Origin of the sequence: Janthinobacterium sp. 1_2014MBL_MicDiv, assembly GCF_001865675.1 — a bacterium.
Lineage (GTDB): Bacteria > Pseudomonadota > Gammaproteobacteria > Burkholderiales > Burkholderiaceae_D > Janthinobacterium.
Genome location: NZ_CP011319.1, coordinates 629087 through 1540471 on the forward strand (window position 1 = coordinate 629087; position 911385 = coordinate 1540471).

821 protein-coding genes, 11 tRNA genes, 1 other RNA gene and 2 pseudogenes (2 of these 835 only partly in view) are annotated in these 911385 nt (G+C 63.6%); 437 read left to right on the top strand and 398 right to left on the bottom strand.

Annotated elements, in window-relative coordinates; genetic code table 11:
* The 7 genes from glyQ to miaB form a co-directional block, all read right to left on the bottom strand.
* A protein-coding gene (glyQ, locus tag YQ44_RS02720; RefSeq protein ID WP_071322065.1) for a glycine--tRNA ligase subunit alpha crosses the window boundary here: on the bottom strand, positions 1-69 show its beginning. 846 nt of this gene lie to the left of the window's left edge; the window shows 69 of its 915 coding nt (coding positions 1-69); it begins with the start codon at positions 67-69; its stop codon lies off the left edge, out of view.
* Between the two features lie 150 nt (positions 70-219).
* Positions 220-1737 carry an apolipoprotein N-acyltransferase gene (gene lnt / locus YQ44_RS02725; protein ID WP_083412094.1) on the bottom strand — a complete coding sequence of 506 codons (1518 nt, stop codon included), beginning with the start codon at positions 1735-1737 and terminating at the stop codon, positions 220-222.
* 79 nt (positions 1738-1816) lie between these two features.
* Complete coding sequence (locus YQ44_RS02730; protein WP_071075558.1) at positions 1817-2695, bottom strand: HlyC/CorC family transporter; 879 nt, start codon at positions 2693-2695, stop codon at positions 1817-1819.
* A gap of 116 nt (positions 2696-2811) precedes the next feature.
* Entirely contained in the window at positions 2812-3231 is a 420-nt protein-coding gene (locus tag YQ44_RS02735; RefSeq protein ID WP_071322067.1) for a DUF4259 domain-containing protein, read from the bottom strand.
* 4 nt (positions 3232-3235) lie between these two features.
* Positions 3236-3700 carry an rRNA maturation RNase YbeY gene (gene ybeY, locus YQ44_RS02740; RefSeq protein WP_071322068.1) on the bottom strand — a complete coding sequence of 155 codons (465 nt, stop codon included), beginning with the start codon at positions 3698-3700 and terminating at the stop codon, positions 3236-3238.
* Positions 3684-4748, bottom strand: coding sequence for a PhoH family protein (locus YQ44_RS02745; protein ID WP_071322069.1), 1065 nt, complete (start codon positions 4746-4748; stop codon positions 3684-3686). Before YQ44_RS02745 ends, ybeY begins: the two co-directional genes overlap by 17 nt.
* Complete coding sequence (miaB, locus tag YQ44_RS02750; RefSeq protein ID WP_071322070.1) at positions 4745-6112, bottom strand: tRNA (N6-isopentenyl adenosine(37)-C2)-methylthiotransferase MiaB; 1368 nt, start codon at positions 6110-6112, stop codon at positions 4745-4747. Before miaB ends, YQ44_RS02745 begins: the two co-directional genes overlap by 4 nt.
* Positions 6113-6750: 638 nt before the next feature.
* Between miaB and YQ44_RS02755 the strand changes: the two genes are divergently transcribed.
* Positions 6751-7077, top strand: coding sequence for a hypothetical protein (locus tag YQ44_RS02755; protein ID WP_071322071.1), 327 nt, complete (start codon positions 6751-6753; stop codon positions 7075-7077).
* Positions 7078-7240: 163 nt separating this feature from the next.
* On the opposite strand, the gene YQ44_RS02760 is transcribed toward YQ44_RS02755, so the two are convergent.
* On the bottom strand, positions 7241-8086 hold the full coding sequence (locus YQ44_RS02760; protein ID WP_071322072.1) for an HDOD domain-containing protein: 846 nt from the start codon (positions 8084-8086) through the stop codon (positions 7241-7243).
* A complete protein-coding gene (locus YQ44_RS02765; RefSeq protein ID WP_071322073.1) occupies positions 8083-8421 on the bottom strand; it encodes a hypothetical protein in 339 nt (112 codons plus the stop codon). Before YQ44_RS02765 ends, YQ44_RS02760 begins: the two co-directional genes overlap by 4 nt.
* A 209-nt stretch (positions 8422-8630) precedes the next feature.
* Here YQ44_RS02765 and YQ44_RS02770 point away from each other — a divergent pair, with 209 nt between their 5' ends.
* Genes YQ44_RS02770 through YQ44_RS02785 form a run of 4 tightly spaced genes read left to right on the top strand, consistent with a single transcriptional unit; the run spans position 8631 to position 11387 of the window.
* Entirely contained in the window at positions 8631-10208 is a 1578-nt protein-coding gene (locus YQ44_RS02770) for a sensor histidine kinase (protein ID WP_071322074.1), read from the top strand.
* A 14-nt stretch (positions 10209-10222) separates the two neighbouring features.
* Complete coding sequence (locus YQ44_RS02775) at positions 10223-10810, top strand: DUF1697 domain-containing protein (protein ID WP_071322075.1); 588 nt, start codon at positions 10223-10225, stop codon at positions 10808-10810.
* Positions 10807-11211 (top strand): DUF3224 domain-containing protein, encoded by a 405-nt coding sequence (locus YQ44_RS02780; protein WP_071322076.1) that lies wholly within the window; start codon positions 10807-10809, stop codon positions 11209-11211. Before YQ44_RS02775 ends, YQ44_RS02780 begins: the two co-directional genes overlap by 4 nt.
* Positions 11208-11387: a hypothetical protein gene (locus YQ44_RS02785; protein ID WP_071322077.1), complete on the top strand. Its 180-nt coding sequence runs from the start codon at positions 11208-11210 to the stop codon at positions 11385-11387. The genes YQ44_RS02780 and YQ44_RS02785 overlap by 4 nt, the downstream gene beginning before the upstream one ends.
* Positions 11388-11448: 61 nt before the next feature.
* Here the strand turns inward: YQ44_RS02785 and YQ44_RS02790 are convergent, their stop codons facing one another.
* Positions 11449-11853, bottom strand: a complete 405-nt coding sequence (locus tag YQ44_RS02790) for a PEP-CTERM sorting domain-containing protein (RefSeq protein WP_156894670.1) — start codon at positions 11851-11853, stop codon at positions 11449-11451.
* 345 nt (positions 11854-12198) lie between these two features.
* Here YQ44_RS02790 and YQ44_RS02795 point away from each other — a divergent pair, with 345 nt between their 5' ends.
* Genes YQ44_RS02795 through YQ44_RS02810 form a run of 4 tightly spaced genes read left to right on the top strand, consistent with a single transcriptional unit; the run spans position 12199 to position 14318 of the window.
* The gene (locus tag YQ44_RS02795; protein ID WP_071326218.1) at positions 12199-12552 is read left to right on the top strand and encodes an ArsR/SmtB family transcription factor; all 354 of its coding nucleotides are present in this window, start codon (positions 12199-12201) and stop codon (positions 12550-12552) included.
* Positions 12553-12560: 8 nt separating this feature from the next.
* Positions 12561-12977: a YeeE/YedE family protein gene (locus YQ44_RS02800; RefSeq protein ID WP_071322079.1), complete on the top strand. Its 417-nt coding sequence runs from the start codon at positions 12561-12563 to the stop codon at positions 12975-12977.
* Positions 12974-13417: a YeeE/YedE family protein gene (locus YQ44_RS02805; protein WP_071322080.1), complete on the top strand. Its 444-nt coding sequence runs from the start codon at positions 12974-12976 to the stop codon at positions 13415-13417. Before YQ44_RS02800 ends, YQ44_RS02805 begins: the two co-directional genes overlap by 4 nt.
* Before the next feature lie 43 nt (positions 13418-13460).
* Positions 13461-14318 carry a ChaN family lipoprotein gene (locus YQ44_RS02810; RefSeq protein ID WP_071322081.1) on the top strand — a complete coding sequence of 286 codons (858 nt, stop codon included), beginning with the start codon at positions 13461-13463 and terminating at the stop codon, positions 14316-14318.
* On the opposite strand, the gene YQ44_RS02815 is transcribed toward YQ44_RS02810, so the two are convergent.
* The gene (locus tag YQ44_RS02815; RefSeq protein ID WP_083411609.1) at positions 14319-15146 is read right to left on the bottom strand and encodes an IclR family transcriptional regulator domain-containing protein; all 828 of its coding nucleotides are present in this window, start codon (positions 15144-15146) and stop codon (positions 14319-14321) included.
* 166 nt (positions 15147-15312) lie between these two features.
* On the opposite strand from YQ44_RS02815, the gene YQ44_RS02820 reads away from it, so the two are divergent.
* The 7 genes from YQ44_RS02820 (at position 15313) to YQ44_RS02850 (ending at position 22697) form a co-directional block, all read left to right on the top strand.
* Complete coding sequence (locus tag YQ44_RS02820) at positions 15313-16014, top strand: 3-oxoacid CoA-transferase subunit A (RefSeq protein ID WP_071322082.1); 702 nt, start codon at positions 15313-15315, stop codon at positions 16012-16014.
* A 12-nt stretch (positions 16015-16026) separates the two neighbouring features.
* Positions 16027-16674 (top strand): 3-oxoacid CoA-transferase subunit B, encoded by a 648-nt coding sequence (locus YQ44_RS02825; protein ID WP_071322083.1) that lies wholly within the window; start codon positions 16027-16029, stop codon positions 16672-16674.
* A 33-nt stretch (positions 16675-16707) separates the two neighbouring features.
* On the top strand, positions 16708-17910 hold the full coding sequence (gene pcaF / locus YQ44_RS02830; protein ID WP_071322084.1) for a 3-oxoadipyl-CoA thiolase: 1203 nt from the start codon (positions 16708-16710) through the stop codon (positions 17908-17910).
* 473 nt (positions 17911-18383) lie between these two features.
* The gene (locus YQ44_RS02835; protein ID WP_071322085.1) at positions 18384-19679 is read left to right on the top strand and encodes an MFS family transporter; all 1296 of its coding nucleotides are present in this window, start codon (positions 18384-18386) and stop codon (positions 19677-19679) included.
* 81 nt (positions 19680-19760) lie between these two features.
* Positions 19761-20456 carry a fumarylacetoacetate hydrolase family protein gene (locus YQ44_RS02840; RefSeq protein WP_071322086.1) on the top strand — a complete coding sequence of 232 codons (696 nt, stop codon included), beginning with the start codon at positions 19761-19763 and terminating at the stop codon, positions 20454-20456.
* 81 nt (positions 20457-20537) lie between these two features.
* Positions 20538-20861: a thioredoxin family protein gene (locus YQ44_RS02845; protein WP_071322087.1), complete on the top strand. Its 324-nt coding sequence runs from the start codon at positions 20538-20540 to the stop codon at positions 20859-20861.
* A gap of 549 nt (positions 20862-21410) precedes the next feature.
* Positions 21411-22697 (top strand): MFS transporter, encoded by a 1287-nt coding sequence (locus YQ44_RS02850; RefSeq protein WP_071322088.1) that lies wholly within the window; start codon positions 21411-21413, stop codon positions 22695-22697.
* Positions 22698-22755: 58 nt separating this feature from the next.
* On the opposite strand, the gene YQ44_RS02855 is transcribed toward YQ44_RS02850, so the two are convergent.
* The 9 genes from YQ44_RS02855 to YQ44_RS02895 all read right to left on the bottom strand — a co-directional run bounded on the left by YQ44_RS02855 (position 22756) and on the right by YQ44_RS02895 (position 33013).
* Entirely contained in the window at positions 22756-24321 is a 1566-nt protein-coding gene (locus YQ44_RS02855; protein ID WP_442905927.1) for a histidine-type phosphatase, read from the bottom strand.
* 133 nt (positions 24322-24454) lie between these two features.
* Positions 24455-26929 carry a TonB-dependent siderophore receptor gene (locus YQ44_RS02860; RefSeq protein ID WP_071322089.1) on the bottom strand — a complete coding sequence of 825 codons (2475 nt, stop codon included), beginning with the start codon at positions 26927-26929 and terminating at the stop codon, positions 24455-24457.
* An 81-nt stretch (positions 26930-27010) separates the two neighbouring features.
* Positions 27011-28045 carry a FecR family protein gene (locus YQ44_RS02865; RefSeq protein WP_232251037.1) on the bottom strand — a complete coding sequence of 345 codons (1035 nt, stop codon included), beginning with the start codon at positions 28043-28045 and terminating at the stop codon, positions 27011-27013.
* Entirely contained in the window at positions 28012-28539 is a 528-nt protein-coding gene (locus YQ44_RS02870) for a sigma-70 family RNA polymerase sigma factor (protein ID WP_071322091.1), read from the bottom strand. Before YQ44_RS02870 ends, YQ44_RS02865 begins: the two co-directional genes overlap by 34 nt.
* 185 nt (positions 28540-28724) lie before the next feature.
* A tRNA-Met gene (locus tag YQ44_RS02875) sits at positions 28725-28801 on the bottom strand.
* Positions 28802-28882: 81 nt separating this feature from the next.
* Positions 28883-28959, bottom strand: a tRNA-Met gene (locus tag YQ44_RS02880).
* Between the two features lie 91 nt (positions 28960-29050).
* On the bottom strand, positions 29051-29998 hold the full coding sequence (gene miaA / locus YQ44_RS02885) for a tRNA (adenosine(37)-N6)-dimethylallyltransferase MiaA (protein ID WP_071322092.1): 948 nt from the start codon (positions 29996-29998) through the stop codon (positions 29051-29053).
* Between the two features lie 105 nt (positions 29999-30103).
* Positions 30104-32002, bottom strand: coding sequence for a DNA mismatch repair endonuclease MutL (gene mutL, locus YQ44_RS02890; RefSeq protein ID WP_071322093.1), 1899 nt, complete (start codon positions 32000-32002; stop codon positions 30104-30106).
* Positions 32003-32074: 72 nt separating this feature from the next.
* Complete coding sequence (locus tag YQ44_RS02895) at positions 32075-33013, bottom strand: peptidylprolyl isomerase (protein ID WP_071322094.1); 939 nt, start codon at positions 33011-33013, stop codon at positions 32075-32077.
* Positions 33014-33284: 271 nt separating this feature from the next.
* Between YQ44_RS02895 and YQ44_RS02900 the strand changes: the two genes are divergently transcribed.
* Both YQ44_RS02900 and YQ44_RS02905 read left to right on the top strand, forming a co-directional pair.
* The gene (locus tag YQ44_RS02900) at positions 33285-33935 is read left to right on the top strand and encodes a VTT domain-containing protein (protein WP_071322095.1); all 651 of its coding nucleotides are present in this window, start codon (positions 33285-33287) and stop codon (positions 33933-33935) included.
* A 157-nt stretch (positions 33936-34092) separates the two neighbouring features.
* Positions 34093-35136 carry a carbonic anhydrase gene (locus tag YQ44_RS02905; RefSeq protein ID WP_071322096.1) on the top strand — a complete coding sequence of 348 codons (1044 nt, stop codon included), beginning with the start codon at positions 34093-34095 and terminating at the stop codon, positions 35134-35136.
* Positions 35137-35234: 98 nt separating this feature from the next.
* Here the strand turns inward: YQ44_RS02905 and YQ44_RS02910 are convergent, their stop codons facing one another.
* From YQ44_RS02910 to tsaE, 3 genes are read right to left on the bottom strand one after another with little or no spacing between them, the layout of a single operon-like run.
* On the bottom strand, positions 35235-36071 hold the full coding sequence (locus YQ44_RS02910; protein ID WP_071322097.1) for a D-hexose-6-phosphate mutarotase: 837 nt from the start codon (positions 36069-36071) through the stop codon (positions 35235-35237).
* Positions 36072-36085: 14 nt separating this feature from the next.
* On the bottom strand, positions 36086-37480 hold the full coding sequence (locus tag YQ44_RS02915; protein WP_071322098.1) for an N-acetylmuramoyl-L-alanine amidase: 1395 nt from the start codon (positions 37478-37480) through the stop codon (positions 36086-36088).
* A complete protein-coding gene (gene tsaE, locus YQ44_RS02920) occupies positions 37444-37932 on the bottom strand; it encodes a tRNA (adenosine(37)-N6)-threonylcarbamoyltransferase complex ATPase subunit type 1 TsaE (RefSeq protein ID WP_071322099.1) in 489 nt (162 codons plus the stop codon). The genes YQ44_RS02915 and tsaE overlap by 37 nt, the downstream gene beginning before the upstream one ends.
* 78 nt (positions 37933-38010) lie before the next feature.
* On the opposite strand from tsaE, the gene queG reads away from it, so the two are divergent.
* The gene (gene queG / locus YQ44_RS02925; RefSeq protein ID WP_071322100.1) at positions 38011-39102 is read left to right on the top strand and encodes a tRNA epoxyqueuosine(34) reductase QueG; all 1092 of its coding nucleotides are present in this window, start codon (positions 38011-38013) and stop codon (positions 39100-39102) included.
* Between the two features lie 116 nt (positions 39103-39218).
* Here queG and YQ44_RS02930 read toward each other — a convergent pair whose 3' ends face one another.
* The gene (locus tag YQ44_RS02930) at positions 39219-39596 is read right to left on the bottom strand and encodes a DUF3052 family protein (RefSeq protein WP_071322101.1); all 378 of its coding nucleotides are present in this window, start codon (positions 39594-39596) and stop codon (positions 39219-39221) included.
* Positions 39597-39732: 136 nt separating this feature from the next.
* Here YQ44_RS02930 and YQ44_RS02935 point away from each other — a divergent pair, with 136 nt between their 5' ends.
* Positions 39733-40413, top strand: a complete 681-nt coding sequence (locus tag YQ44_RS02935; RefSeq protein ID WP_083411611.1) for a PadR family transcriptional regulator — start codon at positions 39733-39735, stop codon at positions 40411-40413.
* Positions 40414-40437: 24 nt separating this feature from the next.
* A complete protein-coding gene (locus tag YQ44_RS02940) occupies positions 40438-41274 on the top strand; it encodes a siderophore-interacting protein (RefSeq protein WP_071322102.1) in 837 nt (278 codons plus the stop codon).
* A 126-nt stretch (positions 41275-41400) separates the two neighbouring features.
* Here the strand turns inward: YQ44_RS02940 and YQ44_RS02945 are convergent, their stop codons facing one another.
* Both YQ44_RS02945 and YQ44_RS02950 read right to left on the bottom strand, forming a co-directional pair.
* Positions 41401-41985: a response regulator transcription factor gene (locus tag YQ44_RS02945; RefSeq protein WP_071322103.1), complete on the bottom strand. Its 585-nt coding sequence runs from the start codon at positions 41983-41985 to the stop codon at positions 41401-41403.
* Between the two features lie 34 nt (positions 41986-42019).
* Entirely contained in the window at positions 42020-44032 is a 2013-nt protein-coding gene (locus YQ44_RS02950) for a PAS domain S-box protein (RefSeq protein WP_071322104.1), read from the bottom strand.
* A 136-nt stretch (positions 44033-44168) separates the two neighbouring features.
* On the opposite strand from YQ44_RS02950, the gene YQ44_RS02955 reads away from it, so the two are divergent.
* From YQ44_RS02955 to YQ44_RS02980, 6 genes are all read left to right on the top strand, one after another.
* Complete coding sequence (locus tag YQ44_RS02955) at positions 44169-45161, top strand: TRAP transporter substrate-binding protein (protein ID WP_442905928.1); 993 nt, start codon at positions 44169-44171, stop codon at positions 45159-45161.
* A gap of 125 nt (positions 45162-45286) precedes the next feature.
* The gene (locus YQ44_RS02960) at positions 45287-45859 is read left to right on the top strand and encodes a TRAP transporter small permease (protein ID WP_071322106.1); all 573 of its coding nucleotides are present in this window, start codon (positions 45287-45289) and stop codon (positions 45857-45859) included.
* Positions 45856-47136: a TRAP transporter large permease gene (locus YQ44_RS02965; RefSeq protein ID WP_071322107.1), complete on the top strand. Its 1281-nt coding sequence runs from the start codon at positions 45856-45858 to the stop codon at positions 47134-47136. The genes YQ44_RS02960 and YQ44_RS02965 overlap by 4 nt, the downstream gene beginning before the upstream one ends.
* A gap of 425 nt (positions 47137-47561) precedes the next feature.
* Positions 47562-48062 (top strand): methylated-DNA--[protein]-cysteine S-methyltransferase, encoded by a 501-nt coding sequence (locus YQ44_RS02970; RefSeq protein WP_071322108.1) that lies wholly within the window; start codon positions 47562-47564, stop codon positions 48060-48062.
* Complete coding sequence (xerD, locus tag YQ44_RS02975) at positions 48059-48976, top strand: site-specific tyrosine recombinase XerD (protein WP_442905891.1); 918 nt, start codon at positions 48059-48061, stop codon at positions 48974-48976. The genes YQ44_RS02970 and xerD overlap by 4 nt, the downstream gene beginning before the upstream one ends.
* Before the next feature lie 80 nt (positions 48977-49056).
* Complete coding sequence (locus tag YQ44_RS02980; protein ID WP_071322109.1) at positions 49057-49263, top strand: hypothetical protein; 207 nt, start codon at positions 49057-49059, stop codon at positions 49261-49263.
* A gap of 69 nt (positions 49264-49332) precedes the next feature.
* Here YQ44_RS02980 and YQ44_RS02985 read toward each other — a convergent pair whose 3' ends face one another.
* Genes YQ44_RS02985 through YQ44_RS02995 form a run of 3 tightly spaced genes read right to left on the bottom strand, consistent with a single transcriptional unit; the run spans position 49333 to position 54824 of the window.
* Positions 49333-50610, bottom strand: coding sequence for a TolC family protein (locus YQ44_RS02985; protein ID WP_071322110.1), 1278 nt, complete (start codon positions 50608-50610; stop codon positions 49333-49335).
* A complete protein-coding gene (locus YQ44_RS02990; RefSeq protein ID WP_071322111.1) occupies positions 50597-53701 on the bottom strand; it encodes an efflux RND transporter permease subunit in 3105 nt (1034 codons plus the stop codon). Before YQ44_RS02990 ends, YQ44_RS02985 begins: the two co-directional genes overlap by 14 nt.
* Complete coding sequence (locus YQ44_RS02995; protein ID WP_071322112.1) at positions 53694-54824, bottom strand: efflux RND transporter periplasmic adaptor subunit; 1131 nt, start codon at positions 54822-54824, stop codon at positions 53694-53696. Before YQ44_RS02995 ends, YQ44_RS02990 begins: the two co-directional genes overlap by 8 nt.
* Before the next feature lie 285 nt (positions 54825-55109).
* Here YQ44_RS02995 and YQ44_RS03000 point away from each other — a divergent pair, with 285 nt between their 5' ends.
* Entirely contained in the window at positions 55110-55790 is a 681-nt protein-coding gene (locus YQ44_RS03000) for a response regulator transcription factor (RefSeq protein ID WP_071326223.1), read from the top strand.
* A complete protein-coding gene (locus YQ44_RS03005; protein ID WP_071322113.1) occupies positions 55783-57180 on the top strand; it encodes a sensor histidine kinase in 1398 nt (465 codons plus the stop codon). Before YQ44_RS03000 ends, YQ44_RS03005 begins: the two co-directional genes overlap by 8 nt.
* Here YQ44_RS03005 and YQ44_RS03010 read toward each other — a convergent pair.
* From YQ44_RS03010 to YQ44_RS03025, 4 genes are all read right to left on the bottom strand, one after another.
* Positions 57172-57483 (bottom strand): hypothetical protein, encoded by a 312-nt coding sequence (locus YQ44_RS03010; RefSeq protein WP_071322114.1) that lies wholly within the window; start codon positions 57481-57483, stop codon positions 57172-57174. The genes YQ44_RS03005 and YQ44_RS03010 overlap by 9 nt on opposite strands.
* Positions 57483-58205 (bottom strand): MgtC/SapB family protein, encoded by a 723-nt coding sequence (locus tag YQ44_RS03015; RefSeq protein WP_071322115.1) that lies wholly within the window; start codon positions 58203-58205, stop codon positions 57483-57485. The genes YQ44_RS03010 and YQ44_RS03015 overlap by 1 nt, the downstream gene beginning before the upstream one ends.
* A 364-nt stretch (positions 58206-58569) precedes the next feature.
* Complete coding sequence (locus YQ44_RS03020) at positions 58570-61704, bottom strand: efflux RND transporter permease subunit (protein ID WP_071322116.1); 3135 nt, start codon at positions 61702-61704, stop codon at positions 58570-58572.
* A gap of 3 nt (positions 61705-61707) precedes the next feature.
* The gene (locus YQ44_RS03025; RefSeq protein ID WP_071326224.1) at positions 61708-62940 is read right to left on the bottom strand and encodes an efflux RND transporter periplasmic adaptor subunit; all 1233 of its coding nucleotides are present in this window, start codon (positions 62938-62940) and stop codon (positions 61708-61710) included.
* Positions 62941-63340: 400 nt separating this feature from the next.
* On the opposite strand from YQ44_RS03025, the gene YQ44_RS03030 reads away from it, so the two are divergent.
* Positions 63341-65872 (top strand): sensor domain-containing protein, encoded by a 2532-nt coding sequence (locus YQ44_RS03030; RefSeq protein ID WP_071322117.1) that lies wholly within the window; start codon positions 63341-63343, stop codon positions 65870-65872.
* Positions 65873-65880: 8 nt separating this feature from the next.
* Here the strand turns inward: YQ44_RS03030 and YQ44_RS03035 are convergent, their stop codons facing one another.
* Positions 65881-66867, bottom strand: a complete 987-nt coding sequence (locus YQ44_RS03035; protein WP_071322118.1) for an endonuclease/exonuclease/phosphatase family protein — start codon at positions 66865-66867, stop codon at positions 65881-65883.
* 37 nt (positions 66868-66904) lie between these two features.
* Between YQ44_RS03035 and ybaK the strand changes: the two genes are divergently transcribed.
* The 21 genes from ybaK to eutC all read left to right on the top strand — a co-directional run bounded on the left by ybaK (position 66905) and on the right by eutC (position 88201).
* Complete coding sequence (ybaK, locus tag YQ44_RS03040; RefSeq protein ID WP_071322119.1) at positions 66905-67396, top strand: Cys-tRNA(Pro) deacylase; 492 nt, start codon at positions 66905-66907, stop codon at positions 67394-67396.
* A 258-nt stretch (positions 67397-67654) separates the two neighbouring features.
* Positions 67655-68299, top strand: coding sequence for a glycerol-3-phosphate 1-O-acyltransferase PlsY (plsY, locus tag YQ44_RS03045; protein WP_232251038.1), 645 nt, complete (start codon positions 67655-67657; stop codon positions 68297-68299).
* Between the two features lie 90 nt (positions 68300-68389).
* Positions 68390-69055: a DsbA family oxidoreductase gene (locus YQ44_RS03050; RefSeq protein WP_071322121.1), complete on the top strand. Its 666-nt coding sequence runs from the start codon at positions 68390-68392 to the stop codon at positions 69053-69055.
* Between the two features lie 70 nt (positions 69056-69125).
* Entirely contained in the window at positions 69126-69416 is a 291-nt protein-coding gene (locus tag YQ44_RS03055; protein ID WP_071322122.1) for a DUF427 domain-containing protein, read from the top strand.
* Positions 69417-69457: 41 nt separating this feature from the next.
* Positions 69458-70417 carry a DUF2157 domain-containing protein gene (locus YQ44_RS03060; RefSeq protein ID WP_071322123.1) on the top strand — a complete coding sequence of 320 codons (960 nt, stop codon included), beginning with the start codon at positions 69458-69460 and terminating at the stop codon, positions 70415-70417.
* Positions 70414-72075 carry a GDYXXLXY domain-containing protein gene (locus YQ44_RS03065; RefSeq protein WP_071326225.1) on the top strand — a complete coding sequence of 554 codons (1662 nt, stop codon included), beginning with the start codon at positions 70414-70416 and terminating at the stop codon, positions 72073-72075. Before YQ44_RS03060 ends, YQ44_RS03065 begins: the two co-directional genes overlap by 4 nt.
* Before the next feature lie 41 nt (positions 72076-72116).
* Positions 72117-73361, top strand: coding sequence for a metal-dependent hydrolase (locus tag YQ44_RS03070; RefSeq protein WP_071322124.1), 1245 nt, complete (start codon positions 72117-72119; stop codon positions 73359-73361).
* Between the two features lie 108 nt (positions 73362-73469).
* Positions 73470-75221: a cation:proton antiporter domain-containing protein gene (locus tag YQ44_RS03075; protein ID WP_071322125.1), complete on the top strand. Its 1752-nt coding sequence runs from the start codon at positions 73470-73472 to the stop codon at positions 75219-75221.
* A gap of 81 nt (positions 75222-75302) precedes the next feature.
* Positions 75303-76211 (top strand): ion transporter, encoded by a 909-nt coding sequence (locus YQ44_RS03080; RefSeq protein WP_071322126.1) that lies wholly within the window; start codon positions 75303-75305, stop codon positions 76209-76211.
* 39 nt (positions 76212-76250) lie between these two features.
* On the top strand, positions 76251-77231 hold the full coding sequence (locus YQ44_RS03085) for a 3-oxoacyl-[acyl-carrier-protein] synthase III C-terminal domain-containing protein (protein WP_071322127.1): 981 nt from the start codon (positions 76251-76253) through the stop codon (positions 77229-77231).
* Between the two features lie 10 nt (positions 77232-77241).
* On the top strand, positions 77242-78279 hold the full coding sequence (locus YQ44_RS03090) for an NAD-dependent epimerase/dehydratase family protein (protein ID WP_071322128.1): 1038 nt from the start codon (positions 77242-77244) through the stop codon (positions 78277-78279).
* On the top strand, positions 78272-79102 hold the full coding sequence (locus YQ44_RS03095) for an MBL fold metallo-hydrolase (RefSeq protein WP_071322129.1): 831 nt from the start codon (positions 78272-78274) through the stop codon (positions 79100-79102). The genes YQ44_RS03090 and YQ44_RS03095 overlap by 8 nt, the downstream gene beginning before the upstream one ends.
* Positions 79099-80406, top strand: a complete 1308-nt coding sequence (locus YQ44_RS03100; protein ID WP_071322130.1) for a F390 synthetase-related protein — start codon at positions 79099-79101, stop codon at positions 80404-80406. The genes YQ44_RS03095 and YQ44_RS03100 overlap by 4 nt, the downstream gene beginning before the upstream one ends.
* A gap of 11 nt (positions 80407-80417) precedes the next feature.
* Complete coding sequence (locus tag YQ44_RS03105) at positions 80418-81041, top strand: phosphatase PAP2 family protein (RefSeq protein WP_071326226.1); 624 nt, start codon at positions 80418-80420, stop codon at positions 81039-81041.
* Positions 81038-82153, top strand: a complete 1116-nt coding sequence (locus YQ44_RS03110) for a sterol desaturase family protein (RefSeq protein WP_083411615.1) — start codon at positions 81038-81040, stop codon at positions 82151-82153. The genes YQ44_RS03105 and YQ44_RS03110 overlap by 4 nt, the downstream gene beginning before the upstream one ends.
* Positions 82150-83265 carry a fatty acid desaturase family protein gene (locus tag YQ44_RS03115; protein ID WP_071326227.1) on the top strand — a complete coding sequence of 372 codons (1116 nt, stop codon included), beginning with the start codon at positions 82150-82152 and terminating at the stop codon, positions 83263-83265. Before YQ44_RS03110 ends, YQ44_RS03115 begins: the two co-directional genes overlap by 4 nt.
* 67 nt (positions 83266-83332) lie before the next feature.
* The gene (locus tag YQ44_RS03120; protein ID WP_071322131.1) at positions 83333-83887 is read left to right on the top strand and encodes a GbsR/MarR family transcriptional regulator; all 555 of its coding nucleotides are present in this window, start codon (positions 83333-83335) and stop codon (positions 83885-83887) included.
* A complete protein-coding gene (locus YQ44_RS03125) occupies positions 83884-84528 on the top strand; it encodes a DUF4166 domain-containing protein (RefSeq protein WP_071322132.1) in 645 nt (214 codons plus the stop codon). Before YQ44_RS03120 ends, YQ44_RS03125 begins: the two co-directional genes overlap by 4 nt.
* Positions 84525-85988, top strand: coding sequence for a TIGR01777 family oxidoreductase (locus YQ44_RS03130; RefSeq protein WP_071322133.1), 1464 nt, complete (start codon positions 84525-84527; stop codon positions 85986-85988). The genes YQ44_RS03125 and YQ44_RS03130 overlap by 4 nt, the downstream gene beginning before the upstream one ends.
* A 42-nt stretch (positions 85989-86030) precedes the next feature.
* Positions 86031-87419, top strand: a complete 1389-nt coding sequence (locus tag YQ44_RS03135) for an ethanolamine ammonia-lyase subunit EutB (protein WP_071322134.1) — start codon at positions 86031-86033, stop codon at positions 87417-87419.
* Between the two features lie 8 nt (positions 87420-87427).
* Positions 87428-88201: an ethanolamine ammonia-lyase subunit EutC gene (gene eutC / locus YQ44_RS03140; protein ID WP_071322135.1), complete on the top strand. Its 774-nt coding sequence runs from the start codon at positions 87428-87430 to the stop codon at positions 88199-88201.
* A gap of 9 nt (positions 88202-88210) precedes the next feature.
* On the opposite strand, the gene tsaD is transcribed toward eutC, so the two are convergent.
* Positions 88211-89251, bottom strand: coding sequence for a tRNA (adenosine(37)-N6)-threonylcarbamoyltransferase complex transferase subunit TsaD (gene tsaD / locus YQ44_RS03145; protein ID WP_071322136.1), 1041 nt, complete (start codon positions 89249-89251; stop codon positions 88211-88213).
* 209 nt (positions 89252-89460) lie between these two features.
* Here tsaD and YQ44_RS03150 point away from each other — a divergent pair, with 209 nt between their 5' ends.
* The gene (locus tag YQ44_RS03150; protein ID WP_071322137.1) at positions 89461-89868 is read left to right on the top strand and encodes a nitrite reductase (NAD(P)H) small subunit; all 408 of its coding nucleotides are present in this window, start codon (positions 89461-89463) and stop codon (positions 89866-89868) included.
* Positions 89869-89970: 102 nt separating this feature from the next.
* On the opposite strand, the gene YQ44_RS03155 is transcribed toward YQ44_RS03150, so the two are convergent.
* Together YQ44_RS03155 and YQ44_RS03160 are read right to left on the bottom strand one after the other, a co-directional pair.
* Complete coding sequence (locus YQ44_RS03155; RefSeq protein WP_070254320.1) at positions 89971-91032, bottom strand: 3-deoxy-7-phosphoheptulonate synthase; 1062 nt, start codon at positions 91030-91032, stop codon at positions 89971-89973.
* Positions 91033-91183: 151 nt separating this feature from the next.
* Entirely contained in the window at positions 91184-91861 is a 678-nt protein-coding gene (locus tag YQ44_RS03160) for a hypothetical protein (protein WP_071322138.1), read from the bottom strand.
* 160 nt (positions 91862-92021) lie between these two features.
* On the opposite strand from YQ44_RS03160, the gene ybiB reads away from it, so the two are divergent.
* The 9 genes from ybiB (at position 92022) to YQ44_RS03205 (ending at position 101326) form a co-directional block, all read left to right on the top strand.
* Positions 92022-93014, top strand: a complete 993-nt coding sequence (gene ybiB, locus YQ44_RS03165) for a DNA-binding protein YbiB (protein WP_071322139.1) — start codon at positions 92022-92024, stop codon at positions 93012-93014.
* Positions 93015-93070: 56 nt separating this feature from the next.
* On the top strand, positions 93071-94285 hold the full coding sequence (locus YQ44_RS03170) for an NAD(P)/FAD-dependent oxidoreductase (RefSeq protein ID WP_071322140.1): 1215 nt from the start codon (positions 93071-93073) through the stop codon (positions 94283-94285).
* Positions 94286-94443: 158 nt separating this feature from the next.
* A complete protein-coding gene (locus YQ44_RS03175) occupies positions 94444-95049 on the top strand; it encodes an FxDxF family PEP-CTERM protein (RefSeq protein WP_071322141.1) in 606 nt (201 codons plus the stop codon).
* A gap of 155 nt (positions 95050-95204) precedes the next feature.
* A complete protein-coding gene (gene rpsU / locus YQ44_RS03180) occupies positions 95205-95417 on the top strand; it encodes a 30S ribosomal protein S21 (RefSeq protein ID WP_008451879.1) in 213 nt (70 codons plus the stop codon).
* A 186-nt stretch (positions 95418-95603) separates the two neighbouring features.
* Positions 95604-96056, top strand: a complete 453-nt coding sequence (locus YQ44_RS03185; RefSeq protein ID WP_034746974.1) for a GatB/YqeY domain-containing protein — start codon at positions 95604-95606, stop codon at positions 96054-96056.
* 141 nt (positions 96057-96197) lie between these two features.
* Positions 96198-97994 carry a DNA primase gene (gene dnaG / locus YQ44_RS03190; RefSeq protein ID WP_071322142.1) on the top strand — a complete coding sequence of 599 codons (1797 nt, stop codon included), beginning with the start codon at positions 96198-96200 and terminating at the stop codon, positions 97992-97994.
* A gap of 466 nt (positions 97995-98460) precedes the next feature.
* On the top strand, positions 98461-100701 hold the full coding sequence (gene rpoD, locus YQ44_RS03195; RefSeq protein WP_071322143.1) for an RNA polymerase sigma factor RpoD: 2241 nt from the start codon (positions 98461-98463) through the stop codon (positions 100699-100701).
* Between the two features lie 108 nt (positions 100702-100809).
* Positions 100810-100888, top strand: a tRNA-Ile gene (locus YQ44_RS03200).
* 102 nt (positions 100889-100990) lie between these two features.
* Positions 100991-101326 (top strand): FKBP-type peptidyl-prolyl cis-trans isomerase, encoded by a 336-nt coding sequence (locus YQ44_RS03205; RefSeq protein ID WP_071322144.1) that lies wholly within the window; start codon positions 100991-100993, stop codon positions 101324-101326.
* A gap of 15 nt (positions 101327-101341) precedes the next feature.
* Here YQ44_RS03205 and YQ44_RS03210 read toward each other — a convergent pair whose 3' ends face one another.
* Together YQ44_RS03210 and YQ44_RS03215 are read right to left on the bottom strand one after the other, a co-directional pair.
* A complete protein-coding gene (locus YQ44_RS03210) occupies positions 101342-101830 on the bottom strand; it encodes a DUF2726 domain-containing protein (RefSeq protein WP_071322145.1) in 489 nt (162 codons plus the stop codon).
* A gap of 95 nt (positions 101831-101925) precedes the next feature.
* Positions 101926-102639, bottom strand: coding sequence for a YjjG family noncanonical pyrimidine nucleotidase (locus YQ44_RS03215; protein ID WP_071322146.1), 714 nt, complete (start codon positions 102637-102639; stop codon positions 101926-101928).
* Positions 102640-102783: 144 nt separating this feature from the next.
* Between YQ44_RS03215 and YQ44_RS03220 the strand changes: the two genes are divergently transcribed.
* Positions 102784-103302, top strand: a complete 519-nt coding sequence (locus YQ44_RS03220; RefSeq protein WP_071322147.1) for a DUF2947 family protein — start codon at positions 102784-102786, stop codon at positions 103300-103302.
* 61 nt (positions 103303-103363) lie between these two features.
* Here the strand turns inward: YQ44_RS03220 and YQ44_RS03225 are convergent, their stop codons facing one another.
* Positions 103364-103849, bottom strand: coding sequence for a BPSL0067 family protein (locus tag YQ44_RS03225; RefSeq protein ID WP_232251039.1), 486 nt, complete (start codon positions 103847-103849; stop codon positions 103364-103366).
* Positions 103850-103859: 10 nt separating this feature from the next.
* Positions 103860-104351, bottom strand: a complete 492-nt coding sequence (locus tag YQ44_RS03230; RefSeq protein WP_156894673.1) for a DUF4265 domain-containing protein — start codon at positions 104349-104351, stop codon at positions 103860-103862.
* 96 nt (positions 104352-104447) lie between these two features.
* Between YQ44_RS03230 and YQ44_RS03235 the strand changes: the two genes are divergently transcribed.
* Positions 104448-104837: a GFA family protein gene (locus YQ44_RS03235; RefSeq protein WP_071322150.1), complete on the top strand. Its 390-nt coding sequence runs from the start codon at positions 104448-104450 to the stop codon at positions 104835-104837.
* On the opposite strand, the gene YQ44_RS03240 is transcribed toward YQ44_RS03235, so the two are convergent.
* From YQ44_RS03240 to YQ44_RS03250, 3 genes are all read right to left on the bottom strand, one after another.
* Positions 104834-105301 carry a lipocalin-like domain-containing protein gene (locus YQ44_RS03240; RefSeq protein WP_071326229.1) on the bottom strand — a complete coding sequence of 156 codons (468 nt, stop codon included), beginning with the start codon at positions 105299-105301 and terminating at the stop codon, positions 104834-104836. The genes YQ44_RS03235 and YQ44_RS03240 overlap by 4 nt on opposite strands.
* A gap of 153 nt (positions 105302-105454) precedes the next feature.
* The gene (locus tag YQ44_RS03245; RefSeq protein ID WP_232251040.1) at positions 105455-106117 is read right to left on the bottom strand and encodes a hypothetical protein; all 663 of its coding nucleotides are present in this window, start codon (positions 106115-106117) and stop codon (positions 105455-105457) included.
* A gap of 188 nt (positions 106118-106305) precedes the next feature.
* Positions 106306-107025, bottom strand: a complete 720-nt coding sequence (locus YQ44_RS03250) for a Crp/Fnr family transcriptional regulator (protein ID WP_071326231.1) — start codon at positions 107023-107025, stop codon at positions 106306-106308.
* 624 nt (positions 107026-107649) lie between these two features.
* Here YQ44_RS03250 and YQ44_RS03255 point away from each other — a divergent pair.
* Positions 107650-109335, top strand: coding sequence for a methyl-accepting chemotaxis protein (locus YQ44_RS03255; protein ID WP_071322151.1), 1686 nt, complete (start codon positions 107650-107652; stop codon positions 109333-109335).
* On the opposite strand, the gene YQ44_RS28020 is transcribed toward YQ44_RS03255, so the two are convergent.
* On the bottom strand, positions 109332-109580 hold the full coding sequence (locus YQ44_RS28020; RefSeq protein ID WP_232251041.1) for an oxidoreductase-like domain-containing protein: 249 nt from the start codon (positions 109578-109580) through the stop codon (positions 109332-109334). The genes YQ44_RS03255 and YQ44_RS28020 overlap by 4 nt on opposite strands.
* A gap of 339 nt (positions 109581-109919) precedes the next feature.
* Between YQ44_RS28020 and YQ44_RS03260 the strand changes: the two genes are divergently transcribed.
* The 9 genes from YQ44_RS03260 (at position 109920) to pseI (ending at position 120540) form a co-directional block, all read left to right on the top strand.
* Positions 109920-111473: a DEAD/DEAH box helicase gene (locus tag YQ44_RS03260; RefSeq protein WP_071322152.1), complete on the top strand. Its 1554-nt coding sequence runs from the start codon at positions 109920-109922 to the stop codon at positions 111471-111473.
* Between the two features lie 1227 nt (positions 111474-112700).
* Positions 112701-113711: a UDP-N-acetylglucosamine 4,6-dehydratase (inverting) gene (gene pseB / locus YQ44_RS03265; protein ID WP_071322153.1), complete on the top strand. Its 1011-nt coding sequence runs from the start codon at positions 112701-112703 to the stop codon at positions 113709-113711.
* A 9-nt stretch (positions 113712-113720) separates the two neighbouring features.
* Positions 113721-114878, top strand: coding sequence for a UDP-4-amino-4,6-dideoxy-N-acetyl-beta-L-altrosamine transaminase (gene pseC, locus YQ44_RS03270; RefSeq protein WP_071322154.1), 1158 nt, complete (start codon positions 113721-113723; stop codon positions 114876-114878).
* Positions 114875-115777, top strand: coding sequence for an aldo/keto reductase (locus YQ44_RS03275; protein ID WP_071322155.1), 903 nt, complete (start codon positions 114875-114877; stop codon positions 115775-115777). The genes pseC and YQ44_RS03275 overlap by 4 nt, the downstream gene beginning before the upstream one ends.
* Positions 115774-116544 (top strand): cytidylyltransferase domain-containing protein, encoded by a 771-nt coding sequence (locus tag YQ44_RS03280; protein ID WP_071322156.1) that lies wholly within the window; start codon positions 115774-115776, stop codon positions 116542-116544. Before YQ44_RS03275 ends, YQ44_RS03280 begins: the two co-directional genes overlap by 4 nt.
* Before the next feature lie 9 nt (positions 116545-116553).
* Positions 116554-117843: an aminotransferase class III-fold pyridoxal phosphate-dependent enzyme gene (locus tag YQ44_RS03285; protein WP_071322157.1), complete on the top strand. Its 1290-nt coding sequence runs from the start codon at positions 116554-116556 to the stop codon at positions 117841-117843.
* Positions 117840-118937, top strand: a complete 1098-nt coding sequence (gene pseG / locus YQ44_RS03290) for a UDP-2,4-diacetamido-2,4,6-trideoxy-beta-L-altropyranose hydrolase (RefSeq protein WP_071322158.1) — start codon at positions 117840-117842, stop codon at positions 118935-118937. The genes YQ44_RS03285 and pseG overlap by 4 nt, the downstream gene beginning before the upstream one ends.
* Before the next feature lie 5 nt (positions 118938-118942).
* Positions 118943-119491: a UDP-4-amino-4,6-dideoxy-N-acetyl-beta-L-altrosamine N-acetyltransferase gene (pseH, locus tag YQ44_RS28025; protein ID WP_083411620.1), complete on the top strand. Its 549-nt coding sequence runs from the start codon at positions 118943-118945 to the stop codon at positions 119489-119491.
* Positions 119492-119496: 5 nt separating this feature from the next.
* Entirely contained in the window at positions 119497-120540 is a 1044-nt protein-coding gene (gene pseI / locus YQ44_RS03300; RefSeq protein WP_083411621.1) for a pseudaminic acid synthase, read from the top strand.
* Between the two features lie 871 nt (positions 120541-121411).
* Here pseI and YQ44_RS03305 read toward each other — a convergent pair.
* The 16 genes from YQ44_RS03305 to YQ44_RS28615 all read right to left on the bottom strand — a co-directional run bounded on the left by YQ44_RS03305 (position 121412) and on the right by YQ44_RS28615 (position 139137).
* Complete coding sequence (locus YQ44_RS03305) at positions 121412-122647, bottom strand: lipopolysaccharide biosynthesis protein (RefSeq protein WP_071322161.1); 1236 nt, start codon at positions 122645-122647, stop codon at positions 121412-121414.
* 101 nt (positions 122648-122748) lie between these two features.
* Positions 122749-124656 carry a polysaccharide biosynthesis protein gene (locus YQ44_RS03310; protein WP_071322162.1) on the bottom strand — a complete coding sequence of 636 codons (1908 nt, stop codon included), beginning with the start codon at positions 124654-124656 and terminating at the stop codon, positions 122749-122751.
* A gap of 101 nt (positions 124657-124757) precedes the next feature.
* A complete protein-coding gene (locus tag YQ44_RS03315) occupies positions 124758-125318 on the bottom strand; it encodes a sugar transferase (protein WP_071322163.1) in 561 nt (186 codons plus the stop codon).
* Between the two features lie 10 nt (positions 125319-125328).
* On the bottom strand, positions 125329-126267 hold the full coding sequence (locus YQ44_RS03320) for a UDP-glucose 4-epimerase family protein (RefSeq protein ID WP_071322164.1): 939 nt from the start codon (positions 126265-126267) through the stop codon (positions 125329-125331).
* 378 nt (positions 126268-126645) lie between these two features.
* A complete protein-coding gene (locus YQ44_RS03325) occupies positions 126646-128310 on the bottom strand; it encodes a heparinase II/III family protein (protein ID WP_071322165.1) in 1665 nt (554 codons plus the stop codon).
* A 52-nt stretch (positions 128311-128362) separates the two neighbouring features.
* Positions 128363-130486 carry a bi-domain-containing oxidoreductase gene (locus tag YQ44_RS03330; protein ID WP_071322166.1) on the bottom strand — a complete coding sequence of 708 codons (2124 nt, stop codon included), beginning with the start codon at positions 130484-130486 and terminating at the stop codon, positions 128363-128365.
* Between the two features lie 25 nt (positions 130487-130511).
* The gene (locus YQ44_RS03335; RefSeq protein WP_071322167.1) at positions 130512-131306 is read right to left on the bottom strand and encodes an AglZ/HisF2 family acetamidino modification protein; all 795 of its coding nucleotides are present in this window, start codon (positions 131304-131306) and stop codon (positions 130512-130514) included.
* Between the two features lies 1 nt (position 131307).
* Positions 131308-131922, bottom strand: coding sequence for an imidazole glycerol phosphate synthase subunit HisH (hisH, locus tag YQ44_RS03340; protein ID WP_071322168.1), 615 nt, complete (start codon positions 131920-131922; stop codon positions 131308-131310).
* Complete coding sequence (locus YQ44_RS03345) at positions 131919-133067, bottom strand: N-acetyl sugar amidotransferase (RefSeq protein ID WP_083411622.1); 1149 nt, start codon at positions 133065-133067, stop codon at positions 131919-131921. Before YQ44_RS03345 ends, hisH begins: the two co-directional genes overlap by 4 nt.
* Before the next feature lie 43 nt (positions 133068-133110).
* Complete coding sequence (locus YQ44_RS03350; RefSeq protein WP_083411623.1) at positions 133111-134145, bottom strand: acyltransferase family protein; 1035 nt, start codon at positions 134143-134145, stop codon at positions 133111-133113.
* Complete coding sequence (locus tag YQ44_RS03355) at positions 134142-135332, bottom strand: hypothetical protein (protein ID WP_156894674.1); 1191 nt, start codon at positions 135330-135332, stop codon at positions 134142-134144. The genes YQ44_RS03350 and YQ44_RS03355 overlap by 4 nt, the downstream gene beginning before the upstream one ends.
* Entirely contained in the window at positions 135283-136527 is a 1245-nt protein-coding gene (locus tag YQ44_RS03360) for a hypothetical protein (protein WP_071322172.1), read from the bottom strand. Before YQ44_RS03360 ends, YQ44_RS03355 begins: the two co-directional genes overlap by 50 nt.
* A 25-nt stretch (positions 136528-136552) precedes the next feature.
* Positions 136553-137944 carry a lipopolysaccharide biosynthesis protein gene (locus tag YQ44_RS03365; protein WP_083411624.1) on the bottom strand — a complete coding sequence of 464 codons (1392 nt, stop codon included), beginning with the start codon at positions 137942-137944 and terminating at the stop codon, positions 136553-136555.
* Positions 137945-138058: 114 nt separating this feature from the next.
* Entirely contained in the window at positions 138059-138370 is a 312-nt protein-coding gene (locus YQ44_RS28610; RefSeq protein WP_156894675.1) for a hypothetical protein, read from the bottom strand.
* Complete coding sequence (locus tag YQ44_RS03370) at positions 138357-138689, bottom strand: hypothetical protein (protein WP_156894676.1); 333 nt, start codon at positions 138687-138689, stop codon at positions 138357-138359. Before YQ44_RS03370 ends, YQ44_RS28610 begins: the two co-directional genes overlap by 14 nt.
* Positions 138690-138963: 274 nt before the next feature.
* Positions 138964-139137 (bottom strand): polysaccharide biosynthesis protein, encoded by a 174-nt coding sequence (locus YQ44_RS28615; protein ID WP_156894677.1) that lies wholly within the window; start codon positions 139135-139137, stop codon positions 138964-138966.
* A 1327-nt stretch (positions 139138-140464) separates the two neighbouring features.
* On the opposite strand from YQ44_RS28615, the gene wecB reads away from it, so the two are divergent.
* From wecB to YQ44_RS03385, 3 genes are all read left to right on the top strand, one after another.
* Positions 140465-141628: a non-hydrolyzing UDP-N-acetylglucosamine 2-epimerase gene (gene wecB / locus YQ44_RS03375; RefSeq protein WP_071322175.1), complete on the top strand. Its 1164-nt coding sequence runs from the start codon at positions 140465-140467 to the stop codon at positions 141626-141628.
* 88 nt (positions 141629-141716) lie between these two features.
* Positions 141717-142919, top strand: a complete 1203-nt coding sequence (wecC, locus tag YQ44_RS03380; protein WP_071326232.1) for a UDP-N-acetyl-D-mannosamine dehydrogenase — start codon at positions 141717-141719, stop codon at positions 142917-142919.
* A gap of 58 nt (positions 142920-142977) precedes the next feature.
* Positions 142978-144162 (top strand): glycosyltransferase family 4 protein, encoded by a 1185-nt coding sequence (locus YQ44_RS03385; protein WP_071322176.1) that lies wholly within the window; start codon positions 142978-142980, stop codon positions 144160-144162.
* A gap of 62 nt (positions 144163-144224) precedes the next feature.
* Here the strand turns inward: YQ44_RS03385 and YQ44_RS03390 are convergent, their stop codons facing one another.
* Complete coding sequence (locus YQ44_RS03390; RefSeq protein WP_071322177.1) at positions 144225-145121, bottom strand: sulfurtransferase; 897 nt, start codon at positions 145119-145121, stop codon at positions 144225-144227.
* A 201-nt stretch (positions 145122-145322) separates the two neighbouring features.
* Between YQ44_RS03390 and dnaE the strand changes: the two genes are divergently transcribed.
* Positions 145323-148871 carry a DNA polymerase III subunit alpha gene (gene dnaE / locus YQ44_RS03395; protein ID WP_071322178.1) on the top strand — a complete coding sequence of 1183 codons (3549 nt, stop codon included), beginning with the start codon at positions 145323-145325 and terminating at the stop codon, positions 148869-148871.
* Between the two features lie 66 nt (positions 148872-148937).
* On the opposite strand, the gene YQ44_RS03400 is transcribed toward dnaE, so the two are convergent.
* From YQ44_RS03400 to YQ44_RS03410, 3 genes are all read right to left on the bottom strand, one after another.
* Positions 148938-149168 carry a DUF6139 family protein gene (locus YQ44_RS03400; RefSeq protein ID WP_071322179.1) on the bottom strand — a complete coding sequence of 77 codons (231 nt, stop codon included), beginning with the start codon at positions 149166-149168 and terminating at the stop codon, positions 148938-148940.
* A 182-nt stretch (positions 149169-149350) separates the two neighbouring features.
* The gene (locus tag YQ44_RS03405) at positions 149351-150346 is read right to left on the bottom strand and encodes a VirK/YbjX family protein (RefSeq protein WP_198043864.1); all 996 of its coding nucleotides are present in this window, start codon (positions 150344-150346) and stop codon (positions 149351-149353) included.
* Between the two features lie 224 nt (positions 150347-150570).
* On the bottom strand, positions 150571-151392 hold the full coding sequence (locus YQ44_RS03410; protein WP_071322181.1) for a MipA/OmpV family protein: 822 nt from the start codon (positions 151390-151392) through the stop codon (positions 150571-150573).
* Between the two features lie 157 nt (positions 151393-151549).
* Here YQ44_RS03410 and YQ44_RS03415 point away from each other — a divergent pair, with 157 nt between their 5' ends.
* On the top strand, positions 151550-152236 hold the full coding sequence (locus YQ44_RS03415; protein ID WP_071322182.1) for a response regulator: 687 nt from the start codon (positions 151550-151552) through the stop codon (positions 152234-152236).
* The gene (locus YQ44_RS03420) at positions 152233-153624 is read left to right on the top strand and encodes a sensor histidine kinase (protein ID WP_083411628.1); all 1392 of its coding nucleotides are present in this window, start codon (positions 152233-152235) and stop codon (positions 153622-153624) included. Before YQ44_RS03415 ends, YQ44_RS03420 begins: the two co-directional genes overlap by 4 nt.
* 135 nt (positions 153625-153759) lie before the next feature.
* Here YQ44_RS03420 and YQ44_RS03425 read toward each other — a convergent pair whose 3' ends face one another.
* From YQ44_RS03425 to YQ44_RS03440, 4 genes and pseudogenes are all read right to left on the bottom strand, one after another.
* Positions 153760-154860, bottom strand: a complete 1101-nt coding sequence (locus tag YQ44_RS03425) for a glycosyltransferase family 9 protein (protein ID WP_071322183.1) — start codon at positions 154858-154860, stop codon at positions 153760-153762.
* 35 nt (positions 154861-154895) lie between these two features.
* The gene (gene msbA / locus YQ44_RS03430) at positions 154896-156629 is read right to left on the bottom strand and encodes a lipid A export permease/ATP-binding protein MsbA (protein ID WP_071322184.1); all 1734 of its coding nucleotides are present in this window, start codon (positions 156627-156629) and stop codon (positions 154896-154898) included.
* Positions 156630-156679: 50 nt separating this feature from the next.
* Positions 156680-157891: an O-antigen ligase family protein gene (locus YQ44_RS03435; RefSeq protein ID WP_071322185.1), complete on the bottom strand. Its 1212-nt coding sequence runs from the start codon at positions 157889-157891 to the stop codon at positions 156680-156682.
* Positions 157892-158144: 253 nt separating this feature from the next.
* Positions 158145-159383, bottom strand: a pseudogene (locus YQ44_RS03440) (malic enzyme-like NAD(P)-binding protein); the annotation flags it as partial.
* 207 nt (positions 159384-159590) lie between these two features.
* On the opposite strand from YQ44_RS03440, the gene YQ44_RS03445 reads away from it, so the two are divergent.
* From YQ44_RS03445 to YQ44_RS03455, 3 genes are all read left to right on the top strand, one after another.
* Positions 159591-160616, top strand: a complete 1026-nt coding sequence (locus YQ44_RS03445) for a LacI family DNA-binding transcriptional regulator (RefSeq protein WP_071322187.1) — start codon at positions 159591-159593, stop codon at positions 160614-160616.
* A gap of 126 nt (positions 160617-160742) precedes the next feature.
* Positions 160743-161213 (top strand): hypothetical protein, encoded by a 471-nt coding sequence (locus YQ44_RS03450; RefSeq protein ID WP_071322188.1) that lies wholly within the window; start codon positions 160743-160745, stop codon positions 161211-161213.
* Positions 161214-161290: 77 nt separating this feature from the next.
* A complete protein-coding gene (locus YQ44_RS03455) occupies positions 161291-161830 on the top strand; it encodes a hypothetical protein (RefSeq protein WP_232251042.1) in 540 nt (179 codons plus the stop codon).
* Positions 161831-161834: 4 nt separating this feature from the next.
* On the opposite strand, the gene YQ44_RS03460 is transcribed toward YQ44_RS03455, so the two are convergent.
* The 11 genes from YQ44_RS03460 to YQ44_RS03510 all read right to left on the bottom strand — a co-directional run bounded on the left by YQ44_RS03460 (position 161835) and on the right by YQ44_RS03510 (position 171300).
* Entirely contained in the window at positions 161835-162464 is a 630-nt protein-coding gene (locus tag YQ44_RS03460) for a LysE family translocator (RefSeq protein WP_071322190.1), read from the bottom strand.
* A 79-nt stretch (positions 162465-162543) separates the two neighbouring features.
* Positions 162544-163326 carry an AraC family transcriptional regulator gene (locus YQ44_RS03465; RefSeq protein ID WP_071322191.1) on the bottom strand — a complete coding sequence of 261 codons (783 nt, stop codon included), beginning with the start codon at positions 163324-163326 and terminating at the stop codon, positions 162544-162546.
* A gap of 2 nt (positions 163327-163328) precedes the next feature.
* On the bottom strand, positions 163329-164792 hold the full coding sequence (gene rng / locus YQ44_RS03470; protein WP_071322192.1) for a ribonuclease G: 1464 nt from the start codon (positions 164790-164792) through the stop codon (positions 163329-163331).
* Positions 164793-164835: 43 nt separating this feature from the next.
* Positions 164836-165456, bottom strand: a complete 621-nt coding sequence (locus YQ44_RS03475; RefSeq protein WP_071322193.1) for a Maf family protein — start codon at positions 165454-165456, stop codon at positions 164836-164838.
* Between the two features lie 7 nt (positions 165457-165463).
* Positions 165464-165934 (bottom strand): 23S rRNA (pseudouridine(1915)-N(3))-methyltransferase RlmH, encoded by a 471-nt coding sequence (gene rlmH / locus YQ44_RS03480; RefSeq protein ID WP_034747108.1) that lies wholly within the window; start codon positions 165932-165934, stop codon positions 165464-165466.
* Positions 165935-165940: 6 nt separating this feature from the next.
* The gene (gene rsfS, locus YQ44_RS03485; RefSeq protein WP_071322194.1) at positions 165941-166630 is read right to left on the bottom strand and encodes a ribosome silencing factor; all 690 of its coding nucleotides are present in this window, start codon (positions 166628-166630) and stop codon (positions 165941-165943) included.
* Positions 166631-167326 carry a nicotinate (nicotinamide) nucleotide adenylyltransferase gene (gene nadD, locus YQ44_RS03490; protein ID WP_071322195.1) on the bottom strand — a complete coding sequence of 232 codons (696 nt, stop codon included), beginning with the start codon at positions 167324-167326 and terminating at the stop codon, positions 166631-166633.
* Positions 167323-168237, bottom strand: coding sequence for an oxygen-dependent coproporphyrinogen oxidase (gene hemF / locus YQ44_RS03495; RefSeq protein WP_071322196.1), 915 nt, complete (start codon positions 168235-168237; stop codon positions 167323-167325). Before hemF ends, nadD begins: the two co-directional genes overlap by 4 nt.
* A 90-nt stretch (positions 168238-168327) precedes the next feature.
* Positions 168328-169122 (bottom strand): hypothetical protein, encoded by a 795-nt coding sequence (locus tag YQ44_RS03500; protein WP_071322197.1) that lies wholly within the window; start codon positions 169120-169122, stop codon positions 168328-168330.
* Between the two features lie 125 nt (positions 169123-169247).
* Positions 169248-170516, bottom strand: a complete 1269-nt coding sequence (gene purD, locus YQ44_RS03505; RefSeq protein ID WP_071322198.1) for a phosphoribosylamine--glycine ligase — start codon at positions 170514-170516, stop codon at positions 169248-169250.
* 58 nt (positions 170517-170574) lie between these two features.
* Positions 170575-171300 carry a YebC/PmpR family DNA-binding transcriptional regulator gene (locus YQ44_RS03510; protein WP_071322199.1) on the bottom strand — a complete coding sequence of 242 codons (726 nt, stop codon included), beginning with the start codon at positions 171298-171300 and terminating at the stop codon, positions 170575-170577.
* Positions 171301-171444: 144 nt separating this feature from the next.
* On the opposite strand from YQ44_RS03510, the gene YQ44_RS03515 reads away from it, so the two are divergent.
* From YQ44_RS03515 to YQ44_RS03530, 4 genes are all read left to right on the top strand, one after another.
* Positions 171445-173928: an alkaline phosphatase D family protein gene (locus YQ44_RS03515; RefSeq protein WP_232251043.1), complete on the top strand. Its 2484-nt coding sequence runs from the start codon at positions 171445-171447 to the stop codon at positions 173926-173928.
* A gap of 117 nt (positions 173929-174045) precedes the next feature.
* Complete coding sequence (locus YQ44_RS03520; RefSeq protein WP_071322201.1) at positions 174046-174966, top strand: DMT family transporter; 921 nt, start codon at positions 174046-174048, stop codon at positions 174964-174966.
* 29 nt (positions 174967-174995) lie between these two features.
* Positions 174996-175385: a methylglyoxal synthase gene (locus YQ44_RS03525; RefSeq protein ID WP_034786684.1), complete on the top strand. Its 390-nt coding sequence runs from the start codon at positions 174996-174998 to the stop codon at positions 175383-175385.
* A 94-nt stretch (positions 175386-175479) separates the two neighbouring features.
* A complete protein-coding gene (locus tag YQ44_RS03530; protein ID WP_071326234.1) occupies positions 175480-176409 on the top strand; it encodes a quinone oxidoreductase family protein in 930 nt (309 codons plus the stop codon).
* 189 nt (positions 176410-176598) lie between these two features.
* Here the strand turns inward: YQ44_RS03530 and YQ44_RS03535 are convergent, their stop codons facing one another.
* Complete coding sequence (locus YQ44_RS03535; RefSeq protein WP_071322202.1) at positions 176599-177228, bottom strand: DUF4136 domain-containing protein; 630 nt, start codon at positions 177226-177228, stop codon at positions 176599-176601.
* Positions 177229-177478: 250 nt separating this feature from the next.
* Between YQ44_RS03535 and pepN the strand changes: the two genes are divergently transcribed.
* The 3 genes from pepN (at position 177479) to YQ44_RS03550 (ending at position 181424) form a co-directional block, all read left to right on the top strand.
* Complete coding sequence (gene pepN, locus YQ44_RS03540) at positions 177479-180133, top strand: aminopeptidase N (RefSeq protein WP_071322203.1); 2655 nt, start codon at positions 177479-177481, stop codon at positions 180131-180133.
* A gap of 98 nt (positions 180134-180231) precedes the next feature.
* Positions 180232-181233, top strand: a complete 1002-nt coding sequence (locus YQ44_RS03545; protein ID WP_071322204.1) for a class 1 fructose-bisphosphatase — start codon at positions 180232-180234, stop codon at positions 181231-181233.
* Between the two features lie 115 nt (positions 181234-181348).
* A tRNA-Thr gene (locus YQ44_RS03550) sits at positions 181349-181424 on the top strand.
* A gap of 95 nt (positions 181425-181519) precedes the next feature.
* Here the strand turns inward: YQ44_RS03550 and YQ44_RS03555 are convergent.
* Positions 181520-182920 carry an aminotransferase-like domain-containing protein gene (locus YQ44_RS03555; RefSeq protein WP_071322205.1) on the bottom strand — a complete coding sequence of 467 codons (1401 nt, stop codon included), beginning with the start codon at positions 182918-182920 and terminating at the stop codon, positions 181520-181522.
* A 578-nt stretch (positions 182921-183498) separates the two neighbouring features.
* Between YQ44_RS03555 and YQ44_RS03560 the strand changes: the two genes are divergently transcribed.
* The 6 genes from YQ44_RS03560 to YQ44_RS03585 all read left to right on the top strand — a co-directional run bounded on the left by YQ44_RS03560 (position 183499) and on the right by YQ44_RS03585 (position 191859).
* Positions 183499-183852, top strand: coding sequence for a hypothetical protein (locus tag YQ44_RS03560; protein WP_071322206.1), 354 nt, complete (start codon positions 183499-183501; stop codon positions 183850-183852).
* A gap of 240 nt (positions 183853-184092) precedes the next feature.
* Positions 184093-186504 carry a catalase gene (locus tag YQ44_RS03565; RefSeq protein ID WP_071322207.1) on the top strand — a complete coding sequence of 804 codons (2412 nt, stop codon included), beginning with the start codon at positions 184093-184095 and terminating at the stop codon, positions 186502-186504.
* A gap of 219 nt (positions 186505-186723) precedes the next feature.
* Positions 186724-188418, top strand: a complete 1695-nt coding sequence (locus YQ44_RS03570; protein ID WP_198043865.1) for an MFS transporter — start codon at positions 186724-186726, stop codon at positions 188416-188418.
* Positions 188405-189610, top strand: a complete 1206-nt coding sequence (locus tag YQ44_RS03575; RefSeq protein WP_071322209.1) for an HlyD family secretion protein — start codon at positions 188405-188407, stop codon at positions 189608-189610. The genes YQ44_RS03570 and YQ44_RS03575 overlap by 14 nt, the downstream gene beginning before the upstream one ends.
* Positions 189607-191013, top strand: coding sequence for an efflux transporter outer membrane subunit (locus YQ44_RS03580; protein ID WP_071322210.1), 1407 nt, complete (start codon positions 189607-189609; stop codon positions 191011-191013). The genes YQ44_RS03575 and YQ44_RS03580 overlap by 4 nt, the downstream gene beginning before the upstream one ends.
* A 207-nt stretch (positions 191014-191220) precedes the next feature.
* Positions 191221-191859: a hypothetical protein gene (locus tag YQ44_RS03585; protein ID WP_335589258.1), complete on the top strand. Its 639-nt coding sequence runs from the start codon at positions 191221-191223 to the stop codon at positions 191857-191859.
* A 30-nt stretch (positions 191860-191889) separates the two neighbouring features.
* On the opposite strand, the gene YQ44_RS03590 is transcribed toward YQ44_RS03585, so the two are convergent.
* The 13 genes from YQ44_RS03590 to YQ44_RS03650 all read right to left on the bottom strand — a co-directional run bounded on the left by YQ44_RS03590 (position 191890) and on the right by YQ44_RS03650 (position 209393).
* Complete coding sequence (locus tag YQ44_RS03590) at positions 191890-192873, bottom strand: hypothetical protein (protein ID WP_071322212.1); 984 nt, start codon at positions 192871-192873, stop codon at positions 191890-191892.
* Positions 192874-193004: 131 nt separating this feature from the next.
* The gene (locus YQ44_RS03595; protein WP_071322213.1) at positions 193005-196121 is read right to left on the bottom strand and encodes an efflux RND transporter permease subunit; all 3117 of its coding nucleotides are present in this window, start codon (positions 196119-196121) and stop codon (positions 193005-193007) included.
* A gap of 8 nt (positions 196122-196129) precedes the next feature.
* Positions 196130-197290 (bottom strand): efflux RND transporter periplasmic adaptor subunit, encoded by a 1161-nt coding sequence (locus tag YQ44_RS03600; RefSeq protein WP_071322214.1) that lies wholly within the window; start codon positions 197288-197290, stop codon positions 196130-196132.
* Between the two features lie 13 nt (positions 197291-197303).
* A complete protein-coding gene (locus tag YQ44_RS03605) occupies positions 197304-198719 on the bottom strand; it encodes an efflux transporter outer membrane subunit (RefSeq protein WP_083411630.1) in 1416 nt (471 codons plus the stop codon).
* Positions 198716-199444, bottom strand: coding sequence for a CerR family C-terminal domain-containing protein (locus YQ44_RS03610; RefSeq protein WP_071322215.1), 729 nt, complete (start codon positions 199442-199444; stop codon positions 198716-198718). Before YQ44_RS03610 ends, YQ44_RS03605 begins: the two co-directional genes overlap by 4 nt.
* A gap of 287 nt (positions 199445-199731) precedes the next feature.
* Positions 199732-201093 carry a hybrid sensor histidine kinase/response regulator gene (locus YQ44_RS03615; RefSeq protein WP_071322216.1) on the bottom strand — a complete coding sequence of 454 codons (1362 nt, stop codon included), beginning with the start codon at positions 201091-201093 and terminating at the stop codon, positions 199732-199734.
* Between the two features lie 142 nt (positions 201094-201235).
* Positions 201236-201970 (bottom strand): 2OG-Fe dioxygenase family protein, encoded by a 735-nt coding sequence (locus YQ44_RS03620; RefSeq protein WP_071322217.1) that lies wholly within the window; start codon positions 201968-201970, stop codon positions 201236-201238.
* 105 nt (positions 201971-202075) lie between these two features.
* Positions 202076-204112, bottom strand: a complete 2037-nt coding sequence (locus YQ44_RS03625) for a TonB-dependent receptor (protein ID WP_071322218.1) — start codon at positions 204110-204112, stop codon at positions 202076-202078.
* A gap of 37 nt (positions 204113-204149) precedes the next feature.
* Positions 204150-204638, bottom strand: coding sequence for a DUF6702 family protein (locus tag YQ44_RS03630; RefSeq protein WP_083411631.1), 489 nt, complete (start codon positions 204636-204638; stop codon positions 204150-204152).
* Complete coding sequence (locus YQ44_RS03635; RefSeq protein WP_071322219.1) at positions 204635-207007, bottom strand: M1 family metallopeptidase; 2373 nt, start codon at positions 207005-207007, stop codon at positions 204635-204637. The genes YQ44_RS03630 and YQ44_RS03635 overlap by 4 nt, the downstream gene beginning before the upstream one ends.
* A 165-nt stretch (positions 207008-207172) precedes the next feature.
* Positions 207173-207634 carry a MarR family winged helix-turn-helix transcriptional regulator gene (locus YQ44_RS03640; protein WP_071322220.1) on the bottom strand — a complete coding sequence of 154 codons (462 nt, stop codon included), beginning with the start codon at positions 207632-207634 and terminating at the stop codon, positions 207173-207175.
* A 101-nt stretch (positions 207635-207735) separates the two neighbouring features.
* Positions 207736-208554: a sugar phosphate isomerase/epimerase family protein gene (locus YQ44_RS03645; protein WP_071322221.1), complete on the bottom strand. Its 819-nt coding sequence runs from the start codon at positions 208552-208554 to the stop codon at positions 207736-207738.
* Positions 208554-209393, bottom strand: coding sequence for a phytanoyl-CoA dioxygenase family protein (locus YQ44_RS03650; RefSeq protein WP_071322222.1), 840 nt, complete (start codon positions 209391-209393; stop codon positions 208554-208556). Before YQ44_RS03650 ends, YQ44_RS03645 begins: the two co-directional genes overlap by 1 nt.
* A gap of 109 nt (positions 209394-209502) precedes the next feature.
* Between YQ44_RS03650 and YQ44_RS03655 the strand changes: the two genes are divergently transcribed.
* The gene (locus tag YQ44_RS03655) at positions 209503-210456 is read left to right on the top strand and encodes a LysR family transcriptional regulator (RefSeq protein WP_232251044.1); all 954 of its coding nucleotides are present in this window, start codon (positions 209503-209505) and stop codon (positions 210454-210456) included.
* 3 nt (positions 210457-210459) lie between these two features.
* Here the strand turns inward: YQ44_RS03655 and YQ44_RS03660 are convergent, their stop codons facing one another.
* Positions 210460-211530: a hypothetical protein gene (locus YQ44_RS03660; RefSeq protein WP_071322224.1), complete on the bottom strand. Its 1071-nt coding sequence runs from the start codon at positions 211528-211530 to the stop codon at positions 210460-210462.
* A 292-nt stretch (positions 211531-211822) separates the two neighbouring features.
* On the opposite strand from YQ44_RS03660, the gene YQ44_RS03665 reads away from it, so the two are divergent.
* The gene (locus YQ44_RS03665; RefSeq protein ID WP_083411632.1) at positions 211823-212242 is read left to right on the top strand and encodes a hypothetical protein; all 420 of its coding nucleotides are present in this window, start codon (positions 211823-211825) and stop codon (positions 212240-212242) included.
* A 237-nt stretch (positions 212243-212479) separates the two neighbouring features.
* Here YQ44_RS03665 and YQ44_RS03670 read toward each other — a convergent pair whose 3' ends face one another.
* The gene (locus YQ44_RS03670) at positions 212480-213982 is read right to left on the bottom strand and encodes a hypothetical protein (RefSeq protein WP_071322225.1); all 1503 of its coding nucleotides are present in this window, start codon (positions 213980-213982) and stop codon (positions 212480-212482) included.
* Complete coding sequence (locus tag YQ44_RS03675) at positions 213979-214857, bottom strand: hypothetical protein (protein ID WP_071322226.1); 879 nt, start codon at positions 214855-214857, stop codon at positions 213979-213981. The genes YQ44_RS03670 and YQ44_RS03675 overlap by 4 nt, the downstream gene beginning before the upstream one ends.
* Positions 214858-215166: 309 nt before the next feature.
* Between YQ44_RS03675 and YQ44_RS28620 the strand changes: the two genes are divergently transcribed.
* The 3 genes from YQ44_RS28620 (at position 215167) to YQ44_RS03690 (ending at position 217826) form a co-directional block, all read left to right on the top strand.
* Complete coding sequence (locus tag YQ44_RS28620) at positions 215167-215823, top strand: hypothetical protein (RefSeq protein WP_198043866.1); 657 nt, start codon at positions 215167-215169, stop codon at positions 215821-215823.
* 72 nt (positions 215824-215895) lie between these two features.
* Positions 215896-216786 carry a hypothetical protein gene (locus YQ44_RS28625; protein ID WP_156894680.1) on the top strand — a complete coding sequence of 297 codons (891 nt, stop codon included), beginning with the start codon at positions 215896-215898 and terminating at the stop codon, positions 216784-216786.
* 311 nt (positions 216787-217097) lie between these two features.
* The gene (locus tag YQ44_RS03690) at positions 217098-217826 is read left to right on the top strand and encodes a hypothetical protein (RefSeq protein WP_198043867.1); all 729 of its coding nucleotides are present in this window, start codon (positions 217098-217100) and stop codon (positions 217824-217826) included.
* 76 nt (positions 217827-217902) lie between these two features.
* On the opposite strand, the gene acpA is transcribed toward YQ44_RS03690, so the two are convergent.
* Positions 217903-220035 carry an acid phosphatase gene (acpA, locus tag YQ44_RS03695; RefSeq protein WP_156894682.1) on the bottom strand — a complete coding sequence of 711 codons (2133 nt, stop codon included), beginning with the start codon at positions 220033-220035 and terminating at the stop codon, positions 217903-217905.
* Between the two features lie 139 nt (positions 220036-220174).
* On the opposite strand from acpA, the gene YQ44_RS03700 reads away from it, so the two are divergent.
* Together YQ44_RS03700 and YQ44_RS03705 are read left to right on the top strand one after the other, a co-directional pair.
* Positions 220175-221476: a cytochrome-c peroxidase gene (locus YQ44_RS03700; RefSeq protein ID WP_071322230.1), complete on the top strand. Its 1302-nt coding sequence runs from the start codon at positions 220175-220177 to the stop codon at positions 221474-221476.
* A gap of 149 nt (positions 221477-221625) precedes the next feature.
* Positions 221626-221955, top strand: coding sequence for a hypothetical protein (locus tag YQ44_RS03705; protein ID WP_071322231.1), 330 nt, complete (start codon positions 221626-221628; stop codon positions 221953-221955).
* A 69-nt stretch (positions 221956-222024) separates the two neighbouring features.
* On the opposite strand, the gene YQ44_RS03710 is transcribed toward YQ44_RS03705, so the two are convergent.
* From YQ44_RS03710 to YQ44_RS03725, 4 genes are all read right to left on the bottom strand, one after another.
* Entirely contained in the window at positions 222025-224136 is a 2112-nt protein-coding gene (locus YQ44_RS03710) for a sensor domain-containing diguanylate cyclase (protein ID WP_335589259.1), read from the bottom strand.
* Between the two features lie 120 nt (positions 224137-224256).
* Positions 224257-226065, bottom strand: coding sequence for an ABC transporter ATP-binding protein (locus YQ44_RS03715; protein ID WP_071322232.1), 1809 nt, complete (start codon positions 226063-226065; stop codon positions 224257-224259).
* A complete protein-coding gene (locus tag YQ44_RS03720; protein WP_071322233.1) occupies positions 226055-227806 on the bottom strand; it encodes an ABC transporter ATP-binding protein in 1752 nt (583 codons plus the stop codon). Before YQ44_RS03720 ends, YQ44_RS03715 begins: the two co-directional genes overlap by 11 nt.
* A gap of 165 nt (positions 227807-227971) precedes the next feature.
* Positions 227972-228823: a phasin family protein gene (locus tag YQ44_RS03725; protein ID WP_071322234.1), complete on the bottom strand. Its 852-nt coding sequence runs from the start codon at positions 228821-228823 to the stop codon at positions 227972-227974.
* Between the two features lie 379 nt (positions 228824-229202).
* Between YQ44_RS03725 and YQ44_RS03730 the strand changes: the two genes are divergently transcribed.
* The 12 genes and pseudogenes from YQ44_RS03730 to YQ44_RS03785 all read left to right on the top strand — a co-directional run bounded on the left by YQ44_RS03730 (position 229203) and on the right by YQ44_RS03785 (position 243385).
* Positions 229203-230477, top strand: coding sequence for an amidohydrolase family protein (locus YQ44_RS03730; protein ID WP_071322235.1), 1275 nt, complete (start codon positions 229203-229205; stop codon positions 230475-230477).
* Positions 230478-230557: 80 nt separating this feature from the next.
* Positions 230558-231076: a GNAT family N-acetyltransferase gene (locus YQ44_RS03735; RefSeq protein ID WP_071322236.1), complete on the top strand. Its 519-nt coding sequence runs from the start codon at positions 230558-230560 to the stop codon at positions 231074-231076.
* 8 nt (positions 231077-231084) lie between these two features.
* Positions 231085-231621, top strand: coding sequence for a GNAT family N-acetyltransferase (locus YQ44_RS03740; RefSeq protein ID WP_232251045.1), 537 nt, complete (start codon positions 231085-231087; stop codon positions 231619-231621).
* A gap of 145 nt (positions 231622-231766) precedes the next feature.
* Entirely contained in the window at positions 231767-233011 is a 1245-nt protein-coding gene (locus tag YQ44_RS03745) for an ABC transporter substrate-binding protein (RefSeq protein WP_156895002.1), read from the top strand.
* 81 nt (positions 233012-233092) lie between these two features.
* A complete protein-coding gene (locus tag YQ44_RS03750) occupies positions 233093-233983 on the top strand; it encodes a carbohydrate ABC transporter permease (protein ID WP_071322238.1) in 891 nt (296 codons plus the stop codon).
* Positions 233984-234033: 50 nt separating this feature from the next.
* Positions 234034-234936 (top strand): carbohydrate ABC transporter permease, encoded by a 903-nt coding sequence (locus YQ44_RS03755; protein ID WP_083411634.1) that lies wholly within the window; start codon positions 234034-234036, stop codon positions 234934-234936.
* 11 nt (positions 234937-234947) lie between these two features.
* A complete protein-coding gene (locus tag YQ44_RS03760) occupies positions 234948-235982 on the top strand; it encodes an NAD(P)-dependent alcohol dehydrogenase (protein WP_071322239.1) in 1035 nt (344 codons plus the stop codon).
* A gap of 30 nt (positions 235983-236012) precedes the next feature.
* Positions 236013-237113: pseudogene (locus tag YQ44_RS03765) on the top strand (ABC transporter ATP-binding protein); the annotation flags it as partial.
* 72 nt (positions 237114-237185) lie between these two features.
* Positions 237186-238064, top strand: coding sequence for an AraC family transcriptional regulator (locus YQ44_RS03770; protein WP_071322240.1), 879 nt, complete (start codon positions 237186-237188; stop codon positions 238062-238064).
* Positions 238065-238097: 33 nt separating this feature from the next.
* The gene (gene xylB, locus YQ44_RS03775; protein ID WP_071322241.1) at positions 238098-239573 is read left to right on the top strand and encodes a xylulokinase; all 1476 of its coding nucleotides are present in this window, start codon (positions 238098-238100) and stop codon (positions 239571-239573) included.
* A gap of 200 nt (positions 239574-239773) precedes the next feature.
* Positions 239774-241411, top strand: coding sequence for a methyl-accepting chemotaxis protein (locus YQ44_RS03780; RefSeq protein ID WP_071322242.1), 1638 nt, complete (start codon positions 239774-239776; stop codon positions 241409-241411).
* A 168-nt stretch (positions 241412-241579) separates the two neighbouring features.
* Positions 241580-243385 (top strand): putative bifunctional diguanylate cyclase/phosphodiesterase, encoded by a 1806-nt coding sequence (locus tag YQ44_RS03785; RefSeq protein ID WP_083411636.1) that lies wholly within the window; start codon positions 241580-241582, stop codon positions 243383-243385.
* On the opposite strand, the gene YQ44_RS03790 is transcribed toward YQ44_RS03785, so the two are convergent.
* The 11 genes from YQ44_RS03790 to YQ44_RS03840 all read right to left on the bottom strand — a co-directional run bounded on the left by YQ44_RS03790 (position 243373) and on the right by YQ44_RS03840 (position 257352).
* The gene (locus YQ44_RS03790) at positions 243373-245820 is read right to left on the bottom strand and encodes a TonB-dependent siderophore receptor (RefSeq protein WP_071322243.1); all 2448 of its coding nucleotides are present in this window, start codon (positions 245818-245820) and stop codon (positions 243373-243375) included. The genes YQ44_RS03785 and YQ44_RS03790 overlap by 13 nt on opposite strands.
* Before the next feature lie 92 nt (positions 245821-245912).
* Positions 245913-246866 carry a FecR domain-containing protein gene (locus YQ44_RS03795; protein WP_071322244.1) on the bottom strand — a complete coding sequence of 318 codons (954 nt, stop codon included), beginning with the start codon at positions 246864-246866 and terminating at the stop codon, positions 245913-245915.
* On the bottom strand, positions 246863-247405 hold the full coding sequence (locus YQ44_RS03800; protein WP_071322245.1) for a sigma-70 family RNA polymerase sigma factor: 543 nt from the start codon (positions 247403-247405) through the stop codon (positions 246863-246865). The genes YQ44_RS03795 and YQ44_RS03800 overlap by 4 nt, the downstream gene beginning before the upstream one ends.
* A 109-nt stretch (positions 247406-247514) precedes the next feature.
* Entirely contained in the window at positions 247515-247871 is a 357-nt protein-coding gene (locus YQ44_RS03805; RefSeq protein WP_232251046.1) for a DUF3325 domain-containing protein, read from the bottom strand.
* The gene (locus tag YQ44_RS03810) at positions 247868-249499 is read right to left on the bottom strand and encodes a PepSY-associated TM helix domain-containing protein (RefSeq protein WP_071322246.1); all 1632 of its coding nucleotides are present in this window, start codon (positions 249497-249499) and stop codon (positions 247868-247870) included. Before YQ44_RS03810 ends, YQ44_RS03805 begins: the two co-directional genes overlap by 4 nt.
* Positions 249496-249849: a DUF3649 domain-containing protein gene (locus YQ44_RS03815; protein ID WP_071322247.1), complete on the bottom strand. Its 354-nt coding sequence runs from the start codon at positions 249847-249849 to the stop codon at positions 249496-249498. Before YQ44_RS03815 ends, YQ44_RS03810 begins: the two co-directional genes overlap by 4 nt.
* A 2-nt stretch (positions 249850-249851) precedes the next feature.
* Positions 249852-250598 (bottom strand): DUF4198 domain-containing protein, encoded by a 747-nt coding sequence (locus YQ44_RS03820; RefSeq protein ID WP_071322248.1) that lies wholly within the window; start codon positions 250596-250598, stop codon positions 249852-249854.
* A gap of 74 nt (positions 250599-250672) precedes the next feature.
* Complete coding sequence (locus YQ44_RS03825) at positions 250673-252934, bottom strand: TonB-dependent siderophore receptor (protein ID WP_198043868.1); 2262 nt, start codon at positions 252932-252934, stop codon at positions 250673-250675.
* 276 nt (positions 252935-253210) lie between these two features.
* A complete protein-coding gene (locus YQ44_RS03830; protein ID WP_083411638.1) occupies positions 253211-255607 on the bottom strand; it encodes a TonB-dependent siderophore receptor in 2397 nt (798 codons plus the stop codon).
* Positions 255608-255688: 81 nt separating this feature from the next.
* Positions 255689-256789, bottom strand: a complete 1101-nt coding sequence (locus tag YQ44_RS03835) for a FecR family protein (protein ID WP_198043869.1) — start codon at positions 256787-256789, stop codon at positions 255689-255691.
* 8 nt (positions 256790-256797) lie between these two features.
* Entirely contained in the window at positions 256798-257352 is a 555-nt protein-coding gene (locus YQ44_RS03840; protein ID WP_071322251.1) for a sigma-70 family RNA polymerase sigma factor, read from the bottom strand.
* Positions 257353-257498: 146 nt separating this feature from the next.
* On the opposite strand from YQ44_RS03840, the gene YQ44_RS03845 reads away from it, so the two are divergent.
* Positions 257499-259130 carry an alpha-D-glucose phosphate-specific phosphoglucomutase gene (locus tag YQ44_RS03845; protein WP_071322252.1) on the top strand — a complete coding sequence of 544 codons (1632 nt, stop codon included), beginning with the start codon at positions 257499-257501 and terminating at the stop codon, positions 259128-259130.
* A gap of 52 nt (positions 259131-259182) precedes the next feature.
* Here the strand turns inward: YQ44_RS03845 and YQ44_RS03850 are convergent, their stop codons facing one another.
* Together YQ44_RS03850 and YQ44_RS03855 are read right to left on the bottom strand one after the other, a co-directional pair.
* Positions 259183-260721 (bottom strand): POT-type proton-dependent oligopeptide transporter, encoded by a 1539-nt coding sequence (locus YQ44_RS03850; protein WP_198043870.1) that lies wholly within the window; start codon positions 260719-260721, stop codon positions 259183-259185.
* A 117-nt stretch (positions 260722-260838) separates the two neighbouring features.
* Positions 260839-261396, bottom strand: a complete 558-nt coding sequence (locus YQ44_RS03855) for a GNAT family N-acetyltransferase (RefSeq protein ID WP_071322254.1) — start codon at positions 261394-261396, stop codon at positions 260839-260841.
* Between the two features lie 100 nt (positions 261397-261496).
* Between YQ44_RS03855 and YQ44_RS03860 the strand changes: the two genes are divergently transcribed.
* Entirely contained in the window at positions 261497-262042 is a 546-nt protein-coding gene (locus tag YQ44_RS03860) for a PadR family transcriptional regulator (protein ID WP_071322255.1), read from the top strand.
* On the top strand, positions 262039-263289 hold the full coding sequence (locus YQ44_RS03865) for an MFS transporter (RefSeq protein WP_071322256.1): 1251 nt from the start codon (positions 262039-262041) through the stop codon (positions 263287-263289). Before YQ44_RS03860 ends, YQ44_RS03865 begins: the two co-directional genes overlap by 4 nt.
* A gap of 6 nt (positions 263290-263295) precedes the next feature.
* Here the strand turns inward: YQ44_RS03865 and YQ44_RS03870 are convergent, their stop codons facing one another.
* The 3 genes from YQ44_RS03870 to groES form a co-directional block, all read right to left on the bottom strand.
* On the bottom strand, positions 263296-263811 hold the full coding sequence (locus YQ44_RS03870) for a hypothetical protein (RefSeq protein WP_232251047.1): 516 nt from the start codon (positions 263809-263811) through the stop codon (positions 263296-263298).
* Positions 263812-264011: 200 nt separating this feature from the next.
* Positions 264012-265661, bottom strand: a complete 1650-nt coding sequence (groL, locus tag YQ44_RS03875) for a chaperonin GroEL (RefSeq protein ID WP_071322257.1) — start codon at positions 265659-265661, stop codon at positions 264012-264014.
* 50 nt (positions 265662-265711) lie between these two features.
* The gene (gene groES / locus YQ44_RS03880; protein WP_010400979.1) at positions 265712-266002 is read right to left on the bottom strand and encodes a co-chaperone GroES; all 291 of its coding nucleotides are present in this window, start codon (positions 266000-266002) and stop codon (positions 265712-265714) included.
* 523 nt (positions 266003-266525) lie between these two features.
* Here groES and YQ44_RS03885 point away from each other — a divergent pair.
* The 5 genes from YQ44_RS03885 to YQ44_RS03905 all read left to right on the top strand — a co-directional run bounded on the left by YQ44_RS03885 (position 266526) and on the right by YQ44_RS03905 (position 268807).
* The gene (locus tag YQ44_RS03885) at positions 266526-267299 is read left to right on the top strand and encodes a hypothetical protein (protein ID WP_071322258.1); all 774 of its coding nucleotides are present in this window, start codon (positions 266526-266528) and stop codon (positions 267297-267299) included.
* Positions 267300-267441: 142 nt separating this feature from the next.
* The gene (locus YQ44_RS03890; RefSeq protein ID WP_071322259.1) at positions 267442-267717 is read left to right on the top strand and encodes a DUF904 domain-containing protein; all 276 of its coding nucleotides are present in this window, start codon (positions 267442-267444) and stop codon (positions 267715-267717) included.
* Positions 267717-268028 (top strand): cell division protein ZapA, encoded by a 312-nt coding sequence (locus YQ44_RS03895; RefSeq protein WP_071322260.1) that lies wholly within the window; start codon positions 267717-267719, stop codon positions 268026-268028. Before YQ44_RS03890 ends, YQ44_RS03895 begins: the two co-directional genes overlap by 1 nt.
* 54 nt (positions 268029-268082) lie before the next feature.
* Positions 268083-268260, top strand: a non-coding RNA gene (gene ssrS / locus YQ44_RS03900) — 6S RNA.
* 82 nt (positions 268261-268342) lie between these two features.
* Positions 268343-268807, top strand: a complete 465-nt coding sequence (locus YQ44_RS03905; protein WP_071322261.1) for an EVE domain-containing protein — start codon at positions 268343-268345, stop codon at positions 268805-268807.
* On the opposite strand, the gene YQ44_RS03910 is transcribed toward YQ44_RS03905, so the two are convergent.
* The 3 genes from YQ44_RS03910 to YQ44_RS03920 form a co-directional block, all read right to left on the bottom strand.
* Positions 268785-270311 (bottom strand): GGDEF domain-containing protein, encoded by a 1527-nt coding sequence (locus YQ44_RS03910; RefSeq protein WP_083411639.1) that lies wholly within the window; start codon positions 270309-270311, stop codon positions 268785-268787. The two genes, YQ44_RS03905 and YQ44_RS03910, sit on opposite strands and share 23 nt — an antisense overlap.
* A 209-nt stretch (positions 270312-270520) precedes the next feature.
* A complete protein-coding gene (gene lgt / locus YQ44_RS03915; protein WP_071322263.1) occupies positions 270521-271351 on the bottom strand; it encodes a prolipoprotein diacylglyceryl transferase in 831 nt (276 codons plus the stop codon).
* A 79-nt stretch (positions 271352-271430) separates the two neighbouring features.
* Positions 271431-272342 (bottom strand): LysR family transcriptional regulator, encoded by a 912-nt coding sequence (locus tag YQ44_RS03920; protein WP_071326246.1) that lies wholly within the window; start codon positions 272340-272342, stop codon positions 271431-271433.
* 180 nt (positions 272343-272522) lie between these two features.
* Here YQ44_RS03920 and ilvD point away from each other — a divergent pair, with 180 nt between their 5' ends.
* Entirely contained in the window at positions 272523-274388 is a 1866-nt protein-coding gene (gene ilvD / locus YQ44_RS03925) for a dihydroxy-acid dehydratase (RefSeq protein ID WP_071322264.1), read from the top strand.
* A gap of 220 nt (positions 274389-274608) precedes the next feature.
* Positions 274609-274920, top strand: a complete 312-nt coding sequence (locus YQ44_RS03930; RefSeq protein ID WP_071322265.1) for a c-type cytochrome — start codon at positions 274609-274611, stop codon at positions 274918-274920.
* Between the two features lie 21 nt (positions 274921-274941).
* Here YQ44_RS03930 and YQ44_RS03935 read toward each other — a convergent pair whose 3' ends face one another.
* A complete protein-coding gene (locus tag YQ44_RS03935) occupies positions 274942-275952 on the bottom strand; it encodes an NAD-dependent epimerase/dehydratase family protein (protein ID WP_071322266.1) in 1011 nt (336 codons plus the stop codon).
* 108 nt (positions 275953-276060) lie between these two features.
* Here YQ44_RS03935 and YQ44_RS03940 point away from each other — a divergent pair, with 108 nt between their 5' ends.
* Positions 276061-276963, top strand: coding sequence for a LysR family transcriptional regulator (locus tag YQ44_RS03940; protein ID WP_071322267.1), 903 nt, complete (start codon positions 276061-276063; stop codon positions 276961-276963).
* On the opposite strand, the gene YQ44_RS03945 is transcribed toward YQ44_RS03940, so the two are convergent.
* On the bottom strand, positions 276956-278098 hold the full coding sequence (locus tag YQ44_RS03945; RefSeq protein ID WP_071322268.1) for a branched-chain amino acid ABC transporter substrate-binding protein: 1143 nt from the start codon (positions 278096-278098) through the stop codon (positions 276956-276958). The two genes, YQ44_RS03940 and YQ44_RS03945, sit on opposite strands and share 8 nt — an antisense overlap.
* Positions 278099-278110: 12 nt before the next feature.
* On the opposite strand from YQ44_RS03945, the gene YQ44_RS28630 reads away from it, so the two are divergent.
* Complete coding sequence (locus tag YQ44_RS28630; RefSeq protein ID WP_156894683.1) at positions 278111-278314, top strand: hypothetical protein; 204 nt, start codon at positions 278111-278113, stop codon at positions 278312-278314.
* A gap of 129 nt (positions 278315-278443) precedes the next feature.
* Here YQ44_RS28630 and YQ44_RS03950 read toward each other — a convergent pair whose 3' ends face one another.
* From YQ44_RS03950 to folD, 4 genes are all read right to left on the bottom strand, one after another.
* On the bottom strand, positions 278444-278830 hold the full coding sequence (locus YQ44_RS03950; RefSeq protein ID WP_071322269.1) for a hypothetical protein: 387 nt from the start codon (positions 278828-278830) through the stop codon (positions 278444-278446).
* A complete protein-coding gene (locus YQ44_RS03955) occupies positions 278827-279252 on the bottom strand; it encodes a DNA polymerase III subunit chi (RefSeq protein ID WP_071322270.1) in 426 nt (141 codons plus the stop codon). Before YQ44_RS03955 ends, YQ44_RS03950 begins: the two co-directional genes overlap by 4 nt.
* Positions 279253-279260: 8 nt before the next feature.
* Positions 279261-281336 carry a M3 family metallopeptidase gene (locus YQ44_RS03960; protein ID WP_071322271.1) on the bottom strand — a complete coding sequence of 692 codons (2076 nt, stop codon included), beginning with the start codon at positions 281334-281336 and terminating at the stop codon, positions 279261-279263.
* Between the two features lie 154 nt (positions 281337-281490).
* Positions 281491-282336: a bifunctional methylenetetrahydrofolate dehydrogenase/methenyltetrahydrofolate cyclohydrolase FolD gene (gene folD / locus YQ44_RS03965; protein ID WP_071322272.1), complete on the bottom strand. Its 846-nt coding sequence runs from the start codon at positions 282334-282336 to the stop codon at positions 281491-281493.
* A 318-nt stretch (positions 282337-282654) separates the two neighbouring features.
* On the opposite strand from folD, the gene aceE reads away from it, so the two are divergent.
* The 4 genes from aceE (at position 282655) to YQ44_RS03985 (ending at position 290453) form a co-directional block, all read left to right on the top strand.
* Positions 282655-285351: a pyruvate dehydrogenase (acetyl-transferring), homodimeric type gene (gene aceE, locus YQ44_RS03970; RefSeq protein WP_071322273.1), complete on the top strand. Its 2697-nt coding sequence runs from the start codon at positions 282655-282657 to the stop codon at positions 285349-285351.
* Positions 285352-285445: 94 nt separating this feature from the next.
* Positions 285446-287095 (top strand): dihydrolipoyllysine-residue acetyltransferase, encoded by a 1650-nt coding sequence (aceF, locus tag YQ44_RS03975; protein WP_071322274.1) that lies wholly within the window; start codon positions 285446-285448, stop codon positions 287093-287095.
* Between the two features lie 10 nt (positions 287096-287105).
* Complete coding sequence (lpdA, locus tag YQ44_RS03980; RefSeq protein ID WP_071322275.1) at positions 287106-288884, top strand: dihydrolipoyl dehydrogenase; 1779 nt, start codon at positions 287106-287108, stop codon at positions 288882-288884.
* A 384-nt stretch (positions 288885-289268) separates the two neighbouring features.
* The gene (locus YQ44_RS03985; RefSeq protein ID WP_071322276.1) at positions 289269-290453 is read left to right on the top strand and encodes a hypothetical protein; all 1185 of its coding nucleotides are present in this window, start codon (positions 289269-289271) and stop codon (positions 290451-290453) included.
* Positions 290454-290474: 21 nt separating this feature from the next.
* Here YQ44_RS03985 and YQ44_RS03990 read toward each other — a convergent pair whose 3' ends face one another.
* Entirely contained in the window at positions 290475-291191 is a 717-nt protein-coding gene (locus tag YQ44_RS03990) for a TetR/AcrR family transcriptional regulator (RefSeq protein WP_071322277.1), read from the bottom strand.
* 147 nt (positions 291192-291338) lie between these two features.
* Between YQ44_RS03990 and YQ44_RS03995 the strand changes: the two genes are divergently transcribed.
* Genes YQ44_RS03995 through YQ44_RS04005 form a run of 3 tightly spaced genes read left to right on the top strand, consistent with a single transcriptional unit; the run spans position 291339 to position 295620 of the window.
* Complete coding sequence (locus YQ44_RS03995) at positions 291339-292544, top strand: HlyD family secretion protein (protein ID WP_071322278.1); 1206 nt, start codon at positions 291339-291341, stop codon at positions 292542-292544.
* A 6-nt stretch (positions 292545-292550) separates the two neighbouring features.
* A complete protein-coding gene (locus tag YQ44_RS04000) occupies positions 292551-294149 on the top strand; it encodes a DHA2 family efflux MFS transporter permease subunit (RefSeq protein WP_071322279.1) in 1599 nt (532 codons plus the stop codon).
* A 31-nt stretch (positions 294150-294180) separates the two neighbouring features.
* A complete protein-coding gene (locus YQ44_RS04005; RefSeq protein WP_071326247.1) occupies positions 294181-295620 on the top strand; it encodes an efflux transporter outer membrane subunit in 1440 nt (479 codons plus the stop codon).
* 127 nt (positions 295621-295747) lie between these two features.
* Here YQ44_RS04005 and YQ44_RS04010 read toward each other — a convergent pair whose 3' ends face one another.
* Positions 295748-296665, bottom strand: a complete 918-nt coding sequence (locus YQ44_RS04010; protein ID WP_071322280.1) for a LysR family transcriptional regulator — start codon at positions 296663-296665, stop codon at positions 295748-295750.
* 114 nt (positions 296666-296779) lie between these two features.
* Between YQ44_RS04010 and YQ44_RS04015 the strand changes: the two genes are divergently transcribed.
* From YQ44_RS04015 to YQ44_RS04035, 5 genes are all read left to right on the top strand, one after another.
* Complete coding sequence (locus YQ44_RS04015; protein ID WP_071322281.1) at positions 296780-297379, top strand: short chain dehydrogenase; 600 nt, start codon at positions 296780-296782, stop codon at positions 297377-297379.
* 143 nt (positions 297380-297522) lie between these two features.
* Positions 297523-299262, top strand: coding sequence for a dipeptidyl-peptidase 3 family protein (locus YQ44_RS04020; protein ID WP_071322282.1), 1740 nt, complete (start codon positions 297523-297525; stop codon positions 299260-299262).
* A gap of 206 nt (positions 299263-299468) precedes the next feature.
* Positions 299469-300140 (top strand): hypothetical protein, encoded by a 672-nt coding sequence (locus YQ44_RS04025; protein WP_232251048.1) that lies wholly within the window; start codon positions 299469-299471, stop codon positions 300138-300140.
* A gap of 100 nt (positions 300141-300240) precedes the next feature.
* A complete protein-coding gene (locus YQ44_RS04030; protein ID WP_071322284.1) occupies positions 300241-300972 on the top strand; it encodes a BON domain-containing protein in 732 nt (243 codons plus the stop codon).
* 277 nt (positions 300973-301249) lie between these two features.
* Positions 301250-302542 carry an MFS transporter gene (locus YQ44_RS04035; RefSeq protein WP_071322285.1) on the top strand — a complete coding sequence of 431 codons (1293 nt, stop codon included), beginning with the start codon at positions 301250-301252 and terminating at the stop codon, positions 302540-302542.
* A 55-nt stretch (positions 302543-302597) separates the two neighbouring features.
* Here YQ44_RS04035 and YQ44_RS04040 read toward each other — a convergent pair whose 3' ends face one another.
* On the bottom strand, positions 302598-304745 hold the full coding sequence (locus tag YQ44_RS04040) for an alpha/beta hydrolase family protein (RefSeq protein WP_071322286.1): 2148 nt from the start codon (positions 304743-304745) through the stop codon (positions 302598-302600).
* Between the two features lie 206 nt (positions 304746-304951).
* Between YQ44_RS04040 and YQ44_RS29255 the strand changes: the two genes are divergently transcribed.
* Positions 304952-305965 (top strand): lysozyme inhibitor LprI family protein, encoded by a 1014-nt coding sequence (locus tag YQ44_RS29255; RefSeq protein WP_071322287.1) that lies wholly within the window; start codon positions 304952-304954, stop codon positions 305963-305965.
* 39 nt (positions 305966-306004) lie between these two features.
* On the top strand, positions 306005-306472 hold the full coding sequence (locus YQ44_RS04050) for a hypothetical protein (RefSeq protein WP_156894684.1): 468 nt from the start codon (positions 306005-306007) through the stop codon (positions 306470-306472).
* Here the strand turns inward: YQ44_RS04050 and YQ44_RS04055 are convergent, their stop codons facing one another.
* The 5 genes from YQ44_RS04055 to YQ44_RS04075 all read right to left on the bottom strand — a co-directional run bounded on the left by YQ44_RS04055 (position 306473) and on the right by YQ44_RS04075 (position 310486).
* Complete coding sequence (locus tag YQ44_RS04055; RefSeq protein ID WP_071322289.1) at positions 306473-306871, bottom strand: hypothetical protein; 399 nt, start codon at positions 306869-306871, stop codon at positions 306473-306475.
* A gap of 102 nt (positions 306872-306973) precedes the next feature.
* Positions 306974-307049: transfer RNA gene (locus YQ44_RS04060), tRNA-Lys, on the bottom strand.
* A 68-nt stretch (positions 307050-307117) separates the two neighbouring features.
* Positions 307118-308899 (bottom strand): GspE/PulE family protein, encoded by a 1782-nt coding sequence (locus tag YQ44_RS04065; RefSeq protein WP_071322290.1) that lies wholly within the window; start codon positions 308897-308899, stop codon positions 307118-307120.
* A 47-nt stretch (positions 308900-308946) separates the two neighbouring features.
* Positions 308947-309735 (bottom strand): spermidine synthase, encoded by a 789-nt coding sequence (locus YQ44_RS04070; RefSeq protein ID WP_071322291.1) that lies wholly within the window; start codon positions 309733-309735, stop codon positions 308947-308949.
* Between the two features lie 238 nt (positions 309736-309973).
* Positions 309974-310486: a glycine zipper 2TM domain-containing protein gene (locus YQ44_RS04075; RefSeq protein ID WP_034747447.1), complete on the bottom strand. Its 513-nt coding sequence runs from the start codon at positions 310484-310486 to the stop codon at positions 309974-309976.
* Positions 310487-310887: 401 nt separating this feature from the next.
* On the opposite strand from YQ44_RS04075, the gene YQ44_RS04080 reads away from it, so the two are divergent.
* The 5 genes from YQ44_RS04080 (at position 310888) to YQ44_RS04100 (ending at position 316215) form a co-directional block, all read left to right on the top strand.
* Positions 310888-311286, top strand: coding sequence for a barstar family protein (locus tag YQ44_RS04080; protein ID WP_071322292.1), 399 nt, complete (start codon positions 310888-310890; stop codon positions 311284-311286).
* A gap of 156 nt (positions 311287-311442) precedes the next feature.
* Entirely contained in the window at positions 311443-312051 is a 609-nt protein-coding gene (gene purN, locus YQ44_RS04085; RefSeq protein WP_071322293.1) for a phosphoribosylglycinamide formyltransferase, read from the top strand.
* 21 nt (positions 312052-312072) lie between these two features.
* Positions 312073-313392, top strand: coding sequence for an RsmB/NOP family class I SAM-dependent RNA methyltransferase (locus YQ44_RS04090; protein ID WP_071322294.1), 1320 nt, complete (start codon positions 312073-312075; stop codon positions 313390-313392).
* Between the two features lie 122 nt (positions 313393-313514).
* A complete protein-coding gene (locus YQ44_RS04095) occupies positions 313515-314873 on the top strand; it encodes a mechanosensitive ion channel family protein (RefSeq protein ID WP_071322295.1) in 1359 nt (452 codons plus the stop codon).
* A gap of 172 nt (positions 314874-315045) precedes the next feature.
* Positions 315046-316215, top strand: a complete 1170-nt coding sequence (locus tag YQ44_RS04100; protein ID WP_442905893.1) for a DesA family fatty acid desaturase — start codon at positions 315046-315048, stop codon at positions 316213-316215.
* 141 nt (positions 316216-316356) lie between these two features.
* Here the strand turns inward: YQ44_RS04100 and rpmG are convergent, their stop codons facing one another.
* The 3 genes from rpmG to radC all read right to left on the bottom strand — a co-directional run bounded on the left by rpmG (position 316357) and on the right by radC (position 317704).
* Positions 316357-316524: a 50S ribosomal protein L33 gene (rpmG, locus tag YQ44_RS04105; protein ID WP_010400929.1), complete on the bottom strand. Its 168-nt coding sequence runs from the start codon at positions 316522-316524 to the stop codon at positions 316357-316359.
* Between the two features lie 22 nt (positions 316525-316546).
* Positions 316547-316783 carry a 50S ribosomal protein L28 gene (gene rpmB, locus YQ44_RS04110; protein ID WP_010400928.1) on the bottom strand — a complete coding sequence of 79 codons (237 nt, stop codon included), beginning with the start codon at positions 316781-316783 and terminating at the stop codon, positions 316547-316549.
* A 246-nt stretch (positions 316784-317029) separates the two neighbouring features.
* The gene (gene radC / locus YQ44_RS04115) at positions 317030-317704 is read right to left on the bottom strand and encodes a RadC family protein (RefSeq protein WP_071326248.1); all 675 of its coding nucleotides are present in this window, start codon (positions 317702-317704) and stop codon (positions 317030-317032) included.
* A gap of 277 nt (positions 317705-317981) precedes the next feature.
* On the opposite strand from radC, the gene YQ44_RS04120 reads away from it, so the two are divergent.
* The 7 genes from YQ44_RS04120 (at position 317982) to YQ44_RS04155 (ending at position 325338) form a co-directional block, all read left to right on the top strand.
* Positions 317982-319811 carry a hypothetical protein gene (locus YQ44_RS04120; protein ID WP_156894685.1) on the top strand — a complete coding sequence of 610 codons (1830 nt, stop codon included), beginning with the start codon at positions 317982-317984 and terminating at the stop codon, positions 319809-319811.
* Positions 319812-319931: 120 nt separating this feature from the next.
* The gene (locus YQ44_RS04125; RefSeq protein ID WP_034747468.1) at positions 319932-320387 is read left to right on the top strand and encodes an FKBP-type peptidyl-prolyl cis-trans isomerase; all 456 of its coding nucleotides are present in this window, start codon (positions 319932-319934) and stop codon (positions 320385-320387) included.
* A 13-nt stretch (positions 320388-320400) separates the two neighbouring features.
* The gene (gene ispH, locus YQ44_RS04130) at positions 320401-321348 is read left to right on the top strand and encodes a 4-hydroxy-3-methylbut-2-enyl diphosphate reductase (RefSeq protein ID WP_071322298.1); all 948 of its coding nucleotides are present in this window, start codon (positions 320401-320403) and stop codon (positions 321346-321348) included.
* A gap of 298 nt (positions 321349-321646) precedes the next feature.
* Positions 321647-322576: a branched-chain amino acid ABC transporter permease gene (locus YQ44_RS04140; protein ID WP_071322300.1), complete on the top strand. Its 930-nt coding sequence runs from the start codon at positions 321647-321649 to the stop codon at positions 322574-322576.
* 22 nt (positions 322577-322598) lie between these two features.
* Complete coding sequence (locus YQ44_RS04145) at positions 322599-323816, top strand: ABC transporter permease subunit (protein ID WP_071322301.1); 1218 nt, start codon at positions 322599-322601, stop codon at positions 323814-323816.
* A gap of 14 nt (positions 323817-323830) precedes the next feature.
* Positions 323831-324604 (top strand): ABC transporter ATP-binding protein, encoded by a 774-nt coding sequence (locus YQ44_RS04150; protein ID WP_071322302.1) that lies wholly within the window; start codon positions 323831-323833, stop codon positions 324602-324604.
* Complete coding sequence (locus YQ44_RS04155) at positions 324601-325338, top strand: ABC transporter ATP-binding protein (protein WP_071322303.1); 738 nt, start codon at positions 324601-324603, stop codon at positions 325336-325338. The genes YQ44_RS04150 and YQ44_RS04155 overlap by 4 nt, the downstream gene beginning before the upstream one ends.
* A 126-nt stretch (positions 325339-325464) precedes the next feature.
* On the opposite strand, the gene YQ44_RS04160 is transcribed toward YQ44_RS04155, so the two are convergent.
* Positions 325465-326031 (bottom strand): phasin family protein, encoded by a 567-nt coding sequence (locus YQ44_RS04160; RefSeq protein WP_071322304.1) that lies wholly within the window; start codon positions 326029-326031, stop codon positions 325465-325467.
* A gap of 349 nt (positions 326032-326380) precedes the next feature.
* Here YQ44_RS04160 and YQ44_RS04165 point away from each other — a divergent pair, with 349 nt between their 5' ends.
* The 3 genes from YQ44_RS04165 (at position 326381) to pbpG (ending at position 329302) form a co-directional block, all read left to right on the top strand.
* Positions 326381-327307, top strand: coding sequence for a DMT family transporter (locus YQ44_RS04165; protein ID WP_071322305.1), 927 nt, complete (start codon positions 326381-326383; stop codon positions 327305-327307).
* 42 nt (positions 327308-327349) lie between these two features.
* On the top strand, positions 327350-328051 hold the full coding sequence (locus tag YQ44_RS04170) for a nitroreductase (protein WP_071322306.1): 702 nt from the start codon (positions 327350-327352) through the stop codon (positions 328049-328051).
* Between the two features lie 177 nt (positions 328052-328228).
* The gene (gene pbpG / locus YQ44_RS04175) at positions 328229-329302 is read left to right on the top strand and encodes a D-alanyl-D-alanine endopeptidase (protein WP_071322307.1); all 1074 of its coding nucleotides are present in this window, start codon (positions 328229-328231) and stop codon (positions 329300-329302) included.
* Between the two features lie 51 nt (positions 329303-329353).
* Here pbpG and YQ44_RS04180 read toward each other — a convergent pair whose 3' ends face one another.
* Entirely contained in the window at positions 329354-330133 is a 780-nt protein-coding gene (locus YQ44_RS04180) for an IclR family transcriptional regulator (RefSeq protein ID WP_046685991.1), read from the bottom strand.
* Positions 330134-330287: 154 nt separating this feature from the next.
* On the opposite strand from YQ44_RS04180, the gene YQ44_RS04185 reads away from it, so the two are divergent.
* From YQ44_RS04185 to YQ44_RS04220, 8 genes are all read left to right on the top strand, one after another.
* Positions 330288-330671, top strand: a complete 384-nt coding sequence (locus tag YQ44_RS04185; RefSeq protein ID WP_071322308.1) for a diacylglycerol kinase — start codon at positions 330288-330290, stop codon at positions 330669-330671.
* Between the two features lie 272 nt (positions 330672-330943).
* Positions 330944-331948, top strand: coding sequence for a sulfate ABC transporter substrate-binding protein (locus YQ44_RS04190; RefSeq protein WP_071322309.1), 1005 nt, complete (start codon positions 330944-330946; stop codon positions 331946-331948).
* Positions 331949-331999: 51 nt separating this feature from the next.
* The gene (locus YQ44_RS04195; protein ID WP_071322310.1) at positions 332000-332566 is read left to right on the top strand and encodes an RBBP9/YdeN family alpha/beta hydrolase; all 567 of its coding nucleotides are present in this window, start codon (positions 332000-332002) and stop codon (positions 332564-332566) included.
* A gap of 42 nt (positions 332567-332608) precedes the next feature.
* Positions 332609-333247 (top strand): peroxiredoxin, encoded by a 639-nt coding sequence (locus tag YQ44_RS04200; RefSeq protein WP_071322311.1) that lies wholly within the window; start codon positions 332609-332611, stop codon positions 333245-333247.
* 322 nt (positions 333248-333569) lie between these two features.
* The gene (gene cysT / locus YQ44_RS04205; protein ID WP_156895004.1) at positions 333570-334379 is read left to right on the top strand and encodes a sulfate ABC transporter permease subunit CysT; all 810 of its coding nucleotides are present in this window, start codon (positions 333570-333572) and stop codon (positions 334377-334379) included.
* Positions 334376-335302, top strand: a complete 927-nt coding sequence (gene cysW, locus YQ44_RS04210; RefSeq protein WP_156894686.1) for a sulfate ABC transporter permease subunit CysW — start codon at positions 334376-334378, stop codon at positions 335300-335302. Before cysT ends, cysW begins: the two co-directional genes overlap by 4 nt.
* 1 nt (position 335303) lies before the next feature.
* Entirely contained in the window at positions 335304-336374 is a 1071-nt protein-coding gene (locus tag YQ44_RS04215; RefSeq protein ID WP_035821525.1) for a sulfate/molybdate ABC transporter ATP-binding protein, read from the top strand.
* A gap of 13 nt (positions 336375-336387) precedes the next feature.
* Positions 336388-337320, top strand: a complete 933-nt coding sequence (locus tag YQ44_RS04220) for a CysB family HTH-type transcriptional regulator (protein WP_071322313.1) — start codon at positions 336388-336390, stop codon at positions 337318-337320.
* On the opposite strand, the gene YQ44_RS04225 is transcribed toward YQ44_RS04220, so the two are convergent.
* Both YQ44_RS04225 and YQ44_RS29460 read right to left on the bottom strand, forming a co-directional pair.
* On the bottom strand, positions 337317-337670 hold the full coding sequence (locus tag YQ44_RS04225; RefSeq protein ID WP_071322314.1) for an MmcQ/YjbR family DNA-binding protein: 354 nt from the start codon (positions 337668-337670) through the stop codon (positions 337317-337319). The two genes, YQ44_RS04220 and YQ44_RS04225, sit on opposite strands and share 4 nt — an antisense overlap.
* Positions 337667-338278, bottom strand: coding sequence for an immunity protein Imm33 domain-containing protein (locus tag YQ44_RS29460; RefSeq protein WP_071322315.1), 612 nt, complete (start codon positions 338276-338278; stop codon positions 337667-337669). Before YQ44_RS29460 ends, YQ44_RS04225 begins: the two co-directional genes overlap by 4 nt.
* 113 nt (positions 338279-338391) lie before the next feature.
* Between YQ44_RS29460 and YQ44_RS04235 the strand changes: the two genes are divergently transcribed.
* Both YQ44_RS04235 and YQ44_RS29465 read left to right on the top strand, forming a co-directional pair.
* Positions 338392-339228, top strand: a complete 837-nt coding sequence (locus YQ44_RS04235) for an aldo/keto reductase (RefSeq protein WP_071322316.1) — start codon at positions 338392-338394, stop codon at positions 339226-339228.
* A 236-nt stretch (positions 339229-339464) separates the two neighbouring features.
* The gene (locus YQ44_RS29465) at positions 339465-340022 is read left to right on the top strand and encodes a PEP-CTERM sorting domain-containing protein (protein WP_071322317.1); all 558 of its coding nucleotides are present in this window, start codon (positions 339465-339467) and stop codon (positions 340020-340022) included.
* Positions 340023-340111: 89 nt separating this feature from the next.
* Here YQ44_RS29465 and YQ44_RS04245 read toward each other — a convergent pair whose 3' ends face one another.
* From YQ44_RS04245 to YQ44_RS04255, 3 genes are all read right to left on the bottom strand, one after another.
* Entirely contained in the window at positions 340112-342556 is a 2445-nt protein-coding gene (locus tag YQ44_RS04245) for a TonB-dependent receptor plug domain-containing protein (RefSeq protein ID WP_071322318.1), read from the bottom strand.
* A 302-nt stretch (positions 342557-342858) separates the two neighbouring features.
* Positions 342859-343905, bottom strand: a complete 1047-nt coding sequence (locus YQ44_RS04250) for an aldo/keto reductase (protein WP_071322319.1) — start codon at positions 343903-343905, stop codon at positions 342859-342861.
* Positions 343906-343914: 9 nt separating this feature from the next.
* Entirely contained in the window at positions 343915-344964 is a 1050-nt protein-coding gene (locus YQ44_RS04255) for a quinone-dependent dihydroorotate dehydrogenase (RefSeq protein WP_071322320.1), read from the bottom strand.
* Positions 344965-345169: 205 nt separating this feature from the next.
* Here YQ44_RS04255 and YQ44_RS04260 point away from each other — a divergent pair, with 205 nt between their 5' ends.
* Positions 345170-348481, top strand: a complete 3312-nt coding sequence (locus YQ44_RS04260) for a S41 family peptidase (protein ID WP_071322321.1) — start codon at positions 345170-345172, stop codon at positions 348479-348481.
* Positions 348482-348584: 103 nt separating this feature from the next.
* Here the strand turns inward: YQ44_RS04260 and YQ44_RS04265 are convergent, their stop codons facing one another.
* From YQ44_RS04265 to YQ44_RS04275, 3 genes are read right to left on the bottom strand one after another with little or no spacing between them, the layout of a single operon-like run.
* The gene (locus YQ44_RS04265; protein ID WP_071322322.1) at positions 348585-349307 is read right to left on the bottom strand and encodes an arginyltransferase; all 723 of its coding nucleotides are present in this window, start codon (positions 349305-349307) and stop codon (positions 348585-348587) included.
* Positions 349308-349367: 60 nt separating this feature from the next.
* Positions 349368-350084 carry a leucyl/phenylalanyl-tRNA--protein transferase gene (aat, locus tag YQ44_RS04270; RefSeq protein ID WP_071322323.1) on the bottom strand — a complete coding sequence of 239 codons (717 nt, stop codon included), beginning with the start codon at positions 350082-350084 and terminating at the stop codon, positions 349368-349370.
* A 30-nt stretch (positions 350085-350114) separates the two neighbouring features.
* Positions 350115-350693, bottom strand: a complete 579-nt coding sequence (locus YQ44_RS04275) for an NUDIX hydrolase (protein ID WP_071322324.1) — start codon at positions 350691-350693, stop codon at positions 350115-350117.
* Positions 350694-350881: 188 nt separating this feature from the next.
* Between YQ44_RS04275 and YQ44_RS04280 the strand changes: the two genes are divergently transcribed.
* Both YQ44_RS04280 and YQ44_RS04285 read left to right on the top strand, forming a co-directional pair.
* A tRNA-Met gene (locus tag YQ44_RS04280) sits at positions 350882-350958 on the top strand.
* Positions 350959-351100: 142 nt separating this feature from the next.
* A tRNA-Met gene (locus YQ44_RS04285) sits at positions 351101-351177 on the top strand.
* 59 nt (positions 351178-351236) lie between these two features.
* Here YQ44_RS04285 and YQ44_RS04290 read toward each other — a convergent pair.
* On the bottom strand, positions 351237-352025 hold the full coding sequence (locus tag YQ44_RS04290) for a helix-turn-helix transcriptional regulator (RefSeq protein WP_071322325.1): 789 nt from the start codon (positions 352023-352025) through the stop codon (positions 351237-351239).
* Between the two features lie 110 nt (positions 352026-352135).
* Here YQ44_RS04290 and YQ44_RS04295 point away from each other — a divergent pair, with 110 nt between their 5' ends.
* Complete coding sequence (locus YQ44_RS04295) at positions 352136-353338, top strand: MFS transporter (protein WP_083411641.1); 1203 nt, start codon at positions 352136-352138, stop codon at positions 353336-353338.
* Here the strand turns inward: YQ44_RS04295 and YQ44_RS04300 are convergent.
* Together YQ44_RS04300 and YQ44_RS04305 are read right to left on the bottom strand one after the other, a co-directional pair.
* A complete protein-coding gene (locus YQ44_RS04300; protein WP_071322326.1) occupies positions 353335-355641 on the bottom strand; it encodes a xanthine dehydrogenase family protein molybdopterin-binding subunit in 2307 nt (768 codons plus the stop codon). The two genes, YQ44_RS04295 and YQ44_RS04300, sit on opposite strands and share 4 nt — an antisense overlap.
* The gene (locus YQ44_RS04305; protein ID WP_071322327.1) at positions 355638-356114 is read right to left on the bottom strand and encodes a (2Fe-2S)-binding protein; all 477 of its coding nucleotides are present in this window, start codon (positions 356112-356114) and stop codon (positions 355638-355640) included. The genes YQ44_RS04300 and YQ44_RS04305 overlap by 4 nt, the downstream gene beginning before the upstream one ends.
* A 151-nt stretch (positions 356115-356265) precedes the next feature.
* Between YQ44_RS04305 and mug the strand changes: the two genes are divergently transcribed.
* Positions 356266-356796, top strand: coding sequence for a G/U mismatch-specific DNA glycosylase (gene mug / locus YQ44_RS04310; protein ID WP_232251049.1), 531 nt, complete (start codon positions 356266-356268; stop codon positions 356794-356796).
* 105 nt (positions 356797-356901) lie between these two features.
* Here the strand turns inward: mug and YQ44_RS04315 are convergent, their stop codons facing one another.
* The 5 genes from YQ44_RS04315 to YQ44_RS04335 form a co-directional block, all read right to left on the bottom strand.
* Positions 356902-357699 carry an anti-sigma factor family protein gene (locus tag YQ44_RS04315; RefSeq protein WP_071322328.1) on the bottom strand — a complete coding sequence of 266 codons (798 nt, stop codon included), beginning with the start codon at positions 357697-357699 and terminating at the stop codon, positions 356902-356904.
* Positions 357696-358214 (bottom strand): RNA polymerase sigma factor, encoded by a 519-nt coding sequence (locus YQ44_RS04320; protein ID WP_071322329.1) that lies wholly within the window; start codon positions 358212-358214, stop codon positions 357696-357698. The genes YQ44_RS04315 and YQ44_RS04320 overlap by 4 nt, the downstream gene beginning before the upstream one ends.
* A 21-nt stretch (positions 358215-358235) precedes the next feature.
* Entirely contained in the window at positions 358236-358607 is a 372-nt protein-coding gene (locus tag YQ44_RS04325; protein WP_071322330.1) for a COG4315 family predicted lipoprotein, read from the bottom strand.
* A gap of 58 nt (positions 358608-358665) precedes the next feature.
* On the bottom strand, positions 358666-359583 hold the full coding sequence (locus tag YQ44_RS04330) for a DNA-3-methyladenine glycosylase family protein (RefSeq protein ID WP_071322331.1): 918 nt from the start codon (positions 359581-359583) through the stop codon (positions 358666-358668).
* 70 nt (positions 359584-359653) lie between these two features.
* Positions 359654-360661: an XdhC family protein gene (locus YQ44_RS04335; protein WP_071322332.1), complete on the bottom strand. Its 1008-nt coding sequence runs from the start codon at positions 360659-360661 to the stop codon at positions 359654-359656.
* 81 nt (positions 360662-360742) lie between these two features.
* Between YQ44_RS04335 and YQ44_RS29265 the strand changes: the two genes are divergently transcribed.
* Positions 360743-360883 (top strand): hypothetical protein, encoded by a 141-nt coding sequence (locus tag YQ44_RS29265; RefSeq protein ID WP_198043872.1) that lies wholly within the window; start codon positions 360743-360745, stop codon positions 360881-360883.
* A 32-nt stretch (positions 360884-360915) separates the two neighbouring features.
* Here the strand turns inward: YQ44_RS29265 and YQ44_RS04345 are convergent, their stop codons facing one another.
* The 15 genes from YQ44_RS04345 to YQ44_RS28645 all read right to left on the bottom strand — a co-directional run bounded on the left by YQ44_RS04345 (position 360916) and on the right by YQ44_RS28645 (position 378782).
* A complete protein-coding gene (locus YQ44_RS04345; protein ID WP_071322334.1) occupies positions 360916-362019 on the bottom strand; it encodes a M48 family metallopeptidase in 1104 nt (367 codons plus the stop codon).
* A gap of 137 nt (positions 362020-362156) precedes the next feature.
* Complete coding sequence (gene dut, locus YQ44_RS04350) at positions 362157-362606, bottom strand: dUTP diphosphatase (RefSeq protein ID WP_071322335.1); 450 nt, start codon at positions 362604-362606, stop codon at positions 362157-362159.
* 29 nt (positions 362607-362635) lie between these two features.
* Complete coding sequence (gene coaBC, locus YQ44_RS04355; RefSeq protein WP_071322336.1) at positions 362636-363856, bottom strand: bifunctional phosphopantothenoylcysteine decarboxylase/phosphopantothenate--cysteine ligase CoaBC; 1221 nt, start codon at positions 363854-363856, stop codon at positions 362636-362638.
* A 34-nt stretch (positions 363857-363890) separates the two neighbouring features.
* On the bottom strand, positions 363891-364400 hold the full coding sequence (gene lspA, locus YQ44_RS04360) for a signal peptidase II (protein ID WP_071322337.1): 510 nt from the start codon (positions 364398-364400) through the stop codon (positions 363891-363893).
* 210 nt (positions 364401-364610) lie between these two features.
* Positions 364611-367511: an isoleucine--tRNA ligase gene (gene ileS, locus YQ44_RS04365; protein WP_071322338.1), complete on the bottom strand. Its 2901-nt coding sequence runs from the start codon at positions 367509-367511 to the stop codon at positions 364611-364613.
* A gap of 70 nt (positions 367512-367581) precedes the next feature.
* The gene (locus YQ44_RS04370) at positions 367582-368553 is read right to left on the bottom strand and encodes a bifunctional riboflavin kinase/FAD synthetase (protein WP_071322339.1); all 972 of its coding nucleotides are present in this window, start codon (positions 368551-368553) and stop codon (positions 367582-367584) included.
* Between the two features lie 298 nt (positions 368554-368851).
* A complete protein-coding gene (locus YQ44_RS04375) occupies positions 368852-370063 on the bottom strand; it encodes a tetratricopeptide repeat protein (RefSeq protein ID WP_071322340.1) in 1212 nt (403 codons plus the stop codon).
* A 77-nt stretch (positions 370064-370140) separates the two neighbouring features.
* Positions 370141-370572, bottom strand: a complete 432-nt coding sequence (locus tag YQ44_RS04380) for an ExbD/TolR family protein (RefSeq protein ID WP_198043873.1) — start codon at positions 370570-370572, stop codon at positions 370141-370143.
* A 105-nt stretch (positions 370573-370677) separates the two neighbouring features.
* Positions 370678-371106: an ExbD/TolR family protein gene (locus tag YQ44_RS04385; RefSeq protein ID WP_071322342.1), complete on the bottom strand. Its 429-nt coding sequence runs from the start codon at positions 371104-371106 to the stop codon at positions 370678-370680.
* A gap of 5 nt (positions 371107-371111) precedes the next feature.
* Positions 371112-372041, bottom strand: coding sequence for a MotA/TolQ/ExbB proton channel family protein (locus tag YQ44_RS04390; RefSeq protein ID WP_232251050.1), 930 nt, complete (start codon positions 372039-372041; stop codon positions 371112-371114).
* An 86-nt stretch (positions 372042-372127) separates the two neighbouring features.
* Entirely contained in the window at positions 372128-372784 is a 657-nt protein-coding gene (locus YQ44_RS04400; protein ID WP_034754161.1) for an energy transducer TonB, read from the bottom strand.
* A gap of 539 nt (positions 372785-373323) precedes the next feature.
* Complete coding sequence (locus YQ44_RS04405; RefSeq protein WP_071322344.1) at positions 373324-374925, bottom strand: SpoVR family protein; 1602 nt, start codon at positions 374923-374925, stop codon at positions 373324-373326.
* The gene (locus YQ44_RS04410) at positions 374925-376193 is read right to left on the bottom strand and encodes a YeaH/YhbH family protein (RefSeq protein ID WP_071322345.1); all 1269 of its coding nucleotides are present in this window, start codon (positions 376191-376193) and stop codon (positions 374925-374927) included. The genes YQ44_RS04405 and YQ44_RS04410 overlap by 1 nt, the downstream gene beginning before the upstream one ends.
* 70 nt (positions 376194-376263) lie before the next feature.
* Positions 376264-378186 (bottom strand): PrkA family serine protein kinase, encoded by a 1923-nt coding sequence (locus YQ44_RS04415; RefSeq protein ID WP_034754154.1) that lies wholly within the window; start codon positions 378184-378186, stop codon positions 376264-376266.
* Between the two features lie 329 nt (positions 378187-378515).
* Entirely contained in the window at positions 378516-378782 is a 267-nt protein-coding gene (locus YQ44_RS28645; RefSeq protein WP_156894687.1) for a hypothetical protein, read from the bottom strand.
* Here YQ44_RS28645 and YQ44_RS04420 point away from each other — a divergent pair.
* Together YQ44_RS04420 and YQ44_RS04425 are read left to right on the top strand one after the other, a co-directional pair.
* Positions 378781-379812: an adenosine deaminase gene (locus YQ44_RS04420; RefSeq protein ID WP_071322346.1), complete on the top strand. Its 1032-nt coding sequence runs from the start codon at positions 378781-378783 to the stop codon at positions 379810-379812. The two genes, YQ44_RS28645 and YQ44_RS04420, sit on opposite strands and share 2 nt — an antisense overlap.
* Positions 379813-379834: 22 nt before the next feature.
* Positions 379835-382366, top strand: a complete 2532-nt coding sequence (locus YQ44_RS04425) for an ABC transporter permease (RefSeq protein ID WP_071322347.1) — start codon at positions 379835-379837, stop codon at positions 382364-382366.
* 8 nt (positions 382367-382374) lie between these two features.
* Here the strand turns inward: YQ44_RS04425 and YQ44_RS04430 are convergent, their stop codons facing one another.
* Both YQ44_RS04430 and YQ44_RS04435 read right to left on the bottom strand, forming a co-directional pair.
* Positions 382375-383382 carry a response regulator gene (locus tag YQ44_RS04430; protein ID WP_071322348.1) on the bottom strand — a complete coding sequence of 336 codons (1008 nt, stop codon included), beginning with the start codon at positions 383380-383382 and terminating at the stop codon, positions 382375-382377.
* Positions 383383-383385: 3 nt separating this feature from the next.
* Positions 383386-384711: a sensor histidine kinase gene (locus YQ44_RS04435; RefSeq protein WP_071322349.1), complete on the bottom strand. Its 1326-nt coding sequence runs from the start codon at positions 384709-384711 to the stop codon at positions 383386-383388.
* 165 nt (positions 384712-384876) lie between these two features.
* Here YQ44_RS04435 and cqsA point away from each other — a divergent pair, with 165 nt between their 5' ends.
* Positions 384877-386121, top strand: a complete 1245-nt coding sequence (gene cqsA, locus YQ44_RS04440) for an alpha-hydroxyketone-type quorum-sensing autoinducer synthase (RefSeq protein WP_071322350.1) — start codon at positions 384877-384879, stop codon at positions 386119-386121.
* Between the two features lie 10 nt (positions 386122-386131).
* Here the strand turns inward: cqsA and YQ44_RS04445 are convergent, their stop codons facing one another.
* From YQ44_RS04445 to YQ44_RS04455, 3 genes are all read right to left on the bottom strand, one after another.
* Entirely contained in the window at positions 386132-386599 is a 468-nt protein-coding gene (locus YQ44_RS04445) for a MarR family winged helix-turn-helix transcriptional regulator (protein WP_071322351.1), read from the bottom strand.
* 219 nt (positions 386600-386818) lie between these two features.
* On the bottom strand, positions 386819-387166 hold the full coding sequence (locus YQ44_RS04450) for a GIY-YIG nuclease family protein (protein ID WP_071322352.1): 348 nt from the start codon (positions 387164-387166) through the stop codon (positions 386819-386821).
* Positions 387167-387178: 12 nt separating this feature from the next.
* A complete protein-coding gene (locus tag YQ44_RS04455) occupies positions 387179-388447 on the bottom strand; it encodes an MFS transporter (RefSeq protein ID WP_071322353.1) in 1269 nt (422 codons plus the stop codon).
* A gap of 153 nt (positions 388448-388600) precedes the next feature.
* Here YQ44_RS04455 and YQ44_RS04460 point away from each other — a divergent pair, with 153 nt between their 5' ends.
* Complete coding sequence (locus YQ44_RS04460; protein WP_010400839.1) at positions 388601-388996, top strand: group II truncated hemoglobin; 396 nt, start codon at positions 388601-388603, stop codon at positions 388994-388996.
* A 4-nt stretch (positions 388997-389000) separates the two neighbouring features.
* Entirely contained in the window at positions 389001-390653 is a 1653-nt protein-coding gene (rmuC, locus tag YQ44_RS04465; protein ID WP_083411642.1) for a DNA recombination protein RmuC, read from the top strand.
* 9 nt (positions 390654-390662) lie between these two features.
* On the opposite strand, the gene YQ44_RS04470 is transcribed toward rmuC, so the two are convergent.
* From YQ44_RS04470 to YQ44_RS04490, 5 genes are all read right to left on the bottom strand, one after another.
* Complete coding sequence (locus YQ44_RS04470) at positions 390663-391550, bottom strand: MHFG family PEP-CTERM protein (protein ID WP_156894689.1); 888 nt, start codon at positions 391548-391550, stop codon at positions 390663-390665.
* A gap of 361 nt (positions 391551-391911) precedes the next feature.
* The gene (gene moeA, locus YQ44_RS04475; RefSeq protein WP_071322355.1) at positions 391912-393759 is read right to left on the bottom strand and encodes a molybdopterin molybdotransferase MoeA; all 1848 of its coding nucleotides are present in this window, start codon (positions 393757-393759) and stop codon (positions 391912-391914) included.
* 62 nt (positions 393760-393821) lie between these two features.
* Entirely contained in the window at positions 393822-394943 is a 1122-nt protein-coding gene (gene moaA / locus YQ44_RS04480) for a GTP 3',8-cyclase MoaA (protein WP_071322356.1), read from the bottom strand.
* A gap of 29 nt (positions 394944-394972) precedes the next feature.
* Positions 394973-396319 (bottom strand): chromate efflux transporter, encoded by a 1347-nt coding sequence (gene chrA / locus YQ44_RS04485; RefSeq protein ID WP_071322357.1) that lies wholly within the window; start codon positions 396317-396319, stop codon positions 394973-394975.
* Between the two features lie 107 nt (positions 396320-396426).
* A complete protein-coding gene (locus tag YQ44_RS04490) occupies positions 396427-399612 on the bottom strand; it encodes an Rne/Rng family ribonuclease (protein ID WP_071322358.1) in 3186 nt (1061 codons plus the stop codon).
* Between the two features lie 688 nt (positions 399613-400300).
* Between YQ44_RS04490 and YQ44_RS04500 the strand changes: the two genes are divergently transcribed.
* The 4 genes from YQ44_RS04500 to YQ44_RS04515 all read left to right on the top strand — a co-directional run bounded on the left by YQ44_RS04500 (position 400301) and on the right by YQ44_RS04515 (position 403449).
* On the top strand, positions 400301-401296 hold the full coding sequence (locus YQ44_RS04500) for an RluA family pseudouridine synthase (RefSeq protein ID WP_071322360.1): 996 nt from the start codon (positions 400301-400303) through the stop codon (positions 401294-401296).
* 77 nt (positions 401297-401373) lie between these two features.
* On the top strand, positions 401374-402033 hold the full coding sequence (locus YQ44_RS04505) for an HAD-IIIA family hydrolase (protein ID WP_071326253.1): 660 nt from the start codon (positions 401374-401376) through the stop codon (positions 402031-402033).
* Entirely contained in the window at positions 402030-402407 is a 378-nt protein-coding gene (locus tag YQ44_RS04510; protein ID WP_071322361.1) for a Rieske (2Fe-2S) protein, read from the top strand. Before YQ44_RS04505 ends, YQ44_RS04510 begins: the two co-directional genes overlap by 4 nt.
* A gap of 40 nt (positions 402408-402447) precedes the next feature.
* Complete coding sequence (locus YQ44_RS04515) at positions 402448-403449, top strand: S49 family peptidase (RefSeq protein ID WP_071322362.1); 1002 nt, start codon at positions 402448-402450, stop codon at positions 403447-403449.
* 394 nt (positions 403450-403843) lie between these two features.
* Here the strand turns inward: YQ44_RS04515 and YQ44_RS04520 are convergent, their stop codons facing one another.
* Positions 403844-404230, bottom strand: a complete 387-nt coding sequence (locus YQ44_RS04520) for a hypothetical protein (protein ID WP_071322363.1) — start codon at positions 404228-404230, stop codon at positions 403844-403846.
* Positions 404231-405063: 833 nt separating this feature from the next.
* Here YQ44_RS04520 and YQ44_RS28650 point away from each other — a divergent pair.
* The 14 genes from YQ44_RS28650 (at position 405064) to YQ44_RS29270 (ending at position 419486) form a co-directional block, all read left to right on the top strand.
* Positions 405064-405414, top strand: coding sequence for a hypothetical protein (locus YQ44_RS28650; protein ID WP_156894690.1), 351 nt, complete (start codon positions 405064-405066; stop codon positions 405412-405414).
* A gap of 46 nt (positions 405415-405460) precedes the next feature.
* Positions 405461-405778 (top strand): hypothetical protein, encoded by a 318-nt coding sequence (locus tag YQ44_RS04525; RefSeq protein WP_071322364.1) that lies wholly within the window; start codon positions 405461-405463, stop codon positions 405776-405778.
* A gap of 265 nt (positions 405779-406043) precedes the next feature.
* On the top strand, positions 406044-406754 hold the full coding sequence (locus YQ44_RS04530; protein ID WP_071322365.1) for a pseudouridine synthase: 711 nt from the start codon (positions 406044-406046) through the stop codon (positions 406752-406754).
* 214 nt (positions 406755-406968) lie between these two features.
* On the top strand, positions 406969-407967 hold the full coding sequence (locus YQ44_RS04535; protein ID WP_071322366.1) for a fumarylacetoacetate hydrolase family protein: 999 nt from the start codon (positions 406969-406971) through the stop codon (positions 407965-407967).
* 260 nt (positions 407968-408227) lie between these two features.
* The gene (gene flhB / locus YQ44_RS04540) at positions 408228-409421 is read left to right on the top strand and encodes a flagellar biosynthesis protein FlhB (RefSeq protein ID WP_071322367.1); all 1194 of its coding nucleotides are present in this window, start codon (positions 408228-408230) and stop codon (positions 409419-409421) included.
* Positions 409418-411514, top strand: coding sequence for a flagellar biosynthesis protein FlhA (gene flhA, locus YQ44_RS04545; protein WP_071322368.1), 2097 nt, complete (start codon positions 409418-409420; stop codon positions 411512-411514). Before flhB ends, flhA begins: the two co-directional genes overlap by 4 nt.
* Before the next feature lie 260 nt (positions 411515-411774).
* Complete coding sequence (flhF, locus tag YQ44_RS04550) at positions 411775-413088, top strand: flagellar biosynthesis protein FlhF (RefSeq protein ID WP_071322369.1); 1314 nt, start codon at positions 411775-411777, stop codon at positions 413086-413088.
* Positions 413081-413944, top strand: coding sequence for a MinD/ParA family ATP-binding protein (locus YQ44_RS04555; RefSeq protein ID WP_071322370.1), 864 nt, complete (start codon positions 413081-413083; stop codon positions 413942-413944). The genes flhF and YQ44_RS04555 overlap by 8 nt, the downstream gene beginning before the upstream one ends.
* Positions 413945-413989: 45 nt before the next feature.
* Complete coding sequence (locus tag YQ44_RS04560) at positions 413990-414721, top strand: RNA polymerase sigma factor FliA (RefSeq protein ID WP_071322371.1); 732 nt, start codon at positions 413990-413992, stop codon at positions 414719-414721.
* Positions 414703-415449, top strand: coding sequence for a flagellar motor protein (locus YQ44_RS04565; RefSeq protein WP_071322372.1), 747 nt, complete (start codon positions 414703-414705; stop codon positions 415447-415449). The genes YQ44_RS04560 and YQ44_RS04565 overlap by 19 nt, the downstream gene beginning before the upstream one ends.
* A gap of 5 nt (positions 415450-415454) precedes the next feature.
* The gene (motD, locus tag YQ44_RS04570; protein WP_071326254.1) at positions 415455-416225 is read left to right on the top strand and encodes a flagellar motor protein MotD; all 771 of its coding nucleotides are present in this window, start codon (positions 415455-415457) and stop codon (positions 416223-416225) included.
* 271 nt (positions 416226-416496) lie between these two features.
* The gene (locus YQ44_RS04575; RefSeq protein WP_071322373.1) at positions 416497-418107 is read left to right on the top strand and encodes an S-layer protein; all 1611 of its coding nucleotides are present in this window, start codon (positions 416497-416499) and stop codon (positions 418105-418107) included.
* 94 nt (positions 418108-418201) lie between these two features.
* Entirely contained in the window at positions 418202-418564 is a 363-nt protein-coding gene (locus YQ44_RS04580) for a translation initiation factor Sui1 (RefSeq protein ID WP_071322374.1), read from the top strand.
* A gap of 61 nt (positions 418565-418625) precedes the next feature.
* Positions 418626-419486, top strand: a complete 861-nt coding sequence (locus YQ44_RS29270) for a hypothetical protein (protein ID WP_071322375.1) — start codon at positions 418626-418628, stop codon at positions 419484-419486.
* Between the two features lie 52 nt (positions 419487-419538).
* Here the strand turns inward: YQ44_RS29270 and YQ44_RS04590 are convergent, their stop codons facing one another.
* The 3 genes from YQ44_RS04590 to flgA form a co-directional block, all read right to left on the bottom strand.
* On the bottom strand, positions 419539-420006 hold the full coding sequence (locus tag YQ44_RS04590; protein WP_071322376.1) for a flagella synthesis protein FlgN: 468 nt from the start codon (positions 420004-420006) through the stop codon (positions 419539-419541).
* Positions 420007-420015: 9 nt separating this feature from the next.
* Positions 420016-420324 carry a flagellar biosynthesis anti-sigma factor FlgM gene (gene flgM, locus YQ44_RS04595; RefSeq protein ID WP_034754089.1) on the bottom strand — a complete coding sequence of 103 codons (309 nt, stop codon included), beginning with the start codon at positions 420322-420324 and terminating at the stop codon, positions 420016-420018.
* 111 nt (positions 420325-420435) lie between these two features.
* Positions 420436-421143, bottom strand: a complete 708-nt coding sequence (gene flgA / locus YQ44_RS04600) for a flagellar basal body P-ring formation chaperone FlgA (protein ID WP_071322377.1) — start codon at positions 421141-421143, stop codon at positions 420436-420438.
* Positions 421144-421334: 191 nt separating this feature from the next.
* Here flgA and flgB point away from each other — a divergent pair, with 191 nt between their 5' ends.
* The 13 genes from flgB (at position 421335) to YQ44_RS04665 (ending at position 434339) form a co-directional block, all read left to right on the top strand.
* Positions 421335-421787: a flagellar basal body rod protein FlgB gene (flgB, locus tag YQ44_RS04605; RefSeq protein ID WP_071322378.1), complete on the top strand. Its 453-nt coding sequence runs from the start codon at positions 421335-421337 to the stop codon at positions 421785-421787.
* A 2-nt stretch (positions 421788-421789) separates the two neighbouring features.
* A complete protein-coding gene (gene flgC / locus YQ44_RS04610) occupies positions 421790-422191 on the top strand; it encodes a flagellar basal body rod protein FlgC (RefSeq protein ID WP_071322379.1) in 402 nt (133 codons plus the stop codon).
* 15 nt (positions 422192-422206) lie between these two features.
* Positions 422207-422902 (top strand): flagellar hook assembly protein FlgD, encoded by a 696-nt coding sequence (locus YQ44_RS04615; RefSeq protein WP_071322380.1) that lies wholly within the window; start codon positions 422207-422209, stop codon positions 422900-422902.
* A gap of 53 nt (positions 422903-422955) precedes the next feature.
* Positions 422956-424503: a flagellar hook protein FlgE gene (locus YQ44_RS04620; RefSeq protein WP_071322381.1), complete on the top strand. Its 1548-nt coding sequence runs from the start codon at positions 422956-422958 to the stop codon at positions 424501-424503.
* Positions 424504-424685: 182 nt separating this feature from the next.
* A complete protein-coding gene (locus YQ44_RS04625) occupies positions 424686-425429 on the top strand; it encodes a flagellar basal body rod protein FlgF (protein WP_071322382.1) in 744 nt (247 codons plus the stop codon).
* Positions 425430-425501: 72 nt separating this feature from the next.
* The gene (gene flgG, locus YQ44_RS04630; RefSeq protein ID WP_071322383.1) at positions 425502-426284 is read left to right on the top strand and encodes a flagellar basal-body rod protein FlgG; all 783 of its coding nucleotides are present in this window, start codon (positions 425502-425504) and stop codon (positions 426282-426284) included.
* 51 nt (positions 426285-426335) lie between these two features.
* The gene (locus YQ44_RS04635) at positions 426336-426986 is read left to right on the top strand and encodes a flagellar basal body L-ring protein FlgH (RefSeq protein WP_071322384.1); all 651 of its coding nucleotides are present in this window, start codon (positions 426336-426338) and stop codon (positions 426984-426986) included.
* 2 nt (positions 426987-426988) lie between these two features.
* Positions 426989-428104: a flagellar basal body P-ring protein FlgI gene (locus YQ44_RS04640; protein ID WP_071322385.1), complete on the top strand. Its 1116-nt coding sequence runs from the start codon at positions 426989-426991 to the stop codon at positions 428102-428104.
* Between the two features lie 10 nt (positions 428105-428114).
* The gene (flgJ, locus tag YQ44_RS04645) at positions 428115-429038 is read left to right on the top strand and encodes a flagellar assembly peptidoglycan hydrolase FlgJ (protein WP_071322386.1); all 924 of its coding nucleotides are present in this window, start codon (positions 428115-428117) and stop codon (positions 429036-429038) included.
* An 87-nt stretch (positions 429039-429125) separates the two neighbouring features.
* Positions 429126-431093 (top strand): flagellar hook-associated protein FlgK, encoded by a 1968-nt coding sequence (gene flgK, locus YQ44_RS04650; protein WP_071322387.1) that lies wholly within the window; start codon positions 429126-429128, stop codon positions 431091-431093.
* A 71-nt stretch (positions 431094-431164) separates the two neighbouring features.
* Positions 431165-432406: a flagellar hook-associated protein FlgL gene (gene flgL, locus YQ44_RS04655; RefSeq protein WP_071322388.1), complete on the top strand. Its 1242-nt coding sequence runs from the start codon at positions 431165-431167 to the stop codon at positions 432404-432406.
* Positions 432407-432587: 181 nt separating this feature from the next.
* Positions 432588-433031, top strand: a complete 444-nt coding sequence (locus tag YQ44_RS04660) for a MarR family winged helix-turn-helix transcriptional regulator (protein WP_071322389.1) — start codon at positions 432588-432590, stop codon at positions 433029-433031.
* 48 nt (positions 433032-433079) lie between these two features.
* The gene (locus YQ44_RS04665; RefSeq protein WP_071322390.1) at positions 433080-434339 is read left to right on the top strand and encodes an MFS transporter; all 1260 of its coding nucleotides are present in this window, start codon (positions 433080-433082) and stop codon (positions 434337-434339) included.
* A gap of 9 nt (positions 434340-434348) precedes the next feature.
* On the opposite strand, the gene fliR is transcribed toward YQ44_RS04665, so the two are convergent.
* The 13 genes from fliR to fliF form a co-directional block, all read right to left on the bottom strand.
* Entirely contained in the window at positions 434349-435215 is an 867-nt protein-coding gene (fliR, locus tag YQ44_RS04670) for a flagellar biosynthetic protein FliR (RefSeq protein ID WP_071322391.1), read from the bottom strand.
* A 16-nt stretch (positions 435216-435231) separates the two neighbouring features.
* Positions 435232-435501, bottom strand: coding sequence for a flagellar biosynthesis protein FliQ (gene fliQ / locus YQ44_RS04675; RefSeq protein ID WP_071322392.1), 270 nt, complete (start codon positions 435499-435501; stop codon positions 435232-435234).
* A 12-nt stretch (positions 435502-435513) separates the two neighbouring features.
* Positions 435514-436293, bottom strand: coding sequence for a flagellar type III secretion system pore protein FliP (gene fliP, locus YQ44_RS04680; protein ID WP_442905929.1), 780 nt, complete (start codon positions 436291-436293; stop codon positions 435514-435516).
* Positions 436294-436300: 7 nt separating this feature from the next.
* Positions 436301-436903 (bottom strand): flagellar biosynthetic protein FliO, encoded by a 603-nt coding sequence (gene fliO, locus YQ44_RS04685; RefSeq protein WP_071322394.1) that lies wholly within the window; start codon positions 436901-436903, stop codon positions 436301-436303.
* Positions 436900-437334 (bottom strand): flagellar motor switch protein FliN, encoded by a 435-nt coding sequence (gene fliN, locus YQ44_RS04690; protein WP_034754038.1) that lies wholly within the window; start codon positions 437332-437334, stop codon positions 436900-436902. Before fliN ends, fliO begins: the two co-directional genes overlap by 4 nt.
* A gap of 64 nt (positions 437335-437398) precedes the next feature.
* Positions 437399-438385, bottom strand: a complete 987-nt coding sequence (gene fliM / locus YQ44_RS04695) for a flagellar motor switch protein FliM (RefSeq protein WP_034754035.1) — start codon at positions 438383-438385, stop codon at positions 437399-437401.
* A 6-nt stretch (positions 438386-438391) separates the two neighbouring features.
* Positions 438392-438901: a flagellar basal body-associated protein FliL gene (gene fliL / locus YQ44_RS04700; protein ID WP_071322395.1), complete on the bottom strand. Its 510-nt coding sequence runs from the start codon at positions 438899-438901 to the stop codon at positions 438392-438394.
* 186 nt (positions 438902-439087) lie between these two features.
* Positions 439088-440392 carry a flagellar hook-length control protein FliK gene (locus tag YQ44_RS29275; RefSeq protein ID WP_071322396.1) on the bottom strand — a complete coding sequence of 435 codons (1305 nt, stop codon included), beginning with the start codon at positions 440390-440392 and terminating at the stop codon, positions 439088-439090.
* Positions 440393-440411: 19 nt separating this feature from the next.
* Positions 440412-440852: a flagellar export protein FliJ gene (fliJ, locus tag YQ44_RS04710; RefSeq protein WP_071322397.1), complete on the bottom strand. Its 441-nt coding sequence runs from the start codon at positions 440850-440852 to the stop codon at positions 440412-440414.
* A gap of 32 nt (positions 440853-440884) precedes the next feature.
* Positions 440885-442201, bottom strand: a complete 1317-nt coding sequence (gene fliI, locus YQ44_RS04715; protein WP_232251296.1) for a flagellar protein export ATPase FliI — start codon at positions 442199-442201, stop codon at positions 440885-440887.
* Between the two features lie 89 nt (positions 442202-442290).
* On the bottom strand, positions 442291-442992 hold the full coding sequence (locus tag YQ44_RS04720; RefSeq protein ID WP_071322399.1) for a flagellar assembly protein FliH: 702 nt from the start codon (positions 442990-442992) through the stop codon (positions 442291-442293).
* 43 nt (positions 442993-443035) lie between these two features.
* Entirely contained in the window at positions 443036-444034 is a 999-nt protein-coding gene (fliG, locus tag YQ44_RS04725; protein WP_034787109.1) for a flagellar motor switch protein FliG, read from the bottom strand.
* On the bottom strand, positions 444027-445742 hold the full coding sequence (gene fliF / locus YQ44_RS04730; protein WP_071322400.1) for a flagellar basal-body MS-ring/collar protein FliF: 1716 nt from the start codon (positions 445740-445742) through the stop codon (positions 444027-444029). The genes fliG and fliF overlap by 8 nt, the downstream gene beginning before the upstream one ends.
* A gap of 325 nt (positions 445743-446067) precedes the next feature.
* Between fliF and fliE the strand changes: the two genes are divergently transcribed.
* Positions 446068-446370, top strand: a complete 303-nt coding sequence (gene fliE, locus YQ44_RS04735) for a flagellar hook-basal body complex protein FliE (protein WP_232251297.1) — start codon at positions 446068-446070, stop codon at positions 446368-446370.
* An 84-nt stretch (positions 446371-446454) separates the two neighbouring features.
* Here fliE and YQ44_RS04740 read toward each other — a convergent pair whose 3' ends face one another.
* From YQ44_RS04740 to YQ44_RS04775, 8 genes are all read right to left on the bottom strand, one after another.
* On the bottom strand, positions 446455-447201 hold the full coding sequence (locus YQ44_RS04740; RefSeq protein WP_083411645.1) for a flagellar brake protein: 747 nt from the start codon (positions 447199-447201) through the stop codon (positions 446455-446457).
* Between the two features lie 25 nt (positions 447202-447226).
* The gene (locus YQ44_RS04745) at positions 447227-447553 is read right to left on the bottom strand and encodes an EscU/YscU/HrcU family type III secretion system export apparatus switch protein (RefSeq protein WP_071322403.1); all 327 of its coding nucleotides are present in this window, start codon (positions 447551-447553) and stop codon (positions 447227-447229) included.
* The gene (fliK, locus tag YQ44_RS04750) at positions 447546-448745 is read right to left on the bottom strand and encodes a flagellar hook-length control protein FliK (RefSeq protein ID WP_071322404.1); all 1200 of its coding nucleotides are present in this window, start codon (positions 448743-448745) and stop codon (positions 447546-447548) included. The genes YQ44_RS04745 and fliK overlap by 8 nt, the downstream gene beginning before the upstream one ends.
* A gap of 17 nt (positions 448746-448762) precedes the next feature.
* Positions 448763-449089 (bottom strand): flagellar protein FliT, encoded by a 327-nt coding sequence (locus tag YQ44_RS04755; RefSeq protein WP_071322405.1) that lies wholly within the window; start codon positions 449087-449089, stop codon positions 448763-448765.
* A 3-nt stretch (positions 449090-449092) separates the two neighbouring features.
* Positions 449093-449539, bottom strand: a complete 447-nt coding sequence (gene fliS / locus YQ44_RS04760) for a flagellar export chaperone FliS (RefSeq protein WP_071322406.1) — start codon at positions 449537-449539, stop codon at positions 449093-449095.
* A gap of 21 nt (positions 449540-449560) precedes the next feature.
* On the bottom strand, positions 449561-452239 hold the full coding sequence (gene fliD, locus YQ44_RS04765; RefSeq protein WP_289885296.1) for a flagellar filament capping protein FliD: 2679 nt from the start codon (positions 452237-452239) through the stop codon (positions 449561-449563).
* A gap of 230 nt (positions 452240-452469) precedes the next feature.
* Positions 452470-452835 (bottom strand): flagellar protein FlaG, encoded by a 366-nt coding sequence (locus tag YQ44_RS04770; protein ID WP_071322407.1) that lies wholly within the window; start codon positions 452833-452835, stop codon positions 452470-452472.
* Between the two features lie 84 nt (positions 452836-452919).
* Positions 452920-454407: a flagellin N-terminal helical domain-containing protein gene (locus YQ44_RS04775; RefSeq protein WP_071322408.1), complete on the bottom strand. Its 1488-nt coding sequence runs from the start codon at positions 454405-454407 to the stop codon at positions 452920-452922.
* Positions 454408-454832: 425 nt separating this feature from the next.
* Between YQ44_RS04775 and YQ44_RS04780 the strand changes: the two genes are divergently transcribed.
* From YQ44_RS04780 to YQ44_RS04790, 3 genes are read left to right on the top strand one after another with little or no spacing between them, the layout of a single operon-like run.
* Positions 454833-456881 carry a tetratricopeptide repeat protein gene (locus YQ44_RS04780; RefSeq protein WP_083411646.1) on the top strand — a complete coding sequence of 683 codons (2049 nt, stop codon included), beginning with the start codon at positions 454833-454835 and terminating at the stop codon, positions 456879-456881.
* The gene (locus YQ44_RS04785; RefSeq protein ID WP_071322410.1) at positions 456881-457819 is read left to right on the top strand and encodes a UDP-glucuronic acid decarboxylase family protein; all 939 of its coding nucleotides are present in this window, start codon (positions 456881-456883) and stop codon (positions 457817-457819) included. The genes YQ44_RS04780 and YQ44_RS04785 overlap by 1 nt, the downstream gene beginning before the upstream one ends.
* On the top strand, positions 457816-459027 hold the full coding sequence (locus YQ44_RS04790; protein ID WP_071322411.1) for a class I SAM-dependent methyltransferase: 1212 nt from the start codon (positions 457816-457818) through the stop codon (positions 459025-459027). Before YQ44_RS04785 ends, YQ44_RS04790 begins: the two co-directional genes overlap by 4 nt.
* A gap of 87 nt (positions 459028-459114) precedes the next feature.
* On the opposite strand, the gene YQ44_RS04795 is transcribed toward YQ44_RS04790, so the two are convergent.
* The 4 genes from YQ44_RS04795 to YQ44_RS04810 form a co-directional block, all read right to left on the bottom strand.
* The gene (locus YQ44_RS04795; RefSeq protein ID WP_071322412.1) at positions 459115-460686 is read right to left on the bottom strand and encodes a GGDEF domain-containing protein; all 1572 of its coding nucleotides are present in this window, start codon (positions 460684-460686) and stop codon (positions 459115-459117) included.
* 223 nt (positions 460687-460909) lie between these two features.
* The gene (locus tag YQ44_RS04800) at positions 460910-461557 is read right to left on the bottom strand and encodes a response regulator (protein WP_071322413.1); all 648 of its coding nucleotides are present in this window, start codon (positions 461555-461557) and stop codon (positions 460910-460912) included.
* A 33-nt stretch (positions 461558-461590) separates the two neighbouring features.
* Entirely contained in the window at positions 461591-463099 is a 1509-nt protein-coding gene (locus YQ44_RS04805) for a sensor histidine kinase (RefSeq protein WP_232251051.1), read from the bottom strand.
* Complete coding sequence (locus tag YQ44_RS04810) at positions 463099-463686, bottom strand: hypothetical protein (protein WP_071322414.1); 588 nt, start codon at positions 463684-463686, stop codon at positions 463099-463101. The genes YQ44_RS04805 and YQ44_RS04810 overlap by 1 nt, the downstream gene beginning before the upstream one ends.
* 115 nt (positions 463687-463801) lie before the next feature.
* Here YQ44_RS04810 and greB point away from each other — a divergent pair, with 115 nt between their 5' ends.
* A complete protein-coding gene (greB, locus tag YQ44_RS04815; protein ID WP_071322415.1) occupies positions 463802-464368 on the top strand; it encodes a transcription elongation factor GreB in 567 nt (188 codons plus the stop codon).
* 56 nt (positions 464369-464424) lie between these two features.
* Here the strand turns inward: greB and YQ44_RS04820 are convergent, their stop codons facing one another.
* The 3 genes from YQ44_RS04820 to gmk all read right to left on the bottom strand — a co-directional run bounded on the left by YQ44_RS04820 (position 464425) and on the right by gmk (position 467675).
* Entirely contained in the window at positions 464425-466584 is a 2160-nt protein-coding gene (locus YQ44_RS04820) for a RelA/SpoT family protein (RefSeq protein WP_442905930.1), read from the bottom strand.
* 196 nt (positions 466585-466780) lie between these two features.
* A complete protein-coding gene (rpoZ, locus tag YQ44_RS04825; protein WP_010400723.1) occupies positions 466781-466984 on the bottom strand; it encodes a DNA-directed RNA polymerase subunit omega in 204 nt (67 codons plus the stop codon).
* A gap of 52 nt (positions 466985-467036) precedes the next feature.
* Complete coding sequence (gene gmk, locus YQ44_RS04830; protein WP_198043874.1) at positions 467037-467675, bottom strand: guanylate kinase; 639 nt, start codon at positions 467673-467675, stop codon at positions 467037-467039.
* A 221-nt stretch (positions 467676-467896) separates the two neighbouring features.
* On the opposite strand from gmk, the gene YQ44_RS04835 reads away from it, so the two are divergent.
* The gene (locus YQ44_RS04835) at positions 467897-468307 is read left to right on the top strand and encodes a DoxX family protein (RefSeq protein WP_083411647.1); all 411 of its coding nucleotides are present in this window, start codon (positions 467897-467899) and stop codon (positions 468305-468307) included.
* Positions 468308-468336: 29 nt separating this feature from the next.
* Here the strand turns inward: YQ44_RS04835 and YQ44_RS04840 are convergent, their stop codons facing one another.
* Positions 468337-468660 carry a hypothetical protein gene (locus YQ44_RS04840; RefSeq protein ID WP_156894691.1) on the bottom strand — a complete coding sequence of 108 codons (324 nt, stop codon included), beginning with the start codon at positions 468658-468660 and terminating at the stop codon, positions 468337-468339.
* A gap of 3 nt (positions 468661-468663) precedes the next feature.
* Positions 468664-469554 carry a YicC/YloC family endoribonuclease gene (locus YQ44_RS04845; RefSeq protein ID WP_071322418.1) on the bottom strand — a complete coding sequence of 297 codons (891 nt, stop codon included), beginning with the start codon at positions 469552-469554 and terminating at the stop codon, positions 468664-468666.
* Between the two features lie 303 nt (positions 469555-469857).
* On the opposite strand from YQ44_RS04845, the gene rph reads away from it, so the two are divergent.
* The 3 genes from rph to hemW all read left to right on the top strand — a co-directional run bounded on the left by rph (position 469858) and on the right by hemW (position 472631).
* Complete coding sequence (gene rph, locus YQ44_RS04850; protein WP_071322419.1) at positions 469858-470586, top strand: ribonuclease PH; 729 nt, start codon at positions 469858-469860, stop codon at positions 470584-470586.
* A 189-nt stretch (positions 470587-470775) separates the two neighbouring features.
* Positions 470776-471360 (top strand): RdgB/HAM1 family non-canonical purine NTP pyrophosphatase, encoded by a 585-nt coding sequence (gene rdgB, locus YQ44_RS04855; protein WP_071322420.1) that lies wholly within the window; start codon positions 470776-470778, stop codon positions 471358-471360.
* On the top strand, positions 471357-472631 hold the full coding sequence (gene hemW / locus YQ44_RS04860; RefSeq protein WP_071322421.1) for a radical SAM family heme chaperone HemW: 1275 nt from the start codon (positions 471357-471359) through the stop codon (positions 472629-472631). The genes rdgB and hemW overlap by 4 nt, the downstream gene beginning before the upstream one ends.
* A gap of 6 nt (positions 472632-472637) precedes the next feature.
* On the opposite strand, the gene YQ44_RS04865 is transcribed toward hemW, so the two are convergent.
* The 6 genes from YQ44_RS04865 to zwf form a co-directional block, all read right to left on the bottom strand.
* Entirely contained in the window at positions 472638-473822 is a 1185-nt protein-coding gene (locus YQ44_RS04865; protein WP_083411648.1) for a tetratricopeptide repeat protein, read from the bottom strand.
* A gap of 144 nt (positions 473823-473966) precedes the next feature.
* The gene (locus tag YQ44_RS04870; RefSeq protein ID WP_071322422.1) at positions 473967-475715 is read right to left on the bottom strand and encodes a methyl-accepting chemotaxis protein; all 1749 of its coding nucleotides are present in this window, start codon (positions 475713-475715) and stop codon (positions 473967-473969) included.
* 120 nt (positions 475716-475835) lie between these two features.
* The gene (locus tag YQ44_RS04875) at positions 475836-476918 is read right to left on the bottom strand and encodes a patatin-like phospholipase family protein (RefSeq protein ID WP_071322423.1); all 1083 of its coding nucleotides are present in this window, start codon (positions 476916-476918) and stop codon (positions 475836-475838) included.
* Positions 476919-477037: 119 nt separating this feature from the next.
* Positions 477038-477973: a transaldolase gene (gene tal / locus YQ44_RS04880; protein WP_071322424.1), complete on the bottom strand. Its 936-nt coding sequence runs from the start codon at positions 477971-477973 to the stop codon at positions 477038-477040.
* Positions 477974-478153: 180 nt separating this feature from the next.
* The gene (locus YQ44_RS04885; RefSeq protein ID WP_071075885.1) at positions 478154-479008 is read right to left on the bottom strand and encodes an SIS domain-containing protein; all 855 of its coding nucleotides are present in this window, start codon (positions 479006-479008) and stop codon (positions 478154-478156) included.
* A 131-nt stretch (positions 479009-479139) separates the two neighbouring features.
* Positions 479140-480612 (bottom strand): glucose-6-phosphate dehydrogenase, encoded by a 1473-nt coding sequence (gene zwf, locus YQ44_RS04890; protein ID WP_071322425.1) that lies wholly within the window; start codon positions 480610-480612, stop codon positions 479140-479142.
* Positions 480613-481170: 558 nt separating this feature from the next.
* Here zwf and YQ44_RS04895 point away from each other — a divergent pair.
* Positions 481171-482124 (top strand): chemotaxis protein, encoded by a 954-nt coding sequence (locus YQ44_RS04895; protein ID WP_071322426.1) that lies wholly within the window; start codon positions 481171-481173, stop codon positions 482122-482124.
* Positions 482125-483792: 1668 nt separating this feature from the next.
* Here YQ44_RS04895 and YQ44_RS04900 read toward each other — a convergent pair.
* The gene (locus YQ44_RS04900; RefSeq protein ID WP_071322427.1) at positions 483793-484689 is read right to left on the bottom strand and encodes an SMP-30/gluconolactonase/LRE family protein; all 897 of its coding nucleotides are present in this window, start codon (positions 484687-484689) and stop codon (positions 483793-483795) included.
* Positions 484690-484831: 142 nt separating this feature from the next.
* A complete protein-coding gene (gene pgi / locus YQ44_RS04905) occupies positions 484832-486496 on the bottom strand; it encodes a glucose-6-phosphate isomerase (protein ID WP_071322428.1) in 1665 nt (554 codons plus the stop codon).
* A gap of 333 nt (positions 486497-486829) precedes the next feature.
* Here pgi and edd point away from each other — a divergent pair, with 333 nt between their 5' ends.
* Genes edd through YQ44_RS04920 form a run of 3 tightly spaced genes read left to right on the top strand, consistent with a single transcriptional unit; the run spans position 486830 to position 489952 of the window.
* A complete protein-coding gene (gene edd, locus YQ44_RS04910; protein WP_071322429.1) occupies positions 486830-488743 on the top strand; it encodes a phosphogluconate dehydratase in 1914 nt (637 codons plus the stop codon).
* A gap of 3 nt (positions 488744-488746) precedes the next feature.
* A complete protein-coding gene (eda, locus tag YQ44_RS04915) occupies positions 488747-489376 on the top strand; it encodes a bifunctional 4-hydroxy-2-oxoglutarate aldolase/2-dehydro-3-deoxy-phosphogluconate aldolase (protein WP_071322430.1) in 630 nt (209 codons plus the stop codon).
* 54 nt (positions 489377-489430) lie between these two features.
* Entirely contained in the window at positions 489431-489952 is a 522-nt protein-coding gene (locus tag YQ44_RS04920) for a hypothetical protein (RefSeq protein ID WP_071322431.1), read from the top strand.
* Positions 489953-489959: 7 nt separating this feature from the next.
* Here YQ44_RS04920 and YQ44_RS04925 read toward each other — a convergent pair whose 3' ends face one another.
* From YQ44_RS04925 to YQ44_RS05030, 23 genes are all read right to left on the bottom strand, one after another.
* Positions 489960-490985, bottom strand: coding sequence for a LytR C-terminal domain-containing protein (locus tag YQ44_RS04925; protein ID WP_071322432.1), 1026 nt, complete (start codon positions 490983-490985; stop codon positions 489960-489962).
* 13 nt (positions 490986-490998) lie between these two features.
* The gene (locus YQ44_RS04930; RefSeq protein ID WP_071322433.1) at positions 490999-491946 is read right to left on the bottom strand and encodes a type II secretion system F family protein; all 948 of its coding nucleotides are present in this window, start codon (positions 491944-491946) and stop codon (positions 490999-491001) included.
* Positions 491947-491964: 18 nt separating this feature from the next.
* Complete coding sequence (locus tag YQ44_RS04935) at positions 491965-492939, bottom strand: type II secretion system F family protein (RefSeq protein WP_071322434.1); 975 nt, start codon at positions 492937-492939, stop codon at positions 491965-491967.
* A gap of 10 nt (positions 492940-492949) precedes the next feature.
* Positions 492950-494317, bottom strand: coding sequence for a CpaF family protein (locus tag YQ44_RS04940; protein WP_071322435.1), 1368 nt, complete (start codon positions 494315-494317; stop codon positions 492950-492952).
* Positions 494318-494341: 24 nt separating this feature from the next.
* Positions 494342-495493 carry an AAA family ATPase gene (locus YQ44_RS04945; protein WP_071322436.1) on the bottom strand — a complete coding sequence of 384 codons (1152 nt, stop codon included), beginning with the start codon at positions 495491-495493 and terminating at the stop codon, positions 494342-494344.
* A gap of 22 nt (positions 495494-495515) precedes the next feature.
* The gene (locus YQ44_RS04950; RefSeq protein WP_071322437.1) at positions 495516-496034 is read right to left on the bottom strand and encodes a TadE/TadG family type IV pilus assembly protein; all 519 of its coding nucleotides are present in this window, start codon (positions 496032-496034) and stop codon (positions 495516-495518) included.
* 10 nt (positions 496035-496044) lie between these two features.
* Positions 496045-496512, bottom strand: coding sequence for a TadE/TadG family type IV pilus assembly protein (locus tag YQ44_RS04955; RefSeq protein WP_071322438.1), 468 nt, complete (start codon positions 496510-496512; stop codon positions 496045-496047).
* A gap of 7 nt (positions 496513-496519) precedes the next feature.
* Positions 496520-498070, bottom strand: coding sequence for a TadE/TadG family type IV pilus assembly protein (locus tag YQ44_RS04960; RefSeq protein ID WP_071322439.1), 1551 nt, complete (start codon positions 498068-498070; stop codon positions 496520-496522).
* A gap of 62 nt (positions 498071-498132) precedes the next feature.
* Positions 498133-498408 carry a hypothetical protein gene (locus YQ44_RS04965; protein WP_071322440.1) on the bottom strand — a complete coding sequence of 92 codons (276 nt, stop codon included), beginning with the start codon at positions 498406-498408 and terminating at the stop codon, positions 498133-498135.
* Positions 498409-498417: 9 nt separating this feature from the next.
* Positions 498418-500007 carry a type II and III secretion system protein family protein gene (locus YQ44_RS04970; protein ID WP_071322441.1) on the bottom strand — a complete coding sequence of 530 codons (1590 nt, stop codon included), beginning with the start codon at positions 500005-500007 and terminating at the stop codon, positions 498418-498420.
* Between the two features lie 21 nt (positions 500008-500028).
* Complete coding sequence (cpaB, locus tag YQ44_RS04975; RefSeq protein ID WP_071322442.1) at positions 500029-500874, bottom strand: Flp pilus assembly protein CpaB; 846 nt, start codon at positions 500872-500874, stop codon at positions 500029-500031.
* Complete coding sequence (locus YQ44_RS04980) at positions 500871-502217, bottom strand: ATPase (RefSeq protein ID WP_071322443.1); 1347 nt, start codon at positions 502215-502217, stop codon at positions 500871-500873. The genes cpaB and YQ44_RS04980 overlap by 4 nt, the downstream gene beginning before the upstream one ends.
* Before the next feature lie 33 nt (positions 502218-502250).
* Positions 502251-502871, bottom strand: a complete 621-nt coding sequence (locus YQ44_RS04985; protein ID WP_071326260.1) for a methyltransferase family protein — start codon at positions 502869-502871, stop codon at positions 502251-502253.
* Between the two features lie 40 nt (positions 502872-502911).
* Positions 502912-503499, bottom strand: coding sequence for a prepilin peptidase (locus YQ44_RS04990; RefSeq protein WP_083411651.1), 588 nt, complete (start codon positions 503497-503499; stop codon positions 502912-502914).
* Complete coding sequence (locus YQ44_RS04995) at positions 503496-504566, bottom strand: phosphatase PAP2 family protein (protein WP_071322444.1); 1071 nt, start codon at positions 504564-504566, stop codon at positions 503496-503498. Before YQ44_RS04995 ends, YQ44_RS04990 begins: the two co-directional genes overlap by 4 nt.
* Entirely contained in the window at positions 504563-504736 is a 174-nt protein-coding gene (locus YQ44_RS28030) for a Flp family type IVb pilin (RefSeq protein ID WP_232251052.1), read from the bottom strand. The genes YQ44_RS04995 and YQ44_RS28030 overlap by 4 nt, the downstream gene beginning before the upstream one ends.
* Before the next feature lie 92 nt (positions 504737-504828).
* The gene (locus tag YQ44_RS05000; RefSeq protein WP_071322445.1) at positions 504829-505002 is read right to left on the bottom strand and encodes a Flp family type IVb pilin; all 174 of its coding nucleotides are present in this window, start codon (positions 505000-505002) and stop codon (positions 504829-504831) included.
* Between the two features lie 81 nt (positions 505003-505083).
* The gene (locus YQ44_RS05005) at positions 505084-505230 is read right to left on the bottom strand and encodes a hypothetical protein (RefSeq protein ID WP_156894692.1); all 147 of its coding nucleotides are present in this window, start codon (positions 505228-505230) and stop codon (positions 505084-505086) included.
* 255 nt (positions 505231-505485) lie between these two features.
* Complete coding sequence (locus tag YQ44_RS05010) at positions 505486-506187, bottom strand: response regulator (protein ID WP_071322447.1); 702 nt, start codon at positions 506185-506187, stop codon at positions 505486-505488.
* Entirely contained in the window at positions 506184-507851 is a 1668-nt protein-coding gene (locus YQ44_RS05015; RefSeq protein ID WP_156894693.1) for a sensor histidine kinase, read from the bottom strand. The genes YQ44_RS05010 and YQ44_RS05015 overlap by 4 nt, the downstream gene beginning before the upstream one ends.
* 181 nt (positions 507852-508032) lie before the next feature.
* Entirely contained in the window at positions 508033-509004 is a 972-nt protein-coding gene (locus YQ44_RS05020) for a diguanylate cyclase domain-containing protein (protein ID WP_071326263.1), read from the bottom strand.
* Positions 509005-509009: 5 nt separating this feature from the next.
* Entirely contained in the window at positions 509010-509636 is a 627-nt protein-coding gene (locus tag YQ44_RS05025) for a chemotaxis protein CheC (RefSeq protein WP_071322448.1), read from the bottom strand.
* A gap of 2 nt (positions 509637-509638) precedes the next feature.
* Entirely contained in the window at positions 509639-510007 is a 369-nt protein-coding gene (locus YQ44_RS05030; protein WP_071322449.1) for a response regulator, read from the bottom strand.
* Between the two features lie 205 nt (positions 510008-510212).
* Between YQ44_RS05030 and rpiA the strand changes: the two genes are divergently transcribed.
* Positions 510213-510890: a ribose-5-phosphate isomerase RpiA gene (gene rpiA, locus YQ44_RS05035; protein WP_071322450.1), complete on the top strand. Its 678-nt coding sequence runs from the start codon at positions 510213-510215 to the stop codon at positions 510888-510890.
* Positions 510891-510926: 36 nt separating this feature from the next.
* On the opposite strand, the gene YQ44_RS05040 is transcribed toward rpiA, so the two are convergent.
* Entirely contained in the window at positions 510927-511451 is a 525-nt protein-coding gene (locus tag YQ44_RS05040) for a DUF6622 family protein (protein ID WP_071322451.1), read from the bottom strand.
* A 275-nt stretch (positions 511452-511726) separates the two neighbouring features.
* The gene (locus tag YQ44_RS05045; protein WP_034750797.1) at positions 511727-511999 is read right to left on the bottom strand and encodes an oxidative damage protection protein; all 273 of its coding nucleotides are present in this window, start codon (positions 511997-511999) and stop codon (positions 511727-511729) included.
* Between the two features lie 220 nt (positions 512000-512219).
* On the opposite strand from YQ44_RS05045, the gene kdsA reads away from it, so the two are divergent.
* Entirely contained in the window at positions 512220-513065 is an 846-nt protein-coding gene (gene kdsA / locus YQ44_RS05050) for a 3-deoxy-8-phosphooctulonate synthase (protein WP_071322452.1), read from the top strand.
* Positions 513066-513207: 142 nt separating this feature from the next.
* Here the strand turns inward: kdsA and argA are convergent, their stop codons facing one another.
* Entirely contained in the window at positions 513208-514518 is a 1311-nt protein-coding gene (argA, locus tag YQ44_RS05055; RefSeq protein WP_046685875.1) for an amino-acid N-acetyltransferase, read from the bottom strand.
* 56 nt (positions 514519-514574) lie between these two features.
* Between argA and hrpA the strand changes: the two genes are divergently transcribed.
* Positions 514575-518873 carry an ATP-dependent RNA helicase HrpA gene (hrpA, locus tag YQ44_RS05060; RefSeq protein ID WP_442905895.1) on the top strand — a complete coding sequence of 1433 codons (4299 nt, stop codon included), beginning with the start codon at positions 514575-514577 and terminating at the stop codon, positions 518871-518873.
* A gap of 185 nt (positions 518874-519058) precedes the next feature.
* Here the strand turns inward: hrpA and YQ44_RS05065 are convergent, their stop codons facing one another.
* Positions 519059-519646, bottom strand: a complete 588-nt coding sequence (locus YQ44_RS05065; protein WP_071322453.1) for a PRC-barrel domain-containing protein — start codon at positions 519644-519646, stop codon at positions 519059-519061.
* A 238-nt stretch (positions 519647-519884) separates the two neighbouring features.
* On the opposite strand from YQ44_RS05065, the gene YQ44_RS05070 reads away from it, so the two are divergent.
* The 3 genes from YQ44_RS05070 (at position 519885) to YQ44_RS05080 (ending at position 524801) form a co-directional block, all read left to right on the top strand.
* Positions 519885-521114: an extracellular catalytic domain type 1 short-chain-length polyhydroxyalkanoate depolymerase gene (locus YQ44_RS05070; RefSeq protein ID WP_071322454.1), complete on the top strand. Its 1230-nt coding sequence runs from the start codon at positions 519885-519887 to the stop codon at positions 521112-521114.
* A gap of 439 nt (positions 521115-521553) precedes the next feature.
* The gene (locus tag YQ44_RS05075) at positions 521554-522681 is read left to right on the top strand and encodes an MFS transporter (protein WP_232251053.1); all 1128 of its coding nucleotides are present in this window, start codon (positions 521554-521556) and stop codon (positions 522679-522681) included.
* A gap of 83 nt (positions 522682-522764) precedes the next feature.
* Positions 522765-524801, top strand: a complete 2037-nt coding sequence (locus tag YQ44_RS05080; RefSeq protein WP_071322456.1) for a GNAT family N-acetyltransferase — start codon at positions 522765-522767, stop codon at positions 524799-524801.
* Positions 524802-524879: 78 nt separating this feature from the next.
* Here the strand turns inward: YQ44_RS05080 and YQ44_RS05085 are convergent, their stop codons facing one another.
* Positions 524880-526145 (bottom strand): putative Na+/H+ antiporter, encoded by a 1266-nt coding sequence (locus YQ44_RS05085; RefSeq protein WP_071322457.1) that lies wholly within the window; start codon positions 526143-526145, stop codon positions 524880-524882.
* A gap of 216 nt (positions 526146-526361) precedes the next feature.
* Here YQ44_RS05085 and imuA point away from each other — a divergent pair, with 216 nt between their 5' ends.
* The 4 genes from imuA to YQ44_RS05105 all read left to right on the top strand — a co-directional run bounded on the left by imuA (position 526362) and on the right by YQ44_RS05105 (position 530155).
* Entirely contained in the window at positions 526362-527072 is a 711-nt protein-coding gene (gene imuA / locus YQ44_RS05090) for a translesion DNA synthesis-associated protein ImuA (protein ID WP_071322458.1), read from the top strand.
* Entirely contained in the window at positions 527002-528489 is a 1488-nt protein-coding gene (locus YQ44_RS05095; RefSeq protein WP_083411654.1) for a Y-family DNA polymerase, read from the top strand. The genes imuA and YQ44_RS05095 overlap by 71 nt, the downstream gene beginning before the upstream one ends.
* Before the next feature lie 116 nt (positions 528490-528605).
* Complete coding sequence (locus YQ44_RS05100) at positions 528606-529310, top strand: glutathione S-transferase N-terminal domain-containing protein (RefSeq protein WP_071322459.1); 705 nt, start codon at positions 528606-528608, stop codon at positions 529308-529310.
* Between the two features lie 80 nt (positions 529311-529390).
* Positions 529391-530155 carry an alpha/beta hydrolase family protein gene (locus tag YQ44_RS05105; RefSeq protein WP_071322460.1) on the top strand — a complete coding sequence of 255 codons (765 nt, stop codon included), beginning with the start codon at positions 529391-529393 and terminating at the stop codon, positions 530153-530155.
* Here the strand turns inward: YQ44_RS05105 and YQ44_RS05110 are convergent, their stop codons facing one another.
* The 3 genes from YQ44_RS05110 to YQ44_RS05120 all read right to left on the bottom strand — a co-directional run bounded on the left by YQ44_RS05110 (position 530156) and on the right by YQ44_RS05120 (position 532849).
* Positions 530156-530422, bottom strand: a complete 267-nt coding sequence (locus tag YQ44_RS05110; RefSeq protein WP_071322461.1) for a hypothetical protein — start codon at positions 530420-530422, stop codon at positions 530156-530158.
* 133 nt (positions 530423-530555) lie between these two features.
* Positions 530556-530906, bottom strand: coding sequence for a hypothetical protein (locus YQ44_RS05115; RefSeq protein ID WP_071326266.1), 351 nt, complete (start codon positions 530904-530906; stop codon positions 530556-530558).
* A gap of 71 nt (positions 530907-530977) precedes the next feature.
* Positions 530978-532849, bottom strand: coding sequence for a M61 family metallopeptidase (locus YQ44_RS05120; RefSeq protein WP_071322462.1), 1872 nt, complete (start codon positions 532847-532849; stop codon positions 530978-530980).
* 353 nt (positions 532850-533202) lie between these two features.
* On the opposite strand from YQ44_RS05120, the gene YQ44_RS05125 reads away from it, so the two are divergent.
* The 4 genes from YQ44_RS05125 to YQ44_RS05140 all read left to right on the top strand — a co-directional run bounded on the left by YQ44_RS05125 (position 533203) and on the right by YQ44_RS05140 (position 537509).
* Positions 533203-533664, top strand: coding sequence for an Hsp20 family protein (locus YQ44_RS05125; RefSeq protein WP_071322463.1), 462 nt, complete (start codon positions 533203-533205; stop codon positions 533662-533664).
* Positions 533665-533949: 285 nt separating this feature from the next.
* Entirely contained in the window at positions 533950-535458 is a 1509-nt protein-coding gene (locus YQ44_RS05130; protein WP_071326267.1) for a Do family serine endopeptidase, read from the top strand.
* A gap of 51 nt (positions 535459-535509) precedes the next feature.
* Positions 535510-536169: a response regulator gene (locus YQ44_RS05135; protein WP_071322464.1), complete on the top strand. Its 660-nt coding sequence runs from the start codon at positions 535510-535512 to the stop codon at positions 536167-536169.
* A gap of 2 nt (positions 536170-536171) precedes the next feature.
* Positions 536172-537509, top strand: coding sequence for an ATP-binding protein (locus tag YQ44_RS05140; RefSeq protein WP_071322465.1), 1338 nt, complete (start codon positions 536172-536174; stop codon positions 537507-537509).
* 137 nt (positions 537510-537646) lie between these two features.
* Here YQ44_RS05140 and YQ44_RS05145 read toward each other — a convergent pair whose 3' ends face one another.
* On the bottom strand, positions 537647-537976 hold the full coding sequence (locus YQ44_RS05145; protein ID WP_071322466.1) for a hypothetical protein: 330 nt from the start codon (positions 537974-537976) through the stop codon (positions 537647-537649).
* A 230-nt stretch (positions 537977-538206) separates the two neighbouring features.
* Here YQ44_RS05145 and coaD point away from each other — a divergent pair, with 230 nt between their 5' ends.
* Positions 538207-539355 (top strand): pantetheine-phosphate adenylyltransferase, encoded by a 1149-nt coding sequence (coaD, locus tag YQ44_RS05150; protein ID WP_071322467.1) that lies wholly within the window; start codon positions 538207-538209, stop codon positions 539353-539355.
* 2 nt (positions 539356-539357) lie between these two features.
* On the opposite strand, the gene YQ44_RS05155 is transcribed toward coaD, so the two are convergent.
* From YQ44_RS05155 to YQ44_RS05170, 5 genes are all read right to left on the bottom strand, one after another.
* Positions 539358-539963, bottom strand: coding sequence for a 2-hydroxychromene-2-carboxylate isomerase (locus YQ44_RS05155; RefSeq protein WP_071322468.1), 606 nt, complete (start codon positions 539961-539963; stop codon positions 539358-539360).
* A 66-nt stretch (positions 539964-540029) separates the two neighbouring features.
* On the bottom strand, positions 540030-540620 hold the full coding sequence (locus YQ44_RS05160; RefSeq protein ID WP_083411655.1) for a phospholipase D family nuclease: 591 nt from the start codon (positions 540618-540620) through the stop codon (positions 540030-540032).
* A 2-nt stretch (positions 540621-540622) separates the two neighbouring features.
* Positions 540623-540787 carry a hypothetical protein gene (locus YQ44_RS28665; protein ID WP_156894694.1) on the bottom strand — a complete coding sequence of 55 codons (165 nt, stop codon included), beginning with the start codon at positions 540785-540787 and terminating at the stop codon, positions 540623-540625.
* Between the two features lie 82 nt (positions 540788-540869).
* On the bottom strand, positions 540870-543272 hold the full coding sequence (locus YQ44_RS05165) for a TonB-dependent receptor plug domain-containing protein (RefSeq protein WP_071322469.1): 2403 nt from the start codon (positions 543270-543272) through the stop codon (positions 540870-540872).
* A 177-nt stretch (positions 543273-543449) separates the two neighbouring features.
* Positions 543450-544235 (bottom strand): PhzF family phenazine biosynthesis protein, encoded by a 786-nt coding sequence (locus YQ44_RS05170; RefSeq protein WP_071322470.1) that lies wholly within the window; start codon positions 544233-544235, stop codon positions 543450-543452.
* 98 nt (positions 544236-544333) lie between these two features.
* On the opposite strand from YQ44_RS05170, the gene YQ44_RS05175 reads away from it, so the two are divergent.
* Complete coding sequence (locus YQ44_RS05175; protein WP_071322471.1) at positions 544334-547480, top strand: error-prone DNA polymerase; 3147 nt, start codon at positions 544334-544336, stop codon at positions 547478-547480.
* Positions 547481-547519: 39 nt separating this feature from the next.
* A complete protein-coding gene (locus YQ44_RS05180) occupies positions 547520-547996 on the top strand; it encodes a GNAT family N-acetyltransferase (RefSeq protein WP_232251054.1) in 477 nt (158 codons plus the stop codon).
* Between the two features lie 230 nt (positions 547997-548226).
* Here YQ44_RS05180 and YQ44_RS05185 read toward each other — a convergent pair whose 3' ends face one another.
* The gene (locus YQ44_RS05185; protein WP_156894695.1) at positions 548227-548484 is read right to left on the bottom strand and encodes a hypothetical protein; all 258 of its coding nucleotides are present in this window, start codon (positions 548482-548484) and stop codon (positions 548227-548229) included.
* A gap of 134 nt (positions 548485-548618) precedes the next feature.
* Positions 548619-550028, bottom strand: a complete 1410-nt coding sequence (locus YQ44_RS05190; protein WP_071322473.1) for an FAD-binding oxidoreductase — start codon at positions 550026-550028, stop codon at positions 548619-548621.
* A 200-nt stretch (positions 550029-550228) separates the two neighbouring features.
* On the opposite strand from YQ44_RS05190, the gene YQ44_RS05195 reads away from it, so the two are divergent.
* The 5 genes from YQ44_RS05195 to YQ44_RS05215 all read left to right on the top strand — a co-directional run bounded on the left by YQ44_RS05195 (position 550229) and on the right by YQ44_RS05215 (position 555585).
* Entirely contained in the window at positions 550229-551152 is a 924-nt protein-coding gene (locus tag YQ44_RS05195; RefSeq protein ID WP_071326269.1) for a ChaN family lipoprotein, read from the top strand.
* Between the two features lie 154 nt (positions 551153-551306).
* Positions 551307-552059, top strand: coding sequence for a tonB-system energizer ExbB (gene exbB, locus YQ44_RS05200; RefSeq protein WP_083411656.1), 753 nt, complete (start codon positions 551307-551309; stop codon positions 552057-552059).
* A gap of 3 nt (positions 552060-552062) precedes the next feature.
* The gene (exbD, locus tag YQ44_RS05205) at positions 552063-552488 is read left to right on the top strand and encodes a TonB system transport protein ExbD (protein WP_071322474.1); all 426 of its coding nucleotides are present in this window, start codon (positions 552063-552065) and stop codon (positions 552486-552488) included.
* Positions 552485-553276 (top strand): energy transducer TonB family protein, encoded by a 792-nt coding sequence (locus YQ44_RS05210; RefSeq protein ID WP_083411657.1) that lies wholly within the window; start codon positions 552485-552487, stop codon positions 553274-553276. Before exbD ends, YQ44_RS05210 begins: the two co-directional genes overlap by 4 nt.
* A 53-nt stretch (positions 553277-553329) precedes the next feature.
* The gene (locus YQ44_RS05215; RefSeq protein ID WP_071322475.1) at positions 553330-555585 is read left to right on the top strand and encodes a TonB-dependent receptor domain-containing protein; all 2256 of its coding nucleotides are present in this window, start codon (positions 553330-553332) and stop codon (positions 555583-555585) included.
* Between the two features lie 51 nt (positions 555586-555636).
* Here the strand turns inward: YQ44_RS05215 and YQ44_RS05220 are convergent, their stop codons facing one another.
* Entirely contained in the window at positions 555637-556044 is a 408-nt protein-coding gene (locus tag YQ44_RS05220) for a PRC-barrel domain-containing protein (RefSeq protein ID WP_071322476.1), read from the bottom strand.
* A 246-nt stretch (positions 556045-556290) separates the two neighbouring features.
* Between YQ44_RS05220 and YQ44_RS05225 the strand changes: the two genes are divergently transcribed.
* The 3 genes from YQ44_RS05225 to ftsB all read left to right on the top strand — a co-directional run bounded on the left by YQ44_RS05225 (position 556291) and on the right by ftsB (position 559754).
* On the top strand, positions 556291-557943 hold the full coding sequence (locus YQ44_RS05225) for a CTP synthase (RefSeq protein ID WP_071322477.1): 1653 nt from the start codon (positions 556291-556293) through the stop codon (positions 557941-557943).
* Positions 557944-558084: 141 nt separating this feature from the next.
* Complete coding sequence (eno, locus tag YQ44_RS05230) at positions 558085-559368, top strand: phosphopyruvate hydratase (RefSeq protein WP_071322478.1); 1284 nt, start codon at positions 558085-558087, stop codon at positions 559366-559368.
* A 62-nt stretch (positions 559369-559430) separates the two neighbouring features.
* A complete protein-coding gene (gene ftsB / locus YQ44_RS05235) occupies positions 559431-559754 on the top strand; it encodes a cell division protein FtsB (protein ID WP_035821182.1) in 324 nt (107 codons plus the stop codon).
* A 334-nt stretch (positions 559755-560088) separates the two neighbouring features.
* Here the strand turns inward: ftsB and YQ44_RS05240 are convergent, their stop codons facing one another.
* The 5 genes from YQ44_RS05240 to YQ44_RS05260 all read right to left on the bottom strand — a co-directional run bounded on the left by YQ44_RS05240 (position 560089) and on the right by YQ44_RS05260 (position 565742).
* Positions 560089-560373: a hypothetical protein gene (locus tag YQ44_RS05240; protein WP_071322479.1), complete on the bottom strand. Its 285-nt coding sequence runs from the start codon at positions 560371-560373 to the stop codon at positions 560089-560091.
* Positions 560374-560525: 152 nt separating this feature from the next.
* Positions 560526-561668 (bottom strand): glycerophosphodiester phosphodiesterase, encoded by a 1143-nt coding sequence (locus YQ44_RS05245; protein ID WP_071322480.1) that lies wholly within the window; start codon positions 561666-561668, stop codon positions 560526-560528.
* Entirely contained in the window at positions 561668-564079 is a 2412-nt protein-coding gene (locus YQ44_RS05250) for a TonB-dependent receptor (RefSeq protein WP_232251055.1), read from the bottom strand. Before YQ44_RS05250 ends, YQ44_RS05245 begins: the two co-directional genes overlap by 1 nt.
* Before the next feature lie 153 nt (positions 564080-564232).
* Complete coding sequence (gene hslO / locus YQ44_RS05255; protein ID WP_071322481.1) at positions 564233-565213, bottom strand: Hsp33 family molecular chaperone HslO; 981 nt, start codon at positions 565211-565213, stop codon at positions 564233-564235.
* 4 nt (positions 565214-565217) lie between these two features.
* Positions 565218-565742, bottom strand: a complete 525-nt coding sequence (locus YQ44_RS05260) for a gamma carbonic anhydrase family protein (RefSeq protein ID WP_071322482.1) — start codon at positions 565740-565742, stop codon at positions 565218-565220.
* Positions 565743-565971: 229 nt separating this feature from the next.
* On the opposite strand from YQ44_RS05260, the gene YQ44_RS05265 reads away from it, so the two are divergent.
* From YQ44_RS05265 to bamC, 8 genes are all read left to right on the top strand, one after another.
* Positions 565972-566847: an alpha/beta fold hydrolase gene (locus YQ44_RS05265; protein ID WP_071322483.1), complete on the top strand. Its 876-nt coding sequence runs from the start codon at positions 565972-565974 to the stop codon at positions 566845-566847.
* An 88-nt stretch (positions 566848-566935) separates the two neighbouring features.
* Complete coding sequence (locus tag YQ44_RS05270; RefSeq protein WP_071322484.1) at positions 566936-567769, top strand: 3',5'-nucleoside bisphosphate phosphatase; 834 nt, start codon at positions 566936-566938, stop codon at positions 567767-567769.
* 218 nt (positions 567770-567987) lie between these two features.
* On the top strand, positions 567988-568872 hold the full coding sequence (gene htpX, locus YQ44_RS05275) for a protease HtpX (RefSeq protein ID WP_070303511.1): 885 nt from the start codon (positions 567988-567990) through the stop codon (positions 568870-568872).
* Positions 568873-568908: 36 nt separating this feature from the next.
* Complete coding sequence (locus YQ44_RS05280) at positions 568909-569532, top strand: L-threonylcarbamoyladenylate synthase (protein ID WP_046685844.1); 624 nt, start codon at positions 568909-568911, stop codon at positions 569530-569532.
* Positions 569533-569740: 208 nt separating this feature from the next.
* Complete coding sequence (locus tag YQ44_RS05285; RefSeq protein WP_071322485.1) at positions 569741-570418, top strand: site-2 protease family protein; 678 nt, start codon at positions 569741-569743, stop codon at positions 570416-570418.
* 87 nt (positions 570419-570505) lie between these two features.
* Positions 570506-571051 carry a class I SAM-dependent methyltransferase gene (locus YQ44_RS05290; RefSeq protein WP_232251056.1) on the top strand — a complete coding sequence of 182 codons (546 nt, stop codon included), beginning with the start codon at positions 570506-570508 and terminating at the stop codon, positions 571049-571051.
* A gap of 84 nt (positions 571052-571135) precedes the next feature.
* A complete protein-coding gene (gene dapA / locus YQ44_RS05295; protein ID WP_071322487.1) occupies positions 571136-572014 on the top strand; it encodes a 4-hydroxy-tetrahydrodipicolinate synthase in 879 nt (292 codons plus the stop codon).
* 80 nt (positions 572015-572094) lie between these two features.
* The gene (gene bamC / locus YQ44_RS05300; RefSeq protein WP_071322488.1) at positions 572095-573288 is read left to right on the top strand and encodes an outer membrane protein assembly factor BamC; all 1194 of its coding nucleotides are present in this window, start codon (positions 572095-572097) and stop codon (positions 573286-573288) included.
* Between the two features lie 175 nt (positions 573289-573463).
* Here the strand turns inward: bamC and YQ44_RS28035 are convergent, their stop codons facing one another.
* Positions 573464-573718 (bottom strand): hypothetical protein, encoded by a 255-nt coding sequence (locus YQ44_RS28035; protein WP_034783358.1) that lies wholly within the window; start codon positions 573716-573718, stop codon positions 573464-573466.
* A 354-nt stretch (positions 573719-574072) separates the two neighbouring features.
* Entirely contained in the window at positions 574073-575194 is a 1122-nt protein-coding gene (locus tag YQ44_RS05305) for a cupin domain-containing protein (protein WP_071322489.1), read from the bottom strand.
* A 93-nt stretch (positions 575195-575287) separates the two neighbouring features.
* Here YQ44_RS05305 and YQ44_RS05310 point away from each other — a divergent pair, with 93 nt between their 5' ends.
* On the top strand, positions 575288-575833 hold the full coding sequence (locus YQ44_RS05310; RefSeq protein ID WP_071322490.1) for an FKBP-type peptidyl-prolyl cis-trans isomerase: 546 nt from the start codon (positions 575288-575290) through the stop codon (positions 575831-575833).
* 143 nt (positions 575834-575976) lie between these two features.
* Here YQ44_RS05310 and YQ44_RS05315 read toward each other — a convergent pair whose 3' ends face one another.
* The 10 genes from YQ44_RS05315 to YQ44_RS05360 all read right to left on the bottom strand — a co-directional run bounded on the left by YQ44_RS05315 (position 575977) and on the right by YQ44_RS05360 (position 593895).
* Entirely contained in the window at positions 575977-577023 is a 1047-nt protein-coding gene (locus tag YQ44_RS05315) for a hypothetical protein (protein ID WP_071322491.1), read from the bottom strand.
* Positions 577020-579710, bottom strand: a complete 2691-nt coding sequence (gene mutS, locus YQ44_RS05320) for a DNA mismatch repair protein MutS (RefSeq protein ID WP_071322492.1) — start codon at positions 579708-579710, stop codon at positions 577020-577022. The genes YQ44_RS05315 and mutS overlap by 4 nt, the downstream gene beginning before the upstream one ends.
* A gap of 245 nt (positions 579711-579955) precedes the next feature.
* Entirely contained in the window at positions 579956-580492 is a 537-nt protein-coding gene (locus YQ44_RS05325) for a hypothetical protein (protein WP_156894696.1), read from the bottom strand.
* Positions 580493-580509: 17 nt separating this feature from the next.
* Positions 580510-582762, bottom strand: coding sequence for a serine/threonine-protein kinase (locus YQ44_RS05330; protein ID WP_071322494.1), 2253 nt, complete (start codon positions 582760-582762; stop codon positions 580510-580512).
* Positions 582763-582976: 214 nt separating this feature from the next.
* Positions 582977-584302, bottom strand: coding sequence for an aspartate aminotransferase family protein (locus YQ44_RS05335; RefSeq protein WP_071322495.1), 1326 nt, complete (start codon positions 584300-584302; stop codon positions 582977-582979).
* An 82-nt stretch (positions 584303-584384) separates the two neighbouring features.
* Positions 584385-585281 carry a MurR/RpiR family transcriptional regulator gene (locus YQ44_RS05340; protein ID WP_071322496.1) on the bottom strand — a complete coding sequence of 299 codons (897 nt, stop codon included), beginning with the start codon at positions 585279-585281 and terminating at the stop codon, positions 584385-584387.
* A gap of 45 nt (positions 585282-585326) precedes the next feature.
* Entirely contained in the window at positions 585327-585611 is a 285-nt protein-coding gene (locus tag YQ44_RS05345; protein WP_156894697.1) for a hypothetical protein, read from the bottom strand.
* 301 nt (positions 585612-585912) lie between these two features.
* Positions 585913-588591, bottom strand: a complete 2679-nt coding sequence (locus tag YQ44_RS05350) for a TonB-dependent receptor (RefSeq protein WP_071322498.1) — start codon at positions 588589-588591, stop codon at positions 585913-585915.
* 374 nt (positions 588592-588965) lie between these two features.
* The gene (gene cphA / locus YQ44_RS05355; RefSeq protein ID WP_071322499.1) at positions 588966-591536 is read right to left on the bottom strand and encodes a cyanophycin synthetase; all 2571 of its coding nucleotides are present in this window, start codon (positions 591534-591536) and stop codon (positions 588966-588968) included.
* 181 nt (positions 591537-591717) lie between these two features.
* A complete protein-coding gene (locus YQ44_RS05360; protein ID WP_071322500.1) occupies positions 591718-593895 on the bottom strand; it encodes a cyanophycin synthetase in 2178 nt (725 codons plus the stop codon).
* Between the two features lie 513 nt (positions 593896-594408).
* Between YQ44_RS05360 and YQ44_RS05365 the strand changes: the two genes are divergently transcribed.
* Together YQ44_RS05365 and YQ44_RS05370 are read left to right on the top strand one after the other, a co-directional pair.
* Positions 594409-596679, top strand: a complete 2271-nt coding sequence (locus tag YQ44_RS05365; RefSeq protein WP_083411659.1) for a cyanophycin metabolism-associated ABC transporter — start codon at positions 594409-594411, stop codon at positions 596677-596679.
* A 2-nt stretch (positions 596680-596681) separates the two neighbouring features.
* Positions 596682-597152 carry a cyanophycin metabolism-associated DUF1854 family protein gene (locus YQ44_RS05370; RefSeq protein WP_071322501.1) on the top strand — a complete coding sequence of 157 codons (471 nt, stop codon included), beginning with the start codon at positions 596682-596684 and terminating at the stop codon, positions 597150-597152.
* A gap of 51 nt (positions 597153-597203) precedes the next feature.
* On the opposite strand, the gene YQ44_RS05375 is transcribed toward YQ44_RS05370, so the two are convergent.
* The gene (locus tag YQ44_RS05375; protein ID WP_232251057.1) at positions 597204-598718 is read right to left on the bottom strand and encodes an AMP nucleosidase; all 1515 of its coding nucleotides are present in this window, start codon (positions 598716-598718) and stop codon (positions 597204-597206) included.
* 122 nt (positions 598719-598840) lie between these two features.
* On the opposite strand from YQ44_RS05375, the gene YQ44_RS05380 reads away from it, so the two are divergent.
* From YQ44_RS05380 to YQ44_RS05395, 4 genes are all read left to right on the top strand, one after another.
* Positions 598841-599440, top strand: coding sequence for a TetR/AcrR family transcriptional regulator (locus YQ44_RS05380; RefSeq protein WP_071322503.1), 600 nt, complete (start codon positions 598841-598843; stop codon positions 599438-599440).
* 15 nt (positions 599441-599455) lie between these two features.
* Positions 599456-600259 carry a type I methionyl aminopeptidase gene (map, locus tag YQ44_RS05385; protein ID WP_071322504.1) on the top strand — a complete coding sequence of 268 codons (804 nt, stop codon included), beginning with the start codon at positions 599456-599458 and terminating at the stop codon, positions 600257-600259.
* Between the two features lies 1 nt (position 600260).
* On the top strand, positions 600261-600785 hold the full coding sequence (locus YQ44_RS05390; RefSeq protein WP_071322505.1) for a hypothetical protein: 525 nt from the start codon (positions 600261-600263) through the stop codon (positions 600783-600785).
* 77 nt (positions 600786-600862) lie between these two features.
* Positions 600863-601513 carry an FABP family protein gene (locus YQ44_RS05395; protein WP_071322506.1) on the top strand — a complete coding sequence of 217 codons (651 nt, stop codon included), beginning with the start codon at positions 600863-600865 and terminating at the stop codon, positions 601511-601513.
* A gap of 156 nt (positions 601514-601669) precedes the next feature.
* On the opposite strand, the gene YQ44_RS05400 is transcribed toward YQ44_RS05395, so the two are convergent.
* Together YQ44_RS05400 and YQ44_RS05405 are read right to left on the bottom strand one after the other, a co-directional pair.
* Positions 601670-604129, bottom strand: a complete 2460-nt coding sequence (locus YQ44_RS05400; RefSeq protein WP_071322507.1) for a tetratricopeptide repeat protein — start codon at positions 604127-604129, stop codon at positions 601670-601672.
* 82 nt (positions 604130-604211) lie between these two features.
* Entirely contained in the window at positions 604212-604991 is a 780-nt protein-coding gene (locus YQ44_RS05405) for an AraC family transcriptional regulator (RefSeq protein WP_071322508.1), read from the bottom strand.
* Positions 604992-605087: 96 nt separating this feature from the next.
* Here YQ44_RS05405 and YQ44_RS05410 point away from each other — a divergent pair, with 96 nt between their 5' ends.
* Positions 605088-605978, top strand: coding sequence for a DMT family transporter (locus tag YQ44_RS05410; protein WP_071322509.1), 891 nt, complete (start codon positions 605088-605090; stop codon positions 605976-605978).
* A 37-nt stretch (positions 605979-606015) separates the two neighbouring features.
* Complete coding sequence (locus tag YQ44_RS05415) at positions 606016-606612, top strand: O-methyltransferase (RefSeq protein WP_071322510.1); 597 nt, start codon at positions 606016-606018, stop codon at positions 606610-606612.
* Positions 606613-606624: 12 nt separating this feature from the next.
* Here the strand turns inward: YQ44_RS05415 and YQ44_RS05420 are convergent, their stop codons facing one another.
* Both YQ44_RS05420 and YQ44_RS05425 read right to left on the bottom strand, forming a co-directional pair.
* Positions 606625-607134, bottom strand: coding sequence for a GAF domain-containing protein (locus tag YQ44_RS05420; RefSeq protein WP_071326273.1), 510 nt, complete (start codon positions 607132-607134; stop codon positions 606625-606627).
* 66 nt (positions 607135-607200) lie between these two features.
* Positions 607201-608091: a LysR family transcriptional regulator gene (locus YQ44_RS05425; protein WP_071322511.1), complete on the bottom strand. Its 891-nt coding sequence runs from the start codon at positions 608089-608091 to the stop codon at positions 607201-607203.
* A gap of 83 nt (positions 608092-608174) precedes the next feature.
* Between YQ44_RS05425 and YQ44_RS05430 the strand changes: the two genes are divergently transcribed.
* The 13 genes from YQ44_RS05430 (at position 608175) to YQ44_RS05490 (ending at position 624613) form a co-directional block, all read left to right on the top strand.
* A complete protein-coding gene (locus YQ44_RS05430) occupies positions 608175-609167 on the top strand; it encodes an aldo/keto reductase (RefSeq protein WP_156895009.1) in 993 nt (330 codons plus the stop codon).
* Between the two features lie 129 nt (positions 609168-609296).
* The gene (locus tag YQ44_RS05435; RefSeq protein WP_198043875.1) at positions 609297-610142 is read left to right on the top strand and encodes a CheR family methyltransferase; all 846 of its coding nucleotides are present in this window, start codon (positions 609297-609299) and stop codon (positions 610140-610142) included.
* On the top strand, positions 610135-610755 hold the full coding sequence (locus YQ44_RS05440; protein ID WP_232251058.1) for a chemotaxis protein CheB: 621 nt from the start codon (positions 610135-610137) through the stop codon (positions 610753-610755). The genes YQ44_RS05435 and YQ44_RS05440 overlap by 8 nt, the downstream gene beginning before the upstream one ends.
* Positions 610756-610861: 106 nt before the next feature.
* Positions 610862-611989, top strand: coding sequence for a hybrid sensor histidine kinase/response regulator (locus YQ44_RS05445; protein WP_071322513.1), 1128 nt, complete (start codon positions 610862-610864; stop codon positions 611987-611989).
* Positions 611986-615375 carry a hybrid sensor histidine kinase/response regulator gene (locus YQ44_RS05450; RefSeq protein WP_071322514.1) on the top strand — a complete coding sequence of 1130 codons (3390 nt, stop codon included), beginning with the start codon at positions 611986-611988 and terminating at the stop codon, positions 615373-615375. Before YQ44_RS05445 ends, YQ44_RS05450 begins: the two co-directional genes overlap by 4 nt.
* A 48-nt stretch (positions 615376-615423) precedes the next feature.
* The gene (locus tag YQ44_RS05455; RefSeq protein ID WP_071322515.1) at positions 615424-615822 is read left to right on the top strand and encodes an MAPEG family protein; all 399 of its coding nucleotides are present in this window, start codon (positions 615424-615426) and stop codon (positions 615820-615822) included.
* Positions 615823-615928: 106 nt separating this feature from the next.
* The gene (locus YQ44_RS05460) at positions 615929-617644 is read left to right on the top strand and encodes a RecQ family ATP-dependent DNA helicase (RefSeq protein ID WP_071322516.1); all 1716 of its coding nucleotides are present in this window, start codon (positions 615929-615931) and stop codon (positions 617642-617644) included.
* Positions 617645-617734: 90 nt separating this feature from the next.
* Entirely contained in the window at positions 617735-618778 is a 1044-nt protein-coding gene (locus tag YQ44_RS05465; RefSeq protein ID WP_071322517.1) for a ligase-associated DNA damage response exonuclease, read from the top strand.
* Positions 618771-620402 carry an ATP-dependent DNA ligase gene (locus YQ44_RS05470; RefSeq protein ID WP_156894699.1) on the top strand — a complete coding sequence of 544 codons (1632 nt, stop codon included), beginning with the start codon at positions 618771-618773 and terminating at the stop codon, positions 620400-620402. Before YQ44_RS05465 ends, YQ44_RS05470 begins: the two co-directional genes overlap by 8 nt.
* A 10-nt stretch (positions 620403-620412) precedes the next feature.
* A complete protein-coding gene (locus tag YQ44_RS05475; protein ID WP_071322519.1) occupies positions 620413-622890 on the top strand; it encodes a ligase-associated DNA damage response DEXH box helicase in 2478 nt (825 codons plus the stop codon).
* A complete protein-coding gene (gene pdeM, locus YQ44_RS05480) occupies positions 622887-623555 on the top strand; it encodes a ligase-associated DNA damage response endonuclease PdeM (protein WP_071322520.1) in 669 nt (222 codons plus the stop codon). The genes YQ44_RS05475 and pdeM overlap by 4 nt, the downstream gene beginning before the upstream one ends.
* A gap of 200 nt (positions 623556-623755) precedes the next feature.
* Entirely contained in the window at positions 623756-624121 is a 366-nt protein-coding gene (locus tag YQ44_RS05485; RefSeq protein ID WP_071322521.1) for a KGG domain-containing protein, read from the top strand.
* A 222-nt stretch (positions 624122-624343) separates the two neighbouring features.
* The gene (locus YQ44_RS05490) at positions 624344-624613 is read left to right on the top strand and encodes a hypothetical protein (RefSeq protein ID WP_071322522.1); all 270 of its coding nucleotides are present in this window, start codon (positions 624344-624346) and stop codon (positions 624611-624613) included.
* Between the two features lie 16 nt (positions 624614-624629).
* Here the strand turns inward: YQ44_RS05490 and YQ44_RS05495 are convergent, their stop codons facing one another.
* Positions 624630-625229: a DUF2239 family protein gene (locus tag YQ44_RS05495; RefSeq protein ID WP_071322523.1), complete on the bottom strand. Its 600-nt coding sequence runs from the start codon at positions 625227-625229 to the stop codon at positions 624630-624632.
* 91 nt (positions 625230-625320) lie between these two features.
* Positions 625321-625818 (bottom strand): pyridoxamine 5'-phosphate oxidase family protein, encoded by a 498-nt coding sequence (locus YQ44_RS05500; RefSeq protein ID WP_071322524.1) that lies wholly within the window; start codon positions 625816-625818, stop codon positions 625321-625323.
* Positions 625819-626081: 263 nt separating this feature from the next.
* Between YQ44_RS05500 and YQ44_RS05505 the strand changes: the two genes are divergently transcribed.
* The 6 genes from YQ44_RS05505 to YQ44_RS05530 all read left to right on the top strand — a co-directional run bounded on the left by YQ44_RS05505 (position 626082) and on the right by YQ44_RS05530 (position 631178).
* The gene (locus YQ44_RS05505) at positions 626082-626735 is read left to right on the top strand and encodes a PepSY-associated TM helix domain-containing protein (RefSeq protein WP_071322525.1); all 654 of its coding nucleotides are present in this window, start codon (positions 626082-626084) and stop codon (positions 626733-626735) included.
* 32 nt (positions 626736-626767) lie between these two features.
* A complete protein-coding gene (locus YQ44_RS05510) occupies positions 626768-627283 on the top strand; it encodes a DUF2271 domain-containing protein (RefSeq protein WP_071322526.1) in 516 nt (171 codons plus the stop codon).
* Positions 627284-627295: 12 nt separating this feature from the next.
* Positions 627296-628120, top strand: a complete 825-nt coding sequence (locus YQ44_RS05515) for a DUF4198 domain-containing protein (RefSeq protein ID WP_071322527.1) — start codon at positions 627296-627298, stop codon at positions 628118-628120.
* A 30-nt stretch (positions 628121-628150) separates the two neighbouring features.
* Complete coding sequence (locus YQ44_RS05520; protein WP_071322528.1) at positions 628151-629179, top strand: FAD:protein FMN transferase; 1029 nt, start codon at positions 628151-628153, stop codon at positions 629177-629179.
* 13 nt (positions 629180-629192) lie between these two features.
* Positions 629193-630557: a sulfite reductase subunit alpha gene (locus YQ44_RS05525; RefSeq protein ID WP_071322529.1), complete on the top strand. Its 1365-nt coding sequence runs from the start codon at positions 629193-629195 to the stop codon at positions 630555-630557.
* 69 nt (positions 630558-630626) lie between these two features.
* The gene (locus tag YQ44_RS05530; protein ID WP_071322530.1) at positions 630627-631178 is read left to right on the top strand and encodes a glutathione peroxidase; all 552 of its coding nucleotides are present in this window, start codon (positions 630627-630629) and stop codon (positions 631176-631178) included.
* Positions 631179-631215: 37 nt separating this feature from the next.
* Here the strand turns inward: YQ44_RS05530 and YQ44_RS05535 are convergent, their stop codons facing one another.
* The 6 genes from YQ44_RS05535 to YQ44_RS05560 form a co-directional block, all read right to left on the bottom strand.
* Positions 631216-632442 (bottom strand): DUF2325 domain-containing protein, encoded by a 1227-nt coding sequence (locus tag YQ44_RS05535; protein ID WP_083411660.1) that lies wholly within the window; start codon positions 632440-632442, stop codon positions 631216-631218.
* Between the two features lie 32 nt (positions 632443-632474).
* Positions 632475-632813, bottom strand: coding sequence for a hypothetical protein (locus YQ44_RS05540; RefSeq protein WP_071322531.1), 339 nt, complete (start codon positions 632811-632813; stop codon positions 632475-632477).
* An 88-nt stretch (positions 632814-632901) separates the two neighbouring features.
* Positions 632902-633099: a hemin uptake protein HemP gene (hemP, locus tag YQ44_RS05545; RefSeq protein ID WP_071322532.1), complete on the bottom strand. Its 198-nt coding sequence runs from the start codon at positions 633097-633099 to the stop codon at positions 632902-632904.
* Positions 633100-633376: 277 nt separating this feature from the next.
* Positions 633377-634183: a Crp/Fnr family transcriptional regulator gene (locus tag YQ44_RS05550; protein ID WP_071326277.1), complete on the bottom strand. Its 807-nt coding sequence runs from the start codon at positions 634181-634183 to the stop codon at positions 633377-633379.
* Between the two features lie 354 nt (positions 634184-634537).
* Positions 634538-635182, bottom strand: coding sequence for a response regulator (locus tag YQ44_RS05555; RefSeq protein ID WP_034750556.1), 645 nt, complete (start codon positions 635180-635182; stop codon positions 634538-634540).
* 155 nt (positions 635183-635337) lie between these two features.
* Positions 635338-635805, bottom strand: coding sequence for a universal stress protein (locus YQ44_RS05560; RefSeq protein ID WP_071322533.1), 468 nt, complete (start codon positions 635803-635805; stop codon positions 635338-635340).
* A gap of 457 nt (positions 635806-636262) precedes the next feature.
* On the opposite strand from YQ44_RS05560, the gene YQ44_RS05565 reads away from it, so the two are divergent.
* Positions 636263-637132, top strand: a complete 870-nt coding sequence (locus YQ44_RS05565) for a protein phosphatase CheZ (RefSeq protein ID WP_071322534.1) — start codon at positions 636263-636265, stop codon at positions 637130-637132.
* The gene (locus tag YQ44_RS05570; protein WP_071322535.1) at positions 637132-639006 is read left to right on the top strand and encodes a chemotaxis protein CheA; all 1875 of its coding nucleotides are present in this window, start codon (positions 637132-637134) and stop codon (positions 639004-639006) included. The genes YQ44_RS05565 and YQ44_RS05570 overlap by 1 nt, the downstream gene beginning before the upstream one ends.
* 76 nt (positions 639007-639082) lie before the next feature.
* Here YQ44_RS05570 and YQ44_RS05575 read toward each other — a convergent pair whose 3' ends face one another.
* On the bottom strand, positions 639083-640213 hold the full coding sequence (locus tag YQ44_RS05575) for a S41 family peptidase (protein ID WP_071322536.1): 1131 nt from the start codon (positions 640211-640213) through the stop codon (positions 639083-639085).
* 338 nt (positions 640214-640551) lie between these two features.
* Between YQ44_RS05575 and leuC the strand changes: the two genes are divergently transcribed.
* From leuC to YQ44_RS05650, 16 genes are all read left to right on the top strand, one after another.
* Positions 640552-641955: a 3-isopropylmalate dehydratase large subunit gene (leuC, locus tag YQ44_RS05580; RefSeq protein WP_071322537.1), complete on the top strand. Its 1404-nt coding sequence runs from the start codon at positions 640552-640554 to the stop codon at positions 641953-641955.
* A gap of 68 nt (positions 641956-642023) precedes the next feature.
* The gene (locus YQ44_RS28040) at positions 642024-642146 is read left to right on the top strand and encodes a lipoprotein (RefSeq protein ID WP_010400408.1); all 123 of its coding nucleotides are present in this window, start codon (positions 642024-642026) and stop codon (positions 642144-642146) included.
* Between the two features lie 51 nt (positions 642147-642197).
* The gene (leuD, locus tag YQ44_RS05585; protein WP_071322538.1) at positions 642198-642845 is read left to right on the top strand and encodes a 3-isopropylmalate dehydratase small subunit; all 648 of its coding nucleotides are present in this window, start codon (positions 642198-642200) and stop codon (positions 642843-642845) included.
* Positions 642846-642856: 11 nt separating this feature from the next.
* Complete coding sequence (gene leuB / locus YQ44_RS05590; RefSeq protein WP_071322539.1) at positions 642857-643927, top strand: 3-isopropylmalate dehydrogenase; 1071 nt, start codon at positions 642857-642859, stop codon at positions 643925-643927.
* 78 nt (positions 643928-644005) lie between these two features.
* Positions 644006-645100 carry an aspartate-semialdehyde dehydrogenase gene (gene asd, locus YQ44_RS05595; protein WP_070221126.1) on the top strand — a complete coding sequence of 365 codons (1095 nt, stop codon included), beginning with the start codon at positions 644006-644008 and terminating at the stop codon, positions 645098-645100.
* A gap of 244 nt (positions 645101-645344) precedes the next feature.
* On the top strand, positions 645345-647810 hold the full coding sequence (locus tag YQ44_RS05600; protein ID WP_335589261.1) for a FimV/HubP family polar landmark protein: 2466 nt from the start codon (positions 645345-645347) through the stop codon (positions 647808-647810).
* Positions 647811-647856: 46 nt separating this feature from the next.
* Positions 647857-648687: a tRNA pseudouridine(38-40) synthase TruA gene (gene truA, locus YQ44_RS05605; RefSeq protein ID WP_198043876.1), complete on the top strand. Its 831-nt coding sequence runs from the start codon at positions 647857-647859 to the stop codon at positions 648685-648687.
* A gap of 28 nt (positions 648688-648715) precedes the next feature.
* Entirely contained in the window at positions 648716-649399 is a 684-nt protein-coding gene (locus YQ44_RS05610) for a phosphoribosylanthranilate isomerase (RefSeq protein WP_071322542.1), read from the top strand.
* Positions 649392-650642, top strand: a complete 1251-nt coding sequence (gene trpB, locus YQ44_RS05615) for a tryptophan synthase subunit beta (RefSeq protein ID WP_156894700.1) — start codon at positions 649392-649394, stop codon at positions 650640-650642. Before YQ44_RS05610 ends, trpB begins: the two co-directional genes overlap by 8 nt.
* A gap of 81 nt (positions 650643-650723) precedes the next feature.
* Positions 650724-651521, top strand: coding sequence for a tryptophan synthase subunit alpha (gene trpA / locus YQ44_RS05620; protein WP_071322543.1), 798 nt, complete (start codon positions 650724-650726; stop codon positions 651519-651521).
* A gap of 196 nt (positions 651522-651717) precedes the next feature.
* The gene (accD, locus tag YQ44_RS05625; RefSeq protein WP_071322544.1) at positions 651718-652590 is read left to right on the top strand and encodes an acetyl-CoA carboxylase, carboxyltransferase subunit beta; all 873 of its coding nucleotides are present in this window, start codon (positions 651718-651720) and stop codon (positions 652588-652590) included.
* Between the two features lie 102 nt (positions 652591-652692).
* On the top strand, positions 652693-653991 hold the full coding sequence (gene folC, locus YQ44_RS05630) for a bifunctional tetrahydrofolate synthase/dihydrofolate synthase (protein ID WP_071322545.1): 1299 nt from the start codon (positions 652693-652695) through the stop codon (positions 653989-653991).
* Positions 653992-654015: 24 nt separating this feature from the next.
* Positions 654016-654990, top strand: a complete 975-nt coding sequence (locus YQ44_RS05635; RefSeq protein ID WP_071322546.1) for an SPOR domain-containing protein — start codon at positions 654016-654018, stop codon at positions 654988-654990.
* A 20-nt stretch (positions 654991-655010) separates the two neighbouring features.
* Entirely contained in the window at positions 655011-655499 is a 489-nt protein-coding gene (locus YQ44_RS05640) for a CvpA family protein (protein WP_071322547.1), read from the top strand.
* Positions 655500-655538: 39 nt separating this feature from the next.
* Positions 655539-657062 carry an amidophosphoribosyltransferase gene (purF, locus tag YQ44_RS05645; RefSeq protein ID WP_071322548.1) on the top strand — a complete coding sequence of 508 codons (1524 nt, stop codon included), beginning with the start codon at positions 655539-655541 and terminating at the stop codon, positions 657060-657062.
* Between the two features lie 69 nt (positions 657063-657131).
* Complete coding sequence (locus YQ44_RS05650; protein ID WP_071322549.1) at positions 657132-658373, top strand: cystathionine gamma-synthase family protein; 1242 nt, start codon at positions 657132-657134, stop codon at positions 658371-658373.
* A gap of 85 nt (positions 658374-658458) precedes the next feature.
* On the opposite strand, the gene lexA is transcribed toward YQ44_RS05650, so the two are convergent.
* Entirely contained in the window at positions 658459-659094 is a 636-nt protein-coding gene (lexA, locus tag YQ44_RS05655) for a transcriptional repressor LexA (protein ID WP_071322550.1), read from the bottom strand.
* Positions 659095-659344: 250 nt separating this feature from the next.
* Here lexA and YQ44_RS05660 point away from each other — a divergent pair, with 250 nt between their 5' ends.
* The 8 genes from YQ44_RS05660 (at position 659345) to YQ44_RS05695 (ending at position 666600) form a co-directional block, all read left to right on the top strand.
* The gene (locus tag YQ44_RS05660) at positions 659345-661666 is read left to right on the top strand and encodes a zinc dependent phospholipase C family protein (RefSeq protein WP_156894701.1); all 2322 of its coding nucleotides are present in this window, start codon (positions 659345-659347) and stop codon (positions 661664-661666) included.
* Between the two features lie 134 nt (positions 661667-661800).
* Positions 661801-662187 carry a 30S ribosomal protein S6 gene (gene rpsF, locus YQ44_RS05665; protein WP_010400028.1) on the top strand — a complete coding sequence of 129 codons (387 nt, stop codon included), beginning with the start codon at positions 661801-661803 and terminating at the stop codon, positions 662185-662187.
* A 20-nt stretch (positions 662188-662207) separates the two neighbouring features.
* Positions 662208-662516 carry a primosomal replication protein N gene (gene priB, locus YQ44_RS05670; protein ID WP_071322552.1) on the top strand — a complete coding sequence of 103 codons (309 nt, stop codon included), beginning with the start codon at positions 662208-662210 and terminating at the stop codon, positions 662514-662516.
* Between the two features lie 15 nt (positions 662517-662531).
* The gene (rpsR, locus tag YQ44_RS05675) at positions 662532-662822 is read left to right on the top strand and encodes a 30S ribosomal protein S18 (RefSeq protein WP_010400024.1); all 291 of its coding nucleotides are present in this window, start codon (positions 662532-662534) and stop codon (positions 662820-662822) included.
* Positions 662823-662849: 27 nt separating this feature from the next.
* Positions 662850-663305 (top strand): 50S ribosomal protein L9, encoded by a 456-nt coding sequence (gene rplI, locus YQ44_RS05680; protein WP_034783456.1) that lies wholly within the window; start codon positions 662850-662852, stop codon positions 663303-663305.
* 135 nt (positions 663306-663440) lie between these two features.
* Entirely contained in the window at positions 663441-664826 is a 1386-nt protein-coding gene (locus tag YQ44_RS05685) for a replicative DNA helicase (protein WP_071322553.1), read from the top strand.
* A gap of 94 nt (positions 664827-664920) precedes the next feature.
* Positions 664921-665547 (top strand): DUF47 domain-containing protein, encoded by a 627-nt coding sequence (locus tag YQ44_RS05690; RefSeq protein ID WP_010400015.1) that lies wholly within the window; start codon positions 664921-664923, stop codon positions 665545-665547.
* Between the two features lie 39 nt (positions 665548-665586).
* Entirely contained in the window at positions 665587-666600 is a 1014-nt protein-coding gene (locus tag YQ44_RS05695; protein WP_071322554.1) for an inorganic phosphate transporter, read from the top strand.
* A gap of 46 nt (positions 666601-666646) precedes the next feature.
* Here YQ44_RS05695 and YQ44_RS05700 read toward each other — a convergent pair whose 3' ends face one another.
* Positions 666647-667543, bottom strand: coding sequence for an MBL fold metallo-hydrolase (locus YQ44_RS05700; protein WP_071322555.1), 897 nt, complete (start codon positions 667541-667543; stop codon positions 666647-666649).
* A gap of 189 nt (positions 667544-667732) precedes the next feature.
* On the opposite strand from YQ44_RS05700, the gene YQ44_RS05705 reads away from it, so the two are divergent.
* From YQ44_RS05705 to YQ44_RS05740, 8 genes are all read left to right on the top strand, one after another.
* Complete coding sequence (locus YQ44_RS05705; RefSeq protein ID WP_071322556.1) at positions 667733-669355, top strand: GAF and HD-GYP domain-containing protein; 1623 nt, start codon at positions 667733-667735, stop codon at positions 669353-669355.
* Positions 669356-669471: 116 nt separating this feature from the next.
* Positions 669472-671607: a CHASE2 domain-containing protein gene (locus YQ44_RS05710; protein WP_442905931.1), complete on the top strand. Its 2136-nt coding sequence runs from the start codon at positions 669472-669474 to the stop codon at positions 671605-671607.
* Positions 671608-671826: 219 nt separating this feature from the next.
* Positions 671827-673437, top strand: coding sequence for a ShlB/FhaC/HecB family hemolysin secretion/activation protein (locus YQ44_RS05715; protein WP_071322558.1), 1611 nt, complete (start codon positions 671827-671829; stop codon positions 673435-673437).
* A 16-nt stretch (positions 673438-673453) separates the two neighbouring features.
* Positions 673454-679075: a YDG domain-containing protein gene (locus tag YQ44_RS29280; protein WP_083412104.1), complete on the top strand. Its 5622-nt coding sequence runs from the start codon at positions 673454-673456 to the stop codon at positions 679073-679075.
* Positions 679044-679802: a FecR family protein gene (locus tag YQ44_RS05725; protein ID WP_071322560.1), complete on the top strand. Its 759-nt coding sequence runs from the start codon at positions 679044-679046 to the stop codon at positions 679800-679802. Before YQ44_RS29280 ends, YQ44_RS05725 begins: the two co-directional genes overlap by 32 nt.
* Positions 679803-679907: 105 nt before the next feature.
* Positions 679908-682340, top strand: coding sequence for a heavy metal translocating P-type ATPase (locus YQ44_RS05730; RefSeq protein ID WP_071322561.1), 2433 nt, complete (start codon positions 679908-679910; stop codon positions 682338-682340).
* Positions 682337-682762 (top strand): Cu(I)-responsive transcriptional regulator, encoded by a 426-nt coding sequence (gene cueR / locus YQ44_RS05735; RefSeq protein WP_071322562.1) that lies wholly within the window; start codon positions 682337-682339, stop codon positions 682760-682762. The genes YQ44_RS05730 and cueR overlap by 4 nt, the downstream gene beginning before the upstream one ends.
* A 24-nt stretch (positions 682763-682786) precedes the next feature.
* Positions 682787-683515: a glutathione S-transferase gene (locus YQ44_RS05740; RefSeq protein ID WP_071322563.1), complete on the top strand. Its 729-nt coding sequence runs from the start codon at positions 682787-682789 to the stop codon at positions 683513-683515.
* A 48-nt stretch (positions 683516-683563) separates the two neighbouring features.
* Here the strand turns inward: YQ44_RS05740 and YQ44_RS05745 are convergent, their stop codons facing one another.
* From YQ44_RS05745 to yidD, 3 genes are all read right to left on the bottom strand, one after another.
* Positions 683564-683764, bottom strand: coding sequence for a heavy-metal-associated domain-containing protein (locus YQ44_RS05745; protein ID WP_071322564.1), 201 nt, complete (start codon positions 683762-683764; stop codon positions 683564-683566).
* Between the two features lie 84 nt (positions 683765-683848).
* On the bottom strand, positions 683849-684790 hold the full coding sequence (locus tag YQ44_RS05750) for a bestrophin family protein (RefSeq protein ID WP_071322565.1): 942 nt from the start codon (positions 684788-684790) through the stop codon (positions 683849-683851).
* A 268-nt stretch (positions 684791-685058) separates the two neighbouring features.
* Positions 685059-685580, bottom strand: a complete 522-nt coding sequence (gene yidD / locus YQ44_RS05755; RefSeq protein WP_071322566.1) for a membrane protein insertion efficiency factor YidD — start codon at positions 685578-685580, stop codon at positions 685059-685061.
* Between the two features lie 196 nt (positions 685581-685776).
* Between yidD and YQ44_RS05760 the strand changes: the two genes are divergently transcribed.
* Entirely contained in the window at positions 685777-687459 is a 1683-nt protein-coding gene (locus YQ44_RS05760) for a serine hydrolase (RefSeq protein WP_071322567.1), read from the top strand.
* Between the two features lie 63 nt (positions 687460-687522).
* Here the strand turns inward: YQ44_RS05760 and YQ44_RS05765 are convergent, their stop codons facing one another.
* Positions 687523-688155, bottom strand: coding sequence for a site-2 protease family protein (locus YQ44_RS05765; protein ID WP_071322568.1), 633 nt, complete (start codon positions 688153-688155; stop codon positions 687523-687525).
* 295 nt (positions 688156-688450) lie between these two features.
* Between YQ44_RS05765 and YQ44_RS05770 the strand changes: the two genes are divergently transcribed.
* Positions 688451-694036, top strand: coding sequence for a DUF3320 domain-containing protein (locus YQ44_RS05770; protein ID WP_156894702.1), 5586 nt, complete (start codon positions 688451-688453; stop codon positions 694034-694036).
* 86 nt (positions 694037-694122) lie between these two features.
* Here YQ44_RS05770 and YQ44_RS05775 read toward each other — a convergent pair whose 3' ends face one another.
* The 9 genes from YQ44_RS05775 to YQ44_RS05815 all read right to left on the bottom strand — a co-directional run bounded on the left by YQ44_RS05775 (position 694123) and on the right by YQ44_RS05815 (position 704144).
* On the bottom strand, positions 694123-695940 hold the full coding sequence (locus YQ44_RS05775; protein ID WP_071322570.1) for a PhoH family protein: 1818 nt from the start codon (positions 695938-695940) through the stop codon (positions 694123-694125).
* 290 nt (positions 695941-696230) lie between these two features.
* A complete protein-coding gene (locus YQ44_RS05780) occupies positions 696231-696674 on the bottom strand; it encodes a peroxiredoxin (RefSeq protein WP_198043953.1) in 444 nt (147 codons plus the stop codon).
* 101 nt (positions 696675-696775) lie between these two features.
* A complete protein-coding gene (locus tag YQ44_RS05785) occupies positions 696776-697735 on the bottom strand; it encodes a polysaccharide deacetylase family protein (RefSeq protein ID WP_071322572.1) in 960 nt (319 codons plus the stop codon).
* Positions 697735-698787 (bottom strand): bifunctional UDP-4-keto-pentose/UDP-xylose synthase, encoded by a 1053-nt coding sequence (locus tag YQ44_RS05790; protein WP_071322573.1) that lies wholly within the window; start codon positions 698785-698787, stop codon positions 697735-697737. Before YQ44_RS05790 ends, YQ44_RS05785 begins: the two co-directional genes overlap by 1 nt.
* A gap of 22 nt (positions 698788-698809) precedes the next feature.
* The gene (locus tag YQ44_RS05795; protein ID WP_071322574.1) at positions 698810-699727 is read right to left on the bottom strand and encodes a formyltransferase; all 918 of its coding nucleotides are present in this window, start codon (positions 699725-699727) and stop codon (positions 698810-698812) included.
* Positions 699727-700722 (bottom strand): glycosyltransferase, encoded by a 996-nt coding sequence (locus tag YQ44_RS05800; protein ID WP_071322575.1) that lies wholly within the window; start codon positions 700720-700722, stop codon positions 699727-699729. The genes YQ44_RS05795 and YQ44_RS05800 overlap by 1 nt, the downstream gene beginning before the upstream one ends.
* An 11-nt stretch (positions 700723-700733) precedes the next feature.
* Positions 700734-701870 carry a DegT/DnrJ/EryC1/StrS family aminotransferase gene (locus YQ44_RS05805; protein ID WP_071322576.1) on the bottom strand — a complete coding sequence of 379 codons (1137 nt, stop codon included), beginning with the start codon at positions 701868-701870 and terminating at the stop codon, positions 700734-700736.
* A gap of 211 nt (positions 701871-702081) precedes the next feature.
* Positions 702082-703755 (bottom strand): glycosyltransferase family 39 protein, encoded by a 1674-nt coding sequence (locus tag YQ44_RS05810; protein WP_071322577.1) that lies wholly within the window; start codon positions 703753-703755, stop codon positions 702082-702084.
* On the bottom strand, positions 703752-704144 hold the full coding sequence (locus YQ44_RS05815) for an Mth938-like domain-containing protein (RefSeq protein ID WP_071322578.1): 393 nt from the start codon (positions 704142-704144) through the stop codon (positions 703752-703754). Before YQ44_RS05815 ends, YQ44_RS05810 begins: the two co-directional genes overlap by 4 nt.
* A 422-nt stretch (positions 704145-704566) precedes the next feature.
* On the opposite strand from YQ44_RS05815, the gene YQ44_RS05820 reads away from it, so the two are divergent.
* Both YQ44_RS05820 and YQ44_RS05825 read left to right on the top strand, forming a co-directional pair.
* The gene (locus YQ44_RS05820; RefSeq protein ID WP_071322579.1) at positions 704567-705796 is read left to right on the top strand and encodes a pyridoxal phosphate-dependent aminotransferase; all 1230 of its coding nucleotides are present in this window, start codon (positions 704567-704569) and stop codon (positions 705794-705796) included.
* A gap of 74 nt (positions 705797-705870) precedes the next feature.
* Positions 705871-707193 (top strand): homoserine dehydrogenase, encoded by a 1323-nt coding sequence (locus YQ44_RS05825; RefSeq protein WP_071322580.1) that lies wholly within the window; start codon positions 705871-705873, stop codon positions 707191-707193.
* 63 nt (positions 707194-707256) lie between these two features.
* Here the strand turns inward: YQ44_RS05825 and YQ44_RS05830 are convergent, their stop codons facing one another.
* From YQ44_RS05830 to YQ44_RS05845, 4 genes are all read right to left on the bottom strand, one after another.
* The gene (locus YQ44_RS05830; protein WP_083411661.1) at positions 707257-707622 is read right to left on the bottom strand and encodes a ribonuclease E inhibitor RraB; all 366 of its coding nucleotides are present in this window, start codon (positions 707620-707622) and stop codon (positions 707257-707259) included.
* Positions 707623-707768: 146 nt separating this feature from the next.
* Entirely contained in the window at positions 707769-708332 is a 564-nt protein-coding gene (locus tag YQ44_RS05835) for an outer membrane beta-barrel protein (RefSeq protein WP_071322581.1), read from the bottom strand.
* 168 nt (positions 708333-708500) lie between these two features.
* On the bottom strand, positions 708501-709997 hold the full coding sequence (locus tag YQ44_RS05840) for a sensor histidine kinase (protein WP_232251059.1): 1497 nt from the start codon (positions 709995-709997) through the stop codon (positions 708501-708503).
* A gap of 8 nt (positions 709998-710005) precedes the next feature.
* Complete coding sequence (locus YQ44_RS05845; protein WP_071326280.1) at positions 710006-710740, bottom strand: response regulator; 735 nt, start codon at positions 710738-710740, stop codon at positions 710006-710008.
* A gap of 214 nt (positions 710741-710954) precedes the next feature.
* On the opposite strand from YQ44_RS05845, the gene YQ44_RS05850 reads away from it, so the two are divergent.
* From YQ44_RS05850 to YQ44_RS05975, 27 genes are all read left to right on the top strand, one after another.
* On the top strand, positions 710955-712016 hold the full coding sequence (locus YQ44_RS05850) for a porin (RefSeq protein ID WP_071322583.1): 1062 nt from the start codon (positions 710955-710957) through the stop codon (positions 712014-712016).
* Between the two features lie 3 nt (positions 712017-712019).
* Positions 712020-713012, top strand: a complete 993-nt coding sequence (locus YQ44_RS05855; RefSeq protein ID WP_071322584.1) for a Bug family tripartite tricarboxylate transporter substrate binding protein — start codon at positions 712020-712022, stop codon at positions 713010-713012.
* Between the two features lie 47 nt (positions 713013-713059).
* Complete coding sequence (locus tag YQ44_RS05860) at positions 713060-714157, top strand: ABC transporter substrate-binding protein (RefSeq protein WP_071322585.1); 1098 nt, start codon at positions 713060-713062, stop codon at positions 714155-714157.
* A gap of 203 nt (positions 714158-714360) precedes the next feature.
* Entirely contained in the window at positions 714361-716151 is a 1791-nt protein-coding gene (locus tag YQ44_RS05865; protein WP_071322586.1) for an ABC transporter permease, read from the top strand.
* A gap of 20 nt (positions 716152-716171) precedes the next feature.
* Entirely contained in the window at positions 716172-717245 is a 1074-nt protein-coding gene (locus YQ44_RS05870; protein WP_071322587.1) for an ABC transporter ATP-binding protein, read from the top strand.
* 97 nt (positions 717246-717342) lie between these two features.
* Positions 717343-717657 carry a hypothetical protein gene (locus YQ44_RS05875; RefSeq protein ID WP_071322588.1) on the top strand — a complete coding sequence of 105 codons (315 nt, stop codon included), beginning with the start codon at positions 717343-717345 and terminating at the stop codon, positions 717655-717657.
* Positions 717658-717681: 24 nt separating this feature from the next.
* Positions 717682-717936, top strand: a complete 255-nt coding sequence (locus YQ44_RS28675) for a hypothetical protein (protein ID WP_156894703.1) — start codon at positions 717682-717684, stop codon at positions 717934-717936.
* Positions 717937-718138: 202 nt separating this feature from the next.
* Positions 718139-718900 carry a beta-ketoacyl synthase chain length factor gene (locus tag YQ44_RS05880; protein ID WP_071322589.1) on the top strand — a complete coding sequence of 254 codons (762 nt, stop codon included), beginning with the start codon at positions 718139-718141 and terminating at the stop codon, positions 718898-718900.
* On the top strand, positions 718893-719684 hold the full coding sequence (locus YQ44_RS05885) for a lysophospholipid acyltransferase family protein (RefSeq protein WP_071322590.1): 792 nt from the start codon (positions 718893-718895) through the stop codon (positions 719682-719684). Before YQ44_RS05880 ends, YQ44_RS05885 begins: the two co-directional genes overlap by 8 nt.
* Positions 719677-719931, top strand: a complete 255-nt coding sequence (locus YQ44_RS05890; RefSeq protein WP_071322591.1) for a phosphopantetheine-binding protein — start codon at positions 719677-719679, stop codon at positions 719929-719931. Before YQ44_RS05885 ends, YQ44_RS05890 begins: the two co-directional genes overlap by 8 nt.
* 20 nt (positions 719932-719951) lie before the next feature.
* The gene (locus YQ44_RS05895; RefSeq protein WP_442905932.1) at positions 719952-720218 is read left to right on the top strand and encodes an acyl carrier protein; all 267 of its coding nucleotides are present in this window, start codon (positions 719952-719954) and stop codon (positions 720216-720218) included.
* 3 nt (positions 720219-720221) lie between these two features.
* A complete protein-coding gene (locus YQ44_RS05900; protein WP_071322593.1) occupies positions 720222-720767 on the top strand; it encodes a hypothetical protein in 546 nt (181 codons plus the stop codon).
* Positions 720760-722604 carry an AMP-binding protein gene (locus YQ44_RS05905; RefSeq protein WP_083411662.1) on the top strand — a complete coding sequence of 615 codons (1845 nt, stop codon included), beginning with the start codon at positions 720760-720762 and terminating at the stop codon, positions 722602-722604. The genes YQ44_RS05900 and YQ44_RS05905 overlap by 8 nt, the downstream gene beginning before the upstream one ends.
* Positions 722598-723686, top strand: coding sequence for a class I SAM-dependent methyltransferase (locus YQ44_RS05910; RefSeq protein WP_071322595.1), 1089 nt, complete (start codon positions 722598-722600; stop codon positions 723684-723686). The genes YQ44_RS05905 and YQ44_RS05910 overlap by 7 nt, the downstream gene beginning before the upstream one ends.
* Positions 723679-724434 (top strand): glycosyltransferase family 2 protein, encoded by a 756-nt coding sequence (locus YQ44_RS05915; RefSeq protein WP_071326281.1) that lies wholly within the window; start codon positions 723679-723681, stop codon positions 724432-724434. The genes YQ44_RS05910 and YQ44_RS05915 overlap by 8 nt, the downstream gene beginning before the upstream one ends.
* Positions 724431-725402 carry an LpxL/LpxP family acyltransferase gene (locus YQ44_RS05920; protein WP_071326282.1) on the top strand — a complete coding sequence of 324 codons (972 nt, stop codon included), beginning with the start codon at positions 724431-724433 and terminating at the stop codon, positions 725400-725402. Before YQ44_RS05915 ends, YQ44_RS05920 begins: the two co-directional genes overlap by 4 nt.
* Positions 725389-726957 (top strand): HAL/PAL/TAL family ammonia-lyase, encoded by a 1569-nt coding sequence (locus YQ44_RS05925; RefSeq protein WP_071322596.1) that lies wholly within the window; start codon positions 725389-725391, stop codon positions 726955-726957. The genes YQ44_RS05920 and YQ44_RS05925 overlap by 14 nt, the downstream gene beginning before the upstream one ends.
* On the top strand, positions 726950-727405 hold the full coding sequence (locus tag YQ44_RS05930) for an acyl-CoA thioesterase (RefSeq protein WP_071322597.1): 456 nt from the start codon (positions 726950-726952) through the stop codon (positions 727403-727405). Before YQ44_RS05925 ends, YQ44_RS05930 begins: the two co-directional genes overlap by 8 nt.
* A complete protein-coding gene (locus tag YQ44_RS05935; protein WP_071322598.1) occupies positions 727402-728013 on the top strand; it encodes a LolA family protein in 612 nt (203 codons plus the stop codon). The genes YQ44_RS05930 and YQ44_RS05935 overlap by 4 nt, the downstream gene beginning before the upstream one ends.
* A gap of 5 nt (positions 728014-728018) precedes the next feature.
* Positions 728019-730403 (top strand): MMPL family transporter, encoded by a 2385-nt coding sequence (locus YQ44_RS05940; RefSeq protein WP_071326283.1) that lies wholly within the window; start codon positions 728019-728021, stop codon positions 730401-730403.
* Positions 730403-730957, top strand: coding sequence for a DUF3261 domain-containing protein (locus tag YQ44_RS05945; RefSeq protein ID WP_071322599.1), 555 nt, complete (start codon positions 730403-730405; stop codon positions 730955-730957). The genes YQ44_RS05940 and YQ44_RS05945 overlap by 1 nt, the downstream gene beginning before the upstream one ends.
* Entirely contained in the window at positions 730958-732148 is a 1191-nt protein-coding gene (locus YQ44_RS05950; protein WP_198043878.1) for a beta-ketoacyl-ACP synthase, read from the top strand.
* Complete coding sequence (locus tag YQ44_RS05955; protein WP_071326285.1) at positions 732145-732618, top strand: hotdog family protein; 474 nt, start codon at positions 732145-732147, stop codon at positions 732616-732618. Before YQ44_RS05950 ends, YQ44_RS05955 begins: the two co-directional genes overlap by 4 nt.
* The gene (fabG, locus tag YQ44_RS05960; RefSeq protein WP_232251060.1) at positions 732611-733336 is read left to right on the top strand and encodes a 3-oxoacyl-ACP reductase FabG; all 726 of its coding nucleotides are present in this window, start codon (positions 732611-732613) and stop codon (positions 733334-733336) included. Before YQ44_RS05955 ends, fabG begins: the two co-directional genes overlap by 8 nt.
* Complete coding sequence (locus tag YQ44_RS05965; protein ID WP_071322601.1) at positions 733333-734565, top strand: beta-ketoacyl-ACP synthase; 1233 nt, start codon at positions 733333-733335, stop codon at positions 734563-734565. Before fabG ends, YQ44_RS05965 begins: the two co-directional genes overlap by 4 nt.
* 74 nt (positions 734566-734639) lie before the next feature.
* Positions 734640-735089, top strand: a complete 450-nt coding sequence (locus tag YQ44_RS05970; protein ID WP_071322602.1) for an excinuclease ATPase subunit — start codon at positions 734640-734642, stop codon at positions 735087-735089.
* A gap of 144 nt (positions 735090-735233) precedes the next feature.
* On the top strand, positions 735234-735845 hold the full coding sequence (locus YQ44_RS05975; RefSeq protein ID WP_071322603.1) for a 4'-phosphopantetheinyl transferase family protein: 612 nt from the start codon (positions 735234-735236) through the stop codon (positions 735843-735845).
* On the opposite strand, the gene YQ44_RS05980 is transcribed toward YQ44_RS05975, so the two are convergent.
* From YQ44_RS05980 to YQ44_RS05990, 3 genes are read right to left on the bottom strand one after another with little or no spacing between them, the layout of a single operon-like run.
* On the bottom strand, positions 735842-736627 hold the full coding sequence (locus tag YQ44_RS05980; RefSeq protein ID WP_071322604.1) for a DUF2145 domain-containing protein: 786 nt from the start codon (positions 736625-736627) through the stop codon (positions 735842-735844). The genes YQ44_RS05975 and YQ44_RS05980 overlap by 4 nt on opposite strands.
* Positions 736628-736630: 3 nt before the next feature.
* Positions 736631-737047, bottom strand: a complete 417-nt coding sequence (locus YQ44_RS05985; protein ID WP_071322605.1) for a hypothetical protein — start codon at positions 737045-737047, stop codon at positions 736631-736633.
* 24 nt (positions 737048-737071) lie between these two features.
* Positions 737072-737494, bottom strand: coding sequence for a hypothetical protein (locus tag YQ44_RS05990; protein ID WP_071322606.1), 423 nt, complete (start codon positions 737492-737494; stop codon positions 737072-737074).
* 160 nt (positions 737495-737654) lie between these two features.
* On the opposite strand from YQ44_RS05990, the gene YQ44_RS05995 reads away from it, so the two are divergent.
* The gene (locus tag YQ44_RS05995) at positions 737655-738398 is read left to right on the top strand and encodes a helix-turn-helix domain-containing protein (RefSeq protein WP_071322607.1); all 744 of its coding nucleotides are present in this window, start codon (positions 737655-737657) and stop codon (positions 738396-738398) included.
* A gap of 24 nt (positions 738399-738422) precedes the next feature.
* On the opposite strand, the gene YQ44_RS06000 is transcribed toward YQ44_RS05995, so the two are convergent.
* Together YQ44_RS06000 and YQ44_RS06005 are read right to left on the bottom strand one after the other, a co-directional pair.
* Positions 738423-739880, bottom strand: a complete 1458-nt coding sequence (locus YQ44_RS06000) for a DUF3999 family protein (protein ID WP_071322608.1) — start codon at positions 739878-739880, stop codon at positions 738423-738425.
* Positions 739877-743116 carry a DUF2339 domain-containing protein gene (locus YQ44_RS06005; protein ID WP_071322609.1) on the bottom strand — a complete coding sequence of 1080 codons (3240 nt, stop codon included), beginning with the start codon at positions 743114-743116 and terminating at the stop codon, positions 739877-739879. The genes YQ44_RS06000 and YQ44_RS06005 overlap by 4 nt, the downstream gene beginning before the upstream one ends.
* A gap of 231 nt (positions 743117-743347) precedes the next feature.
* Between YQ44_RS06005 and YQ44_RS06010 the strand changes: the two genes are divergently transcribed.
* The gene (locus YQ44_RS06010) at positions 743348-745234 is read left to right on the top strand and encodes an MFS transporter (RefSeq protein ID WP_071322610.1); all 1887 of its coding nucleotides are present in this window, start codon (positions 743348-743350) and stop codon (positions 745232-745234) included.
* Positions 745235-745237: 3 nt separating this feature from the next.
* Here YQ44_RS06010 and YQ44_RS06015 read toward each other — a convergent pair whose 3' ends face one another.
* Both YQ44_RS06015 and YQ44_RS06020 read right to left on the bottom strand, forming a co-directional pair.
* A complete protein-coding gene (locus YQ44_RS06015) occupies positions 745238-746779 on the bottom strand; it encodes a hybrid sensor histidine kinase/response regulator (RefSeq protein ID WP_071322611.1) in 1542 nt (513 codons plus the stop codon).
* Between the two features lie 8 nt (positions 746780-746787).
* Entirely contained in the window at positions 746788-748275 is a 1488-nt protein-coding gene (locus YQ44_RS06020; protein ID WP_071322612.1) for an ATPase domain-containing protein, read from the bottom strand.
* A 450-nt stretch (positions 748276-748725) separates the two neighbouring features.
* On the opposite strand from YQ44_RS06020, the gene YQ44_RS06025 reads away from it, so the two are divergent.
* The 6 genes from YQ44_RS06025 to YQ44_RS28045 all read left to right on the top strand — a co-directional run bounded on the left by YQ44_RS06025 (position 748726) and on the right by YQ44_RS28045 (position 756080).
* Positions 748726-749934 carry an efflux RND transporter periplasmic adaptor subunit gene (locus YQ44_RS06025; protein ID WP_071322613.1) on the top strand — a complete coding sequence of 403 codons (1209 nt, stop codon included), beginning with the start codon at positions 748726-748728 and terminating at the stop codon, positions 749932-749934.
* Positions 749935-749949: 15 nt separating this feature from the next.
* Positions 749950-753114, top strand: coding sequence for an efflux RND transporter permease subunit (locus tag YQ44_RS06030; RefSeq protein WP_071322614.1), 3165 nt, complete (start codon positions 749950-749952; stop codon positions 753112-753114).
* Position 753115: 1 nt separating this feature from the next.
* The gene (gene adeC, locus YQ44_RS06035) at positions 753116-754564 is read left to right on the top strand and encodes an AdeC/AdeK/OprM family multidrug efflux complex outer membrane factor (protein WP_071322615.1); all 1449 of its coding nucleotides are present in this window, start codon (positions 753116-753118) and stop codon (positions 754562-754564) included.
* A 62-nt stretch (positions 754565-754626) separates the two neighbouring features.
* On the top strand, positions 754627-755241 hold the full coding sequence (locus YQ44_RS06040) for a TetR/AcrR family transcriptional regulator (RefSeq protein WP_071322616.1): 615 nt from the start codon (positions 754627-754629) through the stop codon (positions 755239-755241).
* A 102-nt stretch (positions 755242-755343) separates the two neighbouring features.
* Positions 755344-755420 (top strand) — tRNA-Pro (locus YQ44_RS06045).
* Positions 755421-755741: 321 nt separating this feature from the next.
* A complete protein-coding gene (locus YQ44_RS28045) occupies positions 755742-756080 on the top strand; it encodes a YegP family protein (protein ID WP_083411663.1) in 339 nt (112 codons plus the stop codon).
* 73 nt (positions 756081-756153) lie between these two features.
* Here YQ44_RS28045 and YQ44_RS06050 read toward each other — a convergent pair whose 3' ends face one another.
* The 12 genes from YQ44_RS06050 to YQ44_RS06090 form a co-directional block, all read right to left on the bottom strand.
* Positions 756154-757293 (bottom strand): tyrosine-type recombinase/integrase, encoded by a 1140-nt coding sequence (locus YQ44_RS06050; protein ID WP_083411664.1) that lies wholly within the window; start codon positions 757291-757293, stop codon positions 756154-756156.
* Complete coding sequence (locus YQ44_RS06055) at positions 757290-757496, bottom strand: DUF4224 domain-containing protein (RefSeq protein ID WP_035820921.1); 207 nt, start codon at positions 757494-757496, stop codon at positions 757290-757292. Before YQ44_RS06055 ends, YQ44_RS06050 begins: the two co-directional genes overlap by 4 nt.
* Before the next feature lie 22 nt (positions 757497-757518).
* Positions 757519-757794 carry a hypothetical protein gene (locus tag YQ44_RS28680; protein ID WP_156894706.1) on the bottom strand — a complete coding sequence of 92 codons (276 nt, stop codon included), beginning with the start codon at positions 757792-757794 and terminating at the stop codon, positions 757519-757521.
* Positions 757791-758012, bottom strand: coding sequence for a hypothetical protein (locus YQ44_RS06060; RefSeq protein WP_071322618.1), 222 nt, complete (start codon positions 758010-758012; stop codon positions 757791-757793). Before YQ44_RS06060 ends, YQ44_RS28680 begins: the two co-directional genes overlap by 4 nt.
* Positions 758006-758158 carry a hypothetical protein gene (locus YQ44_RS29285; protein WP_172404661.1) on the bottom strand — a complete coding sequence of 51 codons (153 nt, stop codon included), beginning with the start codon at positions 758156-758158 and terminating at the stop codon, positions 758006-758008. The genes YQ44_RS06060 and YQ44_RS29285 overlap by 7 nt, the downstream gene beginning before the upstream one ends.
* Entirely contained in the window at positions 758155-759993 is a 1839-nt protein-coding gene (locus YQ44_RS06065; RefSeq protein ID WP_083411665.1) for a replication endonuclease, read from the bottom strand. The genes YQ44_RS29285 and YQ44_RS06065 overlap by 4 nt, the downstream gene beginning before the upstream one ends.
* On the bottom strand, positions 759983-760336 hold the full coding sequence (locus YQ44_RS06070) for a hypothetical protein (RefSeq protein ID WP_071322619.1): 354 nt from the start codon (positions 760334-760336) through the stop codon (positions 759983-759985). Before YQ44_RS06070 ends, YQ44_RS06065 begins: the two co-directional genes overlap by 11 nt.
* Before the next feature lie 101 nt (positions 760337-760437).
* Positions 760438-760833, bottom strand: coding sequence for a hypothetical protein (locus YQ44_RS06075; protein ID WP_071322620.1), 396 nt, complete (start codon positions 760831-760833; stop codon positions 760438-760440).
* A gap of 120 nt (positions 760834-760953) precedes the next feature.
* A complete protein-coding gene (locus YQ44_RS06080; RefSeq protein WP_071322621.1) occupies positions 760954-761217 on the bottom strand; it encodes an ogr/Delta-like zinc finger family protein in 264 nt (87 codons plus the stop codon).
* The gene (locus YQ44_RS28050) at positions 761214-761402 is read right to left on the bottom strand and encodes a hypothetical protein (RefSeq protein ID WP_083411666.1); all 189 of its coding nucleotides are present in this window, start codon (positions 761400-761402) and stop codon (positions 761214-761216) included. Before YQ44_RS28050 ends, YQ44_RS06080 begins: the two co-directional genes overlap by 4 nt.
* A 48-nt stretch (positions 761403-761450) precedes the next feature.
* Entirely contained in the window at positions 761451-761648 is a 198-nt protein-coding gene (locus YQ44_RS06085; protein ID WP_071322622.1) for a hypothetical protein, read from the bottom strand.
* Positions 761649-761658: 10 nt separating this feature from the next.
* Positions 761659-761862: a hypothetical protein gene (locus YQ44_RS06090; RefSeq protein WP_071322623.1), complete on the bottom strand. Its 204-nt coding sequence runs from the start codon at positions 761860-761862 to the stop codon at positions 761659-761661.
* 80 nt (positions 761863-761942) lie between these two features.
* Here YQ44_RS06090 and YQ44_RS28055 point away from each other — a divergent pair, with 80 nt between their 5' ends.
* The 3 genes from YQ44_RS28055 to YQ44_RS28690 are packed head-to-tail and all read left to right on the top strand — an operon-like array spanning position 761943 to position 763455.
* Positions 761943-762392: a helix-turn-helix domain-containing protein gene (locus tag YQ44_RS28055; protein ID WP_083411667.1), complete on the top strand. Its 450-nt coding sequence runs from the start codon at positions 761943-761945 to the stop codon at positions 762390-762392.
* A complete protein-coding gene (locus YQ44_RS28685; RefSeq protein ID WP_156894708.1) occupies positions 762389-762739 on the top strand; it encodes a hypothetical protein in 351 nt (116 codons plus the stop codon). The genes YQ44_RS28055 and YQ44_RS28685 overlap by 4 nt, the downstream gene beginning before the upstream one ends.
* 50 nt (positions 762740-762789) lie before the next feature.
* Positions 762790-763455 (top strand): hypothetical protein, encoded by a 666-nt coding sequence (locus tag YQ44_RS28690; RefSeq protein ID WP_156894709.1) that lies wholly within the window; start codon positions 762790-762792, stop codon positions 763453-763455.
* 31 nt (positions 763456-763486) lie between these two features.
* On the opposite strand, the gene YQ44_RS06095 is transcribed toward YQ44_RS28690, so the two are convergent.
* From YQ44_RS06095 to YQ44_RS06200, 24 genes are all read right to left on the bottom strand, one after another.
* Positions 763487-764731: a phage late control D family protein gene (locus tag YQ44_RS06095; RefSeq protein ID WP_071322624.1), complete on the bottom strand. Its 1245-nt coding sequence runs from the start codon at positions 764729-764731 to the stop codon at positions 763487-763489.
* The gene (locus YQ44_RS06100) at positions 764728-765336 is read right to left on the bottom strand and encodes a phage tail protein (RefSeq protein WP_071322625.1); all 609 of its coding nucleotides are present in this window, start codon (positions 765334-765336) and stop codon (positions 764728-764730) included. The genes YQ44_RS06095 and YQ44_RS06100 overlap by 4 nt, the downstream gene beginning before the upstream one ends.
* A gap of 15 nt (positions 765337-765351) precedes the next feature.
* Positions 765352-768222 (bottom strand): phage tail protein, encoded by a 2871-nt coding sequence (locus YQ44_RS06105; protein ID WP_071322626.1) that lies wholly within the window; start codon positions 768220-768222, stop codon positions 765352-765354.
* Entirely contained in the window at positions 768223-768336 is a 114-nt protein-coding gene (locus YQ44_RS28060; protein WP_071650284.1) for a GpE family phage tail protein, read from the bottom strand.
* A gap of 8 nt (positions 768337-768344) precedes the next feature.
* Positions 768345-768653: a phage tail assembly protein gene (locus YQ44_RS06110; protein ID WP_071322627.1), complete on the bottom strand. Its 309-nt coding sequence runs from the start codon at positions 768651-768653 to the stop codon at positions 768345-768347.
* A 37-nt stretch (positions 768654-768690) separates the two neighbouring features.
* A complete protein-coding gene (locus YQ44_RS06115) occupies positions 768691-769200 on the bottom strand; it encodes a phage major tail tube protein (RefSeq protein WP_071322628.1) in 510 nt (169 codons plus the stop codon).
* 57 nt (positions 769201-769257) lie between these two features.
* A complete protein-coding gene (locus tag YQ44_RS06120; protein WP_071322629.1) occupies positions 769258-770433 on the bottom strand; it encodes a phage tail sheath protein in 1176 nt (391 codons plus the stop codon).
* A 5-nt stretch (positions 770434-770438) separates the two neighbouring features.
* Positions 770439-770672, bottom strand: a complete 234-nt coding sequence (locus YQ44_RS06125; RefSeq protein ID WP_071322630.1) for a hypothetical protein — start codon at positions 770670-770672, stop codon at positions 770439-770441.
* Complete coding sequence (locus tag YQ44_RS29470; protein ID WP_071322631.1) at positions 770673-772202, bottom strand: phage tail protein; 1530 nt, start codon at positions 772200-772202, stop codon at positions 770673-770675.
* Positions 772199-772819: a phage tail protein I gene (locus tag YQ44_RS06135; protein ID WP_198043879.1), complete on the bottom strand. Its 621-nt coding sequence runs from the start codon at positions 772817-772819 to the stop codon at positions 772199-772201. Before YQ44_RS06135 ends, YQ44_RS29470 begins: the two co-directional genes overlap by 4 nt.
* Positions 772812-773723 carry a baseplate assembly protein gene (locus YQ44_RS06140; RefSeq protein WP_071322632.1) on the bottom strand — a complete coding sequence of 304 codons (912 nt, stop codon included), beginning with the start codon at positions 773721-773723 and terminating at the stop codon, positions 772812-772814. Before YQ44_RS06140 ends, YQ44_RS06135 begins: the two co-directional genes overlap by 8 nt.
* Positions 773720-774064, bottom strand: coding sequence for a GPW/gp25 family protein (locus tag YQ44_RS06145; RefSeq protein WP_071322633.1), 345 nt, complete (start codon positions 774062-774064; stop codon positions 773720-773722). Before YQ44_RS06145 ends, YQ44_RS06140 begins: the two co-directional genes overlap by 4 nt.
* The gene (locus YQ44_RS06150; RefSeq protein ID WP_232251061.1) at positions 774061-774732 is read right to left on the bottom strand and encodes a phage baseplate assembly protein V; all 672 of its coding nucleotides are present in this window, start codon (positions 774730-774732) and stop codon (positions 774061-774063) included. The genes YQ44_RS06145 and YQ44_RS06150 overlap by 4 nt, the downstream gene beginning before the upstream one ends.
* Before the next feature lie 86 nt (positions 774733-774818).
* Positions 774819-775730, bottom strand: coding sequence for an AbiTii domain-containing protein (locus tag YQ44_RS28695; RefSeq protein ID WP_156894710.1), 912 nt, complete (start codon positions 775728-775730; stop codon positions 774819-774821).
* 138 nt (positions 775731-775868) lie between these two features.
* Complete coding sequence (locus YQ44_RS06155) at positions 775869-776336, bottom strand: phage virion morphogenesis protein (protein WP_071322635.1); 468 nt, start codon at positions 776334-776336, stop codon at positions 775869-775871.
* Positions 776333-776821, bottom strand: a complete 489-nt coding sequence (locus YQ44_RS06160; RefSeq protein WP_071322636.1) for a phage tail protein — start codon at positions 776819-776821, stop codon at positions 776333-776335. The genes YQ44_RS06155 and YQ44_RS06160 overlap by 4 nt, the downstream gene beginning before the upstream one ends.
* Positions 776805-777317: a lysis system i-spanin subunit Rz gene (locus YQ44_RS06165; protein ID WP_071322637.1), complete on the bottom strand. Its 513-nt coding sequence runs from the start codon at positions 777315-777317 to the stop codon at positions 776805-776807. Before YQ44_RS06165 ends, YQ44_RS06160 begins: the two co-directional genes overlap by 17 nt.
* The gene (locus tag YQ44_RS06170) at positions 777314-777874 is read right to left on the bottom strand and encodes a glycoside hydrolase family 108 protein (protein WP_071322638.1); all 561 of its coding nucleotides are present in this window, start codon (positions 777872-777874) and stop codon (positions 777314-777316) included. The genes YQ44_RS06165 and YQ44_RS06170 overlap by 4 nt, the downstream gene beginning before the upstream one ends.
* Entirely contained in the window at positions 777874-778245 is a 372-nt protein-coding gene (locus YQ44_RS06175; RefSeq protein ID WP_035820867.1) for a hypothetical protein, read from the bottom strand. Before YQ44_RS06175 ends, YQ44_RS06170 begins: the two co-directional genes overlap by 1 nt.
* A 64-nt stretch (positions 778246-778309) precedes the next feature.
* Positions 778310-778525 (bottom strand): tail protein X, encoded by a 216-nt coding sequence (locus tag YQ44_RS06180; protein WP_034778648.1) that lies wholly within the window; start codon positions 778523-778525, stop codon positions 778310-778312.
* Positions 778525-779028, bottom strand: coding sequence for a head completion/stabilization protein (locus YQ44_RS06185; RefSeq protein WP_071322639.1), 504 nt, complete (start codon positions 779026-779028; stop codon positions 778525-778527). The genes YQ44_RS06180 and YQ44_RS06185 overlap by 1 nt, the downstream gene beginning before the upstream one ends.
* A 107-nt stretch (positions 779029-779135) precedes the next feature.
* Positions 779136-779852: a phage terminase small subunit gene (gene gpM / locus YQ44_RS06190; protein ID WP_071322640.1), complete on the bottom strand. Its 717-nt coding sequence runs from the start codon at positions 779850-779852 to the stop codon at positions 779136-779138.
* Positions 779852-780871 (bottom strand): phage major capsid protein, P2 family, encoded by a 1020-nt coding sequence (locus tag YQ44_RS06195; RefSeq protein ID WP_071322641.1) that lies wholly within the window; start codon positions 780869-780871, stop codon positions 779852-779854. Before YQ44_RS06195 ends, gpM begins: the two co-directional genes overlap by 1 nt.
* 49 nt (positions 780872-780920) lie before the next feature.
* The gene (locus YQ44_RS06200) at positions 780921-781709 is read right to left on the bottom strand and encodes a GPO family capsid scaffolding protein (RefSeq protein WP_083411669.1); all 789 of its coding nucleotides are present in this window, start codon (positions 781707-781709) and stop codon (positions 780921-780923) included.
* 136 nt (positions 781710-781845) lie between these two features.
* On the opposite strand from YQ44_RS06200, the gene YQ44_RS06205 reads away from it, so the two are divergent.
* From YQ44_RS06205 to YQ44_RS06225, 5 genes are all read left to right on the top strand, one after another.
* Positions 781846-783657: a terminase ATPase subunit family protein gene (locus tag YQ44_RS06205; protein WP_071326287.1), complete on the top strand. Its 1812-nt coding sequence runs from the start codon at positions 781846-781848 to the stop codon at positions 783655-783657.
* Positions 783654-784718, top strand: a complete 1065-nt coding sequence (locus YQ44_RS06210) for a phage portal protein (RefSeq protein WP_232251062.1) — start codon at positions 783654-783656, stop codon at positions 784716-784718. The genes YQ44_RS06205 and YQ44_RS06210 overlap by 4 nt, the downstream gene beginning before the upstream one ends.
* Complete coding sequence (locus tag YQ44_RS06215; RefSeq protein WP_071322643.1) at positions 784715-784930, top strand: hypothetical protein; 216 nt, start codon at positions 784715-784717, stop codon at positions 784928-784930. The genes YQ44_RS06210 and YQ44_RS06215 overlap by 4 nt, the downstream gene beginning before the upstream one ends.
* A gap of 396 nt (positions 784931-785326) precedes the next feature.
* Positions 785327-785773: a hypothetical protein gene (locus YQ44_RS06220; RefSeq protein ID WP_156894711.1), complete on the top strand. Its 447-nt coding sequence runs from the start codon at positions 785327-785329 to the stop codon at positions 785771-785773.
* 10 nt (positions 785774-785783) lie between these two features.
* Positions 785784-786422 carry an SOS response-associated peptidase gene (locus tag YQ44_RS06225; RefSeq protein ID WP_071322645.1) on the top strand — a complete coding sequence of 213 codons (639 nt, stop codon included), beginning with the start codon at positions 785784-785786 and terminating at the stop codon, positions 786420-786422.
* Between the two features lie 156 nt (positions 786423-786578).
* On the opposite strand, the gene YQ44_RS28700 is transcribed toward YQ44_RS06225, so the two are convergent.
* From YQ44_RS28700 to YQ44_RS06235, 3 genes are all read right to left on the bottom strand, one after another.
* A complete protein-coding gene (locus tag YQ44_RS28700) occupies positions 786579-787916 on the bottom strand; it encodes a hypothetical protein (RefSeq protein WP_156894712.1) in 1338 nt (445 codons plus the stop codon).
* A 101-nt stretch (positions 787917-788017) separates the two neighbouring features.
* Positions 788018-788680, bottom strand: coding sequence for a DUF4145 domain-containing protein (locus YQ44_RS28065; protein ID WP_232251063.1), 663 nt, complete (start codon positions 788678-788680; stop codon positions 788018-788020).
* Positions 788681-789554: 874 nt separating this feature from the next.
* Positions 789555-789800 (bottom strand): hypothetical protein, encoded by a 246-nt coding sequence (locus YQ44_RS06235; protein ID WP_071322647.1) that lies wholly within the window; start codon positions 789798-789800, stop codon positions 789555-789557.
* A gap of 291 nt (positions 789801-790091) precedes the next feature.
* Here YQ44_RS06235 and YQ44_RS06240 point away from each other — a divergent pair, with 291 nt between their 5' ends.
* Positions 790092-791474, top strand: a complete 1383-nt coding sequence (locus YQ44_RS06240) for an aminotransferase-like domain-containing protein (RefSeq protein ID WP_071326289.1) — start codon at positions 790092-790094, stop codon at positions 791472-791474.
* Between the two features lie 315 nt (positions 791475-791789).
* Here YQ44_RS06240 and YQ44_RS29660 read toward each other — a convergent pair whose 3' ends face one another.
* On the bottom strand, positions 791790-791912 hold the full coding sequence (locus YQ44_RS29660; protein ID WP_257786877.1) for a hypothetical protein: 123 nt from the start codon (positions 791910-791912) through the stop codon (positions 791790-791792).
* A 170-nt stretch (positions 791913-792082) separates the two neighbouring features.
* Here YQ44_RS29660 and YQ44_RS06245 point away from each other — a divergent pair, with 170 nt between their 5' ends.
* Positions 792083-794095 carry a S9 family peptidase gene (locus YQ44_RS06245; protein ID WP_071322648.1) on the top strand — a complete coding sequence of 671 codons (2013 nt, stop codon included), beginning with the start codon at positions 792083-792085 and terminating at the stop codon, positions 794093-794095.
* A gap of 118 nt (positions 794096-794213) precedes the next feature.
* Positions 794214-794504 carry a DUF6916 family protein gene (locus tag YQ44_RS06250; protein ID WP_071322649.1) on the top strand — a complete coding sequence of 97 codons (291 nt, stop codon included), beginning with the start codon at positions 794214-794216 and terminating at the stop codon, positions 794502-794504.
* 77 nt (positions 794505-794581) lie between these two features.
* On the opposite strand, the gene YQ44_RS06255 is transcribed toward YQ44_RS06250, so the two are convergent.
* From YQ44_RS06255 to YQ44_RS06265, 3 genes are all read right to left on the bottom strand, one after another.
* Positions 794582-795115, bottom strand: coding sequence for a phage tail protein (locus YQ44_RS06255; protein WP_071322650.1), 534 nt, complete (start codon positions 795113-795115; stop codon positions 794582-794584).
* 36 nt (positions 795116-795151) lie between these two features.
* On the bottom strand, positions 795152-795685 hold the full coding sequence (locus YQ44_RS06260; RefSeq protein ID WP_071322651.1) for a phage tail protein: 534 nt from the start codon (positions 795683-795685) through the stop codon (positions 795152-795154).
* 106 nt (positions 795686-795791) lie between these two features.
* Positions 795792-796325, bottom strand: coding sequence for a phage tail protein (locus YQ44_RS06265; protein WP_071322652.1), 534 nt, complete (start codon positions 796323-796325; stop codon positions 795792-795794).
* Between the two features lie 278 nt (positions 796326-796603).
* Here YQ44_RS06265 and YQ44_RS06270 point away from each other — a divergent pair, with 278 nt between their 5' ends.
* The gene (locus YQ44_RS06270) at positions 796604-802081 is read left to right on the top strand and encodes a putative Ig domain-containing protein (protein WP_232251064.1); all 5478 of its coding nucleotides are present in this window, start codon (positions 796604-796606) and stop codon (positions 802079-802081) included.
* A gap of 79 nt (positions 802082-802160) precedes the next feature.
* Here the strand turns inward: YQ44_RS06270 and YQ44_RS06275 are convergent, their stop codons facing one another.
* From YQ44_RS06275 to YQ44_RS06320, 11 genes are all read right to left on the bottom strand, one after another.
* A complete protein-coding gene (locus YQ44_RS06275) occupies positions 802161-803129 on the bottom strand; it encodes an IS1595 family transposase (RefSeq protein WP_071322654.1) in 969 nt (322 codons plus the stop codon).
* A gap of 105 nt (positions 803130-803234) precedes the next feature.
* The gene (locus YQ44_RS06280; RefSeq protein WP_071322655.1) at positions 803235-803948 is read right to left on the bottom strand and encodes a glycosyltransferase; all 714 of its coding nucleotides are present in this window, start codon (positions 803946-803948) and stop codon (positions 803235-803237) included.
* The gene (locus YQ44_RS06285; protein WP_071322656.1) at positions 803945-804589 is read right to left on the bottom strand and encodes a class I SAM-dependent methyltransferase; all 645 of its coding nucleotides are present in this window, start codon (positions 804587-804589) and stop codon (positions 803945-803947) included. The genes YQ44_RS06280 and YQ44_RS06285 overlap by 4 nt, the downstream gene beginning before the upstream one ends.
* Entirely contained in the window at positions 804586-805356 is a 771-nt protein-coding gene (locus YQ44_RS06290) for a PIG-L deacetylase family protein (RefSeq protein WP_071322657.1), read from the bottom strand. The genes YQ44_RS06285 and YQ44_RS06290 overlap by 4 nt, the downstream gene beginning before the upstream one ends.
* Position 805357: 1 nt before the next feature.
* Positions 805358-806401, bottom strand: a complete 1044-nt coding sequence (locus YQ44_RS06295) for an acyl-CoA dehydrogenase (protein WP_071322658.1) — start codon at positions 806399-806401, stop codon at positions 805358-805360.
* Positions 806402-806526: 125 nt separating this feature from the next.
* The gene (locus YQ44_RS06300; RefSeq protein WP_156894713.1) at positions 806527-807132 is read right to left on the bottom strand and encodes a hypothetical protein; all 606 of its coding nucleotides are present in this window, start codon (positions 807130-807132) and stop codon (positions 806527-806529) included.
* 686 nt (positions 807133-807818) lie between these two features.
* On the bottom strand, positions 807819-809906 hold the full coding sequence (locus tag YQ44_RS06305; RefSeq protein WP_071322660.1) for a methyl-accepting chemotaxis protein: 2088 nt from the start codon (positions 809904-809906) through the stop codon (positions 807819-807821).
* 58 nt (positions 809907-809964) lie between these two features.
* On the bottom strand, positions 809965-810780 hold the full coding sequence (locus YQ44_RS06310) for a TorF family putative porin (RefSeq protein ID WP_156894714.1): 816 nt from the start codon (positions 810778-810780) through the stop codon (positions 809965-809967).
* Positions 810781-811052: 272 nt separating this feature from the next.
* A complete protein-coding gene (locus YQ44_RS06315) occupies positions 811053-811466 on the bottom strand; it encodes a hypothetical protein (protein ID WP_071322662.1) in 414 nt (137 codons plus the stop codon).
* Positions 811467-811631: 165 nt separating this feature from the next.
* A complete protein-coding gene (locus YQ44_RS28705; RefSeq protein ID WP_156894715.1) occupies positions 811632-811790 on the bottom strand; it encodes a hypothetical protein in 159 nt (52 codons plus the stop codon).
* Positions 811791-811897: 107 nt separating this feature from the next.
* On the bottom strand, positions 811898-812131 hold the full coding sequence (locus tag YQ44_RS06320) for a DUF3563 family protein (protein WP_083411673.1): 234 nt from the start codon (positions 812129-812131) through the stop codon (positions 811898-811900).
* Positions 812132-812579: 448 nt separating this feature from the next.
* Here YQ44_RS06320 and fucP point away from each other — a divergent pair, with 448 nt between their 5' ends.
* Positions 812580-813887: an L-fucose:H+ symporter permease gene (gene fucP, locus YQ44_RS06325; protein ID WP_071322663.1), complete on the top strand. Its 1308-nt coding sequence runs from the start codon at positions 812580-812582 to the stop codon at positions 813885-813887.
* A gap of 50 nt (positions 813888-813937) precedes the next feature.
* Here the strand turns inward: fucP and YQ44_RS06330 are convergent, their stop codons facing one another.
* Positions 813938-814831, bottom strand: coding sequence for a LysR substrate-binding domain-containing protein (locus tag YQ44_RS06330; protein WP_071322664.1), 894 nt, complete (start codon positions 814829-814831; stop codon positions 813938-813940).
* Positions 814832-814991: 160 nt separating this feature from the next.
* On the opposite strand from YQ44_RS06330, the gene YQ44_RS06335 reads away from it, so the two are divergent.
* Entirely contained in the window at positions 814992-816488 is a 1497-nt protein-coding gene (locus tag YQ44_RS06335; RefSeq protein ID WP_071322665.1) for a succinate CoA transferase, read from the top strand.
* 117 nt (positions 816489-816605) lie between these two features.
* On the opposite strand, the gene YQ44_RS06340 is transcribed toward YQ44_RS06335, so the two are convergent.
* Positions 816606-817262, bottom strand: coding sequence for a TetR/AcrR family transcriptional regulator (locus tag YQ44_RS06340; RefSeq protein ID WP_071322666.1), 657 nt, complete (start codon positions 817260-817262; stop codon positions 816606-816608).
* Between the two features lie 298 nt (positions 817263-817560).
* Between YQ44_RS06340 and YQ44_RS06345 the strand changes: the two genes are divergently transcribed.
* Positions 817561-818682 (top strand): M14 family metallopeptidase, encoded by a 1122-nt coding sequence (locus tag YQ44_RS06345; protein ID WP_071322667.1) that lies wholly within the window; start codon positions 817561-817563, stop codon positions 818680-818682.
* 12 nt (positions 818683-818694) lie between these two features.
* A complete protein-coding gene (locus tag YQ44_RS06350; RefSeq protein WP_071326291.1) occupies positions 818695-819159 on the top strand; it encodes a CYTH domain-containing protein in 465 nt (154 codons plus the stop codon).
* 196 nt (positions 819160-819355) lie between these two features.
* Here the strand turns inward: YQ44_RS06350 and YQ44_RS06355 are convergent, their stop codons facing one another.
* The 5 genes from YQ44_RS06355 to YQ44_RS06375 all read right to left on the bottom strand — a co-directional run bounded on the left by YQ44_RS06355 (position 819356) and on the right by YQ44_RS06375 (position 826299).
* Entirely contained in the window at positions 819356-820609 is a 1254-nt protein-coding gene (locus YQ44_RS06355; RefSeq protein WP_071322668.1) for a DUF2863 family protein, read from the bottom strand.
* A 213-nt stretch (positions 820610-820822) separates the two neighbouring features.
* On the bottom strand, positions 820823-823543 hold the full coding sequence (acnA, locus tag YQ44_RS06360; RefSeq protein ID WP_071322669.1) for an aconitate hydratase AcnA: 2721 nt from the start codon (positions 823541-823543) through the stop codon (positions 820823-820825).
* Positions 823544-823631: 88 nt separating this feature from the next.
* Positions 823632-824183, bottom strand: a complete 552-nt coding sequence (locus tag YQ44_RS06365; protein ID WP_071322670.1) for a hypothetical protein — start codon at positions 824181-824183, stop codon at positions 823632-823634.
* 13 nt (positions 824184-824196) lie between these two features.
* A complete protein-coding gene (locus YQ44_RS06370; RefSeq protein WP_071322671.1) occupies positions 824197-825195 on the bottom strand; it encodes an HpcH/HpaI aldolase/citrate lyase family protein in 999 nt (332 codons plus the stop codon).
* 114 nt (positions 825196-825309) lie between these two features.
* Positions 825310-826299, bottom strand: coding sequence for a malate dehydrogenase (locus tag YQ44_RS06375; protein WP_034789110.1), 990 nt, complete (start codon positions 826297-826299; stop codon positions 825310-825312).
* 305 nt (positions 826300-826604) lie between these two features.
* Between YQ44_RS06375 and YQ44_RS06380 the strand changes: the two genes are divergently transcribed.
* The 9 genes from YQ44_RS06380 to YQ44_RS06420 all read left to right on the top strand — a co-directional run bounded on the left by YQ44_RS06380 (position 826605) and on the right by YQ44_RS06420 (position 834184).
* Positions 826605-827489, top strand: coding sequence for a GntR family transcriptional regulator (locus YQ44_RS06380; RefSeq protein ID WP_156894716.1), 885 nt, complete (start codon positions 826605-826607; stop codon positions 827487-827489).
* Positions 827490-827795: 306 nt separating this feature from the next.
* Positions 827796-828218 carry a succinate dehydrogenase, cytochrome b556 subunit gene (gene sdhC / locus YQ44_RS06385; protein WP_071322672.1) on the top strand — a complete coding sequence of 141 codons (423 nt, stop codon included), beginning with the start codon at positions 827796-827798 and terminating at the stop codon, positions 828216-828218.
* Positions 828218-828583, top strand: coding sequence for a succinate dehydrogenase, hydrophobic membrane anchor protein (gene sdhD, locus YQ44_RS06390; protein ID WP_071322673.1), 366 nt, complete (start codon positions 828218-828220; stop codon positions 828581-828583). Before sdhC ends, sdhD begins: the two co-directional genes overlap by 1 nt.
* A gap of 2 nt (positions 828584-828585) precedes the next feature.
* On the top strand, positions 828586-830367 hold the full coding sequence (sdhA, locus tag YQ44_RS06395) for a succinate dehydrogenase flavoprotein subunit (RefSeq protein ID WP_071322674.1): 1782 nt from the start codon (positions 828586-828588) through the stop codon (positions 830365-830367).
* 9 nt (positions 830368-830376) lie between these two features.
* Positions 830377-831087, top strand: a complete 711-nt coding sequence (locus YQ44_RS06400) for a succinate dehydrogenase iron-sulfur subunit (RefSeq protein ID WP_071322675.1) — start codon at positions 830377-830379, stop codon at positions 831085-831087.
* Positions 831088-831204: 117 nt separating this feature from the next.
* Positions 831205-831486 (top strand): FAD assembly factor SdhE, encoded by a 282-nt coding sequence (locus tag YQ44_RS06405; protein ID WP_071322676.1) that lies wholly within the window; start codon positions 831205-831207, stop codon positions 831484-831486.
* Positions 831487-831608: 122 nt separating this feature from the next.
* On the top strand, positions 831609-832913 hold the full coding sequence (gltA, locus tag YQ44_RS06410) for a citrate synthase (protein WP_071322677.1): 1305 nt from the start codon (positions 831609-831611) through the stop codon (positions 832911-832913).
* 160 nt (positions 832914-833073) lie between these two features.
* The gene (locus YQ44_RS06415) at positions 833074-833415 is read left to right on the top strand and encodes a winged helix-turn-helix transcriptional regulator (RefSeq protein WP_071322678.1); all 342 of its coding nucleotides are present in this window, start codon (positions 833074-833076) and stop codon (positions 833413-833415) included.
* Positions 833416-833644: 229 nt separating this feature from the next.
* Entirely contained in the window at positions 833645-834184 is a 540-nt protein-coding gene (locus YQ44_RS06420) for an NAD(P)H-dependent oxidoreductase (protein ID WP_071322679.1), read from the top strand.
* A gap of 15 nt (positions 834185-834199) precedes the next feature.
* On the opposite strand, the gene YQ44_RS06425 is transcribed toward YQ44_RS06420, so the two are convergent.
* A complete protein-coding gene (locus YQ44_RS06425) occupies positions 834200-834700 on the bottom strand; it encodes a hypothetical protein (RefSeq protein ID WP_071322680.1) in 501 nt (166 codons plus the stop codon).
* A 117-nt stretch (positions 834701-834817) separates the two neighbouring features.
* On the opposite strand from YQ44_RS06425, the gene YQ44_RS06430 reads away from it, so the two are divergent.
* The 20 genes from YQ44_RS06430 to YQ44_RS06530 all read left to right on the top strand — a co-directional run bounded on the left by YQ44_RS06430 (position 834818) and on the right by YQ44_RS06530 (position 861052).
* On the top strand, positions 834818-835792 hold the full coding sequence (locus YQ44_RS06430) for a LysR family transcriptional regulator (RefSeq protein WP_071322681.1): 975 nt from the start codon (positions 834818-834820) through the stop codon (positions 835790-835792).
* Positions 835793-836047: 255 nt separating this feature from the next.
* Positions 836048-838900 (top strand): 2-oxoglutarate dehydrogenase E1 component, encoded by a 2853-nt coding sequence (locus YQ44_RS06435; protein ID WP_071322682.1) that lies wholly within the window; start codon positions 836048-836050, stop codon positions 838898-838900.
* Positions 838901-839017: 117 nt separating this feature from the next.
* Positions 839018-840274 carry a 2-oxoglutarate dehydrogenase complex dihydrolipoyllysine-residue succinyltransferase gene (gene odhB / locus YQ44_RS06440; RefSeq protein ID WP_071322683.1) on the top strand — a complete coding sequence of 419 codons (1257 nt, stop codon included), beginning with the start codon at positions 839018-839020 and terminating at the stop codon, positions 840272-840274.
* 94 nt (positions 840275-840368) lie between these two features.
* Entirely contained in the window at positions 840369-840758 is a 390-nt protein-coding gene (locus YQ44_RS06445; RefSeq protein WP_071322684.1) for a PspC domain-containing protein, read from the top strand.
* Complete coding sequence (gene lpdA / locus YQ44_RS06450) at positions 840748-842178, top strand: dihydrolipoyl dehydrogenase (RefSeq protein WP_071322685.1); 1431 nt, start codon at positions 840748-840750, stop codon at positions 842176-842178. The genes YQ44_RS06445 and lpdA (YQ44_RS06450) overlap by 11 nt, the downstream gene beginning before the upstream one ends.
* Before the next feature lie 92 nt (positions 842179-842270).
* On the top strand, positions 842271-843368 hold the full coding sequence (zapE, locus tag YQ44_RS06455; RefSeq protein WP_071322686.1) for a cell division protein ZapE: 1098 nt from the start codon (positions 842271-842273) through the stop codon (positions 843366-843368).
* Positions 843369-843384: 16 nt separating this feature from the next.
* On the top strand, positions 843385-844095 hold the full coding sequence (locus tag YQ44_RS28710; RefSeq protein ID WP_071326293.1) for a hypothetical protein: 711 nt from the start codon (positions 843385-843387) through the stop codon (positions 844093-844095).
* Positions 844096-844240: 145 nt separating this feature from the next.
* Positions 844241-844441: a YdcH family protein gene (locus YQ44_RS06465; RefSeq protein WP_071322687.1), complete on the top strand. Its 201-nt coding sequence runs from the start codon at positions 844241-844243 to the stop codon at positions 844439-844441.
* 37 nt (positions 844442-844478) lie between these two features.
* A complete protein-coding gene (locus YQ44_RS06470) occupies positions 844479-846533 on the top strand; it encodes an ATP-dependent DNA helicase (RefSeq protein ID WP_083411675.1) in 2055 nt (684 codons plus the stop codon).
* Between the two features lie 281 nt (positions 846534-846814).
* Entirely contained in the window at positions 846815-847420 is a 606-nt protein-coding gene (locus YQ44_RS06475) for a toll/interleukin-1 receptor domain-containing protein (protein WP_071322688.1), read from the top strand.
* A gap of 21 nt (positions 847421-847441) precedes the next feature.
* Entirely contained in the window at positions 847442-849910 is a 2469-nt protein-coding gene (locus tag YQ44_RS06480; protein WP_198043880.1) for a tetratricopeptide repeat protein, read from the top strand.
* Between the two features lie 94 nt (positions 849911-850004).
* Positions 850005-850742, top strand: coding sequence for a 5'/3'-nucleotidase SurE (surE, locus tag YQ44_RS06485; RefSeq protein ID WP_071322689.1), 738 nt, complete (start codon positions 850005-850007; stop codon positions 850740-850742).
* Between the two features lie 9 nt (positions 850743-850751).
* A complete protein-coding gene (locus tag YQ44_RS06490) occupies positions 850752-851642 on the top strand; it encodes a protein-L-isoaspartate(D-aspartate) O-methyltransferase (RefSeq protein WP_071322690.1) in 891 nt (296 codons plus the stop codon).
* Positions 851643-851684: 42 nt separating this feature from the next.
* Entirely contained in the window at positions 851685-852605 is a 921-nt protein-coding gene (locus YQ44_RS06495) for a peptidoglycan DD-metalloendopeptidase family protein (RefSeq protein ID WP_083411676.1), read from the top strand.
* An 8-nt stretch (positions 852606-852613) separates the two neighbouring features.
* Entirely contained in the window at positions 852614-853648 is a 1035-nt protein-coding gene (gene rpoS / locus YQ44_RS06500) for an RNA polymerase sigma factor RpoS (protein ID WP_071322691.1), read from the top strand.
* A gap of 240 nt (positions 853649-853888) precedes the next feature.
* On the top strand, positions 853889-855232 hold the full coding sequence (gene rlmD, locus YQ44_RS06505; protein WP_071322692.1) for a 23S rRNA (uracil(1939)-C(5))-methyltransferase RlmD: 1344 nt from the start codon (positions 853889-853891) through the stop codon (positions 855230-855232).
* A gap of 410 nt (positions 855233-855642) precedes the next feature.
* A complete protein-coding gene (locus tag YQ44_RS28075; RefSeq protein ID WP_232251065.1) occupies positions 855643-857595 on the top strand; it encodes a glycosyl hydrolase family 18 protein in 1953 nt (650 codons plus the stop codon).
* Between the two features lie 82 nt (positions 857596-857677).
* Positions 857678-858724, top strand: a complete 1047-nt coding sequence (locus YQ44_RS06520; protein ID WP_083411677.1) for a cupin-like domain-containing protein — start codon at positions 857678-857680, stop codon at positions 858722-858724.
* Positions 858725-859020: 296 nt separating this feature from the next.
* A complete protein-coding gene (gene cfa / locus YQ44_RS06525) occupies positions 859021-860178 on the top strand; it encodes a cyclopropane fatty acyl phospholipid synthase (protein WP_071322694.1) in 1158 nt (385 codons plus the stop codon).
* 28 nt (positions 860179-860206) lie between these two features.
* Entirely contained in the window at positions 860207-861052 is an 846-nt protein-coding gene (locus tag YQ44_RS06530) for a LysR family transcriptional regulator (RefSeq protein ID WP_071322695.1), read from the top strand.
* A gap of 63 nt (positions 861053-861115) precedes the next feature.
* On the opposite strand, the gene YQ44_RS06535 is transcribed toward YQ44_RS06530, so the two are convergent.
* Positions 861116-861802 carry a Bax inhibitor-1/YccA family protein gene (locus YQ44_RS06535; protein ID WP_071322696.1) on the bottom strand — a complete coding sequence of 229 codons (687 nt, stop codon included), beginning with the start codon at positions 861800-861802 and terminating at the stop codon, positions 861116-861118.
* Positions 861803-862023: 221 nt separating this feature from the next.
* On the opposite strand from YQ44_RS06535, the gene ndk reads away from it, so the two are divergent.
* The 19 genes from ndk to YQ44_RS06630 all read left to right on the top strand — a co-directional run bounded on the left by ndk (position 862024) and on the right by YQ44_RS06630 (position 880708).
* Positions 862024-862440 carry a nucleoside-diphosphate kinase gene (ndk, locus tag YQ44_RS06540; RefSeq protein WP_070223377.1) on the top strand — a complete coding sequence of 139 codons (417 nt, stop codon included), beginning with the start codon at positions 862024-862026 and terminating at the stop codon, positions 862438-862440.
* Between the two features lie 126 nt (positions 862441-862566).
* The gene (gene rlmN, locus YQ44_RS06545) at positions 862567-863742 is read left to right on the top strand and encodes a 23S rRNA (adenine(2503)-C(2))-methyltransferase RlmN (RefSeq protein ID WP_071326298.1); all 1176 of its coding nucleotides are present in this window, start codon (positions 862567-862569) and stop codon (positions 863740-863742) included.
* Positions 863743-863753: 11 nt separating this feature from the next.
* A complete protein-coding gene (gene pilW / locus YQ44_RS06550) occupies positions 863754-864542 on the top strand; it encodes a type IV pilus biogenesis/stability protein PilW (protein WP_071326299.1) in 789 nt (262 codons plus the stop codon).
* Between the two features lie 82 nt (positions 864543-864624).
* Positions 864625-865536, top strand: a complete 912-nt coding sequence (locus tag YQ44_RS06555) for a RodZ domain-containing protein (protein WP_232251066.1) — start codon at positions 864625-864627, stop codon at positions 865534-865536.
* A gap of 45 nt (positions 865537-865581) precedes the next feature.
* A complete protein-coding gene (gene ispG, locus YQ44_RS06560) occupies positions 865582-866850 on the top strand; it encodes a flavodoxin-dependent (E)-4-hydroxy-3-methylbut-2-enyl-diphosphate synthase (RefSeq protein WP_071322698.1) in 1269 nt (422 codons plus the stop codon).
* Between the two features lie 32 nt (positions 866851-866882).
* Entirely contained in the window at positions 866883-868244 is a 1362-nt protein-coding gene (gene hisS, locus YQ44_RS06565; protein ID WP_071322699.1) for a histidine--tRNA ligase, read from the top strand.
* Positions 868245-868298: 54 nt separating this feature from the next.
* A complete protein-coding gene (locus YQ44_RS06570) occupies positions 868299-868967 on the top strand; it encodes a YfgM family protein (RefSeq protein WP_071322700.1) in 669 nt (222 codons plus the stop codon).
* A 79-nt stretch (positions 868968-869046) separates the two neighbouring features.
* Positions 869047-870192 (top strand): outer membrane protein assembly factor BamB, encoded by a 1146-nt coding sequence (gene bamB / locus YQ44_RS06575; protein WP_071322701.1) that lies wholly within the window; start codon positions 869047-869049, stop codon positions 870190-870192.
* Between the two features lie 4 nt (positions 870193-870196).
* Positions 870197-871543, top strand: coding sequence for a ribosome biogenesis GTPase Der (der, locus tag YQ44_RS06580; protein WP_070221915.1), 1347 nt, complete (start codon positions 870197-870199; stop codon positions 871541-871543).
* Between the two features lie 239 nt (positions 871544-871782).
* Entirely contained in the window at positions 871783-872019 is a 237-nt protein-coding gene (gene hfq, locus YQ44_RS06585) for an RNA chaperone Hfq (protein ID WP_008450615.1), read from the top strand.
* Between the two features lie 114 nt (positions 872020-872133).
* Positions 872134-873360: a GTPase HflX gene (gene hflX / locus YQ44_RS06590; protein WP_071322702.1), complete on the top strand. Its 1227-nt coding sequence runs from the start codon at positions 872134-872136 to the stop codon at positions 873358-873360.
* A 2-nt stretch (positions 873361-873362) separates the two neighbouring features.
* Positions 873363-874661 (top strand): FtsH protease activity modulator HflK, encoded by a 1299-nt coding sequence (gene hflK / locus YQ44_RS06595; protein WP_071322703.1) that lies wholly within the window; start codon positions 873363-873365, stop codon positions 874659-874661.
* Positions 874661-875548, top strand: coding sequence for a protease modulator HflC (gene hflC, locus YQ44_RS06600; protein WP_071322704.1), 888 nt, complete (start codon positions 874661-874663; stop codon positions 875546-875548). Before hflK ends, hflC begins: the two co-directional genes overlap by 1 nt.
* A 270-nt stretch (positions 875549-875818) precedes the next feature.
* Positions 875819-876979 carry an ATP phosphoribosyltransferase regulatory subunit gene (locus tag YQ44_RS06605; protein ID WP_071322705.1) on the top strand — a complete coding sequence of 387 codons (1161 nt, stop codon included), beginning with the start codon at positions 875819-875821 and terminating at the stop codon, positions 876977-876979.
* A 3-nt stretch (positions 876980-876982) separates the two neighbouring features.
* The gene (locus YQ44_RS06610) at positions 876983-878296 is read left to right on the top strand and encodes an adenylosuccinate synthase (RefSeq protein WP_071322706.1); all 1314 of its coding nucleotides are present in this window, start codon (positions 876983-876985) and stop codon (positions 878294-878296) included.
* Between the two features lie 66 nt (positions 878297-878362).
* Positions 878363-878908: a phosphoribosyltransferase gene (locus tag YQ44_RS06615; RefSeq protein ID WP_034752020.1), complete on the top strand. Its 546-nt coding sequence runs from the start codon at positions 878363-878365 to the stop codon at positions 878906-878908.
* Positions 878909-878973: 65 nt separating this feature from the next.
* Positions 878974-879483 (top strand): GNAT family N-acetyltransferase, encoded by a 510-nt coding sequence (locus YQ44_RS06620; RefSeq protein ID WP_071322707.1) that lies wholly within the window; start codon positions 878974-878976, stop codon positions 879481-879483.
* Positions 879480-880406, top strand: a complete 927-nt coding sequence (locus YQ44_RS06625) for a WD40 repeat domain-containing protein (protein WP_071322708.1) — start codon at positions 879480-879482, stop codon at positions 880404-880406. The genes YQ44_RS06620 and YQ44_RS06625 overlap by 4 nt, the downstream gene beginning before the upstream one ends.
* Positions 880403-880708, top strand: a complete 306-nt coding sequence (locus YQ44_RS06630; protein WP_071322709.1) for an NIPSNAP family protein — start codon at positions 880403-880405, stop codon at positions 880706-880708. Before YQ44_RS06625 ends, YQ44_RS06630 begins: the two co-directional genes overlap by 4 nt.
* Before the next feature lie 6 nt (positions 880709-880714).
* Here the strand turns inward: YQ44_RS06630 and YQ44_RS06635 are convergent, their stop codons facing one another.
* From YQ44_RS06635 to YQ44_RS06650, 4 genes are all read right to left on the bottom strand, one after another.
* The gene (locus YQ44_RS06635; RefSeq protein WP_071322710.1) at positions 880715-881374 is read right to left on the bottom strand and encodes a glutathione S-transferase family protein; all 660 of its coding nucleotides are present in this window, start codon (positions 881372-881374) and stop codon (positions 880715-880717) included.
* A 136-nt stretch (positions 881375-881510) separates the two neighbouring features.
* Positions 881511-882947 carry a Dyp-type peroxidase gene (locus tag YQ44_RS06640; RefSeq protein ID WP_071322711.1) on the bottom strand — a complete coding sequence of 479 codons (1437 nt, stop codon included), beginning with the start codon at positions 882945-882947 and terminating at the stop codon, positions 881511-881513.
* 73 nt (positions 882948-883020) lie between these two features.
* A complete protein-coding gene (locus YQ44_RS06645) occupies positions 883021-883485 on the bottom strand; it encodes a hypothetical protein (protein ID WP_156894717.1) in 465 nt (154 codons plus the stop codon).
* A gap of 373 nt (positions 883486-883858) precedes the next feature.
* A complete protein-coding gene (locus YQ44_RS06650; RefSeq protein ID WP_071322713.1) occupies positions 883859-884917 on the bottom strand; it encodes an AI-2E family transporter in 1059 nt (352 codons plus the stop codon).
* 180 nt (positions 884918-885097) lie between these two features.
* On the opposite strand from YQ44_RS06650, the gene YQ44_RS06655 reads away from it, so the two are divergent.
* The gene (locus YQ44_RS06655) at positions 885098-885712 is read left to right on the top strand and encodes a flavin reductase family protein (RefSeq protein WP_198043955.1); all 615 of its coding nucleotides are present in this window, start codon (positions 885098-885100) and stop codon (positions 885710-885712) included.
* Positions 885713-885721: 9 nt separating this feature from the next.
* On the opposite strand, the gene YQ44_RS06660 is transcribed toward YQ44_RS06655, so the two are convergent.
* Complete coding sequence (locus YQ44_RS06660; RefSeq protein WP_071322715.1) at positions 885722-886534, bottom strand: FadR/GntR family transcriptional regulator; 813 nt, start codon at positions 886532-886534, stop codon at positions 885722-885724.
* A gap of 193 nt (positions 886535-886727) precedes the next feature.
* On the opposite strand from YQ44_RS06660, the gene YQ44_RS06665 reads away from it, so the two are divergent.
* The 6 genes from YQ44_RS06665 to denD are packed head-to-tail and all read left to right on the top strand — an operon-like array spanning position 886728 to position 892760.
* Entirely contained in the window at positions 886728-888056 is a 1329-nt protein-coding gene (locus YQ44_RS06665; RefSeq protein ID WP_071322716.1) for an MFS transporter, read from the top strand.
* A gap of 14 nt (positions 888057-888070) precedes the next feature.
* Positions 888071-888970 (top strand): L-threonate dehydrogenase, encoded by a 900-nt coding sequence (ltnD, locus tag YQ44_RS06670; RefSeq protein ID WP_071322717.1) that lies wholly within the window; start codon positions 888071-888073, stop codon positions 888968-888970.
* A 21-nt stretch (positions 888971-888991) separates the two neighbouring features.
* On the top strand, positions 888992-890293 hold the full coding sequence (gene otnK / locus YQ44_RS06675) for a 3-oxo-tetronate kinase (protein WP_071322718.1): 1302 nt from the start codon (positions 888992-888994) through the stop codon (positions 890291-890293).
* A complete protein-coding gene (otnC, locus tag YQ44_RS06680; protein WP_232251067.1) occupies positions 890290-890961 on the top strand; it encodes a 3-oxo-tetronate 4-phosphate decarboxylase in 672 nt (223 codons plus the stop codon). Before otnK ends, otnC begins: the two co-directional genes overlap by 4 nt.
* 18 nt (positions 890962-890979) lie before the next feature.
* Positions 890980-891771 carry a 2-oxo-tetronate isomerase gene (gene otnI, locus YQ44_RS06685; RefSeq protein WP_071322719.1) on the top strand — a complete coding sequence of 264 codons (792 nt, stop codon included), beginning with the start codon at positions 890980-890982 and terminating at the stop codon, positions 891769-891771.
* An 11-nt stretch (positions 891772-891782) separates the two neighbouring features.
* Positions 891783-892760 (top strand): D-erythronate dehydrogenase, encoded by a 978-nt coding sequence (gene denD / locus YQ44_RS06690; protein WP_071322720.1) that lies wholly within the window; start codon positions 891783-891785, stop codon positions 892758-892760.
* Here the strand turns inward: denD and YQ44_RS06695 are convergent.
* The 3 genes from YQ44_RS06695 to YQ44_RS06705 form a co-directional block, all read right to left on the bottom strand.
* A complete protein-coding gene (locus tag YQ44_RS06695; protein ID WP_071322721.1) occupies positions 892757-893857 on the bottom strand; it encodes a S41 family peptidase in 1101 nt (366 codons plus the stop codon). The two genes, denD and YQ44_RS06695, sit on opposite strands and share 4 nt — an antisense overlap.
* 41 nt (positions 893858-893898) lie before the next feature.
* Positions 893899-894390, bottom strand: a complete 492-nt coding sequence (locus YQ44_RS06700) for a MarR family transcriptional regulator (RefSeq protein ID WP_071322722.1) — start codon at positions 894388-894390, stop codon at positions 893899-893901.
* 94 nt (positions 894391-894484) lie between these two features.
* The gene (locus YQ44_RS06705) at positions 894485-895327 is read right to left on the bottom strand and encodes a helix-turn-helix domain-containing protein (protein ID WP_232251070.1); all 843 of its coding nucleotides are present in this window, start codon (positions 895325-895327) and stop codon (positions 894485-894487) included.
* 56 nt (positions 895328-895383) lie between these two features.
* Between YQ44_RS06705 and YQ44_RS06710 the strand changes: the two genes are divergently transcribed.
* Positions 895384-895878, top strand: a complete 495-nt coding sequence (locus YQ44_RS06710) for a DUF3224 domain-containing protein (RefSeq protein WP_232251072.1) — start codon at positions 895384-895386, stop codon at positions 895876-895878.
* 51 nt (positions 895879-895929) lie between these two features.
* On the opposite strand, the gene uvrB is transcribed toward YQ44_RS06710, so the two are convergent.
* Positions 895930-898017, bottom strand: a complete 2088-nt coding sequence (uvrB, locus tag YQ44_RS06715) for an excinuclease ABC subunit UvrB (RefSeq protein WP_071322724.1) — start codon at positions 898015-898017, stop codon at positions 895930-895932.
* Between the two features lie 111 nt (positions 898018-898128).
* On the opposite strand from uvrB, the gene YQ44_RS06720 reads away from it, so the two are divergent.
* The 6 genes from YQ44_RS06720 (at position 898129) to YQ44_RS06745 (ending at position 901289) form a co-directional block, all read left to right on the top strand.
* Positions 898129-899343: an amino acid aminotransferase gene (locus YQ44_RS06720; RefSeq protein WP_198043881.1), complete on the top strand. Its 1215-nt coding sequence runs from the start codon at positions 898129-898131 to the stop codon at positions 899341-899343.
* Positions 899344-899474: 131 nt separating this feature from the next.
* Positions 899475-899550 (top strand) — tRNA-Asn (locus tag YQ44_RS06725).
* A gap of 134 nt (positions 899551-899684) precedes the next feature.
* Positions 899685-899760: transfer RNA gene (locus tag YQ44_RS06730), tRNA-Asn, on the top strand.
* 122 nt (positions 899761-899882) lie between these two features.
* Positions 899883-900209, top strand: coding sequence for a Dabb family protein (locus YQ44_RS06735; RefSeq protein ID WP_071322725.1), 327 nt, complete (start codon positions 899883-899885; stop codon positions 900207-900209).
* A gap of 93 nt (positions 900210-900302) precedes the next feature.
* Positions 900303-900378: transfer RNA gene (locus tag YQ44_RS06740), tRNA-Asn, on the top strand.
* Positions 900379-900578: 200 nt separating this feature from the next.
* On the top strand, positions 900579-901289 hold the full coding sequence (locus YQ44_RS06745) for an alpha/beta fold hydrolase (RefSeq protein WP_232251089.1): 711 nt from the start codon (positions 900579-900581) through the stop codon (positions 901287-901289).
* A gap of 80 nt (positions 901290-901369) precedes the next feature.
* Here YQ44_RS06745 and YQ44_RS06750 read toward each other — a convergent pair whose 3' ends face one another.
* From YQ44_RS06750 to YQ44_RS06765, 4 genes are all read right to left on the bottom strand, one after another.
* Positions 901370-902341: an alpha/beta fold hydrolase gene (locus tag YQ44_RS06750; protein ID WP_083411680.1), complete on the bottom strand. Its 972-nt coding sequence runs from the start codon at positions 902339-902341 to the stop codon at positions 901370-901372.
* A gap of 162 nt (positions 902342-902503) precedes the next feature.
* Positions 902504-903538, bottom strand: coding sequence for a hypothetical protein (locus tag YQ44_RS06755; protein ID WP_071322727.1), 1035 nt, complete (start codon positions 903536-903538; stop codon positions 902504-902506).
* On the bottom strand, positions 903535-904278 hold the full coding sequence (locus tag YQ44_RS06760) for an aspartyl/asparaginyl beta-hydroxylase domain-containing protein (RefSeq protein ID WP_071322728.1): 744 nt from the start codon (positions 904276-904278) through the stop codon (positions 903535-903537). Before YQ44_RS06760 ends, YQ44_RS06755 begins: the two co-directional genes overlap by 4 nt.
* Positions 904263-904769 (bottom strand): GNAT family N-acetyltransferase, encoded by a 507-nt coding sequence (locus YQ44_RS06765; RefSeq protein WP_083411681.1) that lies wholly within the window; start codon positions 904767-904769, stop codon positions 904263-904265. Before YQ44_RS06765 ends, YQ44_RS06760 begins: the two co-directional genes overlap by 16 nt.
* A 341-nt stretch (positions 904770-905110) precedes the next feature.
* Between YQ44_RS06765 and YQ44_RS06770 the strand changes: the two genes are divergently transcribed.
* The 5 genes from YQ44_RS06770 (at position 905111) to YQ44_RS06790 (ending at position 910857) form a co-directional block, all read left to right on the top strand.
* A complete protein-coding gene (locus tag YQ44_RS06770) occupies positions 905111-905773 on the top strand; it encodes a sugar dehydrogenase complex small subunit (RefSeq protein ID WP_071322729.1) in 663 nt (220 codons plus the stop codon).
* The gene (locus tag YQ44_RS06775) at positions 905770-907428 is read left to right on the top strand and encodes a GMC family oxidoreductase (protein ID WP_071322730.1); all 1659 of its coding nucleotides are present in this window, start codon (positions 905770-905772) and stop codon (positions 907426-907428) included. The genes YQ44_RS06770 and YQ44_RS06775 overlap by 4 nt, the downstream gene beginning before the upstream one ends.
* Entirely contained in the window at positions 907425-908921 is a 1497-nt protein-coding gene (locus tag YQ44_RS06780) for a c-type cytochrome (protein ID WP_232251096.1), read from the top strand. The genes YQ44_RS06775 and YQ44_RS06780 overlap by 4 nt, the downstream gene beginning before the upstream one ends.
* A gap of 151 nt (positions 908922-909072) precedes the next feature.
* Positions 909073-909474 carry a GtrA family protein gene (locus YQ44_RS06785; protein WP_071322731.1) on the top strand — a complete coding sequence of 134 codons (402 nt, stop codon included), beginning with the start codon at positions 909073-909075 and terminating at the stop codon, positions 909472-909474.
* Between the two features lie 84 nt (positions 909475-909558).
* Entirely contained in the window at positions 909559-910857 is a 1299-nt protein-coding gene (locus tag YQ44_RS06790; RefSeq protein ID WP_071322732.1) for an NCS2 family permease, read from the top strand.
* A gap of 86 nt (positions 910858-910943) precedes the next feature.
* On the opposite strand, the gene YQ44_RS06795 is transcribed toward YQ44_RS06790, so the two are convergent.
* Positions 910944-911385, bottom strand: partial view of a GntR family transcriptional regulator gene (locus YQ44_RS06795; RefSeq protein ID WP_071322733.1) — the 3' portion only. It continues 242 nt past the right edge of the window; 442 of the gene's 684 nt are visible here — the last part of the coding sequence; its start codon lies off the right edge, out of view — the gene reads right to left on this strand; its stop codon occupies positions 910944-910946.

A 911385-nucleotide genomic window follows, 5' to 3' on the forward strand; every position in this document is an offset into this window, starting at 1 on the left:
GAGCAGGGCGCAACCTTGCTTGTCCCAATAGGTTTGCAAGGTCAGGATAATTTGTTGAAATGTGAGCATCGTATGAGTTCGCCGCGCGGACAGGCTGCGCGCTGTAAGGGGTTTGCTTGAAGCCCGGGCGCCTGCTTGGAAAGCGCGTCCGGGCCGGGGTTTTGCTAATTTTAGCGGTTTTTACGGGCCCACTGTGACTCTTCGGGCAATATCGGCCGCTTATTCCTGCCTGGCGGCGCCACGGCGGGCGGCGCGCGACAGCAGGAAGGCCGTCAGCAGGGCCAGCGCGGCCAGGGCCAGCACCAGTTTGTTGCCGTACAGGATGTATGGCGTCATGCCGCCCATGCCCTGCACCTTGGCCGCCAGCGTGGCTTGCTGTTCCGGCGGCAGCAGGCTTTGCACCACGCCCTTGCCGTCGATGACGGCCGTGGCGCCCGTGTTCGTCGAGCGCAGCATCGGGCGGCCCGTTTCCAGGCTGCGCATCTGCGAAATCTGCAGATGCTGCGGGATGGCGATCGAGTCGCCGAACCACGCCAGGTTCGAGATATTCAGCAGCACCGACGCCGATTGCTTGCCGCTGCGGTGGGCGCTGGCCAGCTGGCCGGCGATTTCCTCGCCAAACAGGTCTTCATAGCAGATATTCGGCAGCACCAGCTGGTCGCGCACGGGCAAAGGCGCTTGCACTTCGGCGCCGCGGCCCATGTCGCCCAGCGGGATGGCCATCATGGCGACAAACCAGTGCAGGCCAGGCGGCACGAATTCGCCGAACGGCACCAGGTGGTGCTTGCGGTACTGGTAGTACGGGCCCGGCGTGCTGTTGGGCGTGATCCCCAGCGCCGCATTGTAGAAGCGCTGCTGCTCGTCGAGCACGGGCATGCCGACCAGGATCGTGCTGCCCGTCTGCTGCGCGTACGTGGCCAGGTTGTCGAGATAGCCGGCCGGCAGCTGGTGCGGCAACACGGTGACGGCCGTCTCCGGCGTGGCGATCAGGTCGGCCGGGGCGCTGGTGATGGCGTTCTGGTACATCTGCAGGGCGCCGAGCACGAAGCCGGGGTCGAATTTCTGCTGCTGCGGCACATTGCCCTGCAACAGGCGCACCGTGATCGGACGTCCCACCGGGTGGGTCCAGTTCACGTATTGCAGGCCGATACCGGCCGCGTACAGCGCCACCAGGCCGCCCAGCGCGTTCCAGCGCGTGCGGTGCGTCAGCAAGAGCAGGGCGCCGGCGGACAGGGCTGCCAGCCAGCCCAGGCCATACGCGCCGACGATGGGGGCAAAGCCGCTCAGCGGGCCGGTATTGTGGGCGTAGCCCGTGGCCAGCCACGGGAAGCCTGTAAACAGCCAGCCGCGCGTCCATTCGAACAGGGTCCACAGGGATGGCAAGATCAACAGCGTCATTGCCGGCAGCGACAGCACCCAGCGGCGGCGCAGCCAGGCGGCCGCGCCCATGGCCAGCGCCACGTAGATGGCCATCAGCAGCGCGAGCAGGGCCACGGCGATGACGGCGATCGGCGCGGCCATGTCGCCATAGCGGTGCATGGAGATATACAGCCAGTGCGTGCCGGCCGCGCACCAGCCGAAGCCATAGGCCCAGCCGATCAGCGCACCGCTTTTCACGCTCGCGGCGCGCAGCACCTGGTAGAACAGCACGCCCAGGCTGAGGATTTGCAGCGGCCAGTAGCCGAAAGGGGCGAACGCCAGCACGGCGACGGCGCCGGCGATGGCGGCAGTCAGCATGCGCGCCCACGTGCTGCGGGGCGGTTTGGCGGGGGCGTTGGGGTCGGCGCGTCTGAAACGCATTTACAGCACGCGCATGTCAGAGTTCCAGTTCCGGCACGTTGGGCAGGCGCTCGACGAGCAGCACGTGCACCTGGCGCGCATCGGCGCGCAGCACCTCGAAGCGCAGGTTGCCCAGGTCGAAGATATCGCCCTTGTGCGCCATGCGGCCCAGGTACTTCGAGACCAGGCCGCCGATGGTGTCGACGTCGTCGTCCACCAGGTGGCTGCCCACTTCCTCGTTGAATTGTTCGATTTCCGTCAGCGCCTTGACGCGCCAGCGGGGGCCGAACTGGCCTTCCTTCAGCGACAGGATATTGTCCTCGGCTTCGTCGAAGTCGTATTCGTCCTCGATATCGCCGACGATCTGTTCCAGCACGTCTTCGATGGTGATCAGGCCGGCGACGCCGCTGTATTCATCGACGACGATGGCCATGTGATTGTGGTTGGCGCGGAAATCGCGCAGCAGCACATTCAGGCGTTTCGATTCGGGGATGAAGATGGCGGGGCGCAGCATGTCGCGGACGTCGAAAGTTTCTTCCGCGTAATAACGCAGCAAGTCTTTCGCCAGCAGGATGCCGATAACCTTGTCGCGCTCGCCTTCGATCGCGGGGAAGCGCGAGTGGGCGGTGGACAGGACTTCGGGCATCCATTCCTCGATCGGCTTGCTGATGTCGATGACATCCATTTGCGAGCGGGGAATCATGATGTCGCGCGCGCAGAGATCCGATACCTGGAACACGCCTTCGATCATCGACAGGGCGTCGGCGTCGATCAGCTTGCGTTCATGCGCATCGTGTAGAACATCGAGCAATTCTGCACGGTTCTCTGGCTCGGGGGAAATGAGTGCGGTCAGGCGTTCAAACAGTGACCGGTGGGGCTTGACGTCAGTTCTGACGCCACTAGGGTGCTCGGGCATAGGAGGCGTGAGCCGTTGTTGCGAAGGGATATAGGATACACCAAAAGTGGGGCGTTACCGGATTTCCCCGCTTTTGATGCAAATTTAATACGCATAATGCGCCGTAGCGCGACGTTTCAAGCCTCCGGGCCCAGCACGCGGGCGCGCAAGTCCGCCACGTCCGCCTGCCAGTCGGCGTAATGCTCGCTGTCCTGCCACAGCTGGCGCAGTTCCGACGCATCGGCCGTGATGCGCTCGAAGGCCAGGCGCGCCTTGTCCAGCAACGGCGGCGCGACTTTCTTCTTGCAGGCCGCCACCCATTCGTCCACTTCGGCGGTGGCCGGGTCATCCTCGCCCGGATTTCCCAGCAGGCGGGCGATCACTTCCAGCGCGGCCAGCGCCTCGGCGGCGAACGGCGCCTCGAGTTCGGCTTGCGGGCTGTCGATGACGTTGTCGAGCGTCGTCTCGACCAGTTCCAGGGTTTTATATTCGTGCAAGTCCTGCGCCCAATCCATGGCGTAGTCGTTGCCGAAGGCGTCGGTGGCCCAGGTTCCCATGCGCTTACTCCTTGTACGGGTCGGTAATGCCGAGCTTGGCCAGGATCTCCGTTTCCAGCCCTTCCATCTCGCTTGCTTCCTCGTCATCCATGTGGTCGTAGCCTTGCGCATGCAGCACGCCATGCACGATCAGGTGGGCCGTGTGTTCTTCCACGCCCTTCTTTTGCTCCTGCGCTTCCTTTTCCAGCACGTCCGTGCACAGGATGATGTCGGCGCGCGTCGGCTCGTCGTCGCCCAGCTCTTCGCCTTCGTTGTAGGCAAAGGTCAGCACGTTGGTGGCGTAGTCCTTTTCGCGGTAGTCGCGGTTCAGGCTACGGCCTTCCTCTGCGTCGACGAAGCGGATCGTGAATTCGGCCGGGGCGAACAGGGCCGCCTTGACCCAGCGGCGCACTTTCGGCCGCGTGATCAGGGTTTCCAGGCGGGCATCCGGATATTGCACGGACAGGGACAGTTTATTTTTTTCGGACATTTTTGGCGCTGGCTGGTTTCAATAGGGGGAGCAACTGGGCGGCGTCGGCACTGGCTGCCTGCGCTGTTTCATAGGCGTCGACGATGCGGGCGACGAGCGGATGGCGCACCACGTCGGTGCTGTTAAATTGCGTGAAGCCGATGCCGCGCACGTCTTTCAGCACGTGCACGGCGTCGATCAGGCCGCTCGTCTGGCTCTTGTGCAGGTCGACCTGCGTGACGTCGCCCGTCACCACGGCCTTGCTGCCAAAGCCGATGCGTGTCAGGAACATCTTCATCTGTTCGACGGTGGTGTTTTGCGCCTCGTCGAGGATGACGAAGGCGTGGTTCAGGGTGCGCCCGCGCATGTAGGCCAGCGGGGCGATCTCGATCACCTGTTTTTCAAACAGTTTTTGCGTGCGGTCAAAGCCCAGCAAATCATACAGCGCATCGTACAGGGGACGCAGGTAGGGATCGACCTTTTGCGCCAGGTCGCCCGGCAGGAAGCCCAGGCGCTCGCCCGCTTCGACGGCGGGGCGCGTCAGGATGATGCGCTTGACGGCGTCGCGTTCGAGCGCGTCGACGGCGCAGGCGACGGCCAGGTAGGTCTTGCCCGTGCCGGCCGGGCCCACGCCGAAGCTGATGTCGTGCTCGAGGATGTCGCGCAGGTAGGCGATCTGGTGCGGCGTGCGCCCGCGCAGGTCGCTGCGCCGCGTCTTCAGCACGGGGCTGGCGATGTCCGGCTCGACGAAGGTGCTGACGGGCGCGTTGGCATGGTGTTCCGAGGCGGCGGACAGGCCCGCGCGCTGCTCCACCAGGGCCAGCTGGACTTCTTCCAGCGGCACGACCTTGTTGGCGATGGCGTAGAACTGCTCGAGGATTTCCACGGCGCGCGCGGCATTGCTGCCGCCGACGATGAATTTCTCGCCGCGGCGGAAGATCGTCACGTCGAGGGCGGCGGAAATCTGGCGCAGGTTTTCATCGAGCGGTCCGCACAGGTGCGCCAGGCGCGTGTTGTCGAGCGGTTCGGGGATGAAATAATGCGGCTGTATCGGGGCTTTGGTTTTCAACTGGCTCTTTTCAATGCTTGGGCGCCGGCGACGAGTTCGCCGCGCAGGGTGTAGGAATGGCTTTCGGTGATGCGCACGTCGACCAGCTGGCCGATCAGTTGCAAACCGTCGGGGCCGGCGTCGAAATTGACCACGCGGTTGTTTTCCGTGCGGCCTTGCAGTTCGCGATCAATCGTATCCTTCTTCGAGCGGCCTTCGACGAGGATGGTTTGCACCGTGCCGACCATGGCCAGGCTGTACTTGCGCGTGTTGGCGTCGATGGCTGCCTGCAGTTGTTGTAAGCGAGCAAGTTTTACGTCGTGCGGCGTGTCGTCTTCCAGGTTGGCGGCCGGCGTGCCGGGGCGCTTGCTGAAGATGAAACTGTAGCTGTTGTCGAAGCCCACGTCGGCGATCAGTTTCATCATGGCGTCGAAGTCGGCCTGGGTTTCACCGGGGAAACCGACGATGAAATCCGAGGAAATGGCCATGTTCGGGCGCACGGCGCGGATGCGGCGGATGATGGACTTGTATTCGAGGCCCGTGTAGCCGCGCTTCATGGCGCCCAGCACCTTGTCGGAGCCGTGCTGCGCCGGCAGGTACAGGTGGTCGACCAGCTGCGGGATCTTCGCGTAGGCGTCGATCAGGCGCTGCGTGAATTCCTTCGGATGGCTGGTGACGAAGCGCATGCGTTCGATGCCGGGAATGTCGGCCACGTATTCGAGCAGCAGGGCGAAGTCGGCGATGTCGCCGCCTTCCATCGCGCCGCGGTAGGCATTCACGTTCTGTCCCAGCAGGGTGATTTCCTTGACGCCCTGGGCGGCCAGCCCGGCCACTTCCGTCAGCACGTCCTCGAAGCGGCGCGACACTTCCTCGCCGCGCGTGTAGGGCACCACGCAATAGCTGCAGTACTTGCTGCAACCTTCCATGATGGAGACGAAGGCCGAGGCGCCCTCCACCTTGGCCGGCGGCATGTGGTCGAACTTTTCGATTTCGGGGAAGCTGATGTCGACTTGCGAGGCGCCGCTGGCGCGGCGCAGCTCGATCATCTGCGGCAGGCGGTGCAGCGTCTGCGGGCCGAACACCATGTCGACATACGGCGCGCGCTTGACGATGGCATCGCCTTCCTGCGAGGCCACGCAGCCGCCCACGCCGATCAACAGGTGTGGCTTGGCCAGCTTCAGTTCGCGCAGGCGGCCCAGGTCGGAAAACACTTTTTCCTGCGCCTTTTCGCGCACGGAGCAGGTATTGAGCAAGATGACGTCGGCGTCTTCCGGGTGCTCGGTGCGCACCAGGCCATCGGAGGCGCCCAGCACATCGGCCATCTTGTCCGAGTCGTACTCGTTCATCTGGCAGCCGAAGGTTTTGATGAATACTTTTTTCTGCATGGAGTCTGGCGCTTATCGGTAAATGTGGCGGCAAATAAGATGGCTGGGCAGGATGCTGTCGGGCAGGGGAGCGCTCAGGGCGGGGCGCGGTGGATGACCGGCCGGGCGTCTCTGGCTGCCCGGTGGCAGGCTCGCTGCAAGTTCAGTCCATAGTTTAGCGTAAATCGCCGGGACGGGCCATGTCGTGCTTACCTTGCCGACAAGATTTCGAGATGGAAACGTTGACGATGATGGCGATGCTGCAAAGCATTTATTGCCCTGCGTCACCATTGATTTGTAACAAGTTGCTGCAAGGCCTTGTGTGCGCCCGCAGGCATCCTAATGTGTTGAAAAGGCATCGTTGTTAAGCCAACCAGCACCTTGATTGATCTTTAACAATCAAGAAGGTTGCGCGAGGCGCGGATGCTGCCTGTTTGGGCTAGTATATTGTCTTATATGCAATTCATTTCATCGGATTGCAGTGCTATTTACTCACGCGGCAAGCTGCGCACGTTGGCTGGACGTGGCTGTGCGAGTCCTGTGCAGGCAGTGCGATAGGAGGGGAGGGGCTGACGGTTTTGAAATACTTTTAAACACTCTAAGCCAGCCTTAAGTTCGTATCGGCATTATTTTCAACATTCACTAGACGAGGAAAAATCATGGCACATCATGCATTAGCATCGCAAGAGACGTACAACCCTAACCACCTGCTCGATATTCTGCTGAGCAAGATGCAGCTGAAAAACGACGCAGCCCTGTCGCGCCTGCTCGAAGTGGCGCCACCGGTCATCAGCAAGATTCGCCACCACCGCTTGCCGGTCGGCGCGTCGTTGCTGATCCGCATGCACGAAGTGACGGGCATGAGCATCCGCGACCTGCGTGACTTGATGGGCGACCGCCGCACCAAGTACCGTTTGTCCGACGCCCAGGGCCGTCCAAAAGCGGAAGACCGCGGCGATGCGCAAGAATCGAATTACGCGCACTGATGTGGCGGTCGCGCGCTGACTGTTCCGCTTGCGTAGCTGCTGGCGGCAACAGGCTGGCGTGGACCGGGCAGGATGGATGTGTTGCAGTACCCATAACGGCTTTCGCCTCCAGGCGAGGGCCGTTTGCGTTTGCGGCTTTGTCTGCCGAGCCAGCTTGATGGCGTCAGCTTAGCAAGGCCGTGGTGATTTCGTCGTAGCGCAATTCCGTTTCGCGGAACAGCTGCAGATACGTTTCCTCGCCCAGGCCCAGCGCATCCCAGGCCACCGGCGACACGCGCGGCACCATGTCGTCGCCCGCCTGCGCCAGGTCGAGCGCGCAGACGATGGCATTGGCCACGTGGATCAGTGCGGCCAGGAAACCTGCCCCCGGCGCTTCCGGCTGCAGGTAGTTGCCGATCGCCAGGCGCATGGTGTCGGAGAAATTCCAGTGTTCGGCCAGCGCCACGCCCGCCTGCACGTGGTCGACGCCGAGCACGGCTTGCTCCGCCTCGAGCAGGCTGCAATCGTGCGCCGCCTGGTGGGCGATGACTTGCGCGTACTGCGTGGGGAAACTGCTGACCAGCACGAGGCGGCCGATGTTGTGCAGCAAGCCGGCCGTAAACGCGTAATCCTGGTTGAAGCGGATCTGCCGCGCCAGCACCTTGGCGCAGCCGGCCGTGGCCACCGAGTGGCGCCAGAACGCCTTGTCGTCGAAGCCGGGACAGCGGCCCTCGGGGAAGCAGCCCGTGATGGCGGCCGAGGTGATCAGGCTGCGCGTGGTCTGGAAGCCCAGATAGGTAATCGCTTGCTGGATGGTGGTGGCCTTCACCTGCAAGCCGTATTGCGAGGAGTTGGCCAGGCGCAAGGTCTTCGCCGTCAGGGCCTGGTCGTACGACACTTTCTTGGCCAGCACGGAAATATCCACGTCGTCCTGGTCGATGCTGTTCAACAGCTCCATGACCACGGCGGGCAGCGAAGGCAGGTCATCGAGGTGGGCGACGATATCGTCGAGCGTCAGCTGGGTGCTCATGCCGCACCTCCCGTGCCGAGGCGATAATTGCTGACATAGCTGCGCAGCAAGGTGGTGGCCGCCTCGGCGGGATCGTCGGGGTCATGCTTGCGGAACAGGTAAGCGAGCCGTTCGCGGTCGGCGGCCTGCTGCGCGGCGATGGCTTCCGGCGAGGGCGGCGGCGCCTGGATCGGCAGCATGTCGATGCCGTGGCGTGGCATCAGGGCCAGCATGTTTTCCGTCAGCACGGCGCCTTGCGGCAACAGCACGTGTCCATGCGCATCGAGCAAGACGTCCGACAGGATCATGCCAGGACGAACTTGTTCCAAAGGTAAGTGTTGATGCGTGACCGGCATGACGACTCCTTATGATGATTGCGGGATATTACCATTGCCATGTCGCAATGTCTCAACCTGGATCAATGCCCCTGCTGGCGGCAGGGTGCTGTAAATCTTGCCAATAAGCATGTCATACCGTACATTTCAAGTTGTGCTGACGTGTTGCTGACGTATCTGTGCCCGCGCCGCGGGCCAGCGACCGGCCAGGCGCGGGGGAGTGTTGATTGATGGTGAGTATCCAAGTCCGGCTGACTCTGCTTTTCGTCGTGATCGTCACCCTGGTGCTGGGCATTTCCGGCAGCTATACCCAATATACCCTGAGCAAGGAACTGGAATCGGGCAGCGCGCGCCTGCGCAGCGGCGTGCTCACGCGCTTGCAGACGAGCCTGCCATCGGCCCTGTGGGATCTCGACAAATCCAAGGTCGACAGCATCGTGGCGGCGGAAATGTTGCCGCCCGAACTGGTCGGCATCCGCGTCTACGATGCCTCCGTAGGCCTGTTCGCCGGTGAGGTGCGCGACGCCTCGGGCACCCTGGTGCCGCTGGAAACGGATGTCGCCATCGGCGGCACGCCCGTCGAGGCGCCGCTCGTGTTCCGCGACGCCGTGGCCGCGGCCAGCGGCGGCAAGCCCGTCATCGTGGGCAAGGTCATCGTCAATTTCAGCCGCGAGCAGATCGACGCGGCGCTGCGCAGCGAAGTGCGGCGCAAGGTGGTGGAAGTGTTGCTGCTTGACATCATTCTCGTCGGTGCGCTGGTGCTGAGCCTGCGCATCGTCTTCGGCCCCCTGAAACAGTTGCGCGACGGCTTGTTCGACCTGGCCACGCGCGGCAGCGATGAAGTCGAAGAGTTGCCGGAAAGCCGGCGCGACGAACTGGGCGACGTGATCCGCGGCTTCAATGCCGTGCAGCGCAAGCTCAAGTCCATCATCGAGGGCAGCCGCCAGGCCGAGGACGTGGCGCGCCGCTCGCAGCAGGAGACGGCGCAGGCCATGGACGAGCTGCGCCGCGCGCAGGAGTCGCTGCTGCAGTCGGAGCGGCTGGCTTCGCTGGGCAGCCTGGTGGCCGGCGTGGCCCATGAAATCAATACCCCGGTCGGCATCGCGCTGACCAGCGCCTCCGTGCTGAAGGAAGCCACCGACGCCATCAGCGAGGCCGTGGCCGGCGGCAGCGTGAAAAAGACCGATATCGTGCGCTATCTGGAGACGGCCGGCGAGAGCGCGCGTCTGATCATGAACAATGCCTACCGCGCTGCGCACCTGATCCACAGTTTCAAGCAGATCGCCGTCGATCAGGTCAGCGAGGCGCGCCGTTTGTTCGAATTGCGCGATTATATCGGCGAGGTGATCTCCAGCCTGCAGCCGACCCTGAAGAAGACGCGCATCGATATCGTCATCGATTGTCCGCCAGACATCATGTTCGACAGTTATCCTGGCGCGCTGGCGCAGGTGCTGACCAACCTGGTCTTGAACTGCGTCGAGCATGCGTTCGATGCGGACACGGATGGCAGCATCCGCATCGGCGTGCGCTGCGACCGCGACTGGATTGAAATGCAGGTGCGCGACAATGGCCGCGGCATCGCGCCGGACATGCTCGACCGCGTGTTCGACCCGTTTGTCACCACGCGGCGCGGGCAGGGCGGCACGGGACTGGGACTGAACATCGTGTTCAACTTGATCGCCAAGCAATTTGGCGGCACCATCACGGTCAGCAGCACCCTGGGACAGGGCGCCACGTTCCTGTTGCGACTGCCCCGCGTGACGCCGTTGCCGGAAGGCGCCGCCAGCGCCGCTGCCGGCCAGGCATAGGCAAGGAGAACGACATGACAGAGGTATACAGCGGACAGCAAGTGGCGTTCTTGCGTGGCATCAATGTCGGCCGCGCCAAGCGCGTGGCCATGGCCGACTTGCGCAAGCTGCTGGGCGATCTGGGCTTCACGAATGTGCGCACCGTGCTCAACAGCGGTAACGTCGTGTTCGAGGCGGGCAGGGTGGCGCCGGCGGACGCGGCGGCCGGCATCGAGGAAGCGCTGGTATTGAAGCTGGGCGTGGCGGCGCGCGTGACGGTGTTGTCGGCCGGCCAATTTGCCGAGCTGATCGAACAAAACACGCTGGCGCCGGCGGCCGATGCGGCGCGCCTGCTGGCGCTGGTGCTGAACAGGCCATCCGATGCCCAGCGCCTGGCGCCGTTGCTGCAGCAGTCGTGGCAGCCGGAAGCGCTGGCGCTGGGCCAGTGGGCCGCATATGCCTGGTGTCCCGATGGCGTGCTGGCCAGCAAGGTGGTGGCGGCGCTGGGCGTCTTGCTTGGTGACGGCGTCACCTCGCGCAACTGGGCCACCATGCAAAAATTGAAACTGTTGCTGGACGGGCCGGACGCGGCAGCCACATCCTCACTAGCCAAGGAGCCATGATGCCGCAGATTACAGGCGAATTCGACGTCACGATCACCCCGGAAAACTTGTCGGACACGGCGGCGCAGTCGGGGCTGGGGCGTTTGTCGCTGGACAAGCGCTACCATGGCGCCCTCGATGCCCGCGCGCAGGGCGAGATGCTCAGCGCGCGCGCCGGTGTGGCCGGCTCGGCCGGCTATGTGGCGCTGGAGCGCGTCGAGGGCACGCTTGATGGCCGCCAAGGCAGCTTTTACCTGCAGCACAGCGGCAGCATGGCGCGCGGCACGCCCAGCCTGTCGGTGACGGTGGTGCCCGATACGGGCACGGGCCAGTTGCAAGGCTTGCATGGCAGCCTGGCCATCCGCATCGCGGACGGCAAGCATTATTACGATTTCACGTACGACATTTCTGAGGCGCCATGAACTGGGATATCGTGAAAGGCGTATTGATCGTGCTCGTCGCCATCAGCGTGGTGGTGACGGCTTTCGTGCTGATTTCCGCCTCCGGACCGGACAAGGCGGGCTGCATCGCGCGCGCCCTGAAATCGGGTATTCCCGTAGGCAACATCGAACGGGTCTGCCGTTTGCTGGAGAAGTAAAAAAAATTCCGCGCAAGGCGGAATTTTTCTGCTGCAGCGGCATCAAGTCGCTGGCATGGACTCACGTATCGAATTTTTCCTGTTTTTCGCCATGCACGCTCAAGGCCAGCAAGCCCAATCCCACCAGCAGCATCGAGTACATGCTCGCTTCCGGCACGGGCGCCGGCATGCTGGCTTGCTGGGCGGGCGCCGCCGTGGCGGGTTTCGCTGGCGCCAGGGCGCCATGGCGGATGCCGGCGTTGCTCCAGTGCGGCGCCGCAGTCGCGCTGCTGGCCAGCAGGCGGGCATACGGCAAGTCCGGCGTTTCCCAGCCGGGATTATTATTCAGACTGATGCTTTCATCGATCGTGACGCGCTCGCCGGCGTCGTGCAGCTTGTCGCTCGTGGCGTCGCTGTCTGCCGCCGCACTCCATGCACTGGCCGACAAGGCCAGCATGGCCACGCATAGCGGCTGAAATATCCCCATCTCGATCTCCCTGTGTTCACCGCGCGGCGCAGCTGAAACCAGCTGGCGCCTGGGCGGACAATCCACCTGTACGGGGGTGGATCCTGGTTTTTCTGACGACTCTTCATTACAGCACAGATCGTGGCAATTTTGGTATGTATATTTCCTCTTTATTACGAATTTTTGTCATTTTGATAGCGCTGCCGCTATCGTCTTCGCGCACCTTGCATGAGCACGCTATCGGCTACAAAACAGGACAAAAAACACTGTTGTTTTTTTGTGCGAATCGCCAGCAGGAAAACAGTATATTGATTAGTATATTGTTTATCGGAGGATGTGCACACTTACCGCCTGTGGGAGGGCATGATGGATACGGTCGCAACGCAACAGACAGAATACAACCTCGACGCCATGCGCGGCTCGGCCTATAAAGCCAGTTCGCTGCTCAAGGCCATGGGCAACGCGGACCGCCTGATGCTGCTGTGCCAGCTGTCGCAGGGCGAGCACTGCGTCAGCGACCTCGAGCAAAAAGTGGGCATAGTCCAGCCGACCCTGTCGCAGCAGCTGGGCGTGTTGCGCGAGGAAATGCTGGTGGCCACGCGACGCGACGGCAAGCAGATTTATTACCGCGTCGCCAGCCCGCCCGTGTTGGCCGTGCTGCAAGTGCTGTATGCGCAATTTTGCGCGCCGCGCCCGCCGTTCAACGACGAAGCAGACTAAGCGTTGTCATGACGATAGACTGGCAGCATTTCACGCCGTGGACGTCGCTGGCCGGCGGCATGCTGATCGGCCTGGCCGCGGCCCTGCTGATCCTCTTCAATGGCCGCATCGCCGGCATCAGCGGCATCGTCGCTGGCCTGCTGCGTCCGCGCCGGGGCGACCTGGGCTGGCGCATCGCCTTCCTCGCCGGCCTCGTCGGCACGCCCCTGTTGTGGCAGCTGTGGCAAGCCTTGCCGCCCGTGCGCATCGAGGCGGACACGCCGGCCCTGGTCGTCGCCGGCCTGTTGGTCGGCGTGGGCGTGCGCTTTGGCGCCGGCTGCACCAGCGGTCACGGCGTGTGCGGCCTGTCGCCGCGCTCGCTGGCGGCCACTTGTGCCTTCATGGCGGCCGGTTTTCTCACCGTCTACCTGCTGCGCCACCTATGAACACACTGCTGTTTTCCCTGTTGAGCGGCCTCGTCTTTGGACTGGGCCTGATCGTGTCCGGCATGAGCAATCCCGCCAAGGTGCTCGGTTTCCTCGACCTGGCCGGCGCCTGGGACCCGTCGCTGGCGCTGGTGATGGGCGGCGCCATCGGCGTGGCCCTGCCCGCCTTCTGGCTGGCACGGCGGCGCACGACTGCCATCCTGGGCGAGCCCATGCAATTGCCGGCGGCGCGGCGTATCGACCGGCGCCTGCTGCTGGGCAGCCTGGCCTTTGGCGCAGGCTGGGGCATCGCCGGTTTCTGTCCCGGCCCCGCGCTCGTGTCCTTGCTGGCGGGGCAGCCCAAGGCGTGGATTTTCGTGGCCGCCATGCTGGCCGGCATGGCCATCTTCGAACTACTGGCGTGGCGCAAGGGCCGCCGCGAGGCCGTGCCCGCTGCCTGAGGCGGTACAATCTGGCGCATCGCCACTCTGGATACCCGCTTACATGAAGAACGTGATTTTCCGCACCGGCGCGCGCGCCGCCCTGTTGTGCAGCGTGCTGGCGCTGACCGCCTGCGGCAGCTTGCTGAAGAAAGACGCGCCGCCCGCGCCCGCGCCTGTCGCCGACGCCTTGCCCAATCCGCAAGTGCTGCTGCTGGGCGAAGTCCAGGACAATGCGCAAGGCCACCGTTTGCGCGTCGCGGAGTTGCAGCGCCGGCTGGCGGCCGGCTGGCGTCCCGTCATTGTCATGGAGCAGTTTGACCGCAATAACCAGGACTTGCTGACGCGCGCTGCGCGCGAATGCGCGGATCCCGACTGCATCATCCGCGTGATGGAACAGCCGCGCTGGGACTGGAGCTTGTACCGGCCCGTGCTGGACCTCGTCATCAGCTACCAGCTGCCTCTGGTGGCCGGCAACCTGTCGCCGGCCGATGCCTCGCGCATCGTGCGCGACGGCATCCAATGGTCGATGCAGCCGGCCATGGTCGCCACTTACCTGGCCGCACCGGTGCCGGCCGATATTCTGGAAGGGCAGCAGAAGGACATCCAGGCGGCCCGCTGCAACATGCTGCCGGAGATGATGGTGGCCGGGGTCGTCAACGCCCAGGTGGCGCGCGACATCTGGATGGCCAAGCTGATACGCGACCAGGCGCCGCGCGATGTGGTGCTGATCGCTGGCAATGACCACGTGCGCAAGGATATCGGCGTGCCGCGCTGGCTGAAGCTGGCCGACCCGCAACTGAACGTGCGCAGCATCGGCTACATGGAACAGGGTAGCAGCGGCTACAAGGGCGCGTTTGACCTGACGCAAACGATGCCGGCGCAGCTGCGTCCCGACCCGTGCGCGAAGTTTAAACAATAATCACTGCTGCACCCGCACCAGGGCGCTGACCCGGCTTGCCGTATCGAGCAGTTTCGGCAAGCTGTGTTCGAGCAGCTGCGCCACGGACGGCCCCGCCGTCTGGCCGCTGACGTTGATTGCCGCCACCACCTTGCCGCTGCGGTCGAACACGGGCGCGGCCAGCGCCACCAGGCCCTGTTCCAGTTCTTCCTGCACCAGGCTCCAGCCCTGGCGGCGCACTTGCGCAATCTCTGCCATCAGGGCGTCGATATCGACCAGCGTGGCTGGCGTCAGTTTCAATAGCGCCATCTTCGACAGCCGCGCGCGCAGCACGTCCGGCGCCAGGTCCGACAGCAAGACCCTGCCCATCGACGTGCAATACGCGGGCAGGCGGCTGCCGATGCCCAGGTTGATCGACATGGTGCGGTGCGCGGACAGGCGCACCACGTAGACGATGTCGTCGCCGTCGAGCACGGTGGCCGAGCACGACTGGCGCAACGATGCCATCAATTCTTCCAGCAGCGGCTGCGCCTGCGTCCATACGGGCAGCGATGACAGATATGCGTAGCCCAGGTCGAGCACCTTCGGCGTCAGGCGGAACAGCCTTCCGTCCGCTTCCACATAACCGAGATGCAGCAGGGTGTGCAGGATGCGCCGCGCGCCGGCGCGCGTCAGCTGCGCCCGTTCCGCCACTTCACTGAGGGTTTGCCGCGGCGCCTCGGCGCCAAAGCTGCGCAGCACGGCCAGGCCGCGCGCGAACGATTGCACATAGCTATCGCCAGGACGCGGCGCGCCGTCGGCGTCAAGGCTTGCTTCGGTGGAAAGGGGCGTGCTGCTGCGTTCGGTCATGGCGATTCCAATTGGTCAAGGTGGCAATTATAGCCATGCAGACGGCGGCAACGGCAAATTGACAAGCGCGTCGATCAGGCATATTCTCACGAATAAGTTCTAAATACGAATATTTGTTCGCAATAAGAACAAATAACCGATGGGTTTGATTTGTAGGAGGCAGGCAATGATCGACAAACTGCGTTCCAGCGTCTTTGACGCGCTGGCCGATATCCACGATGGCGCCACCGTCATGATTGGCGGCTTTGGCGGCGCCGGCCAGCCGGCCGAGCTGATCGACGGCTTGATCGCCCATGGCGCGCGCGACCTCGTCATCGTCAACAACAACGCGGGCAATGGCGACACGGGCCTGGCCGCCCTGCTGAACAACGGGCAGGTGCGCAAGATCATCTGCTCGTTTCCGCGCCAGGCCGATTCCCATGTGTTCGACGCCCTGTACCGCGCGGGCAAGCTGGAACTGGAACTGGTGCCGCAGGGCAATCTGGCCGAGCGCATCCGCGCCGCCGGCGCCGGCATCGGCGGCTTCTTCACCCCCACCGGCTATGGCACGGATTTGGCCAAGGGCAAGGAAACGCGCGAGATCGACGGCCGCATGTATGTGTTCGAGTCGCCCATCCATGCCGACTTCGCGCTGATCAAGGCGGAGCAGGGCGACCGCTGGGGCAACCTGACCTACCGCAAGACGGCGCGCAACTTCGGCCCGATCATGGCCATGGCCGCGAAAGTGAGCATTGCTTCCGTGCATGAAGTTGCCGAGCTGGGCAGCATCGACCCGGAACACGTCATCACGCCGGGCCTGTTCGTGCAGCGCATCGTGCAAGTGCCGCGCACGGCCACCGGCCCCGCCGGCTTCAAAGCAGCCGCTTGAGAAAGAAACAACATGAATAAATGGAATCGAGACCAGATGGCGGCCCGCGTGGCGGCCGACATCCATGAAGGCAGTGTCGTCAACCTGGGCATCGGCTTGCCGACGCTGGTGGCCAACCACTTGCCGGCCGGCGCCGACATCATCCTGCACAGCGAAAACGGCGTGATCGGCATGGGCCCGGCGCCCGTGCCCGGCGAGGAAGACTATGACCTGATCAACGCGGGCAAGCAGCCCGTCACCCTGCTGGCCGGCGGCAGTTACTTCCACCACGCCGACAGCTTTGCCATGATGCGCGGCGGCCACCTGGACATCTGCGTGCTGGGCGCCTTCCAGGTGTCCGCCACGGGCGACCTGGCCAACTGGCACACGGGCGCGCCGGACGCCATCCCCGCCGTGGGCGGGGCCATGGACCTGGCCATCGGCGCGAAAAAGACCTGGGTCATGATGGAATTGCTGACCAAGACGGGTGAAAGCAAGCTGGTGCAGGCCTGCACCTATCCGCTGACGGGCATCGCCTGCGTCAGCCGCATCTACAGCGACCTGGCCGTGCTCGACCTGGGACCGGCTGGCGCCACGGTCGTCGAACTGGTCGATGGCTTGAGTTTTGCACAGTTGCAAGCACTGACGGCCGTGCCGCTGGCGGACGGCCGCGCCCCTTAAGCCTCTCTCTTTAACTTTCTTGGAGGAAAGAACATGACCCACGCATATATTTGCGACGCCCAGCGCACGCCATTCGGCCGCTACGGCGGCGGACTGGCCGGCGTGCGCGCCGACGACCTGGGCGCCGTGCCCATCCGTGCCTTGATGGCGCGCAACCCGGACGTGGACTGGACCGCCGTCACCGACGTGCTGTACGGCTGCGCCAACCAGGCGGGCGAGGACAACCGCAACGTGGCGCGCATGGCCGCCTTGCTGGCCGGCCTGCCCGACAGCGTGCCGGGCGCCACCCTGAACCGTTTGTGCGGCTCGGGGCTGGACGCCATCGGCAGCGCCGCGCGCTTCATCAAGAGCGGCGAAGCGGGCTTGCTGATCGCAGGCGGCGTGGAAAGCATGAGCCGCGCGCCGTTCGTCATGGGCAAGGCCGACAGCGCCTTTGCGCGCGGCATGAAAATGGAAGACACGACCATCGGCTGGCGTTTCATCAACCCCTTGATGAAGGCGCAATACGGCGTCGATTCGATGCCGGAAACGGCGGAAAACGTGGCGCTGGACTTTGGCATCAGCCGCGCGGACCAGGACGCGTTCGCCCTGGCCAGCCAGGTCAAGGCGCTGGCGGCGCAGCAGGCGGGCGTGTTCGACAGCGAGATCTGCCCCGTCAGCATCGTCCAGAAGAAGGGCGAACCGATCCACGTGGCCCGCGACGAGCACCCGCGCGCCACCACCCTGGAAACCTTGACGAAACTCAAGCCCGTCGTGCGCGCCGATGGCACGGTCACGGCCGGCAACGCGTCCGGCGTCAACGATGGCGCGGCGGCCCTGCTGCTGGCCGATGAAGTCAATGCGGCGCGCTTCGGCCTGACGCCGCGCGCGCGCGTGGTAGCCATGGCGACGGCCGGCGTCGCGCCGCGCATCATGGGCATCGGCCCCGCGCCCGCCACCCTGAAAGTGCTGGCCATGACGGGCTTGACCCTGGCCGACTTCGACGTCATCGAACTCAATGAAGCGTTTGCCGCGCAGGGGCTGGCCGTGCTGCGCCAGTTGGGCTTGCAGGACGACGACCCCCGCGTCAACCCGAACGGCGGCGCCATCGCCCTCGGCCATCCGCTGGGCGCCTCGGGCGCGCGCCTGGCCATGACGGCCGTCAACCAGCTGCACCGCACGGGCGGGCGCTATGCCTTATGCACCATGTGCATCGGCGTGGGCCAGGGCATCGCGCTGGTGCTGGAACGGGTGTGAGCTGCAGCGCACCCGGGCAGGCGCCATGCACTGTGCACTGACACAAGATGCGGCATCGGCATCGGCCAGGGCATCGCGCTGGTGCTGGAACGGGTGTGAGCTGCAGCGCACCCGGGCAGGCGCCATGCACTGTGCACTGACACAAGATGCGGCATCGGCATCGGCCAGGGCATCGCGCTGGTGCTGGAACGGGTGTGAGCTGCAGCGCACCCGGGCAGGCGCCATGCACTGTGCACTGACACAAGATGCGGCATCGGCCTCGGCCAGGGCATCGCGCTGGTGCTGGAACGGGTGTGATTCCGCGCGTCCGACGGCGAAAAAAAAGTTGCCGGCGATACGTATTAACGCGTATGCCGACCGGCTTTTTGACCTCGATCAAGGGCGTATGATGCAAAACCAGGCTGGCCGATGTTCTGCATCGGGCCGCCTGGCACTGGCTTCCGGGCCGTTTTTTTGAATACAAGAAGACTGATATGACATCCCACGATACTCCGCATGACGTTGCGCAGCTGACTTCCCAGCAGCGCATCAAGGCCATCATTGGCGCTTCCTCCGGTAACCTGGTCGAGTGGTTCGACTTCTATATTTATTCCTTTTGCGCGCTGTATTTCTCGCACGCCTTCTTCCCTTCCGGCAATCCCACCACGCAGCTGCTGCAGACGGCCGGCATCTTTGCCGCCGGCTTCCTCATGCGCCCCGTGGGCGGCTGGCTGTTCGGCCGCATCGCCGACAAGTACGGCCGCCGCCAGTCGATGATGATTTCCGTGCTGATGATGTGCGGCGGCTCGCTGATGATCGCCGTCATGCCCACCTATGACACGATCGGCGCCTTCGCCCCGTTCCTGCTGCTGGTGGCGCGCCTGTTCCAGGGACTGTCCGTGGGCGGCGAGTACGGCACCAGCGCCACCTACATGAGCGAAGTGTCGGAATCGGGCAAGCGCGGTTTCTTTGCCTCGTTCCAGTACGTGACCCTGATCGGCGGCCAGCTGCTGGCGCTGCTGGTGCTGGTGGTCTTGCAGCAATTGCTGACCCTGGAAGAATTGCGCGCCTGGGGCTGGCGCATCCCGTTCGTCTTCGGCGCGCTGGCGGCCCTAGTGTCGCTGAACCTGCGTAAATCCCTGACGGAAACGACCACCGCCAGCGAGCGCAAGGACAAGGATGCGGGCAGCCTGCGCGGCTTGCTCAAGCACAAACGCGCCTTCATCACGGTGCTGGGCTTTACGGCCGGCGGTTCGCTCGTGTTCTACACCTTCACCACGTATATGCAGAAATACCTGGTCAATACGGCCGGCATGGATACCAAGACGGCCAGCGCCGTCATGACCTGCGCCCTGCTCGTGTACATGGTGCTGCAGCCCGTGTTCGGTGCCCTGTCCGACCGCATCGGCCGCCGCACCTCGATGCTGTTCTTCGGCGGCCTGGCCACCCTGTGCGTGTTGCCGATCATGCATGCCCTGAAGGATATTTCCAGCCCGTACGCGGCGTTTGGCCTGATCATCATCGCCCTGGCCATCATCAGTTTCTACACCTCGATCAGTGGCTTGATCAAGGCGGAAATGTTCCCCGTCGAAGTGCGCGCGCTGGGCGTGGGCCTGTCGTACGCGGTCGCCAACGCCATGTTCGGCGGTTCGGCCGAATACGTGGCGCTGCAGTTCAAGGCCTGGCACGTGGAAGAGTATTTCTATTGGTACGTGACCATCATGTGCCTGATCTCCTTCATCGTCGCCATCCGCATGCCGGACCCGAGCCGCTCGGGTCTGCTGAAATAAAGTTGCCGTAAAATATGGGCGGCACCGCGGTGCCGCCTTTTTTCTATTGTCGCCGTTCCCCCCTGCCGATCAGGAGTTTCCATGCCGTATGTCATTCCCGCAGCCATCCAGCCCAGCGTTCCCGTCGCCGGCAGCGCCGATAGCTTTCCCGTCCACCGCATCTATTGCGTGGGCCGCAACTATGTCGAGCATGCCAAGGAAATGGGCCACACGGGCCGCGAGGCGCCGTTTTTCTTCATGAAACCCAACGACGCCGTGTTGCCCGTGCCTGCCGGCACGACGGGCGCATTGCCGTATCCGGCGCAGACGCAGGATTTTCAGCATGAGATGGAGCTGGTGGTGGCCATCGGCAAGGGCGGCAGCGATATCGGCGTCGACGAGGCCATGGCGCACGTGTGGGGCTACGCCGTGGGCCTGGACATGACGCGCCGCGACGTGCAGGGCGCGGCGAAAAAGCTGGGCCGTCCATGGGAGACGGGCAAGGCCTTCGAATGCTCGGCGCCCATCGGCCCCATCACGCCGGCCGCGCAGGCGGGCGACGTCGGGCAGGCCGCCATCACCCTGCACGTGAATGGCGAGCTGCGCCAGGGCAGCAACATCGCCATGCTGATCTGGAACGTGGCCGAAACCATCGCCGACCTGTCGACCTACTTTACCCTGCAACCGGGCGACCTGATCTATACGGGCACGCCGGCCGGCGTGGCGGCCGTGCAGCGCGGCGACGAGCTGGTGGGCGCCATCGATGGCCTCGGCGAATTGCGCGTCAAAGTGGTGTAAAGCGCGCTGGCGCACAACACGACGAGCCCGCATGGCGCACAATCGCCTTGCGGGCTTTTACATGGCATCAAGGAGATATGCATGCTGAGCGAGACCTATTCTGTAGCGCAACCGACGCGCGCCGAGATCGACGCCCTGGCGGGGCCGGCCCTGCTGGAATTCGGCACGGGCTGGTGTGGCCATTGCCGCGCCACCCAGGCGCCGCTGGCCGCCGCGTTTGCAGCGCACCCCGGGGTGCCGCATGTGCGCGTGGAAGACGGCCCCGGCCGCGCCCTGGGCCGTTCATTCAAGGTGAAACTGTGGCCGACCCTGATCTTCCTCAAGGATGGCCAGGAAGTGGCGCGCCTCGTGCGCCCGCTCGACAGCGCCGAGATTGAGCAGGCTTTCGCATTGATTGATGCGTAGGTCGGCTTAGCGCAGCGTAAGCCGACACCACCGCACTACATGCTCTAACACAACTTCTTGCCGCACCGCAGCACTGCGCGTATCATAGGCCGCTTACAGCAAGATCAACCGCATCCTTGACCGGATGCAGGCGCGATCATCGCCGGCCCGCTCCATCCGGAGGGGCCGCAGGCAAGGATTCACCACAAATGACCGATGCCGCGATGCCGACGCGCGGGTCTGGTACGGAATGCCTGGCGATACGCCGGGCCTGATACACGTCGCCCATCCCCTGACGCCTTTCCTGCCGTGCCCCGGGCAACCGGATGGCGCACGACCGTTGTTTCTCTAAATCAGCACTGATCACGGCGCGATAGCGCGCGTTGCCGGCAGTTCGCTACGGCAACAAAAACCGTTGTTTTTTGTTTGCAAATTTAATAGCAAATGCGCGGCAAATGCCCGCATGCAAGGCTATGATATGCGAACGACACGGAGACAACGTGCTGTGCTGCTGCCTGAAAAAACATCCAGAGAATGGCCTTTAGACACCCTCCCCAAGGAGCGCAGTAAATGAGCACCCCCCCCAAGAAAAATTCCCCCGGCACGGTGCTGTTCGCCAGCCTGATCGGCACCACCATCGAGTTCTTTGACTTTTATATCTACGCCACCGCCGCCGTGCTGGTGTTCCCGAAACTGTTCTTCCCCGCCGGCGACCCGTCGGCCGCCGTGCTGCAATCGCTGGCCACGTTCGCCATCGCCTTCTTTGCCCGCCCCATCGGCTCGGCCGTGTTCGGCCACTTCGGCGACCGCATCGGCCGCAAGGCGACCCTGGTGGCCGCCTTGCTGACCATGGGTATTTCCACCGTCATCATCGGCTTGCTGCCGACCTATGCGGCCATCGGCACCCTGGCGCCATTGCTGCTGGCGCTGTGCCGTTTCGGCCAGGGCCTGGGCCTGGGCGGCGAATGGGGCGGCGCGGTGCTGCTGGCCACGGAAAACGCGCCACCGGGCAAGCGCGCCTGGTACGGCATGTTCCCGCAGCTCGGTGCGCCGATCGGTTTCTTCCTGTCGGGCGGCATCTTCCTGCTGCTCAGCGAAACCATGACCGATGAGCAGTTCTTCAGCTATGGCTGGCGCATCCCGTTCCTGGCCAGCGCGCTGCTGGTCATCGTCGGCCTGTACGTGCGCCTGAAGATCACGGAAACGCCGGACTTCCAGAAAGTCATCGACAAGAACGAGGTCGTGAAACTGCCGGTGGCCACCGTGTTCCGCCAGCACGGCCGCATGCTGTTCCTGGGTACCATCATCGCCCTGGCCACCTTCGTGCTGTTCTACCTGATGACGGTGTTCGCGCTGAGCTGGGGCACGACCAAGCTGGGCTTCACGCGCAAGGAATTCCTCATCGTGCAGCTGTTTGCCGTGCTGTTCTTCGCCCTGACGATTCCATTTTCGGCCGTGCTGGCAGACCGCCGCGGCCGCCGTGCGACCATGATCTGGGTCTCCGTCGCCATCGCCATCTTCGGCCTGGTGCTGGCACCGATGTTCGGCTCGGGCGTGACGTGGGAAGTGACCGTCTTCATGGCCGTCGGCCTCGGCTTGATGGGCATGACCTACGGCCCGCTGGGCACCATGCTGTCCGAGCTGTTCCCGCCCGAAGTGCGCTACACGGGCGCGTCGCTGACGTTCAACCTGGCCGGCATCCTGGGCGCTTCGCTGGCGCCGTATATCGCCACCTGGCTGGCCACAAATTATGGCTTGCATTACGTCGGCTATTACCTGTCGCTGGCCGCGGTGCTGACCCTGGGTGCCTTGCTGATGGTGGGCAAGCCACAGGCGGGCAAGGAAGCCTGGCAGTAAACGCGCACGCCGTGTGAGCACCGCGCAAGCCGCCAGCCTTCCAGCTGGCGGCTTTTTTTCACCGTGACGGCGCCGCCACGTGGCCGTAGCAGGCCTTCAGTCCCGTGTAGTCGTAGAACACGCTGCCCGGCGCGATGCGGGCGCCGTCGCAGGACGCCTGGAACGGCGTTTCCTTTTCGTTGTACAGCAGGCGCACGATCAGCTGGCCTGCCGCATTGCGGTACACGTCCCACTGCAGGTTGGCCGCCAGCGGCGACACCTGCGCGCCGCGCCATCGGTTGTTGGCATAGCTGTAGGGTGTGGCCTCCGGCAGGGGCGCCAGCGCCTGCTGCAAACCCATGGCCGAGGCCAGCGGAATGATCATCTCGGCATGCGTGAAGCGCAGCTTGGCCGCATGGCGCCCGTCGCCGCTGGCCAGCGCATCGACCTCCCTGAAGAAATCCTCGCGCAGCGCCAGGGCGAAGCGCCACGTCACGCCGGCGCTGTCCGTGGTGGACGGCCCCTTCTGGTAAAAATCCTCGTGGTCGGCCACCGCAGCGTAGTAGCGCGCGTCGTCGGCCGGCATGTAGCGGCTGAAATCGGCCGCCACCTCGTGGCGCATGCCGGCGGCGATGGCGTACAGCTCATACAGTTTCGTGGCGGCCGCATTGACGCTGCGGATGGCCGTCTTGCCGCTGCCTGTCAGGGTGCGCGTGAATTTGCCATCCGCGCTGGTAAACGTGTAGCTGCCCGTGTCCGCATAGCTGGTGCGGCCGCCGTCAAACTGCGCCAGGAAGGCTGGCGTAAACAGCCGTTCGAGCACCTGGCGCGCATGCCTGGCTGCCGCCGGCTGCCTGGCGGGGGCCGCCGTCAGGGTGTCGAGCCGCTTGGTCCTGATGTAGTGCTGGTAGGCCTGGCTGGCCTCATAGGTGGCGAAATACGGGCTGGCGCGATCGGTGACGCGGTCCGTCTGTGGCGCCAGCTTGTGCGCGTACAGCAGGAAGCGGTTGACGCCATCGGGCTGTAATGTCGGCTGCACCCCGGAGGCGCGTCCCTGTGGATACGGCGCCGGCGCGGGCGGCAGATACAGCAGCGGCGCGAGCGCCGGCGCATGCTCGAGTAGCGACTGCGTGAAGAAGCGCGCGCTGTCGCGGGCGCGGTCCACGCCCGAGTGGATGGTGACGAGCTGGCGCGGCGCCGTGGCCGCATCCTGTTCCAGCTGCGCAAACAAGGCGGGCAGGCGCGCCAGCAGGCGCACGGCCAGCTGCCGGTGTTCGGCTATGCCCGTCTGCGACAGATTGCCATAGCCGGGCTGCTCGATGCCGGCCACGCCATAGCCGAGCAGGGCGTTGGCCTGCATCAGGGCCAGGATGTCCGGCCCCAGTTCGCGTCCCAGCGGTGTCAGGGCATCCTGCGCGGCCGCCTGCCGCCACATCGCGTACAGGGCCGCGTCGCCCTTCATGCCGGTCAGGCCGCGCGCGCCATGGCGCGCCACCAGCTGCGTGAAGACGGGCTGGAAGCCGGCCGGCGGCGCGGCATACGTGGCCGGGTCCTGTTGCGGCGCGTAGGGCGTCTTGGTCTGGTAATAGCCATCCTGGGCCAGGGCGGGACTGGCGTACAGGGCGAAGGCCAGGGCCAGCGGCATGCTGGACGGGGGAAGCGAGAGGGGCATGGTTTTTGTGCGGATGGTTTCTTGAATGCAAGCCTAGCACCGAACGAAAAAAAAGCGGGCACGGCTGAATGCCGGCCCGCCTGTGCTGTCATTGCAGGGCGTCAGCCTACCACTTCGGCGTGTACTTCAGGGTGAACTGCACATTGCGCGGGTCGCCATAGTAGTTATTCGAACCCGTGTTGTTGTAGGCCGGGATGATGTAGCTCTTGTCGAAGACGTTGTTGACATTGAGCGACAGGGCTACTTGCGGCGTGGCTTGCCAGGCCATGCGTGCATTCCAGATCGAGAAGCCGGCAACCTTGAACGTGTACCCGGTATCGACCGTATGGCTTTGCGTATTGACGCCGGCGCCCACGCTGAACTTGTCCCAGGCGCCGGGCAGGGTGTAGCTGGACCACACGCGCAGCATGTGCTTCGGCGTCCAGGTGGAAAAGGCCTTGCCCTGATTGTCCGGGTCGCTCAGGTAGGTCGTCGTCGTATAGGCGTAGCCGGCCGACAGTTGCAGGCCGCGCGCCACTTCGCCCGACACTTCCGCTTCCAGGCCCTGGCTGCGCACCTTGCCCGAGGCGCGCGAGCAGTACTGCCCATCGCACGCGAGGTCGGCGGCATAGTCGGTGACGGCGCGGTTCTTGTGGTCGTAACGGAACACGGCCAGCGAGGTGTTGACCTTGCCATCCAGCAGTTCCCCCTTGATGCCTGCCTCGTAGTTGGTGCCCGTGATGGGCTTGAGGACCTTGCCTTGTATATCGCGGTTGCTTTGTGGCGTGAAAATGTCGGCATAGCTGGCGTAGGCCGACCATTGCGGATCGAGCGCGTAGATCAGTGCCGCCGACGGCGTGAACTTGGCGGTGGTGTTGATTTGTTCGCCGGGACCTTCGGGCGTCGCGTACAGGAAGTCATACCAGCTGAAGCGGCCGCCCAGCACGGTTTTCAGCTTGTTCGTCAACTGGCCGTTCCAGCTGCCATACAGGCCTTTCTGGCGTATTTCGTAGGTGCTGACGGGACGCACGCCGCGTGCGGCGATGCTGTCGAGGTCTTGCCATGGACGGTTGTGCCTGATGTTGAAGACGTCCGCACCGGATTCCCAGGCGCGGGCATAGACGTCGTCCGACGCCATCGTGACATAGCTGGCGCCCACGAGGATTTCCTGCGCGATGCCCAGGCCGTCGACTTTGCCGCGTACGTAGCTATCGATGCCGCGCTTGCGGTTGTCGAAATCCATGCCAAAGTCGCCATAGCGTGCGCCGCTGCCGTCGGGATTGATGGGCATGGCCACGCGCTGGTGCACTGAGCTGGTGTTTTCCTTCATGTTCACGGCGGATGCCTTCAGGCTCCACTGGCTGTTGAAGTGGTGTTCCAGGTCGAGGTAGACATTGGTTTGCCTGGCCTCGCTGCGGTTCCAGTCGGCGCCCGTGAAGGTGGAGCGAGGCAAGTTCAACGCACTGCCGTCCGTATAGCGGGGCAGGCCGATGAAGGTGGGGCGGCCGTGGTCGTTGACGTTGCTGATGGCCAGGCCGAGGGTGGTGGCGGGTCCCAGGTCATAGTCGAGCGCCGCGTACAGGGTGCGGTTCTTGCTCCACACCTGATCGATGAAGGAGTGGGTATCGTCTTCATCGACGATGGCCCGTCCGCGCAGGCTGCCTTCCGCATTCAGCGGGCTGCTGATGTCGACTTGGGCGCCATAGTGGTCCCAGGAGCCGGCGCGCCCTGTCAGCGTGACCGCGCGCGTGGCCAGCGGGCGCTTGCGCGCTAGGCTGACGGAGCCGCCCGGGCTGCCCGTGCCGACCAGCATGCCCGAGGCGCCGCGCAGCACTTCCAGGCGGTCGTAGATGACCATGTTTTCCTGGCCCCAGTTACCCAGCGCGTAGGTGTTGCGGTCGATCGGCACGCCATCGTACTGCCACTGGTCGATCTGGAAGCCGCGCGCCGTGATCACCACGCCCGGTCCCACGCCATGCACGCCGACCACGCCGGTGACGTTGTTGACGGCTTCGCGCAAGTCCGTGATGCCCTGGTCGTCCAGGCGCTGGCGCGTCAGCACGCTCACCGATTGCGGGATGTCCTTCATCGACTGTTCGCCCTTGCCGATGGTGAGCTTGCGCGCCGTGTAGGAGCCGCTGCCTTCGGTGGTGGCGCCCTGTTCGGCCTGGCCGACGATGGTAATCGATGGCATGGTGCGCTCGGCAGCCGAGGCGGAGGTGGCCGCCGCCGTGGGCGCGGTTGCCGGCGCGGCCACCAGCACATAGCCGGTCGGCGTCTTGCCGATGACGTAGCCGCTGCCGCGCAGCAGCGCGGCGAAACCGTCATCGATGGCGTAATTGCCCTGCAGGCCGGCCGTGCTCAAGCCTTGCACCTTGGCTGCATCGATGACGATGGACACGCCCGCCTGCTGCGCATAGCGGTTCAGGGCGCCAGCCAGCGGGCCGGCGGGAATGCTGTAGCTGGCGGTGGCAGCCGCCGTTTGCGCAACTGCTTGCGCGTGCATGCCGGCACTTGCCAGCAGCAGGGCGGCCAGGGCCAGCGGGCGCAAACGCGTGCGCAAGGGGTTCTGGGACGAAACGGGAACGGCAGGAAGGTACATGGTGACAGCCTTTTTTGAATGATCTCAGCTGCCTTGACGCACGAGATGCGCAAAGTGGAACCGTGCATGCAAAGTTTTTATTTATTTTTTGGCGGCGCCGCCGGCGGGCGCGTCCACCATCACCAGGTAGCGCGTCAGCATGCGGATGCGCAGCTGCGGGAAATTGTCGATCAGCAACTGCAGCGCCTTGTCGGTGTCGTCCAGCGGCAGCACGGCCGCCACGCGGATGCCGGCGATCTGCGTGCGGTCGTAATGCAGCTGGCCGGGGCGGTGGCGCGCCAGTTCGTCCAGCACCTCGGCCAGCGGCTGGTCGTCGACCACCAGCTGGTGCGCGCGCCACGCGTCCTGCACGCTGGCCGCATCGATGGCGGTCAGTGGCCCCACGCCATCGGACGTGATGCGCGCGCGCTGGCCTGCCTGCACCACGGTGGCCGGATGCTGCGCTACCTGCGCCGACACTTTCGATTCCAGCATGCTCAATATCGTGGCGCCGTCGTCCCTGCGCACCGTGAAGCGCGTGCCGAGCGCGCGGATCGCCGCCTGGCCACTGTCGACGATGAAGGGGCGCTGCGCATCCTTGGCGACGTCGACGAGGATGTCGCCACGCACCAGTTCCACATGCCGTTCGCCCGCGCTGAAATGCACGTTGACGGCGCTGTGGCTGCCCAGGGTCAGGCGGCTGCCGTCGGCCAGGGTGTGCGTGCGCCATTGACCGGTGGGGCTGCGCAGGTCGGCCAGCAGGTAGGCGGGGCGTTCGCTGGCGAGCATGGCGGTTGTCAGCACCAGCACGGCCACGGCGCCGGCGGCGGCCAGCTGGCGCAGGCGCTGGCGGGGACGCTTGGGCGCGATGGCGGCCAGCGCGGCGCGCGCGGGGCGGTGGTCGCCGCCGGCCGGTGCGCGCACGGCGCTCAACTGGCCCAGCAGGTTTTCCATGCCGGCCGCCGCCGTCGCATGCAGCGGATCGGCTGCCTTCCACGCCGCGTAGCCGGCCCGCGCCTGTTCGCGCTCGGCCGGGTCGTCCGCGCTCAGCTGCACGATCCAGTGTGCGGCCTGTTCGGCGGCGACATCCGTGCGCGCGCTGCTCATGCCGCCATACCGGGACAGGCGTGGCGGCATGCCAGCAAGGCTTGCACCAGGTATTTTTGCACCATGCGCGTGGAGACGTTCAGCTGCGCCGCCACCGCCGCCTGCGGCTGCTCTTCCAGGTAGTGCAGCAAGAAGGCGTCGCGCGCCTTGGCATTCACGCCGGCCAGCGCGCCGGCGATCTGCTCGAGCGCCTGCATGGCCATCAGGATCTCGTCCGGCGACGGCGCGCCGGGCAGGCTGTCGGCCAGCGCGGCCAGTTCCGCCAGGTAGGCGCGCTCGAGCAGCTGCCGGCGCGCGCGGTCGAGCAGCAGGCGCTTCGCCGTCGTCGACAGGTAGGCGCGCGGTTCGCGCATGCCGAACAGCGCATCGCGCGAGGCGATGATGCGCAAAAACGTGTCTTGCGCCACGTCGGCCGCGCCGTGCGGGCAACTGAGCTTGCGGCGCAGCCAGCCCACCAGCCAGCCGTGATGCTCGCTGTAGAGCGACTGCACTTGCTGTTGCAGGCTGGACGGGATGGTGGACATGGCGGGCGGGCAAAAACTATAAATGAGAATTATTCTCATTGTAATCGCTGGCGCCGTCCCGCGACAATCCCTAATGGATGCGGAGGGCGCAGGTGTTGCGTGCAGGCCGCAATGTGGCACGCGCTGAAATGAAAAAACCCGCCGCTGCACGAGGCAGGGGCGGGTTGATCAATACTGCAAATTCTTGGTGGTGATAGGTGGACTTGAACCACCGACCCCAGCATTATGAATGCTGTGCTCTAACCAACTGAGCTATATCACCAAACAGACCGGTTCGCACCGGATGCTGGTTATACAACAATGGCCCAGTTTGACTGCCGCTGGGCCATTGCCGATTGTTCTTTGGTGGTGATAGGTGGACTTGAACCACCGACCCCAGCATTATGAATGCTGTGCTCTAACCAACTGAGCTATATCACCCAACAGCCGAGCATTATCCAGTCTTCTGTTTTCCTTGTCAATGCCGGCGCAAAAAAATGTGCGGATTTTTCTGCGTGCGCATCGGCGGTGGTTACTTTAGCAAGGGCTGGATCTGCGCTAGCATGGACGAGGCCGGATCGGCGCCCAGGCAGTCGATGACGATGCGTTCCGGCATGGAGCGCAGCCAGGTCAGCTGGCGTTTGGCCAGCTGGCGCGTGGCGATGATGCCCGTCTCGCGCAAGGCGGCGCGGTCGATGCGGCCATCGAGGTATTCCCAGGCCTGGCGGTAGCCCACGCAGCGCATCGACGGCAGGCCCGGATGCAGGTCGCCGCGGCGGCGCAGCTGCTCCACTTCATCGAGCAAGGCGTCGTCTTTCAGCATGAGGTCGAAGCGCGTGGCGATGCGCGCGTGCAGCACGGCGCGGTCCGACGGTTCCAGCGCGAACGACTGCAGCTGGAACGGCAGCACGGTCTTTTCGCGGCGGTCCAGCAGGGCCGACATGGGCTGGCCGGACAGGGCGATGATTTCCAGCGCGCGGCCGATGCGCTGCGCATCGGCCGGCGCCAGACGCGCGGCCGTGACGGGATCCTGCTCTGCCAGGCGCGCATGCATGGCGGGCCAGCCGATGGCGGCGGCGTCCTCTTCCAGCTGGGCGCGCAGCGCGGGATCGGCGCCGGGCAAATCGTCGAGGCCATCGGCCAGGCCCTTGAAGTACAGCATGGTGCCGCCGACGAGCAGCGGCAGCTTGCCGCGCGCCGTGATCTCCGTCACCAGGCGCAGGGTGTCGTTGCGGAACTGCGCCACCGAATACGCATCGAGCGGGTCGATGATGTCGATCAGGTGATGGGGGACGGCCGCCAGTTCTTCCGCCGTCGGCTTGGCCGTGCCGATATCCATGCCCCGGTAGACGAGGGCGGAATCGACGGAAATGATCTCGGACGGGATGGCCTGCGCGATGGCCAGCGCGCTGGCCGTCTTGCCGCTGGCCGTGGGGCCCATGATGGCGACGGCCAGGGGGAGGTGTGGAGTGTTTTGCATGTTGACTCTTGTAAGGTGGTGCGTAGGTGGGCTTGGCGCAAGCGCAAGCCGACGTGATGCCGCCGCTGCAGTCTCGGATGACGCTGCGCTAATCCGACCTGCTGTTTACTGGCCGCGCAGGAACAGCTTGTCCAGCGCGTTGATCTCGACCTGCACCCACGTCGGCCGACCGTGGTTGCACTGGTCGGCGCGTTCCGTGCTCTCCATCTGGCGCAGGAGGGCGTTCATTTCCTGTACCGACAGGATGCGGTTGGCGCGCACGGCCGTGTGGCAGGCCAGGGTGCCCAGCAATTCGTTCTGGCGCTCGATCAGCACGCGCGAGCCGCCGTATTCGCGCACGTCGCGCAGCACGTCGCGCGCCAGGGTCTGTGCGTCGGCGTTCTTCAGCAGGGTCGGCACGGAACGCACGGCCAGGGTGGTGGGCGAGAGGGCGGCGATGTCGAAGCCCAGCGCTTTCAGCGTGTCCTGGTTTTCATTCGCCGTCGACACCTCGATGGCGTCCGCGTAGAACGTCACGGGAATCAGCAGCGACTGCACCTGCATGTCCTGGCCCGACACCTGCGCCTGCAGCGCGTTTTTCAGCTGTTCGTACAGGATGCGCTCGTGCGCGGCGTGCATGTCGACCAGCACCAGTCCCTTGGTGTTCTGCGCCAGGATATAGATGCCGTGCAGCTGGGCCAGGGCGAAGCCCAGCGGATATTCTTCGCGCGCCATCGCTTCGGGCGAGGCGATGTAGGGCTCCACCTGCGTGACCGGCGAGGATGCGCTGCCGCCACCGAACAGGGCGCCATACGCGGATGTGTCCTGCGCCACGCCCGGCGCATCGGCAAAGAAGGGGCGGGCCGCGCCGGGCGTGGCCGGCGCAAAGGTGTTCGTAAACTGCGCGCCGAACGAGGTTTGCGTCTGTTCGCGGCGCCAGATGCCGGGGCCGCCCGCGCCGCTGTCGCCACTCAGGGTGGAGGCGGCAGGCAGGGGCGCCGGCACGCTGCCGAAGGCCGTGGCCGACGTCTGCGCCAGCGCGCGCTGCACCGCGTGGAAGACGAACTGGTGCACGGAACGGCTGTCGCGGAAGCGTACTTCGATCTTCGACGGGTGCACGTTGACGTCCACCAGGGCCGGGTCGAGGTCGAGCGCCAGCACATAGGACGGGAAGCGGTCGCCGTGCAGCACATCCTGGTACGCCATGCGCACGGCGTGCACCAGCAGCTTGTCGCGCACGAAGCGCCCGTTGACATAAAAGAACTGGCCATCGGCGCGCGCCTTGGACGCCGTCGGCAGGCCGGCGAAGCCGTGCAGGCGCAAGGTGCCGGCCGATTCGTCCAGCGCCAGGCGCGCCTCGGCAAAATCGTTGCCGAGGATGTGGGCGCTGCGCTTGGCCAGCTCGCTGATATTCCACTGGTCGATGGTGCGCCCGTTGTGCGACAGCGAGAACGAGACGTCGGGCCGCGCCAGCGCGATGCGGCGCACGACTTCGGCGCAGTGGCCGTATTCCGTCTGTTCCGACTTCAAAAACTTGCGCCGCGCGGGCGTATTGAAATACAGGTCTTGCACGTCCACCGTGGTGCCGTGCGCGCCCGACGACGGCGAAACGCTGCCATTGTGCGAGCCGACGATTTCCCACGCGTGGGCCGCATCGGCCGTGCGCGAAGTCAGGGTGACGGCGGCCACGGAGGCAATGGACGCCAGCGCCTCGCCGCGAAAACCCAGCGTGCCCACGTTTTCCAGGTCGCTCAGCGAGGCGATTTTCGAGGTGGCGTGGCGCGCCAGGGCCAGCGGCAACTGCTCCTTGTCGATGCCGCGCCCGTTGTCGGTGATGGCGATGCGTTTCACGCCGCCTTCTTCCAGGCGCACGGTAATTTGCGTGGCGCCCGAGTCGAGCGCGTTTTCCAGCAGCTCCTTGACCACGGCCGATGGCCGCTCGACCACCTCGCCGGCGGCGATTTGCGAAATCAACTGGTCAGGCAAGGCCTGGATCGGGCGGTGGGGCGTGATGGGAGCGTTCATGCTGCGATTATAGCGGGTTCGCATCGGGAGGTCGGGCCGGGCCCGATGCTGCCGGCCCGCCTCCCTATGGATTTACTTCGCCATTTCCCGCACCGGTATCGGCGCATTGCACAGGTCGATGTGGCCGGCGGCGACCTTGCTCCATGGGCCGCCACGGTTGCGCTGGGCTTCCAGCACGGCCTGGTAGGCGGCGCTATCGGTGCGCATCACTTCCAGGTTGCTGCGCTGTGCCAACGGCACGTCGGCGGCCAGGCGGATCGCCTTGATCGGCACGTTTTTTTCGGGGCTGTCATAAAAGCCCATCGGGCCGGCGCCGCGCGGCAGCGTCGACAGCAGGGGCATGCCGGCGACGACGCGGCCGACGACGGTGATGTCGCGGTCCAGGTGGCGCGGCGACTGGCCGATGACGGCATACAGCTCCGTGCCGCCGCCGCTGTCGCTGCCCGTGTCGCGCCCCACGCCCACGGTGGCATAGCAATGCGTGAGCCAGGCCGTGCCGCTTTTCGGGTCGCGCGCGGACGGGAAGCCGTTCGAATGCCCCACTTGCGGCGCATAGCCATCAGAGTCCGGCAGGCGCGTGAAGCTCTTGATGTTTTTCAGGGGCGCCGTGAATTCGCCGGGCAGGGTGCGCTGGGCGTGCTGGATCGGCTTGGGATTCTTTTCGTTCGGATCGCCCCACTGCGCCACCCAGTTGTCCTGCGCGCGTGTGATGGCCAGGCCGTCGTAGTACTGCTCGGCCACCAGGGCCTTGATATTGGCCACGTGTTTCGGCGCGAAGTCGGGTGCCAGCTCCATCACCACGCGGCCTGCGGGAATTTCCAGGTACAGGGTATTGTTCGGGTCCAGCGGGCGCCAGTCGGACGGCTTCGAGGCCTTGATGGCGTCGGCAAGCGTCGCCTTGGCGGGCAGCTCGGCGGGCGCCTTGATCTGCACAGGCGCTGCGTGGGCGGACAGCTGGGCAAGGCCCAGCACGGTGGCCATGGTCAGGCCGTTCAGTGGATGCAGACGCATGTTGTACTCTCCTGGTCGGCGCGGATTGCGCCGGTCAGAAAGTGTATACCGGAATGGCAATATTTCGTTGGAAAAACATTGCAGGGCGCGTGCCTGGCATGCCGGGAGCACAGCCGGCCTGGGCACTTTGGCAGGCTCGTTCCTTAACCTTTACTTAAATTGCCGCGCGCGCAAGGGCGCCGCATAATTAATCAACAAATATCGGGCCGGGGACTGCCGTTGCGCCGGCCGGGTGGTGTATGATTCCGCCGCTACCTTTAGGGAAAAATATATGGATTTTGTGCAATTCCTCGACATGATCGTGCATGTCGACAAGACGTTGGGTATCTTGATCGAGCAGTACGGCACCCTCGTGTATGCGGTGCTGTTCGCCATTATTTTTTGCGAAACAGGCCTCGTCGTGCTGTTTTTCTTCCCTGGGGACACCTTATTGTTTATCGCCGGCGCATTTTGCGCGACGGGACAGATGCACCTGGGCTTGTTGATCTTCCTGCTCGTCACGGCCGCCATCACGGGCAACACGCTCAATTACTGGATAGGCGAGGCCATCGGGCAGAGGGTATTTACCCACGATTACCGCTGGATCAACAAGGATGCCATGCGCCGTACGCATGAATTCTTTGAAAAGCACGGCGGCAAGACCATCATCCTGGCCCGTTTCGTGCCGGTGGTGCGCACCTTTGCGCCGTTCGTCGCCGGTATTTCCGACATGACGCATGCGCGCTTCCAGATGTACAACGTGACGGGCGCCCTGCTGTGGGTGGTGGGCCTGGTGACGGCCGGTTACTTCTTCGGCAATATCCCGTGGATCCGCGACCACCTGACCCTGATCGTCCTGATCGGCGTGGGCGCCGCTGTCGTGCCGGTGGTGCTGGGCGGCATGTGGAAGCTCTACAAGCGCATGGTCGGCAAGTCGGCGTAATTGCCGCAAGGATCCAGGGCAAGCACGCTGCGGCGCCGTCCGCAGCTGGCCCTGGATCCTGTTTTCTCTTCGGTACTTCCGTATTGCTCCTGCCCTGATTCAAGTTTTGTTGCTTTCCAGCCGTAAACCAGAGGGTATTCTTACTTTCTGGATTTCCATGCGACATTTGAGCGCCCTGTTAGCTTGCAGCCTTGCCGTGATGACGGCCATGGCAAGCGCCAAAGATGCCCCCGCCCCGGCGACCGCCGCCGCATCCACGCCAGCCAGCGCGCCGGTGTCGGCGTCGGCGCGCGCGGCCGCCATGAAAACCCTGACCGAATCGGTGAAGGGCAAGGAGGCCAAGGCGCCCGTCACCGTCGCGCCGACGGCGCGCGAGAAGGAAGAAGCGGCCGAAGTCGACCTGTCCGAACGCATCGCGGCGCGCCTGGCGGAAATGCGCGCCACCCAGGCGGCCCGCGCCGCCGCGCGCGCCAAGCGCGCGGCCGTCGTGAAGGCGGCGCCGCCGCCACCGCCGCCCGTGCCGCGTGGCACGCACTGGTCGTACGAGGGCGAGAGCGGTCCGGCCAACTGGAGCAAGATCAATGTCGACTGGGCCAAGTGCGGCAATGGCAGCCGCCAGTCGCCGATCGATATCCGCGACGGCATGAAGGTCGAACTCGAGCAGATCAGTTTTGATTACCACCCGTCGTCGTTCAATGTGGTCGACAACGGCCACACGGTGCAGGTGGGTGTCAGCGGCGGCAATTACATCACGGTGCAGAACCGCATGTTCGAGCTGCAGCAATTCCACTTCCACCGCCCGTCGGAAGAGCGCATCAACGGCAAGGCGTTCGAGATGGTGGTGCACCTGGTGCACCGCGATGCGGAAGGGCGGCAGGCCGTGCTGGCCTTGCTGCTGGAGCGGGGCGCGCCGCAAGCGACCATCCAGACCGTGTGGAACAATCTGCCGCTGGAAAAATTCGAGACCATGCACCCGTCCATCCTGCTTGATCCGGCCGAGATGCTGCCGACGCGGCGCGATTACTACACCTACATGGGATCGATGACGGAGCCGCCCTGCAGCGAGGGCGTGCTGTGGATGGTGATGAAGCAGCCGGTGCAGGCGTCGCCGGCGCAGATGGCGCTGTTCAGCCGCCTGTATCCCTTGAATGCGCGGCCGATTCAGCCTGCCAATGGCCGCATCATCAAGGAATCGAATTAAGAGCGCTTGAGAAAAGCCCATGGCGTTGTTACCCCGCCTCGTCGTACATGCGTACTGCCTTCGGCGAGGCGCCTAGCCCTGGACTTTTTCAGTCACCCTTATGTAAATTCAAGGCGCTGGCGCCCGGTCCATCCGGCGCCGGCGGCCAGCGTGTCGGGCTGGATCAGGGCCGGCTCGATGCAGATGAAGCGCCGGTATTCGTCGTCGGCCAGGTCGGGCAGGGCGGCCGCGTCCTGCGCGCCCGGGTTCCACACGACGGCGTCCGTAAAGCCCTGCTGCTCCAGGCGCAGGGTGGCGGCACCCGCCTGCAGGGTCAGGGCGCCCGGCAGCTGGTAATAGATGCGGTCCAGCTTGTCGGCAAGCTGCAGCAGCTCTTCCGCCTGCAGGGCGTCCTGCGGCGTCTCGTCCGAGTAGCGCACGCGCTGCAGGCCGGCGATGCGCGCCGCATCCAGCTGTTCAATCGCAAAATAGGTATGCAGGGCGGCCGAGAACGGGAACGCCTGCTCGTCCGTGTTCTGCACGGACAGGCTCAAGTCCAGCGCTTGCCCCTTGACGGCCACGCGCAGGCGCAGGGTGAAGGCGAACGGCCAGGCGGCGGCGATCGCTTCGGGCAGATCGGACTGGGTCAAGGTAAATTCCGCATACGCGGCGCCATCGGCTTCGCCGCTGGCTGCCAGCTGCCAGGTCGCCACGCGCGCAAAGCCGTGGCGCATGCCCGTGCCGCGCGCGCCGAACTGGGGGAAGATCACCGGTACGCCGCCACGGATGGCGCGGCTGCCGTCAAGGGCGGAATCGCGGCTGCAAAACAAACGCTCCTGGCCATCGCTGGTACGCCATGAGACCAGGTGGCCGCCGTACAGGGTGACGGTCGCCTGCGCGCCGTCGGCCGCGCGGATGGTCACGGCCGGCAACTGGCCAAAGGTACTCTTGCTCATGCTAGGCTTTCATGTCAGGTCAGGCGGCTTTTCGCCAGCGGCGGATTCTTCGCAAAGTAATTCTTGATGCCCGTGACGATGGCGTCGGCCATCTGGTCCTGGTAGCCGTTGTCGGTCAGCTTGGCTTCCTCTTCCGGATTCGAGATGAAGGCCGTCTCGATCAGGATGGAGGGAATGTCGGGCGCCTTCAGCACGGCGAAGCCGGCCTGTTCGACGGAGCCCTTGTGCAGGCGGTTGATGCCGCCGATCTCGCGCAGCACGGCCTTGCCCAGCTTCATGCTGTCGTTGATCTGCGCCGTCGTCGACAGGTCGAGCAGCACGCTGGCCAGCTGCTTGTCGTGGTTCTTCACGTTGACGCCGCCGATCAAATCGGCCTGGTTTTCCTTGTTGGCCAGCCAGCGCGCCGCCGTCGAGGTGGCGCCTTTTTCCGACAGCACGAAGACGGACGAACCGCGCGCCGTCGGCTGGATGAACGCATCGGCGTGGATCGAGACGAACAGGTCGGCCTGCACCTTGCGCGCCTTTTCCACGCGCATGCCCAGCGGGACGAAGAAATCGGCGTCGCGCGTAAGCATGACGCGCATGTTCGGCTGCAGCTCCAGCTTGGTTTTCAGGCGCTTGGCGATGGCCAGCACGACATCCTTTTCGCGGCTGCCCTTGCTGCCCATGGCGCCAGGATCCTCGCCGCCGTGGCCGGGGTCGAGCGCGATGGTAATCATGCGCACCACTTTCTGGCCCGGCAAGGGGCGCGCTTCGGGGCGCTGTTCGGGACGGATATCGGGGAGCGGCGGCACGATGGGGGCCACGGGCGCGACGGCGACGGGCGGCTTGCCGCTGTCGGGCAGCGGCAATGCGGGCGGCGGCGTGTGCGTGCCGGCCATCGGCGGCTTGGCCGGATCGCTGGACCAGTCGCCTTTTTCGATCATCTGCGCGATCAGGTCCGGCTCGTGCACGGGGTACAGGTCGAAGATCAGGCGGTGATTGTACGAACCTGCCGGTGGCAGGGTAAACAGCTGCGGCGTGACTTCCTCTTTCAGGTCGAACACCAGGCGCACCACGTTGGGCCGGTTCTGGCCCACGCGCACCTGCTTGATATACGGATCGTTCGACTGGATCTTCGCCACCAGGCCCTTCAGCGTGGGATTGAGCTCCAGGCCTTCGATGTCGACCACCAGGCGTTCCGGGTCCTTGACGATGAAGTGGGTCGCTTTCAGGATGCTGTCGTTTTCCAGCGTGACGCGGGTGTAATCCTCGGCAGGCCAGACGCGCACGGCGAGAATTTGCGCCGCCATCGCCGACATCGGCGCGAAGACGGATAACAGCAGGGTGCCGCCGGCCTTGAGCACCGTACGCCGGGTGATGGGCGAGGATATCAAAGGTTCGGGGCGAATTTGAGACGGTGAAGGCATGACAGACCCAATTCAGAAGACGCTTGCAATTCTACATCACGTCCTGTACCCGCAACGCTCAAATAAACATTCAGGTCCGCCGGCGGCAGGACCGGTTCGGCTTTCTCCGGCCATTCGACGATGCAGATATTGTGGCCATTGAAGTCTTCGCGAAAGCCCGCGTCGAGGAATTCCTCGGCGCTGCCCATGCGGTACAGGTCGAAATGAATGACGTTGACGGCCTGGCCGTCGAGTTGCACCGTGTACGGTTCGGACAGGGTATACGTGGGGCTTTTCACGTGGCCCGCGTGGCCGGCCGCGTGCAGCAGCGCGCGCGTGAGGGCCGTCTTGCCGGCGCCCAGGTCGCCGTGCAGGTAGATCGCCAGGCCTGGCGCCAGCGCGCGCGCCAGCGCGGCGCCCAGAGCGGCGGTGCCGGCTTCGTCGTGGAGGTGGGCTTTGAAGTGTTCGGTCATTATCTTCGGTATCGCATAAAATGGAGGCTGCTCCCATTGTAACCGCCCGCGCCGCCGCTGTTTTCCGTAAAGTCCCCTATGTCCGCCACCGTCACCGATCTCGCCGCCCTGGCGCGCACCATCAAGCAATGGGGGCGCGAGCTGGGTTTTGCCGAGGTGCGCATCGCCGATGTGGACCTGTCGCACATGGAAGCGGGGCTGCAGGCCTGGCTTGATGCAGGGTATCACGGCGAAATGGAATACATGGCCAGCCACGGCATGAAGCGTGCGCGCCCGGCCGAACTGGTGCCGGGCACGGTGCGCGCCATCAGCGCCCGCATGAACTACCTGCCGCCGGCGTTGGGAGCCGACTGGCGCGAGCGCGAGGCGGCGCGGGACGCCGATCCCGCGGCGGCCGTGATCTCCGTGTATGCACGCGGCCGCGATTATCACAAGGTGATGCGCTCGCGTCTGCAGCAGCTGGCCGAACGCATCAAGGGCGAAATCGGCGACTTCGGCTACCGCGTCTTCAGCGACTCGGCCCCCGTGATGGAAGTGGAACTGGCGCAAAAGGGCGGGTTGGGCTGGCGCGGCAAGCACACCTTGCTGATCAACCGCCAGGGCGGTTCCTTTTTTTTCCTCGGCGAGATCCTCATCGACGTGCCGCTGCCGGTGGATGCGCCCGAGACGCCGCACTGCGGCCAGTGCTCGGCGTGCATCACGGTGTGCCCGACGCAAGCGATCCTGGGGCCGCACCAGCTCGACGCGCGCCGCTGCATCTCGTACCTGACCATCGAATTGAAGGGCGCCATTCCCGTCGAAATGCGGCCCCTGATCGGCAACAAGGTATATGGCTGCGACGATTGCCAGACCGTCTGCCCGTGGAACAAGTTCGCCCAGCGCGCCGTGGTGCCCGATTTCGACGAGCGCCATAGCCTGGGCAGCGCCGGCATGGTGGAGCTGTTCGCCTGGACGGAAGAAGAATTCAACCGCCGCATGGAAGGCAGCGCCATCCGTCGCATCGGCCACGAGCGCTGGCTGCGCAACCTGGCCGTCGGCATGGGCAATGCGGCCGCCAAGGTGCGGGGACAGGCCGACATCGTCGCGGCCCTGCTGTCGCGCCGCGAGCACCCGTCGGCCATCGTGCGCGAACACGTCGAATGGGCGCTGGTGCTGCACGGCGTCGCCTGAGCTGCGTTCAAGAACGCCTGACAAAACCGTAGCGGGCGGCAGTGATCTGTGGCTGGGAGGCGCAGCGGGCATCGCAGGCCGCAAGGGGCGACGCGCAGCAGGTTTGCTGAGGTGTGCTAAACCTGCTTCAGGCGCAGCGCCGACCAGTCGGCGTCGATGGCGATCATGGCCACGCTGTCGAGTCCCAGTGCCTGTGCGTAGGCGCGGATGTCGTCGCGCTGGATATCGCTGCCCGCCTTGCTTCCCCCTTTGCGGTACGCCAGCCACAGCGCGCCGCCGGGCGCCAGGCGCGCCTGCGCCGCCGGCAGGTGGCGTTCCAGTTCCGCGCGGCTGCGCGCAAACAGCAAGATCCAGTCGGCGCTTTCAGCCGCCTTGGCCATGCGCTCGGGCGGCAGCTGCGCCAGCAGCGCCGCCTGTTCGCCGCCATCATTGAGCACGGCCAGCGCCTGCGCATTCTTCACATACATCTTTTCCGGGACGGTTTTTTCAGGCATGGCGATGGCTTGTTGGTGGCGGAGAGCTCAGCATAGCAAACGCCGGCACGCCCGCGCCATGAATTTTTCCTTGACTTATCGATATATCGTTATAAAATGACGATACCTACTAACGATATATCTTTAAAGAGAAAACATGAGAAACTCACACCACGCAGAACATGGCCACGGCGGCCATCACCATCAGCATGCCCATTGCGGCCAGCACCACCATGGCGAACACCATCGCGGCGAGCATCGCCACGAACACCGCCACGAATACTACCTGCATGGCCGCGGCCCGCGCGGCTTCGACGAGCGCGGCGATGGCATGGGCCATGGCGGCCCCGGTGGCCGGGGCGGGCGCGGCGAACGGGCCGAGCGCGTCTTCGGCCGCGGCGACCTGCCGCTGATCGTGCTGGCGCTGATCGAGATCAGCCCGCGCCACGGCTATGAAATCATCAAGGCCATCGAAGAGCGTTGCGGCGGCGCCTATGCGCCCAGCCCGGGCGCCATCTACCCGACCCTGACCCTGCTCGAAGAACAGGACCACGTCACGTCCAGTGAAAGCGCCAGCGGCAAGAAGCTCTACACCATCACGGACCTGGGCCGCGCCTATATTGAGGAAAACCGCGCCCAGGTGGACGGCATCCTGGCCCGCCTCGACATGTTCGCCCGCATTCAGGCGAAACACGCCTTGCCCGAGCGCGTGCGCCAGGGCATGCACACCCTCAAGCATGCGCTGCTGCTGAACAAGACCAACTGGACGGACGCGGAAGCCGAACGCGTGGCCGCCGTGCTGGAGCAGGCGGCGAATGCCATCGTCGACGGTCAATGAATCCACTTTGACAAGGAACCGAACATGACGAATACCTCATCGGCAACACCCGCACCGCAACGCCTGCGGACCACCGAACGCGTGCGGCACGACTTGAAACTGCGCGTGCTCACCGTCGTGCGCACCGAGCAGCTGACGCCGCACATGCGCCGCATCACCCTGGCCGGCGACGATCTTGACGGCTTTGTCTCGCCCGCGCACGACGACCACGTGAAACTGTTCTTCCCCGCCCCGGGCGAAGCTGCGCCCGTCTTTCCCGTGCTGGGCAATGGCCCGAATCCCGTCCAGTACGCGGAAGGGGCGCGTCCCATCGCCCGCAACTACACGCCGCGCCGCTATGACGCCGCGCGGCGCGAGCTGGAGATCGACTTCGTGCTGCATGGCGACGGTCCCGCAGCCACCTGGGCGGCACAAGCCGTGCCCGGACAGACCCTGGGTGTGGGCGGACCGCGCGGCTCGATGCTGGTGCCGCTCGATTTCGACTGGTATGTGCTGGTGGGCGACCAGACGGCCTTGCCGGCCATCGCCCGCCGCCTCGAGCAGTTGCCAGCCACGGCACGCGCGATTGCCGTGATCGAAATCGTCGAGGACGGCGAGCAGATCGCGCTCGACAGCGCCGCGCAGCTGGACGTGCGCTGGGTAGCGCGCAATGGCCGCAGCGGTGCCTTGCTGCTGGCGGAACTGGCGAAAGTGGTCTTGCCGCAGGACGGCGACGGCTACGTGTGGGTGGCGTGCGAGCATGCACAGGTACAGGGCTTGCGCGGGCATTTCATTGAAGCCGGCGTGCCGAAGCAGCATCTGCATGCGGCCAGCTACTGGAAGCATGGGGCGGCGGAGCACCATGAGCGTCACGATGCGTGATGGCGGTGGCGGTGGTGTCGGGTTACGCGCTGCGCGCTAACCCGACCTACCCGACCTACCCGACCTACATTGCAATGTAGGTTGGATTGGCGGCGCGCCAGCGCCGCGTAATCCAACATTGCTGCATTACTTCAACAACCCCGCCAGCTCCACCGCCGTCTTGACCTGCATCTTGTCGAAGATATGCGCGCGGTGGACTTCCACGGTGCGCATGCTGATGCCCAGCTTGTCGGCCACCACCTTGTTCATCTTGCCCGCCAAAATCAGGTCCAGCACTTCGCGTTCGCGCGTCGACAGGGTGGCCAGGCGCGCGTGCACGGCGGCCAGTTCGCCGGCCTGGCGCGAGTTGGCCAGGCCTTGCTGCACGCGGTCCATCAGGTCGTTGTCGTTGAACGGCTTTTCAAAGAAATCGAAGGCGCCGCGTTTCAGGCTGTCGACGGCCATCGGCACGTCGCCGTGGCCGGTGAGGAAAATCACGGGCAGGCGCGCCGTCAGGTCGCGCTTGACCAGCTGGTCGAACAGGGCGATGCCGTTCATGTCGGGCATGCGCACGTCGAGCAGCACGCAGTCGCCGCCGGCGTCGAAGCTGCCATCGAGGCTGTCGAGGAATTGCTGCGCGCTGGCGTAGCTGCGCGCCTCGATGCTGCGCGAGGCGGCCAGCCAGGACAGGGAGTCGCGTACGACTTCTTCGTCATCAATGATATGCAGCATGGTGTCTCCGGCTTTCTGTTATCGTCGTTATCGGTTAGTGCGGCGCGCGCGGCACTGCCGGCACGCTGAATGTAAAGATGGTACCGCCAGCGGGGTTGGCGCTGAAGGTCAGCGCGCCGCCATGAAATTCGATGGCGGTGCGGCAGATGTTCAGCCCCATGCCCATGCCCTCGGCCTTGGTCGAGAAGAAGGGCGAAAACAGCCGCTCGGCCACGTCCTGCGGGATGCCGTGGCCGTGGTCGATGACGTCCACCGTCACCATGTCCTGCTGCGCGTCGTGGCTGGCCCGCAGGCGCATGATACGCCGTCCCGGCGCCGCATCCTGCATCGCCTCGATGGCGTTGCGTGTCAGGTTCAGCAGTACTTGCTCGATCATCACGGGATCGGCGCGCAGCAGCGGCAGGTCGGCAGGTATCTCTTCCTGGATGGTCACATAGTATTTGCGCGCCTGCAGGTCGATCAGCGCGCGGATGCCGTCGATCAGGGTGCGGATGGCGATATCCTGGCGCTGCGGCTCGCTCTTGCGCACGAAATCGTGCACGCTGCGGATGATCTGGCCGGCCCGCTGCGCCTGCGCGCCCGCGTGTTCCAGCGCCGGCTTCAGGGTGGCCGGGTCGACGGGCGCGCCGCTGTCGATGGCGCGCCGTATCAGGTTCAGCGCGCCCGTGGTGTAGCTGGAGATGGCCGCCAGCGGCTGGTTCAGCTCATGCGCCAGCATCGATGCCAGCTCGCCCATGGTGGCCAGGCGCGAGCTCGTCTGCAGTTTTTCCTGCTGCTGGCGGTTCAGTTCCTCGACGCGCTTGCGGTCCGAGATGTCGAGCACGGAACCCATCCAGCCCGTCTGCTGGCCGTGCTTGTCCACCAGCGGCGCCTCGAAGATCAGCACCGCCACGCGGGTGCCGTCGGGACGCTGGAAATAGGTTTCGAACTGCGGCGTGGGATTGCCGGCCAGCGCCTTGACGAAGCGCTGCTGGTATTCTTCCAGCGCCTCGGGCACCCAGTAGGGCATGGGCGGCAAGCGCCCCAGGATTTCCTCGGGCGGATAGCCGACGATCTGGCAGAACGCGGGATTGACATAGGTGACGCGTCCTTCCAGGTCGCGCGCGCGCATGCCCGTCACCAGCGAGTTTTCCATCGCCGTGCGAAACAGCATCTGCTGGCGCAGCGCGCCTTCGGCCATCAGGCGGCGCGAGATATGCCGCCACAGGGCCAGCAAGCTCCATATCAGACCCAGCGAGAGGGCGATGACGGAACCGACCAGCAAATTGGGCAGCAGCTTGGGCTGGCTTTTCACGCTGTCGGTAAACAGCGTGATGGTGGCGCCCGGCACGTCGAGCGCGCGCTTGTGCGTGTACACGCCGTGGCCGGGGCCGGCGGCGGCGCGCCGCGCCAGCACCTTGTCGTCGCGGTCGATCAGGGAAATCTGGTTATCCTGGGCGAACCACCATGGCACCATTTCATCGAGCAGGCTGCCGATCTGGTAGGTGGCCACCAGGCTGCCCACGTAGCGCTGCCCATCGAACAGGGGCTGGTGGTAATCCATCAGCATGGCGCCGGGCGGCGCGTCGGGGAAGCCGCTCTGCTGCGAGGGCTGGGCATATTGGCCCCGGTGCAGGCGGCGCGCATTGTCGCCTGCCGTCAGCGAGGCGGGCGAAAAGGCCAGCTCGTGCGGCAGGCTGTTGTCGCTGGTGGCCAGCACCTTGCCGCTGGTGTCGAGCCACAGCACGCGCTGCAGTTCGCGCCCGTTGCGCAGCATCTGCTGCAGCCGTTCATGGACTTTTTCCGCGCCGAGGGCGCCGCTGGCGATGTCGGTGCCCAGGTTGAACAGGCTTTCCTCGTTGCGCGCCAGCTGGAAGCGGATGGTCTGCTCGACCCACAGCGTGTCGGCGATCAGCTGTTCCTGGCGTTCGTTGCTCTCCATCTGGCGTGCCTGCCATGGCAGCCAGAACAGGATGGAGAGGAACAGCAGCAGCAGGATGACGGGCAGCAGCCAGCGCATCGGGCTCGATAGCTTGAAGCGGCGCGCAAGGGTGGGGGGAGTCGGCATGGCTGGCAGGGTAGCGGCTTATCGGGCGCGGGCTATTGTGGTTAACCACAATAGCCGAGGCAGTTTCTTTGGCACAATATCCAAGTAGACAAATAATAAAGTTTTTCAAAAAACCATTCAGGAGACAGAAATGCAGATGAAAACCATGTTCGTCGCGCTGTGCGCGGCCATCGGCGCCACCGCCGGCGTGCACGCCTACGCCCAGGCGCCCATCGTCATCAAGTTCAGCCACGTCGTGGCGACCGATACGCCGAAAGGCCAGGCCGCCGAACGCTTCAAGCAGTTGGCCGAGAAAGCCACGAATGGCAAGGTCAAGGTCGAACTGTACCCGAACAGCCAGCTGTACAAGGACAAGGAAGAACTCGAAGCCCTGCAGCTGGGCGCCGTGCAGATGCTGGCGCCCTCGCTGGCCAAGTTCGGCCCGCTGGGCGTGAAGGAATTCGAGGCGTTCGACCTGCCATATATCTTCCCCACCAAGACCGCGCTGTATAACGTCACCGAAGGCGAAATCGGCAAGAGCCTGCTGAAAAAGCTGGAACCCAAGGGTATCACGGGCCTGGCCTACTGGGACAACGGCTTCAAGGTGATGTCGGCCAACAAGCCGCTGCACCACCCGGCCGACTTCAAGGGCCTGAAGATGCGCATCCAGTCGTCGAAGGTGCTCGACGCGCAGATGCGCGCGCTGGGCGCCAATCCGCAGGTGCTGGCCTTCTCGGAAGTGTATCAGGCGCTGCAGACGGGCGTCGTCGACGGCACGGAAAATCCGCCATCGAATATGTACACGCAAAAGATGCATGAAGTGCAAAAGCACGTGACCGTGTCCAACCACGGCTACCTGGGCTATGCCGTCATCGTCAACAAGAAATTCTGGGACGGCTTGCCCCCGGAAATTCGCAGCCAGCTGGAAAAAGCCATGCGCGAGGCGACCACGTTTGAAAAGGCCATCGCCCAGCGCGACAATGACCAGGCCCTCGAGGCCATCAAGAAGGCGGGCAGGACGCAGATCTACACGCTGACGGTGCAGGAGCAGGCCGAGTGGCGCAAGGCGCTGGCGCCCGTGCAAAAAACCATGGAAGCGCGCATCGGCAAGGACTTGATCACGGCCATCAACAAGGAAAGCGCGAAGTAAGCCGCTGGTTTTAGCGTTCTGCGCCGCCTGGCGCAGATGGCAGGGCATCGCCTGCCGATCCGTCTCACCGGCCCCGGCGCGTCCTGCGCGGGGGCCAGCGCACCCGCACTCTTTGAAAGTCCACCATGAAATTTCTGGATCATCTGGAAGAGTGGCTGATCGCGACCCTGATGGGCGCGGCCACCTTCATCATTTTCGTCGCCGTCGTGCACCGCTACCTGGCGGGCTTGCCCATTCCGGGCGTGCAGGACTTCCTGATTCAAATCAATACCAGCTGGGCCCAGGAGCTGTGCATCTACATGTTCGTCTGGATGGCCAAGTTCGGCGCCGCGTATGGCGTGCGCACGGGCATCCACGTGGGCGTCGACGTGCTGATCAACCGCATGAACCCGCGCTGGCGCGACCGCTTCATCGTCTTCGGCCTGGCCGCCGGCGCCCTGTTTACGGGCGTCGTGGGTACCCTGGGTGCCAGCTTCGTGTGGTCGATCGGCCACACGGACCAGACCTCGGCCGACATGGAGGTGCCGATGTGGCTGGTCTACCTGGCCGTGCCGCTCGGTTCCTACCTGATGTGCTTCCGCTTCCTGCAGGTGATGGTGCATTTCATCAAGACGGGCGCCTTGCCAAAACACGACCACTCGCATGTCGAGGGGCTGGACGAGGAATTGACGGCGGAAGAAAAAGGAGCCAAGGCATGAACGCGCTGATCATTTTTGTATTGCTGCTGGCGCTGATGCTGACCGGCATGCCGATTTCCATCTCGCTGGGCCTGACGGTGCTGACCTTCCTGTTCACCATGACCAGCGTGCCCATCGAATCGGTGGCCCTGAAGATCTTTACCGGCATCGAGAAATTCGAGATCATGGCCATCCCGTTCTTCATTTTGGCGGGCAACTTCCTCACGCATGGCGGGGTGGCGCGGCGCATGATCAACTTCGCCAGCTCCATGGTGGGCCACTGGCATGGCGGCTTGGCGCTGGCCGGCGTGATGGCGTGCGCGCTGTTTGCCGCCGTTTCCGGCTCCAGCCCCGCCACCGTGGTGGCGATCGGCTCCATCATCCTGCCCGCCATGGTCAGGCAGGGTTATCCGCGCGGTTTCGGCGCCGGCGTCATCACCACCTCGGGCGCGCTGGGCATCTTGATACCGCCATCGATCGTGATGGTGATGTATTCCGTCAGCACCAACACGTCCGTGGGCAAGCTGTTCATGGCCGGCGTGATTCCCGGCCTGATGCTGGCCATGCTGCTGGGCCTGACCACCTGGTTCCTGGCGCGCAAGCATAACTATCCGCGCATGCAGAAAGCCAGCTGGAAAGAGCGCTTCGTCACCTTCAAGAAGAGCGCCTGGGGCCTGCTGCTGATCGTCATCGTCATGGGCGGCATCTATTCGGGCGCCTTCACGCCGACGGAAGCGGCGGCCATGGCTGCCGTGTACGCCTTCATCATCGCCGTCTTCGTCTACAAGGACTTGAAGCTCAAGCAGGTGGGCAAGGTCTTGCTCGATTCGGCCGCCATGTCGGCGATGCTGCTCTACATCATCACCAACGCCGTGCTGTTCTCGTTCCTGATGACCAGCGAAAACATTCCGCAGGCGATGGCCGAATGGATCACGGGCAAGGGCCTGGGCGTGATCAGCTTCCTGCTGGTGGTCAACGTGCTGCTGTTGTTGGCCGGCAACGTCATGGAACCGTCGTCGATCGTGCTGATCATGGCGCCGATTCTGTTCCCTGTCGCCATGAAGCTGGGCATCGACCCCGTGCACTTCGGCATCTTGATCGTGGTCAACATGGAGGTGGGCATGTGCCATCCGCCCGTGGGCCTGAACCTGTACGTGGCGTCCGGCATCACGAAGATGGGCATTTCCGAACTGACCGTGGCCGTGATGCCGTGGCTGCTGACGATGCTGGGCTTCCTCGTGCTGATTACCTACGTACCACAAATTTCGCTGTGGCTGCCGAATTTAATTTACAACTAAAATAACTGTCCCCGCCATGGTGCAAAAAAAGTCGATCCGGCCGAATAAATGCGCTATGATGGGCGGCCTTACGGGGAAACACGTATAAGCATATGCGCCCTGGTAGCAAGGCTGCGGTACAGAATTGGTTACAAGGTTGGTGGGGGAGTGGTCTATAAAAACGGTATTGATACCGGGGATATATTGAGGAGACACACGTTTCACAGAAGTTGTTGAGTCATAGCTGTCTGCGGCCACAAGCCGGCACCGGCGGACCCAAACGACCGGGAACGTGAAGCAATATTTGAAGCGCACCGACTGGTGCGCTTTTTTTTCGTGCCGTGGAAACGTCCGCCGGCACGCCTAAAGTCGGTGCATAATCCCCGTGGCGCTGTCTCCGGCGCCGGCAGGTTGCATATATGCCACACTTGAATAATGATCAGCAGATGAAAAAACAACAGGGCAGTGAGCGCTTCAGCGCCATCGTGGCCGCGCCGTTCGGCGCCATGGGCGTGCGCGCGGAGGGCGGCCAGCTGCGCGAACTGGTTTACCTGCCGCCGCACTTCGACGAGAAAGCGCCGCAGGATGCCGTCTCCGAACTGGCTTGCGCGCAGCTGGCGCGCTATTTCCGTGATCCCGATGCGCCGTTCGACTTGCCACTGGCCGAGCTGGGCAGTGCTTTCCAACAACGAGTCTGGGCGGCGATTGCCGCCATCCCGCGCGGCCAGGTGCGCACCTATGGCGACGTGGCACGCCTGATCGGCTCGGCGCCGCGCGCCGTCGGCCAGGCTTGCGGCGCCAACTGGTATCCCGTGCTCATCCCCTGCCACCGGGTCACGGCCGCGGGCGGCCTGGGCGGCTTTGCCCACCACGACGACGCCACGGGATTCCACCTGGGCGTGAAGCGCTGGCTGCTGGCGCACGAAGGCGTGGAAGCCTACCGATGATGAACAGCCTGCTGGCGCCCGACAACGCCACCCTGATCGATGAATTCTGTGACAGCCTGTGGCTGGAAGACGGCCTGTCGAAAAATTCGCTGGACGCCTACCGGCGTGACATGCGATTGTTCGCGCGCTGGCTGGAGGTGGCGCGGCCCGGACGCGACGGCCTGTACGACGTGTCCACGACCGATATCGAAGCGTATTTCGCCGCCCGCCACGACGAGAGCAAGGCGACGTCGTCGAACCGGCGCCTGTCCGTGCTCAAGCGCTTTTACCAGCTGGCCCTGCGGCACAGGCATATCGCGGCCGACCCGTGCCTGAAGATGGTGTCGGCCAAGCAGCCCGCGCGTTTCGTGCACACGCTGAGCGAAGCGCAGGTCGAGGCCTTGCTGGCGGCGCCCGACGTCAGCACGCCGCTGGGCCTGCGCGAGCGCACCATGCTCGAGCTCATGTATGCGAGCGGCTTGCGCGTGTCGGAGCTGGTGGACTTGAAATCGGTGGAGCTGAGCCTGAACGACGGCGTGCTGCGCATCACGGGCAAGGGCAGCAAGACGCGGCTGGTGCCGTTCGGCGAGCAGGCGCGCTTGTGGATAGAGCGCTACCTGAAGGAGGCGCGCGGCGTGATTCTCGATGGCCAGATGGACGATGCGCTGTTCGTCACACGGCGCGGCGGCGCCATGACGCGGCAAATGTTCTGGGTGGTGATCAAGAAACATGCGCTGAGCGCGGGCATCACGGCGCCGCTGTCGCCGCATACCCTGCGCCATGCGTTCGCCACGCACTTGCTGAACCATGGCGCGGACTTGCGCGTCGTGCAATTGCTGCTCGGACACTCCGATATTTCCACCACGCAGATCTACACGCATGTGGCGCGCGAGCGCCTGAAACTGCTGCATGCGCAGCATCATCCCCGTGGCTAAAAACTTGGTGTTTCGCTCAACTGCGTCATAATGTGCCTTATGCGGTTATCTGTAACATCTAAAAACTAAAGAGGTAGTAAATGGCCAAGACAAATTTCCAATACGAAAAACGGCAAAAAGAGCTGGAAAAGAAGAAGAAAGCCGAGGAAAAAGCCAGGCGCAAGCTGGAAGCGAAAAACAATCCGAAGCCGGCCGATGGCACCGAGGGCGATGAGCCGGAAGCGGACGACGCCGAGGTTGACGCAGATGCGGCCGCCGACGGCGACGCGCCTTCCCAGCCGCAGTAATTCCCCGTCCCCGATGACCGGCGCGGCATCATCGCCGCGCCGGCATCCACGCGTTTTACCTTCCCCTTGCTATAACGCCGGCCGCTGGCCGATGGCCAGTTGCAGCTGCGTGCTGGCGATGGCGGCATCGGCGCGCGCCTGCAGGTAGCCCTGCCAGGCATCGTCGGCCGAGCGTTGCGCCGCCAGCCATTCCAGCAGCGAGGCATTGCCGCTGAAGTAGGACAGGCGCATGCCGTCCACCACCTTTTGCGCGTCCTGCAGCACGCCGTCGCGGTAGCGCGCCAGCCGTTCCTGCGCCGAACGCCACTGCAGCTGCGCCGTGCGCACTTGCGTCTCCGCTGTCAGTTCCGCCTGGCGCAAGGCCAGCATCGCTTGCGTCACGCCCGCTTCCGCCTGCACCACGTCGCCCTTGTCGCGCCGCGACAGCGGGATCGGGATGGCCAGCGAGATGGAGAGCGCGCGCGAGCGGGGCGCGCCGTCGACGGCATCGCCATTGCCGTCGATGCCATCGCGGTAGCCGCGCGCGGCCGAGAGGCCCAGCGTCACCGTCGGGTCGACGGCACGGTTGGCGCGCACCAGCGCCGCGCCATCGCGCAGATTGTCCAGCGTGGCGCGGGCGATGCGCACGTCGCTGCGGGCGTTGAGCGCCTGCGGCACCAGCGCAGTGGCGTCGCCGCCGGCATACGCGGCAAAGTCGCAGGCCAGTTGCGCTTGCGGGAACAGGCTGCCGAACTGGCGCCCCAGCGGCGGCGACAGGTTCAGCATGGCGCTTTGCGCCTCGCTGCGCGCCAGTTCCAGCTCGGCCTGGAACTGGTCGCGTTCCACGCGCGACTGCAGCAGCTCGATGCCGCCCACGTCGCCCGACTTCAGCCTGACGTCATTCGCTGCCACCACCTTCGACAGCGCCGCCATGGTCTGCTCCTTGCGCAGCAGGACGTCGCGCGTGCGGCACGCTTCCGTGAACGCCGTCGCCGCTGTCGCATACAGGGCGTTTCTGAAGCCGGCCACCGTTTCCTCGGCCAGCACGACATTGCTGTGCGCGGCTTTCAAGCGCGCGGCGCGCTTGCCGCCCGTCTCGATGGCCATGCTGATGGCTGGCGTCCAGGTGACGGGACGGTGCGGCAGCGCGCGCACGGTCTCGCGCGCGGCGCCCAGCGTGAATTCGGGATCGGGACGCAGGCCGGCAATGCCGATGCCGGCTTTGGCCGAACCGATGCTCTCCTGCTGCGCCTGCAGTTCCAGGCTGCTACTCTCCACGGCAGACAGGTAGGTCTCGAAGGTCAGGGGCGCGGCGCCCAGCGCGGGCGAGATCAGCAAGCCCGCGAATATCCAGTTAATGCGTGTCATGGGTCTTTCCTTCCGTTTGCGTCCGGCGCTTTGTTACATACGCCTCGATCAGGTAATACAGGGCCGGCAACAGCAGCAGGGTCAGGGCCGTGGCCGTCACCAGGCCGCCCACCACCACGGTGGCCAGCGGGCGCTGCACGTCGCTGCCCAGGCCCGTGGCCAGCATGGCCGGCGTCAGGCCCAGGGCCGCCACGGTTGCCGTCATCAGCACGGGGCGCATGCGGTCGCGCGCGCCTTCGAGCACGGCCTCGCGCAGGCTTTTTCCTTCCTCGGCGCGCAGGCGGTTGATCTGCGCCAGCATCAGCACGGCATTGAGCACGGCCACGCCGAACAGGGCGATGAAGCCGACGGCGCTCGATACATTCAGCGTCATGCCGCGCAGGTGCAGCGCGGCCAGGCCGCCCAGCATGGCCAGCGGCACGGCCAGCAGCACCAGCGCCGGCTGGCGCAGGTTGCGGAACTGGCCAAACAGCAGCAGGAACATGGCGCCCAGGGTCATCGGCAGGATCAGCGCCAGGCGGCTTTGCGCGCGCTGCAGGTTTTCGAACTGGCCGCCCCACTCGACGCCGATGCGCTGGTGCTCGCCGGCCACGGCCTGCGCCACCAGCGGGCGCGCCTCGGCCAGGAAACCGGCCAGGTCGCGTCCGCGGGCATTCAGGCGCACGATGATGTGGCGCCGTCCCATTTCGCGCACGATCACGCTTTCGCCCGAGGTGGTGCTGATGCTGGCCACCTGCGCCAGCGGCACCCTGGCGCCGTTCGCGGCCGTCAGCATCAGACTGGCGATGGCGTCCGGGCTGGAGCGCACGGCGGGCGGGAAGCGCACGGCGATGTCGTAGCTTTTTTCACCCACGTAGACTTGGCCGATGGGCGCGCCGCCGATGCCGGTGGAAATCAGGTCGGCCACGTCGGCCGCGTTGATGCCGTAGCGGGCCGCCTTCGCCCTGTCCAGCTCCACCTTCAGGTTGGGCAGCGGCGGCTCCACATCCACCGCCACGTCGGAAGCGCCAGGGACGCCTTTCAATACGTGCGCCACCTTGCCGGCGATGCGGCGCACCTCATCGAGGTCGTTGCCGAAGATTTTCACCGTCAGGTCGCTGTGCGCGCCCGACAATTTATCCTGCACGCCGTCGATCATCGGCTGCATGAAGGCCACCGTGTAGCCGGGCATGCGCGCGAAGCGTTCGTTCATTCTGGCGATCAGCTGCTGCTTGCTCATGCCCGATTTCCAGCTTTTATACGGATGCAGGCCCACGCTCGCTTCGATGTGCGACGGCGTCCAGTAGTCGGTGCCGTCGTCGTTGCGCCCCGTCTGCGTGACGATGGTCGACACTTCCGGGAACTCCAGCGCGGCGCGGCGCAGTTCGCTGGCCATCTCGGAGGCCTTCTCCAGCGTGATGCCGGGCGGCATCTGCACCTGCAGCCATAACGATCCTTCGTCGAGATAGGGCAGGAAATCGCGTCCGATGCTGCCGCCCAGGATGGCCAGGGCCGCCAGCGACCCCGCGCAGACGGCCGCCACCCAGCGCTTCCTGCCCACCATGCGCTCGAGGAAGCGCGCATACAGCGCCGCCAGCGCTTCCAGCGCGCGGTTGTGGAACATGCGGCGCGGCTTGCGGAAGGCCAGCCAGGCCAGGCCCGGTATCAGCACCAGCGCCACCACCAGCGCGCCCACGAGCGCCGCGCCGACCGCATACGCCATCGGCGAGAACAGCTTGTATTCGATGCGCTGGAAGGCGAACAGGGGCAAATACGCGGCGATGATGACGGCCATGCCGAACAGGATGGGGCGCGCCACCTGCAGGGTGGCTTCGATGGCGTCCTGCAGCGCGAGGGGGCGCTGCTGCTCGCGTTCGCGGCGGCGCAGTATGTTTTCCAGCACCACCACCGAACCGTCGACGAGGATGCCGAAGTCGATGGCGCCCAGCGATAGCAGGTTGGCGGGAATTTTAAAGTGGTGCATGAAGATGAAGGCCATCAGCAGCGCCAGCGGGATCGTCAGCGCGACGATGGAGGCCGCGCGCGGGCTGCCCAGGAACAGCAGCAGCACCAGGGCGACGAGCAGCATGCCCTCGCCCAGCGTGAACCCGACCGTGTGCAGGGTGGCGTCGATCAGCGAGCTGCGGTCCAGGTAGGGCACGACCTTCACGTCCTGCGGCAGCAGATTGCCGTTCAAGTCGTCCACGGCCGCATGGATGCCGGCCAGCGCCTCGGACGGGTTGAAATCCTTCAGCAGCAGGGTGATGCCCTCGATGGTGTCGGGGTTGCCGTCCTTGCCGAGGACGCCGCGCCGCTCCACGTTGCCGTAGGCGAGCTTGCCGAGGTCTTTCACCAGCACGGGCACGCCGTTCTTGCTGCTGACGACGACGTTGCCCATGTCGTCGAGCGAGTGCAGCAGGCCCACGCCGCGCACCACGTACGATTGCTGGCCGCGGTCGATGACGCTGCCGCCGCCGCTGATGTTGTTGGCGTTGATGGCATCCTTGACCTGCGCCAGCGAGAAACCGTAGCTGTCGAGTTTTGCGGGATCGAGCTCCAGCATGAATTGCGTGGTCAGTCCGCCGAAATTGCTGACGTCGGCCACGCCGCGCACCTGCTGCAGGCGCGGTATCACGGTCCAGAACTGCAGTTCGGACAGTTCGCGCAGGCTGCGGCTTTTCGATTCAAGCGTGTAGCGGTAGATTTCGCCCGTCGGCGAGGTGTAGGGATCGAGCCCCGGCTTGGCGTCGTACGGCAGGTTGACGCTGGCGAGCCGCTCCTGCAGCCGCTCGCGCGTGAAGTAGCCGTCGCTGCCATCCTCGAACACCACGGTGATCAGCGACAGCGCGAACAGGCTGCGCGTGCGCAGCACATGCATGCCGGGCGTGCCGAGCAGGGCGCGCTCGAGCGGTATCGTGATCTGCTGCTCGATTTCCTCCGCGCCCAGGCCCGGCACCTGCGTGACGATCTGCGAGGTGACGTCGGCGATGTCGGGGTAGGCCTCGATGGGCAGCTGTTTCCAGCTGTAGATGCCGTAGGCGGTGACGAACAGCAGCACGAGCCAGACGATGCCGCGCCGCTGGCAGCAGGTGGCGATGAAACGGTCAATCATTGAGCAGCACTCCTTCCTTGACGACGATGCGTTCGCCCGCCTTGAGTCCCGAGACGATTTCCACCTGCTCGCCATGGCTGGCGCCGACCTGCACCACGCGTGGCTCGAAGCGCAGCGGGCCGCGTTCGACCATCACCCGCGTCGACAGCCCGCTTTGCAGCACGGCGGCCGCCGGCACGACGATGGCGCGGCGCGAAGCGCCGGCAAACCCCGCGTGGGCGAACATGCCCGGCTTGAAGGCGCCGCTGCGGTTGTCGATGGAAACGCGCACCTTCACCGTGCGCGTTTCCGCATCGAGCACGGCACCCACATAGGCGACCTTGCCCTCGAAGTGTTTGCCGGGCCAGGCGTCGAGCGTGATGCGGGCCTGCTGTCCCACGGCCACCTGCGCCAGGTCCTTCTCGCTCACGTTGGCCGACAGCCACACGGTGGACAGGTCGGCCACCGTCATGACGGGCGCGTTGATATCGTTCCAGTAGCCGCCCTGGGCGCCGTCCATGGCGATCACGGTGCCGGCAATGGGCGAGCGCAGCACGTAGTCGCGGCGCGAACCGCGCGCGCCGGCGCCGTACTGCGCCAGCTTGTCGGCGCTCGCTTGCGCATCGCTGCCGGCCTGCTCATAGCTGGCCTGGGCCGATTCGTATTCCTTGCGCGCGGCGATCTGCGCCTCGAACAGCGTTTTCTGGCGCTCCAGTTCCTGGCGCGCCTGCAGCAGGGCGGACCTGGCCTTGCTGTCGTCCGCATAGGCGGCGCTCAGTTCCGCCGAATCGAGCGTGAACAGCGGGTCGCCCGCCTTTACGCTGTCGCCCAGCGCGCGCTGCAGGCGCGTGATGCGCCCGGCCAGGGGCGGCGTGATTTTCACCAGCTTTTCCGGCATCGCTTCGATGCTGCCCGGCGCGTCCGTCTGCGTGGCGATATCCTGTTCCTGCGCGGGGGCGATCTGCAGGCGCTGGCGCAGCGGCGACAGTTTGCCGACTTCGATGCTGCCATCATCGAGGTGGCGCGATGGGACAGGCGGCGAGGCCGCTGGCGTCGGCCTTGCGCAGCCGGCGAGGGCCGAGCAGCTGAGGGCCACGGCGAGCGCGCAGCAGGCGCCCAGGGCGTTGTGGGTGGTCGTGTTCATCCCGTGTTTCCTTGTTGTTGGTGGTGGTAGCGGCATGCGTGGATGCCATGCCCAGGCGGGCGATCAGAGGGGGCGCAGGTGGCGCGGACAGCGTCAAGACGGCAGCGTCACAACAGCGCCGGAAAAGCATAGCAAGGGCGTCCTGAAGAAGCGCCCAAGAATGCCTGAATCATTCTTCAGGTTCGGTGCGCGCAGGCGACGGCGCGGTAAAATGCAGCGATGGAAACCCCGGAACATGCGGGGGAATGCGGGAAAATGCGGCGCGACGCGACGGGAAAGGCAGGCATGAGGATTCTCTTGGTGGAAGACGACCGCAAGGCGGCGCGCCTGCTGGCGCGCGGCTTGCAGGAGGAAGGCTTCGTCGTCGACGTGGCGCACAGCGCGGAAGAGGGCGAGGAGGAAAGCTACGCCGTCGATTACGACGTGATCGTGCTGGACTGGATGTTGCCGGGCAAGCAGGGCATCGATTTCTGCCGCGACTTGCGCGCGCGTGGCATCCAGACGCCGGTGCTGATGCTCACGGCGCGCGACGCCACGGCCGACCGCGTGGCGGGTCTGAACACGGGCGCCGACGATTACCTGACCAAGCCCTTCGAATTCGAGGAACTGCTGGCGCGCATCCGCGCGCTGCTGCGCCGCTCCGACATCAGCCGGCCGCTGGTGCTGGCGCTGGCCGACCTGACGCTCGACCCCGTCAGCCACCAGGCGACGCGGGGCGGCGCGCCGCTGGTACTGACGCCCAAGGAATACGCGATTTTATTGATCCTGCTGCGCCAGGCGGGCGAAGTGGTCAGCCGCGCGCGCCTGGCCGAGCAGATCTGGCAGGCGGACCTGATCGGCATCGATAACCTGATCGACGTCCACGTGCGCAACCTGCGGGGCAAGGTCGATGCGCCGGGCCTGCCGCAATTGATCCACACGGTGCGCGGACGCGGTTTCCGCCTGGCGGAAAACAGCGGTGGCTAGCTTTCGCAAGCGCCTGCTGCTGGTGCACCTGGCCGTCATCCTCGCCATCGTCGCCTGCACCGCGCTGGCCGGCTACTGGGGCCTGTCGCGCGCCGTGCACGGCCAGCTAGACGCGGCCCTGCTGGCGCTGGGCGAGACGGAGATGGCGATGCTGCCGGCCGCGCCGCGCCAGCCCGTCAGCGTGCACGAGGTGGCGCCGGGCCTGGCGCCGCCGTCCTTGATGCGGCTCGACCGCCTGGTGCAGATCATCGATGGCGAAGGCCGCGTGCTGGCGCGCAGCCGCAACCTGGAAGCGGCGCGGCTGCCGGCGCCGCCCGCCCTGCTGGCGCGCCTGGCGGCCGGCGAGACCGTTTTTGAAACCTTGCCCAAGTTCGGTGAGGAGCCGCTGCGCATGGTCTCGATGCCCGTGCCTTCGTCCGGCGCGCGCCTGTCGGTGCAGGTGGCCGGTTCGCTCGACGACGCCAATCACGTGCTGGCCTCGGCCACCTTGCTGTTTGGCGCGATGGCGCTGGCGCTGCTGGCCGCCGTGGGACTGGCCGGCGAGATGCTTACGCGCCGCGTGCTGGGTGCCATCGACGACGTGGTGCTGCAGGCGCGCTCCATCGGCGAGGCCAGCCTGCACCAGCGCCTGCCGCATCCGGGCACGCCGGATGAAATCGGCCGCCTGGTCGATACCCTGAACGCCATGCTGGACCGCCTGGAACACGGCTACGATGCACAACGGCGCTTCACGGCCGACGCCTCGCACGAGTTGCGTTCGCCCCTGTCGCGCCTGCGCACGGAAATCGAAATCACCTTGCGCCGTCCGCGCGAGTCGCCCGAGTATGTCGACGCGCTGGCGTCCTGCCTCGACGAAGTGCAGCGCCTGACGACCCTGGTGGAAGAATTGCTGATGCTCACGCGCCTCGATGCGGGGCAGGAACGCAATGCGGTGGAATCGGTACACCTCAATCCGCTGCTGCGCGCGGCGGCGCAACGGCTGGAAAAGGCGGCAGCGCAGCGCGGCATCCGCCTCGCGCTCGACGATGGCGCGCCCGTGCACGCGCGCGTGGCGGCCGGCCCCGTCGACCTGGTGCTGGCCAATCTGCTCGACAACGCCGTGAAGTTTTCGCCACCCGACAGCGTCATTACCCTGCAGGTGTCGCGCGACGGTGGCGACGTGCTGGTCAGCGTGGCCGATGCGGGACCGGGCATCGGCGTGGAAGACTTGCCGCATCTGTTCGAACGCTTTTACCGTGGCGCGCAGGCGCGCGCGGGCGAGGCGCCCGGTTTCGGCCTCGGCCTGGCCCTGTCGCAAGCCATCGTGCATGCGTATGGCGGACGCATCGAGGCGCAGAACCGCGCCGGCGGCGGCGCCCTGTTTACCATGCGCTTGCCCGCCTCAGGCTGAGGCCGGCACGCCTTCCCAGCGCACTTGCCGCACCTGCGGCCAGGCGCCCGCGCGGTTGACGAAGCGTACCAGCACGGCGCGCTGCACGGCCTGGCACAGCACCATGGCGATCAGCCGCACCATCTGCCTGCCCGCGTCCCAGCTGCGCAGCACCTGCGACGGCGCCAGGCCCGCGCCTTTCAGTTCGGCCAGCAGCAGGCGCACCACGTGGTCGGCCTGCGCCGCGGGGCAGGTGACGGTCAGGCGGTAGGTGGCCACGACAGGTGTGCGCCTGGCAAACCAATGGAAGAATTTTTTCATCATCACACTCCCCGTTCGGCGACAAATTCCGCGTTGTTGACCAGCGCCCAGCGCACGGCCGAGACGCTGCCTTCCAGGCTGACCTGGCTGACGATCTGCTCCAGCAGTCCCAGGCTGGACAGGGGCGTGAGCAGGTCGGCGCGCACTTCGATGCGCCCGGCCTGCGGCGCATCCTCGCTGTGCAAGGATTGCAGCATCAGCGCCGGCATGCCGCTGATCATGCGCAGCATCAGGTTGCGCACCTGGACTTCCTGCTCCGCCTCGCACACGGCCGTGACGCGGTAGATGCTTTCCGTCTCGATGCCGGCCGCGCTGCCGTGCGCGTTGATGCGCTGGGCCAGGTGGCGCAGCACCAGGTTGGCGATCAGCACAAACGCCGTGCCGATGGCCGCTTCGAGGGCAAACCCCAGGCCGCACAGGATGCCGATGGCGGCCGAGCACCACAGCGTGGCGGCCGTGTTCAGGCCGCGCACCGTCATGCCCTCGCGCATGATGACGCCGGCACCCAGGAAACCGATGCCCGACACCACCTGCGCGGCGATGCGCATGTGGCCAGAGGCATCGCCTTCGAGCACGGAAACCATCACGAACAGCGAGGCGCCGACGGACACCAGCGCATTCGTGCGCAGGCCCGCCATGCGCTGGCGCAGCTGGCGTTCGGCGCCGATCATGGCGCCCAGGGTCAATGCCGCGGCAACGCGCAGCGCAAAGTCAAATACCACCATCAGTTTCTCCCGGCTGGGGAGGAACAGGCGAGTGCACAGGCGAAGTCAATCCGCCCGAAAAGGGGGCAGCAGGCGATAACGGTGGAACGATGAGGAGGGAAGTGGCGGCGAGTCTGTACTGCCGCTGGTAGAACCGCACCTTGCCGAGGGCAGGGCGGGCGGAATGCGCGCGTCTTGCCTAAGGCCGATCGCCGATGGTCAATCGACTACTGTCACTGGAACAAGCACCCACGAGTCACTCCATACAATTGATAACGGGGACAGTCTAGCCAGTGGGGGCGTTTTGGTCAACTGAAGCTCTCTTCAGGAAACCGCCGCGTCGTCCCCGCCAATGCGGGGACGGTGAAGGCGACCGGCAGGAAGGTCAGTGGGCGGCGCCGGCGGGCGCCTTGGCGTCGTCGGCATGCGCATCCGTGTGCGCATGCGCGTCGCCGCCGCCGAAGAAGCGCGCGGCGCGCTTGCCCAGGCTGTCGAGGTAGGTGTAGGCGACGGGCACCACCACCAGCGTCAATAGCGTCGAGGTGATGACGCCGCCGATGACGGCGCGCCCCATCGGCGCCTGCGATTCGCCGCCGTCGCCCATGCCGATGGCCATCGGCAGCATGCCGAAGACCATCGCCAGGGTCGTCATCAGGATGGGGCGCAGGCGTACCTGGCCCGCTTCCATCAGCGCGGCGAACTGGCCCAGGCCTTCGCGCTGGCGCTGGTTGGTGAAGTCCACCAGCAGGATCGCATTCTTGGTGACCAGGCCCATCAGCATGATGAAGCCGATCACGGAGAAGATGTTCAGGGTGCTGCCCGTGATCAGGAGGGCCAGCAGCACGCCGATCAGGGAGAGCGGCAGCGACACCATGATGGCGACCGGCTGCAGGAAGCTGCCGAACTGCGACGCCAGCACCAGGTAGATGAAGATCACGGCGATACCCAGCGCCATCATCGCGCCGCCCATGGTTTCGGCCATCTGCTGCGCATTGCCGGCCACGTCGAAACGCACGCCGGGCGGCAGGTCGATCGACTTGATGGCTTTCTGCACGTCGGCGTCGACGTCGCCGGCAGGACGGCCCTGCACGCCGGCATAGATGGCCACGCGGCGCTGCAAGGCCTGGCGCTTCAGCACTTGCGGGCTGGACGACGGCACGAATTCCACCACCTGGCGCAGCGGGATCATCACCGGCTTGCCGTTCGCATCGAGCTTGCTGGACGCCAGCGACAGGTCGGCCAGGTCGGCCACCTTCTGCCGGCCCGACTTGGGCAGCTGCACGTTGACGTCGTAGTTCTGCCCGTCGGACGCCAGCCAGTGGCTGACCGTGTCGCCCGCCACGAACGGGCGCAGGGCGGCGCCGATCTGCTGCACCGACAATCCCAGGTCGCTGGCCAGTTCGTTATTGATCTTCACCGTGGTCGACGGATTGGCGCCTTCCTGGCTGTATTCCATGTCGGCCAGGCCCTTGATGGTGCGCATCTTGTCCATCAGGCGGTGCGCCACTTCATCGAGCTTGCCCTCGTCCGTGCCGAGGATGGCGATGAAGATGGGGCGGTTGCCGACGGACAGGGTAATGCCGGCGATCGGCGCCAGGCGTTCGCGGATCAGCCTTTCCAGTTCCTGCTGCGAGCGGCGCTTGTGCGTCTTGATGTCCGTCAGCTTCAGGTTGACTTCAGCCGCATTGCGTCCATCGGGCGTGCCGATATTGGCCACCAGGCTGTCGATTTCGGGAAATTCCTTCAGGGCCGCTTCCACCTGGCGCACCTTGGAATCCGTGTATTCGAGGCTGGAGCCGACGGGCGTCTTGAAGCGCAGGTTGACCCAGCCCTGGTCCGTCTCGGGGAACATCTCGCCGCCTATCATCGGCACGAGCATCAGGCTGCCCGCGAACAGGGCCACGGCCGTGGCCAGCGTGGTCTTGCGCCAGCGCAGGGCGATGCCGAGCACCTTGCCATACCAGACGTGCAGGCGGTCGATGCCGGTCTCGATCCAGGCCATGAAGCGGCCCAGCCATGGCGCATACTTGAAGCGGTCCTTGACGGGGTCGCGCCAGACGGACGACAGCATCGGGTCGAGCGTGAAGCTGACGAACAGCGACACCAGCACGGCGACGGCCACGGTGATGCCGAACTGCAGGAAGAAGCGGCCGATGATGCCGTCCATGAAAGCCACCGGCACGAACACGGCGACGATGGCAAACGTGGTGGCCATCACTGCCAGGCCGATTTCATTGGTGCCGTCGTTGGCCGCCTTGTAGTGGCTCTTGCCCATGCCCAGGTGGCGCACGATGTTTTCGCGCACGACGATGGCGTCGTCGATCAGCAGGCCGATGCACAGCGACAGCGCCATCAGCGTCAGGAAGTTCAGGGTGAAGCCGAAGGCCTTCATGGCGATGAAGCTGGCCAGCACGGAGATCGGCAGGGTCAATCCGGTGATGATGGTCGAGCGCCACGAGTGCAGGAACAGGAAGACGATCACCATGGTCAGCACGGCGCCTTCGATGATGGTGCGCTTGACGTTATTGAGCTGGCTTTGCACGCGTTCCGATTCGTCGTCCAGCACGCGCAGGGTGATATCGGGCGGCAGCGTCTTTTGCAGGTCGGCCGCCACTTTCAGGATGCCGGTGCCCACTTCCACCACGTTGGCGTCCTGCACCTTGGTGATTTCCATGGTCACGGCCTGCTGGCCGTTCATGCGCGAGATCGACAGCTCTTCCTGCTCGCCGTCGACGACGCTGGCCACCTGGTCCAGGTAGACGGGACCGCTGGCGCGGCGCGCCACGATGATCTTGCCGAATTCGCGCGCATCCTTGATCTTGCCTTCCACGCGCACCAGCTGTTCGGCCGCGCCATGGCTGATGGAGCCGGCCGGCAAATTGGTATTCGTGGCCTGGATGGCGCGGATCACTTCATCGACGCCGATGCCCTGGGCATTGAGTTCGATCGGCTTCATGCTGATGAGGATCTGGCGCGCGCGCAGGCCGCGCAGCTTGACTTGCCCCACGCCGGCCACGCCCTGGAAGCGCTTGCTGATGATCTGCTCCGTCATGGTCGACAGCGAACGCAGGTCATGCCCGGTGGAGGTCAGCACGATGGTGGCGATGGGGCGCTCGTTGTCGCCCTCGGCGCGCGCGATGAACGGGTCCTTGGCTTCCTTCGGGAAGCGCGGGCGCACCAGCGCCACCTTGTCGCGCAAGTCCTGCATGGCCTTGTCCATATTCGTCGACAGCTCGAATTCCAGGTAGACGCCGGCGCGTCCTTCCCATGAGTTGGCGCGGATGGTCTTGATGCCGCTGACGGTGTTGACGGCGTCCTCGATGGGGCGCGTGATGTCGTTTTCCACGGCTTCGGGCGAGGCGCCCGGGTAGTTCACTTCAATGGCGGCGAACGGGAACTGCACGCTGGGCATGCTTTCCACGCCTAGGCCGCGGTAGGAAAACACGCCCAGCACCACCAGCGCCACCATGACCATGGTGGCGAAGACAGGGTTCTGTATGCTGACTTTGGTCATCCACATGGCTTAATCCTTCCGCGCCAGCACGGCCGGCTGTGCGGCGGGCGCGGCGGGCGCCCCGGCAAAGGTCACGCCGTGGCCCGGTTTCACGCCATCGAGCCTGGCGACGATGACTTTCGCGCCCGGCACCAGGCCCGACGTCACTTCCGCATAGCCTTCATCCTCGTTGCGCAGGCCCAGGGTGACGGGTTGGGCGACCACCTTGTTGTTGACCAGCGCATACACGACCGGGCCCTGCTTTTCATTGCGTACGGCCGCCAGCGGCACCAGCGGCGCCACGGATGAGCGTTCGGTGACGATGCTGCCCTTGGCGAACATGCCGCCGCGCAGCGCGCCATCGCCATTGTCGACGGCGATGTAGACGACAATGGCGCGCGAGCCGCTCTCGGTGGTGGGGTTGATGCGCGTGACCTTGCCGGCGAAGTCGCGCGCGCCGAAGCCGTCGACCTTGAAGTGCACGTCCTGGCCCAGCTTGATGCGCGGGATTTCCGCGCTGGGCACGGGCGCTTCCAGGGTCAGCTGCGCCAGGTTGACGATGGTGTAGACGGGCATGTCGGGCGAGACCTTTTCGCCGGCCTGTACGTGGCGCTTGCTGACGATGCCGGCCATGGGCGCGCGGATCACCGTGTCGGCCAGCGCGATGCGGGCGATGTCGACCATGGCGGCGTTGGATTTGACGCCGGCGCGCGCCAGGTCGACGGAATTCTGCGTCGTGTCGTAAGCCGTCTGCGAAATGTATTTCTGCTTGAGCAGGGCCTGGCTATTGTTTTCGTTCTTGGCTGCCATCGACAGGCGCGCCTGCGCTTCGTCGAGCATGGCTTGCTGTTGCGTCAGGCGGGCGCGCTGGTCGGCCGCGTCCAGGCGCACGAGAATTTGCCCGGCGGCCACGCTCTGGCCCTCCTGCAATGTGGTTTCGTGGATCACGCCGGAAACCTTGGCCTTGATGGTGGCTTGCGTCAGCGGCGCCAGCGAACCCGACAGGGGCAAGCTCACGGCGAGCGCGCGCGCATCGATGGCGGCCACGTCGCCCTGCGCCAGTTCGTGCACGGGCGTCTTGTCCTGTTGTTTTTTCTTGCTCGCCTGCAACTCGGCCGCCTTGGCCGCTTGTTGTCTCGTTTGCATTACGGTCCAGCCGCCGCCGGCCAGGCCCAGCACGACCAGGATCAGCACGGGGGCGCGCCAGCGGCGACGACGCGGGGCTGCAAGGGGGGAGGCCGGTGGCAAAGTCTCGTTTTTCATGGTGTTTTCGTATGGAGGCGGCGCAAGGGTCGGGCGCCAGGTCTCGTTGCGGCCGGCCTGCGGCGGGCCGGGGGAATTCGGGTAGCGTATCGCCGTGGCGGCCGCAGGCAGCACGCCTGCCGCTGCGGTCGTTCACGGCGATACGCATGTTGCTACTTTATGAAGATACAAGTGCGCCCGCCATCGCCGTGCGACAGATTGCACAAAAACGGGGATGAAATGCAGAAAACGGGCGCCAGAGGCATCGGGCGCGGCGGCGGCGCCGGCAGCGGCATGCCACGATGCTTGAGCATCCTCAATGAGCCGATTCGCCGGCGCGCAAGAATGGCCATGATGGTTGTGCCACCGGACAGGCCAGGGTGCCCGCCGGTTGCGGCACGGCCGCGCAACGGGGGGCCTGATGTCTGAACGGATTGTCGGAGCCGTCCCGTCGCCGGGCCGTTTGCTGGCCGCTGCCGCACCGGACACGGGAGCGGCCGGCATGGCGCTGGACTTGCTGTCCATCGCCGTTGCCGCCGTCGAGCAGGCGCCCGGCATGGCCGTGCGCGGCATCGACCGCGATGGCATCGTGCGCTACTGGAGCGCGGGCGCGGCGCGCCTGTATGGGGTGCCGGCCGCGCTGGCCCTGGGCCAGCCGTGGAGCAGCGTGGCCACGGCCATGCCGGAAGGCGCCGGCCAGGATGCCGATGGCCATGCCGAACTGGACGCCGTCTGGCATAGCGGCAAGGCGCGCACGGCCCGCCTGTGGCGTCTCGGTAGCAACGGGGTGGCGCCGCGCTGCATCTGTTCCACCGCGTTTCCCGTCATCGTGGCCGGGCGTGTGCGGCAAGTGGTGTGCATCGATGTCGACATCACGGCCAGCGGCCAGGATGGCGCGGGGCAGGGCGCGCTGTTGCTGATGGGGGATAATTTCCGCCAGTTGTACGACAAGTCGGCCGACGCCATCGTGCTGCTGCGCGACGAGCATATCGCCGAAGCCAACCCGGCCGCCATCGCCCTGTTTCAATGCGAGGAGCGGCCACGCCTGCTGGGACGGCGTCTCAGCGATTTCTCGCCCTTGCGCCAGCCCGATGGCGCCTTGTCGTCCCTGCGCGGCACGCAACTGGCGGCGCAGGCCCATGCCCACGGCAACTGGCGCTATGACTGGCAGTATCAAACTTGCCTGGGGGAATTGTTCTGGGGCGAAGTGCTGCTCACTTCCGTCACGCTCGACCATACCTATCTGTTCTATGCCGTGATCCGCGATATTTCTTCCCGCAAACTGGCCGAGCGGGCCCTGTACCTGTCGGCGCAGGTGGTCGAGCACGCACGGGAAGCGATCGTCGTGATGGACCCGCAGCAACGCGTTGTCAGCATGAATCCCGCGTACAGCGAGATCAGCGGCTTCAGCCTGGACGACATGCTGGGCAAGCCGTTTGCCATGCACCGCGCCGAACCGGATGAACTGGCGTTCTTTGCCCACGTGTGGGAAGAGGTCGATACGAATGGCTATTGGCAGGGCGACATCCTGGCCCAGCGCAAGGAGGGGCAGCGCTACCCGGCCTGGCTGTCGCTGACGGCCATCCGCGATACGCAGGGGCAGCTCAGCAACTACATGGCCATCCTCAGCGACATCAGCGAGCGCAAGAAAACCGAGGAGCACACGCGCCACCTGGCCGAACACGATTTCCTCACCGACCTGCCGAACCGGGTGCTGCTGCTGGACCGGCTGTCGCTGGCGCTGGCGGCCGCGCGGCGCAAGCTGAGCATGCTGGCCATCCTGTACCTGGACCTCGATCACTTCAAGCACATCAACGACAGCATGGGCCATCACGTGGGCGACCTGCTGCTCAAGGAGGTGGCGCGGCGCCTCGTGCGCTGCGTGCGCGGCGTCGACACGGTCAGCCGCCATGGCGGCGACGAATTTGTCATCATCCTGGCCGAGGTGGGCGGCATCGACCAGGCGGCGCACGTGGCGGCCAGCCTGCTGCAAGCCGTGACCCAGGTCTACCAGTTGGGCGAGTATGAGTTGCAGGTGTCGGTGTCGATCGGCGTGGCCATCTTTCCCAGCGATGGCGACAGCATCGACACGCTGGTGCACAACGCCGACATCGCCATGTACCACGCCAAGGAAAGCGGACGCAATAATTTCCAGTTTTTTAATGCGGAAATGAATGCGCAAATCCTCGAGCGGGCCAGCCTCGAACAGGGCTTGCGCGCGGCGCTGGGCAGCGACGAGTTTGCGCTGGAATTCCAGCCCGCCCTCGATGTTGCCAGCGGCCAGATCGTGGGGGCGGAAGCCCTGTTGCGCTGGCGCCATCCGCAGCTGGGCGTGCTGCCGCCCGAGCGCTTCCTCGCCGTGGCCGAGGAATGCGGATTGATGGTGTCGATCGGCAACTGGGTGCTGCGCCACGCCTGCCTGCGCGCGCGCGCCTGGCACGACGCGGGCCAGGCGTGGCGCGTCTCCGTGAATCTGTCGGCGGCGCAATGCCTGCACAATAATTTAGTGCACAGCGTACAGGAAGCGCTGGCGGCGTCGGGCTTGCCCGCTGCCTGGCTGGAGCTGGAAGTGACGGAGTCGCTGCTGATGAAGGGCGGCGCGCGCCTGGCCGGCGTGCTGGCGCAGCTGCGCGCGCTGGGCGTGCGGCTGGCCATCGACGACTTCGGCACCGGCTATTCGCGCCTGGCCAATCTGCGCCATTACCCGGTGGACAAGCTGAAGATCGATCCCTCGTTCCTGCCCGGCGCGGACGGCGCGGCTGGCGAGTCCGATACCGCCGTGGCCGCCACCATCATCGCCATGGCGCGCGAACTGCAGCTGACGGTGATCGCGGAAGGCGTGGAAACGGCGCAGCAGCTGGCCTACCTGCAGGCGCAGGGCTGCCAGCAGTACCAGGGACGCTATGCCGGCGCGCAAGTCGAGGGCAGCGCACTGGCGGCGCTGTTGCATTAGTTATGGCATCAGTGAATGTTTCCCAGCAGCTTGATGCGCGCCACGACCTGGCCATGGTCGGACGCGGGCGGCAAGCCCAGCAGCAAATGGTCGTTCAGGTAGATCACGTCGAGCACGGCGCCGATGGCGCGCGGCGAGGCGGGGTGGAAGTGTTCGGAGACGAGGATGTGGTCGATCGTCATGTAGGCGCTGTCGTGGATATTCGTGTAGCCCACGTGGCGCAGGTAATCCTGGCGCAGCTGGATGGCGTTGCAGTCATACAGGCGCGCGCGCATCTCGGGCAGGTGGCCGGCCGCTTCGCACGGTGCGCCGGCGCCCATGACGATGGCCGTGGTGACGGCATTGGCGATGTCGTTGAAGTCGCCCAGCACGATGCGCGGACGGCCGCTTTGGCCCAGTTCGCTCACCAGCACGCGCAGGGCCACGGCTTCCGCGCCGCGCCGCCGCAGCGAACGCAGGTTGGCCAGCGCATACGCCAGCGCGTCGCCGGCGTCGTCGGGGCGGTAGTCGGGCCGGCGCGATTTCAGATGCACGACGACCACGTCGGTCAGTTGTCCGCCAGGCAAGACGAGCTGCACATGCAGGGGCGCGCGGGCAAAGCGGCACGGATCGGCATCCGCGCCCTGGCCATCGGCCGGCAAGGTGACGCCGGCGGGAAAGTTCGCATAGGCAACACCGGGGCCGGCCAGCGGCAGCCGCGAGACGAGCGCCACCGTGGGCAGCATGCGGCCGCTGGCGTCCACCGCATCGTAGCCGGCCAGCACCGCTTCGCGGTAGTGGCGCGTGCGCGACAGCACGTCGCGCAGGGCCGCCTGCGAGAAGATTTCCTGGAAACCGATCACGTCGGCATCGAGCAGGTCGATCTGCCGCGCCGTCCACTGCGCCTTGGCCTCGTATTGGGCCGGGCTCAACGGTTCCAGGTTGTCATACAATTTCTCCCCGGCAGGGGCAAGGTTGCAGACATTGAATGTGGCAAAGCGGATTTCTTCCTGCATAATTAGCACTCCTCACTGAACGATCAGCGTATCACGCATGGCTAAAAAAGAGCATATTTCCGAAACCCAGGCGACGCAGATGCTGCGCAAGCATCAAGTTTCCTTCGATGAACACCCGTATCCGTACGAAGAGCACGGCGGCACCAGCGTCTCGGCGCGCGAGCTGAACGTGCCCGAGCATGCGGTGATCAAGACCCTCGTGATGCAGGACGAGGCGGCGCGGCCGATGATCGTGCTCATGCATGGGGATTGCAAGGTGTCGACCAAGAACCTGGCGCGTGGCATCGGCTGCAAGTCCGTCGAGCCGTGCAAGCCCGAAGTGGCGCAGCGCCATTCCGGCTACCTGATCGGCGGCACTTCGCCGTTCGGCACCAAAAAGGCCATGCCCGTGTACGTGGAGCAATCCATCCTGGCGCTCGAGCGTATCTATATCAATGGCGGGCGGCGCGGTTTCCTCGTCTCGCTGGCGCCGCAGGTATTGCTCGACTTGCTCCAGGCCAAGCCGGTGCAGTGCGCGCTGGCAGACTAAGAGAGCTTATCCCCGTAGATGAATACCTCCCCTGCTGCCGCCCCTCAGAAGCGGGGACTGCGTTGATCGTCGTCGCGTGGCTCGCCACGCGTCCTCCTCACGCCTGGTCCGCGCTCCTGATACGCTGCCAGCAGAAGACGCTCGCTACGGGATAGACTCCAAGAAAACCGGGCGCCGCCCTGTCCTTGGGCTGGGCGCTGGTGTATATTCTGCTGCGCCAGCCTTATGCTGCTGTGAAAAATACAACAAAGGGAAGAAATGAATCCAGTAATCACAACCGTGGCAATGACAGTGGCCGCTTACTTGCTCGGCTCGATATCGTTTGCCGTGGTGATGAGCAAGGTCTACGGCATTGCCGATCCGCGCACCTATGGCTCGAAGAATCCGGGCGCCACCAACGTGCTGCGCAGCGGCAACAAGGGCGCCGCCGTCATGACCTTGCTGGGCGATGGCGCCAAGGGCTGGCTGGCCGTCTTCCTGGCCGACCATTTTGCCGGTGCGCTGGGCGTGGGCGACACGGCCGTGGCGCTGGTGGCCATCGCCGTCTTCCTCGGCCACCTGTGGCCCGTCTTCTTCCGTTTCGTCGGCGGCAAGGGCGTGGCCACGGCCCTCGGCGTGTTGCTGGGCATTCATCCATGGCTGGGCCTGGCCACCTTGGCCACCTGGCTGATCATCGCCTATGCCTTCCGCTATTCCTCGCTGGCGGCGCTGGTGGCGGCCCTGTTCGCGCCGTTCTACTACGGCTTGCTGTTCGGCGTCGATCCCATCCTGCTGGCCGTCGTCATCATGAGCGTGCTGCTGGCCTACCGCCACAGCCAGAATATTGCCAACTTGCTCGCTGGCAAGGAAAGCAAGATCGGCGGCAAGAAGGACGCGGCCAAGGCCGCTGGCAAGAAGAAGTAAGCGCTTGATTTCCGGCGGCCCGCACGCATATGCTGTGCTTGCGGCGCCGCGCGGTGCGGCCGCCACCGACTCGCGCAAAGGCTGCCCACCATGAGTTCCACCTCCGCCACACCCACTCCCGTCCGTATCGACTTCGTCTCCGACGTCTCCTGTCCCTGGTGCGTGATCGGCCTGAAATCGCTGGAGCAAGCCTTGGGCAATCTGCAGGACAGCGTCCAGGCCGAGATCCATTTCCAGCCCTTCGAGCTGAATGCCAGCATGCCGGCCGAAGGCGAGGATATCGGCGAACACATCGCCCGCAAATACGGTTCCACCGAAGAACAGATGGCGCAATCGCGCGAAGCGATCCGCGCGCGCGGCGAGCAACTGGGCTTTACCTTTGCCATGGACAAGCGCGGCCGCATCTACAACACCTTCGATGCGCACCGCCTGCTGCACTGGGCCGCACTGCAAGGGCGCCAGAAGGAACTCAAGATGGCGCTGTTCGATGCATATTTCACGCAGGGCCAGAATCCGTCCTCGCACGCGGTGCTGCTGACAGTGGCCGGCGACGCGGGACTGGACACGGCGAAAGCGGCCGAGGTGCTGGCATCGAACGCCTACGCGGACGAGGTACGCGCGCAGGAACAGTTCTATCAGCAAAACGGCATCAACTCCGTGCCGGCCGTCATCATCAACGAGCGCCACCTGATTTCCGGCGGCCAGCCGCCCGAAGTGTTCGAGCAAGCCTTGCGCCAGATCATCGCCAGCGCCTGATCCGGAGGCCAATGGCGCGCGCCATGGCGGTCAATTTCGGCTACACTCCGCTGAGAAGGGGGATAGTCAAATGCCAACAGCCAGCTGGAATGGCGCCGTCATCGCGCAAACTGCCGATGCGCAGGTGCAAGTCGTTGAAAACAATGTGTATTTTCCCTTGTCGTCGGTGAGGCAGGACTACCTGCGCCCGAGCAGCCACACGACGGTCTGCCCGTGGAAGGGCACGGCCAGCTATTACGACGTCGTCGTCGATGGTGCCGTCAATGCCAACGCGGCCTGGTACTACCCCCAGCCCAAGGACGCCGCCCGGCAGATTGCCGGCCACGTGGCCTTCTGGCGCGGCATAAGCGTCGAGCGCTGACCCTTCCCTCCCCATACTGAACCCCCACCAGAAAGCAGACGATGGATTTACGCCTCGCCGTGTACCAGCTCGCCTCGGGCCATGCGCTCGATGCCCAACAAACCCGGCAGTTGCAGGACGTGGCCGGTTTCCAGCGCGAACCCGCGCGCCTGGCGTACTGGCTGCCGCGCGGCGTGGCCGTGCTGGGCGCCGCGCTGCTGGGCATGGGCCTGATCTTCTGGGTCGCCGCCAACTGGGAAGAGCTGGGCAGGACGGGCCGCTTTGCCCTGCTGCAAGGCGTGTTTGCCGCCGCCTGCGTGGCCGCGTTTGCCGTGCCGAAGGCGCGCGTGCCGCTGCTGCTGGTGGCCATGCTGGCCATCGGCGGCCTGTTCGCCTACTTTGGCCAGACCTACCAGACGGGCGCCGATCCGTGGCAACTGTTTGCCGTGTGGGCCGCGCTGGCGCTGCCGCTGTGCCTGGTGGCGCGCAGCGACGTGCTGTGGACGCCGTGGATGCTGATCGTGTCGACGGGGGCGACCCTGTGGATACAGGCGCATACGCGCCACAGCTGGAGCGTCGAGTCGGCCGACCTGCCTGTCTTTGTCGGCGGCTGGCTGGCCGTGCTGCTGGCCTGCGCCTTCGTTTCGCCCCTGCTGGCGCGCTGGACGGGCGCCGCTTCCTGGGCCCTGCGCCTGGGCCTGGTGCTGCTCACCATCCTCATCACGGGCTCGGCCGTCACTGCCCTGTTCGGCAACACCATCGAGTCGCCGTACTGGGCAGGGCTGGGCTTGCTGGCCGTCGCCGCCATCCTGTTGTCGATGAGTAAATTTTCCGACGTGTTCGGCCTCAGCGCCGTCACGCTCGGCATCAACACCCTGCTGGTGGGCGGCCTCGCGCACTGGCTGTTCAACGGCAATGGCGGCGAAGTGGGCAGCCTGGTCATCCTGGGCCTGGTAGCCGCCGTCATGCTGGCGCTGAGCGTGCAAGGCATCCTGTGGCGCGCGCGCAAGGAGGCGGCATGAGCAGCCTGAACAGCAAGAGCGCCGATGCGCTCGATACCCTGATCGCCGACGCCACGCGCGCCGGCCTGTTGCCGCCCGGCGCTACGCGGCCCGTGCAGGACGTGCGGCCGTGGCCGCTGGTGCTGATGACGGCGTTCGGCGCCTGGCTGGCCGCCATCCCCCTGATCGCGGCGCTCGGCGTGGGCCTGGAAAGCGTGGTGCGCCACGGTCCCGGCGCGTATGTCGTGGCCGCCATCGTGCTGGTGGTGGCCGTGCTGCTGATCCGCACGCGCGGCGTGGCCCTGTTTGTCGAGCAGCTGGCCGTGCCGTGCCTGCTGGTGGGCGGCGGCTTGCTCGGCTATGCGCTGTTCCGCGACTATTCGACGCAGACGGCGTCCTTGCTGCTGTGTCTGGCTTGCCTGCTGGTGGCCGCCGCCCTGCCGCGCGACTGGCTGCGCGTGCTGCTGGGCGTGGTCGCCTGCGGCTTGCTGGGGCTGGGCGTCGTCGACAGTCAGCGCGACTGGATTTTCGAGAATGACCCGACGCAGCTGTATCTGGCCTGGATGCTGGCCCTGGCACTATGGCTGGGCGTGCACTGGCTGCAGAAACAGGCGTTCAACGATGGCCGCGGCGCGCCCATCGCCGCTTTCCTGGAGTCGCTGTCGACGGGCTGGGTATTGGCAATCTTGCTGGGCCTGGTCTTCTGGTCCGGCATGACCTTCATGCTGGGCGGTGCCTTGGGCAGCGGCTTTGCCAGCGACGTGGCGCGCGAAGTGGGCAGCCACCAGGCCGGCGCCTGGTATGCGCGGGCCTTGAACGGCGTCTCGCTCGTGCTGGCCATGGCGGCGGCCGCGTGGATGGGCTGGCGCTGGCCGGCGCTGCGCCAGTTGCCGGCCATCGGCGTGGCGCTGGTGCTGATCGTGCTGGCGTGGTTCATGCCGGCCCTGGGCCCCGTCTTGCTGATCCTCGCGTATTGCCTGGCCAGCGGGCGCACGCGCGTGGCCGTGGCGGCGGGCTTGGCGGCCGCGTGGGTCATCGGCAGTTTTTATTACCAGCTGGCCTGGCCGCTGGCCAGCAAGGCGGCGCTGCTGGCCATGGCCGGCGCCATCCTGTGCGCGTTGTCGTGGCTGGCCACGCGCGGCAAGGTACTGCACCTGGTGGAAAGCAAGCCGGCGGCCGTCGTCGCCAAAGGCCGTGCCGTGCGCCTGGGTACCTTGGCGGGCCTGCTGCTGGTGCTGCTGGTGGTCAATGGCGGCATCTGGCAAAAAGAGCAGCTGATTGCCAAGGGGGACGCCATTTTCGTGGCGCTGGAACCGGTCGACCCCCGCTCGCTGATGCAGGGCGACTACATGCGCCTCAATTTCGTCAACCTCGGTGTCCTTTCCACGCTGGCCAGCGTGGAAAGGGCGCCGGGGCGACCGCTCGTGGTGGCCCGGCGCGATGCACGCGGCGTGGCCGAACTGCTGCGTCCCTACACCCAGGAGGCGCTGGCGCCCGATGAATTCCTGCTCGAGCTGACGCCGAAGGGCGGGCGCTGGGTGCTGGTCAGCGATGCCTGGTTTTTCAAGGAAGGCGAGGCGGCGCGCTGGGAAAAGGCCCGTTTTGGCGAGTTCCGCGTCATGCCCGATGGCCGTGCCTTGCTGGTCGGCATGCGCGGGCCGGAGCTGGAAAAGCTGTAGCGCAAGCGCACGCCGGGGCGGGCGTCCTGTAAAATTGCCCGATGGATAATATTACGCATTCGGTCATCGGCCTCGGGGTCGGCGAACTGGTACACCGCAGCCTGCCGCCCGAGCCGCAGGCCCCCGCACAGCGCACCCGGCGCGCGCTGTTTCTCTTTACGGCCTGGTTTGCCAGCAATGCGCCGGACCTGGACCTGGTGCTCACCAGATTGCTGCCGCGCCCGTTCGGCTACATGTTGCACCACCGGGGGCATACGCATACCTTGCTGCTGGCCTTGCCGCAGGCGCTGTTGCTGCTTGCCCTGCTGTGGCTGCTGTGGCCCGGCGCGCGCCGCCTGCTGAAGGACAGCGTGCCCGCCCGCGTGGGCCTGGCCGCCTGCCTGTTGCTGGGCTTTTGCCTGCACATGGGCATGGACTTCCTCAATTCCTACGGCTTGCACCCGTTTTACCCGTTCGACAGCCGCTGGCTGTATGGCGACATGGTCTTCATTGTCGAGCCCATGTTCTGGGTCTTGCTGGGCGTGCCCGTGATCATGTCCTTGCACTACGGCATCGTCAAAAGCGTGCTGCTGGCGGGGCTGACGGCGGCCCTGTGCTTCTTCACCCATAAAACCTATCTGGCACCCGCCTCGCTGGCCGTCTTGCTGGGGCTGGGCGTGATCCTGGCCGTGCTGCAGGCGCGCGCCGGCGAGCGGGGGCGCGGCCCTCTGCTGCTGGCGTTCGCGCTGGCCGCCACCTTCATCGGCACGCAGGGCGTGGCCTCGGCCATCGGCCGCGCCCGCGTCGAGGCGGCCGTGCAGCGGCTGGACCCGGGCACGCGCGTGTGGGATGTGGCGATGACGGCGTTTCCCAGCAACCCGCTGTGCTGGATCTATGTTTCACTCGACAGCAAGACGGACGTGTACACCTTGCGGCGCGGCACGTTGAGCCTGCTGCCCGCCTCGCTGGCGCCCGCCGCCTGCCCGGCCGGCCTGGTGGAGACGGGCAAACGGGGCCAGCAGCTGGCGCCCGGCATCGCCGTGGCGGCGCAGGCGACGGGCAGCCTGGCCGCCTTGCGCGCCTTGCAGGAGGAAAATTGCTATGTCGATGCCTGGTTCCGCTTTGCCCGCATGCCCAGGTTGAATGCGGACAAGCTGACGGACGTGCGCTTCAATCCCGGCATGCTGCCCAATTTCACCACGGTCGAGCTGCAGCAGTTCCGTGGCCGGCCATGTCCCGCCTACGTGCCGGGCTGGGACCGCCCGCGCGCCGACATGCTGGAGACGCCGAAAGCGGCGCGCCGATAGTGGATATGTTGCCTTATGGCAAAAAATATCGCGTGCATGCATTCCCTGCCGTGGCGGTGCATGCGACAATTATCAATTCAGCATGCATGTCATTGAGTTAGGATTATTTTGGAAGAGCAGCACGCACTACCGTATTTACGAGAAACCCTGCTGTTTCTCGCCCTGGCCGGGATTTTTATTCCGTTATTGCAACGCCTGAAAGTCAACCAGGTGCTCGGTTTCCTGGCCGTCGGCGCCCTGTTCGGCCCGTTCGGCTTCGGCCTGTGGGCGGGCGAGTTCACGTGGCTGACGTATTTTTCGTTCGTCCGCGCCGAACAGGTGAGCGGCCTGGCCGAGCTGGGCGTGATGTTCCTGATGTTCATGATCGGCCTCGAGCTGTCGACAGAACGGCTGTGGGCGCTGCGGCGCTGGGTGTTTGGCGCGGGCGTGGGGCAGGTGGCCGTCAGCGCCTGCCTGATCGGCGGCGTCGCGTATTATTTCGGCCTGTCGCTGGAAGCGTCCATCGTGCTGGGCCTGGTGCTGTCGCTGTCGTCGACGGCCGTCGTGATGCAGTTGCTCACGGACCAGCGCTCCCTGCAGACGCCGGCCGGCCAGGCGGGTTTTTCCATCCTGATGTTCCAGGATTTGATGGTGGTGCCGCTGTTCATCCTCATCGACGTGTTCGCCAGCGGGCGCAGCGACGACCTGGCGTACCTGCTCAGCTTTGCGGCCGTGAAATCGGCCGGCGCCATCCTGTTGATCTACCTGCTCGGACGCCGGGTGATCCGCCCGCTGTTCCAGTTTTTCGTCAAGAAACGCCAGCCCGACGTCTTCATGGCCTTGACCTTGCTCAGTACGCTGGGCATCGCGGGCCTGACCTACCTGGCGGGCCTGTCGATGGCGCTGGGCGCCCTGCTGGCCGGTCTGCTGCTGGCGGAAACGGAATTCCGCCATGAGGTGGAAGTGACGATCGAGCCGTTCAAGGGCTTGTTGATGGGCCTGTTCTTCATGTCGGTGGGCATGCAGATCGACGTGCGCGAAATCCTCAAGTCGCCGATCTTGATTCCCTTGGCCGTGCTCAGCCTGTTTTTCCTGAAGACCCTCGTCATCGGCGTGATTTTCCGCCTGGGCGGTTTTCACTGGGGGCGCGCCGTGGAAACGGGCGTGCTGCTGGGGCAGGGCGGCGAGTTCGCCTTCATCGTCGTCGCGTATGCGCTCGGTACCAAGCTGATCGGACCGCAGGTGGCGCAGTTCGTCATGCTGGTGGTGGGCCTGAGCCTGTTCGCCACGCCGGCCCTGGCGAAGGCGGCGCGCGCGTTCGGCAACTGGTGGGAAAAGCGCCACCACCACCAGCTGGCCGACCTGGCGCAAGGGGCGCTGCCGCCGCAGGGCAGCACCGTCATCATCGCCGGTTTCGGCAGGGTGGGGCAGCTGCTGGCCAAGGTGCTGACGGAGCAGGATATCGCCTATGTCGCCATCGAAAACGATGCGCGGCTGGTGACGACCCTGCATCCGCGCGGCTTTCCCGTGTATTTCGGCGATGCGTCGCGCGCGGAATTGCTGCAAAAGGTGAATGCGGACCGGGCCGCGGCCGTCGTGCTGACCATGGACCATGCGGCGTCCGTGCTGCATGCCGTCAAGTCGATCCGCCGCGAGTATCCGCTGCTGCCCGTGTATGCGCGCGCCCGCGACGAAGCCCATGCGGTGGCCCTGATGCATGCGGGCGCCACGCTCGTCGTGCCCGAGGCGCTGGAAGCGGCGCTGCAGCTGACGGCCACCGTGCTGCACACGGCGGGCTTGAGCGAAGCGCGCGCGGCGGACATCGTGCAGGCCGAGCGCGAGCGGCGCAATGCCGTGTTGCTGGCGAAGAAGCTGTCGTAATGAAACCTGTAGCGCAAGCGTGCGTGTCGCCGTGCTTTGTAAATTATCTATACAATAATAGTATATGAGCATACTACCGACATGAAAGCCGCGCCCAGGAGCGGAGCGGCACCGTTGACGCCGCAGCAAGTTGCCGCGCAGGAAACGCAGCAGAAATACGGCAAGCCCGAGCGGGGCTGGCGCGAGAAGGTGTACACCGTCATCTTCGAGGCGGAAACGCGCACGGGCCGCGCCTTCGACCTGCTGCTGATCGGCGCCATCCTGATGAGCGTGACGGTGGTCGTGCTCAGCAGTGTCGCTTCCGTGGCCGAGCGCTACGGCACCTGGCTGACGGCGCTCGAATGGTTTTTCACCTTTTTATTTACGGCCGAATATTTCGCCCGCCTGTCGTGCCTGCAGCATCCGGTGCGCTATGCCAAGAGTTTCTTCGGCATTATCGACTTGCTGGCCATCGTGCCGACCTACATCGGCTTGCTGCTGCCGGGCGCGCACGTGCTGATCGACGTGCGCATCCTGCGCCTGCTGCGCATGTTCCGTATCCTCAAGCTCACTTCCTATGTGCATGAATATACGGTGCTGGGGCGCGCCCTGCTGGCCAGCCGGCGCAAGATCCTCATCTTCCTGTCGTTCGTGATGATGGTGGTATTTCTGCTGGGCACTGTGATGTATGTCGTGGAAGGGCCAGATAACGGTTTCAGCAGTATCCCGACGTCGATATACTGGGCCATCAGCACCATGACCACCGTGGGCTTCGGCGATATCACGCCGAAGACCGACATCGGGCGCACCATCGCCTCGTTGATGATGCTGCTGGGCTGGGGCATCCTGGCAGTGCCTACCGGCATTATCAGCGCCGAAATGACGGTACAGCGCAGCTCCAAGCTGGTCACCACGCGTACCTGCCCCACGTGCCTGAAGGAAGGACTCGATGACGACGCCAATTTCTGCAAGAACTGCGGCGTCGATTTGCCGCCATTGATACTCGATTAAGCTCGCTAACCCTATTCACTTTACTTTTTTAAGGCTGACATGATTCCAGTTCGCCTGATCGCGACGGGCAAAGCCGTCCCGTCGCATAGCGTGACTTCCGATAGCCTGGACTTGAAACTGGGCCACCCGCCCGGCTATACCCTGCGCAAGAGCGGCGTGCTGTCGCGCTTTGTGGCCGCGCCCGATGAATCGCAAAGCCAGCTGGGCGCCGCCGCCCTGCTCGACGCGCTGAAGAACGCCAGCCTGCGCCCGGCCGACATCGACTTGCTGATCTGCGCCTGCGGCGTGCCCGAGCAGGCATTGCCGAACACGGCCTGCTTCATCGCGGAACATGCCGGCTTGCCGCCAGGCACGCAAAGCTTCGACGTCAACGCCAGCTGCCTCAGTTTCATGGCCGCCTTCCGCGTGGCCGCGTCCATGCTGGCCGGCGGCGCCTACCGGCGCATCGCCATCGTCTCGTCCGACCTGGCGTCGCGCGGCGTCGACTGGAGCGAGCCGGAAGCGTCGATGATCTTTGGCGACGGCGCGGCGGCCGTCATCGTCGAACGGGGCGACGGCAGCGCCGGCATCCGCGCCTACAAGATGGGCACGTATCCGGAAGGGCGGCGCTACTGCGAAATCCGCGGCGGCGGTACCGAGCGCAATCCGCGCAACGGCTGCGAGCCGGGCGACTACCTGTTCCGCATGGATGGCAAGGCCGTGTTCCGCCTGGCCGTCAAGGTGATGCCGGATTTCCTGACGGCATTAATGGCCGAGTCGGGCGCGGGACTGGAACGGGTCGACGTGGTCGTGCCGCACCAGGCCAGCCCGCTGGGACTCGCGCATGCGGCGCGCATCCTCGACGTTCCCGATGCTAAAATCATCAAGATCTTTGAAACGCATGGCAACCAGGTTGCCGCATCGCTGCCCACGGCCCTGCACGAGGCGGTGATGACGGGGCGGGCCGTGGCAGGCCAGCGTTTGCTGATGATGGGCACGGCCGCCGGCCTGACCATTGGCGGCATGATCGTCGATTTATAAGGGTGGCGCGATGAGGCGGATTCTGGTCACGGGGGCGACGGGCGGCTTGGGGCGCAATGCCGTGCGCACCTTGCTGGCGCAGGGCGTGGAAGTGCGCGCCACCGGCCGCAACGTGGCCGTGGGGCGCGAACTCGAACGCATGGGCGCGCAATTCGTGGCGCTGGACCTGGCGCAGGCCACGCCGCGCCAGGTCGATGAACTGGTGCGCGGCATGGACACCGTCTGGCACTGCGCCGCGCTGTCCTCGCCGTGGGGTGCCGAGCGCGATTTCATCGCCGCCAACGTGACGGCCACGGGCCAGCTGCTGCGCGCGGCCGCCAGCCTGCACGTGGCGCGCTTCGTGCACATCTCCACGCCGGCCATCTATTTCGATTACCGCAACCGCTACGAGGTGCCGGAAACCTTCCGTCCCGATGCCTTTGTCAACGCCTATGCGCGCAGCAAGGCGATGGCGGAAAAGCTGGTGCAGGATTGCGTCGACCGCCACCGCGGCATGACGTGCGTGATCCTGCGCCCACGCGCCATCTTCGGCCCGCACGACCAGGTGCTGATCCCGCGCCTGGCGCGCGTGCTGCGGGAGCGCGGCGGCAAGCTGCCGCTGCCCAACGGCGGCGCGGCCACCATCGACGTCACCTATGTCGACAATGTCGTCCATGCGATGTGGCTGGCCACCGTGCACAAGACCATCGCGTCGGGCGCCGCCTTCAACATCACGAATGGCGAGCCGGCGCGCCTGTGCGACATCCTGCACAGCCTGTTCCGCGATCAACTGCAGCAGCCGTTCCAGATCGTCAGCATGCCGTACCGCGTGCTGGCACTGCTGGCTCGCCTGATGCAGTTCGCCTCGCGTTTTACGCGCCGCGAACCGGCCCTCACGCCCTACAGCATCGGCGCGCTCAGCTTCGACATGACGCTCGATAACGCCAAGGCGCGCAAGGTGCTCGGTTACCGTCCCATCGTCAGCCTGCAGGAAGGCATCGCCCTGACGGCGCAGTGGATGCGCCAGGAAGCGGCGGCGCACAAGGTGGGCAAGGAGCGCAATGGCTAGCATCACCGCGTTTCGCGTCGGCCACTGCACGCACCCCTCGTGCATGGTCTTGAAAGGCAGCGGGCTGGCCAGCCGCTGCTTCCCTTCGCGCGCCTACCTGATAGCGACACGCGCGGGCCTGTACCTGTGGGACACGGGCTATGCCGAACACTTCCGCGCCGCCACCTCGAAAGGCGTGTACCGGCTGTACGCGTGGGTGACGCCGATTTCCTTCGACGCGCACGAATCCCTGCAAGGCCAGCTGCGCGCGCATGGCGTGTCGCCTGGCGACATCCACACCTTGCTGCTGTCGCACTTCCACGCCGACCATATCGCCGGCCTGCGCGACTTTCCCGGCGCGCGGCTGATGGCCTCCAAAACAGGCTGGGACGCCGTGCGCGGCCTGTCCGGCGTGGCCGCCGTGCGCCAGGCCTTCGTGCCCGAGCTGCTGCCAGACGATATTGCCGACCGCCTGGATTTCGTCGAAAGCGTGCCCGAGACGGCCTTGCCGGCCGCCCTGCTGCCATTCACGCACGGGCGCGACGTCAGCGGCACGGGCGAGATCTACGTCGTCGACCTGCCCGGCCACGCCATCGGCCATCTCGGCGCCTTCGTGCTGCAGGATGGGGGCTGGACCCTGCTGGCGTCGGACGCGGCCTGGGTGCCGGAAAGCTTCCAGCAGCTGCGCGGGCCGTCCGAACTGTCGTTCCTCATCCAGCACAAGCGCGCGCCGTACTACGCCACCCTGAACCGCCTGCACCAGCTGCACCAGTCGGGCCAGGCGCAGATCCGCATCACGCACGAAGACACGGTCGACTATATCGCTGTGGCGGGCCGCCCGTGAAGCGTATTGTCTGGCTGCTGCTGTCGTACTGGCGCACGCGCCGCCTGCGTTTCGCCGGCCGCGCGCAGCTCGACGCCTACCAGCAGCGGCAACTGGCGCGTTTCATCGACGTGCTGTGCGCGCGCAGCCGCTACTTTGCGCCGTATCGCCACCTGCCGCTGGCGCAGTGGCCGACGATGAACAAGGCGCTGATGCTCGAGCATTTCGATGCGATGAACACAGAAGGCATCACCCTGGCGCAGGCGATGGAAGCCGCCATGGCGGCCGAGCATAGCCGCGACTTCACGCCGGCCGTGGGCGACATCACCGTGGGCCTGTCGTCCGGCACATCGTCGCGGCGCGCCGTGTTTACCGTCAGTCCCCGCGAAAAGGCGCAATGGGCGGGCGTGATGCTGGCCAAGGCACTGCCCGACGGCCTGTTTTCCGGCGAACGGGTGGCGCTGTTCCTGCGCGCGAACAGCAATCTGTACACGGCCGTGCGCTCGCCGTGGCTGACCTTTGCCTTCTACGATTTGTTCGAACCGTTCGACAGCTTGTGCGCGCGGCTTGCGCAATATCAACCTTCCGTCATCGTCGCGCCGGCCCAGGTGCTGCGCCAGCTGGCCCTGCGCGTCATCGACGGCAGCCTGGCGCTGGCGCCGAAAAAAGTCATCTCGGTCGCCGAGGTGCTCGAAGCGCAGGACCGCGCGCTGATCGTGCAGGCGTTTGGCGCCGTGCATGAAATCTACCAGGCCACCGAAGGTTTCCTCGCCAGCAGCTGCGAGCACGGCGTGCTGCACCTGAACGAGGAATACGTGCACATCGAGCCGCAGTGGCTCGATGCCGAAGCAGGCGAACAGCAGCGCCGCTTCGTACCCGTGATCACGGACTTTACGCGCATGACGCAGCCCATCGTGCGCTACTGCCTGGACGACATCCTGATCGCGCGCGCGACGCCATGCCCGTGCGGCAGGGCCACGCGCGCCATCGATGGCATCGAGGGGCGCTGCGACGACTTGCTGGCGCTGCCATCGGCGCGCGGCGGCGCACCCGTCGCCGTCTTTGCCGATGTATTGACGCGGGCCTTTGCGCAAGCCTTGCCGCCCGATGCCGATTACCGCCTGGTGCAGCACGGCGAAGCGGCCCTGCAACTGCATGCGGCACTGGACGCCGCTGGCCTGGCCGCGCTGCGCGCGCACCTGGCGGCGGTGCTGCGCGGCCTGGGCGTGGCCACCGACCGCCTGGCCTGGACGGTGAGCGGTGAACTGCCTCCCTTTGACCCCACCATGAAACGGCGCCGCATCCGGCGCCTTGCCACCGCATGAACCATTCTTCCATGACCTTGACTTCCCGCCTGCTGCATTTGCTGGCCGGCTGGGGCAGCGTCGGCCTCGTGTATTTTTCCAGCGACCTGCTGCAGGGGCAGGGGATGCTGCTGCCCGAAACGGCCATCGACCGCGCCATTGCCTACAACGACTCCGCCATCTGGCTGTACCTGTCCTTCTTCATCCTGATCCCCTACGCCTACCTGGCGGCCGAAGCGGCCCGCGTGCGCTGGCTGGCGCGCGCCATGGCGCTTTCCGCCATCATGTGCGGCGCGGTGTTCCTGCTGTATCCGACCACGCTCGCATACCCGCCCGTGGGCGAGGGCAGCGCGTGGAGCACGCAGGCGCTGCGCCTGCTGCAGTCGTTTGACTCCGCGCAAAACTGCCTGCCGTCGCTGCATGGCGCCCTGACCCTGCTGTGCGTGTGGGCCTTGTGCGACCGGAGCCACCTGCTTCGTTCCGCGCTGGCCGTGGTGCTGGGCGTGGCCATCTGCTACGCCATCATCGCACTGCGCCGGCACGTCAGCATCGACCTGGCCGCCGGCCTGGCCGTGGGCATCGCCGGCGGCATGCTGGCCAAAATGCAGGTATCCTTGGCTGCTCGCCGCGCCGTTTCCATCAAAACCGCACCATGATGAATCCCTTTGCCCTCTCCTTTCTTGTCATGCTGGCCTTCGTGCTGGCCGAACTGCTGATACTCAAATGGGTGCGCAAGACTCCCGTGCCGTGGAAGGACGTGATCTTCAACCTCAATTCCGGTCACATTTTGATGTGGGTGTTCCGCGGCGTGGAAGTGGCGGCGTTCGCCCTGCTGCTGCGCCATGCGAACCTGCACATCGTCGACCAGTGGCCCGTGGCGGCGCAATGGATCTTCGCTTTTTTTGCCTGGGACCTGTGCTTTTACTGGATGCACCGCCTGCACCATAAAATCCCGCTGCTGTGGGCCGTGCACGTGGTGCACCACCAGGGCGAGCATTTCAACCTGTCGCTGGGGGTGCGCAATTCCTGGTATTCGTCGCTGACGAATTTCCCCTTCATCGCCATCCTGGCCGTGCTGGGCGTGCCGCTGGAAATCTTCCTCGTCGTCTCGTCCCTGCATTACACGGTGCAGTTCTACAACCACAATGCGCTGGTGAACAAGTCCGGCATCCTGGACAAATTCATGGTCACGCCCTCGCACCACCGCGTGCACCACGGCACGGACAAGCGCTACATCAACCGCAATTTCGGCGGCACCCTGCTGCTGTGGGACAGGCTGTTCGGCAGCTTCCAGCCGGAACTCGAGGGCGTGGAGATGCGCTATGGCGTGAAGGGCATGACGCCCACGCACAACCCGCTGCTGGCCAGCAATGGCAAGCTGTTTTCCTGGCTGCGCGCGCGCTTTCCCCACTGGCAGTCGCGCGGCGCCTTCCACGTGCCCGAGCTGTTCATCGGCGTCGGCGGCGTGATCCTGTTTGGCCTGGTGATCTATTACGTCAACCACGAGGCGGCGCTGGCCGGCGCGCAGCAGGCCATCCTGTTCGCGCTGATCTTCGGCGGCACGCTGGCCCTGGGCGGCCTGTCGGACGCGCGCCGCTGGGGCGCCATCGCCTGGGTGGCCATCGCCGTGGCCATGCCGCTGCTGTTCCTCGGCTGGTATGGCGCGCGCGATGTGTGGGGCATGGTGTTCCTGGCCGCGCTGCTGGCGCATGGCCTCGACGGCGCGCGCCGCCTGTGGTGGCCGGCAGCGGCGGAGACGCGCGCGTGACGGCTACCTTGCCGCCGCTGCGCTTCAAGCCCGCGCGCGACTCCGCCTTCCGCCGCGAACTGCGCGCCCGCGCCGACGCCTACCTTGCCAGCGAGGGGCGGCACCGCTTCGGCGACCTGCGCATGCACGCGAAAGCCATCTTCCTGGCCGCGTTGACGGTGAGTTTGTATGTGCTGGCGCTGAACGCCGGCAGCACAGGGCCGTTTGTCGCCAGCTATGTGGCATGCCTGGTGGCGGCCATGGCACTGGCCATGAATACCCTGCACGATGCGGCCCACAGCGCCGTCTTCCGCCGGGGATTCCTGAACCGCGTACTGATCCGCCTGGTGGGCTTGCCCGTGGGCGTGGACACGGATTTCTGGACCATCCGCCACGTGCACTTCCATCACACGTATGCCAACGTGGAAGGCTATGACCTCGACACGGAACCGAACCCCTTCCTGCGCCAGACGCCGTACCAGCGCTGGTCGCCGCAGTACCGTTATCAATACCTGTACTGGCCCATGGTGGCGGCCCTGTCGCTGCCATATTTGAACTGGTATGGCGACTGGCTGGACCGCTTCGGCAAGACGCCCGTGGCCGCGCACAGCCGCCTGCAGGGCTGGCGCGGCTGGCTCTCCTTCCTGGGCTGGAAGCTGGGCCACGTGGCGCTGGTGCTGGCGCTGCCCATGTGGCTGCTGCAGCCGCACGGCATCGGCTGGGGCGTGGTGCTGGGCGCGTACCTGCTGGGGCAGATGATCGCTTCGTGCGCGCTGGTGGCGCTGATCCTCGGCACGCACTGGGCCGAAGTGGAATTCTTCCAGCCGGGCCCCGACGGCACCCTGCCGCACGACTGGTACCAGCACACGTTTTATACGGCGTGCGACTGGACGCCCCGGCCGCGCGCGCTGCGCTGGCTCGGCGACTGGCTCGGCGGCCTGAATTTGCACCTGACGCATCATCTGTTCCCCACCTGGCACCACCGCCACTACCCGGCGCTGGCGCGCATCCTCGCGGAACTGGCGCCGCGTCACGGCCTCGCGTACCGCGAGCTCGGCTACCGCCAGCTGCACGCCTCGCAGCAGGCGTTCCTGCGCGCCATGGGCCGGCCGCCCGCCAGCCGGGACGTGTAACGAATCGCCCTTGACTCGGTTTCCGTTCCGTCTTACATTTCTGTAACGACAGAAATAAGAGAAAATTATGGAACTAAGTCCAACCACGCAAAAGTATATTTTGCACTGGGGCGAGATGGGCACGCGCTGGGGCGTCAACCGCACGGTGGCGCAAATCCACGCGCTGCTGTTCCTGGCGAATGAGCCGCTGACGGCGGAAGACATCGCGGCCAGCCTGAACGTGGCCCGTTCGAACGTCAGCAACAGCCTGAAGGAATTGCAAAGCTGGGGCCTGGTCCGCATCGCGCACGTGATGGGGGACCGGCGCGACCATTTTCTCGCCCTGCAGGATGTGTGGGAAATCTTCAGGGTCATCATGGAAGAGCGCAAGCGGCGCGAGATCGACCCTACCCTGACGGTGCTGCGCGAATGCGCGATCGAGGGCGAGCACGATGCGGCGATACCGCCGGCGACGCTCGAACGCATGGGCGAAGTGCTGGCCTTCCTGGAAATGCTCAGCAGCACCTACAGCGAGTATAAAAACCTGCCGCCGGCGACCCTGCAGCGCATGCTGTCGATGGGCGGCAAGGTGGCCAAGTTCCTCAGCCCGGAAGACAAACCGGGCAGGCGTGGAAAATCATGAGCGGCCCGTCCGAAGGAGAGCTGTTCCGGAAGGTGATGGGCGCGCAGTGGCTCACGCTGCACCCGGACATCCGCCGCCGCTTCGAGAAAAATCCCGCGCCGGGCCAGCCCTTGTACTACCGCGGCGAACTCAGCGAGCTCACCAGCTCGCGCCTGGGCAAGCTTCTGGGATGGCTGACGCGGCCCTTCATCGACGGCGCCCTGATCCCGTATGACGATCACGACTTCCCCGTCGATATCGAAGTCTATTCGCGCCCCGGCTGCCCGTTCATCTTCAAGCAGCGCACCTACCGCCTGCACGGCCGCGCGCCGATCCGCTTCACATCCTATATGGCTGAAAGCGCCAAAGGCGACGTGCTCGAATACGTGGGCATGGGCCTGGGCATGAAGCTGCTGCTCCACGTCGAGGACGGCAACCTGCATTTCACCAGCGACGGCTATTTCTGGGACATTTTCGGCTGGCGCCTGCCGCTGCCCGGCGTGCTCACGCCCGGCAAGACCTATCTGTGCCACCGCAACGACACGCCGCAGCAATTCAATATCCGCATCGAGATCCGCCACGCGCTGTTCGGCACCACGTTTACCCAGGCGGGCGTGTTCCGCGAATCCAGCGCGCCCGCCCTACACAAGGAGACACCATGAATACGCATCTGCTGGCCCTGCAACTGATGGCGGCGCAAGGCTGCCTGGGGGCCTTCGACACCATCTACCACCATGAAATCACGGAGGCGCTGCCGCAAAAGGCGTCCGCAAGGCTGGAACTGACCATCCATGCGACGCGCGCCCTGATCTACAGCCTGCTGTTCGTGGGCCTGGCGGCCTGGGAATGGCATGGCGCCTGGGCCTGGGTGCTGGTCATCGTGTTTGGCGTGGAAATCGTGCTGACCCTGTGGGATTTCGTCGTCGAAGACCAGACCCGCCTCTTGCCCGCCACGGAGCGGGTCACGCACACGGTGCTGGCGATTAACGCGGGCGCCTTCATCGCGCTGCTGGCCCTGAACAGCAGCGCGTGGGCCAGCTTGCCCACGGCCCTCGTGTGGCAACCGTACGGCTGGCTCAGCGCCTTCCTCGCCCTGTGCGGCGTCGGCGTGGGCCTGTCCGGCCTGCGCGACGCTTACGCCGTCTGGCAGCTGGGCCGGCGCAAGGCGCAGGAGACGGCGGAACAGGAGGAGCCCCTGAGCTTTGCCGCCGCGCCGCAGTCCGTGCTGGTGACGGGCGCCACGGGATTCATCGGCCAGCAGCTGGTGGCCGCCCTGCTGGCCGATGGCCAGGCCGTGACGGTGCTGACGCGCCAGCCGAAGCAGGCTGCGTGGGCCTTCGATGGCCGGGTGCGCTGCATCCGCACGCTGGACGAGCTGCCGGACGCGCAGCGCATCGACATGGTGGTCAACCTGGCCGGCGCGCGCATCGTCGGGCGGCGCTGGACGGAGGCGCGCAAGGCGGTGCTGCGCCGCAGCCGCGTGGCGCTGACGCAGGAGCTGGTGGCGTGGATCGCCCGCGCGCAGCACAAGCCGCGCGTGCTGCTGTCGGCGTCGGCCATCGGCTATTACGGCGTGCAGCCGCAGGGTGATGGTGCCGAGCTCGATGAAGGCAGCGCGCCGCAAGCGATCTTCATGTCGCAGCTGTGTCAGGAGTGGGAAGCGGCCGCGCGCCAGGCGGAGAAATTTGGCGTGCAGGTAGGCTGCATGCGCTTTGGCCTCGTCTTCGGCCACCAGGGTTCGCTGCCGCAGATGCTGCTGCCGATCCGCTTCGGCGTGGGCGGCCCGCTCGGCAGCGGCAGGCAGTGGATCTCGTGGGTGCATGTGCGCGACGTGGTGCGCGCCATCGCCCACCTGTCGCGCCGCAGCGAACAAGGCGCGGTGAGCGGCGCCTACAACGTTTGCGCGCCCGAGACCATCGAGCAGCGCCGTTTCGCCGCAGTGGCGGGCGCCGTGCTGCACCGCCCCAGCGTCATGCCGACGCCGGCGTGGCTGATGCGCGCGTTGCTGGGCGAGCAGGCCGACTTGCTGGTCGAAGGCCAAAGGGTCGCCCCGCGCCGCCTGGCGGAGGACGGCTTTGCCTTCCGCTACCCCACCGTGGAAGGCGCGCTGCGCAGCCTGTAGCGGCGCAATCAGTTGGCGTAAAATCGGGGCATTGGAGGAACTATGCCCCGCTTCAGCCATACGATAGACAGCCATGCCTATGCCTTCGCCAGCCTGAAGGAGTTGCTGGCGAAGGCCACGCCGCCGCGTTCGGGCGATGTGCTGGCGGGCGTGGCGGCCGCCAGCGCGCGCGAACGGGTGGCGGCGCAGCTGGCGCTGGCGGACGTGCCCTTATTGACCTTCCTCAATGAAGCGCTGGTGCCGTATGAAGACGATGAAGTCACGCGCCTGATCATCGACAGCCATGACCGTGCCGCCTTTGCGCCGATTGCCCATTTGTGCGTGGGCGACTTCCGCGACTGGCTGCTGGACGACGCGACGGATACGGCGCTGCTGTCGCAGGTAGCCGCCGGCATCACGCCCGAGATGGCGGCCGCCGTCTCAAAAATCATGCGCCTGCAGGACCTGGTGCTGGTGGCCCGCAAGTGCCGGGTTGTCACCGCCTTTCGCAATACCCTGGGCCTGGCGGGCCGCCTGTCCACGCGGCTGCAGCCCAACCACCCGACGGACGATGCCACGGGCATCGCCGCGTCGATGCTCGATGGCCTGCTGCTTGGCAGCGGCGACGCCGTGATCGGCATCAATCCCGCCACCGACAATGTGGCGCAAGTGGTGTCGCTGCTGCAGCTGCTCGACGCCGTCATCGACCAGTACCAGATCCCCACGCAGTCGTGCGTGCTCACGCATGTCACCAACACCCTCGAGGCGATACGCCGCGGCGCGCCCATCGACCTGGTATTCCAGTCGGTGGCGGGCACGCAGGCGGCCAACCGCAGTTTCGGCATCGACCTGGCGCTGCTGGCCGAGGGCAGGGCGGCGGCCCTGTCGCTGGGACGCGGCACCGTGGGCCAGCACGTCATGTATTTCGAGACGGGGCAGGGCAGCGCCCTGTCGGCCGGCGCCCACCATGGCATGGACCAGCAGACCTGCGAGGCGCGCGCGTATGCGGTGGCGCGCGCGTTCCAGCCGCTGCTGGTCAATTCCGTGGTGGGCTTCATCGGCCCCGAATACCTGTACGACGGCAAGCAGATCCTGCGCGCGGGGCTGGAAGACCATTTCTGCGCCAAGCTGCTGGGACTGCCCATGGGCTGCGACGTGTGCTATACCAACCACGCGCAAGCGGACCAGGACGACATGGACGCCTTGCTGACCATGCTGGGCGTGGCCGGCTGCAATTTCATCATGGGCGTGCCGGGCGCGGACGACATCATGCTCGGCTACCAGAGCACCTCGTTCCACGACGCCCTGTATGCGCGCCGCGTGCTGGGCCTGCGGCCTGCACCCGAATTCGAGGCCTGGCTGGCGCGCATGCGGATCACGGATGCGCGGGGAAATCTGAGCGCGGCGCTGCCGTCCGCTTTCCAGGCGGCCCTGCTGCGCCTGGACGACTAGGAGGAAGCATGGATGAAACCAAGCCTTGGCAAGCGCTGCGCGCGCATACGGCGGCGCGCATCGCACTGGGGCGCCGCGGCGTGAGCGTGCCGACCGGCGCGCAGCTGGCGTTTCAGCTGGCCCACGCGCAGGCGCGCGACGCCGTGCACCTGGAACTCGATGGCGATGCGCTGGCGCGCGCGCTGCTGGAGCAGGGCCTGTCCAGCGTGCAGCTGCACAGCGCGGCCGCCACGCGCGCCGTCTACCTGCAACGTCCCGACCTGGGACGCCGGCTCGACGACGTTTCGCGTGCGCGGCTGGCCACCTGTGCCACGGGAGTCGACCTGGCGCTGGTGGCGGCCGATGGCCTGTCGGCGCTGGCCGTGCAGCGCCACGCGGCGCCGTTCCTGGCCGCCTTGTGCGAACGGCTGGCGCTGGAGGCGTGGACGCTGTCGCCGCTGCACATCGTGGCGCAGGGGCGGGTGGCCGTCGGCGACGAAATAGGGGAGTTGCTGCAGGCGCGCGCCGTGCTGGTGCTGATCGGCGAACGGCCTGGCCTCAGTTCTCCGGACAGCCTGGGCCTGTACCTGACGTGGGCGCCGAAGGTGGGCTTGCTGGACGAGCGCCGCAACTGCATCTCGAACGTGCGGCCGCAAGGGCTGGCGTATGCGCAGGCCGCGTACCGCTTGCATTATTTGCTGTCGCAGGCATTTGCCAGGCAGCTGTCGGGCGTGGCATTGAAGGATGAAACGGTGGCGGAGGGCGCGGCCCTGGCGGACACGCGCAATTTCCTGCTGAAGTGAGCGGCGGGGTCAGATCTCGCGGATCTCGTCCAGTGGCCAGCGCGGGCGCACATTGAACGAGTAATCGTGCTTGGCGGCGTCGGGATTGATCTGCAGGCGCATGGCGCCGGCAAAGGCGATCATGGCGCCGTTATCGGTACAGAATTCCAGCTCCGGGTAATACACCTTGAAGCGCTTCTTGGCGGCGGCTGCGTTGAGCGAGGCGCGCAGCTGCGCGTTGGCGCCCACGCCGCCGGCGATCACCAGGCGCTTCAAGCCCGTGTGCTTGAGGGCCGACACGCATTTGGCCGTCAGCACCTCGACGATTGCATCGACGAAGCCGCGCGCGATATTCGCCTTGTCCTGTTCGCAGATGTTGGCGATGACCTTTTCTTCATGGTTCTTGACCACGGTCAGTACGGCCGTTTTCAGGCCGGAGAAGCTGAAATTGAAATCCTTCGAGTGCATCATCGGGCGCGGCAGCTTGTAGGCCAGCGGGTCGCCGAATTCGGCCAGGCGCGAAATGGCGGGACCGCCCGGATAACCGAGGCCCAGCAGCTTGGCCGACTTGTCGAACGCCTCGCCGGCCGCATCGTCGAGCGTTTCGCCCAGCATCGTGTACTGACCCACGCCATCGACGCGCATCAGCTGCGTGTGGCCGCCCGAGACCAGCAGTGCGATGAACGGGAATTGCGGCGGTTCCGACGCCAGCAGCGGCGACAGCAGATGGCCTTCCAGGTGGTGGATGCCGAGCACCGGCTTGTTGATGGCCAGGCCCAGGCTGCAGGCGACGGACGAGCCGACCAGCAGCGCGCCGGCCAGGCCCGGGCCCTGCGTGTAGGCGATGGCGTCGATCTCGGGCAGGGTGACGCCGGCCTTGGTCAGCGTCTCTTCCAGCAGCGGGATGGCGCGGCGGATATGGTCGCGCGATGCCAGTTCCGGCACCACGCCGCCATACTGCTCGTGCATGGCTACTTGCGAGTAGAGGGCGTGCGACAGCAGGCCGCGTTGCGTGTCGTACAAGGCCAGGCCGGTTTCGTCACAGGAGGATTCGACGCCAAGAACAATCATGAAGGTGCTAAATAGGGGGAGTAATCCGCCATTGTAAAGGAAAGCCGGGCATTCCACCGTGCGGCCGGCGCACCATTTCGGCGGCAGTGTGCACTTGCGCAGTGCGGCGCGCGCCGGTTTTGACGGGGATATCGGCCACCCTGCGCCCTGGCCGGCACTGGCACCGCTCTTGCTTAGGCAAGCTGGTACATTTTTCGCGGGAGCTGACAATGCCAGAACAATGGAAAATGATTTGCCGCCTGAAGGACTTGCCTTTGGCGGGCGCGCGCATGGTGCAGCGGGGGCTGGCGTGGCAGGATTTGCCGGGCGTGGCGCTGTTCCGCGCGGCTGACGACACGGTGTATGCCTTGCTCGACATGGTGCCTGGCCTGGGCGGGCCGCTGGCGCACGGGGTGCTGATGGAGAAAAACCTGCTTGGACCGAAAAACAGCTGGATCATCGAGCTCGATTCGGGCCGCCTGGTGGCGCCCGTGCAGGGCATGGCGCGCCTGTACGCCGTGCGCATCATGGACGGGCGCATCTACCTGGACCTCAGTGAACTGAATATCCCGGCCAGCAAGGCCGAACAGGCGCTGGCGGGTTCGTTCGCCGTGCTGCCGCATGTGCAGATGGCTTGATATGCCTCTTGGCGGTGTCGGCTTACGCATTGACGCGCCCGTCGGGTAGGTCGGATTAGGCCCACAGGGCCGTAATCCGACAACATTGTTGGCCGTAATATTTTATGCCGGGCGATTGACGAGGTGCGCATGCGCGTCGCGCAGCATGGTGGCCGTCGTGTCCCAGTCGATGCAGCCGTCGGTGACGGAGCAGCCGTAGGTCAGTTGCGACAGGTCTTGCGGGATCTTCTGGTTGCCGCCGACGATGTTCGATTCGATCATCACGCCCACCAGCGAGCGGTTGCCCTGGCGGATCTGGTTGACCACGTCGGCCATCACCAGCGGTTGCAGTTCCGGCTTTTTATAGCTGTTCGCGTGCGAGCAGTCGACCACCAGGTTGGCCGGCAGCTTGGCCTTGGCCAAGGCCTGCTCGGCGATGGCGATCGACACCGAATCGTAGTTCGGGCGGCCGTCGCCGCCGCGCAGCACCACGTGGCCATACGCGTTGCCGCGCGTGCGCACGATGGCCACATTGCCTTCGCCGTTAATGCCGAGGAAGGAGTGCGGGTGCGCCGACGACAGGATGGCGTTGACGGCGATGCTGATGTCGCCATCGGTGCCGTTCTTGAAACCGACGGGTGTCGACAGGCCGGACGACATTTCGCGGTGCGTCTGCGATTCCGTGGTGCGCGCGCCGATGGCGGTCCAGGCGATCAGGTCGCCCAGGTATTGCGGCGAGATCGGGTCCAGCGCTTCGGTGGCGGTGGGCAGGCCCAGTTCGCACACGTCGAGCAGGAACTGGCGCGCCTTTTCCATGCCTTCGTTGACCTTGAACGAGTCGTCCATGTACGGGTCGTTGATATAGCCCTTCCAGCCCGTGGTGGTACGCGGCTTTTCGAAATACACGCGCATCACCAGCAGCATCGTGTCCTTGACTTCCTCTTGCAGCGCCTTCAGACGGCGCGCGTAATCGAGGCCGGCGACCGGGTCGTGGATGGAGCAGGGACCGACGACGACGAACAGGCGCTGGTCCTTGCGGTCGATGATGTTGCGCAGCGCTTCGCGGCCGCGGCTGACGGTGTCGAAGGCGCTTTCCGACAGCGGCAGCTTGGCGTGCAGTTCGGCCGGTGTCGGCATGGGCGCGAAGGAGGTGACGTTGATATTTTCGATGTCTGGCGTATTCATGATTCTGGCTAGGCTTTCGCTATTGCGTTCTTTAAGAGGCAATAGTGTAGCGGAAATGCGGCCTGGCGGCGGGGATGGGGCTAAAACGGGAATGGCTCAGTTGTTTTTATGATAGGGCCGGCACGTCGTCGGCCCTGCCTGGCCCGGACGTTTACTGGCCGCCGGTCTGGCTGGCGGCAAAGGTGTAGCGGGCGATGCGCTGGTAATTGCCGGCCAGCTCGGGCGGCTTGGGCAGACCGGGATGGCGCCGCACATGGGCGAGGATGGCGCTTTCATGCTGGCGTATCTGCGCGTCCAGGCAGGCGATCTGCTGGCGCACGAGGGCGTGCAGCGCATGCTGGCCGGCTTGCAGGTGCGCATCGAGGCGCGCCGATTCCTGCTTGCGCACGGCGACGATGGCATGCAGGCGGCGCAGCCACAGGCGCAGTTCCACGTAGGCGGGCGAAGGCGGCGTCCACAGCGCCGGGCGCGTATCGGCGCAATAGCGGGCCAGCACGGCGGCGCCGCCCGCCGCATTGCCGGGCAAGCCATGGCCGCGCACATATGCTTCCAGCTGGGCAGGCTGGGCATCGCAGACCAGCATGCCCATGCCTGCCAGCACGCGGGCCGGGACCTCGCTGTACGGCGCATCGAGGCGCATGCAGACGCGCAAGCCCATGGCGTTCACGTCGTTCTTTTGCAGCCAGCTGCGCAGCCAGCGGTAGCCGGCCAGGTCGTTTTCCAGCACCTTGCACAGCGTTTCACCGCCCGAGATCAGCACGGCCTTGAGCAGCAGCTTGCTCGTTTCGATGCCGGCAAAGGCCGTTTCCTGTTTGATCGCGTGTTCCATGATGATTCCTCCCGTGCATGCTTATACGCAGCGCGCGCGCGGGCGGATTCATTGCCGATGAAAATTCTTGGGGGAAATATTTATCGCTGGACTGTTGCATCTGCGCATAGTTGGCCGCGCAGGCTGGCAGCATGGCGAGCAATCCGTGTAAGCTGGCGCCATGACTACTGTTTCCATACCCCATACCGACGTGGCCGGCGAGCCATTTCCCGCTGCACGTTTCATCAAGGAAATAGGGCGCGGCAAGAACGGCGCGCGCAGCATGACGCGCATGGATGCCCGCGCCCTGTACCGCGCCATGCTCGAGGGCCGGGTCTCGGACCTGGAGCTGGGCGGCATTTTGTTGTCGATGCGCATCAAGGGCGAGTCCGTGGACGAGATCGCCGGTTTCCTCGATGCGGGCGAAGCTTCGTTCGCGCCGCTGGCCGCGCCGACCGGCGAGTTCGCCCCGATCGTCATTCCCAGCTATAACGGCGCGCGCAAGATGGCCAACCTGACGGCCCTGCTGGCGCTGCTGCTGGCGCGCGCCGGGGCACCCGTGCTCGTGCACGGCGTCACCAGCGACCCGGGCCGCATCACGACGGCCGAGGTGCTGGCCGACCTGGGCGTGCCGGCCTCGGCCGACCATGCGCAAGCCGAGGCCGCTATGGCGCGCGGCGAGGTGGCCTTCCTGCCCATCGCGGCCCTGGCGCCGCGCATGGCGTATCTGCTGTCGCTGCGGCGCGTGCTGGGCGTGCGCAATTCCACGCACACGCTCGTGAAAATCATGCAGCCGTTTGCCGGGCCGGCCTTGCGCCTGGTGTCGTACACGCATCCGGAATACCTGGAAATGCTAGGCGAATATTTCCTCACGGCCTCTCCGCCCGGGCGCGGCGACGCTTTTCTGATGCGCGGCACGGAAGGCGAGACGGTGGCCAACGCCAACAAGGCGCAGCAGATCGACTGGTTCCACGACGGCGAGCGCACGGTGCTGGTGGAAAAACAGTTGCTGGTAGAGCAATTGCCGCATTTGCCGGCCGAGCGCGATGCAGCCACGACCGCCGAGTGGATCGCCGCCGTGCTGCGCGGCGACGTGCCCGTGCCGCCATCGATTGCCGAGCAGGTCGCGCAATGCCTGATGGCATCGCGGCAGATTGCAGCACGGCCGCGCTAGCCGCGTCGCCGCAGTTTACAATGGCGTCTTTGTAATCAGCGGTGACCGGAATTCTTATGGCAAAACAATTTGATGTGGCAGTGATCGGCGCGGGCGCGGCCGGCATGATGTGTGCGGCCGTGGCCGCCCAGCAGGGCAAGCGCGTGGTGTTGATCGATCATGCGGCCAAGCTGGCCGAAAAGATCCGCATTTCGGGTGGTGGACGTTGTAACTTCACCAATATCAATGCGACGCCGCAGAACTTCCTTTCGGAAAATCCGCATTTCTGCAAGAGCGCGCTGTCGCGCTACATGCCGCAGGATTTCCTCGCGCTGGTGAAAAAATACCGCATCGGCTACCACGAGAAGCACAAGGGCCAGCTGTTTTGCAATGACTCGGCCGAGCAGATCATCGACATGCTCAAGGACGAGTGCGCCGCTGGCGGCGTGCATTGGCGCATGCCGTGCAAGATCGACGATGTTGTTCAGCAAGATGACGGCGGCTTTGTGCTGCAGACGGACAGCGGCGACATCGAGACGGCCAGCATCGTCATCGCCACGGGCGGCCTGTCGATCCCGAAGATCGGTGCCACCGACTTCGCCTACCGCATCGCCAGCCAGTTCAAGCTGCAGATGGTCGAACCGCGTCCAGCGCTGGTGCCGCTGACGTTCGACCCGGCCAGCTGGGCGCCGTTCGCGGAACTGTCCGGCATCGCGCTGGAAGTGGACGTGGAGACGGGCAGCCTGAAGGGCCGCAAGGCGACGGGCGCGCGTTTCCGCGAAGACTTGCTGTTTACGCATCGCGGCCTGTCGGGGCCGGCGATCCTGCAAATTTCCAGCTACTGGCTGCCGGGCACGCCCATCGTCATCAATTTGCTGCCGGAAGTGGACGTGGCGCAGACCTTGATCGAAGGCAAGGGCACCCTGAAGAAGCAGCTGGGCAATATCGTCGCGCAATGGCTGCCGCAACGCCTGGCCGACTGCTTGCTGGCCGTCAACGGCCTGGCGCCCGATGCGCGCATCGCCGACATGCCGGACGCGCAGCTGCGCAAGCTGGGGCAGGCCATCAATGCCTGGTCCATCGTGCCGAACGGTTCCGAAGGCTACCGCAAGGCCGAAGTGACGCGCGGCGGCATCGACACGCGCGAACTGTCGCAACAAACCATGATGGCGAACAAGGTGCCGGGCCTGTACTTCATCGGCGAATCGGTCGATGTGACGGGCTGGCTGGGCGGCTACAACTTCCAGTGGGCCTGGGCTTCGGGCGTGGCGGCAGGAATTGCCTTGCAGTAACAATCAGTTGTTATTTCACGGCGGCAGGTGATTATTGGTGACAATGTTCTTGACTTCGATCAAGTGATATTGAATACTTGGCATGTAAATTGATTTTTAAACATTTTTCATGCCTGAGTGTAATGTCAGGCATCCCTGACCATCGCCCTGGAGTCGCCATGAAACACCTGATCGCCGCCGTCGCAGCAACCCTGCTCAGTAGCGCCGCCCTTGCCAGCACCCCCGTGCTGAGCAATGGTGGTTTTGAAAACAATACCGTCGGTGGCGGCTACGTGTATGGCAATGTGGCGCCGGGCTGGAGCTTCACGGGCGGCGCCGGCGTGTCGGCCAGCTACACGGCGTGGAATGGCGTGGCGCAGGAGGGCAATGCCTTTGCCTTCCTGCAAAATACGGCATCGATCTCGCAAAGCTTCGTCAGCTCGGGCGCGGCCGACTACACGTTCGCCTTCAACCTGGCGCTGCGGCCCGGCTACGACCAGGGCCAGGCCGTGACGGTCAGCCTCGATGGCAGCCTGCTGGGCCAGTATGCGGTAACGAACACGGGCTGGACCAGCTTCAATGTGAACGCGCTCAACATCGGCGCCGGCAGCCATACCCTGAGCTTTGCCGGCATCAACCCGAACAATGCCTACGATACCTCGGCCTTCCTCGATGGCGTCAGCATGAACGTCAGCGCCGTGCCGGAACCGGGCACCTACGCCATGCTGCTGGCGGGCCTGGGATTGCTGGGCTTCATGGCGCGCCGCCGCAAGACGTCCGTTTGAGGTAAACTGCTGCCCGTATGCGTGGTTTACACCACAGCCGGGCAGCAATCTCAGGCTGCATGCCGCACGCAAGTGGGGGAGGGGCTTCCCTTTCCGAATAAAAGCTGCTACTATCTATCTCTTCCTATACACCACCTCAACGGTTTGAATTTTACATGACCACTATTCGCCTTAAAGAAAACGAGCCGTTCGAAGTCGCAATGCGTCGCTTCAAACGCACCATCGAAAAAACTGGTCTGCTGACCGAATTGCGCGCTCGCGAATTCTACGAAAAGCCAACAGCTGAGCGCAAGCGCAAGCTGGCAGCTGCTGTCAAGCGTCATTACAAACGCATCCGCAGCCAACAACTGCCGAAAAAATTATTCTAAGACTGTTCAGTCAGAACCAACCCGGGTAGCACGGCGCATTGTTCGCCACGGGTTTTGTTTTGATTCGCCTGGGGTTATACTTCAGATGAGTCGCATACCCGCTCCGGTTCGCCGCAGCGGGTTTTCGCTTTTCTGGCCCCGTCGCGCGCACGAGCATCGCCCCCACACTGACCAACGAGGATTGCCATGAGCTTGAAAGAACAAATTACCGAAGACATGAAAAACGCCATGCGCGCCAAGGAAGCGGGCAAGCTGGGCACGATTCGCCTGTTGCTGGCGGAAATCAAGCGCAAGGAAGTCGACGAACGCATCGAACTGACGGATGCGCACGTGACGGCCATCGTGGAAAAGATGATCAAGCAGCGCAAGGACTCGATCACCCAGTTCGAAGCGGGTGGCCGCGCCGACCTGGCCGATATCGAGAAAGCCGAACTGGTGCACCTGACCGGCTACATGCCTGCCGGCCTGTCGGACGAGGAAGTGGCGGCCGAAGTGGCTGCCGCTGTGGCCGCCTCGGGCGCCGCCGGTCCGCAGGACATGGGCAAGGTGATGGCCATCGTCAAGCCGAAGCTCGCTGGCCGCGCCGACATGACCGTCGTCTCGGCGCTGGTCAAGAAGGCCCTGACGCCAGCCGCCTAAGCGTCATATAGCAGCAAGCGTAGTATCAAGGCTGCCAGCGCCCACGCTGGCAGCCGTTCAACAGCCCACACGTTGACCTGGCTCAACCTCCGGCCACGTGCGGTAGTATAGTCTGACCTATAACAAGACCCGCCCTAGCCAGTGATACCTCAATCCTTCATTTCCGATTTGCTCAACCGCGTCGATATCGTCGATGTCGTGGGGCGCTATGTGCAACTGAAAAAAGGTGGCGCCAATTTCATGGGCCTGTGCCCGTTCCACAGTGAAAAGTCGCCCAGCTTTACCGTCAGTCCCACCAAGCAGTTCTATCATTGCTTCGGCTGTGGCGCGCATGGCACCTCGATCGGCTTCCTGATCGAGTACTCGGGCATGGGTTTCGTCGACGCCGTCAAGGACCTGGCGCAGAACGTGGGCATGGTGGTGCCGGAGGCAGACGACAAGATTCCGCCGGCCCAGCGCGCGCAGATCCAGGCGCAGAGCCTGGCCCTGTCCGACGCCATGACGCAGGCGTGCGATTACTACCGCGGGCAATTGCGCCATGCGCCGGAAGCCATCGCCTACCTGAAGAACCGGGGCTTGACGGGCGAAGTGGCCGCTCGCTTCGGCATGGGCTTTGCGCCGGGCGGCTGGGACAACCTGCGTTCCGTCTTCCCCGACTACGACGTGGTGGCCCTGGCCGAAGCGGGCCTGGTGATCGACAAGGTCGATGAAGAGGGGAATAACCGCAAGCGCTATGACCGTTTCCGCGAACGCATCATGTTTCCGATCCGCAATACCAAGGGGCAAGTCATCGCCTTTGGCGGCCGCGTGCTCGACCATGGTGAACCGAAATACCTGAACTCGCCGGAAACCCCCTTGTTTTCCAAGGGATTCGAACTCTATGGACTGTTCGAGGCGCGCCAGGCCATCCGCGATGCCGGCTATGTGCTGGTGACGGAAGGCTATATGGACGTGGTGGCACTGGCGCAAATGGGTTTCCCGCAAGCGGTGGCGACGCTGGGCACGGCGTGCACGCCCACCCACGTGCAAAAACTGCTGCGCCAGACCGACAGCGTGATCTTCAGTTTCGATGGCGACAAGGCCGGTCGCCGCGCCGCGCGCCGCGCGCTGGAAGCGAGCCTGGCCCACGTGTCGGACAACAAGACGATCAAGTTCCTGTTCTTGCCGTCCGAACATGATCCGGACAGCTACATCCGCGAATTTGGCACCGAAGGCTTCGAGCAGCAGGTGCATGAAGCCATGCCGCTGTCGCAATTCCTGCTCAAGGAAGTGTCGGGCGAGCATGACCTGTCGGAGCCGGAAGGGCGCGCGCGCGTGCAGTTCGACGCCAAGCCGCTGCTGCAGCTGATGGCGCCGTCATCGTTGCGGCTGCAGATCGTGCGCGGCCTGGCGCAGCTGACGCAGTCCACGCCGGCCGAAATCGAAGGCTTGTTCGAGCTGGCGAAACCTGTTGCCCTGGCGCATCGCGCGCCGCCGAAATCGGGCCGTCCCGTGCCGGTCGGGCTGGAATTGAAGATCATGCGCATGCTGGTGGCGCATCCGCCGCTGACCCTGCGCGTCGATGAGGCGGCGCTGGCCGCCTTCCAGCACCTGGGGCCCGATGCGGCGCACAGCCTGGGGCAGCTGGTGGCCGTGGGCCAGGCGCTCGGCGAGCACGGCAGTTTTGCCGCGCTGGCGCAGCAGTTGAAGGAGCTGGGCAGCGAATACGACGAGATCATCGGCGAGATCGCGGCCGGCACGGAATCCGATTACGACAGCGAATTGTCGTGGCTGGTCAGCACCATACGCGAGATCAAATTGAATGCCTTGAAGGCGGAATTGCAGCAATTGTTTGCCTCGGGTTTGCCATCCGAGAAAATTGGTGTACGCTACCGCGAAATCATGCAGGAGCAGGGGGCGCTGGAGCGCGAACGCGATGCCGAGTTGGTGAATCGCTAATCTTGCCCTGAGGGTATGGCGCGCACTGGAAAAACATTTTTCGCGTGCTATAATTAAATGCTAAGTATTGTGTGCTTTGGCAAGCTAGTTCTGTTTCGTAAATAGTATTTGTTTTCAGTAAGTTAGGCTCTTGATCGGCGCGGAAGATCGTGTCGGCAGCCAGGGCCAACTGGCGTTTTCGGCGTTGCAGGCAAGGCTTGCAGACGCTGGCAAGCCGCGCCAGGCTCTCGCTCCCAACGCGGTCGGATGCAGAATTTTCTGCCGAACACGGCTGGCGACAGTCGGTGGACAGGAAGTGCTGCGTATCCCGCGGATCGTGGCCGATGAGGTGTAAGTAACGTAACAGTGTCGAATTTGCGTAGTCGGCAGGTTCGAAGATGGTGGTTCCCGCAGGTAGACAGGGAACTGGCAGCAAACTTTATCCTAATCCACCGTAAAGCAAGTCGTTGTGTAATCGAAAGCGCCTGTGCCAATCAAGAAACCCGAATCCAAAGCGGCTGTAAAGCCCACTAAAGTTACCACGAAAGCCGAAAAGGCGCTCGACCGGCCAGAAGCGCGCGTGACCAGCGCGCCCGTGGTCAGCCAGACGACCGACGCCGCCACGCTGGCCGCGATCGATACGTCCGGATATGTCTTGCCGTCGGTAAAAGTGCCAGGCCGCCGCGGCCGCAAGCCTAAAGAATTCCAGCCAGAAAATGATGAAGTCGCCGCGCTGAATGCCGTCGAGCGGGCCGAACTGAAGGCTGTCGACAAGGCCAAGGCCAAGGATCGCAAGGCGAAGGAGCGCGCGCTGCTGAAGGACGCCTTCTCGTCCGACACGGAAGCGAGCGAGGAAGAACTCGAGCGCCGGCGCCAGAAACTCAAGACCCTGATCAAGTTCGGCAAGGAACGCGGTTTCCTCACCTACGCCGAAATCAACGATCACTTGCCCGAAAATATCGTCGATCCGGAAGCCATCGAAGGCATCATCGGCACCTTCAACGACATGGGCATCGCCGTCTACGAGCACGCGCCCGATGCGGAAACGTTGTTGCTGTCGGATAACGTTGCCGTTGTCACCAGCGACGACGAGGCGGAAGCTGCCGCCGAGGCCGCATTGTCGACCGTCGATTCCGATTTCGGCCGCACCACCGATCCCGTGCGCATGTATATGCGCGAGATGGGCTCGGTCGAGCTGCTGACGCGCGAAGGCGAGATCGAGATCGCCAAGCGCATCGAAGATGGCTTGAAGGACATGATCCAGGCCATCTCGGCTTGCCCCGTGACGATCGCCGAAATCATCGCCGCCGCCGACCGCATCGCCAACGAAGAGATCAAGATCGACGAAATCGTCGATGGCCTCGTCGATGAAAACGAGCCGGTCGCCGCTGCCCCTGTCGTGTCCGCTCCCGTCGAGGAAGACGAGGAAGAGGGCGAGGCGGAAGAAGAGGAAGGGGAAGAAGAGGAAGAAGCGAGCGCGTCAGGCGCCGCCGGCTTCTCCGCCGAACAGCTGGAAACGCTGAAACGCACGGCACTGGAGAAATTCGCCGTCATTTCTCAGCAATTCGACAAGATGCGCCGCGCCTTCGAAAAAGAAGGCTACAACTCGAAACCGTACGCCAAGGCGCAGGAAGCCATTTCGCAAGAGTTGCTGGGCATCCGCTTCACGGCCAAGGTGGTGGAAAAGCTGTGCGACACCCTGCGTGGCCAGGTCGACGAAGTGCGCCATATCGAGAAGCAGATCCTCGACGTGGCCGTGAACCGCTGCGGCATGCCGCGCGCCCACTTCATCAAGGTCTTCCCCGGCAATGAAACCAATCTCGACTGGGTCGATGGCGAAGTCAACGCCGGACATGCGTACAGCGCCATCCTGGGCCGCAACATTCCGACCGTCAAGGAACTGCAGCAGCGCTTGATCGACCTGCAAGCGCGCGTCGTGCTGCCGCTGCCGGACTTGCGCAACATCAACCGCCAGATGGCGGCCGGTGAAATGAAGGCGCGCAAGGCCAAGCGCGAAATGACGGAGGCCAACTTGCGCCTGGTCATCTCGATCGCCAAGAAATACACGAACCGCGGCCTGCAATTCCTCGATCTGATCCAGGAAGGCAATATCGGCCTGATGAAGGCCGTCGACAAGTTCGAGTACCGCCGCGGCTACAAGTTCTCGACCTATGCGACCTGGTGGATCCGCCAGGCCATCACGCGCTCGATCGCCGACCAGGCGCGCACGATCCGCATTCCCGTGCACATGATCGAGACGATCAACAAGATGAACCGGATTTCCCGCCAGATCCTGCAGGAAACAGGCGCGGAACCCGATCCGGCCACCCTGGCGATCAAGATGGAGATGCCCGAGGACAAGATCCGCAAGATCATGAAAATCGCCAAGGAACCGATCTCGATGGAAACGCCGATCGGCGACGACGACGATTCCCACCTGGGCGACTTCATCGAGGACAACAACACGCTGGCGCCGGCCGACGCGGCCCTGCATGCCTCGATGCGCGGCGTGGTCAAGGACGTGCTCGATTCCCTGACGCCGCGCGAAGCGAAAGTGCTGCGCATGCGTTTCGGCATCGAGATGTCCACCGACCATACGCTGGAAGAAGTGGGCAAGCAATTTGACGTGACGCGCGAGCGCATCCGCCAGATCGAAGCGAAGGCGCTGCGCAAGCTGCGCCACCCATCGCGCTCCGACAAGCTGAAAAGCTTCTTGGAAGGCAACTAGACGCCAATAGGGCTTGACGTGCGCCCCTGATACCCCTATCCTCGCGTGTCCGTTTCCAAAACGGCCGCGCGAGGCGGGCATCAAGAGCGCCGCCCCGCCGCAGTCCCCGGGCCTCTAGCTCATGCTTGGTTAGAGCAGCGGACTCATAATCCGTTGGTGCCGTGTTCGACTCACGGGAGGCCCACCAGAATTTAGCAGGAATAGAACGAGCCCCGGCGGGCAACTGCCGGGGCTTTTTTCATGCTGTCGTACAATCGCGGCATGGCGATTTGATGAAAGATGAAACGAGATGACGGCTGAAGTGACGATTGAAGATGTCGTGGTGGGCGATGGCAAGGCGGCGGCACGCGGCGCGCTGATCACGGCGCATTACCGGGGCTGGCTGGAAGATGGCACGGAGTTTGATTCGTCGCACCGGCGCGGCGAGCCTTTCCGCTGCGTGTTGAGCAATAACAAGGTGATCCAGGGCTGGATACTGGGTTTGCAAGGCATGCAGGTCGGTGGCACGCGCAAGCTGTGGGTGCCGGCGCAGCTGGCATATGGCGAGCGGCAGGTGGGATTGATTCCGCCGAATGCCAATTTGATGTTCGAGATTGCATTGCTGGAAGTGCTGACGCGCGACTGATGTGTAGGCGCGCAGTCAGGCGGGCAGCACATCGGCTTTCATGCCGGTTTTCTGCATGAGCAGCCGCTCGATATCGGTGCGCAGCGCCTGTTGCGTGGGGAAATTTGCATAGCGCAAGGTGACATAGCCCGCCTGCCTCAGCATGGCGTCGCGCTCCCGATCCTGGCGCGCGCGGCCGGCGTGGCTGCGGTCGTCGAGCTCGATTACGGCGATGACGTGCAGTTGCTGGCTGCACAGGACAAAATCGGCGACCTTGCGGTCGAAACGGTTTCTGTTGGCCCAGCCTTTTGCCGTCACCAGCGCGGAAAACGCCACTTGCGCCAGTACCGTGCATTCCGGCAAGGCCGCCTGCAGCAGGCGGTACATCCGCTGCTCGCGCGCCGTCATGACGGGTTTTCTTTGCAGCCGCAGCAGCATACGGGACTTACTGTTCCCGCGCATGGCCAGCATGGCAAGGAGCAGGAGCAGTGCCGCGATGGCGATCAGGACGGTGTAGGGCGGCATGGGCTGGCACCAGGATGGAAAATCCTGATAGTACGCGAGAAGCGGCGTGTTTTCGTGCCGCGCCAGCGTATTTCAGGCGGTGCGCTTGTCGCCGATCAAGCCCGTTTCAGCTTGACCGGCAGCGCGTCGAGCACCGGCACGATGTCATGCAGGCTGGCTACTTCATAGGTCGGCGTGGCGGCCGAGGTATTGGCCATGCGGTCCGGGTTGAACCAGCAGCTGTCGATGCCATAGCGGTTGGCGCCGAGGATGTCGGCGTCGAGCCGGTCGCCGATGATGATGGCCGCGTCCTTGCTGAACGGGCGCGCCATGTTGGCGGCATAGTCGAAAAAGCGTACATCGGGCTTGGCATGCCCGCACGCTTCGGAGGTGGCGACGAAGGAAATGTAGTCGCTCAGGCCGGATGCGGCGATGCGCCGGTTCTGGATGGCTTCGACGCCGTTGGTGATGATGCCCACTTCGCCGATGGCTGACAGGGCTTCGCAGACTTGTCTGGCGCCATCGATGAGCACGACCGTGTCGGGCAGGGAGTCCAGATACAGGCGGCTGGCCAGTTCCGGGTCCAGGTCGATGGCGTTTTCCTGGAAGGACTTGCGGAAGCGTTCCACTTTCAGGAAGTCCTTGGTCACGGTGCCGGTTTCGAAACGTTTCCACAGATCGACATTGATTTCCTGGTAGCGCGTAAACAGGGCATCGATGCCGTCGCGCAAGCCCAGGGTCTGCATGGTGTGCAGGAACGAGCGTTTTTCGGACGCCCTGAAATCGAGTAGGGTATCGTCTAGGTCAAACAGGAATAAGCTGTACTTCATGGCGTGTCTTGAAAGCGGTGGATCCATCTTGCATGGTAGCACGTACTGATGAGTCCGGATGGCTGTCCCACGCACGGGACGCCTGTCTGCGGGGCCGTGCGATCGGCTACAATCGCCGCCACCCGTGTGCCTTGTTTATTTCCCATGATCCTGACCACCGACGCTTGCCGGCCGCTCCAGCTTGAGCCGGACTGGCCATTTTTCGATGCCGATTTTCATGTCACGGCACAGATGCGGGCACAGGTGCGCGCGCTCACGCCAGACGCCGCGGCGCGGCTGTGGACGCGCCATGTCTCTGCGCATCCGGACGAGACCCATCCGATGCATTTATCCAGCGGACATCGCCTGGGCCCGACGGTTTGCGGACCGGATTGGCAAGCGGAGTTCGATGCCGTGTCCTTCGAGCATCCTGCGTCACAGGGCAGCGTGGCCGCATTTCTCATCGGCCATTTCCATGGCGTCGTCGCAGACCCCCTCTTTTTCATCGCCAGCCGGTCGCTCGCCTATGTGCTGACGCGAGCCGCGCTTGCCGCATGCTGGCCTTGCCTGTTGACCCTGTCCGATGAAGGGCCATTGCTGTACCAGCCGGTCACGGGAAAGTTCGTCTGGTTTCGGCCGCACGGGGCGTTGGCGGCTGGCGGCGACAAACTGGCGGCCGTTTAGGCGCTGCAGCAGCTGCTTGCCGTGTCATGGCCGTCATGGGAAACCGGCAGCGCGAACGGCTTCATTCGACCACCGCATAGCGCTCCGGGCGATTCGACGGTCCCGCCGCCGAACGGCCAAAGTGAATCACGCGGGCGCCGGGTTTGTGGTTGCGCCGCTGGTCGAAAATTTCGATGCCGCCGGGTACCTGGCGGATAAACAGCGCGGCATGGTTGCCATGCCGCAGATGTTGATAGCGACCGTTGACGAAGGTGGCAATCACCGTGCCTTTCACAATGCCCCCTTTTTTCAGCAGGTCGGGCACGCTGGCACCTTCGCGCCATAGTGAGGAGGCCCGGGCGCCAGCGAGATGCTGGACCAGGGTGTCGCACTGTCCATTTTCCACGACTTCTTTTTGCCTGGCGTAATCGGCGCGCGCAATGTACGGCATGCAATTGCTCCCCGTGGTGGACGATGGCGCAAGCATGCGCCAGATGCGTGCGCGCGTCTTGATACGTACACGGAGAAATGCGCGGTATTGATGTGCATCATGGCAGCGTTTCAGCATGCCAGCCGTCTTACATCCCCACCCACCAGTTGAGCAGGGTTTCATCATCGTCGTCATCGAGGTTGACGTAGATGTTGGCGAAGTACCATTCCACGCCCGTCGTTTCGCGGAAGGCGTCGAAGGGGGCGTTGACGTTGTAGATGCCGTGGTGTCCCGGCACGCTGAAGGTCAGGTTGCCCTTGTACTGGCCATCCATGGTGCCGCCCAGCTGGCTTTGCACGTCGCGTTCGAGCTGCTCGACGGCGGCCTGGTCGACGGCATCGGCGTAGATCTGGATGCAGAAGTTGCCGCCGCGCTTCAAGACTTCGGCGCGGGCGAGCGGGTCGGCGATGCTGACGATGTCGCCGCGCGCCAGGTTCAGGGTCAGGCCTGGCGAGGCCAGCAGTTCGTAGACGTGCTCGTCGATCTGGCGCGCCGGCAGGGTTTCATACACGGGCCCGTCTTTATTTTCACCTGCCAGCACGCGGATGTGCGGCAGTCCTTCGCAATTGATCTCTTCCATTCCTGCTTTCATGATGCCTGGGCCAACCCCAGTACTGTGGTGTGTGGCAATATTGTACCGGGTACCTGTCGTTGGGCTAACGCAGAAGGGAATACGATGGAAAACGTGGTACAGGCGGGCGGCTGCTTGTGTGGCGCCGTGCGCTTCGAGGTGACGGGCGTGGGCGCCAATCCGCATGGCTGCGCCTGCCGTAATTGCCAGCGGCACACGGGGGCGCTGACGGCCGCGTGGGTGGAGTTTGCACGCGATCAAGTGCGCTGGACGGGCACGGCCGGCGCGCCGGCGAGGTACCGTTCTTCCGCTTATTCCAGCCGCGCCTTTTGCGTCACTTGCGGCAGCTCCATCGGCGCCATCGATGATGCGCCGACGGTGGCCTTGCTGGTGGGCAGTTTCGACGATCCCGGCCAGGCGGCGTTCGCGCCAGCGTATCACTCGTTCGAGGATGGCGTACCCGGCTGGTGGCCGAACGGCGTCGTCGCGGATTAAGCGTATTCGGCGGGTGCCACGGCGCGTTTCCAGCGCAGGTGGGCGATCACTTCGCGTCCGCGTGCCAGCATCGGTGTGTAGGTGCTCAGGTGCAAGATATCACCATCGAGGCGGGCTACGCGCTGTTGCACCTGGCCTATCCAGTTGGGGAACAGCGACAGCTCCACGCAGTGGCTGAGCAAGCCTAGTTGTTCATCGACGTGGTAGGGGCCGGAATAGCTGAGGTAAGCGCTCGCTGCATCGCGGAACTCGTCGGCGCTGGCCTGGTAGAGATCGCCACCCGGAAATGGCTTGCGGCCCCGGCGCATCAGCTGCGCGGCCATGTAGCCGTCCGGTGCATACAAGATGGTGCCTTGCGCATCCTCGCCCATCGGGTAGGAGGCGTGCGATTCTCCCACCGCAGTTTCCGTGTAGGACTGCAGTTGCCAGGTGCCGATCAATTGCGCGCGTAATGTGCCGCCCATCGCATACTCCTTGAGGTTGGTCAAAGTATGTTGCAGTGCACATTGAATCACAGGGATTATTTCCGTGCCGCACGTTTTAAATGGCTGGCGGACATGAAAAAAGCACGCCGCAGCGTGCTTGGGGGGGCATGGCCTGGCGCGTTCGCGCCGGGCTTAGAAGCGGTAGGTGGCGCTGATGCGCAGCACCGGGTAAGCCTTGAAATCCTTGACCTTGTCGGCCAGTTTTTCGTTTTCAGCGGCAACGTCCGTTTTCAGGGCGGCGCATACGAGCGGGTCGCAGCCGGTATTGCGCAGCGAGGTGCTTGGTGAACCCTGGAACAGCACGCCTATATCGCTGGAAATGCCCCAGCCGGCTTCTTTTACCGGGTTGCCCCAGCCGATGCCGATGTAGGGAGCGACCTTGCGGAAGTCGATGGTGCCGTCCAGCTGGCCTGCGCTGGCTGCCGTGTAGGTGTTGCCATTGAGCGTGTAGCTGCCGGTTTTGTTCGGCTTGCCTTTGGCATCGATCTTATTGCCGTTGTACACGACACCAGCGCTCACGCGGAAGGCGCCGTCCATGGGGAAGTAATCGAGCAGGGCGTCGAAGGTGCGCAGCTTGAGCTTCAGCTTGTAGTCGACGTCGTCGGTGCTGGAGTCGTAGGAGTAGTTCAGGAAGCCGACGCCGAAACGGGCATTCAGGTTCGATTGCAGTGGCACGCTCAGGTGTGCGCCCACGCCCGTGGTGCCCACGTCGGCCGAGATGGCCATTTCTGCCTGGGCTTGGCTTGCGCAGAACATGCCAGCCAGCAAGGTGGCGATCAGGTGTTGCTGTTTCATGCTTACGGACTCCAGTCGTTAATCTAACTACGCGATAAATATTCCATGTGGGAACTAAAGTTTCCACAGGGAAATTTCTTCGAGGATGATAGAGCCTGGAATGACGTATGGCAAGATGAAGCGGAGGCTGGCAGGGCAAGGTGTTGCTTTCCTGCCGCAACACGGCTCCGCCAGCTTGTGATCGCTGTTTAATTGTGGGCACTGATGCCGCTGCGGAACTGTTCGAAGCCGGCACGTGCTGCCTTGTAGCAATTGCCCGCTGCCGCTTCCAGGCCTTCACGGTCCAGTACTTCCACCGTGCCGCGGCGGTACTGGATCAAGCCTTCGTCCTGCAACTTGCGCGCCGTGACGGTGACGCTTTCGCGGCGCACGCCCAGCATGTTGGCCATGGTGTCCTGGGTCACTTTCAGCTCGTTCGACAGCGAACGGTCGAGGCGGTCCAGCAGCCAGCGGCACAGCTTTTGTTCGATGCTGCAATGGCGGCCGCCGACCACGTTCTGTGCCATTTGCGCAAACATGGCGCTGGTGTAGCGCATCAGCAATTGCGCCAGCGCACCGCCTTCGTTGAACACTTCGCGCAGGAAGGCCGTTTTCAGGCGATAGCCGTAGCCGGCGCTTTGCACGATGGCCGTGCAGGTGGCGCGCTCGGCTTCGTACAGCACCACGCCAGCGACGCCTTCGCGGCCGATGACGGCGATCTCGGTGGTGGCGCCGTCTTCCATCACATACAGCAGGGAAACGATGGCGTTGGTGGGGAAGTAGGTGTACTCGATCTTGCCGCCGCAATCGAACAGGTGTTTCCCGGCAGGCAGGGCGACCAGTTCAAGCTGGCAAAACAGGCGCTCCAGATCGGCGCGCGACAAGGCGCGCAGCAATTCGTTCTGTTGCGCACCGGTGATGCTGATCATCGGCGCGGCGGGCGTTTTTGCCGGGGCTGCTTGCCAGTCATGCTGGGTGGCGGCGTGGTGATTCGTGGCTGGGGTCAGGTTGCTATAAGCTTTGTACATGATATGGCCTCGTCTTCTGATTTTGTTGGATGGCGCTGCGCTTCCGGCTTGCTAGCGTTGTGCTGAATGTTGTATCCACTATAAGACGAGGGGGCGTTCGCTGGCATCGGATGAGCCGACGCGCTTATGTAGGCTAGGAACATTGCCTCGTGTCATCCGACTCCTACGCCGGCTTTTTCTTATCCCCGCCGGTAAATAACAGTGGTTTGGCAAAAATGCGACATGAAGCCGGCATAAAGCGAACTTTGCCTGCGTGAAGCGGTCAAACCATCCTGCGCCCCTGAGCCGCGGTGATAAAATGTTGCGTTGCGGAAATTTGACTTGTGTCTCGGTATGAACTGCTCTTGTGTGCCGGGGATGTTGCGGTGTGCGCTGTTGCTTCGCGCTGCCTGCCCTGCCACCATCCTGCGATGCCTGTCTTGCTTCGCGCCCTGTGGCCGCATCGTGTCCTTACCGTGCTTTCGTCGCGCCGTTGATCGCGCGCGCCGGCCTCGCCCCTGTTTGACTTAATGAAGGAAGCAACGCATGAAATGGTTTCTTGATCTGAAAATTGCCACCAAGTTGATCTTGTCGTTTGGCGCCGTGCTGTTATTGACGGCGGCACTGGGCGTGTCGGCGATTTTTTCCATGGCGCGCATCAATACCGCATCGACCGACCTGTCCGCCAACTGGATGCCCAGCGTGCTGGCGGCCATGTCCATGCGCAGCGATGTCAGCGATTTCCGCCGCTGGGAACTGGCGCACATGCTGGCCGCGCAAGACGCCGACATGGCGCAGAATGAAACGCGCATGACGGAAACGCAAGCCAAGCTGAAGGCGGACGGCGACAAGTACCGCGCACTGATTTCCGAACCGGGCGAGCTGGAAGTCTTCGAGCGCTTCCTGGCGCTTAACGATGAATTCATGCGCCTGCATGCGACCATGCTGAGCCTGTCGCGCGAGATGAAAAAGGAAGAGGCGCGCGCCTTGGCCGTGGGGCCATCGGCCAAGGTCATGACCGACATGATGGTGGTCCTGGATAAGCTGGTGAGCATCAATTCCGACGGCGGCGTGCGCTCGAGCGCCAGCGCCGATGCAACCTATGCGGCCTCGCGCGCCAGCCTGATCGGCCTGGTGGTGGGCATTGTGGCCGTCGGCATGCTGCTGGCGCTGTGGGTGGCGCGCAGCGTGTCGCGTCCGCTGATCGCGGCGGTCGGCGTGGCGCGCCAGGTGGCGGCCGGTGACTTGACGGCGCACATTGTTGTGCAATCGTTAGATGAAACGGGGCAGCTGATGCTGGCCCTGAAAGAGATGAATGCCAGCCTGCAAAACCTGGTGGGGCAGGTGCGCAGCGGCACGGACACCATCGCCACGGCGTCGAGCCAGATCGCGGCCGGCAACCAGGACCTGTCGTCGCGCACGGAAGAGCAGGCCAGCTCGCTGGAAGAGACGGCTTCGTCGATGGAAGAACTGACCTCGACCGTAAAGCAGAACGCGGACAATGCGCGCCAGGCCAACACCATGGCGCTGACGTCGTCGAGCATCGCCATCGAGGGCGGCAAGGTAGTGGGCGAAGTGGTGGGCACGATGGCGTCGATCAATGCGTCCTCGCGCAAGATCGTCGACATCATCGCCGTCATCGACGGCATCGCCTTCCAGACCAATATCCTGGCGCTGAATGCGGCTGTCGAGGCGGCACGCGCGGGCGAGCAAGGGCGCGGCTTTGCCGTGGTGGCGACGGAAGTGCGCAACCTGGCGCAGCGTTCGGCCGCGGCGGCCAAGGATATCAAGGTCCTCATCGGCGATTCCGTCGAGAAGGTCGAGGCGGGTTCGAAACTGGTGGATCAGGCGGGCCGCACGATGGACGACATCGTCGCCAGCATCACGCGCGTGACGGACATCATGAGCGAGATCACGGCCGCCAGCAACGAGCAGAGCGCCGGTATCGAGCAAGTGAATCAGGCGATCGCCCAGATGGACCAGGTCACGCAGCAAAATGCGGCGCTGGTGGAAGAGGCGGCCGCGGCGGCCGAGTCGATGCAGGAGCAGGCCGCCAGCTTGAGCGAGGTGGTCAGCATCTTCAAGCTCGATGCCGCCAGCGCCGTCGTACACGCGCCACGGCCAGCCTCGAAGCCGGCCGTCGTGGCAGTGCCGGCGCGGACGACAGCGGCGCCACGACAACTGGCTGCCGCGACGCGCAGCGCGCCGGCCGATGAGTGGGAAGCCTTTTAAGGCAGGGCCGGCTTGCGGCGCTTGCTGACGGCTTTGGCGGGCGCTGCGGCAGCGGCGTTGGCCTGGCGCTGTTGCCATGCACGCAGCGCGTCTTCGTAGGCGGCCAGGTCTTCCTGGTACATCTCCAGCACGCAAAAGGTGCAGCCGCTATGGCAGCACTCGTCATTGCCTGGCTTGATGGGCGGTTGCGGCTGGGGATCGTGGGGAGGGGGAGCGGTGGACATGGTGGTGGAAGTGGGCTGCAAGGGGCGTCAGGGCCACATGATACGGTATTCAGGCGGGTGGTTGCTGGAACGTTTTTTGCTCAAAAATCACGGTTTCCGTGTACAGTTGCGCTGAATTAGGGTATCGTTTACAGCACTGATATTGTATCTTCTGCGCGCGATGTTCCGCCGGCGCAACCTCCGCCGCCATCGCAGCACACTTCCCCGACGCTCCCGCACTCGCCCTACAGCATGTCCCGGAGCATGGAGGTGCCGCAAGTACAATGATCCATGGCTTGCAAGACGGAGCTGCCCGTGCCCCGAAATGTTGTTTATTGAGAAAGCATGGCTTCCGCAGTGCGGAGGCACACCAGAAAATTTATGTCTGAAACCGAATCGACTCCTACGCCCAGCCCGGCGATCGCCAATGACGCGGCGCCTGCCGCCACGACGGCACCTGTAGCACCTCCTGCCCCCATTGCTGCCCCTACCGTGAGTTTTGCCGATTTTGGCCTGGCCCCGGAGATCCTGCGCGCGCTGACCGAGCAGGGCTACACCCATCCGACACCGATCCAGGAACAGGCGATCCCCGTGGTCCTGCAGGGCCGCGACGTGATGGGCGCCGCGCAGACGGGTACGGGCAAGACGGCCGGCTTTTCGCTGCCGATCATCCAGCTGCTGCTGGCCCATGCCAGCAGCAGCATGTCGCCCGCGCGTCATCCGGTGCGCGCGCTGATCCTGACGCCGACCCGCGAACTGGCGGTGCAGGTGGCGGAAAACGTCAAGGCTTACGCCAAGCACACGCCGCTGCGCTCGACCGTCGTCTTCGGCGGCATGGACATGAAGCCGCAAACCGTCATCCTGCGCGGTGGCGTGGAAATCGTCATCGCCACGCCGGGTCGCCTGCTTGACCATATCGAGCAAAAGAACATCAGCCTGAGCCAGGTGCAGATGCTGGTCATGGATGAGGCAGACCGCATGCTGGACATGGGTTTCTTGCCTGACTTGCAACGCATCATCAACTTGCTGCCAAAACAACGCCAGAACCTGATGTTCTCGGCCACGTTCTCGCCGGAAATCAAGAAGCTGGCCGCGACCTTCCTCAACGATCCGCTGACGATCGAAGTGGCGCGCAGCAACCAGACGGCCGACAAGGTCACGCAAGTGGTCTACAAGGTGCCGGAAGACCAGAAGCATGCGCTGGTGGCCCATCTGTTGCGCCAGCGCGACTTGAAGCAGGTCATCGTGTTTTCGAACACCAAGATCGGCGCCTCGCGCCTGGCCCGCGTGCTGGAGCAGGAAGGCATGAGCGCCACGGCGATTCACGGTGACAAGAGCCAGCAGGAGCGCATGGCGGCGCTGGAAGCGTTCAAGAAGGGCGAAATCGACGTGCTGGTCGCTACCGATGTGGCCGCGCGCGGCCTCGATATTTCCGATCTGCCTTGTGTCATCAACTTCGACTTGCCTTACAACGCTGAAGATTATGTGCACCGCATCGGCCGTACGGGACGTGCTGGCGCCTCGGGCGACGCCATTTCGATCTATTCGGACAAGGATGAGCGCCTGCTGACGGATATCGAAAAACTGATCAAGCAAAGCATCAAGCGCGGTGAGCTGGCCGGTTTCTCGCCCGCCCCTGCGCGCGGCAGCGATGGCGAACGCCGTCCGCCGCGCCGCAGCGAAGGCGGCGAGGGACGCCTTGCGCGTCCGGCCGATAGCCGTCATGGCAGTGAGAGCCGCGACAGCCGGCCGGCCGAACGGAGTGCCCGTCCTGCCTTTGGCCCCGGCGCCCGCCGCGAAAAGACCGATCCGTGGTTCCTCAAGCCGTATGAGCCTGCCAAGGCTGCGGCGCCGGCTGCCAGCAGCATGGCGCCGGTGGCGGCCAAGCCAAAGCAGAAGGTGGCGGCTTTGCTGGGTGGGTTGCTGAAGCAGTAACGTTTACCAGCATCTGATGCCTGGGGCGGTGCCGTGCCGGGGAGCCGCCGCCGGCTTTTCCCCCGCAGCGTCTTGCTGGCTGAACGGGGGGGCAATCGTATGCTATTGGTGTGGCGGGGCGTAGCCGTGATGATTGCGTTGCCGGGCAATGACGGGATCGCAGGCCGGCGAGCGCGGGCGTGTCGACATTGTTGTGTGGTAACGCACGGAAATTATTAATTTCATAATCGGCCTCCGCATAACCGGGCGTATGCAGGGGCTGCTGGAGTCGCGTAGGGAATTCTCTTCTGGAGCGCAGTGCATTGCGACCCTGCTTGTCTGCCTGGCTGTCGGTGCGGCGGTTTGGACGGCCAGGCTTGTCGACGGCAATATGCGACAAATTGGCAGCCAGGGTCAGTATTATAGATACTGATATCGTCCACACTTATGCGCAATTGTGACAAGGTGTAAAACCATAAAATATGCTTCGGTAAGAGGCGCTGCACATATATCATGCAGGCATTAGAAGTCGCTGCTTGACGTGTCGGAGTATTTTGTGTTGTCGAGGATGTGCAGCCTTGCGGCACGGTTTGATGGACTAGCCTGGCTGCTATGCCGCCTGTGGTGCGGGCATGCAGGGCCCGGGTAATGGGCATGTTGCGTTTGCTTAATGTGCAACATCGTGGCGTGCATCGCGGGAGTGTCCGCACATCGCAGGGAATGCTGGGATGATTTTTGGATGTGTTGCTTGCAAAGAAATGCGGCCATGCTTGGCGCGTGAGGTGGGTGTTTTTTTGAAGAGTATTTCGTATTTTTAGCAAGCTAATAATGTTAAAATAGGGTGACTTTTTAAAAAGCAAACAAAAATATTTTTCATTGACATCATTCTGCGCATTTCAACTCCCCCTTGATTTTTCGCCATCATTGATCGCGCAATAATATGCTGGCTAGTTGATTGTCAGAAGTGACTGGCTGTTCTGATGGGGTTCTGAATTACCTTGAACTTGTACGGTTAACATCTTTGAGGCATGCCACCTAGGCATGTTAAATTGTTGCCCTAACCAGGCTAGGGTGGTTGCATGTCCGGCTGAGTCTCGGCCCATCTTTACCCTCTCTTCCTCTTGGTGAGCACAATGTGCTATCGGGTCGCTCTGGTGGATATGGTGCCGGCTTATTAAAGTATTGGCACCTGTCGAAGCATGTTGCGTTTACTTAACTCGTTATTTTCATTTAATTAACAATATAAAAATGCTCTCAGATAAGTCTATTCTCATTACCGGCGGAACGGGTTCGTTCGGCAAGGCCTTTGTAAAAACCGTATTGGAGCGCTATCCGACCATCAAGCGCCTCGTGGTATTTTCTCGCGATGAATTGAAGCAGTTCGAAATGGCGCATGAGTTTTCGGATGAGAAGTACGCTGGCATCCGCTATTTCATTGGCGACATCCGCGACGAAGCCCGTTTGCGCCGTGCACTCGAAGGCATTGATATCGTGATTCATGCCGCTGCGCTGAAGCAAGTTCCAGCCGCAGAATACAATCCCTTCGAATGCATCAAGACCAATGTGCTGGGTGCGCAAAATCTGATCGAGGCTTGCCTCGATACCAAGGTGCAGCGTGTGGTGGCCCTGTCTACCGACAAAGCTGCAGCGCCGATCAATCTGTACGGCGCCACCAAGCTGTGCTCGGACAAATTGTTCGTGGCCGCCAACAATATCGTTGGCCATCGCGACCTGCGTTTCAGCGTGGTCCGTTACGGTAACGTCATGGGCAGCCGCGGCTCCGTGATCCCCTTCTTCCTTGAGCGTCGCGCGACGGGCGTCTTGCCGATTACCGATACGGCCATGACCCGTTTCAACATCAGCTTGCAAGAGGGCGTGGACATGGTTCTGTGGTCGCTGGAAAATGCATGGGGGGGCGAAGTGCTGGTGCCTAAGATCCCTTCCTACCGCATCACCGATGTGGCAGAAGCAATCGGTCCGGAATGCAGCTTCCCTGTCGTTGGCGTACGTCCAGGCGAAAAGATTCACGAAGAAATGATTACCTCCAGCGATAGTTTCAATACCGTTGACATGGGTCGCTACTACGCTATCTTGCCGATGGGCGCCAAGTATTCGACGCAAGAGTATTGCGATAAGATGGGGGCCAAACTGGTGCCGCCGGGTTTCTGTTACGACAGCGGCAGCAACACCGATTTCCTGACCAAAGAACAATTGCGCGAGTTAATCCAAGCTCACGTCGATCCTACTCACACTGCGTAAAACATGACAATGATTCCTTACGGCCGACAAGATATCTCCGAGGCCGACATTCAGGCTGTAGTCGATGTCTTGCGCTCCGACTTCCTGACGCAGGGGCCGGCAGTGCCGGCGTTTGAACAAGCGGTAGCGGCGTATTGCGATGTGTCCTACGCGGTGGCGGTCAACAGTGCGACCAGTGCCTTGCATATCGCGTGCATGGCACTGGGTGTCGGCCCGGGGGATCTGGTATGGACTAGTCCGAACACCTTCGTTGCCAGTGCCAATTGCGCCTTGTATTGTGGCGCCGATATCGACTTTGTCGACATCGATGCGCGTACCTACAATATGAGTGTCGAAGCGCTGGCGCACAAGTTGGCGCAGGCGAAGCTGGCTGGGCGCTTGCCGAAGGTGGTCATCCCCGTGCATTTGACGGGACAGCCTTGCGATATGGTGGCCATCCACGCCTTGGGCCAGGAATATGGCTTCAAGATTATCGAAGATGCTTCGCATGCCATCGGCGGCAAGTACCGCGGTGAGCCTATCGGCAATTGCCGCTACAGCGATATTGCTGTCTTCAGCTTCCACCCTGTAAAAATCATCACCAGCGCCGAAGGCGGCATGGCCACGACTCAAAGCGCGCAACTGGCGACCAGTATGCAGCAGCTGCGCAGCCATGGCATTACGCGCGATCCTGAGCAGATGACGCATGCGCCTGATGGTGCCTGGTATTACCAGCAGGTCACGCTCGGCTACAACTATCGCATGACGGATATGCAGGCGGCACTTGGCTTGAGCCAGATGGTGCGCCTCGATGATTTCGTGGCATATCGCCATGTCATGGCACGTCGCTATGATGCCTTGCTGGCTGAGTTGCCTGTCATTACGCCTTGGCAGCATCCGGATGGCTATTCTGGCTTGCACCTGTATGTCATTCGCCTGCGGACGGAGTGCTTGACGCAGACACACCGCGCCATCTTTGACACCCTGCGCGCACAATCGATCGGGGTCAATCTGCATTACATTCCCGTGCATACCCAGCCTTACTATCAGGCAAAAGGCTTCAAGCCTGGGGATTTCCCGGAATCGGAGCTTTATTATGCGCAAGCCATCAGCCTGCCCATGTATGCCACCCTCACGGAAGAGCAGCAAGACCTCGTTATCGAGGCCTTGCGGAAAGCTCTGAAATGAAAATAGGATTGGGCGCGGTACAGTTTGGGCTCGATTATGGTATCGCCAATACGGCGGGCAAGGTAAGCGAAGCGCAAGTGGCGGCCATTCTGGCTGCTGCGACCCAGCTGCAATTGAGGCTGATCGACACAGCGGCATTGTATGGCGACAGCGAGGCCGTACTCGGACGCACGATGTTGCCTGCGGCGCCTTTCGATATCGTCACCAAGACGCCGCAGTTTGCCGGTGCGGACATGGGGGCGGCGCAGGCGCAGCAACTGGAAGACAGCTTGCACGCCTCGTTGTGCAAGCTGCAAGTCCCCGCCGTATATGGCCTGCTGATCCATCGTGTCGACGATTTATTGTTGCCGGGTGGCGAAATGCTGATGGCGCGCATGGCGCTGTTGAAGCAGCGCGGTCTTGTCAGCAAGATTGGCGTTTCCGTGTACACCGGACAGCAAATCGATGCCGTCCTGGAGCGTTTCCCGATCGATCTCATTCAACTGCCCGTCAATGTGCTGGACCAGCGCCTGCTGCACAGTGGCCATTTGCGCAAATTGAAACAGGCTGGTGTCGAAATACATGCCCGTTCCGTTTTCTTGCAAGGCTTGCTGTTGATGGCTCCCAAGGACTTGCCGGCCCATTTTGATGGCGTGCGAGAACACCTGGCCAGCTATCACCGCTTTATTGCCGGACAAGGTTTGACGCCGCTGCAAGCTGCGCTGGGCTTTGTGACGGGCCTGGAAGAAATCGACCGAGTGGTTTGTGGCGTTAATTCCAGCGCGCAATTGCAAGAAATATGCGCGGCAGCCGGACATGTGGCCGCAGGTGCGGCGCTTGCGGGCTATGACGTTTTTGCAATCAACGATGAAATGATCGTCAATCCTGCCTTGTGGCAGCAGGCAAAGGGGAAATCATGATATTGGCAATATTGCAAGCTCGTGTTTCCTCGTCACGGTTGCCAGGCAAGGTACTGAAGCCATTGCTGGGTGAGCCGATGCTGCTGCGTCAGATCGAACGCTTGCGTGATGTACGCCAGATCGATCAACTGCTGGTCGCAACCAGCCGTGAAACCTCGGATGATGCCATTGAGGCGTTGTGCCTGGCCAACGGCATTCCCTGCTTCAGGGGAGAGTTGAATGATGTGCTCGAGCGTTTTCATCAAGCGGCGCAAATGTTTGCTCCTGAGCATATCGTGCGCCTGACGGCCGATTGTCCGCTGACCGACCCGGCGCTGATCGATGATGTTATCGCGTTTTATCTGGCCGGTGATTACGACTACGTCAGCAATAGCGTCGTGGCCACGTATCCGGATGGACTCGATGTGGAAATTTTCCGTGCTGCTTGCCTGGAGGAGGCGTGGCGCGAGGCACGTCTGCCATCGCAGCGCGAGCATGTCACGCCATTTATTCACCAGCAAACTGAGCGTTACAAGGTAGGCGTGTACCGGAACGCCACGGATTTGTCGCACTTGCGCTGGACGGTGGATGAACCAAAAGATTTTGAACTGGTCTCCATGATTTATGAGGCACTGTACAGGGAAAATCAACGCTTTTCCATGCAGGACGTCCTGTCGCTTCTGGAGCAGCGCCCTGAACTAGCAAATTGGAACACCATGCATGTCCGTAACGAGGGATATCAGAAATCTCTCGATGCCGATATCGTACCGACTTCCCCCACACCATAGAGAACTAATATGTCTACACGCTATCAACGCTCTGAAGAGTTATTGGAACGCGCCCTTAAAACGATACCGCTGGGCTCGCAGACTTTCAGCAAGAGCAAAACCCAGTTTCCACTGGGTGTTTCGCCGTATTTCATTCAGCGTGGCAAGGGGAGCCATGTGTGGGATGTGGATGGCAATGAATATATTGACTTCATCAGTAGCTTGGCGTCGATCACGCTCGGTTACAACGACGAAGACGTAACCAACGCGGTAAAGGCGCAACTGGATGAGGGCGTGATCTTCAGCCTGCCACATCAGATTGAAATGCAGGTTGCGGAAAAAATCTGCGAAATCGTTCCTTGCGCCGAGATGGTCCGTTTCGGCAAGAATGGTTCCGATGCCACTGCCGGTGCGATCCGCCTGGCGCGTGCGTATACCAACCGCGAACATGTCGCCGTATGCGGCTACCACGGCTGGCAGGACTGGTACATTGGTTCGACCGCGCGTAACCGCGGCGTTCCAGTAGCGACGCGCGAACTGACGCACTCTTTTGTCTATAACGACCTGGCGTCGCTGGAAAAGTTGTTTGCCGACTTCCCTGAGCAGATTTCGGCCGTGATCCTCGAGCCGATGAACGTGTATGAGCCGAAGGAAGGCTTCCTGGCTTCCGTCAAGGAGCTGGCCCACAAACATGGTGCCTTGCTCATTTTCGATGAAACCATCACCGGCTTCCGTTATGCCAATGGTGGCGCGCAAGAGCTGTTTGGCGTCACTCCCGATCTGGCAACGTTCGGCAAGGGCTTGGCGAACGGCTACCCAGTATCGGCCGTTGCAGGCCGTGCAGACGTGATGAAGCTGATGGAAGAAGTCTTCTTCTCATTCACCTTCGGCGGCGAAACGCTGTCCCTGGCGGCCGCCCTGGCCACACTGGAAAAACTGCAGCGTGAACCAGTCGTGGCGACGATCCAGAAGCAGGGGCAGAAGATTATTGATCGCCTCAATGCCATCATCATTGCCAATGAAGCGCAGCATATCATGAGCGTTGCAGGGCATCCGACCTGGAGTTTCGTGCTGATCAAGGATGCGGCCCCTTATACGCAATGGCACATCAAGACCTTGTTCATGCAAGAAATGTTGGCGCGTGGAATATTGACATTTGGTTCACACAATGTCAACTATAGCCACAGCGACAGCGATCTGCAGCAACTTTTCACTGCATATGAAGAGGTCGTTCCTATGCTGGTTCGCGCAGTAAAGGATGGCACGCTGGAAGGAATGTTGCGTTGCAAGCCACTTGAGCCGCTGTTCAAGGTACGATGAACAAATCTATCGTCATTCGCACAGATGCTTCTGTGCAAATGGGGAGTGGGCATGTCATGCGGTGCGCCACGCTTGCTGATGAACTCAGGGCTAATGGCGCCACCGTAACTTTTGTTTGCCGAGATCTCCCTGGTAATTATATTGACTGGTTGCTGTCAAAAAAACATGATGTAATTCGATTGGCCTCTCCCGTCGTTAGCAATGGCGAAGGTGGCGATTATCCCCATCATTTACATTGGCTGGGTGTGTCATTGGAACAGGAGATTGCCGAGGTCAATGGCGTGTTGTCGCAATACCCTGTATTCGACTGCATGATTGTTGATCATTACGCTCTTGAGTCGCAATGGGAGCGGCAGATTTCCAGATTTGCCAGAAAAATGATGGTGGTGGATGATCTTGCTGACCGCCAGCATGAGTGTGATATATTGCTGGACCAAAATTATTATCGCGATATGCAATCACGCTATGATGATCTGGTACCCGCATCATCTATGAAACTGCTGGGTCCTGGCTATGCTTTATTGCGTCCTGAATTTATACGGGCGCGTAATCATTTCAGGCTGCGTGATGGCACTGTACGGCGAATTCTTGTTTTTTTGGGCGGGGCAGATCCTGCCAATGAAACAAGCAAGGTCATTCACGCCCTGCGTATGCTGAAACGTACGTACCTCAAGGTGGACGTGGTCGTTGGTGCCAGTAATCCACATCGTTCCGGAATTCAGGCACTGTGTGAAGAAGATGAAAACTATCAATATCACTGCCAGATAGATAATATTGCAGAATTGATGCTTGCTGCTGATCTGGCGATCGGTGCCGGCGGTTCCACTTTGTGGGAGCGCGGTTACCTGGCTTTACCGAGCCTGATTATTATTCTGGCAAAAAACCAAGAAATTGCCGCTCGAGATCTGGAAAACATCGGTGCGTTGAAAATAATTGGAGAATCTGGAAAAATATCCAGCCATCAAATTCATGAAGCCTTGAACGAATGCATTGATGAAAAAGATATACTCTTGAGTATGTCGGAAATCAGCAATTCCTTGGTCGGTCACGGCGCCAAAAGAATTCAGGAAACCATCTTTACCACTCTTTGTTAAAAAATATGCCATCTTTTTCCGACTATAATTTAAGAAAAATCAGGGCCGCTGATTGTGAATTATTGCGCACATGGCGCAATAAGGATAATATCCGGGAAAATATGTATACGGACCATATTATTGGTGAACTGGAACACAATAAATGGTTTGAAAAGGCATTGCTTGATACTGTTAATCATTACTTTGTTTTTGAGTATAAAGCAAGGCCAGTTGGTTTTGTTTCTTTTACCAAGGTGAATATTTCCGATCGTCGATCTGATTGGGCATTTTATCTTGGCGAGACAGATGTTCCCAAGGGTTCTGGTTCTGCAATGGAATATTTTGCATTAGTGCAAGCTTTTGACGTTTTAAAGTTCAGGAAGCTGTGTTGCGAGGTATTTTCCTTCAATGAATCGGTAATCAATTTACATAAAAAATTTAGCTTCCAGCAAGAAGGTTTTTTCAAGCAGCATACGAAAAAATCTGAATCATTTCAGGATGTCGTGGCGCTTGCCCTGTTCGATACGGAATGGGCTGCTAGTAAAGATGCTCTCTTCAACCGCTGTTTTCGGTGATAACTATGAAAATTAAAGATAGAAATATTGGCTTAGGTCACCCTCCATTCGTTATTGCCGAAATGTCGGGTAACCATAATCAGTCGCTGGAACGTGCACTCGAAATCGTCGAAGCTGCTGCCAGAACCGGTGCCCATGGTTTGAAGATACAGACTTATACGCCCGATACCATGACCTTGGATATCAACGAGCGGGAATTCCACATCAGCGATCCGAATAGTTTGTGGGCCGGCACGTCGTTGTACAAGCTGTATGGCGAAGCGTACACGCCCTGGGAATGGCACGCGCCTATCTTCAAGCGCGCGCGGGAACTGGGCATGATTCCGTTCAGCACACCGTTTGATGATACCGCGGTCGATTTCCTGGAAAGCCTGGAAATGGATTGCTACAAGATTGCATCGTTTGAAAACACTGATTTGCCGTTGATACGCCGTGTGGCGGCCACTGGCAAGCCGGTGATTATTTCCACCGGCATGGCGACGGTCGCTGAGCTCGACGAAACTGTGCGCGCGGCGCGCGAGGCCGGCTGCCGCGACTTGATCCTGCTCAAGTGTACCAGTACTTATCCGGCCACTGCCGCCAATACAAATATCCTGACGATTCCCCACCTGCGTGAACTGTTTGGCTGTGAAGTGGGTCTCTCCGATCACACCATGGGTGTGGGTGTCTCGGTAGCTAGCGTGGCGCTGGGCGCCAGCGTAGTGGAAAAACACTTTACGCTGAGCCGTGCTGATGGCGGCGTCGACAGCACGTTCTCGATGGAACCTGCTGAAATGGCGCAGCTGGTGGTGGAAACCGAGCGTGCCTGGCAAGCGCTGGGAAATGTCGCTTATGGTCCGACCGCGGCAGAGATGAAGTCCCTGCAGTATCGCCGCTCCCTGTATGTTTCGCAGGATGTTAAGGCAGGTGAGGTGTTGACGCGAGAAAACTTGCGCGCAATCCGTCCCGGCCTTGGCCTGCCGACCAAATTCATGGACGTTTTCTTGGGCAAGTGTGTGACCAGCGATGTGCCACGCGGCACGCCATTGTCCTGGGATCTGATAGGCTAGGTGGTCAACTTCATTTGATCATAACCCCGTTTTCCAGGTAACAGCGACGTCCACGGTTTCCATCGCCTGATTGCTTGAGCCTGCGCTTTCACATCATTATCCATCCGTGGAAATGCTGCTTGTACGGCGTCAGGTAGCTGTATTGCGTGGGCGCCAGCCCGGCGCTGCTGGCGGAGCGGGTTTGCCGGATCAATTCACCGACGCAGCCTTTGAACCGCTGACCATACCGTTGGGTGATGGACGGTGTGGCGGCGACAAGCTGTGCTCGATGGCCGTGTTAACGCCACCTATCTCGCGAGGATGCTGCCGCTCGGTTTCTAGTCCTCGACCGTTAGTGTGCATGTTTGAGCGGCCGCCAGCAGGCAGGCCGGAATCGTCCTGCGGCGTTTTATCGCTGGGCCCTGCGTCCGTGCCTTCAATCCGCATGCGCGGCGCGGCCGACCTACAGCACATCAATATGTATCGCTGTCGCCTGCGCCGCTCGCCACACCGCTTTCATGGCGTGGCCGCACGCTAGCTGCCCAATTGCCGGGATGGCGCTGGGTACTCGACGCCGGGCGCATGCGCCCGCCAGAACCGTCTTGAGTGCAACGCTGGGAGGGTTCCCACCCTGGCGGTGGCATAGCCCTAAATTTACTATGGATTTCCCTGGTGACTGCACCGACTTGCGCGCCATCGCACCGGCCATGCTGATGCCGATGCGATGCTGCGTTTTTAGATTTTTTGCGTACCAAGGCTGCTGAATGGCGGAGGGGGAAATGGGCAGGCAGAACGCCGTCAGAGGATCATTGACGGCGTTTGTTGACCAGTCCGGCATTCCGGACTGGGCGGTTTCTCAGTCAATGAATACAATCCCGCTGAAGACGTATTCCTAGTCCGAAAATCGCGCGCGATTCACCGACCACCATTGCAGCGACAGCGCAATCAGGCAGGCGAGGAAGAAGCCAAGCAAGGCACTTGCCACCACTGCTGTGGACAGGCGGGTGGTACGGTTTTCCGGCAAGCTCGGGCCGGCGATGAAGCGGCTTTTTTCCAGGTACAGATTGATCGAGTTCTGATTGTCGACGGTAATCTTGTTGTACACCTCTTTGACGAGTTCGTCATTCAGGTCCTTGCTCTTGAATGCGCGTTCCTTGCTGGCTTCCAGTGCGCGTAGCACAGCTTCGCCGGATTTGTTGGCATCGAGTTGTGCCTTGGCGAGGTCGTAATAGTCACGCAATAGCAGATATTGTTGCTGTTCCCGTTTCGCCTGGTAAATGGCTTCTTCCGTTGTACTGGCTTCGATTTCGGTGGTCATCAATTGCGTCACGGGCGACAGATAACGTGAGTTTTCATCCGTCACCGTGACAACTTGAGATGCCGCCTGCGCATCGGCTTTCGGGTAGCGGGCGACTATGTGTCTGAGGTCGTTGATGCGCCGGCCGTATTCGGCCAGTTTCTGTTTACTGGCGATGATGTCATTGTCCAGTTTGGTGATTTTTGCGGTAATTTCCAAATGCTTGAAGCGCAGCGCATCGGTATAAATCAGGTAAACAATCGTATCCACGGTGTAGCGGCCCAGTAGGGCGACCGTACGTTGCGCTTCTTCCGGCGTACTGGCGTCGTAGTCGATGCGCAATCCGATCACATTGTTGCTATTCTCTTTCGGCTGCTCCATCAATTCTTTTGCATCGAGCTTTGTGAAAGGGAAAATTGGCTCGATGATGGAGTTCAATCCTTTTTCGCTGGTGATGGTGCCGCGCAACTTGCTGATGCCCGGGCTGTCGTTGAGCTTGGCTGCGTTCACAAAATCATCGAAGCGACCACGGCTGCCAAATGCTGCCGAGTAGCGCTTGTAGTCGCTCAGAACGATGCCGGGAGGGCCTTCCTTGCCGTCTTTGGCCCTTTTCTCTGTTTGCAAGGGGATAGGGCCACCAAATTGCAGAACTCCCTCACTCTTGTATTTGGCTAAATACAGTGTGCTACCCACACCCAGCGCAATGCTGGCCACAGTCACGCCGATAATAAGGCGGCGGGCACGCCATAGCGTGCTCAGCAGGTCGGTCAGGGAAATCAGATTTTCATCGTGTTCTGCATTTTGTTGGGTGAACTCTTCCTGCTTTTTCATGTGGTTTCTCAAATTATGTATAGATGGATGTATGTTCAAAGGAAGGCATGCCGGCTCTTACCCTTGGGCGGCGGGATGCCCTTCCATGGCTTTCGGCGCAATTAGGGCAATGCCGGCGCCTTGTTCTTTTCGGACCAGATCAAATCTTCAATTCCGCACTGCGGCGTGTATTCCTTCACCGCCTTCAGCAGCACCGTCCGCACCTCTTCATAGGCGAAGCGCTTGCAGGCATTATCGAGTTCGTGCAACAGTAGTTGCAATTCCGCGTGCGGTATTTCGGATTCCTGCGCGCGCATGATCAGCGGATGCTCGGTCCCTTCGACATTGTCGCCGATGAGCAGTTCTTCGTATAGTTTCTCGCCTGGACGCAGACCGACATGTTCAATTTCGATGCCGTCCGGGGCCGACTTGCTCTTTACTTCCAGCCCGCTCAGATGCACCATGCGTTCGGCCAGATCCATGATTTTTACGGGGGCGCCCATATCGAGCACAAAGACGTCGCCGCCTTCGCCCATGGCGCCGGCCTGCAGCACCAGTTGCGCCGCCTCGGGAATCGTCATGAAATAGCGCGTGATTTCCGGGTGGGTCAGGGTGATGGGGCCTCCCGCCATGATTTGCTTGCGGAACAGCGGTACGACCGAGCCGGAAGAGCCCAGCACATTGCCAAAGCGCACCATGCAAAAGCGCGTCTTGCCGCGTTCTTGTGCAAAAGCCTGCAAAATCAGTTCAGCCAGGCGTTTCGTCGAGCCCATTACATTTGTCGGACGCACTGCCTTGTCGGTAGAAATCAGGACAAAGCATTTGACCCCCGTATCCATCGCCGCCTGCGCGATGCTCATCGTACCAAAAACGTTGTTGCGCACGCCTTCAATCGGGTTATATTCCACCAGTGGCACGTGCTTGTAGGCAGCGGCGTGGTAAACCGTTTCCACCGTAAAGGTGCGCATGATCATCGTGCATTTTTCCGTGTCCAGCACGGAGCCAAGGAAGGGCAGAAGTTCGAGATCCAGGCCATGCGTATGCTTGAGTCCCTTCAGTTCCTGCTTGATCGAATACAGCGCAAATTCAGACATTTCCAGCAGAATGAGCCTGGAGGGTTGCAGGCGGATGATCTGGCGGCACAGTTCGGAACCGATCGAGCCCCCAGCACCAGTCACCATCACCGACTTGCCGGTAATGCAGCTGGCAACCAGGTGCAGGTCCGGCGCCACCTGATCGCGGCCCAGCAAGTCCTCGATTTCAATGTCGCGGACATCCTGCAGGCGCTGCTCGCCACTGACAAGGCTTTCGACTGGCGGGGTTACCTTGATCTTCACCTTGAATACTTCGAGTTTGTCGAGAATGCGTTTTTTCTGGCTTTGCGTCAGGGACGGCATGGCGAGCAGGACTTCACTGATATTGCGCTTGGCGATCAGTTCGGCCAAGTCGGACGGCGCGTATACCTTGATCCCCGCCATGGTCGTGCCCCTGAGTTCTTTCATATCGTCGATAAAGGCCAACGGCTGATACTCATGTCCGGCGCGTAAGGCAGTTGCCAGCTGTGTGCCTGCCTTGCCTGCGCCATAGATGGCAACCCGGACGGCCTTGTGCTCTGCATTGGCCTGCAGCAGGAAGCCGCGTGCCAGGAACCTGCTTGCGACTACATAGGTGATGGCACTCACCCAGTAAATGCCGAAAACACCGCGGGAAAGGCCTTGCATATGCGTCAGGAATGCTCCCATGGCGACCAACAGCGCCACTGAAATCGTCACGCCCAATAAGATGACGTAAACGATTTTTTGATCAATGAAGCGTATGACGGCGCGATACAAACCAAGGCGGATAAAAATGGGGATCGAAATCAGCGGTGTCGCCAAGATAAGCCATAAATATTGGCGAAATAGATTGTAATCGACGACGTCATAGCGCAAAAGAATGGCAAGGGAGAATGTCAGCGGCAAAAGAAATAAATCCGCTGTTGCCGCTATCATTTGCTTGTGGAAACGCGATATATCAAGAAAGGATTTCATTTCACTATTGTATCGTGATGGTGTTGTTAAGCAGGGGTATTGTCATGCTGCCCCGCTCAGTAATATGGCAGCAAGGCGCACATCCAGGTGAGGCAAGTACCTTAGTGCGTTACGCCGTCTCTGCGCACGACCTTCAGGAAGGTCAGGAGAATAATCTTTATGTCGAAGAAAAGAGACTGCCGCTGCATATATTCGGCGTCAAGCTTTACTTTGTCCGGTATTGCCAATTCATCACGTCCACTGACCTGGGCCAAGCCTGTCAAGCCTGGCAGGATGGTGCTGACGCCATGCTGTGTGCGTAGTTCAATGAGGTCTTGCTGGTTAAACAGGGCTGGGCGGGGCCCCACGAAACTCATGTCGCCGCAGAGAATGCTCCACAATTGAGGCAATTCGTCGAGACTCGATTTGCGCAGGAATGGACCTGCCGGGGTCAGGAACTGTTTTGGGTCGGCTAGCAAATGCGTCGCCACGGCCGGGGTACCTGTGCGCATTGTACGGAATTTGGGCATACGGAAGATGCGATTATGCCGTCCGACCCGGTCGGACCAGTACAGCACCGGCCCCGGTGACGTCACTTTGACCAGTACCGCGACCAGGATAATCGGTGGCAGCAGTACGATGAGCGCGATCAGGGACAGAGTGAAATCGAAGAACTTTTTCATGTTGGAGCCGTTAATGGAGGGATAGAAAAGCGGAGGCAGTCTTGTGCACCGCTTCAGGCAGACTCACCGCCGGCAACCAGCCCAGGGTTTGCTTGGTGTGTGAAATGTCCACCTGCAGTGATTCCAGCAAGCGGCGTGCCTGCATCGATTGGCCCAGCAATGTGGCGGCGAATGTCAGGCATGACACCGGCACAGGAAGCAGCCAGGAGCGCTTGCCCATCGCCGTCGATAGCATCTTGAGCAATTGTCCGATGCTGACATCGCAGTCATCCGAAACCAGGAAGGTCTCACCCGCCGCCCTGGGGTGGGAACTGCAGAGTATGAGCAGGTCAACGAGATTGTCCAGGGCCACCATGCTGCGGCGGTTATGTACGGCTCCCAATGGCAGCGGCAAACCGGTCTTGGCCAGCCGCATCAGGCGATGAAAATTGGCGCGTACGCCAGGCCCGTACACCAGCGGCGGCCTGACGATGACGACTTCCATGCCACTTTGTCGGGAAAATTCTCTCAGCGCACATTCGGCTTCATGCTTGGACTGGCCATAAGGGTCTTGCGGCGCGGCGGTGTCTGACGCAGTGAAGGGCTTTGCCCCGGTTGACTCACCGTTCACTTTTACGCTGCTGACGAAGACAAATCGCTTGACGCCCTGTTGCGCGGCCTGTCGCGCGAGGTTCATTGTTGCTGCAACATTGATTTCCCGGTAAGCAGCTAATGCATCCGTGGCGCTTTCCTGCATGACGTGCACCCGGGCTGCCAAATGAATGACAACGGAACAAGATTCCAGTGCTTCCGCCCATTTCGTTGTCGCGCTCAAATCACCGATTGGGAATGTGGATGGTGTCAGTTTTGTCCGCGCGGCCGCGGAAAACGGGAGTTGGCGCCGCGCCAGTTCTGCGCACAGCGCGGCACCGACAAAACCATTGGCGCCAGTAATCAGTATTTTTTGCATTGTTATAATATAAAATTCTTGCGGTATTCTATGACGGCAATATGATTTATTCTGTTAAACCAACGTAAGTTTTGTATCTATTTGCAATAGCATCTCATCAGTACTGGCCATGCCGGGAGATCTATTGCATGCCGATGCGGCGGCAGAGCGGTACTTATGATGCGCATCGTGCATGTCTGTTTGACCGCTGCTGTTGAAAAATACGATGAACGCAAGCCATATATGTGGCATATGTGGCCAATGGCGTGCTTGCGTCAGAAAAGGACTCGCAGCATACCATGCAACGATGGCCGCCACTTCTGTTTCCCCTGGCGTGCCACCTTTTTTCTGATATCGTTTTGCTACCGATGCAACGCCGCCTGGGCCGGGGGGAGCTGCCTACGTTTCTGTCGCAGGGTGCCAGCGGATTGCGCTTGTCAGTGTTGCTCCAGTTAATCGCAACACCAGGCAGCTTGTCGGCCTGGATTGTCCGAAACGCGGGTGCCAGGTGCTTTCCACGATCTTGAGCGTCCCTCCCGTGAGTCCAAAGTCGACCAGTTGGCCTTCCGGTAACTGCAACTGGCATTGCTGCTGCGAGTTCCCATCCATGACGCGGACATCGGGATGCAAGTGGAAGTATGCTTCCGCCTGGCCGAAGGTGCCGCTTACCGTGTCGCTCAGTTCGAGCGAACCAGGCGAGATGCGCCAGCTGCGGGTATGCAGGTTTTTTCCGGGAAGACGATGATAGCCGTCATGCGCGCAAGAGACCGAGGTCGTGTCCTGGCCTGGCTTGATCTGCAAGGCTGTGGGGCGGGCACGGCGCGCCACGCGAAAGCCGCTCCACACTTCGGACGAATCCTGCCGGTCGACGCAGACCGTGTTGTGGGCGCTGGTGCCGCGCTGGCGCAGGCGCTCAGCCTCAAGGCCATATTCCGACGTGCCGGAATTGACGAAGACGCGCTGCCCAAATAAGGACAGTTCGAATGACAGGGTATCGGCGTGGGCATGGCCGGGCAGGTAATCCGGTCCAATTGGCCCTATATCGAGCAAGGCGACTGCCTTGTCTTGCTGGATGCGCAGGTAGCCGCTGTCGGCCAGGTGATGTACGCCGTCGGGTAGGGTAGAAATACAGGCGTGGCCAAGCCGTGACGCGTACTTTTCCAGTTCCGGGGTCGGCACGGCAATATCGAAGGCGGCGTCATTGAAGAAGCTGATCTGCCGGTCAGGATGGCTCATTGCCAGCAGCCAGACGTGCATGGGACCAGCCAGGGCGCGCCAGCCACCAGCCAGCGCGCGTGCACGTGCGTCGAGAGCCGCGCCGAACGCCTGCGTCACATTGTCCAGGTCGAGGATGTCTTCGAGCGCGAGCGCATGGTACATCGTACTGCGTTCGAACTGGCCCCCATCGGGCAGGATCTGCTCGGGAATTTCGCTGGCAAGTATGCGCATTCCCGTTGCCAGCCATTGCGCTGCCTCGGGTCCCGAAAAAAAGAGCCCGGCAAAAATCAATGCCTTTGCGTTTGCAAACAGGTGGTTGCCTAATAGGTGGATCTCCAGGCGCTTCGATAACCAGCGCACCTGGGTCGCCAGGCTGTCAAGCTCGGCTTGCGACAGAGGCGTGCCGTTCAATGCCCATTTGATCCAGTTGATGACCCGCAGCGAGGTAGGGTAAGGCTCCCAGCCACTACCCTGCCCAGGCGGATTTTCGCGCATCCAGCGCACCAGCAAGCGGTGATGTTGCGCCGCGCGCGTGGCTGCATCACCGCTGTGCAGCGTGTCGAAATAGTGCAGGTTGTAGCGCCACAGCTTGCCCACCGCGGCATCGTCCCAGCCCTGCAGCGTATCCAGGTCATGTGTTTCATTCAGGAAGCAAAAGACCGCTTCCCCCGACAGGCTGGAGGCGCGCGCCGCCGGCAGCACCCATGTGCCTGACAGTGAGCGCAGTGGTGGTGCCGGACGCAGGTCGGCACTGACTGGCCTGTACTTGAACCAGATCCGGCCATAGAACTGAATGGGTTTCAGGTATCGTAAGGTGTGCCAGTACTTGAGCGCCACGCCGTTCATCGGGGCACCCGCACGCAGGCGGCGAATCCTTCGCCTGTTCCGCAGCGCTGGATCAGCATTGCGCAGCGGCGGCAAGCGCGATTGTCACCCGGCTCACTTCCATGACTTCGTCGTAGGGAATGGGGGATTTGCCGCTGTCTTGCATTGCCGAGACGAACGCCGCCGCGCACTGCTTTTGTCCCTTGTCCTGTCGCCAAAGGTTCATTTTGGAAAAACCAGGCCATCCGAATGCCGTCAGTTTGCGGAAGTTATCCAACTGCAATACTCGGCCGCTGGCGAAAATCTCGAGCCGTTCTTTCGGGAAGGCCTTGCTGCCATTGGCCAGGTAGTGAATGGTACCGATCGAACCGTCCGCGAAACCGAGCTGTATGGCGACCGTGTCAGCGGTGGCTGCCTGCATCTTGTGTACACGGTATTCGGTAATCGGTGACCCGGTCAGAAAACGTAGCAGATCGATGAAATGGCATCCTTCGCCAACGATACGGCCTCCGCCCACCTCGTTGTCCTGGGTCCAATGCTGTGCCGGAATGGCGCCTGCATTGACGGTCATGACGAACGTCTTCGGCTCGTGCATGCTGTTCAGCAAGGATTTGATCTTTTGAACATGTGGCGCGAAACGGCGGTTGAAACCGACCATGATCATGGCAGGATGGCCGGCCAGGGCCGTGGCGCGATAGGCCACATCGATCTGCTCCAGTTCTTCCGCGTGCAAGGCCAGGGGTTTTTCCACAAATACATGCTTGCCGGCAGCGAGTGCCTGGCAAACGAGCTTGGCATGGCTATCATGGCGGGTACTGATGACGACGCCGTGCACCTGCGGATCGACGAAGACAGAATCGGTATCGGTCGTGGTGGCATGGAAGCCGAATTTTCGCCCCGCGTGGACACCCGAGACGCCATTGTTCGACACGACCGTCTTCAGCGTTGCCGCAGCGCTCTTGAAGGCGGGAATCAGGACCGCGGTAGCATAGTTGCCCGATCCGATGAAGGCCAGGCCTGCCCCGCGAGCCCCTCCGTCTGCCAGTTCGACCGTACGCTGGCGCAGTACCGTGTCGGGAACGGCCTCGTCGGATGGATATTCGAGCAAGATGCCGAGCGCCGGAGCCGTGCCTGACAACAGGGCATATGCACTTTCCGCCTGGTCGATCGTGAAGCGATGCGAGATCAGCGCGTCAACGTTGAGCCTGCCATCGGCCAGCATGTCGAGCACGGCCTCGAAATTGCGTTGTTCTGTCCAGCGTACCAGGCCTACCGGATAGTCCTGGCCCTTTTCCTCGTAGTTCGGGTCATAGCGCCCCGGCCCATAGGAGCAGGAGACCTGGAAACTGAGTTCCTTTTCGTAGAAATCGGCGCGCGACAGTTCCAGTCCCGCGACACCGACCAGCACGATGCGTCCGCGCTTGCGCGACATCAGTGCCGCTTGATGTACCGGTTCGTTGCTGGTCGTCGAGGCAGTAATGAGTACGGCGTCGACGCCGCGTCCGCGCGAAAACGTATTGGCCGCGGCCAGGGGGTCCTCGCCGGCGCTCAGATCGACGACCTCGGCACCATATTGTTTGGCTAACTGCAGCTTGGCGGGATCGTAATCTATGCCCAGTACGCGGCAGCCATGTGCGCGCAGCAACTGCACTGTCATCAGACCGATCAAACCCAGGCCTGTCACTACGACCGCCTCACCGAGAGTTGGTTGTGTGAGGCGGATACCTTGCAGGCCGATCGACGCGAGCACGGTGAATGCGGCCTGTTCGTCGGAAACGCCTGGCGGAATCGTCGCGCACAGATTCATCGGTACGCTGACGACAGCTGCGTGCTTGCCGTTCGAGACGACCCGGTCGCCCAGCGAGATGCTTGTGACGCCCTGTCCGGTTTGCATCACGGTGCCGACATTGCAATAACCCAGCGGCAACGGCTGATCGAGCTTGTTGAATACGGCTTCGAGGGTCGGTGCCAGGCCGTCCGTTTTGATCTTGTCAAGTACCATGCGCACCTTGTCGGGCTGCTGGCGGGCCTTCTCGATCCAGCCCGCCTTGCCGAATTCGACCAGCATGCGTTCTGTGCCGACCGATACCAGCGTGCGCGATGAGCGTATCAAGACTGCGCCTTTGCCCACAGCAGGGCAGGGTACCTCGGCCACGGTAGTTGCGCCTGTTTTCAGGCTTTGCAAAATTTGTTTCACTTGTTACTCCATACCTCTGAGAGGGTTAAATAGCGCTATCGTTCCGTTGGCCCGCTTTCAGGACCAGCGCGTCCTTGTCTTGACGGTTGGGATAGTTGATCAGGACGGCGCGATACGTACCCTTGAAAACAAACAGGCTGCCGGCGGCGGCGCCGATAATATCGAAGCGGCGAATCAGCTCGCTCACGTCCTGCAGGCTGCCCGCGCCGCCCAGGGCGGTCATGGGCAGCGTGATCGCGGCCCGCACGGTGTCGATCAGGTCGACATCGTAGCCCTTCATCTGGCCATCGCGCTCGATCGAGTTGATGACGATTTCGCCGGCGCCAAGTGCCTGCATTTTCTTTGCCAGTTCGGCCGGGCCGAGGCCGCTGCCTCGGCTGCCATTGTGGGTGAATACCTCGTATTTGCGGAATAGGCCGCTCTTCTTGACGTCCAGCACGACTACAACGCTCTGGCTGCCAACCTTCTCGGCGGCACGGGAAACGAGCTCCGGGTCGGTCAACGCTGCCGAGCTCAATGCGACCTTCTCGACGCCAAGACCGATGATCGTCTGTATCTGCTCGACCGTCTTGACGCCGCCGCCATAGCACAGGGGCATGCGGCATTCCGCCGCCAGCGACTTGATCAGTGCATAGTCGGGTTCGCGCTTGTGCACGGTGGCATCGATATCGATGACGATCAGCTCGTCAACTTCCTTCTCGTTGAAAATGCGCACGGCGTTAAGCGGGTCGCCGACATACTTTGGGCTGCCGAAGTTGACGGTCTTGACCAACCCGCCATTCTGGATCAGCAGGCAGGGAATAATTCGTGGTCGTAACATCTTACAGCTCCGCAAAATTCTGTAACAACTGGATGCCCCATTGGTGACTCTTTTCGGGGTGGAATTGCACGCCAAAGACGTTGCCGGAGTTGACGCTGCACGTGAAGGGGCCGTTATAGTCGGCCACCGCCAGCACGTCTTCTTGCTTGTGTGGGGAGAAATAATACGAATGCAAGAAATAGAAGCGTGCGTCCGTTTCGAGGTTCTTGAACAGGCTGTGGGGGCGCTGCGGCACGACGTCATTCCAGCCCATGTGCGGCAAATGGGTCTGGTGCACCATGTGCGTGTCGTCGAAGCGCTTGACATCGGCATCAATCCAGCCGAGGCCGGGCAAGCTGCCCTCGTCGCTGCGCGTGGCCAGCATCTGCATGCCGACGCAGATGCCGATGACATGGCTGTATTCGCCCTGCACCAGTTGGTCCAGGCACTCGCGCATGCCCGATTCCTGCAGGCGCGTCATCGCCCAATCGAAGGCGCCCACGCCGGGCAGGACGATTTTTTTCGCACCGCGCAGCTCGGCTGCGTTGGTGGCAATGGTAACCGGAATGCCGAGACGTTTGTAGATGTTGGCGACGGCCAGTACGTTACCCAGGCCATAGTCGACGATGGTGATCATCGCTTGCCGCCCAGCTCCAGGCCAAGGAATTTCATGACCTTGGCGCCAAACAGGTAAAAACTTTCCTGTGACTTATAGTCTTTATAGCTTTTATTGGGGGCATCCATGTAGCTTTGCAGTTCGGCAACGGTAATCCCCAGCTTGGTGGCCACGTATTCGAATTCCTGGCGCGCCACGTCCTCGCTCAAGGCGGGCTGTTTCAGGTTTTCCAGCGCCTGGGCGCGGGTCATCTGATTGGTCACGATCAGGCTTGCATACTGAACGCGGCGGGTATCGTAGCCGAATTTCTTTGGCAGCCAATAGCCCTCATAGAAGCGCGTGAAGCGCGATTCGAAATGCTTTTGGGGGTACGGTTGCCAGTCGAATTTCTGCTTGAGCAATTCGACAGCCTCTTCCTTGATATACGGACCGAAGTTGAGCGGACGAACGATTTTGATCCCTTTGATGTAAGGCAGGTAAATCTTGTGGCGCAAAATGGAAGTTGTGGGGAAATTTTTCAGCGCTTTCTTGCCGAAGCGGCGGTGAATATCGTGCAGCTGGATGGAATCGGATTGGTAATACATCCATTCGATGGGATTGCGGATGCACTCGGTCGACAGGTTGGCCCCGGTCAGAATGTACTTGATGCCATGTTTTTCGGCGAACTTGTACATGGTCGCGAAGAAGGCGTAGTCCTGCGGGGTATCAATGTGCGAAACGCCCGATTTGAAGAAGGCGAGCTGCAGATCGCGCATTTCTTGCCAGTCGATTACTTCGGTGTACAGGTCGAGTTTCAGGCAGTCGACAATGCGTTCGATATTATTGACAGCTTCTTGCGAGTTCCAACCTGCATCGACGTGAAATACCAGTGGACGCAGGCCCAGCTTCTCTTTCGCGATATATGTCAGGTAGGAACTGTCGATACCACCGCTCATGCCAATGATGCAATCGAAATCCTTGCCTTTGCCGGCAACCTTGATGGCGGCGGCGAGCTTGTCCAGTTCTTGCTGACCACGGGCATCGGTGTGCCAGTTCGGGGCGATTTTTTCCTTGAAAGTGGTACAGTGGTCACAGACACCGTTCGCGTCAAAGGTAATCTTTGAGTCGGACGTGTCCATCACGCAATTGGTGCAAATTTGATAATTTAACGTGGCAGCGGACGACATAATCGTTCTTATTCCTAGAAGTTGATGTTGCAATTATATTGGCTTAGTACTTGTGTTTCAAAGCGGGGCGCTCGACGACATACCAGGAAAACATCGCGGCCACGATACTGAAGACGACCGTGGCGAAGACGTTGACACCAGCGGAAAACGCCCCGGTAAACAACAGCACATTAATGATCGGCATGTGGTAGAGATAGAGCCCGTAGGAAAAGTCCGTGTTGCGGATGACGGCAGTTATTTTAGCAGGCAGTGCCAGTTGTGCCGTGCCAAACTTGAGTAGCAGCGCGATGAGCAGCAGGACGGCAACCGGATTGATGCTGTTTTCGGCATTCCGTTCATAAGTGCCGATGAAGTTCATCGCCAGCAAGTAGGCGGGAAGCAGATACTTGTACTCAAGGCGTTTGATCCTGGCAATCCACTCCTCGTTGAGTGCGATAAAGCAGCCAAGCAGGAAGATATATAGCCAAGGGGCGAATGACACGTACAGCAATTTCATGTACATGACGTTCCAGTCCAGATGTTGCCGGAAGTAAACGTTGAGCGCCAGCGATAGCAGGAATACCAGTATCAGGAAGGCCTTGGCGCGCTGGGCGAGATAGTAGATCACGGGCATCAGCAGGTAAAACTGCAATTCAATGGAAACGGTCCACAGAGCGCCATTCAGGACTCCGACTCCGAAGCCGCGCATGAATTCAGGATTGTAAAACTGCAGTATCGTCATCTGGCCGACCAGCCACATGAAGAACGATGACAGGTTCAGCCCCGGGGTAGGCAGGTAGCCAAGAATAAACACGGTAGCGGTCGAAAGCAGGATGCACACCCATAGTGCGGGGTAGATGCGCAGCACGCGGTTCTTGAAGAACGCCAGCAGTCCTTTTCCTGTCGTGCGCTGATAGGAGGAACAAATCAGATAGCCGCTGAGGAAGAAGAATGTCGGGACGCCGGGGAATACCTTCAGAACCTCGACGGCATACCCGCTGATACCGAAATGATTCAACGCGTGCACGATCATGACCTGCATTGCGGCAAGCAAGCGGATCAGATTGAAATTATTGTGATGACGTGGCGGCGTATTCATGGACTGACGACCCTGTTCTTGAGCGGATATGGCAGAAATTTTCCGCTAAGCGCGAAAAAGAAGGCGAAAAAATAGAAATCAAAAATCGTCGGGAACAGTACGGGTTCCGTCGCGCAGCGAAACAGCACGATACACAGCATGCTTCCAGCAAACGCCTTCACCGAGGGCGGGAGGCGCTTGCGCACAAGGGCCAGCGGAAAGGCCGCCAGCGCAAGCAGGTAAAGCGCACCGAAAATATGATGGGCGCGCACAAAGGAATTATGCGGATTGCCATTGAAGTCGGACTCGATACTGGTGCCATCGTAGTCGGCGCCCGTCAATGCGCTTGCCCAGTCGATCTTGTTCATGTAATCGGTCAGGATGCGCTGGCGCGGTTCGTCGATCAGCCCCGAACCAATTTTTGTATTGGCTTCGACGAAGTCGACGATATGATCGGCAAAGTAAATCGAGACCAGGAATACGGCACCCAGGCCCAGCGCGATGCTACGCAGACCGCGCAGGTCGCGTCGCCAGGAGACATACGACAATAAATTGATTGCCACGATGGCCGCCGAAGCGAGGATGGAGCCGCGACCGTAACCGATGATACAAATAAATAAGGTGAGCGAGGCGGTTATCAGGCTAGCCTGGCGGTGGCGCAGGAATTTTAGTGCGGAATAGGTCGCCTGCATCACGATGAGGTAGGAAGTAATGCCGTTGCTGCTGGAGTCGGGAATCAGATTTTCCAGTGGGAAATCACCGAGTCCTGTGACCGAGAGCGTGGCAAGCAGCACGGTTAACGCTATCACTAGCGAGTACTTGCATGCTGCCAGCAGCGCTTCCATATTCCTGCTCAGCACGAAGGCGGCAGCCATGGACAGCAGGGAGACGCCGTAGTGCATCGGGGCCGTCCAACTGCGCATCGTGCTTAACGGTAACATCAGCGTGAGAGTGCAGAGGAGCAGAAGCATCACCCAACGCTCGAGGTTGTTGGCCGTTCGAAACATATTGGCGTTGCGCAGCACGACGCACAGTGCAACGCCGATGTAGAGCCCAACCAGCCACTCGATGCGCAAGGCAAAGGCGGCGACCAGCAGTGTCAGGAAGGTGGTGTACGCGAAGTTTTTCGCGTGCGCGGTGGTGAAGATCATCGCTGCCTTATTTCGCCAGAAAATCCAGTAATTGCAGGTATCGCTCGTCGAAGGCATCAAAGGACTCTGCCGGTCGCTTGCTATCGATATTGCGCGCGAGCCAGGCGGTCAGGCTGGCTTCCGACTCCGAGATGAGTTCGACCAGACCGGTCTGTTTATAGTACGAGTAATAGTCACCATTGAATTCATCCCTCCGCAAATTCGGGTCGAGCAGTGCCGATTTGATGCCCACTTGCGCTGCCTCGATGCAGACAGAACTGTTCCATGACACGTGCAAGTCGATATCGCGCAAAACGACGGGCAGTGGCGCCTGCGTTGCCAGCTCCCATTCCGCGTAGCCGCGCAGCGACTGGTTGAAATATTTGATGAAGTTGGGGCCTTCGTGCGTGGCGAAGCCCTGAATCTGATTCGGGTGCAGGCGCAGCAACCAGCGATAGGTCGACGCGGTCTTGCGGATGACCTGTTCCAGTTCCTCGCCGATGAAGCCGTTCGGTATATTGGTGCAACCCCATGAAAGGCTCACCATCACAGTCTTGCGTTCATCCCGCACGGTGCGCAGCTGGTAGTCGGCCGAGAGTTCCTGCACCAGGGCGTCGTCGACGGCCGGACGTGTAAAGCGCGCCAGCCAGCGATTGCCGATGACATTGGTGGTGACACCCTTCGGCGTGGCCCATTCGCGGATGACGTCGGCGCTTCCTTCGTCCCAGCACAGGAAGGCATTCGGCAGGTATTCGATCGGATCGGTGGCACGGAACGAGGCGCCATACCATGGATGGGTTTTCGCAATGACGCCGTGCTGGACGTCGGCCACCCACACGCCGCGCTTGTGGCAGGCCACGCACAGTTCCCGCGACGGCTGGATGCCAAAGACTTTTTTTGCCTTGGTCTGGTCGAGAATATCGCCCCAGATCCGTTCTTCCATCGCCGAATACGGGTAGGCTGCGCGCGTCAGCCGCGACATCAGGCGTTTGAGCACCAGGGCGCGGGCAAAGGCACCGTCCGGCGAATATACGCGTGCATAGCTCAACTCGCCTTTCACGGAGGAAATGATGCGTGCCACGCTGATGCAGGCGATCCCGCGCCGGTCCAGGTCGTCCTCCATGGTATCGATCAATGGCGAATAGTATTTGCCCTTGTACAGGAGGCTGCGGTCGTTATCGTGCGCGATGGTCAGTACCGGCACTTCGTCATAGCGAATTTTTTCTATCTTGAAACAATCAAGAATTATTTTTTTGATAATTGCGTAGTCCATGCTTAATCAATCTAAAGTAACTGGTTCAAGGAGCGTGGCCGAGCTGGCTGGCAATTAGCGTACAGCAGCCGAGCATCAATGTCGCCAACGCCGGTCCTTGCCATAACAGGCGAACCTGCCATAACTGGCGGGCATGGAGAAATACGCCGATCGAGCGCAGCAGCATCATCGCGAAAAATCCGGCGTAGACGCCAAGCACGCCGAGCGTTGCCATCAGTCCAGCCCAGGCGATCAGGCCAGCGACGCTGGTTGCCAATGTTATATTCATCAGTTGATGGCCCTTGCCGTGCACCAGATAATAGTTCTGGATGTGCCACCACGGGATCGACACGGCGTAGGCGGCGAAGAGGAAAAACATTTCCAGTTCAAGATGCTGGTAGGGGCGCAGGGAGGGCCCGACGGCCTGCATCAGCAGCGGCAGAATGACCAGCACGGCACCGCCGAACAGGCCGAGCGCCAGACCTTGCAAACGGTAAAAATGCTGGTTCCTGGCTTCGACTTCGCTAATCGTCAATTCATGCACCAACTGGAAGAAGCGCGGACTCCAGACTTGATTGAGCGAGGTTGCCACCAATTGCATGATCGACGAGATGGAGTAGGCGAAGGTGAACCGGGCCACGTCATTGGGGTTGAAAAAGTATTGTACGAGGTAGGTATTGCCATAGCCGCTCAGCCATCCGAGCAGGACAATCAGGATGAAGGGGGCGATGCGCGCCAGGATCAGTCTGACGTCGCCGCTCCGGCGTGCAAAACCATAGGATGGTACTTTTTTCCACGCCAGCGCAAGCAGCGACAATAGCAGTCCCAGCGCGGTACCTGCAAAAAAAGCGGGTACTGTGCGCATTGCCGCGAAAGCGAGAAAACCGGCCAGCAGGCCGGCCAGTGCCGGTAGCGAATTCAGGCACAGGGATGCCAGATGTTTTTCTTCTAGGCGCGTGAGCAAGGCTTGCAGGGTAAAAAATGCGGTGATGATGCCCGTTGCGGCGACCAGCAGCAGTTCCGTCCATGACGCTGGCGTGCTGGATACGATGAGGCGGTAGCCGAGCACGGTCAATGCGGTCGAGAGTACCGCCAGTAGCACGAATACCGTGTTGGCGGCGCTGAACAGGCTGGTTCGTGCTTCCCCGCTGGGGCGGTCCTTCAGCATACCGACGACGGACTCGATGATCCCTGCGATGGCGAATGCCGTAATACCCGTTTGCAGCGCATAAAACAGGCCAAATTGTGCGTAGGCGTCTACCGGCAGCGAGTGGGCCAGCCACAGGAATAGAAGCAATCCCAGCCCTTTTTGCACGCCAGCACTGCCGGCGTAGGCGATGGCAAAGACAGCGCGCGAATTGAGGGCGGGCAGGCGAAGGAGTGCAGTGCGTGCACGCTCCTTCAATGGGGCTTGCGAACCAGTGCGTGGGTCACTCATGTCGGGACTGTGCACCGATGGCAGGCAGTTCTGTCGCGGCAATGGGCGCGGACAATTGCAGATTTGTGTTCAAGGCGGGGGCAAGACGCAGCTGGGCGTCGGTGTCGAAAGTGATCATGAATTTGCAACCGAGATGCGCGGGTTCGACAAAGCCACTGGCAATGACAGGGGCATCGCTACACTTGATCCCATGGCGCACGACAGCAGCGCCGATCTGCTGCGCCAGCGTGACCCGGAAACGGTATCGGTGGCGACTTGCTGGAATTTGGCCGCGTCGGTACCGGCCCGGACGGCAGGGTAGGCAAGGTTCATTGCCCATTTCAAGTTGCGCCCATGGCTTGCGGCGATACTGGCGATGAAATACGTCGGATCGCCCATGCCGATGGTCTTGTTATTGGTTTTCAATTCCGAATTAAGGCGCAGCATTTTCGTATTCCTTACAAACGCTATAAATCTTTGTTGGTAAAACAGGCATCGGCATGCCCATGGTTGCTTCGAACTTTGCTACGTCAATCCCGCATGTCTTCTGGGCAGCAGCCAGCGGGCGCCTATTGACGCTGCGGCGGCACATGTTGGCTCCAGGCAGGTTCAATTGCGGTGCCAACGTGACGGTGGCATCGGCTTTTGACAAGCGATTTCTGCTGTCAATGTTGAATACGCCGTGTAATGGGCGCGCGAGCACCTGTTCGATGAGCGCAAGCAACGTCCCGAGGGGCAGGGAGCCCGACAGGAGGTCATCGAACACGGCGATGGATTCGCCTTGGCGCAGGGGAAGCACGAGCCAGTTGCTAAAGCAGCGGCGGTCCGGGCCCTGGCTGGCATCGAGGATTTTCGTGCGAAAATCGCATGCGGCACGTTTGCAGCGGCCAGTTCGCCTGCGTATTTTGAACTGCCGTAGTGCAGCGACAGCACCCTTCGATCTTCCCGGTACGGACCGGAAGCATTGTACACTTTATCGCTGCAAATATGGATGGGACGGACGTGCCGATTCGTGTCGCGCATCCCTGCGGCGGCAGGCATCAGTTGCATTGCACCAAATTTTGCGTCGCGGCGCGCAGGAGGGCGGCCTGGCACCCTGCGCCAGCAAGATTCAGCGGATGGCTTGCCGTGTCTGTTGATGCGGCGACGCTGCGCACCTTTCTGTCGGTGCGGGTATCGATCATCTTCATCACGCCATTGACATTCGTTTTCATGCAAGCGATTTATATGCATTTTTTGAAACAATTGCGATGGCGCATTGCATGCGCCGCATAATCGACGCCATACAAAATCCGGTACAGGTCTTCATGGGCGCGCACAGCGTTGATGGAGAAGTGCATGCCTGGATTGTCTTGAAAATGTTTTCCCATTTGTCATTGTTTCATTTCAGCACAGAATTAAATAATGATTTTCTTTGGATTATATTTGGCGAATGTCATTACATAAATTCATTGTCAAAGAGGCTAGTCTTGCTCGTCACTGAAGTGGTGAATTTATAAACATATTTGCTATGCCATTAAGTTATTCAAGTCCAGCAATATTGCAGGCAATGTTTCCGGTGCGAAGATTGCAGGGGGAATATTGGCTTGCGGTCATCGCGTTCGCATCGGAAAGTCATTTCACATGCTTAAAAAAAGGTGCTCAGATTGCCAGGTTGCGCGGCCGCCTTGTCGCTGTCCTTTGCAGGCAGCAGTCACGGGAAATGGCATGTCGTGAATGGGGCTGATATCAAGATGGCTTGGCTGAAACAGCAGTACGGCTGGCAACTGCGATGCGCACCGTGGCAAGAACATCGCACACTTGATATGGTCCGCACATAGACCCAGGTGGCGTGCACAATCTTATTGCATTAACTGTAATAATTTCACGTTGGCAATTTTCCTTTGCTGGTGGTGTCGGGATATAGCGCGGGTAGTGCCAACTTCAGGTCGAATATGCTGGAGAAATGTGTACCGCAATACTATTGCACACAGGAATGGCGCCTATCTTTTCCTGATATGTTACGCGAAATTATAGCAAGAATGAAGCACTTTCCCGGTTTCCATTTGGCGTAAAGTCAACCTTTTCTTGATATTATTTTCGCCATGCAATTTATTGCCTTTAATGCATTGCATCGGAAGGGTGAAGTCCGATTACCTTCTGCCGCGGCGGTATGTGCCGGCAAGTTGGCTGTTCGCGGCAGGAAATCGGCTACCAAGTTTCAAATCTCAATTGATTATTCGCGAAGTAAACGGGTATCATCCCAGACTCATGATTGTGAGAGTGCCAATTGGTCCGTCTCGCATGTATGTGATTCGGGCGAAAACGCTTGCCCGCCGCAGACCGGCAACATGGCCGGGAGAGTATGTATATGGCATGCGGTGTCCCGTCCTTGCAGGGCGTGGACAGGAGAGGTCGCCCAGGTGCGGCGGCGTCGGTAGTTCATTTTCCTGTATCGTATCGTTCCATCCTCCGGTATACGGGATACCGGCGGTTGTTGACGCTGCATTTTTTAGACGGTTTGACAAGGCTGAGGCTGACATGCTCCAGTCGGGAGATGCAATGAAGAAACAATTGAAAGTACTGACTGTATTCGGCACCCGTCCCGAAGCGATAAAAATGTCGCCTTTGGTGCGCCAGCTGGCCCTGCACGCGGATATCGACAGCAAAGTGTGCGTCACGGCGCAGCATCGGCAAATGCTCGATCAGGTACTTGATCTGTTCGATATCACGCCCGATTTTGACCTTGATATCATGCGCCCGGACCAGAATCTGTATACGGTCACGACCGATATTTTGCAGAATATCGCCGAGGTATTTGCCGAATTCCGTCCTGACTATGTGCTGGTGCACGGCGATACATCAACGACATTCTGCGCCTCGCTGGCGGCGTTTTACCAGCGCATCCCAGTCGGTCACGTCGAGGCTGGGTTGCGTACGGGTAACCTGTATTCGCCCTGGCCCGAGGAGGCCAACCGACGCCTGACCAGCGTGCTCGCCGAGTTGCATTTTGCCCCGACCAAGGAAGCGAGCGCCAACCTGCTGAAGGAAAACGTCGATGCCGCCCGCATTGTCGTTACCGGCAACACGGTCATCGACGCCCTTGTCATGGTGCGCGACAAGTTGCGTGCTTCGCCGCAGCTGTACCAAGAGCAGGCTGAACGATTCCCTTTCCTGCGCGAGGGCGCGCGCGTCGTACTCGTGACCGGCCATCGCCGGGAGAATTTCGGCGGCGGTTTCGAACGTATCTGCGTTGCGTTGCAACGCCTGGCACAGCAATTCCCGGAAGTCGATTTCGTCTACCCCGTGCATTTGAATCCGCATGTCCAGGAACCCGTCAAGCGATTATTGAGCGGCGTCTCGAATGTGCATTTGATTGCTCCACAGGAGTACCTGCCCTTCGTCTTCCTGATGATACGTTCCTACCTGATATTGACCGATTCCGGCGGTATTCAGGAAGAGGCGCCGTCGCTGGGCAAGCCTGTGCTGGTCATGCGCGACACCACCGAGCGGCCCGAAGCGCTGGCGGCGGGCACGGTGCGCCTGGTCGGCACCGATGTGGAGCGCATCATCGCCAACGTCACCGAGCTGCTCAGCGATGAAGATGCATACCGGGCGATGAGTTTTGCCCATAATCCATACGGCGATGGCATGGCGAGCGTGCACATCATTGACGCGCTTCTGGCCCACCACACGCAGCAGGCGGCCAAGCCGGCGGTACTTTAAATTCAACAGGAACTATCAAGTGAATCAAAAAAAAATCAATACTATTTCAGTGGTCGGCTTGGGTTACATCGGTCTGCCGACGGCAGCCATGTTTGCGTCGCGAGGTGTCAAGGTAATCGGCGTCGACATCAGCCAGCACGCAGTGGATACCATCAATGCCGGCAAGATTCATATTGTTGAGCCTGAACTGGATATGCTGGTGCACGCCGCCGTCACCGAGGGGTACTTGCGTGCAACTACCCGCCCGGAAGCCGCCGATGCCTTCCTCATCGCGGTACCTACGCCGTTCAAGGGTGTGCATGAGCCAGACCTGAGTTATGTGCGGGCCGCAGCCGAATCGATCGCGCCGGTGCTGAAAAAGGGCAACATCATTATTCTCGAGTCGACCTCTCCGGTTGGTACGACCGAACAAATGCTGCAATGGATGCAGCTTGCGCGTCCCGACCTGCGCTTCCCGCTCAGTGCGGCGGACCATGACGTCGATGTGCACGTGGCATATTGCCCAGAGCGCGTACTTCCCGGTAATGTGGTGCATGAGCTGGTGGACAATGACCGTATCATCGGCGGCATGACAGAGCGTTGCGCCGCAATGGCTGCCGATGTGTATCGCGTCTTCGTGCGGGGCGAGTTGCTGCATACCAATGTCCGCACTGCCGAAATGAGCAAGTTGGCTGAAAATGCCTTCCGCGACGTGAATATTGCTTTCGCCAATGAGCTTTCTCTGATCAGCGATAAGCTCGACATTAATGTCTGGGAACTGATATCCCTGGCCAATCGCCATCCGCGCGTCAATATTCTGCAACCGGGCTGCGGTGTGGGAGGGCATTGTATTGCCGTCGATCCATGGTTCATCGTCGACAAGACACCGGAGCAGGCACGTTTGATCCGTAGCGCCCGCGAGGTCAACGATCATAAGCCGGAATGGGTGCTGGCGCAGGTACAGCAGGCGGTTGACGCGCTGGTGGCGACGGGACGGCCTGAATCGACACTGACGGTCGCCATGCTTGGCTTGGCATTCAAGCCAAACATCGATGACTTGCGTGAAAGTCCAGCGTTGAGCATCGCGGAAAAATTCGGTGCGTCAACCGGCGCCCGCTTGTTGTTGGTGGAGCCGAATATCGAGGCCCTGGGTGGTCCGCTTGCACAGCACGCGCTCGTCTCCGTCGAAGACGCGCTTGCCCAGGCCGATATCCTGGTGTTGTTGGTGCGCCACAGCGACTTCAAGGGAATTAACGACAAGCTGGCGCCTGGCGCGACGCTGCTGGACATCGTCGGCAACTCCTACGCCTAAGCATAGTGCGGATGGAGTCGCTACCAGGCTCCATTGGCGTAGAACAGAGGGAAGAGGAATGAGAGTTTTGCTGTTGAGTTTTTATTACACGCCCGATCTGTGTCCAGGTTCGTTTCGTGCCGCGTCCCTGGCGGATGCCCTGCTGGCAACCTTGCCGGCAGGTTCGCATGTCGATGTGATTACGACCATGCCCAATCGCTACAGCAAATTTTCGGCCGTGGCGCCGGAAGTTGAAGAGCACGCCGGCTTGACGATTCGGCGCATTGGCCTGCCTGCACACCAAAGCGGCATGCTGGACCAGTCGAAAGCTTTCCTTGCCTTTGCCCGCAGCGCAATCAAGCTGGCCAAATCAGCCGAGTATGATCTGGTCTGCGCGACTTCGTCGCGCCTGATGACGGCCGTGCTGGGAGCCTGGATCGCGAGGAATCGTTGCGCTGCGCTGTACCTTGATATTCGCGACATCTTCGTCGACACCATCAAGGATGTGTTGCCCAAGCGTCTGGCAGGGATCGCCAAGCCGGTATTTTCCCTGTTGGAGAAGTGGACGATCCGTCGTGCGGACAAGGTCAATCTGATTTCCGCAGGGTTCGCCGACTATTTCTCAAGCCGTTATCCCGATCAGAAATTCTCGTATTTTACCAACGGGATTGACGATGAATTCCTGTATATCGGAATGGGCGACAGAGCCGTTTCCACTCCGGTGGCGCCACTTATTTCGATTGTTTACGCTGGCAATGTCGGCGAAGGGCAGGGCTTGCATCTGATCTTGCCCGCGCTGGCCAGGCGCTTGCGCGGACGCGCGCGGTTTACCGTGATCGGCGATGGCGGGCGGCGGGCGGCGCTGGAGAGTGCATTGAGCGAGGCTGGCAGCGACAACGTTTCCTTCCTGCCGCCGATGAAGCGGCAGGAATTGATCGCGGCATACCAGGCCGCGGATGTCCTGTTTGTGCATTTGAACGATTACGATGCGTTCAAGAAGGTATTGCCATCGAAATTGTTCGAGTACGGGGCCAGCGGGAAGCCGGTATTGGCGGGGGTGGATGGCTATGCAGCGAAATTTGTTGCTGAGGAAATACCGAATGCAGCGGTTTTTTATCCCTGCGATGCAGATGCCGCGGTCGCGGCCTTTGATCGTCTCGTGATCCAGGATACGCGCCGTGAACAATTCGTGGCCAAGTTTTCTCGCATGAACATTGCCAGGGAGATGGCCGGCGATATCATCGCCTCCTGCCGGCAGCCCTGAGTCCAGGCAGTGGTTGCCGCGCGCGAGGTGCTTCCTGCCCCGCGCGTGGCAGCCCTGAAGATTTAATGGTTGTTGTTGTCAAAGCAATGCGGGCATGACACTTCATACACATATTCCGGCGCCAGCTGCTGGCGCGGCGTGACGACGGCGCGGCAGACAAAACACTGCACTGTTTCCGTCGGTTCCAGTTTCGGGTTCAGGGCCGTGCGGTAGTCGAAGACGAAGCAGTCGCCCGTGTAGTGCTCGCCGCCCACTTCCTCGAAATATTTCAAGATGCCACCGTCGAGCTGGTACACGCTGTCGTAGCCGATTTCCTTCATGTGGATGGCGGCTTTTTCGCAGCGGATGCCGCCCGTGCAGAAGGTGACGACGGTCTTGCCTTCCAGCTCATCCTTGTGCGCGGCGGCCACGGCCGGGAATTCCGTAAACTTGTCGATGCGATAATCAAGCGTATTGTTGAAGGTGCCCACGTCCACTTCAAACGCGTTGCGCGTTTCCATCATGACCACGGGTTTGCCCGCATCGTCGACGCCGGCGTCGAGCCAGCGCTTGAGCGTGTGCGCGTCGACGGACGGCGCACGGCCCAGTTCCGGCTTGATCAGCGGCATGCGCATGGTGATGATTTCTTTTTTCAGCTTGACCAGCATGCGTTTGTGCGATTGCTCGTTCGACAGGCTTTCCTTCCATTCCAGGTCCGCCAGGCGGGCGTCGCTGCGCACCCAGGCCAGGAAGGCGTCGATATGCTCGCGCGTGCCCGACAGGAACATGTTGATGCCTTCCGGCGTCAGCAGGATCGTGCCCTTCAGTTCCAGCGCCAGGCATTGCGCCTGATACAGCGGGCGCATGGCTTCCGTATCGTCCAGCGTAATGAATTTATACGCGGCAATATTGACAAAAGTGATGGCGGGCGTAGCGGCCAGCGGACTGGCGGCGGTGGAAACAGCGGTAGAGGCTTGCATGATGGCGATCGGGTTAGACTGAACAGCCGATATTATAAGCCCGGCGGGCCGGGCGGGATACCCGGCATGTGGCGTTGTGCCATGGCAGCCGGCCGTGCATGGCCGGAATTTCTTGTCCGCGGCCCGGGCCAGCATCGCCGGTCGGAGGCCGCGACGCGGTAGAATAGACCCCATTGAATTTTGCACGAAACGGTACACAGGATGGAAATGGTAATGCAAGAGGCCGGCGCTCCGGCCGTGACACCGCAAGCTGCGCAAGGGCCCGCATTTGTCCACTTGCGCGTGCACTCGGAGTATTCGATCGTCGACGGCCTGGTGCGCATCGACGATGTGGTGAAGGCGGCCGCGAAGGACAAGCAGGTGGCGCTGGCCGTCACCGACCTGTCCAACCTGTTTGGCATGGTCAAGTTCTACAAGGAGGCGCGCGGCAAGGGCATCAAGCCCATCGTTGGTGTCGACGTGTGGATCACGAATGACGACAACCGCGAAAAACCGTCGCGCCTGTTGTTGCTGGCGAAGAACCGCATGGGCTATCTGCAGCTGTGCGAACTGCTGTCGACGGCCTGGCTGACGAACCAGTACAAGGGTCGCGCCGAGCTGCGCATCGAATGGCTGCAGGCGCTGGCGACGAATACCTATGAGCTGTACCCGGGCGAAAGCGCGGCGAATGGCTTGATCGCGCTGTCGGGCGCGCATTTCGGCGACGTCGGCATCGCCATCGAGAATGGCAACCTGGCCCTGGCCGAGCGCAATGCGCAGCGCTGGGCCGAGATTTTCCCTGGCCACTTCTATGTCGAGATCCAGCGCGGCGGCCAGGCCAACCAGGAGGCGCAGGTGCGCCATGCGGTGGCGCTGGCGGCCAAGCTGGGCTTGCCCGTGGTCGCCACGCATCCCGTGCAATTTATTTCCCCAGAGGAATTTATTGCCCACGAAGCCAGGACCTGTATCGCCGAAGGCGAGATGCTGGCCAACGCCAAGCGCGTCAAGCGTTTTAACGACAGCCAGCGCTTCCTGTCGCAGGCGGACATGGCGGAACTGTTCGCCGACCTGCCTGCCGCGCTGGCCAATTCCGTGGAAATCGCCAAGCGCTGCAACCTGACCTTGACCCTGGGCAAGCCGCAACTGCCGAATTTCCCTACGCCGGACGGCATGACGATCGACCAGTTCCTCGTCGCCGAATCGCAGGCGGGCCTGGAAAAGCGCCTGATCCAGCTGTATCCGGACCCGGAAAAGCGCGAAAAGGAGCGCCCGCGCTACGAATCGCGGCTGAAATTCGAGACGGACACGATTTGCAACATGAAGTTCCCTGGCTACTTCCTGATCGTGGCCGAGTTTATCCAGTGGGCCAAGGAAAACGGCGTGCCCGTCGGCCCGGGCCGCGGTTCGGGTGCCGGTTCGCTGGTGGCGTATTCGCTGCTGATTACCGATCTCGACCCATTGCAATACAACCTGCTGTTCGAGCGCTTCCTGAATCCCGAACGCGTCTCGATGCCCGACTTCGATATTGACTTTTGCCAGGAAGGGCGCGACCGCGTCATTCAGCACGTCAAGGATTTGTACGGCAAGGAAGCCGTCTCGCAGATCGCCACCTTCGGTACCATGGCGGCCAAGGGCGCGATCCGCGACGTGGGTCGCGTGATGGACTTCGGCTACAACTTCTGCGACGGCATTTCCAAGCTGATTCCGTTCAAGCCGGGCAAGCCCGTGTCGATCGCCGACGCCATCGAGGAAGAGCCGCTGCTCAAGGAGCGCCTGGAAAACGAGGAAGAGGTCAAGCAGTTGCTGGACCTGGCGCAGCAGGTCGAAGGCATCACGCGCAATATCGGCATGCACGCGGGGGGCGTCTTGATCGCCCCGGGCAAGCTGACGGATTTCTGCCCGCTGTACACGCAGGGCGGCGACTCGGGCGTCGTGTCGCAGTACGACAAGGATGACGTGGAAGCCGTCGGCCTCGTGAAGTTCGACTTCCTGGGTCTGACGACCCTCACCATTCTCGACCGCGCCGTACGCTACATCAAGCAGCTCGATCCGGCGCAGGCGAACTTCGACCTGGCGACCTTGCCGCTGAACGACAAGCCGTCCTACGACTTGCTGACCAAGGCCAAGACCGTGGCCGTGTTCCAGCTGGAGTCGCGCGGCATGCAGGGCATGCTGAAAGACGCGCGTCCCGACCGCTTCGAAGACATTATCGCGCTGGTGGCGCTGTACCGTCCTGGCCCGATGGACCTGATTCCCGACTTCTGCAAGCGCAAGCACGGCGAACGCTTCGATTATCCCGACCCGCGTACGGAATCGATTCTGTCCGAAACCTACGGCATCATGGTGTATCAGGAGCAGGTGATGCAGATGGCGCAGATCGTCGGCGGCTACTCGCTGGGCGGCGCCGACATGCTGCGCCGCGCCATGGGCAAGAAGAAGGCCGAAGAGATGGCCGAGCACCGCGAAATCTTCCGCGCGGGGGCGGCCAAGGACGGTTTGACGGCGGAAAAGGCCGACGAGATTTTCGACTTGATGGAAAAGTTCGCCGGCTACGGTTTCAACAAATCGCACGCCGCCGCCTACGCCCTGCTGTCCTACCACACGGCGTACCTGAAAGCGCACCACACGGCCGCCTTCATGGCAGCCAACTTGTCGCTGGCCATGGATGACACGGACAAGATCAAGATCCTGGTGGAAGATGCGCTGGAAATCTGCAAGCTGACCTTGTTGCCGCCAGACATCAACGAATCCGATTACCGCTTCACGCCGAGCGGCGCGGCGCCGTCCGTCAGCGGCAAGAAGGTCACGCAGATCCGCTACGGCCTGGGTGCCGTCAAGGGCTCGGGCCAGAACGCCATCGAAGCCATCATCGCCGCACGCGAAGCGGGCGGGCCGTTCACCAGCCTGTTCGACTTCTGCAAGCGCGTGGACAAGAAGCAGATCAACCGCCGCACCATCGAATCCCTGATCCGCAGCGGCGCCTTCGACTGCCTGAAGGTCGACCGCGCCATCCTGCTGGCGTCCGTGGCCTTCGCCATGGAATGCGCCGACCAGGCGGCCAAGGCAGCCAACCAGGTGAGCCTGTTTGGCGGCGACGACAGCGACATGGTGGCGCCGCCCGAGTACGTCAAGGTGCCCGTGTGGACGGACAAGCAGCGCCTGACGGAAGAAAAGATCGCCCTCGGTTTCTACCTGTCCGGCCATCTGTTCGATTCATATGCGCCCGAGGCGCGCCGTTTTGCCCGCACGAAATTGTCGGAGCTGTCGCCGTCGCGCGAGCCGCGCATGATGGCCGGCGTCATCACGGGCTTGCGCACGCAGATGACGCAGCGCGGCAAGATCCTCATCGTCACGCTCGACGACAAGAGCGGCACGGTGGAAGTGACCGTGTATGGCGAATTGTTCGATGCCAACCGGAAAATCTTCAAGGAAGATGAATTCCTCGCCGTCGTCGGCAAGGTGTCGGAAGACCGTTTCTCGGGCGGCTTGCGCATTACGGCCGAGAGCGCCTTCGACATCATCGCCGCGCGCGTGCAGTATGGCCGTCAGCTGGGTCTGGTATTGCCGGCCACGCTGGATGCCAAGCGCATCCGCGACGTGATCATGCCGCACCGCGCCGAGACGGGCCTGCCGATCGCCGCACGGGTCAGCCCGCAAGGCGTCAGCTGCGTGCTGCAGTTTGGCGAGGAGTGGAAGGTGGCGCCCTCGGACGAGTTGCAGACGGCGCTCGAGCAGATGCTCGGCGCGCAAGAGGTAGCGGTCGAATACTGACCGGTAGCAGCGCAAGGCAACGACCAAAGCCAAACCGGATGCGAATCGGGTTTGGCTTTTTTACATTTACATGTCTTTCAGGCCAGTGATCGCATAGCCCTTGGCGGCGATTTGCTGGTGCGGCTGTTCGATATGGTAGTTGGGCAAGGCCTGGGCATCGTCGTCCACTTCGCTGGCGCGCACTTCCAGTTGCCAGTCGGTATTGGTCACTTCTTCCGGAATGATCTTTCCTTCTGGCACCGCGAGGTAGGAAAAAATGCCGTCGTGTTCGGCCCGGCGGTAGATGTCTACGCGCATGACTTGCCTCCTTGTAAGCGTTGGGGGGACCGGCGCACCGGATGTGCATACCGATAGTGCTAGCGTAACAGGATTGTGGCGCAGACGGGTTGTCGGCGTGTGCCGCAGGGGATGGCGTCGGGTAGCACCGGCGATGCAGTGACGCGGGGGCGGGGCGTCTTGCGATGGGGCGGAGCGTGGAATCAGGTGATGCTGGAAACGTAGTCGTCGTCGAAATCGGCAAGCTGCCGCGTGTCGTTGGCTGTTGCCGGCAGGCGGGCCATGGCGGCCTGAGCCGGGCAGCGATGGGTGTCGAGGCCGCTGCGCAGGCTGGCGATCATGGCCAGTGTCAGGGCGTGGCGCTTGCGTGCTTCCGAGCGCTTCTTCGAAGGAAGGTCTTCCATGACGGGCATGGGCAGGTTTTCGCATGGCAACTCGAAATCGCCGTCGCTGCGGGCTTGCGCACCCAGTTCTTGCCAAAGGGCGTTGTAGTCGGCGAACAAACGTCCTTTCTTGGCGGAATGGTGCACGGCGCGGTTGTTGTTGCCTACGAGAATCATGTTGCGGCAGCCATGTTCGTGTCCCAGCTGGCGCACCAGGCGCACCATCAGGGCCTTGGGGCGCATGCCGTGCAGGTCGCGCGTGGCTTCGCGTACGCGGTGCAAGCCTTCCGCGCCGCGCGGACCCTGGAGGCAGCCGATACCCACTGCCATGCTGCCACGCGCGCGCGCGCCGAAGAAGGTAAACGCGACCGAGTAGATTACGTCATCGCCATGCGCCAGTTGCAAGACCATTTCGCCTTCGCGGTCCATCGGTTGCAGCGCACACAGTTGCAGATGATAGGGGGCGCCGGATTTTCCCTGCACCGTTCCCAGCCGTACCGGCGCGCGCGCCGCCAGCGCCATCAGCTTGCCCCAGCCTTGCTGCAGGATGAAGTGATAGTGTTCGACCAGCAAGGCGACGCGCTGGCGGCAGGACAGGTTCTTGCTCAGGTAGTGGCGGTAGACCTTGTGCATCAGGCGCGGATAGGCTTGCAGCAACTCGCCGAAGACAGGGTGGGAGTTGAGCAGTTGCAGCCAGAGGCGTGTCTGGCGCTGCTGCAAGCGCGCGCGCAGTTGCAGCTTGAGCATCTCGCGTACGCGGGAGATACCGGGGGGCATGTTGGAGAGACCAGCATGCAGGGTAATGGCTTGTGTCATCAGGCACTTTCCATGGTGAATGATGTGGACGGTGCTGGCGCTAAAGGCGCTATGCGAACGATTTAGATGTTGCGCGCGCGGATGATGCAACTGGTGCGCGTGGGCATGGAAGAGATGGCTACAGGAAAGAATCCGTGCCACCGTCCCCATGCCCGGGTCCGTGTGGATGGGCGAAACGGTGCGCCAGCCTTTCTTCTGGCAGCCGTTTTCGGGTAGCGCCAAGTCTAGTAGCGGTACGTGACATACACGGCGCCGATCGGCGCCGTCTTGCGTTTCACGATGGGGCTCTTGGCCGCGTCGCCCAGGCGGTGTTCGACACCGACCAAGGTATTGATGCCCCAGCGCGCATCGAAGCGGTGTTCCCAGTTCACGGTGGCCTGCGCTTCATAGAAGCCGCCTTTTGGGGTGTATTGCTTGAACGAGGTATTGGCCGCCTGGGCCGCCGTCACGCCATACATGGTCTGCACGTACTTGCGCTCGCCCCAGCCCAGCTGTCCGCCGACGCTCACGCTGTCTTGCTGCACGCCCTTGGCGTCGGCGCGGCCGTAAATCTGGCCCGTGGCGCCGAAATGCACATTCGCGCCGTTCTCGCGGTTCGACAGGGGAACATCGCTCGTAACGCTCAGCGACAGGCCCGGCAGGGGGGAGTAGCCGGCGCTCAGCAAGGCGCTGGCGTTGCCTTTGACTTCGCCCATGCCTTTCAGGTAATCGCTGCCGCCCCAGCCGTTGACGCCCTTGCGCTTGTGGTCTTCGCGGTTGCCGCGGTAGCCGAGCGCGGCGCTGTAGCTGAAGGGGCCGGCCTGGCCGCCATAGCCGATGCCGCGCGAGGTGCTGATGAAAAGGCCATTGGCCATGGCGTAGTCGAGAATGATCAGCGGCGAGGCCGACAGCTTGTCGGAGCCGGAGTAGCTGGAAACGGCGGCAACCCCGCCACCGATGGTGAAGACATTTTGGGAAGCCGGTTCGGCGGCCGAGGCGGCCAGTGGGTTCAAGCTCAGGCCGCAGGCCAGGGCCAGCGAAGTCAACAGGGTAGTAGGAGCGTGCATGGAGTTTTCCGTCAGGTGGAGAACCGAGTCCGGAGTGGCTCGATTGACAGCGAGTAGTATCGGTCTGTGCCATGAAGGAAAAATGAGCCCCATATGAAGATTGGATGAAGATTTGTTCTTTAACCATTCTTCAGCTTGCGGTGGTCTAATAGCGCTTATGAAAATACTGCTGATAGAAGACGACATGGACCTGGGCAACGGCGTGCGCATCGCCCTGCGCGACCAGGGCATGCAGGTGGTCTGGGTGCGCAGCCTGGAAGACGCGGCGCGCAGCATCGAACACGACAGCTGCGAGCTGGTGCTGCTGGACCTGGGCCTGCCGGACGGCGATGGCCTCGATTTGCTGGCCCGCTTGCGCGCGGCGCGCCTGCCGGTGCTGATCCTCAGTGCCCGCGATACGCTGGAACAGCGCCTGCGGGGCCTGGACGGCGGCGCCGACGATTACCTGGTCAAGCCGTTCGTGCTGGCCGAGCTGCTGTCGCGCGTGCGCGCGCTGGCGCGCCGCAGCTATGGCTTCGACGGCGACACCATCGAATTGCGCGGCCTGCTGCTGCAAGTGCCCACGCGCCGCGTCAGCGTGCATGGCCGGCCCGTGGAGCTGACGGCCAGCGAGTATGCCTTGCTGAAAACCTTGCTGATGCGCGCCAACCGCGTCATCACGCGCCGCGTGCTGGAAGAGCATATCCTGCCGGGCGGCCTGGCCAATGCCAGCAATACCCTGGATGTGCATATGGGCAACTTGCGCCGCAAGATAGGCGAAGGTTATATCCGTACCGTGCGCGGCGTCGGCTATGTCATCGACCAGCAGGGCGAGTCGCCCGCGCAGCCGGGCACCGGTGCATGATGGGCCGTTTCTGGGCCATGCTGCGCCGGCCCACGCTGGTGCGCCGCCTGATGGTCGCGCAAATGCTGATGCTGAGCGTGCTGTGGAGCCTGGCCGTGGCCTATGTGCTGTTCGAGGGCGCCGGCGAGGCCAGCAATGTGAGCCGCGGGGTCTTGCACGCCATTATCAGCGTGGCCGACAACCTGGCCGAGCAGCCCGCGCGCCAGCAGCAAAGCTTGCGCGCGATCGACGAGGCGCTGCGCGAGGAGTTTGAGATGGGGCAAGTGCCGGAAGTGGCGCCGCGCATCCTGGTCTGGCGCAATGGCGAACTGGTCTATAAATCGCCCGATGCGCCCAGCGGCATCCGCAGCGCCGGTCCCGAGCAGATGGAGGTGGTGTACATCAAGGGCCAGGCCTGGCGCAGCCGCAGCCTGGTCGAGGGGACGACGCGCGTGACCGTGCTGGAAGTGGGCGGAGCCTGGCAGTTTTTTATCACGATCAATTCGCACGGCTATTATCTGTTGCCGCTGTTAATCAGCCTGCCTTTCCTGCTGCTGCCGGCCTGGCTGTCGATCCGGCTGGCCATGCGGCCATGGCGCAAGGTGGCGCAGGAGGTGGCGGCGCGCGGGCCGCAGGATTTGCGTCCGCTGACCTTCAAGCCGCCGCATGGCGAACTGGCCGCGCTGGTCGACAATATCAATGCGCTGTTGCAGCGCGTGGGCACCAGCGCCGCGCGTGAACGCAGCTTCATCGCCGATGCCACGCATGAGCTGCGCACGCCGCTGGCTGCCATGCGCGTGAATGTCGAGGCCTTGCAGGGACAGGCCAGCGACCCGCGCCAGCAGGAGTTGCTCGATGGTATCTTGAACAGCGGTAACCGGGCTGCGCGCCTGGTGGGACAGTTGCTGCAACTGACGCGCAGCGAGGTGCAGGCGGAAGCGGGAGAGCAGCGTCGGCCCCAGGCGCTCGACGTCCTGCTGCAGGACCGCCTGGCGGCCCTGTCCGGCCTGGCGCAGGCGGGCGGAATCGAACTGGAGCTGCAGGCCAGCGTGTCGCTGCGCGTGCCCGGCCAGCGCGAGAGCCTCGTCTCGCTGATCGACAACCTGGTGGAAAACGCCATCAAGTACAGTCCGCGCGGTACCAGCGTGACCGTGTCGCTGCATGCCGAGCGGGGCCAGGCCGTGCTGCACGTGGCCGACCAGGGGCCCGGCATCGCGCCGGCCCTGTACGAGCGCGTCTTCGACCGTTTCTTCCGCGCGCCGCAGCAGGCGCAGCCAGGCAGCGGCCTGGGCTTGTCCATCGTCGCCTCGGTGGTGCAGCAGCATGGCGGCACGATCCAGCTGCACCGCGCCAGCGGCGGCCAGGGCTTGCTGGTGGAAGTGCGCTTGCCGCTGGCGTCCGACGCTTAGTGCCGGGACTCGCGCCAGCCATGACAGGAAGGGGCGTTTGCGCCTCTTTGCGTGTGTGGCGCGGGGATGCTCAGGATCCGGCCAAAGCCGGTCTGGTGCGTATCAGTAAATTGCCCACCGCATAGCGTTGCCTACTCAGGCGATCGCTTTCAAGACCTGATCGACTGAAATTGCCTTGACCCAGTCGCTGCGCCGCGCCACCGTCAGCACGGTGCTGTTGGCGCTGTCGAATGGCGCCCATTCCGGATTCTTCTTGCGCATCAGCGCCACCACGGGCACATGCACGGCATTCGCCAGGTGCATGATGGACGTTTCCACTGAAATAATCAGGTCGCATTGCGCCAGCATCGCCGGCAGCTGGAAGAAGTTGTCGACGGCGCTGAAGGCCTGCGTGCGCGCCAGTTCGCGCGCCTGCACGACGGCATGTACCTTGGCCAGATCCTGCGGCATGGCATTGATCAGGAAACAGGCATTGGCCCATTTCGGCTGCTGTTGCATGCGGGTAATGAGTTCGGCAATGCGTTCCAGCGGCCAGCCGCGCTTGTGCGACTTGGCAAACGGGTTCAGCAGCACAAGCGGCCCCTGGCGCGGGGCAAAGCCCCAATCGCCAAGCTGGGCTTGCGCCTGCTGCAAGGCGATGTCGGGGATGTGCACGAAGGGATAGCGCTCCGCCACGGGAATGTCGAGTCCCGTCAGTTGGTGGAACCAGTCCGCATACACGCTGCTGATATGGTGTTCGCCCGCGTCCTGGCCCGCATAGGATGACAGCACGGCGTCGATCTTGCGGTAGGCCAGGTAATGCCAGAGGCGCAGCGGGCTGAACGGTTTGCGCGTACCGATGACCAGGCCATCCGTGGTAATCATGCGTGCCAGGTCCGCATACAGCTGCGGACGGATGTGCGCCAGCGAGACGACAATCGGATAGTGCTCCGCCTGTGCCTCGCGCAGCGATTCGTCGTAGAGTGCCGGGCTGTAGGTCTTGCGGTAAACCTTGGTGAAGAAGCCGGACTGTTCGACCCAGTCGTACAGCGAGTAGGTGCGCAGGCTTTCCCATTGTTTGGCATCGGCCGTGCGCCGCACTTCATCGACCCACAGATGGATCTGGATGTGCGGATAGGCCGCGGCAAAGGCGCGAAAGCCATTTTGCAGATAGGTGAAGTCCCCCAGCGCCAGGTGGGCGATGAAGAGAATTTTGTCCGACTTTTGTAGAAGTTCGGCGGGAATCAAGGGCGTCATGTATCAGTACGATTTCAGGTATTCATTCGATGGTGTCAAACCACTTGCTGGGAAAATTGCAGGCGATGCAGATTGGCATACGCACCGTTGGCATCCAATAATTGCTGGTGACTGCCGGTTTCCATTATTTTCCCATGCGACAATACCACGATACGGTCCGCACGTTCAATTGTTGATAAACGATGAGCAATAACCAGGGTGGTTCTGCCCTGCATCAGGTGCTCCAGCGCCGCCTGCACGGCGCGCTCCGCTTCCGTATCCAGGGCCGAGGTGGCCTCGTCGAGGATCAGGATGGGCGCATCCTTGTAGATGGCGCGGGCGATGGCCACGCGCTGGCGCTGGCCGCCGGACAGGCGCGAGCCATTGTCGCCCAGGCGCGTTTCCAGGCCCTCGGGCAAACCGTCGATGACATCCGACAGGAAGGCTGCCGCTGCCGCCGCTTCGACGCGCTGCCGGTCCGGCGCCGCGTCGCCATAGGCGATATTGGCGGCCAGCGTATCGTCGAACAGCACCACGTTCTGGCTGACCATGGCGATCTGGCTGCGCAGGCTGGTCAAGGCGATGTCATCGATATTCTGACCATCGAGCAAGATCTGCCCGCTGCTGGCCGAGTAAAAGCCTGGTAACAGACTCACCAGCGTCGATTTGCCGCCGCCGGACATGCCGACAAAGGCCACCGTCTGTCCCGGAGCGATGTTCAAATTGATGTGCTGCAAGGCCAGTTCCCGATGGCCTGGATAGGCAAAGCTGACATCGTTGAAATCGATGCGCCCGCTGCAGCGGCCAGCCAGCGGCTTGCCGCCCGTGCGTTCCGGCGTCTTGTCGATCAGCAGGAAGACTTCTTCCGCGGCGGCCATGCCGCGCTGCAGGGGACCATTGACTTCGGCCAGTTGTTTCAAGGGCGTCAGCAGCATCAGCATGGCCGTGATGAAGGAAACAAAGCCGCCCACCGTGATCTGCCCCTGTTCCGACTGGAACAAGGCCATCACGATCACGAGGGCCACGGCGGCGGCCGTGATGACCTGGGTGATGGGCACGGTGGCGGAAAAAGTGGTGGTCATGCGCATGCTGTAGCGGCGCAATTGCTCGGCGCGTTCCTCAAAGCGCGCCTTCTCGTAGTTCTGGCCGCCGAAAATCTTGATGACTTGCTGCGCGCGCGTAGTCTCTTCGATGACCTGGGTCAGTTCGGCGTTGACCGCCAGCGTATCGCGGTTGAGTTTTTTCAGCCGCTTGCCCGTGGTGCGCACGACGATGGTCAGGAGGGGCAGCAGCACCAGGGTGACCAGGGTCAGTACCCAGTTCAGGTAGAGCAGCCATGCCAGCAGGCCCAGCACGGTCAGCGAGGAACGCACGATCGACGTAAACACCTTGGTCACCATTTCGATGATCTGCTGTACCTCGAACATGATGGAATTGATGACTTTGCCGACCGTATGCGTGTTGTAAAAGTCGATGGGCAGGTTGAGCATGCTGGCAAACATCCTGCGCCGCAATTCATTGAGGATGCGCGTGGAGACATAGCTCATCAGGTAGCTGCTGGCAAAGGTGGACACGCCACGAATGAAAAAGATGCCGATCACGATCAGCGGCACCAGCCAGTAGGAAAACTCGACCTTGCCGCCGAAGCCATTGTCGAGTAACAGCTTGAGCGCATACGGCAACAGCGGCTCGGTGGCTGCCGTGACGACCATCGCCAGCAGGGCCAGGGCCAGGTGTTTTTTATAAGGCGCGTGTAGCGCAGTGAGGCGCTTCAGGTCGGGCGTGAGCATCGGTGTGATTCCTGGCAGGCAAGGCAAAAATAGTCAAGTGGAATACGAACTCAGGCAGTGCGCTCTTGATGGCGCAGCATGGACCACAGTATCACCATCGGGAAGACGAGCATGATGATGCCAATGTTCAAGGTTAGCGAGCTCGTCGTCAGGCCAAAAATCATGTAGCAGGTAAACAGTATCACGCCTGCCAGCGCATATGGCTGGGCTGGAGCGGCACCGTGGCGCAGGGGGCGGGCAAACAGGGCCAGCGGCACGAGGAATAGCATCAGCAGGGCTAGCACGCCAATGATGCCGCGTTTGACCAGGGTATCCAGATATTCGTTGTGGGCATTGGTGTAGTTTTTGATGCCCTTATCCATTTTACCCTCGTCTGCCAGTTGTTGCTTCGCCGCCAGATAGCCGCTGCGCCCCATGCCGAGCCAGATATTGTTGCCTGACAAGGCCCATGCCGTGCGCCACATTTCCATGCGCTGGCCGACAGACGTGGTCACATTGTCGCTGTCCTGAAACTGTTTTATTTCGTTAACCGCCAGCGCTACGCGTTCCGGTACGCGGGATTTCGGCAGGGTGTAGGCGATTGTGGAGACCATCAGGAGTGCCGCCATCAGGGCGGCCAGGTAGCGTGCGCCCCGGCCCTTCGAGTAATAGTACAAAAAAAGACAACCGCAGACTGGCAACACCAGCCAGCCTCCGCGGCTGACGCTGATGATGGAGCCGACGATGCCAGCCAGGCCGCCGGCCAGCAGCAATATGCTCCACGCCAGGTGGCGACGCTGGGCGCGGGCCCAGCCAAGGCCGCATAGGGATAGCATGCCAAGCAGTATGCTGACATTGCCATAGTGAATGGCGTTGCTGGTTGCCGCTTGCGGGCGATACATCTCGAGCACGAGGATTTGCCAGGAAGCCAGAACGGCACCGCTGATGGCGCCGATGGCAATGCCACTCCACCACGCTGCGGGACGGGGAGGGTAGGCGAGCAGTAACAGTAGCACCGGGGCGGCCAGCAGCGCGCGCAGCGGCATGTCGAGTTCGCGTGTCGGATCGGCGTGGTACAGCATATTGGCTGTAAAAATGAAGAAGTACAGCAGCAAGGTGCCCAGCATCAGATAATCCCGGCGTTGCAGATTCAGGCGAGGACGTTTCCAGAGCAGGTAGGTGCTGGCAAGCAGGAGAACCAAGGCGCCGAGTGAATATCCACTGGTGACAGCCAGCGCCAATGCCGAAAAAAGAAATACACAAACAGAAGTCAGGCCGAGCATGAATATCCTTGTTAACGCACGTCGTCGCCAATGTGGCAACTGTAGCAACATAAAGTAGACGTCATTGTAATCGAAGGTTCATGCAAAAATGCCCTGTAGTAATTTGCTTGTTGATAACTGTTTGGGCGGTGCCAAGGGGGAAACGAGAAAAACCATGGTTTTCAGCCATGGTTTTTTTGTAAGCAATGGTAACTTGCTGTTATTTTGACAAGGCAGCAAGGCCCTGCCTCGCGGATCAGGCGCCCGCAGGTACGCGGGTGGCCACGCCGGTGGCGATCGCCGCTTGCGACACGGCTGGTGCTACCCAGCTGCGCAGGCGTTCGTCGAATGGCGATGGGATCAGCTGCAGCGGCGTCAGGGCGCTGGTGGTGTGGCCCGGCAGCGGTTCCTTCGCCAGCGCGGCGATGGCGCGCACGCAGGCCAGCTTCATCTCTTCGTTGATGGTGGTGGCGCCGACGTCGAGCGCACCGCGGAAGATGTAGGGGAAGCACAGCACGTTGTTGATCTGGTTCGGATAATCCGAGCGGCCGGTGGCGACGATGGCGTCGTCGCGCACGGCATGCACTTTTTCCGGGGCGATTTCCGGATGCGGATTGGCCAGGGCGAAGATCAACGGCTTGGCGGCCATCGATTCGACCATCTGCGCGCTGACGACGCCGCCTTTCGAGACGCCGATGAAGATGTCGGCGCCGACCATGGCGTCGGCCAGGTCGCGGTCGCTGGTGTCATTCGCGTAGCGCGCCTTGTTCTCTTCCATGCTGGCATCGCGGCCCGGGTAGATCACGCCCTGGCTGTCGCACACTTTCAGCAGCGACTTGTTCAGGCCCAGCGAGACGAGCAGGTCCAGGCAGGCGATCGAGGCGGCGCCCGCGCCCGAGACGGCCACTTTCACGTTGCCGATATCCTTGCCGACCAGTTCCAGGCCGTTCAGGATGCCGGCCGCGACGATGATGGCCGTACCGTGCTGGTCGTCGTGGAAGACGGGGATGTTCATGCGCTTGCGCAATTGCTGCTCGATGTAGAAGCAGTCGGGCGCCTTGATGTCTTCCAGGTTGATGCCGCCGAAGGTCGGTTCCATGCGCACCACGGTGTCGATGAACAGGTCGGGATCGTTCTCGGCCAGCTCGATGTCGAACACGTCGACGTCGGCGAACTGCTTGAACAGGCAGGCCTTGCCTTCCATCACGGGCTTGCTGGCCAGCGGGCCGATATCGCCCAGGCCCAGCACGGCCGTGCCATTGGTGATCACGGCCACCAGGTTGCTGCGCGAGGTGTAGGTGCCGGCCGTGCGCGGATCTTCCACGATGGCTTCGCAGGCAAAGGCCACGCCCGGCGAGTACGCCAGGGTCAGGGCGCGGGCGTCGCCCAGCGGTTTTGTTGGCGTCACGGAAATCTTGCCTGCGCGCGGTTGTGCGTGATAGGCGAGGGCGGCTTCTTTCAGGTTGAAGGTTTCGCCGTTCTGCTCGGCGTGCTTGCTGTGGGAAGTAGACATAAGAATTCTGGGAGGGGCATCGGTGGCCCGAGTGGTAAGTCCGAGCCATGGTATGCAAGCGTTTGCACGCTGTCAAGGCTCTATTTGTGACAAACGCATGAAAAGCGCTTTGGCAGCAGCTTCATTTTTAATGCAAGCGTTTGCTCGGTTTTTGACGTCATGGGGGATTTCTGCGATAAAATCACCGTATTGCGATCCGGGAAGCCCATGACAAACAAGAACCCCACCTTAAGCGACGTAGCGCGGGCCAGCGGCGTGCATTTCTCCACCGTCTCGCGCGTGATGAACCCGGAAACGCGGCAAATGGTCAGCGCGGAGGTGGCCGCGCGCGTGCTGGCCGAAGCGGGGCGGCTCGGCTACCGGCCGAACCGGGCCGCCTCGACCCTCGTCACGCGCAAATCGCGCATCATCGGCGTGGTCTTGCCCGACATTACCAATGCTGTTTTTCCACCGATTTTGCTGGGCATCGAGGAAGGCTTGCGCAAGCACGGCTACCTGGCCATCGTCGCCAACGTGGGGGCCGACGAGGAAGAGCAATTGTTCGTCATCAACCGCCTGCTGGGGCAGCAGGTTGACGGCCTGATCCTCGCCACGGCGCGCCGCCACGATCCCGTCATCAAGATGTGCATCGACCAGAACGTGCCCGTCGTCACCGTCAACCGCAGCGACGAAACGGGCGTCGCTTCGTGCGTCGTCAGCGACGACGTGGTCGGCATGCGCCTTGCCGTCGAGCACTTGCTGGCGCTGGGCCACCGCCATATCGCGCATATTGCCGGTCCGGAAAACCTGTCCACGGGCCACGTGCGCCGCCTGGGCTTCCTGGCCGCCATCCAGGCCAGCGAACTCGATCCATCGCAGGCGTTTGTCTTCGAGAGCAGCGGCTATTCGCGCGAATGCGGCAAGGCGGCCCTGCTGGAGCTGCTGCGCCAGTCACCGCAAACGACGGCCGTGGTGGCCGGCAGCGACCTGGTGGCCATCGGCTGCTACGATGCCATCATGGAGCTCGGTTTAAGTTGTCCTGAAGACATTTCCGTGGTGGGGCATAACGACATGCCCTACATGGACATGATCCGCCCGCCCTTGACCACCATCCGCATCCGCCACCACGGCATCGGCACGGAGGCGGCCCGCCTGATCCTGCAGACCATCGACTCGCCCGACGCTTCCGTGCTCGACGTGCGCCTGAAGCCGGAACTGGTGGTGCGCGAGTCGACGGCGCCGCCGCGCGCCTGAGCTTGCCGCTTGTTGCCCTTCTTTTGCCGGAGTATGTTTAAATCTTGATATTGATAATGATCAAGACAAGGCCATGCAGACGACATACAGGCGACCACGGCGGCAAGCACGGCAGGGGCGCCGCTGATGCCGAAGAATTTCGGCATGCCCGGCAACGCCTGGCGCTATGCGCTGGGCAGCGACTATGGCTATTGCTCGCCCTTGCTTGAAGGCATAGAGTTTGAAAACGAGTGGGTGACGATACGCGAATCGGCGATCCGCATCCGCGCCGGCTACGCCTGGGATGGCTGTTCGCCCTGCATCAGCGTGCTTGGCCTGTTTTATGTGGGCACGCCCGATGGTGCGCAGCACCTGGGCTTGCCGGCGACCTATCATGCCAGCCTCGTGCATGACGTGCTGTGCCAGTGGCGCGCCGACATCGCCGTCACCCGCGCGCAGTCGATCGCCATTTTCCACCAGTTGCTCAAGGAGGTGCGCTTCCCCCTGGCGGGACTGTATGCGGGCGCCGTCTTCCTGTTCGGGCCGCGGCGTGACTTCATGCCGCCCGGTGCGCGCGCCGCCGCCGCGCCGTCCCGCACCCGCCAGGCGCAACATTAAAGCGGCGCTGACGCCGCCGTCGGCGCGCCATGATGTTAAACTGGCGCCCCTCATCGTTTCTCTTGCCCTCTACCGCCATGACCAAAACCACCACGCCTTCCCCCAAACGCCGCGAAGAGGGCGTCGCCAAGCTGACCGTCAATCCCTTCCTCGACGCCGAGTTTTACGCGCGCATGCGCGACTACACGGAACGCGACGCGGCCATCATCAAGGAACTCAAGGCGATCGCCGAGATCCGCGCCGGCAACAAGCAGCCCGATCCCCGCCTGGCGCCGTCGCTGGCCGCCTTGCGCGACACCGTCAAGAAAGGCCTGACCTTCGGCGAAATGCTCGAGCGCATGGCGGCCGGCAAGGAAAAAGGCTTGTGGGAGCCGTGGATGACGACCTTCGGCATCGAGATCCGCGCCGTCAACTACGGCGCCGGCCCGCGCAACGCCTGCCTGGTGCTGGACCTGGCCGCCAACGCTCCCGCGCACGCCATGTTCGCCAAGGCCGGCATCCAGAACTGGCGCAGCCTGGCCGCCGACGACTGCTCCGTCGTGCGCTCGGAAAAAGCCACGGAAACCACGCCGTTGAAAGTGTACGCCGTGTTTTACCTGGATCCGCTGCCGGCCTGATCCGTCAGACACTGCTGCTGGCGACATTCACCAGCAGCAGCACCGCCAGCACGATCAGCACGGCGCCCGATAGGCGCTCCAGGCTCGGCAGGGCGCGCGCAAAGCGCTGCCGCAGCGCGCCATGGCCGATGGCCAGCGCCACCGCCATGTCCCACGCCAGCACCGCACACACCATCCACACGCCATACAGCACGACCGAGCCGCTGCCCGTTTGCCGGCTGGCGACGACGGACGCCAGGCTCGCGTAGAACAGCGCATTCTTCGGATTCAGGATGGCAGACAGGAAACCCATGCCCAGGCCGTTGCGCCAGTGCGCCTTGCCGGGCGTGGCAGCCGGCGCTGCCGTCAGCGTCGTGGCGCCCGCATGGCGCAGGAATAGCCCGCCGAGGTACAGCAGATAAGCGCAGCCCGCCAATTGCACGGCGATAAACAGGGGACTGCCCGGATGCAGCACGGCGACGCCGCCAAACGCCGCCACGATGAACACGCCATTGGCCAGTGCGATGCCGATGCACGCTGGCATGGCGCCGCGCCAGCCGTGCGCCAGCGCGCTGCGGGCGACGAGGAAAAAATCGGGCCCCGGCGACAGCAGCGCGAGGAAGTGGGCGGCGGCGATAAGGAGAAAATCCTGCATGAAACGCGACTCCGGCAATGGCGATGCGCGAGTATGCGGGGGTGCGCTCCGGTGTGTATTGAAGAAAATTGCAGGCGCTTCAGCCGCGATAGCGTCCCGGCGTGATGCCAGCATGCGCCTTGAAGACGCGCTGCAGGTGGCTCTGGTCGGCAAACCCCAGCTCGCAGGCGATGTCGGCCAGGGCGCTGCCCGCCTGCAAGCCGCTGCGCGCGCGGTTGACGCCCAGGTTCAGCTGGTACGCATGCGGCGTCATGCCGGTGGCGGCGCGGAAGGCGCGGATCAGCTGGTAGCGGCTCATGCCGGCTAGTTCGGCCAGTTGCGCCAGGCTGGCCAGCGGTTGAGACTGCAGCTGCTGCACTACCGGGCGTAGTTGCATCGGGATGCGGGCAGCGTGCGAGGGGAGGGGGCTTGCCCCGCTGGCGTCGGCACAGGCGTGTAGCAAGGCCAGCAGGGCCTCTTGCTTGGCGGCCGGGGATGCGGGCGAGAACAACAGCGCATTCATGGCGCAGAACTGTGCATACAGGACCGGTTCGTGCAGCACGCTGGCGCTGCTTGCATCGAGCCGCGGCACGTGGGTATGCAGCCACTGCGCGTCGAGGTGCAGCATCTGGTAGCTCCAGTGGGCGTCAGGCAGGGGATTGCAGGCGTGCACGCAGCCGGCCGGCACCAGCACCAGGCTGCCATTGCCAAGCGCGACCTTGCCATCCTTGCTGCCCGTAAAGATGCTGCCGCCCGCGTCGACGGCGCCGATGGAGTACGTGGGATGGCTGTGCGGCTTGTAGCACGCGCGGCTGCGGCAGGCGCGCCGGCTTTCCACATGGGGCAGGACCGGGTCGCGCCAGAAGGAGGTGTTGCCTGGCATGCCTACATCAAAATCACGTCGTATTGCTCCTGGTGGTAGGCGTTTTCCACCTGCAGCGAGATTTTCTTGCCGATGAAGTCGCCGAGCATGGCCAGGTGCTGCGATTCTTCTTCCAAAAACAGATCGACGACCTCCTGCGAGGCGAGGATGCGGAATTCGCGCGGGTTGAACTGTTTTGCCTCGCGCAGCAGTTCGCGCAGGATTTCATAGCAGATCGTGCGCGAGGTTTTGACTTGTCCCTTGCCGGCGCAGGCCGGGCATGGCTCGCACAGGATGTGCGCCAGCGACTCGCGCGTGCGCTTGCGCGTCATTTCCACCAGGCCCAGCGGCGAGAAATTGCTCACCGAGACTTTGGTGCGGTCGCGCGACAGGGTGCGTTTCAGCTCGGCCAGCACGGCGTTGCGGTGCTCGGCATTGTCCATGTCGATGAAGTCGAGGATGATGATGCCGCCCAGGTTACGCAGGCGCAGCTGGCGCGCGATGGCGTGCGCCGCTTCCAGGTTGGTCTTGAAAATCGTGTCCGCGAAATTGCGCCCGCCGACGAAGCCGCCCGTGTTGACGTCGATGGTGGTCATCGCTTCCGTCTGGTCGACGATCAGGTAGCCGCCCGATTTCAGGTCGACGCGGCGGCCCAGCGCGCGCAGGATTTCCTCCTCCACGCCGTACAGGTCGAACAGGGGGCGTTCGCCCGTGTAGTGCTGCAATCGCGTCAGTTCGCTGGGCGTGTAGATTTCCGCGAATTCGCGCAACTTCACGTAGTTTTCGCGCGAATCGACCTGGATGGTGGCCGTTTCGTCGCCGACGAAGTCGCGCAGCACGCGCTGCGCCAGGTTCAAGTCCTGGTGCAGCAGGCTGGTGGCCGGGCGCGTACGGGCGCCGTGCGTGATCGTGGCCCAGGTTTTTCTCAGGTAGTCGACGTCCGCCTTCAGGTCGGCGTCGGAGGCGTCTTCGGCCATGGTGCGCACGATGTAGCCGCCTTTTTCGTCGGGCGGGAGCAGGCTTTGCAGGCGCACGCGCAGCTGTTCGCGCTCCGCTTCCTTTTCGATTTTCTGCGAAATGCCGATGTGCTTGTCTTGCGGCAGGTACACCAGCATGCGCCCGGCGATGGAAATCTGCGTCGACAGGCGCGCGCCCTTGGTGCCGATCGGATCCTTGATCACCTGCACCGTCAGCACCTGGCCGTCAAAGAGGATTTTTTCGATGGGCGCGGGCGTGGCGTTCTGGCCGTCGTGGCCGCGCGCTTCCCAGATGTCGGCCACGTGCAGAAACGCCGCGCGTTCCAGGCCGATGTCGATGAAGGCCGACTGCATGCCCGGCAACACCCGCACCACTTTGCCGGAATACACATTGCCGGCCAGGCCGCGCGTGAGCGTGCGCTCGATGTGCAATTCCTGCACGGCGCCCTGGAGGATGAGGGCGACGCGGGTTTCTTGCGGCGTGATATTGATCAGGATGTCTTCGTTCATGTAGGCGCGGGAGTGGAGGCAACGAATGACATCATACCTGTCTTCAGGGCAGGGGCAAACCTGCTAGTCTCAGCAACTGTGCGGTTTCGTACAGGGGCAGGCCCATGATGCCGGAATGGCTGCCTTCGATATGCTCGACGAACAGCGCGGCGCTGCCCTGGATGCCGTAGGCACCGGCCTTGTCGTACGGTTCCGGCGTGGCGCAATAGGCGGCGATCGAGGCGGGCGAGAGCACGCCGAAGCGCACCTGCGACACTTGCGTGCGCTGCTCGGCGAAATCCTTGTAGTGGACGGCGATCGAGGTCAGCACCTGATGCGTGCGGCCCGACAGCTGCTCCAGCATGGCCACGGCCTCAAGGCGGTCGGCCGGCTTGCCGAGGATGACGCCGTCGATGGTGACGGTGGTGTCGGCGGCCAGCACGGGGCGCGCGATCAGGTGGCGGCGGCGCACGAGGTCCCACGCGAAGGCGGCTTTTTCATTCGCCACGCGCGCCACGTAATCGAGCGCCGACTCGCCGGCGAGGACTTCCTCGGTGACGTCGGCGCCGCGCGGGCCATCGCTGCGCAGCAGCAGCAATTCGAAATCGATGCCGATCTGGCGCAGCAATTCGCGCCGGCGCGGACTTTTGGACGCCAGATAGATCTTGTTGTCAGCCGGTTTCATGGAGTGGTCAGACGCGGTGATAGGGATGGTTTTGCGTGATCGACCAGGCGCGGTACAGCTGTTCGGCGAGGATGACGCGCACCACGCCATGCGGCAGAGTCATGCTGGAGATGCGCAGCATGCCTTCTGCACGTGCCTTGAGTTGCGGATCGAGGCCGTCGGCACCGCCGATCAAAAAGGCGGTGTCGCGGCCATCCTGCTGCCAGGCCATCAATTGCTGCGACAGGCCGACGCTGGTCAGGTCCTTGCCGCGTTCGTCGAGGGCGATGATGCGCACGCCCTTGGGCAGGACGGCTTCGATGCGTTCGCGTTCCAGCGCCATCGCCGTGGCGGCGGTCTTGCTGCCGGAACGTTCCACCGGCTTGATTTCCTTCAGCACGATGCGCAGTTCCGGCGGCATGCGCTTCGCGTATTCCGCGAAGCCCGTCTCTATCCAGGCCGGCATTTTATGGCCGACCGCAGCGATGATGAGCTGCATCGAGGCTTACGCTTCGACTTTTTTGATACGCTTGATCACGGTTTTTGCCGGTGCCGCATCGGCTGCCGGTTTGGCCGCGCGTGGCGCACGTACTTTTTTCTCCGGCAGCGCTTTCAATGCCTTGACTGCAGCCGCTTCGGTCTTGGTTGGCGCGACTTTCACGGTCTTGCCGACGGCCTTGGAGGTGGTGGCTTTCTTCGCCGGGGCTTTCTTGGCGGCGGTGGTGGCCGCGGCTTTCTTGGCAGGCGCCTTTTTCTCGATCACGGGCGTCGCTTCCACATTGGCCTTGCTTGCCGCCAGATGGCCGCTGACCTTCTTCGGTTCGTCGCTGGCGGCTTTTTTCGGCGCGCGCTTGGCGGCGCCGAGCTTGACCGGCGTGTCGCCCCAGATTTCTTCCAGGCGGTAGTAGGCGCGGATAGGCGCTTGCATGATGTGGACGATCATGTCGCCCAGGTCGACCAGTACCCATTCACCGGTGTCCTCGCCTTCCATGCCGATGATGTCGCCGCCGGCGTCCTTGACCTTGTTGCGTACCGAGGCGGCCAGCGCCTTGGTTTGACGGTTCGAGGTACCGGAGACGATCGCGATGCGGTCGAACAGGCTGGTCAGGTGACTCGTTTCGAAGACGGCGATGTCTTGGCCTTTGACGTCTTCAAGGGCGTCAACGACGAGGGTTTGCAGTTTTTTGATGTCCATTTAGCTTTTGTATAAATTATGTTGTTCAATATAGTCTAGCACTAGCGGAGAAACAAGCGAGTTTGCCCGGTTCCCCCGTTGTAATGCCGCACGTATTTCGGTGGCGGAGATATCCACCGCGAAGTCCTGTGCCAGATAAGTCAGACCGTGCGGCGTGTTGCGGATGCTTTCCAGGGTGCCCAGGCGGCGCGAAAATTCGTCGGCGACCACCTGCGGCACTGCTGTGTCATTCAGCGCGAAGCCGGGGCGGGCCGCGACGCAGATATGCGCGTATTCAAATAATTGCTGCCATTCGCGCCATGTCGCGAGCCGCTGCAGCTGGTCGGCGCCCATCAGGAAAACGATGGAAGCGCGCGGCCCCAGCTCGGCGCGTACCTGGCGCAAGGTATCGATGGTGTAGCTGGCCTTGCCATGCTCGCTACGCTCGATTTCCTGGCGGTCGATCACCACCGGCAAGGGCAGGCCGCTGAAGGCCAGGCCCGCCATTTCGGCCCGCTGCTGCCCGCTGGCGCCCAGCCTGCCCTTTTGCCAGGGCGCGCCGGCCGGAATCACGCGCAGTTCATCGGCGTGCAGCAGGCTGGAAAAATGCGTGCCCAGCGCGACGTGGCCGATATGTACCGGATCGTAGCTGCCACCGAGTAGCGCCACGCATGGGGTATTGCGCGCCGTACTGCTTACCGTGCCATTTTCCGTCACGCCTGCAGCCAGTCGCGGTGCACGAGGAAGTCAGTATACAGCGCCGCTTCGGGACTGCCTGCTTCCGGGTGCCAGTCGTAGCGCCACTTGACCACGGGCGGCATCGACATCAGGATCGCCTCGGTACGTCCGCCCGATTGCAGCCCGAACAGGGTGCCGCGGTCGAAGACCAGGTTGAACTCCACATAGCGTCCGCGCCGGTAGCACTGGAAATCGCGTTCGCGCTCGCCGTAGGGCGTGTCCTTGCGGCGCGCGAGGATAGGCACATAGGCGTTGACGAAGGCGTCGCCGGCGCTGCGCATCATCGCAAAGCTGTCGTCAAAGCCCAGGGCGTTGAAGTCGTCGAAGAAGATACCGCCGGCGCCGCGCGCTTCGCGCCGGTGCTTCAGGTAGAAATAATCGTCGCACCACTGCTTGAACTTCGGATGCAGCTCCGCGCCGAACGGCGCCAGCGCATCATGGCACACCTGGTGGAAGTGCTTTACGTCGCCCGCGTCGCCATAATACGGCGTCAGGTCCATGCCGCCGCCGAACCACCATACGGGTTCGCCATCGGCGTTGACGGTGCTGAAAAACCGCACATTCATGTGCACCGTGGGCGCATACGGGTTACGCGGATGCAGTACCAGCGACACGCCCATCGCTTCCCACGCCTTGCCGCCCAGTTCAGGACGCGCGGCCGCTGCCGATGGCGGCAGTGCGGCACCGGTGACGTGCGAAAAATTCACGCCGCCCCGCTCGAACACATTGCCTTCCTCGATCAGCCGCGAAATGCCGCCGCCGCCCTCGGGGCGCTGCCAGGCATCGGTCAGGAACGGCTTGCCGTCCTGCGCTTCAAGCGCCTGCACGATACGGTTTTGCAAATCGAGCAAATAGGCTTTGACGGCCGAAGGGGAGGGAGTTGACGACATCGCGTGGGCCGACGAGGCCGAAATAAAAAATTAAGGACGGATTGTACCCTGTTACGCGTTTTTGTGATAGGCCGGCGCTTGCGCTGTGGTTTAGGGAGCCGGCGGCGCCGCGTCGTCCTGCACCACCGTGATGGACAACTGCGCTTCGGCGCCGGGCATGCGGGCGCTCTCCACGGCCTGCGCGGCGCGCGGCTGCAAGTCGCCGCGTTCGACGGCGCTCCCTGCACTGCCAGGGCCGGGATGCGTGGCGGCCCGGCCGGCGACGATGCTCCGGCCGGCAAACGCGAGCACCAGCAGCAACAGCGCGGCCAGCAGCCAGGTCCCCGGGCGCGCGTGGGCGGGACGCTCGCGGCGCGCCTGGCGCACGGCGCCATCGACGATGATGCGCGCCAGTTCCGAACCGTGCCGGCGCGTGCGCAGGGCCTCGAATTGTGGCTGCGTCAAGGTGCCTTGGCCGAGCATCTCGCGCAGGGCGGCGATCGGCGAGGCGAGCAGGCGGTCGGCTGGCAAGCTGGCGTGGGCGGCATCGCGCTGCCACTGGTCGATCAGATTTTCGTCATACAGGGTGTCGACGGCATGGCGGTTGAGCAGCTGCAACGCGGCGGCGGCCAGCTGCTGGCGTTCCTGCAGGGCCGCGCCGCCATGCTGGCGCGGCAAATCGCGCACGCGCGGCAGGAAGGCGTCCTGCGGCAGCAGATCCGTGTGCAGCAGCCATGCCAGGGTGTCGGCAAGACCCGCATCGGGTGCCAGCCGCGGCATGTCGACATCGTCTTCCTCGTCCAGCGCGAGGATCTCCAGTTCGGCCATGGCCTCGTCGAACTCGGTGGCGGTGATCAGGCCGAGCTGGCGCAGTGCGGCAAGGGAGGGATGGGCGTGGGCTGTCATGGGCGGCAAACTTGTCAGGGAGGCAGCATGGTAGCGCAATGCCCATTTTTCCGACGCGCGAAAAACAACAGGGCCGGGGCGGAGAAGTTCCGCGCCGGCCCTGCCGTGTGCCACAACGGGGTGGATCAGTGTTTCAGGCCGCGCCAGCCGATGTCGCGGCGGTACTGCGCGCCGTCGAAGTGGATTTTTTCCACGGTTTCATACGCCTGCTTCTGCGCCATCTTGATGCTGTCGCCGAGGCCCACCACGCACAGCACGCGGCCGCCGTTGGTGACCAGGCGCTCGCCCTCGATGCGGGTGCCCGCATGGAAGGTGACGGAGTCGGGCGTTTCAGCCGGGATGTCGCCGATCGGCGTGCCTTTGACGGGATCGTCCGGATAGCCGGCAGCGGCCATGACGACGCCGACGGCCGTGCGGCGGTCCCATTCCAGTTCCACGGCGTCGAGCGTGCCGTTGACGGCGTGTTCCATGACGGTGACCAGGTCGGTCTTCAGGCGCGCCATGATGGGCTGCGTTTCCGGGTCGCCCATGCGGCAGTTGAATTCCAGCGTCTTTGGCGTGCCCTTGTCGTCGATCATCAGGCCGGCGTACAAAAAGCCCGTGAACGTGATGCCGTCCTTGGCCATGCCCTGGATGGTCGGATTGATGATTTCGCGCATGACGCGCGCATGCATGGCCGGCGTGACGATGGGCGCCGGCGAATATGCGCCCATGCCGCCCGTGTTCGGGCCCTGGTCGTTATCCTTCAGGCGCTTGTGGTCCTGGCTGGTGGCCAGCGGCAGGATGTTCTTGCCGTCGCACATGACGATGAAGCTCGCTTCCTCGCCGGCGAGGAATTCCTCGATGACGATGCGCGCGCCGGCGTCGCCGAACTGGTTGTCTGCCAGCATCATGTCAACCGCCTGGTGCGCCTCTTCCAGGGTCATGGCAACAACCACGCCCTTGCCGGCGGCCAGGCCGTCGGCCTTGATGACGATCGGTGCGCCCATGGCGTCGATGTAGGCATGCGCGGGGGCGACGTCGGAGAAGGTCTGGTAGGCGGCCGTCGGGATGCCGTGGCGCTGCATGAAGGCCTTGGCGAAGTCCTTCGACGATTCTAGCTGCGCCGCTTCTTTCGTGGGGCCGAAGATTTTCAGGCCGCGCGAGCGGAACAGGTTGACGATGCCCGCCGCCAGCGGCACTTCCGGGCCGACGACGGTCAGGCCGATGTGTTCCTGTTGAACGAAGTCGGCCAGCAATTGCGGGTCGCTGATGTCGAGATTGACCAGGCGCGCATCGCGCGCGGTGCCGCCATTGCCCGGCGCGACATACACCATCTGTATGCGTTCGGACTGGGCCAGTTTCCAGGCCAGGGCGTGTTCGCGGCCGCCAGAGCCGACTACCAGAATTTTCATAGGGACCGTTCGTTCAGTGTGGGTTGCAGGGCGGCGGTACCGCCCTTCAGGTTGTTGCTTAGTTTTCGATCAGGGCGTTGGTGAAGACTTCCTGCACGTCGTCCAGCAGTTCCAGCGCATCGATCAGCTTTTGCATCTTGACGGCGTCGTCGCCCGTGTAGACGGTTTCCGTCGCCGGCTTCATGATGACTTCGGCCACTTCCGCCTTGAAGCCGGCCGCTTCCAGCGCTTCCTTGACGGTGGCGAAATCGTGCACGGGGGTCAGCACTTCGAAGCCGCCTTCCTCGTCGGCGATGACGTCTTCGGCGCCCGCTTCCAGGGCCGCTTCCATCAGCTTGTCTTCATCGGTGCCCGGCGCGAACAGCAGCTGGCCGCAGTGCTGGAACATGAAGGCGACCGAGCCTTCGTTGCCCATGTTGCCGCCATTCTTGTTGAAGGCGTTGCGTACCTCGGCCACCGTGCGCACGCGGTTGTCCGTCATGCATTCGACGATGACGGCCGCGCCGCCCACGCCATAGCCTTCGTAGCGCACTTCTTCGTAATTGGCGCCGTCGACGCCGCCGCTGCCGCGGTTGATCGCGCGCTGGACGTTGTCTTTCGGCATATTCGCGTCGGCCGCCTTGTCGACGGCCAGGCGCAGGCGCGGATTGGCCGCGATATCGGCGCCGCCCATGCGGGCCGCGACCGTGATTTCCTTGATCAGGCGGGTCCAGATTTTGCCGCGCTTGGCATCCGTGGCAGCCTTTTTATGCTTGATGTTGGCCCATTTGCTATGTCCTGCCATGTCGAATCTTCCTTAGACGGGTGTTCAATTGTGGCCGACATTTTAGCATATCGGCCCCCTGCGAAGCGGCATGGCCCCGTCATCAAGCGGACATAATCTGTTGCTAAAGTGACGCGCTTTCACCATAGCTGAGGGCGCGACATCATGGCAAATCAAATGGACAGGCGGCAATTTCTGAAATTGGGTGGCTTTATCACCGTGTCGGTGGCCACCGTCGGCCTCGCCGCCTGCGGCAGCAGCGATTACAGCGACCCTGGCGTGCCGCTGGCTTCGGGCAGCGACTGGAAATTCCCGCAAAGCGTGGCTTCCGGCGATCCGCGCCCGGACAGCGCCATGCTGTGGACGCGCGTCGTGCCAGCCAGTTTCGACGCCGTCGCGCCCGCCGTGGCCGGCAAGTCCGACGTCGCCGTGCGCCTGATCGTCAGCGCGGCCGACAATACGGCCGCGCTGGGCGGCAACACGGCCCTGGCGGGCACGCCCATCGTCGACGCCAAGTTGCCGTTGAAGGCCGATTTCGACAATACCCTGCGCCACAAGGTGACGGGCTTGCAGCCGGGGCAGGTGTACTTTTACCAGTTCATCGCCGGCGACGTGCGCTCGAACGTGGGCCGCTTCAAGACGGCGCCCGCCGCCACGGCTGACGTCAGCCAGCTGCAGTTCGCCTACCTGACGTGCCAGGACTGGAGCATCAACCACTGGGGCGCGCTGTCGCACATCGCCGCCAACGAAACGCTCGACTTCATCGTCCACCTGGGCGACTACATCTATGAAACGGTGGGCGAGGCGTTCCAGAGCGGCGCCGTGGAAAACCGCCACGACCAGCTGAAATTGCCGGACGGCACCTTCAAGAGCGGCAACGCGGGCGCGAAATACGCGACCACGGTGGCCGATTACCGCTACCTGTACAAGAAATACCGCACCGATGCGCGCCTGCAAGCCGTGCACGAGCGCTTCGCCTTCATCGCCATCTGGGACGACCACGAATTCACGGACGACGCCTGGCAGGATGCCGCCACCTACGAGGGCATCGTGGCGGCGGATGGCAGCGACCTGCACCAGCCGGCCCGCCGCCGCAGCGCCAACCAGGCGTGGTTCGAATACATGCCGGCGGACGTCACGTTCGACGCCGCCGCCACGACGTTCCAGAATATCCAGATCTACCGCGATTTCCAGTTCGGCAAACTGATGCAGTTGGTGATGACGGACGAGCGCCTGTACCGCGCCGACCACGCGATTGCGGAATCGACCGTCAATCCCGCCACGGGCAAGCCGTTGGGCAGCATCGGCAGCCGCTATCTGGTGCCGCAAGCGCTGTTCGACAGCGTGGAAGGGCAGAAGATGGCCGCCGCCACGAAAGCCGGCGCCGACCCGCTGGCGGCCGTCGGCATGCTGGGCAGCACCCAGCGCGACTGGTGGAAGGGCAAGATGAAGGCGGCCACGTCCACCTGGAAGCTGTGGGGCAATGAGGTGTCCTTGCTGCGCATGGGCTTGAATGGCACGGATGCCATCGCCACCCTGGTGGCGCTGAGCGCCATGTCGACGGTGGGCAAGGCCATCGCCAGTACCTTGCCGCTGGTGGGCGGCAGCGTCCCGCTGGCGTCCGCCATCGTGGCGGCCTCGACGGCGGGCGCCTCGCAAACCGTGGCCCAGGCCGCGGCCATGGCGATCGCCGGCGCGGCTGCCAACGCCAGCGCGCAGGGCGCGGCAGCCGTGGGCGCCGGCTTGAGCGCGGCCCAGGCCGGCATCACGGTGGCGGCCTACAACAGCGCCACGCCGGCCGCCGCCGCGCAAGTGATCGCCTTCGGCTGGATCAAGCCCGACGTGCTGGCCAACAAGGCCGCGTCGAGCTTTGTCGTCGCCTCGGGCCAGCAGGCGGCGCTGGCGCCGTTCTTCACGCGCTTTTTGCTCAATTGCGACCAGTGGGATGGCTACAACAGCGAGCGCAAGAACCTGATGGCCCACCTGAAGACGAATGCCATCGGCAACGTGGTGGCGATTACGGGCGACATCCACTCCTTCTTTGCCGGCACGGTCAGCGACGATTTCGACGCGGCCGGCGGCGGCACGCCCGTGATGGTGGACCTGGTGTCGGCCGGCGTCAGCTCCGATTCCTTCTTCAGCTACCTGAAGTCGGCGGCCGGCACGATGGGCGATGTCGGCACCCTCGTCAGCTATCCGCTGGCCATCCCCGTCACGGGCCTGGGCACGGTCAATCTCGACATCAACCTGCTCGACTACACCATGGGCAAGGCGGCGCCCACCGTCGACAGCCTGCTGGAACAGTTGCGCGTGCAGTTGCGCGGCGCCCTGGCCGCCAAGGGCGTGCCGGAAGCCCAACTGGACGGCACGGTCGCCGCCGTGCAGGCTGGCTTGAAAGCGAGCGCTGACTTCAACACGACTTTGCTGGGCCTGGCGCAACAATTGTCCGGCCTGGGCAACAATCCATGGATGAAGCACCTGAACACGGATGCGCAGGGCTACACGGTGGTGACCCTGACGCCGGGCAAGCTGGTAGCGCAGTTCAAGCAAGTCAACAAGCTCGTCGGCGGCAGCGCGCCGTCGAACGTGATTGCGCGCGTGACGACGGCCAGCGTGACGGCGGGGGCGGCGGCGGTGGTGGTGTCGTAAAGGCCGGCCTGCGCTTCCACCCAGAAGGCAAGGGCCGGGGCGGCCCCTCAGGGGCCGGCCCCGGTTTTTGCCGCTGGGCTTATCAGCCGCCTTTGGCTTTTGCCTTACAATCTGGAGATGAGCTCCAGTTCCCCGCAAGCATCCCCCGCATCGCTTCCCCGTTCCGTCTACCTCGGTGGCCTGGCCATCGCCGTGGGCGGGGCGGTGCTGTTTTCCACCAAGGCCATCGTCGCCAAGCTGCTGTACCGCTACCAGATCGACGCCGTCACCCTGATCGCCTTCAGGATGATCTTTTCGCTGCCCGTGTTCGCCGTCATCGCGTACTGGAAGATGCGCACGGAGCCGCCGCTGTCGGGCAGCGACCGCTGGCGCCTCGTCGGGCTGGGTCTCGTCGGTTACTATCTGTCCAGCTATCTCGATTTCCTGGGGCTGCAATACATTTCCGTCGGCCTGGAGCGGCTGATCCTGTTCCTCACGCCGACTTTCGTGCTGCTGATTACCACCGTGTATTTCAAGCAGACCATCAGCCGCGTGCAGTGGCTGGCCCTGCTCACCTCGTATTGCGGCATCGTGCTGGTGTTCGTGCATGACTTGCAGGGCGGCGCCAGCAACGTGGCGCTCGGTTCGACACTGGTGCTGGGTTCGGCCTGTTCGTATGCCGTGTACCTGCTCGGTTCCGGCGAGCTGGTCAAGCGCATCGGCTCGATGCGGCTCGTTTCCTACGCGATGTGCGTGGCCAGCTTTGCCTGCATCGTTCAATTCTTCATCCTGCGGCCCGTCGAGCTGCTGATCCAGCCGATGCCCGTGTATGGCTTGTCCCTGTTGAACGGTATCTTTTGCACGGTGATGCCCGTCTTCATGACGATGATCGCCGTCGAGCGCATCGGCGCACCCGTCGCCTCGCAGGCCGGCATGATCGGTCCCGTGTCGACCCTGTTCCTGGGCGCCATGATCCTCGATGAACCGATCACCAACTGGCAACTGGCCGGCACCAGCCTGGTCTTGGCCGGTATTTACTTGCTGTCGAAAAAGAAATAATTCCTCCACCCACTGAAAACGTCCCCACCATGAAAACACGCATCGCCCTGATTGCCCACGACAAGAAAAAAGATGACATGATTACCCTGGCGGGCGAATACCTGGACTTTTTGAAAGGCTGCGAACTGTCGGCCACGGGCACCACGGGCGGCCGCCTGATCAACGAGCTGGGCCTGGCGGTCGAGCGCAAGCACTCGGGGCCGTTCGGCGGCGACTTGCAGATCGGCTCGCTGCTGGTGGAAGGCTTGATCGATTGCGTGATCTTCCTGCGCGACCCGATGACGCCGCAGCCGCACGAGCCGGACATCAACGCCCTGGTGCGCGCCTGCGACGTGCACAACGTGGCGTGCGCGACGAATCTGTCGTCGGCGCACCTGGTGCTGTCGCAGCTGCAGGCGCGGGCCAGCGCGGCAGCCTGACGTTTTCCCCATTCTTCTTTCCAAGGAGCATATTGTGAGCGCAACGATTACCACCAAGGCCATCCGCGTACAGCGCGTGGGCGGTCCGGAAGTGATGGAGTATGTGGATGTGGAGCTGCCGCCGCCCGGTCCGGGTGAGGCGCGCGTCAAGCACGAGGCCATCGGCCTCAATTTCATCGATGTGTATTTCCGCACGGGCCTGTACCCGCAGCCGCTGCCCAATGGCCTGGGCGTCGAGGGCGCGGGCATCGTCGAGGCGGTGGGCGAGGGTGTCACGGAAGTGAAAATCGGCGACCGCGTGGCGTATGCGGCGCGCATCAATGGCGCCTATGCGCAGCAGCGCAACCTGCCGGCGGCTTTGCTGCTGGTGCTGCCCGAGCGCATTGCCTTCGATACGGCGGCGGCCATGATGCTGCAGGGCTTGACGGTGCAATACCTGTTCCACCGCACGGTGGCCCTGAAGGCGGGCGACACGGTGCTGTTCCACGCGGCCGCCGGCGGCGTGGGCCTGATCGCCTGCCAGTGGGCGAAGGTGCTGGGCGTGAACCTGATCGGCACGGCCGGTTCCGATGACAAGGCGGCCCTGGCCAAGGCCCATGGTGCGGCCCACGTCATCAACTACAACACGGAAAACTTCGTCGAGCGCGTGCGCGAGATCACGGGCGGCAAGGGCGTCTCCGTGGTCTACGATTCCATCGGCAAGGACACGTTTACGGGCTCGCTCGACTGCCTGGCGCCGCTGGGCATGATGGTCAGCTTCGGCAATGCTTCCGGTCCCGTGCCAGCGTTTACCCTGTCCGAACTGGCGTCGCGCGGATCGCTGTTCATCACGCGCCCAGCCCTGTTCAGCTATGCCTCGAACCGCACGAACCTGGAAGAGATGGCCGCTTCGCTGTTCGGCGTCGTCAGCAGCGGCGAAGTGAAGATCGAGATCAACCAGCGCTACAGCCTGGCCCATATCGCCCAGGCGCATGCGGACCTGGAAGGGCGCAAGACGACCGGTTCGACCATCATCGTGCCATGAGCGGCGACAGCGGAAACGACGGCGCGCCGAAGTTCGGCCGCCTGCTGATCGTGCTGGTGCTGGCCGTGGCCCTGATCGGCGCCATTACCCTGTCGGCCGAAGCCTACTATTCGTAGGCATGAAAAAACCGGCTTGCGCATTGCTGCACAAGCCGGTTTTTTTGGCGCATCGGATACTGGCCGCGCGCCGTTATTCAACCTTGACTTCGACCTTGCGCGGCACGCCGCTCTGGCCGGGGAAATCGGCAAAGGCGCTGGCCACCATGGCGGGCATCACTTGCGACGTGGCGCGCTTGTTGCTGGTCGATTGCACGGTCACGTCATACAGTTTCTTGCCGGTGCGGTCATTGATCGTCACGCGCAATTCGCGTTCGTATTTATGGCGCACGCTTTCTTCCACTTCCATCGGGCCATACCAGTAGGGGTTATAGCCAAAGCGGCCATAACCTGGCCATGCGCCGTAGCGGTAGCCGTAGCGGCCGGGCCAGTAGCCGGGGCCATACCAGAATGGGTCGGACGCCTGCAGCACGCGCTCAGGGTAGTCGACCGTCGAAAAATCCATCGACACGCGCAAGTTGGCCGCCGCAGGTCCGGAGGCCTCGCCGAAGCCGTGTTTGGCCAGTTCCGCGCGCACGAGGTTCTGGTAGCTGCGGTATTCCAGCGTGTCGCTTTCCGCCGCTGGCGCCTCGAAGACATACGATTTGTCCTGCAGCTGCGCGGGCCATTCGTGGAAGGCCGTGACGTCGCTGCGTATGGTGGTGGCGCATCCGGTGAGCAACACGGTCAATGCGGCCATCATGATGGTGAGATATCGTTTCATTGCATGATCTCCTTAGTGTTCTTAATGATTAGCTGCAACTCATTGTTGGCAGGCGCAATTCATCGCTTAGTATTATAAGAATAGTTCCATTTGTTTCCATGCATTATTACAGAATGTTACCGAGCATGTCGGCGTGTAAGGGAATCCCACATTCCCTGATATGAATCGCTGCAAATGGCCGGTGAATCGGTCCGTTCCGGGCCTGGTGTTGGTAAAATAGGCTTTTGCCTCCGCTCCCACCCAAATCCCTATGCGCACAGACAGCCCTCAGACGATTTACCGCAAAGATTACACGCCGCCCAGCTTCCTGGTCGACAGCGTCGAACTTGGTTTCGATCTCGATCCCGCCCGCACAGTGGTGGCGAGCCGGATCCGCATGCGCCACAATCCGGCCAGCAGCAGCCGCAGCATCGAATTGCACGGTGAACACATCGAACTGGTGATGGTGCGCCTGAATGGCAAGGTTTTGAAGCCGTCGCAGTACAAATTGACGGCCAGCATGCTGACCATCCCGAAGGCGCCGGACGAGGTGCTGCTCGATATCGAAACGCTGCTGGCGCCGCAAGACAATACGTCGCTCTCCGGCCTGTATGTATCGAACCATAATTTCTTCACGCAGTGCGAAGCGGAAGGCTTCCGCCGCATTACCTTCTTCCCGGACCGTCCCGACGTGATGGCCAAGTACACGGTCATGCTGCGCGCCGACAAGGAAAAATATCCGGTGTTGTTGTCGAACGGCAACCTGATCGAAGAGGGCGACCTCGGCGATGGCCGCCATTACGCCAAGTGGGAAGACCCGTTCAAGAAGCCGTCCTACCTGTTCGCGCTGGTGGCGGCGCGCCTGGTGTGCCAGGAGGAGCGTTACACCTTGCAGTCCGGCCGCGAAGTGCTGCTGCAGGTGTGGGTGGAAGACGGCAACCTCGACAAGACCGATTACGCCATGCAGTCGCTGAAGAATTCCATTCGCTGGGACGAGGAACGCTTCGGCCTGGAGCTGGACCTGGACCGCTTCATGATCGTTGCCGTGGGCGACTTCAACATGGGCGCCATGGAAAACAAGGGTCTGAACATCTTCAATACCAAATATGTGCTGGCCAATCCGCGCGTGGCGACGGACGTCGACTACGCGGGCATCGAGGCGGTGGTCGGCCATGAATACTTCCATAACTGGACCGGCAACCGCGTTACGTGCCGCGACTGGTTCCAGCTGTCGCTGAAGGAAGGCCTGACGGTGTTCCGCGACCAGGAATTTTCGGCCGACATGATCGGCACGGACACGGGCCGCGCCGTCACGCGCATCGACCAGGTGCGTACCCTGCGCCAGGCGCAGTTCCCTGAAGACGCGGGTCCGATGGCGCATCCCGTGCGTCCCGATTCCTTTGTCGAGATCAATAACTTTTATACGGTCACGATCTACGAAAAGGGCGCCGAAGTGGTGCGCATGTACCAGACCCTCGTGGGCCGCGAGGCTTTTCGCAAGGGCATGGACCTGTACTTCGAGCGCCACGATGGCCAGGCCGTGCAGTGCGACGACTTCCGCGCCGCCATGGCGGACGCGAATGGCCGCGATTTCACGCAATTCGAGCGCTGGTACAGCCAGGCCGGCACGCCGGTGCTGAAAGCGTCCACGCGCTACGACGCCGCCAGCCAGACGTTCGAGCTGACCCTGGCGCAAAGCTGCCCCGCCACGCCGGGCCAGCCGAAAAAGCTGCCTTTCCATATTCCCGTCAGCGTCGGCTTGCTGGGCGCGGATGGCCGCGACCTGCCGCTGCATGTGGACGGCGTGGCGTCGGACGGCGCCACCAGCGTCGTGCTGGAACTGACCGAGGCGTCGCAAACCTTCCGCTTCACGAACGTGAAGGAAGTCCCCGTGCCGTCGCTGCTGCGCGATTTTTCCGCGCCCGTGGTGCTGGAGTACGGCTATACCGATGCCGAACTGCTGCACCTGTTCCGCCACGACAGCGACGCCGTCAACCGCTGGGAGGCGGGCCAGCGCCTGGCCATGGAGCGCCTGCTGAAACTCACCGAGGCCGTGGCCGCCGGCGAAACGCTGGCGCTGGACGACACCTTCATCGAAGCGCAGCGCGCCTTGCTGGCCGATGGTTCGCTCGATGCCGCCTTCCGCGAACTGGCCCTGATCCTGCCGTCGGAAACCATCATCGCCGAGCGCATGGCGCAAGTCGATCCGCAGGCGATCCACGCGGCGCGCCAGTTCATGCGCCGCACCATCGCCGCGGCCCTGAAGCCCGAATTGCTGGCGCAGTATCACGCCAACCAGACGCCGGGCGAATACAGTCCCGACGCCCTGTCGGCCGGCAAGCGCGCGCTGAAGAACCTGGCCCTGTCCTATCTGCTGATCGCCCCGGGCGAAGCGGAACTGGCCCTGGCGCAGCAGCAGTTCGACAGCGCCGGCAACATGACGGACCGCGCCGCCGCCCTGGGTGCCCTGATTCATTCCGGTTCGCCCTCGCATGCGCAGGCGGCGCTGGCCAGTTTCTATAGCGACTTCGAGAGCGAGGCGCTGGTGGTCGACAAATGGTTCGCCATGCAGGCGGCCGCACCATCGACCGACGTGCAGGCCGTGCGCCAGCTGATGACGCATCCGGCTTTCACCTTGAAGAACCCGAACCGCGCGCGCAGCCTGATTTTCAATTTCACCAACGCCAATCCATCGCAGTTCCATGTGGCTGACGGCAGCGGCTACGCCTTCTGGGCCGAGCAGGTCATCGCGCTCGACGCCCTGAATCCGCAGGTGGCCGCGCGCCTGGCGCGCTCGATGGACCGCTGGCGCCGTTACGTGCCGGCCCTGCAAAGCCACATGCGCGACGCGCTGGAAAAGGTGGCGGGCCAGGCCAGTCTGTCGAACGACGTGATGGAAGTCGTTTCCAAGGCATTGGCGAATTAATTTTGGGGGACAGGCCCGCCGGGACCCGACGTCCCCGTCTGCCCCCGGCTGTTATCCTGGCTTAAGCAAAGAAATACCATTAAAACAAAAGGGAATTCATGAAACGCATCAGTCTTACGCAATACCTGGTTGAAGAGCAACGCTCGAACAACAGCATTCCGGCCGAACTGCGCCTGCTGATCGAAGTCGTCGCGCGCGCCTGTAAAACCATCAGCCACGCCGTCAGCAAGGGCGCGCTGGGCGAGGTGCTGGGCACGGCCGATACGGAAAACGTGCAGGGCGAAGTGCAGAAAAAGCTCGACATCATCTCCAACGAGATTTTGCTTGAAGCGAATGAGTGGGGCGGCCACCTGGCGGCCATGGCGTCGGAAGAGATGGAATCGATCCATCCGATTCCGAACCGCTATCCGAAAGGCGAATACATGCTGCTGTTCGACCCATTGGACGGTTCGTCGAACATCGACGTCAACGTCTCGATCGGCACCATCTTCTCCGTGCTGAAGGCGCCGGACGGCATGGGCGAGCCGACGGAGCAGGATTTCATGCAGGCGGGCGCCAAGCAAGTGGCGGCCGGCTACGCCGTGTACGGCCCGCAAACCATGCTGGTGCTGACCTTCGGCAATGGCGTGAACTGCTTCACCCTGGACCGCGAGATGGGTTCGTGGGTGCTCACGCAAAGCAATATGCAGATTCCGCCGACGACCAAGGAATTCGCCATCAACATGTCGAACGCGCGCCACTGGCATCCACCCGTGAAGCGTTATGTCGACGAACTGCTGGCCGGCGACACGGGCCCGCGCGGCACCAATTTCAACATGCGCTGGATCGCCTCGATGGTGGCCGACGTGCACCGCATCCTGAACCGCGGCGGCATCTTCATGTACCCGGCCGACCTGCGCGACACCTCGATGCCGGGCAAGCTGCGCCTGATGTATGAAGCGAACCCGATGGCTTTCATCGTCGAACAGGCCGGCGGCGCCGCCACCGACGGCCAGCAGCGCATCATGGACATCGCCCCGCACAAGCTGCACCAGCGCGTGCCCGTCTTCCTCGGCTCGAAAGACGAAGTGGCCCGCGTGACGGCTTACCACGCGGAGTAAAAGCCGCACTTTTCCCCGTTTTTTGGCGCCCCGCGGCAGGGCCGCTAAAAAAAATGAAAAAAGATCGCATTGACACTAGCAAATTTTGTGCATTGTTTGTAGAATGTGGGTCTTCGCCGTTGTAGCTCAGTTGGTAGAGCAGCACATTCGTAATGTGAAGGTCGCCAGTTCGATTCCGGCCAACGGCACCAAGTATTCGCAGTAGAAAAAAACCCACCGTGCAAACGGTGGGTTTTTTTTCGCCCGCGTTTCTGTCGCCCGCCTGCGCCGACGGTGCCTTGGTGGGCTAAATCACGAATTCGTGCCGCATGGCCGGCTTGTGCGCCAGCAGCAGCGACAGTTTTTTGAGGGCGTTGGCCAGCCGCGCGCGGTCGCGGATGCTGCCCAGCGAGATGCGGATGGCGTTCGGCGGGCCGTTGTCGTAGAAGGCGTCGGAGGCCGTGACGGCCACACCCTGGGCGCGGGCCGTGGCGGCCAGTTCGCGCGAGGTCCAGTAGCTGGGCAGCGAAAACCATACGTGGATGCCGTCGCTGCGTGCGTGGCTGCTGCCCGTCAGGATGGTGCGGATCACGTCCTGGCGCGCATCGGCTTCGCTGCGCACGCCGGCCAGCAGGTTGCGCGCAGAGCCGTCGTGTATCCATTGCGTCGCCAGCGCCGTCGTCAATGGCGTGGCCATCAAGCTGAATGAGCGCAGCGCCTGCAGGAAGCGTTCGCGCAGCTGCGCGTCGGGCAGCAGTGCATAGGCCATGCGCAAGCCCGGCGCCAGGCACTTCGACAGGGTGGCGATGTAGGACACGTGGCCCGGCGCGTAAAGGGCCAGCGGCGGCGGCGCGTCGGAGGCCAGCAGCCAGTAGGGGTCGTCCTCGATGATGTGCATGCCGCAGCGCTGCGCCACTTGCGTGATGGCCAGGCGGCGCGCGGCCGGCATGGTGCGTGCCGTGGGGTTTTGCAGGGTGGGGTTCAGGTACACGAGGCGCGCGCGGTGCTTGCGGCAGGCTTTTTCCAGCGCTTCGGGCAGCATGCCGTCCGCATCCGTGTCCACGACGATCACCTTGCGGTTCAGCTGTCCCGCGGCCGAGCGCAGGCCGGGGTACACGGCCGGCTCCGTCAATATCGCGTCGCCGGGACGGCTCAGCGCCAGGATCAGCGCGGCCAGCGCCGCCTGCGCGCCGGGGCACGCCACCACGTGTTCCGCATCGACCTGGCCGAACATGGGGGCCAGCCAGACGGCGCCCGCCGCGCGGTCGGCCTTGCCGCCGCCGCCCAGGTGATAACTCATCAGCAGATCGCTGTCCGTGCGCATCAGCACCTGCGCCACGCCCTGTTTCAGCAGGTCGTCGAAATCCACGCCGACGGGCGGCGGCGGGATGTTCATGCTCAGGTCCAGCATCTGCGTCAATTCCACTTTCGGCGCGGCCACGTAGGTGCCGCGCGCGCCCCGTCCCTCCAGCAGATTCCTGCGCTTGGCCTCGTCGTAGGCGCGCGTCACCGTCGTCAGGTCGACCTGGAACAGCGCTGCCAGGCGGCGCTGCGGCGGCAGGCGGTCGCCGGGGCGCAGGCTGCCGTCGGACAGCGCGCGTTCGAGCATGTCGGCGATCTGCAGGTAGCGCGGGCCGCCATGCTGCACGAACGGCGTGGTCCACGCGCTGGTCTGACTATCTTCTTGTATGGATTTCGACTGGGACATTTTTCTGTATGCATGGATTTTGCCTGTCGATATTATGCGTAAAAGCCTGGCAAAAATCCATACATTTGTGCGGGATTGGCGTTGTCTGCAGATAAGGACCATGCATAGGCCATCGCCGTTGCCCAACGACACCTGGCCGCTGCCGGGCGTTTTCCATGCCATATGGCGGCAGGCGTCAGCCGCAGCTGCAGGAAGAAATCGCGCGGCTGCGCCGGCAAGTCAGCAAATTGCGTCTCGATGACGCCATCCGGCAAGACGTGGCATGCCTGCTGGCAAAGCAGGGCGGCCGATGCGCATGCACGGCAGCGTCTATCCCATCTCCAGCGGCCTCGCGAGGCCGCTGGAGATGGTTATTTCTGACAGGAATTTAAGTCTGCGCTTCAAGGTGTGGCAGCGCACGGTGGCGCGTGGCAGGCGCGGTTAAGGTGGTGGCAACAGCGTGCCGCTGATGCCGTATTTGATATGGCTCAGTCCGGCAGCGTTTAATCGCTTCTTTTTCCCCGGAAGCGAGGAGAATCATGATTCGGTCACGGCATCGAGCATGGTTGGATTTTATTCATACTTAAAAGGAAACCATCATGAACGCGATTGAAAAAGCCAGCTCCGACCTGAACGGTAACGCCCAGGATACCCGCCAGGATTTGCACCGCAGCATCGACAAGGTGGCAGACCAGGCCCAGCCGTTGATCGACAAGGTGGCCACGCGCGCGCACGACAGCGTGGACCAGGTGGGCGATCGCATCGAGCAGGTCAGCGCCACCGTTGGCAAGGCATCCGAGCGCCTGAAGGCGCGCGGCAAGCAGCTGGGCGCCGCCTGCCAGCGCGCCGGTGAAACGGGCCGCGGCTATGTGCGCGAACGCCCGGCCGTATCCCTGCTGGTGGCGATGGCGGCCGGTTATGGCCTGTCGAAGCTGCTGGGCTCGCGTAAATAGCGCTTGCCGTTGTTTGACGCATTCTTGCTGAGTATTTGTCGTGGGCGCTGGCCCGGTTCGCCACTGTGGCGGACTGGGCCAGCGCCCACGCGCACAAGGTTGTACGGAGCGTGGACAGGCGCTCCAGGTGCTTGTTCGGTGTCCCTTTTTCACCATTGCCCCTGTACGCGCGCTGGCTCGTGCCTTCCTTGACTGCCTTGCAGCGTGATGTTCGTGGGCAAGATACTCACAGGAGATGTCATGGCTAGCAATAAGAAATCGCCATCCACGGATGGCGCCGGTTCCGTATTGAGCAGCATGTCGGGGCCGTCCGAAATCGATCCACCACTGAGCCTGGGCAGCAGCAACCCCATCGCGCAGGCATTGCTGAACAAGGCTGGCGCCGGGCAGGCCCTGTCCGCCGCCATGCCCGACAATCCCAACGTGCTGGGCCAGTACGGCGCGGCGGCGCATGCGCCGGAAGAGGGCGTGCACGTCGCGGTTGAGGAGCCGCTGGCCACGGCCAGCACCACGGGCGAGACGACGCCGTCGCCGAAGGTGGGCGACGGCTTGCCGGAACTGGGCGCGAATGCGCAGAATGCGGCGCTGGACCGCGCCCGCGCCGACGACAGCGGCTGCGTGCTGACGACCAACCAGGGCGTGCCCGTGGGCGACAACCAGAATTCGCTGAAGGCGGGCTTGCGCGGCCCCACCCTGATGGAAGACTTCATCCTGCGCGAAAAGCTCACGCATTTCGACCATGAGCGCATCCCCGAGCGCGTCGTGCATGCGCGCGGTTCGGCCGCCCATGGCTACTTCGAATGCTACAAGGAACAAAGCAAGCTGACGCGCGCCACGCCGTTCGCCAAGGCGGGCAAGCGCACGCCCGTTTTCGTGCGGTTTTCCACGGTGGCCGGCGAGCGCGGTTCGACCGACACGGCGCGCGACGTGCGCGGCTTCGCCGTGAAGTTTTATACGGACGAGGGCAACTGGGATTTGGTCGGCAACAACATTCCCGTCTTCTTCATCCAGGATGCGATGAAATTCCCCGACCTCGTGCACGCCGTCAAGCCCGAGCCGCACAACGGCATTCCGCAGGCGGCCAGCGCGCACGACACGTTCTGGGATTTCGCCTCGCTGTCGCCGGAAATCACGCACATGCTGATGTGGGTCATGTCCGACCGCGCCATCCCGCGCAGCTTCCGCATGATGCAGGGTTTTGGCGTGCATACGTTTCGCCTGGTCAATGCCAAGGGCCAGTCCGTCTTCTGTAAATTCCACTGGTCGCCCATGGCCGGCACGCATTCGCTCGTGTGGGATGAGGCCGTCAAGCTGAGCGGCGCCGATTCGGACTTTCACCGGCGCGACCTGTGGGAAGCCATCGAGTGCGGCGAATACCCCGAATATGAACTGTCCTTCCAGGTCTTCACGGAAGCGCAGGCCGAAGCGTTTCCCTTCGACGTGCTCGACCCGACCAAGCTGATCCCGGAAGAGCTGGTGCCGTTGATCCCGGTGGGAAAAATGGTCTTGAACCGCAACCCCGACAATTTCTTTGCCGAGACGGAGCAGGTGGCCTTCTGCACGGCGCACATCGTGCCCGGCATCGATTTTTCCAACGACCCGCTGCTGCAGGGGCGCATCCATTCGTACGTCGATACGCAGCTGACGCGCCTGGGCGGCGCCAACTTCCATGAGCTCCCCATCAATGCGCCGCTGGCGCCCGTGCACAACAACCAGCGCGACGGCATCCACCGCCAGGCCATCAACCGCGGGCGGGTGGCGTACGAGCCCAATTCGCTGGCCGGCGGCTGTCCGTTCCAGGCCGGCAGCAAGGGCTTCAACAGCTTTCCCGCCGATACCGAGGGCGACAAGGTGCGGGGCAAGCCCGAGAAATTCGCCGAGCATTACGCGCAGGGACGGCTGTTCTGGATCAGCCAGACGGCCGTCGAGCAAGACCATATCGTGCACGCGTTCCGCTTCGAACTGAGCAAGGTGCAGACGGTGGCCATCCGCCAGCGCGTGGTGAGCATGCTGCGCAATGTCGACGAGACCCTGGCGCAGCGCCTGGCCGATGCGCTGGGCCTGGCGCTGCCGCCGGTCATGCCGCGCGCCTCGATGCAGCCGATGCCCTCGTATCCGCCGTCGCCGGCGCTGTCGCTGACGTTCCGCCCCGGAAAAACCGGCATCCATACCCTGCGCGTGGCCATCCTGGTCGGGCCGGGCAGCGATGGCGCGCAGGTGCGCAGCATCTATGCCGCGCTGCTGGCCGACGGCGCCGTGCCGCGCCTCGTGGGCAGCCAGCTGGGCCGTGTCGACACGAGCAGCGCCGCGCCGCTGGGCGTCGAGATTTCGCTCGAAGCGGGACCGTCCGTGCTCTTTGACGCCGTCGTGGTGCCTGACGGCCAGGGCGCCGTGCAGCAGCTGGGCGGCGATGCCAACGCGCTCGACTTCCTGCGCCTGCAATACCGCCACTGCAAGCCGCTCCTGGCTATCGGCGCAGGCAGGGGCTTGCTGGACAAGGCCGGCGTGCCGACCACCTTGCCCGATGGCAAGCCCGACCCGGCCATCATCGTCGTGCCTTCGGGCGACGTGGTGAAAGCCGTGGCGGCCTTCAAGAAGGCGCTGGCAGCGCACCGGGCGTTTGCGCGCGAGACGGACCCGCCGCAGGTGTAAGCGCGGGCCAGGTCGGGCGCAGGGCGGGGTGGACCAGCCAGGTCGCCCCTGCCGGTGCACCGCATCGTAGCCTGATTTTTCTTCTTGGCAACACCCGCGATCAATTTAACCAGGCAAAACGGCCTGCGGTGATATGCTGCTGACTGGAACTGCTCATTTGCAACTGTTTGCATAACAACAGCATTGAGTCGTTCCCGCAAACCTGATCGCGATGACCGCATGGACAAGTACACACCTCGGACCTGGGGGCCGGGCGAACGCCCGACCTTGCCCGGGTCGCCATCGATGCCCGAACACCCGACGCCCAAGCGCGTCGCGTATTTCATCGTCGGCCTGATCGTCGCGCTGACGGGAGGACTCGGCAACGGCCTCGTGACGGCCAACCTGCTCAACCTGCAGGGTTCGCTGGGCGCCTATGCCTACCAGATGCAGTGGCTGCCGGCCGCCTACGTGATGACCATCGTCTCCATGAATCTGCTGCTGGTGAAATTCCGCCAGCAATTCGGCCTGCGCCTGTTCACCGAATTCTTCCTCGTGCTGTATGCGCTCGTCACCTTCGCCCACCTGTATGCGAACAGCCTGTCGTCGGCCATCGCCGTGCGGGCCGCGCATGGCATGGTGGGCGGCGCCCTGGGAGTGCTGGGCCTGTACTACACCTTGCAGGCGTTTCCCGCCAGGCACCGGCTGAAGGGCGTCGTGCTGGGCCTGGGCTTTGCGCAGCTGGCGCTGCCGCTGGCGCGCATCTTTACTTCCGAGCTGCTGCAGATCGGCGAGTGGCATGGCCTGTACCTGTTCGAGCTGGGGCTGGCCCTGCTGGCGCTGGGCTGCGTGCTGGCCCTCAAATTGCCGCCCGGCGACCGCATGCAGACCTTCGAACCGCTCGACTTCCTCACCTTCATCCTGTTCGCGCCCGGCATGGCCCTGCTGTGCGCCGTGCTGGCGCAGGGACGCACGGCCTGGTGGATGGAGGCCGAGTGGGTAGGCGTGTGTTTGGCGTGCTCCATCGTGCTGATCGCCGCGTCGCTGGCCATCGAGCATAACCGCGCGCGCCCGCTGCTCAATACGCGCTGGCTCACCACGGGCAAGATCGCCAAGCTGTTTTTATCGGTGCTGCTGTTTCGCATCGTGCTGTCCGAATCGACGGGCGCCGTCGGCTTCCTGCAGGCGCTGGGCTTGAACACGGACCAGATGCAGAACCTGTTCGTCGTCGTGCTGCTGGGCAGCGTGGCGGGCCTGGTGGTCAGCGCGCTGACGATCAATCCGGCGACCCTGAACCGCTCGCTGATGTTCGCGCTGCTGCTGATCGCCGCCGGCGCCCTGATCGACGCGCATGCGACCAGCCAGACGCGGCCCGTCAACATGTACCTGAGCCAGTTCCTGCTGGCCTTTGGCGGCACGTATTTCCTCGGTCCGACCATGGTGGCCGGCATGGGGGCCGTGATCGCCGAACCGCGCAACCTGGTGAGTTTTTCCGTGATGTTTACCATGACGCAGAACCTGGGCGGCTTGCTCGGTTCGGCCATCGTCGGCACCATCCAGACGGCGCGCGAAAAATACCATTCCAGCTACCTGGTCGAACACCTGACCATGCTCGATCCGCAGGTGGCCGCGCGCGTGCAGTCGGGCGCGGCCAGCTACGGCGGCGTATTGGCCGATCCCGCCCTGCGCAGCGCCCAGGGCGTGGCGCGGCTCGGCGCCATCGCCACGCGCGAAGCCAATGTGCTGGCCTATAACGATGTTTTTTTGATGATCGCCGGCGTCGCCATCGCCACCCTGATCTGGATGCTGGTCAGCCAGTTCTGGACCCGCATCACCATCGGCGCGCGGCGCCTGGTGGGGCCGGTGCGCGACGCGCAAACGGCCATGGCCATCGTCCCCATTACCAATTCGGAACCGAGCAATGACAGAAAATAAGAATCCGCCGCCCGCCGCCACACCCACGTCGCCCGCCGCCACGCCCGCGCCTGCGGCCAGCGCCCCTTCCGCGGCGCAGCCGGACCGGCGCCACCAGTGGCTGTCCGCGCTGGCCTTTGCCGCCGTGGCCCTGGTGGGCGTGTTGATCGTGCTGTATGCGTGGCGCCTGCCGCCGTTTACCAGTCCCATCGTGACGACGGAAAACGCCACCGTGCGCGGGCAGGTGACGATCATCGGCACGCAGCTGTCCGGCTACGTGGTGGACGTGACGGTGCAGGATTTCATGGATGTGAAGGAAGGCCAGCTGCTGGTGCGCATCGATGACCGCATCTACCAGCAGCGCTACGAGCAGGCGCAGGCCCAACTGGCCGCGCAGCAGGCGGCGCTGTCGAACTGGGCGCAGCAGAAGGCCAGCGCGCAGGCGGGCATTGCCGTCAGCCAGGCGGCGCTGGCGAATGCGGAAGCGCAGGCGCGCAAGGCCAGCGCCGACCTGGGCCGCATCGAGCAGCTGGTGGCGGACGGTTCGCTGTCGCAGCGCGAGCACGACCAGTCGCGCGCCGCGCAGGCGCAGATGGCGGCCGCGCTGGCGCAGGCCAGGGCCAATCTCGACATCGCCCAGCAAAGCGTGCATAGCGTGGTGGTCAACAAGCAGGCGCTGGAAGCGGCCGTGGCGAATGCGCAGGCGGCCGTCAAGGCGGCGAAGATCGACCTCGATAACACGCGCATCGTGGCGCCATCCGATGGCCAGCTGGGCCAGGTGACGGTGCGCCAGGGCGCGTACGTGAATTCGGGGGCGCAGCTGATGGCGCTGGTGCCGCGCCAGATGTGGGTGATCGCCAATTTCAAGGAAACGCAGATGAACGGCGTGCAGGAAGGGCAGAGCGCCACTTTCCACGTCGATGCCCTCGATGGCGCCGTGCTGACGGGACAGGTGGAGCGCATCTCGCCGGCCACGGGCTCGGAGTTTTCCGTGCTGCCGGCCGATAACGCGACGGGCAATTACCTCAAGATTGCCCAGCGCATCCCCGTGCGCATCCGCATCGATCCGGGCCAGGCGAATGCGCGCCGCCTGGTGCCCGGCATGTCGGTGGTGGTCAGCGTCGATACTTCCGCCGTGCTGAACGACTCGGCGGAAAACCCGGCGCCGCCGCCAGCAGCGCCGAAAAAGGCGCCGGCGAAAGCCAAGCCATGAAACACCGCCATGCAATCGTGGCCGGCGTGCTGGCGCTGGCCGGCTGCGCCGCCAAGGCGCCGCCGCAGCCCCCATCGACCCTGCAGCTGCCGTCCGGCTGGCGCGCGCAGGCCGCCGGTGCGCCGGTGCCCATTGCCGCCTCTGATGGTGCGCATGTCGAGCTGCTGTGGTGGCACGCCTTTGGCGACCCGGTGCTGAGCAACCTGGTCGGCGAGGCGCTGGCGCGCAACGGCGACTTGCGCGTGGCGCGGGCCCGCGTGCAGGAGTACCGCGCGCGCCTGGCGCAGGCCGATGCGAACCGCGCGCCCAGCCTGGCCTTCGACGGCTCGCCCACGCGCACGCGCACGCTGGCCTACAACGGCGTGCCCTACGTGACGAATGTCTTCCAGGCCGAGCTGCAGGCCAGCTATGAAATCGATGTGTGGGGTCGCCTGGGCAATCTGAGCGACGCGGCCGCCGAGAGCTACCGCGCCGAGCAGGCCAGCCTCGATGCGGCGGCCCTGTCGATCGCCGCCAGCGTGGCCACCGCCTACCTGAATTTGCGGGGACTCGACGCGCAGCTGGCGCTGACGCAATCGACCCTGCAGCTGCGCGAACAGTCGCGCGAACTGGCGCGCAAGCAGTTCGAGGTGGGCTACAGCTCGCGCCTAGAATGGCTGCAGGCGCAATCGGAATACCACGCGGCGGCCGAGCAGGTGCCGCAGCTGCAGCGGCAGATCTTCGAGCAGGAAAACGCGCTGGCCATCCTCGTCGGCGGCAATCCCGGCGCCATCGCGCGCGGCCTGCCGCTGGCGCAGCTGAGCGCGCCCATCGTGCCGGCCGGCCTGCCGTCGGAACTGCTGCGCCGGCGCCCCGACATCGCGCGCGCGGAACACAATCTGGCGGCCGCCAATGCCAGCCTGGCCGCCACGCGCGACCAGCTGCTGCCGTCGTTCAAGCTGACGGCGGCAGGCGGCGGGCAAGCCACCACGCTGACCGATTTCCTGCATGCGCCGAAAGCCTTGTGGCGCCTGACGGCGCTGGCGGCCGGCCCACTGTTCGACGGCGGCCGCGTGCAGGCGCAGACGGATGCGGCGGGCGCCCAGCGCGACCAGCTGGCGTATGCGTATGAAAACGCGGTGAGGAATGCCTTCGCCGAGACGGAGAACAGCCTGGGCGCCATCCACCGCCTGCGGCAGCAAGCCGTGGAAAACGACGCGCGCCGCGCCACGGCGGCTGACACCCTGCGCATCGCGCACAACCGCTACCGCAACGGCTATGCATCGTACCTGGAAGAACTCGACGCCCAGCGTACCCTGTACAGCGCCGACGTCGGGCTGCTGCAGCTGAAGACGCGCATCCTCGTCGCTTCCGTCGACCTGTACCGCGCCATGGGCGGCGGCTGGTCGGCGGGAGAGCCATAACGACGGCGTATCCGGCGCGGAGCATGCCGGCGGCCGGTGTACTATTCTCACCAGGGAAAGCGACGGCATGGTGCCAGCCGCTCCCGTCACGAACGAGGTTGCAGCATGACGATTTTTGGCATAGGCATTCACATATTGATCGCATTGTTTTTTGCGATTCACGTGGTACGCAACGGGCAGCAGCTGTACTGGCTGCTGATTCTTTTCATGTTTCCGCTATTGGGCAGCGTGGTGTATTTCTTCGCCATCTACCTGCCCAATTCGCGCCTGCCGCAAGGCGCGCGCAAGGTCGCCTCGGTGGCCGTCCAGGTACTCGACCCGAACCGCGAACTGCGCGAGGCGCGCGCCGCCTTCGAGTACACGCCGACGGCGCAGAACCAGATGCGCCTGGCCAGCGCGCTGCTGGAAGCGGGCGATGCGCAAGAGGCGGCATCGACTTATGAAGCCTGCCTGCAGGGCGCATTTTCATCGGACCTGGAAATTCGCCTGGGCGCGGCGCGCGCCTATCTGGAATGCGCGCGCGGTGCCGAGGCATTGACGCACCTGGAATTCATCCGTCGCAGCGATATTCATTTCCGTCCCGAGATGGTGGCCCTGCTGACGGCGCGCGCGCTGGCGCAAAGCGGACGTCAGCCGGAAGCCAGGGCGGAATTCGACGATGCGCTGACCCGCTACGGCAGCTTCGAATGCCGCGCCGAGTATGCGATCTGGGCGCTGCAGCAGGGCGACCAGGTGCTGGCCGAGCGCCTGCTGCTCGATATCGACAGTGCCATGGCCCGCTGGAGCAGCCATACGCGCTCGATGTATGCGCCGCTGCTGGCGCGCCTGGAGGCGGCACGCAAGTAGCGGAAGGTCGGTTGCCTGCTGCGTATTCGCTTACACGCCGGGCACCGTGTTCTTGCCTTCAACCAGCTTGTATCCCTTGCCATCGAAGGCGTAGCGCGCGTGGCCGTTCAGCGGCGTGGCGATGCGCGGCGGGTCCTGGTCTGGCTTGAGCGTGACGCCGGGCTTGATCTTTTCCGACGCACCCGTAAAGTCGATCAGCAAGTCATCGTAGGCGCCGCCGTTGCGCGCGGCGGCGAAGCGCCAGCTGCCTTCGACCATCCAGCACACATCCATGTCCGGCGTGCAGGCGCCCATATTGTCCGAGTACAGGTCGATGCCGCCGTCGAGCGCGGCGACCTTGCCGTCGCCGATTTCAAACAGGGCCAGCTGCGTGATCGTGTAGCCCTGGCCCGTATAGCCGTGGCGGATCGCCAGTCCCGGCTTGTGCGCGCCCAGCATGACCCAGTGCACTTCGCCCAGCTGCCCGGATGAACCGAGGGCGGCGATGTTTTCCAGGCGCTTGACGACCCGCCATTGGCCGTCGCCGGCCTGGCCCTTGGGCGCGAGGAAAAAGACATTCAGCAGGCCCGACGAGGCATGCGCCGATTCGGCCGTGCCTTCCGTGTTCGCCGTTTCCGCATTCGCCACCAGGATGGCCGTGCCATCGGGCAGCAGCTTGTGGCTGACGGCGCTGACCACATAACTGAGCTTGTCGACATGGTTGTCCGGATCGGACAGGTCGGCCAGCGCATCGTCGCTGTCGTCGCGGTAGTCCTTGCCGAAGACGGCGCGCATCATGCCCGCTTCGCGCTCGCGTGCCTGCGGCGTGTTCATGTCTTCCGTCCTGGGCGCGGTAGCCGATGGCGGCCGCACGGCCTCGGTGGGGGCGGCTTCGTCGACGGCAGCGGCAGGGGCGCTTGCCGTGACGTCGGCCGCCGTGTCGGCCACGGTGGCGCTGGCGGGAGCGGTTTTTTCCGAGCAGGCGCCGAGCAGGGAGCAGATCAATAGCAGGGCCAGCGGGGTGGGGTAATTCATAGGCAGGGCAGATTGCGTTCATTGAGAATGGGCGCAGTATGCCAGATAGATGAAAGCGAGGGAGCGCGGCCTGCCGGCCGGTCCCTCGCTTCCTTGCCCGCAGGGGGCGATTTGGCAAACAATGGTAGTGCTTATTTTTCCAGCGCCACCCTGTCATCGCGCCGCAGCGGCGCCTTGTGGCGGCGCAGTTTGGCCATGCCGCGCTTGAGCAGGTGCTCGAGGTCGTCGATGTAGGTGAACACGGCCGGCACCACCAGCAGGCTGAGTAAGGTCGACGTGATCAGGCCGCCGATGACGGTGATGGCCATCGGCGAACGGAAGCTTGGGTCGGCGCCCCAGCCTAGTGCCAGCGGCATCATGCCGGCGCCCATGGCAATCGTCGTCATCAGGATGGGCCGGCTGCGCTTGTGGCAGGCGTCGACCAGCGCATCGAAGCGGTTCATGCCCGCCTGGCGCGCGAGGATCGCATAGTCGACCAGCAGGATCGAGTTCTTGGTGACGATCCCCATCAGCATGATCAGGCCGATCATCGATGGCATCGACAGCGCGCTGCCCGTGATCAGCAGCGCCACGAAGGCGCCGCCGATGGACAGCGGCAGCGCCGCCAGGATGGTCACCGGCTGCATGAAGTCCTTGAACAGCAGCACCAGCACGCAGTAGATGCACAGCACGCCGATCAGCATGGCCAGGCCGAAGCTGGCGAACAGCGACGCCATCTCCTGCGCGTCGCCCAGTTCCGCGATCTTCACGGATGGCGGCAGGTTCTTCATCGACGGCAGCGCGCGCGCCTCCTCGTTCAATTCGCCGAGCGTGCGCGAACCGAGTTCCACGTCCAGCGTGACGTTGCGGCTGCGGTTCAGGCGGTCGATCTGCGCCGGGCCGCTTTCCATGCTCACCGTGGCCACGTTCGCCAGGCGCACGGGGCCATTCTTGCCGGGCACCGTCAGACGTTCGATGGCGGCCAGGTCGGCGCGCACGCTGTTGGGCAGCTTGACGCGGATCGGCACTTGCCGTTCCGGCAGATTCATCTTCGTCAGGTCCGTATCGTAGTCGCCGGCCGTGGCCACGCGCACGGTTTCGCCGATGGCCGCCGCCGTCACGCCCAGGTCGGCCGCCTTGGCGAAATCGGGACGCACGATGATTTCCGGACGCACCAGCGAGGCGCTGGAATTGACGTTGCCGATGCCTTTCAAGCCGCGCAGTTCGCGCTCGACCTTGCGTGCCGCCTCCATCAGCGCCACCGGGTCTTCCGAGCGCAGCACCAGCTGCATTTTCACGCCCGTGTCGGGCGGGCCCACCGTGAAGCGGGCACCGGGAATCGTGTCGAGCTTGTGGCGCAGCTGCGTCTCCAGGCCGGCCATCGACTCCTTGCGCTCCGTCCGGTGCACGGTGGTCAGGGTCAGCACGGCGCGCCGCGCCTCGGCTGCCGCGCCGGGAGCGAAGGCGTCGCCGCTGGAGCCGCCGCCGATCGAGCTGAAGACGCCCTTGATGCCCGGTGTCTGCATCGCCGCGTCGCGCGCCATTGCCGCCACGGCCTGCGTTTCGCCCAGGGTGGAACCGGGCGGCAGTTCCAGGTTGATCTGCGTCTGCGCGCGGTCGGCGGCCGGCACGAAGCCCGTTGGCAGCAGTGGCACGAGCATGATGGAGCCGACGAAGAACAGGGCAGAGGCGATGGCCGTGATGCCGCGGTGATGCAGGCACCAGCGCATCACGCGCAGGTAGCGCGTCATCAGCCAGCCATCCTGCTCTTCCTTGTGCGGCAGCGGTTTCAGGATGTACGCGGCCATCATCGGCGTGAGCAGGCGCGCCACCACCAGCGAGGCCAGCACGGCCAGCACGGCGGTCCAGCCGAACTGCTTGAAGAACAGGCCGGGGATGCCGCTCATGAAGGCTGTCGGCAGGAACACGGCCACCAGCGCGAACGTGGTGGCGATCACCGCCATGCCGATTTCATCGGCCGCTTCCATGGCCGCTTCCATGGGCGACTTGCCCATGCGCAGATGGCGTTCGATGTTTTCGATTTCCACGATGGCGTCGTCGACCAGCACGCCGACCACCAGCGCCAGCGACAGCAGGGTGACGGTGTTGAGCGTGTAGCCGAACCAGTAGATGCCGAGAAAGGCGGGCATCACGGACAGGGGCAGGGCGGCCGCGGCCACCAGCGTGGCGCGCCAGTCGCGCAGGAACCACCACACCACCAGCACGGCCAGCAGCGCGCCTTCGTACAGCAACTCCATCGAACCGTCGAAGTTTTCCTCGACGGGGAAGGCGTTGTCGATCGACTGCTGCAGCACCACGTTCGGGTTTTCCTTTTGCAGTTCGGCGATGGCGGCGCGCGCGCCATTGGCCACGGCCACCTCGCTGGCGCCCTTGGTGCGGAATACCTCGAAGGCGACCACGGTCTTGCCATCCTGCTCGGCCAGCGCGCGCGGCTCGGCCACCGTGTCGCGCACCGTGGCGACCTGATCGAGGCGCACATGGCGCCCATCCGGCAGCGGCACTTCGACGCGCGCCAGTTCATCGGCCGTTTTCACGGTGGCGATGGTGCGCACCGACTGTTCGGCGCCGCTGACGTCGCCGCGTCCGCCGGGTGCTTCACGCTGCACCAGGCGCAGCTGGCGCGACACGTCCAGCGCCGACACCTTCAGCGCCGCCATGCGCGCTTCATCGAGTTCGACCTGGATTTCGCGGTAGACGCCGCCCACGCGCGTGACGGCGCCCACGCCGGGCACCGTCAAGAGGCGCTTGGCCACCGTATTGTCGACAAACCAGGACAGGTCGGGCGCATCGAGCGGATTGTCGACGCCGGGTTTCGCCGTGGCGATAAAGGTCAGTACCACGCGGCCGGCCGTCGACGCCTTGGTGACGGTGGGGTCGCGCAGTTCGGCTGGCATGTCCGCTTTCACGCGGGCGACGGCGTCGCGCACGTCGTTGACGGCTTCGGCGATCTGCTTTTCCAGGATGAATTCGACGGTCACCGTGACGGTGCCGTCGAGCACCTTGGTGTAGATGTTCTTGATGCCTTGCAGGGTGGCGACGGAATCCTCGATCTTGCGCGCCACTTCCGTTTCCAGCTGGGCCGGTGCGGCGCCTGGCAGCACCGCGTTGACGGTGACGATAGGCAGTTCGATATCGGGGAAATCCTGCACCGGATTGGCCTTGTAGGCCAGCAGCCCGGCCAGGGTCAGCAGCGCGAACAGCATGATGGCCGGGATCGGGTTCTTGATCGACAGGGAGGAAAAGTTCATGGCTTGCCTTACTTTTTCGCCGTGGCCGGCTTGGCCGCTGCCGCGACCGGGGTTTGCACATTGCGTACCAGGTCGCCGTCGTTGAGGAAGCCTGCGCCGCTGACGACGATGGTGGTGTCGGCCGTGATGCCGCCCAAAATTTCGATGCGGTCGCTCAGGCGCCGTCCGGCCTGCACCTTGATCTGGCTGACCCGTTGGTCGGGATTGAGGCGGAACACATAGCTGAAGCCATCGCGCACGGCGATGGCCTGCTGCGGCACGGTCAGCGCGCCCGAGGTGCCCAGTTCAAATGCGCCGCTGGCGTACATGCCGGCCTTGAACGGCGCGTTCGTGCCGGTGCTGGCCGGCAGGTCGACATACACGAGGGCGGAGCGGGTTTGCGGATCGACCGTGGGCGCGATCATGCGCACCTTGCCCGTCAGGATGCTGCCGTTGGCTGCCTTCACCTGCGCCAGCGTGCCCTGTTTCAGATTCAGCAGTTCGGTGGCCGTCACTTCGGCGCGCCACTCGAGGCGCCCCTGGCGGATCAGGCGGAACAGTTCCGTGCCGGCGCCGACCACCGAGCCAACGGTGGCCGAGCGCGAGGAGATGATGCCGCTGTCGGGCGCCACCACCTGCGTGTATTTCAGGCGCAGCTGCTGTTGCGCCAACTGCGCCTTGCCTGACGCGATGCGGGCGTTGGCCGTCTGTTCGGCCGTCAGGTATTGGCTGATCTGCTGCGCGCTGATGGCGCCCGTGCTTTGCAGCGAGCGGGCGCGCTGCGCGTTGGCCGCCGCCTCGGCCGCATTCGCTTCGGCCTCCAGCACGGCCGCTTTTGCCTGCGCCACGTCGGCGTTCACCGTGTCGTTCGAGAAGACGGCCAGCACCTGGCCTGCGCGCACGACGTCGCCGACATTCACGCGCACTTCCGTCAGGCGCAAGCCGTTCGACTCGCTGCCGATGACGGCTTCCTGCCACGCGGCCACGTTGCCGTTGGCGCTCAGCTTGATGGGCAGGCTGGCCGTCTGCGGCCTTGCCGTGGTGACGGTCAGGGCCGGCTTGGCGGCCGCCTTGTCCTTCGCTTCGTCGGCCGCCGTGGAGGCGGGCGGGTACAGGGCGATGCCGGCGCCCAGCGCGGCAAGGACGGCGGCGAGGGCAAGTGCCATGGGTTTCAAGGTGATTTTTTTCATGTTGTCGTATCCGTCAAGGGGCATTGTTGGCGATGGAGGCAGTGCTGTCCCAGCCGCCGCCGGCGGCGCGGTACAGCGCTACCCAGGCGGCGCTGCGTTCGCGCTCCAGATTGACCACGGTGTTTTCGGCGGCCAGGCGCGTGCGGCGCGATTCTTCCAGTTCGATCAGGCTGGCCAGGCCATTTTTGTAACGGTCTTCGGTGGCGACAAACGAGATGCGGTAGCCTTCCATGGCTGCCCGGGCATACCCGCTGCGTTCATCCGTGCTGGCCAGATTGACCAGTGCTTCTTCCACTTCGCGCACGGCCTGGCGCACGCCGGCGCGGTATTTCACTACCGCTTCGTCGTAGCGGGCCGTGGCCGCGTCGACTTCGGCGCGGCGGCGTCCGGCGTCGAAGATGGGCAGGCTGACGGCCAGCGGGCCGATGCTCCAGGTGCTGGCCGTGATGCTGCTGCCGCCGGAGCGGATATTGCCCTTGCCGATGGAGCCGGCAAGGCTCAGTCGCGGATAGCGCTGCGCCTGCGCACCGCGCACTTCAAAGCTGGCGGCCGCCACTTCGCGTTCGGCGCTGTAGATGTCGGGGCGCTGGCCCAGCGTCTGTGCCGGCAGCGCGGCAATTGCCACGGGCGAGGGCAGGACGGCGGGGCTGGCCGCCAGTTTCTGGCGCAGCGTCGCTTCCGGCATGGCCGACAGCGCCACCAGCGCCTTCACGTCGACGTCGCAGGCGGCACGCTGTTCGATGGCGCGGCTGGCGCCTTCGGCCGCGCTGGCGCGCGCCAGCGCCGCATTCGCGGGAGGCTGGAAGCCGGCGCCGGCGCTCAGTTCCGTCAGGCGCGACGAGTCGCGGCGCGAGACGGCATCCTGTTCGGCCACGGCTTGCAATTGCTGGCAGGTGCGCAAGGCGTAGTACTGGTTGGCCACTTCGGCCGCCACCGAGACGCGGGCCTCGTGCCAGCCCGCGCGCGCGCTGTCGTAGCGCTCCTGCGCCGCATCGCGCGTGGCGCGGTTGGCGCCGAACACGTCGATTTCCCAGGACGCCTGCAGCGCCGCCTGCGAGGTGGTGCCGCCGGGCTGCAGCGACTGCTGGCTGGTGCGCACCACGCTGCCCGTGGCGTCCAAGGCGGGCGCCAGCGCGGCGCCGCTGGCGACCCTGTCGGCGCGCGCCCGCACGATGCGCGTGCGGGCGGCGGCGATGCTGGGGCTCACTTGCTGGGCATCGGCGATCAATTCCACCAGCAGGGCGTCGCCCTGGCGCTGCCACCAGGTGGACAAGTCGGCCAGGCTGCCGTTATGTGGCAGCGGCGCCTGCCACTGCGCGGGCGCGCTGGCGGCTACGGCGGCGGGCGGCCCCTGCAGGGCGCAGCCGCCCAGGGCCAGCACGATGCCGGCGGCCAGGGTGCGTTGAACGGCTTTGTGACGTATCGTCATGCTGGTCCTTCTGCTTGTCGTTGAACGGTATGGTTTGAGGGTGGGCTGGCGAGGCGCTGGCGTTCCAGGTCGGCCATGGCCAGCGCATAGTCGGTCATGCGCGCCAGCCAGGTGTCGATGGCCTGCGGCGTTGCCAGCAGCTGCGGGCGCAGGGTTTGCAGCACCTCGGTGCCGACCATGTGCTGCAGGGCCAGCGAGGCGATGGAAAACGCCAGCCGGTGCATGTCGTCGCTGTCGTCGGGGGCGCCCAGGTGGCGCGCCAGCACGCCGGTCAGCGCTTCGTGTTCGGGGCGGATGTTCTGGTCGATCTCGCGCGCCCACAGGCCAGTCGGTTCCAGCATTTCGCGGCACCACAGGCGCATGCAGTCGCGCGCGATGTCGCCCTGCTGCATGGGGGCGAGCAGCTGCGCATAAAAGCCTTCCAGGCTCTGGCGCAGGGTGAAATGCGGCTGGTCGAACAGGGCGATATTGTCTTGCGGATTCGACGACTGCTGGGCGAAGGCGGCGCGGTACAGGCCCGCCTTGTCGCCGAAATAATAGCTGATGGCGGCCGCGTTCGTGCCGGCCGCCAGCGCCAGTTCGCGCGTCGACGTCTTGGCGTAACCGTGTTCGGCAAACAGTCGGATGGCGCTATGCAGCAAGCGTTCGCGCGACTGCTCGCCATCGGAACGCGGCTTGCGCCCGTCGTCGGCCGGGGCGATGGGGGTGGAAGTTTTTTCAATCATGCCGGAGATTTAATCACATATCTCAAGCGATTGATATAACTAAATCATTTGATTTAGTTATTGCCGGCAGGGCAGCAGGTTTGCCCGGACGCCGCCGCGCAAAAAAAAAAGCCCGCGTACCTTGCGGCGCGGGCTGAATCCAATGTTCGGAGAACGAATTGGAGGAGACAGTTCTACTATAGCGCCAAAAATGGTGCGGTGCAATACCGTAGAACTACTGTATTCGTGCATTTGATATTGGTAAAATTATCAAGAAAGCAAATTTTCATGTTGCGGCGCACAGAAGGTCAGGCCTTGCTGCGCAGGGCCAGGGTAAACGTGCTGCCGGAACCGTAGTCGCTGTTGAAGAACAGGGCGCCGCCGATGGCGTTGGCCAGGTTCTGGCACAGGTACAGGCCCAGTCCCGCGCCTTCCACGTGGCGCGTGGAGGTGGAATCGAGCTGCGAGAAGGCCTGGAACAGCTTGGCCTGGTCCTCTTCCTTGATGCCGGCGCCGCTGTCGGCGATGCTCATTTCCGTCACCAGCACGCCGTCTTCCTCGCGCTGGGCCAGGCTGATGCGCACCGTGCCCTGCTCCGTGAACTTGATGGCGTTGTTGAGCAGGTTGATGAGGATTTGCGTCAGCGCGCGGCGGTCCGTGTCGATGATGGCGGGCGGCTGATCCGCCTCGCCCAGTTCGATTCCCAGCGCCAGGCCTTTTTGCTGCGCCAGCGGGCGCAGGGTGTCGGCCACTTCGGCCATCAGTTCCTGGCAGTGTACGGGCTCGATCGACAGGGTCAGCTTGCCGGCCTCGATCTTCGCCACGTCGAGGATGTCGTTGATCAGCGAGAGCAGATGGCGCGCACTGGCGCGGATGGTGTTCAGTTGCTTGTCCTGGTCGGCCGTCAGCGGGCCGGGCAGTTTCATCAGCAGCGCGCCCGTAAACCCGATGATGGCGTTCAGCGGCGTGCGCAGTTCGTGCGACATATTCGCGATGAAGGCCGACTTCATGCGGCTCGCTTCGGCCAGCTCGAGGTTTTTCAGCGCGATTTCGCGGTTGATGGTTTCCAGTTCGGCCGCGTGGTGCGCCAGGCGCATGTTCAATTCGATCACCTGGCGTTCGCGCGCCTGCAGCTCGCCGTTGACCTGCACCGCCTGCTCATAGGTGGAAATGAGCAGGTCGAGGATTTGCTGGCGTTCCGCATTGATGAAGTGCTTCTGGTCGCCCAGGTACAGTGCGATGCCGATTTCGACGTTCTGGTTCTTGCGCAGCTTCTGGTTCATCAGCATGTGGCTGATGCGGTTGAGCAGGTAGTCTTCCGCGTACGGCTTGCGGATGAAATTGTCGGCGCCGCACTCGATGCCGCGGATGATGTCCTTCGGGTCGTTGAGCGAGGTGACGAGGATGACGGGAATGTCGCGCAGGGTCGGGTCGGACTTGATGGCGCGGCACAGGTCGTAGCCATTCATTTCCGGCATGACGATATCGGACAGCACCAGATGCGGCTTGCGTTCGCGGATGGCGGCCAGGGCCAGCTGGCCGTTGGCGGCCACGCGCGCGTTATAGTGCAGGGACTGGATCAGGCGTCGCAAGCGCTCCGCCTGGGTCGGACTATCCTCGACGATCAGGATCTCGATTTCGTCAGGCTTGATTTGGTTGTTGGAGTCCACAGACCTCTCCTAGAATTCAGTATATTGGATGCTGGACGCAGTGGGCGCGCAATATCGACATCATGTGACTATATCGGATTTAGGTCTGTAAAAGTAACTTCCAAGTAACTATTTTGGCCACAGGGAATGCTGTGGCCGCTTGTTAATTCTCGCCCTGGAATTGACCGGCGCGATACGTCAGCACGAGCGTATCGCGGTGGCCATGTTCGCCCACGGGCTGGATCGGCGTCGACTCGTGGATGACGGCCGCATCGTCGAGCAGCAGCAGCGACCATGGCTCGGTGAGGGTGAAACGCTTGCCGTTGGGGCCTTCCGCCTCGAAGATGCGCGTTTCGCCGCCCTTGATCTGTTCACGCCCGATCAGCAGCACGGCGACGAAGTCGACGCCGTCGCGGTGCGCGCCTTCCGGCGTCGGGCGGCCGATGCCGTCGGTGGTGTCGATGCGGAACTGGTGCGCCTCGATGAACCACGGCTGGCGGCCCTTGACCTGGGAGCAGGCATCGCCCAGGGCGCGGATCAGCTGCTGCCAGGCCGGCTGCGCGACGATGGCCGGATCGACCGGCTCGAACAGGCGGTGCATGCCGCCGTGCAGGGCGTTGTACTCGACCGGCTGCCAGTGCGGACGGTGCGCCGTTTGCGTCAGGCGATCGCCATCCTGCACGAAGCACGAATGGCGCCGGCGCCGATAGCGGCCGCCATCCTTCAGGTAGTTGTCCAGCGCCAGGGTGTCCCAGCTGCCTTCGAGTTCACGCAGCGCCGCCAAGGGGCAGCCGGCCAGCGCGGCCACGTCCTGCGGGCGCAGCACGGCATAGCCGTCGTCGCGCAAGGCGTCCTTGAGACGGGACGGGTCGGTAAAGATCGGTGCGGAAGTGCTCATGGCGGTGCTGGCCGGGATGCGGCCTGTATCAGTTTATCCAGCCTGGCATTCTACGACTTCGCGGCGTTTCCTGTGCAGCGTCCGATAGGAATTATTCCTGTTCACTTAAAAATTCTTTACCAGGGTCAGGCGCAGCGAACGCGACTCCACCGGATGGAAGTGGATATCGTCGACGGGCTGCGCCTCGCCGGGCAGGCGCGAGGCATAGTAGTAGTCGATGGCCGAGTCGCGCCGGTTGGCCAGGTTGAAGCCTTCGAGCTCCACGCGCAAGGTTTTGTCGATCTGGTAGGCGAGGCGCCCGTTCACGCCCACGCTGGCCGAGGAGCGCACGCTGTTGTCCTCGATCAGGGGACGCGGGCCGAAGTAGCGCAGGCGCAGGGAGCCGGACCAGGGCCCTTGCGGCGTCAGCGTCAGCGCCAGCTGGGCCACGCCTTCGATGGCGCCCGGGATGAAGTTGCCGGCCGGGTCGCTGCCGCGCGAGCGGGCGCGCGCATACGCGAGGTCCAGGTCCAGCGACAGCCAGCTGGCCGCCTTGTAGTAACTGGAAAACTCCACGCCATAGCGGCGGCTGGGGCGGCCCGCCTCGGTGGCGCCGGCGTCGCCGATGAACAGCAGCTCGGAATCGAAGTCCAGGCGGTACAGCGACAGCGACGTTTGCAGGCCGGCGATGGCGGCGCTGCGCAAGCCCAGTTCCAATCCGCGCGAGCGCGCCAGCGGCGTGACCTTGTCGGCCGCCTCGCCCGTTTTCGGGTCGACGGCGATCGTCGTGCCGCGCGCGTCGTTGCTGTGAAAACCATTGCCAATGTTGATATACGCTTCCGTATCGCGCCACGGGCCGGCGATCACGCTCAGGCTGGGACTGAACAAATGGTCGCTGGCCTTGCCCGAATTGTCTGCGCGGTCGCTGCGCACGTCGAAGCGGTAGGCGTCCGCGCGCAGACCGGCCACGGTGCGCAGCCAGGGCGACCAGCGCGTGCTGTTTTCGGCATACACGCCAAGGCTCGATTCGACGATGTGGTCTTGCCGCGTGGTCGACAGGATCTGGCGCTGCCGCGTGTTGTACAGGCCATTGTGGATATTGTCGTTTTGTAGCTGCAGGCCGATGGTCGTGTCGCTGCTGCCCCTGTCCGTATGGCGGTGCCAGGTGTGGCTGGCATTGACGCCGGAGGTCACGCGCCGGTCCGGCTGGGCGAACTGGTCGCCATTGTCGGGGTCATCCATCGCATACGTAAAGTTCGAGAACAGGGCCAGGCGGTTGGCAATGACATAGGCGCTGACCTTCGACGACATGTCGTCCAGGGTCTGGCGCCAGGCGCCCGACAGGCTGTAGCGCTGCGCCTTGCCGCCATCGCTGGGGTCGACGGCGTCGAAGCGGCCCAGCGTGCCATCCTGCACGGCGCGCAGGGGAATCTGGTCGGTGGCGTTCCAGCTGGCGTCATACGCCATGGCCGTCACATTGAAACCGTTGTTGGCATAGCCTTCGCTGTAGCGCAATACGCCATTGCGCTTGCGGTAGCGGTCCGGCTGCGTGAACGGGCCATCGTTATGCTGCGCCTCGAGCGCGTACAGCAGGCTGCCGCGGCCCGCATCGAACGAGTCGGCCAGCAGCGCGCGGCGAAAGCCGTTCTGTCCGACGCCGACGCTGGCGATGCCTTGCGTCAGGCGGTTCGCATACACGATGGCGGCCGCGCCGGCCGAGGAAAAGTCGCCCTCCGCCGCCGAATACGGTCCCTTCTTGTAATCGAGGCGCATGGCCAGTTCGGGGATCAGGAAGTTCAGGTCCGTCCAGCCCTGGCCGTGGCCGTGGCTGCGCTGGTTGACGGGCATCTCGTCGACGGTGGTGCGCAGGTCGGTGCCGTGGTCAAGGTTGAAGCCGCGCAGGTAAAACTGGTTGGCCTTGCCCTCGCCGCTATGCTGGCTGACGATCAGCCCCGGCACGGCTTCGAGCAATTCGCCGGGTCGGTAGCTGGTGCGCGCTTCAAGCTGTTTTTGCGTGACGCTGCCGGCGTTGGCCGAGTCGGCCACGCCTAGCTGGTTCATGCGCGAACCATCGACCAGCACGCGCTGGAAGATGTCGTCGGCCCGGGCGGCGGTTGCTGAAAACAGGGCGGCGAGGAAGAGGGGCAGGTGGCGTGGCGTCATGGGTCCATGGGTGCGGCGGGGCGTGGCCCCTGCCGGTTTATTTGATCGGCAGCTCGGTGTGCTGGTGGTCGAAGAACAGCGTCTGGATGGCGCCGCCGTCCTGCACGTTGAGGGTGTTGCGCTGGCTGGGCAGGAAGTCGATCAGCAGCTGGTTGTGGATGCGCGTGGCGGGCGCCAGGCGCGTGTGCTCGATCTCCTGGAAGATCACCACGTTGTCAGCATTGACCTTCATGCCGACCCAGTTCAGGCGCAGGCGCTTGCCATCCGCGCCGGTGATATGGAACTGCCTGTCCACGTAGCGGCGCAGCGCCGCCTCGCTGTCTTCCTGGCCCAGGTCGAACTGGCGCTGGTACAGATTCGTCAGCAGCGCTTCCACGTCGTGGCCCGTGTAGGTATGCACCACTTCCGTGCTGCCGCTGGCCGCGTTGTAGCTGATGTCGGCGATGCCCATGTGGAAGTTGTGGGCGCCGGCCGCCATGCTGGCGCAGGCCAGCATGGCGGCGGCCAGCACGCGCCAGCGCTTCACGCCTCGTCGTCCTTGGCCGAGCCGCCGTTCTTGCCTTTCAACGGCGTATTAAAATCCTGCATCAGGTTATCCCTGGGCGCCTTCTCGCTCTTGAACAGCTCCAGGCGCGATGGCGTGATCTTGCGCGGCCAGGCATTGTTGCTGGTGTCGATATCGGCCGTTTCCCAGTACGGGTCTTGCACCAGGCCCACCATCGGTTCGTCCGTGATGACGACCTTGGTGATTTTCTTCGGCGAGTAGCGCCACACTTCGGCCGGCACGCGCTCGACGTATTTCTTGCCGCTCTTGAGTTCAATTTCCAGTATCAGCGGCATCACCATGCCGCCCAGGTTCGACAGGTCCACCAGGTACAGGTGTTTGCCCTGTTTCAGCAAGTCCTTTTCCCATGGCTCCAGCTTGTCCAGCGCTTCGGCGTAGGCGTTGCGGTCCTTGTTGGTCACCGTGAAATCGTCGTGCTGGTTGTAGAAATCCTTCAGCTCAGGATGCGCGTCGACGCGGCGCGGCATGCCCTTGTTGGCGCGGTCCGTGACGGATTCCGGCTGGGCGCCTTTCTGCGCTTTTTTCCAGGCCTTTTCCGTTTCCGGATTTTTTGAACTCACGCCATATTCGGTGATGCCGTCGATGCTGATGTCGACCGGGTCGGTCGTGTAAAACCAGCCGCGCCAGAACCAGTCCAGGTCCGTGCCGGAAGCGTCTTCCATGGTGCGGAAGAAGTCGGCCGGCGTGGGGCGCTTGAACTTCCAGCGCTGCGCATATTCCTTGAACGCATAGTCGAACAGCTCGCGCCCGAGGATGGTTTCGCGCAGGATGTTCAGGCCCGCCGCCGGCTTGGCGTAGGCGTTGTTGCCGAACTGCAGCAAGGACTCGGAATTGGTCATGATGGGCACCTGATCGCGGCTACGCATGTAGTCGACGATTTCGCGCGGCTCGCCGCGCGAGGCCGGATAATGCTCTTCCCATGCCTGCTGCGCCAGGTATTGCACGAAGGTGTTCAGGCCCTCGTCCATCCACGTCCACTGGCGCTCGTCCGAGTTGATGACCATCGGGTAGTAGTTGTGCCCGACTTCATGGATGATGACGCCGATCAGGCCGTACTTGGTGCGCTTGGAATATGTCAGCGCGCCCGTTTTCTTGTCTTTCACCGGGCGCGGGCCGTTGAAGGAGATCATCGGATACTCCATGCCGCCCACCGGGCCGTTGACGGAGATCGCCGTCGGGTACGGGTAGTCGATGCTGTACTTGTTGTACTGCTCGATGGTGTGCACGATGGCTTGCGTGCTGTATTTTTCCCACAGCGGATTGCCTTCCTTCGGATAGTAGGACATGGCCATCAGCTTGCTGCCGCCCTTGTCGTAGCCCTGCGCATCCCAGATGAACTTGCGGCTCGAGGCCCAGGCGAAGTCGCGCACGTTGGACGCCTTGAAGTGCCACGTCTTTTGCGCGCGGCTGACGGATTTCTCGGCCGCTTCCGCTTCCTTCTGCGTGACGATGATGACGGGCTTATCGCTGGTGCGGGCTTTCTCCAGGCGCTCGCGCTGTGCGCTGGAGAGCACGTCCTGCGGATTTTGCAGTTCGCCCGTGGAGGCGACGATATGGTCGGCCGGCACCGTCAGCTGCACGTCATAGTCGCCGAACTCCAGCGTGAATTCGCCCGAGCCGAGGAACTGCTTGTGCTGCCAGCCGGCCGCGTCGTAGTAGGCCGCCATGCGGGGGAACCACTGCGCCACTTCGAACAGGGCGTTCTTGTCGTCGAAGACTTCATAGCCGGCGCGCCCGCCCAGCACCTTCTGCTCGTTGATGCGGTAATCCCAGTCGATCTGGAAGCTGAAGTCCTGGCCCGGCTTCAACGGCTGCGGCAGGTCGATGCGCATCATGGTGCGGTTCACTACATATTTCAAAGGCTGGCCATCGGCGCCTTTCAGGGCGCGGATATTGAAGCCGCCCTGGAAGTCGCCGCGCGCCAGCATGCCGCGCAAGCCTTCGAACTTCATGCTGTCCTCGCCCGTCTTGGCCCACGCCTGGCGCGACGGCGCCGTGGTCATGCGGCGGGCGTCGGAATCGGGTTTGTAGATATTCTGGTCCAGCTGCACCCACAGGTAGCCCAGGGTATCGGGCGACTGGTTATGGTAGGTGATGGTGCCGCTGCCGGCGATCTCGCGTTTGGCCTCGTCCAGGGTGGCGCGGATGGTGTAGTCGGCGCGCTGCTGCCAGTAGGCGTGGCCCGGCGCGCCGGAGGCGGTGCGGTAGGTATTCGGGGTGGGCAGCAATTCCTCGAGCTGGCGGAACTTGTCGTCGAATGGCTCGGCGGCGAAGGCCGAGACGGTAAAGCAGAGAGCCAACGAGGCAACGGAGCCGAAAGGTATGCGCATATTCACCCTGATGTTGTTGTAAGGAAATAGTGGCAACTATTCTATACGCAGGGTGATGGCCGCCTTGTATCGTTTTGTAATAAAGAAAGGCGGATTTTGCGCCAGCTTTTGCCTGGCGCCGTCAGGCTCATGCTTTGCCTGATTTTGCTTGGAAAAACAGCCTGTTTACTCACTTTTCATCAGGCTGTCGCGCAACTGGTTCAGTTGTTGTTTCATGTCCACAACTTGCTCCACGCTGCAGTGGCTGGCCGTCAGGATGGCCTCGGGCAGCAGGGCCGCCTCGTGGCGCAGCTGGTCGCCCTGTTCGGTGAGGGAAATGATGACCTGGCGCTCGTCGCTGGCGGCGCGCGCGCGTGTCAACAGGCCCGATTGCTCCATGCGCTTGAGCAGGGGCGTCAGGGTGGCCGAATCGAGGAACAGGCGCTCGCCCACTTCCGATACCGTCAAGCCGTCGCGCTCCCACAGTACCATCATCACCAGGTATTGCGAATACGTGAGGCCCAGCTTGCGCAGGAGCTTGCGGTACAGCTTGTTCATGGCGAGCGAGGTCGAGTACAGCGCAAAGCACAGCTGGCTGTCCAGGCGCGGCACCTGGTGCAGCGGGTTGGGGGAGGTGGTGGTATCCATGGAGACAGTATATATAGCGCACTACTTAATGACAAGCGTGGCTGGCCTGCACCCACGCACCGGACCCGTGTGGCCCGGCGCGTGGGTGCGGCCGTGGCGAACTAGCGCGCGTAGCGGGCGCGCAGCAGATGCAGCATGGCGACGTTCTGCTGCCAGGCGTCGGCCACGGGCTGCTGCGTCCAGGGCAGGGTTTGCGTGTACGGGGCGGGACCGAATTCCGGCGTAAACGTCATGCGCTCGGCGCCGGCGGCGCGGCGCAGGACGACGATGGCGTCCCACCACGCCAGGTGGGCGTCGAGGGCTGGCTTGGCTTCCGGCGCGCGGAAGTCGGCCACCTGCGGGCCCTGGGCATGGCCGACGCGCGCGTGCACGTGGCGCACCAGCGGCAGCACTTGCGCCAGGGTCTGCGGCTGGTCTTCCAGCAGGGATTCGCAGGCGCAGCACCAGTGCGACAGGTCCGCCGTCAGCGGCAAGTCGGGATACTGGTCCAGGTAGGGCAGCAGCAGCATCGGGTGGCCGCTGAAGCGGCTGCGGTGGATTTCATGCACGATGGGCACGCCGTGCTTTGCCGAGATGGCGGCGGCCAGCTCGATCAGCTGCGCGTTCTGCGCCGGCGTATAAAAATCCTTGCCCGTGTGCGTGTTGACCAGCACGGGGCGCGCCAGGCAGGCGTTCTCCAGCAGCTCGGCCAGGGCCGCGCGGTGCAGGGCGAAATCGCTGTGGAACACGGTTTCCCATTGCGCGGCGATCAGTTCCAGTCCGGCCCTGGCGATGCGGTCCGTCCACTCCTCGCGCAGGGCCGCGTCCAGCGGCAGCGACATCTCGATGCCGTCGAAGCCGGCCGCCAGCACCTTGTCGATGAAGACGTCGGGTGGCAGGTCGTTATTGCCCCAGTGGGCGGCGAAAACCTGGATGCGCATCAGACGAAGCCCCGCACGGGGAACGATGCATCGCGCTGTATCCAGTTGTGGGCCGCGTATTCGGTCTGGCCATCGGTGGCGTGCAGGGTGTAGGCGTGGCGCGAGACGGGCGAGCGGTTCGGCGCGCTGTAGTGGGGCAGCAAGCCATGGAAGCAGACGAGGGCGCCGGCCTTGACTTCGAGCGGCACGGCCGTGCTGTCGTCGGGCCAGGGCATGGCGTCGAGTTTTTCCACGCGCACCTGGTCGCCGTTGCGGATGAAGCGTTCGCGCAGCGGGCCGCGGTGGCCGCCCGGTTCCGCCCACAGGCAGCCGTTTTCCAGGGTGGCGTCTTCCAGCGCGAACCAGAAGGTGGTCACGCTGACCGGCGTGGTCTCGAAATACGTGGCGTCCTGGTGCCAGCGCACTTCGCCGCCGATGCCGGGCTGCTTGAAGATGTACATCGATTGCCATACCTGCGCGTCCGCCAGGCCCAGGTCGCGCGCCACTTCGGCCAGCTTCGGGTCGGCCGAAAAGGCGCGGAAGACGGGGTCCAGGTCATGCATGGCGTGGCCGATCTTGTTGATCGACAGCGACTTGGCTTGCTTCAGCTGGCCGTCCGCGCCGAATGCCTCTTCCTCGAAGAAGCAGCGGATGGTGTTGTCGGAAGCGAGGAAATAATCGTTGGTATTCTTCGCCTGGTCGCGCGTGGTGAAGATGGACTGGCTGACGTTGGGATCGAATTCGTTGACAATCTGCTCGGCGCGCGCGCGCAGGGCGGCGATTGCGTCCGCGCCCTTGAAATCGGGCAGGATGAGGTAGCCGTCGCGTTGGTACTGTTCTTGTTGTTCGATCGTTAGCATGGCGGCGGCTCCGGAGGTGTATGGAAAACGCCATTGTAGGTGGCTGCAGGCGGGCAAACAATCGGCCAACGGTTGACAGATTGTCGCTCAAACGATGACAATCTTTGATATGGATCAATTAAAAGCGATGGAAATCTTTGTCGAAGTGGCGCGCCAGCGCAGCTTCACCGTGGCTGGCCAGCGCCTGGGTCTGACGCGCGCCATGGTCAGCAAGACCATCATGCAGCTCGAGGAACGCCTGCACGCGCGCCTGCTGCACCGCTCCACGCGTGAAGTGAGCCTGACGGACGCGGGGCGCGCCTACCTGGCGCCGTGCATGGCCACCGTCAGCCAGGCGCAGGAGGCGGCGCGCATGGTGGCACACGTGGCGCAAGCGGGCGCTGGATTGGCCGGGCCGCTGCGCATCCAGGCGCCGTCGAGTTTTGGCAGTGCCTGGCTGGCCGACGCCGTCGCGCGTTTCAGCCTGCTGCACCCGCAGGTGCAGGCCGAACTGTTTGTCGACGACGCGCTGCTCGACCCGATACGCCACGGCTTTGATCTGACCATCCGCGTGGGCGGCATCCCCGACAGCAGCGCGCTGGCCATGCGCCCGCTGGCGCCGTGCCGCGCCGTGCTGTGCGCCAGCCCCGCCTATCTGGCGCAATGGGGCGTGCCGCAGGCGCCGCAGGATTTATTGAACCATCAGTGCCTGCATTTCAGCCACCTGACCGATGGCACGAACTGGCATTTCCAGAAGGGAGAAGGGGAGCGGCGCGAGGCGGTGAGCGTGCGCGTGCAGGCGGGTTTCACGGCAAATAACGGCCTGGTGCTGCACCAGGCGGCGCAGCGCGGGCTCGGCATCGTCTACAGCACCACCTTCCTCGCCTGGCGCAACCTGCTCGACGGCAGCCTGCTGCCCGTGCTATCGGGCTGGGACCTGCCGCTCAATCACCTGAGCGCCCTGTATCCGGCCAGCCGCCAGCCATCGCCCAAGGTGCGCGCGCTGATCGATTTCCTGGTAGCCGAATACCAGCCCGTGCCGCCGTGGGACCGCGAGCTGGCAGCGGCCGGATTTTTCAGTTGAGGCTCAGTTGAAGGCGACCGGCTGCACCGTCCACGCGCCATCTGCGTACACGCGCTCGTCGTCGAGATAGACGGCTTCGGTGACGGCGAAGATGTCGACGTGGTAGCGCGCATCCTTGCGCTTGAACTGCGGTTTCGCATATACGCCGTGCTTGGCGCCCAGCGACAGATGGATGCCGCACATGCGTTCATACGTGCCGATGTCGTTGACCAGCTGCTCGCGCGAAAAGGCGCGGTTCATGCCGAAGCCCAGTTCGCGCACCCACACTTCGCCCTCATGCGCGCGGATGATTTCCAGCATGGCGGTAAATTCTGGCGTGGCGTGTTCGGTGCCCGTGACGCGGCCCTTTTCGATGATCAGGGTGATCGGCGTGTCAGGGCGGTTGACCATGAAGTGCGTGTCGCCAAAGACGAAGATGCGCACGCGCCCGTTGACCGCTTCCAGGTCCTGCGCTTCCGTGAATACTTCGCCCAGCGGGAACTGGCCGCCGATATTGTTCATGCCGCTGTAGTCGCCGATATTGAGCTTGGCCGATTCGAACGGCGAGGAGAAGACCAGCTGCTCGCCGCCGCTGTCGACCATGCCGTGGCGGGCGCCGTCGATGCGCGCCTTGAGCGCATGGCCCACGCCGCGATAGTAGGCGGGGTCGTAAGCCAGCGAGGCGATGTAGTGCAAGCCCTGCACGCCTGGCATGCGCGACAGATGCACGTGCTCGATCACCTTCAAGCCGCGCTTGAACAGTTCGATGCGGATGCGGAACGCTTCCAGACGGAAGCTGGTCGACTGGATCAGCACGACGAGGCTGCCGGCCGGCAGTTCGGCAAACGCGGCCAGCACGGCGTCCGGCGTGACGTCGTCGAAATCGATGAGGGTGGCGTCCGGCAAGGCCAGGCAATAGGCTTCCGTCAGCACCACGTTGAGCCAGCTGCGCTTGTCGCAGACGATCAGGGCCGGTTCATCGGGACGGTGGCAGATGGCCATGGCCAGCAGGTCGGCCACGTTGCGGGCCGCGACTTCGGTGGCGGCGGCACTGATGGCGTCGAGCCGGCTGGTATCATTTTCGGGAAGCGTCATGGTGAGGGGAGCGTCTTGCATGTGGGGAGGTAAGCGCAGCATTATAAGGCGAGTGCCGCCGGCGCCGCCATTCGGCCCTGAACGCGACGCTTGAGCGCACCGGGGCCGGGGCGCTGATTATCTTGTGTAGTGCTCTACGGCAATGTATTATTTGATAAACAGTATGGAACCGGCCAGCTGGGGCGGCAGCGTCCGCGCGCGGCACGGTTCCAGCGATAGCCATAAATACAACAGGCCAACCGGCGATGACAAAGAGCGTGATGCAATGAGCATAATTGGACAAGATATTCCCATGGAGCGGCCCGACACGGATGGGCGTGCCGCCGTGTTCGTTCCCGTGACGGGCGTCAAGGAAGATGTCCTGTTGACCATACGCAAAGGCGCGGCCATCGTCGGCTTTGCCAACCACGACCGCACCATCACCGTGTATTTTGAAAGCAACCGTTTCGACGACCCCGTGCTGGCCAAGTGGGAGCACAAGGCGCGCAAGGCGTATGACCGCCTGGTCGACAACGCGCCGACCGTCTCGAAGCTGACCACCAGCTCCGCCAATTTCGAACAGATCGGCTATATCAACGGCAAGGGCATCACCATCCGCCGCATGGAAAGCCTGCAGCGCTGGCTCGCGTATTCGGATGCGATGGCGTCGTGCCCGGAGAACGACATCATTCCGCGCACGGTGATCGCGAAACCCGACAGCGTCAAGGTGTAAGAGTAGCCGATAAAACGCCCAGGGCGTTGTTGCCTGTCCCGTTTTCCTTGCCGTACTGACGTACCGCCTTCGGGGCGGCGCCTGGCCCTGAACGCTATCTCGGCCGCTTTGGGCGCGCATAGGGCATTAACCCTATTGTCGGTTTGCGCGCGGCGTGGCTGCATCCCGGCGGCCCCATCTTGGCAGCGCCACCCCGGCGGCGCCGCTCAGCCGACCTGCGCCTGAGTTTGTCCACCATCACACGACCACGATATTCGCCTGCGCCTTGAGCGGGCAGGGCAGGCTGTCGTCGAAGGTGATCTCGATGGCGCTGGCGACGAACATGCCGCCGATGTGCTGGGCGGCGATTTCCGGCGGCGTGCCCGGCTTGGTCAGGTTGACGTCTTGCGCGAAGACAAACACGCGCCAGGTGCCAAAGACCTTCTGTCCATACTGCAGCAAGGTGCGGTAAGCGCGTTTCAAGTCCAGGCTGCCGGCATAGACGCCATCGTTGGCGCCAGGATCGAAGCTCAGGCCGTCATCGGTCAGCGACTCGACGAAATACAAGCCCTGCGGCGCCTGGAATAGCACGAACGCATACAGTTCCGTGCCGCGGAAGACATTGCCATTGTCGCGCTTGAAGCTGGCGCGTACCCACAACGGTTCATAGGCCTGCACGACGGCGGGCGTATCCGTTTCCACGGGGCCCGCCACATGGATGTTGACTTGCGTTTCAGTGACTGCATGCTGGTAGGTGGCGCCCGTGGTGAAGCGTTCGTACTGCCAGCTGATGTCGGCCGTGTAGGGCAAGCCCGCGTTCGGCGCCTCCGGCAGGACCCACTTCGCCACCACGCGTTCGGCCAGGGTCAGTTCGCCGGCGGCCGGGGGTGTTGCTTCCTGGCCACGCCAGAACGGGTCGGCGATATCGGAACAGGCGACGGCGATGGCGCCCGAGGCGATGGCCGAAGCCACGCCCGCCACCGTGAATTCGGGCTGGCCCGAACCGGCCCCTTCGAGCGAGCAGCAGTCGACGCTGGGGTCGGTCTCCTCGAAGGTGCCGCCCACGCTGAAGCTGGCCTTGCCGGAACCGAGCGCGGCTGAAATGATGGCGACCAGCGCGGCGATAATGGCGATGATGATGGCGAGAATCTTCCACCACGGATCGGAAAACGGCAAGTCCCCGTGCGTGCCCGCGTAGGCGGGGTTCGGCGTCCAGACGAGGGTCATGCCGGTCGGCACGATGGGACCGAGGCCGGGCGGACAGCGGCAGTCCTTGTTGTCGCCGCCCGTGCTGCCCCAGCGCTTGCCGGGCAGATGGCCTTGCGGCTTGGACAGTTCCAGGGTGCCTTCCTCGACCGTGCACGTGTAGGTATTGGTGGCGCTGTCGAAGCGCGTCTGCGAGACGAAGATTTGCTGGATCGAGCGGCGCGGCGCGTAGCCGTCGGCCTTGGCGACAAAGCTGACGAGGCGCTTGCCGGGCGCCGCATGCTGGAAGTCGGCATCCCACGTCACCAGCATGGCCGCGCCGGCCGGGACGCTGGCAAAGAAGAAGGTGCGCGCCACGGGCGCGATGCCGGGATCGCCCACGCTTTCCAGGTACACGGTGACGTTGTTGAGCGCGCTGCTCGACATGTTCGTCACGTGGGCCGCGATGCGCAAGCCGTAGATGGCATTGTCGAAGATGCCGTCCGGCAGCATGATATTGGTGACGGGTTCGATCGCGAATGGCCGCGTTAACACTTGCATGGGCGTGTCGCTCATGATGCTTGCTCCTCGGGGCTGTGCTGCTGGTCCTCGCCTTGCTCCTGATCCAGATCAACGACGATGTACGTGATGCCGCCCAGTACCTTGCCATCGCGCGTTTCCAGCACGCGCAGCAGCGCATATTGGCCACGGGGCAGCGCTTCGGCGCGCAAGCTCAGGTACACGGGCACGGCCTGGCCGCGCGGCACCTCGACCTCCAGCTTCTGTTCGCCGGGGCCATCGCCATTGCAGTGCGGCGTGCGCGCCAGGCCCGCCGCCAGGCGCGCCTCTTTTGCCGGCTGCCATTTGTCGAGGCCCAGGGTGGCCAGCAGGCGCTCCGGCAGTTCGCCGCCTTGATCGATATGCAGTTCCACTCTCTTTGCCTCGCGCGGCAGGGCCGCCACCGCGATGGTCAGCAGCTGCGCGCGCCTGGCCGCCAGCACCACCGTCACATTGCGCTGGGCGATCTGCTCGTGCAGCGTGGGCTGGAACGGGAAGCCGTTCGGCAGCGGATCGGGCAGCGGGTTGACGTCGCCGGCGCCGTGCGCCACGGCCAGCAGGCATTCGTGGCCGCCATTGACGATGACGGGCACCCAGGGCACCAGGCACAGCACTTCCTGCGTGGCGCCAGGCGCCAGGTCGGCAAACGCGGAACCGATCGGCGTGGCGGCGCCGACGGCGATCTGGCCCGAAGGATCGGCCCAGTAGAAATCCACGCGCACGCCGTTCGAGGCACTGTTGCCCGTGTTGTGCACGCGGCCCCACAGGTAGTTGCTGACGCCGGCAATGGGCGCGCCGGGCGGACCGTTCGGATCATTACCCGGCACGACCCAGATATCGGCGCTGTCCCACCACCAGGGCTGGCCGTCTTCGATGATCAGGTGGGCTGGCATGGCAATCTCCTTGTGCGTGGCCTGTGCTGGTAGCTTAGGCCGTGGCGGGCGATGCTCGTTGATCGGTATCAAGCCCTCTGAATTGTGGCGGCACGTGTTTATGTAGAGCCTTGCGAAAGGACTTTTATAAAGATTGACTAAGGCATCTTTGCTGTTATGCCGGAAATAGGTGGTATTGCTGGTCAAGGATGCGTTATTATTTGAAAGATAATTTAAGGTGTTTTTTGTAATTTATGGGTATCGGTTTTATCGTCATGCCAGGGAATATTCTCCCTGTAATAGATGAGTGACGTAGGAAGAGGTATTTTTGTGAATAAGGAAATTGAATACCAATGTCAAGAATTGAGCTGCCAGTCGACATACCACTCGACTGTGAATTTTTGTCCTTTTTGTGGAGTGAAGCAAACGGCCATCAAGGTAAAAATAATTTCACCTGTATTAACTGTTCCACACGTAGACAGGACTATGTCGTTGCCTATGAGTGAACAGGTCTGGACCAGCGCCTCTGAAGTTAAGGAAGATAACGCGCCGAAGGAACTGTTATTTTCAAACCCTGTTTTTTGGGAGGAGGCGCAGAAACAGTTCAATAAGAATATTGCCGATAGTGTTTCAAACGCATACTGCGATTGCGTCACTTTTGGTGTTCTAGTGCGAAATGGAAGGAAGGCTTTAGGCGTGGATTTGAGGCGAGTGGAGTCAATTGTGTCGTTGGCTTTGCAACGTTTAAATGTCGTCAATGAAAAAGGGTTGTTGGATGAACTTGATGCGCTACTACACACTTTTACAGATATTGAAAAAAGGTTAGATAAAAAGAGTCGTGTCGACGCTTTGCAAAGCGTCTGTAAGCCGCGCTTTGGTGCGATGAAGGGGGTCGATTTTGAGGTGGCAGAGCGATTTATCAACGATTTTTGTCGGAAAAATAGCGTGATGCAGCGGTCAGGTATTTGGGGGTGGAAAATTTTGTAGTGTAGGTAAGATGGCGAAGATTTTATTTGGTTTGATCATTTAGATAGAAACTTTTAGAAAACTGAGGGAAATATGAATCAATCTGATTTGGACTGGCTGAAGAACCGAGTAGCTGCGGCTGTAGACGATGATTTTTATCTGGATCGAGGTGAAGAGCGACGCATTAAAGAAGAAGCAGCCGCACGCGGTATCGTCAGTAGGGAAATAGAGTTGGTAATTCGTGAGCAGTTAGATGAGTATTCCGCAGTGTCGGAGCGTGCACTCGTGGAAGAGCTCGATAGGTTGTTGCATCAGTTTACAGACAATGACAAGAAGTTGGATCAAAAGGAGGAGCGTCTGGCGCTGAGTAAAGTAGTGAACGCGGCGTCTGGAAAACGTGTTGGACTTGATCCTCGTGTGGCAGAGGAATATGTGACAAGTTTCTGCAAAGCAAACGGTGCATCGCGTTCGACGGATACAAAAAAATGGCTTGGTTCCCAGATGGGACTGGTACTTGTCGCTATTGCAGTTGTAGGTGCTGCTATCTTCTTTGCTACTCGGCCATCGAAGGACGCGAAGGATGCGAATCCTGGTGCAGCGGCACAGGTCAATGAGAGTCGACCTGTGGGGACGAACGCAATTAAGCTCAATGAAAATGACCGTTCTGAAATCGACGATCAGTTGCGTCGTGCTTCTCTTTACATCGAGAAAGCTCAATACACTGATCCGCCGGAGAGTTCGGCTAAAGCTTCACTGGATCAAATTCGGCAGATTGACCCTGAGGGCCAATATCGTGGCGAAGAGGTCAAGGGGCTTGCCAGCAAGATAGTTGATCATTACATCAAACTAGCAGAGAAAAGTGCGGCATCGAATGATCTAGGCGCCGCTGCCAAGTGGTTGGCACGTGCGAAACTGCTGAATCGTGATCGTGAGGTAATATTGGAAAAGGAACGAGCATTAGGGCTGGTGAAGGCGGAGCGTTGAATCTGCGCTATCTCCGCCAGCAGATATAAGTAGAGTTCGTGCAATGAACAGGGCATTCGATATGATCGTAAGCCTTCCATTGTTGCATGAGCAGTAAAGGTTGGAACGTGCCTGAAAAAGTGAATGAAATGTGCATCAACGCCGCTTGCGGCCGCTACTTGCCGCTGTGCGTGGCGCATTGTCCGTTTTGCGGCGCGCGCCAGGCCGCTGAATCTATTGTTTTACAGAAAGTATCGCCGTCCCCGGTGACGCCGCCACCGTTGCCGCCGCCGGTGCCGCGCATGCCGCCGCCTGTCCCCGTAGCTGCACCCATGTCCGTGCCGCAGCCGGCGACTGCCCCCGCGCCGCCCGCTCCGCAGCCGAGTACGGCACCTGCTGCTCCGCCGCCCAAGGCGCCGCCCGTCAAGCCTGCCGCCAGGGGCTCGGTGCCGCCGCCGCGTCCGCCCGTGCGCCTGCGCACGTGGATCGCGGCCGGGGTGCTGCTGGCTGGCATCTGGTTCATCAACAAGCCAGCCGACAAGCCGGCCAGCGTGACCGAGCAGGTAGAGGCGGCCACGGCGCTGGCGGCGCAGTGCGACCTGGACGGGGCACGCAGCGCGCTGGCCGTGCTGAAAAGCGCCAAGGCGCCGGCCGCGCAATTGAAACGCTTGCAGGCGAGCATCACGACGGCCACCGCCGCGTGCGAGAAGACACAGCGGCGCGAACAGGCATGGAGCACGGCGCAGGCATCCGTCAACCAGGCGCTCGACGGGGGCAAGCCGGATCTGGCCGCCACGCGGCTGGCCGCGCACGTGAAGCGCTGGGGCGACGATCCGGACACGCTGGAACTCGATGCCAAGGTGAAAGTGGCGCAGGCCAGCGCCCAGCTCGACGCGGCCGACGCCTGCCTGGCCAAGGGGGACCGCGTCTGCCTGGAACGCAGCCTGATCGCCGCCGAGCGCTACAAGCGGCCGGAACTGGCGGCGCGCACGCAGGCGCTGCGCGCGTCGCTGTCGCAATTGCTCGAGCATTCCCTGCTCGATGCGGCCCCGGGCCAGTAGCGCCGGATAGCACGGAATGAAAAACGCCCGCCGCGGCCAGGCCGGGCGGGCGTCGCGATGCCGTCCCTGTCGACGGCTATTCTTGCGGCACCAGGGCCAGCGCCGCGCTGAAGTCGCCCATGGCCTTGCCGCCATTGGCCACCAGCGCCTTGTCGCGCGTGGTCAGGCCGTCGAGTACGGGCAGCGCAAAGCGGTGCGTGATGGCGCGCAGGATGGACGCCGAATCGTATTGCGTATGATCAACCAATCCCTTTTTCACGTACGGCGAGACGAGGATGGCCGGCACGCGCGTGCCCGGACCCCAGCGGTCGCCCTTCGGCGGCGCGGCGTGGTCGTAGAAGCCGCCATTTTCATCGTAGGTGACGATGACCAGCATGTTCTTCCATTGCGGACTCTTTTTCAGCTGGGCGATGACGCCGGCGATATGCGCGTCGCCATCGGCCACGCTGGCATAGCCCGCGTGCTGGTTCAAGTTGCCCTGCGGCTTGTAGAAGGTCACGGCCGGCAGCTTGCCGGCGCCCGCGTCGCTGAGGAACTGGCTGTCGAAGTCGCGCAGGTGGGCGGCGCGGTAGGCGGGCGCTTTCACCGGGTCCATGCTGGCGAAGTAATTGAACGGCTGGTGGTGGAACTGGAAGTTCGGCGGGCTGGGGAAGCTGCCGGCGCGCGCGCTGGCCGTGGCCAGGGCCGTCGTATCCTTCCAGGCGCCCGCATACCAGGCCCAGTCGATATTCTTGGCTGACAGCAGGTCGCCGATATTCGTCTGCGTCTGCTGCGGCAGGGTGGTGGCCTTGCCGGTGTCCGCATACAGCTTGCTGCTGTCGCCCGAGGCCGGGGCGTTGCTGCTGGGCTGGAAGGGCGGCTGCATGGTGTTGACGGCGTAAAACATGCCGTTGCTGTCGGCCGGCGTCAGCGCGCCGTCATTGGCGTAGGCGGGCGCGCCATTCAAGACCGTGGCGGGCGCCGTGGCGGACGGCGTCAGGCGCAGGAAGTTGCCCTTGGCGTCGACGTCGATCTTCGCGATCGACCCTTTCGCCACCGAGGTGTCGGCATTCGGATAGGTGGGCGCGCAGGCGCAGATCAGGTACTGGTGGGTGAGGAAGGAGCCGCCGAACGCGCCGATGAACAGGTTGTCGGCCAGCGCATATTGCCTGGCGATGTCCCACAGCTGCATCTTGCTGCCGTCGTAATAGCCCATGGCCAGGCCGCCGGCGTCGGAATAGGCCGCGAACTTGTCGTTGGCGCCGCCGTTGATCTGCATCTGGTTGTTGTAGAAGCGGTGCACGAGGTCGCGCGTGATCACCGATTGCGGCAGGTACAGGGGGCTGCCGGCGGCGTCGATCTGGAACGGCTTGTTTGGCAGGTTGGCCGACTGCGCCTGCGTGATGACGGTGCTCTGGCCGGCCGCCGTCATGCCGCCCCAGGTGGGCGGCAGCACGGGCAGGGTGCTGCCATCGATATCCTTTTGCGGCACGTAGGCGGAGGTCGACGTGGGGTTGACGCCCGGCACGCCATTGGCGCCCGGGAACAGGCCGTACAGATTGTCGAAGCCGCGGTTTTCCGCGTAGATGACGACGATGGTCTGGATATTGTTCAGCGCCAGCGCGCCGTTCAGCGCGGCCAGTGCATCGGCGGGCGCCGCCTGCGCGCTGGCGCCGGCGATCAGCGCCGTGACGCTGGCGTTTTCCGCCTTCAGTTTCGCCAGCTCGTCGCCGCTGGCCTTGTTGAAGTCGGACGCCAGTCCCGCTTCCGACACGCCGAGGCGCGCCGCCAGCTTGCTGCTGGCGGCCGCAAAGTCGCCGCCATTGCCTTCCATGACTTGCGCCAGTTCCGTCGACAGGGCGCTGACGAACGCGCCGTGGCCAGCGGGGGCGCGCAGCAGCAGTTTTTGCGTGACCTTGCTGCCGCTGTCGCCGATGGCCTCGTGGCGGATGGCGTCCGTGCCCACCGTCACCAGCACGGCGCCCTGGCCTTCCAGGCTGTAGCTGCCGTCGGCCGCCGTCCTGACGGGGGTCGAGGCGCTGTCGCACGTCAGTTTGGTCGTGCTGCTTTCCACGCAGACCTGGGCGTTTTCATAGTAGCTGCCGATGACCTGGCCCGTGATGTGCGGCGTGACGGCGTAGTCGCTGCCGCAGGCCGCCAGGCTCAGCGACAGCAATAATGGCAGGGGACGTAGGACGGGAGCTAAGGTGATTCTGGCGTGCGGTTTCATGTTCATGCCTCGTGGGGGGAAAACGTCGCATGCTAGGCAGGCAATATGTCAGCTGCGTGACATGTCAGGCGCTGTTACATGACGTAATGTACGGACTTGATACATTACTTTTCGCAGGGTCTTGTCACGCAGCTGTCACATGCCGTTGCTACGCTGCCACCCCATGTTGAAACCGAATCCTTCCCTGCTGCTGGCGGCGGCCAGCGCCATCTGCCTGCTGGCCGCCTGCCAGCCCGCGCCGCCGACAGAAACCCAGGCCGCTGCTGCACCTGCCTACCTGGCGGGCGCCTACGCGCCGACGCTGAAACGCCAGCCTTCGGTACAGGAAATGACGGCCATGGGGCGCGCCATGTTCTTTGAGCCCAGCCTGTCCGTCTCGGGCAAGCTGGCCTGCGCCAGCTGTCACAGTCCCGAACACGCCTACGGCCCGCCGAACGGCCTGGCCGTGCAGCTCGGCGGCCCGGAGCTCAAGGATGCAGGCACGCGCGCGGCGCCATCCTTGCGCTATATCCAGAACGCGCCGGCCTTTACCGAGCATTTCCACGACGATGACGGCGACGACAGCGTCGACGCTGGGCCGACTGGAGGGCGCAACTGGGATGGCCGCGCCCAGTCCGGCCATGAACAGGCGCTGGCGCCCCTGCTGTCGCCGCGCGAGATGGGCAACCGCGATGCGGCGGCCGTGGTGGCCAGGTTACGGGCCGGTCCCCTGGCCGCGCAATTTCGCCGCACGTATGGCGACGATATCTTCGCGCAGCCGGGTCAGGCGCTGCGCTGGGCGCTGATGTCGCTGGAAGTGTTCCAGGAAAGTCCGGCCGACTTCTATCCGTACACGAGCAAGTACGACGCCGTGCTGCGCAAGCAAGCCGTTTTGAGCCCGCAGGAGGCGCGCGGCCTGGCCCTGTTCAATGCTGAAAACAAGGGCAATTGCGCCTCGTGCCACATCAGCCAGGTCAGCCCCGGCGGCGTCTTTCCGCAATTTACCGACTACGGCTTGATCAATCTCGGCGTGCCGCGCAACGGCCGGTTGCCGGCCAATACGGACCCGGCGTTCTTCGACCTGGGGTTGTGCGGCCCGGACCGCACCGATTTGACGCAGCACAAGGAATATTGCGGCAGCTTCAAGACGCCGTCGCTGCGCAACGTGGCGCTGCGCCAGGTGTTCTTCCATAACGGCAGTTTTGCCAGCCTCGAGCAGGTGCTGCGCTTTTACGTGCAGCGCGACACGGCGCCGCAGAAATGGTATCCGCAAGACAGGAACGGCAAGGTGCACAAATACGACGATCTGCCGCCGGGCCTGGAAGCGAACGTGAATGGGGAAGCGCCGTTCGACCGCCAGCCGGGCCAGGCGCCGGCCCTGAATGAACGCGAGATCGCCGACGTGATCGCCTTCCTGCACACCCTGACCGATAGCGACCAGCTGGCCCACGCCAGACACTGACAGGATGGCGAAAAGATATCAAGATACCATTGCTTACAAATACGCTACAAATCCGTGTTTTTATGTGCGTTAGCGAACGCTCGAAAATTTTATCCAGGTGTATATTGCGGACTGATCTGTGTCTTTTGATAACAATGAAAGGGAATATCATGAAAGTAAGCAAAAATTGGATGACCCTGTGCGCCGCCGGGATGATGGTCGTTGCGCTGGCCGCCTGCCAGAAGAAGGAAGATGTCGCAGCCGGTCCTGCAGAGCAAGCGGGCCAGAAGATCGATGCCGCCGCAGCCAAGGCTGAAGCCGACATCAAGGCTGCCGCCGCCAAGGCCGATGCCGCCGTGAGCCAGGCCGCTTCCGACACGGGCGCGAAGATCGACCAGGTCGCCGCTGACGCCGACAAGAAAATGACCGAAGCGGCCGATGCCGTCGGCCAGAAGGTGGAAAAAGCCGGCGAAAAGATCCAGGACGCCGCACACAAGTAATCGCTGCTCATCTGGCACAGGCCGCTTACGCCGGCCTGGCCGCTTGCAGCCAGTGACCGTGGCGGCCGCTCAGCCGGCCGCCGCCGTACCGCAGGCACCCGGGGCGTCGTCCGCAGCCGGGGCCGCCGCCATGGCGCTGCCCTTCTCCTCCTTTGTACCCAATACCACGCTCAGGTCGACATAGCCGTCGCGCCACGCCCGTTCCAGGTCTTGTTCCACCGCCTCGAGCGTCGTGCGTTCCACGTGCCGGAAGCCGCGCAAGCCATACGCCCGGTTGCGTCCGTGCGCCTTGGCCAGGTACAGCGCCATGTCGATCAGATTGACGCTGCGCTCCCAGCTCAGGGGCTGGCCCAGCGGCGACAGCGGATACGGCGCGAAACCGACGGAAACGTGCACGCCGATCGCCTGTCCCTGGTATTCGATCCTTTGCGCGGCCACGCCATTGAGGATGCGCCGCGCGATATCGTCGAGTCCATCGCGCGCGACGGCGGGCAGGAAGGCAAGGAATTCCTCGCCGCCCCAGCGCACGATCATGTCCGTTTCGCGCAACACCTCGTGCAGGGTTTCGGCGATGCTGGTCAGCACCAGGTCGCCTGCCGCATGGCCGTAGCGGTCATTGATATGCTTGAAATGGTCGACGTCGAGCAGGAACAGCGCACCGACCACGTCGCTTCCCGCGTACGTTTGCAGCGGCTTGCCCGCGTGGTTGCGCATGAATTCCTGGAAATGCCGGCGGTTGTACAGGGCCGTCAGCGGGTCGCGCGAACTTTGCCGCTTGAGTTCCTGGTTCTTCACCTTCAGCTGCACGTTCGCATGGCGTACCTTGCGGTACAGCATGCCGACGATGACGGAAGCCATGGCCAGCACCAGTGCCAGCAGCCACCACACGCGCTGCTGCAGGCGGCGGTTGTCGAGTTCGGCGCTCTTGATCTGGTTTTCGCGGCTCAGCAGCTCGATCTGGCGCTGCTTCTTTTCCATCTCATATTTTTCCTGCAGCTCGTACACGGCCTTTTGCCGCTGTTTCTCGAACAGCTGGTTGGAAATGCCCCGTTCGCGGTGGTAGGCCGTGACGGCGCCGCGCATGTCGCCCGCCTTTTCCAGCGCCTGGCCGTATTCGAGCAGCACGGCCTGCATGTCCGGCTGGTTGGCCGTGCGCTCGTAGTATTCGAGGCCCGTGGCCACGCTTTGCTTGCCTTCCTGTAAACGCCCCTGGCCGATCAGCGCTTGGCCGATGTTCAGGCGCGCCGTCGCCTCCACCTGTTCATTGTTGATCAGGCGGGCCGCCGTGATGGCCTCGTTCGCGTAGCGCAGGGTTTGCGGATAGTCGCCTTCCTTCAGATAGCTGTCCGACAGGTTGACGAGGGTGGTCGCCACCATGCCGCGGGCGCCCAGCTTGCGTTCGAGGGCCAGCGCCGCCAGCAGCGCGCGCTGGCCCCGCTGCGGCTGCTGCGCATCGAGTGCCAGGCCGTATTCCGTGTTCTTCGCCTGCGCCATGCGGCCCGGCGATTCCAGCGTGCCGGAGACGGCCAGCAATTCGTCGAGCACCTGGAAACCCTTGTCGTATTCGCGCATCTGCGTGTACAGCAGGGTGAGGGCGTTCAGGGCGGCGGCCAGGCTGGACGGCGAATCGCTCTGGCGCGCCAGGTCGACGGCGGCCTGCAGCTTGGCCAGCGCGGACGGGAAATTGCCTTCCTCGGCCCACGACTGGCCCGCGCTGATGGTCGCCTGCACGCGCACGGGCAAGTCGTCCGTGCGGTTGGCGATCTTTTCTGCCTCGAAGGCCAGCAGGTGCGAGGCGCGGCGCTCGTTCATGGCGAACGTGATGTAGGCCTTGCACAGCATGCCTTTGGCCAGCGCCACGTCGTTATTGTGCTGGCGGGCGTAGGCGATCAATTCCTCGGCCAGCTGCATGGCGATATCGTTCTGCCCCAGGCGCATGCGCACGGTGCTCAGCTGGGTGAGGAATTCGGCGCGCACCGCCAGGGGCGCGCTGCGCGCCTGCGTTTCCACTTCCTCCAGGCGCAGCAGGGCGCGGTCCGGCACGAAGCGGCCATCCTCGCGCACGGCGTCGATGCGCTGCAGCAGCTCGTCCTGGGCGCCGGCGGCGGGCGGCAGCAGGCATGCCAGTGCCAGCAGCCAATGCGCCTTCCGCCATGATGCCCGTTTCTCTCTGCCTGCCAACTTCCCGCCCCCGCAATGACACTCTTGTCTGCAAAGATTATATTCTGTTGCAATCAAGAAATATCACGCGGCTTGCAGAAATTTGCGAAAGTGCACACTCCCGGCATTGACAAAACAGCATTACTGCGCCAGCTGCTGCAGCAGGTACAGGCGCTGGTACAGGCCGCCTTCGATCTGCATCAGGCTGTCGTGCGGCCCCGACTCCGTGATGCGGCCATGATTGAGCACGATGATGGTGTCGGCGTCGCGGATGGTCGACAGGCGGTGGGCGATGGCGATGATGGTCACCTTGCCGCGCAATTCGTTGAGGGCCAGTTGCACGATCTGCTCCGTCTGGCTATCGATGCGCGACGTCGCTTCGTCGAGCAGCAGGATGCGCGGCTGGCCGGCCAGCGCGCGGGCGATGGCGATCAGCTGCTTCTGTCCCGACGACAGGCGCGAGCCGCCTTCGCCCAGCGGCGTGTCGTAGCCGTGCTCCAGCGCCGCGATGAAGTCGTGCGCATGCGCGGCGCGCGCGGCCGTCTCGATCTGCGCCTGCGTGTAGCCGCGGCCCATGTCGATGTTTTCGCGCGCCGAGGCGGCCAGCAGGAACGGGTCTTGCGGCACCAGGCCCACGTCGGCGCGGAAGTGCTCGTTGTCGATGCTGTCGAGGGCGGCGCCGTTGATGGCGATGCTGCCCTGCGTGACGGGATAAAAGCGCAGCAGCAAGGACAGCAGGGTCGACTTGCCGCTGCCCGTGTGGCCGACGATGCCGAAGAAGGCGCCGTGCGGAATTTGCAGCGACAGGTCGTGCAGCACGGGCTGGTTTTCCACGTAGGCGAACGTCAGGTGCGCGATGTCGACGGCGGGCGTGTCGATGCCGGCCGCCGCATGCCGCAGGGCCGGTGTTGCCTGCTTCGGCGCGTGTTCGAGCGCCTGCGTTTCGTCGAGCAGGGCCGAGACGCGCGCCGTCGCCACCACCGACTGCTGCAGCTGGCTGAACTGCATGGTGATCTGGATCAGCGGCTCGATCACGCGCGCGATGTAGCTGATGAACGCATACAGCACGCCCACTTCCACGGCGCCCATTTCGCGGCGGCCGAAGCTGAAGATGACGACGGCCAGCAGCACTATATTGAGCATGTCGAGCGCGGGGCGCAGCAGCCAGGCGTTGGCGCGCAATTCCTGCATGCGCGCCGTGTAGTGGTCCTGGTTGATGCCCGTGAAGCGCGCGCCGAAGCGCTTTTCCGCGTTATTCGCCTGCAGCACGCTCATGCCGCCGATCGATTCGGCGATCTGCCCGTTGATTTCGCTGCGCAGGGCGCGCGCGCGCGTGACGGCCGGCGCGCTCCAGCGCTGGTACAGGAAGACGATGACCAGCACGGCCGGCAGCAGGGCCAGCACGATCAGCATCAAGCGCCAGTCGAGGAAGGCCATGGCGGCCATGGTGCCGACCAGGACGATGGTGCTGTCGAGGATGACGAATAGCACTTGCACGTACAGCGATTTCACCGCTTCCGTGTCGTTGGTGACGCGGCTCACCAGCTGGCCCGTGATGGCGCGGTCGAAGAAGGCCATGGGCAGGCGCAGCACGTGCTGGTAGACGGTTTCGCGCAGGCGCTGCACGGAACGCATGGCCAGGCCGGACAGGCGCACCAGCTGCAGATAGCGCAGGCCGGAAGCGACCCAGCCCGTCAGCAGGCAGCCGCCCAGCAGCAATGCCATGCGCGTCCAGTCCAGGTGGCGCGGCAGCAGGTGCTGGTCGATCAGGGCCTTGCCCAAAATGGGGCCCGTCACTTCGAGGGCGGCGGCGATGATCAGCCAGAACGTGGCCCAGTTCAAGTGGCCGATGTCGGGCGCGGCGGCGCGGCGCAGCAGGCCGATCGCCTGCATGGCCTGGCGGCGCACGGATTGCGTGGCGGTGCTGGCTTGGTCGGTCTTAGATGGCATCGAGGCTGGCCTCCAGTTGTTGATAGCGCCACTGGCTGGCATACCAGCCATCGCGCTGCATCAGCGCGTCGTGGTTGCCCGTTTCCGTGACGTGGCCATCGCGCAGGACGAGGATCAGGTCCGCGTTGACGACGGCGCTCAGGCGGTGGCTGGCGATGATGGCGCTGCGCTCGGGGCGCTTGCGGCGCAGTTCTTCCAGGTGCTGCAGGATGCGCGTTTCCGTGCCCGTGTCGACGGCGGAGAGGGCATCGTCGAGCAGCAGCAGGCCATTGTCGGCCAGCAGGGCGCGGGCAATCGCCACGCGCTGGCGCTGGCCGCCGGACAGGGTGATGCCCTTTTCTCCCACGTGGGTGGCATAGCCATCGGGGAATTGCAAAATATCGGCATGGATGTCGGCCAGCTGCGCCGCCCGCTCCACTTCCTCGCGCGTGGCGCCGGGGCGGGCCAGCGCGATGTTGTCGGCGATGGTGGCGGAGAACAGGAACGATTCCTGCGGCACCCAGCTGATGGCCGCGCGCAGCGCATGCAGGGTGTAGGCGTCGAGCGCCTGGCCGTTCCACGTGGCCGTGCCCGATTGCGGCGTGACCTGGCGCAGCAGCACGCGCAGCAGCGTCGACTTGCCGCTGCCCGTCGGACCCACCAAACCCAGGGTCTGGCCCGGCAGCAGGCGCAGCGAGATGCCGGACAGCGCCGGCGCCGTCTGGCCCGCATACGCAAAGCCGATGTCCTGCAATTGCAGGGGACCGGGCGTCAGCGTATCAATCGTGCCATGGTCGTCGATGGCCAGCGGCGCGTCCAGCATCGGCTGCAGCCGCTGCCAGGCGGCACGGCCCCGTTCGATCAGGGAGAGCACCCAGCCGGCGGCGAACATGGGCCAGATCAGCTGTCCCAGGTACATGGAAAAGCTCGTCAGCGCGCCGATGGTCAGCTGGTCTTGCCATACCAGATAGCCGCCCAGGCCCAGGGTCAGCGCCGTGGCGGCCGTCAGGGTCAGGCCGACGGCCGGTTCATATGCCGCTTCCCAGCGCTGCGCCGTCAGGCTGGCGTTCGCCGCGTGGCCGGCCAGGGTGGAGAACTGCTTGCTGCTGCGCTCTTCCAGGCCCAGCGCGCGCAGGGTGCGCACGCCCGACAGCGATTCCTGCACGTGGTCGTTCAGCGCGGAAAAGCGTTTCAGCGAATCCGTCGACGCCGTGTGGATATGGCTGGAGATGCGCCAGAAGGCCAGTCCCATCAGCGGGAACGGCAAGAGGGCGATGCAGGCCAGGCGCCAGTCCACGCCCAGCAGCATGATGCCGAGCACCATCAGCAGGGTCAGGGTGCCGTCGAAGCCGGCCAGCATGGCTTCGCCGGCGGCCATTTCGATGGCGTCGATATCGTTGGTCGCCAGCGCCATCAGGTCGCCCGTGCGCTGGTTCTGGTAAAACGACGCGCCCTGCTGCGACATGCGCGTGTAGAAGCGCGTGCGCAGCATCACGCCCAGCTGGTAGGCGGCCTTGAACAGGGTGATGCGCCAGCCCACGCGCAGGAAGTAGATGACGACGCCGACGGCGAGCAGGGTCAGCAGCTCCAGCCACAGTTCGGCAGCCGTCATGCGGTGCGCGGCCAGCGCGTCGATGATGGCGCCCACGCGGCGCGGTATCCAGACGGTTAGTGTTGCCACGCCCGTCAGCATGACGGCGGCGGCGGCATACGCCGGCCAATGCTGACGCACGAAGCCGGCGATGAGCCTCGATAAACTCATGGTTACCTTTTGTTTTGCAGTAATGGGGTGTCGCGGGGCGGAAGGACGGGCACGCGGACGGAAAGTACGCGTAGGATACAACACGGCGGAAAAATGCGCTGCGGACGGGCACGCAAAAAACGGGCCGTAGCCCGTTGTGGTGTTGCCTGCCGTCCTGCGCGATGCTTACTTGCGGCCGCTGCCTTTGCCGCCGCCGAGCATGTCGAGCTGTTTCGACGGCGTGCCCTTGGCGGCAGGCTTGGCTGCCGGCGCGTGGGCGGGCTTCACGGCCGCCTTGGTCACGGTCTTGCTGGCGGCGCTGGCCGGCTTGGCGGCCGGTTTGCTGGGTGGAAGCGGCTTGGCTGCCGGCTTGGCCACTGCGGGCGCAGCGGCGGCTTTTGCGGGCGTAGCTGCTGGGGCCGGGGCTGGCTTGACGGCTTCAGGCTTGGCGACCGGTTTCGCTTCCACGGCCTTTGCGGCAGGCTTGTCGGCGGCCTTGGCTGCCGGTGCCGGTGCCGGTGCTGCAGCGGGGGCGGCCTTGGCGACCGGCTTGGTCACTTCGACGGGCTGGGCCGGTGCAGGCTGGGCGACGACGGGCGCCGCGGCCGCTGCTGGCGCTGGCACAGGTGCAGGCACGGCAGCCGGCTTGGACGCGGGCGCGACGACGGCCAGCGTTGGCTTGGCCGCCACGGGAGCAGGGGCGGCTTCATCGAGGCGGGCCTTGGCCGAAGCCAGCAATTCCGCCTGCGTGCTCGAGGCGATGCCGAACAGCTGGCGGCTGTAGGCCAGCACGCTTTCGATATTCGGCTGCGCCTGGCTGCTGCTGTAGCTGAAGAAATCGCGCGGATCCTGCGTTTCCAGCAGGTGCTGCGCCGTTTCGGCCGTGTGCGACAGGGCGGCCTTGCCCGCGTTCAGGTTCAGCGCGATGATTTTCTCGGCGCTTTCAAAGACTTTGCTGGTGATGGTGCTGAAAATCTGCAACTGGCTTTCCAGTTGCGATTTGGCGGCGTTGGAAAATTGTTCAGGAATTGGAAACATATTTACTCCTTTATACGGATTAAAATGCTGGCAAAACGCTCTGCAAAATCCCGAAAACCAGAGTTGGCCGCGTTTTGTAAAGTATGTAGCGTGCTGAATAGCTGATCATAGGCTGATTTTGATGCAACGCAATATGAATATTCTAGCGGTGATTCGAGTTGGTTGAAAGTTATTTTTATCTTACCGGTTGCCATGGGCGTGCAGGATTCATCAGCCTGTCACTGTATGCTGCACATTTGCGCTTGCGCAAGGTGCCCACCGCGATTCTATGGCTATGTTTTTGCCAGTCGCTATATTTTTGCACTGCAGCATCCGCGCCAAAGTAGATGCAATGGCAATGATGCCCTTGTTCCAAGTCGCCTACCAAAGGAGTGTCCGCATGGACCTAGTAATCCGCAATGCCAGCCTGCCCGACGGGCGCCGTGCCATCGATATCGCCATCGAGGACGGGCGCATCGCCGCCGTCGGCCCTGCCTTGCCCGTGCAAGGGGCGCAGGAAATCGACGCCGAAGGCGACCTGGTCACGCCGCCATTCGTCGACGCCCACTTTCACATGGACGCCACGCTCAGCTACGGCTTGCCGCGCGTCAACGCGTCCGGCACCCTGCTCGAAGGCATCGCCGTCTGGGGCGAGCTGAAACCGCAGCTGACGCAGGACGCACTGGTCGAACGCGCCCTCCAGTATTGCGACTGGGCCGTGGCGCGCGGCTTGCTGGCCATCCGCTCGCACGTGGATATCTGCGACCCGCGCCTGCTGGCCGTGGAAGCGCTGCTCGACGTCAGGCGCCAGGTGGCGCCCTACCTGGACTTGCAGCTGGTGGCCTTCCCGCAGGACGGCATCCTGCGCAGCGCGGGCGCCTTCGACAACCTGAAACGCGCGATCGCCATGGGCGTCGACGTGGTGGGCGGCATCCCGCATTTCGAGCGCACGATGGCCGATGGCGCGGAATCCGTGCGGTTGCTGTGCGAATTTGCCTGCGAACGGGGGCTGATGGTGGACATGCATTGCGACGAGTCGGACGACCCGCTGTCGCGGCATATCGAGACCCTGGCCTTCCACAGCCAGCGCCTCGGCATGCAGGGCAGGGTGACGGGCTCGCACCTGACGTCCATGCACTCGATGGACAATTATTATGTGAGCAAACTCCTGCCGCTGATCCGCGAGGCGGGCGTGGCGGCCATTGCCAATCCCCTCATCAACATCACCCTGCAGGCGCGCCACGACACCTATCCGAAGCGGCGCGGCATGACGCGCGTGCCCGAGATGCTGGCCGCCGGCATCCCCGTCGCCTTTGGCCACGACTGCGTGATGGACCCGTGGTACAGCCTCGGTTCGGGCGACATGCTGGAAGTGGCGCACATGGGGCTGCACGTGGCGCAGATGACGGGCCAGCAAGCCATGCACGACTGCTTCCTGGCCGTCACCGAGACGCCGGCCGCCATCCTCGGCCTGGACGGCTACGGCATCGCGCCCGGCTGCCATGCGGACCTGGTGATCCTCGACTGCGGCTCCACGGTGGAAGCGTTGCGCCTGCGCGCGGCGCGGCGCCTGGTGCTACGCCGCGGCAAGGTGCTCAGCGAAGCGCCGCGCGCGGCGTCGCGCCTGCACCTGCCGGGCCGCCCGGACAGCGTGAACTTCCGCCTGGGGCGCTGACCCATGGATGCGCGTGCCACTGGACGGCCCAGCGCAAATCCCCGACAATCGTTGCACACTTTTGCTGCTGGAGCCGCACCTTGAAAGAAATTGACATCCGTCCCGCCCGGGAATCCGACTTCGACGCCATGTGGCCGATCTTCCAGACGCTGGTGGCCGGCGGCGACACTTATTCCTTCCCCGCCGACACCTCGCGCGAAGAGTGCCACGCCTACTGGTTCGGCCCCGGCGTGCAAAGCTTCGTCGCCGTGATGGGCAGCGAGCGCCTGCTGGGCATGTACAAGCTGGTGGCGAACCAGCCGGGCCATGGCGCGCACGTGGCCAATGCCTCGTTCATGGTCGATCCGGCCGCGCAGGGCGTGGGCGTGGGCCGCATGCTGGGCGTGCACTGCATGGAGGAAGCGCGCCGCGCCGGCTACCTGGCGATGCAGTTCAACTTCGTCGTCAGCACCAACCTGGCCGCCGTCACCCTGTGGAAAAAGCTGGGCTTTACCGTGGTCGCCACCCTGCCGCTGGCCTACCGCCACGCGCAGCTCGGCTATGTCGACGCCTACGTGATGTACCAGCTGCTGACCGACCCGATGCAGTGGCCGGCATGAGCGGCGCCATGACAGAGTCGATGACGGTCATCGAGACGCCCCGTCTGCGCCTGCGCACCGCCACCCTGGACGATGCGGCCTTTTACATGGAGCTGGTCAACGATCCGTCGTGGATCGCCAATATCGGCCAGCGTAACATCCACACGCTGGAGGCGGCCCGCGCGGCGCTGGAAACGGGCCCGATGGCGCAACAGCGTGAGCTGGGCTATTCCTTTTACATCATTGAACTGCGCAGCGAGGGCTTGGCCATCGGCATGTGCGGATTGATCAAGCGCGCCACCATGCCCGGGCCTGACATCGGCTACGCGCTGCTGCCGGCGCATTGCGGCCAGGGCCTGGCCTGGGAGGCGTCAGCCGGCGTGCTGCGCCACACCCGCGACGTGCTGCGCGTGCCCACCCTGTATGGCCTGACTTCGCCCAGCAACCAGCCCTCGATCAATCTGCTCAACAAGCTTGGTTTGCGCTTCGAGCGCTTTTCGCGCCAGCCGCTGGGCGGCAAGGATTCGAATATTTACCGTCGCGATTTTTTGCGTACAGATGCGTGAAAAATAGTATTTGAAAACTGGCCGCTTTTGCAGTGGTGGCAGGCCGTCTTTGTTTTTATAGTGGACTCACCGGTGGAAGACCGCCGGACTATAAAAATGGAGACTCGTGATGAAAATCGTTACTGCTATTGCATGGGGCGGCGTCATGTCCGCCGCCTGCGTGTCGATGTCGGCGGCATCGGCGCAAAGCTGCTCGGTGCCGGTGCTCAAGGTGCTGGCGCAAAAAAGCCTGGGCCTGACCGTGATGGAAAAGACCCTCGCCGAGTATGAAAAGAAAAACGGCACCAAGGTGCAGATCAGCTATTTCGGCGAAAACGACCGCCGCTCCAAGGCCCGCCTCGACGCCTCCACCAAGGCCGGCTCCTACCAGATCTACTACATCGATGAAGCCAACGTGGCCGAATTCGCCACGGCCGGCTGGGTCGTGCCCCTGCTCAAATACCTGCCCAAGGATGCCGATTACGACGACTTCCTGCCTGGCCGCCGCGCCGTCGCCTCGTACAAGGGCGTGGCGTATTTCGCCCCCCTGATCGGCGGCAGCGACTTCCTGTTCTACCGCCGCGACCTGCTGGAAAAGGCCGGCATCGCCGTGCCGAAGACGCTCGACGAGCTGGTCGCCGCCGTGAAAAAACTGAATAGCCCGCCGAATGTCTACGGCTGGGCGGCGCGGGGCCAGCGCGGCTCGGGCATGAATGTCTGGCGCTGGGCGCCGTTCATGCTGGCCGCCGGCGGCAAGTGGGAAAGCAATGGCGTGCCGACCTTCAATTCGCCGCAGGCCGTGAAGGCCACCACCCTGTACCGCGACCTGTTCAAGTATTCGCCGCCGGGCGGCGCCACCTACGACTGGAGCAATGCGCTCGAAGCGTTCAGGTCGGGCAAGGTGGCCTTCATGATCGAGTCGACGCCGTTCGCCGACTGGATGGAAGACCCGAAAAAATCCTCGGTGGTCGACAAGGTCGGCTATGTGCGCCCGCCCGCGCCGCTGGCGTCGGCCGCCTACGGCCACGGCCTGGCCATTTCCGCCACGGGCGCGAAGGATGAATGCACGCGCCAGGCGGCCGGCAAGTTCATCGCCTGGGCCACGGGCAAGGAACAGGAGCAGGCGCGCCTGAAGGACAACGTCTTCAGCGATTACAACCGCAGCAGCACCATCGCCAGCGACTACTTCCGCAAGCACGTCAAGCCGCAGATCCAGGCCGGCCTGACGGACACCACGCCCGTCTCGCGCGTCACCATCTGGCCCAGCCCCGAGTGGCCGGACATCGGCGACAACCTCGGCGTCGTGCTGGAGGAGGTGTTTACGGGCACGCGCGGCGACGTGCAGAGCGCGCTCGACGAAGCCAACGAGTACGCCACGGACGTGATGCAGCGGGCGCAAAAAAGAAAGTAATCCCCATGCCGTGTAGCCGCCGCCCGCCAAGGTGGCGGCACAGTTTTCTGTGCCTGACAGTCCGTTGCGAGAGTCTCTCCTATGCCGCACTCCATCCGTAAACAACGCCATACCTGGCTGCCGGCCGTGTTCCTCACGCTGCCGCTGCTGGTCCTGCTGGTACTGGGCCTGGTGCCCAGCATCGCCGCCATCAACCTGGCCCTGCAAAACCGCGTGCTGCGCTACAGCGACAGCGACTACGTGGGCTTTGCCAATTTTCTCCGCCTGTTCGGCGACCGCCGCTTCGTCAATGCCGTGCAGGTGTCGGCCATCTGGGAAGTGGTCACCGTGGCCGGCTCGCTGATCGTCGGCGTGCTGCTGGCCGTGTTCCTGTTCGAGAGAATCAAGGGCCGCACGCGGGACGTCATCGCGCTGCTCCTGATCGTGCCGGTGCTGCTGCCGCGCGTGTCGGCTGCCTTCATCTGGAAGTTCATGTATTCGCCGCTGATGGGCATCCTCAACTGGCTGCTCGAATGCGTGGGACTGGGCGGCAGCGCCTTGCTGTCCGACCCCGCCACGGCCCTGTATGCGGTGGCGCTGGTCGACATCTGGCAGTGGGGCCTGTTCTTCGGTGCCGTCATCCTGAAACTGCTGGAAACCCTGCCGGCCGAACCGCTGGAAGCGGCACGCCTCGACTACGCCAGCACCGTGCAGGTGTATGCGTACATCGCGCTGCCGATGCTGAAGGTGCCCATCATGAGCCTCGTCTTCATCAAGATGGTCGAGTCGCTGCGCTCGTTCGACCTGATCTACGTGATGACCAAGGGCGGCCCCGGCATCTCCACCGAAACCCTGGACATGTATGCGTATGCGCAGGGCATCGGCCTGATGGGCAAGGTGTCGTACGCGTCCAGCATGGCCGTGCTGATGATGCTGGCCACGACTGTCATCTTCACCTTACTCTGGAAGCGGGTCGCCAAATGGGAAAACTGACCAAGAACACCCTAAGCAAACCTACCGCGCAGCGCGATTTGCGGCCTTCGATGCTCACTGTGCATGCGCACAGCTCCGCTTCTCGGCCACAACTCACACCTGCTCGCAACGGTTTTGTCAGGTGTCTTAGGGGGCTGCGCACCCTGGGCGGCGTTGGCGCCGTCACCACCACCGCCATCACCACGGTGATCGTGCTGGTGGCGCTGTTCCCCATCCTGTGGGCCGTGCTCAATTCCTTCAAGGAGCTGATGGACATCGTCACGCCCGTGCCGCGCTTTTTCTTCAGCCCGACCCTGGCCAACTACAAACAGGTGCTGGCCAGCCCGGAAGTGCTGACGGGATTGGGCAACAGCGTGGCCATCGTCGGCGTGGCCGTGCTGCTGGGCGCCGTGCTGGGCGTGCCGGCCGCGTATGCGATCGCCCGCTATCCGATCCCGGCCAAGAAGGATATCCAGTTCTTCCTGCTGTCCCTGCGCTTCCTGCCGCCGGTGGCCGTCGCCATTCCGCTGATCTCGATCTGGATCGACCTGGGCCTGTACGACTCGCGCCTGTCGATGGTGGTGACGTATCTGCTGGTGACCCTGTCGACCATCATCTGGCTGTCGATTCCCGCGTTTGCCCGCATCCCGAAGGAGATCGAGGAAGCGGCCGCGCTCGACGGCTACGGTCCGTACCAGGTGTTCTGGCACGTGGCCCTGCCGGTGGCATCGAAAACCCTGATGGGCGGCATCGTCTTCAGCTTCGTGCTGGTCTGGAATGAACTGATGATCGCGCTGGCGCTCACCTCGTCGAAGAGCATGACCCTGCCCGTGGTGGCGTCGGCGTTTACCTCGATGGGCCAGGAAGTGCCGTGGGGCGTGGTGAACGCCTCCACCGTGCTGCTGGCGCTGCCGCCGCTGCTGTTCGTCGGCATCCTGGGACGGCTGCTCAACTCCATGCTCAAACATAAATAAGGAAGGCTATCATGCAAGCACTCGTACTGGAACAGGCGGAAAAAATCACCTTGCGCGACATCGACGTGCCGCTCCTCGTCGGCCCGCGCGACGTGAAGATCAAGGTGCACACGGTGGGCATCTGCGGCAGCGACGTCCACTATTTCAAGCATGGCAGGATCGGCCCCTTCGCGGTCGAGGCACCCATGGTGCTCGGCCACGAAGCTTCCGGCGTGGTGGCCGAGGTGGGCGAGGAAGTGACGCACCTGAAAGTGGGCGACCGCGTCTGCATGGAGCCGGGCGTGCCGCAGTTCGACTCGCCCGCCACCATGCGCGGCCTGTACAACCTCGACCCCGCCGTGCGCTTCTGGGCCACGCCGCCCATCCACGGCTGCCTCACGCCGTATGTCGTGCATCCTGCCGCGTTCACCTTCAAGCTGCCCGATAGCGTCAGCTTCGGCGAAGGCGCCATCGTCGAGCCGCTGGCCATCGGCCTGCAGGCGGCAAAAAAGGCGGCCATCAAGCCCGGCGACGTGGCCGTGGTGATCGGCGCCGGCACCATCGGCGCCATGAACGCGCTGGCCGCGCTGGCGGGCGGCTGCTCGCGCGTGATCCTGGCCGACCTGGTGCCGGAAAAGCTGGCCCTGTTTGCCGGCAATCCGGCCGTGACCACGGTCGATGTGCGCCACGCCAGCCTGGCGGACACCGTGCGCGAGGCCACCGATGGCTGGGGCGCCGACATCGTCTTCGAAGCCAGCGGCAGCATGCGCGCCTATGACAACATCACCGACCTGCTGTGCCCGAACGGCTGCCTGGTGCTGGTCGGCATGCCGCCGGATACGGTGCCCTTCGATATCGTCGCCATCCAGGCCAAGGAAGTGCGCATCGAATCCGTGTTCCGCTACGCGAACATCTTCCCCCGCGCCATCGCGCTGCTGGCCTCGGGCAAGATCGACGTGAAGCCCTTCATTTCGCGCACCTTCGGCTTTGCCGATGGCGTGCAGGCGTTCGAGGAGGCGGCCAAGGGCCACCCGCACGACGTCAAGATCCAGATCGAGCTGGCCTGAACCAGCCCCCAAGAAAGCGGAGACAAGACCATGGCAAATATCACCTGCAGGCAGCTGCACAAGACTTATGACGAGAAGACGGCCGTGCTGCAGCCGTTCGACCTGGAGATAGACGACGGCGAATTCATCGTCCTGCTGGGGCCATCGGGCTGCGGCAAGTCGACCCTGCTGCGCATGATCGCGGGGCTGGAAGACATCAGCGGCGGCGAGCTGCTGATCGGCGGCGCCGTCGTCAACGACTTGCCGCCGCGCGCGCGCAACGTGGCGATGGTGTTCCAGAACTATGCGCTGTACCCGCACATGACGGTGTACGACAATATCGCCTTCGGCCTGCGCCGCCTGAAGGTGCCGAACGACGAAATCGAGCGCCGCGTGCGCGAAGTGGCGGCCATCCTCAGCCTGGACAGCCTGCTTGACCGCAAGCCGCGCGCCATGTCGGGCGGCCAGCAGCAGCGCACGGCCATCGCGCGCGCCATGATCAAGACGCCGCAGGTATTCCTGTTCGACGAACCGCTGTCGAACCTCGACGCCAAGCTGCGCGCCCAGCTGCGCGCCGACATCAAGCGCCTGCACCGCCGCCTGCGCACCACCACCCTGTACGTCACGCACGACCAGCTCGAGGCGATGACCCTGGCCGACAGGGTGGTGCTGATGAAGGGCGGGCATATCGAGCAGATCGGCACGCCGGCCGAGCTGTACAACCACCCGCGCACGCTGTTCGCGGCCGGCTTCATCGGCACGCCGGCCATGAATTTCATCGATGGCGTCATCGAAAAAGAGAACGGGCAAACGGTGCTCGTGTGCGCCGGCTACCGCTGGCCCTTGATTTCGCCCCGCTTTGCCGCGCTGCCAGCGGGGGGACGCGTGGTTTTCGGCCTGCGCCCGAACCATTTGCGCGCGGCCACGCAGCTGGAGCAGCGGCAGCCGCAGGCGGGCAGCCATGGCCTGGCGTACGCGGTCGACCTGGTCGAGCTGCTGGGGGCGGAGGCGCTGATCAGTTTTCAGTGCGGCGCCCTGACCCTGTCGGCCCTGCTGCCGGCGAATGCGGCCAACAGCGCGGCGCAGGTGGGGCAGAGCCTGGCGCTGGCCTTCGACGAGGAGCACATGCACCTGTTCGACGCCGACAGCGGGCTGGCAGTGGCCGCCGGCTGACGTCGCGAGGACGTTAGAATAGGGTGACCGAGACCGTGCAAGGGAACTGCCGTGACGCCTGACCTGGAACTGATCCACAAACCGATCCACGAATCGTTTCGCGCGTGGGCGCACGGCTATCCGCACGCGGTGGCGAAATGGCATTTCCATCCCGAGTACGAGCTGCACATCATCACCACGTCGACGGGGAAATTCTTTGTCGGCGACCATATCGGCAGTTACGCGCCGGGCAACCTGGTGCTGACGGGGCCGAATTTGCCGCACAACTGGGTCAGCGAGCTGGCCGAAGGCGTGACCTTGCCCGCGCGCGACCTGGTGCTGCAGTTTTCCAGCGATTTTATCGAGCGCTGCGCGCTGCTGTTTCCGGAAATGGCGCCGCTGAAAACCCTGCTGGGCGAGGCGGGCAGGGGCTTGCAGTTTCCCGATGCGCTGGGCCTGCGCCTGGCGCCGCTGATGGCGGAACTGACGACGGCGCAGGGCCCGCGCCGGGTGGAACTGTTCGCGCGCCTGTTCGGCGACCTGTGCGACTGCCGCGAACGCAGGCCCCTGGCCAGCGTCACCTACCTGGCGCAGGCGGGGCGCTACATGTCCTCCACCATCAACCTGGTGCTGGCCTATATCAAGCAAAACATCACGCTCGATTTCTGCGAACAGGACGTGGCCGACGTGGCGGAGATGAATACGCTGAAATTCACGCGCTTCTTCCGCAAGCACACGGGCACCTCGTTCATCCATTACGTCAACCAGGAGCGCATCGCGCTGGCCTGCGAGCTGCTGATGAACACGGACATGAAGGTCACCGATATCTGCTACCGCACGGGCTTCAACAACCTGTCCAATTTCAACCGCCAGTTCCTCGCCCACAAGCAGATGTCGCCGTCGAAATTCCGCTCCTGCCTGCACATGAACATGCCCGAGTCGTTTTCCTGACGGCCGGCTTTTTACTTTTTTTATGGAACCATCGTGACTTATCTCGGTATCGATATCGGCACTTCCGAAGTCAAGGCCATCCTCACCGATGACGCGCAAACCATCCTCGCCAGCAGCGGCGTGACCCTGCGCGTGTCCAGCCCCCATCCGGGCTGGTCGGAGCAGAATCCCGAGGACTGGTGGCACGCCACGCTGGACGTGATCGCGGCCATCCGCAGCGCCCAGCCGGTGGCGTTTTCCGGCTTGCGCGGCATCGCGCTGTCGGGCCAGATGCATGGCGCCACCCTGCTCGACAAGCAGCAGCACGTGCTGCGCGCGGCCATCCTGTGGAACGACACGCGCGCCTTTGCCGAGTGCGTGGAACTCGAGGCGCTGGTGCCCGAGTCGCGCGCCATCACGGGCAACCAGGCCATGCCCGGCTTCACGGCGCCCAAGCTGCTGTGGCTGCAAAAGTACGAGCCGTCGCTGTTTCGCGCCATCAGCAAAGTACTGCTGCCGAAGGATTACGTGGCCCTGCGCCTGACGGGCGAGTGCGTCTCCGACATGTCCGACGCGTCCGGCACCTTGTGGCTGGACGTGGCCAGGCGCGACTGGTCCGAACGCATGCTGGCGGCGACAGGACTGACGCGCGAGCACATGCCGCGCCTGGTCGAAGGCAGCGCCGTCGCCGCGCAGGTACGCCCGGCCCTGTGCCAGGAATGGGGCATCGCGCACGCGGTCGTGCTGGCCGGCGGCGCGGGCGACAACGCGGCCGCCGCCGTCGGCCTGGGCGTGGTGGAACCGGGCGCCGGCCTGCTGTCGCTGGGCACGTCCGGCGTGCTGTTCGCGGGCAGCGATGGCTTTGCGCCGAATCCGGGCCAGGGCGTGCATGCGTTCTGCCACTGCCTGCCCGGGCGCTGGCACCAGATGAGCGTGATCCTCAGCGCCGCATCGAGCCTGGCCTGGGTGGCGCAGCTGACGCAGTCGCACGACATCGGCGCCCTGGTGGCGCTGGCCGAAGGCGTCGAGGCGCGCAAGGCGCCGCTGTTCCTGCCTTACCTGAGCGGCGAGCGCACGCCGCACAACGACGCCACGGCGCGCGGCGTGTTCTTCGGCCTGGCCACGGAGCACGGCCGCGCGGAACTGGCCTACAGCGTGATGGAAGGCGTGGCCTTTGCCATGGCCGACGGCAATGCGGCCCTGCGCAGCGCCGGCACGCAGCTGAGCGAGGCTTCGTTCGTCGGCGGCGGCTCGCGCAGCCGCTTCTGGGCCCAGTTGTGTGCAAATGCGTCCGGCCTGAACGTGCTGCGCCACGACCATGGCGCGGCGGGCGGCACCATGGGCGCGGCGCGCCTGGCGCAGATGGCCGTGACGGGCTTGCCGCCCGCGCAGGTGTGCACGCGCCCGCCCGTGCAGGAGACGGTCGCGCCGCAGGCGTCCGGCGTGCTCGATGAGCGCCTGGCCCGCTACCGGCGCCTGTACCCGCTGCTGCGCGAGGAATTCGCGGCGGCGGCCGCGGCGGCGCGCTAGGCGCAACGGTGATCCATGGAATGGTCATCCAGTTAACATTGACTTGTAATTTGTTGTTTCTATGTTGAAAGTGTTTCGCTAGCGCAAGCGCCGCTTGGTTTTTCACGGGGGGCGCGGCATGATTTGCGCATGCGGTGAGAATTGGATAGTTTTGGCGACTATTTTTGTTGCCATCCTGTTCTTGCCGCCGGGAGAAATACATGCAACTCGCGAATCTGAAAATCTCCGTCCGCCTGGGTCTGTTAGGCGCCTTTTTCTTTCTTGCCCTGGTCTTCGTCGGCGTGCGCGGCTGGAGTGCCCTCGACGCTGCCAGCGCACGCGGCAGCGAGGCCATGCAGCGTTCCGTCGCCCTGACGGAAGCGGTCGACGCGGCGCGCAGCGCCCAGGTCGAATTCAAGATCCAGGTGCAGGAGTGGAAGAACATCCTGCTGCGCGGCGGCGATGCGGCCGCCTTCCAGCGCTACCGCGAAGCATTCGTCGCCAGCGGTGCGCAGACGCGCAAGGAGCTGGCCAGCCTGCAAGCCATGATGGCGGCACTCAAGCTCGATACGGCGCCCGTGGCGCAAGCCATGCAGGCGCACGATGCGCTGGGCGTGAGCTACCTGGCGGCCCTGCAAAAGTATGACGGCGCGCGCGCCGACAGCGCGCAGGCCGTCGATGCGCTGGTGAAGGGCATGGACCGCGAACCGACGCGCCAGATCGACGCCATCGTCGCCACTATCGGCAAGCAGTCGCACAGCCTGATGGCGCAGATGAAGGAAGCGGATGCGGCCGCGCACCGCAGCGCCAGCATCGCCATGCTGGCCACCGTGCTGGTGACCCTGATCATCGGCAGCATCACCGTCTGGTGGCTGATCCGCAGCATCACGCGTCCCCTGAGCGCGGCCGTCGGCATCGCCCAGCAAGTGGCGGCCGGCGACTTGCGCGCCGTGGTGGCGGACGGCAGCCGCGATGAAATCGGCGACCTGCTGCGGGCTTTGAAGGCGATGAGCGGCAACCTGGCCGCCATCGTCGGGCGCGTGCGCACCGGCACGGACGCCATCGCCACGGCCTCGGCCGAAATCGCCAGCGGCAATATGGACTTGTCCTCGCGCACGGAGGAGCAAGCCAGTTCGCTGGAAGAGACGGCCGCCTCGATGATCGAACTGACCTCCACCGTGCGGCAGAATAACGACAATGCGGACCAGGCGCGCCAGCTGGCCGGCGGCGCATCCGACGTGGCGCAGCGCGGCGGCGAGGCCGTGGCGCAGGTGGTGCGCACCATGAGCGATATCAATGCCTCGTCCAAGCGCATCGTCGACATCATCGGCGTCATCGACGGCATCGCCTTCCAGACGAATATCCTGGCGCTGAACGCGGCCGTGGAAGCGGCGCGCGCGGGCGAGCAGGGGCGCGGCTTCGCCGTCGTGGCCAGCGAGGTGCGCAACCTGGCGCAGCGCTCAAGCGATGCGGCGCGCGAGATCAAGGCGCTGATCGGCGAATCCGTGCGCACGGTGGAAGAAGGCAGCGTGCTGGCCGGCCAGGCGGGGCGCACGATGGAGGAGGTGGTGGGCAGCGTGCAGCGCGTCAACGCCATCATCGGCGAGATCGCCGTGGCCAGCGTCGAGCAGCGCGACGGCATCGAACAGATCAGCATCGCCATCAGCCAGATGGATGGCGTGACGCAGCAGAACGCGGCCCTGGTGGAACAGGCCGCGGCCGCGGCGGACGCCTTGCAGCAGCAGGCGGCCAGCCTGGCCGACGCCGTCAGCATCTTCAAGCTGCAGCCGGCATCGGGCACGCACGCGCCCATGGCCGGCCCCCGCGTGGCGCAGTCCCGGGTCCTGTCGCTGAGCTGAGGCGCGCAGCCGCCGCGCCGCTTGACGCCAGTCAAGCGGCGTCCGATCAGGCAAATATTGCGCCGGAATTCTTATACTATTTCCTTTCCGCATGTATCTGCGCCCGGCCAGACGGCGCGCGTTGCAAAGGAAAGCCATGTCCTCCATCTCCTGCCTGCCGGGTGACGCATGACGACGCTGCTGCTGGCGCTGTGCCTGTGCCTGGCCGTGGTGCTCAGCGTGTTGCTCGCTTGCCAGTGGCATGCGGCGCGCGCCTGGCGCATGCGTCATGCCACGGGCGTCGTGCTGCAGGCGGCGCAGGCGCGCACGCTGGCGCTGCTGCATGCGCTGCCGGCGGCCGTCGTCGGCACCGACCATGAGGGCATCGTGGAATACCTGAATCCGCGCGCCAGCGCCATGGGCGGCAGGCTGCCCGACGACGGCCTGGGAATGCCGGTGACGCAGCTGCTGCCGCTGTTCCATGACGGCACGCCCATCGATGCGGCGCGTCAGGTGCGCGATTGCGTGGCGCGGCAGGAAGTGCTGGAAGTAGCGCGCGGCGCGGTACTGCTGCGCCATCTGGACGGCAAGCGCATCGACGTGCAATACAGCTGCGCGCCGCTGGCGAAGGGCGGGGCCGTGCTGCTGCTGCACGATGTGTCGGCGCGCCGACGCGCCGAGCAGCAGCTGGAATTCATCGCCCACCACGACGGCTTGACGGGGCTGCCGAACCGCCTGCATTTCCAGATCCGCTTCGAGCACGGCATCGCCTATGCGCGCCGCCACCAGGGCTTGCTGGCCGTGCTGTTCGTCGACATCGACCGCTTCAAATCCATCAATGACAGCCTGGGACACGACGTGGGCGACCAGGTGCTGACGGAATTCGCGCGCCGCGTGCAGCAGTGCGTGCGCAAGGTCGATACGGTGGCGCGCCAGGGCGGCGATGAATTCATCATCCTGCTGACGGAGCTGCGCACGGCGCAGGATGCCGAGCGGGTGGCCGAGAAAATCGTCGGCGCCATTGCCGCCCCCTTCGTCATCGGCGAATACAGCCTGGCGGTGGCGGCCAGCGTGGGCGTGGCTCTGTATCCGGACGACGACGACGACGTCAATGCGCTGATCGAAAAGGCCGACCTGGCCATGTACGCGGCCAAGCGCCACGCGCCCGGCACCTGCCTGCGCTATGCGGCGCGCATGCAGACGCAGTCGTATTCGCGCACCATCCTCGAGACGGCGCTGCGCCATGCGCTCGAGCGCGACGAATTCGTGCTGTATTACCAGCCCAGGATGAACCTGCGCACGCGCAGCATCACGGGCGTGAAGGCGCTGCTGCGCTGGAAGCATCCGGAGCTGGGCCTGATGATGCCGCTCGATTTCCTGCACGTGCTCGAGGAAAGCGCGCTGATCCTGCCGGTGGGCGCCTGGGTGCTGGCCACGGCCGTCGGGCAGGCGCGCAGCTGGATCGCGCAGGGGCAGCCGCTGACGGTGTCAGTGAGCCTGTCGGCGCGGCAGTTCTACCAGCGCGACATCGCGCGCAATTTCGCCGCCGCGCTGGAGGCGGCCGGCGTGCCCGGTCACTGCATCGAACTGGAAATCGCGGCCGCCATCCTGATCGACCGCAGCCAGAACTGCGAACTGATACTGCGCCAGTTCCGCCAGCTGGGCATGGCGATTGCCATCAGCGATTTCGGCACGGGCGACGCTTCGCTGAACTACCTGAAGCGCTTCCCCACGGACGCCGTGAAGATCGAAAAGTGCTTCATCGACGACCTGGGCAAGCCGGGCGGCGACGGCGCCATGGTGCGCGCCATCGTGGCGATGGCGCGCACGCTGGAATTGCGCACCATCGCCGGCGGCGTGGAGAACGGCGAGCAGCTCGAGCTGCTCGCCGAGATGGGCTGCGACGAGGCGTTCGGCTATTTCCTGGGCCGCGCCATGGCGCCCGAAGGCATCGAGGCGCTGCTCAAAAGTGGCGAAGCCATTCAGAACTTGTAGCGCAGCGACAGCATGGCGTTGCGCGGATCGCCGTAGTAGCCGCCCAGGCCCGTCGAGTAGTATTTCTTGTCGAAGACGTTGTTGACGTTCAGGGTCGCCAGCAGCTGCGGCGTGACCTGGTATTGCGCCATCAGTCCCGCCACCGCATACGCTTTCTGCGTGAAACGTTCGCCATGCGGCCCGCGGTCGTCCATGTAGATATCGCTTTGCCAGTTCACGCCGCCGCCCAGCACCAGGCCAGGCAGGCCCTGCGCCAGGCGCCAGGTGGTCCACAGCTTGGCCATGTTCTGCGGCTGGTTGGTCTGGATGCGCTCGCCGGAGGCATTGCGGATGCGGCTATAGGCATAGCTGGCCGTCAGCTGCCAGTCGGGGCGCAGCTGGCCCGATACTTCCGCCTCGAAGCCGCGCGTGGTGGCGCCTTTCACCGTGTGATAGGCGTAGGAGCCGCCGCCCGTGCCGATGATCCAGACATTGCCCGGATCGGCTTCGGCCAGGTTTTCCTGGCGCAGCTGGAACAGGGCCGCGCTGGTGGTGAGTTTGCCGCCGAAGAATTCGCCCTTGGCACCCACTTCGTAGTTCTTGCCCTCGAGCGGCGCCAGGAAGCGGCTGTTGACGTCGCGCTGGCTTTGCGGCGTGAAGATGCTGGTGTAGCTGGCGTAGGCCGACCAGTGCTGGCCCAGGTCGTAGACGAGGCCCGCATACGGCGTGATCTTGCCGTTTTCGCGCATGGCGTCGTACAGGTCCGTGTCGTTGAAATAATCGCTGCGGATGTCGCGCTTCCAGTATGACAGGCGCGCGCCGAGGATCACCGACAGCGCATCCGTCGGGCGCAGGCGCAGGGTCGAATACACGCCGCTTTCCCGTTCCTTGTCGTACGAGCTGCCCAGGCGCGTGCCGCTGTAGTCGGGCACCGGCATGGCGCCATTCCAGTGATGGATATCCGGCACCGTGTAGGTGTAGCCGTCCAGACGCCAGCCCGGATAGATGGGGCCATTCGTCTTGAGTTCAGAGGCGCTCACGCCCAGCACCAGTTCATGCTTGCGGCCGAAAGCCTGGAACGGGCCGCTGACATAGGCGTCGAGCGAGGTTTGCTGCGGCTTGCTGTGCCAGTTGGCCAGCCACAATCCCATGCCGCCGCCCGTCACGCGGTCCGGGTAGCCATTGCCGGAAAAGCCCTGCAGGGCGTCGTACCGGTTGCTGCTGCGGCTGACGGCCATCTTGGCGATCCAGTCGTTGTCGAAATAATGCTCGAGCGTGGCGAACAGCATGCTCTGCTCGCGGTCATACGTGCTCCAGGCGGCCGTGCCGTTCATGGCGCGGGGAAAATGGGTCTGCGTGCCGTCGCTGTAGAAGATGGGGAAGTCGCGTCCCGCGCCTTTCAGCTTTTCCTTCTGGTAGTTGATGCCGGCGCTGAGCACCGTCGATGGCGTCAGGTCCGCTTCGACGATGGCGTACAGCACGTCCTTTTTCTGCCGGTAGCGGTCGATGAACGAGCGCTGCTCTTCGTGCGCGGCGACGATGCGCGCGCGCACCTTGCCGTCGGCCGTCAATGGCGTCGAGACATCGCCCTCGATGCGGTAGCGGTCCCACGAGCCCAGCTGCGCGCCGGCCGTGGCGGCAAAGCTGCGGCCCGGGCGCTTGCGCACCAGGTTGACGGCCGCCGACGGGCTGCCCGTGCCGCTGATCAGGCCCGTGGCGCCGCGGATGATCTCGACGCGGTCGTAGATGGCCATGTCGTAGGTGCGCGCTTCCAGGTTCTTGCTGGTCGGGATGCCGTCGAACATGTACGAGGTCACTTCGAAGCCGCGTGAAAACACCTGGTCGTATTCGCGCGTGCTCGAGGAATGGTCGACCGTGATGCCGGGCGCCTGCACCAGTACGTCCTGCAGGGTATGCAGGCCCTGGTCTTCGATCTGCTGGCGCGTGATGACGCTGACGGCTTGCGGCGTTTCGCGCAGCGACAGGTTCAGGCGCGTGGCGCTGGTCAGGCCCGCGTAGCCGCGCTTGCCTTCCGTGGTGCCGTCGCGCAGGGCGCTGGAACTGACGGCCACTTCATCCAAGGTGGCGGCGATCGGCGCGCCGGTGGACGCGCTGCCCGCCTTGCGCAGCACGTAGCTGCGTTCGCCGCTGGGCAGCGCTTCCAGGCCCGTGCCGGCCAGCAGGCGGGCCAGCGCCTGCGGCACCGTGTAGCTGCCGCTCAGGCCCGGCGTGCGCAAGCCTTGCAGCAGTTCGGCCGCCGCGCCCACGCTCACTTTCGCCTCGATGGCAAAGCTGGCGATGGCGGCCGACAGCGCGCCGGGCGGCACGCTGAAACTGACCTGGGTGGCCGCTGGCGCGGCGGCATCGGCCGCCATGGCCGGCGCCTGGGCCAGCGACAGCAGGAACAGGGCGCCGCCGACGGCGCGCGCGAGGGGAGTCAAACGAGCTTGGTGCATGGTATTGCCTTTCCGGTGGAATGTCGTTGCAAGATGTCGTTGCAATACCCACAGGACAGGCCGGGGCGAAAAAAGGGGCCAGCTTTTCGCGATTATTTTTTGCGGGCCGCGATGGTGACCCAGTACGGCGTGCGGTACAGCACGTCGACGGGCAGGATGCGCGTGAGGCTCTCCAGCACGGCGTCGGTGTCGTCGAGCTGGAAGGCGCCCGACAGGCGCAGGCCCGCCGCCTGCGGCTCCACGCGCAGCAGGCCGGGACGGTAGCGTGATAATTCGGCAGCGAAGGCATCGAGGCGCATGTCCTGTGCCGCCAGCATGCCGCGCGCCCACGCGTCGGCCTGCAGCGGCGCGGGCGCAGGCAGGCTGGCGTGGCTGGCGTCGAAACGGCTTTGCTGGCCCGCCATGACCGTGCGCACGGTGGCAGAGGGCGCGCGCGGGGTGATTTCCACCGCATGTTCGAGCACCGTCACGCGGCTGCCGTCGTCATCGACGCGCACGGTGAAGCGCGTGCCCAGCGCGCGGATGCTGCCATGGCGGGTGGCGACGATGAAAGGGCGGCTGCCCGCGTGGTCGGGGCGCGTCTGCACCAGCAGTTCGCCGCGGCGCAGGGTCAGCAGGCGTTCGTCGGCGCCATACGCCACATCGACGGCGCTGTCCGTATTGAGCACCAGCGTGCCGCCATCGGGCAAGGACAGCTCGCGCCGTTCGCCCACGCCGCTGCGGTAATCGGCCAGCAGTTCGTGGCGCACCAGCAGCCAGGCGGCCGGCGCCGCCATCAGCGCCAGCAGCACCTGCATGGCGACGCGGCGCCGCGGCCGGCGCAGCAGGGGCGCGGCCAGGTCCGGCGGCAGCAGGCCGGCCGTCTGGCTCACCTGCTGTACCCTGTTCCAGGCGCGCGCATGTTCCGGGTCGCGCGCGCGCCATTGGGCTGATGCCGCCAGGTCGTCCGATGTGGCCTGGCCCGATTGCTCGAGCAAATACCATTCGACGGCCTGGCGCGCCACCTTGCGCGACAGCGGGGGACATGGTGGAGCGACGCTGTTCATGCCAGCAAGTCCGGCGCCAGCAGCACGCATTCGGTCAGCGCCTCGGCCATGTAGCGCTTCACGGAGCGCTCGCCGATGCCCAGCTGCGTGGCGATTTCCGCATACGCATGGCCTTCGATCTGCGCCATGATGAAGACGGCGCGCACCTTCGGTTTCAGGCCGTCGAGCATGGCGTCGACCGCTTGCAGCGCCTGCAGGATTGCCGCGCGCTGTTCGGTCGATGGCACATGGTGTTCGGGCAGGGCCGCGAGCGCGTCCAGCCACGCGCGTTCCAGCGACTGGCGGCGCAAGTGGTTGATCAGCAGGTGTTTGGCGACAGTGGCCAGGTAAGCCTTCGGCGCGCGCAGGGCCGGCGTTTGCGGCTGCGATGGCGCGCCGGCCAGCAGGCGCGCAAAGGTATCGTGCATCAGGTCGGCGGCCTCGGCAGCATTGCCCAGGCGCCGCTGCAGCCAGTGCGCCAGCCAGCCGTGGTGCGCGCGGTAGTGGCTTTCCAGCTGCGTCGGCAGCAGGGGAGTGGGCGCGAACGGACTGCCTGGCATGGTGGAGAGAACCTTAATGCAAATAAGAATTATTCTCATTTTAGCTCGGTGGGCGTGCCGGCGCAATGCGCTGTTGCTGTGCCGCCACGCGGGCGGCACAGGACTAGCGTTACAACAAGGCCAGCGCGATGGCGGCCAGCACGGCCGCGCCGCCGATGAGGCGCGCCAGGCGCATGGCCTGGTGCGGGGCGTAGGGCAGCAGCCAGATCAGCAGCAAGCCGCAGCCCGTCAGGCTGCCGACCCAGTAGACGAAGCCATAGCCGCCGCCGGCGATATGCATGGCCCAGGCCAGGCCGGCCGCCAGCGCCAGCGACCCCGTCCACTGCAGGCGACGGCGCAGCGGCGCGGGCGGTTCGGCGCCGCGGCCGTGCAGGTCCGCGTAATGGCGGTCCATGGCCAGGCACAGCGAGGACAGGCCCGCATAGCACAGGGCGAAGACGAGGAAATTGGCCAGCAGTTCCATCATGCGGCCTCCATCGTCGTTACCGGCTTGGCCGCATCCGCTGCTTTTTGCGCCTTGGCCGCCTTCGCGGGCAGGGGCTTGAGCTTGTATGCCGCATACGCGAGGCCGAGGCCCAGCACCAGCACCACCAGGTCGAAGGCGGCCACCGCCACGGGGCCGCGCCCCAGGAACAGGCTCGCGCCCAGGTGCGAGCCGCTGGTGAAGACGTTCAGTACGGGCAGGGCGCAGAACAGGAAGGCGCCCACGGCCAGCTGCATGCGCCACATGGCGCGCGAAGGCCGCAGTTGGGCGACGATGGCGGCCAGGGCCCAGGCGCCGAAGAAGCAGGCGATTTCCTCCTTCGGCCGGTCTTCCATCGTCACCGACAGCAGGCGGTTGGCCCAGAAGTAGGCGCCGAAGGCGATCGGGATGCCGGCGATGGCGCCGATATTGAGCGCTTCCACCAGGCGCAGGCCGAAGCTGGGGCGCTTGCCGGCGGCCAGCGCCTTGGCCTGCTTCTGGCGCGTCTTGACGGCCCACAGCAGCGCGCCCGTGGCCACCATGGCGCAACCGGCCAGGCCGGACAGGAAGAACAGCGCGCGCAGCAGCGGTCCGCCGAAGCGGGCGATGTGCAGGCCGTACATCACGCCATGCGTGGCGGCCGCGCCGGGCAGGGCGTCGCCGTCGGACGACAGCAGCTTGCCCGTGACGCCATCGAATTCCATCGACGGCTGCTTCGACGAGATGTCGCGTCCGGCCGCGCGCGACAGCGAAATGGTGGCGTTGGCGTCGCCCGGGTTGTTCACGGAGATGCGCTCGACCTTGCCGCCCCATTGCTGCTCGGCCTGGCGCACGAGCGGCGCCAGCGGCGTCAGGGGCGCGGCCACGCCGGCCGCCTTGCGCTCGTCCGAGCGGCCCGGGAACGCTTCGGCGAAGAAGGCGTCCTGGTCGCCCTTGTAGGCGGCCGTGGCGCCGGACGGCATGTACAGGAACATCAGGGTCACCAGGCCCGTGTAGGTGATCATCAGGTGGTAGGGCAGGGCCAGCACGGCCGTCACATTGTGCGCATCGAGCCACGAACGCTGGCCCTTCTTCGGCCGGAAGGTAAACAGGTCCTTGAAGATGCGCTTGTGCGTGACGATGCCGCTGATGATGGAAACCAGCATGAACATGGCGCAGAAGCCGACGATCCAGCGGCCCCAGATAGCCGACATGTAGTGCAGGTCGAAATGCAGGCGGTAGAGGAATTCGCCGCCGCGCGTCTCGCGCGGCTTGGACAGCACTTCGCCCGTGGCCGGGTTGGCCATTTCGCTATGGAAGTTGCCGCGCCGTCCACGCTTCTTTTCGCCCGGTTGCGACGGCTTGCTCCAGCCCAGCTGCGTGGCGGGGTTGCGTTCGCCGGGCAGGCTGATGAACCAGCGCGTGGCGCCCGTGGCGCGCTCCTGCATGGCCTGTTGCGCGACGCTGGCCGCTTCCTCCGTCGTCACCTTGCTGGCGGCGGCGCCGTGCAGCTCGGGCTGCATCCACAGCGTGATTTCATTGCGGTAGTAGCTGGCCGTGCCGGCGCAAAACACCAGCAGCAAAATCCAGCAGACGAGCAGGCCGGACCAGGTGTGCAGCCATGCCATCGACTGGCGGAAACCTTCTTTCATGCGAGACTCCAGGATAGTGCGTCCATCCAGTGCAGGATGGCGGCGATGACGGCGGCGGGAATCGCCAGGCCCAGCCAGGCGCGCAGCGCGCTGGCCGTGGCGAAGACCCACATCACGGCGCAGGTGTAGATGGCAAACGACAGCAGCGTGGCCGTCATGACGGCTTCCGAGCGGGCCATGGGCAGGCTCACCGACAGCAGCATGGTGACCAGCGCCGCCAGCAGGTAGCCGCCGGCGATGGCGGCCACGCTGCGCGAGGCCACGCCGAGGCGGTACAGCGCCGCGGCGGACAGGCGCCGGCGCGCAGCTTTTTCAGTCGTTTCAGTTTCGGTAGTGGCAGGCGCTTGCATGGTCAGCCGTGATCCTTGCTAGGGGGCAAGGCCGCAGGGGCCGGCAGCGGCGCCGCGCCTTGCGGCTGCACCAGGCTCAGGGTGGTGACGTACATGGCCTTGTCATAGTGCTCGTCGCCACGCTGGCCGGCCGTCTTGTCCGTGTGCTGCACTTCCAGCACATACGTGCCTTTCCAGGGCAGCGGGAAGCTGACCAGGCCCTGCGCATCGCTGTACGCTTCCTTCGCCCAGCCCGACTGCACCACGGCGTTGACCTTGGCTTCTGCCAGCGGCTTGCCTTTGTAGCTGACCTGGAACTGGCCAGCTTTGCCGGTCGGCACCAGGTCCAGCGTCAGCGCGGCGGCCTGGGCTTTGCTGTCGGCGACGAGGCGCGCGGCGGGAATCCACACGGTGCGCGTGGCCTTGCCATCCTTTTTCTCTTCCCACGACGGGTAGTTGCGTTCCTCGACGATGATGCTTTCGCCGGGCGCCACCTTGCCGTTCAGCGCGAAGGCGCCCGCCTGCTTGCTCGCCTGCAGCGGCTTGCTGCCCCTGGCCGAGATCCACGTGACCTGGCCGATGCTGAACTTGTCCAGCTGGCCGGGCGACGCCTCGCGCAGGTTGTCGCCGAATTCGCCGAAGTACACGTGGGCCGCCTGGCCGTTCTGTTCCAGCCAGATCTGGTGGGCACTGGCGCTGCCGGAGACGATGGCAGCGCCCAGCAGGGCGGCGGCAAGGGCGCCGCGGCGCGCGATGGAAGTGATGTGCATGGTGTATCCCTTATCTTGTTATATGAAACGGAAAATCGGCCGCGCTCCTGTGGGAAGGCGGCCGGCTGGGTGCATCAGTACTGGTAACGCAGGTTCAGCGCCACGCTGCGCGGTTCGCCGTAATAGCCGCCGTTATAGAAGCCCACGCGGCGGAAATAGGTCTTGTCGAACAGGTTGTTGACATTCAGGGTGGCCGCCAGCTTGGGACTGATCTGGTAGCGCGCCATCAGGTTGGCCAGCACGTAGCTGCCCTGGCTGACCCGCGTCTTTGTCCTGTTCGGCAGGGTGGCCGTCGTGTAGATCTCGTTCTGCCAGTTCAAGCCGCCGCCGATGGTCAGATTCTGCAGCTGGCCCGGCAGGCGGTAGGTGGTCGAGACGCGCAGCATGTTGGTCGGCTGGATGGTATTGGTCAGCACGCCCTTGCCCGTCTTCGACTTGCTGTGCGTGTAGCCGGCGAACAGCTGCCAGCCCGCCAGCGGACTGCCCGATACTTCCGCCTCGTAGCCCTTGCTCTTCGTGCCCTTGCCCGTCGAGACATACGGCCGGCTGCCGTCCGGCAGCACGAAGCTCAGCGGCACGGACGCATCCTCTTCGCCCAGGTTGTCCTGCTTGGCCTGGTACACGGCGAACGAGCCATTCAGGGCGCCGTCGAAAAATTCGCTCTTCACGCCCGCTTCCACGTTGCTGCCCGTGATCGGGTCGAGGAAGGCGTTGTTCTTGTCCTTCAGGTTCTGCGGCTTGAACAGGTCCGTGTAGCTGGCGTACAGCGAGGTGCTCTGGCTGACGTCGAGCACCACGCCCGCGTACGGCGTGACGACATCGTCCGTCTTGTAGGCGGAGCTGCGCTTCACGAAGGCGCCTTTAGTATCGTAGCGGTCGTTATACGTTTCCCACTTCGAGATGCGCGCGCCGGCCAGCACCTTCAGATTGTCCATGACGTTGATGCGCGTGGCGATGAAGGCACCCGACTGCTTGGTGGTGGCGACGTCGCGCGCGCCCGTGCGCAGCATGGCTGGTTCCGGCACGTCGCCCGTCCAGTGGCGGAAGTCGGGGATGGTGGTGGCGAAGGGCAGCGGGTCCTCGAACTGCGTCTCGTTCGTCGTGCCGACGCGCTTCCAGCCGTTCACGCCCAGTACCAGGTCGTGTTGGCGGCCGAACAGGGGGAAGGTGCCGTTGGCCGACAGGTCGAAATTGTCCTGTTTTTCATCGTAGGGGAAGGCGCTGCTCCACACGGCCAGGCCCGAGCCGTCGCGGTTCGGATAACCGCTGCCGCCGTAGAACAGCTTGCCGTTCGAGGAGCTGTCCAGGCGGCCATAGGCGGCCTTGACTTTCCAGTCGTTGGCGAAGCGGTGCTCGAGGTAGACGTATTTGTTTTCGAATGCGCGTTCCCAGCTGCTCCACTTGGCCGCCATGTTGAACGAGCGCGGCATGTTGGCCGGCGTGCCGTCCGAGAAGAACAGGGGCGTGGTGCCCCAGCTCGTGCCTTTCGGCGTGTTCTTTTGATAGTCGATGCCAGCCGTCAGCAGGGTGTCCGGCGTCAGGTCCGCTTCGACGATGACGGCGCCCACCAGCTTGCGTTCCTTGTACAGGTCGAGGTGGGAATGGCGGTTCTGGCCAGCCACGACGACGCGCCCGCGGATGCTGCCGTCCGCATTCAGCGGCGCGCTGACGTCGCCTTCGAGCCGGACCTTGCTCCAGGAGCCGACGGTCAGGCCGGCCGAGGCGGCGAACTCCTTGCCCGGGCGCTTGTGCAGCATGTTGATGGTGGCCGACGGGTCGCCATTGCCGCTGACCAGGCCCGTGGCGCCGCGCACGATTTCGATGCGGTCATAGATGGCCGTGTCGAACAGCGCATTGGCGCCCGAATTGACGGCCACGCCGTCGATCTGGTAGTTGCCGATGGAAAAACCGCGCGCCGAGAAATTGGTGCGTTCGCTATCGTTTTCCTGCACCGTCACGCCCGTCGACTGCACCAGCACCTCGGCCAGGCTGTTCAAGCCCATGTCGTCCATGCGCTGGCGCGTCACCACCGAGATCGATTGCGGCGTTTCGCGGATGGACAGGCCCATGCGCGTGGCCGTGGCCATCTGTTTGGTGGTGTAGGAACCCGTGTTCTCGGTCGACGCCTTGTCCTGCTGGCCCAGCACCTTGATTTCGCTCAAGGTGGCTTCATCGGGCCTGGCTGGGGCTTCCGCAGCCAGCGCCGTGCCGGCGCCCAGCGCCGCCGCCAGCAGGGCCGAATGCACGGCGGCGGCCAGCGGGCGGAGGTGCAATGCCGGGATTGCGGGAGTCATCGTGGCGGCAACGGTGCCGGCCAGCGAACGTGTTCGTGCCATGAAGCATCCTTCTTTTCGTGCGCCCGCCGTCGTGCGGCAAGGCGTGTAGTGGTATGGGGGGAGCTTGCTTGGCGGTGATGCCTGGCTGGCGCAGCGTGTCATTCAGCCGCGCACCAGCCAGGCGACCGGGTGCGGACTCTCGCGAGAGTCCAAATGTGAATGAGAACTATTCTTATTATAGTGCGGGGTTGCGAGACATGCAAGAGTGCGATGTTGTAAACGAGAACGGCCACCGCATTGTTGCGGTGGCCGTGCGTCGGCCCGGCTGGCGGGAGCTTACAGCTGGCCGCGCAGGGTCAGCATGGCGTTGCGCGGTTCGCCATAGAAGTTGGAGCCATAGGCGGCCCACACGCGCGTGTAGTATTTCTTGTCGAACAGGTTGTTCACCGTCAGCGACAGCTCCAGTTTGGGACTGAGGCGGTAGCCGGCCTGCAAGCCCACCGTCGTGACGGGACCCTGCTCGAATTTCACGGGGCCGTTCAGGCGGTACATGCTGCTGACGCTGCGCAGGCCGCCGCCCACGCTGATCTTGTCCAGCGCGCCGGCCAGCCGGTAGGTGGTCCACACATTGAAATTGTGGCGCGGCGCGATGAAGGTGTACAGCTGCGCCTTCTGGTCGTCGCTGCCTTCGAGGGTGCGCGTGCTGGTGTAGGAATAGCCGCTCGTGATGTTCCAGCCCGGCAGGGGACTGCCCCTCAGCTCGGCTTCCATGCCCTGGCTGCGCATCTTGCCGGCGCCGATGGAAAACAGCGGGTTGGCCGGGTCGGGCATGACGCGGTTTTCATCTTCCATGCGGAACAGGGCCGCATGCGCGTTGACGTTCTTGTCGAACAGCTCGGCCTTCAGCCCCAGCTCGAACTGCTGGCCCGTGCGCGGCTTCAGGGTTTGACCGGCCGCGTCCGTGGTGCTCTGGGGCGAGAAGATGCGCGTGTAGCTGCCGTAGGCCGACAGCTGCCTGTCGAGCTCGTAGACGAGGCCCGCGTACGGCGTGAATTTCGCCTTGATGGTGTTGCTGACGTCGGTGAACTGGTTGAAATACGCGTTGCGGTTGACGGTATGGTTGTCCCAATGCGTCAGGCGCCCGCCCAGGTTGACGGCCAGCCGGTCCGTCGCCTGCAGGCGGGTGCGCGCGTACAGGCCGAACTGTTTGGTGCGGTTGTCATTGCCGTTGGAGAAAGTATAGCTGGGCTGCGGCACATTGTTATCCGGGTGGAAGACGTTGATCGGCGCATTGTTTCCGCCGCCATACCGGAAATTCTTGTGCACCTGGCGGTAGTCGGCGCCCACGATCAGGTCGTGGCTGCGGCCGAAGGCCTGGAACGGCGTGGCCAGGTAAGCGTCGAGTCCCTGCGTCTTCCAGTGGCTGCGGTAGTTCCAGCTGATCAGGCAGCTGTCGCCCGTGACGGGATCGGCCGAGCAGTCGGACCAGCCGAAGTTGCGCGACGGTTCATCCTGCTCGCGGTACAGGGCGGTGACCTTGAACTGGCCGCCGTTGTCCAGCTTGTGATCGAGTTCGGCAAAGTATTCGGTGACCTTTTCCGTGATGTGGTTCCAGGCCGGGTCCAGGTAGGTCGAGCGCGGCACGTCGAGCAGGCGCCCGTCTTCATGGGCGGGCAGGCCGAAGGCGGGGCGGCCCCTGTACTGCTGATGGGTGATGCCGCCCGTCAGCACGGTGCCCGGCGCCACGTCGACGGCGACGGTGCCGTACAGCAGCGGTTTTTCCGCATACACATGGTCGACGAAGGAGCGCCGGTGTTCATAGGCGGCCACCAGGCGGCCGCGCACCCTGCCATCCGCGCTCAGGGGGCCTGTCACGTCCGCTTCCGCGTAGTAGCGGTCCCAGGAGCCTGCGCTGAGCACGCCGCTGGCGGCAAAGGTGTCGCGCGCGCGCTTGCGCACCAGGTTGATGGTGCCGCCCGGGTCGCCCGCGCCCTGGAACAGGCCGGCGGGGCCGCGCAGCACTTCCACCCTGTCGTAGATGGCCAGGCCGAAGCCGGCCGACAGGTCGTTGCCCGTGCTGGCCGGTGTCATCACGCCATCGACCTGTACCGAGTCGAGCGCATAGCCGCGCGAATAAAAGTTGCCATGGTTGCCGCCCGTGCTGCTCGCTTCGACGGTGATGCCTGTCACGCCGCGCATGGCGTCGTCCAGGCTCAGCAGGTTCTGGTCGTTCAGCTGCTGGCGCGTCAGCACGGAGACGGACTGGGGAATTTCGCGCAGGCTTTGCTGGCCCTTGCCGATGCTTACCGCCTGCGCCGCATACGATTTCGTCAGTTCAGTCTCCGCATTGGCGTCCTGGCGGGCGCTGACGGTGATTTCCGCCAGGGTCGCCACCTTGCCCGTGGCGGCGGGCGCCGGGCGGATGATGACGCTGTTGCCGTCGATGCTGGCGGCCAGGCCGCTGCCGGCCAGCAGGCGCTCGAGGCTGTCGGCCACGCTCAGGGTGCCGCTGACGGCGGGCGCCGTCTTGCCGGCCACGAGTTCGGGGGCGAACAGCAGTTGCAGATTGGCTTGCCGCGCCAGTTCATTCAGGGCCTGGCCCAGCGGCTGGGCGGCGATGGTCAGTTTAACGGTGGGCCAGGTTTGCGCCTGCGCCAGGGGAAGAGTGCCCAGGGCCAGCATGGCGGCCAGGGCGAGGGGGGCGGGTGTCAGATTGCAGCGGTGGGACCACATGTTGCATTTCTCCAGGTTAATTTGTTGTCGATTAACGAGGTAGACGCAGCAGCGGCGGAAATCCTCACCTGCGAATGCGAATTATTTGTATTTATTTTGCGGCAGTTGCATCGATGGCGCTTGCGCGGACGCTTTCGGCGCCATGCCGATCGTGCTGGTGGTGCCGCTGCGCACGATCTGCACGGGCAGCAGTTGCGGCAGGGCGGCGGCGAAGCGGTCGAGCTGGGTCAGGCTGAAGCTGCCGCCGATGCGCAGGCGCGCCACGGCCGGATCGCGCACGACGAAGCCCGTGTCGCCATAGCGCTCGAATTCGGCCAGCGCCACGCTCAGCGGCACGTTCTCGAAAGTGACGCGGCCTTCGCGCCACGGCGCCACGCTGCCGGGCGCCAGGCTGGCGATGGCCGACAGGCGGCCGGCCGCATCGGCCGTCACGCCCTGGCCCGCCAGCAGGTCGATGGCGTCCGGCTGCGCGCCCGCCACGCGCACATGGCCGTGCTGCACGGCCACGCGCAGGCTGTCGTCGTGATCGAGGGTATTCCGCACGGAAAATTGCGTGCCCACCACCGTCACGCGCAGCGGGCCGGCCGCGACCTCGAATGGCTGGCCCTGCCTGGATTGCACCTGGAACAGCGCTTCGCCCTGCGCCAGGCGCACTGCGCGCCGCTGGCGGTACAGGGTGACGTGCAGCCGCGTGGCCGTGTCGAGCTGCACCGTGCTGCCATCGGGCAGGGCAACGGTCAGGCGCTGGCCGCGCGCGGTGGCATAGGACTGGCTGAACGTGGGTTGTTGCCACCACTGGTAGCCGCCCGCGCCCACGCCGAGCAGCAGCATGGCCGCCGCCGCATACGGCAATGCGCGCAGCCAGTGGCGGCGGGGCGCGGAGGCTGGGGCGGGGGCAGCCGGGGGCACCGTCCAGCGCGCGGCGACCTGTGCGGGAATCCGGCGCACCGCCTGCTGCGTGTGCTGCAGCTGCGCATACGCGTGGGCGTGCCGCGCATCGGCCGCCAGCCAGGCGGCAAACGCGGCCTGGCCCGGGGCATCAAGATTGCCGCGCCGGCTGAACCAGGTGGCCGCCGCCAGCGCCACGGGATCTTGCGTTGCCGCAAAGCGCGCATGCGCGCGCGCGTCCGCCTCGTCCTGGGCGGAAGGGCCGAAATCGTGGCGGGGTGGAAGTGCGGTCATGGGCGCCATTATGTGGCTTCCCGCAAAGAATGCAACTGTGCCTGGCAACTGAGCATGCCGCGCGCGATATGTTTTTCCACCATGCTCACGGAAATGCCCATGCGCGCGGCAATTTGCGCGTGCGGCAATTCCTCGAAGATGTGCAGCACGAAGGCGTCGCGGCAGCGGGGCGGCAGGGCGTCGATGGCGGCCACGCATGCTTGCCAGTCCTGGCTGCCCTGCAGCGCCTGTTCCGGCTGCAGGTGCGATGGCGCGGCCGGATGCGCCGCTTCCGGCATGGCGTCGAGTGCATCGTGCTGGCGCAGCGCGGCGCGGCGGTGATTGTCGATCAGCAGGTTGCGCGCCGTGTGGTACAGCAGCGCGCGCGGTTCGCGGATGGCGTGCTCTTCCCGGCTGGCGCCGTCCGGCACGCTTTGCGCGCCCAGCACGCGCACATAGCTTTCCTGTACCAGGTCGGCAGCGGCTTCGCGGTTGCGCAGGCTGCGCCAGCAGAAATTGAGCAGTTCTTGATAGTAGCGTGCAACCACGGCGTCCGATGTCTTGTTGAAAGTGCAGCCTGGCATGCCACATATGAGAATGATTCTCATTATATTGCATGGCGGGCCGCCGTGGGCCGCCGTGCTAAGCGGTTTACCGCACCGTGGCAGGTGTACAACGCTTTGCGGCGCATCCCACATGCATTACCATCCATAGTTGATATGGAGATAACATGGCTATTCAAATCATCAACACGGCGCCGATTGCCGGCCAACAGCCGGGTACCTCGGGGTTGCGCAAGAAGGTGGGGCAGTTCAGCCAGCCGCAGTACCTGGAAAACTTCGTGCAAAGCGTGTTCGACACGCTCGGCGACTGCCGCGGCCAGACCCTGGTGCTGGGCGGTGATGGCCGCTATTACAACCGCACGGCGATCCAGACGGTGCTGCGCATGGCGGCGGCGCATGGTTACGCGCGCGTGCTGCTGGGCCAGGGCGGCATTCTGTCGACGCCGGCCGTCAGCTGCGTGATCCGCAAGCATGGCGCCAGCGGCGGCATCATCCTGTCGGCCAGCCACAATCCGGGAGGTCCCGACGGCGATTTCGGCATCAAGTACAACATCGGCAACGGCGGCCCGGCGCCTGAAAAGCTTACCGAAGCCATGTTTGCGCGCACGCAAGCCATCACCGAATACCGCATCAGCGACGCCGCCGACATCGACCTCGATGCGCCGGGACTGGCGCGCATCGAGCAGATGAGCGTCGAGGTGATCGACCCCGTCGCCGATTACGCGGAGCTGATGCAGCGGCTGTTCGATTTCGACGCCATCCGCGCCCTGTTCGCGGGCGGCCTGCGCATCTGCTTTGACGGCATGCACGCCGTTTCCGGCCCGTACGCGAGCGCCATCCTGGAAGGCATGCTGGGCGCTCCCAAGGGCAGCGTCATCAACGGCGTGCCCTTGGAAGACTTCGGCGGCGGCCATCCGGACCCGAATCCCGTCAACGCGCAGGAATTGATCGCGCGCATGGCCAGCGACGATGCGCCGGACTTCGGCGCGGCGTCGGACGGCGACGGCGACCGCAACATGATCGTCGGGCGCCGCTTCGACGTGACGCCGTCGGACAGCCTGGCCATCCTGGCCGCGCATGCCACGCTGGCGCCCGGCTACCGCGCCGGCTTGAAGGGCATCGCGCGCTCGATGCCCACTTCCGGCGCGGCCGACCGCGTCGCCGCCGCGCTGGGCATACCGTGCTTCGAGACGCCGACGGGCTGGAAGTTCTTCGGCAACCTGCTCGACGCGGACATGGCGACCCTGTGCGGCGAGGAAAGCTACGGCACGGGTTCGAACCACGTGCGCGAGAAAGATGGCGTGTGGGCCGTCCTGTTCTGGCTCAACCTGCTGGCGGCGAAACGGCAGTCGGTGGAAGAGATCGTGCGCGCCCACTGGGCCACGCATGGCCGCAACTATTATTCGCGCCACGACTACGAGGATATCGACAGCGCCGGCGCGGCGCAGCTGATGGAGGCCGTGCGCGCGCAGCTGGCCACGCTGCCGGGACAGGTGGTCGATGGCTACACGGTGGCGCTGGCCGACGATTTCAGCTACACGGATCCCGTCGACGGCGCGGTGGCCGGCAAGCAGGGCATCCGCATCATCATGACGGACGGCGCGCGCATCGTGCTGCGCCTGTCGGGCACGGGCACGCAGGGCGCCACCTTGCGTTTGTACCTGGAGCGTTACGAAGCCGACGTGGCCCGGCACGACCTGCCGACCCAGGAAGCGCTGGCTGGCCTGATCGGCGTGGCGGAGCGGCTGGCGCAGATCCGCCAGCGCACGGGGCGTGATGCGCCGACGGTGACGACATAAAAAAAGGGCGCACATGGTGCGCCCTTCTTCATTGCGGCAGATCAAACCAGCATCACGCCTTGGCTGGCACGACCGCCTGGCGGTAGTTGTCGACCATCTTGTAGCGCTTCGCGTACAGGCCGAAGGCCATCATGGCAACGGCGGCAAAGGCGGCGAAGAAGAACATCTGGAAGGCCGTCACGCTGATGCCGCTCTCGGCAATCTTGCCGATCACGCCCTCGTTCATGACGCTCTTGTTGACGATCAGCACCCACAGGTTGCCGACGGTGGTCGACAGGTTCCAGAAGCTCATGATGGCGCCCTTCATCGAGACGGGCGCCTGGCTGTAGGCAAACTCCAGGCCCGTGGCCGAGACCAGCACCTCGCCGAAGGTCAGCAGGGCATACGGCAGGATCTGCCACATGATGGAGACGGCGTTGCCGCTGTCGAGGGCCAGCTGCAAGAGACCGATGACGATCCAGGCCAGCGAGGAAAAGCCGATGCCGGCCGTCATGCGGCGCAGGGCGGTGGCTTCCATGCCGAAGCGGTTTAGCATCGGGTACAGCACCAGGTTGTTGAACGGGATCAGCAGCATCACCAGCATCGGGTTCAGCGCCTGCATCTGCGCCGGCAGGAACCAGCTTGGTTTTTCCATGGTGTTGGCCTGCACGATCCAGGTCGACGCCTTCTGGTCGAACAGCGAGAAGAACGGCGTCACGAGGGCGAAGATGACGAGGATGCGCAGCACGGCGCGCACGCCTTCGACGGCTTCGTCCGGGTGGATGCCGCGCGCGCGTTCCAGTTGCATGGCCGTGCCGATGCTGCCGAAGGCCAGCAGCAGGACCAGCGCGGAGCAGGCCGAGATGACGAAGCCCCAGTCCGGGATCATGTAGAACGAGAACAGGGCGCCGGCCACGCCGACGTAGGCCACGTACAGGCCCGGGCGCGAGCCGTTGTCCACTTGCGCCAGCAGGGCGGTGCGTGCCACGCGGGTAAACGAATCGGGATTCGGCGGTGCCGGCGGCACGTGCACGTATTTCTTGGCGCCCATCCAGAAGACGATGGTGGCGGCCAGCATCATGACGCCGGGGATGCCGAAGGCGATCGACGGACCGTAGTCGCGCAGGAACATCGGCATCAGCAGCGAGGCGAAGAAGGAGCCGAAGTTGATGATCCAGTAGAACAGGTCGAACACCAGCTTGGCCTTGTGCTTGTTGGTCTGGTCGAACTGGTCGCCGACGAACGAGGCCACGAGCGGCTTGATGCCGCCGGAGCCGAAGGCGATCAGGAACAGGCCGAAGTAGAAGCCGTTGACATTGTTTTCAAAGACGGCCAGGCAGGCATGGCCGGCGCAATACACGAGGCTGAGCCAGAAGATGGTGTTGTACTTGCCAAAGAAGCGGTCGGCCAGCCAGCCGCCCAGCAGCGGGAAGAAATACACGCCGATGACGAAGGTGTGGAAGACGTGCTTGGCTTCCCCCGTGCGCTGGTCGATCGGGATCATCAGCAGCAAGGTGCTGATGAGGAATGGCGTCAGGATGTTGCGCATGCCGTAAAAGCTGAAGCGTTCGCAGCCTTCGTTGGCGATGATGTACGGTATTTGCCGCGGCATTTTTCCCGTGGCGGTTTGTGTCTCGGCCGATGACATTGGCTCTCCCCAAGTATTTTTTGTAAGCCGCGATGCTAAGGCCTGCCGCGTTTGCTTGCAACAGAAAAAACGGCCCCTTGGCTATTTCGCAAGGAATTGTAAGGTATTGATTTTCATAAAGACATTACTTTGCGTCGTTGCGATGGCAGGACGCGGCAGTACTAATTGCATTTTCAACATGCCATGCGATGCCGCTTCGTCCGCCAGCACAAAACCGCATGCCAGGTACAGGGTCAGCGCCGCATGGTTGTCCTGCGCCACGGCCAGGCGCAGCCGGGCCAGATCGGGGATGCTGTTGGCATGGGCGATGGCGGCGCGCAGCAACTGCCGCCCGATGCCCTGGCCGCGCGCCTGCGGCGCCACGTAGACGCCCCACAGGCTGGCTTTGTCGTGTACGACGGCAATCGGCTCGCGGCGCAGGCCAGCCATGGCGATCAACTGTTCTCCTTTGAAAGTGCCAAATATTATTTGGTATGGCGTCGTCTGCAGGCGCTGGGCGATCTGTGCCAGCGGCAAGCCGCTTTCCGCCGCATGCGTGGTGCAGAAGGCGGCGGGCAGTTCGGCGATGCCGGCCAGGCGCAGCGCGCGGTAGGCGGCAGCGTCGTCGGGCGCGAGGGGGCGGACAGTGTGGGCAGGCATGTCGGCGAGTATCGGGCCTCGATGCCAGAAAGTAAACCTTGCGCTGCGCCATATTCGAACATAAGATATATCTTATTGCGATATATCTTAAGGAGCCATCATGCTGCACTTCCATCGCGGCGACCAGCTGTTGCGCGCCGCCCCGCACAGCCAGGGCGATGCGCCGGGCGCCGTTGCCAGCGTTGTTCCCGCCGCGCGCGGCCCGAAGATGTTTGACGCGGGCACCCTGCGCTACCTCGTACTGCAATTGATCGCCGACAAGCCGCGCCATGGCTACGACATCATCAAGGCCATCGAACAGCGTGCCGGCGGCGCGTATGCGCCAAGTCCCGGCGCCATCTATCCGCTCATGCATGGCCTCGTGGGCCACGGTTACGTGGCCGTCAGCCTCGACGGTAACAAGAAGCTGCACAGCATCACGCCCGAGGGGCTGGCCTTCCTGGCCGCCAACCGCGCCTATGTGGACGCCATCGCCGCCAGGGTGGATGCGCCGGCAGGCGCGGACGACGACTTGCGCCACCTGATGCACGAGCTGAAGGCGGCGGTGCTGGCGCGCGGGCGCGCGGGCGAGTCCGATGCCAGCCGCCTGGACGCCATGCGCGCCATCCTGCGCCGGGCGCGTGCCGACATCGAGGCGCTGGCATGAGGCCCGCGCCGCTGTCCATGCCGGTGCCCATGCTGACGCCGGCGCGCGAGCGCGCGATGCTGTGGCTGCTTGCGCTGACGCAATTTACCGTCATCATGGATTTCATGGTGATGATGCCGCTGGCGCCCCAGCTGATGCAGGCATTCCATATCGGCCCGGCCGCCGTCTCCGGCGCCGTCTCGGCCTATGCCTGGTGCGCCGGCTTGTCCGGCTTGCTGGCGGCCACGTATATCGACCGCTTCGACCGCAAGAAGCTGCTGCTGACCATGTTTTGCCTGTTTACCGTGTCGAACCTGGCCTGCGCGCTGGCGCCGAACTTCCACGTGCTGCTGTGGTCGCGCGCGTTTGCGGGGATGACGGGCGGCGTGCTCGGTGCCATCGTCATGGCCATCATCGGCGACGTGATTCCCGCCGAGCGGCGCGGCGCGGCCACCGGCATCGTCATGACCTCGTTTGCCATGGCGGCCGTGGGCGGCGTGCCGATCGGCGTGGTGCTGGCCGCGCACTTCGGCTGGCCTTCGCCCTTTTTCCTGCTGGTCGTGCTGTCGCTGCTGATCTGGCTGGGCGCGGCGCGCGTGCTGCCGTCGCTGACGGCGCACATGGGCGCGGCCCCGACGCCGCTGCGCCAGGTGCTGCCGAACCTGCTGGCGCTGCTGCGCGAACGGCGCCACCTCGAGGCGTTTGCCTTGTCCATTGTCAACATGACGGCGGGCATGCTGGTAATTCCCTTCATTTCGCCCGTGCTGGTGGGGAATATGGGCCTGGCGCCGGCCGACGTCACCTGGGTCTACCTGGCGGGCGGCTGCGCCACGATCTTCACGGCGCGCCTGATCGGCCGCTGGGCGGACCGGGCCGGCAAGCAGCAGGTCTATCGCTGGGTCTCGTTGCTGTCGATCGCACCGCTGCTGTTCATGACGCATCTGCCCCAGTTGCCGCTGCTGGCGCTGATGCTGGTGTTTCCATTCTTTATGGCCCTCGTGTCGGGCCGCACGATCCCGCTGCAGGCGCTGCTGACGACCATCCCGGAGCCGCGCAAGCGCGGCGCCTTCCTCAGCGCCAATTCGGCCCTGCAAAGCCTGGGTAGCGGACTCGGCGCCTGGCTGGGCGGTCTGACCCTGCAGACGGATGCGGCCGGCCACATCGGCGGCTATGGCTGGAATGGCTGGCTGGCGGCGGCCTTGTCGCTGTGGACGGTGTGGTGGGTGGCGCGCGTGCGCGGCGCGGCGCCGCAGGGCGCGCCGGCGTAGGCGGGCTTACTGCGTGGCGATGCGCTGCATGGGCGCGCTGTCCTTGCGCCATTGTTCCAGGCTCAGCAGGTCACCGCTGACGATGTCATCGACGAGGATGCGCTTGCCGTCCGGCGAGACGACGAAGCTTTCCCAACGGTGGGCCGCATCCGGCGTGCTTTCGAAAAAGCTCAGCTGATAGTAAGGCTGGCCATCGACGAGGCGCGTCTCGGGTGACGTTTCCATCACGGCGCCATGCGCGCGGCCGGCCGAGGCTTTTTCGATATGCGCCGACCATGCCTTGATCTCGGGCAAGGCCATCAGCGCATCGACGGCACGCGCATTCTGCTCTTGCGCCGTCGTCTGGCTGCTCGCGGCCGGGGCGTTGCCGCCGTGCTGCGCGGGCTGCTGGTAGACGTAAAAGGCGGCCAGGGCGGCGGCCAGCAAGCCGGCCAGGGTGCCGGCGATGATGGCGGTTTTGGAAGAGGAGGCGCGTGGCGGCATGGTGGTGTGGGCGTGAGAAAGAAGGTCGATGGCGGCCATGCTAAAGCAAAACGCACAGGCCGGCAATCGCCGGGCTTGCCAAGCGGGCTGGCCACGTCAACAGGCGAAAAAAAAGCTACCTTCCATAGAAGATAGCTTTTCGGGGCCGCCGGGGAGGCACTGGCAGCTTTTGGTCTGCCTGTTCCTGCCCGGCGCAGGCGGCTCCGCGCGCCGTCGCCTGCGCGCGGAGCCGCAGGACATTACATCATGCCGTCCATGCCGCCCATGCCGCCCATACCACCCATGCCGCCGCCCATGCCGCCGCCTGCCTTGTCGTCAGCGATTTCGCAGACCATGCAGTCGGTCGTCAGCATCAGCGAAGCGATCGAAGCGGCGTTTTGCAGCGCCGAACGGGTCACTTTGGCTGGGTCCAGGACGCCCATTTCAACCATGTCGCCATACGTGCCGTTGGCAGCGTTGTAGCCGTAGTTGCCCGAGCCAGCCAGTACGGCTGCCACGACGACCGAAGCTTCTTCGCCAGCGTTTTGCACGATCATGCGCAGTGGCTCTTCCATTGCGCGCAGGACGATCTTGATACCGGCATCTTGATCAGGATTGTCGCCCTTGATCGTGATGTTGGCGCGTGCGCGCAGCAGGGCTACGCCGCCGCCAGGCACGATGCCTTCTTCGACGGCAGCGCGGGTTGCGTGCAGAGCATCTTCAACGCGGGCTTTTTTCTCTTTCATTTCGACTTCGGTGGCTGCGCCAACCTTGATCACGGCAACGCCGCCAGCCAGTTTGGCTACGCGCTCTTGCAGTTTTTCACGGTCGTAGTCCGAGGTCGCTTCTTCGATCTGTACGCGCACTTGTTTCACGCGTGCTTCGATCGAGGCAGCTTCGCCGGCGCCATCGATAACGATGGTGTTTTCCTTGCCCACTTCGATGCGTTTCGCCTGGCCTAGTTCGGCCAGGGTCACTTTTTCCAGGGTCAGGCCGACTTCTTCAGCGATCACTTGACCACCGGTCAGGACAGCGATGTCTTCCAGCATGGCTTTGCGGCGGTCGCCGAAGCCAGGTGCTTTCACTGCGCAGGTTTTCAGGATGCCGCGGATGTTGTTCACAACCAGGGTCGCCAGCGCTTCGCCTTCGATGTCTTCGGCGATGATCAGCAGTGGACGGCCAGCTTTTGCGACTTGTTCCAGTACCGGCAGCAGGTCACGGATGTTCGAGATTTTCTTGTCGCACAGCAGGACGAATGGGCTGTCCAGTACGGCAACTTGCTTCTCTGGGTTGTTGATGAAGTATGGCGACAGGTAGCCGCGGTCGAACTGCATGCCTTCAACGATGTCCAGCTCGTCGTTCAGCGACTTGCCGTCTTCAACGGTGATAACGCCTTCCTTGCCGACTTTTTCCATCGCTTCAGCGATACGCTCGCCGATCGAGTAGTCCGAGTTGGCCGAGATCGCGCCAACCTGGGCGATTTCCTTGGTCGTGGTGCAAGGACGGGCGATTTTCGCCAGTTCTTCGACGGTTGCTGCAACAGCTTTGTCGATACCGCGCTTCAGGTCCATCGGGTTCATGCCGGCGGCAACGAACTTCATGCCTTCGCGCACGATGGCTTGTGCCAGCACGGTCGCGGTGGTGGTGCCGTCGCCGGCGTTGTCGCTGGTGCGGGAAGCAACTTCCTTGACCATTTGCGCGCCCATGTTCATGAGCTTGTCTTTGAGTTCAACTTCTTTCGCTACCGACACACCATCCTTGGTGACGGTAGGGGCGCCGAACGAGCGCTCCAGGACCACGTTGCGGCCTTTCGGGCCCAGCGTTACTTTGACTGCGTTGGCGAGGATGTTGACGCCTTCGACCATCTTGGCGCGCGCTGCGTCGCCGAATACTACTTCTTTAGCTGCCATGTTCAATTCTCCTGAGTTTCGGGATGTATCTGTCTACAACGTGGAAACAATTACTTGACGACGATCGCCATGATGTCTTCTTCGCGCATGACCAGCAGCTCATCGCCGTCAACTTTGACGGTTTGGCCGGCGTACTTGCCGAACAGGACGCGGTCGCCCACTTTGACATCCAGAGGACGGACTTTGCCGTCGTCGAGAATCTTGCCATTGCCTACGGCAAGGACTTCGCCTTGATCCGGTTTTTCAGCAGCTGCATCAGGAATGATGAGGCCGGACGCAGTCTTGGTTTCCTGGTCGAGGCGTTTGACGATGACGCGATCGTTCAATGGGCGCAGATTCATACAAAACTCCTTAAAGTTCAATGGATAAGTGTTGCTAAATGAATACATGCCTGGCACAGCGCCAGGCCTGCTTTCAGTGACCGCCGTTGAAAGCAGCCCGCAACGGTCAAGCAAACCCCATGTCATCCTGTCCTTGTCCGTATCCGGCAGTGGTGCATCGCGGCGTCGCCCGCCGCGTAGCATTCCCTGCAGTGGCCTGGCAAGCACCATCATTTCCTGAGGATTGCTACGAAAGAGTTTGTTAGCACTCTCTACTAACGAGTGCTAATTATAGGGACGGTAGGGGGCTTATTCAAGGGCTTATTCTCCGGGAAGATATGCATAGACGTTCTGCGCAGCCTGCATTTACGCAGGGTTTGCGCTGGCGCAAGCCAAGTTCCCGGGCGTCAGCAACAGCAGCGACTCTAGCATGTCGTCCGGATGGGGGGCGTTCCTGTACACACAGGAAACAGATTTCACTATGAAATTTGATAAGATGATTGATATTACATATCAATATCGCCACTGCGCCAGAAAGCACACCATGCAGCACATCATGCCCTATCCTGTTTCCCGCCCCGCGCTGCGCCTGCTAGGCGCCGCCGTCATCGGCCTCGCTTGCCTGGGCCATGCCGTCGCGCAAACGGCTGCCGCGCCAGCGGCCACCATCGTCGACGAGATCACCGTGGCGACCCTGACGCCGCTGGAAAAGGAAATGCTGCTCAATGACCTGTTCAACGACTTGAACAAGGATGACGACGACCAGGAAGCGCATGTGTGGGACAACGGCGGCGACCGCGGCGTGCTGGTGAAAGCCACGTATAACTTCAGCAATTCCGGCATGACCGAGCACAGCCTGAAGGCGCACATGTGCCGCGACCTGAAGTTCGTCGTCACGGCTGGCGGCAAGACGCAGGACCTGAGCCGCCGCACCTGTTCGCAGAACAGCGGCAACTGGGATGTGCAGGGCAAGGACCCGGCGCCCGTCGTGTATCCGCCCTTCCTGTCGGACGTGACGGTGGCCAAGCTGAATGCCAAAGAGCAGGCATCGCTGCTGAAGGCGGCCGTGCGCACCTTGAAGGATGAAGAGGATGGCAAGAGCCGCCAGTGGAGCAACAAGGGGCTGGGCAATGCCCAGGCCTTGCTGGTGACCTTGACGCCATCCGCGACCGGCACCAAGCCTGGCAGTTTTACCACGTGCCGCGACTTGACGATGGTGCTCGACGGCAAGGGCGGCAAGCAGGAATTGACGCGCCGTGCGTGCGAAAACCGCTACGGCAGCCTGGACATCGAACCGGACTTCGAAGGGCATCGCTAGGACGGCCTGCTGCAGGGCGGCAAGCGCGCCGTGGCGTTAAAAAGCATGTATTTCACGGCAACTGCGCTGCATTGATGTAAATATGTGTGACAGCGGCCTGATTCGATTGACGCCCAGGGAGCGTCCGCCCTATAGTGGCGGGATGATTTCCGAATTCAACGAATTATCCGACAAAATCGGCCTGCTGGCCGAAATGACCCACGCGCTGCGCCGTGAAAACGCGCAGTTGCGCAAGGACAATGTCGCCCTGGCCGCCGAAAACGCGCTGTATGTGCAACGCATGCGCGAGGCGCAGGAGCGCGTGGAAGCCTTGCTGGAAAAAATCCCGGAACTGGTGCAGGCCGGCCTGGAGCAAGCCGCTTCCGAAGCCGCCGCTGTCACCGGCGATCACCTTGCCGAGAACGAGAAGGAAGCGTAATGCCGCGTGTCGATGTCAATATCATGGGCCAGGCCTACAGCATGGTGTGCCGCGATGGCGAAGAGCGCGCCTTGCGCGAAGCGGCGATCTATCTCGATAGCAAGATGAAGGCCATCCGCGACGCCGGCAAGGTCAAGGGCAACGACCGCATTGCCGTGCTGGCCGCGCTGGGCGTGGCGGCAGAGTTTCTCTCCGTCAAGTCACCGCAAGGTCCGCTGTCGGAATTGACGATACTGGAAGTGAAGCAAAAGATCTCGGCCATGCATACCGTCCTGGACAGCGCACTGACGCCCCAGGAAAACCTTTTTTAAGCGCGTACGCGACGATTTGTCTTTGCGATGCGCGACCAAAGGAGTAAACTTGGGTCTACCCTGCGGTGTTCGCGATTGCCATATATTCCTTGAACCATTTATGCGCATCGGTTGCGAATTTTGTTTGATGGGAGTGAGCGTCGCTCGTTCGACGAACCCGAAATTGAACTAACGTGACCACCTTGAACCGTTTGGTTCGGGATGCCGGCATAGCGGCACAGGCGGGGCCCAATTTGTAGTACAACTGAAAACGGTTGCGGCATCACGATGCGCAACCGTTTTTTTACGTCTGTTGCCTTGATACGGGAGATTTGATGAAACAATATTGGCTGATGAAATCGGAACCGGATGAAGTGAGCATCGACGACCTGATGGCGGCGCCGCAGCACACCATGCCGTGGTTTGGCGTGCGCAATTACCAGGCGCGCAACTTCATGCGCGATGGGATGAAAGTGGGCGATGGCGTGCTGTTCTATCACTCCAGTTGCCCGCAGCCGGGTGTGGCCGGCGTGGCCGAAGTGGCCAGCACGGCGTATCCCGATCACAGCCAGTTTGAAGAGGGCGGCAAGTACTTCGATCCGAAAGCCACGCCAGAGCAGCCGCGCTGGATCAGTGTCGACGTGCGCGGCCTCAGGAAGACGGCGCTGCTGCCCCTGTCCGAGATGCGCCAGATGCCGGAACTGGAAGACATGCTGCTGTTGAAGAAGGGCAGCCGCTTGTCCATCACGCCCGTGACGCCGGCGCAATGGAAGGTCATTACAGGCAAGTTGACAGCCTAGGCGCCGGCGTGGCATCGACCTCGATGCGGTTACGGCCATGTTGCTTGGCCCGGTACAGGGCCCGGTCGGCGGCGGCGAGCAATTGTTCCGGCGCCGGGCAACCGGTATTCAGGGCCAGGCCGATGCTGGCCGTCACCTGGCCGCTGCGCGACGGGGCCTGGGCGATGGCGGCCGCGGCGATCGCTTCCTGCATCTTTTGCGCCACCGCCTGCGCGCCGGCCAGTCCGGTGGCTGGCAGGATGGCGGCAAATTCCTCGCCGCCAAAGCGCGCCACCAGGTCGCTGGCGCGCGGTAGCGCCGAGCGCAGGGCTGCGGCAATCTGCACCAGGCAGGCGTCGCCATACGGATGGCCAAAAGTGTCGTTCAGGCTCTTGAAGAAATCGATATCGATGATCAGCAGCGCCAGCGGCTTGCCGTCGCGCGCTGCGCGCTGCCATTCGCCCTGCAGGGTCTGGTCGAAGCAGCGCCGGTTGGCGACGCCCGTCAAGCCATCGGTCAGCGACAGTTTTTCCAGCAGCTCGTGCGCGGTGCGCAAGGCCAGCTCGCTTTGCATGTAGCGGCTTTGCAGGGTGGCCGAGCGCAGCGCGTGGACGGCCAGCGCGACAAACAGCGAGGTGGCCGCCAGGTAGAAATGGTCGCGCAGCACGACGAAACCCAGTCCCAGCAAGGCCGCCGTGAAGAAGATGGGACTGAAGTTGTCGATCAGCAAGGTCAGTGGCGGCGGGGCATGCCGTGGCCGGGCCGCTTCCTCCTGCGGCCGGGTTTGCGCAGCGAGCACCGCCAGCAGCAGGAATGGCACGCTTGGCAGCAACTCGGTCAGGATCGGCCCGGCGAGCGCATGCAGGGTCAGGTAATTGTAGGCGCCCGCGCAGCCGGCGTAGCACCACAGGAAAACGCTGAGCAGCAGGTAGAAACGGCCCTGCTCGCCATCCCGGCGGTGCGCCAGCAGGCGCAGCGAGGCGCAGCAGGCCAGGACCAGGTTTTCCACGTTGTACGTCACCACCAGCAGGCTGGCGGGAATCGGCGCGATCGAGCGCTGGGCAAATGGCGAGACGGAAAAGATGGCCGTATAGGCCAGATAGGCTGCCAGCAAGACTTGCACGGCGTCCAGCCATTGCAGGCTGCGCGAGGGATGCTGGTCGCTGACCGAGGAAATGGCCAGCAGCAGGGGCGCGCCATACATGAAATAGGCAAAATCGGAGAAATACGTGGCGTCGGATGCCACCTGTCCGCTCAGGTCTTGCCAGGCGGACAGCGCCATGCCCACGCTCCAGAACAGCATGGCCGCCGCGAACAGGCCCCATCCCGTGCGCACGATGCCGGGCGCGCTCAGACGGGCGCAGCGGCAGCAGGCGGCCAGGGCCAGCAAGGGCGCCAGCAGGTTGAACAGGTAGCCCACGGTCGCGGCATGCCGGCCGGCAAACGCCGTCAGGGCCAGCTGCGCCAGTAGATAGGCGGCGCCCACGGTCATCCAGAACGTCGTGGTCTTCCTGGCAAGCTGCATAGGCTGGGCTCCCTGGCTCGAATGTCCGTCAGATCATGAGCGCCTGCCTTGGTTTGGCGGCAGGGTAAAACGATCATACCCCTTATCCCAAAAGCAAGTCCATTCCATTGGGAAATTTTAATGCATAGAGGGAAAGATTGTGGCGGATCACGCCAGGCCGGGGGCGGATGGCGCGGCGCGTGCCGCCGCCCTCCGCCTGGAACGGCGTGTCAGGCCTGGGCTGGGCGCGCCTTGGTCGGCGGCGTCGCCATCACCTGGCTCTTATAGGCCCAGACGAGCAGCGCGATGGCGCCGACGATCATCGGCAGCGACAGCATCTGCCCCGAGGTGATCGGCACGCCCAGCCACACGACTTCCCAGTCCGGCGTGCGGAAGTACTCGGTGAAGAAGCGCGCGCAGCCGTACAGCAGGGTGAACATGGCGCCCACGGCCATCCGCGGATGCTGCTTGCGCGCGTACAGCCACAGGATGATGAACACCAGGATGCCGTCGACCAGCATCTGGTAGATCGGCGACGGGTGCACGGGATACGGAATGCCCGGCCATTGCATGGCCCACGGCAGGGTGTCCGGCGCGATGCGGCCCGGCAATTCGGCATTGATGAAGTTGCCGAGGCGGCCGGCCGCGTAGCCGAGCGGCACCAGCGGGGCGATGAAATCGAGCACGTCGAACAGGTTGCGGCCCGCCTTGCGGCTCCACAGGTACATGGCGACGATGACGCCGAGGAAGCCGCCATGGAAGGACATGCCGCCATGCCAGACCATGAAGATTTCGAGCGGATTGTGCATGAAGTATGCGGGGCGGTAGAACAGCACTTCGCCCAGGCGGCCGCCGATCACCACGCCCAGCATGCCGTAGAACAGCATGTCGTCGAGGTCTTCCTTCTTCCAGCCCAGCGCGGCGATATGCGGCTGCTTGATGCGCACCCGGCCCAGGATGATGAACAGGGCGAAGGCCAGCACATACATCAGGCCGTACCAGTGCACGGCCAGCGGGCCGATCTGGATGGCAATCGGATTGGGCATCGGGTGTATCAGCATGGGGTTTCTTTCTTTGTTTAAAGCTAAGGTTGCGTAGTATGGCCCTGCGGCAGCTTTTTTGCCTTAGCGGCCACTTAATTTATTGACCGCCAGCGGCAATTTGCATGCGCAGCAGGGCCAGGAAGCCTTGCAGCACGGCGGACGGATTGTCGCGGCGCCAGGCCAGGCCCGTTTCCACCAGCGGCGTGGCGTCCTGCAGCGGCCTGTATTCTACGCCGGGGCGCATCAGGTTCGAGACTGATTGTGGCACAAGCGCGATGCCCATGCCAGCCGAAACGAGGCTGACGATGGTTTGCATCTGGATCGCTTCCTGGCCGATCTGCGGCGTGATGCCGGCGGCGCGGAAGACGCCGAGTATCGCGTCGTGCAGGGCGGGCGAGATCGCGCGCGGGAAGATGATCAGCGGCAGCGTCGGCACGTCCTGCAGGCGCACGGGGCCCGGCGTGGCCCATATGGCGAGACCCGATGGCGCGGCCAGCACCAGCGGCTCGGCCAGCACGGGCAGGTAGTCGAGCGCCGCCTTCGCCTTCTCGGGCAGGGGCGGGATCAGGAGGCCGGCATCCGTGCGCCCGGCCAGCAATTCGTCGAGCTGCAGGTCGGAGGTGGCTTCCTGCAAGGCGATCTGCACCTGCGGATAGGCCGCCTGGTAGGCGCGCAGCAGGGGCGGCAGCACGCTGTAGTCGGCCGACGAGACGAAGGCCAGGCTCAGGCGGCCCGCCTCGCCCTGCGCGGCCCGCCGCACCAGCGCCGGCAAGTCCTGTGCCTGGGCCAGCAGGCGGCGCGCCTCGGGCAGCAGGGCAGCGCCTGCCGGCGTCAGCTGCACTTCGCGCCGGGTGCGCACGAACAGGGGCGCGCCCAGCATGTCTTCCAGGGCCATGATGGTTTGCGACAGGGGCGGCTGCGTCATGTGCAGGCGCGCGGCGGCGCGGCCGAAATGCAATTCCTCGGCGACGGTGACAAAGTAGCGCAACTGGCGCAGCTCAAGATTCATATGCGTTTCCATGCGGATTGAACGCTGTGATATGTAATACGACTCACAGACACGTGCATCATATATTTGACAGTGGGGCGCGCGCAAGGCAATCTGGCGTACCCCCACTGCGCGCAGGGTCTTGGCCCTTGCCGGCCCGCTCCCGCAGTCAGGCACTCACACTTTTGGAAGGACCCCATCATGCCGCAATACCGCTCCCGCACCACCACCCACGGCCGCAACATGGCTGGCGCCCGCGCCCTGTGGCGCGCCACCGGCATGAAGGACGGTGACTTCGACAAGCCGATCATCGCCGTCGTCAACTCGTTTACCCAGTTCGTGCCCGGTCACGTGCACCTGAAGGATCTGGGACAGATGGTGGCGCGCGAGATCGAGGCGGCCGGCGGCGTGGCCAAGGAATTCAATACCATCGCCGTCGATGACGGCATCGCCATGGGCCACGGCGGCATGCTGTATTCGCTGCCTTCGCGCGACCTGATCGCCGACTCCGTCGAATACATGGTCAACGCCCACTGCGCCGACGCCATGGTGTGCATCTCGAACTGCGACAAGATCACGCCGGGCATGCTGATGGCGGCCATGCGCATCAACATCCCCGTCGTCTTCATTTCCGGCGGCCCGATGGAAGCGGGCAAGGTCGTCAAGGTGGTCAACGGCACGCAGAAGATCATCAAGCTGGACCTGGTCGACGCCATGATCAAGGCGGGCGACAGCACTGTCTCCGACGCCGACGTGGCCGAGATCGAGCGTTCGGCCTGCCCGACCTGCGGTTCGTGCTCCGGCATGTTCACTGCCAATTCGATGAACTGCCTGACCGAGGCGCTGGGCCTGGCCCTGCCCGGCAACGGCACGATCCTGGCCACGCATTCGGACCGCCAGCAGCTGTTCCTGCGCGCCGGCCGTCTGATCGTGGAACTGGCCAAGCGCCACTACGAGCAGGACGATTATTCCGTGCTGCCACGCTCGATCGCCACCAAGGCCGCTTTTGAAAACGCGATGGCGCTCGACGTCTCGATGGGCGGCTCGACCAATACCGTGCTGCACCTGCTGGCCGCCGCGCACGAGGCGGAAGTGGAATTCACGATGGCCGACATCGACCGCATCTCGCGCAAGGTGCCGTGCCTGTGCAAGGTGGCGCCGATGACGGACAAATACCATATCGAGGACGTGCACCGCGCCGGCGGCATCGTGGGGATTCTGGGCGAGCTGGCGCGCGCCGGCCTGCTCAACACCACTCTGCCGACGATACACGCGCCGACACTGGCCGACGCCATCGCGCAAAACGACATCATGTGCACGGACAATCCGGCCGTGCATGAACTGTTCCGCGCCGCGCCGGGCGGCGTGCCGACGCAGACGGCGTTTTCGCAGTCCGAGCGCTTCGCCGCCGTCGATACGGATCGTTCCACCGGCTGCATCCGCGACAAGGCCCACGCGTATTCGCAGGATGGCGGCCTGGCCGTGTTGTACGGCAACCTGGCCGAGAAGGGCTGCATCGTCAAGACGGCCGGCGTCGATGAAAGCATCCTGAAATTCTCGGGCAAGGCGCGCGTGTTCGAAAGCCAGGATGCGGCCGTGGCAGCGATCCTGGAAGACACCGTGCATGAGGGCGACGTCGTCATCATCCGCTACGAAGGCCCGAAAGGCGGCCCCGGCATGCAGGAAATGCTGTACCCGACGTCGTACATCAAGTCCAAGGGCCTGGGCAAGGCGTGCGCGCTGTTCACGGACGGGCGCTTCTCGGGCGGTTCCTCGGGCCTGGTGATCGGCCACGCGTCGCCGGAAGCGGCCGAAGGGGGCGCCATCGGCCTGGTGGAAGAGGGCGACTTCATCGACATCGACATTCCCGAGCGCAGCATCAACCTGCGCGTCACGGATGCGCAGCTGGCCGCGCGCCGCGCCGCCATGGAAGCGAAGGGCGATGCGGCCTGGCTGCCCGTCAACCGCGACCGCTATGTCTCGCAGGCGCTGCAAGCCTATGCGGCACTGACGACATCGGCCGACCGCGGCGCCGTGCGCGATCTGTCGCAGTTGAAGAAACGTTAATTTGTTGTGCCAGTACGACGGCCGGCCCCGATCCACCGCGCGGGGCCGGCTGCCGTTACATCGCCTTACAAACAACATGGTCAGCGGCGTGCAGATGGGGCAGAATGTGAGTGCCTCCCGACTGCATTGCGTTACTACATTGAAACGCTTGATCTGGGCTCGTGGTGCATCTGCGGAAACACAGTAAAATGCCGCAGGAAGTAACTTTGGAGAAAAGACAATGAAACGTTTTATGTTGGTGAGTGTATTGGCCGTCTCGGCCCTGGCATCGCAAGCAGCGTTGGCCAATCCGGACCTGGCGAAAGCCAAGAATTGCATGGCGTGCCACGCCGTGAGCACGAAACTGGTGGGTCCCGCGTTCAAGGACGTGGCTGCCAAATACGCCGGTCAGAAAGACGCGGAAGCCAAGCTCGTGGCGAAAGTCATGAAGGGCGGTTCCGGCACCTGGGGCGCGATCCCGATGCCAGCCAACCCGCAAGTGAGCGATGCGGAAGCCCACACCCTGATCAAATGGGTGCTGGCGCAGAAATAATCTGTGCCGCTCTACCCGATATCAGCGCGCCGGCAATCCCGGCGCGTTTTTTTTGCCTGCCGCCTTCAAGTTGCCCATGCCTTCCAGCGTCGCCCTGACCGCCTCGGCCAGCGGCGTATGCGCTTCCTGGCCCAGCACGGCCAGCAGGCGCGCATTGTCCATCTGCAGCGGCGTTTGCCATAAATAGCGCATCTCGCGCATTTCGCGCAGGGTCGCCACGAATGGCGATGCCAGGGTCACCAGCCACCAGGGAAAACGCCAGATGGCGGGCGCAGCTCCCGTCGCCTGCTCCACCACGCGGGCAATCGCCGCCGTCATTTGCCGGCCATCGTGGTCCCGGTGTCCGGCCATGTGAAAGCGCGCAAACGCGGGCAGGGTGTCGCGCATGGCCAGCAGCTGCAGCATCGTGCGCGCCACGTCGGGCAGGTAGGACCACTGGTGGCCGATGCCCGGCGCGCCCGGATACAGCACCGTGCGCACGGGCTGGCCCGGTTTCACGAGGCCTTGCGAAAACCAGTTGTTGCCGGCGCGGGGGCCGAAAAAATCGCCCGCGCGCACGATCAGCACGCGCGCGCCCTGCGTGCTGGCTGCCTCCAGCCGCGCCTCCAGTTCCACGCGGATGGCGCCCTTGCGCGTGCGCGGGTGCTGCGGCGCGTCTTCCGCCAGTAATTCCCCCGTTGCCGGAAAGGCGTCGGGGCCAAAGTTATACACGGTGCCGGGCAATACGATGGTGGCGTTTTCGGCAATCGCCGCGGCGATCGTGTTGTCGAGCATGGGCAGTACCAGCTGGCCCCAGTGCCGGTAGCCGGGCGGATTGACGGCATGCACGATGACGGCGCAGCCTTTCGCTGCCGCCAGCACGTCCGCGCGCGACAGGGCGTCGCCGCGCAGCCATTCGATGGCGTCGCCGCGTGGCGACGGCGTCTCGCCCCGCGCCAGGGCGCGCACCTGCCAGCCTGCGCCCACCAGCTGGCGCACCATCTCGCCGCCGATGCCGCCCGTGGCGCCCAGTACCAATGCCGTCTTGTCCATGCTGTCCTCCTTGTGGTTGATGGCGTCAGTATCTGCCGCGCAGGGCTAATTGGGAATTGACGAGCATCGCTGACAGGCTATACATTTATGTATGACAAAACTTCATCCATGAATCCGGCGATCGCCTGGGAATACTACCGCTCGCTGCTGGCCGTGCTCAGCCATGGTTCGCTGTCGGGTGCCGCGCGGGCGCTGGCCATCACGCAGCCCACGGTCGGCCGGCATATCGGCGCGCTCGAGCAGGCGCTGGGCGTGACCCTGTTCACCCGTTCCCAGACAGGCTTGCTGCCCACGGAAGTGGCGCTGGCCCTGCGCCCGCATGCGGAAGCGATGGCGCAGACGGCCGCCCTGATGGAGCGCGCCGCCAGCAGCCAGGGGCAGGGCGTGGCCGGCGTCGTGCGCATCTCGGCCAGCGAGGTGGTGGGCGTGGAAGTCTTACCGCCGATACTGGCCCGCTTGCGCGAGCGCCATCCGGGCCTGACCGTGGAACTGGTGTTGAGTAACAAGGTGCAGGATTTGCTGCGCCGCGAGGCCGATATCGCCGTGCGCATGGTGCGGCCGCGCCAGGAACAGCTGCTGGCGCGCAAGGTGGGCGATATCGAACTGGGCTTGCATGCGCACGCGGACTACCTGGCGCGCCGCGGCGCGCCGCTGGACCTGGCTGACCTGGCGCGCCATGCCGTCATCGGCTACGACGAGGCAAGCCCTTTCGTGCGCAATGCGGGCGCCGTGTTCAAGGATTTTTCACGCGAGCATTTTGCCTGGCGCTGCGACAGCGACCTGGCGCAGCTGGCCCTGATACGCGCGGGCGCCGGCATCGGCGTGTGCCAGGCGGGACTGGCGGCGCGCGATCCCGCCTTGCGGCGCGTGTTGCCGCAGGCGTTTGCGCTGCCGATGGAGACGTGGGTGACCATGCATGAAGACTTGCGCGGCAGCCTGCGCTGCCGCGCCACCTTCGACGCGCTGGTCGAAGGCTTGCTCGCTTACGTGGCGGAACAGCCGCTTACTTGACTACTTCCATCTTGGTTTTCTTGCCATCGCGATATGTAAACAAGGTCAGCGCGCCATCCTTGATGTCACCGTTGGCGTCAAACGCAATCGGCCCCGTCACGCCCTGGTACTTGACCTTGGCCAGGAAGGGCAGATAGACGGACGGTTTCGACGACTTCGCGTCGGCCATGGCGGTCGCCATGGTCATCACGGCATCGTACACATACGGCGCGTACAGCTGCACTTCCATATTGTATTTCTGCTTGTAGCGGGCGCGGAAATCGTCCATGCCTTTTTGCTGCTCGCCCGTCACGCCGCCCGCTTCCGCGCAGGTGACCATGTTTTCGCCGACGGCGTCGCCCGCCAGTTTGCCCAGCGGCTCCGTGCACAGGCCGTCGCCGCCCATGAACTTGGCCTTGATGCCCAGCGCCTTCATCTGGCGCAGCATGGGGCCGCCCACGGAATCCATGCCGCCGAAGAAGATCAGGTCCGGGTTCTTGGATTTGATGCTGGTGAGAATGGCGTTGAAGTCGGTCGCATTGGCATTGGTAAACTCCTTGCCGACGATTTGCACGCCGGGCAAGGCTTTCTTCGCCCCTTTGACGAACTGTTCCGCCACGCCCTGGCCGTAGGCCGTGCGGTCGTCGATGACGGCGATTTTCTTTGCTTGCAGCTTGCCCACGGCATACGCGCCCAGGGTGCCGCCCAGCTTGTTGTCATTGGCGACCACGCGGAAGGCCGTATTGAACTTTTGCTGCGTGTAGGTGGGGTTGGTGGCGGCCGGCGAAATCTGCGGAATGCCGGCATTGAAGTAAATGCGCGAGGCGGGTATCGTCGTGCCGGAATTCAGGTGGCCGACCACGCCGTTGACCTTGGCGTCGACCAGCTTTTGCGCCACGGCCGTGCCCTGCTTCGGATCGGCTGCGTCATCTTCGGGAACCAACACGAACTTGACGGCTTTGCCGTCGATCTTGAAGCCTTTGGCGTTCAAGTCCTCGATGGCCATCTTGGCCGCGTTTTCATTATCCTTGCCCAGGTGGGAGCTGGCGCCAGAGACCGGGGCGACGTGGCCTATCTTGATGATTTCCTGCGCGCCCGCATGGCCGGCAAAGGCAAGGGCGACGGCGAGTGGAAGGACTTTGGTCTTGAGCAGCATAAACATTCTCCAATGGATAAAGATACGGCGGCGTCTCGTGAAAACCGCTTCGATGGCGGTACGTGTGAAGAAAGGTACAACAAAAAACAGGCCGCGCAAAGCCGCTTTTCGGGCTTTTTACATTTTGTCGTAACAATCACCAAAGTGAGGCGCGATGCACCGATTTCGCTGGCGCGAGCGCACCAAAGAGTGGCGTTGGAAGGAAGATGGGTGTAGGAGAAGGTGGCCCCCAAAGGCCCGGAAACTGGCCATGCCTGACAAAAGCGCCGCGAGCGGACGAAAGGAGGCAAGAAGCGCAACCGTACGCAAGGACGGGGCGCCGCGCCGCAGGTTTTGGCGGGAGTCCTAGGGCGCAGGTGGGTGCAGATGTCCCAGCTCATGGCTGACGGCATGCGCCACGATCTGTTCCAGCGATTGCTGCAAGTCTTCGCGCAGGGCGCCGCGCATGCCGATCAGGGCATTTTGCAGCGCCGTCTGCAAGACGTGGGCGATGCGCTCTTCGAGCAGATGATCGATCTTGCCCTGGACTTGATGCAAGATGCGCTGCGTTAGGCGCTGTTCGATGGCGTCCCAGTCGGGCTGCGCCAAGCTGGGCGGCAACGCCGGTGGCGCTTCCGCGACGACGGCCACAGCCGGCGCCGGCGCTGCTGGCGGTGGCGGCGCCGGCACTTCCGGCCCCAGCAGCACTTCCGTCAGCAGGGGGATGCCCTGGTCGAATGGCGGCCGGTTCATGTCTTGCCCGCCACGAAGTGCGTCGGTTGCACGTCTTGCTGGCGATAGTGGAGGAAGCGCTGGCGGCCCGCCTGCGCATCCTGTTCGTCGGAAGACACGATCTCGAAGACGCGCTGGAACTGCGCATAGTTGGCGGGCGGCAGCTGCGACAGGTTGACGAGGATGTCGTGATGCGGCAGCTCGGCCGCCTCGTCATCGGTCAGGATGATGGGTGTCTGCGGCGCCAGCGGATCGCCGGCCAGCACGTGGGGCAGGAAATCCGTGGCGGAAAACGTCCACATGGCCGTGTTCAAGGCGTCGAGCTGGGCGCCATCGGCCGCCAGCACGACCACCTTGTTGCCGGCCATATAGGCCTTGCGCGCCAGGCGGCAGGCATAGGCCAGCTTGTCCGGCACGTTGCTGTGAAAATCGACGCGGCTCATGGCGTGGCTCAGGCTGCCATGCCGCTGTGGCGCAGCAGGGCGTCGATCGAAGGTTCGCGGCCGCGGAAGGCCGTGAACGATGCCAGCGCCGGACGCGAGCCGCCGACGGCCAGGATTTCCTGCTGGAAGCGCTTGCCCGTTTCCGCGGAAACCACGCCGCCCGTCAGGGCCGCCGCCTCCTCGAAGGCCGCATAGGCGTCGGCGGACAGCACTTCCGCCCATTTGTAGCTGTAGTAGCCTGCCGCATAGCCGCCGGCGAAGATGTGGCCGAACGCGTTCTGGAAGCGGTTGTAGGCGGGCGGGATCAGCACGGCGAACTTGCGGCGCACCGTGTCGATCACGTCTTGCACGCTTTGCGTGCCGAACGGGTTGTAATCGTAGTGCAAGTGCATATCGTGCAGCGAGAATTCCACGTGGCGCAGGGTCTGCATGCCGGACTGGAAGTTTTTCGCCGCCAGCATCTTGTCGTACAGGGCGCGCGGCAACGGCGCGCCCGTCGTCACGTGGGCAGTCATGTGCTGCAGCACATCCCATTCCCAGCAGAAGTTTTCCATGAATTGCGACGGCAGTTCCACGGCATCCCATTCCACCCCGGCAATGCCCGACACGCTGATCTCATCCACCTGCGTCAGCATGTGGTGCAAGCCGTGGCCGAATTCGTGGAAGAGGGTGATGACTTCATCGTGCGTAAACAGCGATGGCTGCAGTTGGCCGTCGATCAAGGCTGGTTCCGTGAAGTTGCAGGTCAGATAAGCGACGGGCGTTTGCAGCTTGCCGTTGTGCAGGCGGCGTCCGCGCGCGTCGTCCATCCATGCGCCGCCACCCTTGCCGGCGCGCGCATACAGGTCCAGGTAGAACTGGCCCACCAGTTCGCCGTCGCGTTCGATGCGGTAGAAGCGCACGGACGGGTGCCAGGTGCTGGCCGTATCCGGCACGATATGCACGGAGAACAAGGTCTGCACGAGGCGGAACAGGCCATCGACGACCTGGTGTTCAGGGAAATACTGTTTTACTTCCTGTGCCGAGAACGCATAGCGGCGCTCCTGCAGCTTTTCCGAGGCGTAAGGTACGTCCCACGCTTCCAGGGTATCGAGGCCCAGCTCGTCTTTCGCGAACGTGCGCAGCTCGGCCAGGTCCTGTTCCGCGTACGGACGCGCGCGGCGGGCCAGGTCTTCCAGGAAGGCAATGACCTGTTCCGGGCTCTGCGCCATCTTCGGCACCAGCGACACTTCGGCGAAGTTTTTATAACCGAGCATCTTGGCTTCTTCGTCGCGCAACTTCAGCAAAGTGACGATATTCTGTCCATTATCCCATTCGTCTTTCCGGCTGAAGCCATCACCGAGTTCCGATGCCTTGGTGACGTTGGCGCGGTAGATCGTTTCGCGCAGGCTGCGCCGGTCGGCAAATTGCAGGATCGGGTAGAACGAGGGGAAGTGCAGGGTGAACTGGTAGCCGTCCTTGCCATCCTTCGCGGCGGCCGTGCGGGCCGCCTGCTTCACGTCGTCGGGCACGCCGGCCAGCTCCAGCTCGTCGCTTACCAGCAGCTTGTAGTCATTGGTGGCGTCGAGGACGTTTTCGGAAAAGCGCGTGGAAACGGCGGCGTGCTCTTCCTGGATGGCGCCGAAGCGCTCTTTTTTCTCTTCCGGCAGCTCGGCGCCGCCCAGGCGGAAGCCGCGGATCGCGTGTTCGACGATGGTCTTGCGCGCCGGCGACAGGGTCGCGAACTCGGCGCTGTCCTGCAATTGCTTGAATTTGGCGAACAGCGCCTCGTTCTGGCCCAGTTCGGTCCAGAATTCCGTCACCTTCGGCTGACTTTCATTGAAGGCGGCGCGCAATTCGGGCGTATCTACAACATTGCTCAGGTGGCTGACGATGCCCCAGGCGCGGCCCAGGGTCTCGCTGATCTCATCTTGCGGTGCAACAAAACTATCCCAGCTGACGGCCGTCTCCGGTGCCGCCAAGTGCGCCACGGTGGCGCGCGCCTTGGCCAGCAGGGTGTCGATGGCCGGTGCAACGTGCTCGGCGGTAATCGCATCGAAGCGTGGCAGTCCGGAGAAGTCCAGCAAGGGGTTGTCGGTTGTCATCAGCTAATCCTGTATATATATCTTCAGGCGGCAACGCCGCCTGGATTCTAGAACACCTGAAAAATGTTCAGGCCATGCGCGGCGCCGAAAGCAGTACGAATAGTACGGCGAGGCACGGCAACACGGCCATGGACATTTTCCCGGGTGCGCCTCTTTAAATGCGTTCCGCCGCTTCGACCGTATTCATCAGCAACATCGTGATCGTCATCGGACCCACGCCACCCGGCACGGGCGTGATGTGCGAGGCGACTTCCTTGATGCCGGCAAAATCCACGTCGCCGCACAGCTTGCCGTCATCGTCGCGGTTCATGCCCACGTCGATGACGATGGCGCCCGGCTTGACCATGTCGGCCGTCAGCGTATTGCGGCGGCCGACGGCGGCCACGACGATGTCCGCCTGGCGCGTGTACAGGCCCAGGTCCGGCGTTGCACTATGGCAGATGGTGACGGTAGCGTTCGCTTGCAAGAGCAGCAGGGCCATCGGCTTGCCGACGGTGTTGCTGCGGCCGATGACGACGGCGTGCTTGCCGCGCAAGTCCACGCCCGTGCTTTCGATCAGTTTCATGCAGCCGTACGGCGTGCAGGGGCGGAAGCCGGGCAAGCCCGTCATCAGTTCGCCGGCGCTGAGGACGGAATAGCCGTCCACGTCCTTCGTGGTGGCGATCGCTTCGATGACCTTGTGCGGGTTGATGTGCTTGGGCAAGGGCATTTGCACGAGGATGCCATGGATGGCTGGGTCGGCGTTCAGGCTGGCGATGCGTGCCAGCAAGTCCGCTTCGGACAGGTCCGCTTCATATTTCTCCAGCACCGAGTGGAAACCCACGTCGCCGCATGCCTTGACCTTGTTGCGGACATACACCTGGCTGGCCGGGTCTTCGCCGACGAGGATCACGGCCAGACCGGGCTGGGTGCCCTTGGCAGTGAGGGCGGCGGCGCGCGTGGCGATCTCGCTGCGCAGTTTTTGGGAGAGGGCGATTCCGTCGATCAGTTGTGCTGGCATGGTAGGGAGGCTGAGAGCTGGTGGGAGGGAAAAGACAGATTATAAAGCCGCCGGCTGCCGGCCGGCGTTTTTGCCGTCGCTTTACTGCTTTGTTTACCGCTTTCATCACATTCATTTCTGCCTGGAATTTGCGGCAGTGCAGCATAAAATTCATAGGGTGATTTCATGATGTGGAATGCTATATCGTAATTTGAAAAATACTAAATACGCTGTTAGAATCCCCACACTAATCCAACTTAATAGTAAATAATCAGCGAAATACCGTCCGACAGCGATCCGGAAAATCGGGGTGGGGCGATCACAAAGGAGACTCAACAGATGTCAGCTCAACTGAACCAGGTAACGACACAGATCGGCACCGACCCGGATATGCAGGAAACCAAGGAGTGGCTGGACGCGCTCGAAGCCGTGCTGGAAAATGAAGGTCCGGAACGCGCGCATTACCTGATGGAACGCCTGGTCGACCTGGCCCGCCGCCGCGGCGCCCAGATCCCGTTCTCCAGCACCACCGCCTACGTCAATACCATTCCCACCAAACAAGAAGCACACTGTCCCGGCAACCTCGAATACGAAGAGCGCCTGCGCTCGTGGATGCGCTGGAACGCCATGGCCATGGTGGTCAAGGCCAACCGCGCCGACGGCGACCTCGGCGGCCACCTGTCCTCGTTCGCTTCGCTGGCGAACATGCTGGGCATCGGCTTCAACCACTTCTGGCACGCGCCAACGGCCGACCACGGCGGCGACCTGCTGTACATCCAGGGCCACTCCTCGCCGGGCGTGTATGCGCGCGCCTTCCTCGAAGGCCGCCTGACGGAAGAGCAAATGCTGAACTTCCGCAAGGAAGTCGACGGCAAGGGCCTGTCCTCGTACCCGCATCCGAAACTGATGCCTGACTTCTGGCAGTTCCCGACCGTGTCGATGGGCCTGGGCCCGCACATGGCGATCTACCAGGCACGCTTCCTGAAATACCTGCACGCACGCGGCATCGCCAAGACCGACAACCGCAAGGTCTGGGCCTTCTGCGGCGACGGCGAGATGGACGAGCCGGAATCGCTGGGTGCGATCGGCCTGGCCGCGCGCGACATGCTCGACAACCTCGTCATCGTGGTCAACTGCAACCTGCAGCGCCTGGACGGCCCTGTGCGCGGCAACACCAAGATCATCCAGGAACTGGAAGGCGAATTCCGCGGCGCCGGCTGGAACGTCGTCAAGGTCATCTGGGGCCCGGGCTGGGACGCCCTGCTGGCGCAAGACAAGGAAGGCATCCTGCAGCGCGTGATGATGGAAACCGTCGACGGCGAGTACCAGAACTACAAGGCGAAAGATGGCGCCTACGTGCGCAAGCACTTCTTCGGCAAGCATCCGAAGCTGCTGGAAATGGTTGCCAACATGACGGACGACGACATCTGGCGCCTGACCCGTGGCGGCCACGATCCGCACAAGATCTACGCGGCGTTCAAGATCGCCCAGGAACACAAGGGCCAGCCGACCGTCCTGCTGGTGAAAACCATCAAGGGCTACGGCATGGGCAAGTCCGGCGAAGCGCGCAACACGGCGCACCAGACGAAAAAACTGGACGACGAAGCCATCCGCGAAATGCGCGACCGCTTCTCGCTGCCGATCCCGGACGACAAGCTGGCCGAGATCCCGTTCTTCAAGCCGGCCGACGATGCGCCGGAAATGGTCTACCTGCACGAGCGCCGCAAGGCCCTGGGTGGCTACTTGCCGCAGCGCCGCCAGAAAGCGGAAGAAACCCTGCCGGTGCCTGGCCTGGACGCGTTCAAGAACGTGCTGGAAGCAACGCCTGAAGGCCGTGAAATCTCGACCACGCAAGCATTCGTGCGCGTCATCTCGACCCTGCTGAAAGACCCGAACCTGGGCCAGCGCGTCGTGCCTATCCTGGTCGATGAATCGCGTACCTTCGGCATGGAAGGCCTGTTCCGCCAGATCGGCATCTACAACCCGAAAGGCCAGTTGTACGAGCCGGTCGACAAGGACCAGGTCATGTACTACCGCGAAGACAAGGCCGGCCAGATCCTGCAAGAGGGCATCAACGAAGCGGGCGGCATGAGCTCGTGGATCGCCGCGGCGACGTCGTATTCGACCAACGACCGCATCATGATCCCGTTCTACACCTTCTACTCGATGTTCGGCTTCCAGCGCATCGGCGACCAGGTGTGGGCTTCGGCCGACATGCGCGCCCGTGGCTTCCTGATGGGCGGCACGGCCGGCCGCACGACGCTGAACGGCGAAGGCTTGCAGCACGAAGATGGCCACAGCCATATCTTTGCCGCGACCATCCCGACCTGCATGCCGTACGATCCGACCTTTAGCCATGAAGTCGCTGTCATCATCCAGGACGGCCTGCGCCGCATGATCGCCAACCAGGAAGATGTGTTCTACTACATCACGATCATGAACGAGAACTACGCCCAGCCAGGCATCAAGCCAGGCCAGGAAGAAGGCATCCTGAAAGGCATGTACAAGCTGCAGGAAGGCGACAAGTCCGCCAAGCTGCGCGTACAGCTGATCGGTTGCGGCACCATCCTGCGCGAATCGATCTTCGCCGCCGAACTGCTTGCCAACGACTGGGGCGTGGCCGCGGACGTGTGGTCGGCGCCTTCGCTGACCCTGGTGGCCCGCGATGGCCAGGATGCGGAACGCTGGAACATGGTCAACCCGTCGAAAGAGCAGCGCGTGCCGTACGTGACGTCGCTGATGCAGGACACGGACGGCCCGATCGTCGCCACGACCGACTACATGCGCGCGTTTGCAGAACAGATCCGCGCCTTCATGCCGAAGGGCCGCACTTATAAAGTGTTGGGCACCGATGGCTTTGGCCGCTCGGACAGCCGCGCCAAACTGCGCGAGTTCTTCGAAGTGAACCGTTATTATGTCACCGTGGCCGCGCTCAAATCGCTGGCCGACGAAGGCAAGATCGACGTGTCGGTGGTGGAGCAGGCGATCGCCAAGTACGGCATCGACGCCAACAAACCGAATCCGGTGACCCAGTAATCGTTGTGCGGACCCGATGACGCCAGGGCGGTGCGAAAGTGCCGCCCTGGCGTGTGTGCGGGTCCATCTGACAAATAAAATAACGGAGCAAGCTATGAGCATTGTGGAAGTCAAAGTCCCGGATATCGGCGATTTCAAGGAAGTCGAGATCATTGAACTGATGGTCAAGCCAGGCGACACGGTCAAGGTCGACCAGTCCCTGATCACGGTCGAATCGGACAAGGCCAGCATGGAAATTCCATCGAGCCACGCCGGTGTCGTCAAGGAATTGAAAGTCAACGTGGGCGACAAGATCGCCGAAGGTTCGCTGGTCCTGCTGCTGGAAGTGGCGGACGACGCGTCGGCGCCAGCGCCTGCCGCCGCCGCCCCTGCACCCGCTGCCGCCGCTCCTGCGCCAGCCGCCGCCCCTGCGGCCGCGCCAGCGCCGGCCGCTTCCGGCGCGCCGGCCCTGGTGGAAGTGACCGTGCCCGATATCGGCGACTTCAAGGAAGTCGAAGTCATCGAGCTGATGGTCAAGGTGGGTGACGCCATCAAGGTCGACCAGTCGCTGCTGACGGTCGAGTCGGACAAGGCCAGCATGGAAATTCCATCGAGCCACGCCGGTATCGTCAAGGAATTGAAAGTCAAGGTCGGCGACAAGGTTGCCAAGGGTTCGCTGGTGCTGGTCGTTGAAACGACCGCTGGCGCCGCGCCTGCCGCCGCTGCACCAGCACCCGCCGCGCAAGCTGCCGCCGCACCGGCCGCCGCCGCCGTCGCTTCGGCGCCTGCTGCTGCTCCAGCTGCCGCCGCCGCGCCTGCCGCCAACGGCAAGCTGGCGCACGCGTCGCCATCGATCCGCAAGTTCGCGCGCGAACTGGGCGTGGACCTGACCCGCGTGGGCGGTTCCGGTCCGAAGGGCCGCATCACCCAGGAAGACGTGCAGAACTTCGTCAAGGGTGTGATGTCGGGCGCCGTTGCCGCGCCAAATGCACCGGTCGCCAAGGCCGGTTCCGGCGTGGGCCTGGACTTGCTGCCATGGCCGTCGCTGGACTTCAGCAAGTTCGGCACGACCGAATTGCTGCCGCTGTCGCGCATCAAGAAAATCTCGGGCCCGAACCTGCACCGCAACTGGGTCATGATCCCGCACGTCACGCAGTTCGACGAAGCGGACGTGACGGACCTGGAAGCGTTCCGCGTCGACACCAACGCCGCCAATGCGAAGAACAAGGATGCGGCCAAGCTGACCATGCTGGCTTTCGTCATCAAGGCATCGGTCGCCGCGCTGAAGAAATTCCCCGCGTTTAACGCGTCCCTCGACGCCAAGGGCGAGAACCTGATCCTCAAGCAGTACTACAACATCGGCTTCGCGGCCGACACGCCGAACGGCCTGGTGGTGCCCGTGATCAAGGGCGCGGACCAGAAGTCGGTCTCGCAGATCGCCCGCGAAATGACGGAACTGTCGCTGCAGGCGCGCGAAGGCAAGCTGAAACCGGCCGACATGCAGGGCGCCAGCTTCACGATCTCGTCCCTGGGCGGCATCGGCGGCACGCACTTCACGCCTATCGTCAACGCGCCGGAAGTGGCCATCCTGGGCCTGTCGAAAGCCTCGATCAAGCCGGTATGGGATGGCAAGGCCTTCCAGCCTCGCCTGATGATGGGCACCTCGCTGTCCTACGACCACCGCGTGGTCGATGGCGCGATGGGCGCGCGATTCTCCGTGTACCTCGGCGAAGTCCTGGCCGACATGCGCAAAATTCTGCTGTAAGGAGCGATTGATGAGCACAGTAGAGGTAAAAGTACCGAATATCGGCGACTTCAAGGAAGTCGAAGTCATCGAACTGATGGTCAAGGTCGGCGACACCATCAAGGTGGACCAGTCCCTGATCACGGTCGAATCGGACAAGGCCAGCATGGAGATTCCGTCGACCCACGCGGGCGTCGTCAAGGAAGTCAAGGTCAAGGTCGGCGACAAGATCGCCGAAGGCAGCGCGCTGCTGGTGGTGGAAGCGACTGAAGGCGCGGCAGCTGCCGCTCCAGCGGCTGCGCCTGCACCTGCGGCCGCTGCGGCTGCCCCGGCGGCGGCACCGGCAGCCGTTGCCGCCATCCCGGCCGGCAATTACAGCGGCCAGGTCGACATCGACGTCGACATGATGGTGCTGGGCGGCGGTCCTGGCGGCTACTCGGCAGCGTTCCGCGCGGCCGACCTGGGCATGTCGACGGTCATCGTCGAGCGCTACGCCACCCTGGGCGGCGTGTGCCTGAACGTGGGCTGCATCCCGTCGAAGGCGCTGCTGCACGTGGCGTCCGTCATCGACGAAACGGCGCACATGTCGAATACGGGCGTGACGTTCGCCAAGCCGACCATCGACATCGACCAGGTACGCAAGTACAAGGAAGGCGTCATTTCGAACATGACGGGCGGCCTGGCCGGCATGGCCAAGGCGCGCAAGACGCAAGTGGTGACGGGCGTGGGCCAGTTCCTCAGCGCCAACCACATCGAGGTGACGGCAGGCGACGGCACGAAGAAAGTCGTGCAGTTCAAGCAGGCCATCATCGCCGCCGGTTCCTCCGTGGTGAAACTGCCATTCGTGCCGGAAGACCCGCGCATCGTCGACTCGACCGGTGCGCTGGAATTGCGCCAGATCCCGAAACGCATGCTGGTCATCGGCGGCGGCATCATCGGCCTGGAAATGGCCACCGTGTATTCGACCTTCGGTGCGCGCATCGACGTGGTCGAAATGATGGATGGCCTGATGCAGGGCGCCGACCGCGACGCCGTCAAGGTGTGGCAGAAGTTCAATGAAAAACGCTTCGACAACATCATGACCAAGACCAAGACGGTGGCCGTCGAGGCGCTGCCGGAAGGCATCAAGGTCACGTTTGAAGCGGCTGAAGCGGGCGCCACGGCGCCGGCGCCGCAGATCTACGACCTGGTGCTCGTCGCCGTGGGCCGCAGCCCGAACGGCAAGAAGATCGCCGCCGACAAGGCCGGCGTGACGGTTACCGAGCGTGGCTTCATCGAAGTCGACAGCCAGATGCGCACCAACGTGCCGAACATCTTCGCCATCGGCGACCTGGTGGGCCAGCCGATGCTGGCGCACAAGGCCGTGCATGAAGCCCACGTGGCCGCCGAAGCGGCTTCCGGCCAGAAGTCGCACTTCGACGTCAAGGTGATCCCGTCGGTCGCCTACACGGATCCGGAAGTGGCATGGGCCGGCATCACGGAAGACGAAGCGAAAGCCAAGGGCATCAAGGTCGAGAAGGGCCACTTCCCGTGGGCCGCATCGGGCCGCGCCGTGGCCAATGGCCGCGCCGAAGGCTTCACCAAGCTGCTGTTCGACGCCGAAACGCACCGCATCATCGGCGGCACCATCGTCGGCACGCATGCGGGCGACATGATCGGCGAAATCGCGCTGGCCATCGAAATGGGCTGCGACGGCACCGACATCGGCAAGACCATCCATCCTCACCCGACCCTGGGCGAGTCGATCGGCATGGCCGCAGAGGTGTACGAAGGCGTGTGCACGGACTTGCCGCCGCCGCGCAAGCGCTGATTGCTTGATGCTGCTATAAGCTGAAAAGCCCCGCAAGCGATTGCGGGGCTTTTTTATTGTGGTCTGCTGGCTGCCGACCCGATTCAGGGCGCGCCGACTTGCGCCATCGCGCAAGCGCTGACAGAAAATTAACTTTCAGTACTGAAAATACCGGGACATGCTTCCGGTTTTTTTATTTTCGTTGACTTCAGTCACGTAAAGCGCAGCCGATACAGGAGAGATGGGCTGCATGTGAAAATTGGTGAGTATTGCCGTATGGAAAAAGTGGCAAAATGGGGGACTGTAACCATGTTTCGCTCGCGCTTGCCCAGGGGGGGTGTGATTTTTCCCTGAACGTTGCCAGTGTCCGGTCAAGTTCGGCTGTACTGAGAAAGCTTTGCAACAATGAAAAAATTTACCGCCCTGCATATTTCCGATGTCCGCTTGCGCCGGGCCGATGAGCAAGAGCAAGCCGTGATGCTGCACGCCTTGTACCAGGACGTGGCCGCCATCCTGGCGGCGGGCAAGCAGATCGACGCCATTTTCTTCACGGGCCAGCTGGTGGCGCCTGACGCCTGTGCCGGCACGACGCCCGTGTATGTCTACGAATATTTCCTGCGCCCCCTGCTGCAGGCGGCCAGCCAGCCAGGTGCGCGCTTTTATCTGGTGCCGGGCAGCCGCGTGCAGGGCGTCGCCGCGACCACGCTGGGCAACGCGGGCTTCAGCTTTTTTTCCGCCGACGAGCATGCCAGCGCGGAACAGCGCGCGCGCTACAAGAACATCCACGCCGTGTTCCACGGCCACCAGCATACGGGCGACGCCAGTTCGTTGATGCGTTCGCTTGGGATCTTGTTCAAGAGTAATCCTGGCAGTCTCTACGGTTCGCATGGCCAGATGGCGGCTTTTGCTGTGTTGGAATTCGGCAGCGATGCGGCCGATGGCGACGCGCCAGGCACGCAGTGGACGGTGGCCCTGCGCGAGTTCGATGAAGTGAGCAAGAACTTCGCCCTGTCGGTGCTGTACACGCCGAATGGCCACGAAACGGGGCAGATGGATGCCGAGTATGTGTTTGCCACGCTGCTGCCGCAACTGGCCGGCGAGCGCCTCTATCTCGAGGGCTTGCTGGGCAAGGCGGGCTTGCCGCACCAGGGGCCGTCGGACGACGCGGTGGCCGCGCGCGAATTCCTGATCGAGCTGGCGTTCGTGATGTTCGAAGCCAAGACCCTGTTCCTGGGGCAGGCCGAACTGGAACGCTTCGCCAGCGATTACTGTGGCGTGAAGGGCTGGAGCATGGCGACCGGGGAGTGGCTGGCGCCCCTGTATGCGCACGGCTTGCTATTGCGCGCCGATGGCCAGGTGGCGTTCGCCTTCGATTATTTCCGCACCTATTTCCTGGCGCAGCGCTTTGAAACCTCGTTCGACCTGATGCGCTACGGCCCAGATCGCTATGATGGCAGTGAGTCCTCACTCAGCTTTGATGGCACGTCGGCAGCCCAGCCATTCCTGCGCGCGCTGGGCCTGAGCGGCGAACGCATCGAGGCTGGCCCGGTGCAGGCGAGCATGCAGGAAGACTGCAGCCGCCCTGGCTGACGCCGTCTCTGGCTGTTAGCTTCAGGCCGCCGGCTGCTTGCGCAAGGTGCCGTGCAGGAACAGGTCGAGACTGACGGCCACCTTGCCGCGCAATTGCGCCACATCCGGTTGCGCCTGCGGTGGAAACAGCAGGCGCGACATCTGGTCGCCGAGCAGGCAATTGAGCAGGTGCAAGGCCAGCATGGGGGCCGTCAATTCCTCGCGAAACAGCGGCGCAATATCGGGACGGCTGAAAAACTTGGTCAGCATCTCGCGCGTCTGTCCCGGTCCCACCTTGTAAAACGTTTCCGCCAGTTCCGGGTGCGTGGCCGCCTCGGCCACCACCATGCGATTCAGGCGGATGGCTGCCGGCATGGTGACCAGTTGCACGAACAGCAGGCCGAACTCGCCGAGGATGGTGGGCAGGGGCCGCATATCCGTTTCCAGCGCCGGCATGGTGGAGAAATAGGCGGCGCGGCGTTGTTCCACCACGGCATTGAACAATCCCGACTTGCCGCCGAACTTCACATAAATCGTGCGCACGGCCACATGGGCTTCGCGCGCGATCATTTCCAGGCTCACTTTCCCATACCCTTTTTCCAGGAACAGGCAACCGGCCGCATGCAGCAGGTTTTCCATGCGCGCCTCCATGTCGGCCGCGCGCGGGCGTCCGGCCGGCTTGCCGCAGCAGCTGAGCTCCTGGGCATTGTCGGTATTGTTGTCGGTAGGCAAGGTATCGCTGAGGCCGGGATCTGGCATGCTCGGGGTCTCTTTTATAAGGTTGGAAGGTGAGTGATGGCTCACACTGTAGTGCAAATTAAAATGAAATGCAATCGTTTCATTTCTTGACTTTGGCTTTTCTTTGTCCAATAATGAACAGATATCATTTCATTTCCGGAGCGCAGTATGTCGAATCAGCCTGGCCAAGCAGAACAAAAAGTGCTTAGCGCCGTCCCACTCGCGGCCCCGGCCGCACCGTCCGCGCCCGCCGCATCTGCCAGCTCCACCCCGCCCAACCATCGCGTGAAGATCATCGCCGGCCTGATCGTCCTGGTCGCCCTGGGCGCCGGCGCGCGCATGTGGTACCGCAGCCATTATTTCGTCGAAACGGAAAACGCCTACGTTTCCGGCCACGTGCATCCCGTCTCGGCGCGCATTTCCGGCGTCGTCAGCAAGGTCTTCATCGATGACAACCAATTGGTGAAAGAGGGCGACGTGATCGCCGAACTCGACCCGTTCGACCAGCGCGTGAAGACCGAACAGATCGCCGCGCAAATCGCCAGCGCCGAGCAGCAGGTGCTGCAAGCCGATGCGCAGATCGCGCAAGTGCAGGCGCAGGCCAGCGCCGCCCAGGCGCAGGTGGCGCAAGCCGACGCCCAGCTGCTGCGCGCCAAACAGGACGCCGAACGCTTTGGCCAGCTGTACACGAGCCAGATGAAAGCCGTCTCGAAGGCGGAACTCGACGCGGCCAACGCTGCCCGCTCGGGCGCCGTGGCCGACCTGGCCGCCCGCCGCGACAGCGCCGTGGCCGCCAAGGCGCAGATCGGCGCCGCCCAGGCCGCGCGCGACGTGGCCAAGGCCCAGGTGGCCGTGCTGCGCGTGCAGTTGAAGGATGCCGAGCAGCAGCTGCAATACAACCGCATCCTGGCGCCCGTCGCCGGCCGCATCGGCAAGCGCAACGTGGAAACGGGCATGCGCGTGCAGCCCGGCCAGCAATTGACGGCCATCGTGCAGGACAACGTCTGGGTCACGGCCAACTTCAAGGAAACGCAACTGGCCGACCTGCACCGCGGCCAGAGCGTGCACGTGACCATCGACGCCATGCCAGGCAAGAAACTGGTGGGCACGGTCGACAGCTTCGCCCCCGCGTCGGGCGCGCAATTCGCGCTGCTGCCAGCCGATAACGCGACCGGCAACTTCACCAAGATCGTCCAGCGCGTGCCGGTGAAGATCGTCTTCCAGCCGGCCGACATCAAGGCCATGAACGGCCGCCTGGTGCCGGGCATGTCGGTGATCGCCGAAGTGGAAGTGAACCAGCCCGAGTCGCCTCAAGCTCAGGACGCGGCCGCGCGCCACGCCGCCGCGCCAGCCGCCCAGACCACCGCCCGCTAAGTTGTCATGAGCAGCCCCTCCACCACGCTGGCGAAGCCGCCGGCGTTTCCCGTGATCGACGAAAAAGTCTCCGGACGCACCTGGCTGGCGGTCGCCGCCGGCATGCTGGGCGCCTTCATGGCGGTGCTCGACATCCAGATCACCAACTCCTCGCTCAAGGATATCCTTGGCTCGCTGTCGGCCACCCAGGAAGAGGGTTCGTGGATTTCCACGGCCTACCTGGTGGCGGAAATCATCGTCATTCCCCTCACCGCGCTGCTGGCGCGCGTGTTCGGCCTGCGTACCTACATGATCGGCACCACCGCTTTCTTCCTGCTGTTCTCGACCCTGTGCGGGGCGGCGTGGAACCTGGAAAGCATGATCGTCTTCCGCATGCTGCAAGGGTTTACGGGCGGTGCGCTGATCCCGATGGCGTTCACGCTGGTGATGCTCAAGCTGCCCGCCTCGAAGCGCGCCGTCGGCATGGCCATCTTCGGCCTGACGGCCACCCTGGCGCCGGCCATGGGCCCGACCCTGGGCGGCTATCTGAGCGAGCTGTATGGCTGGCCCTCGATCTTCTACATCAACTGGGTGCCGGGCGTGCTGCTGATCGTCGGCATGATCTATGGCCTGGACCGCGAGCCGACGAACCTGAAGCTGTTCTGGAAGGCCGACTGGCTCGGCATCTTCTTCATGGCCCTGGGCCTGGGCTGCCTGACGATTTTCCTCGAAGAGGGCAATTCGAAGGACTGGTTCGACTCGGGCTTCATCATCGCCTTCGCCGCGCTGGCCCTGACGGGCATCCTCGGCTGGGTCGTCACCAGCGCCACGCGCGCCGAGCCGTTCGTCAACCTGGCCCTGTACGGCCAGCGTAATTTCCTCGTTGCCACCGTGCTGTCGGCCGTGACGGGCATGGGCCTGTACGGCTCGGCCTTCCTGCTGCCGCTGTTCCTCGGCCAGATCGCCGGCTACTCGCCGATGCAGATCGGTGAAGTCATCATGTGGGTGGGCTTGCCGCAGCTGTTCATCATGCCGTTTGTCGCCAAGCTGTCGTCGAAGGTGGACAACCGCATCCTGTGCTCGTTCGGCCTGCTGCTGTTCGGCGGCTCGTGCATGATGAATGCCTACATGGACGCTTCCACCGGCTACGACCAGCTGCTGTGGTCGCAGGTGGTGCGCGCGCTGGGCCAGCCCTTCGTCATGCTGACCCTGTCGAACTTCGCCATGAAGGGTATCGCGCCGAAGGACATGGCATCCGCTTCCAGCCTGTTCAACATGACGCGCAACCTGGGCGGCTCGATCGGCATCGCCCTGCTGGCGACGGCCCTGAGCACGCGCGAACATTTCCACTCGCAGCGCCTGGGCGAAGCGATCAACGTGTTTTCCAGCGCCACGCAGCTGCGCATCGACCAGCTGACGTCGTCGTTCATGGCCAAGGGCTATGACGCCGTCACGGCCGGCAACCAGGCCTTGCAGGCGATCGACGGCATCGTGCGCCGCGAAGCGTATGTGATGGCCTACAACGATGGCTTCTTCCTCATCGGCGCCATCCTGCTGGCCTGCATCGTGCCCCTGTGGCTGGCCGACAAACTCAAAGCCCCCGGTGGCGGTGGCGGCGGTCATTGACCGCCCACTCAAGAACAAGAAGGTAATCACCATGCAAACCGCATCTATGAACATCACGAAAATCGCGCTGGCCGTCTCGCTGGCCGTGGCGTTGTCCGCCTGCGGCACCGTGGGCCAGGATTTCAAGGCCCCGGTGAATGTCGCCGGCATCGACAACGGCACCTTCCGCCATGGCGCCAGCGCGGCCGACGCCGCGCAGTTGCCCAAGGAATGGTGGAGCATCTACGGCGATGCGACCCTGAACCGTCTCGAGCAAAGCGCGCTGCAGGACAATCCCGGCGTCAAGGCGGCCGGCGAGCGCCTGCTGCAGGCACTGGCGCAAAGCGGCACGGCACGCGCCAACCAGGGCCCGAGCGTCAACCTCAGCACGGGTGTGTCGAACTCGCGCACCTCGGCCAATACCTCGCAGGGTCTGGCCCTGGGCAACCGCTCGATCAGCGGCAACAATTTTTCCGTGGGCGCTTCGCTGTCGTATGAAGTCGACTTGCTGGGCCGCGTAAAACGCATGGTCGAAGCGGCCGATTCGCAGGCGCTGGCGGCGCAGGCCGACCGCGACGGCGTGCTGCTGATGCTGTCGGCGCAAGTGGCCAGCAATTACTGGCAGCTGCGCGGGCTGGACGCGGAAATGGCGATCCTGAATGGCGCGCTCGACACGCGCCGCGAGTCGGCGCAACTGGTCGAGGCGCGCTTCAACGCGGGCTTGACGAATGAGCTGGACCTGGCGCGCGCAAAAGTCGAACTGTCGAATGCGCAGGCCGACCTGCATGAAGTCAAGCGCCAGCGCAACCAGCTGGAAAACAGCCTGGCCACGCTGACGGGCAAGCCGCCGTCGGCGCTGCAATTGCCGGTGGCCGCCGAGCCATCGGCCTTGCCGCTGCCGCCCGCCATTCCCGTCGGCCTGCCGGCCAGCCTGGTGGCGCACCGCCCGGACCTCGTTTCCAGCGTGGCGGGCTTGCGCGCGGCGAACGCACAAGTGGGCGTGGCCGAAGGCGCGTTTTATCCGTCGCTGCAATTGACGGGCAATTTCGGCTACGCCTCGGAAAAGCTGCGCGACCTGGCGCAGGGCGGTTCGCGCCAGTTCAGCTTTGGCCCGCTGGCCCTGTCCCTGCCCATCTTCGACGGCGGCCGCAACCAGGCCAACCTGGACTTGAGCAAGGCGCGCTACGCGGAGGCTGTCGCCAACCATGAAACCAAGTTGCTGACGGCCTTGCGCGAAGTGGAAGATGCGCTGTCCGACGTCGAGCAGCGCCAGTTGCAGGGCGACGCCCAGGCCCTGTCGCAGGCAGCGGCGGCGCGCGCCTACCTGGTGGCGCGCACGCGCTACGAGCGCGGCATCTCGACCTACCTCGACGTCACGGATGCCCAGCGCAGTTCGCTGGCGGCCGACCGCGCCGCCGCGCAGATCAAGACCCAGCGCCTGCTGGCGACGGTGGCCGTGGCCCGTTCCTTGGGCGCCGGCTGGCAGCATTGAAGGACACCAGAGAAAACCTGCCGCGCGTCGCGCCTGGCGGCCGGCGAGCCTCGCTGCAGCTCGCTACGGTTTTCTCCGGTGTCGCAAGGTCAACCATGAGCAACACATGGCAAGTCCATCCAACTAGTTACGTGAGCGTGGCCGGTGGCGGTGTCGCCGCCGGCCCGTAGCGTTCCAGCAGAAAATCGATGAAGGTCGTCAGCTTCGGCGTCGGCTGGCGGTCGCGCGAGTACACGAGGTGCATGGGCCGCGGCGTCGGCACGTAGTCGGGCAGCAGCGGCACCAGCGTGCCGGCGGCGATATCGGCGGCCATCAGGATTTCCGCCTGCATGACGATGCCGAAGCCGTGCAGCGCCGCCACGCGCAGCGCCTGGCCATTGTTCGAGCGAAAGCGGCTGGCGCGCACGGGACTGCGGTCGTCGTCGCCGCTCCTGGCCAGGCGCCAGCGCACATGGCGCGTCCACTGCATGAAGTCCAGGCATTCGTGCCGCGCCAGGTCCGCCGGCGTGCGCGGCGTACCGTGTTTCGCCAGGTAGGCGGGGGCGGCACAGATCACCATCGCATACGGCCGCAGCGCGCGCGCCACCATGCCCGAATCCTCGAGCTTGCCGATGCGGATGGCCGCATCGAATCCTTCCTCCACCAGGTCCACCGTCCTGTCGTTCAAGTTCAGTTCCAGGCTCACTTCCGGATATGCATCGAGGTAGTCGGCCATCAGCGGCGCGATGCATTCGCTGCCGAACGACACGGGCGCCGTGATCTTCAGCTTGCCGCGCGGCGCCGTGCGCATGGCTTCGGCCCCCCGTTCGGCGGCGCTGATGCTGGCCAGGATGTGCCGGCACTGTTCACAGTACTGGGCGCCGATTTCCGTCAGCGCCTGGCGCCGCGTGGTGCGCGCCAGCAGCCGCGCGCCGAGCCGCTCTTCCAGATAGGCGATGTGCTTGCCCACCATCACGGGCGAGATCTGGAAGGCCTCGGCGGCGGACGTGAAACTGCCCGCGTCGACGACGGCGACAAAGATTTCCATGCTGCGCAATTTATCCATGGCCGCTCGATTCCAAACTATGGGTTAGTAATCTTGTAAATTCTAGCGTATTTATTGCTTTCCTGAAGCGGCGCATACTGGCTCCATCGTTCAACAGCAGACAAGGACAGCATCATGAAAATCGTCATCATCGGCGCCAGCGGCACCATCGGCAAGGCCGTCTCGGCACAACTGGCACAGCGCCATGAAATCATCGAAGTGGGCAGCCGCTCGGGCACGCACCAGGCCGACATGGGCGATATCGCGCAAGTGCGCGCCCTGTTCAAGCGCATTGGCAAGGTCGACGCCGTCGTCGTCACGGCCGGCAAGCTGCATTTCGGCCCGCTGGCCGATTTCACGCCCGAGCAATTCCAGCTGGGCCTGGAAAGCAAATTGATGGGGCAAGTCAACGTGGCGCTGGTGGCGCAGGAATACCTGAACGATGGCGGTTCCATCACCTTGACCAGTGGCATCGTGGCCGACCAGCCCATCCGTTTCGGCACGGCCGCCACGATGACGAATGCGGCCGTGGAAGGCTTCGCGCGCGGCGCCGCCATCGAATTGCAGCGTGGCGTGCGCATCAACGTGGTCAGCCCGACGGTGCTGGAAGAGTCGCTGGAAGCATATGGCCCGTTCTTTTACGGTTTCGAGCCGGCCGCGGCCAGCCGCGTGGCGCTTGCCTACAGCCGCAGCGTGGAAGGCGCGCAGACGGGGCAGGTATACAAGGTCTGGTAACCCGGGTTGGCCAACCGCGCCCGGCAGGTGATGGGGCAGATCAGGGGGCAGGTGGATTACAATCGCAGGCTGAGCAAGAAAGCGGTCGCGCGCCATCCGCGCCAGCCGCTTTTTTTTCCTGAGAATAATCTAACCGAGACCCCATGAAAAATATCCTGATTCCCTTGCTGATGGCCGCCGCCGTCGGCAGCGCCTGCGCCGCGCCGCAAGCGGCCACGCCAGCAACACCGGCCACCGCCGCGCAACTGACGGCCATGAGCGCCCGCTACGCTCCCGTCGAGCTGACTGCCGATACGGCGCACCTGTCCGCCGGTGACCGCCAGGCCATCGCCAAGCTGGTCGAGGCGGCCAAGCTGGTCGACGTGCTGCAATTGCGCCAGCGCTGGTCCGGCAACGAAGCCCTGTGGGCAGCCCTGAAGAAAGACAAGTCGGCCCTGGGCCAGGCCCGCCTGAATTATTTCTGGATCAACAAGGGGCCGTGGTCGGTGCTCGACGCCCACGCCTCGTTCATGCCGGCCAGCTATGCCGGCATGGCCATTCCCGCGCACAAGCCGGAAGCGGGCAATTTCTATCCGCAGGGCGCCACCAAGGCCAGCCTGGAGACGTGGATGAATGGCTTGCCGGCAGAGGACAAGCAGCAGGCGCAATGGTTCTTCACCACCATCCGTGCCGGCAAGGATGGCAAATATCAGACCGTCAAGTATTCGGACGAGTACAAGGTGGAACTCAAGCAACTGGCCAGGCTGCTCGACGAGGCGGCGGCCGCCACGGACAATGCGTCGCTGAAAAAGTTCCTCACCCTGCGCGCCAAGGCTTTCCTCGACAACGACTACCTGCCGTCCGATTTCGCCTGGATGGACCTCGATGCGCCCGTCGACATCACCATCGGCCCCTACGAGACGTATAACGACGAACTGTTCGGCTACAAGGCCGCGTTCGAGGCTTACGTGAATATCCGCGACCAGGCCGAGACGCAAAAGCTCAATTTCTTCGCCAAGCACATGCAGGAGCTGGAAGACAACCTGCCGCTCGACGCCCGGTACCGCAACCCGAAAGTGGGCGCGCTGGCGCCGATGGTGGTGGTCAACCAGGTGTATGGCGCCGGCGACGGCAACATGGCCGTGCAGACGGCCGCCTACAACCTGCCCAATGACGAGCGCATCATCAGCGCGCGCGGCTCGAAGCGCGTGATGCTGAAAAACGTGCAGGAAGCCAAGTTCAAGGCCACCCTGACGCCGATCTCGAAACTGGTGCTGACGCCCGAAGCGCAGCAGGACGTGGATTTCAATTCCTTCTTCACGCACATCCTCGCGCATGAAATCATGCATGGCCTGGGCCCGCATGCGACCGTCGTCGACGGCAAGGCGTCCACGCCGCGCCAGGATTTGAAGGAAGCATACTCGACCATCGAGGAAGCCAAGGCCGATATCACGGGCCTGTTCGCGCTGCGCTACATGATGGACAAGGGGCAACTCAACGACACCCTGGGCCAGGGCGAGGCGGCTGAGCGCAAGCTGTACAACACTTTCCTTGCCTCCGGTTTCCGCACCCTGCATTTCGGCCTGACGGATTCGCATGCGCGCGGCATGGCCATCCAGATGAATTACATCCTCGACAAGGGCGGCTTTGTTGCGCTGGGCGACGGCAAGTTCGGCGTCAACTTCAGCAAGATCAAGCAGGCCGTGATCGACCTGGACCGCGAATTCCTGACCATCGAGGCGACGGGCAACTATGCGCGCGCGAAAGACCTGATGACCAAATATGTGGTGATTCGTCCTGAGGTACAGGTGGCGCTCGACAAGATGAAGGCCGTGCCCAACGATATCCGCCCGGAATTCGTCACGGCGCGCGCGCTGGACAAGGCGATGACGGCAAAGAAATAAACCTGGCGTAGACGGCATATTGTCAGTGTGAAAACCGGTGCTCCCGCACCGGTTTTTTTTCGTCTTTTTTGTGAAAAGTTGCCAGTTTTTCCTTGTGGAAATTTTTCTGGCGCTTACTCTACAGCGGTAACTCGCCACCATGCATCGCACTCCTTCCATTGCGCGCCCATCCTGCCTGTTGACCCATGTTGAAACTGCTCTCACTGATGAGTTTGCTCATCGTTGTGCGGCCCGCCGTGGCCACCGCCAATCTCACCGCACTGGAAACGCGCTGGCTGCAGGCGGGCCAGCCCGTCATCGCGTTTGCGCGTGCACAAGGTTTGCCGCTCGATATCATCGTGCAGCCACAGGAGGCGCCCGGCGCCGTGCCGCTGGCGCTGGGCTTCGAAGCAGGGCGCTGCAAGCTGGTGCTGTCGCTGCGCGGCAATGCGCAAGCCGAAGCCGTATTGCGCGGCGTGCCGCCCGCGCGCCAGGGTGCGATGGTGGAAGCGATGACGGCGCACGAGATCGGCCATTGCCGGCGCTATGCGCAGGGCGACTGGCATGCCTTGCCGCGCGGCTTTGTCGAGCCGCCCAGCATGCAGCGGGGCAAGTTGAAACGGCTGGCGCAGGAATTGCGCGACACGCGCCGCGAGGAGGGCTATGCGGACCTGGTGGCGCTGGCGTGGATGCATGGGCGCCACCCTGAGCACTACCAGGAGGTGCTGGCATGGATGCGCGGCGTGCGTGCCGGCGGCGGAGGCGTGGGCGGTTCGCACGCCACGCAGGCATGGCTGGCGCTGGCGGAAAACGGGGCTGAATTTGATGGGGCTGCTTCACCATTTGAACAGGCGCAAGTTTTGTGGCAGATGGGTTTGAGCGGCGACAAAGGACCGTGAGTTTTTCGCGTGAATGGCTTGCCAGCGTGTGCTGTCGCACGGAGCTTTGCGCGCGGCAGCGGTCTAATCTGGGCATCAATTAACCCAGAGAGGAACCATCATGAACAAAATGATCGCACTCGTACTGGCCGCCAGCGCCAGCGCCCTGCTTGCCGCGGCACCCGCTTATGCGCAAGATACCTCATACAAGAGCCTGACCGACAAGGCCACAAACGACTACAAGCAAGCCAAGGCCGCCTGCGATGCGCACAGCGGCAACGCGAAAAAAGTCTGCGTGGAAGAAGCCAAGGTGGCGCGCGCCAAGGCCGATTCGGATGCCGTAGCGCAATATCGCAATACGCCGCGCGAGCTGAGCAAGGCTCGTAAGGACGTGGCCAATGCCGAGTATGACCTGGCCCGCGCCAAGTGCGGCGACCGCACGGGCGTCGATAAAACCACGTGCATGAACGATGCCAAGGCGGCGAAAACGGCGGCCCTGGCCGACGCGAACACGGGCGCCAAGGCAGGCACCAACGTGGCGCAGAATCCGCCTGCCGTGGCGAAGGAAAACTGCGACGCCATGGATGCGACAGCCAAGGCCGCCTGCATGACGCGCAATGCGGCCGGCAGTACCAAGACGGCCATGTCCGACTCCGTCATCACCACCAAGATCAAGGCGGACCTGGTGAAGGACTCCACCTTGAAAGCGCTGGATGTGCATGTGGAAACGGTCAACGGCGTCGTCATGCTCAGCGGTTTCGTGCCGTCGCAAACTGAAGTGAAGAAAGCGGGCGACCTGGCCCGCGGCGTGGAAGGCGTGACGGACGTGAAGAATGGCTTGAAGGTGAAATAAGGCAGGGCAATGTCTGTCCGGCAAGCGCCGGGCAGGCCGTAGCGCCAGCCCGGGTTGGCAGGGATGTGCCGCAATCGGGCGCTTCCCTGCCCCTGCGCGGGCCGACGTGTCGCACTGCCTGGCTATTGCGGCTTGTTGCGCGCAGGCGGCTGCTCCGAGATCTGTCTTTAACAACAGCAGAGTTGAACTCGCTTGTATAAATTACGATCATAATATAACATGAGGAAAATCCCGCCGGCAGGTGGGGTGATATCCATTCTTTTCTCATGAGGACAGCATGCTTTCCTATCCTGTTTCGCAATGGCTGGCACGGCGCGGCATCCACTTCGCCTGGGTCATCGTCGCCATTACTTTCCTCACGGCCTTGACCTCGTCGGCCGCGCTGGGCTTGCCGGGCGCGTTGATGCAGCCGCTGAGCCGCGAATTCGGCTGGGATGCCGAGCAGATTTCCTCGGCCTTGGCCGTACGTTTCGTGCTGTTTGGCTTGATGGGACCGTTTGCCGCCATCCTGATGGAACGCTTCGGCTTGCGCAACGTCATCTGCGTGGCGCTGGGCCTGATCGCGGCCGGCATGTTGCTGGCCACGCGCATGACGCAGTTCTGGCACCTCGTCGCCCTGTGGGGCATCCTGCTGGGGCTGGGCTCGGGCATGACGGCGCTGGTCTTGAGCGCCGTGGTGGCGAACCGCTGGTTCGACACGCACCGGGGCCTGGTGGTGGGCGTGCTGACGGCCAGTTCGGCCACGGGCCAGCTGCTGTTCCTGCCCGTGGGCGCCTGGCTGATCGAGCACTTCGGCTGGCGCACGGCCGTCATGCCCGTCTTTGCCAGCTGCGCCATCGTCGCCGTCCTGGCTTTTTTCTGCATGCGCAACCGCCCGCAGGATGTGGCCCTGCGGCCCTACGGCGCCGATCCGGCCACGCCCCTGGCGCCGGTGCCGGCGGCGAAAATGACGTTTGCCACGCCGTTTGTGATCTTGCGCAGCGTGGCAGCGAACCGCACCTTCTGGATACTCTTTGGCACGTTTTTCATCTGCGGCCTCAGCACCAATGGCTTGATACAGACGCACTTCATTTCCCTGTGCGGCGATTCCGGCCTGTCGGCCGTGCCGGCTGCCTCCGTGCTGGCCATGATGGGCGCCTTCGACCTGTTCGGCACGATCCTGTCGGGCTGGCTGTCGGACCGCTATGACAATCGCAAATTGCTGTTCTGGTACTACGGCTTGCGGGGGCTGTCCCTGTTCTGGCTGCCGTATTCGGAATTCACCTTGTACGGCCTGTCCCTGTTCGCCATGTTCTATGGCCTGGACTGGATAGCCACCGTGCCGCCGACGGTAAAACTGGTGGGCGCCACGTTCGGCAAGGAGCGGGCAGGCATGGTGTTTGGCTGGATTTTCGCCGGCCACCAGTTGGGCGCCGCCGTGGCCGCATATGGCGCGGGCCGCATCCGCACTTTGATGCTGACCTACAATCCGGCCCTGTTCGCGGCCGGTGCCGCCTGCCTCGTGGCCGCGCTGCTGGTGCTGGCGATCCAGCGCCAGAAGGCTGCCGTGGCCGTAGCCCAGGCGGTATGAAAAAAGCCAGGCCCGCGTGCGCGGAGCCTGGCTTTTCAAGAAGTACGCGGCAGGATTATTTCAGGTATTTCGCCAGCCAGCCCTCGACTTCGCTGTAGAAGAAGCGGCTGTTCTCGCCCTTCAGGATCCAGTGGTTTTCATCCGGGAAGACGAGCAGCTTGGCCGGCACGTTCAGGCGTTGTTGCACGGCAAAGTTCATCAAGGCATTGTTAGCGGGCACGCGGTAGTCGAGTTCGCCCACGGTGATCAGGATAGGCGTCGTGAAACCCGTGCCTTTTTCGTGATTGCCCGCTTGCATGACCGGGCTTTGATCGCGCCACACGGGCAGGTTCGACCAGACGGGGCCGCCCGCATTCGTTTCACGGCCGAAACCGCCATCGCTGGTGCCCCATTGCATGATGAGATCCATTTCGCCCGCGTGCGAGACGATGGCCTTGTAGCGCGTGGTGGTCGCCTGCAGCCAGTTGGCCAGGTGGCCGCCATAGCTGGCGCCGCCAGCGGCCAGTTTCGTGCCGTCGATGAAGGGGTATTTCTTGATGGCTTCATCGACGCCCTGGTTGACTTCGTCGCCCGGGCCCTTCAATGGGTCGAACTGGATCGAGCGCGAGAATTCCTCGCCGTAGCCGGTGGAGCCCTTGTAGTCGGTCAGCAGCACGACATAACCGGGCTTGGCCAGCAAGTGGTAGTTCCAGCGCAGCACGAACTGGTCGCGCCACATGCTGGCCGCGCCGCCGTGGATGACGGTAAACAGCGGGTATTTCTTGTTCGGGTCGAAATTGGCCGGCTTGACGAGCATGTTGTGGATCTGGCGGCCGTCGGCCGTCGTGAACCAGAAATGCTCGGGCGCCTGCCAGTCGATCTTGTCCGCCTTGTCCGTGTTGAAGGCCGTCAGGCGCTTCGGCTGCCGGCCGTTGAACGCATAGATTTCCGGCGGGTTGATGGCCGATTCCCACACGCCGACCAAAGCCTTGCCGCCGCTGCTCAGCGAGTTGATGGTACCCGTTGGCAGGGAAGCCTCGTCGCGCACGTCGCCGCCCCTGGCGTCGATCGAGTACAGCTTTTCCAGGCCCGCATGTTCATAGCTGAAAATGATCCGCTTGCCGCCGTCCGGCAGCACGTAGCGGGAAATCGAACGGTCCAGCTTGGCCGTCAGTATCGTCGGCGCCGGGCTGCTCATGGGCCAGGCGAAGCTGGCCAGGCGTTTCACGTCATACACCTTGCCCGGCGTTTGCGCATCGCTCAAGGCAAACAGGGTCTTGCCGTCGGCCGCAAATTTCAGGGAACCGTAGCTATGCTTGTCCTGCGTCAAACGCTGCGCCTCGCCGCCCGCCACGGGCAGCAAATACAATTGCGAATACACGGCTTCGCGCTGGGCCGCATCGCGGTTGGTGGCCGCGTTGAAGACGACAGCCTTGCCGTCCGGTGTCCAGACGGCGTCCAGCGATTGTCCTTCATCGCCCTGGCCGCCGCCAAAGCCCGGCAGGGTGACCAGTTGCGTGCCCGACAGGATGTCGCGCGGCGCGGCCTCAGGCTGCGCGTCGACGATGAACAGGCGCACCTGCTTGTCGGTCAGCCATTTGTCGAAATAGCGGGGCGCCGTCGTTTCATACGAGCGGGCACTGTATTTACGGTCCTTGCGCTCTTTCGCGCTTTGCTTGACGTCGCTTTCCGTCTTGTTGCCAGGGTAGATATCGCTGATGAACAGCAATTGCTTGCCATCGGGGCTCCATTTCGGCATGCGCGCACCAAGGGTCAGCGAGGTCAGGCGTTGCGCTTCGCCGCCGTTGGCCACGTCGAGGCGGTAGATCTGGCCCGCTTCATCGCCGTCGCGCTTGGCGACAAACACCAGCTGGCGGCTGTCCGGCGACCAGGCGACGGCGCCTTCGCCGCCCTTGGAAAAGGTCAGGCGGCGCGCCGGGCTGTCGTCAAGCAGCGACTTGATCCACAGGTCCGACCATTGATCCTTGCTGTCGTAGGCGCTGTCGACGACGGAAAACACGGCCCAGCGTCCGTCCGGGCTGGCGACGGGTGCGCCGACCCGTTTCATCAGCCATACGTCTTCATGCGTGATGGCGTGTTTGGCATTCGTTTGCGTGGCGGCAACTGGCGACGCAGGCGTGGTATCGGCGGCGTGGGCGAGCGAGGCGCAGGCCGCTGCGATCAGCAGGGAGCCGATGGAACGGCGAAGACGGGGTAAGGTCATGGGCGTGGTCCGGGAAGTGAAAGAAGTACAGCGGGCAACATTATTGCCCATCGTTTCCTGCACTGCCAAGGCCATGAACCGTTACTTACCAGGCCGCCGCGCGCGTGGCGGACGGGCCACGCGTATCCGATCAGTTAAACTTGCCGCTTTACTCACGCTGGCGCTGCCTGAACATGAAAATTTGTCTACCCTTATTGAAAACGCTATTGCTGGGTGCAGGCGCGCTGCTGGCAACCCAGGCGCTTGCCGCCGCTGCCGCGCCATACCCGAATACCAGCGCCATGGGCGTGGGCCACGCGGAAAGCACGGCCTGGTATGCCGCTTGCCTGAAGGTCAAGGATAGTGCGCCGCCGCCGGCCGACTTGCCGGCGCCGTCCGCCGTGACCGCCTTGCAGCAGTGCCAGGCGACGGACCTGTATTACGATACCAAGAGTATGTCCTCGCCCAAGCCCGCCGACTGGCGTCCCGTGCGCCATTGTGCCCTGGCCACGCAGAACAGCGCCGTGCTGATGATGCTGTACCAGAACGGCCAGGGCGTGCAGAAGGATACGTTGTTGGCGCTCAAGTATGCGTGCAGCATCGATGCGGCGCCGGCCGAGATGCAGGGCCGCATCGAACACTTGCAGCAGATTAACGCCAGCGGGCGCGGCATGATCGACCTGTGCGACGACATCACCAGCGGCTACATGATGGGCGTGTGCAGCGCCATCGATGCGCGCCAGAAGCAGCGCGTGCGCGCGCAGGCAACGGGCAAGGCGAGCGAAGCGATGCCTGCCGTGGCGCAGGCGTCGCTGCAAAAACTGCAGGCGGCGGCGGGCAGGTTTGCCGACGCGCGCGCGGCCCATGAAACGGACTTGAGCGGCACGGCGCGCGCCGCCCTGAGCATCGCCGCCCGTACGGCCGAGCTCGATTTACTGGCGCACGATCTGCGCGACTACGAGGCGGGCAAGCTGCCGGCAAGCATGTCCAAGGAGCAGGCGGCCGCGCTCGACAAGGAGCTCAACGCCATCTACGGCAAGCTGATGAAAAAGCCGGCGGCGACCTATGCGGGCGCTGTCGGCAAGGATGGCATCCGCGCCACGCAACGCCTGTGGCTGGCGTATCGCGATGCCTGGATGAATTTCGGCGCCGTGCGCTATCCGTCCGTCACCAGCGAGACGTGGGCTGGCCGCCTGACGTCGCGGCGTAATGTGCAACTGCAAGACTTGCTGGAGAATTAAAAAATGCGGGAAGCGTATTACCACGAAGATGATTTTTGCATGATCGAACTGCTGCCGCTGGATAACCTGCAGCACTGTTTGACGCAGATGGGCGAGCAGCAGGCGTTTGCCGATGCGCACCGCAGCGGCGCCGGCTGGACGGAGATGTATGTGCCCGAGGCGCCGCCGTCGCCGCTGTCCGCGCTGGGCCTCACGGCCGATCAGCTGCGGCTGGCGCTGGCCGATGCCTTGCCGCCCTACGACGCCGTCTACACGGGCTACAGCAGTTGCCGCGTGGAATGCAAGAATGTGCTGGCCTTTGGCGGCGAGCAGACGGAAACCCTGTTTGCCGGCCTGGACGACAAGGGCATCGTGTGCGACCTGTGGTGCAGCGATGGCATGCCGCAACTGTTGCTGCTGCCCTTGAAGGAGCGCTTGCTGCTGGCCGACTGGGGCGCGGGGTTTGCGTGTCCGCTGGCCGATGGCGACCTGTTCGCCCGCTATCTGCAGGAATACGAACTGGGCTGATTACTCGCAGGCGATGGCGTTCGGCTGCGCCACCTTGACCACCGATGCCAGATGCGCCATGTCGTTGCCGTCGCCCTGTTCCACATAGGGCTGATAGGTGTCGATGACGATGCGGGCGCGCGCTTGCCAGCCGCAATTGTCGGCCTGGCGCGCGGGCACGCGCAGCAGGCGGCGCGCCTCGGTGTCGTTACTGAAACAGAACCACGCATCGTGCGCGGCCGCGGGGCGGGGCAGGCGTCCCCACTGCGCCTTGTCGGGCGCGAAGCAGACGCGTTTGCCGATCATCTCCAGGCTCATTTCATCCGTGCGCGCGCTGTACTGGCCATCGAGCACGATCGGCGTTTGCGCCTGCGCGGACAGGCACGCGGTGGCCAGGAGGAGGAAGGCGGCAGGTTTCATGCGTTTCTTTCGGGCTGGCGGGACGAGGCGCCAGTATAACCCCGGGGCTGGAAATGCAAAAAGCCCATCCGTGAGGATGGGCTTTTTGGTACTGCGCATTCGTGGTAGGCCGTGCGGGATTCGAACCTGCGACCAACGGATTAAAAGTCCGCTGCTCTACCAGCTGAGCTAACGACCCGAAAGAGGCCGCATTATATATCAGTTGAAAAAGAATGCAAAGCATTCCTGCACGAAAATGTAGATGCCTCAATGCAGGGCCGCCGTGAGCTTCAGCACTTCCTCGATACTGGTGCTGCCGTCGCGTATCCTGTGCGCGCCGGCGATGCGCAGCGGCGTCATGCCGTCGAGGATGCTCTGGCGGCGCAGCGCGTGCAGGTCGGCGCCGGACTTGATCAGCTGGCCGAACGCTTCCGTCACGCCGAGCAGCTCGTAGATGCCGGCGCGGCCACGGTAGCCGCTGTGCCGGCACGCGGCGCAGCCGACGGGGCGATACACGCTTGCCGGGAGCGGTAGCTGGCCATCGGCCAGGCTGTGCCATTGCGCCGCGCCCGGCGCCGCATCCGGTTGCTTGCAGTCGGCGCACAGGCAGCGCAGCAGGCGCTGCGCCAGCACGCCGATCAGGCTGGCTTCCAGCAAGTAGGCGGGCAAGCCCAGCTCCAGCAGGCGCATGACGGCCGAGGGCGCATCGTTGGTGTGCAGGGTCGACAGCACCAAATGGCCCGTCAAGGCCGCCTGGATGGCCATCTCGGCCGTGGCCAGGTCGCGGATTTCGCCCACCATGATGATGTCGGGGTCTTGCCGCATCAGCGCCCGCACGCCATCGGCAAACGACAGCTCGGCCTGCACCTGCATCTGGTTGAAGGCCGGCTCGACCATTTCGATGGGGTCTTCCACCGTGCACACATTGACGGCGCTGCTGGCCAGCGCCTTCAGCGTACTGTACAGGGTGGTGGTCTTGCCCGAGCCCGTGGGCCCCGTCACCAGCACGATGCCGTGCGTGCGCGCCGTCAGCTGTTGCCAGCGTTGCGCATCGGCCGGCGGGAAGCCCAGGTCGGCCAGGCTCTTGATGGCGATCTCGGGATCGAAGATGCGCATGACGAGCTTTTCACCGAAGGCCGTGGGCAGGGTCGACAGGCGCAGCTCGATTTCCTGTCCCTGCGCATTGCGCGTCTTGATGCGGCCATCCTGCGGGCGGCGCTTTTCCACCACGTCCATGCGTCCGAGCAGCTTGATGCGCGCCGTCATGGCCAGCAGCACCACGGGCGGCACCTGGTAAGCCTGGTGCAGCATGCCGTCGATGCGCAGGCGCACGAGGCCCGCGTCGCGCTTCGGCTCCAGGTGGATGTCGGAGGCGCGCTGCTCAAACGCGTATTGCCACAGCCAGTCGACGATGCGCACCACGTGCTGGTCGTTGGCGTCGAGGCTGGCCTTGTTGCGCCCCAGTTCCACCAGCTGTTCCATATTGTGGCGCAGCGCCAGGTCTTGCGTGGACGCTTGCCGCGCCACCTTGACGGCGCTGGCCAGGCTGAAAAATTGCGCGATGGCATCGGCGATGTGCAGCGGGTTGGCGATGACGAGGCTCAGCTTGCGTGGCGCCACAGTCCCCAGTTCCGCCTGCCAGGCAAGCGCATACGGCTGTGCGGTGGCGATGACGATGCGTTCCGGCGTGCTGTCCACGGGCAGGATGTTGAAGCGGGCCGCATAGCCGGCCGTCATGACGTCGGCCACCTGGCTGAAATCGATGTGCAGGGGATCGATGCGCAGATAGGGCAGGGCCGCGCGCTGCGCCAGCCAGGCACACAGGGCGTCGAGCGTGAGCAGGGCATGCGGCGCCAGGGCCGAGCACAGCCGGCAATCGGCCACATGGCACAGCGGATGGATGGGTGGCGCGGGGAGCAAGCCGGCGTGGGTGCGGATGGTGGCCGCCTGCGCCGCATCGAGCACGCCATCGTCCTGCAGCCAGCGCAGCAGGTGCGGCAAGTCCAGCGTGGCGCTCGCGGTGGCTGTGGCAGGGAGGGAGGAGGGCATGGCCGGCGCCTTTCAAGGCTGCCGGCCACGCGTGGGCGTGTCGGCGCTTACAGCGTGCTGACGATGCCCTTGACCCAGCTCTTGGCGGGCAGCTTGGTGTCGGCGACGATCTGCTTGGCGCGCTCGAGCAAGGCGGCTTGCGCCTCGGCATCGAGTGCCACTTTCGTCTTGAACGCGATCGCCACCACGTTCCCATCATGGACTTCCGGCAGGCAGACCACCTGTGCAAACGCAAACTTCATCGCCTTGATGTTCTTGGCGTAGCTCGGGTGGTCGCCAAACAGGTTCACCGTCATGATGCCGTGCGGCGCCAGGCAGGCGCAGCAGGCGGCATAGAAATCGGCGCTGTCGAGCACGGGGCCGCGCGCCGTGGCGTCATACAGGTCCACCTGCAGGGCGTCCAGCGTGCCATGGTTGGCTGCATCGTTGACGTAGTTGAGCGCATCCATTTCGCGCACGTGCAGGCGCTCGTCGTTGGGCGGCAGCTTGAACATCGAGGCGCAGATCGTGATGACGGACGGGTTCAGCTCGATGGCCTCGACTTGCGCCTGCGGGAACTGGCGGTAGCAGAATTTGGTCAGCGCGGCCGTGCCCAGGCCCAGCTGGGCGAGGCGCTGCGGTTCCTTGATCCACAGCATCCAGGCCATCATCTGCTGCGCATATTCGAGTTCCGGCCAGTCCGGCTTGCGGATGCGCATGGCGCCCTGCACCCATTCCGTGCCGAAATGCAGATAGCGCACGCCATCCATTTCCGACAGGGTGACAGGGGCGTAGCGGGGCTTGCGCGCAGGGCGCGAGGATTCGACTTGTTCGATGGATTTTCGTTTGATAAGCATAAGGCGGCCTGAAAGTGTGCCGCATTATAGCCCGTGCCGGGGCGGCATAAAAAATGCCGGACCCATGAGAAGCACATGGGGCCGGCATTTTTAAACTGCTGAGTAACGACGCCAGGCAGAAGCGGAGCGAGCGGATGGCGGAGGTGGCCGAGAAGCGCAACCGTACCCAGTACGGGGGCGCCAAGCCGGTGAGCATCACAGGCCGCCTATGCCGACGCGCAGCTGCTTGGGTCAGGCGTTACTGCTGAGCAGGTTCGATGGAGACACGCAGACGGATGCGCTCGCCCGGATCGTAGGACATGATGCTCGTGTAGTTGCGGCCGCGATAGTCGTACGTGACCTGGTAGCCATTGTTGCGGCTTTCCCAGTGGTCGACCTGACGGCATTGCTTGACGGCTTGTTCCTGCACGCCGCCCTGGTAGTTGTTCTGGTTGTCGACGCGGTCGCCGACGACGGCACCGGCAATCGCGCCCGCTGCCGCAGCGGCCGTGCGGCCATTGCCGCCGCCGACCTGGCTGCCGAGCAGGGCGCCGGCGATACCGCCGACGATGGAGCCGCCAGCGCTGCGCTGTTGCGGCGGCGCCTGCACCTGCACGTATTCCGTACGGCATTCCTGGCGTGGACGATTGATCTGTTCGACTTGCGGCACGACGCGCACGACCTTGCCGAAATCTTCAAAGTCGGCGGCCTGGGCGAGTGGCAATGCACCGATACAAAGGGCTGACATCATCAATTTGGCTTGCAAGTTCATTTGTAACCTCGTTATGTAGAGAATCTTTCAGGGTATTTTTTACAACTTGGGACTATAGTAATCCCGCCGGACCGATACTTGTGTTTCGCCTGGCAACAAAATGTAACAGCCCAAGCCCCTCGCCCCACAGTCTGTAACATGCACTTTCAATCGATACAAGATGTTGAAATGACTTGAAACCGGCGGTTTGTAACAAATCTTGCGTTTGACATCATATTCGGGTTGATTCATGCAGGACAACACGTTACCCTAATACGCGTATGGCTTATATAAAATCGCACTGAATCGCATAAAAGTTGATACAGATCGAATCACCGCGTGCGCATTGACCCGCGTGCGGGGATGCAATAAGACGAGCAACTAGAAGAGATCCATACATAACAGGTCGATTTGAGGGAAAAATGAGTTTGTTACTAACCGTGCCGCCCAACCTTGTCCAGTCCATCCGTGCCTTTCGCGTGACCGAATTACAAGACGAGGCGATTCGTCTCGGGCAGCACTTTTTATATGCGCATTGCAACGCTGGGCAGACCAAACAACAAGTCATCGGCATTATTGCAGAAGCATTCCTGTTTCCGAAAAATCTGGCGAAGAATTTCGACGCGCTGCGTCTGTGTCTGACGGACACCATGTACAAGGCCGGTCCGCAGACGGGTTTCCTGGTGGTGCTCGAGCAATTGCCAAATACGCAAAAATTCGACAAGGAAGCGCGCGAGATCCTGCTCGACGTGTTCCGCGACGCGGCCGACTACTGGGCCGAAAAGAAAGTCCCGTTCCGCGTCTTCTATTCGTTTGAGTAAAGACTTACTCGCGCTGTAGTGCAGAAAAATCGGCCTGGCGCGAGCGCGGCAGGCACGCCGTGCGGGCAATGGCAGCGCTCCTGCGCTTATGTTGCGCCGCAACAATAATGCCGGCCTTTCTAGATTCGCATCGCCATAGCGGGTACAATGCGCGCTATGAAAAATATCGTTATCCTCATTTCCGGACGCGGCAGCAACATGGAAGCGGTCGTGCGCGCGGCGCAAGCCGAGCAATGGCCAGCCCGTATTGCCGCCGTCATCAGTAACCGGGCCGATGCCCAGGGACTGGTTTTTGCCGCGGAACATGGGATAGCGACCGCTGTCGTTGCCAACAAGGATTATGCCAGCCGCGAGCAGTTCGATGCGGCGCTGCAAGCCGCGGTCGACGGCTTTGCCCCCGACCTGGTCGTGCTGGCCGGTTTCATGCGCATCCTGACTGCGCCATTCGTCGAGCATTATGCGGGGCGCATGCTGAATATCCACCCGTCGCTGCTGCCGCTGTTCCCGGGCATGGCGACGCATCGCCAGGCGCTCGAGGCGGGCGTGACGGAACACGGCGCGACCGTGCATTTCGTAACTGCCGAGCTCGACCATGGCCCTGCCGTGGCGAGCGCGGTGGTGCCCGTCTTGCCAGGCGACACAGAAGAAAGCTTATCGGCGCGCGTGCTGGTACAGGAACATCTGCTTTACCCGCGCGCCATCCGCCTGTTCATTGACGATAAACTGTCAGTCGAGCATGGCCAGGTCCGCGTGGACCCTCAATAAAATATTACAGGAAAAATAACAATGAGATTGCCACCAGCGATACTTGCCAATGCTGAAGAAGTATTGCGCGAAATTTTACGTTTCACGGCCCCGGCCGACACCACCCTGTCGCGCTATTTCCGCGACCATCCGCGCCTCGGTTCGCGCGAGCGGGGCGCCATCGCCGAAGGCATTTATGCCGTGCTGCGCAACAAATCGTTCTTCACCGACTTCGCCGAAGCGGGCAACGGCCCCACCATGCGCCGCCTGACCATCCTCGGCCTGGCCGAAGCCGTCGGCGCCGATTCGCTGGGCGGCCTGACGGAAGAGGAAGTGGAATGGCTGGAACGCATCACGCAGATCGACCGCAACCTGATGCCGCCGAACATGCGCGCCAACATGCCGACCTGGCTGTTCGACAAGCTGATCGCCCAGTTCGGCGAAGCGGAAACCATGCTGCTGGCCGATGCGCTGAACGCGCCGGCGCCGCTGGACTTGCGCGTCAACTCGCTCAAGGCCACGCGTGAAGACGTGATGCTGGCCCTGGCCGAAGCGCCGATCCTCAGCACGCCGACGCCGTTTGCACCGCTGGGCTTGCGCGTGATCAAGAAGCCATCGCTGCAAAACCTGCCCCTGTTCCAGAGCGGCGCCATCGAAGTGCAAGATGAAGGCAGCCAGATCCTGTCGCAGATCGTCGGCGCCAAGCGCGGCGAGATGGTGGTCGACTTCTGCGCCGGCGCGGGCGGCAAGACCCTGGCGCTGGGCGCGCTGATGCGCAACACGGGCCGTCTGTACGCATTCGACGTATCCGAAAAACGCCTGGCCAAGCTGAAGCCGCGCATGGCCCGCAGCGGCCTGTCGAACGTGCATCCGGTGCAGATCGCGCATGAGCGCGATGCCAAGATCAAGCGCCTGGCCGGCAAGATCGACCGCGTGCTGGTCGATGCGCCATGCAGCGGCCTGGGCACCCTGCGCCGCAATCCGGACGTGAAATGGCGCCAGCAGCCGAACTCCATCGTTGAACTGCAAGCCAAGCAGGCGGCGATCCTGGCCGGCGCGGCGCGCCTGGTCAAGGGCGGCGGCCGCCTGGTGTACGCCACCTGCAGCTTCCTCAACGAAGAAAACGATTTTATCGCCGAGCAATTCCTGGCCGCCCATCCCGACTTCACCCTGGTGCCGATGAGCAAGGTGCTGGCGGAACAGAAGATCGAGCTGGAAATGGGCGACTACCTGAAATTGTTGCCGCATCTGCATCAGACCGACGGCTTCTTTGCCGCCGTGTTCGAACGCAAGGTCATGCCGAAAAAAGTCTACGCCGATGAAAAGCCGGCCGACGACGTTGACGCTGAACAAGCCGAGTAAGCCTGTCACGGGCCGCTGCCGCTCCCGCAGCGGCGGCCACGCAATGCCGCCAGCCAGCCTGGCGGCATGGGCTAGATGCCCATCCGTATCACTTCTGTCCCACCTTCCGGACCGCCTGCGCCATGAATGAAACCCCACTGCTGAACCTGATCACCGACTTTGTCGACGATTTCCGCCAACCGGCCATCCTGTGGCAGGCGCTGGCGATCGTCGCCTGCCTGGCCTTGAGCTGGCTGCTGGTGCGGCAGTTGCGTGAATTCCTGCACAAGCGGGCGGAAGCGGCGACGACGCCGGCCACGCCGGAAACGCTGCAGCGCACGGACAGTTTCATCCGCATCCTCACGCCCGTGCTGGCGGCCATGCTGCTGGGCATTGCGCAACACTTCCTGGCCAAGTTCCAGTCGGTGAATTTGCTCAATATCGCCATTCCCCTGTGCACCTCGATGGCGCTGGTGCGCTTCGGTTTTTACGTGCTGCGCCGTATCTTTGCCCGCCACGGCGAGATCAGCCCGACCATGCTGTTGCTGGAAAAGGTATTTACCGTCGTCGTGTGGGCCGGCATGGCCCTGTATATCACGGGCTTGTGGCCAGAGTTGCATGCTTTCCTGGAGAGCATCGTCGTGCCGCTGGGCCGCAACAAGGTTTCCGTGGCTGCCATCTTGCAAGCCGCTATTTCCGTGGCCGTGCTGCTGGTGCTGGCCATGTGGGCCGGCACCTCGCTCGACGAGCGCCTGATGAAAATGCAGGGCCTGCATACCTCCTTGCGCGTGGTCATGTCGCGCATGGGCCGCGCCGTGCTGATCCTCGTTTCCGTCCTGATCAGCCTGTCGCTGGTGGGCATCGACCTGACGGTGTTGTCCGTCTTCGGCGGCGCCTTCGGCGTGGCGCTCGGTTTCGGCTTGCAAAAGATCGCCGCCAACTTCGTTTCCGGCTTCATCATCCTGCTCGACCGCAGCCTGACCATCGGCGACATGATTACCGTCGGCCAATTCACGGGCAAAGTCACGCAGATCAATACGCGCTATACTGTGTTATTGGGTGGCGATGGCGTGGAATCCATCGTGCCGAATGAAATGCTGATTTCCGGCGGCGTGCAGAACATGTCGCTGAGCAACCGCATGGTGTGGCTGTCGACTGCCGTGTCGGTGGGCTATGAAACGGACCTCGACGCCATCTTCCCCTTGCTGGAAGCGGCTGCGGCCAGCGTGCCGCGCGTGTCGCAAAGTAATCCGCCATCCGTTACCCTCGTGCGTTTCGGCGCCGACGGCCTGGATCTGCAGATCGGTTTCTGGATCGCGGACCCGGAAAACGGCACCGGCGGCGTGAAGTCGAATGTGAACCGCGCCATCTGGCGCACCTTGCAGGAACAGAAGGTCTCTGTACCTTTCCCGCAACGCGAATTGCGTATTGTGGGTACGCCTCCTGCCCCGCTCGTCGGCGCGGCAGAGGGTGAGTCCGCGCCATCCGGCACCCAGCCTTAACCTCGCTGCCTGCCTCCGTTTTTGCCTGATCGCACCCATTAGGGCGTACAATCACGCCTAAAATTAACTCTGCCGGACCTCCAGAGCAACTGGAGCGACCGTGCGCACGCCCTGTCCACTTGGAGTAGTAGTAATGACATTGAGTTCCGTTTTACACGACGTTTTGCAGTTCATGGCAACTGGCATTACCGATCTGTCCGCATGGCAAGTTTTCCTGTACACCATGGTGGTCACGCATATCACGATCGCCAGCGTCACGATTTATTTGCACCGCCACCAGGCTCACCGCGCGCTGGAATTGCATGCGATCCCCAGCCATTTCTTCCGTTTCTGGCTGTGGCTGACGACGGGCCAGGTCACCAAGGAATGGGCGGCCATCCACCGCAAGCACCACGCCAAGTGCGATACGGAAGAAGATCCGCACAGCCCGGTAACGCGCGGTATCAAGAAAGTCTTCTGGGAAGGCGCCGAGCTGTACCGCGCTGAATCGAAGAACATGGAAACCATGGCCAAGTACGGCCACGGCACGCCGACGGACTGGATCGAGCGCAACCTGTACACGAAATACAGCTGGCTGGGCGTCGTCTCGCTGTTCGTCATCAATTTCATCCTGTTCGGCGTGATCGGCATCTCCGTATGGGCCGTGCAAATGATGTGGATCCCCATCACGGCGGCCGGCATCATCAACGGCATCGGCCATTACTGGGGCTACCGCAACTACGACTGCGCGGACGCGGCCACCAACATCATTCCCTTCGGTATCCTGATCGGTGGCGAAGAGTTGCATAACAATCACCATACGTATGCGACGTCGGCCAAGCTGTCGTCGAAGTGGTATGAAATCGATATCGGCTGGGCTTATATCCGCGCGCTGGAAATGCTGGGCCTGGCCAAGGTGAAGAAACTGGCGCCGGAGCCGAAGTTTTCCCACGGCAAGCTGGAAGCGGACTTCGAGACCTTGCAGTCCGTCATCGCCAACCGCTACGACGTGATGGCCAAGTATGCGAAATCGATCAAGCATGCGTGGAAGGAAGAACTGGAACACTTGAAGCACAAGGCGGAACTGGAAAAGCGCTTCCTGAAGTCGTCGCGCAAGCTGATGCAGCGCGAACCGGGCAAGCTGGCCGACGCGCACCATGAACAGCTGTCGGAATTGTTCCAGCACAGCAAGGCACTGGAAACCATGCACCATATGCGCGTGGAACTGGGCGCCATCTGGGAGCGTTCGCACTTTACGCGCGAGCAATTGCTGCACAAGCTGCAAGACTGGTGTGCGCGCGCCGAAGCGTCGGGCATCAAGTCGCTGCAAGACTTTTCCTTGCGCCTGCGCAGTTATGCCTGATTGAGCTGCCGCAGCCTATCGAGGCCCTGGATTCCAGGGCCTTTTTTTTCGTCCCGGAAAAGCGGATGAGGTGATGGCCTAAAATCAGGACGAAAAAAAACCGCTCATCGGAGCGGCTCTTTTTACAGAACACAGTATCAATTACTTGATCTTGGTTTCTTTGTACGTTACGTGCTTGCGTGCTTTAGGATCGAATTTCATGATCTCCATTTTCGCAGGCGTCGTACGCTTGTTTTTGGTAGTCGTGTAGAAGTGACCCGTACCGGCGGTCGATTCTAACTTGATTTTGTCGCGGCCTGATTTTGCCATGATAGCTCCCTTATTCTGCTAATTAGACTTTTTCGCCACGAGCGCGCATATCGACCAATACGGCGTCGATGCCGACTTTATCGATGACGCGCAGACCGGCGTTGGACAAACGCAGGGAGACCCAGCGGTTTTCAGATTCAACAAAAATACGACGATTCTGCAAGTTAGGCAAAAAACGACGTTTGGTTTTGTTGTTTGCATGGGAAACATTGTTACCGACCATCGGCTTCTTCCCAGTGACTTGGCAAACACGTGCCATGGCGCACTCCTTAAAGATATTCCAAATTGGAAAAACGAGAGTATATCCAAAATAAGCCGATTTATCAATGACTTGCGAAAAACAATTGTGTCTTGTTGTTGTGAATTTATTTAACAATTTGACTTTTGCGATTTCTCATAGGGAAAACGCTGGTAAACACCGTTGTTTACTGTTAGATAAGCATGCTGTTGTTTTTACGTATGTCCTTGTTTACACATGGTTAACTGCGTCGGGACCGCGCGCGGCCTAGAGTTGGCCATGCTCGGCAAACGAATGCACTTGCCGCCCAGCAACGACGAAATGGTCGAGGATGCGCACGTCGACCAGCGACAGGGCCTGCACCAGCGCGCGCGTCAGCAGCAAGTCCGATTCGCTCGGTTCCGGCGTGCCGGATGGGTGATTGTGGGCCAGCATGACGCTGGCCGCGTTGTGCAGCAGCGCCTGCTTGACCACTTCGCGCGGATACACGCTGGTGTGGGTGAGGGTGCCGCGAAACATTTCCTGGGTGGCGATCAAACGGTTCTTGACGTCCAAAAACAACACATGGAACGCTTCATGCGCCAGGTGGCCCAGGGTCAGGCGCAGATAGTCCTTCACGGCGTGCGGCGAATTGAGGGCTTGCCCCGCCTGCAAATCCTCGATGATGGCGCGCCGCGCCAGTTCCAGCACGGCTTGCAGTTGGGCAAATTTGGCGCTGCCCATGCCGTGCACGGCGGAAAAATTCACGAGACTGGCGCCAAACAGCCCACGCAAGGAACCGAAGTGCTCGACCGTGTCGCGCGCCAATTCCACGGCGCTCTTGCCGCGCACGCCCGTGCGCAGGAACACGGCCAGCAATTCCGCGTCCGACAGCGAGTGCGCGCCATCCTCGATCAGGCGTTCGCGCGGCCGTTCGCCAGCAGGCCAATCCTTGATGCCCATCATGCCTCCCATGCCGCATTCAGGTAGTGGCGGCGCCTGCCGACGATTGTCGCGTGGTTCTGCTGCGGCCATGCTGCGCTAGCTCGTCTTCCTGTCAGATCATGGCAAAAAAACAAAAACCAAGATGCCCGGAATGGCCATTTTCAGGCGCTATCATTTGCCTGTCGTTGCACTCTATGCAAGTTGCAGCGGCGGGGAGTCAGGGCCCTGAACTCAATGTCTTCCACTTAGTTTCGCAGGAGCAGTCATGCCATATATCAAAGTTATCAACGGAGTCATGCAAGAGTTCAACGCCGCCGGCGTCAATACGGGCAAGGTCAGCGGCATCGGCCTCAATTCGCATGCCTATCTGGAGCGCCGTGCCTGGAGCGCCGCCGCGACGGCCGCCACGAATGACGGCAATCCCGACTACCCGGCCGATTTGCCCTACCTCGCGGCCAATGGTGTCAAGTACATCCAGGTGATGGTGGCGCCATTTAACGGCAGAGTGGCAAACGGCACGGGCCACCAGGTGTGGGACTACGTTGTCGGCATGCCGGAATTTGCTTCCGACAACACGGTCGTGACGCTGAATATCAACAAGACATACTGGGCCGCGGTGCAGGCGCTGCTCGACTGCGCGCTGGCCAATGGCATCGGCATCATCGCCTGTCCATTCTGGAATCCGGCGGCCGTGCCGGAACTGGTGGGCGAGGGGAGCAACGTTGTCGCGGAACTGAGCAATGCGCAATCGAAGACGCGCAATTACATGCGTGCCTTTGCCAGGGCATTCGCCTTGCGCTACGCCAGCCATGCCGGCATCGCCGGCTGGATGGCGGCGCAGGAATTGCAGATCATCAAGAACCTGGGAGTCCATACCGTCAATGCCGTGATTCAGGAAACGGCGCAGATACTGCGCGACCACGATGCGCTGGGCCGTATGATTTCCTCCGGCAATGTCGGCATTGCCCATACCTCGCCCCGTCAAGGCTCTTTACAGCAATACATCACGGAAACCCTGCCCTTGATGAATCCAGATCCGGTTGATTGCATTTGCGAAAATCTGTTCCTGGGCAATGAATATGTGAGCAGCGCCCTCGATGACAATACGGAGTTGCCCGCTGATTTTGTTTCCTCCTCGCTCGCCTATCTGCAAGTGATGCAGCGTGCGGCCAAGGCCTTGGGCAAGCCGTATTACATCGGCAGTTTCGGCCTGTCGAAAAAGCAAGAGCTGGCCTTGCAGGATACCGAGCGGCAAGACAACCTGCATGCCCTGTTGAGCGCCATACGCCGCACGGGCGTGCAGCTGGCGTGCTACTGGGCCTGGAATGCGGGGACCACCATGGAAAAGGAAGGCTTGAACCTGGTCGAGGCTGAAACGCCATTGAAGACGAATTACCGCACGCCCGTCTGGAACGCCTTGCGCGGCGAGGACGCCATCCGCCCCGCGCCGCCCAAGCCCTGTTTCGGCGTGACGAAGACCTTGCAATTCCAGCCTGGCCTCATGCTCACCGTGCCGTCGTCCGCGCGCTACGAGAGTGCGGATTTTTCCCTGTCGTATTGCATCCGGCAGCAGGCTTTTTCCTCGATCAAGGACATTGAACTGGCTTTCATCAAGCGTCAGTCGGATAAAAAAGGCTGGGCGCTCCTGCAAAAGTTTATTACCACGCAGAACGACATCACTACTTTCCTGCATCTATGGAATAACCAGGGAGAGCATGGCCTGGGCGCCAACAGCAATGGTCACGGCGTGAAGGTGGATATTGCCAACCGCTGGCTGCGCTGTACCTACACCGTCAAGCATGATGGTTCCATCAGCCTGTATGTCGACGATTTTCTCATGTACCAGGGCAGCAAGATGGCGAAGCCATTTGTGAATGCCGCCGCCACGCCCCTGGTGATCGGCCGCCCCGTGCATGCGCTGGAGCAGGGCGCCCCCGCCTGGCAGTTGTCCGATGTCATCCTGTACGACCGCGTGTTGACGCCGAAGGAAGTGTATGACTATGGCCAGTACGGCATCGTGCACAGGCCCGTGGGGCGCTGGAAGCTCGACGGCAACCTGGAAGACAGTTCGGGCTTCGGGAATCACGCTAGCACGCCTAGCGGGTTGACGTACGTCAACGTCTGACAGGTGGCAGGGGACGCGGCATGTTTTTTGACAAAAGCATGGCCGCGCTGAGATGGCATGGGGCAGGCGCGGCCAGTGTGGCTTACAATATCGTTTTGCACCAGCTACCTGAAACCTATTATGTCCAACGAGCAACCAGCAGTCGTCACCGAAGCGGCTTACCTCACCCTGCATTATCGTCTTGCCACTGTTGACGGTACTGACATTGTCACGACCTTCAGCGGGAATCCCGCCACGTTGATGCTGGGACAGGGCCAGCTGGCGCCGTTCCTCGAGCAGCGTTTGCTGGGTTTGCCTGAAGGCACGCACCAGACTTTCGAGCTGGCGGCCGGCGAAGGCTTTGGCGAGCGCAATCCCGAGCTGGTGCAGTCGGTTTCGCGTGCCACGCTCGATGAAAACTCGGTGCCGGGCGCCGACTACAAGATCGGCGACCTGGTGGATTTCGCCGCCCCGGGCGGCGGCCGCTTTGCCGGCGTGCTGCGCGAACTGCGCGACGATTCGGCCCTGTTCGACTTCAACCATCCGCTGGCTGGCCAGCCGCTGCGTTTTGAAGTCAAGCTCATCTCGGTGCTGTAAACAAGGAATAGCGATGGATAAAGAACTGTTACTGGCCCAGCCCCGGGGTTTCTGCGCTGGCGTCGACCGGGCGATCGAAATCGTCGAGCGTGCCTTGCAGCAATTTGGCGCACCGATCTACGTGCGTCATGAAATCGTCCACAACGCCTATGTGGTGGCCGACCTGCGCAACAAGGGCGCCATCTTCATCGACGACCTCGATGACGTACCGGCTGGCAATACCCTCGTGTTTTCCGCGCATGGCGTGTCGAAAGCCGTGCGCGCCGAGGCGGAATCGCGCGGCCTGAGCATTTTTGACGCCACCTGCCCGCTGGTCACCAAGGTGCACATGGAAGTGGGCAAGATGCGCCGCGAAGGCCGCGAAATCATCATGATCGGCCACGATGGCCATCCCGAGGTGGAAGGCACGATGGGCCAGGCTGAAAAGGGCATGCATCTGGTGGAAACGCTGGAAGATGTGGCGACCTTGCAGGTCGCCAATCCGGACAGCGTGGCCTATGTGTCGCAGACAACGTTGTCAGTTGACGACACTCGCGACATTATCGAGGCGTTGAAGCAGAAATATCCGAATATTGCCGAGCCCAAAAAAGGCGACATTTGCTACGCCACCACCAACCGCCAGGAAGCCGTGAAATTCATGGCGCCGCTGGTGGAAGTGGTGATCGTCGTGGGCAGCCCGAACAGCTCGAATTCGAACCGCCTGCGCGAAGTGGCAGACAAGATGGGCACGCCGGCCTACATGGTCGACAATGCCTCGCAAATCGACCCCGCCTGGCTGGAAGGCAAGCTGCGCGTGGGCGTCACGGCCGGCGCCTCGGCGCCCGAAGTGCTGGTGCAAGCCGTGATCGACCGCTTGAAAGAGTGTGGCGTGAAGAGCGTGCGTCCGCTCGACGGCGTGCAGGAAGCCGTCACGTTCCCGATGCCGAAAGGCCTCGACGGCATCAAGCGTGACGTCGCCTGAGTTGGCTTGGTAGCCGAGTATCGATGAAATAGTCACCTCAAAACCGAATTTAATTCGGAAATGATTGAATTATTCCAAGCTTAGTTTTTGCAAAAGATCGTTATGATTGCCTCAAGCTTGAATATGTTGTCGTTATGACTAAGCGTGGTCACGCCCATTTTCAGTGCGTGCACCATGCTGGTGAGAACGGTCCAGGGATGGCACTGCAGGAATTTTTCCTCCGGTGCCGTTTTTGTATCAGCGATACATGTTCTGGCGGAAGTTGTTCCCGAAAAATGCATATTTGGATAGGGCAATCATGGATACATTCATCCAGCAGATCATTAACGGCTTGGTGCTGGGCAGCATGTATGCCTTAGTCGCCCTCGGTTACACGATGGTGTATGGCGTCTTGAACCTGATTAACTTCGCCCACGGCGACGTGCTCATGATCGGCGCCATGGTGGGCTTGAGCATCCTCAAGCTGCTGGGCATTTATGTACCGGACTGGCCCGGCTACCTGAAACTGGCCACCGCCATCCTCGGCGCCATTCCCATCTGTATTCTGGTCAACATCATCATCGAGCGGGTCGCCTACCGCCGCCTGCGCAACGCCCCCCGCCTCGCCCCCCTGATTACCGCCATCGGCGTCTCCATCCTGCTGCAAACCTTTGCCATGATGATCTGGACGCGCAATCCCTTGCCCTTCCCGCAATTGCTGTCGACCGACCCCATCAATGTGGGCGGCGCCGTCATTTCGCAAACGCAAGTATTGCTGCTGGCCCTGGCCGCCATCTCGATGGGCGGACTGGTGTTACTGGTGGAAAAGACGAAAATGGGCCGCGCCATGCGGGCCACGGCGGAAAACCCCCGCGTGGCCGGTCTCATGGGCGTCGATTCCGACAAGGTCATCGTCGCCACGTTTGCCATCGGCGCCGCGCTGGCCGCCGTGGCGGGCGTGATGTGGGGCGCCAACTATGCCTCGATTCAATTTTCCATGGGCGCCATCCCCGGCTTGAAGGCGTTCTGCGCGGCCGTGCTGGGCGGCATCGGCAATATCTATGGCGCCATGATAGGCGGCGTCCTGCTGGGCATTATCGAGAGTCTGGGCGCCGGCTATATCGGCGACATCACGGGCGGCTTCCTGGGCAGCCACTACCAGGATATCTTTGCCTTCGTCGTGCTGATCATCGTGCTGACCCTGCGCCCGTCCGGCATCATGGGCGAACGCGTGGCCGACCGCGCCTGACGTGAAACTGGGAGATTAAATCATGGCACTACTCGATTTCGACGTCAAAAAGCACCCGGCCAAGGCGTATGCCGGCATGCTGGGCCTGGCCGCGCTGCTGATGGTGTTCCCGTTTTTTGCCGCCCAGTTCGGCAACTCGTGGGTGCGCATCATCGACATGGCCTTGCTGTACATCATGCTGGCCCTGGGCCTGAACATCGTCGTCGGCTTCGCCGGCCTGCTCGACCTCGGCTACATCGCCTTCTACGCCGTGGGCGCCTACCTGACGGCCCTGCTGGCTTCGCCCCAGTTCGCCATCCTGCTCGAATCCGTGGTGAACCAGTATCCGGTGCTGGGCGAGACCCTGGTACAGCTGATGGGCCCGGAGATCCGCGAAAACGGCATCCACCTGTCGATCTGGATCATCGTGCCGCTGGCGGCCTTTGTTGCCGGCCTGTTCGGGGCACTGCTGGGCGCGCCCACCTTGAAACTGCGCGGCGATTACCTGGCCATCGTGACCCTGGGTTTTGGCGAGATCATCCGCATCTTCATGAACAATTTGAACGACCCGATCAATTTCACGAATGGTCCGCAAGGCATCAATTTGATCGACCCCATCCGCATCTTCGGCGTCAACCTGGCGGGCGAGGCGGGCACCAACAGCACCGTCACGGTGGCCGGTTTTTCCATGCCGTCCGTGAACGCCTATTACTTCCTGTTCCTGTTCCTGTGCATCGCCGTTGTCTTCGTCACCAAGCGCCTCCAGCATTCGCGCCTGGGCCGCGCCTGGGTCGCCATCCGCGAAGACGAGATCGCCGCGAAAGCGATGGGCATCAACACGCGCAACGTGAAACTGCTGGCCTTTTCCATGGGCGCCTCGTTCGGCGGCGTGGCTGGCGCCATGTTCGCGTCGTTCCAGGGCTTCGTCTCGCCGGAATCGTTCTCGCTGACGGAATCGATCGCCGTGCTGGCGATGGTGGTGCTGGGCGGCATCGGGCATATTCCTGGCGTGATCCTCGGCGGCGTGATTCTCGCCTCCATCCCCGAAGTGCTGCGCCACGTGGTGGAGCCGGCCCAGCAGGCGCTGTTCGGTCACGTGGTGATCGAGGCGGAAGTGCTGCGCCAGCTGCTGTACGGCCTGGCCATGGTCTTGATCATGCTCAACCGTCCCGCCGGCCTGTGGCCGGCGCCGAAGCACGAGGACCGGCCCGACCATGATGTGGATCAACCGAACAAATCAACCGGCGTCGTGTCCGCTTAAGGAAGGAAAGCACCATGAGCGAACAGATCATTCTCAATATCGCCGGCGTGAATAAACGTTTCGGCGGCCTGCAGGCGTTGACGGACGTGGGCATCACCATCCGCCAGGGGCAGATCTATGGCTTGATCGGCCCGAACGGCGCCGGCAAGACCACGTTTTTCAACGTCATCACGGGCCTGTACCAGCCGGACACGGGCACGTTCGAGCTGGCCGGCAAGCCGTATTCGCCGTCGGCGCCGCACAAGGTGGCCAAGGCGGGCATCGCGCGCACCTTCCAGAATATCCGCCTGTTCGGCGACATGACGGCGCTGGAAAACGTCATGGTGGGGCGCCACGTGCGATCGCACCAGGGCGTGTTCGGCGCCATCTTCCGCCACAAGGCGGCGCGCGAGGAAGAGGCGGCTATCCGCCAGCGGGCCATGGAGCTGCTCGATTTCGTCGGCATCGCCCAGTTCGCCAACCGCACCTCGCGCTTCCTGTCGTATGGCGACCAGCGGCGCCTGGAAATCGCCCGCGCGCTGGCTACCGACCCGACCCTGCTGGCCCTCGACGAGCCGGCGGCCGGCATGAACGCGACGGAAAAGCTGGCCCTGCGCGAGTTGTTGGTGAAAATCAAGGCGGAAGGCAAGACCGTGCTGCTGATCGAGCACGACGTGAAACTGATGATGGGGCTGTGCGACCGCATCACGGTGCTCGAGTATGGCAAGCGCATCGCCGAAGGCTTGCCGGCCGAAATACAGCAAAACCCGGCCGTGATCGAGGCTTACCTGGGGGGATCGCACGCATGAGCAGCAATGGATGGAACAAGAACGTATTGAAAGTGGCGGGCCTGCATGTGGCCTATGGCGGCATCAAGGCCGTCAAGGGCATCGACCTGGAAGTCAACGAAGGCGAGCTGATCGCCCTGATCGGCGCGAACGGCGCAGGCAAGACGACGACACTGAAAGCCATCACGGGAACTTTGCCTGCATGCAAGGTCGATGGCACCATCACTTACATGGGCGAGTCGCTCAAGGGCAGCAAGTCGTTTCACCTGGTGGAAAAGAAGCTGGCCATGGTGCCGGAAGGGCGGGGCGTGTTTACGCGCATGTCGATCCGGGAAAACCTCATGATGGGCGCCTACACGCGCACGGACAAGGTGGGGATCGAGACCGACATCGGCCGCTGGTTCGACGTCTTTCCACGCCTGAAGGAGCGGGCGGCGCAGATGGCCGGCACCTTGTCGGGCGGCGAGCAGCAGATGCTGGCCATGGCGCGCGCCCTGATGAGTCATCCGAAGCTGCTGCTGCTCGACGAGCCGTCGATGGGCCTGTCGCCCATCATGGTCGAAAAAATCTTCGAGGTGATCCGCAAGGTGTCGTCGGAAGGCATCACGATCTTGCTGGTCGAACAGAATGCCCGTTTGGCCCTGCAGGCGGCGCACCGCGGCTATGTGATGGATTCCGGCCTGGTGACCATGGGCGGCAACGCGGACGACATGCTCGACGATCCGCGCGTGAAGGCGGCGTACCTGGGCGAGTAGGAAGCGCCAGGCAAAAAAATACCCCGGCAGTGGTGCCGGGGCAAGAGACATCCGTGGAGGAGTACAAGACGGATGCCGGAGGAGCGGGTAGTGCGGGGGCCGCCATGGCGGCCCGTGCCTCAAAAATTACTTGGCGGCAGCGCGCGGCACGACTTTTTCAGCCGCTTGCGTGAACTGGTTCACGGCCGAGGTCAGGTTCGCTTCGATGGCTTCGACGGCTTGCTTGCTGGTTTTCGAGAATTGCTCGTAGCCTGCATTGGCGTTGCCGATGGCGCTTTTCAGGATGGCGACGGCGTTTTCCGAACCGGCTGGTGCATTCTTGGTCACTTCATCGACCAGCGAAATGACTTTACGGTTCGTTTCGGCGATTTGCGATTCAGCCGCTTTGCTGAATTCAGCTTGCGTGCTGGACGTGATGGCAGCCAGGTGACGACCGTAAGCGATGGCTTTTTCGGCGCTAGGCTGGGCTTGGGCTGCGGTCAGCGAGAAAAATTCTTGTGGATCTTTTGCCGACAGCAATTGCTTGGCGGCGGCCGTGGATTCTTCCAGCGTTGCCTTGGCGGCGGTCAGGTTCAGTTCGACGATCTTTTCGATGCCTTCGAAGGCCTTGCCCGTCAGCGACGAGAACAGGGCGAATTGGGCTTCCAGGTTGGCTTTGGTGGCGGACGAGAACTGCTCAGGAATTGAAAACATATAAATCTCCAAAAAATCGAAATCTGGTTAATTTGATGCTGCGTGTACCGTTTGGGAAGCAGGTGTATCTAAATTTTCAAGCTGAACAAGTAATTGTGCAACGCAACAAACCCTATTCTACGGTTAAAAAAAACGAAGTCAAGCGATTCTTGTGCGATGCAACAATTGAATAGATTTGCATCAAAAGTCATTGTTTCTAAAGAGAAATATTTGATTTCTGAGTGTCAATGGTTTAGCCCTAAACCATTATTTCCCCGCCTTTCAGGACGGGTGCGGCGCAGCATGCTAGACTTTGCCTCCCGCACCGGCGCACCGCCCCGGTGAGTATCCCGTTTCCCGAGTCGATACCATGTCCAATCTTCCCGCCGCGGCTGGCGCCAGCGGCAAAGCCCCCAAAGCCCCTCTCTTGACCACCGTGGCGCCGATGGCCTTGCCCGCTTTCTTCGTGTTGTTATGGAGCACAGGTTTTATCGTGGCCAAGTTCGGCCTGCCGTATGCGCCGCCGCTGACCTTTTTGCTGCTGCGCTTCCTGGGCGTTCTGGTCATTTTGCTGCCGCTGGTGCTGATCTTGCGCGCGCCGTGGCCCGTGGGGCAATTCCGCCAGATCGCCGTGGCCGGCATCCTGATGCAGGCCGGCTACCTGGCCGGCGTCTGGTGCGCCATCAAGCTGGGCATGCCGGCCGGCCTGTCCGCCCTGATCGTGGGCATGCAGCCCGTGCTGACGGCCTGCGCCGCGCCGCTGATCGGCGAATCCGTGCGCCCGCGCCAGTGGCTGGGCCTGTTCTTTGGCTTGCTGGGCGTGGCTTTGGTCGTGTACGCGAAGATCAACCTCGTGGGCCTGACCGTGGAAAGCGTGCTGCTGTGCGTGTTCGCGCTGCTGTCGATGACGGCCGGCACCATGTACCAAAAACGCCACTGTCCGCAGTTCGACTTGCGCACCGGCACGGTGGTGCAGTTTGCCGCCTCCATCGTCGTCGTGTTGCCATTCGCCCTGTATTACGAGGGACTGGACTTGCATTTCAGCAATGTGCAATGGACAGCGAACTTCATCGGCGCCCTGCTGTGGTCGGTACTCGTGCTGTCCATCGGCGCCATCTTCCTGCTGTTTGCCCTGATCCGCCGCAGCGACGCCACGAAAGTGACGGGCTTGCTGTACCTGACGCCGCCGACGACGGCCGTCATGGCCTGGCTGATGTTTGGCGAAGCCTTTAATATGCTGGGCATCGCCGGCATGCTGGTGGCCGTCGTCGGCGTGGTTTTTGTTGTCAAGAAATAGCAGGAGAGCAGGACAGTGAGCAAGCAAGCATCCGGTTTACCCATGGAAATGTCACAGCAGCAAGCCGTCGACGCGGCGATTCAGTCGCGCCGCTCGATCCGCGCCTTCCTGCCCACGCCGGTGGCGCAGGACGACATCGCGCGCATCCTGGAAGTGGCGGCGCGCGCGCCCTCGGGCGCCAACATGCAGCCGTGGAAAGTGTATGTGCTGTCGGGCGAGGCGCGCCAGCGCCTGTCGCGCCGCATCCTCGACGCCTATGCGGCGCCGAAAGCGCCCGATGCGCCCGCCCGCACGGCCTCGTATACATATTACCCGCGCCAGTGGACGGCGCCGTTCATCGAGCGCCGCCGCAAGATCGGCCTGGACCTGTATCAGCTGCTGGGCCTGGAGCGGGGCGACACGGCCGGCATGGCCGCCCAGCATGGCCGCAATTTCCAGTTTTTCGACGCGCCCGTCGGCCTGATCTTCACCATCGAACGCGTGCTGGAGCAGGGCTCCTGGCTCGATTACGGCATGTTCCTGCAAAACATCATGCTGGCCGCGCGTGCGCGCGGACTCGATACCTGCCCGCAAGCCGCTTTTATCCATTACCATGACATCATCCGCGACGAACTGGGCGTGCCCGCCAGTGAAATGGTGGTGTGCGGCATGGCGCTTGGCTATGCCGACCCCGACAAGGTCGAGAACCGCCTGAGCACGGAGCGCGAGCCCCTGTCCGGTTTTGTTAAATTCATTGTCACTTAGTAATCTATAGTTATTTAAATAAGTAAACAGATCATCAAGGATGAGCTTGTTTGCTGATCGCTAACGATTTGTATTTCATTGCTGCAATAAATACTGTCTTAACTGTTAAATAGGCTTGCGATTACTCTGCATTTCGCTACACTGCAATAAGGCAACAGCTTCACGGGGAATTATCGAATGGCTAAGTTTAAACTTGCGCTGGGTATCCTGGCTTCCCTGCTGTTTGCGCTGGCGCCGGCCGCGGCCGTGCAAGCCAGGGAAGCGCACGGCAAATCCTCGGCATCCAAGAAACAAAATACCAAGAAAGTCAAAGTCGTGCTGCGCAAAGGCGCGACGGCCGCGCCGCGCGAAAAGACCGTGCGCCGGGTCGTCATGGTGCGCGGCAAGCGCAAGGTCGTGTATCAGAAAGTCAGCAGCGTGGCCGTGCCGATGGCCGCGCCGATGCCCACCATGGGCGATCTGGCCGGCCTGAACCTGACGCGCGATCCGCTCGACCTCAAATCGAGCGTGGCGCTGGTGCTGGACCAGGCCAATGCGGAAGTGCTGTTTGAAAAGAATTCCAACGTGGCCCTGCCCATCGCCTCCATTACCAAGATGATGACGGGCCTGGTCGTGGTCGAAGCGCGCCAGGACATGGATGAGCTGCTGACGATCACGGACGAGGATGTCGACCGTGCCAAGTTCAGCAGTTCTCGCCTGAAAGTGGGCTCGCAATTAACACGTGGCAATATGCTGCACATCGCCCTGATGAGTTCGGAAAACCGCGCCGCTTCTGCGCTGGGCCGCAATTATCCGGGCGGCTTGCCATCGTTTGTCGACGCCATGAACAGCAAGGCGCGCCAGCTGGGCATGATGGATACGCATTATGTCGATTCCAGCGGCTTGTCGAAAATGAACGTGGCCAGCGCGCGCGACCTGGGCAAGCTGGCCATGGCCGCCTTCCAGCATCCGCTGCTGCGCCAGTACTCGACGGACCCGAAAGCCATCGTCGAAGCCAGCGGTCAACCCATGCAATTTGGCAATACGAATCACCTGGTGGCCAATCCGGGCTGGGAAATCGGCTTGCAAAAGACGGGCTTCATCAATGAGGCGGGACGTTGCCTGATGATGCAGGCCGTCATCGAAGGACGGGCCGTGATCATGGTGTTCCTCGATTCCAAAGGGAAACAGTCACGTACGGCCGATGCGGGACGCATGCGCAAGTGGCTGGAGGCACTGAAACCCGCCAATATGAGCCTGCCTGGCGGCTAAAGTGTCCAGGGCGGCGTTGCCTTGCCCTGAACATTTTTATGCGGCAGCGGTCTAGTCTTGCGGGATAAAACCCAAGGTGACGGAAATCTGGTTCGCCGTCTCGACCAGGTCGACTAGCCACTCATCCTGCAGGCGGTCGGCCGGGGCGGAGATCGACAGGCCGGCGATCAGCTTGCCAGAGTCGTCGCGGATGCCAGCCGCCATGCAGCGCACGCCCAGTTCCAGCTCCTCATTGTCGCGCGCATAGCCGCGCTCGCGCACCAGGCTCAGTTCGCGCTCGAGCTTTTGCAGATCCGTGATGGAATTCTTGTTGTGCCCGGCAAGACCCGTGCGCGTGGCGTAGGCGCGGATGGCTTTTGGTTCGTCCACGGAGAGGAACAGCTTGCCCGTCGACGTCAGGTGCAGCGGGCCGCGCCCGCCGATGGCGCGCACCACCTGCATGCCCGAGCGCTCGGAAAACGCGCGGTCGATGTAGACGATTTCATCGCCCTGGCGCACGGACAGGTTGATCGTCTGCTGGGTTTTCTTGTGCAGCTGGCGCATGAAGTCCAGCGCCGCTTCGCGCACGCTGAGACGGCTTTTCACCACATTGCCCAGTTCCAGCAGGCGCATGCCGAGACGGTAGGTGCCCGGTTCGATGCGGTCGACAAAACGCGTCAGCACCATGTCGTTGAGGATGCGGTGCGCCGTCGACGGGTGCAGGCCCGATACCTTGGACAATTCCTTCAGGCTGACCGGGTCGGAATATTTGGCCAGGGCATCGAGCAGGGCGACCATGCGCTCGATCACCTGGATCGTCGTCTTCGGGGCTGCGACCGGTTCAATTTTCATGATGGATTTGGTGCAATGCAGTATTCATGCTTCTTTATACCATGATGTGAAAAAATAGTGAAATGTTCTGAGATATTCAGCGAAAAAATTGTCACAATTCCTATGCCGGCCGTCATAATGCGTGGACGGCACGTGCTTTGAACCCTGGAAAACTATGCAACCTGTAAATGAATTCAAGAGTAAAAGTGGCTTGAAACGGATCTTTTCCGCCTTTTTCTATTCGCTCGACGGCTTGAAGTCGGCGTGGCGCCATGAACATGCGTTCCGCCAGGAACTGGGCCTGTTTGTCGTCGGCACGGTGATCGCCTTGCTGCTGCGCATCTCCGCGTTTGAAAAGCTGGTGCTGATCGGCGTGCTGTTGCTGGTACTGATCGTCGAATTGATCAATTCGGCGCTGGAAGCCGTGGTCGACCGCATCTCGCTCGAACGCCATCCGCTGTCGAAAAATGCCAAGGACTTCGGCAGCGCGGCCGTGCTGCTGACCTGCCTGCTGGCCTTTGCCACGTGGGCCGTGGTCCTGTTCAACCGTTTCTATTGAACGCCTGTCAAACCCTGCTGCGCGTCGGCATGGGCAGCCTGCGATGCTCACTGCCTTGGCGGCCCCGTGCTCAGCACAGTCGCGCTTCTCGAGCGCCGCTCCCTTCCGCTCGCTACGGTTTTGTCAGGTGTCCTTGGTCTTAACTGCTTTATCCCCGGTGCACGCCGTCCATATGCGAAAAACGCATATCAAACGGCGAAACGCTTCGTTCTCTTTGCGGCCGATGCGCCGTAATCTGGTGGCTCTGAAAGTTCAACCACCGGGGATCTTAGATGCTGTCGAAAAAAATCATCATTGCCGCCGCCATCAGTGCGTTTGCCGTTTTGCAAACCGCGCAAGCTGCCGATATCACCCTGCTCAATGTGTCGTATGACCCGACGCGCGAGCTGTACCAGGATGTGAATACGGCGTTTGCCAAGGAATGGAAGGGCAAGACGGGCGACAACGTCAAGATCAAGCAATCGCATGGTGGTTCCGGCAAGCAGGCGCGCGCCGTCATCGACGGCCTGGAGGCGGACGTGGTGACCCTGGCCCTGGCCTACGACATCGACGCGCTGGCCGAGCACAAGCTGCTGGCCGCCGACTGGCAAAAGCGCTTGACGCACAACAGCTCGCCTTACACCTCGACCATCGTGTTCCTGGTGCGCAAGGGCAACCCGAAAGGCATCAAGGATTGGAACGACCTGATCAAGCCGGGCGTGTCCGTCATCACGCCGAACCCGAAGACCTCGGGCGGCGCCCGCTGGAACCACCTGGCCGCGTGGGGCTATGCGCTGCGCCAGCCGGGCGGCAATGAAGCCAAGGCCAAGGATTTCCTCGGCAAACTGTATAAAAACGTGCCCGTGCTCGACTCCGGCGCGCGCGGCGCCACCACCACCTTCGTCGAACGCGGCATCGGCGACGTGCTGATCGCCTGGGAAAACGAGGCCTATCTTGCCGTCAAGGAACTGGGTCCGACCAAGTTCGACATCATCACGCCGTCCGTCAGCATCCTGGCCGAGCCGCCGGTCGCCGTCGTCGACAAGTTTGCCGACAAGCACGGCACGCGCAAGGTGGCCGAGGCTTACCTGAACTACCTGTACACGGACGAGGCGCAAGATATCATCGCCAAGAACTACTACCGTCCGGCAACGGACAAGGCGGCCAAGAAATACGCGTCGCAGTTCGCCAAGGTCAACCTGTTCACCATCGAGCAAGTGGCGGGCGGCTGGACGGCAGCACAGAAGGCGCACTTCGCCGACGGCGGCATCTTCGACCAGATTTATCAACCGAAATAATCGTCCATGGCAGGCGCAAGCCTGCCCGTCCTGCACTGTTAAGGATCCATCATGGCGCTGCGCAGCTTTTCCGATTACCGGGTATTGATCGTGCCGGGCCTGCATAACAGCGGGCCCGAGCACTGGCAGAGCCGCTGGCAGCGCCTGTATCCGCAATTCGAGCGGGTCGAGCAGGATGACTGGGAGCGGCCCGACCTGGCCACCTGGTCGGCGCGCCTGGACCAGGTGCGGCGGCAGGATGCGCGTCCGACCCTGATCGTCGCCCACAGCTTCGGCTGCCTGACGACGGCGCACAGCCTGGCCCGCGATGCGCAAGGCGTGGCTGGCGTGTTGCTGGTGGGGCCGGCCGACCCCGACAAGTTTGGCGTGGCGAAAGCCTTGCCGCAGAAACGCTTGCCATGTCCCGGCATCCTCATCGCCAGCCAGACGGATCCGTGGATGACGGCCGAGCACGCCACGCAATGGGCGCGGCGCTGGAATTGCAAGTATATTGATGGCGGTGCCTTGGGCCATATCAACGCGGAATCGGGTCTGGGCGACTGGATCTATGGCCAGGCGCAATTGCAGACACTGTTTGATCTGGCGCAAAACGACAAGCGCCACCGTCAGGCAGCCTGATTCGACGACCATCCCGCCACACAACCTCACAAGGAGATTACGATGACTTTACGCCTGGGCGATGTCGCCCCTGATTTTGAACAAGACAGCTCCATCGGCACGCTGAAGTTCCATGAGTGGGCCGGTAATTCCTGGGTGGTGCTGTTTTCCCACCCGGCCGACTTCACGCCCGTGTGCACGACGGAACTGGGGCTGACGGCCAAGCTGAAGCCGGAATTCGACAAGCGCAACGTGAAGGCCATCGCCCTGTCCGTGGACGCGGCCGAGTCGCACAAGAGCTGGATCAAGGATATCGAGGAGACGCAAAACACGGTGGTGGGCTTCCCCATCATCGCCGACGTCGACAAGAAGGTGTCCGTGCTGTACGACATGATCCACCCGGAGCAATCCGTCACGGCCACCGTGCGTTCCGTGTTCATCATCGACCCGAACAAGAAAGTACGGCTGATCCTCACGTATCCGCTGAGCACGGGCCGCAACTTCAATGAAATCCTGCGCGTCATCGACGCCCTGCAATTGACGGACGGCTATACGGTGGCCACGCCCGGTAACTGGAAGGATGGCGACGACGTCATCATTCCCTTGACCGTGCAAGACCCGGACGTGATCAAGCAGAAATATCCGAAGGGCTTTACGGCGGCCAAGCCCTACCTGCGTCTCACGCCGCAACCGAACAAGTAAGGGCAGCGAAAAAACGTCCATGGCGTTGTTGCATTGCCTCGCCGTACCCTCGTACTGTGTTCGGCAACGCGCCTGGCCCTGAACGTTTTATTCGGCACTCCATAAAAACGCACCTCGCCGGTGCGTTTTTTTTCGCCCAACGATTCGCTGGGCAAGTATGCAAAATCCATCTAAGCAAATGAGAAATGGTTAGTTCTTTTTATAACGATTGCATGTGAATATTGCACCCTGTTACTCGAAAATGTAATAAGAAGGAGTCTTTATGTCTGCAGCATCAGCATCGCCCGCGCCGGTCAAGGCGCGCGGCGCGCCGTTTCGAGTCATGCCGGGGTTTAAGCTGTCACTGGGCTTCACGCTCTTTTACCTGGCCTTGATCGTCCTCATTCCGCTGTCGTCGGTGTTCCTGAAAACCTTCACCATGACATGGGACGCCTTCTTCAGCGCCGTCACGTCCGAGCGCGTGATGGCGTCGTACCGGCTGACGTTCGGCGCTTCACTGATCGCCGCCTTCCTGAACGTGGTGTTTGGCGGCATCCTGGCCTGGGTGCTGGTGCGCTACAAATTTCCCGGCAAGCGCATCATCGACGCGCTGGTCGACTTGCCGTTCGCCCTGCCGACGGCCGTGGCCGGCATCACGCTGACGGCCCTGTACTCGTCGAACGGCTGGTTCGGCCAGTTCATCGAAGGCGTGCTGGGCATCAAGGTGGCGTTCACGCCGCTGGGCGTGGTGGTGGCGCTGACCTTCATCGGCTTGCCGTTTGTCGTGCGCACCGTGCAACCGGTGCTGGAAGACGCGGAAAAGGAACTGGAAGAGGCGGCCGCCAGCCTGGGCGCCAATTCGCTGCAAACCTTTATCCGCGTCATCTTCCCCACCATCCTGCCCTCGCTGCTGACGGGCTTTGCGCTGGCCTTTGCCCGCGCCACGGGCGAGTACGGTTCCGTGATCTTTATTGCCGGCAACATGCCGATGGTGTCGGAAATCACGCCGCTGTTCATTATTACCAAGCTGGAGCAATACGATTATGCGGGCGCCACGGCCATTGCCGTGGTGATGCTGGTGGTGTCCTTCCTGCTGTTGTTGACGATTAACCTGCTGCAAGCATGGACGCGCGGAAAGGCGAAGAAAACATGAGTACGAATATTACTGCCGTCGCCGGCGCGGAAGATGTGTTGCCGAAAACGCGACGCATCGAACCGAACATCGGCCCCGTCGTGCTCGAACCGCTGTGGGTGCGCACGGTACTGATCACCATTGCCCTGCTGTTCCTGACGGCCTTCCTGATCGTGCCCCTGGTGGCCGTGTTTGCGGAAGCGTTCAAGAAGGGCTGGGAAGCGTATGTCGCGGCCATCATCGATCCGGACGCGATTTCCGCCATTAAATTGACCCTGATCACGGCCGCCATCGCCGTACCACTGAACCTGGTCTTCGGCGTGGCCGCATCCTGGTGCATCGCCAAGTTCGAGTTCCGCGGCAAGAGCATCCTGCTGACCCTGATCGACTTGCCGTTTTCCGTCTCGCCCGTGATTTCCGGCCTGATCTATGTGCTGATGTTTGGCGCCCAGGGCTGGTTCGGTCCGTGGCTGCAGGCGCACGACATCAAGATTCTGTTCGCCGTGCCCGGCATCGTGCTGGCCACCATCTTTATTACCTTCCCGTTCGTCGCGCGCGAACTGATCCCGCTGATGCAGTCGCAGGGCAGCGAAGAGGAAGAAGCGGCCATCGTGCTGGGTGCCTCGGGCTGGAATACTTTCCGCCGCGTGACTTTGCCGAATATCAAGTGGGGCTTGCTGTACGGCGTGATCCTGTGTAACGCCCGCGCCATGGGCGAGTTCGGCGCCGTATCGGTCGTGTCCGGCCATATCCGCGGCGAAACCAACACCATGCCCCTGCAGGTGGAGATTCTGTACAACGAGTACAACTTCGCCGCCGCGTTTGCCGTCGCCTCGCTGCTGGCCTTGCTGGCCCTGGTGACCCTGGCCCTGAAAGCCTTCATTGAGTGGCGTTTGAACGAGAGCGACGCCGACGATTCCGCCTTACGTTCCACGGAGCACTGATATGACCATCGCAGTTAAAAACATCAACAAGCGTTTCGGCGATTTCGTCGCCCTCGACAATATCTCGCTGGACTTTCCCGCCGGCGAATTGACGGCCCTGCTGGGCCCGTCGGGTTGCGGTAAAACAACCTTGCTGCGCATTATTGCTGGCCTGGAACATCCGGACAGCGGCCAGGTGCTGCTGGACGCGGAAGATGCATCGAACCGCCACGTGCGCGAGCGCCAGGTCGGTTTCGTGTTCCAGCATTACGCGCTGTTCAAGCACATGACGGTCTTTGAAAACGTGGCCTTCGGCTTGCGCGTGAAGTCGCGCAGCGAGCGCCCGTCGGAAGACCAGATCCGCCGCAAGGTCAAGGATTTGCTGGAGCTGGTGCAGCTGGACTGGCTGGCCGACCGCTATCCGCCGCAGCTGTCGGGCGGGCAACGCCAGCGCATCGCCCTGGCGCGCGCGCTGGCCGTCGAACCGCGCGTGCTGCTGCTCGACGAGCCGTTCGGCGCATTGGATGCCAAGGTGCGCAAGGAATTGCGCCGCTGGCTGCGCCGCCTGCACGACGACTTGCACGTCACCAGCATTTTCGTCACGCATGACCAGGAAGAAGCGCTGGAAGTGGCCGACCAGGTGGTGCTGATGAACAAGGGCACGGTCGAGCAACTGGGTTCCCCCGAGCAAGTCTACAACCACCCGGCTTCGCCGTTTGTCTACGGTTTCCTCGGCAACGTCAACCTGTTCCATGGCCGCGTGCATGACGGCGTGATGGCCACGGGCGACGCCAGCTTCGAAGTGCCCGACTATGCGGGCGTGAGCGACAGCAAGGGCACGGCCTATGTGCGGCCGCACGACCTGGAGATCGACCGCTACACGCAAGGCGCGGAAGGCATCGTGGTCAAGCTGAGCCGCGCGCATGCGATCGGCCCGCTGGCCCAGCTGGACTTGCAGCGCGTCGATAACAGCGAGCTGATCGAGGCGGTGATGTCGAACGAGCGCTTCACCCACCTGCAGCTGAAGGAAGGCGAGACCCTGGTCGTGCGCCCGAAACGATTGCATGTGTTCGTTGAACCGACAAGAACCTAAAGGCTGGAACACCATGAATTTTCAACAATTGCGCTCGATCCGCGAAGCGGCCCGCCGCGGCTATAACCTGACGGAAGTGGCCAACGCCCTGTTCACGTCGCAGCCGGGCGTGAGCCGGCAAATCCGCGAACTCGAGGACGAGCTGGGCGTGGTCATTTTTGAACGCAACGGCAAGCGCTTGACGGGCTTGACGGAACCGGGCAAGGGCATCCTCAAAATCGTCGACCGCCTCTTGATCGAGGCGGAAAACCTGCAGCAGGCCAGCCTCGAGTACAGCGGCCAGACCAGCGGCACCCTGTCCGTGGCGGCCACGCACACGCAAGCCCGCTATGCGCTGCCGAAGGTGGTGCAAAGCTTCCGCGCCGCCTATCCCGAGGTGCGTATTGCGCTACAACAAAGTGCGCCTGAACATATCGCGGAATGGGTGTTGTCGGGCAAGACCGATATCGGCATCGCCACGGAAGGCTTGAGCCAGTTTCCTGACCTCGTGTCGTTCCCGTGCTACCGCTGGAGCCATCTGATCGTCGTGCCGGACGGCCACCCGCTGCTCGAACACACGCCGATCCGCCTGGAAGACCTGGCGAAATACCCGTTGATTACCTACGACAAGGGGTTCACGGGACGCGGCCATATCGACGATGCGTTTGCCAAGGCGGGCGTGGCCACCGACATCATCCTGACGGCCATGGATTCCGACGTCATCAAGCAATACGTGGCGCTGGGCCTGGGCGTGGGCATCGTGGCCTCGATGGCTTTCGACCATGGCCGCGACAAGGGCTTGCGCGCCGTGGAAGCGTCGCATCTGTTTGCCACCAACACGACGCGCCTGGCCGTGCGCCGCGGCGCCTACCTGCGCGCCTATGCCTACGAATTCATTTTGCAGCTGGCGCCGGACCTGACGCGCGAAGACATTGACCGTGCCATGGCGGGCGAAGAGTCGCTTTAATCCAGCGCGGCCCGCTGCGCGCGCGTCAGGCCGGCCACGGCGCGTGCGTAGCTGTCCTGCACCAGTTCCGCCAGGTAATCGGCAGGGAATTGCGCTACATCAACGATCGTCACCCAGTGAAAGCGGCCCATGTAGCGCGCCGGCTTGACGCCGGGCATGTCCGTCAGTTCGATGAATCGCCCGGCGCTGGCGCGCAGGCTGAAGCGCCACTGCTCGGGCATGCTGGTCTTAAAATAGGCAAATTTCTTGCCGCTCACTGCATACACGAGGATGTTCGACGGCGGGCCGTACAGCACGGCTTGTGCGCCGGGCAGGGCCGCGCACAGCTCCTTCAGTTCATCTGTTTTCATTCGTCCACCGCCATGAATTGCTGCGTGTTGCGGTCGAAGGCATAGGCCGTGCCGGTGGGAGAGTCCAGCAGCGCAATAAAACGGTCATCCACGCCGAGCACGGCGCCCAGCGACACGAGGGCCACGTTGGCGCTGTCGTTGATGTAGTCGTCGCTCTCGTCGTTGGCCGTGAAGCGCCAGCCGCTGTCGTCGGCATTGTCCGGTTCCTCGCGGTACAGGTAGCCGACGGGCGCGCCGTCTTCCAGTACTCTTTTCGTGACGAAGCACAGGCCCGCATAGCGGTTGACGAGGTTGTCGTCATCGTCATGCTGCGTGTTGATGATATGGCGCGCTTCGAAGGCGACCGTGTCTTTTGCCTGCAAATCGGCGATGTAGCCGGGCATGTTGTCGAGCTTGCCCGTGAAGTGGCCGTTGGCTTTCACCGTATCGACCAGCACCCACATGCGCTCGGCGCCCGGTGCCTGCGGAGCGTCGCTGTGGAAGGCGAAGATCAGCTTGACCACCTCGCCGGGGCGCACCTGGGCTATGGCCTCGGGTGGCGATTTATAGAAGGTATAGGGGTGGCGCGCGGCCAGTTCGGCGGCGTCGGCCAGGTGCCAGCTGGGCATGGTGCTCCGTCGTCAAGAAGAGTAAAGCCCATGGTAGCCGATTGCACGCCTGAAAGCACGCCGCGCGCGCAGGCCGTATCATGTTCTTTCCCTCTCTCACACCAAGGACAGGCATGACTGACGCAACGATACCCCATTTACTCCTCAACGATGGCCGGCGCATCGCGCAGATCGGCTTTGGCACCTGGCCGCTCGACGATGCACAAGCTGAGACGGCCGTGCAGGCGGCGCTCGCATGCGGCTACCGCATGCTCGACACGGCGGCCCGCTACGGCAATGAAACGGGCGTGGGACGCGGCATCGCCGCCAGCGGCGTGCCGCGCGCCGAGGTCTGCATCACCAGCAAGCTGCGCGGCAGCGAGCACGGTTACGACAGCACCCTGCGCGCATTCGACGCCACGCTGGCCGCCCTGGGCACCGATTACCTCGACCTGTACCTGATCCACTGGCCGCTGCCCATGCGCGAGCTGTACGTGGACACCTGGCGCGCCTTCGTGCGCTTGCGCGGGGAAGGGCGCATCCGCTCGATCGGCGTATCGAATTTCCAGCCCGCCCATATCGAGCGCCTGCGGGCGGAGACGGGGGTGTTGCCTGCCGTCAACCAGGTCGAGCTGCACCCGGATTTTAGCCAGGCGGCGCTGCGGGCCTGGCATGCGGCGCAAGGCATCGTCATCGAGTCGTGGAGCCCGCTGGGACGCGGCGCCCTGCTGCAGGACGCCACCGTGGTGCGCCTGGCGCAGAAACATGGCCGTTCGGCCGCGCAAATCCTGTTGCGCTGGCATGTGCAGCACGGCCTGGTGGCGATTCCAAAGTCGCAGGACCCGGTGCGCATGCGGCAAAACCTGGCGATCTTCGATTTTGCCCTCGACGCCGATGACCTGGCGGCGCTGGCGCTGCTCGACGGCGCACACCGCCAGGGCGGCGATCCCGATACCAATCTGGAGTTGTAGTTTTTCCGTATCGTCACGGGTGGATCTGCAACAGCCGTGCGGCAAGCCATGGCGCCATGCCCCTGCGATAGCCGGCCCAGCGGATAAACGGCTGGGTTCGATTAAAAATGCCAATGGCAAAATATGTTTCTTTAATTGCATTTTGATTTCCTCAGTGATATCTTTTGTCCTATCGCAAGGAAGTGATAAAAAATATAATTAAGTTGCAATATTGAAATAATGGCTAGGGGAAATATATGAATATGACGAAACATGCAGTACTGGGACTGTGCCTCAGCGTGTCGGCCTTCGTGGCGCCGCTGGCCAGCGCCGCCAGCTGGGTCGAGATCAGCAACCCTGCCAAAGGCGGCTTTACGGTGGGTGGCAATACCGTCACCTACGGCCCTGTCGCGGCCGCCAGCGTATGGGTGTATGACGGCGCCAACCCGCCCGGCGCGCAAAGCGCGGCCGCGATCAAGTCCTTGCTCAATACGCAGTTCGGCTTGCCGTCGAGCGGCACCGGTTCGCTCGTGCTGGCCACCCAAGGCGACTTGAACAGTGGCAAGTCCGGTTCCTTCTCCGTCAATTCCAGCTTCGACTACCTGGCCATCCATTACGGCCGTGGCGAATTGCTGTTCCACTGGGACAGCCCGGTGGCCGCGAATACGCTGTTCAGTATCGGTAACTTGCCACGTGGCATCAGCAACTTCCGCGCCTACAGCTCGGTGTCGGCCGTGCCGGAACCGGCCACCTACGGCATGCTGGTGATGGGCCTGGGCCTGCTGGGCTTCATGGCGCGCCGCCGCCGCGGCTAAGTCCGATGCGCCGCTGGCGCCATGCATGAAAAAAAAGCCCGGAAACGCCATGCGTTCCGGGCTTTTTGCCTGTTGGGGCGGTTTGCCGCTTACCAGCTGTAGCCGGCCTTGGCGTAGTAGTAGCGGCCATTGAAGCCGTTCGGCGCGAAGATGCTGTATGGCTGCGTGCCGTTGACGTTCAGGTTGCCCGCGCTCGTCACCTGCGCCGGATAGCGGTTGGTGACGTTGTCGATGCCGGCCACCAGGCGCCAGTGCTTGTCCAGCTTTACGGAGCCGGACACGTCCAGCACCCATTGCGGATCATACGTCTGGTCCAGCTTGATATCGTTCTGCGGCACCGTGAAGCTGCCGTAGCGCGTCACCACGCCATGCGCATTCCAGATGCCGAAGGCGTAGTCGGCGGCCAGGCTGAACTTGTCCTTCGGCGACGCCACCGTAATGCGGTCGATGCTCTGGCGGTCGATCAGCTTCAAATTGTTGGCCGTCAGGATGGCCGGATTGTCGGCGATTTTCTGTACCGTGCTCTTGTTGTGGTTGTAGGCCACGGTAAAGTCCAGGCGATCCTTGTCCTGCAGGTCGATGCGGTAGGTGCTGACGATGTCCACGCCTTCGGTGCGCGTGTCGACGGCGTTGGTGAAGTAGCGCGCCGCGCCCACGGTCGAGCCCTGGTTTGCCAGCTGGGCCTTCAGCTTGTCATTCAGCGCCAGATTGGCCGAGAACAGGATGCGGTTGTCGATGTCGATGCGATAGGCGTCGATCGAGGTGGTGAAGTTGCGGCTAGGCTGGAACTGCAGGCCCAGGCTGTAGTTGCGGGCCTTCTCCGGCTTCAGGTCCTGTGCGCCGAGGGCGCGCGCCTGCGGCGTATTGACGGCGAAGGTGCCCGTTTCAATGGCCGTGTTGTTGCCGTTGATGACCTGGAAGTTGGTGGTGGTGATGGTGTAGTACTGCTGCGCCAGCGACGGCGCGCGGAAGCCGCTCGACACCGTGCCGCGCAGGGACAGCGCGTCCGTGAACGCATAGCGGGCGGAACCCTTGGCCGAGGTGGTGCTGCCGAAATCGCTGTAGCGCTCATGGCGCAGGGCCACGCCGCCCGACAGTTTTTTCGTCGCTTCCGCTTCCAGGTTCACATAGATCGATTCGTTGTGGCGCGAATGGCTGCCCGCGTTGGCCGGGCGGAAGCCGGAAAAGCCTTGCGCGCCGCCTGCTGTAGCGGGATTGGTAACGACGGTGATGTAGGAAGCTTCGTCGCCGGCGCCGATGCTGTATTTTTCATGGCGCGCTTCGGCGCCCACGGCCACCGTCAGCGGGCCGGAAAAGAAGGCGACGGGGAATTCGCGCGCCGCGTCCAGGTTGAATACCGTCTGTTCATTCTTCAGCGAGCCGGCATAGAAATGCGTGGGGCTGGCCGCGCCCAGCGACTGGTTGACCGTGTTGTCCAGGTCCAGCTCGAATTTGTTGCTGCCATAATTGAGGCTGGCATCCCAGCGCCAGCCGGCGGCTTCACCGCGCAAGCCCGTCACCAGCGACTGGTCGGTCAGGGTGCTGTTTTGCAGCGGCAAAAAACCTTCCGGATAGATCGGCGTGCGCTGCGAGTAGACCTTGGTCACGGGGTCCTGGATCAAGGCCGTGCGCCAGGTGGCGGCGGCCGAGGTGTCGCGCTTGCCATAGTTGCCGAAGGCATACCAGTCCAGATTGTCGTTGATGCGGTATTCGCTGTTGATGAAGACGGTGGCCGGCTTGCTTTCCGGGTCGCCATAGCGTTGGTTGACCTTGCCGTAGCGCGGTTCCAGCGGGTTGCGGAAGTCGGCGCCGGCGCGGTTGGTCGGGTCGCGCTCGGCCACTTCCGCCGAGACGCGCACCCAGCCGTCGTCGCCCAGCTTGAAGCCGGCCGAACCCTTGATGCTCTTTTGCTTGCCGTCGCGTTCCTGCGTCTGGCCATAGCCCACTTCGACATCGCCGCCGGCCGCGCCTTTTTTCAGGATGATGTTGATCACGCCGGCAATCGCGTCGGAGCCGTACTGGGCCGCCGCGCCATCGCGCAGCACTTCCACGTGGTCGATGGCGGCCAGCGGGATGGCATTCAGGTCGACGGGCGCCGAACCGCGGCCCAGCGAACCGTTGACGTTGACGACGGCCGAGGTGTAGCGGCGCTTGCCATTGACCAGCACGAGAGTCTGGTCGGGCGACAGGCCGCGCAGCTGGGCCGGGCGCACGGCGTCGCTGGCGTCGGCGCCCGTGGCGCGGGCAAAGTTCAGCGACGGCAGCAGGCGCGCCAGCACGGTAGCCAGTTCGCTGGAACCCGTGCTTTGCAGGTCGCGCGAGGTCAGGATGTCGATCGGCGATTCGGAGTCGATGGTGCGGCGGTTCTTGGCGAAGGTGCCGGTGACGACCACCGACTGCAGTTCGCCATCGGCCGGCAGCTCTTGCTGCGCTTGCGCCTGCATCGGCAGGCTGAAGCAGGCGATCAGGCTGGCGGCAAGGACGGTTTTTACGGGAAGGGCGGGAAGCTGGGAGCGGGCGGTGCTTGAACTCATCGACAATATCTCTTCGGTTAGTGTATGCGCGGACCATGGCGGTCCGATGACGAAAACAGCTTAGCAGCGGGCACTTGGCGTGCTTACGAATAGTTCTGTCTATCGATATGCAATAAATGTCTGATATGCACCCAAGTGACGCGGGTAGCGCATATGGACTCATTTCCAGCATACGACCGGGCATGGCAAGGCTGCAATGCTGCACAGCAGTAAATTGCCAGCTGTTGCGTAAATACGACTATCTGCGATGGGAGTGGGGCGTCTGGCGCGACGCTGTGCGGCGGCGCCAGACGGTATGGCGCTTACTGCCCCGGATTGGGCAGGCTGGCGTGGATGGCGTCGACGGCCGCCACCAGTTCCGGCGCCAGCGTGACTTGATACGCGTCGATATTCTGCCGCAGCTGTTCGACGCTGGTGGCGCCGATGATGGTCGAGGCCACGAACCAGCGCGAGTAGCACCAGGCCAGGGCCAGCTGCGCCGGCGTCATGCCGTTGGCGCGCGCCAGCGCCGCATACTGCCGGGCCGCTTCGATGGTGGCGGGACGGATGTAGCGGGGGCTCCAGCCGGCGGGGAAAATCGTCAGGCGTCCGCGTGCCTGCGGATCGTCGAGGTATTTCGCCGTCAGCTGGCCGAACGCCAGCGGGCTGTAGGCGAGCAAGCCGACATTTTCCCGGTGGCAGGTTTCATCGAGCAGGCTCGTCTCGAAATGGCGCGCCGTCAGGTTGTACAGGTTCTGGATCGAAACGATGCGCGGCAAGCCTTTCAGTTCGGCCTGCTTGATGTATTCGCACACGCCCCACGACGATTCGTTCGACACGCCGATGTGGCCGATCTTGCCTTCCTCGACCAGCTTGCCCAGCACGGCCAGCGTCTCGTCGATGGCGACCGAGGCGTGCTCCTTGCGCGGGTTGTACACGCTGGCGCCGAAGATGGGCAGGTTGCGGCTGGGCCAGTGCAATTGATACAGGTCGATGTGCTCCGTCTGCAAGCGGCGCAAGCTGTCTTCGACGGCGGCGCGGATATTCACCGCGTCGTGGTCGGTCTTGCCCTTGCGTATCCAGTGCATGCGCGAGTTCGGTCCCGCCACCTTGCTGGCCAGGACGATCTGCCCGCGCTTGCCGCTTTTCTTCAGCCAGCTGCCGATATGGCGCTCGGTGCTGCCCTGCGTCTGCGCGCTGGCCATCACCGGATACATTTCCGCCGTGTCGATGAAGTTGATGCCACGCTCGAGCGCGTAATCGAGCTGGCTGTGCGCTTCCGCTTCGCTGTTTTGCTCGCCGAACGTCATCGTGCCCAGGCAGATCCGGCTTACTTCCAGGCTGCTCGTGCCCAGCTTGATCTTTTCCATGACCTTGCCTTAGCGGGCCTGCTTGCCGCGCAGCGCGCGCGCGCAATCCTTGATCAGCGCGGGGCCGGCGTAAATCAGGCCGCTGTACAGCTGCACCAGCTGCGCGCCCGCCTCGATCTTGGCCACGGCGTCGCTGCCCTGCATGATGCCGCCCACGCCGATGATGGGCAGGGCGTCGCCCAGTTCCGCCTTCAGCAGGCGGATCACGTTGTTCGACAGTTCAAACACGGGCGCACCCGACAGGCCGCCCGCTTCCGCGCCATGCGGCATGCCTTCCACGGCGCTGCGCGACAGGGTGGTGTTGGTGGCGATGACGCCGTCGATCTTGTGGCGCGTGAGCGACTCGGCGATGCTTTTTACCTGCTCGCCATCCATGTCCGGCGCGATTTTCAGGGCCAGCGGCACGTAGCGCTTGTGCTGGTCGGCCAGGCGCGCCTGGGCTTCCTTGAGCTGCGACAGCAGGGCGTCGAGTTCGGACGCGCCCTGCAGCTGGCGCAGGTTTTTCGTGTTCGGCGACGAGATGTTCACCGTCACATAGCTGGCATACGGGTAGACTTTTTCCAGGCACAGCAGGTAGTCGTCGGCCGCCCGTTCGATCGGCGTGTCGGCGTTCTTGCCGATGTTCAGGCCCAGCACGCCGGTGCGTTCCTGGTAAAACTTCGACGCCTGCACATTGGCGACAAACGCATCGACGCCGCCATTGTTAAAGCCCATGCGGTTGATGATGCCCTGCGCCTGCGGCAGGCGGAACATGCGCGGTTTCGGATTGCCCGCCTGCGCGCGCGGCGTGACGGTGCCCACTTCGATCGAGCCGAAGCCCAGGTCGGCCAGCGCGTCGATATAGGCGCCATCCTTGTCCAGGCCGGCGGCCAGGCCGACCGGGTTCGGGAAGGTGATGCCCATCACCGTGCGCGGGTCAAGGGCCGGCTTGCCGGCCAGCTTCGTCAGGCCCAGCGCGCTGGCGCGTTTCAGGGCAGGCAGGGTGAGATGGTGGGCCGCTTCGGCATCCATCGAGAACAGCAGCGGGCGAGCGAGGGAGTACAGGAATTTTTCGGACATGGGGCGCTTTTAGGGTGGTGCGCAGGCCGCCGGGAGAGGCTGGCGGCGCGCTGTGTAATTTGCCGTATTTTACCGTGTTCCACACGGCTGCCGGGTGTATAGTTCTTTTTGGTCTAATGCAATATTGATTCATTGCCAATTCGCATTGCGACCCTGGACTTTCCTGTTTCTTCCCTGTTCACTTACCTTATAAGCGAGACATCGATTGAAAAAGACACGCATCCTGAGCGCCATCGCGGCCGCCAGCGCACTGTTGCTGAGTCACCCGGCCCTGGCCCTGCCCAATACGCAAGACACCCGCATGCTGAGCGAACCGGCCGTCTCCAGCCGCCATATCGCCTTCATCTATGCGGGCGACCTGTGGCTGTCCAACCTCGACGGCGGCGGCGCGCGGCGCCTGACGTCCGACCTGGGCGACAAGTCCAATCCCGTGTTTTCGCCCGATGGCAGCCTGATCGCGTATAGCGCCAATATCGATGGCAATGTCGACGTGTACGTGATCGCGGCGGCCGGCGGCGTGCCGCGCCGCCTGACCTTCCACCCGGGCGCCGACCTGGCGCAGGCGTTCACGCCCGATGGCAAGGCCGTGATGTTTACCTCGCCCCGCGCCGCCTTCAACAACCGCTTCCAGAAGCTGTTCACAGTACCTGTCGCGGGCGGCGTGGAAACCCAGGTGGAAATTCCCAACGCCTCGCGCGCCACGTATTCGCCCGATGGCACGCGCATCGCCTACAACCCCCTGGCGCCCGCGTTCAAGCAGTGGAAGCGCTACCGGGGCGGCACCAATTCCTGGCTGTGGCTGTTTTCCTCCGCCGATAAATCCATCGAAAAAATCCCCCAGCCCGCCACGCGCTCGAACGACGTCGACCCGATGTGGGTAGGCGACACCGTGTACTTCCGCTCCGACCGCAACGGCGAATTCAACCTGTTTGCCTACGACGTGAAGACGAAAACCGTGCGCCAGCTGACGCGGCACGCGGATTTCCCCGTGCTCAACGCGTCGGCCGCGAACGGCAAGATCGTCTACGAGCAGGCCGGCTATCTGCACTCGTTCGATATCGCCAGCGGCCAGGCGCAAAAGCTCGCCATCGGCGTGGCCAGCGACCTGGGGCAGACGCGCCCGCGCTGGGTCAAGAATGCGAAATACATCCGCGACGCCTCGATTTCGCCGTCGGGCGCGCGCGTCGCCTTCGAATACCGGGGCGAGATCGTCACCATCCCCGCCGACAAGGGCGACGTGCGTAACCTGACGCAGACGGCCGGCGCGAACGAGCGCACGCCGATCTGGTCGCCCGATGGCCGCTCGGTCGCGTATTTCTCGGACGAGTCGGGCGAATACGAGCTGCATGTGCGCGCGCAGGACGGCAAGGGCGCGGTGCGCAAGTTCAAGCTCAATGGCAGCGGCTTCTATGACAACGCCGTCTGGTCGCCCGACAGCAGGAAGATCGCGTTTGCCGACAATGGCTGGAGCATGTACGTGATCGATGTCGGCACGGGCAAGGTGCAGAAGATCGCCACGGAACCGATGTATGGCGTCGACAAGAGCATGCGCGCCTCGTGGGCGCCCGATTCGCGCTGGCTGGCCTACACGCTCAATTCGCCCACCTACACGCGCAGCGCCTACATCTATTCCGTCGAGCAGAACAAGTCCATGCCCGTCACGGATGGCCTGTCCGACGTGGCCGAACCCGTGTTCGACAAGAGCGGCAAGTACCTGTACTTCTTCGCCTCGACGAATGCGGGCCCCAGCAACAACTGGTTCTCGCAGCAGAACGAAGACAACCTCGTGACGCGCACGGTGTGGATGGCCGTGCTGCGGCGCGACTTGCCGTCGCCCTTGATCAAGGAAAGCGACGAGGAAAAGGCGGCCAGTGCGGAGAGCAAGAAGGATACGGCGAAAGACGAGGCGGAAGCGAAGAGCGAGCCGAAAATCGATCCGAAGACGGGCCGCGACGACCCGAAGGTGACGGTGGCGCCCGTGGCGCCCATCCACATCGATTTCGACGGCATCGCCACGCGCATCGTCGACTTGCCGCTGCCGGCCGCGCAGTTCTCCAGCCTGGCCGCGGGCGCCGCCGGGCAGATCTTCCTGCTGCGCGAAAGCGACGGCAAGAAGACCGTGCAGCGCTTCGATTTGAAGGAGCGCAAGGCGGAAACCGTGGTGGCCGAGGCGGACGATTTCGAAGTCTCGGCCGACGGCAAGAAGCTGCTGTACCGCCAGAAGGAAAACTGGGCCATGGGTTCGGCCACGGGCAAGCTGCTGGCGCCGGGCGAGGGCAAGATCAAGGTCGACGCCATCGAGGTGAGGGCCGATCCGCGCGCCGAGTGGACGCAGATCTTCAACGAGGTGTGGCGCATCAACCGCGACTATTTCTATGATCCGGGCATGCATGGCGTGGACTGGAAGGCCATGCGCGACAAGTACGCTGTCTTCCTGCCCGAGCTGTCCAGCCGTGCCGACCTGAATCGATTGATCCAGTGGATGTGCAGCGAACTGGCCGTGGGCCACCACCGCGGCGGCGGCGGCGACGATTTTCTGGAGGCGAAGAAGGTGCCGGGCGGGCTCCTGGGCGCCGATTACGAAGTCAGCGATGGCCGTTACCGCTTCAAGAAGGTGTATGGCGGCTTGAACTGGAATCCGGCCCTGCGCGCGCCGCTGACGGAGCCTGGCCTGAACGTGAAGGCGGGCGAGTACCTGCTGGCCGTCGACAGCCGCCCGCTGGCGCCGCCCACCAATTTGTACAGCGCCTTCGAGAATACGGCCGGCAAGGCCATCGACCTCACCGTGGGGCCGTCGGCCGACGGCAAGGGCGCGCGCACGATTACCGTGGTGCCCGTGCCGACCGAGGATGCCTTGCGCAACCGCGACTGGATCGAAGGCAATATGCGCAAGGTCAATGCGGCCACCGGCGGCAGGGTGGCGTATGTGTACGTGCCGAATACGGCGGGGCTGGGCCACACCTACTTCAAGCGCTATTTCTTCCCGCAGGCGGACAAGCAGGCCATCATCGTCGACGAGCGTTTCAATGGCGGCGGCAGCGTGGCCGATTACTATATCGAGATCCTGCAGAAGAAGGAAATCGCCTGGTGGACCATGCGCTATGGCGCCGACATGAAGACGCCATCGGCCTCGATCCAGGGCCCGCGCGCCATGCTGATCGACGAAACGGCCGGCTCGGGCGGCGACCTGCTGCCGTGGATGTTCCGCAAAAATAACATGGGTCCGCTGATCGGCAAGGCCACGTGGGGCGGCCTGGTGGGCGTCCTCGGCTTTCCCGTGCTGATGGATGGCGGCTTCATCACGGCGCCGAACCTGGCCTTCTGGACGCGCGAAAACGGCTGGGGCGTGGAAAACGAGGGCGTGCCGCCCGACATCGAAGTCGAGCAAACGCCGGCCGACGTCATCGCCGGGCGCGATCCGCAGCTGGAAAAGGCCATCGAGGTGATCCAGGCCGAACTGGCGAAAAATCCGCCGACACGGCCTGCGCGTCCGGCGTTTCCGGACAAGAGCAAGTAGGTCGGCTTAGGGGCGAAGCGCCGTAATCCGACACCATTGTTGGCATCGCAGTGTCGGATTGCGCGCTTGCGCGCTAATCCGACCTACCCAATAATCCCAGGTTTTACATCACTATCCACTGCCCCTTGATGCGTGCTTCCAGGGGCTTGAAATTGATCTTGTAGGCCATCTTCGGGCTTTGCTCTATCCAGTAGCCCAGGTAGACATACGGCAGGCCCAGTTCCCGCGCCTGGGCGATCTGCCACAGCACGTTGTAGGTGCCGTACGAGGCGCCCGCCACGTCCGGGTCGAAGAAGGTGTACACGGACGACAGGCCATCGGCCAGCACGTCGATGATGCTGACCATGCGCAGCGTGCCGTCCGGCTCGCGGAATTCCACCAGGCGCGTGTTGACCCGGCTTTGCAGCAGGAATTGCGCGTACTGGTCGCGGCTGTCCTGGTCCATGCCGCCGCCCGCGTGGCGCGTGCTCTGGTAGCGCAAATACAGCTCGTAGTGTTCGTCGAGGAAGGACAGGGTGGCGACGCCGGCCCGCAGGTCGGCATGCCGGTTCCAGGCACGGCGCTGGTTGCGGTTGGGCGCGAATTCCTGCGCCACGACGCGCACGGGAATGCAGGCCTGGCAGCCGTCGCAATACGGGCGATAGGTAAAAATGCCGCTGCGGCGAAAACCGTTGCGCACCAGTTCCGAATACACGTCGCTGTTGATCAGGTGCGAGGGCGTGGCCACCTGCGAGCGGGCCTGGCGGTCGTCCAGGTAGCTGCACGGGTAGGGCGCCGTCGTGTAGAACTGCAGGGTGGCAAACGGTAGTTCGTTCAGGTGCGTCATGCTGATCCTGTCTGGTCTGGCCGCGGCAATGGAAGTCTGCGTGGAGATATCATAGCTTTTTTATGCCGGTGTTGCAGATTGCCAGTCGGTGATTTGCGCTGCTTCAATGGCGCTGCGCACATGGGCGAGGAAACGCGCGCGTGAAATCGGCGCCGCGCCCAGCGAGGCCAGGTGTTTTGTTTCCTGCTGGCAGTCAATCATGGCCACGCCGCGGTCCTGCAGGAAGCGCACCAGGTGCGCCAGCGCGATCTTCGAGCCATCGGTCACGCGGGCGAACATCGACTCGCCATAGAACATGCGCCCGATCGACACGCCGTACGCGCCGCCCACCAGTTCCCCGTCCAGCCACAGTTCCGACGAATGCGCGTAGCCCAGCTTGTGCAAGCCCGTGTAGCCGGCGATGATTTCGTCCGAGATCCAGGTGCCCGGGCCATCCTTGCGCGGCGCCGCGCAGGCGCGCATGACGGCTTCGAAATCGCCGTCGAAGCGCAGTTGCCAGCGTCCGTCCGTGGCGGCGCTGCGCTCGACCCTGCGCAGCGCCTTGGCCAGGCTGTCGGAGACCTTGAAGGCGTCCGTCATCAGCACCATGCGCGGGTCGGTGCTCCACCAGAGGATGGGCTGGCCCTCGGAAAACCAGGGGAAGATGCCGCGCCGGTAGGCGTCGAGCAGGCGCGCGGGCGACAGGTCGGCGCCAGCCGCCAGCAGGCCGGGCGCCTCGTCGGTGAGGGCGCGCGAGACATCGGGAAACGGGGTGTGGATATCGAGCCAGGGGATCATGCGGCGTCACAGGTGGCGGTTGGACGGGGCTTACTCGGCATCGGCGCGCGCCATCGGGCGCGTGATGTCGCCCGTATGGAAACCATAGCTGCCGCCTTCGCGCATCTTGACCCTGTCGGCGAAGAACAGCTCCAGGGTGGCGCGGATGGTGGGGAAGGCCAGGTCATCCCAGGGAATCTGCGCTTCCGTGAACAGCTGCACTTCCAGGCTTTCGATGCCCGGGGCGAAATCGAGGTCGCGCAGGCGCGCCAGGTAGAACAGGTGGACCTGATGCACGCGCTGCACGTTCAGCAGCGAAAACAGGGGGCCCAGTTCGATATTGGCGCCCGCCTCCTCCACCGTTTCGCGCTCGGCCGCATCGGACGTGGTCTCGTCGTTTTCCATGAAGCCGGCCGGCAGCGTCCAGTAGCCGTAGCGCGGCTCGATGGCCCGCTTGCACAGCAAGACCTGCAACTGGCCATCCTCTTCCCACACGGGGATGGAGCCGACCACCATTTTCGGGTTCTGGTAATGGATGGCATCGCAGTTGGCGCACACATAGCGCGGACGGTTGTCGCCCTCCGGGATGGTCAGGCTGACGGGATGGGCGCATTCGGAGCAGAATTTCATGGGCGGACTTAGGATAATGATGATGTCTAGTGTAACGCTTACTGTACACCGATTGCGCGTGGCGTGGCGTGACGGGCGGACACAATTCCAACCAGCAATTGGCCGGGCTTTTTTAATTAAATGGCTCTATTGCAGTCGAAGTGGAGATAGCTATTGCCTAAGCCGTCAGTTTGCCCGTATAATTCGAGTGCGGGGTGGAGCAGTCTGGCAGCTCGTCGGGCTCATAACCCGAAGGTCACAGGTTCAAATCCTGTCCCCGCAACCAATACCGGAAAGCCGCTGATTCTTGCAAAAGATCGGCGGCTTTTTTCATTGTTATCCGACGGCAAATTCCGGCAGGCCGGCTGCGACTGAAATTGTCAATTTACGCCCTTTACGCTGCGCAACAATCTGGTATATAATTCGCCTGCGGGGTGGAGCAGTCTGGCAGCTCGTCGGGCTCATAACCCGAAGGTCACAGGTTCAAATCCTGTCCCCGCAACCAATTCGAAGCCGCTGATTCCTCGCAAGAGGGTCAGCGGTTTTTTCGTTGTGCGCGGCCGTTCACTGCGCGGCCTGGCGCGCATACACCACCAGCCGCAAATGGCGGTCCGCATCGATGGTCAGCGAGGTGTGCTCATGGGCGATCTCTTCGCCGTCGACCAGCAGCGTGCGCACGCCCGCGCATGGCGCATGCACGTCATGGCGGCGCCACCACAGCTTGAATTCCGGCGAGACCTTTTCCAGTTCCGCGACCAGCGCATGGATGTCCGCTTCCTGCGTGGCGCGCGCGTAGTCGCGGCGAAAGCTCGACAGCATCAGCGGCGCCTGCTCTTCCCAGCCGACAAGGCGCTGGCGCAGCAGGGGATCGGTAAACAGCAGCCACAGCAGATTGCGGCGCGCGGCGGCATGCGCGCCGAAGCCGAACATGGCGTCGGCGTCCGCATTAAACGCCAGCACGTCCCAGCGCAGGTTGAGCACGTACGCCGGATGCGCCAGTTCGTGCATCAGGCGGCGCACCAGCGGCGGCACCACGCAAAACGTCTTGCCCTCTTCGGCGGGCGGACGCGCGTGCGCCAGCAGGAACAGGTGGCGGCGCTCGGCCGCATCGAGTTTGAGCACTTCAGCCAGCTTGTCGAGGAAGGCGCTGGAGACGCCGATGTCGCGCCCCTGTTCCAGCCAGGTGTACCAGGTCAGTCCCACGCCGGCCAGCGCGGCCACTTCCTCGCGGCGCAAGCCCGGAGTCCTGCGCCGTCCGCCGCCGGGCAAGCCCACGTCGTCGGGCGACAGGCGCGCGCGCCGCGCCTGCAGATAGGCGGCCAGTTCGTGGCGGGTACGGGCCAAAGTGCGCATGCTACGGTCTTTCCGGTGAGCCTGTTGCTATCAGTAATAGCATAAACAGTTAAATTGTAATTGTTTATATTGTATTCCAGAATGCCTGCTTTCTTCCTGAAGGCCATTCCATGTCCGATTATTCTTCCCCTGGCGCCGCGACGCCTGCATCCCGTGCCGCCGTGCTGCCCGCCGCCGTCCACCTGATCGCCATCGGTGCGTTTGCGCTGGGCATGGCTTCGTATGTGACGGCGGGCCTGATGCCGCTGATCGCCGGCGCGTTTGCCGTTTCGATGGCGATGGCTGCGCAGCTGGTGACGGCGTTTACGCTGGCCTACGGCCTCGGTTCGCCGCTGGCCGTGGCCCTGCTGCCGGGCCGTGCGCAGCGCGCCGGCCTGTTGTGGGCACTGGCCGTGTTCGTGCTGGCGAACGGGGCCAGCGCGCTGGCGCCCGATTTTGGCGCTTTGCTGGCCTTGCGGGCGCTGGCCGGCATCGCGTCCGGCGTGTATCTGGCGCTCGGCATCGCGGCGGCTGCGGCCGTTGCCGCGCCGGAGCAGCGTGGCAAGGCCATCGGCATGATCATGGGGGGCATGGCCAGCGGCACGGTGCTGGGCGTGCCGTTGAGCCTGTTGCTGGCCGAGCGGCTGGGCTGGGCCGCGGCACTGTGGCTGGTCGCCGCCCTCGGCGCGCTGGCGCTGGCCGGCTTGCTGTGCAGGCTGCCGGCCTTGCCGGCGGCGCCGGCGACCGCGCTGCGCCGCAGGCTGGCCTTGCTGGCCGATGGGCAGGTGCTGGTCATCTTGCTGGTGTCGCTGCTGGCTGCCATCGCCAGCCTGGGCATGTACACCTTCGTCGCGCCGCTGCTGGCATGGTCGACAGGCGGCGCCGCCCTGCCGGTGACGCCGTTCCTGTGGGCCTGGGGCCTGGGCGGCATCGCCGGCAGCATGCTGGTGGGATACTGGGCCGACAAGGTGGCGGCGCCGACGCTGACGCAAACCATCCTGTTGCTGCTGGCGCTGGCCTTGTGCGCGCTGCCGCTGGCGGCGGCGTGGTCGGCCTGGCTGATGCTGGCGCCGATCGTGCTGTGGGGGGCGGCCGGCTGGGCCCTGCAAGTGCCGCAGAACCAGCAGCTGCTGGCCGTGCGCGCCGCGCAGGGCGATGGCAACCTGGCCATCGCCCTCAACGAGTCGGCGCTGTACCTGGGCAGCGCCATCGGCGCCGCCAGCGGCGGCCTGTTGCTGTTGCTGGACTGGCCCATGTGGCTGCTGGCGGCCGGCGCCGCCGTGGTGGCCGCCGCCGCGCTGCTGCTGCAGTTATGTCACGCGCGCAGCGGCTAAGCCTTCTTCGCCAGCTGCATGGCCACGGGCAGGGCGCGGATGCGCTTGCCCGTGGCGGCGAAGATGGCGTTGCACAGGGCCGGGGCAATCGGCGGCGTGGCCGGTTCGCCCACGCCGCCCAGTTCCATGTCCAGCGTGCCGGGCACCAGGTGCGTGTGGATCACGCGCGGCGCGTCGGCGGCGCGCAGCACGGCGTAGTCGTGGAAATTGCTTTGCTCGACCCGGCCATTCTTGAAACTGATCTCGCCGCTCATGGCCAGGGACAGGCCCATGATGCAGGCGCCCTCGATCTGCGAACGCACGCGGTCCGGGTTGATCTGCGGACCGCAATCCATGGCGATGTCGACCCTGGGCACGATGACTTCGCCGGCCGCGTTGACTTCCACCTCGATCACGGCCGCCACATAGGTGACGAAGCTGTAGGACACGGCCAGGCCCAGGCCCCGACCCTTGGGCAGCTTGCGGCCCCAGCCCGCCTTGGCGGTCGCCAGCTCGATCACGTGGCGCATGCGGCCTATATCCACCGGATATTTTGCCGGGTCCTCGCCATAGTTCCAGCCGTCCGACAGGTCGGCCGGGTTGATCTTGCGCGCGGGGCCCAGGAGCGCCAGCAGGTAGTCGCGGTGGTCGCGCCTTGCCGCATGGGCCAGTTCGGCCGTGAACGACTGGATGGCAAACGCGTGCGGGATGTTCGACACGGAACGGAACCAGCCGATGCGCGTGTGGGCCGGCACTTCCGGCACCTCGACGCGGATGTTGGGAATCGCATACGGCACGTTGATGGCAGACATGCCCAGCTCGGACGCCGACTGCGTCTTCGCGTCCAGCGCAAAGGTCGAACTGATGGTGGGCGCAGCCGTGCGGTGCAGCCAGGCCGTCGGCATTCCCTTCGCGTCCAGCGACGCTTCCAGCCGTTCGACGGACACCGTGTGCAGGTAGTCGTGCTGCAGGTCGTCGTCGCGCGTCCACGTCAGCTTGACGGGCGCGCCATCCATGGCCTTCGACAGCAGCGCCGCCTCGACGGCGAAATCGGGCTTCGACTTGCGCCCGAAGCCGCCGCCCAGCAGGGTCACGTGCACGGTGACGTCGTCGAACGCCAGGCCCAGCGCCTTGGCCACGTTGCTGCGCGTCGCCTGCGGCGCCTGCACGCAGGCCCACACTTCCGCCTTGCCGCCGGCGATGCGCACGGTGGCGGCGGGCGGCTCCATGGTGGCGTGCGCCAGGTGGGGCAGGTAATATTCAGCACTGAGCTTGCGCGCGGCGGGGGCGGCGGCCAGGGTAGCCACGGTCTTGCCCTGGTCGCGCGCCGGTTTCGCCGGCTGGCGCACGGCCGCTTCCAGCGTCTCGCGGAAGGCTTGCGAATCGTAAACGCCATTCGGGCCGTCTTCCCATTCCAGCACCAGCGCTTCGCGCCCCTTGATGGCGGCCCAGGTATTTTTCGCGATGACAGCAACGCCGCCCAGCGGGTTGAACATGGCGGGCGGCGGACTGCCCGCCAGTTCCACGATGCGCAGCACGCCCGGCACTTTCAGGGCCGCCGTCTTGTCCACGCTCTTCAGCTTGCCGCCAAACACGGGCGGCCTGGCGATGACCGCATACGCCATGCCATCGAGGCGCGTGTCGATGCCGAAGTGGGTGTTGCCCGTGACGATATCGTGCAGGTCGATGCCGCGCGTGCTGGCTTGCCCGATGTAGCGCAGCTCGCCGGCCGCTTTCAGGCTGATGCGGGCGCGCGGCGGCACGGGCAGCCTGGCCGCTTCCTCGGCCAGGGCGCCGAACGACAGCGTGCGCCCGCTGGCCGCATGCACGACCGCGTGGTTGACGGCTTTCACCTCCGTGACGGGCACGTCCCAGCGCACGGCGGCCGCCGTTTCCAGCATCAGGCGCGCGGTGGCGCCCACGTGGCGCATGGCGCGGAACGAGTGGCGCATGCTGCGCGAGCCGTCCGTGTCCTGGCTGCCGTAGCGCGCCTCGTCGGCGGGCGCCTGTTGCACGCGCACCTGGGCCCAGTCGGCGCCCAGTTCATCGGCCGCCACCATGGGCAGGCTGGTACGGATGCCCTGGCCCATTTCGGAGCGGTGCACCACGATGGTGACGATGCCGTCGGTGCCGATCGACAGGAATACCAGGGCGTCGTCGACCACGCCGCCAGCCATGCGCGCGCCGCCGTATTTGACGGCATCGGCCGCCATCACGAGGCCGGAAGGACCCGCCACCAGGGTCAGGCCGGCCAGCGCGCCGGCGGCCTTGAGCCAGCTGCGCCGCGCGGGCGAATGTGCGGCAGGAGTGTCATGGATGCTCATTTGGCCGCTCCTTTCGCGCCGATGCTGGCCGACGCCTGCTTGATGGCCGCGTGGATGCGCGTGTAGGTGCCGCAGCGGCAGATATTGCCGCTCATCGCCTCGCGGATCTGCTGGTCGTTCGGTCTCGGCGTCTTGTGCAGCAGCGCCGTGGCCGACATGATCTGCCCGGCCTGACAGTAGCCGCATTGCGGTACGCCGTGTTCCTGCCACGCCTGTTGCAGCGTCAGGCCGACCTGGTCCTCGCCCACGGCTTCGATGGTGGTGATGCGCTTGCCGGCGGCGGCCGAAATCGGCGTCACGCAGGAGCGGATGGCCTCGCCGTCCATGTGCACGGTGCAGGCGCCGCACAGGGCCATGCCGCAGCCGAATTTGGTGCCGGTCATGCCCAGTTCGTCGCGCAGGGTCCACAGCAGGGGCGTGTCTTCAGGCAGGGCAACGTCGTGCTGCTTGCCATTGATGGTCAGGGTCGTCATGGTTATTCCTCGGAGTGGGATGGTACGGGGACGCGTGACGGCCATCCGCCAAATGGATTAGCTCATCAGTACGGGATGGTAGCACCAGCCGCCCTGCGCTGCAGGAGATGGGGCCGGTGGCATACTGCGGCTTCTGATATCGGAGTTTTCCATGGCACACATGACACCGGCACAAGGCTTGCCGGATATTCTCGCTCCCGGCTTGCAGGTAGTTTTTTGCGGTCTCAATCCCGGTGTGGACGCGGCGGCGGCCGGCCATCATTTTCTCGGCCGCGGCAACCGCTTCTGGCCGGTAGTGTACCTGGCCGGCTTCACGCCGCACCTGGTGGCGCCGCAAGACGATCGAAGCGTGCTCGCTTTCGGGCTGGGGTTGACGGCGGCCGTCGGGCGTCCCACAAGCCGCGCGGACCAGGTGGGGACGGACGAATTCGCGCAAGCGGCGGCGGGCCTGCTGCACAAGCTGGCATGGGTGCGGCCGGAGTGGGTCGCCTTCCTCGGCAAGGCCGCCTATGCCGCGATGACGGGGAAACGCCAGGTGGACTGGGGCGAACAGCCGGAGCGCTTCGGCGGCGCGCGCGTGTGGATACTGCCCAATCCCAGTGGACTCAACCGCGGCTATTCGAAGGAGCGGCTGGTCGACGCGTATGCGGAATTCAGGCGCGCTCAGCAGACATCCAGCTGACGCGCGCAGGCGCGGCGTGACGAGCGGGAAAGGCGCGCAGTTTCAAGGGCAGCGGCGCCTGTCCCTTGTGCAGCAGGCTGACGGGCGATGGCGCTCAGCCCTGCCTCAGCGAGGTGCTTCGAGCTGCGCGTAGACGGCGTTGGCGATCTTGCCCAGCTCCTGCTTGGGCAGGCCGGCCGACAGCGCGTAGCCGAGCTGGCCGTCGATCCAGTAAAACACGCTCAGTTCCTTTTCCTGCGTGTAGCGGAACGCCGTTTCCTGCCTGCCGGCCCGCTCCTTCGCCACATACAGGGTCAGGCGCTTGCCGCCGCCATCCTCGTACATGAATTGCGCCACGGGGCCGTCGCCGTCGCCAGGCAGCAGGCGACCGCCGATCAGCTGGTAGCCGAGCGGCGACAGCACGGGCGGCCGCAGCTGCGTGCCCAGGCGTTTCGACAGCCATTGCACCAGGTGGGCTTCCTGTTCCGCGCCCACTTCCACCGGGTGGCGCACCTCGGGCGTGTAGACGGCGTGCGCGATGGCGGCGCTGCGCGCCAGGGAAACGGAGGCGCTGGCGCTGGCCGTCGGGCCGTCGCTGCCGCCGCGCAGCAGCCAGCCGCCCGCGCCGCCAGCGACCACCAGCACGATGGCGGCCGCCGCCTGCATGGCGTGGCGCTGCCAGGCGCCGTTCGCCGCTGGCGCTGGCGGCGCGGTGGCGCTCAGCAGGGCTGCCGGCAAGGCTGCGTCCAGCACGGGATCGAACAGGGCGCGCAATTGCCGGTTCTGTTCGCGCCAGGCGTCCACCCTGGCGGCATCGTCCGGATGCTGGCGCAGGTGCGCTTCGAGCGCCGCGCGCTGTTCCTCGGGCAGCACGCCATCGGCCAGGGCATGCAGTTGCGCTTCGCTGATGGCTTGCGTATTCATTTCACGACTTTCAGGGTGGGCGCGCTGCCGCTGGCGGGACGGCCATCGAGCAGGGCGCGCAGTTTGTCGCGTCCCCGCGACAGGCGCGACATGACGGTGCCGACGGGGATGTCCAGGGTGGCCGCCACCTGCTCATACGGCATCTGCTCGAGCGCGACGAGCAGGATCACTTCGCGCTGCCCCAGCGGCAGGCGGGCCAGCGCCGCATCCATCTCGCCGATGGCGATCGACTGCCCCGGCGCCCGCTCCGGCGCGGGCAGCAGGGCGTCATCGTCGATATCCTGCAGCGCCAGACCGGGACGGCGCAACTGGTCCACATGCAGGTTGTGCATGATGGAAAATAGCCACGGACGCATCTCGCCGCCGCGCTGCCATTGACCGAGCTTGCGCCAGGCCCGCTCGACGGTATCCTGCACCAGGTCGTCCGCGTGCACATCGCCCGCCAGCGCGCGCGCATAGCGGCGCAGACCCGGCAGGCAGGCTTGCAGCGCGCGGCTGTCGTCAAATGCGGTCATCGTGGCGGCGGGCCGGGATGCTCAGGGCTTGACGATGTGCCACACGTTCTTGAAATTGTCGCCGGCCACGTCGCCCGGCTTCTTGTCTTCCTTGTACAGGTACAGGGGCTTGCCCTTGTAGGTCAGCTGCATGGCGCCATTGTCTTCGCGCTTGATGCTGCCGTACGGGGCGGCGGGTGCCGCTTCGGTGGCGATGACGGCGGGCCAGGCGACCAGGCAGCCGCCGCTGCAGGCGCTCTTGCCGCTGTCGGCGACATCCTTGTCGAACACATACACGGTCATGCCGCTGGCATTGACCAGCATGCCGTTGGCGGGCATGACGTCGGCGGCGAAGGCGAGCGGGGCGGACAAGGCGGTGAAAAGGGCGGTGGCGGCAAAAGTAGTAAAGCGCATGACGGTCTCCTTGAGGTTGTTGGGGGCTTGCAAGGGATAGACGCCTGCCGCCCGCCGTTTATTCCCGCTCGGGCGAACTATTTTTTTCCGCCGCGTGCAGGCTGGCCCACAGGTGGGCGGCCGCCATGGTGCGGTGCGGCGCGTACTGGCGCAACCACTGCTCCGTGCGCGCCATGTCCGGCTTGCTCTCTTCGCCGAGCAGCTTTTGCAGGGCGGCGCGGATGGCCACGTCGCCGTGCAGCGAGCAATCGGCATAGCCGTAGCCGCGCAGCAGCGCGTAATTGACGGTCCACGGGCCGATGCCCTTCACGGCCAGCAGCGCCTGCGAAATGGCCGCCACCTCGCCCGATGCGTCCAGCTCCAGCGACAGTTCGCCGTCGTCGACGAGACGGGCCAGGCGCAGCACGGTTTCGGCCTTGGCGCGCGAGAATTTGCGGCTAGTCAGATCTTCGACGGCCAGCCGGGCCACGTCGCGCGCCTCGGGGTAGCACCACAGGCCGCTGCTGTGCCGGCGCCCGGCCTGCAGAATGAACGTGCGGCGCAGGGCGATGGCGAATGGCAGGTTGATTTGCTGGCCGATGATGGCCCAGGTCAGCGCCTCGAACGGGCTGGCCGATTGCACGATGCGCAGGCCCGGGTTGACGCGGACCAGGGGCGCCATCAGCGGGTCGCCCGCCGCCAGCTGCGCGAACGGCTGCGGGTCGATGCGCAGGCCGAGGATGTTGAGCAGGGCGCCGTGCAGCCGTTCCCGCAGGCCCGCATCCGCATCGCCATCGATGTCGGCGCGGCAGATGGCCGCATCATCCGTGAACGCCACGTCCAGCACGACGGCGGCGCCGGCAAGCAGGATGCCCTTGCGCAGGCCCGTGGCGGTGACCTGTTCGGCCACGGCTTCCGCATCGCGGCTGTGGAAGGCGATGACGTCGTCGCGGCGGTAGCCGGCGGGCAGGGGGAGGGTCCAGTGCAGCAGGGTCATGGCGGTCCGAAAATCAGGGAAAGTATCACGGTGGCGATGCGGGACGCATCCTGTTTCTTGCTGTCTGGCACTAGCGCGCGCAGATGTCGGGCGTGGGCGGCGTCAAGGCCGCCGCGTGCTGGATCTGCAGCGTCTCGGGCACGCCATTTTTCACGGCCGTCAGTTCGGCCAGGATGGAAATGGCGATCTCGGCCGGCGTCTTGCTGCCGATGTACAGGCCGATGGGCGCGTGCAGGCGCGCCAGCTGCGCGGCGCTGACGTCGAACTGCAGCAGCCGTTCGCGGCGTTTGGCGTTGTTGGCGCGCGAACCGATGGCGCCGACGTAAAAGGCCGGGGATTTGAGCGCTTCCATCAGGGCCAGGTCGTCGAGCTTGGGATCGTGCGTGAGGGCGACGACGGCGCTGCGGCTGTCGAGCTGCAGCTCCAGCACAAGGTCGTCCGGCATGGCGTGCAGCAGCGGCACGCCCGGCACGTTCCAGCCGCCGCGGTATTCCTCGCGCGGGTCGCAGACGATGACGTGGTAATCCATGGCCGTGGCGATTTGCGCCACGAAGCGCGACAGCTGGCTGGCGCCGATGATCAGCAGACGCCAGCGCGGGCCGTGCTGCGTGGTCAGCACCTCGTTTTCCAGGGTCAGCGCGGCGCCCGGCGCGGCGCGCCGCAGGGTGACGGCGCCGCTGCGCAAATCCAGGCGGCGCTCCACCAGTTCATGGGCTTCCAGGCGCGCCAGCAGCTCGGCCACCTGGCTGTCCGCATGCAGCGGTTCGATGGCCAGTTCGATGGTGCCGCCGCAGGGCAGGCCGAAACGGTGCGCCTCGTCGGCGCTGATGCCGTAGCTGACGATTTCCGGCTGCGTGCGCACGATGCCGTGCACGCGCACCGTGTCGATCAGGTCATCCTCGATGCAGCCGCCGGACACGGAACCGACCACCGTGCCATCGTCGCAGATGGCCAGCGTGGCGCCCACGGGGCGGGGGCTGGAGCCCCAGGTCTTGATGACGGTGACCAGCTCGCAGCGGTGCCCGGCGGCGAGCCAGGCGGCGCTGGTTTTCAGAACTTCAAGGTCGATGCTGTCCATGGGGCGCGAAGGTGGAATGCCGCGTGATGGCGGCGAACTATGGAATATACTACGCGTTCACCCAGCCTGCAGAAAGACGCTATGCCGCTAGAGAATCAACCGGAAGACGATGGCAATCCCAAGTTCGGCAAGCTGCTTGTCGTGCTGTTCCTGGCGGTGGTGTTCTGCGCCATCCTGACCTGGGTCATGGGCGCCTACTTCCCGAACTTCCCTGGCGCCTGAAGCAGCATTTGCTGTTCCAGGCGTCACGCTGATTACGGTTTCAGCGGTTTCTTCGCCGCCTGCTTCGCGCGCACGTCGATGACGGCGCGGTTGATGGCGGCCATGCGCGAGTTGGTGCCCGGATGCAGGGCCGTGTAGCCGTTGGCGACCGTGGCCGGCACTTGCGTGGCCAGGCGCTGCCAGAAGCGGGCGGCGTTGTCGATGTTGTAGCCGGCGCGCGCCAGCAGGTAGATGGCCAGCGTGTCGGCTTGCACGTCGAGTTCCTGCGGCATGGCCTTGATGCCGGCGGCGCCCGTCAGCATCGAGACGTCGGGCTGCACGGCGCCCAGGCTGTCGATGATGCTGCCGGAGGTGCCGGCCGTGCGCTGGCTGCGCGCGTGGTCGAGGATGTTGTGCGCCATTTCGCGGGCGATGACGAAGGCGATGCCTTCGTCATTTTGCGCCGCATTGACCATGCCGCGCGTGAGCATGATGCGCGAGCCGTCCGAATACGCATTGATATTGTCCGCATTGCCCAGGGCGACGCGGAAGGCGCAGGCGCGCGTGACGGGAATCTTCAGGTCCTGCTGTTGGCCGTCGCGGGCGATGGTCATGTTCAGGCTGGCGCTTTTCGAGGCCAGCGGGCCGACGATGGCGCCGAACGGGCCTTCCGCCTTGGGGCCCGAGGGCAGCGGCTTGCCTTCGGCCGCCAGCAAGCCGTCGCCCTTGCGCAAGCCTGCGCGCGCGGCGCCACTGCCCGGCAGCACGCCGGACACCTGCATCTGTTCGCCGTAGCCGAGCGCCGCCTGCGCCGCGTCGGCATAGATGCCCGGATACGAATACTTGTTCTGTGCCGTGAAGCCCAGCAGGTTGCGCGCATACGTCTTGCACAGATCCGCATTGTTGATCAGCAGGGGCGCCGAGACTTTCGACAGCCGGTCCTGCAGGGCCACCATCTTCACCAGCTCGTCCTGCGCCGCCTTTTGCTGCGCCGTCAAGGCCGGCGCGTCGGGCGCCGGCACGACATTGAACGGACCGCTGACAGTCGTCGCCGGCGTGGTGCAGCCGGTCAGGATGGCCGCGCTGGCCAGCAGGAGGGGAGTGGCCAATCGGCGCAGCGAAGTCTGGGCTGAGATCAGATGGCGGAAACCTGGCATAGACTATTCCTTCTTGTAACTCCTGACAAAACCTGCTGCGCGGCGCGATTTGCGGCCTCCGATGCTTACTGTGCATACGCACAGCTCCGCGTCCCGGCCGCAACTTACATCCGCTCGCTACGGTTTGTCAGTCGCTGTTAATGTTTGCCGGTGCTGCCGAAACCGCCAACACCGCGTTCGCTGTCGCCGAATTCCTCGACGACGTTAAAGCCCACTTGCAGCACCGGCACGATAATCAGCTGCGCCAGGCGCTCCATGGGATTGAGCGTGAATGCGCTCTGGCCCCGGTTCCAGGTCGATACCATCAGCTGGCCCTGGTAATCGGAGTCGATCAAGCCTACCAGATTCCCCAGCACGATGCCGTTCTTGTGGCCCATGCCGCTGCGCGGCAGGATCATGGCCGCATACGAGGGGTCGCCGATGTGGATCGCCAGGCCGGTGGGGATGAGCACGGTCTGGCCGGCTTCGATGGTGATGGGTGCGTCGATGCAGGCGCGCAGGTCGAGGCCCGCGCTGCCCGGGGTGGCGTAGGCCGGCAATTGTTCCTTCATGCGGGCGTCGAGGATTTTGATGTCGATATTTTTCATTGAAGCTTTACGATAAAACGGATGGAGGTTTATTTGAGCAGCGAATTCCTGGCGATGCGCTTGGAAATTTCCGAAATCAGCTGGCGTGCCAGGTTCAGTTTCGAGGCGCGCGGCAGCACGGTATGGCCGTCCTCGTCGAAGAGGATGATGGTGTTGTCGTCCTGGCCAAAGGTGTTCTGGCCGATATTGCCGACCAATAGGGGGATGCCCTTTTTCTCGCGCTTGGTCGAACCGAATTCCACCAGGTTTTCCGATTCGGCGGCAAAGCCCACGCAGTACGGATAGCCTGCCAGGTTGGTGCGCGCCGCCACGGTGGCGAGGATGTCGGGATTTTGCGCGAACTGCAGTTCCGGCACGGAGCCGTCGGCCTGTTTTTTCATCTTCTGCTCGCTGGCGTTGACGACACGCCAGTCGGCGACGGCGGCGACGGCGACGAAGACATGCTGGCCATCGACGTGGGCCAGCACCGCATCATGCATCTGCTGCGCGCTTTGCACATTGATGCGGCGCACGCCAAACGGCGCATCGAGGGCCGTCGGGCCGGAAATGAGCAGCACTTCGGCGCCCGCTTCGCGCGCCGCGCGCGCCACCGCATAGCCCATCTTGCCCGAGGACAGATTGGTGATGCCGCGCACGGGGTCGATGGCTTCGAAGGTGGGGCCGGCCGTGACCAGCACGCGCTTGCCCGCCAGGACCTTCGGCTGGAAGGCGGCGATCAGCTCCGTCAGGAGCTGTTCCGGTTCCAGCATGCGGCCCAGGCCCACTTCGCCGCAAGCCTGTTCGCCGGCGGCGGGGCCGAAGATGGCGATGCCGTCGTCGCGCAGCTGCTGCACATTGCGCTGCGTGGCGGGGTTCTGCCACATTTCCACATTCATGGCCGGCGCCACCAGCAGGGGCAGGTGGGCCGGGCGGGCCAGGCACAGGGTCGACAGCAGGTCGTCGCACACGCCATGGGCGAGCTTGCGCATGAAGTCGGCCGAACACGGCGCGATCAGGATCGCGTCCGCATGGCGCGTCAAGTCGATATGCGCCATGTTGTTGTCGATGCGCGCATCCCACTGGCTCGTGTGCACGGGGTGGCCGGACAGCGCCTGCATCGTCACGGCCGTGATGAAGTGGCTGGCCGCATCCGTCATCACCACCTGCACCGAGGCACCCGCCTTGGTCAGGGCGCGGCACAGTTCCGCCGCCTTGTAGCAGGCGACGCCGCCCGAGAGGCCCAGGACGATTTTTTTGCCGGACAATTCCATGCTGTTCTCCCGCTGTATTGATTGCTTGTCTGAGTTACTTGTTCACGCGGCGCAGTTCATCGATGACGAACAGGGCCGCGCCGATGCAGATGGCGCTGTCGGCGATATTGAAGGCGGGGAAATGGCCCCAGCTTTTCCAGTGGAAGTCGAGGAAATCGACCACGTGGCCGTACATCAGGCGGTCGATGGCATTGCCCAGCGCGCCGCCGAGTATCAGCGCCAGGGCCCAGCAGAACATGCGCTGGCCGGCGTGCTTTTTCAGCAGGTAGATGATGTAGATGGCCGCCGCCAGGGCGATGCCGGTGAAGAAATAGCGCTGCCAGCCGCCCTGGTCGGACAGGAAGCTGAACGCGGCGCCCTTGTTATACGCGAGCACAAGGTTGAAATACGAGGTGATGACCATTTCCTGCGCATAGCGGAAGGTCTTCAGGATCGTGATCTTGGTGATCTGGTCGAACAGGATGACGATGGCGGCGATACCCAACCATGGCACCAGCGACGACGAGGATGACGATTTCGATGAAAAACGGTTTTTAGTGGCCATATTTTTCCAGGGAAGATAAAGCCGCCGCCTGGCAGCAGGCAGCGGTTGGACAGATAGCATACAACGGCGGGCAAAATCGTAGCGAGCGGCAGCGGGGCCCGGCGCCCCGTTGGCCCGGGATGCACCGCTGTACTTTAGTACGGGGCCGCCGAGGCAGCGAGCACCGCAGGCCGCAAAATCGCGACGCGCAGTCGATTTTGACGCCGTTGTTTAGGCGAAGCGGCGTTTCTCGCCCGCACCGAACAGGTTGCTGACGCAGCGGCCGCACAGGGTCGGATGCGCGGCGTCCGTGCCCACGTCGCTGCGGTAGTGCCAGCAGCGCTCGCATTTCGGCGCCGTCGACGCGGCCACGACCACTTCCTCGGCCGCTTCGTCGGCCACTTCGGCCACCGTTGCCTGCGACGTGATGAAGACGAACTTCAAGTCGTCGCCCAGGGTCGTCAACAGCTTGTATTTCATCGGCGCGGCCTTGATCGTCAGCTCCGCCTGCAGCGAGGAGCCGATGGCGCCCGAGGTGCGCAAGTCTTCCAGCTGCTTCGTCACATCCGTGCGCACGGCGCGCAGGGCCGTGTATTTCTCCAGTAGGTCGGCTGCGTCCGATACTTCCGGCAGTTGCCACCAGGTTTGCGTGAAGATGGTTTCATCGCTGGCGGCGTAGGCATCCGCGCCGGCGAAGACGGCCCACGCTTCCTCGGCCGTGAACGACAGGGCCGGAGCCATCAGGCGCAGCAGGCTTTGCGTGATGTGCCACAGGGCCGTCTGCGCGGAACGGCGCGCGTGCGAGGTCAGGCCCGTCGTGTACAGGCGGTCCTTCAGGATGTCCAGGTAGAAGCCGCCCAGGTCTTCCGAGCAGTACGTCTGCAGCTTCGACACGACCGGGTGGAACTCGTAGCGCGCGTAGTTGTTCTCGATCTGCTGCTGCAGCGAGGCCATGTTGGCGATCGCGTAGCGGTCGATCTCGAACAGCTCGGTTACCGGCACGGCGTCCGTGGCCGGATTGAAGTCCGAGGTGTTCGCCAGCAGGAAGCGCAGGGTGTTGCGGATGCGGCGATACGATTCCGTCACGCGCTTGAGGATTTCGTCCGAGATCGACAGTTCGCCCGTGTAGTCGGTCGAAGCGATCCACAGGCGCAGGATGTCGGCGCCCAGGGTGTCCGAGATCTTTTGCGGCGCCAGGGTATTGCCCAGCGACTTCGACATCTTCTTGCCTTCGCCATCGACCGTGAAGCCGTGCGTCAGCAGGGCCTTGTATGGCGGACGGCCATTCAGCATCGACGATACCAGCAAGGAGGAGTGGAACCAGCCGCGATGCTGGTCCGAGCCTTCCAGGTACAGGTCGGCCGGGAATTGCAGCTGCGTCGAGTGCGAGCCATGGCCTTGCGGGCCGCCCAGCACCGTCTGGTGCGTGGCGCCGGAATCGAACCACACGTCCAGCGTGTCCTTGTTCTTGGCGTAGATGGCCGCTTCGTCGCCGATCAGGTCAGCCAGGTCCAGCGATTGCCAGGCTTCGATGCCGCCCTTTTCGATCAGCTTGGCCACTTGCTCCAGCAGTTCCGCCGTGCGCGGATGCAGGTCGCCCGTTTCCTTGTGCACGATGAAGGCCATCGGCACGCCCCACTGGCGCTGGCGCGACAGGGTCCAGTCGGGACGGTTGGCGATCATGCCGTGCAGGCGCGCCTGGCCCCAGTCCGGGAAGAACTCGGTGTCGGCGATGCCTTTCAGGGCCGTCTCGCGCAGGGTGGCGCCGCCATCCTTCGGCGTCACGTCCATGCCGGCGAACCACTGCGAGGTGGCGCGGTAGATGATCGGCGTCTTATGGCGCCAGCAATGCATGTAGCTGTGGTCGAACATCTTGACTTCGAACAGCGCGCCCGCTTCCTTCAGGGCGTTGCAGATCGGCTTCGACGCTTCCCAGATGGCCATGCCGCCGAACAGGGGCAGGGTGGAGGCGAATTTGCCGTCGCCCATGACCGGCTTGATGATGTCGTCGTCCTTCATGCCGTGCGCCTTGCACGAGATGAAGTCGTCCAGGCCGTAGGCGGGCGCCGAGTGCACCACGCCCGTGCCGCTTTCCGTGGTCACGTATTCGGCCAGGTACAGCGGCGACAGACGGTCGTAGAAGGCGTCGCTGGCGTGCAGCGGGTGGCGGAAGGCGATGCCGCCAAGGGCCGCGCCGTCGCAGGTGGCAATCGTCGTGCCTTCCAGCTTGAAGCGCGCCAGGCTGGCCACGACCAGGTCCTGCGCCAGGATCAGCAGCAGCGGCTGGCCATCGCGCTCGGTCTTCACCAGCGCATATTTGACTTCCGGGTGCACGTTCAGCGCCTGGTTCGACGGGATGGTCCACGGCGTGGTGGTCCAGATGACGATGAAACCGTTCTCGGTCGGCAGCGATGGCAGGCCGAAGGCGGCCGCCAGTTTTGCCGGCTCGGCAAATTTGAAGCCCACATCGATGGATGGATCGCGTTTTTCCGCGTATTCCACTTCCGCCTCGGCCAGGGCCGATTGGCAGTCGAAGCACCAGTTGACGGGTTTCAGGCCGCGGTACACATAGCCTTTCTCCAGCAGCTTGCCCAGCGCGCGCAATTCGTCCGCTTCATTGCCGTGCGCCATGGTCAGGTAGGGGTTGTCCCACTCGCCCAGCACGCCCAGGCGGATGAAGTCCTTCTTCTGGCGTTCGACCTGCACGTTGGCGTAGGCGCGGGCCTTTTCCAGCACGTCGGCCGTCGGCAGGTTCTTGCCGTGCAGTTTTTCGATCTGGATCTCGATCGGCATGCCGTGGCAGTCCCAGCCCGGCACGTACGGCGCGTCGAAGCCGGCCAGCGAGCGCGACTTGACGACCATGTCTTTCAGGATCTTGTTGACGGCGTGGCCCAGGTGGATGTCGCCATTCGCGTACGGCGGGCCGTCATGCAGGATGAATTTCGGACGGCCGGCGGCGGCCTTGCGCACGCGCTCGTAGATTTTCTTGTCTTGCCATTGCTGTACCCATTGCGGCTCGCGCTTGGCCATGTCGCCGCGCATGGGGAATGGGGTTTCCGTCATGTTGACCGGGTATTTGCTTTCAGGCTTCTTGTTTTGCTTGGGCGTGGCTGGCTTGTTTTGGTCGGACATAGTCTTCTTTACTTGTATTGAATGATGTGTGGCGGCGGCGGGGGCCGCCAGGCGGCGGAGTTGGCCGGGGTCAAATTCGGTCGGTGGCGGTAATGGCGCCGCTGCGCTGCTCGAAATAGGCGCGCGCCTGGTTCGAGTCGCGCTCGATGGCGGCCGTCAGGGTGGGCAGGTCGTCGTATTTCTCTTCGTCGCGCAGCTTTTGCAGGAATTCCACGCGCACCAGCTTGCCGTAGCAGGACTGGTCGAAATCAAACACATGCACTTCCAGCAAGACGCGGCCGCTGTCGTCGACGGTGGGACGCACGCCCAGGCTGGCCACGGCCGGCAGCGGCAGCGGCCCCAGGCCATGCACCTGCACGATGAAGATGCCGGACAGGGCGGGGCGGTGCGCCACGCGCAGGTTGAGCGTGGGGAAGCCCAGGGTGCGGCCCAGCTTCTGGCCGTGGATCACATGGCCGGAAATGGCGTACGGATGGCCCAGCAGCTGCGTGGCCAGGGGGAAGTCGCCCGCGGCGAGGGCCAGGCGCACGGCCGACGACGAGATGCGCGTGCTGCCGTTCATCACGGTGGGCAATGTTTCTACGTGGAAACCATATTTGCGGCCCGCTTCCTGCAGCATGGCCACGTCGCCGGCGCGCCGGGCGCCATAGCAGAAATCGTCGCCGACCATCAGCCATTTCACGTGCAAGCCGTCGACGAGGACTTTTTCCGTGAATTCCTGCGGCGTCAAGGCGGCGAACTGGGCGCTGAAGTGTTCGACGACGACGCGGTCGATGCCGGCGTCGTCGAGCGACTGCAGCTTGTCGCGCAGATTGGCGATGCGCTGCGGCGCCTTCGACAGGTCGCCCGCGCGCTGCGCGAAGAATTCGCGCGGGTGCGGTTCGAACGTCATCACGGCCGCTTCAATGCCGAGCGTGGTCGCCGCGTCGCGCACGCGCGCCAGCAAGGCCTGATGGCCGATGTGGACACCGTCAAAATTGCCGATGGTCAAAGCGCAAGGCGCTCGTGCCTGGGCATTGGGAAGTCCGCGGAATACCTTCATAGGAATCTGATGAAAAACTGTGCCAAATGGGGGATTATACGGACTGTTTCAGGGATGCACAGCCGCAAGGGTGGGCCGAAGGGTAATTTCGCCCCTGAAATGGACAAAAAGCGTTGCCGGCAGGTGTGCTGGCAACGCTTTGGCAGGGATTCAGTGCACTCTCGACGTCGAACCCAGGCTTAGCGGGCGGCGGTGATTTGCGGCCGGGAAGCGCCGCCGTATCGGAGTACGGGGCGCCGGGCCGGCGAGCATCGCCGTCCGCAAAGCGCGACGCGCAGTCGCCTGGGGTCGATGTCGATTACTTGTTCATCAAGGCCCAGTAGCGTGCCAGGTCGGCAGCGCCATCCGTGCCCTTGACAGCTTTCAGGGCCGTCGAGGCGTTGGCTTTCTTGCCGGCGTGGACGTAGGCGATGCCCAGATGCAGCTTGGCTTCTTCCGCATACTTGGCCGTACCCAATTTCACGGCGTCGTTCATCAAGCCCAGGCCCTTGTCGGTCTGACCATCGTACACGAGGGCGAAGCCCAGCTTGCTCAAGCTGTCGGCGTCCTTGTTCTTGACGTATTCCGCTTCCGACTTGGCGGCGTTGGCTTTCAGGTCCGCCTGGGTTTTCAGGGCCAGGTCTTTCAGGCGCTGGTGGCGGGCCGCATCGGCGCCGGTACCCAGCACGCCTTTTTTGTAGCCCTGCTCGATGATGCTCAGCGCTTCGCCTGGATTGCCCGCTTGCAGGGCCAGCTGGCTGATTTCCATGTATTCGGAAGGCTTGGTGAACAGGCCGTTGGCCAGGCGCAGGCGCTGGACGTCCAGGCCCAGGCGTTGCGAGAAGCCAGGCTTGCCCGAAACGCGGTTCAGCAGGTCAGCCCAGTAGCTGGTCTTTGGATAGCTGCCAGCCAGTTTTTCCAGGGTGGCCACGTAGCCGGCCTTGTCGTTTTGCTTCAACTGGATGTTGGCCAGCATTTGCAGGCTCGCTTCCGAGTTGCCGCCGCGCGATTGCAGCTCTTTTGCCGCTTCGGCGTAGTTGCCGCTGACGTAGTAGGTCTGGATCAGCAGTTCGCGCATCTGTGGATCTTCGCGGTCTTTCAGCGAGCGTTTGATCCAGGTGATGGTATTTGGCCAGTCCTTGGCGCGGTAGTACATACCTGCCAGGGCTTGCGTGAATTTCGGGGCTTCGGCGGCGCTCAGGCGGCCGGAATTGATGACGGCTTCGAATGCCTTGATGGCGGTGCCATTGTCGCCGGCGGCAGCAGCGGCCGAGGCGCGCACGCGTTCGATCTGGTAGCTTTCAAAGGCGGTCTTGCCGCCGACGCTGTCAGCTTCGCGCAGCTTGGCCAGCGCTTCCTTGTTCTTGCCGCTGCCAGCGAGTTTCTGCGCTTCTTGCAGTGGCTTGCCCACTTCGGCGCGCACGGTGTCCGCGGCATATGCCAGCGAGCCCAGGCCGATTACGGGAGTTGCTGCGGTAAAACCGATAGCGGCCATGACGAGGCCGAGATGAGCGAGACGAAACTTGGACATGAGAAAGTCTTTCAGTAAAAAGCGAATAGGCAGGAAGTCCTGCCTATTCGGATGTAAAGAGAACCTGATGCAACAGCTTACTGGAATTGCTCGTTGCCGACCAGACCGATTTTGGTCACGCCCAGACGCTGCGCCGACGCCATCACACCGGCGACGACTTTGTATTCCACCAGCTTGTTAGGACGCAGATGCACTTCCGGCTGGTCTGCTTGCGCAGCGATGTTGCTCAGCTTGGCTTCCAGCGTATTACGATCAGGAACGACCTGATTGTCCCACAAGATAGTGCCATCAAAATCGACATCGATCGTGACGACCACTGGTTCCGTTGTCGGTGGCGGCGGGGTGCCGACCGGCATGTTCAGGTTCACCGAGTGGTTTTGCTTAGGAATCGTGATGATCAACATGATAATCAGCACCAGCATCACGTCGATGAGGGGCGTCATATTCAGTTCCATCATTGGTTCCGGATCCGCGTTTGGCGAACTACCCGAACCGACATTCATACTCATAGTATTTCCTTTAAGAAGTCCAACGAAGCGCCGGGCGATGCCGCTGCCCGGCAAGCTCCTGCCAGTGGCGTCCCTGTGTGGCCGGGACGCCGCTGTCAGTCGCTATCAGCCCTTGTCAGGTGGTTCGGTGATGAAGCCGACCTTCTGGATCCCGGCACGTTGGGTCGTGTAAATAACCCGGCCGATCGATTCGTAGCGTGTTTCTTGGTCGCCACGAACGTGTACTTCCGGCTGCGGTACTTTCACTGCTTCAACTTTAAGATAATCGAACAGTTCGTTCGTGTCTTTCAGTTTCTTCTGGCCCAGATAGATCTCGCCATCCTTGTTGACAACGATGTTGACGTTTTCTGGCTTGCTTTGAAGGGCTTGGTTGGCCTCGATCGGCAGATCGATTTTCTGCAATTTGAGGACAACCGGACTGGTGATCAAGAAAATGATCAGCAAAACCAACATGATGTCGACGAGCGGCGTCGTGTTGATTTCTGACATTACTTGATCTTCATCTCCGCTGTCGGAGCCGACGGACATCGACATGATTCTTATCCGATCTTTTTAGCGCCGGCAGCACGGCCAGCTTCGCTGGTCGACATTGCGCCGGAGATCAGTACCGAGTGAACGTCGGCGCTGAACGAGCGTACGTCTTCCATTGCGGTTTTGTTACGACGAACCAGCCAGTTGTAACCCAGAACGGCAGGAACAGCGACCAGCAGACCGAAAGCGGTCATGATCAGTGCTTCACCAACTGGACCTGCAACTTTATCGATCGAAGCGTTACCGGTCATACCGATGTTGGTCAGCGCGCCATAAATACCCCAAACGGTACCGAACAGACCGATAAACGGTGCGGTCGAACCAACGGTTGCCAGGAACGACAGGCCATCTTGCAGACGCGATTGAACTTTGTCCGAAGCGCGCTGGATCGACATCGTCACCCAGGTCGACAGATCGATTTGTTCCAGCAGGGCGCCGTCATGGTGAGCCGTTGCCTTGGTGCCCGATTCAGCGATGAAGCGGAATGGCGAGCCTTCGGTCAGGGTTGCCGAACCGGCAGCGATCGAAGGAGCTTTCCAGAATTTGGCAGCGGTTTCTTTAGCTTGCTTGAAGATCTTCATTTGATCCATCAGCTTGGTGATGATGATGTACCAGCTGCCGATCGACATGATGGCCAGGATGATCAGGGTGGCGCGTGGCACGAAGCCGCCGTCCCACACTGCTTGCAGGCCGAATGGGTTGTGGACTTCTTCGGTTTTGGCTGGAGCGGCTGCATCAGCGGCTGGAGCGGCTGCGTCTGCTGCAGGAGCTGCTGCGTCAGCGGCAACTGGTGCTGGTGCTGCGTCTGCCGCTGGAGCGGAAGCGGCAGCCGATGCTGGCGCGTCAGCGAATGCCGGTGCTGCTACCAGAGCGGTCGTAGCGGTGACGGACAACAGAACCGCGGCAAAAAATGCGGACAAACGGGTATTCTTAAACATGCTTCCTCCAAAATTAAAAATAACAGATCGCTGAACGTAATGACAACGAAATCATAGTGTGAAACAGGGGATAACTGTCTCGGGTTTTAATCCAGCGACCAAACGTATTGCATTTGCTGCCAGCCTTGTTCCGGCTTGCCGTCAACTGTTGCCGGCTTAAATGTACAGCGGCTGATACCTTGCACCGCGGCTTTGTCCAAGTCTCTGAAGCCGCTTGACTTCACGATCTTCGAATCAGCGACCTTGCCGTCTACACCGATCAGGAACGACAGTGTCACCACACCGGTTTCCTCGTTGCGCTGCGACGACTTTGGATAAGCCGGTTTTTCGCAGACACTGAAGTCAACCACGGCCGGCGTACGCACCGATTTGGCTGGTCCAGGAGTTGGCGCAGGCTGTGCAGGCGGTGCTGGCGGTGCCAATACATTCGTGGCTGGCTTCACGGCAGTCGTATTTGCAATCACGTTCTGCTGTGGTGGCGGCTGCTGCACGTTCACCTCGACTGGCGGAATGAATGGCGGCGGTGGCGCCTTCATTTCTGGCGGCGGTGGTGGCGGTGGAAGATCCTTCGGTGGAGGCGGTTTGACTTCCTCGATAATCTTGGTTTCAACCGGTTCCATCATTTTGGTGACCAACCGCTTGCCCAAGCCCGTCACGATCCCGTAAGCCGCGAGAACGTGCAGCAGGACAACGATAGTGATGCCTGTGTAGTTCTTGGGACTTTTCTCGTTCGAAAAATTCATGCCTGCTTTCTCCAAATACCATCTCTTGTCTTGCAACTGAACCCCAAAATGACGACACAAAGCTCCAGCCGTATCCGGGACGTCGCCGAATTATACATACGAATTCTTTATTTTACACAGATTTTTAACGCCTAAAACCGGTTAAATTTTTGGCGCTTTTGCGCCCTGAAAACGTACTTGCTTATGTCATCTTTGCACGCTTTCGGACAGAAAAAAAGGCGGTCTTATCGGTTTTTTACAGCCGTTTCGGGCTACCACTGCTAAGTTCTCCGATGTGCCGATCTGGCGGAATTATATTTCGTGATATTCAATATGGAAACTGCTAAATTTGGAGAAAAATCTTTCTTTTTGGAAATATTTTGGCGCGGAACCAGACCACTTAGCCGTTCACGTGCACCAAGCGGGTGCATTACGGACTTTATCTAGGTCAAAAAAGAGCCTTTTGACGACCGTTACGAGGCCGTCTAGCCATACTGAATTCCTATGTAGGTATAGGAAGCGCTTATATTCTTGCTATTGATTATTATCAACAAATCATTTTATGGCCGGACAACCGGGTCATCGCGCCGGTTACGCTTTTCCCGACGGCAATTTAATGTGCCGAGCACGACGCCCTGCGGATCGACCGTGTCGAGGTGCACGTCGAAGCCCCACAGCCGGGCCACGTGCTTGAGCACTTCCGCCGCCTGCTGGTTCAGCGGCCGGCGCTGGAATTGCGTGTGGCGCAGGGTCAGGGCGCGGTCGTCGCGCGTATTCACGGACCACACCTGGATATTCGGCTCGCGGTTGCCCAGGTTGTACTGCTCCGCCAGCTGCTGGCGCACATAGCGGTAGCCGGCGTCGTCGTGGATGGCGGAAATGGCCAGCTTTTCATTCTTGTCGTCGTCGAGCACGGCAAAGAAGTGGAATTCGCGGATCAGCCGCGGCGACAGGTACTGGGCGATAAAGCTTTCATCCTTGAAATTGCGCATGGCAAAGTCCAGGCTCTTGCGCCAGTCGCTGCCCGCCATGTCGGGAAACCAGGCGCGGTCTTCATCGGTCGGGTGTTCGCAGATGCGGCGGATGTCGCTCATCATGGCGAAGCCCAGCGCATACGGGTTGATGCCGCTGTAATAGGGGCTGTCGATGGGCGGCTGGTAGACGACGTTGGTATGGCTTTTCAGAAACTCCATCATGAAGCCGTCGCCCACCACGCCTTCGTCATACAGCTGGTTCAATATGGTGTAGTGCCAGAACGTGGCCCAGCCCTCGTTCATGACCTGCGTCTGGCGCTGCGGATAGAAGTACTGGGAAATCTTGCGCACGATGCGCACCATCTCGCGCTGCCACGGTTCCAGCAGCGGCGCATATTTCTCGATGAAGTACAGCAGGTTTTCCTCGGGCTCGGGCGGAAAGCGCGCCACGGCCTTGCGCTGGTCTTCCTCTTCCTCCTCGTCCTCGCGGCGGGGCAGGGTGCGCCACAGCTGGTTGATCTGCGACTGCACATACTCTTCGCGCTCCTTCTGGCGCGCATATTCCTTGGCCATCGACAGTTTCGCCGGGCGCTTGTAGCGGTCCACGCCATAGTTCTGGATGGCGTGGCAGGAGTCGAGCAGCAATTCCACGGCGTCGACGCCGTGGCGTTGTTCGCATTCGCTGATGTAATTCTTGGCAAACACCATATAGTCGATGATGGCGTCCGCATCCGTCCAGGCGCGGAACAGGTAATTGCCCTTGAAGAAGGAATTGTGGCCGTATGCCGCATGCGCGATCACCAGCGACTGCATGGTCAGGCTGTTTTCCTCCATTAAATAGGCGATGCACGGGTTCGAGTTGATGACGATCTCGTAGGCCAGGCCCATCTGGCCCCGCTTGTAGCTTTTCTCGGTCGATAAAAAATGCTTGCCGAACGACCAATGGTTGTACGAGACGGGCATGCCGACCGAGGTGTAGGCATCCATCATTTGTTCGGCCGTGATGATTTCCAGCTGGTTCGGATAGGTGTCGAGGCCAAACTGTTTCGCCACGCGGCGGATTTCCTCGTGGATTTGCTCGATCAGCTCGAACGTCCATTCCGACTGCTCGGGCAGGGCGTTCGGGTGGCGCAGGCGCACGAACGGTTCGCCCGGAGTGTTGCTGGCGCGGTCAAAGGCTGCACTCATCATTTCACCTGTTTCTTGAACAGTTCGCGGAAGACCGGATAGATATCGGCCGGCGTGACGATCTTTTGCATGGCGAAATGGGCGTGATGGTCGAGCACGCCCGCGTATTGCTCCCACAGGTTTTGCTGCGGGCCGTCGGTGATCTCGACGTAGGTGTAGTACTGCACCTTGGGCATGATGGTGTTGATCAGCAGCTGGCGGCACAGCATGGAGTCGTTGTCCCAGTTGTCGCCGTCGGATGCCTGCGCCACGTAGCTGTTCCATTGCCCGGCGCCATAGCGTTCGTCGATGATGTTATTGAGCAAGTGCAAGGCCGACGACACGACGGTGCCGCCCGACTCGCGCGAATTGAAGAATTCCTGCTCGTCCACTTCCGCCGCCGCCGTGTGGTGGCGGATGAAGACCACCTCGATCTTGTCGTACGCGCGCTTGAGGAACAGATACAGCAGGATGAAGAAGCGCTTGGCCGTATCCTTGCGCGTTTCATCCATGGAGCCGGAAACGTCCATGATGCAGAACATCACGGCCTGCGTCATGGGCTTGGGCACCTTGATGCGGTTGCTGTAGCGTAAGTCAAACGGGTCGATGAAGGGGATGGCCAGCAGGCGCGTGTGCAGGTGGTGGATCAGGCGGCGCAGTTCCACCACCAGCGGGTCGCTGTCGGGCACGCCTTCGTGCAGCAGGGCCGCCAGGTCTTCCTCCGCCTGCGCCAGCTGCTTGCGGGCGCCGCCGCCGACGGCGATACGCCGCCCCAGCGCGCCGCGCAAGGAACGCAGCACGTGGATATTCGATGGCGTGCCCGACATGTTGTAGCCGGCGCGCTGGTTCTTGAATTCCGTGGTGGCCGTCAGCTGGGTTTTCACCATGTGCGGCAATTCCAGGTCTTCGAAGAAGTAATTCATGAACTCTTCGCGCGACAATTCAAAGATGAAGTCGTCTTCCGTCGTCTCGTCGCTGTTGCCCGCCTTGCCGCGCCCGCTGCCAGCGCCGCCTTTCGGCCGCGCGATCTGGTCGCCCTTCAGGTATTCCTTGTTGCCGGGATTGACCACTTCCCACACGCCGCCATGCGCGTGGCCGAACGACGGTTCGCCCACGTCCTTGACGGGGATGCTGACCTTCTCGCCATTCTCGACGTCCGTGATCGAGCGCCCCTTGATGGCGCGCCCCACGGCATCCTTGATCTGGCTCTTGTAACGCCGCAAGAAGCGCTCGCGGTTGACGGCGGACTTGTTCTTGCTTTGCAAGCGCCTGTCGATGAGGTATGTCAAAGGGTGCCTCCTTGCTTCTCGTCTTGCGCGTCCCGCCGTCTTGCTGGCGGGAACGCGCCCGCTGTCTGCGCTAGGATGACTTGCGTACGCGCAAGTACCATTCGCATAACAGGCGTACCTGCTTGGCCGTATAGCCTTTTTCCACCATGCGGGCCACGAAGTCGGCGTGCTTGTTGGCATCGTCGGCACTGGCCTTGGCATTGAAGGAAATCACGGGCAGCAATTCCTCCGTATTCGAAAACATCTTCTTCTCGATCACGGTGCGGAACTTCTCGTAACTGGTCCAGGCAGGATTCTTGCCGCCGTTGGACGCCCGCGCCCGCAAACCGAAGTTGACGATTTCGTTGCGGAAGTCTTTCGGATTAGAAATACCTGCCGGTTTCTCGATCTTCTCGAGTTCATTGTTCAGCGATTCGCGGTCGAAGCTCTCGCCCGTGTCCGGATCGCGGTATTCCTGGTCCTGTATCCAGAAATCGGCAAACGTCACATAGCGGTCGAAGATGTTCTGTCCGTATTCCGAATAGCTTTCCAGGTAGGCCGTCTGGATCTCCTTGCCGATGAATTCCACATAGCGCTGCGCCAGGTGCTCTTTTATATAGGAGAAGTAGCGCTGCTCGAGTTCCGGCGCGAACTGCTCGCGCTCGACTTGCTGTTCCAGTACATATAATAGATGCACGGGATTGGCCGCCACTTCGGAATTGTCAAAGTTGAACACTTTTGACAGGATCTTGAAGGCAAAGCGCGTCGACAGGCCGTTCATGCCCTCGTCGACCCCCGCGTAATCCACGTATTCGTGCATGGACTTGGCTTTCGGGTCCGTATCCTTGAGGTTTTCGCCATCGTAGACGAGCATCTTGGAAAAGATGCTCGAGTTTTCCGGATCCTTCAGGCGCGACAGGATGGCGAACTGCGCCATCATGCGCAGCGTGCCGGGCGCGCACGGAGCCTTGACGAGCGAGGAATTGGCCACCAGCTTGTCGTAGATCTTGATTTCATCGGAAACGCGCAGGCAGTACGGCACCTTGACTATATAGATACGGTCAAGAAACGCCTCGTTGTTGCGGTTGTTTTTAAACGTCTTCCATTCCGACTCGTTCGAGTGGGCCAGGATGATGCCGTCGAAGGGGATGGCGCCGAAACCTTCCGTGCCCTTGTAATTGCCTTCCTGCGTGGCCGTCAGCAAGGGATGCAGGACCTTGATCGGCGCCTTGAACATTTCCACGAACTCCATCAGGCCCTGGTTGGCCAGGCACAGGCCGCCCGAATAGCTGTAGGCGTCCGGGTCGTCCTGCGCATAGTCTTCCAGCTTGCGGATGTCGACCTTGCCCACCAGCGAGGAAATGTCCTGGTTGTTTTCGTCGCCCGGCTCCGTTTTCGAGATGGCGATCTGCTTCAGCACGGACGGATAGCGCTTGACGACGCGGAACTGGTTGATATCGCCATTGTATTCATGCAGGCGCTTGACGGCCCAGGGGCTGGGGATGTTGCGCAGGTAGCGGCGCGGGATGCCGTAATCCTCTTCCAGGATGGTGCCGTCCTCTTCCTCGTTGAACAGGCCCAACGGCGATTCATTGACGGGCGAGCCTTTCAGGCAATAGAAGGGCACGTGTTCCATCAGCGACTTGAGTTTTTCCGCGATCGACGACTTGCCGCCGCCGACGGGCCCCAGCAGGTACAGGATCTGCTTGCGTTCTTCCAGGCCTTGCGCCGCATGGCGGAAATAGGAAACCACTTGCTCGATGACTTCCTCGGTGCCGTAGAACTCGCGGAAGGCGGGGTAGATCTTGATCACCTTGTTGGCGAAGATGCGCGACAGCCGCGTGTCGTTGCGCGTGTCGACCAGTTGCGGCTCGCCGATGGCGGCCAGCATGCGTTCGGGCGCGCTGGCATACGTCAGCTTGTCCTTCTTGCACAGGGCCAGATATTCGGTGAGCGACATTTCCTCTTCGCGGGTGCGCTCGTAGCGTGCTGCGTAGTTATCAAAAATGGTCATGTCAATGTCCTTTAATGTCAACCTGAATTGCCAGTCACCATGGCCGCCCGCCTGGCATTCGCCCGGGCTTGCCGCTTTAATTTTTCCTGTACCCCATATCGATTTTTATTGTTGTTTCAAGCCCGGCTGTCTTTGCGAGTCCGGATTGCCCGGACCAAAAAACTGGCGCTTGATGCCGTGTGCTGACGTGGCCAGCCGGCTTTTTTTTCATGTGCTGATAGCGCTTGATGCACCTACCCTTACCCCATGAAATTAATTATTGCTCTAAAGGATCAGGAAGTCAAAAGATATGTCGTAATATCCTTAATACTTGTGTGTAAATTGTTGATTTAATTGGATAATTCTTCAAATTTTTCAGCGTTTCCAGTGAACTTTTTTCTGTCTCTTGAATCATCATACGACAATTCGCCAGCCTGTGCCGGGGCATGCCCGGCAGCGGTCGTTGTTGCCGTCGCGGCGGCCCGGCGCCGGTGAGGCCAGCCATCTTGCGCTAAGATGCGTGCATGTTTGATGGCCGCCGCCACCGTGCATCTTCCGCACCGCGCCTGGCGCGCGCAGGCCAGCATTTTTATAGTCACCGTATAAGGAACACCCATGATGAACCCACAACTGCGCGCGATCGTGCGCGGCATGCCGAAAGCCGAACTGCATATCCATATCGAAGGCTCGCTGGAGCCAGAACTGATTTTCGCACTGGCCGAGCGCAATGGCGTGCCTCTGGGCTATGAATCGGTGGAACACTTGCGCAGCGCCTATGCTTTTACGGATTTGCAGTCTTTTCTCGACATTTATTACGCTGGCGCAAGCGTGCTCTTGAAAGAGCAGGATTTCTATGACATGACGCAAGCCTACCTGCGGCGCGCCGAGGCGGACAATGTCTTGCACACGGAAATTTTCTTCGACCCGCAAACCCACACGGCGCGCGGCGTGGCGATGGCCGACGTGATCAACGGCATCTACCGCGCCTGCCAGGACAGCCCCGTCAGCGCGGCCCTGATCCTGTGCTTCCTGCGCCATTTGAGCGAGGAAGAAGCGTTCGAGACACTGGCAGACGCGCTGCCGCACCGCGACAAATTCATCGGCATCGGCCTCGATTCCTCGGAAGTGGGCAATCCGCCCGAGAAATTCTCGCGCGTGTTTGCCCGCTGCCGCGACCTGGGCCTGCACCTGGTGGCCCACGCGGGCGAGGAAGGACCGCCGGCCTACATCCGCACGGCGCTCGACGACTTACAGGTCGAACGCATCGACCACGGCGTGCGCTGCCTGGAAGACGCGGAACTGACGGCCCGTCTGGCGCGCGAACAGGTCGCCCTGACCGTCTGCCCGCTGTCGAACACCAAGTTGCGCGTGTTCGACCAGATGCATGACCATAACCTGGTGCAATTGCTCGACGCCGGCTTGCTGGTGACGGTGAACTCGGACGATCCCGCGTACTTCGGCGGCTACATGAACGATAATTTCGACGCCATCTTCGATTCCTTGCCGCTGGGCCTGGCCCACGCCCAGCGCCTGGCGCGCAACGGCTTCATCGCCGCCTTCCTGCCGCAGGCGCAGAAAGACGTCTTCCTCGCCACCGTCGACGCCTACTTCGCGCAGCACGCCGCCGCCCACGGCGCCGCGCAATAACCTACATAAAGACCCGCCGCCCATGCTTCGCCTCTCCCTCAAAATGACCGGACGCGACTGGCGCGCCGGGCAACTGCGTTTCCTGCTCGTCGCGCTGATCGTGGCCGTGGCGGCCCTGTCGGCCGTCGGCTTCTTCGTCGACCGCCTGCGCGCCGGCCTGAACCGCGACGCGCACCAGTTGCTGGGGGCCGACCTGGTCATCAGCGCCGACCAGCCCGTCAATGCGGCCTGGCGCGCGCAAGCCGTCCAGCGCGGCTTCGTGCTGGCCGACACGGTGACGTTTCCCAGCATGGCGCAGGCGGGCGAGGGCGAGCAGTCAAGCTCGCAGCTGGCCTCCATCAAGGCCGTCTCGCCCGGCTATCCGCAGCGGGGCAAGCTGAAGATCACCACCAACCTCGGCGAGGCGCAGGATGCCGTGGGGCGGCCAACGGACCAGGTGCCGGCGCCCGGCACCGTGTGGGTCGATGCGGCGATTCTTTCCAGCCTGAATGCGAAACTCGGCGACACCCTGACCCTGGGCGACAAGGCATTCGTCGCCACGCAGCTGATCGCCAGCGAACCGGACCGTGGCGCTTCCTTCCTCAATTTCGCCCCGCGCGTGATGCTGCCCCTCGCTGACCTGGCCGCCACGGCGCTGGTGCAGAACGGTTCGCGCGTGTCGTACCGGCTGCTGCTGTCGGCGCCGCCCGCCAAGGCGGCCGAGCTTGCGCAATATCAAGCCTGGCTGGAGAACCAGATCAAGACGCAGGCCATCAAGGGCGTGCGCATCGAATCGCTGGAATCGGGCAGCCCGCAGATGCAATCGACGCTGGACCGCGCCGACCGCTTCCTGTCGCTCGTCGGCTTGCTGTCGGCCATGCTGGCGGCCGTTGCCGTGGCGATGGCGGCACGCCGCTTCATGCTGCGCCATCTCGACGCCTGCGCCATGCTGCGCTGCCTGGGCCTGACGCAAAACCAGGTGACGGCCATGTACGTGATCGAATTTCTCTTCGTCGGCCTGGCCGGCAGCGTCGTCGGCGTGGCCGTCGGCTTCGGCGGCCACCTGGTGCTGCTGGAGCTGTTGGGCAAGCTGGTGCAGAATGACTTGCCGCCCGTCTCCATGCTGCCCGCCCTGCAGGGCGTGGCCACCGGCATGCTGCTCTTGCTGGGCTTTGCCTTGCCGCCGATTTTGCAGTTGCGCAATGTTCCGCATAACCGCGTGATCCGCCGCGAACAGGAGCCGCCGCAGGCGCTGGCCGTGGCCACCTACGGCCTGGGCATCGCCGCCTTCGTCGTGCTGCTCTTGTGGCAGGCGGGCGACGTCAAGCTGGCCTTGATGACGGCGGCCGGCTTCCTCGGCGGCTTCGCCCTGTTCGGCCTGGCCGGCTGGCTGGGCATCAAGTCGCTGAAGACCCTGCGCGGCGCCTTCAGGCACCAAGGCTGGCGTTTCGCCGTCACGTCCTTGCAGCGCCGTCCGGGCGCCACCGTCATCCAGGTGGTGTCGCTGGCCCTGGGCCTGATGGCCTTGCTGCTGCTGACGGTGGTGCGCGGCGACCTGATGGTGGCCTGGCGCAACGCCACGCCGCCCGACGCGCCGAACCGCTTCATGATCAATATCCTGCCCGAGCAAAAGGCGCCGATCGCCGCGCGCCTGGCCCAGGCCGGTGTCGCCAACGCCCCGCTGTATCCGATGATACGCGGGCGCCTGGTGGCCGTGAACGGCAACGCCATCACGGAAGACACTTACCAGGAAGACCGCGCCAAGGGCCTGGCCGACCGCGAATTCAACCTGTCGACGATGGCCGCCATGCAGGCGGAAAACAAGCTCGTGGCCGGCAAGTGGTTCAGCAATGCCCCGGGCGCGCCCGCCGAAGCGTCGGTGGAAGAGGGCATCGCCAAGACCCTGAAGCTGAAGCTGGGCGACAAGCTGCGCTTCGACATCGCCGGCCAGCCCGTCGAAGCGGCCATCACCAGCCTGCGCAAGCTGGAATGGGGGTCGATGCGCGTCAATTTCTTTGTCATCATCAATCCGGCCGCCATGGCGGACACGCCGCAGACGTGGATCACGGCCTTCCACCTGCCGCCCGCGCAGGCGGACCTGGGCAACGCCCTGCTGCGCGAGTATCCGAATTTGACGGTGGTCGACGTCGGCGGCGTGCTCAAGCAAATCCAGGGCGTGCTGGACCAGGTGGTGACGGCCGTCGAATTCCTGTTCGCCTTTACCCTGGCGTCGGGCTTGCTGGTGCTGTATGCGGCACTGATGGGTTCGCAGGACGAGCGCACGCGCGAGGCGGGCCTGCTGCGCGCGCTGGGCGCCACGCGGCGCCAGCTGGCGCAGGCGCAGCTGATCGAGTTTTCGCTCGTGGGGGCGCTGGCCGGCCTGCTGGCGGCGACGGGCGCGGCCGCCATGGGCTGGGCGCTGGCCACCTACCAGTTCAAGTTCGCCTGGAGCTTTGCGCCCGGCGTGTGGGCCTTCGGCCTGCTGGCCGGCGCCCTGTGCGCGATCGCCGGCGGCTGGCTGGGACTGCGCAATGTCCTCAAGCATCCGCCGCTGCAGACCTTGCGCGAAAGCTAGGTTGCCAGCTACGCGCTGACGCTGTCGCCCGCGCCCGCGCGCAGAAATTGCGCGTAAGACATCACCGGCTGCCCCAGTTGGTGCGGCGGCACGTCGAACAGGGCCCAGAAATACGTCACGCGGCCCAGGCAGATGGTGGGTGCGGCGCAGTAGCGGAACCAGTTTTCGCCGATCTGCGCCGCATACATGCCGTCGCTGTCGGCGTCGGAAAAGTACGGGATCACGCGCATTTCCAGCAAGGCCAGCAGCAATGACTGGGGGGCGTCGTTGTCGCGCGCCATCTCGTACTGCGTGTGCAGGCTGCGTTCCGTCTCGATGATCATCAGGCGCGCCTGGCCGTCGCGCGTGAAGAAGAGGATGCCGCTGGGATTGGGGAAAATATAGAATTCGACAAAGCCATGGCGCCGGCACAGTTCGTGGACAACGGCGGCCAGCGCCTCGTCCTGCAGGAAACTGTAGTCGTGCAGCATCAGCAAGTCGCGCACCGTGTCCGATTGCTGCAGGAAGAATTCGCGCTGCAGGGCGACGATTTCCTGTTCCAGGATGTCGAGCGCGTCATCGTCGCTCTTCTTGATGTAGCGGTCGATCAAGCCCCGGTTGAAGGCCGTCACGGCCACTTTCTCGTCGGCCGCCCCCGTAAATAGAATCTTCTTGCACGGCAAGTCGCGCACGGCCTGGCAAAACTCGAGGCCGTTCATCTGCGGCATCGAATAATCGACCACCAGCACGGACGGCACGGCAAAGCGCTGCGCCTGGCCGCTGATGCGCCAGATGCGTTCGATGTCGAGCGCCACGTTGCACTGGTCGGGCGGCAGGTTTTGCGTGTCGAAATTGACGTGCAGCGGCGTCTCGCCCAGCCGCGTGCTGTGGCGCAGCCAGTGCAGCGCGCTGCTGGTGTCGTGGAAGGTCTTGCGCGCCAGGCCCGGATCGAGCTGGAACGCCAGGCTTTTCAGGAAGGAATCGCTGTCGTCGATCAATACGGTCAGGGTCGGATGGGTGTAGACGGGCAGTTGCATGCGTCACCTCGCGCGGTGGATGGATGGAAAACGGTTGGGCCTGGGCCTGGGCGTGGCCAGCGGCTGCGGAAACTCCAGCACGAAGATGGCATAGGCACCTTCGCGCGCCACGCAGCTGATGCGTGCATGCCACGCTTGCATGATTTGCCGGCACAGGGCCAGGCCGATGCCGCTGCCGTTGTGCGCGGGATAGGAATAGAAGCGGTCGAAGATCAGCGGCAATCGGCTGGCCGCGATGCCGCAGCCCGTGTCGATGAACAGCAGGCGCGGCACGGGACGCGCGCCATCGATGACGATGCGCACGCGGCCCTTGCCGGCGCGCTGGATGCCTTTCAGGGCATTGCGCAGCAAATTCAGCAAAATCACCACGCACAGCTCGGACTGGCCGGGAAAGCTGAAGTCGGTGCGCAGGTCGACCTTGACGATGTCGCGCTGCGCCGTGCTGGTGAACGGGTAGCGGCGCAGCACGGCGACGACGCTGTCGTGCATGGCCACCGTCTCGTTGGCCTCCAGCTTGCGGTTGACGGCGCTGGCGCTGAGCAGGAACAGGTCGATCATGTGGTGCATATGGCGCACTTCGAACTGGATGCGCGCCAGCGCTTCCAGGCTGGCCGCGCCCGGCTGCACGTCGTCGGCATCGCGCCGCAAGCCGCGCTGCAGGCCGCGCACGTTCGCCTCGACGCTGACGAGCGGCGTGCGCAATTCGTGCGCCACGCTGCCCAATCCGGCCGCCAGTCCCGCCAGTTTTTCCTGCGCGCCCACATGGCGGCCCACCTTGACCACGGACAGCACGGCGATCGTGAACCAGTGCACGGGCAGCTGCTGCAAGACGTCGCGGCTGAGCAGAAAGGCGGGTTCGCCCACGACGGCAAACGCCAGGCAGGCCAGCAGGGTGCCGCTCAGGTAGGCCAGCATGGCGATGCGCGTATCGAAGTGGAACAGCACGATCAGCGCCACCAGCAGCGAATGCACCCACAGGGTCGAGGCGTGGTTCATCAGGAACATATACGTGAAGAAAAAGGGCAGTTCGAACGTCAGCCCCAGGAACAGGTACACGCTGAAGCCCGTATTGCTGAAGCGCCCCGGCCACAGTGCAGGCAGGAACAGCAGCGCCGCGATGGTGCGCAGCGGCAGCGATTCGTAGGGTTGCGGAAAGACATGCTGCCACAGCGCGTAGTACAGGGGCATGCCAAGCGCGCCGATGACGGCCAGCGTGCGCACCTGGGCGCGCCGCGTGGGCGTGTGTTCGATGGCGTCGTGGAAATGCAGGAAAGGCTGGAGGATCTTGCCTTGCCACCGTTTTCCGGAAGGGGACTGCGCATGCATCATGGTCGGGGGACGTGTTCGTTGAGGCGAATCAAGACAACATCATCGGCGTGTTCCTCCGGAAAAAGAGATATATCGCCATAACTGTTGAGATGGATCAATCACTTGCCGAATGGCTCGCGCATGTTGGACGCGGTAGTTCCCCCCGCAACCATTCCAGGAGTCCCCATGCCGAACGCCCTTTCCCCCCTGCCATCGAGCAACCTGCGCGCCGAACAACAATTGCCGGCCTTCGTGCGCGCGCGCATGGACGAGCATTATGTCGAGCGCATCGAGAAGCTGCTCGGTGGCGAACATTTACATGAATGGCAAGCCATGCCGGCCCGCGCGGTCATGTTGGCGGGCAATGATTACCTGAACATCGCCGGCGAGGCGGCGCTGCTGGCGGCCCAGTCCCGCGTCCTGCAGGGCGGCGGCGCCATGCTGATGTCGTCCGTGTTCCTGCAGGAAGGCAGCCGCCAGCACCGCCTCGAACGCAAGTTCGCGGATTTTCTCGGCAGTGAAGCCTGCGTGCTGGCGCAGTCGGGCTGGGCCGCCAATGTGGGCTTGCTGCAAAGCCTGGCCGGCCCCGGCATCCCCGTGTACCTGGACATGCTGGCGCACGCCTCGCTGTGGGAAGGCGTGCAGTCGGCGCAAGCCGTGCCCGTGCCGTTCCTGCACAACGATGGCGCCCACCTGCAGCGCCAGCTGGACAAGCATGGCCCCGGCATCATCGTCGTCGATGCGCTGTACAGCACGAACGGCAGCGTGGCGCCGCTGCCGCGGATGGTGGAGATCGCCGAGCGCAGCGGCAGCATGCTGATCGTCGACGAATCGCACTCGCTGGGCACGCACGGGCCGCAGGGCGCCGGCCTGGTGGTGGAGCTGGGGCTGGCCGAGCGCGTGCATTTCCGCACTGCCTCGCTGGCCAAGGCGTTTGCCGGGCGGGCCGGGCTGATCACCTGCTCGGCCCGCTTCAAGGGCTATTTTCTGTCCGCCTCGCGCCCGGCCATCTTCAGTTCCTGCCTGCTCGAACATGAACTGGCGTGGTTCGACGCCGCGCTCGACTTCATCCGCGCCGCCGATGCCCGCCGCGCCACCCTGCGCCGCCACAGCGTGCAGCTGCGCCAGGGCCTGGCCGATCTTGGCTACAACGTCAGCGACGGCACGCAGCAGATCATCGCGCTGGAAGCGGGCAGCGAGCCCGATACCCTGATCCTGCGCAAGGCGCTGCAGCGGCACGGCATCTATGGCGCCGTCTTTTGCGCGCCGGCCACGCCGAAGAACCGCTCGCTGGTGCGCCTGACCCTGAACGCGGGCTTGCGCGAGGATGACTGCGCGCGCGTGCTGGCGGCCTGCGCGGCCATCCGCGAGGAAACGGGCATGGCGCGCTGGCCGTCGACGCGGCGCCTGCGCAAGCTGGCGCTGGTGTAAGGGGAATACGTCAGCCGCTGACGGGCTGGTTGCCGGCGATAGTGCCCAGCAGCATGGACAGGGGCGCCAGCTGTTCGGCGCTGGCATGGCCCAGCAATTCCTGGCCCAGCGCCTGCGCCGTCGCATTCGCGTGCGCCAGCAAGTCCAGTCCCGCGGCCGTGATGGCGGCATAGCCGACGCGCGCATCGCGCTGGTCGGCCTGGCGCGCCACCAGGCCGATTTTTTCCAGCGGCATCAGCGAGCGCGTGATGCCGGACGCCGTCAGCGCCAGGCGCTCGGCCAGGTCGATGCGGCGCAGGCGCCCGCCGGGGGCGCGCTGCAAGTGGTACAGCAATTGATAATCGCCAAAGCTCAAGCCATGCAGGTTGCCCAGGGTGCTGTCGAAGCGGCGCACCAGCATGGCCTGGGCGCGCGCCAGGCGCAGGCAGAAGTCCAGCGCGCTGCCGCCGTCCGGCGGCTGGGAAGTGTGATCGGTCATGGCGGTCCTTTGTATAGCCTGCGTAGTGCTTGAGTGCGCAAGTATAACGCATGGCCGCCGAGCGTCTATCGCGGCAGGGAGCGTCTGTTGCTGACAGCGCATCAGGAGCCGGGACAAGGCATGAGGAGGACGCGTGGCGAGCCATGCGACGACGATCAACGCAGTCTCCGCTTCTGGAGGGCGGCAGCAGCGGAGGCAGGCATCTACCGGGATAGGCGCTTAATACAGTGCCTGCCCCTGTTCCAGCAGTTGCGCCCGGTGCAGCGCCAGCAGGGCGTCGAGCTCGGCGTCCGCATCGACGGCGCGATCGTCGGCCGGCCGGACGGTGTCGATGATGGCAAGGCGGAAGGCCGCTGCGCCATCGCGCCGCCAGTCCGCCTGCAGGCGTGCATTGCGGTGCGTGCCCAGCGCCAGTTCGAAGCGGTGCCGGTTCAGCGCGCCGGGTGCGTTGCGGCTGCGTTCGAGCAACACGCAGCCGCTGGGAAGGTGCTGCAGCGCGATGATGCCCAGCGCGGGCGCTTGTTGCCGGTAAGCGGCTTTCAGGGCCGCTTGCTGTGTCTTGTCCATGCTCGGGCTTTCTCAAGGTTGAAGGGCGCCGTCGGCTTGTCCGATGCGCGGGATACCGGTCAGCAGGGCGGCGGCGATGGCGGCCGCGAGCAGCAGGGCGCCGCCGGCGCAGAACAGTTCGCCCACCGTGAGGTGGCGCAGCAGCGCGCCCGTGGCCGCCGCCGACAGCGGCGCCAGTCCCAGGAAGATGGCCATGAACAGTGCCATCGCCCGGCCCAGCATGGCTGGCGCCACGCGCCGCTGTATCCAGGTAAAGATGGCCACTTGCAGATAGCCGCCCAGCATCCCCGTGACGGCCAGCAAGGCGGCGCCTTGCCAGCTGCCGTCGATTTGTCCCAGCGCCATCAGCAGCACGGCGACGGCGGCATCGGCCAGCAGCAGGATGGCGCCGAAGCGGCGGCGCAGCCAGGCGCCGCCCAGGCTGGAGGCCAGCATGCCGGCCAGGGTGCCGGCGCCATGCGCGGCCATCAGCAAGCCCAGCGCCGAGGCACCGTGCAGGCGTTCGCTGGCCAGCACGGGCAAGGCCACTTGCAGCGGCCCCATGACGAAGAAGGCCACGACGGCCCAGTAGGCATAGCAGCTGCGCAAGGGGATATCGCGCCACACCATGGCCAGGCCCGCCGCCATGTCGCGCCACACGCCTTGCGCCGCGGCGGACATTGCCGCTGGCCGCAGGGTGACTTGCTGCAAGGTCCACGCCGAGAACAGAAACGTCAGCGCATCGATGGCAAAGGCGGCGGCCAGCGCCGCCATGCCGGTTTGCTGCGCGCCATCGTGGGCGCCGAGCACGAGCGCCGCCAGCAGGGGACCAGCCAGCAGCGACAGCTGGCGCGCGCCCATCTGCAGGCTGTTGGCGGTCTGCAGTGCCTGCGGCGGCACGGCCTGCGGCAGGATGGCCGAGCCTGCCGGGATGCCGAAGGCGGCAGCGATACCGAGCGCCAGCGCGGCCGCATACGCCAGCGCGAGGCTGGCCTGGCCCAGCCACAGCAGCCCTGCCAGCAACAGCAGGATGGCGGCATTGACCAATTTGCTCGCCAGCATCACGCGCCTGGGCGAATAGCGGTCGGCGACCGTGCCGCCCAGCAGTATCAGCACGGCGCGCGGCGCGCCCATCAGGGCCACGGCGATGCCCAGGCTGAGGCTATCGCCGGTCAGGCTCAGCACCAGCCAGGGCAGGGCCAGCATGCTGAACTGGTCGCCCAGCATGGAGACGAGGCCGCCGCCCAGCAGCCAGCGGAAGTTGCGATTGCGCATCAAGTTGGGGGTGGCGGAGGTTGGCATGTTCGTGCGCCCATGCGGGCCAGGTGTTTAAAATTGAATGGTAGTTGATATAAGCTTGATTAGTCAAGTATATTGCTATTTATTGTGGCAATGCTCGTGTGGCAATGCGGCCGGCGCTGCATGGGGCGCGATGCTTGCGCTATCATGGCGGCCATGACTGATACCACTGCCCCCACCCTGTACGAGACCATCGGCGGCGCTCCCGTGCTGCGCGACATGGTCGACCGTTTTTATGATCTGATGGAGCTCGAGCCCGAGTTTGCCGGCATCCGCGTCATGCATCCGCCGTCGACGGACGGCTCGCGCGACAAGCTGTATTTCTTCCTCACGGGCTGGATGGGCGGCCCCGATCTGTACATCGAGAAATTCGGCCACCCGCGCCTGCGCGCGCGCCACCTGCCGTACGCCATCGGCACGAGCGAGCGCGACCAGTGGCTGCGCGCCATGGCCTGGGCCATGGAAGACACGGGCATCGAAGAGTCCTTGCGCGTGCGCCTGATGGAATCGTTCTATCAGACGGCCGACTGGATGCGCAACAAACCTGACTGATCCCATGAGCCCAATCGAGTTTTACAGCCTGCTGGGCGCCGTCGTCGTCGCCATCGTCCTGTTGCTTCTGCTCCTGCTGCGTCCGCGCGGCGGCGCCGGCGATGGCGCCACCACGCTGGCGCTGGTGCAGCAGCACCAGCAGCAAAGCCTGGAGCGCATCGACCGGGGCGAGCGCGAAGTGCGGCTGCAGCTGCAGGCGTCGGCGCAGGCGACGCGGCAAGACCTGGCCGCCGGCCTGGCGCAATTCCAGGCGGCGACACTGCAGCAGCTCGACAGCCTGCGCACGCAGATGCAGGCGCAGGGGAAAGTCGGTCGCGAAGAGCAGGCGCAAAGCCTGGCGCGCTTCGCCGACAGCACCAACCAGACTTTGGCCCAGCTGACTGAATCGAATGCGCAGCGCATGCTCGAGGTACGTGCCACGCTGGAAAGCAAGATACGTGAGCTTCAAGTGGATAATGGCACGCGGTTGGAAGAGATGCGTCAAAATATGGCCACCGGCTTGGCGCAGTTCCAGGCAGCCACCCTGCAACAGCTTGACAGCCTGCGCGTGGAGATGAAGGCTCAGGCGCAGAGTGGGCGCGAAGAGCAGGCGCAAAGCCTGGCGCGCTTCGCCGACAGCACCAACCAGACTTTGGCCCAGCTGACTGAATCGAATGCGCAGCGCATGCTCGAGGTGCGCGCCACCTTGGAAAACAAGATCCGCGAGCTGCAGGCGGACAATGGCGCGCGCCTGGAAGAGATGCGCAAGACGGTCGACGAGAAACTCCATGCGACGCTGGAGACGCGGCTCTCCGCCTCGTTCCAGCAAGTGTCGGAGCGGCTGGAAAAAGTCCACCAGGGCCTGGGCGAGATGCAGCAGCTGGCGCTGGGCGTGGGCGACCTGAAGCGGGTGCTCACCAACGTCAAGACGCGCGGCACCTGGGGCGAGGTGCAGCTGGAAATGCTGCTGGAGCAGGTACTCACTGTCGAGCAGTATGCGAAGAACGTGGAAACCGTGGCCGGCAGCGGCGCGCGCGTGGAATTCGCCTTGAAACTGCCGGGCATGGTCGATGGCGGCGCGCCTGTGTGGATGCCGATCGACGCGAAATTCCCGAAAGAGCAATATGAACGCCTGGTCGAGGCGGCCGAGCGGGCCGATGCCGACGGCGTGGCCCTGGCCGGACGCGAGCTAGAGCGGGCCGTGCGCGGCGAGGCGAAGACCATCGCCGAGAAATACCTGGCGCCGCCGCAGACCACCGACTTTGCCATCCTGTTCCTGCCCACCGAGGGGCTGTACGCGGAAGTGATGCGCCGCCCCGGCCTGGCCGATGAATTGCAGCGCGTGCACCGGGTCAGCATCGCCGGGCCGTCCACCCTGACGGCCTTGCTCAACAGCCTGCAGATGGGCTTTCGCACGCTGGCGCTGGAAAAGCGTTCATCCGAAGTGTGGCAGGTGCTGGGCGCCGTCAAGACGGAATTCGGCAAGTTCGGCGACGTGCTGACGCAAACCAAACTGACCCTGGAACGGGCGGCGAAGAATATCGAAAGCGCGGAAGTGCGCAGCCGCCAGATGGCGCGCAAGCTCAAATCCGTGGAAGCCTTGCCGGGCGACGCGGCTGCCCTGTTGCTGGGCGCGGCGGACGCCGGCCTGACCGGCGAGGCGGGCGACGGCGAGTAGCGCCTTCGCCTATGCCGCCGGTGACTGCCGGCGGCGGCGCGCGGCATAGGCCGTCAGCGCCAGTCCCGCCAGCAGCATGGCCCAGGTTTGCGGTTCGGGCACGGCTGGCAAGACTGTCGGGCCGGTGGGCGGCAGCGTCGGCAGGATCACGGTGGGCGGCACGATGATGCTGCTGCCCGTCGACCCTGGCGGCACCACATAGCCGCCACCCCCGCCGCCGCCACCACCGCCCATGCCGGCCGGCGGCGCGATGCCGCCGACGGTGCGCACATAGTCGAAGGGCAGGAAGGGAATGCTGGCCACGGCCGGCGGCGCGACGCCGCCCGTGAAGGACCCGCCGCGCAAGGCGTCGGGATTGTCGATCACGGGCACGCCGGGGGCGGCCGGCGCAGCCGGCGCGGCGGCCACGGGCGCGGCACCGCCGGGAGCGGCACCGGCCGCCGGCGGCGCCGAGGCGGGCACCTGCGTGATGCGGCTGACATTGCGGCAAATGGTCGGCACGAGGATGCATTGTCCCTGCACGCAATACACGAGTCCCCGTTCCTGCATCTGCTCGCTCCAGCCCGAGCGCGTCACATTGCGGCAGACACGGCCCGGGCCGAAATGCATGTCGCTGATGCGCGCCTGGTAATTGCCCTTGCCGCGGATGGCGTCGCGGCTGATCACCACGATCTCATCGTACTGGCGCGCGCGCATGCGCTCCTTCAGCTGTTCGCGCACGGGCGGCGCGATATCCGTATAGCGGTCCACGGCGGCCACCACGTCGCCCATGAACGGGTCGACGCCGGGGCGGTTCCAATTGCAGTTGTCCAGCACGTCGGCGCGCGCGGCGCCTTTGGCATTGGCGGGCAGAGGCGCCAGGGACAACACGCTGAATATGACTGCTACGCCCAGCATGCAGGCGCCCGCGATCCATGGAGTGTGTTGCGCTGCCAGTTTCTTCGAGGAAATCATATCAAAATTGAACTCTTTAGGTGAGTTCCGATGTTATCACCGAAGAAACTTCAATATCAACAAATAAATAAAATAATTACAATTAGTGTTGTGTTTATTTATATTTTCTATCAGAAAATGATTAATATTTTTATCTCATTTTTGGGGCGTGGCGCAGTCCGCGTGCAAGGTGGCAATGAGGAAGATGGGCGCGGGTGCGCTGTCGCAGCGGGCGCAGGGGGGAGTGTGGGGAGGCGCCGCGCGCAGGCGGTACGATGTGCGGGCTGGAAGCGTCACGCCCGATGGGCATGACGTTGCCGAATACTTAGGTCAGGCCGTGGAACAGCACGATATCGACGGGGTCGCCGGCGGCCACGTGGCCTTGCGCCGCGTGCAGCACGATCATGCAATTGGCTTGCGTCATCGAGCGCAGGATGCCCGAGCCTTGCGCGCCCGTCACGCGCACGTGCTGGCGCCCGTCCGCGTCGCGTTCGACGATGCCGCGCTGGTATTCCGTGCGGCCCCGTTTCTTGCGGATGGGCGCTTGCGCCGCCACTTGCAGCAGCGGCAGGCTGGCCGTGTCCGCATCGGCGCCCATCATGCGCAGCAGGGTGGGACGGGCGAGGAAATAAAACGTCGCCATCACGGCCACCGGGTTGCCGGGCAAGCCCAGCAGCAAGGCCGTTTCGCCGCCGCTGGCGATGCGGCCAAACGCCATGGGGCGGCCCGGGCGCATGTTGATTTGCCAGAAGGCCACTTCGCCGAGGCGCGCCAGGATCTCGCGCGTAAAGTCGGCCGCGCCGCTGGAGACGCCGCCCGAGGTGATGATGACGTCGGCCGCGGCGCAGGCGCCGCGCAGGGCCGCTTCCAGCGCTTGCGGCTGATCCTTGACGATGCCCATGTCGAGCACCTCGCAGCCGAGCCGGGTCAGCATGCCCAGCAGGGTGTAGCGGTTGCTGTCGTAGATGCAGCCGGCGTCGAGCTGCTCGCCGATCGAGCGCAATTCGTCGCCGGTGGAAAAGAAGGCCACGCGCAGGCGGCGGCGCACGGGCACCGTGGCGATGCCCAGCGAGGCCAGCAAGCCCAGTTCGGCCGGACCCAGGTGCTTGCCCTGCAGCAAGGCCGGCTGGCCCTGCATCAAGTCTTCGCCCTTGAAGCGGCGGTTGTCGCCGGGGCGGATGCAGTCGGGCGCCACGGTAATGCCGTGCTCGCCGGCTTGCCGCACCAGCTCCTGCGGCACGACGCTGTCGCAGCCGTCCGGCATGACGGCGCCCGTCATGATGCGCGCGCACTGCCCGCGTTGTACCGTGACGGTGCCGGGGCGGCCGGCCAGGATGGTGTCGACCACGGCCAGGGTCACGGGCGCGTCGCCGCCGAGGTCGGCACTGTGCAGCGCATAGCCATCCATGGCGGAATTGTCGTGCGCGGGCACGCTGATGGGCGAGATGATGTCGGCCGCCAGGATGCGCTCGAGCGCCTGCGGCAGCGGCAATTGTTCGATGTCCGCGACGGGGGCGACGGCGTCGGCCAGCATGGCCTGCGCCACCGGCACGTCCAGGCCCTGCGCCTGCAGGGCCGCCAGGTCCTCCGGCGTATTGATGTTGCCGAATGCGCGGCCATCCTCGAACAGCACTTCGGCCAGTTTCAAGGGGCCGTGCCAGGTGCGCATGCGGCGCTCGCCGGTCGCCAGGTAGGCGTCCAGCTGGGGCAGGGCCGATGTTTTCACCAGGCAAAAGACGGGATGCGGGCGGCGCACCGTCTGTCCCGTCGCAGGATCGATTTCCTCGGTGACGGCGATGGCCAGGTCGGCATCGTGTGCGACGAGGCCGGCGGCCAGGCGCGCAGCCAGGTCGGTCGGCAGCAGCGGCGAGTCGCAGGGCACCGTCAGCAGGTAGGGCGTGGCGGCGTGCTGCATGCCGCTGTGCAAGCCGGCCAGCGGGCCCAGCTGGCCGGGCAGCACGTCGCTCCACACGGGCAGGCCGAAGCGCGCGTAGGCGCCCGCGTGTTCGTTGGCGCTGATGGCCAGCTGGCCCACTTGCGGCGCCAGGCGCTGCAGCACGTGGCGCACGAGGGGCTGGCCGTGCAGGGGCAGCATGCCCTTGTCGGCCTGGCCCATGCGCGTGCCGCGCCCGCCAGCGAGGATGAGGCCGGTAATGTTGTGTTTATCTGTCATGAGAAGCGAAAATGTGGATGCATACGCCATGGTAGCAGCGGCGCGCGCGCGCCGCGCCCGATTCAGCCGCCGATGTACGACATTTCCACTTTCTTTTTACCGCGCTCAAGCGTGCCGCCCGTCAAGTCCGTCTGGCTGGTGCGCAATTGCGAATAGCGGTCGCTACGGCCGCGCCACAGTTGCGCCACCGCCGAGGAAATTTCGGCATCGCTGTGGCCGCCGCGCAGCAGGCTGCGCAGGTCGTGGCCGCTGCTGGCGAACAGGCACGTGTACAGCTTGCCTTCGGTCGATAGGCGGGCGCGGCTGCAGTCGCCGCAGAACGCTTGCGTGACGCTGGAAATGAGGCCGATTTCGCCGCCGCCGTCCGCATAGCGCCAGCGCGCGGCCGTCTCGCCCGTGTAGTTGGGCTCGATGGGCAGCAAGGGCATGTGTTCGCCGATGCGCCGCACGACGTCGGCCGAAGGGATGACTTCCTGCAAGTTCCAGCCGTTCGAGGCGCCCACGTCCATGTATTCGATGAAGCGCAGGATGTAGGGCGTGCCCTTGAAGTGGCGCGCCATCGGCACGATTTCCTGCTCGTTCATGCCGGCCTTGACCACCATGTTGATCTTGATGGGCCCCAGGCCCGCCTGGTGCGCCGCATCGATGCCGTGCAGCACGTCGGCGACGGCGAAATCGACGTCGTTCATGCGCTTGAAGGTGGCGTCGTCGAGCGAATCGAGCGACACGGTGACGCGGTTCAGGCCCGCATCCTTCAAGGCTTGCGCCTTCCTAGCCAGCAGGGAACCATTCGTCGTCAGGGTCAGGTCCAGCGGCTGGCCCGACGGCGTGCGCAGGGCGGCCAGCATGGCGATGAGCTTTTCGATATTCTTGCGCAGCAACGGTTCGCCGCCCGTCAGGCGGATCTTTTCCACGCCATGTGCGACGAACAGGCGCGCGATGCGCGTGATTTCCTCGAACGACAGCAAGTCCGTGTGCGGCAGGTAGACGTGGTTCTTGTCGAACACGTCTTTCGGCATGCAATACACGCAGCGGAAATTGCAGCGGTCGGTAATCGAGATGCGCAGGTCGTGCAGGGGCCGGCCCAGGCGGTCGGCGACGTTGCCGCTGGGACTTTCCAGCCGGTCGGGTATCGCCGGCACCCCATTGCGGGCGTCGGCGAGGAAGATAATCTTGTCAGCCATGAAAGGTGATGCCACTTACGTTAAGTCGTTCAAGGCAGATACGATAGCACGAGGCCGAAGATGGCACAGGCGAGCAGCAATTTGATGGTTCCCATTTGAAACTTGATCAGCGCCACGCCAGCTGCCGCCGCGATGCCGACGGCCAGCCAGTCCCAGTGCGGCACGGGACTTTCTTGCCAGAAGACATGGTGGCCAAAGAACAGGGCCAGGCTGGCGATGACGCCCACCACGGCCGCCGAGATGGCCGTCAGGGGCGCGTTCAGGCGCAGGTTGCCGCGCGATGCTTCCACCACGGGCGCGCCGGCGAGGATGAAGATGAACGAGGGCAGGAAGGTGAACCAGCTGGCGACCAGCGCGCCGCCGATGCCGGCCAGCCACAGATGTTCGCCGGCGCTGCCCGCCGCCTGGCTCCAGCCGCCCACAAAACCGATGAAGGCGACGATCATGATCAAGGGGCCGGGCGTCGTTTCGCCCAGGGCCAGGCCATCCATCATCTGCGCGCTGCTGATCCAGTGGTAGTGCTCGACGGCGCCCTGCACCAGGTAGGGCAGCACGGCGTAGGCGCCGCCAAACGTCAGCAGGGCGGCCTTGCTGAAAAACACACCCATCTGCGCCAGCGGCTGCTCGCGCCCGCCCAGTAGCGCCAGGCCCAGCCAGGTGAGAAAGGCCAGCGCCACGCCCACGGCGGCCGTGCCCAGCAGGCGCGGCCAGCTGAAGCGCGCGTGGGATGGCGTCGGCGTGTCGTCATCGATCAGGGCGGGGCCGAAGCGGGCCGCGCCGCCATGCGGCATGGCGCCGGCATGGAAATGCCCGGGCAGCCAGTGGCCGCCGGCCATGCCCAGCAGGGCGGCGCCGAGCACGATCAGCGGAAATGGCAGATGTAGCGCGGCGATGGCGACAAATGCGGCAGCCGCAATGGCGGTCAGGCCGGGGCTGCGCAAGGTGCGCCGGGCCAGCCGCCAGCCTGCCGCCACCACGATGGCGACGACGGCCGGCTTGACGCCGTACAGGATGCCGGCGATGGCGCTCACGTGGCCGTAGGCCAGGTACAGCCAGGACAGGGCGATCAGGAGCAACAGCGAGGGCAGCAGGAACAGCAGTCCCGCCACGATGCCGCCGCGCGTGCGGTGCATCAGCCAGCCGATGTAGATGGCCAGCTGGGTCGCTTCCGGTCCCGGCAGCAGCATGCAGTAGTTCAAGGCGTGCAGGAAGCGCTGTTCGGAAATCCAGCGCCGTTTTTCCACCAGTTCCGCATGCATCATGGCGATTTGCCCGGCGGGACCGCCAAAGCTGACGCAACCCAGCTTGAGCCAGTACCAGAAGGCGCTGCGCAGGCTGACGGCGGCGGGAGGGGCGGTGGTGGAGTCAGGGAGCATGGCTGGCGGTCTGGCTGGCGTAGGTTGGGGTAGGTATGCGGGGCATAAAAAAAGGGGAAGCCTGAGCTTCCCCTTTCATCATTGGCGGCTGGGTGACCCCGGCGCGCTTATGGACGCTGCGTGTTGACCTGGATCAACGGCTCATCCGATTGCGGCGGCAATGGCTTGCGTTCGCGTGGCTTGCGCACGGGCGCGACGGCCTTGGCGGCAGCTTCCTGTGCCAGGCGCAGCTTTTCCGGATCGGTGGCGGCCAGGGTCAGGCCGGCCGAACCGAGCACCGCGTTCAAGTCCAGCGGCGCGGCCACTGGCGCGGCAGGCGCTGGGGTTGGTGCAGGCGCTGGCGCAGCTTCGGCAACCACGGGCGCGGCTTCTACCACGGCCGGGGCCGCTTCTGCCACGACAGCGGCAGGCGCCGCTTCGGCGACTGGCGCTTCTTCGATCACGGCGATCGCTTCAGCCAGCGGTGCCGTTTCCACGACAGGCACGGCTTCCACGATGATTTCCGCTGGAGCCGGAGCCGGAGCCGGAGCAGCCTCGGCCTTCTCGGCAAAGCTGTACTCGGCGGCAGGAGCAGGCTCGGCAGCGGCTGGTACAGCTTGCGCTGCAGCAACGACGGCCTCGGCTGGTGCTTCCGGCACGATCACGGCGGCAGGGGCGGCCACTTCAGCCACTTCAGCAGCAGGAACCGCTTCGGCAACGTCAGCGGCAGGCGCTGCTGCTTCTGCCTTGGCGATTTCCACGACCTTGGCCACTTCCACCACTTCCACCACGACGGCTGGCGCATCAACGGCAGCTTCCACTGGCGCGGCAACGGCGACGACGGCGGTAGCGGCAGCTACCACGGCGACCGGAGCAGCGTCGGTTTCGTTGGCTGGCGCCACGGTAAAGCTGATCACCGGGGCATCCTGGCCTTCGTTCTCGCCGTTTGCCGATTCGATCAGCTCGCCCGTTTCACGGTCGCGGCGGTTGCGGTTGCGGCCACCACGACGGCGGCGGCGGCGCGGTTCTTCGCCTTCGACGTCGTTTTCCGTCTCTTCGCCTTCAGGACCGGCGTTCGCCGGCGCTTTCAGCAAGTTCGCCGGTGCGGCGTCGGACTCGGGGCCGTTTGACGGCACGACCACGTTGATGGCGCTGGCGGCAGCACCGACCAATGCCAGCTCTTCAGCTTTCACTTCAGCAACAACAGCCTTGTCGGCGCGCGGTTCGCGCGCTTCGCGTGGCTGGCGTGGCGGACGTTCGGCGCGCTCCGGGCGCTCGGCACGTTCCGGACGCTCGGCGCGTTCAGGACGTTCGCCGCGTTCGCGCGGTGCCGCTGCCGTGTCGCCATTCTCGCGCGCTTCACGCGGTTCGCGTGGCGGACGTGGCGGGCGTGGCGGACGTGCCGCTTTTTCCAGTGCTTCCGCTTCTTTCGCGGCGTCGTCCTGGGCTGGACGGCCCTGGCCCGGTTCGCGTTCTTCGCGGCCCGGCTTGCCGTTGCGGCCACGGCCACGCGGGCCACGGCTGTTGCGGTCGCCGCGGTCGGCGCCGGCCGGCTTGGCCGGGGCGACAGGGGCTGGCGCTGGCGCCACCGGTGCCGGGGCGCCGGTGAAGAAGCTGATGATCTTGGCGATCAGGCCTTGCGGCGCGGCAGGCGCGGCCACCGGAGTTGGTTTCGCTTCGACGGGCTTGCGCTCGACCAGCGGTGCCGGCTGGTCAGGCGTGATCGTCTTGACGACGGCTTCCTGGCGCGGCTTGGCTTCTTCCTTCTGGCGCTTGCTGTAAGCCATGTCGGTTTCAGCGTGTTCGGCCAGGTTGTAGCTGGCCTGGCTGTCTTCCAGACGCGGATCGTCGTGCTTGATGCGTTCCAGCTTGTAGTGCGGCGTTTCCAGATGCTTGTTCGGGATCAGGATCACGGCGATGCGGTGGCGGTTCTCGATCTTCAGCACTTCGCCGCGCTTTTCGTTGAGCAGGAAGGCGCCCACGTCGACGGGCACTTGCACGTGGATGGTGGCCGAGTTTTCCTTCATCGCCTCTTCCTGGATGATGCGCAGCACCTGCAGGGCGGACGATTCCGTATCGCGGATGTGGCCGGTGCCGGAGCAGCGCGGGCACGTCACGTGCGAACCTTCGGACAGCGAAGGACGCAGGCGCTGGCGCGACAGTTCCATCAGGCCGAAACGCGAAATCTTGCCCATTTGCACGCGGGCACGGTCATGGTGCAGCGCATCTTTCAGGCGCTGTTCCACTTCGCGCTGGTTCTTCGCCACTTCCATGTCGATGAAGTCGATGACGATCAGGCCGCCCAGGTCGCGCAGGCGCAGCTGGCGGGCCACTTCTTCGGCCGCTTCGCAGTTGGTGTTGAAGGCGGTGGTCTCGATGTCCGAGCCGCGCGTGGCGCGGGCCGAGTTGACGTCGACGGAGACCAGGGCTTCCGTGTGGTCGATGACGATGGCGCCGCCCGATGGCAGCGGCACGGTGCGGCTGTAGGCCGTTTCGATCTGGTGTTCGATCTGGAAGCGCGAGAACAGCGGCACGTCGTCGCTGTAGCGTTTTACGCGGTGCACCATGTCGGGCATCACGTGGCTCATGAACTGGTGCGCCTGGTCGTAGATCTCGTCGGTGTCGATCAGGATCTCGCCGATGTCGGGCTGGAAGTAGTCGCGGATGGCGCGGATGACGAGCGACGATTCCTGGTAGATCAGGAAGGCGCCGTTGGCCGACTTGCCGGCGCCTTCGATGGCGCGCCACAGTTGCATCAGGTAATTCAAGTCCCACTGCAGTTCATCGACGTTGCGGCCGATGCCGGCGGTGCGGGCGATCACGGACATGCCAGCTGGCAAGTCCAGTTTATCCATGGTTTCGCGCAATTCCTGGCGCTCTTCGCCTTCCACGCGGCGCGATACGCCACCGCCACGCGGGTTGTTCGGCATCAATACCAGGTAACGGCCGGCCAGCGAAACGAACGAGGTCAGGGCGGCGCCCTTGTTGCCGCGTTCTTCTTTTTCCACCTGGACCATGATTTCCTGGCCTTCGCGCAGCGCTTCCTTGACGGAGGCATTGCGCACGTCCACGCCTTCGCGGAAGTACGTGCGGGCAACTTCCTTGAAAGGCAGGAAGCCGTGGCGGTCTTCGCCATAGCTGACGAAGCAGGCTTCGAGCGATGGCTCGATGCGCGTGATCACGCCCTTGTAGATGTTGGATTTGCGCTGTTCGCGCCCGGCTGTCTCGATATCGATGTCGATCAGTTTTTGTCCGTCGACAATCGCTACGCGCAGTTCTTCTTGCTGCGTGGCATTAAACAACATGCGTTTCATTTTTATAACTCCGCGACCCGTAGGCCATCTCAAAGCCGCTTCCGGGGAAGCGGCGAAAGTACAGGGATATATGCGAGAACGGGAGTGTTGGCGGGGGGAATGCCTTAGCGTGCGGAGCAACAACGTGTACGAGGTATACGTTGCGGCCGCAACAGGGCGCGGTGAGGTCGATCGTCATGCCGAGTGCACAGGACACCTGCAACTCATCTGAAGCAGCCCGGATGCCGGGGGCAGAGAATGCAGGTGGTCAGCAAATTCAGAGCCAAATCGTAAGCCGGCTCATTACAGGGATCGCGATGGCGAGGCTTGGCCTCAGCCTATTCATCGACAACCCTCAGTATTGTGGCCTCATACGGGGTTTGGCGAAAACGGCAAGCGTTATCAACTTCATCAACCCGCGAGCCCGACTCGATAAGTCGCGCTAACGGGTACTTATCCTTATAATCCAATACACTCTCTTCAGCATCTCCACGCGTTATCCGATTACAACTACGGTGCAACCTTGATTCGCGCAGGGATGGTGCATATACATTTTTTTCCACCGAATTTGCAATTTGGCGAGGCCGGTGGAGACGCCCCTGTGTAAAATGTGCTTTTATTCTTACACTCGCAGCAGCCAGGGCCGCAGCAAAAACAATTATATATTCAAAATGAAGGACTTAGAGAGATTTCTGGGAAGACATAGTAAATGAAGAGTCAAAATGATGTTGTTCCCCCTTCAACACCCCCGGTTCAGCCGCAAGCCCAATTCGTAACGATCGCCGAGGAAGAAGCAGGCCAGCGCATCGACAACTACTTATTAAGAGTGTGCAAGGGAGTGCCTAAAAGCCACATCTACCGGATCTTGCGATCGGGAGAAGTGCGGGTCAATAAAGGCCGTATCGATCAGCTGTACCGTCTCGCCGCCGGCGACGTGGTGCGCATTCCCCCCGTGCGCGTGGCCGAAAAGGCGCCCACGGGCGCGCCGGCCGCCGAATTTGCCATCATCTTCGAAGACGCGCAGCTGCTCGTCATCGACAAGCCGGCCGGCGTGGCCGTGCATGGCGGCTCGGGCGTGTCGTTCGGCGTGATCGAGCAATTGCGCGCTTCGCGTCCCGACGCCAAGTTCCTCGAGCTGGTGCACCGCCTGGACCGCGACACGTCCGGCCTGTTGTTGCTGGCAAAGAAACGTTCCGCGCTGACCAACTTGCACGAGCAGATGCGCGACGGCGTCACGGACAAGCGCTATCTGGTGCTGGTGGCCGGCGACTGGAAGAATGCGCGCCAGCATATCAAGTTGCCATTGCATAAATATACGACGGCCGAAGGCGAGCGCCGGGTGGCCGTGCAGGCCGATGGCCTGGCCTCGCACACGGTGTTTTCGCTGTTGCATAAATATCACAACTTCGCCTTGCTGGAAGCGGAATTGAAGACGGGACGCACGCACCAGATCCGCGTGCACCTGTCTTCGTCTGGCTTCCCCATCGCCGGCGACGATAAATATGGCGACTTTGCCCTCAACCGTGCCCTGTTGAAAGCCGACAGCACGCGCGGCGCCCTGAAACGCATGTTCCTGCATGCGCATCAAATCACGTTCACGCATCCGGAAACGGGCAAGACGATGACCTTGAACGCGCCGCTGGCTGCCGAATGCCAGCGTTTCTTGGTAAGCTTGGGCAAACCGTTGGCCGTTGCCCCACGTTAAGTGTGGCCGGGACTATCCACAAGATAGTCAGGCCATTATTCATTCTCAAGGAGCCGGCGGCTATGTCGTCGGGAAACATGGCAAGAAAGCAATTTGATCTGATCGTCTTCGATTGGGACGGTACGCTGATAGACAGTACCTCGACCATCGTCAAGTGCATCCAGGCGTCGGCCAAAGACCTGGGCTTGCCTGTTCCCACCGAGTTGCTGGCTTCGCACGTGATCGGCCTGGGCTTGCAGGAAGCCATGCAGCTGGTGATGCCCGATGTCGAGCCGAAATACCATGCGCGCATGGCGGAGCGTTATCGCTATCACTATCTGTCGCGCGACCACGAGCTGGCCCTGTTTCCTGGCGTACAGGACATGCTGCAGGACTTGTCGCAGCAGGCGTATTTCCTCGCCGTCGCCACGGGCAAGAGCCGCGTCGGCCTGAACCGTTCGCTGAACGCCGTCAAGCTGCTGTCGCTGTTCGACGCGACGCGTTGCGCCGACGAAACCTTTTCCAAGCCCCATCCGGCCATGTTGCAGGAACTGACGCGCGAATTGGGGCAGGATATGCGCCGTACCGTGATGATCGGCGACACCAGCCATGATTTATTGATGGCAAGCAATGCGGGCGCGGCCGGTATTGCCGTAGAGTATGGTGCGCATCCTGTCGAACAGTTGCAGGCATGCAAGCCCCTGTATTCGGCGGCCACGGTGACCGAGCTGCATCAATGGCTGAGCGAGCACGCATGATGAGTGACCTTGTCGACGTGTTCATCTGCGCCGCCGACGCGGTGGCCGAGGGGGGCAAGGGCGTGCGCTTTCCCGTCCTGGCCGGCGGCGAAACCACCACCGGCTTTGTCGTGCGTTATGACGGTAAGCCGTACGGCTACCTGAATCGCTGTGCCCACGTGCCGATCGAGCTGGACTGGGCCGAAGGCGAGTTTTTCGAATCCAGCGGCCTGTATCTGATGTGTTCGACGCATGGCGCCATCTATGTGCCCGACAGCGGCTATTGCGCGGGCGGCCCCTGCAAGGGCGGCCGCCTGCGTCCGATTCCCGTGGCCGAGCGCGATGGCCAGCTGTACTGGCAGCCTGACGATTATGTGCGGCCTGTGCCGGCCTGATGCCGGGCGCCGCCTTCCTGCAATTTAAGCAAAGTGAACTATGAGCGATAACACGAATGACAAGCTGGACAGCAGCGCGCCAGCCGCCGGCAACGGCGCCCCTGCAGGGCACTGGGAGCGCGACGTGCTGGAAAAGCTGGTGTTTGCGACCTTGCAGGAGCAGCGCGCGCACCGCCGCTGGAGCGTCTTCTTCAAGGTCTTCAGCCTGCTGATCGTGCTGTTCGCCCTGTGGGTGTTTTATGACTACAACAGCGCGGACGACAGCGAAACCCTGGGCCGCCACACGGCCCTGATCGACATCAGCGGCGCCATCGAGTCCGAAGGCAGCGGCTCGGCCGCCGTCGTCATCCCCGCGCTGGACAAGGCCTTTTCCGACAGCGGTTCCGTCGCCGTGGTGCTGCATATAAACAGTCCGGGCGGCAGTCCCGTGCAGGCCGGCATGATCGTCGACGAGATGCAGCGCTTGCGCAAGGGCTATCCGGACAAGCCGCTGTATGTGGTGGTCGATGAAATGTGCGCCTCGGGCGGCTATTACATCGCCGCCGCCGCCGACCGCATCTACGTCAACAAGGCCAGCGTCGTCGGTTCCATCGGCGTCTTGATGGATGGCTTCGGCTTCACGGGCGTGATGGAAAAGGTCGGTGTCGAGCGCCGCCTGCTGACGGCTGGCGAGAACAAGGGTTTCATGGATCCGTTCAGCCCGCTGACGGAAAAACACAAGGCGTATGCACAGGGCATGCTCGATGAAATCCACCAGCAGTTCATCGAAGTGGTGCGCACGGGCCGCGGCAAGCGCCTGAAGGAAACGCCGGACACCTTCTCCGGCCTGTACTGGACGGGCGCGAAAGCCGTCGAGATGGGCCTGGCCGATGACTTCGGCACGGTCGACAGCGTGGCGCGCGACGTGGTCAAGGCGGAAGACATCGTCGACTACACGCAGCACGAAGGTTTGCCGGAACGGGTACTGAAAAAATTTGGCGCAGCCATGGGCGCGGGGGCCATGAAGGCGGCCGTGCAGCAGGCGCAGCCGGCGTTGCGTTGAGGATATCTCTCGTATCAGCTTGGCAATCCAGTTGAGAATGATTTGCAATAAGATGCTGATTTGCCTTGAAAATCGACCTGCTTGGGCTATAGTGAAGCGGTAGTTCTTTTCAAGGAGGGGCGATATATCCAACTATGTTGTCAGTACTTTGATTGGCAGGTCCTGGAACTACTCGCCGCATCGCAGATGTGGTTTTGAGTGAATTTACATTCCTCACTAAAGTCCCGTTGGGGCTTGGGAACGGCGGCGCAATGCCGCCGTTTCCTTTTGTGTGCCGCCATCGCTGGCGCTATCGATGAGGGTAGGGCTGCTGACGACCGCAACGCCGCATGGCGCGCGGGGTGGAGTGGCATGCATGCAAGGGCAGGGCATGGGTGGCCGGGCATGGCCGCCTTCAGGCGGCGCAGTCGTTACAGTGCGCAGGCAAGGTCGGGGCAAGGGACTGCTTAGCCTGCGCGATGGTTTCCTTTGTGATCGGCGATGGGGCGGAGGCTGGCGCGGGCGCCGCGTCCTGGTTCTCGCTCAGCATGTCGGCCTGGGCAAAGCCGCCCTGTTCCAGCCAGCACATGAAATGGCATTGCGCCTCCGCGTGCCAGCGCATCTGGCTGGTCGCCATCGGCGCGTCGTCGCCGGCCACGAAGGCCTCTTCCCGCGAGGGGCAGGCGCCGCGCCAGCGCGCCACGGCCAGGTTAACTTTATGCATCGCATCCTGTTCGGTGGCGATACGGCGGCGCATGTCGTCTATGCTGCCTTGCAAGGCAATGGTGTCGGTGTGCTTCATACGATGTCCTTCCCGGTCGTTCGTGGCTACTGCCGAAATTCCTAAAGCACGTTAGGCGGATTCCTAACGAAGTTTCAGTCTATCAATGCAATATTCCGAGCGCTTGATCTATCTCAAAGGAATCGTTCATCAAACACATTGTCATGCATTTTTTGTGCGGCGATCGAATGACGTGCCTGGTAATTATTGTATTTAAAACAGTATTAAACGGCAGGGTAACTGGCACCGTGCCGCTTGCGGGCGTTGGGTTTTTTTCCTTGCTGCCCTCCTTGTGCGAGTCAGCGATGCACTGCCCGACCGTTGCATGCTGAATGAGGAAACGCAGATGCATTATTTGCCAGCGATGGAAATTTTTATTTGTTTGACATCCTGGTTTGCAGGTGTGAAAATGTTGCCGATTTAATTAGCATGCCGATTTTGTTGATCGTATGCGTAATGAAAATCTATTTTCTGGTTCTGAATCATTTCAGCGATATCAAATCCCGCGTCCGCTTTCATTGTTGCTGCCACTTTCATACGGTTTGAAAGCGTGGTGGTGGCCGAACAGGATATGCCGGGACATCGTGCAGGCAATTTCGAAATAAAGGGCGGTTGACGCACGTTGCCGAGTTGTTGTGTTACGGCAGTGCAGATTGCCATCTTGAAGGCTGGGGATACACAAGAGAGCCTTTTCTCCTTGCTGTCACTGGATAAAATGAGCCCATGTCCGTTGATGGGAAAAGTACTCCGCGATGCACTGCTTATTGATCCATCCTGTTCAGCTGTTAGTTTTTTGTTTGGTGCCGTGCCGCTCTTGGCCGGATGATTTTTTGTCTATAGGGAAGGTGCATTGAATGTTTCAATTTTCCAATTTCGTTAAAAGTTCCAATTTTTATAAAAGCATGGCTTTGCTGTCGCTGTCCTTGATGTCGGCTTCCTCGCATGCACAAGGGGTGTCGTTCGATGTTGCGGGTGTAACGATCACTACTGTCGGTGTGCATGGGGCAACTCCGTATTTCCGCATTCAGGAGCCGCTGGCGGCGCAGTGTGCCTATCTGCTGATTTATATTCCCTCAGATAAGAAATCCATGTATGCGCAAGTGCTGGCGGCGAAACTGGCAGGAAGAAAATTAAGCCGTGTGAATTACACCTTGACGAATGGGCCGAATTCCGAATGCCACGCAGTTGTTGTGGAGATGGAATAGTTGTTTGGATTGTAAATACCGGGTTTGCCCTATTTCAGGATGCATTGTGAGAAAATTTTTTGCGGCTTTGTGTTTTTTGTCTTTTTCGATATCCAATGCCTGCGCCTTAGAGACCGCGGCTGGCAAGGTGATGAATATGGAAGCGACTTATCTTCCCGGGACTATATTTTTCCAGCTTGATGGCGGCAGCGCATCCTGTCCTGCCGGTGCCCGCATCGAATGGTCCAAGGCCGATCAGGCAAATAATAAAGCGATCTATGCGACCTTGCTGACTTCTTTGGTCTCTGGCGTAAAAGTTGGTGTCGTGATAAACGACGGCGATAAGACGTGCAAGGGGCAATTTATTTATGTGATAGCCAGCTGATTGTCCCTTTATTCGCAGCGTACTGGATGCGAGTAGCGGGGAATTGTCGCCACGGCATGTTGCCGTCATGCCCGCTGCTGAGCAGCCGACGATCGCCAGGTGATGCACGAAATGTGGACGGCGATGCGCGCCAGGTGGCGCCGACAGCATCGCCGGCGGCAGCCGCTGCGGAAGGGGCGCCGCACGCCACCTGCCTTGAGCTTGCTTCTGCCGTCCCCCCTGGCGAATCTTCACGCTGCCAGCCGCTTCTGGTAAAGTCACGCCCATGAGTAAATTATCCCTAGACCGCATCCTGCAATCGCAGGGTTTTGGCACGCGTAAATATTGCCGTTCCCTTATCGACGATGGCGATGTCGTCATCGATGGCATCACCCAGACCAATTACCGCACCACCGTCGAGACCGATGGACTGGTGCTGCACGTCTTCGAGGAAGAGTGGGTCTACCGCCAGCACCTGTACCTGGCGCTGTACAAGCCGGCCAATTTCGAGTGCTCGCGCAAGCCCAGTCACCATCCCGGCGTACTGACCCTGTTGCCGGAACAGTTCACCTGGCGTGAAGTGCAGCCCGTCGGGCGGCTCGACCACGATACGACCGGCATGCTGCTGATGTCCGACGATGGCCCATTTATCCATGCGCAATCGTCGCCGAAGCGTCACGTTCCGAAGATTTACCAGGCCACCACGCAAGAGCCCGTCACGGATGAGCTGGTGGCCCTGCTGCTGGCTGGCGTGCAATTGCATGACGAACCGGCGCCGCTGGCGGCCCTGGTCTGCGTCAAGCGTGGCGAGCACCAGCTGGAAATTGTGCTCGAGCAAGGCAAATACCACCAGGTCAAGCGCATGCTGGCCGCCGCCGGCAACCATTGCAGCGCGCTGCACCGTTCCGCCATCGGCAGCCTGACCCTGGAATCGCTGGGCATCGCCGAAGGCGAGTGGTGCTATCTGACGCCGGAACAACTGGCGCTGCTGGCCTGAAAACAGCTGGCCTAAGCTGCTGCGCGTCGCGCTTTGCGGCCTGCGATGCTCGCCGTGCACTGGCACGGCTGCGCTTCTCGGCCGCAAATCACTGCCGCTCGCGATGGTTCTGCCTGAAGCTCCACCTCTCTCCTTAATCGCCAGATGCCGTGATTTCGCGGCTTTTTGGTGTTTTTAGCCCCCTATTGCCTGCATTTGACGAAGTTTCCCGCACATGAAATTAGCTACCCTGAACGATGGCACGCGCGATGGCCAGCTGGCTGTCGTCTCGCGTGACCTGAAAACGGCGCATCTGGCCGACGGCATCGCCTCGACCCTGCAAAAGGCGCTCGACGACTGGAGCTTCATCGCACCCCAGCTGGACTTGCTGTACCAGACCATCAATAGCGGACGCGGCCATCGTGCCTTCGACTTCGATCCCGCCAACTGCATGGCGCCCTTGCCGCGCAGCAGCCTGCGCGTGGCGGGCGCCGCTTACCTGCAGCAGATCGAACGGGCTTGCAAGGCCGCCGGGGCGGAAGCGCCCGCCAATCTGCGCGACGCTCCAAGGATGTACCAGGGCGCCAGCGACGCTTTCCTCGGCGCCCACGAAGACATTACCCTGGCGCACGAGCAGTGGGGCATCGATTACGAAGCGGGCATCGCCGCCATCACGGACGATGTCGCCATGGGCTCCACGCCTGACCAGGCGCACCTGAACATCAAGCTGCTGATGCTGGTCAACGACATCACCCTGCGCAACCTGGCGCCCGACGAGCAGGCCGGCGGCTACGGCTTCCTGCAGGCGAAGCCGGCCATGGCATGTTCTCCCGTGGCCATCACGCCCGACGAGCTGGGCGACGCCTGGCGCGGCGGCAAGGTGCATTACGCCCTGCGCTGCAGCCTGAATGGCAAGTTGTCGGGCCAGCCCCATGCGGGCGCCGACATGGCTTTCAATTACCCGCAGCTGCTGGCCCATCTGTGCCAGACGCGCAACGTTCGGGCCGGCGGCGTGGTGAGCGCGGGCGGCGTCGCCAACAAGGAAATCAAGAAGGGTTTTTCCAGTATCGTTGAGCGACGTAACCAGGAGATGATCGCCGATGGCGTCGCCAGCACGCCGTTCCTGCTGTTTGGCGATGTCGTTCGACTGGAAATGCTGGGCGATGACGGCAAGTCGTTGTTTGGCGCGATTGAGCAAACCGTAAAGCAAGCCGAGGCGAGAAAAAATCGCTAGGGCCCCGAGAAAATGGCCATGACGGCGTTGCAGTCCTTCTCCGTACATTCGTGCTGTCTTCGGGGCTGCGCCTTGTCCTGGCCATTTTTCGGTCTCCTGTGACGTGGCGCCTGCGGCGCCTTGTTTCATCTAGGCAAAGGAAATGCCGGGGAAATGCCCCCCTGTTCCGCCGATGGCGTGGGCCCGCTTGAACCGATAATGCGACATGCCCAGTCCGTATTGCGCCTAGCCAGGACGCAGGACTTCACCGGAGTTGATTGATGTCGGAAGACAGCGACGCAGAAAAGACCGAAGCCGCGTCACCGAAGCGCCTCGAGCAGGCGCGTGAGGAAGGCGACGTTCCGCGATCGCGTGAAGTGGCCACGTTTACGGTGCTGATGGCGTCCGGCTGCTGCCTGTGGTTTGCCGGCGACGCCATCGTGCGCCGGCTGACGGCCGTCATGGTGTCCGGGCTGACACTCGACCGTGAACAGATACTCAATCCCGATGCGATGATGTTGCGCATCGGCTATGACGTGGGCTCGGTACTGCTGACCTGTTTGCCATACGCCGCGGCCATCATGCTCGTGGCGCTGGCCTCGCCCGTGCTGGTCGGTGGCTGGCTGTTCAGTTCCAAGGCGTTTACGCCGAATTTTGGCAAGCTCAACCCGATTCGCGGCCTGGGCAATATGGTGTCGAAGAATGCCCTGGTGGAATTGCTGAAGGCCGTCGCCAAGACCATCGTTGTCGGCGTCGTCGCCTGGCTGGTGATGCAGCATCAAAAGGATGCCGTGCTGGGCTTGTCGGTCGAATCGCTGCGTGCCGGCTCGGCGCACCTGATCAGCTTGCTGATCACGGCCTTTTTGCTGATCGTCGGCGCGCTGGGCCTGATCGCCGCCATCGACGGCCCCTACCAGATGTGGCACTACGCCAACAAGATGAAGATGACCTTGCAGGAAGTCAAGCAAGAGTCGAAGGAATCGGACGGCAATCCGCAGATCAAGGCGAAAATCCGCCAGATGCAGCATGAAATGTCGCGCCGCCGCATGATGGCCGACGTGCCGACGGCCGACGTGGTGGTGACCAACCCGACGCACTATGCGGTGGCGCTGAAATACGGCGAGAATTCGCGCGGCGCGCCGCAGGTGGTGGCCAAGGGCATCGACGAGGTGGCGGCGAAGATCCGCGAACTGGCCGGCGAGCACAAGGTCGCCATCCTGGAAGCGCCGGCCCTGGCGCGTGCGCTGTACAAGCACACGGAGATCGGCGACGAGATACCCGAAGCGCTGTACGGCGCCGTGGCCGAGGTGCTGGCGTATGTGTTCCAGCTGCGCAGCTACGGCAAGGGCCAGGGCGAGCGTCCCGACAAGCCGAAGAAACTGGATGTGCCGCCCGAGCTCGACCCGCAGAACCCCGCATCGCAGACACCGCCCGCAGCAGACGCGGCAGACAAGAATAAAGGAAGTGCACCATGAACGGTTTGACCATGCCAGCCTGGTTGAGCGGATTGAAAGGCAACGCCAGCAAGGGCCTCGCCGCGCCGATCATCATCATCATGCTGCTGGCGATGATGGTGCTGCCGCTGCCCGCCTTCATCCTCGACATCTTCTTCAGTTTCAACATCGCGCTGTCCATCATCGTGCTGCTGACGGCGCTGTACACGGTCAAGCCGCTCGACTTCATGGCCTTCCCGACCATCCTGCTCGTGTCGACCATGCTGCGCCTGTCGCTGAACGTGGCGTCCACGCGCGTGGTGCTGACGGAAGGCCATACGGGCGCCGACGCGGCCGGCAAGGTGATCGAAGCGTTCGGTCACTTCTTGATTGGCGGTAATTACACGGTCGGTATCGTGGTCTTCATTATTTTGACCATCATCAACTTTACCGTCGTCACCAAGGGTGCGGGCCGTATCGCCGAGGTGGGCGCCCGCTTCGCGCTGGACGCCATGCCGGGTAAACAGATGGCCATCGACGCCGACCTGAATGCCGGCCTGATCGGCGAAGACGAGGCGCGCCGCCGCCGCACGGAAGTGGCGCAGGAAGCGGAATTCTATGGCGCCATGGACGGTGCCAGCAAATACGTGCGCGGCGACGCCATCGCCGGCATCATGGTCACCGTCATCAATATCGTCGGCGGCTTGCTGGTGGGCTTGCTGCAGCACGACATGGGCTTTGCCGATGCGCTCAAGAACTACACCCTGCTGGCCATCGGTGACGGCCTGGTGGCGCAGATTCCTTCGCTGATCATTTCCACGGCGGCCGGTATCGTCGTCTCGCGCGTGGCCAGCGAGCAGGACATCGGTACCCAGCTGGTGGGGCAATTGTTTGCGAAACCGCAAGTGCTGTACATCACGGCCGGCATCATCGGCGGCATGGGCTTGATTCCCGGCATGCCGAACATGGTCTTCATCCTGCTGGCGTCCCTGCTGGCCGGTTCCGCGTATCTGATCAGCAAGAAGCGCACGCAGGCGAAAGAGGCGGCCGAAAAGCCGGCCGAGGTGCAGCAAGCCACGGTGGCGCCCGAGCAGGAAGAGGCCAGCTGGCAAGACATCATGCCCGTCGATACCCTGGGCCTGGAAGTGGGCTACCGCCTGATTCCGCTGGTCGACAAGACGCAGGGCGGCGAATTGCTCAAGCGCATCAAAGGCATCCGCAAGAAATTCGCCCAGGAAGTGGGCTTTTTGGCACCGCCCGTGCATATCCGCGACAATCTGGAATTGAAACCGTCGGCCTACCGCATCACGCTCAAGGGCGTGGAAGTGGGGGTTGGCGAAGCATTCAATGGCCAGTTCCTGGCGATCAACCCCGGCATGGCCAGCGGCACCTTGCCCGGCCTGTCCACGACGGACCCGGCCTTCGGCTTGCCGGCCACGTGGATCGAGGCCAGCCTGCGCGACCAGGCGCAGTCGATGGGCTACACGGTGGTCGATGCGGGCACCGTGGTGGCCACGCACCTGAACCACCTGATCACCTCGCACGCTTCCGAATTGCTGGGCCGCGCGGAAGTGCAGGCGCTGCTCGACCACCTGGGCAAGGATGCGCCGCGCCTGGTGGAGGACCTGGTGCCGAAGATGCTGTCGCTGTCGACGCTGCAAAAAGTGCTGCAGAACCTGCTGATGGAAGGCGTGCACATCCGCGACATGCGCACCATCATCGAAACCCTGGCCGAGCACACGGTGCACACGCAGGATCCGAACGACCTGACGGCGCTGGTGCGCGTGGCCCTGGGCCGCGCCATCGTGCAGCAACTGTTCCCCGGCGCGGCCGAACTGTCCGTGATGACGCTCGACAGCCGCCTCGAGCGCCTGCTGATGCAGGCGATGGGCAATGGCGGCGATGGCGCGGGCATCGAGCCTGGCCTGGCCGACACCATCGCCCACCAGGCGGGCCTGGCCGCGCAGCAGCAGGAAGCGCTGGGCCTGACGCCCGTGCTGCTGGTGCCGGCGCCGCTGCGCGCGCTGCTGTCGCGCTTCCTGCGCCGCGCCCTGCCGCAGCTGAAGGTGCTGTCGCATGCGGAAGTGCCGGAAACCAAGACCATCCGCGTCACCAGCCTGGTGGGCGCGCAGTAGTTGCCTGATAAGCAAGGCGGGGCCGTTCCGGCGCGAACGGCCCCGTTTTTTACTTGCCGCACCTCAATTTCCTCACGGCAAACTGAATAACGGGTACTTTCCCGTCCTGTTCCTTCGATCATTTCCCCAGTGCATCGCTAATAATGGAAACTGTCCGAGTGATCTGTGTCCATGTGGAAGACAGCACTCAAGCAACAGGAGTCGATGATGGTCACACCGTTCAGCCAGTACTGCGCCACCCCCGCCTCGGGAGGCCGGCCATGAATGTGAAGAAATTTACGGGCGCCTCGTCGCGCGATGCGCTGCGCAAGGTGCGCGAAGCGCTCGGCCCCGATGCCGTGATCCTGTCGAACCGCCAGGCCGATGGCGTGGTGGAAATCCTCGCGCTGGCCAATGACGATGCCGCCTCGCTGGCATCGCCGCCGGCCGCCTCGGAAATGGCCCAGCCGCGTCCCCAGTTGCAGACCCAGTTCGCCACGCCGCAGCGCGCGGCCGCCCCGGCCCAGCGCCCGGCCGCGCCGCGCCAGGCATCGTCCGAGCCAGTGGACATGGCCCGCATGCAGCAGATGATGGCCAGCGCGCTGGCGCACGTCAAAGAAAACGCCGCCGCCGAGATGAGCGGCATGATGAATGAAATCCGCGCCATGCGCGGCATGATGGAAACCCAGCTGGCGGAAATCTCGTGGGGTTCGACGCAGCAGCGCGAGCCGCAAAAAGCCGTCGTGCTGCGCGAAATGCTGGCGGCCGGCTTCTCGGCCAGCCTGGCGCGCTACCTGATCGACAAGCTGCCCGCCGGCCTGGACGGCGCGCAAAGCATGCGCTGGATCAAGACCGTGCTCAGCCGTAACCTGAATACTGTCGCCAATGAAGACGCCATGCTCGAGCAGGGCGGCGTATTCGCGCTGGTGGGCCCGACCGGCGTCGGCAAGACCACCAGCACGGCCAAGCTGGCGGCGCGCTGCGTGATGCGCCACGGCCCGGAAAAGCTGGCCCTGATCACCACGGACGCCTACCGTATCGGCGCGCACGAACAGCTGCGCATCTACGGCAAGATCCTCGGCGTGATGGTGCACTCGGTGAAGGACGAGGCCGACTTGCGCATCGCCCTGAAGGAATTGAAGAACAAGCACACGGTGCTGATCGACACGGTGGGCGTGAGCCAGCGCGACCAGATGGTGACGGAGCAGGTGGCCATGCTGTCGGGCGCCGGTGCCGACGTCAAGCGCCTGCTGTGCCTGAATTCGACGGCAACGCAGGAAACGCTCAATGAAGTGGTGCGCGCCTACCAGGGCAGCGGCCTGGCCGGCTGCATCATGACCAAGCTCGATGAAGCGGCGTCGATCGGCAATGTACTCGACGTGGTGATCCGCCAGAAGCTGAACCTGTTTTATGTGTCGAACGGCCAGCGCGTGCCGGAAGACCTGCACCTGGCCGACCGCGCCTACCTGATCGACCGCGCCTTCAAGCTCAAGCGCGATACGGCGGCGACGCAGTTTTCCGATGCCGAACTGCCGCTGCTGATGGCGCAGGCCGCCGCCCGCAACAATGAAGCGCGCGGGGTGCACCTTGGCTAATTTCGATTTCGACCAGGCCGAAGGCCTGCGCCGCATGCTGGCCGGCCCGCAGCCGCGCGTCATGACGTTCCTGTCGGCCACGCCGCAGGACGACAAGGGCGCCATGCTGGTCAACCTGGGCGCTTCGCTCGCGTATGGCGGCAATGAAGTGCTGCTGGTCGACGCCAGCGGCGGCAGCGACGGCGTCGCTTCGCGCCTGGGACTGGCGCACGGCGCCAGCCTGCTCGACGTGGCGCGCCAGCAGTGCGGCCTGAACCAGGTGATCCACCAGGTGCCGCAGGGCTTCGGCGTGGCCCACCTGGGCGCGCGCAACCACCTGATGGACAGCAGCGACTATGCGGGCGACGAAGACACGCGCCGCCTGGGCAAGACCTTCGAAGTGATGGCGCGCCAGAGCGGCATCGTGCTGGTCGACGGCGTGGTGGCCGAGGAGGGCGCATGCTTCCCCGTGCCGCTGATGGCCTCGTCCGACATCGTGGTGCAGGTGTCGAACAGCGCCAATTCGATCAAGGCGGCCTATTGCCTGATCAAGCGACTGAACCAGGAGCTGGGACGGCGTCCGTTCGGCATTCTTGTCACCGGCGCTTCCGAATCCGAGGCAAAAGTGGTATACGATAATATGGCGCAGGCGGCGAGCCGCTACCTGGCCGTGAAACTGACGTCGATGGGGTCGGTGCCGGCCGATGAATACCTGCACCGCGCCGCGCGCCTGGGCCGCAGCGTGGTCGACGCGTTTCCGCTGGCGGGAGCTTCGGTGGCGTTTCGCGGACTGGCCGAGCGCCTGGTCCGTTCGGCGGCGCCGGTGCTGGGCACCACCTTGTACCAGACGGGGAGCGCACACCATTTCAGCGCCTGAATCCAACCGTAGCACCAGATAAGACGATAAAACAATAAGCAGCCTATGTACACGGTCAAAGGGAAATCGAACAAGGACTATTTGCTGACGGAGCATATCCCGCTGGTGAAGCGTCTGGCGCACCATATGAAGGCGAAATTGCCGCCTTCGGTCGAGGTCGATGACCTGATCCAGGCCGGCATGATCGGCCTGCTGGACGCCATCAGCCGCTATGAGGAAACGCATGGCGCGCAGTTCGAGACGTATGCCGTGCTGCGCATCCGCGGCGCCATGCTCGACGAGCTGCGCACCAGCGACTGGCTGCCGCGCAGCATGCGCCAGAACATGCGCAAGATCGAAGAGGCGATGAGCATTTTGCAGCAGCGCTTGGGCCACCCGCCGACGGAGTCGGAAGTGGCGAAACTGCTGAAAATGTCGCTGGCCGACTACCAGGAAATGCTGGGCGACGGCGGCGGCCACCAGCTGGTGTACTACGAAGATTTTCATGACCCGGACGGCAATGACAGCTTCCTCGACCGCCATTGCGTGGACGAGGACAGCGACCCCTTGCGGTCCCTGCTCGATACCGATTTCCGGCAATCCGTGATCGATGCCATCGACGCGCTGCCGCCACGCGAGAAAATACTCATGGGCCTGTACTACGAAGAAGAACTGAACCTGAAGGAGATCGGCGCGGTGATGGGCGTATCGGAATCGCGCGTCTCGCAGCTGCATACCCAGGCCGTCGCGCGCCTGCGCGCAACCTTGAGGGAGCAGGCGTGGACTGGTCCAGCGTAATCGGGCTGGCGCTGGCGCTGGCGGGCCTCCTGGTCGGCCAGGCACTGGAGGGCGGCAAGATGGCCTCCCTGCTGCAGCCGGCCGCCTTCGCCATCGTTGTCATCGGCACCTTCGGCGCCGTGCTGCTGCAAACGCGCTTGCGCACCTTCGTGCGCGGCCTGGAAATGCTGCGCTGGGTGTTCCTGCCGCCTTCGGACACGCGCGCCGCGCTGGCGCGCGACATCGGGCAGTGGAGCCTGACGGCGCGCCGCGACGGCCCGCTGGCCCTCGAGCGCCTGATGGAAAACACGGCCGACCGCTTCAACGCCAAGGGTTTGCGCATGATCGTCGACGGCATCGCGCCCGACAAGCTGCGCCAGCTGCTCGACGTGGAAATCTCCGCCTACGAGATGGCCGAGCGCCAGGCCGTCAAGGTGTGGGAATCTGCCGCCGGCTATTCGCCCACGATCGGCATCCTGGGCGCCGTGCTGGGCCTGATCCACGTGATGGAAAACCTCACCGACCCCAGCAAGCTCGGCGGCGGAATCGCCGTGGCGTTCGTCTCCACCATCTATGGCGTGGGCCTGGCCAACCTGCTGTTCCTGCCGGTGGCAAATAAACTCAAGGCCATCGTTTCGCGCCGCGTGCTGCAGTATGAAATCACGGCCGCCGTGCTGTACGACATCGCCACGGGCGACCATACGCGCATCATCGAAGAGCGCGTGGCCAGCCTCCTGCACGAGCACTGACCATGATGCGGCGCGCGCGCAGGAAGTATGACGAGGAACCGGACAACCAGGACCGCTGGCTGATCTCGTACGCCGATTTCATCACCCTGCTGTTCGCCTTTTTCGTCGTCATGTATGCGATTTCGCAAGTCAACGAAGGCAAGTACCGCGTCTTCCAGAGCGCCATCGGCCAGGCCTTCAGCCTGGACAAGGGCGCGCCGCCCATCCTCATGGAAGCGCCGCAGGCGATCCCGCTGCCGAATCCCGCCCTGAAGCGCCGCACGGAAGCCATCCGCCGCGAGCGCGAGCACATGACGCGCCTGGCGCAGGACCTGACGTCCACCCTGGCGCCGCTGGTCAAGGAAGGCAAGGTGCGCGTGACGCAGACGAGCCGCGGCGTCAGCGTGGAAATCAACGCCAGCGTGCTGTTCGACCCGGGCGCGGCGCGCCTGACGCCGGAATCGGACCAGGCCCTGCGCGCCGTGGCCGTGCTGCTCAAGGACGACACGCACGACGTGCAGGTGGAAGGGCATACCGATGTGCAGCCGATCAGCAATTCGAACTTCGCCTCGAACTGGGAACTGTCGGCCGCGCGCGCCAGCGCCGTGGTGCGCCTGTTCATCGCCAGCGGCGTGCAAGCCACGCGCCTGACGGCCGTCGGCCACGCCGACAACATCCCCGTGGCGCCGAACGCCACGCCGGAAGGGCGCGCGCGCAACCGCCGCGTCGCCGTGACCATCCTCTCGGGCATCCCCGAGACGGTGACGGAAGTACCGACGGCGCCGCCGGCCAACTGACAAGGCCTGACAAAACCGTCGCGAGCGGCAGCGAGGCTCGGCGCCCCCGTTGGCCCGAGAAGCGGAGCTGTGCCTTGCACGGGGCCGCCGAGGCAGTGAGCATCGGCGGGCGCAAATCGCGACGCGCAGCAGGTGTTGTTAGGTGTTCTATGTTAGGTGTGCTAAGCCTGGCCTTCCTGCCGGCGCGGCTTTGCGCCCTGGCGCGTGTCATGGGCTGGTCATACTGGACTGCTAGGCTGTCGCCCTTCTTTTCAGCTTCCAGGTCAATCCCATGTCTTACTCCAGAACCTTGCTTCCTTTGGCCATCGCCATCCTGTTGAGCGTCGCCGCCTGCGGCGGCGATGGCGGCCCGGACGGCAGCGTGCCACCGCTGCCAGCCGGCCGCTGGATCGCCGGCGACCTGCACACCCACACCACGCAATCGGCCGATGCGGATGTCAGCCAGACGCTGGACAAGGTGCTGGCCAAGGCCTTTACCACGTATGGACTCGACTGGATGGCGCTGTCCAACCATTTGCGCGTTTCCACGCGCGATGCGCTGGGCGCGCCGCTGCCGGCGCCCATTCCGATGTCCATCGCTGCCGAACGCCATGAAATCCCGCGCGTCCAGGCGCTGCAGGCGGGCGGCGCCTACGCCGACAAGCTGGTCTTTACCGGCTTCGAGTGGGACATGCCGACCCACGATCACATCGGCATCGGCCTGTTCGAAGGCAAGGACAAGCTCAGTGCCAGCACCCGGGGCATGAAGGAGTTCGAATACCTGTTCACCACGCGCGACGCCAGCATGTTCGACGCCGCCGACGTCGCCGCATGGAAAGGCAAATATGGCGAGGCGCGCTACAACAAGACGGCTGCCGACGCGCTGCAAGCGATCGACTGGCTCAGGCAGAATTATCCGGAAACCAGCTACGCCGTCATCAACCACCCGTCGCGCAACAAGGGCAGCTACAGCATCGCCGACTTGCGCGCCTTTAACGATGCCGCCCCCAACATCATGTTCGCCATCGAAGGCATGGTCGGCAACCAGATGGAGCCGGACCGCGGCGGCTATACGGCCGCCTACACGGACGACAATGCGCTGCTGCGCGTGTATGGCGGTGTCGACTACGTGGTGGCCAAGCTGGGCGGGCCATGGGATGCGCTGCTGGGCGAGGGCCGCCGCATCTGGAACCTGACCGACTCGGATACGCACTTCAAGATCGTCGGCGGCAACAGCAGCGGCTATTTCCCCGGCGAATATGCGAAGAACTATGTGTTCAACAGCGCGCAAGGGGCGCCGCAGGCGAAGGACTTGCTGGCCGGCTTGCGCTCGGGCAAGATGTTTTCCACCTATGGCGACTTGATCAACGCGCTGGACTTCAACCTGGCCAGCAAGGACGACCGCAAGGAGATGGGCGGCGAGCTGAAGGTCGGCAACGGCGACACCGTCACGCTTACCATCCGCTTCAAGAGCCCGGCCAGGAACAACTACGAGAAGCCGGTCGACAGCGGCGTGGCCGCCAACGTCAAGCCCGTCGTCGACCATGTCGACCTGATCGTCGGCGATGTCGGCGCGAAGGCGGTGGCGGGCACGCCAGCCTACGACGTTGCCAGCAATGCCAGCACGCGCGTGCTCAAGCGCTTCACCAGCGCGGACTGGAAACTCGGGGCGGACGGCTACTACAGCGTGAGCTACCAGGCCACGGCGGCGAAGAACCAGTATTTCCGCCTGCGCGGCACCAATCTGGGGACCGATGTTGCCGGCCTGACGCAGGCTGGCGAACCGCTGGCCGACCAGCGCACGGGGGCCACGGACAGCACCCAGCGCTTCAATGACATCAACGACCGCAATTACCGCAGCCTGTGGTTCTATTCGAATCCGGTCTTCGTGACCGTGCGTTGATGGCGTCGCCGGCCGGCAGCGCGCCGCCGGATGGGGCGGGGCGCCGCTGCCGCTTGGTACAATCGCGGCCTTTCCCCACTTTTATCTCTCGATCATGAAAAGCAGTTCCCAGGGCGGCCTCGTGTATTCCACCGAAACGGGCCGCATGTGCCCCGCCTGCCGCCAGCCGCTGGCGCAGTGCGCATGCAAGGCCGCAGCGAAAGCGGCGCCGGCGGGCGACGGCGCCGTGCGCGTGTCGCGCCAGACCAAGGGTCGCGGCGGCAAGAGCGTCACCGTGGTGAAAGGCCTGGCGCTGGACGCCATCGCGCTGGCCCTGCTGGGCAAGCAGCTGCGCACGCGGTGCGGCTCGGGCGGCACCGTCAAGGATGGCGTCATCGAAGTGCAGGGCGACCACGTGGACGCCATCCTGGCCGCGCTGGTGAAATTGGGCCACCGGGCGAAGCAGGCCGGCGGCTGAGGTGCGGGCCGGCGCCGCGCGCCTGTGGTAACGTGCGCTTCCCGACCCCGCCCGCTACCCCATGATGAATCGCACACTTGCCAGCATCGCCATCGCCGCCATCGCGGCCGCGCTGGCGCTGGCGTACTGGCCCGCGTCCGACGGCGGCGCGCCGGCAGCGGCCACCGCCACCGCTGCTGCCGGCGCGCCGCCGGGGCGCAGCCTGGCCTCGTATTTTTCTGTCGATGCCTCCGTCCCCGCGGCCGAGGCACCCCTGGTCATCCCCCTGGCGCAGCGGCTCGAGCGGCTGGCCGCCAGCGGCAGGGCGGAAGATGCGTATGCCGCCTTCAATCTGATCGACGACTGCATGGTCTTCCTGCGGGAGGGGCGCTTGCCGGGCATGGAGTTCGAGCTGGGGCGCGAGATGACGGCGGAAGAGAAGGTTGCCCAGCAGCAGCTATGTGCGAGCTTGACGCAGCGCCAGCGCGACGAGCGCCTGGCCTACCTGGCCACCGCCGCGAAGGCGGGCGTGCCGGGCGCGAGCACGATTTTCCTGTCGGAAGGCCCGTTCGGCGACCGCAGCGCGCTGCGCAACCGTCCCGACGACCCGCTCGTGCAGGAATGGAAGCGCCAGGCCATCGCCCAGCTGACGGCGCAGGCGGACGAGGGCGAGCTGAGCAGCGTTTCGACCCTGATGATGGCGTATCTGCGCGATGGCGACGTGGTGCGCAAGGACGCGCCGCAAGCGTATGGCTACCTGCTGGCCCTGCGCATGGTGTATGGGGAACTGCTGGCGCCCGGCATCGCCAATCCGTATCAGGATGAATACTGGCACTGGCTGCAGGATGAGCTGACGCCGGCGCAGCAAGCCGCCGCCACGGCGAAGGCGCAAGCCATCGCGGCGAAATTTCGCCAGCATGCGGGGCGTCCCGCGCCCGCTTGAACGGACAGGGGCGCGCGCCTTGCCGCGGTAGTGCCGTGTCGGGGTGTTCGGCTTAGCCGATGACGACGCGCCGGTTCGGCGTATTCGTCGTCGGTTGGCCGCTGGGGCCGTAGAAATTGCCGCTTTGGGCCGTGGGGCGCAGGGCGTTCAGGGCGCCTTGCGTGTGCAGCATGTGCTTGTTGACCAGCAGGCTGTTCAGGCGGTTCTGTTCCTTCGCTTCGCGCGTCGTCTCGAGCAGGGCTTTCCACAGGGGCGCCGCGTCGGCGATGCCGGCGCCGACCAGCCAGTCTTCCATGCCGGCTTCGGCGGCCATGAAACCGGCCGCCGCCAGGGCCTGGTGGCGTTGCGCCGCCAGCTGGCTCAACTGTCCTATCAGTGCCGTCTTGCGCACGGTGATCTCCGCAACCGCATCGATGTCAGCCGCAACCAGATGCAGCTGTTCTTCTTTCATCAATGCCAGCAATGTGGTCATGAGCTCTTGCTCGTCGCGCAGGCTGGAAAACGGAGTCACTGATTGCATGGGGGAAACCTATCTATTTCGTGAGTGCAGCAAGTCCTTGACTGTATCCAAGAGACCGTCCGCCACTTTTTCAGAGTTGACCTGGAACTGGCCGTCGGCGATCGCCAGCTTGATGCGTTCGACTTTTTTCGTGTCGAACACGGCGCCGCTGCCGGCAGTTGCACTGGCCGCTAATGCCTGTCCTTGCGGCGACAGGCGTACATTGTCCGACGTCGTCGGTGTTGCTTGCGCTTTCTCTGCATTGCGGGCACCCGAGGTATTCGCGGGCGCTACCGGCAGGCCGGGATTGCTTTTAATGGTGTTGTCGGTAATTTTCACAGCGTGATCCTCGTCTGGTCGAAGTCAAAAAACTCCGGGATATGTGTCATTATCGGCACCTTCTTCCGAAACTTTAGTGCGCCAGACCACAATATCGCTGTCCATCCGTATCTAGAAAGCCACCTCCACCAGGCCGCCGGCGCGCGCCACGCCGCTGATCTGCTGGCCGCCCTGGGTGCGCACCTGCACCACCTGGCCGTCGCCGGCGCTGCCGATGGCGCGTCCTTCTGATGCCACCTGGAAACCATTGCCACTGGAAACGACACGCACCAGCTGGCCCTGCATCACCACGGGCTTGCGGCGCAGGGTGTCGAGGCGCATCGGCGTACCCGGCGGCAGCGAGATATTCGTGCTGGCGCCCACCACCTGGGCCATGTCGGTGGCGATGCCTGCCGGCAATGCCGCCAGGTCGCCCTGCATCGTCACCAGCTGGCTGGCATCGATGGCCTGTCCCTGCGCCAGCGGCACGGCGCTGGCCACGTAGTCGCCGACGACGGCCACGTTCGCCTGTAGATAGATGGTCCAGCTGGCCGGCGCCGTGCAGCGCACGCCGACGGTGGTCTTGCCCCAGGCGCGCGCGCCGGGGGCCATGAACGCTTGCGGCGCGGGGCAGGCGGCCAGGTTCAGGCGCGGATCGACGGCGCCGACGGTGACCGTCACCTTGCCGGGCAAGCCATTGCTTTGTACCTGCAGGAATTGTTCCACGCTGTCGCGCAGTGCTTCCGGCGTCTGGCGGCCAGCGTTTTGCGCCTGCGCCAGCGGCGCGGCGGCGGCCAGTGCGGCGGCAAGGGCGAGAAGGAAAGCAAGCGGTGTTTTCATGGTGATAGGCCTCTGGAATATTGCCATGATAGGGCGCGGCGGCCCGTTCGAAGCGCGGATTAGGGGGTAAAAGTGCGGTCTGATCCGGCGATGGTCTTGCCGGTGGGCACCGTACTATGTTTCCTGTCATCACTATACCGCCATCCTTCCGCCATCTCGGGCGCCAGTGGCAGATCTTTCCGGAGCCTGACATGATAGGGAAACTCGACGATTACATGCGCTTCAACGAGACGGCGCTGAGCCTGCGCTCGACGCGCCAGGAATTGCTCGCCTCGAATATCGCCAATGCCGACACGCCCAACTACAAGGCGCGCGACGTCGATTTCGCCAGCGCCCTGAAAGGGGCGATGGCGCGCAAGGATGGCGTGCCGCCCGCCCTGAAGGGCACGGCGCCGCAGCATATGCCGGGCAAGGGCGTCGCCGCCGCCGTGGGGAGCAGCGCGGGCGGCAAGGTCGAGACGCTGGCCGACGGCACGCCGCTGCTGTACCGCGCGCCGTCCCAGGGCGCCGTCGATGGCAATACGGTCGACATGGACCTCGAGCGCAATGCCTTTGCCGACAACGCCATCCGCTACGAGGCCGCCGTGACGTTCCTCAACTCGCAGATCAAGGGCATGCTGACGGCCATCCAGGGGGGGCAATAATCATGTCGCTATTTAATATCTTCAATGTTTCCGGTTCGGCCATGAGCGCCCAGGCGCAGCGCCTGAATACGGTGGCCAGCAACCTGGCCAATGCCGACAGCGCCACCAGCGCCAGTGGCGAAGCCTACCGCGCCAAGCAGGTGGTGTTCGAAGCCGTGCCCATGGCCAATGGCGCCACGGCCGTCAAGGTGCAGAAGGTGATCGAAGACCCGTCGCCGATGAAGCTGGTCTACGACCCGAAGAATCCGCTGGCCGACGAGAAGGGCTACGTCACCATGCCCAACGTAAATACGGTCGACGAGATGGTCAACATGCTGTCGGCGTCGCGCTCGTACCAGACCAACGTGGAAACCATGAACGCGGCCAAGTCGCTGCTCCTGAAAACCCTCACCATCGGCCAATAAGGCTGACTGACCATTATGGCAACCATCGATACCAGCAACACCGTCACCACCGACCTGATGGCGACGATGAATCCGAAGAAGACCACGGCCGATCCCGGCAGTGTCGAAGCGGAGACGAACAAGTTCCTGACCCTGCTGGTCACCCAGCTGAAGAATCAGGACCCGATGAACCCGTTGGACAATGCGCAACTGACCAGCCAGCTGGCGCAGCTGTCCACGGTGACGGGCGTCAACAAGCTCAACACGACCCTGGAAACCCTGAAAGCCAGCTACCAGCAAGCCGAATCCATGCAGGCGGCCAACATCATCGGCCACGGTGTGTTGACGGCAGGCAAGGATATCAACCTGAGCAAGAGTGCCGCCCTGCTGGGCGTGGACCTGGCCACGCCGGCCGACAAGGTCAAGGTCATCATCTACAAGGATGGCAAGGAAGTCCACTCGATCGACCTGGGCGCGCAGGCGGCGGGCACCTTGCCGCTGGGCTGGAACGGCTCTACCGCCGATCTCGACAAGGACGGCAAGAACATCGTGCTGGCCGACGGCGCCTATACCTTCGCCGTGGAGGCCTCGCGCGGCGGCACCAAGCTCAAGGATGCGACGGCGCTGATGTTCGGTTCGGTCGCCAGCGTGTCGACGGGCGCCGGTGGCGTGAAATTGAATGTGCCGGGCGTGGGCAGCATCACCATGGCCGACGTGAAACAGATTCTGTAAGCCGCTTCCCCTTAGCGTGACCCTCTACCCCTAATTTCTACCAGGAGAACACAATGTCTTTCCAACAAGGCCTGAGCGGCTTGAATGGCGCCGCCAAATCGCTGGACGTCATCGGCAACAACATCGCCAACTCGTCGACCGTGGGTTTCAAGCAATCGCAGGCGCAGTTCGCCGACATCTATGCCAACTCGCTGTATGGCGTGGGCGGCAACCAGGCGGGGATCGGCGTGTCGGTTTCGCAAATCGCCCAGCAATTTAATCAGGGTAACCTGGAATCGTCGTCGAATCCCCTCGACATCGCCATCAATGGCGGCGGCTTCTTCCGTACCAGCGTCAACGGCGCCATCCAGTATTCGCGCAACGGCCAGTTCCAGGTCGACAAGAGCGGCTTCATCGTCAACGCCCAGCTGGCGCAGCTGACCGGCTATCCGGCCGACGTCAACGGCAAGATCGTCGCTGGCGCCGTCGTGCCCCTGCAGATCGACCAGTCGGACATGAAGCCGCAGGCAACGACCAAGATCAGCACGGAAGTCAACCTCAATTCCAATACGGCGATGCCGACCACGGTGCCGTTCAAGTCGACGGACGACACGTCGTACCACAAGTCGTTTCCCGTCGAAGTCTTCGATTCGCTGGGCAATTCCCACAATATGTCGAATTTCTACGTCAAGACGGGCACCAACACCTGGGATGTCTACTCGGCCATAGACGGCACGGAAGTGACGAGCATGAAGGCCGCGGCCGCCCTGCAGACGGACCCTGCCTCGCTGGCTGCGCGCGCCGCCTACCAGGCCGCCGCCACGGCCGTGCCGCTGGTGCCGGCCAATGTGACGGCCGCCGCCGTCGCCTATGGCAACGCGGCCGGCGCCGCCGTCTCGGCCGCCGCTGCCGCCGCGGGCGCCACGCCGGCGCAACTGGCCGCCATCGCCGCCACCTACGGCAGTGCAGTGCCGAATGGCGTCAATTCGAGCCGCACGCCGGACCAGATCGATGAAGCCATCCGCGCCGTGACCGTGGTGCCAGCCGTCAAGACCGGTTCGCTGGTCTTCAACACGGTCGGCAGCCTGGACCGGGCCGCCATGCTGGCCCTGACGCCGCCGCAAACCTTGCCCGTCACCGTCAACCTGCCGATCTTCCCGGCCACGGGTGCGAATGCGACGCTGTCGGTCCAGGTCGACTTCACCAAGTCCACCCAGCTGGGCACCGTCACGGCGGAAAAGAAAACGGAAGCGGACGGCTACAAGGCCGGCCAGCTGAGCCGCTTCGTCGTGGGTGACGACGGCGTCATCCAGGGCCAGTACAACAATGGCAAGACGCGCGCCCTGGGTCAGGTAGTACTCAGCAACTTTACCAACCCGAACGGCCTGCAGCCGCTGGGCAACAACGCCTGGGTGGAAAGCTCGGCTTCGGGCAAGCCCATCACGGGCGAGCCCAAGACGGGTACCCTGGGCAATTTGCGTGCCTCGGCCGTGGAAGTGTCGAACGTCGATTTGACGGCGGAACTGGTCAATATGATCACGGCGCAGCGCGCCTACCAGGCGAATGCGCAGACCATCAAGACGCAGGATTCGGTCCTGCAGACGCTAGTGAACCTGCGTTAACGTGGGGGTGCCTCGTTAAGCTGCTGCGCGTTTCACTACCGGGCCGGCGTTGCTCGCTGTACCTCCGTACAGCTGCGCTACTCAACCCGGTATTGAACCGCTCGCTACGCTTTCCGAGGCACCCTCGATGTTGCAGTAGTACCGGGGTCTGACCCCAGTTTTCGTTTTGTACGGAGAAACACATGGACCGTCTCATCTACACCGCCGGCTCGGGCGCCAAGCACATCCTGGACAAGCAGGCGACCACCGCGAATAACCTGGCGAACGCCACCAGCACGGGTTTCCGCGCCCAGCTCGACTCGTTCCGCGCCGTGCCCGTGGTGGCCGACGGCATGATGCCGACGCGCGCCTTTGTCGTCGACTCGACGGTCGGCTCCGATTTCACGCAAGGTCCCATGCAGCACACGGGCCGCGCGCTCGACGTGGCCGTGGAAAACGGCGGCTGGATCGCCGTGCAGTCGGCCGACGGTTCCGAAGCCTACACGCGCAACGGCAGCCTGAAACTCAATGAAAACGGTATGCTGCAGACGCAGGCCGGCCTGATGGTGCAGGGCGATACGGGGCCCATGGCGATACCGCCCGGCGTGACGGTGGCGATTGCCAGCGACGGCACGGTGGGCACGATTTCCACCGACGTGCCGCCCGGCCCGTCGACGGTGCTGGGACGCATCAAGCTGGTCAATCCACCCGAGCAGCAACTGGTGCGCGGCGACGACGGCCTGTTCCGCCTGAAGGATGGCGCCGTCGCCCAGGCCGACCAGGCCGTCAAATTGACGACGGGCGCGCTCGAGGGCAGCAATGTCAGCCCCGTCGACTCCATGGTCAGCATGATCGCCCTGGCGCGCCAGTTCGAAACGCAAATGAGCCTGTTGAAGAATGCCGAGAATAACGCGGCGAAAGCCACCCAGATCCTCGCTTTGAATTGATGGGGGCAGCCGCATAATGGTTACATAGAAATAGTCTACAGGGCTGACTAGCGCTGTTATTGGAGAAAAATCATGATTCGTTCCCTTTGGATTGCCAAGACCGGCCTGGAAGCGCAACAGACGCAGATGGACGTGATCGCCAATAACCTGGCCAACGTCAGCACCACGGGCTTCAAGAAGTCGCGCGCCGTGTTTGAAGACTTGCTCTACCAAAATGTCCGCCAGCCGGGCGCGCAGTCCTCGCAGCAAACCCAGCTGCCATCGGGCTTGCAGATCGGCACCGGCGTGCGCACGGTGGCCACGGAACGCATCCATACCCAGGGCAATCCCCAGGCCTCGGGCAATTCGCGCGACGTGATGGTCAACGGCACCGGTTTCTTCCAGGTGCTGATGCCGGACGGCGCCACCGCCTACACGCGCGACGGCTCGTTCCAGACCGACAGCAACGGCCAGCTGGTCACTTCCGAAGGCTTCGTCATCCAGCCCGCCATCACCGTGCCGACCAATGCGCTGAGCCTGACCGTGGCGCGCGACGGCACCGTTTCCGTCACCCTGCCCGACACGGTGGCGCCATCGCAGATCGGCTCGCTGCAGCTGACCACTTTCGTCAACCCGGCCGGCCTCGAGTCGAAGGGCGAAAACCTGTACATGGAAACGGGCGCGTCCGGCGTGGCGCAGACCAATACCCCGGGCACCAACGGCGCCGGCGTGCTGATGCAGGGCTATATCGAGACGTCGAACGTCAACGTGGCCGAGGAAATGGTCAACATGATCCAGACGCAGCGCGCCTACGAGATCAACAGCAAGGCCATCACCACATCCGACCAGATGCTGCAGAAGCTTTCTCAGCTCTAATTTTTTTTAGTCGTCATGCCATCCGCCGCCGGATGGCAGCGGAGGTTCGTCATGCAATACCCCCTCATCGCCGTCTTGTCCGCAGTCCTGTTGTCCGGCTGCGCCATCACGCCCACCTCGATCGTGCAATACCCGACCACCACGCGCGCGCCGATGCCGGAACCCGTGGTCGTCAACAATGGCTCGATCTACCAGCCGTCGACTTACCGTCCCGCCTTCGAAGACCGCCGCGCGCGCCATGTGGGCGACACCATGACCATTGCCATCACCGAGCGCACGAACGCCGTCAAGGCGGGCGCCAGTTCCGGCAACAAGTCCGGCAGCGTGGGTTTCAGCACGCCCGGCTTCGCCCAGGGCCGCCTGGGCGGCACGGTTTCGGCGAATGGTGCGACGAAATTTGCCGATGGCGACAACCAGTCCGCCAGCAACACGTTTTCCGGCGTGATCGGCGTGACGGTGATCGAGGTATTGCCAAACGGTAATTTGATCGTGGCGGGCGAAAAACAGATCGCCATGAACAAGGGCACGGAATTCATCCGCTTCTCGGGCATGGTCAATCCGGACACCATCGGCACGGGCAACGTCGTGCCGTCGACCCAGGTGGCCGACGCGCGCGTCGAATACCGCACCAACAGCCAGATCGACCGCGCCGAAATGGCCTCGATGGCGTCGCGCTTCTTCCTCAGCCTGTTGCCGTTCTGACCATGGCCACGTTTACCTTCCCCCGCCTTTTACTCGTCTGCGGCCTGGCTGGCGCCCTGCTGGCACCCGTGGCGCAGGCCGAGCGCATCAAGGACCTGGCCAGCATCGCCGGCGTGCGCCAGAATCAGCTGATGGGCTATGGCCTCGTCGTCGGCCTCGACGGCAGCGGCGACCAGACCACGCAGACGCCGTTCACCATCCAGAGCGTGGCGGCCATGCTGCAGCAGCAGGGCGTCAACTTGCCGCAAGGCACGAGCTTGCAATTGAAGAACGTCGCCGCCGTGATGGTGACGACGGCCTTGCCCGCGTTTGCCCAGCCGGGCCAGCTGCTCGACGTGACGGTGTCGTCGATGGGGAACGCGAAAAGCTTGCGCGGCGGCACTTTATTGATGACGCCGCTGAAGGGCGCCGACGGCCAGGTGTACGGCATGGCGCAGGGCAACGTGCTGGTGGGCGGCGTGGGCGCGCAGGCGGCCGGCAGCTCCGTCGTCATCAACCACCTGAGCGTGGGGCGCATCTCGGGCGGCGCCACCGTCGAGCGCGCAGTCGCCTCGGCGCTGGGCGCCAACAACACGATCCGCCTGGAATTGAACGCCACCGATTTCGCCACGGCCAGCCGCGTGGTCGACGCCATCAACAGCCGCTATGGCGCCGGCACGGCCGCCGCGCTCGATGGGCGCGTGATCCAGGTGCAGTCGCCGGGCGGCAGCGACCAGCGCGTGGCGTTCCTGGGCCAGCTGGAAAGCATCGAAGTCAACCCGGCCCGCCTGGCGGCCAAGGTCATCATGAATGCGCGCACGGGCTCGGTGGTGATGAACCAGTCCGTGACCCTGGAAACATGCGCCATTTCGCACGGCAACCTGTCCGTCACCATCAATGTCGAGCCGCAGGTGAGCCAGCCGGCACCGCTGTCGGGCGGGCGCACGGTGGTCACGCAGACGGCGCAGATCGATATCAAGAAGGAACCGGGCAAGGTCATGCTGGTCAAGGGCGGCGCCTCGCTGTCCGACGTGGTGAAAGCCCTCAACGCCATCGGCGCCTCGCCGCAAGACTTGCTGGCCATCCTGCAGGCGATGAAGGCGGCCGGTTCGCTGCGCGCCGAACTTGAAATCATTTGATGGACACGCCATGATCAGCCAAACCGACCTCAGCAATACCGCCGCCTATGACGTGAAGGGCATGGATGGCTTGCGCCAGTCCGCCAAGGCGCGCGACCCCGCCGCCCTGAAAGAGGCGGCCACGCAATTCGAAGCCATGTTCATCAACATGATGATGAAAAGCATGCGCGACGCCACGCCGCAGGACGGCATCATGGATAGCCAGCAAAGCAAGATGTACACCTCGATGCTGGACCAGCAGACGAGCCAGAACCTGGCCAAGCGCGGCACGGGCCTGGCGGACGTGCTGATCCGCCAGCTGTCGTCGTCGAACCAGGCGCTGGCCGCCGATGGCGCGGAAGCGCCGTCGCCCCGTTCCTCGAGCATGGCGCAGGCGCTGGCCGCCTTCCGCCAGCAGCAGGGCGCGCTCACCGAGGGCGCGAGCGGCGCCACGGGCGGCAAGACCCTGAGCGACAAGGCCAACGCCACGCAGGCGCCGCACGTGCGCGCGTTCCAGGAAAAGCTGGGCGCACATGCGGAAGAGGCCAGCCGCGCCACCGGCATCCCGGCCAAGTTCATGCTGGGCCAGGCGGCGCTGGAAACGGGCTGGGGCAAGCGCGAAATCATCGCCCGCGACGGCAGCAGCAGCCACAACCTGTTCGGCATCAAGGCGTCCGGCGACTGGAAGGGCAAGGTCACGGAAGCCGTCACCACCGAATATGTGAATGGCAAGGCGCAGCGCAAGGTGGAGAAATTCCGTGCCTATGACAGCTATGCGGACAGCTTCAAGGATTACGCGCAGTTGATTACAAACAACAAGCGCTATGAAAAAGTGCTGGCCAGCGCCGGCGACGCCAGCACGTTTGCCCACGGCTTGCAAAAGGCCGGCTATGCGACGGACCCGAATTACGCTGCCAAATTGACAAAAATTATCAAGAATTCGCTGGTTGGTTAAGCCGCCGCCATATCCTGTGCAGGCCGCGTGCTTCAAGTTTTCGCTGCGGCTGCCGTAAATACTTTTGAGGGTAACCAATAAGACACCATGACTTCGAATCTACTCAGCATCGGTAAGAGCGGTTTGCTTGCAGCGCAGGTGGGCCTGTCGACGACCGGGCATAACATCACCAATGCCAACGTGGACGGCTACAACCGCCAGGTGGTGCTGCAGCAGACGGCGCAGTTCAACAATGCCGGTTATGGTTTCGTGGGCAATGGTACGGAAGTGTCGCAAGTCAAGCGCCAGTACGACAGTTTCATGGCCGCCCAGGTGAACAATGCGCAGGCGACCACCAGTTCGCTCGATGCGTATTACACGCAGATCAGCCAGATCGACAACCTGCTGGCCGACCCCACGGCCGGGCTGTCGCCGGCGATGGCCGATTTCTTCAAGGGCGTGCAGGATTTCAGCTCGAATCCCTCGTCCGTGTCGTCGCGCCAGGCATTGTTGTCGAGCGCCAACTCGCTGGCCTCGCGCTTCCAGGGCCTCAGCGCGCGCCTGACGGAAATCGGCGACGGCGTCAATTCGCAGATCACCTCGAATGTGAAGGTGATCAATTCCTACGCCAAGCAGATCGCCGAGCTGAATAACTCGATCGCCAGCCTGACCGTCAATCAAAGCAACCAGCCCAACGATTTGCTCGACCAGCGCGACCAGCTGATCACGGAGATGAACAAATACGTCAAGACTACGGTCCAGCCTGGCTCGAACAACACGATCACCGTGTCGATCGGCTCGGGCCAGCCGCTGGTGGTGGGTGACAAGAACTTTGAGCTGGCCGTCACGCCTTCGCCGACGGACCCGCAGCGCCTGGACGTCGGCTATGTCACGGGCTCTACCGTCACCAAGCTGTCGGAAAGTTCGCTGACCGGTGGCGCGCTGGGCGGCTTGCTGGAATTCCGTAGCGGCAGCCTGGACCGTATCCAGAATTCGCTGGGCAAGGTCGCCATCGCCCTGGCCGCCACCTTCAATGACCAGCACAAGCTGGGCCAGGACTTGAATGGCGACATGGGCGGCGACTTTTTCAAGGTGCCCGATCCCGTCATCGGCGCCGACTACCGCAACAACTCGTCGAGCACGACGGCGCTGTCGGCCAAGGTCAGCGATCCGACCAAGCTGACGGGCAGCGATTACGCCGTGAGGTATGACGGCGGCAATTATGTCGTGACGCGCCAGAGCGACGGCGCGAAAACGACCATCAACCCGTATCCGCAAACCGTGCCGCAAACCATCGATGGCGTGGATTTCTCGATTTCGGGCACGGCCGCCGAAGGCGACAACTTCATGGTCAGGCCGACCGCCAACGGCGCTGCCGGCCTCGGCGTGCTGATTACCGACCGCAACAAGCTGGCCGCCGGCGCGCCGATCGCCACGGGCGCGCCCGTCAGCAACACGGGCAGCGGCAAGCTTGGCCTGGGTAGCGTGGACAAGGCCTATTTGACGCCCGGCAATGCGCTCACGAGCACCGTGACCTTGACCTACGACAAGGTCAGCGGCTCGCTGTCGGGCTTCCCGGCAGGCCAGGCCGTGACGGTGAAGGGCTTGAACGGCAGCAGCACCACGTATCCGGCCGGCACGGCGAACATTCCGTACACGGAAGGCGACAGCTTCAACTTCGGCGGCATCAACGTCAGCATGACGGGCGCGCCGGCGCAGGGCGACAAGTTCACCATTGCGCCGAACTCGGGCGGCGTGGGCGACAGCCGCAATGCGGCGCTGCTGGCGAGCTTGCAGACGAAAAATATTCTCGACGGCGGCAAGGCCACGTTCCAGGGTTCGTACGCGGAAACCGTCAGCTTCGTGGGCAACAAGACGCGCGAAGTCCAGGTCAGCGGCCTGGCCAGCCTGGCGTTGTTGCAACAGACGAGTACGCAGCAGCAAGCCGTGTCCGGCGTCAACCTCGACGAAGAGGCGGCCAACCTGCTGCGCTACCAGCAGGCTTACCAGGCGTGCGGCAAGGTCATGCAGATTGCCAGCACCCTGTTCGACGTGGTCATCGGTCTCGGACGTTAATTCTTCATTATTCAGATTCAGCGATTTAAGCGGCGGCTTGTAGCGCCGCCGCCATCAGGAAGGGCAGCATCATGCGCATCAGTACCAGAATGATCTATGAAACGGGCAGCTCCCAGCTGAATAACCTGCAGGGCGCGCTGAACCGCACGCAGATGCAGCTGTCTGCCAACCGCCGCAACCTGACGCCGGCCGACGACCCGATCGCCTCGGCGCGCGCGCTGGAAGTGACGCAGTCGCAATCGATCAATACGCAGTTCGTGACGAACCGCTCGAACGCCAAGAATTTCCTCTCGCAGGAAGAACTGGCGCTGGCCAGCACCACCTCGCTGATCGCCGACGTGAAGGATCTGGTCTTGAAGGCCGGCAATCCGGCGCTCAAGGATATCGACCGCCAGAGCCTGGCGACGGAGCTGAAAGGCCGGCTGACCGACCTGCTGGGCATCGCCAACACCTCCGACAATGCGGGCGGCTATCTGTTTTCCGGCTACAAATCGTCCACCCAGCCGTTCAGCCAGACTCCGGGCGGCGCCACCTATGTGGGCGACCAGGGCCAGCGCGAGCTGCAGGTAGGCTCGGCGCGCTACCTGGCCACCAGCGACTCGGGCGCGACCGTGTTCGAGAACAATCTGACGGGCAACGGCAAGTTCACCACGGCGCCCGATCCAGGCAATTTCACGCGCGGCGGCGCCGGCATCATTTCCGGCGGCACCGTCACCGATCCCACCAAGTTGACGGGGCACAAGTACTCGATCGATTTCCAGGTGACGGGCACGGGCACCGACGCCAAGACGACCTATACCGTGACGGACGTGACCCTGGGCCAGACCATCCCGACTCCGGCCGTGCCGGTGGCCTATAAGGCGGGCGACGCCATCAACTTCGACGGCCAGCAAGTCAATATCGCGGGCAAGCCGGCCGACCTGGACAAGTTCACCTTGGAGCCGAGCGGCAAGGAATCGATCTTTACCACGATCACCAACCTGATCGGCGCGCTGGGCCAGCCGGCCACGGGCGACGCCGGCCAGGCGCGCCTGACGGCCAGCCTGAACGCGGCGCACAATATCCTCGACACGGCTTACGACAATGTGCTGTCGGTGCGCGCGGAAGTCGGTTCGCGGCTGAAGGAGCTCGATACCCTCGACAGCGCCGGCGACGACCTCGACCTGCAGTACGCGAGCACCCTGTCGGGCTTGCAGGACCTGGACATGGTGAAGGCGATTTCCCTGTTCAGCCAGCAGCAGATCACCCTGCAGGCGGCGCAGAAGTCGTTCACGTCCATCTCGGGACTGTCGCTGTTCAATTACATCAGCTAAGCCATCCGTTTCAGTGCGGTGACCGGGGAGCCGGGGCAGGGAGTGCATCTTCCGCCCCGGCTTTTTTGCGTGCGCAGGAGAGCCACTTCGACAAGATGGTCAGGTAGCCTGTACAGGCAAACTGTGCAGGTTACCTGCATATCTGTTATAGTAGGGCCTGTTGATCCACTACCCGTTTCCCATGCCTACTCCACAAGACGAACACGAACAAGTGCTGCAACTGGCCGGCGAATTGCGCATTCTCATCGGCAAGCTGCGCCGTCGCCTGCGCGAAGAGGCGCATCTGGGCGACGTCAGCATGTCGCAGTCATCTGTGCTCAGCCGTCTCGAGCGCGACGGCCCGGCCACCGCCAGCAGCCTGGCGCGCGCCGAAGGCATGCGTCCGCAGTCGATGGCCGCCACCGTGCTGGCGCTGACGGAAGCGCAGATGGTGACGGGGTCGCCCGATCCGGCCGACGGGCGGCAGACCATCCTGACCCTGACGGACAGCTGCCGCGCCTGGATCGCGGCCAGCCGCGCCGCGCGCGAAGACTGGCTGGCGCGCACCATTGAAACGCGGCTCACGCCGCAGGAAGTCACCGAACTGGACAAGGCGGTGGCATTACTCAAACGTTTGGCGCAGTGATCCGCTGAACCATTCACCCCGACCCCGGCAAGGAGCCCGCACGCCCAGATGAAAAACACATTCCGTTCGCTACGCAATCCCAATTACCGTATCTGGGCCGGCGGCGCCCTCGTGTCGAATGTCGGCACCTGGATGCAGCGCACGGCGCAGGATTGGCTGGTGCTGAGCGAATTGACGCAGCACAATGCCAGCGCCGTCGGCATCGTCATGGCCTTGCAATTCGGCCCGCAGCTGCTGTTGCTGCCCCTGACGGGCATGGCGGCCGACCTGCTGGACCGGAGAAAATTGCTGTTGTTCACGCAGGCGGCCATGGGCTTGCTGGCGCTGGGCCTGGGCGTGCTGTGCATCAGCGGCCTGGTGCAACTGTGGCATGTGTATGTGTTTGCCTTCCTGCTGGGCTGCGTGACGGCCTTCGATTCGCCCGTGCGCCAGACCTTTGTTTCCGAGATCGTCGACGAGGAAGACTTGACGAACGCCGTGGCGCTGAATTCCACCTCGTTCAATGCGGCGCGCATGCTGGGCCCGGCCGTGGCCGGTTTGCTGATCAGCAGCGTCGGCAGCGGCTGGGTCTTCATCATCAACGCCGTCTCGTTTGCCGCCGTGATCGGTTCGCTGTTGCTGCTGCGCGTGCAATTGCTGCGCCGCGCGCCGCGCCTGAAAGCCACGCGCGCCAGCCTGGGCGAAGGTTTCCGCTACGTGCGCCAGCGGCCCGACCTGATGGCCATCCTGCTGATGCTGTTCCTGATCGGCACCTTTGGCTTGAATTTCCCGATTTTCCTGTCGACCATGTCGGTGACGGCCTTCCATGCGGGGGCCGGCCAGTATGGCGTGCTCAGTTCCGTGATGGCTTGCGGTTCCGTGGCCGGCGCCCTGCTGGCGGCGGGGCGCGGCAGGCCCACCCTGGCGCTGCTGCTGGGCGCGGCCGCGCTGTTCGGCTTTGCCTGCGCACTGGCGGCCGTGATGCCCAACTACTGGCTGTTCGGCATGGTGCTGGTGGTGATCGGCATCGCCGCGCAAACCTTTACCACCAGCGTCAACAGCAGCGTGCAACTGTCGACGGCGCCCGCCATGCGGGGCCGCGTGATGGCCATCCTGTTGGCGATCTCGGCTGGCGGCACGCCGCTGGGCGCGCCCATCGTGGGCTGGGTGGCCGATACCTTCGGCCCGCGCTGGGCGCTGGGCATAGGCGCCCTGTCGGGGCTGGCGGCGGCCCTGGTCGGCGTGCGCTATCTGGTCAGGCATCACCAGTTGCGCCTGAACGTGGACCTGCGGCGCTGGCGTTTTGCGCTGAGCAGCGACCAGCCCTGAGCGACGGCCTTACGGTGCGGGCAGCGGCGCTGGCTGGGCCGGCGGCGCGGGGCGCAGGGGATTCGGCGGCACGGGCGGCGGCGGGCGGTCGCGCGTGGCGAAGCCGCGCGGCAGCAGACGTGCCGTTTCTATGCCGCGCAGGAACATGTTCTGGAATGGCGTGGCCAGGTAGGGCAGCACCATGCCGATCACCAGCAAGCCCACGCCCAGGGTGACGGGGAAGCCGATACCGAAGATGTTCAGCTGCGGCGCGGCGCGCGTCAAAATGCCCAGTGCCACGTTGGTCAGCAGCAGGGCGGCGATGATGGGCAGGGAAATTTGCAAGCCGGAACGGAAGATTTCCCCGCCCCAGGCGGCCAGCTGCTGAAAGCCGCCGCCGCTGACCGGACTCGATGAAATCGGCAGGCTGACGAAGCTTTCCGCCAGCGCCGCCAGCAAGACCAGGTGCCCGTTGACAGTCAAAAACATCAATGTGGCCAGCATGACGAGGAACTGGCTGATGGCGGAAGACCTGCCCTTGGTTTGCGGGTCGAAGAACGAGGCGAAGCCCAGGCCCATGGTCAGGCTGCTGATTTCGCCGGCCATCTCGATGGCGGAAAATACGATGCGGATGGAAAAGCCCATGGCCAGTCCCACCAGCATTTCCTGCGTCAGTATCAGCAATCCCGCCAGCGACATGGGATTGACCGCAGGCAATGCCGGCACGGTGGGGGCGATGATCATGGCCAGCATGGCGCCCAGCGAGACCTTGACGGTGGCCGGCACGGCCGCGTTGCCGAACAGCGGCGCGGCCGCGATCAGGCCAAGGATGCGGCTAAGCGGCCACAGCAGAGCTGCGATCCACGTGTTCAGTTCAATGCTGGACAGGGTCAGCATGGCAACAGCGGCTGCACTAGCCCACCAGGTTCGGGATGCCGGTAAATACCTGGCGCATGTAGTCGAGCATGACGGACAGCATCCATGGGCCGGCCACGACGATGGCGATGAAAATGCCCACCAGCTTGGGAATGAAGGACAGGGTCGCCTCGTTGATCTGCGTGGCGGCCTGGAAGATACTGACGATCAAGCCGATGATGAGGGCGACCAGCAGCATGGGCGCGGCCACCATCAGCGTGATTTCCATCGCATGGCGGCCCAGGGTCATGACGCTTTCGGGTGTCATCGCAGTCCTATCCTAGTAAAAACTCTGTGACAGCGAGCCCAGCAGTAATTGCCAGCCATCGACGAGCACGAACAGCATCAGCTTGAACGGCAGCGAGATCGTCGCCGGCGACATCATCATCATGCCCATCGACATCAGCACGCTGGCGACCACCATGTCGATGATGAGGAAGGGGATGAAGATGGCAAAACCGATCTGGAACGCCGTCTTCAGTTCGCTGGTGACGAAGGCCGGCACGAGGATGCGCAGCGGCACGTCTTCCGGGCCTTGCAAGTCTGGCGCGCGCGACATCTTGGCGAACAGGGCCAGGTCGGCCTGGCGCGTCTGTTTCAGCATGAAGGTTTTCAGCGGTTCGACGCCCTTGTCCATCGCCTGCTGCATGCTGATCTTGTTTTCCTGGTAAGGCTGGTAGGCATCCGTATAAATCTTGTCGAACACGGGGCCCATGACGAACAGGGTGAGGAACAGGGCCAGTCCCACCAGCACCTGGTTCGGCGGCGCCGATTGCGTGCCGATGGCCTGGCGCAGCAGGGACAGCACGATGATGATGCGCGTAAAGCAGGTCATCATCAACAGGGCCGCCGGCAAAAAGGTGAGCGACGTCATCAGGATGAGCGTCTGTACCGGCAGCGAATAGTTCTGGCCGCCGCCCGGCGCCGGCGTGCTGGTAAACGCGGGGATGCCCGGCTGGGCCAGGGCCCACAGCGGCAGCGCCAGCGCGGCGACAGCCAGCAGCCAGGTCAGCGGAGTCTTGATATTGCGCAATGCCAGCGCCTGTTTCGCCTGCGTCATTGCGTGTTTATTTCCCATTGCGCTTTTCGATGGTCTGTTTCAGCCATTCGGAAAAATTGGCGGCCGCGGGGCCGTTTTGCGCCGTCGCCAGTTGCGGCAAGTCGCCTTCCTGGCGCGGCATGGTGGCCAGCGCATTCACGCGGCCGGGCGAGGCGCCGACGACGATCCACTGGTCGGCCACTTCGATCAGCACGATGCGTTCGCGTCCACCGAGGTTGAGCGAGCTGACGACGCGCATCCGTGCATTGCCGCCCATGGCTTTCGGACCGTAGCGCTTCATGAACCAGGCCAGGCCGATCAGCAGGGCCAGCACGAAGACGAGCGCGAAGATGGTTTGCAGCAAGCTGCCGGCGGACGATGTGGGCGCCATGGTCATCGGCGCGCCGGGCGGCATGGCGGGCATGGCGGCGGCAGGCGAGGTGGTGGCCGCAGCCGCAGCCGCGGGGACGGCCCCGGCTTGCCCGCTTGCGCCCTCGGCAGGCGTGCTGGCGACGGCGGCGCTGGCCGCCGGCGCTGCTGTCGGGATGGAAGCGGGCGCCGGCGCCGCCTGGGCAATGCAGCATGCCGCCACGAGCGGCAGCATGGTGGAAATCAACAGGCCAGGCTTCATTTATTGAGTTTTCGGATACGTTCGGACGGCGTGATGATGTCGGTCAGGCGGATGCCGAACTTGTCATTCACCACCACCACTTCGCCCTGGGCGATCAGGCAGCCGTTGACCAGCACGTCCATCGGCTCGCCGGCCAGGCCGTCGAGCTCGACCACGGAACCCTGCGCCAGTTGCAGCAGGTTCTTGATGGCGATCTTGGTGCGGCCCAGTTCGACCGTCAGCTGCACGGGGATATCGAGGATGAAATCGATATCGTTGTGCGTTTCCGACTTCGACGCCTGCTTGGAAAAGTCCTTGAACACGGCGGCGCTGGCCGCGCTGGCCGTATTGGCGGCCTGGTTCTGCAGCGCTTCGGCTTCCGCCTTGGCCTGCTCGGCAATGGCCGCGCCCCAATCGTCTTCCGCGCTTTGGTCGTCTTGGTTGTCAGACATGTGTTTCTCCTGTTGTACAGATGCGGGCCGCAGCGCGACCCGGGTATTTATCTATTGCAATTATTTAATGATTGTTCATGTTGTCGGCATTGGCCAGCAACTTTTCAACCTTCAGCGCATATTGTCCGTTCAACACGCCATATGTGCAATCCATCACGGGCACGCCGTCGACGGTGGCGGCGATCAGTTCCGGGATGTTGAGCGGAATGATGTCGCCCACCTTCATGTTCAGGATTTCATCGAACGACACGCGCGCCGTGCCCAGCGACGCCACCAGCTCGACTTCGGCGATCTGGATCTGCTGCGTCATCAGGCGGATCCAGCGCTTGTCCACTTCCAGCGCCTCGCCCTGCAGGCTCGAGGTCAGCGAATCGCGGATCGGCTCGATCATCGAATACGGCATGCAGAAGTGGATTTGTCCGGAAACGGAGCCCAGTTCCACCGTAAACGTGGAGGCTACCACCACCTCGTTGGGCGTGGCGATGTTGGCGAACTGCGTGTTCATTTCCGAACGGATATATTCGAACTCGACGGGGAAGACCGGCTCCCACGACTTGGTATAGGCTTCGAAGACGATATCGAGGATGCGCAGAATGATGCGCTGCTCCGTCTGCGTAAAGTCGCGCCCTTCGACGCGCGTATGAAAGCGCCCGTCGCCGCCGAACAGGTTGTCGACCAGCAAAAACACGAGGCCCGGATCGAAGACCATCAGGGCCGTGCCGCGCAGCGGCTTCATGTGCACCAGGTTCAGATTGGTCGGCACCACCAGGTTACGGATGAACTCGCTGTATTTCGACACGCGCACGGAGCCGACCGACACTTCCGCGCTGCGGCGCAGGAAGTTGAACAGCCCCACGCGCAGCAGACGGGCAAAACGCTCGTTGATAATTTCCAACGTCGGCATCCGGCCGCGCACGATGCGCTCCTGGGTCGCCAGGTTGTAGGTACGAACTCCCGTGACGTCTTCCGGCGCCTGCGCGTCGTCCTGGTCTCCGTTGACGCCCTTCAGAAGGGCATCGACTTCTTCCTGGGAGAGGAAATTATCGGCCATGGCTGCTTATTGAATGATGAATGCGGTAAATAATACGTCCGTCACGTCCTGCTCCGGCCCTTTGTCCTCGAACGGCTGGTTCACCTGGCCGATGATTTCCGCCGCCAGTTGCTGCTTGCCTTCCACGGTATTGAGTTCCGAGGCTTTCTTGCCAGACAGCAACAGCAACAGGCGGCTGCGCACCTTCGGCATGTTCAGCTTGATCAAATCCATTTCTTCGGGACTGCTCGCCTGCAGGGTAAACGCGATCTGCAGGTATTGCTCGCCATTTTCCGGCTGCAAGTTGACGGTGAAGGCATCGATGGGCACGAACACGGGCGGCCCTGCCTTCGACACCTGTTTTTTCTTGCTGGAGCTGGTGTCAGCCTTGTCGGACTTGCCATGCAAGAAATACCAGGCCGCACCGCCACCGAGGCCGCCAGCCACTAGAACCGAGGCCAGCACTATGATCAGAAGCTTCTTTTTTGACGCGCCGGCCGGTGCCAGGGCTGCGTCTGCTTTCGGATCTGCTTTCATTTTTGGATTTGCTTTCAATGGTACTCGAGTGCATGGAAGTGGATCACGACGCCATTATGTCATTATCGGCAAATTCTGCGCAGAAGGATGCAGTGAAAAGAGGGCGGAAGCGCCCTCAACTCGATGTTTCTGCACGAAAAGTTCCAGCGCAGGCCGCCGCTGTGGCCTGCGGGCGACGAATTGCCGCTAGGCGAAGGTATCCACGGCGCCCAAGGTGGCCCTGCCGCGCGTGCCCGTGGCTGGCGCGATGGCGATCTCGCCGCCGGCGCCGCCGCTACCCTGGCCATTGCCGCGGCGTCCGTCCGACGCCTCGCCGTTGCCATGGTTTTGCTGTTCCGGCGTGCCGGCCGAGACCGTGGCGCTGCCGAAGGCGATGCCCGCTTCGCTCATCATCTCGCGCAGGCGCGGCATGGCCGCTTCCAGCGCCTGGCGTACCTCGGGCTGGGCCGACATGAAGGCCGCGTCGGCCTGGTCATTGGTCACCGTCAAGACCACCTGCAAGGGGCCGAGGTCGGGCGGATTCAGGGTCAGGGTGGCGCTCTGGTCGCCGCCGGCCGCCATCCACACGACTTTCTGCCCCAGCTGCTGGTCCCAGGCCGGCGTGCCGACGCGGCCCGCCAGCTTGTCCGCCGGCACGGCTGCCGCCGCGGCCGCCTGTTGCAGCGCGCCTGGCTGCAGGGTCGCCGTCAGGCGGCTCAGGTCGGCAGGCGCTTCCTTCGGTAGTGCTTCGGTCATGGCGCTGCCCGCCTTGACGGTTGCCGCCAGCTGGGCGTCGATGGCCAGCTTGCCCGCCTCGCCCCTGGCGCCGGGCAGGCTGGCGCCAGGCTGCGCCGTGGTGGCTGCCTTGCCCTGGGCCTGGACCAGGCTGTCGGCGAAGTCGCCGCCGTCCGCTTGCGCGGCGGCCGCGGCCTTGCCGCCGCCCTGGCCAGCCAGTTGCAGGGCGGTGGCCGCCAGGCTCTTGCCGTCGGCCTTGACGCCGGTGCGCGGCGCCAGTTCCGGCGTCGCCTTGGCAGTCGCTGCCGGTGTCTGCATGGCCAACTGGATGCTGCCCACGAGGGCCAGCATCTCGGCGGCCGGGTCGGCTGGCGGCGGTACCGCAGCGGCGGCCGTGGCTGGCACGCTGGCCTCGGCCTCGCTGCCGTCCTTGGCTGCCGGCGCGGGCGTCGTTGCTTCATTGGCGGAGCTGGCCTGGCTATCGGGCGCGGTGGTTTGTTCGGCTGGCTGCTGCACCGGCTTGGCTTCGCTGCCTGGCGCCTTGGCGGCCGGCGCAGGAGCGGCAGCCTGGGCCGGAGCAGGAACGGGAGCAGGGCGAGCCTGTGCTGTTTGCGCTTGCGCAAGATTGCGGCTGGCCTGGCGCTGTTCGATCTGGCGGTTCAGGGTGCGCTGGAAGTCGCCGTCGCTGCCGCCGTTGGACGGCTGGGCGCGGTTGGCCGGGCCAGGCGTGGCATTCGGCGAGACAATCTGGGAAATCGGGTTTTGCAGGGTTTGCATGGTGCTGCCTCTGTGTTGCTTAGCGTTTGTAATAGGCTTGTCGAGCCGCGTGCTCATCCATTGCCTTCTGGTCGCGCTTGTTTTCCAGCTTCAGCGCCTGTTCCTGTGCCCGGTTGTTCAGGGTGGTGTACGACATGCGCTTGCGTTCGGCCAGTTGCCAGCGCATCTTTTCATTCTCGCTGCGCGCCTGCGCATGCTCGACCACTTGCTGCTGGCCCAGGATGGCGCTGTCGAGCTTGACCATGAAGGCCTGGAAGTTGCGGTAAGCCATGGGCGTGATGCCGTTGCTCATGCTCGCTTCGAAGCGCTTGGCATAGTCGTCGCGGTAGCCGGACAGCATGTCCAGCTTTTCGCGGCAATCGTCGAGCGCTTTCAGGGCCGCGCCCAGGCGCTTGGCGCAGTCGTCCGTTTCGCGCTGCGCAAGGTCGATCAGGGTGGCAAGTTGGGAAGGAGAGGCCATGACTGATTATATTCCCCGTGTGCAAGCCCTAATCAATCGAATAGAGCGGTAAGTTGCCCCAAGCTCTCGTCCATGCTGACCCGCTCCGTGATTTGCTGTTGCAAAAACGCTTCAATCTTTTCATGCAGGGCGATGGCCTGGTCCAGCACGGGATCGGTGCCGGCGCTGTAGGCGCCCACGCTGATCAGGTCGCGGCTGCGTTCATAGCGCGAATACAGCTGTTTCAGCTTGCGCGCCTGCTGCTGGTGCTCGGGTGTGGTGATCGAGTGGGCGGCGCGCGAAATCGACTGTTCGATGTCGATGGCCGGATAGTGACCGGCCTCGGCCAGGCGCCGGTTCAGCACGATATGCCCGTCCAGGATGGCGCGCGCCGAGTCGGCGATCGGGTCCTGCTGGTCGTCGCCTTCCGTCAGCACGGTGTAGAAGGCCGTGATCGAGCCGCCGCCTTCCTCGCCATTGCCGGCCCGCTCCACCAGCACGGGCAGCTTGGCGAAGACGGATGGCGGATAGCCCTTGGTGGCGGGCGGCTCGCCGATGGCCAGGGCGATTTCGCGCTGCGCCATGGCGTAGCGGGTCAGCGAATCCATGATCAACAGTACGTTTTGTCCCTGGTCGCGGAAATGCTCGGCAATCGCCGTCGCATAGGCGGCCCCTTGCAGGCGCATCAGCGGCGGCGTGTCGGCCGGCGCGGCCACGACGACTGAGCGGGCCAGGCCTTCGGCGCCGAGGATCTGTTCGATGAATTCCTTCACCTCTCGTCCCCGTTCGCCGATCAGGCCGACGACGATCACGTCCGCTTCCGTGTAGCGGGCCATCATGCCCAGCAGCACGCTTTTCCCTACGCCGGAACCCGCGAACAGGCCCATGCGCTGGCCACGGCCCACGGTCAGCATGGCATTGATCGAGCGCACGCCCACGTCCAGGGTGTCGACGATGGGCGCGCGGCCCAGCGGATTGGCGGGGCGCACGTTGATGGGGGCGCTGTCGGTCGTGTGCAGCGGACCCAGCTGGTCGAGCGGGCGGCCCGCGCCATCGAGCACGCGGCCCAGCAGCTGCGGCCCCACGGGCAGGTGGCGCGCGCGGTCGCTGGGGCGGCGGCGCGGATGGGCCACGCTGCCAGGGCGGGGGATGGCCGGTTCGACGGAAAACACGCGCGTGCCGGGCACGATGCCTTCGACGTCGCTTTGCGGCATGAGGAACAGGCGGTCGCCTTCGAAGCCCACCACTTCCGCCTCGACCCGGCCGCCATTCGGCAGCGGCACGGTGCAGGCGGCGCCGACGGCCAGGCGCAGGCCCACGGCTTCCATCACGAGGCCGGCCACGCGCGTGACCCGGCCCGATACCTGCATCGGCTCCACGAAGCCGACCACGGCCGAACAGTCGCTCAGGTAGGCGCGCCAGCGCGCCGCATGGGCAGGAGGGCCTTTGACGGGCTCGCTCACGGCGCCAGCCAGTCCAGGTCTTTGCCCAGCGCATGCGTCAGGCGGTGCCAGCGGGTGGACGTCTGCGCGTCGATCTGGTTGCTGGCCGTGTCGATCTTGCAGCCGCCGCGTTCCACGCTCGGGTCTTCGATGACGCGCCAGCCGCCCTTGTCGAGCTCGTCGCCGATGCCGTCGCGCACCACTTGCGCATCTTCCGGATTGAGCATCAGCAAGGCTGGTTGTTGCAGGACAGGCAAGTATTCGATGGCTTCGCGCACCACGGGCAGCATCAGCTCGGGACGCACGGGCAAGGCCGTCTTCAGCATGCCCTTGGCCAGTTGCAAGGCCAGTTCCATCACGTCATTGGCGATCAGTTCGTCGGCCTGCTGCACGGCCGTGCCGAAGTCGACGGCGATGGTTTGCAGGTGCGCCAGTTCCACGGCGGAGACGGCCTTGCCTTCCGCATAGGATTGCGCGTGGCCGTCCGCGTGCCCGGCCGCATGGCCTTCCGCATAGCCGGCCGCGCGGCCCTCCTCGAATGCGGTGGCGCGCGCCTCCTCGCGGATGGCGTCGAGTTCTTCCTGCGTCGGGTATTCGAGCGGCGGCGCCAGCTCTTCCTCCTGCAGCTCGGCAAACGGATCGAACTCCGGCTCGGGCTCCGGTTCGAGCAGCTTGCGCGCGGCCACCACGCTGGGACGCTCGTCGCCAAACGAGGTCATTTCCCAGCGCTGGTACGCGGTTTGTTGCTCTTTGGGAATTAAATTAGACAAACGAATCCTCGCCTTTTCCGCCTAGGACGATCTGCCCCTCGTCCGCCAGGCGGCGCACGATCTGCAGGATCTGTTTCTGCTGCGATTCCACTTCCGACAGGCGCACGGGGCCTTTCGACTCGAGGTCTTCGCGCATCATCTCGCCGGCGCGCTGCGACATGTTCTTGAAGATCTTGTCGCGCAGCTCTTGCGAGGCGCCTTTCAGGGCGATGATCAGCATTTCCGACTGCACTTCGCGCAGCAGCAGCTGGATGCCGCGGTCGTCGATGTCGATCACGTTGTCGAACACGAACATTTCGTCCATGATCTTTTGCGCCATGTCGTTGTCGTAGTTCTTGATATTGTCCATGACGGAGCCTTCCTGCTCGCCGCTCATGAAGTTCAAGATCTCGGCCGCCGCGCGCACGCCGCCCAGCGACGATTTCTTGATGTTTTCGTTACCCGAAAGCAGTTTCGTCAGCACGTCGTTGAGTTCGCGCAAGGCGGCCGGCTGCACGCCGTCCAGCGTGGCGATGCGCAAGACCACGTCGTTGCGCAGGCGGTCGGTAAAGTGGCCGAGGATTTCGCAGGCCTGGTCGCGTTCCAGGTGGACGAGGATGGTGGCGATGATCTGCGGGTGTTCGTTGCGGATCAGCTCGGACACGGATTGCGAATCCATCCACTTCAGCGATTCGATGCCGGATGCGTCCTTGCCGCCCAGGATGCGCGACAGCAGCACGGAGGCCTTGTCGTCACCCAGCGCCTTGGTGAGCACTTGCCGGATGTATTCGTCCGAATCGAGGCCGACGGTGGAATTGAGTTCCGTCTGCGCGCGGAAGTCGTCCAGCACCTCGACCACCTGCTCGTGCGCGATGCCCTTCATGGTGGCCATGGCGGCGCCCAGCTTCAGCACTTCGCGCGGGCCGAGGAATTTCATCACTTCGGCCGCTTCGCTCTCGCCCAGGGCCAGCATCAGGATGGACGCTTTTTGCAGTCCCGTTGTCTCAGTCATTGTTGCCTACCCATGCTTTGATTACGTTGGCCACCACGCGCGGGTCTTCCTGCGCCAGTTTCCTGGCCATCGCCAGGTTTTCGCGGTAGCCGCGGGCCGTGTCTTCTTCCAGTTCTTCCAGCTCGGCTTCGCTGAGCAGGACTTCGTTTTCTTCGTCCGACTTGGCCAGTTCCGGCTCGACGACGGGCGGCGGCGCGCCGAAATCGTCGATCTTGCGCATCACGGGGCGCAGCATCGGGCGCACGATCTTGATGAAAATGTACAGCAGGATCAGGGCCGTGATGAGGAATTTCGCCAATTCCTTGGCCAGCGGCAAGTTGGCCGGGTCGCGCCACCACTCCAGCTTGCTTTCCGGCGCGCGGTCGATGCCGTCGAACGGCGAATTGGCCACGCTGAAGCTGTCGCCGCGGTCCTTGTTGTAGCCCATCGCTTCCTTGACCAGATTGTTGATCTGGACCATTTCGGCAGGGGAAATCGGCGTTACCGTGACCTTGCCATCCTTGCCGATGACGCGGCGGTAGTTGACGACCACGGCCACCGACAGGCGGCGCAGGCCGCCCATGGATTTCTGTTCGTAGCGCACGGTCTTGTCGACTTCATAATTTGTCGTCGATTCCTTTTGCGTCGGCGCCGTCGGCGCGCCGGCCGCCGCGCCCGGCGCTTCGGCCGTCAGCGGTGCCGTGGCCACGCCAGGCGGCTGGTTCGACAGCGCGCCGGGCACGCCGGACGGGTTGGCATTGCCGGCGCCCGTCGATTCGCTCGTTTGCTGGCTGCGGATGGTGGACGCTTCCGGCGGCGAGTTCGGCTTGTAGGTTTCGGCTGCCTGCTCGCTTTGCGAAAAATCAACGTCCGCCGTCGCTTCGGCGCGCACATTGCCTTCGCCGACGATGGGCAGCAGGATCGATTCGACCTGCTTGATCACGCTTTGCTGCAATTGCTGCACGTACTTCAATTGGTTCGGGTCCAGGCTCTTGATGCCGTTGGCGCGGTCCTTGTCCTTTTCCTGGTTCGACAGCAAGGTGCCCGCCTGGTCGACGACGGTGACATTGATCGGCAGCAATTCCGGCACGCTGGACGCCACCAGGTGCACGATGGCGCTCACCTGCAGCTGGTCCAGGCCGCGGCCTGGATGCAGGTTCAGCAGCACGGAAGCCGTCGGTTTTTGCTGTTCGCGCACGAAGACGGACGGTTTTGGCAAGGCCAGGTGGACTCTGGCCGTGTCGACGGCGGATACGGATTCGATCGATTTCGCCAGTTCGCCTTCCAGTGCGCGCTGGAAATTGACCTGTTCCAGGAATTGCGACACGCCCAGCTTCTGGTTTTCCATCAGCTCGAAACCCACGTTGCCGCCTTTCGGCAAGCCTTGCGCGGCCAGCTTCAGGCGCGCATCGTGGACTTGCTCGGACGGCACGAGTATGGCGCCGCCGCCTTCGGAAAACTTGTGCTTGATGCCCAGCTGGTCCAGCGACGCGGTGATGGCGCCGCCGTCGCGGTCCGTGAAGTTGGAGAACAGCACCTTGTATTCGGGCGGCTGGTTCCACATGTAGAGGGCCGCGCCGATGGCGATCAATGCCGCCACGCCCAGGCCGCGCAGGAAATTCTTGCCCATCGGCGTCTTGGCGAAGGCTTGCACGGACTCCACGGGAGAGCGCGCGGGCGCTGCTTCCGGTGGTATGCGGTTCACATCGATTTCTTCGGCTACAGCCATGATTGCCTTCCGGGGCGCGTGGTTTGACAGTTATCGGGTGGTGCGTGGGGGCCGCCTCCTCGGGAGGAGGGGCGATATGCAGAATTATCCGCCACTGTCACGCGCTTCAATCGTCCAAATAGAAGGCGCTTTTGCCGCCTGCTCGGCCGAGTGGCTGGCTTTTGCGCTGGTATTGTGGAACCCTGGCAACACGTGGTGGAAGTTATTGTACCCGGCGTTGCCTTGCTGGCCAGGGTTTTGTTCTCTGGAAGCAACAAGCAGGAATAGACGAGAATCGGGAGGCAAGGTGAAAACAGGCGGTATCGATAGCAGCAGGATCGAGGCGATGATCGCGCAGCTGAAGTCGGCGGCCACGCGGCCGGAAGCGAAAGTGCCGGCGCTCCAGACCGAGGCCCCGGCAGCCAAGGTGAACTTCGCCGATGCGTTCAAGGGCGCGCTGGAATCCGTCAGCGGCGCGCAAAAGGCGTCGTCGGCCATGGGCCAGCGCTTTACCATGGGCGACGAGAAAGTCAGCCTGTCCGACGTGATGGTGTCGATGCAAAAGTCCAGCATCGAATTCCAGGCCACGGTACAGGTGCGCAACAAGTTGGTTGCTGCCTATCATGAGATCATGAATATGCAGGTGTAAGGTTTTTATATGTGTATGTCACGAACGGCGGGGTCCGACCATCAGGTTCGACCCCAGTCTTCGTTCTGGGTCACTGCTTGAATATCAACCCAGCCCTGCCATGCGTGCATTCCTCTCGCGTTCCAGCCGCGTGATATAGCGCTGCACGTGCGCGAGCATGCTGCGTGGCAAGTCGACGAACTGGCAGCCGAGGCGGCGGTTCAGCTTATTGTTGAGCAAAGTCATGTCCAGCGAGTTGCGGATCTGCAAGGTGGCGGTGACGATGCCGACGTCGGGCAAGTCGATGCGGCAGCCCGGATAATCCCTGCCGATGGTCTCGCCCAGCATCAATTTGTTGTCGAGGATGGCGATGCCGCCGCAGCTGATGTCGGCCAGCGGGAACAGCGTGTCGGCGCCGCCCAGCGCGGGCGGCAATGGAATCGAGACGCGCACGGGATTGCTGACGGGCGTCGTCATGCGGTAATACTCGCGCCGCTGCAAGCGGATCAGGGTTTCCGGCACGGCTATCTTCAAGGCCGGCGTGCCTTCATACTGGCACTCTTCCACCAGGGCGCTGGCGAACAGGATGCGGATCTTGTCGAGCGAGGTTTCAAACGAGATGCCGGTGGCGGCCACCATGCGCCGGTTCTGGTCGGCATTGACGGAGCGGTCGAGGATGACGGTGTTGCGCTCGGCATCGACTTCCAGGATCGAGGTGACGCACACATCGGATTCACCGTGGATCAGCATGCGGATCAGCTGGTTCTTTTCGCCGATGCTGCGTAACAGGGCGATGATTTCCCGCCGCGATTCCACTTCAAAGTCATGCCAGTTTTCGAGGCCGGAATCCATAATATGTGCTTGCATTGATGCCTGTCTATGTATCGATGGGAAGAGAGCTGGTGTCGGGCGGCGGCGGGATGGGGCCGCCGTTCGCAGATTCAATATGATATAACCAGGCCAGCAGTTCCGCAATCGCCCGATACAGGCCGGGCGGGATCTGGCGATCGAGGTCGACATCCATCAGCAAGGCCACCAATTCCTTCGATTCATGCACGAAGACGCCGTGCTCGCGCGCCGTGCTGATGATCTGGTCGGCGATCAGGCCGCTGCCCTTGGCCACCACCTTGGGCGCCGGCGCACCGCTCTGGTAGGCCAGGGCGACGGCCGTCTGCGGCACCTTGCGCTTGGTGTCGTCAAGCATCGCCGTCTCCTGGCGCCGCGTCCGGCGCTTCGGCGGCGTCCGGCTTGCCGGCGATCGTCAGCGACGACAAGGGCCAGCCCGCCGCGTCGAGCGCCGCTTCCAGCCGCGCCGCATGCTGGCGCAGGGTCTCGGCGCTGCCTTCGCTGCCGGCCTGCATCTGGATCGCCACTCTGCCGCCCTGCAACACCACTTGCGCGGCCAGGTCGCCCAGCAGGGGAAACTGGAAGCGCACGCTGCTGCGCCACGCCGTGGCCTCTTCGTCGCCGTCGCGGCCATCGTGCTGGCCGCCTTCCGGCGCATCTTTCGCGATATCCCACTGCATCTTCTGGCCCGGCCACGCCTCGCCCTGCCACTGCACGCGCGCCTGTTCGTGCGTATGCAGCTGCAGATTGATCAGTTGTGCCGAGGCCAGGTCGGTGCCGCTTTTCTGGGTTTCGCCCTGGGCGGCCTTCTGCATCTGCGGCTCCAGCAGCAGCGAGGCCAGCGGACGCTTGCCCTCGGCCCATTCCGCTACATGCGATTCATAGAACAGGCCGCTGCTGCCGACGGCGTCGCGCAGCTTGTGCGCCACCTGGGCGGGATCGGTGCCGGGCGCGGCCATCAAGGGGGTCTTGCCCACCAGCGACAGCGGCGCGCCGGGCGCGCTTTCCGCCTGCACCAGCACGCTGCTAATGGCGCGTGCGGTGGTGCTCAGTTCCGGCGCGGGCGTGTCGCCGGCCAGCGCCGGCAGCAGGTTGGCCGGTGTCAGGGGCGCACGGCCGAGCAGGGTGGCGGCCGTGCTGCTGGCGCGCGTGCCTGCCTGGGCGGCGCCGGCCTGGGGGCCGCGCAGGTCGGCCGCCTCGGGTTCCGCTTCCGCGTCCGCATACGTCAGCAGGGCGCTGGCCGGCTGGTCGCGGTTATTGCCTATTTGAAAAGAGGGGCGGGGATTGATGCCGATCAAGGTCAGCGGGATTTCCGTGCCCAGCTGGGCGCCGGCGGGCAGCTGCATGCGGGCCGGCGTGCCGGCCACGCGCACCAGGTAGCTGCCGTCGCCCATGCGGGCCAGCACTTGCCCCTGCATGGATTTGCCGATCAGTCCCTGCAGCGAGCGCTGGAACTCGGCCTGGCGCGGATCGGCGACGCTGTCGGCCGGGCGCGTGACCTTGACCGGGGTCAGGGGCGTCATGCCGATGGCATCCATCTTCGGCAGCATGCCGCCCCCGCCCGTGTTTAAACGCCGTAGGCGTTGGCCAGGCGCCGTTCGGTGCCGGTGTTATTGATCAGCTTGGACAATTGCGCCATCCACGGCATGGTCAGGTCGCGGACCTTGCGGTCGTCTTCCAGGATCTGCTTGATCATGGCAACCTTGCGCAAACGGCCGGCGCTTTCCAGCACGACCTTTTCCTCATTCGCCTTTAGGGCGGCCACATGCGCGCCGATGCGCTGCTCGAGCACTTCCAGCCCGTCCCAGTCGGCGTTGGTGGCGGCGGTCACCATCTGGCCCGTCAGGGTCTGCATGGCTTCGTAGGTGGTCAATACTTCTTGATTCGTCATCATGGATCAGGCGCTCGCAAGGCTGGGCATACGTTTCAAATCGGCGCCGGGGGCGGCGGCGGGCGTGGCGCCAATGGCGTTCCAGGTTTCGCGCAAGTCGGTCAGCAGGCGCTGCACTTCTTCCAGCATGGCGATATCGTTGTTCAGATTGGCCGTCAGCAGGCGCGCGCTCATGTATTCATACAGGGCGTCGAGGCCCTCGGCGATCTGGCCGCCCACTTCCTTGTCCAGGCTGGCGCGCAAGCCATTGTCGATGATCTGGATAGCTTTCGAGATGGACTTGCCTTTTTCCGGCACGTTGCCCGATTTCATGTGCATCTGCGCGCTGAGCACGGCCACCAGGGCGCCGTCGTACAGCATCACGATCAGCTTGTGCGGCGAGGCCGAGACGATACCCGTTTCCAGGCCGACCTTGGCATAGGCATTGACGCCGCGTTGTTGGGTTCCAAACATATGTTCTCCTGATGATAGCGCTTAGCGGTTGGCGGCAAGGGCGGCCAGCTGCTGGGTCAAATAGGATTGCGTGGTCGCCATTTTGCTCAGCGTTACGTCGAGGCGCGTGTACTGGGCGCGGTAGCGCGCTTCGATGGTGGTCAGCTTGTCGGCAAAGCGCTGGCGCTGGTCGGCCACATCCTTGATGCTGTTGTTGATGCCCGTGGTGCGGCCCGTGATGATGCCGTCCGTGCCGAGGAAGGAAGCGGCCAGGTTGTTCAGCTGGTAGGCATAGCCTTGCGAGAAGCTCACCGTGCCCCTGTCTCCCAGGCCGCCGCCCGTCACTTCGATCTTCAGGCCGTCGGCCGGCGAACCGGGCGCGCCCGTCAGGGTCTGGCCCGAACCGATGACGGCCTGGCCGCCGATGGTGCCGGCCACGTCCGTGCCCTTGGTGGGCGTGACGCCCGCGCCGATCAGCGAATCCACGGTCGTGCCGGTGACGGAGGAAACGGCCAGGTTGGAGACGGAACCGTACCGGGCCGACGCCACCACCAGGCGGCCATTGCCGTCGATCGAAGCCGTCACCGAGCCGCCATTGTCGCTGAAGGTCTTTACGCCGTTGATCGACGACTGGATCATGCCGGCCAGCTGGGCCGGTGTGTAATTGCCAGCAGGAATGGTCACGGTGGCCGTATTCTTGGCAGCGGCAGGGTCCGTGTCATTCAAGGTGACGCTCCAGGTGGTGTCGCTGGCGATCGTCGTCGAGGCCGGCAAGGCCACGGTGCCGCTCAGGGTGCCCTGGCTGGCCATGTTGGTGATGTTCAGCGCATATGAGCCGGGCTTGGTGGCGGCCGTCGAGCTGGTGAAGCTGACGTTGCTGTCCGTGGTTTTCCCCAGGGCCGAGAAGAGGCCGGCCACGTCGGAGAAGTTGGCGCTGATGGCCTTGTCCAGCACGGCCGAGTCCAGCACCAGGCTGCCGTCTTTCTGGAAGGTGATGCCGACCTGGTCCAGGGTCTTCAGGTTGCCTGCCAGGCCGGTGATCGATGTGCTCAGCTGCTTGCGCAGCTGGGACTGGATCGATTGCGTCGTCGAATCGCCGAGCATGACGCCGGCCTGCTTGGTTTCCGCGTTGTACGACGTCATCTTGGCGATCGACGCGTTCAAGTCGTTGTAGGCCTTGACGAAGGCGGTGACGCCGGTCTTCACCGTCGTCGTATCCTTGGACACGGACAGCGAGCTGCTGCCCACCTTCAGCACGTTCAGGGTCACGCCTTCGATGGCGCTGTCGATGCTGTTCGAGCTGTTCGTGATGGGAATGCCATTGACGCTGAGCATGGTGTTCTGCGCGGCGCTGTTCTGTTTCAGGTTTTGCGTGCCCGAGGCATCATAGGACAGCAAATCGCTCAGCGCGCTGTCGGCCGGCTGGCCGTCGCTGCCGCTGAGCGAAATCTTCATGCTTGAATTGGCGCCCGACTTCGACGAGCTCAGCACCAGATGGTGGGGCTTGTCCGTGCCGTCGGAAACGATGCTGGCGGTCACGCCCAGGCCCGCATTGTTGATGGCGTCGCGGATGCCCTGCAGCGAATTGTTCGTCGAATCGATGACCACCGTGCCCGTCGCCTGCGTGGCATCCTGGGTAAAGCCGCTGCCGATATACGCGCCGCCAGCGCCGGCCGTCAGTCCGGCCGCCGCCGGATTGCTGCCGCCCACCGTGATGGGGCTGCCGTTGGTCGAGGCGAGCGTGATGGAGCTGGCAACGGTGACGTTAAATCCCGTGTTGGTGGCCGTCGAGGCATGGCCGATGCCGCCCTTGACGTCGCCCGTCACCACTTCCTCGATCTGGATGTTGGAGCCGTCCGCGCGCGTAAATTGCAGGGTGCCGTCGGCAGCCTTGCCGCTGACGGTGATGTTCGCTTCCGCCAGCGCATTCGAGACGGCGTTCGGGCCGGCCAGGGTGGTATCGAGCGAGGCGCCCGTGATGCCGGCGCCGGCGCCCACGCCATTGCCCTGCGTAACGATATTGATGCCGCCAACGGACAGCGAATACGTGCCATCTGCACCGGTGGCCACATTGCCATAGCCGGCGAACAGGGTGGCGCTGCTGGCGGCCGGCTGTGCCGTGGCCGTCACGCCCGTGGTGCTGCTCTTGGCGTTGATGGCTTCGGCCAGCGCGCGCGTGCTCTTGGTGGTGCTGTCGGTGGGAATGGCCGTGCCATTCAGGGTCAGGGAGCCGTTGTTGATGCCGTTTTGCAAAGTGGTACCGCTGAGTGCCGTACCTTTCATGCCGAAGATGCCACCGCTAACATTACCTAATTGAAATGAAATGGTGGTCTTGGCGCCCGAGCCGATGGTGGAAATCTTGCTGGCGTAGCCAGCCGAGGTCAGGGTTTGCGATTGCGCAAGCTGGCTGACATTGATGTTGTAATTGCCAGCCACGGCCTTGGCGCCGGCAGAGGCCGTAAATACGAGCGGGTCGGCAGGCATCGCCGAGACGGCGCGGAAATTGTTGCTGTTGCTCAGGCCCGAGAGCGACGTCTGGAAGGCGCCCACGGCGCCGCTCAGGGTACCCAGCGCGCTCAGCTTGGCCTGGTAGGAAGCGGTTTTCTTGTCGTACGTCGCCAGGGGCAGCGCTTCAGCGGTCATCAGCTTATCGATGAGGGCGGTGACGTCCAGCGTGCTGTTGCCGATGCCTGGGGAAGATAAGGTTGGTGAGATGGCCACTACATGCTCCTAGGAAAACACTAATATAAGCTGTTATCGGCAGAATCAATCAGGACTTGAGAGGGGCTTTTACGCTTCTGTTTTCAGTTGCCTGAGCAGGCAGGCCGGAATGCGGGGATGTTGTCGTGTGAACTGCATTAAAAAACAGGGCCAGTCCAGGTGGCTGGCTGGCCCTTGCTCGCGGTTTCTTTGCTGTATAGCACTGATCCTGCGTTTCTTGCCGGCATGAATTATGCGCTCTGGCTGATCAGCTGGCCTTTTGCCGAGGCAAATGACTTGGCAATTTCCAGTGCTTCCCGGGTCGGGATCTGGCGCAGGACTTCCTGCGTTTCCTGGTCGATGATCTTGACCACGGTGCGCTGGCTGTCTTCGTCGATGGAAAATTGCAAGCCCTGGGTCTTGACCTGTGGCGACTGGTTCAGCTCCGAAACGGCCTGGTCCAGCTGTTCGCGGCTCGGTTCCTTGCCGTTGGCCGTGGCGTCGATGCCGGTACCCGCATTGCGTGATGCCTGCGGACGTGCGGCGGCCGGTTCCGCTGCCGGGTAGTTCTTGTCGATGCGCGCTGCGGAGGCGGCAGCTATGGTGTCGATAGTCATGTTGCTCCCCTAGTGAAAATTCCCCTGCCGAAAAAATCCGGCAGGGGAACCTGAGTCCAGCGATGTCGCGTGGCTAATCGAAGATTAACCGCGCAGCAGGCTCAGCACGCCGTTTGGCAGCGAGTTCGCTTGTGCCAGCATGGCGGTACCGGCTTGTTGCAGGATCTGGCCACGGGTCATGCTGGCCGTTTCTGCAGCAAAGTCGGTATCGACGATGCGGCTGCGCGAGGCCGACAGGTTTTCCGTCGTCGATTGCAGGTTGGCGATCGCCGAGGAGAAGCGCGATTGCAAAGCACCGTACTGCGCGCGTTGGCTGTTGACCGTGGACAAGGCTGCATCCGTGATCTTCAGTGCCAGCTGGGCGCCTTCGAACGTGGTGACGTCCAGCGTGGCGACCGATTTCAGGCTCGAACCCTGGTTGGCGCCAACAGCTACGCCGCCCGTCAGTTTCAGGCCGGTAGCCGACGTTTCGCTGACCGAGAAGCTGCTGTCGCCATCGAAGGTGACGCGGCCGTTGGCCACGGCGACGGCGGTCGAGGTTTTGGCATCGAATGCTGCCGCTGCCAGCTTCACGCCTTTTTCGTCGTACGTTTTCACGTCCAGCTTGGCGTTGGTCTGCGTGTTGCTGATCTTGATATCCGCGCCGGATGCATTGCTCAGCTTGATGCCGCCCTGGGAGGCATCGTACTGGGCGGTCACGCCCGTCTTGGCCGTTTGCGCATTGATCGCGTTGATGCCGGCGGCAAAGTCGGCAGCCGTGCCAGCGGTGCCGGTGACGGCGAACGATACGGTCACGGCGTCCGCTGCATTGGAGTTGTCCGAGTTGATCTTGAACGAATATGCTTCCACGCCCAGGGCCAGGTTGACATCGGTGCGGGCGTCAGCCGTTACGCCGGTGTTGGCGGTCTTGGCATTGACGGCGGCGGCAATCGACTTGGCCGACGAGGTGGCGTCCGTGGCGACGTCGGCGGCGCCGAACTTGCCCGAGATCTTGATCGAACCACCGTTGGTGGCGCTGGTGGCGGCCGCTGCTTGTACTGCAGCATTTTCCACGCGGTTGTTGCCGTAGGTGCTGGTCAGGAAGTTCGCGCCATTGGCCGAAATCAACTGGTTGGCATCGGCGCCGACCTGGAAGTTAGCCGTACCCATCGTACCGTCCAGCAAAGCCTGGCCGTTGAACGAGGTGGTGGTGGCGATACGGTTCAATTCCGAGTTCAGCTGGCCGACTTCGGTTTGCAGAGCCTGGCGGTCGCTGGCCGAGTTGGTGGCGTTCGACGATTGCACGGCCAGTTGGCGGATGCGTTGCAGGATGTCGCCCGAGCTCGACAGTGCGCCCTCGGCCGTTTGCGCCAGCGACACGCCGTCATTGGCGTTGCGGGTCGCTTGCGTCATGCCGTTGATTTGCGACGTCATGCGGTCCGAAATCGACAGGCCGGCGGCATCGTCTTTGGCGCTGTTAATACGCAGGCCGGAGGACAGGCGTTGCAGCGAGGTGGTCAAGGCCGATTGCGAGGTCGACAGGTTGCGTTGCGAGTTCAGGGAAGCGATGTTGGTGTTAATTACTGCAGCCATTTTAATTCTCCAGACAGGTACTACATTGCGCTATGTGCTATTCACGTTGGTCTGCCTCTGTACTTTGAAGCAATCAAACCGTCGTTGTAATGTTTATCGGTGGCCGCCTGAAAAAGTTGATAGGAAAAAACATTCTTTATTTTATTTTTTTACCCTCAGCTTTCCGTGGAGCGGCCCGCTAGACGGCAGGTAAAAACAAAACTTGAGGGCAAAAAAAGTTTTATTTTTACCCGCAGGCCCCTCTGTTGAGGACCCAGGAAGCGTATGCCGGTTGCCGGCCGCGGTTTTTAAGCCCCCATATATGGGCGTATTCCCCGCCTGCTCGTGGAATGATGCTTGGTTACAACTGGTAAGATTGTTCCCATCACACGTCCTGCCTGCCGTCACGGCGATGGCAGCGCAACTTCGCCTAACCATGAGTTTTTATGACAACGACTAATATGGCTGCCAGCGGCGCCTCCATTGCCCCACGGCCGCAGGAAATAGAGCAAGCCGTCGGCGAAGCCCTGGAACAGGCGCAGCAACATCTGCGCGCGGAGCGCTATGACGAGGCGGCGCAGCTGTTCTTTGCCGTGCTCGAACTGGCGCCCGAGGAAGCGTTCGCCAATCGCCAGCTGGGATTGCTGTACTTGCGTACGGGCGATGCGGCAGGCAGCCTGCCGCACTTTGCCGCCGTGCTGGGGGCCGAGCCCGAGCAATCGACCAGTTGGCTCGACTATATAGAAGCGCTGATGCTGGCCGGGCAGGTCGACCTGGCGCAGCAGACGCTGCTATTGGGGCGCCGCCATGGGCTCGATAGCCTGGCGGTCGATCAGCTGGAGCAAAAATTGCTGGAAAAGCAGCGGCAGGAGCATGCCGGCCTGGCTGGCGACGCCATGGCGGCGCATGGCAAGAAGGCCATGAGCGCCGATCAGAAGCTTTCCGAGCGTTTGACGGCCCTGTTTGACCGTGGCCATTATGCGGACATGGAGGTGGAGGCGCGCGCCGCCACGCGCCGCGCGCCGCGCGATGGCCTGGGCTGGAAAATGCTGGGCGCCGCCCTGCAAATGCAGGGCAGGGCCCGTGCAGCGCTGCCGTGCATGCAGAAAGCGCAACGTTTCTTTCCCGGCGATGCGGAAATACTGAACAATATAGGTCTTGTCCAGCAGGAGCTGGGGCGCTACGCTGCAGCCGAGTTGAGCTATCGCAAGGCTTTCAGCATGGTGCCCGACTTTTTTGGCGCCCATAGCAACCTGTTGTTTTTGCAAAATTACAATTCCACGGGGTCGCCTGCCAAGCGTTTCGAGCAGGCATTGCGTTTTGGCAAGGCTGTCACGGCCTATGCCGCCCAGCCATTTCGCCGCTGGGCTTGCCGCAAGGATCCCACGCGCCTGCGTATCGGTATCGTGTCGGGCGACTTGCGCCGCCATCCCGTCGGTTACTTCCTGGAAAGCTTGCTCGCCTCGCTCAATAGCGAAACCGTGGAACTGATCGCCTATCCCACGGTCGTCAAGGTCGATGAGCTGACGAACCGCCTCGCTCCCCATTTTTCCGCCTGGCGCCCTATCCATGACAAGACCGACGAGGCTGCCGCCGCCATGATCGACGCCGATGGCGTGCATGTGCTGCTGGACTTGAGCGGACATACGGCGGAAAACCGCCTGCCGCTGTTCGCCTGGCGGCCGGCCCCCGTGCAAGCCACCTGGCTCGGTTATTTCGCCACCACGGGCGTGGCGCAGATCGACTATCTGCTGGGCGACCGCTTTGTCGCGCCGCCAGGCGAGGCAGACCAGTTCACGGAAACCCTGTGGCGCATGCCCGACAGTTATCTGTGCTTTACCGCGCCCGAGTTCGACCTGGCGGTGGCGCCCTTGCCCGCGCTGGAGAATGGCTATGTGACGTTTGCCTGCTTTAATAATCTGGGCAAGATGAATGATGACGTGGTGGCCGTCTGGGCCAGGGTGCTGCAGCAGGTGCCTGATGCGCGCTTGTTCCTGAAAAATCCGCAGCTGGGCGACGCCGGCGTGCGTACCCATACGCTGGCGCGCTTTGCCGCGCACGGCATTCCTGCCGTACGCCTGCGCCTGGAAGGGCCGTCGTCGCGGCAAGAGTTGCTGGCCACCTACCAGCAAGCCGACATCGTGCTCGATCCCTTCCCGTATCCGGGCGGTACCACCAGCATGGAAGCACTGTGGATGGGCTTGCCCATCGTCACGCGCAAGGGCGACCGCTTCCTGTCGCACCTGGGCGAATCGGTCTTGCACAATGCGGGCTTGCCGGACTGGATCGCCGCCGATGATGACGCGTATGTGGCTATTGCCGTTCAGAAAGCCGGTGACCTGGCGTCCCTGGCGGCCCTGCGCGGCGGCCTGCGCGCCCAGGTACTGGCCTCGCCGCTGTATGACGCGCCGCGCTTTGCGCGCCATTTCGAAGACGCCATGTGGGGCATGTGGCGGGCGCGGATGGCGGTGATTGATAACGCAGGAGAAGAATAATGTCGCGTACCACCCTGATTACCGGCGGCGCCGGCTTCCTCGGCTCGCACCTGTGCGACCGCATGATCGCCGATGGCCACGACGTGCTGTGCGTGGATAATTTCTACACGGGCAGCAAGGACAATATCCGCCACCTGCTGGGCCACAAGCGCTTCGAGCTGCTGCGCCACGACGTCTGGCTGCCGCTGTACGTGGAAGTCGACCGCATCTACAACCTGGCGTGCCCAGCCAGTCCCGTGCATTACCAGAACGACCCCACCTCGACCACCAAGACCTCGGTGCTGGGCGCCATCAACATGCTGGGCCTGGCCAAGCGCAAGCGCGCGCGCATCCTGCAGGCGTCCACCTCGGAAGTGTATGGCGATCCGCAAGTGCATCCGCAACGCGAGGATTATTGGGGCCATGTCAATCCGATCGGCCCGCGCGCCTGCTACGATGAAGGCAAGCGCTGCGCCGAAACCCTGTTTTTCGATTACCACCGCCAGTCGGCCGTGGATATCCGCGTCGTGCGCATCTTCAATACCTATGGCCCGCGCATGCATCCGAACGACGGCCGCGTCGTCAGCAACTTCATCGTGCAGGCGCTGCGCGGCGAACCGATCACCCTGTACGGCGACGGCCAGCAGACGCGCTCGTTCTGCTATGTCGACGACTTGATCGAGGGCATGGTGCGCATGATGAACCAGACCCAGGAAATCGGTCCCATGAACCTGGGCAATCCCTCCGAATTCACCATCCGCGAACTGGCCGAGCTGGTGCTGCGCCTGACGGAATCGAAAAGCGAACTGGTCTTCCGCCCGCTGCCGGCCGACGACCCCGTGCGCCGCCAGCCCGATATCGCCAAGGCGCGCGCCGCCCTGGAATGGGAACCGACGGTGAGCCTGCATGATGGCTTGAAAGAAACCATCGCCTACTTCAAGAAAGTGATCTTTGCATGAAACAGCAATTGCTCCCGGCCGTGTGCCCGGTCTGCGCCCACACGGTGGCGGCGGCGTTTTTCGATGGCGGCCAGCAAGCCCTGGCCACCCTGGGCTGGCCGGCCAGCGCGGCCGAAGCGCAGGCGATGGCCGTGCAGCCGCACGATTTCGTGCAGTGCCCGCAGTGCACGCACGTGTGGAACCGCGCGTTTTCCTATGACGCCATTCCCTACCAAAACAATCCCAACCGCATGTTCAACAAGGGCGGTATCTGGAAAGGCCACCTGGCCGATACGCGCGACGTGCTGCTGGCCCGCTTGCCGGCCTCGCCCACGGTGATCGACATCGGTTGCGGCGAAGGCCATTTCGTGCGCGCGCTGGCCGACGCCAGGGGCGAGCAGGGGCGTTTCATCGGTTTCGACCCGAATGCCACGCCGGAAACAGGCCGCGGCGTGGAGTTTCATGCGCGCTATTTCCAGCCGCTGCAGGATGTGCCTGAGTTTGCGCCCGATGCGCTAGTGATCCGCCACGTGCTCGAGCACCTGACCGATCCCGCCTCCCTGGTCGAGCAGATGGCGTGGGCCGCCTCGCGCTCGGAGCAGCCGTGCTGGCTGTTTGCCGAAGTGCCGTGCATCGACCGCGTCTTCGCCACGGGCCGCCTGGCCGATTTCTTCTATGAACACATGTCGCATTTCACGACGGAATCGTTCCGCACCCTGATGCAGCGGGCCGGCGAGGTGGTGCAGCTGGCGCATGGCTACGACGGCGAGGTCGTGTATGCGCTGGTGCGCCTGCAGGTGCCGAAGGCGCTGCGCGACCAGGCGCGCCACAGCAATGCATTTGCCGTTGCCGCCCAGCGCAGCCGCAAGACTATTGCCGCCCAGCTCGACACCCTGGCCACCGGCGGCCAGCGCGTGGCCATCTGGGGCGGCACGGGCAAGGCCGCCGCCTTCATGCACCAGTTCGGCGCCGACGCGCAGCGCTTCCCTCTCGTGGTCGACTCCGATCCGGACAAGGCCGGCACCTTCGTGCCTGGCCTGGGCCAGGAAATCGTCTACCGCGACGTGCTGAAAACGGCGCCGGTCGACGTCGTCATCATCCCCACGCAGTGGCGCGCCCGCGATATCGCCGCCGAAATGGCGCGCGAGGGCATCGTCGCCAGGTCCATCCTGATCGAGCACGAAGGCGGCTTGATCGATTTCTTTGCCGACGAGCATCCTTACCGCTGATTTCCCGCCAGGCGCCCAGCAGGCGCCGGAATGCAAAATGCCGCTCGATGAGCGGCATTTTTATTGGCTGCTGCCGTGAGAGGCGGCTCAGTCGGCCACCACCACGCGGTTCTTGCCCGTCTGCTTGGCCTGGTACATGGCGCGGTCGGCGCGTTTGACCAGTTCGGCCTGGTCTTCGTTGGGCAGGCGCAGGGCCACGCCGGCGGAAAACGTGATCAAGACTTTCTCGTTGTCGTGCAGGAAGAAATGCCGGGTCAGCTCGCGCTGCAGGCGCGTCATGGTCGAGGCGGCCGCATCGACCGTGGTTTCCGGCAGCAGGATGAGGAATTCCTCGCCGCCGAAGCGGGCGATGACATCCATCGAGCGCAGGGTTTCCTTGACGATCTTCACCAGGTGTTTCAGGGCCGCATCGCCGGCCAGGTGGCCGTAGGTGTCGTTCAGGCGCTTGAAGTCATCGAGGTCCAGCATGGCGATGCACAGCGGCGTGCCGCGGCGGTCGGAGCGGGCCGTCTCGCGTTCGAACACGTCGTCGAGGCCGCGGCGGTTCAGGCTGCCCGTCAGCTGGTCTTCACGCACCAGTTCGCTCATATGCTGGAGCTTGGCTTCCAGCGTGTGGATGCGCTGTTCCGCATCCTGCACTTCCTGGCGCGCCAGCACCATCTTGTCGCGTGCGCGCAACGCTTCGTTCTGCACCATGCGCGTTTCGCGCAGTACTTCGTCGAGCACGTGATTGAGTTCGCTGATGTTTTCCGCCTGGCTGATCTTTTCCGAATAGCCGCCGATCTTTTCGTGGAAGTCGCCCGTGCTGGCCGCCACCTGGCCCAGGCGGTCGATGAAGGTCATCATCATGTTCTTCACCGTCAGCTTGACGTCGGACAGGCTGTGCTTGAGCTGGCTTTGCTTGTAGATGACTTCCTTCAGGCTGCGCGTGGCGTCTTCCAGCGCGCGCTGGTCCAGCGGACCGGCGATCAGGTTTTGCACGGCATCGACCTGGCCGCGCAGCCAGCTGTCGTCGTCCAGCAACTGGCTGACGTTGTCGAGCAGCAGCTTGAACAGGCGCAGCAGCAGTTCCTGCTGCTCGGCCGTATCGCCGCTCTTCAGTTCAATCTGGTAGCACAGCTGTTTCAGGCGCAGGGCCGCCTCGTTCAGGGCCTCTTCCGTGTGCGCCTGCTTGATGGCGGCGCCCAGCGATTCGGCCTCTTCCACCAGCGCGGGCGTGCCCGTCAGCAGTGTGGCGACGGCAAAGCCCAGGGTGCGGCTCAGCAATTCGCGCAGGGTGCGCGTCTGTTCGCCGTCCGGCAGGGGCGGCAATTCGATGCCGCCGCCTTTCTTGGCCTGTTTTTCCGCCAGCTGCGCCAGGGTGCGCGCATAGCTGTCCCAGTCGCGCGCCTTCAGGGCGCGCTGGAAGCGGCGGCCGAAGTCGCCCAGTTCGCCCGCCGATTCGCTCATCTTGGCGGCAAACTGCGTCAGCACGTTTTCCGCGCCGTTTTCCGTCGGGGCGCTGGCGGCCAGCACGGCCGCGGGCGCTGCCGGCGGGTCAGCCGGTTCGCTGATGCCGGCGATTTCATTGTAGATGTCGCGGTAGGCGCCCGGCGTGGGCGCGATGCGGCGCGTCGCCAGGCGGCGAAACGCTTCGCGGGCGATGTCGGCCGGGTTCATCGCCGCACCGGCGGCGGTATTCGTGGCGCCAGCCGGTGTATTTGCTGGCGAAGATGGCAATTTACTGGACATGTAGGCAAAGCCTTTTTAGATATATTCTAATTATCCTCATGATATGCGAGTTGGCAAAGAACTTATTGTGCGAGAAGCAAGGAGAAGTCCATCCAATTCGCCAGATGCCAGCCTGCATGCCGTGTCGGCGGCATCCGGCCGCCGTGCCCCGCTAGTCGACCAGCTGGTTGCGGATGGCGTAATGGGTCAGTTCGGCACTATTCTTGAGTTTCATTTTCACCAGCAAGCGGGCGCGGTATTCGCTGACGGTTTTCACGGACAGTTTCAGCTCCTCGGCGATGGCGCCCACCGTCTTGCCCGAGGCAATCATGACCAGCGTCTGGTATTCGCGGTCCGACAAGGTGTCGTGCAGGGCCGTTTCGTGGTCTTCGCCCACCGTGTTGGCCAGTTCCTGGGCCAGCGAGGCGCTGATGTACTTCAGGCCCTGCGCCACCTGGCGGATGGCCGTCACCAGTTCGCGCGGCGCGCTCTGCTTCGTCAGGTAGCCGGCGGCGCCCGCCTTGAGCGAGCGGATCGCGTACTGGTCTTCCCTGTGCATGGACAGCATCAGCACGGCCAGTTCCGGCTTTTCCTTCTTGATCTGCTTGAGCACCTCGATGCCGCTGCGGTCGGGCAGGGAGATGTCGAGCAGCAATACCTGGCATTTCGAGCCACGGAACAGCTTGATGGCGTCGTGGCCGTTTTCCGCTTCGCCGGCAACGACGATGTCGCGGGTATCGGCGAGGATCTGCTTCAAGCCTTCGCGCACGATCGCGTGATCGTCGGCGATAAATACCCGGATGGTGGCTTTTTCTTTCATGACTGCATTCGTTTCTTATCTGGTTCGCCTACGCTAGGCTGCGTCTTGCGGCGGCCGGGCATGCGCTGGCGCATGGGCTGCAGCCGCTATTATCGCCTCTCGCGGCGAGGCCAGCCTGATTTTTATGCTGAGTATGGTGCCGCCGTCGGGCGCATCCATCAGGCTCAAGGTGCCGCCCAGCGCGCTGGCGCGCTCGGTCATGCCGCGGATGCCGAACGATTGCGGCTTGGCGCGGTCGGAAAGGCGCATGCCGACGCCATTGTCGGCGATCGACAGGCCGAGATGCTGGCGCTGCCGGACCAGGCGCACCGCGACCTTGCTCGCCTGCGCGTGCTTGGCGATGTTCGTCAGCGCTTCCTGGGCGATGCGGAACAGGCTGGTGGCCTGGTCCAGTTCCAGCTCGATGTGCTGGCGGTTCGACGTGAACTGGCATTCGATGCCGGCCTGGCGCGCGAATTCCTTCACCTGCCAGTCCAGCGCGGCGACGATGCCCAGATCCAGCATGGAAGGGCGCAAGTCCAGCGAAATGCGGTGCACGGCGTCGATGCTGCGGTCGACCAGGGCATCGACATACTCGGCTTTTTCTTGCAACAGGGCATCGTCAGGCGGCAGGCGCCGGGCCAGCATGGCCAGCGCCATCTTGATCGCCGTCAAGTTGCCGCCCAGGTCATCGTGCAATTCGCGCGCCAGGCGCGTGCGCTCGTGTTCCTTGACCTTGTCGATATGCGCCGTCAGTTCGGCCAGGCGGGCGCGCGACTGGCGCACTTCGATCTGTTCGAGCCGGCTTTCGGTGATATTCGTCATGATGCCTTCCCACTGCACCGTGCCGTCGGCCAGCGCGCGCGGCGTGGAGCGCAGGTTGATCCATTTCACATCCTTCCACGCATCGACCCAGATGCGGCCTTCCCAGTTCCAGCCCCACAGGGCGGTCTTCGACGCCTGCATCGAGTCCAGATACGAGGCGCGGTCGTCCGCCAGGATCAGCTGGTAGAACAGTTCCGGGCGCGCATGCAGTTGCGCCGGACTCAGCCCCAGCAAGGCCTGGCAGCCGTCGCTCAGGTAGGGAAAGGCGCTGCGGCCGTCCGCGTGCAGGCAGAACTGGTACACGAGGCCCGGCGTATTCGAGACGATGGCGTTAAAGCGCGATTGCACCTGTTCCAGCGCGGCGGCCGTCGCCTGCGGCGTGCGCAAGTCGTCGCCCACGGCCAGGATCAGGGCGCGGCCCTGGTGGCTGGCGCGCGACAGGTGCAGCGTCAGCGAATAGCGGCTGCCATCGCGGCGCTGGGGCTGCACGTGCACGATGGCTTGCGCGCCGACGGCCTCGTCAAGGGCAGCCAGCTGGCGCGCCGGCACCTGCAGCGCCGGCGCCGCCGCCAGCAATTCCTCGCGCGTGGCGTGGCGGTTGCCGCAGGCGGCGTCGTTGGCGTCCAGCAATATCAGGCTGGCCGCGTCGTACAGATAGATTTCGGGCGCGGCCGCGCGCATGGCGGCGGCCAGCCGTGGCGCGGTGGCGGTCTCGGGCATGGCGGCAGGCTTTTTCATCAGCGGCGCGCGCGCCAGAAGGCGGCGAAACGGCGCAGCACGCGCGCCGGGCGGGAATCGTGGCGGCCCGTCGTGCGCGTGCGCAGGCGTTGCCACCAGGCACGGCGGGCGCGGCCCAGCGCCGCCGACAGGCGGCTGACGCGGCGCCACGGCCGCGTGGCGCGCAGGCGGGCGATCCAGCGGTCCTTGGTTTCCATGAACAGGCCATGCCAGCGGGCAAACCATGGCAGGCTCAGCAGGGTAGGGCGCGTCAGGCTGTACAGCCGCGCCACGGCGGCCGCGCCGCCCAGCTTGGCGATGACGATCACGCCGATGCCGGAAAACGCATGGCCGCGCGCGATGGCCAGCAAGGCCAGCAGCTTGACGGGGAACAAGAGCACGGCCGGCAGCACGAAGACGGCCAGCGCCCAGTAGGGCGGCAACCGCTTGATCCATGCCTCGAGCGCATGCAGCGGTGGAAACTGCGCCACCACCTGCATGATGCGCGCGCCCGTCGCCCACAGCCATTCTTCCAGCAGCAGGAAGATGGCGGCCAGGTAGACCAGCGGCGCGAACAGCCAGCGCCTGAATCTGTAGAATTTTTTCATCCGTCTCCGTGTGCGGCGCAGGTTTGCCGCGATTGCCACGATGATACGTCAAAAAAGCCCGCCTGCCCCCGCGTCTGGTGTGCCGTCGCACGCCTGGCGGGGCTACAATAGGCAGATGAATAAAGCCTTTGTAAAAGAATCGGACCACGACGACGATGAAGAAGCGGCCGCGCTGGCGCTGGCCATTCCCCCCGGCGCGAAGAACTACATCACGCCGGCCGGCTACCAGCGCATCAAGGACGAGCTGCTGCAGCTGATCGACGTGGACCGTCCGGAAGTGGTCAGAATCGTCCATTGGGCGGCGTCGAATGGCGACCGCTCGGAAAATGGCGACTATATCTATGGCAAGCGGCGCTTGCGCGAGATCGACCGCCGCATCCGTTTCCTGACGAAGCGCATGGACCTGGCCGCCATCGTCGACCCCAGCGTGCACCACGGCAGTGACCAGGTGTTCTTCGGCGCCACCGTAACTTACCGCACGGAAGATGGCGAAACGCATACGATCACCATCGTCGGCATCGATGAATTCGACCCGCTGAACGGCAAGATCAGCTGGGTGTCGCCGATGGCGCGCACCATCACCAAGGCGCGCGAGGGCGACCTAATCACCCTGAACACGCCGCTGGGCGCGCAGGAGCTGGAATTGCTGGAAGTGACGTATCCGGCGCCGGGGGAAACTTGAATTGATGCGCGTGGCATGAAAAAACGGCTGGGCAGAGAATCTGGCCAGCCGTTTTTTTAATTGCGCTCCCGAAGTATCCGGTTGACGCCGGCGACGCGGCGCACATTGCGCAGCAGGGCGGCCAGGTGGACGCGGTCTTTTACCTGCACGGTGAAGCGCAGCTGGTCGAGGACGTTGTCCTTGTCTTCGTCCATGCCCACATAGATGATGTTGGCGTCCGACTCGCCGATCTCCGCGGCCACGCGGGCGAGGATGCCCCGTTCGCTGTTGATCAGTACCTTGATGCGGCAGTCGAAGCGGCGGTTCAGTTCGCTTCCCCAGCGTACGGCGATCCAGCGGTCCGGTTCCTTGGCGCGCTGGCGTTTTGCCTGCGTGCAGTCGCTCGTGTGCACGAGCAGCCCCTGGTCGCGGCGCAGCTGGCCGATGATCTGGTCGCCTGGAATCGGCAGGCAGCACGGCGCCAGCTGCACGGAGACGCCTTCGCTGCCGCAGATGGTGACCGGGTCGAGTTCGCTGCCGCTATTGTGTTCCACCGGCATGCTGGCCGCTTCGCCGCCGATCAGGCCGAAGATGTGGCGCGCCACCAGGGTGGCCATGCGCTTGCCGATGCCGATGTCCGCGTACAGCTCGTCCATGGAATTGGCGCTCGATTCGTTGAGCAGGCGTTCCACCAGCGGCGCCGGCAGGTCGGCATCGATGTTCAGGGCTTGCAGCGCCTGCGACAGCAGCTGCTGGCCCAGCGCGATCGATTCGGGCAGGTTGATCGTGCGCAAATGGTGGCGGATGGCCGAACGGGCCTTGCCGGTACGCACGAACGACAGCCACGTCGGGCTGGGGCGCGACGAGGAATCGGTGATGATTTCCACGATGTCGCCATTGTGCAGCTCGGTGCGCAGCGGCGAGGTTTCGTTGTTGATTTTCACGGCCACGGTCTGGTCGCCGATGCCCGTATGGATCGAATACGCGAAGTCGATGGCCGTGGCGCCGCGCGGCAGCGCGATGATCTTCGACTTCGGCGTAAACACATAGACGGAATCGGGGAACAGGTCGACCTTGACGTGCTCGAGAAATTCGGCCGAGTCGCCCGTCTGCTGCTGGATGTCGAGCAGCGATTGCAGCCAGGCGTGCGTGCGCTGCTGCAGGTCGGACGGGTTCGATTCGCCGCTCTTGTACAGCCAGTGCGCCGCCACGCCGGACTCGGCCGTGCGGTGCATCTCCTGCGTGCGGATCTGGAATTCCACGGGCGTGCCGTAGGGGCCGATGACGGTCGTGTGCAGCGACTGGTAGCCGTTCAGCTTGCGGATCGCGATGTAATCCTTGAACTTGCCCGGCATGGGCTTGTACAGGCTGTGCAAGGTGCCCAGGGTGACATAGCAGTCGGCAAAGCTGCCCACGACCACGCGGAAGCCGTACACGTCCAGCACTTGCGAGAACGACAAGTGCTTGCTGCGCATCTTTTTATAGATGTCGTACAGGGTCTTTTCGCGGCCTGTGACGTCGGCCTCGATTTCGGCCATGGACAAGGTGCTTTTCACCGCTTCCATGATCTTGTTGACCACTTCGCGCCGGTTGCCGCGCGCCGCCTTGACGGCTTTCGCCAGCGTGCGGTAGCGCATCGGGTACAGGTGCGAGAACGACAGGTCCTGCAGCTCGTGGTAGATGTTGTTCAGGCCGAGGCGGTGCGCGATCGGCACGTACACTTCCATGGTCTCGCTGGCGATGCGGCGCTTCTTGGCCGCCGTCATGAAGTCCAGCGTGCGCATATTGTGCAGGCGGTCGGCCAGCTTGATCAGGATCACGCGCACGTCGGAGGCCATGGCCAGCAGCATCTTGCGGAAGTTTTCCGCCTGCGCTTCGATCTGGCTCTGGAATTCGATCTTTTCCAGCTTCGACAGGCCGTCGACCAGGTGCGCCACGGGCGCGCCGAAGCGCTCGATCAACTCATCCTTCTTGACGTCTTGGTCTTCCATGACGTCGTGCAGCAGGGCCGCCATGATGGCTTGCGCGTCGAGTTTCCAGTCGGCGCAGATTTCGGCGACGGCGATCGGGTGCGAGATATACGGTTCGCCCGAGCGGCGCATCTGGCCCAGGTGCATTTCGTCGGAGAAGCGGTAGGCTTCCTTGACTTTTTTCAGGTCGGCGGGAGACAGGTATTCGGCCAGCTTGTCGGCCAGGTGGCTGACGGAGGCCACGCCCAGGGCGGGCGCTGCGGGCATGCCGCCTGCGGACGTGCCGACACCGGGCGCGGAAGCGCCCTGTGGTTTTGCCGCCTGGCGCGAGGCCTGGGGCGGCAGTGCTGCGGAAGTCGTGTCGGCTGGGGTCAGACTCATAAAACGTCGCGTTACTTCACAGTGTGAATAAAGGATACGGTAGAACCAGGGGTCAGCACTGTTCCGGCACGCGGGTTCCCACTTACATCGGGACCTTTTTCAGCATTTCGATGCCGACTTTACCGGCAGCGATTTCACGCAGTGCGACAACGGTAGGCTTGTCCTTGGCTTCGACCTTAGGGGTGTGGCCTTGCAGCAACTGACGTGCGCGATAGGTCGCAGCCAGGGTCAGCTGGAAACGGTTAGGGATTTGCTTCAGGCAATCTTCGATTGTGATACGGGCCATAGTAACTCCTAAAATTTGTGCGTGGCGCTGTGTGAACTGGCGTGCAGACGAATTACTCTGCGTGCAGGCCCAGCTGGGCGAATAGCGATGCGTTGCGGGCCGCTTGTTGCGCAAACCGGCAACGGGCCGCTCTCACGATCGCGCTCAGTTCGGACAAAGCGACCGTAAACTCTTCATTGATAATAACATACTCGAACTCGGGAGCGTGTGCGATTTCGCCGCCAGCCGCCAGCAGGCGGCGCGTGATCACGTGCGGCTCATCCTGGCCACGCTTGTTCAGGCGCTCTTCCAGCGCATCGATCGATGGCGGCAGGATGAAAATGCCGGCCGCGCGCGGGAATTGCTTGCGCACCTGGCGCGCGCCCTGCCAGTCGATTTCCAGCAGGATATCGGTGCCGGCCAGCATTTGCTGCTCCACCATGATGCGCGAGGTGCCGTAGTAATTGCCATGCACTTCCGCCCATTCCAGGAACTCGCCCTGGTCGGCGCGCGCGACAAAGTCTTGCGCCGTCGTGAAATAGTACTCGCGGCCATGCTGCTCGCCCGGGCGGGGCGCGCGCGTGGTGGTCGAGATCGACAGCTTGATGCCCGGTTCCTGCGCCAGCAGCGCATTGACGAGGGTCGATTTGCCGGCGCCCGATGGCGCGGCGACCACGAACAGGCTGCCAGAGAAGGCGGTAGGGTGGCTCATGCTGATCTTTCCATGTCGTGTGATGTCGGCGCCTGCGCTTGCGCGGGCGGCGCCCAATTCAGTATTTTACCAAGAGGCAAGGCTGCCAGCCAGTCCCTGATGGCCGGCGCCGTCGCTTGCGCCCGCCAGCATGCATATTTTGCTTGTTATCTGAGAGAAATAGTTATCTAATTTGGAATGTATTTTTCTTAACAACCATTCTTTGCTGACAGGGCGCGCGCATGAACAAATTCCCGTTTCTCAGTTTTCCACAGGCCATGCTGTTGCTGCGCGTGGCCATTGCCATCATGTTCATGGCGCATGCCGTCACGCGCATCGCGAATGGCACGATTCCCCGCTTCGCCGGTTTCCTGGAAGACAAGGGATTCATCTACGGCCTGGCCGTCGTGTGGGCGATCACCGCCGTCGAGATCGTTTGCGGCAGCCTGCTCATCGTTGGCAAATACACGCGCTGGGCGGCGGCCGGGCTGATGGTGATCTGCCTCGGCGGCATCGCCATCGTGCATGCGGCCAAGGGCTGGTTCGTCGGCGAACATGGCGCCGGCGGCGTGGAATACAGCATCGTGCTGTTTGTGGCCTGCGTCGTCATCGCAGCCAGCGACCGCTGGCGCGCCGAAACCCGCCTGGCCTGAGGCCTGGCATGCGTTTTCCCTGCCCGGCTTCAGCGGGGCAGGCGGCCCAGCGCGATTTCGCCCGTGGTCAGGACGATGGCCCGTCCATTCACATCGGTGCAGTCGCGGTTGTTGATGCGCACGACGTTGCCGTCGACCGACACTTCCGCGCCCAGGGTGCTGCGCGAGCAGATGCGGTAAGAGGCGGCGTCGGCGCCCGTGTAGATGGCGGCGCCGCGTTCCTTGAGGGCGAAGCATCCGAACGTACAGCCCTCGATCGCATACGGCGATGGCCGCTGCGCCGTTTGCGCCTGCGCGCCCGCCGCCAGCAATGCCAGGGTGGCCGCGAGTGTCCATGTGCATAGGGTCGTCATCGCTTACTCCAGGTTCTGCACCTGTTCGCGCATCTGCTCGATCAGCAGCTTCAAGTCCATCGAGGCGTCGGCCAGTTCCTTGACGGACGCCTTGGCGCCCAGCGTGTTGGCTTCGCGGTTCAGTTCCTGCATCATGAAGTCGAGGCGCTTGCCGACCTGGCCACCCTTGGTCAGGATGTGGCGCGTTTCGCCCAGGTGGGCCGACAGGCGCGCCAGTTCTTCCGAAACGTCGATGCGGATGCCGTACAAGATCACTTCCTGGCGGATGCGTTCCATGGCGTCCTGGCGCGACAGGGCCGAATTCGAGCCCTGGCTGGCCAGGCCCAATGCATCCTGCATGCGCTCGATGGCTTTTTGCTGGAAGGCCGCCACCACTTGCGGGATCAGGGGCGTGATGCGCTTGACGATGGCTTCCATCGCTTCGATGCGCGACACCAGCACGGCCTCGAGCGCGGCGCCTTCGCGCTTGCGGCTGTCGACGAAGGCGGCCACGGTGCGCTTGGTCAGCGCGCCCACGTCCGCCTGCAGGGATTCCTGCCCCACTTGCGCTTCCTCGATGACGCCAGGCCAGCGCAGCAGTTCGGCCACCGTCATGACGGGCGCGGACACGAAATGCTGGCCCACCTCGGTTTGCAGGCGCGCCAGTTCCGCCAGCAGGGGCAGGTTCAGCGCCTGCGTGCCGGCCGTGGCTGCCTTGCGGCCAAAGCTCAGGCGTACCTCGACCTTGCCGCGCGTGATGGCGGACATGACGGCGGCGCGCAAGTCAGGCTCCAGCGCCCGCAAATCGTCATTGATGCGGAATTGCAGGTCGAGAAAGCGCGAATTGACGCTCTTGATTTCAATTGTCAGTGTGCCTGCAGCACCTTCGCTGGTGGCAACCGCGTAGCCTGTCATGCTTGAAATGCTCAAAGGATTCCCCGATTTGATCTTGTATACAGTCACTTATACACTTAATCAGCCAGCGCAGGCAATACCGCCCGCGCCGCAAAAACAGGACCGCATGGTCTGGTGGCCTGAAAATTGCTGAATAGTGTGCGTTTTACGGCATTGTAAAGAAAATTGTGTTTGGCGGGGCAGGATTGTAGGGATCATGTGTGCAGCGCCCCCGCGCGCGGCCCGATGCTGTTGCATGGCTGCAAATATGGCGGCGCGCGGTGTTAGAATCGCTGCCGCAACCCCAATCACACAGGACATCCCATGACATTCGAATCCCGCCCGAGCGGCCGCGCCGTCGACGCGCTGCGCGCCATCCGCATCACCCGCCAGTACACCAAGCATGCCGAAGGCTCGGTGCTGATCGAGTGCGGCGACACCAAGGTCATTTGCACCGCCAGCATCGAAGACAAGGTGCCGGGCTTCCTGAAGGGCAAGGGCCAGGGCTGGTTGACGGCCGAGTACGGCATGCTGCCGCGCTCGACGCATACGCGCATGGACCGCGAAGCGGCGCGTGGCAAGCAGTCCGGCCGCACGCAGGAAATCCAGCGCCTGATCGGCCGCTCGCTGCGCGCCGCCTTTGACTTGCAGGCATTCGGCGAACGCACGCTGCACCTCGATTGCGACGTGATCCAGGCCGACGGCGGCACGCGCACGGCCTCGATCACGGGCGCCATGGTGGCCGCGTATGACGCGTTTGCGCAGTTGCAGGCGCGCGGCGCCATCGCCGCCATCCCCGTAAAAAGCTTCGTCGCCGCCATCTCGGTGGGCGTCTACCAGGGCATGCCGGTGCTGGACCTGGACTACGTGGAAGACTCGGGCTGCGACACGGACATGAACGTGGTGATGACGGAAGCGGGCCACTTCATCGAAGTGCAGGGCACGGCCGAAGGCGCCGCTTTCGACCGCGCCGGCATGAACCGCCTGCTGGACCTGGCGCAGGGTGGCATCGCCGACCTGATCGCCCTGCAAAAGCAGGCCCTCGGGATCTGAGCCGCGTCTAATCGCGTTTAATCTTTACGTAGATTTACACCTTTTTGCCCGCCGCGCCGGGCAAAAAGCCCACACCCGCCGCTGCCGGCGGCAGCGGCGGGCCAAGGTGGGGGACGCGCAAAAGGTTTACAATGTCGGCACTTCATTCGGCCCGCCTCGCGCGGTGCCGCTTAACCCGGATATTGTCACATGACCCAACGCCTGATCCTCGCATCAAACAACGCCGGCAAGCTCAAGGAATTCAACGAGCTGCTCTCGACCATCGGTTTTTCCGTGCACGCCCAGGGCGAGTACGACGTGCCGGAAGCGGACGAGCCATTCCACACCTTCGTTGAAAACGCCTTGCAAAAGGCCCGCCACGCGGCGCGCCTGACGGGATTGCCGGCGCTGGCCGACGATTCCGGCGTCTGCGTCAATGCCCTGGGCGGCGCGCCGGGCGTGTATTCGGCCCGTTATGCGGGCGAGCCGAAATCGGACGCGGCCAACAGCGCCAGGCTGATCGCCGACCTGGAGGCGCATGCCGACAAGTCCGCGTACTACTATTGCGTGCTGGTGTACGTGCGCCATGCGGACGACCCGCAGCCGGTGATCGCCGACGGCCGCTGGAATGGCGAGATGATCGCCACGCCGCGCGGCAAGGGCGGCTTCGGCTACGATCCGCATTTCTATCTTCCGGCCCTGGACAAGTGCGCGGCCGAACTGACGTCCGATGAAAAGAACGCGCTGTCGCACCGTGGCCAGGCCCTGCGCGCGCTGGTCGAGAAACTGCGATGATCCCGATCAAACTGGTCGGCGCTGTTGCCAAATCTGCCGCCAAGCCAGGCGCGGCCCCCGCGCCGCAGGAAGGCATTTCCGGCGCGGCCGGCGCGGCGTTGAAATACCTGCAGCCGGGCGCGCTGAACCTGACGGCCCTGCCGCCGCTGTCGCTGTACATCCATTTCCCGTGGTGCGTGAAAAAATGCCCGTACTGCGATTTCAATTCGCACGAGGTGCGCGGCGGTTTTCCGGAAGCGGAATACCTGGCGGCCCTGCGGCTGGACCTGGAAATGGCGCTGCCCCTGATCTGGGGCCGCAAGATCCACACGATTTTCATCGGCGGCGGCACGCCCAGCCTGATGTCGGCGGCGGGACTGGACCGCCTGATGTCGGACGTGCGCACCCTGCTGCCATTGGAGCCCGATTGCGAAATCACCATGGAAGCCAATCCGGGCACCTTTGAAACGGAAAAATTCAAGTCGTACCGGGCCAGCGGCATCAACCGCCTGTCGATCGGCATCCAGAGCTTCAATGGCCGCCACCTGCAGGCGCTGGGACGCATCCACGACGACGATGAAGCGCGCCGCGCGGTGGAGATCGCGCATGCGCATTTCGACAATTTCAACCTCGACCTGATGTATGCGCTGCCCACGCAGACGCTGGCCGAGGCGCGGCAGGACCTGGACACGGCGCTGTCGTTTGCGCCGCCGCACCTGTCGCTGTACCACCTGACCCTGGAGCCGAACACCCTGTTCGCCAAGTATCCGCCGGTGCTGCCGGACGACGACGAAAGCGCCGACATCGCCGACATGGTGGCCGAACGCGCGGCGCAGGCCGGCTACGGCCGTTATGAAGTATCGGCGTATGCGCAGCCGGGCCGCCAGGCCAAGCACAACCGCAATTACTGGGAGTTCGGCGATTACCTGGGCATCGGCGCGGGCGCCCACTCGAAGATATCGTTCCCGCACCGCGTCCTGCGCCAGGCCCGCTACAAGCAGCCGAAGGCGTATATGGACGCCGTGCTGGCCGGCCAGCACGTGCAGGAAGAGCGCGAGCTGGCGCGCGAGGAGATGGGCTTCGAGTTCAACCTCAATACGCTGCGCCTGACGCAGGGTTTCTCGCCGAACCTGTTCGCCGAGCGCACGGGCCTGGCCATCAACGCCATCGACAGGCCGCTCAACGCGGCCGAGGCCAAGGGCTTGCTGTACCGCGACCACCAGATCATCCGCCCGACGGAACTGGGACTGCGCTTCCTGAACGACCTGCAGCAGATGTTCCTGGAAGACTGACGCCGCCTAGTGCGTGGTGGCGGCGCGCAGGCGCTGCAGCTTGGCCGCGTACAGGCCATGGTCGCCGCGCGTGGTGCTGTTGTCCATCGCCAGTTCCAGCTGGCGCCCGGCCTGCGCCAGCTGGCCCATGCGCGCATACGCCTGCGCCAGCCAGAAGTGGAACTCGTGGTAATACGGATCGCGCGCGATCTCGCGCTGGAACAGGCGCGCCGCTTCCTGGTAGTCGGCATTCTTCATGGCGATCTGGCCCAGGCTGAAAAAGTGGAAAGGCGGTTCCGGCTGCAGCGCCAGCAGCTTGCGCCGCATCAGCTGCGCTTCGTCCGTGCGGCCCAGGTTGTCGAGCGCCTGCGCCAGGTTCGACAGCAGCACGGTGCTCGCCGGCGAGCGTTCCAGCGCATAGGCCAGCGTGCGTCGCGCCGGCTCCATGTCGCCGTGGCGCAGCTGGATGATGCCCAGCGTGTTGAAGGCGCCGGCAAACGTGGGGTCTTGCAGGATGGCGGCGCGGGCAAACCAGTAGGCCTGATCGAGTTCGCCATTGGCCATGGTTTCGGCGGCGCGGTTGTTGAGGTACATGGCCAGGATGGTCGATTCGCTGATCGTGCGCGTGCGCTGTCCCGTCAGATCCTGGGCCGGCAGGAAATCGATCAGCAGTTCCGCATCGGCGTCATAGCTGTCGCTGTTCTGCGCCAGCTTCCGGCCCAGCACCAGGTTGACGTGGCCGGCCACAAAATACATGTCGCCGCTGCGGCTCCAGCTGTCTTCCCCCAGCACCGCCTGGTAGTGCACTTCCAGCCCCATTTCCTTGGCCAGGGTGGCCGTCATCAGCACCAGCGACAGGCAATTGCCGCTGCGCTCGTCGAACGTCTGCGCCGCCGTGCGCGTCATGGCGGCATCGTATTCCAGTTGCAGTCCCGCCTTGTTGTACAGCGCATTGGCGAGCGCGCGGCGGGGATTCTTGCCACGCGCCTCGCGCGCGATATCGACGCGCACGTAGCGCCGCATGGCCTCGCTCACGGCAAACGCCTGCTGCGGGTCGATCTTTGCCGTCGGCGCGGCAAAACTGGCATCGTTGAACAGGTCGGGTGGAGGCGGCGCGGCAGGCGGCGTGGCACAGGCGGCCAGGGCTGCGCACAGCAGCAGGGCAGACAGATGGCGCAGCGGCTGGCGCAATGGCAGTGGTAAACGCTTCATGTTCGAACTCCCGCGAACGATGTCAGGCGCCAGACGTCTTGCTGCCGGTGGTGCGCCATGCCACCTGAAAACCTAGTATCCTCGCGGCCCGCCGCGCTGTCAAACCATTTCAGATGCATGCGTTTGCGGGGCCGGAATCGCCGCCTAGAACTCTTCCCAGTCCTGGTCGCCGGCGATGTGCGCCGGGGTCTTTGGCGTGGCAGCGGCAGGCTTGCCCGTGCTGGCTGGCCTGGCCGCCTGGGCCGCGCGGGGGGCGGCGATCCGCGTGGCGGCGGGGCGGACAGGCGCGCTGGCGGCCGATGCCCTGGCCGGTGGCGCTGCGCGTGCCGGCGCCGCCGCGGGCATGTGTTCGAGCTGGAAGCCGGCCGCCACTTGCGCCAGGCGCGCCGCCTGGTCCTGCATGCTTTCGGCGGCCGCTGCCGCCTCTTCCACCAGGGCCGCGTTTTGCTGCGTCACCTGGTCCATTTGCGCGATCGCCTGGTTGACCTGGTCGATGCCCATGCTTTGCTCGGCGCTGGCGGCCGTGATCTCGGCCATGATGTCGGTGACGCGGCGCACGCTGTCGACTACCTCGCCCATGGTGCTGCCGGCCTGCTGCACCAGCCGCGTGCCGTTGTTGACCTGTTCCACCGAGTCGCCGATGAGGGCCTTGATTTCGCGCGCCGCCGCCGCCGAGCGCTGCGCCAGGTTGCGCACCTCGGTGGCGACGACGGCAAAGCCGCGTCCCTGTTCGCCGGCGCGCGCCGCTTCCACGGCAGCGTTCAGCGCCAGGATGTTGGTCTGGAAGGCGATGCCGTCGATGACGCCGATGATGTCGACGATCTTGGTCGACGCCGTATCGATGGCGCCCATGGTGTCGACCACCTGGCTGACGATGCTGCCGCCCCGTTCGGCCACGCCCGAGGCGGCCACCGCCATCTGGTTGGCCTGGCGCGCATTGTCGGCATTCTGCTTCACGGTCGACGTCAGTTCCTCCATCGACGACGCCGTCTCTTCCAGCGAGCTGGCCTGCTGTTCCGTGCGGGCCGACAGGTCCTGGTTGCCGGCGGCGATTTCGCCGGAGGCCGTGGCGATGGCGTTGGTGCCGCTCTGGACTTCCGACACCACCTTGCGCAGCGCTTCGTTCATGCCTTGCAGCGCCCGCATCAAGTCGCCGATTTCATCGCCGGCCGCAGCGGCAAAATGCGTGCGCAAGTCGCCGTCGGCCACCGTTTCGGCCACCTTCACGGCCGCCTGCAGAGGCACGGTGATCGAGCGCGTGATCAGCCAGGCGCAGACGCTGCCCAGCGCCACCACCAGTGCGCACAAGGTCAGCAGCAGGGTGAAGCTGCGGTCGTTGGCCGCCTCGATGGCTTGCGCCGTGGCGTCGATGGCCTTGCGCTGCTGCGCCAGCAGGGCCTTGACGTTGTTCTGGTAACTGGCGGCGGCCGGCGCGAAGCTGTCGCGGTAGGTGCTTTCCGCCTGTGCCGCGTTGCCGGCCTTGCGCGCATTCATCACCAGCGTCTTGGCGTCCTGGTACTTGACGCGCTCCGCCACGGACGCCTTGAAGATGGTTTTTTCTTCCTCGCTGTCGAGCAGCGATTCGATTTGCTTCAGCAGTTCGCTACCCTGTTTGGTGCTGTCGGCGATGGTCTCGGCGAAGACGCTCGACAGGGTTTCATCCGTGCTCCTGGCGATCATCGAGGTGCGCGCGATGGCCGAGTAGATCAGCACATACCAGTCCGATACCAGGCGCTCCTTGGCCAGCGGCTTTTCCATCATTTGCCGCGTCGCCTCGGCGTTGATGTGCGCGCTGTACAGCGCGTATGAAGTGGAGATCACGGACAGCAGGAGCACCAGCGCGAAACCCGCTGCCAGGCGCGTGCCGATACGAAGATGGGAGAGGGCATGCATGGTCGAACTCCTGTCGCAAGGGGGATTAAATTGCCTGTGCGACATAGTATGCACCGAGAAGTGACCAATAGGCGAGTGAAAAACGCTGTTGTTTTTATGCCTGTTGCGATGCGGCCCGCGCTACAGGTCGAGCGCCTGGCGCAAGTCCGGCTGTTCGGCCCAGCGGGCGAAGGCGGCGGCCATGCGCTCGCTTTCGGCGATGGCGCGGCGCCAGTCGCGCATGCGTGCGGCATGATCCTGGCCGTAATGGGGGAAGTCGCGCCGGTCCGGCAATTTGCCGTTCGGCAGGCTGGCCACGAAGGCGGGCGAGGGCGAGACGAGGATCATGTTGTCGAGCGCAGGATCGGGGCCGCGCGCGCGGCGCCACGGCATGGCCTTGTCCAGCCAGCCCGGGACGATGTGGTCGGCGAAGTGCGGATACAGCACCAGGTCCGGTTCGCGCTGGTAGGGCAGGTGCAGGTGGTAGTCGACCAGGCCGCCGTCCCAGTAGCGTCCGGGCGGTGCGCCGGCGATGCCCTGCACCGCGTCGAGTACCAGCGGGATGGAGCCGGAAGCGAGCAGCGCGTCACGCAGGTTGTCCTGCGCCAGCGGCACGAAGTGGGAGTGAAAGGCGTCGAAGCGCGAACGCAGCCAGCTGGCGCTGTCCGGCCCCGCATGGAACACCACGCGTTCCAGCGAACCTGCCAGGCGGGCGCGCGCCACGGCGTTGTTGGCCGCCGCCAGCAGGAAGCCGCGCCGGTCGCGCCACTTGCCCTGGCGCGCCAGCGTGCCGATGCCGCGCACGGCCAGCACGGCCAGGCTGTGCCGGTCATGCCGCAGCAGGTGGGCATCCTGGCCATCGAGCATGGCGTCGAGCAGGGCGCGGCAGGTGCGGCTGACGTGGGCGCCATCGGGCTTGTCCGGATAGCGCTGGCCCACATATTCGCGCACCAGGCGGCGCTGCGCCGCGACGGGGTCGGGAAAAACTGCCGCCGCCATGCGCCAGGCGCCGATCGAGGCGCCGACGAAGTGGCGCGGGCGCGGCGCCTGTGCCAGGAATTCGCCGAACAGCCAGCAATCGAGCTGGTGCAGGATCAGGCCTTTCGGTCCGCCGGCGGCGGCGGGGACGATGGCGACATCGCTCGCGCGCAAGCCCTGTTCGGCAATGCGGGCGCGGGCGCGGCGGCCCAGGCGGATGGTGATGGCGGACGAGGTAAGGGACATGCGCGCGGCGACTGGTGGTGGTGGTTTATTGTAGCGCCATTGCTCCCGCTCGCGATGCCATGCAAAAAAGCGGCGCCGTGCAGTGCACGGACGCCGCCTTTTGGCGGGGGCGCGGGCGATTAACGCAGTGCCGCGATCATCTGTTTCAGCTTGCCGGAATCGACGCAGAAGGCGCGGATGCCTTCGGCCAGCTTCTCCGTCGCCATCGCGTCTTCATTCATCATGAAGCGGAAGGCTTCTTCGTTCAGCGACATTTGCACGATGTTGGTCGACGGCGCCGCTTCGGCGCTCAGCTTGCGCTCCACGGGCGCATCGCTGTCGGCCAGCTTTTGCAGCAGGTCGGGGCTGATGGTGAGCAGGTCGCAGCCGGCCAGTTCGAGGATTTGCGAGGTGTTGCGGAAGCTCGCGCCCATGACTTCCGTCTTGTAGCCGAACTTGCGGTAGTAATTGTAGATGCGCTTGACGGATTGCACGCCCGGGTCTTCCGCGCCCATGTAGTCGATGCCCGTCGATTTCTTGTACCAGTCGTAGATGCGGCCGACGAACGGCGAAATCAGCTGCGCGCCCGCTTCGGCGCAGGCGATGGCCTGGGCCAGCGAGAACAGCAGGGTCATGTTGCAGCGGATGCCTTCCTTTTCGAGGATGGCGGCGGCGCGGATGCCTTCCCAGGTGGAAGCGATCTTGATCAGCACGCGCTCGCGCGGAATGCCCGCGTTCGAGTACAGGGCGATCAGGTCGCGGCCCTTGGCGACGGTGCCTTCCGTGTCGAACGACAGGCGCGCATCGACTTCGGTCGAGACGCGGCCAGGGATGGTTTGCAGGATTTCCACGCCAAACGCGATCAGCAGGCGGTCGATGATCTCGGCGGTGGAGGCGTTCGGATGGTCGCGCACGGCCTTTTCCAGCAGCGGCTTGTATTCATCCTTCTGCACGGCTTTCAGGATCAGCGACGGATTCGTCGTCGCGTCGCGCGGCGTGTAGGCCTGGATCGATTGGAAGTCGCCGGTGTCGGCCACCACGGTGGTAAATTGCTTCAGTTGTTCGAGTTGGTTCATGGCTGCGCGGGAAAGAGTGAAAGGGCTTGCCGGAGTATTGTACATAATCCGGCCGGAAGCGCCCGCGCTCTTTTCATGCCTGTAGCATGGCGCGCTCGCCAAAACGTTGAGGGCAAGGCGCGCTTCCGCAGACAGTACGCCAGGGAAGCGCAGCGCCGCCATGGACGTTTTCCAGGCGCGCTAGCCGATGAAGGAATCGAACTGCATGTCGAATTCCTGCAGCGCCTTCTGCGCGTTCTGCATCTTCTTGCGGAATTCGGGACCGCGCTGCAGGGCCAGCCCGACGGCCAGCACGTCGATCACCACCAGGTAGGCCAGGCGCGCCGAAATCGGCGTGTAGGGATCGGTGTTGAAGACCAGGTCGATCGGGATCAGCACGGTCGCCAGGTCGGCCAGCGGCGTGCCCGATGGCGCCAGCACGATGACGTCGGCGCCGCCGCGGCGCGCCAGTTTCACGGAGCGCACGAGGGCGGGGCTGTTGCCGCGCTGCGAGATGGCCACCAGGCAGTCGCCGCCGCGCAACAGGGCCGCGGCGATGCTGTGGATGTTCGGATCGCTGTAGGCGACCGTCGGCACGCCCGAGCGGAAGAATTTGTGCTGCGCGTCGGCCGCCACGATGCCGGACGTGCCCTGGCCGTAGAATTCGATCTTGCTGGCGCGCGACAGGATGTCGAGCGCGCGCTGGATCGCTTCCGGGTTCAGGTTGTTGCGCAGGTCGAGCAGGGTGTTGATCGAGCGGCTGCAGATTTTATTCACCAGGTCGGCCGCGAGGTCATCCTGCGCCGGCTGCTCGTTCGCGCCCGGCATGGCCAGGGCCAGGCCCTGCGCCAGTTTCAGCTTGAATTCATGCCAGCCGTCGTAGCCCAGCGTGCGGCAAAAGCGCACCACGGTCGGTTCCGACACCTGCGCGCTTTTCGCCAGCGCCGTGATGTTCTGGCTGACCGTCTGGTTGGGCTGGTCAAGCACGGCCAGCGCGACCTTCTTCTCCGACTTGGAGAGCGAATCGAGCTGGGTGCGGATGGAGTCAAGCAGCATCAGGGTAGTCTTCTGGGTTAGTTTTCGGGAGCTCGGGGACTGGCAAAGGTGAAGCAGGGAATTCGCGGAGCACCGCTCCGCGCCTGCGTAACGGCCGTGCCTTGCAAGGCACGGCTCCACGCCCTGCTAGCTTAGTCTTCTGGCAGGGCCTCTTCACGCCACTGCAAGCCGTCGCGACCGATCAGGGCGCTGGCCGCGGCCGGGCCCCAGGTGCCGGCCGTGTACGGAATCGGCGCGCTGTCGTTCTGTTCCCAGTTGTCGAGAATCGGCTCGACCCATTCCCAGGCCGCTTCCAGTTCGTCGCCGCGCATGAACAGGGTCAGCTGGCCGCGCAGGACGTCGAGCAGCAGGCGCTCGTAAGCGTCCATGCGCGGCGTCTTGAACGATTCGCGGAAATCGAGTTCCAGTTCCGCCGGTTTCAAACGCATGCCGTCGCCCGGGGTCTTGGCCATCAGGTTCATGCGCAGGCCTTCGTCGGGCTGCAAGCGGATCACCAGGCAGTTCGGCTGGAAGCTGGACGTGGGCTGGTTGAAGATCGAGTGCGGGATCTGCTTGAAGCGCACGACGATTTCGGCCAGGCTATCGGCCATGCGCTTGCCCGTGCGCAGGTAGAACGGCACGCCGGCCCAGCGCCAGGTGTCGATTTCCGCCTTCAACGCAACGAAGGTCTCGGTGCGCGAGTGTTCTGGCGCATCCGGCTCGTCGCGGTAGCTCGGCACGGTGACGCCGTCGACGTGGCCGGCACGGTACTGGCCGCGCACGATGTTTTGCGCCAGCGTGGTGGGCGTGAATTTTTTGAGCGAACGCAGTACTTGCAGCTTTTCATCGCGCACGGCGTCCGGCGCGATCGAGGTCGGCGGTTCCATGGCGACGATGCACAGCAGTTGCAGCAAGTGGTTTTGCAGCATGTCGCGCAGCGCGCCCGATGTGTCGTAGTAACCCATGCGGTTGCCCACGCCCAGTTTCTCGGCGATGGTGATCTGCACGTCGGAAATCCATTCGCGGCGCCACAGCGGTTCGAACAGCACGTTGCCGAAGCGCAAGGCCAGCAAGTTCTGCACGGTTTCCTTGCCCAGGTAATGGTCGATGCGGTAGATCTGCGATTCCTGGAAAACCTTGCCCACTTCGGCATTGATCTGCTTGGCGCTGGCAAGGTCGCGGCCCAGCGGTTTTTCCAGCACCACGCGCGAATTCGGCGTGACCAGGCCATTTTCTTCCAGGTTGTCGCAGATCAAGGCGAACAGGTGCGGCGGCGTGGCCAGGTAGTACACGCGCGTCAGGTCGCTGCCGTCGCGCAGCGCTTCGACGAGGGGCGCGTAGGTCTTGGCATCGCTGGCGTTGAGCGATACATACACGATGCGCGCGCAGAAGCGGCTCCATGTGGCGGCATTCAGGGTGCTGGCCTTGATGTGCGGGCGGGCGCTGCTTTCCACCATTTTCAGGAAGGCGTCCTGGCCGCTGTCCTGGCGGCCCACGCAGATGATGCGCGCCGTCGGCGGCAAATCGTTCGCGACGTCGCGCGCATACATGGCAGGCAGCAATTTGCGCATTGCCAAATCGCCGCTGCCGCCAAACAGGACCAGATCAAAATCGGTAAGAGCCATAAGTGAGTGTCGTCGCAAAAGTAAAAGAGCCGGAGCGGGGAGGAGGCCGACCGGAAGTGCCAGTCTGTCGCTACTATAATCGATGGTGTAAATTTACTACGTAGAACAGGCAATTGCAAGAAATTTTACTACATTTAATCTGCTGCCGTCGCAGTTTTGCCCGGCATCGCTCATTGCGCCGCTGCGTGCTCATTATATGCCGATCGCCGGCGTCGGCGCGGGGCCATCATTACAACGGGGCTTTTCAAAGCAACCATGGTTGCCAGGGAAATTTTCGATTCTCACCATCATCATTTGCGCTGTAGCAACAAGCAAGTCAAGAAATGCTGCCAGGATGGCTGCTGGCGGCGTAAAGTAGCTTTGAGGAAAGTAAAAAACCGTATAATTCAGACTCGAATCGATAGCAACTATTGGTAGTACGAAGTTGTCCGATTCACACTGCACCGCTAGCGCCGGCCATGCCCCGAACCCGCCTTCCGACGTCCATGCGGCTGCAGTCAGCACTGCCCGTATTGCGGGCAGGCAGCTTAACTTTACAAGACGGCTCAAGGGGACACAATGAATTCAATGCAGCAAGATGTCGATGAACGCACCAGCCTGACAGGCAATAACAAATTCGAACTGTTCCTGTTCAAGCTGGGCACCAGCGATCACTCGACCAGCCGCGAACTATTCGGCATCAATGTGTTCAAAGTACGTGAAATCATGGAAATGCCGGCCATCACGGCGGTGGCTGGATCGCACCCCCATATGCTGGGCGTGGTCAATATCCGCGGCCAGATCGTGCCCGTGATCGACTTGCCGATGGCGGTCGGCTGCAAGAGCAATGGCTTGAAGATCCTGATGGTGACGGAATTTGCCCGTTCGACACAGGCGTTTGCCGTGGAAGAGGTCGATGAAATCGTGCGCCTGGAATGGAACCAGGTGCTGTCGGCCGAATCGAGCGTGGGCGGGGGCCTGGTCACCAGCATCGCGCGCCTCGATGGCGACACGGACAAGACGCGCCTGGCGCAAGTGCTGGACGTCGAGCAAATCCTGCGCAACGTGCTGCCGTCGGGCGAGCCCGACGTGGACGAGCACAGCATCGGCCCGCAGGTGCGGCTGCCTGCCGGCGCCGTGATCCTGGCCGCCGACGATTCCGCGCTGGCCCGCTCGCTGATCGAAAAGGGCCTGGACGCGATGGGCGTGCCCTTCATCATGACCAAGACGGGCAAGGAAGCGTGGGAGCGCCTGCAAGCCATTTCCAGCCAGGCGGCGGCCGAAGGCAAGACGGCGAAAGACAAGGTGGCGCTGGTGCTGACGGACCTGGAAATGCCGGAGATGGATGGCTTTACCCTGACGCGCAACATCAAGAACGATGGCCGCTTTTCCTCGATTCCCGTGGTGATCCATTCGTCGCTGACGGGCTCGACCAACGAAGACCACGTCAAGGGCGTGGGCGCCGATGGTTACGTGGCCAAGTTTGTGGCGGCGGAACTGGCGGAAACCATCCGCAAGGTGCTGGCGCGGTAACTCGATGCCGCCGTGGGCATGGCCGGCACCGGCATGCTTAGGCAGACACTGTCGTCGGATTACGCGGGGCGTAGCCCCGCTAATCCGACCTACGCGTTGACATGAAAAAGCGCCGGGCCCTCGCGGGTGCCGGCGCTTTTTTTATGCGTGAAGCGATCGATGCGCTGGGGTCAGTGGTAGGTCGGATTAGCGCAGCGAAGCTGCGCGTAATCCGACACCGGCAGGGCTGGCACCGGGATGCTCATGGCCGACACCGCTGTCGGATTACGCGGGGCGTAGCCCCGCTAATCCGACCTACACGTTGACATGAAAAAGCGCCGGACCCTCGCGGGTGCCGGCGCTTTTTTTATGTGTGAAACGATCGAAGCGCTGGGGTCAGTGGTAGGTCGGATTAGCGCAGCGAAGCTGCGCGTATTCCGACACCGGCAGGGCTGGCACCGGTATGCTCATGGCCGACACCGCTGTCGGATTACGCGGGGCGTTGCCCCGCTAATCCGACCTACGCGTTGACATGAAAAAGCGCCGGATCCTCGCGGGTGCCGGCGTTTTTTTATGTGTGAAACGATCGAAGCGCTGGGGTCAGTGGTAGGTCGGATTAGCGCAGCGAAGCTGCGCTAATCCGACACCGGCAGGGCCGGCACCGGGATGCTCATGGCCGACACTGCTGTCGGATTACGCGGGGCGTAGCCCCGCTAATCCGACCTACGCGTTGACATGAAAAAGCGCCGGACCCTCGCGGGTGCCGGCGCTTTTTTTATGCGTGAAGCGATCGAAGCGCTGGGGTCAGTGGTAGGTCAGATTAGCGCAGCGAAGCTGCGCGTAATCCGACACCGGCAGGGCCGGCACCGGTATGCTCATGGCCGACACCGCTGTCGGATTACGCGGGACGTAGCCCCGCTAATCCGACCTACACGTTGACATGAAAAAGCGCCGGACCCTCGCGGGTGCCGGCGCTTTTTTATGCGTGAAGCGATCGAAGCGCTGGGGTCAGTGGTAGGTCGGATTAGCGCAGCGAAGTTGCGCGTAATCCGACACCGGCAGGGCTGGCACCGGGATGGTCATGGCCGACACTGCTGTCGGATTACGCGGGGCGTAGCCCCGCTAATCCGACCTACGCGTTGACATGAAAAAGCGCCGGACCCTCGCGGGTGCCGGCGCTTTTTTTATGCGTGAAACGATCGAAGCGCTGGGGTCAGTGGTAGGTCGGATTAGCGCAGCGAAGCTGCGCGTAATCCGACACCGGCAGGGCCGGCACCGGTATGCTCATGGCCGACACCGCTGTCGGATTACGCGGGACGTAGCCCCGCTAATCCGACCTACGCGTTGACATGAAAAAGCGCCGGACCCTCGCGGGTGCCGGCGCTTTTTTTATGTGTGAAACGATCGAAGCGCTGGGGTCAGTGGTAGGTCGGATTAGCGCAGCGAAGCTGCGCGTAATCCGACACCGGCAGGGCTGGCACCGGTATGCTCATGGCCGACACCGCTGTCGGATTACGCGGGGCGTTGCCCCGCTAATCCGACCTACGCGTTGACATGAAAAAGCGCCGGACCTTCGCGGGTGCCGGCGTTTTTTTATGCGTGAAACGATAACAAGGCTGGGGTCAGATCCCCGGGGATGACAGCACAAGCCTGCGGGGTGGCGCCATTGCGGGTCTGCTCCCGGTACGCTCAGGCCTGGTACGGCGTTTCCGGCTGGCCCGCCACGTCCACGCGCACGGACAGCACGTGGCCCGTCAGCGGGTAGGCGGCGATCTCGGCGTTTGATCTGTTGTGGCTGGCGCTGGTGATGTACAGGGTGCGCAGGTCGGGGCCGCCAAATGTGACCATGGTGGGGCAGCGCACGGGCACGGCGATTTCACCGAGCAGGTGGCCATCGGGCGCGAAGCGCAGGATTTTGCCGCCTTCAAACATGGCCGACCAGTAATTGCCTTCGCTGTCGACGGCCGCGCCGTCCGGGCGTCCGCCGTAGTCCGCCGCCTTTTTATCGGTGGAGAAGCGCTGGAATGGCTGTGGCGCGGAAATGGCGCCCGTGGCCGCATCGAAATCGAAGCGGTCGATGCGGTGCGTGGTGGTGTCCGAGTGGTACATGGTGCGCTTGTCCGGGGAAAAGCCCAGGCCGTTCGACACCGTCATGCCGCCCGACCAGACTTTGCGTACCTCTCCCTTTTCCAGCACGAACATTTCCGCCGCGTCAGCGCTGCGCGGCTCGAAAATGGTGCCGACCCAGAAGCGTCCGGCCGGGTCGACCTTGCCATCGTTGAAGCGCGTGGTGCTCATGTCGAACGGTGCCGGCGCGATGTGCGCCAGGCTGCCCGTCTTCGTGTCGAGGTGGGCAAAGCCGCTGCGCAGGGCAACGATCAGCCCGCCGCCGGCGTTGATGGCCAGCGCCGACGGTTCCGTCGGCATGCTCCACTGCTCATGCTTGCCGCTGGCCGGATGCAGCCGGTGCACGGCGCGCCCATCGATGTCGACCCAGTACAGGGCCGCTTCCTTGCCATGCCACAGCGGGCATTCGCCCACTTGCATGGCTGTGTCGCTCACTACCTTGATTTCGTAAATATTCATCTATTCTTAATGTGGAGAGCGCTTAACAAAACCGTCGCGAGCGGAAGGGAGGGGCGGCCGAGAAGCGCAGCTGTGCCTGAGCACGGTGCGCATCGCAGGTTGCCTATGCCGACGCGCAGCAGGCTTGCTTATGCGTTATTAATTAGTATGCGGCTTTTGCGGCCTTGGCCAAGGCGATCAAGCCATTGGTCGAGCTGTCGTGATGGTCGGGACGGGCCTCACCCGTCAGTTCGGCCTGGATTTTCTTCGCCAGCACCTTGCCCAGTTCCACGCCCCACTGGTCGAAACTGTTGACGTTCCACAAGACGCCCTGCACGAAGGTCTTGTGTTCGTACAGTGCGATCAGGGCGCCCAGGGTGGTCGGGGTCAGCTGGTCCATCAAAATGGTGTTGCTGGGGCGGTTGCCGGGGAAGGTCTTGTGCGGCACCAGTGCTTCGATCTCGCTGTCCGGCAAACCTTGTGCCTGCAAATCCAGACGCACTTCAGCGCCGGTCTTGCCCGTCATGAAGGCTTCCGACTGGGCGAAGCAGTTGGCCAGCAGGGCGTCGTGGTGGCCCGGCAAGTCATGCGTGGCGCGCAGCGCGGCAATGAAGTCGATGGGCGTGATGTCGGTGCCCTGGTGCAGCAGCTGGAAGTAGGCATGCTGCGCATTCGTGCCGCAGTCGCCCCAGATCACGGGCCCCGTCGGCACGCCGACAGGCTGGCCATCCTTGGTGACGCGCTTGCCGTTGCTTTCCATGTCCAGCTGTTGCAGATAGGCGGCAAAGCGGCTCAGGTCCTGGTGGTACGGCGCGATCGAGACGGAGCCGCAATCGAGGAACTGGCGGTTCCAGAAACCCACCATGGCCAGCACGACGGGCATGTTGTCTTCCAGCGGCGCCTGGCGGAAATGCTGGTCCATCGCATGCGCGCCGGCGAGGAAGTCGCTGAAGTATTCGAAGCCGACGGACAGGGCCACGGCCAGGCCGATCGAGGACCAGACGGAATAGCGGCCGCCGACCCAGTCCCAGAACGGGAACATGTTGTCAGGCGAAATGCCGAAGTCGACGATGGCTTGCGTATTCGTCGAAACGGCCACGAAATGTTGCGCCAGGTCCTTTTCCTCGCCTTCGAGCAAAAACCAGGCGCGCGCCGTATTGGCGTTGAGCATGGTTTCAGCGGTAACAAAGGTTTTCGAGGCGACGATGAACAAGGTCGTTTCCGGATCGACTTTCGACAGGGTCGCTTCCATGTCGTGGCCGTCGACGTTGGAGACGAAATGCATTTCCAGGCCCGGGTTGGCGTAGGAACGCAGCGCCAGGCAAGCCATTTTCGGGCCCAGGTCCGAGCCGCCGATGCCGATGTTGACGATGTCGCAGATCGGTTTGCCCGTGTAGCCGAGCCAGCTGCCATTGCGCACCTTGTCCGTAAACGCCTTCACGCGCTGCAGCACATCTTGCACGTCGGCATCGATATCCTGACCATCCACCACCAGGGCGGTGCCGCGCGGCGCGCGCAAGGCCGTATGCAGAACGGCCCGATGTTCGGTAAGATTGATTTTCTCGCCCGTAAACATCGCTTCGCGCTGCGCTTCCACGCCGCGTTCGCGGGCCAGGTCCATCAGCAGCGCCATGGTGGCGGCATCGACCCGGTTCTTCGAGTAATCGAGCAGCAGTCCGGCCGCATCGACCGTCATCGTCGGGAAACGTGCGGGATCGGCCGCGAACAGCTGGCGCAGATGCACGTCGCGCAGGCTGGCGCTATGCGCTTGCAGGGACTGGAAACTGGCGGTGGCGGTGATGGCGGGAATGGATGCTGGCTGGCGCATGGCGGTCGGCTTCGGTGCTTGTCTCGGTTGAAGGGAGCGCGGCGCGTTCGTCGTGGCGAATGGACGTGCCGGCGTTGATGTGAGAATAATACATCAGAAAAACGTAATTTCACTACAGTTTGTATGGGCGAACCGCATTTTTCGCGTTTTGTCCGCCCTTTATCCACGCCGTCGCTAGATAGGGGCGAAGCGATGGCACGCGGCATTCTGTTGTTTTGCCTTGAAAAGTCGCCAGTAAATGGATTATTTCTGTCGCCGGCCCCTGCAACGGTGCTTCTGCGCCAGCATTTTGTAGTAAAATTTCACGAAATACTCATTTTTAAGGAAATCCATATGGCGCTGCATCCAGTAGTCGAATCCGTAACAGCGCGCATCATCGCGCGCAGCCGGCCATCGCGCGGCGCCTACCTGGCGCATCTGGATGCGGCCCGCATCCAGGGCGTGCAGCGCGGCGCCCTGTCGTGCACCAACCTGGCGCACGGCTTTGCCGCGTTTCCTGCCAATGACAAGCTGTCGCTGAAGGAATACAAGAAGCCCTCCGTGGCCATCGTGTCCTCGTACAACGACATGCTGTCGGCGCACCAGCCGTTCGAAGGCTTTCCGCAGATCATCAAGCAAGCCGTGCGCGAAGTGGGCGCCGTCGCCCAGTTCGCCGGCGGCGTGCCCGCCATGTGCGATGGCGTGACGCAAGGGCAGCCGGGCATGGAACTGTCGCTGTTCTCGCGCGACACCATCGCCATGTCGACGGCCGTGGCGCTGTCGCACAATATGTTCGACTCGGCCCTGTACCTGGGCGTGTGCGACAAGATCGTGCCGGGCCTGTTGATCGGCGCGCTGCACTTCGGCCATTTGCCGGCCGTCTTCGTGCCGGCCGGTCCGATGACGTCGGGCCTGTCGAACCAGGAAAAAGCCAAGGTGCGCCAGCTGTACGCGCAAGGCAAGGCCACGCGCGAAGACTTGCTCGAAGGCGAATCGAAAGCCTACCATGGCGCCGGCACCTGTACCTTCTACGGTACCGCCAACAGCAACCAGATGCTGATGGAAGTGATGGGCCTGCACTTGCCGGGCGCCGCCTTCATCACGCCGAACACGCCGCTGCGCGATGCGCTGACGACGGCCGCCGCCCAGCGCGCCGCCGGCATCACGGCGCAAAGCGCCAACTACTTGCCAGTCGGCCATATTGTTGACGAGAAATGTATCGTCAACGCCGTCGTCGGCTTGCTGGCCACGGGCGGTTCGACCAACCACACGCTGCACCTGGTGGCCATCGCCAAGGCGGCCGGCATCGTCATCGACTGGAACGATTTCAACGAACTGTCGGCCATCGTGCCGATGCTCACGCGCATCTACCCGAACGGCGACGCCGACGTGAACCATTTCCACGCGGCCGGCGGCACCGGTTATCTGATCCGCGAACTGCTGGACGCGGGCCTGCTGCACGAAGACGTCACCACGATTCTGGGCAAGGGCCTGCGCGCGCACTGCATGGAGCCGTTCCTCGGCGAAGACGGCAAGGTCTTCTGGAAAGATGCGCCGGCCACCAGCGCCGACGACAACGTGCTGCGCCCGGCGTCGAATCCGTTCGCGCCGGACGGCGGCATGGTCCTGGTCGCGGGCAACCTGGGCCGCGCCGTGATGAAGGTCTCGGCCGTCAAGCCGCAGCACCGCACGGTGGAAGCGCCGGCGCTGGTGTTCAACTCGCAGGAAGATTTCATGGCCGCCTACAAGGCGGGATCGCTGGACCGCGATTTCGTCGCCGTGCTGCGCTTCCAGGGCCCGCGCGCCAACGGCATGCCGGAACTGCATGCGCTGACGCCGGCGCTGGCCAACCTGCAGGATGCGGGCCGCCACGTGGCGCTGGTCACCGACGGCCGCATGTCGGGCGCGTCGGGCAAGGTGCCGGCGGCCATCCACGTGTCGCCGGAAATCCTCGCCGGCGGCCCGCTGGGCCTGGTGCGCGACGGCGACATCATCCGCCTCGACGCGTTCACCGGCGTACTCGAGGCGCTGGTGCCGGCCGACGTCTGGCACGCCCGTTCGCTGGTGCAGGCCGACCTGTCGCCGAACCACATCGGCATGGGCCGCGAGCTGTTTTCCATGTTCCGTTCCACCGTCAGCGCGGCGGAAGAAGGTGCGACCACCTTCGGCCTGCCGTCGCCGATTCCCACCACCGTCGCCTTGCACGACGCCGACAATGTCGGCGATACCGTACCGGGTTCCGATGAAGACTTTTTGGCTAGGAAATAAGAGATGACCATGACACTACTGGAAATTATGCGCACCTCGAGCGTGATCCCCGTGATCGCGATCGACGACCCTGACCACGCCGTACCGCTGGCGCGCGCGCTGGTGGCGGGCGGCATCCGCGTGCTGGAAGTGACCCTGCGCACGAAACACGGCCTGGAAGCGATCCGCGCCATGTCGGCCGTGCCGGGCGCCATCGTCGGCGTGGGTACGCTGACCCGTCCCGAGGAATTCGTCCAGGCGCGCGATGCGGGCGCCGTCTTCGGCGTCTCGCCTGGCCTGACGTCGGCCCTGGTGGCGGCGGCGAAAAGCAGCGGCCTGCCCCTGCTGCCGGGCGTGATGACGCCGGGCGAAGTGATGGCGGCGCGTGAAAACGGCTTCCAGCAACTGAAGCTGTTCCCGGCCGTGCCGGCCGGCGGCATCGGCATGCTCAACGCCATCTACGGCCCGCTGCCGGACGTGACGTTCTGCCCGACGGGCGGCATTTCGCAAGAGACGGCATCGCAATTCCTGGCATGCAAAAACGTCGCCTGCGTGGGCGGTTCGTGGCTGACGCCGAAAGACGCGATCGCGGCCGGCAACTGGGACCGCATCACGGAGATCGCCAAGGCGGCCAGCGGTTTGCGATCCGCGTAAGCGGCTGCGGCGCGGCAGGCTTGCATGCTTGCCGCGCTTTCTTCCCGACTTCTCATGCGGGTCCTGCGCCGCCCCCTGACCATCGGCGAAACGGCCATGGCCCGCAGCGTCTTTCGCGACGCCATCGACTACGCGCGCGTGCGCGTCGTGCGCGGCTCCTTTCTGCCGTTTGGCTTGCAGGACCGGAACACGGCGATGACGCCGCGCGGCAACCTGCATTTCATGCCGGCCCAGTACCGCGACGATTTTTCGCGCGAAGGCCATGGCAGCAAGCTGCTCTTCATCCACGAAATGGTGCACGTCTGGCAGTACCAGCTCGGCTATGGCGTGCTGCTGCATGGCGTGCTGCTGGCCCTGCGCGGCGGCTATATCCGGCAGCGCGCCTACCGCTACGATGCGGCCGCCGGCGGCGTCCTGTCCGATTTCAACATGGAGCAGCAGGGCGACATCATCGCCCACTACTTTGGCGCGCGCCAGCTGGGCATCCCCGCCTACGTGGCGAAGCTGCCGCAGCTGCAGGATATCCTGCAAGGCTTCCTGCTCGACCCCGCCGACCGCCGCCTGCTGCCGCGCTGAGCCGTCGTCACGGCGCCGTGTTCGACGCCAGCAGGACGGCAGGTGCGGGCAGGCTGGCGAGCGCATCCTTGCCCAGCAATAAACGCAGGTCGGCGCCCGTGCCGATGCCGCCGTCGCTGGCGGCCTGCAACTGCGGCATGCCGCCCAGCGCCCTGGCCAGGGTGGCCGCCGCCTCGGCATGGCCGGGCCGGTAGACGATGCTGCTGGCCTGCACGCCATACGGCCGCTGGTTGCCCAGCCGCAGCACGCCGATGCCCATGCCGCCCAGCATGCCGCGCATGCGCGCCGCCAGCCCCGTTTCGCCATGACCATTGATTACTTCCAGCCGCGGCAGCGGCGCCGTCTGCTTCTGCCTGGCCGGAGCGGGCAAGGCCGCAAACACGGCTGGCATCGCCACGGGCGCATCGCGCCAGCTCAGCGCAAAGACATTCGGCTGCAACTGGGTCAGCTGCAAGCGCGTCGGCGGCGCGGCTGCGACCAGCGGCGGCGTCGGTGCCAGGTCGGGCTGGACGTCCGTGGCGGTATCGACCGTGGCCACGCTGCGCGCCAGCGCCGCGATGGCCAGGTCCAGGTTGGCGCGCGCCGGCTGCTGGCTGTTGTCGAGCTGCAGCGACTGGCGCAGCACGCCCGCCGCCTGGGCGTAATCTTCCTGCAGGTACAGCACGTAGCCGAGGTTGTTGTAGGTCCTGGCCGTGGGCGTTTCCAGAACCAGTGCCTGCAGCATGGCGCGTGCCGTGTCCAGCTCGCCCAGCTGCGCGTGCAGCACGGCGGCGCCATTGCGCGCGTCGGGCGAGGCGGGCGCCAGCAGCAGGGCTTCGCCATAGGCGGCCAGCGCCGCGCGCGGGTCGCCCAGTTCCTGCATGCGCTTGCCCAGCTTGCAGTAGGCGCTGGCCCGCGTGGCGGGGCTGTCGTCGACGCGCGCCTGCGGCGGCGCGCCGTGGCGGGCCTGGCTGGCCGTATCGGGCAGGCTGGCGCAGGCGGGCAGCAGGCCGGCGCAGGCGAACATGAACATCAGGGTGGTGTGCTGGGACATGGCGGTTCTCCGGTCAGCTGCCGCCGCTCATGCTGGGCAGGAGCACGCGGTAGATTTGCAGGAAGGCTGGCCCCATCAGGACGACCAGCAGCGAAGGGAAGATGAAAAAGATCAGCGGGAACAGCAGCTTGAGGGCGATCTTCGCCGCCTCTTCCTCGGCGCGCTGGCGGCGCTTGGTGCGCAGCTGGTCGGACTGCACGCGCAGCGAGGCGGCGATGCTGGTGCCGAAGCGCTCGGCCTGGATCAGCATGGCCACCAGCGCATCGACATCCTCGACCCCCGTGCGCAGGGCCAGGTTGCGCAAGGCCCGCTCCTTGGTATTGCCGGCGCGCAGCTCGAGCATCACCAGGTGCAATTCCTCGGCCAGCACACGGCTTTTCAGGGCGATTTCCGCAGCCACCCTGGCCAGGGCCGCATCCATGGCCAGCCCCGCTTCCACGCAGACCGTCATCAGGTCGAGGGCATCGGGAAAGCTTTCGAAGATTTCGCGCTGGCGCCGCTTGATCATCTGCTGCAGCACGAAGTTGGGCAGGTAGTAGCCGAAGGCGGCCACCGTCAGCAGCCAGAACAGGATGGCCTTGCCGGCCATCTGGTGGCCCGATGCGCTCAGGAACAGGAACAGCAGCAGCGGCAGGCCGATGGCCAGCATGGTCTTGGCGGAAAAGAACAGGATGGGCGTCGATGCCTGGCGCAGGCCGGCGTTCATGAAGCGCCGGCGCATCACGGAATTTTCCCAGCCCTGGTCGGGAATCGACAGCTTGGCCAGCGGTCCGCTCAGGCGCACCATGCGCGCCAGCCAGGGATTGGGCGCGGGCGCACCCGCTTGCGCGGCGCTCTTGCCGGCGGCCTTGTCGAGGCGCTGGCGCAGCGGATCCGGCGAGAAGCTGCGCAGGGCGACCAGCGCCGTGCCGAAGACGGCGATGAAGAGCAGGGCGAGGAAGGCAATATGGACGGGATTCATGGCGGTTCTCCTTGCGGCTCAGACGCGGATGCGGATGATGTTGCGCATGACAAAGACGCCACAGACCATCAGCAGCAGGGCGCCGACCAGCATCTTGCGGCCGCCCGGATCGACAAACAGCATTTCCAGGAACTGCGGATTGGTCAGCTGAATCATGGCCGCCGCGCCGAACGGCAGCAGCGACAGGATCCAGGCCGACAGCTTGCCTTCGGCCGACAGCACGCGCACCTGCCCCAGCAGCTTGATGCGTTCGCGGATGATGCGGCTGATGCTGTCGAGCAGTTCCGACAGGTTGCCGCCCGTCTCGCGCTGGATCAGCACGGCGATCACGAAATAGCGCAAGTCGGTGCTGGGCACGCGCGTGGCCAGGTTCATCAGGGCGTCCTGCATGGCGATGCCGAAATTGACTTCATCGAAGGTGGCGCGAAATTCGGTGGCCAGCGGCGCGTTCATTTCGTCGCCGACCATTTTCAGGGCGGTGGGGAAGGCGTGGCCGGCGCGCAGGGCGCGCGCCATCAGGTCTAGCGCATCGGGCAATTGCTGCTCGATGCGCTGCAGGCGTTTGGCCTTGGCGCGCAGGACCAGCGGCAGCGGCAGCAGGGCCGCGACGGCCACCAGGGGCAAACGCAGCGCCCACGGCACGCTGAAGTAACTGAACAGCAGCAGCGCCGCCGTGCCCACCGCCAGCATCATGCCGGCGAAGCTGGCCACGCTCCAGGTCAGGCCCGACTGTTCCAGCAGGCGGTCGAGCGCATGCACGCGCGGCACGCTGAGCAGCAGGCGCTGCAGGGCCGGCGTTTCGCTCAGCAGGCGTTTCCTGATCATCGAACTGCCCGTCTCGCCGTGCGCGCCGGCCGACATGATGCGCAGGCGGCGCGCCACCCTTTCCGCTTCCGGACCGCGCGAGGCATTCCACGCCAGGTACAGGCCTTCGATCAGCAGCACCACGGCGATGAAGGTGAGGATCGCGAATACATAGTAGAGATAGTCCATGATGCTCCCCTTAATGGTACTGGCGGGCGGGATCGAACAGGGTTTCGGGCAGGCTGATGCCGAAGGCGCGCAGGCGTTCCAGGAAACGCGGGCGCACGCCGCTGGCATGGAAATGGCCCTGCACGCTGCCATCCTCGCCGATGCCCGTCTGGCGGAAGGTGAAGATTTCCTGCATGGTGATCATCTCGCCTTCCATGCCGGTGATTTCCTGGATCGAGATGATCTTGCGCTTGCCGTCCGTCAGGCGCGCCACCTGCACCACGACGCTGATGGCCGAACTGATTTGCTGGCGCATGGCTTTCACGGGCAGCGACGCGGAGGCCATGCTGATCATGTTCTCGAGCCGCGTCAGCGCGTCGCGCGGGGTATTCGCGTGGATGGTGGCCATCGAGCCTTCATGGCCCGTGTTCATCGCCTGCAGCATGTCGAGCGCCTCGGCGCCGCGCACCTCGCCCAGGATGATGCGGTCGGGGCGCATGCGCAGCGCGTTGCGCACCAGGGCCCGTTGCGTCACTTCTCCCTTGCCCTCGATGTTCGGTGGCCGCGTTTCCAGGCGCACCACGTGCGGCTGCTGCATCTGCAGTTCGGCCGCATCCTCGATGGTAACGACGCGCTCGGCCGTGCTGATGAAGCCGGAAATCGCGTTGAGCATGGTGGTCTTGCCGCTGCCCGTGCCGCCCGAGATCAGGATGTTGACCTTGGCCTTGCCCAGCGCCTGCAGGGTGGTGCTCATTTCCTCGGTCAGGCTGTGCTTCAGCATCAGGTCGGCCAGGCGCAGCGGCTGCGCGGAGAAGCGCCGGATCGACATCACGGGACCGTCGATGGCCAGCGGCGGGATGATGGCGTTGACGCGCGAACCGTCGGGCAGGCGCGCATCGACCATGGGACTCGATTCGTCGATGCGCCGGCCCACGCGCGAGACGATCTTGTCGATGATCTTCATCAGGTGCGCATCGTCGGTGAAGCAGATGTCGCTCAGCTCGAGGCGGCCATGGCGCTCGACGTACACCTGGCGGTAGGTGTTGACGAGGATGTCGGACACGCTGGGATCGGCCAGCAGCGGCTCGAGCGGGCCGAAGCCCAGCACTTCATCCTGGATGTCGCGGATCAGCGAGCGGCGTTCCAGTTCGTTGATCACCACATTGTCTTCCGTGAGCACGTCGCTGACGAGGATCTTCAGCTCTTCGCGTATCTGCTCGCGCGACAGGCGCTGCATGCCTTCCAGGTCGACCCGGTCGAGCAGCGCCTGGTGGGTGCGGTGCTTCAATTGCTGGTAGCTCTGGTTCGATACGCCCTGGTGCGCGGCGCCGTCGTTCGAGCTGGCGTCATCCTGGGCATAGCCCAGGCGGTCCCGCAGGGTGAGTTTTTCGGCAGTCATGGTCGGTCTCCTGTGAATGGGGGATCAGGCGCGCGCCAGCAGGCGTGCAACCCAGCCTGGCGCCGCTGGCGGGGTCTCGCCGGCCAGGCTGGCGGCCAGTTCCTGCAAGGCGCGCGAGACGGGATTGTGCGATGCCAGCTTGAGGATGGGCACGCCCTGGCTGACCGACGCCGCCACCGCCTCGTAATGGTTGGGAATGGACTTGTAGACGTGCTTGCCGTACGCCGCCTCGAGGTCGGCCACGCGGATGTTGTCGCTGCTGGCATAGCGGTTCAGGATCAGGCGCACCTTGTCGTCGCGGTAGCCGAGGCCGCGGAATACGTCGAGCAGGCGCTTGCCGTCGCGGACATAGGGCAAGGTGGCTTGCAGCACGGGAAAGATCAGGTCGGCCCGGTCCAGCGCGCGCACGCTGACGGCATCGAGGCCGCGTCCCACGTCGAGCACGATGTAATCGTACTGGCTGCGCGCCAGGGTCAGCAGGCGGTCGATGTGGTCGGCCTCGATGTCGGCCGCATGGGCGGGGTCGTCGGCGGCGGCCAGCACGCTGTAGGTGGGCGTGATCTGGATCATGCTGGCCGTCAGCAGCGAGGCGTCGAGGCGCACGATCTGCTGCGCCAGCTGCGACAGCGTGGTGGCGGGCTTGTGATCCGAGACGAACAGGGCGGCGTCGCCGAATTGCAGGTTCAGGTCGAGCAGCGCGACCTTGCGCTGTTCGCCGGCCGCCAGCGCATAACCGAGGTTGGCGGCGATGAAGGTGGCGCCGCTGCCGCCCTTGCACGAGACGAAGGCCAGCACCTGGCCCTTGCGCGTCACCTGTTTCTGCAGTTTGTCCTCGATGCGGCGCAGCGCCGCGCCGAGCGCCGCGTCGTCGTCGGGCGGCAGCACCTCGCGCACGCCGGCGCGCATGGCGCGCAGCAGGAACTGCGGATTTTGCAGCGGACATTGGACGATGATGGCCAGGTTCGGGTAGCGGCTGCCCAGCCGCTCCAGCAGGTCCAGCTCCTCTTCGCCCAGATGCTCCTGTTCCAGCAGCAGCAGGTCGGGCGTGGCGCCGTTGTCGAACATCTCCGGCGTGCTCGCCAGCAGCGACACGCGGTCGGCCGCGCTGCGTTCGCGCAGCAAGCGCGTCAGCCGTTTGAGCTGGGCTTCATTCTTCGAGACGATGACGATATTCACGTGGTGCTCCCGGTAATGGCGTTCAGTTGATCTGGAAACCCAGGCTTTCGGCATGCATGACCACGACCGACGAGGGCAAGGCGATATTGAGAAAACCGAACAGGCTGACCATCGGCGTATAGGTCACGTTGTCGATCGAGACGCGTACGCTGTCGATGCAGCTGGCCGTGCGCGTGTTGTCGCCGCAGGCCGACAGGTTGTCGCCCGGGTCGAGCGGCGGCACGGTCACTTCGGTGCCGGCCTTGTTCAGGTAGCGGATGCTGATGTTGGCGGCCGTGACTTCGGGCGCGGCCGGCAGGGCCGTGCCGCCGAACAGGGCCAGCGTCTTGACGGCATCGGCCTGGTCGATCCAGCGCACGACCGCCTCGCGCGCCGCGCGGCGGCTCACTTCCTGCACCGTGTTGTACAGGTACAGCAGGCGGCCGAATTCCAGTACGCCGAACAGCAGGGTGAAAAACAGCAGCGCCACCAGGGCGAATTCGACGGCGGCGGCGCCGCGCTGTCCGCGGGCCGGCACTGGCGATGAGAGGGGCGGGCGCATGGCGTTCTCCTTACAGCATGTAGCGCATGGTGGTGCGGGGCGCGAGCGGCGTGCTGTAGCTGGTGGCCGAGCCGATCACGAACGGCAGGTACTGGCCCACCGACAGCGTGTAGTTGACGATTTCGACGCGGATCGCCCCCGGCGCCGTGCCATCGGTGCAGCTGCTGTCGTTCAGGTTCTTGTCGAGGCAGCTTACGCTCACGTTGGCGCTGCTGAAGTTGTCGATGCCGGCGCTGGTGGCCGCATCGACCACCGTTTGCCTGGCGGCAGGCACGCCCTGCGAGGCGATGCTGGCCTTGGCATTGACGGACATCGTGCGGGCCGCATCGCGCGTGGCCTTGGTCAGCGCGTCGTAGTACCAGAAGGCGCGGCCGAAGCCGAAGATGCCGGCCAGCAGGGTGACCAGCAGGGCCAGCACGATGCCGAACTCGACGGCGGCGCCGCCGCGCTGGCTGGAAGAGCAGGAGTGGGTACGCATGGCCGCCTCACTTGTAAAGCTTGATTTCGGAATTGGGCACGGGTTCGATCAAGCCCGCGAACTCGACGTCGAGGCGCGCGCCGCCGCTGAAATCGGCCTTCGTCGTCATGAAGAATTTGCCGATGCCCACCGCGTCCATGGCGCCGCACGATGCCGGGCCTACGGGCGCGGTGCGGCAATCGACCAGCACCACGTTCAGGATGCGGCGGTTGCGCTGTCCGGGATGGCTGGCCGAGGGGGCCTGAAACGTGGGGCCGCTGCTCTGGTTGTAGGGCGATGGCGGTGTCCCGACGGGGAACGATGCATCGGCGCTGGCCGGGTAGGTGCCGGTGTCGAAGTAATTCGCCTTGGCCGTGCTGTACATGGGGTTGGCGTTGGCGTTCTGCACCGTGTAGGGCGTGCCGGCCTTGGCCGGGGTGGCGCCGTTGGCCTGGTAGGCCGGACCGTAGGACCACAGCACGCCGTAGCCGGCGAACTGGGCGAATGTGGCCGAAGGCGCCGGCACCGGGCCGGCGGAGGGCAGCTGGTAATTGGGTTTTTTCGCGGCATTCAGCGCCACCGACTGTACGCTGGGCAGGTTGCTGGCGCCCGGCTCCATCCAGTTGGTGGGCGGCGAGTTGGCGGCGCTGGCGACGCAGGGCGAGCTGCCCTTGCACGGATATTCCTTGATGTTGACGTCGGGCGGCGCCGTCACAGGATCGCATACGGACGCGCCGCCGTACACGTCGAAGCGCGAATTGAGGGCGGTGGCGAGCTTGGTGGCGCTCAGGCCCGTATTGGTGTAGACCTTGCCGCTGCCGCTGCTGACGACGGCGCTGCTGCCCGTGCACATGAAGGGGGCCGTCGAGTTGGCGCTCGAGTGCGAGGCGTCGCAGGCGCCGGGCGGGGCGTCGACAGGATTGATCAGGTAAGGGTCGGATGAGCCGCCCAGCGGATTGAGCCCGAACAGATTGTAGGTGACGCCGCGGCGGAAGCCGAATTCCAGCAACTCCGTCAGGCCGCTGCCGGCGGGCGCCGCCGGATACGTGTATTGCGCCGTCTTGTTGGCGGGATCGACGGCGCACACGCCGATCGGCGTGACGTCGTTGACGAAGCGGCCCGCCACCGCCACGCCCGAGGTGCTGGTGCTGGCGATGCCGGCAATGCCCATCAGATAGGTGGCGAAGGTCTTGCTGCCCGTGTCGACGCGAATGAAGGTCTGGCCTTGCGGGTTGGTGCGGGCGCTGGCGGCGGGCAACCAGGGACCGTCCGGTCCGGGGCCGAAACTGATGTTGGCGGCGGTGATGACCAGCGACGTGGAAAAGTCGTAGCGGTTTTTCAGCGCCAGGGCGATGGCCTGGGACTGCGCATTGTCGATGCCTGCCGCGCTTTCATTGAGTTCCACGGCGCCGCCCAGGGCCGCGCTGTCGGCGCCATTTTGCAGTTCCGCCTTGGCGATGTACAGGTGGCCCAGGTCCAGCACCAGGCCGCCCATGGCAAACAGGATCACCAGGGTCAGTCCGAGCACGATGGCGATCGCACCCTGTTCCCTGTCGTGCCTGCGGTATGCTGTTTTCATGTGCTTCTCCTGGTGGCCTCGGGTGTGGCGCCAACCGGCGGGCGCCGGCTAGCGGGCGCCGACTAGCGGGCGCCGACGCCGATGGTGAAGACGTTCGGCTGCGGTTCCGGCGCGGCGAACGATTTCTGGTAGCGCTGATAGGCGCTGACGCCGGCCTTGCCGTCGATGCCGCTGACGGGATTGGTATTCCGGTAGGCATCGGGATACAGGACCTGTTGCGACTTGAGCAGGGTCACCGATTCGCCGAAGTGGCTGTCGAGGACGGGCGTGGTGGTGGCGGCGCAGCCGGACAGCAGGCAGAGCAGGGCGGCGCAGGACAGGCAATGTGCGGTGTTCATGGTGTGCTCCTATTTGAGGTCGAAACCGCTGGCGGCGGGTTGGGGCGCGGTGGCTTGCGGCTGCGCCGGTGCCACCGGGGCGGGTGCCGTGCCTTCCATTTTTCCTTGCAAGAACATGTCGCCGCGCGTCGGCTGCACGTAAGGATCGGTGGGCAGCTTGTAGTCGGCCGGCAGCGGCTTGACCAGGTGCGGCGTGACGATGAACACGAGTTCCGAGCGGTCCGTCTGGAAGTCGGTGCTGCGGAACAGCGCGCCCAGCACGGGCACTTCGCCCAGGCCCGGCACGGCCTTGATATTGCTGGTCACATTGTTCTTGATCAGGCCGCCGATGGCGAAGCTTTGGCCGTCGAACAGCTGCACCGTGGTGGTGGCGCGCCGCGTCGTGAACGAGGGCAGGATGGCGGTCGTCGAGATGCCGGTGGCGGTGATGCCGATGCCGTCCTTGTTCAGGTCGGACACTTCCGGCGCCACCTTCAGGTTGATGCGGCCGCCATCGAGCACGGTGGGGGTGAATTTCACGGCCACGCCGTATTCCTTCTCTTCCAGCGTGATGGTGGGCACGCCGCCATTGTTGGTCTGGCTGACGGGAATGAAGATTTTCCCGCCCGCCAGGAAGCTGGCTTCCTGGCCGCTGATGGCCATGATGGTCGGCTCGGCCAGCACCTTGATCAGGCCATCGCGCTTCTGTGCATCGAGGTTGAAGAAGTTGTTCGAATTCGAGCCGCCCACGCCGCTGGGATTGTTGCTGAGCAGGTTGGACAGCAGCGAGTAGGTCCAGCTGCCGATATGGCGATTCAGGCCGATGCTGGCGCCCAGCTGGTCGACCAGGACCTTCGACACCTCGGCCACCTTCACTTCCAGCATCACCTGCTGCGGCGCGGCGATCGACAGCAGGTTGATCACGCGTGGCGAGCTGGCGTCGGCGCCGGCGCCCGCTGCCGGGGTTGCAGCGGCGGCGGGGGCGGCCCCGGCAGCGGGGGCGGGGGCGGACGCCGCGCCGCCGCTGCGCGCGCCGCGCTGCACATAGGCGTTTGCCAGCGACAGGGCCTGGTCGGCCTTGACGACGTCGCTGACGACGCCGGACAGGATCAGGGTGTCGCCGGCCACGGTGACATGGATATCCTTTTCATTCGGCAGCAGTTCGGCCAGGCGCGCCTGCAGGCTGCTGCTGTCGATGCCGACGGCCAGGTCGACGATGGTGGCGTCGTTGGCCTTGTTCCACAGGATCAGGTTGGTGGTGCCGACGGAGCGCCCCAGCAGGTACACCTCGGTCGGGTTGAGCAGGATGACATCGGCGATGCGCGGGTCGCCGACGGACATGCGGGAAGCGGCAAACGGCAGGCGCATCAGGGTGGACTTGCCTTCGGCCAGGTGCATCTGCGGCGCCATTTCCGTGCGGCCGGCGCGCATCTCGCCTTGCGGCGGCGTGGACCTGGGGCGTGCCGCGGCGCGGCTGGTCCTGGGCGTGGCCGCTTCGGCGGCAACGGCGGTGGCGGCGACTGTTTCGCCGCGGGCCTGGGGCGCCAGGGCGCCGATCATGGCGAGGGCAAGCGCCAGGCTGAGTATCCGGCTTTCGCTTGCTGTGCAATATGTGCTCATGGCATGGCTCCTCTGGTGCGTTTAGAATTGTTGGGTGCTGCGGTCCAGCCCCTTGATGACATCGATGCGCGTGCCCTGCTGCGGCGCCGCGGCTGGTACGCGGCGGCGTGGCGCCGGTTTGCTTTGCACCATGGCGGCGGGGGCCGCGGCGGCGACTTTTTCATCCAGCAGGCTGCTCTTGGTCGCGCCTTCCGTGTTGACGGGCTTGTCCTCGACCTGGTTGCGCAGCACCAGCGACAGGGTGCCCACGCTGCGCGCCAGGTCGAGTTTTTCCGCCTGGTCCGGCGTCAGTTCCAGGGTCACGGCGTTGACCACCTTGGGCTTGGTGTCGTCGCGGTTCGACTCCTGGGCGATGGCCAGCACGAGGATGCGTTCGAGCACGATCTTGGAAATATTCGGGTCGCGGTCGGGCGTCTTGCGCGCTCCCTCGCCCTGTGTGTTGACGAGGATGTCGACGAAGTTGCCGGGCAGGGCGAAGCCGGCCACGCCCACCACGTCGTTGACGCGCACGGTCATGGCGCGCTTGCCTTCGGCGACGACGGCGGACAGGCCGCCCTGCGTGCCCGGAGGCGCCAGCTTGCCTTCCATGATCGGTTCGCCGTGCTGGATGCTGGTGCGCGTGACGCGCGTTTCCAGCAGTTTCGGATCGTTGATGGCGCCCGGCGGCAGCGCGTTCGACGGCCAGTCCACCATGCGCACCATGTCGGGCGTGAGGCGCGCGCCCAGGCTGATGTCGACCTGGGCCACCGCCACCTTGTTGATGTTGCCCGAAGCTTGGGCATTGATCCAGCGCGCGGCCACGATGACCGCGGCGATCGCCAGGATGACCGCAATGGCCATCATCGTCAGAGCGCGTGCGTTTCTCATTTTGCTTCCCCTTTGTGCTGGACCGTTGCGGATCCGGTGTGTGTGCTTGCAAGGTTGTCGTCGCTGCCGAAATAGTTATTCCATGCCCACTGCAGCACCTCGGGATCGAGTTGCACCGCGCAGTCTTCATAGCGGGCCTTGTCGCAGATCTGCGCCAGGATGTCGCGCGGATAGCAGGCCAGCAGCGGCCGCTGGTACAGCTGGTGCAGGTGCAGCAGGCAGGCGTAGGAGGCTTCGTCGAAATTGATGCCCAGCTGCGCGCAGGTGCTGCGGAACACGGCCAGGTAGTGGTAGGCGCTCAGCGGGCCGACGTGGATCTTGTAGCCGATGCGGCGCAGGAAGGAGTCGTCGGCCAGGTGCCGCGGCGCCAGGTTCGATGAAAACACGACGATCACGTCGAAGGGCACGGGGAATTTGTAGCCCGTATGCAGCGACAGATAATCGATGTGGCGCGCCATCGGCACGATCCAGCGGTTCATCAGTTCCTCGGGCGAGCAGCGCTGGCGGCCCAGGTCGTCGATGATGAAGATGCCGTTGTTGGCCTTCAGGTGCAGCGGTGCCTGGTACAGGCGGGCGCCCGGATCGAATTGCAGGTCCAGCATGTCGAGCGTCAGTTCGCCGCCAGTCAGCACGGCGGGACGCTGCGCGCGCACCCAGCGCGGATCTGCCGGCATGGGAGCCGTGCTGGAGACGGTGTGCAGCATGGGGTCGAGGAAGGGCAGCACTTCGCCATCGACCATCACCGCATGCGGCAGGGCGACGGTGCCGCTGAGCAGTCCATTCAGGCGCTCGGCCAGGTAGCTCTTGCCGCTGCCGGCGGGACCATGAAAGAACAGGGCCCGTCCGGAATTCATGGCCGCGCCCAGCTGGTCGAGTACCGCCGTGCTGGCCACCACTTCGCGAAATTCGCGCATCACGTTGTCGCGCGTGACATGCATGTGCGCCACGCTTTGCGCCAGCACCTGGTTGCTGTAGTCGGCCAGGTTGACGGGAGCCGGGCCGCTGTAGGCATTGCGGCGCAGGTAGTCGGCGGCGCGCAGGCGCCCCTGGTCGCCCAGCTGGTAGGACAGGTCGGCGTCGGTGCCGCTGCTGCCGTCGCGGCGCGCTTCGCACAGCTTTTCGGCGCGCATGAACGTCAGCAGGGGTTCGAGCACGCTGGCGTTCAGTTTGACGTGGCTGGCCAGTGCGGGCAAGGTGACCTGGCCGCGCAGGAACAGGATCTTCACCAGCAGCTCGACGAGGAAAACGAAGGGCAGTCCCGTCTCGGCGACGCTGCGCGGCGCGCGCTTCGCGGCCGGCTCGATGCCGCCGCCGTCGCTGCGTTCTGGATAGGTATCAGGCATGGTCTGTACTCCTCGTGTGGCGCGGTACGGATGTCAGAAGATGAAAGGCAGCAGCCGGTATTTCACTTGCCGCATGTAGACGCGGTAGCGCACGTCGGTTGCCAGGAAGCGTTCTTCGCGCAGCAGGCGCGCCACCAGCATCAGCATGGCCGCGGCGTACACGACGGCATTCGCGGGCGATGCATTGGTCAGCAGGTAGGCGCTCGACGAGAGCACATAGCTGGCATAGACCGGGTGGCGCACCACGCGGTACATGCCGCCCGTCTTGATGTCGCGCCGCGCTGCCACCAGGCCGAAGCTGCGGTTCAGCGAGAGCAGGCCGGCAATCTGCAGCAGGCTGCCGGTGGCGAGCAGGTATTGCGCCGCCGGCCAGATGGTCATGTCGGACGGCGCGAAGAAAAAAGGTGCAAAGGTGGCGCCGATGGCCAGCAGCCAGTCGCCCGCGTCGGTGGAGACGCTGACGGGGGCCGAGCGCACGAGAAAGAAGAGGGCGGCCAGCGTTTCGGCGGCGCAGAACAGCAGATAGCTCCAGTCGCCGTCATGCAGGAAGGCGAAGACGTGGGCGCTGGCGAACATGCCCCACAGGCAGGCCATGGCGATGCCGGTGAGCAGGCTGGCGCGCCGCGAGCCGAAGAAGTGAGCGAGGGTGTGCATGATCGTGTCCGTGGTGGGTGGGTGGCCGGAGCAGCGCATGTCAGCGCAGGCTCCACAGGTGCGTGTAGTGCAGGAACAGCTGCAGCAGGGTGCCGCTGGCGATGGCGAAGGCGTAGGCCAGCTTGCCGGTGGCCGGCGGTGGCTCGGCGATGGTGGCGGGGCCGCCCGCCAGGCTGTGCAGCAGCGCGCCCAGCAGCATGTGGTAGGTGTTCTTCAGCACCAGGCGCAGGCGCTGGCCTGCCAGCGCCGCGGCCAGGGCCAGCACGCCGCCGGCCAGGAAGGTCAGCAGCGCCGCTTCCAGGACCGCGTCGGGACCGAGGAAGGCGCCGCACATGGCCATCAGCTTGACGTCGCCGGCGCCCAGGGCGCGCAGCAGGTACATGGGCAGCAGCAGCGCCAGGCCGGCCGCGGCGCCGGCCAGCGCCTGCAGCAGGCCCAGGCCGCCGAACGGTTCGTCGAACAGGCCGGCGCCGGACGGCACGAAGCTGTTTAGGACCAGGCCAGCGAGCGTGCCCCACAGGACCAGCTGGTTGGGGATGCGCCGCGTGCGCAAGTCGTGCCACAGCGCGATGGCCAGCAGTCCGGCCAGCATGGCCAGGCACAGCAGCATGGGCAGGTGGGCGCTCATGACGTCAGCCCTCCCTTGGCGATGCAGGGCGCACCGGCCAGCGGCATGCCGGAGCGCATGGCGCGGGCACCCAGTGCCCGGCCGACCGCATGCCACATCAGCGCCGCGCCTGCCGCACCTGCATAACCGTCGAGCGCATAGTGCCAGCCCAGGTGGATGGAGCCGAGCAGGATCAGCACGGCGAAGGCGGAGAGGGCGATGCCGGCGATGCGGCTGACTTTCCAGCCCATCATGGCCATCAGGACGGCGGTGGCGACATGCATGCTGGGCATGGCTGAAATACCCAGTTCGCTATTGCTGCCCTTGCTCTGATAGCCTTGCCACAGCATTTCCTGCACCTGCAGGGCCCAGATGGGCACGTGCTGGTTGGCGTCATGCAGGTAGGCCATCAGGGGCGCATAGGGGTCGCTGGCGTGCAGGTGGCCGTAGTAGCAGGGGCCGACGGAGGCGAACACGATGGCCATGATGCTGCCCAGGGCGATCCAGGTCAGCGTAAAACTGAGCAGGAACTGCATGCGCAGCACGGGCCGGCGGGTATCGAGGATCAGCCAGTACAGGACGGCATAGAAAAGGAAGAACCAGAAATGGTAGCTGACGTTGAGCAGGCCCGTCACCAGCGGATGGCCCAGTAGCGGCTGCAGCCGTTCCCACGGCGCCTTGCCGCCATGCACGGCGATATCCCAGGCCGACAGGGTGGTATCCCAGGTATAGGGGTGCAGGCGCGGGATGGCAGCCTTGAAGACGGTAAAGCTGGAGGCGAACAGGGGGATGAGCAGCATCACGGGCAGCGCATGCAGCAGGCGCTCCCTGCTCAGGTAACGGCGCAGGTCCTGGTACAGGAAGTGGCACAGGCGTTCGGGGCGTTTCATCACCATGACATGGATGGTGTAGCCGCACAGCACGAAGACGGGACCGGTGAGGGTGGCGACGAGAAAGCCGGCCAGCACGTTGACGACATCCCTGGCGCTGGGCAGGCCGCCGGCCAGCATGGCGGCGGCAGCGGCGTACAGCAGCACGATCAGCAGCAGGGCGCGATGGGTGCGCAGCGAGGCGCGCAGGGCGTTCATGACAGGGCCAGGACCACTTGGTCCTTGACGAAGACAAACAGCAGCCTGACCTGGTCGCCCAGCAGGCCGATGGTGATCACCAGCACTGCCGCCAGCAGGCCGGCCAGCAGCGCGTATTCGATCGCGGTGACTGCCGACTCGTCAGATAAACGGGAGAGGAGAGATTTCACGATGGACCTCGCAATGCGTGCTCTGGATTGGCGTGCTTGGGGGAGCGTCAGGATGTCCGGGCCGGCGCCATGCCAGCCCGGACGATGCCGCATCAGCCATTGGCGGTGGTGAGCTTGGTGCCGATGGTGCTGAAGGTCTTTTTCAGCTGCGTGCCGACGATGGTGATGGCGGCAATGATCACGACGGCAATCAGGGCGGCGATCAGGCCGTATTCGATTGCGGTCACGCCATCTTCTTCGCGGATAAAGTTCTTGATGAGGTTCATGACAACTCCTGGTAGTGGTTGAAGTACTGCGGTGGATGAAACGGCATTGCTGCATGGCTTGGCTGCGTCACGGTGAAACTCTTACGGGCTTTCTCCCAGTGCCAATAGTCCGATGATGCAAACGACGGCCATCAGTGCTGCCACCAGGGCGTAGCGGTAGAACGCCGCTCTTTGCTTGCTCTGCAAATACGTAACCAGGGCAGCAGGAAGAAACTTGTCTAAGCGCATGCTGTGCTCCGTGTCGTGGTGGCCGCGGCGTGTAATCTGCACTTCGGTAGTTCCACTATAGAAGTGGGCAGCTTGATCTACATCAGAAGAACCTCCTTTTTCTACCGGGAGGATTTGCCTGTTTTTTCGGGACAATTGTCATGCTCGAGTTCGGCGCGCACGGCGGCGGCCATGCGTGCGCGATGGCAGGGAGGGGCGGGAGGGGACGTGCTGGAGCAGGCGGTGGCCGCGTGGCCGCGTGGCCGGATTACGGCATCAGGCGCGCGACGGCAGTTCGCCCAGCTGGTGCTTGGTGGCGTAGGCGTACAGTTCCAGGCGGTTGTACACGCCCAGCTTGCGGTAGATGGAGGTCAGGTGGTTGCGCAGGGTATGCTCTGAAATGAACAGCTGGTCGGCCAGCAGCTTGGCGGGCGTGCCGCTGCCGTGCACGAGGGCGGCGATGATTTTTCTTTCCTTTAAGGTCAGGCTGGCCACGGCGGCGGCCTGCGCCGAGCCGCCGCCCGGTTGCGTCAGCTGTGTCAGCATGCGGCCCAGCATCGCGTGTTCCAGCCACAGTTCGCCGTGGTAGACCTTTTCGATGGCTTTCAGCACCATCTCGGCCGGCGCGTCCTTGCTGATGATGCCGCGCGCACCCTTCAGGATGGCCTGGTCCAGGACGGCCTGGTCGTGGCTGGCCGTCAGCACGAGGATGCGCGTGCTGCCCCGCTGCACCAGCGCCGGCAGGATGGCCAGCGAGCTGACGCCGCCCAGGTCCAGGTCCAGCACGATGACGTCCGGTTCCAGCGCCGCCGCCTGCGCCAGCGCTTCGCCGCTGTCCGATGCCGTGGCGATGACGCGCATGCCCGAATGTTCGCCGCCGATCAGCCGTTCCAGGCCCCACAGCATGGTCTTGTGGTCATCGACGAGCAGGACGCGGATGGCCGCGCTGCTGCTTGGCTGGTGCTGGAGGGAGTTCATATGGGGATCTCGATCTGTACGGAGGTGTTGCCCAGCGTGCTGTGGGTGACGCGGGCCGCGCCGCCCAGGGCGGCGGCCCGTTCGGCCAGCGAGTCGGGCAGAAAATCGGGAACATGCGCGGCCGCGCATTCGTTGTCTATGCTGATATGCAGGGCGCCCTGCACGCAGGTCAGCTTGACGGCGCCATGCCGCGCCGACGTATGCTTGCGGATATTGCTCATGCCCTCGTTGACGATCTGGAACACTTCCGCCGCCAGCCGGTCATTGATATGCAGGTCGCCCTCGATCTGCACGGCGATGTCGATGCCGTAGAATTCGCGGATCTGCGTTGCCTGGCGCCGCAGGGCCACCAGCAGTTCCGGCTCGCTTTGCACCTGGCCGTTCTTGAAGGTGCGCGCATAGCTGCGCAGGTCGGTGATCACCTGGCCCGACATGATGATCAGCTTGTCCAGCTCGGGCAGCAGCGGGTTGCCCGGGGTGGCTTCGTTGCGCAGGGCGGCCAGGCCGTGGCGCAGGCCGATATACGGCTGGATGGCCGTGTCGTGCAAGTCGCGCGCCATCTTTTCGCGCTCGCGCGAGGCCGCCTGCGAGGCGAGCCGGTCCAGCAGCTCGATGTTTTCAATCACGGGAAACGCTTGCGCGCCAATATGGCTGAGGAACAGGGCGTCAGTCTTGCTCAGGCTGGTCGCCGAGACGATGTACAGCCGGCCTTTGCCGTTACGCAAGGGGAGCGGGGCGCTGATGAAGGCATGCGCTTCGAGCAGTTCTGCCAGGCTGGCGCCGGCCGCATCGTCATGCCGGAGCCAGCGCCCATTGTCCATGTTGAGCATGCGCGCGCCGCCCAGCCAGGGCAGCCATGGACCCGGCGGCTGGTTGTACAGCACGATCTTGTCGGGAGGGAAGGCGAGCAGGGGACTGGCCGCGTCGTCGCTGAGCAGGGAGCTGGTGTGGATCACGCCCGCCTCCGTATGGATGACGCTGCGCAGCGACCAGACCCGCGTGCCCTTGTCCTGCATGATCAGCAGGCAGCTGCGGGCCTTGAAGTAGCTGCGTGTTTTTTCCAGCACCGAGGTGATGGTCTGGTCGACGCCGAAGCGGGGATTGGACAGCTGGCTGACATCGCGCAGCAGGGCCAGGTGGCCGCGCTGGGTGATGGCCGAGCCGCCCCAGTAGGCGATCATGTAGCCGAGCGCCAGCAGGAAGGTGGTGCGCAACAGCAAGCGCGACAGTTCCGCATCCGTTTCGCCGAACAGCGCCGTGGCGGCGAACAGGCCGGCCGAAGCGAGCGTGACGCGGGCGCCTTCCTCGAAACCGCGCTGGAACGACGAAATCAGGATGGCAAAGAAGAAAAACAGGAAGAATAGATTGTTGTGGCTGCTGGTGGAAAACACGATCAGCGCATACCAGGCCACGTCCAGCCAGTACAGCAATATGTCTTGCGGCAAGCTGATGCCGGCCACGGCCAGCACGTATAACAGCAGGCTGTGCATGGTGTAGGCGGAAAAGATCAGCCAGGTGATACGGGTCAGCTTGCCGGCGCTTTCAGGATCGACGAAGAGGGTCAGCAAGGTGGCGCTCGACAACAGCAGGCGCATGCCATTCACCATGGTCGTATCCATGCCGGCACCCGGCAAACCGGATTTGAGGGGAGGATCGAGGTTCACAAGCACTCCTGGCGGTATCCCGCATGGAACGGGCCATGCGCATGGATCGATACCACAGATAAATTCTTGTTGTTTTTGCTGCAATCAGGGACGAGTCTACGCATCCGCCGTAAAGATGTCTACAGGAATTATGCGTGGCGGCGTTGGCCGCGCGCGACAGTCCCTGCGCTGGCCCGCGGGATCAGGGGGGCTGCACCATCACGCGGTTGCGGCCGGCGCGTTTGGCCAGGTACAGGGCGCGGTCGGCGGCGCCGATGAGGGCGGAAATTTCCAGTGCCTGGTGCGCGTGCTGCGTGGCGATGCCGATGCTGACCGTGATGTGCTTGACGTCATTGCCTGTCTTGGCATGGGGAATGCGCAAGTCGGCCGCGCGCTGGCGGATCGCCTCGGCCAGCTGCAGCGCCTGTTCGTCATCCGTGTCGGGCAGGATGGCGGCAAATTCTTCGCCGCCATAGCGCGCCAGCAAGTCGGTGGGGCGCTGCAGCATGGCGGCCAGTTCCGCCGCCACGTGGATCAGGCAGCCATCGCCCTGCTGGTGGCCATAGTGGTCGTTGTAGTCCTTGAAATGGTCGATATCGATCATCAGCAGCGACAGCGGACTGTCGGTGCGCATGGCGCGCCGCATTTCCTTCTCGATGGCCACGTCGAAGTGGCGGCGGTTGGCGATGCCCGTCAAGCCGTCGGAAAAGGTTTGCGAGCGCAAGACCATGGTCTGTTCGCGCAGCAGCTTTTCGCGGCCGACGGCAATGGTGACATCATTGATCTGGATCAGGCAATGGCGTGGCGAACCGGGTAAATTGATCGGTGTGACGGCGATGGCTTGCTGCATGCGTTCCTGGCCTTCGGCACAGCCCGTGTTCGCGCCATGCGTGTACAGCGCAAACGGCGCCTTGTGCAAGGTTTGCGACAGCAGCGACTGGAAATTGTCGCGCAGGGCCTGGATGATGGCCGAGTCGATGCGCTTGTGGCGCAGCTCGGGGAAGACGGCGAAGAAATCCTGGCCCAGCACCATCTCGGGCTGCCAGGCGGAGTGGCGCGCCATCCAGCGGTTCCATAGCACGATGCGGTGCTGCTCATCGAGCACGATGGCGCCCAGGTTGACGGCGCCAAGTATGCTTTCGAGCAGGGCGAGTCGATGTAATGCATCCGGCATGATCTTCACGCCTGTCCCAGGACCTTGGCCAGATAGCGGCTGACCTGCTGTTTCAGGTCGTGCAAGGCGGACAGGTCGAGTACAAACGCGACGTAACCGTGGATCTGGTGCTTGGACAGCACGAAATCGATATGCAGCATCAGCACGACGGCGTCGTCGTCCTGGCCGCCGAACGAGGACAGGATTTCCGCGCTGGTGCCCACGTGGTACAGCGGCAGCGAGCCATGCAGTTCGCTGTCGAACAGGTTGGCCAGGGTGCCCACGCAGGAATTGAGGATGATGTTGCCGATTTCACTCATCGCTTCCTGTTCCATCTCCGTCAGTTCCTGCAGCGGCATGGCGTCGCCCACCATCAGGCGCACGATTTCCAGGCTCTTGTCTTCAGGAAACATCAAGATGGCTTCGGTGGCAAACGCGCCGTCGTAGTGCTGGCTGACGCCGCAGATGCGTTCGCCGTCCTTCTTGCTGCCGAGTAGGGCAGCCGCATCGGCGCGGTTCAGGAAGGTGATCGACGGAACCGACATGGTGACTTCTTCATTCACGATCTCGCTCATCGCGGCGGCGGCGTGGCCCACCCCGATGTTGAATATCTCTACCAGGGCATCGTTTTCCAGTTCGGAGAGATTGACCATGCTCACAGTCCCAGTGAATCGATCAGCTGATGAATGCGGGTTTCCGTGATCGGTTTTTCCATGAAGCCGACGCCCAGTTCGCTGGCGCGGTTGCGGATGGCGTTTTGCACGTTGGCCGTGACGAGGATGATGGGCGTGTGCGGGCACAGCGCGCGCAATTGTTCGGCCGCCGCCACGCCGCCCATGCCGGGCATGTTGACATCCAGTAGTATCAGCACAGGGCTGGCGGTCTTGACTTTTTCCAGGGCTTCTTCACCCGTCGCCGCCTCGATCACTTGCCAATCGGCATGTTTGCTGAGGATGAACTGGTGCGACATCAAACGTGAAACCCGGCTGTCATCGACAACAAGTACCTGTTTACTGTGAGTCATTTGCTATTCCTGAAACGTCATGTGTGTCAATAGTCGCATTTTCGCATATTTTAACGGGCATACGGAGTAATTGGCCAATCCATTGCCCTTGAGCAAAATTCATGGCGCCATCGTGGAACAAATGCCACGGCCGGTGTTCAAGGGCCGCTTGCGGGGCTAACGATCCGTTAAAATAGCGCCATTCCCCACTTCAGCCTTTTTTGCCATGACCCAAGACGAATTGAAACAAGCCGTAGCCCGCGCCGCCATTAATTATGTGGTGGACGGTGAAATCATCGGTGTCGGTACCGGTTCCACCGCGAACTTTTTCATCGATGAGCTGGCCAAGATCAAGGACCGCATCAAAGGGACGGTCGCATCGTCGGAAGCGACGGCTGCCCGCCTGGCCGGCCATGGCATCCCCGTCTTCAGCCTGAATGACGTCGAGTCGATCGCCGTCTATATCGATGGCGCCGACGAGATCACGGCCAGCGGCGCCATGATCAAGGGCGGCGGCGCGGCCTTGACGCGCGAAAAGATCGTTGCCTCCGTGTCGAAACAGTTCGTCTGCATCGCCGACGGCTCCAAGCTGGTCGAGACCCTGGGCGCCTTCCCGCTGCCGGTGGAAGTGGTGCCGATGGCGCGCGCCGCCGTGTCGCGCCAGCTGGCCGCGCTGGGCGGCACGCCCCGTTTGCGCCTGAAGGCGGGCAGCGATGACGCTTTCATCACCGACAACGGCGGCGAGATCATCGACGTGCTGGGCTTGCAGATCGCCGACCCGGTGGCGCTGGAGCAGCAGATCAACCAGATCGTCGGCGTCATCGCCGTCGGCCTGTTCGCCGCGCGCGGCGCGAATGTCTGCCTGCTGGGCATGCCGGAAGGCGTGCGTACGCTGAGCTACTAAGACGATAGCCGGCCTTCGCCGGCAGTCGCATCTGTATTAAACGGCGGCCCCTTGCGGGCCGCTTGTCATGTGCGCCTGGCGATACACGGCCACGGTGCGCAGCAAGCCGCCCAGGAAGATGCCGCTGAAGCAGCCGTACGCGGCGCAGACGGGCAGCACGAAGCCCGGCGCGTGGGCATAAGCAGGTACGATGGCGAGGGTCACGGCCACCGCATATTTCATGCAGAAGATGCTCATCATCAAGGCCATCGGCAACCAGCTGCCGGGGCGCCGCACGCTGCCGCGTTCGCAGATGACGACGATATGGCGCGTATCGGTCAGCGTCCAGGCCAGCGCCGCGCCCGTCACGGCTCCTGCCATCCAGGCGAATGGCGCCAGGCCGGCGAAGCCGAAACTGCCGTACACGCCGCTCAGGGACAGGGCCAGCATGACCAGGGGAATGATGCACAGCTTGCGCAAGCTCACTTCGCGCGCGCGGCTGGCCAGCACGCCCCGGTACACGAGAAAGCCCAGGATGGCCCAGACGTAGAGGGGAGTGTGGCTGAAGATTTGTTGCAACATGGTGTCCGCCTTGAAGTGAGGTTGTCGATGGACGTACTGTGCCTGCCGGCGGCGCGGGCGGCGAGCGGTGTGCGACGAAACGGGGAAGGTCTGCCGTGAAAGGGATTCAGGCGGCGTGAAACGGGAAGGGGATAGAGGCGACGCCGGGCTAAAAAGATTGAACGGTGCCGGTACCTCTTGACACCGTGGCGGGCAAGCGCCATATCGGGCCACGTAGCGGCGCTGACCATCGGGTACAGCGCGCAACGGAGGCCCGAGAAGGCGCTGCGCCGTGCTTACTCGGTTGGGGGCACGTAACCCATGGCCGCATCGGCGCCATCGCCGAAGAAATGCTTTTCCATCTGCGTGGCCAGGTATTTGCGGGCGCGCGCGTCGGCCAGGTTCAAACGGTTTTCATTGACCAGCATGGTCTGGTGCTTGAGCCAGGCGGCCCATGCTTCTTTCGACACGGATTCGTAAATTTTCTTGCCCAGTTCGCCCGGGTACGGCGGGAAGTCCAGTCCTTCGGCTTCCTTGTTGAGTTTGATGCAGTGGATCGTGCGGGCCATCTGTGCTCCTGAATCAGTGTAGAGATAAAGCGTGATTATAAGGCACTTTGCGCGTCCCCTCGCGGGGCCGTCGCGGCCTGGCGACACGCCGTCTGCCGCGCCCTTGCGCTGGATCAAATTTGATCTGCGCCGTCCTAGCTAGTAAGATGCCTTATCGCGCCAGTCGCTGGCTGCGCCCCTTCACAGTAAATAGTAACAATTAACCAATATGGAATCCCCTATGGCCTCAGTGAAAGTCAATGGCATCGATGTCAGCAATGAAGGCAGCTTCGTGCTGTTTGGCGGCATCAACGTGCTCGAATCGCGCGATCTCGCCATGCGCGCCTGCGAAGAATATGTGCGCGTCACGCAAAAACTGGGTATTCCATATGTGTTCAAGGCCAGTTTCGACAAGGCCAACCGCTCGTCCATCCATTCCTACCGCGGCCCGGGCCTGGAAGAAGGCATGCGCATCTTCCAGGACGTGAAGGCTGCCTTCGGCGTGCCCGTGATTACCGACGTGCATGAGCCATGGCAGGCGCAGCAGGTGGCCGAAGTGGTCGACGTGCTGCAATTGCCGGCCTTCCTGGCGCGCCAGACGGACCTCGTCGTGGCCCTGGCGAAAACGGGCAAAGTGATCAACATCAAGAAGCCGCAATTCCTCAGCCCTGGCCAGATGGCCAACATCGTCGAGAAATTCAAGGAAGCGGGCAACGATCAATTGATCCTGTGCGACCGCGGCACTTGCCTCGGCTATGACAACCTGGTGGTCGACATGCTGGGCTTTGGCGTCATGAAGAAGACGTGCGACGACCTGCCCATCATCTTCGACGTCACGCACGCGCTGCAGCAGCGCGATCCCGGTGGCGCCGCTTCGGGCGGCCGCCGCCAGCAAGTGGCGGACCTGGCGCGCGCCGGCCTGGCCGTCGGCATCGCCGGCCTGTTCCTGGAAGCCCATCCGGACCCGGACAACGCCCGCTGCGACGGCCCCAGCGCCCTGCCGCTGGACCAGCTGGAACCGTTCCTGGCGCAATTGAAGGCGCTCGACGACCTGGTCAAGTCGTTTGCGCCGCTGAATATCAAGTAATGGTCTTTGAGTAAAGAAAAAGCCCGGCATGCCGGGCTTTTTTTATGGCATGGAACAAAATGGCCAGGCCGGGCGCGTTGCCGGGGACAGTACGAATGCGGCGAGGCAAGGTCGCAACGCCCTGGACCTATTATCGAGTGGGCTACAGGGTCTTGATCAGCACCTGCGACTTGCGCTGCCAGTTATACATATGCTGGCGGTCCTTCGGTAAATCGTCGACGGTGGCCGGCACGAAGCCGCGTTTCTTGAACCAGTGCGAGGTGCGCGTGGTCAAGACGAACAGCTTGTTCAGGCCGGCGGCGCGCGCGCGGTTTTCCATGTGTTTCAGGATGCGTTCGCCATCGCCCTGGGCTTGCACTTCCGGATTGACCGTCAGGCACGCCATTTCCGCCATCTTTTGCGCGGGGAACGGGTACAGGGCGGCGCAGCCGAAGATGACGCCGTCATGCTCGATGACGGAGAAATAATCGATTTCGCGTTCGATCAGCTCGCGACCCCGCTTGACTAAAGTGCCGTCCGCTTCCAGCGGTTCGATCAGTTTAATGATGCCGCCCACGTCTTCGATAGTGGCCTGGCGCAGGCTTTCCAGGTTTTCATGGCTGATCATGGTGCCCACGCCATCATGGGTAAACAATTCCAGCAGGGCCGAGCCATCCATCGAGAAGGGCACGATGTGCGAGCGTTCGACGCCGTTATGGCATGCCTTGACGCAATGTTTTAGGTAAAACGCGGTGGCGTCCGGCAAGAAGCCTGCCATCAGCACGGCTTCGGCCTGGTGCGACGACAGTTCGCGGATTTCCACGCCCGTGGCGTCTTCCATCATCGGCGTTTCCGTGATGAAAATCAGCTTGTCCGCGTGCAGGGCGATGGCGGCGCTGCAGGCCACGTCTTCCATGGTCAGGTTGAACGCTTCGCCCGTCGGCGAGAAGCCCAGCGGCGACAGCAGCACCAGGCCGTCCGAACCGAGGATGGAATGGATGGTTTCGGCGTCGACCTTGCGCGTGATGCCCGTCAGTTCCAGGTCCACGCCATCGATCACGCCCAATGGGCGCGCCGTGATGAAGTTGCCGGAAATGATACGGATGGCCGCATGCGACATCGGCGTGTTCGGCAAGCCCTGGCTGAAGGCGGCTTCGATATCGAGGCGCAGCTCGCCGGCCGCTTCCTTCGCGCATTCCAATGCAGCAATGTCCGTGATGCGCACGCCATTGTGGAAGCGGCCTTCGACGTTACGCAGGGCCAGCTGCTCGGCTACCTGCGGTCGCGAGCCGTAGACGACGGTGACGTTGATGTCCAGCGCATGCAGCAGGGACAGATCATGGGCCAGCACCTGCAGCGCCCCGGCGCTGACGAGTTCACCGGGGAAGGCGACCACGAAGGTCTTGCCGCGAAAGGCGTGGATGTAGGGCGCGACTGAGCGCAGCCATTGGACGAATTGGGTAGGGTTTTCCATTAAGCGCATTATAATTCGCTGCGCGATGTGCGCGCTTAAAATACCTGTAAAAAACAATGTCTTCAGCCAGCAATAAGTCTTCCCCTCCTTCCCCTGTTGCGAATGTGTCTATTCCTGCGCCCGTTTCCGGGGCCGGCGACACCGCCACGGCGCCAGCGGCTGCCCCCGCGCAGCCGCGCGATGGCGGCCGCCAGCGCCCGCCCGTGAGCCAGCAAAGACCACAATCGCCGCGCGCGGAGCAGCAGAAACAGCAGCAGCGGCAGCAACAGCAGCAGCAGCGCGCCGGAGAGGGCAAGCCCCAGCCTGCGCGCCCGCCACGCGAGGGACAGGCGCCGCGCAATACGCCGGCCGGCCGCGAGCATCATGAAAACCGCGACAGCCGCGACACGGCCCGCGCCGCGCGCGAGGCCGAGAAGGCGTTCCGCAATCCGCTGCCGCCGATCACCTATCCGGAAGACTTGCCCGTCTCGGGCCGCCGCGCCGAAATCGCCAAGGCCCTGACGGAAAACCAGGTGATCATCGTCTCGGGCGAGACGGGGTCCGGCAAGACGACGCAGCTGCCGAAGATTTGCCTGGAACTGGGGCGTGGCCAGAAGGGCTTGATCGGCCACACGCAGCCACGGCGTATCGCCGCCTCGTCGACGGCCAAGCGCATCGCGCAGGAACTCGGCACGCCGCTGGGCGAAACCGTGGGTTTCAAGGTGCGCTTCGCCGACACGCTGACCAAGGGCGCATCCGTCAAGCTGATGACGGACGGTATCTTGCTGGCCGAGACGCAGACCGACCCGTTGTTGAAAAATTACGACACCATCATCATCGATGAAGCGCATGAGCGCAGCCTGAACATCGATTTCCTGCTTGGCTATCTGAAGCAGCTGCTGCCGCGCCGGCCCGACCTGAAGATCATCATCACCTCGGCCACCATCGACGCCGAGCGTTTCGCGCGGCATTTCGGCACGCCGGAGAAACCCGCGCCCGTGATCGAAGTGTCGGGCCGCCTGTACCAGGTGGAAGTGCGCTACCGCCCCGTGGAGCGCGAGCAGGTGGCCATGCCGGGCGCCAACGCGAACGCCGACAAGCCAGGGCAGAGGACCGCCGCCGCGCGCGAAAAGCGCGACCTGATGGATGCCGTCGTCGATGGCGTGGAAGAACTGTGCCGCATCGGTTCGGGCGACGTGCTGGTGTTCTTGCCGGGCGAGCGCGAAATCCGCGACTGCGCCGAAGCGCTGCGCAAGCACCATCCGCCGCATGTGGAAATTTTACCGCTGTTCGCCCGCCTGTCGGCCGAGGAGCAGGAGCGCGTGTTCAAGACCAGCAATGCGCGCCGCATCGTGCTGGCCACCAACGTGGCGGAAACGTCGCTGACCGTGCCCGGCATCCGCTATGTGGTCGACGCGGGCCTGGCGCGCGTGAAGCGTTACAGCTACCGCAACAAGGTCGAGCAGCTGCAGGTCGAGCCGATCGCGCAGTCCGCCGCCAACCAGCGCGCTGGCCGCTGCGGCCGCGTGGCCGACGGCGTCTGCATCCGCCTGTACGAAGAACAGGATTATCTGCTGCGGCCGAAATTCACGGAGCCGGAAATCCTGCGCTCCTCGCTGGCCGCCGTCATCCTGCGCATGAAGTCGCTGCACCTGACGGACGTGGAAACCTTCCCCTTCATCGAGCCGCCGCTGGCGCGCGCGATCGCCGACGGCTATCAATTGCTGCAGGAACTGGGCGCCGTCGACGAGGTCAACAAGCTCACGCCGCTGGGCAACAAGCTGGCCAAGCTGCCGCTGGACCCGCGCGTGGGCCGCATGATCCTCGCCGCGCTCGATAACGCGTGTTTGACGGAAGTGCTGATCGTCGCTTCGGCCCTGTCCGTGCAAGACCCGCGCGACCGCCCGATGGAGCATCAGCAGGCGGCCGACGAGGCGCACAAGAAGTTTGCCGATGAAAAGTCGGAATTCCTCAGCTACCTGAAAATCTGGCGCTGGTTCGAGTCCGCCATCGAGCACAAGAAAACCAACCGCCAGTTGCAGGACAACTGCCGCACGAATTTCCTGTCGCAGATGCGCTTGCGCGAATGGCGCGACGTGCATTCGCAGTTGTTGACCATCGTCAAGGAGCAGGGCTGGCGCCTGAACGAAGCGCCGGCCACCTATGATAATCTGCACATGGCCTTGCTGACCGGCTTGCTGGGCAATATCGGCTTCAAGGGCGAGGACGAGCCGGGCGCCGGCTATCTGGGCGCGCGCGGCATCAAGTTCCATATCTGGCCCGGTTCCTCGCTGCTGAAAAAGCCGGGCAAGTGGATCATGGCGGCCGAGCTGGTCGACACGACGCGTTTGTACGCGCGCTGCGTGGCGCAGATCCAGCCCGAATGGCTGGAAAAAGTGGGCGAGCACCTGCTGAAGAAATCGTGGGGCGAACCGCGCTGGGAAAAACGCTCGGCGCAGGTGACGGCGTCCGAACGGGCGACCCTGTATGGCCTGGTGGTGTACAGCCAGCGCCGCATCAATTACGGCAATTTCAACTTGCCGGAAGCGCGCGAAATCTTCATCCGCGACGCCCTCGTCGGCGGCGACTTCGACACGCGCGCGCCGTTCTTTGCGCACAACCACAAGCTGATCAAGGACATTGAAAACCTCGAACACAAATCGCGCCGCCTCGACGTGCTGGTCGACGATGAATTGATCGCCGCCTTCTACGACAAGCTGCTGCCGGCCGACGTGTGCAATGGCGCCGGTTTCGAGAAGTGGCACAAGGATGCCACGCGCGAGAATCCGAAGCTGCTGTACCTGAACCGTGACGAGCTGATGCGTCACGAAGCGGCCGGCGTGACGACGGATCTGTTCCCGAAAACCATGTCCGTGACGGGCCTGGAGATGGGTCTCACGTACCACTTCGAGCCGGGCAGCGTGCGCGATGGCGTCACCTTGAGCGTGCCGTTGTATGCGTTGAACCAGTTGCCGCGCGAGCGTTGCGAATGGCTGGTGCCCGGCATGCTGAAGGAAAAAGTGCACCTGCTGTTGAAATCGCTGCCGCAAAAGCTGCGCCGCCACTGCGTGCCGCTGCCCGATTACGCGGCCAGGTTCTGCGAGCGCGTGCACGCGGCGGGCGTGTTTGGCCGGGGCGACCTGATCGACGCCATCATCGCCGACATCCGCACGCAGATCACGATCAACGTGCTGACGACGGACTTCAAGCCGGAAACCCTGCCTGCCCATCACTTCATGAATTTCAAGGTGATCGACGAGCATGGCCGCCAGCTGGACATGGGCCGCAACCTGGCCACCTTGCAGGCGGAATTCGGCGGCCAGGCGCGCCAGAGTTTCCAGAAGCTGGCGGAGGTGTCTGGCGTATCGGGCGCGGGTACGCCTGCTGTCCGCGTGGCGGGCGCGCAAGTGGCGTCGCGGCTGCAGGCGCAGGCGCAGGGCGCCACTGCCGTGGCGGGCAAGGGCGGGACACCCGCCAAGGGCGCTGCCGCGGCAGTGCCGGCATCCGCGAATGCCACCGTGTCGCAGCACATGGGCTTGACGGGCTGGACCTTTGGCGAATTGCCGGAACTGCTGGAAATCGTGCAGGGCAAGCTGACCCTGATCGGCTTCCCGGCCCTGGTCGACAAGGGTACGCATTGCGACCTCGAAGTGTTCGACGATCCCACCGTGGCCGCGCGCACGCACAAGGTTGGCTTGCGCCGCCTGTTCGCGCTGCAGATGAAGGAGCAGATCAAGTACGTCGAGAAAAGCATCCCCGGCTTGCAGCAGATGGGCATGCAATTCATGGCCCTCGGTTCGCAAGAGGAGCTGCGCGAGCAAATCATCAACAAGGCGCTCGATATTGCGTGTTTGCAAGATCCGCTGCCGCTGGACGCCGCCTCGTTTGCCAAGCGCCAGGCGGAGGGCAAGTCGCGCCTGGTGTTGCTGGTTAATGAAATTGCCCGCCTGCTGTCGCAAGTGCTGACGGAATTCCACGGTTTGCCGAAACGCCTGCAAAACATTCCCGCCGCGGCCGCCACCGATATCCAGGCGCAGCTGCAGGGCCTCGTGCATAAGCGCTTCCTGACGGAAAACGAGTACACGCAACTGGCGCATTTCCCCCGCTATTTGAAGGCGATCAATGTGCGTCTGGAAAAATTGCGTGCTGACCCCGCGCGCGACACCAAGTTGATGGCCGAGTGGCAATCGGCGGCCGCGCCGTATTTGCGCCAGGCCAAGGATCGCCAGGCTGGCAAGAACACGGACCCGAAACTCGTCGATTTCCGCTGGATGCTGGAAGAGCTGCGCGTATCCCTGTTTGCGCAGGAATTGCGCACGCCGATGCCCGTGTCTGCCAAGCGTCTGCAAAAGGTATGGGAATCGATGCAGCGCTAGGTCGGATGAGCGCGTCCAAAGGGCGCGCGTAATCCGACAACATCGTTGGCGCGAGCGGTGGATGATGTCGTGGGCCGGCGGTGGGGTGTCGGTGGCATCACAGGTGGTGTCGGATTACGCGGCTGCGCCGCTAATCAGACCTACGCCGACGTACGCCGACCGACACGTCCCCGGGGCCTGCCTGATCAATTGCGCTTGTCCAGCCCATCATCATCGCCGAGCGAGGAGCGGGCAGCCAGGTCGCTTTGGCTGCTGCCCGTGCCGGCGCGGCTGCCGCTCATCGAGGTGCCGGACAGGCTGCCTTCGCTGTCCGATTGCAGGCTGGCGCCACCGCGCAGGTCGCTGCCGGACTGCATGCGCCCGCCCACCATGCTGCCGTAGCGCGTGCCGCTGCCATAGAACGCTTCCATCTGCTGGTTCCACGCGTCGCTGCCCATGTCCGGCCAGTTGTTCTTGTCGAAGCCGGGCGCGTCTTTCAGCTGGCCTTTTTCCACGTTCAGCAGGAAGCGCTTGTTGACGGGGTCGAGCGTCAGGCGCTCCCAGGGCACGGCAAACAGCTTGTCGCCCATGCCCAGGATGCCGCCGAAGGACAGCACGGCATAGGCGATCTGGCCCGTGCGCATGTCGAGCATGATTTCCTTGATGTCGCCCAGTTCTTCATCGCTGTGATTGTAGACATCGTCGCCAATCAGGGTGTCGGCACCCATCAAGGCTGGCCCGGGGCCGTCGTGGTTGCGGTACATGCCCAAGATGTCTCGGTCCAGATAGCTCATGGTGTTCTCTCCTGTGTGAAGTGCTGATCGAACACCCAGATTAAGCATACGGCCAAGGTCGCGCTTGATCTGCCTCAATGGTGTCCGGGGCACTTTTATATGCGGGCAAACGTACGGTGCCGTAAGCCAATTGCGGTACTCTATGTGCTCAACGGAGGAGAGCGCGCATGCTGATTACGCAACGAGGCAGTTCGACGACCCGGCGCCATGCTCCACAGCGACAGACGGATTTCTTGCCATGGTGAAGCCCGCAACCAAGTGGTTGCGCGGCTTGCTGCGCGTCGGCAAGGCGCAGCAGCGCACGGCGACCAAGCTGGCGCAGGTGCTGTTCGGCCCCGTGCCCGCCAAGCCCAAGCCCCGTGGCAAGGTCAGGGTCAAGGCCGTGAGCAAGAGCATCGTCAGGACCGCGGGCAAGACCGTGGCCAAGCCCGCCAAGCCTGCCGGCGACGCGCTGGCGCGTTCCGCCGCACCGGCGCTGGCGCCCTTCGCCACGCCGCTGTCGCCGCCGCGCGCGCGCAAGCGGCCCGCGCCTGCGCCGGGCAAGTGGCTGGCCGCCCACTATGCGCCGTTGCCGGAGCTGGGACAGTTGCCGGGCCGGCGCCTGAGCTATTTCCTGTACTTGCCGGACAAGCCGCCGAACGCGGTCATGAGCAGGCGTGGCCGGCCGCTGCTGGTGATGCTGCATGGCTGCGAGCAGAGCGCCACGCAGTTTGCCGAGGGCACGCGCATGAACCGCCTGGCCGAGCGCAAGGGCTATGCCGTGCTGTATCCGCAGCAGTCCATGCGCTCGCATGCGCGGCGCTGCTGGAAGTGGTACGACAGGCTGACGCAGGAGGGCGGCGGCGATGCGCGCCTGATCGTCGGCGCCATCGAGCAGGTGGCGGCGCGCCATGCGATCGACCGCGCGCGCATCTATATCTGCGGCATTTCCGCCGGCGCCGGCATGGCGCATATCGTGGCCCTGAATCACCCGCAGCTGTTTGCCGCACTGGGCCTGCATTCGGGGCCCGTGTTCGGCGCCGGACATAACCTGATCGGCGCGCTGAACGTGATGCAGCATGGCGCCGCCGCCCGCATGGACGCGGCCATCGACGAGCTGCTGGCGCGCCAGCCCGCGTTTCCCCGCCTGCCCACCCTGCTGCTGCAAGGGCTGTCAGACAAGGTGGTGCGCCCCGTGAACCAGGCGCAGCTGGTGCGCCAGAGCCTGCGCGTGAACCGCATGCCGGCCGACACGCTGGTGACGGCGCAGCGCCTGCCGGCGGGGGCGGCGGGCAGCCGCAACCCGGCCCATGCATATGCGCTGCATGATTATCAGGTGGGCAAGGATGTGCTGCTGCGCGTGGCGCAGATCGAGCACCTCGAGCACGCCTGGAGCGGCGGCGACGCCAGCCTGCCGTTCAACGACAAGGCCAGGCCCGACGCCAGCAAGATGCTGCTGGACTTCTTCGCGCGCCACCGCCGCGCCTGAGTTGCCGATAGGTTGCCGATAAGGTGCCGGACTGCGCCGTGCTGCGGCGCGGCCGTCACTGGTACACCTGCTTTCTCCGGCCTGGCGTGGCGCCGGGCTTGCCGCCGCGCGGCCGCGCAAGCGCGCCGGCAGGCCGCCTGCACGCTTTTTCCTCCATCGCATCGCATATGGCCGTGCCGTGATTTTCACGCAAGTGGTATTGTTGCGGTATTTAAAAATAACAAAAATAGCAGTAAAAAACACTAAGTGGTATACAATTGGTACACGTTATCAGTGTTGGGCCCGGCTTGCCGCGCCACTCCCTGGAGAGAGGGAAGCGCCGCCGGCAGCCGCCTACGTTACGGAAGTCGCCATGTATATCAAGTCCAGACAGCTGCTATGGTTTTTTGCGTTTTTCCTCGTATTTGAGCTCAATATCTATTTGTCGAATGACATGATCATGCCGGCGATGCTGGTCATCGTCGACGAGTTCCAGGCGGATCAAAAGTTCATTCCCCTGTCCTTGAGCCTGTATCTGCTCGGCGGCAGTTCCCTGCAGATTTTCCTCGGGCCGCTGGCCGACTATATCGGCAAGCGCAAACTGGTGTTGACGGGCAATACGCTGTTCTTGCTGGCTACCTTGACGGTGCCGTTTGCCACCTCGATCGAGCAATTTCTCGCCGTGCGCTTCGTGCAGGGCATGGGCTGCTGCTTCATCTTTGTCGGTTACGCCATGATCCATGAGCTGTTCGATGACATGGCGGCCGTCAAACTCAGCAGTATTCTGTCCAGCACCACCATCCTCGCGCCCCTGGCAGGGCCCATCCTCGGCAGCGCCATCCTCAGCCAGCTGGACTGGCGCTATGTGTTTTTCCTCTCCGGCCTGCTGGCGCTGCTGTCCCTGCTGGGCTTGTTCAAGTGCATGCCGCAGATGGCCGTGACGCGGCCGCGGCTCGATGCCGGCGCCATCGTGCGCAGCTATGCGCGCATCTTCGGCAACGGGCGCTTCATGTTCGGCATGTTTACGGCAGGGCTGGCCACCGTGCCCCTGACGGCCTGGATCGGCTTTTCGCCCATCTTCGTGCTGCAGGAGATGGGCGCGTCCTACGCCACCTATATCGCGCTGCAATGCGCGATCCTGTCGGGCTTTGTCCTCAGCAGCATCGCCATCCAGCGCCTGCGGCAAGACTTTCCCCTCGTCTCCCTGCTGCGCATGGGCGGACTGGTCGCCGCGGCCGGCATGCTGGGCGCCGGCGCGGGCCGCCATCACGTCGATGTGTTTGCGGCCTGCATGTTTGTCTATTCCATCGGTTTCGGCCTGTTCAACGGCGCCCTGATCCGCAGCGCGATTACGGCCAGCAAGGAATCGCTGACCCTGACGACGGCCGCCATGAGCCTGCTGTACTGCGTCTATTTGTCCGCCTGGCTGCAGCTGTACAACGTGCTGTGCCAGCGCTTCGGCTATGCGCTGGAAACGTATGCGCTGCTGAATCTTCCCGTCATTCTGATCATCGTGGCTTGCCTGCTGATATTTACGCGGGGCATGGCGGGGCGCCGGGGAAGCGAGGTGCTGCTGCCCCAGCGTTGATGGCGCAACGATGCGCGTGTTGTTGACCTTGTTTTACCTCATACGAAGTTTACCTACACTCTCCTGTGGAAGATGGTGCGTTCATGAAAATAGATGACCTGGCCTCAAAACACGATCAAGCAAAGATTTTCAACCTGGAATATGAGTTTCGCATCAATAAGCTGAAACTCGATTACATCAAGCTGGCCGATGCGGGGCCGGCCGGCGCCGGCAGCGCGCAGATGGCCGAGGAACACCAGGCCGGCATTGCCGCCCTGCGCAGTTTCATCGGCGCCAATTTTACGCATTTCAATGCGGCAAGCTGTTCATCGCTGAGCTGCATCCCCACGCGCGCGCTCGGCGACGACGAGCGCTACCTGCACCGCATCTGGATGGGCGGGCAATTGCCGGCCATCGCGGCCGAGGCGATACAGCAGTGGGGCGCGGCGCTCGACGAGGTGCGCCACAATGGCGGCGCGCCGTATGTCTCCATCCTGTGGGTGTGGGATGCGGGGCAGTTGCGCAACGACGAGCGCTTCAGCCCGACGGGCGGGGCCGGGCGCTACACGGTCGGCCGCTACGCCTTCGGCGGCACGACCCTGCATATCAACTCGCTGCGCGCGCTGGCGCTGGATTTCGCGCCGGAACGCTTCGACTTGCTCGACACCCTGCATGCGCAGCGCTATTTCGCCACCCTGTCCGATTATTTCCGCATCCTTATCATGTGCGAATACGGCGGCATCTATATGGATGTCGACACCATCCCGCACAATCCGGCGACGATCTTCCTGATGAAGCCGGAAGTGCCCGATTATTTCCAGCGCAATAACGGCGACGCTGGGGACACGCGCCATCATGTGAGCTGGATGAATCTGTTTCTCGATGAAACCGGCATGCTGATCGCCAAGCGCAATGATGCGGCACTGCGCTCGATCCAGCGCAATGTGAATCGCGCCTATGCGGGCATCGACCAGCAGATTCCCCGTTCCTGCCCGCAATTCGAAGCGCGGCTGTTTGGCCAGTTCTATGCCGAATGGAAGCAGCATCTGGGCCGGACCCTGCTCAGTCATGCCGAGTTCTACCAACGCTATTGCGTGCTGTACGACGGCGTGCGCGAAAGCGTCGTGGGCGGCATCCGCGGCATGCGCTTGCTCGACGACATCATCACGGACATGCACATTCCCCTCAGCGCGGAAGAGCGGCGCGCGTATGTGCGCTGCATCGCCGGACTGGACGATATCGACTGGCAACTCGATGATCCTTTGAGCCTGGTCAATGTCGTCGATGTGTTCGACATCGAGGAAGTGCCGCGCATGGCGTATGCTGCCCAATTGCGGGCGGAAATCGATCATTTCCACTATTACTCTGTGCTGTCGGACGATCCGCAGCTGGACCGCGTGAATGCCATCTTTTGCCGCTACCTGGTGGCCCACCGTTCCATGCATATCGCCGCAGGCGCCTTCTGGCGTCCCACCGTGGGCCGCCACGGCAGCGGCATGCCGGCAGCCAACGATGCCACCATGGCCGAAGACGAGGGCCAGGCGGGCTTGCTGTCGCATGCCCCGCTCAGGCTGGTACCCGGCGAACTGCTGGGCGACGAAGCGAAGAACCGCATGGCGAAATTGCTGTTCGCCACCAGCTATCTCGAGTACTGCTCGTTCGGCAATAAATTGAATCTGCAATTCGTCGAACTGCAGCGGCGGCAGAATATCGAGCCCTACCTGGCGCATATCCATGGCTTGCACGACGAGGACGAGCGCTTCATCGGCTTTTTCACGGCCGCGACGATGGCCGAGTTCCAGGCCTGCGGCGCCGTCTCGTATTACCGCGATGACATGAAGGCGCTCGATGACGCCTATGACGAATTCGTGCTCGCGCATGCGCGCGCCGACGATTGCTTCGTCAGCAGCCTGGCCATCGACGAGAAATACCGGGGGCAGGGCTTGTTCAAGCAGATGTTCAATGAAATCCGCGACCTGGCCGGCCGCAAGGGCTGCGCGCGGATCACCCTGACGGTGTGGGAAAAGAGCGAAGCCTTGCAAGTGTACCTGCACAAGGGCTTTCGCAGCGTGGGCACGTTCGACTATGCGTACAGCCTGTTCTACGACCGCCTGCACTTCCTCGTATATGAGGGAAACTGAGGAGGGAAACTGCGGAAGGAAACAGCGGAAGGAAACAGCGGGGAACAGGGGCGGCTGGCGGCCGCCCCTTGACGAAACTTACAGGGCCAGGAAGGCGAGGGCCGCCACGGCCGTTGGCAGCAGGGCGCCGGCCAGCAGGCCGACGGCGCCGATCGATTCATCCTTGAAGCCGCGGCGCAGCAGGGCCACGCCAGCCGGGTTCGGCGCATTGGCGATGACGGTCAGGCCGCCGCCGGCCACGGCGCCTGCCACCAGCATGTATTTCGCTTCGTCCGTCATGCCGACGATCAGCGAACCGAGGTAGGTCAGGGCGGCATTGTCGGTGATCGCCGTCAAACCGAGGGCGCCGAAGAACAGGGCCAGCGGTTTCAGGCTGGAAACGATGGGCTGCAGCCACCATTGCTGCATGCCGCCCAGCACCACCAGGCCGCCGAGGAAGAAGCCGACCAATAAACCTTCCTTCAGGATCAGCGGGCTTTGATAGCGCTCATAGGCCTGCACGAAGCCGAGGAAGAACAGGAACAGGCCGATGAACAGCACCGGATGGTGCGCCAGCGCCACCACGCCAGCGAGCACGATCATGTGCACGAGGCTGATGGCCAGCGGCACTTTCGGCGCTTCCACTTCACCGGATTTCGGCTTGATGTCGGACGTGTTGCTATGCAGGTATTTGCGCAGCAGGATGCTCACGCCCGTGGCGTTGACCAGCACGGCGATGGCCGCTTTCCAGCCGAAATGGCTGGCCATGAAGGCGCTGTCCCAGTTCCAGGTGGTGGCGACCATCAGCACGGGCGGCGCCGCGTACGAGGTCAAGGTGCCGCCGATGGAAACGTTGACGAAGAGCACACCCAGGGCGCCGTATTTCAGCCATTCAGGGATGCCCGGGCGAAAGATTTGCGGCGCCAGCATCAGCGCGGCCAGGGTCATGGCGGCCGGTTCCGTGATCATCGAGCCCGTCAGGGGCACGAGGGCCAGGCCCAGCCAGACGAGGGCCAGTTCCGTACGCAGCGGCATCACGCGCGCCACTCCTTTCAGCAGGCGCTGCACGGCGTCGAGCACGGGGCGCGAGGCGGCCACCACCATGACGACAAAGACGAACAGTGGCTCCGTGTACTGGCGCGACTCGGCATATTCGATGGCCGCATCGCCGCCCGAGACAAAGGCCATGATGATGATCAAGATGAAGGCCCAGAAGCCGAACACAACTTCTACTTCGCCCAGCAGGTGCAGCAAGCCCGCATGGCGCGGATGGCGGTTTGCCAAGGTTTCAAACGACTTGGCGGCGAAGGTGTGGATGAGCGCAAGGCCGAAGACGATCGCGCTGATGAGTTGGATGGTGGTCAAATGAGTTTCCTTATGGACGGAGGATGCCGACTGGTACGTTGCCAGACGGTAAGGAGAGTGCTTATGGTACAGCAATCGATGCCCAGAACGGGTTTTTTCGGACGTGGCGGAGCGGCCTAGGCAGCGGCAATGCGCAGATAAGCCTTGCCAAAAGCGGGGCTGGATAGTACTGTATATGCATACAGTATTCATCTTCCTCTTTCTTCATATTAAATCATGCAACATTCCGAATTGATGGCGTCGCCGGAAGCCTTGCACCCGTCCCTGTGGCGCGCCTCGCAGCTGGGACAGGCGGCCACGCGCTGCCTGGACACGGGCTTTGCCGCGCTGTCCGCGCAGCTGCCCGGCGGCGGCTGGCCTGGCGGCAGCCTGATCGATTTATTGGTGCAGCAGCCGGGCAGCGGCGAATTGCGCCTGCTGGCGCCCGCGCTGGCCCAGTTGCGTGATCTGCCCATCGTGCTGTTGCAGCCGCCCCATCCGCCGCAGGCGCTGGCCCTGGCCGCGCAAGGCCTGGCGCCGTCGCAACTGCTGTGGCTGCGCAGCGCCGGCAGCAAGGATGCCTTGTGGGCGGCGGAAAACATCTTGCGCAGCGGCAGTTGCGGCGCCCTGCTGTTCTGGCAGACGCACGTGCGCGGCGACAGCCTGCGCCGGCTGCACCTGGCGGCGCAAGGCGGCCATACCCTGTTCTGCATGTTGCGCCCGCTGCATGGCGCGCAGGATGCGTCGCCGGCGCCGTTGCGCCTGTCCGTGCGGCCGGCCGCCGGCGGCATCGAGATCGGCTTCATCAAACGCCGGGGACCGCAGCGCGATGCGCCGCTGTTCCTGCCCCTGCAACCTCCTTCTGTACTGCTACGCCATGCGACTCTGGATCGGCCTTTGCCTGTCCCGGCTCCCGCTCGAAGTGTTTTGTCCGCGCTGGTCGGCTGACATTCTCGGCGTGGTGCTGGAGCAGGAGCAAGTGATGGCCGTGTCGCCGCTGGCGCGGGCCGCCGGCATCCGGCCCGGCATGCGCCGCGCGGGCGCGCTGATGCTGGCGCCGCAGGCGCGCCTGCACGAACGCTCGCCCGAACGGGAAGCGCTGGCCCTGCAAGAGGTGGCGTTGGCGCTGCTGCAATATTCGCCGCTGGTGGCGCAGGGCGAGGAAGCGACCCTGCTGGTCGACGCGGGCGCCAGCCTGCGCCTGTTTGGCGGCGTGCGCGCCCTGTGCCGGCAGATCGCGGCCAGCTTGCGCGCGCTCGGCTACACGGCCCAGCTATCGTGCGCGCCCACGGCGCGCGGCGCCTGGCTGCTGGCGCGCGCCGGTACGCGCCGGGGCCGGGTGCTGGGCATGGAGAGCCTCGTGCGCCGCCTCGACCGCCTGCCGTGCGCCTGGCTGCCGCCCGCGCGCCCCTGGCTCGACTGGCTGGACGGCATCGGCTGCCGCACCCTGGGGCAGTTGCGCCAGTTGCCCCGGCCCGGCCTGCAGCGCCGCTGCGGCGCGGCCCTGCTCGATATGCTCGACGATGCGCATGGACACGGCACGGAACTGTTCGTCTGGCTGGAAGCGCCGCCCACGTTTCGCGCCAGTCTGGAGTTGTTCGACCGCGTGGAACACGCGGACGCGCTGCTGTTCGGCGCGCGCCGCCTGCTGCAGCAAATGACGGGCTGGCTATGCGCGCGGCAATTCGCCGTCGAACGCATCGCGCTGCTGCTGGCGCACGAGCGGGGCCGGGTGGCGCGCCCGCCCACCGTCATCGAGCTGGCCCTGGGCGAGGCCGTCTGGCGCGACGAGCATTTGTTGCGCTTGCTCAAGGAGCGCCTGGCGCAGCTGGTACTGGATGCGCCCGTGATCGGCCTGACCCTGGAGGCGCTGCAAGTGCAGCCGATGGCGCCGCCCAGCGCCACCCTGTTTCCCGAGCCGGGCGGCACGCCGCAGGAGCGCCAGCGCCTGATGGAATTGCTGGTGGCGCGCCTGGGCGCAGAAAATGTCTTGCAGGCATCACCGCGCGCCGATTACCGCCCCGAGGCAGCCAATCAGTGGCTGCCGCTGCCGGCCAAGCCCATTGCAAGAAGCGCGGTGCCGGACTTGCCGCCCGGCTTGTCCGGCATGCCCCGTCCCGGCTGGCTGCTGGCCCAGCCCATCGCCCTGCTGATGCGCGAGCACCGGCCATTCTATGGTTCACCGCTGAAAATGGTCTCCGTGGCCGAACGCATCGAGGCGGGCTGGTGGGGGCAGTCGCAGGCGCGCGATTATTTCATCGCGGAAGGACGCGACCACGCCCATTACTGGGTCTACCGCGAACGCATCGCCGGCGGCGGCGAAGATGCCGCACCGCGCTGGTTCCTGCATGGCTTGTTTGGCTGAGCGGGGGGCGCGGCGCAGGCAGGGCAAGCCGCCGCATGCGCTGCCCTGCTGAAATGGCCATGCTTGGCTATACTGGCTGCCCGGCGTCGCGTCTTTCATATCAATAAAGGATTTCCATGTCACAGCTTTCCGACTTTCCCATCACCAAGAAATGGCCTGCCCAGCATCCCGAGCGTCTGCAGCTGTATTCGCTGCCGACGCCGAACGGCATCAAGGTGTCGATCCTGCTGGAAGAGCTAGGCCTGGCGTACGAGCCGCACCTGGTCAGTTTCGAGCAGAACGACCAGCTGTCGCCCGCCTTCCTGTCGCTCAATCCGAACAACAAGATTCCCGCCATCCTCGACCCGCAGGGGCCCGATGGCAAGCCGCTGGCGCTGTTCGAGTCGGGCGCCATCCTGCTGTACCTGGCCGAGAAGACGGGCCAGTTCCTGCCGCAGGACGCGGGCTTGCGCTATGAAACCATGCAGTGGCTGATGTTCCAGATGGGCGGTATCGGCCCCATGTTCGGCCAGGTGGGCTTCTTCCACAAGTTCGCCGGCAAGGATTACGCAGACAAGCGCCCGCTGGAGCGCTACATCGGCGAATCGAAGCGCCTGCTGGGCGTGCTCGAGCAGCGCCTGCAGGGCCGCGACTGGATCATGGGCGGGCAGTACACGATCGCCGACATCGCCATCTTCCCGTGGGTGCGCTGCCTGGTGGGCTTCTATGGCGCCGGCGAGCTGGTCGGCATCGACAATTTCCCGAACGTGCAGCGCGTGCTCGACGCCTTCCTTGCCCGTCCGGCCGTCGCCAGGGGCCTCGATATACCCAAACGCGATTAATTCTGGCCGCCTGCGCCGCTGGCCGGGCGGCGCTACAATGCGCCATCGGCCGGCATGCCCGGCAGCTTTGATCTGAGACAATGAAATCCACCCGGCAAGATTTTCCCGGCGCGCACGGCCATGTGCTGGCGGCGCGGCTCGATGCGCCCGATGGCGCCATCCGCGCCTACGCGCTGTTCGCCCACTGCTTCACGTGCGGTAAGGACGTGCTGGCCGCGCGGCGCATCGCGCAGGGTTTGACGGAACACGGCATCGCCGTGCTGCGCTTCGATTTCACGGGGCTGGGCGCCAGCGAAGGCGAGTTCGCCGCCACCAATTTTTCATCGAATGTGGATGACCTGGTGGTGGCTGCCGATTTCCTGCGCGCCAGGCACGCGGCACCGCAATTGCTGATCGGCCATAGCCTGGGCGGCGCGGCCGTGCTGGCCGCCGCCGCGCAAGTGCCGGAAGCAACGGCCGTGGTGACCCTGGCCGCGCCGAGCACGCCCGCCTACGTGACGCGCATGTTCAGCGATCACCTGGAGAAAATCGCCGCCGAGGGCGAAGCGCTGGTGCAGCTGGAAGGGCGACCGTTTCGCATCCGCCAGCAATTCGTCGACGACGCGGGCAGCCACAGTTTAAAAGACCACATCGCCGGCTTGCGCCGCGCCCTGCTGGTGATGCACGCGCCGAACGACACGACGGTGAGCCTGTCGAACGCGATGGATATTTTTACGGCAGCGAAACACCCGAAAAGCTTCGTCTCGCTCGACGACGCCGATCATTTATTGACGGGGCGCAATGATGCGGCGTATGTCGCTAATGTCATCGCCGCCTGGAGCGCGCGCTACCTGCAGCCGCAGTGATCAGGCATCCGGCCGCGCCAGCGCGGCGCTGATCGCATGGCAATCCGATTCATAGCCATGCAGGGGCAAGGATTGCAGCTTCCTGGCGTACCGCTCCATGGCGGCGGGATCTTGCGTTGCCGCCGCCGCTTGCGCCTGTTGCCCCAGTTCGCTGATGATGGCGGAATAGCACATATTGCTGTGGAACGCAGTCTGGAAGACGCCCGCATAAAAGGCCAGGATGGCGGTGGACAGGACGGCGATGGCGGCAATGCTGAAACGGAGCATGAAGTCTTTCGCATGAAAAACGCCGTAACGGCACAGGGCAGATACGGCGCAGATGGCGGAACCGGTCGGATAAGCTGGGTGCCTGAAAAGTGCCCAGGGCAAGGCAACAAGGCCATGGGCCTTTTGCGGGCGCTCAGTCCTCGTCGAACTCGGCGGAAAGATCTTTCCAGCCCTTGCTGGCCGCAAAGGCCGAAAACTCTTCCGGCGCTTCCAGAACGATCAGTTTCTTGTCTTGCAGGCCCAGGTCGCCATGGCCGAAGTCGGGGCCCACGTAGCCGAGGCTGCGCAAGCGGGCCAGGATGTGGCCGACCAGGGTCTTGTCCTTGTAGGCGCCCGCTTCGAGCGGGGCGGAAAAATCGACGTAGACGTCGATGATGCCGTAGCCTTCGTCGAAGATGCGGATGGCCTTGATGTCGTGGGCACGGCCGGAGCCGTCGGTGGCCTTGAAGGGGCCGCTGAGCTGGATGTCGGTGTCATTGTTCATGCCGCCAGCATACACCAAAAGCCGGCCCCGCAGAGGGGGCGCCACGCAAAATCCCCATGCCCGCGAGCACTTCAGCGCGCCTGCAGGATGGCCGACAGGCGGTCGCGCGTGCCGGCGATGCGCTCCAGTTGCGGATACTTCAGGCCGCCATGGTAGTCGAGCGCCACCGTCTGGAATTGCTTGCCCTTCCTGACCAGCAAGTTGATCGGCTGCTTGCCCTCCCTGGCCGCCTGGATCGCCGCCTTCAGGAGCTTGGGCGTGTACGCCGTGCCATTCACGGCCAGCAAGGTCGTGTTGCCCGACAGGCCGGCCTGGAAGGCGGGGCCGTCCCACAGCAGCTTGCCGATCTTGCCCTCCTTGTCGACGCTCAAACCCAGCGAATACGTCAGGTCCGTGCTCTTGCCGCGCTCTTCCGTCGCTTTCATGAACGGTGTCGGCGTGTCGCGGTAGACCAGTTTCCAGCCGGCGCGGGCCAGGCCGTCGAGCGGCGCGCCGGGGCCATGGCCGTCCAGGCGGCTGCGCAGAAAACGTGCCCAGTCGTGCGGCTGCACGGCGTTCAGGGCCGCCACCACGTCGTCGAAGGTGTAGGGCAGGGGCGTGGTGCTGCCATCCTGCACGCCGAAGAAGGCGCGCGCGAAATCGTCGAGCGAACGGCGTTCGCCCGACAGTTCGCGGATGGTGGTGTCGACGTCGAGCCACACCAGCGCCCCTTCCATGTAGTAATCTTCATCGCGCTGCCAGCTGCCCCAGCCGATGGGACGGCGGCCATTGATGATGGGATCGTTGGTCGTGTCCTGCATGGCGCGCCAGCTGCGCCCGGGCATCACGTCATACTGGGCCGCCGTCGCCGCGAACAGGTCGCGCATATTGGCCGGCGCCACCAGGCCGGAGCGGGCCGCCAGCACATTGCCCCAGTACTGCGTCTGGCCTTCATACACCCACAGCAGGCTGTTTTGCAGCGGCGTGTTGAAATCCGGCGTGTCCTGCCCGCCCGGACGGCGGAACTTGCCATTCCACGAATGCGCGAGTTCGTGCGGCAGCAGCACGCGGCCCGCCTCGTTCTTGTCCCAGTCGCTGAAATAGCCGGGCTTGACGCCGTTTTCGCTCGATTGCAGGTGCTCGCGGCCGATGCCGCCGAACTCGTCGCTCAAGGCCAGCAAAAAATCATAGTGGCGGTAATGGCGCGAAGCGAACAATTTATAGGCTTGCTGCAGCATGGCGCGGTGCTTCTCGACTTGCTGCGGTGTCGCTTCCAGGCTGTCGGCGCTGTCGGCCATCACGTTCAGGTGCACGGGGACTTTGGCGCCCGGATCGAGGTCGATGCGCTCGAAATGGCGTCCGGCAAAGACGGGTGAGTCGACCAGGGTGTCGAGATCCAGCGGTTCGAAATCGACTTGCTGGCTGGCCGGCGTGGCCGCACGCGCGCGCACTTCCAGGGCGCTGGCAAATTCCCAGCCGGCCGGCAGGGTCAAGCTGGGCTGCACGACGATGTCGCGCGCGGCCCGTCCGGCCGGATACAGGGTCATCGCATGCCATTGCACGCCCAGCATGGCGCTTGTCATGGTGATGCGGCCCTGGCTGGCGTCGACGGGCGAGAGGAACTGGTATTGCGCTTCCACGGCCGTGGCGCCGGGTGGCACGTCGAGGTGGAAGGCGAACATGTTGACGGGGTCGCGCCGCCATTCCAGGGGCTGGCCGTTGGCGGACAGGCGCAGGCCGGCCAGCTGGTTCAGCGGCCCGCTGGGGCCGTGGTTGCCCGGCACCCATTGCGGATAGAGCAGGGTCAGCTTGCCGGGCGCGGCCGGGATGCTCTCGCGGATGCTGAAAATCTGCTGCGCCACGTTGCTGGCGTCCACATGCAGGACGATGGGCGCGGGTGAGGCGGCCTGGGCCGCACTGGCAGCGAGGAAGATCAAGGACAAACACAGGAGGGAACGGGACATGTGGCGGCGGGCTGGGGTGGCAAAGGGGCAGTATAAGTAATCCTCGGGAAAATTTTGTGAAATTGTGACAAACAGAGCCGGACGCCATGCAAGGCGGCCGCCGCGACGCGGTGCGAGTACGGCCAGCGGTGGGCAACACCGCAGGGCGCCCGTTATGGAAGCCAGAAGTCACCGTAATGTATTGGGGGTTACTGCGCATCGTGTAAAAATTCTTACAAATTCAGGGGCGTCTGGGGCGTTTTGCGCCGATTTCAAGGCCTTGAAAGGGGCTCGAATGGACGTATATCGGTAGCAAGCGGATGCTCATGGTGAGGTCCGCGATACTTATCGCTTAACTGAAAGGATATTTAATCATGCGTACTTTTGACCTTGCTCCTCTGTATCGTTCCGCCATTGGCTTCGACCGTCTGGCACAGCTGCTCAACGAACAGCGCGCCGATGCGCAGCCGAGCTATCCACCGTACAACATCGAACTGGTGTCGGAAGATAAATACCGGATCGTGATGGCATTGGCCGGCTTCTCCCGCGAAGAGATCGATATCATCACGGAACGCGATTCGCTGCACGTCACGGGCCGCAAGCAGAAAGATGGCGTCGAGCGCACCTTCTTGCACCGCGGTATCGCCGCCCGCGATTTCGAACAGCGCTTCCAGCTGGCCAACCATGTGAAGGTCACGGGCGCCACGTTTGAAAACGGCATGCTGACCATCGACCTGGTGCGCGAAGTGCCCGAAGCGCTGAAACCGCGCAAGATCGAGATCGAAGCCGGCAGCACGGCCACCGTCAGCGCGCTGGAACAGCGCCAGGCGGCCTAGGCTGACCCAGGCGCCCCTGCGGGCGCTTGAGCGGGCGGGAGGGTTCCGCCCTCCCATGCAGTAGAATACTGGCCGGTTTATCCGGCCAGTGTTGCGTCTGCACCCATGACAGCATTCCCCCTTTGTGACATTTTTCCGTGCAGCTGCCCATGCATGCGGAACGCAGGATTAAGCCATGCTTAAAGGCGCAAATGCCTGTTTCCAAATGGAAAAATGTTAAGCACCGCCTAAGACTCGTGGCCCAATATTGCATACATCAAAATCTCATTGAATGAGGAGCAATTCATGGAACAGCAAGCGAATAACGCATCTCTCAAGATCAAACGCACCGTAGCCGCGCTGGCCGCGATCGGTGTGCTGGGCGCCGGTGGCGCCATGGTCGTACATCAGAACAATGCCGGTGCGAATGCCGCGGCGCCAGCCGCCCCCGTGGCTGCCGCTGTCGCGCCCGTCGCCGCCGCGCCGCTGGTGGCCTTGCCGGACTTTAGCCAGATCGCCGCGCGCAACAGCCCGGCCGTGGTGAACATCAGCGTAACGGGCAGCACCAAGGTCGCGTATGACCCATCGGCCCAGGCTGGCAACGACGACTTCGGCAACGATCCCTTCTTCGAATTCTTCCGTCGCTTCCAGGGCCCGCAAGGGGGACAGCGCGGCGGCCGCGACGTGCCCACGCACGGCCTCGGTTCCGGCTTCATCGTCAGTCCGGACGGCATCATCATGACGAATGCCCACGTGGTGCGCGATGCGCGCGAAGTGACCGTCAAGCTCAACGACCGCCGCGAATTCCGCGCCAAGGTGCTGGGCACGGATCCGAAGACCGATATCGCCGTGCTGAAGATCGACGCCAACAACCTGCCCATCGTGCCGCTCGGCCATTCGAGCGACCTGAAAGTGGGCGAATGGGTGCTGGCCATCGGTTCGCCGTATGGTTTCGACAGCACGGTGACGGCCGGCGTGGTCAGCGCCAAGGGCCGTTCCCTGCCTGACGACAGCAATGTGCCCTTCATCCAGACCGACGTCGCGGTGAACCCCGGCAACTCGGGCGGTCCGCTGTTCAACACGCGCGGCGAAGTGGTCGGCATCAATTCGCAGATCTACAGCCAGACGGGCGGCTTCCAGGGCCTGTCGTTCGCCATTCCGATCGACCTGGCCAGCCGCATCAAGGACCAGATCGTCGCCACGGGCAAGGCCAGCCACGCCAAGCTGGGCGTGACGGTGCAGGAAGTCAACCAGGGCTTTGCCGACTCGTTCAAGCTGGCCACGCCGGAAGGCGCGCTGGTCGCCAACGTGGAGCGCGGCAGCCCGGCCGACAAGGCGGGCCTGAAGTCGGGCGACGTGGTGCGCAAGGTAAATGGCCAGCGCATCGTTGCCTCGGCCGACTTGCCGGCGCTGGTGGGCACTTCCTTGCCAGGCGACAAGATCAACATGGATGTCTGGCGCGACGGCAAGATCGTCAGCCTGACGGCCACGCTGGGCAACGCGGCCGACAAGGTGGCCGAAGTGGCGAAGAGCGACAGCGCCGCCGGCAAGGTGAAACTGGGCCTGGCCCTGCGTCCGTTACAATCGGATGAAAAACGCGAGGCGGGCATCAGCGCCGGCCTGCTGGTGGAAGATGCGGGCGGCGCTGCGGCCAATGCCGGGGTGCAGCCGGGCGACGTGCTATTGTCGGTCAATGGCCGTCCCGTCAATACCGTCGAGCAGGTGCGCGACGTCGTCGACAAGTCCGCCAAGTCGGTGGCCTTGCTGATACAGCGTGGCCCCGATAAGATCTTCATTCCCGTGCGCCTCGGTTGATCTGGCGCAGGATGCAAGGTCGATAAAACAGTGAATATGAAGGAGTAGGGCATGCGGCTATTGCTGGTGGAAGACGATACGATGATCGGCGAGGTAGTGCTCGACTTGCTGCGCGCCGAGCATTACGCGGTGGACTGGGTCAAGGATGGCGACATGGCCGATACGGCCCTGCAAACGCAAACCTATGACCTGGTGCTGCTGGACCTGGGCTTGCCGCGCAAGGATGGTCTCGATGTGCTGCGTTCGATGCGTTTGCGCAAACTCGACACGCCGGTGCTCGTGGCCACGGCGCGCGACGCCGTCGAGCAGCGCATCGCGGGACTCGACGCGGGCGCCGACGATTACGTGTTGAAGCCGTATGACCTCGATGAGTTGTTGGCGCGCATACGCGCCTTGCTGCGGCGCGCCTCGGGACGGCCGGAACCGATCTTCGAGCACCAGGGCGTGTCCATCAATCCGCTGACGCGCGAAGTGATCGCCGATGGCCATCCCGTCAACCTGTCGGCGCGCGAGTGGGCCGTGCTCGAAGCGCTGATCGCGCGCCCCGGCATCGTGCTGTCGCGCGCGCAGCTGGAAGAAAAGCTGTACAGCTGGAAGGATGAAGTCAACAGCAATGCCGTGGAAGTGTATATCCACGGCTTGCGCAAGAAGCTGGGCAGCGACCTGATCCAGAACGTGCGCGGCCTCGGCTACATGGTGCCCAAGGCATGAGGATGAAGGTCACGGTGACGCACTCGCTGCGCGGCCGTCTGCTGTGGTTTTTGCTGGCGGCCATCATCATGGCGGCCCTGGCGCAGGCGTCGATCGCCTACCGCAGCGCCCTGTACGACGCCGACCAGATCTTCGATTACCACATGCAGCAGATGGCCCTGTCGCTGCGCTCCGGCGCGCCGCTGGCCAACCATGCGCAAGCCTTGCCGGCCGATCCCGTCAACAACGACATGGTGGTGCAGGTATGGACGCCGGATGGCGTGCAGGTGTTCCGTTCGATCACGCGCGCGGAACTGCCGCAGCGCGCCGTGCTGGGCTTTTCCAATGTGAAGGCCAACGGCACCACTTACCGCATCTTTTCCGTGCAGACCAGTTCCCAGACCGTGCAGATCGCCCAGGACATGGCCGTGCGCAAGCGCATGGCCGGCAGCCTGGCGCTGCGCACGGTGGGTCCCATCGCGCTGATGGCGCCGATTTTGATGCTGGTCGTGTGGTGGGTGGTCAGCGGTTCGCTGGCGCCCGTCTCGCGCGTGCGCAAGCAGGTGGCGGCGCGCCAGGCGGACGACTTGTCGCCCGTCTCGGAAGCGGGCTTGCCCGACGAAGTGCGGCCGCTCGTGCATGAACTGAACCTGCTGTTCGGGCGCGTGAAGACGGCGTTCGACGCGCAGCAGCATTTCGTCGCCGACGCCGCGCATGAATTGCGTACCCCGCTGGCGGCCCTGAAACTGCAGGTATTGAGCCTGGAGCGGGCCGAATCGGCGGACAAGCGCAGCCTGGCGATTTCCCGCGTGAGCGCCGGCATCGAGCGGGCCACGCGCCTGGTCGAACAGCTGCTGGTGCTGGCGCGCCAGGAAGCGAGCGCCGCCAGCGGCGACCAGCTGCAGGCGGTGGACTTGAACGACGTCGTCAAGCGGGCGCTGGGCGACATGGCGGGCATCGCGCAGGCGCGCAAGATCGACCTGGGCCTGCACCACATGGACCCGGCCAAGGTGGCCGGCCAGGCCGACGCCCTCAACATCATGCTGCGCAACCTGGTCGACAACGCCATCAAGTACACGCCCCAGGGTGGCACGGTCGACATCGACTTGCGCGCCAGTCCCGTCGGCGTGACGCTGTCGGTGGAAGACAGCGGCCCCGGCATCCCGCCCGAGGAGCGCGAGCGCGTCTTCAGCCGTTTCTACCGCGTGCCGGGCACGGACGCCAATGGCAGCGGCCTGGGGCTGGCCATCATCAAGGCCATTGCCGAACGCCACGGCGCGCGCCTGGTGCTGGACAAGTCCGAACGCCTGGGCGGCCTGTGCGTGCGCGTGGAGTTTCCGCTTCGGCCAGTGAAAACGTGATTTCATCGTAGGCGGCCGTATTACCGGAAAACGGTGCTGGCAAAGCTGGCGGCATTGAAATAAAAAAGCCTGGAATGAGATATTCCAGGCTTTTTTATTTCAATGCCGGATTCCGGATATATATATTCTGTGTACCGTCAGAATATGATGCCGGAGACATCTTCGCCATCGGACCAGCGCGTACACGTATTAGTGCCATACACGCTGATAACCTGGCCGCTTACCCGGGCAGCCAGCAGCATCGCCATTTGCTGTTTCCCCGTGGTCGATTTTTCATCGGCAATGATCCAGTAGGAATGGGTCGCGCAGGCGGGTTTTCCCGTGGCCTTATTTTCCATCTCAAAATAGATCATGCCATCGCTGGACCGAACGATCAGGTTCAGGACTTTTCCGCTTTGTTCCCCCGCATAGGCGATATTCGATTGCGTGGCGAATAGCAAAGCAAGCATGCTGATAAATTTATACATGATATTTCTTGTATTTTAATTAAAGAAAATGATTCTAAGTTGTATTGATAATATTGAGCAAGCAATCTGCCGCTATTTTTACCGTTGCTGCAAGGCGAGACATTTCATGGTCGATACAGTGTGATGGCAGTTGCTCGAGCTTTGATTTTTTGTGCCGTGTGCATTGACGTATGCTGGCCATATCTATATTGTCTGCGCAACAACAGCAGCCATATCAGGGAGCAAGCAGCATGAAGAAGATCGGATTTTCAGGAACACTCGACCCCATTACCAACGGCCATATGTGGGTGATCGGCGAGGCGCGTTCGCTTGCCGACGAGGTGATCGTCTTCCTGTCGCAAAACCCCGCCAAGAAACCGCAGTTTCCCGCCGAGGACCGCAAGCGCATCATCGAGCAGAGCGCGCGCGAGTGCGGCTGGGAGAATGTGCAGGTGGTCATCGTCAAAGGGGATTACACGGCGCGCGCGGCGAAAAAGCACGGCTGCGACTACCTGATACGCGGCATCCGCACGACAGCCGATTTCGACTATGAAAACCTGATCCAGCAAACGAATGTGGACGTGCTGCAGGGCGCCAAGACCATTTTCGTGATGCCGCCGCGCGACCTCGGTTCCGTCAGCTCCAGCTTCGTCAAGGCGCTGGAAGGTCCCGTCGGCTGGAACTGGACCATGAAGAAATTCGTTCCCGGCCCCGCCTACCAGGCGTGGATCCTCGACTGCCTGCGCAAGGAATGGGAAGCGCTGTGGAATTACTCCAGCGCGGCCGAGGCCGAGATCGCCGTGTTTGACCACTGGTTCGCACACCTGACGGGACCGCAGGCCTATGGCGGCGTGGACCGCCATTATCACAACCTCGATCACCTGGTGCACGGCTTGTCCGAGATCCGTGTCTGGGCCGACAACAGCTATGCGGCCAAACGCGACAGCGCGCTGGTGAAGAAGGCATTCTGGTTCCACGACGCCGTCTACAGCCACGATGAAGACGCGCTGTATTCGAGCGAAGAGGCGAGCGCCCAGCTGTGGCTGGGCAGCGGCCTCGATGCGGGCGACAATGCTGATGTAGCGCAACTGATCCGCGCCACCGACCACTTCCAGGCTTCCTCGATTACGCATGCGTTGAAGGATGTCATGCTCAGCGCCGACCTGGCCATCCTGGGCCAGGACGACGAAGTCTATCAAGCCTACACGCAAGCGATCGGCCGCGAATACGCGCACGTCGACCCCGTGCGCTTCAAGCAGCAACGGCGCTTGGCCCTGCAGCATTTAAGCGGCAAGGCGCAGGCGGGGCAGCTGTTTGGCGATGCGTATTTCGCCAGCCAGTACAACGAGCGGGCCATTGAAAACATGCAGAAAGAGATCGCGGCGCTGGCGGCGAGCTGAGTTTAACGGCAGGCGGCCGCCGCGTGCGCCAGCGCATCCTCGAGCCGGTCATTGCCCCAGAATAGCTCGCCCGCGCTGATGAAGCTGGGCGCGCCAAACAGCTTCAGCGCCTGCGCCTGACCAGTCTGGCGGCGCAGGCGCAGCTTGTTGTCCTGTGTCAAAGCCCGCGCCAGGATGGCCGGTGCGTCCAGCCCCAGTTCCGTTAATGCCTCGCTGACCGCTTCGACGTTGTCGATCTCGCGGTCCGCGGCAAAATTCATCGTCATCATGCGCTGCGCAAACGGCGCGATCCAGCCCTGGTCGGCACCGACGAGGGCCACGCGCATGGGCAGCAGGGCGGTGCGGGGGAAGGTGCCGGGCTGGCGCCACGGCAAGCCATATTTCTCGCATAGGCGCGCCATGTCGCGCCACATGTAGTCGCCCTTGATTTTTTGCACAACGAAGGGCGACGTTTCCCATCCCAGGGCCTTGAAGACGACGCCCAGCAGGAAAGGCTTCCAGACGACGTCAACGTTCTGCTCACGCGCCAGCGCCTCGATGCGCATGGCGCTCAGGTAGCTGTAGTTGCTGCCGAAATCGAACCAGAATTCCAGTGTGGGCATAGTCATGACATCTCACCATGTGGCCGTTCAGGTTTCATCGTAGATGGATTGCAGGATGGTGAAACGATGGTTTCAACGGGCGCCGGCGTCTCTTTTTTCTGCCACGTATCGATAGTCGATACCCTTGTCCCATCGATTTTGCCAGTGGAGCAGGAACGATTTCGCCAATTCTGGGCTGTTCCATACGACAACGACATTTTCGCTATTTGACGTGGCGGCATCCCTGCTGTAGTTGAAACTCCCATTTTGAACGGACACATCATCAGCAACGATGTATTTATCATGATGCATGGCATAAACTGAAATAGTTTTCGTTGGAATGCCAGCCTTGAATAGCAGGTCGAGGACCGCAATGCTGTTCTTTCGCTGGTTTCGCCGGGCATCAACAAGTACCTGGACATCGACTCCTCGTTTCTTAGCGTTCAGCAACGCTTCTGCTATCTGGCGAGAGTTGAAGGAGTACGCGGCGAGTCTGATTTTGGAAACGGATGTATTGATGACCTTGAGAACCAATTCCTCTGCTCCACTATCAGGGGAAAATGCATTTTCAATGGTCACAGCAGGTGTGCCGGATTGGCCAGGTAGCCCTTCCGGCCGGCCGGCTCCCTGAGCTATCGACGTGAACGTAGCAGCAAAAATGGCGATAACGGCGATCTTTTTCATTATTAATAATAAGTATTAAATAAATAATCAATCTTGTCGGCGGTTTTGCCTGTGAACATAGATGATAGCGTCAATGGCATGGCAGCGCTGCTGACACCCTTCACGGTCTGATCTGGCGTCGCGCCGGCCCCCAACGCACGATTGCATCCACAGGTGAAAGCCGCCATTAATCACTCGTATCGATGACAGCGACAAAAAACAGCGGCTGCCCACACTGGCGCAGCCGCTGTTGTCACGCGCATCGCGGGATCAGAACTTCACCCACAGCCGCCCGAAGTACGATGCGCCATTCAGGCCGAACTGCACGCTGTCGTACTTGAAACCGTTGTCCGTCTCGTCGGCGTTCTGCGTGGTCGGCTTGACGTTGAAGATGTTGTTGCCGCCAAACGTCAGCTTGGTGTTCTTGTTGATGCTGTAGGTAAAGCTCAGGTCGGCCGAGGTCTTGGCCTGGTAGCGCGCGTTCGGCACGCCTTCGGCCGTGCCGCTGAAGGTGCCCAGGGTTTGCGGGCCGAAGTAGATGATGCGCAAGTCCGATTCCAGCTTGCCCGTGATGTAGTCGAAGCCCAGGGTGGCTTTCGCGCGCGGGCCGCCCTGTTCGATGAACAGGCGCTCGCGTTCGGACAGCAGCACGTCTTCGTAGCCTTTCAGCGAGTCGGGCGTCTTGACCTTCGTCACTTCCGTCTTGCTCAGGTTGAGGGCCAGGAAGCTGTTCAGGCGGTTGCCGGCCAGTTCGCCCTTGTGCGAGGCCGTCAGGTCCAGTCCCCGTGTGCGCGTGTCGATGGAGTTGACGAAAAATTGCGCCTCGCCCACGCCCAGCAAGGCCAGGCGCGCCGCCAGGTCAGGGTAGTTGTCGGCATTGAAGCGGCCCGACAGCACGATGCGGTCCTTGATCTTGATGTTGTACAGGTCGGCCGTCACGGAGATGGCTTGCGTCGGCGTCCAGGTGGCGCCGAAGGTGAAGCTGCTGGATTTTTCCTCCTTCAGCTTCGGGATGCCGGCCGCGTTGGCGACGGCGCCGCCATTGGGCGCCAGCACCACGTCGGTGGGAACGCCGCCGATGAAGTCGGTGAAGGTGGACGAGAAATACACTTGCTGCAGGGACGGCGCGCGGAAGCCCGTGCTGGCCGAGCCGCGCAGCAGCACCTCGGGCGCCACCTTATAGCTGGCGGCCAGCTTGCCCGTCACGGTGGAACCGAAATCGCTGAATTTCTCGTAGCGCAGGGCGGCCTGGGTTTTCAGGCGCTCCGTCCAGTCCAGTTCCACGTCGCCATACGCGGCGATGCTGTGGCGCCTGGCCTTGGTGGCGTCGCCGGGCTGGAAGCCGGGGAAGCCCTGGCTGCCCGCGTTGCCGCCCACGCCCACGCCGTCGGCGTCGATGTAGGAAGCTTCTTCGCCGGCCATGATCTTGTATTCCTCGCTGCGGTATTCGGCGCCGAAGGCCACGTTCATGCCGCGCATCACCGTGTCGTAATAGCGGCTGAAGTCGGCGTTGCTGGTCAGCTGCTGGAACGAGAAACCGCCCGCGTCAAAGTTGCTGGCGCTCACGCCCTTGCCGCCGGCCAGCAAGTCGCGGTTGGCGATGGATGCGTTGAGCGTATGGCTGATGTCGTAGCGCATCTTGTTGTAGCCATAGGTTTGCGAGAAATCCGCATGCCATTCGCCGATCTGGCTGCGGTGGCCGATGGTGGCGTACTGGTCGTCGATCTTGCCATTGATGAAAGGCACGAAGCCGTCCGGATACATGGCGGCCGAATTGCGCGACGGGATGTCGTCGCTGCCGATGCCGCCGCGGCCAAACGCGGCGCTCGACGCGTCGCGCGTCTGCGCGCCCGCAGTGAAGTACAGTTTTCCCGTGGTGCTGGTGGCATAGTCGCCATTCACGTACAGGGTTTTGTTCCTGGACTTGGTGTCGCCGATGATGCGCATGCTGTCCGCATCGGCGCGGTTCGAGCGGCCCCGGTCCAGGTATTCGCCCGTGATGGCAATCGTGCCCTTGTCGCCGAGGGCGATGCCGCAGTAGGCGGACGTCATGTAGTTCTTGCCATCGCCGGCCGAGTACTGGCTGTAGCCGGCCACCGCTTCGCAGCCCAGGCTTTTCTTCAGTTCGATATCGATCACGCCGGCAATGGCGTCCGAGCCGTACTGGGCGGCGGCGCCGTCGCGCAGCACTTGCACATTCTTGATTGCCAGCAAGGGAATCGCATTCATGTCCGTGCCCGTGTTGCCGCGGTTGCGCGCGCCGAACAGGTTGACGAGGGCCGTCGTGTGGCGCCGCTTGCCGTTCACCAGCACCAGCGTCTGGTCGGAGCCGAGTCCGCGCAGGGCGGCCGAATCGATGAGGTCGGCCCCGTCGGCGCCCGTCTGGCGCGTGGAGTTGAACGAAGGCGAAATGTATTGCAGCGATTGCGCCAGATCAAATTGTCCGCCTTGCTCCGCCACCCTGGAAATGGGGATGATATCGACCGGCACCATGGTGTCCGTGGCGGAACTGGCGACCCGGCGCGAGCCGACCACGCTGACTGTTTGCACGGGGCCATCCGTGGCAGCCGCTTCCGTGTTCTGGGCCATGGCGGCGGGACTGAAGGCGGCCAGGGCGGCGCTGCCGTACAGACTGATGAGGACTGCTTTATGCAAGGTGGTGAGGGTCGGCACGCAGTATCTCCAGGTCGATGGTTGATGTTATTGCTCACTCGATTCTAGTGCCAACATTTCAAGACTCACCAGCGATACTTTGTTTTGTTATTACAAATTGCTAGTAACTGTTGTTTCCTGGTTGATTATCTTTTGCTCAATGCTTTGCCTGCCTTGCGCTGGTGCGGCATGCCCCATTCAGGTGCTGCGTTGCACCATGCCGCCCACCCGGATTTCATGCGCGCTGTATTGCACCTGGATCAGGCACGGCTGCTGCGTCAGGTGGCCCTGATGCAGGCGCAGCGACTGCTGCAAGTGCGCTGCCAGCGCCCCTGCCGCCACGCCCGTGGCGCTGTCTTCCAGCGCCGGATCGAGGTGGTTGAAATTGCGCCCTTCGTATTCGCCTTCGCCCGTGCGGCAATACGCATAGCAGCCGCTGACCTTATGCAGGGCGCTCCAGTCGGCGATCAATTCCAGGTTCGGCCGCAAGGCGCGCAGGGTGGTGCGGTCGGCCACTTCCAGCAGCAGCTTCGGACTGCCCACGGAAGCGATCACGGGCGGTGACGCCAGGTGCATGTGCTGGCCCATCAGTTCCGACGGCACATAGCGCTCGATGGCGACGGCGTGGGCAGGCTGGGGCGCCAGGCCGATGAACAATCCCTGCGCGCTGCGCAGCAGGTGCAAGGCTTGTCCGCGCATGGCGGTCGTGACCGTCAATGTCGCCGGCGCGCCAGGCGCCGTCAGCAAGACGTGGCTGGCTGCCAGGGTGGCGTGCAGGCACAGGGGACTGCGCGTGTGCGGATAGAAATAGTCGAGCACGATGCCGCCATCGGCCTGGCGGTCGATGAAGACGCAGGCGCTCACATTGCGCTCGCGGGCAAAGCGCTGGCGCCCGGTTTCGCCGCTGTCGTCGTTTTCCACGACCAGCGCCGCATTGCCGCCGCCGGGTTCGGCACCGAAACATTTTAAAAGGTGAACGTTCATGGTGAGCGATGCGCAAGGTAAAACGTCAGCATAACTGAGAAGTCCCACTCAAGATGAGTATAATATACTGTGTTTATATACAGTTATTGAGGTAGATCATGGGGGGCGCAGCCTTACCCGAGTATGCTGAGTTGTACTGCCTGAGCAATTTCAGCTTCCTGCATGGCGCCTCGCATGCACAGGAGCTGGTGGCGCGCGCCGTGCAGCTCGGCTACCACGCGCTGGCCATCACGGACGAGTGTTCGCTGGCCGGCGTCGTGCGCGCCCATGCGACGGCCAAGCGGGCCGATTTTCCCCTGATCATAGGCGCGCATTTTCACCTGACGCAGGCTGACGGCAGCCCGGCCCTGTCCTTGCTGGCGCTGGTGCGGGACCCCGAAGGCTATGGCAACCTGTCGGAATTGATCACCATGGCGCGCACGCGGGCGGCCAAGGGGCGCTATCTGCTGACGCCCGAGGATTTCACCGCACCGTCGGCCGAATTTGTCCATTTGCGGGGGCTGCCCGGCTGCCTGATGATCTTGCTGCCCAGCTATCCGGCGCAGCCGGAAACCGTGCACGCGCAGGGGGCGTGGATGGCGTCCACCTTTGGCCGCGAACGCAGCTGGGTGGGCTTGAACTTGCTGCAGCGGGCGCAGGACGACGCGCACCGTCTTGCCGTGCAGGAAGCGGCGCAGGCGCTGGGCTTGCCCGTGGCAGCCGTGGGCCACGTGTGCATGCATGTGCGCTCGCGCAAGCCCTTGCTCGATACGCTGTGCGCGATTCGCGTGGGCAAGCCCGTGGGCGAATGCGGCTATGCGCTGGCGCAGAACGCGGAACAGCATCTGCGTGCGCGCTTGCGCCTGGCCAATGTGTATCCGCCGCAGGCGCTGGCGGAAACCGTGCGCATCGCCGACATGTGCACATTTTCGCTCGACAGCCTGCGTTATGACTATCCCGACGAACTGGTGCCGCGCGGCCATACACCAGCGACTTATTTGCGTCAGGAAACGTATGCGGGCGCGCGCCTGCGCTTTCCGCTGGGCATACCTGCCAACGTGCAGGAGCAGATCGAGCAAGAGCTGGCGCTGATCGCCGAGCTGTCGTATGAAGCCTACTTTTTGACCGTGTACGACATCGTGCGCTTTGCGCGCACGCAAACCATCCTGTGTCAGGGCAGGGGCTCGGCCGCCAATTCGGCCGTCTGCTATTGCCTGCACATCACGGAAGTGGACCCGGCACGCGGCAATTCACTGGTCGGGCGTTTCATGTCGCGCGAGCGTAATGAACCGCCCGATATCGACGTCGATTTCGAGCACCAGCGGCGCGAAGAGGTCATTCAATATATCTACGGCAAATATGGCCGCGAGCGGGCCGCGCTGGCGGCCGTGGTGATCAGCTACCGGCCGAAGAGCGCCTTGCGCGACAGCGGCAGGGCGCTGGGGATCGACCTGGCCATCGTGGAAAAAGTGTCCAAGGCGCATCGCTGGTTCGACGGCAAGCGCGACCTGCTGGACCGCCTGGCCGAATGCGGACTCGACCCGGAGGCGGAATTGTCGCAGCAGTGGGCCGGCCTGGCGCAGCAATTGCTGGGATTTCCCCGCCACTTGTCCCAGCATCCGGGCGGCTTCGTCATTGCGCATGGAAAATTGTCGCGCCTGGTGCCGATAGAAAACGCCACCATGGCCGAGCGCAGCGTCATCGAGTGGGACAAGAATGACCTCGAGGAACTGGGCTTGATGAAGGTCGATGTGCTGGCGCTGGGCATGCTGTCGGCCCTGCGTCGCGCCCTGGAGCTGGTGGGGGCGCGGCGCGGCGAGGAATTCCGCCTGCAGGATATTCCCCGCGAAGACCCGGCCACCTACGACATGATGTGCCTGGCCGACACCATCGGCGTGTTCCAGATCGAGTCGCGCGCGCAGATGAGCATGCTGCCCCGCCTGCGGCCCCGTGAATTCTACGACCTCGTCATCGAGGTGGCGCTGGTGCGTCCCGGCCCCATCCAGGGCGGCATGGTGCATCCGTATCTGCAGCGGCGCCAGAAAAAGGAGCCGGTCGACTATCCGAAGGGCCTGGAAAAGGCCCTGGGGCGCACCCTGGGCATCCCGATCTTCCAGGAGCAGGTGATGCAGGTGGCCATCATCGCCGCCGATTTCACGCCGGGCGAGGCGGACCAGTTGCGGCGCGCCATGGCGGCCTGGAAACGCAAGGGCGGCATGAACAATTACAAGGAACGCATCGTCGAAACGATGGTCAAAAATCAGTATGAGCGAAAGTTCGCGGAAGCCATCTTCAGCCAGATCGAGGGCTTTGGCGAATACGGTTTTCCCGAGTCGCACGCGGCCAGTTTCGCCCTGCTGACGTATGCCAGTTCCTGGCTGAAATGCCACGAACCGGCCGCTTTCCTGTGTGCCTTGCTCAATAGCCAGCCCATGGGCTTTTACAGCCCCTCGCAACTGGTGCAGGATGCGCGCCGGCATGGCGTGCGAGTGCAGCCCGTCGACGTGGCTGTCAGCGGCTGGGAGGCAACGCTGGAAGCGGCGGGGGGGCAGGGCGCCGCGCCCGCCGTGCGCCTGGGCTTGAACAGCCTGTTCGGCATGCGCGCAGAGGCCGCCCGGCGCATCGAGGATGCGCGCGCCATCGCCGCCTTTGCGGACGTGGCCGACCTGGCCCGGCGTGGCGGCCTGGATCGCCATGACTTGCAGGTGCTGGCCGCTGGCAACGCGCTGCATGCGCTGGCCGGTCACCGCCGCGCGGCGCTGTGGCAGGCGGCTGGCGCCGTGCCGGACAAGGACCTGCTGCGTTCCACCACGCATGAGGAGGACTTGCCCGCGCTGCCCGCACCGACGGAAGGCGAGGCCATCGTCAGCGATTACCGCGCGCAGGGGCTGACCCTGGGGCGCCACCCGCTGGCGCTGCTGCGCACGCAGTTGCTGGCGCAGCGCTTCCTGCCCGCCTCCACGCTGATGACTTACACGAACGGGCAGGTGGCGCGCGCCTGCGGCATCGTCACCGTGCGCCAGCGGCCTGGCACGGCCAAGGGCGTCATTTTCATGACCCTGGAAGACGAGACGGGCACGGTGAACGTCATCGTCTGGCCAGACCTGGTGGAAAGCCAGCGGCGCGAGGTGCTGAGCGCGCCGCTGCTGGGCGTGTATGGCGTGTGGCAGAGGGAAGGCATCGTGCGCAACCTGGTGGCCAGGCGCCTGGTCGACATGTCGCATTTGCTGGGACGCTTGCGCACCAGCAGCCGCGATTTTTGCTGAGTGTTGTATAAAAGGATGCCGGCATGGCATGATTTACGCATGACACCCTTGCCCGAACCGACTCTGCGTCCCGCCCTGGTGGCGGACGCGCCCGCCATCGTTGCCCTGATCGACGACCTGATGCCTTTTTTGACCCTGCACCCGGACGGTGCGGGAGCGGAAAAGTTCATCGAGCATTGCCGCCAGCCGGCCATCGAAGGCTATCTGTCGCAGAGCCGCTACGCCTACCAGCTCGCGCATATCGATGGCGAACTGGCCGGCGTGGTGGCCATGCGCGACAACACGCATCTGTTCCACATGTTCGTGCCGCGCGCGCTGCACCGGCGCGGCATGGCGCGCCGGCTGTGGCAGGCGGCGCGTGACGCTGCCATCGCCGCCGGCAATACGACGGGCTTTACGGTGAACGCCTCCCTGTATGCCTTGCCTCTGTATGCGCGCCTGGGCTTTGTCGCCACCGGGCCGAAGGTGGAGATGGATGGCATCGCCTTCGTGCCGATGCGCATGGCACTGGATTGACTATCCACCCAGGAGCGGGGACCTCAGCGACCTGGTGCCCGTCGCGTATCTGTGCGCACTTCCATCAATAGCCCGCGCTGTTGCAGAATGATTCTGCCAACAAGGAAGGCGATTTCCCAGCTGAACATGGCAGCCGCAAGGAACAGTGTCCGGCCATCCGGTTCCTGATAGTGTCGAAATAAATGGCTGCATCCGCACACAAGACCGCTGACGCCAAACAGCAATAATGGCTACACATCGGCGATGAAGTTCGCATAGGCGCCGGGGCCACATTGTGCGTCCACTTTGGCGGCCAGCGACGGCGCCTGGAATGGATATCCGCTGATTTTGCTGGCGAACAGCGCGGCCGCCAGGATTTGTGCCAGTAAAAGCCAGTAATCGCGCGATAAATCAACACCGTGAAGCAGCTTGTCCGGGAAGGTATGGACGCAATAATAGGCCATGCCGCATATCCAGATAGCGGCGGCAATGGCTTTTGAGATGCTCATCGTTGATCCTGAAAGGGGTGGTCTTAATGCCAGGCGCGCCACATTACACCATCAAGCGAGCAGAGCCAGGCGATGACAGCAAGGGACCGCCGGCCAGGCTACGCCCCCTGCATGCGTTTGACCTGCCTGACGCATTACCACCTGACGATCTTGCCTGGATTCATGATGTTCTTCGGATCCAGCGCGTGCTTGACGGCGCGCATGGTGTCGATGGCGCCTACACCGTGCTCCTCCACGAGGAAGGCCATCTTGTGCATGCCCACGCCGTGCTCGCCCGTGCAGGTGCCGTCCATGCCGATGGCGCGCGTGACCATGTCGCCGTTGACCTTTTCGGCGCGCGCGATGTCGGCCGGATCATCGGGGTCGACCAGCATCTGCACGTGGAAATTGCCGTCGCCCACATGGCCGATGATGGCGTAGACGAGGCCCTGCGCTTCGCAATCGGCCTTGGTGGCCAGGATGCACTCGGCCAGGCGCGAAATCGGCACGCAGCAATCGGTGGAAATGGCGCGGCTGCCGGGGCGCATCTGCAGCAGCGCGAAATACGCGTTGTGGCGCGCAGCCCACAGGCGCGAGCGTTCTTCGGGGCGGCTGGCCCACTCGAAATCGCTGGCGCCGTGTTCCGCCGCGATGTCTTGCACCAGCTGCGCCTGTTCGGCGACGCTGGCCGGCGTGCCGTGGAACTCGAACAGCAGCAGCGGTTTTTCCGGCAGCGCCATCTTGTCGTAGGCGTTGATGGCTTTCACGCCGTTTTCATCGAGAAACTCGACCCGTGCCACGGGCACGCCCATCTGGATGGTCTGGATCACGGCACTGACGGCCTCGCCCGTGCCGGGGAACGAGCACACGGCCGCCGAGATCGCTTCCGGCAGCGGGTACAGTTTTACCGTCACTTCCGTGATGATGCCCAGCGTGCCCTCGCTGCCGACGAACAGGCGCGTCAGGTCGTAGCCGGCCGACGATTTTTTCGCCCGCGTGCCCGTTTTGATGATGCGGCCATCGGCCGTCACCACCGTCAGGGCCAGCACGTTTTCGCGCATCGTGCCGTAGCGCACGGCGTTCGTGCCCGAGGCGCGCGTGGCCGCCATGCCGCCCAGCGAGGCATTGGCGCCCGGGTCGATGGGAAAGAACAGGCCCGTGTCGCGGATTTCCTCGTTGAGTTGCTTGCGCGTCACCCCGGCCTGCACGGTGGCCGTCAAGTCTTCACCATGCACTGCCACCATCTGGTGCATTTGCGACAGATCAATCGTGACGCCGCCATGCAGGGCCAGCACGTGGCCTTCGAGCGAGGTGCCGCTGCCGTAGGCGATGACGGGCACGTCGTGCGCGCTGCACAGCTTGACGGCGGCCGCCACTTCCTCGGTGGAATGGGCGAAGATGACGGCGTCCGGCAGCATGGGGGGATAGCTCGACTCGTCGCGGCCATGGTGTTCGCGCATGGCTTGCGTCATGGAAAAGCGGTCGGCAAAAATCAGGGAAAGTACGGCAGCAAGGGATTCCGGCAGCGGTTTTTTCAGTGCCGCCAACTGGTCAGTATGGTTCACGCGTGTCCTCCGTTTATTTTATTCTACTCTGCAACTGCGGATTGCAGCGGAGCCGTCATCCTGGATTTTTGCCCATTGTAAAAAAATCAGCGGGGAGTGCCGTGTCTTGGTTGTAAATGAGAATCATTTCTATTAGAATGCCCGCCTGAGTGTTTTTGCAACAGCTTTGATCCGCAGCTTTGACCCGAAAGGCCATGCCCATGAAATTCCCCCTGTCCCTCTCCGCTGTCCTGCCCGCCTGCGTGCTGGCCCTGAGCGCCTGCAGCAGCGTCGCGCCGGCAGACAGCGTGGCCACCGGCACTGCCGCCGCCACGCCTGCCGCTGCGCCAGAGGTGCGCCAGCTGGGCGAGATCGTCGACCTGCGCAGCGGCCAGCGCCTGAGCGCCGAGCAACTGCTGGCCCAGCTGGCCGCCGCGCCGCGCGTCATCATCGGCGAGCAGCATGACCAGCTCAGTCATCACCGGATCGAGCAATGGCTGTTGCAGCAGCTGCAGGGCCGGCGCCCGCAAGGCAGCGTGCTGCTGGAAATGCTGAATCCGGACCAGCAAGCCAAGGTGGACAAGGTCAAGCCGTGGCTGCAAACGGATCCCGTCGTGCGTCCCGAGCACGTGGCCGAGCTGGTGGCGTGGCAGCCGAACTGGAAGTGGGAGCAGTATGGCGACCTCGTGATGACCGTGATGCGCGCGCCGTATCCCGTCTGGTCGGCCAACCTGGACCGTAGTGAAATCAAGCAAATGTTTGCCGACAAGCCTGGCGTGCAGGGCAAGCATTCGAACCTGGCCAACGACGGCAAGGTGCATGACAAATTAAAGGACATCATCCGCGTCATGCATGACAACCAGATCGACGAGCCGCGTCTGGCCGCCATGCTGTCGGTGCAGCAACAGCGCGACCGCCGCATGGCCGAGCGCCTGCTGGCCGCGCCGGCGCCGGCCGTGCTGATCGCCGGCGCCTACCATGCGCACAAGGACCTGGGCGTGCCGCTGCACGTGCAGGACTTGACGGGCGGTCCCGCGCCGCTGGTGCTGGTGCTGGCCCGCCAGGGCGCCGAGGTCAAGGCGTCGCAGGCGGACTTCGTGTGGTTCACGCCGGTTGCGGCGCCCGCCGTCGCCAGCGCCAGGTAAGGCGTTTGACGTCAGTCGTTTGATATCGCCGGGCATTCCGCCCGGCACTCTCCCCCCAGCAAGCTCCTCCATAGCAGCCAGGTAGTCCGTCCGATTTTTTGCATGCGCGTGCGCGCCGTTGGCGCAGCCATGCCTGTTGATTGTTGAAGCTCCCATGCGTACCCCTTCGTCCTGTCTCCAAGCCGCTACCTGCGGCGTCGTTCTTTCCCTGTTGCATGCCGGCGCGCAAGCGTCCGCGCTGCCGCATGACATGTCGCCGCTGGGCATGTTTATCGCCGCCGACCAGGTGGTGAAAAGCGTCCTCATCGGTTTATTGATCGCCGCGCTGGCCACCTGGGTGGTCTTGCTGGTGAAGGGCGCCAATTTGCTGAAAGCCCGGCGCGACGCGGCGCATGCCGTCGCCGTGCTGAAGCAGGCCACGTGCCTGGCGGATGCGGCAATAAAGAGCGGGGCGTCGTTGCTGGCCCAAGGTTTGCTCGATGATGTACAGCAGGAACTGAATTTGTCGCACGCCCATGCGCCGGCGCCAGCGTTGAAGGAGCGCGCCGGTTTTCGCCAGGAACAGTTGATCGCGCACAAGGTACGCAACATGACGCAAGGCATCGGTCTCCTGGCCAGCATAGGCGCCGTGGCGCCGTTCGTTGGCCTGTTCGGCACCGTGTGGGGCATCATGAACAGTTTCATCGGCATTGCCGTCAGCCAGAGCACGAACCTGGCCACCGTCGCGCCGGGCATCGCGGAAGCCTTGCTGGCGACAGCGCTGGGCCTGGTGGCGGCCATCCCCGCCGTCGTCATCTATAACGTGCTCAGCCGTGGCATCAATCAGTACAAGGCGCAGTTGCGCGCCGCCTCGGCGCAAGTGCTGCTGATGCTGAGCCGCGACCTCGACACGCGCAAGCAGGCCTGAGCCATGGCCAGCCTGTTCCCTTCCCAGGATGACGCTACGGCCGACATGCCGGAGTTGAGCGAGATCAATGTCACGCCCTTCATCGACGTGATGCTGGTGTTGTTGATCATCTTCATGGTGGTCTCGCCGCTGGCCACCGTCGACCTGAAGATCGACTTGCCGGCCGCCACGGCCAAGCCCGAGCCGCGCCCCGAAAAACCGCTGTTCGTTTCACTGAAGGCCGACCACAGCCTGTACCTGGGCGAGTCGCCTGTCGCGCGCGCGCAACTGGGCCGCCTGCTCGACGCGCAGACGGGCGGCGACCGCCAGCGCACGCTGTTTTTCCAGGCCGACAAGCAGGCCGCTTATGAAGACGTGCTGGGCGTGATGGATGCCTTGCGCCAGGCCGGCTACCTGAAAGTGGGCCTGGTGGGCCGGGAGGGCGGGTGAGTGCGCCGTCCATGCTGGCGCCGCGTCCCGTCCTGAACTGGGGCATCGCCACGGCGCTGGTGGTGGCCACGGCGCTGGCGCTGCTGCTGTGGGCCGGCTGGCAGCCTGCGATGGTCACGCCCGCCAATCCGGCGGCCAGCGTGATGGTGGTGTTTGCCGCGCAGGCGATGTCGCCGGAGACGCAGCAGGCGGCCGCGGCAGGGGCGCGCCAGTCGGTGGCGTCCAGCGCGGCCCGGCCGCCAAAGAGCACCGTCTGGCAACAGGCGCTGCCCGTGCTGGCGCGCGCCGCCGCGCCGGAGATCGTTGCGGCGGAAAAAGAGGAGAAGGCGGCGGCCAGTCCATCAACGGAGCCGGGCAAGGATGCCGCCAAGGAAGCGGCATTGCCCGCGCAAGCCAGCAGCAGTGCCACGCCGGCGCCCGCCGCCGTGCGCGGCCCGCAGGCGGCGCCGTTGAATAGCGACACGCCGTCGTCCAGCGCGGCGCCGGCCAGCTGGCAAAGCCGGGTGCTCGGCCACCTGGCCCGCTTCAAGCGCTATCCGGGCGATGCGCGCCAGCGCAAGCGGGCCGGCGCCGCCTGGGTACGCTTCCAGGTGGACCGCGACGGCAAGCTGCTGTCCAGCGAACTGGTCACCTCATCGGGCACGGTGCTGCTCGACCGCGAAGCGCTGCAAGTGCTCGAGCGCGCGCAACCGCTGCCTGCGCCGCCCGGCAACGTATTGCACCAGGGCACGGTGACCGTCACCTTGCCCGTCTCGTTCAAGCTGGAAGCGGGACAAGACAAGGCATGAGGATGCCGATTGCTTTTCATTAAAAAAATCTGACCATAACAAATCGAGGGTGTATGCATATCAAGAGAATGGCGCAAGCCGTGGGCGTTTGCATGGCGTTGCTGGCGCAGCAGGCGCAGGCGCAGGAAAATAGCGCGGGCAAGGTGGAGTTTTCACCGCTGAATGTATCGGGTGAAACGGTGTCCGTGGAACAGCAGGCGCTGGAAAGGCCGGGCGCCGTCAGCGCGCGCGGCCCCGATACGCGCCTGCAGAGCGTGGACCAGATCGTGCGCGGCATGCCGGGCACGTTCACGCAGATCGATCCGGGACAAGGCGCCATCAGCGTGAATATCCGTGGCCTGTCCGGCATGGGCCGCGTCAACATGATGGTCGATGGCGTGACGCAGAATTACTACGGCAGCGCGCCGTCGGATGTGTCGCATGGCGGCGTGCCCGGCAGCCAGTTCGGCACCCTGATCGACCCGAACTTCATCATCGGCGTGGATGTGTCACGCGGCAATGCCGTCGGCAGCGACGGCATCAATGCGCTCGGCGGCAGCGCCAATTTCCGCACCATCGGTGTCGATGACGTCGTCTTCGCGGGCGAAAAGACGGGCGCGCGCACGAAGATGTCGGCCGGCAGCAACGGCGTGGGACGCAGCGCCATGCTGGCCGTGGGCATGAAAAACCCCGCCTTCGACGGCGGCAGCGTGGGTTTCCTGGCGGCTAGCAGCGCGAGTGTCATCGGCAACAACTACAAGAATGGCAAGGGTGCGGACAGCGAGGAATTCGGCTTCGGCTACAACCGTTTTTACAAGCAGAAGCCGAAGTCGCAATTGCTCAAGCTGGACTTGAAACTGAGCGACTTCCACGCACTGGAACTGTCGGCGCGCGATTACCGCAACACGTTTACGCGCCGCGACATCCAGAGTAATGATTACTATGTGAAATATCACTACACGCCGTTTTCCGAATTGATCGACCTCAATGTGATCGCCAGCAGCAGCCGCGGCAATCAGAAATACATGCCCGAGGCCTTGATGAATTTCGTCAACACCAACGCGGCCAACCGCGCCGACGCCGTCGACATCAATAACACCAGCAGCTTCAGGCTGGCCGGTGGCGACGCGCTGGTGACGGTGGGCGGCAAGTTGATGCGCAATGAGTACAGCAAGCACGTGGAAAGCCTGGTGCAGGACCCGGACAATCCCGATGCCAACCAGCAATCGATTGAAAACAATACGTTTGGCCCCACGGGCAAGCAAAAGATCGACAGCCTGTACGCGGGCCTGCAGTACAACCGCGGCATCTATCAAGTCCATGCGGGATTGAACTACACGCGCTTCGAGCTGACCGGCTACAAGCCCGCCTGCGACGAGCGCGTGAAGTGCTTCCCGCAGGGGGCGGCGCATATCGCGCTGAAGGAGCATGGCATCAACCCGTCGCTGCTGGTTTCCGCGCAGGTGGCGCCGTGGTTCCAGCCGTTCGCCAGCGCCGAGCGCACCATGCGCGGCCCGAATCCGCAGGAAGTGTTTTTCTCGAATGACGGCGGGGCGTCGATGAACCCCTTCCTGAAGGGCGAGAAATCGACCACCTACCAGCTGGGTTTTAATTCCAGCCTGCATGGCTTGCTGACTGCCAACGACGCGCTGAACTTCAAGGCCCTGTATTTCAAGAGCAAGATCGACGGCTATATCACCAGCCAGTCCTTCCTCGTCTGCGATGGCGGCCGCAAGTGCAATATGGCGGAAGTGCTGGCCACGGACTGGCAGACGGTCGATGAGTACGTGACGAATATGTATATCTACATCAACTCGGCCACGCCCGTGCGCACGCGCGGCTGGGAGCTGGAAGCGCAATACCAGCTGGGGCCGGCCTATGCGCGCCTGTCGTACACGCGCGAAAAGACCAGCCAGCCCACCTCGATCGCCAGCGCGTGGTTTGGCGCGGCCGATATCAGCGAGCTGCCCAGCACGTATTACAACCTCGACGTGGGCACGCGCCTGCTCGACAACAAGATGGAGCTGGGCGCCATCATCAAGCACACGGGCGCCAACCGCCGCCTGTCGCCGGAAAATAATACGGATGAAGTGACGGGCGACATCGTCAAGGTCGACAATCCGAAGATCCCGGCCGTGATCGACCTGTATGCCAGTTACCAAGTGACGAAAAACCTGTTCCTGCGCCTGTCCGTGCAGAACGCCATGGACAAGGATTACTCGGAAGCGCTGAACCGGCTGAACTCGATGCCGTCGCAGTCGAACGAGAATACGCCGATGAGTACGGCGCGCGGCAGGACGTATGTGGCGGGACTGGAATACCGCTTTTAAGGTGGGCGTGACACCACCCCCGTGCCTGGCGCCGGGGTGGTTGCGGCGAGCTTAGTAGTCGCGCGGGGTGGTTCCATAATAGCTGTGGATGGAGTTCACCCACGTGGTATCGGCCATGTTCGGCCAGTTATCCGTGTCGAAGCCCGGTGCGTTTTCGATGCGTTCCTTGTCGACGTTGAGCGTGAAGCGCTTGTTGACGGTGTCGAGCAGCAGCGCTTCCCAGGGCACGGCGAACAGCTTTTCGCCGATGGTGAAGACACCGCCGTGCGACATGACGGCATAGGCGATCTTGCCGCTGCGCATGTCGATCATGATTTCCTTGATTTCGCCCAGGTGTTCATCCTTGGCGTTGTGCACATGGTCGCCGATCAGGGTGTCTGCACCCATCAGTTCAGGGCCGGGGCCTTTATGGCCGCGGTTGACATACATGCCGTAGGCGTCGCGTTCTTCGTAGCTCATGATGATCCTCCGTTGAAAAATTCCAGTCTGGGCGCATGTCGTGGCAGGGTCTGTTCGCTCGCCCACACAACATATGGAATTGGAAATATTTCAATTATTGCTATTGGGTAATTTTGTTGTGCGTAGACAGCAGGAGGGGGCGGGATAGTCGGCATTTGGCGCAAATTTCCGCGCGCGGGGAGCGCCGCAGGCGGGCTTTAGTGTATAATTTCAATTTCCCGCACGTGCCGTTCGGCACCATCTGCAATGACCAAATTTGTCTTCGTCACTGGTGGCGTTGTGTCTTCCCTTGGAAAAGGGATTGCCGCCGCCTCCCTCGCCGCGATCCTCGAATCGCGCGGCCTTAAAGTCACCATGCTCAAGCTCGACCCGTATATCAACGTCGATCCTGGCACGATGAGCCCTATGCAACACGGTGAAGTATTCGTCACCGACGACGGGGCCGAAACCGACCTCGACCTCGGTCACTACGAGCGCTTCATCTCCACCCGCATGAAAAAGGTGAATAACTTCACCACTGGCCAGATCTATGAATCGGTGATCCGCAAGGAACGCCGGGGCGAATATCTGGGCAAGACCGTGCAGGTGATTCCGCATATCACGAATGAAATCCAGGATTACATCCGCCGTGGCGCCGAAGGCTACGACGTGGCCCTGTGCGAAATCGGCGGCACCGTCGGCGATATCGAATCGCTGCCCTTCCTGGAAGCGGCGCGTCAGCTGAGCCTGCGCGCCGGCCGCAAGAACACGGCCTTCGTCCACCTGACCCTGGTGCCGTACATCGCCTCGGCCGGTGAACTGAAAACCAAGCCGACCCAGCACTCGGTGCAAAAGCTGCGCGAAATCGGCATCTTGCCGAATGCGCTGCTGTGCCGCGCCGACCGCGCCATCCCGGAAGACGAGCGCGCGAAAATCTCGCTGTTCTCGAACATCGAGGAAGACGCCGTCATTTCCGTGTGGGACGTCGACACCATCTACAAAGTGCCGCAGATGCTGCACGACCAGGGTCTGGACAAGATCATCTGCGACGCGCTGGACCTCGATCCGGCGCCGGCGGACCTGTCGATCTGGAGCAAGCTGATTTATACGATGGAGCATCCGAAGGCGGAAGTGACCGTCGGCATGGTCGGCAAGTATGTCGAGCTGACCGAGTCGTACAAGTCGCTGATCGAAGCGCTGCGCCACGCCGGCATCCACACGGAAAGCCGCGTCAACATCGAGTACATCGATTCGGAAGAAATCGAAACGACCGGTTGCGACGGCCTGGGCAAGTACGACGCCATCCTGGTGCCGGGCGGCTTCGGCAAGCGCGGCGTGGAAGGCAAGATCAAGGCGGCCCAGTTCGCCCGTGAAAACAAGATCCCTTACCTGGGCATCTGCCTGGGCATGCAAGTGGCCCTGATCGAATACGCGCGCAACAAGGCAGGCATGCCGAACGCGAATTCGACCGAGTTCGACCTTGATACGGATCAACCTGTTGTTGCACTGATCAATGAGTGGCAAAACCACGATGGTAAAGTCGAGTTGCGCGATGAAAACTCGGACCTGGGCGGTACCATGCGCCTGGGCGCGCAGACCTGCGCCGTCAATCCGGGCACCCTCGCCGCCGAAATCTATGGCAGCGTGGTGACCGAGCGTCACCGCCATCGCTACGAAGCCAATAATCACTACCTGGCCCGTGTCGAAGCGGCTGGCCTGATCGTGTCGGCCCGCACGCCGAGCGAAGATTTGTGCGAAATCATGGAATTGCCACGCACGGGCGAAAATGCCCACCCATGGTATATGGGCGTGCAATACCACCCTGAGTTCAAATCGACGCCACGCACCGGCCATCCGTTGTTTACCTCGTTCATCAAGGCAGCGCTGGCGCACAAAGAAGCCAACGCGGCCGCGGAATAACGCGGGTCGATAGCGACAGTATTACCCGTAAGACAGCTCCCGGCCAGATCGTTCCCGCCGGGAGTTTCTTTGCCCCCTTTGTGCAATTGCGCATCAGAACGCAGTGTGCAGCCCCTGTTACGCTTAACTTTGGAGAATGACATGAGTGCTATTGTTGATATTATCGGTCGCGAAATCCTGGACTCGCGCGGCAACCCGACCGTCGAATGCGACGTGTTGCTGGAATCGGGCGTGATGGGCCGTGCGGCCGTACCGTCGGGTGCCTCGACCGGTTCGCGCGAAGCCGTGGAATTGCGCGATGGCGACGCCAAGCGCTACTTCGGCAAGGGCGTGCTGCAAGCATGCGAAAACATCAATACCGAAATCTCCGAAGCCATCATGGGCCTGGACGCCAATGAACAGGCTTTCCTGGACCGTACCCTGATCGACCTGGACGGCACGGAAAACAAATCGCGCCTGGGCGCCAACGCCATCCTGGCCGTTTCCATGGCCGTTGCCAAGGCTGCCGCCGAAGAAGCGGGCTTGCCGCTGTACCGCTATTTCGGCGGTTCGGGCGCCATGCAGATGCCAGTGCCGATGATGAACGTCATCAACGGCGGCGCGCACGCCGACAACAACCTGGACATCCAGGAATTCATGATCATTCCCGTGGGCGCACCGTCGTTCAAGGAAGCCGTCCGCTACGGCGCGGAAGTGTTCCACACGCTGAAGAAAATCCTGCACAAGAAGGGTTTGAACACCAACGTGGGCGACGAAGGCGGTTTTGCGCCATCCTTGGCCAACCATGAAGAAGCCATCAAGCTGATCATCCAGGCCATCGAAGAAGCCGGCTACGAGCCAGGCACGCAGATCGCCATCGGCCTCGATTGCGCCGCGTCCGAGTTCTACAAGAACGGCAAGTACGAAATGGAAGGCGAAGGCCTGAGCCTGACCGCCACCGAGTTCACCAACCTGCTGGCGACCTGGTGCGACAAGTACCCGATCATCTCGATCGAAGACGCGATGCATGAAGGCGACTGGGATGGCTGGGCGATCCTGACGGCGGAACTGGGCAAGAAAGTGCAACTGGTCGGCGACGACCTGTATGTGACCAACACCAAGATCCTGAAAGAAGGCATCTCGAAAGGCATCGCCAATTCGATCCTGATCAAGATCAACCAGATCGGTACCCTGACGGAAACGTTCGCCGCCATCGAAATGGCCAAGCGCGCCGGTTACACGGCCGTCATTTCGCACCGCTCGGGCGAAACGGAAGACTCGACCATCGCCGATATCGCCGTTGCCACGAACGCTTTGCAGATCAAGACCGGCTCGATGTCGCGTTCGGACCGCATGGCCAAGTACAATCAGCTGCTGCGTATCGAAGAAGACCTGGGCGACGTTGCCAGCTATCCAGGACGCGATGCGTTCTATAATCTGAAGTAAGCTGATGTAAAACCCACTGGCCGGCCGGAGATGTTCCGGCCGGTTTTTTAACTGAATGCCCCATGCGCCTGATTACGCTCGCCCTGGCAGCCTTGCTGCTGTTGATCCAATTTCCCCTCTGGCTGGGCAAAGGCGGCTGGCTGCGTGTTGCCGACATGGAAGCCCAAGTGGCGGTGGCCAACAAGAAGAATATGGAATTGAAGGCGCGCAACGCCAAGCTCGAATCCGAAGTGCGCGACCTGAAGGACGGCACGGGTGCGGTCGAGGAGCGTGCCCGCTATGAGCTGGGCATGGTCAAACAGAATGAGATTTTCGTGCAGATCGTGCGCAAGGGCCAGACCCCGCCACTGCTGGAAACGCCGGTGGACGCTGCTGCGCCACACTAAGAACTACCACTTCCCCTTGCCAGCCTGGACCGATTGCCAGGCTGACATGTCACATCTTGATGACGATCTTGTACTGCTGCACACGACTGGCCGCATGGCGCGGCGCTGTGGATACTGCTTGCTGATCAGAAACGGGCTTTGCCGGTCGAGATCAGGTAAAAATGGATGCCGGTAACAACGATGGCTACGGCGATCAGTGCGGTTTCGAGAAACATCATAATAATTCCAGTAAGTTGTTAGATAGTCAGCTTAAAAAACGTTCGGGGCCAGGCGCCAGGCCGAAGACAGTACGAACGTACGGCAAGGCGCAGGCAACGCCGCCCTGAACGTTTTCTTAACCGCGCGAGGCCAGGAAGCGCAGTTCGGCGGCCAGGTTCGGCATCAGGCGCTCATGGCGCGCCGCTTCCGAGTTCAGCAGGGCGAAATCGCGCTTGCTTGGGCGCACATAGCGCTCGTCGTCAGTGCTGGCCGCCGGGGTGCCGGTGGCGATGACTTCCTTCTGTGCCAGTTCGCTGTAAGGCTTGGAAGCGAGCAGGGCGCCCAGGAAGGCGCGCGTGGCGCGGCCCAGGTTGCTGAAATAGTTGTCGTCGTTGCTGTAAGTGTTGGTGAAAGTGGACATATGCCCTCCATGAATGGTCTGTTGTTGCATTGCACAATAATGGAGTTGCCGATATATGTCTAATTCCAAATTCCAATTTCAGAAATTCAAGAAACGCATAATAAGGGCGTAGCCGCCGGCCACGCCCCGAAAAAGAATTTGTTACGAAATGTTTATCCGGCGGCCAGGCGTCCCAGGCCCGGGTCGTCGCTGAAAAAGCCGTCCAGTCCCGTCTCGATATAGCGCCGCATTTCCGCCACGGAACCGGCTTCGTTGCGCGCGTTTTCACCGTTGCCATCGCGGAAATCGGCCGCCAGGAAACGGTTTTCCGGACGGAAGGTCCACGTGTGCAGCAGCAGGCCCGCCTGGTGCGCATCGTCGACGATGGACGCGGCTTGTGCCAGGCGCTGGTCGGCGCCCAGCGGGATGACGCCCCGCGTGGGCGGCGCCACCACGTCCGCGTAGCCGGCGATCTCGCGCAGGCCGGCCGGCGTCGTCATTTGCCCGAATGTCAATTTTCCGCCGGCCTTGGCCACGTCCATCGGACGGATATCGCCGCCCACCACCAGCTGCATCAGGCGCACGTTGGCGCGCCGTCCCAGCTTCTCGCGCAAGTACTTCAGATTGGCCACTTCGAAGGACTGGATCTCGATCGGCGCGCGGCGCGTGTACTCGTGCGCCAGCATGGTCGAGAGGAAACGGTCTTCCAGCGCCAGGCCCGCATCGCTGAAGTAGGTGGAACTTTTCAGCTCCGGCACGAGGCCGATGACGCGACCGCTGGCGGCAGATTGCGCTGCAACAAAATCGATGATTTCTTCCCAGGTCGGGATCTGGAATTGTCCATCGTACAAGGTGTTGCCTGTGCGCACTTTCGGCAGCCGTTCGATGGCGCGCAGGGTCTTCAGTTCGGCCAAGGTGAAATCATCGACGAACCAGCCCTCGTGCCATTCGCCGTCGACCAGCTTCTTGCCGCGCCGGCTGGCGAACTCGGGACGGCGCGCCACGTCGGTGGTGTCGATCAGGTTGCTTTCATGGCGCGCCACGAGGATGCCGTCGCGCGTGGCCACCAGGTCCGGCTCGACGTAGTCGGCGCCGTCGAGGATGGCTTTGGCGTACGAGGCCAGCGTGTGTTCGGGGCGCAGGGCGCTGGCGCCGCGGTGGGCGAAGACCAGCGGCCGCGCCGGCGGAGTGGCCAGCAGGCCGGCGGCAAAGCCGGGCGCGCTGGCCAGTGCCAGGCCGCCGACGGCCGCCTGCACGAAGCGGCGGCGCGAGAAATGCCGTTGCGCCAAGACAGGGGCGAGATGCGGCGCGCGCATCAGAAGTCCGCCGTCAAGGTCAGGAAACCCTGGCGCGGCGCGATGGGGAAGGTGTTATAGGTCTTGTCGGCCGCGCCCACCACCACGTTCAGCGAGCCTTTGCGGTTGGCCAGGTTGCTGACGTTGACGCGCCAGCGCGGGTTCTTCAGCCAGCCGGCCATGGCCGGCAGCTTGCCCGACACGCCCAGGCCCATCAGGAAATAGCTGGGCACGGACAAATCGTTCGTGTACGTCGCATAGCGCTTGCCCACATAGTCTCCCGTCAGCTGCACTTCGATATCGCCAAACGTGGCCGAGGCAACAAATTTGTTCAGCCACTCGGGCGAGCCCGGCACGTTCTTGCCCGCCGTCAAGACCAACGCGGCGCCATTGCTGTAATTGTCCGCGTACTGTGAACGGTTGTACGACAGGGCATTGTAGAAGGAAAAATTGTTGCCGAAGTGCACAGTACCGGCGATGTCGATGCCGTCCGTGCGCACGCTGCCCACGTTGGCCAGCACGGGGTTGCCGCCAATGATGGAGGAAATCACGGGCGTCGGGCTGATCTGCAGCAAGCGGTTGCTGAAATCGACGTGGTACACATTGACTTGCCCATCGATGGCCGTGATGGCGCCCAGGTTCATGGGGTGGCTGCCGCGCACGCCCACTTCATAGGTGAGGGCCGTTTCCGGCTTGGCGTCGCGCTTGAACAGGTCGAAGGCGGCCTGGTTCGACAAGCTCCACGGCGACGCGCCGCCGCCGCCGTAGGTGACGAACTGGCGCATGTTTTTCTGGATGTTGAAGTACAGCTGGTCTTGCGGCGTGAAGTCCCAGCGCGCGCCCACTTGCGGCAGGAACCATTTTTTCGTCGCGATGGAGCCGACGGGCAGGGCCGTCGAACCGCCGGCAATGGCGCCCTTGGCCGGCTGCACGGGGAACTGGCCATCGGCAAACTGCAGGCTGGACTTGAAGCCGGCCTGCAGCGCGATATCGGGGCGGATGCGCCATTCATCCTGCAAGTGCAGCTGCACCACCTTGTTGTCGATCTCGCTGCCGTACTGCGTGATCAAAGGATTGCTGGGGCGGTCGTACGGCGAGGTCGGGTGGTTGACGTCCAGCGCATACCAGCGGCGGTAGGCGGACGAGCGGTTCTGTTCCAGCCACAGGCCCGCTTCGAGCTGGTGGTTGCCGATTTCCTTGCGCAGCGTGGAAATGAAGCCGCCGCGCTTGATGTCGTATTCCGTCGTGCGCACGGCGTAGCCCGAGTTGCCGAAGACTTCCTTCAGGTTCTGCTTCGGGTAGTAGACGCTGAACAGGCCCGGCAAGCCGGCCACGCCGATGGGGCCGGCCACCACGCCGGCGCCGTCATCCTTGTGGTAATACACCTGGTTCGACCAGGTCGTGCCCTCCGACAGGTTGGCGTCGAACTTGGCGTAGGCCAGGTAGTCGGTGCGCTGCGCATCGCTGTAGTAGTTGCGGTAATTGTTGCCATCGGCGGCAGGCGTGGCGCCCGTCGGCGACAGGTAATTGAGGGCCGCCTTGAAGTCGGGATACAGGAAGGGGCGCGTGTATGGCGCGCTCGTCTCGCCCTTCACGTGCACGGTGCTGTCCTCGTTCGGCTCGATCTTGTCCGAGTAATTGAAGAACAGGGTCAGCTTGCCCGCCTCGCTGCGGTTGACGTATTTGGCGTTGAACTGGTCGCCGCCCTGGCGCGCATCGAAGTCCCAGGCGCGCGCTTCATGGTGCAGGATGGAAAAATAGGCGCTGCTGCCGTCGCCAAAGGCACCCGTGTCGTAGCGGGCAAACGTGCGCGAGGTGCGGTGGCTGCCCACGGTTTGCTGCACGCTGGCGCCCTGCGCGGCCAGCGGGTCGCTGGAATAGGTTTCGATGGTGCCGCCCAGGTTGCTGGTCGAGGCCGTGGCCAGGTCGCCGGCGCCCGAGGACAGCACGACGCTGCGCACGTTTTCGCTGATCACGGCGCGTTGCGGCGACAGGCCGTTGTAGTTGCCGTACTGCTGGTCGCCCAGCGGCACGCCATCCATGGTGTAGCCCAGTTGCTGGCCGGAAAAGCCGTGCACGAACAGCGACAGATTTTGCTCGTTGTTGCCCCATGGATCGGCCGTCTGGAAGCTGACGCCGGGCAGGGTTTGCAGGGCTTTCAGGGGATTCGTGCCGGGCAGGATTTTCTGGATTTCATTCTTGCTCAGGGCGACGGAAGAACGCGTCTTGCGCGAGGAAATCTCCACGGTGGCCATAGGCGCATTGTCGTCGGCAGCCGGGGCAGCAGCAGCCATGTCGGTGGCGGCCGAGGCCACAGCGGCGGCCACGGCCGTTTGCGCCAGCGCCGGCAAGGAGAGGCCCGCGGCGCAGGCGCCCAGCAAAACGTGGAAGGAATGGCGGCGCAGGGCCAGCGTCAAGTGGGTATTCATCATCAGCCTGTGGAAAGTATTGGAAGTAATACAAGCTGCGCAGCGTAACGGCGGCGCGTGACGGGCTGATGACGAACTGATGACGGGACGATGACAGCAGAAACAATTGCGCCGCCTCAGGGGCGGCGCGGCAGATGCATTGCGAAAGTGTAATGATCAGTTGATGCTGGCGGCGGGCGGGATGAGAACCTCGGCCGGCGCATCCGTGACGAACAGCTGCGCGCAATCGACCTTGTCGAACTCATAGTGCTGGCCGCAGAAATCGCAGTTCACACCCACTTGGCCCACTTCTTCCAGCGTGCTGTTGACTTCTTCCTCGCCCAGCATCTTGAGCATATTGCCGACTTTTTCGCGCGTGCAGCTGCAATGGAAGCTCGGGTGCAGGGGATCGAAGACGCGGATGGTTTCTTCCCAGAACAAGCGCTGCATCAGGGTGTCGATGTCGGTCGAGAGGATTTCCGCCTCTTTCAGGGTCGAGGCCAGCATCACGGCGCGGTTCCACGTGTCGAGCGCGTCTTCTTCCGAGACGGGTGTCGCTTCGGCCTTGCCGCCATGGTGGGGCAGCTTTTGCAGCAGCAGGCCGCGCGAGACGCTGTCGTCCGTGGCCAGCCACAGGCGCGTGTCGAGCTGTTCCGAGCGCAACATGTAGTTTTCGATCACGGTCGCCATGTCGTCGCCGTCCAGCGGCACGATGCCCTGGTACGGCTGCTGGCCCGGCACCTTGTCGGCCGGGTCCAGGGTGATGATGAAGCGGCCCTTGCCCGTGGCGTTGAGCAATTGCGGCACGGTGGCGACGTCGGCGATGACGGCGTCCGGGTCCAGCTTGGCCGTGGCGCGCAAGCGCAGGTCCGAATCGCACTCGACCACCATCAGGCGCACGGGACCGTCGCCATGGATCTGCATGATGATGGAGCCGTTGAATTTCAGGTTGGCCGACAGCAGGGCGGCGGCGGCCACCATTTCGCCCAGCACTTTTTTCACGGCCGTCGGGTAGGCGTGGCGCGACACCACTTCCTGCCAGGTGCCGGACACGTCGATGAACTGGCCGCGCACGGCGGCGTTGTCGAAAATAAACTTTTGCAGGGTGTCCTGGCCGGTGGGGATAGCGCTGACGGCGCCCGTGGTTTCAGTCGTCATTCTTTTATCCAATCTTCTTGAGTTGCGTATTAAATAGCTGGCCGCGTTGCACATAGTTCACGGCGTTGCCTTGTAGTCTGGTGATATCGTCTGCCGTCAGGGGCCGCACGGCTTTCGCCGGTGAGCCGATGATCAGCATATTGTCGGGAAATTCCTTGCCTTCCGTGACCAGGGCGCCCGCGCCGACCAGGCATCCCTTGCCGATCTTCGCGCCGTTCAGGATCACGGCCTGGATGCCGATCAGGGCGCCATCGCCAATCGTGCATCCATGCAACATTGCCTGGTGGCCGATGGTCACGTTCGATCCGATGTCGAGCGGGTAACCGGGGTCCGTGTGCAGCACGGCGCCTTCCTGCACATTGCTGTTGGTGCCCACGGTGATGCGTTCATTGTCGCCGCGGATGGTGGCGCCGAACCATACGGAGGTATTCGCTTCCAGCGTCACCTTGCCGATCACGTTGGCCGTGTCGGCGACAAAAGCGGAAGCATCAATCTGCGGCGCATCGGCGCCCAATTGGTAGAGTGTCATCGTTAGCCCGTGGCGGTGTGGAAGCGCCGGGCATGGCCGGACGCTGGAATGTACGCTATTTTACGCTGTTGCGAGGCAAGTCTTCACGGTCGCGCCCAAGCAGTGGCCGACGCGGCTCCGCCGATCCGCTATAATTATCGAACGGTCGTACTTTTATACGTACAATATCTACAGACACACCATGTGGCGCCATCCGCGCTACTTTCAAGGCAGGCATCCGATGAAACCCATGAAACTTTCCCGTTCCGAATTCATCAACATCCGCGGCGCGCGCACGCATGTGCGCCACTGGGGCCGCGAAGGCGCGCCCATTCTCTTCATGGTGCATGGCTGGATGGACGTGGCCGCCTCATTCCAGTTCGTCGTCGACGAGCTGGCGGGCGACTGGCACGTGATCGCGCCCGACTGGCGCGGCTTCGGCCTCAGCGACTACACGCAGTCCGATACCTACTGGTTCCCCGATTACCTGGCCGACCTGGACGCCATGCTGCTCCATTATTCGCCGGACGCGCCCGTCAAGCTGCTGGGCCACAGCATGGGCGCCAATGTGGCCGGCCTGTACGCGGGCGTGCGGCCCGAGCGCATCAGCCGTTTCATCAACCTGGAAGGCTTCGGCATGATGGCGACGAAGCCGGAGCAGGCGCCGGGACGCTACGCCAAGTGGCTCGACGAATTGCGCGAGCCGCCCGTGATGCGCAGCTATCCGACGCAGAAGGCCGTGGCCGAGCGCCTGCAAAAGACCAATCCGCGCCTGCCGGATGCGCGCGCGGCTTTTCTCGCCGAGCACTGGTCGGCGCGCAACGAGGCGGGCGAGTGGGACATCCTCGGCGACCCGCTGCACAAGCGCGTCAATCCCATCCTGTACCAGGTGGAAGAGGTGATGGCGTGCTGGCGCCGCATCACGGCGCCCGTGCTGTGGGTGGAGGCCGACGACACCAATATGTGGCAATGGATGGGCCCCAAGGAGGAGGCGCGCATCGAAATCGACCGTCGTTTGGCCTGTATCAAGGATGTGCGCTGTGAAATGCTCAACGATGCGGGCCACATGCTGCATCATGACCAGCCGGCCGCCCTGGCGCGCCTGGTGGAGGCGTTCCTGGCCTGATGTGGCGGGAACGCTGCTTCTGCTTTTGACAAGCAGCGTACAATGAAAACTTCTTTCATGTTGAGCCCGTGCAGGGTATTGTTTTCGTATGCTTAAAGTCGACCTGCATTGTCATTCGAATATCTCCGACGGCGTGCTGGCGCCCGCCGCCGTGGCCGCGCACGCACGCAAGGCCGGCGTCGATGTGTGGGCGCTGACCGACCACGATGAAGTGTCCGGCATCGCCGCCGCGCGCACGGCCGCGCTGGACCTGGGCATGCGCTTCGTGGCCGGCGTGGAAATTTCCATCACCTGGGCCGGCGAAACCGTGCATATCGTCGGCTTGCAGGTCGATGAAAACAATCGGGCCCTCGTGCAGGGCTTGCACCAGACGCGCTCGGGGCGCGATGCGCGCGGCCGCGAGATCGCCCGCCAGCTGGACCTGGCCGGCATTCCCGACGCCTACGAGGGCGCGCTGAAATTCGTCGGCAACCCGGACCTGATGTCGCGCACGCACTTTGCCCGCTACATCGTGGAAACGGGGAAATGCGCGAATATCCCCGACGTGTTCAAGAAATACCTGTCGGAAGGCAAGCCCGGTTATGTCGAGCACCGCTGGGCCACCCTGGCCGAAGCGGTGGGCTGGATACGCGGCGCGGGCGGCGTGGCCGTCATCGCCCATCCGGGCCGCTACCGTTTCAGCTACATGGCGCAAGGCGTGCTGTTCGATGAATTCAAGCAACTGGGCGGCGTGGCCATCGAAGTCGTCACGGGCAGCCACAGTCCGGACCAGTATCCGGAATACGCGCGCCTGGCCAACGATTACGGCTTCCTCGCCTCGCGCGGCACGGACTTCCATGCGCCGGGCGAGTCGCGCGTGGACTTTGCCATGCTGCCGCCGTTGCCTGCCAATGTCACACCCATCTGGCACGACTGGTTTTAGTTTGCAGCCAGGCAAATCTGCTGCGCGGCGCGCTTTGCGGCCGGCGATGCTCACTGTGCTGTAGCACAGCTGCGCTGCTCGGCCACAAAGCACTGCCGCTCGCGAGATGTTCCCGGCTGCCGATGCGCCGGCGTGCGGCCAGAGCTGCTTGAAATCTGCGCTGGCGTACATATCTTTTTGTTATTCTTGTTATATATAGTCACCTGGAGCCATCGCCCATGAAACGTATCGTCCTTTTTATTGCTACCAACCTGGCCGTGATGCTGGTGCTGTCGCTCGTCCTCAGCTTGTTGGGCGTGGGCAATCCGGCGCGCGGCAGTACCCTGAACCTGGGCAGCCTGCTCGTGTTTTCGCTGGTGGTCGGGTTCACGGGGTCGATCTTTTCCTTGCTGATCAGCAAACCGATGGCCAAGTGGAGCACGGGTGCGCGCGTCATCGACAACCCCACTTCGTCGACCGAGTTGTGGCTGGTCAATACCGTGCGCGCCCTGTCCGAGCGGGCCGGCATCGGCATGCCGGAAGTGGCCGTCTACGAGGGCGACGCGAATGCGTTCGCCACGGGCGCGTTCAAGAATTCGGCGCTGGTGGCCGTCTCGACCGGTTTGCTGCAAAGCATGAACCGCGATGAAGTCGAAGCCGTACTGGGCCATGAAATCGCCCACGTGGCCAATGGCGACATGGTGACCCTGACCCTGATCCAGGGCGTGGTGAACACCTTTGTCGTCTTCATGGCGCGCGTGGTGGGCTTCTTTGTCGATAACGTCTTGCTGAAAAATAACAACCGCGAAGGCGGCGGGCGCGGCATCGGCTATTTCGTCACCGTCATGGTGTGCGAAGTGATCTTCGGCTTGCTCGCTTCCATCATCGTGGCCTGGTTCTCGCGCCAGCGCGAATTCCGCGCCGACGCCGGCTCGGCCAAATTGCTGGGCAGCCCGACGCCGATGATGCATGCGCTGGCCCGCCTCGGCGGCGTGCCGCCGGGCGAGCTGCCGCAATCGATGCAGGCGCTGGGCATCAGCGGCGGCAATGGCGGCTGGGGCGCGCTGTTCGCCACCCATCCGCCGATCGAGCAACGCATCGCCGCCCTGCGCGGCGTGCAATAATGATAACTTATGCCAATAATGAAGAACGCTTAAACCATGAGTCAATTTTTTCAGATTCACCCTGACAATCCGCAATTGCGCCTGATCAAGCAGGCGGCGCAGATTATCCAGTCGGGCGGCGTGGTGGCCTTGCCTACCGATTCCTGCTACGCGCTGGTGTGCCAGCTCGACGACAAGGGCGCCGTCGAGCGCCTGCGCCGCATCCGTGGCGTGGATGAAAAGCATCACCTGACCTTGCTGTGCCGCGACTTGAGCGAGCTGGGTGTGTACGCCAGGGTCGACAACCGCCAGTTCCGCCTGCTCAAGGCGGCCACGCCGGGCGCCTACACGTTTATCCTCGAGGCGACCAAGGAAGTGCCGCGCCGCCTCAGCCATCCGTCGCGCAAGACCATCGGCCTGCGCGTGCCGCAGCACCGCATCGTGCAATGCCTGCTGGAAGAGCTGGGCCAGCCCCTGCTGGGCGCCACGTTGACCCTGCCCGGCGACGAGGAAAGCCTGACGGATGCCGACACCATCCGCGAGCGCCTGGAAAAGCTGGTCGACCTGATCATCGATGGCGGCGTCTGCGCGCATGGTCCCAGCACGGTGATCGACTTGACGGGCCCCGAGCCGGAGGTGGTGCGCGTGGGCCGTGGCGACCCGGCCGTGCTGGGTTTGTAGGCGGCTGCAGCGGGCGCTGTCTTTACCTGTCTTTACAACGCCTGGCCAAAGCGCCGCGAGCGGCAGCGTGTGGTGGCCAGGAAGCGTCGCCGTGCCTTCGAACAGGGGGCATCGCGGGCCGCAAATCGCGTCGCGCAGCAGCTTTTGACAGATGTTCTTAATGACAACATAAGAAAGGGGCTGGGACGCCTCTGGTAGAATCGCGGTCATGAGCGATTTCAATACGATAGTCCAGACCGTTGCGGTGTACCTGGTGCCGGTGCTGTTTGCCATTTCCCTGCATGAGGCCGCGCACGGCTATGCCGCCCGTTATTTCGGCGATCCCACGGCATCGAACGAGGGCCGGCTGAGCCTGAATCCGATCCGGCATATCGATCCTTTCGGCACGATCTTGCTGCCGCTGATACTGTATTTCACGATCCAGGTGCCGTTCGGCTATGCCAAGCCGGTGCCCGTCGATTTCAGCCGCCTGCGCAATCCGAAGAAGCAGATGGCCTGGGTGGCGTTTGCCGGTCCCGGTGCGAACTTCGTCATGGGCCTTGCCTGGATGATCGCCTTCGTCGTGCTCAGCGTCTTGCCGCCGACGGAACTGGGCATGTTTTTCCGCAAGATGGCTGGCGCCGGCGTCAGCGTCAATGCGGCCATGTTTGTCTTTAACCTGATTCCCGTGCCTCCGCTCGACGGCGGGCGCATCGTCACCGGCTTGCTGCCGATGCAGCTGGCGCGTCCTTACGCCAGCATCGAGCGCTATGGCCTGTATGTGTTCGGCGCGCTGGTATTGCTGATGTACACGGGCATCCTGAACCGCGCCCTGCTGGCGGCGATCGAGTTTGTCATCGGCATTTTCCTCATGCTGGTGACCCCGCTTACCGCACTCTTGGGCTGATGCGCCGCTGCAGCGGCAGGCCACACGGGCACAACGTAACAAAATCTGATGGAAGTACCGATGCAAGTAACTGAACAAGTAGTTGATATGGAAGCGATTTCCGGCTGGGTGCGCCGTTGGGCCCCTCTGATTCCCGGTGGCGAAGTGCTGGACCTGGCTTGCGGCAGCGGCCGCCATGCGCGCCACCTGGTCAGCCTGGGCCACCCGGTGATCGCGCTCGACCACGATCCGGAAATGCTGGAAAAGGCAGCCGGCACGGGCATCACCACCTCGCTGGTGGACCTGGAGGCGCCCGGCGCCGCGTGGCCGTTCGCGGCGCACCGCTTTGCCGGCATCGTCGTCACCAATTATTTGCACCGGCCCTTGCTCGACGCGATGATCGCCAGCCTGGCGCCCGATGGCGTGCTGGTGTACGAAACGTTCGCCGAAGGCAATGAGCAGTTCGGCAAGCCGTCGAATCCGAAATTCCTGCTGAAGGAAGGCGAGATGCTGGCCTGGGCGCTCGAGCACGGCCTGCGCGTGGTCGCCTATGAAGATGGGCGCGTGGAACAGCCAAAAGCTGCTCTGGTGCAACGAATTTGTGCCGTTCGGCCAGATTTTCCACGGTTGGCAGCCCTGCTGCCGACGTTTTGAGCGGCGTTTCTAAGTCAGAATGCACCACAGGCGCGGGCTATCCGCTACAATCGTTGTTTTATTTATCGGCGCTATAAACTTACTATGATCAAGGGCAGCATTGTAGCAATCGTCACCCCGATGCACGCGGACGGCAGTCTGGACTTTCCAGGTCTGCGCAAGCTGATCGACTGGCATATCGCCGAGGGTACGGACGGCATCGTCATCGTTGGCACCACGGGCGAATCGGCAACAGTGAGCGTGGAAGAGCACTGCGAACTGATCCAGTTGACCGTCGAGCACGCCAAGGGACGCATTCCTATCATCGCCGGCGCCGGTGGCAATTCCACGGCCGAGGCCATCAAGCTGACGCGCTATGCGAAAGAAGCGGGCGCAGATGCTGTTCTGCAAGTAGTGCCGTACTACAACCGTCCTACCCAGGAAGGCATGTACCAGCACTTCAAGGCCATCGCCGAAGCCGTCGACATTCCCGTCATCCTGTACAACGTGCCGGGCCGCACCGTTGCCGACATGAGCAACGAGACCATCGTGCGCCTGTCCGCCATCCCGAATATCGTCGGCGTGAAAGATGCGACCGGCAATATCGGCCGTGGCATCGACCTGCTGCGTTTGGTGCCGGCCGACTTCGCCGTGTATTCGGGCGATGATCCGACGGCCATGGCGCTGATGTTCTGCGGCGGCCACGGCAATATCTCCGTCACGGCCAACGTCGCGCCGCGCGCCATGCACGAGCTGTGCGTTGCCGCCATGGCGGGCGAGCGTGCCACGGCCATTGCCATCAATAACAAAGTTTTCCCCCTGCACCAGAAATTGTTTGTCGAGCCCAACCCGGTGCCCGTCAAATGGGCGCTGGCCGAAATGGGCATGATGCCGGCCGGCATACGTTTGCCGCTGGTGCCGCTGGCTGATAATTGTCATGCCACCGTGCGCGATGCCTTGCGTGACGCTGGCGTCCTGTCTTAAGCCCGGACTTCAAGCCCGGACTCGTATAGTCCGGACCTTCCCTGATTCAGCTGCTACTTAGCTTCTTATCCAGTAACGACATGACTAATTGCAAGAAAACCCAATCGGCGCCTGCCACCTTCGCCGTCCGCGGCATCGTCATCGGCGCCGTCGCAGCCAGCCTCGCGGGCTGCGGCATGATCAGTTCGGTGGTCGGCGGCGACAAAGTCGACTACAAGTCGGTCAAGAAGGCCGGCACCCTGGACGTGCCGCCTGACCTGACGCAATTGCAGCAGGACAACCGCTATTCCTTGCCGGATTCGAAAAACGGCGTTGCCACGGCGTCCGGCTACAACGCGCAGCGCAGCGCAGCGGCAGGCACGCCTGTCGTCGTGGGCGCCGATGGCGTGGTGGGCGTCGTGCCGGTGACGGCGGGCGGCGTCAAGGTCGAGCGCGCGGGCAACCAGCGCTGGCTGGTGGTCAAGCAGTCGCCTGAAGTGCTGTGGCCGCAGCTGAAGCAGTTCTGGGAAGATTCCGGCTTCACGGTCGCCATCGACCAGCCGACGGCTGGCATCATGGAAACCGAGTGGAACGAGAACCGCGCCAAGGTGCCGCAAGACTTTATCCGCAGCACCATCGGCAAGGCTTTCGATTCGCTGTACTCGACCGGTGAAAAAGACAAGTTCCGCACCCGCGTGGAACGCCTGGCCGATGGCTCGACCGAGATCTACATCAGCCACCGTGGCGTGGAAGAGGTCGTCACGGGCCGCGACAAGGAAACCACCACCTGGACCGCGCGTCCCAACGATCCGGGCCTGGAAGCGCAATTCCTCGCCAAGCTGATGACGCGCCTGGGCGCGGCCAGCGACGACGCGCAGGCGAAGACGGCTGTCGACGCCGCCATCGTGCAGCCGCAGCACGCCAAGCTGGTCGGCGACGCCGCCACGCCAACGCGCGCCATCGAAGTCGATGAAGGGTTCGACCGCGCCTGGCGCCGTGTCGGCCTGGCGCTGGACCGCGTCGGCTTCACCGTGGAAGACCGCGACCGCACGCAAGGCACGTATTTCGTGCGTTACGTCGATCCGGATGCGGTCAAGAAAGATGGTTTCTTCTCGAAACTGTTCAGCTGGGGCTCGTCGTCCGACAAGGACAAGGAAGCGCAGCGCTACCGCGTCCTGGTCAAGGCCGGCAATGGTTCGACCAGCCTGGTCAGCATCCTCAGCAACGAAGGCCAGCCGGCTACATTGCCAGTAGCCGAGAAGATCCTGGGCTTGCTGAACGATCAGTTGAAATAAGCCGTCCCTTGGCGGCAGGGCGTAAAACCTGCCGCATATTAAAAAAGGCCGATCCGGGGAACCGGGCCGGCCTTTTTTAATATGCGGCTTCGTCCGTGGTTTTATCCTGCGGATAAAATCGCGGACGTAAAAAAGCCGGCCCGAAGGCCGGCTTTCTCTAGTGCAGGGTGCTAAATTACTTAGCAGCCGATGCAGCAGCCGAAGCAGCCGAAGCAGCGTCGGTAGCGGCCGAAGCGGCAGCCGAAGCAGCAGCAGCAGCGTCGGTAGCGGCCGAAGCAGCAGCGTCAGCAGCAGCAGCTGGAGCAGCTTCAACTGCTGGTGCTGGTGCTGGGGTTTCAACTACTGGTGCTGGTGCAGGAGCTTCTTCTTTTTTGCTGCAAGCAGCCAGAGCAACAACCATCAGGGAGGCGATCAGCAGGGATTTTTTCATTTGTTTTCCTTAATTATTTCAAAAAATAAATCAACATTGTTGCGATGAATAATTACCGGTAATTATCGCTCGTTAGGTCGTCTTCGAAGGCTTTTCGTACCAGGTGGTGCCTGCCAGACAACGGAAACTTCCTAACCGAATATTATAGCGATTTTTGGTGCGTCGCAATAGGAGCAAGAGGCAAATTCGCAACTATTTTGTGATATCGCAATAATTGCCACGGCAAATTGCAAGCAAGTGTAAGTGTTTTGCGAAAGCGCGACAAAACGATATAAAAATAATATGTTTTATTGCGCTAGCGCAGAAGCCGTTATCCCTGCTGCGGTAATACCACTTTTCCTATGCTGCACGCATTCAGGCCAGTTCGATCCAGCCATCCTGATACCAGGTATATAAGGCATCCATCACATCGTCGGAAGCCTGGGCCACGGCGGCGCCGTCGAGGGCGCGGTCGTTGGCCAGGGTTTCCAGTGTCGCTTTGTCGGCCTTGCCAATGGCAAACGACTCGCCATTGATGAAGACATTCTTGCCACGATACAGCATTAGCGTCTTGCGCGACAACACGACACCCTTCTTCTGTGCGGCGTCCGCGAAGCGGCCCACCGTCAGGGGCTTCGACAGTGGCGTGAAAAACACATTGTGCTTCGGTTCGGACAGGTGTTCGCCTAGGAAGATGGTGACGTCTTCTTCCGTGAAGCGCACCTTGTTCATCTCTTCCGTGATGGTGGCGAGCATTTCGCGTGGAATCTCGGCCGGCTTGGCCGAGGCTTTCAGTTCCGGGTCGCTATAGATGCCCGGCAAGTCGATGGAATCGGCCATGAATTGCAGGAAGGCTTCGCCCAGTTCCTGGAACGATGGCGAACGGAAGCCGATCGAGTAGGTCTGGCAGTCGCCGATGGCGACGCCGTCGTGCGCGTAGTGGGGCGGCAGATACAGCATGTCGCCCGGTTCCAGCGTGAATTCCTCGTCGGGCGTGAAATTGCTGAGAATCTTCAGCGGCAAGCCGTCGATCAGGCTCAGGTCCTTCTGGGCGCCGATGCGCCAGTGGCGCTTGCCCTGGCCTTGCAGCAGGAACACGTCGTAGGAATCGAAGTGCGGGCCCACGCCGCCGCCGTCGGTGGCGAAGCTGACCATCAGGTCGTCCAGGCGCGCGTCCGGCAGGAAACGGAACTGGCGCAGCAGGGCGTCGGCCTTGGCGCTGTGCAGGTTGGCGCCCTGCACCAGCAGGGTCCATTCCTTCTGTTTCAGCGAGGGCAGGCTGGTCAACGGACCTTGCTGCATGTTCCAGTGGCCGTCGGCATGGCTGACGAGGCGCGATTCGACGTGGTCCAGGGTGGCCAGCTCGGCCAGGGCCTTGAAATCGAACAGGGCCTTGAAGCCAGGCACGGCCTGACGGATCAGCAGGGGTTTTTTATGCCAGTAGTCGCGCAGGAATTGCGCTGGCGTGATATCGCCGAGGAGAGTTAATTTTTTCATGCGCCCATTATAACAACCGGAAATGCAGGAATGCGCCTGCCGTTGGCGGCGTAAAGGTATAATTTGCCAGCTTATACAATGAAAGGAAGCATAATGAAGATTGCCAAGAATACGGTCGTGACTGTCAACTACAAACTGTCAGACGCGCAAGACAATCTGATCGAAGACGGCCGCCAGCCTATGGTCTACCTGCATGGTGATTATGAAAACACCCTGCCGAAGATCGAAGAAGAGCTCGACGGCAAGGAAGTCGGCTATTCCAACACGATCCAGATCGAACCGGATGATGCTTTCGGTGAATACGATCCAGCCCTGGTCAAGGTAGAGCCGCGCAATCGCCTGCCTGAGCCGCTGGAAGTGGGCATGCAGTTCGAAGGCATGCCGGAAAGCGATTCGCCGGACGAAGAAGCGATGATCTTCACGGTCACCGATATCGCCGACGACAAAGTCGTGCTCGATGGTAACCATCCACTGGCCGGCATCGCGCTGCGCTTCTCGCTGACCGTCGCTGACGTACGCGAAGCCACCGACGAAGAAATCGCCCATGGCCACGTGCATGGCGCACACGGCCATGATCATGGCGACGAAGATGATGAAGGCGAAGACGGCGATCACTTCCGCACTCACCCAATCCACTAACACCTGACCAGACCTGCTGCGCGGCGCGCTTTGCGGCCACGCCGCGCAGCTGCTCGCGACGGTTTTGTCAGGCGTCGTGACGTTTGTTGGGCGTGACGCCTGTTGTTGGATAGATGAAGGCTGGCTGCGTGCCGGCCTTTATCTTATCGGCGCAGCGTCGATGCCTTGGCGCGTGCCTGGGCCGATGGCCTGACGGCACGTTGACGCACTTCAAAGAAGGGTGTCTTGCCGGGCCGTACGGCGATGGCGGCCCAGTCGTTGTCGATGCTGACGTGGCCGAGGTTGCCTTTCCAGCTGATTTTCGGCCCGCCGGCCCTGGCGGCGGCCTTCCTGGCCTTGCCTTCCTTGTTGTCCGCTTCGCCTTCCGTCCGTGTATCGACCAGCAAGACCTTGCCGCTGAATTTTTTGGCCAGGGTGCGGATCTGCTTGCGCGGGCTGGCAAAGCCATCCTGCTTCGAACTAAAGCTGGGCAGCAGCGAATTGTCGTCTTCATCGAGCACGCCCACGTCGCCGTCCGAGAACAGGACGATGCCGTCCAGTTGCTTGCGCTGCGCCATGGCGAACAGCCGTTGCAGCCACGAGCGGTTGGCCACCAGGCGGTCCTCGAACTCGCTGTTGCGGCCCGCTTCCGGCAAGAAATGGTTGTTATTCGCCGGCAGGTTCACGGTGGCAAACAGCACGCCGCCGTATTCCCAGTGGGCATTTTCCGCATAGCTGCGGAACTTCGCCGTCGATGACAGCCGCGACAGGGTCAGCTTGCGCTGGCCCAGGCTCTGGTCGTCGGCAAAATACACGTCGCGCAAGCGGTTCAGGCGCTCGATGGCGTTGATGCGGCCGCGCGAATTGCGGCAGTTGGCCCAGTCGCTGGCCGACAGCGAGACGATCAGCGGCGGTCCGCTGGCGTCGAGCAAGTCCTTGCGCTGGCCATACAGCTTGTCGCTGCACGATTCGCTGGCCGCCTTGATGCCCGTCGCCACGACGAAGGAGGCATTGAAGGCGCTCGTGTCGGCGATGGCTTTTTTCAGGGGGCCATCGTCCGGCCCCGCCTTGAAGGAATGACCGAGCACGGCAAATTCGAAGCCGGCCTGGTCGCCCGGGGCGGCAAGCGCCGTCTGCCCCTGCAGGCAGGCGGCCAGCAGGCCGGCCGCCAACAGGGGCAGGCGAGCGATGCGGCGCCGCAGGATGGTCATGCGGCAGCCAGCCGTTTCAACTGATACAGCTGCTCCAGCGCATCGCGCGGCGTGAGCGCATCCGGATCGAGGTCGGCGATGGCGTCGAGCAAGGCTTGCTGCGCCGCGTTCAGCGCCGCCAGCGGCGCCGCCTCTTCTTCCTCTTCCTGCGCATACGGATCGGCTGACGGCAGGGCGAACAGGTCGCGCTGCGGCGTGGCGTCGAGCGCCTGCGCTTCCAGGCGCGCCAGGTGCTTGCGCGCGGCCTTGATCACGGGTTGCGGCACGCCGGCCAGCTGCGCCACCTGCAAGCCGTAGCTTTGCGAAGCCGGTCCCGCCTGCACGGCGTGCAGGAAGACGATGCTGTCCTTGTGCTCGACGGCGGACAGATGCACGTTGGCGGCGCTCGGATGACTGTCCGGCAGTTGCGTCAGCTCAAAGTAATGCGTGGCAAACAGGGTGAAACTGCGGCTGGTGTCGATCAAATGGCGCGCGATGGCCCACGCCAGGGCCAGGCCGTCGAAGGTCGAGGTGCCGCGGCCCACTTCATCCATCAGCACCAGCGAGTGTTCGGTGGCGCCGTTCAGGATGGCGGCCGATTCCGTCATTTCCACCATGAAGGTCGAACGTCCGCCCGCCAGGTCGTCGGTGGCGCCGATACGCGTGAAGATGCGGTCGATGGGGCCGATGGTGGCGGAAGCGGCCGGCACATAGCTGCCCACGTAGGCCAGCAGCGTGATCAGGGCCACCTGTCGCATGAAGGTCGATTTACCGCCCATGTTCGGACCGGTAATCAGCAGCAAGCGGCGCTCGTTGACGAAGCGGCAATCGTTGGCGATGAAGCGTTCGATCTGCTTTTCCACCACCGGGTGGCGGCCTTCGACGATATTGATGCACGGCTCGTCGACCAGTTGCGGCGCGGCCCAGTTGTGCTGCTGCGCGTGCTCCGTCAGCGCATTCAGGGTGTCGAGCTGGGCCAGGCCCTGTGCAATCGTCTGCAAAGTCCCGATGTGCGGCGCCAGCTCGGCCAGCAGCAGGTCGTACAGCAGCTTTTCGCGCACCAGGGCCTTGTCCTGCGCCGACAGGGCCTTGTCTTCGAACACTTTCAGTTCGGGCGTGATGTAGCGCTCGGCGTTCTTCAGGGTCTGGCGGCGGCGGTAGTCGTCCGGCACCTTGTCCGTCTGGCCGTGCGTGACTTCGATGTAGAAGCCGTGCACCTTGTTGTATTCGACGCGCAGGTTGGCGATGCCCGTGCGCGCGCGTTCGCGCGTTTCCAGGTCGAGCAGGAACTGGCCCGCGTTTTCCGACAGCGCGCGCAGTTCGTCGAGCTCGGCATCGAAACCGGTGGCGAAGACGCCGCCGTCGCGCACCATGGCCGCCGGTTCCTGCGCCACGGCGCGCACCAGCAAGTCCAGGCAGGCGGCAGGCGTCGCCAGCGCCGCGTGGATGGCGGCCAGCAAGCCGGTTTCGCCGCCCTGGCCGTGACCATAGCAACGGACCACGTCGCCGCGCAGGGCCGGCAGTTGCAGCAAGCCGTCGCGCAGGGCAGCCAGGTCGCGCGGACGCGCCGACAGCAGCGCGATGCGCGTGGTGATGCGTTCGATATCGGGCACTTGCGCCAGGGTGGCGGCCAATGGTCCGGCCGCTTCGCTTTGCGCCAGCGCGGCGATCGCTTCATGGCGCGCGCGCGCCACGTTCTGGTCGCGCCGCGCATGGTGCAGCCAGTGGCGCAGCATGCGCGAACCCATGGCCGTGCGGCAATGGTCGAGCAGGGAAAACAAGGTGGGCGATTCCTGGCCGCGGATGGTTTCCGTCAATTCCAGGTTGCGTCGCGTGGCCGCGTCCAGGCCGATGAATTCGCTTTCCGTTTCCGTCGTCAAGGAGCGCACGTGCTGCAAGCCGCGTCCCTGCGTCGATTGCGCATAGCGCAGCAGGGCGCCGGCCGCGCCAAACGCGGCGCCGAGGCCGTCGGCGCCAAAACCCGTGAGTGTCGCCACGCCCAGCTGGTCGAGCAGGGCCTTGTGGCCGCCCACCACGTCGAAATGCCAGTCCGGCACGCGGTTGATATGCGTGCCCGCGTAGTCATCGAACAGGTTGCCATTGTCGCCGCTCAGGATTTCCGCCGGCACGATGCGCTCGAGCTCCTGCTGCAATCGCACGGCCACGGTGGCGCTGTCGCCGGAAAACTCCATCAGTTTCAGGGCGCCGCTGGCCAGCGACAGCCAGGCCAGGCCCGTCGTCACCGTCTTGCGCTGCGTGATGCTGCACATGGCCAGCAGCGGGCGCTCGGCCTTTTCCGGCAGCAAGTCCGCATCCGTCAGGGTACCGGGCGTGACCACGCGCATGACCTTGCGCTCGACGGGACCCTTGCTGGTGGCCGGGTCGCCGATCTGTTCGCAAATGGCCACCGACTCGCCCAGCTTGACCAGCTTGGCCAGGTAGCCGTCGAGCGAGTGAAACGGCACGCCGCACATCTTGATGGGATTGCCGCTGGCGACGCCGCGCGCCGTCAGGGTAATGCCCAGCAGGCGCGAGGCTTTTTCCGCATCCTCGAAAAACAACTCGTAGAAATCCCCCATGCGGTAGAAAACCAGCATCGTCGGGTGGTTTTCCTTGATGCCCAAATATTGTTGCATCATGGGCGTGAGCTTTTCAGCCGTATTTTTCTTTGCCGCGGCGGCGTTGATTTCTTTTGGGACGGTGGTCATGTGTTCTTTGTCGTTGGTCCGGCGGCAGGGAAACGCATGCCTGCCGGGCTGTGGGTGGTGCTGTGCGCGCTCAAGTCCGGGCCCGTGGGCGAGGCTTGAGTCCAAGGCCGTCATTTTACCGCTTTCGGCCGCCGGGGCGACGTATTGCGTGCGGATGTGAAAAAGCCGCGCCGACAGAGGTCGGTGCGGCCTGGAAACTGCAGTTGATCCGGCCGGGGCAAGCTGCCCGCCGGCGAGCGCAGCGATTACATCTCGACGGAGCCGCCCACCGATGCTTCCGGGTCAAAACTGAAGACGCGCAATTCCGGCAAGTCCTGTTCGCCACGAATGATGCGCACGGTCAGTACGAACGAGAGTTCCCAGCGGCCCTTGCTCTGACCGACGTCCAGGTTGTGTTTCCATTCCTGGCGGATGCGGCGCAGGTCGGGCAGGGCAGGGTCTGGCGGCAGCAAGTGGGATTCGAAATCCAGTGGCACCTGATAGGTGGCGCCGACCGCCTGCAGGAAGGGCGACGGCAGCGAGTAGCGGGTGGGGACATCGGGGCCGATCTGGGTCAGCTGGGGCACGCTGATGAGGCAGCAATCGACGATCTGGAAGCTGGTAAAGCCACTCGCCTTGGTACCGCAGCAATTGACTTCCAGGTAGACGTGCTGGCCTTGCTGGAAGTGCACGCCGCCCATGTACGGGCCGTGGCGCGGGTCGGCGCTGCCGTCGCAGGAAGTAAACGCATAGTCGAGCTGGTTGGTGATTTGGTCTGCATCGAAGTGGACAGATAACTTCATCCAGGGTTTTTCATACGTCATGTTTTCTGATTTCTTTCCATGTCAATAAGGAGCTTTTGGTAGCGAGCATCTCGCCGTAATGTCAACAGATCGGGTGCGGATTCGATCAGGTTGAGGGGGTAGCCGCGCTCTATCGCCTGGCTCAAGGCTGCCAGCGCTTCGTTGCGCCTGCCTATCAGCTCATAGGTCAGCGCTGCCCTGAAATGGATGTCTGGCAGGGTGTGCGCCAGCAGGACGGCTTGCGCCACGTGCTTGAGCGCATCGTCTTGCGAGCCCGCATAGGCCGAGTAGAGCGCCAGCCGCGAATTGATTTTCGGATCGTCCGGAGAGCGCTGCAGAATGACTTTGATCAGGGCGATTGCACGACGGTAGGAGTCGCGCGATAGTTCGACCTGGCCGGGAACCCAGCGCTGAGAGTCGCCCAGGTTGGCCCAGAGCAGGTAATTGCCCGGATTGCCTTTGTTTTCCGAGACGGCATTTTTAAATGCCTGCATGGCTCCCAGATAGTCGCCCCGGTTAAACAAGGCATTGCCCAGGTTGGTATACAGTTCCCAGTCGGGATGCACCTGCAATCCTTGCTGCAGCACTTGCAGGGCTTCCTCACTGCGGTTCAGGCGCTCCAGGGTGGCGCTCAGCTGTGCGTACGCATTGGCCACGTGCGTGTCGAGCTGTATGGCTTGCCGAAACAGTCTTTCAGCTTCCGCGTAGTTGCCCTTGTTGTAATTAATCCTGCCCAGCATCGAAATGAAAGGACGGTCGTGCGGATAGCGCGCGATGGCCCTGTCCAGCAATTCGCGCGCCAGGTCGAACTGTTGTGCATGGGCGAGCAGGCGAGCCTTGCCGTACATGCCCAGCCGATTGTTCGGTTCCAGGTTCAATGCCGCCGTGATTTCCTGCAAGGCTTGCGGCTGCTTGCCCTGGTGTTCGAGGACCCAGGCTTGCGCCACATGGGCCAGCGCCAGTTGATCGTCAGCCGCCAGCGCCTGCTTCGCGGCGATATCCGCGCGTTGCAGCCAGGTTTCATCGCGGCCGCTACCGATATAGCGCAAGGTGTAGGCCAGCGACAGGCCGGCATTCGCAGCGGCATGCTCCGGATTGTGCTTGAGGATGGTGCTGAAGTGCTCGATCGCCTGCTTCTGCGCACTTTCCTGGTCAAAGGCGCGCATGGCCTCCATCCCGGCCGCCATGCTGGCCATTTCCGAATACGGCGCGGGCGCTTTCTCTCCCGTGATGAACGACTTGATGGCGGGAATTGCCTTGGGCAGCTGCCACCCCGCCAGCACAGCCAGCAGCGCCACGCCGGCGCCCCACTGCACGGTGCGCTTGCGCGGCACGGGCAGGTGGATGGCGATGGTGGACGGCGCATCGTCCTGTGCCGGTGCGGACTCGGACTCAGGCATGGACGCGGGCGCGGAAGGCGCAGCCAGTTCGCCGCGCTGCGCGCCGATGGCCTCGCGCACGTCGCGCATGGTGCGTGGGCGTTCGGAAGGGTCGTGCGCCGTCATCGCGCGCACGAGGGCGTCGATGGCGGGCGGCACCGTATCCGGCAGCGCGGGCCACGGCGCCGTCGCCTGCATGTGGGCGGCGGCCAGTGCCAGGCCGTTCAGGTGCGCAAAGTGGCGCTGGCCCGCCAGCATTTCGTACAGCATGGCGCCCAGCGCATACACGTCGCCGCGCGTGTCGGGCAGGCGGCCCATCAGGCGCTCGGGTGCCATGTAGGCGATGGTGCCCTGCAAGTCGCACAGGGTGGTCGTTTGCGTGGCTTGCGGATCGATGTGGCGCGCCAGGCCAAAGTCGAGGATGCGCACCTTGCCATCGGCCTCGAGCATCAGGTTCGACGGTTTCAGGTCGCCATGCACGAGATCCATGGCATGCGCCTCGTCCATCGCGTCGGCGATCTGGTAGGCGATGTCGAGCGCCGCTGCCAGGCTGGCTGTGCCGCCATGCATGAACTGGCCCAGGGTCTGGCCTTCGACCAGCTCCATGACGATGGACTGGCCCGTGCCTTGGCCCTCGATGGCGAAGATGCGCACGAAGGCGGCATGCTTGAGCGAGGCGGCCAGGCGCGCTTCATTGATCAGTTTTTGCGGATGCAGCACATCGGCTTGCGGCTTCAGGCGCTTCAGGGCCACGCTGCGGCACAGCTTGCTATCCCAGGCTTCGAATACATGGCCAAAACCACCTTCGCCCAGCAAGCGGCGCACTTCGTAGTGCTCGCTGATATTGTCGTCTTGCAGCAGGGGCTGACGCAGGGAGTCGAGCAGTTCCATATACCTTGGCGTGAGAATGCGGCGTCGCGGCATTCAGCATCGCTGGGGGTGAATGCGCAACTAGATTGATTTTGAGTAACTTCCTGATTTAAAACGATTGTTTCGGATAAGTCAATTCATATTGACAAGGAATGAACAAAAGACGCCGCAGGCGCTGCCTTGACGGCACTGCCTGCGGCGTCTTGCGCCCCTTTCTGGAAATGCCTTGCCGCCGCTATGGCGCCAGGCAGGCATCGATGGCCAGGCCCAGCCTGTCGACGATTTCATCGACATGGCGGGCGTCGATGATGTAGGGCGGCGCCAGCAGGATGTGGTCGCCGTGCAGGCCGTCGATGGTGCCGCCCATCGGGTAGCACATCAGTCCCGCCTGCATGGCTTGCGTCTTGATGCGCGCATGCAGGCGCCGGGCCGGCTCGAACGGCCGCTTGCCGGTCCGTTCCTGCACCAGTTCCAGGCCCAGGAACAGGCCGCGGCCGCGGATGTCGCCCACGTGCGGGTGCTCGCCGAAGCGCTGGCGCAGGCGTTCTTGCAGCAGCTGGCCCATGGCGCGCACATTGTCCAGTAAATCGCGGTCCTCGATCTGTTGCTGCACGGCCAGCGCGGCGGCGCAGGCGGTGGCGTGGCCGATGTAGGTGTGGCCGTGCTGGAAGAAACCCGTGCCGGCGCGCAGGGTGTCGCGGATGGCGTGCGACACCAGCACGGCGCCGATGGGCTGGTAGCCGGCGCCCAGGCCCTTGGCGATGCAGATCAGGTCGGCCGTCACGCCTTCCTGCTCGCAGGCGAACAGGCTGCCCGTGCGGCCCATGCCGCACATGACTTCATCGAGGATCAGGAGGATGCCGTGGCGCTGGCAAATGTCGCGCATGCGCTGGAAGTAGCCGCGTACTGCGGGCAGGGCGCCGGCCGTGGCGCCGACGACGGGTTCGGCGATGAAGGCCATGACGTTCTCCGCGCCCAGCGCGGCGATATTGTCTTCCAGCTCCCGGCCCAGGCGCGCCACGTAGTCGCCATCGGTCTCCTGCGCTTGCTGGTCGCGGTACGCATAGCACGGCGAGACGTGGGTGACGCCGATCAGCAACGGTTCGAATTGCTGGCGGCGCCAGGCGTTGCCGCCCGTGGCCAGCGCGCCCAGCGTGTTGCCGTGATAGCTCTGGCGGCGCGCGATGATGTGGCGCCGTTGCGGCTGCCCCTGTTCGACGAAATACTGGCGCGCCATTTTGAGCGCGCTTTCCACCGCTTCCGAGCCGCCCGAGACAAAGTAGACGCTGTCGATGCCGGCCGGCGCCCTGGCGACGAGGAAATCGGCCAGCTGTTCCATCGGCTCGGTGGTGAAAAACGCGCTGTGCGCATACGCCATGGTTGCAACCTGGTGTTGCACGGCGGCGATCACGGCCGCATCCGAATGGCCGAGGCAGGAGACGGCCGCGCCGCCGCAGGCGTCGAGATAGCGCTTGCCGCCGGCGTCGATCAGGTAGGGGCCGTCGCCGCCCACGGCGAGGGGATAGCTGGCATTCAGGCTGCGGTGGAAGACATGGCTCATGGCATCGCTTTCTTATCGGAAAGGGGGAGAGGGCGATTATAGGATGTGCCACGCCGCATTGCAACGTTTGATGTTTTTGTTTTTAATTTACATCATCTGGTGTTTTGCGCGCTTGCGCATACGCGCCCAGCGCCCGCAGCTGGGCCTCGGCGGCGCCGATGGCGTGCACGGCGTCGTGACCCGCGCGCGCCACCAGCAGCTCGGCCAGGCTTTCCACGGCGGCGATGCCGGCCACGATGGAGGGGAAGAACGAGGGGCTGTCGACGGCGATGACGATGCTGGTGTCGGCCCGCATGGCCAGCGGCGACATGGCGCTGTCGCTGATGGCGACCACCGTGCAGCCGGCCTGGCGCGCCGCCTGCGCCACCAGCAGCGCTTCGCTCGAATACGGCGCGAAGCTGACGACGACCACCGCTTCGCCGGCCTGCAGGGCGCGCAGGTCCATTTCCAGCGTGCCGCCCTGGCCGCTCAGCAACTGCACGCTGGGGCGCAGCAAACGGTACAGGTAATGCAGGGTATAGGCGATGGGATGGGCGGCGCGGAAGCCGGCCACGTGCACGCGCGACGCCGCCTGCAGCAGGCCGGCGGCCGCATCCAGGGCGGCATGGTTGGCGCTTTCCGTGGCGGCCAGGTTGCGCTGCTGCGCGGCAAATACCTCGGTGACCAGGTCGCCTTCCTTGCCGGCCAGCGCGTTTGCCTTTTCCGCATATCCGCCGGTGCCGGCGCGCAGGCGCTCGACAAAGATGGCTTTCAGTTCTGGCCAGCCGGCAAAGCCCAGCTGCTGCGCCAGGCGCACCAGGGCGGCAGACTGCACCTGGGCGCGCGTGGCGATGCTGCGCATCGACGACACGGCCACCTCGTCGGGGTGGTCGGCCAGGTAGCGCGCGCCCGCCTGGAATTGCGGACTCAGTTCCGCAAAGCGCGCCTTGATCAGGGCCATCAGTGCCGCATAGGGGTCGTGGGGTGTCGCTGCCTGCATCGCCGTGCCTCAAGTCAATAGGGTGCGCCGATGGTACAGGATTCGTCAGCGCGCCGGTAGCGGCAAGCCCTGCGCCCGGGCACCCGTGCGGGGGCGCAGGCGGGCGAACAGGTGCGGCCCGGCCGGACGCCGGCGCGGCCCCGTCGTCAGCACGCGCAGGGCGGTGGACAGGGGCACGTCATGGCAATGCAGGAACAGGGCGGCGGCGCCCGTGCCGGCCATTTCCTGCAGGGCCAGCGCATGCTCGACCAGCGCCGCCGTGCGCATGTCGAGCCGTCCGGGTATGTCGGGCTGAAATAATTGTGCATCGACGTGCCGTACATCGCGCATGTTGTCCCCGCCGGGTTCGATAGTCGAACTGACAGCATAAAAGTCCCCGGCGGCATCATCTTGCGCCAAATCAATTCCTATGGCGAAGAGATTCCACAAGGCAAAAAAACGCCAACCGTTGCCGGCTGGCGCTGAAAACCCTCGCAAGGAAGAAAAATGATGAATTTCAACGACGTTTCGACGCCTGACAAAACCATCGCGAGCGGCAGCGAGGTGAGGCCGGGAAGCGCGGCGGCATTTTAAGGCCGCGAGCATCGCCGGGCGCAAAGCGCGCCGCGCAGCCGGTCAGCTCAGGTGTCCGCTAGTAGCTCCAGCGCAAGGACAGGCCTACGACCTTGTCATAGCGGCGCACATCGCGCACATATTCCGGCGAGTCATGGTAGTCGTGGTAGGTCGAGTCGAGCAGGTTGTTGGCGTCCAGGGTCACCGTGGTGTTCGGGTTGATCTTGTACGAGATCGACGCGTCCAGGGTCTTCGTCGGCGCCACGGTCAGATGGATGCCCTTGCCGCGGTAGTTGTAGTCATCGACATACTTGTCGCGCCAGCTGTAGGCCAGGCGCGCCGACCATGGACCCTGCTCGTACAGGCCGACGATGTTGGCCGACCACTTCGACATGCCCGTGAACGGATGCGCGCTGCCGTCGATCTCTTCCAGTTCGCCCGTCATGTAGGTGGCGTTCGCCTGCAGGCCCAGGCCGCTCATCCAGCCCGGCAGCTTGTCGTAGAACTGCTGGTATGCCATCTCCATGCCCTGCAGATGGCCCTTCGACGTGTTGCGCGGACGCGTGATGTCGTATTCGATGCCGCCATACGTTTCCTTGGCCGAACCGGACAGGATGTAGTTCTTGAAGTTGTGGCGGAACACGGTGGCCGTGACGGAGCCCGTCTGCGCGAAATACCATTCCAGCGCCGCATCGAGGTTCTTGCCTTCCACCGGTTTCAGATCCGGGTTGCCGCCGCCGCCGGTCGGGCGCACCATGTCCAGGCTCTGGCTCAGGGTCACGCCCGGATTGAAGTCGGCGAAGTTGGCGCGCTGGATGGCCTTGCCTGCCGTGATGCGGCCGATCAGGTCCTGGCGCAGCATGGCTTTCAGGGTCATGCTGGGCAGGACATCCGTGTCGGAAGTCTGCACGCGCACGGGCGAGATGACACCGTTTTGCGAGGAATTGCCCTGCAAGTCCTGCTTGGTCTGCACCACGCGCACGCCGAGCGTGCCATCGACGGGTACCTGGCCCAGCTCGAAGCCGATGCGCGCCTTGCCATAGATGGCGCTGGTTTTTTCCACGTCCTGGAAGTGCGTCAGCGGATCGTCCGGGCTGCGTGCGCTGCTGCCCGTGAATAACTGGCGCAGGGCGGCCGTGTTATTGAGCATGAAGTCGCGGCACGGCGTGATCCAGCTTTGCAGGCCGAAATTGCCCGTGTTGTCGTGCGAGGTGCACGCCAGGCCGGGAATGGCGTCGGCAGTCATGGTCGACGTCAGGCCGCCCTGCACGTTCTTTTCGCGGATCGATTCGGCCTTGCGCCTGGCCACGCGCACGCCGGTCGAGAATTCGCGGAAGAAGCCCGCGCTCTCCATGTCGTAGGTGACGTCGCCGCGCCAGTCGGTGGAACTGCCCTCGTCGTGGCTGTGGTTATCGTAGAAGCCGAGCAGGGTGTAGTTCTTCGGATCGGCCATGTTGTAGCCGGGGTAGCTGATCTGCGCACCGCCGTTCACGTTCGTGCTGCCGATGACGCTGGTCGGATGCGCGAGGAAGTCGAGGATGGGGAATTCGCGCTCGAAGTTGCTCACCGTGCGCGCCAGTTCCGTGGTGGCGCGCAGCTGCGGCGTGATGTCCCAGCGCGCGCCGATGGCGCCCTGCGAACCGATCGAACGGTCGCGCCGCGCCTGCGTCGAGCCGAGCGTGAATGGCGACCATGGGCCGTCGATCTTGCCCACCGTGGCTGCCTGGTTGGTGCCGGGGATCAGCGTGATGTCCGGGTCCTGGCCCCAGGGCAGCGAGCCGACGAAGAACTGGCTGTCGAACGCGTGCTTGATCAGGGTCGACATGCCTTCCGCATACACTTCCACCTGCGAGTTCGGGCGCCACTGGAAGGCCGCATTCGCCGCGTAGCGCTTGCGGTCGCCCACGGTGGGGATCATGCCGACGGAATCGGGGCCCGTGATGTTGCCCGCTTCCGGGCGCTTGACCGGTTCGGCGTTCCAGATCGTCTCGTCATAGTATTTGCTGCGCTGGTAGGACAGGCCGAGCAGGGCGCCGAATTCGCCGTACGGGGTTTTCCAGCGGTTCGAGACCATGCCGCTGACGTTGGGGTCCGTCGAGCCGGACTTGTCGCGGTGCTCGGCGCGCACATTGCCCGATGCCGTGAAGCCCTTGAAGTCGAACGGGCGGTTGGTGCGCACGTCGATGACGCCGGCCGTACCGCCTTCGACCATGTCGGCGCCCTGCGACTTGTAGACGTCCACGCGCTGCAGCATGGCCGTCGGAATGTCGGCCAGGTACAGGCTGCGGCCCACCGAGGTAAACATCTCGCGGCCATTCAGCAGGGTCACCACGCCGGGCAGGCCGCGGATGATGACGGAACCGGCTTCGCCGCCTTCGCGGCGGATCTGCACGCCCGTCACGCGGCCGAGGATTTCGGCCACGTTCTTGTCGGGGAACTTGCCGATTTCATCGGCGACGATGGAGTCGACCACCTGGTCGTTGTTCTTCTTGATCGTCTGCGCGCTTTGGGCGGCGCGGCGTACGCCCGTGACGGCGACGACGGCGATGCCGGCATTGTCGGCTGCCGCTTGCGCGGGTGCCGCCGCTGCCGCCTCTGCCGCTTCTGTCGCCGGGGGCGCCACGGCTGGCGCCTGCTGCGCCCAGACGGAAGCACTGCTCAGCAGGCCGGCGCCGGCCAGCGCGGCCACCGTGGCCTTCAGGGTCAAGCGTGTGTTTTGCCGGGGCGTGGGAATGCCCGCTGCTATCAATCTGTCCATCTTGTCTCCACCTGTATTTTAGTTATGTTGAAAACGCTGCGGCAGCCGCCGCCAGAGCTGAAACGTGCTCGAGAATCATGGTAGGGGGAATGACTTTGCCCCACAAATCACTTCTTTTTTGATTCCCATACCAATTCCGGTATCCCTGCCGCATCCGCGCGCCCTGGCGCCAGGTGCCTGGCTTGGTCATGACGGCGCGTGCCTGCCGCTGCGCGTTGCAAAGCCTCCACAGGCGGGATGAATGAGTTGGTGTCGTGCGCGGGATGCCGCGCTGAGGTGGCGCTGCAGCGGCGCTGCAGACTGGTGGCGACGGATGCGCGGGGACGAAAAAAAAGGCGGCCCGCAGGCCGCCCTTGTGCGCAACGAAGTCGCGCTTACGCTTCGGCGACGCGCTTGGCGATGTGCGCCAGCGCTTCTTCCACCTGGTCGATCAGGATCAGGCACAGATCGCCGTCGTTCAGGCGCGCCAGGGCCTTGTCGATGGCGACGAATTCGCCGTTGATTTCATCGATATGGCTGGTGCGCGTGGCGCCGTTCAGGCCCTGGCGCAGCAGCGCCACGACTTCGCCGTCGGCGCGGCCGCGCTGGCACTGGTCCTGGTACAGCAGGACGTCGTCGAACGCGGCGCCGAGGATTTCCGTCTGCTGGCGGATGTCTTCGTCGCGGCGGTCGCCGGCGCCGCTGATGACGACAAGGCGGCGCTTGGCCGGCATGCTTTCGACGGCCTGCACCAGCGCCAGGATGGCGTCCGGATTGTGGCCGTAGTCGGCGATCAGCGTGGCTCCACGATAATCGAAGACGTTGAAGCGGCCCGGCGCGTTGTCGGCTTCATTGGCAAAGGTTTTCAGGCCCAGCGCGATGGTTTTCCAGTCCAGGCCCACGGCCCAGGCGGCGGCCAGCGAGGCCATGACGTTGTCGACCTGGAAGCCGATGGCGCCATTGCGCGTGATCGGCACCTGCGACAGGGCGATCTCGTGGCGTTCCTGGCCCTGTGCCGCGACCAGCTTGCCGTCTTCCACGTACACCACGCGGTTGCCTTGCGCGCGGTGCGTGGCCATCACGGGGTGCGTCTTGTCGGCGGCGAAGAAGGTCACCGTGCCGCTGCAGTTCTTGGCCATGCGCGCGACGGCGGGGTCGGTGGCATTCAGCACGGCGACGCCGCTGTCGGCCACGTTCTGCACGATCACGCGTTTCAATACCGCCAGGTCTTCCACGGTGGTGATGTAGTTCAGGCCCAGGTGGTCGCCGGCGCCGATGTTGGTCACCACGGCGACCTGGCAGCGGTCGAAGGCCAAGCCTTCGCGCAGCATGCCGCCGCGCGCCGTCTCGAACACGGCCGCGTCCACGTCAGGGTGCAGCAGCACGTTGCGCGCGCTGCGCGGGCCGCTGCAGTCGCCGCTGTCGATCTGGCGGCCTTCGATGTACACGCCGTCCGTATTCGTCATGCCGGTGCGCAGGCCGGACGTCGTCAGCAGGTGGGCGATCAGGCGCACGGTGGTGGTCTTGCCGTTCGTGCCCGTGACGGCGACGACGGGGATGCGGCCATCGTCGCCTTCGGCGAACATGGCGGCGATGATGGCTTCGCCCACGGGGCGCGGCTTGCCGAACGACGGCGCCAGGTGCATGCGCAAGCCCGGTGCGGCATTGACTTCCACGATGCCGCCGTTCTGTTCTTCCAGCGGCTTCAAGACGCTGTCGGAAACCACGTCCACGCCGCAGATATCGAGGCCCACCATGTGTGCGGCCGCGACGGCGCGCGCCGCCACTTCCGGGTGCACGTCGACGGTGACGTCGGTGGCCGAGCCGCCCGTCGACAGGTTGGCGTTATTGCGCAGGATCACGCGCTGGCCCACCGGCGGCACCGAGTCGGCCACATAGCCCTGCTTGGCCAGGCTGGCCAGGGCGATATCGTCGAAGCGGATCTTCGTCAGCGAGGTGGCGTGGCCGCTGCCGCGGCGCGGATCGAGGTTGACCTGGTCGACCAGTTCGCGCACCGTGTGCTGGCCGTCGCCCACCACTTGCGGCGGGTCGCGGCGGGCTGCCGCCACCATCTTGTTGCCAATGACGAGCAAACGGAAATCGTGGCCCGGCAGGTAGCGCTCGACGAGGATATCGTCGCGGAATTCCTGTGCCGCGATGAAGCCGGCCGTCAGCTGTTCGCGCGTGGTGATGTTGACGGTGACGCCCTTGCCCTGGTTGCCATCCTTGGGTTTCACGACGACGGGCAGGCCGATGTCGCAGGCGGCCGCCCAGGCGTCGTCCGCGTCGACGACGACGCGGCCTTGCGGCACGGGCACGCCGGCCGAATCGAGCAGTTTTTTCGTCAGTTCCTTGTCTTGCGCGATGGCTTCGGCGATGGCGCTGGTGCCGTCCATTTCGGCGGCCTGGATCTTGCGCTGCTTGCTGCCCCAGCCGAACGTCACCAGGCTGCCTTCTGTCAGGCGGCGGAACGGGATGTTGCGGGCCACGGCGGCGTTGACGATGGCGCCAGTCGATGGACCGAGGCGCACGTCTTCATCGAGTTCCTGCAACTGGTGCAGGGCGCCGGCCAGGTCGAACGGCGCGTCCTCCAGCGCGGCGCGGCACAGCTGCTGCGCCAGCTCCAGGGCCAGACGGCCCACGGCTTCTTCCGAGTATTCGACGACGACCTGGAAGATGCCCGTTTCCAGCGTCGGCGTGGTGCGGCTGAAGGTGACGGGGCAGCCGGCTTGCGCCTGCAGGCCCAGCGCCGCCAGTTCCAGCACCTGCGCCATCGGCGCGGCGTTGTAATTGCCCAGCGGTTGCAGCGGGCTCAGTTGCGGAAAGCGCGCGCGCAGGCGGGCTTCGAAGCCGGGCAGCTGGGCGATGTCGAGTTCCTGCGTGGTGCAGGAAACAATGGCTTCCACGGCGGTGTCGTGGCTCCAGAGGTTAGGGCCCCGCAAGGCCCGTACGCGAGATACTTCCATAATTAAACCGTAATCCTGTTGTGTTCTTGTGGGCCCGGCCGAAGCCGGACTTTTACGTCAAATCAAACCGTAGCGAGCGGATGGGATTTGTGGCCGAGAAGCGGAGCTGTGCGGATGCACAGTGAGCATCGGCGGCCGCAAATCGCGACGCGCAGTAGGTTTGGTTTGACGTCTCTGGTTTTCAGTTCCCGATGCAGCCGGGGGCCGCGTCGAAGGTGCGCAAGCCGGCGCAAATCAGTTCGACCGGCAGGTTCAGGGACCAGGCGGCGGCGGCCACGGCCAGCACGCTGTCGACGTTGCCGGCGGTGGCCGGTTTCAGCAGGTCCAGGCACAGCAGCACGGTTTCGATCGCGCCTTCGGCCAGCACGATGTGGTTGCCGCGCACGAAAGCGGCGCGCTGGCCAGCCGCCAGCTGCGCCGCGATCGCGGGCAGGCTGCCATCCTGCGCGTACAGCGTCACGGTGCCGTCGCACAGCTCGGCCAGTTCCAGCACTTGCGGGTGCGCCGCGTTGAGCACGGCCACGCCGGTCGGCACGACCACGTCGACCTGGCTGCGCACGACCTTGTACAGGCCGGCTTCGTCCAGCACGTCGAAATCCTTCACGCTATCGAGGCTGCCCATGTCCGTGACGATGCCGATCTGGCACTTGTCATAGGCCAGGCCTTCGGCCAGGATCATGCGCGGATTGCTCTCGAACAGGGCGGTCTGCACTGTGCGGTTGAGCAGCAGGCGCTGACCCGCATCCCAGTTCACGCAATCGCTGCTGACGACACGGCGCTGGTCCAGGTACATGCCTTCGCTGCAGACGGCGCCCGTGTGCAGGCCCGACAGGTTGAGCAGCTTGCACAGCATGCGCACGATCAGGCTGGCGCCGCGCGTGCCCGTCACGCCGATCAGCGGAATGCGGCCCGTTTCCTCGGCCGCGAACAGGTGGTCGACGATGGCCGCGCCGACCGGGCGTGGCTGGCCCACGCCCGGCTTGATGTGCGCCAGCAGGCCAGGGCTGGCATTGACTTCGATGATGGCGCCGCGCTGCTCTTCCAGCGGACGCGTGATGTCGGTGGTGACCAGGTCGATGCCGGCGATATCGAGGCCGACGACGCGCGCGGCCAGCAGGGCCGCATGCACGACGGATGGATGCACGTCGTCGGTGACGTCGATGGCCACGTTGCCGTTCGGCTGGATCAGCACTTTCTGGCCGGCCTGCGGCACGGACAGGGCGGTCATGCCCTGGCGCTGCAGTTCCAGCACGATTTCGCCCGATTCATGCGGCTTGACGGTGCCCAGCGGGAAGTCTTCGCCCTCGCCGCGGCGCGGATCGATATTGATCTGCGCGTTCACCAGTTCGAGCACGCTGGAGACGCCATCGCCATCGACCCACAGCGATTCGCCCTTGGCGGCGGCGATCAGCTTGTTGCCGACGACGAGCAAACGGTGTTCGTCGCCCGTGATGAAGCTTTCCACCAGCACGGCCGAGCTGTCGCCCTTGCGCGCGGCCAGTTCGTAGGCCGCCTTCACGTCGGCTTCCGTCATCAGGTTCAGCGAGACGCCGCGGCCATGGTTGCCGTCATACGGTTTCACGACGACGGGCACGCCGATATCCTGCGCTTCTTCCCAGGCCGCCTCGGCGCTGCGCACCAGGCTGCCTTCGGGCACGCGCACGCCGCACGATTTGAGCAGGAATTTGGTCAAGTCCTTGTCGCTGGCGATGCCTTCGGCAATGGCGCTGGTGCGGTCCGTTTCGGCCGTCCAGATGCGGCGCTGCGCGGCGCCGTGGCCCAGTTGCACCAGGTTGCCGTCGTTCAGGCGCAGCGAAGGGATGCGGCGCTCGGTGGCGGCATCGACGATGCTGGCCGTGCTCGGACCGAGGCAGCGCGCGTCGACCATGTCGCGCAGCGGCGCCAGGGCCGCTTCCAGGTCGAACGCTTCATCGTTGATGGCGGCCATCAGCATGGTGCGCGCGGTGGCCAGGGCGGCGCGGCCGACCTGTTCTTCGCGCGTGCGGAAGGCCATCTTGTAGACGCCGCGCTGGCTGGTCGAACGCGTCTGGCCGAAGCCCGTGCGCATGCCGGCCAGGTTTTGCAGCTCCAGCACCACGTGCTCGAGGATGTGGGCCGACCACGTGCCTTCGCGCAGGCGCTCGAAAAAGCCGCCCCGTTCGCCCACGCCGCAGCGGTGCTCGATCATGCCGGGCAGCCATGCCACCAGCCGTTCGTACAGGCCGGGCAGGGTGTTCGATGGGTAGTCTTCCAGTTCGCCGATGTCGACCCAGGCTTCAATCACCGGGCGGTAAGTCCAGATGTTGGGGCCGCGCAAGTGGGTGACGCGGACAAATTCGATGTTCTTCTTCTTGATCATGTAAGTGGTTTCTTGATAACAAGCCAGGCGTCTGGGCGCCAGATACTTTATGTTGGCTCTACAGAGACTTTTCAGGCTCGTGCTTGGTTCTTTATCCCGGGTATGCGCAGTGTGCCACTTTTAGTGGCCTCTTGTCGCGTTTGCTGCTCGTATTCTGCTGGTGTTGTCATTCTAATTGTTACTAATTGTTGCCATACTTGTTATAAAGATACCGACTCTGGTCAAAGCTGGAGCATTTGCGCAACAGCCAGCTGTTGTATACTTGCCCATTACCCGGGCCGCGTTGCAAAAGCGCCGCGCCTGCCCGGCACTTCCTGCGACTGACTAGCGTTTTTTTGATGCGTTTTGCTATCCATTCCTTACCGGCATGCATCCATTCGATACAATACAGGAAATTGCCACTGGTGCATCCACCCCGCCATCGCGCAGTACACAAACATTGATCGGGCGTCTGCCCCATCCCCCAAATCCCGCCCCCGAAGGGCTTGGCCTCGAGCCGGAGTATGCTTTACGATGACAACTGAACTGAGTGTTCCTGCAACAACTATTCCCCTCACAGCGCTGCCGGAACACTGGCTGGCGGAAGTGGAAAGCAACCTTTCTCCAGGGGAGAACGTTTTAAGTAGCGTTGAGGTTGACCTCGATGCGCGATTACGTTTCACAAAAGGCATAATTGTTGTCACCGAGAAGCGTCTGCTGGCCCGTTCCCCCGGGGAAACCGCGTGGAAAAGCTGGTCTTTCCGCCCCGGACTGCGCCTGACGCACCACGACCACGCCGGTGTCGGCCACCTGGAACTGTTCGACGACCATGGCCGCCTGGCCTCCTGGCGCTTCACCCTGGGCCAGAATCTGCATGCGATCCGCGTGCTGGAACAGTTCGTCGAGCGCCTCGACAGCCACCTGACGGGCCAGCCCGTGCTGGAAGCGGAGCAGGAAGTGTGCCCCAGCTGCAAGGCGCCGCTGGAGCCGGAGCAGGAAGAATGCCCGATCTGCGCCAAGGTGCTGCACACGCCGCCGTCGACGTGGACCCTGTTCCGCCTGTGGCGCTTCGCCCATCCCTACCGTGGCCAGCTGGCGCTGGGCTTCCTGTTGATGCTGCTGAGCACCGCCGCGCACATGATTCCGCCCTACCTGACGGCGCCGCTGATGGACAATGTGCTGATTCCATATCAAAACGGCAAGCACATCGATCCGTGGCTGGTGGTGTATTACATGAGCGGCTTGCTCGGTTCGGCCCTGCTGGCCTGGCTGCTGGGCTGGGGCAAGACGTATGTGCTGGCGCTGGTGTCCGAGCGCATGGGCGCCGACCTGCGCTCGGCCACGTATGAACACCTGATGAAGCTGTCGCTGGAATTTTTCGGCGGCAAGCGCACGGGCGACCTGATGGCGCGCATCGGCAGCGGCAGCGACCGCATCTGCGTCTTCCTCTCGCTGCACCTGCTCGATTTCGCTTCCGACGTGCTGATGATCATCATGACGGGCGTGATCCTGTGGTCGATGAACCCCTGGCTGGCCATCATGACCCTGGCGCCGCTGCCCTTCATCGCCTGGATGATCCACCTGGTGCGCGACCGTCTGCGCACGGGCTTTGAAAAGATCGACCGTGTGTGGAGCGAAGTGACCAACGTGCTGGCCGATACGATTCCCGGCATCCGCGTGGTGAAGGCGTTTGCGCAGGAAAAACGCGAAGCGGCCCGCTTCCGCGATGCCAACGCGCACAACCTGGCCGTCAACGACAAATTGAACAAGGTCTGGTCGCTGTTCTCGCCGACCGTCTCGTTCCTGACGGAGATGGGTTTATTGGTCATCTGGTGCTTCGGCATCTGGCAGCTGTCGCGCGGCGAAATCACCGTCGGCGTGCTGACCGCCTTCATCGCCTACAGCACGCGCTTCTATGGCCGCCTTGATTCCATGAGCCGCATCGTCTCCGTGACGCAGAAGTCGGCCTCCGCCGCCAAGCGCATCTTCGACATCCTCGACCACGTGTCGAGCGTGCCGGAGCCGGCGCAACCGGTCAAGCTGGAGAAGATCGAAGGCCGCATCGACTTGCGCGAAGTCGGTTTCCGCTATGGCAACCGCGCCGTCAACCGCGGCATCACGCTGAACATCAAGGCCGGCGAGATGATCGGCCTGGTGGGCCACAGCGGCTCCGGCAAGAGCACCCTGGTCAACCTGATCTGCCGCTTCTACGACGTCTCGGAAGGGGCCATTTTGCTCGACGGCGTCGACATCCGCTCGTTCGCCGTCTCCGACTACCGCCGCAATATCGGCCTGGTGCTGCAGGAGCCATTCCTGTTCTTCGGCACCATCGCGGAAAATATCGCCTACGGCAAGCCGCATGCGACGCGCCAGGACATCATCGCCGCCGCGCGCGCCGCGCATGCCCATGAATTCATCCTGCGCCTGCCGCAGGGTTACGATTCGATGGTGGGCGAGCGTGGCCAGGGCCTGTCCGGCGGCGAACGCCAGCGCATCTCGATCGCCCGTGCGCTCTTGATCGACCCGCGCATCCTGATCATGGATGAGGCGACATCGTCGGTCGACTCGGAAACGGAAAAAGAGATCCAGAAGGCGCTGGACAACCTGGTGCAGGGCCGCACGACGATCGCCATCGCGCACAGGCTGTCGACCCTGCACCGCGCCGACCGCCTGGTGGTGCTGGACCGTGGCCAGGTCGTCGAAGTGGGCAGCCACGACGAGCTGATGGCGAAAGAGGGCGCCTATTTCCGCCTCTACGAAGCACAGGCGCGCAACAACGAACTCGCCCTGGATGACAAGGAATAAGCATGGCCAGTACACACTTTACATTACGCCGCGACAGCTTCGGCAAGCTGGTGATGACGGCCGGGGACGGCCAGGAACACGAGGGCGTGGCGCCCGTGCGCGCCTTCCCCATCCAGTCGCCCGACGAGGGTATTTCGCTGGTGCTGGGCAATGGCAAGGAAGTGGCGTGGATCGACCGCCTCGACGCCTTGCCCGAGCCGACGCGCAGCCTGCTGCAGGAGGAGCTGGAGGGGCGCGAATTCATGCCCGAGATCGCGCGCGTGAAAAGCGTTTCCAGCTTCGCCACGCCGTGCACCTGGTACGTCGACACGGACCGCGGCGAGACGCAGTTCGTGCTGAAGGGGGAGGAAGACATCCGCCGCATCGGCGCCGCGTCGCTGCTGATCGCCGACAACCACGGCATCCACTTTCTGATACGCGACATGTTCAATATCGACAAGACGACGCGCAAGATCCTCGACCGCTTCCTGTAAGCGGCTGCGGATGAAAAACGGCGCCTGCATGGGAATGCAGGCGCCGTTTTTTTATTGGAACGCCACCTCGGCGAAGCTGCGCAGCTTGCGGCTGTGCAGCCGGTCCACGCCCTGGCGGCGCAGCAGTTCCACGGCGCGGATGCCGATGCGCAAATGCTGGTCGACGCGCTCGCGGTAGAAGTGGTTGGCCATGCCGGGCAGCTTGATTTCACCGTGCAGCGGCTTGTCGCTGACGCACAGCAGGGTGCCGTAGGGGACGCGGAAGCGGAAACCGTTGGCGGCAATCGTCGCGCTTTCCATGTCCAGCGCGATGGCGCGGCTCTGGCTGAAGCGGCGCTCGGGCGTGCGCTGCGGCAGCAGTTCCCAGTTGCGGTTGTCGGTGCTGGCCACGGTCCCCGTGCGCATGATGTGCTTCAGGTCATGCCCGGTCAGCTGCGTGATCTCGGCCACCGCCGTTTGCAGCGCCTGCTGGATTTCCGCCAGCGGCGGGATCGGCACCCACAGCGGCAAGTCTTCGTCGAGCACGTGGTCTTCGCGCACATAGGCATGCGCCAGCACGTAGTCGCCCAGGCTTTGCGTGGTGCGCAAGCCCGCGCAGTGGCCGAGCATCAGCCAGGCGTGCGGACGCAGCACGGCGATATGGTCGGTGATGGTCTTGGCGTTGGCCGGTCCCACGCCGATATTGACCATGGTGATGCCGCTGCCGTCGGCGCGCAGCAGGTGGTAGGCGGGCATCTGCGGCAGGCGCGGCGGCGCGGCGCCCAGCAGGTCGTCGCTTTCGATGGCCAGGCCCACGCGGCGCGTGATCACGTTGCCCGGTTCGACGAAGGCGATGTAGCCGTCGTCGTCCGATGGCGCGGCATCGTCGGGTGCGCGCTCCATCATGGCGTGGCCCAGGCGGATGAATTCGTCGATGTAGAACTGGTAATTGGTAAACAGGACGAAGTTCTGGAAGTGCTGCGGCGAGGTGCCGCTGTAGTGGCGCAGGCGCTGCAGCGAATAATCGACGCGCGGACCCGTAAACAGCGACAGCGGCTGCGCTTCGCCGTGCGCCGGCTCGTGCGTGCCGTTGGCGATGCCGTCGTCCATGGCCGACAGGTCGGGCAGGTCGAACAGGTCGCGCATGGCCACGCGGCGGCCCGCATCCATGTTGCCTTCGATATGGTCATGTTCGGCGAACGAGAAATGCACGGGTATCGGCTGCGCGCTGACGCCCACTTCCAGGTGCACTTTCTGGCCGCGGTTATGGTTTTTCAGCAGCAGGGTAAACTGGTCCAGGTAGTAGTCGCCGAACAGGTCGGGGCGCGTCAGGGTGGTTTCAAACACGCCGGGGCCGGCGACGAAACCGTAGGCCAGCGGCGAGTCGGCGCGCGCCACCGTTTCCGTCTGGATGCGCACGAACGGGTAGCAGGCGCGCACGCGCTCGTGCATGTCCTCGCCGGCGACGAAGCGTTGCAGCGCATCGCGCAAGTGTTCGATGCTGCTGCGGTAAATGGCTTGCACCTGCGCCAGCGCCTGGCGTGGATCGTCGAAGCGGGCGGAGGCAATGAAGGGGGGCGTAAGCAAGCGAGTTCTCCTGTGAGGTTCGTGCATACCATTGTAAGGCAGCAAGGCAACTCTTGTTTGCCCCGTTTTTCGCCGGACGGCAGCGCTTGACGAATTCAAATAGAATCTGTATTCTATTTGGTATGGTCAGACTAGCCAAATTCAACGAAAACAATTTCATCGACAGCGCGATCGCCGTCGCCGCCCAGTGCGGCGTGGGCGCCGTGTCGATGGCCGCCATCGCCGTCAAGGCCGGCGCGCCCATCGGTTCCGTGTATCACCGCTTCGATTCGCGCAATGCCATCCTGGCGCGCGCCTGGCTGCGCGTGAAAAGCGACTTCCGCGAGGAGGTGGCCAGCCGCTGGCTCGGCGGCGACACCTGGGCCGGCGTGCACGGCTTGCTCGACTGGTGCCGGCGCAAGCCCGTGTACGCGCGCTTCCTGCTGCAATGCGCGGACAGCCCCGATTTCAACGGCGGCCTCAGCGAGGAGCTTGCCGCCGCGCTGGAAGAGGAACAGGCGGCGCTCGACGCCTGCTTCGCGCGCTGCGCCGAAGCCATGCCCGGCAGCACCGAACTGGATCTCGATCACATGTTGCTCAAATTCGTGCTGATCGACGCTCCCGTGGCCGTCGTCAAGCCCTACCTGACCCAGGAGCGGCCGATACCGGCCAGCGTCGACGCCATGCTGCGCGCCTCGCACGATGCCGTGCGCGGCTGGGCATTACACACCACCACACACTGAAAAAGAAAAATCTCCATGCGCTATTCCACCCAGCTTGAACACGGCAAGAAAATCCCCCTGCACGACGACGAAGGCTTCGCCGGCATGCGCGCGGCCGGCCGCATCGCCGCCGACACGCTCGACTACATCACGCCCTTCGTCAAGCCAGGCATCTCGACGGCCAAGCTCGACGCATTGTGCGAGGAATTCATGCGCGCCGCCGGCGCCATTCCCGCCACCATCGATTACCACGGCTACAAGCACGCCAGCTGCATTTCCGTCAACCACGTCGTCACGCATGGCATCCCGTCCGAGACGAAGATCCTGAAAGTGGGCGACATCCTCAACATCGACGTCACGCCGAAGTTCAACGAGTGGCACGGCGACACCAGCCGCACCTTCAAGGTGGGCGCCGTTTCCATCCTGGCCAACCGCCTCGTCAACACGGCGTATGAATCGATGATGGCCGGCATCAATACCGTGCGCCCTGGCGCCACGCTGGGCGACGTCGGCGCCGCCATCGAGGCGGTGGCCAAGGCGCAGGGTTTTTCCTCGGTGCGCGACTTCTGCGGCCACGGCCTGGGCAAGGTCTTCCACGACGCGCCGCAGGTGCTGCACTACGGCCGCGCCGGCACGGGCATCGTGCTCGAGCCGGGCATGATCTTCACCATCGAGCCGATGCTCAACGTGGGCAGCTACCAGGTCAAGGTCTTGCCCGACAAGTGGACGACGGTGACGAAAGACCGCTCGCTGTCGGCGCAGTTCGAACATTCGCTGGCCGTGACGGAAACGGGTTTTGAAATCTTCACCTTGACCGGGTTGCCGGATCCGCTGGTCTGACATGGATGCGGCGCGCCGGCAGCAGTTGACCGAGATCGTCGCCGCCAGGGCCGGCGTGGATGCGGCCTGCGCGGCACGCCATCTAGAACTGCATGACTACGAGGTGGCGGCCGCCCTGCGCGCCATCGACGCCGAGCGCTACACGCTGACGCAGCGCCTGCTGGGGAAATACCGGCGCGACCCGGAAGACGCGCTGCAGCACGTGGCGCTGGCCGTCCTGCAGCATGCGCAGATCGGCACGGACAGCGTGCTGCGCGCCGCGCGCATCGCGGCCCTGGCGCCGGAAGTCGTTTGCGTGGTGAGCCTGGCCGAGTGGCTGGCCTACGTGGACTGGGAAGGCTTCGACAGCGCCCTGTACGCGAATATCGAGGCTGTGGCGGCGCTGATCGCCGGCGAGCTGCAGCTGCCCGACGTCGCCGCCAACCTGCTGCAGGCGCGCGACGAAAGCGTGTTCGAGGCGCGGCGCCCCGCGCTGGCCGCCACCTTGATCGCGTTCATCGAACGCCACATCGCGCAGTTTCCCTGAGGGCCGGCGCTTTGCCGCCGGCGCGGCAGGTCTTACAATGGCGGCAGCACTGTTGCCCCATTTTGAAGACTTCCCCCATGAGCGATTTTCCCGACGATATTTATACCGAGCCGTCCGCCGACGTGCATACCCTGAACAACCTCGGTCCCCTGACCGGCATGGCCGGCATCTGGACGGGTACGCGCGGCCTGGACGTCAAGCCGAAGGCCGACGGCCCGCGCAAGCAGGCCTTCGTCGAGCGCATCGAGCTGCAGCCGATCGATCCCGTCACCAACGGCCCGCAGCTGTTCTATGGCTTGCGCTACTATATCCACATCACCAAGCCGGACCAGGTCAAAACCTACCATGAGCAGGTGGGCTACTGGCTGTGGGAGCCGGCCACGGGCGCCGTGATCCAGACCCTGGCCATCCCGCGCGGCCAGATCGCCATGGCATCGGGCACGACGACGGCGGACGCCACCAGTTTCGAGCTGGTCGCCAGGCGCGAGTCGACGGCCTACGGCATCTGCTCGAACCCCTTCCTCGAACACGCGTTCACGACCGTCGAATACCGCATCAAGGTCGACATCCACGCCGACGGCAGCTGGGGCTATGACGAAGACACGGTCATGCTGATCCGCGGCAAGGACGAACCGTTCCACCACACGGACCGCAACCTGCTGACGAAAATCGGCGAGCCGACGCCGAATCCGATGGCGCTGCAGGCGCTGGCGGCAGCCGCAGCGTAAGCGTCAGAACGGCGGGTCCTGCCGCCGTTCTGTTCCCAGTGGTAGCGCGCCGCGCGCGCCACTTCCCGGTCGCGGTCATCGCAGCCGCTCAGTTCCTCGAGTATTTCCAGCGGCACGCTCTTGCTATGCGCCACCCAGCATCGGCGGAAGCGACCACTATGGCTGTCCCTGCGCGACGGCCTTGATCGCGCGCTCCTCGCCCATGGCGGCGGCGATCTTCCAGCGCTGCATGGCGCTGGCGCGGTCCGGGCGTTTCAGGCCCGCGCCTTCCCAGTCCATCAATCCCAGGTTGTAGATATCGCCGGCGCTGCCCTTGTCGGCGGCCAGCGTGAACCACTTGCGCGCTTCCTTGTGGTTGACGGGGATGGGCTGGCCGCGCACGTGGTACAGGCCCAGCACATGCATGGCTTGCAGATTGCCCTTGTGCGCCGCCTGTTTCAGCAGGTCGATGCCGCGCTGTACGTTGCGCGGCTCTTGCCAGCCTTCGGCCAGCATCACGCCTTTCGCCGCCAGCGCGTAGCTGTCGCCCTTCACCAGTCCCTTGCCGACCAGGGGCTTGGCGGCCACCTGGCGCGCCTGGCGCTGCTGCGCCGTCGGCGCGGTGGCGGGGCCGGGTTGGCCTTCGCCCATCAGCAGCATCCAGCCGTACAGGCCATACGCATTCGCATCGCCCTTGCCGACGAGGCTATCGAGCATGGCCAGCGCCTGCACCTTGTCGCCATTGTCGTACAGCTTGAGCGCCTTCGGCATGCTGGCTTCCTGCGGCGGGACGGCCGGCGCGTGCGGCGCCACGGGCGCCGAGGCCAGGGCCGCCGACTGCGGCGCGGCAGCGGCGGGCACGCGCACGGGCAAGCCATAGCTGGCGGCCAGCACGGCCAGGCTGGCCGGCGCCAGTATCAGCACCTGGGCCAGCTGGTTGCGGCGGCCCTTGCCGGCGATGCGCATGGCCCGTTCGGCTTGCTGCTCGCCGCCCAGGGCCTCGCTGAGCACGGCCTTGACCTTGCGGTTGAACAGCCAGTAGCCGGCGCCCGCGACGAGCAGCCCCGCCAGTGCCGCCATGCCGCGCCCGGCGAAGAACCAGGTGGCGATGGCGACGGCCAGCGCGGCCAGCGCGCTTTTCCACCAGAATTGCTTGGCCAGCCGCGTGTAGACCTGGCGCAGCGCACCGAGCACGCAGGTGCGCACATTCTGCGCATACTCGCTTGAGACGACGTCGACATGCGCGTGCTCCGTCTCGCCGCCGAGCACCGATTCAATCACGTCCGCATTCAGTTCCGAGGCGGCCACGTCGCGCAGCGGCGTCAATAAACCTTGCACGTGGGCCGAGAACAGGCCGTCGTCCGCGCTGCCGGCCAGCGCATCGCTGAGCGCCTTGAGGTCGCCGCGCAGCAGCTTTTCCACGATGTCGTCGAGGGTCAGCCAGCGCAGGTCCGTGCCATACGCCACCAGGTGGTGTTTTTCCGCGTTGCACGCGGCATCGAGGCGCACGATGCGCAGCTTGCCCGCATACAGGGCGTCGACTTCCTGCGGCTGGTCTTCATTGTAAATGCTCACTTTCGCCAGGGCCACGCTGCTGGCGATCGCCGCCAGCGAGTGCACGCTTTCCTTGTCGCGGATGCGGCGCGCATCGTCGGGCGCCTGCTTGGGCAGGCTGACGCTGTAGCCGGGCGCCACGTGCACGTCGACCCAGGCCGCGTTGCCCACCTTGCCAGAGCCGTCGCACGGATTGCAGCGCAAGTCGCCCACGCCGCTGCAGGTGCGGCAGGTGACGCTGCCGCTGGCGCGGCAAGTGCCGCAATTGACGTTGCCGGCGCCGTGGCAGGTGCTGCAACTGACCTTGCCATAGCTGCAATGGTAGCAGGAGCGGTATTCGGTGCGGTACTGCGGCCGCGTTTCGCTGTGGTAGCTGGTGTGCGAGCTGCCGTTGCTGTAGGTGGTAGTGGGCACTTGCACCGTGATGTAATCGGTGACTTGCTCGGAGACGGTGCCGCTGCCGCTGCAATACGAGCACGACACCTTGCCGCTGCCGTAGCAGCCGTAGGCGTCGCAGCTGACGGTGCGCCCGCCGTGGCAGCTCCAGCACGTTTCCGTGGTCGCGCCGTGGCAGGTGTGGCAGCTGATGCGGCCCTTGCCATGGCAGTTGCTGCACGTGTCCAGGTGCCAGTGCTTGACGGCGTGCGGCAGATACAGTCCCGCCGCCACGCCGTCGTAGGCCTGGCCGGCCTGGCGCAAGGCAGCGTCGAGCTTGCCCGCCGCGCGGCGCAGCCTGTCCTTCTCCTGCGCGTGAGCGAGTGCTCCCACCTCGTGCGGGCCGCAGCGGCAGTCGCTGCCCGACGGCGCGAAATAGCCATTGATGACGCGCTGCTCGAAGCGCGCCTCGAGCGCATAGTTCGCCTGCAGCGAGAATTCCTGCAACGCGTCTTCCTCGCCCAGCGGCGTGATGTCGTGCGGTTCGAAGCGCGTCTTCTCCTGCACCAGGGTGCGCAGCTTGCCCAGTACGGTGGGCGCTTCTTCCTTGTCCAGCTGGATGGGCGCCGCCGCCGTCACGGTCTCTGGCACTGCGGGCACGTCCAGGCTGCCGCCAGTGTCGCTGTCCGTATCGGTGGTTGGATTCATGCACGCATCCTTTTGCTCAGGAGAAAGATGTGGAGATTTTAGCATCCATGGCCTGGAAAGCATGCTGTTTAGTCCACGTTTTTCAGCGCATGCCGCGGCGGAACTGGTCGGGCGTGCCGCCGCTCTGGCGGCGAAACATGGCGATGAAGGCCGAGGCCGTGCTATAGCCGAGTTCCAGCGCGATCGCCTGCACCGTGTCGCCCCGTTCCAGCAGCGGCAGCGCCGCCAGGAAGCGCTGCCGCTGGCGCCATTCGCCGAACGGCATGCCCAGCTCGCGCTGGCAGCGCCGGGCCAGGGTGCGCTCGGTCACGTGCAATTGCGCGGCCCACTCGGCCAGTGAGCGGTTACTGCCGGGGTCCGCCTGCAGGGCGGCCAGCAGCGCAGCGATGACGGGCTCGTCGCTGCTGGGCAGGTAATTGCGGCTGCACGGCGCCAGCCGCAGTTGGTCGACCAGCACCTGCGCCAGGCGCTGGTCGGCGGCGCTGGCGGGCGTGGTGACGCCGCGCTCGGCAAAGTCGCCGAGGATGGCTTTCAGCAAAGGGCTGAGCACCAGCGCGCACGGCCGGGCCGGCAGCTGCGCGCACAGGCTGGCGTCGATGTAGGCGGAGTGAAAGCTCACATCCTGGCGGATATAGCCGTCGTGCAGGGTCTCGGGCGGTATCCATACGGCATATTGGGGCGGCGACAGGTAGCGCTGGCCCGCCACCATCATTTCCATCACGCCCGTGGAGCAATACGTGAGCTGGCCCCACGGATGGGTCTGATAACCGAACTGCTGGTGCGCGTGATAATCGTCGAGGCGAAAGTACACGGGATAGGGCAGGGTGTCGGAAACGGCGGGGAAATGCAGATTGGTGGCCATATTGTCCTGTTCTTCGCATGGATTGTCCGATATTCATTATATCCATGGAATCGGACCATGCGAAAATGGCGCTCATTGAATTCTGGAGTCCGCCGCATGAAAGCCAAGCATTACCTGTTTCCCGTGATCGCCGTGCTGATCTGGGCCATCAATACCATCGTCAGCAAGATGGCCGTCGGCGTGATCGATCCGGCCGCCATCTCCTTCTTCCGCTGGCTGCTGGCCGGCGTGCTGCTGGCGCTCGTGTTCGGCCGCGCCGTGTGGAAGCAGCGGGCCGTGGTGAAACCGTATTTGGGGAAACTGTTTGTGCTGGGTATGCTGGGCATGGTCATGTACCAGTGCCTCGCGTATATCGCGGCGCAGACGACGACGGCCACCAACATGGGCATCCTGGCCTCGCTGATGCCCTTGCTGGCCGTGGGACTGTCGGTGCTGCTGCTGGGCGAGGCAGCCACCGTGGGCGGCGTGTTTGGCGGCCTCGTGTCGCTGCTGGGGCTCGGCTACCTGCTCAGCCATGGCGACCCCGCCGCCCTCATCGCGCATGGCGCGGCCGTCGGCGATGGCCTGATGCTGCTGGCCTGCCTGTCGTATGCCGGCTACGGCGTGCTGCTCAAGCGCTGGAAGATTCCGCTGAATAACTGGCATTCCTTGCTGATACAGGTGTGGTGCGCCGTGCCCGTGCTGTTCGTGTATTACCTGAGCCAGTCGGCGCCGCCCGTCACCGGCGCCGGCTTGCCGCTGGTGCTGTTCGCCGGCATTCCCGCGTCCGTCATCGCGCCGTTCCTGTGGATGCATGGCCTGGCCAAGCTGGGCCCCAGCCGCGCCACGACCCTGATGAACTTGCTGCCCGTGTTTACCGTCATCATTGCCATGCTGTTCCTCGGTGAAACCTTGCACAGCTATGACGTGATCGGCGGTGGCGTGACCCTGCTGGGCGTGGTGATGGTGCAATACCTGAAACGTCCGCTGCGCCGCGCAGCAGCGTGATTTTTTGCTATGCTGGCGTTTTTACCAAGGAGCGACCATGCCGAGCAAAGATGCCATCGATACCCTGCTGAGCGAACTGGAAGCGTTCGGCCATGCGAATGACGCCGCGCACACGGAACGCAGCCGGCGCATGCTCAATATCACGCGCGACACGGGCGAATTGCTGGCCGTGCTGATCCACGCGCGCGCTGCCCGCCGCGTGCTGGAAATCGGCACCTCGAACGGCTATTCCACCCTGTGGCTGGCGCGGGCGGCGCAGGCGCTGGGCGGCAGCGTCGTGACGGTGGAAAGGGCGCAGGACAAGTTCGACATGGCGCGCGCCAACTTCGAGCGCGCGCAATTGCAGGGCGTGATCGGCCAGCTGCTGGCCGATGCGGGCGAGGTGCTGCGCGATGCGGCCGACGGCGCCTACGATCTGATCTTCCTCGATTCCGCCCGCAGCCTGTACCAGCAATGGTGGCCGCAGCTGGACCGGGCCCTGGCCGCCGGCGGCGTGCTGGTGGTCGACAACGCCAGCTCGCATTATGCGGACATGGCGGACTTCCTGGACGGCATCCGCGCCGATACCCGCTACACGAGTTGCCTGGCAAGCGTGGGCAAGGGCGAATTCATCGCCGTCAAGGCCGGCGCGTAGCCGGGTGCCGGTTCAGGCGGCGACGATGGTCGCTTCCAGCACGCGCACCAGCGATTCGACGCCCTGCGCATCGACCTCGTCGAAGCGGCCCGTCAAAGGGCTGTCGAGGTCAAACACGCCGATGATGTGTCCTTGCGCAAACACGGGCACCACCAGTTCCGAGCGCGAATGGACGTCGCAGGCGATATGGCCGGGAAACGCGTGCACATCGTGCACGACGATGGACTTGCCTTCGACCACGGTGGTGCCGCACACGCCGCGCCCCTTCTTGATGCGGATGCAGGCCGGCTTGCCCTGGAACGGCCCCAGCACCAGTTCATCGCCCTTCAGGAAATAGAAGCCGGCCCAGTTCAAGCCCGGCATGGTGTGGAAGACCAGCGCACTGAAGTTGGCCGTATTGGCGATGAAATCGCTCTCGCCCGCCAGCAGGCCTTGCAGCTGCGAGCGCAGGTCCGCATACATGGCTTGCTTGGCTGCGGGGGTATCGGTGGCGTAGGCGGCGTCGCTGATGGTAAACGTCATGATGGTGGCAGTGAAAAATGGGGAAGCCGCCATGGTAGCGCGTCTGGAGCCGCCGCGTGCGGGCCGTCACCTTTTCAGGTGGCTGGCCGCCAGTTGGCGCAGCAGGGGCAGGGCGGCGTGGCCGCCATCGTGGCGCCAGGCCAGCCCGATGCCAGCCGCCAGTTCCTCGCCTTCCGCCAATTGCCGGTAGACCACGCCAGCCAGGCGCAGCGCGCGAAACGAGTCGGCCAGCAGGGCCATGCCCTTGCCGGCGGCCACGTCGCCCAGCAGCACATGGTGGTCGGGCGCCTCGCGCAGGAAGGCGGGCGCGAAGCCGTGGCGGCGGAACACGTGCTGGCAATGGTCGAAGAAGGCGGGCTGGCGCGCCCGTTCGAACCAGTAGACGGAGGCATGGGCAATGTCGGCCAGGCTGATTCTGCGTTTCTTCGCCAGGCGGTGTCCGGCGGGCAGGGCCAGCATCATGGGCTGGCGCGCCAGCGGCTGCACGGCCAGGTCGAACGTGGCGCTCGGCAGGGCGAGCAGCGCGGCGTCGAGCTGGCCCTTGCGCACGGCGGCCACCAGGCGCGGCGACGGCGCCGCCGTCAGTTCCAGGCGGATAGTTCCCAACTGTTGTTCCAGCGCCGCCAGCAGGGGGCGGAACAGGCCCGCTTCCATCGAGCTGGTCAGGCCCAGGCGCAGGCGGGCGGGCGCTGCGTCGCGCTGCAGCGACGCTTGCGCCGCATCCAGCAAATCGAGGATGCGCAGCGCCTGCGGCAGCAGCGTGCGTCCCGCTGCCGTCAGGGCCACGCCCTGCGTGTCGCGCTCGAACAGGCGCGCCCCCAGCCTGTCTTCCAGCGCCTTGATGGCGCGCGACAGGGGCGGCTGGGTCATGTGCAGCTGCTCGGCCGCCTGGCGGAAATTCAGGCAGCGGGCGACGGCGCAAAACAGGTTCAAGGCATGGGTGTCGAGGGCTCTCATACCTTAAAGGTATCACGAAATTGCTCATTCCTTCCTGGCCCGGCACGGCCCAGACTGGCTGCATTGATATGAGGGAGATGATGATGCAACTGCAACAACGACGGATAGGCAATAGCGGTTTGAGCAGCTCGGCACTTGGCCTGGGCTGCATGGGCATGTCGGAATTCTATGGCGCCACGGACGAGGCGCAATCGCTGGCCACGCTGGAAGCGGCGCTGGCGGCGGGCGTGACCCTGTTCGACACGGCCGACGCCTACGGTTTCGGCCACAACGAGCAATTGCTGGGACGCTTATTGCAGGGCCGGCGCGGGCAGGCCCTGGTGGCCACCAAGTGCGGCCTGGTGCGCGAGGCGGGCGGCTACGCGCGCCGCGTCGATAATTCGCCCGCCTACATCCGCCAGGCGTGCGAAGCGTCGCTGGCGCGCCTGGGCGTGGACGCCATCGACCTGTTCTATCTGCACCGGCTGAACCTGGAGACGCCGCTGGAAGCGTCGATGGGCGCGCTGGCGCAATTGCTGCAAGACGGCAAGATCCGCGCCGTGGGCCTGTGCGAAGTGAGCGCCGCCACCCTGCTGCGCGCGGCAGCCATCTGCCCTGTGGCCGCCGTGCAGAGCGAATATTCGCTGTGGACGCGCGAACCGGAGCTGGGCGTGCTGGCCGCCTGCCGCCACGTGGGCGCCAGTTTCTTTGCCTACAGCCCGCTGGGCCGCGGTTTCCTGACAGGCACGATCACGGCGGCGGACAGCCTGGCCGCAGGCGACTTCCGCCAGTTCAATCCCCGCTTCGCCGCCGCCAACCTGGCGCACAACCAGGCCATCGCCGCCCTGGTCCAGGACATGGCGCGCGCCAAAGGCTGCACGCCGGCCCAGCTGGCGCTGGCCTGGCTGCTGGCGCAGGGGGACGACGTCATTCCCATTCCCGGCACCAAGCGTATCGCGTATCTGCAGGACAACCTCGGCGCGCTGGCCGTGCGCCTCGACGGGGCGGAACTGGCGGCCATGCATGCCGCCTTTCCGCAGGGCATGGCGGCGGGCGCGCGCTACACGGACGAAGGCATGAAGGGCGTGGATGCCTGAGAAAAGTGGTCCGAGTGTACGCCAGCGTACTAAACGCCACCTTTTCCTGCGGGATAATTCACGGTGATCTGCTAGCATTCCGGCTGGCCCCATGCGCCCGCGCGGCGATGCAGGGGCCGGGCACGCAGCGTGGATAGAAGGGTGGATGTCAAATTGCTAGATGATGATATTTTCGATATCGAACTGAAGTTGTTGCTGGAAGGAATTTTGCTGAGGTATCAGCATGATTTCCGCGATTATTCCGTGGCCTCGCTGCGCCGGCGCATGCGCCAGGCCATGGAGCGCTTCGGCTGCGCCAGCCTGTCGCAATTGCAGGACCGCATACTGCATGAGCCGACGGTGTTCGCGCAGATGCTGCAGTTTTTCACGGTACAGGTCAGCGAGATGTTCCGCGACCCCGCGTATTTCCGCGCCCTGCGCGAAAAAGTCGTGCCCATCCTGCACACCTATCCCTCGATCAAGATCTGGGTGGCCGGCTGCAGCAGCGGCGAAGAAGTGTGGTCGCTGGCCATCCTGCTGGAAGAGGAAGGCTTGCTGGAGCGCAGCATGATTTATGCGACCGATATCAATGTCGAGGCGCTGGCCGCCGCCGAAGCAGGCATCTATTCGATCGACCGCATCGCCCAGTTCAGCGAAAATTACCAGCTGGCGGGCGGCAAGCGCTCGCTGTCCGACTATTACACGGCGGCCTACAAGGGCGCCATCTTCGACCGGCGCCTGCGCCGCCAGTTCGTCTTCGCCGACCACAGCCTGGCGACGGACAGCGTTTTTTCGGAGGTGCACATGGTGTCCTGCCGTAACGTGATGATTTATTTCAATAAAGACTTGCAGGACCGCGCCCTCGGCCTGTTCCATGAAGCGCTGGTGAACCGGGGCTTCCTGGGACTGGGCATGAAGGAAAGCCTGCATTTCAGCCGCCACGCCGCCAGCTTCCGCGAGCTGTGCCCGGCCGAGAAAATCTTCCAGCGTGCCTGACGCCATGCTGCCGACCTGCGACGTGGCGCCACCGCCGCCCGGCCTGCGCCTGATCGCCATCGGCGCCTCGGCCGGCGGCGTGGAGGCGCTCGGCACCGTGCTGCGCGCCTTGCCCGCCCGCTGCCGCGCCGCCGTGGTGGTGGTGCTGCACCTGGCGCCCGGCCGTTCCAGCCAGCTGCCGCAGCTGTATGCGCAGCGCTGCCAGCTGCCCTTGCGCGAGGCGCAGGACAAGGAGCCGCTGCAAGGGGGCGTCGTGTACTTTGCGCCGCCCGACTATCACCTGCAAGTCGAGCCCGGCGGCAGCTTTTCGCTGTCGCAGGAAGAACCCGTGCATTTTTCGCGCCCGTCCATCGACGTCCTGCTGGAGACGGCCGCCCAGGCGTACCGGCGCGCCATGCTGGCCATCATCCTGACGGGTGCCTCGGCCGATGGCGCGGCCGGCCTGGCGCGCGTGCGGCAGCTGGGCGGCAGCGCCTGGGTGCAGGACCCGGCGCTGGCCAGTTGTGGCATCATGCCGGCCGCGGCGCTCAAGCGGGCCGGCGCCGACCGCGTGCTGGATCTGCCGCAGATGGCGGCCAGCCTGGCGCTGCTCGACGTGGCGACGGACAACTGAATGGGGGCGTGACAGTGCGTGTAATATATGCAAAGACTGAAACAATATTAATTTCTATACAGAAACACGATGGCATTCCGCCGTTGCGATGCCTGAAGACTAATCCGTGACCGCACCTATCCATATCCTCGTCGTTGACGACATCGCGCAAAACCTGGTCGCCGCCGAAGCCGTGCTGGCGCGGCCCGGTATTGTTGTCCTGAAAGCTACGTCGGGCGCGCAAGCGCTGGAGCTGTTGCTGACGCATGAAGTGGCGCTGGCCCTGATCGACGTGCAGATGCCGCAGATGGATGGCTTCGAGCTGGCCGAGCTGATACGCGGCAGTGAGCGCACGCGCAGCATCCCGCTGATTTTCCTGACGGCCGCGTCGCGCGAGCCCAGCTACAGTTTCCGCGGCTACGAAGCGGGCGCCGTCGATTTCCTGTACAAGCCGATCGACGTCAAGGCCTTGCAGAGCAAGGTGGCCGTGCTGGTCCAGCTGTACCAGCAGAAACGCGAACTGTCGGCCCAGCTCGACGAGCTGAAACATGCGCTGCACTTGAATGAACTGTTCACGGCCGTGCTCGGCCACGATTTGCGCACGCCGCTGTCGGTGGTGATGAATGGCGCCATGCTGTTGCCGATGATGAGCGACCACCCGAAAGTGATCGTCACGGCACAGCGCATCGAAAGCAGCGCCAAGCGCATGGCGCGCATGGTCGATCAGTTGCTGGACCTGGCGCGCATCCGTTCGGGCACGATGGAATTGCGCAGCAGCATGCACGATTACCTGGCGCTGGCGCGCGCCATCGTCGACGAATTCGACACGGCCGGCCAGGCTTCGCCCGTCGAGATCAGCAGCGTGGGCGAGCTGCACGGGCAATGCGATGCGGGCCTGCTGTCGCAGGTTATCTCGAATCTGCTCAGCAATGCCATCACGCATGGCGAGGCGGGCACGCCGGTGCAGCTGGCGCTCGATGGCCGGTCCGCCGACAGCATCGAATTGCGCGTGATCAATCGCGGCGTCATCGCCGCCGCCTTGCTGCCGACCCTGTTCGAACCGTTTCAGCAGGCAGGCGAGAAGCGCAAGACGGGTCAGGGCCTGGGGCTGGGCCTGTACACGGTGAATATGTTCGTCAAGGCCCATGGCGGCACGGTCGAGCTGAGCTCGAGCGCCACGCAGGGCACTGTGGCCACCGTGCGCATCCCGCGCCACTGCCACGTCTGCGTGCAGCCTGAAGTGGTTGCCTCATGAATATGCCTGCCTGGCCGCGCGGCGGCGGCATCATGGGCGAGCTGGTGCGCCAGTCCGACTGGTCCGCCAGCGGCCTCGGCGCACTCGACGATTGGCCCGCCAACTTGCGCACCAGCGTGGACATCGTGCTGCATTCGCCGATGGCGATGGTGCTGATGTGGGGCCCGCGGCATGTGATGATTTATAACGACGAATACATCAAGATCGCCGGCGCGCGCCATCCTGCAGCGCTGGGCGGCACGGTGCCGGCCATCTGGCCCGAAATCTGGGACTGGAATGCGCGCATCCTGCAGGCCGGCCTGCGCGGCGAGACGCAGGTGCACCGCGAATGCTGCTTGCCGCTGCTGCGCGATGGCCAGCCCGTGGAAGTTTGTTTCGACCTGTTCTACACGCCCGTGCATGGCGCCGACGGCCAGGTCGACGGCGTGCTGTGCACGGCGCTGGAACTGACGGCGCGCATGGAAGAAGGGCGCCAGCTGAAGCTGGTCACGGCCGAACTTGGCGAACGCAACAGCGCCTTGCAAGCCGAGGGCGAAGCCGTGCGCGCGGCGAACCGCCGCCTCGACGAAGAGCGTGCGCTGCTGCGCGCCCTGTTCCAGCAGGCGCCCAGCTTCATGGCCTTGCTGCGCGGGCCGCAGCATGTGTTTGAATTGGCCAACGAGCATTATCTGCGCCTCGTGGGGCGCGGCGAACTTGAGCTGCTGGGCAATTCCGTCGAGACCGCCCTGCCGGAAGTCAAGGGACAGGGCTTCATCGACTTGCTGGACCAGGTCTACCGCAGCGGCGTCGCCTACGAGGGGCGCCAGGTGCGGGTGGACTTGCTGACGGCCGATGGGCGGACGGGGCAGAGGTATGTCGATTTCGTGTATCAGCCGATCAAGGATGCGGATGGCGTGGTCAGCGGCATCCTCGTCGAGGGCATCGACGTCACCGAGCGCATGGAAGGCGAGGAACGCTTGCGCCTGGCCCAGCAGGCGGGCGGCATCGGCACCTTCGAGTGGTTCCCCGACACGGGCGCGATGGTGGTGTCGCCCACGTTCCGCCGTCAGTGGGGCATACCGGACGAGCAGGAAATCACGCAGCAGCTGCTGGTCAGCCTCGTCGATGCGCGCGACTTGACGAAGGTGGGCCCCAGCAAGCTTGAGCTGGCGCAAAATCCCCTTGAATATGTGGAGTACCGCATCCGCCGTCCGCTCGACGGCGAAGTGCGCTGGATCGCGCGCCAGGGCGAGGTGGTCGACGGCCGCGTGCCGGGCCAGCGCCGCTATGTGGGCGTGTCCTTCGACGTGACGGAACGGCGCCACATCGAGGATGAGCTCACTGCCAGCCAGGAGCGCATGGCGGCCATTTTCGGCCAGGCCTCGGTGGGCTTGTCGGAACTGGGTCTCGATGGCCGCTTCCAGCGCGTCAACGGCGCCCTGTGCCGCATGCTGGGCCGCCCGGCCGAAGAACTGCTGAGCTTGAACATGAACGACATCCTGCATCCCGATGACGTGCCCGGCAACAATGTGCTGTTCCAGCGCCTGGTGGAAACGGGCGAGTCGTTCTCGCTGGAAAAACGCTACCTGAAGCCCGACGGCTCGCAAGTGTGGGTGTCGAGCAATGTCAGCCGCCTGGTCGACGAGCAGGGGCACACGCGTTCCCTGATCGCCGTCAAGACGGACATCACGGACCGGCGCCGCGTGGAAAAAGCGCTGCATGAATTGAACGAAACGCTCGAACACCGGGTCGAACAGGAAGTGAGCGAGCGCACCAAGGCGGAAGACGCCTTGCGCCAGGCGCAAAAGATGGAAGCCGTGGGCCAGCTGACGGGCGGCATCGCGCATGACTTCAATAATGTGCTGCAAATCATTTCCGGGAATTTGCATTTGCTGGCGCACCTGGCCGGTACCGATGGCCTGATGCGCCAGCGGCTCGACACGGCCATTGCCGCCGTCGAACGGGGCGCCAAGCTGTCGTCGCACTTGCTGGCGTTTGCGCGGCGTCAACCGCTGAAGCCCGTGGTGGCGGACCTGGCGCGTGTCGTGCGCAACATGGATGCGCTGCTGCGGCGCGCCTTGGGCGAAGCCATCGACATCGTGCTCGTCGGCGGCGGCGGGCTGTGGAATACCCTGGTCGACCGCAGCCAGATTGAAAACGTCATCCTGAACCTGGCCATCAATGCGCGCGACGCCATGGATGGCGTGGGCAAGCTGACCATCGAGCTCGGTAATGTCGTGCTCGATGAAAACTATGTGCAAAAGCTCGTCGACGTGCCGGCCGGCCAGTATGTGATGCTGTCGGTGACCGATACGGGCCATGGCATGAGCGGTTCCGTGCTGCAGCGCGCGTTCGAACCGTTCTTCACCACCAAGCCGGAAGGGGCGGGCACGGGCCTGGGCCTGTCGATGGCCTATGGTTTCGTCACGCAAAGCCGTGGCCATATCCGCATTTACAGTGAACCTGGCGTGGGCACGGGAGTCAAAATCTATTTGCCCCGCTCCCTGATGGCAGAAGCGGACGAAGAGCTGGAATTGAGCGGCGTCGTCACGGGCGGCACGGAAACCGTGCTGGTAGTGGAAGACGATGTGGGCGTGCGCACGACGGTGGTCGACATGCTGGGCGCGCTTGGCTATACGGTGCTCAAGGCCGAGGATGGCGAAAGCGCGCTGGCCGTGCTGCACAGCGGCGCGCAAATCGATTTGTTGTTTACGGATGTGATCATGCCCGGCCCCGTCAGCAGCACGGAGATGGCGCGCCAGGCGCGCGAGTTGCAGCCCGATATCGCCGTGCTGTTTACGTCCGGCTACGCGCAGGATGTCATCGTACACGAGGGGCGGCTGGACGCGGGCGTGGAATTGCTCAGCAAGCCGTACCGGCGCGAAGAGCTGGCGCGCAAGCTGCGCCACGTGCTGGCCAACCGCCAGCAGCAATTGCGCGCGCGCCAGTTCGAGCTGGCCGGCACCCCGGTGGCCGGCGGTCCGATGGCCAGCGCGCGCCAGGCCGGCACGCCGGGACTGGACTTGACGGGCCACGCATTGGTACCGCAGGGGGACATGCCGACATCGATGAAAATTCTCGTGGTGGAAGATAACCTCGATTCGCAACTGATGGTGTGCGAGCTGGTGGGCATGCTCGGGCATACGGTGAGCGGCGTGTCCGATGGCGAAGCCGCGTGGCAATTGCTAAGTGAGCAAGACTTCGATATCCTGTTTACCGATGTCAGCCTGCCCGGCATGTCGGGCATCGCACTGGCACGCATGGTGCTGCGCGAGAAACCGGACATGCGCATCATCTTTTCCACCGGCTATGGCAAGGAATCGATGGATGAACTGGGCTTTTCCGCCAGCGTCCTGCGCAAACCGTATGACTTGACGGAGTTGCAAGCGGCACTCGACCAATCCTGACGGGCACGCGCCTTCCCGGGCCGCCAGTCTCACCCTGCAGAGGCAAGCATGACCCCTGAACTGACTATGCTCGGCTGTACCCTGGTGCTGGCCCTCGTGCAAATCCTGCTGCCGGCGATGTTCCGCACGCGCGAAACGGGCACGGCCTACAATGTGGGCGCGCGCGACGACGACGGCCCGCCCGTGGGCAAGGTCACGCGCCGCCTGCAGCGGGCCCAGGCCAATCTGTTTGAAACCCTGCCCCTGTTCGCCACCGCCGTGCTGATCGCCCACGTCACGGCGCAGGAAAGCGCACTGACCTTGTACGGCGCCGCCCTGTACCTGGCCGCGCGCGTGCTCTACCTGCCCCTGTACGCGTTCGGCGTGCCCGTTGTGCGCACGCTCGTGTGGTGCGTGTCCATCGCCGGCCTGCTGATGCTGTACTGGGCCATACTGTTCGCTTCGTGAATTCCTACAGCGGCTGTGGCGCCTGTCCTATGGCGGCGCGCCAGGCCCGGCCGTAAAGTGGCGGCAAGCTGGCGACGGGCGCCGGCATTTGACGGACCCCACCACGATGGCCACGACCGCTTCCATAGTGAAAGACAAGGGCAGCGCCAGCCTTGCTCCCCGGCGTGCGCGCCAGATCGCGCGCTTGCTGCGCGCGGTATTTGGCGTGCAACGGCTGCGCGCGGGCCAGCAGGAAGTCATCGACAGCGTGCTGGCCGGGCGCGATACCCTGGCCATCATGCCCACCGGCAGCGGCAAGTCGCTGTGCTACCAGCTGCCCGCCGCGCTGTTGCCGGGCGCAACCCTCGTGGTGTCGCCGCTGATCTCGCTGATGCAGGACCAGTTGGACAAGCTGCAGGCGCTGGGCATCACGGCCGTGCAGCTCAACAGCAGCCTGACGCGCGCCGAGGAAGATGCGGCCACCGCCCGCATAGCCGCAGGCGGCAAGCTCATCATCTTTTGCACGCCGGAACGCCTGGCGACGGCCGACTTCCTGGCCCTGCTGGCCGGCGCGCCGCCGTCCCTGGTGGTGATCGACGAAGCCCACTGCATTTCCCAGTGGGGCCATGATTTCCGTCCCGCCTACCTGGAGATCGCGGCCGCCCTGCGCGCGCTGGGCCGTCCGCCCGTGCTGGCGCTGACGGCCACGGCCACCGATGACGTCGTGGCCGACATCCGCGCGCAGCTGGACGCGCCGAAGCTGCACGTCGTCAGCACGGGCATCTATCGCGCCAATCTGCGCTATGGCGTGATCCAGGTCACCAATGCGGGCGAGCAACAGGATACGGCCTTGCGCCTGCTGCGCGAGACGGCCGGCACGGGCATCGTCTACGCGGCGACCGTCAAGGCCGTTGTCGATCTGGCGGCACGGCTGGAGGGCCTCGGTGAAAGCGTCACCTGCTACCACGGCAAGCTGGCGGCGCGCGAGCGCAAGCAGAACCAGGCGCTGTTCATGGGCGGCGAGCGCCGCATCATGGTGGCCACCAACGCCTTCGGCATGGGCATCGACAAGCCCGACACGCGCTTCGTGATCCACCTGCAAGTGCCGGCCAACCTGGAAGCGTATTACCAGGAATCGGGCCGGGCCGGGCGCGACGGCTTGCCCGCCGACTGCACCTTGCTGTATTTCCAGGAAGACAAGCGGGTGCAGCAATTTTTCCTGGCGAAACACTATCCCACGGCCGACGAACTGGCCGCCATCGTGGCCGTCGCGCGGGAATTGCCGGCCACGTTCGCTTTTGACGCATTGGCATCGGGCTTGCCCGAGTTGTCCGATGGCCACCTGAAGGTGTGCCTGAAGCTGCTCAAGGATGGCAAGCTGCTGCGCCAGGACCGCCGGCTCGGCTACCGCCTGAAAGCGCCATCGGCCGGCTCGCCCACGTACGCGCAACTGGCGCGCATCTATGTCGACAAGCAGGAGCGCGACAGGCAGGCGCTCGAACAGATGGTGGCGTATGCGCAAAGCGGTTTTTGCCGCTGGAAGCTGCTGCTCGATTACTTTGGCGATGCGGGCGACTTCGAGCGCTGCTGCACTTGCGACAATTGCCAGGCGCCGCCCGCGCTGGCCACGCCCATCGACCTGGACGAGGCTGCGGGGCCGTGCATACGGGCGGATGCCGCGCCGTCGCCGCCGCCCGTGCCGCCGATCGCCGTCGGCAGCCGAGTGCGCGTGCCGCGCTTCGATATCGGCACCGTGCTGTCGGTGGCGGGCGACCAGGTCACAATTGCCTTTCCGGAAGAGACGACGCGCACCTTCATGGCGGAATTCGTTGCCCCGGCGTGAGTCCAGTGTGCGCTGCCGGACAGATGACCTGGCGCCAGCGCGCTAGACTCAAGCCATTCCAACGCTGTTCTTGACCGTGGGGAGCGAGGCATGGCAGACATGGTGGTGGTGCGCAAGGAAGGCCTGTATTGCGTGCCGGGGCAGTTCTACATTGATCCGTGGCGACCCGTCGAGCGCGCCATCATCACGCATGCGCATGCCGACCATGCGCGCGTCGGACACCGGCACTACCTGTGCGCGGCCAGTGGCGTGGCGGTGCTGCGCGCGCGCCTGGGGCCGGTATCCATCCAGGGCCTCGCGTATGGCGAGACCGTCGACCATCACGGCGTGACGGTGTCGCTGCATCCGGCCGGCCACGTGCTCGGTTCGGCCCAGGTGCGCATGGAACACGGCGGCCAGGTCTGGGTGGCGTCCGGCGACTACAAGCTGCAGCCCGATCCCACCTGTGCGCCATTCGAGCCCGTGCGCTGCGACACGTTCATCACGGAATCGACATTCGGCCTGCCCATCTACCGCTGGCAGGCACCGCAGGAAATCAACGACGAGATCAATCAGTGGTGGCGCAGGAACGCGGCCGAGGGGCGCACCAGCGTGCTGTTCTGCTATGCCTTCGGCAAGGCGCAACGCATCCTGGCGGGCCTTGACGCCGCCATCGGTCCCATTATCTGCCATGGCGCGGCGCAGGTATTGACGCAGGTCTACCGCGAATCGGGCGTGGCCTTGCCCGCTACCGTCATGGTGGGCGATGTCACGGACAAGGCCGCCTTGAAGACGGCCATGGTGATCGCGCCGCCATCGGCGGCCGGCTCGCCGTGGATGAAGCGCTTCGGCGATTACAGCGATGCGTTCGCCAGCGGCTGGATGCTGCTGCGCGGCGCGCGCCGGCGGCGTGGCGTGGACCGCGGCTTCGTGCTGTCCGACCATGCGGACTGGCCCGGCCTGATGCAAGCCATCACGGCCACGCAGGCCGAACGCATCATCGTCACGCATGGCTCGATTCCCGTGATGGTGCGCTGGCTGCAGCAGAACGGCTGGCAGGCGGGCGGCTTCGACACGGAGTATGGCGACGACGAGGCCGACGATGGCGCCGATGCGGCCTCGGCGACGGCGCAGGAGGGCGCGCCCCATGCGTGAATTTGCCCTGCTGTACGCGGAACTCGACGAAACCACGTCCACCGGCCGCAAGCTGGCCGCGCTGCAAGCCTACTTTCGCCGCGCCATGCCCGAAGATGCGGCCTGGGCCGTGTATTTCCTCGCCGGCGGCAAGCCGCGCCAGGCCGTGCCCACCAAGCTGCTGCGCGACTATGCGACCGAATGCGCGGGCCTCGACGCCTGGCTGTTCGACGAGGCCTATCACGCAGTCGGCGACCTGGCGGAAACCATCGCCCTGATCCTGCCCGCGCCCACGCGCCGCAGCGACATCGGCCTGGCCGAGTGGGTCGAGCGGCGCATCGCGCCGTTGCGCGGCGCGGCGCCGGAAGCCATCCGCGCAGCCTTGCTGGCGTACTGGGACGAGCTGGAAACGCGCGAACGCTTCCTGCTCGTCAAACTGATAGGCGGCGGCTTTCGCGTCGGCGTGTCGAAGCTGCTGGTGACGCGCGCGCTGGCCGGCATCGCCGCCATCGACAGCAAGCTGGTCGCGCAGCGCCTGATGGGCTGGACCGATGGCAAGGTCAGTCCCACGGGCGCGGGTTTTCTCAAACTGATCGGCGCGCAATCGGACGACGAGCATGCGCTGCGCGGCGGCCAGCCATACCCGTTCTTCCTCGCGCACCCGCTGCAAGCCACGCCGGCCAGCCTGGGCGACGTGGCCGACTGGCTGGTCGAGTGGAAATACGACGGCATGCGCGCGCAGCTGCTGCGCCGCGACGGCGCCAGCTGGCTGTGGTCGCGCGGCGAGGAACTGATCACCGAGCGCTTTCCCGAACTGGCGCAGCTGTCCCTGCCGGAGGGCTGCGTGCTCGATGGCGAAATCCTCATCTGGCAACCGGGCGACGTACCGGCGCCATTTGCCGACCTGCAAAAGCGCATGGGCCGCAAGACGGTATCGCCCAAGCTCTTGATGGAATTGCCGGCCGTGCTGGTGGCCTACGACGTGCTGGAACTCGATGGCGTCGATATCCGCCACCTGCCGCAGCGCGAACGCAGGGCGCTGCTGGAAACGCTGGTCGCCGGCGTGGCTTCTCCCGCGCTGCGTTTGTCGCCGCGCATCGCCGCCGACAGCTGGGAGGCGCTGGCCGCCATCCGCGCGGAATCGCGCGCGCGCGGCGTGGAAGGCATGATGCTCAAGGCCATGTCGGCCGCATATGGCGTGGGGCGCACGAAGGACGTGGGCACCTGGTGGAAGTGGAAGATCGATCCCTATGCCGTCGACGCCGTGCTGATCTACGCCCAGGCAGGCCACGGCCGGCGCGCCTCGCTGTACACCGACTATACGTTTGCCGTGTGGGATGCAGCAGGGGAGGGCGAGCGCAAGCTGGTGCCGTTCGCCAAGGCGTATTCGGGCTTGACCGATGCGCAGATCGCGCAAGTCGACGCGGCCATCCGCAAGACGACCATCGAGAAATTCGGCCCCGTGCGCAGCGTCAAGCCGACCATGGTCTTCGAGATCGGCTTCGAGGGCATTGCCGCCTCGAGTCGGCACAAGGCGGGCATCGCCGTGCGCTTCCCGCGCATCCTGCGCCGCCGCGAAGACAAGGCCATCGCCGACGCCGACACGCTGGCCACCCTGCAGGCGCTGCTGGCCAGTGCCGCATGAGAGGCGATACATGAGCAAGAGCGCGCTGGCGCAGCGCATCGACGCGTGGTTTTCCGGACGCGGCTGGACGGTGTTTCCATTCCAGCGCGCCGTCTGGCGCACCGCCGCGCAGGGCAGCTCGGGTTTGCTGCACGCCAGCACGGGCTCCGGCAAGACGTACGCCGTGTGGTTCGGCGCCTTGCTGCGCGCCGAGCGGCTGCAAGGCCGGGGCGGAAAACAGGGCCGCAAGCAGGGCTTGCGCGTGCTGTGGATCACGCCCATGCGTGCGCTGGCGGCCGACACCGTGCGCGCGCTGCAGGCGTCGGGCGCCGATCTTGCTCCCGGCTGGCGCATCGAGGCGCGCACGGGCGATACCAGCGCCGCACAGCGGGCCCGCCAGGCGAAAGCCTGGCCCGAGGTGCTCGTGACGACGCCGGAAAGCCTGTCGTTGATGCTGAGCCAGGCGGATGCCCAGGCACGTTTTGGCTTGCTGGAAACGGTGATCGTCGACGAGTGGCACGAATTGATGGGCAGCAAGCGCGGCGTGCAGGTGCAGCTGGCGCTGGCCCGTCTGCGCCGCTGGAACGCAGCCGTGATGACGTGGGGACTGTCGGCCACCCTGGGCAATTTGCGCCAGGCGCAGGACGTGCTGCTGGGGGAGGAAAACGACGGCGTGCTGGTCGAAGGCAAGGTGCGCAAGCGCATCGTCGTCGACAGCTTGATCCCCGTCCATCCCACGCGCTTTCCCTGGGGCGGCCACCTGGGTATCCAGATGCTGCAGCCCCTGATCGCCGAAATCGAAGGCAGCGCCACCACCCTGGTGTTTACCAACACGCGTTCGCAGGCGGAACTGTGGTACCAGCACCTGCTCGATGCGCGGCCCGACTGGGCGGGCCTGATCGCCCTGCACCACGGCTCGCTGGACCGCGCGGTGCGCGAATGGGTCGAGCAGCACCTGAAGACGGGAGCGCTGAAAGCCGTGGTCTGCACGTCCAGCCTGGACCTGGGCGTGGATTTCCTGCCCGTCGAGCGGGTGCTGCAAGTGGGCAGCGCGAAGGGCATCGCGCGCCTGGTGCAGCGGGCCGGGCGCAGCGGCCATGCGCCGGGGCGCATCTCGCGCGTGACCCTGGTGCCCACCAACAGCCTGGAACTGCTGGAAGCGGCCGGCGCCCGCGCGGCGCTGGCGCAGGGCCAGCTCGAGGCGCGACCCGTGCCGGACAGGCCGCTCGACGTGCTGGTGCAGCACCTGGTGACGGTGGCGCTGGGCGGCGGTTTTCGCGCGCTTGAACTGTATGCGGAAGTGCGCGCGGCCTGGTCGTATCGCCACTTGAGTCCGGACGAGTGGCAATGGGCGCTCGATTTCGTCGCGCGCGGCGGGCAAAGCCTCACCGCGTACCCGGAATACCGGCGCGTGCTGCCCGACGACGACGGCGTGTACCGCGTGCCGGATGCGGCGCTGGCGCGGCGCCACCGCATGGCCATCGGCACCATCGTGTCGGAAGCGGCGATCCAGGTCAAGTTCATGGGCGGCGGGCGGATCGGCAGCATCGAGGAATCGTTCATTGCGCGCCTGAAGCAGGGCGATCATTTTTTGTTTGGCGGGCGCATCCTGGAATTCGTGCGCGTGCACGAGATGACGGCCTATGTGCGGCGCGCCACGGGCAGCCGCGGCGCCGTGCCGCGCTGGCAGGGCGGCAAGATGCCGCTGTCGTCGGAACTGGCGCACGCCGTGCTGGACCAGCTGCAACTGGCGCAGCAGGGCTGCGCCAGCGGGCCGGAAATGCGCGCGCTGGCGCCGCTGCTGGCCATCCAGGCGCGCTGGTCCGCCCTGCCCACGCGCGCCACCCTGCTGGTGGAAACCCTGGCCAGCCGCGAGGGCCGGCATTTGTTCGTGTATCCGTTCGCGGGCCGCTCCGTGCACCTGGGCCTGGCGTCGCTGCTAGCCTACCGCATCGCCCGCGTGCAGTCGGCCACGTTTTCCATCGCCGTCAACGATTACGGCCTGGAGTTGCTGTGCGCCGGCGAGCCCGATTATGCGCCGCTGTTCGACGCGTCCACGGGCGCCGGGCTGGACCTGTTCAGCACCGACCATCTGCTGGAAGACGTGCTGGCCAGCCTGAACGCGACGGAACTGTCGCAGCGGCGCTTCCGTGAAATCGCGCGCATCGCCGGCCTCGTGTTCCAGGGCTATCCGGGCCAGCCGAAAAGCGCGCGCCAGCTGCAGGCGTCGTCGTCGCTGTTCTTTGAAGTGTTCCGCAAGCACGATGCGGCCAATTTGCTGCTGAGCCAGGCGCAGCGCGAAGTGCTGGAGCAGGAGCTGGAACTGACGCGGCTGCGCGCCACCCTGCAGGAGCTGCAGGGCAGGCGGATCAGCCTGCAAGCGCTGGAACGGGCTACGCCGTTTGCCTTCGGCCTGATGGTCGAGCGCTTCCGCGAACAGCTGACGACGGAAAAATTGTCGGACCGCGTGGCACGCCTGGTGAGCGCGCTGGAAAAGGCGGCCGCATGAACGGCCAGCGGCAAGCGCATTGCGCGGTGGAGCTGGCGGGCGAGAGCCTTTGGCTGCTGGCGCACAAGGCCGTGTATTGGCCGGCGCGCAGGATGATGGTCGTGGCCGACATCCATTTCGGCAAGGCGGCCGCCTTCCGCGCGCTGGGCGTGCCGGTGCCGCGTGGCACCACGACGCAAAACCTGCAGGCGCTCGACGCCTTGCTGGCCGCCCATGCCTGCGAGGAAATTGTCTTTCTCGGCGACTTCCTGCATGCGCGCGCCGCCCACGCGGCGGCCACCGTGGCGGCCATGCAGGCATGGCGCGCGCGCCATCCGCGCTTGCGCCTGACCCTGGTGCGCGGCAACCACGATGTGCATGCGGGCGACCCGGCCTCCGCGCTGCGCATCCGCATGGTGGATGAGCCGCATACCGTGGGCGCCTTGTCCTTTTGCCACCATCCGGACACCGTGGCGCCCGGCTATGTGCTGGCCGGCCACGTGCATCCCGTATTTCATCTGCGCGCGGCAGCGGGTGGCCTGCGCCTGCCGTGTTTCCTGCTGGGGCCATCGCGCGCCATCCTGCCGTCGTTTGGCGCGTTTACCGGGGGCCACGCCGTGCGGCCGGGCGCCGGCGAGAGCGTCTACGTGACGGCCGACACGGCGATTTTCCGCATTCCGCCATGACCTGATGCGGCATGGTACTTATGGTATTTATTTTGATGTAACTATGCCACCGGGGGCGGGACTCATCCTACATCAGCGCTTGCCATCCTCCTATTTCTTGCGGCCCATGTGCGCACTAAGATGAGGATTCCCTTGCCATGCGAGGGGACGAATTGCATGGTTTGCACTGTTTTCCGGTTCTATCGATCAAGGAGATCATCATGGCCACATCGAGCGACAATAAACAGCAAGGTAGTAAAAGCGGCAGCGCCAGCAGTGGCGGCAACAAGCAAAGCGATACCAGCAAACGCGGCTTCGCTTCCATGGACCCCGCCCAGCAGCGTGAAATCGCCAGCGAAGGCGGACGGGCCGCGCATGAAAAAGGCACGGCGCATGAATTCACGTCGGAAGAGGCGCGCCGCGCGGGCAGCCAAAGCCATAAAAATGACGCGAACCGGCAAAGCGCCGCCAGTTCGGGAGGCTCGCGCGACAACGCCAGCATGAACCAGGAGGGTAGCCGCGACAACGCCAGCAAGCAAAGTGGCGGTGCCGGCTCAAGTTCCGGTTCCGGCTCGCGCAACAAATAGGCAGGCTAAATAGGCAGGCTTTATGGCGTCGTGAGCATGGCTGGCGGGAAGCAGGCATTTCCGCCGGCCGTTACGCATGCGTCTACATTTTCCTGCATTTTTTCGGCAGCGGAAAAATTTTGATGCAATGCAGCAGGCATGGACTATGATGAAATAGCTGCGCTGGCAAGCAGGTTTATCGCCGGGTCCGCAGCCCACTCGCAGGCAACTCTCAGGGAGAAAATGATGGGCAATTCCAACACGCCGTATCCGGGCAATAGCCAGGGCGGCACGCCGTCCACGGCGGGCAGCAAGCAAAGCACGACGGTCGACGCTGCCGAAAGCTTTGTGCTGGTCGATAGCGAGCAGGGCCTTGATATCGGCGACGATCTGTTTTCCATCGGCGAGGTGCGGCGCGCCGACCGCTTGCCGCATCACCAGTCCGGCGTGGCTGGCCAGAACCGGCAGAGCGCCGATGATGCGCCCGACACGACGGGCAGTACCGGCGTCTGACTTTTCCGCCCATCTTTTAACTGTCGGACCATCCCCGCTGGGCCAGCCGCAAGACGTGTTCGCGCACGTCGGCTGGCCAATCCTGCACGCAGACAAGGAAGGCCGGCTGCCGGCCCGCGAACAGGGCGCGGCTTGCTTCCTCGAATCCTGCCGCGTCGCCGGCCAGCGCGCTCATGAACTTGTAGGCCGCTTCGCGCGCCTGGCGCTGTTCATCGGCCGCCTTGTTGTCGCGCTGCGCGTGCTCCACCAGCTTGCGCAAGGCCACGGAAGCGCCGCCCGGTTGCGTCGCCAGCCATTCCCAGTGGCGCGGCAGCAAGGTGATTTCGCGCGCCACCACGCCCAGCTTCGGCCGGCCCGCCGTGCGCGCAGGAACGGGCGTCTGGTCTTCCTGCGCCGGCGTCTCGACGCGCGGCTGGGGCAAGCGCTGCAATACCTGTTCCAGGCTGCCATGCAGGTTCAAGTCCACCTGGCTGCCCGTGGCGTCGTCGAAAATCAGGATTTGCGCGGCGGGGTCGCGCGTGACCCATTCTTTCAACAGGCGCGCCACCGCATGCAAGGGGCCGGCGGCCACCTTGTGTTTGCCGGCAAAGGCGGTCAGTTGGGCGGGTGCGTGCATGTCTGGTCTCCAGTGGGTGAACATGCAGGTAATTTTACCCGGATTAAATTGAGTTAATAACACCCGGGTAAAATATTTTTACTGCGTTCCGCTACAGGTCGATGCGGCCATGTTCTCCCAAGTCCTTCGGCGTCTCCCCCGTGATGGCAGCCTTGGCCATCTCGAAGAATTGCGTCATCTTGCTGGCGCTGCTATCCCAGTATTCGGCCGACTGTATCGTCACCTTGATCAGCGACAGCTTCGGATCGTCGAGTCCGCCCGGGAACCACGCTTTCATCAGCGGGCTCCACAGCTCTTCCGCCTTGGCGCGGTCCTTCAGCAATTCCGCATGGCCGCAGACGGACACGTACAGGCTGTCGCCCGTATCGACGAAGCTGACATTGACTTGCGGGTTGTTCAGCAAGTCGCGCGTATAAGCGGCCTCGTCTGAAACGAAAAACCAGATCCGGCCCTCGCCGTCGACCTGCTGCTGCGTCAGTGGCCGGCTGGTGAGAGTGCGCGTGTCGTCGCTGGTGGTGAGCATGCCGAACTTGACGCTCTTGATCTTGTCGGCGATGCTGGCCAGTTGTTCGCTGGAATACAGTGGCATGGTGTGCTCCCGTCGTGGTTGTCCTGAACAACAGCATAGGTGGAGCCCGCGAATGGCTCTGTACGGCAGCTTACGTAGTGGGCGCGCTTTGTTTCAAAGCTGTTACAAAACGCCGCCCTTGCGCCGGCTCCCATGTATTGACTTAATAAATGATAATCATTATCATTTGTTGGATACTTTGCGCATGGACTCTGATTGAAGGATGGGAATGAAGCACAATGACTTGTCGCGCCACCTGGCGCGCTCCTTGCCGGGAGCGGACCATGGCTAACGCGGGCGCCGCAGACAAGGCCAGGAACAATGCCAGCCGCGCCGTCTGGCTGAAGAATTTGCACCAATGGCACTGGATCAGCTCGGCGCTGTGCCTGCTGGGCATGTTTCTGTTCGCCATCACCGGCATCACCCTCAATCACGCCGGCCAGATCGAATCCAAGCCGGCGATCACGCGGCAGAAGGCCGCATTGCCGGCGCCGCTGGTCACGGAACTGGCCGCGTATGCCGCCAAGCACGATGGCGCCAACGCCCCGATGCCCGCCGCCGCCGAAACCTGGCTCAAGCAGCAGTGGTCGCTCAACGCGGGCGGCCGTCCCGCCGAATGGAGCATCGACGAAGTGTATCTGCCGCTGCCCAAGGCGGGCGGCGACGCCTGGGTGCGCATCGGCCTGGAAGATGGCGCCGCCGAATATGAATTGACGGACCGGGGCTGGGTGTCCTGGCTCAACGATGTCCACAAGGGCCGCAACACGGGCGTGGCCTGGAGCTGGTTCATCGACATCTTTGCCGCCGCCTGCATCGTGTTCTGCCTGACCGGCTTGCTGATTTTGAAGTTCCATGCGGCCAACCGGCCATTTACCTGGCCGATGGTTGGCCTCGGTATCCTGATACCCTGCGCGATCGCCTTGCTGTTTATCCACTGATCGTTTTTATCCTTACTTTTTACAGGCACACCATGAAATTACGCTACTCCCTGGCGCTTGGCCTTCCCCTGATCGGCACTTCGGCGATGGCGGCCGACCTGGCCCTCAAGATTGAAATCCCACAACTGAACGTGGCCGAGTACCATCGTCCTTACGTGGCGGCCTGGCTGGAAACGGCCGACCAGAAGGTGGTTGGCAACTTGGCCGTGCTGTATGACGTGAAAAAGAAGGACAAGGCCGGTGAAAAGTGGCTGAAGGACATGCGTCAATGGTGGCGCAAGAGCGGCCGCGACTTGGCCATGCCTGTCGACGGCGTCAGCGGCGCCACGCGCGCGCCCGGCGAACATACCCTGACCTTCCCCGGCGCGAAAGCCCTGCTCGACAAGTTGCCGGCCGGTGAGTACCAGCTGGTGGTGGAAGCGGCGCGCGAAGCGGGCGGACGCGAACTGGTGCGCGTGCCGTTCCAGTGGCCCGTGAAGGCAGCCCTGGCCGTGCCTGCCAAGGGCAAGGAAGAACTCGCTAATGTCGTCGTCCAACTCAAACCATAAAGGCGCACCATCATGTTGAAACAACTGAACAAGCCATTGCTCGCGCTGGCCCTGGCCGGCCTGGCCATGAACGCCCACGCCCACCGTGGCTGGATGGTGCCATCGAGCACGATGGTGGAAAGCAAGGACGCCTGGGTGACGGTGGATGCCGCCGTCTCCGACGGCCTGTTCGAGATCGACCACCAGCCGCTGCGCCTGGACGCTCTGCAAGTCATCGGCCCGGACGGCGCGAAAGTGGCGCCGGCGAACACCGTCACGGGCCGTCTGCGCAGCGTCTTCGACGTCAAGATGGAAAAGCCGGGTACCTACAAGGCGGCCATCGTGTCGCAGAACGTGATGGCCAGCTACAAGCAAAATGGCGAACAGAAGCGCTTCCGCGGCAACGAGGAAACCTTCAAGAAAGACTTGCCGGCCGATGCGCAAGACGTGAAAGTCACGCGCACGGCAGCGCGCCTGGAAACCTTCTTCAGCAATGGCGAAACCAGCACGGAAGTATTCAAGCCGACGGGCGTGGGCCTGGAATTCGTGCCGGTCACCCATCCGAACGACTTGCGCGCGGGTGAGAAAGCCACATGGCGTTTCCTGGTCGACGGCAAGCCGGCGGCGAATCAGGCGTTCAGCCTCGTGCCAGGCGGCGTGCGCTATCGCGGCGTGCTCGGCGAAATCCGCCAGAGCACGGATGCCAAGGGCGAAATCACCTTCACCGTGCCGGCCGCCGGCATGTATTACCTGAGCAGCACCTGGCCTGCAGCCGCTCCGGCAGCCGCCGGCCAGGCACCAGCCATGCCCGAGCGCCGCATGACGTACGCGGCCACCGTGGAAGTGCTGCCGCAGTAAGCGGCGGTATCTTCGCGAGCGAGAGCGCCGATGCGCCGGGTCCTGCTACCGCAGCATATTTCCGATCAGCTGGCGCCGCCCGGCGCCGCGATCCGGGATCTGCGCGGCCTGTCGATGGGCACCAGCTGGTCGGTGCGCCTGGTCGATGCCGCCATGCCGGGACGTGCCGGCAGCGCCGACCTGCAGCAGGGCTTGCAGCAGCAGCTGGACCTGGTCGTCGCGCAAATGAGCCACTGGAGCGAAGACTCGGACCTGGGCCGCTTCAACCGGGCCGAGCCGGGCAGCTGGCACAGCTTGCCCGCCGCCTTTTGCGAGGTGCTGGAGTTTGCCATGCAGGTGGCGCAGGCATCCGGCGGCGCCTACGATCCGTGCGCGGGCGCCCTCGTCAACCTGTGGGGCTTCGGCCCCAGCCACCGGTATGACGAGCCCGGTTTTCTTCCCCCCAAGCACGATACCGTCGCCTTGCTGCTGTCGCAGCGCCAGCGGCGCCGCCTGGAGCTGGACTTGCCGGCCCGCCGCGCGCGCCAGCCCGGCGGCTTGCAGCTGGATTTGTCGGCCATCGCCAAGGGCTATGGCGTGGACCGCCTGGCCCGCTACCTCGACAGCCAGGGCATCGGCCATTACCTGGTGGAAGTGGGCGGCGAGCTGCGCGGCGCCGGCAGCAAGCCCGACGGCCAGCCGTGGTGGGTCATGCTGGAACAGGTCGATGGCGCCGAGGCGGGGCAGCAGCCGGCGGAAATGATGCTGGCGCTGCATGGCCTGTCGGTGGCGACCTCGGGCGACTACCGGCGTTTCTTCCAGGACGGTACGGCGCGCTTTTCGCATACGATCGACCCGCGCAGCGGCATGCCGATCGCCAATCAACTCGCTTCCGTCACCGTCGTGCATGCGCAATGCATGGCGGCCGATGCCTGGTCGACGGCCCTGACCGTGCTGGGTGCCGAGGCCGGCATGGCGCTGGCCGAGGAACAGGGCCTGGCCGCGCGCTTCCTGCAGCGCGACGGGCGCGGCTACCGCGAATTTTTGAGCAGCCATATGCGGGCCATGCTCGACGAATGAACAGTTTATTTCCATGATTTTTACGCACGATACGACGCGGCTGGCCTTGCTGGCCGCCCTGTCCCTCAGTTACGCGGGCGTCTGCCTGGCGCCCTGGCTGCGCGCGCGCGCCCGGCGCCGCGCGTCCGATGCCGCCAGGGCCGCGCTGGCCAACAACCGTCCCTGGCTGGTGGCGTATGCGAGCCAGACGGGCAATGCCGAGGAACTGGCCACGCAAACGGCGCACAGCCTGCAACTGGCCGGCATTCCCGTGCGCCTGTGCGCGCTGGCCGAACTGACGGCCATTGATCTGCAACAAGCGGAACGGGCCTTGTTCCTGGTCAGCACCTATGGCGAAGGCGATGCCCCCGACAATGCGGCCGCCTTCATGGGCCGCCTGATGACGGGCGAGCTGGCGCTGCCGCAATTGCATTACGCCGTGCTGGCCCTGGGCGACCGCAGCTATGGCCACTTCTGCGGCTTTGGCCGCGCGCTCGAAGCCTGGCTGGCGGCGCAGGGTGCGGCGCGCCTGTTCGAACGCATCGAGGTCGACCGCAGCGCCAGCGCCGCTATCGAGCAATGGTTCCAGCACCTGAGCCACCTGGCCGGCACCAGCGATGCGCCAGACTGGAGCGCGCCGGCCTTCGGCGACTGGCGCCTGACGCACAGGCGCTTGCTCAACCCGGGCAGCGCCGGCGGCGCCATCTATCACGTGGAGCTGGCGCCGGCCGCAGGCAGCTTGCCGGAGTGGCAGTCGGGCGACCTGGTGCAGGTGGCCGCGCCGCTCGAGCCGTCGCAGCCGCGCGAATATTCGATCGCCTCGGTCCCGCGCGATGGCGGCGTGCACCTGCTGGTGCGCCAGCATGCGCATCCGGACGGCAGCCTGGGCCTGGCGTCGGGCTGGCTGACGGCGCAAGCGGCCATCGGCGACGTGGTGCAGCTGCGCCTGCGCCAGCACCGGCGTTTCCGCCTGGAAGACAATGCCCGGCGCCCCCTGATACTGATCGGCAATGGCAGCGGCATCGCCGGCTTGCGCGGCCACCTGAAAAGCCGCGTGCTGGCGGGCCAGCGGCGCAATTGGCTGATCTTTGGCGAGCGCAACGCGGCCCACGATTTCCATTACCGCGAAGAAATTGAACGCTGGCATGCCAGCGGCGATCTGCCGCGCCTGGACCTGGCGTTTTCGCGCGACCAGGCCGAGCGGACCTACGTGCAGGACCGCCTGCGCGGCAATGCCGACGAAGTCAAGCTCTGGCTGGAGCAGGGCGCCGCCATCTACATTTGCGGCAGCCTGGCCGGCATGGCGGGCGGCGTCGACCAGGCGCTGCAGGAAATGCTGGGCCGGCCCGCGCTCGACGCGCTGGCGGCCGAAGGGCGCTACCGGCGCGACGTCTACTGATTTTTTTCCGGCGCCAGCGCGTTCGCGCGCAGGCGGCTATGATGGCTGTTTCACCCAGGGAGTACCATCATGAGCGAGAGTATCTACGACATTCCCTTGCGCCGCATCAATGGCGAAGCCAGCAGCCTGGACGCGTATCGCGGCAAGGTCGTGCTGGTGGTCAACGTGGCTTCCGCCTGCGGCCTGACGCCGCAGTATGCGGGGCTGGAAAAACTGTATGAAGACAAACAGGCCGACGGCCTCGTGGTGGCCGGTTTTCCCGCCAATGAATTCGGCGCGCAGGAGCCGGGCGGCAACGACGAGATCGCTGACTTTTGCCGTGGCACCTTCGGCGTGCAATTTCCCATGTTTGAAAAGATCGTCGTCAAGGGCCCGGGCCAGCATCCGCTGTACCAGCGCCTGGTGCAGGAGCAGCCGCGCGCGCAGGAAAAGCCGGGCAGCGATTTCCGCGCCAAGCTGGCCGGCTACGGCATCACGCAGGAGCAGCCGGACGACGTGCTGTGGAACTTCGAGAAGTTCTTGATCAGCAAGGAGGGCAAGGTGGTGGGGCGTTTCGCGCCCGACACCACGGTCGACGACGCACTGCTGCGCGACGCCATCGAGCGCGAGCTGCAGGCATAGCGGCGCTGCGGGCGGCATCCGCCGCCCGTGGCTGGTCTTACTCGGCAGCGTCCAGCGCGGCCGGTTCCATCTCGCCGCTCACTTCCTGCAAGCCGCGCGCCAGGCTGGAGATGCTGGGGTTGTCGATGAAGACGCAGCGCTTGCCCGTGCGCTTGCAGTAATCCTTCACGCGCCAGTAGGCGCTGTGGCTGATGCAGCCGGTCTGGCAAATCACCAGGTCGGCCGCCGCCAGGCTCGAATCGAGCAGGTTGGCATTGTCTTCCAGGCCGCCGTCGTGGTGGGCGAACTGCGCGCCGACGCGTTCGATCAGGGCGCGGTAGGTGGCGACATTGCCGCTGCGTCCACCTACGCACAGCACGCTTTGATCGACGAGGCGGATCGGCATCTTCAGCTTGCCGCCCGTGGGCACTTCCAGCTTCGGTGCGGGCGGCGGCGCGGCGGCGCCGGGGCGCGGCTGGGCCTGCTTCAATTCCGTGATTTGCTGGCGCAATTCCTTTTCGCGTTCATCCATCTGCGCCAGGCGCTCGACCAGGCGCGTGCGCGATTCCAGCGCCGGGATGGCCGCCTGCAATTGCGCCAGTTCGGCGCGCAAGCCGTCGATCACGCTATCCTTGCCGATCGATTCGGCCCGCGTGCGCAGCAGCACGGCTTCCTGGCGTTCCAGGTCGCCCGTCTTTTCCAGCAGCATGGCCTGGCTGCGCTGTTGCAGCTTGGCCAGTTCGTGCGTCAGGCGTGTATTTTCTTCCTGCAAGGCCGTAAATTTGCCCATGTCGGCGCGCACGCAGGCGCCGGCCTGGTGCTGGATCATGTGCAGGTCGCGGCACATCTGCTCTTCCAGCTCGGCGTCGCAGCGCGGGTGCGTCAGCCCGGCCCAGAAGGCGCCCGACACGTCGCCATTGGCGACGGCCGTGCGCCACAGCTGGGCCACCTGTTCCGTCGTCTTGGCGCCGCGAAAGCGCAGGATCACGGGAGCGTAGCGGCGTTCGAGTTCCTTTTGCAGTGCTTCCGACAGGCGGTTGCGCGCGCCGCATTCCGTCACGGCGCCCACGTGCACTTCGTAATCGTCGGCCAGCACGCGCCCGCCCGTCATCTTGCCGACCAGCTTGCGCAAGTAACCGAGCGGCAAGCCGACGCCGACCAGCGGGCAATGGCAGGTATGCGACAGTTCCCACAGCCGCCGGCGGCGTGAGGCAAGCGCGGCCGTATCGGCCTCGCCGCTGGAACAATTGCTGATGACGGGCAGGGACTTGTCTTTGTCACACATGGCGATATCCTGTTGGGCGGTGGAGATGGTGTTTATTGCGGCAGCGGCGAAGCGGGGCGCTTGGCGCTCAGCATGCGTGCCAGTCGTTCGAGGAGCGTGCTTTTCGGTGGCATGGGCCGCTGCAGCGCGACGAGCGCGGCCCATTGTTGCGACAGTTGCTGGCAAGTGGCTTGCAGCACCGGCCCCAGGTCGGGCAGGCCGGACAGCACTTGCAGATGGCGTTCGATCACGGACGCCAGTTGCGGACACGGCGCCTGTTCGGCGCTGCCCGCATGGTAATGCGACATCAGGTGCAGCACGGCCGACAGCATCAACTCAGGCTGTTGCCCATTCACGGCAGAAAACTTCGAAGAAGGTCGGTCGGTCGCCATCAAACGCTCCTGTGCGGTGGTTTGGCTGGCTGGCGCCCACGAAGGGCACGACTGGCTGGCGAGTGTGGTGGCTGGCTGCGTTGCTGGATCAGGCAGTCAGGATCAGCTTGTTCAATTGGGTGACGCGCAGGCGGTAAATCTTGCCGCTGTGTTCAATCTCCACTTCGCGGCCCTGTTGCAGCAGCGCTTCGCTGGTGATGCGGCGCGCCGGCTGCGCCACGCTGACGGGAGGGCGGACGTGGGCGCTGGCGGCATCCTGGATCAAGGCTGGTTTTGAGCTTTGCATGTTGGGCTTTCTTTGTCTCAGTTGAGAATGATTCGTATTTGCATTATTGTTGAATGTGGCCCGAAAAGCAAGGCTTATTTGTGGCGAATCCGCGCTTTTTTAGTGCGGCATGGCACGCAAGTTCATTGCGCAGTAGAAATGCTGGCGCGGCTGCGCTGCAGGGGAGGCGCCCGGAAGGCGCGTGCGGGGAGGGCGGCAAAAAAGACCCGGAACGGCGTTGCGCGCCGCAGCCGGGTCAAGCCTGTGCCAAGCTTGAAGAAAGAGGGATGGTCCTATCTCAAATGGTGGCCAGCAATTGCGCCGAGACGTCGGCCGCGGCGGCCGTGTCGGCCTTGAGCTTGGCGGCGGCCAGCTGCTTGGCGCGCGAGCGCGAGGGCGGCAGGCGGCGCAGGGTTTTCAGCGCTTCCGGGTCCTTGATGCCGATGGTGCGCTGGTCGACGGTGATCAGGCCGATCTCGTTGAAGGCGGACAGGGTGCGGCTGACCGTTTCCAGCGTCAGGCCCAGGTAGCTGCCGATTTCATGGCGCGTCATGCGCAGGTTGAACAGTTTGCTCGAATAACCCATCTGCGCGAAGCGGTCGGCCAGCGAGACGAGGAAGCGGGCCACGCGCGCCTCGGCGCTGAGGGCGCCCAGCATGCCGATCATGGCCTGTTCGCGCACCAGTTCGCGGCTCATCACGCCGTACATGACGTTTTCCAGCTCCATGTGGACACGGCCCAGCGCCGTGAGCTTCTTGAATGGCAGCAGGATCAGGTCGCAGTCGGACAGGGCCACGGCTTCCGAGGAATAGTGGCGCGAGTGGATGCCGTCGACGCCCAGCATGTCGCCTTTCATGGGAAAGCTCAGTACCTGTTCATTGCCGAACTCATCGATGAGGACGGTTTTCAGGAAGCCCGAGTTGACGATGTACAGGGTGTCGAACGGCTGGCCGATCGTGTGCACGCGCTGCCCCGTCTTGAATTGCACGTGCTGGAACAGCAGCTCGTCGGCGGCGATGGTGCAGGCGCTGGAGATATGCAGCAGATCGCATACCTCCTTCAGGTTCGACCACAGCCGCCCCTGGCGCTGGCGTCCCGCTTCCATCGGGGTCGATGGGGCCAGCGGCGACGAGGCAGGGCGGGTTTCAGACGTGTGCGTGGACAGCATGTTCATCTCCTGGTGACAGGTAGTTCAGAGTTGAATGACGGAATGCGCCAGGGCGGCGGGCACGGCGCGAGGGTCTGCGGCGCGCGTCCTGGCAGTTAATGCTCAATTCGCTGAAGACTTGCTGTGTGATGAAATAACTTCCCAGCAACTTGATTACTGGTTTCAGTATGCCAACAAGCGTATGGAATTCATATCAGCAGTGGCTGAATATGGCGGTAGGAGCTGCGGTAGGGGAAGTAGGATTGTTCCTACAGTTGCCGGCGGTCGTGCGCCGCCGGCCGAGACCGGCTGTCAGGTCTTGAAGGGGGACAGCAGCCGGTGGGCTACCGCGTATTGCACCATTTCCGACAAGGAACTCATGCCCATCTTTTGCATGATGCGTGTCTTGTGCGTGCTGACCGTCTTCACGCTCAGGTGCAGGTTGTTGGCGATCTCGGTGATCGACTTGCCTGCCACCAGCAGGGAAAACACTTCGAATTCGCGGTCCGACAGCTGTTTGTGCAACAAGCTTTCATTCGGCATCATGATGTTGAGCACCAGCTGCTCGGCCACCTCGGCGCTGATATAGGGGCGCCCCGATGCCACCTTGTGGATGGCGCCCACCAGCTGCGTGCCCGCGCTTTCCTTCGTCAGGTAGCCTTGCGCGCCGGCGCGGATGGCGCGCACCGCATATTGCTCTTCCTCGTGCATGGTGAGGATGAGGATGGCCAGCTTCGGCGCTTCGCTGCGGATCTGGCGGATCAGGTCGACGCCGCTGCGGCCAGGCATCGACAGGTCGAGCAGCAGCAGGTCGAAGCCGCCCTGGCGCACATGGTTGAGTACTTCAAAGCCATCGATGGCTTCGCCCACGATGTCGATGTCCGGCGCGCCGTCGAGGATGCGCTTCAATCCTTCGCGCATGATGGTGTGGTCGTCGGCAATCACAATGCGTATCATAGGCGGGCAATCTGGAAGCGTGCAATCTGCTGTGTCCGTTACCGGACAGTCAAATGTTAAGAAACGAGAAATATTGTCATATTAACTGAAAATGGCTGCGGGCTTGCCCTTTTCTCAAGCTGCCGGTGCGCAGCCTCTCCCTGTCATGGGACTCCTCATTTGGGCTGCGGTTCCTTGATCAGCCTGTGCACCAGCACGGGCAGCTTCGAATGCGACAGCACCTTGTTGGTCACGCTGCCCAGCAGCAACTGGCCCCAGCCGCTGCGGCCGTGCGAGCCCATGAAGATCAGGTCGCAGTGCTGGAGTTGCGCCACTTCCACGATTTTCAGGGCAGGACTGTCGGAAAAGGCCGTCAGGCCCGTCGCCTCCAGGCCCCGCTTGGCGGCCGCATCGAGGATCGGCTGCCAGTGGTCGCCGCCCGCCTTGCGCATGGCGATGCGGTATTCCTCTTCGCTGGGATAGCTGGGCGGGATGATTTCGATGTACACGGGATACTGGTATTCCGGCGCCACGTACACGGCGAGGATGTCGGCGTGCATCTGTTCGGCAAAGGCGACACCGGCGCAGGCGGTCAGGTTGGAGACGGTGGAACCGTCCGTGGCGATCAGAATTTTCTTATACATGGCAGCTCCTTTGGCGGTGGACCAGCGCGCGCGACGCCTCTTATTGTAGACGCGGCGACAGCATTGTTTTCATGTAAAGACTTGATAATTGTCAATACTCTTGCACCTTCAGTATAGACAACATTGATAGAAAGATCGTGTTTTTGGCTGCGCAGGCTGTGGCGCGCGTGGCGCGCGGGCCAGGATTTCTCGCGCGATGCGTGGTCTTGCCTGCACGCCAATGGTAGTATTTCAAAATACAACAGCAGGAACACTTATTTCCTGGTGGAAAAGCTCTTGCAGGCCCGCTTTGCACCAGGAAGCGCGTTTTGAGATTTACCAACAGGGCGGCGCCCTGCTACACTCGCACCATCGCAGCGGTATTGCCTCAAATCATCTTAATCGAGAAATTGCGGGTATCAGTCTGTAAAACGCACAGTTCAGGCGGAATTTTGACAAATTATGGAGAAGCAGGGATATGACCAACGCCGCTGATGATTTCGATGCATTATTCGATGAAGTATCTGCGCAAAGCGCGGCCGCGGCCCAGCCCGCGCCTGCCGCCGCGCCCGCCCCCGCCGTGATCGCGGATGACGATTTTGACGCGCTGTTCGACGCCGTTTCGGCCAGCGCCGCCGTGCCGGCCCCGGCTGCCGTTGCCGCGCCTGCCGTGGAAGCGGCCGCCGCGCCGGCAGCGCCAGAGGCGCCCGCCGCAGCTGGCGAAGCCGCCGACCCTGTCGACCAGTCCGACAAGCCGATGTTCGAGCGCCTGGGCGGCATCGTGCGCCTGTTGCACGATTCGCTGCGCGAACTGGGCTACGACAAGGCGCTGACGGAAGCGTCGTCGCAGATCGTCGACGCGCAGGACCGCCTGGAATACGTGGCCACGCTCACCGAGCAGGCGGCCAACAAGGTCCTCAACACGCTCGACGAAGGCATGCCGGCGCAGGATGTGCTGTCGAAGAAGGCCAAGGACATGGACAGCCGCTGGACAGCCCTGTTCGACGGCAAGCTGAGCCTGGAAGAATTCAAGGCCCTGGCCGGCGACTCGCGCCAGTTCGCGCAAGCCGTTGCCGAGGCGACGGAAGCGGAAAAAGCGCGCCTGCTGGAAATCATGATGGCCCAGGACTTCCAGGACATCACGGGCCAGCTGATCAAAAAAGTGGTGAACATCACCAAGACGGTGGAGCACGAGCTGGCGCAGTTGCTGCGCGACAACGCGCCGGCCGAAGTGCGCGAGAAACTCGCGCAGAAGCAGGACGCGCCGCTGATGCAGGGCCCTTCCGTGCCGTCGGTGGCGCTGGACCAGGATAATGTAGACGACCTTCTTGCGGATTTGGGATTCTAATGGACGATATGCTCAAGGATTTCGTCGTCGAGGCGATGGATCTTGCGGTTAATGTTGAAGAGCACTTATTGCGTCTCGAGCGCGATCCGGACAACAAGGAAACACTGAATGCCGTGTTTCGTTCTTTCCACACCATCAAGGGCGGCGCCGGTTTCATGGGCTTGCCTGCGCTGGTGGCGGCTTGCCATCTGACGGAAAACCTGTTCGACGCGCTGCGCACGGGCGCCGCGCCGGTGACCCCCATCGCCATCGAGGCGGCGCTGCAGGCATCCGGCTTCGTTGCCGACCAGCTGACGGAACTGGCGAACGGCGCCGCGCCGGAAAGCCTGCCGGCCATGCCGGAAGAGCTTGAACACATCCTCACCAATGCCATCGAAGGCAAGGGCATGGACGCGCCAGCGCCTGCCGCCGCCGTGGTGGTGGAAGCCGTCGTGGCCGAAGTGATCGTGGCCGCGCCTGCCGCTGCTGCCGCCACAGCCAGCGCCGATGGCCTGGACTGGGAAGGCATGTATAACGCCGTCGTGCCGGAAGGCAGCCAGCTGGCCGCCGCGCCGGCCCCCGTCGCCGCTGCCGTTACTGCCGCTGTTGCCGCCGCGCCTGCCGCTGCGGCCGCCGCCAAGCCGGCCGGCAAGAACTGGGATGGCGTGGACCGCCGCGAAGAGCGTCCCGACGTGCGCCACGCCGCGCCCGTCAAGGAAGACAGCATCCGCGTCGACGCCGTCAAGCTCGACGCGCTGCTGGAAGTGGCCGGCGAATCCGTGCAGGCCGCCAACCAGGCTGCCGTGCTGCTCGAGCGCCTGCTGCAATTCAAGTTCGAAGGCCAGGCCGCCACCCTGATGGCGACGCTGGCGGAAACCCTGGAACGCGCGTCGCGCTACTCGACGGAACTGCAGCGCGCCACCCTGGCCACGCGCATGCAGCCCGTGGGCCGGCTGTTCCAGAAATTCCCGCGCCTGGTGCGCGAACTGGCGAAGGACCTGGGCAAGGATGTCGAGCTGACCATCGAGGGCGCGGAGACGGAAGTCGACCGCGTGGTGGTCGACAGCCTGTACGATCCGCTCGTGCACATGCTGCGCAACTCGCTTGACCACGGCGTCGAATCGCCGGAAGCGCGCCTGGCCGCCGGCAAGCCCGCCAAGTCGTATATCTCGCTGAAAGCATGGCAGGAAGCCAACAGCGTGATGATCGTGCTGCAGGATGACGGCAAGGGCATGGACCCGGTCTTCCTGCGCAGCAAGGCCCAGCAAAAGGGCCTGATCAGCGAAAACGCACAATTGAGCAACGATGAATGCTTCCAGCTGGTGTTCCTGCCGGGCTTCTCGACCAAGGAAGTCGCGTCCAGCGTCTCCGGCCGTGGCGTCGGCATGGATGTGGTGAAGACGGCCGTGGAGAAAAACCGCGGCGCCATCCACATCGAGTCGGCGCTGGGCAAGGGCACCAAGTTCGCCATCCGCCTGCCGATCGAGCTGTCGATCGTGCCGACCATGCTCGTCTCCACCTCGGGCGCCGCGCTGGCGCTGCCGATGGCGGTGGTGCAGCGCGTCGTCGAGTTGCCGGAAACCTTCATGGAAGTGGGCGGCGCGCCCGTGCTGAAGGACCAGGGGCGTCCATTGCCCGTGCGTTCGCTGGCCGGTGCCCTGGGCTACGAGTCGTGCAGCGAGCGCGTCGGCATTGTCGTCGCCGCGCCACAGCCGTACATCCTCGCCGTGGAAGCCGTCGATGGCACGGCCGACCTCGTGATCAAGCCGATGACGGCCATCACCGTGGAAGGCATCACGGGCACGGCCCGCTCGGCCGAAGGCGAGCTGGTGCTGGTCGTCGGCCTGTCGTTCCTGATGGATGGTTGCCGGGGCAGTGTCCGCTTGGCGGCCTGAAGACAGCTGACAATATCGTTGTACCCATGAGTAAGCCCGCTACGTGTAGCGGGCTTTTTTCATGGCGCCAGCGGCGTCAGATGTTGTCCGGACGTAATGTTCCGCCTTCCAGCCAGCGCTGCACGCGCACGATTTCCTGGGCGCGCGCAGCCTCGTCCTTTGGCGGCGGCAAATAGATGTCGGGCATGATGCCGCCCAGGTCCACCTGCAGCTGCGGCAAGCGGGCCGAGCGCGAGGTGGCGTATTGCAGCTGGCGCACGCCGGACGGCAGCGCGTGCAGGCGCAGGTTGGAATAGTCGAGTGCGCCATGGCTGTTGCGGCCGATCAATTTCACGTGAAAACTTTGCCGCGCCGCCAGCAGGAATTCCTCGCAGGAACTGGCGCAGTCGCGGTCGATCAGCACGGCTACGCGCACGGGCCGGCGTGGCTCCGGCGTGTCCTGGCGCGCGTAGCTGACGACGTCGCCGCCGTTCTGCGCCACATACTCGCCCGGCTTGACGGAGCGCATCTGTGTCACGGCCTGAGCCGCAAAGTCGGCGCACGCCTTGTCGCCCGGCGCCAGCAAGGCGCAGACGCTCTCTTGCCCCGCGATATTGGCCGGCGTGGACAGCCATTCGGCGCCCAGTCTGACCGTTTCGTCCGAGCTGATCCATTGCAGCAGCGGCGCATACGTGCCGTCGCTGCCGCCGCCGTTGCGGCGCACGTCGAGGATCCAGTTGGGGCGTGACGCCAGTGCCGCGCGGTGGGTGTCGAGCAGGGTGGCCACGGCGGTCCGGTAGCGGCCGTGGAAGCTGGGCAAGTTCAGCAGCACGGTATTGTCGGACAAGACTTGCAGCGACGGTTCCTTCGATGGCGCAGGCTGTCCCGGCGCGGCAGGCTGGGCGGGGGATGGCTTGGCCACGTCCTGCGCGCTGCCGCCTTTCACGTGCAGATGGCCTTTGCGCCACATGCCCACATAATTTTCCAGGATGGCATCGCAGGCCTTGGCGTCGGCGGCAGTGGCCGCCGCCGTGCCTGCCGTGGCCAGCGCCAGGTCGAAATAGGCCTGCCCTTTTTGTGCCAGGTGGGCGCGTGCGCCCGTATCGTTTTCCAGCAGGAAAGGTGGGATGGCGCGCAAGTCCTGCACGCACAGTTCGCCCGGCGTGGCCGCCGCCGCATGCGCGTTGGCCAGGGTGAGGGCGGCCAGCGCCCAGGAATGCAGTTTCATTCAGGTCCCCATCGGTTGTGGGCGCGTGCGGGTGCGCGCGCCGTTCATTATTGTCGAAACACGATACACGAAAGATTGAGGAAAAAATATCATTTTCTGGCGATGCCGTCGGTCGTTCGGCGGCCCGCCCGCGGATGGGTGCGCCATGCCGCCAGCGGGCAGTTATCGGCAATTTTTAGCCCATATCCAACAAATGAGCCGAACTTTGTATCGCCAATCCCACGCTTTTGCCTGTTTCGGTTCTGTATTCCCCGATATATGGCATAATCCTTGTGGATCACCGTATGACTTGGTATCACTTGATCACTTAAACAGGCTGTGGCAACGCTGCATATATCATGATGAAGACGCTTTACGACAAACTTTGGGAATCCCACGTTGTTCGGGCCGAAGATGATGGCACGACAATTCTGTACATCGACCGGCACTTGCTGCACGAAGTCACCAGCCCGCAAGCCTTCGACGGGCTCAGCGTGGCGGGCCGCCAGCCATGGCGCATTTCCGCCAACCTGGCCGTGGCCGACCATAACGTGCCCACCACCAGCCGCGTCGACGGCATCGCCGACCCCGTTTCGCGCCTGCAGGTGGAAACCCTGGACAAGAACGCCCGCAACTTTGGCTTGACGTACTTCAACATGAACGACAAGCGCCAGGGTATCGTGCATGTGATCGGCCCTGAGCAGGGCGCGACCCTGCCCGGCATGACGGTGGTGTGCGGCGATTCGCACACCTCCACGCACGGCGCCTTCGGCGCGCTGGCGCACGGCATCGGCACGTCCGAGGTCGAACACGTGCTGGCCACGCAAACCTTGCTGCAAAAGAAATCCAAGTCCATGCTGGTGCAGGTCGACGGCGCCATGCCGGCCGGCGTGACGGCCAAGGACATCGTGCTGGCCGTCATCGGCAAGATCGGCACGGCCGGCGGCACCGGCTACTGTATCGAGTTCGGCGGTTCGACCATCCGCGCGCTGTCGATGGAAGGCCGCATGACGGTGTGCAACATGGCCATCGAGGCGGGCGCGCGCGCCGGCATCATCGGCGTCGACGACACCACCATCAATTACGTCAAGGGCCGTCCGTTTTCGCCGGCCGGCCCGCACTGGGAACGCGCCGTGAGCTACTGGCGCACCCTGCATTCGGACCCGGGCGCCCGTTTCGACCTCGTCGTCACGCTCAACGCGCAGGACATCGAGCCGCAGGTGACCTGGGGCACCTCGCCCGAGATGGTGGTCGGCATCGATGGCCGCGTACCGGACCCGGACAATGAAAAAGACAGCGTCAAGCGCGACGCCATGGAAAAGGCCCTCGTCTACATGGCCCTGAAGCCGAACACGCCGATTGCCGACATCCGCATCGACAAGGTCTTCATCGGTTCCTGCACCAATTCGCGCATCGAGGACTTGCGTGCGGCGGCCGCCGTGGTGCGCGGCAAGTACCGCGCCTCGAACGTCAGCCTGGCGCTGGTGGTGCCGGGCTCGGGCCTCGTCAAGGACCAGGCCGAACGCGAAGGACTGGACCGCATCTTCAAGGATGCCGGTTTCGAGTGGCGCGAGCCGGGCTGTTCCATGTGCCTGGCCATGAATGCGGACCGCCTGGAGCCGGGCGAACGCTGCGCCTCGACGTCGAACCGCAACTTCGAAGGCCGGCAAGGGCAGGGCGGACGCACCCACCTGGTGTCGCCGGCGATGGCGGCCGCGGCGGGCATCGCCGGCCACTTCGTCGACGTGCGGGGACTGCGATGACGGCAGGGACTGGCGCCGCTGGTTTACACTAGCGCCTTCAGTCCCTTATTGATTATCGAGAAATCATCATGAAAAAACTCTTCGCCCTCCTCATCGCCACCGTCATCCTGTCTGGCTGCAACACCGTCTCCGGCATCGGCCGCGATGTGCAGAAAGTCGGCCAGGTTGTCACTGGCGCCGGCGGAAAATAAACCGCGACGTGCCGGCGCCCTGCGCCGCCCGTCCTACCGAGTAGAAACAGCATGGATAAATTTACGATTTACGAAGGCTTGGTCGCACCGCTGGACCGCGCCAACGTCGACACCGACGCCATTATCCCGAAGCAATTCCTGAAATCGATCCACCGCAGCGGTTTCGGCCCCAACCTGTTCGACGAATGGCGCTACCTCGACCATGGCGAACCGGGCCAGGACAACAGCCGCCGCCCGCTGAACCCCGAGTTCGTGCTCAACGAGCCGCGCTACCAGGGCGCTTCGATCTTGCTGACGCGCAAAAATTTCGGCTGCGGCTCCTCGCGCGAACACGCGCCGTGGGCGCTGGACCAGTATGGCTTCCGCGCCATCATCGCGCCATCGTTTGCCGATATCTTCTTCAACAACTGCTACAAGAACGGCTTGCTGCCCATCGTGCTGTCGGAAAGCCAGGTCGACCATCTGTTCAATGAAGTCAAGGCCTTTCCCGGCTACAAGCTGGTGGTGGACCTGGAGCAGCAGTGCGTGCGCACCAGCAATGGCTCCGTCTCGTACCCATTCGAGATCGACGCCTTCCGCAAATATTGCCTGATGAATGGCCTCGACGATATCGGCCTGACCCTGCGCCATGCGGACGATATCCGCGCCTTCGAAGAGCGCCATCTCGCCAACCAGCCTTGGCTCGCCAACGTCATCTAATTGATAAAAATATGAAAATTGCAATCTTACCCGGCGACGGCATCGGTCCTGAAATCGTCGCGCAAGCCGTCAAGGTCTTGAATGTGCTGGGCGAAGTGTTCGAGCTGGAAACGGCGCCCGTGGGCGGCGCCGGCTATGCGGCCCATGGCCACCCCTTGCCGGAAGGCACCTTGGCCCTGGCGAAGGCGGCCGATGCCGTGCTGTTCGGCGCCGTCGGCGATTACCAATACGATAACCTCGAGCGCCAGTTCCGCCCGGAGCAGGCGATTTTGGGCCTGCGCAAGAACCTGGGCCTGTTCGCCAACCTGCGTCCGGCCATTCTGTATCCGGAACTGGCCGGTGCCTCGACCCTGAAGCCGGAAGTGGTGTCCGGCCTCGATATCCTGATCATCCGCGAATTGACGGGCGACATCTATTTCGGCCAGCCCCGCGGCGTGCGCGAGTGCCCGGACGGTCCGTTCAAGGGCCAGCGCGAAGGCTACGACACCATGCGCTATGCGGAAGGCGAAATCCGCCGCATCGCCCATGTGGCTTTCCAGGCCGCGCAAAAGCGCGACAAGAGGCTCACCAGCGTGGACAAGGCGAACGTGCTGGAAACCTTCCAGTTCTGGAAAGATATCGTCATCGACGTGCACAAGGAATATCCGGACGTTGCGCTCGATCATATGTATGTCGATAACGCGGCCATGCAGCTGGTGCGGGCGCCGAAGAAATTCGACGTCATGGTTACCGGTAACATGTTCGGCGACATCCTGTCGGATGCGGCCGCCATGCTGACGGGCTCGATCGGCATGCTGCCGTCCGCGTCGCTGGACGCCAACAACAAGGGCCTGTACGAGCCATCGCACGGCTCGGCGCCCGATATCGCGGGCAAGGGCATCGCCAATCCGCTGGCGACGATACTGTCGGCGGCCATGATGCTGCGCTATTCGCTGAACCGCGAGGAACAGGCAAATCGCATCGAGGGCGCCGTCAAGCAAGTGCTGGCGCAGGGGCTGCGCACGGCCGACATCCATGAAGCGGGCACGACTTTGGTCGGTACCGAGGCGATGGGTGATGCAGTTGTAAAAGCACTGGGATAAAATAGTCTAATGACGGCAGTCGCCGTCTCATCTTGAGGAATGGTAATGAAATTAGTTGGCTTGGTAGGTTGGCGCGGTATGGTCGGTTCGGTCCTGATGCAGCGCATGCAGGAAGAGGGCGATTTCGCCCACATCGAACCGGTGTTTTTCACCACCTCGAACACGGGTGGCGCGGCGCCAGCCATGGCGAAGAATGAAACCATCCTCAAGGATGCCAACAATATCGCCGAACTGTCCAAGTGCGACATCATCATTTCCTGCCAGGGCGGCGACTACACGAGCGCCGTCTTCCCGCAGCTGCGCGCTGCCGGCTGGAACGGCTACTGGATCGATGCCGCATCGACTCTGCGCATGGAAAAAGACGCCGTCATCGTGCTCGACCCCGTCAACCTGCACGTCATCAAGGATGCGCTGGGCAAGGGCGTCAAGAACTACATCGGCGGCAATTGCACCGTCTCGTGCATGATGATGGGCCTGGGCGGCCTGTTCCAGCACGATTTGATCGACTGGATGACGTCGATGACCTACCAGGCGGCATCGGGCGGCGGCGCGCAGCACATGCGCGAACTGCTGACGCAATTTGGCACCATCAACAGTTCCGTCAAGGCGCTGCTGGAAAACCCGGCCTCGGCCATCCTGGAAATCGACCGCCAGGTGCTGGCCACCCAGCACGGCTATTCCCCGGATGAAATCAAGCAATTCGGCGCGCCGCTGGCCGGCAACCTGATTCCGTGGATCGACAAGGACCTGGGCAATGGCCAGTCGAAGGAAGAGTGGAAGGCCGGCGCGGAAACCAACAAGATCCTCGGCCGCGGCATCGACTTTGGCACCAAGGAAATCCCCGTGGACGGCCTGTGCGTGCGCATCGGTGCCATGCGCTGCCATTCGCAGGCGCTGACCATCAAGCTGAAGAAAGACGTGCCGCTCGATGAAATCAACGACATCATCGCCAGCAATAATCAATGGGTGAAATTCGTGCCGAACACGCGCGAAGCGTCCGTGCGCGACCTGTCGCCGGCCGCCGTCACGGGCAGCCTGACTATTCCCGTCGGCCGCGTGCGCAAGATGAGCATGGGCGGCGAGTACCTGTCCGCGTTCACCGTGGGCGACCAGTTGCTGTGGGGCGCGGCCGAGCCGCTGCGCCGCATGCTGCGTATCCTGCTGGACGCGTAATGGCAATAAATTGCTGATTAGAATCAAGCCGGGGCTGTTTTCCCGGCTTTTTTTTCCTCCTGAGCCCGTCAAGGCTCAACCATGCGGAGCTTGCATAGCTCTGGGCATGATGATATGTTGATACCTCTGGAAAAGTAACAGTTTTCCCATGTCAACTAAGATGCCGCCAATTATGCCTGTACACACTCGTCCCCGGGTCGCCTCCCTTGCCATCAAAACACTCAGCAGCGCTGTCGCATGCGCGGTGTTATTGTCACCGGCGGCATCCGCAGCCGAGCTGGGCAAGATCACGGTGCTGTCCGCCGCCGGCCAGCCGCTGCGCGCCGAGGTCGAATTGTCGGCCGTCAAGCCTGACGAGGCGACAACCCTGCTGGCCAAGCTGGCGCCGCCGGACGCCTACCGCCAGGCCAACGTGGAATTCAACCCCGCGCTGAACGCACTGACGTTTGCCGTGGAAAACCGCAACGGCAAGCCCTTCATCCGCATCAGTTCGGCGCAACCGGTGGCCGAGCCGCTGGTGGACCTGCTGCTGGAGCTGAGCAGCAAGAATGGGCGCCAGGTGCGCGAATATGCGTTCGTGCTCGATACGCCCGAGGCGCGCCAGACGCGCGGCGCGCAGGTCATGGCCCCGGCCGAACCGGGAAAGGGCAAGCCCGCCGCCACCGCTGCCGCCAATACTGCTCCGCCAGCGGCGCCGAAGAAGGCGGCCGGCGAATACAAGGTCAAGGCGGGCGATACCCTGAGCCGCATCGCCAGCGAGCTGAAACCGTCGGGCGTTTCGCTCGACATGATGCTCGTCGCCCTGTACCGCGCCAATCCCGATGCCTTCAAGGGCGAGAACATGAACCGCATGCAGGCCGGGCGCATCCTGGCCGTGCCAGGCGCGGAAGCCATTCGCGCCACCGACGCGGCCGAGGCGAAGGGCGTGGTGACGGCGCACGCCATCGATTTCGAGGCGTACCGCAACAAGCTGGCGGGCCAGGTGGCGCAGAGCAAGCCGGTCAAGGCGGCGCAGGCGACGCAAAGCACGGCCGGCAAGATCGGCGCGACGAAGGTGCAGGAAAAGCCGACGGCCGTGAGCGAAGCGCAAGACAAGCTGAAGCTGTCGAAAGCGGAACCGGCGGCCAAGGCCCCCGGCAAGAGCGCGGTAGCCAGCGAGGAAGACAAGATCGCCAAGGCCAGGCAGGTGGATGAGGCGGCCGCGCGCGTCAAGGAACTGGAAAAGAACGTCAGCGACCTGGAAAAGCTGATGGCGGTGAAGAGCAAGGCCATGGCCGACAAGAGCGCGCCATCGCCGGCCAAGCCAGCCGAGGCCAGTGCCGCGGCCAGCGCCGTCGCCAGTGCCCCGGCCGAAGCGCAGCCGCCGGTGCCGAAGGCCAAGCCGGTGCCGCTGGTCAAGAAAGCCTCGCCGCTGGAACCGACCATTACAGATAAGATCAACGACCACCTGGGCGCCATCGGCATCGGCCTGGCCGCCTTGCTCGCTGCCGTGGCGGCGCTCGTCGTCGCGCGCCGGCGCAAGGACACGCCGCCGGCCGAGGCCGACGTGGCCCCCGTGCTGGAACCTGAACCGCCAGCAGCGCCGCCGGCGGGCGTGGCGCCGGAAGACCAGCAGTCCGAGGCGAGCAATCATTTGTTCGGCGCCGGCGCTGCCGCCGCCGGAGCCGCTGCCGTGGCGGGCGCCAGTGCCCTCGATGTCAATGAGGTGGATCCCGTCGCCGAAGCCGATGTGTATATCGCCTACGGCCGTGATGGCCAGGCGGAAGATATCCTCAAGGAAGCCTTGCGCATCCATCCCGAACGCCATGCGGCGCGCCTGAAACTGCTGGAAATCTATTCGGCGCGCAATGACGTGCGCGCGTTTGAAGACCAGGCCAGCGAGTTGTACAGCCTGACGCGGGGCCAGGGCGAGGAGTGGCCGCAAGCCGCCGCGCTGGGCCTGGCGCTCGATCCATCCAACCCGCTGTATGGCGATACGGATGGCGACGCCGTCGTCAGCCTGAGCAAGGGCGCCTGCGATGATTTGCGCGGCCAGAGCATGGATTTGCCTGACGATACGGCACTGGCCGACCTGGCGCCAGCCGAACCGGCGGCCGTTCCCGCGCGCGATGCCCGCGATCCGCTCGACTTTGACCTCGACAGCCTCGATTTCGAGCCCGTCTCCACCAGCGACCCCATCGTCATGCCCGGGCCTGAAGCCAAGCCGGCAACGGCTGCGCACGATGCGCAGTACGACGCCAGCATGGATTTCGGCCTGGACCTGGAACCGCCAGCCGGCCCCGTGAATGGCGTGGGCGCGGGCCTGACGCCGCTGCCCGATCCATTGAAAGACGTGGACCTGGCCCATTTCGACCTCGATGAACCGGTAGCGCCGGCGGCGGCGCCGGTAGCGGCTGCCGAGCCATCGATCGACAACTTGTTTGACGCAGCGCAAACACCGGCCACACCGCCGGAAACCATCCCGGCCGCGCAGGAGTTCGACCTGTCCGGCATCGACCTGGACCTGAACGACGCCAAGACGGCCAGCGCCGGCGTGGATGACCCGCTGTCGGCCATCCACATGGAAATGGATACCAAGCTGGACCTGGCGATCGCCTACCAGGAAATCGGCGACAAGGAAGGTGCGCGCGAGCTGATCGATGAAGTCATCAAGGGCGGCAGCGAAGAGCAAGTGAAAAAAGCCAATACCATGCGTGCGCTGTTGAGCTAGTGATACCCGCCGGCGCGGCAAGCTGCGGCGCCGGTATAATGCTTCGATGCAAAATATTACGACAGCAACGCCATTGAAGCGCATCGCCCTGGGTCTGCAATACGACGGCATGGCCTGGCATGGGTACCAGAAACAGGAAGATGGGCAAACGGTGCAAGACCAGCTGGAAAATGCGCTGGAGAAGTTTGCCCGCGTGCGCCTGGCCACCACGTGCGCCGGCCGCACGGACACGGGCGTGCATGCGCTCGAGCAAGTCGTGCATTTCGATACCGAGCTCAATCGCGACGTGCACTCCTGGGTGCGCGGCGTCAATGCCTTCCTGCCCAAGTCCATCGCTGTGCGCTGGGCCAAGGAACTCGATGGCGATCCGACGGTCAATGATTTCTTCCATGCTCGTTTCAGCGCGCGCGCCCGCACCTATCATTATGTGTTATACAACAATCCCACGCGTTCGCCGCTGGTGGAAGGGCGCGCCGGCTTCTTTTTCCGGCCGCTGGACGTGGAACTGATGCGCCAGGCCGTGCAGCCCTTGCTGGGCTGGCACGATTTCACGGCGTTTCGCGCCGCGCAATGCCAGGCCAAGTCGCCGGTCAAGCTCATGCATGACATCCAGATCGAACGCCGTGGCGAACTGATCGTCTTTAGCATCACCGCCAACGCCTTTTTGCACCACATGGTGCGCAACCTGGTGGGCTCGCTCGTGTATGTGGGCTCGGGCCGTGAAAAGCCGGAATGGCTGGGGCAGTTGCTGGAACGTAAGGACCGCCATGCGGCGGCGCCCACCTTCATGCCGGACGGCCTGTACCTGGCGAAGATCGATTACGACCCGAAGTGGAACTTGCCGCAAGATGGCAGCAGCGCCTTGCCCTGGTTTTGATTGATATCAAGTCGAATAGAGGAACAACATGCCACGCACACGCATCAAAATCTGCGGGCTGACCCGCGTTGAAGATATCCAGGCCGTTGTGGCGGCGGGCGCCGATGCCATCGGTTTCGTGTTTTATCCGAAAAGCCCGCGCCATGTGACGCCGGAGCAGGCTGCCGCCCTGATCGCCGCCGTGCCGCCGTACGTGACGACGGTGGGGCTGTTCGTCAATGCCAGCGTGGAAGAGGTGCGGGCGACAAAGGCTGTGGCGCCCTTGTCCCTGCTGCAATTTCACGGCGACGAGACGCCCGAGCACAGCGCCGCGCTCGCCAGCGCCGTGAATATGCCATTTACGCAAGTGTTCCGCGTCAAACCCGACACCCGCTTTGAAGATTTGCTAGAATACGAACAGCGCTATCGCGCCGCCAGTCCCTTGTTTGCCAGCCTCTTGCTGGATACCTATGTGGATGCGTATGGCGGTGCAGGAAAGGTATTTGATTGGTCCCTCATTCCAAAAGAACTCGCGCCTCGGGTCGTTTTAAGTGGTGGCTTGAGCGTACAAAACGCGACTGACGCAGTGGTGCGCGTGCGCCCTTACGCCGTCGACATCAGCAGTGGTGTCGAAGCGTCCAAGGGCATCAAGGACGCATCCCGCATCCGCGCGTTCATCGCCGCGGTGCAGGATGCCGATGCCATCATTGCCAGAGGAAACCACCATGAATGACCATACCAACGCGCCCGGCGCCGCCGCCGCACTGTTCCACGCTACCGACTATCCATTTCCTGACCTGCGCGGCCACTTCGGCCCGTACGGCGGCTCGTTTGTCGCCGAAACGCTGACCCACGCGCTGGCCGAGCTGAAGGACGCTTACGCGCGCTACAGTGTCGACCCGGAATTCCTCGAAGAATTCCGCTACGAGCTGAAGCATTTTGTCGGCCGTCCGTCGCCCATCTACCACGCCAAGCGCTGGTCCGGGATGGCGGGTGGCGCGCAAATTTATTTCAAGCGCGAAGACTTGAACCACACGGGCGCGCACAAGATCAATAACGTCATCGGCCAGGCCCTGCTGGCCAAGCGCATGGGCAAGCCGCGCATCATCGCCGAGACGGGCGCCGGCCAGCATGGCGTGGCCACGGCCACCATCTGTGCCCGCTTCGGCCTCGAATGCGTGGTCTACATGGGCAGCGAAGACGTCAAGCGCCAGGCGCAGAACGTGTACCGCATGAAATTGCTGGGCGCCACCGTCGTGCCCGTCGAATCCGGCTCCAAGACCCTTAAGGATGCGCTGAACGAAGCCATGCGCGACTGGGTCACCAATATTGAAAACACCTTCTATATCATCGGCACCGTGGCCGGCCCCCATCCGTATCCGATGATGGTGCGCGACTTCCAGTCCGTGATCGGCGAGGAATGCCTGGTGCAGATGCCGGAAATGACGGGCCGCCAGCCCGATTATGTGCTGGCCTGCATCGGCGGCGGCTCGAACGCCATGGGCATCTTTTATCCGTATATCGACCAGAAGGACGTCAAGCTGATCGGCGTGGAAGCGGCCGGCGAAGGGCTGGACACGGGCAAGCACTCGGCCTCGCTGACGGCCGGCTTCCCGGGCGTGCTGCACGGCAACCGCACCTATCTGTTGCAGGACGAGAATGGCCAGATCATCGAGACGCATTCCGTCTCGGCCGGCCTCGACTACCCGGGCGTGGGCCCGGAACACGCGTGGCTGAAAGATTCGGGCCGCGCGCAATACGTGTCCATCACGGATGACGAGGCGCTGCAGGCTTTCCACGACTGCTGCCATATCGAAGGCATCATCCCGGCCCTGGAATCGTCGCACGCGCTGGCCTACGCGGCCAAGCTGGCGGCCACCTTGCCCAAAGACAAAATTGTACTGGCCAACCTGTCGGGCCGTGGCGACAAGGACATGCATACGGTGGCGGAACGCATGGGTTTGAATTTCAGTTAAGCAGCTGACAAGCCCTGGCAGGTCGGGTCGGCGCGCAGGCGCCTCACCCGACATTTCTCACTGACTACACGAAAGCATCCCATGTCCCGTATCGCCACTACCTTTGCCAACTTAAAATCCCACAACAAGACCGCCCTGGTCACGTTTATTACCGCCGGCGACCCCGGCCCCGACGCCACCGTGCCGCTGATGCACGCCCTCGTCGAGGGCGGCGCCGACGTGCTGGAGCTGGGCGTGCCGTTTTCCGACCCCATGGCCGAAGGCCCCGTCATCCAGCGCGCCTGCGAACGGGCCTTGAAATTCAACGTCGGCATCCACGACGTGTTCGGCTATGTGCGCCAGTTCCGCGAGACCAACCAGACGACCCCGGTGGTGCTGATGGGCTATGCGAACCCCATCGAGCGCATCGGCAGCGCCGCGTTTATTGCAGCGGCGCAAGCGGCCGGCGCCGACGGCGCCATCGTCGTCGACTATCCGCCGGAAGAGTGCGAGGAATTCGCCGCCGCCATGCGCGAGGCGGGCCTCGACCTGATCTTCCTGCTGGCGCCCACCTCGACCGAGGAGCGCATCGCGCAAGTGGCCAAGGTCGGCGGCGGCTTCAGCTATTACGTGTCGCTGAAAGGCGTCACGGGCGCCGGTAACATTGATACGGAACAGGTGGCAGAACGCCTCGCCGCCATCCGCCAGCATGTAAAATTACCCATCGGCGTAGGCTTCGGCATCCGCGATGGCGCCACGGCCCAGGCCGTTGCCAAGGTGGCCGATGCGGTCGTGATCGGCAGCCGCATCATCCAGGAAATTGAAAATGCGCCGGAAGGCGGCGCCGTGGACGCCGTGCGCAGCTTTACGGCCGGTATCCGCGCCGCACTGGATGCCTGAGCAAGCTTGTCGTTTATGCCATCAAGGTGGTGGCAAAGTTCGACAGCCCGGCGATAAACGGCTACACTTCGGCCACTGATTTGCCTGTCATTGTGCAATAGATAAAATTTTTGGCGGCGTCCTGCGGGGCGCTGCCGTTTACCGTCTGCCGGGGGCGTCCACCGACGCCACCCCTACAAGGGCCCAAGGAGAAAATATGAGTTGGTTGGAAAAACTGCTGCCACCGCGCATACAGCGCTCTGATGCTGGCGCACGCAAGACCATGCCGGAAGGCCTGTGGGTCAAGTGCCCGTCCTGCGAAGCCGTGCTATACCGTACGGACCTGGAATCGAATCTGCACGTGTGCCCGAAATGCGACCATCACATGCGCATCCGCGCCCGTGAACGCCTCGACAGCCTGCTCGACGCCGGTGGCCGCTATGAAATCGGCCAGGAAATCCTGCCCGTCGATACGCTGAAGTTCAAGGACAGCAAGAAATACCCGGACCGCCTGAAATCCGCCATGGAAGCGACGGGCGAGACGGATGCGATGGTCGTCATGGGCGGCGCCATCATGAGCCTGCCAGTGGTCGTGGCGTGCTTCGAATTCGAATTCATGGGCGGCTCGATGGGCTCCGTCGTGGGCGAGCGTTTCGTGCGCGGCGCGCAGATCGCGCTGGAACAGAAAGTGCCGTTCATTTGCATCACCGCCACCGGTGGCGCGCGCATGCAGGAAGGCTTGCTGTCCCTGATGCAGATGGCCAAGACCACGGCCATGCTGACCAAGCTGTCGGAAAAGAAATTGCCATTCATCAGCGTGCTGACCGACCCGACCATGGGCGGCGTATCGGCCTCGTTCGCCTTCATGGGCGACGTCGTCATTGCCGAGCCCAAGGCGCTGATCGGCTTTGCCGGCCCGCGCGTGATTGAAAACACCGTGCGCGAAAAATTGCCGGAAGGCTTCCAGCGCGCCGAATTCCTCGTCACCAAGGGCGCCGTCGACATGATCGTCGACCGCCGCAAGATGCGCGAAGAAATCGCCCGCCTGCTGGCCTTGCTGCAAAACCAGGCCGTCGAAGTCCTGGCGTAATTCGCCAAAGTAACAGGCCGGGCGGCGTCCCCTGGACCCGCCCGGTTGCCACGTCCTACCGTCTCCGCGCCCGGCGCATCGCTCCTCATCAAGAAGTCTCCCATGCAAAACCTCCCCATCACCCTGCCAGACTGGCTCGCCATGCTGGAAACCCGGCATTCGGAAACCCAGATCAACATGGGCCTGGACCGCGTGCAAGCCGTCAAGGCGCGCATGCAGCTGGCTTTTACCTGCCCCGTGATCATGGTGGCGGGCACGAATGGCAAGGGTTCCACCTGTGCCATGCTGGAATCCGTGCTGTTGCGTGCCGGCTACAAAGTGGGGCTGTACATCAAGCCGCATTTCCTCGATTTCAACGAGCGCGCGCGCGTGCTGGGCGAGATGGCCAGCGACGAACAGCTCGTCGCCAGCTTCAACTTTGTTGAAGCCGTGCGCGGCGACACGCCACTCACGTATTTTGAATTCACCACCCTGGCCATTTTGCAGCTGCTGTCGCAAGCAAAGCTGGACGTGGCCATCCTGGAGGTGGGCCTGGGCGGGCGCCTGGACGCCGTCAACGTGATCGACGCCGACGTGGCCATCGTCACCAGCGTCGATATCGACCATACGGATTACCTGGGCGACACGCGCGAAGCCATCGGCTTTGAAAAGGCCGGCATCTTCCGCCCGGGCAAGGCGGCCATCTGCAGCGACCCCGTGCCGCCGCAGTCGCTGATCGACCATGCCGAAGCCATCGGCGCCGACCTGTGGCTGATGGGCCGCGATTTCAATTATTCGGGTGACAAGCAGCAGTGGAACTATGGCGGGCGCGAACAGCGCCGCAATTCGCTGGCCTACCCGAGCTTGCGCGGCGCCAACCAGATCCTCAACGCGACGGCCGTGCTGGCGGCGCTGGAAGTGCTGAAGCTGAAACTGCCGGTGGGTGCGCAGGAAGTGCGCACGGGCCTCGTGACGGTGGAATTGCCGGGCCGCTTCCAGGTCTTGCCTGGCCGCCCCAGCGTGATCCTCGACGTGGCGCACAACCCCCACGCGGCCTCGGCGCTGAACCAGAACCTGGGCAATATGGGTTTTCACCCGTACACCTACGCCGTCTTCGGTTCCATGCAGGACAAGGATATCGATGGCGTACTGGCCGCAATGGCCGAACATGTCGACCACTGGTGCCTGACAGGCCTGCCTTCGCCGCGTGCGGCCACGGCATCGGAACTGGCGGCCAAGGTGCAAATCATGCTCGAAGATAAGCCCGACAGCAGCGAGCATACTGTGTCTATTTTCGATGATCCGGCACAAGCTTTTGCAAATGCAATGAGCCGGGCCGGTGAGAATGATAGAATTGTGGTCTTTGGTTCTTTCCTCACCGTTGCCGGCGTGATGAAGGCCCGAAAATCCTCACTTCACTGAAACGCACTCGACTGAAAATCACGCATGGGCTTGTTCTCGAAACTGTTTAAAAACAAGCAAGAATCCTCTGGCGAAGACAGCGGCTTTTATGTCCCTGGCGAAGCACAGTCGCCGACCCGCAAGCGCGCCGCCAACACTGCCGGTGGCGGTGGTTCGCGCCGTGGCGGCAAGGAAGCGCCGGATCCGGTCTTGCCTGAAAAGAAACGCGCGCGCCGCCGCCTGGTCGGGGCCATCGCCCTGGCCCTGGGCGTGGCCGTCGGCTTGCCGATGCTGCTCGACTCCGAGCCGAAGGCGCCCGTCAACGATATCGCCATCGACATTCCGTCGAAAGAGAAGGTCGCCGCCGCGCCCGCGCCCGCCCCCGTGCAGGCCGTACCGGCCCCGGCGTCGGCAGCGAACAATGGCCTCGACCAGTCCGAGGAAATCGTCGATGCGCCGCTGCCTCCGGCAGCCAAACCTGCTCCGGCGCCCGTGCTGGCCGCGGCCCAGCCCGTGCCGGCCAAGCCCGCCTATGTGGAGCCGAAAGCGGAACCGAAACCCGTCAAGCCCGAACCGAAACCCGAGCCGAAGCATGAAGCGAAGCCGGAACCAAAGCACGAACCCAAGCCGGAAACGAAGCCCGAGCCCAAGCATGAAGTGAAGCCGGAAGCCAAGCCCGAAGCGAAACCGGCCAAGCCGGCGCAGTCTGCCGACGATGCGGCGCGCGCCCTGGCGATTCTGGAAGGCAAGCCGCTGGACAAGCCGCAAGAGAAGGCGCACGACGCCGGCAGCGGCAAGTTCGTGGTGCAGGTGGCGGCCCTGGCGACGCAGGACAAGGTGGACGAATTGCAGGAAAAACTGCGCGAAGCGGGCATCAAGTCGTATACGCAGAAAGTCTCCAGCCCTGCAGGCGAGCGCATCCGCGTGCGAGTGGGGCCGTTCGGCAGCCGCGACGATGCGGAAAAGACGCGCGCCAAGCTGCAAAAGCTGGGCCTGGGCGGTAGCCTGGTGCCGGCGTGATGATGCAAGGCTGAACGCGCGTGACGATCTTCGATTACCTGGTGCTGTTCGTGCTGGTGACGTCCGTGCTGATCAGCATGATGCGTGGCCTGGTCAAGGAAATACTGTCGCTGGTCAGCTGGATCGTGGCTTTCGTCATTGCCAATGCGTATGGCGCCACCCTGGCGAAATTCCTGCCGGAAGCCGTGCCGGGCGAAGCCATCCGCCTGTTGCTCGCTTTCGTGGTGCTGTTCATCGGCGTGCGCATTCTGATGGGATTGCTGTCCATGACGGTCGATGCGCTCGTCAAGGTGACGGGACTGAGCCTGGCCGACCGCACCCTGGGCAGCCTGTTTGGCCTGGCGCGGGGCCTTGTGATCGTGCTGACCGCCGTCATCTTGTGTGGCATGACGTCCATCCCGCAGCAGCCATTCTGGAAAAACGCGCTGCTCAGCCCGGTCGCGGAACAGGGCGCGCGCGCCATCAAGCCTTATCTGCCTGCCGCCTATGCGCAGCATGTGAAATTTTGAAATTTTTTTAAAATCAGTAGCACAGTTTAGGAGCACACCATGTGTGGCATCGTCGGCGTCGTTTCCCATCAACCTGTCAATCAATTGCTCTATGACGCATTGTTGCTCTTGCAACATCGCGGCCAGGACGCGGCAGGGATTGCGACCAATCACAGCAGTATGTTTTCCATGCACAAGGCCAATGGCCTCGTACGTGACGTCTTCCGTACGCGCAACATGCGTTCGCTGCAAGGCACAACGGGCATCGGCCACTGTCGCTACCCGACGGCCGGTTCGTCGAGCGAAGAGGAAGCACAGCCGTTTTATGTGAATGCGCCGTTCGGCATCACGCTGGCGCACAATGGCAACCTGACCAACTGGGAACAGTTGAAACAGGAAATGTTCAAGAACGACCGCCGCCACATCAATACCGATTCCGACTCGGAAGTGCTGCTCAACGTGCTCGCGCATGAAATCCAGGAAGCGACGACGGGCCTGAACCTGGACCCGGACGCCATCTTCAAGGCCGTGACCGTGCTGAACCGTCGCGTCAAGGGTGGCTACGCTGCCGTGGCGCAGATCGCCGGCGTGGGCTTGCTGGCCTTCCGCGACCCGCACGGCATCCGTCCGCTGTGCCTGGGCATCAATGAAACGGAGCAGGGCGCCGAATACCTGATCGCGTCCGAATCCGTGGCCCTGGAAGGCATGGGCTTCCGCTTCGTGCGCGACATCGGCCCCGGCGAAGCCGTCTTCATCGACGCCGACAAGCAATTGCACAGCCGCCAGTGCGCCGACAACGCCAGCCTGAACCCGTGCGTGTTCGAGTTCGTCTACCTGGCCCGTCCCGATTCCGTCATCGACGGCGCCTCCGTGTACGCCACGCGCCTGAAAATGGGCGAATACCTGGCCGAAAAGATCCGCACCGAATTACCCGGCGTGCATATCGACGTGGTCATGCCGATCCCCGATTCCTCGCGTCCGGCCGCCATCCAGCTGGCCATGGCGCTGAACATCGAGTACCGCGAAGGCTTCATCAAGAACCGCTATATCGGCCGCACCTTCATCATGCCGGGCCAGGCGGCGCGCAAGAAATCCGTGCGCCAGAAGCTCAACGCGATCCCGTCCGAGTTCAAGGACAAGGTCGTGCTGCTGGTCGACGATTCCATCGTGCGCGGCACCACCAGCCGTGAAATCGTGCAGATGGCGCGCGAAGCGGGCGCGACGAAAGTCATCTTCGCCTCGGCCGCGCCTCCGGTGATTTACCCGAACGTGTACGGCATCGACATGCCGACGCGCGACGAGCTGATCGCCTATGGCCGCACGACGGAAGAAGTGTGCCGCGAAATCACGGCCGATTACCTGGTGTACCAGGATATCGGCGCGCTGAAGCAGGCGATTGCCGACGTCAACCCGGCCCTGACCAGTTTCGAGGCGTCGTGCTTCGATGGCGTGTACGTGACGGGCGACGTGTCGCAGGAATACCTGGACCGCCTGGAGTACGCGCGCCACCATCCGAAGGCGGCAGCGCCCGAGGATACGCCGCGTTCCCAGCTGAACCTGAACCTGGCGACGACGGAAGCATAATCGTCCAGCCCGGCCTGCGCCGGGCTTTTTTTTGTCTGACTTTTTCACTGCCTTGCGCACCACCCGACCATGAGCGACAACAAGACTTACGGCTTTACCACCACCATCCTGCATAACGACCGTCGCAAGGGCATCGAGCACGGTTCGCTGCACAAGCCCGTGCACACGTCCGTCGCGTTCGGCTACGGCGATGCGCGCCAGCTCGCTTCCGTGTTCCAGGGCAAGGAGCCCGGCTTCCGCTACGGCCGCCAGGGCAATCCGACCGTTTCCGCGCTGGAAGACAAGGTCAACAAGATGGAGGACGGCGTGGCCACGCTGTGCTTCGCCACCGGCATGGGCGCCATCGGCGCCGTCGTGCAGGCGCTGCTGCGCGCGGGCGACCACGTCGTGTCGTCGGCCTTTCTATTCGGTAACACCAACAGCCTGTGGCAGACGGTGACGGGGCAGGGCATGGCCGTGTCGTTCGTCGACGCCACCGATGTGGCCAACGTGGCGGCCGCCATCACGCCGGCCACGCGCATCGTGTTTGTCGAAACCATCGCCAATCCGCGCACGCAGATCGCCGACCTGGCGAAGATCGGCGAGTTGTGCCGCGAAAAAGGCATCCTGTATATCGTCGACAACACCATGACGACGCCGTATTTGTTCCGCCCGAAAGCCGTGGGCGCCGGCCTGGCGGTCAATGCGCTGACCAAGTCCATCGGCGGCCACGGCAATGCACTGGGCGGCAGCTTGACGGACACGGGCGTGTTCGACTGGACGCAATATCCGAACATCCTTGACAATTATAAAAAGGCGGCGCCGGCCCAGTGGGGCATCGCGCAAATCCGCGCCAAGGCCTTGCGCGACTTCGGCGCCTCGCTGGGACCGGAAGCGGCGCACCATATCGCCGTCGGCGCGGAAACCATGGCCCTGCGCATGGACCGTACCTGCTCCAACGCCCTGGCGCTGGCGACCATGCTGCAGGCGGATCCACGCGTGGCTGCCGTGCATTATCCGGGCTTGGCCTCGCATCCGCAGCACGCGCTGGCAACGGACTTGTTCCGCAGCTATGGCTCCCTGTTCAGCTTTGAGTTGAAAGACGGCATCGACTGCTTCGATTTCCTCAATCGCCTGAACCTGGCTATCCCGGCCAGCAACCTCGGTGACACGCGCACCCTCGTCATTCCCGTTGCCCACACGATCTTTTACGAGATGGGCGCCGAGCGCCGCGCCAGCATGGGCATCGCCGAATCGCTGATCCGCGTCTCCGTCGGCATCGAGGACGAGGCGGACCTGCTCGAGGATTTCCGTAATGCGCTGGAGGCATAAAACGCCCGGGCGATAAAAAAGGGCCGCAACAGCATGACTGTTGCGGCCCTTTTTGCGTTTTACGTGCGACAGCTGCCAGGAAAAATCAATGCCAGCTGCGCATCAAGCCAACTGCCAGCCCTTCCAGGGCGAATTCGTCTTCCGGCGACACGGTAATGACCTTGAAATCGGGGTTTTCCGGCAGCAGTTCGATGACGGAGCCCGTCTTCTTGTAGCGCTTGACGGTGACTTCGTCGCCGATGCGGGCGACGACGATCTGGCCATTCTTGGCGCTGTCGACCTTCTTGACTGCCAACAAGTCGCCATCCATGATGCCGGCGTCGCGCATGGACCAGCCGCGCACCTTCAGCAGGAAGTCGGGCTTGGCCGAGAACAGGGCCGGGTCGACGTTGTAGCTCGCTTCCAGGTTTTCCTGCGCCAGGATGGGCGAACCGGCCGCCACGCGGCCGATCAGCGGTAGCGACATCAGCAGCGCTGCCGGCACCTTCGATGGCAGCGTTTCGGCCGCCGCGCCGATCAGGCGGATGCCGCGCGACGTGCCTGGCGAAATCTCGATCGCGCCCTTGCGGGCCAGGGCCTGCAAATGCTCTTCGGCCGCATTGGCCGATTTAAAACCCAATTCATTGGCAATCTCGGCGCGGGTGGGAGGAAAGCCCGTATTTTCAATCGCGTCCTTGATCAGGTTCAGGATTTGTTCTTGTCGTGCTGTCAGCTTGATCATGAGCGGTGGGTGCATACTAAAATGCTGTCTATATGAACAGTCTGTATTTTTGTACAGTATCGCCGACTATGCAAGCCCAATTTCACCATTTCGCAAAATAATTCACCGATCGGCTTGTTCCTGGCGCGATCACTTCAATTTATTGCCAATTTGCAATTTTCTCTGCTAGTATGCGCATGATATTTTTTTGGCAATGTGGCATCCGGGCCATGTGTGCCTCTCTTCATCCGTAAAACTATAAAAGGATTCCATGATCGACCGATGTGGTAAGCGTTTCACCTTGCTGGCTGGCTTGCTGGGCATCTTGTTTGCCGGGAATGCGTGCGCCTTTACCCTGGGCACGCATGTCTGGGTGGGGCAGCAGGTCATCAACGATCTGGCGGACGATGGCAAGATCACTATTGTATTGCAGGGAAAGCCCGTCACCCTCGAAGTGCCCGCGCATGTGCGCAGCGCCATCCTGGCGAACCAGACGGAGTTCTTGCTGGGGAATATAGGTCCCGACTCGGCGCCGGATATTCTCGTCGGGCAAACCATCGTCCATCCCGGCATCGAAGACGGCTGGAAGACCAACGACTGGCTGCGTTTCCTGCTCAACAGCGCCAGGGGTAACGCCGCGGGCACGGCATACGCCTATGGCTACCTGGGGCATGCCTCGGCCGACATGTTCGCCCATACGTATGTCAATCAGTATGCGGGAGACATCTTTGACCTGGCCGATGAAACGCTGGTGGAGCAGCGGCATATTGCGCTCGAGGGCTTTATCGGGAGGCTGACGCCGCCGTTGCGCGACCACACGGGCAGGCAGCTTGGCGCCGTGCGCGCCTTGATCAAGCCCAGCGATGCATTCGGCACGTTTGTGCGCGACACGCTGGTGCTCAACGATACGGTGCAGGAGCAATACAGCCGCGGCAAGTATGGACGGCATTTGGCGGCCTACCATGCCTACCGCAAATCCATCGACGCGATGGTGGCCAATCCTGCGTGGAACCAGCTCGACGTCGCGGTCGTGCGGCTGTTTGCGTCGAACTGGGGCGTGGCGCTGTCGTCGAACGACGCGCAAAAGATCATCGACAAGGCCAATGTCATCATCCCCAAGGTGCAGGCGGGCGAGGACCGCATCCAGTCCCTGGCAAACGATCTGGTTAATGCCACGCAGCATCTTGACGATGCCTTGTTCAGCGGCGTGAAGACGGCCACGCAGACGGTATTCAGTGTCGAGCAGGAGATACTCCAGCTGCACCTGCAGATTTCCAGCAAGGAAAGCGAGTTGCGCCGCAAGGCAAGTTGCCCGAAAAAATGGCAGGATCCGTTCGGCTATCATGCATGTCAAAAGGCAAACGATGTAATCGACTCCATCAATGGCTCGGTCAATGCGGCCCTGGGCTCGCTCAATGGCAAGCTGGCGGCCAAGCGGCAGCAGCTGTTGCAGGCCAGCATCGCCGTGCGCGATGCTGCGGTGGCATCGCAAAAGCTGGTGCAGATCGTCAGCAATGCCGCCATTGATTTCAGCCAGCGCATGGGGCAGAACACGTCGCCGATCAAGGGGCCGCTGATGGGCTGGCGCAATGATGTCGATGTTGCCATGCGCGAATATGTGAAGGCGACGAGCCAGTCATTGCTCAATTCCACGGACCGGGCGGCCAGCGCGACCGAGCCGTTGTCGCGCTGGTTCGATTGCTATCACATGAGTATTCTCGGTGTGGCGCAGGAGCTGTCCGGGTGCGAGCTGCGCGACGGCGCCAGGAATGTGGTCTGGGCGGTGGACCGGGCGCTCAAGCTGGCCGAGGACCTGGCGTTTGCCGGGGACCTGCTCGGCTTGCCGACGCCTTCCGAGATCCGCGCCTGGCGCGACGAGCAGATTGCCAGCGCCAAGGACCGCCTGATGGCGGAAATCTTCGACCGCCTGCTGCCGCGCGAATTGCAGGATATCCTGGCGCTGTTCAGCAAGGACATGGACGATGCCGCCCTGAACGACTATTTCAGCCGCCCCGAGCGCCATAATGACAAGAATCTGCTGATGATTCCCGACCTTGCCGCGCGCGTGCGCGCCGAGATGCGCGTGACGGATGGCGCCTTCGATCCGCAGCGATATGCGGTGGCCTATAACGCCGTCGTGCTGGCCAAGCTGTCGCTGCTCGATACGGCGGGTTTGGTGGCGTTGGGGCAACTCGCTGGGGCGGCGCCGGAAGCGGGGCGCTCCGTGTTTGCGCAGACCGATAACGTCATCGCCGACGCCATCGCCAGCATCGACGGCAATCACCAGTGGATGGCCGTGCCGCCGCCGCGTCCGAACGCCGTGGGCGCGCCGTATGCGCAGCCGGCGTCCTACGCCGCCCCGGCCGGTTTCGTGCCATGGCGTCCCGCCGTGCGCAGCGCGCTGTTCCGCGGCTTGTTCAAGGGGCCGCTGTCGTCCGGTATCGACGTGGCTGGCGAGCTGGGCTTCCCGACATTGTTGCCGAGTGACTATCCTTACCGCCCTTGCAGCGGATATCCGTTCCCGGACAGCGCTGCGGACCAGGCTTGCCAGGGCATCAAGATCGTGCCCGTGCTGCAGTTGTTGCTGGACTAGCGGCCAGGCCCCCGCGCCAGCATGCGCGGGGGCTTGATCGTTGGCGTAAAACCGGCTATACTCTCCGGCTGACCTTCCCACACCTGTCTTGACGCCGGGGTGGGCGATTATCAATCCGACCTGAAGGAGTTTGCATGCGTCATTATGAAATAGTCTTTATCGTCCATCCGGACCAAAGCGAGCAAGTGCCCGCGATGATCGAACGCTACAAAGCCAGCGTAACCACCCGCGGCGGTTCGGTTCACCGCGTGGAAGATTGGGGCCGCCGTCAAATGGCTTACTCGATCCAAAAGCTGCCTAAAGCACACTACATCTGCCTGAACATCGAATGCGACAACGAGACCCTGGTCGAGTTGGAAACAGCATTCAAATTCAATGATGCCGTGTTGCGTCACCTGACCGTTAAAATGAAGAAAGCTGAAACAGCTCCTTCGCCGATGATGAAATCGGTACAACGCGAAGACGCGGCCAAAAGCCACCGCACCGAAGCACCAGCAGCCGCTCCAGCCGCAGCAGCTTAATTCTTGACCAGGATCGTGCGCTGAACCAGCTACAAGTAACCGCCATCATTGCCGAGCGCGAAATATTGCGCTATACCCCGGCAGGGCTGCCGATTGTGAATGCAGTATTGCAGCACAGTTCGCAGCAGATGGAAGCAGGAATTGCCCGTTTGACCGAGTTTGATGTTGCCGCGCTTGCCGCTGGCGAAATCTCAGGCCGGTTCAGCCAGGCAAGCTTGGGCGGGGTATATCAGTTCACGGGTTTCCTGGCCAGGAAAAGCCGCAACAGCAAGAGTTTGGTGTTTCACATCATTGATTTTAGTGCAGTCACCCCGACTAGCGCATTTTAGATACAGGAGCCTGACATGGCATTCGGTAAAAAGTTCGACAAAAATAAGCTCAAGCTTAAAGAAAAACGCAAACAGCAAAACCCTTTGTTCAAACGCAAGAAGTTCTGCCGCTTCACGGCAGCTCACGTTGAGCAAGTCGACTACAAAGACGTCGACACGCTGAAAGACTTCGTCCAGGAAAACGGCAAGATCATGCCAGCACGCCTGACCGGTACCAAAGCGCACTACCAGCGCCAAGTCGACACCGCAATCAAGCGCGCCCGCTTCCTCGCGCTGCTGCCATACACCGATCTGCACCACGCTTAATCGGTCAGATATTCCTGGAGAAGAACTATGCAAATCATTCTGTTAGAAAAAGTTGTTAACGTCGGTAACCTCGGCGAAGTCGTCAAAGTCAAAGACGGTTACGCACGTAACTTCCTGATCCCGCAACGCCTGGCACGTCGTGCTACGGCAACCGCTGTGGCTGAATTCGAAGTCAAGCGCGCCGAACTGGAAAAAGCTGCTGCCGCCAAACTGGCCGCATCGCAAGCCCAGGGCGAAAAACTGAGCGGCCTGACCGTTCAAGTTGCTCAAAAAGCTGGCGTTGATGGCCGTCTGTTCGGTTCCGTCACCAACTTCGACATCGCTGAAGCGCTGACCAAGCAAGGTTTTGCTGTTGAAAAAGCACAAATCCGCATGCCTACCGGCCCGCTGAAGATCGTTGGCGAGCACAACGTTTCGGTTGCTCTGCACACCGACGTGGTCGTGGAAGTCGTTATCGCTGTCGTACCAGACGCGAACGCGTAATCGTCTGCGGGCCTGGCCCGCAAGCGTTGCCGCACTATGAAAAGCCGGGTTCGCCCGGCTTTTTTGTGGCCTTTTTTTCGCTCAATTTCAGCCCTTTATTTTTGCCGACACGCCGAAGCGGGTATAATTCGCGCCATGAACGCCCCCTCTGATCCGCAACTGGATTCCCTCCGTATTCCGCCGCATTCGATCGAAGCAGAACAATCCGTCATCGGTGGTCTGCTGCGCGACAATGCCGCCTATGACCGCATTGCCGACTTCATGCATGCGGAGGATTTCTATCGCTATGACCATCGCATCATCTTCGAGCAAATCGTCAAGATGGTTAACGCTTCCAAGCCAGCCGATGTCATTACTGTTTTTGAAACCCTGACCCAGCTCGGCAAGGCCGAGGATGTGGGCGGACTCGCTTACCTGAACGCCATGGCGCAAAACACGCCATCGGCCGCGAACATCCGGCGCTACGCCGAGATCGTGCGCGACCGCGGCGTGCTGCGCAAACTCATCACCGTCGCCGACGATATCTCCGGCACGGCCTTCAGCCCGCAGGGCAAGGAAGTCAAGCAGATGCTTGACGAGGCCGAGTCGAAGATCTTCGCCATCGCCGAAGAGGGCGCGCGCGGCGCCCAGGGCTGGACCGCCATCCAGCCGCTGCTGACGCAAGTGGTCGAACGCATCGACGAACTGTACAGCCGCGACAACCAGAGTGAAATCACGGGCGTGCCCACCGGTTTCATCGACCTCGACCGCATGACCTCGGGTCTGCAGCCGGGCGACCTGGTGATCGTGGCGGGACGTCCTTCGATGGGCAAGACGGCGTTTTCCGTCAACATCGGCGAAAACGTGGCCATCGACAGCGGCTTGCCCGTGGCCGTGTTCTCGATGGAGATGGGCGGCGCCCAGCTGGCCATGCGTATGCTGGGCTCGGTTGGTCAGCTGGACCAGCACCGCCTGCGCACGGGCCGCCTGAACGACGAAGACTGGCCGCGCCTGACGAATGCGATTCAAAAGATGAACGACGCCCAGTTGTACATCGATGAAACGCCGGCGCTCAATTCCATCGAATTGCGCGCCCGTTCGCGCCGCCTGTCGCGTCAATGCGGCAAGCTGGGCCTGATCATCGTCGATTACTTGCAGCTGATGTCGGCCAATACTCCCGGCGACAACCGCGCCACGGAGATTTCCGAGATTTCGCGGGGCTTGAAAGGCCTGGCGAAAGAACTCGGCTGTCCCGTGATCGCGCTGTCCCAGCTGAACCGCTCGCTGGAACAACGCCCGAACAAGCGTCCTGTCATGTCCGACTTGCGCGAATCGGGCGCTATTGAGCAGGATGCCGACGTGATCCTGTTCATTTACCGCGACGAGGTGTATAACCCCGACTCGCCGGACAAGGGAACGGCCGAAATCATCATCGGTAAACAACGTAACGGTCCAATCGGCAGCATCCGCCTCACCTTCATGGGGCAGTACACCAAATTTGGCAATTACAGTGGTGGCCTGGCGCTTTACCAAGGCGACTAAGACTCAGCAGCACTGGCAATTCCATCGGCCGCCCCCGACAAGGGGGCGGCTTTCTGTAGTAAATAACACGACTCAATGCTTAACGGAGAATGACATGTTTGGACGCTTGATGCCCACTGAGGGCAAGTTTTTTGAATTGTTTAACCAGCACGCGGAACTGTGCGTCAAGGGCGCGAAAGAGATGCTCGGCCTGATGACCAATTTCGACGACCTGGAAAACCGCGTGCATGCGATTGAAAGCATCGAGAAACAGGCGGACAAAGTCACCTACGCCACCGTGGAAATGCTGCACAAGACCTTCATCACGCCGATCGACCGCGACGACATCCATCAGCTGATCACGCGCCAGGACGACATCCTCGACCTGCTGGAAGACGCGGCGCAGACCGTGTCGCTGTACGACCTGAAAGCCGTCACGCCGGAAGCCAAGCGCCTGGCCGAACTGGTGCTGGCCTGTACCGAAAAAGTGCGCGACGCCGTCGCCATGCTGCACAACATGGATAACTCGCGCAAGATCGTCGCCATCTGCGAGGAAATCGACCGCCTGGAATCGGATGCCGACCACGTGATGCGCGCCGCCATGTCCAAGCTGTTCCGCGACGAGCCGGACGTGCGCAACCTGATCAAGCTCAAAGCGATCTATGAAATTCTGGAAACCGTGACAGACCGTTGCGAAGATGTGTCCAACATTATCGAAGGCATCATCGTCGAAAACGCGTAACAGCGTCTGTCCTGAAACAGAATCAGAAAAGAAAAATCCATGCAAACCATCCAAATGAGCATCTACGTGCTAGGCCTGCTTGTCATCCTGGCGCTGCTATTTGACTTCATGAACGGCTTCCACGATGCCGCCAACGCGATCGCCACGGTGGTCTCGACGGGCGTATTGAAACCGCAGACCGCGGTTGCCATGGCTGCCACCTTCAACTTCGTCGCCATCTTCGTCTTCCACCAGCTGACCGTGGCCGCCACGGTGGGCAAGGGCACGATCGACCCCGCGGTGATCGACCAATATGTGATATTTGGCGCCCTGATGGGCGCCATCGTGTGGAACCTCGTCACCTGGTACTACGGCATTCCATCGTCGTCCTCGCACGCCCTGATCGGCGGCCTGGTGGGCGCCGCTGTCGCCAAGTCGGGCACGGGCGCGCTGATCTCGGCCGGCCTGTGGAAGATCGTGCTGTTCATCGTGCTGTCGCCGGTGCTGGGCTTTTTGTTCGGTTCGCTGATCATGCTGCTGGTGTCGTGGATTTTCGTGCGCTCGACGCCGCGCCGCGTCGACAAATGGTTCCGCCGCCTGCAACTGGTGTCGGCCGCGGCGTACAGCCTGGGCCACGGCGGCAACGATGCGCAAAAGACCATCGGCATCATCTGGATGCTGCTGATCGCCGCCGGCTACTCAAGCACGACGGACGCCATGCCACCGATGTGGGTCATCATCTCGTGCTACACGGCGATCAGCTTCGGCACGCTGTTCGGCGGCTGGCGCATCGTCAAGACCATGGGCCAGAAGATCACCAAGCTCAAACCGGTCGGCGGCTTCTGCGCCGAAACGGGCGGCGCCATCACCCTGTTCGTCTCGACGGCGCTGGGCATCCCCGTGTCGACCACGCACACCATCACGGGCGCCATCGTCGGCGTCGGCTCGGCACAGAAAATGTCGGCCGTGCGCTGGGGCGTGGCGGGCAACATCGTCTGGGCCTGGATCTTCACGATCCCCGCTTCCGCGTTTGTCGCCGCCATCGCATGGTGGATTGGCCGCCATATCATGTAATGGATAGCCAACGCCAGTAAAAAGGGAGCCTTGCGGCTCCCTTTTTTCATGCCCCGGCCAGTTCCACCGTCAGCCCCTCGTAGGCGAGGAACACCTGCAGGCTGCCCAGGCGGCCCGCATGGCGGCCCATCACGTCGGCAAACACGGCTTCCAGTTGCTCGTCGCTGCGGGTCGGCTCGTGGTGGGTGCAGTACAGGCGCCGCGCGCCGCAGCGCAGGGCCAGTTCGAAGGCGGCGTCGAAAGTGCCATGGCCCCAGCCCTGCTTGCCCGGGTATTCCTCGCGCGTGTACGAGCAATCCATGATCAGCGCCTCGACGCCGTCGACCAGCGCGTCGATGCTGGCCTGGCGCTGCGCATTGCGCGCCGCGCAGGCCGCGTGTTCGGCGTGGCCGGGCGGATGCGGGTTGTAGAACGGTTCATGGTCGCCGCTGAAAAACAGCGAGGCGCCAGCGCAGTCGATGCGGTAGCCGAGGTTGACGACCGGGTGGTTCATCTCCGCGCCGCGGACGCGCGCGCCGCCCACGTCGACGGCTTCGCCGGGCGCCAGGGTGCGGTACTCGATGCTGGCCGCCATGGCCGCCTCGCTGACGGGGAAGTAGCTGTCCTGCAGCTGCACCGCCATCACGTGCTCGATGCCGCGCCCGCTGCGCGCGTCGAACGCGCCGTGCAGGCGCATGCGGTTGCCGGCCACGAACAGGGGCGAGAACATGGGCAGGCCGTGGATGTGGTCCCAGTGGCTGTGCGTGATGAAGACATGCGCGTCGACGCGCTGGCCTGCAGGCAGTTGCTGCGCCAGCGAAAAGATGCCGCTGCCCGCATCGAGGATAATCAGGCTGTCGTCGTCGGTGCGCACTTCGATGCACGTGGTGTTGCCGCCATAGCGGGCCGTGCGCGGACCGGGGGAGGGGATGGAGCCGCGCACGCCCCTGAACGTGAATTTCATTCAGTACCTTGTTACTGTGTAATTATTGTTGATTCTATTCTAATTAATGAGATTGGCGGCAACATTTGTGTGTGTTGCAACACGGCAATTTATTTCATTTTGATGTAATTGAGTAATGTACAGTGCGCGGGGTGGCCGTTACACTGGCGCTTGCCGACTTCCCTTTTTCCTTACCTGATCGCGTCCCATATGCCTCAGCTGCACCCTGAGAAAATCGCCCACAGACTGGAGCAATTGACCGAGCTCAGCGTCGCGCTAGGCGATGGCCTGGGCGGTCAGGGGCGCGACATCGGACCGCTGCTGCAGCGCATCGTGCTGCTGGCAAAAAGCATGAGCGGGGCCGATGGCGCCACCCTGTACCGGCCCGCCGCGGACGGACGCCAGCTCGATTTCCACATCAGCGTCAACGACAGCCTGGGCATCGGGCAGGGCAACGACATCGGCTTGCCAGGCGTGCCGCTGTTCGATGGCGCCGGGCAGCCGAATCTGGCCTCGGTGGCCGCGTATGCGGCCAACCAGCGCCGCAGCGTGAATATCGCCGACGTCTACCGCGACGAGGCCTTCAATTTCTCCGGCATGCGCGCCTTCGACCGCCACCACGGCTATCACACGCAGTCGATCCTGACGGTGCCCATGAACGACCATGAGGGCGACCTGATCGGCGTGCTGCAGCTGGTGAACGCCAAGGATGCCGAGACGGGCCAGGTGCGCGCGTTTTCTTCCACCGACCAGCGTTTCATCGAGGCGCTGGCGGCGCAGGCGGGCGTGGCGCTGACGAACCAGCTGCTGATCTCCCAGCTGGAAGAGCTGCTCGAGTCCTTGGTCACCCTGATCAATATCGGCATCGATGAAAAGTCGCCGTACACCGGGCGCCATTGCCAGTTCGTGCCCGAGCTGACCATGCTGCTGGCCGACGCCGCGCATGCGACCGACAGCGGGCCATTGGCCCAGTTTCGTCTCAGCGACAATGAACGCAAGCAGCTGTGGCTGGCCGGCCTGCTGCACGACTGCGGCAAGATCACCACGCCCGTGCACGTGGTCGACAAGGCCACCAAGCTGGAAACCATCTTCGACCGCATCGCCCTGATCGACACGCGCTACGAAGTGCTGCTGCGCGACGCCGAGATCGCGGCCTTGCGCCAGCAGGCGGCGCAGCCGCAGCAGCAGGACGCCATCGCGCAGGCGCTGGAGCAGGAGCAGGCCGCGCTGCGCGAGGAGCGCGACTTCATCCGCCGCGCCAACGTGGGCGGCGAAGGCATGGCGCCGGCCGACCAGGAGCGCGTGCGGCAGATCGCGCGCCGGCGCTGGCGCGCGGCCGACGGCGAGCTGCGCGACTTCCTCGATGCCGACGAGACGGAAAACCTGACCATCCGCTTCGGCACGCTGACGGCGGCCGAGCGGGCCATCGTCAACAACCATATCAGCGTCTCGATCCGCATGCTCGAAGCGCTGCCATGGCCGAAGCACCTGCAAAAGGTGCCGGAATACGCGGGCGGCCACCATGAACGCATGGATGGCAAGGGCTATCCGCGCGGCCTGACCAAGGAGCAGATGTCGGTGCCGGCGCGCCTGATGGCCATCGCCGATATCTTCGAGGCGCTGACGGCGCGCGACCGGCCCTACAAGAAGGGCAAGTCGCTGTCCGAATCCCTGCGCATCCTCGGCAATTTCAGCCTGAACGGGCATATCGACCCGGAACTGTTCGACGTCTTCATCCGCAGCAAGGTCTACCTGACCTTCGCCGAAAAGCACATGCATCCGAGCCAGATCGATGCCGTCGACGAGGCCTCCATTCCGGGCTATACCCCTTGAAGCTGGCGCCGGCCCTGCGCAAGCATGGCGCGCGCTGGCTGCTGGGCGTGGCGCTGACCGTGGCCGCCGCCATCCTGTGCCTGGCCGGCAACGCGAATATCGCGCGGCTCGACGCCATGCTCGGCGACTGGCGCATGCGTGCCGAGGCGCCGCAGCTCGACAGCCGCATCGTCATCGTCGACATCGATGAAAAGAGCCTGGCCCGGGTGGGGCGTTTTCCGTGGAGCCGCGACATCCAGGCAAAGCTGGTGCGCCAGCTCACCGGCCACTACGGCGTGGCGGCGCTGGGTTTCGATATCTCGTTTCCCGAAGCGGACACCAGTTCCGGCTATGCCGTGCTCGAAACGCTGGCGCGCGGCGAACTGGCCGGCGTGGCGGGCTTGCCGGCGCAGCTGGAAAAACTGCGCCCGGCGATGGATTACGACGGCCAGTTCGCCGACGCCATGCGCGGCCAGCCCGTGGTGCTCGGCTACAGCGTCTCGGAGCGGCAAAAAAAGGGCGTGCTGCCGGCCCCCGCATTTACCGTGGCAGACCTGAACGGGCGCACGGTGACGGCCTACACGGCGCCCGGCTACGAAGCCAATATCGCACCGCTGCAGGCGGCCGCGCGCGGCGCCGGCATCTTCACGGCGCTGACGGACGCCGACGGCGTGGTGCGCTCCTCGACGCTGCTGCAGCGCATCGGCGACGGCTACTATCCCTCGCTGTCGCTGGCCACGGCCGCCGTCTACCTGCAGGCGCGCGCCATCGCCCCGCGCTTCACGGCCACGGCCGATACCCTGTCGGCGCGCGAACTGGCCAACGGCGGGCTCGAACACATCGTGCTGTTCGCGCCGCGCGGCGCGACGGCCATTCCCGTGGGCGAGGCGCTGACCACCACGGTGCAGTACCGCGGCACGGGCGGCCCCGCCGGTGGCGCCTTCCGCTATGTCTCGGCGTCCGACGTGCTGGCCGGCAGCGTGCCGCCCGCGCTGCTGCAGGGCGCCATCGTGCTGGTCGGCACCACGGCGCCCGGCCTCAACGATATCCGCGCCACGCCTGTCAACGCCGAATATCCGGGCGTGGAAGTGCACGCCAACCTGATCAAGTCCATCCTCGACGGACGCTTCAAGTCGCGGCCCGATTACGCGCTGGCGCTCGAACTGCTGCAGGTGCTGGCGGTGGGCCTGCTGCTGGCCGGCGCGCTGGCCGTGCTGCCGCCGGCCGGCGTGATGCTGCTGACCCTGGGGGCGATGGCCGCCGCCATCGCCGTCAACCTGCACCTGTATGCGGCGCGCGACCTGGTGCTGGGCGGCGCCGTGGTGCTGCTGCTGATCGTCGCGCTGTTCATCGTCAACCTGGCCTGGGGCTACTTCTTCGAAGTGCGCAAGGGGCGCGCGCTGGTGGCGCGCTTCGGCGAATACGTGGCGCCCGAACTGGTGGCCGAGATGGCGGACAATCCGCAGCGCTACACCATGGATGGCGAGAACCGCGAATTGACGGTGCTGTTTGCCGACGTGCGCGGCTTCACGGCCATTTCCGAGCAGCTGGCGCCGGCCGCGCTGCGCGAATACATCAATACCTACCTGACGGCCATGTCGCAGGATATCCGCGACAGCCATGGCGGCACGCTCGACAAGTACATCGGCGACGCCGTGATGGCCTTCTGGGGCGCGCCGGTGGCCTTTGCCGACCACGCCAGCCGGGCCGTGGCCAGCGCGCTGCTGATGCAGCGCAGCGCGGCGCGACTGAATGCGGACTTCGCCGCGCGCGGCTGGCCGCCGCTGCGCATCGGCATCGGCATCAATACGGGCGCCATGCATGTGGGCGACATGGGCTCGCGCATCCGCCGCGCCTATACCGTCATGGGCGACAGCGTGAACCTGGCCGCGCGCCTGGAAGGCGCCAGCAAGCTGTATGGCGTGGGCATCGTCGCGGGGGCGGCCACGCGCGCGGCGGCGGGCGACTTCCTGTACCGCGAACTGGACCTGGTGCGCGTGCAGGGCAAGCAGCAGGCGGTGGCCATCTTCGAGCCGCGCGGCTTGCTGGCCGACGCCGATGCGCAGGAGCTGGCGCAGCTGGCGCGCTGGCATGCCGCGCTGGCCCTGTTGCGCGCGCGCGACTGGGAAGCGGCGGCGGCCGAGGTCGCCAGCCTGCAGGCGGATTTCCCCGAAGACGGCGTGTACCGGCTGTATGCGGCGCGCCTGGCGCATTACCGCGCCGCGCCGCCGCCGGCCGGCTGGGATGGCGTGACGGTCTTGAATAGCAAGTAACCATCTGATTTGCCTTGCAAACTGCTGTCAATTCCATCATCTTTCCAGTTTGTCTGCATGATGTAGGCAGCAACGCCATGAAATTCGCAAGAAAACGTCAGAAATTTCTGACTGGAAACTAAAAGCCGTCTAAAATTTGTCTTCAATCCATTGCCGGATAGAGTGCCGCTGGCGCCTGCGGGGCCAAGCGCTTGTCCGGTTACACAAGAAATCCTTCACATGACATATCGTTTGGTGCACCTGCTTGCGGGTTCCGCGCTGCTGTTCGCCGTCGGCGCCGCCGGCGCTGCCGTTTCCATGGATGAGGCCACGCCGGCCGCGCAGGACAATGGCGTGTCGCATTTCGACATCAGCCGCTTTGACGTGCAGGGCAATACCCTGCTCGGCGACGCCCAGGTACAGGCGCTGCTGGCCCCGTTTACGGGACCGCAGCGCGATTTTTCCCACCTGGCGCGTGCCGTCGAGGCGCTGGAAGCCGCCTACCGGGCGCGTGGCTACGGCGCCGTGCAGGTGCAGCTGCCGGAACAGGAACTGGAACGCGGCGTGGTGCGCCTGAGCGTGCTGCAAACGCCGCTGGGCAAGGTCGCCATCAGCGGCAACGTGCATGTCGACGAGGCCAACGTGCGGCGCGCGCTGCCGGCCCTGCGCGAAGGCGAGACGCCGAATTTGAACGCCCTGTCGCAAAGCCTGCGGCTGGCCAATGAAAACCCGGCGCGCAAGATCGAAGTACGGCTGCAGGCCGACGAGCAGGCGGGCGCCATCGACGCCATCGTCGCGGTGGCCGATGAAAAGGCCTGGAAGGCCATGCTCAACGTGGATAACACGGGCAACGCGCAGACGGGCAAGACGCACGTGGGCGTGGTGCTGCAGCATGCCAACCTGTGGGGGCGCGACCATGTCGCCAGCCTGCAGTACACGAGCAGCCTGGAAAAGCCGGACAAGGTCGGCGTGTATGGCGCCGGCTACCACTTGCCGCTGTATGCGCTGGGCGACTCGATGGACTTTTTCGCCAGTTATTCGAATGTCGACTCGGGCAGCGTCTCGGCCGGCATTTTCGACCTGGCCGTCAGCGGCCAGGGCAGCATGGCCGGCATCCGCTACAACCAGAACTTTGCCCGCCGCGACGATTTCGAGCCCAAGCTCGTGTACGGCATCGACTACAAGGCCTACCGCAACAGCGTGCAATTGTTCGGCATGGAACTGGGCGCCGACGTCACCGTGCATCCGCTCAGCGTCAGCTACATCGGCAACTGGACCCTGCCAACGGGCGAGACCAGCGTGGCCGTCACGTTCGCGCACAATATTCCCGGCGGGAAGCATGGCGCGCAAGCCGATTTCGACCGCGTGCGCGCGCATGCGAAGGCTGGCTACAACACCTTGCGCCTGAGCGCCAGCACGGCGCGCGTGCTGAGCAACGACTGGCAGTGGCGTGCCCTGTTCAACGCCCAGGTCACGCCGGACGCGCTGGTGCCCGGCGAGCAGTTCGGCGCCGGCGGCGCAGCGTCCGTGCGCGGCTTTGCCGAGCGCGAGGTATCGAATGACTCCGGCGCCAGCCTGAACCTGGAACTGTACACGCCGAACTGGTGCGGCCAGGCCCTCGGCTACCAATGCCGCGCGCTGGCTTTCTACGACACGGCATGGCTGCGCCGCAACCATGCGCTGCCCGGCGAAAGCGCTTCCCAGGGCATAGGCAGCGCGGGACTCGGCCTGCGCCTGATGCTGAACCGCTACGCCAATCTGCAACTCGACTACGCCCATGTCGTCAATGGCGGCGACACGGGACAGCGCGGCGCCAACCGCCTGCATTTCCGACTCGCCTTGGCTTACTAGTATCAGGATGAACACCATGCACAATCACGTCCACCCCGCTTCCGTTTCCGCCCCGCCGCCGTACGGGCCGCCATTGCGCCGCACGGCGCTGGCGCTGCTGCTGGCCGGCTGCTTCGGCGCGGCGCAGGCCAACCCGACCCTGCCGCAAGTGGTCAGCGGACAAGCCACGTTCAACCAGCAGGGCAACGTCTTCTCGATCACGAACACGCCCAATACCATCATCAACTGGCAAAGCTTTTCCATCCATGCGGGCGAGATCACGCGCTTCATCCAGCAAAACGGCAATAGTGCCGTGCTGAACCGCATTACGGGACAAGACCCCAGCAAGATCCTGGGCAGCCTGGAATCGAACGGCAAGGTCTTCCTGATCAATCCGAACGGCATCGTCTTCGGCCAGGGCGCGCGGGTCGACGTGCATGGCCTGGTGGCGTCCAGCCTGGGCATGTCGAACGAGGATTTCCTGGCCGGCAAGCGCCAATTTACGGCCGGCAGCGTGGCCGGCGCCGTCGGCAATGCCGGGGTGATCAATGCAGGCAAGGGCGGGCAAGTGCTGCTGATCGCGCCAAACGTGGAAAACACGGGCCTCATCACGGCGCCGAATGGCGAAGTGATCCTGGCGGCCGGGCGCAGCGTGCAGCTGGCCGACCCGGGCAACCCCGAGTTGCGCGTGCTGGTGTCGGCACCCGACGACCGGGCGCTGAACCTGGGCCAGATCATCGCTCAGGGCGGCGGCATCGGCATGGCCGGCGCCCTGCTCAGCCAGCGCGGCGTGCTCAACGCGAACAGCGCCGTCGTCGGCGAGAACGGCAAGATCGTGCTCAAGGCCAGCGGCAAGGCGCTGCTCGAGGCGGGCAGCGTCACTAGCGCCACGGGCGCGGCCGGCAAGGGCGGCGAGATCCGCGTGCTGGGCGACCAGGTGGGCTTGCTGGGCAACGCGAAAATCGATGCCAGCGGCGCCACGGGCGGCGGCACGGTCTTGCTGGGCGGCGACTACCAGGGCAAGAACGCGGCCGTGCAGAATGCGCGCCAGGTGCTTGTCGGCAAGGACGCCAGCATCGCGGCCGACGCCACCGGCAGCGGCAATGGCGGCCGTGTCATCGCCTGGGGCAATGACACGGCCCAGGTGCACGGCAGCATTTCCGCGCGCGGCGGCGTGCAGGGCGGCGATGGCGGCTTCGTGGAAACGTCGGGCCATGCGCTGGCCGTCGACGGCATCCGCGTCGATACGGGCGCGCGCGGGGGGCGCGGCAAGCGCGGCACCTGGCTGCTCGACCCCTACGATATCGACGTGGTGCAGGGCGGCGGCGGCAACCTCGGCGACGTGGACGAGTTTGCCGAAGGTCCGCCGGCCAGCAGCACCAGCATCGGCGCCGACGTGATCTCGGGCGCCGGCAGCAATGTGATCTTGCAGGCCCAGCACCGCATCAATTTCAGCAGCGCCGTCAACATGGTCAATCCCGGCATCGGCCTGAGCGCCACGGCCGGCGAGACCATCAACGTGTACGCGGCCATCAGCACCAACGGCGGCAGCGTGACCCTGTCGGCGAACGACGCCAGCAGCGGCGGCGCGTACGGCCCCGGCTCGAACGTCCACCTGAATGCGGCGATCACGACGCATGGCGGCAGCGTGTCGCTGTCCGGCGCCAGCGTGGCCGGCACCGGCGTGGTCGATGTCGGCAACGGCAACCTGTCCCTGCGCGCCAACCATGCGGGCGGCGAAATCAACCTGACGGGCGGCGGCGCGCGGCTGGTCGGCAGCGGCGTCGCCGGCCAGAGCGTCACCTTGCAGGCGGACAGCATCACGCTCGGCGGCACCCTGAATTTCGGCGGCAGCGGCGCCGGCGCCAGCGTGACGCTCAAGCCGCTGAGCAGTGCGCGCAGCATCGACCTGGGCACGAAGTCGGGCGGCGCCCTGGGCCTCGACGCGGCGGAGCTGGCCGGCATTGCGGCGGCATCGCTGAGCATCGGCGACGGCAGCAATACGGGCGGCATCCACATCTCGAATGCGCTCGCCGTGGCGGGCGACCTGCACGTCAATTCAGCTTCCGCCATCACGGCCACGGGCGCCGTCACCGTCGGCGGCCGTTTCTTCCTCGACGGCGGGGCCTGGACGCAGAACGGGCCGAACCTGGCCGCGTTCTCCGCCGGCCAGTTCGCCATCGCGCCAGGCGCCAGCTTCCTGCGCGCGACGGGCGGCGATGGCGGTACCGCATCGCCCTACCTGATCGCCGATATCTACGGCTTGCAAGGCATCGGCAGCCTGGGCCTGGGCAACAGCTACCGCCTGGCCGGCAATATCGACGCCAGCGGCACGACCGCCTGGAACCAGGGCGCCGGCTTTGCCGCCATCGCCGGCGGCAACGGCGCCGGCTATGCGGGCACGTTCGACGGCGCCGGTTTCGCCATCCAGGGCTTGTACATCAACACCAGCAATGCGACGACGACGTCCGGCGTGGGCCTGTTCGGCAAGGTGCAGGGCGGAACGGTGCGCAACGTCACGCTGCAAGATGGCAGCGTGACGGGAAGCAACAATGTCGGCGCGCTGGTCGGCATGAACGTGGGCGGCACGCTGGACAATGTGCACAGCGGCGCCACGGTCAACGGCGCCAACGCGGTCGGCGGCCTGGTCGGCAGCAACGGCGGCACGCTGCGCAATGCCAGCGCCAGCGGCAATGTCACGGGCCTCAATGCGGACAACGCGGGCAGCATCGGCGGCCTGGCCGGCGCCAACCTGGCCGGCGCCAGCATCGACGGCGCCTATGCCACGGGCGACGTCACGGGCGCGCGCGACAAGGTCGGCGGCCTGGTGGGCAACAATGACGGCGCGATTTCGCAGGCCTACGCCACGGGCGCCGCCCGCGGCGCGGCGGCTATCGGCGGCCTGGTGGGGCGCAATGGCGGCAGCATCAGCGATGCCTACGCCACGGGTGCCGTCGGTGCATCGGTGAATAGCGATCCCATCGTGACGAAGGAAAACCTGGGCGGGCTGATCGGCTGGAGCGTGGCGGGCAGCAGCGCCAGCCACGTCTACAGCAGCGGCGCGGTGGCCGGCGGCGGCTTTGCCGGCGGCACGGTGGGCGGCCTGGTGGGCCGGGCCGACGCGGGCGCGGGCGTGGCGTATGGCTACTGGAACTATGAAACGGCGGGCACGCAGATGGACCAGGGCGGCGCCACGGGCCGCACGACGGCGCAGATGCAGCAGCAGGGCAGTTTCAACGATTTCAATTTCGGCAGCGTCTGGCGCATCTACGACGGCTACACGACGCCGATGCTGAAAGCCTTCCTGAAACCGCTGCAAGTGAACGTGTCGGGCAATGCTACGAGCAAGGTTTACGATGGCCAGCTGGCCAGCTTCCTCGGCAGCCTGAGCTATGTCGGCTTGCTCGATGGCGATACGGGCGCCAACGGCAGCCTCGGCTACGGCAGCGCGCGCAACGTCGGCACGTATGGCCTGACGGGCTTGTGGTCAACCAAGTACGACATCAGCCTGGGCGGCACGACGACGCTGGCCATCACGCCGCGCATGCTGACGGTGAGCATAGGCGGCGGCAAGGTCTACGATGGACAGCTGGGTTTCGGCGGCGCCACCTTTATCTTGGGTAACGTAGTCAACGGCGACAGCGTCAGCGCCACGGGCACGGCGCTGTTTGCCGACAAGAACGCGGGCAGCGGCAAGCTTGTCAACGCCAGCGGCATCAGCCTGGCCGGCAATGAACTGGGCAATTACAGCGTTGCCGATAGCGCCAGCGGCTTTGCCGACATCGGCCGCGCCATCCTCAACGTGGGCAACGTCAGCGCGGCCGGCAAGGTGTACGACGGCACGACCAGCGCCAGCATCAGCGCCCTGCTGGAAGGCCTGGTTGGCAATGACCAGGTGTCGCTGTCCGGCGCGCTGGCCAGCTTCGGCGACAAGAACGTGGGTGCCGGCAAGAACGTCAGTTACAGCTACGGCAGCGGCAGCCTGCAGGGTGCCGATGCGGGCAATTACGTGCTGGCCAGCGGTAGCGGCAGCACGACGGCCGATATCACGCCGCGCGCGCTGAACGTGCATTTCAACGGCGTCAACAAGACCTACGACGGCACAACGGGCGCCACGCTGAACTTTGGCGATGACCGCATCGCTGGCGACAGCCTGAACGTGTCGGCCCTGGCCCGCTTCGGCGACAAGAATGCGGGCGTGGGCAAGAGTGTGTCCGTGACCAACCTGGGCCTGGACGGCGCCGATGCGGGCAATTACGTGCTGACGTCGGCGGGCGGCACGACGCAGGCGACGATTGCGCAAAAACAATTGTCGACCTGGATAGGCAGCGGCAACGGCTTGTGGAGCGATGCGGCCAACTGGGATGGCGGCGTGGTGCCGGAAGGCGCGAACGTGCTGGCCGTCGACTTTTCGAACAGCAAGGGCATCGTTACCTACAGCGCGGCAGCCGGCAGCACCGTCCTGAAGAGCCTGAACTCGGCGTCGGGCTTGCTGCTGACGGGCGGCAGCCTGACCCTCGGTGAAAGCGTGCTGGACCGCTCCGTGCTGAGCGGCCTGGCCGGCCTGGAAATCAGCGGCGGCAATTTGCTGCTGAACGGTAGCCTGTCGGCCGACCGTTATGCGCAAAGCGGCGGCTTGTTGAGCGGCAACGGCAACCTGGCCATCGCCAACCGCTTCAGCCAGGCGGCCGGCGCCATCAACCTGGCGGGCCAGCTGGCCATCAGCCAGGCCAGCGGCGACCTGCGCTTTGCCAGTGTGACGGCGCGCGATGTGCGCCTGAGCGCCCTGAACGGCGCCATCGGCCAGGACGGCGCCATCGTCGCTGCCACCCTGGACACGCAGGCGCAGAACGGCGTGGTGCTGGACCATGCGGGCAACCGGGTGGGCAGCTTTAGCGCCAGCAATAGCGCGGGTGGCGGCATTACGCTGAAGAATACTTCCGCTCCCGGCAGCCTGGCGCTGGGCACGCTCGTCACGGGCGCGGGCAATATCGCCATCGACAATACCGGTGCCATCTCGGCTGGCAACATCAATGCGCATGGCGGCAACGTGGCGCTGACGGCGCACAGCCCCGTCACCGTCAACGGCAAGATCGAGGGCAATGATATTGCGCTCAATGCCAGCACGGACGTGGTGCTGGGCGATGGCGCGCAGTTGCTGGCGGCGCGCGACATCAGTTTGACGGCAGGGCGCGACATCAATATCGAGGGCAATTCCCGCATCGCCAGCGGCGGCAGTTTTGCCGCCCAAGCCGACGCCAACGTGCGCCTGGGCGGCACGGCCAGCTTCGCCGTGCCGGCGGCGGCCAGCATGAGCTTGCTGGCAAAAACGGGCGGCATCACGGCTGCCTCCGGCGTGCGCATCGCGCGCCAGCGCGCCGACGTGAGCCTGCTGGCACCCGGCGGCACGGTGGACGTGCCCGATGCCATCTTCCTGCCCGCCACCACGGCCGTCATCGACAGCAGCGTGAGTGCCGCCATCGACGAAGCCTTGCGCATCATCAAGCAGGCGGACCGCGCAAATGCACCGCTGGCCTCGGCGTCTCCGGTGCAGAAGACCGATGACAAGAAAGCGGACAGCAAGGATGTTGCCGGCGCCACAGATAAATCTACAGGATACAAATACGATGATGCAGTCAAAAAAACCTATTGCAACTAAATGGCTGAGCCATGCACTGCTGTGGCTGGCGCTGAGCTGCACGGCCGCGCACGCCTGGGCCGGACAGGTGGCGGGCACGGTGCTGCAATTGAGCGGCCCGCTGATGGTCAAGAAGGCCGATGGCAAGGTGAAATTGCTGGCCATCAAGTCCGAAGTCGAGCAGGGCGATACCTTGCTGACGGAAAAGGACACCTATGCCTTGATCAAGCTGATCGACAACAGTGAAATCACGCTGAAGCCGAATACCAGCTTTGTGATCGAGCAATTCACGTACACGGCCGAGCAGCCCGACGGCGACCATGCCGTCTTCAGCCTGCTCAAGGGCGGCTTGCGTTCCGTGACGGGATTGCTCGGCAAGCGCAACAAGGAACGCTTCGAGATGAAGACGCCGGCCGCCACCATCGGCATCCGCGGCACGACGTTTATTGCCAGCTACGTCGCGCCATCGGCAACGCCGCTGCCGCCGTCGCCAGGACAGGGAGTGGCGCCCGGCCTGTATGTGCACGTGCTCGATGGCCTGATTCAGGTCAGCAATCCGTCTGGCGCGCTCAATTTTGCCCCTGGCCAGTTCGGCTTTACCCCCAGCTTCAAGCAGCCGCCCGTGATGCTGCCCGTCAATCCAGGCCTGCCATTCACGCCGCCGCCGGTCTTCTCGGCCTCGCCGCTTTCTTCCGGCGCATCCGCAGGTGGCGCCAGGCCGGCAGCCATCGATTGCGTGGTGCGCTGAGGTGTTGATATGGCAAGCCCCGCACGCGAGAAATAGGGCTTGACCTTCCCATCGTTGGATAGCAGATCCTGACCGCATTAGTTCATTTACCGTACAGGATCTGCCATGCATCAGACCGCACTTGCTCCCGCATCACCGTCACCAATTCCCGCCGCGCATGCGCAGGCGCTGGCCATCGAAGGCATGAGCTGCGCCTCGTGCGTGGGCCGCGTGGAAAAAGCCCTGGCCGCCGTGCCCGGCGTCAGCCAGGCCAGCGTCAACCTCGCCACTGAAATTGCCAAGGTCACGTCCGACTTGCCCATCCCCCTGGAGACCCTGCAGGCCGCCGTGGAAAAGGCCGGCTACAGCGTGGCGCAGCGCGACATCGACCTGGCTATCGCCGGCATGACGTGCGCCTCTTGCGTGGGCAGGGTGGAAAAAGCCTTGCTGAAAGTACCCGGCGTGCTGGCGGCCAGCGTCAACCTGGCAACGGAAAGCGCGCGCGTCAAGGTCACGGGCGGCGTCGATGCGGCCACCCTGGTCGCCGCCATCGACAAGGCCGGCTACGAGGCGAAGGTGCCCGCCGCCAGCAAGGCCGGCGCGCCCGCTGCCGCGCCGAACCGCGATGGCGTGAAAGTGGCGCTGTCCGCCATCCTCGCCTTCCCGCTGATGCTGCCCATGCTGGTCGAGTGGGCCGGCATCCACCTGATGCTGCCCGGCTGGCTGCAATTCGCGCTGGCGACGCCCGTGCAATTCTATTTCGGCGCGCGCTTCTACAAGGCGGGCTGGAAGGCGGCCCGCGCCGGCAGCGGCAATATGGACTTGCTGGTGGCGCTCGGCACCAGCGCCGCCTACGGCCTGTCCGTCTACCAGTGGCTGACGGCGGGCGAGATGCTGCCGCACCTGTATTTCGAGGCGTCGGCCGTCGTCATTACCCTGGTGTTGCTGGGCAAATGGCTGGAAAGCCGCGCCAAGCGCCAGACGGCGTCGGCCATCCGCGCCTTGCAAGTGCTGCGTCCGGATTCGGCCCGCGTGCGCCGCGACGGCGTCGAACTCGATGTCGCCGTGGAACAGGTGAAACTGGGCGACCTGGTGGTGATACGCCCAGGCGAACGGGTGGCCGTCGATGGCGTGGTGGTGGAGGGCGCCAGCCAGGTCAACGAATCGCTGATCACGGGCGAGAGCTTGCCCGTCGACAAGCATGTGGGCGACAAGGTCACGGGCGGTTCCATCAATGCGGACGGCTTGCTGCTGGTGCGCACGCAGGCCGTGGGCAGCGAGACGACGCTGTCGCGCATCATCCGCCTGGTGGAAGATGCGCAGGCGGCCAAGGCGCCCATCCAGCACCTGGTCGACAAGGTCAGCGCGATTTTCGTGCCCGTGGTGCTGGTGCTGGCGCTGCTGACCATGCTGGGCTGGTGGTTCGCTACTGGCGAGCTGGAGAACGCCATCATCAACGCCGTGGCCGTGCTGGTCATCGCCTGCCCGTGCGCGCTGGGCCTGGCCACGCCGACGGCCATCATGGCCGGCACGGGCGTTGCCGCCCGCTACGGCATCCTGATCAAGGACGCGGAAGCGCTGGAAGTGGCGCACGCCGTCACCACCGTCGTGTTCGACAAGACGGGGACCCTGACGGTGGGCAAGCCCGCGCTGGCGGCCCTGCATGCGCACGGCATCGAGGAAACACGGCTGCTGCAGCTGGCGGCCAGCATCCAGCGCGGTAGCGAACACAGTCTTGCTACGGCCGTGCTCGATGCGGCCAGTGCGCGCCACATCGAACCCTTGCCCACGACGGCCCTGTCGGCCTTGCCGGGCCGCGGCCTGGCGGCGCAGGTCGACGGCCTGGACTTGAAACTGGGCAGCACGCGCCTGATGCAGGAATTGCAGGTGGACATGGCGCCGCTGGCGCAGCAGGCCCTGGCGCTGGAAAACACGGGCAACACGATTTCCTGGCTGGCGTCGGGCGACCAGTTGCTGGGACTGTTTGCCTTCAGCGACCAGGTCAAGCCGAATGCGCAGGCGGCCATTGCCCATTTGCATGCACTGGGCATCCAGACGGTGATGTTGACGGGGGACAATCAAGGCAGCGCCGACGCTGTCGGCAAGGCACTGGGCATCGATACGGTGGCGGCGAAAATGCTGCCCGCCGATAAAACCGCTAAAATCGAAGCGCTCAAGCGTGACGGCGCCAAGGTGGCCATGGTGGGCGACGGCATCAACGATGCGCCCGCGCTGGCGGCCGCCGACGTGGGCATCGCCATGTCGACGGGCACCGACGTGGCCATGCACGCGGCCGGCATTACCCTGATGCGCGGCGATCCGGCCCTGGTGGCGGACGCCATCGATATCTCGCGCCGCACCTACAGCAAGATACGGCAGAATCTGTTCTGGGCATTCATTTATAACCTGATCGGCATTCCGCTGGCCGCCTTCGGCCTGCTCAATCCCATGGTGGCGGGCGCGGCGATGGCCTTCAGTTCGGTCAGCGTGATCAGCAATGCCCTGTTGCTGCGCCGCTGGAAAGCGCGCAGCGCGCATACCAAGGAGTCAGTACTATGAATATCGGACAGGCCGCCAGCGAAACGGGCGTATCGGCGAAAATGATACGCTACTACGAAAGCATTGCATTACTGAAACCCAGCGCGCGCAGCGACGCGGGCTACCGCATCTACACGCCGAACGATTTGCACGCCTTGCGTTTCATCAAACGGGGCCGCGTGCTGGGCTTTTCGCTGGAACAGATACGCGAGTTGCTGTCGCTATGGCAGAACGACCAACGCGCCAGCGCCGACGTGAAGGGCATCGCGCTGGCGCACGTGGCGGATTTGAATAAACGCATCGCCGAACTGACGGAGATGCGCGACACCCTGGCGCACCTGGCGCAATCGTGCCACGGCGACGACAAGCCCGATTGCCCGATCCTGCAAAGCCTGGGGCTGGCGGGCGAGGAAGCCGCCGACGCCAAGGCGTGCTGCCATTGAGGTAAAACAACATCAGGAGGATGCATGGCTTACGCACTGTATTACTGGCCCACGATACAGGGGCGCGGCGAATTCATCCGATTGGCCCTGGAAGAGGCGGGCGCCGATTACCGCGATATCGCCCGCCTGCCTGAACGCCAGGGGCAGGGCATGTCCGCCATGCTGGCCTGCCTCGATGGCGACAGCACGCCCCATGCGGCCTACGCGCCGCCCGTGCTGCGCGATGGCGAACGGCTGATCGGCCAGACGCCGAATATCCTGTACTACCTGGGCCGGCGCCTGGGCCTGGCGCCGCGCGCGGAAGAGGGCCGGCTGTGGCTGAACCAGTTGCAGCTGACCATGGCCGACTGGCTGACGGAAGTGCACGACACGCACCACCCGCTGTCGATGAATCAATATTATGCGGAGCAAAAGCAGGCGGCCATGCTGCGCAGCGCGGATTTTCGCGCCACGCGCCTGCCCAAGTTCCTCGGCTACTTTACGCAGGTGCTGGCGAACAATCCGCGCCGGGGCGGCTGGCTGGTGGGGGCGAAACTCACGTATGGCGACCTGTCGCTGTTCCAGATGCTGGCCGGTTTGCGCTATGCGTTTCCGCAAGCCATGGCGCGCCTGGCGCCCGCCTATCCCGCCTTGTCCGACTTGCACGACGCCGTGGCGGCGCGGCCCAACATTGCCCGTTACCTGCGCTCGCAGCGGCGCATTGCTTTCAGCGAGGAAGGCATCTTCCGCCATTATCCGGAACTCGACGGGTAAACGACAACAGCCGGCGCTGGGCCGGCTGTCGCGATGCTGCTGTGGCGATTACTGCGCGCGGGTGACGGGGAAGCCCGCGTCCACGATGGCGGCGCTGATGGCGCCCAGTTCGCTCGACGACTCCACCGTGACGCTCTTGCTGGCCAGGTCGACCTGCACCTGGGCGGCGGGGTCGATGCCTTGCACCGCTTTCGTGACCGAGCCGACGCAATGGCCGCAGCTCATGTTTTCAACTTGTAACTGATACATGACAAGCACTCCTTGAATGATTAAGTGGTCCCACTGTAAGCCTTCCCCCGATGGTAAGGTCAAGGAAAAACTCAGTCGTGCGCATCAGGCCAGCAGGTAGTCGACCGGCTGCATGGGCGGCGGCAACGGCGTGTCGTGCAGCGATTCGCGCAGGCTGATCTCGATGGCGCGGCACATGGCGCTCAGGGGCAGGTCGTTGGCATCCTCGCCGAACGGTTCCTCGATCTCGTCGCCGAGGGCATCGAGGCCAAAGAAGGTGTAGGCGACGATGGCGACGACGAACGGCGTCATGAAGCCGAGCGAATCGACGAGGCCGAACGGCAGCAGGAAGCAGTACAGGTAGGCCGTGCGGTGCAGCAGCAGCGAGTATGAAAACGGAATCGGCGTGCTGCGGATGCGCTCGCACGAGGCGCCGGCGCCCACCATGGCCGACACCGTATTGTCGAGCTGGGCGGCGAGGATGCTGTCGATCCGCCCCTGCTTGACGCAGTCGGCCAGGTCGTGGCCCATCTGCAGCATCAAATAGTCGGACGGATTCGACGACTGGCATGCGGCCGCCCATTCCGCCGGGCGCAACAGCGGTTGCAGGTCGGCCGGGCCGCGCGTGTCGCGCAACTGGTGGCGCAGGGCGTGGCAAAAGGCGATGGTGCGGTAAATCATGCGCACGCGCACGTCATCGAGGCCCAGCCTGGCGTGGGCCACCGTGTCGCTGCGTATCATGCTCTGGCATTGGCGTGAGAAGTTACGGCTGCGCAAGACCAATTCGCCCCACAGCTTGCGCGCTTCCCAATAGCGGTCGTAGGCGGCCGTGTTGCGAAAGCCGAGGAAGATGGCCAGCGGCAAGCCGATCAGGGTAAACGGGATGGTGGTCAGGATGACCTTGTGATCGAACAGCGTGCCATGGCACCAGGTGACCAGGGTGGCGATCAGGGTATTGACGATCAGGGTGGTGCGGATGCGCGGCAGGACGGAGCCGCGCACGACGAGGAACAGCCGCAGCGCCGAAGGACGCTCGCGCACGATCATGATGCGCTCCCCGTTGCGGGCCGGGCCGGCGGTACATGCCGCGCCCTGTTCTTGTTATTGAAAAACCATGGTGTGGAATGGCAGAGAGGCAAGTACCGGGGACAAAAAGCCCGCAGTGTGTGCGGGCTGAGCTGGGTGTGCATGGGAGGCAGTGTAGGGGAGACGGCATGAGTATAGGCCGCCGTTCCGCTGCCGGCCAATTCACAGTGATAATGGGTATTATTCATTTCATGAATGAATATTTCATTTGTAAGTTAGTGTGTGAATTTCAATGGCCTGCATCCCGTCCTTGCCGGAGCCTCTTGCGGTGTTCTTCCTGCTGCCGCTTCAATGCGGCACTGGCGGCATAATCGTTGCGGAACCACTTCGGGGTCTTGCTGCGGCCCGGCCAGTTGCAGTTGAGCACATTTGCTACGTCGGCGCAGTCGCAGGCACAGTCGAGCAAGGGGATGTCGCAGTCGCAATACCCCGCCTGTGCCTGGCGGCGCGCACTGCGCCGTTCCGGTAGCGGCAGCGCCAGGTGCTGGCGGTGCCGTTCTCCGCAGGCGCGCAGGCGCCGTTGCAGCAAGGGCAAGCCTGTGCGCAAGCCATGGCGGGCGATGACCCGGTAGCCGTAGGCGGAACAGCTGTCGCGCCCCGTCAGCACGCGGTAGGCGCAGGAAAACCCTTTCCATGGCGATAAGCGGCGCCGGTAGGTACGGATGGCCCACAGGGCCAGGTGCTTGCCACAGATATCGAGCGTGAGAATGATGCCTCCTTTGCGATGGCCGTCAGACAGTGCTCCGAGCATACGACAGCTATGCCGAAATGCATAGCGCTGGGCCAGCATGAATTATCAATGTGACAAATGGATAGAATTGCCCAGTCTGCGTCTGTTAGGCTGAATGAGCGATTTGGAAATATTTCCTATGGCAAACCCTCCCGCCCGATAGCTGCCGCCAGGGGCCTGGTCCTGCACGTTCATCCTTCTTTGGAAAGCGGTCTACATGTTTAAAGTTTCCAGCATCTGCCTCGCTACCCTGATCCTGTTGCAAGCACCGTCCGCCTGGGCCGACCAGCCCGCTCCACTGAGCCAGCGGCAGCAAGCGCTGGCGGCGCAGATCGACGCCAGCATCGCGCCGTATTACAAGGCCACGGAACCCGGCGCCGTCGTCATCGTCGTCAAGGATGGCCAGCCCCTGTTGCGCAAGGCGTATGGCCTGGCCAGCGTGCAGGATGGCCAGCCGCTGACGCCCGACATGTCGCTGCGCCTGGGGTCGATTTCCAAGCAATTCACGGCCGTCGCCATCCTGTTGCTGGCCGACCAGGGCAAGCTGGCCCTTACCGATGACATCAGCAAATTCCTGCCCGACTATCCGACCCACGGCAAGCAGATCACGATCGCGCAGTTGCTTGCGCACACGTCCGGCATCCACGACTACACACGCAAGCCGGAATTCGTGCCCAACAGCACGAAAGACCTGAGCGTGGCGCAGATGATCGATTTCTTCAAGAACGATCCGCTCGACTTCGAACCGGGCACGCAGTGGCGCTACAGCAGCTCCGGCTATTTTCTGTTGGGCGCCATCATCGAAAAGGCCTCGGGCCAGCCGTACCCCACCTTCATGGAACAGCAGATCTTTGTGCCGCTGGGCATGAACGACACAGCGTATGAAGGCCACGAGCGCCGGCCCGCCAAGCGCGCGGCCGGGCATATCCGCTCGGGCGTAGCCTATGCGCCGAACTTGCCCTTGAGCATGACGCAGCCCTATGCGGCCGGCGCGCTCGTTTCCACCGTGGACGACCTGGCGCGCTGGGATGCGGCCATCTCCGACGGCAAGCTGCTCAAGGCGGCCACCTGGGAGCAGGCGTTCACGCCGGCCAAGCTGAACGACGGCACGGCGACCCGTTCCGGCTACGGCTGGAAGGTGGGCACATGGCAAGGCACGCCTTTCATCTACCATAGCGGCGGCATCAATGGCTTTGCCACGTTCGCCATGCGTTTGCCGAAGGAAAAAGTCTACGTGGCCGTGCTGGAAAACTCGGATACGGGCCTGGTCGACCCTGACGTGGTGGCGCGCAAGGCGGCCGCCGTCGCCGTCGGCCGGCCATATCCCGAGATCAAGGTCATCACGCTCAAGCCCGCCATCCTGGACGCCTATGCGGGCGTGTACGCCATCAACGAGAAGGCCGGCTACACGATCCGCAATTTCGAGGGCCAGCTGCTGTTGCAGCGCACGGGCCGCCCCGCGCAGCGCCTGCTGGCGTACTCGCCGAATGGCTTCCTGATTGAAAATACGCTCACCACAGCCGAATTCGAGCGGGGACCGAAGGGCGAGGCGCAGCTGATCCTCAATGACGGCGGCGAATCGAAGTCGGTGCACGAGCGCGCCAGCGCCGCCAAGCCGGCGCGTGCCGTGGTCGCCATGACGCCTGCCCAGTTCGATGCCTACGTGGGCAAGTACGCGCTGGCGCCCGAGGTTTTCCTGGAAGTGACGCGCGAAGGCGACAAGTTCTTTGCCCAGGTGACGGGTTTCCGCAAGCTGAGCATGTTGCCGATGAGCGATACGGCTTTCTTTTCGAATGAAGTCGATGCGGAAGTGCGTTTCAGCAAGGATGCCAGCGGCAAGGCCGAGCAGCTGGTATTGCGCCAGGAAGGGCAGGACACGCCGGCCAGGCGCGTGAACTGAGCGTCGTTCCCCTGCCTGCCGGCCAGCGCATGCTGTCGGCAGGCATCGTCTTGGCGGTGGGGCTTACGCTCCCGCCGCCCTCCAGCCATACCAGCCGAACGCCGCCAGCCACGCCAGCACGATGGCCAGTCCCGGCAGCAGCAGCCACTTCGTCACGCTCTCTTCCCACGCCGCAGACGGCTTGCCGCCACGCAGCAGGGCCAGCAGCGCCTGGCCGCCGTTCAAGCCGGCAAATGGCAACAGGTTGAATGCGCACAGTTTGACGGCGAACAAGGCGAATACCTCGGCAAAGCTGTGCGTACGCGCAAACGTTTCGCCTTTCCCCAGCAGTTCTTGCGCCGTGCCCATGGGAGCCAGCGCGCCTTCGACGATTTGAGTGAACGCGGTCATGAAGCTGTCCCAGCCCTGCATGCCCAGGATGCCCAGCGCCAGTGCCAGCAGCACGGCCACGCCGCCCAGCGGCAGCAGCCACTGCTTCCACAGGGGCTGGAAGTTATAGGCGTCGAGACAGGGATCGTCGTCATACAACTCTTCTTCGCGCGTATCTTTCAGCACCACGCTGCCGGCCAGGGGCAGCAGCCTGATCTTTACTTGCCCCAACGCCAGCAAGGTTGGCCCCACGCCATAGCTGACGCTGCGCACCGTGATGCCGAACAGCCTGGCGCTGGCCGCCATGACGGAAATGTGGATGAGCATGAAGAGGGCAGCAGCTAGGAAGAATTGAATGGCCGGAGACATTGCTGATATTTTGAAGGAGAGGGAGCGACATTAGAACATGCCCAAAATATTCAACATGTTCGATAGTCCGAAATTTATCCTTTGATGGAGGTTGAAAATAGCTTTGTTCGTATCTTGTTGGCAACTATATTTATTGACTTGACATAAATTCAGTACTATTCCGGCTGCTTTAAGCTCGTTATGACCTTGAGGGAGTAAAGTTGTATGTGAAAATTCAGTAGTTCAAGATTAATGATGAAGTAGCGAGGCAATAATGAATGACTCGGATATAGTATCTCCAGCTTTTGAATCAGATTTTCTGCAAGGTAGTCTGTCTGCAGACGCAAAGCTTGAGCGCGCCCGTACGGAGTTGCTGGACCTGACTGCACGCAACCGATTACTGAATATTCCACGCTCCTCTAACACCGCACGCACCATTGATGTGGTTGATGAGAAATCGAGCGAGATATTTCGGTTGATGGTAACCGAAGGTCGTCCATTTAACTTTTTACCTGGAAGGGCCGCAAGCAAGATTGAACTTGATAATACGGATGCCAACTTTAACGTTGATGAAATCGCGGAATTGGCGCCAGCTCATGATGACAGTGTCGACGCGCGCGGTGTTTTGAACCGACATTCTGATACGCGCCTGCAAACTAGGCTGACCGTCAAGGGATTGCAGAAGCGCCTGCTCGACATGTATCTCGATGCACGTACCTTGGAGGAGGAGCAGGGAGTTAATATCTTGTTCTTGGCGCTAGGCACCTTGAAATGGCTCGATCCATTGAATGCAAAGAATGTGCGATACGCGCCGCTGATCCTGATTCCCGTCAGCTTGGAAAGGGGCAACGCCGCAGAGCAATTCAAATTGAAATGGCGCCAGGAAGAGCATTCATCGAATCTATCGCTGGAAGCCTTTTTGGAACGCGTGCACCATTTAAAGATGCCCGCATATGAAGCTGGCGATGAATTCGATCCCATGGCCTACATTGACGCCGTCAGGGATACTGTGCGGTCGAAAGAAGGCTGGGTGGTCGATGCCGACGATATCGTGCTCGGTTTCTTTTCATTTTCCAAATTCCTGATGTACCGCGACCTCGATCCGGCCATGTGGCCGGAAGGCGAGCTGACGAATCAACCCTTGATGCGCAGTTTGTTATCCGATGGTTTTACAGCTGGTGCATCGAACATTCCCGAAGACGCCAACCTGGACGACTATATCGCACCGGCCGAGTTGCTGCATATCGTCGATTGCGACAGTTCGCAAACGTTGGCCGTGCACGATGTACGCGCTGGCCGTAACTTGGTGATCCAGGGGCCGCCCGGTACTGGTAAATCTCAAACTATTGCTAATGTCATCGCGTCGGCGATTGCTGATGGCAAGACGGTGCTGTTCGTAGCGGAGAAAATGGCCGCCCTCGAGGTGGTCAAGCGGCGATTGGACCAAGCCGGCGTTGGCGATGCCTGTATTGAATTGCATAGTAATAAAGCTAATAAGAAAATGTTTCTCGATGAGCTGCGCCGTACGTCTGAACTAGGCTCCCCCAAGGGGGATGCGGCCACTACCTTGAACAGTCGGTTGCTGGTGGCGCGTGATCAACTCAACGCACACAGTACGCGCTTGCACTTGCGGCACCCTGCTGCCAGACTCACGCCCTATCAAGTGATCGGGGAATTGAGCAAATTGCGTCTGGAGCATGTCAAACCGGTGGATATCCGTTTGCAGCAGCCTGAAAGCTGGTCGCCTGACGAGGTGCAGCAGCGGCTGGCAGTGGTTGAGGAATTGGCACAGCGCATCGTTGACATTGGCGAGCCGGGCGACCATCCATGGCGAGGTGTGGCGCTCAAGATGATACTTCCCAATGACGTGGAGCGCCTAGTGTCGCGCATCACGGCCATGCGGGCGCGCTGCAAGGATCTTGCTGAGCAACAGGCAGAGCTGGCTATGTCGCTCGATACGGTGGCACCGGCGGTGCTACGCGACCTTACCTATCTGGTGGCGCTGGCGCGCGACGTTGCTGCGGCCCCCAAGCTTGCCAACGAAGCCCTGCGGGCGCCAGAGTGGGGAGAGCAGGCGAATGCCCTAATGGCACTGGTCGACGATGGCCTCCAATTGCGGAGTGTGCAGGCCGCTCTGGAGGGAAAAATCCATGCAGACTCGTGGGAGATTGATGTGCTTGACTTGCGCCAGCGACTGGTTGGTTTGCCGCAGTACGCGAACGCACAGGCATTCGAACGGGCGGTAGCGCTGCAAACGTTATTTAGCAAGCTCGACGGCGAGATTACTTTGCTCCGCCGTCTGCTCGGTGTCGATACTGCCAGCAAAATGGCAAGCTACAGCGAGATCAATCGTCTGGTGTTGACGGCGCAGAAAGTGGCGACGGCACCGGATGTCAGTCCCGACGTGTTTGTTTCGACGGTATGGGATCAAGGCGTGGAACAGGCCGCCGACCTGGCGCAATGCGTGGTGGCGCTGGAAGCCTTACAGGCGCGGCTGGAAGGAAAAATCAGCAGCGATGCCTGGCAGCTTGATTTGTCTGGGGCGCGCCAGACTCTGGCCGCCCACGGCGACAGCCTGCTGCGTTTCGTCAGCAGCGAGTGGCGCGCTGCTAGCAAGCAGGTCAGGGGCCTGTTGCGTAACCCGGACACAGCACTGCCCGAACAGCTTGAAATTCTCGACCATCTTGGCGAAGCGAGAAAACTGCTGGAGCGAATTGAGTCAAACAACACATTTGGTAGCGGTGCGTTTGGTGCAGACTGGAAGGGGGGGCAATCGTGCGCAGCACCCTTACTGGCATTGGTGGAATGGATGCGCAGCTTGCGTGGCTTGGGGGCGCAGCCGCGCATTATCGCCAGCAAGCTGCCGGACCGCTCGGAAATCAGCCGTCGGGCTGCACTGCTGGAGAGCCTGTTGCAGGAAATCCGGCCTCTGCTAGACGCGTTGTGGTTCAACGGCTGGAAAGACGAGCCCGCTTTTCGTGAGTGGGCTAGCGTGGAGGCCTCCGCCCTTGAGGTGGTGGCCGGGCAAGTGTCCCGGCTTGCATTTTGCCAGGCCGGCTGCCAAGCTGTGATGCCACATGTACCGCTTGACCTTTCAGGCAAGATCGCGCGCCTCGACTTGTTGATCGAAGTGCAGCAACTGCGCCGGCGCATTGATGCGAATAGCGAATTGGGCCGAGTTGCGTTTGGCACTCATTGGCAGGGGCCATTGTCCGACTGGGAGAATTTGCGCATCAGCACAGTGTGGATGGCATCCAAGTCTAGCCTGCGCCATATGGTCGCGCGTCACGATAATCGTACCGCGCCGCTACATCGCGCACTGGAGCTTGAAGCTGCACAGGACAAGTTCGTGACTGAACTTGAAGAACTCTATAGCGAGTTATGCACCAATAGCGACAAGCTGTTTCAGGTGCCGGCTATTTTGGATTTGCCTGCCTTTGCCTTGCTCGGGCGTATGGCGGTGTGGATTGAATTTTCCGAAGAGTTGTCGAAGTGGGTGATCTACCGCGACCGCTGCTCCAAGGCGCGCCAGTTGGGTATCGGTGAAATTGTCACGCAACTGGAGGCTGGTGCCCTGATCCCAAGGGACGCCATGCGCACGTTCACAATGGCGTATTTCGAAGCGCTTTTTGCTGATCAAGTACGCAGCGACGAGGCGCTGGCCCATTTTGACGGCCACCTCCATGGCCGCCTAGCGGCGGATTTTGCGCAGATGGACCGCCAGCGTATCGCGGCATCCAGTCTGGAAGTGGTGCAAGCACACCATCGCCGTATTCCACAGGGAGGCGGTGCGATCGGTCCCTTGGGTGTGCTGCGCGGTGAAATGGCCAAACGTAAGGGGCATATGCCGATACGACGCTTGATGCTGCGTGCTGCGCCTGCCATCCAGGCGCTCAAGCCGGTATTTATGATGAGTCCACTATCAGTTGCCCAGTTCCTGCCTCCTGGGCAACTCAGTTTTGATTTATTGGTGATGGACGAGGCCAGCCAGATCCAGCCTGTGGATGCGCTGGGGGCTATTGCGCGCTCGCGCCAAGTCGTCGTCGTCGGTGATGAGCGGCAATTACCACCAACCAAGTTTTTTTCCAAGATGACCAGCGCAGAGCCCGATGAAGATGGGGACGATGATGCGCAAGTCTCCGATATTGAGAGCATTCTGGGGTTGTTTACCGCACGTGGATTGCCGCAACGCATGCTGCGTTGGCATTACCGCAGCCGGCATCAGTCCTTGATCGCCGTGTCGAATAGCCAATTCTATGAAAACAAGCTGTTTATCGTACCCAGTCCCTACACCCAAGAGGCGGGCATGGGTTTGCAGTTTCATCATATCGCTAACGGCGTTTTTGATTCCGGCAATACCGGCACCAATGCGGAAGAGGCTAGAGTCATTGCCGTGGCCATTATCGAGCATGCGCGCAACTCACCGGAACACTCCTTGGGCGTGGCGACTTTTTCGGTCAAGCAGCGACGAGCCATCCAGGATGAACTGGAGTTGTTGCGCCGTGAGCATCAGGACGTGGAGCACTTTTTCCAGCAGCATGCCAGCGAGCCGTTTTTCATCAAGAACCTGGAAAACGTGCAGGGTGACGAACGTGATGTGATTTTCATCTCGGTTGGCTACGGGCGCAACAAGCTCGGTTACATGGCCATGCGCTTCGGTCCACTGAGTGCCGAGGGCGGTGAGCGGCGCCTTAATGTATTGATCAGCCGCGCCAAGCGCCGCTGCGAAGTGTTTGCCTCAATTACCGACGAAGATATTGATCTTGAACGTGCCAAGGGCCGGGGTGTGGTGGCCTTCAAGTTGTTTCTCCATTTCGCGCGTACGGGCAGGCTCGGCTTGTCGCGTGTATCTGGGCGCGAATATGACAGTCCGTTTGAGGTACAGGTGGCTGATGCAGTTAAGGCCTGCGGGTACGAAGTCCATCCACAAGTCGGCATCGCCGGGTTTTTCATTGACCTGGGTATTGCCGACGCCCAGCATCCGGGCCGCTATCTGTTGGGTATCGAGTGCGATGGCGAGTCCTATCATGGCTCGCGCTCGGCGCGAGACCGCGATCGTTTGCGTCAGGCCGTGCTGGAAGACCATGGCTGGATCATCCACCGTATTTGGGGGCTCGACTGGTTTCAACGGCCTAATAATGAGTTGCAGCGCTTGCTGAGGGCCATTGACGCCGCCAAGACTGAGCTGGCAGCGCGCGCTGAGCTCCATGGGAGGCAGGAGCGCAAGCCTGGCGTGTCGGTTGTTACCGTGGAGCGAGAAGATCATGCCGAGATTGGCTTGGAAAGGAATGGACCAAACAGGCCGGCGGCCTATGTAGAAGCGATCCCTGCCAAACCTGCCTATGCTGATGAGCTGCATGAGATGTCGGTAGCGGCCTTGAGTGACCTAGTCAAGCAGATCGTCATCCTGGAGGGTCCCGTGCACGTCGATGAAGTCGTAGTGCGTCTGCGCGCTGCGTGGGGCTTGAAACGGACTGGCGCGCGCATCCAGGCAGCGGTGGAACGTGCCATCCAGGCCGCCATACGTTTCGATGGCATAATTATGACAGAGCGTTTTTTGAGCATGGCCGATACCATCGTCAGCATCCGTGACCGCGGTGCCGTGGTTTCCGACACCTTGCGTAAACCCGACATGCTGCCACCGCAGGAAATCGATGTGGCGATCCTTGACACGTTGCAAAAAAATTATGGCGCAGGATTGGTCGAAATTGCCCAGTACGTGGCGCGCCTGTTCGGTTTTAAGGCCACCAGCCCGCAGTTGCGCGATACGATCCGCGTGCGCATCGATGATCTGCTGTTGCGCGGCTTGCTGCAGAAAAATGGTGAGGTGTTCGAAATCAGGCGGCAGGACACCGTATAAGCCTGTCAGCAAGAAAAAAGCCCCGCCTGCATCGCTGCAGGCGGGGCTTTTGAATGACTGGGGCAGCGTGCGCCGCCCGCTGAAACTTACAGCACTTCGCTGGCGTGGTCGGCCAGGCGCGAACGCTCGCCGCGGGCCAGGGTGACGTGGCCGCTGTGCGACCAGCCCTTGAAGCGGTCGACCACGTAGGTCAGGCCGCTCGAGCCTTCCGTCAGGTACGGCGTGTCGATCTGCGCGATGTTGCCCAGACACAGGATCTTCGTGCCGGGACCGGCGCGCGTGACCAGGGTCTTGACTTGCTTCGGCGTCAAGTTTTGTGCTTCGTCAATGATGAGGAACTTGTTGACGAAGGTGCGGCCGCGCATGAAGTTGAGCGACTTGATCTTGATGCGCGAACGGATCAGGTCCTGCGTTGCCGCACGGCCCCATTCGCCGCCATCGGAGTCGGACTTGTTCAGCACTTCCAGGTTGTCGTCGAAGGCGCCCATCCATGGCGACATCTTTTCTTCTTCCGTACCCGGCAGGAAACCGATGTCTTCGCCGACAGGCACCGTCACGCGGGTGACGATGATTTCATTGTAGAGCTTGGTTTCCAGCACTTGCGCCAGGCCGGCGGCCAGGGCCAGCAGGGTCTTGCCGGTGCCGGCCTGGCCCAGCAGGGTGACGAAGTCGCATTCCGGATTCATCAGCAGGTTCAGCGCGAAATTCTGCTCGCGGTTGCGCGCCGTCACGCCCCACACATTGTTCTTCGTGTGGCTGAAGTCGCGCAGGGTCTGCAGCACGGCCGTCTTGCCGTTGATCTGTTTTACCTGGCCGTAGAACGGTGCTTCGCCGTTTTTCGGTTCCAGGTAGATGAACTGGTTCACCAGCATCGACGGCACGAACGGGCCCGTCACGCGGTAGAACGTGGAACTGTAGCCATTCTTGCTTTCCTGCCAGGATTCCATGTCCTTGCCGTGCTTGTTCCAGAAATCGTCCGGCAGCTGCACGATGCCCGAGTACAGCAAGTCCGTGTCTTCCAGCACATGGTCATTGAAGTAGTCTTCGGCCGGCAAGCCCAGGGCGCGCGCCTTGATGCGCATGTTGATGTCTTTCGACACCAGCACCACGGGGCGGCCTTCCTGTTCCGATTCCAGCGAGCGCACGACGGCCAGGATCTGGTTGTCGGCCTTGCCGACTGGCAAGCCTGCCGGCAGGTCGGCGCTTTGCAGGCGCGTCTGGAAGAACAACCGGCCCTTGGCGTCCTTGTTGCCCAGCTTGGACAGCGGGATGCCGTGTTCGATGGCGTCGTCGTCCGTGTTGCTGATCAGAGCGTCCAGGGTGCGCGATACCTGGCGGGCATTGCGCGCCACTTCCGTCATGCCCTTCTTGTGGTTGTCCAACTCTTCCAGGGTCATCATCGGCAGGTACACATCGTGTTCCTCGAAGCGGAACAGCGACGATGGATCGTGCATCAGCACGTTGGTGTCGAGCACGAACAGCTTGGACAGGCCGCGCTGGTCGGCGGCGCGGCTGACGGACGACTTGAGCTGTACTTCGACCGCCTTGTGCTTGGCCGGATGCGGCTGCTCTTGCTTGACGGACTTGATCGGCGTGACCTTGGCGCTCGGCACCTCGGCCTTGGCTTTCGCCGCCGGCTTGGCCTTGGGAGCGGCGGCAGGCGCGGCTGCCACCGGCGCTGGCGCAGGCACGGGCTTGGCGACCATCAGGGCCGCCACTTGCTTGATCTTGGTGGCCGCATTGCGGACCGGCTTGGCTACTTCGGCGATCGCCGCTTCAATAATTGGTGCGGCCACTTTCTTGGCTGCCGGGGTTTTGGTGGCCGGGCGCGCTGCGCCTGCGGTTGGGTAATCTTGGGTGGCCAGGATGGTGGCTGGCTTGCTCGGTAATTTTGGCAGTGGCATCAGGATCTCAATCAAAAAATTTCTGGAATGAATCGCCCATGGGCAGCCAGCTTCTGGCGGCACTTCTCATGGGGTGGATGCGGGGGAAACAACAATGCTACAGGACGAATAACTGCCGGAAGGCCGGCGGCATGGCCGGTCATGGACGCCATCGGCGGGCTACAGGCCCGCCTGGCGGAGTGGGTAGAGGCGCTTCGTTGACTCAAAATGGCGATAGATACCGTGAACTGAACTGCGGTTGAACCAGGCTCGCTGGAAGCCGACAACGCGCATTGGATCAAAACAGACGATCAATTCAGATGCGCTACGAATTCCAGCACTTCTTCCACGTGAGTTGCGACCTTCACGCCTCTCCATTCTTTCACCAATCGGCCCTGGGCGTCAATCACAAACGTGCTGCGTTCGACGCCGCGCACGGTCTTGCCGTACATCTGTTTCATCTTCATGACGTTAAACAGCAGGCAAACGGCCTCGTCGGGGTCGGAAATGAGCTCGAATGGCAGCTCCAGCTTGGCCTTGAAGCTTTCGTGCGAGCGCAGGGAATCGCGGCTGATGCCGTAGATTTCCACGCCGGCGGCGACGAATTGCGGATAGGCGTCGCGAAACGCAATGTTTTCGGTGGTGCAACCCGGGGTATTGTCCTTCGGATAGAAAAACAGGACCGTGGCCTTGGCCGGACGGCCCAGCAACTGAAAGGTTTTGCCGCTGGTCATTGCGGCGCTAAAGTCGGGCATGCTAACGAGGGATTGGCTATCAGCCACAGGTTCTCTCCTGAACGGTGATCATCAGCGCTGTTTTTAAACTGGCAACGCATCCAGGTGCAACAATACAGCATTCAGGCCGCTTTGCCCTGCACAATCAGGCGTCCCGAACGGCCTGGCAGCTCATCCCAGGTGATGGGGCAAACGGGCAGGTCGGTATTTTTTATCTTTTCATAATAATCGCCCATCGATGCGAACTGGTAGCCCTGGGCTTTCCAGCCAGTCAGCAATTGTTCGAAAATGGGGGCGAGTTTCTGTCCTTCAAGTTCCGCATGCAAGGTATACACGTGGTCGCGCGGCATGTCCGCCGTCAGCGACAGGATATGCGCGGCCACATTGCCGGTCGTGATCAGCTTGCCGTCGATTTCGCAGCCCAGCAGCTCGTCCAGGGTGGGCAAGGTGGTTGGCAATTGCACGCACTGGAGTATCGTGTTGCCATTGCGCACGCGATGCGGACCTTGCGACGGCTGCGCCATGGCGCCGCGCGCGTCGAGCATGGCGCGGCCATCGGAAGCGTAGCGGTAGCCGGCCGTGTCGTGCTCGACAAAGGCGCTGACATTCATCTGCCAGCCGGCAGCACCGTGCGTGCGTGCCGGCGTGCCGAACACCTGCGCGTAGCGGTTGGCGGCCTTGCGCATCATGGCGATGGTCCAGGCGGCGTTGCGCTTGGCCACGTTGTCTTGCCACAAGGTGTGGTCCCACGTGTGGATGCCGCACTCGAAACCGGCGTCGCGCACGGCGCGCAGTTGCGCCGCGCATTGCTTGCCGATATCGGGGCCCGGCAGCAAGGTGCCATACATCAATGTTTTCAAGCCATAGTGCTCGACCACGGAAGTCCGCGACACCTTGCTGAAAAAGCCGGGCCGCAAGGCGCGCCGCAAGGCCCAGCCCGTATGGTCGGGGCCCAGCGAGAACAGAAAGGTGGCGTTGGCCTGGTGCGCGCCCAGCATGCGCACCAGGTTGCCCATACCTTCGCGGGTGCCGCGATAGGTATCGACGTCGATTTTCAGGGTCAGGAACGGCTTGCTCAACATTAATCCATCAAGGCTTTGGCTTGGGCTACCTGGCTGCGGTAGGCGTCAAAAATATTGCGCAGGGAATCGGCCATGGTGGTGGTCGGCGCCCAGCCCAGCTCTTCGCAGGTATTCGTGATTTTCGGCACGCGGTTCTGCACGTCCTGGTAGCCGGCGCCATAGTAGGCGCCCGAGGTCGTTTCCACGATTTTCACGTGTTTCGCGCCTTCGGCGTATTCCGGGTATTCGGCAGCCAGGGTCAGCATCATGCCGGCCAGGTCGCGGATCGAGTAATTGTTGACCGGATTGCCAATGTTGTAAATCTTGCCGCTGGCGATGCCGTTCTTGTTGGCGATGATGCGGATCAGCGCATCGATGCCGTCGTCGATGTAGGTGAACGCGCGTTTTTGCGCACCGCCGTCGACCAGCGAGATGTTTTCGCCGCGCACGATATGGCCGAAGAATTGCGTGACCACGCGCGAGGAACCTTCCTTTGGCGTGTGGATCGAGTCCAGGCCGGCGCCGATCCAGTTAAATGGACGGAACAGCGTGAAGTTCAGGCCTTCCATGCCGTAGCCCCAGATTACGCGGTCCATCAGCTGCTTGGCGTTCGAATAGATCCAGCGCGGCTTGTTGATCGGGCCGCAGATCAGTTCCGAGTTTTCCGGATCGAATTCCTCGTCGTGGCACATGCCGTACACTTCCGAAGTCGACGGGAAGACCAGGTGCTTGCCGTACTTGGCGGCCGAGCGCACGATCGGCAGGTTGGCTTCGAAGTCCAGCTCGAACACGCGCAGCGGCTGCTTGACGTAGGTCGACGGCGTGGCGATGGCCACCAGCGGCAGGATCACGTCGCATTTCTTGACGTGGTACTCGACCCATTCCTTGTTGATCGTGATGTCGCCTTCGAAGAAGTGCATGCGCGACTTGTAGTTTTCATTGTCCAGCAATTCCGTGATGCGGTCCGTGTTCATGTCCATGCCGTAGACATGCCAGTCGGTGGTTTCCAGGATGCGCTTGGACAGGTGGTGGCCGATGAAGCCGTTGACGCCTAAGATGAGGACTTTTTTCATGTGAGATTCTCGTATGTGATGTTCAGTGTGTGCTGACGCTGGTGGTCAGTCTTTCTTGCAATTGCTTGGCCGAAATCGTCTCATCACCGGCCTTCAGTGCGGAAATGGCCAGCATGCGGCCGTCACCGCAGACGCCAAAGATGCAATTATCCACCACCGCCAAGCCCGCTGGCAAACTTCCCGCAGTCTGCTTGCTCAAACGGGCTGTGATGATGGTGTAAACGACATGATTGATTTCGGTAAACGCGCCAGGATAAGGGGGCGCGACGGCGCGGTGCAGGTTGTAAACCTGTTGCGCCGGCAAGCCCCAGTCAATGCGGCCATCGTCGGGCTTGCGCCCGCCGAAGTAGCCGCCCTGGCGCAAATCGTTCGGCTGGCGCGGCGCCGTGCCATCAAGCAGGGCAGGCAGCACGCCCCACAGGGTTTGCTCGGCGGCCACGGTGACCTTGCCGAAGACTTCGAAGGCCGTGTCGTCGGGCAGGATGGGCACGGCCGTCTGCGCCACGATGGCGCCGGCGTCCGGCTTGACCGTCATTTCATGCAGGGTGGCGCCCGTTTGCGTGGCGCCATGCAGCACGGCCCAGTTGACGGGCGCGCGGCCGCGGAACTGCGGCAGCAGCGAGCCGTGCATATTGTAGGCGGGAGCGACTTCCAAGATGCTAGCTGGCAACATGTGACGGTAGTAAAAACTGAACAGCATGTCCGGTTTGGCCGCCTGCACCTGCGCCAGCAGTTCCGGTGCGCGGGCGTCGCCCGGCGTGATGTAGGGGATGCCTTCGGCCTGGCACAGGCTGGCGACGGATTCGAACCACAGGTTTTCCGCCGGGTTGTCTTCGTGCGTGACGACCAGGGCGATATCGACGCCGCCCGCCAGCAGCACCTTGATGCAGCGCACGCCGACATTGTGGTAGCCGAAGACGACGGCGCGCGGGGCGGCCATCAACGGCCCACCTGGCGTTTTTCCAGGCGCACATACGATGGCGCCTCGGCTTCCGCCTGGGTCATGCCGTCCTGCAGAATGGTTTGCACCACATAGCGGGGACGGGCGCGCACTTGCTGGAAGATGCGTCCCACGTATTCGCCCACCAGGCCGATGCCGAACAGGATCACGCCCATGAAGAAGAAGGCGATGGCAAACAGGGTAAACACGCCTTCGGCTTCTGCGCCCAGCAGGAAGCGGCGCACGAGCAGGAAGAGCACCAGCAGCGCCGAGCCCAGCGACAAGGCCATGCCCAGCATGGAAAAGATTTGCAGGGGAATCAGCGAAAAGCCCGTGACCAGGTCGAAATTGAGGCGGATCAGGCTGTACAGCGAGTATTTCGACTCGCCGGCGGCCCGTTCCTCGTGTTCGACGATGATCTCCGTGGGTTTGCGGGCAAACGTGTAGGCCAGCGCCGGCACGAAGGTGTTCACTTCGGCGCACTGGTTGACCAGGTCGATCACATTGCGGCCATACGCGCGCAGCATGTTGCCCTGGTCCGTGATCTTGATGTTGGTGATGCGCTCGCGCAGGCGGTTCATCATTTTCGAGGCCAGGGTGCGCCACGCGGAATCTTGCCGCTTGCGCCGGATCGAGCCCACGTAATCGTAGCCTTCGCGCATTTTCGCCACCAGGTTGCCGATTTCCTCGGGCGGATTCTGCAGGTCGGCGTCGAGCGTGATCATGATCTGGCCGCGCGAAGACTCGAAGCCGGCCAGGATGGCCATGTGCTGGCCGTAATTGCCGTTGAACAAGACGACGCGCGTGACGTCGGGCCGCTGGCGAAACTGCTCGGCCAGGATGCTGACCGAGTTGTCGCGGCTGCCGTCGTTGACGAAGATGATTTCGTAGCTCGCCTGCAAGGCGTCGAGCGCCGGATACAGGCGGGCGAACAGGGCGGCCAGGCCATCCTGCTCGTTGTAGATAGGAATGATAATGGACAGTTCAGGTTTCATCGGCGCACTGCTCACTTGATGAGGATGGATTTGACGGTGGCGACGGCGCGTTCCACGTCCTGTGGCGTCATGGCGTAGAACATCGGCAGGGTCACCGTCAGGCGGCCTATTTTTTCCGCGACAGGGAACATGCCTTCGGTAAAGCCGCGTTCGCGGTACATGGTAAACAAGTGGATCGGTGCGTAATGATAGCCCGTTCCCACGTTCTGCTGCGCCATTTGCTGCATGAACGTGGCGCGCGTGCCGGGGCCATTGTCGGGCAAGATGATCTGGAACAAGTGCCAGTTGCTGTTGTCAAAGTCTTGCACGGGCAGCTGGGCGCCGCTGAGCGCTTCGAAGTCGCTGCCGAACTGTTCGAAATAATGGCGTGCCAGCGCGCGGCGGTGGGCCGTGATGGCGTCGATACTGGCGAACTGGCCCAGGCCGATGGCGGCCATGATGTCGCTCATGTTGTATTTGCCGCCCAGCACATCGACGTCGATGCCGTCGACGCCGCTGCGCGTGACGCCCTGCAGCCGGTATTTCTCGGCCAGCCGCGCCTCTTCCAGGTTGTTCAGCACCAGTGCGCCGCCTTCGCCCGTGGTGATGTTCTTGTTGGCCTGGAAGCTGAACGAGACGAAATCGCCGAATGCGCCGATGCGCTTGCCTTTCCACTCGGAGCCGAATGCCTGCGCCGCGTCTTCCACGACGCGCAGCTTGTACTTGTCGGCGATTGCGTACAGGCGGTCCATGTCGACGGGCAGGCCCGACAGGTAGACGGGGATGATGGCTTTCGTGCGGGGCGTGATGGCCGCTTCCAGCTTGTCGAGGTCGATATTCCGGGTGACGGGGTCGATGTCGGCAAAGACGGGCGTGGCGCCCACTTCGATGATGACGTTGGCCGTCGCTACCCACGACACGGGCGTGGTGATGACTTCGTCGCCGGGGCCGATGCCGGCGATGCGCAGCGCGATTTCCATGGTGCAGGTACCCGAATTGAAGGTGCGCACGGGACGCCCGCCGAAATACTCGGACAGCTGGGCTTCGAAGGCCTGGACTTTCGGGCCGCTGGTGATCCAGCCGGAGCGCAGCACCTCGCCGACGGCGGCGATCGTCGCTTCATCGATGGTGGGTTTGGAAAAAGGCAAAAAGGGCAGGGGAGAGGTCATGGGTCGCTCGTCTTGTTCTTGGGTAATAGTGTGTCGGTGTATCGGAGTCGCGGAAGCCGCCGGCGCGATCAACGTGCGCTGGCTGGCATGACTATTCTAAAGCGTTAATCTGGCGGCGCAGCCGGTTCAGCGGGAAAAATCCCGTTGATGCGGGGATGGGGCAAGCTGGCCGGGGGCGCGATCGGCCTTGCCGCGCGCCCCTGTAAAATGTTTATTTGTTCACAATGACCATGCGGCGCGCATCCTCGGCAATGACACGCATGGGGACGCCACGTTGTTGCAATTGTTTGTAACGGTCCAGGCTGATGATGGCCATGTCGTGCACGCCGGCGTCGGCATCGCGCGTCCATTGCGCGATGAAAGGCTCGATGGTCGGCATGGACAGTTCCGGCTGCTGCTTCAGGCCAAACGTGAACTCATCCCAGTAATCGACGAGGATCACGGGGCGCTGCAGGTAATACGTCAGCGACTGTTCATAGATGCCCACCGAATACAGCTTGGTGTCGGCCGTCAGTTCGGCCTGGATCTGCGGCAGCAAATCGGTGCCGGCGCGGTTCTGGCCATACAGCTCGGAGCCGGCCAGGATGCAGTGCGTGGCGAGGAAGCCGGCGCCGGCGATGGTCAGCACGGTCATGTCGCGCCGTAACTGGCGCGCATGCAGCAGGGCCAGTGCGCCGCCGGCGAGGGCAAAGAAGCCGGCCGCCATCAGCCATGGCTGGTAGCCCTTCAAGGCGATCAGGGCGGCGGGATCGCGCGCGCTGGCCTTGCCGAAGGCGATCGGTCCGCCGATCAGGATGGCCGCGCCCAGCACGCACAGCAGGCCGGCGGCCAGCATGCGCTGGCGGCGCGAGGCCGATTCCAGGTACAGCGCCACCAGCAGCGCCAGCGCCGGGAAGATCGGCACGATGTAGCCGGGCAGCTTCGAGGTCGAATAGCTGAAGAAGAAGAAGATGAAGACAGCCCAGATCAGCACCATCAGGCGCGGCTGGAAGGCGCCGTCCTGGCGCTTGAAGGCGGCCGCCAGACTTTGCGGCAGCACGCCTATCCATGGCAGGATGCCGGGAATCAGCAGCAGCAGGAAGTAATACCAGGCGCCTTCGCGCTTGTGGCCCTTCATCAGGAAGCGCTGGAAGTGCTCGTGGATGAAGAAGAAATGCGGCTGCTCCGGATTGCGCAGGGCCACCAGCACGAACCATGGCGTGGCGATGGCGAAGAAGACGAGCAAGCCCTTGACCAGGTGCAAGCGCGTCCAGATGCGCCAGTCGCGCGCGCACAGCGAGTACAGCACCAGCACGGCGCCGGGCAGCACGATGCCGATCAGGCCCTTGGCCAGCACGGCCAGCGCCATGCCGGCCCAGCAGACCAGCATCCAGTTGCGCCGTTCAGCGTGGGTGGCTTCGTCGCGCTGGGCGATCAACAGGCTGGTCAGGGTCAGGGTCATCATGCCCGACAGGCCCATGTCCAGCGAATTGATCTGGCCGGAAGCGAGCCAGAACAGGCTCGATGCCAGCACCAGGCCGGCATACAGCCCCACGCGCGGACCGAAGACCTTCTTGCCCGCATACGCCGTCATGCAGACGCCGAGGATGCCGCACAGGCCCGTCCACAGGCGTGCCTGCCACTCGCCCAGGCCAAAGGCGGCGAAGGTCAGCGCGTTCATCCACGTTTGCAGCGGCGGTTTTTCAAAGTACTTGATGCCGTTCAGGCGCGTGGTGATCCAGTCGCCGCTGACGAACATCTCGCGCGCCATCTCGGCGTAGCGGCCCTCGTCGGGCGGCACCAGCGTGCGAACGCCCAGCGCATACAGGGTCACGACGATGAAAATGCCCAGCAGGGACCACATCAGCACCCGCGAGCTGTGCAGCTCATTGACGTTGATTTTCATGTGGCGCTGCCTGCGCCAGGCGTCAGGATCAGGGCCAGCGTGACTTTGCGGCCTTCGCCCATGAGGATGTTGTAGGTGCGGCAGGCGGCCTGGCTATCCATGCATTCGACGCCGATGCGGCGCATGGTCAGCGCGGCCGTCAGCTTCGGATGCACGAAGCGCTGGCGCTCGCCGGTGCCGAGAATGACCACGTCGGGGGCATCGGCCAGGATCTGGTCAAAATGCGCTTCGCTCAACTGTTCAAAACTGCCCACATCCCAGGCCCGCGGCGGCATTTCCGGCATGACGATCAGGCTATAGTCATAAGGCTGGGCATTGATTTCCACGCCGTTTACATCGTAGCCGGTGACGGTTTGGTATTGTTGGGTGCTGCTGGCATGAAGTTTCATGGCGATGGGGCTGAGGGTGTCGGTTGATCGGTGCGCGCGCCGTGCGGAGGTGCGCTGCGGCCAAGGGCGTTAGCATGCCATAAATGACAGAAAAGAGCGACTGTAAAGCAACATCCTTTCCAATTTGCAATGTTTGGCGTGGCCGCATGCAAGGGCGTTGGCGCCATGGTAATAGGTAAAGATTAAGGGAAGATGAAGGAGGCGGGGCGGGAAATGTCCGCCGGGCGGGCCGGCGTGGCAGAATTGGCTCTAAATGCTGCAGTCCGCCATGTTTAATTTGATAAAATGGCCTGCTTTCGGCGAGAATGGTTGTTTTCGCCTTGCAGTCTCTCGTATTGCAGTCTCATGGGTTCATAGTTCTGGCGCGGGCCATACGCCGCAAGCGTAAGGCCGGCAGCGCCGCATCACGACAGGGATTTATTTTGCGACCGATTCAGAAATCGAATAAATTGGCGGACGTCTGCTACGACATCCGCGGCCCGGTCCTGGAAAAATCCAGGCAAATGGAAGAAGAAGGCCACAAGATCACCAAGCTCAATATCGGCAACCTGGCCGTATTCGGCTTCGATCCGCCCGACGAGATCGTGCGCGACATGATGCTCAACCTGCAGAACGCGGCCGGCTATACGGATTCGAAAGGCATGTTCGCGCCGCGCAAGGCCGTCATGCACTATACGCAAGGCAAGAATATCGCCGGCGTGACCATCGACGACATTTACCTGGGCAATGGCGCTTCCGAACTGATCGTGATGTCGATGAACGCGCTGCTCAACAGCGGCGACGAAGTGCTGGTGCCCGCGCCCGATTACCCGCTGTGGACGGCCGCCGTCAGCCTGTCGGGCGGCAATCCCGTGCATTATGTGTGCGACGAGCAGAACGAATGGTATCCCGACATCGAGGACATGCGCCGCAAGATCACGCCGCAGACCAAGGCCATCGTCGTCATCAACCCGAACAACCCCACGGGCGCGCTGTACCCGGTGGCCGTGCTGCTGCAGATCGTCGAACTGGCGCGCCAGCACCAGCTGATCATTTTCGCTGACGAAATCTACGACAAGGTGCTGTACGACGAAGCCGAGCACGTGTCGATCGCCTCGCTGGCCGACGATGTGCTGTTCATCACCATGAACGGCTTGTCGAAGAATTACCGCTCCTGCGGCTACCGCTCTGGCTGGATGGTGGTCTCGGGCGAAAAGCGGCACGCCAAGGATTACATCGAGGGCCTCAACATGCTGGCCTCGATGCGGCTATGCGCCAACGCGCCGGGGCAGTTTGCCATCCAGACGGCGCTTGGCGGCTACCAGAGCATACAAGACCTGGTGGGGCCTGGCGGGCGCCTGTTGAAACAGCGCGACCTGGCGCACAAGCTGCTGACCGATATTCCGGGCGTCACCTGTGTCAAGCCGAAGGCCGCGCTGTACATGTTCCCGCGTCTGGATCCGGAGATTTACCCGATCGCCGACGACCAGCAGTTTGCCTATGAATTACTGGCCGAAGCCAAGGTCCTGATCGTGCAGGGCACGGGGTTCAACTGGATCGCGCCCGACCATTTTCGCGTCGTCTTCCTGCCTAACTCCGATGACCTGACCGAGGCCATGGGCCGCATCGCGCGCTTCCTCGAAGGTTACCGCAAGCGTCACAGCCGGGGCTGAACCGGCCAGCAGCAATCTCGATCAACCTGGCGCCGCACTCGGCGGCGCCACTTAATGAGCAGTCAAGCATAACTATGAAATCCATCAAGATTGGCCTGCTGGGCCTGGGCAATGTCGGATTCGGCACGTTCAGCGTCCTGCAACGCAACCAGGAAGAAATCAAGCGCCGCGCTGGCCGCGGCATTGAAGTCGTCGCCGTCGCCGTGCGCGACGTGGCGCGCGCCGAGGCGCTGATCGCCGGCGCCTGCAAGGTCGTCAATGACCCGATGCTGATCGTCAACGATCCCGAGATCGACATCGTCGTCGAACTGATCGGCGGCTACGACCTGTCGAAAACCCTGGTGATGCAGGCGATCGCCAACGGCAAGCACGTGGTCACGGCCAACAAGGCCCTGCTGGCCGTGCACGGCAATGAAATCTTCGCCGCCGCCCAGGACAAGGGCGTGATGGTGGCCTTCGAGGCGGCCGTCGCCGGCGGCATCCCCATCATCAAGGCGCTGCGCGAAGGCTTGACGGCCAACCGCATCGAATGGATCGCCGGCATCATCAACGGCACCACCAATTTCATCCTGTCCGAGATGCGCGACAAGGGCCTCGATTTCGCCACCGTGCTGAAACAGGCGCAGGAACTGGGCTACGCGGAAGCCGATCCCACCTTCGACATCGAAGGCGTCGATGCCGCGCACAAGGCCACCATCATGTCGGCCATCGCCTTCGGCATCCCGGTGCAGTTCGACAAGGCCTACGTCGAAGGCATCAGCAACCTCAATGCCGTCGACATCCGCTATGCCGAGCAGCTGGGTTACCGCATCAAGCTGCTGGGCATCACCAAGCGCACCACCGTCAACGGCGTGGAAGGCATCGAGCTGCGCGTGCATCCGACCCTGATCCCGGCCAAGCGCCTGATCGCCAACGTGGAAGGCGCCATGAACGCGGTGCTGGTGCACGGCGACGCCGTCGGCGCCAGCCTGTACTCGGGCCGTGGCGCCGGCGCCGAGCCGACCGCCTCGTCGGTGATCGCCGACCTGGTCGACATCACCCGCCTGGCCACGGCCGATCCGGAACACCGCGTGCCGCACCTGGCGTTCCAGCCGAACGCGATGACCAACATTGAAATTTTGCCGATGTCGGAAATCACCACCAGCTACTACCTGCGCATGCATGTGGCCGACCAGCCTGGCGTGCTGGCCGACCTGACGCGCATCCTGGCCGAGCGCGGCATCTCGATCGACGCCATGCTGCAAAAGGAACCGGCCGAAGGCGAGACGCATACGGACATCATCATGCTGACGCACCAGACGCAGGAAAAGAACGTCACGGCCGCCATCGGCAAGATGGAAGCGCTGAGCAGCGTGGTCGGTACCGTCACGAAGATTCGCCTGGAAAACCTCAGCTAACCAGCTTCAGCGATCCATGCAAAACGGCGCCCGCGGGCGCCGTTTTTTCATTCTGGAACAGCCTTACAGCTGCGCAACATCCGGCGCGCCGACGGGCCCCACGTCCATGCCGTCATAGCTGGCCAGCTGGTTTTCCTGGGCAAACGCCATCAGTTCGCCATTGCGCGCGTGCAGGCTGTCGACGCCGTGCACTTCGGCTTTTTCCACGTGCAGCACCCACACGGGCGGCGCCGCCGGATCGTCGAGTTCCGGCTGGTACAGTTCCACGGGACGATAGCCCTGCAGCGCCAGCAGGGAAGCGGCCTGCTCCAGCGGCTCGGACGTGGGGTTGGTGAAGTAATAGCCCCACAGCAGCGGCTGGGTCAAGTCCCACGGCGCGTTCTCGGCGATATTGGCGAACAGTTCGCTTACGTCTTCTTTGGTCATCATGGCAGTCTGCCTTCATTAAAATCTCAGGGCGCGATCTTAACATCGGTGCCCATGGCGCGCCATGCGCCCATAAAAAAACCGGCTTTGCAGCCGGCTTTTCTTATCCACCCTTGCAACGGCAGGATACTGAGACGCGCAAGCGCGTATCAGAACTTGTAGCGCAGGCCGATCGACAGCAGGTCCGCTTTCAGCGTGGCGCCGTCTTCGCTCGCTACCTTGCCGAAGTTTTCGTATTCCGCAACCAGCGACAGTTTTTTGTCGAAGTGGTAAGCCGCGCCGATACCGAACAGGGCGGAGGTTTTGTTGTGCGATTCACTCTTGCTGAAATTCAATGCGTTGATGGTGAGTTTGGCGCGGTTTTGCGCAACGCCAGCCTTGGCGAACAGCGAGAACTGTTCGTTCAGCGGCAGGGTACCGGTGGCGGCGACGTAGAATGCATGGTTCTTGATTGCCGATTTCATGTCTTCAATGTTTTGCGACAGCTTGCCGAAATCGACGTAGCCGGCTTCCGCGCCGAAGTTCTGCGTGAAGTCGTAGCCAGCGTAGACTTTGTAGCCGGTATCGTTGTCCTTGCGCGAACTTCCTTGATCTGCAGATACTTTCAGTTCCGCGCGGCCGATATTCGCGCCAGCGTAGATGCTCTCGGCTTGGGCGAACAATGGGAATGCCAGGGCGGCGCCAACGACTGCTGCAAACAATTGCTTTTTCATATTAATCCTAGGTAATTAATGCGGAGAGACTGTCTCGCCGCTTAATGGGAGCCGAATTGTATAGGGATGAATATGTTTATGTAAGGCAACTGTTTTAAAAGCATTAAAAATATATCATGTGTTGTTTTTGGGCAACGATTGCTGCCAAAGAGGCATTTGTGCAAGCCGTCATGTTACGCAGCTGAAATGCACGCTGACTTTCAGCCCGTGTCCATTGGCGGCCGTCGCCAGTTCCAGCCGGGCGCCGTGCAGGGCGGCGATGTCGCGCACGATGGCCAGGCCCAGTCCGGCGCCGCCAGGATTGCTCTCGAGTGCCGCACCGACCCGGTAAAACGGCGTAAACACGCGTTCGCGTTCGGCGGGCGGGATGCCGGCGCCGCTGTCTTCCACTTCCAGTACCGTTTCATTGCCATCGCCGTCACGCTCGGGCACGCGCACGCGCACGCGCAGGATCACGCTGCCGTCCTGCGGCGTGTAGCGCAGGGCATTGTCGACCAGGTTGGCCACCAGTTCGTGCAGCAGCAGCGCCTGGCCATGCACGGGCGCTTCGTCGGGCGCTTCCAGCGACAGGTCGATATTCTTGCCGACGGCGGTCATGGCCATTTCCAGGCCCACCTGCTGCGCCACGTCGCGCAGCGGGACGGTGTCCATGGCCAGGGTGTCGCCGCCATGCTCGATGCGCGCCAGGGTCAGCAGCCGGTTCGCCAGCAGCACGGTCGAATCGGTCGTGACGGCAATCGAGCGCACGATGTCGCGCAGGGCCGCCATGTCGGGCGGCCCGACCGCCTGGCGGTCGCACTCGCGCAAGGCCAGTTCGGCCTGTGTTTTCAGCACCGTCAGGGGCGTGCGCAGCTGGTGCGAGGCGTCCGCGATGAAGCGGCGCTGGCTGGCGATCAGCTGCTGCAGGCGCGACATGGAACCGTTCATGGCGCTCACCAGCGGACGCATCTCCTTGTGCACGAGTGCGGGATCGACGTCGGACAGGTCGGACAGGGCGCGCGTCTCGACTTCCGTTTTCAGGCGCATCAGCGGCTGCAGCACCAGGCGCACGGCAAACCACACGAGGGCGCCCATCACCAGTATCATCGCCGCCTGCCAGCTGAGCGTATCGAACAGGATCTGGTTCGACAGGCCGCGCCGCGCATCGAGGGTTTCCGCCACCTGGATCAGGGCGATGCCGCGCATCGAGTCGTCGTACACGGGTTGCAGCAAGGCCGCGATGCGTATCGGCTTGCCGTGGTAGTCGGCATGGTAAAAGCGCACCAGGGCCGGGTAGTTCTGCGAACGGGGCACGTTCTTCGGCACGGGCGGCAAGTCGCCATAGCCGGAGACCAGCTCGCCGTTGATGCCCGTCACCTTGTAGTAGATGCGTCCCAGGGTATCGGTTTCAAAGCTGTCGAGCGCCACGTAGGGCACTTCGGCCACCACCTTGCCGCCGACGATGGAGACGCGCTCGGCCAGCGCGCGCGTCGACGCCAGCAGCGAGCGGTCGTAGGCCATGTCGGCCGCGTCGAGGGCGTTGCGGTAAACAAAAACGGCATCGAGCAGCACCAGCATGACCAGCGGAATGAGCAGCCAGCGCAGCAGCTGGCTGCGCAGGCTGCCCAGCGGCCGGCCTTGCGCCCAGCGCCGGCGCAGGCGCTCGAGCAGGGGCAGACGCCGCATGGTGGCGCTCATTTTGGCGCGGCAGGCGCCATGGCGCTGCGCGGCTGCAGCAGGTAGCCGATGCCGCGCAGCGTGGTGATGACGGCGCCGTCGGGCGAGCCGCTTTCCACGCCGCCTTCCGCATTGCTCTCGAGCTTTTTGCGCACGCGGTGGATGTACAGTTCGATGGCGTCCAGGTTGGCGTCGTCGGCCAGGGCGAAGACTTCGTCGAACAGCTTTTCCTTCGAGACGGCGCGGCCCGAGCGCGTGATCAGCGCCTCGAGCACGGCGTGTTCGCGCGGCGTCAGGGCCAGCGCCGCGCCGCCATAGCTGAACATGCGCGTGACGGTATCGAAACTGAGCGCGCCGCAGCTATGCACGAGCGCCTCGTTGCCCTGGCTGCGGCGCAGCAGGGCCTTCACGCGCGCTTCCAGTTCGGCCAGCTCGAACGGCTTGGCCATGTAGTCGTCGGCGCCCAGGTTCAGTCCCTGCACTTTTTCGTCCAGGCCGCCGCGCGCCGTGAGTATCATGACGGGAGTCTTGCCGCGCGTGCCGCCGCGCGCGCGCAGGCGGCGCAGCACGTCCAGGCCGTCCATCTTGGGCAGGGTCAGGTCGAGCAGCACCAGCGAGTACTCCTGCGTGTGCAGCAGGGCGTCGGCATCGGCGCCGTTGTGGGCGGTCTCCACCGTCAGGTGCGCGTCGCGCAGGGCCTTTGCCAGCCAGTGCGACAGCTCCAGATGGTCTTCCACTAATAATATGCGCATGGTCTCCGCCATTCGTTTGAATGGTTGCAGTGTAAGCCTGTCGGCGCGCCGCCGACAGGGGCGGCGATGAATATGTTTGTGCCCCTTGTGGCTGGCCGGCGACACCTGTCAGTCTGAAAGCGAATTGAAAGGATCGCGCTCATATAGTGTGATCCTGATTCATGAAATTGATCAGGCATATCACTAATAACTATATCTAAGGGAGACACGTTACATGAAGAAATCCGCATTCTCGCTGGCCGCCATGGCAGTCCTGGCCGCCGCCGGCAGCGCCCAGGCCCAGTCGAACGTCACCCTGTACGGCCGCCTCGATGCCGGCATCAGCAACACCAGCAACGCCGGTCCGAACAAAAGCTCGATGACGCAAGTCAGCTCGGGCGGCATGAATACCTCGCGTTGGGGCATCCTGGGCAGCGAAGACCTGGGCGGCGGCCTGAAGGCCGTGTTCAATCTGGAAGGCGGCATCCTCGTCGACACGGGCGCCGCCGACGGCGCGCTGTTCAAGCGCCAGGCGAATGTGGGCCTGGAAGGCGCGTTTGGCCGCGTCGTGCTGGGCCGTTCGTTTACCACCGTGTACGACTTCGTGCTGCCGTTCGATCCGATGGCCTATGCGCCGTTCTATTCGTGGGCCACCTCGGCCCATGCGACGGGCCCGAGCAAGTACGGCATGACCACCGCCTTCGACAACATGGTCAAATATTCGGGCAAGACCGGCGACTTCAGCTACGGCGCGTCGTACGGCTTCGGCGAACAGACGACGGGCAGCTCGGACAGCGCCAAGCTGTCGACGGCGCTCACCTACAAGACGGGTCCCGTCAGCCTGCTGGCCACGTATGAGCAGGTCAACGGCAATGCCATCGCCGGCGGCGCGCGCGACAAGACCACCGTGTACCACCTGGGCGCCATGTATGACGACGGCCCGTGGAAGGTGCAGGCGGCGGCGCGCGACTACAAGCTCGATCCGGCCGCTGCCGGCAAGGCCGACGTGCGCGGCACCCTGTACTGGGGCGGCGTCAGCTACAAGACGACGCCGGTGATCACCCTGACCGGCGTGATCTACTACCAGGACGTGAAGAACGTGGCGGCCAACCTCGATGCGGATCCGATCATGTACGTGGCGCGCGTGCGCTATGCGCTGTCCAAGCGCACGGACCTGTACGTCGCTGGCGCCTATGCCAAGGCCAAGCACAATCAGCTGGTCAGCCTGTCGCGCGACGACGCCGGTTTCGGCGACACGCAGCGCGGCCTGATCGCCGGCATCCAGCACCGCTTCTAAGGCATGACCATGCTGCGCGCCCTGTTCCTGTCGTTGCTGTGCCTGTTGCCCGCCGTCGCGGCGGCGCAGGCGCTCGCCCCGGCCGAATGCGTGGTGCCGTCCAAGCCGGGCGGCGCCATGGATTTGACGTGCAAGCTGGCGAAGAAAGGCCTGGCGCAGGAGGGCGCAGCGGGCGTGGCCGGGGCAGTGGCAAGCCCCATGCGCATCAGCTACCTGCCGGGCGGCATCGGCGCGGTAGCCTGGCACTCGATGGTGTCGCAGCGCCGCCGCGCGGAGCCGAACACGTTGGTGGCGTTTTCGGGCGGCTCGCTGCTCAATCTGGCGCAGGGCAAGTTCGGCAATGCCAAGGCGGGCGACGTGCGCTGGGTCGCGGCGCTGGGCGCCGACTACGGCATGATCGCCGTGCGCAGCGATTCGCCGTACAAGACACTGGGCGACCTGATCGCCGCATTGCGCCAGCATCCGGACACGGTGCTGATCGGCGTCTCCGGCACCATCGGCAGCCAGGACTGGCTGAAGATGGCGCTGGTGGCGCGCCATGCGGGCATCGATCCGAAAGTGCTGCGCTTCGTCGCGCTCGAAGGCGGCGGCGAAGTCTTCACGGCGATGCAGGCCGACTACGTGCAGGTGGTCTCGGGCGACACGTCGGAAGCCACCCTGAACGCCAGCGCCAACCATGCGCGCGTGCTGGCGGTGCTGTCGGAGAAGCGCCTGCCCGGCGTGCTGGCCGGCGTGCCGACGGCGCGCGAGCAGGGCGTCGACGTGGTCTGGCCCATCATCCGCGGCGTGTGGATGGGGCCGCAGGTGCCCGAGGCGGATTACCAGCGCTGGGTGGCCACGTTCGACCGCGCCATGGCCACGCCGCAGTTCGCCGAATGGCGCGCGCAGGCCGGCCTGTATCCATTCGCCCTGACGGGGCCGAAGCTGACGGCGTATGTCAGGAAAGCGGTCGATGAGTATGCCAGGCAAGCCACCGAGCTTGGCCTGATGCGCTGACCGCCATTCCATTTAAAAAAATCTATTTCACAGACGGAGACAACCCCATGCAAACCAAGATCCTGCTTCAAGCCGCCATCGCCACCGCATTTGCCAGCCTGGCCGGCGCCGCGTTCGCGCAAGTGCCGCCCGGCTATCCGGCTGACTACCAGAAAATCATCGACGCGGCCAAGAAGGAAGGCAAGGTGGTGATCTACAGCGCCACCGACAGCAAGGCCGCCGCACCGTTGATCAAGGATTTCAGCGCCCTGTATCCAGGCATTTCGGTCGAATACAACGACATGAATTCCACCGAAGTGTACAACCGCTTCATTTCCGAAGTGGCGGCCGGCGGCAATACGGCCGACGTGATGTGGTCGTCGGCGATGGACTTGCAGATGCGCCTGGCCTCGGACGGCTATGCGCTGAAGTACAAGTCCGTGGAAGCGGCCAAGATTCCCGGCTGGGCGATGTGGGACGACCAGGCTTACGGCACCACGTTCGAGCCGGCCGCCATTGTCTACAACAAGCGACTGCTCGATCCGAAGGAAGTGCCGAAGAACCACGACGACTTCGCCAAGCTGATCGCCACGCCGAAATTCAAGGACAAGGTCACCACCTACGACATTGAAAAATCGGGCGTGGGCTTCATGTTCATGGCGCAGGATGCCAAGGAGTACCCGCAATTTTTGGCGCTGCAAAATGCGTTTGGCACGGCCAAGGTGCGCGTGCAGTCATCGACGGGCACCATGATGGAGCGCATCTCCTCGGGTGAAAACCTGATCGGCTACAACGTGCTGGGCTCCTATGCCCTGGTGCGCGCCAAGACCGACCCGTCAATCGGCGTGGTGCTGCCCAAGGATTACACCCTGATCCTGTCGCGCGTGCAGTTCATCAACAAGAACGCGAAGAACGTCAACGCCAGCAAGCTGTGGCTCGATTACATCCTGTCGCACCGCGGCCAGACCATCATCTCGAACGGCGCCAAGCTGTTTGCCATCCGCGCCGACGTCACGGGCGAGACCACGTCGGCTGACCTGATCAAGGAAATCGGCGCGGCCAACGTCAAGCCGATCCCCGTGCATCCGATCATCCTGCAATTCTTGGGACCTGCCAAGCGCATGGCCTTCCTGAAGCAGTGGAAAGAAACAGCCGGCAAGAAGTAGGAACCTCCGAAAACCCATTGCGCGTCGCGATTTGCGGCCTCCGATGCTCACTGTGCATTCGCACAGCTGCGCTTCTCTGGCCAACAGGGGCGCCGAGCCTCATCGCCGCTCGCCACGGGTTTTCTGGAGTTCCCAGGCCGTCTTAGCCGCCCGCGAGCCTGGCTTGCGGGCGCACGCCGCACCCTTCATTCATTGGATTCATCATGCAAACTGCTATCTTGCCGCTGCCTGCACGGTCGCGTTCTCCCTTGTCGCGCCTGAACTGGCCGCGCGGCGTGGTCGTGGCGATCACCCTGGTCGCCATCTTCCTGCCGCTGTTCCTGATTTTTTACCAAAGCTTTTTGAACGCGCCCTTCTTCATGCCGGTGCGCGAATTCGGCTTTGACTCCTACCGTTTCATCTTCGATGATCCCGATTTTTCGATGGCCTTCAAGAATGGCCTGATGCTCGCCTTCGGCCTGACCGTCATCGCCGTGCCGCTGGGCGGCATGCTGGCCTTCCTGATGGTGCGCACGGACCTGCCCGGCCGCGGCTGGGTAGCGCCCATGCTGCTGGTGCCGATCTTTGTGTCGCCGATGGTGATGGGCTTTGGCTACGTCGTCTCGATGGGCCCCGTGGGCTTTTATTCGACCTGGGCCAAGGAGCTGCTGGGCTTCGTGCCCTGGAATATCTATTCATTCACCAGCATCGTCATCATCGCCGGCCTGACGCACGTGCCGCACGTCTACCTGTACGCCTCGTCGGCCCTGAAAAGCCTCGGCTCGGACGTGGAAGAAGCGGCCCGCGTGGCCGGCGCCTCGCCGGTGCAGGTGATGATGAACGTGTCGCTGCCGATGATCATGCCGGCGCTCGCGTATGCGGGCGTGCTGGTGTTCTTCCTCGGCTTCGAGGTGTTCGGCCTGGTGCTGGTGCTCGGCGACCCGGAAGGCCATCTGGTGCTGCCGACCTATCTGTACAAATTGACGAACAAGCTGGGCACGCCGTCGTACCACCTGATGGCCGCCGTCGCCGTCTGCCTGGTGATGGTGACCATGCCGCTGGTGATGATACAGCGCTGGCTGCTCAAGTCGGCCAACAAGTATGTGTCGATCAAGGGCAAGGGCGCGCGCAGCAAGGCCATGCCGCTGGGCCGCTGGAAGTGGCTGGCGTTCGCGCTGCTGGCCGGCTGGCTGATCTTCACCATCATCCTGCCGCTGACGGGCATCGTGCTGCGCTCGTTCGTGCAGTACTGGGGCGAGGGCGTGCACCTGGCCGACGTGCTGACCCTGCAGCATTTCCGCGATATCTTCGAGCAGCCGTCGCTGGTGCGCGGCATCGTCAACACCATCCTGATCGGCGTCGTCGGCGGCGCCCTGGCCGTGGGCTGCTACAGCTTCATCGCGCTGGCCATGCACCGCAAGCAGGATGGCATCACGCGCCTGCTCGACTACAGCGTGCTGGTGCCGCGCGCCGTGCCGGGCCTGCTGGCCGGCCTGTCCTTCCTGTGGGTGTTCCTGTTCGTGCCGGCCTGGCTCGACGGCATATTGAAAGGCATGGACAACGGCGTCGCCCTGTGGCTCAGCGGTCACGTGATTCCCGTGCTGCGCGAACTGCGTTCGACCATCTTTGCCCTGTGGCTCGCATATTCGGTGGTGTGGATGGCCTATGGCATGCGCCTGATTTCCACCGCGCTGCTGCAGGTGGGGCCGGAACTGGAAGAGGCGGCGCGCGCCGTCGGCGCCAGCCGCGGCCAGGTGACGCGCGACGTCACCCTGCCGCTGATCAAGTACGGTTTGCTGGGCGCCTGGCTGATGGTGTTCCTGATCTTCGAGCGCGAATATTCGACCGGCGTGTACCTGCTGTCGCCGGGCACGGAAGTGATCGGCGCCATGCTGGTATCGCTGTGGGCGGGCGGCTCGACCGACCTGGTGGCGGCGCTGTCCTTCATCAACATCACCCTGGTGGCCATCGGCCTGGGCATCGCGCTGCGCTTTGGCGTGAAGTTACATAACTAATTAAAGACTGAGACAAGATCATGAATGAACTGACCGTCAATGAACTGCACCTGGACTATGGCACCGGCGCCTCCGCCAACCCCATCCTGAAGGGGGTCTCGATGCACCTGAAAAAAGGCGAAGTGGTCGCCTTGCTGGGGCCTTCGGGCAGCGGCAAGACCACCTTGCTGCGCGCCGTGGCCGGACTGGAAAGCCCGAAGGCGGGCACCATCGAGATCGGCGAGCGCAATGTCTACGACGGCGCGAAGCACTTCGAGATGCCGGCCGAGCAGCGCAACCTGGGCCTGGTGTTCCAGTCGTACGCGCTGTGGCCGCACAAGACCGTCTTCGACAACGTCGCCTACGGCCTCAAGCTGCGCAAGATGGGCACGGCCGATATCGCCGGGCGCGTGAAGGAAGTGCTGACGCAGCTGGGCCTGGGACATCTGGGCGAGCGCTATCCGCATCAGCTGTCCGGCGGCCAGCAGCAGCGCGTGGCGATCGCCCGGGCACTGGTGTACAACCCGCCCGTGATCCTGCTCGACGAACCGCTGTCGAACCTCGATGCCAAGCTGCGCGAGGAGGCGCGGGCGTTCCTGCGCGAACTGATCGTGCGCCTGGGCCTGTCCGCGCTGATGGTGACGCATGACCAGGGCGAGGCGATGGCCATTTCCGACCGCATCCTGCTGCTCAATAACGGCAAGATCGAGCAGCAGGGCACGCCGCAAAGCATGTATGAAACGCCCGATACCCTGTTCACGGCGGAATTCATGGGCAGTAACAACCGCCTGCCCGGCAAGGTGGTGCAGCGCGACGGCAACGCCGTGCGCCTGCTGGTCGACGGCGCCGCCATGCAGGGCGTGGCGCGCGGCGCCAACGTCGGTACCGAAGTAACTACCATGATCCGCGTCGAGGAAGTGAAAATCAGCGCCACCCCGGTGGACAACGCCATCGAGTTGCCGCTGCTGACCTGCATGTACCTGGGCGACCGCTGGGAATGCCTGTTCGAGCGCGGCGGCGCCGAGAACATCAGCCTGCGCGCGTATTCGCGCCACAAGCTGGAAGCGGGCAAGTACTGGCTGCATATGCCCGCCGATAAGCTCTGGGTGTTTTAACGGCTGGGCGCCGGCCTGGCCGGCGCCCCCCAAGCACCTGCGCCGCCGCCGTCACGACGGGCGCCCTGCGCGCCATGGCCTTGCCGCGCCTGCCTGCATGGCGCGCGCGGGCCGGTTCTTCACCGGCGTCGCCCCGGGCCGCCGTTCCAGCCCCGATTTCCTGCATGCCGCTCCCCGCCACCTGGCCGGCGCCGACTTCAGCAGCGTATTGATGCTGATGCCGGCCGCCGCCTTTCTGCGCCCGTTGCACAGAGTGGCAAGCCAGCCAGGCACGCTCATCCTGGTCCTCTTCCCCGCTGCTATTGCCGATCGCTCCATTCTTCTCCATGGCGGGAAGGTGGAGCCGTCAAAGTTGAATCTGTTGGCGGCCGTGGGCATAAAGCAAGCGCTCTATATTGTTACTGCAGCGTAGCCGGTTTAATCCTCGCTGACATATGTGGAGGGCATCGTGGCATGCCGGGTGGCGGGAATGGGGGATGCCAGTTTTTTTGGAGTTTGTATAGACGGCGCGCTGGCCGGTGGCGTCCGATGCCTGCGTTTGCCGCGCCACCGCGCCATGCTGTGCGTGTTATCTAAAAACAACGCTCTTGTGGTCGTAAAAGAGAGCTTCTTTTTATTGTTGATAAAAAACCTCTTTTTTGAGAATGCAGCTTGTTTGCTGACGAGCGACGCTTTTTTCCTCGGAAGATAATAGATGGGATGTTACAAATAGTAACTGGGGCGGCGTATTCCGTAAAACAGGGTTTTAGGCTCCCCATTTAAAAAGTTGCCGCAGGGCCATTTATTTTAGTTATTTTGACTTCCTTAGTTTATAATTTGAAAAGAACGCCGGCGGGGCTTTTTGCGCAGTTTTGACGTGAGTTCGCCCTTTTTTTGAACTCAGGAAAATGCATATGCGCACCGATGGTGTCCGTTTTTCAATTGTCAGACATGCCGCCTGGGCGCCAGGCCTGGAAACGCAGCAGCAGTGGCAGGCGTGGGCGCAAAGCACCGTGCCCGTTGCACCGATTGCCGTCGCCGGCGAGCCTGGTGTGCGCGCGATGGCGCCGATGCTGCGCCGCCGCGCAGGCCAGCTGGGCAAGATGGCACTCGAAGTGGCGTACGCCTGCCTGGGCGAACAGCGCGATATTCCGTTGGTCTTTTGCTCGCGCCATGGCGAGGTGGCGCGCGCCGTCGAACTGTTGTCGGCGCTGGCCCAGGGCGAGCCCTTGTCGCCGACCGCGTTCGGCATGGCCGTGCACAATGCCAGCGCCGGCCTGTTTTCCATCGCCCGCGCCGATACGGCGAACCAGCTGGCTGTCGCCGCCGGTGCCGCCAGCCTCGAGGCCGCAGTGATCGAGGCGTGCAGCCTGCTGGCCGATGGCGCGGCGCAGGTATTGCTGGTGCTGGCGGAGTGTCCCTTGCCGTTTCCATTCGAGGCCTTTGAAGATTGCCATGAGCAGCCGCATGCATTTGCCTGGCTGCTGCAGGCCGAGGCTGCCCCGCACACGGGTTTTGGCCTGACGTGGCGCGCCCGCGGCAGCGACGACGCGTTGCCGGTGGCGGCCGATGCCATGCCCGGCAGCCTGGCCGTGCTGCGTTTCATGCTGGGCGAAGCCCGCGCGTTCGAACATGCGGCCAACCGCCAGACCTGGCGCTGGAGCCGCCATGCATAAGCTGGGGGCTGTACGCGCCGGCCTGTCGGTAGCCTGGCGCACCATCGCGACCGCATTCAGTTTTGCCGCTTTTGGCCTGGGCGGCTTGCTGTTGCGCGTGCTGGTGTTCCCCTTGTTGCAGTTGCTGGTATGGCGGCGCGAAACGCGCATTGCCTGCGCGCGCGCCGTCATCCGCTGGAGCTTCCGATTTTATATCGGATTGATGCGTTTTCTCGGCGTGCTGCGCTACGACTTGCGCGGTCTCGACAAGCTGGAGCGGGGCGGCTTGCTGATCCTGGCCAATCATCCGACCCTGATCGACACGATTTTCCTGATGGCGTATGTTAGGCAGGCCGATTGCATCGTCAAGTCCGATTTGTGGAACAACCCGTTTACGGGTGGTCCCGTGCGCGCGGCAGGCTATATCAACAATACGGGCGGCGCCGAACTGGTGGACGCTTGCCTGGCATCGCTGGCACGCGGCAACAACCTGATCATTTTCCCGGAAGGCACGCGCACGCCACGCAGCGGCGAGGTGGTGCTGAAGCGGGGCGCGGCGAATATCGCCGTGCGCGGCCGCCGCGACGTGACGCCCGTGCTGATCCGCTGCCTGCCCAGGACCCTGGGCAAGGGCGAGCCGTGGTGGCGCGTGCCGGCCCGCCGCGCGCATTTCGAGATTGCCGTGCAGGACGACCTGGCGATCGACGAGTTTACCGGCGGTGGCGCCAGCGACGTGATGGCGGCGCGCACCTTGACCACTCATCTGCAACATTACTTTAGCGGGAAACAGGAACAACATGCTTGAACAAGAAGTGAAGGAACTGATCATCGAGGCGCTGCAACTGGAAGACATGAGCGCTGCCGATATCGATACGGATGCGCCCCTGTTTGTCGAGGGCCTGGGACTCGATTCGATCGATGCGCTGGAACTGGGCGTCGCCCTGCAAAAAAAATACGGCATTTCCCTGTCGGCCGATTCGGCCGATACGCGCCGCCACTTTGCCTCGGTACGGGCGCTGGCGGCCATGGTTGACACTCACAGAAAGAAGTAAGGAGCAGCAAAATGGTAGATATGAGCGCAATGAGCCGCGATGAACTGTACGCGTGGGTAGTCCAACTGCTGGCTGAAATGTTCGAGCTGGATCCGGCGGCGCTGACGCCGCAGTCGAATCTGTATGCGGAACTCGATATCGACAGCATCGACGCGGTCGACCTGGCGGTCAAGTTGAAGCAGTTGACGGGCAAGCGCCTGCAGCCGGAAGTGTTCAAGACCATCCGCACGATCGACGACGTGGTCGAGGCGCTGCGCGCGATGTCGGCGACGGAACAGGCGGCATAACGCGTGCTGCTCAATGCCGTCGCGTTGCTGCTGACCGTGCTGTATCCGCTGGCGATCTGGTTCGGTCACGGCCAGGTCGAGCCGCGCTGGCTGGCGCTGCTGCTGTTGCTGGCCGCCGCCTGCCGCCTGCCCGCGCTGAAGCTGCAGCGCGCCGCGCGCTGGTCGGTGGCCGCCGCGCTGCTGCTGGCCGCCATCGCCCTGTGGAGCAACCTGCTGCTGCCGCTGAAACTGTATCCGGTGCTCGTCAACGCCGTCTTGCTGGCCACCTTCGGCTACAGCCTGTGGGCGCCGCCGTCGGTGGTGGAGCGCCTGGCGCGCCTGCGCGAGAAGGATTTTCCACCCGCGGCCGTGCGCTATACGCGCCGCGTGACGCAGGTCTGGTGCGGTTTCTTCATCGTCAATGGCGGCATCGCGCTGGGCACGGCGCTGTGGGCCAGCGAAGCCGTCTGGTCGCTGTGCACGGGCGTCATCGCCTATGTCCTGATGGCCCTGTTATTTGGCGGCGAGTATCTCGTCCGCCTGCGTTTTAAGCGTTTGCACCATGTCTGAATCCTCGTTGCCGGAAGTACCCGTGCCTGAAACACGTTCGCCGATTTCCCCGCTGGCGCGCCTGGCGCTGGCCATGCATGGCCGCCCGCCAGCCATGCCAATCGGCTGGCGCGATGGCGCCATGCTCGATCACGCGCATGTTGCCGCGCGCATGGCGGCGTGGGCCGATCTGCTGGAGCGCCAGGCAGGCCGCCATTTCGCCCTGTACCTGGACGACAGCATCGAGTTTGGCGCCGCCTTGCTGGGCGCCTGGCAGGCGGGCAAGACCATCTGGCTGACGGCCGATACCTTGCCGGCCAGCTGCGCTTCGCTGGCCGCGTCCGTGGATGGCTTTCTGGGGCAGTTCCCGGCCGCGCATGCGCCGTTGCCCCTGCCAGCGGACAGCCTGGCCGAGCGCGCATGGACAGTGCTCGCCGACGATTTTCCGGCGCTGGTGGTGTACACCTCCGGCAGCACGGGCGCGGCGCAGGCCATTCCGAAAAAACTCTCGCAACTGGCCAGCGAAGTGGCCACGCTGGAGCAGCTGTTTGGCGAACACGCCGATGGCGCCGCCGTCGTCGCCACCGTCTCGCACCAGCATATCTACGGCTTGCTGTTCAAGGTGTTGTGGCCGCTGGCCGCCGGGCGCGCCGTGCATGCGCACAGCGTGGATTATCCGGAGCAGCTGGCGGCCTTGCTGGCGCGCGGCCCGTGCGTGCTGGCCGCCAGTCCCGCGCACCTGAAGCGCCTGCCGGAACACCTCGACTGGTCCGGCGCGCGCGCACAGCTGCGCGCCGTGTTTTCGTCGGGCGGTCCGCTGGCCCTGGACAGCGCGCTGGCGGCGGGCAATCTGCTTGGCCGCGTGCCGCGCGAAATCTATGGCAGTTCGGAGACGGGCGGCGTGGCCTGGCGCCAGCGCGCGCCGGAGCGCCCTGACGACGAAAGCTGGCAGGGCTTTCCCGGCGTGGACTGGCGTTTGCTGGACGACGGCGCGCTGGAAGTGCGCTCGGCGCACCTGGCCGATGATGGCTGGCTAGGCCTGGCGGACCGCGCGCGGCAAACGGTGCCAGGGCGCTTCCAGCTGCTGGGGCGCAGCGACCGCATCGTGAAGATCGAGGAAAAACGCATTTCGCTGAGCGCCATCGAGGCGGCCTTGCTGGCCACGCCGCTGGTGACGGATGCGCGCGTGCTGCTGTGCGACGCGCCGGCGGGCGAGCGCCAGAAGGTGGCCGCCTTTATCGTCTGCAGCGCCGCCGGCCGCGCGCTGCTCGATGCCGAAGGCAAGCTGGCCCTGAATCGCCGGCTGCAACTGGCGCTGGGCGGCCAGGTCGACGCCGTCGCCTTGCCGCGCCGCTGGCGCTACCTGGAGCAACTGCCCATCAATACGCAGGGCAAGACGACGCAGGCGCTGCTGCTGGCCCTGCTGGCGCCGGTGGACAAGCCGCCGCGCCTGCCGCATGCGCAGCTGCTCGAGCGCTCGGCCGAGGGCGAGACGCCACGGCTGCTGCTCGAGCTGCGGGTGCCCGCGAACCTGTTTTATTTCGACGGCCATTTCACGGACGCGCCCTTGCTGCCTGGCGTGGTGCAGGTGGAGTGGGCGCTGCACTTTGCGCGCCAGCACCTGGAAATGCCCGCGCATTTCCGCGCCATGCACGCCTTGAAATTCCAGCAGCCGGTGCTGCCGGACCGTCCCGTGCGGCTGGCGCTCGAATATGACGCGCTCAAGGCCAGCCTGCAGTTTCGCTATCTGTCGGACGCTGGCCAGCATGCCAGCGGCCGCATCCTGTTTCACCCGAATGCCGCTGCCGTTCCCGGTGGCGGCGCCGATACACCCACTCCAGCAGCGAGCGCATGTTAGATAAAAAATTCTCACCCGAACGCCAGACCGCCTTTGCCGCCCGTTTCGAGGCGCAAAAAATCGCTTTCGGCCCCGTCGTCTTTCAATGCGTGCGCTATGCGTGGAAACGCGGCATGCTGCAGGCACTGGCCGACACGGGCCACAGCGGCCTGACGATCGCCGACATGGCTGCCAGCGGCCGCTGGACCGAGTATGCGTTGAAAGTGGCGCTGGAGTCGTGCCTGTCGGCCGGCGTCGTATCGCTGCGCGACGGCGCGTATGTGCTCGACAAGGTAGGTTTTTGCATGCTGACGGACAGCATCACCCAGGTCAACCTGGACTTCATGCATGACGTCTGCTACCAGGGATTGTTCGACCTCGACCGCTCGCTTGACGCCGAGCAGCCATTGGGGCTGGCCGCGCTGGGCGACTGGCCAACCTTGTACCAGGGCTTGTCGGCGCTGTCGGAACCGGCCAAGGGCAGCTGGTTCGCCTTCGACCACCATTATTCGGACACCTCGTTCCCCGAGATTTTCCCGGACGTCTTCGCCACGGCGCCGCGCCGCATCATGGATATCGGCGCCAATACGGGCAAGTTCGCCAGCGCGGCGCTGGCCTACCATGCAGGCGTGGAACTGCACCTGGTCGACCTCGAGCGCCAGCTGGCGGTGGCCGAGCGGACACTGAGTGACGCTGGCGTGCGCGAGCGGGCCCATTTGCACGCCTGCGACCTGCTTGACGACGCGGCGCCGCTGCCGCCCGGCATGGACCTGATCTGGATGAGCCAATTCCTCAGCTGCTTTTCCGAGCCGGCCATCGCCAGCATCCTGCGCCGCGTGGCGCAGGCGCTGGGGCCGAACGGCCAGGTGCTGATCATGGACACCTTCTGGGACCGCCAGCAATACGATATCGCCGCCTACTGCCTGATCAACACGTCGCCGTACTTCACGGCCATGGCCAGCGGTAACAGCAAGATTTACCAGAGCGCCGACTATATCCGCCTGGCGCAGGAGGCCGGCCTGGAATTGCTGACCACGCGCGACGGCATCGGCTATTGCCACTCGCTGCTGCGCTTTGGCCGCGCCGGAGCCCGTGGTGACTGAAGTGCGTTTTCATCCCTGCATCGTGATCCCCGTGTTCAACCATGAGCATGCAATCGGCGCCGTGGTGGAGCGCCTGCTGCCGCACGGCGTGCCGCTGATCCTCGTCGACGACGGCAGCCTTGATGCCGGCGCGCGCACCCTGGATGCGCTGGCCGCCGCGCATCCGTCGCGCGTGACCCTGCTGCGCCACGCGCGCAACCAGGGCAAGGGCGGGGCGGTCTTGACGGGCTGCCGCCACGCGCATGCGCAAGGCCACAGCCATGCGCTGCAGATCGACGCGGACGGCCAGCACGAGACGGACGATGTGCCGCGCTTCCTGGCGCAGGCGCAGGCCACGCCGACGGCGGTGGTGGTCGGCTATCCCGTGTACGACGCCTCGGTGCCGAAGGCGCGCTACTACGGCCGCTATGCGACGCATGTCTGGGTGTGGATCAATACCCTCTCGCTGCAGATCCGCGATTCCATGTGCGGCTTCCGCGTCTATCCGCTGGCGCCTTTCATGGTGCTGGCAGAGAGGCGTCAGCTGGGTCAGCGCATGAATTTCGACACCGACGTGCTGGTGCGCCTGTACTGGGATGGACTGGAGATGGCGAACCTGCCCACGAAGGTTGGCTATCCCAGCGACGGCGTCTCGCATTTCGAGCTGTGGCGCGACAACGTGCTGATTTCGTGCATGCATGCGCGCCTGTTCTTCGGCATGCTGTGGCGCGCACCGCGCCTGCTGGCACGCCACTGGCGCGCGCGATGACGATGGCGTCGCACCAGCCGCGCGGACACTGGTCCGGCTTCAACGAAATCAGCTTCGTGGCCGGCATGCGCCTGCTGTTCTGGATCTGCCGCGTCTTCGGCCGCTGGCCATTTCGCATCGTGCTCTACCCGGTGCTGGCCTGGTACGTGCTGACGCATGCCCGCGCGCGCCGCGTCTCGCGTGCGTATCTGCAGCGCGTCGCGGCCTGCGGCGGCCCGGCGAATCTGAGCGTGCTGCGGCATTTTGCCGCGTTTGCGGAAACCATCCTCGACAAGATGCTGCTGTGGGGCGGGCTGTACGACACGCGCAGCGTGAGCCTGCACGGCGTCGATGGCGAAGGCGGCGTGAATCGCTGTCTGGATGAGGGGCGCGGCGCCTTGCTGGTGTGCGCCCACCTGGGCAACCTCGATCTGTGCCGCGTGCTGTCGCAGCGCAATGCGCGCCTGAAGCTGACGGTGCTCGTGCACACGCGCCACGCGCAGGCGTTCAACCGCATGCTGGAGCGCCTGAACCCCGACAGCCAGCTCAATCTGATGCAGGTGACGGAAATCACGCCGGCCACGGCCATGCTGCTGGCCGAGAAAGTGGCGCAGGGCGAGTTCGTGGTGATCGCCGGTGACCGCATTCCCGTCTCGCCCCAGCCGCGCGTGGCCGTGGCGCCGTTCCTGGGGCAGGCGGCCGCATTCCCGGTCGGCCCGTATGTGCTGGCCAGCGTGCTGCAATGCCCCGTGTATTTGCTGTTTTCGATGCGCATCGGCCAGCGCTCGGAAATTCATTTCGAACTGTTCCGCGAGTCCTTGCATTTGCCGCGCAAATCGCGCGAGCCCATGCTGGACGAACTGGCCGCCGCCTACGCGGCGCGGCTGCAGCACCACTGCCTGCGCGCGCCGCTGGAATGGTTCAATTTTTACGATTTTTGGCAACTCCCCGATACTTCAAGACTGGATACTCCCGATGCACCTCGCTGACCTGAAAAACACCCGGCGCGCCGTCCGCTTCGACCGCGAGCGCCTGCGCATCGAAGACATTACCGATATCGCGCATGGCCGGGCCAGCGCCGAACTCTCCAGCGACCCGGTCTTTCGCGCGGCAATCGCGCGCGGCGCCGATTTCCTCGACCGCCTGCTGCGCGAGGATGGCACCATCTATGGCGTGACCACCGGCTACGGCGATTCGTGCACGGTGACCGTGCCGCCGGAACTGGTGGCCGAGCTGCCGCACCACCTGTACACCTATCACGGCTGCGGCCTCGGTGAATTCTTCACGCCGGCGCAGACGCGCGCCATCATGGCTACGCGCCTGGCGTCGCTGAGTAAAGGATTTTCCGGCGTCAGCGTGGAACTGCTGGCGCAGATCGCGCGCCTGCTCGACGCCGGCCTGCTGCCGCTGATTCCATCGGAAGGGTCGGTCGGCGCCAGCGGCGACCTGACGCCCCTGTCCTACCTGGCGGCGGTGCTGTGCGGCGAGCGCGAAGTGTGGCGCGACGGCGTACAGGTGCCGGCGGAGCAGGCGCTGCGCGAAGCGGGCATCACGCCGCTGCGCCTGCGGCCAAAGGAAGGCCTGGCGATCATGAACGGCACGGCCGTCATGACGGCGCTGGCCTGCCTGGCGTATGAGCGTGCCGAATACCTGACGCGCCTGACGACGCGCATCACGGCCATGGCCTCGTTCGCGCTCGACGGCAATGCGCATCACTTCGATGAAACCCTGTTTTCCGTCAAGCCGCATCCGGGCATGCAGCAAGTGGCGGCCTGGCTGCGCGCCGATTTGCCCACCGATTCCTGGGAACGCAACGGCAAGCGCCTGCAGGACCGCTATTCGATCCGCTGCGCGCCGCACGTGATTGGCGTGCTGGCCGACGCCTTGCCGTGGCTGCGCTCGTCCATCGAGAATGAGCTCAACAGCGCCAACGACAATCCCATCATCGACGCCGAAGGCGAGCGCGTGCTGCATGGCGGCCATTTCTACGGCGGCCATATCGCCTTCGCCATGGACAGCATGAAGAACACGGTGGCCAACCTGGCCGACTTGCTGGACCGCCAGATGGCCTTGCTGGTCGACAGCCGCTACAACCAGGGCTTGCCGGCGAACCTGTCCGGCGCCACGGGACCGCGCGCGGCCATCAACCACGGCTTGAAGGCACTGCAGATCAGCGCCTCCGCCTGGACGGCCGAAGCGCTGAAACTGACCATGCCGGCCTCGGTATTTTCGCGCTCGACCGAATGCCACAACCAGGACAAGGTCAGCATGGGCACCATCGCCGCGCGCGACTGCCTGCGCGTGCTGGAACTGTGCGAGCAGGTGGCTGCGGCCCTGCTGATCACGGTGCGCCAGGGCGTCTGGCTGCGCTGCAAGGTCAATCCCGACGTGCCGCCGCAAGCGGCGCTGGCAGCGATGCTGGAGGCGCTGGCCGCCGATATCGCGCCCGTCGAGGAAGACCGTCGTCTCGATCCGGAGCTGCGCGTGCTGCTCGAACGCATGCGCGCCCAGGCCTGGCCGTTGTACGGAGCCGGCAATGACTGAGACGCATAAGGTGCGCGGCAAGAGGGCCACGCCCAGCCGCTGGCATGCCGAAGTGGAGATGCAGGTGCAGTTCTTCGACCTGGACCCGATGGAAATCGTCTGGCATGGCCGCTACGTCAAATACCTCGAAGTGGTGCGCTGCGCGCTGCTTGACAGCATCGGCTACAACTATGTCGACATGAAGGCGTCCGGCTATGCCTGGCCCGTGATCGACATGCATTTGCGCTATGTGGCGCCCGCCACGTTCGGCCAGCGCCTGACCTTGCGCGCCGACCTGGTGGAGTGGGAAGACCGCTTGAAGATCGAGTACCTGGTCAGCGACAGCGCGACGGGCAAGCGCCTGAACCGCGCCAGCACGACGCAGGTGGCCGTCGACATCGCCAGCGGCGAGATGTGCTTTGCCTCGCCGCCGATACTGTTTGAAAAATTGGGATTGAAGGCCGTATGAAAAAACATATCAAAGTCCTGCTGGCGGGTTTGTGCCTGATGGCGATGGCGCCGCTGCATGCGGCCGCGCCCGTGGCGAAGATCGAGGCCATGCTGGCCAAGCCGCAGCAGCTGTGCGGCCGCTTTGACCAGAGCAAGCAGCTGGCGGGCATGAAGAAGGCGCTGGCGTCGAATGGCCGCTTTTGCGTGGTGGCCGGCAAGGGCGTGCTGTGGCGCACCTTGCAGCCGTTTCCGAATACCCTGCGCCTGACGCGCGACGAGATCGTGCATTTCCAGGGCGAGCGCGTGGCCATGCGCCTCGATGCGAAGACGGAGCCGGTGGTCAAGATGATCAACAGCGTGCTGTTTTCGCTGCTGGCCGGCGACCTGGCGCAGCTCGACACCCTGTTTGAAGTGGATGGCAGCATCGATGGCGGCACCTGGCAGGTAGCGCTGAAGGCACGCCAGCCGGCGCTGGCCAAGGCGATCGGCAGCATCCGCCTCGATGGCGGCGCATTCGTGAAAAACATCAGCATCAGCGAGGCGAGCGGCGACCGCACCAGCATCGTGTTCTCGGCGATTGAAACGGGACCGGCCGCCATCACGCCACAAGAGGCGGCCCTGTTTTGACTTCCCTGACGAACCGCGGCCGCAATGCCGGACGCCTGCTCGCCATCGCCTGGGCGCTGGTGGTGGCGCTGCTGCTCGCGCATAACGCCTATCTTTGGCTGGGCAAGCGCATCGTGCCCGATACCGACATTCTCGCCTTGCTGCCGGTGCAGGAGCGCGACCCGGTGCTGCAGGCATCGTTTACGCACATGGTCGACGCGGCGCAGCAGCGCGTGGTGGTGCTGGTCGGCGCCGCCGAGTGGAGCGATGCGAAGCGCGCGGCCGACGCCTACGGCGCCGTGCTGGCACGCCATGCTGGCCTGTTCCAGTCCACGCCGCTCGACGAGCAGACGCAGAACGACTGGCTGGCGCTGTTCCAGCAGCATCGCTTGACCTTGCTGACGGCGCCGCAGGAAACGCAGCTGCGCCAGGAAGCGCCCGCGTTCTGGCGCGACGCCGCGCTGAGCCAGCTCTACAGTCCGTTCGGCGGGCCGAAGCTGGGCGCCTGGCAGGACGATCCGTTTGGCCTGTTCGGCGGCTGGGTGCAGGAGCGTGCGCAGGAAACGCCCGTGCGTCCGCGCGACGGCCACCTGTTCGTTGCCGACGGCGCACGCCAGTATGTGCTGCTGCCGATGACCCTGAGCGTGCCGGCCTTTTCGCTGGGGGCGCAGGAAACCGTGCTGCCGCTGCTGGCGCAGGCCGAAGCGGCGGCGCGGCTGGCCGTGCCCGGCGTGGAAATCATCAGCGCCGGCGTGATCCTGCACGCGGCCGCCGCCAGCAGCCAGGCGGCAGGGGAAATGTCGACCATCGGCCTCGGTTCGCTGGCCGGCATCATCCTGCTGACGTGGCTGACCTTCCGCTCGATCAAGCCGATTTCGCTGATCCTGCTGTCGATCGGCATCGGCTGCCTCGGTTCCCTGTCCGTATGCTGGCTGCTGTTTGGCAAGATACATTTGATGACATTGGTGTTCGGCGCCAGCCTGATCGGCGTGGCGCAGGACTACGGCATTTACTTCCTGTGCAACCGCCTGGGCGCCGACCCCGCCCTCGATTCGCGCACCTTGCTGCGCCGGCTGCTGCCTGGCCTGGGCTTGACCCTGCTGGCGGCCGTCATCGGCTACATGGGGCTGGCCCTGACGCCATTCCCCGGCCTGCGCCACATGGCCGTGTTCTCCGCCCTCGGCCTGGTGTTTGCCTGGCTGACGGTGGTCTTCTGGTTCCCCGCACTGATCAACGGCGGCACCCTGAAGAGCGGCGCCCTGGTCGAACGCTATGGCGCCGCGCGCGCGCGCTGGCCGCTGCTGCGCGCCAACCGCGCCACCCTGATTGGCGGCGTGTTGTTCATCCTGTTCGCGGTCTTTGGCATCAGCCGCCTCGGCGTCAACGACGATATCCGTTTGCTGCAAACGCCGCCCGCGCACCTGATACGCGACCAGATGAAGCTGAGCAAATTGCTCGATGCGCCCACGCCGGTGCAGTTTTACCTGGTGCGCGGCGATAGCGCGGAAGCCGTGCTGCAGCGCGAGGAAGCGCTGAAACAGCGGCTGCTGCCGCTGATCGCGCAAAAGCATATCAGCGGCTACCAGGCCATGTCGAACTGGGTGCCGTCGCTGCAGACGCAGGCGGCGCGCCGCGCGCTGCTCGATGCCGCCATTTTGCAGCCGGGCGCCGCGCTCGACCTGCTGGCGCAATCGGTCGATGAAGGACCAGAATGGGCCGGCAAGGTGCGCGCGCAGCTGGCGCAGGCGGGGGCGCCGCTGTCGATAGACGCCTTCCTGGACGTGCCGGCCAGCGAGCCGTGGCGCCACCTGTGGCTGGGCAAGGTGGAAGGCGGCCATGCCTCCATCGTCGCCCTGCGCGGCATGCAGTATGCGGCCATTCCGCTGCTGGCGCGGGCGGCTGACGGCTTGCCCGGCGTGCAGTGGGTCGACAAGGTGGCCGAGATTTCCTCGGTGCTTGGCCGCTACCGCGTCTACATGGGCGCCGTCGTGCTGGGCGCCTATCTGGTGGTCTTCGGCTTGCTGCTGCCGCGTTACCGGCGCCGCACCTGGCGCGTGCTGGCGCCCACGGCCCTGGCCAGCGTGGCGGCCCTGGCCCTGCTGGGCTACCTGGGTCTGCCGCTGCAGCTGTTCCACGTGCTGGCGCTGATGCTGCTGCTCGGCGTCGGCGTCGATTACGGCATCTTCATGCAGGAGCATCCGGACCGCCGCAACAACACGCCGTGGCTGGCCGTGGGCCTGTCGGCGGCCAACACCATTCTGTCTTTCGGCTTGCTGGCCCTGAGCAAGACGGCGGCATTGCAGGCGTTTGGCCTGACCATGCTGATCGGCACGGCGCTCGTGTGGCTGCTGTCGCCATGCTTTGCCGAAGCCGACAACCGTAGCGCGGCCGATGCCGCAGGAGAAATCTGATGTTTTTGCACTGTCAACGATGGGCGCCGGCGCTGCTGCTGGCACTGGCCGGCTGCGCCAGCGCCCCCCCGCCGGCACCGGCGCGCCTGGGGCTGAAGCTGGCGCCGGCGGCGCTGGCCGCCACGGTCAGCGTACAGCAGCACCTGGTCGTCGAACGGGCAGGGCGCATCGACGAACTCGATGCGGCGCTGGAAGTGGAACCGTCGCACCTCGACCTGGTGGGCCTGGCATTCGGCCAGCGCGTGCTGTCGCTGCATTACGACGGCAAGGAGATGACATCGTGGCGCCACCTGATGCTGCCGGCGCAGGTGCGCGCCGAAGACGTGCTGGAAGACATGCAGCTGACCCTGTGGCCGCGCGAAGCGATCGCACAGGCCTTGCCGGCCGGCTGGCGCATCGAGGACAGCGGCTTGCGCCGCACGCTGTTCCTGCATGACGAAGCGGTGACCGTGATCGATTACAGCGGCATGCCGCGCTGGAGCGGCACGGTGGTGCTCGACAACCTGCGCTACCGCTATCGTCTGACGATACAGAACGCCCCGGAAGGAAGCTGAATGCCTGGCTTGACCGTGTATTTGAATGACTGCGGCGTCGTCTGCGCGCTGGGCGCCAGCCGCGCCGAAGTGCGCGCGCGCCTGTTCGCCGCGCACAGCGGCGTGGTGCCCGTCGATACCCATACGCCGGGAAGAGTGCTGCCGCTGGGCGTGGTCGATGCGGCCTTGCCATCGGTGGCGCGGCACGGCATCGCCGCGCGCAGCCGCAACAACCGCATGGCGCTGGCCGCGCTGGCGCAGATCCGCCCGGCCGTGGAGCAGGCCATCGCCCGCTACGGCGCGGACCGGGTGGCCGTGGTGATCGGCACCAGCACCTCGGGCATCGCCGAAACGGAAGGCGCGATCGGCCGGCACGTGGCGGGAGACGGCTTGCCGGATACCTTCCACTACGGGCAGCAGGAGATGGCGTCGCCGGCGCTGATGCTGGCCGATGAACTGGGCATCGACGGCCCGTCGCTCGTGCATTCGAGCGCCTGTTCGTCGGGCGCGAAGGCGATGGCCAGCGCGGCGCGCCTGATCCGCATGGGCCTGTGCGACGCCGTGCTGACGGGCGGCGTCGATACCCTGTGCGGTTTTACCGTGGCCGGATTTTCCGCGCTGGCATCCGTCAGTGAACGGCGCTGCAATCCGCTGGGCGCGAACCGCGACGGCATCAATATCGGCGAGGGGGCGGCCCTGTTCCTGATGACGGCGCAGCCGGCCACCGTGGCCTTGCGCGGCTGGGGCGAATCGTCCGACGGCCATCATATGTCGGCGCCCGATCCCGAAGGCGGCGGCGCGCGGCTGGCCATCGCCCAGGCATTGGCGCGCGCGGGCATCGCGGCGTCGCAAGTCGATTATGTGAACCTGCACGGCACGGCCACGCCGCAGAACGATGCGATGGAAGCGCGCGTGGTGTCCGACCTGTTCGGCGCCACGGCGATGGCCAGTTCCACCAAGCCGCTGACGGGCCACGCGCTGGGCGCGGCGGCGGCCATCGAGGCCGCGCTGTGCTGGCTGGCGATGCAGGACGATAACGCCGAGGGGCTGCTGCCGCCGCACCTGTGGGATGGCGTGCCCGACGAGTCCCTGCCGCCGCTGCGCCTGGCCTTGCCCGGCGCGCGCCTGGGGCGCCCGCTCGACTGGGCGCTGAGCAATTCGTTTGCCTTCGGCGGCTCGAACGCCGCCCTGCTGTTCGGGAGGGGAGCATGAGTTTTCCGGATATCCGCGAGCTGGTGCCCCATTCCGGCGCCATGGTGCTGCTCGACCGGGTGGTGTCGGCCGATGCCGAAAACCTGTGCGCCGAAGTGGCCATCCATGCCGGCAGCGTGTTTTATGACGCGCCGTCGGCCGGCGTGGGCAGCTGGGTCGGCATCGAATACATGGCGCAGGCGATCGCCGCGCATGCGGGCTACCTGGCGCGCCAGGCCGGGGCGCCCGTGAAGATCGGTTTTTTGCTGGGGGCGCGGCGCTACGAGGCGCAGGTGCCCCTGTTTGTGGGCGGCAGCGTGTTGCAGGTGCAGGTACAACAGGCCTTGCAGGGCGAGAATGGACTGGGCGCGTTCGAGTGCCGTATCGAGATGGCGGGCGCCGTGCTGGCGCAAGCGACGATTACGGTATTCCAGCCCGAGGATGCAAAGCAATTTCTGCAGGAGAGTATGAATGGAGCGCAGCATGAGTAAAAGTGTATTGGTGACGGGGTCGTCGCGCGGCATCGGCAAGGCCATCGCCTTGCGGCTGGCGCGCGACGGGTTTGACGTGGTGCTGCATTGCCGCAGCGCGCGCGGCGAGGCCGACGCGGTGGCGCAGCAGGTGCAGGCGCTGGGACGCGCGGCGCGCGTGCTGCAATTCGATATCGGCGACCGTGCCGCGGCAGCCGCCGCGCTGGAAGCGGACATCGCCGAACATGGCTGCTATTACGGCGTCGTCTGCAACGCCGGCGTGGCGCGCGACAATGCGTTTCCCGCCATGTCGGGCGAGGACTGGGACATCGTCCTGCAAACGAACCTCGACGGTTTCTACAATGTGCTCAACCCATTGGTGATGCCGATGGTACAGCGCCGCAAGCCCGGGCGCATCGTCACCATGGCCTCCGTCTCGGGCCTGATCGGCAACCGGGGCCAAGTCAATTACAGCGCGGCCAAGGCCGGCATCATCGGCGCCACCAAGGCGCTGGCGCTGGAGCTGGCCAAGCGCGCCATCACCGTCAACTGCGTGGCGCCGGGCTTGATCGAGACGGACATGATCAGCGACGTGCCGCTCGACGAAGCGCTGAAGATGATCCCCGCGCGCCGCGTCGGCACGCCGGAAGAGGTGGCGGCCGCCGTCAGTTTCCTCGTCGGCGAGGAGGCGGGCTACATCACGCGCCAGGTCATTTCCGTGAACGGAGGCATGGCATGAGCCGGCGGGTAGTCGTGACCGGCATGGCCGGCATCAGCCCGATCGGCAACGACTGGCAGACCATCCGCCAGCGCCTGGGCGAGTACCGCAACGCCGTCGTGCGCATGGGCGAATGGGCCGATTACGAAGGCTTGAACACGCAGCTGGGCGCGCCGGCCGCGCCGTTCGCGCTGACGGACCGCTACAACCGCAAGGCCGTGCGCAGCATGGGACGCATCGCGCTGATGGCCACGCGCGCCAGCGAACTGGCGCTCGAGCATGCTGGCCTGGCCGGGCATCCACTGCTCAAGAGCGGCGACATGGGCATTTCCTTCGGCTCGTCGGCCGGCACGCCCAGCGCCATCGGCGACTTTGGCCGCATGATGGAAGAGCGCACCACCAAGGGCATCAACGCCACCACCTACATCAAGATGATGGCGCACACGGCGCCCGTCAACATAGGCGTGTTCTTTGGCGTCACGGGCCGCGTCATCACCACCTCGAGCGCCTGCACTTCGGGCAGCCAGGGCATCGGCTACGCCTACGAGGCGATCGCCGGCGGCAAGCAGCTGGCGATGATCGCCGGCGGCGCCGAGGAGCTGTGCGCCACCGAGGCGGCGGTCTTCGACACCCTGTTCGCCACCAGCACGCGCAATGACGCAGGCCATACGACGCCGCGCCCGTTCGACGCCAGCCGCGACGGCCTGGTCATCGGCGAGGGCGCCGGTTGCCTGATCCTCGAAGAATTCGAACATGCGCAGGCGCGCGGCGCGGCCATCCACGCGGAACTGGTGGGCTTCGGCACCAACAGCGATGGCTGCCACGTGACCCAGCCGAATTCCGCCACCATGCGCCAGGCGATGCTGCTGGCGCTGGCCGACGCGGGACTGCAGCCGTCCGATATCGGCTACATCAACGCGCACGGCACGGGCACGCAGCAGGGCGATATCGCCGAGTCGCAAGCCACGTTCGAGGTGTTTGGCGACCGCACTCCTATCAGTTCGCTGAAAAGCTACATGGGCCACACCCTGGGCGCCTGCGGCGCGCTGGAAGCGTGGATCAGCATCGAGATGATGCGCGAAGGCTGGTTCGCCCCCACCATCAACCTGCAGCAGGTCGACCCGCAATGCGCGCCGCTCGATTACATCGCCGGCGAAGGCCGGGCGATCGAGTGCGAGTATGTGATGTCGAATAATTTTGCCTTCGGCGGCATCAACACGTCGCTGATTTTCAAGCGTTACCGGCCATGATGCCTGCTTGTGCCGACGCAAGCGGCGCACATGGCTCCTTTTGTACTATGACTTTATCTTTCAAGGAAAACAGCATGAAAACAATGATGATCCTGGCCGCCATGACGGCGGCACTGGCGACCGCCTTGCCTGCGCAAGCGGCGGACAACAAGCACATGATGTCGATCGCCGGTGCGATGGCCGCCAACGACGCGCAAGGCCGCCTTGGCGATGGCGTGCAGTTCTTTTTCGGCGACCAGCCGACGCCGCCGATCGCCACGCGCATCAGCAGCGACAAGACCAGCCAGAAGACCAATGGCGTCGGCAAGTCGGCGGAAACGTCGTGCAACTGGGCTTTCCTGTCGGCCATGCTGGCGCTGCAAAAGCGCGCGCAGTCGGTGGGCGCCGATGCGGTCGTCAATATCGTCAGCAACTACAAGAATGTCGAAAATTCCAGCACCACGGAATTCGAGTGCCATGAAGGCACGATGATGACGGGCGTGGCATTGAAGGGCGAGTTCGTGAAGTTGAAAGACGCTAAGTAAGCAGCAGGGCAGACCGGCGGCGCGCAAGCGCCGGCAAGGCGCTCGACACACTGGCAGCGACGGGCAACCGCGCTGCCATTTTTTTTGCCGGACCGGCGCCGGCGATTTATGGCAGACTGCGCCTTTGCGTATCCACACACGTCCATGACCTCAACCACCTCTGCCACCGGTGCCAGCATCTGGCTGCTCGATTCCCGCGGCATTGACGCCGCGCAGCTTGGCCAGTATGAAGCGTGGCTGGGGGCGGCGGAAACGGCCCGTTACGCGCGCTTTGCGCGGCCGCTGCGCCGGCGCCAGTTCCTGCTGGGGCGCGCCTTGCTGCGCGTGGCGATGGGGACATTGCTGGACTTGCCGCCGCCGGCCATCGTGCTGGAAGAACGGCCGGGCCAGGCGCCGTTGCTGCTGTCGCCCGAGGGGGGCGCGCATTTCAGCATTTCCCACAGTGGACACTGGGTCGCCTGTGCGCTGAGCCGTACTGCGCCGCTGGGGCTCGATATTGAAGTGTGCGACCCACGGCGCGACGTATTGGCGCTGGCGCGGCAGGCGTTTGGCGCGGAGGTGGTCGCCGAGCTGGAAGGCATGGCGCTTGAAGCGCGGCTGGCGGCGTTTTACCGGCGCTGGAGCGAGGCGGAGGCGCGCTACAAGCTGGGCATGGATGCGGCAAGCTGCGTGACCTTGCCCCATGCCGAGCTGTCCATCGTGCTGTGCAGCGCGGCGCCGCTGGCGCACGCGCCGGTCTTGATGGTGCCGGACTAATTGCCCCGCACGACGATTTCCTGTACCTGCGGTTCGCGCTGGCGCATGAAGCGGGTGATGGAGTCGACGGTGACGACGTCGATCTGGCGCGTCATGCGGCGCTCGAACGGGTGATCGTCAAAGGCAATATTGGCGCGGAACATGCGCGCGCCCAGGCGCGTGGCGGCGGGGATGCTGAGCGTTTGCGGCGCGTAGCTGGCGCCGCGCAGCCAGCCTTGCGCTTCGGCGCGCGTCTCGATCTTGCCAGGTTCATTGCTGGCAGCGGCCAGGGTTTCCAGCACCCATTGATTCGAGTTCTGGTACTTGGTGGAAAACGGGTAGGCCAGCATATTGTAGTGCGCCTCATGCAGGCGCTTGGGCGTGTTGCTGGCCAGCAGGCGCGCCAGTTGCTGCTGCGTATCCTGGCCTGGAATCAGGATCAGGGTTTCATACATGAACACGTCATCCATGAAGAAATTGCCCAATCCCTCGTTGTACAGCGACGATTGCGCCGTGCCGCATTCATTGAGCTCATGCACCACCAGCCAGCGGCCCTTCGGATGGTCGCGCCAGGCCAGCGCCATGTGCGAATAGCGCACATTGTATTTCGACAGATCCTGGCCGGCGCGCGCCACCAGCGCCACTTGCGCGCCCGAGGCGTCGAGCGCCTGCAGGGTCTTCTGCGCCAGGTCCATCGACTTGACGAGGGTGGTCGCGTCGGTCGGCTTTTCCTCGCACGAGCGCCCCGCGTGGGCGGCGCCGGCCAGGGCCAGGCTGAGGACGATGACAGTCAGGCGTTTCATGGTTTACGCTTTCGAATGGTGGAGGATGGCTTTGCCGGCCGCATTCGGCAGGTAGGCGATGGCCTTGCCCGACAGCATCAGCATATGGCCCGTCGAGACGGCCACGACGTCGACTACCGTGCCGGCCGCCAGCGACAGGCCTTGCGTGGCTTGCTGGCTCAGCTTGACGGAGGCCGTGGCCGCTTGCGCGCTGCCTCTGGCCGTGCTTTTCAGCACGAGGACGCTGCCGTCGGCCACGTCTTCCACCTTGTCGATGACGATTTCACCGGCGGCGGCCAGCACCGACATGGAGCCGACCAGCACGATGGCCGACGCCATGCTGGCATTGTCGGAGGCGTTGGTGGTATCGGAATTGGCGGCCTGGGCCAGCGGCGCCACGGTGGCGGCGCACAGCAGGGCTGTGGCGAGCAGATGTTTCATGGAAGTCAGGTTTTTCATGGTGATTTACACTTTGGAATGGTGCAGCAGTGCCTTGCCCAGTTCGTTCGGGATGAAGGCGATGGCCTTGCCGGACATGACCAGCATGTGGCCGGTGGACAGCGCCGCCACACTGACCACGGTGCCGGCGGCCAGCGACAGGCCCTTGGCTGCCTGCGTGCTCATCTGGATGGAGGCGCCACCCGCTTCGGACGCGCCCTTCAGCACGATGACGATGCCTTCGCCCACGGTTTCCACGCTGGCGATGACCACCTGGCCGGACGCGACGAGCATCGACAGCGAGCCGGCGACGACGACGGCCGAACCCTGACTGAGGTTTTGCGAGCCTTTCGACAGATTCTCGGAAGCGGCGGCGTGCGCCAGGCCGGGAGCGGCCACGGAAAGCGTCAACAGCGACAGGGACAGGCAGAGGGGCAGCAGGCGTTTCATGTGTTTCTCCTTCAAGTGTGCCAAGTGGCAACGCCATCATTGTAGACTGTGGGCAATTGGTCAATGAAAACGCTACTCGTAGCGGGCAGGCATACTGCGGGTAGCGTTTTCCGCTACTTTTTTGCTTGCCGAAGCAATGCCATTTTTATAAAGGAAGTGCATGCCGCAAACCCACGCCCTGATCGAGGCCTTGAAACGCCTGTTGAAAGCGCGTTCCGTCACGTACGCCGAACTGGCCCAGCGCATCGGCGTGTCCGAAGCCAGCGTCAAGCGGATGTTTTCGCAGAAGCAATTCACCCTGCAGCGGCTGGACCAGATCCTGGTGGCCGTCGGCAGCGATTTCCAGCAGCTGGCGCTGGCCGTGCAGGCGGCGCATGCGGCACCCACGCTGATCACGGGGCTGACATATGCGCAGGAAAAGGAAATCATCGACGACACCAGGCTGTTCGTGGTGGCCGTGTCCGCCCTGAACCTGCTGCCGCTGGAGCAGATCGTCGCCATCTACGACATCAGCGAGGCGCAAGCCGTGAAATACCTGCTGCGCCTCGACAAGATCGGTTTTCTGGAACTGCTGCCGAATAACCGGGTCAAACTGCTGGTGGCGCGCACGTTTGCCTGGATACCGAACGGTCCCATCCACACGTATTTCAAGAAGGAAGCGTATGGCGATTATTTGAATTCGCAATTCGATGGCGAAACGGAACTGCTGCGCCTGGTGAATGTGATGCTGTCGAAGAAATCCACGGCGGCCTTGCTCGAGCGATTGAAGCAGGTGGCGGTGGAGTTTTCGCAGCAGCACCAGGAAGACGCGCGCCTGCCTGGCGATGAGCGTCTGGCCATCAGTTTCATGCTGGCAGCACGACCGTGGATGCCGCAGACGTTCAAGGCGTTGCTGCGGCAGTGAGGCAGCGATATTGCGGCCAAGCCGTTAATGTTCCTGCTTGTCGCTACTGCCTTGTTCCTCTTTCATCTGCGTCAGCAAACGCCAGGCGAAAAAGCCCAGCACGGCCACGCCCAGCAAGAGCGCGGCCCACAGCGCGGCCAGGCGCCATGGCGCACCGGTGTGAGCCGATGCTGGCGCGGCGTCGCTTGCGCCAGCGCGCGCCGTCAACGCGCCCACTGTGGCAATCGGCAGCGCCTGCAATTCGCCGTCGCGATAGCCGGGCGCCACCTGTGACAGCGGCTGCGCCACCGGTTGCGCGTCGACTTTTCCGAACACCAGGTGATATGGCCCCTTGCCGCCGGCCAGGAACACCAGCGTATCCGGCGTCCAGCCCAGGCGCAACAGCGGCACGCTGGCCGGCATCGCCGTACTTTGCGACTCGGGCCGTAGCACCCATTGCGTGGTCTGCACCACCGGCATGGTCAGGTCGCCGGAGACGCGTTCCTTGCCAGCCTCGCTGATGCGGTAAAAGCTGGTGCTCAGCAGCGGCTCAAAATATTCGCCATTTGCCGGCCGCGTTTGCCGGTGCAGGGACAGCCGGCGCTGCGGCACATGAGTACTCTGGCGATACACGCCCAGTGTGACGGGCAGCACCACGTTGCTCTCCATGAATTGCAGCGCAATGCTGTCGGCGGGAATGGCGATCGGCGTGGCATACGCCCACTCGCCGGCAAGTTTGCCTGGAACACCTCGCAGCACGATGCTCGCGCGTGGCGGCGCCGCCTCGGTTTCGCTGACGGCTTGCGCGGCAATCGCTGCAAACACCAGCGGCTGGCCTTCCTGCCAGCTCAGGCGCGCGTAGCGGAAAGCGCGCGGCGCAAAGGCAATGCTGTCGTTGGCCAGGGTTTGCGTGTCGCTGTTGCTGAGCCAATTCAAGGTGGTGGTGCCGATCGCATCCCATTGCTTCAGGTCGTCGCTCACTTCCAGCAGCACTTGTGCACTGTAATTATCCGTGCGCTCTGGTGGCGTGAAGCGCAAGGCGGCGATGCGCTTGTCTGGCGCTTGCTTGCCCAGGTCCAGGATCAGCGCTTGCAGCGCCGTCGTCCGGGTTGCCGCGCCGGCGCGGGTGCTGACCGATAGCAAGCGGCCATCTTCCGCCATACGGATGTCGATGCCTTGCAAGCCGTCGCCAGTTGCCGGTGCGCCCGTCACGGGGAAAATGCGGGCTGGAATGGCTGTCCGCTGCGTCGCCGATTGCGCAGGCGGCGCACCGATGGCATAGGCCAGGCGCTTGCCGTCGCCATCGAACAGCCGCACGTCGGCCAGGCTGGGCGAGCTGGCATGCAGGTAGACTTCTCTGGGCAATGTGAGCTTGACGATGCCCGCGCCGGCCGCCACGGTCACCGGCATGCTCCAGCCGTAGTCCTGCGGCCTGTCCTGGGACGGCGCGGCCAGCGCGGCGCCTGCCATTAACGCGATGCCGACCATGAGTGTGGTTTTCATGCGGTTCCTTGTTGCGGTTCGGCTGGCACCGGCGCGGCAGCCTTGGGGAAGGGCGCCAGGTAGCCGATCAGGACCATCAGCAAACCGACGCCCACGAAGGACACGATGCGCTCGATGCCGCCCACGTTCGACAGGTCGATCAGGAACAGTTTCAAGACGACCAGCCCCAGCAGCACGGCGCCAAGGCTCCACTGCTGGCGCCGCTGGTGGCGGGCCGCATGGCGCATCAGCAGCAGCGCCGTGATGCTCCACACCAGCGACAGCATCGCCTGCACGAACTGCGAAGCCAGCATGGCGTCGAAGGTGTATGGCACGCCCAGGTAGTGCGAGACCGTGCGCAGCAGCATCAGGTTGAACCAGGCATACACGCTGCAGGCGGCGACGACGGGCAAGCGCGCCTGCCACAGTGCGGGCAGCGGCAACTGGCCCGCCGGCAGCAGGCGGTAGCTGGCGATGGCCAGCAGGATGGCGAAGCCCGTGCTCAGGTCCAGCGGATTGAGCAGCGGCAGATAGGGCAGGGGCGCCATGGCGCCATCGTCGAAGACGTTCCACGCGGCGATCAGCAGCAGCGACCAGGCCGCCCCCAGCGGTATCAGATAGCGCTGGTACCACGCGGCAAGCGGCGCCACGGGCCAGGCTGTCGCGCGGCAGCGGCGGATCAGCCAGGCCAGCGCCAGCATCATGGCCCAGGCCGGCAAATAACGGGCCCAGGCGGGGCTGACGCCGTCTTCATGGCGCGCCAGCCAGGCGTTGACGTGCATGGCGCCGACCGGCCACAGCATCAGCCACGGCGCCGCCGTGCGGACGGTATGCAACAGGCGCAGCGCGCGCACGTCGAGTTGCCAGCCGGCCTTGGGCCAGGCCAGCAGCAGATATTCGCCGGCAGCCAGGGCGGCCGCCAGGGCCAGCCAGGACAGGCCCGTGGGCAGGTAGTCGCGCAAGTACAGCGCCAGCAGCAGGTTGGCGCTCCACAGGCCCAGGCCGATCCACGCTGCCACGCTGAACCAGCGCAGCTGCGGCCACGCCAGGCGCCGCGCCAGCAGCGCCAACACGGGCGTCGTCACGCTGACGGCAATCAGGTACAGCGCCAGCCAGTGTTCGCCCGCGTGCGGCTGCATGCGCAAGTCGCCATCGATCAGGCGCAGCAGCCAGCTGGTGCATGGCACGAGGATGGCGGCAAACCACAGCAAGCCGCTCCAGACCAGCAGAGGGCGCGCTGCCAGGGCCGGCAGCGCGTCGCCGCCGCGCGCGCGCCGCTCGGTGAACCAGGCGCTGGCAAAGGCGGCGGCGCCCAGCAGCAGGGCGCTGAGGAAGGAGCCGTCAAACAGATTGGCCGGGTGCTGGTCCCAGGCCCAGCTGGCGCGGCTGAGCAGCACCAGGCCCGCCAGCACCTGCACGGCCAGCAGCAGGGCGCGCGGCGCATGCCATTGTTCGCGCCGCGCCAGCCAGGCCAACAGGGCCGCCACGCCCAGGGCGCTGACGGTCAGCAGATTCAATTGGGTGGCCGCCTCCGTGCGCAGCAGGATTTCGCTCCAGATGCCGCCCAGCAGCCAGGCCGTGGCGGCGGCCAGGAACAGCACGGACAGGCTGCTCATGAATTCCGGGTACAGGGGGCTGCCGTGGCGGCGGAAGCTGTAGGCCATCACCAGCGCGGCGGCGGCCAGCAGCGCGCAGCCGAGCCAGATGTTGGCGTGCAGGGCCGATGCCGCATCGAGTTCCTGCATGGCGATGAGGAAGGAAGCCCAGGCGGCCGCCTGCACCAGCAAGCCGAAGGCCCAGGCCAGGGTCTGGCGCTGGCGCAAGCCGACCCAGACGATGCCGGCGCCTTCCAGCGCCCAGGCGGCCGATGTCCAGCGGCCGTCGAGGGCGAACGGGATGGCCAGGGTGCCGAAGACGATGCCCAGCGCGAGAAAGGCTTCGGCCAGCAGGCGGAAGCCGTCGCGGCGCCACAGCGCCACGGCCAGGCCCATGTAGCACAGGCCGGCGACCAGCGCGGAAAAGGCCAGGCCGAACGGGAAATGCTGGACCAGGCCATATTGCAGGCCCATGGCCGCCAGCGGCGTGCCGAAGACCAGCGTGCCATCGACGTAGTGCCTGAGGCGCGGCGCCTGGCGCGCGCAGTAGGCGATCGCGATGCCGACATAGAACAGCACGAACAGGATGAGGAACAGCTGCGTCGACAGGTAGTGCTCGGGCGTGTAGCGCAGCAAGCCCCAGGTGGTGGCGACGACGAAGGTGAAGCCAAAGCTCAGTACGTTCAAGACGCGCCAGGCGCGTTTCAGGGCGATGGCGAAGACGCCCGCGTTGAGCAGCGCGTAATAGCTGAACAGGCCGATATGGTTGCCGCTGCCCGTCGACACCAGCAGCGGCACGGCAAAGCCGCCGACGATGCCGAAGACGGCCAGCCAGACGGCGTTTTGCAGCACGGCCAGCAGGCACGTAAACGCCGTCAGCACGAACAGCACGGCAAAGGCCAGGCCGGCCGGTATCAGTTCATACAGGCGGAAGGCGCCAAACGTCACCAGCATCAGGATCGCCAGCGCCGTGCCCTGCAGCGGCAGGCTGATGCCGGGGCGGCTGAGGCGGATGCGCCAGGCCCAGGCCAGCAGGGCGATGTCGGCCAGCACGATGGCCGCCAGGCGCAGCTCGATGGGCACGGTGACCTGGGCCGACACGTACTTGAGCAGGAAGCTGACGCCGAGGAAGAGGATCAGCAAGCCCAGCTTGGCCACCAGGTTGCCCGTGAACAGCCAGTTCTTCGCCTTGGCAACAAGGCCGTCCGGGCGCGCGATCCACGATGGCGTGTTGACTACGGCAGGGGCCGCAACGGACTTGGGCGCAGGGGCGCTGGCTGCGGGCGTCGCGGCTGCCGCGCTTGCCGCGTTTGCTGGCGCTGGCTTGTCGAGCGGGACGGGGCTGGCGGGGGCGGGCGGCCCCGTCCTGGCCAGCGCGTCCGGGCGGGCCGTGGCGGCCACCGGCGCCGGCGGCGGCGTGGGGACCGGCACCGGCATGGCAGCGGCGGGCACCGCCACCGATGCGATGTCAGCCGTGGACGCGGCGGCAGGCATGGCGGGCCGGCCTTCCAGCGCCTGCAGGCGCGCCTGCACGCTGTCGACGTCCTTGCGCAGGCGGGCCGTCAGCAACTCCAGATCGGCCACTTTCCGGCGGTACTGCAGCACCTGCACGAAGGCGGCGATCAGCAAGCCAAATATGATCAGCGTTATCAATCCAAACATGGGGCAGCTTTCCTGGATGGCAGGGCGAAGGCGCCCCTTGTATGCGCACATTACCTTATTATCAAGAAACAGGCGATTTTTGTGGCACCAGGGAAAGTATCAAGGCAGAGGCCAGCATGGCGCGGCACGGTGCTTTCCGTATTGATGCTAAGCAAGATGGCGACATTCAGATTGTCGTGCGCAAGATAGTGCTGTATTTTAGCAATTCCTTAATGTCCGGTTCTCCATGCCATGAGTCAAAGCAGCCAGTTTTCCTTATTGTCGCAGCGCCGTTTCGGGCCCTTCTTCTGGACCCAGTTCTTTGGCGCCTTCAACGACAATCTGTTCAAGACGGCGCTGATGGTGATCCTCGCCTATGATGCGCTGAGCTGGACCACGCTCGACCCGTCCACCATCACCAACCTGATACCCGGCCTGTTCATCCTGCCCTATGTCGTGTTTTCGGCGACGGCCGGCCAGCTGGCCGACAAGTTCGAAAAGGCGGGCCTGGCCCGTTTCGTGAAATGGATGGAGCTGGCCATCATGGCCGTGGCCGCCGCTGGGTGGATGACGCATACCCTGTGGCTGCTGGTGGCGGCCGTGGTCGGCATGGGCGTGCATTCGACCCTGTTCGGCCCCGTCAAGTATGCGTATCTGCCGCAGCAGCTGAAGCCCGAGGAATTGGTGGGCGGCAATGGCCTGATCGAGATGGGCACCTTTGTCGGCATCCTGTTGGGCGAGATCCTCGGCGCCGTGTTGATCGTGCACAAGCCGCTGGGCGTGGAACTGGTGGCCGGCGCCACCATCGCCGTGGCCCTGTTCGGCCTCATCGCCAGCTACCGCGTGCCGCGCACGCCGGCGCCCGAGCCGGAACTGAAGGTGAGCCTGAACTTCGTCGCCGAATCGTTCCGCAACCTGAATTTCTCGCGCAAGAACCGTCCCGTCTTCCTGGCCATGCTGGGCAATTCCTGGTTCTGGTTCTACGGCGCCCTGATCCTGGCGCAGTTCCCCGTCTATTCGAAGGATTTCCTGCATGGCGACCACAGCGTGTTCGTGCTGCTGCTGACGGTGTTTTCGGTCGGCATCGGCACCGGTTCGCTGCTGTGCGAGCGGCTGTCCGGCCACAAGATCGAGATCGGTCTGGTGCCGTTCGGCTCCATCGGCCTGTCGCTGTTCGGCATCGACCTGTATTTCGCCAGCAATGCGTATGCGAATACGCAAGTGGTCGACGCGCTGGCGTTCGTCAGCCAGGCCGGCGTGCCGCGCATCCTGCTCGACATCGTCATGATCGGCGTCTTCGGCGGCTTCTTCATCGTGCCCCTGTTTGCCCTGATCCAGACGCGCTGCGACCCGAAACACATCTCGCGCACGATCGCCGGCATGAATATCCTCAACGCCTTGTTCATGGTGGCGGCCGCCGGCGTGGCCATCGTGCTGCTGGGACAGGGCTTCACCATACCCCAGCTGTTCCTCGTCACGGCCATCCTGAACGCGCTGGTGGCTGCGTATATCTTCTCGCTGGTGCCGGAATTCCTCATGCGCTTCCTGGCGTGGATTCTGATACAGACCGTGCACCGCGTGAAAGTGGTCGATGGCGAGCGCATCCCCGCGGAAGGCGCGGCGGTGCTGGTATGCAACCATGTGAGCTATGTGGACGCCATCGTCATCATGGCGGCCAGCCCCCGTCCCATCCGTTTCGTCATGGACCACCGCATCTTCAAGATGCCGCTGATGGGCTGGATTTTCCGTACGGCCAAGGCCATCCCCATCGCGCCGGCCAAGGAAGATCCGTTTCTGATGGAAAAAGCCTTCATCGATATCGCGCAAGCGCTGCATGAAGGCGAGCTGGTGTGCATCTTCCCCGAAGGCAAACTGACGCGCACGGGCCAGATCAGCGAGTTCAAGGGCGGCATCGCCAAAATCGTCGAGCGCAGCAAGGTGCCCGTGATCCCGCTGGCGCTGCGCGGCTTGTGGGGGCATCTGTTGAGCCATCGCAATGGCCACCTGTTCGAGCGCGCCTTCAAGGCGGGCTTGCGCTCGCGCCTGTCGCTGGCCGTGGGCATGCCCGTGGCGCCCGAGGCCGCCACGCCGGAATTGCTGCAGCAACGGGTGCAGGAGTTGCGCGGCAAGTGGAAATAGGCCTCATTCTGTCCGCGTAGCCCCGCTGGCGGCCCCGCGCGCCAGGTGCTGGCCCAGCAGGGCGGTGATGGCGGTGAAATCGACCGGTTTCGTCAGGTGATGGTCATACCCGGCCTGCGCCGTGCGCTGGCGCGCATCGCACTGGCCCCAGCCGGTCAGCGCGATCATCAGCACGTCGCGCCCCTGCGCCCGCTGGCGCACCTGGCGCGCCGTCTCGTAGCCGTCGATGCCCGGCATGCCCAGGTCCATCACGATCAATTGCGGCCATGCGGCGTCGACGGCCGCCAGCGCCTGTTCGCCGCCATACGCGACACTGGCGGCATAGCCTTCCAGCTGGAACAGCGCCTGCAGCGAATCGGCCGCGTCGCGGTTGTCGTCCACCACCAGCACCTGCACGGCATGGCCGTGGCCGGCCGGCGTGGCGTCTGCCGCCTGCGGCGTGCCTGTGACGGCTTCGGCCACGCTGGCGGGCAGGGTGACGACGAAGCGGCTGCCGCGCCCGGGGCCATCGCTATGCGCTTCGATGCTGCCGCCATGCATTTCAGCAAACTGGCGCGCCAGGCTCAGTCCGATGCCCAGGCCGCTGGCCATCTGGCCCGCCACCGTGCGGCCCTGTTCGAACATGGAAAAGATGCGCGGGATGGCGTCCTGGTCGATGCCGATGCCATCGTCTTCCACGGCCACCCGCAGCTGGCCAGCGGCCACGTGCGCCGTAATGTGGATGTGGCCGCCATTTGGCGTGAACTTCACGGCGTTCGATACGATATTGGCAAAGATCTGCACCACGCGCGCATAGTCGGCGTACAAGGTCACGGTCGCTGGCGGCAAGTCGAGCGCGATGCCGATGTGGCGGCTGGCGGCGGCCGGCTGGCACAGCTCGATCACATGGCCGATCACCTGTTGCAAGCTAATGTTCTTGCGCTGCAGCACCACCTTGCCGCTGGTGATGCGCGCCACGTCGAGCAAGTCATCGACGAGCCGCGTCAGGTGCGTGACCTGGCGCTCGATCACGCCTTTCACCGTGGCCACTTGCGCCGATTCCGGATACAGGTGGCTGAGCAGGGCCACCGACGTCCTGATGGGCGCCAACGGATTGCGCAGTTCATGGCCCAGGCTGGCAAGGAATTCATCCTTGCGCTGTTGCGACTCGCGCACCTGGTACTGGCGCTGGCGCGCGCGCAGCATGGCATGGACCGAGGTGATCAGGGTCAGCACGTGCACGGGGCGTTCCAGCAGGGTCAGGTTGCCCAGGGTGGCGATGGCTTGCCGCAGGGGCAGGGAATCGAGCCGCGCATGCGTGAGCAGGAGGATGGGCAGGTCGGACCACTGCGGCTGGTGCCGGGCGTAGTCGTCGAGCACCTGGCAGGCGCCCGCATGCAGCGCCTCGTCGACGGTCAGCACGCCGCCCGCGCCCAGCGCCAGTTGCCCGGCCAGCTCGGCGACCGAACGGCAGGCCTGGCTGGCGATGGCGGCGCTGGCCAGTACCTGACCGGCCAGCGCCGCATCCTGGCCGGCCGGCGCGTAGATCAGGATGCGCTGTTCCATGGCGAGCCCTAGGGAAATGGCGTGCCGCCGATGGTGGGCATGCCCGTCAGGATGCCGTGGAAACCGGCCAGGGCCGGGCCGATGCGGATGCCCTGCGCGGCGATTTCAAAGCGGCGGATGCTGCGCTCGTGCGCGCTGCCGCGTTTCTTGAAGACGGAAATGGCTTGCCGCACCTCGCCCTCCGTTTCGTAATAGCGCAGCATGATGACGCTGTCGGCCAGGTAGCTGGCGTCGGCCGAGGTGGTCATGGACGTGCCCAGCATGTTTTGCTGCACGCCGACGAGCAGGGTGGCCACGCCGCGCTGGCTCAGGTAATTGAGCAGTTCATGCAGGTAGGTGCTCTGGAAGCGCTCATCGGGCACCGCGTGCATGTAGCCGTTCAGGCTATCGATGACGATGACCCGGGCGCCCCGCTCCGCCGCGTCGACCACGGCCTGGGCGAATTCGCCCGGTGTCAGCTCGGCCGGATCGATCTGCTGTGCGCTCAGCAGGCCGATGTCGAGCGCCGCCTGCAGGTGCATGCCCACGTTGTCGGCCCGGCTCAGCAGCTTGCTGCGCGCTTCCTCGAACAGGAACATGGCGCACGGCTCGCCGCGCGACGTGGCCGCATGCACGAATTGCGCCGCCAGCGTGGACTTGCCGCTGCCGGCCGGGCCGGAAATAAGCGTGCTCATGCCTTCCTCCAGGCCGCCGCCTGTCATGGCGTCGAGAGCGGGCACGCCGCTCGACAGCCGGCGGTGGTCGCCGTCGCGGCGCGTGTCGGCCGCCACCAGGCGCGGGTAGACGATGAGGCCGCCATGGGCGATGCGGTAGTCGTGCGTGCCGCCGCGAAACGCCACGCCGCGGTATTTCACCACGCGCACACGGCGCCGGTCGTTGCCATAGGCCTGGTTTTGCAGCTCCAGCGAGATCACGCAATGGGCCACGCTACGCACTTGCAAGCCGTCGTCGAGGGCGGAACGGTCATCGATCAGCAGGGTGGTGCAGTGCCGGCTGGCCAGATATTGCTTGAGCGCAACGACCTGGCGCCGGTAGCGCAGCGGGTTCTCGGCCAGCAGCTGCAGTTCGGACAGCGAGTCGAGCACCAGGCGGGCGGGGCGGTGCTTTTCGATGGCGGCCAGGATGCGCTGGTTGGTTGAGGCCAGCTCGATTTCGGATGGGTGGAAGATGGTGTACTGGCGCTCCGGGTCGAGCATGTCGTCGCTGGGCGCCACTTCTTCGATGGCAATGCCGGCCAGGTCCCAGCCGTGCGACAGGGCGGCGGCGCGCAATTCGGCTTCCGATTCGGCCAGCGCCAGGTACAGCACCGGTGCGCCGGCGCGCGCGCCCTCGACCAGGAATTGCAGCGCCAGCGTCGTCTTGCCCGTGCCCGGTTCGCCTTCGACCAGGTACAGGCGTTCGGCAAGCAGGCCGCCGGCCAGCACGGTATCGAGACCCGGCACGCCCGTCGACAGCAGTGGCGGCGCAAGCTGGCCGGCCGCGTCCTGCGGTGGCATTGCCGCCTGCGCCTGTGCTGTCATCGCCGCGCTCCCTGTCATGGCCAGCTGTGGGCAGCCATCTTAGCGCACCTGCACCGGTCATGCCTTTTCGATACCATTGGTAAATATTTATCGCGGTGCGGAAGGCTGGCGTAGCGGGTGTTGCGCACATGTCGCTTGCTTCAGCAAAGATCGCCTTACCCTGCTACAGTATTCACTCAATCCAACTTTCCCGCATTGCCGTTTTGCCGCAGCCAGCCTGATTTCCGACTGACCCTGCCAGCGCGCCACCCCTGTTGTTGCCGTCATTTTATTGCATCATTGATAATAAAATTCGCTTGATAGTTACTATGTTTCAATTGTAACGATGCTTGACGATTTTAGAATGATCGTTCATTCTTTGATCTGCGTTAATAAATTTAGTCATTTCTAACGACACTAGCCAGCTTCTTTTTCAGAAAGTCCAAGATGCAACCAACCTTTTCCTTGACGTCGCCGCGTACGAGCGGCGCTATTGCCGTTCTGTGCGCCACTGTAATCATGGCCGGCTGCAGTAAAAAACAGGAAGCACCTCATGCGCAGCAAGCGCCACAGGTGGTCGTGTTTACTGTTAATCCGGCCGCGTTGCCGATGAGTGCCGAATTGCCCGGCCGTACGAATGCCTACCAGGTCGCCGATGTGCGTCCGCAAGTTGGCGGCTTGATCCAGAAGCGCCTGTTCGTCGAGGGTAGCGATGTGAAAGCGGGCACGGCCCTGTATCAGATCGACCCGGCCACCTACCAGGCTGCCACCAATTCGGCCAAGGCCGCCCTGTCGAAAGCCAAGGCCAACCTGCTGACGGCCGGCCCGAAAGCGGCCCGCTACAAGGAGCTGGTGGCCATCGAAGGCGTGAGCCGCCAGGAATACGATGATGCCGTGGCCGCCTTCGAGCAAGCCAAGGCAGACGTCGAGTCCGCCACAGCGGCGCTGGAATCGGCGAATATCAACCTGAAATACAGCACCGTGACGGCGCCGATCAGCGGCCGCACCAGCCGCTCGACCGTGACGGCCGGCGCGCTGGTCACGGCGGGCCAGGCGGAAGCCCTGACGACCGTGCAGCAACTGGACCCGATCTATGTCGACGTGACGCAGTCGAGCACGGACCTGCTGCGCCTGAAGCGCCAGATGGCCGATGGTTCGCTGAAAAAAGTCGGCGAAGGCCAGGCCAAGGTCGACCTGATCCTGCCGGACGGCAGCAAGTACAGCGAACCGGGCAAGCTGCAGTTCGCCGGCGTGACGGTCGATCCGACCACCGGCAACGTGGTCTTGCGCGCGCTGTTCCCGAACCCGAAAGGCGAATTGTTGCCAGGCATGTACGTGCGTGCACAGCTGGAAACGGGCGTCGACGAGAAAGCCATCACCGTGCCGCAAGTGGGCGTGACGCGCAACCAGAAAGGCCAGGCCACGGCCTTGATCCTGAACAAGGAAAACAAGGTTGAACAACGCATCCTGACCACCAGCGGCACCATCGGCACCGACTGGCTGGTGACGTCCGGCCTGGCCGCAGGCGACCGCGTGATCGTGGAAGGCTTGCAAAAAGTCAAGCCAGGCGCCCCTGCCGTTGCCGTGCCGGCCAAGGCCGCTGACGCGCCTGCCGCTGCAGCCTCTGCCGCAGCATCGGCTGCCAGCGCCCACTAATTCAGGAGAATATTAATGGCCCGTTTTTTCATTGACCGCCCGATTTTTGCCTGGGTGGTCGCGATCGTCATCATGCTTGCCGGCGTGATTTCGATCCTCAGCCTGCCGATCGCGCAGTACCCGAGCATCGCCCCGCCGTCGATTTCGATCAGCGGCTCCTACCCTGGCGCCTCGGCCAAGACCGTGGAAGATGCGGTCACCCAGGTCATCGAACAAAAGATGAAGGGCATCGACGGCTTGCGCTACATGGCCTCGTCGAGCGATGCGACTGGCGGCATCAGCATCACGCTGACGTTTACCAGCGGCACCAATCCTGACATCGCCCAGGTGCAGGTACAGAACAAGCTGCAGCTGGCCACGCCGCTGCTGCCGACGGCTGTCACGCAACAGGGTCTCGTCGTGTCGAAAGCCACGAAGAACTTCCTGATGGTGTTCGGCTTCATTTCCGAAAACGGCAAGATGGACCAGACCGACTTGAGCGACTATGTGGCCGCCAACGTCGTCGATCCGCTGAGCCGCGTGGCGGGCGTGGGCGATGTGACGCTGTTCGGTTCGCAGTACGCCATGCGCATCTGGCTCGACCCGGCCAAGCTGCAAAGCTTCAACCTGACGCCGGCGGACGTGATCACGGCCGTGCAGGCGCAGAATGCGGAAGTGTCGGCCGGTGAACTGGGCGGCACGCCGTCCGTCAAGGGCCAGCAGCTGAACGCCACCGTGTCGGCGCAGAGCCGTCTGCAGACGGTGGAACAGTTCGGCGCCATCCTGCTGAAAACCACCACCGACGGCGCCATGGTGCACCTGAAGGACGTGGCGAGCATGGAACTGGGCCGCGAGAACTACAACACCGTGGCCCGCTACAACGGCCATGCGGCCACCGGTGTGGCGATTAAGCTGGCGACGGGCGCGAATGCGCTCGACACGGCCAACGCGGCGAAAGCCATGCTGGGCAACCTGAGCAAGCAATTCCCTGAAGGCATGAGCTACCAGGTGGCGTTCGACACGACCCCGTTCGTGAAACTGTCCATCGAAGAAGTGGTCAAAACCCTGGTCGAAGCGGTCATCCTGGTATTCCTCGTGATGTACCTGTTCCTGCAGAACTTCCGCGCCACCCTGATCCCGACCATGGCCGTGCCGGTCGTGCTGCTCGGTACCTTCGGCATCCTGAATGCGTTCGGTTATTCGATCAACACCTTGACCATGTTCGCCATGGTGCTGGCCATCGGTCTGCTGGTCGATGATGCGATCGTGGTGGTGGAAAACGTCGAGCGCGTGATGAGCGAAGAGGGCCTGTCGCCGCTGGAAGCGACGCGCAAGTCCATGACGCAGATCACGGGTGCGCTGGTCGGTATCGCCATGGTGCTGTCGGCCGTGTTCGTGCCGATGGCCTTCTTCGGCGGCTCGACGGGCGTGATTTACCGCCAGTTCTCGATCACGATCGTCTCGTCGATGGTGCTGTCCGTCGTCGTCGCGCTGGTGTTTACGCCGGCGCTGTGCGCCACCCTGCTGAAACCGGTCGAAAAAGGCCATCACGCGACGAACAAGGGCTTCTTCGGCTGGTTCAACCGCAGCTTCGACAGCAGCAGCAACAAATACCAGGGCATGGTTGGCGCCATGATCACCCACCGCGCCCGCTCGATGCTGCTGTATGTGCTGTTGCTGGCCGGCCTCGTGTTCATCTTTATGCGTCTGCCTACGTCGTTCCTGCCGGAAGAAGACCAGGGCATCCTGTTTACGCAGATTCAATTGCCGACGGGCGCCACGCAAGAGCGCACCCTGAAAGTGATCGAACAGGTCGAAGACCACTTCATGAACAGCGAGAAAGACAACGTCGCTTCCGTGTTTGCCGTCGCCGGTTTCAGCTTCGGCGGTAACGGCCAGAACACGGGTATCGCCTTCGTGCGCCTGAAAGACTGGGCTGAACGCAAGGCCGTGGAGCAAAAGGCGCCTGCCGTGGCCGGTCGCGCCATGGGCAAGTTGTTGCAGATCAAGGACGCGATGGTATTTACCTTCGCCCCGCCTGCCGTGCTGGAACTGGGTAACGCCACCGGTTTCGACATGCAGCTGCAGGATATCGGCGGTGTCGGCCATGACGCCCTGATGGCGGCGCGTAACCAGCTGCTGGGCATGGCTTCGCAAAACCCGGCCATGGTGGGCGTGCGCCCGAACGGCCAGGAAGATACGCCGCAGTACAAGATCGAGATCGACCAGCAGAAAGCCACCGCGCTGGGCCTGCAGATCGCCGAGATCAACCGCGTGCTGAGCGTCGGCTGGGGTAGTTCGTATGTCAACGACTTCCTCGACCGTGGTCGCGTGAAGAAAGTGTTCATCCAGGGCGATGCCAGCTCGCGCATGCAGCCGGAAGACTTGAACAAGTGGTTCGTGCGCAATACCGCTGGCCAGATGGTGCCGTTCTCCGCCTTTGCCACCGGCAAGTGGATTTACGCGTCGCCACGCCTGGAACGCTACAACGGCTTGCCGTCGGTAGAGATCCTCGGTACGCCGGCGCCGGGCCAAAGCACGGGCGCCGCCATGAACGCGATGGAAGAGATGGTGGCCAAGCTGCCGCCTGGCATCGGCTTCAGCTGGACCGGCGTTTCGCTGGAAGAGCGCGAATCCGGTTCGCAGACGCCGCAGCTGTACGCGCTGTCGCTGCTGATCGTCTTCCTGTGCCTGGCCGCGCTGTATGAAAGCTGGTCGATTCCGTTCTCGGTGCTGCTGGTCGTGCCGCTGGGCGTGATCGGTGCCGTGCTCGGCACGTGGATGTTCGGCCTGTCGAACGACGTGTACTTCCAGGTGGGCTTGCTCACGGTGGTGGGCCTGTCGGCGAAGAACGCGATTCTGATTGTCGAGTTCGCCAAGGAAATGCAGGAATCGGGCATGTCGCTGATCGACGCGACCTTGCATGCGGTGCGTCTGCGCCTGCGCCCAATTCTGATGACCTCGATTGCCTTCGGTCTCGGCGTGTTGCCACTGGCTATTTCCAGCGGCGCCGGTTCCGGCAGCCAGAACGCCATCGGTATCGGCGTGCTGGGCGGCATGTTGACGGCCACGTTCCTCGGTATCTTCTTCGTGCCGGTGTTCTTCGTGCTGGTGCGCGGCTTCTTCTCGAAGTCGGACGCGCCCGCCACGCCGGCGACGCCTGGTGCGCCAGCCGTCACGCTTTCTAAGGATGCGCATTAATATGAAAAAAACGCTACTCTCCATGGCGGCAATGGCCTTGCTGGCCGGTTGCAGCCTGGCTCCCACGTACGAGCGTCCGGCCGCGCCGGCGCCGACGGCGTGGCCGACCGGTCCTTCCTACAAGGCCGACACGGCCGCCGCCGACGCCAAGCCGGTGGCGGACGTCGCCTGGCGCGAGTTCTTTGCCGATGCGCGCCTGCGCCAGGTACTGGAACTGGCGCTGGCCAACAACCGCGACCTGCGCGTCTCGATCCTGAACATCGAGAAGGCGCGCGCCACCTACGGCATCGAACGCGCCGCGCTGATCCCGACCCTGTCGGCGTCCGGCGGCCAGTCGGCCACGCGCATCTCGAAAAACGCCAGCCCGACGGGCGAAGCGTCCATCAACCGCCAGTACACGGCGAACCTGGGCGTGTCGGCGTACGAGCTGGACTTCTTCGGCCGCGTGCGCAGCCTGTCCGACAGCGCGCTGGAGCAATACCTGGGCACGGAAGAAGCACGCCGTGCACAGCAGATCAGCCTGGTGGCCGAAGTGGCCAGCACCTATCTGAACCTGGTGGCCGACCAGCAGCGCCTGCGCGTGGCGCAGGACACGCTGAAGAGCCAGCAGTCGTCGTATGACCTGGCCGTGCGCCGCTTCAGTGCCGGCGCCACCTCGGGCCTGGACAAGTACGATGCCCAGACCAGTGTCGAATCGGCCCGTTCCGACGTGGCCGTCTACACGAGCCAGGTTGCGCTGGATCAAAACGCGCTGGTCCTGCTGGTGGGCGGCCCCGTGCCGGCCGACTTGCTGCCGCAAGCCGAGTTTGGCGCTGTGACGGCGCTGACGGACATTCCGGCCGGCGTGCCGTCGGACGTGCTGCAACGCCGTCCCGACGTGCTGGCGGCGGAGCGCACCCTGCGCGCCGCGAATGCCAACATCGGCGCGGCGCGCGCGGCTTTCTTCCCGCGCATTTCGCTGACGGCGACGGCGGGTTCGGTCAGCGACAACCTGTCCGGCCTGTTCAAGGGCGGCAGCGGCACCTGGAGCTTTTTGCCGCAGATCAGCTTGCCGATCTTCGATGGCGGCGTGAACCGCGCCAATCTCGATATCGCCAAGGTGCAGCGTGAAATCTCCGTGGCGCAATACGAAAAGGCGATCCAGGTCGCCTTCCGTGAAGTGTCCGATGCGCTGGCCCAGCGCGGCACGATCGACGAGCGCCTGCAGTCGCAGGAGTCGCTGGTCGAAGCGTCGACGAAGAGCTACACCATCCACGATGCGCGCTACAAGCAGGGCGCCGAGTCCTACCTGAACGCCCTGGTGGCCCAGCGCGCGCTGTACACGGCGCAGCAAAGCCTGATCACGGCGCGCCTGGCCAAGTCGACCAACCTGGTGACCCTGTACAAGGTGCTGGGCGGCGGATGGCAACCTGAGCAGACAGCCGTCGCGGCGGCTGGCGGCGTCCAATAATCACGGGGACGCCGACGCCGGCCTTACCCGCAAGGGCAGGGCCGGCGCGCTACTGGAAAATCATGAACCAAGTTGAAAAGAAGCATCCGGATCCCGAGCGCGCCAACACGCGGCGCAAGCAGGTGCTCGATGCGGCGGAGAGTTGCTTCAGCCGCCGCGGCTTCCACGGCGCCAGCATGGCCGAGATCTCGAAAGCGGCCGGCATGAGCGCGGGCCACATCTATAATTACTTCGACAGCAAGGATGCGATCATCGCCGCCTTCGTCATGCAGAATACGGAACGGGTGTCGAACCTGATGCAGGACCTGGCGCAGCGCGAAGACCCGCTGCAGGCCGTGATCGACAATGCGGGCGAGCATGTGCTCGAAGCGCTGGACCCGAAAACGTGGATGATGCCGCTGGAAATTTTTGCCGAGGCGTCGCGCAATCCGGCGATCGCCGAGATGCTGCAATGCTCGGACCAGCGTTCGCGCCAGCTGTTTCTCTCCATCATCCGCGATGCGCGCATCAAGCGCGGCTTGCCGGCCGACGAGGAAATGCTGGAAGGCCGGCTGAATGCCCTGGTCGCCATTTACCAGGGCTTGCCCGTGCGCTTCATTCATAATCCGACGGTGAAGGTCGAGCCGCTGATCGCGGGCTTTCGCATCGTCCTGACGGCGCTGCTGCTGAACGAATAGGGCGCTTGCCGGGGCCATGCAAAAAAGTTTGCGCAGTTCGATATGAATCATGCGGAAAGCATGGCAAAAACCTAAAAGCCTCTGCTATAATTCCCACCTCGTCGGGGCGTAGCGCAGCCTGGTAGCGTACATGCATGGGGTGCATGGGGTCGGAAGTTCGAATCTTCTCGCCCCGACCATTAGATTCAAGGAGTTACGGCGCAAGCTGTATAGAAACCCAGTACTGTATATTATACGTTTGTATAATATCGGTGCTGGGTTTTTCCGTTTACGTGACATCAGATTTTCTCACTACTTCATGCCAATGACTTTATCGGCATGGAGCGGGAAGTTAAAATTGCATGCTTTGTGCTGTGAATCAACTAACAGCCTTCAATTGTTCTCGCGATGACAAGGTTACAATGCGCGCATTTTCTAATGACAGCGAATGATATGCTTTTCAGCAGCCCGGCATAAGAAATGGGCTCATAGCTATATCACTTCCAATCTAGGAGAATCGAATGTCAGGTCATTACATTATCAAGAAGTCAAGCGCCGCCCAGCCATATCATTTCGTGCTGCGTGCTGGCAATAACGAGGTAATTCTGACGAGTGAGAACTACGCCTCTAAACAGGGCGCCCAGACTGGAATCGCTTCATGCCAGGTTAACAGTCAGATTGACGACCGGTATGCGCGTAAGGAGTCAGCTGCAAATCAGCCTTACTCCTTCGTACTAAAAGCTGCAAATGGCGAAATAATTGGCCGAAGCGAAAACTACGCGACTTCAGCCGGCCGAGATAGCGGTATCGCCTCGGTAAAAGCAAATGGTCCAAGCAAAGATATCCGTGACGACACCTAAAGCCTAGCGTTTGGAGCGAAGCTCTCTCTACCTGCACCGTAGGACTTTACGTTCTACGGTTTTAGATTCTCCCTTAATCTGCTTCGCCCCGTGACATTCGAAGCCAGGGCAACGCCATAGGAATCTCGGAAACATCCGCAATCACTTCCTTGATGTAGATATCCGTGGTCTTGCCTGAAGTGTGCACCAGGCGCTTTTGAATGTCGCTGCGGTTTTCCCCGCGCCGTGCCGCATCCGTGGCCGCCAAGGCCCGGATATCGCGGAATACCACGTCATCCTTCATTCCTATGCGTTCCTTTGCGCGGTCCCACATCGAGCTGAGGCCGGAGCGGGTGTAGGCGCCGCCTTTTTGTGTCGGGAACACGAACTGGCTGATCAGGCCATACTTGATTTTCAGTCCACGGGCGCGGGCGATCACTTCGGCAATCTCATGCGTGACGACGATATCGACCGCCTTGCCGCTGGTTTTTTGTGTCTTGCTTGGCTTGATCCTGATCCGTCCATCCTCGATCTGTGATTCTTTGAGCATGCGGATATCGATACCGCGTGCCCACAGCAGGTAGGACATATCGATGATGCAGGCGAACATAGGGCCGCTGGCCGTCGGGATGCTCAAGCCCGTGCCTTTGCGCTCTTTGCTCATCATGCCGGCTTCGCGTATCGCTTGCACTTGCGCATGCGTGGCCAGCACCTCGCGCCGTCCGGTCTTGTAGCTGGCCATGTCGAGTTGATCGATTGGGTTGTCCTGGCGCAGACCCAGTTCTCCGATGATAAACTTGAACAGCCTGCTCATCAGCGCCGCGTACTTCTTTGCTGTGTTCGGCGTGCTTTTGAAGTTGTCGCGCAAGAACCCGGCGCAGTCCTTGGTTGTTACCTGGGATGCGTGGAATTCTTCGAATTCGTAGGCGATCACGTCCAGGTAACGCCGGTAGGCATCTTGCGTATCCTTGCCGTAGTTGCCCAGCTTATTTTCCTTGAATTCCACGCAGGCATGGGGCATCGAGCCTTCGACAAGTTGCGGACTGCCCAGCAGCGCGGCCAGGGCGGCCAGCATCTTGCTTTCCCCCTCGGCCTCATAGGCAAGGTGAATCCAGTTTTGCATTTTGCCATTGGCCGGGTTGCGCATGGGCGCGGCCGCCAGATAGCGATATGCGCCGTTTTTTAGATAGACCCGGCGCGGTAGGCCGCGATTGGTTTTGCGGTGACGATTCATTTTCTGGCAGACTTCCTTACAGGGGCGGGAGCCGCCGGCATGGTGGCGGGATGGATAAGATGCATGCGAAGCACGCGCACTGTGTTGTCGTGCAATCTGGTGGCGGGTACGCCCATTTCCTTCAATACGCGCAGTTGCTCTGCCGCGCGCCGGTAGTGAGTCAGGTCGATAACCTCTTGATCGCTCAATGCCAAGTCGCTCATGTCGGTATTTCTCCTTATTGGTCTATGAAATAGTTTTTATCAGGTTAAGCTGGCGCGGGTCGCTATGGTCCAGCACGTAGATATAGGTCATGCCATCCGGCGCACGCTCTTCGCAGTCAGGTTGGCCGTTGGCCTTGGCAAGTGCTGCGGCAGTGGAGCACACACCGAACGATCGCTCAAACAGACAACCATCGCAGCCCACCGCCTCTGCCCTGTACGCCTTGAAGCGCACCGTCGTTGGATCGACAGGCTCGGCGCGCTCACCGCGCCATTTATTGCTTGTGATGCACTTCGTCATGCTGCTGTCGCTGCGAGTAGCTGAACAGCGCCCAGCGGCACCGCGCGGAACATGCCGGGCCACTGGTGGTCCAGCTCCACCCACGCATGCAGCTCGCCATTGCCCACGTCGCGGCGCAGGTCGTTGACGGTGCCGACCTGGTAGCCTTCGTCGGTATCGAATGTCACGCGGTCGCCCAGGGCGACTTGCCGCGGCAAATTGGTCGAGGTGTTCAGCATTGCGGTGCTCCTTTCAGTTTGGCGGTAACGCCGCACACGCCGAAGTGGTCGATGGCGGCCTGGATCGCGTCGCCGCTGGAAGCGGCAATCGCGGCGTATTCAAAGCGTTCGGTTTGCGTGCGAACGATCACGGCATAGGTGCTCATGTGCCATTTCCTTCATGGAGTGGGGTGTCGGGGAGGATCAGCCGGGGCCACGGGCAGGCGTTGACGGCCGCCCAGGCTGCAAGAAGTGCTGTTTTGGCCTCGTCTGGCAGGTCAGGCGCGGGCGCCGCTGGCGGCGTAGCCGGGGCAGGGCGGTCGGGGTGCGTACAGTTATTTACACGAGTCCGAGGAACGGCAACCCCAACGGCCACCCCGCGCCCGCCTGTGGCCTGTACCGGCGTCCACGTATGACGCACGGACTTGAAGACCACGCCTATCAGGTCGCTGCAGCGCACGCCGTAGGGCGTGGTGCGCAGCGTTTCGCCGTAGCGGCCGATGACGGTTTTTTCGTCCTTGGCCAGGGTGACGACCAGTTCCTTGCGCGGCACCAGGGCGCCGCCCTGGGCGCGCAGGTATTCGGCCCAGCAGGCGCGCTTTTCGCCCTCGATCTTTTGCACGGCGTCCCAAGCGCGGCGCATGGCGGCCGGGGCTTCGTTGAGCATGCTTTCCTCGATGCGGCGCAGTTCACGCCACACGGTGACGGGGGCGCCGCCCCATTGCTGGAATTGGCGGATGCCCCAGCACGCGGCCCAGGACTCGACGCGCGCCGATGGCGTCAACTCGACATCGCCTTCGGTGTCGGCCGTGACGACATAGCCTTCTTTCGTCTTGTGCTCGGCCACGCCGTCGATGTTCTTGGCCACATACTTGGCGATGTAGCCGGCGGCGCTGCCCTTGGCCCAGTCGATGCGTTTCACGTCCAGGCGGCGCGCGAAGGCGCCCGGTTCGCCACGGTCCACGCGCCAGGCGTAGCGCTTCATGATGCGGATGGCACGACCGGCCACGTCCTGCAGGTGGGGCGTCTTGTAGCTCGCGGTAGGACGCACGAACAGCAGCAGATGCCAATGCGGACAGCCATCGTGATGCGGCTCGGCGATGCGAAAGCCATACAGGCCGATGCCACGGCGCGCCAGCGCGGAGCGGCACAGTGATGTCATCTTGCCCAGGTAGGCATTCGCCTCGCGCGGCGTGGAGCCATCAAACTTGTCGTTGGGCTTGCCGCTGTGCTGCATGGCGTGAAAGCGCGATGGACACGTCCAGGTGATGAAAATGCCCTGGTCGCCGCATTCGCGGGCTATCTGCTCAAAGCCGTTGATGCGCAACATCAGCTCGCCGCGCCGGATGGCCTTGTTCGCGGTCGTTTTCTCGGCCAGCTCGGCGATGCTGAATTGCTGGCCATTCTCGTTCTGCACCAGGGTGGCGGCCAGCGCTGCCGCGTTGCGCCGGTTTTGCGCCAGACGCGACAGCACGGCATCGTTGCTGGCGTAGGGTTCGGCGCGATAGTTCACGTAGCCCAGGCGGATATTGCCGGCTTCAAAGGCGCGCTTGACGCGCTTGCGCAGCTGGCGGCGCCACCAGCGCGCATCCACCAGGCGGGCGATGGTGTCGGTCATCGTGTCGAACTCGGGCAGCTCGATGCCATACGAGGCGCATTCGTCTTCCATGATCTGAAGGGCGTGCGTGTCGGACACGGCCATCCACAGCATTTTGGTGACGCCAGCCGCCGCGCGTTCGGCGGTGGCCACAATGTCGGCGTCGCTTTGCGACAGATCGACGCCGGCTGGCACGTACTGTTCGGCGAACTCGCGCACAAAGCTCGTGGCGACGGACTCATAGACTTTGTACCAGGACGACCAGGCCATTTTTGCCATGGCGGCCGTGATGACGCGGTTGCGCCACTTGAACGGGATACGGGCCAGCTCGGGCGCGAACTGGGCGGAGCGCAAGAAGGCTTCGTGGCGTTGCGGGGCAGGCAGCAGGATTTGTTTAGATTGCATTCAACAGTCTTTCGTACACACGGATAGCGGCAGAGGTAGCGGCGCGCAGCTCGATGCGCTCTTCCTCGGTAAATGAATGGATGGGCGATTCCCAGCGGTCGGCGTCCAGGCCGGCGGCGATCAGCACGGAACGGCGCGCGCCGCGCGGCGACAATCCCCATGCCTGGGCGATGAAGGGCGCCAAATTGCGCGGCTTGATGCTGCGTAGCTGGGCCTTGGCTTCGGCGATGGCGGCCAGCGCATGCCCGGCGCCTGGTGGCGTCGGCATGTCCTTGTCGCGCGCGGCCAAAATCTCGGCGGCAGGCTGGAAGGACAGGTGATTGTCGATAAGGGACGCCGGCATGGTTCAGCCCTTGATGGCGCCGATGGCCCGCAGCACGCCGGGGGCAATGATGATCAGGAGCGACAGCAGCCAGACGCCGCAGGTTTTGAGCAAGCGCAGCATTACCACTCTCCCGCCATATCGCCGCTGCATGGGATTTTTCCGTCCGCATGTGATAACAAGACAGTCAGGCCGATTCGCGCCTGGCGCGCGATCTCTGGATGGACCATGGCCGCATACTTGCCACCTGGGCAGCAGTCGACCGCTGGGGGGATTACATCGCCCACATGGCCGCATGCTTGGCAATAGCGAACAGCGTTGATTGCGCCTCTCAGACTGATGATGGCGAAATCTGCCATGGAGATTTCACGCTGGACCCAAGTGCGATGCGATGACTTAACACATTGCTGTAAAAGCTCTTTGTCCTGCAAGCGCTGACGCCCGAGGGCGCACAATGCGGTCAGCACAGACTCATGCGATAAGGTGACGGTTTTGAGCATTTGAAGACCGTTTAACATCGAATTTCCTTATTTCAGGTTGAACGAATCCCGCACGCTCAAAAGAGAGCGCAGCAGGGCACAGCAAAAGAGGGGAGTTACAGCGGCCGGGCTACGGCGGCGCGAGGATCGAAATAGTCATCAGCAGCCTGCAGTCAGGTCAAAGGCCAGCTGATTGGTGGCCGCCGCGCGCGCATGCTGTGACATCGGGATGCGGATATCGGCCTTGGGCATGGCGGACAGCGAGAGGGTGCGCAGCACTTCCAGGCCCGCCACGAAGACGTGCCCGCAGTCGGGGTTCTGGCACATGTAGGTGATTTCCTTGAACATCGCGGACATCATGCGGCTTTTGACAGCGCGGACGGTGTAGGCGCAATGCGGGCATGGCAGGCCGATGACTCTCATTTCAGCTTTCTTTCCACTTGGTACAGGGCGCGACCGCGACCTGTCATGTTTTTTGATTGCTTGCGTAAGCGCGACTTGACGAGCCACTCAGCTGCCTGCTCGACACTTGCCAGCCCTTGCCGTTGACGAACGACTTCCAGCGCTGCGAGTTCTTCGTCATTGATATGAATTTCGTGATCGGGCATGTTCGGCAGCTTTTCAGTTACTCAAAAGTTACTATTCAGGGACTCGGTTTAAGCGCTGCGACGCTGTACGCTGTCGATGTCGTCTGCAGCAATAGCGGCAAGGGCTTCACGCATGACGATCTGGCGCACTAGCACCGCTATTTCTTCGCCTTGGTAGTTGGCGATAGAGGAAACGAGCTGGTGCTCATAATCGTCCAGGCGCAGCATGACTTTATGGCTGCGGATACGTTTTGCATCGGGATACATGACGTTGTCCTTAGTGGGTGGTTTGGGTAGCGAGTTCGCGCTTATAGTCGGCGAGGCCGCGCAAGATCAGGAAGCGTAAGAACCAGGCACGGGACCGTTGTTGCGCGGCGGCAAAGGTTTCGACTTCTAGCACCTCATCAGGCGCTAGGCGGACGCCTAAAGGCTGCGACGTGGCGCCCTTGGGGGTGCGCCCGATTTTGGATACGTTTTTCATAATGTTATGATGTGTAATCGCTACAGGATGGCGTAACTATAGTGGACGAACGTCCACATGTCAAATAAAAAAGTGGTCATATGTCTGATTTTAAGGATCGTCTTCGTGCCGAGAGAAAGCGCTTGGGTTTGAGCCAAGAGAAGTTTGCCGCCTTGGCTGGTGTAACCAAAGACACGCAATTAAATTACGAGAGTGGTGCCAGAAAGCCCGACTCCGACTACCTTATGGCGATTTGTGATGCCGGCGTAGACTCCCACTTCCTATTGCATGGCACACCATCGTCGGACGAGTTACTGGCTGAGGAAAGTGAATTGCTGCTTGGTTTTCGAAAACTGGATTTGAGAGGGAAGTTGCGTTTACTCGGGCTGGTTGAGGGAATGTCGGAAGGAGCCGCTCCAGCTCCAGCTGCAACCCCACAAGTTCAGCGTAAGCAAAAAATTACCATTAAAGGTGCGGTCGGTCATCAAGTTAATGGCGATGTTACAGCGCCCATGACAGTGAACGTCGCCAATAAGAAGAGCGTTAAATGATGAATAAAGTATGGTTGACACTTGTTCTGAGTTTTGGCATGTCAAGCGTATATGCCGGACCGTCAAAGTTTAAGGCTGAGGATATTGTGGAGCCAATTTCACCGACGATTGCTTGCATATCTGCTGAAGATTTGTTTACAGGGTTCAAATACGCTAGCGCAGGTGAGGAAACACGACTGCAAGCACTGTTCGATTCCAAGAGGTGTCTACTAACTGGACCAGGCGATAAGTTAAAGGTGATAACCGTTGAAAACTCGCCCCTTCTCGAAGCCGTCCCGGTTTCAGTAAAAGGGGCAGTCAATGGTATTTTTATTGCCGAGCCTAACTACAAAAAGGTAAAAAAGTAGGGCTGTAACATCGCAAGTAGCCGCATGAAGCAAAGATTGATCGGGTAAAAATGGTAGACAAAGTAGAGTTTAAACGAAACATTAATAGTGCAGTGATGGGAGATTTAAACGAGGCGCCACGACTCAGCAATGTCGTAACGCTTCACGTAGGCGATAAAGAAAAAGATGTTGAGCTGATTACTTCGTATCAGCGCACCAACATAAAATTACTTGTGGACAGGCTCGCTGCTCTAATTGGCGTCGAAGAGATTAAGATTTACAGAGGACTCATCACTGACTATGGTTTGCAAAAATTTAAAGAGTTGCCGCGAAGTAAATACCAAGAAGTTAAAGCGATTTTAGAGGCACGTATCGAAGATGCGAGCACCCCTGCAGCCCTACCGGCAACCCCTTTCATAGGTGCCAAATCTAACCCAGCGGTGCCCCATCCTGTCCACACCGTTTTACCATGCATAGCATGCGTGGAAAAGTCGTTGAGTTTTTCGCGCTTACAACGCACTTCACGTTTTCAACTTGCCGCATTGATCGCCTGCTTGAGCGCTTGTGCCTGGTTACTCTACAAGGTACAGGCTGATGTCAGCCCGGCAAAGGATGGAAAATGCTACATCGCCGGAAAGGCTTATTCAGTCGGGCACGTTGAACGCACTCGCGGCAAAGCTATGGAATGTGTCGCACCGCTAGGGAATACGCCTGCAATGTGGCTGGAAGCAATTTGACGGCAGTAGTGCAGAACGGTGCCAGCGGCGTCTAATCAGTGCCAACCACTTCCTCGCTGTTCTCGCGGATGATGTCCCGCACTTCTTCAATATGCTTCCACGCATGCAGGGCCGCCCGTTTGGCAGCCTGCTTGCTCTTGTAAAGATGCTCCAGCGTCTTGAGCATGCCCTTGGCGCCTGCCTGTTCCTGCCCCGCCTTTTTCTTCTTCGCCGCCACGTCCTTCCACCTGGCCACCACGCCCGTGACGCCCTCGTCCGGGTCTTTCTCTTCCTCGCGTTCGGCCTCGACCGTTTCCGTTTTGGTTTCAAATTCCACGCGCGTGGTAAAGCCGTTGCCGCCCAGGCTGTGCGTGACCTTGACCGATAGCCAGTCGGTGGCGTCGATCTCGGGCTTGAACCCTCGCACGGTGACGGGTGATTGCGGGAACACGGCCGGGTTGCCCAGGGCCAGGCTCATTTCAAAGGTGGCCAGGCCGCGCAGGATGCGCTGCCATTCGGCCACGGCCGCCGCGCGCGCGTCCGTTTCGGTGGCGAAGGTGGTGCGCAGGCGCTTGCTGTTGCCGGGCACGCCGGCCACGACGCTACGGCGGCGCGCGAAGCGCTCGTCGTGCCAGAAGGCGCGCACGCCCGTGTAGGCGTCGCTTTCGGCGCTGTGGTAGCGGTGGCCATCGCCCAGGGCGCGCGTGATGGGGATGACGGGCAGCGCCTTGCCGCTGGCTGTGCGGCTCTGGTTGATGGGGATGAAGAGCAAGGTGTCGTTCTTGACGGTGGCCACCGCGTCGTATTTCCTGCCCAGCCGGCGCAGGAAGGCCGCATCGCTTTCGTGGGTCTGGTCGATGTGCTCGATGGCGGTATCGCGCAGGCGCGCCGACACGCCCGACGCCAGTTCGTTGCGAAAGGCGATTGCCTCGATGATGGCGCCCAGGGTGGTCTTGTGAAAACTGTGCTCCTGCTGCTGTTTGAATGTGTCGATCAGGTTGGCCGACCTGGCGCGCAGGGTGATGGTGTCGGGCGCGCCGCTGTGTTCCACCTCGTCGACGGTGAACTTGCCCATGTCCACCAGGCCTGTGGCTTGCCAGCCCAGCGCCAGGGCGATCTGCGCGCCGCGCGGCGGCAGGGCCAGCTTGCCGTCGCTGTCGTCTAGGGAGATATCGAGCTGGTCGCTCTCATCGCCACGGCACAGGGTCAAGGTCAGATTAATCAGCCGCGGCGAGACGATGGCCGTCAAATCCTTGTCCTCGATGCTGACCTTGAAGGCGGGGATATGCTCGCTCATTTGAACTTGTCCGCCGCGCTGCCGATGGCGTCGCTGATGCTGCCGCCGATCTTGTCTTTCATCTCGCTGACCACGCCGCCGTATTTCGACGTGATGCCGCCGACCACATTGCCCACCACGCTGCCCACGGCATTCTTGGCCGCGCCGGCGATACTGCTGGTCATGCCGTCGATGCTGAGCATGTTTTTCAGGTCGCCGATATCGCCCAGGCCGACCATGGCCAGCACGCCGTCGTCGTCGCGCTTGAGCGCAATCGAGAACTCGACGCGGCGCGCGCCGCCGCTACCGTCGAGGATGGTGCGCCCCTCCGTCATGCTGGTGATGCGGTACGAGCCGAGAATGCGGCCCGTGCCCTGGATCAAAATCCACGACTTGCCCGTGTCGGCCATCATGCGCAGCGCATCGAGCGAGTACAGGGAGCCGGTCAGTTCCGGCGCCACCCAGCCCGACAGGGTAATGGTGTCGTCGCCTGGCCCCACGTACTGGTGCGCGTCGCGCAGGCCCACGCGGGCCGTGCTGGCGTGCTTCCATTCCGTTTGCCGCTGCAGCTCGTGATAGGCCAGGGTCGGCAGGCTGAAGACGAACATTCCTAAAATCATCATCATGGTGGTTATTCCTTCTTAATCGTGGTCGCGCAGGGACGAGCGGATGCGTGCCGCCTTTTCACGGTCGCGTTGATCGAGCGCCGCGCTTACCGCGCGTGCGATGGCCTGGGGATCGGTGCCGGCCTGCACGTTAAAGGTGATTTCGATCTTATCGCCCTGAATCGTCATGCCGGCACCGAATCCGCCTTGTGACAGCGGCGCGCGCGTGTCAAAGGCGCTGGCCGGCAGGGCCGTGGCCGTGCCGATGGCGATGCCGGCGCCCAATTGCGTCAGGCGCTGCGCCAGGCCGGAAACCTTGGCAGTCGGCGCGCCCTCGCTGCGGTCCAGACCCACGGCCAGGCCTTGCATGGTGTAGTCGCCGAGCTGGGCAAACACGCGGCTCGGGCTGTGAATACCCAGCTTTTCCTTGAACCAGGCAATGGTGCTGGAACCGGCATTGCTGATGGCATCCTTGACGGCGCCCATGGAACCGGTGATGCCGTTGACCAGGCCGCGCAGGATGTTGGCGCCGAACTCGGTGAACTGGGCCGGCAGCTTGATGCCGAACCAGCTCATGACGCCAGCGAATGCCTGATAGAACACGCCGACGGGTGACCAGTTGATGATCAGGGCCGTGATGTTGCCCATGCCGCCGGCGCAGACGGTGCGCAGGCGCGACCAGATATCAGCGAAGAAGGCGGCGATAGGCGCCCAGGACGCGGTGATGCGCTGCAGGATGCTGGCACCGAAGTCGGTGAACTTGGCCGGCAGCGCAATGCCGAACCAGCCCAGCACGCCCGCGAAGGCGCGATAGAACAGGCCCAGCGGCGACCAGTTGGCAATCAGGCTGCTGACGCCGCCTATACCGCCGGCAAACGCCGTTTTGACGTGCGACCAGATGCCGGCAAAGAAGGCCTTGATCGGCTCCCAGTATTTATAGATCAGGTAGGCGGCGCCGGCGATGACCGTGATGGCCAGGCCAATCGGATTGAGCATGAAGGCACGGCCCAGCCACAGAACGGCGCGGCCTGCCCACATGAAGGCGCCACCCAGGCCGCGCAGGATGGGCGTGAGCACGCCGCCCGTCACGCCCATCTTGGCGAACATGACGTGCAGCATGGCATACGGGCCGATCATGGCGGCGATACCCAGCATCAGCGGACCGAGCACCAGCAGCAGGCCGGCCAGCACGGCAAAAGCGGTAATCATGATCTTGGCCACTGCCGGGTTGCGCTCCATGAAGCCATTCAGGCGCTGCACGGCGGCAATCGCCATTTCCAGCCCCTGCGCGTACAGCGGCAGGATTTTCTCGCCCATGGTGAGCTTGAGGTTGGCCAGCTTCGATTGCGCTTCCAGTTCCTTGCCGGCGGCCGTGTCGCGGCCCAGCTTGTCCAGCTGGCCGATATTGGCGGCGCCACGGTTGAGCTTTTCGTTCTTGTGGATTTGCACGCGCTGCAAGTACATCTGCGAATACAGGTTCGACGCCGTGCGGTTGGAAAAGATGCTGCCGATGGCATCGAGCACCTGTTTCTTTTCCGTGATGCCCTTCTTGGCCAGTTGCGGCAACAGCACCTTTTCCATCCATTCGAACTGATTTTCGCGGAACAGCTCGGAACCCAGCAGCGCACCGGGATCGAGGAATGCAATTTGCCCGGCTTTATCTGGCGTGACCTTGCTTTTGTCGCCGATCAGGCCAAACTCGTCCAGCTTCCTGGCCGAGCGCTTCGTCGTGCGGCCCTGGTACAAGTTCTGGTACGCACTCATCAGGGACGTGCCGACGCGGTTGCCGCTCATTTCCTGCACCAGCGGTTCCATCTGGTAGTAAAAGGCGTCATCCTTCAAGCCCTTGGCGGCGATGCCGCCCGTCTTGATCATGTTCAGCCATTCATTCGGGCCGACGCGCCCGCCCGTGGCGGTGATGACCTGCTGCACGATATTGGCCTGGGCTTCAAACTTTTCCTTGCTCTCCAGGCCGCCGCGCAGCTCGATCACCTTGAGCATGTCCATGAACTTGCGTTCGTTGTCGGCGCCCTCGGCCTCGCCAAAGAAGGCGTGATTGGCAAACTTCATCTTGGCCAGGGTAGGGGCGACCATTTCCGCGTGGTGCACGTCGGCAAAGGCGCTCATGCCGTCGCGCATGAGTTGCAGGTTGTCGAGCTGGCTGGTGCCATAGGTCTTCATGTTGCGCGCGAAGGCGACGGCCTCGGCTGATACCTTGTCGCCCAGGCCCAGCGCGTTGACCCTGCCCACTTCCGTTTGATAGTGCTTGGCCTCGTTCAGCCCCTTGACGACAGGCGCGCCCAGCACGGCGCCCGTGGCGGTCGCGCCGGCGCCGGCCATGGCCAGGTTGCCCGCCTTGTTGCGCAGCTTGTCTGCGTGCTGGGTGGCGTTGGTGACGCGCTGCTGTTTGGCGGCCGCGTTGGCCAACTTCTGCTGCTGCAGCGTCATGGTTTTGTTGGTGGCCTCAATCTCACGGCGCAAGGTGCGTTCGTGGGTGGCCAGGTCTTTGGTGCTGATGCCGGCGGCACCCAGGCGCTCGCGCATGACCTGCAGTTGCTGGGCCTGCTGCTGGCCCGCCGTCTTCAAGGCGCCGGCCGCTTTGACGGCGGCGTTAAACTCGCGCGTCATGGCGCGCGTCGGCGCTTCCGTCTGTTTCATCTTGGTGGCCAGGCTGGCCACCTTCTGCTGGGCCGCTTCCAGCTTACTGCGGGTGGCGTCCAGGCCACCGTGCAGCTCGCGGAATTTGCTGATGTTTTTCTGCTGGGCGTTCAGGTCGCGCAAGCGGTCGCTGGTCGCTTTCAAGGCCTTGGCCGTATCGCCGGAACCGCTCATGATTTTTTTCAGCGGGCCGGTGATCTTGTCCAGCGCTGCAAACACTACCTGTAACCTCACATCCCGACCAGCCATTTATTCCGCTCCGCTTCGCTGCCGGGCGCGTTCGCGCCAGGCCATCAGTTCATCAATCGTAAAGCCGTCCATCGCTGCCGGCGTCCAGTGGAAGACGCCGGCAATGTCGGCCATGGCGTCTTCTACTTCGCCGGGGATACCGAAAGACGATCGGCTTTGCTCGCCAAAAAACCGGCAACCTCGGCGCCTACGGCCAGCAGGTCGGCCGGGTCCATGTTGGCGATGTCGTGCGCGGTCAATGTCGGCTCGGTGATGCGCGGCAGCACGATCTGCAGGGCCGATACGTTCAGGTTGGCCAGCTCGATCAGGGAAATGCCGCGCAGGGCGCCGGCCTTGGGCTTGCGCACGGTCAGCGAGGTGATGAAGTTGTCTCCGCGCTTGATTGGCTCGTCCAGCTCGATGATGGCGCTGTTTTGGGTATCGTTGTTCATGGTGTTGTCCTGGTAGGGTGGTGGTGAATAAAAAGGGTTACAGGCCGATGGCCTTGCGGATGGCGGCATTCGTGTCGCCGCCGCCGAAGTTCTCGATGCCGCTCATGAAGTCCAGTTCGATGATGGTGGCGCCGTCGATCATCAGCTTGTAATAGCTGCAGGCCATGGTGTATTTGTGGGTGGTGTCATCGCCCATCTTGGCCGCGCCCATGTCGATTTCCTTGTAACGGCCGCGCACGACGACCTCGACGGCGGCGACGGTGCCTTCGTCGTCTTCCTGGTAGGCGCCGGCAAAGCGCAGTTGCACGGCGCCGTGCGTGTGCGCGCCGTACTGTTTCAGGGCTTCGGCGATCAGGCCACCAGCACTCCATTCCAGCGATAGCGCCTCGTTGCCGAAGTCCACGGACACGGGGCCGCTCATGGCGCCGGCGCGGTACTCTTCCATCTTGCGGCTGAGTTTCGGCAAGGTGACCTCGGGCACCATGCCCATGAAGGACACGCCGTTCTGGAACAGGTTGAAATTTTTCAGTTTGCGGGGCAAGCCCATAAAGTTCTCCGTTGTTCAGTTGCGCCCGCGCGGGCGCGGGCAGGGTGGTGATGGTGATTACGCCGCGATGCGCGAGGCGAAGTCGGCTAGGTAGCGGTCGGTGATGCGTTGCTGGAAACGCAGGTTTTCCAGCGGCGGCACGGGCGTGTAGTCGTAGTCGATGGCCAGCTTGCCCGCTTTGAGCGTGTCCTTGTCGTTGAACTGCTCGTCGTACCAGGCGTGGCCGTCGATGATGTAGCCCTGCAATTTCAGGTCGCGGAACTTGGCGTTGATGCTTTCCAGCAGATCGCGCACCAGGGACGGATGCAAGGGCAGGTCGACAAAGGTGAAATGCGCCTCGGCGATGGTGTCAGCCAGCACCTGGGCCGTGCGCGTGTAGCTCTCGAAATAGAAGAAGCCGCCCGGCGCCTCGCAGGTGCGCGAACCCCAAAAGCGATAGCCACCCATGTTAATCAGGGTGGTGACTTCCTTGGCGTTGAGCACGCCGGCATCGGTGGCCGGGTCTTGCAGGTCGAAAAACACATCCTTGCTGATGCCGGTCGGACCGTTAACTACCACGTTGGACAGCGTCTTGTGCCAGCCCGTTTCCTCGTCGATCTTGGCGCGCAGGCCCATGGCGTAGGCCACGGCGGAAATGCTCGCCTCCTCGTCGATGGCGGTATCCCAATTGACAAAATCGGGCCAGATGATCATGACCTCGCGCTGGCCGAACTGGCCGCGATAGGTGGTGGCGGCCACCACGTTGCTGCAGCCATATGCGGAGGCGTACACGAAGCTGCGCAGTTGCTGCGCCACGCTGGCCAGGGCGTTGGTGACGGCCTTGGTATCCAGACCCGGCGCGCCCAGGATGCGCGGTTTCACGCCGAGTTTGCTTTGCGCGGCCAGCAATGCTTTCACGCCCAGGTACTTGCCGTCCAGCGAGACGCCGCCCACCACGTTGGTGGTGGTTTCCGCTTCTGTCTCGCCTTCTTCCACGCGCACGACGACGCACAAGGGCTTGGTCTGCGCGGCAATCGCCTCCAGCGCGCGGTACAAGGTGCCGGTCTTGCCGGCCTTGCCCATGGCGGCCAGCACGTTGGTAACGAGCACGGGCGTGTCGAGCGGGAAGGCGGCTGGGTCGGCGTCGTCGGCCGTGGCGATCAGGCCCAGCACGGCGGTGGAAACGGTGCGGATGGGGCGCGAACCCTCGTTGATTTCAATGACGCGCACGCCATGGTGGTAGTCGGTGGCCATGTTTGCTACTCCTGTTCAATTGGGTGATCGGTGGATGGGGTGCGCGGGTCAGGCGCGGTAAGTGCCGGGGGCAAAGCTGCAGGAACGGCGATCCATGCGTCATCGACCAGGCGCCAGTCGCCGGGCACCAGGTTGAAGCTCAGGGGTTCGGGCCGCGACAGGTCGCCCATTTCGTTGGCATCGACAAAGCCCCAGGCCTTGAGGACGTGCGTGAAGGGGTCACGAAAAGAGTTTTTCACTTAGCAATCTCCATTGGGAACGATATAGCCCATGACGGCGATATAGGCGCCCCCCTTAGCTCCGGCCGTGATGGCGTAGTTGAAGCGCCTGTCGCTGTCGAGGGGAATCTCGACAGTCCCTGCGCCTTGCATGTAGGTGTCGGGAGTGGCGATGGAAAATTTCACCGGCGCGAACTGCATACCCAAGACGACGATGGATAGCAAAAACATCGCTGTTGATGAGCTAGATAGCTGTAGCTCGCAGTGCAGGATGGCCCGTGCCGCGTTCGCCGGCACATACTGGGAGCAGTCAACAGGCGAGGTCGGCGAGGTCACGGCGCCGCCGCTCAGCACGCGGGTGGCGCTGGAGTCGTTGGCATAGAACACTTTGGCGCCACGGACGAGCATGGGCGTGATGACGTTGGCCCCCTCGTAGCGGATGGTGGTGGCATAGGCGAAGAAGGAGAAACCGGCCGGCAGCGTGGGTGCGTCCGCCGACACGCTCCACAGCAGCGCGGTGATGCCCGTCGCGGGGTTGAAGATGAAGTACAGATGCACCGACGCGGTGCCGGCAATGACGGCCACTTGATCGCGGCCATTCGCTCCCACTACCGACACGTCCGCCGTCAAGGCACCGGTGGCATATTTCGTGATGGTCTGGCCGGTGGTCGGGTTGCGCATCGTGACGGCGAGCGCGGACACGGTGAATTTGTTTGCAGGCGAAGCGATGGTGTTCGCGCCGGCCAGTCCCTGCACGCCGGCGCGCCCCTGCGTCGCCTCGACCAGAGCGCGGGCGTTCACCACGCGTACGGAACTATCGCCGTGGGGGATCGTCGGCGCGCGTGGAGCGCCGGTGAAGTCCGGTGAGTCGAGCGGGGCTTTCAAAGCCAGCGCTTTGGTGATCGTGGTAGCGAACTGGGGATCGCGCCCCAGCGCATCGGCCAGTTCGGCCAGGGTATTCAAGGTTTCGGGCGAGCTATCGACCAGGGCGGCAATCGCTGCGGCGATCTTGGCGTCGCCGTCGATCTTGCTCAGGTACTGCGGGTGTGGGTTGGCCTTGGCCTCATGCGCCATGACAGCCTCGGCGGCTTTGTCGTCGGCATACTTGCGCGTGGCCAGCACCACGGACGGATCAATTTTCAGCTCGATAGCGGCCGTGCTGGCGACGATCAGCACCACGCGCACCACCTGCGTGCGCCCGCTGCCCTCGACCATCAGGGGTTTGTAGCTGGGCGGGCAGTTGGCCACGGCGCACAGGTCGCCCGCCTCGTCGTAAATGCCGATTTCGCGCAGCCACCAGCCGCCCACGTCCTCGGGCAAGACTTGCTCGACGATGATCTGGCTGGCGTTGGCCGGGTCGATGGCCAACTGGTTCAGGTCGGCGCGGCGCACTTCATGCACGAGCGCCTTTTGTGCGCGGTCGGGGATCGGCAGGACGCCGTTACCGTCGCCCACGCCCATTTTTTTCAGTTTCAGGGTTTGGCCCAGGGCGATGGCATTGGCCAGTTTGGCCTCGCCCACCTGCGTCAGAATGGCAAAGTATGTGCTCATGGATAGATGGTCATGGTGTCAATGGTATGGGGTGCGCCGCCTTGTACCAGCTTGCCGCGCACTTCGATTTGTTCGGCGATCCACGGATAAACCGTCATCGCATCGCCGTGATAGGCGCTCAAGCCGATCCGCACCTGGCCACGGGTTTCCAGATACAGCGCCAGGCCCGTCAAATGCCGGCTGACGGGCTTGGCGTCGGCGATCAGGCGTTCCATTTCCTGAAACATGGCGTCCGTGATGCCCGAGTCCAGCACCCCCACGTCGAGGCGGAAAGTTCCGGGCACGCCGGGTGGCGCGGTCTGCCACCATTCGGTGATGCGGATCAAATAGCCCAGGGACTCCACCACGCGGCGCACCGCGGCAATCGTGCCCTTGTGCTTGTGGATGAAGTAGGACGCCTTGATCGTGCCGCGCTTGATGGACTCGGGCCAGGCGTCATCCCAGCGGTCGACGGAACAGGCCCAGGCCAGAAACGGCAGCAGGGCGACGGGGCAACGGTCGGCGTTCCACAGGTCGCGCAGCGGCACGGGCACGTTGACCAGCTCGGCGCAGGCCACGGCAATGGCGCGCTCGAGCGCCGTGGTGTTGGGCGGCAGGGTCGGCACGATCTTATTCATCGAGCACGACCACGTTTAAATGGATGCCGGTGCAGCGCGCGGCCTGGGTGGCGTTCAATTCGATGTCCACCGCCGGGCCGGTGAGCACGACCTTGCGCACGCCTTCGACATGCACGGCGGCGCTGCAGGCGGATCGGTAGATGCTGTGCCCCAGCGGGCGGCGCGGCTGCGACACGCGCACGGCGTTGGCGCGCGCGGCGTCCAGCAGGATCGGCACTTCCGGGCCGACGCCGATAAACAAGGTGGCTTCGATCTGGTAGTCGATGACCTGGGCGGCTTGCACCGTCACGCGGTCGCCCAGGGGGCGCACGTCCTCGGCGTTGAGCGCGCGCGCCACGGTGGCCAGCAGCGCGGCGTCGGCGATGCCTGTGTCATTGTTGGCCAGCACCGTGACGATGACGTGCGCCGGCGCGGGGCTGGTGGCGCTTGCGTCCTTGACCTGGCCGTCCGCACTGCGGGCGTGGAATTCATACGACGCTTTCGGGCCGGCCACGGACAGGCCGTCCGGTGCTTCCTGGATGCGCAGGCGGTAGGCGTCGTTATCTTCCATGACAGCGGCCACGGGCGGCAGGGCGTTTGGATTGGCCGGCGTGATGACCAGGCGCGCCACGTTGACGTTGGCGCCTAGCTGGTCCAGGTCGCCGTCGAGGGCAAACGCCAGCATGACGGCCTTGCCGGCCTCGTTGACGCGGTTGCGCAGGATGGTTTCCTGATACGCGTTTTCTTCCAGTAGCTTGGTGGCCGGCTCCGATTCCAGCTCAAGCAGGGCCGTGACGGCTGCGCGCTCAGCTTCCGGCAGCAGGCTGACCAGGTGCGCCTTGCGCTTGGCCAGAATGGCTTCGAAGTCGAGCGCTTCGACCACGCTGGGCGCGGGCAACTGGGTCAGGTCGATAGGCGTGCTCATACGGCGCCCCCTTGCTTGACGGGCACGGCCACCGTGATGCCCTGACCATTCGCCGTGCCTTCCAGCAGCAGCGCGATGGCACCGTCCGTGTCGCGCGTGAGCTGCACGCTGGACAGTTGCAAACGCGGCTCCCAGCGGCGCAGGGCAAAGGCGGTGGCCGCATAGATGCGCAACTGCGTGGCGCTGTTCAGGGGCTGGTCGATCAGCTCGGGCACTTCGGAACCATAGCGGCGGCGCCGGATGCGCGAACCCATCGGCGTGGTCAAAATGTCGGTCACGGATTGGCGCAGGTGGCCCATGCCCGTCAGGCTGCGCCCGGTGGCGGCGTGCATGCCCATCATGGCTGCGGCCCGCCCGACTGGTCGCCGCCGGCTTTGACGCCGCTGTGCGGATGCTTGGCCAGGCTGATGGCGCCGGCCAGCACGTCCTCGCTGGCCTTGATTGTCCCTTGCACGGCCATGGCCACGCCGCCAGCGGCGCCGGCCTTGGCGTTCACGCCGCCGTTCAGGGTGGTGGCGCCGTTGACAGTGGCCGCTTGCATGACGATCAGGTTTTTCATGACGGTCAGGTCGCCCGTGCAGATGGTGCTGGGCGCGTTCGACGTCACCTTGTCGGCCGTGATGGTGGCCGTGCCGCCGGGTAAATTGGCCGTCAGGGCGTGGGCCGCGTGGTCGTACTGCACCACGGCGCCGTCTGGGTAGTGCGTGGTGTGGATGCTGTCGCTGGTTTCGGGCGCGTCAAACTCCTGCGAGTACAGCGCCGGCAGGATGATGCCGCGCGTCAGGTCGCCGCCGGGTGAAAAGACGATGACCTGTTCGCCCACGGTGGGCGTTGACCAGGTGCGCGTGCTGCCGGCGCGTCGAGTGGCCCATTTCAGCCATTCGGTGGTGAGGGTTGGCCCGAGCCGCACGCGCGCCTTGGCCCCTTTGACCTCGGCGATGGTGCCCAGGCGGATCAGGTTTTGCAGCAAGCGGAGGAGGTCGGACAGGTCGGCGTTCATGCAATGCATGTTGCCGAAGTCCGCGTGCGGATGCACGCGGGGGCGGGTTGATATGCGGGTTAGCGCCTTCGATAGACTTTGTTGTTAAATATTACTTATGGTGAAAAAGCTAAGATTGCAGCGGTTCCGTAAGCAATAATTTGATCAAAAGTCTTTCCCGCTACCACATCGACAGCAACTTCTTTGCCCTTTTCAAACCATGCTTTCACCCTCGGGCCTATCCCTTTTTCGCCAGCTTTTCTGTCGGCATCCGCGTTGTTTGCTAAGTCTGCCGCAGAATCTTTCGACAGCCCTAATTTCTCAAGCGCTGATATGAGTGACGGTAAATCACCTGGCGTAATGCCATTGACTATATTTTGTTCCACGGAATGATTCCCGAATGCAATGCCTTGGACACTTCCGCCGTTTATAGTGGTGTTAAATATTTGGCTCACTAATTTCTCCTTTTCTTTTAAATTTTCGTCATGTGCCGGAAGCAAGCCGGCATCAGGATATGTCGATTTTATTTCCAGCGAGAATGCAAGTATCTTCGTCTTTATTTGATCCACCAATGACGTAAGATTCGCTACACTGAATTCTATCCAAGCTCCTGTGCAATGCGATCCTGGCGTCATAGTTGAGCCATATTTAACAGCTAAAACGATAGGCCAATCTCTCCTGAGGATACCCTTGCCGCCACTCTCGTCTATCATCTGCGCACATTCTGCGATTGGCTGCCGATATTGGATGTCTTTAAACTTCTTTCGCATCTCTTCGGGCAAAACAGTAACCGGTATCTGTATTATTCCCTCATATCTTCCAACTATATGACCTCTGGTTATTCCAGGGAAAATTCGGTAAGGTGGTACCTCAACCTCGTCAGGATAGCCCTCAAGCTCATGTTTAATCCATGTCGAAAGCGGTTCATGTCCTAGGTCATAAGCCAGTACCATGCAAAGGCGAAGCAGTCGCGTAACACTCGAGTCCTTAGAGATTGCTTCTTCAATTATTTGTTGCAACAGGGACATATAAAATATTCCGATTATTTTCGCTGGCAAGCCAGTTGAAAGTGTAGAGAGCGGCTCGGTTTTTTCGTAGCAGTCAGTAGCATAGGACTCTATCCTATTTGATAAGTGATGTCAGTTGAAACCTTGCATTGTTCGTTTTCAGTGTTTTTGTATGTGTTGTAGTAAGGATTCTCGTATTACCGTTCGATCCAGCTTACTCAAGCCCAGCAGCGACCGCTCCGGGTACTTGTACAGTGGCCCTTTCTTCGACAAGCGGTCTTGCCGGCCAAACTGATGCACACGCGCCACGCGCGCCACCCAGCCAAAGAACCCGACTTCGATCTGGTCGCCGGTCGCCTTTACTTTCAGGTGTTTGACGGTGCGTATCTTGGCGAACATGGCCGCCTTCTGCCGCTTGATGCGCCCATTCTTCCCCTTGAATTCCTTGCGCCGCTTGCGCGCCGGATAGGCCGTGCCATCCGGCCCCTGCTGCGCCTTGATGCGTTGCGCCTGGCTGCGGCGCAGGTCGATGGCCACCTTGTGATTGACGGCGCGGCGCTGGGCCGGCTGCAGCTTGGCTAGCAGGCCGCCGACCCAGGCTTCCAACGCGTGCAGGTTGTCGCTCATGGCGTCGCCTCGGGCGTGCGCCATTCGGCCAGCAGGGTGTCGCCGTTATATAGCCTCCAGAACTCGTCTGTATAGGCCGGCATGTGCTGTATCTCGGCCAGGTGCTTAATGTCCAGGCGGCCTGCCTCGCCGGTCTTGACGGCCACGCGCTCGGTCAGGTCCAGTTTGATCGAGATATCCACCGTTTCATGGTTATTAAAATCCACCTCGAAGGCGATGCCGTGCTTGCGCGTTTCCTCGTTGGCCATCAGATCGAGCTGGTGGACTTTCAGCCAGGCAATCAGGGCCACCATGATGGCGTCAGCGTCGCCCGCGTAGTCGGTCACGATCAGGTTGAGTTTGAAGCGGTATTCGAAGGAGAGGGAGGCGGTGGCCGACGCCACCACGTTGCCTTCGTCGGCGAAGACCAGCAGGCGGTCGGGGTCGCGCTGCAGTTGGGGGATGGCGGCGGACAGGTGCTGGCGCAGGCTATTCGGTTTGTACATGGTAGGTGTCTCGTACTAGGTTGTAGGCGTCGATGCAGGCGTTCAGTTGCCGGGTGGCGTCGTCGCCGTCGCCGGCAATGGCGTCAAGAGCTGCCGCAGTCGCTGGGTCAAGTTCGGCGCGCGCTTGCTGCCGATGGCCTGCGGCAGTTGCGGTATCTGCAGTGGCGGCGCACTGGCCGCCGGCGACGGGGATTGACAGGCGCACAGCGCCGTTGCGCACGTCATCGTTAAAACGGTCGCGTTCAGTTTTCGCATGGGTTTGCTCCTGGGTGAGGTGGTCGGCGCGCTGCACCAAGGCGGCGCTGGCCGTGCGCTCCAGCGTGAGCACGCGGGCGGTGGCCTGCGCCAGTGCGGTGGCCGCGTTTGTTTTGTCGGTGGCCGCCGCCCTTTGCAGTTCGGCGATGCTTGCATCCTTTCGCCAGCCCTGCGCCGTCCAACCGACCAGGGCGCCGCACAGCAGGCAGGCGGCCAGCGGGCGCCAGGTGGTCGTAGTCACATGGCCACTCGTTCCTTGAGCCAGCCGAACAGAAAACGGCGCTGGCTCTTGTTGGCTTCGGTGATTTCCAGGTAGCGCGCGGCCTGCAGGCCGTTCAGGGCGCGCAGCAGCACGGTGGCGCCATCCTGGCCGCGCCATTTCAGGAAGGATGCAAGAGCGCCCAGCGATTGCGCGCCCAGGCGGCCGTCGACGAATAGCGCAGGATATCGCGCGCCCGTGTCATTGAAACCGTTCAGCCAGCGCTGCAGGAACTCGGCCGCGCGGTGCGGCCCCATGTTCACGCCCGTGTCGATCACTTCGGCGCCGATGCCGGCATGCAGGGCCAGCACCTGGTCGAACTTCGGCTCCGTGATGTAGCGCGCCGTGTAGATGGCGCGCGCCACCGCCACGGGTAGGTCTCGAATCGGCCCCGTGTAGCCGTTGGCGCGCGCCACGGCCACGGTGATGCCGAAGTTGGTTTCGCCGCCCATGTCTTGCGGGTCGTTCACATAGCCGCCCTCGGCGCGCAGGATGGCGTCGATGGTGCGCGCGATCAATGGATTATCTGTGGTGGCCATCAGTGTTCCTTCGCGTCTTTGACCAGTTCGGCGATGTCCTTGTCGCTACGGCGCTGGAACCACAGGGCGACGGCGCGCGATACCCACCAGCCGGGGGCGCCCACGATCAAGTCGATGGCGGAAGCGTTGACCATGGCGCCGATGGCCGGGAGCTGGGCGCACAGCAGCTGATACACGGTGCCGCCCAGCAGGCACGAGAACACGCCCGCGCAGGCCAGGCGGGCGACGAATTCGCCCTTGTTGAAGGTGCCGTCGCTGTTCAGCGGTGGCAGCACGATGTACAGCATGGCCGCGCCGACCATGCCCAGCGCCGCCTTGAAGCCGTACAGTTTGACCAGGGTGGCGAAACCACCAAACGATTCTGCGGACATTGCTTGATTCTCCGGTGAGAGGGTAGATAGATTTTTCATGATGGATAAAGGGTAAATGCCAGGATCAGTCCCATAGCTGCACAAGATCGGCTGCGGCCACCTGGCCCGTGCTGGGCGCCGGCTCGGGCAGGGTGACGACCAGGCCGGCGGGCAGCACGGCGCCGTGGCGCGCCAGCGCGGGATTCATTTCCAGGGTGTGCTCGACGTATCCCGCGCCGTCGCCCAGGTAGCGCCACACCAGGGCGTCTACCGTGTCGTGCTGCTGCGTGCGCACCTGCATCAGATCAGTTCCACGGTCAGGTGCGTGCGCCCGACCATATCGGCGATGGCCCATTGCGCGTTGCGCCGCTGCGCGCCGGGCGCCTCGTCCAGCCATTCCATGCTTTTCTTGTCGCTGACGGACGTGGCCGTGCTGTCGTAGTCGCGGTAACGCTCGATTAGATCCGCTTTCGCCGTGCTGTAGACGGCGCGCCGGTATTGCGCCAGCAGGCGGGACTCGCGGTTGATGCGCGTGGCCGGCACGTCCACCAGGGCGGTGATGCCGGTAGCAACCTGCTTGCCCTGCCAGTCGGCCAGCTCGCGGTTGACCTGCAGGATGGCATCGACCACGGCTTGCACCAGGCGCGCGTCGGTGACGGTGCCATCCAGGCGCATGGCGTCGCGCATATCGGTCAGCGCGACATCGGGAAACCAGCCGTCGTTCTCGATGACGCCAGCGGCCGGCGCTGATGGCGCCGGGGCGGTGCCGGGCGGGATGGACGGGGGCAGGGCCATGAAGGACATACGGGACGCTTTCAAAAAGTGGGCGGTGGACGGGGTTCATCAGGCCGAGATTGTTGCCAATGCGTTAGCCAGAATCCCCCCGTGCCGCCGTGCTGCGGGGGATGCTCTTACGTGGAACCTGCCGCGCGCTTGAGGCGCCGCTCCAGCCGTTCCATATCTTTCTTGACGCCGCACGATTCGGACAGGGCGCGGGCGCGTTTCAGCTGGGCCATGGCCGTTTCCGCTTCTGCCACCAGCGCCGGCGTGATGTCCGTGTCGTCGGCCTGATCGAGCACGGCGATCATGGCCAAGCCAATCGCCTTGTGCAGCTTGGCGCGCGCCTGGTCGGGCGCGTCGCTGGCGGCCGTCAGCTGTTCCACCTGACCCAGCACCTGGGCGGCATGCTGCGGATCGGCGGCCAGCTTGCCGTGCAGGTAGCCTTCGGCGAATTCGTCCAGCATCAGGGTGGCGATGTCGCGGCTGTAGGTGTCGGGCAGGGTGAACTTGTGTTCCAAGGCGTAGGCGGCCATGACCAGGGCGCGGTCGTATTCGCCCGTGTCGATGTGCCACACCAGCAAGGTGGCAAATACGTCATCCTGAGCGCCCTTGCCGCCGGCCAGCACGCCGTCGATCCATTGCGCGTAGTCGGACAGTATGGTGGCCTTGACCTCGATCTTGCGTTCAACAGACTGAATGGATTTCAGACGGCGGCGGTCGTCGGCCAGCTTGTAGAGCATCATTTCGTAGGCCGTGCCGGTGGTGACGCCTTGCGGCGCGGCGGCGCCGGCCGTGCGCTCGGCCAGCATGCGCGCGCGGTGGCGCAGGGCGGGGGATTGGTTCGCCATTACTTGTCTTTCAGCTCGATGTTTTCCACCAGCGCGGCCAGGCCCAGGTCTTCGATCACGTAGGCGTCGTTGGACGACTCGTAGTTCTCGATGCGATCGCGTTTCGGCTCGTCCTCGACGCGGCGGCGGCGCGCGCCGTCCTGGAAGTACACCGACAGATTGTCGAAGCGCGTGATGAGGATGGCGTTATCGGGGAAGAAAGGCACGCGCGCGGCCGGCACGCCGCCGATGCGTTTCTGGCTGATGATGATGTCCGCCGCCAGGGTTTCCGTGGGCGCCTGCTTGGTGTTCACCAGCGGGAAGTATTTATCGTTCAGCAGCTTGCGCCCGACGATGGCCACCAGGCCCGTGTCTTCCTGATACCAGGGATCGAGCAGGTTGATGGCGTCCGCCACGGCCGCGTCCAGGTTGGCATAGTCGGCGCCGTCCACGTCGCCGATGATGACCTTGCCCGGCATGCCGTTGGCGATCAGGCCCAGCACGCGCTCGGGTGCCAACTCGCGCAGGTGCTGCAGCCACCCCTTGTTCACGTCCTGCAACAGTGGGTTGGCGTCCAGATCGGTATCAGCCATGGCTTTCACGCCGTTAAAACCGATGACGATGCGGTCGAGCGCCTGGCGCGTGAGGATGGCGTTGGCCACGCGGGATTGAAAATCGGGGAACTTGGCCCAGGCGTCCAACTTGGCATAGCTCAAATGCGTGTCGAAGTTGGTTTGTTCGCAGCGGTATTTGGTGCCGTCCATGGTGGACAGGTCGCGCGTCTTGCGTTCCTTGTCCTTGGTGTTGGTGCGGCCGGCAATCGGGCCGGAGACGCCCAGGCCCAGCTTTTCGCCTTCCTGGTCGGTCACGCCGATGATGTTGATTTTCGACAGGAACTCGCTCGATTCCTGCATTTTCGTTTCCAGCTTCTGCTGCACGCTGGGCGTGACGCTGAAGGTCTTGGCCACGTTGTTCGTGTCGTTCAGTTGGCCCAGGCGGGTTTCATACTGGCCAAAGACCTGGCGCGTTTGCTTTTTCATAAATCGTTGCTCCGTTGTTGAATGGGGTGTTGGTGGATGGCGGGCGCGCTTAAAACTCGGTCTGCACGGCACCGTCGTTGCCGGTGGCGGCCGGGCGGCGCGGGCCGTTGCCGGGCGCCTCGTCCATCTGCGCCTTGAAGGCGGCCAGCTCGTCCTGCGTGGCCTTCAAGGCCGTTTCGGTTTTCTCCAGGCGGGCCAGGGCGCCCGTGTAGTTGTCGTTGGCGGTGACGACGTGGCCGGCCAGCGCCTGCACGGCTTCGCTGATGTCGGCGAACTGCGCGGCGTCGGCGCCGGATTTATGGGAGAAGCGCGACAGCAGGTTTTTCATGGCGTCGGCCAGCTTGATGCCCTGCGGTTCGTCAAATTCCAGCGTCACCTCGACGGCCGAAGTAAACAGGTTGGCGGCTTGCTGCTTGCGGCCGGCGGAGAACTTGAGCGCCTCGGTGCCCAGGCTGGCCGGGCTGTCGGTGACGCCCAGGCCGACCAGGTAGGGTTGCGACGAGTCGGCAAAGTTGGGCTGGATTTCCAGGCTGGTGTACAGCTTCTGTTTGGCCTTGTTGATGGCCACCAGTTCCGGCGTGGGTTCGATCTGCGCGAACAGGGCCAGTTTCTTGCCGCTGTCGGTGTCCACTTCCTCGGCCTTGACGGCGATCACGTCGCCGTAGGCCTTGAACTGGCTGTCGGGCAGGATGCCGCGAATGTGCTCCAGCCAGATGCGCGCGCCGTAGGTTTTCGGGTTGTAGGTGGCGGCGATCTGCTCGATGGTGGCGCGGTCGATGTTGCGGCCGTCCGTGGTGGCGCCTTCGGTGGCGACGCGGAAGAATTTCGATTTGGACATGATGGGCGTTCTCGGTTGATCGGATAACGCCATGGTCAACGTCTTGGCGCCGCGATTCAATGCGGTGCGGGTTGCTATGGGCCATAGCGACTTCTGCCTTCCCCCGCTCCGCGCGCGCGCGGCCTACGCTGGCGGCATGCTGACAATCGAGAAAACAAGCGAACAAACCGTCGATGGAATCATCGGCGAACTGGCCGTGCCCGAATCCGAGCCGCGCCGAGCCGCGCGCGCCCTGTACTGGAAGGGCTGGCGCATTTCGTCCATCGCCCGCCACCTGGGGATCAAGCGCAGCACCATCAATAGCTGGAAAGAGCGCGACGAATGGGACAAGGCGCAGGCCATCGAGCACGTCGAGGCGTCGGCCGAGCTGCGCCTGGTGAAACTGATCGAAAAAGAGGTCAAGAGCGGCAGCGACTACAAGGAAATTGATCTGCTGGCGCGCACCATCGTGCAGATGGCGCGCGTGCGCCGCTACGAGCAGCCGGGCGGTAACGAGGTCGATCTCAACCCCAAGCTGGCCAATCGCAATGCTGGGCCGAAGAAGAAGCCGACGCGCAACGACTTCAGCGACGAGCAGCGCATTCAGCTGCTCGACGCCTTTCAGGATTCGCTCTTCGACTATCAAAAGGTGTGGTTCCGCAACGGCGACCAGCGCACGCGTGCCATCCTCAAGTCCCGCCAGATCGGCGCCACCTGGTACTTCGCCCGCGAGGCGCTGGTCGACGCCATGGCAACGGGCCGCAATCAGATCTTCCTGTCCGCCTCAAAAAGCCAGGCGCACGTCTTCAAGCAATACATCGTGCAATTCGCGCGCGAGGCGGCCGGTATCGAGCTGACGGGCGACCCCATCGTGTTGCCGAACGGCGCGCATCTGTACTTCCTGGGCACCAACGCGCGCACGGCGCAGGGCTACCACGGCAATTTCTATTTCGATGAATTCTTCTGGACGCAGAATTTCCAGGAGTTGAACAAGGTGGCCTCGGGCATGGCCATCCACAAGAAGTGGCGCAAGACCTATTTTTCCACGCCATCCTCGACCACGCACCAGGCTTACCCGTTCTGGACGGGCGAGCTGTTCAACAAGCGCCGCGCCAAGGCGGACCAGGTGAACATCGACGTGAGCCACGGCCGCCTGTCGTCGGGCTTTACGGGCGAGGACAAGATATGGCGCCAGATCGTCACCATCCTCGATGCCGAGCGCGGCGGCTGCAACCTGTTCGACATCGACGAGCTGCGCAACTTCGAATACAGCCCGGACCAGTTCGACAACCTGCTGATGTGCAATTTTATTGACGACTCGGCCTCGGTCTTCCCGCTGGCCGAGCTGCAGCGCTGCATGGTCGATTCCTGGGTGGAATGGGACGACTACAAGCCGTTGCTTGGCCTGCGCCCGTTCGGCAACCGGCCCGTATGGATCGGCTACGACCCGGCCTTGAACGGCGACAGCGCCGGCTGCGTCGTGCTGGCGCCGCCCATGACGGCCGGTGGCAAGTTCCGCATCCTGGAGCGCCACCAGTGGCGCGGGCAGAGCTTCGAAGACCACGCCGACGCCATCCGCCAGATGACCCAGCGCTACAACGTCGAATACATCGGCATCGATACCACGGGCATGGGCATCGGCGTGCTGCCCATCGTGCGCGGCTTCTTCCCGGCCGTCACGGCGCTGAATTACTCGCCCGAAGTCAAAACCCGCATGGTGCTAAAAGCCAAAAACATCATCAGCAAGGGCCGGCTGGAATTTGACGCCGGCTGGACGGACATCGCGCAGTCCTTCATGGCCATCCACAAGACCCTGACCCCCAGCGGGCGGCACGTGACCTATGTCGCCGGCCGCAGCGACGAAACCGGCCACGCCGATCTGGCGTGGGCCTGCATGCACGCCCTCGATCACGAGCCGTTCGAAGGCACCACCGACAACCATCAATCTTTCATGGAGATTTATTCTTGAGAAAAGCACCACACTTGCGCGCGCGCGGCCAGCAGGCCCAGGGCGCCCCATCAACAGCGGCCACGGCGCCGGCCGCCGCCGGCATCGAGGCGTTTTCCTTCGGCGACCCGACGCCCGTGCTCGAACACGCCGATATCCTCGATTGCTTCGAATGCTGGAAGAACGGCCACTGGTATGAGCCGCCCGTCAACCTGGCGGGCCTGGCCAAGTCCTTCAATGCCGGCGTGCACCACAGCAGCGCCATCCACTTCAAGGCCAACGTGCTGACGTCCACCCTGATGCCGACGAAATACCTGTCGCGCGATGGCTTCAAGCGCATGGCCCTGGACTATCTGACCTTTGGCAATGCCTACCTGGAAGACCGGCCTAGCCGCAGCGGCAAGGCGCTGGCATACCAGCATGCGCTGGCCAAGTACATGCGGCGCGGCGTCGATCTGGACACGTATTTTTTCGTGAACGGCTACCAGGCCGTGCACCAGTTCGACAAGGGCCGCGTATTCCACCTGATGGAACCGGACGTGAACCAGGAGCTGTACGGCGTGCCGCAGTACCTGAGCGCGTTGCAGTCGGCCTGGCTCAACGAGGCGGCCACCCTGTTCCGCCGCAAGTATTACAAGAATGGCTCGCACGCCGGTTTCGTGTTCTACATGACGGACGCCGCGGCGAACACGCAGGACGTGGACAACCTGCGCCAGGCCATGCGCGACAGCAAGGGGCCGGGCAACTTCCGCAACCTGTTCATGTACGCGCCCAACGGCAAGAAGGACGGCATCCAGATTCTGCCGGTGTCGGACGTGGCCGCCAAGGACGAGTTTTTCAACATCAAGAGCGTGACGCGTGACGACCAGCTGGCCGCGCACCGCGTGCCGCCGCAGCTCATGGGCATCCTGCCGAACAATGCCGGCGGCTTCGGCGCCGTCGAACCGGCCGCGCGCGTCTTCGCGCGCAATGAGCTGGTGCCGCTGCAGGCACAGTTCATGGCGATCAACGAGTGGGCGGGCGTGGAAGTGGTGCGCTTCGCGCCGTATGACCTGGCCACGGGCGGGGAGGGCGCGCAATGAGCGACCATATCGACAACACGGACAAGATCATCTTCGCCGAGGTGGCGCGCGGCCTGGCCGCCGTGCGCAGCCGGCCCGCCCTGGTGGCGCATGGCTGCTGCCACTACTGCGACGAGGCGCTGGCGCCCGCGCTGCTGTTCTGCAATGCGGACTGCCGCGACGACTACGACAAGGAGCAGGCGGCGAAGGCCCGCGCCGGCCGCCCAGGATGACCAGCACGCCGCGATAGCCGGTAGGGCAGGGGCGCGATAGCCCAGCCGCACCGAAGCGCCCCAGCCACCGCACAAGCCGCCCACGAGGCGGCTTTTTCACGTCCCGCCGAATGACGTTGCGATGAAAGCAAGGAAAAAGCCCCGTTTCGGCCCGGCGCGCGCAGTTGTCCCCCCTCCACACCTGCCCGCTATATAGGGGGCTTTTGACTCAAATTTGCAACATGGCCGAAGGCGCATGAGGACTGGCGCGGAGGGGCGAAGTGGCGGCATGCGATTTGACGCATTTTGACGCACTTTGAGCGGTTTTTCGTGCGGGTAGTGTTGCGACGTGGGAACGACGTTGTTTTCGCGCTGTTCCGCGTCCTGGCGCGGCTCTGTGCTATGTATGGCGCCTCTATGCTGACGATCATTCATCTTCACGCCGACGCATCATCGCCGCGTATTGCGGCCTCAAGAACTCTTGATATACTGTATGTATGTACAGTATTTTATTTGGGTGTCATGATGATTGTTAAAATGTTAAAGATGCGCCTTGCTGGGGTGGAGGTGCCCAAGCGACGGCTGCATGATCGCTACAACTCGGCACGGCCCGGCACGTTGGAAGTCGTTGAAACGACAGACCAGGGCTTGCACCGTTTGGTGAAGCTGGCCCGATTCACTTACGGCGAGAGCGGCAAATACGTTGACACACTGTTCGATGTGAATTTGCTCTGGTATCGGGACGGGCGCATGGTGTTGTCAGGGTTTGAGCGCAGTAAAGTGGATATGCAATTTTGCGACTATGCGCAGTCCTGGCTGTGTTTTGTCGGGACGGAGCCGCCGCCAATGCCAGAAGGCAGGTAGAATAAATTGCATGTGCGCCGACTATACCCCCAGCCGTAGCGATCAAATCGAACAGCATTTCGCTGTCCGCTCCCCCCAGTTTGACCTGCCGCCGGAAGCCTGGCCGGGCTACATGGCGCCGATCATTCGCGCCTCGCACGAGGTGCCCGGCGAGCTGGAAGTCGCGCCGGCATGTTTCGGGATGGTGCCACATTGGGCCGATATGAAGCTGGCGCGCCAGACCTATAACGCCCGCACCGAAACGGTGGCGCAGAAGCCATCCTTCCGCAATGCCTGGAAGCGCAAACAGTTCTGCATTATTCCGGCGGATAATTTCTTTGAACCTTGCTATGAGACTGGAAAACCGGTTCGCTGGCGCATCGAGCGCGCCGATGGCATGCTGGCCGCCATCGCTGGGATATGGGAATTCCGGCCGCAAGATTTGTTGCTGTCGTTCTCGATGCTGACGATAAACGCCGATGGCCACCCGCTCATGCAGCGCTTCCACAAGCCGGATGATGAAAAGCGGATGGTGATGATCCTCGACCCCTACCAGTATCACGGCTGGCTCGATGGTTCTCTTGTGACAGAAGAGGATTTGTTCCAGCAGTATCCAGCGGAACGCCTCATAGCTGTAGCTGATCCACTTCCGCCGCGTGTGAAAAAATGAACACGGGCTGGATGTTTGCAAGCGAGGGGCAGGTCTGACGATTGGCCAAAAGCTCAACGGAGGGCGAATTTCACGGCGCAGTTCTATTAAAGCAGAAGCCGTGTCCAAATGTCAGACCTGACCCCGGCCCGCGTCGCTTGGCGTTCGCGATCATCCCTAGTCTACTTGCTCGGTGGGCAGGTTGTTTAATATTGCTTGTACAGTCTCAAGGGGGCGCTGCCCATGGAATAGGATTCTTATAAACAGGCCGTCCGAGAGGCACACTTCATTTTTACCGTTTCCTACAAATATTGCTTTACCTTTCCACTTGTAGGGGGTTGCTCCTTTCTGTTCTAAATGACTGGTCTCTTTGTTAGTTCCCTCTCTGACGTTCACTCCCACTTTTTTTAAACTATCAAGAAAGTTAGTGATGTTTAGTCCAAGACATACATTCTTTCGCCCGAAGAGGAGATCAAATTTATGTTCGTCAGGTATGTTGAGATTGAACACAGGTAACGCGAGTGGGATAGTCATGCAATCGTTAAGTCTGCATCTTGGCGACTCCAAACTACCTTCAACTTCATCGAACAACATGTTAAATATTGCGTGTCCACCCCCTTTAAATGCATCCTTGGAATAAGCTCCCATGAAGAGACAATTATCAATGACGTGATAGCCCCAGCCTTGAGAGTCGCTACTTGCAAGGATTTTGTTTAGCTCTTCGTCCCACTTGGGAACATAGACGAACTCTTCAGGAATAGTGACAATGTGTTCTGTATCTGGATCAACGGATTTCCCTTTTGACATCACCTCAGTAACGTGGTTCATCCGGCCCGTTTGTCGGAGCATGCGTTGTAACTGCTTCATGCCTGACTTGCCTTGTTCTTGTGCGAAGTGGTTAAAGGCATGATCACACTGCGTTTCAATGAAGAACTTCATGAAATCCATGATTTCGTGATTTTTCTTACCTTCCTTTACCTCAGCGATGCTGAACTGACCTCGCGAATCTAGGCAGAGTAAATCTCCAACTTGTACAAAAGAGGTTAGATCTGAAATGATGGAAATACTTCCTGGGTCTTCTTTTGCTCGCTCGTTTGCACAGAAAACGACTGATTCGAAATTTGATTCCTTTAAGTTTACCGGGGGGTGTTCTTTGTAAAATCGGCGCGCGTGGCAAAGTTGATGTCCAATTAATTGCCATACCATCGCATCAGTTATGCCTTTGATAAGCACATCGTGAGAGTCAGTGAGAGGTTCGTGTGACTGAACGAGTTCAATGATTTTTTTTTGTGCTGCATTCATGCCCGCATGCGATGCAAAGAGAAATTTCGACTGTATCTCCGGATTACCTTGGAAGCTGTCTAGCCCCTTCATTTCTTTCCACAATGGCTCAGAGCCTTTGCATGCAAGTCGATACAGTTCGCGCGCCATATCTTCTAATTCTGGGCGAAGTGAGACGGGGTGCAAAGCTGTTAAGGGGTTATAAGTGTTTCTGGCTTCCTTCTTGATGTTCATGCGAGAAATGCCCTTTGCGTGAGGTCGTAGTGGTCTCCAGATGTATCCACCAAGAGACCACTTCCAGTTTCATGGAGCGGATGGTATGCACTAACGCTTGCTTACTGCACTAAAGGCTTCCCGGCAGAAGCAAGCTTCTTGTTTAATTCATTGATCTTGGCTTTTTCTTTCGCTGGCAGCACATAGAAATAGTCAAATAGCCCATCAAGGACGTCCAAATTCCACTCAGCCTCATGAGCTTCCACTGGCAACACCATCCCGGTGTTGGTGTCTTTTGTAGGATGTGCCGCGAAATTGCCAATGTTTCGCACCGCATCTAAGCTAGCTGCCAGTGTCACAGGTAGCTTGCCGGAGGTCACAACGGCTTTGATTGCCGGAGCAAGGTCCTTCTCGGTGAATCCGTTATCCCGAAGAATGCCTTGCAGGCAACGACGACTCAGTGCGGCGGAGGCCTTGGGGCTAAATACAAGGACTTGAGCGGCTTCGATATAGTCTTCAGCTAAGTTGGGAGGCACTTCGGCAGGGACTGGATTTCGAGATGTCCCAAATGGCAAGACTTGCAATTCTGATAGCTCTGCGCCTTGAATATTTTGCTCGATTAATCGAATAATTCCCTTTTTGCACGCTGGGCAGACCATTGAACTGGTCTGCCATTGACATAACGTACCTTGTGCATTTTTTGCTTGGAAGCGTTCCTGGAACGCGTAGACGTTATAAGAGGAGAACGATTCATGAACTTCTACTAAGCAGTGAGGGCATTTCATAGGTGACCTTAATTTTATTGAGGAATACTATATCTCCATCGACGAAATATGGAAATACCGAGCACGAGTTAATTCAAAGATAACTGCAAATTATATAACTAATCATCGTTTTATGCATCTTTGGAGGCCCCTTCCGGCGGCTGCCCGATCATAGCCATGACTATGAGTTCGTACAGCAGTCGCAAAAGAAAAGGACATCTTGTAGGTATAGCTGTAGGTACAAACTGAGGTGGTGACTCCGTGGGGTTCACGAATAAAAGAGTTTGAATTACACCGCTTCAGCGAATTTTTTCCAGAAGTGGGCGTGGGATGCGTGGAGGACGGTGGGCTGCGAGAAAACCGGTGTGAAAATGTATAATTTTCGAAGAAAAAACGCCGGAACATGCGGGCTCGAGTACTTATCGAAAAGCACTGTATATTATACGATTCACTCCCTATATGTAGCATCCATGCGTGTTCTGGCTTGGTCTCATCGCGCATGGGGTGCATGGGGTCGGAAGTTCGAATCTTCTCGCCCCGACCATTAGATTCAAGGAGTTACGGCGCAAGCTGTATAGAAACCCAGCACTGTATATTAGATAATTGTCTAATATCGGTGCTGGGTTTTTCCGTTTACGCGTGACAGATGGGCAGCCTACATCCAATGCCGCCGGGTGGGCCCGCTGCGCAGAGATGACATCAAATCAAATTCAGGGGCAATGTGCCAATGCCCACGGCCGCATCGGCAGGCGGGGCAGGGCCCGCGCTGGTAATGGCATCGGCATCGCCGCGCGACGATTAATCGGCAAGCCATCAGGGGCTAACAGCGATGTGCCCCATCGCCGCTGCACGATCGCCGCCGCATCACTGGATTTCGGCCGGCCATTCCTTGCCATCAGGGGAAGGTCATCTCCAAACCGACCATCCTGACGACGACGAAGGTGACGATCCCCAAGGCCAGCAGCGATAGCATGAAGATGGCGACCACCTTGCCGCTCGCGCGCAGCACCGCGCGATTCTGCTTCGCCTTGTCCTTGTCCTTCTTCCCTTGATCGTAATGCCACTTGATGGCGAAGAACATGCCCGTGCAGAGCACGAGAGCCTTGAACGTCACGAAGACTATAGGGGTCCAATCCATCATTTTGAGTATTTCCAGTCTATTACTTGACACTATCTACCATGAGGAGCGCTACCTCAAAACGCTGCGTCAGCAGCTTCTGTTCCAGCCATCCCCCCAGGCATCCTGTTTGAATCTTTCATTATAGCTAGCCATGAAATAACAATGGCATCCGGCGCAGTGGCTTGCCAATGCAGATGAGAGAGGAGAAAACGTCGGCAACGGCCATGCAAGAATGGTATTGCTCCACGTTCTGAAGCATACTACTTGAAAACAATTTCCATACATTGAGACAAAATGTCCCAGTTGAAAACCATGCAAGATGACGATTTGACTATCTGGTTGCCGCGATTGGCCGGGAACAGGGGGCCACGTTTCTTGCAGATTGCGGATGCCTTGCAGGCGGCGGTGGCAGACGGATCGTTGGCCCCGGGGGACCGCCTGCCTCCGCAGCGCCAGTTGGCGGCACGGCTGGATGTCGACCTGACGACGATCACGCGCGCCTACGACGAAGCCAGGCGCCGCAACTTGCTGGAGGGCCGCGGCGCCCGGGGCACTTATGTCGCGGCGCCAAAAGTCGAATTGACCGCGATCCTCGACCTGAGCATGAATACCCCGCCACCGCCGGATGGCGTGGACTTCGACGATATGCTGAAACAAGGTCTGTCTCAAGTATTGATGAGGGCAGACAATGAATTACTGATGACTTACCACTTGGGCGGGGGAAGCGAGTCCGACCGCAAGGCTGGAGCCACATGGCTGGCGCCGATGTTTGGACATGTGGATGCAGGGCAGCTGCTTGTCTGTCCGGGTGCGCAAGCGGCGATCGCCGCATTGATCCTTGCGCTGACGGCGCCTGGCGACGTCATCCTGGCGGAGCCCGTGGCTTATCCCGGCTTGCGTGCCGCAGCGACCCAGTTCGGCCGGCACGTCATTGCGGTGGCAGCGGACAGGCACGGGATGGTGCCTGAGATGCTAGAGGAAGCGTGCCGCCAGCACAAGCCCGGGCTGGTCTACCTCAATCCGACACTGCAGAACCCGACCGCCATCACCATGCCGGAGCGCCGGCGCAAGGAGCTCGCCGGCATCGCGAAGCGCCGCAATGTACGCATCGTCGAGGACGATCCCTACTGGCTCCTTGCCGATGCCCCGCCGCCGCCGATTGCCACGTTTGCCCCGCAACAGGTGTACTACATCGCAACCTTGTCGAAATGCCTGACGCCCGGCTTGCGGGTCGCCTTCGTGCTGATACGCGACCCGGTCGAGCGCGAACGTTTCCTGGTCGCGCTAAGGTCATTTGCGCTGATGGCCGCCCCTCTGACGGCCGCCCTCGCCACTCAGTGGATACTCGACGGTTCGGCTGACGGATTGATGGAAGGCGTGCGCAGGGAGGCGCGCCTGCGCCACCGGATGGCTCGCGATATTCTGGCGGGACGCTACAGCGGCCTTGGCGACGGCCTGCATGTATGGCTCGAGTTGCCGGCGTACTGGAACTCTACGCAGCTTGCGCGGGCCGCCGCCAGCTCCGGCATCGCGGTCACGCCGGCGGAGGCATTCGCAACGGGCAGCGCATACGTGAATGCAATTCGCATCTCCTTGGGCAGCATCAAGGACCGTGGGCGCTTGCAGGCGGGTCTTCAACGGCTGTCTCATCTGCTTGCGCGGCAGCCCGAATCGTTCAGCGCTGCTGTGGTTTAACTGTCCAGGAAACACTGTCAGCGGCCGCCATCAGGTGTACGGCGGCAGCTTGGCCGGGATGCCGCCGGCGGCACCGAGCGACCGCCATGTCGCATTCCGCTGCAAAGGGCGGACTGCCCGGGCCCGACCGGCGCACAGGCAGCAGCGAGACTGGCGCAGTTTGCTGGCGCGGCCCGCAAGCGGGTGGCCAGGTCGAGCTGTTGGGGAGGGCTCCGCCACTTGAGTGCGACCGCGGCTGACCGCAGCATGCGCGAACGGTGGCCGGTCTGGATGTCGTCGCAATCGCTTGCACATCGGCTGTCAGGCTCAGCATTTTTACTCCGCCATTGCCGTCATTGCCGCAAGTGCCAGGAAGCCCGAGCGCATGCGGCGGCGCGATTTGGCGCATCTGTCGCTATCGGGCAGCAGGCTGGCCGACAACGCGATATGCAGGCGCATCGGCTTGCCGTGCAGGCTCGACAGATCGCTTCATCCCCCGTTTTCTCCATCCTGTCCCCCGATTTCCGTCTCCGGTCGCCGTAGTCAAGCTGGCAACACGGCTTTCGCCTATGATTTGCTGGCACATGCACGTGTGCTGTTTCCCTTCATTTATCCACCATGAGGTGTCCATGATTCGCTATGTCCTGCCTGTTCTGTTGTTCGCCAGCGTGTTGCCGGCGCACGCCCAAGCCCCTGCCGGGGAGGTGCCGCTGATCGAGCGGGCGAAGATTTTTGGCAATCCCAGCAAGTCCGGCGGCAAGATCAGCCCGGATGGCCGGTGGCTGTCCTGGATCGCGCCGCGCGACGGCGTGCTCAACGTGTGGGTGGCGCCGGCCAGCGATCCGTCCCAGGCGCGCCCGCTGACGCAGGAAAAGCTGCGGCCCATCCGCAGCAGCTTCTGGTCGCCCGATTCGACGACCCTGCTGTTCATCCAGGACAAGGGCGGCGACGAGAACTTCCTGCTGTATGGCGTGAACGTGGCCAGCGGCAAGCAGATCGATTACACGCCGTTCGAGAAAACCCGCGTGCGCGTGATCCAGATCAGCAGCAAGGTGAAGGACCGCATCTTGATCGGCATCAATAACCGCGATGCGCGCTGGCACGACGTGTACAGCCTGGAGCTGGCCAGCGGCAAGCTGACCCTGGTGCAGCGGAACGACGGCTATGGCGGCTACGTGGCCGACGAGCTGCTCAATCTGCGCATCGCCAGCAAGGCGCGCGGCGATGGCGGCACGGCGTATTACCGCGTCACGGACGGCAAGGTCGAGGTCACGCCGCTGGCCGATGTGGGCCTGGAAGACGCGCAGACGACGGCGCCGCTGGCGTTTACGGCCGACGGCAAGACCCTGTACTGGACCGATTCGCGCGGCCGCAACACGTCGGCGCTGCTGGCGCAGGACGTTGCCAGCGGCAAGAGCACGCTGGTGGCCCAGGATGCGCGCGCCGACATTTCCGACGCGCTGTACGACACGCGCACGGGCCGCGTGCAAGCCTATGCGGTCGAGTACCTGCAGCAGGACTATTTGCCGCTGGGTGAGGACTTGAAGGACGACCTGGCGTTCCTGAAGAAACATACGCCAGGCCAGTTCACGGTGACGTCGCGCACCGATGCGGACGATAAATGGCTGGTCGCCGTCGACGCCGTCACGGCGCCGGTGTCGAGCTGGCTTTACGAGCGCAAGGGCAGGAAGCTCACGCGCCTGTACGTCACGCGTCCCGAGCTGGAAGGCGCGCCGCTGATGCCCATGCATGCGCAGGAAATCAAGGCGCGCGACGGACTGACCCTGGTGTCTTACCTGACCTTGCCGAAAGCGTCCGCTGCGGGACCCGGTGGCGTGCCGGCCCGTCCGGTGCCGATGGTGCTGCTGGTGCACGGCGGGCCGTGGGCGCGCGACACGTACGGCTACAATGGCTATCACCAGTGGCTGGCCAACCGCGGCTATGCCGTGCTGTCGGTGAATTTCCGCGGCTCGACGGGTTTCGGCAAGCAGTTCATCTCGGCCGGCGACCTGCAATGGGGCCGCAAGATGCATGACGACTTGCTCGACGCCGTGCAATGGGCGGTGCAGAGCGGCGTCACCACCGCCGACAAGGTGGCCATCATGGGCGGCTCGTATGGCGGCTACGCCACGCTGGCCGGCATGGCGTTCACGCCGACGACGTTTGCCTGCGGCGTCGACATCGTCGGCCCGTCCAACCTGTTTACCCTGCTGCAAACCATCCCGCCGTACTGGGAAGCGGGCAAGCAGCGCTTCTACAAGCGCATGGGCGATCCGAACACGGAAGAGGGCAAGGCGCTGCTGAAGGAACGCTCGCCGCTGAACTTTGCGCAGAACATCCAGCGCCCGCTGCTCATCGGCCAGGGCGCGAACGACCCGCGCGTGAACGTGGCCGAGTCGGACCAGATCGTGGCGGCCATGGCGGCCAAGAACATTCCCGTCACCTACGTGCTGTTCCCCGATGAAGGCCATGGCTTCGCGCGGCCCGTGAACAACATCGCCTTCAACGCCGTGACGGAAAATTTCCTGGGGAAATGCCTCGATGGGCGCGCCGAGCCCATCGGCGCCACCCTCAAGGCCTCCACGGCGCAGGTCAAGCACGGCGCCGGGTATGCGCCAGGGCTGCAGGAGGCGATGCGGTAAACGCATGCGGCTGGCGGGAGCCGCACGTGCGCGGCTCCCGCATTAAAAGAGTTTCAATGGGACAATGATTCATTTAGAATAAGTCACTGTCCTGCCAATACAGAAACGGAAACGCACCATGGATATCCTGACCCTCGAGCATTTTGCCCCACGCCTGAATGAAACGTTTGTCTCGGTCAGCGACGGCAACGCGCCGTTCATCCTGGTGGAGGCGCGTCCGTTGCCGGCGTCGACCTTGCAGGGAATGTTGCGCCCGCCGTTCAGCCTGCTTTTCCGCAACTCTTCCGCCATCGTCTTCAACCAGAAAATTTTCCAGCTGCAGCATGACGCTTTCGGCGAAGTGGGGATTTTCCTGGTGCCGGTGGCACGCGACAATCACGGCTTCCTGTACCAGGCCGTGTTCAACTAGGTTCTTGCCCCGCGTGTCCTGACGCGGCTGGAAACAAGGCAGGCTGCGCGCCTGCCTTGTTTCCCTTGCCGCCTGCTTCAGTCGAACCTGGGGAACTCTCCCTGCAACGCAATGCAGTAGTTCAGCGCCAGCAAGGGCTGGCGGTTCTCGTGCGCCTGGTTGCCACCGGTCATGCCGACGACGTTGGGTGCCAGCCTGGTGTCGGGAGTGATGCTGAGCGTCATCGCCGTCGTCTTGCCCGGTGCCAGCAGCAGTGCGTCTGTGACGGGGATATTGCTTTGCAGGCTAGCCGTCGGCTGGCGGTTGACCGTCATGACATGCCGGTGCGCCGGCATTTCCTGCGCCGTCAGCGTCACGCTTGCGGCGCCAACGGATTCGCCGATGTCATATTGCGACAGGCCGGGTCCCGTGCCCTGGCTGAACGCGGAGCGGCCGACCAGGTTGGGGAGCTGGAAGGTGGTGCTGCCATTGCCGCCATAGGTGGTGCCGATCAGCGCATACAGGGCGCTGTTCTGGTTCACTGACAGGGTGGCGCCGTTGCACAGCGCCCAGCCTGCTGGTGGATAGTTGAAACCGAAGATCTGAATCTCGCCAAGAAATGGTGATGCCACGATTTTTCTCCTGTGAAGTCGGGTGGACTGTCGTCGTTACTGCTGCGAAGGGAAGACGCCCTGCCATGCAATGCAAAATGACACGGCCAGCGTCGGCATGCGGTTTTCATGGGGGAGGTTGGCGCCGGTGAGGCCGCAGGCGACGTTCGACAGCACCGTCGGCGTGGACCCAGTGGCACTGGTCGCGTACATATTGTCGCCGTTGGTGGCGGCGCCCAGCGCCACGGTCGGCCCCGGCGTTGCGGCGTTGGCGGTGGTGTTGGTGGCAAAAAAGGTGTGCGTGTGCTGGGGAATCTGATCTATTGTCAAGGAGACCTGCTCGCTGCCACCGGTTGCGCCTATGGTGCGCGGCGTCAAGCCTGGCCCCTGTCCCTGGTGCAAGGGCAGCTGGCCGCGCAAGTCCGGCACGGCAAAGGTGTTGACGCCGTCGCCACCATAGGTGGTGCCGAGCAACATGAACAACACTTGATATTCAGAAATAGGTTTCAGGCTGCCGTCACAGGCAAACCACCCGGTGGGTATGCGTGGAAAGGCAAACTGGCGAATTTCACCTACGTAACAATCAGACATGGCTTACTCCGTAAAAAGGCGGGACACGGTTTGTAGCACCTGGGAAAACCGGCTGCGCTTCGCGGCCACAAGGCACTGCCGCGCGCGACGGTGTTGTCAGGCGAGGTCAGTTGCGCGAGGGGTAGACACCGCTCAAGGCAATGTTGAAGTTGATGACGCGGAAGGGTTGCATATTAATATGCGGGCCGTTACCGCCTGCCGTAGCCAGCGTCTGTTGCGCCAGCGCAACCTGCGGTCCCGTCGCGGCGACGTAAATCGATTCCGTTCCGCTGCCGGCATACAGTGCGCCAGCGGGATTCTTGAGCGTTCCCGCGGTCGTCAGCGCACTGGCCGCATGGTTGTGCGCAGGCATCTGGCTCGCTAGCAAGGTGACAGCTTCTGAACCGCCCGGCGTGCCCTGGGTGAGCGGAGTGGGTTGCCAGCTGCCGTCGACAGAGGCTCCTGAACCGAAAGGCGTGCGGCCGCGCAAATCGGGCAAGCCGAAGGTCGATTGTCCATTGCCGCCGAACTGGGTGCCCAGCAGGGCAAACAGGGCCGCATTCTGTTGAACGGGCAGGAGTTGCCCGTTACAGGCGGCAAATCCTCTGGGTGCGAAAGCAAAACCGGCCATCATGATTTGGCCTACAAAGACGTCAGACATGGTATTTCTCTCCCCATAACTGTTGTGAAATGGAATACAAGGCTAATACATTTAGCAATAGCAATTGATTTACATTAAAATATCTTTTTTGGGCAACATTTTTTAGTTGCTTTATTTGCTACTCGTAGTAGCATACGTTGATGTAAAGCAAGCGTCAATAGCGTGAGGAATCCTTTTTCGGGGCCGTTGACAGTAGCTGAAATCGACATGAATGGTGGCATATTGCCTTGTGCCAGAGCCGTACCTTCCTCACCCAAGAAATGTATCGAAGGAAAATAATGTTTCTAAATCTTAGCGAATCTGGTTGCCAGTCGGCCACCGTCAGTGGCATGGAAGTCTTGGCTGCCGGGAAGCGCGGCGCCGTGCGTGCCGCGCTCTTGCCGCCCTGGCTGATGCGCATGGCGGTGGCCATGCTGTTCATCCTGATGGCCTTGTATTCGCAGCATGCGCGTGCGGCCACTACATGCACGAATCCGGTCAACGTCACCATTTCAGCAGGGGGCACCGTTCTGGATGACTATAATCCCAATGGTTGCACGTTTGGTCTGACGGCGATACAAGTTCCGCCGATACATGGCAACATCGTACAAGATCCGGTCAGTACGAATATCGTGCACTATGTTAATAGAGCGAGCGACAACGCCACCTTTGATACCTTTACTGTCGGTGACGATAGTCTGAACCCCATCGTTTATAACGTCACGATACTGTCCAGTACGCCAATTGCCGGCGCCGCCAGCGCTACAGTGGCTTACGGCAGCAGCGCCACATCGATCCCCCTGAACCTGAGCGGCGCGGCAGCGACATCGGTGGCGGTGGCCTCCGCCGCCGCGCATGGCACGGCGACGGCCAGCGGCACCAGCATCACCTACACGCCGACGGCAGGCTATGGCGGACCGGACAGCTTCACTTATACGGCCACCAACGGCAGCGGCACCTCGGCGCCGGCCACCGTGACGATCACGGTGGCCGGCCCCACCATCACGATTGCGCCAAGCACCCTGCCGGCAGCCACCGTGGGCGCGGCCTACAGCCAGAGCGTGACCGCCTCGAACGGCTTCGCGCCTTACGGGTACGCGATCAGCGCCGGCACCTTGCCGGCCGGCTTGACCTTGAATGCCGCCACCGGCGTGCTGTCGGGCACGCCGACGGCCGGCGGCAGCTTCAACTTCACCGTGCGCGCCACCGACAGTTCGACGGGCAACGGCCCGTATTCGGGCGCGCGCGCCTACTCGCTGACGGTGTCTGCGCCGACGATCAGCGTCACGCCGACGGTCATGCCGGCCATGACGGCCGGCGTCGCCTACAGCCAGTCCATCAGCGCCGCCGGCGGCACGGCCCCGTATACCTATGCCATCACGGGCGGCAGCGTGCCGACGGGCCTGAGCCTGGCGGCGGACGGCACCCTGTCGGGCACGCCGACGGCAGCGGGGCCATTCAACTTTACCGTCACGGCCACCGACAGCAGCACGGGCACGGGTGCTCCTTACACGGGTTCGCGCGCCTATTCCGTCACGGTGGCGGCGGGTGCGCCCGTTGCCGGCGCCGCCAGCGCCACGGTGGCCTTCGGCAGCGGCCCGACTGCGATCCCCCTGAACCTGAGTGGCGGCGCGGCGACGTCGGTGGCCGTGGCGTCCGCCGCCTTGCATGGCACGGCGACGGCCATCGGCACCAGCATCACCTACACGCCGACGGCCGGCTACGGCGGGCCGGACACCTTTACCTATACCGCGAGCAATGGCGTCGGCACCTCGGCGCCCGCCACCGTGACGATCACGGTTGCCGGCCCCACCATCACGATTTTGCCAAGCACCGTGCCGGCAGCCACCGTGGGCGCGGCCTACAGCCAGAGCGTGACCGCCTCGAACGGCTTCGCGCCATACGGGTACGCGATCAGCTCCGGCACCTTGCCGGCCGGCCTGACCTTGAATGCTGCCACCGGCGTGCTGTCGGGTACGCCGACGGCCGGCGGCAGCTTCAACTTCACCGTGCGCGCCACCGACAGTGCGACGGGCAGTGGCCCGTATTCCGGTGCGCGCGCCTACGCGATGACGGTGTCGGCGCCGACGGTCGCGGTGGCGCCAACGACCTTGCCGGCGATGACGGCCGGTGTTGCCTACAGCCAAAGCATCACGGCCACCGGCGGCACGGCACCACATAGCTATGCTATCGCCGCTGGCAGCGTGCCGACGGGCCTGAGCCTGGCACCGGATGGCACCCTGTCCGGCACGCCCACGACGGCAGGCCCGTACAACTTTACCGTCACGGCCACCGACAGCAGCACCGGCGCCGGACCATACACGGGTTCGCGCGCCTATTCCGGCACGGTGGCGGCCGGCGCGCCCCTTGCCGGCAATGTCAGCACCGCCGTGGCCTATGGCAGCAGTGCCAACCCGATCACGCTGAACCTGAGCGGCGGCGTGGCGACGTCGGTAGCGGTGGCGTCCGCCGCCTTGCACGGCACGGCGACGGCCAGCGGCACCAGCATCAGCTACACGCCGGCGGCAGGCTATGCCGGGTCGGACAGCTTCACCTATACGGCGACCAATGGCGTCGGCACTTCGGCGCCGGCCACCGTGACGATCACCGTGGGCGTACCGAGCGTCAGCCTGACCCCGGCCACCTTGCCGAATCCGGCGGTGGCCGTACCGTACAGCGCGACTTTGACGGCGGCGGGCGGCACGGCGCCGTACGCCTACAGCGTGAGCAGCGGCAGCCTGCCGGCTGGCCTGAGCCTGAACGTCGCCACTGGCGTGCTGTCCGGCACGGTGAACGTGGCCGGCAGTTTCACGTTCAGCCTGCGCGCCAGCGATAGCAGCACGGGCGTGGGCGCGCCGTTCAGCGCGACCAATAGCTACACCGTCACCATTGCCGCGCCGACGATCACGCTCACGCCAGGCACGCTGCCGGCAGCGGCAGCGGCCACGGCGTACAGCCAGCAGCTGACGGCCAGCGGCGGCGTGGGACCGTATGCTTATACGGTAACAAGCGGCAGCCTGCCGGCCGGACTCACGCTGAACAGCAGCGGTTTGTTGAGCGGCACACCGACGGCGGCGGGCAGCTTCACGCTGACCGTGCAAGCGGAAGACACGCACCAGTTCACCGGCACGCAAAGCTATACCGTGGCTGTCTCGTCGGCTACCGTCAACATTCCGCAGGCCAGCCTGGCCAATCCGACGGCGGCAACGCCATATAGCGCGACCCTGACGGCGGCGGGCGGCACGGCGCCGTACACCTATAGCGTCAGCAGCGGCAGCCTGCCGGCTGGCCTGAGCCTGAATGCGGCCACTGGCGTACTGTCCGGCACCACCAATGTCGCTGGCAGCTACACTTTCGCCATCAAGGTCACCGACAGCAGCACGGGCGTGGGAGCGCCATTCAGCGCCACCAACAACTATACGCTCGTCGTCGCCGCGCCGACCCTGACCCTGACGCCAGCGAGCCTGGCCGGTATCCGCGTGGGCGATGCCTACAGCCAGGCATTCACGGCGGCCGGCGGCGTCGCGCCGTATGCGTTTGCGCTCACCGGCGGCGCCCTGCCGGCCGGCCTGGCGCTCGATGTGGCCACGGGCGTCATCAGCGGCACGCCGACGACGGCCGGCAGCTTTGCCTTCACCTTGCAGGCGAAGGATGCCAACCAGTTCACGGTGCAACAGGCATTGACCCTGCAGGTGAACCAGGCGCCGCCACCGGTGAAAAATGAAACGGCGACCACCGCGGCCAACGAGGAAGTGAGCCTCAGCATCGCTTCCAGCGACGGCAGCCCGATCACCGACGTCACCATCGTCACGCCGCCGCAGCATGGCCGTGTCACGATCGTCGCGACCGGTGCAGCGGGAGGCGGCAGCGGCCGCGCTTTCAAAGTGACATATGTGCCGAATGCCGACTACTTCGGTCCCGACAGCTTCAGCTACACCGTGACGGGGACGGGCGGCATCTCGGCACCGGCCACGGTCAGCCTGACGGTGGCGCCGCAGCCAGTACCGGTGCCGGTGCCGAAGACGGTCAAGCTCGAACCCGGCGCATCACTGACCCTGCACGTGACGGAAGGCGCCACGGGCGGCCCGTTCACGGCGGTGACCATCACGACGGCGCCGACGAGCGGCACGGCGGTGGTCAGCGGCATGGATATCATCTACACGCCTGCCGCCAGTACCAGCGGCGACATCAGCTTCAGCTACACCCTGTCGAACGCTTTCGGCACTTCGGCGCCGGTGAAAGCCAGCGTCGCCGTCAATCCGATGCCGCAGGTGGTGAGCCAGAGCGCCACGGTGGTGGCCGGCCTGACGGTCAATGTCGACTTGACGGCGGGCGCCACGGGCGGCCCGTTCACGGCAGCCAGCGTGCTGAGCATCGCGCCGGAAAACGCCGGCAAGGCGGTGGTGCGCGACGTCGGCACGGCTGGCAAGCCTGTCTATCAGCTGAGCTTTACGGCCTCGGGCAAGTTTGCCGGCGCGGCCGTCGTCAGCTACACCCTGAGCAATGCCTTTGCCACCTCGAAGCCGGGCGTGGTCAACGTGACCGTGACGGCGCGGCGCGACCCGTCGACGGATCCGGAAGTGATCGGCCTGCAGGCGGCGCAAGCCGATGCGGCGCGGCGTTTCGCCAGCGCGCAGCTGTCGAACTTCACGCAGCGCCTGGAAAGCCTGCATGGCGACGGCTGGGGACGTTCCAGCTTTGGCTTGAACCTGACGCCGCCTAGCGACAGCGGCAATCCGACCGCCACGCTGGCGCGCTGGCAGGAGCAGGAGGCGGACCGCGTGTTCGGCACGACGACGGTCAAACCGTACATGCGCAAGGCAGCACTGCGCCAGACGGACGCCGCTTATGGTGGTGAGCGCCAGTCGGCCGGTGCGGATGCCGGCCAGGCCGCGAATGGCTTGCCGGACATGCCGCAGCGTCCTGACACGCAGAAACAGGCCTTGTCGTTGTGGCTCGGCGGCGCGGTCGACTTCGGCCAGCAGTACGTGAATGGCCGCCAGACGGGCTTCCATTTCCGCACCAATGGCATCAGCGTGGGCGGCGATTACCGTTTGAGCGACCTGGCCACCGTCGGCGCTGGCGCCGGCTTCAGCCATGACCGCAGCGACGTGGGGCAGAACGGCAGCAAGAGCAGCGCCGACAGTGCCGTGGCGGCCGTGTATGGCAGCCTGCGTCCAAGCAAGGGCGTCTTCCTTGACGGCGTGCTTGGCTACGGTACCCTGCAGTACGACGCCTCGCGCTACCTGACGGACGGCAGCGGTTACGCCACTGGCGAGCGCGACGGCAAGCAAGTGTTTGGTGCGCTTGTCGGCGGTATCGAGGTGCGCAATGAAACGTGGATGTGGTCGCCATACGGCCGCGTGGAACTGATGTCGGCCAAGCTCGATCCGTACACGGAGAAGGCGCCCGGCATCAACGCGCTGAGCTACTTCAAGCAGACGGTGCGCTCGCGCATCGGCGCGCTGGGCGTGCGCGCCGAGGGCCTGTATGTGGGTGGCCTGGGGACGTGGTACCCGCGTGCGCGTCTCGAGTACCGTCACCAGTTCCAGGGCGCCGACGATGCGCGCCTGGCGTATGCCGACCTGGCGGCGGACGGTCCCGTGTACGTGATCCGCACCTTGCCGCAGCAGACGGGCAACTGGACGGCGGGCCTGGGCGTGAAGCTGTTGCTGTCGAACGGCATGACCCTGACCCTGGACTACAACAGCAATCTGAACATGGATAGCGGGCGCAGCCAGTCGGTGATGTTCGGCATCGCCATGCCGCTCAAGTAATCAGGCCGCGCGGGCAACCGCGCAGGCCAGTCCTCATCGCCGGACCGGGAAACACTCCCGCTCCGGCGATTTTTTTGGGCTATGTCACTGTCAAGTGTGGGAATGCACCCAACGTTGCTTTCAATAATGTTTCGGGTGAACGGATGCGCCTGGCGTCGAGTATCCAGCGCCATCCCAGATAATTCGGCAGGTAGCGCGTCGCCACGCCGTGAAATGGCCGTAGCCATTGCCGCAAGCGGCTGTGATAGGCGTTGACGTTCTGCACGTGGGCGGCGCCTTGCACGCGGATGCCGGCGCGCAAGTTGACAGTCTGGTGGCTGATGCCCGCTTCGCTGGCAAAAGCCCGGTAGGCCGCATGCTCATCGGTGACCAGCAGGATATCCTTGTCGATCACGGGCGATAGGCAGCGGTGCAGCTGTGCCTTCGTCAACGCCCCTTTGCCCGTGACGAAATCCAGGGTTTGCCCGGTGCGGTCGCGCGCCACCAGGATGCAGACTTGTTCATTGGATATGCAGCGTTTGTGCGCACGGCCACCTCGGCGGCGGGCCGGACGCGTCATCTGTCGCGCCCCTTTTTCCGACTCCAGCAGGTAGAGCTCGTCAGCTTCGGCGATGCCATGCAAGCCATGCGGCCGGTCCGTCTTCGCTATGCTGAGAAAGCGGTGGCGCCAGCGAAACGTCGTGTTGCGGTGCAATCCCAGCTGCAGAGCGGCCTGGCGCACCGAGGCGGAGTCGAGCAGGCAATCGGCATACTCGAGCCATAGCGCCTTGTGGCGCAAGCGGGCAAGCGGCGTGCTCGTCAAGGCATTGAAGGTGCGGCCGCAGGGCACGCAGCGGTAGCGCTGCAGGCCGTGCGCATGGCCATGTCGGTGCAGGTGAGCCGAGTGGCAGGCGGGACAGGCCAAGCGCGCCTGCGCGACCTTTTCAAGCAGCGCCACGGTCGCGTCGTGGGATGTATTGCCCTGCAACAAGGCGATTCCAGCCTGCCGCTGGCGTCTGCTCAGATGAGCAAACTGCGCGATAAAGCTGATCCATTCGGCTGGCTGCATGATCTGCTCCCTGCATGGTGAGTCTGCAGAGTCAGACAGCGCAGCCGGGGAATGATTCCATCATTTCCCCTATTTACCGAGGACAGAGCCATTTTTTGGCTTCGCTTAGGTGGCTTGCACCGCCGCCACGCCCAGCGCCGCCACCACCTGCAGCAAGGTGTCGCCGAAGCCGCCCCTGGCCCTGGCATTGCGGCGGGCGCTGGTCGTCACGCGCGGCGCGGCGCTCCAGGCGATGTGCGCGCCGCATGCCTGCAGGGCCGCCACCAGCGCCACGTCCTCGCTGCAGGCCAGGGGCGCGAAACCGCCGGCGCGCAGATACACGCTGGCGCGCACGCCGAGATTGGCGCCGTGGATATGGCGATGGCCGTCGGCGTCCGTATAGGTGTGCCTGAAATGCTCGCGCAGGGCGTCCGCATGGCCGGCATGCGGCGACCAGTCGTCGACGGCGACCGTGCCGCAGACGGCATCGGCGTTCAGTGCCAGCTGGGCGCTGAGCCAGGCCGGCGAGACGCGCGTGTCGGCGTCCGTAAACGCCAGCCAGCGCGCGCCGCGCTGCAGCAGCACCCTGGCGCCGGCGGCGCGCGCGGCGCCCACGTTGCGCGCATTGACGGCGATGCAGTCGAGGCGCCAGCGCCAGTCCGTCTGCATGGCGTGCGCCAGCACGATGCGCTGCGACTTGTCGCTGCAGGCATCGAGCACGATGAGGATGCTGACGGCTTCACCGAGCAGCAGTGGCCAGGTGGCGGCGGTGCGCAGCGCATCCAGGCAGGCGTCCAGACATCCTTCTTCGTCGTGCACGGGGACCACGACGCCGATCATGCGAAGCCCTCGCGCTGCGCCACCGAGCGCGCATCGTTCGACCAGACGCCGAGCAGGAAGTCGGTTTCCTCGTGGCGCAGCAGGCGGTGTAGGCCGGGCGCATCCTGGAAGGCCGCATGCACGCGCACGGTGGACTGGATGCGCTGGGCAAACGGCGCGCGCCAGTGGCATGCGACGATGCTGCCGCCCGGCGCCAGGCCGGCGACGCTGTGCTCGACCACGCGCGCCAGTTCCTCGGGCGACAGATAATAGGCGATCTCGCTGATGACGATGAGGTCGAACTTGTCGCCGCCCGGCAGGATGCGCGGCCAGTCCTGCGGCAAGCGGTGGCGGGCGAAGCTGACGTTGCCAGCGTGGCCTGCCTGCTCCAGCCTGCGCTGCGCCAGCTGCAGCGCTTCTGCGGACAGATCGGCGGCCAGCACGCGCTCGCAGCGCCGCGCCAGGTCCACGGTCAGTTCGCCGTTGCCGCAGCCGGGCTCATAGGCGTGGCGGTAGCGCTGCTGCGGCAGGCTGGCCAGCAGCAGGGCGCGCTTGCGTTCCTCGTACCAGCGCTGGCGTACCAGCCACGGGTCGGCGTCGTGCCGGTACAGCTGGTCGAAATAGGCGCCGCGCGGGTCGTCCGGCGTGGTGGAAGCGTTCATAGAAAATACACCTCGCGCGCATGCAGCAAGCGTTGCAGGGCGTCGTCGCCGACGATGGCGGGACGGCCTGTCGAGGGATCGGCCTGCATCTGGCTGGCGAAGCAGCGCAGGGCGGCGCGCTTGCGCTGCAGCATGGCGTCCGGCAGCGGCAGGCTGCGCGCACGGTGCCACGGCACGCGCGCATCGCCCGGCGCGGCCCAGTGCCAGCCCCAGACGGGCATTTCCACCAGGGTGGCGCCGCTGGCCGAGCACGCCGCAGCACAGGCCCAGCCGCATGCCTCATGATCGGGGTGGCCGTCCAGGCGCCAGGTCGTGAAGACGACGTCGCCCGGGCGCAGATGCGCTGCCAGCATGGTGCTCAGCTGCGGCGTCATGCCCGTCACGCCGCCGTCCGGCAAGCGCAGGCGCAGCCAGGGGGGAGCGGCCAGTCCGAGCGCCTGCAACGCCAGCGCCGACTCCCGCGGACGCACCTGGCGCAATCGTTCCTGCGGCCACAGCGGGGAGTCCGGGTGGCTGGCGTCGCCGTCCGTGACGGCCACCAGCAGCAGCGCGCGGCCTTGCGCCGCCAGCAGTTGCAGCAGGCCGCCGCAGGCGAGGATTTCATCGTCGGGGTGGGGCGCGACGATGACGGCGCGGGCGCCTGGCGGCACCAGTTCGCCCGCGCCGATGGCCGGCAGCGTGGACCATCCCGGCCAGGCCTGCCAGGACTGGTCCGGCGTGCCGCGGCCTTCGATGCGGCGTTCCTGCGGGGCGGTGCTGGCGCGCATGTTAGAGCGTCCAGGGATGCTCTTCGGCGCCGGCGACGATGCCGCCCAGCACGGCTTGGTCGCGTTCCGCGTGGCTCTGGCGCAGGAAGACGGGCAGGTCGGCCGCCAGGCGCGCGAACTGCGCATCGCGGCACAGGGGGCCGGCGCCCAGCGCGCGCGTGGCCAGGTGCATGACGAGGGTCGCGGCGTCTTCCACTGCCAGGCGCAGGCGCAGGGCCAGGCCCATCGCGTCGCGCTGCGGATGGCGGTCGATGTCGGCGGCGCCTTCGCGCAACAGGGCCGCGGCGGCATGCAGCGCGCAGTCGATCCGGCCCAGCTGCGCCAGGCGGATCGGGTCGGGCGCGGCATGCTGCGCGCGCGCATGCAGGTGGCTGGCGATGGCGCAGGCCGCGCCATACCAGGCGGCCGCGATGCCGGCGCCGCCATGCCAGAAACCGGGGCGCTCCAGATACGCGCCGGGCGCCCCCACGGGAAAGGCGCGCGCGGCGGAAAAGGTCACGTCGACGCTGTTGCAGGCGGCCATGCCGACCGCTTGCCAGCCCTCGTCCGTGACGTGCACGCCCGCTTGCGCCAGGGCGACGGAGGCGAGGCAAGCCTGGCCTTCGTCGTTCCAGCAACTGACCAGGGCATGGCTGAGTCCACTGGCCCCGGAACACCAGGCCTTGCGCCCATCGAGCACATAGCGGCCGTCGGCCGTTTGCTGCAGCTTGACGCGCGCGCCCGGCATTTCCGCGCACCAGACGCCCCAGCTGCTGCCGGCCGGCGCGCCGGGACCGTCGATTTCGGCCAGGATGGCCAGCGCATCCGTATGGCCCTCGTACAGTTTCAGCAGGGAGAGGTCGATGGCGGCGACGGCGGCCAGCGCCTGCCAGCGCTGCAAGGTGGCGCCGTGGCCGGGCAGCGGCAGTCGGTCGAGGCCCGCGTCGAGCAGGCGCCGCAGGTTGTCGATGGGAGGTGAACCGGTGGCTGGCACAGGCAGCGCGGCGGCAAGGGCGGCGTGGCTGAAACCTTGGCTGGACGGCGGGGTAAGGGTGATGGACGACATGGCAAGCTCCTGTTTTTTCAACAGGATAGCCTTGTATTTTTGCAATGTATGTTCGATTCTGCACATAGGCGATCGAAGCGGTGCACGTGCAGGGCCGGGCGGCCCTGCGATACCTTCAGCGTCGCCTATTTTTTCACATAGTGCATGTCGAGCACATACGCGCCATTTTTCTGCATCACCGTGAACAATTCGTTGCCGCGCAAGGACAAGCCGCCCGGGACGCTTTGCGCCGCCTGTGTGCCCTGGTCCCAAATGCAGGACTCGCCATTTTCCACGTCCACACACCATTGTTGCTGGCCAAGCCGCAGGACATATTTCACGTTGGCACCTGTCACCTGGAAGGTGTAAGCGGGAACCGAGGACGTGATCTTGTCGATGCGCAAAGTCGATGCCGGGGCATTTTGCGACAGCTGGACCTGGATGTCGGCCGCGCCGTCCGGCTTGCCGCTGATCTTGGCGCTCATGTTCTCTGTCGCCACCACGGCTCCGGAACAATCGGCCTTGAAGTAAGTTTCGCCGTAGGGCGTCAGTTCCAGTGCGCCGCTGCCATCGCCCTTGAACGCGATGACGAGGGACTGGCGGTCGTGATCGTCGCAGGCCGATTGCCAGGTGCCCACGTAGGCGGCCAGTGGCGACGTGGCGGGAACGCCCGCATCGCCGCTACCGCCGCCGCCGCAGCCCGCCAATAGTGTGGTGCTCGATGTCAACAAAATTGCCCATATTTTTTTCATGCGTAATCCTTTTAGTCCGGCAAGCCTGCGTGCCGAGAGCGCGGCAATATTATAGGCAAGCGGGCGCCCGCCAATTCTCACCGAATGTAGTAGAAGGTTGATTTAAATCAATATTTATTTCATATCGGCATGCCGCCGCACACACTGTGTGTCGCGGCAGGCGCGTCCGGCCGGCTGCGGCTGCCGGCGTCCGCTTGTTTGCGGGGCGCTACGGCGCCCGCTGCGTCGTCCGCCGCATCCGGCGAGAGCAGGTGCCGCTTGTCGCCTTCAGGTGCCGGAACGCTGCTTGCGTCATGGCGGGGAGCGCTGCCGCATCGACGAGGCACGGGCGCGACTGGCCGGCATGTATGCGGCACCAGGCAGGCTGGCCCAGGTCCAGCATGTATGGCAGGCCATTGCCGGTGACGGGCGTCGTATGCGCGAGGGGGAGGGACGGGGCTTGTCGCTACGCATGGTGTTCACGGCGGCAGTGGAGCCGGGTTTGAGCTGCTTCTGCCGTGCCGGGCATAGGCGGCAGCGATTGGCGGACATGTCTTGCGTGGCGTGCGGGCTATCCGCGCCATCATATGAAGTATTGATGGCGGTAGTTCTTGCAGTGTTTCGATTGGAAACGCACGCAAAACCGCCTGCGCGCCGCGCCGTCCCGCAAATGCCACATTGTTGCGGGATGGCGCGGCGCCGTCAGCTTAAAACTCTTCCCAGTCGTCGCCGGCCGGCGCCTTGGCTGGCGCGCGTTCCGCCGCTGGCGGCTTGGCGGTGGCCAGGCGTTTGGCCGGCGCGGGCGCCTTCGCGGCCGCAGTGGCGCGCGGCGTGCTGGCCGCCGTCGTTGCCGCCGGCGCGGCCTGGTGCAGCTGTTCGCCCAGCTTGAAGACGCTGACCACGTCGGCCAGGTGGCTGGCCTGGTCTTGCAGGCTTTCGGCGGCCGCTGCCGCTTCCTCGACGAGGGCCGCGTTCTGCTGCGTCACGCCATCCATTTGCGCCAGCGCCTGGTTGACCTGGGCGATGCCGTCGCTTTGCTCGGTGGTGGCGACGCTGATGTCGGCCATGATGGCGGTGACCTTGCGCACGCTGTCGACCACTTGCTCCATGGTCGCGCCCGCTTCGTCGACGAGCTTGCTGCCGGCTGCCACCTTGCCGACGGAATCGTCGATCAGCAGCTTGATTTCCTTGGCTGCGGCCGCGGAGCGCTGCGCCAGGTTGCGCACTTCCGTGGCGACGACGGCGAAGCCGCGTCCCTGTTCGCCCGCGCGCGCCGCTTCCACGGCCGCGTTCAGGGCGAGGATGTTGGTCTGGAAGGCGATGCCGTCGATCACGCTGATGATGTCGACGATCTTGTTCGACGAGTCATTGATCGACGTCATGGTCGCGATGACCTTGCCGACCACTTCGCCGCTCTTTTGCGCCACGCTGGAGGCGGACGCTGCCAATTGGTTGGCCTGGCGCGCATGGTCGGCGTTTTCCTTCACGGTCCCCGTCAGTTCTTCCACCGAGGCCGCCGTTTCTTCCAGCGAGCTGGCCTGCTGTTCCGTGCGGGCCGACAGGTCGTTATTGCCTTGCGCAATTTCCGCGCTGGCGCGCGCCACATTGTCGGCGCTGGCCTGCACCTGCAGCAGCACGGCGTGGATTTTTTCCACGAACTGGTTGAAGCCCTTGCCGATGACGGCCAGCTCGTCGGTGCCCTTGACTTCCAGCTTGACGCGCAGGTCGGCGTCGCCGCTGGACAGATCCGTCATGGTGCGGCCCAGGGTGCGCAGCGGGCGCGTCAGCTGGTTGACGACGAGGATCAGGATGCCGGCCGTGGCCGCCGCGCACAGCAGGGCGACGATCAGGGTGTAGGTCATCAGTTCGCGCGCCGAGGCGGTGGCCACGCTTTTCGGGAAGCTCAGCTGCACGCTCCACGGCGCGATATCGGGGTGGATCTGCAGCGGCTGCAGCAGGTGGATGTAGCCGTTCGCATCCTCGTATTCGTAGGACTGGCCCTGGCGCACTTTGTCCAGGCCGGCGGCCGGCACGTCGTCGGCCTTCTTGCCCAGGCGTTCAGGCACGGGGTGGCTCGCGTACAGGCCGCCGTTCGAGATCAGGGCCAGCTTGCCGCCCTCGATGACCTTCAGGTCGGCGAGGATCTTCGCCAGGCGCGTCAGCATGAAGTCGGCGCTGGCAGTGCCCTTGAAGCTGCCATCGATCATGATCGGCGCCACCAGCGAAGCCATCAGCACATTCTTGCCGTCGACGGGGTAGATGTACGGTTCCGTGAAAAACGTCTTGCCGGTGCGCTTGGGCACGTCATACCAGTCGTTGGCGCCCGGTTTCGGGTCGAAGACGATGGGTTCGACTTGCAGCTTGCCGCCGGCGCCACGCGTCCAGTAGGGCATGAAGCGGCCGCTGGCGTCATAGTTCGGCTTCTGGTTGGCGAATTCCGCATCCTTGCCGTCGAGCGCGTTCGGCTCCCACGTCACGGCCGAACCGAGCAAGTCTTCCGAACTCGACAGCGTGGCCTTGGTCAGTTCATTGATCTGCTCGCGCTGCATGGGCAGGTTGGCGCTTTTCGTGCCGCGCATGGCGCCGGCCAGGCTGGAGACGCTGGACAGGTTGCTGGCGATGCGCGCCTGCAGCGCGCCCGACACTTCGCGCGCCGACGTGCGGGCCAGCTCCAGGGCGGCCGCCTCGGCGCTGGCGCTGCTCTTGTAGCCGATCACGGCTGCCGTGACGCCCAGGCTGAGGATGGCCAGCGCGGTGGCCGCGACGCAGATTTTGCTGTTCAGAGATAGTTGCATGATGGCTATTCCTTGGTGAGGAGGGAAATCGGTGTCATGGGCAACGCGGGTGGCGCGCCTAGAAAGTCTTGCTGACGGCCACCACGAAGGTGGACGCCGCGGGGTTCGAGGTGTCGAACCGGCCCGCCGCATTCGGCACGCCCAGCGTGTAATGGTCGTAGGCATCGGTGGCGCCCCAGGCGCGCGTCCAGGCGCCGCTCACGCTCCAGCCGCCGTCGAAGGCGCGCGTGATGCCCACCTTGGCGTCGCGCCAGTTCCAGATGGCGTTGCCCGTGCCGGCCACCCGGCCATTGCCGGCGTGCAGGTTCAGGGTGAGGCTGTGGCCCAGGTCGACATTCGCGCCGACGTCCAGGTAGCCCGTGCCGCGCGCATTGCTGATGCCGAAAAAATCCGGCGTGACCGTGCGGTTGTACTTGGCATACAGCATCTGGTAGCTGAGGCCCAGCGACAGTTCGCCATAGTCGTACTTGACGCCCGTGGCGCGATACACGGCGCCCGGATACTTGTAGTAATACGCGAGCACGCTGTAGCCCAGCTCGCCCACGGTGCCGCTGTAGCCGCCGTACAGGTCCCATTCGACGCGGGCATCCTGGATATAGCGGTCGCTGACGGTGGACGCCCAGGTGCCCAGCGACCAGCCGCTGGGGTGGACATAGTCGGCGCCCGCCTGCAGGGCCGGCTTGCCCCAGGTCTGGCGAAAGCCGCGCGAAATGTATTGCGAGGCGAGGCTGGCGTTGGCGCTGAAGCTGGCGGCCGTGGTGACGGCCTCGCCGGCTGGCGCCGTTTGCGCCTGTGCAGGCAGGGCCTGGGCCGCTAGCACGAATGCGGCGCAGCCCAGCAGGGATGTGGTCAGGGATGGCATGGTCGATTGCATGTCAGTCGGCTCCGTATTTGCTGGCAGCGGCCGTTGTGGCGCGCCACCTTGGTGGTTGCAGCAACAATGCAGCAAAGATGCGGAATGGACTTGGTTGTGGCAGGACGGTGTTGCAGTGGTGCATATCGGCAGGCCGGCAGGGGGCCGCGCCAACATGCACACATTCTCACCAAACGTAACTGAAAGGATAGGGGGTATGACTAGTGCAAGTCAATAATGTTGCGCTGCGGAAATCGTAAGTTGTTGTTTAGTGGCACTTTTTCATGCGCTTGTCACAATTCGGGCCGGCCCCGCTGCGCCGCCGCTTGCAGGGCGGCCAGCAACGCGGGCAGGGCGCCAAGCAAGCCATTGATGTCCGCCGCCGGCAGCGTCGCCTGCGCCTCGACCTTGCCCGAGGGCTGGCCCCACAGCACTTGCGCGCTCAGCTGCGCGCCGCTGTCCAGCCCGGAGACACTGACCAGCAGCGCCACTTCTTCCGGCTGGTCGTCTGGCACGCCGTCGCGCAGGCAGGAAATGCCGAAGTGATACTCCTCGAAGGTGCTGGCCGTGCCGCTGGAAAAGGCGAAGACGGAGGCGAGCACCTGCGGCGCGCCGGCCGTGACCTGCGGCAGCGCTGCGCGGAAGCGGGGCAGCAAGTCGTTTTCCAGCTGGACGACCAGCGGGTGGGTGTGGCTGAGGACTGTCATGGCGGAGATCTGTATGGCGCTGGGGCGCGGGCCGCCATTATAGGATTGAAGCGGCGATGCTGCGCGTGGTAAAAATCACTCGGTAGCATTGCGTAGTAAAACTAGATGTATTGACAGAAAAACGTGCAAAAGCTCAGGAAAATGACCTGACGCACTGCAGCATGGCTAGCTGGGGGCGGCGATGCCATCCGCCTCGGGCCCCGCTGTCGGCAGGGGCGCGTTGATGCCGGTGTCGTCGATCAGGCGCCGGCCTGGTGCGCGCCGTGTCGCGCAGGCTGCCGCGCTGGCGAGGATGGCGATGGGTGCTGGCAGGCCGTGGCCCATCCCGTGCTCAAGCGCAAGGCGAGCAGGATGGCGCTATCGGTGGCATTGCGGTCGTGCTGTAGTAGCGGACTGCAAAGGGATGACGGGAGCGGGAACTGCGGCAGCTATTAACGGCTCAGGCCACTCATCCAGCTTGGCTGCGGGTTGGCGCGCGCCAGTTCGCGCATGCGGTATTCCAGGTCGTAGCGGTCGGTCGATTCGGCCAGATAGGCTTCCTCATAGGCGCGTTCGCGGCGGTCGCTGCCTTGCGTCAGCCAGGCGCCGAGGCGTTTGGCGGCGTGCGTCAGGGTGGCGATGATATTGTTGTTTTGCGTCGTGTGATAGGTAAATGCGGTAGACATGGCAGACTCCTTGTGTGGCGTGCCGCGTTGTGCTGCACTGCAACATAAGTATACCAATTCCAAGATATAAGGCTACTTTTGATTTCAAATAACGGCTATTCATTTTTAGAATAACAGCGGGGAAAGCTGCGCTTTATGGGGCTTTCGGGCATAATGCGGGCGCTGTATCGTAGTTTTACTACAAGACTGTTATTGCCCGAATGTTGTTTTTATACGCGCTCCGCAAGCACGCTGCCTCCCTAAAACAATGTTCCGACGAGAAACGGTCGGCCGTGCGCCTGCCGCGCGCGAGTTGCGCCATGCCTGCCTTGTATTGCTGATGGCAGTCATAGCCTGCGCTGATGTCTGGCGCGTGCTCTGGCGTGACTCTTGTGCGTCCCGGTGTTGCCCGGATGGAACCGCTTCCATGCCTGGCAAGACAAAACTTGGATTTGAAAATGGAGAAGGTATGGAATACGTAAAGCAAGGCCAGGGCGTCCAGTCCGCACAGGCCGGCACGCAAAACAATACAGGCGCCCTGATCATTGTCACGGTGCTGTTTTTCATGTGGGGGTTGCTGACATCGCTCAATGATGTGCTGATTCCCCATTTGCGCTCGATCTACACTCTGACCTATGTGCAGGCGATGCTGGTGCAATTCTGCTTCTTTGGCGCTTACGCCATCGTTTCCTTGCCGGCAGGCATGCTGATCAAGCGCATCGGCTACCAGAACGGCGTCGTCACGGGCCTGCTGATCGCCGCCGCCGGCTGCGCCATGTTTTACCCGGCCTCGACAGGCAGCTATGCGCTGTTCCTGCTGGCCTTCTTCATCCTGGCGGCCGGCATCACCGTGTTGCAGGTGGCCGCCAATCCGTATGTGACGGAACTGGGCGACCCGCAGACGGCGTCGAGCCGGCTGACGCTGACGCAGGCGTTCAACGCGCTGGGCACCACGGTGGCGCCGGCCCTGGGCGGCATGCTGATCCTGTCGGGCACGGTCCTCACGGTGCAGCAGTTCGACCTGCTGCCGGCCGTCGAGCAACTGGCCTACCGCGCCAAGGAAGCGGCCGCCGTGCAGGGGCCGTACCTGGTGCTGGCCGCCACGCTGGTGATCCTGGCCGTGCTGTTCGCGCTGGCAAAATTGCCGAAGATTTCGCATGCGGACGATGCCGCCAGCCTGGCGCAGGACGGCCAGAAGGTGTCGATCTGGTCGCACCGCCGCCTGGTGCTGGGCGCGCTGGCCATCTTCCTGTACGTGGGCGGCGAAGTGAGCATCGGCAGTTTCCTCATCAACTTCCTGGGCGAGAGCCATATCGCTGGCCTCAGCCATGCCGACGCCGCGTATTTCGTCAGCTATTACTGGGGCGGCGCCATGCTGGGCCGTTTCGTCGGTTTCGCCGTGATGCGCTATGTCAGCCCGGGCAAGACCCTGGCCTTCAATGCCGCCATCGTCATCGCGCTGATCCTCGTCGCCGTCTTCTCCAGTGGTCACACGGCCATGTGGTCGCTGATCGCCGTCGGCCTGTTCAACTCCATCATGTTCCCCACCATCTTCAGCATGGCGCTGAACAAGCTGGGCGCCCAGACGGGCCAGGGTTCGGGCATCCTGTGCATGGCCATCGTCGGCGGCGCCATCGTGCCGTTCATCCAGGGTTTCCTGGCCGATTCGATCAGCCTGCAGCTGTCCTTCATCGTGCCGGCCCTGTGCTACACGTTCATTTTGTACTTCGGCTGGAAATATGCCGGCATGTACAACGAGGACGCGGCCGGCAAATAAGCGCCGCGCAGCAGTAATAGAAAGGGTGGCCTCGGCCACCCTTTTTTGCGTCAATGTGCGAACTTCGTGCCCAGCACGTCCTGGCACACTGCGAGCCAGGCGCGCGCCGCGTGCGACAGATAGCGCCCGCTCCAGATGTGCGCCACCTGCCAGGCCAGGTCCGGCTCGACGATGCGCACGGCTTCCAGCGGTTCGCCGGCCAGGCGGTGGATGAACGGTTCCGGCAGCAGCGCCACGCCCAGGCCGGCCGAGGCCATCGCCACCAGCCAGTCCCACTGGCCGCTCTGGGCGGCAATGCGCGGTTCGAAGCCCGCCTGCGCGAAATGCTGGCGCAGGCTGCGCGTGAGGGCGAACTCATCTTTCAAGAGTACCAGCGGCAGCTCGGCCAGCGCCTTGAACGGCAGTGTCGTGCGCTGTTTCTGGAAGGTGCCCGGCTCGGCCAGGGCCCAGATCGGGTAGCTGGCGATGGCCACCGCCACGAGGTCGAGTTCCGGGTCGGCCGGCAGCACCGTCATGCCGATTTCCAGCTCGCCGGCCGCCACCTTGCGTTCGATCTGCTGGCCCGTGTCTTCCTGCAGGGTCAGGCTGATATGCGGATGGCGCGCGCGGAAAGCCTTTAAAACAGGCGTGAACAGGACATTGATCATGGGCGGGATGCCGACCGTCAGGCTGCCGCGCTGCAAGGCCTGCGTGTCGCGCACTTCCAGCGTCAGCTGGCGCATATTGGCCAGCATTTCCTGGCCATGCTGGTAGACGATGCGGCCCGTGTCCGTCAGGGTCAGCTTGCGCCCGTCGCGCACCAGCAGCTGGGCGCCGACTTCATCTTCGAGCTGGCGCACCATCTTGCTGATGGTGGACTGGGTCAGGTGCAGCGATTCGGCCGCCTGCGTAAAGCTCGACAGGCGCACGGTTTCCACGAAATAGCGCAGGGAACGGATATCCAAGATGGGGCTCGCCTCGGCGCGGCATGAAAATATCGACTGGATGTGACGAAATTAATTCATGCCATGCATGTGGCCGGGATTTTATACTGAATCCCACTTATGGGGTTGGTGTATGACAGCCATCCAGTTTGAGAATATTAAGAATATCAGGAGCATCACGATGTACGAGGACCGTATCCGCCACCCAGGCTTGCTCGGTAAAATCATGAGCGCCGATGAGGCAGCCAAGTTGTTCCATAACGGCATGCGTGTCGGCATGAGCGGTTTTACCCGTGCCGGCGACGCCAAGGCCATGCCGCGCGCACTGGCCGAGCGTGCCCTGCAAGACCCGCTGTCCTTGACCCTGATCACGGGCGCCTCGCTGGGCAACGGCAGCGACGGCCTGATGGTGACAGCGGGCGTGCTGGCGCGCCGCATGCCGTTCCAGGTCGATCCTGTGCTGCGCGGCAAGATCAACCAGGGCGAAGTCATGTTCATCGACCAGCACCTGTCGGAAACGGCCGAGCAGCTGCGTTCGGGCAACCTGGCCGCCGTCGACATCGCCGTCATCGAGGCGACGGCCATCACGGCCGCCGGCGCCATCATCCCGACCATGTCGGTGGGCAACTCCGCCGCCTTTGCCCAGCAGGCCACGCAAGTCATCATCGAAATCAACCTGTCCACGCCGCTGGCGCTGGAAGGCTTGCACGACATTTACATTCCGCAAACCTTGCCTGGCCGTGAGCCGATACCGCTCACGCGCGTCGACCAGCGCCTGGGCAGCACGGCCATCGCCATCGACCCGGCCCGCATCGCCGCCATCGTCATCACGGACAGCCCCGACAGCCCGTCGAACGCCTTGCCGCCCGATGCGGAAACGCAGGCGATCGCCGGCCACGTGATCGCCTTCCTGCAAGGCGAAGTGGCGGCTGGCCGCATGGGGCCGGAATTGCTGCCCTTGCAGGCAGGCATCGGCACCATCGCCAACGCCGTGCTGCACGGCCTGATCGGCTCGCCCTTCCGCGACATGACCATGTATTCGGAAGTGCTGCAGGACAGCGCCATCGAGCTGCTCGATTCGGGCCAGCTGGCGTTCGCTTCGGCTTCGTCGATCACCCTGTCGGCCCCCGTGCACCAGAAGCTGATGGAGAATATCGACCACTACCGCTCGAAGATCGTGCTGCGCCCGCAAGAGATCAGCAACCACCCGGAAATCGTGCGCCGCCTGGGCATCATCGCGCTGAATACGGCGCTCGAGTTCGATATCTACGGCAACGTCAATTCCACGCACGTGTGCGGCACGCACATGATGAACGGCATCGGCGGCTCGGGTGACTTCGCGCGCAATGGGCAAGTGTCGATGTTCGTGTCGAAATCGGCGGCGAAGGGCGGACGCATTTCCAGCGTCGTGCCGATGGTGTCGCATGTGGACCATACGGAACACGACGTCGATGTGCTGGTGACGGAATGGGGTTATGCGGACTTGCGCGGACTGGCGCCGCGCGAACGGGCGCCGCTGATCATCGATCGCTGCACGCACCCCGATTACCGCGCGCAGCTGCGCGCCTACTACGATGCGGCGTGCCAGCGCGGCGGCCACACGCCGCACCTGCTGGAACAGGCGCTGTCCTGGCATGCGCGCTACCAGGAAACGCAGAGCATGCTGGAAGCACCATAAAGTCAGTGCCGCGCGGAGAAAGGCAGGGCAGGGCGGTTCATCACCGCGCCTGCCTTTTTTTCACGTCGGTTTCGATTGTTGCCTTTTCCGGCGCAGCGGTTTGCGCCGGATCAAACGTCAAGGCGCAAAGCGCAGGCCGATGCCTGTCGTGACGACGGCCAGCAAGTCGTCGATATGCGCGTTCATTTCCGGGTGCGGCGTCCACGGGTCGCCCGCATCCATGACGATGCGCAGCGAGACAAGGCCGTGCAGCGCCTGCCAAAAGATCTGCGTCATCGCGTGCAGGGCGCTCTCGTCATTGCGCACCTTGCCCGCTTGCGCCAGTGCGGTGAACAGGTGCAGCGCGTAGGCATACGGGTCCTGTTCGATATTGCCATGCTCCACGAGGGCGGCGTCGACTTCCGCATGCGGGCGCAGTTCCATGAAGATCAGCGAGTATTCGTCCGGATGCTGGAAGCCATACTCGACGTAGGCGCGGCCGACGAGGGCGATGCGCTGCCACGGGTCGTCGCTGCCGGCGCAGGCCGTGCGCATGGCGCGCACCAGTTCCAGCAAGTCCTTGTCCATGGCCTGGGCGATCAGGGTGGCCTTGTCGCGGAACAGCGCATACACGACCGTGGTGGAAAATCCGGCCGCTTCGGCCACCTTGCGGATGGAGACGGCGCGCGCGCCGCCCTTCTTGATGAGATCCTTGACGACGTCGATGATGTGCTCGCGCCGCGCCTGAGCTTCGCGTAACTTTCTTTCCTGAATATTAGTTAACTTCTTGTCCACGACTCTTTCCTGGCGACTCTATGAAAGAAAGAATTATAGGGGGGCGGCCTGGTGCCAATGTGTCAGCCGCTGTTACAAATCAGTTTTTTGTCCGGTAGATGCAACAGCCGGCCGATTTTTCGCGCTTTTGCCCGGCACTTTTCCATCGATGCCCCGGATTGGTGCATGAATCGTCCGGTCAGGCTTTGCGAACGGGGCCAAAGGGCGGAAAATAGCGGGATAGCTTACACTGCGTTTTGCGCAACGGCGTGGCCCACGAGGCAACGCCGGAACACTTACATTTGGACGGGATCTTTACATGACCATTAAAATCAGCCAGAACTTCGACTCGGGCGCCATCGACGTGGTGAGCGCCACCAGTGCCGGCGCCATCGACCTGAACTTGCGCAAGGACAGCCACGCCGACATCCACCAGTGGTTCCATTTCCGCCTGCAGGGCGCGCGTGGCCAGGCATGCACGATGCGCTTCCTGAACGCGGGCCAGGCCACCTATCCGGCCGGCTATGAAGGCTACCAGGCCGTGGCCAGCTACGACAGCGAAAACTGGTTCCGCGTGCCGACGGCGTTCGACGGCCAGGTGATGACGATCACGCACACGCCGGAACTCGACAGCGTGTACTACGCCTACTTCGAGCCGTATTCGTGGGAGCGCCACCTGCGCCTGCTGGGCGAAGTGGCCGAGCATCCGCTGGCGCGCGTATCCGACCTGGGCAGCACGGTCGACGGCCGCGACATGAACATGGTCACCATCGGCAATCCGCAGGCGGAAAAGAAAATCTGGGTCATCGCGCGCCAGCATCCGGGCGAATCGATGGCCGAATGGTTCGTCGAAGGCCTCATCGACTCGCTGCTGGACGACGCCAACCCGATCGCGCGCAAGCTCTTGCAGCGCGCCGTATTCCACATCGTGCCGAACATGAACCCGGACGGCTCCATCCGCGGCAACCTGCGCACGAATGCGGCCGGCGCCAACCTGAACCGCGAATGGATGACGCCTACGCTGGAAAACAGCCCGGAAGTGCTGTGTGTGAAAAACAAGATCCACGAAACGGGCGTCGACATGTTCTTCGACATCCATGGCGATGAAGCGCTGCCGTACAACTTCGTGGCCGGCAATGAAATGCTGGAAAACTTCACGCCGGCGCAGGCCGCGCACCAGAAGGCCTTCATCGAGCGCTACAAGCAGGCCAGCCCCGATTTCCAGGACAAGTTCGGCTATGCGGCCAGCAAGTACAAGTCGGACATGCTGACGCTGGCGTCGAAATACATTGGCCACCACTTCCAGTGCCTGGCGCTGACGCTGGAAATGCCGTTCAAGGAAAACGCCGACCTGCCCGATCCGGCCGTCGGCTGGAACGGCGCGCGCAGCGCGGCCCTGGGCGCAGCCATGCTGCAGCCTATCCTGCTGTCGCTGGATTGAACGGCGTTGTTCATGGGTATCGAGATCGAGCGTAAATTCCTGCTTGCCGGCGACGCCTGGCGCGGCCTGGGCCAGCCGGTCCTGCTGCGCCAGGGTTACCTGTCGTCGGCGCGCGAGCGCGTCGTGCGCGTGCGCATCGAAGGCGAACAGGCGATGCTGACCATCAAGGGTGCCAACGTGGGCGCGTCGCGCGGCGAGTGGGAGTATCCGATTCCGCTGGCCGACGCGATCGAGCTGCTCGACGGCCTGTGCGAGCAGCCGCTGATCGAAAAGTACCGCCACCGCATCGAACACGCGGGCATGGTGTGGGAAGTCGACGAGTTCCTCGGCGCCAATGCCGGCCTGGTGGTGGCCGAGATCGAACTGGCATCGGAAGACCAGCCGTTCGAGAAGCCCGACTGGATCGGCGCGGAAGTGTCGGGCGACGCGCGTTACTACAACGCAAACCTGATCCGCCACCCGTTTTCACAGTGGTGATGGTGGATTGCTGGACGTGGTAATGAAAAAGGCGAAACCTCGGTTTCGCCTTTTTTTGCATCAGGGGTGTTGTCGGATTACGCCGTACCGGCTAATCCGACCTACGGCCCTTGCCGGTTCCGTAGCAGCGCAGGTCGGATTGGCGTCGCAGGTCGGATTAGCGCGCAGCGCGTAATCCGACAACAGCATTACAGCATCAATGGAAATGCTCGGTGCCCTGCGGCGTATCCTCGGGCATTTCCGCATGCGCCAGCTCGCCCACGGGGTCGGCAAACAGGGGCGCGCCGCAATCGTCGCAATATTCGCCGACGAAACGCTCCGCATGGCGCTTGATCTGCGTCACGCCGGCCGCGTTGAGATGCTCGATAATTTCATCGACGGGCGTCTTTTGCTTGTCCAGCGCGGCGATTCCGACCTGGATCAGGCCTTCGATCGGCGTGCCATCCTCGTCTTCCTGGCCGTACAGGGGCCAGACGATGCCGTAGATGACGTCCGGCGCCTGGCGCAGGGTGAAGGCGATGCGGTACTCGTCCACCTGGCCGTCGGCCGCTTCCTCGCCGAAGCCGGCGATGACGGCGCGCAGTTCCGACGGCTCGATGGCCAGGGTGTGTGTCAGGTAATGCACGGCGGCGCGCACGGACACGGGGCGTATCAGCTTGTCCGCTTCGCGACAGGCCACGTAGTACGCTTCCGGCAGCAGCAGTTCCAGACCGCAGCCAGGCAGCAGGCGGGCGATCGTCGGCGTCGCCTGCGTGCGCCATTGTTCCAGGGCGGCGCTGCGCTCGGCGATGAAGTCAAGCTGGCTGGCCGGCGTTTGCCAGCGGAACAGCGGTGCGCCAGCAGGGGCCACCACGGCCACCAGCAGGTAGCGCGTGTCGGCCAGGAAGGGCGCCGTTTCCGCCTCCTTGCTTGACGGCTTGACGGCCGTGCCTTTCAGCGCGGCCTGCGCCAGCTTCTGCGTCTTGGCATAGGTCTCGACGTGGCTGCGCGGCAGCTGGTCGATCGAGTACAGGGTGGGCGCCATCGCCATCTTCGTGCCGTCGGCCAGCAGGTGGGCGGCAAAGTGCGCGGACAGCACGCCGTGCGCATCGCCGGCCATGGGGCCGGAGGCGATGGAAAAGCGCGTCCACGCGAGGATGGGCACGGCCACCAGCAGGGCGTCGTAGCGCACGTCCTCATGCACGATGACGGTCGATTCGCTGACGGCTTCAACGCAGTCCATCAGCACGTCGTAGGCGTTCAAGTCTTCCTTGAACAGGCTGCCCAGGGTGTTGTCAATGGTGTCCTGGTGGCCGGTCTTGAGTAATTTCTGGAGCTGCGTATCCAGGCTGTGTTCCCAGGACCGCTCTTCGAGACGGCTGGCTGCCTGTACGATCGCCTGGGCAAAGGTGACCAGGCGCTGGCTGTCGGCAGTCAGTTTATGGGATGAATCTTTGGAAGGACGACGCATAGCGGGATAAGAGTCTCGGAAAGTGAAAAAAATGGATCAGTCAAACAATGATAAACCCTTATAACCGTATTGTAGAGGATTCGGCCGCACGCAATACGTAAGCTGTCTGTAGATCATGCCAATCGTCGCAATTTCAAGCCGTCACGGGCCTGCCGGCGAAAAAAAAGCGCCGGTCGGAACCGGCGCTTTCATCTTACATCACAGCTGGAGCGATTACTCGGCCAGCAGTTGACGCAGCACGAATGGCAGGATACCGCCGTGCTTGTAGTAATCGACTTCGATCGGCGTATCGATGCGCAGCAGCACTTTCACGTCGACGCTGGTGCCGTCGGCGCGGTGGATCACCAGGGTGGCCAGTTGCTGTGGCTTGATTTCGCCTTCGAGGCCTTTCAGGTCGAAGGTTTCATTGCCGGTGATGCCCAGCGTCTGCACGCTGTCGTCACCGATGAATTGCAGTGGCAACACGCCCATGCCCACCAGGTTCGAACGGTGGATGCGTTCGAACGAACGGGTGATCACGGCTTTCACGCCCAGCAGCTGGGTGCCCTTGGCTGCCCAGTCGCGCGACGAGCCCGTGCCGTACTCTTCGCCGCCGAAGACCATGGTTGGCGTGCCTTCAGCAACATATTTCATCGCTGCGTCGTAGATCGACATTTCTTCGCCGGAAGGCTGGTGGATCGTGATGCCGCCTTCGACCGCCGAACCGTCTGCCTTGGCAGGGATCATGCGGTTCTTGATGCGCACGTTGGCGAACGTGCCGCGCATCATGATTTCATGGTTGCCGCGACGCGAGCCGTAGGAGTTGAAGTCCGCTTTCAGGACGCCGTTTTCCTTCAGCCACTTGCCTGCAGGACCGTTTTCCTGGATCGAGCCGGCTGGCGAGATGTGGTCGGTGGTGATCGAGTCGCCGAACACGCCCAGTGCGCGCGCGCCTTCGATGCCGGTGGCCACTGCCGCTGGCGTCATCGAGAAGTTGTCGAAGAACGGTGGTTCCGCGATGTAGGTCGATTTCGGCCAGTTGTAGACTTGACCTGACACGGTGGTGACTTTTTCCCACAGCTTGCCTGGCGCGCCCTTGACGTCGGCGTAGTTATCCTTGAACACCTTGGCGTTCATGGCGAACTTCATCATGGCCGACACTTCAGCCGAGCTTGGCCAGATGTCGCCCAGGTAGATGTCCTTGCCGCCCTTGCCCTTGCCGACTGGCTCGGTCATCAGGTCGCGCGTCATGTTGCCGGCGATGGCGTAGGCGACGACCAGCGGTGGCGAGGCCAGGAAGTTCGAGCGGATGTTCGGGTGAATGCGCGCTTCGAAGTTGCGGTTGCCCGACAGCACGGCCGAAGCGACGATGTCGTGGGTGGCGATGGCGGCGTTCAGTTCAGGCGTCAGGTCGCCGGCGTTGCCGATGCAGGTGGTGCAGCCGTAGGCGGTGACACCAAAGCCCAGTTTTTCCAGGTAGGGCAGCAGGCCGGCGGCCGTCAGGTACTCGGTGACGACGCGCGAGCCGGGAGCCAGCGAGGTCTTGATGTGCGGAGCGACTTTCAGGCCCGCTTCCACGGCTTTCTTGGCCAGCAGGCCGGCAGCCAGCATCACGCTCGGGTTCGAGGTGTTGGTGCACGAGGTGATCGCGGCGATCAGCACGTCGCCGTTCGATACTTTCACGCCATTCGTCGTTTCGTACACGGCGGCCAGGTCGGCCGGATTCTTGTTGAAGCCGTTTTCGGTCGTCGGCTTGGCGAACAGTTCCGCGAAGTTGGCCTTGACGTTGCCGATTTCGATACGGTCTTGCGGGCGTTTCGGGCCGGCCAGCGACGGAGCGACCGACGCCAGGTTCAGTTCCACCACGCGGGTGTAGTCGATGTCGCCCGCTTTCGGCACGCCGAACAGGTTTTGTGCCTTGAAGTAGCCTTCGAACGCGGCGATTTCAGCCTTGCTGCGGCCGGTGCCCTTGAAGTAATCGATGGTTGCTTCGTCGACTGGGAAGAAGCCCATGGTCGCGCCGTATTCCGGTGCCATGTTGGCGATCGTCGCGCGGTCGGTCAGGGTCAGCGATTCGGTGCCTTCGCCGAAGAATTCGACGAACTTGCCGACGACTTTCTCTTTGCGCAGCAATTCGGTGATGGTCAGTACCAGGTCGGTGGCGGTGCAGCCTTCGCGCAGCGCGCCCGACAGGTTGACGCCGATGACGTCAGGCGTCAGGAAGTAGACCGGTTGGCCCAGCATGCCGGCTTCCGCCTCGATGCCGCCCACGCCCCAGCCGACCACGCCGATGCCGTTGATCATGGTGGTGTGCGAGTCGGTGCCGACCAGGGTGTCGGGGTAGTACACATCGCCGGCTTTCTTGCCTGCGTGGTGCACGCCGCGCGCCAGGTATTCCAGGTTGACCTGGTGGACGATGCCGAAGCCTGGTGGCACGACGCCGAAGGTGTCGAACGCTTGCATGCCCCATTTCATGAACTGGTAACGCTCGTTGTTACGCGAGAATTCCAGTTTCATGTTCAGGTCCAGCGCTTTCTTTTCGCGGTAGTGATCGATGGTCACCGAGTGGTCGACCACCAGGTCGACCGGTACCAGCGGTTCGATCTTCTTGGCGTTGATGCCCATCTTGGCGGCCACGTTGCGCATGGCGGCCAGGTCGGCCAGCAGCGGTACGCCGGTGAAGTCTTGCAGCACGACGCGCGCCACTACGAACGGGATCTCGTCGGTGCGCTCGGCGGTCGGGCCCCAGTTCGCCAATTGCTTGACGTGTTCTTCGGTGACTTTCTTGCCGTCGCAGTTGCGCAGCACCGATTCGAGCACGATGCGAATCGACACCGGCAGGCGGGAGACATTGATGCCCAGGCTTTTTTCCAGCGCAGGCAGGGAATACAGCTTGCCCTTCTTGCTGTCCGAAATATTAAAGTCCTTGAGCGTGTTCAGAGTGTTGCGGGACATGACCTCTCCTTGTTGGGTATCGTCTATTTATTGATTATTCAGGGTACAAAACATGACTGAGCCCCCGAAGAGGCCCTTGCTACGCACATCAGCCGCCGGTTGCCGGCAGCACGCCCAGCGAGGCCGGGGCTTCCACCAATGCCGCCGGCTTGGCTTGCTCCGCATCCTTGCATTCGTTGGCCAGCTGGCGTCCCTGCTTGGAATCGAGCAGCATGCCCTTGGCCGGAATGCCGATCCAGACCAGGCCATACAGGCGGTTTTCGAAGCGGTTGGCGCCGGTGGTGGTGCCGACACGGCTCAGGCGGTGCAGGCGCTTCTTCCAGCGCAGGGCGATGTGTTTGTCATCCGTGGCATTGGTGTAGATGGTAATTTTATTACCAAGTTCACAATTGAAATCCGTGGAGGCGGAGCCTGCGGTGTCCGGCTCGTCGGACTCTTCCTTGTCGATGACCGACATGGCCAGTGGATGCGCTTCCTTGGCGGCAGCTTTTGCCTTGGTGGTCTTGGCCTTGGCCTTGACCACCTTGGCTTTTGCCGGCGCCTTGGCGGTGTCCGTGGCGGCGAAACTGGCTGGCGTCAGCGTGAGGGTCATCGCGCCCAGCGCGACGCTGCAGGCAATTGCTAATTTGGAGATGGACATCGTGTAATTCCTGTCAGTTTTCAGTGGTGCTGGAAGAGGGGGTATTGAGTAATGCCGCGGCCGCCTCGGGCAGGCCCAGGCCCGCCAGTTTGGCGCGTTGCAAAACGGTCCAATAATATCGGTAGCTGGCGCGGTCGTGCAAGCGGCCATTTTGCGCGATCGGGCCCCAGTTGGCGCGCAGCGCCTCATTCAGGATATTGCTCGCCTCGTTGACTTCGGACAGGCGCGGCGTGAAAGCCTTGATGATGGGCTTGATCTGGTCCGGATGGATGCTCCACATGCGCGTATAGCCGAACTCGGCCGTCGCGCGCTGGGCATCGTTGGCCACCACGGCCGAATCGCGCACATCGGTCGTCACGTTATGCGACGGCACCTTGCCATGCGCGTGGCAGGCGGCGGCCACTTCGAGCTTGGCGCGCACCACCAGCGGATGGGTGAACTGGCCCGGCGTGCGCATGGCGGCGGCCGGGATGGCGCCGTAATGGGCGGAGACGAAATCCATGATGCCGAAGGACAGGCATTCGACCTGGGGCAGGGCGGCGATGGCGTAGGCGTCGCGCAGCGCGCCGTGCGTCTCGATCAGTATATGCACGGGCAAGTCGTCGCGGCCGGCGCGGCGCGCGTGCAGGTTGATCAGGTCGATGGCCAGCATGGCGTCCTGCACGCCGCCCACCTTGGGCACGGCGATGTAGGCCAGGCGGGATGCGGCGGCACAGATGAGTTCCACGTCGCGCGCAAAGAACGGGCTGTCGACGTCGTGCACGCGCACGCCGATGCGGTTGAACTGGTTGTCGTCGCTGGCCAGCAGGCCGGCGATCATCTGCGCGTGCGCTTCTTCATTGCCGGCGCTGGCGCCGTCTTCGCAGTCGAAAGTGATGTCGAACAGGGGCCCAAGCTCTTGTTGCAAAGCAATCGATTTACGCATCAGCTTTTCAGAGCCGGCGTAGTGGTCGCAAGCGGCGAGCAACAGCGGCTGGCGTTTGCCTTGGAATAAAACCTCGGAAGGGTGCATGCTTAAGGCATTTCTGCAGGTAAAGACTACTTGATAAAACAGCCGCGCCGCGACGTGCGCGGAGCGGCCTGCTTGGCGGGCGGCGCAACATACGCCGCGCCGCCAGGACTGGATTTATGCCAGCAGGTGTTTCACGCCTTCGCGCTCTTCGGTCAGCTCTTTCAGGGTCAGGTTGATGCGCTCTTGCGAGAATGCATCGATTTCCAGACCTTGAACGATGGTGTACTCGCCGTTGTCGGTGGTGACAGGGAAGCCGAACACGGTGCCTTCAGGAATGCCATACGAGCCATCCGAAGGAACGCCCATGGTGGTCCACTTGCCGGCGGTGCCCAGCATCCAGTCATGGATGTGGTCGATGGCGGCGTTCGCTGCCGACGCTGCCGACGACAGGCCGCGCGCTTCGATGATGGCCGCGCCGCGCTTGCCGACGGTAGGCAGGAAGGTGTTGGCGTTCCATTCCTGGTCGTTGATCAGGTCTTTCACAGCCTTGCCGTTCACGGTGGCGAAGCGGTAGTCGGCGTACATCGTTGGCGAGTGGTTGCCCCAGACGGTCAGCTTCTCGATATCTTTCACGGCGGTGCCGGTCTTGGCAGCCACTTGCGACAGGGCGCGGTTGTGGTCCAGGCGCAGCATGGCGGTGAAGTTTTTCGCTGGCAGCGATGGCGCCGATTTCATGGCGATATAGGCGTTGGTGTTGGCAGGGTTGCCGACCACCAGGACTTTCACGTTGCGCGAAGCGACGGCGTCGAGCGCCTTGCCTTGCACCGTGAAGATCTGTGCGTTCGCTTCCAGCAGGTCCTTGCGTTCCATGCCTGGGCCGCGTGGGCGCGCGCCGACCAGTACGGCCACGTCGACGTCCTTGAATGCGGTCAGCGGATCGGAATGGGCGGTCATTTCCGTCAGCAGCGGGAAGGCGCAGTCGTCGATTTCCATCATCACGCCCTTGAGCGCCTTCTGGGCTTTTTCGTCCGGGATTTCAAGCAGTTGCAAGATGACAGGCTGGTCTTTGCCGAGCATGTCGCCATTGGCGATGCGGAACAACAGGGCGTAGCCGATCTGGCCGGCGGCGCCGGTCACTGCAACACGCATTGGGGTTTTAGCCATGATGAATCTCCAAAAATGGGAAAGAAAACGGGCTTGAAGCTGGGCTTACGCTTATCCGGAAAAACTATAATGATACCAAAACCGGCCGGCGCCACCGAATTGCTGGTGTACGCTGCCGTCACGCCTGTGCTGCTCGAGACCAGAGTGGCTGGCCGACAACATAAAACGCTGGCTCACAAGTTTTATCGAGGGCAGTTTAGGCCTCCGATCTCTATCTGTCAATCATATCTTATGTCTTATATAAGACAGATAACTGCGAGTGTTTTACTGGACGCGGGCAGTGATTTGTGTTGAAATGTCGGACTATGAATTCCGCCTCGTCCAATCTGACCAACAATGCCACTGCTGCAAGCGGGGCGGTCAGTCCGACCGCGGGCACCCCGGCCGCGCCTGCTGCGGCACCGGCCGCCAGCGTTTCCCCCCCTGTCGCCAGCGTCAATACCACTGCCGTGGTCATGCCTGTGGCGAACGCCTCGCCCACCTTCAGTCCCTTATATCAGCAGATCAAGGCGCTCATCACGCAGAGCCTGCAATCGGGCGAATGGAAGCCGGGCGAGCTGATCCCCAGTGAAGTCGAGCTGGCCGGCCGTTTCAAGGTCAGCCAGGGCACGGTGCGCAAGGCCATCGATGAGCTGGCCGCCGAGAACCTTGTCATGCGCCGCCAGGGCAAGGGCACCTTCGTTTCCACCCACCATGAGGCGCGCGCGCATTTCCGCTTCCTGCGCCTGGTGCCGGACGAAGGCGTGCCGCATTATCCAGAAAGCAAGTTTATCGAGGTCAAGCGCGTGCGCGCGCCGGCCGACGTGGCGCGCCTGATGGACCTGAAGTCCGGCGACGCCGTCATCTTCATCAAGCGCGTCCAGTATTTCGACGGCGTGCCGACGATCGTCGAGGAACTGTGGCTGCCGGGCCTGATCTTCAAGGGCCTGACTGCCGAGCGCCTGGTGGAATACAAGGGCCCCATGTATGGCCTGTTTGAAACGGAATTTGGCACGCGCATGATACGTGCGTCCGAGCAGATCCGCGCCGTGTGCGCCGACGCGGGCGCGGCGCAACTGTTGAATATCGACCTCGGCACGCCCTTGCTCAGTTCCGAGCGCGTGTCGTTTACCTACGGCGACAAGCCGGTCGAACTGCGCCGGGGCTTGTACCTGACCAGTCGTCATCATTATCAGAATGAACTCAGCTGAAGCAGCGGGGCGCCCGCGGGCGCCCGCACAAGCGGCAAGGCTGAAGTACATCGCTTGTAAAGTGCGCGCCGCAAGGCGGGCGCTGGAGACAACAGAGTGCGCAGGCAAAGCGTGGCCAGCCCCGGCGGGCTGTGCTTTGCCTGCGATTCTGTAACTAAATTACGTGAACTACGGAAAGTAGCGCGGTATTTTGTAGTAAAAAACCATTTTGGTTATATGTAACAATAGATATTGGTATGGGTTGCGAAAATCGGCGAAAATCGCGGCTTCAATATTTAGTTGAAATTCAAAGGGGAGGTTTTTGTTATGTCTGAAGCCGTAAGAGAAGTACCAAAAAAAGAACGGCCGCAATTCCGTAACATCCATGTTACCGAATTGTCGAATTACCGCATGGCTATCGGCGCCATCGTCTCGATCCTGCATCGTATCAGCGGCATCATCATTTTCGCCCTGCTGCCGTGCATCCTGTACATGCTGGAACTGAGCCTGCGTTCCGAAATGTCCTACGCCTACTTCCAGGGCATCGCCTCGCACTGGTTCGTCAAGCTGATCACCCTCGCTCTGGTCTGGGCCTTCCTGCACCACTTCTGTGCCGGTATCCGCCACCTGCTCATGGACGTGCACGTCGCCGCCGAGAAAGAACCCGCGCGCAACACGGCCAAGTTCGTGCTGGTGATCAGTCTGGTACTGACCGCCCTGGTCGCATTGAAACTGTTTGGAGTATTTTAATGGCAAACAATAACATCGGACCGAAACGCCTCGTCGTCGGCGCCCACTACGGCTTGCGCGACTGGCTGGCGCAACGCGTCACCGCCCTCGTCATGGTGGCCTATGTCGCCATCCTGCTGATCGCCTTCCTTACCGGCAGCAACTTCAGCTATGAAGGCTGGGCAGGATTGTTTGCGCAGCAATGGTTCAAATTATTCAGCCTGGTGACGTTCGTCGCCCTGTTCTACCACGCATGGGTCGGCGTACGCAATATCTGGATGGACTACGTGAAAAGCGTTGGCCTCCGCATGACCCTGCAAATTGCCACCATGCTGTGGTTGATCGCTTGTGCCGCCTGGACGGTACAGATACTCTGGAGTGTGTAATCGTGGCAGCATATAAATCTGCAATCCCTACCCGCCGCTTTGATGCGGTAATCGTTGGCGCCGGCGGCTCCGGCATGCGCGCGTCGCTGCAACTGGCTGAAGCCGGCCTGAACGTCGCAGTGTTGTCCAAAGTCTTCCCGACCCGTTCGCACACTGTCGCGGCACAGGGCGGTATCGGCGCGTCGCTCGGCAACATGGCCGAAGACAACTGGTTCTGGCACATGTTCGACACCGTCAAGGGCGGCGACTATCTGGGCGACCAGGATGCCATCGAATTCATGTGCCGCGAAGCACCGAAGGTCGTGTACGAACTGGAACACTTCGGCATGCCGTTCGACCGCAACCCTGACGGCACCATCTACCAGCGTCCATTCGGCGGCCACACGGCCCACTTCGGCGAAAAGCCGGTGCAGCGCGCTTGCGCGGCAGCCGACCGTACCGGTCACGCCCTGTTGCACACGCTGTACCAGCGCAATGTGCGCGCCCGCACGCACTTCTTCGTCGAATGGATGGCACTCGACCTGATCCGTGACGCCGAAGGCGACGTGATCGGCGTGGTCGCGCTGGAAATGGAAACCGGCGAATGCATGATCCTGGAAGCAAAGACGACGGTCATGGCAACGGGCGGCGCAGGCCGCATCTTCGCCGCCTCGACGAATGCCTTCATCAACACCGGCGACGGCATGGGCATGGCGGCACGCGCCGGCCTGCCGCTGCAGGACATGGAATTCTGGCAGTTCCACCCGACCGGCGTGGCCGGCGCGGGCGTGTTGATCACCGAAGGCGTGCGCGGCGAAGGCGGCATCCTGATCAATAGCGAAGGCGAACGCTTCATGGAGCGCTATGCGCCGACCCTGAAGGATCTGGCGCCGCGCGACTTCGTGTCGCGTTCGATGGACCAGGAAATCAAGGAAGGCCGCGGCTGCGGTCCGAACAAGGACCACGTGATGCTGGATCTGCGCCATATCGGCGCCGATACCATCGCCAAGCGCCTGCCGTCGATTCTGGAAATCGGCCACAAGTTCGCCAACGTCGACGCCACCAAGGAACCGATTCCTGTCGTGCCGACGATTCACTACCAGATGGGCGGCATCCCGACCAACATCCACGGCCAGGTCGTCACCCCGACCGGTCCGGATAATTCGGCCAAGGTCGTCAACGGCCTGTACGCGATCGGCGAATGCGCCTGCGTCTCGGTGCACGGCGCCAACCGCCTCGGCACGAACTCGCTGCTGGACCTGGTGGTCTTCGGCCGCGCGGCCGGCAACCACATCGTCAACAGCGGCCTGAAAGCCAAGGAAAACAAGCCTTTGCCAGCCGACGCTGCCGATTTCGCCATGGGCCGCCTGGCGCGCCTGGAAAACTCGACCGGCACGGAAACCGTGCAGGGCGTGGCGAATGAAATCCGCGCCACGATGCAGAAATACTGCGGCGTGTTCCGTACCGACGCGATGCTGGCGCAGGGCGTGGTTGAAATCATGAAGCTCGACGAGCGCCGCAAGCACGTGTCGTTCAAGGACAAGTCGATGGTCTTCAACACGGCCCGTGTGGAAGCGCTGGAACTGGACAACCTGATCGAAACGGCGAAAGCGACCATCGTCTCGGCAGCCGCCCGCAAGGAATCGCGCGGCGCCCATGCCCAGGACGACCACCCGACCCGCGACGACGACAACTGGATGAAGCATACGCTGTGGTATTCGGAAGGCAACCGACTGGAATACAAGCCAGTCGTGACCAAGCCGCTGACGGTAGATACCTTCAAACCGAAACCACGTACTTTCTAAGGCTATACCATGGCACGCACTCTCAAATTTAAAATCTACCGCTACGATCCTGACCAGGATGCCAAGCCGTACATGCAAGACCTGACGGTCGAACTGAAAGACACCGACAAGATGCTGCTCGACGCACTGCAGCGCATCAAGTCGGACGTCGATGACTCGCTGGCCCTGCGCCGCTCGTGCCGCGAAGGCGTGTGCGGTTCGGACGCGATGAACATCAACGGCAAGAACGGTCTGGCCTGCACCACCAACCTGAACGAACTGACCGAGCCTATCGTGCTGCGTCCGTTGCCAGGTCTGCCAGTCATCCGCGACCTGATCGTCGACATGACGCAATTCTTCAAGCAGTACGATTCGATCAAGCCGTTCCTGATCAACGATTCGATCCCGCCTGAAAAAGAACGCCTGCAAACGCCGGAACAGCGCGAAGAACTCGATGGCCTGTACGAGTGCATCCTGTGCGCCTGCTGCTCCACGTCGTGCCCGTCGTTCTGGTGGAATCCGGACAAATTCGTCGGTCCTGCCGGCCTGCTGCAAGCCTACCGCTTCATCGCCGATTCGCGCGACGAAGCCACCGGTGCGCGTCTGGACAACCTGGAAGATCCGTACCGTCTGTTCCGCTGCCACTCGATCATGAACTGTGTCGACGTTTGCCCGAAAGGGTTGAACCCGAACAAGGCGATCGGCAAGATCAAGGAATTGATGGTCCGCCGCGCGATCTGATTCGTCTGATCGCGTCCGCCGGGCGCCGTTTGCCGGAAGAGGGTATCCTCGCTTCCTGGCAGGCGGCGCCTGCAAAGCAGCACCGTGCCGCAAGGCACATGTAAAGTGGTAAACCAAATGACAGAATCAATTTTGTCCTCGCATCAGGCCGACCCGGCCAACCGCGCCCGCCTGCGCTGGCGTTCACGCCGTGGCCTGCTGGAAAACGACATCATCCTGACCCGTTTTCTCGATGCGTATGAAACCGAATTGACCGATGAAGAAGTTGACGCGCTGACGCGTTTGCTGGATTTATCGGACAATGCGTTAATGGATCTGGTACTGGCCCGTAAAGAGCCGGAAGGCGAAGTCGATCTGCCGCATGTGCATGCACTGCTGCAACGACTGCGCATTGCCTAGACGCCTGGGCGATATATTGCAAACGGTGCGAGTGGCGCGCTGTAGCAACGCCGAATTGCGTTGCGAATTGCAGCCAGAATTTTTGATTTTAATTTCGACTCACTCCCGAGAAGGAAGAGCCCATGAATACCTCTGACACAAAAGCTACCCTGTCGTTCTCCGATGGCAGCCCATCGCTTGAATTTCCCATCTACAAAGGCACCGTAGGCCCGGACGTCATCGACATCCGCAAGCTGTACGCCGGTAGCGGCAAGTTCACCTACGACCCAGGCTTTATGTCGACCGCCTCGTGCAATTCGTCGATCACCTACATCGACGGCGACAAGGGCGAACTGCTGTACCGCGGTTACCCGATCGAACAGTTGGCCGTCAACGCCGACTTCATGGAATCGTGCTACTTGCTGCTGAACGGCGAATTGCCGAACGCGGCGCAAAAAGCCAAGTTCGTCGACACCGTGACCAAGCACACGATGGTGCACGAGCAGATGCAATTCTTCTTCCGTGGCTTCCGCCGCGATGCGCATCCGATGTCGATCCTGGTCGGCACCGTCGGCGCGCTGGCGTCGTTCTACCATGATTCGCTGGACATCAACGACCCGCGTCACCGCGAAGTGTCGGCCATCCGCCTGATCGCCAAGATGCCGACCCTGGTCGCCATGACCTACAAGTACTCGATCGGCCAGCCGTTCACGTACCCGCGCAACGACCTGTCGTACAGCGCCAACTTCATGCACATGATGTTCGCCAACCCGTGCGAAGACTACAAGGTCAACGACGTGCTGGTGCGCGCCCTGGACCGCATCCTGATCCTGCACGCGGACCACGAGCAAAACGCCTCGACGTCGACCGTCCGCCTGGCCGGTTCGTCGGGCGCCAACCCGTTCGCCTGTATCGCTGCCGGCATCGCCTGCCTGTGGGGCCCTGCCCATGGCGGCGCCAACGAAGCGGCACTGAACATGCTGAAGGAAATCGGCACCGTCGAGAACATCCCTGCCTTCATCGAGCAAGTCAAGGACAAGAACTCCGGCGTCAAGCTGATGGGCTTTGGCCACCGCGTGTACAAGAACTTCGACCCGCGCGCCAAGCTGATGCGTGAAACCTGCTACGAAGTGTTGAACGAACTGGGCCTGCAAGACGACCCGCTGTTCAAGCTGGCGATGGAACTGGAAAAGATTGCACTGAACGACGAATACTTCGTTTCGCGCAAGCTGTACCCGAACGTCGACTTCTACTCGGGCATCGTGCAATCGGCGCTGGGCATCCCTGTGTCGCTGTTCACCGGTATCTTCGCCATGGCCCGCACCATCGGCTGGATCGCCCAGTGGAACGAGATGATCGCCGATCCGGAACAAAAAATCGGCCGTCCGCGTCAGCTGTTCGTCGGCTCGACCACGCGCGAAGTACTGCCACTGGCCAAGCGCGCCTAAGTTTCGCCGCATAGCCGTTCCTGCCGGGCCTTGCGGCCCGGCGCGCAAAAGCGAGCCCGAGGGCTCGCTTTTTTCATGCGCGCGTTAAAAATAGCCGATCAATAGCCGCTGGCAGGCAATGCTGCTACGCTCCACCCAGGCAAACCGGAAACAGAACGTGATGAATGAAGACATATGCGCGCCCAGCGGCGTGACCCTGGGCGAGACGGGATTCGGCTACACCCTGTCGCTGATCGGCGGCAAATACAAGATGCTGATCCTGTACGCGCTCGCTGAAAACAAGGTCCTGCGCCACAATGAACTCAAGCGGCATCTCGGCGGCATTGCCTTCAAGACCCTCAGCGTCGTGCTGAAGGAGCTCGAAGCCGATGCGCTGATCATCCGCAAGGAATACCCGCAAGTGCCACCCAAGGTTGAGTATTTCCTCTCCAGCAAGGGGGCATCGCTGATCCCCGTGCTCCATACCTTGTGCGAGTGGGGCGAACAGCACCAGCCGGCCTGACGCGCAGGTCGAATTGCGCCTTGCCGGGGCTTTCTCGCGTGCTGGTCACTTACTTTTCCTATTGTATGCGTAGTGGCTGTGCGTACTTGTGAAATATACCTGCCATGGGTATGCTGCATACGCCTCTGGAGGCGCGATGGCGCGCTTCGGGGCAGGGTGGCGGCTTGCCTGCTTTCCGGTGCATGCGGTGCGGCGGCGCCACCGACCCCACACCCGTGAAAGAAGCACTATGAAAACGCTGGTTATCGTCTTCCATCCCGCGATCGACAAGTCCGTGGCCAACAAGCGCTGGCTGCAGGAATTGGCGCGCCATCCGCAGCGCTACACAATCCACCATGTGCATCAGGCTTATCCTGACGGCAACATCGATGTGGCGCAGGAGCAGGCGCTGGTGGAGGCGCACGGCAACGTGGTCTTGCAGTTCCCGCTGTACTGGTTCAACTGTCCGCCATTGCTGAAGAAGTGGCTCGACGACGTATTGGCGTATGGCTGGGCGTATGGCACGGGCGGCGTAGCCTTCAAGGGCCGCAAGGTGGCCCTGGCCGTCACTGCGGGTATTCGCCAGGAAGACTTCACGCCGGAGGGCAAGTGGAGAGTCACGCTGGCGCAGTTGCTGGCGCCTTTTGACGTGACGCTGGACTATGTGGGCGCCGAGAAGCGCCCGTTCTTTGCTTTCTATGGCGCGGAAGACGGGCCAAAGGAGGCTGGCTATGCGGAGCGGCTGGAGAGCAGCGCGCACGACTATGTGCGCTTCCTGGCGGCGCTGTAAGTCTGGCGTGCTGGCTCAGTCGAATTCCGCCAGCAGCGTTTGCAGGCACACGCTGACGCCTTCCAGCGGCAGGCTGGCGCCATCGTGGATGTGCGGCACGACGATGCGGCGCGGCGCGTTGTGCTTGAGAATGCCGCCCCAGTGGGCGACGCGGGCGCCGGCCTGGCGGCGGATCGCGGCGACCGTGTCGCCGCTGGCGAGGATGCGCGCCAGCGGAAAGGCCGCTTGCAGCACGCCCAGGCCGAAATACGCCTGCGGTTCGGCGTTGCTGATATAGATGGCGCTCAGGCGCCTGCCGGCCGCCTGTATCGTTTGCGCCACGTGCACGGCATCGCTGTGCAGGAATTGCGCGTTGACGAGGATGGCTTCCTGCGAACCGCTCAACAGGATGGAGGGTGAGCGCGTACTACCCAGGCGCTCGATGGCAAAGCCACCGTCGGCGCGGCGCGGGGCACGGCGGTCGCCGAAGGGCCTGCCGGCGCCCTGGCGGTCATGCAGGGTGGAGTTCGACAACATGTGTTTTTCTCGTTATTTGTTATCACCAGCACATATTATCCTTTCGACTATGTGCGACAAATAGGGTAGATTGCAATACTTAGTTGCATGAATCGAGCGAATCAAGGGAGTGCCCGCATGGACCGTATCACCGCCGCACAAGTGTTTGTCGCCATCGCCGAGCGCGGCAGCATGGTCGCCGCCAGCGATGCGCTCGACATGTCGCGCGCCATGGTGACGCGCTACCTGGCCGAGATGGAGCAGTGGGCGGGGGCGCGCCTGCTGCATCGCACCACGCGGCGGCTGAGCCTGACGGATGCGGGCGACGCCACGCTTGCGCGCTGCCGGCAGATGCTGGAACTGGCCGGCGCCATGGCCGTCACCGCGCCCGGGGGCGCCGACACGCCGCACGGCTTGCTGCGCATCACCTGCTCGCAATCGCTGGCGCAGACGGCGCTGGCTGGCGCAGTGACCGCTTACCTGCGGCGCTACCCGCGCGCCGCTGTCGACCTGCAGATGGAGAACCGCGCCGTCAACCTGGTCGAGCAGCGCATCGACCTGGCGATCCGCATCACGAATGCGCTCGAACCGAACCTGATCGCGCGCCAGCTGGCCAGCTGCGCTTCCGTGGTGTGCGCCGCACCATCGTACCTGGCGGCGCACGGCACGCCACGGCGGGCGGAAGACCTGGCCCTGCACAACTGTCTGACGTATACCTATTTTGGCAAGAGCCTGTGGCAGTTCACGCACAACGGGGAAGCGCTCACTGTCCCCGTCAGCGGCCGCCTGTCGGCGAATGAGTCGCTGGTCCTGCTGGTGGCGACGGTGGCGGGGGCGGGCATCGCCATGCAGCCGCGCTTTTCGGCCACGCCGCTGATCGCCAGCGGGCAGCTGGTGGAGCTGCTGCCCGCATACCAGCCGCAGGACATGGGCATCTATGGCGTCTATACGTCGCGCCAGCACATGTCGCCGCTGCTGCGCACCATGCTGGACTTCCTGGTGGAGTGGTTTGCCGGCGATCCCGATTGGCTGGCAGCCATCGCGGCGGGGCCGTTGCCGGGCAGACCAGTTGGGCGCAAGCGGCATGCCGGCAGGGCCGCCGATGTGTTGTAAGCATAACAGTGACAGGCTTGCAAGCCCGGGAAAATCAACAACAGAGCTTACATTTGCTTGCCAAATAAAATTCAACGAGCGGTTGTTGCGTTACAATACCGCGTGCTATTCTAAATGACGGTATGCAGAATGCTGGTGCAATAAAAAAGCCCTTCCCCACAACTTGATGTGCAATCCGCTAACCGGTCAGGCCGTGTCGCGGAAGGTTAGATTAACCCGCTAATCTCGCGAAGCGCGAAGAAAGGTGAGCAATATATGCAGCAATTAACGACCAACTCCTACCTGTTTGGTGGGAATGCTCCGTACGTGGAAGACCTGTACGAGGCGTATCTGAACAATCCAGGCTCGGTGCCCGATAACTGGCGTTCTTACTTCGATGCCATGCAGCACGTGCCTGCCGTCGACGGTACCAACAAGCCTGACGTGGCGCATGCCTCCGTCGTCGCCTCGTTCGCCGAGCGCGCCAAGGCGGGTCCGATCCGGACAGTGACCGCTTCCTTCGATGCTGAAATGGGCCGCAAGCGCGTCGCCGCCACGCAGCTGATCGCCGCTTACCGCTACCTCGGCACGCACTGGGCCAACCTGGATCCGCTGCAACGCCAGGAACGTCCGATGATCCCGGAACTGGACCCGAGCTTCTACGGTTTCACCGATGCGGACATGGACACCGTGTTCAATATCAGCAATACCTATTTTGGCCCCGAGACCGCCACCCTGCGCGATCTGCTCAACTATCTGCGCGACACCTACACGCGTTCGATCGGCGCCGAATTCATGTACATCTCCGATCCGGCCGAGAAGCGCTGGCTGCAAGAGAAGCTGGAATCGATCCGCTCCACCCCGAATTTCACCCCAGAGAAAAAAATCCACATCCTCGACCGCCTGACCGCGGCTGAAGGCCTGGAACGCTATCTGCACACCCGCTACGTGGGCCAGAAGCGCTTCTCCCTGGAAGGTGGCGAAACCTTCATCGCCTCGATGGATGAAACCATCCAGCGCGCCGGCGAAAAAGGCGTGCAGGAAATCGTGATCGGCATGGCCCACCGCGGCCGCCTGAACGTGCTGGTGAACACCCTGGGCAAGGCGCCGCAGGAACTGTTCGAAGAATTCGAAGGCAAGCATGGCGACGACCTGCCTGCCGGCGACGTGAAGTACCATCAAGGCTTCTCGTCGGACATCTCCACCGCGGGCGGCCCGGTCCACCTGTCGCTGGCGTTCAACCCGTCGCACCTGGAAATCGTCAACCCGGTGGTCGAAGGTTCCGTCAAGGCCCGCATGGACCGCCGCGGCGACGTGCACGGCGCGCAAGTGCTGCCTATCCTGGTGCACGGCGATGCCGCTTTCGCCGGCCAGGGCGTGGTCATGGAAACGCTGAATCTGGCGCAAACCCGCGGCTACGGCACGGGCGGCACGGTGCATATCGTGATCAACAACCAGATCGGTTTCACCACCTCGGATCCGCGCGACTCGCGCTCGACCCTGTACTGCTCGGACGTCGTCAAGATGATCGAAGCACCAGTCCTGCACATCAACGCCGATGATCCGGAAGCCGTGGTCCTGGCGACGCAGATCGCGCTCGACTACCGCATGGAATTCAAGAAGGACATCGTCCTCGACATCATCTGCTACCGCAAGCTTGGCCACAACGAGCAGGATACGCCGGCACTGACGCAGCCGCTGATGTACAAGCGCATCGGCCAGCACCCGGGCACCCGCAAGCTGTACGCGGACAAGCTGGTAGCGCAAGGCGTGATTCCTGCCGACGGCGGCGACAAGATGGTTGCCGCCTTCCGCGACGCCATGGACGCCGGCAAGCACACGGTCGATCCAGTCATCTCGAACTTCAAGAACAAGTACGCCGTCGACTGGCTGCCGTTCCTGAACAAGAAATGGACGGACTCGGCCGATACGGCCGTGCCGATGACGGAACTGAAACGCCTGGCCACGCGCATCACCACCGTGCCGGAAGAGTTCAAGGTCCACTCGCTGGTCGAGAAGGTCCTGGGCGACCGCGCCACCATGGGCCGCGGCGAAATGAACCTGGACTGGGGCATGGGCGAACACCTGGCCTACGCTTCGCTGGTATCGTCCGGCTACGCCATCCGCCTGACGGGCCAGGATGCGGGCCGCGGCACCTTCGTGCACCGCCACGCCGTGCTGCATGACCAGAACCGCGAGCGCTGGGATGCGGGTACCTACATTCCGCTGCAAAACGTGTCGGACAACCAGGCACCGTTCACCGTCATCGACTCGGTGCTGTCCGAAGAAGCCGTACTGGCCTTCGAATACGGCTACTCGACCGCTGAACCGAACACGCTGACGATCTGGGAAGCCCAGTTCGGCGACTTCGCCAACGGCGCGCAAGTGGTGATCGACCAATTCATCAGCTCCGGCGAAGTGAAATGGGGCCGCGCTTCGGGCCTGGTCATGATGCTGCCGCACGGTTACGAAGGCCAGGGTCCTGAGCACTCGTCCGCGCGTCCTGAGCGTTTCCTGCAGCTGTGCGCCGACAACAACATGCAAGTGGTGCAGCCGACGACGGCGTCGCAGATCTTCCATTTGCTGCGTCGCCAGATGGTGCGCCAGTTCCGCAAGCCGCTGGTCATCCTGACGCCGAAGTCGCTGTTGCGCAACAAGGATGCCGGTTCGCCGCTGACCGACCTGGCCAAGGGCGGTTTCCAGACCGTCATCGGCGAAGTCGACGAGAAAATCGACGCCAAGAAAGTCAAACGCGTCATCGCCTGCTCGGGCAAGGTCTATTACGACCTGGTCAACGCACGCAAGACACGCGGCCAGACCGACACGGCGATCGTGCGCCTGGAACAGCTGTATCCGTTCCCGCACAAGTCGTTTGCTGCTGAACTGAAGAAGTTCCCGAACCTGGTCGAAGTCGTATGGGCCCAGGACGAGCCGCAAAACCAGGGCGCCTGGTTCCAGATCCAGCACAACATCTTCGAAGGCCTGGAGTCGGGTCAGCGTCTGGCGTATGCCGGCCGTCCTGCTTCGGCGTCGCCTGCCGTCGGTTACTATGACAAGCACTACGCCCAGCAAAAAGACCTGCTGGAAACGGCATTCTCGAAGCTGAAGGGCTTTATCCTGACCAAGTAAGTGGCGGGACAACGGGCGCTGCGCGGTTTGCGCGGCGCCTGACCAGTATATGATGACGGAGCGCCGCCCTTGCTACGCAGGGGCGGCGCCGCAATAACAAAATAAACGGAGTTTTACATGGCACAAATCGAAGTCAAAGTTCCCCAGTTGTCGGAATCGGTTGCGGAAGCGACCCTGCTGGCATGGCACAAGAAAGTCGGCGAACCAGTCGCGCGCGACGAAAACATGATCGATATCGAAACCGACAAAGTTGTGCTGGAACTGCCTGCGCCAGCCGCTGGCGTGATCATCCAGATCATCAAGGATAACGGCGCCACCGTCGTTGCCGGCGAAGTCATCGCCATCATCGATACCGACGGCTCGGCCAAGGTCAGCCCGATGGAAGTGTCGGCCGTTGCCGCGCCAGCCCTGGCTGCCGCCGCACAAGACGCTTCGACCGCTTCGGCGCCTGCCGCCGCCACCAAAGGCGACGTGGCCATGCCTGCCGCCGCCAAGATCCTGTCCGAAAAAGGCCTGTCCGCTGGCGACGTCGCCGGTTCGGGCAAAGATGGCCGCGTGACCAAGGGCGACGCCCTGGCCGCTTCCGCCAAGCCTGCCGTTGCGCCGCTGGCGCCAGCCGCCGCCAAGCCGGCCCTGCAGCAAGTTGCCACGCCGTCGGCCGCCAGCCTGGGCGACCGTCCGGAAGAGCGCGTGCCGATGAGCCGCCTGCGCGCGCGTATCGCCGAGCGCCTGCTGCAATCGCAATCGACGAACGCCATCCTGACCACGTTCAATGAAGTGAACATGCAGCCGGTCATCGACCTGCGCAACAAGTACAAGGACAAGTTCGAGAAAGAGCACGGCGTCAAGCTGGGCTTCATGTCCTTCTTCGTCAAGGCTGCCGTCGCCGCCCTGAAAAAGTACCCGATCATCAACGCCTCCGTTGACGGCAACGACATCGTTTACCACGGCTACTTCGACATCGGCATCGCTGTCGGTTCGCCGCGCGGCCTGGTCGTGCCTATCATCCGCAACGCGGACCAGCTGTCGATCGCCGACATCGAGAAAAAAATCGGTGAATTCGGCGCGAAAGCCAAGGAAGGCAAGCTGACCCTGGACGACCTGACGGGCGGCACGTTCTCGATCTCGAACGGCGGCACCTTCGGCTCCATGCTGTCGACCCCGATCATCAACCCGCCACAATCGGCGATCCTGGGCGTGCATGCGACCAAGGACCGCGCCGTCGTGGAAAACGGCCAGATCGTGGTGCGTCCGATGAACTACCTGGCGATGTCCTACGACCACCGCATCATCGACGGCCGCGAAGCCGTCCTGGGCCTGGTGGCGATGAAAGAAGCGCTGGAAGATCCTGCACGCCTGTTGCTGGACCTGTAAGCACCGTAGCACCCCGGCGTAGCCGCCGGGGCAATGTAGTTGGTACCCCTTGCCAGAAGACGCAGCTGGCTGATCTCAATGAAAGAGGATTCCTATGAACGTCTCTGAAGAAATCAAGCGTCTGCACGAGTTGCACCTGGCGGGCGCCCTGAGCGACGCGGAATTCGCGCAAGCGAAAGCCAAGCTCCTGAGCAATATCAACCTGGACAAGCCGGACAGCACGTCCGGCGCCGGCGCCGGTCCGGCTGCCGGCCCGGCGAACGACCTGGTGCAGGAATTCAACCGCCTGCGCCGTTCGCGCAACGACCGCTGGCTCGGCGGCGTGTGCGGTGGCCTGGGACGCGCTTCCGGCATGGAAGCGTGGATCTGGCGCCTCGTCTTCGTCCTGTTTACATTGACCTTCGGCTTCGGCGTGGTGATTTACCTTCTATTGTGGATTTTCGTACCAGACGAAGAGATTGGAATAACAAAACATGAGTACTAAACAATTTGACGTAGTTGTCATCGGTGCGGGCCCTGGCGGCTACATCGCCGCCATCCGCGCAGCGCAGCTGGGCTTTTCCGTCGCTTGCGTCGACGAGTGGTCGAACGCCAAGGGCGGCGCCGCTCCTGGCGGCACCTGCACCAACGTCGGCTGCATCCCGTCGAAAGCGCTGCTGCAATCGTCCGAGCATTTCGAACACGCGGGCCACAGCTTCGCAGAGCACGGCATCGACGTCGCCGGCCTGAAGCTGAACCTGGGCCAGATGCTCAAGCGTAAAGATACCGTCGTCAAGCAAAACAACGACGGCATCCTGTACCTGTTCAAGAAGAACAAGATCGCCTTCTTCCACGGCCGCGCCGCTTTCGCCGCTGCCGCCGCTGGCACGTATGACATCAGCGTCACCGGTGAAGCCAACGAAACCCTGAACGCCAAGCACGTGGTCATCGCCACGGGTTCGAACGCGCGCGAACTGCCGGGTGCACCATTCGACGAGAAACTGATCCTGTCGAACACGGGCGCACTGGCCATCGACGCCGTTCCAGCCAAGCTGGGCGTCATCGGCGCCGGCGTGATCGGCCTGGAAATGGGCAGCGTCTGGCGCCGCCTGGGTTCCGACGTCACCGTGCTGGAAGGCCTGCCGGTCTTCCTCGGCGCCGTCGACGAGCAGATCGCCAAGGAAGCGTCGAAGCTGTTCACCAAGCAAGGCTTGAAGATCAACCTCGGTTGCAAGATCGGTGCGATCACGCCAGGCAAGAAAGACGTCACCGTGGAATTCGTGGACGCCAAGGGCGAAGCGCAAAAAGCCGTGTTCGACAAACTGATCATCTCGATCGGCCGTACGCCGAACACGAATGGCCTGGGTGCCGACAAGGTCGGCCTGCAGCTGGACGAGCGCGGCTTCATCGCCGTCGACGGCGACTGCAAGACCAACCTGCCGAACGTATGGGCAGTGGGCGACGTCGTGCGCGGCCCGATGCTGGCGCACAAGGCGGAAGAAGAAGGCGTTGCCGTGGCCGAGCGTATCGCCGGCCAGCATGGCCACACCAACTTCAACACGATTCCGTGGGTGATCTACACCTCGCCGGAAATCGCGTGGGTCGGCAAGACCGAGCAAACCCTGAAGGCCGAAGGTATCGCCTACAAGGCGGGCACCTTCCCGTTCATGGCCAATGGCCGTGCGCGCGCACTGGGCGACACTTCGGGCATGGTGAAATTCCTGGCCGATGCGACCACCGATGAAATCCTCGGTGTGCACATCGTCGGCCCGATGGCCTCCGAACTGATTTCCGAAGCCGTCGTGGCGATGGAATTCAAGGCCTCGGCCGAAGACATCGCACGCATCTGCCACGCCCACCCATCCCTGTCGGAAGCGACCAAGGAAGCGGCATTGGCAGTAGACAAGCGTACGCTGAATTTCTAAACGCTAGAGTACCTCGCAGCGGGCCGGCAAAGCAGTTTCTGCCTTGCCGGCCCGTTTGCGCTATGTCCAGAATCCCAGTTGAATCGAATCCCATGAACGTTGAAGAGTTTTACCAGCACGCGTTGCAGAAGCGCGATTTCAAGGCCGATGCCGCCCAGCGGCGCGCGGTCGACCGCCTGCAACTGTGCTACGACGAGTGGGTGGCCTACAAGGGCCAGCGCTCGAGCACCTTCAAGCGCCTGATCAACCGTCCCGCCGTGCCGAAAGGCGTGTACATGTGGGGCGGGGTAGGGCGCGGCAAGTCGTTCCTGATGGACAGTTTTTATTCCGTCGTACCCCTGGTGCGCAAGACGCGCTTGCACTTCCACGAATTCATGCGCGGCGTGCACCAGCAGCTCGATGAATTGAAGGGCGTGGCCGATCCGCTCGACGAGGTCGCCAAGCGCATCGCCAAGAAATACCGTTTGATCTGCTTCGATGAATTCCACGTCTCGGACATCGCCGATGCGATGATCCTGTACAACCTGCTGTCGGCCCTGTTCGACAATGGCGTGTCCTTCATCATGACGTCGAACTACGATCCGGACCTGCTGTACCCGGACGGCCTGCACCGCGACCGCATGCTGCCGACCATCGCGCTGCTGAAGGAAAAACTCGACGTCATGAACGTCGACGCCGGCGTCGATTACCGCGGCCGCGCGCTGGAACAGGTGGAAAGCTACTACACGCCCCTCGGCGCGGCCACCGACAAGGCCCTGCGCGACGCCTACACGCGCATCGCCGAGACGGCCGACGAAGATGCGCGCATCCGCATCGAAAGCCGCGAAATCCACTGCCTGCGCCGCGCCGGCGGCATCATCTGGTTCGATTTCGCCACCCTGTGCGGCGGCCCCCGTTCGCAAAATGATTACCTGGAAATCGCCAGCCGCTTCCATACAGTGATATTGTCCGGGATACCGGCCATGTCGGCGGCGCAGTCGTCCGAGGCGCGCCGCTTCACGTGGCTGATCGACGTGTTCTATGACCAGAAGGTCAAGCTGATCATGTCGGCCGAAGTGGCGCCCGACCAGCTGTACACGAATGGCATGCTGGCCAACGAGTTTCACCGTACCGTATCGCGCATCGTCGAGATGCAATCGCGCGAATACATGGAAAAAGAACAGCGCGGCGCGGCCGACGCGATCGTTTGAGGCAGGAAAAATGAACATGATGGCAAATACACTCTACAAGCTGGCAACGGGCATGGGCCTGGCCCTGGTCTTGTCCGCCTGCGCGCACCAGGGCGGCACCGCATTGGATGAAGTCGGTGCGCCGCAAGTGCCGGCCACCTTGTCCGTCGACGAAGCCGATGCCAAGCTGAAGCTGGCGGCCAGCGAACGCGAGGCGGCTGAAAATGAATTCGCCGCGCGCGAGCAGGAATGCTACAACAAGTTCTTCGTGAACAGCTGCCTCGACAAGGCGAAGGAAAAGCGCCGCCTGATCCTCGTGCGCCTGCGCGCCGTCGAGGCCGAAGCGAATCACTTCAAGCGCGCCGAGTCCGTGCGCCTGCGCGATATCGACCTGGCCAAGACCCAGGAAGATGCGCGCCTCGATGCCGAGCAGCGCGCCGCCGCCGTGCCCAAGCCCGTGAAAGTGGTCGCGCCCGAGCCGGCGCCGCCCAAGCCGCAAGGCAAGAGCGTGGCCGAGCGCGAAGCCGAACATGCGGCCAAGCTGCAGAAACTGGCCGCCGAGGAAGCCGCCGAGGCGCCGCGCCGTGCCGCCCGCGAAGCGCAATTTGCGAAAAAACAGGCGGAAGCCGTGGCGCGCCAGAAGAGAGTGGCGCAGCGCCTGGCCGAGCGCCAGGCCGAGGCGGACGCCAAGGCGGCCAAGGCGGCCGCTGCCAGCACGCCGGCCACCGCCGTTCCGCCCGCCAAGTAAGTCCGCCTGGCAGGGGCATGCCGGAAATGGCGTGCCCTAAGCCGCGCGGCAGGTTAAACTACGCACTTGCCGGCGATCCCGGCACGGATGGCTGTCTGCGCATGCTGCGCGCGCCTGTTGAACAACACTGCCTGGAACGCAACACATGAGCGATGCACAGCATATAGAGCGGCGCCTGATTGAACTCGACGTGGAACACCGTGACCTCGATACCGTCATCGAGTTGCTGATACTCGATGGCCATCATGACGAACTGCAATTGCGCCGCTTGAAAAAGCGCAAGTTGCAGTTGAAAGATCACATCACCTTGCTGAAAATGCAATTGGTGCCCGACGTTCCGGCCTGACCGGCGCCAGTAGCGTCCAGCCTTCATTAAGTATATTTTGACCGATCACAATTTATTGCCTGCAAGCCAAGACGGCCAGCCCGCTGATCTGCCAGCAAATCTGCCAGCCGAATCCCAGGCAGCGCCTGGCAAGCACGATGCCGACATCGAGCGCCTGTTCGGCGCCGGCGGCCCGCTGGGTCCGGCCGTGGGCAGCTACAAGCCGCGTCGTTCGCAAACGGAGATGGCCAAGGCCATCGCCCACGCCATCGACAGCCAGACCACGCTGATCGCCGAGGCGGGCACGGGCACGGGCAAGACCTTTGCTTACCTGGTGCCGGCCCTGATGTGGGGCGGCAAGACCATCGTTTCCACGGGCACCAAGAACTTGCAGGATCAATTGTTCCTGCGCGATATCCCGACCGTGCGCGCCGCGCTGCAGGCACCCGTCTCCGTGGCCCTGCTGAAGGGCCGCTCGAACTACGTCTGCCATTACCATCTGGAACGCACCTTGCAAAATGGCCGCATGACGTCGCGCGACGACGTGGGGCATTTGCGCGAAATCTCGCGTTTCATCAAGATGACGAGCTCCGGCGACAAGGCGGAACTGGCCAAGGTGCCGGAAAACGCCATGATCTGGAACCTGGTGACGTCCACGCGCGACACCTGCATGGGCGCCGAGTGCCAGTATTACCAGGATTGCTTCGTCATGAAGGCCCGCAAGGAAGCCCAGCAGGCCGACGTGGTGGTGGTCAACCACCACCTGTTCTTTGCCGACGTGGCCCTGAAGGACACGGGCGTGGCGGAATTGCTGCCCTCGGCCAATACCATCATCTTCGATGAGGCGCACCAGTTGCCCGACACGGCAACCCTGTTCTTTGGCAATACGGTGTCGACTTCGCAAATCCTGGAACTGTGCCGCGACGTGCTGGCCGAAGGCCTCGCCCATGCGCGCGGCATCGACTGGGCCAAGACGGTCACGGTGGTGGAAAAGGCTGCGCGCGACCTGCGCCTGACCTTCCCGCAGGATATCGTGCGCCTGTCCCTGCCGCAGATCGCCCCGTCGAGCGATTTCTTCCCCGCGCTCGACACCCTCAAGGATGAACTGGACGGCATGGTAGCCGTGCTGGAAACCCAGGCGGAACGGGCGGAAACGCTGGAGCAATGCCGCGTGCGCGGCGTGGAACTGGCGCAGCAGCTGAGCGGCTGGAAGTTCGACCCGAAGGCCAAGGTCGCGGCCGGCGAAGAAGCCGTGTTCTGGGTGGAAGCGTTTTCCAGCTCCCTGCAATTGCACAAGACGCCGCTGTCGATCGCGCCGATCTTCAACAACCAGCGCGAAGGCACGCCGCGCAGCTGGATCTTCACGTCGGCCACCCTGGCCGTGAAAAACGATTTCAAGCATTTCTCGGAACAGATGGGCTTGACGGGCGAACCGTCGCATACCTGGCCGAGTCCCTTCGACTATGGCCAGCAGGGCTTGCTGTTCGTGCCGCAAAACCTGCCGCAGCCGAACTCGCTGGGCTACACGGACGCCGTCATCGACTGCGCCTTGCCCATCATCGAGGCGGCGGGCGGGCGCACTTTCTTCCTGTGCACCACCTTGCGCGCCGTGAAGCGGGCGGCCGAGCGCCTGGCCGACGAGTTCAAGCAGCGCGGCTTGAACTTCCCTCTGTTCGTGCAGGGCGACCGGGGCCGCACGGAATTGCTGGACCAGTTCCGCGCCGCCGGCAATGGCGTGCTGATCGGCAGCCAGAGCTTCTGGGAAGGCGTCGACGTGCGCGGCGACGCGCTGTCGCTGGTGATCATCGACAAGCTGCCATTCGCGCCGCCCGACGATCCCGTGCTGGCCGCGCGCATCGAAGTGATGGAAAAGCAGGGCAAGAACGGTTTCATGCACCACTCGCTGCCGGAAGCCATCATCAACCTGAAGCAGGGCGCGGGCCGCTTGATCCGCGACGAGGGCGACCGTGGCGTGCTGATGATCTGCGATCCGCGCCTCATTTCCAAGCCGTATGGCAAGCGCATCTGGCAAAGCCTGCCGCCGTTCAAGCGCACGCGCGACACGGCCGAAGTGGTCGAGTTCTTCCGCAACCTGCCGGCCCGGGCCGGGTAGCGTTTTCCGCCGGCGCCCGCGCGCCGGCACGGTTGCTTTTCTAATTTCTCCTTTGCAATCAAATGCCTGGCGTATTACACGCGGCGCCGGCCTGCGCGCCGGCCATGCCAGAAAACGGCGTGATCGTGCCATGTTCTGGCATTGTGTCGAATGTCCAGGACGCCAGACACATCTTTGCGCCAGCGCAAACAGGCCGTTACCCAGCGGATTAGAGTGAGCTCATGCCTTGCAGGATCAAGGCGCGGCGACGGCATCGCCGCACGGGGAACAGGGGGGATGCCATGGATATCCGCTACGGCTGTTTCTTGAGTTATGCGCACGGCCAATATGCGTTCATGAACAAGTTCAAGAATGACCTCATCGAGGCACTGGCCTGCTACCTGGAGCCGCACCTCGATCGCGAGGAAGTCCTGTTCATCGACAGCGAACAACTGGGCGGCGGCGACGATATCGACCTGCGCGTGGCGCGCGCCATGTGCCAGAGCGTGTGCATGATCGTGCTGTACACGCCGAAATACGAGGCGCATGGCTATACGCGGCGCGAGTTTGCCGCCATGCAACTGATCGAACAGGAGCGCCGCGCCTGGTACGAGCTGCCCAGCCATTTGATCATTCCCATCATCATGACGCGCCATCCGGACGGCCTGCCGCCGCAGATCACGGAGTCGGGCCTGTACGTCGATTTTTCCGGCTATACCCTGGCCAGCGGCGACCTGAAGTCGAATCCGCAATACCTGCCCGACATCGAACGCATCGTGCAGCGCATTGCCACGCACTACCACTTGCTCAAGCGTTCGACGCCGCCGGGCCACGATTGCAGCCGCTTCGTGTTGCCCGCCATCCCGCCGGAATGGCGTGCCGTTCCGCCTCCGCACTTTCCACGTTAATCCACGTCAAAAGGTCCTGTCATGGAATGCCAACGCCTGTCCCTACCGCCTTTGAACGCCCCTGGCGAAGTCGTCACCTTCTATTCCTACAAGGGCGGTACCGGCCGCACCATGGCGCTGTCGAATATCGCCGTGCTGCTGGCGCGGCGCGAAAACGCCAGCGTGCCGGTGCTGATGCTGGACTGGGACATGGAGGCGCCGGGACTGCACCATTACTTCGAGCAGCACGAGGAGCGCCCCGGCGTGCTCGAATTTTTCGAGGCTTGCCGCCAGCAGCTTGAACGCTATAGCCTGGAAGGCGCGGGCGGGCAGGGCGCGGGGCGCGAGGATGCGGCGCTGGCGCAGCGCGTGCTCGACGCCATCGACTGGCAGCAGTACGTGGTGCGCGTCGACCAGGGCAGTCCGCTGTACCTGATGCGCGCGGGCCGCTTCGACGCCAGCTATGGCGAGCGCCTGGCGCAGATGCGCTGGGACCAGCTGTTCGACAGCTGCCCGGCGCTGTTCCGCTGCTTCGCCGACACGCTGGCGCGGCATTTCCGCTATGTGCTGGTCGACTCGCGCACGGGGCGCACGGACAGCGCCGGCATCTGCACCACCTTGCTGCCGAAAAAGCTGGTGGTGGTCTTCACGCCGAACCGGCAAAGCCTGGAAGGCGTCGATGCGCTCGTCACGCGCGCCATCGAGTACCGCCGCAGTCATGAAGACGAACAGCGGCCGCTGCTCGTGTATCCCTTGCCGTCGCGCATAGAAATGGGCGATGGCGCCCAGCGCGCCGAGTGGCGCCGCGGCGATGCGCACAAGGGCATCGCCGGTTTCCAGCCCATGTTCGAGCGCCTGCTGCGCGCCTCGTACGGCTTGCCGCACATCGCCCTCGACAGTTATTTCGACGAAGTCCAGCTGCAGCAGACGAAAACCTTCGCGTATGGCGAGCAGCTGGCCGTGCGCATCGATCAGGGCGGCGACCGCTTTTCGCTGACGCGCACCTTCGAGGCTTTCCTGCACTGGCTGACGGGCGGCTACTTTCCCTGGCAATCGAGCCGCGAAATCGCCTTGCTGGCGGCCATCGGCGAAGCGCGCCAGGCCCTGCAGCTGGAACCGGGGCGCGCCGTGGCCCTGCCGCTGGCGCGCGACCTGGCCCGTTTGGGCGAGCTGTACCGCAAGGACGGGCGCAGCACGCAGGCGCTCGACGCCTTCCGGCAAAGCGTCGAGATCCGCGTGCGCCTGCTGGGCGAGGAGCATCCGGACAGCCTTGCCGGCAAGAGCGGCATGGCGCGCCTGCTGCGCCAGCTGGGCAAGCTCGACGAGGCGCGCTTCCTCGAGGAGGACGTGGCCGACGTGCGCGAGCGGCTGCTGGGCGCCGAACATCCCGATACCCTGGCCGCCAGGGCATGCCTGGCGCAAACCCTGGTGCAGCAGGGCGAGCTGGCGGCGGGCCTGCGGCTGCAGGATGCGGTGCTGGCCACGTATGCGCGCATGCTGGGCGGCGAGCATCCGATGACCCTGGGGGCGATGGACAACCGCGCCGCCACCTTGCTGCACATGGGGCGGCTGGCGCAGGCGCAGCAAGTGCTGGCCAAGGTGGTGGCGGCGCGCGAGCGCCTGTTCGGCGCCGAGCATGGCGACACCTTGCGCAGCAAGCTGGCCCTGGCGCAGGCGCTGGGGCGCGACGGCGACCTGGAAGGCGCGCGGCGCCTGCTCGATGTCGTCCTGCAAGCCCAGGAGCGGCGCCTCGGCGGCGACCATGCGGCGACCCTGGTCACGCGCGATTTGCTGGCCGATATCGTGGCGAGGCAGGGTGACTGGGCCGGCGCGCGCCAGCTGCATGAAGACCAGGTGGCGGCGCGCGAGCGCACGCGCGGCCTCGACCATCCGGAAACCCTGATGAGTCAGCGCAAGCTGGCCGAGGCGCTGTTGCGGCGTGGCGAGCTCGATGCGGCGCGCAGCGTGCAGGAGCAGGTGCTGGAAGTGCATGCGCGCCTGTTGGGCGAAGACCACCTCGATACCTTGCACAGCAAGAAGCAGCTGGCCGGCACCCTGCAGCAGCAGGGCGAAAGCGAGGCGGCGCGCCTGCTGGAGGATGCCGTGCTCAGCGGTAGCGATCGCCTGCTGAACGCGCCCGCCAGCGGCGGCAAGGCGCAGCCGCACGCGGAGAGCGTGCTGGACGGCGCGCGCCATCTGCAGGAAACCATCCTGGCGGGCCGCGCCGGCGGGCACGAGGCAGCGGAGCCGGAAACCCTGGCCAGCATGATCGGCATGCTGCAAGGCATGATCGAGCGCGAACAGTATCTGCAGGCGGGCGAACTGGCCGAGCACCTGAAGGCGTGCCTGCTGCGTCCCGGCGTGCCAGGCAAGCTGCGCAAGCGCGGCATGGCGCAGCTGAAACGCATGTACAAATTGCAAGGCGATCTCGATGGCTTGCTGGCCTTGCAGGAAGACGAAGTGCAGGCGCTGGAAGGAGCGTTGTCGGAAGCGCGCATCGAGCCGCGCTGAGCATGTGCCCCGCAGCGGTGCGGCGGCATAAAAAATGCGGCCGATCGTCGTGCGGTACGCGCAGTGTTGGCATTGCTTCAGGTAAAATCTCGTTATGAGAATTCTTATCAGTAACGACGACGGCTACCTGGCGCCGGGCCTGGCGGCACTGGCCGATGCTCTGGCGCCCATCGCCGAGATCGTGGTGGTGGCGCCGGACAGCAACCGTTCGGGCGCCTCCAATTCGCTGTCGCTGGACCGGCCGCTGTCCGTGCACAAGGCCGCCAACGGCTTTTACTTTGTCAACGGCACGCCGACCGACTGCGTGCACGTGGCGCTGACGGGCATGCTGATCGAGCGTCCCGACCTGGTGGTGTCCGGTATCAACAATGGCCCCAATATGGGCGACGACACCCTGTATTCGGGCACCGTGGCGGCCGCCACGGAAGGCTATCTGTTCGGCATCCCGGCCATCGCCTTTTCGCAGTCCGAGTTTGGCTGGGCCAACCTGGACGCGGCCGCGCGCGTGGCGCGGGAAATCGTCGAGCGCCGTTTTGACGCCTTGCAGAAACCGTACCTGTTGAACGTGAATATCCCGGCCATTCCGTACGAGCAATTGCAAGGCGTGGTGGCCACGCGCCTGGGCAAGCGCCATTCGGCCGAGCCGGTCATCCGCGCGCTGGACCCGCGCGGCCGTGAAATTTTCTGGATCGGTCCGGCCGGCGCCACCAAGGAAGGCGGTCCCGGCACGGATTTTTACGCGATTCAGCAAGGACAAGTCTCGATCACGCCGCTGCAGATCGACCTCACGCATACCACCCAACTCGATGCACTGGCCCAAGGCCTGGCATGACCGCTGACTATGACCGATAAGCCGCGCACCTTCCCCCTTTCCCTCGATTCGCTGGCCGGCAAGCCCGCCAGGCAGGGCGGGGGACAGTCGCTGGCGCAGTCGAGGATCGCCACGCCGCAGACGGCCACGCAGAATGCGGCGCAAAGCGCGGCCAGGGGCGGCGCGCCGCACCACGGTGCCATGGCGCCCATCGCGCCGTCGCGCGCCCAGGCCATCGCCAATGAGCGGGCGCAGCCGGCGGTGGTGGCGCCGCCGCGGCAAAACCCGCTGGTGTCCGACGCCGTGCGGCGCGCCATGGTGGCCCGCGTGGCGAAGCAGGGCGTCAAGGACCAGGTGGTGCTCGACGCCATGCAGGCCGTGCCGCGCCATATGTTCATGGACGAGGCGCTGGCGTCGCAGGCGTATATCGACGCCTCGCTGCCGATCGGTCATCACCAGACCATTTCGCAGCCGTACATCGTCGCGCGCATGATCGAAGTGCTGCGCAATGGCGGCAGCCTGCAGCGCGTGCTGGAAATCGGCACCGGCTGCGGCTACCAGGCGACGGTGCTGTCGCTGGTGGCAAAAGAGGTGTATTCGATCGAGCGCATCCGGCCCCTGCACGAGCTGGCGAAGGCCAATTTGCGCCCGCTGCGCGTGTCGAATCTGCGCTTGCAGTACGGAGATGGTATGCTTGGCCTGCCGCAGGCGGCTCCCTTTGACGGGATCATCCTTGCCGCAGCCGGCCTGGAAGTCCCGCAAGCCCTGTTGGAACAGCTAACGCTCGGTGGGCGTCTGGTTGCGCCAGTCGGTGCTAAATTGCAACATTTACAACTCATTACCCGGGTGGGGAAAATGGAATGGACCAGCCAAACCCTGGAAGATTGCCATTTCGTGCCTTTGCGCCCGGGCACCATATGATCCCCGGATCAGCTAGCAAGCAGGACATACACATACATGCGAATGATTAAGAAAAGTAAGATACTTCTATGCAGCATCACCCTGGCCGCCCTGTTGAGCGGTTGCGGCACGACGGGCGTCCAGGCGCCGGTGGTGGAGCGCCAACCCTCGTCCACCAGTGCGGCGGCAAACGATGCCCGCGATCGCGATCCTGCGTTTTACACGGTCAAGCGCGGCGACACGCTGTTGCGCATCGCCCTTGAGCATGGACAGAATTACCGCGACCTGGTGGTGTGGAATGACTTGAGCAATCCGAACGACATCAAGGTCGATCAGGTGCTGCGCGTGCTGCCGCCAAATGGCGACACGGGCGGCGCGCAAACGTCGGCCATCATCATGCCGCCGGTGACGGAAGTCAAACCGGCCGCGCCCGTGGTGCCGAAGAAAACGGGACCGCGCGGCGAGAAGCGCGCGTATTCCGACGCCACCCTGGCCGAGTTGCGCGCCGATGGCGGCGCCACCGATGCCAAGCCGGCAGCGGCGCCTGCGCCCGTCGCGGCCGCCGCCGCACCGGCCGCCGCGGCTGCCGCTCCTGCGGCATCGGCGCCTGGCGACGACAAGATCAGCTGGATGTGGCCATCCGAAGGCAAGGTCATCGGCACTTTTGACGAAGGCAAGAACAAGGGCGTCGATATCGCCGGCAAGGCGGGCCAGCAGGTAGTGGCCGCCGGCTCCGGAAAAGTCATGTATGCCGGGAGCGGAATCCGTGGTTATGGTAATCTTGTCATCGTGAAGCACAGTAATAGCCTGTTGTCGGCTTATGCGCATAACCGCAGCATCCTGGTGAAGGAAGGGCAGAGCGTCAACAAAGGCCAGGCCATCGCTGAAATGGGCGATTCCGACGCCGACCGCGTGAAGCTGCACTTTGAGATCCGCCAGCAAGGCAAGCCTGTCGATCCTTCGAAATTCCTGCCTAACCGTTAGGTAAAGCAATGACACACGCGCCGCACGACCAGCTGGACGATGACCCGGAACCGCCGGAAGACGCGGCGGACGAAGTCGTGACGGACGATGCCGGCGATCTCGACGACGGCATCGACGCCGTCGAGGCGGGCGAGGGGGCAGAGGCGGCCAGCGTCAGTGTGCTGGTGGAAAGTGTCGATGAATTGAAGAAAGTGCTGGCGGCAGAACTGTCGACCGATACCACGCAACACTATCTGAACCAGATCGGCACGCGGCCCCTGCTGACGGCGGTACAGGAAGTGCATTACGCCACCCTTGCCAAGCAGGGCAATTTCGAAGCCCGGCAAACCATGATCGAGCACAACCTGCGCCTGGTCGTGTCGATCGCCAAGCATTACATCAACCGCGGCGTGGTCTTGCTCGACATGATCGAGGAGGGCAACATCGGCCTGATGCGGGCCATCGACAAGTTCGAGCCCGAGCGCGGTTTCCGCTTTTCCACCTACGCCACCTGGTGGATACGCCAGAGCATCGAGCGCGCCATCATGAACCAGGCGCGCACGGTGCGCCTGCCCGTGCACATGGTGCGCGAACTGAACCAGATCCTGCGCGGCAAATACCACCTGGAAGCCCAGCACCACGACGGCAAGGATGCCACCGCGGAAGACATCGCCCACCTGGTGGGGCGTCCCGTGGAAGAGGTGCAGGATATCCTGGCCCTGTCCGAGCACGCCACCTCGCTCGACGCGCCGCTCGACAACGACCCGCAATCGTCGCTGATGGACATGCTGCCCGGCGCCAGCGAAGACAGCCCCGACGCGCGCGCCGAACACCATGAAATGACGGTGCTGGTGCGCGACTGGCTGACCAAGCTGCCGGACAAGCAGCGCGTGGTGATCATGCGCCGTTTCGGCCTCGACAACGACGATCCCGCCACCCTGGAAACCCTGGCCGAGGAAATGGGTGTGACGCGCGAACGGGTGCGGCAAATCCAGCAGGAAGCCTTGATCAAGCTCAAGCGGGCGATGGCGGCACGCGGCGTCGTGCGTGACTCCCTGCTGTAGCAAGTCTGATAAAACGCGCATGGCGGCGTTGCATGGCCTCGCCGTGCTGGCCTGCTGTCTTCGGCCACGCGCCTTGCCCTGCGCATTTTCTCGGGCTTGCTACCCGGTGCGGGCTTGAGCGGCTTTTGCTGGTCGCGATCTGCTATCATACGCCCCGCTCGCGGCGCCTGACCTTTCCCCCATTGTTTGCAAGTTCCAGCGCGGCCCTGCGTCCTGGCCCACTCTTACCTATTGATCGCTATGCAAGAAAATATCATCGAAATCAAATCGCTCGACATGGACGCCCGCGGCGTCGGCCATATTGAGAACGAAGACGGCTCGCCGGGCAAGGTCGTGTTTGTCGAGGGCGCGCTGCCGGGCGAGCGCGTCAGCTTTGTGACGTTCAAGAAAAAGAAGAACTGGGAAATGGCCCGCATGACGGCGCTGCACCGCGAATCGTCGATGCGCGTGACGCCCAAGTGCAAGCATTTCGACAACTGCGGCGGCTGCTCGATGCAGCACCTGGAACCGTCGGCGCAAGTGGCGATCAAACAGCGTGTGCTGGAAGATAATCTGTGGCATATCGGCAAGGTGCGTCCGCAAAGCGTGATGCGCCCCATGTATGGCCCGACGTGGGGCTACCGCTACCGCGCACGCCTGTCGGTGCGCCACGTCAAGAAGAAAGACGCCGTGCTGGTGGGCTTCCATGAAAAGAAATCGGCTTTCGTGGCCGACATGGATAGCTGTGAAATCTTGCCGCCGCACATCTCGGCCATGCTGCTGCCGCTGCGCGGGCTGATCGCTTCGCTGTCGATCTTCGACCAGATGCCGCAGATCGAGCTGGCCGTCGGCGAAGACGTGACGGCCATGGTGCTGCGCATCATGGCGCCGCTCACGGCGGACGACGAGACGAAATTGAAAGCGTTTGCCGACGAGTACGGCGTGCAATGGTGGTTGCAGGTGAAAGGTCCGGAAACGGCCGTGCCGTTCTATCCGCTGGACAAGCAACTGCATTACTTGCTGCCGGAATTCGGCGTCAAGATGCCGTTCAAGCCCGTCGACTTCACCCAGGTGAACCACCACATCAACCGCGTGCTGGTATCGAAAGCCCTGCGCCTGCTGGAAGTACAGCCGCAAGATCGCGTGGCCGACCTGTTCTGCGGCCTGGGCAATTTTACCTTGCCGCTGGCCACGCAGGGCAGCGCAGTGGTGGGCATCGAAGGCAGCACCACCTTGACGGAGCGGGCGCTGGAAAACGCCCTGGCCAACGGCCTGGCGGAGAAGACCTCGTTCTCGACGCGCAACCTGTTTGAAGTGACGACGGATGACCTGATCGCCTTGGGCAAGTTCGACCGCATGCTGATCGACCCGCCGCGCGATGGCGCCATGGCCCTGTGCCAGGCACTGGTCGGCCTGGCACAAGCGCGTCCCGACATGCTGCCGAAACGCATCGTCTATGTCTCGTGCAGCCCTTCGACCCTGGCGCGCGATGCCGGCATCCTGGCGCTGGAAGCCGGTTATGTGCTGAGCAAGGCGGGCGTTGTGAACATGTTCCCGCATACCTCGCATGTCGAGTCGATGGCCGTGTTTGATCTGGCTCAATAAATAACTAAAATGCGGCGGGTGGCCAGGCAGGCACCCGCCGTCGTGGTTTCCGGCGGCACCATCAATGGCGCAGCAAGCCACCGTAATACCACTTACACCGTGTTATAAAATTGGTCTGTTTTTTGCCAATCAAGCCTTTCCGTTCATCTTCCTTCTGTCATTTTTTCGTCCTCCAGTAGGACAACACGCCATCGGCATATGCTTTTGCCGTTTCTGGCCGAACTGGTATTGCACGGTTTGATGCCACTTCAAAACCACTTGACCGCCTATTTTTTCAGCAGCATGCTGTTCTTGCAACTGCAAAAAAACTAGAACACAGGGTAGCTCTTTATCGAAGCAGAGTGGTATTTCCGCAAACCTGAACAGGAGACAGCGTGGAAAATTTAATACTCAGAAAGACGATCAGAAACATGATGGTATGCCTGGCCAGCGGTGGTGTGCTGGCGGCATGCGGTGGCGGCGGCAGCGACGCCAGCGCGCCGGGCGGCTCGCAATTGCTGGCCGTCAGCACGGTTGCCTGCGTGCCGTGGCAAGAGGGCGGCACGTACAACGCCGGCACGGTGGTCACTTACCTGGGCGCCAACTATACGGCCCTGGTGACGCAGACCGACCACGTGGGCTCGGGTTGGAATCCCGTCTCCACGCCTAGCCTGTGGAGCGCGGGCGGCACTTGCGACGGCGGCACCACGCCGACCCCGACCCCGACCCCGACCCCGACGCCAACGCCGACACCCACCCCGACGCCAACACCGCCGCCTACCCCGACACCAACGCCGACGCCCACACCGACACCGACCGGTGGCACGTGCGCATTGGCCTGGGCCGCCGGCACGGCATACAGCGCGGGCGCCACCGTCAGCTACGCCGGCACCAATTACCGCGCCAACTACTGGACGCAGGGCGACAACCCGTCGACCAGCAGCGGCGCCGCCGGCACGGGCAAGCCATGGACCAGCCAGGAGATCTGCAGCACCACGCCGACTCCTACCCCGACGCCGACACCGACACCGACACCGACACCGACGCCGACGCCGACACCGACGCCGACGCCGACGCCGACGCCGACACCGACGCCAACGCCAACGCCAACGCCAACCGGCCGCGAAGTGGGTTCGTATTTCGCGCAATGGGGCGTGTATGGCCGCGACTATGAGGTGGCGAACGTGCATACGAGCGGCGTGGCCGATAAGTTGACCTTCATCAACTACGCCTTCGGCAATATCTATCCGAAAAATGGCGGCTACGAGTGCGCCATGATCACCAAGACGGAGCCGGGCGCGACGAATCCGAATTCGCCGGACGCGGGCACGGGCGGCGATGCCGAGGCCGACTACATCCGCACGCCGAAGCGCACCGTCGATGGCCAGGCCATTCCCTGGGACGCTCCCCTGTCGGGCAACTTCCTGCAGCTGAAAAAGCTGAAGGCGGCGCACCCGAACCTGAAGCTGTTCATCTCGCTGGGCGGCTGGAGCTGGTCGAAGAACTTCTCCGTCGGTTCGGCCACCGATGCGCTGCGCAAGCAGATGGTGCGTTCCTGCATCGACATCTACATCAAGGGCAACCTGCCGGTGCAGGGTGGACGCGGCGGCGTGGCGGCGGCGGCCAACATCTTTGACGGCATCGACATCGATTGGGAATACCCGGTCGGCGGCGGCCAGCCGTACAACACGGTCAGCCCCAACGACAAGCGCAACTTCACCTTGCTGATGGCGGAATTCCGCAGCCAGCTCGATGCGCTCGGCGCAGCCAACGGCAAGCGTTACCTGCTGACGGCGGCCGTCGGTGCCGGCAAGGACAAGATCGATAACACGGAACCGGCCCTGTACTCGCAGTACATGGATTGGATCAACCTGATGACCTACGACTTCCACGGCGGCTGGGAAAACAGCACCAACTTCAACGCCCAGCTGTTTGCCGACCCTGCCGATCCGTCGACGGGCATGGCGCGCGAATACGTGGGCGACAAGGCGGTGCAGTACATGATTGCCGCCGGCGTGCCGCGCGACAAGCTGCTGCTCGGTATTCCGTTCTATGGCCGTGGCTGGACGGGCGTGGCGCCGGGACCGAATGGCGATGGCCTGTACCAGGCGGCCACGGGCATGGCGCCGGGCACGTACGAGTCGGGCATCGAAGACTATAAAGTCCTCGTCGCCAAGGCCGGTACGCGCTACTACCATCCCGTGACCAAGCAGCTGTACCTGTACACGGGTGCGGGCGGCCAGTGGTGGAGCTATGACGATCCGACCGTTATCGGCACCAAGGTCAAGTACGTCAAGGACCAGGGCTTGCGCGGCGCGTTCTCGTGGGAGCTCGATGGCGATGCGAATGGCGTGCTGGCGACGGAGGTGTGGAAGGTGCGTTAATGTTGAAATTGCTCTAGAGTAGGACGCGGCCGGGCGGCATTGCTGCCCGGCCGCTTATTCACATAAAAAACAGGAGACGGCGATGGCGGCGGTATCGACCTTGGGAGTAAAGCAGCTGGAGCAAAAGCAGGACCCGGAGCTGAGCCGCGAATGGCGCAGCTGGATCGCGGAAAACCTCATGCTGGGCAGCCATCCGTCGGCGCTGATGCCGGTGCTGCAGCAGGCCGGCATCGCCGAAGCGCTGGCGCGCCGCGAAGTGGAGCTGGCGCTGCAAAGCCCCTACCTGGCCGGCGCCGTGCGCCTGTCGAACCGGCTGGCCAAGCGCGACTGGGTGATCGACATCCAGCGCAAGCTGAACCACCTGCGTTCGCCCGAGATCCCGCGCCGCGACAAGCTGTCCGCGCAGCAATTTCTGGACGAGTACTATTCGATCAACCAGCCCGTGATCATCACCGGCATGATGGACGACTGGCCGGCCATGCGCAAATGGAGTCCGGCCTACTTCCGCGAGCATTTCGCACAGCGCGAGGTGGAGGTGCAGTTCGGTCGCGAAGCGGACGCGCAATATGAAATGAACAGCGTGGCGCACAAGCGCAAGATGGCCTTTGGCGAGTACGCCAGCCTGGTCGAGGGCAGCGGCGCGACCAACGATTTCTATATGACGGCGAACAACAATTCGCAAAACCGCCAGGCCCTGCGCGAGCTGTGGGACGATATCGGCCAGCTGCCGGAATACCTGCGCCAGGACGGCGGTCCCACGGGCTTCCTGTGGTTTGGCCCGGCCGGCACGGTGACGCCGTTCCACCACGACCTGACGAATAACTTCATGGCGCAGGTGGCGGGGCGCAAGCGGCTGCGCATCATGGCCGCCTGCGAGGTGGCGCGCGTGTACAACCAGCGCCACTGCTTCACGCCCGTGGACGGACGCGACATCGACGTGCGGCGCTATCCGCTGATGGCCGACGTGCAGGTGCGCGAATGCGTGCTGGCGCCGGGCGAAATCCTGTTCCTGCCCGTCGGCTGCTGGCATTTCGTCGAGGCGCTCGACGTCTCGATGACGGTGGCGTTTACCAATTTCAAGTGGGATAACGATTTCTATACGAAGTATCCGCCGAATCACGACTTTTGATCGCGGCGCCGCAGGGCGCGAACCTGCCGTGAACAGCCGCCGAACAGGCGGCTTTTTTCATGCTACAGAGCGCTTCGTACGCAGGATGTTTCCATGAAATAATTGATTCAAATCATTTTAAAGCAAATATTTTGATATGAATGGCCATGATGTTTCATTATCCAGATGGCCATGGCGGGCGGATAATTTTATGGCTGGTACGCCGCCGGGTAGTCGATGACATGCCGGCGCGCCGGCACCCGACAACCATCTGGAGGCGGCAGGGCATGAACACGCAGCACACGACACAAGCACGAATGCAGTTGCAACACACACCGGCAAGTGGCGCCGGACTCCAGCCCGACACGCGGCTGACCCGCGAGGCGGCCGACCTGCTGGCCCGCGCCGACATCCATCTGAATGGCCGCGCCGCCTGGGACATGCAGCTGCGCAAGCCTGGCGTGCCCGAACGGGCCTTTGCCAGCGGTAACCTGGGCCTGGGCGAAGCGTATATGGATGGCGACTGGGATGCGCAGCAGCTCGACGAATTCTTTTGCCACCTGCTGCGCGCCCGGGTGACCGACGACGTGCGCCCCATGCGCCTGGCCTTCCATGCCCTGTATGCGCGCCTGTTCAACCTGCAGACGGAACGGCGCGCGTGGATGGTGGGCAAGGAGCACTACGACCTGGGCAACGCCTTCTATGCGGCCATGCTCGATCCGCGCATGACCTATACGTGCGGCTACTGGAAGGATGCGGCCAACCTGGCTGAGGCGCAGGAGGCCAAGCTCGATCTGATCTGCCGCAAGCTGCGCCTTGAGCCGGGCATGCGCGTGCTCGATATCGGCTGCGGCTGGGGCAGTTTCATGCGCTATGCGGCGGAAAAATACCAGGTGCAGTGCGTGGGCGTGACGATTTCGCAGGAGCAGGCCGCGTATGCGCGCGCCATGCCCGGCGGCGACCGGCTGGACTTCCGCCTGCAGGATTACCGCGACACCAATGAAAAGTTCGACCGCATCGTCAGCATCGGCATGTTCGAGCACGTGGGGCATAAAAACCACCGCGTCTTCATGGAGGTGGCGCACCGCTGCCTGGAGGACGATGGCCTGTTCCTGCTGCACACGATTGGCAAGAACAAGCGCCATTCCACGTGCGATCCGTGGATCGACAAATACATCTTCCCGAATGGCGACCTGCCGTCGATCGGCCAGATCGGCGACGCCATGGATGACCTGTTCGTGGCCGAGGACTTGCACAACTTCGGTGCCGACTACGACAAGACCCTGATGGCCTGGCATGCGAATTTCGAGCAGGCGTGGCCGCAGTTTTCCGCCCAGCTGGGCGAGCGCTTCCATCGCATGTGGTCGTATTACCTGCTGTCCTGCGCCGGTGCCTTCCGCGCGCGCGACCTGCAGCTGTGGCAATGGGTGCTGGCTAAGCAGGGCGTGCTGGGTGGCTACGAGCGGGTCAGTTGATGCGGGCGTCTGCTGCTATCATGGCTTGATGGATATCAATCAAGCACGCACCTTCCTGGAAGTGGCGTCCAGCGGCAGTTTCATCATGGCCGCCGAGCGCATGCACGTGACGCAGACGGCCGTCAGCGCCCGCATCCGCACGCTGGAGCAGCAGCTGGGGCGCCAGCTCTTCGTGCGCAACAAGGCCGGCGCCCGCCTGACGCCGGCCGGCGAACGCTTCATGCGCCACGCGGCCACCATGGTGCAGGTGTGGGAGCGGGCGCGCCACCAGGTGGCCTTGCCGCCGGGGCGCGAAGACGCCGTCAGCATCGGCTGCGAGCTGAGCCTGTGGCAGCCGCTGCTGGGTGACTGGCTGATACGCATGAGCCGCGATTGTCCCGAGATCGCCCTGCGCGCGGAAGTCGACAGTCCCGCGCGCCTGCTCGACGCCGTGCACGACGGCTCGCTGGACCTGGCCGTGCTGTACAACCCGCCGCAGCGTCCGGGCCTCGTCAGCGAACTGCTGGCCGAGGAAAAGCTGGTGATGGTCACCACGCGCGCCGACGGGCAGATGCATGCCGATGCCTATGTGTATGTCGACTGGGGCCCGGCTTTTGCGGCGAACCACCAGGCGGCCTATCCGGAGCTGAGCAGCCCGCCCGTTTCCATTTCGCTGGGGCCGCTGGCGCTGGTCTACCTGCTGGACGTGGGCGGCGCCAGCTATTTCCGCATCGGCTCGGCCCAGCCTTACCTGGAAGCGGGCCTCTTGCACCGCGTGCGCGACGCGCCCGAATTCTCGCATTCGGCCTACGCCGTCTACGCGGCCCAGCGCGACAACCCGACCCTGGACCGCGCCCGCGCCTGCCTGCTCGATGTGGCCGAAAAGGCCAGATAGAGCCGGCAGACGTAAAAAAGCCGACCCGCGGGTCGGCTTTTTGTTCAAGCGCAAGGCCTGGTCTTAGTCGCGGCTGCCGCCAGCGAAACCCAGAAGGGAGAGCAGGCTGGTGAAGATGTTGTACACGTCCAGGTAGATGCGCAGGGTGGCCGAGATGTAGTTGGTCTCGCCGCCGTTGATGATTTGCTGCACGTCATACAGGATGTAGGCCGAGAAGATGGCGATGGCGACCATGGAGATCACGATCGACAGTGCCGACAGGCCCAGGAAAATGTTCGCCACCGATGCCAGGATCAGCACGATCACGCCGGCGAACAGCCATTTGCCCATGGCCGAGAAGTCGCGCTTCGAGACCGTGGCGATGGTGGCCATCACGGCCAGGATGGTGGCCGTGCCGCCGAACGCCGTCATGATCAGCATGCCGCCGTTCGAGTAGCCGAGCGTACGCGTCAGGATGGGCGTGAGCATCAGGCCCATGAAGAAGGTAAAGCCCAGCAGGACGGCGACGCCGAGGCCCGAGTTCTTGGTTTTTTCAATCGCGTACATGAAGCCGAATGCGACGAGCATGAAGATGATGAAGCCCATGCCGCCGGTCAGCATCGGCAAATGCATTTGCACGCCGATGAAGGCGCCCAGCACGGTCGGGATCATGGACAGTGCCAGCAGCCAGTAAGTGTTGCGCAAGACCTGATGGCGGACTTGCTGCATGCCCCCCGACAGGTCAAAGGTGCGTTGCATGTTCTGATTCATAGTGCCTCCGTGTTGTCAATTCAAATTACTGCTTTGCCCAAGGATAGCATGGACCCCGGTTTTTACAAAAAAACCAGCTTAAGATTTAATTAAACACAGGCAGGGCAGGAAGATGCCCCCTGCCTGTCTGGGTGATATGGGGTGGAGTATGGTAAAATCAAAGGTTGATTGAGTTATCAATTTATCGTTTTAAACCTTTCTTTTTATTGGAGTTTTCACACATGGCAATCGAACGCACCCTGTCGATCATCAAACCAGACGCAGTTGCAAAAAACGTAATCGGTCAAATCTACACCCGTTTTGAAAACGCTGGCTTGAAAATCGTTGCTGCGCGCATGACCCAACTGTCGCGCGAACAAGCTGAAGGCTTCTACGCAGCGCACAAAGAGCGCGGCTTCTTCAAAGACCTGGTGGACTTCATGGTTTCCGGTCCAGTCATGATCCAGGCTCTGGAAGGCGAAAACGCCGTTCTGGCCCACCGTGACCTGATGGGCGCGACCGATCCGAAGAAAGCAGAAAAAGGCACGATCCGCGCCGATTTCGCCGATTCGATCGACGCCAACGCCGTACACGGCTCCGACGCTGTCGAAGCTGCCAAAGTGGAAATCGCTTACTTCTTCCCAGAACTGAAGGCTTAATTGCCTTAGATAACGTTATTTCCTGGCGTTATCTGTGAAATAACTTATCACCCCCTGTTCCCGCTGCGCTGTGGTGCTTTTGGCTCCTGATGCGCGCGGGGACGGATTTTTAGAATAGACATGATCATGAATACGACGACCCTCACCAACTTGCTGGACCTCGATCCCGCGCAACTCATCGCCTACTGCGCCGAGTTGGGAGAGAAACCGTTTCGTGCGAAACAGTTGCAACGCTGGATACACCAGTTCGGCGCCTCCGACTTCGACGCCATGACGGACCTGGCCAAGTCGCTGCGCGACAAGCTGGCCACGCGCGCCGAAGTGCGCGCCCCGGCCATCATCAGCGATCACACGTCGACCGATGGCACGCGCAAGTGGCTGGTCGACGTGGGCAATGGCAATGCCGTGGAAACCGTGTTCATTCCGGAAGATAACCGCGGCACGCTGTGCATCTCGACCCAGGCCGGCTGCGCCGTCAACTGCCGCTTCTGCTCGACGGGCAAGCAAGGCTTCAACCGCAACCTGTCCGTGGGCGAAATCATCGGCCAGCTGTGGATGGCGGAATTCGAATTGCGCCGCACCAAGGGCATCGAACCCGGCCCGAAAGGCGAGCGCCAGATCACCAACGTGGTGATGATGGGCATGGGCGAGCCTCTGCTGAACTTTGAACCGACCGTCACGGCCCTGAAATTGATGCTCGACGACAACGCCTACGGCCTGTCGCGCCGCCGCGTGACCTTGTCGACCTCGGGCGTCGTGCCGATGATGGACAAGCTGTCGCAGGAAGTGCCGGTGGCCCTGGCCGTCTCGCTGCACGCCTCGAACGACACCTTGCGCGATGGTTTGATTCCACTGAACAAGAAATATCCGCTGAAGGAATTGATGGCGGCCTGCAAGCGCTACCTGGAATTTGCCCCACGCGATTTCATTACCTTCGAATACTGCATGCTGGACGGCGTCAATGACAGCGACGAGCACGCGCGCGAGCTGCTGGCGCTGGTGCAAGACCGCGAGTTCGGCGTGAACTGCAAGTTCAACCTGATTCCATTCAACCCGTTCCCCGAGTCGGGCCTGTTCCGCTCGAAAAACCCGCGCATCAAGGCGTTTGCCCAGGTGCTCATGGATGGCGGCATCATCACCACCGTGCGCAAGACGCGCGGCGACGACATCGATGCGGCCTGCGGCCAGCTGGCCGGCGAAGTCAAGGACCGCACGCGGGTGCAGGAACGCATGGAAAAAATGACTGAATATCAACAGAAGTTTGGCGCCAATTTCGGCAAGATCGTGGAAATCCGCTCCTGATGAGGGAAGGCATGGCTTACCAACGCTCGCTCGCTGTGGCCGCTGTCAGCCTGGCCGTGCTGCTGGTCGGCTGTGCTTCCACGACGTCCGGCGACGGTGGCCAGGATAAGCAGGCGAGTCTGCAGGAACGCGCCGCGCTGCGCCTGCAGCTGGCCAGCGCCTATTATGGCCGTGGCCAGCTCGACGTGGCCCTGGCGGAAGCGGCGCAAGCCGTGCAGCTGGCGCCCAGCGATGCGCAGGCGCATGGCATGCGCGCCCTGATCCTGGCGGCCAAGGGGCAGACTGCGCCTGCCGAGAAAGATTTCCTTTACGCTTTGCGCCTTGCGCCCCACAATCCTGAGTTGAGCAATAATTACGGTCTGTTCTTGTGCCAGACGGGACGCGCCGCGCAATCGCTGGCGTATTTCGACGCGGCATTGCAGGATGCGGCGTATGTGTCGCCGGAAAACGCGCTCAACAATGGGGGCGCCTGCAGCCTGGCCCTGCATGATTACCGGCGTGCCGGCGCGTACTTGTTGCGCGCGGTACGCATCGCACCGGACGTGGCAGTGACGAATGCCGGCCTGGTGCGCGTGTATTACCAACAGCAAGACTACCGGCAAGCGGCTCATTATCTTGAGCGGCTCGGTAAAATAGCGACAATGGAGAGCCAGACGGCCGATGTGCTGTGGCTCGGGATCAAGGTGCAGCATAAGCTCGGGGATGCGGGTGCGGAAGCTGGCCTGGGGGCGCATTTGCGCAACCACCATTCCGGCTCGTCCGAATATGCTGCTTATCAAAGTGGGGCGTTTGATGAGTGAGACAGGGATACCAATGAATTCAGAGTGGGCAGAAACGCCTCAGCAGCAGCCCCAGGGCAATCTGGCGTCGGCAGGCGCACAGTTGAAGGCACAGCGCGAAGCGCTGGGCTGGCCGGTGGAACAGGTGGCGGACCAGCTCAAGCTGGCGCCGCGCCAGGTGATCGCGCTGGAAGAGGGCGACATGGCGGCGTTGCCGAACCTGGCCGTGGTGCGCGGTTTCGTGCGCGCCTATGCCAAGGTGGTGCGCCTCGACGCGGCGCCGCTGGTGGCCATGATCGAAGTCCATCCGGCCCCCGCGCAAGACCCGGCGGCCCCCGTGCGGCGTGAAATTTCCGCCACGTTTTCGGAATCGCGCTTCCCGTCGATGACGCAGCGCTCGTCGAACCAGGGCACCCTTTGGATCGCCGGCGCCGTGGCTGTCGTCGTGGCCGCCGCCTTTGGCGCCTACAAGCTCGGCTATGTGCCGGCCAGCCTGCTGTCCTCGCACACGGAAAAAGAAGTCGTGCATGCGGAAGTGGGCCCCGTGGAAACCACCCTGATCAAGCCGGGCCAGGATTTGACACCCGTGCAGACGCCGTCCGTGCCGCTGATTTCCGTGCCGCCGCCGGCCGGCAACGATACGCAGACGGGCGCGCCCGCCGCGTCGGCCGCCGCATCGGCGCCAGCCGCGGCCGTGGTGCCGCCAGTTGCCGCGCCAGCCCCTGCGCCGGCGACGACGGCCGCCGTCGCGCCGCCAGTGGCGGCCGCCGCCGTGGGCGCGAATGCGCTGGTCTTAAAGGTGGAGCAAGATTCTTGGGTGGAAATTCGCCGTCCGGGCACTTCGCCGCTGATTTCGCGCATGGTCAAGGCGGGCAGCACGGAAACATTCGATATCACGGGTCCGGCCACCCTCGTGGTGGGCAAGCCAGGTGTCGTGCAGGCAACTTTGCGCGGCGCCAAGCTGGATTTGCCGACCGTGCCAGGTGGCACGATCTCGCGCGTAAGCATCAAGTAACGTTGAAACAGGCAGTTTAAGCAAGCAAACTCACAAGATAATATTATGGCGACCTCGAAAACAGCGATCGGCTCCGGCCCTTCCGACCGGCGCGACAGCCGCAAGGTATTGATCGCCCATGGCCAGCGCCAGATCTGGGTGGGCGGCGACGCCCCCGTGGTGGTGCAGTCGATGACGAATACGGACACGGCCGATGCCATCGGCACGGCGATCCAGATCAAGGAACTGGCGCGTGCCGGGTCGGAACTGGTGCGCCTGACGGTGGACCGGCCGGAAGCGGCCGCGGCCGTACCTTACATCCGCGAGCAGCTCGACAAGATGGAGATCGACGTGCCGCTGGTGGGCGATTTCCATTACAACGGCCATACCTTGCTCAACGACTACCCCGATTGCGCGCGCGCGCTGTCGAAGTACCGCATCAATCCGGGCAACGTGGGCAAGGGCGCCAAGCGCGATACGCAATTCGCGCAAATGATCGAAGCGGCCTGCAAGTATGACAAGCCGGTGCGCATCGGCGTGAACTGGGGCAGCCTGGACCAGGCCTTGCTGGCGCGCATCATGGATGAAAACGCGGGTCGCGCCGAACCGTGGCCGGCGCAAGCCGTCATGTACGAGGCGCTGGTGACGTCGGCGATTGAAAACGCCGTGCGCGCCGAAGAACTGGGGCTGGGACGCGACAAGATCATCCTGTCGTGCAAGGTCTCCGGCGTGCAGGACCTGATCGCCGTGTACCGCGAACTGGCCCGGCGCTGCGACTATCCGCTGCACCTGGGCTTGACGGAAGCGGGCATGGGCAGCAAGGGCATCGTCGCCTCGACGGCGGCGCTGTCCGTGCTGCTGCAGGAAGGCATCGGCGACACCATCCGCATTTCGCTCACGCCCGAGCCGGGCGGCGACCGCACGCGCGAAGTCATCGTCGGCCAGGAAATCCTGCAAACCATGGGCTTGCGCAAGTTCGCGCCGATGGTGATCGCCTGCCCGGGCTGCGGCCGCACGACGTCGACCACCTTCCAGGAACTGGCCGACAATATCCAGACGTATCTGCGCGAGCAGATGCCGGAGTGGAAAAAGTCGTATCCGGGCGTGGAAGCGATGAACGTGGCCGTCATGGGCTGCATCGTCAACGGTCCCGGCGAATCGAAGCATGCGAATATCGGCATCAGCCTGCCCGGTACGGGCGAGTCGCCGGCCGCGCCCGTGTTTGTCGACGGCGAAAAAGTCGTCACCCTGCGCGGCGAACGCATCGTCGAGGAATTCCAGGACATCGTCTTGAATTATGTAAAGAGTCACTACGGAAAAACGGTTGCCGTCTGAACCTGATCCGATAAAAAGCAAAGAAGAACACTATGTCCGAAAATAAAAAAGCAGATAAGATCACCGGCGTGAAGGGCATGAACGATGTCTTGCCGGCCGACGCCCCGCTGTGGGAATTGTTTGAAAACACGGCGCAATCCGTGCTGCAAAGCTACGGCTTCCAGCAGATCCGCACGCCGATCGTGGAAGAAACGAAGCTGTTCGCGCGCGCCATCGGCGCCGTCACCGATATCGTGGAAAAGGAAATGTATTCGTTCACCGATTCGATGAACGGCGACAACCTGACCCTGCGTCCGGAAGGCACGGCCGGCGTCGTGCGCGCCGTGGTCGAGCACAACCTCGTCTACGAAGGCCCGAAACGCCTGTGGTACAAGGGCCAGATGTTCCGCCACGAGCGCCCGCAGAAGGGCCGCTACCGCCAGTTCTACCAGTTCGGCGCGGAAGCCATCGGCTTCACGGGTCCCGATATCGACGCCGAAATGATCATGCTGTCGCGCCGCCTGTGGGATGACCTGGGCCTGGAAGGCATCCGCCTGGAATTGAACTCGATCGGCGACGCGGCCGAGCGCCTGCGCCACCGCGCCGACCTGATCGCCTACCTGGAAAGCCACAGCGAGCTGCTCGACGAAGAAGCCAAGCGCCGCCTGCACAGCAATCCGCTGCGCATTCTGGATACCAAGAACCCTGCCATGCAGGACCTGGTCAACGGCGCGCCGAAGCTGCTCGACTACCTGGGCGAAGAATCGCTGGCGCACTTCCATGGCGTGCAGAAGATCTTGAATCACAACAATATTCCATTCACCATCAATCCACGTCTGGTGCGCGGCCTCGACTACTACAACCGCACCGTGTTCGAGTGGGTGACGGACAAGCTGGGCGCGCAAGGCACGGTCTGCGCCGGCGGCCGCTATGACGGCATGGTGGAAATGTTCGGCGGCAAACCGACGCCGGCCGTCGGTTTCGCCATGGGCATCGAGCGCCTGGTCTTGCTGATGAAAGACGCGGCCGAGCCGGAGCAGCCAGCCCAGTGCGACGTCTACCTGGTGCATCAGGGCGAGCAGGCGGGCCTGCAAGCCTTTGTGCTGGCCGAACGGATTCGCGATGCGGGCCTGGACGTTGTGCTACATTGCGCTGCGAGCAATGGTGGCGGCAGCTTCAAGACGCAAATGAAGAAGGCCGATGGCAGCGGCGCGGCATTTGCCGTGATCCTCGGCGACGATGAAATCGCGAATAATGTTGCCACAGTGAAAGCCATGCGCGAAGCGGAACCTGGCCAGCAGCAAAACACGGTGCCGTTCGACGATGTCGTCGACTACCTGGTCGACCAGATCATCGGCAGTCACGATTGCGGCCACGACCATGGCGCCGACGGCCACGTGCACCACCACCATTGATTTGAAGCAAGACCGTTCCACCCTCGATCAACTACTCATTGAAACTGACGACCCATGGCATACGATCACGAAGAACAAGAACAACTGGCAACCCTCAAGGCCTGGTGGCAGCGCAATGGCAATCTGACCTCCTGGGTCCTGATTGTTGCGCTGGCGGGTTATAGCGGCTGGGCTGGCTGGCAGTACTACCAGCGCACCCAGGCCGCGCAAGCGGGCCAGTTGTACGACGAACTGCAAAACGCCATCGCCGCCAAGGACACCGCCAAGGTGCTGCGCGCGGCCGGCGACATGCAGTCGCGCTTCGGCGGCACGGCGTATGCGCAGATGAGCGCCCTGGCCGCGGCCAAGGTGGCGTTCGACGCGAACGACCTGAAAATGGCGAAGACCCAGCTGCAATGGGCCGCCGAGCACGGCACGGAAGAGTACAAGGCCATCGCCAAGCTGCGCCTGGCCGGTGTCTTGCTGGACGAAAAAGCCTACGATGAAGCGCTGAAGGTATTGGCGGGCGCGACCGTGCCGCAATTTGCCGGCGCCGTGGCCGATCGCAAGGGCGATATCCTGGTGGCACAGAACAAGCTGGCCGATGCCCGCACCGCCTACCTGGCGGCACTGGCGGCGACGGACAAGAACAATCCAGGCCGTCAATTGATCCAGGTCAAACTGGAAGCGATAGGCGGTACGGTACCGGAAGACAAGGCCAAGGCTGAGCAAGCTGCCGCCTGATAGGAATCGGTTCTGTTGCGCGGCCCGTGTGCCGCCTGCCTTACCCTTACAAGTACAAGAAAAAGGTTGGATAACACTTATGCGTGTCACTGAAAAGCTGGTAGCTGCAAGCCTGTTGGCCCTGATGGCCGGTTGCTCGTCCTGGAACCCGTTTGCGTCGAAAGATCCGAAAAGCGAGCCAGCCAAGCTGGTCGAGTTAAAATCGAGCATCGCCGTGCGCGATGCGTGGAAGTATTCGATCGGCAAGGCCGGCGTGTATGCCTTCACGCCCGCGCTCGCCGGCAGCAGCCTGTACGTGGTCAATGCCGACGGCGCGCTGGCGCGCCTGGATGCGGCCACGGGCCGTGAAACGTGGCGCATCAAGGCGGGCAGCGACATCACTTCCGGCGCCGGCAGCGATGGCACGGTCGTGGCCGTGGGCGCCGCCAAGGGCGTGGTGCTGGCCTTCGACGCCGAGGGCAAACAGCTGTGGAAGGCGCAGGCGTCCAGCGAAGTGCTGACGCCGCCAGTGGTAGGCCAGGGCGTGGTGGTGGTGCGCAGCGTGGACAACCGCATTGTCGGCTTCGACGCCAAGACGGGCGAACGCAAGTGGACGGTGCAGCGCGCCACGCCGGCATTGACCTTGCGCAATGCGCCTGGCATGGCGCTGGGCGGCGCGAATATCTATGTGGCCCAGCCTGGCGGCAAGTTGCTGGCACTGACGGCGGCCACCGGTGTGGTACGCTGGGAGATAGTCGTCAGCGAACCGCGCGGCGCCACGGAACTGGAACGCGTTTCCGATATCGCCGGCACGCCGGTGGTGTTCGAGGGCGAAGTGTGCGCCGTCACCTACCAGGGCAAGGTTGGCTGCTTCGATGCGGCCACCGGCGTGCCGCGCTGGACCAAGCCGATTTCGTCCGATGTGGGCGTGGCGGTCGACCAGCGTTTCGTGTTTACCGCCGATGCCCAGGGCGCTGTCGTGGCGTTCAGCCGCGAAGGCGGGCAGAGCGCGTGGAAGAATGACGCGCTGGCGCGCCGCCGCCTGTCGACGCCGGTCTCCTTCGGCCGCAGCGTTGCCGTCGGTGACTATCAAGGTTATATCCACTTCCTGTCACGGGAAGATGGCGCATTAATAGGTCGGATCAGTACCGACGGCAGCCCGATTGTTTCGGCTCCCGTCGTCGCCGGTTCGAATTTGATTTTTCAAACCCAATCAGGGACAGTGACCGCTCTCGCGGTCGAGTAATGTAATGAAGCCGGTAATTGCACTTGTAGGTCGACCCAATGTTGGGAAATCGACTTTATTTAATCGTCTGACCCGCTCGCGCGATGCGCTGGTGGCGGATTTGCCTGGGTTGACGCGCGATCGTCACTATGGCGAAGGCCGTGTCGGCGAACGTCCCTTCCTGGTCATCGATACGGGTGGTTTCGAACCCGTCGCCAAGGAAGGCATCATGCACCAGATGGCACTGCAGACCAAGCAGGCCGTGGCCGAGGCCGACGTGGTGGTGTTCATCGTGGACGGCCGCCAAGGCCTGACCCCGCATGACAAGACCATCGTTGACTTCCTGCGCAAGAGCGGTCGCCCGGTCTTGTTGGTGGTCAACAAAAGCGAAGGCATGCGCTATACGGCTGTCGTGTCCGAATTCTATGAATTGGGCATGGGCGATCCGTATGCGATCTCGTCGGCGCACGGCGACGGCGTCAACGACCTTGTCGAAGTGATGCTGGACCTGGCGTTCGCGCAGCGTCCGGATGAGCCTGAAGAGCTGGAAAAGACCGACCGCGGCATCAAGATCGCCCTCGTCGGCCGTCCGAACGTGGGCAAGTCGACGCTGATCAACACCCTGCTGGGCGAAGAGCGCGTGATCGCCTTCGACATGCCGGGCACGACGCGCGACTCGATCGAGATTCCGTTCGAACGCGATGGCCAGCAATACACCCTGATCGACACGGCCGGTATCCGCCGCCGCGGCAAGGTGTTCGAAGCGATCGAGAAATTCTCGGTGGTGAAAACCCTGCAGTCGATTTCCGAAGCCAACGTGGTGGTGCTGATGCTCGACGCGCAGCAGGATATTTCCGAACAGGACGCGCATATCGCCGGCTTCATTCTGGAATCGGGCCGCGCGCTGGTGGTGGCCGTGAATAAATGGGATGGCTTGCAATCGCACCAGCGCGATGAAATCAAGATCGATATCGACCGCAAGCTCGATTTCCTGTCGTTCGCGCAGATGCATTTCATTTCGGCCTTGAAGGGCACCAACATCGGTCCATTGATGAAGTCGCTCAACGCCGCGTATGCGGCCGCCATGTGCGACCTGTCGACGCCGAAGCTGACGCGCGCCCTGATCGAGGCCGTGGAGAAGCAGGAACCGCGCCGCAAGGGCTCGATTCGTCCGAAGCTGCGCTATGCCCACCAGGGCGGCATGAACCCGCCTGTGATCGTTATTCACGGCAATGCGCTCGACGCCGTCGGCGATCCATACAAGCGTTATCTGGAAAAACATTTCCGCGATACGTTTGCCTTGGTCGGTACGCCATTGCGCATCGAACTGCGCACGGGTAAAAATCCATTTGCACGCACGCCAAGCAAGTGAAAATGCACTGAGTTAAGCGTCAATTAAGGCGCCGCGGTAATAATGCGGCGCCGACAGCAAATAAAGATGGCCATTTGCACGGAAATAATAAAGTGTTAATGCGCCATGCGCGACAGCGATCGCGAAAACAGGTTACAGTAGCTGTGACGCATCTTTCTCTCTTTGAAAGGTGTGAGAGCACTTGAAATCAAGCGAGTCGCCTCCAATTCTTACACAACAACATAAACAACGGAGCTGTTATGAGCAACAAAGGGCAACTGTTACAAGACCCATTCCTCAATGCATTACGCAAAGAGCATGTTCCTGTCTCGATTTACCTGGTCAATGGCATTAAATTGCAGGGCCATATCGAATCGTTCGATCAATACGTCGTATTGCTGCGCAATACGGTCACGCAGATGGTGTACAAGCATGCCATCTCGACAGTGGTGCCGGCCCGTGCCGTCAATCTCAATATTGAATCTGAAGCGGAGTAAAGCGTTGAGCTTGACGGCCCAGCGCCTTTCACCCCTCATCGCCCCCGTCCGCGCCAGCGGCGCTGATGCGTTTGCATCGGCGTCCGCGTTCGCCTCAACCTGTCTGATCTCATCATGCGCGCGGCACTAGTCGGGGTTGACTTCGGTCACAGCGACTTCGCCGCCAGCATGGAGGAACTCATGCTGTTGTCGCGTTCGGCTGGCGCGGATCCGATTTCCACCATCACGGCCAAGCGTTCCAGTCCGGACTCCGCGTATTTCGTCGGCAGCGGCAAGGCCGATGAAATTGGCGACGTCGTCGTCAACGATGGCCTGGAAATCGTCATTTTCAATCACGCCCTTTCACCTGCACAGCAGCGCAATCTGGAAAAGCGCCTGAATGTGCGGGTGCTCGACCGTACCAGCCTGATCCTCGATATCTTCGCGCAGCGCGCCAAGAGCCACGAGGGCAAGCTGCAAGTCGAGCTGGCCCAGCTGCAGCATCTGGCCACGCGCCTGATCCGCGGCTGGACCCATCTTGAACGGCAAAAGGGCGGTATCGGCTTGCGCGGTCCCGGCGAGACGCAGCTCGAGACCGACCGCCGGCTGATCGGCGACCGCGTCAAGGCCCTGCGCGCGCGCCTGGAAAAGCTGCACAAGCAGCGCGAAACGCAGCGCCGCGCGCGCGGCCGCAATCACACATTCTCGGTGTCCCTGGTCGGCTATACCAATGCCGGCAAGTCGACCCTGTTCAATGCCGTGACCAAGGCCGGCGTATATGTCGCCGACCAGTTGTTCGCCACGCTGGACACCACCTCGCGCCGGGTTTACCTGGGCCAGGAAGTGGGCAACGTGGTGATCTCCGACACGGTCGGCTTCGTGCGCGAATTGCCGCACCAGCTGGTGGCGGCTTTCCGCGCCACGCTCGAAGAAACCATCCATGCCGATTTGCTGCTGCACGTCGTCGACGCCGCGTCGCCGGTGCGCATGGAACAGATCGAGCAGGTCAACCTGGTCTTGAAAGAGATCGGCGCCGATCATATTCCGCAGATACTCGTGTGGAACAAGATCGATGCGGCCGGGCTGGAGCCTTCGGTGGAACGCGATGAATATGCTACGATCAGTCGCGTGTTCGTCAGTGCGCAGAAGGGCAGCGGTCTCGACCTGCTGCGCGATGCGATTGTCGAGATGGCCAGGAAGGCGCCGGGTTCGGCCCACCTCTATCAGAACGACGAAGCGCAGCTGCAGGAAGATCAGTTTGACGGTCAGTACGACCAGCACGATGGCGCCGCCCCGGACCAGGACGAAGAACCTGGCGAGGACGATAGGATTTCCACCCACTCCCAAGTCGGAACACGATAGTTATGCTTGTCTCCCTACTCAAAAAAACAGGCTTGAAGTTGTCCCTGAACGATCCCCGCTGGGGCAATCGCAAGGACGACGGCAAGAAAGCCCAAGAAGGCAAAAAGCCCGGCGAAGGTCCGCCGGACCTCGACCAGTTGTGGCGCGATTTCAATCAGCGCCTGAACGCCTTTTTCGGACAGAAGAACCGTCCCGATAACGGCGGCAACGGCGGCAACAACAACGGTGGCGGCCCGCGTCCCGACATGAAGGGCGCCGGCATCACCGCCGGCGTCGTCGGCGTGATCGCGGTGCTGATCTGGCTTGCCAGCGGTGCCTTCATCGTGCAAGAGGGCCAGAGCGGCGTCGTGCTGACGTTCGGTAAATACACGCGCACCACGCCGGCCGGCTTCAACTGGCGCTGGCCGTACCCGTTCCAGACGGATGAAACCGTCAACGTGTCGCAGGTGCGCACGGTGGAAGTGGGCTATCGCCAGTCGCTGCGCAACAAGCAGGCCAGCGAGTCGCTGATGCTGACGGACGATGAAAACATCATCGACATCCAGTTCGCGGTGCAATACACCCTGAAGGACCCCGTGGAGTGGCTGTTCAGCGTGCGCGACCAGGAAGACACCTTGCGCCAGGTCGCCGAAACGGCGATCCGCGAAGTGGTCGGCCGCAGCAAGATGGACTTCGTGCTGTATGAAGGGCGCGAAAAAGTCGCTTATGAAACGCAGCAGCTGATGCAGCAGATTCTCGACCGCTACAAGGTCGGCGTCTTCATCAATAACGTGACGATGCAGGCCGTGCAGCCGCCGGAGCAGGTGCAAGCCGCCTTCGACGATGCCGTCAAGGCAGGCCAGGACCGTGAACGCCAGAAGAATGAAGGCCAGGCTTACGCCAACGACGTCATTCCAAAAGCGCGCGGCGCCGCATTCCGCCTGATGCAGGAAGCCGAAGCGTACCGCTCCATGGTGACCGAGAACGCCGAGGGTAACGCGTCGCGCTTCAAGCAGGTGCTGGTCGAGTACCAGAAGGCGCCGGCCGTCACGCGCGACCGCATGTACCTGGAAACCATGCAGCAGGTGTTCAGCAGTGCCAGCAAGGTCATGGTCGACGCCAAGACCGGCAGCAACCTGCTGTACCTGCCGCTCGACAAGTTGATCGCCCAGACGGCGGCGACGGACGCAGCGGCCGCGGCAGCGCGCGCAGCAGCGGCCGCACCCGCAGCCAATACCGTAATGCCACAGGAAGCCATGCAGACAGTAGAAGTCAATTCGCGTCGCGATAGCCGCTCTTCGCGTGAACGGGAGAGCCGCTAATGAACCGTATCGTCGCCGCCCTGATCGCGGGCTTTATCGCGATCATGCTCTTGTCCTCGACCGTGTTCGTCGTCGATCAGCGTAAGTACGCGATCGTCTTCGCCCTCGGCGAGGTCAAGGAAGTGATCAGTACGCCAGGCTTGTATTTCAAGCTGCCGCCACCGTTCCAGAACGTCATGTACCTGGACAAGCGCGTACTGACCATCGACACGCCGGAACCCGAGCGTTTCATCACGGCCGAGAAGAAAAACATCCTCGTCGACGCCTTCGTCAAATGGCGCATCGCCGATCCTAAGCTGTATTTCCGCAGCTTCGGCGGCGATGAAAGCCGCGCCCGCAACCGCATGTCGCAGATCGTCAAGGCTGCCCTGAACGATGAAATCACCAAGCGCACCGTGCGCGAAGTGATCTCGGGCCAGCGCGGCAAGGTGATGGAAGCGATCCTTGCCAAGGTCGCGGCCGAAGCCAAGTCGATCGGCGTGGGCATCGTCGACGTGCGCCTGAAACGCGTCGATTACGTCGAGCAGATCAACAACTCGGTGTACGACCGCATGAAGTCCGAGCGCGTGCGCGTTGCCAATGAGCTGCGTTCGACCGGTTCGGCCGATTCCGAAAAGATCCGCGCCGACGCCGACAAGCAGCGCACGGTGATCCTGGCCGAGGCGTACCGCGAAGCCGAGAAGATCCGTGGCGAAGGCGATGCCAAGGCGTCGCAGGTCTATGCGGAAGCGTTTGGCAAGAATCCGGAGTTCTACAAGTTCTACCGTAGCCTGGAAGCTTACCGCGCCACCTTCAAGGACAAGGGCGACGTGATGGTGGTCGATCCGAGTTCGGAGTTCTTCAAGTACTTCAAGGGCAACGGCACGGCCGCTCCAGCCAAGAAGTAAGGCAGCATCGAGACTGCGCCTGTCCGCAAGGACGGGTGGCGGTAGCAGCGGGGCCGGCATCGATGCCGGCCCCGTTTTTTTGTGCCCGCCCCGCTGTTGCGGGAAGGCGTAAAATCGGGTGTTTTTAAGCCGCTGCGGCACTGTTTCGGAGAACTTATCCCTAAAGGCCCGTGTTTTCGCGTAAAATATCAGGTTCGGCCTCTTGCCTGGCGCGCCCGCCGCTGCCTCGCATGATGCATTTTTCAACTTTCTTCCGTATCTCGCTCCCTCATGCCGAATTGGCTTTTGCCCGAAAATATTGCCGATGTTCTGCCGTCGGAAGCGCGCAAGATCGAAGAGCTGCGCCGCCTCATGCTGGACAATTTCCGTCTGTACGGATATGAACTGGTGATGCCGCCGCTGCTCGAGTATCTGGAATCGCTGATGACCGGCGCCGGCAAGGATACCGACCTGCGCACGTTCAAACTGGTCGACCAGCTGTCGGGCCGCATGCTCGGCCTGCGCGCCGACATGACGACGCAGGTGGCGCGCATCGACGCGCACCTGCTGAACCGTGCCACCGTGACGCGCCTGTGCTATGCCGGCAGCGTGCTGCATACCCGTCCGTCGGGCCTGCACGCCACCCGCGAACCGCTGCAGATCGGCGCCGAGATCTATGGCCACGCCGGCCTGGAAGCCGATGCCGAAATCCAGGAACTGGCGCTCGCCTCGCTGGCACTGGCCGGTTTCGACAGCGTGCGCCTGGATTTGTCGCACGTTGGCCTGTTGCGCGCTATCATTGCGCAAGACGCCAATGCCGTGCGCGACGAGGCAGCACTGTACAGCCTGCTGCGCGCCAAGGATGCGCCGGGCCTGCGCGAGCTGACGGCCGGTTATGACGCCGTCACGCGCGATGCGCTGCTGGCCTTGCCTGGCCTGTATGGCGATATCGATGTGCTGGCGCGCGCGCGCGAAGTGCTGCCGCCGCTGCCGGGCGTACTCAAGGCGCTGGCCGAACTGGCCGCGCTGGCGGGATCCGCGCTGGGCCGCGCCGAAGTGGCGATCGACCTGGCCGACCTGCGCGGCTACCAATATGAAAGTGGCGCGATGTTTGCGCTGTATGTACCTGGCTTGCCGAACGCGGTTGCGCGCGGCGGCCGTTATGACCACGTCGGCGAAGCGTTCGGCCGGGCACGTCCCGCGACCGGCTTCTCGCTCGATTTGCGCGAACTGGCGCGCCTGTTGCCGACCGCGGAACGGAAGCATTCGATCCGCGCGCCGTGGGGCAGCGCGCCAGAATTGAAGGAAAAGATCGCCGAGTTGCGCAAGGCGGGCGAGGTCGTGATCCAGAGTTTGCCGGGTCACAGTAATGAACAAGACGAGTTCGAGTGCGATCGCGTGCTGGTACTTGCCGATAATGGTAGTAGCTGGATTCTTAAAAACTTAGGTTGAGTGATGTCAAAGAAAATTATGGCAAAGAACGTTGTTGTCATCGGCACCCAATGGGGCGATGAAGGTAAAGGCAAGATCGTCGATTGGTTGACCGATCACGCCCAGGGTGTGGTGCGCTTCCAGGGCGGCCACAATGCAGGCCACACGCTGGTCATCGGCGGCGTAAAAACCGCGCTGCAGCTGATTCCGTCGGGCATCATGCGTCCAGGCGTCGCCTGCTACATCGGTAACGGCGTCGTCGTTTCCGTGCCGGACGTACTGCGCGAAATCGACAAGCTCGAAGCGGTCGGCGTTGAAGTTGCCTCGCGCCTGAAAGTGTCGGATGCCGCACCGGTCATCCTGCCTTACCACTCGGCACTCGACCTGGCCCGTGAAGCTGCGCGCGGCGCGGCCAAGATCGGCACCACCGGCAAGGGCATCGGCCCGGCCTACGAAGACAAGGTGGCGCGCCGCGCCATCCGCGTCGCCGATCTGCTCAACGAAACCCGTTTTGCTGAAAAACTGGCGGAAAACCTCGATTACCACAACTTCGTGCTGGAGCACTACCTGAAGGCTCCGCGCATCGATTACCAGAAGACCCTCGACGACGCGCTGGCTTACGTGCCGCGTCTGCGTCCGATGGTCACCGACGTCTCGAGCGCGCTGTACAAGGCGCACAAGGCCGGCGCCAACCTGCTGTTCGAAGGCGCGCAAGGTTCGCTGCTCGACGTCGACCACGGCACCTATCCATTCGTCACCTCGTCGAACTGCGTGGCTGGCAATGCCGCCGCCGGTTCGGGCGTCGGCCCTGGCATGCTGCATTACATCCTGGGCATCACCAAGGCATACACGACGCGCGTCGGCTCCGGCCCATTCCCGTCGGAACTGCCAACGGATGCAGGCGTCGGTCATCACCTGGCCCAAGTCGGCCATGAATTCGGCACCGTGACGGGCCGTGCCCGCCGCTGCGGCTGGTTCGACGCCGCCCTGCTGCGCCGCTCGGTACAGATCAACGGCGTGACAGGCATGTGCCTGACCAAGCTGGACGTGCTGGACGGTATCGAAACGCTGAAACTGTGCACCGGCTACACCATCGACGGCGTGGCCACGGACATCTTCCCATCGGGCGCGGAAGAAGCCGCCCGTTGCGTGCCGGTATACGAAGAGATGCCGGGCTGGACGGAAAGCACCGTCGGCGCGAAATCGCTGGCGGCCTTGCCGGCCACGGCGCGTGCCTACATCAAGCGCATCGAAGAACTGGTCGGCGTGCCGGTGGACATGGTTTCGACCGGTCCGGATCGTGAAGAAACGATCGTGCTGCGCCATCCATTCGAATAAGCTGCTGGACACAATCCGCCGCAAGGCGGATTTTTTTAATCACGCTAATAATAAGATTTCACTATCATGACTACCCCACAATCGAACGATCAACATCTCTGGGTCAACTGGGAAGAGTACCACCGCCTGATCGAGCGCCTGGCGCTCAAGGTCTACGAATCGGGCTGGAAATTCGACCAGGTATTGTGCCTGGCGCGCGGCGGCGTGCGTCCCGGCGACGTGTTCTCGCGCATTTTCGATTTGCCGCTGGCCATCCTGTCGACCAGCTCCTACCGCGAAGACGCGGGCACGGTGCGCGGCGACCTCGATATCGCCAAGTACATGACCATGACCAAGGGCCCACTGGCCGGCCGCATCCTGCTGGTCGACGACCTGGCCGATTCCGGCGTCACGCTGGACAAGGTCACGCGTCACCTGAAGGAAAACTTCCCTGACGTGACCGAAGTCAAATCGGCCGTGATCTGGCTGAAGGGCTGCTCCGTCGTGCGTCCCGACTACTTCCTCGACGAACTGCCGCACAATCCATGGATCCACCAGCCGTTCGAAGACTACGACGGCCTGCGCCCGCACCAGCTGGCGGCGTGGATCAAGAAGGGCGAAGCAGGCAAGTAATCGCGTGCGCTCTTGCAAAAAAAAGACGATCGTGTATCGTCTTTTTTTTCGTCCAAGGAAATGCGATGACCATACTGACGACGGCGCGCCTGCGCCTGGAACCGATCACGGCGGATCACTACGAGCGCATGCGCACGCTCAACACGGATCCCGAGGTGATGACCTACCTGAACGCGGGCCAGCCCGAAGCGGAAGCGGACACGCGCGCGGCCGTCACCCGCATCACGGGCCGCTGGGCCGAGTGGGGCTATTCGTGGTGGGCGTTGATCCGCCTCGACGATGGCGAGATGGTGGGCATGGCCTGCCTGCAGCACCTCGACGGCGACAAGGACAAACCGCATGAAATCGGCTGGCGCCTGGCCCGCACCGGTTGGGGCCAGGGCTACGCCAGCGAGGCGGCCACCGCCATCGTCGCGCATGCGTTCGAGGTCGTCGGCGCGCCCGCAGTGGTGGCCGTGGCCCATCCGGACAATGCCGCCTCGATCAAGGTCATGACGCGCCTGGGCATGCACTACACCGGCATGGCGCGCCACTACGACCTCGATTGTGTCGTCTATCGGCTGGCGCGCGCATGACGGCAAGCGCGAAGGCCTTGAAACTGGGCTGCAGCTACAGTGTGCGGTTTTCACCGGACGGCACGCGCCTGGCCGTACTGGGGCGTGATGTGATCCTGTGGGACGTGGCGGCGCGGAGCAAGCTGTGGCGCGGCAAATTCATCGCGCATATGTCGGACATGGCGTTTTCGCCCGACGGCAGCCAGCTGGCCATCAAGAGCACGACGGGCCAGATGGTCGTGGTGGAGGCGCAGTCGGGCCAGCTGACCTTCAACTTCCAGAATAAAAAGGATGGCGAGGGTTGCGCTCCCGCGTGGTCGCCGTGTGGCCGCTATCTGGTCGACGGCGGCTGGGATGGCCGCCTGCGGGTGCGCGACGCGCAAACGGGCCTGGCCATGTTCACGCAGGAGCACCCGGGCGAAATGCTGCGCGGCGTGTGCTTCATCGATGGCGGGCGGCGCCTGCTGGTGCTGCATGGCGTCAAGTCGGTGGCAGAGGGGCAAACGCAGCCGCCCGACTACTGCAGCGCATGGGATTGGCCCTTGCAAGAAGGCGGCGGGCGCGTGGTGCTGTCGCTGCCGAAGCTGGCATCGTGCGCGCCGTCGTCCGATGGCGAACGCCTGGCCGTGCTGCATTACGCTGACGGCGAAGAATATCTGTCCGTGCATGCGCTGGCCGATGGCCGTCCGCTGGCCAGCATGGCCGTGGAGGCGGGCGGCGGCACGGGCGACGCCTTGCGCTGGCTGCCCGACGGCGGCGCGGTGGGAAGGATCGGCAAGGGCAAGCTGCTGTTTTACGGCTGGCCGGGACTCGCCGTATGCCACGAGCTGGCTGTTACGTATCCATGCGCGCTGGCTTTTTTACCCGGCACGCCGTTGGCTGCCATCGGTTCCTGGGAAACGGGCATGCTGAAGGAACTGAACTTTTACAAGGAGACCCCATGATCACCTGCTACCTGCGCTACATCATCGACCCGTACAAACTGCAGGAATTCGAAGCTTACGGCAAGCTGTGGATACCGCTGGTCGAGCGTTTCGGCGGCCGTCACCATGGCTATTTCCTGCCGTCCGAAGGCGCCAGCAACGTGGCGCTGGCCATGTTTTCCTTCCCCAGCCTGGCCCTGTACGAGCAGTACCGCATCGATTCGATGCAGGATGCCGACTGCCAGGCGGCGTTCCGCTACGCCGAAGAGACGCGCTGCATCGTCAGCTACGAGCGCAGCTTCTTGCGCCCCGTGTTTTCCTGATTTGCCTCAATCGCGCTGCGGCGCACCCAGGGGGAAGAGGTGGCGGTACGGGCGCGCCTCTTCCACCGCGCGGGAGAACGATGGACGGGCCAGCAGGCGCGCGCGGTAGGCGCGCAGCAGGGGCAGCGTTGCGGGAATCGGCTGCGTCCAATCCGCATAGAACAGGGACGGAGCGGCGGCGCAGTCGGCCAGGCTGAAGTGTTCGCCGGCCGCCCACGTCTTGCCGGCCAGGTGGGATTCCAGCCAGGCATAGGCGAGGTCCAGTTTTTCTGCCGCATGCGCGCGGCCTTCGCTGGTCTTCACCGGGTCGCCAGTCAGGGCGGCGCCGACGGCATGCTGCACTTGTGTCATGACGTGCAGGTCGAAATAGCGGTCGAGAAAACGCGCGTCCAGCGCCTGCATCGGGTCGTCCGGCAGCAGGCGTTGCGGGCCGGGATGGGCCAGTTGCAGGTATTCGATGATGATGCTGGTCTCGGCGACGTTGCGCTCGCCGTCCACCAGCAGCGGAAACTTGCGCAGCGGCCAGCGCTCCAGCCATTGCTGCAGGTGCTGCGGCATGTCCGGCGCCAGGCAGCGGAAAGCAAACGGTGTGGCGTTCTCGTACAGGGCGATGAGCACCTTTTGCGTGTACGAGGAAAAAGGATGGCCGTAGAGGATGAGCGACACGGTGGAATCTCCTGTCATTTTGCTAGGTTGGCAACACGCGCGTGCTGCAACGATAGTGCAATGACAGGATCAATGCAAGCGATACGCTCCGTTCGCGCGCCCGCCGTTTCGCTCGCCTCCGTGGTTCGCCCGCCGCCTAGCCCAGGTTCGCCAGGTAACGCAGTCCCGTGATGCTGGGGAAGAAGCAATACACGCCGCCGCGCGTGATGACGCTGCGCGAGAAATGCCGCAGTTGCGTATTGCCGCGGCCCTTGGCGCCGATGCCGGGCAAGGTGAAGGAGCTGACGAGCGGGTCATTGATCCCCAAAAACACGTCCTGGCCGCTGATGTTGAACGTGGCATCGCCCGCCTCGGGGCCGGCCGGTCCGACGGCCGATTTGACGAAGGCATCGTCATCGTTCCATTGCTCCATCAGGAATTCGAACTGGTTGCGCAGGTTGGCATTGATGAAATAGCCGACCAGGCCCCGTTGTTCCGCGACGGGCGCGGCCGGGTCATACTCGCTGCCGTAGGGCATGGCGCGCCGCACGATGCGGTGGTGGCGGGCGGAGGTGCCCACGACGCCTTCGTCGCGCGGATTGTTGCGCCGGATATGCGCGCCGATCGGGCATTTCAGGCCCAGCGTGTCGTCCAGCTCCGGCTGTGCGGCGTCGACATAGTGAAAATGGTTCAGGCTGGCGTCCGGCAGCGCGGGACCGGCCTCGTCCGGCCTGAGCACGAGCGGGTTGCCGTTGCGCCAGCGCCCGCACATCTTGGCCGCCACCATCTCGGTGCTGAGCCCTGAGCTGGCCGCGGCCTGGCTCAGGATGCTGTCGAACAGGGGCACGTCCTGCTCCAGGATGCGGAAGGCGGCATAGCTGCCATTGGTGGACAGCTGCGGCGGCTGAACCTGGTAGGTGCCGCCGTTTTCATTCGGATAGCCGAGCAGGAATTCCCCCGTCTTGACGCTGTTGAGCGGGTCGGGCGCATATTCCAGCTCGTGCTTGCGCGGGGGCGCGCCATCGACGTCCGGCTGGGCGATGTTGTCGCGGTAGCCGAAATGCACGCGGTTGCCTGGCAGGGCGACGCCGTCGTGCGCATACAGTTCATGCCAGCCATCGGCAAAGGCGCGGCGTAGTGTGGCCGAGGTCTGCTGCAGCACTTCCGTCGATTCGCTGACCCATAGGCTCAGCAGCGCATGCACCTGGCCGGCCTTGGTGGCCGGCCCCAGGTTGCCGAGCCAGTGTTCGGGGGCGCTGTCGCCCACGTCGCCCACGGCGGCGACGCTGGCCGGGTCGGCCGCACCGCGTTGAAATGCCTGGTCAAAGGTAGCCAGGTCGGCCGCGGCGACTCCCAGCGCCGCCAGGCCTGGCGCCGTAAAGCTGAGGTTCAGGAAGCACGGCGGCTTTGGATGGATATGGCGCGCGGTGGTAATGGATGGCAGTCCGTCGCTGCCGTCGAGCAGGGCCGCGATGGTGCGCCGTGCCTGCGCCGCATCCGCGATGCTGAAGATGAAATGGCGCGCCAGGTTGACGCGGTAGCCGCGCAGGATCGTGCCTTGCACGTCGTCGTAATCGATGGTGGGATCGGCCATGCTGTCTCTCCGGGGGGGCTGGGGCTGGCAAGGTGGCGGGGCGCGCCTGCGCGGCCCCGGCGTGGCGTGCGGCTCAGGTTCGGACCGAGGCTAGGATTTTCTGGACTGTTTGCGGATAGGCGCTATACAGGCCGATATTGGGCGCGTGCTGCGCGGCGTCGTTGGCGGTGATGAAGGCTTCAAATGCGCTCACATGGTTGGCAACGGGAATCAGTGGCTTGCCGCCCTCGACAAACTGCAGCAGCGCGTCGAATACCTGCCCCAGCTGGGCCACAAAATCCTCGATGTAGCTGTTGAAGTTGCCGTCATACTCGGTGATCACGCCGATGACGAGGGTATCCGAAGGGCCTGCCGATTTCGCGTTGGGCAGCAGATTGGCCTGGGAGCGGTCAAGCAGGGTGAAGCGGGCAAAGTGCACGGTACCGATCTTGGTGAGGGCGGCATTGATCTGCTGTTGGTATTCCTGCAACGCGGCGGCGATGTGGATCGGATTGGTGCCGGGTAGTACCGGCATCATTAAGCACAGTGGATTTGCCATGGCAGGCTCCTCATTACGTGGTTGTCGGGAGGACTGACACTACGCCGCAGTGCCCACTGCGTCAAAAACTATATTTCCGCTTGTGTTGCTAAAAGCACACCATTGCAACATGATAGTTGCCGCGAAATGCGGTCTCATGTGGATAGTTGCCGAGGTCGGCTGGCGCCCGTAGACGCTCTGTTGTCAGGCTGCCCCGGCCTGTTTTGGACGGCGCAAGTAACACTGCCGGCGGCGCCAGATTCCGGAGCGATTATTTTCGCCGGACGGCCGCCCCCGCATGCCAGAGCGCGCTCTTCGACGCCGGGGAAACGCGCCGCACGCTCGGCGACGGGCGCGGTCTTTCAGGCCCGTGTTCGGGTAAATGGCCGCGGCCTCAATCCGCATGAAATTCGCTGGCCGAGACGAACAGGTCCCACGAAGCGATGAACAGGGCGGCCACCACGGGGCCGATGACGAAACCGTTCAGGCCGAACAAGGCCATGCCGCCCACGGTCGACAGCAGCACCACGTAGTCGGGCATCTTGGTGTCCTTGCCCACCAACACGGGCCGCAGCACGTTGTCGACCAGGCCGATGACGAAGACGCCGAAGGCGGCCAGGCCCGCGCCTTGCCAGATGGCGCCCGTGGCCAGGAAGTAGACCGCCACCGGGGCCCAGACGAGGGCGGCGCCGACGGCGGGCAGCAGCGACAGGAACGCCATCAGCACGGCCCACAGCAGCGGCGCCGGCACGTCCAGGAACCAGAACGCCAGGCCGCCGAGGGCGCCCTGCGCAATCGCCACGAGGATGTTGCCTTTCACGGTGGCGCGGATCACGGTGGTGAAATTGGTGAACAGGCGCTGCTTGTACTTGCGGCTCAGCGGCACGGCGTCCTTGATGCGGGCCGACAGGGAAGAGCCGTCGCGCATGAGGAAAAACAGCAGGTACAGCATGATGCACAGGCTGGTGAGAAATTCGAAGGTGTACAGGCCGACGTTGATGGCTTTCACGGCGACCACCTGGCTGACCTGTTTGGCGCCGTCAGCCAGCTTGTCTTGCAGGCTCGCCAGGCTGGACAGGTCGAAGCGATCGAGCAGATTGATCAGCCATTGCGGCAGCACGGCCATCATCTTGTTGAAGAACATGCCAACCGTGATTTCTCCCGAGCGTACCATCTCCACCACGCCTGCCGCCTGGTTCACCAGCGATACGGAAATGAGCGACAGCGGCAGGATGACGATGACGATGATCAGCAGCAGGGTCAGCACCGATGCCAGGCCGGCGCGGCCCCTGGTCTTTTTCAGCAGCCAGCGGTAGATGGGCGCGAACAGGATCGCCAGCACCACGCCCCAGAAGATGGCGCCCGCATACGGCGCCAGTATCCAGCCGAAGCCGATGGTGACGATGCTCAGCAGGAGCAGGAACACTTTCTGGTGCAGCGTGAGGGTAGGCATGGGCGGTAGCGGCATGGTAATGGTTAAGTTGCCTCATCATAAGCGAGGCCAGGGGACGGGGGCTAGACAATTGTGGCGCTGCGTGCGCCATGTAACATGGGCGCGGCAATTCCAGTAAGCTGTCATTCCAGGCGTCCGAACCCCGGTGCCTTCACTTCAGGAATCCGCGTGGTCGATCACATGCACTTTTATGAACCGGCACAGGGCCATGGCTTGCCGCACGATCCCTTCAACGCCATCGTGGGGCCGCGGCCCATCGGCTGGATCGCCTCGCGCAGCGGCGACGGCGTGCTCAATCTGGCGCCGTACAGTTTTTTCAACGCCTTCAATTACCACCCGCCGCTGATCGGCTTTTCCAGCATCGGCCGCAAGGATAGCCTGCGCAATATCGAACAAACGGGCGAATTCGTGTGGAACCTGGCGACGCGTCCGCTGGCCGGGGCCATGAATGCCAGCTGCGCGCCGGCGCCGCCCGAGGTGGATGAATTCGCGCTGGCCGGCCTGACGCCCGTCGCCTCGCGCATCGTCAAGGTGCCGCGCGTGGGCGAAAGCCCCGTGTCGTTCGAATGCCGGCGCACGCAGATCATCGAACTGCAAGGCGTGAATGGCGAGGGCGTGGGCAGCTGGCTGGTGCTGGGCGAAGTGGTGGGCGTGCATATCGCGCGCCACCTGCTGGTCGACGGCGTGTACGACACGGCCGCCGCGCAGACCATCCTGCGTGGCGGCGGGCCGGCCGACTATTTCGAGGTTGGCCCGGACAGCCTGTTCCGGATGCGCCGGCCGGCTTATCCCTGAGGCAGAGCGCTATTTCTGCATGATGGGATCGCGTCCCAGGGTGCGCGCCAGCGCGCCGCCGTCGCCGCGCCAGAATTCGCGGTCGGCCAGGCGTACCCGTTCTGCCGCATGCTGCATGTGTTCCATGGCGGCCTGGCGCGCCAGCTGCGGGTCGCCGGCGGCGATGGCTTGCACGATCTTTTCATGTTCGCGGCGCACTTCGATGGAAAAGTCCGTGCGCCGCGCCTCGTTCGCGCGCGTCACCTTGACGGCCGAGCGGATCGGGTCGGCGAACATGGCGACGAACTTCGGCCAGTAGGGGTTGCCCGTCGCCTCGGCGATGCTCAGGTGCAGGCGCACGTCCTCTTCCACGCCATCGACGCCGGCCGCCACCGCTTCCTCGATGCGCCGCAGCGCATGTTCGATGTCGGCCAGCTGGCCCGGCGTGCGCCGCACGGCCGCCAGCGCGGCGATTTCCGCTTCCAGGCCCTGGCGCACCTCGATCAGGTTCAGCAGCGATTGCACCGACTGCTCCGTCAGCGCATCGCCGCGTTCCCCGCTCCTGGCGCCATCCTGCGCGCAAATGAAGGTGCCGCTGCCCTTGCGCGTGACGAGGATGCCGTCGGCCTGCAGCAGGGCGATGGCTTCGCGCAGCACCGTGCGGCTGACGCCGAAATGCTCGGCCATGGCTTGCTCCGACGGCAGGCGCGTGCCGCTGGCCAGGCCGTCGTGGTGGATTTGCTGGCGCAGCCGTGCCGCCACCCGCGCACCCAGGGTGCCGGTGGTGAAACTGCCCGCGGCGGGCTCCGGCGCGGGGAGGGTAAAGCGGAACGTGCGGTCCATCGGTGCATCCTCGTCTGGTGGGGTAGGGTGGGAATCTGGCTTGCCTGCTTGGCATTATATGGAATATACAGCTTGACACACATAAAACACACACATAATATACATCCATACAAATTTTAGACAAGTTGCCAGCCACCTCCGGTGGACCATAAAAACCCGGCACGGTCGATCCCTTCGTGATCAGGAGACAAGCATGGAAGTGTCACAAGCAATGCCGGGGCAGCCGGCTGGCGCCGCCGCAAGCCAGAAACTCATCGACGACGCCGTTTACCGCAAGGTAACCTGGCGCATCATCCCCTTCCTCATGCTGTGCTACATCGTCGCTTATCTCGACCGCGTGAACGTGGGCTTCGCCAAGCTGCAGATGCTGGCCGACCTGCAGTTTTCCGAAACCGTGTACGGCCTGGGCGCCGGCGTCTTCTTCCTCGGCTACTTCCTGTTCGAAGTGCCCAGCAACGTGATGCTGCACAAGATAGGCGCGCGCGTGTGGATCGCCCGCATCATGATCACGTGGGCCATCATCTCGGGTGCCTTCATGTTCGTCACCACGCCGACCATGTTCTACATCATGCGCTTCCTGCTCGGCATCGCCGAAGCGGGCTTCTTCCCCGGCATCATCCTGTACCTGACCTACTGGTATCCATCCGAGCGCCGCGCGCGCATGGTGTGCACCTTCATGGCCGCCATTCCCGTGGCAGGCCTGATCGGCGGCCCCCTGTCGGGCTGGATCATGGAAACCTTCGCCGGCTGGCACGGTTACGCGGGCTGGCAGTGGATGTTCGTGCTCGAAGCGATTCCCGCCGCGCTGATGGGCGTGGCCGTGCTGCTGTACCTCGATAACAGCATCCGCGCCGCGAAGTGGCTGACGGAAGAGGAAAAAGTCATCCTTGAACAGCGCATCGCCACGGAAGCGAAGGGCAAGGTCTCGCATCCGTCGATCCGCGCCATGTTTGCCGATCCGCGCATCTGGGTCATGGCCCTGATTTATTTCTGCTGCGTGATGGGCCAGTATTCGCTGACCTTCTGGCTGCCCAGCCTGATCAAGGCGGCAGGCGTGACGGGCGTGCTCAATATCGGCCTGTTCACGGCGATTCCGTACTCGTTCGCCGTGGCCGCGATGATACTGCTGGGACGCAGCTCGGACAAATACCGCGAACGGCGCTGGCACATGGCGATCCCGCTGGTGATCGGCGCCGGCGCCATCGTCTGCAGCGCGCTGGCCGGCACCCACAACACGGGCTGGGCCATCTTCTTCCTGACCATCGCCGCCGGCGGCATCCTGGCCGCCTCGCCCATGTTCTGGAGTCTGCCGACGGCCTTCCTCGGCGGCGTCTCGGCCGCCGCTGGCATCGCCGCCATCAATTCGGTGGGCAACCTGGCCGGTTTCGCGGCGCCGTACATGATCGGTTCCATCAAGGACCTGACGCAATCGACCGACATTGCCATCTACCTGCTGGCGGGCATCCTGGTGATCGGCGCGGCCATCATCATGCGGGTGCCGGCCAAACTGGTGAACAAATAAGACTGGAGCAGCAGATGAACGTAGCAATCGAAAAAGTGGGCGTGATCGGCCTGGGCGCCATGGGCATGGGCATCGCGCAATCCTTGCTGCGCGCCGGCTTTGAAGTGCATGCCTGCGACGTGCGTCCTGAGACCGTGCAAAAGCTGGTTGACGGCGGCGCCCATGCGGCGCCATCTCCGGCCGCGCTGGCGGCGCAGGTGCAGGCCCTGCTGATCGTCGTCGTCAATGCGCAGCAGACGGAGTCCGTGCTGTTTGGCGAACGCGGCGCGGCGGCCCGCCTGGCGCCGGGCAGCGTGGTGATCGCCTGCGCCACCGTGGCGCCCGAATTTGCCGAAGCGCTCGGCGCGCGCCTGGCGGCCATGGGACTGCGCTTCATCGATGCGCCCATTTCCGGCGGCGCGGCCAAGGCGGCTGCCGGCGAGATGTCGGTGATGGCGGCCGGCGCGCCCGATGCCTTTGACGCCTGCACGGGAATCTTCGACGCCATCAGCGGCAAGCTGTACCGCCTGGGCGAACAGCCGGGACAAGGGTCGAAAGTCAAGATGATCAACCAGCTGCTGGCCGGCGTGCATATCGCCGCCGCTGCCGAGGCGATGGCGCTGGGCTTGCGCGCCGGCTGCGACCCCGATGCCCTGTACGAAGTCATTTCGAACAGCGCCGGCAGTTCCTGGATGTTCCAGAACCGCGTGCCGCATATCTTGAAGGGCGACTACACGCCGCTGTCGGCCGTGAATATTTTTGTGAAGGATCTGGGCATCGTGCTCGACTACGCGAAAAAGAGCGTGTTTCCGCTGCCGCTGTCCGCCACGGCGCACCAGATGTTCATGCAGGCGTCGGCGGCGGGTTTTGGCGGCGAGGACGATGCGGCCGTCATCAAGACTTTCCCGGGTATCGATTTGCCGGCGAAAGCGTAACTGAATCAGGAAGGAACTATCATGACCGTATTACTGGGATGTATCGCCGACGATTTCACGGGGGGCACCGACCTGGCCGGCATGCTGGTCAAGGCCGGCATGCGCACGGTGCAGCTGATCGGCGTGCCGCAAGGCCCGCCGCCGTCCGACGTCGATGCCGTCGTCATCGCGCTCAAGTCGCGCACGAATGCGCCCGCGGAGGCGGTGGCCGAATCGCTGGCCGCGCTGGCCTGGCTGCAGCAGGCCGGATGCCGTCAGTTCTACTTCAAGTACTGCTCCACGTTCGACTCCACGCCGCGCGGCAATATCGGCCCCGTGGCCGAGGCGCTGATGCAGGCGCTCGATACCGACTTCACGATCGCCTGCCCGGCGTTCCCGGCCAACGGGCGCACCATCTACAAGGGCAATCTGTTCGTCGGCGACGTGCCGCTGGCCGAGTCGGGCATGCGCGACCATCCGCTGACGCCGATGACGGATTCGAACCTGGTGCGCGTGCTGCAGCAGCAGGTGCAATCGAAAGTCGGCCTGGCGGATTTTTCAGTGGTGGAGAAGGGCGCCGCCGCCATCGCCCAGCGTTTCACGGAACTGCGCGGGCAGGGCTGCCATTTTGCCGTCGTCGATGCCGTGTCGAACCGCGACCTCGAAGCCATCGGCGCCGCCTGCGCGGACTTGAAACTGATCACGGGCGGTTCCGGCATCGCGCTGGGATTGCCGCAGAATTTCCGCCAGCGGGGACAGCTGGCCCCATCGCCTGCGGGCCAGGCGGGGCGCTTGCCGCCGCCCTCGGGTTTCCGCGCCGTGATCTCGGGCAGCTGCTCGGTGGCCACGCAGCAGCAGGTGGCGCACCTGCGCGAGCGCGCGCCCGCGTTCCACGTCGACCCGCTGCAACTGGCGGCCGGCGGCGAGGTGGTCGACGCCGTGGTGGAGCAGGCCCTGGAATGGGCCGGCGCGCACCTGGCGCAAGGCCCCGTCCTCGTGTATGCCACGGCCACGCCGGACGCCGTGCGCGCCGTGCAGGCGCAGCTGGGCGTGGAGCGGGCCGGCGCCCTCGTCGAGGAAGCCCTGGCCGCCATCGCGCAAGGCCTCGTGCGCCTGGGCGTGGGGCAGCTGATCGTCGCCGGCGGCGAAACCTCGGGCGCGGTGGTGAAAGCCCTGGGCGTGGCGGGCCTGCGCATCGGACCCGAAATCGACCCCGGCGTGCCCTGGACGCAAGCCTTGCCTGCGCTGGGCGAGGATGGCGCGGCGCCATTGGCGCTGGCGCTGAAGTCCGGCAATTTCGGCAGCGTGGATTTCTTCGGCAAGGCCTGGCAGGTGCTGGCATGAGTACCGCCACCCCCGCCATCCACACGACGCCCGAAGAGATGCGCCAGCGCGAGCAGATCGTCGACTTCGGCAAGTCGCTGTTCGAGCGGGGCCTGACGGCGGGCAGCAGCGGCAACCTCAGCGTGCGTCTGTCCGACGGCTGGCTGCTGACGCCGACGAATGCCAGCCTGGGCCGGCTCGATCCCGCGCAATTGTCCAAGCTCGATTGGGATGGCAAGCTGCTCAGCGGCGCGCCGCCTTCCAAGGAAGCATTCCTGCACCGCGCCATGTACGAGGAGCGCGGCAGCGCCGGCGCCATCGTGCATTTGCACTCGACGCATTCGGCGGCCGTGTCCTGCATGTGCGGCTTGAACCATGACGACTGCATCCCGCCGTTGACGCCGTATTTCGTCATGAAGGTGGGGCGCTTGCCGCTCGTGCCTTATCACCGTCCGGGCGACCCGGCGCTGGCGGGCGCCATCGGCGCCATGGCGCGCAAGCATTCGGCCGTGCTGCTGGCCAACCACGGCCCCGTCGTCTCGGGCACGAACCTGGAAGCGGCCGTGTATGCGGCCGAGGAGCTGGAAGAGACGGCCAAGCTGTTCCTGCTGCTGCGCGACGTGCCCACGCGGCCGCTCGACGCGGCGCAGATCGCCGACCTGAAGCACACATTCAAACTCGACATATAAGAAATCCAGGAGATACGCATGCCCCGCTTTGCCGCCAATCTGACCATGATGTTCAACGAAGTGCCTTTCCCGCAGCGCTTTGCCGCCGCCGCACAAGCCGGTTTCCAGGGCGTCGAATTTCTGTTTCCCTACGATTACGCGCCGCAGGAAGTGGCCGGCTGGCTGCGCGCGCACGGCTTGCAGAATGTGCTGTTCAACCTTCCGCCGGGCGACTGGGCTGCCGGCGAGCGGGGCATCGCCTCGCTGCCGGGCCGCGAAGCAGAATTCCGCGCCGGCGTGGCGCGCGCCATCGACTATGCGCTGGCGCTGGGCACGCCGCGCGTGCACATGATGGCGGGCCTGCTGCCGGTCGGCGCCGACGTCGCGCTGCACCGCGCCACCTACCTGGCGAACCTCGCGTATGCGGCCAAGGCCGTGGGCGAGCATGGCATCGAACTGTTGATCGAGCCGATCAACGGGCGCGACATGCCCGGCTATTTCCTCGTCACGCAGGCGCAGGGCCACGCGCTGCGCCTGGAGTCGGGCCAGTCCAACGTCAAGGTGCAGATGGACTTTTACCATACGCAGATCGTCGAGGGCGATATCGCCATGACATTCAAGAACAATGCCGGCGGCATCGGCCACGTGCAGATCGCCAGCGTCCCGGCGCGCAACGAACCGGACGATGGCGAAGTCAATTACCCGTATTTATTCAGGCTGCTGGATGACCTCGGCTATGAGGGCTGGATCGGCTGCGAATACCGTCCGCGCGGGCGCACCGAGGATGGCCTGGGCTGGCTCGCGCCCTACTTGAATCATTCGAACAAATAAGGAGATATCACATGAAAGTACTGATCACCGGCGGCGCCGGTTTCCTCGGCCAGCGCCTGGCGCGCCAGTTGCTGGCGCAGGGCCAGCTGACGGACAGCCAGGGGCGGTTGCAAACGATCCGCGAACTGGTGCTGGTCGACGTGGTGGCCGCGCATGACTTCAACGATGCGCGCGTGAGCGTCGTCACGGGCGATATCGCCGACGGCGCCCTGATGCGCGCCACCGTCGATGCGCAGACGGCGTCCATCTTCCACCTGGCCGCCATCGTCAGCGGCCAGGCGGAAGCCGATTTCGAGCTGGGCATGCGCATCAACCTCGATGCCTCGCGCCTGCTGCTCGATATCTGCCGCGAACTGGGACACAAGCCGAAAGTCGTGTTTACCAGCTCCGTCGCCGTGTATGGCGGCCAGCTGCCGGACGTGGTGCAGGATACGACGGCCTTGAATCCCCAGTCGTCGTATGGCGCGCAAAAGGCCATCGGCGAATTGCTGCTCAACGATTACAGCCGCCGCGGCTTTGTCGACGGCCGCGTGCTGCGCCTGCCCACCATCAGCGTGCGTCCCGGCAAACCGAACAAGGCGGCGTCCTCGTTCGCCAGCGGCATCATCCGCGAACCGTTGAATGGCGAAGCGGCCGTCTGCCCGGTGGCCACCGACTTGCGCCTGTGGCTGTTGTCGCCGCGCGGCGCCATCGCCTCCTTGATCGCCGGCCACGAACTGGCAGGCGAGGCGTTCGGCGCCAGCCGCACGGTGAACCTGCCTGGCCTGTCCGTGAGCGTGGGCGAGATGATCGCCGCACTCGAGGACGTGGCCGGCAGCGAAGTGACGGCCCGCATCAGCTACGCGCCCGACCCTGCCGTCGAGCGCATCGTCAAGAGCTGGCCCGGCGCCTGGGATACCCGCCGCGCCGAAGCGCTGGGCCTGACGGCCGATGCGGATTTCGCGGCCATCATCCGCGCGTATATCGACGACGTCAAGGCGGCGGGCTAGGACTCCTTGCCGATGGCGTCCAGGCGCTCCTTCAGGCGCTGCGTCTGCTGCTCGCTGTTTGCCGTCTTGAGCAATTCGTTCAGCAGCGCCGTTTGCGCCACGCGCAAGGCATCCTTGGCCGCCGCCGTCACATCGGGCGCCACGCCCACGCCTTCCCAGTTGGTGTTGGTGATGGAGCTGATGGAGCGGCCGGTCGGTATGAAGGCGCCGAAATGGGCGTCCAGCCGCACGACGCGGCCCGGATGGGCGCCGCCGCCCGTGGTCTCGCCGACGATGGTGGCGCGCTTCAGGTTTTTCATCGCGTAGCTGAAGTCTTCCGCCGCCGAAAACGTCCGCTTGCTGGTCAGGATGTACAGCGGTTTTTGCTGTCCAAACTGCTTGCCGGCGACGAAGGTGGTGCTCCAGTTTTGCTGGGTGAGGTCGCCGATGCGGTAGTAATTGTCGTTCAGGCGGGTGCGCTCGTCGAGCACATAGCTGGCCAGCAGCGCCACCGTTTCCGGCGAGCCGCCGCCGTTGTCGCGCAGGTCGATGATCAGGCCATCCAGGTTGGACATCATCGTCATCGCCGCCGCCAGCGTCTCGCCAGCGTATTGGGGCGGCGCGAACTCATTGAGTTTCAGGTAACCGACATTGCAGGGCAGGCGTTCGACGCGCTCGACGCCGTAATTGCGTCCGCGCATGGCGGCCGTTTGTTCCGCCATCACTTGCGGCGACGGCGTGCCGCCGGCGGGCAGCACGGGGATGTCCTTTTCGCTGTAGCGGACACGCAGATGCAGGTCGCCCGTCTGCTGCCGTATCTGCGTGGTCAATGCCTCCGCCAATTGGCTTGCGCTGGCGATGGCGGCATAGCCGGCGCTGCGCTGGTAGTGGCGCAAGGCTTGCTCGACCTGCTTTGCCTTTTCCGGGAATACATAGCCGAGGTTCAGTTCCGCAATCAGCCGGTCGACGACTTGCTGACGCTGCTCCTTGCCGATCCGGATGTCGGCTTGCGGGGGCTGTCCCTGGCCAAGGGCCGGCATCGCCTGCAGCATGGCTGCCGCCAAGGGGATTGCCAGGATGGCGCCGCGCAGACTGCGGATGATCGTTGTACCGTGCATGGTGACTCCTGTGAAGGTGAGTGCAGCAAAGTGGGGCGCGACTATCTGGTCTCGCGGCTTTCGACGCCGTCCTCGGCGCGCACGGCAGCATCGCGGATGCGCGCGCCGAACGGTTTGCTTTCCAGCGCCGCGACCGCCTGTTGCAGCACCTGCGACAAGGGATACGGCAAGTCGGCGTCGAGGCTGGCGGCGGCGCCTGCCGTGGCTTGCCAGCAGCGCTGGATCGCCGGCAGCATGGCGCGCCCCTGTTCCGTCAGCTGTATCAGTTTCTGTCGCCCATCCTGATCGCTGGCCGTCGCTGAAACGAGGCCCTCCTTGATCATCAGCGCCACCGTTTGCGTGGCGGCCGGCTGCGTGATGCCGGCAGCGGCGGCGATGGCGCCGATGCTGGCCGCGTCCTGCGCCATCAGCACGCGCATCACGGGCGTGTAGCGGGGACGGTAGCGCAGGCCCGCCTCGTCATAGGCGGCGCCGACGGCGCCGTCCAGCAATTCGATCAGGTGGCGTAATTGGGTGCCGAGAGAGGATTTCATGTGGTAACAATATCAGCGCTTATATAAGTAGTAAAGTAATTTTTCAAGGTGCGTCCCGGCTGTTTTTGGGACATGGCTTGCGCCCGATGGGCCGCTAGGCGGACTGGGGCTGCTGCGAGCGGCGATAGTCGAGCGGCGTGCTGCCCACCAGCTGTGCAAATTTGCGGCTGAAATGGGCCTGGTCGAAGAAGCCCAGTGCCTGGGCCACGCTGGCCAGGTCGGGCGCGTCGGGCTGCGCCAGGCGCCAGATTGCCTCCTGCAGGCGATAGCGCTGGATCACCCATTTCGGCGGCACGCCCACGTAGTTGGCAAACAGGCGCTGCAGCTGCCGTTCGCCGATGGCCATGTTCGCGCAGAGCTGTGCGACGCTGGCCGGGCCATGGCGGGCTGCCGCTGCGGCGCTCAGGCGGCCGGCCAGCAGGGCGGCGTCATCGACCGGCGGCAGCCTTGCCAGCAGCAGCGCCTGTGCCTGCGCCACCATGGCCGTATCGTCGGCCTGCCGCAGCACCTGCGCTTCGGCTTCTTCCGCCGCCATGCCCAGCAGCGCATCGGCGGCGATGGTCGTGTCGGTGAACGACGACAAAGGCCGGGCGATGAAGGGGCGCAGGCCGCCCGGCGTGAAGCGCACGCCCAATACCTTGCCCGCACCGCTCAACGGCCGCTCGAAGGCGCCGCGCACCACGCCATGGATGGCCGTACGGCCCGCCTCGAACACCAGGTGGGCATTCGGGTAGGGCAGCACGCGCTGCGTTTCCGGCGCGCGGTCCCGCATGTCCCATTCCACGAGCCAGAAATAATCGACGAAGGGCGCCAGCGCGGCGGCCGGCGGATAGGTCGCCAGGCGTATGCGGCGCGCCGCCGCCTGCGGGTCGACGATGCCTTTCGGCGCCAGCCCCTGTCCTGCGAGCAGATTGCGCATGCTGTCGGCTTTATCCAATATTTGTCTCCTGCGCGGCGCTAAGCTGGTCTTCTCGCAATCATCGAAAGAGGATCATGAAATCGTACAGCTGGTCGGGCCTGATGCTGGCCGCATGTTGTCTATCGGTGGCGCCAGCCGGCGCCGCCTCGTCTACAGGGGGAGATCATCGCATGCACGCGCACGCAACGGGAAGTTTCAGCATCACCATGGCGCCCGCCGTGGCGCCGCAGCGCTCTGGGCGCACGACGCTGGGAAGGGTATTGCTCGACAAAGTGTATGCGGGCGACCTGGTCGCCACGGCCACGGGCGAGATGCTCAGCGCCGTGACCGACACCAAAGGCGCGGCCGGCTATGTCGCGATGGAAGCCATCGCGGGCGTGCTGCAGGGCAGGGAGGGCAGCTTCGTGGCGCAGCATGCGGGCACCATGGCCGACGGCAAGCAGCAGCTGGCCATCGTGATCGTGCCGCATTCCGGCACGGGCCAATTGACAGGCATCAGCGGCACGCTGGCCATCCGTATCGAGAACGGCCAGCATTTCTACGACATCGACTATACGCTGCCGGAGTAGGCGCCAGGCAGGGTGCCGGACGGCGCCCTGCCCGCAATGGCGTGGGCGCGCTTATTTGCCCAGGATCGACGCCACGTTGTCGGTGCCGGGGGCGCCGAACAGCTGCTGCTTGAGGACGTGCAGCTGGTCGCGCACCTGCGCCGCCTTTTCGAACTCGAGGTTCTTGGCGTGGTCGACCATCAGTTTTTCCAGGCGCTTGATTTCCTTGCTGACCTGCTTCTCGCTCATGGCTTCGAACTTCGCCGCTTCCTGCGCCACCTGCAGGGTTTCGCGCGCTTCCTGCGGGCTGTAGACGCCGTCGATCATTTCGCGGATCGATTTCTTCACGCCGATCGGCACGATGTTGTTGGCCGTATTGAAGGCGATCTGCTTGGCGCGGCGGCGCTCCGTCTCGTCGATGGCGCGGCGCATGGAGTCCGTGATGCGGTCGCCGTACAGGATCGCCGTGCCGTTCAGGTTGCGCGCGGCGCGGCCGATGGTCTGGATCAGGCTGCGTTCGGAACGCAAGAAGCCTTCCTTGTCCGCGTCGAGGATGGCCACCAGCGACACTTCCGGCAAGTCCAGGCCCTCGCGCAGCAGGTTGATCCCCACCAGCACGTCGAACGTGCCCAGGCGCAGGTCGCGCAGGATTTCCACGCGCTCCACCGTCTCGATATCGCTGTGCAGATAGCGCACCTTGATGCCGTGGTCGCCCAGGTATTCCGTCAATTGCTCCGACATGCGCTTGGTGAGCGTGGTCACCAGCACGCGCTCGTCCTTCTTGATGCGCTCGACGATTTCCGACATCAGGTCGTCCACCTGCGTGCTGGCGGGGCGCACGATGATTTGCGGGTCGACCAGGCCGGTGGGGCGCACCACCTGCTCGACCACCTGGTCGGAATGGTTCTTTTCGTATTCGGCTGGCGTGGCCGAGACGAATACCGTCTGGCGCATCTTCTGTTCGAATTCCTCGAATTTCAAGGGCCGGTTGTCGAGCGCCGACGGCAGGCGGAAGCCGTAGTCGACCAGGTTGGTCTTGCGCGAGCGGTCGCCGTTGTACATGGCGCTCAGCTGGCCCGTCAGCACGTGCGATTCGTCGAGGAACATCAGGGCGTCGGGCGGCAGGTAGTCGACCAGGGTGGGCGGCGGTTCGCCCGGCAGCGCGCCGGACAGGTGGCGCGAGTAGTTCTCGATGCCCTTGGTGAAACCGATTTCCGCCATCATTTCCAGGTCGAAGCGCGTGCGCTGTTCCAGCCGCTGCTCCTCGATCAGTTTGTTCTCCTTGCGGAAGAATTCCAGGCGTTCGCGCAGCTCGTCCTTGATGGTCTCGACGGCGCGCAGCACGGTGGAGCGGGGCGTCACATAGTGCGAGCCCGGGTACACGGTGAAGCGCGGGATTTTCTGCCGCACGCGGCCCGTCAGCGGGTCGAACAGCTGGATCGATTCGATCTCGTCGTCGAACATTTCCAGGCGCACGGCCAGCTCCGCATGCTCGGCGGGGAAGATGTCGATGGTGTCGCCGCGCACGCGGAAGGTGCCGCGGCCGAAATCGACCTCGTTGCGCGTGTACTGCATCTGGATCAGGCGCGCGATGACGTCGCGCTGGGCGACCTTGTCCTTCACGCGCAGGGTCAGGATCATCTGGTGGTATTCGTTCGGGTTACCGATACCGTAGATGGCCGAGACGGTGGCGACGATGATGACGTCGCGCCGTTCCATCAGCGACTTCGTGCACGACAGACGCATCTGCTCGATATGCTCGTTGATCGACGAGTCCTTCTCGATGAACAGGTCGCGCTGCGGCACGTAGGCTTCCGGCTGGTAGTAATCGTAGTAGCTGACGAAGTATTCGACGGCGTTCTGCGGGAAAAAGTCGCGGAACTCGCTGTACAGCTGCGCCGCCAGGGTCTTGTTCGGCGCGAAGACGATGGCCGGCCGGCCCATGCGCGCGATGACGTTGGCCATGGTGTAGGTCTTGCCCGAACCGGTCACGCCCAGCAGGGTCTGGAAGGCCAGGCCATCGGCGATGCCCTCGGAAAGCTGGGCGATCGCCGCCGGCTGGTCACCGGCCGGAGGGAAGGGCTGGTGCAGCTTGAAGGGGGAGTCCGGGAAAGAGATAATTGCGCTTTCCGCCTCGCTGGCGGTAGATAATTCGGGCATGTGAATCAGACCTTTGTTAGAATAGTGCTCTGCTGGCGGCCCTGGCGTTGTATTCGGGGCGCTGTCTACAACTCCGCTGTGAACCTGCTTCCAATCGAATCCAATCTTATCATGACGAACCCAACTGTTTCTGCCAGTCTGTTTAGCGCCATCGAGATGGCCCCACGCGACCCGATCCTGGGCATCACCGAAGCATTTAACGCGGACCAGAATCCCGCCAAAATCAATCTGGGCGTTGGCGTCTATTATGACGACAACGGCAAGGTGCCTCTGTTAGCTTGCGTACGCAAGGCGGAAGCCATCCTGATCGAACAGGCAGCGCCACGCACCTATTTGCCGATCGAAGGCCTGGCCGCCTACGACAAGGCCGTGCAAGAGCTGGTATTTGGTGCCGACAGCGCCGTAATTCAAGAGCGCCGCGCCGTCACCGTGCAAGCCATCGGCGGCACGGGCGCACTGAAGATCGGTGCCGACTTCCTGCAGCGCTTCGCGCCGGGTGCCCAGGTCTACATCAGCGACCCGAGCTGGGAAAACCACCGCGCGCTGTTCGAGAACGCCGGTTTCGTCGTGAATAACTACGCGTACTACGATGCCGTCACGCACGGCGTGAACTTCGACGGCATGCTGGCCAGCCTGAACGCCATGCCAGCCGGCTCGATCGTCGTGCTGCACGCCTGCTGCCACAACCCGACCGGCGCCGACCTTAGCGTTGCCCAGTGGGACCAGATCATCGCCATCGTGACGTCGCGCGGCCTGGTGCCGTTCCTCGACATGGCCTATCAAGGCTTCGCCAACGGCATCGCCGAAGACGGCGCCGTGGTGCGCCGCTTTGCCGATGCCGGCGGCCCGCTGCTGGTGTCGAACTCGTTCTCGAAGTCGTTCTCGCTGTACGGCGAGCGCGTGGGCGCCCTCAGCGTCGTCGCCTCGAGCGCCGACGAAGCGGCACGCCTGCTGTCGCAACTGAAGCGCGTCGTGCGCACCAACTACTCGAACCCGCCTACGCACGGCGGCAAGGTGGTCGCCACCGTGCTGGCCACGCCGGAACTGCGCCAGCTGTGGGAAGAGGAACTGGCCGGCATGCGCGTGCGCATCCGCGAAATGCGCAATGCCTTCGTGGAAAAGCTGAAGGCCAAGGCGCCAGGCCACGATTTCGAATTCGTGCGCCAGCAAATCGGCATGTTCTCGTACTCGGGCCTGAGCAAGGAACAAGTGGCGTCGCTGCGCGAGCAATCGATCTACGCCGTCGACACGGGCCGTATCTGCGTGGCAGCATTGAATTCGCGCAATATCGACATCGTCATTGACGCGATCGCCAAAGTGCTTTAAGATCTTGCTTCTTCGGCGCTGCATGCAAGTGCGGCGCTGATGGCGGTAGAAAGTCGGCAGTAATCGTATTCAGCAAGGTGCAGTCTCGGTCTTGCAAATATGGAACAGGCGACATATAATATTGCCTCTTTTCCCTGATAGCTCAGTTGGTAGAGCGACGGACTGTTAATCCGCAGGTCCCTGGTTCGAGTCCAGGTCGGGGAGCCAGAATTCGGAAGGCCACGTTGAAAAACGTGGCCTTTTTTGTTTTCCGCTACAGGAGCGGGCATGACGGCAAGATAAGAATTTCCCTATGGGAATCTAGACAGCTGCATGGTTGCCCTATATAATACGGCCTCTTTTCCCTGATAGCTCAGTTGGTAGAGCGACGGACTGTTAATCCGCAGGTCCCTGGTTCGAGTCCAGGTCGGGGAGCCAGAATTCGGAAGGCCATGTTGAAAAACATGGCCTTTTTTGTTTTGCGCCCCGGCGGCAGGGCCTTCCGGTGCGTTTGCGCGTTTTGCGCTATCCTGAGTGCATCACTTCAGGAGCGCCATCCCATGACTTGTACCTCTGCCTTGCGCCATATCGTCCTGTGCGACTTCCTCGATGCCATCACGCCTGCCAAGCATGCTGAGCTCATCTATGAGTTTTCGCAGCTGAAACACCGCATACCTGGCGTGCGGCAATTCGAATGGGGGGCGAATGTCAGCCCGGAAGGCCTCGACGATGGCTATACCGATTGTTTCACGCTGACTTTTGAAGGGCCGGCCGCGCGCGACGCCTACCTGACGCATCCCGCGCACCTGGCCTTCGTCGAGCTGCTCAAGCCATGGCTGGGGCGGGTGCTGGTGGTTGACTATATCGCGCAGGAAAATCCCGGCTGAACGGCGTCCATGGCCCTGGGCGAGAAAAAATGGACATTTTCGCAGGGGAAATCTAGACATGCGGGAGTTTGCCCTATAGAATGCGGCCTCTTTTCCCTGATAGCTCAGTTGGTAGAGCGACGGACTGTTAATCCGCAGGTCCCTGGTTCGAGTCCAGGTCGGGGAGCCAGAACATGCAGCAGCAGAAAGCCCAGCCTTGAACGGTTGGGCTTTTTGCATTTCAGGGCCCGTTTGCGGGCGCATGGCGGGCCTTGCGCGCCGACTCTTGATCCATCGCACAGTGCGCCAGGCATCCGCTACTAAGCTTGAGGAATCGGGGCGCCGGCACGTCTGTCATCGCCTGCATTGCAACTTCCTGGGGAGGCTGACATGGATGACATGGCAAGTGCCGGATCGGCAACGATCGTGCTCGTGCATGGTGGCTTTGTCGATGGATCGGGCTGGGAAGGCGTCTACGGGGCACTGCGTGCAGCGGGTTGTCGCGTGTCCATCGTGCAGAATCCAACGATCTCGCTGGCAGACGATGTTGCCGCCACCAGGCGGGTCATTGCCGCGGCGCCCGGCGCCGTGATCCTCGTTGGCCATTCCTATGGCGGCGCCGTCGTCACGGAAGCGGGCAACGATGCCAAGGTCAAGGCATTGGTCTACATCGCGGCGTTCGTGCCGGATCAGGGCGAGTCCGTCGACGCGCTGCTTCAACATGCCCCGCCCGGCGCGCCGCTGCCGCCCATCCTGCCGCCACGCGACGGTTTCCTCTTGCTCGACCAGAAAAAGTTTGCGGCAGCGTTCGCGGCCGATGTGCCCAGGGACAAGGCCAGCTTCATGGCGGCATCACAAGTGCCCTGGGGGATGGCCGCATTGACCGGGGTGGTGGCGGTACCGGCGTGGAGGAGCAAACCGAGCTGGTACCTGGTCGCCACCGAGGACAGGATGATTGCACCGGCGATGCAGCGCGATATGGCCCGACGCGCGGGTTCAGCCGTGGTCGACGTCCCAGCCAGCCACGCCGTCTACATTTCCCAAGCGGATGCGGTGGCGTCACTGATCAGGAAGGCCGTTGCGGGCATTGCCGAGGAGTAAGTCGGAAGTGCCAGCGCCAGGCACCGGCTCCGGAAAATGGCCTCAGGGCCAGCACCGGGGCCGGTTGCTGACCCGGGTGCTTATCCGGAATTGGCCGCCGTATCCAAGGTCTTGATGATGGCTTCCTGAAACTTTACAGGCTCATCCTGGTGAATTTGATGGCCGGAATGGTCAAAGAAAAATAGCCCCTTCTTGGGCGCCTTCAAGGTCTCGAAATAAGCTTGCGTGATCCTGGTCGAGGTCTGGATATCGTTTTTGCCGACGAAGAAATACACGGGGCAGTCAACGCTCTTCAAGGTCTTGGGCAGGTCAATGTTCATGACCTCGTTCCACACGGGGGACCAGGTTTTCGACCATTGCAGAAAGCCCGTCTTGAAACCCGCGCTGGTCGCGAATGCCTTGCCATCCTTGTAAAAAAGCCATTTCCTTAAATAAAACATGCCTTCGTCATTTTCAAAGGGAATGTTGACGCTGTTCAATTCCTGGCTGGCGAGGGCATTGTCCTTGAAATGCTCTTTCAAGGCTTTCAGCAATTCTTTCTCGCTTTCCAGCTGGCTGACGACAGGATTCGAGGCGAAATAGGCATGCAGTAGTTCCGGGTGATGCTTGACGATATAAAAGCCCAGGACGTTGCCCCAGGAGCTGCCCAGCAAGTATATTTTTTCCTGCTTTAATTGCTTCCTCAGGAACTGTATGACTTGATACGTATCCTGTTCCATCTGCCCGACGGACGGTTGTGTTGGCGAGGGATTCAGTTGCAATGTTTTGCCGGCGTCGCGCTGGTCCCATTGGACGATGGTAAATCTGCTTTTCAGGAGCTTGCTAAAGGTATCCGCGCCCTTGATCATGGAGCTTCCCGGGCCGCCCGATAAAAACAGGAGTACGGGTTTGCTGGCGTCATCCGTCTTGATTTCCACAAGCTGTTTTATTCCGCCAATGTCGGGTGTCAGGGTGGTGGTGACTTCAGCGGAGGCGGGTTTCGCGTCTGCTGTCGTTTGCGCCTTGCATCCATAAAATGGGATGAGGGCTGCAAGGAAAACTACCAATGTCATTTTTTTTATCATGGTTGAAAGATCAGTTTCAGGTTGGTCACGTCGGCGCATTCCACGCCGCATTTGAGTAATTGCCTATCGCACGCCAGACCCATCAGCCTGGCATGGTCTCCATCGGGTGCTTCGAAAAATCTCCTTCTCAGAAAATGACATGCATAAAAATCAGGGGCTTGCGTCGTGACGTTGCGCAAGTCGGAGGCGCAGCGCTTCCAGTGCCCGATAGCCGGGCTGCAGCCGGGCCGCGATGTCCGCCAGGCTGTCGTCGGCCGGCGCGTGCGGATCGCCATGGTAGGCCGTGCCATATTTGGCATGCACGCCGCCGCGCTCGCGCATCGCCTGCAGCTGCGCCGCCGTGGGGGCGATGCCGAAACGCGACAGCAAGTCGCTGAACACGATGCCAGGCAATTGACTGTAGTTAATTAAATGCAGCTGGCCGGCGGCCGCGTGCGGCTGGGCGGCGGTAAACAGGCCGGACAGCACCAGGCCCGCATAGCCATCGAGGTCGCCCGGTGCCAGCTGGTGGGCGGGCAGCGGCAGCTGTGCCGGATGCAGCATGCCAGGCACCATCTGCGGTCCCCGCTGGCGCTGGTGCGAGGCCAGCACCGCTTGCGGCTCGCGGTACAGGAACAGGCAGGGCGTGGCGGGAAACGCTTGCCGCAACAGGGCCAGGCTGTGGATATGCCAGCAATCGAACTTGATGAAACAGTGCGTTTCGTCGCCATTGCGGCGCTGGCCCAGCGCCAGCATGGCCTGGCGCAGCAGGGTGATGGTGTCCGTGGCGTCCGCGCCATCGTGATGCCGGCGCAGCAGCGAGTCGACGATGGGCGGCTCCGACATCACTATGCACTGTGGCAACGCTGCCAGCAGCTGGGTCAGCAGGGTCGAGCCGCAGCGCGAGACGTGGAAGATGAAGGCGTCGGGCGCCAGGCAATCGTCGAGGCTGGCCAGCGCCGCCAGGGGCGTGCGGCACACGCGGCGCTCTGCGGTCGGCTGGCGCGCCAGGGTGTTGACAAAGAAAGCATCGCTGAAGCGCTGCCGGCCCAGGTCGCGCCAGCAGACGGATGCGTCGCCGCTCTGCGCGTCGCGCTCCACGGACAGGGGATACCAGCCACGCAAGTCCATGCCTGCATGCCATGCCACCGCCGCACCCCTGGCCAGCAGGCGCTCCTGGCCGGCTAGGCCGTACTGGACGCTCATGCCGCCATGCCGGCCAGTGCCGCCAGTTCGCCGGCCAGCGCCAGGGTGACGGGCGTAGCGGCCTCGCGCAGGCGGGCGATGACATCGCGCACATTGCCATCGTTGATGTTGGGATCGCCATATTTGGCGGCCGCCTTCGGCACGAAGCCCGCTTCGGCGAACAGGGCCGTCAGCCAGGCGTTGGTGATGCAGTCGATGACCAGATGGATGCGCGGCGTCGCACTGCCGTTGTGTACGGCGTGCAGGCAGCTGGCATCCATGTACCAGGCGTGGCCTGCCGTGAAGTGCACGCTCTCGCCATCAATGCTGAACAGCACTTGCGGCGAGGTGTGGATGGGGATGTGGATGCGCGTGAGGCCGTCCTGCAGCGCCGTTTTGGTGTCGCGGTGGGCGTGGATGGCGGCGCCAGGCGCCAGCGCCATCAAGCGCGCGGCGCTGATGTCGCAGGCAAAGCTGCCCAGCACGTCCTGCAGATAGGGGCAGCGCGCCAGCTGCGGCGTGGCGGCGTACGCGACGCCATCGATGGGCATGATGTGGTGCGCCTCGCCGCCTGCCGAGTGCAGCGGCACGCAGCTCCAGCCCTTGTCGTAGGCGTCCGTATTGAAATGGCTGATCCATTCAGCCGCGGCGAACTGGTCGCTGTCGCCTTGCAGGCGCGCCACGTCGAAGGACAGGGGCAGGCGCAGCCAGGTGCTGGGCGCGCCCGGTGTGTTCGCGGCCGCCATTATTGCGCGCTCCATGCCAGCTGTTCCTGTACCTCGTTTTCGCCGCGCAGGTGAAATCCCAGCTGCTGGTACAGCTTGCGCGCGGCGCCGTTGCTTTTGTTGACGGCAAGGTGGATGTGCAGCCGGTGCTGCGCGGCTTGCGCCTGCAGGCCGCGCAGCACGGCGCTGCCGGCACCGTGGCCGCGCGCCGCGGGCACGATGGCGATATCGATCAGGTGCAGCACGTCGCCCTGTTGCTCGATGATCAGGCGGCCGATGGGCGTGTCGCCATGTTCCAGCACCAGGTAGACGGCTTGCGGATACGTCTGGCGATAACCGTGGCTTTGCATGGTGCGTTGCATGGCGATCAGTTGCTCGATCAGGGCGGGGGCGGCCGGCATCTGGCGCAGGTCGTCGCGCGTGGAACCGTATAGCGCGGCGGCAAAGTCATCGTCATCGTCGCGCTGGGCGCGCAATCGATACGGGGCGGGCAAGCTGGCGAGGGCGGAAAACGGCAGGGTGTGCATCGATGCTCCGGTATGTTCTTGCAAGTGCTACACATTAACAGGCGTATATCTTTGCTATGCTGCCAAGTTTTAAGCGGACTTGCAATCATTTCAAGGACGCAGCCTGCATTCCGTCCGTATCCCTGCCATGCTGCGGCGCCGTGCATGAGGTCGATGCGGCGTCTGCGCCAAGCGCCGTGATTGTTGCGCGAAGCATCGAGGCTAGCTCCCGGTAGTAATACTACATTGGCAAACAATTTACTTATGTAGGATAATGACGAAACGAATTGCATTTGCTCAAATGTGATTTAACGCAACCATCCAAGTCAACAAAACAACAAGTCTTGCGGGAGTCTCGTCTCATGAACCATCCAGGCAGCGAACCATCTGCAGCATCCCCCTCCATTTCCAGAATCAGCCGTCGCCACGCCCTGATCGGCCTGGCCGCCTTATTGGCGCAGGCCGGTTTCTGGAGCAATCCATTGTTCGCCGCCATGCCGGCGCCGGCCAGCGCGCCTGCCGCCGGCCTGGCGCCGGGCAGCATGCTGTTCTACACGCTGTCGCAGACGATCACCGGGCACCGCGATTTGTCCGTCGGCACGGCGGCGCGCATCGAGCAAGCCATGCGCACGAATGTGCCCGGCTTTGCCGACCACTTGCCGCGCCTGGGCGCGCTGCTCGTCACGGGCCAGGAAGCGAAAACCCTGCTGGCCGCCGCCACCGCCACCGCCGCCGACGAGCGCTTGCGCGAGCTGGCACTGGCCATCGTCGCCGCCTGGTACACGGGCACCGTGGCCGGCAACGCGGCGCAGGGCACGCAGTCCATCGTCGTCGCGTATGCGGAAGCACTGATGTACCGCACGGTGGCCGATGGGCAAGTGGTGCCCACGTATTGCAATTACGGCCCCCTGTGGTGGCTGAAGGCGCCGCCGGCCGTGCGCGTTGCCGCCCCCGTGGCGCCGAAACCCGTGCCCGCCCCGGCCACCACCGGCACTCCCGAACCGAAAGGCAAGCAAGCAAAATGAAATCTCCCCAATTCAAGAGTAATGGCGACGTCGTCGCCGATGTCGTCATCGTCGGTAGCGGCGTGGTCGGCGCCATGATGGCCGACCAGCTGGCCGCGCAAGGCCATTCCGTGATCATGCTGGAAGCAGGCCTGCGCATCGAGCGGGGGCAAGCCGTGGAAAACTGGCGCAACATGCCGTTCGAGAACCGCGTCGGTTCCGACTTCCAGGGCCTGTATCCGCAGGCGGACAACGCGCCCGCGCCCCTGTATTTTCCGAAGAATAACTACGTGGAATTGTCCGGCCCCAGCGGCAGCAGTTTCCAGCAGGGCTATCTGCGCACGGTGGGCGGCACCACCTGGCACTGGGCCGCGTCGTGCTGGCGCCACCTGCCGTCGGACATGCGCATGAAAAGCGATTACGGGGTAGGGCGCGACTGGGCCATTTCCTATGACGAGCTGGAACCGTACTATTGCCGCGCCGAGCAGGAAATGGGCGTGGCCGGTCCCAACGATCCTGCCCTGCAGTCGCCCAGCGAACGCAGCGCGCCGTACCCGATGGACATGGTGCCCTGGGGCTATGGCGACAAGCGCTTCGCCGAAGTGGTCAACCCGCACGGCTACCGTTCCGTGCCGATTCCGCAAGGGCGCTCGACGCGTCCGTGGCAGGGCCGTCCCACTTGCTGCGGCAATAATAATTGCCAGCCGATCTGCCCCATCGGCGCCATGTACAACGGCATCCACCACGTGGAACGGGCCGAGCTGAAAGGCGCGGGCGTGCTGGCCGAGGCCGTCGTCTACCGCATCGACACGGACCAGAACAACCGCGTGACGGCCGTGCACTGGTATGACGCCAAGAAACAGTCGCACATGGCGACGGGCAAGGCCTTCGTCATCGCCTGCAACGGCATCGAGACGCCGCGTTTGCTGCTGCTGGCGGCCAACCAGAATAATCCGAACGGCATCGCCAACAGTTCCGACCAGGTGGGCCGCAACATGATGGACCATTCCGGTTTCCACTGTACCTTCCTCGCCAATGAGCCGATCTGGACGGGCCGCGGTCCGGCGCAGAGCAGCTGCCTGGTGGGGCCGCGCGACGGCGCCTTCCGCGCGCAGTATTCGGCCAACAAGATGATCCTGAACAATATCACCAGGGTCGGGCCTGCTACCCAGCAGTCGCTGAAACTGGGCCTGGTGGGCAAGGACCTCGATGACGAGATCCGCCGCCGCGCCGCGTTCGGCGTGGACTTGTCGATCAGCCTGGAACCCTTGCCCGAAGCGCATAATCGCTTGACCTTGAGCAAGACGCGCAAGGACCCGCTGGGCCTGGCCTGTCCCGACATTTATTACGACGTGGGCGACTATGTGCGCAATGGCGCCAAGGCCGCGCACGCGCAGCTCGAGCACATCGGCAAGCTGTTCGGTGCCGTCGAGTTCAACATCACCAGCAGCCTGAACGCGAATAACCACATCATGGGTGGCGTGATCATGGGTTCGAACCGCGCCGATTCCGTCGTCGACGGCAATTGCCGCGCGCACGACCACGCCAACCTGTGGCTGCCCGGCGGCGGCGCCATGCCGTCGGCCAGCGTTGTCAACACGACCCTCAGCATGGCCGCGCTCGGCTTGCGCGCGGCCGACGACATCGCCCGTACGCTGGCAAGGGAGGCCGCATGATGCGCCGCCTGCCTCTGCACCTCTCCTTTGTCCTCGGCCTGGCGTTGCTGGCCGGCGGCGCCATCGCTGCCGTGCCCGCATCCGTGCCGGCCTCGGCGCCGCCCGTCACCCTGACGCCGGACCGTCCGGCCGCGCCTGCTGCAGTCGCTGCCGCCGGCCCCGATGCGCGCCTGGAGCGCGGGCGCTACCTGGCCATCGCCGCCGACTGCATGGCGTGCCATACGGCCGCCGGCGGCAAGCCGTATGCAGGCGGCTACGCCATCGACTCGCCGCTGGGCACGATTTACGCGACGAATATCACGCCGTCGAAAAAAGGCGGCATCGGCCACTACAGCGAGGCCGAGTTTGCGCGCGCGCTGCGCGAAGGCGTGCGGGCCGACGGCAGCCACCTGTATCCGGCCATGCCCTACACCAGCTACGCGCAGCTGACGGATGCGGACGTGGGCGACCTGTATTACTACTTCATGCAGGCCGTCCAGCCGGTCGACGAGCCGGCGCGCCAGACGGCCCTGCCATTCCCGTTCAATGTGCGCCTGTCCATGCTGGGCTGGAATACCTTGTTCCTCGACAATAAGCGCTTCGTGCCCGATCCGGGCAAGAGCGCGCAGATCAACCGCGGCGCCTACCTGGCCGAAGGGCTGGCGCACTGCAGCGCCTGCCACACGCCGCGCAATATGCTGATGGCCGAAGTGGGCAGCCAGAGCCTGGCCGGCGCTGCGCTCGGTTCCTGGCATGCGCCCAACATCACGTCGGACAAGGTCAGCGGCATCGGCGCCTGGACGGATGCGGAACTCACGGCTTACCTGAAGACGGGTCACGTGGAAGGCAAGGGCCAGGCGGCGGGCGGCATGGCCGAAGCCATCCAGAACAGCCTGCAATTCCTGCGCGACGACGACGTGGCCGCCATCGTCGCGTGGCTGCGCACGGTGCCGCCCGTGCGCGCGCCGGGGCAGGCCAGGGCCGCCTTCAGCTACGGCAGCGCGGCCAGCGAGGAAGCCGTGCTGCGCGGCACGGCCAGTTCCACCGAGCACCATTCGCTGAACAGCGGCGCCGTGCTGTTTTCCGGCTATTGCGCCAGCTGCCATTCGGCCAGCGGCGCCGGCAGCACGGGCCAGGCCTATCCGGCCCTGTTCCACAATACGGCCACGGGCGGCGCCACGCCGGCGAATCTGGTGTCGGCCATCCTGTTCGGCGTCGAGCGCAAGATCGAGGGTGAAGAGCACGAAGCGTTCATGCCCCGTTTCGACCGGCGTTCGTACGTGCAGCCGTTGACGGACGAGCAGATCGCGTCGATCGCCAACTACGTGCTGAAGCAGTACGGCAACCCGGACGTGACGGTGACGCCCGCCTACGTGGCGCAGGCGCGCAGCGGCGGCGACAAGCCCGTGCTGGCGCGCATGCAGCCGTTCATGCTGCCGGGCGGCGTGGTGGGCATCTTGCTGCTGATCGCGCTGTTCGTGTGGCTGCGCCGGCGCCGCCAGCGCAATGCTTGAGCGCCGGAGCGGGGGAGAAACGGCGCGGAATATGAGCGTTGGGCGCAACTTGCAGTAAAATGCAGGCTGAAAAATGGTTACGAGCAATCGTAGCCATTTTTTATTCTGGCCCGATCCTGGCGATTGTTTTCGCCTCATTTTAAAATTGACAATGTCCCATTCCCTGCATCACCAATTTTTACGTTTCGCCGCCGTCGGCGCTTCCGGCACGGCCGTGCAATACAGCGTGCTGTGGGGCGGCGTGGAATGGGCTGGCATCAGCGCCGCCGCCGCTTCCGGCATCGGCTACATCCTCGGTTCCGTCGTCAACTACATCCTCAATTACTTTTTTACTTTTAAAAGTGACAAGGGGCACGGCGAAGCGGCCAGCAAGTATTTCACCTTGCTGGGCATCGGCTGGTGCATCAATACGGGGCTGATGTGGCTGCTGGTGCACCAGCTGGGCTGGTATTACTGGCTGGCGCAGGTGCTGGCGACGGGCATCGGACTGGTCTGGAATTTTGCGGGCAGCCGCTGGTGGGCGTTCAAGCCGGCCGGCGCGGCGGGAAAGTAGGCGTACATTCAGCAAGAGTGGCAATAAAAAGAGGCGCACCGGCCACCAGCCGGCGCCCGGTTTTACCAAAACAAGGGGTTAATCATGCAGTTCCTGGAACGCTATTTCAAATTGAAGGACAACGGGACCAATGTGCGCACGGAGCTGCTGGCCGGCCTGACCACATTCCTGACGATGGCCTACATCATCTTCGTCAACCCGTCCATCCTCGGCGACGCCGGCATGCCGAAAGACTCCGTCTTCGTCGCCACCTGCCTGGCGGCCGCCATCGGCACCCTGATCATGGGCCTGTACGCGAATTACCCGATCGCGCTGGCGCCGGGCATGGGCTTGAACGCGTATTTTTCGTACACCGTGGTCAAGGGCATGGGCATGAGCTGGGAAGTGGCGCTGGGCGCCGTCTTCATTTCCGGTTGCCTGTTCATCCTGGTCAGCCTGTTCAAGGTGCGCGAGATGATCATCAACAGCATCCCGCCCGCGCTGCGCACGGCGATTACCGTCGGTATCGGCCTGTTCCTGGCGATCATTTCGCTGAAAAGCGCCGGCGTGGTGGTGTCGAATCCGGCCACCATCATCGCCCTGGGCGACTTGCACCAGGCGGCGCCCATCCTGGCCATCCTCGGTTTCTTCATCATCGTCGCGCTGGACCGCCTGAAAGTGCCGGGCGCCATCCTGATCGGCATTCTTGCCATCACCGTCGCCAGCTTCTTCTTCGGCGGCAACCAGTTCAACGGCATCGTCTCGACGCCGCCCGCCATCGAGCCGACCCTGTTCAAGCTCGACATCATGGGCGCGCTGTCGATCGGCATCGTCAACGTGGTGCTGGTGTTTTTCCTGGTAGAACTGTTTGACGCGACAGGCACCCTGATGGGCGTAGCCAACCGTGCCGGCTTGTTGAAAGACGGCAAGATGGAGCGCATGAACAAGGCCTTGCTGGCCGACAGCACGGCGATCGCTGCCGGCGCCTGCCTGGGCACGTCGAGCACCACGGCCTTCGTGGAAAGCGCGGCCGGTGTGCAGGCGGGCGGCCGCACGGGCTTGACGGCCGTGGCCGTTGCGCTGCTGTTCCTGGGCAGCCTGTTCTTCGCCCCGCTGGCGCACACGGTGCCGCCGTACGCGACGGCGCCCGCGCTGCTGTACGTGGCTTGTTTGATGCTGCGCGAACTGACCTTCATCGACTGGGATGACAGCACGGAAAGCATTCCGGCCGCCATCACGGCGCTGATGATGCCATTTACCTATTCCGTGGCCAGCGGCGTGGCCTTTGGCTTCATCACCTACGCCGTATTGAAACTGTTGACGGGCAAGGGCAAACAAGTGTCGGTGGTGGCTTACATCATCGCGGCCATCTTCCTGTTCAAGTTCATTTATCTGGGCGAATAGCCGGTTCGCCGGCGCGTGCATGGCCCCGGCATAAAAAAGGCCGCCAGTGCAGCAGCACCGGCGGCCTTTGCCGTTGGCGCGGGCATTCACATCAGCAGGGCCGCCACCAGGTCTTTCCTGTCACCGCCGGCGCTGCCGTCGAAGCGCAATGCCGCCTCCACATGCGTCAGGTGCTCCAGCATCAGGCGCGTCGCCAGGTCCGCGTCGCCGCTGCGCGCCGCCTCGAGAAAGCGGCCATGTTCGTCGCACGAGCAGGCCGCGTCGTGGCTGGACTGGTACAGCATGGTGATGAGGGAGCTGCGCCCCACCAGTTCGCGCACGATATCGCGCAGGACGGCATTGCCGGCGATGTCGGCCAGCAGCACGTGGAAGTCGCCCAGCAGTTGCGAACGCAGCGGCGTGGCCTGGGCCAGCGCCAGGCGCTCCGCCTTCAGGTGCCGCTCCAGCATCCTGTAGTCGGCAGGCTTGGCCCGCGCGACGAAGGCGCGCGCCACGCCCGCCTCGACGATGCGCCGCGCGGCGAAAATG

What these genes read in the sequence shown, in the direction of transcription:
- YQ44_RS05910 (WP_071322595.1), top strand. Translation starts at nt 722,598, where the DNA reads ATGTTAGATAAAAAATTCTCACCCGAACGCCAGACCGCCTTTGCCGCC.
- map (WP_071322504.1), top strand. Translation starts at nt 599,456, where the DNA reads ATGCGCTATTCCACCCAGCTTGAACACGGCAAGAAAATCCCCCTGCAC.
- YQ44_RS05070 (WP_071322454.1), top strand. Translation starts at nt 519,885, where the DNA reads ATGGTGAAGCCCGCAACCAAGTGGTTGCGCGGCTTGCTGCGCGTCGGC.
- otnI (WP_071322719.1), top strand. Translation starts at nt 890,980, where the DNA reads ATGCCCCGCTTTGCCGCCAATCTGACCATGATGTTCAACGAAGTGCCT.
- YQ44_RS03390 (WP_071322177.1), bottom strand. Translation starts at nt 145,121, where the DNA reads ATGCAAGCCTCTACCGCTGTTTCCACCGCCGCCAGTCCGCTGGCCGCT.
- YQ44_RS06025 (WP_071322613.1), top strand. Translation starts at nt 748,726, where the DNA reads ATGCAACCAACCTTTTCCTTGACGTCGCCGCGTACGAGCGGCGCTATT.
- YQ44_RS04775 (WP_071322408.1), bottom strand. Translation starts at nt 454,407, where the DNA reads ATGGCTGCAGTAATTAACACCAACATCGCTTCCCTGAACTCGCAACGC.
- YQ44_RS05705 (WP_071322556.1), top strand. Translation starts at nt 667,733, where the DNA reads ATGCCTCAGCTGCACCCTGAGAAAATCGCCCACAGACTGGAGCAATTG.
- YQ44_RS04445 (WP_071322351.1), bottom strand. Translation starts at nt 386,599, where the DNA reads ATGACCGATCACACTTCCCAGCCGCCGGACGGCGGCAGCGCGCTGGAC.
- flgB (WP_071322378.1), top strand. Translation starts at nt 421,335, where the DNA reads ATGATAGGGAAACTCGACGATTACATGCGCTTCAACGAGACGGCGCTG.
- YQ44_RS06760 (WP_071322728.1), bottom strand. Translation starts at nt 904,278, where the DNA reads ATGGAGCGCGCAATAATGGCGGCCGCGAACACACCGGGCGCGCCCAGC.
- pilW (WP_071326299.1), top strand. Translation starts at nt 863,754, where the DNA reads ATGGCTTACCAACGCTCGCTCGCTGTGGCCGCTGTCAGCCTGGCCGTG.
- YQ44_RS03525 (WP_034786684.1), top strand. Translation starts at nt 174,996, where the DNA reads ATGAAAACACGCATCGCCCTGATTGCCCACGACAAGAAAAAAGATGAC.
- YQ44_RS04055 (WP_071322289.1), bottom strand. Translation starts at nt 306,871, where the DNA reads ATGAAACCTGCCGCCTTCCTCCTCCTGGCCACCGCGTGCCTGTCCGCG.
- YQ44_RS03840 (WP_071322251.1), bottom strand. Translation starts at nt 257,352, where the DNA reads ATGCCAGGCTGCACTTTCAACAAGACATCGGACGCCGTGGTTGCACGC.
- sdhC (WP_071322672.1), top strand. Translation starts at nt 827,796, where the DNA reads ATGTCTGAAGCCGTAAGAGAAGTACCAAAAAAAGAACGGCCGCAATTC.
- YQ44_RS04990 (WP_083411651.1), bottom strand. Translation starts at nt 503,499, where the DNA reads ATGAGCGCCCACCTGCCCATGCTGCTGTGCCTGGCCATGCTGGCCGGA.
- YQ44_RS05410 (WP_071322509.1), top strand. Translation starts at nt 605,088, where the DNA reads ATGAAAGCCAAGCATTACCTGTTTCCCGTGATCGCCGTGCTGATCTGG.
- YQ44_RS06425 (WP_071322680.1), bottom strand. Translation starts at nt 834,700, where the DNA reads ATGTTGTCGAACTCCACCCTGCATGACCGCCAGGGCGCCGGCAGGCCC.
- YQ44_RS28055 (WP_083411667.1), top strand. Translation starts at nt 761,943, where the DNA reads ATGTCTGATTTTAAGGATCGTCTTCGTGCCGAGAGAAAGCGCTTGGGT.
- mutS (WP_071322492.1), bottom strand. Translation starts at nt 579,710, where the DNA reads ATGACCACCGTCCCAAAAGAAATCAACGCCGCCGCGGCAAAGAAAAAT.
- YQ44_RS28040 (WP_010400408.1), top strand. Translation starts at nt 642,024, where the DNA reads ATGAAAAAACTCTTCGCCCTCCTCATCGCCACCGTCATCCTGTCTGGC.
- YQ44_RS05120 (WP_071322462.1), bottom strand. Translation starts at nt 532,849, where the DNA reads ATGTCCCGTTCCCTCCTGTGTTTGTCCTTGATCTTCCTCGCTGCCAGT.
- bamC (WP_071322488.1), top strand. Translation starts at nt 572,095, where the DNA reads ATGACTAATTGCAAGAAAACCCAATCGGCGCCTGCCACCTTCGCCGTC.
- yidD (WP_071322566.1), bottom strand. Translation starts at nt 685,580, where the DNA reads ATGCTCGGAGCACTGTCTGACGGCCATCGCAAAGGAGGCATCATTCTC.
- gmk (WP_198043874.1), bottom strand. Translation starts at nt 467,675, where the DNA reads ATGAGCCACCCTACCGCCTTCTCTGGCAGCCTGTTCGTGGTCGCCGCG.
- YQ44_RS05510 (WP_071322526.1), top strand. Translation starts at nt 626,768, where the DNA reads ATGAAATTACGCTACTCCCTGGCGCTTGGCCTTCCCCTGATCGGCACT.
- YQ44_RS05550 (WP_071326277.1), bottom strand. Translation starts at nt 634,183, where the DNA reads ATGGAAGCGGGACGCCAGCGCCAGGGGCGGCTGTGGTCGAACCTGAAG.
- pepN (WP_071322203.1), top strand. Translation starts at nt 177,479, where the DNA reads ATGCGCACAGACAGCCCTCAGACGATTTACCGCAAAGATTACACGCCG.
- mug (WP_232251049.1), top strand. Translation starts at nt 356,266, where the DNA reads ATGGCACACATGACACCGGCACAAGGCTTGCCGGATATTCTCGCTCCC.
- YQ44_RS03675 (WP_071322226.1), bottom strand. Translation starts at nt 214,857, where the DNA reads ATGCCAGCCCACCTGATCATCGAAGACGGCCAGCCCTGGTGGTGGGAC.
- pgi (WP_071322428.1), bottom strand. Translation starts at nt 486,496, where the DNA reads ATGCGCCAGCCAGCATCCATTCCCGCCATCACCGCCACCGCCAGTTTC.
- YQ44_RS06770 (WP_071322729.1), top strand. Translation starts at nt 905,111, where the DNA reads ATGAACCATCCAGGCAGCGAACCATCTGCAGCATCCCCCTCCATTTCC.
- rpsF (WP_010400028.1), top strand. Translation starts at nt 661,801, where the DNA reads ATGCGTCATTATGAAATAGTCTTTATCGTCCATCCGGACCAAAGCGAG.
- YQ44_RS05660 (WP_156894701.1), top strand. Translation starts at nt 659,345, where the DNA reads ATGATCGACCGATGTGGTAAGCGTTTCACCTTGCTGGCTGGCTTGCTG.
- YQ44_RS05075 (WP_232251053.1), top strand. Translation starts at nt 521,554, where the DNA reads ATGCCGGCGATGCTGGTCATCGTCGACGAGTTCCAGGCGGATCAAAAG.
- rng (WP_071322192.1), bottom strand. Translation starts at nt 164,792, where the DNA reads ATGAACGAAGACATCCTGATCAATATCACGCCGCAAGAAACCCGCGTC.
- YQ44_RS05270 (WP_071322484.1), top strand. Translation starts at nt 566,936, where the DNA reads ATGCTTAAAGTCGACCTGCATTGTCATTCGAATATCTCCGACGGCGTG.
- YQ44_RS06305 (WP_071322660.1), bottom strand. Translation starts at nt 809,906, where the DNA reads ATGCAACTATCTCTGAACAGCAAAATCTGCGTCGCGGCCACCGCGCTG.
- YQ44_RS03000 (WP_071326223.1), top strand. Translation starts at nt 55,110, where the DNA reads ATGAGGATTCTCTTGGTGGAAGACGACCGCAAGGCGGCGCGCCTGCTG.
- YQ44_RS02845 (WP_071322087.1), top strand. Translation starts at nt 20,538, where the DNA reads ATGCTGAGCGAGACCTATTCTGTAGCGCAACCGACGCGCGCCGAGATC.
- YQ44_RS03725 (WP_071322234.1), bottom strand. Translation starts at nt 228,823, where the DNA reads ATGTTTCCAATTCCTGAACAATTTTCCAACGCCGCCAAATCGCAACTG.
- surE (WP_071322689.1), top strand. Translation starts at nt 850,005, where the DNA reads ATGAGAATTCTTATCAGTAACGACGACGGCTACCTGGCGCCGGGCCTG.
- YQ44_RS02950 (WP_071322104.1), bottom strand. Translation starts at nt 44,032, where the DNA reads ATGCCGACTCCCCCCACCCTTGCGCGCCGCTTCAAGCTATCGAGCCCG.
- YQ44_RS03500 (WP_071322197.1), bottom strand. Translation starts at nt 169,122, where the DNA reads ATGACAGCCCACGCCCATCCCTCCCTTGCCGCACTGCGCCAGCTCGGC.
- YQ44_RS02835 (WP_071322085.1), top strand. Translation starts at nt 18,384, where the DNA reads ATGACATCCCACGATACTCCGCATGACGTTGCGCAGCTGACTTCCCAG.
- YQ44_RS03095 (WP_071322129.1), top strand. Translation starts at nt 78,272, where the DNA reads ATGGCTAGCATCACCGCGTTTCGCGTCGGCCACTGCACGCACCCCTCG.
- YQ44_RS05260 (WP_071322482.1), bottom strand. Translation starts at nt 565,742, where the DNA reads ATGACACTCTACCAATTGGGCGCCGATGCGCCGCAGATTGATGCTTCC.
- YQ44_RS05945 (WP_071322599.1), top strand. Translation starts at nt 730,403, where the DNA reads ATGTTTTTGCACTGTCAACGATGGGCGCCGGCGCTGCTGCTGGCACTG.
- YQ44_RS02970 (WP_071322108.1), top strand. Translation starts at nt 47,562, where the DNA reads ATGAAAAAACAACAGGGCAGTGAGCGCTTCAGCGCCATCGTGGCCGCG.
- cphA (WP_071322499.1), bottom strand. Translation starts at nt 591,536, where the DNA reads ATGGAAGTATCTCGCGTACGGGCCTTGCGGGGCCCTAACCTCTGGAGC.
- YQ44_RS05000 (WP_071322445.1), bottom strand. Translation starts at nt 505,002, where the DNA reads ATGAACCTCATCAAGAACTTTATCCGCGAAGAAGATGGCGTGACCGCA.
- YQ44_RS04460 (WP_010400839.1), top strand. Translation starts at nt 388,601, where the DNA reads ATGACTGATACCACTGCCCCCACCCTGTACGAGACCATCGGCGGCGCT.
- YQ44_RS05840 (WP_232251059.1), bottom strand. Translation starts at nt 709,997, where the DNA reads ATGCGGCGTCTGCCCCTGCTCGAGCGCCTGCGCCGGCGCTGGGCGCAA.
- YQ44_RS05490 (WP_071322522.1), top strand. Translation starts at nt 624,344, where the DNA reads ATGATGGGCAATTCCAACACGCCGTATCCGGGCAATAGCCAGGGCGGC.
- YQ44_RS03820 (WP_071322248.1), bottom strand. Translation starts at nt 250,598, where the DNA reads ATGCACATCACTTCCATCGCGCGCCGCGGCGCCCTTGCCGCCGCCCTG.
- YQ44_RS28615 (WP_156894677.1), bottom strand. Translation starts at nt 139,137, where the DNA reads ATGAAAACGAATGTCAATGGCGTGATGAAGATGATCGATACCCGCACC.
- YQ44_RS03800 (WP_071322245.1), bottom strand. Translation starts at nt 247,405, where the DNA reads ATGCCAGGCAGTCCGTTCGCGCCCACTCCCCTGCTGCCGACGCAGCTG.
- YQ44_RS03110 (WP_083411615.1), top strand. Translation starts at nt 81,038, where the DNA reads ATGATGAATCCCTTTGCCCTCTCCTTTCTTGTCATGCTGGCCTTCGTG.
- zapE (WP_071322686.1), top strand. Translation starts at nt 842,271, where the DNA reads ATGAACGTTGAAGAGTTTTACCAGCACGCGTTGCAGAAGCGCGATTTC.
- ispH (WP_071322298.1), top strand. Translation starts at nt 320,401, where the DNA reads ATGGATAAAGAACTGTTACTGGCCCAGCCCCGGGGTTTCTGCGCTGGC.
- YQ44_RS03960 (WP_071322271.1), bottom strand. Translation starts at nt 281,336, where the DNA reads ATGACAACCGACAACCCCTTGCTGGACTTCTCCGGACTGCCACGCTTC.
- YQ44_RS03565 (WP_071322207.1), top strand. Translation starts at nt 184,093, where the DNA reads ATGGCTAGCAATAAGAAATCGCCATCCACGGATGGCGCCGGTTCCGTA.
- YQ44_RS05010 (WP_071322447.1), bottom strand. Translation starts at nt 506,187, where the DNA reads ATGAACTCCCTCCAGCACCAGCCAAGCAGCAGCGCGGCCATCCGCGTC.
- YQ44_RS03205 (WP_071322144.1), top strand. Translation starts at nt 100,991, where the DNA reads ATGACGGCTGAAGTGACGATTGAAGATGTCGTGGTGGGCGATGGCAAG.
- miaA (WP_071322092.1), bottom strand. Translation starts at nt 29,998, where the DNA reads ATGCAAAACACTCCACACCTCCCCCTGGCCGTCGCCATCATGGGCCCC.
- YQ44_RS04995 (WP_071322444.1), bottom strand. Translation starts at nt 504,566, where the DNA reads ATGAACGCCCTGCGCGCCTCGCTGCGCACCCATCGCGCCCTGCTGCTG.
- YQ44_RS04405 (WP_071322344.1), bottom strand. Translation starts at nt 374,925, where the DNA reads ATGAGTGCAGCCTTTGACCGCGCCAGCAACACTCCGGGCGAACCGTTC.
- YQ44_RS02855 (WP_442905927.1), bottom strand. Translation starts at nt 24,321, where the DNA reads ATGCCGCTGGCCCTGGCCTTCGCCCTGTACGCCAGTCCCGCCCTGGCC.
- YQ44_RS05330 (WP_071322494.1), bottom strand. Translation starts at nt 582,762, where the DNA reads ATGGAACTGCTCGACTCCCTGCGTCAGCCCCTGCTGCAAGACGACAAT.
- YQ44_RS04980 (WP_071322443.1), bottom strand. Translation starts at nt 502,217, where the DNA reads ATGCCTGATACCTATCCAGAACGCAGCGACGGCGGCGGCATCGAGCCG.
- truA (WP_198043876.1), top strand. Translation starts at nt 647,857, where the DNA reads ATGCAAAATATTACGACAGCAACGCCATTGAAGCGCATCGCCCTGGGT.
- YQ44_RS03410 (WP_071322181.1), bottom strand. Translation starts at nt 151,392, where the DNA reads ATGCACGCTCCTACTACCCTGTTGACTTCGCTGGCCCTGGCCTGCGGC.
- YQ44_RS03435 (WP_071322185.1), bottom strand. Translation starts at nt 157,891, where the DNA reads ATGCTCGGCCTGACTTCTGTTTGTGTATTTCTTTTTTCGGCATTGGCG.
- pseH (WP_083411620.1), top strand. Translation starts at nt 118,943, where the DNA reads ATGCCATCTTTTTCCGACTATAATTTAAGAAAAATCAGGGCCGCTGAT.
- YQ44_RS03405 (WP_198043864.1), bottom strand. Translation starts at nt 150,346, where the DNA reads ATGACACAAGCCATTACCCTGCATGCTGGTCTCTCCAACATGCCCCCC.
- YQ44_RS05750 (WP_071322565.1), bottom strand. Translation starts at nt 684,790, where the DNA reads ATGATCGTGCGCGAGCGTCCTTCGGCGCTGCGGCTGTTCCTCGTCGTG.
- YQ44_RS04040 (WP_071322286.1), bottom strand. Translation starts at nt 304,745, where the DNA reads ATGACCTTACCCCGTCTTCGCCGTTCCATCGGCTCCCTGCTGATCGCA.
- YQ44_RS04885 (WP_071075885.1), bottom strand. Translation starts at nt 479,008, where the DNA reads ATGCTGCTTGACTCCATCCGCACCCAGCTCGATTCGCTCTCCAAGTCG.
- YQ44_RS03985 (WP_071322276.1), top strand. Translation starts at nt 289,269, where the DNA reads ATGAAAAAATTTACCGCCCTGCATATTTCCGATGTCCGCTTGCGCCGG.
- YQ44_RS06020 (WP_071322612.1), bottom strand. Translation starts at nt 748,275, where the DNA reads ATGCCACCGCAGGACGCGGCCGGCCAGCTTGCGCCGCCACTGCTGTCG.
- YQ44_RS03235 (WP_071322150.1), top strand. Translation starts at nt 104,448, where the DNA reads ATGGAAAACGTGGTACAGGCGGGCGGCTGCTTGTGTGGCGCCGTGCGC.
- eno (WP_071322478.1), top strand. Translation starts at nt 558,085, where the DNA reads ATGAGTGCTATTGTTGATATTATCGGTCGCGAAATCCTGGACTCGCGC.
- pcaF (WP_071322084.1), top strand. Translation starts at nt 16,708, where the DNA reads ATGACCCACGCATATATTTGCGACGCCCAGCGCACGCCATTCGGCCGC.
- YQ44_RS06185 (WP_071322639.1), bottom strand. Translation starts at nt 779,028, where the DNA reads ATGTCCTTCATGGCCCTGCCCCCGTCCATCCCGCCCGGCACCGCCCCG.
- YQ44_RS03210 (WP_071322145.1), bottom strand. Translation starts at nt 101,830, where the DNA reads ATGCCGCCCTACACCGTCCTGATCGCCATCGCGGCACTGCTCCTGCTC.
- YQ44_RS04275 (WP_071322324.1), bottom strand. Translation starts at nt 350,693, where the DNA reads ATGAAATTCTGCTCCGAATGCGCCCATCCCGTCAGCCTGACCATCCCG.
- YQ44_RS04755 (WP_071322405.1), bottom strand. Translation starts at nt 449,089, where the DNA reads ATGATGACGAATCAAGAAGTATTGACCACCTACGAAGCCATGCAGACC.
- YQ44_RS03160 (WP_071322138.1), bottom strand. Translation starts at nt 91,861, where the DNA reads ATGGAACACGCGATCAAACAGGAAACGGCCTTTGCCGGCATCGAAACG.
- YQ44_RS06480 (WP_198043880.1), top strand. Translation starts at nt 847,442, where the DNA reads ATGGAATGCCAACGCCTGTCCCTACCGCCTTTGAACGCCCCTGGCGAA.
- YQ44_RS04140 (WP_071322300.1), top strand. Translation starts at nt 321,647, where the DNA reads ATGGATACATTCATCCAGCAGATCATTAACGGCTTGGTGCTGGGCAGC.
- rlmD (WP_071322692.1), top strand. Translation starts at nt 853,889, where the DNA reads ATGCAAGAAAATATCATCGAAATCAAATCGCTCGACATGGACGCCCGC.
- YQ44_RS05760 (WP_071322567.1), top strand. Translation starts at nt 685,777, where the DNA reads ATGTTTAAAGTTTCCAGCATCTGCCTCGCTACCCTGATCCTGTTGCAA.
- YQ44_RS03135 (WP_071322134.1), top strand. Translation starts at nt 86,031, where the DNA reads ATGCCCCGCTTCAGCCATACGATAGACAGCCATGCCTATGCCTTCGCC.
- YQ44_RS04425 (WP_071322347.1), top strand. Translation starts at nt 379,835, where the DNA reads ATGCTTCGCCTCTCCCTCAAAATGACCGGACGCGACTGGCGCGCCGGG.
- YQ44_RS06005 (WP_071322609.1), bottom strand. Translation starts at nt 743,116, where the DNA reads ATGTTTGGATTGATAACGCTGATCATATTTGGCTTGCTGATCGCCGCC.
- YQ44_RS03215 (WP_071322146.1), bottom strand. Translation starts at nt 102,639, where the DNA reads ATGAAGTACAGCTTATTCCTGTTTGACCTAGACGATACCCTACTCGAT.
- YQ44_RS04770 (WP_071322407.1), bottom strand. Translation starts at nt 452,835, where the DNA reads ATGACTATCGACACCATAGCTGCCGCCTCCGCAGCGCGCATCGACAAG.
- YQ44_RS04380 (WP_198043873.1), bottom strand. Translation starts at nt 370,572, where the DNA reads ATGAGTATGAATGTCGGTTCGGGTAGTTCGCCAAACGCGGATCCGGAA.
- YQ44_RS04375 (WP_071322340.1), bottom strand. Translation starts at nt 370,063, where the DNA reads ATGTCCAAGTTTCGTCTCGCTCATCTCGGCCTCGTCATGGCCGCTATC.
- YQ44_RS05415 (WP_071322510.1), top strand. Translation starts at nt 606,016, where the DNA reads ATGCCGAGCAAAGATGCCATCGATACCCTGCTGAGCGAACTGGAAGCG.
- YQ44_RS03620 (WP_071322217.1), bottom strand. Translation starts at nt 201,970, where the DNA reads ATGAGCACTTCCGCACCGATCTTTACCGACCCGTCCCGTCTCAAGGAC.
- rlmH (WP_034747108.1), bottom strand. Translation starts at nt 165,934, where the DNA reads ATGCAGCTCATCATCGCTGCGGTCGGCCATAAAATGCCGGCCTGGATA.
- YQ44_RS03055 (WP_071322122.1), top strand. Translation starts at nt 69,126, where the DNA reads ATGCCAACAGCCAGCTGGAATGGCGCCGTCATCGCGCAAACTGCCGAT.
- YQ44_RS05340 (WP_071322496.1), bottom strand. Translation starts at nt 585,281, where the DNA reads ATGCAGGCAGCGACACCCCACGACCCCTATGCGGCACTGATGGCCCTG.
- YQ44_RS04820 (WP_442905930.1), bottom strand. Translation starts at nt 466,584, where the DNA reads ATGCCCGCAGCGCCCGCCCTGGGCGTGGCCTCCGTCAGCCACCTGGCC.
- YQ44_RS04250 (WP_071322319.1), bottom strand. Translation starts at nt 343,905, where the DNA reads ATGGAAAAGATCAAGCTGGGCACGAGCAGCCTGGAAGTAAGCCGGATC.
- YQ44_RS05970 (WP_071322602.1), top strand. Translation starts at nt 734,640, where the DNA reads ATGAAAACAATGATGATCCTGGCCGCCATGACGGCGGCACTGGCGACC.
- YQ44_RS03530 (WP_071326234.1), top strand. Translation starts at nt 175,480, where the DNA reads ATGGAGTATGTGGATGTGGAGCTGCCGCCGCCCGGTCCGGGTGAGGCG.
- cueR (WP_071322562.1), top strand. Translation starts at nt 682,337, where the DNA reads ATGAATATCGGACAGGCCGCCAGCGAAACGGGCGTATCGGCGAAAATG.
- YQ44_RS05250 (WP_232251055.1), bottom strand. Translation starts at nt 564,079, where the DNA reads ATGATGAATACCCACTTGACGCTGGCCCTGCGCCGCCATTCCTTCCAC.
- YQ44_RS04020 (WP_071322282.1), top strand. Translation starts at nt 297,523, where the DNA reads ATGAAAAATATCCTGATTCCCTTGCTGATGGCCGCCGCCGTCGGCAGC.
- YQ44_RS05535 (WP_083411660.1), bottom strand. Translation starts at nt 632,442, where the DNA reads ATGTGTGACAAAGACAAGTCCCTGCCCGTCATCAGCAATTGTTCCAGC.
- YQ44_RS06015 (WP_071322611.1), bottom strand. Translation starts at nt 746,779, where the DNA reads ATGGAACAGCGCATCCTGATCTACGCGCCGGCCGGCCAGGATGCGGCG.
- YQ44_RS03855 (WP_071322254.1), bottom strand. Translation starts at nt 261,396, where the DNA reads ATGCCTGCCCACACTGTCCGCCCCCTCGCGCCCGACGACGCTGCCGCC.
- YQ44_RS03805 (WP_232251046.1), bottom strand. Translation starts at nt 247,871, where the DNA reads ATGATGGAACTGCTGGCCAATTTCCTCGTCTTCGCCCTGTGCTATGCG.
- YQ44_RS05815 (WP_071322578.1), bottom strand. Translation starts at nt 704,144, where the DNA reads ATGAAACTTCATGCCAGCAGCACCCAACAATACCAAACCGTCACCGGC.
- YQ44_RS05135 (WP_071322464.1), top strand. Translation starts at nt 535,510, where the DNA reads ATGCGGCTATTGCTGGTGGAAGACGATACGATGATCGGCGAGGTAGTG.
- YQ44_RS05530 (WP_071322530.1), top strand. Translation starts at nt 630,627, where the DNA reads ATGAGCGAGAGTATCTACGACATTCCCTTGCGCCGCATCAATGGCGAA.
- YQ44_RS02810 (WP_071322081.1), top strand. Translation starts at nt 13,461, where the DNA reads ATGAAGAACGTGATTTTCCGCACCGGCGCGCGCGCCGCCCTGTTGTGC.
- YQ44_RS06105 (WP_071322626.1), bottom strand. Translation starts at nt 768,222, where the DNA reads ATGGCTGGTCGGGATGTGAGGTTACAGGTAGTGTTTGCAGCGCTGGAC.
- YQ44_RS04795 (WP_071322412.1), bottom strand. Translation starts at nt 460,686, where the DNA reads ATGAACCCGGCCGACATCGCCCGCGAAGCGTTTCGCCGCCTGGCGACG.
- YQ44_RS06120 (WP_071322629.1), bottom strand. Translation starts at nt 770,433, where the DNA reads ATGGCCACCGACTACCACCATGGCGTGCGCGTCATTGAAATCAACGAG.
- YQ44_RS04325 (WP_071322330.1), bottom strand. Translation starts at nt 358,607, where the DNA reads ATGCGCTTTACTACTTTTGCCGCCACCGCCCTTTTCACCGCCTTGTCC.
- YQ44_RS03320 (WP_071322164.1), bottom strand. Translation starts at nt 126,267, where the DNA reads ATGCAAAAAATACTGATTACTGGCGCCAATGGTTTTGTCGGTGCCGCG.
- YQ44_RS04005 (WP_071326247.1), top strand. Translation starts at nt 294,181, where the DNA reads ATGCAAACCGCATCTATGAACATCACGAAAATCGCGCTGGCCGTCTCG.
- YQ44_RS02815 (WP_083411609.1), bottom strand. Translation starts at nt 15,146, where the DNA reads ATGACCGAACGCAGCAGCACGCCCCTTTCCACCGAAGCAAGCCTTGAC.
- moaA (WP_071322356.1), bottom strand. Translation starts at nt 394,943, where the DNA reads ATGGCTGACAAGATTATCTTCCTCGCCGACGCCCGCAATGGGGTGCCG.
- YQ44_RS03750 (WP_071322238.1), top strand. Translation starts at nt 233,093, where the DNA reads ATGCCGCACTCCATCCGTAAACAACGCCATACCTGGCTGCCGGCCGTG.
- odhB (WP_071322683.1), top strand. Translation starts at nt 839,018, where the DNA reads ATGGCACAAATCGAAGTCAAAGTTCCCCAGTTGTCGGAATCGGTTGCG.
- leuD (WP_071322538.1), top strand. Translation starts at nt 642,198, where the DNA reads ATGGATAAATTTACGATTTACGAAGGCTTGGTCGCACCGCTGGACCGC.
- fliR (WP_071322391.1), bottom strand. Translation starts at nt 435,215, where the DNA reads ATGCTGACCCTGTCCAGCATTGAACTGAACACGTGGATCGCAGCTCTG.
- ispG (WP_071322698.1), top strand. Translation starts at nt 865,582, where the DNA reads ATGGCGACCTCGAAAACAGCGATCGGCTCCGGCCCTTCCGACCGGCGC.
- YQ44_RS02790 (WP_156894670.1), bottom strand. Translation starts at nt 11,853, where the DNA reads ATGGGGATATTTCAGCCGCTATGCGTGGCCATGCTGGCCTTGTCGGCC.
- cysT (WP_156895004.1), top strand. Translation starts at nt 333,570, where the DNA reads ATGCCGGGGTTTAAGCTGTCACTGGGCTTCACGCTCTTTTACCTGGCC.
- YQ44_RS04935 (WP_071322434.1), bottom strand. Translation starts at nt 492,939, where the DNA reads ATGGACTATCTCTACTATGTATTCGCGATCCTCACCTTCATCGCCGTG.
- YQ44_RS04300 (WP_071322326.1), bottom strand. Translation starts at nt 355,641, where the DNA reads ATGAGCATCCATGACACTCCTGCCGCACATTCGCCCGCGCGGCGCAGC.
- YQ44_RS03850 (WP_198043870.1), bottom strand. Translation starts at nt 260,721, where the DNA reads ATGCCGCGGCAAATACCGTACATCATCGCCAACGAAGGCTGCGAACGC.
- YQ44_RS28665 (WP_156894694.1), bottom strand. Translation starts at nt 540,787, where the DNA reads ATGGCGGCTTTCACCTGTGGATGCAATCGTGCGTTGGGGGCCGGCGCG.
- purD (WP_071322198.1), bottom strand. Translation starts at nt 170,516, where the DNA reads ATGAAAATTCTGGTAGTCGGCTCTGGCGGCCGCGAACACGCCCTGGCC.
- YQ44_RS04635 (WP_071322384.1), top strand. Translation starts at nt 426,336, where the DNA reads ATGCAATACCCCCTCATCGCCGTCTTGTCCGCAGTCCTGTTGTCCGGC.
- YQ44_RS05725 (WP_071322560.1), top strand. Translation starts at nt 679,044, where the DNA reads ATGATGCAGTCAAAAAAACCTATTGCAACTAAATGGCTGAGCCATGCA.
- YQ44_RS05850 (WP_071322583.1), top strand. Translation starts at nt 710,955, where the DNA reads ATGAAGAAATCCGCATTCTCGCTGGCCGCCATGGCAGTCCTGGCCGCC.
- YQ44_RS04790 (WP_071322411.1), top strand. Translation starts at nt 457,816, where the DNA reads ATGAAACAGCAATTGCTCCCGGCCGTGTGCCCGGTCTGCGCCCACACG.
- YQ44_RS06435 (WP_071322682.1), top strand. Translation starts at nt 836,048, where the DNA reads ATGCAGCAATTAACGACCAACTCCTACCTGTTTGGTGGGAATGCTCCG.
- YQ44_RS04845 (WP_071322418.1), bottom strand. Translation starts at nt 469,554, where the DNA reads ATGACAGGCTACGCGGTTGCCACCAGCGAAGGTGCTGCAGGCACACTG.
- YQ44_RS04470 (WP_156894689.1), bottom strand. Translation starts at nt 391,550, where the DNA reads ATGCTGGGCGTAGCAGTCATATTCAGCGTGTTGTCCCTGGCGCCTCTG.
- YQ44_RS05145 (WP_071322466.1), bottom strand. Translation starts at nt 537,976, where the DNA reads ATGTATAAATTTATCAGCATGCTTGCTTTGCTATTCGCCACGCAATCG.
- YQ44_RS06320 (WP_083411673.1), bottom strand. Translation starts at nt 812,131, where the DNA reads ATGTCTACCGCATTTACCTATCACACGACGCAAAACAACAATATCATC.
- YQ44_RS05380 (WP_071322503.1), top strand. Translation starts at nt 598,841, where the DNA reads ATGGTCAGACTAGCCAAATTCAACGAAAACAATTTCATCGACAGCGCG.
- YQ44_RS05610 (WP_071322542.1), top strand. Translation starts at nt 648,716, where the DNA reads ATGCCACGCACACGCATCAAAATCTGCGGGCTGACCCGCGTTGAAGAT.
- YQ44_RS03790 (WP_071322243.1), bottom strand. Translation starts at nt 245,820, where the DNA reads ATGCACCAAGCTCGTTTGACTCCCCTCGCGCGCGCCGTCGGCGGCGCC.
- flhB (WP_071322367.1), top strand. Translation starts at nt 408,228, where the DNA reads ATGTCGGAAGACAGCGACGCAGAAAAGACCGAAGCCGCGTCACCGAAG.
- YQ44_RS02940 (WP_071322102.1), top strand. Translation starts at nt 40,438, where the DNA reads ATGACGAATACCTCATCGGCAACACCCGCACCGCAACGCCTGCGGACC.
- flgL (WP_071322388.1), top strand. Translation starts at nt 431,165, where the DNA reads ATGCGCATCAGTACCAGAATGATCTATGAAACGGGCAGCTCCCAGCTG.
- YQ44_RS04955 (WP_071322438.1), bottom strand. Translation starts at nt 496,512, where the DNA reads ATGCGTACCCACTCCTGCTCTTCCAGCCAGCGCGGCGGCGCCGCCGTC.
- YQ44_RS05845 (WP_071326280.1), bottom strand. Translation starts at nt 710,740, where the DNA reads ATGCGCATATTATTAGTGGAAGACCATCTGGAGCTGTCGCACTGGCTG.
- otnK (WP_071322718.1), top strand. Translation starts at nt 888,992, where the DNA reads ATGACCGTATTACTGGGATGTATCGCCGACGATTTCACGGGGGGCACC.
- YQ44_RS05995 (WP_071322607.1), top strand. Translation starts at nt 737,655, where the DNA reads ATGCCGCAAACCCACGCCCTGATCGAGGCCTTGAAACGCCTGTTGAAA.
- YQ44_RS05130 (WP_071326267.1), top strand. Translation starts at nt 533,950, where the DNA reads ATGGAACAGCAAGCGAATAACGCATCTCTCAAGATCAAACGCACCGTA.
- YQ44_RS04245 (WP_071322318.1), bottom strand. Translation starts at nt 342,556, where the DNA reads ATGAGTTCAAGCACCGCCCGCTCCCAGCTTCCCGCCCTTCCCGTAAAA.
- YQ44_RS03580 (WP_071322210.1), top strand. Translation starts at nt 189,607, where the DNA reads ATGAAACACCGCCATGCAATCGTGGCCGGCGTGCTGGCGCTGGCCGGC.
- YQ44_RS03560 (WP_071322206.1), top strand. Translation starts at nt 183,499, where the DNA reads ATGAACGCGATTGAAAAAGCCAGCTCCGACCTGAACGGTAACGCCCAG.
- YQ44_RS03350 (WP_083411623.1), bottom strand. Translation starts at nt 134,145, where the DNA reads ATGAATACGCCGCCACGTCATCACAATAATTTCAATCTGATCCGCTTG.
- YQ44_RS05790 (WP_071322573.1), bottom strand. Translation starts at nt 698,787, where the DNA reads ATGAAAAAAGTCCTCATCTTAGGCGTCAACGGCTTCATCGGCCACCAC.
- YQ44_RS06080 (WP_071322621.1), bottom strand. Translation starts at nt 761,217, where the DNA reads ATGAGAGTCATCGGCCTGCCATGCCCGCATTGCGCCTACACCGTCCGC.
- YQ44_RS02850 (WP_071322088.1), top strand. Translation starts at nt 21,411, where the DNA reads ATGAGCACCCCCCCCAAGAAAAATTCCCCCGGCACGGTGCTGTTCGCC.
- YQ44_RS05360 (WP_071322500.1), bottom strand. Translation starts at nt 593,895, where the DNA reads ATGATCAAGAAGAAGAACATCGAATTTGTCCGCGTCACCCACTTGCGC.
- der (WP_070221915.1), top strand. Translation starts at nt 870,197, where the DNA reads ATGAAGCCGGTAATTGCACTTGTAGGTCGACCCAATGTTGGGAAATCG.
- ybaK (WP_071322119.1), top strand. Translation starts at nt 66,905, where the DNA reads ATGGCTAAAAAAGAGCATATTTCCGAAACCCAGGCGACGCAGATGCTG.
- YQ44_RS06495 (WP_083411676.1), top strand. Translation starts at nt 851,685, where the DNA reads ATGATTAAGAAAAGTAAGATACTTCTATGCAGCATCACCCTGGCCGCC.
- YQ44_RS05220 (WP_071322476.1), bottom strand. Translation starts at nt 556,044, where the DNA reads ATGAGCTACGAAGAACGCGACGCCTACGGCATGTATGTCAACCGCGGC.
- zwf (WP_071322425.1), bottom strand. Translation starts at nt 480,612, where the DNA reads ATGGCTCTTACCGATTTTGATCTGGTCCTGTTTGGCGGCAGCGGCGAT.
- YQ44_RS05345 (WP_156894697.1), bottom strand. Translation starts at nt 585,611, where the DNA reads ATGCGCGATGTACGGCACGTCGATGCACAATTATTTCAGCCCGACATA.
- YQ44_RS05975 (WP_071322603.1), top strand. Translation starts at nt 735,234, where the DNA reads ATGACCTCAACCACCTCTGCCACCGGTGCCAGCATCTGGCTGCTCGAT.
- YQ44_RS02755 (WP_071322071.1), top strand. Translation starts at nt 6,751, where the DNA reads ATGGCACATCATGCATTAGCATCGCAAGAGACGTACAACCCTAACCAC.
- YQ44_RS03635 (WP_071322219.1), bottom strand. Translation starts at nt 207,007, where the DNA reads ATGCGCATACCTTTCGGCTCCGTTGCCTCGTTGGCTCTCTGCTTTACC.
- hisS (WP_071322699.1), top strand. Translation starts at nt 866,883, where the DNA reads ATGTCCGAAAATAAAAAAGCAGATAAGATCACCGGCGTGAAGGGCATG.
- YQ44_RS04120 (WP_156894685.1), top strand. Translation starts at nt 317,982, where the DNA reads ATGCAAGAGTTCAACGCCGCCGGCGTCAATACGGGCAAGGTCAGCGGC.
- lspA (WP_071322337.1), bottom strand. Translation starts at nt 364,400, where the DNA reads ATGGCCACTAAAAACCGTTTTTCATCGAAATCGTCATCCTCGTCGTCG.
- ftsB (WP_035821182.1), top strand. Translation starts at nt 559,431, where the DNA reads ATGCGCCTGATTACGCTCGCCCTGGCAGCCTTGCTGCTGTTGATCCAA.
- YQ44_RS03545 (WP_071322204.1), top strand. Translation starts at nt 180,232, where the DNA reads ATGAAACGCATCAGTCTTACGCAATACCTGGTTGAAGAGCAACGCTCG.
- queG (WP_071322100.1), top strand. Translation starts at nt 38,011, where the DNA reads ATGTCCGCCACCGTCACCGATCTCGCCGCCCTGGCGCGCACCATCAAG.
- YQ44_RS06535 (WP_071322696.1), bottom strand. Translation starts at nt 861,802, where the DNA reads ATGAATCAGAACATGCAACGCACCTTTGACCTGTCGGGGGGCATGCAG.
- YQ44_RS05745 (WP_071322564.1), bottom strand. Translation starts at nt 683,764, where the DNA reads ATGTATCAGTTACAAGTTGAAAACATGAGCTGCGGCCATTGCGTCGGC.
- YQ44_RS06530 (WP_071322695.1), top strand. Translation starts at nt 860,207, where the DNA reads ATGGATATCAATCAAGCACGCACCTTCCTGGAAGTGGCGTCCAGCGGC.
- YQ44_RS06430 (WP_071322681.1), top strand. Translation starts at nt 834,818, where the DNA reads ATGGACCGTATCACCGCCGCACAAGTGTTTGTCGCCATCGCCGAGCGC.
- YQ44_RS06260 (WP_071322651.1), bottom strand. Translation starts at nt 795,685, where the DNA reads ATGTCTGATTGTTACGTAGGTGAAATTCGCCAGTTTGCCTTTCCACGC.
- YQ44_RS05855 (WP_071322584.1), top strand. Translation starts at nt 712,020, where the DNA reads ATGACCATGCTGCGCGCCCTGTTCCTGTCGTTGCTGTGCCTGTTGCCC.
- YQ44_RS05465 (WP_071322517.1), top strand. Translation starts at nt 617,735, where the DNA reads ATGGCAGACATGGTGGTGGTGCGCAAGGAAGGCCTGTATTGCGTGCCG.
- YQ44_RS04490 (WP_071322358.1), bottom strand. Translation starts at nt 399,612, where the DNA reads ATGAAACGCATGTTGTTTAATGCCACGCAGCAAGAAGAACTGCGCGTA.
- YQ44_RS06420 (WP_071322679.1), top strand. Translation starts at nt 833,645, where the DNA reads ATGAAAACGCTGGTTATCGTCTTCCATCCCGCGATCGACAAGTCCGTG.
- YQ44_RS05170 (WP_071322470.1), bottom strand. Translation starts at nt 544,235, where the DNA reads ATGAACGTTCACCTTTTAAAATGTTTCGGTGCCGAACCCGGCGGCGGC.
- YQ44_RS06355 (WP_071322668.1), bottom strand. Translation starts at nt 820,609, where the DNA reads ATGCGTCGTCCTTCCAAAGATTCATCCCATAAACTGACTGCCGACAGC.
- YQ44_RS04840 (WP_156894691.1), bottom strand. Translation starts at nt 468,660, where the DNA reads ATGACGACCCTATGCACATGGACACTCGCGGCCACCCTGGCATTGCTG.
- YQ44_RS06220 (WP_156894711.1), top strand. Translation starts at nt 785,327, where the DNA reads ATGCTGACGATCATTCATCTTCACGCCGACGCATCATCGCCGCGTATT.
- ndk (WP_070223377.1), top strand. Translation starts at nt 862,024, where the DNA reads ATGGCAATCGAACGCACCCTGTCGATCATCAAACCAGACGCAGTTGCA.
- fucP (WP_071322663.1), top strand. Translation starts at nt 812,580, where the DNA reads ATGGAATACGTAAAGCAAGGCCAGGGCGTCCAGTCCGCACAGGCCGGC.
- YQ44_RS06145 (WP_071322633.1), bottom strand. Translation starts at nt 774,064, where the DNA reads ATGATGGGCATGCACGCCGCCACCGGGCGCAGCCTGACGGGCATGGGC.
- YQ44_RS04390 (WP_232251050.1), bottom strand. Translation starts at nt 372,041, where the DNA reads ATGTTTAAGAATACCCGTTTGTCCGCATTTTTTGCCGCGGTTCTGTTG.
- YQ44_RS03030 (WP_071322117.1), top strand. Translation starts at nt 63,341, where the DNA reads ATGTCTGAACGGATTGTCGGAGCCGTCCCGTCGCCGGGCCGTTTGCTG.
- YQ44_RS04305 (WP_071322327.1), bottom strand. Translation starts at nt 356,114, where the DNA reads ATGACGACCCTGACCATCAATGGCAAGCAGCACGACGTTGCCCTGCCT.
- YQ44_RS05045 (WP_034750797.1), bottom strand. Translation starts at nt 511,999, where the DNA reads ATGGCCCGCACGATCCACTGCATCAAACTCAACAAGGAAGCCGAAGGA.
- coaD (WP_071322467.1), top strand. Translation starts at nt 538,207, where the DNA reads ATGAAGAAGATCGGATTTTCAGGAACACTCGACCCCATTACCAACGGC.
- YQ44_RS03690 (WP_198043867.1), top strand. Translation starts at nt 217,098, where the DNA reads ATGTCCGTGCCGCAGCCGGCGACTGCCCCCGCGCCGCCCGCTCCGCAG.
- YQ44_RS03895 (WP_071322260.1), top strand. Translation starts at nt 267,717, where the DNA reads ATGCCGCGTGTCGATGTCAATATCATGGGCCAGGCCTACAGCATGGTG.
- YQ44_RS04265 (WP_071322322.1), bottom strand. Translation starts at nt 349,307, where the DNA reads ATGACGCACCTGAACGAACTACCGTTTGCCACCCTGCAGTTCTACACG.
- YQ44_RS05140 (WP_071322465.1), top strand. Translation starts at nt 536,172, where the DNA reads ATGAAGGTCACGGTGACGCACTCGCTGCGCGGCCGTCTGCTGTGGTTT.
- YQ44_RS06180 (WP_034778648.1), bottom strand. Translation starts at nt 778,525, where the DNA reads ATGCAGGTGCGCACGCAGCAGCACGACACGGTAGACGCCCTGGTGTGG.
- purN (WP_071322293.1), top strand. Translation starts at nt 311,443, where the DNA reads ATGAAAAATATCGTTATCCTCATTTCCGGACGCGGCAGCAACATGGAA.
- YQ44_RS03050 (WP_071322121.1), top strand. Translation starts at nt 68,390, where the DNA reads ATGAGTTCCACCTCCGCCACACCCACTCCCGTCCGTATCGACTTCGTC.
- YQ44_RS06700 (WP_071322722.1), bottom strand. Translation starts at nt 894,390, where the DNA reads ATGAAATCCTCTCTCGGCACCCAATTACGCCACCTGATCGAATTGCTG.
- YQ44_RS05920 (WP_071326282.1), top strand. Translation starts at nt 724,431, where the DNA reads ATGACGATGGCGTCGCACCAGCCGCGCGGACACTGGTCCGGCTTCAAC.
- YQ44_RS03060 (WP_071322123.1), top strand. Translation starts at nt 69,458, where the DNA reads ATGGATTTACGCCTCGCCGTGTACCAGCTCGCCTCGGGCCATGCGCTC.
- lpdA (WP_071322685.1), top strand. Translation starts at nt 840,748, where the DNA reads ATGAGTACTAAACAATTTGACGTAGTTGTCATCGGTGCGGGCCCTGGC.
- YQ44_RS28625 (WP_156894680.1), top strand. Translation starts at nt 215,896, where the DNA reads ATGAATCAATCTGATTTGGACTGGCTGAAGAACCGAGTAGCTGCGGCT.
- YQ44_RS05770 (WP_156894702.1), top strand. Translation starts at nt 688,451, where the DNA reads ATGAATGACTCGGATATAGTATCTCCAGCTTTTGAATCAGATTTTCTG.
- YQ44_RS05695 (WP_071322554.1), top strand. Translation starts at nt 665,587, where the DNA reads ATGCAAACCATCCAAATGAGCATCTACGTGCTAGGCCTGCTTGTCATC.
- YQ44_RS03700 (WP_071322230.1), top strand. Translation starts at nt 220,175, where the DNA reads ATGCCGTTGCTACGCTGCCACCCCATGTTGAAACCGAATCCTTCCCTG.
- YQ44_RS06645 (WP_156894717.1), bottom strand. Translation starts at nt 883,485, where the DNA reads ATGGCAAATCCACTGTGCTTAATGATGCCGGTACTACCCGGCACCAAT.
- YQ44_RS05805 (WP_071322576.1), bottom strand. Translation starts at nt 701,870, where the DNA reads ATGACCTCTCCCCTGCCCTTTTTGCCTTTTTCCAAACCCACCATCGAT.
- YQ44_RS03940 (WP_071322267.1), top strand. Translation starts at nt 276,061, where the DNA reads ATGAATCCGGCGATCGCCTGGGAATACTACCGCTCGCTGCTGGCCGTG.
- YQ44_RS28035 (WP_034783358.1), bottom strand. Translation starts at nt 573,718, where the DNA reads ATGAAAAAATCCCTGCTGATCGCCTCCCTGATGGTTGTTGCTCTGGCT.
- YQ44_RS05335 (WP_071322495.1), bottom strand. Translation starts at nt 584,302, where the DNA reads ATGAGCCATGTCTTCCACCGCAGCCTGAATGCCAGCTATCCCCTCGCC.
- aceF (WP_071322274.1), top strand. Translation starts at nt 285,446, where the DNA reads ATGAGCATTGTGGAAGTCAAAGTCCCGGATATCGGCGATTTCAAGGAA.
- YQ44_RS06335 (WP_071322665.1), top strand. Translation starts at nt 814,992, where the DNA reads ATGTACGAGGACCGTATCCGCCACCCAGGCTTGCTCGGTAAAATCATG.
- YQ44_RS06790 (WP_071322732.1), top strand. Translation starts at nt 909,559, where the DNA reads ATGCAGTTCCTGGAACGCTATTTCAAATTGAAGGACAACGGGACCAAT.
- YQ44_RS03535 (WP_071322202.1), bottom strand. Translation starts at nt 177,228, where the DNA reads ATGAAACGATATCTCACCATCATGATGGCCGCATTGACCGTGTTGCTC.
- tal (WP_071322424.1), bottom strand. Translation starts at nt 477,973, where the DNA reads ATGAACCAACTCGAACAACTGAAGCAATTTACCACCGTGGTGGCCGAC.
- YQ44_RS02800 (WP_071322079.1), top strand. Translation starts at nt 12,561, where the DNA reads ATGACGATAGACTGGCAGCATTTCACGCCGTGGACGTCGCTGGCCGGC.
- YQ44_RS03780 (WP_071322242.1), top strand. Translation starts at nt 239,774, where the DNA reads ATGCAACTCGCGAATCTGAAAATCTCCGTCCGCCTGGGTCTGTTAGGC.
- lgt (WP_071322263.1), bottom strand. Translation starts at nt 271,351, where the DNA reads ATGCTGATACACCCGATGCCCAATCCGATTGCCATCCAGATCGGCCCG.
- lnt (WP_083412094.1), bottom strand. Translation starts at nt 1,737, where the DNA reads ATGCTGACTGCCGCCATCGCCGGCGCCGTCGCCGTGCTGGCGTTCGCC.
- YQ44_RS06370 (WP_071322671.1), bottom strand. Translation starts at nt 825,195, where the DNA reads ATGCACCCTTCCGAGGTTTTATTCCAAGGCAAACGCCAGCCGCTGTTG.
- pseC (WP_071322154.1), top strand. Translation starts at nt 113,721, where the DNA reads ATGATTCCTTACGGCCGACAAGATATCTCCGAGGCCGACATTCAGGCT.
- YQ44_RS02910 (WP_071322097.1), bottom strand. Translation starts at nt 36,071, where the DNA reads ATGAGCAAGAGTACCTTTGGCCAGTTGCCGGCCGTGACCATCCGCGCG.
- ltnD (WP_071322717.1), top strand. Translation starts at nt 888,071, where the DNA reads ATGAACGTAGCAATCGAAAAAGTGGGCGTGATCGGCCTGGGCGCCATG.
- YQ44_RS05110 (WP_071322461.1), bottom strand. Translation starts at nt 530,422, where the DNA reads ATGCTCCGTTTCAGCATTGCCGCCATCGCCGTCCTGTCCACCGCCATC.
- YQ44_RS06610 (WP_071322706.1), top strand. Translation starts at nt 876,983, where the DNA reads ATGTCAAAGAAAATTATGGCAAAGAACGTTGTTGTCATCGGCACCCAA.
- YQ44_RS05500 (WP_071322524.1), bottom strand. Translation starts at nt 625,818, where the DNA reads ATGCCACTGTATTCCAGCGAACAACTGGCCAGCATCGCCGACAAGATC.
- YQ44_RS04590 (WP_071322376.1), bottom strand. Translation starts at nt 420,006, where the DNA reads ATGCAATCAGTGACTCCGTTTTCCAGCCTGCGCGACGAGCAAGAGCTC.
- YQ44_RS03455 (WP_232251042.1), top strand. Translation starts at nt 161,291, where the DNA reads ATGACCAAAACCACCACGCCTTCCCCCAAACGCCGCGAAGAGGGCGTC.
- YQ44_RS04180 (WP_046685991.1), bottom strand. Translation starts at nt 330,133, where the DNA reads ATGAAAATTGAACCGGTCGCAGCCCCGAAGACGACGATCCAGGTGATC.
- YQ44_RS28075 (WP_232251065.1), top strand. Translation starts at nt 855,643, where the DNA reads ATGATGGTATGCCTGGCCAGCGGTGGTGTGCTGGCGGCATGCGGTGGC.
- YQ44_RS04510 (WP_071322361.1), top strand. Translation starts at nt 402,030, where the DNA reads ATGATGAGTGACCTTGTCGACGTGTTCATCTGCGCCGCCGACGCGGTG.
- ybeY (WP_071322068.1), bottom strand. Translation starts at nt 3,700, where the DNA reads ATGTCCGAAAAAAATAAACTGTCCCTGTCCGTGCAATATCCGGATGCC.
- YQ44_RS06175 (WP_035820867.1), bottom strand. Translation starts at nt 778,245, where the DNA reads ATGTCCGCAGAATCGTTTGGTGGTTTCGCCACCCTGGTCAAACTGTAC.
- YQ44_RS06265 (WP_071322652.1), bottom strand. Translation starts at nt 796,325, where the DNA reads ATGTCTGACGTCTTTGTAGGCCAAATCATGATGGCCGGTTTTGCTTTC.
- rpmG (WP_010400929.1), bottom strand. Translation starts at nt 316,524, where the DNA reads ATGGCAAAATCAGGCCGCGACAAAATCAAGTTAGAATCGACCGCCGGT.
- YQ44_RS03335 (WP_071322167.1), bottom strand. Translation starts at nt 131,306, where the DNA reads ATGTTACGACCACGAATTATTCCCTGCCTGCTGATCCAGAATGGCGGG.
- YQ44_RS06720 (WP_198043881.1), top strand. Translation starts at nt 898,129, where the DNA reads ATGACGAACCCAACTGTTTCTGCCAGTCTGTTTAGCGCCATCGAGATG.
- YQ44_RS04385 (WP_071322342.1), bottom strand. Translation starts at nt 371,106, where the DNA reads ATGTCGATGTCCGTCGGCTCCGACAGCGGAGATGAAGATCAAGTAATG.
- denD (WP_071322720.1), top strand. Translation starts at nt 891,783, where the DNA reads ATGAAAGTACTGATCACCGGCGGCGCCGGTTTCCTCGGCCAGCGCCTG.
- YQ44_RS06000 (WP_071322608.1), bottom strand. Translation starts at nt 739,880, where the DNA reads ATGAAAACCACACTCATGGTCGGCATCGCGTTAATGGCAGGCGCCGCG.
- YQ44_RS03570 (WP_198043865.1), top strand. Translation starts at nt 186,724, where the DNA reads ATGGACAAGTACACACCTCGGACCTGGGGGCCGGGCGAACGCCCGACC.
- YQ44_RS02795 (WP_071326218.1), top strand. Translation starts at nt 12,199, where the DNA reads ATGGATACGGTCGCAACGCAACAGACAGAATACAACCTCGACGCCATG.
- YQ44_RS04665 (WP_071322390.1), top strand. Translation starts at nt 433,080, where the DNA reads ATGAAAAACACATTCCGTTCGCTACGCAATCCCAATTACCGTATCTGG.
- YQ44_RS06095 (WP_071322624.1), bottom strand. Translation starts at nt 764,731, where the DNA reads ATGAGCGAGCATATCCCCGCCTTCAAGGTCAGCATCGAGGACAAGGAT.
- YQ44_RS05540 (WP_071322531.1), bottom strand. Translation starts at nt 632,813, where the DNA reads ATGGCGACCGACCGACCTTCTTCGAAGTTTTCTGCCGTGAATGGGCAA.
- YQ44_RS05390 (WP_071322505.1), top strand. Translation starts at nt 600,261, where the DNA reads ATGGATGCGGCGCGCCGGCAGCAGTTGACCGAGATCGTCGCCGCCAGG.
- YQ44_RS02765 (WP_071322073.1), bottom strand. Translation starts at nt 8,421, where the DNA reads ATGCCGGTCACGCATCAACACTTACCTTTGGAACAAGTTCGTCCTGGC.
- YQ44_RS05430 (WP_156895009.1), top strand. Translation starts at nt 608,175, where the DNA reads ATGCAACTGCAACAACGACGGATAGGCAATAGCGGTTTGAGCAGCTCG.
- YQ44_RS03315 (WP_071322163.1), bottom strand. Translation starts at nt 125,318, where the DNA reads ATGAAAAAGTTCTTCGATTTCACTCTGTCCCTGATCGCGCTCATCGTA.
- YQ44_RS06235 (WP_071322647.1), bottom strand. Translation starts at nt 789,800, where the DNA reads ATGATGGATTGGACCCCTATAGTCTTCGTGACGTTCAAGGCTCTCGTG.
- cysW (WP_156894686.1), top strand. Translation starts at nt 334,376, where the DNA reads ATGAGTACGAATATTACTGCCGTCGCCGGCGCGGAAGATGTGTTGCCG.
- YQ44_RS05865 (WP_071322586.1), top strand. Translation starts at nt 714,361, where the DNA reads ATGCAAACTGCTATCTTGCCGCTGCCTGCACGGTCGCGTTCTCCCTTG.
- YQ44_RS03740 (WP_232251045.1), top strand. Translation starts at nt 231,085, where the DNA reads ATGACAGAGTCGATGACGGTCATCGAGACGCCCCGTCTGCGCCTGCGC.
- YQ44_RS03170 (WP_071322140.1), top strand. Translation starts at nt 93,071, where the DNA reads ATGGCAAAACAATTTGATGTGGCAGTGATCGGCGCGGGCGCGGCCGGC.
- YQ44_RS04515 (WP_071322362.1), top strand. Translation starts at nt 402,448, where the DNA reads ATGAGCGATAACACGAATGACAAGCTGGACAGCAGCGCGCCAGCCGCC.
- YQ44_RS04235 (WP_071322316.1), top strand. Translation starts at nt 338,392, where the DNA reads ATGACTGACGCAACGATACCCCATTTACTCCTCAACGATGGCCGGCGC.
- YQ44_RS03035 (WP_071322118.1), bottom strand. Translation starts at nt 66,867, where the DNA reads ATGCAGGAAGAAATCCGCTTTGCCACATTCAATGTCTGCAACCTTGCC.
- YQ44_RS04025 (WP_232251048.1), top strand. Translation starts at nt 299,469, where the DNA reads ATGAGTTTGCTCATCGTTGTGCGGCCCGCCGTGGCCACCGCCAATCTC.
- YQ44_RS06710 (WP_232251072.1), top strand. Translation starts at nt 895,384, where the DNA reads ATGAAATCGTACAGCTGGTCGGGCCTGATGCTGGCCGCATGTTGTCTA.
- YQ44_RS03260 (WP_071322152.1), top strand. Translation starts at nt 109,920, where the DNA reads ATGTCTGAAACCGAATCGACTCCTACGCCCAGCCCGGCGATCGCCAAT.
- YQ44_RS04745 (WP_071322403.1), bottom strand. Translation starts at nt 447,553, where the DNA reads ATGCTTGACGACACCAAGCGCAAGGTGCCGCAGACGGCCGTCGCCCTG.
- dnaE (WP_071322178.1), top strand. Translation starts at nt 145,323, where the DNA reads ATGGAAATGGTAATGCAAGAGGCCGGCGCTCCGGCCGTGACACCGCAA.
- YQ44_RS06520 (WP_083411677.1), top strand. Translation starts at nt 857,678, where the DNA reads ATGGCGGCGGTATCGACCTTGGGAGTAAAGCAGCTGGAGCAAAAGCAG.
- rsfS (WP_071322194.1), bottom strand. Translation starts at nt 166,630, where the DNA reads ATGGACATCAAAAAACTGCAAACCCTCGTCGTTGACGCCCTTGAAGAC.
- YQ44_RS03155 (WP_070254320.1), bottom strand. Translation starts at nt 91,032, where the DNA reads ATGAATACGCCAGACATCGAAAATATCAACGTCACCTCCTTCGCGCCC.
- YQ44_RS03065 (WP_071326225.1), top strand. Translation starts at nt 70,414, where the DNA reads ATGAGCAGCCTGAACAGCAAGAGCGCCGATGCGCTCGATACCCTGATC.
- tsaE (WP_071322099.1), bottom strand. Translation starts at nt 37,932, where the DNA reads ATGACCGAACACTTCAAAGCCCACCTCCACGACGAAGCCGGCACCGCC.
- YQ44_RS06655 (WP_198043955.1), top strand. Translation starts at nt 885,098, where the DNA reads ATGCACTTTTATGAACCGGCACAGGGCCATGGCTTGCCGCACGATCCC.
- YQ44_RS06570 (WP_071322700.1), top strand. Translation starts at nt 868,299, where the DNA reads ATGGCATACGATCACGAAGAACAAGAACAACTGGCAACCCTCAAGGCC.
- YQ44_RS04190 (WP_071322309.1), top strand. Translation starts at nt 330,944, where the DNA reads ATGCTGTCGAAAAAAATCATCATTGCCGCCGCCATCAGTGCGTTTGCC.
- YQ44_RS06315 (WP_071322662.1), bottom strand. Translation starts at nt 811,466, where the DNA reads ATGACAGTCCTCAGCCACACCCACCCGCTGGTCGTCCAGCTGGAAAAC.
- rpsR (WP_010400024.1), top strand. Translation starts at nt 662,532, where the DNA reads ATGGCATTCGGTAAAAAGTTCGACAAAAATAAGCTCAAGCTTAAAGAA.
- YQ44_RS03720 (WP_071322233.1), bottom strand. Translation starts at nt 227,806, where the DNA reads ATGAGTTTATCGAGGCTCATCGCCGGCTTCGTGCGTCAGCATTGGCCG.
- YQ44_RS04035 (WP_071322285.1), top strand. Translation starts at nt 301,250, where the DNA reads ATGCTTTCCTATCCTGTTTCGCAATGGCTGGCACGGCGCGGCATCCAC.
- YQ44_RS04720 (WP_071322399.1), bottom strand. Translation starts at nt 442,992, where the DNA reads ATGACCTCGTTTGGCGACGAGCGTCCCAGCGTGGTGGCCGCGCGCAAG.
- YQ44_RS28705 (WP_156894715.1), bottom strand. Translation starts at nt 811,790, where the DNA reads ATGGGCCACGGCCTGCCAGCACCCATCGCCATCCTCGCCAGCGCGGCA.
- YQ44_RS03475 (WP_071322193.1), bottom strand. Translation starts at nt 165,456, where the DNA reads ATGAAACCGGCTGACAACAAGATCTATCTGGCGTCCAAAAGTCCGCGC.
- YQ44_RS03255 (WP_071322151.1), top strand. Translation starts at nt 107,650, where the DNA reads ATGAAATGGTTTCTTGATCTGAAAATTGCCACCAAGTTGATCTTGTCG.
- YQ44_RS06270 (WP_232251064.1), top strand. Translation starts at nt 796,604, where the DNA reads ATGTTTCTAAATCTTAGCGAATCTGGTTGCCAGTCGGCCACCGTCAGT.
- YQ44_RS04100 (WP_442905893.1), top strand. Translation starts at nt 315,046, where the DNA reads ATGGCAACTGGCATTACCGATCTGTCCGCATGGCAAGTTTTCCTGTAC.
- YQ44_RS03225 (WP_232251039.1), bottom strand. Translation starts at nt 103,849, where the DNA reads ATGCTGAAACGCTGCCATGATGCACATCAATACCGCGCATTTCTCCGT.
- YQ44_RS29270 (WP_071322375.1), top strand. Translation starts at nt 418,626, where the DNA reads ATGATGAATCGCACACTTGCCAGCATCGCCATCGCCGCCATCGCGGCC.
- YQ44_RS03360 (WP_071322172.1), bottom strand. Translation starts at nt 136,527, where the DNA reads ATGGACTACGCAATTATCAAAAAAATAATTCTTGATTGTTTCAAGATA.
- YQ44_RS05400 (WP_071322507.1), bottom strand. Translation starts at nt 604,129, where the DNA reads ATGAATCCAACCACCGATACGGACAGCGACACTGGCGGCAGCCTGGAC.
- YQ44_RS29465 (WP_071322317.1), top strand. Translation starts at nt 339,465, where the DNA reads ATGAATATGACGAAACATGCAGTACTGGGACTGTGCCTCAGCGTGTCG.
- fliP (WP_442905929.1), bottom strand. Translation starts at nt 436,293, where the DNA reads ATGACGCAGGCGAAACAGGCGCTGGCATTGCGCAATATCAAGACTCCG.
- YQ44_RS06070 (WP_071322619.1), bottom strand. Translation starts at nt 760,336, where the DNA reads ATGCCGGCGTCCCTTATCGACAATCACCTGTCCTTCCAGCCTGCCGCC.
- YQ44_RS04155 (WP_071322303.1), top strand. Translation starts at nt 324,601, where the DNA reads ATGAGCAGCAATGGATGGAACAAGAACGTATTGAAAGTGGCGGGCCTG.
- YQ44_RS04455 (WP_071322353.1), bottom strand. Translation starts at nt 388,447, where the DNA reads ATGCCAACCTCCGCCACCCCCAACTTGATGCGCAATCGCAACTTCCGC.
- YQ44_RS06445 (WP_071322684.1), top strand. Translation starts at nt 840,369, where the DNA reads ATGAACGTCTCTGAAGAAATCAAGCGTCTGCACGAGTTGCACCTGGCG.
- YQ44_RS04925 (WP_071322432.1), bottom strand. Translation starts at nt 490,985, where the DNA reads ATGTCCCAGCACACCACCCTGATGTTCATGTTCGCCTGCGCCGGCCTG.
- folD (WP_071322272.1), bottom strand. Translation starts at nt 282,336, where the DNA reads ATGCCAGCACAACTGATCGACGGAATCGCCCTCTCCCAAAAACTGCGC.
- YQ44_RS06380 (WP_156894716.1), top strand. Translation starts at nt 826,605, where the DNA reads ATGAATTCCGCCTCGTCCAATCTGACCAACAATGCCACTGCTGCAAGC.
- YQ44_RS06240 (WP_071326289.1), top strand. Translation starts at nt 790,092, where the DNA reads ATGCAAGATGACGATTTGACTATCTGGTTGCCGCGATTGGCCGGGAAC.
- exbD (WP_071322474.1), top strand. Translation starts at nt 552,063, where the DNA reads ATGGCCAGCCTGTTCCCTTCCCAGGATGACGCTACGGCCGACATGCCG.
- YQ44_RS05980 (WP_071322604.1), bottom strand. Translation starts at nt 736,627, where the DNA reads ATGAAACGCCTGACTGTCATCGTCCTCAGCCTGGCCCTGGCCGGCGCC.
- YQ44_RS06490 (WP_071322690.1), top strand. Translation starts at nt 850,752, where the DNA reads ATGACCGATAAGCCGCGCACCTTCCCCCTTTCCCTCGATTCGCTGGCC.
- YQ44_RS06620 (WP_071322707.1), top strand. Translation starts at nt 878,974, where the DNA reads ATGACCATACTGACGACGGCGCGCCTGCGCCTGGAACCGATCACGGCG.
- YQ44_RS06465 (WP_071322687.1), top strand. Translation starts at nt 844,241, where the DNA reads ATGAGCGATGCACAGCATATAGAGCGGCGCCTGATTGAACTCGACGTG.
- dut (WP_071322335.1), bottom strand. Translation starts at nt 362,606, where the DNA reads ATGAAAAATATCGACATCAAAATCCTCGACGCCCGCATGAAGGAACAA.
- YQ44_RS02860 (WP_071322089.1), bottom strand. Translation starts at nt 26,929, where the DNA reads ATGTACCTTCCTGCCGTTCCCGTTTCGTCCCAGAACCCCTTGCGCACG.
- flgA (WP_071322377.1), bottom strand. Translation starts at nt 421,143, where the DNA reads ATGAAAACACCGCTTGCTTTCCTTCTCGCCCTTGCCGCCGCACTGGCC.
- YQ44_RS03365 (WP_083411624.1), bottom strand. Translation starts at nt 137,944, where the DNA reads ATGAGTGACCCACGCACTGGTTCGCAAGCCCCATTGAAGGAGCGTGCA.
- YQ44_RS28710 (WP_071326293.1), top strand. Translation starts at nt 843,385, where the DNA reads ATGATGGCAAATACACTCTACAAGCTGGCAACGGGCATGGGCCTGGCC.
- rdgB (WP_071322420.1), top strand. Translation starts at nt 470,776, where the DNA reads ATGACCCAACGCCTGATCCTCGCATCAAACAACGCCGGCAAGCTCAAG.
- YQ44_RS29275 (WP_071322396.1), bottom strand. Translation starts at nt 440,392, where the DNA reads ATGCAAACCCTGCAAAACCCGATTTCCCAGATTGTCTCGCCGAATGCC.
- YQ44_RS06085 (WP_071322622.1), bottom strand. Translation starts at nt 761,648, where the DNA reads ATGTATCCCGATGCAAAACGTATCCGCAGCCATAAAGTCATGCTGCGC.
- flhA (WP_071322368.1), top strand. Translation starts at nt 409,418, where the DNA reads ATGAACGGTTTGACCATGCCAGCCTGGTTGAGCGGATTGAAAGGCAAC.
- YQ44_RS02900 (WP_071322095.1), top strand. Translation starts at nt 33,285, where the DNA reads ATGGATTTTGTGCAATTCCTCGACATGATCGTGCATGTCGACAAGACG.
- YQ44_RS03640 (WP_071322220.1), bottom strand. Translation starts at nt 207,634, where the DNA reads ATGGATACCACCACCTCCCCCAACCCGCTGCACCAGGTGCCGCGCCTG.
- YQ44_RS04865 (WP_083411648.1), bottom strand. Translation starts at nt 473,822, where the DNA reads ATGAAGCGTTTACCACTGCCATTGCGCCAGCCGCTGCGCCATCTGTCT.
- dapA (WP_071322487.1), top strand. Translation starts at nt 571,136, where the DNA reads ATGATCAAGGGCAGCATTGTAGCAATCGTCACCCCGATGCACGCGGAC.
- hisH (WP_071322168.1), bottom strand. Translation starts at nt 131,922, where the DNA reads ATGATCACCATCGTCGACTATGGCCTGGGTAACGTACTGGCCGTCGCC.
- YQ44_RS02760 (WP_071322072.1), bottom strand. Translation starts at nt 8,086, where the DNA reads ATGAGCACCCAGCTGACGCTCGACGATATCGTCGCCCACCTCGATGAC.
- YQ44_RS04185 (WP_071322308.1), top strand. Translation starts at nt 330,288, where the DNA reads ATGCAACCTGTAAATGAATTCAAGAGTAAAAGTGGCTTGAAACGGATC.
- YQ44_RS04930 (WP_071322433.1), bottom strand. Translation starts at nt 491,946, where the DNA reads ATGAATCCCGTCCATATTGCCTTCCTCGCCCTGCTCTTCATCGCCGTC.
- YQ44_RS03590 (WP_071322212.1), bottom strand. Translation starts at nt 192,873, where the DNA reads ATGAATTACCCCACCCCGCTGGCCCTGCTATTGATCTGCTCCCTGCTC.
- YQ44_RS06135 (WP_198043879.1), bottom strand. Translation starts at nt 772,819, where the DNA reads ATGAATAAGATCGTGCCGACCCTGCCGCCCAACACCACGGCGCTCGAG.
- YQ44_RS05690 (WP_010400015.1), top strand. Translation starts at nt 664,921, where the DNA reads ATGTTTGGACGCTTGATGCCCACTGAGGGCAAGTTTTTTGAATTGTTT.
- YQ44_RS06040 (WP_071322616.1), top strand. Translation starts at nt 754,627, where the DNA reads ATGAACCAAGTTGAAAAGAAGCATCCGGATCCCGAGCGCGCCAACACG.
- YQ44_RS02965 (WP_071322107.1), top strand. Translation starts at nt 45,856, where the DNA reads ATGAACGCGCTGATCATTTTTGTATTGCTGCTGGCGCTGATGCTGACC.
- YQ44_RS03815 (WP_071322247.1), bottom strand. Translation starts at nt 249,849, where the DNA reads ATGCAAGCGCCTGCCACTACCGAAACTGAAACGACTGAAAAAGCTGCG.
- YQ44_RS04080 (WP_071322292.1), top strand. Translation starts at nt 310,888, where the DNA reads ATGAGTTTGTTACTAACCGTGCCGCCCAACCTTGTCCAGTCCATCCGT.
- YQ44_RS06640 (WP_071322711.1), bottom strand. Translation starts at nt 882,947, where the DNA reads ATGGCCGATCCCACCATCGATTACGACGACGTGCAAGGCACGATCCTG.
- YQ44_RS02780 (WP_071322076.1), top strand. Translation starts at nt 10,807, where the DNA reads ATGATGCCGCAGATTACAGGCGAATTCGACGTCACGATCACCCCGGAA.
- YQ44_RS03465 (WP_071322191.1), bottom strand. Translation starts at nt 163,326, where the DNA reads ATGCCAGGCAACACCTCCTTCTGGCGCGACCCGGTCCTGCCCCATGTG.
- YQ44_RS06665 (WP_071322716.1), top strand. Translation starts at nt 886,728, where the DNA reads ATGGAAGTGTCACAAGCAATGCCGGGGCAGCCGGCTGGCGCCGCCGCA.
- YQ44_RS03305 (WP_071322161.1), bottom strand. Translation starts at nt 122,647, where the DNA reads ATGAAAAAGCAGGAAGAGTTCACCCAACAAAATGCAGAACACGATGAA.
- YQ44_RS06275 (WP_071322654.1), bottom strand. Translation starts at nt 803,129, where the DNA reads ATGCAGCCAGCCGAATGGATCAGCTTTATCGCGCAGTTTGCTCATCTG.
- YQ44_RS05775 (WP_071322570.1), bottom strand. Translation starts at nt 695,940, where the DNA reads ATGCCACTGCCAAAATTACCGAGCAAGCCAGCCACCATCCTGGCCACC.
- YQ44_RS03595 (WP_071322213.1), bottom strand. Translation starts at nt 196,121, where the DNA reads ATGAACTTTTCCTCCCTGTCGATCAAGAACCCGATCCCGGCCATCATG.
- YQ44_RS04500 (WP_071322360.1), top strand. Translation starts at nt 400,301, where the DNA reads ATGAAGAGTCAAAATGATGTTGTTCCCCCTTCAACACCCCCGGTTCAG.
- YQ44_RS02870 (WP_071322091.1), bottom strand. Translation starts at nt 28,539, where the DNA reads ATGTCCACCATCCCGTCCAGCCTGCAACAGCAAGTGCAGTCGCTCTAC.
- YQ44_RS05950 (WP_198043878.1), top strand. Translation starts at nt 730,958, where the DNA reads ATGCCTGGCTTGACCGTGTATTTGAATGACTGCGGCGTCGTCTGCGCG.
- YQ44_RS04965 (WP_071322440.1), bottom strand. Translation starts at nt 498,408, where the DNA reads ATGAACACCGCACATTGCCTGTCCTGCGCCGCCCTGCTCTGCCTGCTG.
- YQ44_RS05710 (WP_442905931.1), top strand. Translation starts at nt 669,472, where the DNA reads ATGCTCGGCGACTGGCGCATGCGTGCCGAGGCGCCGCAGCTCGACAGC.
- YQ44_RS04875 (WP_071322423.1), bottom strand. Translation starts at nt 476,918, where the DNA reads ATGTCCCTTACCTCGTCCGCCATCACCATCCGCCTGGGCCGCCGCGCC.
- YQ44_RS05495 (WP_071322523.1), bottom strand. Translation starts at nt 625,229, where the DNA reads ATGCACGCACCCGCCCAACTGACCGCCTTTGCCGGCAAACACAAGGTG.
- flgG (WP_071322383.1), top strand. Translation starts at nt 425,502, where the DNA reads ATGATTCGTTCCCTTTGGATTGCCAAGACCGGCCTGGAAGCGCAACAG.
- fliG (WP_034787109.1), bottom strand. Translation starts at nt 444,034, where the DNA reads ATGACTGAGACAACGGGACTGCAAAAAGCGTCCATCCTGATGCTGGCC.
- YQ44_RS03010 (WP_071322114.1), bottom strand. Translation starts at nt 57,483, where the DNA reads ATGATGAAAAAATTCTTCCATTGGTTTGCCAGGCGCACACCTGTCGTG.
- hrpA (WP_442905895.1), top strand. Translation starts at nt 514,575, where the DNA reads ATGTCTTCAGCCAGCAATAAGTCTTCCCCTCCTTCCCCTGTTGCGAAT.
- YQ44_RS06205 (WP_071326287.1), top strand. Translation starts at nt 781,846, where the DNA reads ATGCTGACAATCGAGAAAACAAGCGAACAAACCGTCGATGGAATCATC.
- YQ44_RS05785 (WP_071322572.1), bottom strand. Translation starts at nt 697,735, where the DNA reads ATGTTGAGCAAGCCGTTCCTGACCCTGAAAATCGACGTCGATACCTAT.
- YQ44_RS03420 (WP_083411628.1), top strand. Translation starts at nt 152,233, where the DNA reads ATGATGGGCCGTTTCTGGGCCATGCTGCGCCGGCCCACGCTGGTGCGC.
- YQ44_RS06780 (WP_232251096.1), top strand. Translation starts at nt 907,425, where the DNA reads ATGATGCGCCGCCTGCCTCTGCACCTCTCCTTTGTCCTCGGCCTGGCG.
- flgK (WP_071322387.1), top strand. Translation starts at nt 429,126, where the DNA reads ATGACTTCGAATCTACTCAGCATCGGTAAGAGCGGTTTGCTTGCAGCG.
- YQ44_RS04505 (WP_071326253.1), top strand. Translation starts at nt 401,374, where the DNA reads ATGGCAAGAAAGCAATTTGATCTGATCGTCTTCGATTGGGACGGTACG.
- YQ44_RS05560 (WP_071322533.1), bottom strand. Translation starts at nt 635,805, where the DNA reads ATGTATAAGAAAATTCTGATCGCCACGGACGGTTCCACCGTCTCCAAC.
- YQ44_RS04200 (WP_071322311.1), top strand. Translation starts at nt 332,609, where the DNA reads ATGACTTTACGCCTGGGCGATGTCGCCCCTGATTTTGAACAAGACAGC.
- YQ44_RS06140 (WP_071322632.1), bottom strand. Translation starts at nt 773,723, where the DNA reads ATGAGCACGCCTATCGACCTGACCCAGTTGCCCGCGCCCAGCGTGGTC.
- YQ44_RS06225 (WP_071322645.1), top strand. Translation starts at nt 785,784, where the DNA reads ATGTGCGCCGACTATACCCCCAGCCGTAGCGATCAAATCGAACAGCAT.
- fliI (WP_232251296.1), bottom strand. Translation starts at nt 442,201, where the DNA reads ATGCAGGTATCGGGCCGGGTCACGCGCGTGGCCGGCCTCGTGATGGAA.
- YQ44_RS04660 (WP_071322389.1), top strand. Translation starts at nt 432,588, where the DNA reads ATGCCTACTCCACAAGACGAACACGAACAAGTGCTGCAACTGGCCGGC.
- kdsA (WP_071322452.1), top strand. Translation starts at nt 512,220, where the DNA reads ATGGCCTCAGTGAAAGTCAATGGCATCGATGTCAGCAATGAAGGCAGC.
- YQ44_RS06100 (WP_071322625.1), bottom strand. Translation starts at nt 765,336, where the DNA reads ATGATGATGATTTTAGGAATGTTCGTCTTCAGCCTGCCGACCCTGGCC.
- YQ44_RS03240 (WP_071326229.1), bottom strand. Translation starts at nt 105,301, where the DNA reads ATGGGCGGCACATTACGCGCGCAATTGATCGGCACCTGGCAACTGCAG.
- YQ44_RS29265 (WP_198043872.1), top strand. Translation starts at nt 360,743, where the DNA reads ATGCCGCTAGAGAATCAACCGGAAGACGATGGCAATCCCAAGTTCGGC.
- YQ44_RS05125 (WP_071322463.1), top strand. Translation starts at nt 533,203, where the DNA reads ATGCGTACTTTTGACCTTGCTCCTCTGTATCGTTCCGCCATTGGCTTC.
- YQ44_RS04160 (WP_071322304.1), bottom strand. Translation starts at nt 326,031, where the DNA reads ATGTTTTCAATTCCTGAGCAGTTCTCGTCCGCCACCAAAGCCAACCTG.
- YQ44_RS05030 (WP_071322449.1), bottom strand. Translation starts at nt 510,007, where the DNA reads ATGACTCACAGTAAACAGGTACTTGTTGTCGATGACAGCCGGGTTTCA.
- YQ44_RS05180 (WP_232251054.1), top strand. Translation starts at nt 547,520, where the DNA reads ATGACACCCTTGCCCGAACCGACTCTGCGTCCCGCCCTGGTGGCGGAC.
- cqsA (WP_071322350.1), top strand. Translation starts at nt 384,877, where the DNA reads ATGCCGAACGCCCTTTCCCCCCTGCCATCGAGCAACCTGCGCGCCGAA.
- YQ44_RS06745 (WP_232251089.1), top strand. Translation starts at nt 900,579, where the DNA reads ATGGATGACATGGCAAGTGCCGGATCGGCAACGATCGTGCTCGTGCAT.
- YQ44_RS05020 (WP_071326263.1), bottom strand. Translation starts at nt 509,004, where the DNA reads ATGCCGGATGCATTACATCGACTCGCCCTGCTCGAAAGCATACTTGGC.
- rlmN (WP_071326298.1), top strand. Translation starts at nt 862,567, where the DNA reads ATGAATACGACGACCCTCACCAACTTGCTGGACCTCGATCCCGCGCAA.
- YQ44_RS02915 (WP_071322098.1), bottom strand. Translation starts at nt 37,480, where the DNA reads ATGCCTTCACCGTCTCAAATTCGCCCCGAACCTTTGATATCCTCGCCC.
- YQ44_RS03275 (WP_071322155.1), top strand. Translation starts at nt 114,875, where the DNA reads ATGAAAATAGGATTGGGCGCGGTACAGTTTGGGCTCGATTATGGTATC.
- YQ44_RS03830 (WP_083411638.1), bottom strand. Translation starts at nt 255,607, where the DNA reads ATGTGGTCCCACCGCTGCAATCTGACACCCGCCCCCCTCGCCCTGGCC.
- purF (WP_071322548.1), top strand. Translation starts at nt 655,539, where the DNA reads ATGTGTGGCATCGTCGGCGTCGTTTCCCATCAACCTGTCAATCAATTG.
- flhF (WP_071322369.1), top strand. Translation starts at nt 411,775, where the DNA reads ATGAATGTGAAGAAATTTACGGGCGCCTCGTCGCGCGATGCGCTGCGC.
- YQ44_RS28045 (WP_083411663.1), top strand. Translation starts at nt 755,742, where the DNA reads ATGTCAGGTCATTACATTATCAAGAAGTCAAGCGCCGCCCAGCCATAT.
- YQ44_RS03865 (WP_071322256.1), top strand. Translation starts at nt 262,039, where the DNA reads ATGAGGCCCGCGCCGCTGTCCATGCCGGTGCCCATGCTGACGCCGGCG.
- YQ44_RS05700 (WP_071322555.1), bottom strand. Translation starts at nt 667,543, where the DNA reads ATGAAATTCACGTTCAGGGGCGTGCGCGGCTCCATCCCCTCCCCCGGT.
- leuB (WP_071322539.1), top strand. Translation starts at nt 642,857, where the DNA reads ATGAAAATTGCAATCTTACCCGGCGACGGCATCGGTCCTGAAATCGTC.
- YQ44_RS05930 (WP_071322597.1), top strand. Translation starts at nt 726,950, where the DNA reads ATGACTGAGACGCATAAGGTGCGCGGCAAGAGGGCCACGCCCAGCCGC.
- YQ44_RS06200 (WP_083411669.1), bottom strand. Translation starts at nt 781,709, where the DNA reads ATGTCCAAATCGAAATTCTTCCGCGTCGCCACCGAAGGCGCCACCACG.
- gpM (WP_071322640.1), bottom strand. Translation starts at nt 779,852, where the DNA reads ATGGCGAACCAATCCCCCGCCCTGCGCCACCGCGCGCGCATGCTGGCC.
- YQ44_RS04575 (WP_071322373.1), top strand. Translation starts at nt 416,497, where the DNA reads ATGTCTTACTCCAGAACCTTGCTTCCTTTGGCCATCGCCATCCTGTTG.
- YQ44_RS03310 (WP_071322162.1), bottom strand. Translation starts at nt 124,656, where the DNA reads ATGAAATCCTTTCTTGATATATCGCGTTTCCACAAGCAAATGATAGCG.
- YQ44_RS03665 (WP_083411632.1), top strand. Translation starts at nt 211,823, where the DNA reads ATGGAGCGGCCCGACACGGATGGGCGTGCCGCCGTGTTCGTTCCCGTG.
- YQ44_RS05485 (WP_071322521.1), top strand. Translation starts at nt 623,756, where the DNA reads ATGGCCACATCGAGCGACAATAAACAGCAAGGTAGTAAAAGCGGCAGC.
- motD (WP_071326254.1), top strand. Translation starts at nt 415,455, where the DNA reads ATGCGGCGCGCGCGCAGGAAGTATGACGAGGAACCGGACAACCAGGAC.
- hslO (WP_071322481.1), bottom strand. Translation starts at nt 565,213, where the DNA reads ATGACGACTGAAACCACGGGCGCCGTCAGCGCTATCCCCACCGGCCAG.
- YQ44_RS05565 (WP_071322534.1), top strand. Translation starts at nt 636,263, where the DNA reads ATGACCAACGCCGCTGATGATTTCGATGCATTATTCGATGAAGTATCT.
- YQ44_RS03945 (WP_071322268.1), bottom strand. Translation starts at nt 278,098, where the DNA reads ATGCTGCTCAAGACCAAAGTCCTTCCACTCGCCGTCGCCCTTGCCTTT.
- YQ44_RS03885 (WP_071322258.1), top strand. Translation starts at nt 266,526, where the DNA reads ATGCAGCACATCATGCCCTATCCTGTTTCCCGCCCCGCGCTGCGCCTG.
- YQ44_RS28685 (WP_156894708.1), top strand. Translation starts at nt 762,389, where the DNA reads ATGATGAATAAAGTATGGTTGACACTTGTTCTGAGTTTTGGCATGTCA.
- YQ44_RS05265 (WP_071322483.1), top strand. Translation starts at nt 565,972, where the DNA reads ATGAAACTTTCCCGTTCCGAATTCATCAACATCCGCGGCGCGCGCACG.
- YQ44_RS04535 (WP_071322366.1), top strand. Translation starts at nt 406,969, where the DNA reads ATGAAATTAGCTACCCTGAACGATGGCACGCGCGATGGCCAGCTGGCT.
- YQ44_RS06475 (WP_071322688.1), top strand. Translation starts at nt 846,815, where the DNA reads ATGGATATCCGCTACGGCTGTTTCTTGAGTTATGCGCACGGCCAATAT.
- YQ44_RS06400 (WP_071322675.1), top strand. Translation starts at nt 830,377, where the DNA reads ATGGCACGCACTCTCAAATTTAAAATCTACCGCTACGATCCTGACCAG.
- YQ44_RS05635 (WP_071322546.1), top strand. Translation starts at nt 654,016, where the DNA reads ATGGGCTTGTTCTCGAAACTGTTTAAAAACAAGCAAGAATCCTCTGGC.
- YQ44_RS04960 (WP_071322439.1), bottom strand. Translation starts at nt 498,070, where the DNA reads ATGAAAACAGCATACCGCAGGCACGACAGGGAACAGGGTGCGATCGCC.
- YQ44_RS06615 (WP_034752020.1), top strand. Translation starts at nt 878,363, where the DNA reads ATGACTACCCCACAATCGAACGATCAACATCTCTGGGTCAACTGGGAA.
- YQ44_RS03425 (WP_071322183.1), bottom strand. Translation starts at nt 154,860, where the DNA reads ATGACGCCCTTGATTCCCGCCGAACTTCTACAAAAGTCGGACAAAATT.
- YQ44_RS05185 (WP_156894695.1), bottom strand. Translation starts at nt 548,484, where the DNA reads ATGAGCATCTCAAAAGCCATTGCCGCCGCTATCTGGATATGCGGCATG.
- YQ44_RS03555 (WP_071322205.1), bottom strand. Translation starts at nt 182,920, where the DNA reads ATGTCCCAGTCGAAATCCATACAAGAAGATAGTCAGACCAGCGCGTGG.
- YQ44_RS04145 (WP_071322301.1), top strand. Translation starts at nt 322,599, where the DNA reads ATGGCACTACTCGATTTCGACGTCAAAAAGCACCCGGCCAAGGCGTAT.
- YQ44_RS03870 (WP_232251047.1), bottom strand. Translation starts at nt 263,811, where the DNA reads ATGGCCGCCATCGACCTTCTTTCTCACGCCCACACCACCATGCCGCCA.
- YQ44_RS04450 (WP_071322352.1), bottom strand. Translation starts at nt 387,166, where the DNA reads ATGGACAAGACACAGCAAGCGGCCCTGAAAGCCGCTTACCGGCAACAA.
- YQ44_RS04620 (WP_071322381.1), top strand. Translation starts at nt 422,956, where the DNA reads ATGTCTTTCCAACAAGGCCTGAGCGGCTTGAATGGCGCCGCCAAATCG.
- YQ44_RS05685 (WP_071322553.1), top strand. Translation starts at nt 663,441, where the DNA reads ATGAACGCCCCCTCTGATCCGCAACTGGATTCCCTCCGTATTCCGCCG.
- YQ44_RS03510 (WP_071322199.1), bottom strand. Translation starts at nt 171,300, where the DNA reads ATGGCAGGACATAGCAAATGGGCCAACATCAAGCATAAAAAGGCTGCC.
- YQ44_RS05370 (WP_071322501.1), top strand. Translation starts at nt 596,682, where the DNA reads ATGGCCAGTACACACTTTACATTACGCCGCGACAGCTTCGGCAAGCTG.
- YQ44_RS04580 (WP_071322374.1), top strand. Translation starts at nt 418,202, where the DNA reads ATGAAAAGCAGTTCCCAGGGCGGCCTCGTGTATTCCACCGAAACGGGC.
- edd (WP_071322429.1), top strand. Translation starts at nt 486,830, where the DNA reads ATGGCGCTGCATCCAGTAGTCGAATCCGTAACAGCGCGCATCATCGCG.
- YQ44_RS03230 (WP_156894673.1), bottom strand. Translation starts at nt 104,351, where the DNA reads ATGGAAGAGATCAATTGCGAAGGACTGCCGCACATCCGCGTGCTGGCA.
- YQ44_RS05780 (WP_198043953.1), bottom strand. Translation starts at nt 696,674, where the DNA reads ATGCCCGACTTTAGCGCCGCAATGACCAGCGGCAAAACCTTTCAGTTG.
- YQ44_RS05460 (WP_071322516.1), top strand. Translation starts at nt 615,929, where the DNA reads ATGGCCACGACCGCTTCCATAGTGAAAGACAAGGGCAGCGCCAGCCTT.
- YQ44_RS02995 (WP_071322112.1), bottom strand. Translation starts at nt 54,824, where the DNA reads ATGAACACGACCACCCACAACGCCCTGGGCGCCTGCTGCGCGCTCGCC.
- YQ44_RS02730 (WP_071075558.1), bottom strand. Translation starts at nt 2,695, where the DNA reads ATGCCCGAGCACCCTAGTGGCGTCAGAACTGACGTCAAGCCCCACCGG.
- YQ44_RS06300 (WP_156894713.1), bottom strand. Translation starts at nt 807,132, where the DNA reads ATGAAAAAAATATGGGCAATTTTGTTGACATCGAGCACCACACTATTG.
- YQ44_RS06060 (WP_071322618.1), bottom strand. Translation starts at nt 758,012, where the DNA reads ATGCTGAACACCTCGACCAATTTGCCGCGGCAAGTCGCCCTGGGCGAC.
- YQ44_RS03950 (WP_071322269.1), bottom strand. Translation starts at nt 278,830, where the DNA reads ATGAACCGGCCGCCATTCGACCAGGGCATCCCCCTGCTGACGGAAGTG.
- YQ44_RS06170 (WP_071322638.1), bottom strand. Translation starts at nt 777,874, where the DNA reads ATGGCCACCACAGATAATCCATTGATCGCGCGCACCATCGACGCCATC.
- fliS (WP_071322406.1), bottom strand. Translation starts at nt 449,539, where the DNA reads ATGTTTGGAACCCAACAACGCGGCGTCAATGCCTATGCCAAGGTCGGC.
- hflC (WP_071322704.1), top strand. Translation starts at nt 874,661, where the DNA reads ATGAACCGTATCGTCGCCGCCCTGATCGCGGGCTTTATCGCGATCATG.
- YQ44_RS02935 (WP_083411611.1), top strand. Translation starts at nt 39,733, where the DNA reads ATGAGAAACTCACACCACGCAGAACATGGCCACGGCGGCCATCACCAT.
- YQ44_RS04370 (WP_071322339.1), bottom strand. Translation starts at nt 368,553, where the DNA reads ATGAAGGTATTCCGCGGACTTCCCAATGCCCAGGCACGAGCGCCTTGC.
- YQ44_RS02985 (WP_071322110.1), bottom strand. Translation starts at nt 50,610, where the DNA reads ATGACACGCATTAACTGGATATTCGCGGGCTTGCTGATCTCGCCCGCG.
- YQ44_RS06280 (WP_071322655.1), bottom strand. Translation starts at nt 803,948, where the DNA reads ATGATCGGCGTCGTGGTCCCCGTGCACGACGAAGAAGGATGTCTGGAC.
- lexA (WP_071322550.1), bottom strand. Translation starts at nt 659,094, where the DNA reads ATGATCAAGCTGACAGCACGACAAGAACAAATCCTGAACCTGATCAAG.
- YQ44_RS04520 (WP_071322363.1), bottom strand. Translation starts at nt 404,230, where the DNA reads ATGAAGCACACCGACACCATTGCCTTGCAAGGCAGCATAGACGACATG.
- uvrB (WP_071322724.1), bottom strand. Translation starts at nt 898,017, where the DNA reads ATGCCCGAATTATCTACCGCCAGCGAGGCGGAAAGCGCAATTATCTCT.
- YQ44_RS03785 (WP_083411636.1), top strand. Translation starts at nt 241,580, where the DNA reads ATGACGACGCTGCTGCTGGCGCTGTGCCTGTGCCTGGCCGTGGTGCTC.
- YQ44_RS04950 (WP_071322437.1), bottom strand. Translation starts at nt 496,034, where the DNA reads ATGCGCCCGCCCCTCTCATCGCCAGTGCCGGCCCGCGGACAGCGCGGC.
- YQ44_RS03760 (WP_071322239.1), top strand. Translation starts at nt 234,948, where the DNA reads ATGCAAGCACTCGTACTGGAACAGGCGGAAAAAATCACCTTGCGCGAC.
- groES (WP_010400979.1), bottom strand. Translation starts at nt 266,002, where the DNA reads ATGAATCTGCGCCCATTGAACGATCGCGTCATCGTCAAACGCCTCGAC.
- YQ44_RS05965 (WP_071322601.1), top strand. Translation starts at nt 733,333, where the DNA reads ATGAGCCGGCGGGTAGTCGTGACCGGCATGGCCGGCATCAGCCCGATC.
- moeA (WP_071322355.1), bottom strand. Translation starts at nt 393,759, where the DNA reads ATGACAGATAAACACAACATTACCGGCCTCATCCTCGCTGGCGGGCGC.
- fabG (WP_232251060.1), top strand. Translation starts at nt 732,611, where the DNA reads ATGAGTAAAAGTGTATTGGTGACGGGGTCGTCGCGCGGCATCGGCAAG.
- YQ44_RS06375 (WP_034789110.1), bottom strand. Translation starts at nt 826,299, where the DNA reads ATGGCTAAAACCCCAATGCGTGTTGCAGTGACCGGCGCCGCCGGCCAG.
- YQ44_RS04835 (WP_083411647.1), top strand. Translation starts at nt 467,897, where the DNA reads ATGAACAAATTCCCGTTTCTCAGTTTTCCACAGGCCATGCTGTTGCTG.
- YQ44_RS28650 (WP_156894690.1), top strand. Translation starts at nt 405,064, where the DNA reads ATGTTTCAATTTTCCAATTTCGTTAAAAGTTCCAATTTTTATAAAAGC.
- YQ44_RS03285 (WP_071322157.1), top strand. Translation starts at nt 116,554, where the DNA reads ATGTCTACACGCTATCAACGCTCTGAAGAGTTATTGGAACGCGCCCTT.
- YQ44_RS03930 (WP_071322265.1), top strand. Translation starts at nt 274,609, where the DNA reads ATGAAACGTTTTATGTTGGTGAGTGTATTGGCCGTCTCGGCCCTGGCA.
- YQ44_RS06785 (WP_071322731.1), top strand. Translation starts at nt 909,073, where the DNA reads ATGTCCCATTCCCTGCATCACCAATTTTTACGTTTCGCCGCCGTCGGC.
- YQ44_RS06415 (WP_071322678.1), top strand. Translation starts at nt 833,074, where the DNA reads ATGAATGAAGACATATGCGCGCCCAGCGGCGTGACCCTGGGCGAGACG.
- YQ44_RS03605 (WP_083411630.1), bottom strand. Translation starts at nt 198,719, where the DNA reads ATGACGATACGTCACAAAGCCGTTCAACGCACCCTGGCCGCCGGCATC.
- hemW (WP_071322421.1), top strand. Translation starts at nt 471,357, where the DNA reads ATGATCCCGATCAAACTGGTCGGCGCTGTTGCCAAATCTGCCGCCAAG.
- YQ44_RS03085 (WP_071322127.1), top strand. Translation starts at nt 76,251, where the DNA reads ATGATTCCAGTTCGCCTGATCGCGACGGGCAAAGCCGTCCCGTCGCAT.
- YQ44_RS03955 (WP_071322270.1), bottom strand. Translation starts at nt 279,252, where the DNA reads ATGAGCCGCGTCGATTTTCACAGCAACGTGCCGGACAAGCTGGCCTAT.
- cfa (WP_071322694.1), top strand. Translation starts at nt 859,021, where the DNA reads ATGCAGTTGCAACACACACCGGCAAGTGGCGCCGGACTCCAGCCCGAC.
- flgJ (WP_071322386.1), top strand. Translation starts at nt 428,115, where the DNA reads ATGATCAGCCAAACCGACCTCAGCAATACCGCCGCCTATGACGTGAAG.
- YQ44_RS03910 (WP_083411639.1), bottom strand. Translation starts at nt 270,311, where the DNA reads ATGCAGCTTGCCAGGAAGACCACGACGTTCTGGATGACCGTGGGCGCC.
- YQ44_RS03745 (WP_156895002.1), top strand. Translation starts at nt 231,767, where the DNA reads ATGTCCGCCGCCTGCGTGTCGATGTCGGCGGCATCGGCGCAAAGCTGC.
- YQ44_RS05160 (WP_083411655.1), bottom strand. Translation starts at nt 540,620, where the DNA reads ATGAAAAAGATCGCCGTTATCGCCATTTTTGCTGCTACGTTCACGTCG.
- YQ44_RS04560 (WP_071322371.1), top strand. Translation starts at nt 413,990, where the DNA reads ATGTACACGGTCAAAGGGAAATCGAACAAGGACTATTTGCTGACGGAG.
- YQ44_RS05280 (WP_046685844.1), top strand. Translation starts at nt 568,909, where the DNA reads ATGAGTCAATTTTTTCAGATTCACCCTGACAATCCGCAATTGCGCCTG.
- YQ44_RS06050 (WP_083411664.1), bottom strand. Translation starts at nt 757,293, where the DNA reads ATGAATCGTCACCGCAAAACCAATCGCGGCCTACCGCGCCGGGTCTAT.
- tsaD (WP_071322136.1), bottom strand. Translation starts at nt 89,251, where the DNA reads ATGATTGTTCTTGGCGTCGAATCCTCCTGTGACGAAACCGGCCTGGCC.
- fliQ (WP_071322392.1), bottom strand. Translation starts at nt 435,501, where the DNA reads ATGACACCCGAAAGCGTCATGACCCTGGGCCGCCATGCGATGGAAATC.
- fliJ (WP_071322397.1), bottom strand. Translation starts at nt 440,852, where the DNA reads ATGGCCTCTCCTTCCCAACTTGCCACCCTGATCGACCTTGCGCAGCGC.
- YQ44_RS06245 (WP_071322648.1), top strand. Translation starts at nt 792,083, where the DNA reads ATGATTCGCTATGTCCTGCCTGTTCTGTTGTTCGCCAGCGTGTTGCCG.
- YQ44_RS05215 (WP_071322475.1), top strand. Translation starts at nt 553,330, where the DNA reads ATGCATATCAAGAGAATGGCGCAAGCCGTGGGCGTTTGCATGGCGTTG.
- YQ44_RS04530 (WP_071322365.1), top strand. Translation starts at nt 406,044, where the DNA reads ATGAGTAAATTATCCCTAGACCGCATCCTGCAATCGCAGGGTTTTGGC.
- YQ44_RS03385 (WP_071322176.1), top strand. Translation starts at nt 142,978, where the DNA reads ATGAGAGTTTTGCTGTTGAGTTTTTATTACACGCCCGATCTGTGTCCA.
- YQ44_RS05795 (WP_071322574.1), bottom strand. Translation starts at nt 699,727, where the DNA reads ATGGCCGCCCCGCGCGCCGTCGTCTTCGGCTACCACAATGTCGGCGTG.
- YQ44_RS06195 (WP_071322641.1), bottom strand. Translation starts at nt 780,871, where the DNA reads ATGAAAAAGCAAACGCGCCAGGTCTTTGGCCAGTATGAAACCCGCCTG.
- acnA (WP_071322669.1), bottom strand. Translation starts at nt 823,543, where the DNA reads ATGTCCCGCAACACTCTGAACACGCTCAAGGACTTTAATATTTCGGAC.
- YQ44_RS04345 (WP_071322334.1), bottom strand. Translation starts at nt 362,019, where the DNA reads ATGCCAGGTTTCCGCCATCTGATCTCAGCCCAGACTTCGCTGCGCCGA.
- fliF (WP_071322400.1), bottom strand. Translation starts at nt 445,742, where the DNA reads ATGGCTGTAGCCGAAGAAATCGATGTGAACCGCATACCACCGGAAGCA.
- YQ44_RS28050 (WP_083411666.1), bottom strand. Translation starts at nt 761,402, where the DNA reads ATGCCCGATCACGAAATTCATATCAATGACGAAGAACTCGCAGCGCTG.
- YQ44_RS03460 (WP_071322190.1), bottom strand. Translation starts at nt 162,464, where the DNA reads ATGCAGGATTTTCTCCTTATCGCCGCCGCCCACTTCCTCGCGCTGCTG.
- YQ44_RS03935 (WP_071322266.1), bottom strand. Translation starts at nt 275,952, where the DNA reads ATGGACAAGACGGCATTGGTACTGGGCGCCACGGGCGGCATCGGCGGC.
- YQ44_RS04940 (WP_071322435.1), bottom strand. Translation starts at nt 494,317, where the DNA reads ATGACTGCCGAAAAACTCACCCTGCGGGACCGCCTGGGCTATGCCCAG.
- trpA (WP_071322543.1), top strand. Translation starts at nt 650,724, where the DNA reads ATGTCCCGTATCGCCACTACCTTTGCCAACTTAAAATCCCACAACAAG.
- lpdA (WP_071322275.1), top strand. Translation starts at nt 287,106, where the DNA reads ATGAGCACAGTAGAGGTAAAAGTACCGAATATCGGCGACTTCAAGGAA.
- YQ44_RS02960 (WP_071322106.1), top strand. Translation starts at nt 45,287, where the DNA reads ATGAAATTTCTGGATCATCTGGAAGAGTGGCTGATCGCGACCCTGATG.
- YQ44_RS05420 (WP_071326273.1), bottom strand. Translation starts at nt 607,134, where the DNA reads ATGACGTTTACCATCAGCGACGCCGCCTACGCCACCGATACCCCCGCA.
- YQ44_RS05065 (WP_071322453.1), bottom strand. Translation starts at nt 519,646, where the DNA reads ATGAGCTATCTGGACCGAGACATCTTGGGCATGTACCGCAACCACGAC.
- YQ44_RS06735 (WP_071322725.1), top strand. Translation starts at nt 899,883, where the DNA reads ATGACTTGTACCTCTGCCTTGCGCCATATCGTCCTGTGCGACTTCCTC.
- YQ44_RS04065 (WP_071322290.1), bottom strand. Translation starts at nt 308,899, where the DNA reads ATGCCCTCCTCCCTCCCTGCCACAGCCACCGCGAGCGCCACGCTGGAC.
- YQ44_RS05800 (WP_071322575.1), bottom strand. Translation starts at nt 700,722, where the DNA reads ATGAAACCTGAACTGTCCATTATCATTCCTATCTACAACGAGCAGGAT.
- YQ44_RS02905 (WP_071322096.1), top strand. Translation starts at nt 34,093, where the DNA reads ATGCGACATTTGAGCGCCCTGTTAGCTTGCAGCCTTGCCGTGATGACG.
- YQ44_RS05100 (WP_071322459.1), top strand. Translation starts at nt 528,606, where the DNA reads ATGTCACAGCTTTCCGACTTTCCCATCACCAAGAAATGGCCTGCCCAG.
- YQ44_RS06090 (WP_071322623.1), bottom strand. Translation starts at nt 761,862, where the DNA reads ATGAAAAACGTATCCAAAATCGGGCGCACCCCCAAGGGCGCCACGTCG.
- YQ44_RS03245 (WP_232251040.1), bottom strand. Translation starts at nt 106,117, where the DNA reads ATGAAACAGCAACACCTGATCGCCACCTTGCTGGCTGGCATGTTCTGC.
- folC (WP_071322545.1), top strand. Translation starts at nt 652,693, where the DNA reads ATGCAAAACCTCCCCATCACCCTGCCAGACTGGCTCGCCATGCTGGAA.
- YQ44_RS04290 (WP_071322325.1), bottom strand. Translation starts at nt 352,025, where the DNA reads ATGCGCACTTTGGCCCGTACCCGCCACGAACTGGCCGCCTATCTGCAG.
- YQ44_RS06110 (WP_071322627.1), bottom strand. Translation starts at nt 768,653, where the DNA reads ATGAACAACGATACCCAAAACAGCGCCATCATCGAGCTGGACGAGCCA.
- YQ44_RS04090 (WP_071322294.1), top strand. Translation starts at nt 312,073, where the DNA reads ATGAGATTGCCACCAGCGATACTTGCCAATGCTGAAGAAGTATTGCGC.
- YQ44_RS06155 (WP_071322635.1), bottom strand. Translation starts at nt 776,336, where the DNA reads ATGAGCGACAACCTGCACGCGTTGGAAGCCTGGGTCGGCGGCCTGCTA.
- YQ44_RS04420 (WP_071322346.1), top strand. Translation starts at nt 378,781, where the DNA reads ATGATGAACCCACAACTGCGCGCGATCGTGCGCGGCATGCCGAAAGCC.
- YQ44_RS05195 (WP_071326269.1), top strand. Translation starts at nt 550,229, where the DNA reads ATGAAATTCCCCCTGTCCCTCTCCGCTGTCCTGCCCGCCTGCGTGCTG.
- YQ44_RS06350 (WP_071326291.1), top strand. Translation starts at nt 818,695, where the DNA reads ATGGGTATCGAGATCGAGCGTAAATTCCTGCTTGCCGGCGACGCCTGG.
- YQ44_RS04195 (WP_071322310.1), top strand. Translation starts at nt 332,000, where the DNA reads ATGGCGCTGCGCAGCTTTTCCGATTACCGGGTATTGATCGTGCCGGGC.
- YQ44_RS02990 (WP_071322111.1), bottom strand. Translation starts at nt 53,701, where the DNA reads ATGATTGACCGTTTCATCGCCACCTGCTGCCAGCGGCGCGGCATCGTC.
- YQ44_RS05825 (WP_071322580.1), top strand. Translation starts at nt 705,871, where the DNA reads ATGAAATCCATCAAGATTGGCCTGCTGGGCCTGGGCAATGTCGGATTC.
- YQ44_RS04220 (WP_071322313.1), top strand. Translation starts at nt 336,388, where the DNA reads ATGAATTTTCAACAATTGCGCTCGATCCGCGAAGCGGCCCGCCGCGGC.
- YQ44_RS03080 (WP_071322126.1), top strand. Translation starts at nt 75,303, where the DNA reads ATGAAAGCCGCGCCCAGGAGCGGAGCGGCACCGTTGACGCCGCAGCAA.
- YQ44_RS03175 (WP_071322141.1), top strand. Translation starts at nt 94,444, where the DNA reads ATGAAACACCTGATCGCCGCCGTCGCAGCAACCCTGCTCAGTAGCGCC.
- YQ44_RS04640 (WP_071322385.1), top strand. Translation starts at nt 426,989, where the DNA reads ATGGCCACGTTTACCTTCCCCCGCCTTTTACTCGTCTGCGGCCTGGCT.
- rpoZ (WP_010400723.1), bottom strand. Translation starts at nt 466,984, where the DNA reads ATGGCCCGTATCACAATCGAAGATTGCCTGAAGCAAATCCCTAACCGT.
- YQ44_RS06695 (WP_071322721.1), bottom strand. Translation starts at nt 893,857, where the DNA reads ATGCACGGTACAACGATCATCCGCAGTCTGCGCGGCGCCATCCTGGCA.
- eda (WP_071322430.1), top strand. Translation starts at nt 488,747, where the DNA reads ATGACCATGACACTACTGGAAATTATGCGCACCTCGAGCGTGATCCCC.
- adeC (WP_071322615.1), top strand. Translation starts at nt 753,116, where the DNA reads ATGAAAAAAACGCTACTCTCCATGGCGGCAATGGCCTTGCTGGCCGGT.
- YQ44_RS06755 (WP_071322727.1), bottom strand. Translation starts at nt 903,538, where the DNA reads ATGAGCGTCCAGTACGGCCTAGCCGGCCAGGAGCGCCTGCTGGCCAGG.
- YQ44_RS29660 (WP_257786877.1), bottom strand. Translation starts at nt 791,912, where the DNA reads ATGCGCCTGCATATCGCGTTGTCGGCCAGCCTGCTGCCCGATAGCGAC.
- YQ44_RS03520 (WP_071322201.1), top strand. Translation starts at nt 174,046, where the DNA reads ATGAGCTCCAGTTCCCCGCAAGCATCCCCCGCATCGCTTCCCCGTTCC.
- YQ44_RS05875 (WP_071322588.1), top strand. Translation starts at nt 717,343, where the DNA reads ATGGCGCGCGCGGGCCGGTTCTTCACCGGCGTCGCCCCGGGCCGCCGT.
- aceE (WP_071322273.1), top strand. Translation starts at nt 282,655, where the DNA reads ATGTCAGCTCAACTGAACCAGGTAACGACACAGATCGGCACCGACCCG.
- imuA (WP_071322458.1), top strand. Translation starts at nt 526,362, where the DNA reads ATGCAACATTCCGAATTGATGGCGTCGCCGGAAGCCTTGCACCCGTCC.
- YQ44_RS03625 (WP_071322218.1), bottom strand. Translation starts at nt 204,112, where the DNA reads ATGACGCCACGCCACCTGCCCCTCTTCCTCGCCGCCCTGTTTTCAGCA.
- rmuC (WP_083411642.1), top strand. Translation starts at nt 389,001, where the DNA reads ATGAGCCCAATCGAGTTTTACAGCCTGCTGGGCGCCGTCGTCGTCGCC.
- coaBC (WP_071322336.1), bottom strand. Translation starts at nt 363,856, where the DNA reads ATGGAATTGTCCGGCAAAAAAATCGTCCTGGGCCTCTCGGGCGGCGTC.
- YQ44_RS03575 (WP_071322209.1), top strand. Translation starts at nt 188,405, where the DNA reads ATGACAGAAAATAAGAATCCGCCGCCCGCCGCCACACCCACGTCGCCC.
- fliE (WP_232251297.1), top strand. Translation starts at nt 446,068, where the DNA reads ATGATCGCGCAGCTGAAGTCGGCGGCCACGCGGCCGGAAGCGAAAGTG.
- YQ44_RS03755 (WP_083411634.1), top strand. Translation starts at nt 234,034, where the DNA reads ATGCTCACTGTGCATGCGCACAGCTCCGCTTCTCGGCCACAACTCACA.
- asd (WP_070221126.1), top strand. Translation starts at nt 644,006, where the DNA reads ATGGTCGGTTCGGTCCTGATGCAGCGCATGCAGGAAGAGGGCGATTTC.
- YQ44_RS06345 (WP_071322667.1), top strand. Translation starts at nt 817,561, where the DNA reads ATGACCATTAAAATCAGCCAGAACTTCGACTCGGGCGCCATCGACGTG.
- YQ44_RS03860 (WP_071322255.1), top strand. Translation starts at nt 261,497, where the DNA reads ATGCTGCACTTCCATCGCGGCGACCAGCTGTTGCGCGCCGCCCCGCAC.
- YQ44_RS04000 (WP_071322279.1), top strand. Translation starts at nt 292,551, where the DNA reads ATGAGCAGCCCCTCCACCACGCTGGCGAAGCCGCCGGCGTTTCCCGTG.
- fliM (WP_034754035.1), bottom strand. Translation starts at nt 438,385, where the DNA reads ATGGCCGATAATTTCCTCTCCCAGGAAGAAGTCGATGCCCTTCTGAAG.
- YQ44_RS04295 (WP_083411641.1), top strand. Translation starts at nt 352,136, where the DNA reads ATGTCCGATTATTCTTCCCCTGGCGCCGCGACGCCTGCATCCCGTGCC.
- hemF (WP_071322196.1), bottom strand. Translation starts at nt 168,237, where the DNA reads ATGTCGTCAACTCCCTCCCCTTCGGCCGTCAAAGCCTATTTGCTCGAT.
- YQ44_RS06215 (WP_071322643.1), top strand. Translation starts at nt 784,715, where the DNA reads ATGAGCGACCATATCGACAACACGGACAAGATCATCTTCGCCGAGGTG.
- YQ44_RS02825 (WP_071322083.1), top strand. Translation starts at nt 16,027, where the DNA reads ATGAATAAATGGAATCGAGACCAGATGGCGGCCCGCGTGGCGGCCGAC.
- YQ44_RS04095 (WP_071322295.1), top strand. Translation starts at nt 313,515, where the DNA reads ATGAATGAAACCCCACTGCTGAACCTGATCACCGACTTTGTCGACGAT.
- YQ44_RS02820 (WP_071322082.1), top strand. Translation starts at nt 15,313, where the DNA reads ATGATCGACAAACTGCGTTCCAGCGTCTTTGACGCGCTGGCCGATATC.
- YQ44_RS02955 (WP_442905928.1), top strand. Translation starts at nt 44,169, where the DNA reads ATGAAAACCATGTTCGTCGCGCTGTGCGCGGCCATCGGCGCCACCGCC.
- YQ44_RS05240 (WP_071322479.1), bottom strand. Translation starts at nt 560,373, where the DNA reads ATGTCCACTTTCACCAACACTTACAGCAACGACGACAACTATTTCAGC.
- YQ44_RS05740 (WP_071322563.1), top strand. Translation starts at nt 682,787, where the DNA reads ATGGCTTACGCACTGTATTACTGGCCCACGATACAGGGGCGCGGCGAA.
- YQ44_RS05935 (WP_071322598.1), top strand. Translation starts at nt 727,402, where the DNA reads ATGAAAAAACATATCAAAGTCCTGCTGGCGGGTTTGTGCCTGATGGCG.
- YQ44_RS03020 (WP_071322116.1), bottom strand. Translation starts at nt 61,704, where the DNA reads ATGTGGATGACCAAAGTCAGCATACAGAACCCTGTCTTCGCCACCATG.
- YQ44_RS05395 (WP_071322506.1), top strand. Translation starts at nt 600,863, where the DNA reads ATGAGCGATTTTCCCGACGATATTTATACCGAGCCGTCCGCCGACGTG.
- YQ44_RS03445 (WP_071322187.1), top strand. Translation starts at nt 159,591, where the DNA reads ATGACAAACAAGAACCCCACCTTAAGCGACGTAGCGCGGGCCAGCGGC.
- YQ44_RS05650 (WP_071322549.1), top strand. Translation starts at nt 657,132, where the DNA reads ATGAGCGACAACAAGACTTACGGCTTTACCACCACCATCCTGCATAAC.
- YQ44_RS05315 (WP_071322491.1), bottom strand. Translation starts at nt 577,023, where the DNA reads ATGACCATCCTGCGGCGCCGCATCGCTCGCCTGCCCCTGTTGGCGGCC.
- YQ44_RS06075 (WP_071322620.1), bottom strand. Translation starts at nt 760,833, where the DNA reads ATGTTAAACGGTCTTCAAATGCTCAAAACCGTCACCTTATCGCATGAG.
- YQ44_RS05475 (WP_071322519.1), top strand. Translation starts at nt 620,413, where the DNA reads ATGAGCAAGAGCGCGCTGGCGCAGCGCATCGACGCGTGGTTTTCCGGA.
- plsY (WP_232251038.1), top strand. Translation starts at nt 67,655, where the DNA reads ATGAATCCAGTAATCACAACCGTGGCAATGACAGTGGCCGCTTACTTG.
- hflK (WP_071322703.1), top strand. Translation starts at nt 873,363, where the DNA reads ATGCTTGTCTCCCTACTCAAAAAAACAGGCTTGAAGTTGTCCCTGAAC.
- YQ44_RS04170 (WP_071322306.1), top strand. Translation starts at nt 327,350, where the DNA reads ATGGAAATGTCACAGCAGCAAGCCGTCGACGCGGCGATTCAGTCGCGC.
- YQ44_RS03715 (WP_071322232.1), bottom strand. Translation starts at nt 226,065, where the DNA reads ATGCCATCTAAGACCGACCAAGCCAGCACCGCCACGCAATCCGTGCGC.
- YQ44_RS03730 (WP_071322235.1), top strand. Translation starts at nt 229,203, where the DNA reads ATGGACCTAGTAATCCGCAATGCCAGCCTGCCCGACGGGCGCCGTGCC.
- YQ44_RS03585 (WP_335589258.1), top strand. Translation starts at nt 191,221, where the DNA reads ATGTTTCCGCTATTGGGCAGCGTGGTGTATTTCTTCGCCATCTACCTG.
- sdhD (WP_071322673.1), top strand. Translation starts at nt 828,218, where the DNA reads ATGGCAAACAATAACATCGGACCGAAACGCCTCGTCGTCGGCGCCCAC.
- YQ44_RS05285 (WP_071322485.1), top strand. Translation starts at nt 569,741, where the DNA reads ATGAGCGATTTCAATACGATAGTCCAGACCGTTGCGGTGTACCTGGTG.
- YQ44_RS02895 (WP_071322094.1), bottom strand. Translation starts at nt 33,013, where the DNA reads ATGCGTCTGCATCCACTGAACGGCCTGACCATGGCCACCGTGCTGGGC.
- YQ44_RS05040 (WP_071322451.1), bottom strand. Translation starts at nt 511,451, where the DNA reads ATGTTGCAACAAATCTTCAGCCACACTCCCCTCTACGTCTGGGCCATC.
- YQ44_RS28695 (WP_156894710.1), bottom strand. Translation starts at nt 775,730, where the DNA reads ATGTCCCTGTTGCAACAAATAATTGAAGAAGCAATCTCTAAGGACTCG.
- wecC (WP_071326232.1), top strand. Translation starts at nt 141,717, where the DNA reads ATGTTTGCGTCGCGAGGTGTCAAGGTAATCGGCGTCGACATCAGCCAG.
- YQ44_RS06310 (WP_156894714.1), bottom strand. Translation starts at nt 810,780, where the DNA reads ATGCAATCGACCATGCCATCCCTGACCACATCCCTGCTGGGCTGCGCC.
- YQ44_RS04320 (WP_071322329.1), bottom strand. Translation starts at nt 358,214, where the DNA reads ATGACCGCATTTGACGACAGCCGCGCGCTGCAAGCCTGCCTGCCGGGT.
- YQ44_RS06160 (WP_071322636.1), bottom strand. Translation starts at nt 776,821, where the DNA reads ATGTACAAACCGAATAGCCTGCGCCAGCACCTGTCCGCCGCCATCCCC.
- YQ44_RS04225 (WP_071322314.1), bottom strand. Translation starts at nt 337,670, where the DNA reads ATGAAAACAGATGAACTGAAGGAGCTGTGCGCGGCCCTGCCCGGCGCA.
- YQ44_RS05985 (WP_071322605.1), bottom strand. Translation starts at nt 737,047, where the DNA reads ATGAAACATCTGCTCGCCACAGCCCTGCTGTGCGCCGCCACCGTGGCG.
- YQ44_RS03890 (WP_071322259.1), top strand. Translation starts at nt 267,442, where the DNA reads ATGATTTCCGAATTCAACGAATTATCCGACAAAATCGGCCTGCTGGCC.
- YQ44_RS03650 (WP_071322222.1), bottom strand. Translation starts at nt 209,393, where the DNA reads ATGCTAACGATCGAACAACAAGAACAGTACCAACGCGACGGCTACCTC.
- YQ44_RS28680 (WP_156894706.1), bottom strand. Translation starts at nt 757,794, where the DNA reads ATGACGAAGTGCATCACAAGCAATAAATGGCGCGGTGAGCGCGCCGAG.
- YQ44_RS03280 (WP_071322156.1), top strand. Translation starts at nt 115,774, where the DNA reads ATGATATTGGCAATATTGCAAGCTCGTGTTTCCTCGTCACGGTTGCCA.
- wecB (WP_071322175.1), top strand. Translation starts at nt 140,465, where the DNA reads ATGAAGAAACAATTGAAAGTACTGACTGTATTCGGCACCCGTCCCGAA.
- YQ44_RS05730 (WP_071322561.1), top strand. Translation starts at nt 679,908, where the DNA reads ATGCATCAGACCGCACTTGCTCCCGCATCACCGTCACCAATTCCCGCC.
- YQ44_RS06660 (WP_071322715.1), bottom strand. Translation starts at nt 886,534, where the DNA reads ATGGACCGCACGTTCCGCTTTACCCTCCCCGCGCCGGAGCCCGCCGCG.
- YQ44_RS28630 (WP_156894683.1), top strand. Translation starts at nt 278,111, where the DNA reads ATGGATAAAGATACGGCGGCGTCTCGTGAAAACCGCTTCGATGGCGGT.
- groL (WP_071322257.1), bottom strand. Translation starts at nt 265,661, where the DNA reads ATGGCAGCTAAAGAAGTAGTATTCGGCGACGCAGCGCGCGCCAAGATG.
- YQ44_RS03070 (WP_071322124.1), top strand. Translation starts at nt 72,117, where the DNA reads ATGGATAATATTACGCATTCGGTCATCGGCCTCGGGGTCGGCGAACTG.
- rplI (WP_034783456.1), top strand. Translation starts at nt 662,850, where the DNA reads ATGCAAATCATTCTGTTAGAAAAAGTTGTTAACGTCGGTAACCTCGGC.
- hflX (WP_071322702.1), top strand. Translation starts at nt 872,134, where the DNA reads ATGCGCGCGGCACTAGTCGGGGTTGACTTCGGTCACAGCGACTTCGCC.
- YQ44_RS05175 (WP_071322471.1), top strand. Translation starts at nt 544,334, where the DNA reads ATGGGGGGCGCAGCCTTACCCGAGTATGCTGAGTTGTACTGCCTGAGC.
- YQ44_RS03345 (WP_083411622.1), bottom strand. Translation starts at nt 133,067, where the DNA reads ATGTCGTCCGCTGCCACGTTAAATTATCAAATTTGCACCAATTGCGTG.
- YQ44_RS04785 (WP_071322410.1), top strand. Translation starts at nt 456,881, where the DNA reads ATGTCGCGTACCACCCTGATTACCGGCGGCGCCGGCTTCCTCGGCTCG.
- xerD (WP_442905891.1), top strand. Translation starts at nt 48,059, where the DNA reads ATGATGAACAGCCTGCTGGCGCCCGACAACGCCACCCTGATCGATGAA.
- fliK (WP_071322404.1), bottom strand. Translation starts at nt 448,745, where the DNA reads ATGCTGCCGAAGATGGATGCCATCGGCATGACGCCCCTGACCCCGGTC.
- YQ44_RS06065 (WP_083411665.1), bottom strand. Translation starts at nt 759,993, where the DNA reads ATGCAATCTAAACAAATCCTGCTGCCTGCCCCGCAACGCCACGAAGCC.
- YQ44_RS05880 (WP_071322589.1), top strand. Translation starts at nt 718,139, where the DNA reads ATGCGCACCGATGGTGTCCGTTTTTCAATTGTCAGACATGCCGCCTGG.
- YQ44_RS06290 (WP_071322657.1), bottom strand. Translation starts at nt 805,356, where the DNA reads ATGCGCGCCAGCACCGCCCCGCAGGAACGCCGCATCGAAGGCCGCGGC.
- YQ44_RS03995 (WP_071322278.1), top strand. Translation starts at nt 291,339, where the DNA reads ATGTCGAATCAGCCTGGCCAAGCAGAACAAAAAGTGCTTAGCGCCGTC.
- YQ44_RS05080 (WP_071322456.1), top strand. Translation starts at nt 522,765, where the DNA reads ATGAAAATAGATGACCTGGCCTCAAAACACGATCAAGCAAAGATTTTC.
- pseI (WP_083411621.1), top strand. Translation starts at nt 119,497, where the DNA reads ATGAAAATTAAAGATAGAAATATTGGCTTAGGTCACCCTCCATTCGTT.
- YQ44_RS04400 (WP_034754161.1), bottom strand. Translation starts at nt 372,784, where the DNA reads ATGAATTTTTCGAACGAGAAAAGTCCCAAGAACTACACAGGCATCACT.
- YQ44_RS02865 (WP_232251037.1), bottom strand. Translation starts at nt 28,045, where the DNA reads ATGCCGCCACGCCTGTCCCGGTATGGCGGCATGAGCAGCGCGCGCACG.
- YQ44_RS05570 (WP_071322535.1), top strand. Translation starts at nt 637,132, where the DNA reads ATGGACGATATGCTCAAGGATTTCGTCGTCGAGGCGATGGATCTTGCG.
- YQ44_RS28700 (WP_156894712.1), bottom strand. Translation starts at nt 787,916, where the DNA reads ATGAACATCAAGAAGGAAGCCAGAAACACTTATAACCCCTTAACAGCT.
- YQ44_RS03845 (WP_071322252.1), top strand. Translation starts at nt 257,499, where the DNA reads ATGGCTATTCAAATCATCAACACGGCGCCGATTGCCGGCCAACAGCCG.
- aat (WP_071322323.1), bottom strand. Translation starts at nt 350,084, where the DNA reads ATGATCCCCTGGCTCGATATCCACACCCCGTTTCCCGATGTCTCGCGC.
- YQ44_RS06625 (WP_071322708.1), top strand. Translation starts at nt 879,480, where the DNA reads ATGACGGCAAGCGCGAAGGCCTTGAAACTGGGCTGCAGCTACAGTGTG.
- YQ44_RS04070 (WP_071322291.1), bottom strand. Translation starts at nt 309,735, where the DNA reads ATGCTTATCAAACGAAAATCCATCGAACAAGTCGAATCCTCGCGCCCT.
- YQ44_RS06605 (WP_071322705.1), top strand. Translation starts at nt 875,819, where the DNA reads ATGCCGAATTGGCTTTTGCCCGAAAATATTGCCGATGTTCTGCCGTCG.
- YQ44_RS05515 (WP_071322527.1), top strand. Translation starts at nt 627,296, where the DNA reads ATGTTGAAACAACTGAACAAGCCATTGCTCGCGCTGGCCCTGGCCGGC.
- YQ44_RS05520 (WP_071322528.1), top strand. Translation starts at nt 628,151, where the DNA reads ATGCGCCGGGTCCTGCTACCGCAGCATATTTCCGATCAGCTGGCGCCG.
- YQ44_RS03660 (WP_071322224.1), bottom strand. Translation starts at nt 211,530, where the DNA reads ATGACGCTTCCCGAAAATGATACCAGCCGGCTCGACGCCATCAGTGCC.
- fliO (WP_071322394.1), bottom strand. Translation starts at nt 436,903, where the DNA reads ATGAAGCCTGGCCTGTTGATTTCCACCATGCTGCCGCTCGTGGCGGCA.
- YQ44_RS02785 (WP_071322077.1), top strand. Translation starts at nt 11,208, where the DNA reads ATGAACTGGGATATCGTGAAAGGCGTATTGATCGTGCTCGTCGCCATC.
- YQ44_RS05525 (WP_071322529.1), top strand. Translation starts at nt 629,193, where the DNA reads ATGATTTTTACGCACGATACGACGCGGCTGGCCTTGCTGGCCGCCCTG.
- YQ44_RS03905 (WP_071322261.1), top strand. Translation starts at nt 268,343, where the DNA reads ATGAAACAATATTGGCTGATGAAATCGGAACCGGATGAAGTGAGCATC.
- YQ44_RS05155 (WP_071322468.1), bottom strand. Translation starts at nt 539,963, where the DNA reads ATGACTATGCCCACACTGGAATTCTGGTTCGATTTCGGCAGCAACTAC.
- YQ44_RS03120 (WP_071322131.1), top strand. Translation starts at nt 83,333, where the DNA reads ATGGAACTAAGTCCAACCACGCAAAAGTATATTTTGCACTGGGGCGAG.
- YQ44_RS06295 (WP_071322658.1), bottom strand. Translation starts at nt 806,401, where the DNA reads ATGTCGTCCATCACCCTTACCCCGCCGTCCAGCCAAGGTTTCAGCCAC.
- YQ44_RS05455 (WP_071322515.1), top strand. Translation starts at nt 615,424, where the DNA reads ATGACCCCTGAACTGACTATGCTCGGCTGTACCCTGGTGCTGGCCCTC.
- YQ44_RS03655 (WP_232251044.1), top strand. Translation starts at nt 209,503, where the DNA reads ATGGATCAATTAAAAGCGATGGAAATCTTTGTCGAAGTGGCGCGCCAG.
- YQ44_RS04970 (WP_071322441.1), bottom strand. Translation starts at nt 500,007, where the DNA reads ATGAGCACATATTGCACAGCAAGCGAAAGCCGGATACTCAGCCTGGCG.
- YQ44_RS04625 (WP_071322382.1), top strand. Translation starts at nt 424,686, where the DNA reads ATGGACCGTCTCATCTACACCGCCGGCTCGGGCGCCAAGCACATCCTG.
- YQ44_RS02945 (WP_071322103.1), bottom strand. Translation starts at nt 41,985, where the DNA reads ATGCTGCATATCATTGATGACGAAGAAGTCGTACGCGACTCCCTGTCC.
- YQ44_RS05765 (WP_071322568.1), bottom strand. Translation starts at nt 688,155, where the DNA reads ATGCTCATCCACATTTCCGTCATGGCGGCCAGCGCCAGGCTGTTCGGC.
- YQ44_RS04125 (WP_034747468.1), top strand. Translation starts at nt 319,932, where the DNA reads ATGTCCAACGAGCAACCAGCAGTCGTCACCGAAGCGGCTTACCTCACC.
- bamB (WP_071322701.1), top strand. Translation starts at nt 869,047, where the DNA reads ATGCGTGTCACTGAAAAGCTGGTAGCTGCAAGCCTGTTGGCCCTGATG.
- YQ44_RS04010 (WP_071322280.1), bottom strand. Translation starts at nt 296,665, where the DNA reads ATGGATAAATTGCGCAGCATGGAAATCTTTGTCGCCGTCGTCGACGCG.
- YQ44_RS04805 (WP_232251051.1), bottom strand. Translation starts at nt 463,099, where the DNA reads ATGAAAAAGCCTGCCGCCATGCCCGAGACCGCCACCGCGCCACGGCTG.
- YQ44_RS05425 (WP_071322511.1), bottom strand. Translation starts at nt 608,091, where the DNA reads ATGAGAGCCCTCGACACCCATGCCTTGAACCTGTTTTGCGCCGTCGCC.
- YQ44_RS05895 (WP_442905932.1), top strand. Translation starts at nt 719,952, where the DNA reads ATGAGCGCAATGAGCCGCGATGAACTGTACGCGTGGGTAGTCCAACTG.
- YQ44_RS03025 (WP_071326224.1), bottom strand. Translation starts at nt 62,940, where the DNA reads ATGAAAAACGAGACTTTGCCACCGGCCTCCCCCCTTGCAGCCCCGCGT.
- YQ44_RS04315 (WP_071322328.1), bottom strand. Translation starts at nt 357,699, where the DNA reads ATGAATACGCAAGCCATCAGCGAAGCGCAACTGCATGCCCTGGCCGAT.
- otnC (WP_232251067.1), top strand. Translation starts at nt 890,290, where the DNA reads ATGAGTACCGCCACCCCCGCCATCCACACGACGCCCGAAGAGATGCGC.
- pseB (WP_071322153.1), top strand. Translation starts at nt 112,701, where the DNA reads ATGCTCTCAGATAAGTCTATTCTCATTACCGGCGGAACGGGTTCGTTC.
- YQ44_RS05505 (WP_071322525.1), top strand. Translation starts at nt 626,082, where the DNA reads ATGGCTAACGCGGGCGCCGCAGACAAGGCCAGGAACAATGCCAGCCGC.
- rpoS (WP_071322691.1), top strand. Translation starts at nt 852,614, where the DNA reads ATGACACACGCGCCGCACGACCAGCTGGACGATGACCCGGAACCGCCG.
- YQ44_RS03795 (WP_071322244.1), bottom strand. Translation starts at nt 246,866, where the DNA reads ATGAACAGCGTCGCTCCACCATGTCCCCCGCTGTCGCGCAAGGTGGCG.
- YQ44_RS05835 (WP_071322581.1), bottom strand. Translation starts at nt 708,332, where the DNA reads ATGAAAAAGCAATTGTTTGCAGCAGTCGTTGGCGCCGCCCTGGCATTC.
- YQ44_RS05095 (WP_083411654.1), top strand. Translation starts at nt 527,002, where the DNA reads ATGCGACTCTGGATCGGCCTTTGCCTGTCCCGGCTCCCGCTCGAAGTG.
- YQ44_RS03600 (WP_071322214.1), bottom strand. Translation starts at nt 197,290, where the DNA reads ATGAAAAAAATCACCTTGAAACCCATGGCACTTGCCCTCGCCGCCGTC.
- YQ44_RS03835 (WP_198043869.1), bottom strand. Translation starts at nt 256,789, where the DNA reads ATGACCGCACTTCCACCCCGCCACGATTTCGGCCCTTCCGCCCAGGAC.
- YQ44_RS05830 (WP_083411661.1), bottom strand. Translation starts at nt 707,622, where the DNA reads ATGATGACCAAAGAAGACGTAAGCGAACTGTTCGCCAATATCGCCGAG.
- YQ44_RS03450 (WP_071322188.1), top strand. Translation starts at nt 160,743, where the DNA reads ATGCCGAAGAATTTCGGCATGCCCGGCAACGCCTGGCGCTATGCGCTG.
- YQ44_RS02735 (WP_071322067.1), bottom strand. Translation starts at nt 3,231, where the DNA reads ATGGGAACCTGGGCCACCGACGCCTTCGGCAACGACTACGCCATGGAT.
- YQ44_RS05405 (WP_071322508.1), bottom strand. Translation starts at nt 604,991, where the DNA reads ATGGCCACCAATCTGCATTTCCCCGCCGTTTCCGACACCCTGCCCTAT.
- YQ44_RS04900 (WP_071322427.1), bottom strand. Translation starts at nt 484,689, where the DNA reads ATGAATATTTACGAAATCAAGGTAGTGAGCGACACAGCCATGCAAGTG.
- YQ44_RS29470 (WP_071322631.1), bottom strand. Translation starts at nt 772,202, where the DNA reads ATGAGCACATACTTTGCCATTCTGACGCAGGTGGGCGAGGCCAAACTG.
- YQ44_RS04430 (WP_071322348.1), bottom strand. Translation starts at nt 383,382, where the DNA reads ATGCAACTGCCCGTCTACACCCATCCGACCCTGACCGTATTGATCGAC.
- YQ44_RS29460 (WP_071322315.1), bottom strand. Translation starts at nt 338,278, where the DNA reads ATGCCCAGCTGGCACCTGGCCGACGCCGCCGAACTGGCCGCGCGCCAC.
- YQ44_RS06365 (WP_071322670.1), bottom strand. Translation starts at nt 824,183, where the DNA reads ATGTCCATCTCCAAATTAGCAATTGCCTGCAGCGTCGCGCTGGGCGCG.
- YQ44_RS03130 (WP_071322133.1), top strand. Translation starts at nt 84,525, where the DNA reads ATGAATACGCATCTGCTGGCCCTGCAACTGATGGCGGCGCAAGGCTGC.
- YQ44_RS04215 (WP_035821525.1), top strand. Translation starts at nt 335,304, where the DNA reads ATGACCATCGCAGTTAAAAACATCAACAAGCGTTTCGGCGATTTCGTC.
- YQ44_RS06115 (WP_071322628.1), bottom strand. Translation starts at nt 769,200, where the DNA reads ATGGGCTTGCCCCGCAAACTGAAAAATTTCAACCTGTTCCAGAACGGC.
- YQ44_RS04810 (WP_071322414.1), bottom strand. Translation starts at nt 463,686, where the DNA reads ATGAAAAAATTCTACAGATTCAGGCGCTGGCTGTTCGCGCCGCTGGTC.
- YQ44_RS06030 (WP_071322614.1), top strand. Translation starts at nt 749,950, where the DNA reads ATGGCCCGTTTTTTCATTGACCGCCCGATTTTTGCCTGGGTGGTCGCG.
- YQ44_RS28060 (WP_071650284.1), bottom strand. Translation starts at nt 768,336, where the DNA reads ATGGCCGACATTGCCGGCGTCTTCCACTGGACGCCGGCAGCGATGGAC.
- YQ44_RS05810 (WP_071322577.1), bottom strand. Translation starts at nt 703,755, where the DNA reads ATGAAAATCAACGTCAATGAGCTGCACAGCTCGCGGGTGCTGATGTGG.
- YQ44_RS03150 (WP_071322137.1), top strand. Translation starts at nt 89,461, where the DNA reads ATGCCAGAACAATGGAAAATGATTTGCCGCCTGAAGGACTTGCCTTTG.
- YQ44_RS28645 (WP_156894687.1), bottom strand. Translation starts at nt 378,782, where the DNA reads ATGGGTGTTCCTTATACGGTGACTATAAAAATGCTGGCCTGCGCGCGC.
- YQ44_RS05025 (WP_071322448.1), bottom strand. Translation starts at nt 509,636, where the DNA reads ATGGTCAATCTCTCCGAACTGGAAAACGATGCCCTGGTAGAGATATTC.
- YQ44_RS03105 (WP_071326226.1), top strand. Translation starts at nt 80,418, where the DNA reads ATGACCTTGACTTCCCGCCTGCTGCATTTGCTGGCCGGCTGGGGCAGC.
- YQ44_RS05105 (WP_071322460.1), top strand. Translation starts at nt 529,391, where the DNA reads ATGAAATCCACCCGGCAAGATTTTCCCGGCGCGCACGGCCATGTGCTG.
- hemP (WP_071322532.1), bottom strand. Translation starts at nt 633,099, where the DNA reads ATGCAAAGCTCAAAACCAGCCTTGATCCAGGATGCCGCCAGCGCCCAC.
- hfq (WP_008450615.1), top strand. Translation starts at nt 871,783, where the DNA reads ATGAGCAACAAAGGGCAACTGTTACAAGACCCATTCCTCAATGCATTA.
- YQ44_RS29280 (WP_083412104.1), top strand. Translation starts at nt 673,454, where the DNA reads ATGCACAATCACGTCCACCCCGCTTCCGTTTCCGCCCCGCCGCCGTAC.
- rpsU (WP_008451879.1), top strand. Translation starts at nt 95,205, where the DNA reads ATGACCACTATTCGCCTTAAAGAAAACGAGCCGTTCGAAGTCGCAATG.
- YQ44_RS28690 (WP_156894709.1), top strand. Translation starts at nt 762,790, where the DNA reads ATGGTAGACAAAGTAGAGTTTAAACGAAACATTAATAGTGCAGTGATG.
- YQ44_RS02840 (WP_071322086.1), top strand. Translation starts at nt 19,761, where the DNA reads ATGCCGTATGTCATTCCCGCAGCCATCCAGCCCAGCGTTCCCGTCGCC.
- YQ44_RS05885 (WP_071322590.1), top strand. Translation starts at nt 718,893, where the DNA reads ATGCATAAGCTGGGGGCTGTACGCGCCGGCCTGTCGGTAGCCTGGCGC.
- YQ44_RS05575 (WP_071322536.1), bottom strand. Translation starts at nt 640,213, where the DNA reads ATGAAACTGCATTCCTGGGCGCTGGCCGCCCTCACCCTGGCCAACGCG.
- YQ44_RS06250 (WP_071322649.1), top strand. Translation starts at nt 794,214, where the DNA reads ATGGATATCCTGACCCTCGAGCATTTTGCCCCACGCCTGAATGAAACG.
- YQ44_RS06405 (WP_071322676.1), top strand. Translation starts at nt 831,205, where the DNA reads ATGACAGAATCAATTTTGTCCTCGCATCAGGCCGACCCGGCCAACCGC.
- accD (WP_071322544.1), top strand. Translation starts at nt 651,718, where the DNA reads ATGAGTTGGTTGGAAAAACTGCTGCCACCGCGCATACAGCGCTCTGAT.
- YQ44_RS03090 (WP_071322128.1), top strand. Translation starts at nt 77,242, where the DNA reads ATGAGGCGGATTCTGGTCACGGGGGCGACGGGCGGCTTGGGGCGCAAT.
- pdeM (WP_071322520.1), top strand. Translation starts at nt 622,887, where the DNA reads ATGAACGGCCAGCGGCAAGCGCATTGCGCGGTGGAGCTGGCGGGCGAG.
- YQ44_RS02775 (WP_071322075.1), top strand. Translation starts at nt 10,223, where the DNA reads ATGACAGAGGTATACAGCGGACAGCAAGTGGCGTTCTTGCGTGGCATC.
- YQ44_RS05955 (WP_071326285.1), top strand. Translation starts at nt 732,145, where the DNA reads ATGAGTTTTCCGGATATCCGCGAGCTGGTGCCCCATTCCGGCGCCATG.
- YQ44_RS05350 (WP_071322498.1), bottom strand. Translation starts at nt 588,591, where the DNA reads ATGGACAGATTGATAGCAGCGGGCATTCCCACGCCCCGGCAAAACACA.
- YQ44_RS04255 (WP_071322320.1), bottom strand. Translation starts at nt 344,964, where the DNA reads ATGTCCGAAAAATTCCTGTACTCCCTCGCTCGCCCGCTGCTGTTCTCG.
- radC (WP_071326248.1), bottom strand. Translation starts at nt 317,704, where the DNA reads ATGGGCATCAAGGATTGGCCTGCTGGCGAACGGCCGCGCGAACGCCTG.
- YQ44_RS05325 (WP_156894696.1), bottom strand. Translation starts at nt 580,492, where the DNA reads ATGAAGTTATCTGTCCACTTCGATGCAGACCAAATCACCAACCAGCTC.
- YQ44_RS04780 (WP_083411646.1), top strand. Translation starts at nt 454,833, where the DNA reads ATGACAACGACTAATATGGCTGCCAGCGGCGCCTCCATTGCCCCACGG.
- YQ44_RS04985 (WP_071326260.1), bottom strand. Translation starts at nt 502,871, where the DNA reads ATGCACACCCTCGCTCACTTCTTCGGCTCGCGGCGCGCCAGCCTGCTC.
- YQ44_RS05115 (WP_071326266.1), bottom strand. Translation starts at nt 530,906, where the DNA reads ATGAACAATGACACCGACATCCAGCTCAGCGGCCCCTTCAAGGCCACC.
- YQ44_RS03670 (WP_071322225.1), bottom strand. Translation starts at nt 213,982, where the DNA reads ATGAGCGACACGCCCATGCAAGTGTTAACGCGGCCATTCGCGATCGAA.
- eutC (WP_071322135.1), top strand. Translation starts at nt 87,428, where the DNA reads ATGGATGAAACCAAGCCTTGGCAAGCGCTGCGCGCGCATACGGCGGCG.
- YQ44_RS06055 (WP_035820921.1), bottom strand. Translation starts at nt 757,496, where the DNA reads ATGAGCGACTTGGCATTGAGCGATCAAGAGGTTATCGACCTGACTCAC.
- leuC (WP_071322537.1), top strand. Translation starts at nt 640,552, where the DNA reads ATGATGAAGACGCTTTACGACAAACTTTGGGAATCCCACGTTGTTCGG.
- YQ44_RS05310 (WP_071322490.1), top strand. Translation starts at nt 575,288, where the DNA reads ATGAAGATTGCCAAGAATACGGTCGTGACTGTCAACTACAAACTGTCA.
- YQ44_RS06765 (WP_083411681.1), bottom strand. Translation starts at nt 904,769, where the DNA reads ATGCACACCCTGCCGTTTTCCGCCCTCGCCAGCTTGCCCGCCCCGTAT.
- YQ44_RS04150 (WP_071322302.1), top strand. Translation starts at nt 323,831, where the DNA reads ATGAGCGAACAGATCATTCTCAATATCGCCGGCGTGAATAAACGTTTC.
- rph (WP_071322419.1), top strand. Translation starts at nt 469,858, where the DNA reads ATGACATTCGAATCCCGCCCGAGCGGCCGCGCCGTCGACGCGCTGCGC.
- YQ44_RS03705 (WP_071322231.1), top strand. Translation starts at nt 221,626, where the DNA reads ATGAAAGTAAGCAAAAATTGGATGACCCTGTGCGCCGCCGGGATGATG.
- YQ44_RS05870 (WP_071322587.1), top strand. Translation starts at nt 716,172, where the DNA reads ATGAATGAACTGACCGTCAATGAACTGCACCTGGACTATGGCACCGGC.
- YQ44_RS03355 (WP_156894674.1), bottom strand. Translation starts at nt 135,332, where the DNA reads ATGCCTTCGACGAGCGATACCTGCAATTACTGGATTTTCTGGCGAAAT.
- YQ44_RS02770 (WP_071322074.1), top strand. Translation starts at nt 8,631, where the DNA reads ATGGTGAGTATCCAAGTCCGGCTGACTCTGCTTTTCGTCGTGATCGTC.
- YQ44_RS04330 (WP_071322331.1), bottom strand. Translation starts at nt 359,583, where the DNA reads ATGACCCTGCTGCACTGGACCCTCCCCCTGCCCGCCGGCTACCGCCGC.
- YQ44_RS05890 (WP_071322591.1), top strand. Translation starts at nt 719,677, where the DNA reads ATGCTTGAACAAGAAGTGAAGGAACTGATCATCGAGGCGCTGCAACTG.
- YQ44_RS05470 (WP_156894699.1), top strand. Translation starts at nt 618,771, where the DNA reads ATGCGTGAATTTGCCCTGCTGTACGCGGAACTCGACGAAACCACGTCC.
- YQ44_RS05245 (WP_071322480.1), bottom strand. Translation starts at nt 561,668, where the DNA reads ATGCGCGCGCCGCATCTCGCCCCTGTCTTGGCGCAACGGCATTTCTCG.
- YQ44_RS04165 (WP_071322305.1), top strand. Translation starts at nt 326,381, where the DNA reads ATGTCCAATCTTCCCGCCGCGGCTGGCGCCAGCGGCAAAGCCCCCAAA.
- YQ44_RS04050 (WP_156894684.1), top strand. Translation starts at nt 306,005, where the DNA reads ATGATCGAACTGCTGCCGCTGGATAACCTGCAGCACTGTTTGACGCAG.
- YQ44_RS29285 (WP_172404661.1), bottom strand. Translation starts at nt 758,158, where the DNA reads ATGAGCACCTATGCCGTGATCGTTCGCACGCAAACCGAACGCTTTGAA.
- fliL (WP_071322395.1), bottom strand. Translation starts at nt 438,901, where the DNA reads ATGAAAGCAGATCCGAAAGCAGACGCAGCCCTGGCACCGGCCGGCGCG.
- YQ44_RS06775 (WP_071322730.1), top strand. Translation starts at nt 905,770, where the DNA reads ATGAAATCTCCCCAATTCAAGAGTAATGGCGACGTCGTCGCCGATGTC.
- YQ44_RS28610 (WP_156894675.1), bottom strand. Translation starts at nt 138,370, where the DNA reads ATGCTGCGCCTTAATTCGGAATTGAAAACCAATAACAAGACCATCGGC.
- ybiB (WP_071322139.1), top strand. Translation starts at nt 92,022, where the DNA reads ATGACTACTGTTTCCATACCCCATACCGACGTGGCCGGCGAGCCATTT.
- YQ44_RS03400 (WP_071322179.1), bottom strand. Translation starts at nt 149,168, where the DNA reads ATGCGCGTAGACATCTACCGCCGGGCCGAACACGACGGCATTTTTTCC.
- rpmB (WP_010400928.1), bottom strand. Translation starts at nt 316,783, where the DNA reads ATGGCACGTGTTTGCCAAGTCACTGGGAAGAAGCCGATGGTCGGTAAC.
- YQ44_RS04895 (WP_071322426.1), top strand. Translation starts at nt 481,171, where the DNA reads ATGAATTCAATGCAGCAAGATGTCGATGAACGCACCAGCCTGACAGGC.
- YQ44_RS04435 (WP_071322349.1), bottom strand. Translation starts at nt 384,711, where the DNA reads ATGATGCATGCGCAGTCCCCTTCCGGAAAACGGTGGCAAGGCAAGATC.
- miaB (WP_071322070.1), bottom strand. Translation starts at nt 6,112, where the DNA reads ATGCAGAAAAAAGTATTCATCAAAACCTTCGGCTGCCAGATGAACGAG.
- acpA (WP_156894682.1), bottom strand. Translation starts at nt 220,035, where the DNA reads ATGAAACCGCACGCCAGAATCACCTTAGCTCCCGTCCTACGTCCCCTG.
- pseG (WP_071322158.1), top strand. Translation starts at nt 117,840, where the DNA reads ATGAACAAATCTATCGTCATTCGCACAGATGCTTCTGTGCAAATGGGG.
- ilvD (WP_071322264.1), top strand. Translation starts at nt 272,523, where the DNA reads ATGCCGCAATACCGCTCCCGCACCACCACCCACGGCCGCAACATGGCT.
- YQ44_RS04800 (WP_071322413.1), bottom strand. Translation starts at nt 461,557, where the DNA reads ATGAAAGAAAAAGCCACCATCCGGGTATTTATCGCCGACGATCACGCG.
- YQ44_RS06285 (WP_071322656.1), bottom strand. Translation starts at nt 804,589, where the DNA reads ATGAACGCTTCCACCACGCCGGACGACCCGCGCGGCGCCTATTTCGAC.
- YQ44_RS03990 (WP_071322277.1), bottom strand. Translation starts at nt 291,191, where the DNA reads ATGCCAGATCCCGGCCTCAGCGATACCTTGCCTACCGACAACAATACC.
- YQ44_RS04870 (WP_071322422.1), bottom strand. Translation starts at nt 475,715, where the DNA reads ATGCATGCCCTCTCCCATCTTCGTATCGGCACGCGCCTGGCAGCGGGT.
- YQ44_RS03645 (WP_071322221.1), bottom strand. Translation starts at nt 208,554, where the DNA reads ATGCGCATCCAGGTTTTCGCCGCCCACTGGGGCAATAACGACCTGCCA.
- YQ44_RS06750 (WP_083411680.1), bottom strand. Translation starts at nt 902,341, where the DNA reads ATGACATTGGTAGTTTTCCTTGCAGCCCTCATCCCATTTTATGGATGC.
- ileS (WP_071322338.1), bottom strand. Translation starts at nt 367,511, where the DNA reads ATGTCCGACCAAAACAAGCCAGCCACGCCCAAGCAAAACAAGAAGCCT.
- YQ44_RS05365 (WP_083411659.1), top strand. Translation starts at nt 594,409, where the DNA reads ATGACAACTGAACTGAGTGTTCCTGCAACAACTATTCCCCTCACAGCG.
- YQ44_RS05925 (WP_071322596.1), top strand. Translation starts at nt 725,389, where the DNA reads ATGCACCTCGCTGACCTGAAAAACACCCGGCGCGCCGTCCGCTTCGAC.
- YQ44_RS06630 (WP_071322709.1), top strand. Translation starts at nt 880,403, where the DNA reads ATGATCACCTGCTACCTGCGCTACATCATCGACCCGTACAAACTGCAG.
- YQ44_RS05555 (WP_034750556.1), bottom strand. Translation starts at nt 635,182, where the DNA reads ATGATACGCATTGTGATTGCCGACGACCACACCATCATGCGCGAAGGA.
- YQ44_RS03515 (WP_232251043.1), top strand. Translation starts at nt 171,445, where the DNA reads ATGGCAAATCAAATGGACAGGCGGCAATTTCTGAAATTGGGTGGCTTT.
- flgC (WP_071322379.1), top strand. Translation starts at nt 421,790, where the DNA reads ATGTCGCTATTTAATATCTTCAATGTTTCCGGTTCGGCCATGAGCGCC.
- YQ44_RS03415 (WP_071322182.1), top strand. Translation starts at nt 151,550, where the DNA reads ATGAAAATACTGCTGATAGAAGACGACATGGACCTGGGCAACGGCGTG.
- YQ44_RS04415 (WP_034754154.1), bottom strand. Translation starts at nt 378,186, where the DNA reads ATGACCATTTTTGATAACTACGCAGCACGCTACGAGCGCACCCGCGAA.
- YQ44_RS03250 (WP_071326231.1), bottom strand. Translation starts at nt 107,025, where the DNA reads ATGATCAGCATCACCGGTGCGCAACAGAACGAATTGCTGCGCGCCTTG.
- YQ44_RS06650 (WP_071322713.1), bottom strand. Translation starts at nt 884,917, where the DNA reads ATGCCTACCCTCACGCTGCACCAGAAAGTGTTCCTGCTCCTGCTGAGC.
- YQ44_RS04015 (WP_071322281.1), top strand. Translation starts at nt 296,780, where the DNA reads ATGAAAATCGTCATCATCGGCGCCAGCGGCACCATCGGCAAGGCCGTC.
- YQ44_RS06150 (WP_232251061.1), bottom strand. Translation starts at nt 774,732, where the DNA reads ATGCATTGCATGAACGCCGACCTGTCCGACCTCCTCCGCTTGCTGCAA.
- chrA (WP_071322357.1), bottom strand. Translation starts at nt 396,319, where the DNA reads ATGCTCCCTGACTCCACCACCGCCCCTCCCGCCGCCGTCAGCCTGCGC.
- YQ44_RS04615 (WP_071322380.1), top strand. Translation starts at nt 422,207, where the DNA reads ATGGCAACCATCGATACCAGCAACACCGTCACCACCGACCTGATGGCG.
- msbA (WP_071322184.1), bottom strand. Translation starts at nt 156,629, where the DNA reads ATGCTCACGCCCGACCTGAAGCGCCTCACTGCGCTACACGCGCCTTAT.
- YQ44_RS03610 (WP_071322215.1), bottom strand. Translation starts at nt 199,444, where the DNA reads ATGATTGAAAAAACTTCCACCCCCATCGCCCCGGCCGACGACGGGCGC.
- YQ44_RS03220 (WP_071322147.1), top strand. Translation starts at nt 102,784, where the DNA reads ATGATCCTGACCACCGACGCTTGCCGGCCGCTCCAGCTTGAGCCGGAC.
- YQ44_RS04740 (WP_083411645.1), bottom strand. Translation starts at nt 447,201, where the DNA reads ATGGATTCCGGCCTCGAAAACTGGCATGACTTTGAAGTGGAATCGCGG.
- YQ44_RS03185 (WP_034746974.1), top strand. Translation starts at nt 95,604, where the DNA reads ATGAGCTTGAAAGAACAAATTACCGAAGACATGAAAAACGCCATGCGC.
- YQ44_RS05715 (WP_071322558.1), top strand. Translation starts at nt 671,827, where the DNA reads ATGACATATCGTTTGGTGCACCTGCTTGCGGGTTCCGCGCTGCTGTTC.
- YQ44_RS06010 (WP_071322610.1), top strand. Translation starts at nt 743,348, where the DNA reads ATGAGTCAAAGCAGCCAGTTTTCCTTATTGTCGCAGCGCCGTTTCGGG.
- greB (WP_071322415.1), top strand. Translation starts at nt 463,802, where the DNA reads ATGAATAAAGCCTTTGTAAAAGAATCGGACCACGACGACGATGAAGAA.
- fliN (WP_034754038.1), bottom strand. Translation starts at nt 437,334, where the DNA reads ATGTCTGACAACCAAGACGACCAAAGCGCGGAAGACGATTGGGGCGCG.
- rpiA (WP_071322450.1), top strand. Translation starts at nt 510,213, where the DNA reads ATGACCCAAGACGAATTGAAACAAGCCGTAGCCCGCGCCGCCATTAAT.
- YQ44_RS05225 (WP_071322477.1), top strand. Translation starts at nt 556,291, where the DNA reads ATGACCAAATTTGTCTTCGTCACTGGTGGCGTTGTGTCTTCCCTTGGA.
- YQ44_RS05905 (WP_083411662.1), top strand. Translation starts at nt 720,760, where the DNA reads ATGTCTGAATCCTCGTTGCCGGAAGTACCCGTGCCTGAAACACGTTCG.
- argA (WP_046685875.1), bottom strand. Translation starts at nt 514,518, where the DNA reads ATGGAAAACCCTACCCAATTCGTCCAATGGCTGCGCTCAGTCGCGCCC.
- YQ44_RS03810 (WP_071322246.1), bottom strand. Translation starts at nt 249,499, where the DNA reads ATGAAAGAAGGTTTCCGCCAGTCGATGGCATGGCTGCACACCTGGTCC.
- YQ44_RS02930 (WP_071322101.1), bottom strand. Translation starts at nt 39,596, where the DNA reads ATGCCTGAAAAAACCGTCCCGGAAAAGATGTATGTGAAGAATGCGCAG.
- pbpG (WP_071322307.1), top strand. Translation starts at nt 328,229, where the DNA reads ATGGCTAAGTTTAAACTTGCGCTGGGTATCCTGGCTTCCCTGCTGTTT.
- YQ44_RS05290 (WP_232251056.1), top strand. Translation starts at nt 570,506, where the DNA reads ATGGAAGCGATTTCCGGCTGGGTGCGCCGTTGGGCCCCTCTGATTCCC.
- YQ44_RS05450 (WP_071322514.1), top strand. Translation starts at nt 611,986, where the DNA reads ATGAATATGCCTGCCTGGCCGCGCGGCGGCGGCATCATGGGCGAGCTG.
- YQ44_RS05305 (WP_071322489.1), bottom strand. Translation starts at nt 575,194, where the DNA reads ATGAAAAAATTAACTCTCCTCGGCGATATCACGCCAGCGCAATTCCTG.
- YQ44_RS04335 (WP_071322332.1), bottom strand. Translation starts at nt 360,661, where the DNA reads ATGGACAGCATCGACCTTGAAGTTCTGAAAACCAGCGCCGCCTGGCTC.
- gltA (WP_071322677.1), top strand. Translation starts at nt 831,609, where the DNA reads ATGAATACCTCTGACACAAAAGCTACCCTGTCGTTCTCCGATGGCAGC.
- YQ44_RS02805 (WP_071322080.1), top strand. Translation starts at nt 12,974, where the DNA reads ATGAACACACTGCTGTTTTCCCTGTTGAGCGGCCTCGTCTTTGGACTG.
- mutL (WP_071322093.1), bottom strand. Translation starts at nt 32,002, where the DNA reads ATGAACGCTCCCATCACGCCCCACCGCCCGATCCAGGCCTTGCCTGAC.
- YQ44_RS28065 (WP_232251063.1), bottom strand. Translation starts at nt 788,680, where the DNA reads ATGAAATGCCCTCACTGCTTAGTAGAAGTTCATGAATCGTTCTCCTCT.
- exbB (WP_083411656.1), top strand. Translation starts at nt 551,307, where the DNA reads ATGCGTACCCCTTCGTCCTGTCTCCAAGCCGCTACCTGCGGCGTCGTT.
- YQ44_RS03125 (WP_071322132.1), top strand. Translation starts at nt 83,884, where the DNA reads ATGAGCGGCCCGTCCGAAGGAGAGCTGTTCCGGAAGGTGATGGGCGCG.
- htpX (WP_070303511.1), top strand. Translation starts at nt 567,988, where the DNA reads ATGAAACGTATCGTCCTTTTTATTGCTACCAACCTGGCCGTGATGCTG.
- YQ44_RS05005 (WP_156894692.1), bottom strand. Translation starts at nt 505,230, where the DNA reads ATGCGCTTAGACAAGTTTCTTCCTGCTGCCCTGGTTACGTATTTGCAG.
- trpB (WP_156894700.1), top strand. Translation starts at nt 649,392, where the DNA reads ATGAATGACCATACCAACGCGCCCGGCGCCGCCGCCGCACTGTTCCAC.
- YQ44_RS04030 (WP_071322284.1), top strand. Translation starts at nt 300,241, where the DNA reads ATGAACAAAATGATCGCACTCGTACTGGCCGCCAGCGCCAGCGCCCTG.
- YQ44_RS03825 (WP_198043868.1), bottom strand. Translation starts at nt 252,934, where the DNA reads ATGGCACGAACACGTTCGCTGGCCGGCACCGTTGCCGCCACGATGACT.
- YQ44_RS03015 (WP_071322115.1), bottom strand. Translation starts at nt 58,205, where the DNA reads ATGGTGGTATTTGACTTTGCGCTGCGCGTTGCCGCGGCATTGACCCTG.
- YQ44_RS05990 (WP_071322606.1), bottom strand. Translation starts at nt 737,494, where the DNA reads ATGAAACGCCTGCTGCCCCTCTGCCTGTCCCTGTCGCTGTTGACGCTT.
- YQ44_RS05860 (WP_071322585.1), top strand. Translation starts at nt 713,060, where the DNA reads ATGCAAACCAAGATCCTGCTTCAAGCCGCCATCGCCACCGCATTTGCC.
- YQ44_RS03920 (WP_071326246.1), bottom strand. Translation starts at nt 272,342, where the DNA reads ATGAATCTTGAGCTGCGCCAGTTGCGCTACTTTGTCACCGTCGCCGAG.
- YQ44_RS02980 (WP_071322109.1), top strand. Translation starts at nt 49,057, where the DNA reads ATGGCCAAGACAAATTTCCAATACGAAAAACGGCAAAAAGAGCTGGAA.
- YQ44_RS03325 (WP_071322165.1), bottom strand. Translation starts at nt 128,310, where the DNA reads ATGAACGGCGTGGCGCTCAAGTACTGGCACACCTTACGATACCTGAAA.
- YQ44_RS04920 (WP_071322431.1), top strand. Translation starts at nt 489,431, where the DNA reads ATGCGGGTCCTGCGCCGCCCCCTGACCATCGGCGAAACGGCCATGGCC.
- YQ44_RS04075 (WP_034747447.1), bottom strand. Translation starts at nt 310,486, where the DNA reads ATGAACTTGCAAGCCAAATTGATGATGTCAGCCCTTTGTATCGGTGCA.
- cpaB (WP_071322442.1), bottom strand. Translation starts at nt 500,874, where the DNA reads ATGAGAAACGCACGCGCTCTGACGATGATGGCCATTGCGGTCATCCTG.